This is a genomic window from Hyphomonas sp. (genome assembly GCF_965284475.1).
GTDB lineage: Bacteria > Pseudomonadota > Alphaproteobacteria > Caulobacterales > Hyphomonadaceae > Hyphomonas.
In genome coordinates, this window is the sequence record NZ_OZ260087.1 from 1,015,449 (window position 1) to 1,900,803 (window position 885,355).

At 61.5% G+C, this 885,355-nt stretch carries 896 protein-coding genes, 9 tRNA genes, 2 pseudogenes and 1 riboswitch (1 of these 908 running past the window's edge); of the genes and pseudogenes, 473 read left to right on the forward strand and 434 right to left on the reverse strand.

The features are described from left to right. Positions 1 to 29: 29 nt before the first annotated feature. The 4 genes from ACQ66M_RS04765 to pdeM are packed head-to-tail and all read right to left on the reverse strand — an operon-like array spanning position 30 to position 1,819. Positions 30 to 380 carry a DUF3147 family protein gene (locus ACQ66M_RS04765; RefSeq protein ID WP_430402234.1) on the reverse strand — a complete coding sequence of 117 codons (351 nt, stop codon included), beginning with the start codon at positions 378 to 380 and terminating at the stop codon, positions 30 to 32. 3 nt (positions 381 to 383) lie between these two features. After that, positions 384 to 821, reverse strand: a complete 438-nt coding sequence (locus ACQ66M_RS04770; protein WP_430402236.1) for an NUDIX hydrolase — start codon at positions 819 to 821, stop codon at positions 384 to 386. Between the two features lie 21 nt (positions 822 to 842). Next, positions 843 to 1,100, reverse strand: a complete 258-nt coding sequence (locus ACQ66M_RS04775; protein ID WP_430402238.1) for a S24 family peptidase — start codon at positions 1,098 to 1,100, stop codon at positions 843 to 845. Continuing rightward, positions 1,100 to 1,819 carry a ligase-associated DNA damage response endonuclease PdeM gene (gene pdeM / locus ACQ66M_RS04780; protein ID WP_430402240.1) on the reverse strand — a complete coding sequence of 240 codons (720 nt, stop codon included), beginning with the start codon at positions 1,817 to 1,819 and terminating at the stop codon, positions 1,100 to 1,102. The genes ACQ66M_RS04775 and pdeM overlap by 1 nt, the downstream gene beginning before the upstream one ends. 168 nt (positions 1,820 to 1,987) lie before the next feature. Here pdeM and ACQ66M_RS04785 point away from each other — a divergent pair, with 168 nt between their 5' ends. Continuing rightward, positions 1,988 to 3,013: a sterol desaturase family protein gene (locus tag ACQ66M_RS04785; protein ID WP_430402242.1), complete on the forward strand. Its 1,026-nt coding sequence runs from the start codon at positions 1,988 to 1,990 to the stop codon at positions 3,011 to 3,013. Beyond that, positions 3,010 to 4,140 (forward strand): acyltransferase family protein, encoded by a 1,131-nt coding sequence (locus ACQ66M_RS04790; RefSeq protein ID WP_430402244.1) that lies wholly within the window; start codon positions 3,010 to 3,012, stop codon positions 4,138 to 4,140. The genes ACQ66M_RS04785 and ACQ66M_RS04790 overlap by 4 nt, the downstream gene beginning before the upstream one ends. 17 nt (positions 4,141 to 4,157) lie before the next feature. Here ACQ66M_RS04790 and ACQ66M_RS04795 read toward each other — a convergent pair whose 3' ends face one another. Further along, positions 4,158 to 6,632, reverse strand: a complete 2,475-nt coding sequence (locus ACQ66M_RS04795; protein WP_430402246.1) for a ligase-associated DNA damage response DEXH box helicase — start codon at positions 6,630 to 6,632, stop codon at positions 4,158 to 4,160. Positions 6,633 to 6,757: 125 nt separating this feature from the next. Here ACQ66M_RS04795 and ACQ66M_RS04800 point away from each other — a divergent pair, with 125 nt between their 5' ends. Further along, positions 6,758 to 7,441: a hypothetical protein gene (locus ACQ66M_RS04800; RefSeq protein WP_430402248.1), complete on the forward strand. Its 684-nt coding sequence runs from the start codon at positions 6,758 to 6,760 to the stop codon at positions 7,439 to 7,441. Between the two features lie 12 nt (positions 7,442 to 7,453). Here the strand turns inward: ACQ66M_RS04800 and ACQ66M_RS04805 are convergent, their stop codons facing one another. Further along, positions 7,454 to 8,983 (reverse strand): serine hydrolase domain-containing protein, encoded by a 1,530-nt coding sequence (locus ACQ66M_RS04805; protein ID WP_430402250.1) that lies wholly within the window; start codon positions 8,981 to 8,983, stop codon positions 7,454 to 7,456. A gap of 119 nt (positions 8,984 to 9,102) precedes the next feature. Further along, on the reverse strand, positions 9,103 to 10,338 hold the full coding sequence (locus tag ACQ66M_RS04810) for an Hsp70 family protein (RefSeq protein ID WP_430402252.1): 1,236 nt from the start codon (positions 10,336 to 10,338) through the stop codon (positions 9,103 to 9,105). Positions 10,339 to 10,454: 116 nt separating this feature from the next. On the opposite strand from ACQ66M_RS04810, the gene ACQ66M_RS04815 reads away from it, so the two are divergent. Together ACQ66M_RS04815 and ACQ66M_RS04820 are read left to right on the forward strand one after the other, a co-directional pair. Beyond that, a complete protein-coding gene (locus ACQ66M_RS04815) occupies positions 10,455 to 11,483 on the forward strand; it encodes a ligase-associated DNA damage response exonuclease (RefSeq protein WP_430402254.1) in 1,029 nt (342 codons plus the stop codon). Positions 11,484 to 11,539: 56 nt separating this feature from the next. Continuing rightward, positions 11,540 to 12,787, forward strand: coding sequence for a S1 family peptidase (locus ACQ66M_RS04820; protein ID WP_350174495.1), 1,248 nt, complete (start codon positions 11,540 to 11,542; stop codon positions 12,785 to 12,787). Positions 12,788 to 12,832: 45 nt separating this feature from the next. Here the strand turns inward: ACQ66M_RS04820 and ACQ66M_RS04825 are convergent, their stop codons facing one another. Both ACQ66M_RS04825 and ACQ66M_RS04830 read right to left on the reverse strand, forming a co-directional pair. Continuing rightward, on the reverse strand, positions 12,833 to 13,447 hold the full coding sequence (locus ACQ66M_RS04825) for a glutathione S-transferase family protein (RefSeq protein WP_350174497.1): 615 nt from the start codon (positions 13,445 to 13,447) through the stop codon (positions 12,833 to 12,835). Beyond that, the gene (locus tag ACQ66M_RS04830) at positions 13,444 to 13,896 is read right to left on the reverse strand and encodes a PaaI family thioesterase (RefSeq protein WP_430402256.1); all 453 of its coding nucleotides are present in this window, start codon (positions 13,894 to 13,896) and stop codon (positions 13,444 to 13,446) included. The genes ACQ66M_RS04825 and ACQ66M_RS04830 overlap by 4 nt, the downstream gene beginning before the upstream one ends. 29 nt (positions 13,897 to 13,925) lie before the next feature. Here ACQ66M_RS04830 and ACQ66M_RS04835 point away from each other — a divergent pair, with 29 nt between their 5' ends. Continuing rightward, a complete protein-coding gene (locus tag ACQ66M_RS04835) occupies positions 13,926 to 15,548 on the forward strand; it encodes a cisplatin damage response ATP-dependent DNA ligase (RefSeq protein ID WP_430402258.1) in 1,623 nt (540 codons plus the stop codon). A gap of 74 nt (positions 15,549 to 15,622) precedes the next feature. On the opposite strand, the gene ACQ66M_RS04840 is transcribed toward ACQ66M_RS04835, so the two are convergent. Further along, a complete protein-coding gene (locus ACQ66M_RS04840; protein WP_430402260.1) occupies positions 15,623 to 16,087 on the reverse strand; it encodes an HU family DNA-binding protein in 465 nt (154 codons plus the stop codon). 131 nt (positions 16,088 to 16,218) lie between these two features. On the opposite strand from ACQ66M_RS04840, the gene ACQ66M_RS04845 reads away from it, so the two are divergent. Then, positions 16,219 to 16,971 (forward strand): hypothetical protein, encoded by a 753-nt coding sequence (locus ACQ66M_RS04845; RefSeq protein ID WP_350174503.1) that lies wholly within the window; start codon positions 16,219 to 16,221, stop codon positions 16,969 to 16,971. A 17-nt stretch (positions 16,972 to 16,988) separates the two neighbouring features. Beyond that, the gene (locus ACQ66M_RS04850) at positions 16,989 to 17,819 is read left to right on the forward strand and encodes a mechanosensitive ion channel family protein (RefSeq protein ID WP_350174505.1); all 831 of its coding nucleotides are present in this window, start codon (positions 16,989 to 16,991) and stop codon (positions 17,817 to 17,819) included. 3 nt (positions 17,820 to 17,822) lie between these two features. Here the strand turns inward: ACQ66M_RS04850 and ACQ66M_RS04855 are convergent, their stop codons facing one another. Beyond that, positions 17,823 to 18,878, reverse strand: coding sequence for a methyltransferase domain-containing protein (locus ACQ66M_RS04855; RefSeq protein ID WP_430402262.1), 1,056 nt, complete (start codon positions 18,876 to 18,878; stop codon positions 17,823 to 17,825). A gap of 132 nt (positions 18,879 to 19,010) precedes the next feature. On the opposite strand from ACQ66M_RS04855, the gene ACQ66M_RS04860 reads away from it, so the two are divergent. Both ACQ66M_RS04860 and ACQ66M_RS04865 read left to right on the forward strand, forming a co-directional pair. After that, entirely contained in the window at positions 19,011 to 20,090 is a 1,080-nt protein-coding gene (locus ACQ66M_RS04860) for a mechanosensitive ion channel family protein (RefSeq protein ID WP_430402264.1), read from the forward strand. Then, positions 20,083 to 20,454 (forward strand): hypothetical protein, encoded by a 372-nt coding sequence (locus ACQ66M_RS04865; protein ID WP_350174511.1) that lies wholly within the window; start codon positions 20,083 to 20,085, stop codon positions 20,452 to 20,454. The genes ACQ66M_RS04860 and ACQ66M_RS04865 overlap by 8 nt, the downstream gene beginning before the upstream one ends. Before the next feature lie 6 nt (positions 20,455 to 20,460). Here the strand turns inward: ACQ66M_RS04865 and ACQ66M_RS04870 are convergent, their stop codons facing one another. Then, positions 20,461 to 20,877: a DUF2147 domain-containing protein gene (locus ACQ66M_RS04870; RefSeq protein WP_350174513.1), complete on the reverse strand. Its 417-nt coding sequence runs from the start codon at positions 20,875 to 20,877 to the stop codon at positions 20,461 to 20,463. 62 nt (positions 20,878 to 20,939) lie between these two features. Here ACQ66M_RS04870 and ACQ66M_RS04875 point away from each other — a divergent pair, with 62 nt between their 5' ends. The 5 genes from ACQ66M_RS04875 to ACQ66M_RS04895 all read left to right on the forward strand — a co-directional run bounded on the left by ACQ66M_RS04875 (position 20,940) and on the right by ACQ66M_RS04895 (position 25,905). After that, complete coding sequence (locus ACQ66M_RS04875; RefSeq protein WP_430402266.1) at positions 20,940 to 21,842, forward strand: SDR family oxidoreductase; 903 nt, start codon at positions 20,940 to 20,942, stop codon at positions 21,840 to 21,842. Between the two features lie 94 nt (positions 21,843 to 21,936). Further along, positions 21,937 to 23,565, forward strand: a complete 1,629-nt coding sequence (locus ACQ66M_RS04880; RefSeq protein ID WP_430402268.1) for a TIGR00341 family protein — start codon at positions 21,937 to 21,939, stop codon at positions 23,563 to 23,565. Between the two features lie 90 nt (positions 23,566 to 23,655). After that, on the forward strand, positions 23,656 to 24,492 hold the full coding sequence (locus ACQ66M_RS04885) for a YbaY family lipoprotein (protein ID WP_430402270.1): 837 nt from the start codon (positions 23,656 to 23,658) through the stop codon (positions 24,490 to 24,492). A gap of 79 nt (positions 24,493 to 24,571) precedes the next feature. Further along, on the forward strand, positions 24,572 to 24,952 hold the full coding sequence (locus ACQ66M_RS04890; protein ID WP_430402272.1) for an MliC family protein: 381 nt from the start codon (positions 24,572 to 24,574) through the stop codon (positions 24,950 to 24,952). Between the two features lie 56 nt (positions 24,953 to 25,008). After that, the gene (locus ACQ66M_RS04895) at positions 25,009 to 25,905 is read left to right on the forward strand and encodes a DMT family transporter (RefSeq protein WP_350174523.1); all 897 of its coding nucleotides are present in this window, start codon (positions 25,009 to 25,011) and stop codon (positions 25,903 to 25,905) included. 22 nt (positions 25,906 to 25,927) lie between these two features. Here ACQ66M_RS04895 and ACQ66M_RS04900 read toward each other — a convergent pair whose 3' ends face one another. The 6 genes from ACQ66M_RS04900 to ACQ66M_RS04925 form a co-directional block, all read right to left on the reverse strand. Then, positions 25,928 to 26,905 carry an NADPH:quinone oxidoreductase family protein gene (locus ACQ66M_RS04900; protein WP_430402274.1) on the reverse strand — a complete coding sequence of 326 codons (978 nt, stop codon included), beginning with the start codon at positions 26,903 to 26,905 and terminating at the stop codon, positions 25,928 to 25,930. Further along, positions 26,902 to 27,936 carry an alpha/beta hydrolase gene (locus ACQ66M_RS04905; RefSeq protein WP_430402276.1) on the reverse strand — a complete coding sequence of 345 codons (1,035 nt, stop codon included), beginning with the start codon at positions 27,934 to 27,936 and terminating at the stop codon, positions 26,902 to 26,904. Before ACQ66M_RS04905 ends, ACQ66M_RS04900 begins: the two co-directional genes overlap by 4 nt. Before the next feature lie 69 nt (positions 27,937 to 28,005). After that, positions 28,006 to 28,635, reverse strand: a complete 630-nt coding sequence (locus ACQ66M_RS04910) for a TetR/AcrR family transcriptional regulator (protein WP_350174529.1) — start codon at positions 28,633 to 28,635, stop codon at positions 28,006 to 28,008. Between the two features lie 72 nt (positions 28,636 to 28,707). Beyond that, entirely contained in the window at positions 28,708 to 29,394 is a 687-nt protein-coding gene (locus tag ACQ66M_RS04915; protein ID WP_430402278.1) for a DUF6498-containing protein, read from the reverse strand. A gap of 40 nt (positions 29,395 to 29,434) precedes the next feature. Continuing rightward, complete coding sequence (locus ACQ66M_RS04920) at positions 29,435 to 30,121, reverse strand: M23 family metallopeptidase (RefSeq protein WP_430402280.1); 687 nt, start codon at positions 30,119 to 30,121, stop codon at positions 29,435 to 29,437. Positions 30,122 to 30,151: 30 nt separating this feature from the next. Then, complete coding sequence (locus ACQ66M_RS04925; RefSeq protein WP_350174535.1) at positions 30,152 to 31,483, reverse strand: flavin-containing monooxygenase; 1,332 nt, start codon at positions 31,481 to 31,483, stop codon at positions 30,152 to 30,154. A 90-nt stretch (positions 31,484 to 31,573) separates the two neighbouring features. On the opposite strand from ACQ66M_RS04925, the gene ACQ66M_RS04930 reads away from it, so the two are divergent. The 4 genes from ACQ66M_RS04930 to ACQ66M_RS04945 all read left to right on the forward strand — a co-directional run bounded on the left by ACQ66M_RS04930 (position 31,574) and on the right by ACQ66M_RS04945 (position 33,787). Further along, positions 31,574 to 32,062 carry a PaaI family thioesterase gene (locus ACQ66M_RS04930; RefSeq protein ID WP_430402282.1) on the forward strand — a complete coding sequence of 163 codons (489 nt, stop codon included), beginning with the start codon at positions 31,574 to 31,576 and terminating at the stop codon, positions 32,060 to 32,062. Continuing rightward, positions 32,052 to 32,483 carry a PaaI family thioesterase gene (locus tag ACQ66M_RS04935; RefSeq protein ID WP_430402284.1) on the forward strand — a complete coding sequence of 144 codons (432 nt, stop codon included), beginning with the start codon at positions 32,052 to 32,054 and terminating at the stop codon, positions 32,481 to 32,483. Before ACQ66M_RS04930 ends, ACQ66M_RS04935 begins: the two co-directional genes overlap by 11 nt. Before the next feature lie 39 nt (positions 32,484 to 32,522). Next, positions 32,523 to 33,260: a spermidine synthase gene (locus ACQ66M_RS04940; protein WP_350174541.1), complete on the forward strand. Its 738-nt coding sequence runs from the start codon at positions 32,523 to 32,525 to the stop codon at positions 33,258 to 33,260. 83 nt (positions 33,261 to 33,343) lie between these two features. Then, positions 33,344 to 33,787, forward strand: a complete 444-nt coding sequence (locus ACQ66M_RS04945) for a DUF6265 family protein (RefSeq protein WP_430402286.1) — start codon at positions 33,344 to 33,346, stop codon at positions 33,785 to 33,787. A gap of 12 nt (positions 33,788 to 33,799) precedes the next feature. On the opposite strand, the gene ACQ66M_RS04950 is transcribed toward ACQ66M_RS04945, so the two are convergent. Together ACQ66M_RS04950 and putA are read right to left on the reverse strand one after the other, a co-directional pair. Beyond that, a complete protein-coding gene (locus tag ACQ66M_RS04950; protein WP_430402288.1) occupies positions 33,800 to 34,648 on the reverse strand; it encodes a hypothetical protein in 849 nt (282 codons plus the stop codon). Between the two features lie 15 nt (positions 34,649 to 34,663). Next, entirely contained in the window at positions 34,664 to 37,798 is a 3,135-nt protein-coding gene (gene putA / locus ACQ66M_RS04955) for a bifunctional proline dehydrogenase/L-glutamate gamma-semialdehyde dehydrogenase PutA (protein WP_430402290.1), read from the reverse strand. A 199-nt stretch (positions 37,799 to 37,997) separates the two neighbouring features. Between putA and ACQ66M_RS04960 the strand changes: the two genes are divergently transcribed. Then, entirely contained in the window at positions 37,998 to 39,104 is a 1,107-nt protein-coding gene (locus tag ACQ66M_RS04960) for a glycosyltransferase family 4 protein (RefSeq protein WP_350174549.1), read from the forward strand. A gap of 8 nt (positions 39,105 to 39,112) precedes the next feature. Here ACQ66M_RS04960 and ACQ66M_RS04965 read toward each other — a convergent pair whose 3' ends face one another. Beyond that, positions 39,113 to 40,210, reverse strand: coding sequence for a substrate-binding domain-containing protein (locus tag ACQ66M_RS04965; RefSeq protein WP_430402292.1), 1,098 nt, complete (start codon positions 40,208 to 40,210; stop codon positions 39,113 to 39,115). 264 nt (positions 40,211 to 40,474) lie between these two features. On the opposite strand from ACQ66M_RS04965, the gene ACQ66M_RS04970 reads away from it, so the two are divergent. Beyond that, positions 40,475 to 41,668 carry a type III PLP-dependent enzyme gene (locus ACQ66M_RS04970; RefSeq protein ID WP_430402294.1) on the forward strand — a complete coding sequence of 398 codons (1,194 nt, stop codon included), beginning with the start codon at positions 40,475 to 40,477 and terminating at the stop codon, positions 41,666 to 41,668. Here ACQ66M_RS04970 and murI read toward each other — a convergent pair. After that, positions 41,614 to 42,483, reverse strand: a complete 870-nt coding sequence (gene murI / locus ACQ66M_RS04975) for a glutamate racemase (RefSeq protein WP_350174555.1) — start codon at positions 42,481 to 42,483, stop codon at positions 41,614 to 41,616. The two genes, ACQ66M_RS04970 and murI, sit on opposite strands and share 55 nt — an antisense overlap. A gap of 124 nt (positions 42,484 to 42,607) precedes the next feature. On the opposite strand from murI, the gene ACQ66M_RS04980 reads away from it, so the two are divergent. After that, the gene (locus tag ACQ66M_RS04980) at positions 42,608 to 42,910 is read left to right on the forward strand and encodes a hypothetical protein (RefSeq protein ID WP_430402296.1); all 303 of its coding nucleotides are present in this window, start codon (positions 42,608 to 42,610) and stop codon (positions 42,908 to 42,910) included. Here ACQ66M_RS04980 and aguB read toward each other — a convergent pair. The 3 genes from aguB to ACQ66M_RS04995 form a co-directional block, all read right to left on the reverse strand. Then, on the reverse strand, positions 42,907 to 43,749 hold the full coding sequence (aguB, locus tag ACQ66M_RS04985; protein ID WP_430402298.1) for an N-carbamoylputrescine amidase: 843 nt from the start codon (positions 43,747 to 43,749) through the stop codon (positions 42,907 to 42,909). The two genes, ACQ66M_RS04980 and aguB, sit on opposite strands and share 4 nt — an antisense overlap. A gap of 31 nt (positions 43,750 to 43,780) precedes the next feature. Further along, a complete protein-coding gene (locus tag ACQ66M_RS04990) occupies positions 43,781 to 44,773 on the reverse strand; it encodes an agmatine deiminase family protein (RefSeq protein WP_430402300.1) in 993 nt (330 codons plus the stop codon). 94 nt (positions 44,774 to 44,867) lie between these two features. Beyond that, a complete protein-coding gene (locus ACQ66M_RS04995) occupies positions 44,868 to 48,068 on the reverse strand; it encodes a TonB-dependent receptor (RefSeq protein ID WP_430402302.1) in 3,201 nt (1,066 codons plus the stop codon). 260 nt (positions 48,069 to 48,328) lie between these two features. On the opposite strand from ACQ66M_RS04995, the gene ACQ66M_RS05000 reads away from it, so the two are divergent. Further along, positions 48,329 to 50,050: an ArnT family glycosyltransferase gene (locus ACQ66M_RS05000; protein WP_430402304.1), complete on the forward strand. Its 1,722-nt coding sequence runs from the start codon at positions 48,329 to 48,331 to the stop codon at positions 50,048 to 50,050. On the opposite strand, the gene msrA (ACQ66M_RS05005) is transcribed toward ACQ66M_RS05000, so the two are convergent. From msrA (ACQ66M_RS05005) to ACQ66M_RS05015, 3 genes are all read right to left on the reverse strand, one after another. Further along, on the reverse strand, positions 50,044 to 50,694 hold the full coding sequence (gene msrA / locus ACQ66M_RS05005; RefSeq protein WP_430402307.1) for a peptide-methionine (S)-S-oxide reductase MsrA: 651 nt from the start codon (positions 50,692 to 50,694) through the stop codon (positions 50,044 to 50,046). The two genes, ACQ66M_RS05000 and msrA (ACQ66M_RS05005), sit on opposite strands and share 7 nt — an antisense overlap. Positions 50,695 to 50,852: 158 nt before the next feature. Next, on the reverse strand, positions 50,853 to 52,910 hold the full coding sequence (gene pbpC, locus ACQ66M_RS05010; protein ID WP_430402309.1) for a penicillin-binding protein 1C: 2,058 nt from the start codon (positions 52,908 to 52,910) through the stop codon (positions 50,853 to 50,855). A 4-nt stretch (positions 52,911 to 52,914) separates the two neighbouring features. After that, positions 52,915 to 57,891 carry an alpha-2-macroglobulin family protein gene (locus ACQ66M_RS05015; protein ID WP_430402311.1) on the reverse strand — a complete coding sequence of 1,659 codons (4,977 nt, stop codon included), beginning with the start codon at positions 57,889 to 57,891 and terminating at the stop codon, positions 52,915 to 52,917. 194 nt (positions 57,892 to 58,085) lie between these two features. Here ACQ66M_RS05015 and ACQ66M_RS05020 point away from each other — a divergent pair, with 194 nt between their 5' ends. The 3 genes from ACQ66M_RS05020 to ACQ66M_RS05030 all read left to right on the forward strand — a co-directional run bounded on the left by ACQ66M_RS05020 (position 58,086) and on the right by ACQ66M_RS05030 (position 59,962). Continuing rightward, the gene (locus ACQ66M_RS05020) at positions 58,086 to 58,469 is read left to right on the forward strand and encodes a YbaN family protein (RefSeq protein WP_430402313.1); all 384 of its coding nucleotides are present in this window, start codon (positions 58,086 to 58,088) and stop codon (positions 58,467 to 58,469) included. Positions 58,470 to 58,474: 5 nt separating this feature from the next. Next, positions 58,475 to 59,248, forward strand: coding sequence for an SDR family NAD(P)-dependent oxidoreductase (locus ACQ66M_RS05025; RefSeq protein WP_430402315.1), 774 nt, complete (start codon positions 58,475 to 58,477; stop codon positions 59,246 to 59,248). A 138-nt stretch (positions 59,249 to 59,386) separates the two neighbouring features. Next, entirely contained in the window at positions 59,387 to 59,962 is a 576-nt protein-coding gene (locus ACQ66M_RS05030) for a type 1 glutamine amidotransferase domain-containing protein (protein WP_430402317.1), read from the forward strand. Between the two features lie 83 nt (positions 59,963 to 60,045). Here the strand turns inward: ACQ66M_RS05030 and bioB are convergent, their stop codons facing one another. Then, complete coding sequence (gene bioB / locus ACQ66M_RS05035; protein ID WP_350174580.1) at positions 60,046 to 61,050, reverse strand: biotin synthase BioB; 1,005 nt, start codon at positions 61,048 to 61,050, stop codon at positions 60,046 to 60,048. 108 nt (positions 61,051 to 61,158) lie between these two features. On the opposite strand from bioB, the gene ACQ66M_RS05040 reads away from it, so the two are divergent. The 6 genes from ACQ66M_RS05040 (at position 61,159) to ACQ66M_RS05065 (ending at position 68,328) form a co-directional block, all read left to right on the forward strand. Continuing rightward, positions 61,159 to 62,370: an NAD(P)/FAD-dependent oxidoreductase gene (locus ACQ66M_RS05040; protein ID WP_430402319.1), complete on the forward strand. Its 1,212-nt coding sequence runs from the start codon at positions 61,159 to 61,161 to the stop codon at positions 62,368 to 62,370. Positions 62,371 to 62,425: 55 nt separating this feature from the next. After that, entirely contained in the window at positions 62,426 to 63,169 is a 744-nt protein-coding gene (locus ACQ66M_RS05045; RefSeq protein WP_350174584.1) for a TVP38/TMEM64 family protein, read from the forward strand. 135 nt (positions 63,170 to 63,304) lie between these two features. Next, complete coding sequence (locus tag ACQ66M_RS05050) at positions 63,305 to 64,837, forward strand: 2-isopropylmalate synthase (protein WP_350174586.1); 1,533 nt, start codon at positions 63,305 to 63,307, stop codon at positions 64,835 to 64,837. 65 nt (positions 64,838 to 64,902) lie between these two features. Then, a complete protein-coding gene (locus ACQ66M_RS05055; protein ID WP_350174588.1) occupies positions 64,903 to 65,496 on the forward strand; it encodes an exopolysaccharide biosynthesis protein in 594 nt (197 codons plus the stop codon). 95 nt (positions 65,497 to 65,591) lie between these two features. Further along, complete coding sequence (locus ACQ66M_RS05060; protein WP_430402321.1) at positions 65,592 to 66,731, forward strand: OmpA family protein; 1,140 nt, start codon at positions 65,592 to 65,594, stop codon at positions 66,729 to 66,731. Between the two features lie 46 nt (positions 66,732 to 66,777). Continuing rightward, complete coding sequence (locus ACQ66M_RS05065; RefSeq protein WP_430402323.1) at positions 66,778 to 68,328, forward strand: hypothetical protein; 1,551 nt, start codon at positions 66,778 to 66,780, stop codon at positions 68,326 to 68,328. Here the strand turns inward: ACQ66M_RS05065 and ACQ66M_RS05070 are convergent, their stop codons facing one another. Beyond that, the gene (locus ACQ66M_RS05070) at positions 68,329 to 69,180 is read right to left on the reverse strand and encodes a mechanosensitive ion channel family protein (protein ID WP_430402325.1); all 852 of its coding nucleotides are present in this window, start codon (positions 69,178 to 69,180) and stop codon (positions 68,329 to 68,331) included. 330 nt (positions 69,181 to 69,510) lie between these two features. On the opposite strand from ACQ66M_RS05070, the gene murB reads away from it, so the two are divergent. Continuing rightward, complete coding sequence (murB, locus tag ACQ66M_RS05075) at positions 69,511 to 70,464, forward strand: UDP-N-acetylmuramate dehydrogenase (protein WP_350174596.1); 954 nt, start codon at positions 69,511 to 69,513, stop codon at positions 70,462 to 70,464. Between the two features lie 6 nt (positions 70,465 to 70,470). Here the strand turns inward: murB and ACQ66M_RS05080 are convergent, their stop codons facing one another. Further along, on the reverse strand, positions 70,471 to 72,528 hold the full coding sequence (locus ACQ66M_RS05080) for a TonB-dependent receptor plug domain-containing protein (RefSeq protein ID WP_430402327.1): 2,058 nt from the start codon (positions 72,526 to 72,528) through the stop codon (positions 70,471 to 70,473). 242 nt (positions 72,529 to 72,770) lie between these two features. Here ACQ66M_RS05080 and ACQ66M_RS05085 point away from each other — a divergent pair, with 242 nt between their 5' ends. The 6 genes from ACQ66M_RS05085 (at position 72,771) to ACQ66M_RS05110 (ending at position 79,393) form a co-directional block, all read left to right on the forward strand. After that, entirely contained in the window at positions 72,771 to 73,679 is a 909-nt protein-coding gene (locus ACQ66M_RS05085) for a D-alanine--D-alanine ligase (RefSeq protein ID WP_350174600.1), read from the forward strand. Continuing rightward, complete coding sequence (locus ACQ66M_RS05090; RefSeq protein WP_350174602.1) at positions 73,667 to 74,536, forward strand: cell division protein FtsQ/DivIB; 870 nt, start codon at positions 73,667 to 73,669, stop codon at positions 74,534 to 74,536. Before ACQ66M_RS05085 ends, ACQ66M_RS05090 begins: the two co-directional genes overlap by 13 nt. Further along, entirely contained in the window at positions 74,536 to 75,831 is a 1,296-nt protein-coding gene (gene ftsA / locus ACQ66M_RS05095; protein WP_350174604.1) for a cell division protein FtsA, read from the forward strand. The genes ACQ66M_RS05090 and ftsA overlap by 1 nt, the downstream gene beginning before the upstream one ends. A 90-nt stretch (positions 75,832 to 75,921) precedes the next feature. Then, positions 75,922 to 77,346, forward strand: a complete 1,425-nt coding sequence (gene ftsZ, locus ACQ66M_RS05100; RefSeq protein ID WP_350174606.1) for a cell division protein FtsZ — start codon at positions 75,922 to 75,924, stop codon at positions 77,344 to 77,346. A gap of 188 nt (positions 77,347 to 77,534) precedes the next feature. Next, the gene (lpxC, locus tag ACQ66M_RS05105) at positions 77,535 to 78,440 is read left to right on the forward strand and encodes a UDP-3-O-acyl-N-acetylglucosamine deacetylase (protein ID WP_430402329.1); all 906 of its coding nucleotides are present in this window, start codon (positions 77,535 to 77,537) and stop codon (positions 78,438 to 78,440) included. Between the two features lie 116 nt (positions 78,441 to 78,556). Beyond that, on the forward strand, positions 78,557 to 79,393 hold the full coding sequence (locus ACQ66M_RS05110) for an outer membrane protein assembly factor BamD (RefSeq protein ID WP_430402331.1): 837 nt from the start codon (positions 78,557 to 78,559) through the stop codon (positions 79,391 to 79,393). 3 nt (positions 79,394 to 79,396) lie between these two features. Here ACQ66M_RS05110 and ligA read toward each other — a convergent pair whose 3' ends face one another. The 4 genes from ligA to ACQ66M_RS05130 are packed head-to-tail and all read right to left on the reverse strand — an operon-like array spanning position 79,397 to position 85,962. Beyond that, positions 79,397 to 81,502, reverse strand: coding sequence for an NAD-dependent DNA ligase LigA (gene ligA / locus ACQ66M_RS05115; RefSeq protein ID WP_430402333.1), 2,106 nt, complete (start codon positions 81,500 to 81,502; stop codon positions 79,397 to 79,399). Then, positions 81,499 to 83,193, reverse strand: a complete 1,695-nt coding sequence (recN, locus tag ACQ66M_RS05120) for a DNA repair protein RecN (RefSeq protein WP_350174612.1) — start codon at positions 83,191 to 83,193, stop codon at positions 81,499 to 81,501. Before recN ends, ligA begins: the two co-directional genes overlap by 4 nt. Before the next feature lie 57 nt (positions 83,194 to 83,250). Beyond that, a complete protein-coding gene (locus tag ACQ66M_RS05125; protein WP_430402335.1) occupies positions 83,251 to 85,062 on the reverse strand; it encodes an aminopeptidase P family protein in 1,812 nt (603 codons plus the stop codon). A gap of 45 nt (positions 85,063 to 85,107) precedes the next feature. Beyond that, on the reverse strand, positions 85,108 to 85,962 hold the full coding sequence (locus ACQ66M_RS05130) for a 50S ribosomal protein L11 methyltransferase (RefSeq protein ID WP_350174616.1): 855 nt from the start codon (positions 85,960 to 85,962) through the stop codon (positions 85,108 to 85,110). A 65-nt stretch (positions 85,963 to 86,027) separates the two neighbouring features. Here ACQ66M_RS05130 and ACQ66M_RS05135 point away from each other — a divergent pair, with 65 nt between their 5' ends. The 3 genes from ACQ66M_RS05135 (at position 86,028) to ACQ66M_RS05145 (ending at position 88,866) form a co-directional block, all read left to right on the forward strand. After that, on the forward strand, positions 86,028 to 86,951 hold the full coding sequence (locus ACQ66M_RS05135; protein WP_430402336.1) for a peptidylprolyl isomerase: 924 nt from the start codon (positions 86,028 to 86,030) through the stop codon (positions 86,949 to 86,951). 69 nt (positions 86,952 to 87,020) lie between these two features. Beyond that, on the forward strand, positions 87,021 to 87,785 hold the full coding sequence (gene pgeF / locus ACQ66M_RS05140; protein ID WP_430402338.1) for a peptidoglycan editing factor PgeF: 765 nt from the start codon (positions 87,021 to 87,023) through the stop codon (positions 87,783 to 87,785). Positions 87,786 to 87,930: 145 nt separating this feature from the next. Then, positions 87,931 to 88,866, forward strand: a complete 936-nt coding sequence (locus tag ACQ66M_RS05145; protein ID WP_350174622.1) for a ribose-phosphate pyrophosphokinase — start codon at positions 87,931 to 87,933, stop codon at positions 88,864 to 88,866. A gap of 30 nt (positions 88,867 to 88,896) precedes the next feature. Here the strand turns inward: ACQ66M_RS05145 and ACQ66M_RS05150 are convergent, their stop codons facing one another. The 10 genes from ACQ66M_RS05150 to petA form a co-directional block, all read right to left on the reverse strand. Continuing rightward, positions 88,897 to 89,175, reverse strand: coding sequence for a hypothetical protein (locus tag ACQ66M_RS05150; protein ID WP_350174624.1), 279 nt, complete (start codon positions 89,173 to 89,175; stop codon positions 88,897 to 88,899). A gap of 92 nt (positions 89,176 to 89,267) precedes the next feature. Next, a complete protein-coding gene (locus ACQ66M_RS05155) occupies positions 89,268 to 89,972 on the reverse strand; it encodes a molecular chaperone DjiA (RefSeq protein WP_350174626.1) in 705 nt (234 codons plus the stop codon). Positions 89,973 to 90,060: 88 nt separating this feature from the next. Beyond that, positions 90,061 to 90,975 carry an ion transporter gene (locus ACQ66M_RS05160; RefSeq protein ID WP_430402340.1) on the reverse strand — a complete coding sequence of 305 codons (915 nt, stop codon included), beginning with the start codon at positions 90,973 to 90,975 and terminating at the stop codon, positions 90,061 to 90,063. Positions 90,976 to 91,024: 49 nt separating this feature from the next. Next, positions 91,025 to 91,498, reverse strand: coding sequence for a YybH family protein (locus ACQ66M_RS05165; RefSeq protein WP_350174630.1), 474 nt, complete (start codon positions 91,496 to 91,498; stop codon positions 91,025 to 91,027). A gap of 140 nt (positions 91,499 to 91,638) precedes the next feature. After that, positions 91,639 to 92,010 (reverse strand): hypothetical protein, encoded by a 372-nt coding sequence (locus ACQ66M_RS05170; protein WP_430402342.1) that lies wholly within the window; start codon positions 92,008 to 92,010, stop codon positions 91,639 to 91,641. A gap of 103 nt (positions 92,011 to 92,113) precedes the next feature. Then, positions 92,114 to 92,905, reverse strand: coding sequence for a hypothetical protein (locus ACQ66M_RS05175; protein WP_350174634.1), 792 nt, complete (start codon positions 92,903 to 92,905; stop codon positions 92,114 to 92,116). Positions 92,906 to 92,973: 68 nt separating this feature from the next. Then, on the reverse strand, positions 92,974 to 93,852 hold the full coding sequence (locus tag ACQ66M_RS05180) for an S-methyl-5'-thioadenosine phosphorylase (RefSeq protein ID WP_350174636.1): 879 nt from the start codon (positions 93,850 to 93,852) through the stop codon (positions 92,974 to 92,976). Between the two features lie 83 nt (positions 93,853 to 93,935). Continuing rightward, positions 93,936 to 94,976 carry a cytochrome c1 gene (locus ACQ66M_RS05185; RefSeq protein ID WP_350174638.1) on the reverse strand — a complete coding sequence of 347 codons (1,041 nt, stop codon included), beginning with the start codon at positions 94,974 to 94,976 and terminating at the stop codon, positions 93,936 to 93,938. Positions 94,977 to 94,995: 19 nt separating this feature from the next. Continuing rightward, positions 94,996 to 96,456: a cytochrome b gene (locus ACQ66M_RS05190; RefSeq protein ID WP_350174640.1), complete on the reverse strand. Its 1,461-nt coding sequence runs from the start codon at positions 96,454 to 96,456 to the stop codon at positions 94,996 to 94,998. Positions 96,457 to 96,471: 15 nt separating this feature from the next. Continuing rightward, complete coding sequence (petA, locus tag ACQ66M_RS05195) at positions 96,472 to 97,044, reverse strand: ubiquinol-cytochrome c reductase iron-sulfur subunit (RefSeq protein WP_350174642.1); 573 nt, start codon at positions 97,042 to 97,044, stop codon at positions 96,472 to 96,474. Positions 97,045 to 97,228: 184 nt separating this feature from the next. On the opposite strand from petA, the gene hemF reads away from it, so the two are divergent. Then, on the forward strand, positions 97,229 to 98,113 hold the full coding sequence (gene hemF, locus ACQ66M_RS05200; RefSeq protein WP_430402344.1) for an oxygen-dependent coproporphyrinogen oxidase: 885 nt from the start codon (positions 97,229 to 97,231) through the stop codon (positions 98,111 to 98,113). A 4-nt stretch (positions 98,114 to 98,117) separates the two neighbouring features. Here the strand turns inward: hemF and ACQ66M_RS05205 are convergent, their stop codons facing one another. Continuing rightward, positions 98,118 to 98,672 carry a hypothetical protein gene (locus ACQ66M_RS05205; RefSeq protein ID WP_430402346.1) on the reverse strand — a complete coding sequence of 185 codons (555 nt, stop codon included), beginning with the start codon at positions 98,670 to 98,672 and terminating at the stop codon, positions 98,118 to 98,120. 96 nt (positions 98,673 to 98,768) lie between these two features. Between ACQ66M_RS05205 and ACQ66M_RS05210 the strand changes: the two genes are divergently transcribed. The 3 genes from ACQ66M_RS05210 (at position 98,769) to ACQ66M_RS05220 (ending at position 100,111) form a co-directional block, all read left to right on the forward strand. Then, on the forward strand, positions 98,769 to 99,317 hold the full coding sequence (locus ACQ66M_RS05210; RefSeq protein WP_430402347.1) for a DUF2975 domain-containing protein: 549 nt from the start codon (positions 98,769 to 98,771) through the stop codon (positions 99,315 to 99,317). Next, entirely contained in the window at positions 99,317 to 99,517 is a 201-nt protein-coding gene (locus tag ACQ66M_RS05215) for a helix-turn-helix domain-containing protein (protein WP_350174650.1), read from the forward strand. Before ACQ66M_RS05210 ends, ACQ66M_RS05215 begins: the two co-directional genes overlap by 1 nt. Positions 99,518 to 99,613: 96 nt before the next feature. Further along, positions 99,614 to 100,111 (forward strand): TspO/MBR family protein, encoded by a 498-nt coding sequence (locus ACQ66M_RS05220; protein ID WP_430402349.1) that lies wholly within the window; start codon positions 99,614 to 99,616, stop codon positions 100,109 to 100,111. Here ACQ66M_RS05220 and ACQ66M_RS05225 read toward each other — a convergent pair. Genes ACQ66M_RS05225 through ACQ66M_RS05240 form a run of 4 tightly spaced genes read right to left on the reverse strand, consistent with a single transcriptional unit; the run spans position 100,095 to position 103,015 of the window. Then, entirely contained in the window at positions 100,095 to 101,318 is a 1,224-nt protein-coding gene (locus ACQ66M_RS05225; protein ID WP_430402351.1) for a CCA tRNA nucleotidyltransferase, read from the reverse strand. The genes ACQ66M_RS05220 and ACQ66M_RS05225 overlap by 17 nt on opposite strands. Further along, on the reverse strand, positions 101,305 to 101,721 hold the full coding sequence (locus ACQ66M_RS05230; protein ID WP_350174656.1) for a DUF6111 family protein: 417 nt from the start codon (positions 101,719 to 101,721) through the stop codon (positions 101,305 to 101,307). The genes ACQ66M_RS05225 and ACQ66M_RS05230 overlap by 14 nt, the downstream gene beginning before the upstream one ends. A gap of 59 nt (positions 101,722 to 101,780) precedes the next feature. Continuing rightward, positions 101,781 to 102,407, reverse strand: a complete 627-nt coding sequence (locus ACQ66M_RS05235; protein WP_350174658.1) for a CoA pyrophosphatase — start codon at positions 102,405 to 102,407, stop codon at positions 101,781 to 101,783. 5 nt (positions 102,408 to 102,412) lie between these two features. Beyond that, entirely contained in the window at positions 102,413 to 103,015 is a 603-nt protein-coding gene (locus ACQ66M_RS05240) for a DUF1285 domain-containing protein (RefSeq protein ID WP_350174660.1), read from the reverse strand. A gap of 60 nt (positions 103,016 to 103,075) precedes the next feature. Between ACQ66M_RS05240 and ACQ66M_RS05245 the strand changes: the two genes are divergently transcribed. Genes ACQ66M_RS05245 through ACQ66M_RS05260 form a run of 4 tightly spaced genes read left to right on the forward strand, consistent with a single transcriptional unit; the run spans position 103,076 to position 109,836 of the window. Beyond that, positions 103,076 to 104,074 (forward strand): AAA family ATPase, encoded by a 999-nt coding sequence (locus ACQ66M_RS05245; RefSeq protein ID WP_350174662.1) that lies wholly within the window; start codon positions 103,076 to 103,078, stop codon positions 104,072 to 104,074. A gap of 10 nt (positions 104,075 to 104,084) precedes the next feature. Beyond that, on the forward strand, positions 104,085 to 104,951 hold the full coding sequence (locus ACQ66M_RS05250; RefSeq protein WP_350174664.1) for a DUF58 domain-containing protein: 867 nt from the start codon (positions 104,085 to 104,087) through the stop codon (positions 104,949 to 104,951). Further along, positions 104,948 to 107,800, forward strand: a complete 2,853-nt coding sequence (locus ACQ66M_RS05255) for a DUF4159 domain-containing protein (protein ID WP_430402353.1) — start codon at positions 104,948 to 104,950, stop codon at positions 107,798 to 107,800. Before ACQ66M_RS05250 ends, ACQ66M_RS05255 begins: the two co-directional genes overlap by 4 nt. Next, positions 107,797 to 109,836: a hypothetical protein gene (locus ACQ66M_RS05260; protein ID WP_430402355.1), complete on the forward strand. Its 2,040-nt coding sequence runs from the start codon at positions 107,797 to 107,799 to the stop codon at positions 109,834 to 109,836. Before ACQ66M_RS05255 ends, ACQ66M_RS05260 begins: the two co-directional genes overlap by 4 nt. Positions 109,837 to 110,041: 205 nt before the next feature. On the opposite strand, the gene ACQ66M_RS05265 is transcribed toward ACQ66M_RS05260, so the two are convergent. The 7 genes from ACQ66M_RS05265 to ACQ66M_RS05295 form a co-directional block, all read right to left on the reverse strand. Further along, entirely contained in the window at positions 110,042 to 110,452 is a 411-nt protein-coding gene (locus tag ACQ66M_RS05265) for a hypothetical protein (RefSeq protein WP_350174670.1), read from the reverse strand. Between the two features lie 12 nt (positions 110,453 to 110,464). Next, entirely contained in the window at positions 110,465 to 110,992 is a 528-nt protein-coding gene (locus ACQ66M_RS05270; RefSeq protein WP_430402357.1) for a VOC family protein, read from the reverse strand. A 280-nt stretch (positions 110,993 to 111,272) separates the two neighbouring features. Next, a complete protein-coding gene (locus tag ACQ66M_RS05275) occupies positions 111,273 to 112,202 on the reverse strand; it encodes a LysR family transcriptional regulator (RefSeq protein WP_430402359.1) in 930 nt (309 codons plus the stop codon). 169 nt (positions 112,203 to 112,371) lie between these two features. Continuing rightward, positions 112,372 to 114,465, reverse strand: a complete 2,094-nt coding sequence (locus tag ACQ66M_RS05280; RefSeq protein ID WP_430402361.1) for a TonB-dependent receptor — start codon at positions 114,463 to 114,465, stop codon at positions 112,372 to 112,374. A 67-nt stretch (positions 114,466 to 114,532) separates the two neighbouring features. Continuing rightward, positions 114,533 to 115,012 carry a DUF2946 family protein gene (locus tag ACQ66M_RS05285; RefSeq protein ID WP_430402363.1) on the reverse strand — a complete coding sequence of 160 codons (480 nt, stop codon included), beginning with the start codon at positions 115,010 to 115,012 and terminating at the stop codon, positions 114,533 to 114,535. A 19-nt stretch (positions 115,013 to 115,031) separates the two neighbouring features. Continuing rightward, a complete protein-coding gene (locus ACQ66M_RS05290; RefSeq protein ID WP_430402365.1) occupies positions 115,032 to 115,523 on the reverse strand; it encodes a GNAT family N-acetyltransferase in 492 nt (163 codons plus the stop codon). 115 nt (positions 115,524 to 115,638) lie between these two features. After that, complete coding sequence (locus ACQ66M_RS05295) at positions 115,639 to 116,496, reverse strand: sterol desaturase family protein (RefSeq protein WP_430402367.1); 858 nt, start codon at positions 116,494 to 116,496, stop codon at positions 115,639 to 115,641. A 285-nt stretch (positions 116,497 to 116,781) separates the two neighbouring features. On the opposite strand from ACQ66M_RS05295, the gene ACQ66M_RS05300 reads away from it, so the two are divergent. Beyond that, positions 116,782 to 117,393: a TetR/AcrR family transcriptional regulator gene (locus tag ACQ66M_RS05300; RefSeq protein WP_350174790.1), complete on the forward strand. Its 612-nt coding sequence runs from the start codon at positions 116,782 to 116,784 to the stop codon at positions 117,391 to 117,393. 39 nt (positions 117,394 to 117,432) lie between these two features. Here the strand turns inward: ACQ66M_RS05300 and ACQ66M_RS05305 are convergent, their stop codons facing one another. Together ACQ66M_RS05305 and ACQ66M_RS05310 are read right to left on the reverse strand one after the other, a co-directional pair. Beyond that, positions 117,433 to 118,692 carry an APC family permease gene (locus tag ACQ66M_RS05305; RefSeq protein WP_430402369.1) on the reverse strand — a complete coding sequence of 420 codons (1,260 nt, stop codon included), beginning with the start codon at positions 118,690 to 118,692 and terminating at the stop codon, positions 117,433 to 117,435. Positions 118,693 to 118,728: 36 nt separating this feature from the next. After that, a complete protein-coding gene (locus tag ACQ66M_RS05310) occupies positions 118,729 to 119,640 on the reverse strand; it encodes a GNAT family N-acetyltransferase (RefSeq protein WP_430402371.1) in 912 nt (303 codons plus the stop codon). Between the two features lie 253 nt (positions 119,641 to 119,893). Here ACQ66M_RS05310 and ACQ66M_RS05315 point away from each other — a divergent pair, with 253 nt between their 5' ends. The 6 genes from ACQ66M_RS05315 (at position 119,894) to ACQ66M_RS05340 (ending at position 124,558) form a co-directional block, all read left to right on the forward strand. Then, a complete protein-coding gene (locus ACQ66M_RS05315; protein WP_350174686.1) occupies positions 119,894 to 120,325 on the forward strand; it encodes a response regulator in 432 nt (143 codons plus the stop codon). Positions 120,326 to 120,433: 108 nt separating this feature from the next. Further along, entirely contained in the window at positions 120,434 to 121,048 is a 615-nt protein-coding gene (locus tag ACQ66M_RS05320) for a rhomboid family intramembrane serine protease (RefSeq protein WP_350174688.1), read from the forward strand. Between the two features lie 7 nt (positions 121,049 to 121,055). Continuing rightward, on the forward strand, positions 121,056 to 122,183 hold the full coding sequence (gene zapE, locus ACQ66M_RS05325; protein WP_430402373.1) for a cell division protein ZapE: 1,128 nt from the start codon (positions 121,056 to 121,058) through the stop codon (positions 122,181 to 122,183). A gap of 214 nt (positions 122,184 to 122,397) precedes the next feature. Next, positions 122,398 to 123,312 carry an RNA polymerase sigma factor RpoH gene (gene rpoH, locus ACQ66M_RS05330; protein ID WP_350174692.1) on the forward strand — a complete coding sequence of 305 codons (915 nt, stop codon included), beginning with the start codon at positions 122,398 to 122,400 and terminating at the stop codon, positions 123,310 to 123,312. 54 nt (positions 123,313 to 123,366) lie between these two features. Continuing rightward, positions 123,367 to 123,699: an RcnB family protein gene (locus ACQ66M_RS05335; RefSeq protein WP_430402375.1), complete on the forward strand. Its 333-nt coding sequence runs from the start codon at positions 123,367 to 123,369 to the stop codon at positions 123,697 to 123,699. 31 nt (positions 123,700 to 123,730) lie between these two features. Beyond that, positions 123,731 to 124,558 (forward strand): TrmH family RNA methyltransferase, encoded by an 828-nt coding sequence (locus ACQ66M_RS05340; RefSeq protein ID WP_430402377.1) that lies wholly within the window; start codon positions 123,731 to 123,733, stop codon positions 124,556 to 124,558. Positions 124,559 to 124,630: 72 nt separating this feature from the next. On the opposite strand, the gene ACQ66M_RS05345 is transcribed toward ACQ66M_RS05340, so the two are convergent. The 6 genes from ACQ66M_RS05345 to cysG are packed head-to-tail and all read right to left on the reverse strand — an operon-like array spanning position 124,631 to position 129,808. Continuing rightward, positions 124,631 to 125,374 (reverse strand): phosphoadenylyl-sulfate reductase, encoded by a 744-nt coding sequence (locus ACQ66M_RS05345; protein WP_350174698.1) that lies wholly within the window; start codon positions 125,372 to 125,374, stop codon positions 124,631 to 124,633. Between the two features lie 6 nt (positions 125,375 to 125,380). Further along, positions 125,381 to 125,869, reverse strand: coding sequence for a DUF934 domain-containing protein (locus tag ACQ66M_RS05350; protein ID WP_350174700.1), 489 nt, complete (start codon positions 125,867 to 125,869; stop codon positions 125,381 to 125,383). Next, entirely contained in the window at positions 125,856 to 127,514 is a 1,659-nt protein-coding gene (locus ACQ66M_RS05355; protein ID WP_430402379.1) for a nitrite/sulfite reductase, read from the reverse strand. Before ACQ66M_RS05355 ends, ACQ66M_RS05350 begins: the two co-directional genes overlap by 14 nt. Next, on the reverse strand, positions 127,507 to 128,118 hold the full coding sequence (locus tag ACQ66M_RS05360; RefSeq protein ID WP_350174704.1) for a glutathione S-transferase family protein: 612 nt from the start codon (positions 128,116 to 128,118) through the stop codon (positions 127,507 to 127,509). Before ACQ66M_RS05360 ends, ACQ66M_RS05355 begins: the two co-directional genes overlap by 8 nt. Next, a complete protein-coding gene (locus tag ACQ66M_RS05365; protein WP_350174706.1) occupies positions 128,115 to 128,420 on the reverse strand; it encodes a DUF2849 domain-containing protein in 306 nt (101 codons plus the stop codon). The genes ACQ66M_RS05360 and ACQ66M_RS05365 overlap by 4 nt, the downstream gene beginning before the upstream one ends. After that, complete coding sequence (cysG, locus tag ACQ66M_RS05370; RefSeq protein WP_430402381.1) at positions 128,417 to 129,808, reverse strand: siroheme synthase CysG; 1,392 nt, start codon at positions 129,806 to 129,808, stop codon at positions 128,417 to 128,419. The genes ACQ66M_RS05365 and cysG overlap by 4 nt, the downstream gene beginning before the upstream one ends. Before the next feature lie 109 nt (positions 129,809 to 129,917). Between cysG and gcvA the strand changes: the two genes are divergently transcribed. After that, positions 129,918 to 130,850 (forward strand): transcriptional regulator GcvA, encoded by a 933-nt coding sequence (gene gcvA / locus ACQ66M_RS05375; RefSeq protein WP_350174710.1) that lies wholly within the window; start codon positions 129,918 to 129,920, stop codon positions 130,848 to 130,850. On the opposite strand, the gene ACQ66M_RS05380 is transcribed toward gcvA, so the two are convergent. Further along, positions 130,847 to 132,916 (reverse strand): hypothetical protein, encoded by a 2,070-nt coding sequence (locus ACQ66M_RS05380; protein ID WP_430402383.1) that lies wholly within the window; start codon positions 132,914 to 132,916, stop codon positions 130,847 to 130,849. The genes gcvA and ACQ66M_RS05380 overlap by 4 nt on opposite strands. A 77-nt stretch (positions 132,917 to 132,993) precedes the next feature. After that, on the reverse strand, positions 132,994 to 133,137 hold the full coding sequence (locus ACQ66M_RS05385) for a hypothetical protein (protein ID WP_350174714.1): 144 nt from the start codon (positions 133,135 to 133,137) through the stop codon (positions 132,994 to 132,996). A 181-nt stretch (positions 133,138 to 133,318) separates the two neighbouring features. Here ACQ66M_RS05385 and ACQ66M_RS05390 point away from each other — a divergent pair, with 181 nt between their 5' ends. Next, positions 133,319 to 133,711: an Hpt domain-containing protein gene (locus ACQ66M_RS05390; RefSeq protein ID WP_350174716.1), complete on the forward strand. Its 393-nt coding sequence runs from the start codon at positions 133,319 to 133,321 to the stop codon at positions 133,709 to 133,711. Here ACQ66M_RS05390 and ACQ66M_RS05395 read toward each other — a convergent pair. From ACQ66M_RS05395 to ACQ66M_RS05435, 9 genes are all read right to left on the reverse strand, one after another. Next, positions 133,672 to 134,016, reverse strand: coding sequence for a chorismate mutase (locus tag ACQ66M_RS05395; protein ID WP_430402385.1), 345 nt, complete (start codon positions 134,014 to 134,016; stop codon positions 133,672 to 133,674). The genes ACQ66M_RS05390 and ACQ66M_RS05395 overlap by 40 nt on opposite strands. A gap of 91 nt (positions 134,017 to 134,107) precedes the next feature. Then, positions 134,108 to 134,368 carry a CBU_0592 family membrane protein gene (locus tag ACQ66M_RS05400; RefSeq protein WP_350174720.1) on the reverse strand — a complete coding sequence of 87 codons (261 nt, stop codon included), beginning with the start codon at positions 134,366 to 134,368 and terminating at the stop codon, positions 134,108 to 134,110. Positions 134,369 to 134,374: 6 nt separating this feature from the next. Further along, the gene (odhB, locus tag ACQ66M_RS05405) at positions 134,375 to 135,880 is read right to left on the reverse strand and encodes a 2-oxoglutarate dehydrogenase complex dihydrolipoyllysine-residue succinyltransferase (RefSeq protein ID WP_430402387.1); all 1,506 of its coding nucleotides are present in this window, start codon (positions 135,878 to 135,880) and stop codon (positions 134,375 to 134,377) included. Positions 135,881 to 135,917: 37 nt separating this feature from the next. After that, positions 135,918 to 138,926 carry a 2-oxoglutarate dehydrogenase E1 component gene (locus tag ACQ66M_RS05410; RefSeq protein WP_350174724.1) on the reverse strand — a complete coding sequence of 1,003 codons (3,009 nt, stop codon included), beginning with the start codon at positions 138,924 to 138,926 and terminating at the stop codon, positions 135,918 to 135,920. Positions 138,927 to 139,088: 162 nt separating this feature from the next. Further along, positions 139,089 to 139,991, reverse strand: a complete 903-nt coding sequence (sucD, locus tag ACQ66M_RS05415; protein WP_350174726.1) for a succinate--CoA ligase subunit alpha — start codon at positions 139,989 to 139,991, stop codon at positions 139,089 to 139,091. Positions 139,992 to 140,000: 9 nt separating this feature from the next. Then, entirely contained in the window at positions 140,001 to 141,188 is a 1,188-nt protein-coding gene (sucC, locus tag ACQ66M_RS05420; RefSeq protein ID WP_350174728.1) for an ADP-forming succinate--CoA ligase subunit beta, read from the reverse strand. Positions 141,189 to 141,312: 124 nt separating this feature from the next. Next, positions 141,313 to 142,557 (reverse strand): MFS transporter, encoded by a 1,245-nt coding sequence (locus tag ACQ66M_RS05425; protein WP_350174730.1) that lies wholly within the window; start codon positions 142,555 to 142,557, stop codon positions 141,313 to 141,315. A 46-nt stretch (positions 142,558 to 142,603) separates the two neighbouring features. Beyond that, positions 142,604 to 143,773 carry an alkaline phosphatase D family protein gene (locus tag ACQ66M_RS05430; protein ID WP_430402389.1) on the reverse strand — a complete coding sequence of 390 codons (1,170 nt, stop codon included), beginning with the start codon at positions 143,771 to 143,773 and terminating at the stop codon, positions 142,604 to 142,606. A 71-nt stretch (positions 143,774 to 143,844) separates the two neighbouring features. After that, a complete protein-coding gene (locus tag ACQ66M_RS05435) occupies positions 143,845 to 144,399 on the reverse strand; it encodes a DUF2306 domain-containing protein (protein WP_350174734.1) in 555 nt (184 codons plus the stop codon). Positions 144,400 to 144,546: 147 nt separating this feature from the next. Here ACQ66M_RS05435 and ACQ66M_RS05440 point away from each other — a divergent pair, with 147 nt between their 5' ends. Continuing rightward, positions 144,547 to 145,290 (forward strand): LytTR family DNA-binding domain-containing protein, encoded by a 744-nt coding sequence (locus ACQ66M_RS05440; RefSeq protein ID WP_430402390.1) that lies wholly within the window; start codon positions 144,547 to 144,549, stop codon positions 145,288 to 145,290. On the opposite strand, the gene ACQ66M_RS05445 is transcribed toward ACQ66M_RS05440, so the two are convergent. The 3 genes from ACQ66M_RS05445 to rsfS all read right to left on the reverse strand — a co-directional run bounded on the left by ACQ66M_RS05445 (position 145,287) and on the right by rsfS (position 147,992). Further along, the gene (locus tag ACQ66M_RS05445; protein ID WP_350174738.1) at positions 145,287 to 146,588 is read right to left on the reverse strand and encodes a TAXI family TRAP transporter solute-binding subunit; all 1,302 of its coding nucleotides are present in this window, start codon (positions 146,586 to 146,588) and stop codon (positions 145,287 to 145,289) included. The genes ACQ66M_RS05440 and ACQ66M_RS05445 overlap by 4 nt on opposite strands. Positions 146,589 to 147,077: 489 nt before the next feature. Then, positions 147,078 to 147,542 carry a 23S rRNA (pseudouridine(1915)-N(3))-methyltransferase RlmH gene (locus ACQ66M_RS05450; protein ID WP_350174740.1) on the reverse strand — a complete coding sequence of 155 codons (465 nt, stop codon included), beginning with the start codon at positions 147,540 to 147,542 and terminating at the stop codon, positions 147,078 to 147,080. Positions 147,543 to 147,548: 6 nt separating this feature from the next. After that, a complete protein-coding gene (rsfS, locus tag ACQ66M_RS05455; RefSeq protein ID WP_350174742.1) occupies positions 147,549 to 147,992 on the reverse strand; it encodes a ribosome silencing factor in 444 nt (147 codons plus the stop codon). 158 nt (positions 147,993 to 148,150) lie between these two features. Between rsfS and ACQ66M_RS05460 the strand changes: the two genes are divergently transcribed. From ACQ66M_RS05460 to ACQ66M_RS05495, 8 genes are all read left to right on the forward strand, one after another. Next, positions 148,151 to 148,834, forward strand: a complete 684-nt coding sequence (locus ACQ66M_RS05460; RefSeq protein WP_430402392.1) for a BON domain-containing protein — start codon at positions 148,151 to 148,153, stop codon at positions 148,832 to 148,834. A 56-nt stretch (positions 148,835 to 148,890) separates the two neighbouring features. Further along, complete coding sequence (gshB, locus tag ACQ66M_RS05465; RefSeq protein WP_430402394.1) at positions 148,891 to 149,841, forward strand: glutathione synthase; 951 nt, start codon at positions 148,891 to 148,893, stop codon at positions 149,839 to 149,841. Between the two features lie 28 nt (positions 149,842 to 149,869). Continuing rightward, positions 149,870 to 150,256: a hypothetical protein gene (locus ACQ66M_RS05470; protein ID WP_350174748.1), complete on the forward strand. Its 387-nt coding sequence runs from the start codon at positions 149,870 to 149,872 to the stop codon at positions 150,254 to 150,256. A gap of 200 nt (positions 150,257 to 150,456) precedes the next feature. After that, positions 150,457 to 151,956: an efflux RND transporter periplasmic adaptor subunit gene (locus ACQ66M_RS05475; RefSeq protein ID WP_430402396.1), complete on the forward strand. Its 1,500-nt coding sequence runs from the start codon at positions 150,457 to 150,459 to the stop codon at positions 151,954 to 151,956. 2 nt (positions 151,957 to 151,958) lie between these two features. Beyond that, a complete protein-coding gene (locus ACQ66M_RS05480) occupies positions 151,959 to 152,651 on the forward strand; it encodes an ABC transporter ATP-binding protein (RefSeq protein ID WP_350174752.1) in 693 nt (230 codons plus the stop codon). Next, a complete protein-coding gene (locus tag ACQ66M_RS05485) occupies positions 152,648 to 153,880 on the forward strand; it encodes an ABC transporter permease (protein ID WP_430402398.1) in 1,233 nt (410 codons plus the stop codon). The genes ACQ66M_RS05480 and ACQ66M_RS05485 overlap by 4 nt, the downstream gene beginning before the upstream one ends. Then, positions 153,873 to 155,264, forward strand: coding sequence for a TolC family protein (locus ACQ66M_RS05490; RefSeq protein WP_430402400.1), 1,392 nt, complete (start codon positions 153,873 to 153,875; stop codon positions 155,262 to 155,264). The genes ACQ66M_RS05485 and ACQ66M_RS05490 overlap by 8 nt, the downstream gene beginning before the upstream one ends. A gap of 144 nt (positions 155,265 to 155,408) precedes the next feature. After that, positions 155,409 to 155,813, forward strand: a complete 405-nt coding sequence (locus ACQ66M_RS05495) for a helix-turn-helix domain-containing protein (protein WP_430402402.1) — start codon at positions 155,409 to 155,411, stop codon at positions 155,811 to 155,813. A gap of 9 nt (positions 155,814 to 155,822) precedes the next feature. Here ACQ66M_RS05495 and ACQ66M_RS05500 read toward each other — a convergent pair whose 3' ends face one another. Together ACQ66M_RS05500 and mutS are read right to left on the reverse strand one after the other, a co-directional pair. Then, positions 155,823 to 156,047: a hypothetical protein gene (locus ACQ66M_RS05500; protein WP_430402404.1), complete on the reverse strand. Its 225-nt coding sequence runs from the start codon at positions 156,045 to 156,047 to the stop codon at positions 155,823 to 155,825. Between the two features lie 101 nt (positions 156,048 to 156,148). After that, on the reverse strand, positions 156,149 to 158,860 hold the full coding sequence (gene mutS / locus ACQ66M_RS05505) for a DNA mismatch repair protein MutS (RefSeq protein WP_430402406.1): 2,712 nt from the start codon (positions 158,858 to 158,860) through the stop codon (positions 156,149 to 156,151). Positions 158,861 to 159,039: 179 nt separating this feature from the next. Between mutS and ACQ66M_RS05510 the strand changes: the two genes are divergently transcribed. Continuing rightward, positions 159,040 to 161,316 carry an NADP-dependent malic enzyme gene (locus tag ACQ66M_RS05510; RefSeq protein ID WP_350174764.1) on the forward strand — a complete coding sequence of 759 codons (2,277 nt, stop codon included), beginning with the start codon at positions 159,040 to 159,042 and terminating at the stop codon, positions 161,314 to 161,316. Positions 161,317 to 161,322: 6 nt separating this feature from the next. Here ACQ66M_RS05510 and ACQ66M_RS05515 read toward each other — a convergent pair whose 3' ends face one another. The 6 genes from ACQ66M_RS05515 to ACQ66M_RS05540 all read right to left on the reverse strand — a co-directional run bounded on the left by ACQ66M_RS05515 (position 161,323) and on the right by ACQ66M_RS05540 (position 168,823). Next, positions 161,323 to 163,074 carry an AmpG family muropeptide MFS transporter gene (locus tag ACQ66M_RS05515; RefSeq protein WP_430402408.1) on the reverse strand — a complete coding sequence of 584 codons (1,752 nt, stop codon included), beginning with the start codon at positions 163,072 to 163,074 and terminating at the stop codon, positions 161,323 to 161,325. Continuing rightward, positions 163,071 to 164,561 carry an ATP-binding protein gene (locus ACQ66M_RS05520; RefSeq protein WP_430402410.1) on the reverse strand — a complete coding sequence of 497 codons (1,491 nt, stop codon included), beginning with the start codon at positions 164,559 to 164,561 and terminating at the stop codon, positions 163,071 to 163,073. Before ACQ66M_RS05520 ends, ACQ66M_RS05515 begins: the two co-directional genes overlap by 4 nt. 58 nt (positions 164,562 to 164,619) lie before the next feature. Next, a complete protein-coding gene (locus ACQ66M_RS05525) occupies positions 164,620 to 164,760 on the reverse strand; it encodes a hypothetical protein (RefSeq protein WP_430402412.1) in 141 nt (46 codons plus the stop codon). 15 nt (positions 164,761 to 164,775) lie between these two features. Next, the gene (dusA, locus tag ACQ66M_RS05530) at positions 164,776 to 165,735 is read right to left on the reverse strand and encodes a tRNA dihydrouridine(20/20a) synthase DusA (protein ID WP_430402414.1); all 960 of its coding nucleotides are present in this window, start codon (positions 165,733 to 165,735) and stop codon (positions 164,776 to 164,778) included. A gap of 537 nt (positions 165,736 to 166,272) precedes the next feature. Continuing rightward, complete coding sequence (locus ACQ66M_RS05535; protein WP_430402416.1) at positions 166,273 to 167,163, reverse strand: SDR family oxidoreductase; 891 nt, start codon at positions 167,161 to 167,163, stop codon at positions 166,273 to 166,275. After that, complete coding sequence (locus ACQ66M_RS05540; RefSeq protein ID WP_430402418.1) at positions 167,150 to 168,823, reverse strand: FAD-dependent monooxygenase; 1,674 nt, start codon at positions 168,821 to 168,823, stop codon at positions 167,150 to 167,152. The genes ACQ66M_RS05535 and ACQ66M_RS05540 overlap by 14 nt, the downstream gene beginning before the upstream one ends. 131 nt (positions 168,824 to 168,954) lie before the next feature. Here ACQ66M_RS05540 and ACQ66M_RS05545 point away from each other — a divergent pair, with 131 nt between their 5' ends. Continuing rightward, positions 168,955 to 169,515: a TetR-like C-terminal domain-containing protein gene (locus tag ACQ66M_RS05545; RefSeq protein WP_430402420.1), complete on the forward strand. Its 561-nt coding sequence runs from the start codon at positions 168,955 to 168,957 to the stop codon at positions 169,513 to 169,515. A 384-nt stretch (positions 169,516 to 169,899) separates the two neighbouring features. Beyond that, positions 169,900 to 170,916: an AraC family transcriptional regulator ligand-binding domain-containing protein gene (locus ACQ66M_RS05550; protein ID WP_430402422.1), complete on the forward strand. Its 1,017-nt coding sequence runs from the start codon at positions 169,900 to 169,902 to the stop codon at positions 170,914 to 170,916. A gap of 3 nt (positions 170,917 to 170,919) precedes the next feature. On the opposite strand, the gene ACQ66M_RS05555 is transcribed toward ACQ66M_RS05550, so the two are convergent. Beyond that, a complete protein-coding gene (locus ACQ66M_RS05555) occupies positions 170,920 to 171,684 on the reverse strand; it encodes an enoyl-CoA hydratase/isomerase family protein (protein ID WP_430402423.1) in 765 nt (254 codons plus the stop codon). Positions 171,685 to 171,987: 303 nt separating this feature from the next. On the opposite strand from ACQ66M_RS05555, the gene ACQ66M_RS05560 reads away from it, so the two are divergent. The 4 genes from ACQ66M_RS05560 to ACQ66M_RS05575 are packed head-to-tail and all read left to right on the forward strand — an operon-like array spanning position 171,988 to position 176,199. Next, entirely contained in the window at positions 171,988 to 173,661 is a 1,674-nt protein-coding gene (locus tag ACQ66M_RS05560) for an AMP-binding protein (RefSeq protein ID WP_430402424.1), read from the forward strand. Positions 173,662 to 173,715: 54 nt separating this feature from the next. After that, the gene (locus ACQ66M_RS05565) at positions 173,716 to 174,894 is read left to right on the forward strand and encodes an acyl-CoA dehydrogenase family protein (protein ID WP_430402425.1); all 1,179 of its coding nucleotides are present in this window, start codon (positions 173,716 to 173,718) and stop codon (positions 174,892 to 174,894) included. Between the two features lie 48 nt (positions 174,895 to 174,942). After that, positions 174,943 to 175,353 carry a nuclear transport factor 2 family protein gene (locus ACQ66M_RS05570; protein ID WP_430402426.1) on the forward strand — a complete coding sequence of 137 codons (411 nt, stop codon included), beginning with the start codon at positions 174,943 to 174,945 and terminating at the stop codon, positions 175,351 to 175,353. A 51-nt stretch (positions 175,354 to 175,404) separates the two neighbouring features. After that, positions 175,405 to 176,199: a CoA-transferase gene (locus ACQ66M_RS05575; RefSeq protein ID WP_430402427.1), complete on the forward strand. Its 795-nt coding sequence runs from the start codon at positions 175,405 to 175,407 to the stop codon at positions 176,197 to 176,199. A 141-nt stretch (positions 176,200 to 176,340) separates the two neighbouring features. On the opposite strand, the gene ACQ66M_RS05580 is transcribed toward ACQ66M_RS05575, so the two are convergent. The 6 genes from ACQ66M_RS05580 to ACQ66M_RS05605 form a co-directional block, all read right to left on the reverse strand. After that, positions 176,341 to 177,228: a CoA transferase subunit A gene (locus ACQ66M_RS05580; protein WP_430402428.1), complete on the reverse strand. Its 888-nt coding sequence runs from the start codon at positions 177,226 to 177,228 to the stop codon at positions 176,341 to 176,343. Further along, positions 177,225 to 177,671, reverse strand: coding sequence for a Zn-ribbon domain-containing OB-fold protein (locus ACQ66M_RS05585; protein WP_430402429.1), 447 nt, complete (start codon positions 177,669 to 177,671; stop codon positions 177,225 to 177,227). The genes ACQ66M_RS05580 and ACQ66M_RS05585 overlap by 4 nt, the downstream gene beginning before the upstream one ends. Before the next feature lie 3 nt (positions 177,672 to 177,674). Then, a complete protein-coding gene (locus ACQ66M_RS05590) occupies positions 177,675 to 178,844 on the reverse strand; it encodes a thiolase C-terminal domain-containing protein (protein WP_430402431.1) in 1,170 nt (389 codons plus the stop codon). A gap of 12 nt (positions 178,845 to 178,856) precedes the next feature. Next, the gene (locus ACQ66M_RS05595; RefSeq protein ID WP_430402433.1) at positions 178,857 to 179,765 is read right to left on the reverse strand and encodes an SDR family NAD(P)-dependent oxidoreductase; all 909 of its coding nucleotides are present in this window, start codon (positions 179,763 to 179,765) and stop codon (positions 178,857 to 178,859) included. Between the two features lie 70 nt (positions 179,766 to 179,835). Continuing rightward, positions 179,836 to 180,606, reverse strand: a complete 771-nt coding sequence (locus ACQ66M_RS05600; protein ID WP_430402435.1) for an enoyl-CoA hydratase/isomerase family protein — start codon at positions 180,604 to 180,606, stop codon at positions 179,836 to 179,838. Between the two features lie 221 nt (positions 180,607 to 180,827). Then, positions 180,828 to 183,014, reverse strand: coding sequence for a TonB-dependent receptor (locus ACQ66M_RS05605; RefSeq protein ID WP_430402437.1), 2,187 nt, complete (start codon positions 183,012 to 183,014; stop codon positions 180,828 to 180,830). A 901-nt stretch (positions 183,015 to 183,915) separates the two neighbouring features. Between ACQ66M_RS05605 and ACQ66M_RS05610 the strand changes: the two genes are divergently transcribed. After that, complete coding sequence (locus ACQ66M_RS05610) at positions 183,916 to 185,157, forward strand: ATP-binding protein (protein WP_430402439.1); 1,242 nt, start codon at positions 183,916 to 183,918, stop codon at positions 185,155 to 185,157. Here the strand turns inward: ACQ66M_RS05610 and ACQ66M_RS05615 are convergent. Beyond that, the gene (locus ACQ66M_RS05615; protein ID WP_430405205.1) at positions 185,103 to 185,405 is read right to left on the reverse strand and encodes a hypothetical protein; all 303 of its coding nucleotides are present in this window, start codon (positions 185,403 to 185,405) and stop codon (positions 185,103 to 185,105) included. The two genes, ACQ66M_RS05610 and ACQ66M_RS05615, sit on opposite strands and share 55 nt — an antisense overlap. Between ACQ66M_RS05615 and ACQ66M_RS05620 the strand changes: the two genes are divergently transcribed. The 3 genes from ACQ66M_RS05620 (at position 185,400) to ACQ66M_RS05630 (ending at position 188,033) form a co-directional block, all read left to right on the forward strand. Beyond that, the gene (locus ACQ66M_RS05620; RefSeq protein ID WP_430405122.1) at positions 185,400 to 185,498 is read left to right on the forward strand and encodes a hypothetical protein; all 99 of its coding nucleotides are present in this window, start codon (positions 185,400 to 185,402) and stop codon (positions 185,496 to 185,498) included. The genes ACQ66M_RS05615 and ACQ66M_RS05620 overlap by 6 nt on opposite strands. Before the next feature lie 227 nt (positions 185,499 to 185,725). Continuing rightward, on the forward strand, positions 185,726 to 187,834 hold the full coding sequence (locus ACQ66M_RS05625) for a vWA domain-containing protein (RefSeq protein WP_430402441.1): 2,109 nt from the start codon (positions 185,726 to 185,728) through the stop codon (positions 187,832 to 187,834). A 16-nt stretch (positions 187,835 to 187,850) separates the two neighbouring features. Then, positions 187,851 to 188,033 carry a hypothetical protein gene (locus ACQ66M_RS05630; RefSeq protein WP_430402443.1) on the forward strand — a complete coding sequence of 61 codons (183 nt, stop codon included), beginning with the start codon at positions 187,851 to 187,853 and terminating at the stop codon, positions 188,031 to 188,033. A gap of 386 nt (positions 188,034 to 188,419) precedes the next feature. On the opposite strand, the gene ACQ66M_RS05635 is transcribed toward ACQ66M_RS05630, so the two are convergent. From ACQ66M_RS05635 to ACQ66M_RS05650, 4 genes are read right to left on the reverse strand one after another with little or no spacing between them, the layout of a single operon-like run. After that, positions 188,420 to 189,586 (reverse strand): MFS transporter, encoded by a 1,167-nt coding sequence (locus tag ACQ66M_RS05635; protein WP_430402445.1) that lies wholly within the window; start codon positions 189,584 to 189,586, stop codon positions 188,420 to 188,422. Then, on the reverse strand, positions 189,583 to 190,521 hold the full coding sequence (locus tag ACQ66M_RS05640) for an alpha/beta fold hydrolase (RefSeq protein ID WP_430402446.1): 939 nt from the start codon (positions 190,519 to 190,521) through the stop codon (positions 189,583 to 189,585). The genes ACQ66M_RS05635 and ACQ66M_RS05640 overlap by 4 nt, the downstream gene beginning before the upstream one ends. Next, positions 190,518 to 190,913 (reverse strand): hypothetical protein, encoded by a 396-nt coding sequence (locus tag ACQ66M_RS05645; protein ID WP_430402448.1) that lies wholly within the window; start codon positions 190,911 to 190,913, stop codon positions 190,518 to 190,520. Before ACQ66M_RS05645 ends, ACQ66M_RS05640 begins: the two co-directional genes overlap by 4 nt. Positions 190,914 to 190,917: 4 nt before the next feature. Then, the gene (locus ACQ66M_RS05650) at positions 190,918 to 191,646 is read right to left on the reverse strand and encodes an SDR family NAD(P)-dependent oxidoreductase (protein ID WP_430402450.1); all 729 of its coding nucleotides are present in this window, start codon (positions 191,644 to 191,646) and stop codon (positions 190,918 to 190,920) included. Between the two features lie 216 nt (positions 191,647 to 191,862). Here ACQ66M_RS05650 and ACQ66M_RS05655 point away from each other — a divergent pair, with 216 nt between their 5' ends. After that, the gene (locus ACQ66M_RS05655) at positions 191,863 to 192,483 is read left to right on the forward strand and encodes a TetR/AcrR family transcriptional regulator (RefSeq protein WP_430402452.1); all 621 of its coding nucleotides are present in this window, start codon (positions 191,863 to 191,865) and stop codon (positions 192,481 to 192,483) included. A 639-nt stretch (positions 192,484 to 193,122) separates the two neighbouring features. On the opposite strand, the gene ACQ66M_RS05660 is transcribed toward ACQ66M_RS05655, so the two are convergent. The 3 genes from ACQ66M_RS05660 to ACQ66M_RS05670 all read right to left on the reverse strand — a co-directional run bounded on the left by ACQ66M_RS05660 (position 193,123) and on the right by ACQ66M_RS05670 (position 197,260). Further along, entirely contained in the window at positions 193,123 to 194,628 is a 1,506-nt protein-coding gene (locus ACQ66M_RS05660) for a BCCT family transporter (protein WP_430402454.1), read from the reverse strand. Further along, positions 194,625 to 196,184, reverse strand: coding sequence for a carboxylesterase/lipase family protein (locus tag ACQ66M_RS05665; RefSeq protein WP_430402456.1), 1,560 nt, complete (start codon positions 196,182 to 196,184; stop codon positions 194,625 to 194,627). The genes ACQ66M_RS05660 and ACQ66M_RS05665 overlap by 4 nt, the downstream gene beginning before the upstream one ends. A gap of 113 nt (positions 196,185 to 196,297) precedes the next feature. Continuing rightward, positions 196,298 to 197,260: a LysR substrate-binding domain-containing protein gene (locus ACQ66M_RS05670; RefSeq protein ID WP_430402457.1), complete on the reverse strand. Its 963-nt coding sequence runs from the start codon at positions 197,258 to 197,260 to the stop codon at positions 196,298 to 196,300. A gap of 86 nt (positions 197,261 to 197,346) precedes the next feature. Here ACQ66M_RS05670 and ACQ66M_RS05675 point away from each other — a divergent pair, with 86 nt between their 5' ends. From ACQ66M_RS05675 to ACQ66M_RS05695, 5 genes are all read left to right on the forward strand, one after another. Further along, complete coding sequence (locus ACQ66M_RS05675) at positions 197,347 to 198,978, forward strand: tetratricopeptide repeat-containing sulfotransferase family protein (protein ID WP_430402459.1); 1,632 nt, start codon at positions 197,347 to 197,349, stop codon at positions 198,976 to 198,978. Between the two features lie 275 nt (positions 198,979 to 199,253). Continuing rightward, positions 199,254 to 201,560, forward strand: coding sequence for a TonB-dependent receptor (locus ACQ66M_RS05680; RefSeq protein ID WP_430402461.1), 2,307 nt, complete (start codon positions 199,254 to 199,256; stop codon positions 201,558 to 201,560). 148 nt (positions 201,561 to 201,708) lie between these two features. Beyond that, entirely contained in the window at positions 201,709 to 202,425 is a 717-nt protein-coding gene (locus tag ACQ66M_RS05685; protein WP_430402463.1) for an SDR family oxidoreductase, read from the forward strand. Between the two features lie 16 nt (positions 202,426 to 202,441). Then, the gene (locus ACQ66M_RS05690) at positions 202,442 to 203,422 is read left to right on the forward strand and encodes an NADPH:quinone reductase (RefSeq protein WP_430405124.1); all 981 of its coding nucleotides are present in this window, start codon (positions 202,442 to 202,444) and stop codon (positions 203,420 to 203,422) included. A 7-nt stretch (positions 203,423 to 203,429) separates the two neighbouring features. Further along, on the forward strand, positions 203,430 to 203,879 hold the full coding sequence (locus ACQ66M_RS05695; RefSeq protein WP_430402465.1) for a DUF3237 domain-containing protein: 450 nt from the start codon (positions 203,430 to 203,432) through the stop codon (positions 203,877 to 203,879). A gap of 47 nt (positions 203,880 to 203,926) precedes the next feature. Here ACQ66M_RS05695 and ACQ66M_RS05700 read toward each other — a convergent pair whose 3' ends face one another. Further along, positions 203,927 to 204,346, reverse strand: coding sequence for an acyl-CoA thioesterase (locus tag ACQ66M_RS05700; RefSeq protein ID WP_430402467.1), 420 nt, complete (start codon positions 204,344 to 204,346; stop codon positions 203,927 to 203,929). Further along, positions 204,343 to 205,260, reverse strand: a complete 918-nt coding sequence (locus ACQ66M_RS05705) for a 3-keto-5-aminohexanoate cleavage protein (protein WP_430402469.1) — start codon at positions 205,258 to 205,260, stop codon at positions 204,343 to 204,345. Before ACQ66M_RS05705 ends, ACQ66M_RS05700 begins: the two co-directional genes overlap by 4 nt. A 1,093-nt stretch (positions 205,261 to 206,353) precedes the next feature. Between ACQ66M_RS05705 and ACQ66M_RS05710 the strand changes: the two genes are divergently transcribed. Beyond that, positions 206,354 to 209,125 carry a TonB-dependent receptor gene (locus ACQ66M_RS05710; protein WP_430402471.1) on the forward strand — a complete coding sequence of 924 codons (2,772 nt, stop codon included), beginning with the start codon at positions 206,354 to 206,356 and terminating at the stop codon, positions 209,123 to 209,125. Between the two features lie 125 nt (positions 209,126 to 209,250). Here ACQ66M_RS05710 and ACQ66M_RS05715 read toward each other — a convergent pair whose 3' ends face one another. Then, positions 209,251 to 209,991: a hypothetical protein gene (locus tag ACQ66M_RS05715; RefSeq protein ID WP_430402473.1), complete on the reverse strand. Its 741-nt coding sequence runs from the start codon at positions 209,989 to 209,991 to the stop codon at positions 209,251 to 209,253. A gap of 145 nt (positions 209,992 to 210,136) precedes the next feature. On the opposite strand from ACQ66M_RS05715, the gene ACQ66M_RS05720 reads away from it, so the two are divergent. The 5 genes from ACQ66M_RS05720 to ACQ66M_RS05740 are packed head-to-tail and all read left to right on the forward strand — an operon-like array spanning position 210,137 to position 214,996. Further along, positions 210,137 to 211,057, forward strand: coding sequence for an oxygenase MpaB family protein (locus tag ACQ66M_RS05720; protein WP_430402475.1), 921 nt, complete (start codon positions 210,137 to 210,139; stop codon positions 211,055 to 211,057). 19 nt (positions 211,058 to 211,076) lie between these two features. Next, a complete protein-coding gene (locus tag ACQ66M_RS05725) occupies positions 211,077 to 212,282 on the forward strand; it encodes an acyl-CoA dehydrogenase family protein (RefSeq protein WP_430402477.1) in 1,206 nt (401 codons plus the stop codon). A gap of 24 nt (positions 212,283 to 212,306) precedes the next feature. Further along, on the forward strand, positions 212,307 to 213,095 hold the full coding sequence (locus tag ACQ66M_RS05730) for a glutathione S-transferase family protein (RefSeq protein ID WP_430402479.1): 789 nt from the start codon (positions 212,307 to 212,309) through the stop codon (positions 213,093 to 213,095). A gap of 45 nt (positions 213,096 to 213,140) precedes the next feature. Beyond that, a complete protein-coding gene (locus ACQ66M_RS05735) occupies positions 213,141 to 214,118 on the forward strand; it encodes an NAD(P)H-dependent flavin oxidoreductase (RefSeq protein WP_350172639.1) in 978 nt (325 codons plus the stop codon). 17 nt (positions 214,119 to 214,135) lie between these two features. Continuing rightward, positions 214,136 to 214,996 (forward strand): enoyl-CoA hydratase-related protein, encoded by an 861-nt coding sequence (locus ACQ66M_RS05740; RefSeq protein ID WP_430402481.1) that lies wholly within the window; start codon positions 214,136 to 214,138, stop codon positions 214,994 to 214,996. 88 nt (positions 214,997 to 215,084) lie between these two features. Here ACQ66M_RS05740 and ACQ66M_RS05745 read toward each other — a convergent pair whose 3' ends face one another. Then, positions 215,085 to 217,652, reverse strand: a complete 2,568-nt coding sequence (locus tag ACQ66M_RS05745; protein WP_430402483.1) for a TonB-dependent receptor — start codon at positions 217,650 to 217,652, stop codon at positions 215,085 to 215,087. A 107-nt stretch (positions 217,653 to 217,759) separates the two neighbouring features. Continuing rightward, a complete protein-coding gene (locus tag ACQ66M_RS05750; RefSeq protein WP_430402485.1) occupies positions 217,760 to 218,947 on the reverse strand; it encodes an acyl-CoA dehydrogenase family protein in 1,188 nt (395 codons plus the stop codon). Between the two features lie 162 nt (positions 218,948 to 219,109). Between ACQ66M_RS05750 and ACQ66M_RS05755 the strand changes: the two genes are divergently transcribed. Together ACQ66M_RS05755 and ACQ66M_RS05760 are read left to right on the forward strand one after the other, a co-directional pair. Further along, positions 219,110 to 219,823: a helix-turn-helix transcriptional regulator gene (locus ACQ66M_RS05755; RefSeq protein ID WP_430405126.1), complete on the forward strand. Its 714-nt coding sequence runs from the start codon at positions 219,110 to 219,112 to the stop codon at positions 219,821 to 219,823. A gap of 64 nt (positions 219,824 to 219,887) precedes the next feature. Then, entirely contained in the window at positions 219,888 to 220,778 is an 891-nt protein-coding gene (locus ACQ66M_RS05760) for a dienelactone hydrolase family protein (protein WP_430402487.1), read from the forward strand. Positions 220,779 to 220,885: 107 nt separating this feature from the next. On the opposite strand, the gene ACQ66M_RS05765 is transcribed toward ACQ66M_RS05760, so the two are convergent. Further along, positions 220,886 to 220,960: transfer RNA gene (locus ACQ66M_RS05765), tRNA-Val, on the reverse strand. A gap of 444 nt (positions 220,961 to 221,404) precedes the next feature. Here ACQ66M_RS05765 and ACQ66M_RS05770 point away from each other — a divergent pair. The 6 genes from ACQ66M_RS05770 to ACQ66M_RS05795 all read left to right on the forward strand — a co-directional run bounded on the left by ACQ66M_RS05770 (position 221,405) and on the right by ACQ66M_RS05795 (position 227,133). Beyond that, on the forward strand, positions 221,405 to 222,259 hold the full coding sequence (locus ACQ66M_RS05770; RefSeq protein WP_430402489.1) for a hypothetical protein: 855 nt from the start codon (positions 221,405 to 221,407) through the stop codon (positions 222,257 to 222,259). A gap of 594 nt (positions 222,260 to 222,853) precedes the next feature. Then, a complete protein-coding gene (locus tag ACQ66M_RS05775; protein WP_430402491.1) occupies positions 222,854 to 223,528 on the forward strand; it encodes a hypothetical protein in 675 nt (224 codons plus the stop codon). Between the two features lie 271 nt (positions 223,529 to 223,799). Continuing rightward, the gene (locus tag ACQ66M_RS05780) at positions 223,800 to 224,162 is read left to right on the forward strand and encodes a hypothetical protein (RefSeq protein ID WP_430402493.1); all 363 of its coding nucleotides are present in this window, start codon (positions 223,800 to 223,802) and stop codon (positions 224,160 to 224,162) included. 118 nt (positions 224,163 to 224,280) lie between these two features. Further along, complete coding sequence (locus ACQ66M_RS05785) at positions 224,281 to 224,961, forward strand: endonuclease/exonuclease/phosphatase family protein (RefSeq protein ID WP_430402495.1); 681 nt, start codon at positions 224,281 to 224,283, stop codon at positions 224,959 to 224,961. Between the two features lie 402 nt (positions 224,962 to 225,363). Continuing rightward, positions 225,364 to 226,053 (forward strand): DUF6946 family protein, encoded by a 690-nt coding sequence (locus ACQ66M_RS05790; RefSeq protein ID WP_430402497.1) that lies wholly within the window; start codon positions 225,364 to 225,366, stop codon positions 226,051 to 226,053. 183 nt (positions 226,054 to 226,236) lie between these two features. Then, entirely contained in the window at positions 226,237 to 227,133 is an 897-nt protein-coding gene (locus ACQ66M_RS05795; RefSeq protein WP_430402499.1) for a hypothetical protein, read from the forward strand. A 420-nt stretch (positions 227,134 to 227,553) separates the two neighbouring features. Here ACQ66M_RS05795 and ACQ66M_RS05800 read toward each other — a convergent pair whose 3' ends face one another. From ACQ66M_RS05800 to ACQ66M_RS05815, 4 genes are all read right to left on the reverse strand, one after another. Then, positions 227,554 to 228,894 (reverse strand): hypothetical protein, encoded by a 1,341-nt coding sequence (locus ACQ66M_RS05800; protein WP_430402501.1) that lies wholly within the window; start codon positions 228,892 to 228,894, stop codon positions 227,554 to 227,556. Positions 228,895 to 229,137: 243 nt separating this feature from the next. Next, a complete protein-coding gene (locus ACQ66M_RS05805) occupies positions 229,138 to 229,683 on the reverse strand; it encodes a hypothetical protein (protein WP_430402503.1) in 546 nt (181 codons plus the stop codon). A gap of 296 nt (positions 229,684 to 229,979) precedes the next feature. Then, a complete protein-coding gene (locus tag ACQ66M_RS05810; protein ID WP_430402505.1) occupies positions 229,980 to 230,528 on the reverse strand; it encodes a recombinase family protein in 549 nt (182 codons plus the stop codon). A gap of 379 nt (positions 230,529 to 230,907) precedes the next feature. Continuing rightward, positions 230,908 to 231,348, reverse strand: coding sequence for a very short patch repair endonuclease (locus tag ACQ66M_RS05815; RefSeq protein ID WP_430402507.1), 441 nt, complete (start codon positions 231,346 to 231,348; stop codon positions 230,908 to 230,910). An 81-nt stretch (positions 231,349 to 231,429) separates the two neighbouring features. Here ACQ66M_RS05815 and ACQ66M_RS05820 point away from each other — a divergent pair, with 81 nt between their 5' ends. Further along, complete coding sequence (locus ACQ66M_RS05820; protein ID WP_430402509.1) at positions 231,430 to 233,016, forward strand: DNA cytosine methyltransferase; 1,587 nt, start codon at positions 231,430 to 231,432, stop codon at positions 233,014 to 233,016. On the opposite strand, the gene ACQ66M_RS05825 is transcribed toward ACQ66M_RS05820, so the two are convergent. The 10 genes from ACQ66M_RS05825 to cpdR all read right to left on the reverse strand — a co-directional run bounded on the left by ACQ66M_RS05825 (position 232,991) and on the right by cpdR (position 243,644). Next, a complete protein-coding gene (locus tag ACQ66M_RS05825; protein WP_430402511.1) occupies positions 232,991 to 233,776 on the reverse strand; it encodes a hypothetical protein in 786 nt (261 codons plus the stop codon). The genes ACQ66M_RS05820 and ACQ66M_RS05825 overlap by 26 nt on opposite strands. Continuing rightward, positions 233,773 to 234,684, reverse strand: a complete 912-nt coding sequence (locus tag ACQ66M_RS05830) for a hypothetical protein (RefSeq protein ID WP_430402513.1) — start codon at positions 234,682 to 234,684, stop codon at positions 233,773 to 233,775. The genes ACQ66M_RS05825 and ACQ66M_RS05830 overlap by 4 nt, the downstream gene beginning before the upstream one ends. Before the next feature lies 1 nt (position 234,685). Beyond that, complete coding sequence (locus ACQ66M_RS05835; RefSeq protein WP_430402515.1) at positions 234,686 to 236,518, reverse strand: hypothetical protein; 1,833 nt, start codon at positions 236,516 to 236,518, stop codon at positions 234,686 to 234,688. A gap of 2 nt (positions 236,519 to 236,520) precedes the next feature. Next, positions 236,521 to 237,606: a PD-(D/E)XK motif protein gene (locus ACQ66M_RS05840; protein ID WP_430402517.1), complete on the reverse strand. Its 1,086-nt coding sequence runs from the start codon at positions 237,604 to 237,606 to the stop codon at positions 236,521 to 236,523. Then, positions 237,518 to 240,136 (reverse strand): Z1 domain-containing protein, encoded by a 2,619-nt coding sequence (locus ACQ66M_RS05845; RefSeq protein WP_430402519.1) that lies wholly within the window; start codon positions 240,134 to 240,136, stop codon positions 237,518 to 237,520. Before ACQ66M_RS05845 ends, ACQ66M_RS05840 begins: the two co-directional genes overlap by 89 nt. 589 nt (positions 240,137 to 240,725) lie before the next feature. Next, entirely contained in the window at positions 240,726 to 241,619 is an 894-nt protein-coding gene (locus tag ACQ66M_RS05850) for a PIN domain-containing protein (RefSeq protein ID WP_430402521.1), read from the reverse strand. Positions 241,620 to 241,834: 215 nt separating this feature from the next. Beyond that, on the reverse strand, positions 241,835 to 242,059 hold the full coding sequence (locus tag ACQ66M_RS05855; RefSeq protein ID WP_430402523.1) for a tyrosine-type recombinase/integrase: 225 nt from the start codon (positions 242,057 to 242,059) through the stop codon (positions 241,835 to 241,837). Positions 242,060 to 242,073: 14 nt separating this feature from the next. Then, entirely contained in the window at positions 242,074 to 243,051 is a 978-nt protein-coding gene (locus ACQ66M_RS05860) for an integrase (RefSeq protein WP_430402525.1), read from the reverse strand. A gap of 104 nt (positions 243,052 to 243,155) precedes the next feature. Continuing rightward, a tRNA-Val gene (locus ACQ66M_RS05865) sits at positions 243,156 to 243,230 on the reverse strand. A 54-nt stretch (positions 243,231 to 243,284) separates the two neighbouring features. Beyond that, positions 243,285 to 243,644, reverse strand: a complete 360-nt coding sequence (gene cpdR / locus ACQ66M_RS05870) for a cell cycle two-component system response regulator CpdR (protein ID WP_035617936.1) — start codon at positions 243,642 to 243,644, stop codon at positions 243,285 to 243,287. Positions 243,645 to 243,794: 150 nt separating this feature from the next. Here cpdR and ACQ66M_RS05875 point away from each other — a divergent pair, with 150 nt between their 5' ends. From ACQ66M_RS05875 to ACQ66M_RS05885, 3 genes are all read left to right on the forward strand, one after another. Further along, on the forward strand, positions 243,795 to 244,697 hold the full coding sequence (locus tag ACQ66M_RS05875) for an N-formylglutamate amidohydrolase (RefSeq protein ID WP_430402527.1): 903 nt from the start codon (positions 243,795 to 243,797) through the stop codon (positions 244,695 to 244,697). A gap of 266 nt (positions 244,698 to 244,963) precedes the next feature. Next, on the forward strand, positions 244,964 to 245,359 hold the full coding sequence (locus ACQ66M_RS05880) for a helix-turn-helix domain-containing protein (RefSeq protein ID WP_350172651.1): 396 nt from the start codon (positions 244,964 to 244,966) through the stop codon (positions 245,357 to 245,359). Between the two features lie 32 nt (positions 245,360 to 245,391). Next, positions 245,392 to 246,267, forward strand: a complete 876-nt coding sequence (locus ACQ66M_RS05885; protein WP_430402529.1) for an inositol monophosphatase family protein — start codon at positions 245,392 to 245,394, stop codon at positions 246,265 to 246,267. Positions 246,268 to 246,345: 78 nt separating this feature from the next. On the opposite strand, the gene ACQ66M_RS05890 is transcribed toward ACQ66M_RS05885, so the two are convergent. Beyond that, entirely contained in the window at positions 246,346 to 246,678 is a 333-nt protein-coding gene (locus tag ACQ66M_RS05890; RefSeq protein WP_299949399.1) for a PRC-barrel domain-containing protein, read from the reverse strand. A gap of 78 nt (positions 246,679 to 246,756) precedes the next feature. Then, positions 246,757 to 247,575, reverse strand: a complete 819-nt coding sequence (locus ACQ66M_RS05895) for a LytTR family DNA-binding domain-containing protein (RefSeq protein ID WP_430402531.1) — start codon at positions 247,573 to 247,575, stop codon at positions 246,757 to 246,759. A gap of 104 nt (positions 247,576 to 247,679) precedes the next feature. Between ACQ66M_RS05895 and ACQ66M_RS05900 the strand changes: the two genes are divergently transcribed. Continuing rightward, complete coding sequence (locus ACQ66M_RS05900; RefSeq protein WP_430402533.1) at positions 247,680 to 248,888, forward strand: acyltransferase family protein; 1,209 nt, start codon at positions 247,680 to 247,682, stop codon at positions 248,886 to 248,888. Here the strand turns inward: ACQ66M_RS05900 and ACQ66M_RS05905 are convergent. After that, complete coding sequence (locus ACQ66M_RS05905) at positions 248,842 to 249,816, reverse strand: TraB/GumN family protein (protein WP_430402535.1); 975 nt, start codon at positions 249,814 to 249,816, stop codon at positions 248,842 to 248,844. The genes ACQ66M_RS05900 and ACQ66M_RS05905 overlap by 47 nt on opposite strands. Before the next feature lie 132 nt (positions 249,817 to 249,948). Between ACQ66M_RS05905 and ACQ66M_RS05910 the strand changes: the two genes are divergently transcribed. The 3 genes from ACQ66M_RS05910 (at position 249,949) to ACQ66M_RS05920 (ending at position 251,701) form a co-directional block, all read left to right on the forward strand. After that, positions 249,949 to 250,025 (forward strand) — tRNA-Arg (locus tag ACQ66M_RS05910). Positions 250,026 to 250,097: 72 nt separating this feature from the next. After that, positions 250,098 to 250,946, forward strand: coding sequence for a CPBP family intramembrane glutamic endopeptidase (locus ACQ66M_RS05915; RefSeq protein WP_034736811.1), 849 nt, complete (start codon positions 250,098 to 250,100; stop codon positions 250,944 to 250,946). 263 nt (positions 250,947 to 251,209) lie between these two features. Further along, positions 251,210 to 251,701: a GNAT family N-acetyltransferase gene (locus ACQ66M_RS05920; RefSeq protein ID WP_430402537.1), complete on the forward strand. Its 492-nt coding sequence runs from the start codon at positions 251,210 to 251,212 to the stop codon at positions 251,699 to 251,701. Between the two features lie 157 nt (positions 251,702 to 251,858). On the opposite strand, the gene ACQ66M_RS05925 is transcribed toward ACQ66M_RS05920, so the two are convergent. After that, complete coding sequence (locus ACQ66M_RS05925; protein ID WP_350172664.1) at positions 251,859 to 253,448, reverse strand: alpha/beta fold hydrolase; 1,590 nt, start codon at positions 253,446 to 253,448, stop codon at positions 251,859 to 251,861. Positions 253,449 to 253,628: 180 nt separating this feature from the next. Then, positions 253,629 to 253,985: a hypothetical protein gene (locus tag ACQ66M_RS05930; protein WP_430402539.1), complete on the reverse strand. Its 357-nt coding sequence runs from the start codon at positions 253,983 to 253,985 to the stop codon at positions 253,629 to 253,631. 291 nt (positions 253,986 to 254,276) lie between these two features. Between ACQ66M_RS05930 and ACQ66M_RS05935 the strand changes: the two genes are divergently transcribed. The 5 genes from ACQ66M_RS05935 (at position 254,277) to ACQ66M_RS05955 (ending at position 257,001) form a co-directional block, all read left to right on the forward strand. Beyond that, positions 254,277 to 254,630, forward strand: a complete 354-nt coding sequence (locus tag ACQ66M_RS05935; RefSeq protein WP_430402541.1) for a hypothetical protein — start codon at positions 254,277 to 254,279, stop codon at positions 254,628 to 254,630. Between the two features lie 14 nt (positions 254,631 to 254,644). Next, the gene (locus tag ACQ66M_RS05940) at positions 254,645 to 255,532 is read left to right on the forward strand and encodes an OmpA family protein (protein ID WP_430402543.1); all 888 of its coding nucleotides are present in this window, start codon (positions 254,645 to 254,647) and stop codon (positions 255,530 to 255,532) included. A 184-nt stretch (positions 255,533 to 255,716) separates the two neighbouring features. After that, a complete protein-coding gene (locus ACQ66M_RS05945) occupies positions 255,717 to 256,049 on the forward strand; it encodes a hypothetical protein (protein WP_430402545.1) in 333 nt (110 codons plus the stop codon). A 75-nt stretch (positions 256,050 to 256,124) separates the two neighbouring features. Continuing rightward, the gene (locus ACQ66M_RS05950) at positions 256,125 to 256,319 is read left to right on the forward strand and encodes a hypothetical protein (protein ID WP_350172674.1); all 195 of its coding nucleotides are present in this window, start codon (positions 256,125 to 256,127) and stop codon (positions 256,317 to 256,319) included. A gap of 157 nt (positions 256,320 to 256,476) precedes the next feature. After that, positions 256,477 to 257,001, forward strand: coding sequence for a thioesterase family protein (locus tag ACQ66M_RS05955; RefSeq protein WP_350172676.1), 525 nt, complete (start codon positions 256,477 to 256,479; stop codon positions 256,999 to 257,001). Here the strand turns inward: ACQ66M_RS05955 and cdd are convergent. Then, the gene (gene cdd / locus ACQ66M_RS05960; RefSeq protein ID WP_430402547.1) at positions 256,998 to 257,402 is read right to left on the reverse strand and encodes a cytidine deaminase; all 405 of its coding nucleotides are present in this window, start codon (positions 257,400 to 257,402) and stop codon (positions 256,998 to 257,000) included. The genes ACQ66M_RS05955 and cdd overlap by 4 nt on opposite strands. A 132-nt stretch (positions 257,403 to 257,534) precedes the next feature. Here cdd and ACQ66M_RS05965 point away from each other — a divergent pair, with 132 nt between their 5' ends. The 3 genes from ACQ66M_RS05965 (at position 257,535) to ACQ66M_RS05975 (ending at position 260,180) form a co-directional block, all read left to right on the forward strand. Next, a complete protein-coding gene (locus ACQ66M_RS05965) occupies positions 257,535 to 258,458 on the forward strand; it encodes a nucleoside hydrolase (RefSeq protein WP_430402549.1) in 924 nt (307 codons plus the stop codon). Beyond that, positions 258,455 to 259,306, forward strand: coding sequence for a ribokinase (locus ACQ66M_RS05970; RefSeq protein WP_430402551.1), 852 nt, complete (start codon positions 258,455 to 258,457; stop codon positions 259,304 to 259,306). Before ACQ66M_RS05965 ends, ACQ66M_RS05970 begins: the two co-directional genes overlap by 4 nt. Positions 259,307 to 259,385: 79 nt before the next feature. Continuing rightward, positions 259,386 to 260,180 carry a S1/P1 nuclease gene (locus ACQ66M_RS05975; protein ID WP_350172684.1) on the forward strand — a complete coding sequence of 265 codons (795 nt, stop codon included), beginning with the start codon at positions 259,386 to 259,388 and terminating at the stop codon, positions 260,178 to 260,180. 6 nt (positions 260,181 to 260,186) lie between these two features. Here the strand turns inward: ACQ66M_RS05975 and rpoN are convergent, their stop codons facing one another. From rpoN to ACQ66M_RS06000, 5 genes are all read right to left on the reverse strand, one after another. Then, positions 260,187 to 261,686 carry an RNA polymerase factor sigma-54 gene (rpoN, locus tag ACQ66M_RS05980; protein ID WP_430402553.1) on the reverse strand — a complete coding sequence of 500 codons (1,500 nt, stop codon included), beginning with the start codon at positions 261,684 to 261,686 and terminating at the stop codon, positions 260,187 to 260,189. A 23-nt stretch (positions 261,687 to 261,709) separates the two neighbouring features. Next, positions 261,710 to 262,444: an LPS export ABC transporter ATP-binding protein gene (gene lptB, locus ACQ66M_RS05985; RefSeq protein WP_350172688.1), complete on the reverse strand. Its 735-nt coding sequence runs from the start codon at positions 262,442 to 262,444 to the stop codon at positions 261,710 to 261,712. A 95-nt stretch (positions 262,445 to 262,539) separates the two neighbouring features. Continuing rightward, positions 262,540 to 263,058, reverse strand: coding sequence for an LptA/OstA family protein (locus ACQ66M_RS05990; RefSeq protein ID WP_350172690.1), 519 nt, complete (start codon positions 263,056 to 263,058; stop codon positions 262,540 to 262,542). Continuing rightward, entirely contained in the window at positions 263,045 to 263,719 is a 675-nt protein-coding gene (gene lptC / locus ACQ66M_RS05995) for an LPS export ABC transporter periplasmic protein LptC (protein ID WP_350172692.1), read from the reverse strand. The genes ACQ66M_RS05990 and lptC overlap by 14 nt, the downstream gene beginning before the upstream one ends. A gap of 90 nt (positions 263,720 to 263,809) precedes the next feature. Beyond that, positions 263,810 to 264,424, reverse strand: a complete 615-nt coding sequence (locus ACQ66M_RS06000; RefSeq protein ID WP_430402555.1) for a ribonuclease D — start codon at positions 264,422 to 264,424, stop codon at positions 263,810 to 263,812. Between the two features lie 127 nt (positions 264,425 to 264,551). Here ACQ66M_RS06000 and ACQ66M_RS06005 point away from each other — a divergent pair, with 127 nt between their 5' ends. Beyond that, on the forward strand, positions 264,552 to 265,040 hold the full coding sequence (locus tag ACQ66M_RS06005; protein WP_350172696.1) for a hypothetical protein: 489 nt from the start codon (positions 264,552 to 264,554) through the stop codon (positions 265,038 to 265,040). Positions 265,041 to 265,044: 4 nt separating this feature from the next. On the opposite strand, the gene ACQ66M_RS06010 is transcribed toward ACQ66M_RS06005, so the two are convergent. The 8 genes from ACQ66M_RS06010 to ACQ66M_RS06045 all read right to left on the reverse strand — a co-directional run bounded on the left by ACQ66M_RS06010 (position 265,045) and on the right by ACQ66M_RS06045 (position 271,228). Next, on the reverse strand, positions 265,045 to 266,310 hold the full coding sequence (locus tag ACQ66M_RS06010) for an acetyl-CoA hydrolase/transferase family protein (RefSeq protein ID WP_350172698.1): 1,266 nt from the start codon (positions 266,308 to 266,310) through the stop codon (positions 265,045 to 265,047). Beyond that, a complete protein-coding gene (locus tag ACQ66M_RS06015) occupies positions 266,307 to 267,092 on the reverse strand; it encodes an enoyl-CoA hydratase-related protein (protein ID WP_350172700.1) in 786 nt (261 codons plus the stop codon). Before ACQ66M_RS06015 ends, ACQ66M_RS06010 begins: the two co-directional genes overlap by 4 nt. 83 nt (positions 267,093 to 267,175) lie before the next feature. Beyond that, the gene (locus ACQ66M_RS06020; protein ID WP_350174114.1) at positions 267,176 to 267,640 is read right to left on the reverse strand and encodes a YaiI/YqxD family protein; all 465 of its coding nucleotides are present in this window, start codon (positions 267,638 to 267,640) and stop codon (positions 267,176 to 267,178) included. Positions 267,641 to 267,648: 8 nt separating this feature from the next. After that, the gene (locus ACQ66M_RS06025) at positions 267,649 to 268,725 is read right to left on the reverse strand and encodes an SO2930 family diheme c-type cytochrome (RefSeq protein WP_350172702.1); all 1,077 of its coding nucleotides are present in this window, start codon (positions 268,723 to 268,725) and stop codon (positions 267,649 to 267,651) included. Positions 268,726 to 268,736: 11 nt separating this feature from the next. Further along, complete coding sequence (locus ACQ66M_RS06030) at positions 268,737 to 269,981, reverse strand: parallel beta-helix domain-containing protein (protein WP_350172704.1); 1,245 nt, start codon at positions 269,979 to 269,981, stop codon at positions 268,737 to 268,739. A 77-nt stretch (positions 269,982 to 270,058) separates the two neighbouring features. Then, the gene (locus ACQ66M_RS06035; protein WP_350172706.1) at positions 270,059 to 270,298 is read right to left on the reverse strand and encodes a DUF1150 family protein; all 240 of its coding nucleotides are present in this window, start codon (positions 270,296 to 270,298) and stop codon (positions 270,059 to 270,061) included. 275 nt (positions 270,299 to 270,573) lie between these two features. Next, positions 270,574 to 270,649 (reverse strand) — tRNA-Ala (locus tag ACQ66M_RS06040). A 48-nt stretch (positions 270,650 to 270,697) separates the two neighbouring features. Beyond that, complete coding sequence (locus ACQ66M_RS06045) at positions 270,698 to 271,228, reverse strand: TIGR02300 family protein (RefSeq protein ID WP_350172708.1); 531 nt, start codon at positions 271,226 to 271,228, stop codon at positions 270,698 to 270,700. A 91-nt stretch (positions 271,229 to 271,319) separates the two neighbouring features. Between ACQ66M_RS06045 and aroA the strand changes: the two genes are divergently transcribed. The 6 genes and pseudogenes from aroA to mscL all read left to right on the forward strand — a co-directional run bounded on the left by aroA (position 271,320) and on the right by mscL (position 277,564). Then, positions 271,320 to 272,663 (forward strand): 3-phosphoshikimate 1-carboxyvinyltransferase, encoded by a 1,344-nt coding sequence (gene aroA, locus ACQ66M_RS06050; RefSeq protein ID WP_430405128.1) that lies wholly within the window; start codon positions 271,320 to 271,322, stop codon positions 272,661 to 272,663. A 76-nt stretch (positions 272,664 to 272,739) separates the two neighbouring features. Beyond that, on the forward strand, positions 272,740 to 273,831 hold the full coding sequence (locus tag ACQ66M_RS06055) for an NADH:flavin oxidoreductase (RefSeq protein ID WP_350172710.1): 1,092 nt from the start codon (positions 272,740 to 272,742) through the stop codon (positions 273,829 to 273,831). Positions 273,832 to 273,878: 47 nt separating this feature from the next. Beyond that, positions 273,879 to 274,517: a (d)CMP kinase gene (gene cmk / locus ACQ66M_RS06060; protein ID WP_350172712.1), complete on the forward strand. Its 639-nt coding sequence runs from the start codon at positions 273,879 to 273,881 to the stop codon at positions 274,515 to 274,517. A gap of 136 nt (positions 274,518 to 274,653) precedes the next feature. Then, positions 274,654 to 276,333: pseudogene (rpsA, locus tag ACQ66M_RS06065) on the forward strand (30S ribosomal protein S1); the annotation flags it as partial. Between the two features lie 427 nt (positions 276,334 to 276,760). Further along, positions 276,761 to 277,060, forward strand: a complete 300-nt coding sequence (locus ACQ66M_RS06070; protein WP_350172714.1) for an integration host factor subunit beta — start codon at positions 276,761 to 276,763, stop codon at positions 277,058 to 277,060. Between the two features lie 93 nt (positions 277,061 to 277,153). Then, positions 277,154 to 277,564 carry a large conductance mechanosensitive channel protein MscL gene (gene mscL / locus ACQ66M_RS06075; protein WP_350172716.1) on the forward strand — a complete coding sequence of 137 codons (411 nt, stop codon included), beginning with the start codon at positions 277,154 to 277,156 and terminating at the stop codon, positions 277,562 to 277,564. Positions 277,565 to 277,671: 107 nt separating this feature from the next. Here the strand turns inward: mscL and ACQ66M_RS06080 are convergent, their stop codons facing one another. The 5 genes from ACQ66M_RS06080 to ACQ66M_RS06100 are packed head-to-tail and all read right to left on the reverse strand — an operon-like array spanning position 277,672 to position 281,634. Next, positions 277,672 to 278,292 carry an HAD-IA family hydrolase gene (locus ACQ66M_RS06080; protein ID WP_350172718.1) on the reverse strand — a complete coding sequence of 207 codons (621 nt, stop codon included), beginning with the start codon at positions 278,290 to 278,292 and terminating at the stop codon, positions 277,672 to 277,674. Between the two features lie 4 nt (positions 278,293 to 278,296). Beyond that, positions 278,297 to 278,995, reverse strand: a complete 699-nt coding sequence (locus ACQ66M_RS06085) for a DUF3299 domain-containing protein (protein ID WP_430402557.1) — start codon at positions 278,993 to 278,995, stop codon at positions 278,297 to 278,299. A 59-nt stretch (positions 278,996 to 279,054) separates the two neighbouring features. Further along, positions 279,055 to 280,323, reverse strand: coding sequence for an ABC transporter permease (locus ACQ66M_RS06090; protein WP_430402559.1), 1,269 nt, complete (start codon positions 280,321 to 280,323; stop codon positions 279,055 to 279,057). Then, the gene (locus tag ACQ66M_RS06095) at positions 280,320 to 281,015 is read right to left on the reverse strand and encodes an ABC transporter ATP-binding protein (RefSeq protein ID WP_430402561.1); all 696 of its coding nucleotides are present in this window, start codon (positions 281,013 to 281,015) and stop codon (positions 280,320 to 280,322) included. The genes ACQ66M_RS06090 and ACQ66M_RS06095 overlap by 4 nt, the downstream gene beginning before the upstream one ends. 13 nt (positions 281,016 to 281,028) lie before the next feature. Further along, positions 281,029 to 281,634, reverse strand: a complete 606-nt coding sequence (locus ACQ66M_RS06100; RefSeq protein ID WP_430402563.1) for a ZrgA family zinc uptake protein — start codon at positions 281,632 to 281,634, stop codon at positions 281,029 to 281,031. A gap of 199 nt (positions 281,635 to 281,833) precedes the next feature. Here ACQ66M_RS06100 and ACQ66M_RS06105 point away from each other — a divergent pair, with 199 nt between their 5' ends. The 3 genes from ACQ66M_RS06105 to ACQ66M_RS06115 are packed head-to-tail and all read left to right on the forward strand — an operon-like array spanning position 281,834 to position 284,345. Then, a complete protein-coding gene (locus ACQ66M_RS06105; protein WP_430402565.1) occupies positions 281,834 to 282,616 on the forward strand; it encodes a ZIP family metal transporter in 783 nt (260 codons plus the stop codon). Then, the gene (locus tag ACQ66M_RS06110; protein WP_430402567.1) at positions 282,613 to 283,428 is read left to right on the forward strand and encodes a HupE/UreJ family protein; all 816 of its coding nucleotides are present in this window, start codon (positions 282,613 to 282,615) and stop codon (positions 283,426 to 283,428) included. The genes ACQ66M_RS06105 and ACQ66M_RS06110 overlap by 4 nt, the downstream gene beginning before the upstream one ends. A gap of 35 nt (positions 283,429 to 283,463) precedes the next feature. Continuing rightward, positions 283,464 to 284,345: a hypothetical protein gene (locus ACQ66M_RS06115; protein WP_430402569.1), complete on the forward strand. Its 882-nt coding sequence runs from the start codon at positions 283,464 to 283,466 to the stop codon at positions 284,343 to 284,345. Here the strand turns inward: ACQ66M_RS06115 and ACQ66M_RS06120 are convergent. Further along, a complete protein-coding gene (locus ACQ66M_RS06120; protein WP_350172733.1) occupies positions 284,342 to 284,803 on the reverse strand; it encodes an Lrp/AsnC family transcriptional regulator in 462 nt (153 codons plus the stop codon). The two genes, ACQ66M_RS06115 and ACQ66M_RS06120, sit on opposite strands and share 4 nt — an antisense overlap. A 115-nt stretch (positions 284,804 to 284,918) precedes the next feature. Between ACQ66M_RS06120 and ACQ66M_RS06125 the strand changes: the two genes are divergently transcribed. Further along, positions 284,919 to 285,992 carry a PLP-dependent cysteine synthase family protein gene (locus tag ACQ66M_RS06125; RefSeq protein WP_350172735.1) on the forward strand — a complete coding sequence of 358 codons (1,074 nt, stop codon included), beginning with the start codon at positions 284,919 to 284,921 and terminating at the stop codon, positions 285,990 to 285,992. Here ACQ66M_RS06125 and ACQ66M_RS06130 read toward each other — a convergent pair. Continuing rightward, positions 285,989 to 287,281 (reverse strand): polyhydroxyalkanoate depolymerase, encoded by a 1,293-nt coding sequence (locus ACQ66M_RS06130; protein WP_350172737.1) that lies wholly within the window; start codon positions 287,279 to 287,281, stop codon positions 285,989 to 285,991. The two genes, ACQ66M_RS06125 and ACQ66M_RS06130, sit on opposite strands and share 4 nt — an antisense overlap. 231 nt (positions 287,282 to 287,512) lie before the next feature. On the opposite strand from ACQ66M_RS06130, the gene ACQ66M_RS06135 reads away from it, so the two are divergent. After that, positions 287,513 to 287,854 (forward strand): hypothetical protein, encoded by a 342-nt coding sequence (locus ACQ66M_RS06135; RefSeq protein WP_430402571.1) that lies wholly within the window; start codon positions 287,513 to 287,515, stop codon positions 287,852 to 287,854. Here the strand turns inward: ACQ66M_RS06135 and ACQ66M_RS06140 are convergent. After that, positions 287,851 to 288,273 (reverse strand): hypothetical protein, encoded by a 423-nt coding sequence (locus ACQ66M_RS06140; RefSeq protein WP_350172741.1) that lies wholly within the window; start codon positions 288,271 to 288,273, stop codon positions 287,851 to 287,853. The genes ACQ66M_RS06135 and ACQ66M_RS06140 overlap by 4 nt on opposite strands. A gap of 76 nt (positions 288,274 to 288,349) precedes the next feature. Between ACQ66M_RS06140 and nrtS the strand changes: the two genes are divergently transcribed. Next, positions 288,350 to 288,532 (forward strand): nitrate/nitrite transporter NrtS, encoded by a 183-nt coding sequence (nrtS, locus tag ACQ66M_RS06145; RefSeq protein WP_350172743.1) that lies wholly within the window; start codon positions 288,350 to 288,352, stop codon positions 288,530 to 288,532. 3 nt (positions 288,533 to 288,535) lie between these two features. Here the strand turns inward: nrtS and ACQ66M_RS06150 are convergent, their stop codons facing one another. Together ACQ66M_RS06150 and ACQ66M_RS06155 are read right to left on the reverse strand one after the other, a co-directional pair. Next, on the reverse strand, positions 288,536 to 289,207 hold the full coding sequence (locus ACQ66M_RS06150) for a DNA-3-methyladenine glycosylase I (RefSeq protein ID WP_350172745.1): 672 nt from the start codon (positions 289,205 to 289,207) through the stop codon (positions 288,536 to 288,538). An 11-nt stretch (positions 289,208 to 289,218) separates the two neighbouring features. Further along, on the reverse strand, positions 289,219 to 290,352 hold the full coding sequence (locus tag ACQ66M_RS06155) for an iron-containing alcohol dehydrogenase (protein WP_350172747.1): 1,134 nt from the start codon (positions 290,350 to 290,352) through the stop codon (positions 289,219 to 289,221). Between the two features lie 309 nt (positions 290,353 to 290,661). Between ACQ66M_RS06155 and ACQ66M_RS06160 the strand changes: the two genes are divergently transcribed. The 12 genes from ACQ66M_RS06160 to ACQ66M_RS06215 all read left to right on the forward strand — a co-directional run bounded on the left by ACQ66M_RS06160 (position 290,662) and on the right by ACQ66M_RS06215 (position 305,928). After that, the gene (locus ACQ66M_RS06160) at positions 290,662 to 291,342 is read left to right on the forward strand and encodes an OmpW/AlkL family protein (RefSeq protein WP_350172749.1); all 681 of its coding nucleotides are present in this window, start codon (positions 290,662 to 290,664) and stop codon (positions 291,340 to 291,342) included. A gap of 126 nt (positions 291,343 to 291,468) precedes the next feature. Beyond that, the gene (locus ACQ66M_RS06165; protein WP_350172751.1) at positions 291,469 to 293,304 is read left to right on the forward strand and encodes an ABC transporter ATP-binding protein; all 1,836 of its coding nucleotides are present in this window, start codon (positions 291,469 to 291,471) and stop codon (positions 293,302 to 293,304) included. A 122-nt stretch (positions 293,305 to 293,426) separates the two neighbouring features. Beyond that, positions 293,427 to 294,470 (forward strand): sensor histidine kinase, encoded by a 1,044-nt coding sequence (locus ACQ66M_RS06170; RefSeq protein WP_430402573.1) that lies wholly within the window; start codon positions 293,427 to 293,429, stop codon positions 294,468 to 294,470. 2 nt (positions 294,471 to 294,472) lie between these two features. Further along, a complete protein-coding gene (locus ACQ66M_RS06175; protein ID WP_430402575.1) occupies positions 294,473 to 294,835 on the forward strand; it encodes a response regulator in 363 nt (120 codons plus the stop codon). Positions 294,836 to 294,990: 155 nt separating this feature from the next. Continuing rightward, positions 294,991 to 296,193 carry a threonine ammonia-lyase gene (locus ACQ66M_RS06180; RefSeq protein ID WP_350174118.1) on the forward strand — a complete coding sequence of 401 codons (1,203 nt, stop codon included), beginning with the start codon at positions 294,991 to 294,993 and terminating at the stop codon, positions 296,191 to 296,193. Between the two features lie 72 nt (positions 296,194 to 296,265). Further along, the gene (locus ACQ66M_RS06185) at positions 296,266 to 297,153 is read left to right on the forward strand and encodes an FKBP-type peptidyl-prolyl cis-trans isomerase (RefSeq protein WP_430402577.1); all 888 of its coding nucleotides are present in this window, start codon (positions 296,266 to 296,268) and stop codon (positions 297,151 to 297,153) included. 26 nt (positions 297,154 to 297,179) lie between these two features. Continuing rightward, positions 297,180 to 297,968, forward strand: coding sequence for a 3'(2'),5'-bisphosphate nucleotidase CysQ (gene cysQ / locus ACQ66M_RS06190; RefSeq protein WP_430402579.1), 789 nt, complete (start codon positions 297,180 to 297,182; stop codon positions 297,966 to 297,968). Positions 297,969 to 298,012: 44 nt separating this feature from the next. After that, complete coding sequence (glmM, locus tag ACQ66M_RS06195) at positions 298,013 to 299,374, forward strand: phosphoglucosamine mutase (protein ID WP_430402581.1); 1,362 nt, start codon at positions 298,013 to 298,015, stop codon at positions 299,372 to 299,374. A gap of 158 nt (positions 299,375 to 299,532) precedes the next feature. After that, entirely contained in the window at positions 299,533 to 301,392 is a 1,860-nt protein-coding gene (locus tag ACQ66M_RS06200) for an AMP-binding protein (RefSeq protein WP_430402583.1), read from the forward strand. 68 nt (positions 301,393 to 301,460) lie between these two features. Beyond that, positions 301,461 to 302,360: a hypothetical protein gene (locus tag ACQ66M_RS06205; protein WP_430402585.1), complete on the forward strand. Its 900-nt coding sequence runs from the start codon at positions 301,461 to 301,463 to the stop codon at positions 302,358 to 302,360. Between the two features lie 79 nt (positions 302,361 to 302,439). After that, positions 302,440 to 303,396 (forward strand): alpha/beta hydrolase, encoded by a 957-nt coding sequence (locus tag ACQ66M_RS06210; RefSeq protein ID WP_350172767.1) that lies wholly within the window; start codon positions 302,440 to 302,442, stop codon positions 303,394 to 303,396. 189 nt (positions 303,397 to 303,585) lie between these two features. Beyond that, positions 303,586 to 305,928, forward strand: a complete 2,343-nt coding sequence (locus tag ACQ66M_RS06215) for a TonB-dependent receptor (RefSeq protein WP_350172769.1) — start codon at positions 303,586 to 303,588, stop codon at positions 305,926 to 305,928. An 81-nt stretch (positions 305,929 to 306,009) separates the two neighbouring features. Here the strand turns inward: ACQ66M_RS06215 and ACQ66M_RS06220 are convergent, their stop codons facing one another. Next, positions 306,010 to 308,886, reverse strand: a complete 2,877-nt coding sequence (locus ACQ66M_RS06220) for a TonB-dependent receptor plug domain-containing protein (protein WP_430402587.1) — start codon at positions 308,884 to 308,886, stop codon at positions 306,010 to 306,012. Between the two features lie 191 nt (positions 308,887 to 309,077). Between ACQ66M_RS06220 and ACQ66M_RS06225 the strand changes: the two genes are divergently transcribed. Beyond that, on the forward strand, positions 309,078 to 310,490 hold the full coding sequence (locus tag ACQ66M_RS06225; protein ID WP_430402589.1) for a protein adenylyltransferase SelO family protein: 1,413 nt from the start codon (positions 309,078 to 309,080) through the stop codon (positions 310,488 to 310,490). A gap of 74 nt (positions 310,491 to 310,564) precedes the next feature. Here ACQ66M_RS06225 and ACQ66M_RS06230 read toward each other — a convergent pair whose 3' ends face one another. Beyond that, positions 310,565 to 311,488: a DMT family transporter gene (locus tag ACQ66M_RS06230; RefSeq protein WP_350172775.1), complete on the reverse strand. Its 924-nt coding sequence runs from the start codon at positions 311,486 to 311,488 to the stop codon at positions 310,565 to 310,567. Positions 311,489 to 311,788: 300 nt separating this feature from the next. Between ACQ66M_RS06230 and gap the strand changes: the two genes are divergently transcribed. From gap to ACQ66M_RS06280, 10 genes are all read left to right on the forward strand, one after another. Beyond that, a complete protein-coding gene (gene gap, locus ACQ66M_RS06235; protein ID WP_350172777.1) occupies positions 311,789 to 312,799 on the forward strand; it encodes a type I glyceraldehyde-3-phosphate dehydrogenase in 1,011 nt (336 codons plus the stop codon). 13 nt (positions 312,800 to 312,812) lie between these two features. Further along, positions 312,813 to 314,015 (forward strand): phosphoglycerate kinase, encoded by a 1,203-nt coding sequence (locus tag ACQ66M_RS06240; RefSeq protein WP_430402591.1) that lies wholly within the window; start codon positions 312,813 to 312,815, stop codon positions 314,013 to 314,015. A gap of 45 nt (positions 314,016 to 314,060) precedes the next feature. Then, positions 314,061 to 314,978 carry a fructose bisphosphate aldolase gene (locus tag ACQ66M_RS06245; protein ID WP_430402593.1) on the forward strand — a complete coding sequence of 306 codons (918 nt, stop codon included), beginning with the start codon at positions 314,061 to 314,063 and terminating at the stop codon, positions 314,976 to 314,978. A 165-nt stretch (positions 314,979 to 315,143) separates the two neighbouring features. Beyond that, a complete protein-coding gene (locus tag ACQ66M_RS06250; protein ID WP_430402595.1) occupies positions 315,144 to 317,234 on the forward strand; it encodes a M3 family metallopeptidase in 2,091 nt (696 codons plus the stop codon). A 17-nt stretch (positions 317,235 to 317,251) separates the two neighbouring features. Beyond that, the gene (locus ACQ66M_RS06255) at positions 317,252 to 317,479 is read left to right on the forward strand and encodes a DUF1272 domain-containing protein (RefSeq protein ID WP_350172783.1); all 228 of its coding nucleotides are present in this window, start codon (positions 317,252 to 317,254) and stop codon (positions 317,477 to 317,479) included. Positions 317,480 to 317,530: 51 nt separating this feature from the next. Continuing rightward, positions 317,531 to 318,202, forward strand: coding sequence for a thiamine phosphate synthase (gene thiE / locus ACQ66M_RS06260; RefSeq protein ID WP_430402597.1), 672 nt, complete (start codon positions 317,531 to 317,533; stop codon positions 318,200 to 318,202). A gap of 68 nt (positions 318,203 to 318,270) precedes the next feature. Next, complete coding sequence (efp, locus tag ACQ66M_RS06265) at positions 318,271 to 318,837, forward strand: elongation factor P (RefSeq protein ID WP_350172787.1); 567 nt, start codon at positions 318,271 to 318,273, stop codon at positions 318,835 to 318,837. A gap of 12 nt (positions 318,838 to 318,849) precedes the next feature. After that, entirely contained in the window at positions 318,850 to 319,671 is an 822-nt protein-coding gene (locus ACQ66M_RS06270) for an inositol monophosphatase family protein (RefSeq protein WP_350172789.1), read from the forward strand. A gap of 68 nt (positions 319,672 to 319,739) precedes the next feature. Then, the gene (locus ACQ66M_RS06275; protein WP_350172791.1) at positions 319,740 to 321,233 is read left to right on the forward strand and encodes a flavin-containing monooxygenase; all 1,494 of its coding nucleotides are present in this window, start codon (positions 319,740 to 319,742) and stop codon (positions 321,231 to 321,233) included. A gap of 76 nt (positions 321,234 to 321,309) precedes the next feature. Further along, positions 321,310 to 321,468: a hypothetical protein gene (locus ACQ66M_RS06280; RefSeq protein WP_350172793.1), complete on the forward strand. Its 159-nt coding sequence runs from the start codon at positions 321,310 to 321,312 to the stop codon at positions 321,466 to 321,468. Here ACQ66M_RS06280 and ACQ66M_RS06285 read toward each other — a convergent pair. After that, entirely contained in the window at positions 321,465 to 323,303 is a 1,839-nt protein-coding gene (locus tag ACQ66M_RS06285) for an ABC transporter transmembrane domain-containing protein (RefSeq protein ID WP_350172795.1), read from the reverse strand. The genes ACQ66M_RS06280 and ACQ66M_RS06285 overlap by 4 nt on opposite strands. A 162-nt stretch (positions 323,304 to 323,465) precedes the next feature. Here ACQ66M_RS06285 and rpmE point away from each other — a divergent pair, with 162 nt between their 5' ends. Continuing rightward, positions 323,466 to 323,684: a 50S ribosomal protein L31 gene (gene rpmE, locus ACQ66M_RS06290; RefSeq protein ID WP_034736379.1), complete on the forward strand. Its 219-nt coding sequence runs from the start codon at positions 323,466 to 323,468 to the stop codon at positions 323,682 to 323,684. A gap of 195 nt (positions 323,685 to 323,879) precedes the next feature. Here rpmE and ACQ66M_RS06295 read toward each other — a convergent pair whose 3' ends face one another. Both ACQ66M_RS06295 and ACQ66M_RS06300 read right to left on the reverse strand, forming a co-directional pair. Continuing rightward, the gene (locus ACQ66M_RS06295) at positions 323,880 to 325,481 is read right to left on the reverse strand and encodes a caspase family protein (protein ID WP_430402599.1); all 1,602 of its coding nucleotides are present in this window, start codon (positions 325,479 to 325,481) and stop codon (positions 323,880 to 323,882) included. Positions 325,482 to 325,630: 149 nt separating this feature from the next. Beyond that, a complete protein-coding gene (locus tag ACQ66M_RS06300; RefSeq protein WP_350172799.1) occupies positions 325,631 to 327,376 on the reverse strand; it encodes an alanine/glycine:cation symporter family protein in 1,746 nt (581 codons plus the stop codon). Between the two features lie 157 nt (positions 327,377 to 327,533). Between ACQ66M_RS06300 and miaB the strand changes: the two genes are divergently transcribed. From miaB to ACQ66M_RS06405, 21 genes are all read left to right on the forward strand, one after another. Next, the gene (gene miaB / locus ACQ66M_RS06305; protein ID WP_430402601.1) at positions 327,534 to 328,910 is read left to right on the forward strand and encodes a tRNA (N6-isopentenyl adenosine(37)-C2)-methylthiotransferase MiaB; all 1,377 of its coding nucleotides are present in this window, start codon (positions 327,534 to 327,536) and stop codon (positions 328,908 to 328,910) included. A 14-nt stretch (positions 328,911 to 328,924) separates the two neighbouring features. Further along, a complete protein-coding gene (locus ACQ66M_RS06310; protein WP_430405130.1) occupies positions 328,925 to 329,890 on the forward strand; it encodes a PhoH family protein in 966 nt (321 codons plus the stop codon). A gap of 8 nt (positions 329,891 to 329,898) precedes the next feature. Continuing rightward, positions 329,899 to 330,348: an rRNA maturation RNase YbeY gene (gene ybeY / locus ACQ66M_RS06315; RefSeq protein WP_350172805.1), complete on the forward strand. Its 450-nt coding sequence runs from the start codon at positions 329,899 to 329,901 to the stop codon at positions 330,346 to 330,348. Positions 330,349 to 330,360: 12 nt separating this feature from the next. Continuing rightward, complete coding sequence (locus ACQ66M_RS06320) at positions 330,361 to 331,224, forward strand: transporter associated domain-containing protein (RefSeq protein ID WP_350172807.1); 864 nt, start codon at positions 330,361 to 330,363, stop codon at positions 331,222 to 331,224. A 3-nt stretch (positions 331,225 to 331,227) separates the two neighbouring features. Next, complete coding sequence (gene lnt, locus ACQ66M_RS06325) at positions 331,228 to 332,871, forward strand: apolipoprotein N-acyltransferase (protein WP_350172809.1); 1,644 nt, start codon at positions 331,228 to 331,230, stop codon at positions 332,869 to 332,871. Between the two features lie 40 nt (positions 332,872 to 332,911). Further along, positions 332,912 to 333,328 carry a helix-turn-helix domain-containing protein gene (locus ACQ66M_RS06330; protein WP_350172811.1) on the forward strand — a complete coding sequence of 139 codons (417 nt, stop codon included), beginning with the start codon at positions 332,912 to 332,914 and terminating at the stop codon, positions 333,326 to 333,328. Positions 333,329 to 333,361: 33 nt separating this feature from the next. After that, positions 333,362 to 334,060 carry a tRNA (guanosine(46)-N7)-methyltransferase TrmB gene (trmB, locus tag ACQ66M_RS06335; RefSeq protein ID WP_350172813.1) on the forward strand — a complete coding sequence of 233 codons (699 nt, stop codon included), beginning with the start codon at positions 333,362 to 333,364 and terminating at the stop codon, positions 334,058 to 334,060. Between the two features lie 187 nt (positions 334,061 to 334,247). Continuing rightward, positions 334,248 to 334,457: a cold-shock protein gene (locus ACQ66M_RS06340; protein ID WP_034736399.1), complete on the forward strand. Its 210-nt coding sequence runs from the start codon at positions 334,248 to 334,250 to the stop codon at positions 334,455 to 334,457. Between the two features lie 198 nt (positions 334,458 to 334,655). Further along, the gene (rimP, locus tag ACQ66M_RS06345) at positions 334,656 to 335,255 is read left to right on the forward strand and encodes a ribosome maturation factor RimP (protein WP_350172815.1); all 600 of its coding nucleotides are present in this window, start codon (positions 334,656 to 334,658) and stop codon (positions 335,253 to 335,255) included. Further along, positions 335,252 to 337,015 (forward strand): transcription termination factor NusA, encoded by a 1,764-nt coding sequence (gene nusA / locus ACQ66M_RS06350; protein ID WP_430402603.1) that lies wholly within the window; start codon positions 335,252 to 335,254, stop codon positions 337,013 to 337,015. Before rimP ends, nusA begins: the two co-directional genes overlap by 4 nt. Next, positions 336,990 to 337,667: an RNA-binding protein gene (locus ACQ66M_RS06355; protein ID WP_350172819.1), complete on the forward strand. Its 678-nt coding sequence runs from the start codon at positions 336,990 to 336,992 to the stop codon at positions 337,665 to 337,667. The genes nusA and ACQ66M_RS06355 overlap by 26 nt, the downstream gene beginning before the upstream one ends. 53 nt (positions 337,668 to 337,720) lie before the next feature. After that, positions 337,721 to 340,300: a translation initiation factor IF-2 gene (infB, locus tag ACQ66M_RS06360; RefSeq protein WP_350172821.1), complete on the forward strand. Its 2,580-nt coding sequence runs from the start codon at positions 337,721 to 337,723 to the stop codon at positions 340,298 to 340,300. 11 nt (positions 340,301 to 340,311) lie between these two features. After that, positions 340,312 to 340,839: a YcxB family protein gene (locus ACQ66M_RS06365; RefSeq protein ID WP_350172823.1), complete on the forward strand. Its 528-nt coding sequence runs from the start codon at positions 340,312 to 340,314 to the stop codon at positions 340,837 to 340,839. Further along, positions 340,839 to 341,240 (forward strand): 30S ribosome-binding factor RbfA, encoded by a 402-nt coding sequence (gene rbfA / locus ACQ66M_RS06370; protein ID WP_350172825.1) that lies wholly within the window; start codon positions 340,839 to 340,841, stop codon positions 341,238 to 341,240. Before ACQ66M_RS06365 ends, rbfA begins: the two co-directional genes overlap by 1 nt. A 92-nt stretch (positions 341,241 to 341,332) precedes the next feature. Beyond that, on the forward strand, positions 341,333 to 341,989 hold the full coding sequence (locus tag ACQ66M_RS06375) for a DUF6232 family protein (RefSeq protein ID WP_430402605.1): 657 nt from the start codon (positions 341,333 to 341,335) through the stop codon (positions 341,987 to 341,989). Between the two features lie 72 nt (positions 341,990 to 342,061). Continuing rightward, on the forward strand, positions 342,062 to 343,072 hold the full coding sequence (gene truB, locus ACQ66M_RS06380; RefSeq protein ID WP_430402607.1) for a tRNA pseudouridine(55) synthase TruB: 1,011 nt from the start codon (positions 342,062 to 342,064) through the stop codon (positions 343,070 to 343,072). Positions 343,073 to 343,368: 296 nt separating this feature from the next. Further along, positions 343,369 to 343,638 carry a 30S ribosomal protein S15 gene (rpsO, locus tag ACQ66M_RS06385; protein WP_045696572.1) on the forward strand — a complete coding sequence of 90 codons (270 nt, stop codon included), beginning with the start codon at positions 343,369 to 343,371 and terminating at the stop codon, positions 343,636 to 343,638. A gap of 72 nt (positions 343,639 to 343,710) precedes the next feature. Then, a complete protein-coding gene (gene pnp, locus ACQ66M_RS06390; protein ID WP_350172831.1) occupies positions 343,711 to 345,840 on the forward strand; it encodes a polyribonucleotide nucleotidyltransferase in 2,130 nt (709 codons plus the stop codon). Between the two features lie 184 nt (positions 345,841 to 346,024). Then, positions 346,025 to 346,822: a CAP domain-containing protein gene (locus ACQ66M_RS06395; RefSeq protein ID WP_430402609.1), complete on the forward strand. Its 798-nt coding sequence runs from the start codon at positions 346,025 to 346,027 to the stop codon at positions 346,820 to 346,822. Between the two features lie 123 nt (positions 346,823 to 346,945). Then, positions 346,946 to 347,635, forward strand: a complete 690-nt coding sequence (udk, locus tag ACQ66M_RS06400) for a uridine kinase (protein WP_350172835.1) — start codon at positions 346,946 to 346,948, stop codon at positions 347,633 to 347,635. A 418-nt stretch (positions 347,636 to 348,053) separates the two neighbouring features. Continuing rightward, positions 348,054 to 348,821 (forward strand): CAP domain-containing protein, encoded by a 768-nt coding sequence (locus tag ACQ66M_RS06405; protein WP_350172837.1) that lies wholly within the window; start codon positions 348,054 to 348,056, stop codon positions 348,819 to 348,821. A gap of 22 nt (positions 348,822 to 348,843) precedes the next feature. On the opposite strand, the gene ACQ66M_RS06410 is transcribed toward ACQ66M_RS06405, so the two are convergent. After that, positions 348,844 to 350,475, reverse strand: coding sequence for a glycosyltransferase family 39 protein (locus tag ACQ66M_RS06410; RefSeq protein ID WP_430402611.1), 1,632 nt, complete (start codon positions 350,473 to 350,475; stop codon positions 348,844 to 348,846). 90 nt (positions 350,476 to 350,565) lie between these two features. Next, complete coding sequence (locus ACQ66M_RS06415) at positions 350,566 to 351,381, reverse strand: enoyl-ACP reductase FabI (RefSeq protein ID WP_430402613.1); 816 nt, start codon at positions 351,379 to 351,381, stop codon at positions 350,566 to 350,568. Between the two features lie 197 nt (positions 351,382 to 351,578). On the opposite strand from ACQ66M_RS06415, the gene ACQ66M_RS06420 reads away from it, so the two are divergent. Continuing rightward, positions 351,579 to 352,550 (forward strand): alpha/beta hydrolase family esterase, encoded by a 972-nt coding sequence (locus ACQ66M_RS06420; RefSeq protein ID WP_430402615.1) that lies wholly within the window; start codon positions 351,579 to 351,581, stop codon positions 352,548 to 352,550. Here the strand turns inward: ACQ66M_RS06420 and fabA are convergent. Both fabA and ACQ66M_RS06430 read right to left on the reverse strand, forming a co-directional pair. Then, on the reverse strand, positions 352,540 to 353,070 hold the full coding sequence (gene fabA / locus ACQ66M_RS06425) for a bifunctional 3-hydroxydecanoyl-ACP dehydratase/trans-2-decenoyl-ACP isomerase (RefSeq protein ID WP_430402617.1): 531 nt from the start codon (positions 353,068 to 353,070) through the stop codon (positions 352,540 to 352,542). The two genes, ACQ66M_RS06420 and fabA, sit on opposite strands and share 11 nt — an antisense overlap. Positions 353,071 to 353,151: 81 nt before the next feature. Beyond that, entirely contained in the window at positions 353,152 to 353,655 is a 504-nt protein-coding gene (locus ACQ66M_RS06430; protein ID WP_350172847.1) for an SH3 domain-containing protein, read from the reverse strand. Between the two features lie 129 nt (positions 353,656 to 353,784). On the opposite strand from ACQ66M_RS06430, the gene ACQ66M_RS06435 reads away from it, so the two are divergent. Next, a complete protein-coding gene (locus tag ACQ66M_RS06435) occupies positions 353,785 to 354,771 on the forward strand; it encodes a 2-hydroxyacid dehydrogenase (protein WP_350172849.1) in 987 nt (328 codons plus the stop codon). On the opposite strand, the gene ACQ66M_RS06440 is transcribed toward ACQ66M_RS06435, so the two are convergent. The 6 genes from ACQ66M_RS06440 to cysS form a co-directional block, all read right to left on the reverse strand. After that, positions 354,768 to 355,580, reverse strand: coding sequence for a glycosyltransferase family 2 protein (locus tag ACQ66M_RS06440; protein ID WP_350172851.1), 813 nt, complete (start codon positions 355,578 to 355,580; stop codon positions 354,768 to 354,770). The genes ACQ66M_RS06435 and ACQ66M_RS06440 overlap by 4 nt on opposite strands. Then, the gene (locus ACQ66M_RS06445; RefSeq protein ID WP_350172853.1) at positions 355,577 to 356,821 is read right to left on the reverse strand and encodes an O-antigen ligase family protein; all 1,245 of its coding nucleotides are present in this window, start codon (positions 356,819 to 356,821) and stop codon (positions 355,577 to 355,579) included. Before ACQ66M_RS06445 ends, ACQ66M_RS06440 begins: the two co-directional genes overlap by 4 nt. Positions 356,822 to 356,867: 46 nt before the next feature. Beyond that, complete coding sequence (gene thrS / locus ACQ66M_RS06450; protein WP_350172855.1) at positions 356,868 to 358,838, reverse strand: threonine--tRNA ligase; 1,971 nt, start codon at positions 358,836 to 358,838, stop codon at positions 356,868 to 356,870. 287 nt (positions 358,839 to 359,125) lie between these two features. Beyond that, the gene (gene yidD, locus ACQ66M_RS06455) at positions 359,126 to 359,461 is read right to left on the reverse strand and encodes a membrane protein insertion efficiency factor YidD (protein ID WP_430402619.1); all 336 of its coding nucleotides are present in this window, start codon (positions 359,459 to 359,461) and stop codon (positions 359,126 to 359,128) included. Between the two features lie 2 nt (positions 359,462 to 359,463). Beyond that, positions 359,464 to 359,922: an iron-sulfur cluster assembly scaffold protein gene (locus ACQ66M_RS06460; RefSeq protein WP_350172859.1), complete on the reverse strand. Its 459-nt coding sequence runs from the start codon at positions 359,920 to 359,922 to the stop codon at positions 359,464 to 359,466. A 377-nt stretch (positions 359,923 to 360,299) separates the two neighbouring features. Continuing rightward, positions 360,300 to 361,685 (reverse strand): cysteine--tRNA ligase, encoded by a 1,386-nt coding sequence (gene cysS / locus ACQ66M_RS06465; protein ID WP_430402621.1) that lies wholly within the window; start codon positions 361,683 to 361,685, stop codon positions 360,300 to 360,302. A 369-nt stretch (positions 361,686 to 362,054) separates the two neighbouring features. On the opposite strand from cysS, the gene folE reads away from it, so the two are divergent. Next, complete coding sequence (gene folE / locus ACQ66M_RS06470) at positions 362,055 to 362,669, forward strand: GTP cyclohydrolase I FolE (RefSeq protein WP_350174122.1); 615 nt, start codon at positions 362,055 to 362,057, stop codon at positions 362,667 to 362,669. A 22-nt stretch (positions 362,670 to 362,691) separates the two neighbouring features. Here folE and ACQ66M_RS06475 read toward each other — a convergent pair whose 3' ends face one another. From ACQ66M_RS06475 to ACQ66M_RS06535, 13 genes are all read right to left on the reverse strand, one after another. Next, complete coding sequence (locus tag ACQ66M_RS06475; protein ID WP_430402623.1) at positions 362,692 to 363,420, reverse strand: HAD family hydrolase; 729 nt, start codon at positions 363,418 to 363,420, stop codon at positions 362,692 to 362,694. Further along, positions 363,417 to 364,346 carry an aminotransferase class IV gene (locus ACQ66M_RS06480; protein WP_430402625.1) on the reverse strand — a complete coding sequence of 310 codons (930 nt, stop codon included), beginning with the start codon at positions 364,344 to 364,346 and terminating at the stop codon, positions 363,417 to 363,419. Before ACQ66M_RS06480 ends, ACQ66M_RS06475 begins: the two co-directional genes overlap by 4 nt. Then, entirely contained in the window at positions 364,343 to 365,116 is a 774-nt protein-coding gene (locus ACQ66M_RS06485; protein WP_430402627.1) for an alpha/beta hydrolase, read from the reverse strand. The genes ACQ66M_RS06480 and ACQ66M_RS06485 overlap by 4 nt, the downstream gene beginning before the upstream one ends. Before the next feature lie 11 nt (positions 365,117 to 365,127). Next, positions 365,128 to 365,643: an RNA pyrophosphohydrolase gene (locus ACQ66M_RS06490; RefSeq protein ID WP_350172867.1), complete on the reverse strand. Its 516-nt coding sequence runs from the start codon at positions 365,641 to 365,643 to the stop codon at positions 365,128 to 365,130. After that, the gene (locus tag ACQ66M_RS06495) at positions 365,640 to 366,950 is read right to left on the reverse strand and encodes a divergent polysaccharide deacetylase family protein (protein WP_350172869.1); all 1,311 of its coding nucleotides are present in this window, start codon (positions 366,948 to 366,950) and stop codon (positions 365,640 to 365,642) included. The genes ACQ66M_RS06490 and ACQ66M_RS06495 overlap by 4 nt, the downstream gene beginning before the upstream one ends. A gap of 81 nt (positions 366,951 to 367,031) precedes the next feature. Next, a complete protein-coding gene (locus ACQ66M_RS06500) occupies positions 367,032 to 368,354 on the reverse strand; it encodes a S41 family peptidase (RefSeq protein WP_350172871.1) in 1,323 nt (440 codons plus the stop codon). Positions 368,355 to 368,379: 25 nt separating this feature from the next. Further along, the gene (locus ACQ66M_RS06505; RefSeq protein ID WP_430402629.1) at positions 368,380 to 369,603 is read right to left on the reverse strand and encodes a murein hydrolase activator EnvC family protein; all 1,224 of its coding nucleotides are present in this window, start codon (positions 369,601 to 369,603) and stop codon (positions 368,380 to 368,382) included. Positions 369,604 to 369,639: 36 nt separating this feature from the next. Continuing rightward, positions 369,640 to 370,173 (reverse strand): hypothetical protein, encoded by a 534-nt coding sequence (locus tag ACQ66M_RS06510; RefSeq protein ID WP_430402631.1) that lies wholly within the window; start codon positions 370,171 to 370,173, stop codon positions 369,640 to 369,642. A 2-nt stretch (positions 370,174 to 370,175) separates the two neighbouring features. After that, positions 370,176 to 371,594: a M28 family peptidase gene (locus ACQ66M_RS06515; RefSeq protein ID WP_430402632.1), complete on the reverse strand. Its 1,419-nt coding sequence runs from the start codon at positions 371,592 to 371,594 to the stop codon at positions 370,176 to 370,178. A 77-nt stretch (positions 371,595 to 371,671) separates the two neighbouring features. Then, complete coding sequence (locus ACQ66M_RS06520) at positions 371,672 to 372,292, reverse strand: peroxiredoxin-like family protein (protein WP_430402634.1); 621 nt, start codon at positions 372,290 to 372,292, stop codon at positions 371,672 to 371,674. Positions 372,293 to 372,367: 75 nt separating this feature from the next. Next, on the reverse strand, positions 372,368 to 372,916 hold the full coding sequence (locus tag ACQ66M_RS06525) for a GNAT family N-acetyltransferase (protein ID WP_350172882.1): 549 nt from the start codon (positions 372,914 to 372,916) through the stop codon (positions 372,368 to 372,370). Positions 372,917 to 372,925: 9 nt separating this feature from the next. After that, entirely contained in the window at positions 372,926 to 373,888 is a 963-nt protein-coding gene (mdh, locus tag ACQ66M_RS06530; protein ID WP_350172884.1) for a malate dehydrogenase, read from the reverse strand. Between the two features lie 132 nt (positions 373,889 to 374,020). Next, positions 374,021 to 374,767 carry a Bax inhibitor-1/YccA family protein gene (locus ACQ66M_RS06535; protein ID WP_430402636.1) on the reverse strand — a complete coding sequence of 249 codons (747 nt, stop codon included), beginning with the start codon at positions 374,765 to 374,767 and terminating at the stop codon, positions 374,021 to 374,023. A 361-nt stretch (positions 374,768 to 375,128) separates the two neighbouring features. On the opposite strand from ACQ66M_RS06535, the gene ACQ66M_RS06540 reads away from it, so the two are divergent. Together ACQ66M_RS06540 and thpR are read left to right on the forward strand one after the other, a co-directional pair. Continuing rightward, a complete protein-coding gene (locus tag ACQ66M_RS06540) occupies positions 375,129 to 375,461 on the forward strand; it encodes a DUF2853 family protein (RefSeq protein ID WP_350172888.1) in 333 nt (110 codons plus the stop codon). Between the two features lie 88 nt (positions 375,462 to 375,549). Next, on the forward strand, positions 375,550 to 376,086 hold the full coding sequence (gene thpR, locus ACQ66M_RS06545) for an RNA 2',3'-cyclic phosphodiesterase (RefSeq protein WP_430402638.1): 537 nt from the start codon (positions 375,550 to 375,552) through the stop codon (positions 376,084 to 376,086). 1 nt (position 376,087) lies between these two features. Here the strand turns inward: thpR and ACQ66M_RS06550 are convergent, their stop codons facing one another. After that, positions 376,088 to 377,854, reverse strand: coding sequence for a hypothetical protein (locus tag ACQ66M_RS06550; RefSeq protein ID WP_430402640.1), 1,767 nt, complete (start codon positions 377,852 to 377,854; stop codon positions 376,088 to 376,090). Between the two features lie 87 nt (positions 377,855 to 377,941). Between ACQ66M_RS06550 and ACQ66M_RS06555 the strand changes: the two genes are divergently transcribed. Genes ACQ66M_RS06555 through ACQ66M_RS06565 form a run of 3 tightly spaced genes read left to right on the forward strand, consistent with a single transcriptional unit; the run spans position 377,942 to position 380,057 of the window. Continuing rightward, on the forward strand, positions 377,942 to 378,976 hold the full coding sequence (locus ACQ66M_RS06555; protein WP_430402642.1) for a glycosyltransferase: 1,035 nt from the start codon (positions 377,942 to 377,944) through the stop codon (positions 378,974 to 378,976). Then, positions 378,973 to 379,701, forward strand: coding sequence for a class I SAM-dependent methyltransferase (locus ACQ66M_RS06560; RefSeq protein ID WP_350172896.1), 729 nt, complete (start codon positions 378,973 to 378,975; stop codon positions 379,699 to 379,701). The genes ACQ66M_RS06555 and ACQ66M_RS06560 overlap by 4 nt, the downstream gene beginning before the upstream one ends. After that, on the forward strand, positions 379,698 to 380,057 hold the full coding sequence (locus ACQ66M_RS06565; protein WP_350172898.1) for a transporter: 360 nt from the start codon (positions 379,698 to 379,700) through the stop codon (positions 380,055 to 380,057). Before ACQ66M_RS06560 ends, ACQ66M_RS06565 begins: the two co-directional genes overlap by 4 nt. A gap of 35 nt (positions 380,058 to 380,092) precedes the next feature. On the opposite strand, the gene ACQ66M_RS06570 is transcribed toward ACQ66M_RS06565, so the two are convergent. From ACQ66M_RS06570 to hemC, 5 genes are all read right to left on the reverse strand, one after another. After that, a tRNA-Thr gene (locus tag ACQ66M_RS06570) sits at positions 380,093 to 380,168 on the reverse strand. Positions 380,169 to 380,247: 79 nt separating this feature from the next. After that, positions 380,248 to 381,684: a heme biosynthesis protein HemY gene (locus tag ACQ66M_RS06575; protein ID WP_350172905.1), complete on the reverse strand. Its 1,437-nt coding sequence runs from the start codon at positions 381,682 to 381,684 to the stop codon at positions 380,248 to 380,250. Continuing rightward, entirely contained in the window at positions 381,684 to 382,889 is a 1,206-nt protein-coding gene (locus ACQ66M_RS06580) for a mitofilin family membrane protein (protein WP_430402644.1), read from the reverse strand. The genes ACQ66M_RS06575 and ACQ66M_RS06580 overlap by 1 nt, the downstream gene beginning before the upstream one ends. Positions 382,890 to 382,963: 74 nt before the next feature. After that, positions 382,964 to 383,677, reverse strand: coding sequence for a uroporphyrinogen-III synthase (locus tag ACQ66M_RS06585; protein WP_430402646.1), 714 nt, complete (start codon positions 383,675 to 383,677; stop codon positions 382,964 to 382,966). Continuing rightward, the gene (gene hemC / locus ACQ66M_RS06590) at positions 383,674 to 384,657 is read right to left on the reverse strand and encodes a hydroxymethylbilane synthase (protein ID WP_430402648.1); all 984 of its coding nucleotides are present in this window, start codon (positions 384,655 to 384,657) and stop codon (positions 383,674 to 383,676) included. Before hemC ends, ACQ66M_RS06585 begins: the two co-directional genes overlap by 4 nt. Before the next feature lie 108 nt (positions 384,658 to 384,765). Here hemC and ACQ66M_RS06595 point away from each other — a divergent pair, with 108 nt between their 5' ends. Both ACQ66M_RS06595 and ACQ66M_RS06600 read left to right on the forward strand, forming a co-directional pair. After that, complete coding sequence (locus ACQ66M_RS06595; protein ID WP_430402650.1) at positions 384,766 to 386,646, forward strand: DUF885 domain-containing protein; 1,881 nt, start codon at positions 384,766 to 384,768, stop codon at positions 386,644 to 386,646. Between the two features lie 79 nt (positions 386,647 to 386,725). Beyond that, on the forward strand, positions 386,726 to 387,910 hold the full coding sequence (locus ACQ66M_RS06600; RefSeq protein ID WP_350172915.1) for an acyl-CoA dehydrogenase family protein: 1,185 nt from the start codon (positions 386,726 to 386,728) through the stop codon (positions 387,908 to 387,910). On the opposite strand, the gene ACQ66M_RS06605 is transcribed toward ACQ66M_RS06600, so the two are convergent. Together ACQ66M_RS06605 and ACQ66M_RS06610 are read right to left on the reverse strand one after the other, a co-directional pair. Further along, positions 387,907 to 388,413, reverse strand: a complete 507-nt coding sequence (locus ACQ66M_RS06605; protein ID WP_430402652.1) for a disulfide bond formation protein B — start codon at positions 388,411 to 388,413, stop codon at positions 387,907 to 387,909. The two genes, ACQ66M_RS06600 and ACQ66M_RS06605, sit on opposite strands and share 4 nt — an antisense overlap. 47 nt (positions 388,414 to 388,460) lie before the next feature. Beyond that, a complete protein-coding gene (locus tag ACQ66M_RS06610; RefSeq protein ID WP_430402654.1) occupies positions 388,461 to 389,087 on the reverse strand; it encodes an exopolysaccharide biosynthesis protein in 627 nt (208 codons plus the stop codon). A 104-nt stretch (positions 389,088 to 389,191) separates the two neighbouring features. Between ACQ66M_RS06610 and ACQ66M_RS06615 the strand changes: the two genes are divergently transcribed. Further along, positions 389,192 to 389,278 (forward strand) — tRNA-Leu (locus ACQ66M_RS06615). Between the two features lie 28 nt (positions 389,279 to 389,306). On the opposite strand, the gene ACQ66M_RS06620 is transcribed toward ACQ66M_RS06615, so the two are convergent. The 6 genes from ACQ66M_RS06620 to ACQ66M_RS06645 all read right to left on the reverse strand — a co-directional run bounded on the left by ACQ66M_RS06620 (position 389,307) and on the right by ACQ66M_RS06645 (position 395,109). Then, positions 389,307 to 390,125, reverse strand: coding sequence for a PhzF family phenazine biosynthesis protein (locus ACQ66M_RS06620; protein ID WP_430402656.1), 819 nt, complete (start codon positions 390,123 to 390,125; stop codon positions 389,307 to 389,309). Positions 390,126 to 390,256: 131 nt separating this feature from the next. Beyond that, entirely contained in the window at positions 390,257 to 391,075 is an 819-nt protein-coding gene (gene thiD, locus ACQ66M_RS06625; RefSeq protein ID WP_430402658.1) for a bifunctional hydroxymethylpyrimidine kinase/phosphomethylpyrimidine kinase, read from the reverse strand. Between the two features lie 3 nt (positions 391,076 to 391,078). Beyond that, entirely contained in the window at positions 391,079 to 391,729 is a 651-nt protein-coding gene (gene fsa / locus ACQ66M_RS06630; protein WP_430402660.1) for a fructose-6-phosphate aldolase, read from the reverse strand. Positions 391,730 to 391,762: 33 nt separating this feature from the next. Beyond that, positions 391,763 to 393,067: a UDP-glucose dehydrogenase family protein gene (locus ACQ66M_RS06635; RefSeq protein WP_350172927.1), complete on the reverse strand. Its 1,305-nt coding sequence runs from the start codon at positions 393,065 to 393,067 to the stop codon at positions 391,763 to 391,765. Between the two features lie 93 nt (positions 393,068 to 393,160). Beyond that, positions 393,161 to 393,589 carry a hypothetical protein gene (locus ACQ66M_RS06640; protein WP_430402662.1) on the reverse strand — a complete coding sequence of 143 codons (429 nt, stop codon included), beginning with the start codon at positions 393,587 to 393,589 and terminating at the stop codon, positions 393,161 to 393,163. Between the two features lie 5 nt (positions 393,590 to 393,594). After that, entirely contained in the window at positions 393,595 to 395,109 is a 1,515-nt protein-coding gene (locus ACQ66M_RS06645) for a phosphomannomutase/phosphoglucomutase (RefSeq protein WP_430405132.1), read from the reverse strand. Between the two features lie 177 nt (positions 395,110 to 395,286). Between ACQ66M_RS06645 and ACQ66M_RS06650 the strand changes: the two genes are divergently transcribed. Then, on the forward strand, positions 395,287 to 396,060 hold the full coding sequence (locus ACQ66M_RS06650) for an outer membrane beta-barrel protein (protein ID WP_430402664.1): 774 nt from the start codon (positions 395,287 to 395,289) through the stop codon (positions 396,058 to 396,060). Here the strand turns inward: ACQ66M_RS06650 and ACQ66M_RS06655 are convergent. Next, positions 396,045 to 396,770 (reverse strand): type 1 glutamine amidotransferase, encoded by a 726-nt coding sequence (locus ACQ66M_RS06655; protein WP_430402666.1) that lies wholly within the window; start codon positions 396,768 to 396,770, stop codon positions 396,045 to 396,047. The two genes, ACQ66M_RS06650 and ACQ66M_RS06655, sit on opposite strands and share 16 nt — an antisense overlap. Further along, complete coding sequence (locus ACQ66M_RS06660) at positions 396,767 to 398,515, reverse strand: DUF885 domain-containing protein (protein ID WP_430402668.1); 1,749 nt, start codon at positions 398,513 to 398,515, stop codon at positions 396,767 to 396,769. The genes ACQ66M_RS06655 and ACQ66M_RS06660 overlap by 4 nt, the downstream gene beginning before the upstream one ends. 92 nt (positions 398,516 to 398,607) lie before the next feature. Here ACQ66M_RS06660 and sdhC point away from each other — a divergent pair, with 92 nt between their 5' ends. From sdhC to ACQ66M_RS06680, 4 genes are read left to right on the forward strand one after another with little or no spacing between them, the layout of a single operon-like run. Continuing rightward, positions 398,608 to 399,006: a succinate dehydrogenase, cytochrome b556 subunit gene (gene sdhC / locus ACQ66M_RS06665; RefSeq protein WP_430402670.1), complete on the forward strand. Its 399-nt coding sequence runs from the start codon at positions 398,608 to 398,610 to the stop codon at positions 399,004 to 399,006. Between the two features lie 12 nt (positions 399,007 to 399,018). Further along, entirely contained in the window at positions 399,019 to 399,414 is a 396-nt protein-coding gene (sdhD, locus tag ACQ66M_RS06670; RefSeq protein WP_350172939.1) for a succinate dehydrogenase, hydrophobic membrane anchor protein, read from the forward strand. Between the two features lie 23 nt (positions 399,415 to 399,437). Then, a complete protein-coding gene (gene sdhA / locus ACQ66M_RS06675) occupies positions 399,438 to 401,225 on the forward strand; it encodes a succinate dehydrogenase flavoprotein subunit (RefSeq protein WP_350172941.1) in 1,788 nt (595 codons plus the stop codon). A 10-nt stretch (positions 401,226 to 401,235) separates the two neighbouring features. Further along, on the forward strand, positions 401,236 to 402,018 hold the full coding sequence (locus ACQ66M_RS06680) for a succinate dehydrogenase iron-sulfur subunit (RefSeq protein WP_350172943.1): 783 nt from the start codon (positions 401,236 to 401,238) through the stop codon (positions 402,016 to 402,018). 14 nt (positions 402,019 to 402,032) lie between these two features. On the opposite strand, the gene ACQ66M_RS06685 is transcribed toward ACQ66M_RS06680, so the two are convergent. From ACQ66M_RS06685 to ACQ66M_RS06700, 4 genes are all read right to left on the reverse strand, one after another. Further along, on the reverse strand, positions 402,033 to 403,037 hold the full coding sequence (locus ACQ66M_RS06685; RefSeq protein ID WP_430402672.1) for an alpha/beta fold hydrolase: 1,005 nt from the start codon (positions 403,035 to 403,037) through the stop codon (positions 402,033 to 402,035). Between the two features lie 71 nt (positions 403,038 to 403,108). Next, the gene (locus ACQ66M_RS06690; protein ID WP_430402674.1) at positions 403,109 to 403,849 is read right to left on the reverse strand and encodes a HesA/MoeB/ThiF family protein; all 741 of its coding nucleotides are present in this window, start codon (positions 403,847 to 403,849) and stop codon (positions 403,109 to 403,111) included. Then, the gene (locus ACQ66M_RS06695) at positions 403,846 to 404,439 is read right to left on the reverse strand and encodes a nicotinate-nucleotide adenylyltransferase (RefSeq protein WP_430402676.1); all 594 of its coding nucleotides are present in this window, start codon (positions 404,437 to 404,439) and stop codon (positions 403,846 to 403,848) included. The genes ACQ66M_RS06690 and ACQ66M_RS06695 overlap by 4 nt, the downstream gene beginning before the upstream one ends. After that, the gene (locus ACQ66M_RS06700) at positions 404,436 to 405,722 is read right to left on the reverse strand and encodes a glutamate-5-semialdehyde dehydrogenase (protein WP_430402678.1); all 1,287 of its coding nucleotides are present in this window, start codon (positions 405,720 to 405,722) and stop codon (positions 404,436 to 404,438) included. The genes ACQ66M_RS06695 and ACQ66M_RS06700 overlap by 4 nt, the downstream gene beginning before the upstream one ends. Positions 405,723 to 405,887: 165 nt before the next feature. Here ACQ66M_RS06700 and ACQ66M_RS06705 point away from each other — a divergent pair, with 165 nt between their 5' ends. Beyond that, entirely contained in the window at positions 405,888 to 407,456 is a 1,569-nt protein-coding gene (locus ACQ66M_RS06705) for a long-chain-fatty-acid--CoA ligase (RefSeq protein WP_430402680.1), read from the forward strand. Between the two features lie 61 nt (positions 407,457 to 407,517). On the opposite strand, the gene ACQ66M_RS06710 is transcribed toward ACQ66M_RS06705, so the two are convergent. The 3 genes from ACQ66M_RS06710 to ACQ66M_RS06720 form a co-directional block, all read right to left on the reverse strand. After that, on the reverse strand, positions 407,518 to 408,051 hold the full coding sequence (locus tag ACQ66M_RS06710; protein WP_350172955.1) for a CarD family transcriptional regulator: 534 nt from the start codon (positions 408,049 to 408,051) through the stop codon (positions 407,518 to 407,520). 246 nt (positions 408,052 to 408,297) lie between these two features. Continuing rightward, positions 408,298 to 408,639, reverse strand: a complete 342-nt coding sequence (gene fdxA, locus ACQ66M_RS06715; RefSeq protein WP_350172957.1) for a ferredoxin FdxA — start codon at positions 408,637 to 408,639, stop codon at positions 408,298 to 408,300. Between the two features lie 87 nt (positions 408,640 to 408,726). Beyond that, complete coding sequence (locus ACQ66M_RS06720; RefSeq protein ID WP_350172959.1) at positions 408,727 to 409,182, reverse strand: TerB family tellurite resistance protein; 456 nt, start codon at positions 409,180 to 409,182, stop codon at positions 408,727 to 408,729. A 92-nt stretch (positions 409,183 to 409,274) separates the two neighbouring features. Here ACQ66M_RS06720 and ACQ66M_RS06725 point away from each other — a divergent pair, with 92 nt between their 5' ends. Further along, positions 409,275 to 409,484: a hypothetical protein gene (locus ACQ66M_RS06725; protein WP_430402682.1), complete on the forward strand. Its 210-nt coding sequence runs from the start codon at positions 409,275 to 409,277 to the stop codon at positions 409,482 to 409,484. Here ACQ66M_RS06725 and ACQ66M_RS06730 read toward each other — a convergent pair. From ACQ66M_RS06730 to ACQ66M_RS06780, 11 genes are all read right to left on the reverse strand, one after another. After that, positions 409,466 to 412,180, reverse strand: a complete 2,715-nt coding sequence (locus tag ACQ66M_RS06730) for a helicase-related protein (RefSeq protein ID WP_430402684.1) — start codon at positions 412,178 to 412,180, stop codon at positions 409,466 to 409,468. The two genes, ACQ66M_RS06725 and ACQ66M_RS06730, sit on opposite strands and share 19 nt — an antisense overlap. 140 nt (positions 412,181 to 412,320) lie before the next feature. Further along, entirely contained in the window at positions 412,321 to 412,830 is a 510-nt protein-coding gene (locus tag ACQ66M_RS06735; protein WP_430402686.1) for a methyltransferase family protein, read from the reverse strand. Between the two features lie 120 nt (positions 412,831 to 412,950). Beyond that, positions 412,951 to 413,511 (reverse strand): DUF1993 domain-containing protein, encoded by a 561-nt coding sequence (locus tag ACQ66M_RS06740; RefSeq protein ID WP_350172967.1) that lies wholly within the window; start codon positions 413,509 to 413,511, stop codon positions 412,951 to 412,953. A gap of 101 nt (positions 413,512 to 413,612) precedes the next feature. After that, entirely contained in the window at positions 413,613 to 414,428 is an 816-nt protein-coding gene (locus tag ACQ66M_RS06745) for a UDP-2,3-diacylglucosamine diphosphatase (RefSeq protein WP_350172969.1), read from the reverse strand. A gap of 76 nt (positions 414,429 to 414,504) precedes the next feature. Next, on the reverse strand, positions 414,505 to 415,068 hold the full coding sequence (locus tag ACQ66M_RS06750) for an HNH endonuclease (RefSeq protein WP_350172971.1): 564 nt from the start codon (positions 415,066 to 415,068) through the stop codon (positions 414,505 to 414,507). Between the two features lie 140 nt (positions 415,069 to 415,208). After that, positions 415,209 to 415,850 carry a DNA-3-methyladenine glycosylase family protein gene (locus ACQ66M_RS06755; RefSeq protein ID WP_430402688.1) on the reverse strand — a complete coding sequence of 214 codons (642 nt, stop codon included), beginning with the start codon at positions 415,848 to 415,850 and terminating at the stop codon, positions 415,209 to 415,211. After that, positions 415,847 to 416,893: a DUF2125 domain-containing protein gene (locus ACQ66M_RS06760; protein WP_430402690.1), complete on the reverse strand. Its 1,047-nt coding sequence runs from the start codon at positions 416,891 to 416,893 to the stop codon at positions 415,847 to 415,849. Before ACQ66M_RS06760 ends, ACQ66M_RS06755 begins: the two co-directional genes overlap by 4 nt. Beyond that, complete coding sequence (locus ACQ66M_RS06765; RefSeq protein WP_430402692.1) at positions 416,890 to 417,651, reverse strand: lysophospholipid acyltransferase family protein; 762 nt, start codon at positions 417,649 to 417,651, stop codon at positions 416,890 to 416,892. Before ACQ66M_RS06765 ends, ACQ66M_RS06760 begins: the two co-directional genes overlap by 4 nt. A gap of 21 nt (positions 417,652 to 417,672) precedes the next feature. Further along, positions 417,673 to 418,263 carry a YdcF family protein gene (locus ACQ66M_RS06770; RefSeq protein ID WP_430402694.1) on the reverse strand — a complete coding sequence of 197 codons (591 nt, stop codon included), beginning with the start codon at positions 418,261 to 418,263 and terminating at the stop codon, positions 417,673 to 417,675. Next, positions 418,260 to 419,129 (reverse strand): cell division protein FtsX, encoded by an 870-nt coding sequence (locus tag ACQ66M_RS06775; protein WP_430402696.1) that lies wholly within the window; start codon positions 419,127 to 419,129, stop codon positions 418,260 to 418,262. The genes ACQ66M_RS06770 and ACQ66M_RS06775 overlap by 4 nt, the downstream gene beginning before the upstream one ends. 3 nt (positions 419,130 to 419,132) lie before the next feature. Beyond that, a complete protein-coding gene (locus ACQ66M_RS06780; protein WP_350172983.1) occupies positions 419,133 to 419,882 on the reverse strand; it encodes a cell division ATP-binding protein FtsE in 750 nt (249 codons plus the stop codon). Between the two features lie 63 nt (positions 419,883 to 419,945). Between ACQ66M_RS06780 and ACQ66M_RS06785 the strand changes: the two genes are divergently transcribed. Both ACQ66M_RS06785 and ACQ66M_RS06790 read left to right on the forward strand, forming a co-directional pair. After that, the gene (locus ACQ66M_RS06785) at positions 419,946 to 420,677 is read left to right on the forward strand and encodes an MJ0042-type zinc finger domain-containing protein (RefSeq protein ID WP_430402698.1); all 732 of its coding nucleotides are present in this window, start codon (positions 419,946 to 419,948) and stop codon (positions 420,675 to 420,677) included. A 5-nt stretch (positions 420,678 to 420,682) separates the two neighbouring features. Then, positions 420,683 to 421,204, forward strand: coding sequence for a phosphoribosyltransferase (locus ACQ66M_RS06790; protein ID WP_350174128.1), 522 nt, complete (start codon positions 420,683 to 420,685; stop codon positions 421,202 to 421,204). Here the strand turns inward: ACQ66M_RS06790 and ACQ66M_RS06795 are convergent. From ACQ66M_RS06795 to ACQ66M_RS06810, 4 genes are read right to left on the reverse strand one after another with little or no spacing between them, the layout of a single operon-like run. After that, positions 421,201 to 421,593 (reverse strand): MAPEG family protein, encoded by a 393-nt coding sequence (locus ACQ66M_RS06795; RefSeq protein WP_350172987.1) that lies wholly within the window; start codon positions 421,591 to 421,593, stop codon positions 421,201 to 421,203. The genes ACQ66M_RS06790 and ACQ66M_RS06795 overlap by 4 nt on opposite strands. A gap of 59 nt (positions 421,594 to 421,652) precedes the next feature. Beyond that, complete coding sequence (locus ACQ66M_RS06800; protein ID WP_350174130.1) at positions 421,653 to 422,120, reverse strand: VOC family protein; 468 nt, start codon at positions 422,118 to 422,120, stop codon at positions 421,653 to 421,655. A 2-nt stretch (positions 422,121 to 422,122) separates the two neighbouring features. Continuing rightward, entirely contained in the window at positions 422,123 to 422,581 is a 459-nt protein-coding gene (locus ACQ66M_RS06805; protein WP_430402700.1) for a hypothetical protein, read from the reverse strand. 56 nt (positions 422,582 to 422,637) lie between these two features. Continuing rightward, complete coding sequence (locus ACQ66M_RS06810) at positions 422,638 to 423,522, reverse strand: methylated-DNA--[protein]-cysteine S-methyltransferase (RefSeq protein ID WP_430402701.1); 885 nt, start codon at positions 423,520 to 423,522, stop codon at positions 422,638 to 422,640. A 146-nt stretch (positions 423,523 to 423,668) separates the two neighbouring features. Here ACQ66M_RS06810 and ACQ66M_RS06815 point away from each other — a divergent pair, with 146 nt between their 5' ends. The 3 genes from ACQ66M_RS06815 to ACQ66M_RS06825 all read left to right on the forward strand — a co-directional run bounded on the left by ACQ66M_RS06815 (position 423,669) and on the right by ACQ66M_RS06825 (position 427,026). Beyond that, the gene (locus tag ACQ66M_RS06815) at positions 423,669 to 424,979 is read left to right on the forward strand and encodes an O-acetylhomoserine aminocarboxypropyltransferase (RefSeq protein ID WP_430402703.1); all 1,311 of its coding nucleotides are present in this window, start codon (positions 423,669 to 423,671) and stop codon (positions 424,977 to 424,979) included. A gap of 78 nt (positions 424,980 to 425,057) precedes the next feature. Further along, positions 425,058 to 426,005 (forward strand): glutathione S-transferase, encoded by a 948-nt coding sequence (locus ACQ66M_RS06820; protein WP_430402705.1) that lies wholly within the window; start codon positions 425,058 to 425,060, stop codon positions 426,003 to 426,005. A 64-nt stretch (positions 426,006 to 426,069) separates the two neighbouring features. Further along, positions 426,070 to 427,026 (forward strand): cyclase family protein, encoded by a 957-nt coding sequence (locus tag ACQ66M_RS06825; protein ID WP_430402707.1) that lies wholly within the window; start codon positions 426,070 to 426,072, stop codon positions 427,024 to 427,026. An 85-nt stretch (positions 427,027 to 427,111) separates the two neighbouring features. Here the strand turns inward: ACQ66M_RS06825 and ACQ66M_RS06830 are convergent, their stop codons facing one another. After that, positions 427,112 to 429,610 (reverse strand): TonB-dependent receptor plug domain-containing protein, encoded by a 2,499-nt coding sequence (locus ACQ66M_RS06830; RefSeq protein ID WP_430402709.1) that lies wholly within the window; start codon positions 429,608 to 429,610, stop codon positions 427,112 to 427,114. Between the two features lie 191 nt (positions 429,611 to 429,801). Between ACQ66M_RS06830 and ACQ66M_RS06835 the strand changes: the two genes are divergently transcribed. Further along, entirely contained in the window at positions 429,802 to 430,614 is an 813-nt protein-coding gene (locus ACQ66M_RS06835; protein WP_430402711.1) for an SDR family NAD(P)-dependent oxidoreductase, read from the forward strand. 94 nt (positions 430,615 to 430,708) lie between these two features. Beyond that, complete coding sequence (locus tag ACQ66M_RS06840) at positions 430,709 to 432,409, forward strand: acyl-CoA dehydrogenase family protein (RefSeq protein ID WP_430402713.1); 1,701 nt, start codon at positions 430,709 to 430,711, stop codon at positions 432,407 to 432,409. Between the two features lie 4 nt (positions 432,410 to 432,413). Here ACQ66M_RS06840 and ACQ66M_RS06845 read toward each other — a convergent pair whose 3' ends face one another. The 3 genes from ACQ66M_RS06845 to hisI are packed head-to-tail and all read right to left on the reverse strand — an operon-like array spanning position 432,414 to position 434,533. Continuing rightward, positions 432,414 to 433,181 (reverse strand): endonuclease/exonuclease/phosphatase family protein, encoded by a 768-nt coding sequence (locus ACQ66M_RS06845; protein ID WP_430402715.1) that lies wholly within the window; start codon positions 433,179 to 433,181, stop codon positions 432,414 to 432,416. A 21-nt stretch (positions 433,182 to 433,202) separates the two neighbouring features. Beyond that, positions 433,203 to 434,096, reverse strand: coding sequence for an N-acyl homoserine lactonase family protein (locus tag ACQ66M_RS06850; RefSeq protein WP_350173005.1), 894 nt, complete (start codon positions 434,094 to 434,096; stop codon positions 433,203 to 433,205). A 35-nt stretch (positions 434,097 to 434,131) separates the two neighbouring features. Next, the gene (hisI, locus tag ACQ66M_RS06855) at positions 434,132 to 434,533 is read right to left on the reverse strand and encodes a phosphoribosyl-AMP cyclohydrolase (RefSeq protein ID WP_350173007.1); all 402 of its coding nucleotides are present in this window, start codon (positions 434,531 to 434,533) and stop codon (positions 434,132 to 434,134) included. Positions 434,534 to 434,662: 129 nt separating this feature from the next. Between hisI and ACQ66M_RS06860 the strand changes: the two genes are divergently transcribed. Both ACQ66M_RS06860 and ACQ66M_RS06865 read left to right on the forward strand, forming a co-directional pair. Continuing rightward, entirely contained in the window at positions 434,663 to 435,493 is an 831-nt protein-coding gene (locus tag ACQ66M_RS06860) for an enoyl-CoA hydratase (protein ID WP_430402717.1), read from the forward strand. Between the two features lie 18 nt (positions 435,494 to 435,511). Beyond that, on the forward strand, positions 435,512 to 436,423 hold the full coding sequence (locus ACQ66M_RS06865; protein ID WP_350173011.1) for a hydroxymethylglutaryl-CoA lyase: 912 nt from the start codon (positions 435,512 to 435,514) through the stop codon (positions 436,421 to 436,423). Here the strand turns inward: ACQ66M_RS06865 and ACQ66M_RS06870 are convergent. Continuing rightward, entirely contained in the window at positions 436,420 to 437,178 is a 759-nt protein-coding gene (locus ACQ66M_RS06870) for a YebC/PmpR family DNA-binding transcriptional regulator (RefSeq protein WP_350173013.1), read from the reverse strand. The two genes, ACQ66M_RS06865 and ACQ66M_RS06870, sit on opposite strands and share 4 nt — an antisense overlap. A gap of 269 nt (positions 437,179 to 437,447) precedes the next feature. Between ACQ66M_RS06870 and ACQ66M_RS06875 the strand changes: the two genes are divergently transcribed. Both ACQ66M_RS06875 and ACQ66M_RS06880 read left to right on the forward strand, forming a co-directional pair. Further along, positions 437,448 to 439,331: an alkyl/aryl-sulfatase gene (locus ACQ66M_RS06875; protein ID WP_430402719.1), complete on the forward strand. Its 1,884-nt coding sequence runs from the start codon at positions 437,448 to 437,450 to the stop codon at positions 439,329 to 439,331. A 69-nt stretch (positions 439,332 to 439,400) separates the two neighbouring features. Continuing rightward, entirely contained in the window at positions 439,401 to 439,826 is a 426-nt protein-coding gene (locus ACQ66M_RS06880) for a DoxX family protein (RefSeq protein WP_350173017.1), read from the forward strand. On the opposite strand, the gene ACQ66M_RS06885 is transcribed toward ACQ66M_RS06880, so the two are convergent. Next, positions 439,823 to 440,644 (reverse strand): TIGR00282 family metallophosphoesterase, encoded by an 822-nt coding sequence (locus ACQ66M_RS06885; protein ID WP_350173019.1) that lies wholly within the window; start codon positions 440,642 to 440,644, stop codon positions 439,823 to 439,825. The genes ACQ66M_RS06880 and ACQ66M_RS06885 overlap by 4 nt on opposite strands. Before the next feature lie 89 nt (positions 440,645 to 440,733). Next, positions 440,734 to 442,386: a hypothetical protein gene (locus tag ACQ66M_RS06890; RefSeq protein ID WP_350173021.1), complete on the reverse strand. Its 1,653-nt coding sequence runs from the start codon at positions 442,384 to 442,386 to the stop codon at positions 440,734 to 440,736. 65 nt (positions 442,387 to 442,451) lie between these two features. Here ACQ66M_RS06890 and ACQ66M_RS06895 point away from each other — a divergent pair, with 65 nt between their 5' ends. Continuing rightward, positions 442,452 to 443,171: a M48 family metallopeptidase gene (locus tag ACQ66M_RS06895; RefSeq protein ID WP_350173023.1), complete on the forward strand. Its 720-nt coding sequence runs from the start codon at positions 442,452 to 442,454 to the stop codon at positions 443,169 to 443,171. A 182-nt stretch (positions 443,172 to 443,353) separates the two neighbouring features. Here the strand turns inward: ACQ66M_RS06895 and ACQ66M_RS06900 are convergent, their stop codons facing one another. The 5 genes from ACQ66M_RS06900 to motA (ACQ66M_RS06920) form a co-directional block, all read right to left on the reverse strand. Continuing rightward, positions 443,354 to 445,270: a cation:proton antiporter gene (locus ACQ66M_RS06900; RefSeq protein ID WP_430402721.1), complete on the reverse strand. Its 1,917-nt coding sequence runs from the start codon at positions 445,268 to 445,270 to the stop codon at positions 443,354 to 443,356. 43 nt (positions 445,271 to 445,313) lie between these two features. Then, a complete protein-coding gene (locus ACQ66M_RS06905; protein WP_350173027.1) occupies positions 445,314 to 445,838 on the reverse strand; it encodes a hypothetical protein in 525 nt (174 codons plus the stop codon). A 45-nt stretch (positions 445,839 to 445,883) separates the two neighbouring features. Continuing rightward, positions 445,884 to 446,894 (reverse strand): endonuclease/exonuclease/phosphatase family protein, encoded by a 1,011-nt coding sequence (locus ACQ66M_RS06910; RefSeq protein ID WP_350173029.1) that lies wholly within the window; start codon positions 446,892 to 446,894, stop codon positions 445,884 to 445,886. Between the two features lie 59 nt (positions 446,895 to 446,953). Next, the gene (locus ACQ66M_RS06915; RefSeq protein WP_430402723.1) at positions 446,954 to 447,373 is read right to left on the reverse strand and encodes a hypothetical protein; all 420 of its coding nucleotides are present in this window, start codon (positions 447,371 to 447,373) and stop codon (positions 446,954 to 446,956) included. 77 nt (positions 447,374 to 447,450) lie between these two features. Continuing rightward, on the reverse strand, positions 447,451 to 448,353 hold the full coding sequence (gene motA / locus ACQ66M_RS06920) for a flagellar motor stator protein MotA (RefSeq protein WP_350173033.1): 903 nt from the start codon (positions 448,351 to 448,353) through the stop codon (positions 447,451 to 447,453). Between the two features lie 157 nt (positions 448,354 to 448,510). On the opposite strand from motA (ACQ66M_RS06920), the gene ACQ66M_RS06925 reads away from it, so the two are divergent. Both ACQ66M_RS06925 and ACQ66M_RS06930 read left to right on the forward strand, forming a co-directional pair. Next, on the forward strand, positions 448,511 to 448,993 hold the full coding sequence (locus ACQ66M_RS06925; RefSeq protein ID WP_350173035.1) for a hypothetical protein: 483 nt from the start codon (positions 448,511 to 448,513) through the stop codon (positions 448,991 to 448,993). Positions 448,994 to 449,038: 45 nt separating this feature from the next. Then, positions 449,039 to 450,304: an MFS transporter gene (locus ACQ66M_RS06930; RefSeq protein ID WP_350173037.1), complete on the forward strand. Its 1,266-nt coding sequence runs from the start codon at positions 449,039 to 449,041 to the stop codon at positions 450,302 to 450,304. Here ACQ66M_RS06930 and ACQ66M_RS06935 read toward each other — a convergent pair whose 3' ends face one another. After that, entirely contained in the window at positions 450,305 to 451,660 is a 1,356-nt protein-coding gene (locus ACQ66M_RS06935; RefSeq protein WP_350173039.1) for a lytic murein transglycosylase, read from the reverse strand. A 111-nt stretch (positions 451,661 to 451,771) separates the two neighbouring features. On the opposite strand from ACQ66M_RS06935, the gene ykgO reads away from it, so the two are divergent. The 8 genes from ykgO (at position 451,772) to ACQ66M_RS06975 (ending at position 456,805) form a co-directional block, all read left to right on the forward strand. Then, a complete protein-coding gene (ykgO, locus tag ACQ66M_RS06940) occupies positions 451,772 to 451,897 on the forward strand; it encodes a type B 50S ribosomal protein L36 (protein WP_034736570.1) in 126 nt (41 codons plus the stop codon). A 31-nt stretch (positions 451,898 to 451,928) separates the two neighbouring features. Then, complete coding sequence (locus ACQ66M_RS06945; RefSeq protein WP_430402725.1) at positions 451,929 to 452,537, forward strand: HAD-IA family hydrolase; 609 nt, start codon at positions 451,929 to 451,931, stop codon at positions 452,535 to 452,537. Between the two features lie 48 nt (positions 452,538 to 452,585). Next, the gene (locus ACQ66M_RS06950; RefSeq protein WP_430402727.1) at positions 452,586 to 453,116 is read left to right on the forward strand and encodes a tetratricopeptide repeat protein; all 531 of its coding nucleotides are present in this window, start codon (positions 452,586 to 452,588) and stop codon (positions 453,114 to 453,116) included. 5 nt (positions 453,117 to 453,121) lie between these two features. After that, a complete protein-coding gene (locus ACQ66M_RS06955) occupies positions 453,122 to 454,066 on the forward strand; it encodes an alpha/beta fold hydrolase (RefSeq protein WP_430402729.1) in 945 nt (314 codons plus the stop codon). 45 nt (positions 454,067 to 454,111) lie between these two features. Continuing rightward, positions 454,112 to 454,372 (forward strand): DUF2312 domain-containing protein, encoded by a 261-nt coding sequence (locus ACQ66M_RS06960; protein WP_035616944.1) that lies wholly within the window; start codon positions 454,112 to 454,114, stop codon positions 454,370 to 454,372. Between the two features lie 41 nt (positions 454,373 to 454,413). Further along, entirely contained in the window at positions 454,414 to 454,917 is a 504-nt protein-coding gene (locus ACQ66M_RS06965; RefSeq protein ID WP_430402731.1) for a hypothetical protein, read from the forward strand. A gap of 28 nt (positions 454,918 to 454,945) precedes the next feature. Next, complete coding sequence (locus ACQ66M_RS06970; protein WP_430402733.1) at positions 454,946 to 455,830, forward strand: SDR family oxidoreductase; 885 nt, start codon at positions 454,946 to 454,948, stop codon at positions 455,828 to 455,830. An 87-nt stretch (positions 455,831 to 455,917) separates the two neighbouring features. Further along, positions 455,918 to 456,805, forward strand: coding sequence for an SDR family NAD(P)-dependent oxidoreductase (locus ACQ66M_RS06975; RefSeq protein WP_350173051.1), 888 nt, complete (start codon positions 455,918 to 455,920; stop codon positions 456,803 to 456,805). Here ACQ66M_RS06975 and ACQ66M_RS06980 read toward each other — a convergent pair. After that, positions 456,796 to 457,080, reverse strand: coding sequence for a hypothetical protein (locus ACQ66M_RS06980; protein ID WP_430402735.1), 285 nt, complete (start codon positions 457,078 to 457,080; stop codon positions 456,796 to 456,798). The genes ACQ66M_RS06975 and ACQ66M_RS06980 overlap by 10 nt on opposite strands. Between ACQ66M_RS06980 and ACQ66M_RS06985 the strand changes: the two genes are divergently transcribed. Both ACQ66M_RS06985 and ACQ66M_RS06990 read left to right on the forward strand, forming a co-directional pair. After that, the gene (locus tag ACQ66M_RS06985) at positions 457,079 to 458,017 is read left to right on the forward strand and encodes a DMT family transporter (protein ID WP_430402737.1); all 939 of its coding nucleotides are present in this window, start codon (positions 457,079 to 457,081) and stop codon (positions 458,015 to 458,017) included. The genes ACQ66M_RS06980 and ACQ66M_RS06985 overlap by 2 nt on opposite strands. Before the next feature lie 46 nt (positions 458,018 to 458,063). Next, on the forward strand, positions 458,064 to 459,110 hold the full coding sequence (locus ACQ66M_RS06990; protein ID WP_350173057.1) for an SDR family oxidoreductase: 1,047 nt from the start codon (positions 458,064 to 458,066) through the stop codon (positions 459,108 to 459,110). Here ACQ66M_RS06990 and ACQ66M_RS06995 read toward each other — a convergent pair. After that, complete coding sequence (locus ACQ66M_RS06995) at positions 459,098 to 459,322, reverse strand: DUF1674 domain-containing protein (RefSeq protein WP_350173059.1); 225 nt, start codon at positions 459,320 to 459,322, stop codon at positions 459,098 to 459,100. The genes ACQ66M_RS06990 and ACQ66M_RS06995 overlap by 13 nt on opposite strands. Positions 459,323 to 459,419: 97 nt before the next feature. Between ACQ66M_RS06995 and htpX the strand changes: the two genes are divergently transcribed. The 7 genes from htpX to purH all read left to right on the forward strand — a co-directional run bounded on the left by htpX (position 459,420) and on the right by purH (position 468,355). Beyond that, positions 459,420 to 460,319: a zinc metalloprotease HtpX gene (gene htpX, locus ACQ66M_RS07000; protein WP_430402739.1), complete on the forward strand. Its 900-nt coding sequence runs from the start codon at positions 459,420 to 459,422 to the stop codon at positions 460,317 to 460,319. Between the two features lie 4 nt (positions 460,320 to 460,323). After that, positions 460,324 to 461,592 carry an RsmB/NOP family class I SAM-dependent RNA methyltransferase gene (locus ACQ66M_RS07005; RefSeq protein WP_430402741.1) on the forward strand — a complete coding sequence of 423 codons (1,269 nt, stop codon included), beginning with the start codon at positions 460,324 to 460,326 and terminating at the stop codon, positions 461,590 to 461,592. A gap of 205 nt (positions 461,593 to 461,797) precedes the next feature. Continuing rightward, positions 461,798 to 462,295 (forward strand): glycine zipper 2TM domain-containing protein, encoded by a 498-nt coding sequence (locus tag ACQ66M_RS07010; protein ID WP_430402743.1) that lies wholly within the window; start codon positions 461,798 to 461,800, stop codon positions 462,293 to 462,295. Positions 462,296 to 462,390: 95 nt separating this feature from the next. Next, positions 462,391 to 463,059 carry a ribulose-phosphate 3-epimerase gene (rpe, locus tag ACQ66M_RS07015; protein WP_350173067.1) on the forward strand — a complete coding sequence of 223 codons (669 nt, stop codon included), beginning with the start codon at positions 462,391 to 462,393 and terminating at the stop codon, positions 463,057 to 463,059. A gap of 11 nt (positions 463,060 to 463,070) precedes the next feature. Further along, positions 463,071 to 464,801 (forward strand): heparinase II/III family protein, encoded by a 1,731-nt coding sequence (locus ACQ66M_RS07020; RefSeq protein ID WP_430402745.1) that lies wholly within the window; start codon positions 463,071 to 463,073, stop codon positions 464,799 to 464,801. Continuing rightward, on the forward strand, positions 464,798 to 466,690 hold the full coding sequence (locus ACQ66M_RS07025; protein WP_430402747.1) for a polysaccharide biosynthesis protein: 1,893 nt from the start codon (positions 464,798 to 464,800) through the stop codon (positions 466,688 to 466,690). Before ACQ66M_RS07020 ends, ACQ66M_RS07025 begins: the two co-directional genes overlap by 4 nt. A 60-nt stretch (positions 466,691 to 466,750) precedes the next feature. Continuing rightward, positions 466,751 to 468,355, forward strand: coding sequence for a bifunctional phosphoribosylaminoimidazolecarboxamide formyltransferase/IMP cyclohydrolase (gene purH, locus ACQ66M_RS07030; protein WP_430402749.1), 1,605 nt, complete (start codon positions 466,751 to 466,753; stop codon positions 468,353 to 468,355). A gap of 6 nt (positions 468,356 to 468,361) precedes the next feature. Here purH and ACQ66M_RS07035 read toward each other — a convergent pair whose 3' ends face one another. The 10 genes from ACQ66M_RS07035 to ACQ66M_RS07080 form a co-directional block, all read right to left on the reverse strand. After that, positions 468,362 to 469,366 (reverse strand): zinc-dependent alcohol dehydrogenase family protein, encoded by a 1,005-nt coding sequence (locus ACQ66M_RS07035; protein WP_430402751.1) that lies wholly within the window; start codon positions 469,364 to 469,366, stop codon positions 468,362 to 468,364. 60 nt (positions 469,367 to 469,426) lie between these two features. Further along, positions 469,427 to 469,921, reverse strand: a complete 495-nt coding sequence (locus ACQ66M_RS07040; protein ID WP_430402753.1) for a hypothetical protein — start codon at positions 469,919 to 469,921, stop codon at positions 469,427 to 469,429. Further along, positions 469,905 to 470,585 (reverse strand): DUF5671 domain-containing protein, encoded by a 681-nt coding sequence (locus ACQ66M_RS07045; protein ID WP_430402755.1) that lies wholly within the window; start codon positions 470,583 to 470,585, stop codon positions 469,905 to 469,907. Before ACQ66M_RS07045 ends, ACQ66M_RS07040 begins: the two co-directional genes overlap by 17 nt. A gap of 35 nt (positions 470,586 to 470,620) precedes the next feature. Continuing rightward, positions 470,621 to 471,586: an alpha/beta fold hydrolase gene (locus tag ACQ66M_RS07050; protein ID WP_430402757.1), complete on the reverse strand. Its 966-nt coding sequence runs from the start codon at positions 471,584 to 471,586 to the stop codon at positions 470,621 to 470,623. A 65-nt stretch (positions 471,587 to 471,651) separates the two neighbouring features. Then, positions 471,652 to 471,954, reverse strand: coding sequence for an SCP2 sterol-binding domain-containing protein (locus ACQ66M_RS07055; protein WP_350173083.1), 303 nt, complete (start codon positions 471,952 to 471,954; stop codon positions 471,652 to 471,654). A 123-nt stretch (positions 471,955 to 472,077) separates the two neighbouring features. After that, positions 472,078 to 472,422 (reverse strand): DUF1428 domain-containing protein, encoded by a 345-nt coding sequence (locus ACQ66M_RS07060; RefSeq protein WP_430402759.1) that lies wholly within the window; start codon positions 472,420 to 472,422, stop codon positions 472,078 to 472,080. A 17-nt stretch (positions 472,423 to 472,439) separates the two neighbouring features. Continuing rightward, entirely contained in the window at positions 472,440 to 472,898 is a 459-nt protein-coding gene (locus ACQ66M_RS07065) for a VOC family protein (RefSeq protein WP_430402761.1), read from the reverse strand. Continuing rightward, positions 472,895 to 473,605, reverse strand: coding sequence for a glutathione S-transferase family protein (locus ACQ66M_RS07070; protein ID WP_430402763.1), 711 nt, complete (start codon positions 473,603 to 473,605; stop codon positions 472,895 to 472,897). Before ACQ66M_RS07070 ends, ACQ66M_RS07065 begins: the two co-directional genes overlap by 4 nt. A gap of 36 nt (positions 473,606 to 473,641) precedes the next feature. After that, positions 473,642 to 474,139: an SRPBCC family protein gene (locus ACQ66M_RS07075; RefSeq protein ID WP_430402765.1), complete on the reverse strand. Its 498-nt coding sequence runs from the start codon at positions 474,137 to 474,139 to the stop codon at positions 473,642 to 473,644. A 3-nt stretch (positions 474,140 to 474,142) separates the two neighbouring features. Then, positions 474,143 to 474,760, reverse strand: coding sequence for a TetR/AcrR family transcriptional regulator (locus ACQ66M_RS07080; RefSeq protein ID WP_430402767.1), 618 nt, complete (start codon positions 474,758 to 474,760; stop codon positions 474,143 to 474,145). A 140-nt stretch (positions 474,761 to 474,900) separates the two neighbouring features. Between ACQ66M_RS07080 and ACQ66M_RS07085 the strand changes: the two genes are divergently transcribed. Further along, positions 474,901 to 476,448 carry an acyl-CoA carboxylase subunit beta gene (locus ACQ66M_RS07085; protein WP_430402769.1) on the forward strand — a complete coding sequence of 516 codons (1,548 nt, stop codon included), beginning with the start codon at positions 474,901 to 474,903 and terminating at the stop codon, positions 476,446 to 476,448. Between the two features lie 10 nt (positions 476,449 to 476,458). On the opposite strand, the gene ACQ66M_RS07090 is transcribed toward ACQ66M_RS07085, so the two are convergent. Beyond that, a complete protein-coding gene (locus tag ACQ66M_RS07090) occupies positions 476,459 to 477,721 on the reverse strand; it encodes a SulP family inorganic anion transporter (RefSeq protein WP_430402771.1) in 1,263 nt (420 codons plus the stop codon). Between the two features lie 159 nt (positions 477,722 to 477,880). On the opposite strand from ACQ66M_RS07090, the gene ACQ66M_RS07095 reads away from it, so the two are divergent. Further along, positions 477,881 to 478,789: a DUF4349 domain-containing protein gene (locus ACQ66M_RS07095; RefSeq protein WP_430402773.1), complete on the forward strand. Its 909-nt coding sequence runs from the start codon at positions 477,881 to 477,883 to the stop codon at positions 478,787 to 478,789. 58 nt (positions 478,790 to 478,847) lie between these two features. Here the strand turns inward: ACQ66M_RS07095 and gltB are convergent, their stop codons facing one another. Both gltB and ACQ66M_RS07105 read right to left on the reverse strand, forming a co-directional pair. Next, positions 478,848 to 483,389 carry a glutamate synthase large subunit gene (gltB, locus tag ACQ66M_RS07100; protein ID WP_430402775.1) on the reverse strand — a complete coding sequence of 1,514 codons (4,542 nt, stop codon included), beginning with the start codon at positions 483,387 to 483,389 and terminating at the stop codon, positions 478,848 to 478,850. Between the two features lie 4 nt (positions 483,390 to 483,393). After that, entirely contained in the window at positions 483,394 to 484,839 is a 1,446-nt protein-coding gene (locus ACQ66M_RS07105) for an NAD(P)-dependent oxidoreductase (protein ID WP_430402777.1), read from the reverse strand. A gap of 251 nt (positions 484,840 to 485,090) precedes the next feature. Here ACQ66M_RS07105 and ACQ66M_RS07110 point away from each other — a divergent pair, with 251 nt between their 5' ends. Then, entirely contained in the window at positions 485,091 to 485,939 is an 849-nt protein-coding gene (locus ACQ66M_RS07110) for an undecaprenyl-diphosphate phosphatase (RefSeq protein WP_430402779.1), read from the forward strand. A gap of 224 nt (positions 485,940 to 486,163) precedes the next feature. Here ACQ66M_RS07110 and ACQ66M_RS07115 read toward each other — a convergent pair whose 3' ends face one another. Then, positions 486,164 to 487,153 (reverse strand): complex I NDUFA9 subunit family protein, encoded by a 990-nt coding sequence (locus ACQ66M_RS07115; protein ID WP_350173105.1) that lies wholly within the window; start codon positions 487,151 to 487,153, stop codon positions 486,164 to 486,166. A gap of 190 nt (positions 487,154 to 487,343) precedes the next feature. On the opposite strand from ACQ66M_RS07115, the gene ACQ66M_RS07120 reads away from it, so the two are divergent. From ACQ66M_RS07120 to ACQ66M_RS07135, 4 genes are read left to right on the forward strand one after another with little or no spacing between them, the layout of a single operon-like run. Then, positions 487,344 to 488,615 carry a DsbA family protein gene (locus ACQ66M_RS07120; RefSeq protein WP_430402781.1) on the forward strand — a complete coding sequence of 424 codons (1,272 nt, stop codon included), beginning with the start codon at positions 487,344 to 487,346 and terminating at the stop codon, positions 488,613 to 488,615. A 23-nt stretch (positions 488,616 to 488,638) separates the two neighbouring features. Beyond that, entirely contained in the window at positions 488,639 to 489,109 is a 471-nt protein-coding gene (locus tag ACQ66M_RS07125) for a DUF1330 domain-containing protein (protein ID WP_430402784.1), read from the forward strand. Continuing rightward, entirely contained in the window at positions 489,106 to 490,194 is a 1,089-nt protein-coding gene (locus ACQ66M_RS07130; RefSeq protein WP_430402786.1) for an MBL fold metallo-hydrolase, read from the forward strand. The genes ACQ66M_RS07125 and ACQ66M_RS07130 overlap by 4 nt, the downstream gene beginning before the upstream one ends. After that, a complete protein-coding gene (locus tag ACQ66M_RS07135; protein ID WP_430402788.1) occupies positions 490,191 to 490,823 on the forward strand; it encodes a TetR/AcrR family transcriptional regulator in 633 nt (210 codons plus the stop codon). The genes ACQ66M_RS07130 and ACQ66M_RS07135 overlap by 4 nt, the downstream gene beginning before the upstream one ends. A gap of 6 nt (positions 490,824 to 490,829) precedes the next feature. Here ACQ66M_RS07135 and ACQ66M_RS07140 read toward each other — a convergent pair whose 3' ends face one another. The 3 genes from ACQ66M_RS07140 to ACQ66M_RS07150 are packed head-to-tail and all read right to left on the reverse strand — an operon-like array spanning position 490,830 to position 494,539. Then, the gene (locus tag ACQ66M_RS07140; RefSeq protein ID WP_430402790.1) at positions 490,830 to 492,494 is read right to left on the reverse strand and encodes a sulfatase; all 1,665 of its coding nucleotides are present in this window, start codon (positions 492,492 to 492,494) and stop codon (positions 490,830 to 490,832) included. Positions 492,495 to 492,513: 19 nt separating this feature from the next. After that, entirely contained in the window at positions 492,514 to 493,539 is a 1,026-nt protein-coding gene (locus ACQ66M_RS07145) for a glutathione S-transferase family protein (protein WP_430402792.1), read from the reverse strand. A gap of 13 nt (positions 493,540 to 493,552) precedes the next feature. After that, complete coding sequence (locus ACQ66M_RS07150) at positions 493,553 to 494,539, reverse strand: haloalkane dehalogenase (RefSeq protein WP_430402794.1); 987 nt, start codon at positions 494,537 to 494,539, stop codon at positions 493,553 to 493,555. 160 nt (positions 494,540 to 494,699) lie between these two features. Between ACQ66M_RS07150 and ACQ66M_RS07155 the strand changes: the two genes are divergently transcribed. Continuing rightward, positions 494,700 to 495,089 (forward strand): DUF4345 family protein, encoded by a 390-nt coding sequence (locus tag ACQ66M_RS07155; protein WP_430402796.1) that lies wholly within the window; start codon positions 494,700 to 494,702, stop codon positions 495,087 to 495,089. On the opposite strand, the gene ACQ66M_RS07160 is transcribed toward ACQ66M_RS07155, so the two are convergent. Next, positions 495,081 to 496,568 (reverse strand): glycerol-3-phosphate dehydrogenase, encoded by a 1,488-nt coding sequence (locus ACQ66M_RS07160; RefSeq protein ID WP_430402798.1) that lies wholly within the window; start codon positions 496,566 to 496,568, stop codon positions 495,081 to 495,083. The genes ACQ66M_RS07155 and ACQ66M_RS07160 overlap by 9 nt on opposite strands. A 9-nt stretch (positions 496,569 to 496,577) precedes the next feature. Then, on the reverse strand, positions 496,578 to 497,201 hold the full coding sequence (locus ACQ66M_RS07165) for a DnaJ domain-containing protein (RefSeq protein WP_430402800.1): 624 nt from the start codon (positions 497,199 to 497,201) through the stop codon (positions 496,578 to 496,580). A 31-nt stretch (positions 497,202 to 497,232) separates the two neighbouring features. Between ACQ66M_RS07165 and ACQ66M_RS07170 the strand changes: the two genes are divergently transcribed. Together ACQ66M_RS07170 and ACQ66M_RS07175 are read left to right on the forward strand one after the other, a co-directional pair. Continuing rightward, a complete protein-coding gene (locus ACQ66M_RS07170; protein ID WP_350173126.1) occupies positions 497,233 to 497,508 on the forward strand; it encodes a BolA family protein in 276 nt (91 codons plus the stop codon). A 74-nt stretch (positions 497,509 to 497,582) separates the two neighbouring features. Continuing rightward, the gene (locus ACQ66M_RS07175) at positions 497,583 to 497,927 is read left to right on the forward strand and encodes a hypothetical protein (protein ID WP_430402802.1); all 345 of its coding nucleotides are present in this window, start codon (positions 497,583 to 497,585) and stop codon (positions 497,925 to 497,927) included. Here ACQ66M_RS07175 and ACQ66M_RS07180 read toward each other — a convergent pair. The 3 genes from ACQ66M_RS07180 to ACQ66M_RS07190 are packed head-to-tail and all read right to left on the reverse strand — an operon-like array spanning position 497,907 to position 500,894. Beyond that, positions 497,907 to 499,169 (reverse strand): HlyC/CorC family transporter, encoded by a 1,263-nt coding sequence (locus ACQ66M_RS07180; RefSeq protein ID WP_430402804.1) that lies wholly within the window; start codon positions 499,167 to 499,169, stop codon positions 497,907 to 497,909. The two genes, ACQ66M_RS07175 and ACQ66M_RS07180, sit on opposite strands and share 21 nt — an antisense overlap. Positions 499,170 to 499,194: 25 nt before the next feature. Further along, entirely contained in the window at positions 499,195 to 500,325 is a 1,131-nt protein-coding gene (aroB, locus tag ACQ66M_RS07185; protein WP_350173132.1) for a 3-dehydroquinate synthase, read from the reverse strand. Beyond that, positions 500,322 to 500,894 (reverse strand): shikimate kinase, encoded by a 573-nt coding sequence (locus tag ACQ66M_RS07190; protein WP_350173134.1) that lies wholly within the window; start codon positions 500,892 to 500,894, stop codon positions 500,322 to 500,324. Before ACQ66M_RS07190 ends, aroB begins: the two co-directional genes overlap by 4 nt. A gap of 108 nt (positions 500,895 to 501,002) precedes the next feature. On the opposite strand from ACQ66M_RS07190, the gene ACQ66M_RS07195 reads away from it, so the two are divergent. Together ACQ66M_RS07195 and ACQ66M_RS07200 are read left to right on the forward strand one after the other, a co-directional pair. Next, positions 501,003 to 501,137, forward strand: coding sequence for a hypothetical protein (locus ACQ66M_RS07195; protein WP_430402806.1), 135 nt, complete (start codon positions 501,003 to 501,005; stop codon positions 501,135 to 501,137). Next, positions 501,127 to 502,719, forward strand: a complete 1,593-nt coding sequence (locus tag ACQ66M_RS07200; RefSeq protein ID WP_430402808.1) for a hypothetical protein — start codon at positions 501,127 to 501,129, stop codon at positions 502,717 to 502,719. The genes ACQ66M_RS07195 and ACQ66M_RS07200 overlap by 11 nt, the downstream gene beginning before the upstream one ends. Before the next feature lie 3 nt (positions 502,720 to 502,722). Here ACQ66M_RS07200 and cysK read toward each other — a convergent pair whose 3' ends face one another. Further along, the gene (cysK, locus tag ACQ66M_RS07205) at positions 502,723 to 503,709 is read right to left on the reverse strand and encodes a cysteine synthase A (protein WP_430402810.1); all 987 of its coding nucleotides are present in this window, start codon (positions 503,707 to 503,709) and stop codon (positions 502,723 to 502,725) included. A gap of 90 nt (positions 503,710 to 503,799) precedes the next feature. Between cysK and ACQ66M_RS07210 the strand changes: the two genes are divergently transcribed. Continuing rightward, complete coding sequence (locus ACQ66M_RS07210; RefSeq protein WP_430402812.1) at positions 503,800 to 504,717, forward strand: tyrosine recombinase; 918 nt, start codon at positions 503,800 to 503,802, stop codon at positions 504,715 to 504,717. A 72-nt stretch (positions 504,718 to 504,789) separates the two neighbouring features. Further along, the gene (locus ACQ66M_RS07215; RefSeq protein WP_350173144.1) at positions 504,790 to 505,023 is read left to right on the forward strand and encodes a hypothetical protein; all 234 of its coding nucleotides are present in this window, start codon (positions 504,790 to 504,792) and stop codon (positions 505,021 to 505,023) included. A gap of 52 nt (positions 505,024 to 505,075) precedes the next feature. Here the strand turns inward: ACQ66M_RS07215 and ACQ66M_RS07220 are convergent, their stop codons facing one another. Next, entirely contained in the window at positions 505,076 to 505,249 is a 174-nt protein-coding gene (locus ACQ66M_RS07220; RefSeq protein ID WP_350173146.1) for a YqaE/Pmp3 family membrane protein, read from the reverse strand. Between the two features lie 111 nt (positions 505,250 to 505,360). Between ACQ66M_RS07220 and ACQ66M_RS07225 the strand changes: the two genes are divergently transcribed. The 4 genes from ACQ66M_RS07225 to ACQ66M_RS07240 all read left to right on the forward strand — a co-directional run bounded on the left by ACQ66M_RS07225 (position 505,361) and on the right by ACQ66M_RS07240 (position 507,889). Continuing rightward, positions 505,361 to 506,416: an HpcH/HpaI aldolase/citrate lyase family protein gene (locus ACQ66M_RS07225; RefSeq protein ID WP_430402814.1), complete on the forward strand. Its 1,056-nt coding sequence runs from the start codon at positions 505,361 to 505,363 to the stop codon at positions 506,414 to 506,416. Between the two features lie 107 nt (positions 506,417 to 506,523). Next, positions 506,524 to 506,943, forward strand: coding sequence for a hypothetical protein (locus ACQ66M_RS07230; RefSeq protein WP_430402816.1), 420 nt, complete (start codon positions 506,524 to 506,526; stop codon positions 506,941 to 506,943). Next, positions 506,940 to 507,356, forward strand: coding sequence for a nuclear transport factor 2 family protein (locus ACQ66M_RS07235; protein WP_350173152.1), 417 nt, complete (start codon positions 506,940 to 506,942; stop codon positions 507,354 to 507,356). The genes ACQ66M_RS07230 and ACQ66M_RS07235 overlap by 4 nt, the downstream gene beginning before the upstream one ends. Next, complete coding sequence (locus ACQ66M_RS07240) at positions 507,353 to 507,889, forward strand: GNAT family N-acetyltransferase (RefSeq protein ID WP_430402818.1); 537 nt, start codon at positions 507,353 to 507,355, stop codon at positions 507,887 to 507,889. The genes ACQ66M_RS07235 and ACQ66M_RS07240 overlap by 4 nt, the downstream gene beginning before the upstream one ends. Here ACQ66M_RS07240 and ACQ66M_RS07245 read toward each other — a convergent pair. Next, entirely contained in the window at positions 507,886 to 509,640 is a 1,755-nt protein-coding gene (locus tag ACQ66M_RS07245) for a putative bifunctional diguanylate cyclase/phosphodiesterase (protein ID WP_430402820.1), read from the reverse strand. The two genes, ACQ66M_RS07240 and ACQ66M_RS07245, sit on opposite strands and share 4 nt — an antisense overlap. A gap of 124 nt (positions 509,641 to 509,764) precedes the next feature. Here ACQ66M_RS07245 and hisB point away from each other — a divergent pair, with 124 nt between their 5' ends. The 3 genes from hisB (at position 509,765) to hisA (ending at position 511,845) form a co-directional block, all read left to right on the forward strand. After that, the gene (gene hisB / locus ACQ66M_RS07250) at positions 509,765 to 510,361 is read left to right on the forward strand and encodes an imidazoleglycerol-phosphate dehydratase HisB (protein ID WP_430402822.1); all 597 of its coding nucleotides are present in this window, start codon (positions 509,765 to 509,767) and stop codon (positions 510,359 to 510,361) included. Between the two features lie 15 nt (positions 510,362 to 510,376). Next, positions 510,377 to 511,018, forward strand: a complete 642-nt coding sequence (hisH, locus tag ACQ66M_RS07255; RefSeq protein WP_430402824.1) for an imidazole glycerol phosphate synthase subunit HisH — start codon at positions 510,377 to 510,379, stop codon at positions 511,016 to 511,018. A gap of 89 nt (positions 511,019 to 511,107) precedes the next feature. Further along, entirely contained in the window at positions 511,108 to 511,845 is a 738-nt protein-coding gene (hisA, locus tag ACQ66M_RS07260) for a 1-(5-phosphoribosyl)-5-[(5-phosphoribosylamino)methylideneamino]imidazole-4-carboxamide isomerase (RefSeq protein WP_430402826.1), read from the forward strand. A gap of 52 nt (positions 511,846 to 511,897) precedes the next feature. Here hisA and ACQ66M_RS07265 read toward each other — a convergent pair whose 3' ends face one another. Both ACQ66M_RS07265 and ACQ66M_RS07270 read right to left on the reverse strand, forming a co-directional pair. Then, a complete protein-coding gene (locus ACQ66M_RS07265) occupies positions 511,898 to 512,092 on the reverse strand; it encodes a hypothetical protein (RefSeq protein WP_350173164.1) in 195 nt (64 codons plus the stop codon). 259 nt (positions 512,093 to 512,351) lie between these two features. After that, entirely contained in the window at positions 512,352 to 513,092 is a 741-nt protein-coding gene (locus ACQ66M_RS07270) for a M24 family metallopeptidase (protein WP_350173166.1), read from the reverse strand. A gap of 86 nt (positions 513,093 to 513,178) precedes the next feature. Here ACQ66M_RS07270 and hisF point away from each other — a divergent pair, with 86 nt between their 5' ends. Beyond that, on the forward strand, positions 513,179 to 513,937 hold the full coding sequence (gene hisF, locus ACQ66M_RS07275; RefSeq protein ID WP_430402828.1) for an imidazole glycerol phosphate synthase subunit HisF: 759 nt from the start codon (positions 513,179 to 513,181) through the stop codon (positions 513,935 to 513,937). A gap of 10 nt (positions 513,938 to 513,947) precedes the next feature. Continuing rightward, a complete protein-coding gene (hisE, locus tag ACQ66M_RS07280; RefSeq protein ID WP_430402830.1) occupies positions 513,948 to 514,304 on the forward strand; it encodes a phosphoribosyl-ATP diphosphatase in 357 nt (118 codons plus the stop codon). Positions 514,305 to 514,453: 149 nt separating this feature from the next. Here hisE and ACQ66M_RS07285 read toward each other — a convergent pair whose 3' ends face one another. Next, the gene (locus ACQ66M_RS07285) at positions 514,454 to 515,188 is read right to left on the reverse strand and encodes a DUF6065 family protein (protein WP_430402832.1); all 735 of its coding nucleotides are present in this window, start codon (positions 515,186 to 515,188) and stop codon (positions 514,454 to 514,456) included. 59 nt (positions 515,189 to 515,247) lie between these two features. Between ACQ66M_RS07285 and ACQ66M_RS07290 the strand changes: the two genes are divergently transcribed. Further along, on the forward strand, positions 515,248 to 515,757 hold the full coding sequence (locus ACQ66M_RS07290; RefSeq protein ID WP_430402834.1) for a prolyl-tRNA synthetase associated domain-containing protein: 510 nt from the start codon (positions 515,248 to 515,250) through the stop codon (positions 515,755 to 515,757). A 48-nt stretch (positions 515,758 to 515,805) separates the two neighbouring features. On the opposite strand, the gene ACQ66M_RS07295 is transcribed toward ACQ66M_RS07290, so the two are convergent. Further along, a complete protein-coding gene (locus ACQ66M_RS07295; RefSeq protein ID WP_430402836.1) occupies positions 515,806 to 518,307 on the reverse strand; it encodes a TonB-dependent receptor in 2,502 nt (833 codons plus the stop codon). Between the two features lie 93 nt (positions 518,308 to 518,400). Here ACQ66M_RS07295 and ACQ66M_RS07300 point away from each other — a divergent pair, with 93 nt between their 5' ends. Both ACQ66M_RS07300 and ACQ66M_RS07305 read left to right on the forward strand, forming a co-directional pair. Then, positions 518,401 to 520,071, forward strand: coding sequence for a tetratricopeptide repeat-containing sulfotransferase family protein (locus ACQ66M_RS07300; RefSeq protein ID WP_430402838.1), 1,671 nt, complete (start codon positions 518,401 to 518,403; stop codon positions 520,069 to 520,071). Positions 520,072 to 520,145: 74 nt separating this feature from the next. Next, the gene (locus ACQ66M_RS07305; protein ID WP_430402840.1) at positions 520,146 to 521,162 is read left to right on the forward strand and encodes an aldo/keto reductase; all 1,017 of its coding nucleotides are present in this window, start codon (positions 520,146 to 520,148) and stop codon (positions 521,160 to 521,162) included. A 73-nt stretch (positions 521,163 to 521,235) separates the two neighbouring features. On the opposite strand, the gene ACQ66M_RS07310 is transcribed toward ACQ66M_RS07305, so the two are convergent. Continuing rightward, a complete protein-coding gene (locus ACQ66M_RS07310; RefSeq protein WP_430402842.1) occupies positions 521,236 to 523,698 on the reverse strand; it encodes a DNA translocase FtsK in 2,463 nt (820 codons plus the stop codon). A 272-nt stretch (positions 523,699 to 523,970) separates the two neighbouring features. On the opposite strand from ACQ66M_RS07310, the gene ACQ66M_RS07315 reads away from it, so the two are divergent. Next, a complete protein-coding gene (locus ACQ66M_RS07315; protein ID WP_430402844.1) occupies positions 523,971 to 524,804 on the forward strand; it encodes a fasciclin domain-containing protein in 834 nt (277 codons plus the stop codon). A 75-nt stretch (positions 524,805 to 524,879) separates the two neighbouring features. Here ACQ66M_RS07315 and ACQ66M_RS07320 read toward each other — a convergent pair whose 3' ends face one another. Further along, positions 524,880 to 526,238, reverse strand: a complete 1,359-nt coding sequence (locus ACQ66M_RS07320) for an ammonium transporter (protein ID WP_350173183.1) — start codon at positions 526,236 to 526,238, stop codon at positions 524,880 to 524,882. 215 nt (positions 526,239 to 526,453) lie between these two features. Between ACQ66M_RS07320 and ACQ66M_RS07325 the strand changes: the two genes are divergently transcribed. After that, a complete protein-coding gene (locus ACQ66M_RS07325; RefSeq protein ID WP_430402846.1) occupies positions 526,454 to 527,692 on the forward strand; it encodes an FAD-dependent monooxygenase in 1,239 nt (412 codons plus the stop codon). On the opposite strand, the gene ACQ66M_RS07330 is transcribed toward ACQ66M_RS07325, so the two are convergent. From ACQ66M_RS07330 to trxA, 4 genes are read right to left on the reverse strand one after another with little or no spacing between them, the layout of a single operon-like run. Beyond that, complete coding sequence (locus ACQ66M_RS07330) at positions 527,689 to 527,994, reverse strand: gamma-butyrobetaine hydroxylase-like domain-containing protein (protein WP_430402848.1); 306 nt, start codon at positions 527,992 to 527,994, stop codon at positions 527,689 to 527,691. The genes ACQ66M_RS07325 and ACQ66M_RS07330 overlap by 4 nt on opposite strands. Continuing rightward, on the reverse strand, positions 527,991 to 528,224 hold the full coding sequence (locus ACQ66M_RS07335; protein WP_350173189.1) for a Trm112 family protein: 234 nt from the start codon (positions 528,222 to 528,224) through the stop codon (positions 527,991 to 527,993). The genes ACQ66M_RS07330 and ACQ66M_RS07335 overlap by 4 nt, the downstream gene beginning before the upstream one ends. Positions 528,225 to 528,236: 12 nt before the next feature. Then, on the reverse strand, positions 528,237 to 528,911 hold the full coding sequence (locus ACQ66M_RS07340; RefSeq protein WP_430402850.1) for an LON peptidase substrate-binding domain-containing protein: 675 nt from the start codon (positions 528,909 to 528,911) through the stop codon (positions 528,237 to 528,239). A 27-nt stretch (positions 528,912 to 528,938) separates the two neighbouring features. Then, entirely contained in the window at positions 528,939 to 529,826 is an 888-nt protein-coding gene (trxA, locus tag ACQ66M_RS07345) for a thioredoxin (protein WP_430402852.1), read from the reverse strand. A gap of 245 nt (positions 529,827 to 530,071) precedes the next feature. On the opposite strand from trxA, the gene ACQ66M_RS07350 reads away from it, so the two are divergent. Beyond that, the gene (locus ACQ66M_RS07350) at positions 530,072 to 530,734 is read left to right on the forward strand and encodes a LolA family protein (protein WP_430402854.1); all 663 of its coding nucleotides are present in this window, start codon (positions 530,072 to 530,074) and stop codon (positions 530,732 to 530,734) included. Between the two features lie 288 nt (positions 530,735 to 531,022). Continuing rightward, positions 531,023 to 531,826 (forward strand): exodeoxyribonuclease III, encoded by an 804-nt coding sequence (locus ACQ66M_RS07355; protein ID WP_430402856.1) that lies wholly within the window; start codon positions 531,023 to 531,025, stop codon positions 531,824 to 531,826. Positions 531,827 to 531,859: 33 nt separating this feature from the next. On the opposite strand, the gene ACQ66M_RS07360 is transcribed toward ACQ66M_RS07355, so the two are convergent. Further along, entirely contained in the window at positions 531,860 to 532,546 is a 687-nt protein-coding gene (locus ACQ66M_RS07360) for a response regulator transcription factor (RefSeq protein ID WP_350173201.1), read from the reverse strand. Between the two features lie 97 nt (positions 532,547 to 532,643). On the opposite strand from ACQ66M_RS07360, the gene ACQ66M_RS07365 reads away from it, so the two are divergent. Next, the gene (locus ACQ66M_RS07365; protein WP_430402858.1) at positions 532,644 to 533,159 is read left to right on the forward strand and encodes a L,D-transpeptidase family protein; all 516 of its coding nucleotides are present in this window, start codon (positions 532,644 to 532,646) and stop codon (positions 533,157 to 533,159) included. On the opposite strand, the gene ACQ66M_RS07370 is transcribed toward ACQ66M_RS07365, so the two are convergent. Next, a complete protein-coding gene (locus ACQ66M_RS07370; protein WP_430402860.1) occupies positions 533,156 to 533,815 on the reverse strand; it encodes a YggS family pyridoxal phosphate-dependent enzyme in 660 nt (219 codons plus the stop codon). The genes ACQ66M_RS07365 and ACQ66M_RS07370 overlap by 4 nt on opposite strands. Before the next feature lie 4 nt (positions 533,816 to 533,819). Here ACQ66M_RS07370 and ACQ66M_RS07375 point away from each other — a divergent pair, with 4 nt between their 5' ends. Next, complete coding sequence (locus ACQ66M_RS07375) at positions 533,820 to 534,437, forward strand: thiamine phosphate synthase (RefSeq protein ID WP_430402862.1); 618 nt, start codon at positions 533,820 to 533,822, stop codon at positions 534,435 to 534,437. 80 nt (positions 534,438 to 534,517) lie between these two features. Here the strand turns inward: ACQ66M_RS07375 and ACQ66M_RS07380 are convergent, their stop codons facing one another. Both ACQ66M_RS07380 and ACQ66M_RS07385 read right to left on the reverse strand, forming a co-directional pair. Continuing rightward, positions 534,518 to 534,970, reverse strand: coding sequence for an NtrZ family periplasmic regulatory protein (locus tag ACQ66M_RS07380; RefSeq protein ID WP_430402864.1), 453 nt, complete (start codon positions 534,968 to 534,970; stop codon positions 534,518 to 534,520). 75 nt (positions 534,971 to 535,045) lie between these two features. Beyond that, positions 535,046 to 536,221: a porin gene (locus ACQ66M_RS07385; RefSeq protein WP_430402866.1), complete on the reverse strand. Its 1,176-nt coding sequence runs from the start codon at positions 536,219 to 536,221 to the stop codon at positions 535,046 to 535,048. A gap of 116 nt (positions 536,222 to 536,337) precedes the next feature. On the opposite strand from ACQ66M_RS07385, the gene ACQ66M_RS07390 reads away from it, so the two are divergent. Genes ACQ66M_RS07390 through holA form a run of 4 tightly spaced genes read left to right on the forward strand, consistent with a single transcriptional unit; the run spans position 536,338 to position 540,872 of the window. Beyond that, positions 536,338 to 536,763 (forward strand): DUF3576 domain-containing protein, encoded by a 426-nt coding sequence (locus tag ACQ66M_RS07390; protein WP_350173209.1) that lies wholly within the window; start codon positions 536,338 to 536,340, stop codon positions 536,761 to 536,763. A gap of 37 nt (positions 536,764 to 536,800) precedes the next feature. Then, positions 536,801 to 539,368 (forward strand): leucine--tRNA ligase, encoded by a 2,568-nt coding sequence (leuS, locus tag ACQ66M_RS07395; RefSeq protein ID WP_430402868.1) that lies wholly within the window; start codon positions 536,801 to 536,803, stop codon positions 539,366 to 539,368. Next, positions 539,365 to 539,838, forward strand: coding sequence for an LPS assembly lipoprotein LptE (gene lptE, locus ACQ66M_RS07400; protein WP_350173213.1), 474 nt, complete (start codon positions 539,365 to 539,367; stop codon positions 539,836 to 539,838). Before leuS ends, lptE begins: the two co-directional genes overlap by 4 nt. Further along, positions 539,838 to 540,872: a DNA polymerase III subunit delta gene (gene holA, locus ACQ66M_RS07405; RefSeq protein ID WP_430402870.1), complete on the forward strand. Its 1,035-nt coding sequence runs from the start codon at positions 539,838 to 539,840 to the stop codon at positions 540,870 to 540,872. Before lptE ends, holA begins: the two co-directional genes overlap by 1 nt. 1 nt (position 540,873) lies before the next feature. Here holA and ACQ66M_RS07410 read toward each other — a convergent pair whose 3' ends face one another. The 9 genes from ACQ66M_RS07410 to hemE all read right to left on the reverse strand — a co-directional run bounded on the left by ACQ66M_RS07410 (position 540,874) and on the right by hemE (position 550,499). Continuing rightward, on the reverse strand, positions 540,874 to 541,785 hold the full coding sequence (locus ACQ66M_RS07410; protein ID WP_430402872.1) for a ParB/RepB/Spo0J family partition protein: 912 nt from the start codon (positions 541,783 to 541,785) through the stop codon (positions 540,874 to 540,876). Between the two features lie 5 nt (positions 541,786 to 541,790). After that, the gene (locus tag ACQ66M_RS07415; RefSeq protein ID WP_350173219.1) at positions 541,791 to 542,600 is read right to left on the reverse strand and encodes a ParA family protein; all 810 of its coding nucleotides are present in this window, start codon (positions 542,598 to 542,600) and stop codon (positions 541,791 to 541,793) included. Further along, positions 542,590 to 543,210: a 16S rRNA (guanine(527)-N(7))-methyltransferase RsmG gene (gene rsmG / locus ACQ66M_RS07420; RefSeq protein ID WP_350173221.1), complete on the reverse strand. Its 621-nt coding sequence runs from the start codon at positions 543,208 to 543,210 to the stop codon at positions 542,590 to 542,592. The genes ACQ66M_RS07415 and rsmG overlap by 11 nt, the downstream gene beginning before the upstream one ends. A 3-nt stretch (positions 543,211 to 543,213) precedes the next feature. Beyond that, positions 543,214 to 545,073 (reverse strand): tRNA uridine-5-carboxymethylaminomethyl(34) synthesis enzyme MnmG, encoded by a 1,860-nt coding sequence (mnmG, locus tag ACQ66M_RS07425; protein WP_430402874.1) that lies wholly within the window; start codon positions 545,071 to 545,073, stop codon positions 543,214 to 543,216. Between the two features lie 76 nt (positions 545,074 to 545,149). Further along, on the reverse strand, positions 545,150 to 546,484 hold the full coding sequence (mnmE, locus tag ACQ66M_RS07430; RefSeq protein WP_430402876.1) for a tRNA uridine-5-carboxymethylaminomethyl(34) synthesis GTPase MnmE: 1,335 nt from the start codon (positions 546,482 to 546,484) through the stop codon (positions 545,150 to 545,152). Between the two features lie 16 nt (positions 546,485 to 546,500). Next, a complete protein-coding gene (gene rho / locus ACQ66M_RS07435; protein WP_430402878.1) occupies positions 546,501 to 547,778 on the reverse strand; it encodes a transcription termination factor Rho in 1,278 nt (425 codons plus the stop codon). 162 nt (positions 547,779 to 547,940) lie between these two features. After that, positions 547,941 to 548,369 carry a CopD family protein gene (locus tag ACQ66M_RS07440; protein WP_430402880.1) on the reverse strand — a complete coding sequence of 143 codons (429 nt, stop codon included), beginning with the start codon at positions 548,367 to 548,369 and terminating at the stop codon, positions 547,941 to 547,943. Between the two features lie 15 nt (positions 548,370 to 548,384). Next, a complete protein-coding gene (gene hemH / locus ACQ66M_RS07445) occupies positions 548,385 to 549,455 on the reverse strand; it encodes a ferrochelatase (protein WP_430402882.1) in 1,071 nt (356 codons plus the stop codon). A 6-nt stretch (positions 549,456 to 549,461) separates the two neighbouring features. After that, positions 549,462 to 550,499 (reverse strand): uroporphyrinogen decarboxylase, encoded by a 1,038-nt coding sequence (hemE, locus tag ACQ66M_RS07450; RefSeq protein WP_430402884.1) that lies wholly within the window; start codon positions 550,497 to 550,499, stop codon positions 549,462 to 549,464. A 346-nt stretch (positions 550,500 to 550,845) separates the two neighbouring features. On the opposite strand from hemE, the gene ACQ66M_RS07455 reads away from it, so the two are divergent. From ACQ66M_RS07455 to dnaQ, 5 genes are read left to right on the forward strand one after another with little or no spacing between them, the layout of a single operon-like run. Continuing rightward, complete coding sequence (locus tag ACQ66M_RS07455) at positions 550,846 to 551,688, forward strand: pyruvate, water dikinase regulatory protein (RefSeq protein WP_350173235.1); 843 nt, start codon at positions 550,846 to 550,848, stop codon at positions 551,686 to 551,688. Further along, on the forward strand, positions 551,685 to 552,281 hold the full coding sequence (locus ACQ66M_RS07460; RefSeq protein ID WP_430402886.1) for a Maf family protein: 597 nt from the start codon (positions 551,685 to 551,687) through the stop codon (positions 552,279 to 552,281). The genes ACQ66M_RS07455 and ACQ66M_RS07460 overlap by 4 nt, the downstream gene beginning before the upstream one ends. Further along, positions 552,278 to 553,093 (forward strand): shikimate dehydrogenase, encoded by an 816-nt coding sequence (gene aroE / locus ACQ66M_RS07465; protein WP_430402888.1) that lies wholly within the window; start codon positions 552,278 to 552,280, stop codon positions 553,091 to 553,093. Before ACQ66M_RS07460 ends, aroE begins: the two co-directional genes overlap by 4 nt. After that, complete coding sequence (coaE, locus tag ACQ66M_RS07470; protein ID WP_350173241.1) at positions 553,090 to 553,698, forward strand: dephospho-CoA kinase; 609 nt, start codon at positions 553,090 to 553,092, stop codon at positions 553,696 to 553,698. The genes aroE and coaE overlap by 4 nt, the downstream gene beginning before the upstream one ends. Beyond that, positions 553,695 to 554,393 (forward strand): DNA polymerase III subunit epsilon, encoded by a 699-nt coding sequence (dnaQ, locus tag ACQ66M_RS07475; RefSeq protein WP_430402890.1) that lies wholly within the window; start codon positions 553,695 to 553,697, stop codon positions 554,391 to 554,393. The genes coaE and dnaQ overlap by 4 nt, the downstream gene beginning before the upstream one ends. A 6-nt stretch (positions 554,394 to 554,399) precedes the next feature. On the opposite strand, the gene secB is transcribed toward dnaQ, so the two are convergent. Continuing rightward, positions 554,400 to 554,903, reverse strand: a complete 504-nt coding sequence (gene secB / locus ACQ66M_RS07480) for a protein-export chaperone SecB (RefSeq protein ID WP_430402892.1) — start codon at positions 554,901 to 554,903, stop codon at positions 554,400 to 554,402. A 134-nt stretch (positions 554,904 to 555,037) separates the two neighbouring features. On the opposite strand from secB, the gene ACQ66M_RS07485 reads away from it, so the two are divergent. From ACQ66M_RS07485 to ACQ66M_RS07495, 3 genes are all read left to right on the forward strand, one after another. Further along, a complete protein-coding gene (locus tag ACQ66M_RS07485) occupies positions 555,038 to 555,655 on the forward strand; it encodes a Tim44/TimA family putative adaptor protein (protein WP_430402894.1) in 618 nt (205 codons plus the stop codon). Between the two features lie 68 nt (positions 555,656 to 555,723). Then, entirely contained in the window at positions 555,724 to 556,941 is a 1,218-nt protein-coding gene (gene mltA / locus ACQ66M_RS07490; protein ID WP_430402896.1) for a murein transglycosylase A, read from the forward strand. Positions 556,942 to 556,950: 9 nt separating this feature from the next. Next, entirely contained in the window at positions 556,951 to 557,499 is a 549-nt protein-coding gene (locus ACQ66M_RS07495) for a Smr/MutS family protein (protein WP_350173251.1), read from the forward strand. A gap of 12 nt (positions 557,500 to 557,511) precedes the next feature. Here ACQ66M_RS07495 and ACQ66M_RS07500 read toward each other — a convergent pair whose 3' ends face one another. Together ACQ66M_RS07500 and ACQ66M_RS07505 are read right to left on the reverse strand one after the other, a co-directional pair. After that, positions 557,512 to 558,186 carry a DUF1013 domain-containing protein gene (locus tag ACQ66M_RS07500; protein ID WP_350173253.1) on the reverse strand — a complete coding sequence of 225 codons (675 nt, stop codon included), beginning with the start codon at positions 558,184 to 558,186 and terminating at the stop codon, positions 557,512 to 557,514. Between the two features lie 135 nt (positions 558,187 to 558,321). Further along, positions 558,322 to 559,296 (reverse strand): NAD(P)H-quinone oxidoreductase, encoded by a 975-nt coding sequence (locus tag ACQ66M_RS07505; protein ID WP_430402898.1) that lies wholly within the window; start codon positions 559,294 to 559,296, stop codon positions 558,322 to 558,324. A 99-nt stretch (positions 559,297 to 559,395) separates the two neighbouring features. Here ACQ66M_RS07505 and ACQ66M_RS07510 point away from each other — a divergent pair, with 99 nt between their 5' ends. Both ACQ66M_RS07510 and ACQ66M_RS07515 read left to right on the forward strand, forming a co-directional pair. Further along, positions 559,396 to 559,575 carry a DUF1192 family protein gene (locus tag ACQ66M_RS07510; RefSeq protein ID WP_430402900.1) on the forward strand — a complete coding sequence of 60 codons (180 nt, stop codon included), beginning with the start codon at positions 559,396 to 559,398 and terminating at the stop codon, positions 559,573 to 559,575. 63 nt (positions 559,576 to 559,638) lie between these two features. Then, the gene (locus ACQ66M_RS07515) at positions 559,639 to 560,187 is read left to right on the forward strand and encodes a DUF1465 family protein (protein ID WP_430402902.1); all 549 of its coding nucleotides are present in this window, start codon (positions 559,639 to 559,641) and stop codon (positions 560,185 to 560,187) included. Between the two features lie 9 nt (positions 560,188 to 560,196). Here the strand turns inward: ACQ66M_RS07515 and ACQ66M_RS07520 are convergent, their stop codons facing one another. Continuing rightward, entirely contained in the window at positions 560,197 to 561,255 is a 1,059-nt protein-coding gene (locus ACQ66M_RS07520) for an acyltransferase family protein (RefSeq protein WP_430402904.1), read from the reverse strand. Between the two features lie 69 nt (positions 561,256 to 561,324). Then, positions 561,325 to 561,924 (reverse strand): TetR/AcrR family transcriptional regulator, encoded by a 600-nt coding sequence (locus ACQ66M_RS07525; protein WP_350173262.1) that lies wholly within the window; start codon positions 561,922 to 561,924, stop codon positions 561,325 to 561,327. Positions 561,925 to 562,073: 149 nt separating this feature from the next. On the opposite strand from ACQ66M_RS07525, the gene ACQ66M_RS07530 reads away from it, so the two are divergent. Continuing rightward, positions 562,074 to 562,700 carry a carbonic anhydrase gene (locus tag ACQ66M_RS07530; RefSeq protein ID WP_430402906.1) on the forward strand — a complete coding sequence of 209 codons (627 nt, stop codon included), beginning with the start codon at positions 562,074 to 562,076 and terminating at the stop codon, positions 562,698 to 562,700. Here ACQ66M_RS07530 and ACQ66M_RS07535 read toward each other — a convergent pair. From ACQ66M_RS07535 to ACQ66M_RS07550, 4 genes are all read right to left on the reverse strand, one after another. Then, positions 562,693 to 563,316 (reverse strand): LysE family translocator, encoded by a 624-nt coding sequence (locus tag ACQ66M_RS07535; RefSeq protein WP_430402908.1) that lies wholly within the window; start codon positions 563,314 to 563,316, stop codon positions 562,693 to 562,695. The two genes, ACQ66M_RS07530 and ACQ66M_RS07535, sit on opposite strands and share 8 nt — an antisense overlap. A 65-nt stretch (positions 563,317 to 563,381) precedes the next feature. Further along, on the reverse strand, positions 563,382 to 563,912 hold the full coding sequence (gene ppa / locus ACQ66M_RS07540; RefSeq protein WP_350173268.1) for an inorganic diphosphatase: 531 nt from the start codon (positions 563,910 to 563,912) through the stop codon (positions 563,382 to 563,384). Between the two features lie 136 nt (positions 563,913 to 564,048). Then, a complete protein-coding gene (locus tag ACQ66M_RS07545) occupies positions 564,049 to 564,663 on the reverse strand; it encodes a TIGR02466 family protein (RefSeq protein WP_350173270.1) in 615 nt (204 codons plus the stop codon). Between the two features lie 96 nt (positions 564,664 to 564,759). Then, positions 564,760 to 565,653 (reverse strand): class I SAM-dependent methyltransferase, encoded by an 894-nt coding sequence (locus ACQ66M_RS07550; protein WP_350173272.1) that lies wholly within the window; start codon positions 565,651 to 565,653, stop codon positions 564,760 to 564,762. 197 nt (positions 565,654 to 565,850) lie between these two features. On the opposite strand from ACQ66M_RS07550, the gene ACQ66M_RS07555 reads away from it, so the two are divergent. Beyond that, entirely contained in the window at positions 565,851 to 566,333 is a 483-nt protein-coding gene (locus ACQ66M_RS07555; RefSeq protein WP_430402910.1) for an Hsp20 family protein, read from the forward strand. A 68-nt stretch (positions 566,334 to 566,401) separates the two neighbouring features. Here the strand turns inward: ACQ66M_RS07555 and ACQ66M_RS07560 are convergent, their stop codons facing one another. The 3 genes from ACQ66M_RS07560 to ACQ66M_RS07570 are packed head-to-tail and all read right to left on the reverse strand — an operon-like array spanning position 566,402 to position 569,190. Then, positions 566,402 to 566,875 (reverse strand): DUF2269 family protein, encoded by a 474-nt coding sequence (locus ACQ66M_RS07560; RefSeq protein ID WP_430402912.1) that lies wholly within the window; start codon positions 566,873 to 566,875, stop codon positions 566,402 to 566,404. Next, positions 566,875 to 568,158, reverse strand: coding sequence for an SDR family oxidoreductase (locus tag ACQ66M_RS07565; RefSeq protein ID WP_430402914.1), 1,284 nt, complete (start codon positions 568,156 to 568,158; stop codon positions 566,875 to 566,877). The genes ACQ66M_RS07560 and ACQ66M_RS07565 overlap by 1 nt, the downstream gene beginning before the upstream one ends. 36 nt (positions 568,159 to 568,194) lie before the next feature. Continuing rightward, complete coding sequence (locus ACQ66M_RS07570; RefSeq protein ID WP_430402916.1) at positions 568,195 to 569,190, reverse strand: glutathione S-transferase family protein; 996 nt, start codon at positions 569,188 to 569,190, stop codon at positions 568,195 to 568,197. Between the two features lie 142 nt (positions 569,191 to 569,332). On the opposite strand from ACQ66M_RS07570, the gene ACQ66M_RS07575 reads away from it, so the two are divergent. After that, entirely contained in the window at positions 569,333 to 570,382 is a 1,050-nt protein-coding gene (locus tag ACQ66M_RS07575) for a glycosyltransferase (RefSeq protein ID WP_430402918.1), read from the forward strand. Between the two features lie 9 nt (positions 570,383 to 570,391). Here the strand turns inward: ACQ66M_RS07575 and ACQ66M_RS07580 are convergent, their stop codons facing one another. From ACQ66M_RS07580 to ACQ66M_RS07590, 3 genes are all read right to left on the reverse strand, one after another. After that, positions 570,392 to 570,847 (reverse strand): bifunctional diaminohydroxyphosphoribosylaminopyrimidine deaminase/5-amino-6-(5-phosphoribosylamino)uracil reductase RibD, encoded by a 456-nt coding sequence (locus ACQ66M_RS07580; RefSeq protein ID WP_430402920.1) that lies wholly within the window; start codon positions 570,845 to 570,847, stop codon positions 570,392 to 570,394. Further along, entirely contained in the window at positions 570,844 to 571,557 is a 714-nt protein-coding gene (gene gpmA / locus ACQ66M_RS07585) for a 2,3-diphosphoglycerate-dependent phosphoglycerate mutase (RefSeq protein WP_350173286.1), read from the reverse strand. The genes ACQ66M_RS07580 and gpmA overlap by 4 nt, the downstream gene beginning before the upstream one ends. Positions 571,558 to 571,627: 70 nt before the next feature. Then, a complete protein-coding gene (locus ACQ66M_RS07590) occupies positions 571,628 to 572,770 on the reverse strand; it encodes an AGE family epimerase/isomerase (protein ID WP_430402922.1) in 1,143 nt (380 codons plus the stop codon). 130 nt (positions 572,771 to 572,900) lie between these two features. Here ACQ66M_RS07590 and ACQ66M_RS07595 point away from each other — a divergent pair, with 130 nt between their 5' ends. The 9 genes from ACQ66M_RS07595 (at position 572,901) to ACQ66M_RS07635 (ending at position 582,051) form a co-directional block, all read left to right on the forward strand. Then, complete coding sequence (locus tag ACQ66M_RS07595; protein ID WP_430402924.1) at positions 572,901 to 573,506, forward strand: hypothetical protein; 606 nt, start codon at positions 572,901 to 572,903, stop codon at positions 573,504 to 573,506. Between the two features lie 201 nt (positions 573,507 to 573,707). Next, on the forward strand, positions 573,708 to 575,792 hold the full coding sequence (locus ACQ66M_RS07600; protein ID WP_430402926.1) for a prolyl oligopeptidase family serine peptidase: 2,085 nt from the start codon (positions 573,708 to 573,710) through the stop codon (positions 575,790 to 575,792). A 108-nt stretch (positions 575,793 to 575,900) separates the two neighbouring features. Then, complete coding sequence (locus tag ACQ66M_RS07605) at positions 575,901 to 576,491, forward strand: GNAT family N-acetyltransferase (RefSeq protein WP_430402928.1); 591 nt, start codon at positions 575,901 to 575,903, stop codon at positions 576,489 to 576,491. 189 nt (positions 576,492 to 576,680) lie between these two features. Further along, positions 576,681 to 578,144, forward strand: a complete 1,464-nt coding sequence (ffh, locus tag ACQ66M_RS07610; protein WP_430402930.1) for a signal recognition particle protein — start codon at positions 576,681 to 576,683, stop codon at positions 578,142 to 578,144. Then, entirely contained in the window at positions 578,145 to 578,459 is a 315-nt protein-coding gene (locus ACQ66M_RS07615; RefSeq protein WP_045694449.1) for a chorismate mutase, read from the forward strand. A gap of 33 nt (positions 578,460 to 578,492) precedes the next feature. Next, positions 578,493 to 578,936: a 30S ribosomal protein S16 gene (rpsP, locus tag ACQ66M_RS07620; protein WP_430402932.1), complete on the forward strand. Its 444-nt coding sequence runs from the start codon at positions 578,493 to 578,495 to the stop codon at positions 578,934 to 578,936. Between the two features lie 162 nt (positions 578,937 to 579,098). After that, on the forward strand, positions 579,099 to 579,788 hold the full coding sequence (locus ACQ66M_RS07625) for a beta/gamma crystallin-related protein (protein WP_430402934.1): 690 nt from the start codon (positions 579,099 to 579,101) through the stop codon (positions 579,786 to 579,788). Positions 579,789 to 579,841: 53 nt separating this feature from the next. Then, on the forward strand, positions 579,842 to 580,375 hold the full coding sequence (gene rimM / locus ACQ66M_RS07630) for a ribosome maturation factor RimM (RefSeq protein WP_430402936.1): 534 nt from the start codon (positions 579,842 to 579,844) through the stop codon (positions 580,373 to 580,375). A gap of 77 nt (positions 580,376 to 580,452) precedes the next feature. Further along, a complete protein-coding gene (locus tag ACQ66M_RS07635) occupies positions 580,453 to 582,051 on the forward strand; it encodes a beta/gamma crystallin-related protein (RefSeq protein ID WP_430402938.1) in 1,599 nt (532 codons plus the stop codon). 7 nt (positions 582,052 to 582,058) lie between these two features. On the opposite strand, the gene ACQ66M_RS07640 is transcribed toward ACQ66M_RS07635, so the two are convergent. Both ACQ66M_RS07640 and ACQ66M_RS07645 read right to left on the reverse strand, forming a co-directional pair. Continuing rightward, positions 582,059 to 582,820, reverse strand: coding sequence for a glycosyltransferase family 2 protein (locus ACQ66M_RS07640; RefSeq protein ID WP_430402940.1), 762 nt, complete (start codon positions 582,818 to 582,820; stop codon positions 582,059 to 582,061). A 163-nt stretch (positions 582,821 to 582,983) separates the two neighbouring features. Beyond that, entirely contained in the window at positions 582,984 to 583,415 is a 432-nt protein-coding gene (locus ACQ66M_RS07645; RefSeq protein ID WP_430405134.1) for a hypothetical protein, read from the reverse strand. A 271-nt stretch (positions 583,416 to 583,686) separates the two neighbouring features. On the opposite strand from ACQ66M_RS07645, the gene ACQ66M_RS07650 reads away from it, so the two are divergent. Further along, a complete protein-coding gene (locus ACQ66M_RS07650; protein ID WP_430402942.1) occupies positions 583,687 to 584,445 on the forward strand; it encodes a GGDEF domain-containing protein in 759 nt (252 codons plus the stop codon). Here the strand turns inward: ACQ66M_RS07650 and ACQ66M_RS07655 are convergent. Continuing rightward, on the reverse strand, positions 584,442 to 584,936 hold the full coding sequence (locus ACQ66M_RS07655) for a hypothetical protein (RefSeq protein ID WP_350173312.1): 495 nt from the start codon (positions 584,934 to 584,936) through the stop codon (positions 584,442 to 584,444). The two genes, ACQ66M_RS07650 and ACQ66M_RS07655, sit on opposite strands and share 4 nt — an antisense overlap. A 95-nt stretch (positions 584,937 to 585,031) precedes the next feature. Here ACQ66M_RS07655 and trmD point away from each other — a divergent pair, with 95 nt between their 5' ends. The 15 genes from trmD (at position 585,032) to ACQ66M_RS07730 (ending at position 595,209) form a co-directional block, all read left to right on the forward strand. Further along, positions 585,032 to 585,757: a tRNA (guanosine(37)-N1)-methyltransferase TrmD gene (gene trmD / locus ACQ66M_RS07660; RefSeq protein ID WP_430402944.1), complete on the forward strand. Its 726-nt coding sequence runs from the start codon at positions 585,032 to 585,034 to the stop codon at positions 585,755 to 585,757. Beyond that, on the forward strand, positions 585,744 to 586,331 hold the full coding sequence (gene rplS, locus ACQ66M_RS07665) for a 50S ribosomal protein L19 (protein WP_034737748.1): 588 nt from the start codon (positions 585,744 to 585,746) through the stop codon (positions 586,329 to 586,331). Before trmD ends, rplS begins: the two co-directional genes overlap by 14 nt. A 214-nt stretch (positions 586,332 to 586,545) precedes the next feature. Next, positions 586,546 to 587,943, forward strand: coding sequence for a 3-isopropylmalate dehydratase large subunit (leuC, locus tag ACQ66M_RS07670; protein ID WP_430405136.1), 1,398 nt, complete (start codon positions 586,546 to 586,548; stop codon positions 587,941 to 587,943). A gap of 152 nt (positions 587,944 to 588,095) precedes the next feature. Then, positions 588,096 to 588,731, forward strand: coding sequence for a glutathione S-transferase family protein (locus ACQ66M_RS07675; RefSeq protein WP_430402946.1), 636 nt, complete (start codon positions 588,096 to 588,098; stop codon positions 588,729 to 588,731). Beyond that, a complete protein-coding gene (locus ACQ66M_RS07680; protein WP_430402948.1) occupies positions 588,728 to 589,576 on the forward strand; it encodes a VOC family protein in 849 nt (282 codons plus the stop codon). The genes ACQ66M_RS07675 and ACQ66M_RS07680 overlap by 4 nt, the downstream gene beginning before the upstream one ends. Positions 589,577 to 589,585: 9 nt before the next feature. After that, positions 589,586 to 590,215, forward strand: coding sequence for a 3-isopropylmalate dehydratase small subunit (gene leuD, locus ACQ66M_RS07685; RefSeq protein ID WP_430402950.1), 630 nt, complete (start codon positions 589,586 to 589,588; stop codon positions 590,213 to 590,215). A gap of 20 nt (positions 590,216 to 590,235) precedes the next feature. Next, a complete protein-coding gene (locus ACQ66M_RS07690) occupies positions 590,236 to 590,415 on the forward strand; it encodes a hypothetical protein (RefSeq protein WP_430402952.1) in 180 nt (59 codons plus the stop codon). Then, entirely contained in the window at positions 590,412 to 590,708 is a 297-nt protein-coding gene (locus ACQ66M_RS07695; protein WP_430402954.1) for a putative quinol monooxygenase, read from the forward strand. The genes ACQ66M_RS07690 and ACQ66M_RS07695 overlap by 4 nt, the downstream gene beginning before the upstream one ends. A 97-nt stretch (positions 590,709 to 590,805) precedes the next feature. Further along, positions 590,806 to 591,153 (forward strand): hypothetical protein, encoded by a 348-nt coding sequence (locus ACQ66M_RS07700; protein WP_430402956.1) that lies wholly within the window; start codon positions 590,806 to 590,808, stop codon positions 591,151 to 591,153. Positions 591,154 to 591,196: 43 nt separating this feature from the next. After that, positions 591,197 to 591,502, forward strand: coding sequence for a hypothetical protein (locus ACQ66M_RS07705; protein WP_430402958.1), 306 nt, complete (start codon positions 591,197 to 591,199; stop codon positions 591,500 to 591,502). A gap of 328 nt (positions 591,503 to 591,830) precedes the next feature. Beyond that, positions 591,831 to 592,886 carry a 3-isopropylmalate dehydrogenase gene (gene leuB / locus ACQ66M_RS07710; protein ID WP_430402960.1) on the forward strand — a complete coding sequence of 352 codons (1,056 nt, stop codon included), beginning with the start codon at positions 591,831 to 591,833 and terminating at the stop codon, positions 592,884 to 592,886. Positions 592,887 to 592,956: 70 nt separating this feature from the next. Next, complete coding sequence (locus ACQ66M_RS07715) at positions 592,957 to 594,147, forward strand: amidohydrolase family protein (RefSeq protein WP_430402962.1); 1,191 nt, start codon at positions 592,957 to 592,959, stop codon at positions 594,145 to 594,147. Positions 594,148 to 594,242: 95 nt separating this feature from the next. Continuing rightward, positions 594,243 to 594,566 carry an ArsR/SmtB family transcription factor gene (locus ACQ66M_RS07720; protein WP_430402964.1) on the forward strand — a complete coding sequence of 108 codons (324 nt, stop codon included), beginning with the start codon at positions 594,243 to 594,245 and terminating at the stop codon, positions 594,564 to 594,566. Next, complete coding sequence (locus ACQ66M_RS07725; RefSeq protein ID WP_350173334.1) at positions 594,563 to 594,973, forward strand: SRPBCC family protein; 411 nt, start codon at positions 594,563 to 594,565, stop codon at positions 594,971 to 594,973. The genes ACQ66M_RS07720 and ACQ66M_RS07725 overlap by 4 nt, the downstream gene beginning before the upstream one ends. 29 nt (positions 594,974 to 595,002) lie before the next feature. Continuing rightward, complete coding sequence (locus ACQ66M_RS07730) at positions 595,003 to 595,209, forward strand: hypothetical protein (RefSeq protein ID WP_430402966.1); 207 nt, start codon at positions 595,003 to 595,005, stop codon at positions 595,207 to 595,209. 21 nt (positions 595,210 to 595,230) lie between these two features. Here ACQ66M_RS07730 and ACQ66M_RS07735 read toward each other — a convergent pair whose 3' ends face one another. Beyond that, the gene (locus ACQ66M_RS07735; RefSeq protein ID WP_430402968.1) at positions 595,231 to 595,602 is read right to left on the reverse strand and encodes a nuclear transport factor 2 family protein; all 372 of its coding nucleotides are present in this window, start codon (positions 595,600 to 595,602) and stop codon (positions 595,231 to 595,233) included. Between the two features lie 128 nt (positions 595,603 to 595,730). On the opposite strand from ACQ66M_RS07735, the gene ACQ66M_RS07740 reads away from it, so the two are divergent. After that, complete coding sequence (locus tag ACQ66M_RS07740; protein WP_430402970.1) at positions 595,731 to 596,774, forward strand: aspartate-semialdehyde dehydrogenase; 1,044 nt, start codon at positions 595,731 to 595,733, stop codon at positions 596,772 to 596,774. 92 nt (positions 596,775 to 596,866) lie between these two features. Beyond that, a complete protein-coding gene (gene rarD / locus ACQ66M_RS07745; RefSeq protein WP_430402972.1) occupies positions 596,867 to 597,781 on the forward strand; it encodes an EamA family transporter RarD in 915 nt (304 codons plus the stop codon). 103 nt (positions 597,782 to 597,884) lie between these two features. Here rarD and ACQ66M_RS07750 read toward each other — a convergent pair whose 3' ends face one another. Beyond that, positions 597,885 to 598,505, reverse strand: coding sequence for a LysE family translocator (locus ACQ66M_RS07750; protein WP_350173343.1), 621 nt, complete (start codon positions 598,503 to 598,505; stop codon positions 597,885 to 597,887). A gap of 1 nt (position 598,506) precedes the next feature. Further along, positions 598,507 to 599,631 (reverse strand): serine hydrolase domain-containing protein, encoded by a 1,125-nt coding sequence (locus ACQ66M_RS07755; RefSeq protein WP_430402975.1) that lies wholly within the window; start codon positions 599,629 to 599,631, stop codon positions 598,507 to 598,509. Between the two features lie 83 nt (positions 599,632 to 599,714). Between ACQ66M_RS07755 and ACQ66M_RS07760 the strand changes: the two genes are divergently transcribed. From ACQ66M_RS07760 to ftsY, 8 genes are all read left to right on the forward strand, one after another. Next, positions 599,715 to 600,602: an HpcH/HpaI aldolase/citrate lyase family protein gene (locus tag ACQ66M_RS07760; protein WP_350173347.1), complete on the forward strand. Its 888-nt coding sequence runs from the start codon at positions 599,715 to 599,717 to the stop codon at positions 600,600 to 600,602. 2 nt (positions 600,603 to 600,604) lie between these two features. Beyond that, positions 600,605 to 600,952 carry an ArsC/Spx/MgsR family protein gene (locus ACQ66M_RS07765; RefSeq protein WP_350173349.1) on the forward strand — a complete coding sequence of 116 codons (348 nt, stop codon included), beginning with the start codon at positions 600,605 to 600,607 and terminating at the stop codon, positions 600,950 to 600,952. Between the two features lie 102 nt (positions 600,953 to 601,054). Then, complete coding sequence (locus tag ACQ66M_RS07770) at positions 601,055 to 601,318, forward strand: hypothetical protein (RefSeq protein WP_430402977.1); 264 nt, start codon at positions 601,055 to 601,057, stop codon at positions 601,316 to 601,318. A 45-nt stretch (positions 601,319 to 601,363) separates the two neighbouring features. Further along, positions 601,364 to 602,413 (forward strand): MaoC family dehydratase, encoded by a 1,050-nt coding sequence (locus ACQ66M_RS07775; RefSeq protein ID WP_430402979.1) that lies wholly within the window; start codon positions 601,364 to 601,366, stop codon positions 602,411 to 602,413. A gap of 46 nt (positions 602,414 to 602,459) precedes the next feature. Further along, complete coding sequence (locus ACQ66M_RS07780; protein ID WP_350173355.1) at positions 602,460 to 602,876, forward strand: hypothetical protein; 417 nt, start codon at positions 602,460 to 602,462, stop codon at positions 602,874 to 602,876. Between the two features lie 51 nt (positions 602,877 to 602,927). Further along, positions 602,928 to 603,737 (forward strand): diaminopimelate epimerase, encoded by an 810-nt coding sequence (gene dapF / locus ACQ66M_RS07785; protein ID WP_350173357.1) that lies wholly within the window; start codon positions 602,928 to 602,930, stop codon positions 603,735 to 603,737. A gap of 66 nt (positions 603,738 to 603,803) precedes the next feature. Continuing rightward, positions 603,804 to 605,078 carry a tRNA (N(6)-L-threonylcarbamoyladenosine(37)-C(2))-methylthiotransferase MtaB gene (gene mtaB / locus ACQ66M_RS07790; RefSeq protein ID WP_430402981.1) on the forward strand — a complete coding sequence of 425 codons (1,275 nt, stop codon included), beginning with the start codon at positions 603,804 to 603,806 and terminating at the stop codon, positions 605,076 to 605,078. After that, complete coding sequence (gene ftsY / locus ACQ66M_RS07795) at positions 605,075 to 606,463, forward strand: signal recognition particle-docking protein FtsY (protein WP_430402983.1); 1,389 nt, start codon at positions 605,075 to 605,077, stop codon at positions 606,461 to 606,463. Before mtaB ends, ftsY begins: the two co-directional genes overlap by 4 nt. A gap of 5 nt (positions 606,464 to 606,468) precedes the next feature. On the opposite strand, the gene ACQ66M_RS07800 is transcribed toward ftsY, so the two are convergent. After that, the gene (locus tag ACQ66M_RS07800; protein ID WP_430402985.1) at positions 606,469 to 608,208 is read right to left on the reverse strand and encodes an N-acyl-D-amino-acid deacylase family protein; all 1,740 of its coding nucleotides are present in this window, start codon (positions 608,206 to 608,208) and stop codon (positions 606,469 to 606,471) included. Positions 608,209 to 608,321: 113 nt separating this feature from the next. Here ACQ66M_RS07800 and ACQ66M_RS07805 point away from each other — a divergent pair, with 113 nt between their 5' ends. Further along, positions 608,322 to 609,182 (forward strand): EamA family transporter, encoded by an 861-nt coding sequence (locus tag ACQ66M_RS07805; RefSeq protein WP_430402987.1) that lies wholly within the window; start codon positions 608,322 to 608,324, stop codon positions 609,180 to 609,182. Positions 609,183 to 609,262: 80 nt separating this feature from the next. After that, positions 609,263 to 609,904, forward strand: coding sequence for an inner membrane-spanning protein YciB (locus tag ACQ66M_RS07810; RefSeq protein ID WP_430402989.1), 642 nt, complete (start codon positions 609,263 to 609,265; stop codon positions 609,902 to 609,904). Here ACQ66M_RS07810 and ACQ66M_RS07815 read toward each other — a convergent pair. After that, complete coding sequence (locus tag ACQ66M_RS07815) at positions 609,901 to 610,452, reverse strand: NUDIX hydrolase (RefSeq protein ID WP_430402991.1); 552 nt, start codon at positions 610,450 to 610,452, stop codon at positions 609,901 to 609,903. The genes ACQ66M_RS07810 and ACQ66M_RS07815 overlap by 4 nt on opposite strands. A 125-nt stretch (positions 610,453 to 610,577) precedes the next feature. Between ACQ66M_RS07815 and ACQ66M_RS07820 the strand changes: the two genes are divergently transcribed. Then, positions 610,578 to 611,216 (forward strand): MarR family winged helix-turn-helix transcriptional regulator, encoded by a 639-nt coding sequence (locus ACQ66M_RS07820; RefSeq protein WP_430402993.1) that lies wholly within the window; start codon positions 610,578 to 610,580, stop codon positions 611,214 to 611,216. Between the two features lie 12 nt (positions 611,217 to 611,228). On the opposite strand, the gene ACQ66M_RS07825 is transcribed toward ACQ66M_RS07820, so the two are convergent. Genes ACQ66M_RS07825 through ccmA form a run of 5 tightly spaced genes read right to left on the reverse strand, consistent with a single transcriptional unit; the run spans position 611,229 to position 613,891 of the window. Further along, the gene (locus tag ACQ66M_RS07825; protein ID WP_430402995.1) at positions 611,229 to 611,750 is read right to left on the reverse strand and encodes a redoxin family protein; all 522 of its coding nucleotides are present in this window, start codon (positions 611,748 to 611,750) and stop codon (positions 611,229 to 611,231) included. Next, positions 611,747 to 611,914 carry a heme exporter protein CcmD gene (gene ccmD, locus ACQ66M_RS07830; RefSeq protein WP_350173374.1) on the reverse strand — a complete coding sequence of 56 codons (168 nt, stop codon included), beginning with the start codon at positions 611,912 to 611,914 and terminating at the stop codon, positions 611,747 to 611,749. Before ccmD ends, ACQ66M_RS07825 begins: the two co-directional genes overlap by 4 nt. Then, the gene (ccmC, locus tag ACQ66M_RS07835; RefSeq protein WP_350174140.1) at positions 611,911 to 612,642 is read right to left on the reverse strand and encodes a heme ABC transporter permease CcmC; all 732 of its coding nucleotides are present in this window, start codon (positions 612,640 to 612,642) and stop codon (positions 611,911 to 611,913) included. Before ccmC ends, ccmD begins: the two co-directional genes overlap by 4 nt. A gap of 20 nt (positions 612,643 to 612,662) precedes the next feature. Further along, positions 612,663 to 613,328: a heme exporter protein CcmB gene (gene ccmB / locus ACQ66M_RS07840; RefSeq protein WP_430402997.1), complete on the reverse strand. Its 666-nt coding sequence runs from the start codon at positions 613,326 to 613,328 to the stop codon at positions 612,663 to 612,665. After that, on the reverse strand, positions 613,325 to 613,891 hold the full coding sequence (gene ccmA / locus ACQ66M_RS07845; RefSeq protein ID WP_430402999.1) for a heme ABC exporter ATP-binding protein CcmA: 567 nt from the start codon (positions 613,889 to 613,891) through the stop codon (positions 613,325 to 613,327). Before ccmA ends, ccmB begins: the two co-directional genes overlap by 4 nt. Before the next feature lie 123 nt (positions 613,892 to 614,014). Between ccmA and acnA the strand changes: the two genes are divergently transcribed. Further along, positions 614,015 to 616,702 carry an aconitate hydratase AcnA gene (acnA, locus tag ACQ66M_RS07850; protein ID WP_430403001.1) on the forward strand — a complete coding sequence of 896 codons (2,688 nt, stop codon included), beginning with the start codon at positions 614,015 to 614,017 and terminating at the stop codon, positions 616,700 to 616,702. Positions 616,703 to 616,820: 118 nt separating this feature from the next. After that, complete coding sequence (locus ACQ66M_RS07855; RefSeq protein ID WP_430403003.1) at positions 616,821 to 617,498, forward strand: DUF1223 domain-containing protein; 678 nt, start codon at positions 616,821 to 616,823, stop codon at positions 617,496 to 617,498. Between the two features lie 3 nt (positions 617,499 to 617,501). On the opposite strand, the gene ACQ66M_RS07860 is transcribed toward ACQ66M_RS07855, so the two are convergent. The 7 genes from ACQ66M_RS07860 to purE all read right to left on the reverse strand — a co-directional run bounded on the left by ACQ66M_RS07860 (position 617,502) and on the right by purE (position 624,361). Further along, positions 617,502 to 618,560 carry a DUF4340 domain-containing protein gene (locus ACQ66M_RS07860; protein ID WP_430403005.1) on the reverse strand — a complete coding sequence of 353 codons (1,059 nt, stop codon included), beginning with the start codon at positions 618,558 to 618,560 and terminating at the stop codon, positions 617,502 to 617,504. Beyond that, positions 618,557 to 620,455 (reverse strand): Gldg family protein, encoded by a 1,899-nt coding sequence (locus ACQ66M_RS07865; protein WP_430403007.1) that lies wholly within the window; start codon positions 620,453 to 620,455, stop codon positions 618,557 to 618,559. Before ACQ66M_RS07865 ends, ACQ66M_RS07860 begins: the two co-directional genes overlap by 4 nt. 2 nt (positions 620,456 to 620,457) lie before the next feature. Continuing rightward, complete coding sequence (locus ACQ66M_RS07870) at positions 620,458 to 621,213, reverse strand: ABC transporter permease subunit (protein WP_350216724.1); 756 nt, start codon at positions 621,211 to 621,213, stop codon at positions 620,458 to 620,460. After that, the gene (locus ACQ66M_RS07875; protein WP_350173390.1) at positions 621,213 to 621,944 is read right to left on the reverse strand and encodes an ABC transporter ATP-binding protein; all 732 of its coding nucleotides are present in this window, start codon (positions 621,942 to 621,944) and stop codon (positions 621,213 to 621,215) included. Before ACQ66M_RS07875 ends, ACQ66M_RS07870 begins: the two co-directional genes overlap by 1 nt. A 92-nt stretch (positions 621,945 to 622,036) precedes the next feature. Continuing rightward, positions 622,037 to 622,792 (reverse strand): creatininase family protein, encoded by a 756-nt coding sequence (locus ACQ66M_RS07880; protein WP_430403009.1) that lies wholly within the window; start codon positions 622,790 to 622,792, stop codon positions 622,037 to 622,039. A 4-nt stretch (positions 622,793 to 622,796) separates the two neighbouring features. Beyond that, positions 622,797 to 623,876 (reverse strand): 5-(carboxyamino)imidazole ribonucleotide synthase, encoded by a 1,080-nt coding sequence (locus ACQ66M_RS07885; RefSeq protein WP_430403011.1) that lies wholly within the window; start codon positions 623,874 to 623,876, stop codon positions 622,797 to 622,799. Continuing rightward, positions 623,873 to 624,361 (reverse strand): 5-(carboxyamino)imidazole ribonucleotide mutase, encoded by a 489-nt coding sequence (purE, locus tag ACQ66M_RS07890; RefSeq protein ID WP_350173396.1) that lies wholly within the window; start codon positions 624,359 to 624,361, stop codon positions 623,873 to 623,875. Before purE ends, ACQ66M_RS07885 begins: the two co-directional genes overlap by 4 nt. A gap of 131 nt (positions 624,362 to 624,492) precedes the next feature. On the opposite strand from purE, the gene ACQ66M_RS07895 reads away from it, so the two are divergent. The 4 genes from ACQ66M_RS07895 to ACQ66M_RS07910 all read left to right on the forward strand — a co-directional run bounded on the left by ACQ66M_RS07895 (position 624,493) and on the right by ACQ66M_RS07910 (position 626,626). Beyond that, positions 624,493 to 625,179 carry a GGDEF domain-containing protein gene (locus ACQ66M_RS07895; protein ID WP_350173398.1) on the forward strand — a complete coding sequence of 229 codons (687 nt, stop codon included), beginning with the start codon at positions 624,493 to 624,495 and terminating at the stop codon, positions 625,177 to 625,179. Positions 625,180 to 625,293: 114 nt separating this feature from the next. Then, a complete protein-coding gene (locus ACQ66M_RS07900; RefSeq protein WP_350173400.1) occupies positions 625,294 to 625,461 on the forward strand; it encodes a YdcH family protein in 168 nt (55 codons plus the stop codon). Between the two features lie 72 nt (positions 625,462 to 625,533). Next, positions 625,534 to 625,860: a hypothetical protein gene (locus ACQ66M_RS07905; RefSeq protein WP_350173402.1), complete on the forward strand. Its 327-nt coding sequence runs from the start codon at positions 625,534 to 625,536 to the stop codon at positions 625,858 to 625,860. Positions 625,861 to 625,864: 4 nt separating this feature from the next. Further along, positions 625,865 to 626,626: an SDR family NAD(P)-dependent oxidoreductase gene (locus ACQ66M_RS07910; protein WP_350173404.1), complete on the forward strand. Its 762-nt coding sequence runs from the start codon at positions 625,865 to 625,867 to the stop codon at positions 626,624 to 626,626. Here ACQ66M_RS07910 and ACQ66M_RS07915 read toward each other — a convergent pair. Then, entirely contained in the window at positions 626,623 to 628,335 is a 1,713-nt protein-coding gene (locus ACQ66M_RS07915; protein WP_430403013.1) for an alkaline phosphatase D family protein, read from the reverse strand. The genes ACQ66M_RS07910 and ACQ66M_RS07915 overlap by 4 nt on opposite strands. Before the next feature lie 89 nt (positions 628,336 to 628,424). Here ACQ66M_RS07915 and ACQ66M_RS07920 point away from each other — a divergent pair, with 89 nt between their 5' ends. Then, the gene (locus ACQ66M_RS07920; protein ID WP_430403015.1) at positions 628,425 to 629,450 is read left to right on the forward strand and encodes an RluA family pseudouridine synthase; all 1,026 of its coding nucleotides are present in this window, start codon (positions 628,425 to 628,427) and stop codon (positions 629,448 to 629,450) included. A gap of 1 nt (position 629,451) precedes the next feature. Here ACQ66M_RS07920 and ACQ66M_RS07925 read toward each other — a convergent pair whose 3' ends face one another. Beyond that, positions 629,452 to 630,345, reverse strand: a complete 894-nt coding sequence (locus tag ACQ66M_RS07925; protein ID WP_430403017.1) for a DUF3108 domain-containing protein — start codon at positions 630,343 to 630,345, stop codon at positions 629,452 to 629,454. Between the two features lie 250 nt (positions 630,346 to 630,595). Here ACQ66M_RS07925 and rpmB point away from each other — a divergent pair, with 250 nt between their 5' ends. The 4 genes from rpmB (at position 630,596) to ACQ66M_RS07945 (ending at position 633,436) form a co-directional block, all read left to right on the forward strand. Then, complete coding sequence (gene rpmB, locus ACQ66M_RS07930; protein ID WP_350173412.1) at positions 630,596 to 630,889, forward strand: 50S ribosomal protein L28; 294 nt, start codon at positions 630,596 to 630,598, stop codon at positions 630,887 to 630,889. A gap of 163 nt (positions 630,890 to 631,052) precedes the next feature. After that, complete coding sequence (locus tag ACQ66M_RS07935) at positions 631,053 to 631,493, forward strand: hypothetical protein (protein ID WP_430403019.1); 441 nt, start codon at positions 631,053 to 631,055, stop codon at positions 631,491 to 631,493. 3 nt (positions 631,494 to 631,496) lie between these two features. Next, on the forward strand, positions 631,497 to 631,709 hold the full coding sequence (locus ACQ66M_RS07940; protein ID WP_350173416.1) for a helix-turn-helix transcriptional regulator: 213 nt from the start codon (positions 631,497 to 631,499) through the stop codon (positions 631,707 to 631,709). A gap of 65 nt (positions 631,710 to 631,774) precedes the next feature. After that, positions 631,775 to 633,436, forward strand: coding sequence for an amidohydrolase (locus ACQ66M_RS07945; protein ID WP_430403021.1), 1,662 nt, complete (start codon positions 631,775 to 631,777; stop codon positions 633,434 to 633,436). Here ACQ66M_RS07945 and ACQ66M_RS07950 read toward each other — a convergent pair. Continuing rightward, positions 633,433 to 634,068 carry a glutathione S-transferase family protein gene (locus ACQ66M_RS07950; RefSeq protein WP_430403023.1) on the reverse strand — a complete coding sequence of 212 codons (636 nt, stop codon included), beginning with the start codon at positions 634,066 to 634,068 and terminating at the stop codon, positions 633,433 to 633,435. The two genes, ACQ66M_RS07945 and ACQ66M_RS07950, sit on opposite strands and share 4 nt — an antisense overlap. A gap of 155 nt (positions 634,069 to 634,223) precedes the next feature. Here ACQ66M_RS07950 and cobS point away from each other — a divergent pair, with 155 nt between their 5' ends. The 4 genes from cobS to ACQ66M_RS07970 all read left to right on the forward strand — a co-directional run bounded on the left by cobS (position 634,224) and on the right by ACQ66M_RS07970 (position 639,727). Further along, the gene (gene cobS / locus ACQ66M_RS07955) at positions 634,224 to 635,207 is read left to right on the forward strand and encodes a cobaltochelatase subunit CobS (protein WP_350173420.1); all 984 of its coding nucleotides are present in this window, start codon (positions 634,224 to 634,226) and stop codon (positions 635,205 to 635,207) included. A 9-nt stretch (positions 635,208 to 635,216) separates the two neighbouring features. Continuing rightward, positions 635,217 to 635,885 carry a dienelactone hydrolase family protein gene (locus tag ACQ66M_RS07960; protein WP_430403024.1) on the forward strand — a complete coding sequence of 223 codons (669 nt, stop codon included), beginning with the start codon at positions 635,217 to 635,219 and terminating at the stop codon, positions 635,883 to 635,885. Next, positions 635,885 to 637,870, forward strand: coding sequence for a cobaltochelatase subunit CobT (cobT, locus tag ACQ66M_RS07965; protein ID WP_430403026.1), 1,986 nt, complete (start codon positions 635,885 to 635,887; stop codon positions 637,868 to 637,870). Before ACQ66M_RS07960 ends, cobT begins: the two co-directional genes overlap by 1 nt. Before the next feature lie 66 nt (positions 637,871 to 637,936). Continuing rightward, entirely contained in the window at positions 637,937 to 639,727 is a 1,791-nt protein-coding gene (locus ACQ66M_RS07970; protein ID WP_350173426.1) for an alpha/beta hydrolase, read from the forward strand. Between the two features lie 19 nt (positions 639,728 to 639,746). Here ACQ66M_RS07970 and ACQ66M_RS07975 read toward each other — a convergent pair whose 3' ends face one another. Continuing rightward, positions 639,747 to 640,211 (reverse strand): hypothetical protein, encoded by a 465-nt coding sequence (locus tag ACQ66M_RS07975; protein ID WP_430403028.1) that lies wholly within the window; start codon positions 640,209 to 640,211, stop codon positions 639,747 to 639,749. A 482-nt stretch (positions 640,212 to 640,693) separates the two neighbouring features. After that, positions 640,694 to 641,935 (reverse strand): argininosuccinate synthase, encoded by a 1,242-nt coding sequence (locus ACQ66M_RS07980; RefSeq protein WP_350173430.1) that lies wholly within the window; start codon positions 641,933 to 641,935, stop codon positions 640,694 to 640,696. Positions 641,936 to 642,149: 214 nt separating this feature from the next. Between ACQ66M_RS07980 and ACQ66M_RS07985 the strand changes: the two genes are divergently transcribed. Then, positions 642,150 to 643,838, forward strand: coding sequence for a hypothetical protein (locus tag ACQ66M_RS07985; protein WP_430403030.1), 1,689 nt, complete (start codon positions 642,150 to 642,152; stop codon positions 643,836 to 643,838). 2 nt (positions 643,839 to 643,840) lie between these two features. Here ACQ66M_RS07985 and ACQ66M_RS07990 read toward each other — a convergent pair whose 3' ends face one another. Next, positions 643,841 to 644,263, reverse strand: coding sequence for a DUF4112 domain-containing protein (locus ACQ66M_RS07990; RefSeq protein WP_350173434.1), 423 nt, complete (start codon positions 644,261 to 644,263; stop codon positions 643,841 to 643,843). A gap of 99 nt (positions 644,264 to 644,362) precedes the next feature. Here ACQ66M_RS07990 and ACQ66M_RS07995 point away from each other — a divergent pair, with 99 nt between their 5' ends. Together ACQ66M_RS07995 and ACQ66M_RS08000 are read left to right on the forward strand one after the other, a co-directional pair. Continuing rightward, the gene (locus ACQ66M_RS07995; RefSeq protein WP_430403032.1) at positions 644,363 to 644,704 is read left to right on the forward strand and encodes a DUF952 domain-containing protein; all 342 of its coding nucleotides are present in this window, start codon (positions 644,363 to 644,365) and stop codon (positions 644,702 to 644,704) included. Continuing rightward, complete coding sequence (locus ACQ66M_RS08000) at positions 644,704 to 645,756, forward strand: quinone-dependent dihydroorotate dehydrogenase (RefSeq protein WP_430403034.1); 1,053 nt, start codon at positions 644,704 to 644,706, stop codon at positions 645,754 to 645,756. The genes ACQ66M_RS07995 and ACQ66M_RS08000 overlap by 1 nt, the downstream gene beginning before the upstream one ends. On the opposite strand, the gene ACQ66M_RS08005 is transcribed toward ACQ66M_RS08000, so the two are convergent. Genes ACQ66M_RS08005 through ACQ66M_RS08015 form a run of 3 tightly spaced genes read right to left on the reverse strand, consistent with a single transcriptional unit; the run spans position 645,719 to position 649,146 of the window. Next, positions 645,719 to 646,984 carry an MATE family efflux transporter gene (locus tag ACQ66M_RS08005; protein WP_430403036.1) on the reverse strand — a complete coding sequence of 422 codons (1,266 nt, stop codon included), beginning with the start codon at positions 646,982 to 646,984 and terminating at the stop codon, positions 645,719 to 645,721. The two genes, ACQ66M_RS08000 and ACQ66M_RS08005, sit on opposite strands and share 38 nt — an antisense overlap. Positions 646,985 to 647,035: 51 nt before the next feature. Continuing rightward, complete coding sequence (locus ACQ66M_RS08010; RefSeq protein WP_430403038.1) at positions 647,036 to 647,779, reverse strand: phosphatase PAP2 family protein; 744 nt, start codon at positions 647,777 to 647,779, stop codon at positions 647,036 to 647,038. 53 nt (positions 647,780 to 647,832) lie between these two features. Next, the gene (locus tag ACQ66M_RS08015) at positions 647,833 to 649,146 is read right to left on the reverse strand and encodes a dicarboxylate/amino acid:cation symporter (protein WP_350173444.1); all 1,314 of its coding nucleotides are present in this window, start codon (positions 649,144 to 649,146) and stop codon (positions 647,833 to 647,835) included. Positions 649,147 to 649,278: 132 nt separating this feature from the next. On the opposite strand from ACQ66M_RS08015, the gene hrpB reads away from it, so the two are divergent. Together hrpB and ACQ66M_RS08025 are read left to right on the forward strand one after the other, a co-directional pair. Then, positions 649,279 to 651,720, forward strand: coding sequence for an ATP-dependent helicase HrpB (hrpB, locus tag ACQ66M_RS08020; RefSeq protein WP_430403040.1), 2,442 nt, complete (start codon positions 649,279 to 649,281; stop codon positions 651,718 to 651,720). Positions 651,721 to 651,771: 51 nt separating this feature from the next. After that, positions 651,772 to 652,218, forward strand: a complete 447-nt coding sequence (locus tag ACQ66M_RS08025) for an OmpA family protein (protein WP_430403042.1) — start codon at positions 651,772 to 651,774, stop codon at positions 652,216 to 652,218. A gap of 2 nt (positions 652,219 to 652,220) precedes the next feature. Here ACQ66M_RS08025 and ACQ66M_RS08030 read toward each other — a convergent pair whose 3' ends face one another. The 6 genes from ACQ66M_RS08030 to ACQ66M_RS08055 form a co-directional block, all read right to left on the reverse strand. Next, positions 652,221 to 652,646, reverse strand: coding sequence for a hypothetical protein (locus ACQ66M_RS08030; RefSeq protein WP_430403044.1), 426 nt, complete (start codon positions 652,644 to 652,646; stop codon positions 652,221 to 652,223). Between the two features lie 66 nt (positions 652,647 to 652,712). Further along, a complete protein-coding gene (locus tag ACQ66M_RS08035) occupies positions 652,713 to 653,360 on the reverse strand; it encodes a pseudouridine synthase (protein WP_430403046.1) in 648 nt (215 codons plus the stop codon). Then, positions 653,357 to 654,787 (reverse strand): sensor histidine kinase, encoded by a 1,431-nt coding sequence (locus ACQ66M_RS08040; protein WP_430403048.1) that lies wholly within the window; start codon positions 654,785 to 654,787, stop codon positions 653,357 to 653,359. The genes ACQ66M_RS08035 and ACQ66M_RS08040 overlap by 4 nt, the downstream gene beginning before the upstream one ends. A gap of 15 nt (positions 654,788 to 654,802) precedes the next feature. Then, the gene (locus tag ACQ66M_RS08045; protein WP_350173456.1) at positions 654,803 to 656,248 is read right to left on the reverse strand and encodes a dihydrolipoyl dehydrogenase family protein; all 1,446 of its coding nucleotides are present in this window, start codon (positions 656,246 to 656,248) and stop codon (positions 654,803 to 654,805) included. Continuing rightward, complete coding sequence (locus tag ACQ66M_RS08050) at positions 656,248 to 656,997, reverse strand: TVP38/TMEM64 family protein (RefSeq protein ID WP_430403050.1); 750 nt, start codon at positions 656,995 to 656,997, stop codon at positions 656,248 to 656,250. Before ACQ66M_RS08050 ends, ACQ66M_RS08045 begins: the two co-directional genes overlap by 1 nt. Further along, positions 656,984 to 657,784, reverse strand: coding sequence for a DUF547 domain-containing protein (locus ACQ66M_RS08055; RefSeq protein WP_430403052.1), 801 nt, complete (start codon positions 657,782 to 657,784; stop codon positions 656,984 to 656,986). Before ACQ66M_RS08055 ends, ACQ66M_RS08050 begins: the two co-directional genes overlap by 14 nt. Before the next feature lie 181 nt (positions 657,785 to 657,965). On the opposite strand from ACQ66M_RS08055, the gene ACQ66M_RS08060 reads away from it, so the two are divergent. Beyond that, a complete protein-coding gene (locus tag ACQ66M_RS08060; protein ID WP_430403054.1) occupies positions 657,966 to 659,105 on the forward strand; it encodes an aromatic ring-hydroxylating oxygenase subunit alpha in 1,140 nt (379 codons plus the stop codon). 13 nt (positions 659,106 to 659,118) lie between these two features. Here ACQ66M_RS08060 and ACQ66M_RS08065 read toward each other — a convergent pair whose 3' ends face one another. Further along, a complete protein-coding gene (locus ACQ66M_RS08065; protein WP_430403056.1) occupies positions 659,119 to 660,300 on the reverse strand; it encodes a serine hydrolase domain-containing protein in 1,182 nt (393 codons plus the stop codon). Positions 660,301 to 660,517: 217 nt separating this feature from the next. On the opposite strand from ACQ66M_RS08065, the gene rpmH reads away from it, so the two are divergent. The 5 genes from rpmH to ACQ66M_RS08090 all read left to right on the forward strand — a co-directional run bounded on the left by rpmH (position 660,518) and on the right by ACQ66M_RS08090 (position 665,917). Then, a complete protein-coding gene (rpmH, locus tag ACQ66M_RS08070; RefSeq protein ID WP_034738102.1) occupies positions 660,518 to 660,652 on the forward strand; it encodes a 50S ribosomal protein L34 in 135 nt (44 codons plus the stop codon). Between the two features lie 44 nt (positions 660,653 to 660,696). Then, positions 660,697 to 661,065 (forward strand): ribonuclease P protein component, encoded by a 369-nt coding sequence (gene rnpA / locus ACQ66M_RS08075; RefSeq protein WP_350173466.1) that lies wholly within the window; start codon positions 660,697 to 660,699, stop codon positions 661,063 to 661,065. Between the two features lie 54 nt (positions 661,066 to 661,119). Continuing rightward, complete coding sequence (gene yidC, locus ACQ66M_RS08080; protein ID WP_430403058.1) at positions 661,120 to 662,949, forward strand: membrane protein insertase YidC; 1,830 nt, start codon at positions 661,120 to 661,122, stop codon at positions 662,947 to 662,949. Between the two features lie 3 nt (positions 662,950 to 662,952). Continuing rightward, positions 662,953 to 663,594 (forward strand): ribosome biogenesis GTP-binding protein YihA/YsxC, encoded by a 642-nt coding sequence (gene yihA / locus ACQ66M_RS08085; protein ID WP_350173470.1) that lies wholly within the window; start codon positions 662,953 to 662,955, stop codon positions 663,592 to 663,594. 262 nt (positions 663,595 to 663,856) lie between these two features. After that, the gene (locus ACQ66M_RS08090; RefSeq protein ID WP_430403060.1) at positions 663,857 to 665,917 is read left to right on the forward strand and encodes a TonB-dependent receptor; all 2,061 of its coding nucleotides are present in this window, start codon (positions 663,857 to 663,859) and stop codon (positions 665,915 to 665,917) included. A gap of 9 nt (positions 665,918 to 665,926) precedes the next feature. Here ACQ66M_RS08090 and ACQ66M_RS08095 read toward each other — a convergent pair whose 3' ends face one another. Continuing rightward, positions 665,927 to 668,086, reverse strand: a complete 2,160-nt coding sequence (locus ACQ66M_RS08095; RefSeq protein ID WP_430403062.1) for a penicillin acylase family protein — start codon at positions 668,084 to 668,086, stop codon at positions 665,927 to 665,929. A gap of 151 nt (positions 668,087 to 668,237) precedes the next feature. On the opposite strand from ACQ66M_RS08095, the gene argB reads away from it, so the two are divergent. The 4 genes from argB to dapD are packed head-to-tail and all read left to right on the forward strand — an operon-like array spanning position 668,238 to position 671,733. Beyond that, on the forward strand, positions 668,238 to 669,134 hold the full coding sequence (gene argB / locus ACQ66M_RS08100) for an acetylglutamate kinase (protein WP_350173476.1): 897 nt from the start codon (positions 668,238 to 668,240) through the stop codon (positions 669,132 to 669,134). Then, positions 669,109 to 670,146, forward strand: coding sequence for a DUF1036 domain-containing protein (locus ACQ66M_RS08105; RefSeq protein WP_350173478.1), 1,038 nt, complete (start codon positions 669,109 to 669,111; stop codon positions 670,144 to 670,146). Before argB ends, ACQ66M_RS08105 begins: the two co-directional genes overlap by 26 nt. Beyond that, positions 670,136 to 670,879: a pyrimidine 5'-nucleotidase gene (locus tag ACQ66M_RS08110; RefSeq protein WP_430403064.1), complete on the forward strand. Its 744-nt coding sequence runs from the start codon at positions 670,136 to 670,138 to the stop codon at positions 670,877 to 670,879. Before ACQ66M_RS08105 ends, ACQ66M_RS08110 begins: the two co-directional genes overlap by 11 nt. Before the next feature lie 26 nt (positions 670,880 to 670,905). Continuing rightward, positions 670,906 to 671,733, forward strand: coding sequence for a 2,3,4,5-tetrahydropyridine-2,6-dicarboxylate N-succinyltransferase (gene dapD, locus ACQ66M_RS08115; protein WP_350173482.1), 828 nt, complete (start codon positions 670,906 to 670,908; stop codon positions 671,731 to 671,733). Here dapD and ACQ66M_RS08120 read toward each other — a convergent pair. From ACQ66M_RS08120 to ACQ66M_RS08130, 3 genes are all read right to left on the reverse strand, one after another. Next, positions 671,730 to 672,128, reverse strand: a complete 399-nt coding sequence (locus tag ACQ66M_RS08120; RefSeq protein ID WP_430403066.1) for a response regulator — start codon at positions 672,126 to 672,128, stop codon at positions 671,730 to 671,732. The genes dapD and ACQ66M_RS08120 overlap by 4 nt on opposite strands. A 77-nt stretch (positions 672,129 to 672,205) precedes the next feature. After that, a complete protein-coding gene (locus ACQ66M_RS08125; protein ID WP_430403068.1) occupies positions 672,206 to 673,309 on the reverse strand; it encodes a Zn-dependent alcohol dehydrogenase in 1,104 nt (367 codons plus the stop codon). 85 nt (positions 673,310 to 673,394) lie between these two features. Continuing rightward, positions 673,395 to 674,192, reverse strand: a complete 798-nt coding sequence (locus ACQ66M_RS08130) for a helix-turn-helix domain-containing protein (RefSeq protein ID WP_430403070.1) — start codon at positions 674,190 to 674,192, stop codon at positions 673,395 to 673,397. Between the two features lie 105 nt (positions 674,193 to 674,297). Here ACQ66M_RS08130 and ACQ66M_RS08135 point away from each other — a divergent pair, with 105 nt between their 5' ends. After that, positions 674,298 to 674,720 (forward strand): hypothetical protein, encoded by a 423-nt coding sequence (locus ACQ66M_RS08135; protein ID WP_430403072.1) that lies wholly within the window; start codon positions 674,298 to 674,300, stop codon positions 674,718 to 674,720. Between the two features lie 15 nt (positions 674,721 to 674,735). On the opposite strand, the gene ACQ66M_RS08140 is transcribed toward ACQ66M_RS08135, so the two are convergent. From ACQ66M_RS08140 to gluQRS, 3 genes are all read right to left on the reverse strand, one after another. Further along, a complete protein-coding gene (locus ACQ66M_RS08140) occupies positions 674,736 to 676,328 on the reverse strand; it encodes an alkaline phosphatase (RefSeq protein ID WP_430403074.1) in 1,593 nt (530 codons plus the stop codon). A gap of 79 nt (positions 676,329 to 676,407) precedes the next feature. After that, positions 676,408 to 677,334: a DMT family transporter gene (locus ACQ66M_RS08145; protein WP_430403076.1), complete on the reverse strand. Its 927-nt coding sequence runs from the start codon at positions 677,332 to 677,334 to the stop codon at positions 676,408 to 676,410. After that, complete coding sequence (gluQRS, locus tag ACQ66M_RS08150) at positions 677,331 to 678,176, reverse strand: tRNA glutamyl-Q(34) synthetase GluQRS (RefSeq protein WP_430403078.1); 846 nt, start codon at positions 678,174 to 678,176, stop codon at positions 677,331 to 677,333. Before gluQRS ends, ACQ66M_RS08145 begins: the two co-directional genes overlap by 4 nt. Before the next feature lie 122 nt (positions 678,177 to 678,298). On the opposite strand from gluQRS, the gene ACQ66M_RS08155 reads away from it, so the two are divergent. Further along, on the forward strand, positions 678,299 to 679,366 hold the full coding sequence (locus ACQ66M_RS08155; protein WP_430403080.1) for a hypothetical protein: 1,068 nt from the start codon (positions 678,299 to 678,301) through the stop codon (positions 679,364 to 679,366). Here ACQ66M_RS08155 and msrA (ACQ66M_RS08160) read toward each other — a convergent pair. Beyond that, positions 679,363 to 680,013 carry a peptide-methionine (S)-S-oxide reductase MsrA gene (gene msrA, locus ACQ66M_RS08160; protein ID WP_430403082.1) on the reverse strand — a complete coding sequence of 217 codons (651 nt, stop codon included), beginning with the start codon at positions 680,011 to 680,013 and terminating at the stop codon, positions 679,363 to 679,365. The two genes, ACQ66M_RS08155 and msrA (ACQ66M_RS08160), sit on opposite strands and share 4 nt — an antisense overlap. 111 nt (positions 680,014 to 680,124) lie before the next feature. On the opposite strand from msrA (ACQ66M_RS08160), the gene ACQ66M_RS08165 reads away from it, so the two are divergent. Further along, positions 680,125 to 680,214, forward strand: a tRNA-Ser gene (locus ACQ66M_RS08165). A gap of 35 nt (positions 680,215 to 680,249) precedes the next feature. Here the strand turns inward: ACQ66M_RS08165 and ACQ66M_RS08170 are convergent. Together ACQ66M_RS08170 and ACQ66M_RS08175 are read right to left on the reverse strand one after the other, a co-directional pair. Beyond that, positions 680,250 to 680,513 carry a DksA/TraR family C4-type zinc finger protein gene (locus ACQ66M_RS08170; protein WP_430403084.1) on the reverse strand — a complete coding sequence of 88 codons (264 nt, stop codon included), beginning with the start codon at positions 680,511 to 680,513 and terminating at the stop codon, positions 680,250 to 680,252. 152 nt (positions 680,514 to 680,665) lie between these two features. Beyond that, a complete protein-coding gene (locus ACQ66M_RS08175) occupies positions 680,666 to 681,301 on the reverse strand; it encodes a porin family protein (protein WP_430403086.1) in 636 nt (211 codons plus the stop codon). Positions 681,302 to 681,783: 482 nt separating this feature from the next. Between ACQ66M_RS08175 and ACQ66M_RS08180 the strand changes: the two genes are divergently transcribed. The 11 genes from ACQ66M_RS08180 to ACQ66M_RS08230 all read left to right on the forward strand — a co-directional run bounded on the left by ACQ66M_RS08180 (position 681,784) and on the right by ACQ66M_RS08230 (position 691,778). Further along, positions 681,784 to 682,413: a phosphoribosylanthranilate isomerase gene (locus ACQ66M_RS08180; RefSeq protein WP_350173506.1), complete on the forward strand. Its 630-nt coding sequence runs from the start codon at positions 681,784 to 681,786 to the stop codon at positions 682,411 to 682,413. Next, a complete protein-coding gene (gene trpB, locus ACQ66M_RS08185; protein ID WP_430403088.1) occupies positions 682,410 to 683,627 on the forward strand; it encodes a tryptophan synthase subunit beta in 1,218 nt (405 codons plus the stop codon). The genes ACQ66M_RS08180 and trpB overlap by 4 nt, the downstream gene beginning before the upstream one ends. Next, the gene (cutA, locus tag ACQ66M_RS08190) at positions 683,624 to 683,944 is read left to right on the forward strand and encodes a divalent-cation tolerance protein CutA (RefSeq protein WP_430403090.1); all 321 of its coding nucleotides are present in this window, start codon (positions 683,624 to 683,626) and stop codon (positions 683,942 to 683,944) included. The genes trpB and cutA overlap by 4 nt, the downstream gene beginning before the upstream one ends. Next, positions 683,944 to 684,771 carry a tryptophan synthase subunit alpha gene (gene trpA / locus ACQ66M_RS08195; protein ID WP_430403092.1) on the forward strand — a complete coding sequence of 276 codons (828 nt, stop codon included), beginning with the start codon at positions 683,944 to 683,946 and terminating at the stop codon, positions 684,769 to 684,771. The genes cutA and trpA overlap by 1 nt, the downstream gene beginning before the upstream one ends. A gap of 31 nt (positions 684,772 to 684,802) precedes the next feature. Continuing rightward, positions 684,803 to 685,783, forward strand: coding sequence for an acetyl-CoA carboxylase carboxyltransferase subunit beta (locus ACQ66M_RS08200; RefSeq protein WP_350173514.1), 981 nt, complete (start codon positions 684,803 to 684,805; stop codon positions 685,781 to 685,783). Next, the gene (locus ACQ66M_RS08205) at positions 685,780 to 687,033 is read left to right on the forward strand and encodes a bifunctional folylpolyglutamate synthase/dihydrofolate synthase (RefSeq protein WP_430403094.1); all 1,254 of its coding nucleotides are present in this window, start codon (positions 685,780 to 685,782) and stop codon (positions 687,031 to 687,033) included. Before ACQ66M_RS08200 ends, ACQ66M_RS08205 begins: the two co-directional genes overlap by 4 nt. An 84-nt stretch (positions 687,034 to 687,117) precedes the next feature. After that, on the forward strand, positions 687,118 to 687,951 hold the full coding sequence (locus tag ACQ66M_RS08210) for an isocitrate lyase/PEP mutase family protein (protein WP_430403096.1): 834 nt from the start codon (positions 687,118 to 687,120) through the stop codon (positions 687,949 to 687,951). Between the two features lie 495 nt (positions 687,952 to 688,446). Beyond that, positions 688,447 to 689,193 (forward strand): electron transfer flavoprotein subunit beta/FixA family protein, encoded by a 747-nt coding sequence (locus tag ACQ66M_RS08215; protein ID WP_430403098.1) that lies wholly within the window; start codon positions 688,447 to 688,449, stop codon positions 689,191 to 689,193. Next, complete coding sequence (locus ACQ66M_RS08220; protein WP_430403100.1) at positions 689,193 to 690,122, forward strand: electron transfer flavoprotein subunit alpha/FixB family protein; 930 nt, start codon at positions 689,193 to 689,195, stop codon at positions 690,120 to 690,122. The genes ACQ66M_RS08215 and ACQ66M_RS08220 overlap by 1 nt, the downstream gene beginning before the upstream one ends. Before the next feature lie 211 nt (positions 690,123 to 690,333). Then, positions 690,334 to 691,212 carry a 3-hydroxybutyryl-CoA dehydrogenase gene (locus ACQ66M_RS08225; RefSeq protein ID WP_430403102.1) on the forward strand — a complete coding sequence of 293 codons (879 nt, stop codon included), beginning with the start codon at positions 690,334 to 690,336 and terminating at the stop codon, positions 691,210 to 691,212. Positions 691,213 to 691,301: 89 nt separating this feature from the next. Beyond that, positions 691,302 to 691,778 carry a thermonuclease family protein gene (locus ACQ66M_RS08230; protein ID WP_430403104.1) on the forward strand — a complete coding sequence of 159 codons (477 nt, stop codon included), beginning with the start codon at positions 691,302 to 691,304 and terminating at the stop codon, positions 691,776 to 691,778. Positions 691,779 to 691,781: 3 nt separating this feature from the next. Here ACQ66M_RS08230 and ACQ66M_RS08235 read toward each other — a convergent pair whose 3' ends face one another. After that, positions 691,782 to 692,459, reverse strand: coding sequence for a Fe2+-dependent dioxygenase (locus tag ACQ66M_RS08235; protein WP_350173532.1), 678 nt, complete (start codon positions 692,457 to 692,459; stop codon positions 691,782 to 691,784). 99 nt (positions 692,460 to 692,558) lie between these two features. On the opposite strand from ACQ66M_RS08235, the gene ACQ66M_RS08240 reads away from it, so the two are divergent. After that, complete coding sequence (locus ACQ66M_RS08240) at positions 692,559 to 693,359, forward strand: hypothetical protein (protein WP_430403106.1); 801 nt, start codon at positions 692,559 to 692,561, stop codon at positions 693,357 to 693,359. Here ACQ66M_RS08240 and ACQ66M_RS08245 read toward each other — a convergent pair. Next, positions 693,342 to 693,932 (reverse strand): TlpA family protein disulfide reductase, encoded by a 591-nt coding sequence (locus tag ACQ66M_RS08245; protein ID WP_350173536.1) that lies wholly within the window; start codon positions 693,930 to 693,932, stop codon positions 693,342 to 693,344. The two genes, ACQ66M_RS08240 and ACQ66M_RS08245, sit on opposite strands and share 18 nt — an antisense overlap. 38 nt (positions 693,933 to 693,970) lie before the next feature. On the opposite strand from ACQ66M_RS08245, the gene argH reads away from it, so the two are divergent. The 6 genes from argH to ACQ66M_RS08275 are packed head-to-tail and all read left to right on the forward strand — an operon-like array spanning position 693,971 to position 700,868. Beyond that, positions 693,971 to 695,368, forward strand: coding sequence for an argininosuccinate lyase (gene argH, locus ACQ66M_RS08250; RefSeq protein ID WP_430403108.1), 1,398 nt, complete (start codon positions 693,971 to 693,973; stop codon positions 695,366 to 695,368). Between the two features lie 5 nt (positions 695,369 to 695,373). Continuing rightward, positions 695,374 to 695,610, forward strand: coding sequence for an LPS translocon maturation chaperone LptM (gene lptM / locus ACQ66M_RS08255; protein ID WP_350173540.1), 237 nt, complete (start codon positions 695,374 to 695,376; stop codon positions 695,608 to 695,610). A 2-nt stretch (positions 695,611 to 695,612) separates the two neighbouring features. Continuing rightward, positions 695,613 to 695,858, forward strand: a complete 246-nt coding sequence (locus ACQ66M_RS08260) for a hypothetical protein (protein ID WP_350173542.1) — start codon at positions 695,613 to 695,615, stop codon at positions 695,856 to 695,858. A 10-nt stretch (positions 695,859 to 695,868) separates the two neighbouring features. After that, positions 695,869 to 697,143 (forward strand): diaminopimelate decarboxylase, encoded by a 1,275-nt coding sequence (gene lysA, locus ACQ66M_RS08265; RefSeq protein WP_430403110.1) that lies wholly within the window; start codon positions 695,869 to 695,871, stop codon positions 697,141 to 697,143. Beyond that, complete coding sequence (locus tag ACQ66M_RS08270) at positions 697,122 to 699,845, forward strand: DUF4175 domain-containing protein (protein ID WP_430403112.1); 2,724 nt, start codon at positions 697,122 to 697,124, stop codon at positions 699,843 to 699,845. The genes lysA and ACQ66M_RS08270 overlap by 22 nt, the downstream gene beginning before the upstream one ends. Positions 699,846 to 699,902: 57 nt before the next feature. Continuing rightward, on the forward strand, positions 699,903 to 700,868 hold the full coding sequence (locus ACQ66M_RS08275) for an MBL fold metallo-hydrolase (protein ID WP_350173548.1): 966 nt from the start codon (positions 699,903 to 699,905) through the stop codon (positions 700,866 to 700,868). 43 nt (positions 700,869 to 700,911) lie between these two features. Here the strand turns inward: ACQ66M_RS08275 and ACQ66M_RS08280 are convergent, their stop codons facing one another. The 4 genes from ACQ66M_RS08280 to ACQ66M_RS08295 form a co-directional block, all read right to left on the reverse strand. Continuing rightward, a complete protein-coding gene (locus ACQ66M_RS08280) occupies positions 700,912 to 701,484 on the reverse strand; it encodes a cob(I)yrinic acid a,c-diamide adenosyltransferase (protein ID WP_430403114.1) in 573 nt (190 codons plus the stop codon). A 9-nt stretch (positions 701,485 to 701,493) separates the two neighbouring features. Next, a complete protein-coding gene (locus ACQ66M_RS08285) occupies positions 701,494 to 701,706 on the reverse strand; it encodes a twin transmembrane helix small protein (RefSeq protein WP_350173552.1) in 213 nt (70 codons plus the stop codon). An 80-nt stretch (positions 701,707 to 701,786) separates the two neighbouring features. Next, the gene (locus ACQ66M_RS08290; RefSeq protein WP_350173554.1) at positions 701,787 to 702,095 is read right to left on the reverse strand and encodes a cell division protein ZapA; all 309 of its coding nucleotides are present in this window, start codon (positions 702,093 to 702,095) and stop codon (positions 701,787 to 701,789) included. After that, positions 702,096 to 702,389, reverse strand: coding sequence for a DUF4164 family protein (locus ACQ66M_RS08295; RefSeq protein WP_350173556.1), 294 nt, complete (start codon positions 702,387 to 702,389; stop codon positions 702,096 to 702,098). A gap of 100 nt (positions 702,390 to 702,489) precedes the next feature. Here ACQ66M_RS08295 and tkt point away from each other — a divergent pair, with 100 nt between their 5' ends. Further along, complete coding sequence (tkt, locus tag ACQ66M_RS08300) at positions 702,490 to 704,460, forward strand: transketolase (RefSeq protein ID WP_350173558.1); 1,971 nt, start codon at positions 702,490 to 702,492, stop codon at positions 704,458 to 704,460. Here tkt and ACQ66M_RS08305 read toward each other — a convergent pair. After that, the gene (locus ACQ66M_RS08305; protein WP_350173560.1) at positions 704,444 to 705,679 is read right to left on the reverse strand and encodes an MFS transporter; all 1,236 of its coding nucleotides are present in this window, start codon (positions 705,677 to 705,679) and stop codon (positions 704,444 to 704,446) included. The two genes, tkt and ACQ66M_RS08305, sit on opposite strands and share 17 nt — an antisense overlap. Positions 705,680 to 705,803: 124 nt before the next feature. On the opposite strand from ACQ66M_RS08305, the gene ACQ66M_RS08310 reads away from it, so the two are divergent. The 4 genes from ACQ66M_RS08310 (at position 705,804) to ACQ66M_RS08325 (ending at position 707,611) form a co-directional block, all read left to right on the forward strand. Then, positions 705,804 to 706,166, forward strand: coding sequence for an ArsR/SmtB family transcription factor (locus tag ACQ66M_RS08310; RefSeq protein ID WP_350173562.1), 363 nt, complete (start codon positions 705,804 to 705,806; stop codon positions 706,164 to 706,166). 1 nt (position 706,167) lies between these two features. Then, complete coding sequence (locus tag ACQ66M_RS08315; RefSeq protein WP_430403116.1) at positions 706,168 to 706,704, forward strand: SRPBCC family protein; 537 nt, start codon at positions 706,168 to 706,170, stop codon at positions 706,702 to 706,704. Between the two features lie 127 nt (positions 706,705 to 706,831). Next, complete coding sequence (locus ACQ66M_RS08320; RefSeq protein WP_430403118.1) at positions 706,832 to 707,035, forward strand: hypothetical protein; 204 nt, start codon at positions 706,832 to 706,834, stop codon at positions 707,033 to 707,035. A gap of 126 nt (positions 707,036 to 707,161) precedes the next feature. Next, positions 707,162 to 707,611, forward strand: a complete 450-nt coding sequence (locus ACQ66M_RS08325; RefSeq protein WP_350173568.1) for an ABA4-like family protein — start codon at positions 707,162 to 707,164, stop codon at positions 707,609 to 707,611. Here ACQ66M_RS08325 and ACQ66M_RS08330 read toward each other — a convergent pair. Further along, positions 707,608 to 708,051, reverse strand: a complete 444-nt coding sequence (locus ACQ66M_RS08330) for a hypothetical protein (protein ID WP_430403120.1) — start codon at positions 708,049 to 708,051, stop codon at positions 707,608 to 707,610. The two genes, ACQ66M_RS08325 and ACQ66M_RS08330, sit on opposite strands and share 4 nt — an antisense overlap. An 8-nt stretch (positions 708,052 to 708,059) precedes the next feature. Beyond that, positions 708,060 to 708,545 (reverse strand): MmcB family DNA repair protein, encoded by a 486-nt coding sequence (locus ACQ66M_RS08335; RefSeq protein WP_350173572.1) that lies wholly within the window; start codon positions 708,543 to 708,545, stop codon positions 708,060 to 708,062. 179 nt (positions 708,546 to 708,724) lie between these two features. Between ACQ66M_RS08335 and ACQ66M_RS08340 the strand changes: the two genes are divergently transcribed. Then, positions 708,725 to 709,612, forward strand: coding sequence for an RNA polymerase factor sigma-32 (locus tag ACQ66M_RS08340; RefSeq protein ID WP_430403122.1), 888 nt, complete (start codon positions 708,725 to 708,727; stop codon positions 709,610 to 709,612). 3 nt (positions 709,613 to 709,615) lie between these two features. Here the strand turns inward: ACQ66M_RS08340 and ACQ66M_RS08345 are convergent, their stop codons facing one another. Then, positions 709,616 to 711,325: a DUF2207 domain-containing protein gene (locus tag ACQ66M_RS08345; protein ID WP_430403124.1), complete on the reverse strand. Its 1,710-nt coding sequence runs from the start codon at positions 711,323 to 711,325 to the stop codon at positions 709,616 to 709,618. Between the two features lie 2 nt (positions 711,326 to 711,327). Next, positions 711,328 to 711,891 carry a LemA family protein gene (locus ACQ66M_RS08350; protein WP_430403126.1) on the reverse strand — a complete coding sequence of 188 codons (564 nt, stop codon included), beginning with the start codon at positions 711,889 to 711,891 and terminating at the stop codon, positions 711,328 to 711,330. Between the two features lie 213 nt (positions 711,892 to 712,104). Here ACQ66M_RS08350 and ACQ66M_RS08355 point away from each other — a divergent pair. Beyond that, positions 712,105 to 712,181: transfer RNA gene (locus ACQ66M_RS08355), tRNA-Arg, on the forward strand. 402 nt (positions 712,182 to 712,583) lie between these two features. Here ACQ66M_RS08355 and ACQ66M_RS08360 read toward each other — a convergent pair. The 6 genes from ACQ66M_RS08360 to ACQ66M_RS08385 form a co-directional block, all read right to left on the reverse strand. Next, complete coding sequence (locus tag ACQ66M_RS08360; RefSeq protein WP_430403128.1) at positions 712,584 to 713,039, reverse strand: hypothetical protein; 456 nt, start codon at positions 713,037 to 713,039, stop codon at positions 712,584 to 712,586. A gap of 463 nt (positions 713,040 to 713,502) precedes the next feature. Next, positions 713,503 to 714,339, reverse strand: a complete 837-nt coding sequence (locus ACQ66M_RS08365) for a macro domain-containing protein (RefSeq protein ID WP_430405138.1) — start codon at positions 714,337 to 714,339, stop codon at positions 713,503 to 713,505. Between the two features lie 30 nt (positions 714,340 to 714,369). Continuing rightward, positions 714,370 to 714,933, reverse strand: coding sequence for a TIR domain-containing protein (locus ACQ66M_RS08370; RefSeq protein WP_430403130.1), 564 nt, complete (start codon positions 714,931 to 714,933; stop codon positions 714,370 to 714,372). Between the two features lie 252 nt (positions 714,934 to 715,185). Continuing rightward, positions 715,186 to 716,310, reverse strand: a complete 1,125-nt coding sequence (locus ACQ66M_RS08375; protein WP_430403132.1) for a hypothetical protein — start codon at positions 716,308 to 716,310, stop codon at positions 715,186 to 715,188. A 66-nt stretch (positions 716,311 to 716,376) separates the two neighbouring features. Beyond that, positions 716,377 to 716,730, reverse strand: coding sequence for a DUF736 domain-containing protein (locus tag ACQ66M_RS08380; RefSeq protein ID WP_430403134.1), 354 nt, complete (start codon positions 716,728 to 716,730; stop codon positions 716,377 to 716,379). 171 nt (positions 716,731 to 716,901) lie between these two features. Then, positions 716,902 to 717,195 (reverse strand): helix-turn-helix transcriptional regulator, encoded by a 294-nt coding sequence (locus ACQ66M_RS08385; protein WP_430403136.1) that lies wholly within the window; start codon positions 717,193 to 717,195, stop codon positions 716,902 to 716,904. A 243-nt stretch (positions 717,196 to 717,438) separates the two neighbouring features. On the opposite strand from ACQ66M_RS08385, the gene ACQ66M_RS08390 reads away from it, so the two are divergent. Together ACQ66M_RS08390 and ACQ66M_RS08395 are read left to right on the forward strand one after the other, a co-directional pair. Next, the gene (locus ACQ66M_RS08390; RefSeq protein ID WP_430403138.1) at positions 717,439 to 718,899 is read left to right on the forward strand and encodes an AAA family ATPase; all 1,461 of its coding nucleotides are present in this window, start codon (positions 717,439 to 717,441) and stop codon (positions 718,897 to 718,899) included. Next, positions 718,862 to 719,287, forward strand: coding sequence for a hypothetical protein (locus ACQ66M_RS08395; protein ID WP_430403140.1), 426 nt, complete (start codon positions 718,862 to 718,864; stop codon positions 719,285 to 719,287). The genes ACQ66M_RS08390 and ACQ66M_RS08395 overlap by 38 nt, the downstream gene beginning before the upstream one ends. Before the next feature lie 70 nt (positions 719,288 to 719,357). Here the strand turns inward: ACQ66M_RS08395 and ACQ66M_RS08400 are convergent, their stop codons facing one another. Continuing rightward, the gene (locus tag ACQ66M_RS08400; protein ID WP_430403142.1) at positions 719,358 to 720,110 is read right to left on the reverse strand and encodes a hypothetical protein; all 753 of its coding nucleotides are present in this window, start codon (positions 720,108 to 720,110) and stop codon (positions 719,358 to 719,360) included. A 1-nt stretch (position 720,111) separates the two neighbouring features. Continuing rightward, positions 720,112 to 721,293, reverse strand: coding sequence for a tyrosine-type recombinase/integrase (locus ACQ66M_RS08405; RefSeq protein WP_430403144.1), 1,182 nt, complete (start codon positions 721,291 to 721,293; stop codon positions 720,112 to 720,114). 642 nt (positions 721,294 to 721,935) lie between these two features. On the opposite strand from ACQ66M_RS08405, the pseudogene ACQ66M_RS08410 reads away from it, so the two are divergent. Then, positions 721,936 to 722,106, forward strand: a pseudogene (locus ACQ66M_RS08410) (integrase core domain-containing protein); the annotation flags it as partial. 88 nt (positions 722,107 to 722,194) lie between these two features. Here ACQ66M_RS08410 and ACQ66M_RS08415 read toward each other — a convergent pair. From ACQ66M_RS08415 to ACQ66M_RS08470, 12 genes are all read right to left on the reverse strand, one after another. Further along, positions 722,195 to 723,049: a TauD/TfdA dioxygenase family protein gene (locus ACQ66M_RS08415; protein ID WP_430403146.1), complete on the reverse strand. Its 855-nt coding sequence runs from the start codon at positions 723,047 to 723,049 to the stop codon at positions 722,195 to 722,197. 310 nt (positions 723,050 to 723,359) lie between these two features. Next, a complete protein-coding gene (locus tag ACQ66M_RS08420; protein WP_430403148.1) occupies positions 723,360 to 724,280 on the reverse strand; it encodes a HEPN domain-containing protein in 921 nt (306 codons plus the stop codon). A 604-nt stretch (positions 724,281 to 724,884) separates the two neighbouring features. Beyond that, positions 724,885 to 725,508, reverse strand: a complete 624-nt coding sequence (locus ACQ66M_RS08425; protein ID WP_430403150.1) for a hypothetical protein — start codon at positions 725,506 to 725,508, stop codon at positions 724,885 to 724,887. A 57-nt stretch (positions 725,509 to 725,565) separates the two neighbouring features. Then, entirely contained in the window at positions 725,566 to 727,920 is a 2,355-nt protein-coding gene (gene hsdR / locus ACQ66M_RS08430) for an EcoAI/FtnUII family type I restriction enzme subunit R (protein ID WP_430403152.1), read from the reverse strand. Positions 727,921 to 727,934: 14 nt separating this feature from the next. Continuing rightward, a complete protein-coding gene (locus ACQ66M_RS08435; RefSeq protein ID WP_430403154.1) occupies positions 727,935 to 729,104 on the reverse strand; it encodes a restriction endonuclease subunit S in 1,170 nt (389 codons plus the stop codon). A gap of 2 nt (positions 729,105 to 729,106) precedes the next feature. Further along, positions 729,107 to 730,558 (reverse strand): N-6 DNA methylase, encoded by a 1,452-nt coding sequence (locus ACQ66M_RS08440; protein ID WP_430403156.1) that lies wholly within the window; start codon positions 730,556 to 730,558, stop codon positions 729,107 to 729,109. A 64-nt stretch (positions 730,559 to 730,622) separates the two neighbouring features. Beyond that, the gene (locus ACQ66M_RS08445; protein ID WP_430403158.1) at positions 730,623 to 731,729 is read right to left on the reverse strand and encodes a tyrosine-type recombinase/integrase; all 1,107 of its coding nucleotides are present in this window, start codon (positions 731,727 to 731,729) and stop codon (positions 730,623 to 730,625) included. Then, on the reverse strand, positions 731,704 to 732,210 hold the full coding sequence (locus ACQ66M_RS08450) for a helix-turn-helix domain-containing protein (protein ID WP_430403160.1): 507 nt from the start codon (positions 732,208 to 732,210) through the stop codon (positions 731,704 to 731,706). Before ACQ66M_RS08450 ends, ACQ66M_RS08445 begins: the two co-directional genes overlap by 26 nt. After that, on the reverse strand, positions 732,200 to 732,418 hold the full coding sequence (locus tag ACQ66M_RS08455; protein ID WP_430403162.1) for a helix-turn-helix transcriptional regulator: 219 nt from the start codon (positions 732,416 to 732,418) through the stop codon (positions 732,200 to 732,202). The genes ACQ66M_RS08450 and ACQ66M_RS08455 overlap by 11 nt, the downstream gene beginning before the upstream one ends. 99 nt (positions 732,419 to 732,517) lie before the next feature. Beyond that, positions 732,518 to 733,546 carry a hypothetical protein gene (locus tag ACQ66M_RS08460; RefSeq protein WP_430403164.1) on the reverse strand — a complete coding sequence of 343 codons (1,029 nt, stop codon included), beginning with the start codon at positions 733,544 to 733,546 and terminating at the stop codon, positions 732,518 to 732,520. Positions 733,547 to 733,643: 97 nt separating this feature from the next. Next, positions 733,644 to 734,840, reverse strand: coding sequence for a tyrosine-type recombinase/integrase (locus ACQ66M_RS08465; protein WP_430403166.1), 1,197 nt, complete (start codon positions 734,838 to 734,840; stop codon positions 733,644 to 733,646). 185 nt (positions 734,841 to 735,025) lie between these two features. Beyond that, positions 735,026 to 735,112, reverse strand: a tRNA-Leu gene (locus tag ACQ66M_RS08470). Positions 735,113 to 735,568: 456 nt separating this feature from the next. Here ACQ66M_RS08470 and ACQ66M_RS08475 point away from each other — a divergent pair. Further along, positions 735,569 to 736,411 carry a type IV toxin-antitoxin system AbiEi family antitoxin domain-containing protein gene (locus tag ACQ66M_RS08475; RefSeq protein ID WP_430403168.1) on the forward strand — a complete coding sequence of 281 codons (843 nt, stop codon included), beginning with the start codon at positions 735,569 to 735,571 and terminating at the stop codon, positions 736,409 to 736,411. A 239-nt stretch (positions 736,412 to 736,650) separates the two neighbouring features. Here ACQ66M_RS08475 and ACQ66M_RS08480 read toward each other — a convergent pair whose 3' ends face one another. The 4 genes from ACQ66M_RS08480 to ACQ66M_RS08495 all read right to left on the reverse strand — a co-directional run bounded on the left by ACQ66M_RS08480 (position 736,651) and on the right by ACQ66M_RS08495 (position 739,538). Continuing rightward, positions 736,651 to 737,715, reverse strand: coding sequence for a nucleotidyltransferase family protein (locus ACQ66M_RS08480; RefSeq protein WP_430403170.1), 1,065 nt, complete (start codon positions 737,713 to 737,715; stop codon positions 736,651 to 736,653). A 168-nt stretch (positions 737,716 to 737,883) separates the two neighbouring features. Continuing rightward, complete coding sequence (locus ACQ66M_RS08485) at positions 737,884 to 738,501, reverse strand: MotE family protein (RefSeq protein WP_430403172.1); 618 nt, start codon at positions 738,499 to 738,501, stop codon at positions 737,884 to 737,886. Between the two features lie 4 nt (positions 738,502 to 738,505). Next, complete coding sequence (locus ACQ66M_RS08490) at positions 738,506 to 738,997, reverse strand: hypothetical protein (protein WP_430403174.1); 492 nt, start codon at positions 738,995 to 738,997, stop codon at positions 738,506 to 738,508. A 4-nt stretch (positions 738,998 to 739,001) separates the two neighbouring features. Then, positions 739,002 to 739,538 carry a flagellar basal body-associated FliL family protein gene (locus ACQ66M_RS08495; RefSeq protein WP_430403176.1) on the reverse strand — a complete coding sequence of 179 codons (537 nt, stop codon included), beginning with the start codon at positions 739,536 to 739,538 and terminating at the stop codon, positions 739,002 to 739,004. Between the two features lie 128 nt (positions 739,539 to 739,666). On the opposite strand from ACQ66M_RS08495, the gene fliF reads away from it, so the two are divergent. The 5 genes from fliF to ACQ66M_RS08520 are packed head-to-tail and all read left to right on the forward strand — an operon-like array spanning position 739,667 to position 744,000. Beyond that, complete coding sequence (gene fliF / locus ACQ66M_RS08500) at positions 739,667 to 741,184, forward strand: flagellar basal-body MS-ring/collar protein FliF (RefSeq protein WP_430403177.1); 1,518 nt, start codon at positions 739,667 to 739,669, stop codon at positions 741,182 to 741,184. Continuing rightward, positions 741,177 to 741,800 carry a hypothetical protein gene (locus ACQ66M_RS08505; RefSeq protein ID WP_430403179.1) on the forward strand — a complete coding sequence of 208 codons (624 nt, stop codon included), beginning with the start codon at positions 741,177 to 741,179 and terminating at the stop codon, positions 741,798 to 741,800. Before fliF ends, ACQ66M_RS08505 begins: the two co-directional genes overlap by 8 nt. Before the next feature lie 4 nt (positions 741,801 to 741,804). Continuing rightward, the gene (locus tag ACQ66M_RS08510; protein WP_350173614.1) at positions 741,805 to 742,128 is read left to right on the forward strand and encodes a FliM/FliN family flagellar motor switch protein; all 324 of its coding nucleotides are present in this window, start codon (positions 741,805 to 741,807) and stop codon (positions 742,126 to 742,128) included. Beyond that, positions 742,115 to 742,891 (forward strand): flagellar type III secretion system pore protein FliP, encoded by a 777-nt coding sequence (locus tag ACQ66M_RS08515; RefSeq protein ID WP_350173616.1) that lies wholly within the window; start codon positions 742,115 to 742,117, stop codon positions 742,889 to 742,891. The genes ACQ66M_RS08510 and ACQ66M_RS08515 overlap by 14 nt, the downstream gene beginning before the upstream one ends. Next, entirely contained in the window at positions 742,888 to 744,000 is a 1,113-nt protein-coding gene (locus ACQ66M_RS08520) for a FliG C-terminal domain-containing protein (RefSeq protein ID WP_430403181.1), read from the forward strand. Before ACQ66M_RS08515 ends, ACQ66M_RS08520 begins: the two co-directional genes overlap by 4 nt. 134 nt (positions 744,001 to 744,134) lie before the next feature. On the opposite strand, the gene ACQ66M_RS08525 is transcribed toward ACQ66M_RS08520, so the two are convergent. The 5 genes from ACQ66M_RS08525 to ACQ66M_RS08545 all read right to left on the reverse strand — a co-directional run bounded on the left by ACQ66M_RS08525 (position 744,135) and on the right by ACQ66M_RS08545 (position 749,917). Next, entirely contained in the window at positions 744,135 to 745,244 is a 1,110-nt protein-coding gene (locus tag ACQ66M_RS08525; protein WP_350173620.1) for a flagellar basal body P-ring protein FlgI, read from the reverse strand. A 4-nt stretch (positions 745,245 to 745,248) separates the two neighbouring features. Then, positions 745,249 to 746,229 (reverse strand): flagellin, encoded by a 981-nt coding sequence (locus ACQ66M_RS08530; RefSeq protein WP_430403183.1) that lies wholly within the window; start codon positions 746,227 to 746,229, stop codon positions 745,249 to 745,251. Between the two features lies 1 nt (position 746,230). Next, the gene (gene flgK, locus ACQ66M_RS08535; protein ID WP_430403185.1) at positions 746,231 to 747,679 is read right to left on the reverse strand and encodes a flagellar hook-associated protein FlgK; all 1,449 of its coding nucleotides are present in this window, start codon (positions 747,677 to 747,679) and stop codon (positions 746,231 to 746,233) included. A gap of 28 nt (positions 747,680 to 747,707) precedes the next feature. Beyond that, complete coding sequence (locus ACQ66M_RS08540) at positions 747,708 to 749,012, reverse strand: flagellar hook protein FlgE (protein WP_430403187.1); 1,305 nt, start codon at positions 749,010 to 749,012, stop codon at positions 747,708 to 747,710. Between the two features lie 80 nt (positions 749,013 to 749,092). After that, positions 749,093 to 749,917: a flagellar motor protein MotB gene (locus ACQ66M_RS08545; RefSeq protein WP_350173628.1), complete on the reverse strand. Its 825-nt coding sequence runs from the start codon at positions 749,915 to 749,917 to the stop codon at positions 749,093 to 749,095. A gap of 363 nt (positions 749,918 to 750,280) precedes the next feature. Between ACQ66M_RS08545 and ACQ66M_RS08550 the strand changes: the two genes are divergently transcribed. Genes ACQ66M_RS08550 through ACQ66M_RS08585 form a run of 8 tightly spaced genes read left to right on the forward strand, consistent with a single transcriptional unit; the run spans position 750,281 to position 756,861 of the window. Further along, complete coding sequence (locus tag ACQ66M_RS08550; protein ID WP_430403189.1) at positions 750,281 to 750,973, forward strand: FliM/FliN family flagellar motor C-terminal domain-containing protein; 693 nt, start codon at positions 750,281 to 750,283, stop codon at positions 750,971 to 750,973. Positions 750,974 to 751,016: 43 nt separating this feature from the next. Then, positions 751,017 to 751,883 (forward strand): flagellar motor stator protein MotA, encoded by an 867-nt coding sequence (gene motA, locus ACQ66M_RS08555; RefSeq protein ID WP_350173632.1) that lies wholly within the window; start codon positions 751,017 to 751,019, stop codon positions 751,881 to 751,883. After that, positions 751,880 to 753,646 (forward strand): hypothetical protein, encoded by a 1,767-nt coding sequence (locus tag ACQ66M_RS08560; RefSeq protein ID WP_430403191.1) that lies wholly within the window; start codon positions 751,880 to 751,882, stop codon positions 753,644 to 753,646. The genes motA (ACQ66M_RS08555) and ACQ66M_RS08560 overlap by 4 nt, the downstream gene beginning before the upstream one ends. Continuing rightward, entirely contained in the window at positions 753,646 to 754,359 is a 714-nt protein-coding gene (locus tag ACQ66M_RS08565; protein WP_350173636.1) for a flagellar hook-basal body complex protein, read from the forward strand. Before ACQ66M_RS08560 ends, ACQ66M_RS08565 begins: the two co-directional genes overlap by 1 nt. A 28-nt stretch (positions 754,360 to 754,387) precedes the next feature. After that, a complete protein-coding gene (flgG, locus tag ACQ66M_RS08570) occupies positions 754,388 to 755,173 on the forward strand; it encodes a flagellar basal-body rod protein FlgG (RefSeq protein WP_350173638.1) in 786 nt (261 codons plus the stop codon). A gap of 4 nt (positions 755,174 to 755,177) precedes the next feature. Continuing rightward, positions 755,178 to 755,582 carry a flagellar basal body P-ring formation chaperone FlgA gene (gene flgA, locus ACQ66M_RS08575; protein WP_430403193.1) on the forward strand — a complete coding sequence of 135 codons (405 nt, stop codon included), beginning with the start codon at positions 755,178 to 755,180 and terminating at the stop codon, positions 755,580 to 755,582. Positions 755,583 to 755,584: 2 nt separating this feature from the next. Beyond that, positions 755,585 to 756,280, forward strand: a complete 696-nt coding sequence (locus tag ACQ66M_RS08580; RefSeq protein ID WP_430403195.1) for a flagellar basal body L-ring protein FlgH — start codon at positions 755,585 to 755,587, stop codon at positions 756,278 to 756,280. 8 nt (positions 756,281 to 756,288) lie between these two features. Continuing rightward, positions 756,289 to 756,861 carry a flagellar basal body-associated FliL family protein gene (locus tag ACQ66M_RS08585; protein ID WP_430403197.1) on the forward strand — a complete coding sequence of 191 codons (573 nt, stop codon included), beginning with the start codon at positions 756,289 to 756,291 and terminating at the stop codon, positions 756,859 to 756,861. Positions 756,862 to 756,925: 64 nt separating this feature from the next. Here ACQ66M_RS08585 and ACQ66M_RS08590 read toward each other — a convergent pair whose 3' ends face one another. Together ACQ66M_RS08590 and ACQ66M_RS08595 are read right to left on the reverse strand one after the other, a co-directional pair. Continuing rightward, a complete protein-coding gene (locus ACQ66M_RS08590) occupies positions 756,926 to 757,492 on the reverse strand; it encodes a flagellar hook assembly protein FlgD (protein WP_430403199.1) in 567 nt (188 codons plus the stop codon). 11 nt (positions 757,493 to 757,503) lie between these two features. Next, entirely contained in the window at positions 757,504 to 758,922 is a 1,419-nt protein-coding gene (locus tag ACQ66M_RS08595) for a flagellar hook-length control protein FliK (protein ID WP_430403201.1), read from the reverse strand. 117 nt (positions 758,923 to 759,039) lie between these two features. Here ACQ66M_RS08595 and ACQ66M_RS08600 point away from each other — a divergent pair, with 117 nt between their 5' ends. The 6 genes from ACQ66M_RS08600 to ACQ66M_RS08625 all read left to right on the forward strand — a co-directional run bounded on the left by ACQ66M_RS08600 (position 759,040) and on the right by ACQ66M_RS08625 (position 762,853). Continuing rightward, positions 759,040 to 759,360: a hypothetical protein gene (locus ACQ66M_RS08600; RefSeq protein WP_430403203.1), complete on the forward strand. Its 321-nt coding sequence runs from the start codon at positions 759,040 to 759,042 to the stop codon at positions 759,358 to 759,360. Positions 759,361 to 759,461: 101 nt separating this feature from the next. Further along, positions 759,462 to 759,737: a hypothetical protein gene (locus tag ACQ66M_RS08605; protein ID WP_430403205.1), complete on the forward strand. Its 276-nt coding sequence runs from the start codon at positions 759,462 to 759,464 to the stop codon at positions 759,735 to 759,737. Positions 759,738 to 759,881: 144 nt separating this feature from the next. Further along, a complete protein-coding gene (locus tag ACQ66M_RS08610) occupies positions 759,882 to 761,126 on the forward strand; it encodes a flagellin (protein ID WP_350173654.1) in 1,245 nt (414 codons plus the stop codon). Positions 761,127 to 761,192: 66 nt separating this feature from the next. Next, the gene (gene flaF / locus ACQ66M_RS08615; protein ID WP_350173656.1) at positions 761,193 to 761,582 is read left to right on the forward strand and encodes a flagellar biosynthesis regulator FlaF; all 390 of its coding nucleotides are present in this window, start codon (positions 761,193 to 761,195) and stop codon (positions 761,580 to 761,582) included. Continuing rightward, positions 761,582 to 762,016 (forward strand): flagellar biosynthesis repressor FlbT, encoded by a 435-nt coding sequence (locus ACQ66M_RS08620; RefSeq protein ID WP_430403207.1) that lies wholly within the window; start codon positions 761,582 to 761,584, stop codon positions 762,014 to 762,016. Before flaF ends, ACQ66M_RS08620 begins: the two co-directional genes overlap by 1 nt. Positions 762,017 to 762,019: 3 nt before the next feature. Further along, positions 762,020 to 762,853, forward strand: coding sequence for a DUF1217 domain-containing protein (locus tag ACQ66M_RS08625; RefSeq protein WP_430403209.1), 834 nt, complete (start codon positions 762,020 to 762,022; stop codon positions 762,851 to 762,853). Here the strand turns inward: ACQ66M_RS08625 and fliI are convergent, their stop codons facing one another. Then, complete coding sequence (gene fliI, locus ACQ66M_RS08630) at positions 762,854 to 764,176, reverse strand: flagellum-specific ATP synthase FliI (RefSeq protein ID WP_430403211.1); 1,323 nt, start codon at positions 764,174 to 764,176, stop codon at positions 762,854 to 762,856. Positions 764,177 to 764,306: 130 nt separating this feature from the next. On the opposite strand from fliI, the gene ACQ66M_RS08635 reads away from it, so the two are divergent. The 8 genes from ACQ66M_RS08635 to ACQ66M_RS08670 all read left to right on the forward strand — a co-directional run bounded on the left by ACQ66M_RS08635 (position 764,307) and on the right by ACQ66M_RS08670 (position 769,897). Next, a complete protein-coding gene (locus ACQ66M_RS08635) occupies positions 764,307 to 764,648 on the forward strand; it encodes a flagellar biosynthesis protein FlgB (protein WP_430403213.1) in 342 nt (113 codons plus the stop codon). A 12-nt stretch (positions 764,649 to 764,660) separates the two neighbouring features. Then, positions 764,661 to 765,044 carry a flagellar basal body rod C-terminal domain-containing protein gene (locus ACQ66M_RS08640; RefSeq protein WP_350173666.1) on the forward strand — a complete coding sequence of 128 codons (384 nt, stop codon included), beginning with the start codon at positions 764,661 to 764,663 and terminating at the stop codon, positions 765,042 to 765,044. A gap of 17 nt (positions 765,045 to 765,061) precedes the next feature. Then, positions 765,062 to 765,358, forward strand: coding sequence for a flagellar hook-basal body complex protein FliE (locus ACQ66M_RS08645; RefSeq protein ID WP_350173668.1), 297 nt, complete (start codon positions 765,062 to 765,064; stop codon positions 765,356 to 765,358). 15 nt (positions 765,359 to 765,373) lie between these two features. Then, positions 765,374 to 765,637, forward strand: a complete 264-nt coding sequence (locus ACQ66M_RS08650; RefSeq protein WP_045699766.1) for a flagellar biosynthetic protein FliQ — start codon at positions 765,374 to 765,376, stop codon at positions 765,635 to 765,637. Between the two features lie 67 nt (positions 765,638 to 765,704). Further along, entirely contained in the window at positions 765,705 to 767,723 is a 2,019-nt protein-coding gene (locus ACQ66M_RS08655; RefSeq protein ID WP_430405140.1) for a flagellar biosynthesis protein FlhA, read from the forward strand. After that, positions 767,723 to 768,478 (forward strand): flagellar biosynthetic protein FliR, encoded by a 756-nt coding sequence (locus ACQ66M_RS08660; protein ID WP_350173669.1) that lies wholly within the window; start codon positions 767,723 to 767,725, stop codon positions 768,476 to 768,478. Before ACQ66M_RS08655 ends, ACQ66M_RS08660 begins: the two co-directional genes overlap by 1 nt. 8 nt (positions 768,479 to 768,486) lie before the next feature. Further along, on the forward strand, positions 768,487 to 769,560 hold the full coding sequence (locus ACQ66M_RS08665) for an EscU/YscU/HrcU family type III secretion system export apparatus switch protein (RefSeq protein ID WP_430403215.1): 1,074 nt from the start codon (positions 768,487 to 768,489) through the stop codon (positions 769,558 to 769,560). Between the two features lie 7 nt (positions 769,561 to 769,567). Beyond that, on the forward strand, positions 769,568 to 769,897 hold the full coding sequence (locus ACQ66M_RS08670) for a hypothetical protein (RefSeq protein WP_430403217.1): 330 nt from the start codon (positions 769,568 to 769,570) through the stop codon (positions 769,895 to 769,897). A 35-nt stretch (positions 769,898 to 769,932) separates the two neighbouring features. Here ACQ66M_RS08670 and ACQ66M_RS08675 read toward each other — a convergent pair whose 3' ends face one another. Next, a complete protein-coding gene (locus ACQ66M_RS08675) occupies positions 769,933 to 771,036 on the reverse strand; it encodes a GGDEF domain-containing protein (protein WP_430403219.1) in 1,104 nt (367 codons plus the stop codon). 174 nt (positions 771,037 to 771,210) lie between these two features. Continuing rightward, positions 771,211 to 772,047 carry a 2-keto-4-pentenoate hydratase gene (locus tag ACQ66M_RS08680; protein WP_430403221.1) on the reverse strand — a complete coding sequence of 279 codons (837 nt, stop codon included), beginning with the start codon at positions 772,045 to 772,047 and terminating at the stop codon, positions 771,211 to 771,213. Between the two features lie 170 nt (positions 772,048 to 772,217). Between ACQ66M_RS08680 and ACQ66M_RS08685 the strand changes: the two genes are divergently transcribed. The 7 genes from ACQ66M_RS08685 to ACQ66M_RS08715 all read left to right on the forward strand — a co-directional run bounded on the left by ACQ66M_RS08685 (position 772,218) and on the right by ACQ66M_RS08715 (position 779,681). After that, positions 772,218 to 773,639, forward strand: a complete 1,422-nt coding sequence (locus ACQ66M_RS08685; protein WP_430403223.1) for a pectate lyase family protein — start codon at positions 772,218 to 772,220, stop codon at positions 773,637 to 773,639. Between the two features lie 54 nt (positions 773,640 to 773,693). Next, positions 773,694 to 774,740, forward strand: coding sequence for a LacI family DNA-binding transcriptional regulator (locus ACQ66M_RS08690; protein ID WP_430403225.1), 1,047 nt, complete (start codon positions 773,694 to 773,696; stop codon positions 774,738 to 774,740). A 94-nt stretch (positions 774,741 to 774,834) separates the two neighbouring features. Beyond that, positions 774,835 to 775,683: a 5-dehydro-4-deoxy-D-glucuronate isomerase gene (gene kduI, locus ACQ66M_RS08695; protein ID WP_430403227.1), complete on the forward strand. Its 849-nt coding sequence runs from the start codon at positions 774,835 to 774,837 to the stop codon at positions 775,681 to 775,683. Between the two features lie 12 nt (positions 775,684 to 775,695). Next, positions 775,696 to 776,454: a 2-dehydro-3-deoxy-D-gluconate 5-dehydrogenase KduD gene (gene kduD, locus ACQ66M_RS08700; protein WP_430403229.1), complete on the forward strand. Its 759-nt coding sequence runs from the start codon at positions 775,696 to 775,698 to the stop codon at positions 776,452 to 776,454. A gap of 18 nt (positions 776,455 to 776,472) precedes the next feature. After that, complete coding sequence (locus ACQ66M_RS08705; RefSeq protein WP_430403231.1) at positions 776,473 to 777,471, forward strand: sugar kinase; 999 nt, start codon at positions 776,473 to 776,475, stop codon at positions 777,469 to 777,471. A gap of 28 nt (positions 777,472 to 777,499) precedes the next feature. Further along, positions 777,500 to 779,077: a carboxylesterase/lipase family protein gene (locus tag ACQ66M_RS08710; protein WP_430403233.1), complete on the forward strand. Its 1,578-nt coding sequence runs from the start codon at positions 777,500 to 777,502 to the stop codon at positions 779,075 to 779,077. Between the two features lie 28 nt (positions 779,078 to 779,105). Next, a complete protein-coding gene (locus tag ACQ66M_RS08715; protein ID WP_430403235.1) occupies positions 779,106 to 779,681 on the forward strand; it encodes a hypothetical protein in 576 nt (191 codons plus the stop codon). 9 nt (positions 779,682 to 779,690) lie between these two features. On the opposite strand, the gene uxaC is transcribed toward ACQ66M_RS08715, so the two are convergent. Further along, positions 779,691 to 781,103: a glucuronate isomerase gene (gene uxaC / locus ACQ66M_RS08720; RefSeq protein WP_430403237.1), complete on the reverse strand. Its 1,413-nt coding sequence runs from the start codon at positions 781,101 to 781,103 to the stop codon at positions 779,691 to 779,693. 156 nt (positions 781,104 to 781,259) lie between these two features. Here uxaC and ACQ66M_RS08725 point away from each other — a divergent pair, with 156 nt between their 5' ends. From ACQ66M_RS08725 to ACQ66M_RS08770, 10 genes are all read left to right on the forward strand, one after another. Further along, positions 781,260 to 782,759, forward strand: a complete 1,500-nt coding sequence (locus ACQ66M_RS08725) for a UxaA family hydrolase (RefSeq protein ID WP_430403239.1) — start codon at positions 781,260 to 781,262, stop codon at positions 782,757 to 782,759. A 17-nt stretch (positions 782,760 to 782,776) separates the two neighbouring features. After that, on the forward strand, positions 782,777 to 784,219 hold the full coding sequence (locus ACQ66M_RS08730) for a mannitol dehydrogenase family protein (RefSeq protein ID WP_430403241.1): 1,443 nt from the start codon (positions 782,777 to 782,779) through the stop codon (positions 784,217 to 784,219). A gap of 92 nt (positions 784,220 to 784,311) precedes the next feature. After that, positions 784,312 to 785,238: a TRAP transporter substrate-binding protein gene (locus tag ACQ66M_RS08735; RefSeq protein WP_430405142.1), complete on the forward strand. Its 927-nt coding sequence runs from the start codon at positions 784,312 to 784,314 to the stop codon at positions 785,236 to 785,238. Further along, positions 785,235 to 785,744: a TRAP transporter small permease gene (locus tag ACQ66M_RS08740; protein WP_430403243.1), complete on the forward strand. Its 510-nt coding sequence runs from the start codon at positions 785,235 to 785,237 to the stop codon at positions 785,742 to 785,744. Before ACQ66M_RS08735 ends, ACQ66M_RS08740 begins: the two co-directional genes overlap by 4 nt. Next, positions 785,735 to 787,015, forward strand: coding sequence for a TRAP transporter large permease (locus tag ACQ66M_RS08745; protein ID WP_430403245.1), 1,281 nt, complete (start codon positions 785,735 to 785,737; stop codon positions 787,013 to 787,015). Before ACQ66M_RS08740 ends, ACQ66M_RS08745 begins: the two co-directional genes overlap by 10 nt. A gap of 10 nt (positions 787,016 to 787,025) precedes the next feature. Further along, positions 787,026 to 788,387 carry an alpha/beta fold hydrolase gene (locus ACQ66M_RS08750; protein WP_430403247.1) on the forward strand — a complete coding sequence of 454 codons (1,362 nt, stop codon included), beginning with the start codon at positions 787,026 to 787,028 and terminating at the stop codon, positions 788,385 to 788,387. A 220-nt stretch (positions 788,388 to 788,607) separates the two neighbouring features. After that, the gene (gene bcsA / locus ACQ66M_RS08755; protein ID WP_430403250.1) at positions 788,608 to 790,806 is read left to right on the forward strand and encodes a UDP-forming cellulose synthase catalytic subunit; all 2,199 of its coding nucleotides are present in this window, start codon (positions 788,608 to 788,610) and stop codon (positions 790,804 to 790,806) included. Then, positions 790,803 to 792,998, forward strand: a complete 2,196-nt coding sequence (locus tag ACQ66M_RS08760; protein WP_430403252.1) for a cellulose biosynthesis cyclic di-GMP-binding regulatory protein BcsB — start codon at positions 790,803 to 790,805, stop codon at positions 792,996 to 792,998. Before bcsA ends, ACQ66M_RS08760 begins: the two co-directional genes overlap by 4 nt. Beyond that, positions 792,995 to 795,544 carry a cellulose synthase subunit BcsC-related outer membrane protein gene (locus ACQ66M_RS08765; RefSeq protein ID WP_430403254.1) on the forward strand — a complete coding sequence of 850 codons (2,550 nt, stop codon included), beginning with the start codon at positions 792,995 to 792,997 and terminating at the stop codon, positions 795,542 to 795,544. The genes ACQ66M_RS08760 and ACQ66M_RS08765 overlap by 4 nt, the downstream gene beginning before the upstream one ends. Then, complete coding sequence (locus ACQ66M_RS08770; protein WP_430403256.1) at positions 795,541 to 796,971, forward strand: PAS domain-containing protein; 1,431 nt, start codon at positions 795,541 to 795,543, stop codon at positions 796,969 to 796,971. Before ACQ66M_RS08765 ends, ACQ66M_RS08770 begins: the two co-directional genes overlap by 4 nt. On the opposite strand, the gene cobB is transcribed toward ACQ66M_RS08770, so the two are convergent. Further along, the gene (gene cobB / locus ACQ66M_RS08775; protein ID WP_350173715.1) at positions 796,968 to 797,693 is read right to left on the reverse strand and encodes a Sir2 family NAD+-dependent deacetylase; all 726 of its coding nucleotides are present in this window, start codon (positions 797,691 to 797,693) and stop codon (positions 796,968 to 796,970) included. The two genes, ACQ66M_RS08770 and cobB, sit on opposite strands and share 4 nt — an antisense overlap. Positions 797,694 to 797,776: 83 nt before the next feature. Between cobB and ACQ66M_RS08780 the strand changes: the two genes are divergently transcribed. Genes ACQ66M_RS08780 through ACQ66M_RS08795 form a run of 4 tightly spaced genes read left to right on the forward strand, consistent with a single transcriptional unit; the run spans position 797,777 to position 802,573 of the window. Next, entirely contained in the window at positions 797,777 to 800,086 is a 2,310-nt protein-coding gene (locus ACQ66M_RS08780) for a S8 family serine peptidase (protein WP_430403258.1), read from the forward strand. Between the two features lie 2 nt (positions 800,087 to 800,088). Next, complete coding sequence (locus ACQ66M_RS08785; RefSeq protein WP_430403260.1) at positions 800,089 to 800,718, forward strand: hypothetical protein; 630 nt, start codon at positions 800,089 to 800,091, stop codon at positions 800,716 to 800,718. A 2-nt stretch (positions 800,719 to 800,720) separates the two neighbouring features. Beyond that, positions 800,721 to 801,362, forward strand: a complete 642-nt coding sequence (locus ACQ66M_RS08790; RefSeq protein WP_350173721.1) for a hypothetical protein — start codon at positions 800,721 to 800,723, stop codon at positions 801,360 to 801,362. After that, positions 801,362 to 802,573, forward strand: a complete 1,212-nt coding sequence (locus ACQ66M_RS08795) for a M23 family metallopeptidase (protein WP_430403262.1) — start codon at positions 801,362 to 801,364, stop codon at positions 802,571 to 802,573. Before ACQ66M_RS08790 ends, ACQ66M_RS08795 begins: the two co-directional genes overlap by 1 nt. Before the next feature lie 2 nt (positions 802,574 to 802,575). On the opposite strand, the gene msrB is transcribed toward ACQ66M_RS08795, so the two are convergent. From msrB to ACQ66M_RS08810, 3 genes are all read right to left on the reverse strand, one after another. Further along, positions 802,576 to 803,091, reverse strand: coding sequence for a peptide-methionine (R)-S-oxide reductase MsrB (gene msrB, locus ACQ66M_RS08800; protein WP_350173725.1), 516 nt, complete (start codon positions 803,089 to 803,091; stop codon positions 802,576 to 802,578). A gap of 65 nt (positions 803,092 to 803,156) precedes the next feature. Next, the gene (locus ACQ66M_RS08805) at positions 803,157 to 803,396 is read right to left on the reverse strand and encodes a DUF2164 domain-containing protein (RefSeq protein ID WP_430403264.1); all 240 of its coding nucleotides are present in this window, start codon (positions 803,394 to 803,396) and stop codon (positions 803,157 to 803,159) included. Further along, on the reverse strand, positions 803,393 to 804,337 hold the full coding sequence (locus ACQ66M_RS08810; RefSeq protein WP_430403266.1) for a prephenate/arogenate dehydrogenase family protein: 945 nt from the start codon (positions 804,335 to 804,337) through the stop codon (positions 803,393 to 803,395). Before ACQ66M_RS08810 ends, ACQ66M_RS08805 begins: the two co-directional genes overlap by 4 nt. Positions 804,338 to 804,508: 171 nt before the next feature. Between ACQ66M_RS08810 and ACQ66M_RS08815 the strand changes: the two genes are divergently transcribed. Next, a complete protein-coding gene (locus ACQ66M_RS08815; protein ID WP_430403268.1) occupies positions 804,509 to 804,886 on the forward strand; it encodes a DUF983 domain-containing protein in 378 nt (125 codons plus the stop codon). Here the strand turns inward: ACQ66M_RS08815 and ACQ66M_RS08820 are convergent. The 3 genes from ACQ66M_RS08820 to ACQ66M_RS08830 all read right to left on the reverse strand — a co-directional run bounded on the left by ACQ66M_RS08820 (position 804,883) and on the right by ACQ66M_RS08830 (position 807,633). Further along, positions 804,883 to 806,313, reverse strand: a complete 1,431-nt coding sequence (locus ACQ66M_RS08820; RefSeq protein WP_430403271.1) for a putative bifunctional diguanylate cyclase/phosphodiesterase — start codon at positions 806,311 to 806,313, stop codon at positions 804,883 to 804,885. The genes ACQ66M_RS08815 and ACQ66M_RS08820 overlap by 4 nt on opposite strands. A 174-nt stretch (positions 806,314 to 806,487) precedes the next feature. Further along, the gene (locus ACQ66M_RS08825) at positions 806,488 to 806,832 is read right to left on the reverse strand and encodes a P-II family nitrogen regulator (RefSeq protein WP_350173735.1); all 345 of its coding nucleotides are present in this window, start codon (positions 806,830 to 806,832) and stop codon (positions 806,488 to 806,490) included. Between the two features lie 57 nt (positions 806,833 to 806,889). Beyond that, a complete protein-coding gene (locus tag ACQ66M_RS08830; RefSeq protein WP_350173737.1) occupies positions 806,890 to 807,633 on the reverse strand; it encodes a class I SAM-dependent methyltransferase in 744 nt (247 codons plus the stop codon). Positions 807,634 to 807,696: 63 nt separating this feature from the next. On the opposite strand from ACQ66M_RS08830, the gene gloB reads away from it, so the two are divergent. Then, positions 807,697 to 808,458: a hydroxyacylglutathione hydrolase gene (gene gloB, locus ACQ66M_RS08835; RefSeq protein ID WP_350173739.1), complete on the forward strand. Its 762-nt coding sequence runs from the start codon at positions 807,697 to 807,699 to the stop codon at positions 808,456 to 808,458. Next, positions 808,458 to 808,904 carry a cupin domain-containing protein gene (locus ACQ66M_RS08840; protein ID WP_430403273.1) on the forward strand — a complete coding sequence of 149 codons (447 nt, stop codon included), beginning with the start codon at positions 808,458 to 808,460 and terminating at the stop codon, positions 808,902 to 808,904. The genes gloB and ACQ66M_RS08840 overlap by 1 nt, the downstream gene beginning before the upstream one ends. 121 nt (positions 808,905 to 809,025) lie before the next feature. On the opposite strand, the gene phbB is transcribed toward ACQ66M_RS08840, so the two are convergent. Next, on the reverse strand, positions 809,026 to 809,751 hold the full coding sequence (gene phbB, locus ACQ66M_RS08845) for an acetoacetyl-CoA reductase (RefSeq protein WP_350173743.1): 726 nt from the start codon (positions 809,749 to 809,751) through the stop codon (positions 809,026 to 809,028). 151 nt (positions 809,752 to 809,902) lie between these two features. Here phbB and phaR point away from each other — a divergent pair, with 151 nt between their 5' ends. Continuing rightward, positions 809,903 to 810,475, forward strand: coding sequence for a polyhydroxyalkanoate synthesis repressor PhaR (gene phaR, locus ACQ66M_RS08850; protein WP_430403275.1), 573 nt, complete (start codon positions 809,903 to 809,905; stop codon positions 810,473 to 810,475). Between the two features lie 79 nt (positions 810,476 to 810,554). Here the strand turns inward: phaR and ACQ66M_RS08855 are convergent, their stop codons facing one another. Further along, on the reverse strand, positions 810,555 to 811,133 hold the full coding sequence (locus tag ACQ66M_RS08855; RefSeq protein ID WP_350173747.1) for a hypothetical protein: 579 nt from the start codon (positions 811,131 to 811,133) through the stop codon (positions 810,555 to 810,557). Between the two features lie 158 nt (positions 811,134 to 811,291). Continuing rightward, positions 811,292 to 812,023, reverse strand: a complete 732-nt coding sequence (locus ACQ66M_RS08860) for a glycosyltransferase family 2 protein (protein ID WP_350173749.1) — start codon at positions 812,021 to 812,023, stop codon at positions 811,292 to 811,294. Between the two features lie 154 nt (positions 812,024 to 812,177). Between ACQ66M_RS08860 and ACQ66M_RS08865 the strand changes: the two genes are divergently transcribed. Beyond that, positions 812,178 to 814,241: an ArnT family glycosyltransferase gene (locus ACQ66M_RS08865; protein ID WP_430403277.1), complete on the forward strand. Its 2,064-nt coding sequence runs from the start codon at positions 812,178 to 812,180 to the stop codon at positions 814,239 to 814,241. 4 nt (positions 814,242 to 814,245) lie between these two features. Here the strand turns inward: ACQ66M_RS08865 and ACQ66M_RS08870 are convergent, their stop codons facing one another. From ACQ66M_RS08870 to ACQ66M_RS08880, 3 genes are all read right to left on the reverse strand, one after another. Beyond that, the gene (locus ACQ66M_RS08870) at positions 814,246 to 816,486 is read right to left on the reverse strand and encodes a TonB-dependent receptor (RefSeq protein ID WP_430403279.1); all 2,241 of its coding nucleotides are present in this window, start codon (positions 816,484 to 816,486) and stop codon (positions 814,246 to 814,248) included. Between the two features lie 128 nt (positions 816,487 to 816,614). Then, the gene (locus tag ACQ66M_RS08875; protein ID WP_350173755.1) at positions 816,615 to 817,187 is read right to left on the reverse strand and encodes an ActR/PrrA/RegA family redox response regulator transcription factor; all 573 of its coding nucleotides are present in this window, start codon (positions 817,185 to 817,187) and stop codon (positions 816,615 to 816,617) included. Positions 817,188 to 817,237: 50 nt separating this feature from the next. Further along, positions 817,238 to 818,605 carry an ActS/PrrB/RegB family redox-sensitive histidine kinase gene (locus ACQ66M_RS08880; protein ID WP_430403281.1) on the reverse strand — a complete coding sequence of 456 codons (1,368 nt, stop codon included), beginning with the start codon at positions 818,603 to 818,605 and terminating at the stop codon, positions 817,238 to 817,240. A 62-nt stretch (positions 818,606 to 818,667) separates the two neighbouring features. Between ACQ66M_RS08880 and ACQ66M_RS08885 the strand changes: the two genes are divergently transcribed. Then, entirely contained in the window at positions 818,668 to 819,312 is a 645-nt protein-coding gene (locus tag ACQ66M_RS08885) for an SCO family protein (protein ID WP_430403283.1), read from the forward strand. Positions 819,313 to 819,348: 36 nt separating this feature from the next. Here ACQ66M_RS08885 and ACQ66M_RS08890 read toward each other — a convergent pair whose 3' ends face one another. Genes ACQ66M_RS08890 through ACQ66M_RS08910 form a run of 5 tightly spaced genes read right to left on the reverse strand, consistent with a single transcriptional unit; the run spans position 819,349 to position 822,052 of the window. After that, the gene (locus ACQ66M_RS08890) at positions 819,349 to 819,735 is read right to left on the reverse strand and encodes a hypothetical protein (protein ID WP_430403285.1); all 387 of its coding nucleotides are present in this window, start codon (positions 819,733 to 819,735) and stop codon (positions 819,349 to 819,351) included. Then, entirely contained in the window at positions 819,732 to 820,145 is a 414-nt protein-coding gene (locus ACQ66M_RS08895) for a heavy-metal-associated domain-containing protein (protein WP_430403287.1), read from the reverse strand. Before ACQ66M_RS08895 ends, ACQ66M_RS08890 begins: the two co-directional genes overlap by 4 nt. Before the next feature lie 18 nt (positions 820,146 to 820,163). Then, positions 820,164 to 820,811, reverse strand: a complete 648-nt coding sequence (locus tag ACQ66M_RS08900; RefSeq protein ID WP_430403289.1) for a hypothetical protein — start codon at positions 820,809 to 820,811, stop codon at positions 820,164 to 820,166. A gap of 47 nt (positions 820,812 to 820,858) precedes the next feature. After that, positions 820,859 to 821,215: a hypothetical protein gene (locus ACQ66M_RS08905; protein WP_430403291.1), complete on the reverse strand. Its 357-nt coding sequence runs from the start codon at positions 821,213 to 821,215 to the stop codon at positions 820,859 to 820,861. Positions 821,216 to 821,269: 54 nt separating this feature from the next. Then, positions 821,270 to 822,052, reverse strand: coding sequence for a 3-hydroxybutyrate dehydrogenase (locus tag ACQ66M_RS08910; protein WP_430403293.1), 783 nt, complete (start codon positions 822,050 to 822,052; stop codon positions 821,270 to 821,272). A gap of 96 nt (positions 822,053 to 822,148) precedes the next feature. Between ACQ66M_RS08910 and ACQ66M_RS08915 the strand changes: the two genes are divergently transcribed. The 6 genes from ACQ66M_RS08915 to ACQ66M_RS08940 all read left to right on the forward strand — a co-directional run bounded on the left by ACQ66M_RS08915 (position 822,149) and on the right by ACQ66M_RS08940 (position 828,053). Continuing rightward, positions 822,149 to 822,580: a DUF350 domain-containing protein gene (locus tag ACQ66M_RS08915; protein ID WP_350173771.1), complete on the forward strand. Its 432-nt coding sequence runs from the start codon at positions 822,149 to 822,151 to the stop codon at positions 822,578 to 822,580. A gap of 21 nt (positions 822,581 to 822,601) precedes the next feature. Further along, on the forward strand, positions 822,602 to 823,423 hold the full coding sequence (locus ACQ66M_RS08920; RefSeq protein ID WP_350173773.1) for a S1 family peptidase: 822 nt from the start codon (positions 822,602 to 822,604) through the stop codon (positions 823,421 to 823,423). Beyond that, on the forward strand, positions 823,420 to 824,319 hold the full coding sequence (gene pyrF / locus ACQ66M_RS08925) for an orotidine-5'-phosphate decarboxylase (protein ID WP_430403295.1): 900 nt from the start codon (positions 823,420 to 823,422) through the stop codon (positions 824,317 to 824,319). Before ACQ66M_RS08920 ends, pyrF begins: the two co-directional genes overlap by 4 nt. Positions 824,320 to 824,424: 105 nt before the next feature. Then, a complete protein-coding gene (locus ACQ66M_RS08930; RefSeq protein ID WP_430403297.1) occupies positions 824,425 to 826,581 on the forward strand; it encodes a PQQ-dependent dehydrogenase, methanol/ethanol family in 2,157 nt (718 codons plus the stop codon). Between the two features lie 23 nt (positions 826,582 to 826,604). Then, a complete protein-coding gene (locus ACQ66M_RS08935; protein WP_430403299.1) occupies positions 826,605 to 827,180 on the forward strand; it encodes a hypothetical protein in 576 nt (191 codons plus the stop codon). Between the two features lie 48 nt (positions 827,181 to 827,228). Further along, entirely contained in the window at positions 827,229 to 828,053 is an 825-nt protein-coding gene (locus ACQ66M_RS08940; RefSeq protein ID WP_430403301.1) for a sulfotransferase family protein, read from the forward strand. On the opposite strand, the gene ACQ66M_RS08945 is transcribed toward ACQ66M_RS08940, so the two are convergent. Beyond that, positions 828,037 to 828,717: a glutathione S-transferase family protein gene (locus ACQ66M_RS08945; protein WP_430403303.1), complete on the reverse strand. Its 681-nt coding sequence runs from the start codon at positions 828,715 to 828,717 to the stop codon at positions 828,037 to 828,039. The two genes, ACQ66M_RS08940 and ACQ66M_RS08945, sit on opposite strands and share 17 nt — an antisense overlap. Beyond that, positions 828,714 to 829,013 (reverse strand): YciI family protein, encoded by a 300-nt coding sequence (locus ACQ66M_RS08950; RefSeq protein WP_430403305.1) that lies wholly within the window; start codon positions 829,011 to 829,013, stop codon positions 828,714 to 828,716. Before ACQ66M_RS08950 ends, ACQ66M_RS08945 begins: the two co-directional genes overlap by 4 nt. 137 nt (positions 829,014 to 829,150) lie before the next feature. On the opposite strand from ACQ66M_RS08950, the gene ACQ66M_RS08955 reads away from it, so the two are divergent. After that, positions 829,151 to 829,756, forward strand: a complete 606-nt coding sequence (locus ACQ66M_RS08955; RefSeq protein ID WP_350173787.1) for a TetR/AcrR family transcriptional regulator — start codon at positions 829,151 to 829,153, stop codon at positions 829,754 to 829,756. A 239-nt stretch (positions 829,757 to 829,995) separates the two neighbouring features. Here the strand turns inward: ACQ66M_RS08955 and tsaD are convergent, their stop codons facing one another. Then, positions 829,996 to 831,093 (reverse strand): tRNA (adenosine(37)-N6)-threonylcarbamoyltransferase complex transferase subunit TsaD, encoded by a 1,098-nt coding sequence (tsaD, locus tag ACQ66M_RS08960; RefSeq protein ID WP_430403307.1) that lies wholly within the window; start codon positions 831,091 to 831,093, stop codon positions 829,996 to 829,998. A gap of 112 nt (positions 831,094 to 831,205) precedes the next feature. Here tsaD and ACQ66M_RS08965 point away from each other — a divergent pair, with 112 nt between their 5' ends. Together ACQ66M_RS08965 and ACQ66M_RS08970 are read left to right on the forward strand one after the other, a co-directional pair. After that, complete coding sequence (locus ACQ66M_RS08965; protein ID WP_350173791.1) at positions 831,206 to 831,727, forward strand: RNA polymerase sigma factor; 522 nt, start codon at positions 831,206 to 831,208, stop codon at positions 831,725 to 831,727. Beyond that, positions 831,720 to 832,295 carry a hypothetical protein gene (locus ACQ66M_RS08970; protein WP_430403309.1) on the forward strand — a complete coding sequence of 192 codons (576 nt, stop codon included), beginning with the start codon at positions 831,720 to 831,722 and terminating at the stop codon, positions 832,293 to 832,295. The genes ACQ66M_RS08965 and ACQ66M_RS08970 overlap by 8 nt, the downstream gene beginning before the upstream one ends. Before the next feature lie 87 nt (positions 832,296 to 832,382). Here the strand turns inward: ACQ66M_RS08970 and lepA are convergent, their stop codons facing one another. Further along, positions 832,383 to 834,188, reverse strand: a complete 1,806-nt coding sequence (lepA, locus tag ACQ66M_RS08975; RefSeq protein WP_350173795.1) for a translation elongation factor 4 — start codon at positions 834,186 to 834,188, stop codon at positions 832,383 to 832,385. A gap of 182 nt (positions 834,189 to 834,370) precedes the next feature. On the opposite strand from lepA, the gene ACQ66M_RS08980 reads away from it, so the two are divergent. From ACQ66M_RS08980 to ACQ66M_RS08990, 3 genes are read left to right on the forward strand one after another with little or no spacing between them, the layout of a single operon-like run. Continuing rightward, on the forward strand, positions 834,371 to 835,261 hold the full coding sequence (locus tag ACQ66M_RS08980) for a hypothetical protein (protein ID WP_430403311.1): 891 nt from the start codon (positions 834,371 to 834,373) through the stop codon (positions 835,259 to 835,261). Further along, on the forward strand, positions 835,262 to 836,032 hold the full coding sequence (locus ACQ66M_RS08985; RefSeq protein ID WP_430403313.1) for a hypothetical protein: 771 nt from the start codon (positions 835,262 to 835,264) through the stop codon (positions 836,030 to 836,032). 31 nt (positions 836,033 to 836,063) lie between these two features. Beyond that, positions 836,064 to 836,513 carry a protease inhibitor I42 family protein gene (locus ACQ66M_RS08990; protein WP_430403315.1) on the forward strand — a complete coding sequence of 150 codons (450 nt, stop codon included), beginning with the start codon at positions 836,064 to 836,066 and terminating at the stop codon, positions 836,511 to 836,513. A gap of 5 nt (positions 836,514 to 836,518) precedes the next feature. Here the strand turns inward: ACQ66M_RS08990 and ACQ66M_RS08995 are convergent, their stop codons facing one another. Continuing rightward, positions 836,519 to 838,108 (reverse strand): AbgT family transporter, encoded by a 1,590-nt coding sequence (locus tag ACQ66M_RS08995; protein WP_350173803.1) that lies wholly within the window; start codon positions 838,106 to 838,108, stop codon positions 836,519 to 836,521. A gap of 129 nt (positions 838,109 to 838,237) precedes the next feature. On the opposite strand from ACQ66M_RS08995, the gene ACQ66M_RS09000 reads away from it, so the two are divergent. Beyond that, on the forward strand, positions 838,238 to 839,356 hold the full coding sequence (locus tag ACQ66M_RS09000) for a Rieske 2Fe-2S domain-containing protein (protein ID WP_430403317.1): 1,119 nt from the start codon (positions 838,238 to 838,240) through the stop codon (positions 839,354 to 839,356). A gap of 126 nt (positions 839,357 to 839,482) precedes the next feature. Next, a complete protein-coding gene (locus ACQ66M_RS09005; protein ID WP_430403319.1) occupies positions 839,483 to 840,070 on the forward strand; it encodes a fasciclin domain-containing protein in 588 nt (195 codons plus the stop codon). 28 nt (positions 840,071 to 840,098) lie between these two features. Here ACQ66M_RS09005 and ACQ66M_RS09010 read toward each other — a convergent pair whose 3' ends face one another. Next, on the reverse strand, positions 840,099 to 840,737 hold the full coding sequence (locus ACQ66M_RS09010; RefSeq protein WP_430403321.1) for a class I SAM-dependent methyltransferase: 639 nt from the start codon (positions 840,735 to 840,737) through the stop codon (positions 840,099 to 840,101). Between the two features lie 131 nt (positions 840,738 to 840,868). On the opposite strand from ACQ66M_RS09010, the gene ruvC reads away from it, so the two are divergent. Genes ruvC through ruvB form a run of 3 tightly spaced genes read left to right on the forward strand, consistent with a single transcriptional unit; the run spans position 840,869 to position 843,017 of the window. Further along, complete coding sequence (gene ruvC, locus ACQ66M_RS09015; protein WP_430403323.1) at positions 840,869 to 841,372, forward strand: crossover junction endodeoxyribonuclease RuvC; 504 nt, start codon at positions 840,869 to 840,871, stop codon at positions 841,370 to 841,372. Next, the gene (gene ruvA, locus ACQ66M_RS09020) at positions 841,369 to 841,992 is read left to right on the forward strand and encodes a Holliday junction branch migration protein RuvA (RefSeq protein ID WP_350173813.1); all 624 of its coding nucleotides are present in this window, start codon (positions 841,369 to 841,371) and stop codon (positions 841,990 to 841,992) included. Before ruvC ends, ruvA begins: the two co-directional genes overlap by 4 nt. Continuing rightward, on the forward strand, positions 841,989 to 843,017 hold the full coding sequence (gene ruvB / locus ACQ66M_RS09025; RefSeq protein ID WP_350173815.1) for a Holliday junction branch migration DNA helicase RuvB: 1,029 nt from the start codon (positions 841,989 to 841,991) through the stop codon (positions 843,015 to 843,017). The genes ruvA and ruvB overlap by 4 nt, the downstream gene beginning before the upstream one ends. 3 nt (positions 843,018 to 843,020) lie before the next feature. On the opposite strand, the gene ACQ66M_RS09030 is transcribed toward ruvB, so the two are convergent. Continuing rightward, the gene (locus ACQ66M_RS09030; protein WP_430403325.1) at positions 843,021 to 843,359 is read right to left on the reverse strand and encodes a DUF983 domain-containing protein; all 339 of its coding nucleotides are present in this window, start codon (positions 843,357 to 843,359) and stop codon (positions 843,021 to 843,023) included. A 137-nt stretch (positions 843,360 to 843,496) separates the two neighbouring features. Between ACQ66M_RS09030 and ACQ66M_RS09035 the strand changes: the two genes are divergently transcribed. From ACQ66M_RS09035 to ACQ66M_RS09045, 3 genes are all read left to right on the forward strand, one after another. Then, the gene (locus tag ACQ66M_RS09035) at positions 843,497 to 844,048 is read left to right on the forward strand and encodes a lipocalin family protein (protein WP_430405144.1); all 552 of its coding nucleotides are present in this window, start codon (positions 843,497 to 843,499) and stop codon (positions 844,046 to 844,048) included. An 18-nt stretch (positions 844,049 to 844,066) separates the two neighbouring features. Further along, positions 844,067 to 844,519, forward strand: coding sequence for a YbgC/FadM family acyl-CoA thioesterase (locus tag ACQ66M_RS09040; protein ID WP_350173821.1), 453 nt, complete (start codon positions 844,067 to 844,069; stop codon positions 844,517 to 844,519). Between the two features lie 238 nt (positions 844,520 to 844,757). Beyond that, positions 844,758 to 845,312, forward strand: a complete 555-nt coding sequence (locus ACQ66M_RS09045; protein WP_430403326.1) for a PadR family transcriptional regulator — start codon at positions 844,758 to 844,760, stop codon at positions 845,310 to 845,312. A 54-nt stretch (positions 845,313 to 845,366) separates the two neighbouring features. On the opposite strand, the gene ACQ66M_RS09050 is transcribed toward ACQ66M_RS09045, so the two are convergent. After that, positions 845,367 to 846,104, reverse strand: coding sequence for an endonuclease/exonuclease/phosphatase family protein (locus ACQ66M_RS09050; protein WP_430403328.1), 738 nt, complete (start codon positions 846,102 to 846,104; stop codon positions 845,367 to 845,369). Positions 846,105 to 846,174: 70 nt separating this feature from the next. Here ACQ66M_RS09050 and cls point away from each other — a divergent pair, with 70 nt between their 5' ends. From cls to ACQ66M_RS09100, 10 genes are all read left to right on the forward strand, one after another. After that, entirely contained in the window at positions 846,175 to 847,632 is a 1,458-nt protein-coding gene (cls, locus tag ACQ66M_RS09055) for a cardiolipin synthase (RefSeq protein WP_430403330.1), read from the forward strand. A 213-nt stretch (positions 847,633 to 847,845) separates the two neighbouring features. Next, positions 847,846 to 848,559 carry a protein TolQ gene (gene tolQ / locus ACQ66M_RS09060; protein WP_350173830.1) on the forward strand — a complete coding sequence of 238 codons (714 nt, stop codon included), beginning with the start codon at positions 847,846 to 847,848 and terminating at the stop codon, positions 848,557 to 848,559. A 3-nt stretch (positions 848,560 to 848,562) separates the two neighbouring features. After that, complete coding sequence (locus ACQ66M_RS09065) at positions 848,563 to 849,000, forward strand: ExbD/TolR family protein (protein ID WP_430403332.1); 438 nt, start codon at positions 848,563 to 848,565, stop codon at positions 848,998 to 849,000. 18 nt (positions 849,001 to 849,018) lie between these two features. Continuing rightward, on the forward strand, positions 849,019 to 849,978 hold the full coding sequence (locus ACQ66M_RS09070) for a hypothetical protein (protein ID WP_430403334.1): 960 nt from the start codon (positions 849,019 to 849,021) through the stop codon (positions 849,976 to 849,978). 31 nt (positions 849,979 to 850,009) lie between these two features. After that, positions 850,010 to 851,365, forward strand: a complete 1,356-nt coding sequence (gene tolB / locus ACQ66M_RS09075; protein WP_350173836.1) for a Tol-Pal system beta propeller repeat protein TolB — start codon at positions 850,010 to 850,012, stop codon at positions 851,363 to 851,365. A gap of 221 nt (positions 851,366 to 851,586) precedes the next feature. Then, positions 851,587 to 852,132 carry a peptidoglycan-associated lipoprotein Pal gene (gene pal, locus ACQ66M_RS09080; RefSeq protein ID WP_350173838.1) on the forward strand — a complete coding sequence of 182 codons (546 nt, stop codon included), beginning with the start codon at positions 851,587 to 851,589 and terminating at the stop codon, positions 852,130 to 852,132. Positions 852,133 to 852,232: 100 nt separating this feature from the next. After that, entirely contained in the window at positions 852,233 to 853,279 is a 1,047-nt protein-coding gene (ybgF, locus tag ACQ66M_RS09085) for a tol-pal system protein YbgF (protein ID WP_430403336.1), read from the forward strand. Beyond that, positions 853,267 to 854,310: a tRNA lysidine(34) synthetase TilS gene (tilS, locus tag ACQ66M_RS09090; protein WP_430403338.1), complete on the forward strand. Its 1,044-nt coding sequence runs from the start codon at positions 853,267 to 853,269 to the stop codon at positions 854,308 to 854,310. The genes ybgF and tilS overlap by 13 nt, the downstream gene beginning before the upstream one ends. 93 nt (positions 854,311 to 854,403) lie before the next feature. After that, the gene (gene ftsH, locus ACQ66M_RS09095; RefSeq protein ID WP_350173844.1) at positions 854,404 to 856,326 is read left to right on the forward strand and encodes an ATP-dependent zinc metalloprotease FtsH; all 1,923 of its coding nucleotides are present in this window, start codon (positions 854,404 to 854,406) and stop codon (positions 856,324 to 856,326) included. A gap of 53 nt (positions 856,327 to 856,379) precedes the next feature. Further along, positions 856,380 to 856,973 carry a hypothetical protein gene (locus ACQ66M_RS09100; RefSeq protein WP_430403340.1) on the forward strand — a complete coding sequence of 198 codons (594 nt, stop codon included), beginning with the start codon at positions 856,380 to 856,382 and terminating at the stop codon, positions 856,971 to 856,973. Here ACQ66M_RS09100 and ACQ66M_RS09105 read toward each other — a convergent pair. The 3 genes from ACQ66M_RS09105 to ACQ66M_RS09115 all read right to left on the reverse strand — a co-directional run bounded on the left by ACQ66M_RS09105 (position 856,970) and on the right by ACQ66M_RS09115 (position 858,637). Next, positions 856,970 to 857,449, reverse strand: coding sequence for a DUF2721 domain-containing protein (locus ACQ66M_RS09105; RefSeq protein ID WP_430403342.1), 480 nt, complete (start codon positions 857,447 to 857,449; stop codon positions 856,970 to 856,972). The two genes, ACQ66M_RS09100 and ACQ66M_RS09105, sit on opposite strands and share 4 nt — an antisense overlap. Before the next feature lie 61 nt (positions 857,450 to 857,510). Then, positions 857,511 to 858,122 carry a glutathione S-transferase family protein gene (locus tag ACQ66M_RS09110; RefSeq protein ID WP_350173850.1) on the reverse strand — a complete coding sequence of 204 codons (612 nt, stop codon included), beginning with the start codon at positions 858,120 to 858,122 and terminating at the stop codon, positions 857,511 to 857,513. Between the two features lie 35 nt (positions 858,123 to 858,157). After that, positions 858,158 to 858,637, reverse strand: a complete 480-nt coding sequence (locus ACQ66M_RS09115; RefSeq protein ID WP_430403344.1) for a DUF4262 domain-containing protein — start codon at positions 858,635 to 858,637, stop codon at positions 858,158 to 858,160. A 227-nt stretch (positions 858,638 to 858,864) separates the two neighbouring features. On the opposite strand from ACQ66M_RS09115, the gene ACQ66M_RS09120 reads away from it, so the two are divergent. Beyond that, positions 858,865 to 859,236 (forward strand): hypothetical protein, encoded by a 372-nt coding sequence (locus ACQ66M_RS09120; RefSeq protein WP_430403346.1) that lies wholly within the window; start codon positions 858,865 to 858,867, stop codon positions 859,234 to 859,236. 115 nt (positions 859,237 to 859,351) lie between these two features. After that, a complete protein-coding gene (locus tag ACQ66M_RS09125; protein WP_430403348.1) occupies positions 859,352 to 859,681 on the forward strand; it encodes a YkgJ family cysteine cluster protein in 330 nt (109 codons plus the stop codon). A gap of 6 nt (positions 859,682 to 859,687) precedes the next feature. On the opposite strand, the gene ACQ66M_RS09130 is transcribed toward ACQ66M_RS09125, so the two are convergent. From ACQ66M_RS09130 to ACQ66M_RS09160, 7 genes are all read right to left on the reverse strand, one after another. Beyond that, a complete protein-coding gene (locus tag ACQ66M_RS09130; RefSeq protein ID WP_430403350.1) occupies positions 859,688 to 860,104 on the reverse strand; it encodes a VOC family protein in 417 nt (138 codons plus the stop codon). A gap of 2 nt (positions 860,105 to 860,106) precedes the next feature. Then, complete coding sequence (locus ACQ66M_RS09135; protein WP_430403352.1) at positions 860,107 to 860,574, reverse strand: phage tail protein; 468 nt, start codon at positions 860,572 to 860,574, stop codon at positions 860,107 to 860,109. Between the two features lie 121 nt (positions 860,575 to 860,695). Further along, positions 860,696 to 860,950, reverse strand: coding sequence for a GlsB/YeaQ/YmgE family stress response membrane protein (locus tag ACQ66M_RS09140; RefSeq protein WP_350173862.1), 255 nt, complete (start codon positions 860,948 to 860,950; stop codon positions 860,696 to 860,698). A gap of 358 nt (positions 860,951 to 861,308) precedes the next feature. Further along, positions 861,309 to 863,204, reverse strand: a complete 1,896-nt coding sequence (gene thiC / locus ACQ66M_RS09145) for a phosphomethylpyrimidine synthase ThiC (protein WP_350173864.1) — start codon at positions 863,202 to 863,204, stop codon at positions 861,309 to 861,311. Then, positions 863,201 to 863,629, reverse strand: coding sequence for a DUF1801 domain-containing protein (locus ACQ66M_RS09150; RefSeq protein WP_430403354.1), 429 nt, complete (start codon positions 863,627 to 863,629; stop codon positions 863,201 to 863,203). The genes thiC and ACQ66M_RS09150 overlap by 4 nt, the downstream gene beginning before the upstream one ends. Continuing rightward, positions 863,626 to 864,012, reverse strand: a complete 387-nt coding sequence (locus ACQ66M_RS09155; protein WP_350173868.1) for an MmcQ/YjbR family DNA-binding protein — start codon at positions 864,010 to 864,012, stop codon at positions 863,626 to 863,628. The genes ACQ66M_RS09150 and ACQ66M_RS09155 overlap by 4 nt, the downstream gene beginning before the upstream one ends. A 1-nt stretch (position 864,013) precedes the next feature. Next, the gene (locus ACQ66M_RS09160; protein ID WP_430403356.1) at positions 864,014 to 864,394 is read right to left on the reverse strand and encodes a hypothetical protein; all 381 of its coding nucleotides are present in this window, start codon (positions 864,392 to 864,394) and stop codon (positions 864,014 to 864,016) included. Next, positions 864,390 to 864,488, reverse strand: a riboswitch (TPP riboswitch). Its footprint overlaps the gene before it by 5 nt. Before the next feature lie 104 nt (positions 864,489 to 864,592). On the opposite strand from ACQ66M_RS09160, the gene ACQ66M_RS09165 reads away from it, so the two are divergent. The 3 genes from ACQ66M_RS09165 to ACQ66M_RS09175 all read left to right on the forward strand — a co-directional run bounded on the left by ACQ66M_RS09165 (position 864,593) and on the right by ACQ66M_RS09175 (position 866,368). Continuing rightward, positions 864,593 to 864,949: an ArsR/SmtB family transcription factor gene (locus ACQ66M_RS09165; protein ID WP_430403358.1), complete on the forward strand. Its 357-nt coding sequence runs from the start codon at positions 864,593 to 864,595 to the stop codon at positions 864,947 to 864,949. After that, positions 864,946 to 865,407 (forward strand): SRPBCC domain-containing protein, encoded by a 462-nt coding sequence (locus ACQ66M_RS09170; protein ID WP_350173874.1) that lies wholly within the window; start codon positions 864,946 to 864,948, stop codon positions 865,405 to 865,407. The genes ACQ66M_RS09165 and ACQ66M_RS09170 overlap by 4 nt, the downstream gene beginning before the upstream one ends. Before the next feature lie 127 nt (positions 865,408 to 865,534). Beyond that, on the forward strand, positions 865,535 to 866,368 hold the full coding sequence (locus tag ACQ66M_RS09175) for a hypothetical protein (protein ID WP_350173876.1): 834 nt from the start codon (positions 865,535 to 865,537) through the stop codon (positions 866,366 to 866,368). Between the two features lie 96 nt (positions 866,369 to 866,464). Here the strand turns inward: ACQ66M_RS09175 and ACQ66M_RS09180 are convergent, their stop codons facing one another. From ACQ66M_RS09180 to ACQ66M_RS09190, 3 genes are read right to left on the reverse strand one after another with little or no spacing between them, the layout of a single operon-like run. Then, positions 866,465 to 866,821: an ArsC/Spx/MgsR family protein gene (locus ACQ66M_RS09180; RefSeq protein WP_430403361.1), complete on the reverse strand. Its 357-nt coding sequence runs from the start codon at positions 866,819 to 866,821 to the stop codon at positions 866,465 to 866,467. 30 nt (positions 866,822 to 866,851) lie between these two features. Next, the gene (locus ACQ66M_RS09185) at positions 866,852 to 867,232 is read right to left on the reverse strand and encodes a hypothetical protein (protein ID WP_350173880.1); all 381 of its coding nucleotides are present in this window, start codon (positions 867,230 to 867,232) and stop codon (positions 866,852 to 866,854) included. Between the two features lie 57 nt (positions 867,233 to 867,289). Beyond that, positions 867,290 to 868,075 carry a phosphodiester glycosidase family protein gene (locus tag ACQ66M_RS09190; protein WP_430403363.1) on the reverse strand — a complete coding sequence of 262 codons (786 nt, stop codon included), beginning with the start codon at positions 868,073 to 868,075 and terminating at the stop codon, positions 867,290 to 867,292. A gap of 213 nt (positions 868,076 to 868,288) precedes the next feature. Here ACQ66M_RS09190 and ACQ66M_RS09195 point away from each other — a divergent pair, with 213 nt between their 5' ends. From ACQ66M_RS09195 to ACQ66M_RS09210, 4 genes are all read left to right on the forward strand, one after another. Next, positions 868,289 to 870,697, forward strand: coding sequence for a putative bifunctional diguanylate cyclase/phosphodiesterase (locus ACQ66M_RS09195; RefSeq protein WP_430405146.1), 2,409 nt, complete (start codon positions 868,289 to 868,291; stop codon positions 870,695 to 870,697). Between the two features lie 95 nt (positions 870,698 to 870,792). Next, positions 870,793 to 870,972 (forward strand): hypothetical protein, encoded by a 180-nt coding sequence (locus ACQ66M_RS09200; protein ID WP_350173884.1) that lies wholly within the window; start codon positions 870,793 to 870,795, stop codon positions 870,970 to 870,972. An 83-nt stretch (positions 870,973 to 871,055) separates the two neighbouring features. Then, positions 871,056 to 872,546, forward strand: a complete 1,491-nt coding sequence (locus tag ACQ66M_RS09205) for a tryptophan halogenase family protein (RefSeq protein WP_430403365.1) — start codon at positions 871,056 to 871,058, stop codon at positions 872,544 to 872,546. Positions 872,547 to 872,565: 19 nt separating this feature from the next. Further along, positions 872,566 to 872,694, forward strand: coding sequence for a hypothetical protein (locus ACQ66M_RS09210; protein ID WP_430403367.1), 129 nt, complete (start codon positions 872,566 to 872,568; stop codon positions 872,692 to 872,694). 26 nt (positions 872,695 to 872,720) lie between these two features. Here ACQ66M_RS09210 and ACQ66M_RS09215 read toward each other — a convergent pair whose 3' ends face one another. After that, positions 872,721 to 873,128 carry a hypothetical protein gene (locus ACQ66M_RS09215; RefSeq protein ID WP_430403369.1) on the reverse strand — a complete coding sequence of 136 codons (408 nt, stop codon included), beginning with the start codon at positions 873,126 to 873,128 and terminating at the stop codon, positions 872,721 to 872,723. Positions 873,129 to 873,147: 19 nt separating this feature from the next. Continuing rightward, positions 873,148 to 874,317 carry a 23S rRNA (adenine(2503)-C(2))-methyltransferase RlmN gene (gene rlmN / locus ACQ66M_RS09220; RefSeq protein WP_430403371.1) on the reverse strand — a complete coding sequence of 390 codons (1,170 nt, stop codon included), beginning with the start codon at positions 874,315 to 874,317 and terminating at the stop codon, positions 873,148 to 873,150. 184 nt (positions 874,318 to 874,501) lie between these two features. On the opposite strand from rlmN, the gene ACQ66M_RS09225 reads away from it, so the two are divergent. Continuing rightward, the gene (locus ACQ66M_RS09225; protein ID WP_350173892.1) at positions 874,502 to 875,137 is read left to right on the forward strand and encodes an OmpA family protein; all 636 of its coding nucleotides are present in this window, start codon (positions 874,502 to 874,504) and stop codon (positions 875,135 to 875,137) included. Positions 875,138 to 875,206: 69 nt separating this feature from the next. Here the strand turns inward: ACQ66M_RS09225 and ACQ66M_RS09230 are convergent, their stop codons facing one another. Further along, positions 875,207 to 875,863: a DJ-1/PfpI family protein gene (locus ACQ66M_RS09230; RefSeq protein WP_350173894.1), complete on the reverse strand. Its 657-nt coding sequence runs from the start codon at positions 875,861 to 875,863 to the stop codon at positions 875,207 to 875,209. 103 nt (positions 875,864 to 875,966) lie between these two features. Between ACQ66M_RS09230 and ACQ66M_RS09235 the strand changes: the two genes are divergently transcribed. Continuing rightward, a complete protein-coding gene (locus tag ACQ66M_RS09235; RefSeq protein WP_350173896.1) occupies positions 875,967 to 876,602 on the forward strand; it encodes a 1-acyl-sn-glycerol-3-phosphate acyltransferase in 636 nt (211 codons plus the stop codon). On the opposite strand, the gene ACQ66M_RS09240 is transcribed toward ACQ66M_RS09235, so the two are convergent. Next, positions 876,599 to 877,114 (reverse strand): invasion associated locus B family protein, encoded by a 516-nt coding sequence (locus ACQ66M_RS09240; protein WP_430403373.1) that lies wholly within the window; start codon positions 877,112 to 877,114, stop codon positions 876,599 to 876,601. The two genes, ACQ66M_RS09235 and ACQ66M_RS09240, sit on opposite strands and share 4 nt — an antisense overlap. 173 nt (positions 877,115 to 877,287) lie before the next feature. On the opposite strand from ACQ66M_RS09240, the gene ACQ66M_RS09245 reads away from it, so the two are divergent. The 3 genes from ACQ66M_RS09245 (at position 877,288) to ACQ66M_RS09255 (ending at position 879,062) form a co-directional block, all read left to right on the forward strand. Next, the gene (locus tag ACQ66M_RS09245; protein ID WP_430403375.1) at positions 877,288 to 877,869 is read left to right on the forward strand and encodes a sigma-70 family RNA polymerase sigma factor; all 582 of its coding nucleotides are present in this window, start codon (positions 877,288 to 877,290) and stop codon (positions 877,867 to 877,869) included. A gap of 30 nt (positions 877,870 to 877,899) precedes the next feature. Continuing rightward, complete coding sequence (locus tag ACQ66M_RS09250; RefSeq protein ID WP_430403377.1) at positions 877,900 to 878,538, forward strand: ChrR family anti-sigma-E factor; 639 nt, start codon at positions 877,900 to 877,902, stop codon at positions 878,536 to 878,538. Positions 878,539 to 878,609: 71 nt separating this feature from the next. Further along, positions 878,610 to 879,062, forward strand: a complete 453-nt coding sequence (locus ACQ66M_RS09255) for a VOC family protein (protein WP_430403379.1) — start codon at positions 878,610 to 878,612, stop codon at positions 879,060 to 879,062. A 1-nt stretch (position 879,063) separates the two neighbouring features. Here ACQ66M_RS09255 and ACQ66M_RS09260 read toward each other — a convergent pair whose 3' ends face one another. Genes ACQ66M_RS09260 through ACQ66M_RS09270 form a run of 3 tightly spaced genes read right to left on the reverse strand, consistent with a single transcriptional unit; the run spans position 879,064 to position 880,779 of the window. Beyond that, a complete protein-coding gene (locus tag ACQ66M_RS09260) occupies positions 879,064 to 879,588 on the reverse strand; it encodes an RNA methyltransferase (RefSeq protein WP_430403381.1) in 525 nt (174 codons plus the stop codon). 1 nt (position 879,589) lies between these two features. Then, the gene (locus ACQ66M_RS09265) at positions 879,590 to 879,910 is read right to left on the reverse strand and encodes a hypothetical protein (RefSeq protein ID WP_430403383.1); all 321 of its coding nucleotides are present in this window, start codon (positions 879,908 to 879,910) and stop codon (positions 879,590 to 879,592) included. Continuing rightward, complete coding sequence (locus ACQ66M_RS09270; RefSeq protein ID WP_430403385.1) at positions 879,907 to 880,779, reverse strand: isoaspartyl peptidase/L-asparaginase family protein; 873 nt, start codon at positions 880,777 to 880,779, stop codon at positions 879,907 to 879,909. The genes ACQ66M_RS09265 and ACQ66M_RS09270 overlap by 4 nt, the downstream gene beginning before the upstream one ends. A 91-nt stretch (positions 880,780 to 880,870) precedes the next feature. On the opposite strand from ACQ66M_RS09270, the gene ACQ66M_RS09275 reads away from it, so the two are divergent. From ACQ66M_RS09275 to ACQ66M_RS09285, 3 genes are read left to right on the forward strand one after another with little or no spacing between them, the layout of a single operon-like run. Then, positions 880,871 to 881,863, forward strand: coding sequence for an NADPH:quinone oxidoreductase family protein (locus tag ACQ66M_RS09275; RefSeq protein ID WP_430403387.1), 993 nt, complete (start codon positions 880,871 to 880,873; stop codon positions 881,861 to 881,863). Positions 881,864 to 881,865: 2 nt separating this feature from the next. Further along, the gene (locus ACQ66M_RS09280; RefSeq protein ID WP_430403389.1) at positions 881,866 to 882,267 is read left to right on the forward strand and encodes a DUF1801 domain-containing protein; all 402 of its coding nucleotides are present in this window, start codon (positions 881,866 to 881,868) and stop codon (positions 882,265 to 882,267) included. Between the two features lie 47 nt (positions 882,268 to 882,314). Continuing rightward, on the forward strand, positions 882,315 to 882,629 hold the full coding sequence (locus ACQ66M_RS09285; RefSeq protein WP_430403391.1) for a PilZ domain-containing protein: 315 nt from the start codon (positions 882,315 to 882,317) through the stop codon (positions 882,627 to 882,629). A gap of 61 nt (positions 882,630 to 882,690) precedes the next feature. Here ACQ66M_RS09285 and dnaK read toward each other — a convergent pair whose 3' ends face one another. Then, entirely contained in the window at positions 882,691 to 884,598 is a 1,908-nt protein-coding gene (gene dnaK / locus ACQ66M_RS09290; protein ID WP_350173915.1) for a molecular chaperone DnaK, read from the reverse strand. A gap of 342 nt (positions 884,599 to 884,940) precedes the next feature. On the opposite strand from dnaK, the gene ACQ66M_RS09295 reads away from it, so the two are divergent. Further along, positions 884,941 to 885,355 carry the 5' portion of a sterol desaturase family protein gene (locus ACQ66M_RS09295; protein ID WP_430403393.1) on the forward strand. The gene runs 422 nt beyond the window's last position, so 415 of the gene's 837 nt are visible here — the first part of the coding sequence; its start codon is at positions 884,941 to 884,943; its stop codon lies beyond the right edge, outside the window.

The following is an 885,355-nucleotide window of genomic DNA, read 5'->3' on the forward strand; positions in this document are numbered from 1 at the left end:
GCGTCCGTTCTCCCTTGGGAATCCGGCGATCAAAGCTTGATCCCGACCTTCGGACCAATCCACGTCATCAGCAGGTAAAGCACAATCGTAAGCAGGCATCCGGCGATCAGTGACGGCCAGAATCCCCACTCCTGCCGCAACAGGACCGGGATCAGCAGGAACATCGGCAGCGACGGCAGCACATACCAGAACGTGGCGGTCGCGTGATAGGCCATATTGGCTGCATCCGGCCTGTCCCTCCACAGCCAGATCATGCCGAGTACCGACACGAGCGGCAGTGAGGCCACCAGTGCCCCGAACCCCGGACTGCGTTTGGCAATCTCGGAGACCAGCGCAATCAGGATGCCGGAAACAAGCGCCTTGAGGATAAGATATGTCATGCCCTAATCGCCCGCCCATCCGAATTCCAGATATGCCACATCATCGTTGATGCTGGCGAGAGCCGAGCAGACATAGGGCACGGTATTCTGCGGCAGCTCCATAAGCGCGAACCATCGCATGTCATCGCACTTGTGCGGTTCCGTGTTCACCGGCTCACCCGACCACGCATCGACACCAAAGAACAGCGACACCCGCTCCTCATCCCAGTTTCGATGCATCGTAAGCAAAAGCCTCAGCGCATCAGGTGCGATCTCCAGCCCGGCTTCTTCCTGCGCCTCGCGCGCCATGGCGGATCGGAACGTCTCACCACCGTCCACATGCCCAGCGATCAGGCTGTATTTGCCATCCTCATACCCGGTATCGAACCGTCGCAGCATCAGCACTTTCCCGTCCCGCAGCAGAACAAGATGCACCTCCGGTATCAATTTGAATCGCGACATCGTTGCCCCCTACTGGCTCGCTCACAGGATCCGCGCGATCCACGCAATCTCACCGGGCCTGAAACTGCGCACTCGATAATCGGGATTGAGCGAGGCGAGCTCAACTGTGCGCGCATTGCGCCGCGCCAGCACCTTGGCCATGATTTCCCCGCCTACGGTCCTGGCGACGACACCGTCACCGGCGTTCACCTCGGCCCCTGTTTCGTCCTGCCCTCTGCATAATGGGTATATGATCCTATCGTCCAGACGCCCGTCCGCGCAGGATTGCTGCAGGTTCATCACATCCGCCAGCGCGCGGCGGCCACGTCCGGCAGCAGGCTTTTCGCTGACACGGCGAACACCCGCTCGGCGCCAAGGGCAAACGCCATCAGGCCTTCCGGGAACAGCGGCGCGAACGCCGCATCCAGCACATTCAGCCCGCCCGTGAACGCGCCCATGGCCGGCATCACCAGCCGGGCCCCGTCACTCGCAAAACAGCGCCGCCGAACCATGCGTCCACGCCCTTTCACCTTGGCCGCCGGATGCAGGTGGCCGGCAATCTCGCCCACCTCCCCGGTCGGCTCATGCCGGAACACAAGACTGCCGAAGCGCGCCACTTTTGCGGCACGCCCGCCAAGGCTCGCCGGCGGGTCCGGGTCATGGTTGCCCTCCACCCAGACCCAGTCATGCGCCCCGGTCAGCGCCCTGATCCGTTCGGCATAGACATCCGGCAAGCGCAATTCGGCGGCCCGGTCATGGAAACTGTCACCGAGGGAAATCACGGTCCCTGGCTTCAGGGCCGCACACAGGCGCTCCACCAGATCCAGCGTCGCGCCGGTATCATAGGGTGGCAACATCTGCCCCCGCGCCGCGTGGGCACTGCCCTTCTCAAGGTGCAGGTCCGACACGACCAGCACCCGCTCCGCCGGCCACCACAACGCGCCTTCGGGCAGCGGCGTCAGCAACTCGCCGCCAAGGTGCAGCAGGGTTTCGGATGGTCGGGCGGCAAGGGCTGTCATGTCCGATAGGTGACCCGCATTCGCACAGCCGTCAACGCGCCCTGCCACCCGTTGCGAACCCGGATTCAGACACCGGGTATAATCACCTGTCTTTACACGGTTTTAAGCATGATCGCCTATGAAAGCCTCAGGCGAAAAAAGTACAAACCGTGATGGGACGCTTGGGACATGGACGAATCTGCAGTCTCCCCGGGAGATGCGCTGGGTATTGTACAGCGCGCAGGCGACTGGCTGTTCGGCCTCCTGCCCTTCTCGACAAGTGACCGCACACACTGGACCGGCCTCGCCGCCTTTTTCCTGTTCGGAACGCTGATCTACCTGTTCAACCGCAAGACTCTCCGCGCCGAAGGCTTCAGCGGGCTCGTCTCATTCCTCGTCCCGTCACAGCTCTACCTCTCGAGGTCATCCCTGCTCGACGTAAAAGTCTACTTTGCCAACAAGCTGTTCCAGCCCCTGCGTGCGGTCCTCTCGCGCGGCGTCCAGTTTGCCATCGTGGCTTTCGTTGCCAATGAAGTCGGAACCGGGCTGCACGAGACGGGTGACGGGACGCTGTCCTGGCCAATGCTCCTGCTGGCCGCCCTTCTCTCGGCGCTGGCGGCAGACTTTGCATATTATCTTGCCCACCGCCTCCATCATGAAAGCGCGCTGCTATGGCCGTTTCATAAGCTTCACCACAGCGCGGAACACCTCACGCCCCTCACAGCCAAGCGCAATCACCCGGTTTTCGATCTCCTGCTCGACATGATCAGTGCGCTGTGCCTCGCCCCCATCGTGGGTGTCATCTATGGTCTCTTCGGCATGTATGACGTCGCCACGCTCTTTGGCATCAGCCTCGTCTTCGCCGCCTTCAACTTCGCTGGTGGCGCGCTGCGCCACTCGCATATCTGGCTGGATTTCGGCCCCGTCCTGGATCGCATATTCATCAGTCCGGCCCAGCACCAGATCCACCATTCCATGGCGCCGCGTCATCATGACCGGAATTACGGTCTCGTCTTCGCCATCTGGGATTGGGCCTTCGGTACACTGTACATTCCGAACGGGCGCGAGACGCTGGAATTCGGGGTTGCTGACGCCGCCGGCCGACCCGAACCGCAGGTCCACACATCGCTGGTAACCGCCTATGCCACGCCGTTCGTCGAGGCCGCCAGGGTCATGCGCGCCCATAGCCCGGCAAACAAGGCGGTGGCAGAATGACCCGCGGCTTCTCCCTCTATCTTGATGTGCTGCGCTTCCTTGCGGCCCTCGTCGTGTTCGCCTCGCACATCGGCTATGAGCGCTTCACGAACGGCAACATGCAATGGATCCGCGATCTCAATCTCGGCAGCGATGCCGTGGTGGTCTTCTTCGTGCTGTCCGGCTTTGTCATCGCCTATACGACCCTCACGAAAGACCGTGGCCCGGCCGCCTATGCAGAGGCTCGCTTCGCCCGGCTCTACTCGGTCGTCATTCCGGCTCTCGTGTTCACCTTCGCGCTGGATGGCCTCGGCAACTGGCTGATGCCCCACGCCTATGAGGGCTGGTGGTACAATGGAGTGGACCAGCCTGGCCAGTTCCTGCGCGCCCTGACATTCACCACCCAGGTCTGGACAGACACGACCCGTGTCGGGTCCAACGGGCCTTTCTGGTCAGTGGCCTATGAAGCCTGGTACTATGCCGGCTTCGGCGTGGCCGTGTTCTGCCGTGGCCGCACCCGCATCCTGGTTCTGTCGCTCATGGCGCTGCTCGTCGGCCCGCGCGTGTTGCTGCTGGCGCCCTGCTGGTTGCTTGGCGTCGCACTGCAGCAATTGGTCACCCGCGGCCATGCCGCCAGTCTGTCAGGGGCGACAGCCTGGCTTCTCGCCCTTGCGCCGTGGGCGCTCTATGCCGGAGCGCTGGCCCTGAATGTTCCCACGCACCTGACCCAGATGACCTACCAATTGCTCGGTCAGATGGTCACCCCGAACGCCCTGTTCGGCTTTTCCGACGAGTTCATCTGGAATTTCCTGATTGCCCTTCTGATCGCGCTGCACTTCCTGGGGGTCTACAGCCTCGCTCGCAATGCTGACTGGCTGGGCGCCCGCATGGAAACAGCCATTCGCTGGAGCGCAGGCGCGACCTTCTCACTCTACCTGTTCCATTATCCGATCCTGACCTTCCTGCACGGCCTGCCCGTCTATGACAGTGCCAGCCCGCTCCACGCCGCATTGATGGCAGCCGTCGCACTGGCCGCCTGCTTCGCCCTTGCCGAAGTGTCCGAACGCCGCCTCGGGGCCTGGAAACGGCTGGTCCATGGCACGTTTGAGAAACTGTCCCCCAAACCAGCCTCGCTCCCCCAGCGTTGAACCTGAATATGGCGGGCCTAGTCCCGCATCGCGTCGCGCACCAGCACGTCCTCGGCCTCGCCCAGCACCGCATCCTGAACTGACGCGCCGAACACCGGCTCGCGTCCCATTTCCAGCATCACCGGCACGGCGAACGGGCTGATATGGTCCAGCACATTATGGTCGATTCTGCCCCTGATGCGCACAAGCATGTCCGCCAGGCGCCGCACGTCGAGCAGGCCTGTCGCCGCGTCCTGACGGGCCGCCTGCAGCAGGATATGGTCCGGTTCATGGCTGCGCAGCACGTCATAGATCAGGTCGCTGGAAAAGCTCACCTGCCGGGAGTTCTTCTCCTTGCCCGGAAGGTTGCGCGCGATCAGGCCGGAGATCTGCGCGCAATGGGAAAAAGTCCGCTTCATCAGTGCGCTCTCGTCGAGCCATTCCTCCAGGTCGTCGCCCATCATGTCCGGATGGAACAGGTCTCCCATGTCCAGCCCGCTCATGTCCTCCATTGCCCAGACGGACATCGCATATTCGCTCGCCACGAAGCCAAGCGGCTTTGCGCCGATCCGCTCCAGCCGCCGTGTCAGCAGCATGCCCAAAGTCTGGTGGGCGAGACGCCCCTCGAACGGATAGCAGACCATGTAATGCCGATCGCCGCGCGGGAAGGTCTCCACCAGAAGATGATCCGGCGGCGGAATGCTCGACCGGCGCACCTGCACCTCGAACCATTCGCGCACCGGCGCCGGCAGGCCCGCCCATTGCGCCGGGTCATGGATCATCTGGCGCACCCGCTCGGCGAGAAACGTGGTCAGCGGAAACTTGCCGCCATTGTAACTCGGAACGGCCGGCTTCTCCCCCACAGCCCGCACGGCCAGTACGTCCAGTCCCTCGACGCCGATCAGCCGCAACACCTCACCACCGAACAGGAATGTATCACCCGGTACCAGCGTGGAGATGAAATACTCCTCGATCTCACCCAGTTTGCGCCCTGCCCGCACCGTGCGTTTCTCACCCGGCGCGCCAGCCACCTTCCCCACGAAATTCGCAAGCCGGACCGACAGCTGCACCGCTTCGACAATCGCCCCGACATTCATCCGGTGCTGCTGGGCGTCCTGCGCCGTGCGCGCCACCCAGCGCCCGTCCGGCCGGCGCACGATGCGGTGAAACCGGTCATAGGTCTTCAGCGCATAGCCACCGCTTGCCACGAAATCGACAATCCGCTCGAATGTCTCCCAGTCAATCTCCGCGTAGGGTGCAGCCCGCACGATATCATCATACAGCCCCGCAAGTTCGAACCCGTCGCCGCAGGCCCGGCCCATGACATATTGCGCCAGCACATCCAGCGACCCCTGCCTCAGCCCCTCGCCATCTATCTCGCCCGCCTCGACTGCCGCTTCCGCCGCCCGGCACTCCAGCACCTCGAACCGGTTGGTCGGCACCAGAACGGCCCGGCTCGCCTCGTCCATGCGGTGGTTCGCCCGCCCGATCCGCTGCACCAGCCGTGCAGCGCCCTTTGGTGCACCCATCTGGATCACAAGGTCCACCTCGCCCCAGTCAATGCCGAGATCGAGTGTCGAGGTACAGACAACCGCCTTCAACTGTCCCGCCGCCATCGCCGCTTCCACCCGCACGCGCTGTTCCCGTGCCAGCGAGCCATGGTGCAGCGCGATCGGCAGATTGTCCTCGTTGGCCCGCCACAGCTCCTGGAACATCACTTCGGCCTGCGCCCGTGTATTCACGAAGACCAGCGCCATTTCCGCCTTCCTGATCGCCTCATACACTTCCGGCACGGCAAACCGCCCCGAATGACCCGACCAGGGAATGCGTTCACGCGAGACAAGGATGTCCACCTCGGCCGACACGCCCCCCGCTGCCCGAATGATGCGCACATCCGGCGCCAGCCACCGCGCCAGTTCGTCCGGTTCCTTCACCGTCGCCGACAGGCCGATGAACCGGCAGGCGGGCGCCCAACTGGCCAGTGTTGAAAGCCCAAGCGACAGCAGGTCGCCCCGCTTGGACGCGGCCATCGCGTGCACTTCATCAATGATCACGCATTTGAGGTCAGCGAAGAATTCCCTTGCATGATCCGACGCGATGAACAGCGCGAGCTGCTCCGGCGTCGTCAGCAGGATGTCCGGCGGGTTGCGCCTCTGGCGCTGGCGCACATGGGCCGGCGTGTCGCCCGTTCGCGCCTCGATACGGATCGCGAGGTCCATGTCGCCCACCGGCGCCATCAGATTGCGCTGCACATCCACTGCCAGCGCCTTCAGCGGCGAAATGTAGAGCGTGTGCAGGGCGGGGATTCCAGTGTTCGACCGGAGCGCCTTGTCCCTCAACTCGATCAAGCTCCCCAGAAACCCCGCCAGCGTCTTGCCCCCGCCTGTCGGTGCGATCAGCAGGGCGCTCTCGCCTGCCAGGGACGCCTCTGCAAGCGCCAGCTGATGCGGTCGCGCCTGCCAGCCACGCGCTGCGAACCAGCCCGCAAAGGGCTCAGGCAGGGTGAATGTCATGGCAGCGCTGTCGGGCATGTCAGAATTAAACTAACGCAAGACGGGTCCATTGCCTCTTTATTTTCAGCCCGCGTTCAGGTGAACCCTGTTCTCAGATAATCTCACGCCGAACCGAAGGACAGATCATGCGCCATGCTTACCTCCCGCTCGCTCTGCTGGCGCTTCTGCAGCTCCAGGCCCACGCGGGCACCCCGCTTGAGGACGCCCTTGCCGCACCGGCAGATGGTCCGCTCTACATGTTCGACGTTGTGGTCCGCAACAGCGATACGGAGGCCATGATCCGCGTCGACCCGTCCCGGCCGGAAGGCGAGCGCCTGAATGTCATCTCGCCCGCAGAGAAGGACTGGACCGACGATTTCCGCAAACTGGTGAAGAAGATGGACGCTGACACGGACGGCGACATCTGGTGCCGGAGTTTCGGCGAGAACATCCCCGCCGACGCGGCGCTCGTCAGCGAATCGCCAACCACAGCGACCTACACGTTCAAGCCCCGGAAAGGCGCCAAGCCCGACGATCTCGACGACGTGTACAAATACCTGACCGGAAAGGTCGTCGTCGCCAAGGACGATCCCGCCATCCTCTCGGTCGAGATGGTGTCAGACAAGCCGTTCCGTCCATTGCCCGTCGCAAAGATCAAGTCATTCAAGCTGAACTTCGACTGCGCCCGCGCACCCGACGGGCGCACGCACATTGCCCGCGTCGATGTCGCGATCAACGGCTCCGCCATGATGAACGAATTCAGCGAGTCTGAACACCAGACGATCTCGAACCTCCAGCCCCTGCCGGACTCCGGCACGGGCACAAAATAGGTCCCGTCGGCCCTAGTTCGGCTGGGCCTGGATGGCCTGCTGCTCGGCAAGGAACCTCGCGCGTTCCCTAGGCGACATGTTCTCCATCTGCGCCTCCAGCTCGGCGGCGGCGCGCAGGGCATCGCGCTCATCGTCCGCCGCCTGCAGCGCCAGCAGAACATCGCGGGTAAAATCATTGATCTCGAACCGCGCCCCGCCATTCACATCATATCCGCGCCGGACGATCACGGCATTCATGCTCGGCACGATCACGACATACTGGCCGCGATTGCCCGCCATGTAATACGTGCCAGTCGGAACACCGGCCGCATCCGTCATCAGCCAGAACTGGGCGCCATAGCCCGGGCCGTCGGACGGCTGCGCGGGGGCAGGCGTGCGAACGAATTCCGCCCAGCCTTCAGGCAAAAGGCGCTCATTGCCCCACATGCCGTCCTGCAGGTAGAGCTGGCCAACACGGGCAAGGTCACGCGCCGTCGCCCAGACCTGGCTCGAGGCGATGAAATCGCCATTCCAGTCGATTTCCAGCGTTGTATGGGTCGCGCCAATCTTGTGCAGCAGCTTTTCATACGGGAAGCGATGGAACGCATTGTCGTCATTCATGGCTTCGCGCAGGCTGCGCATCGCGATCAGCGTATCATTATTGGAATACTTGAACCGGGTACCGGGCGCCGCTTCCAGCACCTTGCTGGCCGCCTGATCAACCACTCGCCCGCCACCGAAATAGATCCGGTCGGTGCGTGAACCGCTCTCGCCGCTATCCAGGCCGCTCGCCATCTGCAACAGGTTGCGGATGGTGATGGTCCGGCGCGGATCGGCGCCATTGTTCCAGCTGGCAATCACCGCCGGGTAATCGATATCGATCAGGCCATTGCGCCGCGCCGCGCCCAGTATGGTTGCAGCAATAGACTTGCCGGCTGACCAGGTCCGCTGCGGCGTTTCATGATCGATGCCGCGGGCATAGCGCTCGGCCACCACCTGCCCGTCGCGCACGACCACAACAGCGCTCGTACGCGTGCCATTGCCATAGGTCCGCTCGTCAAAGGCAAACGAGACCGGCGCCTCAAGCCGCTCGGCCTCTTCGGTGCGCAGCTGTATCTTCACGTTCGAGCCAATCGCGCTGCCCCGGTCCTGAGCGGAGGCGGCAGGCCAGCTGGCAAAATGCGGCAGGAAGGAAATCAGGCTGGCATCCGCGCCTATGGGCAGCTGCGTACAGCCAAAGCCGGGGCGCCAGGCCGCGATGCGCGGCGGCATGGTCGCAGAATAAGTGACCGATGCGGTTTTCATCGCCGTGTCTACCTGTGCCGGCGCCAGCCTGTCGAATGACCGCTGGTAATCGGGATAGATGCCGCTGAGCTCGTTCTGGTCAATCTCGGCCTGTGTCTGCCGGGCATTGAACAGGCCCGAGCATGTGAAAGCGGCTTTCCAGCCGGCTGCGAGCGCGTCGTCCATCACGTCTGTCGTGCCACCCTCCTGGGCGATGGCCGGAAGGGCGGATACTGCAAGCGCAGCAAGGGATACGATCACGGCTGTGACGGGACGCATGGGCAAATCTCTCCTGTTACGGGTCCGAGTGTATGCACATGGCTTCATGTCGCAAGTATGGCGCGGCAGTTAGGGTTTCATTAGCAGTCCGCTGCTGCGACATGCGCCTCAAACACCGCCTAAACCTTCCCCGTCGCCGCCCCATGCCGTGCAAGACCCTTGGCCACCGCCCCAAAGCGATCATTGGCCGACAGGGTCGCATTCCCGAACCGTCCGGCCAGTCGCGCCTGCACCAGCGGAATGAAGGTCGACCCGCCCACCATGACGATATCGGTGACCTGGTCCGGTGACACTCCGGCCCGAACAAGACATTCCATGGCCACTGCATCCATCCTTGACACGGCGTCATCGATCAGCGCCTCGAACGTCTTGCGGGCAACCAACAGCTCCAGATATGCATCCGGCGTATCATAGGTGAACACCTGCTGGTCAGTGTCACTCAGGCCGATCTTGATCTGCTCGGTCCGCTTGGCATAGGCGTGAGCCTCATGATTGCGCACCAGATGGTCGAATGCCCTGATGGCCTTGCTGTTCGGGCTATTGAGTATCATCCAGCTAATCTGCTTCTGGGTCTCGCGCGTGTAGAGCTTGTTCAGGCTCTTCCAGTCCGACAGCGTCGAATAAGGCCCGGACGGTGCTGGCAGGCCGTTCAGCTCCAGCGTCTCCCAATTGCCAAACAGGCGTGACAGCTCGAAGAAGCTCAGTTTGTGATCGAAATCATTGCCGCCAATATACAGGCCCGCACTGCCCAGCACGTCGAATTCTGAATTGTCATCCGATATGCGCACCACCGAGAAGTCAGACGTGCCCCCACCAATATCGATCACGAAGATCAGCTTTTCCCGGCCGCACGGAAAAACAACAGACCGCGCTGCCGCCACAGGCTCGAACAAGAATTCCACGTCGGCCACGCCCGCCTCATGCAGGCAGGATTCCAGGATCGTCTGGCCGCGCTGGTCGAGGTCGGCATGCTTGTCATTGAACGAAACCGGACGCCCCTGGATGACTGACTGGACGCGTTGGCCCATCAGCCGTTCAGCATCCGCGATGACCCGGCGCAGGAAATGTGCGATCACATCACGGAACGGCAGGCGCCGGCTGCCCACTTCTGTCGCCTCCTCGATGAGGGCAGAGCCCAGCACCGACTTGATCGACCGCATCAGCCGTCCCTCTTCACCGGACTCATACTCGCTGAGAGCCATTGAACCGACAGCATATTCGCCGGAATCCAGTCCATAGAACACAGCCGTCGGTATCGACGTCGAGCCAGGCTCCAGCTCCAGCAAGGATGTGCCCCCCGGCCCACAAACCGCGACGGATGTGTTCGACGTGCCGAAATCGATGCCAACTTGCATGGGAGAAGCCCTTGATGCGGGGAATGCGGTCCCGTCGCCTACCCTACTTGGCCGCAGAGCGAAAGCCGCACGTCCTCCCCCCTTCCCCCCACATCACAAGCCCCTACACTACACCCATGCTCCGTCCCGACCTCCTCCTGCAACCCACGCCCAAGGGGCTCTATTGCCCGCCGGGGGATTTCTATCTCGATCCGGTGCGCGGCGCCGTGGAGCGGGCCGTGATCAGCCATGGTCATTCCGACCATGCGCGCGGCGGGCATGGCAAAGTACTCGCCCATCCGGACACGCTCGCCATCATGGCCTGCCGCTATGGCGCCGGTTTCGCGAAATCCACGCAGGCGCTGGAATATGGCGAGGTCGTCAGCATCAATGGCGTCACAGTCTGGCTAGCCCCGGCCGGTCACATCCTCGGCTCGGCCCAGATCGTGGTCGAGTACAGGGGCCTGCGCATGACTTTCAGCGGCGACTACAAACGCCGCTTCGACCCGACCTGCGCCGGCTTCGAGCCTGTCGACGGCACGCACGTCTTCATTTCCGAGGCCACTTTCGCCCTGCCCGTCTTCCGTCACCCCGACACGGGCCATGAAATCAACCGACTCCTGCAAAGTCTGCAGCAGTTTCCCGAGCGCAGCCACTGCGTCGGCGCCTATTCGCTCGGCAAGGCCCAGCGCGTCATCCGGCATCTGCGCATGTCTGGCCATGACGACCCGATCTTCATCCATTCCAGCCTCGAAAAGATCTGTGCCCACTATCAGTCAGTCGGGATCGACCTTGGCACGCTGGTCACCGTTCCGTCCGGCGACCTGCCCAAGGGCCAGCGCGAAACCTTTCGCGGCCAGGTCATCGTGGCGCCGCCCGGCAGTTTCGATGGCAAATGGGCCCAGAACTTCCCCGATACGATCATCAGCTTCGCGTCCGGCTGGATGAGCATCAAGCAGCGCGCCAGACAGCGCGGCGTGGAGCTGCCATTGGTGATTTCCGACCATGCCGACTGGGACGAGCTGACCGCCACCGTGCGCGAAGTGAACCCGCAGGAGCTGTGGGTCACCTATGGCCGCGAGGATGCCCTCGTGCGCTGGGCCGAGCTCGAAGGCCGCCGCGCACGGCCCCTGCGCATGGTCGCCTATGCTGACGAGGCTGGTTGACCCGGCCCCGGCTTGAGGCCTTTAGTAGGCAATCAGGTGTATTCAAAGGGGACGACATGAAACGCCAAGCCCTTCTTGCGGTCAGCGCCGCGCTGCTCATGCTGTCGGCCTGCGACGCTATCCGCGTGCCCGGCGTCAATCCCTCCGACGCCGAGACGCAGACACGGATCGACGACGAAGCCTCTGCTGCCCTCGACCAGCTGCCTGCCGACGCATTTGACGAAGACAGCGCCAGCTCAGTCGAGGTCGTACCGGAAACGACCGCTATCGTTCCGGCATCCGACCTGCCCGAGGCCGCAACGGCCGAAGCGCTGCCCGCAGCCGATGCAACTGCGCCTGCCGAAGTCGCACCAGCGGACAGTGCCACAACAGAATTGCCGGATGAGGCTCTCCTGCAACCCGAATCCGCAGGCAGTCTCGCCCTCACCCTGCAAGCTCCCCTTCCCACACTGGCCGCGCTCAACGCCTCCACCTGCGCCCTTCCCTCGGGCAGCGCCCCAACACCCACGGTCGCATCGGTTTCCGGCGCCGCGCCACAGGATCAGGTCCTCGCCGGTACGGAGGCCGTGAACGGCCTGGCCGCCAGCCTCGCCAGCTTTCCCGGCATCGTGAAACTGGAACCCCGCAGCGCGCAGGCCGACGGCACAACTGCCAGCGGCCATTGCGGCGCCACGCGTATCGCTCGCAACTGGTTCGTCACTGCGGCCCATTGTGTCGATGATGATTACCAGGAACTCCGCCTCATCGGTGACGCCGCTAATCTGCGCAGCCCGCTGGCCAAAGTCACACGCGGCACGCTCGCGGTCTGTCATGGCGGCTATCTCGGAACGATCAATGGCTATGCCAATGACCTCGCCCTGATCCGCCTTGACGATGACCAGGTTGCGCCCCTCAGCGATGTACCGGTTGCCCGCTATGGCGCAACTGAAAAACCCCTTGCACCCGCCAATTATCCCACGGCCGACATGGCCGGCTGGGGCCTGACGCATTTTGGCGGCCGGCTGTCCAACGACCTGCTGACGACAAGACTGCAGAACACGGCAGATGGCCCGTCGCTGATCAATGTCGCCAGCGCGGGCGGCGCCGGGCCCTGCGTCGGTGACAGCGGCGGCCCGCTCTATGTCACCGAGGCTGACGGCAGCCGGACCGTTGTCGGCGTCCTGTCCGTGGTCGAGCAGAACCGCGTCACCGGCGAATTCTGCGCCGGCGAGTATAATGGCCGCTACACCAACCTGCAGGGCTATACCGACTGGATGGAGTCGGTCATGGCCCTCTGCGACGCCAGCCCGGACGCCTGCAGGTAAGCCTCACTCGCAGCGCGTGCCTTCCCGGGGGCATATGTCCTCGCCTTAAATCCCGACTTCCATCATTTTCTGCCAGGCGGGGCGGGCCTGCATTTTTTCAAACCAGGCCTTGGTCGCAGGCCGGTTTTCCAGTCCGCCCTGTGCGTTTGCCATTAATATCTGGAAGCCCATGAGGCAGTCTGCCGCCGTGAAGCGTTCACCTGCAAAATAGGGATGCTTTGACAGGTGCGCCTCAATTGTGGCTGCCGCCTTTTCGCGCTCCGCCGCCATCATGGCCTGCACCGGGTTGCCCGTCATGTCGACGCGGCTGAAATAGACCTGCAGCAGGCCAGGCAGGAACACGGCACCTTCAGCCGCATGGACCCATTCCAGGTATCGCGGGAATTCCGGCGAGCCGGGGCGCGGGTGCAACTGGAAGGCGGTATCATACTTGCCCATCAGGTATTCGGCGATAGCGCCCGTTTCGGCGATGACCACATCGCCATCTTCCAGCAGCGGCGACTTGCCCATCGGGTGGATCTTCAGCAATTCCGGCGGCGCAAGGTTTGTCACCTCATTGCGCTTGTAGTGGACAATCTCGTGCGGAACGCCGAGTTCGGCAAGTAACCAGACGATCCGCTGCGAACGTGAGGCATTCAGGTGGTGGAGTTTGAGCGTCATGTCAGTGTGTCCCTTTGGGTCTTGTCCAGTTTGATGATCTTGAATGAGGCACTGGCGCGCGCCACGATATCCCCGTCGGCCTGCAGGAGGCAGCCTGCAAAGGCCAGTGATCCGCCAGCCTTGGTGAAACAGGTGTCCGTGGCAAGCCATGCCCCGACGGCGGCCGAGCCGACAGACGCCGTCGCCAGCGAGACCGTCACCAGCCCGCCTGCCTCACGTCCATCCGCCGTCAGGGACTGGCCGCAACTCAGCCCCATCGCATAGTCGGCAATGGACGCGATCACGCCGCCACGGACCAGGCCCCGCGAATTGCAGTGCGGGGCGCCCTGATAGAGGCCGGTGCTCACCTGGCGGTCCGTCACACGTGAATAGAGGGGTTCCCACGGATCGGTAAAACCCGACTTGCGATAGTGCGGCGCGTAGTCTTCGGGTGGAACGGGCGCTGTCATGCCATGTGTTTGGCCCTATGTATGGTCCCATGCAAGCCTTTGCCGACCTGCTAGACCGACTTGTGCTCACGCCTTCGCGTAATGGCAAGCTGCGCCTGATGGTCGACTATTTCGGCGTGGCGCCGGATCCGGATCGTGGCTATGCCCTCGCAGCCATCACAGGCGATCTCGACATTCCGGGCGTCAAGCCCGCCATGATCCGCGCGCTCATGGATGGCCGAATGGACCCGGAACTGTTCGCCATGTCCTATGACTATGTCGGCGACCTCGCCGAGACGGTCAGCCTCGTCTGGCCGGAATCGCGCGGGGCCAATCGCACGCCGCCTTTGTCGGAGATTGTCGAAACGCTCAGCGATGCAGCGCGCGCCGAAGCGATGATGCTTGTCGCCGGCTGGCTCGACAGCCTCGATGCGACCGGGCGATGGGCCTTCCTGAAATTGCTGACCGGGGGCTTGCGCATCGGCGTCTCGGCCCGCCTTGCCAAGCTCGCGCTCTCCCAATTCGGCGACAAGCCCGTCACGGAGATCGAGGAAATCTGGCACGGTCTTGCACCGCCTTATGACACGCTGTTCGCCTGGCTCGAAGACCGCGCCGAAAAGCCTGCGCCCGACATGGCCGCCCCCTTCCGCCCGGTCATGCTCGCCCACCCCCTCGTGCCCAAGGCCTACCGGGACAGTCCGGACGCCGTGGACCCGAACCTGATCACGCCAGACAATTTCGCCGCGGAATGGAAATATGACGGCATCCGGGTCCAGGCTTCCGCCGAGCGCAGCGCGCGGCGAATCTATACCCGCACCGGCGACGACATTTCCCATGCCTTCCCGGATGTCGTCACCGCCATGGATTTTAACGGCACGCTCGATGGCGAACTGCTGGTGCGCAATCCCGGCGGCAGCGTTGCCCCTTTCAACGCCCTGCAACAGCGGCTGAACCGCAAGACCGTCTCGAAGCGCCAGATGGAGACCCATCCGGCCTTCATCCGCGCCTATGACCTCCTGGTTGACGGGACGCGCGACCTGCGCGGACAGGCCTTCCGCGACCGGCGCAAACGGCTTGAGGGCTTTGTGGCCGATATCGGATCCGACCGGTTCGATCTCTCCCCGCTCGTCCCCATCACAACCTTCGCCGCATTGGATGAAGCCCGCCTTGATCCGCCTGCGCCGGAAATCGAGGGCGTGATGCTGAAGCGCTGGGATAGTCCCTACCTGGCCGGGCGCCCGAAAGGTTTGTGGTACAAGTGGAAGCGCGACCCGTTCCTCATCGACGCTGTGCTGATGTACGCTCAGCGCGGCCACGGCAAGCGGTCCAGCTTCTATTCCGATTTCACGTTTGGTGTCTGGCGCGACGAGGACGGCGAAGACAGGCTCGCCCCTGTCGGCAAGGCCTATTTCGGCTTTACAGATGACGAGTTGAAACAGCTCGATGCCTTCGTGCGCGCTAATACAATTGACCGGTTCGGGCCGGTGCGGTCTGTCTCCGCTAACAAGGAGGCCGGCATTGTTCTGGAAGTGGCCTTCGAGGGTCTGCAGCGCTCGCCCCGGCACAAGTCCGGCCTCGCCATGCGTTTCCCACGTATCAACCGCATCCGCTGGGACAAGCCAACAGCCGAAGCCGACAGAATCGAAACCCTCGAAGCCCTGCTGCCTGACTAGGCGCGCGCGGACAAAAAAAGGGCCGGGCTCTCTGCAAGCCCGACCCTTTCCGGTATCTCAGAAGACGTCCGCTATCAGACGGTTTCCTTGAGTTCCTTGGCGACGCGGAAGGCAACTTTTTTCGAAGCCTTGATCTTGATCGCTTCGCCGGTTGCAGGGTTACGACCCATGCGAGCCGGGCGCTTGCGCACTTCCAGCGTACCGAGGCCGTTCATGCGGATACGTTCGCCCTTCTTCAGGCGTTTCGTGATCCGCGCTGCCATGTCGTCAAACAGTTCTTGCGATTGCTTCTTGGTGAGGCCGTGAGCCTCGGCCATTTCAACCGACATCTGACGCAGGGTGACAGTCGTCGCCGTTTTTGTTGCCGGCTTGACAGCAGCAGGTGCTGCCTTGGGCGCTGGCTTTGCAGCTGTTTTCTTCGCCGCAACCGCCTTGGTGGCAGCAGGTTTCGCAGCAGCGCGAGCGGCTGCCGGTTTTGCAGCAGCTTTTTTAGCCGCAGGTTTCGCAGGGGCCTTCTTGGCCACAGGTGTCTTTGCCATGAGCAAAATCCTTTGTTTAAATCCTCGCAGAGGCGTCGGCCTATAACGCAAATCCGTCCCGCGCCATCACACTTTTTTCAGTACAAGCGATTTGCCCTGCACGCGTTCAGCGTCATATGTCACGTATGGAAATGCAACCGCGACTGATTCTGCTCCTGCTCGCCATCCTCCAGCCCCTTTCAGGTGCACTTGCGCCATTGCTGGGTATCGGCACGCCAATTGGAAACGCGACGCGTGATCTCGGCGCGCCCGAACAGCCGCTGCCATTGTTTTTCTCGGTCTGGAGCCTGATTTTCTTCGCCTACCTGGCCTTTTCGCTTTTCGCCATCTTTCGCCGCGAGCGCTGGATGGAACGAATCGCCCTGCCGCTCGTTATTGCCGGAATGCTGAATGTGATCTGGATGTTAAGCGCGCAGCTCATCGTCTCGCCGCCGCTTGATTTTGCGCTTCTGTTCCCGATCGGTGCGGCCGCATGGTATTCCGCCTGGTGTTTCGATCAGATGCGCGGCATGGGCGGCAGCGCAGCGAAACTGACAGCAGATGCCGTCACCGGCCTCTTGTCAGGCTGGATCACGGTCGCGGCAGCCATTTCGATTCCCATTACCATCCGTCATTTCACGACCCTCGGCGCAACCGATTACCCCTGGCTCATGCTGTGGGCGACACTCGTTCCCGCCGCCATGGCCGCGTGGTGCTTCACGCGCTACATCAGCCGCAGCCCATGGTTCTTTGTGGCACTCGGCTGGGGCCTTCTTGGCATCCTTCTCAACAACTGGACCGTCACAGGCATGAACTGGCTCGCCATCATGACAGGCATGGTGGCCGTCCTCGTCCTCTACCTGCGGATAACACGTGGCGCGCATGGCGCTGTGGCTGCCGCCTGAACCATCGGGAGAAATTCATGGATTTTCTGAACAATATCGACTGGCAAGCCCAGTTCACTGAGCATTGGCCTGTGCTGGCCGCCTATGGCCTCAAGGCGCTTGGCGCTTTCATCGTACTGATCGTCGGCCTGCGCATTTCCGGCGCGATGGCAAGCACGGTGCGAAAGCAGGCGATAAAGCGCCCGAACATCGACGAAACCCTCGGCAGTTTCTTCGCCTCGCTCGTCCGCTGGTTCCTGACAGCCGCGACAATCATTGCCGCGCTGCAGCTATTCGGGGTCGAAGCCACCAGCTTCGTCGCGATTCTCGGTGCCATGACGCTCGCCATCGGCCTGTCCCTGCAGGGCGCGCTCGGTAACATCGCCTCTGGCATCATGATCATGCTGTTTCGCCCTTACGGAGTCGGCCAGTTCATCGAGGTCGCTGGCGAAGGCGGCACGGTCAAGGAGATCAACCTTTTCCAGACCATCCTGGCCACGCCTGACAATGTCCAGGTCATCGTCCCCAACAGCCAGGCAATAGATGGCGTCATCAAGAATTATGCCGGCTATCCGACGCGCCGCATCGATCTCGTCTTCGGCATTGATTATGGCGATGGCATGGAACACGCCATCGGCGTGATCGAACAGACGATCAAGGCTGACACGCGCGTCCTCGCCGATCCGGAACCGGTTGTCCGCGTCAGCAATCTCGGCTCCAGCTCGGTCGACATCATTGCCCGTCCATGGGTGAACACGCCCGATTACTGGGAAACGCGCTGGGCGCTCACCCAGAACGTCAAGACCGCCCTCGACGCGGCGGGAATCTCCATCCCGTATCCGCATCAGGTCAATGTGAACAAGGACTAGCGTTCAGCAGCAGCCGCCAACCGGCGCCTGTGCCGGCAGGCCCGCTGCGGCGAACACGTCCGGCGCGGCGCAGCCCGGGAACAGGCCATAGTGCCGTTCGCCCGTGCCGACCACGTCAAAATAGCGCGCAAACCGCGTACCTGTCAGCATGGCCAGCGTGTTGCCGCATACCGGGAACGCGCGGCCCTGTTCGATATGGTGCTCACCATCCAGGGTGAAGACGTCTTCCATGCCTTCCACGCCGCCGCGATAAATCACGGCCTGGCCATAGTCTTCGCAGGCAGGCTCAAGCCCATCGAGTTTGAACAGGCGCGCGGTCACCGAGGCAAAACGGATCGGCCCGACCCTGGCCTTCAGCACAGGATCGAGAATGGCAAGCGGGCGATGATCCACCACGCGCGGATCACCAAACCCCGCCGCGATGGCCACGGCCTGATAGTCGCCCCAATAGAGCGCGCCCGACAGGCATTCGCCATAGAGCACCGGGTCTCTCACCAGATCAGCGGGGATCCGCCTGTCTGCGTACACATCGGAGAAATAAAGCTCGCCGCCCGGTTTCAGCAGCCGGTGCGCGGCACGGAAAACCGCCGGCTTGTCGGTGCACAGATTGATCACGCAGTTGGAAATGATCAGGTCGAAACTGGCAGGCTCGAGGTCCAGCGCATCCAGCTTTTCCAGTTCGCCTTCCACAAAGCGCGTGTTCGGGCTTGCATAGCCTAGCGCCTCGGCATGCCACGTCTCATACGCCCACGCCACGGCCAGCTGTTCTGCTGTCATGTCAACGCCCGTCACATGCCCTCCGGGGCCGACAAGACTTGCCAACGCATACACATCGCGCCCGGCGCCGCAGCCGAGATCTAGCACGCGCAGTCCTTCCAGCTCGGCCGGAATCGCAAGCCCACACCCGTAATAGCGCTCCGAGACGGCGTCATGCACGCGCGCCAGGGCTTCGCGCACATGCCGCGGCGGCGCAGCATCCGTCGTGCACGCATCGGTGCGAAGGTCCGAGGAGGACTTGAGGATATCCCCGTAATATTGCTGGACGACCTGCTTGTTCATGCGCTCACTCCTGATTATGAACCGCACGGCTTGCCTTGTTCCGCGCCCCTGCTCCAGTCACCAATCCGTGAAAGGCCAGTTGAAGCCCCGCGCGGCACGTGACATGACAGCGCCATGATACCGGAAATAGACATGACCGGCTGGCCCGCCTGGGCACAGGCCGCTGAGCCCCAGGTCCTGAAATGGTTGCTGGTGCTTGGCGCAACCATTCTGATCTGGATTGCCGCCATACTGGTCAAGCGGCTGGTCATCCTAGTCGGAAAAATGGTCACGCCCAGGGACCAGGATTTCGAAGGCTCCAGCTGGGACCTTGGCGCCTCTATCGCGCGCCTGTTCGCGCTCATCCTGATGTCACCCCTGCCCCTTGGCCTTGCCGGCTATGACTGGCGGGCCCTGATCCAAAGCCGGGGGCCTGGCGCTGTGGCGGCTGTCGCCATCCTCCTCGTCGCCATCCTGTTTGCGAACTGGGTCGCGCGTTCGATGCGCAATTTCGGCGGCAAGGCCCATCGCCGCACGGGGGCAGACGACACGCTGTTTGCGTTCGCCGGGTCCCTCGTCAAATACCTCATCTTCGCGGTCGCGATTGTCACGGCGCTCACCCAGCTCGGCTTCCCGACCACTTCGCTGGCCGCCGTGCTGGGTGCGCTCGGCCTCGCCATCGGCCTGGGCCTGCAGGACACGATGAAGTCTGTCGCCGCCGGCGTCATGCTCGCCATCCTGCGCCCGTTCCGCATCGGCGATTATGTCAGCCTCGCCGGCCTCGAAGGCGAGGTGACCGACATTTCGCCCTTCACCACGTCGCTCAAACAGGTCGACAACAAGGTCGTGATTGTCACCAATAACATGATCTGGGCCGAACCCCTGATCAACCACACCCACCAGACGCGCCGCCGGTTCGACCTCTATTTCGATATCTCCTATGACGACAATATGGACCATGCCCTGAAAGTCGTTGAAGATACCGTCAATGCCCATCCGCGTGTCCTGTCCAAGTCGGAAACCTGGGTCGGCATCCATGCCCTGGCCGACTGGAGCGTCAAGATTCGCATGCGCGCCTGGGTGTCGACACCGGAATTCATTCAGGTCCGCGCCGACCTGACAAAAGCCGTCAAGGAAGCCTTCGACCGCGAAGGCATCACGATCCCCTACCCCCACCAGGTCAATGTCGCCTACAAGGGCAATGAGGCGATGACCCGGGCGGACCATGAGTGACAGCGAGCCGCCCGTCGTAGAACCGCTTCCCCCGCCGCCCCCGCATCAGCCGGCCCCGAAGGCTACTGTCGAAAAGTCCCCGCCGCGCCCAGTCCTCATACGCCTTTTCGGCATCGGCCCATGGGGCGTCGTCAAGCTGCTCGGACTGTGTATCCTTGTCGGCTTTGTCGTGCTGGCATCCAATTTCAATCCGGCGTCACCGGATGTGAACATTCCCGCAGCCATCGCATCGATTGCGCGCCAGACACTTGCTGCGGCAGGCTGGGCCATCCGCAATTTCTGGAAGCCCGCACTGGCGGGCGCAACGATCGTCCTGCCGGTCTGGGTCCTCTGGCGGCTGGTCAGCCTGCCATTCAGGAAATAATGCCGCCTAAGCGACCGGCTTCCAAAGCTGCGTCTTGCAGAGCGGCCCGATGCAGCCCTTCACTTCCAGCACACCATCGTCCAGCCGCTTGATGCGCGACCCATAGGTCTTGCCTTCCTTCGGATTGTAGATCGTGCCCCCGGCCCAGCCCTTGGCCTTCTTCTCGAAGCCCTGCAGCATGGTCAGGCCGAGAATCTTCTTGCCGTCGGCATCTGTCGCGGTCTCGGGCGTCTTGCCATCCGATACGCTGGCCGGGTCAATCCAGACGATCGTGCCGCACGGTGTGCCATCACCGCAATCTGCAATCTCGATATGCGAGTTCTCTTCTTCGGTGGCGAATGTGCCGAACACATTCAGCGGGTCAGCGGCCGCGCTTCCTGCCGCGAGGGCAAGCGAGACAAGGGCGAAAAGGACGGGTTTCATGGCATACCTCCAGCGACAATCGCGCTATGACAGTTACCAGAAAACGAAAAGGGAGAACACCTATGGATACGTCTCAATTGATGTTCCGCGAAGGCCTGATGAAGGATGAACGCATCCTCGTCACCGGCGGCGGCACCGGCCTCGGCAAGGAAATGGCCGAAGGCTTCCTGAAACTCGGCGCAGAGGTCCATATCTGCGGCCGGCGCGGCGGCGTCTGCGAGGAAACGGCGGCCGAACTGATGGAAAAGCATGGCGGCAAGGTCGTGCCGCACGCCTGCGACATCCGCGTTGCCGAAGCCATTACCGACATGAATGATGAAATCTGGGCCAAGCACGGCCCGCTCACCGGCCTCGTCAACAATGCCGCCGGCAATTTCATCTCGCGCACCGAAGACCTTTCGATCCGCGGCTTTGATGCCATCGCCAATATCGTGTTTCGCGGCACGTTCTACATGACCCACGATATCGGCACGCGCTGGATCAAGGCCGGATCGCGCGGCAATGTCATCTCCATCCTCACGACATGGGTCTGGAATGGCGGCCCCTTCGTCGTGCCCTCGGCCATGTCCAAGTCTGCCGTCAACACGATGACGCAAAGCCTCGCCGTCGAATGGGGCCGCTATGGCCTGCGCTTCAACGCCATCGCGCCAGGTCCATTCCCTACCGAAGGCATGTCCAAGCGCCTCGCGCCGGATGCCGAGGGTACCAAACGCATGGATTCAGGCATGGCCAATCCGATGGGCCGCGTCGGCGAGATGCATGAACTGGTCAACCTCGCCGTCCTGCTGATGGGGCCCGGCGCGGAGTACATCAACGGCCAGACCATCGCCATTGATGGCGCCATGTATAACGCGTCCGGCGGCAACTTCTCCCAGCTCACCGCCTGGGGCGACAAGGAATGGCAGGCCGCGAAAGACGCGATCACGGCCACAAATGACGCCGACAAGGCGAAACGCACGGTCTGACCCGGCTGGCCAGATATTGAACACCTGCTTGGCCCCACAGGTCTTCTGCCCTAATTGCTGACCTGCAACTGACCGCAGACAGCAGGGAACGCCCATGAAGGACCAGACCGCCCGCACCGGAACATCCCGGTACAACTGGCGCCGTTACCTGGCGCTGGGCCTTAAGCAATTGTCGCGGCGGATTGACCACAAGGAAGTGGTCCAGCATGTGCGCGAAGAAGGCGCCCTGTCAGGGCGCTACATCTTCATGATCATCACGTCCTGCGCCATTGCCACCCTTGGTCTGCTGCTATCCTCTCCCGCCGTCATCATCGGAGCCATGTTGATTTCGCCCCTGATGGGGCCAATCATGCAGATGGGTTTCTCGCTGCCCATCCTGGAACTGGCCTCGCTGCGGCGGTCAGTCATCACATTGTTCTGGGGCACGGTCGTGGCGGTTGCGGTCGCCTTCCTGATTGTCCACCTGTCGCCCCTGAAGGCGGCAACACCGGAAATCCTCGCCCGCATCCGGCCGAACTTCCTCGACCTGCTCGTCGCCATCTTCTCCGGTCTTGCCGGCGGCTATGCGGTGATCCACCGGAAGGGCGAAACCATTGTCGGCGTTGCCATCGCCACCGCCCTGATGCCGCCTCTGGCTGTCACAGGCTATGGTCTCGCCGTCGGGTCGCTGACCGCTGCAGGCGGGGCCTTTCTCCTGTTCATGACCAACCTCCTGGCCATTGCCCTCACAGTGACGGTCCTCGCGAGAATCTACGGCTTCGGCAGCGAGCACAGCCCGCGCCATACGCTGTGGCAAAGCGGCCTGATTTTTCTGGTCTTCGCAGCCTTGTCCGTCCCGCTCGGCTTCGCCCTGCGGGACATCGCTTTTGAGACCAATGTCCGCAACACCGTGCGGGCTTCGCTGCTGGACCCGTTCGACGGCACGCAGGCCCGCCTGTCGGATATTGCCTTCACGTTCGGGTCTGGCCGTGATGTCGGCGTTTCCGCCACTGTCCTCACCCGCAAGCTGAACCCGCAGGCAGACGCCGTGCTGACTGCCAGCGTCAGTGAGCGGATTGGGCGCCCGGTCGTCATCAGCCTCGACCAGGTCCTGATCGATGATGATGGCTCATCTCAGGCTGCCGAGATCCTGCAAATCGCCGAGTCGACCCTCGCCGCGCCGCTTCGCGCCGAACTGTCGGCCCTTAAGGCCACCAACCGCCTGCGCCAGACCGAGACAGACCTGCGCCGGTCAGTTCCCCTCACCCTGACTGCAGCCGACATCAATGCCGAGACCCGTCAGGCCCTGTTTCTCGCCGCGCCGGATGACGCCTATGGACTCAGCGCCTACCGGCGCATGGAAGCCAGCCTCGCAGGCACCTTTCCTGACTGGGAGGTCCGCATCATGCCGCCCGTTGCCGGCCTGCCGGCCATTCCATTCGAAACCGGGCTGGATACACTCTCGGACGCCGCTGCCGAGCAGGTCGACACTGCAGCCTGGGCCCTGGAACGCTGGAATGTCGGAAAGGTGGAAGTCATCGGCTACAGCCCGACGGCGGCGGCCACCCTTCGGATTGACCCTGACGCCCTTTACGTACGCCGCAGCGAAACCGTCGCCCGCCGCCTGCGTGACCGCGGGCTGGAGGCCAAATCGGCCACTGAATACCGCGCGAACGCCGCCGGGGATGTCTCGGCAGGCGCACCCGCAGGCACCGACCTGGTCAGCATCCGGCCCGGCAGGTGAAGACGTTGCGGCGAAAGCCGCAAGCATGGAACCAAATCGCCTGCATGACAGTTTCACTTGAATACTCAGGCTTTAAAAGTGAAACCCGCCATGCAACTCAGCCACATCCTCGCCTCCGTCGCCTTCGGCACGATGACCGCCGCCTGCGCCGCCACACCGGTGTCGCAATACCCGGCTGAAGATCGCGTCACCCAGCATATCGTGACCGGCCAGCTCAGCTATCGCGAGCGCATCGCCCTCCCGCCAGGCAGCACCGCCACTGTTACGCTAAGCGAAACATCCCGCATGGGTGCGCCAGCCATCATCCTCGACGAATCTGTCATGAATCTCGGCAATGCACAGGTTCCCGTCCCTTTCAGCATGACGATTGACGACCGCGACGTCGACCCGCGCGGCATCTACACGCTGCGCGCCACGATCCGCAGCCCTGCCGGTGAGCTCTACTGGACCACCGACACCGCCTACCCGGTCGATCTCTATGCGCCCTATAGCGATGTCGGCACCCTGTTCCTCGTTACGGCCGCGCCGGGTGGTGCCTATCCGGCGCCCTACCCGAATACGCAATATCCCGACACGCACGGTCCGGGGGCCTATACAGGCCTGACCGGCCAGGAGTGGGTCGTCGAAGACATCAACCGCCGCGGCGTCGTGGACTTCTCGCGCGCCACGATCAATTTTGACAGTTCTGGCCGGATCAGCGGCAATGCATCGTGCAATTCCTACTCGGCCGGCTATTCAGCGACCGCGCCCCAGGACCTGCGCCTCACCGAGATCGTGCTCACCCGCAAGGGCTGCCCGCCAGCCCTGATGAACCAGGAACGCGCCTTTACCGACATTCTCGGCAGCGCCCGCCAGTATACGATCACGCAGGATGGCGCCCTCGTCATCTATGCCCCGAACGGCGACACAATCACGGCCCGCCGCTAGGCAAAGTCTGCTCAGACGCCGGAACCATTCCGGCGTCTGGCCGCTTTGCCCGGGAAGACAGTCAGACCGGAGATACGCCATGAAACGCGCCAGCTCACTCGCCGCCCTCCTCACGCTCGCCGCCGCTGCAGCCGCCTGCGCCGTTACCCCGCCCGCCACAAGCCAGCAGGGCGACATGCGCATGGAAACTGACCCTGCCTATACCCAGCCCTATGCGTCGAATGTCATTTCACCCTATTACGAATGCGGCGCCCTCCAGCTCGAAGCGAGCGTTGTTGGCACCACTGCAACCGTCATGTTCAATGGCCAGGTTCACCAGCTGGAACAGGTCGAGGCAGACAGGGGAATGCGCTACCAGTCCGGCATCGGCCCGTCGCGGGTCGTGTTCTGGGATCAGGGGCCTTTTGCGGTCCTCCAAAAGGGCGCAACCACCTATCCCCAGTGCACACGCGTGCGCTAGGCCGCACAGGCTGAACAGGCTTTGACAACCGGCACGCGCTGCTGTCCAAGCGCCGCATGGAACTCTGGATCCCCATCACCATCGCTGCAGCCTTCCTGCAGAACCTGCGCTCGGTATTGCAGAAGCGGCTGACGGACACGCTCAGCACATGGGGCGTCACCTCGGCACGCTTCGTCTACGCGGCCCCGCTCGCGGCGCTGCTTCTGGCAGGCCTGCTTGTCGGCACGGGCCAGAGTGCGCCACCGCCCAACCCGACATTTGTCATTAGCGGCCTTCTCGGCGGCCTTGCCCAGATCCTGGCGACGGGCCTGCTGATTCACCTCTTCTCCTACAAGAATTTTACCGTCGCCACGGCCTTCACCAAGACAGAGCCGGTCCAGACCGCTCTGTTCGGCATCGTCCTGCTGGGCGACAGGCTGTCCCTGCCCGTCGCGCTCGCCATCCTGATCAGCCTGTTTGGTGTCATCCTTATCTCGATCCCGGCAGTCCCCGCCGCGCGCCGCAGCTTCCTTGATCGCAAGGCGCTTATCGGCATCCTGTCCGGCGCCCTGTTCGGCCTGTCCGCCGTCGCCTATCGCAGTGCCTCTCTGTCGCTGGCGGAGGGCGACGTCCTCCTGCGCGCGGTGACGACACTCGCCTTTGTTACCGCCTTTCAGGCGCTGGCCGTGCTTGCCTGGCTCAAGTTTCGTGAGCCAGGCGAAGCAGGCCGCCTGCTGCGCAGCTGGCGCAGCGCCGCATGGGTCGGCCTTGTCGGCATGCTGGGCTCGCTTGCCTGGTTCACGGCCTTCACCCTGCAGAACGCCGCCCATGTCCGCGCCCTCGGCCAGGTCGAGGTCGTGTTCATGCTCGGCGCGTCGATCCTGTTCTTCAGAGAACGTGTCACCTTGCGGGAAATCATCGGCGTGCTGCTGGTCAGCGCCGGCATTCTGGGGCTCGTGCTCTACGCCGGCTAGGTCGCTCCGGAAGGCCAGGGCCTCAGGGCGTCACCACAACCTTGCCGACAACCTTGCGCTCCCAAAGCATCGCGAACGCGTCCATCGCCTGCGCCAGCGGGAACTCGGCATGTACGCGCGGGTGCACCTTGCCGTTCCGGGCCCAGTTCCAGATCGTTTCGACATTCTCCCGGCCCTTCTCGGGAAACTGGCGGCCATATTCGCCCGCCCGAACGCCCACCACCGAGAAGCCCTTGATCAGGGGCATGTTGGTCGCCACCGTCGCGATCCGGCCTGACGTGAACCCGATTACCAGAAGCCGTCCGTCAAATGCGATGCACCGAACGCTCTCGTCGAACACGTCGCCGCCCACGGGATCGAAGATCACATCCGCGCCGCGTCCCTTTGTCAGCGTCTTCACCTTGTCGCGAAAGCCCTGCGTCACATTGATGGCATAGTCGGCGCCATGCGCGACCACCTGTTCCAGCTTCTCGTCCGACGCGCCGGTCGCGATTACGGTTGCCCCCAGCAGCTTGCCGACATCCACCGCGGCCAGCCCCACGCCGCCACTCGCGCCATGCACCAGCAATGTGTCACCTGGCTGCAGGTTTCCCCGGCGCACAAGCGCCACATAGGCCGTCAGGTAAGCGGCAGGATAGGACGCCGCTTCGGCAAAGCTCATGGCGGGCGGCTTCTTCTGCAGCGACCCGACCGGCACCACGATATACTCAGCAAACGCCCCGGCCCGCACACCGCCGGCAACATCGGTACCCAGCCGCAGCGGCCCGGTAACGCCTTCGCCCAGCGCATCGATGATGCCGGAAAAATCCATGCCCGGCGTGAAGGGCGGTTCCAGTTTCAGCTGGTACTTGCCCTGCGTCAGCAACAGGTCCGGAAAATTGACACTCGCGGCCTTGACCCGTACGCGCACTTCACCGGGGCCCGGCTCAGGCATAGGCACATCACGGATTTCCGTCCCGGAAAAATCATCCGTGATCGTATGGCAAACAAGCGCCTTCACAGTCGACCATACATGTCACGCACCATGCCTGCAATCTGAAGGCAGGCCCGCCGTGAACCTGGTGAGAAGTCCGTGAACGCCGTAAACGCATGGGCGAGCGTGTCATATCGTTTGTGCTTTACGTAGACGCCTTCACGGCTCAGCCGCAGGGCATAATCGTCGCCCTCGTCGACCAGCGGATCATGCCCGGCCGTGATGACAATGGCAGGCGGCAGGCCAGACAGGTCGCCGGTCTGACCGGGCGACAGAAGCGGATCGCTGCGGTCATGTCCCGCCGGCAGGTACTGGTCCATGAACCAGTTCATCGTGTCCGTCGACAGCGAGAACGTGTTCGCGAAATCCTTGCGCGACGGGAATTCCTCGACCAGGTCCACCGCCGGATAGACCAGCAATTGCAGCGCGGGGACCGGCTTGTCCTGACGCTTCATTTCCTGTGAGACGATGGCTGCGAAATTGCCGCCCATGCTGTCGCCGCCGACAGCCGCGACACCATCGGGCGCGCCATACTTTCCGGCATTGCGCAGCGCCCATTCATACGCCGCGATGGCGTCATTGATGCCCGCCGGAAACTTGTGCGGCGGAGCAAGGCGATAGTCGACCGAAAGGACCGGGCATTTGGCCACGGCCGCGATGATCGAACAGAACGCATTGCAAGTGTCCAGGTCGCCGATGACGCCGCCGCCCATGTGATAATACACCATCATCGGATGGGTGGGGTCCTGTTCATCGGGCAGATAGATCCGCACGGGAATCTCGTTCTTGTCTGGTCCCGGTATCGTGGAGTCTTCGATAATCACGCCGGGCTCCGGTGCAGCTGCCAGCATGGCAAGCTGTTCGCGCGTTGCGGCCTGCACCACGTCTGCCGGGAGCGATGAAAGCGGCGGCGCCTTGCGCCCGTTCCACGCCACCATCTGCAATTGCGGCTCCAGCACGCGGCCATTGATCTCAAGCGGCTTGCCGCCCGCCATGCGCACGAGCAAACCGCCCGGCAGTTTGAATATCAGTTTCGCTATTTTCTGCTGCAAACTCATGGCCCGGCTCCCAAACTGCCCTATTCAGGCCAGCTTAGCGCCCTTCCCCGAGGTCCGCCAAGCGCTTCCTCAGATCGCCTTGCCGGCAATGTCCCGCACGCCTGCCAATAGCAGGGCTGACGCAAATCGCGTCGCCGCACCGGCATCGACCGGGCGGCGGTGCAGCATGTGGTCGCCCATTTCGCGGGCAATGCCGATCGCCGCCGCCGTGAGGTAGTCGATATCGATCACGGGCGCCCCGTCAGCCGAGAGGACATGATCCAGGTCAGAGCGGATCTCGTCGGCAATCGCCAGCATTTCCGGCGTGTCCACGCGCACACCAATCAGCGCCATGTGCGGCGCGCCGCTGCGTATGGCTTCTTCATTCTCGGCGGCAATAAAACTGAAATAGGCATGATAGGCTTGATGGATATAGTCCTCGAACGTGGCGGCCCGGGCGCGCACATCGCTCAGGTGCGCCCGGAAGCGATGGGTCGAGTCTTCCGCAATCGCCGCAAACACCTCTTCCTTGGACCTGAAGTAATTGTAGAACGTGCCGGCGGCGAGGTCCGTTTCGCGAATGATGTCGCGAACGGTCGTGGCATCAAAGCCGATCCGCGCGAACACGCGCCGTCCTGCGTCGAGAATTGCCCGGCGGTTGGCGGCCTTGGATTTCGCGCGCTTTCCGGTTCCGGCAAGCATTTTGATGGCAGGCGACATTCCATATCCTTTGTTGCCGTGTGGGCGGCTCTGCGGCTTAGGTAGCTCACCCCGTCACCAAACGTCAACTTTTTACAATGGCTGCGCGAATTTGTCTGCAAGTTTACCCAGTTGGCCATCGAGGCGCATGCGGCGCAGCACTGACAGTACGATCCCGAACACGACCCGGACAAAGATCAGCACGAGCACGCCCAGCAGCGGCTGCCGGGTCGCAATCGACAGGAAGGCGCCGAGAATGATCGCCACATGCAGTGTCACGATGCGGCCATAGGGGGCAAACATCTCGGCGGCCGGATTGGTCCGGCGCAGTTCGCCCTTGCCGATGAAGTCGACGAGATAGAACACCATGTTCGACGCTGCGATCACAGCCACGAACCAGACCATGCCCTCGCCGGACCCCAAGGCCCAGTTCACGACATCCATATAACCAGCACCGCCGCCGCCGTCTCCCGAGAATGACTTGATGAATATGCCATGCCCGTAGCAGAACATGCCGTAATGCAGCGTGAAGAACGGGATCATGAACAGGGCCATCAGCAGGTTCCCGATGCCGGTCACCGCGCTTCCCGCCAGCCGCAGGATCGTATAGCCGCCAATGACGAGGTTCTCGAGCCAGTACAGCGCCACCAGCGGTGTCGGCCCCCATTGGAACAGGATGATCGCAATGATCGGCACCAGGTCAGTGCCAAGGCTCAGCCAGGCCAGGGGGTCACGATAGGTCCGCGCCACCAGCGACGGATCAAAAAAGCGGCCACTCATGCCGCCCTGCCTGTCAATGCCATTGTCCCCCGCTCCCCGCTCAAGACCCCGCGAAGGTCAGTTCATAGGCGGGAAAACTGAACGGGTCACGCACTTCCAGCCCCTTGGAGCCGCGGGGATTGTGATAATTCCCGGTCAGGATCTCATAATGCAGGTGAACGGCCGTTGCATTGCCGGAATCGCCCATCTGGCCAATCGGCTGGCCAAAGCCGATTTCGCGGCCCACCGCCACATTCGGATCGAAATGCGCCAGGTGGGCATAGCGCGTATACACGCCCTTGCCATGGTCGATCAGGACCTGCCAGCCATAGCCTGTCGACTGGCGTGCCTCAACGATCCGGCCCGGTGCTGCGGCATAGACCGGCCCGGCCGGGCGCCGCGTCAGGTCGATCCCCTCGTGAATTCGCCCGCCGCGAAAACCGAAGCCCGATGACAGGCAGGCGTCATTGGTCGGCACAGTCACCAGTACGATATCATTGACGACGATCACAGGCTTGAAATCCTGCACCCAGCCGCCCGGATAGAAGGACGGTGAATTGCTCACCGACATGCCATTGCACACCTGCAGGTACTGATTTGGCTGGTAAGGCCCCTGCGCGGGATTGTGCGGATCACCCGGCGGTCCGTAATTCACTACCACACGCGGCGCGGCCGCCCGTGGTGGCGGCGCAGAAGCGCACGCGGCGGCCACCAGAAGCAGCAGAAAAGCTGGGAACAGACGCAACATTGCAGCGACTATACCCCACCAGTCTTAATATCAGGCAACCACGCCGGCTCGTTTTGTGCCGCGCTTTAACTCTTTCAGCAGGTCGGCCACATACACGCCGAAATCCACCTGCATCCGGTGGCGCGGGCTGTCATAGAAATGGCCGAGATGTTCCTGCTCGTCCGCCATCGTCACCCGCTCCATCTCGGCTGCGTCCGGAAAGGCATATTCCCCCGTCAGCGCCGCCGCGACCAGTTTCGACTGCTGCTCGGCAAAGTTCACCAGTGTCGGCAGCGGCTGGGCCAGCCCAAGGAAGAACAGGTTTTCAAAGCCGGGCTTCACCATCCGCTTGTACAGGGGGAATGTATTGTCCTGCGGCGTGAGTTCGGGCTGTTTCAGGAACGGGAAGGTCACATTATACCCCGTGGCCCAGACAATCGCGTCGACCAGTTCGCGACTGCCATCGCTGAACACCACCGCGTCGCCGTCCAGCCGCTCGATCCCGCCCTTGGGCAGGATATCGCCGCAGCCGACCCGCGTCAGGAACTCGCCCGACACCGAAGGGTGCCCGTCCAGCGGCTCATGGTCAGGCTTGGGCAAGCCGTAATCCTCCATCATGCCAATGGTCTTCTTGATCTTGGCCCGCGCCAGCTTGCGGCCGAGCTTTGACGGCAGCCAGGCAGGCAGCGTCGCCTTGTCGGCGGGTGTCCCGTCCATGTATTTCGGCAGCACCCACACGCCGCGCCGCATCGAGATGAACAGCTTGTTCGCAATCGGCCGCTGCGACAGTTCCGACGAAATATCCATCGCCGAATTGCCGGCGCCGACAATCATCACGTTCTTGCCCCGGAAATCATACGGCTCGAACGGGTCGCGATAATGGTGGGAATGCACCTGGTAACCATTGAAATGCCCGGGATAGGTCGGCATCCGCGCATCCCAGTGATGCCCGTTGGCCACCGCCACGGCGTCATACTCACGCGCCTCCCCCGTCGACAGGGTCACCTTCCAGCGCCCGTCGGGCAGGCGCGCCACATCGGTGACGGCCGTGTTGAACGTGATCGTCTCTCGCAGGCCGAAATTGTCCACATAATCATGGAAATACTGCAGCAATTGCGCATGGTGGGGGAAATCAGGCCAGTCCTCCGGCACCGGATAATCCTCAAAGGCGAGGCGCCACTTCGATGTGTCGATATGCAGGCTCTGGTAACAGGACGAGGTGCCGTTCGGGTTCTTGTAATACCAGTTGCCGCCAATATTGTCCGACATCTCGAAACAGTCATAGGGCAGGCCCTTATCCTTCAGGCGCTTGGCCATGGTAAAGCCCGAGCACCCGGCCCCGATGATGCAGGTCTTCGGTTTCCCGCTGCCGTCAAATGCCATTTGGCCTGTCCTCCCTTGCGTGAAGTGTTCCCACGATCCTGACCAGATGTTATCCGGGGCGGATCGAACGTCAAACAAAGAGGTCTGCACATGAGCGATGACGCGACGTCAGCCCCGGTTCCACTGGAATTGATGCAGGGGAACCTCGACATGATCTCGGGAGTCATCCCGTGGGGGCGCCGACTCGGCTTCCGCATGACCAAGGTGGAAAAGGGCCATGTCTGGGGCCTCCAGCCGTGGAAAGACCGACTTGTCGGCGACCCGGATACGGGCGTCATCCATGGCGGCGTACTGACCGCCTTTCTCGACAATCTCTGTGGCACGGCGGCCAGCTCGACCATGGAACGCGCCCGCTTTGTAGCCACGCTCGACCTGCGCATCGACTATATGCGCCCGGCAGACCCGCGTCGCGACATTCTCGGCGAGGCCGAATGCTATCATGTCACCCGCTCAATCTGCTTTACCCGCGCCTGGGCCTATCACGAGACGCGCGACAAGGTCATCGCCACCGCCGCCGGGGCTTTTGCCATCACCAAGCCGCGCCTGCCTTCGACCATGGGAGGCCAGGATGACGCGTGAAACCGTGCTCAGCCGTGCCGACCAGGTCACCACCTTCATCGCCCGTACGCCCTTCGCGCAGGAGCTTGGCATGCGTTGCGAAGTCATGGGCGACGAGATGACTGCCGTGCTGCCCTTTCAGGACAAGCTGATCGGCAATGTCGCCATCCGCGCCATCCATGGCGGCGCTATCGGGGCCTTCCTCGAGATCACCGCCATGGCGCAGGTCTTCCTCGTCACCGAACACCTCACCCGCCCGCCGCGGCCCATCAACCTCACTATCGACTATCTGCGCCAGGCCCACGCCAAGAATCTCTATGCCCGCGCCCACATCACCAAGATGGGCCGGCGCATGTGCTCGGTCCATGCCGAAGCCTGGCAGGACGAAAAGTCCAAACCCGTCACCACACTGATGGCCCATTTCATGGTCGGCGAAGACTGACACCGTCGGGGATGCCCCCCGCGACAAGGACGCAGCCCCATGAGCCGCCTGTTTGAAGAACTCGACTATCGCGACACGCCGATTGGACCGATCAGCCTGCGGCGACGGTTTCATCCCCTGCTGAAGGTGGACGTGTTCGAGATCATTCTCGGCGACGAGCACCTGATGTCGAACATTTTCACCGTGTCGGAAATCGCCCTCGCCCGCCTCGGCCTCGACACGCTCGCCGGCCTCAACCCAGATTCAGATGAAAAATGGGATATCGTCGTCGGCGGTCTGGGGCTCGGCTACACCGCTGGCGCCGTGCTGGAATATCCGCGTGTCGCCTCGCTGCGCGTCGTGGAGATGCTCGACGCGGTGGCCGACTGGCATGATGCCGGACTGGTGCCCCTCGATCCGCCGCTTAGCGCCGATGATCGCTGCCAGATTGTGCGCGATGACTTCTTCGCCCTGGCCCGGTCCGGCACTGGCTTTGACGCGGACAGTCCGGGCCGCCAGTTCCATGCCATCCTGATCGACATCGACCATACGCCCGACTGGCTGCTGGATGCGCGCAGCGGGCATTTCTACAGCGAAACGGGCCTGCAACAGCTGATGACTCACCTGAAGCCCGGCGGCCTCATGGGGCTCTGGTCGGATGTCACCCCCGACAGCGATTTTGTGCAGCGCCTGTCGGGTGTGTTCGCAAAAGCCTGGGCCGAACCGGTAACCTTCCACAACCCCCTGCAGGACAAGCACCACACCCAGACCATCTATCTCGCCCTGAAGCAGGCCTGAGATGCTGGCCCCCCATGCCACCCAGTATATGCTTCACCAAAGCGATCCCATAGAGACACCCGGCTCATTCCAAGAGGCCATGCATGAAACGCCTTGCAATCCTTATCCTGCTTGCAGGCTGCGGCGCGGCTGGGGCCGAGCCCTCCCCGACGGCCGAAACGCTTGACTGGCTGTCCGGCTGCTGGGAAAATCCGAACGGTTCATACCGGGAAATCTGGTCACAGTCTGAACACGGTCATTTCTTCGGCTATGCCGTGACGCTGAAAGACAGTTCGGTTTCCTTTTTCGAACAGATGCACATCGCCCCCGGCCAGCCGACTGTATTCAATGCGTATCCTGCAGGTATCGGCCCGACACCCTTTCCTGAAAGCGAGCGAACAGGCACGTCGATCACCTTCGCAAACCCCGAGCATGACTATCCCCAAATCATCGCATACCGCACGACAGAGGCCGGACTCTCGGCCCGCATATCATCAGGCGACGGGTCAAATGCCCGGGATTTCGACTTTATGCGCTGCGCCGACTAGCTCGCTGTAACCTTACTCAGCGATAGCAGGCTCGCCGGCAAACAGCGCCGCATAACGGGGCTTCAGGAAGTCCTGGAACACGGCCTGCGGCACGGTCACCTTGTAGGCGCCCTCGGCATAGGAACCGATCTCATAGGGTGCGAAATGCACCGCAAAACCGCCGAACCTTTCCGCCACGTTTGATGCGGCGAGGCCAATCTCGCCCCCCAGAATGCTCTCGGCTGAGATCGCATCGGCTGCTTCGCCCCTGAATGTATCAGCTGACCCGCCCCCGCCGGCCTTCTCGCTGCGCTGGCGCCCGATCTCGGACAGCACCACCGGCAGGCTCGCCGCCATCGCGCCCTCGGGATCAGCCATCAGGTCGCGCAGCGCGATGTCCGTTTTTGCTGCCAGGTCGTGAATACGCGCATCGGTGCCGTAATTGCCATGGGCCCCGCCGGAATACGCGCCGGTAAAGCCTTCAATGCTGATGAGGTCGCCGGCCTGCGCAACCAGTGTCCATTCGATCGACAGGCTATACGGGTTGAAATACTCCGGGTCCGCTTCCCTGTAGGTCCGCGCGTCCTCATCCATTGCCTCGATCCGCACACGCGCATCGGCCAGCAGCTCTGCCGCCAGATCCGGCGCCACGGAAAAAAGGGCATCATCCACGCGGGCCGAGCCGGTGAAATAGTCTTTCGACACCTCGATCTGGTGCGGCGTGTCGACCGCTGTCACAGTGCCCTGCCCGACCTCCGCCGCCACTTCGCCTGCGGGCTGCTCAACTCCTTGCGTGACATCCGTATCCGGCGCGTCCGGCTTCTTCGAACACGCACTTGTCAACAGCATGCCCATCATGGCGCAGCAGGCTAATCTCAACATCGGCTGGTCTCCTTGTTACAGGCTCAGGAGTTCGGCATCGCCCCCCTGAGCCGTGATATTCACCGTTACCACGCGTTCAGTGGCGAAACGATGGAGATAATGCGGCCCGCCCGCCTTGGGCCCGGTGCCCGAAAGCCCTTCACCCCCGAACGGCTGCACACCCACGACTGCGCCGGTCATCGACCGGTTCACATACGTATTCCCCACCGGACAGGCCGCTTTAACTTCCTCGTGGAAACTCTCCAGCCGCGAGTGAATGCCGAGCGTCAGTCCGTACCCCTTGGCTCTCAGCGCGGCGCCGACCTTTTTGACATCATCGGGATCATAGCGAAGCAGGTGCAAGATAGGCCCGAAATTCTCTTCCTGGATCTGATCCAGTGACGAAAGCTCTATCAGCGCCGGGCCAAAGCCAAAGCCCTCCTCGCCAATCTTTCCGGCATCAACCTGGTGCAGGACTTTCGCCTCCTTGCGCATCTTGTCCAGATGCGCCTCCAGCAGCGATCGTGCATCGGAATCTATGACTGGGCCGACATCGGTATCGGCCTCGGCGGGATTGCCCAGCTTCAGTTCGTCCATCGCGCCGATCAGGCCCTCGATCAGACTTTTCGAGGTCGACTTGGGAATGAAGGCTATGCGCAGCGCCGAACAGCGCTGGCCGGCCGACCCGAAGGCGGACGCGATCATGTCGTCAATCACCTGCTCGCGAAGAGCTGTCGTATCCACGAACAGTCCGTTCAGGCCGCCCGTCTCGGCGATCAGAGGAATGATCGTACCGTCACGCTCAGCCAGCGCCCGGTTGATCATGCGCGCTGTCGACGTACCGCCGGTAAAGCAGACGCCTGAGACACGCAGGTCCGCCGTCAGAGCCGCACCAACCGTATCTCCCCTCCCTGGTAGCAGGTGAAGGGCATCAACCGGCAGGCCGGCCTTCTGGAACATGCGCACTGCTTCGAACGCCACAAGCGGCGTCTGCTCGGCCGGCTTGGCAACTACCGTATTGCCTGCCGCCAGCGCCGCCGCGATCTGCCCGGTAAAGATGGCCAGCGGGAAATTCCACGGACTGATACAACAGAACACACCGCGGCCATGCAGCGACAGGTGATTGGTTTCGCCCGTCGGACCGGGAAGACGCACCGCGCCTTCAAATTCATGCTCGGCCTGCGCCGCATAATACCGGCAGAAATCGACCGCTTCTCGGACCTCGGCGACGCCGTCACCCAGCGTCTTGCCCGCCTCGCGCGCCATCAGCGCGATCAGGCGCGCTGCGTTTTCTTCGAGGATGTCGCCCATCGCCCGCAGGTGTTCCGCCCGTTTGGATCCGCCCAGCGCATCCCAGCCCGGCTGGAATTTGACGGCCGCCTTCAGCGCCTTATCGATCGCCTCGGGGCTCGCTTCCTTGCAGGCGCCAAGGACGTGCTCTGTATGGAACGGGACACGGACCATTTCGCCGCCCCCGGTTTCCGCTTTGCCCGACACGATGGCGCCTGCAGTGATCGCCGGGCTGTCACGGAAGGATTTCAGCGCCGCCGCAGTCGCATCGCGCACGGATTTCTGGCTGATGTCCAGGCCGGTCGAGTTGCGGCGTTCAGGACCATAAAGGCGCGGCGGCGTCGGGATACCGGGATGGCGCCGTGGACCAATTTCAACTCGAGTGATCGGATCGTCGACGACATCTTCCACGGGCACGTCAGGATCAAGGAACGAGTGCACGAAGCTGGCATTCGCGCCATTTTCCAGCAAGCGGCGCACAAGGTAGGGCAGCAAGTCCTTGTGCGCACCGACGGGCGCATAGACGCGCACCCGGCGACCGGCTTCGGCGGCGTCATACAGGGCTTCGCCCATGCCATGCAGGCGCTGGAACTCGTAATCGGTGACCCCCGCCGCTTCGGCGAGGATATCGACCGCCGCGAGCGTGTGGGCGTTATGGGTCGCAAATTGCGGGTAAAGGGTCGGCGACGCTTCCAGCATCAGCTTCGCACAGGCCAGGTAATGGAAATCGGTTCCCGGCTTGGTCGTGAAGACCGGGAAGTTCGGAAACCCTTCGACCTGCGCATGCTTGATCTCGCTGTCCCAATAGGCGCCCTTCACAAGACGGACCATGAAGCGGTGTCCAGTCTCTTCCGCCAGCTTGGTCAGCTTCTCGATCACCGAAAGCGTGCGTTTCTGATAGGCCTGCACAGCAAGGCCGAGACCCGTCCAGTCCTTGAGGGACGGCTCATGCGCCAACCGGTCCATCAGCTTGAGGCTCAGCACGAGCCGGTCTGCCTCTTCCGCATCAAGACAAAGGTGGATGTTCGCCGCTGCTGCTTTTTCACACAGCCCGAGCAGGCGCGGGTACAGCTCGTTCATGATCCGCGCCTCATTGACCGCTTCAAAGCGCGGATGCAGGGCGGAAAGTTTCACAGAAACACCGCTTGCCTTCTCGGGCGCAACCGCCTTGTCCTTCTCGGCGGCCACGGCGTCGATCGCCAGTTCATAGGCTTTCAGGTAGCGGGCCGCATCTTCAGCCGTGCGGGCCCCTTCACCCAGCATGTCGAAACTGAAATGGGCCGCCTCTCCGGCCTTCACCATGCGCTTGCCGCGCTTGAGGGCTTCCTTCACCGTCCGGCCAAGGACGAATTGCTCGCCCATGATCCGCATGGCCTGCATCATGGCGGCGCGGATGACCGGTTCTCCGCTCTCGCGGATCAGTCCCGAGACGAATGCGCTCGGACCCTTTTGCAGGTATTTCGGCACGCCGATCACGCGCCCGGTCAGCATTAGCCCCCAGGTCGACGCGTTGACCAGCCAGCTTTCCGACTGGCCAAGATGCGACGCCCAGTCGCCTGAGCGGATTTTCTCGGCAATCAGGTCATCGCGCGTTTCAGCGTCCGGCACCCGCAGCAGGGCCTCAGCCAGGCACATCAGCGCAAGCCCTTCGGAATTCGACAGGCCGAACTCCTCCAGGAAGCTCTCCATCATGCCTTTCTTTCGGCCCCGGCTGCGGGCGATTTCCACCAGTTCACAGCCACGCCGAACGGCCGCCAGCCGCGCCCCGTCATCAAGCGGCGCCTCCTTCAGCAATCTCTCGAGAAGTGCCTCCTCATCGTCAAACTTGTGATCGTCGAGAACATCCCAGTCGAGGGAGGCGAGAGGCATCGAATCAGGCATATGGAATTCCGAATAGTTGGTGTGAGAGGAGCAGCGCGGTGACGCGGCAAACTTATGTCCGCTTTTTCTTGTTTACGGGCAGAGATATATCGTCCCATAGAACGAAACGCGAGTGACTTTGCAGTAGTTCCGCCTCTTTACGCCCGGGACCAACCCCGCCACATTGCCGCCGACCGGAAAGCGCCCTCAAGGAGCCCCCATGCGCATCATGCTGATCACCGACGCCTGGGACCCTCAGGTCAACGGCGTCGTTCGCACGATGAAGCGGGTAATCGCTGAATCCGAGGCAATGGGGCATATCTGGGAAATTGTTCATCCCGGCGACGGGTTCCGGACCGTTCCCCTGCCGACGTATCCCGAGATCAAGCTCGCCCTGTTTGCGCGCAGCAAGATCGAAGAGCGGTTCCACGAATTCGAACCTGATGCGATTCACATTGCCACTGAAGGCACGCTCGGCATGGCCGGCCGCGCCATGTGCCTGACCGTCAAACACCCCTTCTCGACCGCCTATCACACGCGGTTCCCGGAATATGTCGCGGCCCGCCTGCCGATCCCGATATCGGTCGGCTATTCCTTCGTTCACTGGTTCCACAAGTATTCCGGCAAGGTCATGGTCCCGACCCCGTCCATGGTCGAGGAACTGCGCGTGCGAAAATTCATCAATCTCGTGGCCTGGACGCGCGGGGTCGATACTGAGCTTTTCGATCCGGAAAAGCGCATCGCGGAAGGCGCAGAGAACGACCCTTTCAGGGGTCTGCCGCGACCGATTTTCCTGAATGTCGGCCGCGTGGCGGTCGAAAAGAACATTGAGGCCTTTGCCGAACTCGATCTGCCGGGTTCGAAAGTGATTGTCGGCGACGGGCCGCAACTGGAAGAGTTGAAGCGCAACTATCCAAACGTGGCCTTCCTTGGCGGCAAATTCGCGGATGAACTGGCCACGATCTATGCCAGCGCGGACGTCTTCGTCTTCCCGAGCCTGACCGACACGTTCGGTCTGGTCGTCCTGGAAGCGATGGCATCCGGCCTGCCTGTCGCGGCATACGACGCCACCGGGCCGCGCGATGTCATCCCGGGATCCAATGCCGGCACGATCACGCCCGTCGGCGGAGACCTTGCCCAGGGCGCCCGGGACTGTCTGGCGCTCGGCCGCCAGACCTGCCGCGCCTATGCTGAGACCTATAGCTGGAAGGCCTGCGCCGAGGCCTTCATCGAGAATCTCCAGCCCCTTCCGGCGCCTGCGCGCCGGCGGTTCTGGCAGAAAATTCGCCTGCGCCGCCGCAGGAAGCCGCCAATCGAAGGCCTGTAGGCCCCCGCCTACCTGGCCGCCTGGCTTTCCAGGCCGGCAATGATATCGCGCTGCGCTTGACGGTCCGCATCATCCAGCGGGATCAGCCCCTTTTCGATAAGGTAACCGTCGGGACCGAAGGCGTCGTCATCGGTGTAATAGACAAGAAAGTCGTAAAGGCCCGGCATAAGCGGCAGGTTCTGGACCTTTACGTAAATGAACATCACCCGCGACAGGCCGTACTGGCCGGAATTGATATGCTCGAACGTCGCCGGAACGCCCGCAAGCGCGGCGCCCTTGATCCTGTCACCGTTCTGCTCAAGGAAGGAATGCCCAAGAATGCCAATCGCCGTCGGTGTCTTCACGAGTGACTGGATAATGGCCGTATCATTCTCGCCAAAATCGATCCACGCGCCATCTGTTCGGATCGTGTGGGACCGCTCCTTGAACGCGTCGCTGTCACTTGCCCTGAGCGCGGCCATTTCGGGCAGGGCCTCGGCGCCAAGCTCCATGCCAAGCTCGACGAAGGCGTCCCTTGTGCCGGATGTGGGCGGCGGACCGAACACGGTGATCGGCTGGTCCGGCAAGCCGGGATCGACATCGTTCCAGGAGGTGTAAGGATTCGGTTTGAACCCTCCGGCACCGTCTGGAATTTCCTGCGCCAGCGCGAGGTAGAGTTGCGTCTTGGTAATATCGAAATCAGGGCCCAGCTTGGAATTCGCCACGACAATCCCGTCATAGCCAACTTCGATCGGAATAATGTCGTTCACGCCATTGCTCGCACACAGGGCCGTCTCACTCGGCTTGATCGGCCTTGAGGCATTTGACAGCGACGGCTGGTCCGGACCGATGCCCTGGCAAAACGACTTGAAGCCACCGCCGGTTCCGGTCGTTTCGACAATTGGTGTCGGGTAAGGCGACGTTGCCCCGAAGCGCTCGGCCACGGTGGTCGAGAAGGGCGCAACCGTCGATGAGCCGACAATCTTGATCTTCTGCTTGCTGCCAGCCATCTGCGGCTGTTGAGGCGCTGCATCGGATGCCTCGACATTGGACAAGTCCGTTTTCCCGCAACCGGCAAGAGCCAAAGTGAGGGCGAGGGCTGCCCCGACAAGAACGCCAGATTTCATGCGATGCCTCCTGAAAAAATACATTCCCGGAACGGGACGAATGGCGTTCCATTACCTGCCGGCGATGACAGCCACGTTGAAGTTGTATGACGTTTTTGCGACGATTGGCGAAAATGACTCATTTTTCCACTTGCGCTCCCCCCCATCATCGCATATCTCACAGCCCGAATACGGATGTGGCGGACATCTGGGCCAACCCTTAAACTGGGGGCCCCCTGCACTAACGCCCGAAGCTGGTTAAAAGCCCTTTGGAGGTTAGGTGTCATGCACTCCTATGCTACCCCCTATAATATTGTGCGCTCGCAAGAGCCCGATGTTCCTGTCTACTGTTTCCGCCCTGATCGGGTGACGGCGGCTGCAAAATGGTTCCGGGAAAGCTTCCCGGCCCAGCCGTTCTATGCCGTCAAGGCAAACCCCGGCGTGCACGTGCTCGATGCCCTCTGGGCTGCGGGCATCAACAGCTTCGATGTCGCCTCCGAGAACGAGATCGAGCTGATCTACAACCGCTTCCCCGGCGCCCGCATGGCTTTCCTTCACCCCGTGAAGAACCGCCGGGCGATTGCCCGCGCCTACCATCAGTACGGCGTGCGCATCTTCGTGACCGACACGCAGGCCGAACTGCAGAAGATTCTCGAAGAAACCGGCTACGCGAAAGATCTTACTATCATTGTGCGCATCGGCGTGTCGAATGACGGCGCGACCCTGCCGCTGACCGGCAAGTTCGGGGCAAGCGAAGACGACGCTGCAGCCATTCTGCGCGAAGCACGCCGCTATGCCGATGAACTGGGCGTTTCTTTCCATGTCGGCAGCCAGGCGATGAAGCCGTCGGCCTGGGCAACCGCCATGGCCGACGTCTCGCGCATCATCATCTCGGCCGGTGTGACCGTCGATATCGTGGACGTTGGCGGCGGGTTCCCGTCAATCTATGCCGATACACCGCCGCCATCGCTGGAGGCCTATGCCGCCATGGTCGAAACATCGTTCGAGAACATGTTCGTTCTCGAGAACGCCGACCTCTGGTGCGAGCCTGGCCGCGCACTCGTTGCCGAAGCCGAGAGCCTTCTGGTGCGTATCGAACTGGCAAAGCCCGGCTCGATCTACATCAATGATGGTTCCTATGGATCGCTCTATGATGCCGTTCACGAACGCTGGGCCTTCCCGGTACGCGCGATCACAGGTGACGGACGCAAGCTGCGTGGCATGGCTGAGTACACGGTGTACGGCCCGACATGCGACTCGACCGACAAGTTCCCGGACAAGGTCTGGCTGCCTGCCGGCCTGACCGAGGGTGACTATCTGGAGTTCGGCAATATCGGAGCCTATGGCCGCGCAATGTCCAGCCGCTTCAACGGTTTCGGAGAAACCGAAGTCGCCATCGTGCACGATGCGCCCTGGCCGAGCCTCTACAATGCGATTGGCGCAGAAGTCATCGCGATCGGATCCAAAGCCACCAAGTGAACATCCGGAAAGCCGTAACGCCTGAGGACAAGCGCCAGATCCGGCGACTCCTCGGGCGGACTGGTCAGATAGGCTGACCCGCCAATCCCGCGCGCCTCGGTTTCAGGCGGCAGGACGCGGATCGTCTGGCGCGCAATCGCCGCGCCGGAATCCACGTAACTGACCCCATGCGGCGCGCTGGCGATCAATTGCCCGCGCACGAGGGGAAAATGCGTGCAGGCCAGTACGACCGTATCGATCTGGTCCCCGCCCGGTGCCTCAAACAGCGGTGCCTGCGCGGCTGCGATTGCCTCAATCGGCACATCGTCGCCGCGTGCATGCGCTTCGGCCAGCCGGACAAGCTCGATGCTGCCATGCATGATGACGCGCCGGTCTCCGGCGAACTCGTTGATGAGCCGGGCAGTATAGGCCCGCCGGATCGTGCCCGGTGTCGCCAGAAGGCCGATCGTGCCCGTCTCGCTGAAGGCCGCCGCCGGCTTGATGGCCGGAACAGTGCCAACCACCGGAATATCGAGCACGGCCCTGATATCCTCCAGTGCCAGCGTACTGGCGGTGTTGCAGGCGATCACGAAGACATCAGGGCGGACATGATCGCAAAGCAACTTGGCGACGCGCGGAAGGCGCTCCTGCAATGCCTCATCGGACTTGTCACCATAGGGGAAAAATCCGCTATCGGCTGCATAGTGAACGCCAAGGGCCGGTCCCAGCGCCCGGATTTCCTCAGCGACGGTCAGGCCCCCGACCCCGGAATCGAAGACGAGAACCCGGCCGCGGGCTGGAGACGGCGCAAAATTGGTGAACTGGAAGTCTGTCATGGCAGGAGACTATTTGCATTCGCTCGCGGCGAAAACGGGGCAAGCGGGCATGTTTGGCATGAGATTTGTTGTGCACCGCACAATACCGGCGTATTATCCGGTTCAGAAACAAGGATTTTCCATCATGATGGACCTCTGGCTGGCGCCCTGGCGCGCCTCACTTGCCCTCACTGCCTCGACCCTGGAAATGATGCTCACCGCGCAGAAAAGCCTGGCTGGCGTTCAGGGTGTTCCGGATTTTCAGCCCATGGACGAGGCCCGCATGCGCGAGGCCTTCCACACCGCAGCCGATGCAAACCTGCGACGCTGGGGCGACACAGCCGATGCGCTCAACAGCTTGCCGGACTGGTACCGAGATCTGTCGCGCGTTCCGGGCGGCGTCATGACAGACTGGTTCGACGCGGCGCGACGCGGACCGCAGGACTAGACAAGCGAGCCGTAAAGGTCAGGCCGCCGGTCACGGAAGAAGCCCCATGCCGCGCGGTCACGGTCGACCACATCCAGATCGAACGTCGCCTGAATGACCCCCTCCTCCGTGCGGCCAAGATCGGTCACGACGTCGCCGGCCTGATCGGCAATGAAGCTCGTGCCATAGAATACCTGACCGCCCTCATCGCCCATGCGATTGGCCGCGCAGACAGGAATCACGTTTGAAACCGCATGCCCCAGCATGGCCCGGCGCCAGCGTCCTGCCGTGTCGAGGGCTGAATCCTGCGGTTCGGCGCCAATCGCGGTCGGATATAACAGCACATCGGCCCCCATAAGTGTCATGGCGCGAGCAGCTTCCGGAAACCACTGGTCCCAGCAGACGCCGACGCCGATGCGACCCTTTTTCGTATCCCAGACGCGGAAACCCGTATCGCCCGGGCGGAAGTAAAATTTTTCCTGATAGCCCGGCCCGTCAGGAATATGGCTCTTTCGGTAGATGCCCAGCGCCGTGCCGTCTGCATCCAGCATGACGAGCGAATTGTAATAGGCGGGTCCATTCTTCTCATAGATAGAGACCGGGATCACAACGCCGCATTTCCGTGCGATTTCAGCCAGTTGCACAACCGCCGGATGGGTTTCCCATGGCAGGGCGCGAGCAAAATGCACCTCTTCCTGCGTCTTGCAGAAATAGTGACCGCAGAAGAGCTCCGGCGGCAGTACGACATCGGCGCCCTGCCCTGCCGCCTGCTCGATGAAACCGGCCACCCGGTCGATATTCGCCTGAACGTCGTCGCTGGGAGAGAACTGGATGGCGGCGAGAGTGATGGAGCGGGTCATATTTGGTGTCCGACGGGGCCGTGAGGGGGGGTTAGAAGGAGTTCGAGGGGATTTCGCGGGTCATGCAATGGAAACTGCCGCCCCCGCGCAGAATGTTCAATGCCGGCAGGCCAATCACCTTCCGGCCGGGAAACAGCGGCTTAAGCTGGGCGAGCGCAACCAGGCTGAACCGCTCGTCATAGGTCGGGACGATGACCGCACCGTTCGTGATGGTGAAATTCATGTGACTGGCCGGCACCGGCGCGCCATCGCCGAAGTGAATGTGGCCCGGCGAGGAAATCGTCGAGACCATCAGCCCCGCCGTGCGCAGCCGGTCTTCGATGGCGAGGAGTATCTCGGCATTCGGGTCCTCGCTGCCGGTCGGATGCTGGCACAGCACATGCCCCGGCGCGATGAAACGTGCGATATTGTCGACATGGCCATCGGTATGATCATTAAGCAGACCGTCACCCAGCCAGATGACCTCATCCACCCCGAAGGCTCCAGCAAGCGCGGCTTCGGCGGCTGCCTCGGTCCAGTCGCCGTTCCGGTTCGGGTTCAGCAGGCATTGGCGCGTTGTCAGCAACCGCCCTTCCCCGTCGACATCGATCGCGCCGCCCTCAAGCACCAGGTCATGGCCGCGCACCCTGATGCCCTCGACGCCAGCTACCGCAGCGGCCGTATCGGTGTCGCCTTGCATGAGGTATTTGCCGCCCCAGCCATTGAAGCGGAAGGTTTCGGCCTGCGCGCCGCCCTGGCCCGTCGTGATGATCGGGCCGGTATCGCGCAGCCAGATATCGCCGGTCGGCACCTCGATAATTTCAGCAACATCGCCGACAGCCTCGCGGGCAGACCGGGCGGCCTCGTCTGATCCGGCGGCCAGCTTCACGGGCAGGAAGCCCGCCGCCACGCGGGCAAAGGCGGCGATTTCGGCGCGCGCGCCGTGGAAATCACCCCCCCATTCGTCAGCAAGGCGGGGCCAGCCGCACCAGAGCGCAGACTGCGGGGCCCATTCGGGCGGGAGGAAACGCGGGGTATCGGTCATGGTCGCTGGCCTTGCCACAGGTTGCAAACAAGGAAAAGGGCGGCCTGCATGACAGGCCGCCCTTCCACAATCTTCGCTCTGGATCGCGAACGATCTAGAACTCGTATTTCACACCGATCTGGACCTGCCAAAGCGACTGGTTCAGGATTTCGGAGTTCTTCGACGTGCTGAATGTCGATTCATCGCGGTCGCCTGTACCCCAGATGCCATCGCGGCCCGGGTCGCCGTAGACGTACTGGCCATTTTCGATCGACGCGGCGCTGACCAGGCGTTTGTATTCGTAGCGTGTGCGCTCGATACGGCCTGCATCGCTGTCGATCAGGTTGCCGAGGTTCTCGATGTCAAGGAACAGGAAGGTGCGATGATTTTTCATCGCGCCTGGCAGTTCCTGCTGGAGACGAAGATCAACGATCGTCGACCAGCGGGAATTGTCGCCGTTGCGTGGCGCAATGTTGCCCTTGTACTTGTTCAGCTCAGACGTGGCGATGTAGGTGAAGAAGTCCTGCTGGAGGTTCACATCTCCGCCGAAGGAATTCGCCGAGAACAGCGGATCGTCAAAACCGGTCGGCACGTAGAAAGTCGCACCCGCATCATCGGCGCTGCTTTCATTGATGCCAAACACGTCACGACGTCCATTCGTGTTGAACGTGTAGGAGTAAGGCTGGCCCGAACGACGGGTCGCAAACAGCGATGCCTTTGTTGCGTAGTCAGCAAAGAACTCCTTCTCCCAGTTCAGACGCATCTTGAACTGATGCTCGACTTCGAAGTTCGACGTACCGGTACGCGGGTTCTGGTAGCTGTAGCGTGCCGTGTCGGAATAGTTCGACGTCGCGGTCGAAGACGTACCCATGCCGATATCGTTGACGTCTGCATGCGTATAGCTGGTGAAGAGGTCAAAATCGCCAACCAGTGTTTCCCAGTTATTGCTGGCCGAAACAGCCCAGAGGAGCGAGTTGCCCTTGTCAACACTGCCGACGATGATGGCCTGTGGTGCACCACCGCAGCTATAGACCGGACGGCCGTCAGGTGCCGCAGAAACCGGATCACCGCAGGTTGCGTCATACCAGTAAGGTGCGTTCTCGAGCTTGTTGTAAAGCACGTCTGCCGTCAGCAGCCAGTTGCCCGGTGTGTTGACCGCAACACCGAGATTGGCCTTCCAGGTCGACGGGATCTCGAACGAATTGTCGAGCGCATTGACCGAACCGTCCGGCGTCTGGTTCGCAAGTTCGTCCAGGAGGTAACCCGGGATGTAGTTACCCGTTGCCGCGTCAGGCGTGTTCGGAACAAGGATCGAGCCGGAGTCAGAAACGTCGCCGTTGATCACACCATCGTTGGAATAGCTGTTGGAGACCCACACGCTCGGCGAACCACCGGAGAACCGGCCGACACCACCGCGAACCGTGACGGCATCATTGGCGTCCCACTTGAACGAGAAGCGCGGAAGGATGACATCCAGGCCTTCCAGATCGTTCGTGTTGGAATAGCCGTAGCGATCAATGAAGTTCTGGTTTTCACGGATCTTGCCGCTCGACTGGTAATAGTCGTAGCGCAGGCCGAAGAGCAGGCTGAGATCGTCGCGGATGTCCCAGGTGTCCTGAACGTAGACCGAGTTATAATTGTAACCCCAGATGGCGCGAAGGTCATTCTCGTCATTGGTGATGGCATTGTTGTAGGAAACGTCGGTTGCAATCCGGTTGCGGAGATCGTCGATCGACGCGAAGGCGTAGGTACCTTCGGAGTTCTGCGCGAACAGGTTGTCGACATCGACTTCTTCCCGCTCGATACCAGCCTTCAGGGTGTGATTACCATAAAGGTATTCGGCCTTCAGCTTGTACTGCATGAATTCCTGGTCGAGTTCGTTGCCGTGGCGGAAACGGTCAGGTCCGAATGCGATGACGGTTCCCGTCGATGTTTCGACCGATCCAAGGAAGAATTCAGCGCCATTCAGGCTGTCCTGGCCGGTGGCCTGGGTCGTCTGGGCAATCTTGATCTCAGTCGAGAAGTTTGGCGTCCAGTCGGAATAGAGGTGACCGATGAAGGATTCCACTGTTTCCGAGTTGGTGTACCAGGACGACGGATAGGCGAGATCGGCACCTTGCAGGAAGTTGTTGCCATTCTGCTCGTTGATCGCGGCGCCTTCCGTCTTGATGTAGGTGAACTTCGCGCGGTGATCGTTGGAGATGTTCCAGTCGATGCTGCCGAGGATTTTCTCGTCCTCGACTGGTGGCACGCCGCCACCGAAATCGCCGGTGTCAAAACCATAGACGGTCGACATGATTTCAGAGATTTCAGCGATATCTGCAGGCGTCACATCTTCGATGTTGACTGCGCCAGAACCTGTTGGGCCCCGGTTCAGGGCTGCAGCTTCTTCATACTTGTCGTAGGAGAGGAAGAAGAACAGTTTGTCCTTGATGATCGGACCACCAAATGTTCCGCCGATCGTCTCTTCTTCGAACGTGCGGTCAACTTGTGTATCTCCAAGTTTGTCGCCAGCCATCGAATCGTCGGTCTTGAAGTAGAAGGCCGAGCCGTGGAACTCGTTGGTGCCGGACTTGGTCACGGCGTTGATCGTGCCGCCGGTGAAGCCGTTATACTCGGTGTCGAACGGAGCGGTTTCAACCGAGAGGGACTGGATCGCGTCGAACGAGATTGGCGAGCGCTGGGTCGGGTAACCGTTGGCGTTCAGGCCAAAGCGGTCGTTCAGTGCAACGCCGTCAATGGTCAGCGAGTTGAAACGGTTGTTTGCGCCGGCAATCGTCAGTTCCTTGGCGCCGCCCGACTGGACGTTGACGCTTGCGAACGGGTCAAGCTCGGCTGCGTCGGTGATGTCGCGGTCGATCGTGACGACTTCGTTGAGGGCCTCAAGGCCGAGCGAGGTCGTTAGCCCCTGGCTGGAGAAGCCGGCCTGAAGCTGGCTGCCGGTGACGACAACCGTGTCCAGCGTACGGGCGCCGGAAACAGTGAGGTTCAACGGATAGGTCTGGTCGAGAGCGATAAAGATGTCGGTGACGGTGACTGGCGTGAAGTCAGCGCCGGTCACTTCAACCGTATAGGGTCCGCCGACGCGCAGGCCGCGCGACGAGAATGAGCCGTTTTCGCCGGAAACAGCCGCAGAGACGGTGCCGGATGGCGTGTGTGTAATGACAACGGTGGCTCCGGAGACGGCGGCGCCGTCAGCGTCGGAAACCTGTCCGCGAATGCTGGAAGTTGTGACCTGCGCAGAGGCGATGCCTGCGACGCTGATCGCGATGGCGGAAACCGCCATGCCGCGACCGAAAGTGTTCCAATTCATCATGATTTTCCCCTGATGCGAATGATCCCCCGACCTGAAACGTGTGCGTGGCCGGTTTGCGGTCGCTTACTCCCGCTGCATGACGGATTAGTGACAAGTTTTTAACAGTTCAACGTAGGTTGCAGTAAATCGGTTCATTCAGTTTGCTGCGATGCAAAAAAGCCACGCTTTGAGGCTTCAGGGGGCAGGTCATGCCTGAAAAGGGGGCTGTATTCGACGCGCCGTGCGCTGCATAAGCAAAGAACGTATCAAGGTGAGAAGACATGACAGGCCTGAGTCGCGAATCGGATTCCCAGTATTTGCGCGCGACGCTCGTTGGTCTCGGCCTGCTCCTTGTTCTGCGGATCGGCTTTCTCGCGCTGGCACCGCTGAACCTCTATGCTGACGAAGCGCAATACTGGCGCTGGGGCGAGACGCTGGACTGGGGCTATTATTCCAAACCGCCCATGATCGCCTGGGTGATCCATGCGGTGACATCCGTGTTTGGCAATGATGAATGGGCCGTGCGGCTGGCGGCGCCCTTCCTGCACACGATCGGCGCGCTGTTCCTCTTCCTGCTCGGCCGCGCAATGTATGACGCGCGCACCGGCATGATGGCCGCCTTCGGCTATGCGCTGATGCCAGCCGTGATCCTGTCATCTGCTGTTATATCAACTGATGGCGTGTTGATGCCGTTCTGGTGCGCGGGCCTCTATGCCTTCTGGCGTCTGCGCAGCGGCGACGGTGGCTGGGCCAGCGCGGCGGGCCTCGGTGTTGCGCTCGGTGCGGGCTTCCTGTCGAAGTATGCGATGGTCTATTTCCTGATCGGGATCGGCCTGACGCTGCTGCTGGACCGCGATACGCGCAAGGCACTGCTTTCCGGGCGCGGGCTGATCGCCGTCCTGGTCGCTGGCGCCATCTTCGCGCCGCATATGGCCTGGAATGCCGCCAATGATTTCAAAACGGTCAGCCACACGGTGGACAATGCCAATCTTGGTGGAGACCTGTTCCACCCGGAACATGCGGTCGATTTCCTTGTCGACCAGATGGGCGTGTTCGGGCCGGTCAGCCTGATTTCGCTGATCTTCGGCCTGTTCGTGATGCGCGGTTCGGATGCGGGCCTGATGGGCCGCGACCGCTGGCTACTCTGCTTCGTCGTACCGGTCCTTGTCATTATCCTTGTGCAGGCCGTCCTGTCGCGGGCCAATGCCAATTGGGCGGCGACCGCCTGGCCGGCGGCAAGCGTGCTGGTGGCGGCCTGGCTGATCCGCGCGCAGCCCAATCGCAGCCTCTGGTTCTGGATCGCCGGACTGACCTTCGTGGCCCTTCTGGCAGCGCCTGACCTTGCGCTCTGGCTGCGCCTGCTGATCGGCAGCGCGGTTGCGGGCGGGATGATCGCCTATGGCCATTTTCAGGCCTATCGCCCGGCGGGGCTTCTGTGGACCAGCCTCGTGGCGCATGCTCTGATGGCGGCCTTCTTCATGACTATCGCGCTGATCCCTGCCCACATGTCGACCGAACTCGGCTTCGACAATGCGCAGAAGCGCACGCGCGGATGGGAGACGGCAGCGGCCGAAGTGTTCCGTCAGGCAGATGAGCTTGGAGCCACGTCCGTGCTGGTCGACGAGCGCGAGGTCTGGCACGGACTGGACTATTATGCACGCGACCGCGAGTTGCCCCTCCTCTCCTGGCGACGCTATGGCGTGCCGAAGAGTTTTTCCGAATCCGAGGCGCTTGTTGCGCCGCTGGATGAGACCGTGCTGGTCGTGTCCCTGCATCCGGCGATGCGCCCCATGCTGCGCAGCGACTTCCAGGTTTTTGAATCAGTGGGAGAGATCGAGATTCCACTCGGCACGCGCCGCAATGGCTGCCCGATCACACGGCGGTTTCATCTCTATGAGGCATCAGGCTTCGCACCCGAGCGTCATGACGAAGTATGGGAGGCGCGCCACAAGGGACAGTCGGAATTTCAGGCATCGCCCTGCCCGGCCCTGAAAGATCAGTGAGTAGCGGCGCTTTCGCCCCAGAGTTCCTTGACCCGGCCATCCCGCCCGCAGGACGCCCGATAGTATCGGTACTTGATCGGGTTCTTGATATAGTAATTCTGGTGATAGTCCTCGGCTGGCCAGAACGTGTCGGCGCTGATCACCTGTGTCACCACCGGGGCCGGCAAGACACCTGACGCTTCGACAGCCGCGATATCGGCCTCTGCAATGGTGCGCTCTTCCGGGTTCGCCACGAAAATGGCGGTGCGGTAGCTATCACCCTTGTCGCAGAACTGACCGTCAGCGTCAGTCGGATCGACATGGTGCAGGAAGTAGGACACGAGATAGTCATAAGTCACCACATCGGGGTCGTAGGTAACCTTCACCGCCTCATAATGGCCGGTGTCCTCACCGCTGACCTGCTTGTAGGTCGGCTTGGCGACATGCCCGCCTGTATAGCCGGAAATTGTATCGATGACGCCGTCCACCTTGTCGAAATCGGATTCGACACACCAGAAGCAGCCACCGGCAAAAACAGCAGACGCCAAGCGCTTGGACTCGTCATGTGTCGGCGTATCCTCAGCGCCCGCACTTGAGAAGAAGGCAAGGCCGGTTGCGGCAAGGCCGGCAACAATCGCAACAACGGGGGCAGAACGGGCACGCATGACACACTCACTATTCATCAGGACGGCGACAATACGCGCCGCTTGACCTCACATATGGGAAAATCCCCGCTGACGAAAAGACAGCAATCGCATACCTGACAGAATTGTGTTGAGCCCGTGTTGCCAGCCGGTGTCGAAATTGCGGCAATGCCGTGTTCTCAGGCAGGCCCGGTCAGGACACGCACACGTACACGGCTGGAGCGACCTGCTGAATCGACTGCAGTGACTGTATAGAATCCCTCGCGCGTCGGCGACCAGACCGGCGCACCGGCGTCGTCGGTCTCGCAGGGGGCTCCATCGACATACCAGGACAGCTTGCCGTCACCTCGACCTGCCAGGACAAAGCCACGGGCCGGGTCCCCATCAACACTTCCGGCCCACAATTCGGCGTCACGAGGCGGAAACAGGATTTGCGGCGGCGCGGCGGCGGCAAAGTCACGCATGGCACCCTTGGACCGCATGCGCTTTTCAGATGTCAGTCGGCCGCGCGTCTCGCCCGTATCGCGCAAATGATGGGCCGCCCTGTCAGCAATTTCGAACAGGACCGGCAAGGCCGCATCACCGCCGGTCACCCCCGGCCGCGGCGCCCCATCGGCCCGGCCAACCCAGACGACAATCGCCAGATTTCCCGCGACTCCGGCCGCCCAAGCATCACGATAGCCATAGGATGTGCCGGTCTTGAAAGCGATCTGAGGGGCATTTTCCGTGAGGCGTCCCGGCACGCGGCCTTCCGGCGTCGGACCATTCTGCAGGATGCGAATGATCTCGTCGGCGCTCGCCTTTCCGATCATGCGCCGTCCCGGACGCTCAAGGGACGCGGCCTCTTCATCCTCCCGCCATACCAGCGGCTTGGCGATGCCCTTGTCGCCTAGCGCCGCATAAAGCACCGCCAGTTCGCGTGCCGTCAGGCCCGCCCCGCCGAGCGCAATCGCGAGACCTGCATCATGGCTGGCTGAACCGGCAATGCGGGGGCTTGCCCCGGCAAGCGCCAGCTGGGCGGCGAAACGCTCCGGCCCGACCTTGTCGAGCATCATCACGGCCGGCACGTTCAGCGAGTGCTGCAAGGCATCGGACACGCGCACATCCCCCCGGAACATGCGGTCGAAATTCTCCGGCTGGTAGGCGGCAAACCGCTTCGGCAGGTCCGATATCAGCGTGTCGGAAGCCGCCGTGCCGTCGTCAAACGCCATCGCATATATAAAGGGTTTCAGCGTCGAGCCCGGAGAGCGGGCCTGCGCCGTCAGGTCCAGCCATCCGCCCGGCCGGTCGCGCGAGGCAGAGCCCGCGATCGCCCGCACGGCGCGTGTCGGAATATGCACGACCAGCGCTGAGACCTGCACCTCGGCCCCTGCCAGCTCCGCCTGCGTCAGCGCGATCCGCTCCACTTCGGCCTGCAGGCCTGCGTCCAGCGTGGCCCGCACATCGCCGCGTGGCCCGCTGGCCAGCGCCTTGGCCGTGCCATGCCAGGCCCGGTCCGGGAAATCGCGCCGGCGGCCGGGCACACCGGAGGCGGCCACATCTGCCACGTCCGCCTCGGAAAACACGCCGTAATTCGACAGCTTTTGCGCCACCCAGTTGCGGGCCCTGGCCGCCTGTTCGGGGCGGCGGTCTGGCCGACGCGCCTCGGGCGATTGCGGCAGCGCGATCAGCAGGGCGATCTCGTCATCCGACAGACGGTCCGCTTCGTGCCCGAAATAGCTCCAGCTCGCCGCGCGCACACCTTCGAGATTGCCGCCATAGGGCGTCAGCGTCAGGTAGAGTGCGAGGATGTCATCCTTGCTGAGGCGGCGCTCGATCTGGTGCGCCCGGACGATCTCGATCAGCTTCGACCCGATATTGCGATCGCGCGGTTCCAGCATGCGGGCCGTCTGCATCGTTATCGTGGAGCCGCCGGATACGACACGGCCCGAGAGGGCCGAGTCCACGGCGGCCCGCACCATGCCCAGCCAGTCGGTGCCATTATGCTGGCGGAAGCGTTTGTCCTCGACGCGGATCAGCGCCTCGATGAATTCGGGATCGATCCGGTCGAGATCGCCATGGAAACGCCAGCGGCCATCATCGGTCGGGAAGGCGCGCAGGGGCTTTCCGGCCCGGTCAGTGACCAGGGCCGAAATATCCCCTGCCCGCTCCAGCGGTGGCGGCAGCAAGGCGTCCAGCGCGAAGGCCGCACCCACCAGAAGGGCAAAGGCGGCAAGGAGACGCCCGGCCGGACCCATTGGCCTACTTGCCTCCTGCCGTCGTTCCGGGCGCACCCACCACGGTCACGCGGCCCGCTTTCGAGCGCGCATAGACTCCGGGGCGATACATGTCCTCGGCAACGACTCCCGGCATTGCGAACGATCCTGGTGTGACGGCCCGAACGACATAGGCCAGCGTCACCGGTTCGCCATAGACATCGACGGCAGCAACGAAGCGATCGTCCTGCGCCTGCTGTGTCTGTGCGTAGGCAATCTCGCCCAGGAAGCCGAACGCGCCCGATGAACCTCCCTGAAGGCGGCCATCCGCCGGCCGCAACACGGTCTCGATCTCGAAGCCGGCTGGCAACAGGTCGGCAACAATCACGGGGTTCAGGCGGCGCTCAAGCGGCGTGACGGACACCCGCACGACCAGCTGGTCGCCCTGGTCGACACGGGAAAGATCCACCCGTCCGCCCGTTATCGTGAAGAAGGCCTTGTCGGTCTGCAGCTTCGATGAAGCGGCAGGCGGGGCCTTTTCCGGTGCACCCGTCACCAGCACAGTGCGGAACATCGGCGCCTTGCCCTCCAGCTTGAATTCGACGCCAGAGGCAACCTGCTCTTCCGAGATCAGGTATTGGCGCTCGTTGTCATTGCCGCGGCCAAGACCCTCGACCATCAGACGGAACGCGTTCTCGCCCTTGTTGAAGTCATTCACCGCCAGAAGGATAAAGGCCTTCTCCTGTGTCGTCATTTCGTCCGCTTCCGGCACATCCTTGCCAAGCCGCTCAGCAAGGCGGGCCACGAGCTGTGTCATGTCGACTTCACTGGCCAACCCCATCACGCCGGCGAGGTCGCGCAGCGGCGTCTGGTAATAGTCGCCGCTATTCTGGTAGCCGAGGGCTTTCTCGGCCGATTCAAAGGCCGATGTTGCCCGTGAACGGTCACCCAGATAGGCAAGGCCGGCACCGATATGGGCGCGCGCCAGGGGGCTGTTGATCTTCGACAGATCGCGGTCGTGCAGGTAGCGCAGGCGGGAAATGTCGGCCTCGCCTGACTTGGCCAGCACATAGAGCGAATAGGCCGATGCGCGATACATCATCTGCTCGGTCGTATCACTCGAATACCGGCTCTCATAAACGTCCGTATCGTAACCATAGATGCGCCACTGGTCGCCGGTCGACACGGCGCGCAGGGCGCCATAGGCCCGGTCCAGCGCCTCATCAGGCACGTTGTAGCCGGCGGCCTTGGCGCGGTAGATGAAGTCTGTCGTATAAGCACCGAGCCATGGCGAGGCATTGCCGTCGCCTTCGCGCCAGAGGCCGAACGCGCCTTCAGATCCCTGACGGTTCAGGATCGTGTTGACCGCAGTCTGCACCCGGTCACGTGCATCGTCGCGGGATCCGCGCGCGCCCATGGCAACCAGCTGTTCGGAATAGAGCAGAGGCATGGCCCTGCTGACCGTCTGTTCGGTGCAGCCATAGGGATAGCGGTCGAGCGAGGCATAGAGCGTGGCCGGATCGACCGGAATGCTCGAGAAGCCGACCGTGACATCCACCGATCCCGGCACATAACCGGCAAGCAGTTTCGGATCGACCGAATATTGCTGGCCCGGCTGCATCAGCGCGCTCGTCGAGCGGGTTTCCGGCAAATAGGGCGAGCGGGTCTGGATATCGTAAGTGTGCGCCACCTCATAATTGTCGGGACCTGACACGGCGATGCGCACCTTCGAGATGCCCTCGGACTCTGCTTCGACACGCACCGGCACATCCGAGCGTTTGCCCGTCTGAACCGAGCGGGTCAGGCGGCTTTCGGCCACCGTGATCGGACCCGCCGCGGAAATCTGCGCGGTAAATTCGCCGGACGGCAATTCGACATTGTCGATGCTCGCCGTGAGGAAGGCTTCATCACCCGGCGCCATGAAACGCGGCAGGATCAGATCGGACGGCGCCGGGTCGCGAACCGTCATCTTCGCTTCACCCTTGCCAAGGCCGGTCTTCGACCAGGCCACGGCCATGATGCGCAGCTCGCCATTGAAGTCAGGCAGGTCGAAACGCACCTTTGCCTTGCCAGAGCGGCCGACCTCGACGAGGCCGGAATACAGCGCTACGGACTTGACTGGCACGACTGTCAGGCCTTCGCCGCCAAGCTGGTCACCGCCGGTGCGCACTTCAGCCGGCAGGCCCATATTGGGGTCAAGCAGACGTCCATAATCGTCATAGAGTTCAACCCCGAGCGCCTTCTGGCCGTAATAATAGGCAACCGGGTCGGGACTCTTGAACTTGGTGAGCTGGAGGATGCCTTCATCGACAGCCGCGAGTGTCAGGAAGACAGGTTCACGCGGGCCTCCCCCGAAATCAATCTCGATCACCTGCTCGCCACGCGGACGCGCGACTTTCGGTGCCGAGACTTTCAGATCGATTGTCCTTGCGCCCATATCGACCGGCACATGGGCGACACCAACAGCGCGGCGCGGCTTGGCCTGCAGGATCGGGTCGCGCGCCGTATAGACGTTGACCATGACATAGGCGCCTTCGCCCCAGGCATCGGAAACGGGCAGCGTCACGCGTGTGCCGCTGGACGTGACATTAATATTCTGGACCGACAGGACCTTGTCAGTGGCAACGACGATCTGGGCCTGGCCGTCATAGGGCGGGACAATCGTGATCTCGGCTGTCTGGCCGGGGCTTGGCGCCTTTTCAGGACCCATCACACGCACGCGGTCGGGCGCTTCGACGCCATCATCCGACACGCGGCCACCCCAGCCGACATAGAAGTCATCGCTGGCAGCGGCGCCAACATTGACGCCTTCGGCTTCGACAACCAGTTCATGGCTGCCCCATTCCAGGCCGCCGACCTTGATCTCGGCCGTTGCGCCCGTCGTGGTGGAGACCACACCCTCATTGACCTTGGTGACGGTGCGCGACCGGCGCCAGCGCCATTCGTCGCCATCGCGGTACCAGTCATAGTGATAGTCGATGGCCAGCATCTTCCATGCGAGGCGCTGCGCCACCGCGGCACCATCGGAATTTACGGCCACGACCTGAAAGACCGAGTCGCCGCCCTCTTCGACGGACTCCTCGAAGCCGGGCTTGAGGCCGATATAGAGGTTTTCCGGGCGATACGGGACCCGCACGCTATCGGTCACCGCGCGGCCACCGGGCTCCAGAACGCTAACCACAGTATTGATGCGCAGCGGCCGTCCCGCATTGCTGCCGGCATTGCCCGGCGCGACGCGAACCGTTGCAGCTCCCGCCCCGTCCGTCGTCTGGTCAGGCAGTTCTATGATCCTTTCCTCGAAAGCGGCATCATGGCGGCCGAAGGCAAAGCCCTCAAGGGCCGGGAACGGATTGGGCTGCGGCTCAAGCCGCGCCTCGGCCTTGACTGTCAGGCCGGCACCCGGGGCGCCATAGAGGAAGCGCGAAGCGACCGCGATCTCACGCGTTCCGCCCAGTTTCATCGCCGTCTTGTCATCTGTCTTGAGGTCGACCGCGATACGCTGGGGCACAAAATCCTCGACCGCAAATGTCACAGCACCGGACGTATCGGTCAGACCGTCGACTTCAAGAGCGGCGCGCCACTGGCCGCGCGACGCGCCTTTGGGCAGGCTGAAACTTTTCACGACAGCGCCGGAATCAGGATCGTCGAAACGGATCTTCTCGGCGACGAGGCCGTTCGGGCGATAGATCACGAGATTGCCGGTCCGGTCGTCAACCTGGCGTCCGGCACGATCGCGTAACAGGGCGGAGATGTTCACCGTTTCACCGGGACGGTAGATGCCGCGATCAGTATAGACATAGGCATCCACAAGGCCAGGTGTGCGCCGGCCGCCGGTGACATGTTCGGACAGGTCGACCGGTGCGCGTGTCAGGTCCAGCGCGGCCAGTTCGCCCTTGGCGCTGAACGCGAGCACCATTTTGGGCGCCATATTGCCGGCCCCATTTGTCAGCGGCTTGTCGAATGCGACGCGGCCCTGCTCATTGCTGCGGGTCTCGGCCAGTATCTCGTTGCTCATCGCGACCAGCTGCACGGTCGTATCGGGAACGGGCTTGCCGTCCTGCAGCGAGCGCAGGGTGATGTCGAGCCCGTTCTCGCCTTCATAAGCCGTGATCGCGAGATCGGTCAGCATGATCCAGCGTGAAGAGGATGCGGGCGGGCCTTGCTGCGGGTCCAGCTTGGCGGCATCGGAGATGCGGACATAATAGGCACCCGGCTCCATCGTGGCGATCACGTCCTGAAGCGGGAAGACAGACACGATTGGCGCGTTCTGTTCGGCCGGAATGTCCATCGTGCCGGACCAGATTTCCTCTTCCACATCGCTCGGGCTGTCATTGCCCCAGGAATAGGAATAGCGGCCCTGTCCGGTCGTCTCGCCGCTCGTGATGCTCTTGAAGGCCAGGGCGCGGTCATTCACGCGCGATACGCTGATATTCACCTTCTCGACGTTCACTGTCTCGATTGGCAGGCCGTCAGCATCTTCGCGCGGCAGGATCACACCTGCGCCCTTGAAGCCGACATAAGGCGGACGGTCGGCAAAATCGATCGGCACGGATTCTTCGCGCTTCAGCGTGCGCCCGTCTGCTGCCGGCAGGCCGGACAGGATCGTAGCTGAACGGCTGGTGCCAAAGGTCAGACCGCCAATGCACAACTCGCGTCCCTCAACGCTGAGCGCAGGCCGGAAGGCAGGGCGGAAGTCGACATAGGGCGAGTAATCGGTCTCAGGATCAAGCGCGGCCGAAAAGACCAGGCAGGCCAGTGGCTGCTCACTGCTGGTGTCAATGCGGTACCGGAAATAGGAGAACTCCTGTTCCTGGGCTGCAAGAGCCTTCTGGCGGCGCTGCTCGCGCTGACGCGCAGCAACCTGGTCCTTGGGCGCGCGCTGGACTACTTCACCTGCCGGACTGACCGTCGTATCGGACGCCTTGTCCTTGTCGCCCCCCCCACAGGCAGCAACCAGACTGAACAGGATGGCTGCGGCGGCGATCCGAAACTTGCCCCGGGTGCCCGTGATGAACTGCGACATGAACCTCTCCTGTATTTTCTGTTGATATCCATACACCGCTTGGGTGCGTCGCCAACAGGGCGTGAATGGGTCAATTCAAAGGAATGTTGCGGTTTCGTCATGGCGCGTCCGCGCCGGCATGGCCGACAGCCGTCTTGCCAGCCAGCACATTGCACCCGATGTAGGCAGGCATGTGGGCCTGGCGCATCCTTGGAATGTTTGCATTCGCGCTCGGCGCGATCGGCCTTGCGCTGCCGATCTGGCCAACCACGATTTTCTGGATCGTCGCAGCCCTTGCCTTTGCCCGGTCCAATCCCGAATGGGCTCAATGGATCTATGCCCGGCCCGCCATCGGCCAGCCGATCCGGGATTTTGCCGAATCCGGCCGCATGGGCATGCGCAGCAAACTCGCCGCCCTGTCAGGCATGGCACTCGCTGCGGCCGGCACGATCTTCCTGTTCTGGCATACGCCCTGGACCATGGCGATCAGCCTCGGTCTGCTGGCGGTCGGCGCCGTGTTCGTGATCAGCCGGCATCCGCCCTTTGCCGACCCGACTGAACCGCCTACAGATGTGAGGCTGAAGCAAAAGGGAGACTGACGCAGATGGATCTGGATCTGAAGGACAAGGTCATATTCGTGGCGGGTGCCAGCCGGGGCATCGGCCTTGGCATTGTTGAAGCCTGCCTCGCCGAAGGCGCCCGGGTCGCCATCGCCGCGCGCGGCGGCGAAGCGCTGGAGGAACAGCGTGCACGCCTTGCCGGGCAATATGGGGGCGACAAGGTGTGGGCCCGTGCCGGAGACCTGCGCGACAGCAAGACGATCAATTCCATGATCGATGCCATCGAGACCGAATTCGGCCCGCTTTGGGGTGCGGTCGCCAATGTCGGCCTGCACCCCTGCCCGCCCGGGTTCGAGGTGGACGACGAGACCTGGGATGGCGGCATCAGCCAGAATCTCGATTCCGCATTCAAGCTCGCGCGCGCAGCCTTGCGCAGCATGACACCGCGCGGCGAGGGCTCTGTCCTGATGATCACCTCGATTGCCGGGCTTGGCGCGCTGGGCACTCCCCTTACCTATGGCACGTCCAAGGCGGCCATGAACCATCTGGCCAAGGAGCTCGCCCGCGTCTCCGGCCCGTCAGGCGTCCGCGTCAATGCCATTGCGCCCGGCAATATCATCTTTCCCGGCGGTGACTGGGAAACCCGTTCGCAGGGTGAACGCGGCGGCGCGTGGATGAAATGGATCAAGCGCGAAGTGCCGCTCAACCGATTCGGGCGGCCCGACGAAATCGGCTCGGCGGCAGCCTACCTGCTCAGCCCTCTGGCAAGCTTCGTGACGGGCGCCGTGCTGCCGGTTGATGGCGGGCAGACGCGCTAGGCACCTTGCAGAAGCGTAACTGTGTTCCCCTGCAACGTTTGCAGGACCCACGCATTGTTCAGGTACAGGACTTTTCCTGCAGCGGCGCAGGCCGGTCTGGCCTGCCGACGCGCCAGAACACGAAGCAAGGAGACACCTATGACCCAACGCGCTCAAGGACGAAAACTCGCGATCCTCGCAGCCGACGGATTCGAAGAAGTGGAACTCACCTCGCCCCGGGAAGCCATCGAAAATGCGGGCGGCGAAGCATCCATTGTTTCGATAACTCACGGCACGATTCAGGCCAACAAGCACCGTGAACACGGCGCCACGTTCAAGGTCGACCTGACGCTGGATGATGCCAGGGCGGAAGATTTCGACGCCCTGCTCATCCCCGGCGGCCTGTTCAGCCCGGACACCTTGCGCACCAATCAGAAGGCCCTGGACTTCGCGTCAGACTTTTTCCGCCAGAAGAAGCCGGTCTTCTCGATCTGCCACGGACCGCAGGTCCTCATTTCGGCCAATCTCGTGAATGGCCGCGAAATGACAGGCTTTGAGGCGATCCAGCAGGACCTCAAGAATGCAGGCGCCCGCGTACTCGACCAGTCGGTTGTCGTTGATGCCGGCCTCGTCACGTCACGTTCGCCTGATGACCTTGGAGACTTCAATGCCAAGATTGTCGAGGAGATCTGCGAAGGCAAGCATGCCGACCAGCGCCAGTCTGTAACTGCATAAACGGACAACGTCGCTCCGAAAGGAGTGAAGCGTAGCGTAGGAAAAGCGCTCTCCCTCGGGAGGGCGCTTTTTCTCGCGCTGACCTAGCTGCCAATCAGCGTGGTCGTGCGCCGCGGGCCCTTTTCCATTTCGGCATGCCCGGCCGCCTCAAGGCCCATTGCACTCATCAGTGCGCTGTCCTCGTCGGCATCCGGATTGTCGGTCGTCAGCAGGCGGTCCCCGACAAAGATCGAGTTCGCCCCGGCCAGCAGGCACATGGCCTGGCCTTCTTCGGTCATGCCCTCACGTCCCGCAGACAGGCGCACCCAGCTTTTCGGGAACACGATCCGGCAAACGGCAATCGCGCGCGCCATTTCCAGCACGCTGACTGCCGGGCTGTTACCGAGCGGCGTGCCCGGAATCGGCACCAGCATGTTGATCGGCACGCTTTCAGGGTGCGGCGTCAGTTTTGCGAGTTCATGGATGAGACCGATCCGGTCGGCCCGGCTCTCACCCATACCGAGAATACCGCCGCAGCAGAGCTTCAGCCCTGCGCCACGCGCCCTGCCCAGCGTTTCCAGCCGGTCATCATAGGTGCGCGTTGAGACCACACGCCCATAATATTCAGGCGAGGTGTCGAGATTGTGATTGTAATAATCAAGCCCGGCACCGGCCAGCGCCTCGGCCTGGCCCGCTTCCAGCATGCCGAGCGTGACGCAGGTTTCGAGGCCCTCGGCCTTCACCGCCCCGATCATCGCCACCACTTTCGGCAGGTCGCGATCCTTCAGGCTGCGCCAGGCCGCGCCCATGCAGAACCGGTCAGCGCCATTCTCCTTCGCGCGGCGGGCCGCCTCCACGACTTCGCCCAGCGGCATCAGCTTGGAGGCATCGAGCCCGGTATCGAAATGCGCCGACTGGCTGCAATAGCCGCAATCCTCGGCGCAGCCGCCGGTCTTGATCGAGAGCAACTGGGATCTCTGAACTTTTCCGTCCGGCCAGTTCTGTCGTTTCACGTCCAGCGCCTGTCCGATCAGCGTGTCGAGCGGGCCTTCGTACAGGGCTTCGATCTCGTCGCGGGTCCAGTCATGGCGCGGCTGTGTCTGTATCATGTGGAGCAAATCCTCGAAGGAAGGGAAACCGGGTCGGGGGTTTGCTAGCCGTCATCCTGCAGCGGATCAAGCTTGCGCGCCGTGCCCCGCCTGCGGCATAGGCCAGCCATGCCCGCTGCACCTCCTTCCCCCAGCTTTGATGCCATCGTGCTTGGCGCCGGTGCAGCTGGCCTCTTCTGCGCGAGCCGGATCGGGCAGAACGGCCATCGCGTCCTCGTGCTGGATCATGCGGCAAAGCCTGCCGAAAAGGTGCGCATATCCGGCGGCGGACGATGTAATTTCACCAATATCCACACCGCGCCGGACAGGTTCATTTCGGAAAACCCGCATTTTGCCAAGTCAGCACTTGCCCGCTACACACCGCAGGACTTTCTCGATCTCCTCGCGCGCCACCAGATCACCTGGCACGAGAAGACCCTTGGCCAGCTCTTCTGCGACCAGAAATCCGGCGCGATCATCCAGATGCTGCTGGACGAACTGGAGGCAGGTGGCGGCGAGCTGCGACTCGGCACCGAAATCAAGGCCGTCAGTCATGCCGACGGCCTGTTCTCGGTCGACACATCGGCCGGTCTGGTCACGGCGCCGAGACTTGTCGTTGCCACGGGAGGGCTGTCGATCCCGAAAATGGGTGCCACCGGCCTTGCCTATGACATTGCCCGCCAGTTCGGCCATGACATCATCCCCACCCGTGCGGCGCTGGTGCCTTTCGTGTTCACCGGCGCAGACCACGAGGATTTCGCCTCGATTTCCGGCGTTGCCTGTGATGCGCGGGTGTCGACCGGGCGCACCAGTTTTGACGAGGCGATGCTGTTCACCCATCGCGGCCTGTCCGGTCCGGCCATCCTGCAGGTCTCGTCCTATTGGTCACCCGGCGAGCCTGTGACGCTCCGCCTCCTGCCCGATACCGACATTGCGGAGGCCCTGAAGGCCGCCAAGCGCGACCGGCCCATGCAGATGCTGGGGGCCGCGCTTGAGGGCCTGTTCGCCAAGCGGCTGGCCGAGCTTATCCTCGCCCGTACCCACACAATACCCACCAACCGCCTCGCCGACACCTCACACGCCACACTCGACACCCTCGCGAGCACCCTCACCGAATGGGTCGTGCGCCCTGCCGGCACCGAGGGTTGGCGCACGGCCGAGGTGACCGCCGGCGGTGTGGATACGGCCAGCCTGTCATCGCGCACCATGGAAAGCCGCCATGTTGCCGGACTCTATTTCATCGGCGAATGCGTCGATGTAACGGGCTGGCTCGGCGGCTATAATTTTCAGTGGGCGTGGGCGAGCGCTGCTGCTGCGGCGACCGGTGCTGCGGTGTCATGAAACCGATGCAACACACTGCTTGACGCAACGGCGCGCTGGCGTCATTCGGTGGCCCATGCGCCCGCCTGAAAAGACCGCCAGCCAGCCTGCCCGGAGGACACTTCTCCTCGGCGGCGGCCTGCTGGCCGCCGTGCTCGTCATCTTTATCCTCGGCAAACTTGGCGTCCTTCCCCGCGCAGAAACCCTCAACGCCTGGATGGAAGCCGTCGCAGGCAGCCCCTGGGGCCTGCCCGCCCTGATCCTTGTCTTCTGCGTCGCCGCCTTTCTCGGCGTCCCGCAATTCGCCTTGATCGCTGCAGCCGTTGCCCTGTTCGGGCCCTGGCTCGGCTTTGCCTATGCCTGGATCGCCAACATGTTTTCCGGGTCGCTGACATTCTGGGTCGGGCGGCTTGCAGGCGAACAGGCCTTCCGGCGCTATGCCGGGGCAACGGCCAACCGGCTCGCCGCCTTTGTCGGCCGCAACGCAATGGCGACCAGCGCGCTGGTGCGCAATGTGCCAACGGGTCCCTTCATCATGGTCAACATGGCCTTTGGCGTCAGCACGGCCAAGTACCGGGATTTCGCAATCGGCATGGCCGTCGGCATCCTGCCCAAGCTGGCGCTGATCGCCTTTGCCGGCCAGAGCCTGTTTGCCGCGCTCAAGGGCAATCCCGGTATCGCAATCCTTGCCGCTTTCATCGCCGCCGCGATTTACGCGGCCATAGCCCTTTACGCCCGCACACGTCTCGCACCGAAGGGGCAATCTGTTCCCCTGATCAGCGATCCTCCGGTTGACAAGGGGGCGAAACAGGATGATTAAAGGCGTCATGTGGAAGAATTTGCCCCTCAGCCTCCTGCTTACCGGCCCCTGGCCGGTGCCGTCTGCCTGATCAGAGGCAGTCGCGCGGCCAGGGGAATGCATTCGCCCCCCTATTGACAAGCAGAGCCGCAAATAATGACCACCAATCCTCATATCCGAATTTTCGACACGACCCTGCGTGACGGCGAACAATCGCCGGGCGCGTCCATGACCCATGCTGAAAAGCTCGAACTCGCGAGCCTGATGGAAGATATGGGCGTCGATGTCATCGAAGCCGGTTTTCCCGCCGCATCCGATGGCGACTTCGCCGCCGTCAGCGCCATCGCAGCGCAATCGAAAAGCGCTATCATCTGCGGGCTTGCCCGCTCAACGCCTGGCGATATCGACCGCTGCGCCGAAGCCGTCAAACAGGCCGCCCGCCCGCGCATTCACACCTTCATCTCCACCAGCCCGGTCCACATGAAGCACAAGCTGAAAATGGGGCCGAACGCCGTGCTGGAAGCTGTCGGCCGCTCTGTGGCCCAGGCCCGCAACCATACGGACGATGTCGAATGGAGCGCCGAGGACGCCACCCGCACCGATTTCGACTTCCTGTGCAAATGTATCGATGTCGCCATCGCATCCGGCGCCACCACGATCAATGTGCCCGATACGGTTGGCTATTCCCACCCGCACGAGTATGGCGCGCTGTTCCGCCGCCTGATTGAGAACGTGCCCAATTCCGACAAGGCGATCTGGTCGGCACATTGCCACAATGACCTCGGCCTGGCCGTCGCCAACTCTATCTCGGCCGTCGCCAATGGCGCCCGCCAGATCGAATGCGCAATCAATGGTCTCGGCGAACGCGCCGGCAATGCCGCACTGGAGGAAGTCGTGATGGCGATGAAGGTCCGCGAAGACACGCTGCCCTTCTCGACCTCGGTCAATCCAGCCTACCTGTCGCGCGCATCGGCCATGGTCAGCCGCATCACTGGCTTCCCGGTCCAGTACAACAAGGCCATCGTCGGCAAGAACGCCTTCGCGCACGAAAGCGGTATTCACCAGGACGGCATGCTGAAAAATGCCGAGACCTATGAGATCATGAAGCCTGAAGATGTCGGCGTAGCGAAAACCTCGCTGGTCATGGGCAAGCTTTCCGGCCGTCACGCCTTCCGCGACAAGCTGGAAAGCATGGGCTATTTCCTCGAAGGCGATGCGCTGAACGATGCCTTCAAGCGATTCAAGGCTCTGGCCGACAAGAAGAAACATGTCTTCGACGATGACATCATCGTTCTGGTCGACGATCAGCTGGCCGCAGAAGGCGAGCGCATCGTGTTCAAGCGCCTGCGCGTTGTATGCGGCACGGACGGGCCCCAGACAGCCGAAATCGACCTGACAGTGGATGGCGAGGAAAAGTACGCCATTGCACGCGGCAATGGCCCGGTTGATGCCGTGTTCAATGCCATCCGCGAGATCGTCCAGCACAATGCCACACTGGACCTCTACCAGGTCCACGCGGTGACGGGCGGCACGGATGCGCAGGCGACCGTGTCTGTACGGCTGAACGGCGAAGGCATCATGACCACGGGGCGCTCATCCGATCCGGATACGCTGGTGGCCAGTGCCAAGGCCTATCTCCACGCGGTGAACAAGCTCGAGGCCCGAAAGGCCAAGCGCAAGGCAGCCTAGGGAACCATCCCGCCCCTCATGCGATTCAGGTGTTCAGATATCCTGGATCGCGTTAGGAAGCGGGCATGGCCAAGGTAAACAATCTGGAATCGCTCCTCGCGAGCCTGACGGAACGGACGTCGGGCGAGGACGTCACCGTGCGTGACATGCTGAACGCTGTCGGGCGGCGCTCCTATGGGCCAATTCTGCTTCTGCTCGGCTTCATCGCCATATCGCCGCTGACGATCATACCGGGCACGAGCTGGCTGGTCGCGCTGGTCATCCTGCTGATTGCCGGACAGATCCTGCTGGGGCGCACCTTTCCCTGGGTGCCGAGGCGCATCCTCGATATGTCCTTTCCCCGGGCGGCGCTGGTAAACGGTGTCGAGCAGGCCCGCAAATATGCCCGGCCCGTGGACAAGGTGCTGAAACCGCGACTCCCGTTCCTGTCGCAACCGCCCTTTATCGGTCTGGCAGCCCTCGTCTGTATTGCCGCCGCACTGGTGATGTTTCCGCTCGGGCTGATCCCGTTCGGTCCCGTCCTGCCCAGCCTGGCGGTCCTTCTTTTCGGCCTCGGCCTGACGGCGCGTGACGGCGTCTTGCTGATCGGTGCGGGATGCGGGCTCGCCGGGGCGGTATGGCTGCTGCTGCGTGTCTGGTCCGCCTTGCCCTTCGGCTGATGCGGGTGAAATTCCCGTATCAGGACAGTTGCCTTGCGCCGCTTTAACCGTGCCTGTTACATGAAACCGTGCAGAACGCGCCGGGACCGGGGAATATGACCAATCTCAGCTATTCAGAAGGACGCACCGTCGCGACACGCGTGTATCGGCGGTCAGACCGGCATTTGCCTTTCATGCCCTATGGTCTGATACCGCTTCTGGGCCTGCTCGTCGTCTTCTGGATGGGGATGGGCCCATTCGCCCGCCAGATTATCGAACAGCGGGCCATCCAGTCGGCTGAAAGTACGCTGGCGGCCAATGGTGCCGACTGGGCAAGCGCACATGTATCCGGTCAATGGGTCTGGCTCGAAGGCAAGCCGCCCTCCCGTATGGAAGGCGAGCAACTCATCGCTCTTGTAAGGGCGGCCCAGACACCCACCTGGCTTGGATCTGCGACGCCCGTGACTCGCGTCTATGCCCAGTTCGGGTCAGGCGTGGTTATGCCTTCAGCCATCCGAAAGCCGGAATGGACCTATCGCCTCTCCGATGGCGTGCTGCGGCTGGAAGGCATCGTACCGGACGAGGTCACGCGCAGCTCGCTGGTGGCCGCGGCCGAAAGCAAGATCAACCCACCCCGCCTCGCCAGCATCGCTGATGTCCTGGACGTCACCCACGTGGATGACAATCCTGAATATACCGAGGTGGCCCTGCATGCGATTGATGCCGTCAGCCGCTGTGATCGCGGTGTCGCCGTTTTCCTGAACGAAGAGTTCTCGCTGAAATGCGAACTGCCGGAATCGAGAGCCGCAGCCCTTCAGCAACATATCGCCAGCCCCCTTTCTGTCGGCCGCCTCGGAAATATCGATATCCTGCCCAATGAAGCCGTCGCGACCTGCGAGACATCGCTCGCAGACCTCCTCGGTACCGCTCACATACAATTTGCCCCCTCCAGCGCCCAAATCGATGCGCGCAGCTCATCCCTGCTGCAGTCCGTCGCTGACGCGGCAAAAGCCTGTCCCGGCACGCTGCGCATCGAGGGACATACCGACAGCATGGGCACGGCGAATGCGAATGAATTGCTCGGCGATGCCCGCGCTGAAGCGGTACGAGACGCCTTGATCGTCCGCGGCGTGCCCGCTGACCGTCTGCGGGCCGAAGGCTTTGGCGCGCGCAGGCCCATTGACGATAACAGCACAGCGGAAGGCCGCGCGCATAACCGGCGTATCGAAATTCGCGTCGTCCGTGCATCCGATTGACCCAGGCGGCCCATTCGGGCTCTTTTGGGAGTAGCGAGACAATATCATGTGGTTCCTTCTTACTCAGATCTTCCCCCTGCTGCTGCTGGCCGCCATTCTTGGCGCCGTGCTGGCCTATTGGTGGCTGAGAAACCGTCAGGAAGGCATCACCGAATCCTATGACCGCATTACAGAGCGACTGGACGCCCTCAGCACCCGGCCCGAACCCGCCGCGCGGGAAGATTATGAGGCCGGCATGGCGCTCATCTCATCGGCCGTCAGGTCGCTGCGCATGCCGGACATGGACCCGGTAAACCAGCGTCTTTCAGCCGTGGAGGCGGCCGTCTCAGGCATTGTCATGCCCGAAGCCGATCTTGCTCCGCTCCAGACCATGCTTGATGGGTTGGACACACGCCTCAACGAGATCGAACGCGCCATCACAGACTTTACGCTGCCCGAAACAGATCTCAGCCCCCTTGAGGGCAAACTTGACGGGCTGGAATCGCGCCTGTCTAACCTGGGCGCATCGGTCGCCAACCTGCGCAACACAGACCTCGCCCCGATTGACGGGCGCTTCGGAAGGCTCGAAGAATCGCTGGCAGCGATCAAACTGCCCGAAGTGGACCTCGGCCCGCTGCATAGCGGTCTCGCCCGTCTTGACCTCACCATCGCCGGACTGGACCGACCGCAAACCGATCTAGGGCCGCTCCAGACGCGGCTGTCTGAATTCGAGTCCCGCATCACCCTTCTCGGAGACCGGCTCGAAGCGGCGCAGAAGCGGGATTTCGAGAAACTGTCATCTGACATTACCGGCATTGCATCGGGCGTATCAGGTATTGAAATGCCGGACCTTGGTTCGATCTACCAAAGGCTGGTCAGCGTCGAACACGCCATTGCAAGCTTCACCATTCCCGAGCCGAATATGACACCGCTCTACGAACGGATGGCCGCGCTCGAGGAATCACTGGCGGCGGTACGTACCAACCTGCCCGGAGCGCCGGACCTGACGCTGGTGGAGCGGCGCATCGCCAGCCTGCAGGAAGCCTTTCTGACGCAAAGCCCGCCTGACCTGACACCCGTCCTGAACGCGGTCCAGGCCATCGAAGGCAATCTTGATCTGGAAGCGATGGAAAACCGGCTGAACGCCATCGAATACGGGCTGGCCGCAATCCACCACACGCTGCGGGCCCGGCCGGATTCCGCAGCTGCCCGCGCCGAACGCGAACCACGCGCCCGCGCTGAAGCAACCGCCCGTCCGCCCGCCACTGAACGGCGTGCTCCAGCCCCTGCCACCCTCTCACCCCCACCCCCGCGCGACCTTGACCCCATCAATGCCGCCCGCCGGGAGGATGACGAGGCGAACCTGCTGGTCGAAGCCGCCTTCGGCGACGCGGACGATCTTGAACGGATTAATGGCGTCGGCCCTATGCTGTGCGAATTGCTGCACGAAATCGGCGTGTTCTATTTCTGGCAGGTCGCCGAGTGGAGCGCGCAGGACGTGGACTGGGTCGATGACAAGCTGATGCATTTCAAGGGCCGGATCCAGCGCGACAAATGGGTGAGTCAGGCGCAGCAGCTCGCCGCCCTGCCGGGATCCGCCAGACGTCCGGGATCCTGATCAGCTTTCCGCCTGAGCGCCGGTCTCGACCGACAATTCCTGAAATTGCGCTTCGGCCCGCACGCGCGGCAGCGCCTCAGGATGCTCGGCCTGCAGCCAGGCGATCATGTGTTCGCGAATATGACAACGAAGGTCCCAGGCCTCTGGTGAATTGCGCGCGCTGGCCAGCGCCCGGATCGTCAATGTCGCATTGTCGCGCGTCTCGGTGACCTGCAGATTGACAACATCCCCATCCCAAAGGGGTGTACGCCTGCAAATTTCGGTCAGCTTCTCGCGCATGGCCTCAATCGGCGCGGTATAGTCGACATACCAGAACACGCTGCCAATGATGGAGGCGGTTTGCCGGGTCCAGTTCTGGAATGGCCTGTCAGTAAAATAGGACACCGGCACGATGAGTCGGCGCCAGTCCCATATCTTCACGACGACATAGAACAGGCCGATCTCTTCAATCCAGCCCCATTCCCCTTCGATCACCACGGCATCCTTGATCCGGATCGGCTGTGTGAAGGCGATCTGCAGGCCCGCAATCAGGTTACTGAGCAGCGGCCGTGCCGCAATGCCGAGCGCGAGGCCTGCAATCCCGGCCGATGCAAACAGGCTGACGCCAATCTGCCTGACACCCGGAATGACGGTGAAGGCGGCCGCCAGCGTGACAATCGCGCCGAGCACCACCCAGACACGGCGTGTCACATCCAGGCGTGTGGCAAGCTTGCGGGCCGTCAGATCGTCTGGCTGGTCCATTTTGAGATTGGCCAGGCGGCGCTTGGTGAGGCCATCAACAAAGGTCGTAATCGCCCAGCCGATTGCACAGACGACAAGCACACGCGTCAGCACGGCCAGCGGGTCAAGCAAGTTGTCGGGTAGCGCAAATCTGGCAGGCAGAAAATGAGGTCCGGCACCGCAGGTCAGCGCGCCAAGCGCCAGTAGCACCGGCGGACGAAATCGTCTTATCCAGCGGATTCGAAGGCGAAGTGAGTCATTTGAAGCGATATGTCTGTCCTTTTGCAGGCTGAATGCCGGGGATGATGCTGTTGGCCTCAACTCACCGGGTCAACCCGCGCAGGCTCTGCAGGTTCCCAAAATCGCAGCCTGATAACACTTGCCCGCTTGGCGCACAGATATTGGGCAATCGCTGAGCGCCCCCGGCTTGACACAGGCTTCAAGTCCGGCGACCCCAACAGCGTGAAAACAGACACGTCCCTCCCCCCCGTGCGGGGCAAGATCCTGCAAAACGCCAGCCTCGCGCCCTATACATGGTTTCGGGTGGGCGGCCCGGCCGACTGGTTGTTCCTGCCGGCAGATGCGGAGGATTTATCCCTGTTCCTTCGCGAGCTCGATCCGGCCGTTCCGGTAACCACGCTGGGCGTCGGATCGAACCTGATTGTGCGCGATGGCGGCGTCGAAGGCGTTACCATCCGGCTGATGGGCAAATATTGGGGAGATGTTGCTGCGGTCAACGCAACCACCCTGTCGGTCGGGGCCGGTGCACTCGATCTCGCGGTCGCCAAAGCGGCTGCGGCCAACGGCATGCGCGGCCTCGAATTCCTGTCCGGCATTCCCGGCTCAATTGGCGGGGCCACCCGCACCAATGCCGGGTGCTATGGACGCGAGTTGAAGGACGTCCTGAACAAGCTCGAAGGCATCACACGCGCAGGTGAACCGGTCGTCTACCAGGGTGAGGTGGCTGACTACGGGCTTCCAACCGTGAAGATGGACTATCGTCATTCCGAATTGCCGGAGGACTTCATCGTCACCCGCCTTCTCCTCTCAGGCGACGACATCGACGATCCGGCCGCGATCCTGGCCGACATTGAAACCCTTCAGGCACGCCGGGCCGAGACGCAGCCCATTCGTGACAAGACGTCAGGCTCAACCTTTGCTAATCCCGACCCGCCCGGAACCCCCGATCAACGGTCAGCCTGGAAGGTCATTGACGCCGCCGGATGCCGCGGCCTGCGTGTCGGCGGCGCGCAGGTTTCGGAAAAGCACTGCAACTTCCTGATCAATACAGGCAATGCCACGGCGGCTGACCTCGAAGCTCTCGGCGAACTTGTTCGTGCCCGTGTATTCGATCACAGCGGCATTCACCTGCGGTGGGAAGTGCGCCGGATCGGTCGGCTCCAGCTTCCCGCCTGATGCGGGCTAGAAAGTGCCGTTCAGTTCGAACGTGACGATCGGTCCGAAATGGCGGGTTCGGGATTCAGACAGTATGATCGGGCCGAGGCGGTTGGGCTCGTATAAGTCCCGGCTCAACCAGTCACGCTGGTCAAGGATATTACCCAGCACCAGTTTCCCCGTCAGGCCCATCAGGTCCTTGTGCTCGACATAGGCATACGAGAAGGGTGGCTGGCTGCCCGAATGCAGGCGCTGGTCGAGCGTATATTCAGGATTCCCATTGTACGATTCCAGATAGACCCCAACGGCCCAGTCCGTCGTCGGAATATCGCGCCGTAACTCCGCATTGAAATGGTAGATGTTGCTGCCACTAATCGGCCGGTCGATACCGGTCAGGGGGTCCTCGACACGGGAATTGCGCCACTCACCGCTGAAGGTCAGCTCGGTTCCTGACAGTCCAAGCCTCGCGAGTCTGAATGTTGCGTCCAGGTCGGCACCGACACGCCAGGCTGAGTCGATATTGCCCGGGCCATCACCGGTTCCGATCGGAATCCTGTCCACGATGTCTTCAATGTCAGATCCGAACACGGTCAGCGTCGCAGCACCCCAATCCTTCAGGTCTTTCTCTGCCGTGATGCTCAGCTTCCAGGCCTGCTCGGGCACGATCTCGGAATTGCCTTCACTGCCATTCCCCTGATTAAGGTTCACCGAGGAAATAAAGTCGAAGAAATCGAGCTGGCCGACTTCCCGGTCCAGCCTCGTGACGAGTTGAAGCGTTGGATCAACCTGCCAGGACAGGCTGGCAAATCCCTTCGGGCGGGTGAAAGTGCGCAGGTTCTCTGCATCGCCCGTCTGGGACAGTTCCGACATTTCCGCGCCCAGTGAAACCTGCAGGTTGAGGCTCGGTGAGAGCACACGGCCGTGCGTCACGGACAGCTCTCCGCGTTGCTCCTCCACACGCGAGTTGGCATTCGGCAAGACCTCCTCAGCGAGCGGATCACCCCCTTTCGAGCGGAGTAAGGACGATTGCGCATCGAGAAAATTGAAGGCGCCTTCGAGCGATACTTGCCAGTCGCGTCCCTCCGTCGGCACCCACGCATATTCGCCGCGGAGAATGTATTCGCCTTCCTCAACGGTCTGCTGGAACACCGATTCTGAAATACCCGTGCCATCCAGGTTTCCGCGCAGGACATGGTCGACGGTCGGGCTGTCTTCGCGGCGGACAAGGGCGATTGCCTTAAGGCGTCCCGGTCCGAATCCGCGTTCATAATCGGCGCCGATCTCGGCCTGTGTTTCATCTTCAGAGCCCTGAAACAGGCGGCGCCCGGCTATGCCCCCCACAGGGAACAGTTTTGACACTTCCTTGTCTTCGGGCTGGTAGGCCGCAAACCTGGCGCTGAGATTTGCGACAGAGCCATCGTCCGGACTCCATGCGAGCGATCCGGCCAGCGATGCGGCTTCCGCATCATAGGTGTAATCTTCTTTCCGCGTTTCAATCACTTTGCCTGAACCATCGGCAATCCGTTCCGGCCCGGCACTGGCACCGCGCTCGGGATCGCTCTCGGCTTCAATCGCCCAGCTCAGCGCACCTTTCTGGCCTGAGACCGTCACGCCGAAATCATTGTAGGTCGGGCGCAGATTTTCCCGGCTGCGCACTTTCCAATGCCAGTTGCCCGAAACGCCTGCGGAATCCCTGGTCGTCACATTGACAACCTGTCCGGACAGTCCGGGGATCCCCAGCGCCGTGCCGTCCAGCACTTCAATCGTGTCGACATTGATCGTAAGAATGCGTCCAAGAACTGCCTTGGCGTCATTCGATTTGCCCGAAACCCGCTGCCCGTTGATCAGGACATTGCCCGTTGCCTGGCCGAACCCGCGTGAGTCGCTGTCGCCGCTATCAATGGAAAAGCCGGGAATGCGCTGCACGATTTCGAGCGCCGTACGCGGGGCGAACTGCACAAAATCCGCCGCTGAATAGACCGTTTTGTCGATTGTGCTGTTCGCGACTGCCAGATCGGCAGCATACGCGTTCGGCGCCATGAGGGCCGCAATCACGCTTGTATACAGTGGCGTACGGTGTTTCATCTGGCTGTTTCCTCACGACACATTATTCTTCTGGAAAACAACGGGGCTCACCGTCACCTTCATCGTCTATCGATATGAGTCGACTACACATGTAGTCATTCACTGGCAATGTCTGTTTAGTGACTTTTTCGTAACTTGAAGTGGATCATGATCGGGTTTCGCCTGACTCGTGCCGCTTTCGTGCGGCACAGGCGATGGCAAGCGGCAGAAAATCCGCACACACCAAGCAAGAAGGACTGGCCATGAAACGCGTAGCGGTCATTTACGGAGGCTGGTCTTCCGAGCGGGAAGTCTCCCTGTCATCAGGCCGGCAAATGGCCAATGCTGCGCGCGCGGCCGGCTATGACGTGGTCGATATAGACGCCGGACGCGATCTCGCGATCCAGCTTGCAGAAGCCGCGCCGGACTGTGTCCTGAACGGGCTTCACGGGCCATGGGGAGAAGACGGCTGTGTCCAGGGCCTGCTCGAATTCATGGGCCTGCCCTATTCCCACTCCGGCGTTCTTGCGTCGGCGCTGGCAATGGACAAGCTGAAGTCCAAGGCGGTCTATCGCGACGCCGGTCTGACGGTCGCAGAAGACAAACGGGTCACCCGCGCAGAGGCGGCCGCCAGCCATGCCCTGAAGCCACCCTATGTGGTCAAACCCGTAGCCGAAGGATCGAGCTTTGGCGTGCTGATCGTGCGCGAAGGCGCCAACAGCCCGCCACAGGAATTGCTCGGGGCCGGATGGCATTATGGCGACAATCTCATGGCCGAGGAATTTATCCCCGGACGCGAACTCACGGTCGGTGTTCTGGGCGACCGGGCTCTCGCTGTCACCGAGATCACGACCTTAAGGGACTATTACGATTTTGATGCGAAATATCAGGCCGGAGGATCGCAACATGTGATCCCGGCGAACCTGCCTGCTCACGTGACCGACGCTGCGATGGATGCAGCACTCAGGGCACATCAGGCGCTTGGCTGCCGGGGCGCGACGCGGTCCGACTTTCGCTATGACGACAAGAGAGACCGCCTCGTGATCCTGGAAACAAATACCCAACCTGGCATGACGCCCACCTCGCTTGTCCCCGAACAGGCCGCTTTCGCAGGCATGTCCTTCGGAGCGCTTGTCGCCTGGATGATCGAGGATGCCTCATGCCAAAGGTAAACCGGAACCAGTCAGTCCCTTCCCGCTCGCGCCGCCGCCCTGCCACCATCGTCGATGAAACGACAGGCGAGGAGGTCCGCGTCTCCTCGGTCCTGTTCGGGCTTGTCATGCTGGTGGCGATTGTCGTGGCCACGGCCGCATGGATGGGCGGATCCCTGTCGCAGATCGAAACGCGCTTTGGCGGGTTTCTCGATGACACGGCCCGCATGGCTGGTGTGTCGGTGAACGATGTTTCCGTTCTGGGCCTGGAACAGAACCCGGCCCTCGCCGACGATGTGCGCGCTGCAGCCATGATCGAACCTGGCGAGAACATGTTCCGCGCCGATCCCCAGCTGATCCGTCGCCGCGTCGAATCCACACGCAAAGTGCTGAACGTGCGGGTGCACCGCCTGTGGCCCGGCCAGATCGTGATCATCGCGGATGCCGCCGAACCGGTCGCCCTCTGGCATGATGGCAAGGACTGGACAGTGGTGGACGGCCTCGGCCGCATCCTTCCGGACGCCAACTCAACCGATTTCAAGACACTTGTGCGCCTCGCGGGCCAGGGCGCTCCGAGTGCTGCCCCGGCTTTGGTCAAGGCACTGAAGGATGCGCCGGATGTCTCCACGCGCCTTGCCATCGCAACACGTATCGCTGACAGGCGCTGGGATGTCCGCCTGGTAAATGGTGCGACCGTCCGTTTGCCGGAAGATGACGCCATGGAGGGCGCCCTCGCCCGCCTGACGAAACTGCAGACCCGGACAGCCCTCATGCAGCGCCCTGTCACCATGATCGACCTGCGCAACAAGGGCCGGGTCTACCTGTCCCCCGCCCAAAGTGCCGGAACCCGCAAACTCGCAGAGGCGGCCCGTTCCTGATGGCAAATGTCCAGTCCAGACGCATCGCCCTCAATGGGTCCCGCGGCACCGGAACGGTGGCGGCGCTGGATATTGGCTGTTCCAAGATCACCTGCATGATCGGACGCAATGACGGGTCCGGGCCGCGCCGTTTCCAGATACTTGGCGGCGGGCGTCAGCAATCGCGCGGTTTCAACGGCGGTGCCATTACAGACATGGAGGGCCTTGAGCGCTCGATCCGGCTCGCCGTTGAAGACGCCGAACGCGAAGCGGGCGAACAGATCAGTGAAGTCATTCTCGGCATCACAGGCCCGAAACTTGCCTGTACGCTGGTCACCGCATCCATCGACATTGGCGGGCGCGCGATCACTCATAAGGAGATCAAGCGGCTACAGGCCCTCGCGCTGAGCAGGATACCCACCAAGGGAGCCGACATCCTGGCCGCTTGGCCGGTCGCCTATCGCGTTGACCAGCAGGAAGGCGTCCGCCAGCCCGCAGGCATGTATGCCGAGCAGCTCGGGATTCTGCTCTCGGTCGTTACAGCCCCGCGCCCCATCATCAAGAACCTTGTCGAGTGTGTGGGCAGGGCGCATCTCGGAATTTCGGCCCTTGTTCCCTCTTCCATCGCCAGCGGCGCGGGCACTTTGATCGACGACGAAATCGAAAACGGCGCGATCTGCATCGACATGGGTGCCGGGGTGACCGCTGTGTCGGTCTACCTCAACGGCTCACCAGCCTGGCTCGGCCTGGTCCCGACTGGCGGGACGCATGTGACAAGCGACATCGCCCAGGGGATCGGGACGACATTCGCGGCGGCCGAACGCCTGAAATCAGTCTATGGCACTGCCAATCTCGAAGGCCCCGGACTGGCCGAACGTATAGAGGCCCCGCGCCTGGGCGATGATGGCCGCCTGCACGGAATGCGCATGGAGAAAGGCGCCATCGCCGAAATCATCGCACCACGTATCGAGGAAACCTTCGAACTCGTGCAGAAGATTCTCGATGCCAGCGGGGTACGGTCCGTTCTGCCACGCCGCGTGGTGCTGACCGGCGGCGCCAGCCAGCTTTCGGGCGTGCGCGACGTGGCCACGCGCATCCTGAATGCCCCCGTCAGGCTTGGCCGCCCGACCATCGCTGAATTTCTCGGAGAAACTCTGGGAACACCTGCTTTTTCTACAGCGTCAGGTCTGCTACTGTACTCGGAACTGGGGTTTGTGGACGCTGCGCGGGCTGGCGTTGCGTTGAAAGAATACGGAGCCGAATCCGGAAGCGGCGCAGTGAACAAGGCGTTCCATTGGCTGAAAGAAAATTTCTGACGCCTTTTGCGCTCACTTAACTGTCTTTTAGCCGTGTGGGGCCAAGGTGCCACTCAGACCGGTTCCAGCATTGTATATTGAGGTACGCGAATGACACATGAACTCAAGCCCAGGATACTCGTCTTCGGGGTTGGCGGCGCAGGCGGCAACGCAGTCGACAACATGATCGAGGCGAACCTGCAGGGCGTCGAGTTCATCGTCGCCAATACGGACGCGCAAGCCCTCTTCCGCTCCAAGACGGAACAGCGCATCCAGCTCGGCCCTGAAACCACGTCAGGCCTTGGAGCTGGCGCCCGTCCGGAAGTCGGCGCGAAAGCTGCCGAAGAGTCGATCGATGAGATCAAGGGATACCTTGAGGGCGCGCATATGGTCTTCATCGCGGCTGGCATGGGTGGCGGCACGGGTACTGGCGCTGCACCCGTGATCGCGCGCATCGCACAGGAAATGGGCATACTCACGGTCGCGGTCGTGACCAAGCCATTCGGGTTTGAAGGCGCCCGCCGCATGGCGTTGGCAGATCTGGGCCTGATTGAAATCCGCGACTATGTCGACACGATGATCGTCGTGCCCAACCAGAACCTTTTCCGCATCGCCAATGACCGCACCACCTTCGCCGAAGCGTTCCGCATGGCTGATGACGTTCTCTATTCGGGTGTTCGTGGCATCACCGACCTGATGGTCATGCCCGGCCTGATCAACCTCGACTTTGCCGATGTCGGCTCGATCATGCGCGGCATGGGCTCGGCCATGATGGGCATGGGTGAGGCAGAAGGCGAAGGGCGCGCCCTGGAAGCCGCCCGCGCTGCAATTGACAATCCCCTGCTTGACGAAGTCAGCCTCAAGGGCGCCAAAGGCGTCCTGATCAACATCACCGGCGGCTATGACATGACGCTGTTCGAGCTTGATGAAGCGGCCAATGAAATCCGCCGCGAGATCGATCCAAATGCCAATATCATCCTGGGTTCGGCTTTTGACAGCGAACTGGAAGGCAAGATCCGCGTATCCGTTGTCGCTGCAGGCCTCGACACAGAAGCAATGGCGCATCCAGCGCCTGAACCTATCCGCGATACGGTGCGTCAACCCATTGCCGAGCCAATTGCTGACGAAGTCATCGAAGCCGAAACGCCTGGCGAAGATCGGCCTCTGGTCATTACAGGACACGCGCCGGTGCTCCGTTCGGAAAAGAGCGATCCCCGGGCAGATTTTTCAGGCCAGCCATTGCCTGCCGACCATTATGAAGGCGCAGAAGGCGAAGACGAAGTAACCGCCGATGCTGTCTTCGGAACACGCAAGGAAGCCCCTGCCCCGGACAAGGCCCGCCCGGAACAGGGTTCTTCCGGATTTTCCCATCTTTTCGGCTGGCGCCGTAACCCGCAAGGCGAGAATGACGACGCGCCCGAAACATCCGTTCCGGCTCCGATCATCTCGTCGCCGGACGACCATCCGGAAGCTGCCCCGTTTGATGATGCCGACCTCGAAATTCCGGCTTTCCTCCGCCGTTCGGCAAATCACTGATCTTTCGACAGATAATGCAGTCGGAAGACGCCCGATTGTTGCAGGATATTTTTATATTTTACAGGGCTGTAGCGTAGGCTGCAGCCCTTTTTGTAATACGCCGAAACAAGGCGTGTTTTGTGCTGGCGCTGAACCACATACAGATTGAGCCTGTAGTGGAGGGTCTAGCGGTGTTGAGTGGCGAGCAGATGCAACAGACAATTGAACGTCCGGCAGTTTGTGCCGGCATCGGCGTTCACAGCGGCGAAAAAGCCCGGCTGGTTCTGAAGCCAGCACCTGTTGGCACCGGTGTGGTATTCCGGCGGACAGATATTGATGCTGCCGATACCGAAATCAACGCGCATGCCGATGCAGTGTCCGACACACGCCTTGGCACGACATTGTCGAACGAAGCGGGGGTTTCCGTCGCCGTTGTCGAGCACCTGATGGCTGCCCTTTCCGGCTTGGGCGTGGACAATCTCATCATCGAGATTGATGGACCGGAAGTGCCAATCATGGATGGCTCATCAGCTGTCTATTGCGAACTGTTGCTGCAGGCGGGGCTGAAAACACAGTCGGCCCCGCGCCGCCGCATCCGGATCCTTGAGCGCATCGAGATTGTTGACGGGCCAAAGCGCGCGACGCTGTCGCCCTCGGATGACACCCTGCTCACACTGCGCGCCCGCATTGAATATGACGACTCCGTCATTGGCATCCAGCAAATGGCCCTGCGACTTGCGCCCGGCATGTTCGCACGGGATCTGGCATTTGCGCGCACATATGGATTTGCCCGTGATGTGGACATGCTGCGGTCGATCGGGCTTGCGCGCGGTGGTTCGCTTGACAATGCGGTCGTGCTGGAAGACGGCGCGGTTGTGAACCCTGAAGGCCTGCGCGCCGAAGATGAATTCGTGCGTCACAAGTTGCTGGATGCCGTTGGCGACCTGATGCTGGCCGGTGCACCCATCGCGGGAAGCTATGACGCCGTCCAGCCCGGACATGCCCTGAATAATGCTTTGGTGCGCAAACTCCTCGCCACACCTTCGGCATGGTGTTGGGAAACCGATTCCGATCTTCGCGCCCGCACCGGCGAACGCACACGCGCTGCAGTCTGAAACAAGGGCCTGCATTGCCTATTCATAATGGGTCGCCTGACAATGATCCTTGGAAATCTGGCGCAGTTCAGGCTAATCAGGCTGTAGACATTCACAGCTGAAAGTTCCCGACCGGCATGTCCCTTCTGAAACTCCGCCCTAGCCTCCTGATCCTGGCCTGTATTGTCGCCGTTTCCGGGTGCCAGTCTTCCAATAGCCGCAAGCAGGAACTCGCCTATGTCGAGCGTCCGGTCGAGCAGCTGTATAATCAGGGTGCCCAGGAACTCGACAAGCGCAACTATGACCGCGCGATCCTCCTGTTCAACGAGGTCGAGCGCCAGCACCCTTATTCCGAATGGGCCCGCAAATCGATGGTCATGACGGCCTATGCGTCTTACCAGGCCCGTGATTATGAAGAAGCCATATCGGGCGCTCAGCGCTACCTAGCCCTCCATCCGGGCGGCTCGGAAGCGGATTACGCTTATTATCTCATTGCCGTGAGCCATTTTGACCAGATCGTCGATATCGGCCGCGACCAGCGGACAACCGAACTGGCCCTGTCGGCCCTTCAGGACGTGACAAGGCGTTTCCCCAACAGTTCCTATGCGCGGGACGCGAGCCTGAAGATCGATATGGTCAATGACCAGCTTGCCGGCAAGGAAATGGAGATCGGCCGCTGGTACCTGCGCTCGAACCAGACGCTGGCTGCCGTGAACCGGTTCAAGAAGGTGGTGACCACTTATGACACGACCTCGCATACACCCGAAGCGCTGCACCGCCTGGTCGAATCCTATCTGACGCTTGGCTTGCGCGATCAGGCGCTCGCGGCGGGCGCCACGCTCGGATACAATTATCCGCGCAGCGACTGGTATCAGATGAGCTACCGCCTTCTGACCAAGGAAGGCCTTGATCCCGAAGCCGATTCGGTACCGCGCCGGACGCTGATCCAGAAAATCATTCCGGGCGGCAAATAGGCCTTACGCCTCTGCGATCATGGCGAGCCATTCGGCTTCCGTCAGCGTTTTCACGCCGAGCGCTTCCGCCTTGGTCAGTTTCGATCCCGCTCCTGGTCCTGCAACCAGAATGTCGGTCTTTGCCGAAACCGACCCCGAGACCTTGGCGCCAAGCGCACTTGCCCGTGCCTTGGCCTCGTCCCGCGTCATCTGTTCCAGCGTGCCGGTAAACACGATCGTCTTGCCGGCGACGGGGCTGTCACTCGCTGCGGCGGTTTCGTCCAGCACCGTGACCTCTGACAAGAGCGCCGACAGCATCTCCCGATTGTGGGGCTCCGCTACGAACGCATACAGGGCGCCGACAGCAGCCCCGCCAATGCCATCGATCCCCATCAATTCACCTGCGGCCTCGCTGTCAGGCCCACGTTCAGCCGCATCTTCCACAGCCGTCCAGAATGTTTCCCAGGACAGGAAATGCCGGGCAAACTGGTTAGCCGTCGTCTGACCCACATGACGGATGCCCAGACCATTGAGGAACCGGGCGAACGGCACATTCCGGCGCGCGTCGATAGCGGCGGTCAGCTTGGTCGCAGAGGCAGGTCCGAACCCGTCCCATTCAGCCAGTGGCGGAAGGCCGGCCTCGGCGATCCGCGCCGCGAGCCGGAAGATATCCTGCGGTGCATGTACGACGCCCTTCTCGTAGAAAAGCTGGACCTGCCGGGCGCCGAGGCCATCTATGTCCAGCGATTTCCGGGAGACGAAATGCTTAAGCCGCTCCACCGCCTGCGCCGGGCAGACGAGGCCCCCGGTACACCGCCGCCGCACATCGGCCTCGCCCTTGTCGTCCACATCGCGCACCGCGGCTGACCCGCAGACAGGGCATTCACCGGGCATCTCGTACGGCGCGCCGCCACCGTCCACAACCACCCGCAAGACCTGCGGGATCACGTCTCCCGCGCGCTGAACCTCGACAGTGTCCCCGACCTTCACCCCGAGACGCGCGATTTCGTCTTCATTGTGCAGCGTCGCATTGGACACAACGACACCGCCCACCGTCACAGGCGTCAGACGCGCGACAGGGGTCAGTGATCCTGTCCGGCCAACCTGGATATCGATGCCCTCCAGAACCGTGGTGGCTTTCTCGGCGGGGAATTTGTGCGCAATCGCCCAGCGCGGCGCGCGGCTGACAAAGCCGAGCCGCTGCTGCCAGTCGAGGCGGTCCACCTTGTAAACAACACCATCAATATCGTATCCGAGACTTGCCCGGCTCTGCTCAAGACCCCGGTAGGCCTTGATCAACCCGTCGACCGAGTCTGCTCGCGTCATCAGGGAATTCACCTGAAACCCCCAGTCAGCAAACAGGGCGACCGCCTCGGTCTGCGTAGCCGCGAAGGGCGCACTCGCGGCGGCCCAGGCATAGGCGAAGAACTTGAGCGGGCGGGCCTTCGTGATCTCGACATCCAACTGGCGCAGGCTGCCGGCGGCGGCATTGCGCGGATTGGCAAAGACCTTCCGGCCTGCCTCGGATTCACGCCCATTCAGCGCCGCGAAGTCAGCATGGCTCATATAGACCTCGCCGCGAATCTCGATGCGGTCCGGCCACCCCTTGCCGTCAAGTTTTGCGGGAATGTCTGAGAGCGTCCGGGCATTCGCTGTGACATCCTCCCCGACCTGGCCATCGCCGCGCGTGGCCGCACGCGTGAGCTGACCCTTTTCAAAAGTCAGGCTCAGCGACAGGCCATCAATCTTGGGCTCGGCGGTCAGGGCGACAGGTTCGGCTTCATCCAGTCCGAGAAAGCGGCGGATCCTGGCCACGAATTCGACGACGTCCTCGTCGGAGAAGGCGTTGTCAAGCGACAGCATCGGCGCGCCATGCGCCGCCTTGGCAAAGCCCTCCCCTGCCACGGCCCCGACCCGGTCAGCTGGACTGTCGGCGCGCCGCAATTCCGGAAACCGCGCCTCGATGGCGAGGTTTCTCTGACGCAAGGCATCGTATTCGGCGTCTGTCAGGCCCGGCGCATCATTGCGGTAATAGGCATCGTCCGCCTCGCGGATCGCTTCAGCAAGCCGCGCAAGTTCTTCTTCCGCCGCTTCGGGCGTCAGCGCATCGACGGGTACCGGCTTGATCATGCATCCTCCAGCAACCTCCCCGCGGCGGCCCTGGCCTCTTGCGTGACCTCGGCGCCTGAGAGCATTCGGGCAATCTCTTCCTGCCGCGCACTGTCATCTAGCCCGCGAATGCGCGTCCCGCCAGACTTTTGGTCATGGTCTTTTTCGACAAGCCACTGCGCCGCTGCCGAGGCGGCGACCTGGGGACTGTGCGTGATTGCAAAGACCTGTTTCGCGCCCGCCAGGCGCACGAGCCGCTCGCCAACGGCTGCCGCGACCGAACCGCCGACCCCCTGGTCGACCTCGTCGAAGATCAGGGTCTGCGCCGAACCGGCTTCGGCCAGCGCACATTTCAGCGCGAGCGAAAACCTGGCGAGTTCCCCGCCCGACGCAATCTTGCGAAGCGGACCGAACCCGGCGCCCGGATTGGTTTCCGCCTCGAACTCGACACGGTCTGCGCCCTGTACGCTGCCTTCGCCATCCGGCAGGGCATGAACGCCGATCAGGATCGTCGTCCGGCCGAGTTTCAAAGGGACAAGTTCTTTCGCAATGGTCTTTTCAAGCTGTTTTGCAGCCGCCTTCCGCGCGGCTGTCAGCTTTTCCGCCGCCTGACGCCAACGCGCCCTGGCGGCAGTTTCCGTCTTGCGCGCAGCGATCAGTGCATCTTCGCCTGCCTCGGCAAGATCGAGACGACAGCGCAAGCGCAATAGCAGGTCCGGCAGCAATTCCGTTTCTGTTGTATGCTTGCGCGCCAGGGCCCGCAGGGCGAACAGGCGGGCCTCTGCGGCTTCCAATGCCTCTGTATCGTGATGGATCAACCGCTCCAGACCAAACACCGCCGCGCTGGCTTCACGCGCTTCGATCAGCGCCCGTTCGATGGTTTCAGCTGCGATCCTGGCCGCTTCCGGCAGCGATTCCGATGAGCCGTCAAACCCGGGCAGGCGGCAAATCCGTTCGAGCGCGCGCGAGGCTCGCGAAAGGGCCGCATCGATATCTGCGGCTTCCAGCGCGGCTTCAGCTTCGCTGACAGATTCCGTCACCCGTTCCGACTGCATCAGGCGTACGCGCTGCAGTGTCAGAGCCTCGGCCTCGCCGGCGACCGGGGCCAGGCGTTCAAGCTCCTCAACCGCCTGTGCCAGCCACTCCCGCGTGGCAATCGCGTCGGCTTGCTCAGCCTCAAGTCGGCTGCGTGTCTCGCGCGCCGCTTCGAGCGCGTCAAACGCATCAGCACACGCGCCGAGCAGCTTTTCATTGCCCGCGAACTGGTCCAGCAGGCGCCGGTGCATTGACGGGCGCATCAGGGTCGATGCCGCATGCTGGCCATGAATCTCGACAAGCGTTTCACCGATCTCGGCGAGGAAAGCCGCGCTGACGGCCTGGTCATTCACGAAGGCCCGCGCAGGTCCGCTGGCCCGTATGACACGTTTCAGGGTCAGTGCCTCGTCGACCGACGCCTCGATACCCTGCTCCTGCAGCGCATTCCAGACCGGGTGGCGGGCTGGCGGACCAAACTCGACCGCCACGCTGGCCTGCCCGGCACCCGCCCGGATGAAGGACCGGTCGGCACCGGCACCCATAGCCAGCGACAGGGCATCAAGAATGATCGACTTGCCGGCACCTGTTTCACCGGTGAGCGCGGTGAAACCTGCACCGGGCTCAATGTCCAGGCGGTCAATCAGAACGAAATCACGGATCGAAATGGACAGGATCATGCCTGTCCCAATACCATTGGAACAAAACAGGAACAACAAGAATCTTCAGTCCGGAATTCAGAGCGGTGCGCAAGCGCCTTTCAGCCAGGCCTTTACGCCGTCGTCGAGCTTGTCGGACAACAGGTCCCGGACGCGCGCGTGATAGTCATCGACCCAGGCCCGTTCGTCGTCTGACAGGAGGTTCGTCACGATCAGGTCGCGCGAGAGCGGCGCAAAGGTGAGGCATTCAAATCCCATCATGTCGATTTCGCCGCCCGAAACCGGAGCCGGCTGCGTGACATATTGCAGGTTCTCGATGCGAATGCCGTACTGGCCCTCGCGGTAATAGCCCGGCTCGTTCGACACGATCATGCCGGGCGCCAGCGGAACCGCATTCCACGGCTTGGCAATCCGATGCGGGCCTTCATGGACGCCGAGATAGACGCCGACGCCATGCCCGGTGCCGTGCTGGTAGTCGAGCCCGGCCTGCCAGAGTGCGTGGCGCGCCAGCACATCAAGGTGTGTACCGGTCGTTCCGTGCGGGAAGCGCACGGCGGCGAGCGCGATGTGGCCCTTCAGCACCAACGTGTAATGGCGCCGCATATCGTCGCTCGCTTCGCCGATCGGAACCGTGCGGGTCACATCAGTGGTCCCGTCGAGATACTGGCCGCCGGAATCCACGAGGAAGAGCGAGCCGCGCTCGAGCACTCGGTTGGACGCCGTCGAGACGCGATAGTGCGGCAGCGCGCCGTGCGGGCCTGCGCCTGAAATGGTCGGGAAGGACAGGTCATTCATCGCGTTCAGCTCTTCGCGGAAGGCTTCCAGCTGCATGACGGCGTCAATTTCGGTGACCTTGCCGCTCTGGGCCTCGGTGTCCAGCCAGTGCAGGAAGCGCGTCAGGGCCACGCCATCGCGCGCATGCGCTTGCGTCGTGCCTGCAATCTCCGCCGCGTTCTTGCATGCCTTCGGCAGGGCGACCGGATCGCGCTGGCGCAGAACCGTCGCGCCAGCCGCCTCCAGCGTGTCGAAGAACCAGGCCGACGCGATGTCGGGGTCGACGCTGACCGTCTTGCCCCTGAGATCGCCGAGCGCACTTTCCAGCTGGGGCAGCGGCCGGACCGTCACGCCATTGCCGAGATGGGTGCGCAGGTTATCGCTGACCTTGGCTTCGTCGATGAAAAGATCGGCCGACCCGTCGGCGCGCAGGATCGCGCGTCCGAGCGGCAGCGGCGTACAACTCACATCACCGCCGCGAATGTTGAACGCCCAGGCGATTGACGCAGGCGACGTAATCACAGCCGCATCGGCCCTGTCAGCCTTCAGGGACTGGCCGATGAGCGCGCGTTTCTCCGCATGTTCCATGCCGGCATATTCAACCGCGTGCGCCACGACGGGGGCCGAGGGCTGGTCAGGGCGGTCTGCCCAGGCCCGGTCAATCGGGTTTTCGGCAACCGCCACCAGTTTGGCACCCGCAGAGGCCGCCGCCTGTTTAAGCAGCGCCACTTCATTCGGGCTGACCAGTTTGGGGTCATAGCCGATTGTCTTGCCGGTCATGTCCTGCATTTTCAGCCAGCCGAACGCGCCGGGCTCCGGAATGCCCTGGATTTCAAACAGGTCAGGGTCGGTCTGGTCAGCCGCCTGTATTGTGTAGCGGCCATCCGCGAACAGCACGGCGCGATCGGTGAAGATGAACGCATTGCCGAATGAACCGGTAAAACCGCTGACCCATGCCAGACGCTCATTGGCATCAGGCAGGTATTCATTCTGGTATTCATCATCGTGCGGCACATACAGGCCGTCGAGTTTCATGGCGGTAAGCTCCTTGCGAAGGAGCGGCAAATGGGCCCGGCCGTCTTGCGGCCCGCCCTTGATATCAAATGTCTGTCTCATGCCAGCAGTCTTACCGCTGCAGCGTGATCATGGAAAGGCGGGAGGTCAGGGTTTTCGGAAGACGAGCGTTGACCAGCCATCCTGCTTGATACGCCGCTGAAAGCTGAGGCCCCGCGACGCGAAGGCGTTGCGCACCGGTGCGGCCTGGTGGTGCAGCAGGCCGGACAGGATGATCGTCCCACCCGCGGCGGTAAGGGGGGCAATGGTGGGGGCAAGGCCGATGAGTGGCTTCATCAGGATGTTGGCAAATACAGTGTCATAGGGCCCTCCCTGACGGATGCGCGGCGTGTTCGCCCCTGTGATGTGCAAGGCCGTGAACCCGGTCACATGGTTCTTGAACGCGTTCTCGTTGGCCACCCGCACGCTGTCGAAATCAATGTCCGTGCCAATAGCCGAATGGGCGCCTGCTTTCATGGCAGCGATTGCGAGAACGCCTGATCCCGTTCCAAGATCGAGCACTTTGCCGATGGCGCGCCGGCGGCGCACCTCGTCCAGCGCCAGGAGGCAGCCGAGCGTGGTGCCGTGATGGCCCGTCCCGAAGGCCGGCCCGGCCTCGATGAGGACCGCGATCTTGCCCGGCGCCATCTTGGCGAGAGCATGGCTGCCCGCGACGAAAAATGGCCCCGCAGCAACGGGCGGCAGGCCTTCCAGCGACAGGGTCACCCAGTCACGATCTTCAAGTTCCTCAATCCGCGCGACCAGTTCAGGGGAGACTTCCTGAATGATATCAACGCATGCCTCGGCATCCTCGAGCGTTTCGGTAAACGCATCCAGCCGCCAAGCGACCCGGCCGTCTTCCTTGGCATCGACAGCCCCGGCCGGTGACGGATCGGCCCAGGCGAGCGCATCCCATGCAGTTTCGATTGGCGCCCGTGCGCCTTTGGCGGTTATCTGGTACATGGCGCAGGCGCTTAGCAGGCAAGGCGTCCGGGCGCCAGAGGCGTGATTAGCAGGGGGTATAAGCCATGTGGGGCAAGTGGGTGGTCGCGGCCATGCTGGTGGGGGTGACGGGGTGTGTCGGCGGGCAGCAGGGGCGCGCGGAGGGTGGCGTCGAACCGTGGCGACCCGTCTCGCCGGAGAACCTTGTCCTGCTCGAAACCACAACCGGCACCGTCGCCGTGGAACTCGCCTCTGAGGCTGCGCCAGGTCATGCCGCGCAGTTCCGCGCGGCTGTCCGGTCGGGCGTGTTCGAAGGCGAGTATTTCTACCGGGTGGTCGAAGGACATGTCGCGCAGGCTGGCCTCGAGTTTGACCAGCGGCTCGGCAACTGGCCCGGACTGCCGCTTGAGGCTGAGCGCACTGTGCCCGCGGCCGGGTTTGATCCTGTTGGCAATGCCGACCTGTTTGCCCCAACAGCTGGTCACCGCGGAGGATTTGCCGCTGGCCGTGAGGACGAGCAGGAATGGTTGCTCAATTGTACGGGGGCGCTGGGCATGGCGCGCAATGACGGGCCGGATACCGGGTCGATCGAGTTCTACATCCCGTTCGGGCCCCGGCGCTATCTTGACCGCAACTATACTGTCTTCGGCCGGGTAATTGCCGGCATGGACAATGTGCACCGTTTAAAGCGGGTGGATCCGGAGGCCGAGGAGAACCACCCGGACCTGTTCGAGAAAGGCGAAGCAGCATCAAAGGCGGCCTTCGCGGCGCGCGCCGAGCGGCTGGCAGGCAATGAGATCCTGTCCGTCGTGCTGGCAGCGGACCTGCCGGAGAATACCCGGCCAGCTTACGAAGTCATGGCCACACCGGGCGCAGAATGGAACGCCCTGAAAATGTCCAAGCGCGACTATTCCGGCATTGATGCCTTCGTGCACACACCGCCGCGCGTGCTGGACGTGTGCAGCCTGCCTGTGCCGGCCCGCCGGGTGACGCCGCAAAACGGCAACTGACCGTCCCGGCGCGGGACCAGCATGCGCGCGGACTTGACACCGGCCGCCGCGCATTTCACCGATACGGGGATGGCAATACCGTTCAGCACCTGTCCGGGCCTCGCACGATTGCAGGGCATCACTCACGGCTTTTTCGGCCGACAGGGCGGCGTGTCCACGGGCCTCTATGACAGTCTGAATGTCGGCGAAGGCTCCGGCGACAAGCCGGACGCGATCAGCCGCAACCGCGCGCTGGTTGGCGCCACGCTGGGCGCGCGGCACCTTTTGTCCTGCTACCAGGTTCATTCTGCCAGCGTTGTTCCCGTCGATGCACCATGGACTGACCGGCCGCAGGCAGATGCGATGGTGACCAACCGGCCCGGCATCGGCCTCTGCATTCTGACGGCAGACTGCACGCCGGTCCTGTTTGCGGATGCCGAGGCCGGCGTAATCGGCGCGGCACATGCCGGCTGGAAAGGCGCACTGGGCGGCGTGCTTGAAGCCACGGTTGCGGCGATGACCAGGATGGGTGCCGAGCGCGCGCGCATCCACGCCGCCATCGGGCCGACAATCGGCCAGGCGAGTTACGAGGTCGGCCCCGAATTCCGGGATACGTTCATGACCAGCCAGCCCGGAAGCGAGATGCTGTTTCGCCCCGGAAAGGATGACCGTTTCCAGTTCGACCTGCCGGGCTTTGCGCGCCAGCGCCTGGACGCGATCGGCATTGGCGCCGTCACGGATGTGGGCCATGATACATGCGCGATGGAGGCGGAATACTTCTCCAATCGGCGCCGCAATCATCGCGGCGAAGCCGATTACGGGCGCAACGGGTCGGTGATCCTGCTGCGGGACTGATCGCGCCGCTTGGAGTGTTGCCGATTCAGCGCGCCTGCCACTTCATGGCCTGCGCACCGCACCCAGCCGTGTTTTGCCGGTTGCGACTCGCAGGACTTTGTTACAGAAGCGTCACGGGTGCCGGGTAGCTCGGGGTAATGAGACCATGAAACTTCTATCGTGCAACGCGAACCGCCCCTTGGCCGAAGCCATTGCAGACTATCTCGACACGCGGCTCACACGATCAGAAGTCAAATCCTTTGCCGATCAGGAAATTTTCGTCCGCATTGACGAGAATGTTCGCGGCGAAGACGTGTTCGTGATCCAGTCGACGTCCTATCCTGCCAATGACAATCTGATGCAGCTGCTAATCTGCATGGACGCGCTGAAGCGCGCCTCAGCCCGGCGCATCACGGCAGTGATCCCCTATTTCGGCTACGCACGTCAGGATCGCAAGACTGATGGCCGTACGCCGATCTCGGCAAAACTGGTCGCAAACCTCATCTGCTCGGCGGGCGCTGACCGCGTGTTGACGGTCGATCTCCATGCCGGCCAGATTCAGGGCTTTTTCGATATTCCGACCGACAACCTGTTCGGCGGGCCGGTCATGGTCGACGACATCAAGGAGCGCTTCGCCGGCCAGAAGATCATGGTCGTGTCGCCTGATGTGGGCGGCGTGGTACGCGCCAGGTCGCTGGCCAAGCGGATCGACGCCGATCTTGCGATTGTCGACAAGCGGCGCCCGGAAGCGGGCAAGTCGGAAGTCATGAACATTATCGGCTCGGTCGAGGGCGCACATTGCATCATGCTGGACGACATGTGTGATAGTGGCGGCACACTGGCCAACGCTGCCACCGCGCTGAAAGAACATGGCGCAACGGGCGTATCGGCCTATGTCACACATGGCGTCCTGTCGGGCGAAGCAGTCAAGCGGATCGAGAATTCGGTCCTGGATGAGCTGGTGATGACCGACACGATCCAGCCGTCAGAAGCCGCGCTGAAATCGAAATCGATTCGCATCCTGCCCATCGCCCCCCTTCTCGGCGAAGCCATCCGCCGCATCGCCAACGAGGAAAGCGTCTCGAAACTGTTCGACCGCTAGGGCATTTCCAGATGACAAACTGTCGTGCGACTATTCCACGGTCCAGCCGCGGGGCGTGCGGCGGGCATTGAGCGTCAGCGGCTCTTCTTCTGATGGGGAGCGGGGCGCAGGCATTGGACGCCGACCCGCAAAACGCATGACGAGGGCGGCCCCGGCAAGCATCAGCCCGGCAATGGCGGTCATCACGGCGAACATGCCGGCGGCAGCCACCAGCAACATGCCGATCATAACCTGAAGGAACAGGGCGATCCCGCCGCGCGCGGCGCCAGCGAGATTGAATGGGAACAGGCCTGATGCGTTATGGGTCATGTCAGATCCTTCTATCGCCTGCCAACATGGCGGCATGATGGCAGCGCGTCAATGACGCGCCATGCCAGCGGCGTGCCATTTGTTTCCTCTGCCTAGTCCGGCCTGACCAGGAGGCCGCGTTCGGTGCGAATCTGGGCATAGGCAGCCGTGATCGCTGCGGCCTTGGCATGGGCAGCCGTCTCGAACTCGCGCGGGGCGCCCATCTGTACGACCCGGTCAGGGTGATGGTCCGACATCAGCTGGCGATAGGCCGCGCGGATCGACTTGAATTCCGCGTCATGCGGAACGCCGAGCACCTGGTAGGGATCATCACGTTCCGGCCCGAGATGGCTTGCGCGAATGCGTCGGAAAGTGCCCTCGCTGAACCCGAACGCCTGGCTCACATTCTTCAGGAACTGCATTTCGGCATCAGTGACCACACCGTCAGCCCCCGCGATCTGGAACAGGCCATCCAGCACGCCTTCGAGCAGGCAGGGCCGGTTCCTGTACTTGCGGCCAATCCGGCGGGCATAGCTTTCATAGCCGCGCACGGTCTGGCGGGCGATATTGAACACGCGCCGGACATTGTCGGCATCCTCGGGCGCAGCGCGGAAAACGCGCGAGAACACCATGATTTCCCGATCGGTGACCGCGCCATCGGCCATGGCGAGCTTGGCACCCAATCCGACAACCGCAGCGGTAAATCCAACATCATTGGGATCGGGGGCACACTCGATACCCTCGATCGCGGGTTCGGCCGACGAATCCGGTTCAAACGGGCGGTTGCCGCCCTCAAGCAGTCGTGTCCACAGACTCATCCTGCATTCCTATAGCAGGAATTTCGCCGGATGTGAGTGAGGCATGGTGACAAGTGCGTGAAGGATTTGCCATGCATCGCGCTTCGAATCACTTTTGGCGTGTGTCCACCAGCTGTTTCAGCTCTGCAATCTCGGCGCGCATCGCGTTCAACGCCTTCAAAATTTCATCCCGCTGGGCGTGGGCATCCTCGAATTCTTCCTCGATCTCATCCTCGATATCCTCCAGCCCCTCTTCCAGAAGCGCCTTCTGTTCGGATGCCAACGCGTCCACAACGAGGGCGATGAACAGGTTGAGGATGGCGAAACTGGCGATGAAGATGAAGATGATGAAGAATATCCAGGCATAGGGATTGCCGTCATCGATAACTTTCTGGACCACTTCGAAGCGCCAGCCGTCCATTGTCATGACCTGGAACAGGGAATAGGCCGATTTCGGCAGGTCGCCGAACAGGAGCGCGACGTCAGGATCCGACGTATCGCCAAACATGTTGGTGGCCATGACCGCGCCGACATAGGTGACCAGCGCCAGAACCGCGAAAATGGCTCCCATGCCCGGAAGCGCTTTCATCAGGGCCTCGGTGATGCGCTTCATCACGGGAACGATGTGCAACAGGCGCAGCACGCGCAGGACACGCATGGCGCGCAGCACGCTGAACGCCGCACTGCCCGGTATCATGGACACGCCGATGACGACGAAATCAAACCAGTTCCAGCCGGATTTGAAGAACTGGAGCCGGTAGACAACCAGTTTCAACAGGATTTCAGTCGCAAACACCCAGGTGACGGCGATGTCGAATACTTCCAGTGCCCGCACCAGTCCCGGCGACAGGCTCTCGCGATAGGTCAGGATGCCAAGGACCACGGCATTGATGACAATCAGGATGGTGATGAAATGGCGGAACCAAGGCCGCTCAATTTCGCGTTCAAGCGCGGAATGGCTGGTCTCAATGTCGAGTGTTGCCCGCGTCATGCGTTGATCTCCGTCACCGGTTGCGTCGCCCATGCGCGGTATTGCCCGTTATGGCGCCACCTGCCAATCGTGCAATCTGATTTCAGCCAGCCGATGTCGTCGTATCGGACACAATCAGCCATTCCCCATCGATCTTACGCATGACAAGCGTGTAGAGCCCGGATGGCTGGTCACCGGCCCGGTCGAGCCGCCAGGAACCATGCGCGATCGCAGCATCCGGCGACAGGATCACGATCTCGTAGCCGGACGTCGACAGGCGTCCCATCAGGTCCGGCGTGGCATAGACGCGCTTGTACCGCGCATTGGTTTCATCCCAGCCACGCGTGACGTTGCCGCCAGAGGCAAAGCGCAGTTCGGGTGAGCGCCAGTATCCATCCATGAACGCGTCAATGTCACCGCGATTCCAGGCCGCATCCTGTGCTTCGAGCACGGCAGTAATACTTGCCGCCTCAAGTTCCGCCTGTGCCGGCGTCACGATGGGGGCCGATACGGCCTGAGGAGTGGCACAGGCTATGACAGGCAGGGCCAGAACAAGCGCGGCGACGAAGTGTTTCATGTCCGATGTCTCCAGAAGCTGCAGACACTTTAGCCGGGTTTGCGAAACGAAAAAGCCCGGTCCGCCAAAAAGGGGCGAACCGGGCCGACGCGAGCGTCCGGCGGGGTGGGTCCGGACGCTGCGAATGCGATACGTCCTTACTACTGGTCGGAAATTTTCAGATCGAGCGCCTCATTAAGGTCGAGTTCGGGTTCGGGCTCAAATTCACTTTTCAGATCCGTATCGACGGTCGGCCGGACCGGAAGACTGCTATCGAGGTCGATATCGGTATCCATTTCGGTCTCAGGTGCCGGCAGGTCCGCATCGCCCTGCGCTTCAACCGACAGTGCGTCATCAGGCCTGGGCTCGCCCTCAATCACGATTTCCGCGCCGGTTTCCATGCTGGGTGGCGCAATGTCGATTCCCGCGTCCGTTTCGGCGGTGGTTGTCGTGTCGATGCCCTGGACCTGCGCATAGGCGGGTGCGCCAATGATCGAGAGAATGGCGGCAGAGGCAGTCAGCGTGCGTTTCATGTTGAGGCTCCTGTTGCAAGAGCCAGACTGACGCCTCACTGCCGCAATGGTTCCTCCGGTATCCGCCATGCCCCGGGAATGTCAGATACCGCCCACGCGGCACCTAGTGCAGGTCAGCTTCCGCAGTCCCGGCACCGCCTTTTGCGATGGCTGGTTCGTCATCGTCTTCATCTGCGATGTCGTCATCTTCCACTGCCTTGGGCGGCTTGCGCCTGCCCAGCGGGCCGTGAATGTCGGCCTGCCGGTCATACTGCATATTGTAGTATTCATGGGCCGTATGGGTCAGCGGCTGCGGTGTCAGGTCCAGGCCATAGGCCCGCAGGCGCTCCACCACTTCATCGCGCAGGTACATGCCCGGCAGTGCATTCTGGCTGAATCCGTGGCTTTTCATCCAGTCGCGCACATGCCAGCTGCGCACCGTACCGGCGTCCGCCGGGCGGGCGCCATCATGGACTTCCCACATGTAGAGCGTGGCGATGCCGTTAATGACGGCATCCATGGCATCGTCCAGCGAGGTGGACGGATCGCGGCCCTGGGCCAGTGTTGCACGCAGGCCCATCTTGCGGGCTTCGAGTTCCTGATAAGTGGCGCCGACAACCGCAATTGCGTTGCGGTTTGCCCGGATCATGGTGGAATTCACGCCATCGAGCTGCGGGTGACGGATCGGCAGGAGCGCGTCGGGTCCCGCCTCGTGATTGGCGGCGATCTGGGCGACTTCATTGACCATGCGCTGCAGATTGATGCGCAATTCATGGCTTACGCCTTCGAGGGCCGACAGCGCCCCGTCACGTTCATCATCGCGCAAGCGCCAGAGTTGCCAGGCAATCAGGAGCGCTGCGGCAATCAGCAGGCCAAGCCCACCGGTAAAAAAAGTATAGAAATCCGACTCGCTCATTCTGAGGTCCCCTTCAATTGTCCTGCGCGGCCTGAACAGCCTTGCCCCCGGCCAATTGCAAGGAAAGCTTAACCGTCAAGCGCCCGGCCTGCAATCACTTGCAGTTTTTCAAGCATGGCAGGGTCGCGGGCCGCCGGCGCGGTTATCAGGGCATGATCGAGGCAGGTATCAATGCCGTCGGGCGATGGCGTGCGCGGTATTTCGGCCAGCCTCAGCGCCAGTTCGACCACGGCCCGGCGCGCCAGCGCGCTGTTGCGACCCATGATTTCGAGGACGTTCGTCACGTTGACTGCCTCTTCGGCCTCGCGCCAGCAATCATAATCAGTCACCATGGCGAGGGTCGCATAGGGCAGTTCCGCTTCGCGGGCGAGCTTGGCCTCAGGCATCGCCGTCATGCCGATCACATCACAGCCCCACTGGCGATACAGCTGCGATTCCGCGAGTGACGAGAATTGCGGCCCCTCCATGGCGAGATAGGTGCCGCCCCGGTGCAGTGTGACGCCCGCGCCTTCCGCCGCCTCAGCTGCCAGCGCAGACAGCCGCGAACAGACGGGACGTGCCATCGAGACATGGGCCACCATTCCCGGGCCGAAGAAGGTGGACTCACGCGCCACGGTGCGGTCGATGAACTGGTCCACCGCCACGAAATGACCCGGCACGTATTGTTCCTTCAGGCTGCCACAGGCGGAAATCGAGACGATATCGGTGACACCGGCGGCTTTCAGCGCGGCGATATTGGCGCGGTAGGGCACGGTCGACGGGCTGAGGCGATGGCCCCTGCCATGCCGGGGCAGGAAGACGAGTTCCACCGGCCCGATGTGCCCGCGCACAAGCATGTCGGATGGCGCGCCCCAGACTGTCTGGACATGCGCCTCGCGGCGGTCTTCCAGCCCCTCAATTTCATAAAGGCCGGATCCGCCGATAATGCCAAGCGTCCATTTGGTCATGTGTAATATCCCAAAAATGAAAACCCCGCCTCTGGACACCAGTCCGGGCGGGGTCGTCAATTCAACAGAATGTCAGATCAAGCCTAGTGCTCGACCTTGCGCCAGATGCGCTTGTAGGAGAACCACAAGAGGATGCTCAGGATGCCGAGATAGATCATGACCGGCAGGCCGAGCGACTTGCGGTTGGTCTGCTTCGGCTCGCTGGCCCAGGCCAGGAACTGGGCCACGTCGTACGACATCTGATCAGTCGTGGCCTCGGTGCCGTCATTGTAGGTGACGCGGCCGGGTGGCAGTTGCGGGCCCATGGCCAGGAAGCCCCCGGCAGGGGCGTGACGCGGATCGCCTTCATATTGCGGCGTCGTATCACCAGACATGTAGGGGTTGTAATACTGGCCTGCAGGCTGGATCAGGATGCCGGCCTCGCCGTGGTCCCCGTCAGCCGCTTCGTATCCGGAAACGTGGACTTTTGACATGTCGATGACGGTTTGCATGACAGCCGGTTCCGAAACTTCGGCGACATCATCGGCTGGATCATCGGGCGTGCCATTGTCGGATGCAGGTGTCGTCACCTGGGCCGGTGTCACTTCTCGGGTAGCGATGGCCTCGTCTGACGGATAACCGGCCAGCAGACTGTAGACATAGCTGGCGCCGCCGTGACGGGCCTTGGTTATGACAGACAGGTCAGGGGGCGCCGCACCATTATTGGCAGCGCGCGCAGCATTCTCATTCGCATAGGGCGAGCGGAACGCGTCGGCAGGTGTTGCGGGGCGGAAATCATAGTCGCCGACATCGTTCGGTGTCGGGCTCTGGATTTCAACATCCGCGGCAAGCGCCTTGACGAACGGGTTGTCGTTCGCGTTCGGATAATCGGCGTCATAAAACGGGCCGCCCGGCTCGCCGAGATTGCGATAGCTCATCAGCTTCATCGAGTGGCAGGACGCGCAGACCTCCCGGTAGACCTGATAGCCGCGCTGGACGGATGGCATGTCGAACTGGCCGGTAATGCCGTCAAAGGGCCAGCCGCCCTTGGGTTCATGCGGATGGGCGGCGCCGCCTTCGGCGTGCGCCATGGCTGCGAGGCTGAGGCCGGCAAGACCGGCAGCGAGAATGCGGAACGCTTTCATGGATCTACCTCGAGGCTCCCTATTCGGCCGGAACGGCGGTGGCTGTCTGCGCCTTGTGGCGCTTGAGCACGGATTTGTGGATGGATTCCGGCAGTTCCCTCGTCTTCTCGGTCAGGCCGACGAAGAACAATATGAAGAAGTACCCGAAGTAAAGAATGGTCAGGATCAGCGAGAGCTGGCTGAACTGGAACGTCTTGGGTGCCACGGCCGCCAGCGACGGGGTGGACCCCGCAGGAAGGCTATCCATGAAACGCTTCGCGTCGACATAGGCCTCATGACCGCCTTTGTACTCGCTGGTCGCTTCCTGGCCGTTCTCTGTATAGCTGACGACCAGAATCTCCTCGCCCTGAAGCGCCGGGATGACAGGCGCGTCAGGCAACTTGGCACCACACCAGCCGAGCAGCAGGCAGACCACGACAAAGCCGAAGAAAAACTGGCGGGCCACCGGGCGGTAGCGCATCGATTTCACTTTCGACGTGTCGAGCCAGGGCAGCACGAACAGAATCGCGATGGCTGCGAACATGGCAATCACGCCAAGCAGCTTGGCAGGGATCGGGCCGAGATCGAACGTGATGGCGCGCAGGATCGCGTAGAAGGGCAGCATGTACCATTCAGGCACGATGTGCGCCGGCGTCACCAGCGGGTTGGCTTCGATCGACTGGTCAGCGTGGCCGAGTGCGTTCGGCGCATAGAAGACGAAGGCGGCAAACAGCATCAGAAACAGCACGATCGCGAAGGCATCCTTGACCGTGTAATAGGGGTGGAAAGGCACAGTATCCTTTTCCACGTCCTGGACTTCCACGCCGGTCGGGTTGTTGTTGCCGGGAACGTGCAGGGCCCAGATGTGAAGGATCACCACGGCTGCGATCATGAAGGGCAGCAGGTAGTGCAACGAGAAGAAACGCTGCAGCGTCTGGTTGCCGATCGACGGCCCGCCAAGCAGCCATGTCTGCAGGCTTTCACCGACAAGCGGGATAGCGCCGAACAGCGACGTGATCACATTGGCGCCGTGATAGGACATCTGGCCCCATGGCAGCATGTAGCCGAGGAAAGCGGTGGCGATCATGAGCAGGAAGATGACACAGCCGAGGATCCAGAGGACTTCGCGCGGAGCCTTGTACGACCCGTAATAGAGGCCGCGGAACATGTGGATGTAGACTGCGAAGAAGAACATCGACGCGCCGTTGGCGTGAATGTAGCGCAGCAGCCAGCCATAGGGCACGTCGCGCATGATCCGCTCGACCGATGCAAAGGCACCATCGACGCTGGGCTCATAGTGCATTGCCAGGATGACGCCGGTCAGGATCTGGACCACGAGGCAGACCGCGAGGATCCCGCCAAACGTGTACCAGTAGTTCAGGTTCTTCGGCGTCGGGAAGCTGATCGCTGTGTCATTCGCAAAACGAATGATCGGCAGCCGCGCGTCGAGCCATTTTTCGAAGCCGGAATTTGGCGTGTAGGATGATTCATGTCCGCTCATCAGAGATGTCCTTCCTTAGAGGGAAATGTTGACCACGGTTTCCGACACATAGGTATAGTTCGGAATCGGGAGATTGGTGGGGGCCGGGCCGCTGCGAATCCGGCCGGACGTATCATATTGCGAGCCGTGGCATGGGCAGTACCAGCCGCCATAGGCGCCGACATTGCCTTGCGTCGGACCCACCGGGACGCAGCCAAGGTGGGTACAGGCACCCGAAGTGATGAGGAAGGCGCGGTTGAGCGTGCCGTCCGCCATGGGGCGCAGGCGCGCTTCATCGGTTTCCGGATCAGGCAGGATCGCCACGTTCACCGACTGAGCGGCAGCAATCTCTGCCGGCGTGCGGTGGCGGATGAAGAACGGTTTGCCGCCTATCAACACGCGGATTTCACCGCCAAGCGGCACTTTTGAGATATCGACGTCAAGCGACGAGGCCGCGCGCGTATCGGCCGCCGGGTTCCACTGCTCGACCGCGGCGACGGCAAAGGCAGCAATGCCACCGAATGCCACGGCGCCGGTGGCAATGTGAATGAAGTTGCGGCGATCTTCGTCGACGCCTTCGTCCTGGGAATGTGCAGTTTGATCAGTCACGCTGTACCCGTCCTTCAAGGCAGATTCTTGGCCCCGTATTACACAAGGCCACCTGCCCTGCACATTGCGGCAAGGCGACACGGGAGGCCCCGGTAAAACACTTAATGACGCGCGTTATCCTGACTTGTGGCCTGTGACAACAGCGCGCTTGTCGCAGGAGGCCGGACAGCGCATCAAAAGGCGCATGACAGATGAATACCTGAATGCCCGCAAAGCGCGCGCCAGCGCCTGGTTCAAATCGCTGCAGGAAGACATTTGCCGCCGCTTCGAGGCGCTCGAAGATGCGGCCGGTCCGCCCCTGTACAAGGGCGGGGCCGGGCGGTTCGAGCTGACTGAGTGGCGACGCGGCGACGGATCGGAAGACCTCGGCGGCGGACGCATGGGCCTGATGCGGGGCAAGGTGTTCGAGAAGGTCGGCGTGCACTTTTCCCTCGTACACGGGACGTTTTCAGAGGCGTTCGCAGCGCAGATTCCCGGCGCAGACCAGTCAGGCGGGCACTTCTGGGCCAGCGGCATCAGCCTGATCGCCCATCCACGCAATCCGCACGTGCCCGCAGCGCACATGAATACGCGCATGCTGGTAACCAGCGACAGCTGGTTTGGCGGCGGCGGAGACCTCAATCCCCTGCTCGCCTACCAGCGCGACCCGGCCTTCGAGGATTCGGTGGATTTCCATGCTGCAATGAAGGCCGCGTGCGATTTGCATGCCGGCGCTGATTTCACAGCCATGCGCGATACATGCGATACCTATTTCCACCTGCCCCACCGCAATGAACCGCGTGGCACTGGCGGGATTTTCTATGACCGCTTCAATACTGGCGACTGGGACGGCGATTTCGCATTCACCCAGGAAGTCGGCAGGCGGTTCGCAGGCATCTATCCACAACTGGTTGCCCGTCGCATGAAGCGGCCCTGGAGCGATGCGGAGCGCGAGGAACAGCTGGTCCAGCGCGGACGGTACGTCGAATTCAACCTGCTCTACGACCGGGGCACGACCTTCGGCCTGAAGACAGGCGGCAATGTGACCAGCATCCTGTCGAGCATGCCACCCGTCGTGAAATGGCCTTAGGGAATCAGCTGGCGACGCAGTAACGCGCCTCGCCATTCGGCCAAGTGATCGGGACTTTCCGTTCCTTGATCAGGGTAAAATAATCCTCGTCCTGTGTCGGGCGCAGATAGATCTCGACACGCGGATCCTTGAACGGGTTGGCACCTGCTTTCAGGCAGGGCCGCGTCGTGACGTTCATCGACAGGCCTTTTTGCCCCGGCAACTCCTTCAGGCTGAGCATATACGCCCTGAAGTCTCCCATGCGGGGCGCATCTGCCCGATCGACATGCAGCCGGTGGATCGTGAACCCCTGCTTGTTCCTGTCTTGCAGGAATTCTGATGGCGCGCCGGACACCGGAACCAGTTCGAAACGTTCCTCGCGCCCCTCGTCTCCATCCTCCCGCCAGACAGACAGGACCAGTATGGCCCCGTCCTCGGGCAGGTCATAATCATCAGGTGCCCGCACAGCGACTTCCACGCCCACCGCATCCATCGTCACAGGGTCGAGCCCCGCCAGCCGCGGCATGCTCGTCACCGGCACACTCAAACAGGCCGTCAGGAGGAGGCCCGAAAGTGACAAGACAAATCTCCTTGCACAATTCGCGAACATAAGCATACCTTTCTATCGATAATAAATTCATTTAAAACATGAATTTTTGAATGACAAGGATGAATCATGGAGCCCCAAAACCTGCTGCCGGACAGCACCCGACTGATCTGCCGCATCCTGAAATGGCTGGCCATCGTCATTGCAGGCGTGATCGCGGTCATCTTCGTTGCCACCGATGCCTCAACCCTGATCGTCGAAGCAGCCTGGAACGGCCTGCAGGATAATGTGCGCGAGGCGGTGACGTATTCGCGGGGCAAGACGTGGCTGTTGCACGGGCTGGCATCGATTGGCTATTTCAGCTTGCTGCTGATCGTACTCGGTGCCGTGCGGGTCTTTGCAGTGTTCCAGAAAGGGGCCGCCTTTTCGGTTCCCGCCGTGCGCGCGGTCCGGTTCTTCGGCCTGATGATCTTCCTGTTCGCTGCCATCAGGCTCGTGATGCCCACGCTGATCGTCCTCGCCCTGACGCTGGATAATGATGACGGGTTGCGATCGCTTACCATCTCCATCGACATGTCGGAGATCATCCTGCTCATCATCGGAGCGGCTATTCTGGTGATTGGCCAGATCCTGACGCAGGCGGTAGACATCGCCCGCGAAAACAACCAGTTCATCTGATGGCCATCATTGTCCGCCTCGATGTGATGCTTGCCATGCGCAAGATGAAGTCAAAGGAACTTGCCGCTGAAATCGGCATTTCAGAGCAGAACCTCTCCATGCTGCGCCAAGGGCATGTGAAAGGCGTGCGGTTCGATACCCTGGACAAGATTTGCGCCGTTCTGGACTGCAAACCCGGAGACATTCTGGACCGGGAATAACTGCGCCTGCTGCAGAGGTAGGCAGATGAGGCAGAAAACCCCGTAACTTCAATGAACTGCGATGACGGATCGTCTGTATCGGTTTACACTCGCTTCATGGTGGTTCGCAGATATCCCATGCCGTGGATGAGTGCCGTGCTGATCGTGATCAGTGCGGCCGTGGTCAGCGTGCTGGGGTTTTTGCTGGCCAATGAGGCCGCCCGCGAATGGTATTCGGGTCTCGTCAAGCCGCCTTTGGCGCCGCCGGGCGAGGTGGTCGTATATGCCTGGCCTGTAGCGCTAATTGCAGTCGTGGCGGGGGCATTGCGCGTCGCCAAGGCAACGGGGAGTTTCCGGGACGCGAGCAGCGCCCTTGGTCTATATTTCACACTGCTGGCGGGCGGGATGATCTGGAATCTCGCCTTTTTCGGTCTCGCGGACGCCGGGCTGGCTTTCGGCGTGATGACGGTCGTGTTGATTCTCGCCTTTGCGCTCGTGCGTGAGTTCGACCGCTATTCGCGCACGGCGGCGCTTATACAGCTTCCCTATCTCGGCTGGCTGATGTTTGCAGCCTACCTCACGGCGGCCACGTGGGGCGTCAACGCTGAGGCCTGAGCAGGGCGAGGAGCGCGTCGCGCCCCAGCGTGAAATCGCTGTCGATCCACGCCGCCTCGGCCGCCCGCAGCGCCCTGCCCACATCCGGCCCGGCAAGGCCGGCGGCCAGCGCATCGTCCCCGCCAATCGGAAAGGCGGGGCGCGGCCAGCCTGCTATGGCGTCCAGCCGCGCGGCAAGGTCGCCAAGCTGCTCGGTCTGGGCGGCTTCGAGCACAGCCCGGTCGGTCACGGCCTCATGCCCGTAAGCATGGATCGCCGCATGCAGGTCTCGGGGCGCGAGGCCCTGAACATGGTCCATACCGGCGCTGGCCCAGGCAGACAGGCGGCGGGACTCCTCATTCGACAGTCTGAGACGAAGGGCGACCGCGTCCATTTCGCGCCCGCGGCGCGGCAGCATGGCCATCACCCGCTGCATCGCGTCGGCCGGTAGCCCCGCCTGCCGCTCTGCCTCGCACAGCGCAACCACGCCATCGGCATGGGCGCCGGGCAGGATTTCCTCCAGCACGCCGCTTTCCTCCATGGCCAGTACTGCGGAGGACGGATCCGGCGCCGCGAGCAGCTTTTTCAACTCCTTCCAGATGCGCTCAGCCGCAATTTTCTGGAGCCCTGATTTCTGGCGCGCACACGCCTCAAGGCCCGGCCCGTCAATGGCTTCGCCATACCAGGCGTTGAAACGGAAGAAGCGCAGGATGCGCAGGTAATCCTCGCGCAGACGTTCGTCGGCATCCCCTATGAAGATGACGCGGCCGGACCTGGCATCCGCGAGGCTTCCGGCAATCGGCTCGGCCACATGGCCATCGGCATCGGCGTAGAGCGCATTCAGGCGGAAGTCGCGCCTGGCGGCATCTTCTGCCCAGTTCTGCGTAAACGCCACAACCGCCCGGCGCCCATCTGTCTCGACATCGCGCCTCAGCGTCGTGATTTCGAAGGGGCGATGACCGTGAATGGCGGTGATCGTGCCATGGTCAATACCCGTAGGAAGGGCGCGAATACCGGCAGCCTCAAGCGCTGCGATCACTGCCGGTGGCTCCAACTGGGTCGCAATGTCGATATCGTCGTCACTTTGCATCGTGCCGCGAAACACGTTGCGCACGCAGCCGCCGACAAAACGGGATCCCGCAGGACGTGCTGCTTCAAGCGCAGCCATGACGGCCTGCGTGCCGGGATGGCCCAGCCAGGGCGGTGCAATGCGTTCAATCGGGGTCATCGGGGCTGTCTGGCGCCTCGGTATCAGGAGAACGCGCCCGGATGTCTGACGTGTCGCGCCCCTCGCCCGGGCCATCGGCACCCTGTGGCACCAACCCCGGATCCCGGCTCAATGGCACGCCAACATCACGCACGTTCTGCTCGCAGGGATAGTCGCGCGCAGGGATGATCACGCCATTCTCGAACCGGGCCGGTTCATGGCAGACATCGCGCTCCTTCTTTTCAAACAGGATCAGGGCGAACCAGACGATCGTTGCCAGCGTCAGGCCAATGAGGAACAGGATCTGGATCGGCCATTTGCGCCGCCCTTCCTCCTCCGCATTGGTCGTGACCAACACGTAGAGCCCGAACACGAGAAACGGGATCGAGAAGATAAAGAGCTCAAAAACGAGTCTGCCAGCCAAAAGTCCCCTCCGATTCAGGTATATGTTTAGATAGGCCCCTTATCGCGCCAAACCAAACCCTAATCTCCGCCGTCATAGAGGGTCTGGTACAGCCGCCGGATAATCCCCGCCGTTACGCCCCATATCCGATAGCCATTATGCGGCATCTCGTAAAACTTGCGATTCTGTCCCTTATAGATCGCCTGGTTCATCTGATGGTTGGCTGTGTTCATCAGGAAGTCCAGCGGCGTTTCGAACACGTCCGCGACTTCAGTCGGGTCCGGTACGGCGACGAAGTCAGCCGGCAGCACGCCCAGAACCGGCGTGATGCGAAAGCGCGTGCCGGTCACATAGGGCGCGCCCTTGCCGATCACGTCGACATCTGAGGGCGCGATGCCGACCTCTTCCTCGGCCTCGCGCAGGGCGGCGGCCACTTCATCCACGTCAATCGGGTCCACCTTGCCACCCGGGAAGGCAACCTGACCGGCATGGGTGGACATGGTTGTCGGACGGACGGTGAGCAATGCGGTGGCCCCTTCCCTGCGGGGGATCACCCCGATCAGCACGGCGGCCGGGCGAATGATCGCAACCTCATCCGGGGTGAGGAAGTCCATGTCGCCGGATTCCTGCAGATTCATCGCGCCGACTGGCGGGTCGAGCCGCGCAGCCGCGCGTGTCAGGAAATCGTCGAGATTTGTGTATGCCATGCGGATCAGGCGGCCGGACCGATGGGAAAGAAGATGCCCTGGCTCCAGACGCCCAGCGTATCGGAGCCATCCGGATTGGCAATCGCCATGCCGGCAAGTTCGTAGAAGACAGGCCGGGCGAGTTTCGCCTCGAGACGGCCCCGCACGCGCACATAGGGCGCCGGTTCGCCGGTCTCGCTGTCGGTTTCAACGCGCAGCGGCAGGTCAGGCCCCGCGACCGCAACGTCGCCGACATTGGTGAGGAAGGCGAGCGCCTGTTCCGGCCCCGGCTCCCCGGCCCGGTCGACGCGCACCGCAATGAAAGGCGCATCGTCGATCTCGATTGCGAGCTTTTCATAGGGTGTCACGAGATAGGTCAGCCCGTCCTCATCCTTGCGCAGGATGCGCGAAAACAACTTGACCATGCGCTCGCGGTTCATCCGTCCGCCCTCGTGCCACCAGCTGCCATCGCGGCGTATCACCATATCAATATCGCCACATTTCTGCGGATTCCACGAATCCACAGGCGGCAGTTTCCCCGACAGCTTGCCATCCGGCATAATGGCCTTAAGCGTCTCCTCGAGGGTCAATGTGTTGCCGGGACTGGATTTCACGTCGCGCTCCGCCATGATGAGGCCTTAGACATAGGTTTGTTTACCAGATACGTGAAGCCGGAGGCGCTCATTAATATGGCCGATACTGCAGTAGATACGAATGACATCGTTGCCGAGGCCGAGGCGGCGACCGAGACCCTGCGCCAGGTCAAGGCTGAAATCGGCAAGGCTGTCTTCGGGCAGGAACGCGTCATCGAACTGGCACTGGCAGCTGTACTCGCAGGCGGTCACGCCCTGCTGATCGGCGCGCCAGGCCTCGCCAAGACGCGCCTCGTTGAGGCGATGGGAACCGCGCTTGGCCTGTCCAATCAGCGCATCCAGTTTACGCCAGACCTGATGCCGTCCGACATTCTCGGCTCTGAAGTGATGGACGAGAGCGTGGCCGGGCAGCGCACGTTCCGCTTCCTCAAGGGCCCGATCTTCACCCAGCTCCTGATGGCCGACGAGATCAACCGTGCGAGCCCGCGCACCCAGTCTGCGCTGCTGCAGGCCATGCAGGAGCGCCATGTCACGGTTGCCGGCGTGCGCCACGACCTGCCGGCCCCCTTCCACGTGCTGGCCACCCAGAACCCGATCGAACAGGAAGGCACCTATCCTCTGCCCGAAGCCCAGCTCGACCGTTTCCTGCTGAAAGTCGATGTCGCCTATCCGGACCTCGACACCGAACGCCGTATCCTGATCGAGACCACAGGCGGGGCCGAAGGTACTGTCCGCCCGGCGCTCGATGCCGCCCAGCTCATGGCGATCCAGGCCCTCGTGCGCCGCATGCCGGTGGGCGAGAAGATTGTTGCGGCCATCCTGAGCCTGATCCGCGAGGCGCGCCCCGAACAGACGAGCGACGCCCGCGTGCAGCGCCTCGTCGACTGGGGCCCCTCCCCACGCGCCGGACAGGCGCTGATGCTGGCCGCCCGGTCCCGCGCGCTCTTGCGCGGACGCCTCGCGCCATCGATTGAAGACGTGGAAGCCCTCGCCGAACCCGCCCTCGGCCACCGCATGTCCATGCGCTACGACCCGACCGGCGAAGCGCCAAGCCTCACCGACCTGATCAACGACCTCGCGCGGAAGGTGGCGTGAATTTCCTGGAATGACTCCCTCCTCCGATCTCCGCGCTGAAGCCGAGGCGCTGGCCCGCCAGCTGCCGAACCTGAACTTCAAGGCCGAAGCCTCTGAAGCCGCCCATATCGGCAGCGCCGGGCGCCGCCGCGCGGGCACGGGCGAACAGTTCTGGCAATACCGCCGCCATACACAGGAAGACGCCGCCGACCGGGTCGACTGGCGCCGCTCCGCCAAGGGCAGCGACCTGTTCGTGCGCGAGACCGAACTGGAAACCGCGCGAACGGTGCTGTTCTGGTGCGATCCGCATCCGGGCTTCAACTGGAAGGGCGAGGGCGACATCCGCACCAAGGCCGATGAAGCACGCCTCCTGATGCTGGCGCTCGGCCTGATGATGTCGAAGGATGGCGAGCGCATTGGCGCCCTCGGCGCCGGCCGCACGCCCAGCTTTGGCAAGCGCGCGGTTGACCGCCTTGCCGAGGACATCTCCAATGGGGCAGGCCACCCCTTCCCGCCGCCACCGCGCAGCTCGGCGACGCTGGTCATCGCCTCTGACTTCTATGATCCGATCACTGAGTGGCAGGCGCGCCTCAAACCCCTCGCCGCGAGGTGCCCGGAAGGCGTGCTGCTGGCGGTCGCCGCCCCGATCGAACTTGACTTCCCGTTCCAGGGCCGTGTGAAACTGCACCGGCCCGGCGACTTGGGCGAGCGCATCCTCGGGCGCGCCGAAACCCTGCGCGAGGATTACCAACGCAGGTTTGCTGAACAGCGCGACGCCCTGCTGAAACTCGCCACCCAGATCGGCTGGCGACTCGTGACTCACACGACCGCAACTCCCAGCCTGCACGGCGCGGCCCGCCTGAAAATGGCGCTTGAGAGTTTCGGGGCGCGCGGATGACCGCACTCGGCCCGTTCCTGTTCGGCGCGCCAATGGCGCTGCTGGCGCTCATCTCGCTGCCGATCATCTGGTGGGTGCTACGCGCGACGCCGCCCGCGCCCAGGGATGTGGAGCTGCCCTCGCTGCGCCTGCTTGAGGGTGTCGAACCGAAGGAAGAAACCCCGGCCCGCACGCCCTGGTGGGTCTGGCTGATCCGCACTCTGGCCGCTGCCGCTGCCATCGCAGGCCTGTCGCAACCTGTCTATGCGCCCGGCGCCCGCAATGAGGCGCCCGATGCGGGCGGCGCGCTGCTGGTCGTGGTCGACAATGGCTGGCCGTCTGCGCCGCGCTGGAGCGAGCTGATCGATTCCGCCACCGCAACACTCGACACAGGCGGACGCGACGCGGCAACGCACTTGCTGCTGACGGCGCCGCAGACACTGAATGTCGATCCGGCCACGCGCCTGTCACGCACGGACATGGCCAAGCGGCTGTCCTCGCTGCGCCCGCAAGCCTGGAGCACGGACCGGACCGAGGCGCTGGCGCGCCTGAAGGCATCTGGCCTCAAGCCGGCGCGCATCTTCTGGGCAAGCGACGGGATCGAGGATGCAGGCGGGCGCGCCTTTGCCGCCGCGCTTTCCGCCATCGCGCCCCTGTCGGTCTATGCTGCACCGCCCAATGGGCCGGCCGCGATCACGTCCATCGCATCGCAAACCGATTCCGTCTCGGTGACGCTGCGCCGGGTCCAGCCGCGCGGCGATGAGCGCAGCTTCGTCTCCGCCCTGACCCTGGATGGCTCGGCGCTCGCGACAGCCGAAGCCGTGTTCATTGACGGCGAACGTGAAACGATTGCGAGCTTTTCCATCCCCGCCGCTGCCCTGTCTCGGATCGCACGCTTCACGGCAACGGGCCGCCAGGGCGCAGGCACGGTCTGGCTCTGGGATTCGACCAATCGCTCACGCCGGGTCGGGCTGGTGGATACGGGCTCGGTGGCGCAGCCGCTACTTTCCGACATGCATTATGTCCGCAAGGCACTTGAGCCCTTCGCCTCGATCACCGAAGGGAATATCGAAGCGCTGGTTTCGACCTCGCCCGATGCAGTCATCCTGACCGATATCGGACAGATCCAGCCGGATGACGCGACGCGGCTGGCAGAATGGGTCGAGCAGGGCGGCGCGCTGATCCGCTTTGCCGGGCCGCACCTTGCCGCGCAGGGCGATGACCTCCTGCCTGTGGCGCTGCGCCGGTCATCGCGGGCGCTTGGCGGGGCTCTGGCGTGGGACGAGCCGCAGGCGATGGCGCGGTTTCCTGAGACATCCCCGTTTGACGGTCTTTCCATTCCGCCGGACGTTCGCATCCGGCAACAGGTTCTCGCCAAGCCTGCGCCGGACCTTGCGCGCAAGACCTGGGCGCGGCTTGCCGATGGCAGCCCGCTTGTGACAGCAGACGCGCGCGGCAGCGGAACGCTCATCCTGTTCCACATCACGGCCGGGCCGGACTGGTCGGACCTGCCTTATTCGGGAACATTCGAACAGATGCTGCGCCGGTCGATTGCGGCAGGGCGCGGCGAATCCGTAAATGATGCCGAGGGCGCCTATTCACCTCAACTGGTCCTCGACGGTTATGGCCGCCTCGCCTCTGCGGGGGCCAATGCGGCGCCGCTGAAGGCAGCCGATTTCGACACGGTCAAGCCATCCGAAGCCCACCCGCCGGGCCTTTATCAGGGCCCATCAGGAACCCGCGCGCTGAACACGGGCGCAGGCGCCCGGCCCTCGCTGATCGAAAGCTGGCCACCTGCAGCGCGATTGCTGGGCGATGCCGAGGCCCGTTCGCTGCGCCTTGCCGGGCCGCTCCTGTCGCTGGCCGCCATCCTGCTGGCAATTGACCTGTTCATCGCCCTCTTTGTCGCGGGCTTCCTGCCCCGCCTTGGCCGCCGGACGAAAAGCGCTGCAGCCCTGCTGCTGCTCTGCACGCTCGGCCTTGGCCTGCCATCACCGGCCGAGGCCCAGACCTATCGGTACGAGCAGATGCCCGACGGCACGTTCCGCCGCGTCTCAACCGCGCCGCAGGTCGTGCCCATGGCGCGGACGGGGAACACGACACAGAAAGAGATCGACGCGGCGCTGACCATGCGGCTTGGCTATGTCGAAACCGCTGACCGGGCCCTCAACACGCGGACGCGGGCGGGCCTGTCAGGGCTGTCATCCGTGCTCAACCTGCGGACCTCTGTCGAGCCTGCCGAACCTGACGCGCTCAACCTCGAAACGGACGCGCTGGAGCTTTATCCCCTGATCTATTTCAGCGTGCCCGAAACTGCCCCTGCCCTGTCGGAGACAGCCATCAGCCGCCTCAATGCCTACCTGCGGTCCGGCGGCGCGCTGGTGATTGACACCCGCGCAGGCGGAACGATTGGCACGGATACTGATGTCGCCCCCCTTGAGACCCTGCTTGAAGGCCTCGACGCGCCACCGCTGCAGCCCACGCCTGCCAATCATGTCCTCGCCCGCAGCTTCTACCTGCTTGATGACTATCCCGGCCGGTTTGCCAACCGGCGCATGTGGATTGAACGGACCGGGGGGCCGAACGCCCCGAGGGGCGACGGCGTTTCGCGGCTTTTCATTGGCGACGCAGACTGGATATCGGCCTGGGCCGTGGATGAGCGCGGGCGTGACCTCTACTCCGTCGATGGCGGGCCGCAGCAGCGCGAAATGGCGCGCCGCTTTGGCGTGAACCTCGTGATGTATGTGCTGACCGGCAATTACAAGGACGACCAGGTCCACCTGCCGGCCCTGCTGGAGCGGCTGGGCAATGGCGATGAAGCGGAAGACCCGCGCCTGCCGGACCGGCTGCCCGAGGGAGGGCCGCAATGATTGAAGCCACCCGTATCGGGTTTGATCCCTTCCTTGGCTGGCCAGTCCTGTGGCTGGTCGTGGCCGTCGCCGCGCTGGCCTGGCTGGCCTATGTTTTCCTGCGGGGCCGGGCGGCCCTGACGCGCGGACTCGGCCTGACGCTGCTCGCAGCCGCCTTGTCGAACCCGTCGCTCGTGGAAGAAGAGCGCGAGCCCCTTCCCTCGGTCGCAGCGATCATACTCGATCGGTCGGAGAGCATGCAGTTCGGTGATCGCGCGAACGCGGCCAGCGCGGCGTTCGGCGCCTTGCGCACCCAGCTGGAGGCCGACCCGTCGCTGGAAGTGCGCGTGCTGGAGTCCGATCCGCACGATGACGGAACACATCTTTATGGCGCGCTGGAAGGTCTGATGGCGGATGTGCCGCGCGACCGGATTGCGGGCGCGATCCTCGTGACCGATGGCCAGGTCCATGACCTGCCCGCAGGCGCGGCACGCGAGAATGCGATTGGTCCCGTGCACGGGCTGGTCGTGGGCGACCCTGACCGGGGCGACCGGCGGGTCCAGATCGTTGATGCGCCGAATTTCGGCATTGTTGGCGAGACGGCCAGCCTTGTCGTGCGGGTGGACGATCCGGACGGCGGCGAGATCGAGGTCGGCGTATCGCTGAATGGCGGGCCGGCTGAGCGCGTGCGGATCAAAGCGGGCGAGAATACGCCGCTGCCCATCGAGATCGAGCGGCGCGGTGAGAATGTCATCGTGGTCGAGGTCGGGCCCGGGCGCGAGGAACTGACCCTGGCCAACAACCGGACGGCGGCAACGCTGGCCGGCGTACGCGACCGTCTGAGGGTGCTGCTGGTGACCGGCAAGCCGAACCAGGCCGGCCGGGTGTGGCGCGACCTGTTGAAGTCCGATCCGTCGGTTGACCTTGTCCACTTCACTATCCTGCGCCCGCCCTACAAAACCGATTACACGCCGCCGGAAGAGCTGGCGCTGATCGCCTTTCCGACCGAGGAATTGTTTGAAGAGAAGCTGAAGGATTTCGACCTGATCATCTTCGACCAGTATGAACGCCGGGGCGTCATCACCCAGAGCTACCTGGCCAATATGGCGCGCTATGTGGCCGATGGCGGGGCGCTGTTCATTGCAGCGGGCGAGCCGTTCGCTGGCCCCGGCAGCCTGGCGCGGTCACCGCTGGCCTCTGTCCTGCCAGCCTCGCCAACGGGCACGATCCGCACCGGCGAATTCGTTCCCGCGCTGACCGAATCGGGCCAGCGCCACGCCGTCACCGCGCCGCTGGAAGGCCAGACATGGGGCGGCTGGATGCGCTATATCGAGGCGACCGCCCCGGCGGGCGATGTGCTGATGAGCGGGCCGGACGGCAAGCCGCTGCTGATTGTGGACCGGGTGGATAAGGGCCGGGTCGGCATGCTGATGTCAGACCAGATCTGGCTATGGGCACGCGGCCATGATGGCGGCGGGCCGTTTTCCGAACTGATCCGGCGGGTTGTCCACTGGATGATGAAGGAGCCGGAACTGGAAGAGCGCCGCCTGAGCCTGATGGCCGAAGGCGACACGGCGAAAATGGAACTGCGTACCCTGCTGGACACCGCCCCGCCGCTACAGCTTGAAACGCCGGAGGGCCGCATCATCGAGCCGGTCTGGACGCAGAAGGCGCCAGGCATTTTCAGCGCCGAGGCCCCGATTGACCAGCTGGGTCTCTACCGCGCCGAATCCGGTGGGCTGGAAGCCGTCGCCCTGAATGGACCGGCCAATCCCAAGGAATATGCCGACCTGCAATCCTCCACCGACATTCTCTCTCCGCTGGCGAAGGAAACCGGCGGCGGCGTTTTCCGCCTGAATGAGGCGGGCACGAACCTGCCGGATATTCGCCGCGTCGGCGCGCGCGGCGCGGCGGCCGGCTCAGGCTGGCTGGGCCTGCGCGAACGCGGCGCCTATGCGGTGCGCTCGTCCACCAGCCAGCCCCTCCTGCCGGGCCTGCTGGTAGCGGGCCTTCTGGTGGTACTTTTGATCCTCGCCTGGCGGCGCGAGGGGCGCTGAGGTTTCCTTTGAGACGGTCTGTCCACCAGCGTCACCCCCGGCCGCGTAGCGGTCTGGGGCCGAACTCCGGACCTCACCATGATTGCATCTGGCACGGAGCGATGTTGATTCCCGGACGAAGCGACAGGGGATTAACTCCCCGATGCGCTTTGCGCATCGGGGCAACCTATCTCTCAGGGTTCGCCTTCGCCCGCGTGACACGCGGTCACTCTGGCGCGCTCATTTCGCAGAGGCCGATCAGGCGGAGGTCCGTGTCGGGGTCGCAGCCTTCCTGCATGAACTGGAAGACGCCTGTGCGGCGGTCAATGTCGAGCGTGGTGCGGGCCATCTGGCGCCAGCCGCACCAGGGCGTCTCGATTTCCTGGCGCAGGGTCAGGCTTTCCTCGGTCAGGCTGATTTCGCAGAGGGTGGTGCCTGTCTGGCTGCAGACATTGTCGGCCCCACCTGCATCATTCCGGACAAAGAGGAAACGGTCTTCGAAAAGGAAGTCGACGCGGCGGACAGTGCCGGACGTGGCATCGGTCTTTGCTTCACAGCTGAAGGTCACCGTCTCGTTCCTGCCGCCGCTGCACGCGGCAACGGCGAAGGCGAAGGCGAGAAGTACCAGGGGCTTCATGCTGTGCGCCCCCTATTTGATCACGCGGATGGCGTCTGTGCCGTCCCAACCTTCCGCAACCTTGCGGATATGGGCGAAGGTGCGGCCCTTGGTGCCGGAAATGTCGGAGATCTCGATCACGGTGCCCGGATGGGCCTCGGTATCGAAATAGGCGAAGCGGCCCTGCTCGCCGCCGATGCAGCCCTCATGGCCGACGCGATAGCCGAGGCCTAACGCCTTGTCGTAGAGGGCCTGATAGTCCTCGGTCCAGTAGGACATGTGCTGGAGGCCCTCATGGCCGGCATCGAGGAATTCCCTGTACATCGAAGGGGCGTCATTGCGCGGCTTTATCAGCTCGATCTGGAGGTCTCCGGAATTGGCGAGGGCGATGGACAATTTCACGTCTGATGGCGCGCCGCGGTAGTGGAACCAGTCTGTCTTGACGTCCTCGATATAGAACCAGGGGCCGACGCCCATGACGTTGATCCAGTGGTCCATCGCGGCCTCGATGTCGCGCACGACATAGCCGTTCTGGCAGACCTTTCCGAATATGCGGCTCATGGGCGATGCCCTCCCCTCTTGATGGCCTGACCGGACGGTAAGCGTCATCTCGCCGGGCGGCAATGCGCGCGGGGCGATATGGGCGGAAGGAGTGTGTTGCCAGGCGGCGGGGATAACACCACCTGGCAACGGCTGTCTTGTGGACTGCAACGCGGAACTGGGTGGGGGACGCCCGCATCACAAAGACAGCCAGTTGAGTAAAGTCACACACTCGTGATTACAATTGAGTAATACTGGCATATGTGTGCGCCTGAGTCACAAATAAAGAGGCGGCGTCGGCCTAGAGCAGGCGCTTGAGCCGTTCGGCATTGTGGCTCTCGAGCGTGCGCGCGGCGCGAGTGAGGCTGTCGATGAACTTTGCGATATTGGGCTCGCGTTCGGTCTCGCGGCGGATGCCGACACCAATACGGTATTTCGGGATGCCCGGAATGTAGCGGCATGCCAGACGGCCGGATTCCAGGTTTGCCGCAGCCAGCGTGAGGGGCGTGATGGTGAGCACGTCGGAGATGATCGACAGCTCCATCGAGGCGGTGGGCGTGTAAAGCGTGTATTGCGGCGCTCCGGCAGCCTGCATTTTCTCGGGCCAGCCGTCTGGCAGGCGGCCATCAAGAAAATGAATATAGCCGGGAAAGGTCCAGGGATATTCCAGCAGCCGGTCAAGGCTTAGCGGACCGGTCAGGATGGGATGGCCGGGGCGGCAGACCATGACGAAGTCATCCGACAGGATTTCCCGGAAGCGCAGGCGGCTGGCATGAGGCATGGCCTCCAGCGTGCTCATATTGAAAATGACCATGTGGGTGCGGCGCTGCACCAGTTCCTCGATCGCGATAAAAGGTGGCATGACATCGGCAAAGACATGGATCGCGGGCGCCGCGTCGCGATACGCGACGATGCCGGAGGGCAGCAGCATGTCGAGCGCGATCGGCCCGCCGATCAGCTTGAGTTCCCGGTCGCCCGAAACGGTTTCGCGCTGCACGGTCTCGGAGAAGGCGAGCAGCTCGACCGCCATCGGATAGAGACGGGCGCCTGCCTCGGTGGGCTCGACCGACCGTGTGGTGCGGTAGAAAAGCTGGGTACCCCAGGCGTCTTCCAGCGACTTGATGCTGCGCGTGACGGCCGAATGGGTCAGGCGCAATTCCTCTGCCGCCTTGGAAAAGCTGAGCAGGCGGTAGACGACCTCGAAATGATGGATCAGGCGCAGGTCTGTCATGGCAGGTTTTTCAATCTGTGAGGCGGCTTCGCGACGTGCTTAAGCGCCTGAACGGTCAGGGCAAAGGACGCTCGCGCAGCAGGCGAGCGTTGACCGCGCGGCTCGCGTCATGTCCGGCCAAAGTACAGCGACTTGGGCGGCCCGGCCCCGTGCCGGGCCTCCCAAGCTTCTAGTGCGTCAGCGACAGGCGGACAAAGACGCCGCGCCCCGCTCCCGGCACCCGCGTACCGAGGGCAACATCGCTGTCGGCGTTGCGATTATAGCCCGACAGGTGATCGCGGTAGACCTGATCGAGCAGGTTCTCAACCCCGGCGGCCACACGCACGCCCTCGGCCATCTCCCATGTACCGAAGAGGTTCAGCACGACATGGCCAGGCGTTTCCGCTTCGCTGTTGGTGACGGAGACATCGGCCTGTTCGGCAACCGCGCGCATTTCAAGGGTTGCCGACCAGTCTCTTTCTTCCCAGGTGACCCCCGCCGTCAGGTTGGGCGGGGCGATCCGGTAGAGATGGTCGTCGAAGTCGCGCCGCTCGCCGCGCACAAAGCTGAACACGCCGTCGACCCGAAGCGGACCGGGAAAATCATAACCGGCATCAAGGTCGAACCCGTAAAGACGTGCATCGACATTGGCCCATCTCAGCGGGGTCGGATCACCGCTCATGGCGGCGATCATTTCAACCGGCGAATCCGCCACACCCGGCGTCGCATCGTAAGCGACGCCCTGGATATAATCCTCGATCTGACGCACAAACAGCGTGGGCCGCACATAGGCGCGCGCGGTGGCAAAATCGACGCCCGCCTCCGCCAGCCAGGCCGTCTCCGGATCAAGAGCGAGATTACCGACATAGATGTTGCCATCGGCCAGCCCGCCGCTGGCATTGATCGGAAGCCAGCCATAGCGCTGAATATAGCCGGGCATTGTCTGCTTGCGCGCCAGCGTCACACGCCATGAAAGACCTTTCTCCGCCGGTGTCCAGAACCGGGCCACAGCGTCCGCGGTCGTTTCGTCGCCATCGGTCGCAGCCGCATTGAAGGCATTGGCCAGCATGCGCGGCCCCATAGGCAGGGCCGGGCCAACTGACGCCTCTCCGGCCTCATAGTCATTCCGGTCGATCCGAACGCCGATTTCGGACTGGAAGGGCCCCACCGGACCGGTCCATTCGGCAAAAACGCCCGTGCGGCGCAGGGTGATGTCCGGGAACGGCGTGACAACAAAGCCCGCATTGTTCGGATTGATAATCATGACATCATGATCGGACTCCTCCGTATCGAGGCCGATTTTCAGTTCGCCGCCAGCCTGCGCGAAGGCGAGCGCGATGTCGGCCCCGCGTGTCGTTGCATCGGCATGGGAGGCCCGCTCTGCCATCATGCCCGGCGAGGGCCGCAGGCTGTAATTGTCCATCAGGTGCGCAACGTCGGTATAGTGGACGGATGCCTCAAGCGCGGCCGCCCCGATCTGCGCGGCATAGGTGAGCCGTGCGAAATCGGTATCGAAATACTGGATATCCATCGGGAAAGGCGGGTTACCGGACGGACCGGTATTCTGCCGTCGCAGGTCAAGGCCGAAGTCGCCGAACGGCGTCTTCACACCTGTGGAAAGGCCATAGACACTGCGCTCAAACGCCGTCCCACCAATCGTGCCATCGCCATAACCGGTATCATCGCCCTCTTCATAAGCGCCCAGCAGGCTGAACCGCCATGTGTCATTCGCCGCCCCGATGACGCCGCCTGCCGAGACGCTGTCATTGATGCTGCGTGCGCCGAAGGTGAGGTCATGCCCGAACCGGGCAGCGTCACCCGCGGCATAGTCAATGCGCTTGAAAACGGCATCTGCGCCGCCCGCAAGGCCTGGACCTTCCGAGACGGGACTAACGCCGCGGTCGATCACCAGCGCGGCCACCAGCGGCGCCGGTGCATAATGGAAGACCGGGTCCATAAGGTTTGGTCCGCCGGAGGCGAAGCGCTGGCCATCGACGCGAAGGTTGAGTCGTTCGCCGAACAGGCCGCGATAGGCCATCTGGCCCGACAGTTCGCCATTGGCGATGCGGGCGCCCCCCGGTGTCCGCGCGGCGAGATAGGTGATGTCGCCGCCCTGCAGCGGCCCGCTATCGGGTGTGACCGCCAGCTCGGTGGCCACTTGCTGGCGCGACCCTGTAACGGTGATGACATCCTGCAAGGCAGGTTCGGACGTCCGGGCGTACGCTGCAGGCGAAAGGACGGACAGGGCCATCAGCCCTGCGCCGCAAAACAATTGTGATTTCATGATAAGTATCCGTTCGGCCCGGATCGTTCCGGACCTGTGTCTGATTGCGTTTGGAAGCGGGGTTCAATCAGGTGCGGACGGGCGGGCCCCTTGGCGGGAGCGGCGCATGGGCACGCCAGCTGGAAACGGTGTTGACGACCGGCAGGCCGCCCAGAAGCGGCGGACCGAAAGCAGCCGCAAGGAAGGCCTCTGGCGACAAAGGCAGGGCGAAAACGGAAGTTGCCGCATACGGACATGTATCGCCCGTCGCATTACGGTCATCATCGTGCGGCCCTGCCGGAGCAGCGGGGGCATCGGCATCAATGCGGGACATTTTTCCGGTATGGGGATCAAGCGACATCATGCGCTCGCCAAACCCGCCACAGATGCGGATCAGGATACCGTCGGCCTCAGGTGAGCGATCCAGCATGTAGCCGGTCGGCACAAGGCCGCGCGTGATCATCAGCAGACACATCGCAATGATGATGCACCATCGCATGGCCGCGCCCGGAAGAAGAAGGCCTCTCAACATGCCCGCTCGATAGCGGCCAGCCTGCCTGATGCCCATGCGGCATACTATCCGGCGTCTATGCCGCCGTCACGAGGCCTGACAGTGCGCGTGCATCACCGGCAAGGTCGCGTACCATGACGCGGGCTGGATCCTGTGGGCCGGGAAAGGTGAGCTGGTGTTTCGGCGTGACGGTGAAGCCGATCTCTCCGAAATAGGCCGGCGCACCGATCAGAATCGCGGCGGGCCAGCCGGCGGCCTTGCCAGCCTCGATAGCCTCGCCTGTCACCGTGAGGCCGAGCCGCCCGCCGCGATGGGATGGCGCCACGGCGACGGGACCGTAGAACAGGGCCTTGTGGCGCGCCGGCCCGACACGCAGCGGCCAGACGCGGCAGACGCCGATCACCTCACCATCCAGCACGGCCACGCGGCTGATCTCCGGCAGCGAGCCCGAATACTCGCGCAGGCGCTCTGCGGTCTTGGCAAAGTGGCCGGGGCCGAACGTGGCATCGAAGAGGGCTTCGATGGCGTCGGCATGGATGGCAGGGGTTTCAGGGATGATCTGGAGCATGGCGAGCGCGTCTAGGGCGCATCGCCGACAAGTTCAAGTGAAGGTTTCAGGGCCTAAAAATGCCCCGGCGCAGATGACGGCGCCGGGGCAGTGGGAGAGCATGGAGCCATCCGGCCTACACCACTGGGGCAATGGCCAGGCCGAGGCCGAGGACCGGGATGCTGAGACCCGCCATATAGACGAGCAGGACAACCTGCTCGGCGAGGCTGCGGGCGTCGGCAGCCTTGACCGGCATGGTAGCGGACGCGGGCGTATCGATCTTCCTGAAAGCCAGCGCTTCCCATATCCGGGCGGATGCACCGTCATAGAACCCTGCTTCTGCGTCCCATGTCTTCGGATTGCGGAACGTGCCGAAGATCATGTCCCAGATCGGAATGTCACCATAATTGTAGCGGTGGACGCCGCGCTGGTGATGGACCGCGTGGCTTTCCGGTCGCGTGATGATGTAGCCGAGCCATTGCGGGGTCTTCAGGTTGGCATGCTGGAACATGCCGCAGAAGGAACTGACCAGGACGGCGAACAGGACCGCTTCCGGTGAGACACCCAGCAACAAGGTCAGGGCGAGACTGCCAACGAAAGCAAAACCCACGACATCCAGCGGGTGGAAGTAAAGCGCGCCCCAGATGTCGACACGCTCGGCGCTGTGATGTGTCTGGTGGAAGACACGCCACAGCACTGGCACGGCGTGCATCGTGCGGTGCCAGGCATAGATACCCAACTGGTACGTCAGCAGTGCCAGTGGGCCGGCGACCCAGAACGGCAATGCGGACCCGTCGAACAGCTGGTACTGGCCGAGCCACGCATCCCACAGGAAGGGCGAATAGCTCGCCACAACATAATAGAGGATGGCCGACAGAAAACCCTTCAGCCGCCACTGGCGGATTGAGGGAAATGCGCGGGCCGGTGCGACGAGGTCGAGCACGACCAGCCCGCCGAACACGGAGAAGATGAAATAGTCAACAAAGCCAAACATTCTGGCCTCCTTTCGGGAAGAAAACAAAAGCGGGAGAACCGTCCTCCCGATCGGGCAATGTCCGCTTTTGGGCCTGCATTAACTAGAAAGCGCGCGGTGCGGTTTTCCCAAATTCGGCATTATACTAATGAAAACCAAGACTTGCGGCAGCGCTGGCGTCTGGCGGGGTTTGACATCGCGAGGGTGAAGCGGCGAAAACCAAACCGCCGGTACAGTTGCCGGGCTCAACGGTCATGCCTGAAGGAGGCTAGTCATCTCATGTTGAACGAGACGAAAGGTGCCAGCATGAGCAAGGGCGAGAAGACCCGCGAACGCCTGCTGGAGATTGCCGAGTCGAGCGTGCTGCAAAAGGGCTTCTCCAATACGTCGATCGACGAGATCATTGCTGCGGCCGACATAACCAAAAGCGGCTTCTTCTATCACTTCCGGGACAAGACCGAACTCGCGAAGGCATTGATCCTCCGGTATATCGCAAACGACGATGCGGTTCTGGATTCGATCTTCGTGCGCGCACGTGAACTCAGTGAGGACCCGCTGCACGCGTTTCTAATTGGTCTGAAAATGTTTGCCGAGATGATGGGCGCAATGGAAGAGGCACATCCCGGCTGCATGGTGGCGACGGTGGCCTATCACGACAAGCAGTTCAATGACGAGGTGCGCCGCCTCAATGCAGAGGGGGTGATGAGCTGGCGTGCAAGATTCCACGACATATTGCTGGAGATTGCTGAGGCGTATCCGCCGAAAGTCGATGTCGACCTTGAAGATCTCGCCGACATGCTGTCCGGGATTGTCGAAGGCGGGATCATCCTTTCACGCGTGCTGGATGATCCGAAGCTCCTTTCACGGCAGATCGTGCTGTTTCGCATTCAGGTGAAGATGATGTTTCTGGGTGTCTGAAACGCCTCGCCGGATGAGGCCGTGAAAGAAGTGTCTCGGCTATGGCCGAGGGGGCCGGTTCGCCTTGAGTAAGCGGCGCACCCCCAGGCTCAGACCCAGAATGGCCAGGCCAGGGCCGATCACGACCGGTGGCAGCCAGATGGCGAGCCCGAGGCAGCCGAGGAGGCCCAGCGCCGGAACAATGGGCGGGTAGAGCCGTTCGGCCCGGCTGAGGCGCAGGGCAGCGAGGTTGGTAACTGCATAATAAAGCAGCACGCTGAACGCGCTGAAGCTCCACACCAGCGCCAGTCCGCCAAGAGCGGCGATCAGGGCGACGACCGCCCCCACGCAAAGGGTGGCGGCCAGCGGCTGGCCGGCTCGGTCAAGCTGGCCGAAGCGGGCGGGCAGGTCCCCCTCCCGTCCCATCGACAGCACGACACGTGACAGGCCGAGGATCAGGTTCAGCAGCACACCCGCCATGGCAGTGACCGCCGCGACGACAACAAGCGGACCAAGCCAGGGGGCATCGAGACGTCCGGCAACGGCCTGCAGCGGCGCGGCGGTGCTGGCCGTAGCACCGGCAAACTGCGCCGGGCCGAGCACGTGGAGGCCGCCAAGAAGAATAGCAAGATAGAGACAGGTGGATATGATCAGTGTCAGGATGATGGCGCGGGGAATAGTACGGCGCGGCGCGCGAACTTCCTCACCGAGGGTCGCGATGCGCCCATACCCGGTGAAGGCGACAAAGAGCAGCGCGGCGGCTTCGAGAAAGTCTGCTGGTGCAAACAGTGCGGCAGGCGCCGGATCCTGCGGCCCGGCGGGCGCCGCAAGGGCCATGATGGCGAGCAGGGTGAGGACGCCCAGTGTGACCGAGACCAGCACGGCATTGACCGGGTTCGCCCGGCGCAGACCGAGCACGACCAGCGCGGTCATCGCAAGGACCGTGATGCTGGCGACAAAGCTGGTGAGCGCCGGCCCGATGCCGAGGCCTGCCAGCAAATATCCCGCAAGCCCGATGGCCGCAGCCGCAGCGCTGGCCGATTTGGCGAGCAGGAAAGCGAGCCCGGCACCGAACCCGAACTCCGGGCTGAGATAGCGATAGCCATAAGCATAGGTCCCGCCGCTGACAGGATGGTTGGCGGCCAGCTGCGCGCTCGACAGGGCGTTCAACCCGGCAAGCAGCGCAGCCAGGCAGAGGGCCGGCACTGCCCAGGTACCGCTCACGCCGACCGCGAGACCGAGACTGACAAAGACGCCCGTGCCCAGAATGGAGCCAAGTCCGAGAAGGACAGCGCCGCGCAGACCCACGCTGCGATCCATCTGTGGCCCCGCTCCGGTCTTCACCAACGCATCGCCTTAGGCCTGATCGGGCCTGAAGACAGCGTCGGGGTCAGCCAGCAGGCTGTAGGCGACGTGGCGCTTGAGGCTGTCGGTAAGGGCGGTCGGGTCGCCCTGCAGCGCATCCGGCGGGATCACCTCGCCGAAGGTCATGCGGAACTGCGAGCCGCGCTTGTTGAGCAATTCCTTGAACAGCGTGATGTCGCGCAGTTCGTCATTGAGATTGCAGAAAAGGTAATAGAGCGCCGAATTGCGGGCATCGACATTGAGCGGAAGGATCGGGGCCTTCTGCTTGCGGGCAAGGCCTACGACGGTGGAGAACCATTCCTTCTCTTCGAGCACGCCATCGACCCGCCGCGCGAGGCGGCCGGACGGGAAGATGACGACGCACTTCTCTTGCGCGAAGGCTTCGGCGGCGCGCTTCAGCGTCTCGCGTGTCTTGGCCGGAGTGCGTTTGGCCGCCACCCATTCGACCGGGATGATGACATCTTCGAATCTTGGATTGACGCGGACGGCATCGGCATTGGCGAAGAAGACAATATCCTGGCGCACCTGCTTGAGCAGGTCCCAGACCGCAACACCATCCGCAAGCCCGGTCGGATGGTTGGCCGCAACGATCAGGCGTCCCGATGCAGGCATGCGCTCAATGGCATCGACTGAGAGATCGAAGGCGAGCTGGCCGGACAGGCGGTCGAAGGATTCCCGGCCATTCAGGCGGACGATCTCGTCAGCCATCCGGCGCGCCTTGCGATAGCCGAGCATCTGGTAGAGCACGGGCCGCACCAGTGGCCAGCTCCAGCTTGACCGAAGTTTCGGGCAGCGCTCCTCGATCAGCACGTCGACAATGTGCCGGTCGTCGCCTGCCTCGTCCTCGAGGAAGGCCGAAACCGCGCGGGAGGCAGCTGGAGAAGAGGCGATTTCGTCGGTCATGCAGTTTTTTGTTTTTTTTCTTCGCGGCAGATTCGCCACGCGTCACAATACATGAAGTCCCCTTACGGGAAAGCGGATGCGGCATGACAGGCGCCGCGAAAGACCTTTCCCGGAAGGCGCGATCTGTTGAGATTTCAACACTTCGGAAAGTTCTGCTTTACCAAGCTGTAAGGCCCGCGTGGCAAGTTCATCTGCAGACGGGCGCCGGTGAACACAGACGCCCAGGTTCAGGAAGCATTTCGAGGTAGAGTATATGAAAGTTCTTTGGGTTGAAGACCACGAGCCGGTGCGAGACATGTTGGCGATTGCCGCCGACAAGGCTGCCCGCTCGCGTATCCAGGTCGATCTCGTCATGGCGCCAACACTGATGGCCGCCGAAGCACGCCTTCGCCTTGAGCGCTTCGACCTTGTCGTGCTCGACCTGGGCCTGCCCGACAGTGTTGACCCGGACATGACGATCGCCCGCGTCGCCAATATGGGCAAGTATCGCATCGCGGTTGTCTCGTCGATGGACTCGCGTGACCAGGTTGTCGAATCGGCCTTGCGCTGTGGTGCCAACATCGCCCCGAAAGCCGTGTTCAAGGCCAACCTGCCGTTCAACCGCTTCATCCAGCGCCCTGATACATTCGAGGATTTCCTGCTGGAGCAGATGCCTGCCGCCGCCGCCCCGGCCCGCGCCGCCTGAGGCATTCGCCAGACAGGTGCTTATGCTTGCAGAGTCCGGCCTGAACTTGCTAAGCCGCCCGTGTTAGCCTACCGGGCGGCTTAGCCCATTCAGGGACCCTGGAACGCCATGGATGCACTTCTGGAATATCCCGTGACACTGGTGCTGATCGCCACGAACGTGATCGCAAGCGTGCTGGCATTCAACAATCCCGCTTTCTTCGACCGGTATTGCTTCTGGATTGCACCCATCCGGCAGGGTGAGGAATGGCACCGGTTCGTCACGTCCGCCTTCCTTCATGTCAATGGCCTGCACCTCCTGATCAACATGTATGTGCTCTACATGTTCGGGCAGATCCTTGAGCGCCATGTCGGATCCGGCGGCTTCCTGATCCTGTATGCAGCCTCCATGCTGGGCGGCAATATCTGGGAATATGCCGACAAGCGCAATCAGCCAGGCTACCGGGCTGTTGGCGCATCGGGCGCGACATCCGGCGTCATTAGCGGCTTCTGCCTCTTCTTCCCGTTCGCAATGCTCTACCTGTTCTTTGCCATTCCGATGTGGGCCATCGTGTTTGGTGCCGGATTCATTGTCGCCAGCTTTATCCTGTCACAGCGCGACCAGACCATGGTGGCGCATGGCGCCCACCTTGGCGGTGCCCTGACCGGACTGGTCATCGCCATGCTGCTGCGCCCTGACGCCTGGCGACAGCTGATCGAACAGGTGGCGAACCGGATTGGCTGAGCGCGCGATGCCTTCCGTTCTGGACCGCTACGAAGCCCGGATTGCCGAGGGCATTCTCGATGCTGACCCGGCACAGGCCGAAGCGGCCGCCCGGCTTGATGCCCTGGCCAGGGCGCTGGCTGGAAAGCGCAAGCGGGGCTGGCTTTCAAAGCCTGAGCCCGTTACCGGCCTCTATCTATGGGGCGGCGTCGGGCGCGGAAAATCCATGTTGATGGACCTGTTCTTCGACGCAGCCCCCGTCACGCCGAAACGGCGCGTGCACTTCCATGAATTCATGGGCGGCGTGCATGACATGCTGGGCGAATGGCGCAGCATGGACGAACGGGCACGCAAACGCTCCGAGTGGCATGTCAGGGGAGCCGGCGACGACCCGATCGCGCCAGCCGCGAAACGGATCGCCTCTGGCGCGAAACTGCTCTGCTTCGATGAATTCCAGGTGACGCAGATTGCCGACGCAATGATCCTGTCGCGCCTGTTCGAGGCGCTCTTCGGTGCCGGCGTCACGGTGGTGGCGACATCCAACCGGCACCCGGATGACCTCTATGCTGACGGCATCAACCGGCCGCTCTTCCTGCCTTTTGTCGGCCTCCTCAAATCCAGGTGCGACATCGTCGAGCTGAGATCCGACCGGGACTACCGGCTGGACCGGCTGAGCGAGGCGCCGGTCTGGTATGCGCCGCTCGATGCCGCCTCCGATGCTGCGCTGGACAGGGCCTGGGACCGCCTGACCCTCGGCGCACAGCCGCAGCATTGCACGCTGACAATCAAGGGCCGCAAGCTGGAGGTCAGCCGGGAAGCTGCGGGCGTGGCACGGTTCACTTTCGAGGAGCTGTGCGCACGGCCGCTGGGCGCCCGCGACTATCACGCCATCGGCGCCAATTTCCACACCGTGATCCTGGCCGGCATCCCCCTGCTCTCGCCGCAGAACCGCAATGAAGCGGCCCGCTTCGTGACGTTGATTGATGAATTGTACGAAGCCAAGGTGAAACTGGTGGCGAGCGCGGCGGCAGAGCCGGATGCGCTTTACCCGGCAGGCGATGGCAGCTTCGAATTTAAGCGCACCGCCAGCCGCCTGCACGAAATGCGTTCCACCGAATATTTCGCCGAAGGACACAGGGCCGTGACCGACGGTTGAAGTCGCCCGGATTTCGTGAAGAATCGCTCACAAATCTTGTCTTTCCCCTTCCCTTACCGGGCCATATTTCCTATTTATGCTGCTGCGCGATGACATACATGCGCATTTCCGGGGAATACGCCGCCGCCATGCGGGGCTAAGACCATTCCCGGAACACCTGAAACGGGAACCATCGCCGCTCTGGCGGGATTGGTTTCAAGAAGAGGACATTATCATGGCTAACCCAGTTTCTGCCCGCAGTTCGGTCGCCCTTAGCCCGGAACAGGGTCTCAGCCGGTATCTCAGCGAGATCCGCAAGTTCCCGATGCTCGAGAAAAACGAAGAATTCATGCTCGCCCGCAAATGGCTCGAGAATGATGACACCGAAGCCGCTGAAAAGATGGTCACCTCGCACCTGCGCCTCGTGGCGAAGATCGCCATGGGCTATCGCGGCTACGGCCTGCCCATGGCCGAAGTCATTTCCGAGGGCAATGTCGGCCTGATGCAGGCCGTCAAGAAATTCGACCCTGAAAAGGGCTTCCGCCTCGCCACCTATGCGATGTGGTGGATCCGCGCCGCGATCCAGGAATACATCCTGCGTTCGTGGAGCCTGGTGAAGCTCGGCACGACGGCCGCGCAGAAGAAGCTGTTCTTCAACCTGCGCCGCCTGAAAGGCGAGATGAAAGCGCTGGACGAAGGCGACCTGAAGCCGGAACAGGCGAGGCTGATCGCCGAGAAACTGAACGTTACGGAAGCCGAAGTCTATTCGATGAACGGGCGCATGTCCGGCTCGGACGCCTCGCTGAACGTGCCGATGGGCACGGATGGCGACATGGAATGGCAGGACTGGCTGGCCGATGACGAGCAGGGCCAGGCCGAGGAATTCGCCGACCGCCAGGAGTATGACGCCCGCATGGACCTTCTCTCGAATGCGATGGAAGACCTGAACGAGCGCGAGCGTCACATCCTGACCGAGCGCCGCCTGTCGGAAGAGCCCAAGACGCTGGAAGAATTGTCGGAGACCTACAATGTCAGCCGCGAGCGCATCCGGCAGATTGAAGTGCGGGCCTTCGAAAAGCTGCAAAAGGCGATGAAGCGCATGGCCAAGGAACAGGGCATGCCCGTCACGCCGGGCGCGGCAGTGAACTGAAGCGGAACTCTTTTGTCGCCTGGCGGTTGATCAGGCTCCTGAAAGGAGAACGCCATGCGTAACAAGTTTCTGACCGCCCTGATCGCCGGTAGTTTGGGCATCGGCGGCGCCGCCTTTGCGGAGCCTCCGGGTCATGCCAAGGGCCATGAACTGCCTCCGGGTCTTGCCAAGCAGGGCAAAGTGCCTCCCGGCCACGCCAAAAAGATGTGGCAGCGCGGCGAATACTTGCCTCATGAGTATCGTACGTATCAGTTCGATGACTGGGCGCGCTACGACCTGCGACCTGCGCCAGCCGGTTATCGCTGGGTGCGCGTAGACGACGACGCTTATCTGACTGAAATCACAACCGGGCTCGTGGCCCAGGCCGTCATCGATCTTCTGAATTGATCCCGGCACAGCAAAGGGGCATGCATCACGCATGCCCCTTTTTACTGTCCAGCACGCTGATGATCCGCGCCTCGCCGCCTACACCTCGATCCGCGAGAAAGACCTCACCGCCGGCCATGGCGGGCGGTTCATTGTCGAGGGCAAGGTGACGCTTGCGACGCTGGTCACGCGCTCGCGCTTTGCAGTTGAGAGCCTGTTCCTGTGCGAAACGCGGCTGGAACCGCTCGCTGATCTCCTGGCGCATGTGCCGGAAGCTGTGCCCGTCTATGTCGCCCCGCAGGACGTGATGGACGCGGTGGCGGGATTCCCGATACACCGGGGCGTGCTCGCCTGCGGACTGAAGGGGGCGACTGGAACAAATGCAGCGCGCATCCTGAGTGACATTTCTCAGGAAAAACCCCTCACCTCCACCCTGCTAATGCTCTCTGACCTTTCCAATCACGACAATGTCGGCGCGTGTTTCCGCAATGCGGCCGCTTTTGGCGCGGATGCCGTGCTACTCGATGGCCAGTGCTGCGACCCGCTTTACCGCAAGGCAATCCGTGTCTCGTCGGGGGCAAGCCTGTGGCTGCCCTTTGCGCATGGCGGCAGCGGCGACGGGATGGTGCAGGCGGCGCAGGACGCGGGCTACACCGTGTGGGCCATGACGCCACATGCCGGAGCCGCGCCGATCGGCTCCGTGACAGTGCCCGGCAAGCTCGCCATCCTGCTCGGTGCCGAGGGGCCGGGCCTGCCGGATGACCTGATCTCGGCCGCTCAGCCGGTGGGCATCCCCATGTCGGCGGGCTCTGACAGCGTAAACGTCGCCACGGCCGGAGCGATTGCAATGGCGCATGCTTTTGCTGCCCGGGCCGGATAAGAGAACGCCCCCTCCAGTGCGGAGAGGGCGCTGCGGGAATGCGTGGTGTGACGCCCCTCCCGGAGTGTTGTCTTAGAATACCCGGGGGCGTTCGTTCTTGTCGACATGCAGGCCGCACTCGGTCTTGTCCTGACCGGCCCAGCGTCCGGCGCGCACATCTTCGCCCTCGGCAACAGGCTTGGTGCACGGCCAGCAACCAATCGACGGATAGCCCTGGGACACGAGCGGATGACGCGGCAGGTTACGCTGCTTGATCATCAGGTCGACATCTTCCGGTGTCCAGTTGGCCAGCGGATTGATCTTGTAGCGCCCATTGGCGAATTCGAAGACGGGTAGCGACAGGCGCGCGCCGCCATGAAACCGCTTGCGGCCCGTGATCCAGGCCGAGAAGCCTTCAAGCGCCGGCTCGAGCGGGCGGACCTTGCGCAGCGCGCAGCAGGCATCCGTGTCAGTTTTCCAGAGATCGTTCTTCGGGTCGAGCACCTTGCGCTCTGTCTCGTTCGGCGGGATTGAGCGCACGCCGGTAAGGCCGAGGCGCTCAATGACTTCGTCGCGATGGTCCAGCGTCTGCGGAAAGTGCATGCCGGTATCGAGGAAGACGACGGGGAGCGACGGATCTACATCAGCGATCAGCGCCAGCATGGCGACGCTTTCGGCGCCGAAGCTCGACACATAGGTCATGCGCTCGGGCCATTCGCGGATCATCGAGACACGCAGGATCGTCTGGGCCGACGCGTCGCGCAATTCGCCATTCAGGCGGGCGAGGCGAAGTTCCGGCGCTTCAGCGTTCCGGGCAATTACGTCACCATAAGGCATCAGGTTCTAACTTCCGTGTCTCTTGCGGAACACCGGCACCTGACCACCCGCACCGGGTTGGTAGACTTCGGAAAATTCCTTCAATGCTTCCAGCACTGAAGGTAGGTCCGCACGGGCCGTTTCGTAAGCATCGATGCCTGAACGGTACATATAGAATATCTGATCCCGCAGGACGTGGCCGACTGCGCGCAGCTCGCCTTCATAGCCATGACGCCGACGCAGGAGCTGGGCCTGGGAATAGCCGCGGCCATCGGTGTATCTGGGAAAATCGATCTCGATCAGCTGTATTTGCTGCAGGTATGGCACCAGTTCATCAATCTCGTCGTCGGGCGCGAGACGCACGCCGACGCGCGTATTCCGGTCGGACAAGGTCGGTGCCTCGGCCAGGAAACGGCTCAGCCGGACGGTGAAATACCCGCCTTCGGACAGGTCCGTCTCATCCTCGACATAGTCCCAGGGATCGTCGGATTCAGCGCCGTGCTTAATCAGTGGCATAGAGCGCCTCCTTGAAGGGGTCATGGCCCAGGCGGTTCAGCGTGTCGATGAACAGCTCATCCTTGCTGGTGCGCAGGCTGCGATAGGTGTCGATCACGCGCTTGAGGGCGCCGGGCACTTCCTCGGATTTCAGGCCCGGACCGGTAATGTCGCCAATGGCCGCTTTCTCGTCTGCGCGTCCGCCAAGGCTGATCTGGTAGAATTCCTCACCCTTCTTGTCGACGCCGAGGATGCCGATATGGCCGACATGGTGGTGCCCGCAGGCATTGATGCAGCCGGAAATGTTGAGGTGCAGGCGCCCAATGTCTTCCTGATAGTCCGGATCGGCAAAGACCTGCTGCACGGCCTGTCCGACGGGAATCGACCGCGCATTGGCCAGTGTACAGAAATCAAGGCCGGGGCAGACAACCATGTCGGTAATCAGGCCCTCATTCGGCGTGGCGATGCCGGCCGCAACCAGGGCGGCATGGATTGCCGGCAGGTCATCCAGCGCGACATGCGGCAGAATCAGGTTCTGGGTATGGGTCACGCGAACGTCGCCGAAACCATAGGATTCGGCAAGGTCGGCCACGGTTTCCATCTGGGCAGCCGTTGCATCCCCGGTGGTTCCACCGACCGGTTTCAGGCTGATGGTGACGGACGTGTAGCCGGGCGTGACATGCGGATGGAGATTGTTCTTCACCCAGCGGGCAAAGCCGGCATCCGTGCTTCTGGCCGCTTCGAACGCCTCGGAGATTTCAGGCTTCGCCGGAAAGTCAGGCCGGGCAAAATAGGTGTGGATCCGCTCGATCTCTTCACGCGGCAGGTCGATCTTCTCGTGCGGCTTTTGTGCGGCGAACTCGGCCTCGACCTGGCGGGTGAATTCCGCTTCGCCCAGCTCGGTGACGAGGATCTTGATGCGCGCCTTGTACTTGTTGTCGCGCCGGCCGTGCAAATTGTAGACCCGCATGATGGCCTCAAGGTAATCGAGCAGGCGGTCTTCAGGCACGAATTCATTGACCAGCGAGGCAATTACAGGCGTGCGCCCCTGCCCGCCACCAACATGGACTTCGAAGCCGACAGTCTCGCCGCGCTGGCGCATGTGCAAGCCGATATCGTGCACGCGGATCGCGGCGCGATCGGTTTCGGCGGCCGTCACCGCGATCTTGAACTTGCGCGGCAGGAAAGCGAATTCCGGATGGAACGTGCTCCACTGCCGGATGATCTCGCACCATGGTCGCGGATCCTTGATCTCGTCACGCGCGGCGCCGGCGAAATGATCTGATGTCGTGTTGCGGATACAATTGCCGCTGGTCTGGATGGCATGCATCTCGACATCTGCCAGAAGGCCGAGCACTTCGGGCACGTCCTTCAGCGCGATCCAGTGGAACTGGATGTTCTGGCGCGTCGTGAAGTGGCCGTATCCCTTGTCAAAATCGCGCGCGATGCGGGCGAGCTGGCGCATCTGGCGCGGGCTGAGCTGGCCATAGGGAATAGCAATGCGCAGCATGTAGGAATGCATTTGCAGGTAGACGCCATTCTGCAGGCGCAATGGCTTGAACTCATCTTCCAGCAATTCGCCTGACAGGCGGCGCGCCACCTGTCCGCCAAACTGGGCGACCCGTTCGCGGACGATGCGCTCGTCGAATTCGTCATATCTATACATGAGTGACCTCGTGAAGGTGTGGCAGGCCGAGTTCAAGCTCACAGCGGGCGACCCAGGCATGCACGGCGGGAAAATCGTTTATGTTGAACCCGCCTTCGTGCGCCAGGCGCGTATAGGCCAGCAGCGACAGGTCGGCGAGCGTGATCGCCTCGCCGCCGGCAATCCAGTCGCTGGAGATGAGTGCCATCTCCATCCGGCCGAGGGCGCGGCGGCCCTTGGCAAGCAGGTCCGGGTCGATCTCGTCGTCAGGCATGTTCAGATAGAGCTTCTGGAACCGGCGCACCGCAATCACCGGTTCATGCGAATACTGCTCCCAGAACATCCATTCGAGCATCTTGGCACGCTCGAAGGCATCGCCGGGTATCAGGTCAGAACCTTCGGCAAGGTGCAGAATGATCGCATTCGACTGGGCCAGCGTGCGGCCATCCTCGAACTGGATGACCGGCACCTGCCCGAACGGGTTGATCGCGAGGAATTCATCCGTGCGGGTCTCGCCCTTCAGGATATCGATTTCAATCCATTCGTGGGGAACGGACAGGCGCGTTGCTACCCATTTAACCTTCTGGCAATTGCCCGAAATGGAGTCGCCGAAAATACGGATCATGCGTCCTCTCCATAGGCCACGGTCGGACCGTTCACGCGGATCGATTCGCGCAGGGTTTCACGGCCCGCAACGGCGCCGGTGTCCGTCACTTCCATGAAATACGGGTCGGTGACACGGCCTTCCTGCTTCATGGCGCGGGCGAGATGGGCTTCGGCTTCATCGCCGGTAAAGGCCGCAATGCGTGCGGCATCACTGGTCCAGTTACCGTCTGCGTCCATCCAGACGGTGCGCCCGGAGGCGGTCTCCCAGGCGGTGACGGATTTGGGTGTTTCAGGTTTCAGCTTGGGGCGGACAGAACTCATGCGACATGATCCTTGAAAGCGCGGGCAATGGCTTCTTCGGGCAGGGCGGCGACTTCGCCAATGACGAGGAGGGCCGGCCCCTTGATACCGGCGCGCTGGATGAGGTGGGGCAGTTCCGACAGCGTGCCGAAGACCCGGATTTCATTGTCGCGGGTGCCGTTCTCGATGATGGCGACGGGTGTCGACGGGGCGCGTCCGGCCTGAATGAGGTTTTCCGCAATCGCCCCCGACGTGCCCACGCCCATGAAGACGACAACCGTCTGCGCCGGACGGGCAAGTGCGGACCAGTCGAGATCCGGCACGCCGCCGTTCTTGGCATGGCCAGTGACAAAGGTGAGGCTTTGCGCATGGTCGCGATGGGTCAACGGCAGGCCGGCATTGGCGGCGCAGCCGAGTGCCGAGGATATGCCGGGAACGACCATGGCCACCACACCGGCGCTGCGCACCGCTTCGAGTTCTTCACCGCCGCGTCCGAAGATGAACGGATCCCCGCCCTTCAGGCGGACGACGCGCTTGCCCTCGCGCGCCGATGCGATCAGCCACTCATGGATGGTTTCCTGCGGCACGGAGTGATCGCCCTTTGACTTGCCGACCGGCACGCGGTCTGCATCGCGGCGGATCAGCGTCAGGATTTCCGCACTGACGAGACGGTCATAATAGACAATGTCGGCCTCCTGGATCAGGCGAAGGGCTTTCAGGGTCAGAAGCTCGGGGTCACCGGGGCCGGCGCCGACGATGTGGACGATGCCTTCCGCGTGCGCGCTGTGGACAAGGCGGCCCCGCATGGCGGCTTCAGCGCCGTCGAGGTTGCCCGCATAGGCAAGGTCGGCGGTGGGGCCGGTCAGCGCGCTTTCCCAGAAGCGTCGGCGGGCCTTGCTGTCAGGGATGGCAGCCTTGACATCCGGGCGAAGGCGCGCGGCCAGCGCGGCAAGGTCGCCGATGCGTTTGGGCAGCAGGACTTCAAGTTTTTCACGGATCGATTTGGCCAGTACGGGAGCGGTGCCATTCGTGCCGATGGCAGCCACTACATCGCCGCGATCGATGATGGACGGGACGGTGAAGTCGCATAAGTCCGGATGATCGACCACGTTCAGCGGCACGCCATACTGGCGTGCCATCGTGATGGCCTTTTCAGCATTGCTGTCGAGCCGGTTCGCAACGATCGCAAATCGGGCGACATCCAGCGCAGGACCGGCATGCTCGGGCGGCGCAATCGTTATGCGGCCGGCGAACTCCTCGGCGAAGCCGGGTTCAATCTCGCTAACGATAACGGTAATGCGGGCGGGCGTGGCGGCGAGCAATCGCACCTTGCGGCGGGCCTCTTCGCCCCCGCCAAATACGACAACGGACGCATCATCCATGTTGAAAAAGGCCGGAAATTGCCGCATGCGGGGCCACTCTTGTTTAGTATTGCTGATCGATCACATCCCAAGATGGCTCTTGACGGCTCAGGCGCAACCGTGAACCCCTACAGCGAGCCTTTAGAGATACTATTTCATGTCAGACCCGAACGACCGCCTGCCGCCCTTGAATGCCCTGCGCGCCTTTGAAGCGGCCGCAAGACGCCTGTCTTTCACACAGGCGGCCGATGAACTCAATGTTACGCCGGGCGCAATTTCGCAACAGATCCGGCAACTGGAAGACTATGCCGGCACGCCCCTGTTCAAGCGGACGGGCCGCTCTGTGCTGCTAACGGATGCCGCGCAGGCCAGCCTGCCGCTGGTGCGCGAAGCCTTCGAGCGGATCGCCGAGGCAGGTCGCATTATGCAGGCCCCCGCCCGCAAGGGGCGGGTCATGGTCTCGTGCGCGCCCAGTTTTGCCGCCAAATGGCTGGCGCCCAAGCTGGACGGATTCCATCGCACCCATGAAGGCGTCGAAGCCTGGATATCGGCTGACATGGGCCTCACCGATTTTACCATGGCCGATGCCGACTTTGCCATCCGGTATGGCCGGGGCAGCTATGAGGGCCTGAAATCGGAGAAACTGCTGGACGAAACGGTCCTGCCGGTCTGCTCCCCTGCCCTGCTCGAAGGGCCCGATGCCATCCGCAGGCCGGAAGACCTGCGCCACCATACGCTGCTGCATGACGAGAGCGGCGAGAATGATCCCTCCTGCCCTGACTGGACAAGCTGGCTGCGGGCGCGGGGCGTCGAAGGCGTGGACGGCGCACGCGGGCCGCGGTTCAATCAGGCCATTCTGGTGATCGAATCGGCGGCGGCCGGGCGCGGCGTGGCGCTGGCCAAGCAGGCCATTGCGGCGGCGGACCTCGCATCGGGCCGGCTGGTCGCCCCGTTCGCGGACGGATCGACGCTGATTGATTTCGGCTACTGGCTGGTCTGGCCAAAGGGCCGCCACCTGTCGCCGGATGTGCGGGACTTCATGAAATGGGTGAAGGCCGAAGCGGCCAAGGGCGAGATCGTCGGGGTCTAGTTGCTGACCCCGGCTGCGGCATCCAGCAGGAGATAGGCAGCAAGGCGCGGGCTGGCATTGCGGCTGGTCTTCTGAGTCTGCTCGAGCGCGTTGAGTGCGTCTTCGGCCTCAAGCGAAATGAATTCGCGGGCGAGCTGCTGCAAGTCGCGATCCGTACGCAGGCGCTGGGACACGCGCTCAACCTGACGGCCGGCATTGTCCATGATCGCAGCGCGGCGCTGGCGTTCGCCCTGGCGCGCGGCTTCGGCGATCTTGCGCTTGGCTTTCGGGCGGAACGCCTCTGGCAGCAGGATGCCAGACGTCTGGAGACGCTGGATGAGCTCGTCGGCAATGTCCTCGCGGTCCGGCTTGCCGCCTGATTCATCGCGGCTCATGTCTGAAATGATGTCACGCCAGCCCATCTCGCTGCCGGACGAGGGCGGCCTGCCGGAAGATGGCACGAGCGCGCCGCCGGTCGATGGTGACGCGGAAATATCCGTCGCCCGCCGGGCTGGTGTGGCGGGCGTGTCGGATACATCGTCGAAACGGCGGCGCAGCGTCAGCGGGTTCGGATCCTTGGGGTCAATCTCGCGGCCGAGTTCAAGTGGTGTGTCTTTCCCGGCGTCGTCTTCGGATTCCTTGCCGAGGCTGGCAGAGGCCAGCAGGTCTGCCGCGGCGTCGAAAAGCTCGTCTTCCATGCTGGGACGTGGCGGCACACGGGTAGGCGCGGGGCGCGGGGCGGGTGTGCCCGTGGTGCCTGAGAGGTCAGCCGTGGGCGATCCATGGCCATTGGTGTGCCCGTTCACCGCGCCATTGGCATGGCCATTCACATAAGGGGCCGGGGTCGCAGCCAGTGCGTCAGGCACCTGGGGTGGTGGCGTGGGGGTGGATGTGGATGGCTCCGGGGCGGCCTCGGCTACTGGTGCCGGGGCCGGCTTCGGCGCGGGCGCCGAAATGGCGGGTGCGCCGGATGGCTGGGCCCCGAGGCGGCGGTTCAGGAGGTCTGTCTCGGCACGCGCGGCATTGCCGGCGGCGCGGACCGAGGCTGTGGCATGCTCACCCGCTTCGCGCAGCCGCGCCAGCGCGCTGGCAGCTTCCTCGGCTGCCGACCGGGTCGACTGGTTGATTTCGCGATTGGCCATGCGGGCGCCATCCAGCGCGGCGGAGACGGCATCCTTCAGGGCATCGCCGGTGGTCGAGGCGGCGGCAGCGGCGATCTCGCCTGCCCGCACAGCGGCATCGACGAGCTTGCGCGACTGTTCGAGTTTTTCCTCAACGCGGCTGACGGCGAAGGTGAGAGTTTCGGTGCGCGAGGAGGCATCGCGCGCAAGACCGTCCAGGTCGATCAGCTTGGCAGCAAGCGACTCGCCTGCCACCCGCATGCCATTGAGGCGCGCTTCCAGTGCTTCGTCAGCGATGGCGACTTCCTCTCCGGCCTGGCGTGCCGCATTGACCATAAGCTGGGCCTGACGCGGAATGGCTTCGCTCATTTCATTGATCTGGGCCCGCAGGTCGCGGGCGAGGCTTTCCAGCGCGGCGCGTTCAGACCCGAGGCGCTGTGCAAGGTCGCGTGCATTGTCGGCGCTGGCATAGGCAACCGACTCAAGGCGCATGCGCTCATCGCCGATTTCGCCGGACATGGCCTTCATGGCAGAGATGGCATGCGCCATGGCGTGATCAACCTCGGCGGCCGACTGCTTCATCTGTTCGGCAATCGAGATGCCTTCGGTGCCGGCCTCCCGCGCAGGCGCGAGCAGGCGGATGGCGGCTTCCATGACGAGGGCATTCGAGGCGGCGGCGCGACGGTTCGTGCGGGCCATGAAGCCCGCCATCATAATGATCAGCCCCGGGATGAGCACGCCAATGCCGCCCGCGACCAGAACGGCCGGCGGAAGGGCAAGCACGGCATCAATGCCCAGCAGGCCGAGCAGAGCCGCGCCAACCCCGATAAACCAGAGTGTTGCGATGAGGAATCCGGTAGCAACCATCCAGCCGCCACCATGCCGGGCGTACTCGAAGTTTTCCGACGCCTCTTGCCTGGCCAGTAGATCCCGGCCGGACGGGCGAGCTGAAGGCGTATCCGTCATGATGTGACTATACCGCGACAATACGTCCACGGCGAGGCCGGAATACAGGCTTTTTCAAGGCCCGACAGGGGCTTTGCCTAGCCCAGCATCCTGACGACCATGTTCTCGGCCGGACGATTGTCGGCATTCTCGTCATTGTCTGCGGGCGCAAATTCAATACCGAGCCAGGCGAGAATCGCAGCAAGGACAAGGTTTCGGACAAGCACGATGATCGCGGCCATGATAATCCCCATACAAGTAGCCGGGGAAAGTTATTCCCCGAAGCGCGAGCTTATATCCGAAATCCGGTTTCCCGACAAAGGATAAATATTGGTAAGGGTTGGTGAACGGATCACGTCCCGGTCTTAACCATTGCGGAAAGGTCGCCATGAGACAGTGGCGCATTCATTCGGAGCACCAATCATGACCGACGACGCCCCTGCCCCGCTGGCGCTGCTGGACCGCGACCACCTGAAGGCGATGACCGGGGGCGATACGTCACTGGCTATCGAGGTGATCGACATCTTTCGACAACAGGCGGAAATCTGGTCCCGCCTGCTGGACCCGCGGGCCGATGCCAGTCAGTGGGCCGATGCCGCCCACACGCTGAAAGGTGCCAGTCTCGGCATTGGCGCAGTGCGGCTGGCGGCGGTCTGTGGCCGGGCCGAACGGCTTGGCCGGGCAGAGACACCGCCGAGCGTGACGGCCGCCGCCGTGATGCTGGGCGATATCAAGGATACGCTGGGCGACACGCTGGAAGCAGTCGCCAAGGCGGCTTACGAACTGGCGTCTTCCGGAGTGACCAGGGCATCATAGCTGGCAAATTCATAGGCGATGCAACGGTCAATCAGCGTGCGCCAGACCGGCTCTGCAATGGCCGGTGACAGACCCGCATCGGCACAGGCCGCCTTGACCTTGGTGATCACGTCTTCGATCCGGGCACGATCATGCACGATGGCGCGGTCGCCCTTGATACGGGCGGCAGCGTCCATGAAGGACTGGCGTTCGGCCAGGATTTCCACAAGCAGCCGGTCGATCCGGTCAATCTCATAGCGCACCTGGGCCATCGTTTCGGATGTCTTGGCCGTATGGTGGCGCTGGTCGGAAGTATAGGTGGTCATGGGCTTGGGCCCCGTTTTGTTAAGCGTGCCCGATACATGGGGATGATGCAGGGGGCAAGACAGGGAGGTGCGACGGGGCAGCGCGGGCCATCTAGACCGGCGGTGCCCGCCGCATGGCGCGCACGGCCTTGACCAGCCCGTAAAGGCTGATCAGGGCCCAGCAGCCCTCCATAAGCGCCGCCGACAGGTTGAAGTCGAACGCCAACGACATGAGGATTGCGACAGAGCCGAACAGGTTCAGTGCCGAATAGACGCGTGAGCGCGACTCGAGGCGTTCGGTCTGCAGCAGGAGATAGGCCATCAGCGTTAGTCCGACGCCAAGGATGCCTATGGCGTCGAACGGACTGATCATCACATCCTAGACTTCCAGCAGCATGCGTTCTGGATCTTCGAGTGCTTCCTTGACGCGGACGAGGAAGGTAACCGCTTCCTTACCGTCAACGATGCGGTGGTCATAGCTGAGCGCGAGATACATCATCGGACGGATCACGACCTGGCCATTGACGGCGACAGGGCGCTGTTCGATGCGGTGCATGCCCAGCACGCCGGATTGCGGGGGGTTCAGGATCGGTGTCGACATCAGCGAGCCATAGATGCCGCCATTCGAGATGGTGAACGTGCCGCCCTGCATGTCGCCGATCGTGAGATCGCCGTCACGGGCTCGCTTGCCGAGATCGGCAATGGATTTCTCGATACCGGCAAGGGAGAGGTCATCGCTGTCGCGCACGACAGGCACGACGAGGCCCTTGTCGGTGCCGACCGCGACGCCGATGTCGTAATAGTTCTTGTAGATGATGTCGGTGCCGTCGATCTCGGCGTTGACCGCAGGCACTTCCTTCAGCGCATTCACGCAGGCCTTCACGAAGAAGCTCATGAAGCCGAGCTTGATGCCGTGCTTGGCGACAAAGCTGTCCTGGTGCTTTTTCCGCAGGTCCATGATGGCGCCCATGTCCACGTCATTGAACGTGGTCAGCATCGCGGCGCTGTCCTGTGCCTCTTTCAGGCGGCGGGCAATGGTCTGGCGCAGGCGCGTCATCTTCACACGCTCTTCACGCGGACCGATATCGCGCGGCTCGCGTGCCTGAACAGGGGCTGCAGGGGTCTTTGGCGCGGCATTCACATAGGCGAGCGCGTCTGCCTTGGTAGCCCGGCCATCGCGGCCCGTGCCGGGAATGGACGACGGATCGACACCGGCTTCGGTGGATATACGGCGCACGGAGGGTGCGACGGCGCTGCTGGAGGCTGCTGCCGCAGCTGCAGGCTGCGGTGGGGATGCCGGCTTCGCGGCGGGCGCAGCACCGGTGCCGCCGGCGCTGATGCGGGCAATCACGGCGCCGGGCGTGACGCTGTCACCTTCCGAAACGACCAGTTCGGCAATCACGCCATCGGCGCTGGCAGGCACTTCGAGCGCGACCTTATCGGTTTCAATCTCGGCAATGGTCTCGTCTTTCTTGACCGTGTCGCCGACCTTTTTCAGGAAGGTGGAGAGCGTGCCCTCGGCAACGCTTTCGCCCATGGTCGGGACAGAGACGTCTGTCAGCTTGCCATCCGATGCGGCGGGCGCCGCCTTGGTGTCCTTGGCGGGCGCAGCGGCCTCAGCCTTGGCGGGGGCAGCCTTGGCGGCGCCATCGCCTGCGTTCAGGCGGCCGAGCAGCGCGCCGATTTCAACTGTGTCGCCGACATTGGCCACAATCTCGGAGAGGACGCCGTCTTCGGATGCCGAGACTTCGACAGAAACCTTGTCGGTTTCGAGTTCAACCAGCACGTCATCGCGTTTCACGGTGTCGCCGGCTGCTTTGAGCCATTGGCCGACTGTGGCTTCAGTGACGCTTTCGCCGAGGGTGGGGACTGAGATATCGGTCATGATTTTTGGTCCGTATTGGAAAATCTGGGAAGGGTGATCAGGACGCGACGATCTTGTCGTCGACCGAATCGGGCCCGAGTGCCGCGTTGATGAAGGCGGCCATTTCGGCCTTGTGCTTGGACATGAGGCCGGTGGCCGTTGCAGCCGATGGCGGCCGGCCAGCATAGCGCGGACGGGGCAGCTTGGCATCGATCTGCGTGGCGCACCATTCAATCTCGTCACGGATGAAGGACCAGCCGCCCATATTGCGCGGCTCTTCCTGGCACCAGACAAGCTCGGCGCCCTTGAAGCGCTTGAGTTCGTGCATGATCGACCGGCGCGGCACCGGATAGAACTGTTCGATCCGCATCAGGTAGACATCGTCGACACCCATCTCCTCGCGGGCTTCGAACAGGTCGTAATAGACCTTGCCCGAACACATCACGACGCGGCGGATCTTGTTGTCCTTGGCCAGCTTGACCTTCCCTTCGCGGCCCGGCGTTTCCGCGTCATCCCACAGGATGCGGTGGAAGGAAGACTTGGTAGCCATGTCATCAAGGGTCGAGGTCGCCAGCTTGTGGCGCAGCAGCGATTTCGGCGTCATGATGATCAGCGGCTTGCGGAAGTCGCGGTGGATCTGGCGGCGGATGGCGTGGAAATAGTTCGCCGGGGTCGTCAGATTGCAGACCTGCATATTGTCTTCGGCGCACATCTGCAGGAAGCGTTCAAGGCGCGCAGAAGAATGCTCCGGCCCCTGCCCCTCATAGCCGTGGGGCAGCAGCATCACGAGGCCCGACATGCGCAGCCATTTGCGCTCAGCGCTCGAGATGAACTGGTCGAAGTAAACCTGCGCGCCGTTGGCGAAGTCGCCGAACTGGGCTTCCCACAGGGTCAGCGTGTTCGGGTCGGCAAGCGAATAGCCGTATTCGTAACCAAGCACGGCTTCTTCGGAGAGCAGCGAATCAATCACTTCGTAATGGGCCTGTTTCTCGCTGATATGGTTCAGCGGGGTGTAGCGTTCGCCCGTGGTCTGGTCGACGAAATGGCTGTGGCGCTGCGAGAACGTGCCGCGAGCAACATCCTGGCCGGACAGGCGGACCGGAAAGCCCTCATCCAGCAGTGTACCGAAAGCGAGATGTTCGGCAGTGGCCCAGTCGAGGCCTTCGCCCTTGGAAATGGCGCTGGCGCGGCCCTCGATGACACGGGTGAGCGTCTTGTGGATCTCGATCGAATCCGGCACCGTCGTGATGGTCTGGCCGAGCTGCTGCAGGCGCTTCTTGGCGACGCCGGTCTTGCCGCGGCGCTCATCATCTTCCGGCAGGCCGAAGCCCTTCCATTCGCCATCCAGCCAGTCAGCTTTCTTGGCCTTGAAATTCTTGCCTTTTTCGAACTCCGCATCGAGATAACTCTCGAAGTCCGTGACCTGCTTTTCAAGTTCTTCCGCCGTCAGGATGCCTTCGGCGACAAGCCGCTGGCCATACAGTTCGCGGGTCGACGGATGGTTCCTGATCTCATTGTACATGATCGGCTGGGTAAACATGGGCTCATCGCCCTCATTGTGACCGAACCGGCGGTAGCAGAACATGTCGATGACAACGTCCTTGGCGAATTTCTGGCGAAACTCGGTCGCGATCTTTGCCGCATAGGTGACCGCTTCAGGATCATCGCCATTGACGTGGAAGATCGGAGCCTGAACCATCAGCGCCACATCCGACGGATAGGGCGAGGAGCGCGAATACATCGGGCTGGTCGTAAAGCCGATCTGGTTGTTGACGATGAAGTGGATCGTTCCCCCTGTGCGATAGCCCGACAGGCCTGACAGTGCGAAACATTCGGCCACGACCCCCTGCCCTGCAAAGGCAGCGTCGCCATGCAGCAGGAGCGGCAGCACCTTGGTGCGCACGAGGTCGCCGGTTTCCCGGTGCAGCATTTCCTGTTTCGAGCGCGACTTGCCGAGCACGACAGGATCGACCGCTTCAAGGTGGGACGGGTTAGCGTTCATCGAGAGGTGGACGGTGTTGCCGTCGAATACGCGGTCCGACGAGGCGCCGAGATGGTATTTCACGTCGCCGGAGCCGAACTGGTCGGCCCCTTGCGTGTTGCCGCCCTGGAATTCGAAGAATATCTGCTCATAGGGCTTGCCCATGACCGCCGCCAGCATGTTGAGGCGGCCACGGTGGGGCATGCCGACAACGATCTCTTCCACGCCGAGCGCGCCGCCGCGCTTGATGATCTGTTCCAGTGCCGGGACAGCCGCCTCGCCGCCATCCAGGCCGAAACGCTTGGTGCCGGGATAGCGCTTGTGCAGGAAGCGTTCGAACGTCTCGGCCTCGATCAGCTTGGCGAGAATGGCTTTCTTGCCGCGCTTGCTGAACGCCACGCCCTTGTCGGGGCCTTCGATCCGTTCCTGCAGCCAGGATTTTTCGGCCGGATCGGAAATGTGCATGAACTCGATGCCGAGCGTCGAGCAATAGGTGCGGCGCAGGATGTCGAGCATCTCGCGAACGGTCGCGTATTCGAGGCCAAGGTAGAAGTCGATGAAGATGCGCCGGTCCAGATCGGCCTCGGTGAAGCCATAGGTCTCGGGGTTGAGTTCAGGCTGGTCGCCGAAATTCTCGATTCTGAGCGGGTCGAGATCGGCAGCCAGGTGGCCGCGCATCCGGTAGGCGCGGATCATCATGATCGCGCGAATGGAATCCTTCACCGCCTGGGCGATGTCGGTTTGCGACGCGCCGGGCTTTTCGGCCTTGATCTTCTTTTCCAGCCTGGCCTCGGCAACGGCCCAGTTGCCATCAAAGGCGGCAACCTCGTCGCCCTTCTTCTGCAGGGGCCAGTCGCCCCTCTTCCAGCTGGCACCGGCGGCATTTGCCGCGGCACTCGCCGACTCGTCACCGAGATCAGCAAAGAAGGCGCGCCAGCTTTCCGGCACCGATGACGGATCGCGGGCATAGGCTGCCTGCATCTGTTCGAGCCACTGGGCCGAGCCCCCGTACAGGAATGCCGTGTCCAGCATTGCAGCATTGCCCTTGCTGCGTGTGCCATTCATCGGGCTGCCATCGTCTGCCATGTATCATCCGTCCTCTGGACCAAATCGCTCCCCGACATATAGGAACGATATATTGCATAGTTCCTATCATCAGGAACTTTTAGCAGGACGGCCGACGCGGTCAGAACCTGGCCTCGCCAGACGGGCCTTCCGGCCGCCCTGGCTTTCTCACATCAGGGCGCCTTAGCCCTTCAGCACCTCAACGAGGGTCGTGCCAAGGCGCGCTGGAGAAGGCGACACGCGAATACCGGCAGCCTCCATCGCAGCAATCTTGCTTTCTGCATCACCCTTGCCGCCGGACACGATGGCTCCGGCATGGCCCATTGTGCGGCCTTTCGGCGCCGTCCGGCCGGCGATGAAGCCGACCATCGGTTTCTTGCGGCCCTTCTTGGCCTCGTCGATGAGGAACTGGGCAGCATCTTCTTCGGCGCTGCCACCAATCTCACCAATCATGATGATGGACTTTGTTTCATCATCGGCAAGGAACATTTCCAGCATGTCGATGAATTCGGTGCCCTTGACCGGATCGCCGCCAATACCGACAGCCGTTGTCTGGCCGAGGCCCACCTGCGTGGTCTGGAACACCGCTTCATAGGTCAGTGTGCCGGAGCGCGAGACGATGCCGACATTGCCCTTCTTGAAGATGGACCCCGGCATGATGCCGATCTTGCACTCATTCGCCGTGATCACGCCCGGGCAGTTCGGCCCGATCAGGCGCGACCTGGACTTGTCGAGCTTGGCCTTCACGCGCACCATGTCGAGCACGGGCACGCCTTCTGTGATGCACACAATCAGCGGGATTTCCGCGTCGATGGCCTCTTCGATCGCCGCAGCCGCGCCGGCTGGCGGCACATAGACCACGGACGCGGTCGCGCCAGTCTTTTCCTTGCCTTCGGCAACGGTCGCAAAGATTGGCAGTTCGGCGCCATTATCCGCCTGCCACATCGTGCCACCCTTCTTGGGGTGGATGCCGCCAACCATCTTGGTGCCAAAATAGGCCAACGCCTGGTTGGTGTGGAACGAACCGGTATTGCCGGTCATGCCCTGGGTGAGGATCTTGGTATTGTTATCAATAAGAATGGACATGAATATTCCTTAGCCGCGAACCGCGTTGACAATTTTCTGGGCCGCGTCGTCGAGATCGTCGGCGGAGATGACGTTGAGACCGGATTCGGCGATGATCTTCTTGCCGAGCTCCACATTCGTGCCTTCAAGGCGCACGACCAGCGGCACCGCGAGGTTGGTTTCCTTGACCGCCGCGATCACGCCTTCGGCGATGACATCGCATTTCATGATGCCGCCGAAGATGTTCACGAGGATGCCCTTCACGTTCGGGTCCTTCATGATGATCTTGAAGGCGGCTGCCACCTTCTCCTTGCCGGCGCCGCCGCCGACATCGCAGAAGTTGGCTGGTTCTTCGCCATAGAGTTTGATGATGTCCATGGTCGCCATGGCAAGGCCTGCGCCGTTGACCATGCAGCCGATCGTGCCGTCGAGCGCGATATAGGCGAGGTCCCATTCTGAAGCCTCGATTTCCTTCTCGTCTTCTTCGGTCTTGTCTCGCAGCTCCATGATGTCCGGGTGGCGGAACAGGGCATTGCCGTCAAAGCTGACCTTGGCGTCGAGGACGCGAAGATGGCCGTTTTCCATGACGATCAGCGGGTTGACCTCGAGCATCGCCATGTCCTTCTCGGTGAAGGCCTTGTAGAGGATCGGGAAGAGTTTCATGCCGTCTTCGCGCGCCGTGCCGTCCAGTTTGAGCGCATCGCACAGCTTCGCCGCATCCGCTTCGCTGACACCGCCATCGACCGGCAGGGTCATGATCTTCTCGGGCGTATCGTGGGCGACCGCCTCGATATCCATGCCGCCTTCAGTCGACACGACAAAGGCGACCTTGCCGGATTCACGGTCGACGAGGATGGAAAGATAGAGTTCGCGGTCAATGTCGGCGCCGTCTTCGATATAGAGGCGGTTGACCTGCTTGCCCTCGGCGCTGGTCTGGGCGGTCACAAGGTGGTGACCGAGCATCTGCTTGGCGTTTGCAAGCACGTCTTCCTTGTTGAACGCAAGGCGGACACCACCTTTTTCACCGGCTTCGGCTTCCACGAACTTGCCCTTGCCACGCCCGCCGGCGTGGATCTGGCTTTTCACGACCCAGAGCGGCCCCGGCAGCGTATCGACCGCCTTTTGTACGTCGTCGAGGGAGAGAACCGGTACGCCTTCGGCGACAGGGGCACCGAAGGATTTCAGCACCGCTTTTGCCTGGTATTCGTGAATGTTCATATGGAATGCCTTGATGGTTGCGTCGCATGCAGGAAGGCCGCGCGCCACCCCGCTATCAATGCGGGCTGTATAACAGGCTTATTCGCGCCGACAACTGGCTGGGTACGCGAAACGGGACGCAGGATCAGGACTCAACGTCCGGATTGCGCGGATCGAGCTCCACGCCGGCCAGCGAGGTTGGCGTGACGGGGCTCCATTCCTCCTGCTGGGCTTCGGTCGGCGCAGCCCGCTGGCGCACGCGAACGATCATCAGGAGGGCCAGGACCAGGAGCAAGACGCCCGACAGGCCGAACAGGCCGACACGGTCTGCCACACGCATGGCAAAGCCCGACATGAGCGGCCCGACAATCGACCCGGCAGCCCAGACGAACAGCAATGTGGACATGACCTGCGGCACGCGGCCGGTCGGTGTGCGGTCAATCGCGTGGGCGACACAGAGGCCATAGAATGACAGGGCCCCTGCCCCCCAGACCGTGAGCACGGCGATCACGCCAATCTCCCCCAGAGCCACACCGAAAATGGCGATCAGCAGCGCGGCAATGCCGGACATGATGCACATGCCGGCAATCACCAGGCGGCGCTCGATCCGGTCCGACAGGACGCCCGCAGGCCATTGCAGGACGAGGCCCCCCATCCACGCCGCGGCGCCCGCAATCGCAACCGCCGCCGTGCCGCCGCCTGCAAGCGTGAAGCGTTCGAAATAGACTGGCAACAGCGCCAGCGTGCCGGTATTGATGACGCCGGCCAGGAAGACGCCGAACACGGCGGCCGGCGCGAGGGTGAACAGTTCCGAGACTGGCATGGATTTGCGGTCTGGCGGTGGCGGCTCTTTCTGGCGGGTCAGGCAGACGGGCACCAGCGCGAGCGCCAGGAACAGGCCCGCCCAGGCATAAGCCCGGCTGTCGAGCGGGGACATGCCCGCCACGAAGAAGGGCCCGAGCATGAGGGAAAGCTTGGCGCCGGTATGGTAAATGCCCATGACATTTCCGCGCGACTTGTCGGGCACCGCTTCGCCCATCCAGCTTTCGATACTGGTGAACATGTAGGCAAAGCAGATGCCCTGTATGATCCGCAGCAGGGCCCAGAATGTGGCGTCATGCCAGAGCGACAGGGACAGCACGGTCACGGCATTGACGGCGGAGGCAGCGGCGAACAGGCGGATATTGCCGACCTGACCGAGCGCCCGCGGCGCCGTCCAGGCACCGATCATGTATCCGGCAGCGTTGAAACCCGCGATGACGCCGATCACCTGCGGCCCCGTGCCCATGGACTCCAGCCCCAGCGGCGTCAGCATGCTGAGCAGACCGCCCGCGATCTGGACGATCATCACGGACAGGATCAGGACAAAGACATTACGCGTATCGGACATCAACTACCTGGATACGTGGAAAGCCGGACCGGCCGGCCCACGGTGACTATTTGAACTTGACCGAGGTCTCGCGGACGGTTGCACCATCATTGGCCTTGATAGACAAGGCGGCGGTGCCAGTTTCCCAGTCAATCTCGATCGCGCCGAAATTCTCGGGCGGATACCCGGCGCCGATCTGCGCGCTGTCCATCTCCTCGGTGGTTTCCGAGAAGGATGCATTGATTGACGAGGCTGTCAGCTCGTAGGCGGAATAGGACATGACGCCTTCCTTGCGATACAGGAACGCGGCGTGACGGTCACCGGATACGAAAACGACACCGTTCGCCTCTGTTTCATTGATCAGGTTGTAGAGCCGCTCCTGCTCCAGCGGCAGGCGTGACCAGCTTTCCCAGCCATGGGCATCGGTTGGCAAGACCTGGACCGACGAGATGATCAGGCGAAGGTCTGCCGGCTGCTGCAGCTGGTTTTCAAGCCATGTCCACTGGTCGGTGCCGAGCATGTCCTGCTGGGGATCAGAGGAGGCAATGTAGCGTTCCTTGCCCTTCACGCCCCATGCGTCGGTCGGCGTCAGGGCCGTGCGGAAAAAGCGCGTGTCGAGCATGATGATCTGCGTGCGCTGGCCTTCAGGGCCGAATGTGCGGGCATAGTAAGTGCCGGGCCATGCCCCGACATCTTCCTTCTCGATCCCCCAGAAGCGCTCATGAATACGCTCTGCAAGACGGCGGAACGGAAAATCCTTGCCCGCATCATTGGCGCCAAAGTCATGATCGTCCCAGGCTACCATCATCGGGTGGGCCGCACGCACGGCCTGGAAATCGGCCCGGGCGGCAAGGTCGCTGAAGCTCTCGCGCAGCTCGTCGAGATCGGCCTGGTTGTTCACATAACTCATGCCGTTGCGGTCGCCATATACATTATCACCGATCATCAGGAACAGGTCGGCCTCTTCCCCGGCAATCACGTCCATGACAGGCGAGGCGCTTTTTTCCTCGTCCTGGCATGAGGCGACCAGGACGCGCGTGATCGGCTGGTCAGCCGGTGGCAGCGGCAGGCCGGCCGGGGCGCGCGGATAAAAGTCATCCGGAAGTGTCTTGTAATAGGTTTCCAGCGCCTCTTCGGCGCTAGCCGGACCACGGGTAATGCCGGGAATGGAGATCGGCCCGGGCGACTGGCATGCTGCTAGCCCCATCAGCCCCATCAAGACGATTGCGCGCTTCATGTCTCCGCTCCCTTGTTGCCGCTTTGCGCATGTGTAGCGGGCTTCGGAAGCGGCAGTAAGGGACGAAAGGATCAAACGCCGAAGAAAATCGACCACATCAAGCGGCCGGGCAGGAAGCTGAACAGGCCCGCTATGGCCATGCCGCCGACAAACATGCCGGTCATGTGCTTGCGGTGGGATTTGATGTCGCGGCGGCGGGCCGCTGCCACCCCCATGGGCAACACGATCACCGTCCAGGCCGACAGGGCATGGATGAAGCTGAAACTGTTGCCATTGAGGCCGATCAGGAAGAAGGAGGAAATCGCCGTCACGCTCATCGTAACGACCCAGCCATAACCGAGCACGCGGTGCATGCTGCGACCCTTGACGCCCAGCAGCAGGACAGTCCCGATGGCAAACGTCGCAACCGCCCCCAAGACATGGGCCTGCAGCACCCCGGATGCGCTCAGCAGCGGCGACAGGTCGATCCGGAACTGCAGGGGCGGATTTCCCGATGAAGCCAGGATCATGTAGCTGATGGTGCCATAGACAATGGCGGCAATGACAAAGGTGACAGTGTGCGGGCGAGTGCGCAGAACGGCGCGCAGCGTGTGGCGGGAGGGGGTGGCGAAGGCGGTGTCGGTCATGAATGGCTCCTGTCGGTCGGGTAAGGACCCAGAGATGCCGCCGCCCCGACTCGGCCGCCAGCGCGTTTGCATGGAGTGACTGGAATCCTTCGCGAAATGCAGCCAAAACGGTTCACGAAGCGCGAAATGCGAGGGGGCGTTGCGGACATGACGGAGCAATTTGGGCAATTTCTGCGATCCGCCGGCATCCTGGTCGGGCTCTCGATCCTGTTCACATGGTTCGGCGTTTATGAATCCGGCTCCCCTGTCGCCTTACGGTTCATCATGTGGCTGGTGACGATGAGCGCTGGCGGTGTCGCGGCGGTCTGGGTCATCCCCACCGTGTTCGAGCGGCAGTTCGCGCAGCAGAACGTGATCGTTCAGGTCGCGCTGGCATCCGGGCTGATCGCCCTGCCCGTCACGGCCTCGCTGATTGCCTTCTACCTCGTGCTGGGCGGCCGGGTGCATGTCGGCATGCTGCCGATGCAGTATCTCTATGTCTATGCCGTGTGCGTGGTCATCGTGACCGGCGGCCTTGTCGTGTCGCGCGCGCAGGCGGCGGCGCCCGTGCTGGAAGCAGCCGAGGCACAGGACGTGATTGCGCGCTTCATGCAGCGGCTGCCGGTTAAGTACCGCACGGCAGACCTTTGGGCGGTATCCTCGGAGGATCATTACCTGCGCATCCATACCAGCCTCGGCGAAGAGCTGATCCTGATGCGGCTGGCCGATGCAATGCGCGATCTTGGCGGCACGGACGGCCTGCAAACCCACAGGTCATGGTGGGTGGCAAGGGACGGGGTGGCCGATGTGCGGCGGGAGGGGGGCAAGCTGTTCCTCGTGCTGAAATCGGGCACCGAAGTCCCGGTGTCACGCACCTATGCGCCCGCCGTACGGGAAGCCGGCCTCAGCTAGACGCCAAGGCCCGGCGTCGGGCGCGTATTCATCACGAGATGCTTGACGAATTCGACATGGTTGCGGAGCCGGTAGAGGTCATCGGTATAGGATAGCGGCACATCGAGTTCCCCGATCTCGGCCTGCAGGTCTTCCAGCTCATCCGTGATGGCGGCGCGCTCTTCCTTGGTCGGCATGGCACGCCCGCGGGCCTCCAGGTCGCGCAGGTCCTTGTACCAGATGTAGATCTTGCGCCGCACCCGCCAGCGATAGATGGGCGGCGCGACCCGCACGAGCGGGAAGAGCAGCGTCAGCAGCGGGATGGCGAGAATCCAGGCGCGGTCAAGGAAGTTGGCCACGTCGAACGAAAAATAGCGGCGCAGGAAGGACGGGCCATTCTCGTAATAGCGCTCGGCCTGTCGGCTGACCGGCAGGTCGGTCGCGTCCGGGTCCGGGAAGGTCCCCGCACGGGCGAGGAGACTGCCATCCTGGTGAATGGCCGAGGCCGCATCGACCAGCAGCGCTTCGATGGCCGGATGCAGCGACTTGTTGACGACAAGCTGGGCCACCGGGGCCACGAGCGGAATATCCTCGGCAGGCAGGTCAGAGCCGATATCGACCACGCCGCGCAGCAAGGTGACGTCTGCCAGTGCCGGCTGGCGGCGCGACAGGGCCTCAGCACGGGCAAAGGGCATCAGCGAGATGCCGGGCGCGCGCAGAAGGGTCTGCACATAAGGCGCATCGGGCGACGCAGCGAAGGCGGCCGCATCAAGCTGTCCGGCGATGAGCGCCTCTGCCGCCGCACTTCCCGACAGGCTGTTGCGCGTCATGTCTGGCCAGACGCCATGGAACTCTTCCTGCAATTCGATGGCGAGGAGCCGCGTGCCGGAGCCGACCGGACCGATCGCGAGGCGCTTGTCCCGCAACTGGCCGAATTGCGTGGCGCCGGCCTCGTCACGCACGAAGACCCAGAAGGGTTCGTGGAACAGGCCGCCAAGCGAGCGCAGCGTCTGGGCATCACCTGGCGTGGCAAGGCCGCCCTGAACAAGCGCCACGTCGACCTGGCCCTCGTCAAGAAGCCTGAGATTTTCGACCGACCCGGCCGTCTGGACGAGCTCGACCTCGACATCTTCCTCGGCGAGAAGGCGCTGATAGCGTTCGGCAAAGGCATAATAGGCACCGCCCGGCGAACCGGCGGCGAAGCGGATGGTTTTCGGCGGGGCCGGGTCCATCAGCATGAGCGTCAGCACAATGCCGCCAATCGCCACGAGGACGAGCGGCCAGTAGATTTTGAGGAAATCCTTAGCCGCCGTAAGCATGCAGCGTCCCACTTTCTGTCAGATACGTCCCGCAAGCTGGTCTAGGCCGTGATCGCGGCCGGATCAATCACATCCGCCTGTCTGCCCTGAAAATGCCTCATGCGCGCCGCGCATGGAACCTATTCCGTTTAGAAACTGTTCACCAAGGATCGGACGCCCCATCTGCGGTGCAGGACATCACGAGGAGACAGTCATGGGCTATTCGGGTGCGATTGTGAAAGCGGTTTCGGTGGTCACACTGGGGCTTTTCGCGGCGATCATGCTGGTCATGGCGCTCGCCCCGAACCCGTCCCTCTATGCCGGATAAAATCTTCAGAGACTCACCGGAACCAATCGGCGCTCCCACGCGTAAAGATCTCAGGATGGCTGGATAGGTCCCTCCCGACTGAACCCTCCCAAAAGCCGGCCGTCTGACGAAGAGGTCTCGAAGCTGCGTCCCCCCATTTCAGCTTCGGGGCTTCTTCTACTCTTCCTCCCGAAAATTTCCGGTTACGCCTTGTGATAGGGCATGCCCGCCAGAATGGAGACCGCCCGGTAGACCTGTTCGGCCAGCATCGCGCGGACCAGCCTGTGCGGCCATGTCTGCGCGCCAAAGGCCATCGTGTCAGGCACTGCCCGGCGCACGGCCTCGCCATAGCCCTCTGCCCCGCCAATCAGGAAGACCAGGTCCGGCACGCCCTGGTCTCGCAGACGCGCCAGACGGTCAGCAAAGGCGGCCGAGGGCGCGTTGGGACCAGATTCATCGAGCCGGATGGCAATGGCCCCGGACGGGATTTTCGCGAGGATGCGCTCAGCCTCTGAATCGAGCCCGCCGCCGCTTGCCACTTCGATTACGTCAATGCCCCGAAAGCCCAGGCTGCGGGCAATCGGCAGGGCCCGTTTGACATATTCGTCAAACAGATCGCGTTCGGCGCCCGATTTCAGGCGCCCGACAGACAGGATGGTGAGCCGCATGGGCGCCTAGTGCTGGGTGGCGCGGTGGGCGCTGGTATCCGAAGCCCAGATCTTTTCCAGGTTGTAGAATTCGCGCACTTCCGGGCGGAACAGGTGGACGATCACGTCGCCTGTATCAATGAGAACCCAGTCGGCATTCGGCATGCCTTCGACATTCGCCGGGCGGCCCGTGAGCTTTTTCACCGTATGGGCAATATGGTCTGCAAGCGCAGCGACATGGCGGCCGGAACGGCCTGACGCAATGATCATGAAATCGGCGAGGGAGGATTTTCCGTCCAGGTCTATGAACAGGAGGTCTTCTGCCTTGTCATCCTCGAGGGCCTTGGCGAGAGCTTCGGCCACGGCACGGATGTCTTCAAGTGTGGCACTCTTTGCGGGCAGTGTCCGCGGGGCGCTGGAAGTCAGGGTCTCAATTCCTTCTTTTATGAGCAGCCAAACAATACCACGCATGCCGGGGCACAGCCAGCCCAAACCCGCAGGGACGCAATTCCCGGCCGGAATTGCAGTTCCGGCGGCAATTTTCTTGGCCGCCGCCAGATTTTCGCCGTAAGTCTGGAGAAGTATGATTCTTTCGGGATTCCGGACCGCCTGCCATTGGAGTGATTGACATGACCCTGCGCTATGCTGCCGCTGCGCTCTTGCTCGCCATGCCGCTGGGCGGCTGTGCCGTTGCGGCCGTTGGCGCTGCGGGCGCGGTTGGCCTTGCCGCCGCCAAAGACAAGACCCTGGGCGAATCTGTCGATGACACAACCACATCCGGCGAGATCAAGGCCAAGCTCCTGTCTGAAAGCTTCAATCGGTTTGCCGAAGTGGATGTCGAGGTGAATGACGGACTCGTGCTGCTTTCTGGCCGCGTCGACTCGCCAACAGACCGGGTCGAGGCTGAGGGCATCGCCTGGACCTCCGTCGGGGCGCATGATGTGGCCAATGAAATCAAAATCGAGCCGGCAGGCGGTTTCGTTGCCAATATGTCTGACGAGATCATTTCCGGGCGCGTGCGCGCCCGCCTGATCGGGTCAAGTACGGTGAAAAGCCTGAACTACAATATCGAGACCTATGACCGCGTCGTCTACCTGATGGGTACGGCCCGCTCGGCAGACGAACTCAAGCGCGCCGCCCATGAGGCGAGCGTTGTGGCGGGTGTGAAACAGGTCGTCTCCTATGTCCGCATCCGCGAGCCGTTTGCCACGCCGCCCGCCCCGACGACCCAGGCGGCCCCCTCTTACAATCCGGCGCCCGATCCTACATATGGAACCGAGACCGATGCAGAGCTGCTCGGTGTGAATTACTGACCGGGCCGGCGCTCTCCTGATCCGCCGCGCCAGTCGCGAACGGGAGCGGGCGTTTCATGACATTGCGAGTCGGGATCCAGATGGATCCGCTGGAAGACGTCAGGATTGACGGCGATACGACCTTTGCACTGGCCGAAGTGGCACAGGCGCGCGGGGCCGAGCTCTTCGTCTACGGACCGGATCACATGTCCTTCGAACAGGGACGGGTGACGGCCTGGGCGCGTCCGGCGACGGTGCAGCGGGTCAAGGGCTCGCCGGGGATTTTCGGCGAGACGGTCAAGCTGGACCTCGCCAGGGATCTGGACGTCATCCTGATGCGCCAGGACCCGCCCTTCGACATGAATTACATCACGGCCTGCCACCTCCTGGAGCTGGTATCGGGCGAGACGCTGGTGGTGAACGATCCCGAAGGCGTGCGCTCCAGTCCGGAAAAGATTTTCCCCCTCCTCTACCCGGACCTCATGCCGCCGACGCTGGTAACGCGCGATATCCGTGACATCACCGCCTTCCGGGCAACCCACAAGGACATCATCGTCAAGCCGCTCTATGGCCATGGCGGCGCGGGCGTGTTCCGCCTGAAGCCGGATGATTCCAACCTGGCCTCCCTGCTGGAAGTCTTCTTCACCCGGTCGCGCGAGCCAGTCATGGTGCAGGCCTTCCTCCCGGCGGTCAGCGAAGGCGACAAGCGTATCATGCTGATCGATGGCGAGCCGGTTGGCGCCATCAACCGGCGCCCTGAATCCGGACAGGTGCGCTCCAACCTCGTCGTCGGCGGCACGGCGGAAAAATCGGATCTCAGCGATGCCGACATGAAAATCTGCGAGGTGATCGGCCCGGAACTGAAGCGCCGCGGCCTGATCCTGACCGGGATCGACGTCATTGGCGGGCGCCTGACCGAGGTGAATGTCACCTCGCCGACCGGCGTTCAGGCAATCAAGGCCCTGTCCGGCATTGATAGTGCCGCCATTTTCTGGGACGTTGTGCAACAGAAGCTTGCGGACCGCTGATGGCCGCTGCAAGATCAGGTGCATGAACATGAAATCGATCACTGCTTTCGCCCTCGCTTCCTTCGCCCTTGCCGGTGTCGCCTGTTCGCAGGGCACGGAAACCGAGACCGTCGACGTTCAGACCGTTTCAGCTGAGGAAGGCGCGACAGGCACGTTCAACCTGTCGCTTCCGAGCGCGAGCGCGACGGCAAATGATGCTTCGGGCAGCCTCAACCTGAACCTTGGCGGCGATACCGGCGAAACCCGCCTGATCGGATCCGGTGCCTTTGGCGGTGGCGATTTCGGTAGCGACCCCGCTATCGACCTCAACCTCAATCTTGAAGATGACGAAGATGCTGCGTCGGTGGACACGGTCCCGTCAGCTGAAGCCGCCGCTGAAGACGATGGCATCATACGCCTGACACCCAAGAAATAGGCGAGCGGGCCTTTTCGGGCCGCTTTCCCGCTCTCGAAAACGATAATTTACAGCGCGCGCCGACGGATTCACCTCCGCCGGCCGTTTGATTCGGCAGGTGCGCTGCGACGCTCCCCATGACCCACGCATTCGCCCGGCCCACGCCCGCATGGGGCGGTCGGATGAGGCTTTGACCCAGACGCGAGAGCGAGAGCACGAGATTGACCCGCAAGTTCGACACAAGACTGATTTACGGCCTCGGCGCCCTCGTGGCGCTGGCCGCCCTCTGGGCCGTTTTCCTGCGCGGCGACGGGGCAGCAAAGCCCGGTGACTTCACCCTCGAAACGAGCAGCGTCGAGCGCGGTGACGTGGCGCGCCTTGTTACCGCCTCCGGCGCCGTGCGCGCGCTAACAACTGTTGAAGTCGGCTCGCAGGTTTCAGGGCAGATCATCGAACTGGACGCCGACTTCAATTCCGAAGTGAAGCAAGGCGACATCATCGCCCGGATCGACCCGCAGACATTCGAGAGCCGCGTCGCCTCGGCGCAGGCAGACATAGCCAGCGCCAGGGCGAGCCTCGATGTCCAGAAAGCCAATATCGCATCGGCCGAGGCGAGCTTTGCCCAGACCGAGAAGGACTATCACCGCGTTCAGGCGCTTTATGACCAGGACGCCATTGCGCAAGCATCCCTCGAAGACGCCGAGCGGGCGCTGGCCGTGGCCAGGGCTGCGCTGGACGTATCGCGCGCGCAGCTGCGCTCGTCGCAGGCGACCCTCAGCCAGCGACAGGCGAGCCTGCAATCGGCGCAGCTCGACCTTGACCGCACGATCATTCGTTCCCCCATTGATGGTGTCGTGATCGAACGCTCGGTCGATGTCGGCCAGACAGTTGCCGCCTCATTCTCGGCGCCCATCCTGTTCCAGATTGCGCAGAACCTCGAAGACATCCGGATCGATGCCGCTGTGGTCGAATCCGATATTGGCGGGATCGATGCGGGAGACCCGGCCACGTTCAAGGTCGACGCCTATCCGAACGAGACCTTTACCGGCATGGTCGAACAGGTGCGGCTTGCCTCCGAAACCCTCTCCAATGTCGTGACCTATACGGTCGTGATCGCGGCGGAGAACCGGTCTGGCCGCCTGCTGCCGGGCATGACGGCCAATGTCGAAATCACCGCCGAGAAGCGTGAAGGCGTGCTGCGCCTTGCCGAATCGGCGATCCGGTTCCGGCCGCCCAGTGAGGGCGTTAACGTGATTGCGAGCAATACTGAGAGCGACGGGCAGCCACGCCGCGGCGGGCCCTCTGGCGGTGCGCGCGGCAATCCCGCAGAGGCCATGCTGGTGGGTCTCGAGCTCGAGCCGGAGCGCAGGGCACGGATCGAGACGGCCATGCGCGCCGAAATGGAGAAGGTGCGCGCGAGCATGGGCGAGGCTGGCGCGACCTTCGACCGGAACGGCATGCGCGCCCGCATCCAGTCGCGCATGGACAAGGTGCTGCGCGACAATCTCAGCCGCGATGAACTGGCTGTGGTGCAGAAAACCGTCAATGACCGCGCCTCCCGGCGCCGGTTGGACCTGTACCAGCCGGCCGGCGACGGTACGCTGAAAACCCTGTCCGTCTCGGTCGGACTGTCTGACGGACAGAATGTTGAAATCCTGCGCGGCGCAAAGGAAGGCGACACGTTCGTCACCCGTCTGGCCCTTGCGGCGACGGACAAATAGGCATGCCGGACGCCATCATAACGTGCCGGGACCTGACCAAGGTCTACCGCATGGGCACGCAGGACGTCTTCGCCCTGCGCGGCGTGAACCTCGATTTCACCGAGGGTGAAATGACCGCCATCATGGGGCCGTCGGGATCGGGCAAATCGACCCTGATGAACCTGATCGGCGCGCTGGATGTGCCAACAGGCGGTGAGCTGACGATCAGCGGCAGGCCCCTGTCCGGGCTTGACCGAGATGAACTGGCCGACCTCAGGAATGCGACGATCGGCTTTGTCTTCCAGCAGTTCAACCTGCTCCACCGCGCGAGCGCACTCGCCAATGTGAAACTCCCCCTGCTCTACTCCCGCACGCCGGTTGCAGACGCGGCGGCCCGCGCGCGCGAATGCCTGGAAATGGTCGGCCTCGCCAACCGGATGGACCACCGGCCAATGCAACTCTCCGGCGGCCAGCAGCAGCGCGTGGCGATTGCCCGCGCGCTGGCCGGACGCCCGTCCATCCTTCTGGCCGACGAGCCGACCGGCGCGCTGGATACGAAGACATCCGAAGAGATCATGGAATTGCTGACAGGGCTTACCAGCGAAGGCATCACGGTCGTCCTGGTGACGCACGAGCCGGAAGTTGCCGCCTATGCCAGCCGCCAGATCCATTTTCGTGACGGACAGGTCGAACGGGATGAAAGGACAGGCGTATGAAAACCGGTGTCGCCCTGCGCTCGGCCCTTGAAGCCCTGATTGCCAACCCGCTGCGCAGCTTTCTCACCATGCTCGGCATCATGATCGGTGTTGCGTCCGTGATGGCCATGATGGCGATCAGCGAGGGCGCCGCCAAACAGGTGGACGAGCAGATCGCCAGCCTCGGCGCAAGCAACCTGACCATCTATCCCGGCGCCTCGCGCCGCGGTCCGCGCTCGGGCGGGGCCTCTTCTGACCAGCCGTTCACCGACGCCGATGTCGACCTGATCCGGCAGGAGCCTTTCGTCACCGCCGTCGCCGCCCGCAATTCCGGCTCGGTCACCGTGATTTCCGGCCAGGACAATTGGTCGACCAGCCTTTATGGCACCAATACCGACTATTTCATCACCCAGTCGCTGCAGACCGCCGAAGGGCGCTTCTTCGATGCGCGCGAGGTGAGTTCCGGGGCCGCCGTCGCAATCATCGGCAAGACCGTGGCCGACAATCTGTTTGAAGGCACCAATCCGGTCGGGCAGACCATCAGGGCCAATAACGTACCGCTCGAAATCATCGGTGTGCTGGAATCCCGCGGGGCGTCTGCCGGCCCGGGCGGCGACCGTGACGACATGATCATCGTGCCCATCAATACCGCCCGCAACCGCATCACGGGTGGAAACCCGACCGTCGCGAAATATGTGACCGGTATGGAAGTGGGAGTGACGGATGGGTACGACATGACGCAGGCGCAGGAACAGCTGGAGGCGCGGCTGCGCGAAATCCGACGCATTGCGCCGGGCGGCACGGACGATTTTCGCGTGTTCAACATTGCCGATTTCATTCGCGCCAGGTCCAGCACGCAGGCAACCTTCGGCGTGCTGCTGGCCTTCACCGCCGCCGTATCCCTGATCGTGGGGGGCGTCGGCGTGATGAACATCATGCTGGTCTCGGTGACGGAGCGCACGCGCGAAATCGGCCTGCGCATGGCAATCGGCGCGCGCGGCAGCGACATTCTGGGCCAGTTCCTTGCTGAGGCGCTGGCGCTCTGCCTTGTTGGCGGCCTTATCGGATCGGCCCTGGGCGTGGGCGCGGCCCAGCTTGCCGCGAGACTTGGGGAGTTTCCTGTTGAGATTTCCCCGCGTATTGCAATCATTGCGATTGGCGCCTCGGCGTTGATCGGCCTGTTCTTCGGATTTTTTCCCGCCCGGCAGGCGGCGCGGCTCAACCCCATCGAGGCACTTCGTCATGAATAAGCTAAATCCTGCCCTTGCGCTTGTCCTCGTGGCGGCTTGGGTGACTGCATGCTCGACAATGCAGCCGCCAGCCGGGTCCGGCAGCCAGATTGCGCAGGAAGCCAGCGCGCTGAACGCGCCGGAGGCGTGGGCTTTCGGACCGGAAGTGGATGGCGACGTGGCAGATACATGGGCCGGGATCATCCGCGATGATGCGCTGCTGGCACTGATGGCAGAGGCCCTCGCGGCCAATCCCGGGCTGCGCGCAAGTGCCGAAAACGTGCGGCGGTCGGAATCCTTCCTGCGCCAGTCCCGGTCAGGCCTTCTGCCAGGCCTGGGTGCCGGCGCCGGTGCGTCAGGATCCTCCGACCTTGAGGATTTCGACCTGACGGAGCGGTACACGGCAAGCCTTGATGCCAGCTGGGAAGCCGACCTCTGGGGCGCGATCCGCTCTGATATCCTCGCATCGGAATTTGACCTGCAGAGCGCTGAGGCAGTCTATCGGGCGAGCCGCGAGTCGCTCGCGGCCGGCGTGGCGCGTGCGTATGTCTTCGCCATTGATGCGCGCCACCAGGTGGACCTGACGCGCGCGACCCTGACAGCGCAGGAAGAGACGCTGCGCATCGTCAATGTGCGCTATGAACTGGGCGCTGCAAGCCGCCGCGAACAGGTGCTCGCCGAATCCGATGTGGCGAATGCACGTGACTCGCTGGAACTCGCACTGGCCTCGCAGCGCAGCGCCATCCGCGCCCTCGAAGTCCTGTTAGGGCGCTATCCCGATGGCACGATGAATGTGCCCGATGCCTTGCCTGTTGTCGTTGACGTGGTGCTGGCCGGACAACCTGCAGACCTTTTGCGGCGCCGTCCGGATGTCCTGTCGGCGGAGGCCGGCGTGCGCGCGGCCTTTGCCAGCACGGACGTGACGCGGGCGAGCCGCTGGCCGAGCCTGTCTCTCTCAGGAGGCGTATCCAGCGCGACCAGCGATCTTGCAGATGTGATTGACCCGGCCGCGCTGGCCCTCTCGCTCGGCCTCCGGCTGGCCGGCACATTGTTCGATGGCGGCCTGACCGATGCCCGGATCGCCGCTGCCGAGGCCAGCGGCCAGATCGCGCTCGCCAATTACGGCGCCGCAGTGCTCGATGCCTTTGCCGATGTGGAGGGGCGACTGGACGATGTCGAAACCTTGCGCAGCCGGGCCACCTTCGTCGAAACGGCGGCAGAGAATGCCCGCGAGACTCTGCAGCTGGCAGAAATCCAGTACAAGGAGGGTGCCATTGACCTGCTCGACGTGCTGACGTTCCGGCAACGCAGTTTCCAGGCCGACCGCACCTTGCTGTCGCTGCGCCGGTCGGAAATCGAATCGCGAATCACACTCTATCTCGCGCTGGGTGGTGCCATCGAATAGGCGCGTAAATACCAGGAAAGTCCCCGCCGGATCGAAACTGACGCCTTCTCCCCGTCAGAAACCCCTGTCGAACCGCAGTTTTTGGCAGTGTGACTGTTCAAACTCCTTGTTATTAATAACATATACGGAGTAGTGGAATTTATAATGAGAGAGTCAAAGAATACAGGCGGCCACGAGGCCAGAAAGCCAACCGATGCGGATCGCTTCGTTGGCCAGCAATTGCGTCAGGGACGTCGTGAAATGGGATTGACCCAGGACGGGCTCGCCCAGCTCCTCGGCGTCACATTCCAGCAAATCCAGAAATATGAAGCCGGCCACAGCCGCATGTCCGCAGGGCGCCTGCGTGAAGTGGCCATCGCGCTGAAAAAGCCGATCAGCTATTTCTATGAGCCGTTCGAGCCCATGGGCAAGAAATCGCAGGCCGCCGAAACACGCCTCAAGGTCAAGGACCTCAGGCGCGATGCGAAAAAGCTGATCGAACAGATCGCGGATGCCGACGATCTGCAGGCCGCTGTCCGTCTTTTGCAGGCCCTCGAAACCAGCAAGTAGCTGCGGGTTTCAGCGCGCGGATGCCGCGTCCGTTCCGGGCATGCTGAGCCGCGTTTCGAGCAACCACCGATGCGCTGCGGCCAGGGCCGCGCCAAGATGCTTTTCCAGCTCGATACTTGTTTCCGGATCCGTGACGCCGGCATTGCCGACCATCCGGATCGTGCGCGCCAGTCGGTCCACTGCCACGCGTGCCACTTCCAGCTCCATGCGCAGCTGCGCAGGCGAAATTGCCAATCTGTCAGGGTGTCCTGAGCTGCCTGTCATGCTGATGCCTCCGGTGCCCACGTAACCTTACCGTTTCCAGCGCATGGCGGCATCCCCCATTTTCGGAATGGTTACGTGTTTTTCCCCTCTGCTTTAAGGCGATAGAGAATGTCCAGTGCCTCACGAGGCGTCAGGGTGTCAGGATCGATATCCGCCAGCACCGCGAGGATACGGGCGCCGACCGGATCTGCCGGTTCGGGACTGAACGCCGTGTCCGGCTCCGCGACGGCAGCAAACAGCGGCAGGCTGTCAGCCGCTTTCGGATCCGCCTCAAGGCGTTTCAGGATCTGGGAAGCACGCGCCACTGCGCGTTTCGGCAGGCCTGCGAGGCGCGCAACCTGAACGCCATAGGACCGGTCAGCGGGACCGGGCTGAACCTCATGCAGGAAGACAAGATCATTCTTCCATTCCCGCGCACGCAGGGACGCGTTGGCAGCCGCAGGCAGGTCTTCGGCGAGCTGGGTCAACTCGTGATAGTGCGTCGCAAAGAGGGCGCGGCAGGCATTGACGCCATGCAGATGCTCCACGGCGGCCCAGGCAATGGCGAGGCCATCATAGGTGGATGTGCCGCGGCCTACTTCATCAAGGATGACGAAACTGTGCAGCGTCGCCTGGGTCAGGATCGCTGCTGTTTCCACCATCTCGACCATGAAGGTCGACCGGCCGCGCGCGAGATCATCCGACGCGCCAACCCGCGAGAAGACCCGGTCGGCAAGGCCAAGCGTGAGCGAGCGGGCAGGAACAAAGCAACCCGCCTGTGCCAGGATGACGGAAAGGGCGGCCTGGCGCAGATAGGTCGATTTGCCGGCCATGTTCGGGCCGGTGACCAGCAGCAGCCGCGCGCCACCTTCACCGCCTGCATCAAGACGCAGATCATTGGCGGTGAACCCCTTGCCGTCGCGCTTCAGCGCGGCCTCGACCACGGGGTGGCGCAGCCCCGTTGCCTCAAAGCAGGGCTTGTCCGCCAGCGCCGGACGCACCCCGTCGCACTCGGCCGCCCAGGCGGCGTTGCCCCCAGCCACGTCAAGGTCGGCAATTGCACGCGCCGACCGGGCAAGCGCCTCATTGAGGCCTTCGACCCGTTCGCACAGGGCGTCGAACAGGCCAGTCTCGCGCGCCTTCGCCTCTTCTTCCGCCCGCGATATGCGCCCGGCAAGATCGGACAGCTCGCGTGTCGAGAAGCGGACATTGCCCGCCAGCGTCTGGCGGTGGATGAAAGTATCCGACAGTGGTGGCGCCATCAGGGAATCACCATGCCGGGCGGGCACATCGATGAAATAGCCGAGCACATTGTTGAACTTGATCTTCAGCGCGGAAATACCGGTCTCGCCGGAATAGCGCGCCTGCAATTCGGCAATGATGCGCCGGCTGTCATCGCGCAGGCCGCGGGCCTCGTCGAGGGCCTTATCCCAGCCCGGTGCAATAAAGCCGCCGTCCCGGGCCAGCATTGGCAGGCTGTCATTCAGTGCGCGCATGAGGTCTGACGCGATGGCCTGAAGCGGGGGTGAGTTGGCGAGCAGGAGCGCCCGTGTGGAATCCTGTATGCGCGCCGGCACGCCGCCTTCAATGGATTCAAGACTACGGGCCGCTTCGTCCCCTGCCAGCAGCGCACGGCCGATCGCCTGCAGGTCTCGCGGACCGCCGCGTCCCAGGCGCAGGCGTGTACGGGCCCGCTCAATGTCAGGCGCAGCTTTCAGGCGGCAGCGCAATCCGTCCAGAATGTCAGGTTCGGCCAGCAGCCATGCGACGGCCTCAAGGCGCGACTCGATTTCGGCACGGTTCAGCGAGGGACGCGACAGATGGCTGGCAAGCAGGCGGGCGCCGGGCGCGGTGACGGTGCGGTCAATGGTGGCCAGCAGGGAGCCGTCGCGCGCGCCGTTCATCGCCCGGTCGATCTCAAGGCTGGCGCGAGTGGCAGGGTCGATGGCGAGGTGCCCGCTGGGCGGCGGGCGCTGGGGCGGATCGAGGCGGATGTCGGCGCCGGCCTGGGTCAGCTGGACATAATCGAGCAGAAGGCCGATCGCCGACAGTTCGGCCTTTGAGAAATCACCGAACGCTTCCAGCGCCGCCACACCGAACGTCTGCTTCAACAGGGCCTCACCCGATTTCGGCGTGGCCGCCCGCGCCGGTCGCTCGGTCACCGGTGCTCCGGAGGCAGATGTGACAGCCGCCATGACCGGCCTGTCCATGTCTGCGGCACTGACGAGCAGCTCGCTGAGGGGCCAGCCCAGCAGGGCATCGGCCAGCGCGCCCGGATCAACCGGCGCCACATCGAAGCGGCCGGTGGACACATCGCAGACTGCAATCGCGGCGTCAGCGCCGCCATTCGCCAGTGCCACGGCGGCCAGCGCCTGACCCTGCCGGGATGGCAGCAGGGCATCCTCGGTCAGGGTGCCGGGAGTGACGATGCGGACAATGTCTCGATTGACGATGGATTTCGATCCGCGCTTCCGCGCTTCAGCCGGACTTTCGGTCTGCTCGCACACTGCGACCCGTGCGCCGGACTTGATGAGGCGGGCGAGATAGCCCTCAGCCGCATGATACGGCACACCCGCCATGGGGATGGGTTTGCCCCCATGTTCGCCGCGCGCCGTGAGGGTGATGTCGAGGATGCGGGCCGCTTCGACAGCGTCGTCAAAGAAAAGCTCGTAGAAATCGCCCATCCGGAAGAAAAGCAGGGCCTCGGGATGCCGCGCCTTTATGGCCAGATACTGCGCCATGAAAGGCGTCGGCTCGCTGCCTTTTGCAGCGGATTTCGATGAGGGAGTCGCAGTATCAGCCATTGCGGCGGACGCTAGCGCCTCGTCCGGGGATTCGCAAAGCGTAGACGCTGTGCGCGGCCATCAAATTGCCTGAAAACGCGACGATAGGCTCCACATTTGCGGTTGGCACACCCGGCAGCGGGGCCTAGGGTCAGCCTCTAACCGCCTTTTCACTTGTTAGCACTGGACTACCCCTTTCCATGACAACCAAGCGCCCAAGCTTCACCGACCAGGAAGCACTCGATTTCCATTCAAAGCCAACGCCCGGCAAGATTTCCATGGCGCCGACCAAGCCGATGGGGACGCAGCGCGACCTTTCGTTGGCTTACAGCCCCGGTGTTGCCGTTCCCGTTCTGGCCATCGCCGAAGATCCGGACAGGGCCTATGACTATACGTCGAAGGGCAACATGGTTGCGGTGATCTCCAACGGTACGGCGATCCTGGGGCTCGGCAATCTCGGCCCGATGGCATCGAAACCGGTGATGGAAGGCAAATCCGTCCTTTTCAAGCGTTTCGCCGACATTGACAGTATTGATGTCGAAGTGGACACAACCGACGTCGAGGACTTCATTCGCACGGTGCGCAACATTGGCGACACCTGGGGCGGGATCAATCTGGAAGATATCGGTTCGCCCGACTGCTTCATCATCGAGAGCCGCCTGCGCGAAGAGCTCGATATCCCGGTCTTTCATGATGACCAGCACGGCACCGCGATCATCGCCGCCGCTGGCATCATCAATGCCTGCCACATTACCGGCCGCAAACTGAAAGACCTGAAAGTGGCTGTCTCCGGCGCGGGCGCCGCCGGCCTGTCCGTTGCGGGTCTGATCCGTCACCTGGGCGTCAAGGCCGAGAACATCCTGATGTGTGACTCCACCGGCGTTGTCTATGAAGGCCGCACCGAGCGCATGGACCAGTTCAAGTCCGCCTTCGCCATCAAGACATCCAAGCGGACCCTCAGCGAAGCCATGGAAGGCGCCGACTGTTTCCTCGGCCTCTCGGCCAAGGGCGCCGTCTCCAAGGCCATGGTCAAGTCGATGGCCAGGAACCCGATCATCTTCGCAATGGCGAATCCAGATCCTGAAATCACGCCGGAAGACATCAAATCGGTCCGCGATGATGCGATCATCGCCACCGGCAGGTCTGACTATCCCAACCAGGTCAACAATGTGCTGGGCTTTCCTTACATTTTCAGGGGCGCGCTGGATGTTCGCGCACGCGGCATCAACGAGGAAATGAAGGTCGCCTGCGCGCAGGCCCTTGCCGAGCTTGCCCGTGAAGACGTGCCGGATGAAGTGGCCGCAGCCTATCATGGCTCCCGCCCCAGCTTCGGCCGGGACTATGTCATCCCTTCGCCTTTCGACCCCCGCCTCATCTCGCACATTCCGCCTTTCGTGGCACAGGCTGCCATGGACACGGGCGTTGCCCGCAAGCCGATTGCCGACATGGACGCCTACCGTGCCTCGCTGGTGCGTCGGGCCGATCCGGCCGCGGCCTTCCTGCAGGGCGTGCAGGCCCGCGCCAAGGTGCTGCAGCGGCGTATCGTGTTCGCTGAGGGTGAAGAGCCGGCCGTCGTGCGCGCGGCTTTCAGCTTCAAGAACCAGGGCCTCGGCCATCCGATCCTGATCGGGCGCGAAGCCCAGGTGGAGCGCAGCATGGAACAGATGGGCGTGCCGGCCGGTACGCTGGAAATCATCAATGCGCGCCTGTCAGACAATAATCCGCTCTATACGGACTTTCTCTATTCGCGCCTGCAGCGCGAAGGATATCTCAAGCGCGACGTACAGCGCCTGGTAAACCAGGACCGGAATATTTTTGGCTGCTGCATGCTGAAGAATGGCGATGCAGACGGCATGGTGACGGGGGTGACGCGCAATTATGACGTGGCCCTGAATGATGCGCTGCTGGTGCTGGACGCGCTGCCGGACAAGGCCCTGATCGGCATGTCCATGGTCATCAACCGCGGCCGCACCGTGTTCATCGCCGATACGAGCGTGACCGAACTGCCGGCCGGCGAGGAACTGGCAAACATAGCGTGTGAAGCCGCCGCCGCCGTGCGCGCCATGGGGTTCGTGCCGCGCGTGGCCTTCCTGTCCTATTCCACTTTCGGCAACCCGATGGGTGAGCGCGGCGAGAAAGTACGCGAAGCCGTGTCGATCCTCGACCAGATGACAGATGTCGACTTCGAATACGAAGGTGACATGAATGCCGATATCGCCCTCAATCCGGGCCATTCGCTGCTCTATCCGTTCTCCCGCCTGACCGGCCCTGCCAATGTGCTGGTCATGCCGGCCATTCATGCTGCATCGATCTCGACGAAATTGCTGGAATCCATGAGCCGGGCGACTGTGATCGGCCCCATGCTGCTGGGACTTGAGAAGCCGGTGCAAATCGCGTCACTGGGCGCAACGGTCGGCGATATCGTCAATCTGGCGACGATTGCGGCCTATGATGTTGACCGCGTGCTGGGCGACTAGACCCGCCTAGTCATCCTGTTCCAGAACCAGGCTCGTGACCCCTTGTGTGTCGCGGGCCTGGCGGACCCATTCAAGGATCGACAGGAAGACGGCAACGCCGCCGAGCCAGAACGTGATCATGAAGACGGTGTAGTAGCCCTGACTCTCGATGATCTCGCCAAGCCAGGGTCGGCCCAATGTGCCGATCAGCATGGTGAGCGATGCAAGCAGCGCATATTGCACGGCAGCAAAGCGCGGATTGACCACCGATGTGAGATAGGCGGTGATTGCAACGAGGGCAAAGCCGCCGGCAATGTTCTCGGCAAAGATGGTGACCATGAGCCGGGCCATGCGCTGGCCCTGATCGGCCGCCACGACATCCGGTGACAGTTTCGCCGCCCAGTCGGCAAGGGCGCTGAGGGGCGGCCCGAGGCGCGACAGCTCAAGGAAACTGTCGAGCACAACGGCCCCTGCAGCAAGATCTGCGTAGAGCAGGTTTGTTGCTGCCGCGACGATGCCGCCGACGAAGAAGACCGGCATCCGGCCGAGCACGGCAATCAGCACGGCGCCGAGCAACGAGCCGAAAATCGTCGCGACGACGCCAAAGAATTTCGAGGCTATGGCCACATCATCCAGCGTATGGCCAAGCGCGCCGAATTCCGTGCCGAGATAGAACGGATAGGCAAATGCCCCCCAGACCGCATCGGTGAAGCGATAGGTCAGCGCCAGGAGCAGGACGAGGACAGCGCCCCATTTGAGACGCGAGATCAGTTCCATGAGCGGGTCGAAAATCGCCCGGAACAGATTGCGCAATACCGAATCTGAACGGGTTTCATTGGCGATATGCGCCGGTGTTTCCGCAGCCCGCGCGCCAAACCGGTAGACCAGAATTGCCGAGACGATCGCAGGGACGAGCACGGTGAGGCCAACAATCCACGGGCCTTCGGTTCGCACGAACGTGGCGCCCGATGGCGGCGTCGCGGCAAACAGGGACTGCATCACGAAGATGAGGATCATGGCAAAGCCGATGAGCCATCCAAAGGCCACGATTGTGACGGCTGGCGTCGCGATCCGTTTCGGCAGGCTGGGCAGGAAAGACAGGCGATCCGCGTTCGGCTTTCTGGAACTGGCCGGTTCCGGTGCAATCACGCTGCCGATCATCGAGAGGGCCAGCACGAATGCCACCATAAGGAAGGTGACGGTCCACCCTGCCCGGGCCGCCACAAGCAGGGCCACAAAGCCGGAGATGAAGCCCGCCGACTTGTAGCCGAACTGGTAGAGGGCGGACATCAGGTCCTTGTCTTCATCAGACCGCGCCACTTCGATACGCCAGGCGTCGAGCACGATGTCATGGGTCGGCGAAATCAGCGCGATGGCGAGGGCAATCAGCGCGACAAGGCCGATATTCTCCGACGGGTTCGTGAAAGCGAAGATACAGATCAGCACGACCATGATGGCCTGGAACAGGAGCAGCCATGACCGTCGCCCGCCCAGGAAGCCGGTAATGGGCGCAGGATGGGCGGACTGGAAGACGGGTGCCCAGAGATATTTGAATGAATAGCCGAGCGTGAGCAGCGACAATGTGCCGATCGTTGAGGGCGTGATGCCAAGCTTGGTCAGCCAGGCATTCAGCAGGCCCAGCGTGACACCCATTGGCAGGCCGGCAGCAAAGGCGAACAGGGCCATGGCCGCCATGCGACGGTCCTGCAGGGCCTTGAACGCGCGAACGACCCGGGGCGGAGACTTTGATGCGACGGGAGGCAGCGCCGACTGGCTCATGCAACGCCTGCTGATGGTAGGCCATTGCCAGCCCAGTGCAGCGCGAGGCTGCGAAGCGCTTCAGCGTCCAGCGGCTTGGCGGCGACGCCGTCTGCGCCCGCCGCCCGCGCCCGGCGCTCGATATCCGGGTTGATTTCGGCCGAAACCGCAATGATCGGGGTGCGCGAGCCGCCTTCCCGCAGGCGCCGCATGGCTTCAAAGCCATCCATGACCGGCATGCGCAGGTCCATCAGGATAAGAACGGGGTGCATCGCTTCTGCGGCCTCCACTGCTTCGCTGCCGGTGGTCGCCACAGTGACGGTAAATCCCGCCGATTCCAAGGCGCGGCGTGCAATCAGTGCGTTGACCGGATTGTCATCCGCAATCAGCACACGGCCAACACCGGTCTGGACATCCGGCTCGTCTTCGGCTTCGCCGCCGGTACGGACGAGGAAAATGCGCTCGGCCAGCGATGAGGCCCGCAAGGGGCGCACCAGCCAGCCGACACAGCCGAGCATGCGAAAGCGTGGCAGCGCGCCGCGATCTTCCGGCCGCAGGACGACGATGGCAGGTGCGAGTTTCGAATAGGCCCTGACGGTCGCCTCGGGCAGGTCCGCCCCGATCAGAAGGACATCCACACCCTGCGGAAGGCGGCCGCGTGAGGGGTCCACCAGGATCGGGGTGGCGCCCGCATGTTCGAGGGCGGCGGCAATCGACAGGCAGGTGACCGCAGGCAGCCCGAGCAGGCCGACCTTGCCGCCGAGGTGTGTCTCGTCATGGCAGGCATCCTGCCCGGAGCGCGGCACAGGCAGGAATACCGAGAAGGATGCCCCGCAGCCGGGCGTGCTCAGGACGCTGATCCTGCCCCCCAGCAGATCTGTCAGCCGTTTCACGATGGCCAGGCCAAGGCCGACACCGCCATCCTTGTAGGCGTCGCCTGCCCCGGCCTGGCGGAAGGCGTCAAACAGGCGGTCCTGATCGTTCGCCGCAATGCCCGGGCCGGTATCGGTGATGCGGAATTCGAGGCCGTCATCGCGCGCGGAAATGTCGAGCAGAACGCCGCCCGTCTGCGTGAATTTCAGCGCGTTTCCAACCAGGTTGAAGAGGATCTGGCGGATCCGGCCGGCATCGCCAGAATGGTCCGGCATGGGCAGCTGCGATGTGCGGACGGCAAGGTCGAGCCCGGCCGCATGGGCGCGGGGGCTGAGCAATTCGACCACTTCGCGGCCGAGCCGGACGGGGCAGAAATTCTCGGTTTCGAGTTCCACGGCCGAGGCATCGAGGCGGGCATAGTCGAGCACATTGTTCAGAAGGTCGAGCAGGCGCGCGCCGCTCTGGCGAATCGCCTCGGCATATTCGCGCTGCGGCGGTTGCAGATCGGTTTCGAGCAGGAGCGACACGGTGCCGAGAATGCCGTTCAGCGGCGTGCGGATTTCATGGCTGGCGGTCGCCAGGAAGGCCTCCTCCGGCGACGAGCTGCTTTTCGGCGTGTCTGGCGTGTCTGTCATGTCTGCGAGAGACTAGGCCCAAGGCTTTAGCATTGGTTTAATGGCTTCTGCCGGAATCCTAGCGGACAAGCACGCCCGCATGCAAACCTTCGGTCTGTCCCAGGGCTCGGCGGCGATAGGTCGGCACCTCTGCAACATGCAGGCAGCACACGCCGGTGGCGCCATCAAGGTCTGCTACGGTGCGGGCAACCTTTTGCACGCGGTGACAGACTGGTCAGGCGCTGGCCATATCGCCTATGTGCTGTGTAATCGCCTCCAGGGCGGCGTCGAGCACGTCTAGCCCGGCGCCGGGCTTGGGGGCGCGCTCTGACAGGACGCGGCGCCAGGCGCGAGCGCCGGGCTGGCCATTGAACAGGCCCAGCATGTGGCGCGTCATGGCGTGCAGTCCCGTGCCGCGCGCGAGCTGTTCTGCCATATAGGGCCGGTAGGCGAGGATGGCGTCGTGGGCCGAGACGATCGGCGCCCCATTCCCACCCAGCGCCGCATCGACCTCCCCGAGCAGAGACGGGTTCTGATAGGCGGCCCGGCCGAGCATGACACCGTCGAATGTCAGAAGGTGGTCGCGGCATTCCTCCATCGTGGTGATGCCGCCATTCAGCGTAATGGAAAGGTGCGGCCGTTCGGCCTTGAGTGCGGCGACGAGGGCATAGTCGAGCGGCGGCACTTCGCGGTTTTCCTTGGGGCTGAGGCCTTTCAACCAGGCCTTGCGCGCGTGGACTGTGAAGGCGGTGCAGCCGGCGGCGGAGACTTCGTCGATGAAGGTGAACAGCGTGTCGCGGGCCGGCAGGTCGTCAATCGCGATACGGCACTTGACGGTGACGGGCACGTCTACCGCAGCACGCATGGCGGCGACGCAATCGGCGACGAGGGCGGGCTCAGCCATCAGGCAGGCGCCGAAGGATCCGGACTGGACGCGGGATGACGGGCAGCCGCAATTGAGGTTGATTTCCTGATAGTTCCATTGCGCGCCGATCTTTGCAGCGCCGGCCAGCTTGAAGGGGTCCGACCCGCCCAGCTGGAGCGCAACCGGCGACAGGCCGGGGGCCTGCCAGAGGAGGCGCTCCTGATTGCCGTGGATGATCGCGTCGGCCGTGACCATTTCCGTGTACAGCAACGCGCTTTTCGTCAGGCAGCGATGGAAGGCGCGGCAATGCGCATCTGTCCAGTCCATCATGGGGGCCACAGAAAATCGATGGTTTAGTGTATTGTTTTTATTCAATTTATATTCTTCTGCTTCTTCGATTCACAGACATCGTGTGCAAATCGGAATTTGCCAACACACTGATTCAACTTCATATTTCCTAAGCGATCTTGAGCAGATTTGCACATGTGCAGCTGTAACCCTTTGTTTTATTGGCCGATTGCGTCCGATCAAACATAGGTGCGATAGAAAATCTATGTACTTGATTTTTATTCATTTTTTCAGTAGTTTCAAAGGACTATAATGAGAACGTGTGCAATTCGTGTGCACTGATTTGCGCACATTTGTACCGGTTTTGATCCCTCTGTGCACGTGGAGCGCACACGAAATGTCGTCAATCACGAAGCTTCCTTCCGGCAATTGGCGGGCACAGGTCCGCCGCAAAGGTCGGTATTTGTCCCAGTCATTCCTTCGCCGCAAGGACGCCGAGGAATGGCGGACGTATAGCGACGCTCAACAATCGTCAGAGACTTGAAATACATTGTTGCAGGCGACGTCCGGTTATTCCGACTATCTGCTGCCCTGAAGCAGTGCTTCGAGATGCTGCTCAAGTGTCGTTGTCTTGAACTTCGTGTCCTCAGGAATTTCGCCATCTGAAAGATACCCGTGCCTGTCGAAATAGACGAGCAGCGGAATGACAGACGACATGCGGTCGCGGCGGGCCCTGAATACCGGCAGCAAGGCGCGGTAGACATGGAAGATCGGAAAGCGCGGCGGCGCCTTCACCGGAAATCCTGCCGCTTCGCTGAGCCGCGCTTCGATGTCACGAATGGAATATGTGCCCGGCGCGACGAGATCGAGCGTCTGGTTCCTCAAGGCATCGGACGCGAGCACCTCATGGAGGATAAAGCGCGGTACGTCGCGCTGGCGCGTGAATGTGAACCTGCGATCCCTGTTCAGCGGAAACAGGAATTTTCCTTTCCTAAGCAGCTCGATGCGCGGATCGAACAGGTCTTCCATATAGGTGCCGCAGCGCATGATCGTGTAAGGCACGCCGCTTTGTTCGATCAGCTTTTCGATTGCATGCTTAGCATCGAGAATGCCAACGCCGGATTGTCCGTCAACGCCGAGGCAGGATGTGTAGGCGAGATGCGGCGAGCCTCCGCGTTTCAACCCTTCGATCACCCGCTTTGCCGACTCTATTTCGCTTGCCGGATCATTGTTGAGCCCCATCGGCGTAACGAGGAAGACGAGGTCTGCACCGTCGACGGCACGGGCGACATCGCCCGGCTCGATCATGCTGCCCGAAATGATGCTGGCGGCGGGATACATGGCCTGTACGCGGTCAGGGTTGCGGGCAAGGATGCGGACATTTGCCCCCTCTTCCAGAAAGCCTTCGATGAAATGGGTCGCCACCGGTCCGGAGCAGCCGATGGCCGCGATCGTTCTAGGCGAAGGCATGTTGGTGTTCTCCCTGCAGGATTTTCTTAAGCACCGCAGCGAGACCGGAGCCGGACGTGGCATGGGAGACGGCTCGCCAGGCGATATGGGCATCCGGGCGCACGAGGACCGCGCCATCCGATGCGATCTCATAGGTCCGTTCAAAGGAGCCATCATCCTGCAAGCCCGCACTGCCGATCCGGTAGCACGCGATCGGCAGGTTGAGGGCGCGCCGTGCAGCCTCGACGTCCGCTTCCCAGGCCTTGCCCTCCGGCCCGGTCAGAAGCGTGAACGAAGGGCCGAACAGATCGATCAGGGAGAGGCGCGCCTCAGGTTTTCCAAGCCAGATGTGCGGCGCCCGGCATCCCGGCGTCGCAGACGGAATATAGTTGGAATAGTCGTCCTCTGCCCTTGTCGGAGCAGTGCCATCCGGGATGACGGCATCTGACTGGTACCAGCTGCCAAATTCCACGCCGAGATGATTTCCGTAGCGGCGCGCTTCGGCGACGACCTGCTGAGCGGTCAGCCCACTTTCAGAACCTGTCGCAGCAGCGTGATTGATCCGCTGGACATTGGAGGCATTGATGAAGGACTGCATGACGATCGACTGCGACACGGGCCGGCGTTCGTCATGATAGGTTCTGACGAGGCCCCAGCCGGCTTTGCCCAGTGCATAGAGCGCAAGTTTCCACATCGCATTGTGCATGCCCTGCAGGCCAGTGTTCACGCCGAGCCCGCCGGTTGGCGGAAACTGGTGCGCGGCATCTCCGCAGACAACGACCCTCCCTCTGGTGAACTGGTCGACGCAAGTCGCGTTAAGCTCCCATAGTCCCAAGGACAGCACCTCGACCTCGAGATCCGCAATGCCCGCAGCCGCGCGCACCCACTCGGCCGCGCGGTCTTTGGTGAAGTATTCAAGCGAGAACTGCTCGGGCGTGACATTGATCTGAGACAGCCAGCGGCCCCTTGCATCAAGCGGTTGTAGAACGCCGGTCGCCTTTTCATTGTGCACAAAGAGGAGCACGCCGGTGCGATCCTTGATGTGGCTTTCGATGTCGGCGCGGAAATAGCAATTGACCAGCTGCTTGACCGCGCGTTGGCCGATCAGTTCCAGGCCGAGGGAGTCGCGGGTCGAACTTGCCGCGCCATCAGCCGCAACAAGTGCGCAGCCTGTGATAATCTCGGTCTTGCCTGTGACCCGATTGCGGATTTCCAGCCTGACCTCATTGTCATTCTCTGCGCCGCCACTTAGCAGGCGGACCGCTTCGGTCGAGAAGCGAAGATCGACAAGACCGCTCGCGCGGAGCGCCTGGACCATGATCTCCTCGATCCGGTCCTGTGAGGTCATGGTCGGCTCAGCCGGCGTGACGTCGGGGCCGGGGCCTTCGAAGCCCTTTGAATCGATCTGCCCATATTCCTGTCCGCAGGCGCTTTCCAGAAAGCGGATCGGGGTCTTCCAGCCGGGCGGGCAATCAATGCTGCGCAAACGCTGATAGGTGCCCATCCCCCAGCCGCGCGCAATCTCCATGGTGCGCGTGTTGAAGTTGCGCGTCTTCGGATGCCAGGACGTTCTCTCATGCTTCTCGACAAGAATGCTCGGCACGCCAAAGCGCGCAAGCTCGAGCGCCGCGCCCAGGCCAACCGGGCCACCTCCAACGATAATTACCGTATTTGCGTTCACACGGACCTCCCTTGTGTGCTTTGGGCGACTCTTGATCTGGTGAGAGCCAGATGTTATTATCGAGACAGATGTCTCATTAAGGAAGCCCGATGTCAAGCCGGTCCAGAACACCCTCCTTACAGAAAGCCGCAATGACCCGTCCGGGCGGGCGCACATTGGAAGTCACCGAGCGCGTTCTTTCAGCGACGATGATGCTGCTTGAAGAAGGCGGTATCGCAGCTGTCACCTTCCAGCGCGTGGCAGAGAAAGCCAAAGTCGGGCGCGCGACACTCTATCGGCGCTGGCCTGAGCCTGCCTATCTAGTGGCCGATGCGCTGGCCGCCACGGCGGCGGACCGGATAAGGATTACAGATACCGGAAGCCTGCGCGGGGATCTCAAAAACATGTTGTCCCAGATCGGGCAGTTCATTGAGAGTCCGACAGGGCGGGCCGCGATTATTGCGGGATTAAGCGGGCGCGAGCAGCCGGAAGTCGCAAACCTCGCACGACAATTATGGAGCCGCCGGAGGAAGGATGTTGCTCCAATTTTCGAGCGCGCGGCCCAGCGCGGCGAGATCGGTGCCGACACGGATATCGACATTGTGTTCGGGGTGGTCGCAGGCGCGCTCTACGCCCGCATGATTGTCATGGCAAAACCCATAGACAAAAACTGGATTGATCGGGTGCTGACGTTGGTAATTGCCGACGTCTGATTCGCGGACTTGTATCGCTTAGGCATCGATATCTTGGAGATCTTTCGGCATCGGGCCTGCGCTTATACCTTGACCCTATTCGTCAATGGCAGCTTTCAGTTTTTTTTGAGACCTACTCCCAACGCCCCGCGACACACCTTTCTCAAGTGTCCAGAAAACTCCAGCGCCGACTCTCTTGACTGCAATTCCGCGCCCCAAGTTTTGACCCAGCTCCCATCGCCAGGGTATAAGTACAAACTTTTGTCCATCCCCACCACTGCCCTACGGCCCTGCGCCAGGGCGACGGTCTATTGAACTTTGCAAAAATTCGCCACAAGCTAAGGCTTACAAGCAATCAACATTGGGAGCGCGGGACCTTTTCGAGATAGGTCCTTGGACCGGAAGATGAAATATACGACCTATTCGGGGTTACAGGTCATCCTCAGGACATTGGGCCATTATGGCGTCGACAACGCCACCTTGGCGAAGCATGGCATCCAGCTGCCCGATGTTTCCGACAGCGGACAGCATATTTCGCCGGGTCTGATTGAGCAGATACTGGAATATTCGATTGCCGAGATCGGTGACGAAGCGCTTCCGCTCAAGATTGCTGAACACATCTCACCGTCGACCTTCGGCGAGTTTTCGATCGGTCTTCTGACCAGCCACAATCTGCTTCATTTCCTGGAGCGTGTGGCAAAATATTACCCTTACATCTCGACAACGCAGCGCCTGCGCACAGTGCGGATACGCGACCAGGTCTTCCTGCTCAGCCTGTTTGCAGAAAAGTCCATGAAGCCGCAGATCAAGCAGCTCTGGGTCGAGGTCGCCTTTGCCTTCATCTTCCGCTTCATGCGCCTGATGGGCCGACCGGATTTCAAGCCAGCGAGCCTCGACCTTGAGCGCTCTGTGCCGCCTGAAACCGCGGAAAGCTACGAAAAGTTTTTCGGCATCCAGCCAACCTTCGGCTCGGTGCGCAATTCGATATCATTCTCGCTTGAAGCCTTGGAAGTGCCGCTCGCCAATGGCGGGCTGGACATCGCTGAAGAGTATGAGCGGCGCATCATTTCCCGCATCGCGGAGATCGACCACACCAATCTTCCGCGCCGGGTCCACGCTTACATAGTTGCCGAACTGCCAAAGCGGCCCCTGTCGAAGGAGATTGTCGCGAGCCACTTTGCGATGAGCGTGAAGACGCTGCAGAACAAGCTGGTCCGTTCGGGCACAAATTATCAGAAGTTGCTCGACCATGCCCGCCATGACTTGGCCGACATATACCTCTCCTTTCCGGAAGTGACCCTGGCGCAGATCGCGGACATGCTCGGCTATAGCGATGCCAGCAACTTCTGCCGTGCCTACAAAAGGTGGACGGGCAGCGTGCCGCGCGCGAAGTCTTTGGCGAAGTCGGCCGAGACGGCCTAGCGCCTACCGGCCGAAAGAATTGATCAGCTTCTGCGACTCTTCGGTGAGCACGAGGGCGGCCTGCACCTCAGCCTCGTAATCGAGCGTGGTTTCGAGGTCTGAAATGGCCGCATGGGAGAGCTGCGACTTGATCGAGGCGATGGCGGGCGGGGTGGAATTGGCGAGCAGTTCCTCGCAGATTTCGCCAGCTCTCTCCAGAAGCTTTTCGCCGACGCAGACTTCCGTCACCAGCCCCCAGTCGAGCGCGGTGGCAGCGTCGAGCGGGCGGCCGAGCATGGCAAGCTGCTTGGTGCGGTGAATGCCGATTGCCCTGGGCAGCGTCCAGGAGGCGCCAAGGTCCATGCCGACGCCGATCTTGGCGAAGCCGATCACGAATTTTGCCCGATCAGACGCGATGATGAGGTCGCATCCGATGGCGAGGGCAACCCCTGCTCCGGCAGCCGGGCCGTTGACCGCTGCAATGAAAGGCAGGCGGCTGGACTGGATGCGCGCGACGACGGGGTTGAGATGGTGCACGATCCAGTCGCGGAACTGGCCGGATCGCTTGTCGACAATGCTGGATTTCAGATTTGCGCCTGAACAGAAGCCTCGCCCAGAGCCCGTTAAGATGACGGCCTTGAGGGAGGCATCAACCTCCAACCTGTCCAGCGTCTCTATGAGGCCCGTCAGCATCTCTTCCGAAAGTGCATTGAGGCTCGCCGCGTCATTCAGCGTGATCGTCGCGACAGGTCCGTCTGTCTTGAACAGGAGCGATTGAGTTTGGGGCATGGAGAGTCATCCCTTGAGATTTGCCTCAGCGTAGGATGCGGGCCTGTCGAAAAGAAGCGCGCGCGCGGGTCAATTTGGCGAAGATTTGAAGTCAATTTCGCACCGGCCCAATGTGCGCCGCTCCGGCTCCGTCACACAATTGCCGGGTATGACCGATTTAAATGTCTACAAAGACAACACCCCTTTTCTCTCTTCGCCTTACGGTTCTTCATCGCGGCGGGCGCCGAAGACAAATGCCGGGATAACCGGCAAGGCGCTTCTTTTGGGAGCGTCCCTCTGAGCCGCCACGGAGGAGGAAATCTTATGGCGACCCAGAGCCTGACCCAAAGCGATATTCTGATGGAACGCCTGGCAAGCTTTCGCCATGAACGCCCCGGCGATCCCTTCATCATAGATGACGTCAATGGCCCCTATTCCCGTAGTACGGCACTCGAACGGGTGGAAGCCATTGCGAAATCGCTGAGCACTATTCTCGGGCCGTCGGGAGAGCGCGTGTCCATCCTGTCTGACAATTGCGCAGACTGGATTCTTGCCGATCTTGCCGTGGTCATGAGCGGGCATGTGTCAGCGCCGCTCTTTACGACAATGACAGCGGAGAAATTTTCCCATGCGGTCAAATTCCTCGATGTGAAGCTGCTTTTCCTCGGCCCGGCAGCCAATTGGGACGTGGTCAAGGCCGAAGCACCAAAGGATATGCTGGTCGTCTCCCTGCCTCATATCGAGCCTTATCCGGGCACGCTGTCCTTTGCCGAATTTCTGGCGCGCGGGGCCGGACAGCCCGCGCCAGAGCGGCCAGACGTCGATGCGCTTTGCAGCCTCATTCTGACATCAGGGACAACGGGAAACCCGAAAGCCGTGATGCATTCCCTGCGCACGCTGACCCACGTGACTGAAGCTTTCGCGACGATCACACGCCAGGAAGGGCTCAAGGAGAAGCGGCTTCTGTGTCACCTGCCGCTTGCCCATGTCGGCGAGAAGGTCGTTACCGTCATGCAGTCGCTTCTGCTCGATGCGACCATCACGGTCGGGCGAGGCGCCGCGCATTTCCTCGATGATCTGCGCAGCATCAGGCCGACGCTTGTGCTGGGCGTGCCGCGGATATGGGAACGGCTGATCCAGATCACCGTCGCTGAGTTTGCCGACAGCAGCGACGAACTTCGCGCCCAGCTGGAAGCAGACACTGGACGCACGCTCGCCGCGAAAATCCGGGAGTTTCTGGGCCTGGAAGCCGCCACCTGCTGCATCAGCGCTGGCGCGATATCCCCGCAATTCGTGAAGGACTGGTTCAACCTGTTCGGCATCGAAGTGTCAGACTTCTACGGCCAAACGGAAATCCTGCCGCTGACCTGCCAGAGACCCGGCGAGCAGGTTGCGGGCAGCGTCGGCAAGGCAACACCAGGGTTCGAGCTTCGAATCTCACCCGACGGAGAAATCCTCGGTCGCGGCGCAGGCACCGCGCTCGGCTATTTCCAGGATGCGGACAACACTGCTGCCACCTTCCGAGATGGCTGGGTTCATACGGGCGACAAGGGCTATCTCGATGACACGGGCAACCTGTTCATCATTGGCCGCATGGGCGACATCTTCAAGACGGCCAAGGGCAAATATGTCGCCCCTGCTCCGATCGAGAATCGGTTCTCCGACATCCCGGTCGTCGAGCAGCAATTGCTGTTCGGGCTCGGCCTGACGCAGCCGGTCATGCTGTGCACGCTGAGCGCCGAAGCCACCCGGCTCCCGGAGCCAGAGGTGGAACGCACGCTGCAGCAGGCAACGGCAGAGATCAACCAGAAGCTCGAGCCGCACGAGCGCATCGGTGGGATCATTATCGACCGCCAGCACTGGACGATCGAACGCGGGCTTCTGACCCATACGCACAAGCCGATGCGCGATCGCATCAGCGCGACCTACGCAGACCAGATTTCCGCCTTAGCAGAGGCCCTGAGAGACGGTCAGCGAAAGCTGGTCGCCTGGGCCTGAGGCGAACCTCTGCATGCCGCTCCATACGAAGTTTCAGTCAGGACACGTCACTCTATGACAGATATTACCCGCTACGGTTTTGATCAGGATTATCAGCAATTGTTCGACCTCGTCGACCGCTACTCGAAAGACGTCCTGCACCCGCTGGCCGATCCCATGGACAATGAGGATTTCTTCCCCCGCGATGCATATCGGGCGCTGGCAGAAATCGGCATTCTCGGCCTGACCGTACCCGCCGAGTATGGCGGGGCCGGGCTTGATGAATCGGCGCAGGCGCTAGCGGCCCACGCGATGGCGAAATGGAACCCGTCCATGTCGCTCAGCTATATCGCCAGCGACAATTTGTTTGCCCACAATCTCTCCCGAAATGGCAGCGACTATCTCAAGGAAAGATACCTGCCGAAGATCTGCGACGGGACATACCTCGCCGCACTTGGCATGACCGAGCCCGGCGCTGGGTCGGACGCGCTGGGCAGCATGGCAACCAAGGCCCGCAGGGAGGGCGACAATTACATCCTGAACGGGCGCAAGCTCTACATCACGAACGGGCCTGAAGCCGACGTGATCCTCGTCTATGCGAAGACCAGCCCGGAAAAAGGTGCGCAAGGCATTTCAGCCTTTGTCGTCGAAAAGGATTTCCCGGGCTTTCAGGTCGCCCAGAAGCTCGACAAGATGGGCTATCGTGGCAGCCCGACGGGCGAGCTGGTGTTCGACGATTGTGTCGTCCCGGCGAGCAATATTGTCGGTCTGGAAGACAGGGGCGTGCGCGTCATGATGAGCGGGCTCGATATCGAGCGCGCCGTGCTGGCGGCCCATTGCGTCGGCCTCTGCGAGCGGGCGCTGGAGCTTTCCGTCGAGCACGCCAAGACCCGCCAGCAGTTCAAGCGACCGATCGGCGACCATCAGCTCGTGCAGCGGATGCTCGCGCACATGTACACTGACACCGCCTCGATGCGGGCCTTCTGTTATCTGATCCTGAGGGAATGCTGTGCGGTTGAGGCCGGCGAAGCCGGGCGCGGGGAAATACACATGCGCACCGCCGCGAGCGTCCTCCTCTCAGGCATGGCGATCAATCGCGTCATGGACAATGGCATGCAGATACATGGCGGCATGGGTTTCATGCGCGAGACCGAGATCAACCGCCTCTATCGCTGCGCCAAAGTCCTCGAGATCGGGGCCGGCACCCGCGAAATCAGGGAACTGATCGTCGGCAGCGAACTGCTGAAACTCTAGCCCGCATGCAAGACACCCTGCCACAATCAGACGCGAAGAGCCGCCCCCATGATGACCGATTACGAAAAGATCCAGAACCATCTCGCCAAGTATTGCTTTCATGTCGATCTTGCCAGTGTCGATGAGATTGTCAGCCTGTTCTGGCCGGATGCGCGGCTTGAATTTGGCGGCGCGCATGAAGGCGAGGCAGCGATCCGCGCCTGCTACCAGAACTGGTACGACAAGCTGAAAGCGCCTGTCGAGGGCCTGCGTCACATGCTGCACATGCCGCTGATCGAGATCGACGGCGATACAGCCCGCTCGCAATGCTATGCCGACGCCGATGGGCATTCGGTGCGCAAGGGCAAGCCCATCCAGAACCGCGCCATGTTCCAGGACGTACTCGCCAAACGGCGGGGCGAATGGCGTTTCCTGGAGCGGAAAATTATCTGGATGCGCAGCCTCAACGAGGCTGAGTAGCTTCTCTCCCCATCAGCAAGACCGGACAAAGACCAGAGTTTGGAGCCCCCAATGAGAAACGCAACAATCGACTGCACGCGCAAGGAACTGATCGCAACCTTCATTTCAAAACAGATGAAGGATGATGACGCGGTGTCCTTTCCGGCCGGGATTCCCGAAGTCCGGGTCGGCGTCTTCCTTGCCAACCTGACCCACGCGCCGGATCTCAGGATCCAGACGACCATGTCGCAAATCAATGTCCACCGCGAACAGAAGCTCGAGGATTGCGAGTCGGCAATGGACTGGCGCTTTTACCGCTTCGCAGAAGGCTTCTATCTGCACCATGAATGCTTCGATTTTGCGGCCAAGCATTCAACGGCCTTCTTCGTCGGCGGCATCCAGATCGACCGGTTCGGCAACACGAATCTGATCGGGCTCGGCAAGGACCCGAAGAAGCTCGACTTTCGCGGCCCCGGCTCGCTCGGCTCAACGACGATGGCGACGCAGGCCGGGCGCTATTACATCTATACGAACGCTCATAACAAGCGTGTCTTTGTTGAAGAATGCGACTTCATCTCCGCCTACGGCTGGGGCAAGGGCGGCGCGGATGCGCGCTCGAAGCTCGGCCTTCCGGGTGGCGGGCCGAAATATGTGATCTCGCCGCTCGGCGTCATGGATTTCGAGGAAGAGACCAAGGCGCTGAGACTGAAATACCTGCATCCCGGCGTCACGGCCGAAGAGGTACAGGACAATACCGGTTTTGACCTCATCATCCCCGACCGCATTGAACAGACGCCCGCGCCAAGCCAGGCCGACATCGACATTATCCGGGAGCGCGTCGACATTAACGGCATGCTGCGCGGCTGATCACCAAACGGCGGTGCACCCTCTTTCCTGTACTCACCAGACAAAAAGAAACCGCTGCCACGAATGGCAGCGGCAGTATCTCTCGTCACCTTGAACCCTGGAAAAAGTGCGGCGAGAGGGAGGATTAAAGGCGCCCGAAGCCTAGAACTCGTGCAAGGACAAGAGCTGGCGCACGCCAATCTTCTCAAGATAGTCGACGTGCGATTCTGGCTGGACGAAATACTTGTCGATGAACGCATCAAGGCCTGTAGGGTCACCCGACTTGAAGGCGGCATTGGCGACCGAAACATAGTTTTTTATGAAGGCCTGGTCCTCCAGATAGTATTCCGGGCTGGCCATGGGATGGGCGCCGAACGGTGCGCGTACAATCGCGTCAGCCCCTATGATGGAAGTCTTCGAAGGATCACGGCGAATCTCCTCGTTCGAGACAACTTTCTCGACCTGAACGATCGTCTTCTTCGCGGCCCGGTAATGCGCCCGGTCGCCCCAGCCATGAACGTGCTGAACATTGCCATATTCGTCGGACTTCGCCGCATGCAGAATGGCGACGTCCGGCCTTATCGCCGGCACAGCCAGTAGCGGCTTGCCGGTGATCGGGTCATCGAACTGCTTGAGGAACGAATTGAGCTCCGGGATCGAGGTGCCGACCCCGCCATGCCAGGGAGAAAAGGGAAGCCCCTGGGCCGCCGCCCGAAGACCGGCATAGACGATACCTTCATCGGCTTCCCAGAGCTCGATATCGCCATTTTGCAGGGCAAAGCGAAAGCATGGGTCGATCCCGGCAAGGCCCTCGGCATGGACGCCTGACGTAATCAGCATCTTCACGCAGCCGGCCGCGATCAGGAATCCTGTCTCGGGCCCGCCCTGCGCAGAGGTGACAATCGTCAGCTCCTTGATGCCGCGGCGTATGATACCCCGGATAAGCAGCATCGGGTGAGCCGAGTTCAGATGTCCGCCGATCGAGATCGTCATGCCGTCCTGAATGAGGTCCAGGGCACTTTCTTCATCGAGAACTCTGGATTTTCTCATGATTGGTCTCCTGCGCGGTCTGCCAGCCTGAATTTCGGCAGGGAAATCTCGTCATTGATGTCTTCGAAGTGCGGCTCGACCCGCAGCCCGATCGCAATGTCAGACAGTTCGCAATCAATGACATTGCTCGCGATGCGGACTCCGCCCGTCCCATCAAGCTCGACCAGCACGACGGCGAAGGGGTACTCGAAGCCGCGCGCCGGCAGTTCGCCGGGCGACTGGTTCGTCGGGATGATATAGCTGTAGATCGCACCGGTGCCGCTGACCGTCGTCCATTCGGACTGGTCCGAACTGCAGGCCCGGCACATATGCTGCGGCGGAAAGCGGAACGTGTCGCATTTGCTGCATTTCTGGATGCGCAGCTCGTGCTGGCGGCAGCCTTCCCAGAAGGCGCGGGTCGTCTCATTGATCCTCGGAAGCGGCTTGGTGACAGGTTTGTTCATGGCTTATCTCCCGAGGATGAGGGCGCTGGTCGGGCCGGGTACGGCGCTCGCGATGAGCGTGGTTTCGGCGCCGTCGACCTGGCTGGTCGAGGTGCCGCGCATCTGCTTCACGCCTTCGGTGATGTGGGTGAAGCCGTGGATATAGGCTTCGCCGAGATGGCCCCCATGCGTGTTGACGGGCAGTTCGCCGCCAAGCTCGATACCGCCGTCCTCGACGAAGGCGCCGCCCTCGCCCTTCTTGCAGAAGCCATAGTCCTCGAGCAGTACGAGCTGGGTGTAGGTGAAGCAGTCATAGACCTGCGCGACGTCGATGTCCTGCGGGCCGAGGCCGGCCATCCTGTATAGCTTTGGGGCGACCACCTGGGCTTCTGAATCGGTGATAACCGGCTTGAATGCGGACATCTCCCAGGTTGCCATTGGATTGGCGCCGAGTGACTGGGCCGCCGCCATGATCTTGGCCGGGCGCTGCTTGAGGTCCTTCGCGCGCTCGGCCGAGGTCACTATGAAGGCGCAGGCCCCGTCATTGGCCGAGATCAGGCAATCAAGCTCTCGCAGTGGCCAGGTGATCACTTTGGAATTCTCGTGATCCTCCAGCGTGATTGGCGTCTTGCGGATGGATTTCGGATTGGCGGCCGCATATTTGCGCGCGGCGACAGCAATCGCGCCGAGCTGGCGGGTCGTGGTGCCGTATTCGTGCATGTGGCGCTGGCAGTGCATGGCGAAGCCATCGATCATGGCTGACCAGCCGAAAGGCCTCAGGAAATCGCCTGCCCCGCCCTGGCGTGCCCAGAGCGTTGTCTGGTTGTGCTTGGCGCCTTCCATGAAATCGAAGGGCGTGAAGGCGCGGTAGACGACAACATAATTGGCAAGGCCGCTCGCAACCGCCATCGCTGCTTGGCCGATCGTCGCGCACGCGGCACCTCCGAGGCCGGTCACTTCGGATGTATAGGTCACATTCTTCAGGCCGAGATTGGCCGCGATGATCTGGTCGGAGGCCGACGCGTCGATGGAGGATTTCACAATCCCGTCGATCTGGTCGACGGCAAGCCCCGCATCCTCAATGGCAAGCTGGATCGCCTGGAGCGCGAGGCCGAGCGGGCTGCGGCCGGAATTGACGAGATAGTCTGTCTCACCGATGCCGACGATAGCACATTTGTTGCGGAGTTGGTTCACGGCGCTCTCCCCCTAGGCTTTGACTTTTGCGGGCTGTCCTGGGGCCGGATTGACGACATCTGCCGTCAGGGATTTCGGCGCAGCCTCCATGAGTTCATCGACGCTCCAGCCGCCCTCTTTGAAGATCGTCCGTTCCGGCTGCGGGGCGCTAAACAGGGAAATCGTGCCGCCATAGGCAAGGAAGACGTGGCCATTCACATTCGCCGCCTGCTGGCTGGCGAGGAAGATGACGAGCGGGCTGATAGCGTCAGGCTTGAGAGCGGCGAGTTCACTGTCGAGCGCGGAGCGGTCGACGCTTTCGCCGAAAGAGAGCGCATCCGTCATCCGGGTCGAGGCCCTCGGGCAGATACAGTTACAGGTTACGCCGTACTTGCCGAGATCGCGGGCGACGACCCGTGTCAGGCCGACAATGCCTGCCTTGGCTGCGCCGTAATTTGAGACGGCCGCCTCACCCAGCCAAGCTTCAGACGCTGTGTTTATGATCCGGCCCCCACGCTGCGCGCGAAAAGCTTTGGATGCCGCCGAGATGCAGTTGAAGTGGCCGTAGAGATGCACCTTGACGACGGCGTCGAAATCTTCAGCCGTCATGTTGAAGATCATCCTCGGACGGTAATTCCCAGCATTGTTGACGAGGATGTCAAGACCGCCAAATGCGTCAATGGCGCTCTTGATGATCGCCTCGCCGCCTTCTGCGGTCGCAACAGAATTGGTATTCGCAATCGCCTCGCCGCCGGCCTGCCGAATTTCCTCGACGACGTCGTCAGCCGGACCGGTTGCGGCATCTGCGCCATCAAGGCTCGAGCCGAGATCGTTGACGACGACTTTGGCGCCCTGTTCTGCGAGTTTTATCGCATGCGCTCGTCCGATCCCGCGCCCTGCGCCAGTCACAACCGCGACCTTGCCTTCCAGTACTCTTCCCATCTTCTACCCTGCCTCGCTTCCTGTGTTCGAACCCGGGACACCATCCGCTCCGTTGCTGGAGCAATTGCCCTCAGAGCTCGGATTTCGTCTTCCTGACGGCGTCTTCCATGCTGAAATTCGCCGACAGGATCTCCTGCATGCTGCGCAGGCATTCGGCTTCCTCGAGGCACCAGGCTGAATAGAGGTCGGTTCTCCAGCCCCGGTTCATGATCTGCTTCATCTTTCTGAGAAGGGTCTGATTCTGCTTCTGGATCTGCGCAGCGATCCGGCGCGCTTCGGCCTGTAAGTCAGCTGACGGAAAGACCTCGATGATGAGACCAAGCTCCTTTGCCTGTTCAGCGGTGTAGAACTGGCTCGTGAAGATCATGTACTTGGCCTTCATCAGGCCAATCAGGCGGGGCATGCGCACGGTCGCGCCACCGCCACTGACATTCACCCGGCCATGCGTATCGCCGAACTTTGCCTTGTCAGAGGCAACCAGGATGTCGCAGGATAGCGCCATTTCGAGCCCACCCGTGACGCAGTAGCCATCAGTGATTGCCCCTATGACCGGCTTTGCGAAGTCTTCCAGCTTGTCGAGCACGCGCTTGGTCAGCCCGAGATCAATCTTGCCCTGCTCGAAATCCTTCAGGTCCATTCCGGCGCAGAAGCCCTTCTGGCCGGCTGCTGTGAGGATGAGGACATCAACTGCTTCATCCTGTTCGAGGTCGACCAGGGCCTGTTCAAGGTCGAGCAGCATGGCCAGATTCAAGCTATTGATCGCTTCTGGGCGGTCGAGCGTCACGGTGGCAATCCTGTCGCTGATATCGACCTTCACATTCGATGTCTTTGTCGCCGTCACGTCCTGTCTCCCTCTTTGTCCGACGCGCCTCCAGGGGGCGTCTGTCAGAGCCATGTCTTGTTGTTTTGAGCCGAATTGGCCGAGCCGAAACAGTCGCACGGGCGCCCTGCCTTGGCGCGGTCGGTTCAGGTCAATCTCTTGGTCATCTTGGCGCTGCCGGGTCGAACGCGCAAATGGCACCCCATCTGTCACCCCCGCCCCGGCATGCACTGAGTTCAGACCTAGAATGTCACCGACAGTTGAGCGCCGAAGACACGGCCCTTGGACAGGGGCGCGAATGTTCCGCCGAGCGGTGCGGGCCCGAGCGTTGCCGGTAGCTGACCGTCAGTGCCATGACGGACGGTGTTCAGGAGGTTGCGCGCATAAAGGGACAACTCCCAGATGCCACCATCCGGTCGGAAATCCACGCCGGCATCGAGAACATCCTGCTCAAGGATGTAACCGCGATTGTCATCGGTGAAGGCAGACTCGTCGCGATAGGCATAGCTGACCCGCGAGGACGCCGTGCCCCAGTTGCCGATGTCGAGATCGTGCACCAGGCCGAGCGACCAGGTCACTTCCGGCGCCCGCGGGAGGTCGAGTTCCTTGTCGGCACCGTCAATGACGCCGTCGCCGTTCAGGTCGAACAGGACATCGGTATATTCGGCATCGACAAGGCCGAGCGACGCGTCGATGACCAGCGTATCGGAGAGCTGGAAGACACCTTCGACTTCCATACCGGTCAGCTCTGCATCGGCGGTATTGCGGATAAGCTGGACGATGCCAGAGGTCGGATCTGCCAACTGGACTTCACGCTGCATGTCCTGGACCTTGTTATGGAAGATGGCCGCGTTAAGGCGCCCTGAGCTCCACTGGGTTTTCAGCCCGAGCTCAAAACTGTCGACCTGCTCCTGGTCGAACGGGCCTGGTCCGAAATTGGCCGTATCGGCGGCAGTGTTCCGCAGATTGTAGCCGCCCGAGCGGTAACCGCGCGTCCAGTGCACATAAGCCCGCGCATCGTCATTGATGAGGTAGTTCACGCCAATCTTTGGCGACAGGCTGTTCCAGTCCTCGGAGTCGACGAAGTCGAAGGCACATGTGCCTACCACCACGTTACATGGCGCATTGGTGTTGAGCGGCAGAGATGCGACTTTCACCGACTTTTCCTCGACCGTGTAGCGCAGACCGGTCGTCAGCACCCACTGGTCCGTCAGAGCGTAATCGGCCGACACGAAAGCCGCTGTGGACTCCACCGAATAGTCACCGCCGCCATCCTGGGTCAGCGCACCACCAAAGATGCTGCGGCCCTCAGCATAGACGAGGTCATTGGCATAGTAATAGAGACCTGCGACGATATTGAGATTGTCGCCGAACCGGCCCGCATAACGAAGCTCGTTGCTGACCTGTTCAGACTCGATCTGGAAACGCCCGTCGAACAGCGTAACCGGCTGCGCATCGAGGTCTGTGAGCATGTCCTGCTCAAGATCGCGATACCCGAAGATATTGGTGATCTTACCGTTCGGGCCGACGTCGAGATTGAATTCAGCCGTCAGGAAGTGGCTCTTTGACTTCACATAACCCGGATTGTCGATGCTGAAATCGAAACTGTCCCGGTCGAAATTCTGCGGTGAACCGGGAACGCCCGATCCGTTTGTGTGCGATTGTCCGGGTGGGCCGTCACCATCAATGTCGGCATACTCATAGCGAAGGATGAGTTCTGACGTGCTGCTCGGCGTCCAGACGAGTACCGGGCGGACGAAGAATTGCTCGCGCTTGCCGAAATTCTTGCCGTCGAACCTGTTCTCGAACCAGCCCTGATCGTCATTGTAATAAGCGCTGACCTGCAGGCCGACCGTGTCGGAGACGGGACCGCCAATCGAGCCCTTGAGGTAGGTGCTAAGCCCCCCATCGCCGCCACCTTCGACAGCAATCTGCGCGCGGCGCTCAAGCTCTTTTCCGGGGGTTCTGGTGTTCAGAAGCACCGCTCCGCCCGTCACGTTCCGGCCGAACAGCGTGCCTTGCGGGCCACGAAGGACCTCGATGCTTTCAAGGTCGAAGACGTCGAAGATAACGCCGGCATTCGTGCCGATATAAACGCCATCGACGAAGGTGCCGACCGTCGGATCGATCGAAGGGATGGAGCTGTTGATACCCAGCCCGCGAATGGAGAAATTGGCCGTGCCGGGCGTGGTACCGACATCGTCGAAGGAAACGTTCGGTATACCAACTGTCAGGTCTTCGAGGCTTCGGACTTTCTTCGCCTCGATCTGGGCCTCGCCGAGCGCGGTTACCGAAAGCGGGACATCCTGAAGGCTTTCATCGCGCTTACGCGCCGTCACCGTGACAGTGTCCATCATCGCCAGGGCGTCTCCGCCCTCGGCCTGCGTCTCAGTGTCAGATGCCTGCGCCGATGCGATCGGAACGGTCATTGATAGCGAAAGCACGATTGCAGTCGTGAACGTCAGGCGGCAAGACGTGCGCTTTTTACATGTTGTATTGGTCAAACTCGTTCTCCCTCCGCTCGGCTGGCGGGGCCGTGATCTGCACGGCGCGTCCGAGCATTCTTGTTATCACCCGCCTGTTTCAGGTCGGGGGCACGGTTCTGAAACCGCCGAGTACGGAAATAACAGGGCCGTGTCTTCAATTGGGGCAAATGTTTTGGTCACTTGAGCCGGGCCGCAGATCTCAGAAACGGGTGGCAGCCTAAAGCGCGAACCTCAATTGAAATGGTGTAGAACGGGTTCTCTAGCTAAACCGAGTGGCGCAGTACGAAATCTCTGCGCACACGGAGCGCACACGAGGACCCATAACACATTGTTTATAAATGCTATTTTGTGCGATCCATCATCGGCGCCGTGCTCACGCGGTATCCCAATGAACTGTTTTTCATCATGTTTTTGTCCAGTCACGCATCGAATCCACTCACTTGTGCAAGCCCGCGAGTTTAACTCATTGTGCTTTTGCTCATCCATAGTGAGGTTCTGAGTCACAAATCAAACTAAACTCAGGCTGAGCACCTTCGTTTTGGCAAGCCTCCTGACTTCTCGCTCGTGTGCGAGGCGCTCGCCCAGCTTAGATCTGGATCTCACTATCCTTGCGAGCGCCTGCAAATTCGTAGCTCAGTCCGGCGTGTCGCCTCCGGATTGATCGAGCCAGCATGCTAAACCGTGAGCTGCGCCCGGCGAGTTTGTCACGGTCTGGAAATCACAGTCTGTGATCTCAGCCGGCTCGTTCGCTATCGAAGTTCCGCACAGAGTGACTTGCATTCCGAATCAGACGCACTCTAATTCCGAATCAGACGGAGCTGCGCTCCGAATTGGACGGCAGGCCATGCAAGAAAAGTTACAAGCCAAGGCGCGCCATGCCGAGCCGTGCGTGCTGGGCGCCCTCAGCGATACGCGCATCGTTGCACTCGTGGGCCCGCGCCAGTCGGGCAAGACAACGCTGGCGCGCAAAATCGCCGCCGACAGGAAGATGAGTTTCGTAACGCTTGATGACGAACAATTCCGGCAGTTTGCGAATGACGATCCGGGCGGTTTCATGCGCGGCCTCGACCATGCCGTGATTGATGAAGTGCAGCGCGCGCCGGGGCTTATTCTGGCACTCAAGCGAGCTGTCGATGAAGACCCTCGTCCAGGTCGCTTCCTGATCACGGGCTCGGTCGATCTCTTCAAGGGCACCATCTCGCCGGATTCCCTTGCTGGCCGTGTGGAGACAATCGAACTCCTTCCCTTCAGCCAGTCAGAGATTGCGCTGCAGAATCCCTCGGCCTTTCTCGACAAGGTCTTCGAGGCAGATTTCCCCGCCCTTATGGAAACCGGGCGCACGCCCGACCTCGACCTGCGCATTCTTGCGGGCGGTTATCCGGAAGCTCTGGCGCGGACCGATCCGCAGCGCCGCCAGACCTGGCTGCGCGCCTATGCTCGCGCCCTCACAACACGCGATGTCTCGGAGATTTCATCGGTGTCAAAGACGGACGAACTTTCAAGGCTGCTCGATCATGCCGCTTTGTCTTCGGGAGGACTGCTCAATCTGTCGGCTCTGGCCTCGCCCCTCGGCGTTGACAGCAAGACGATTGATCGCTGGCTGACCTTGCTGGAACAGATGTTCATTCTTCGACGTGTGCGCGCATGGCACCGCAATGACCTCAAGCGCCTTGTCAAAACGCCTAAGCTCCACTTCTTCGACACGGGTCTTCTTGCGGCGCTGCGACGGGTCGGAAAGGGCGACATTCAGTCTGACCGAAACAGGCTCGGAACTCTGCTGGAGGGCTTCGTCTATTCAGAGCTTGAGAAGCAGTCAGCGCTTTCGTCCGACCCGGCTCTGATCAGCCACTATAGGGACAAGGACAAGGTCGAGGTTGATTTCGTGCTCGAGCGCGGACGGCGCCTTGTTGGAATCGAGGTCAAGGCAGCAGCCACCGTGAAGACGGAGGACACGCGCGGCCTGAAACGCCTGCAGGAAGCGGCGGGCAAGGCGTTTGCCTGCGGAATCATCCTGCATGATGGCGACCGAATTCAGCGTATCGGAGATCGGCTGTTCGCCATGCCGGTCAGCCAACTCTGGGCGTGAGGCATGGTTGGCGCCTGCTGCGACTGCAGCATCTGCTGGCGATCACGCGAAAACCCAGGCGCCTCAGCAAGATTGCTTGTTTCACCCGGATCTTTGGCAAGATCGAAAAGAAAAGCCCGCAATACTCCGTCGGCTTCCCGTTCGATCATCGACAGTTTCATGTCGCCATTACGAATTGTAAAATTGGGAAGCATGCGCCATCGCAGACGGTTTTGCAGCCAAGCTGCATCATCGATGAGTGGATGCATTTCTACAATCGGGAGCGACCACACTCGGCCCCTGGCAAAGCCACGCCCGAAGAGGCGTATAGATCGACAAACGAATTCAGGAAAGCGGCCTGATCAACAACCAGCATAAACTTTGGCAAGGCCGAAAAAACTGTGCAGGAAACCAGAACCAGCTCACCTGTCACCGCAGCCGAGACTGCAGATGTGTACGATTCAGCGAGACACCTTTCTTAATATCCCCACTGGGGAAGGAAAATACTGGGTCATCTGTACCAGTTGACCATTGCCTTCGAGGATCGAATGCTCAAACTGGTCAGGGGTCAGACGCGTGGGACACACAGATGATATCTATCAAAACATTTGCACTGGGCACGGCCATTGCGGCGGGCCTTTCGGTATCAGCCATGGCAGAAAACCCAGCACCGCCGGATGATGCCATTCTCGTCCTCGACGCATCGGGCTCCATGTGGGGACAGATTGATGGCGTGAACAAGATTGTCATTGCCAAGGATGTTGTCGAAGGCCTCGTCCGCGGATTGGACGAGGATCAGCGTCTCGGCTTCGTTGCATATGGCCACCGCAAGGAAGGTGATTGCAGCGACATAGAGACCCTGGCGGATGTCGGTGCAAAGCGGGACGTTGTGATCAACGCCCTCCGTGGGCTGACGCCACGCGGGAAGACGCCGCTGTCCAAATCCATTGAACACGCCGCAAATGCTCTGAATTACCGCAAGCAGGCCGCCTCGGTCATCTTGGTGTCAGATGGTCTGGAAACCTGCAATGCAGACCCTTGCGCACTGGCGCAGACCCTCGAAGAGAACGGCCTCGATTTTACAGTTCATGTGGTCGGCTTCGATGTGACGGTTGAAGAACGCGCCGGGCTGCAATGCATCGCCGACGAAACGGGCGGCACCTTTGTCGCCGCTGGCAATGCTGAAGAACTGGCCGTCGCGCTGACACAATTTGCCGATGGGGGCGGCGCGAGTGAGCCAGGCGGTGGCAGTCCTGTACCGTCGACGCTGGCCATGAAGGCGACGATCCTTTCCGGCGGCCCGCTGATCCAGTCCGACCTCGACTGGACCATCACACCCGCCGCCGGTGGCGAGCCGGTGTTTACCACGGAGGATACCGGCAGCGCCGAGACCGACATCCTGCCGGGCGACTATGTTGCCGATGTCAGCTGGAAAGGCTGGCAGGATGGTAGCGAAGTCAAAACCGGCACAATGGAATTCAGCGTCGGCGCGCAACAACCGAAAGTGATTACAGTCCCGATCGATCTCGGTTTCTCGGTCACTCTGGATGCGGACGATGAGACGCAGGAAGGCGTTGCCTTCGATGTGACCTGGAGCGGACCTGATGATCTTGGCACCTACATCCATGTCGCCAGCCCTGAGGACGGACTGCGCGAAGCCATCTACTTCCTCGCCGCAAAGGCAACTCGCGACAAAGGTGGCGTTCCGGATTCGAGCCAGCCATTCACGTCGCCAATCGGGGCGCCGTCCACAGAGGGCGAATACGAGGTTCGCTATATCCTTGACCGGCCCAGGCTGATCCTGGCCCGGACGCCGCTGACCGTCACCGATGGCGGTTTCGGCGTCACCGCGCCGGACGAAGCCCCTGTCAGTTCCGTGGTCACGATCGAATGGCGCGGCGAAGCCACTCCGGGAGACTTCGTAACCGTCACCGAAGCCGGAAATGCAAAAGCCTTCAAGAACGGTTTCACCGGAAAGCTAAATGAAGATGGCACGGCGGAGCTGACCATGCCTGCCCATCCAGGCGACTATGAAATCCGCTACATTCTGGCCAATGGCTACACAACATACCCAGGTACCCAGCATGCTGTTCAGGCGAGTACACAGATTACACTTACACCGGTCCAAGCCAGTATATCCGGCCCCTCCGAAGCTGTTGGCGGATCACACGTGAGCATAACGGTAGACCCTCCGGCAAGCTGGGAAGACGACTATGTTTCCATCGCTGAAGCCGGCGCAACGAAATCGAACCGCGACTCCGTTGTGTTCCTGGGACGCGCAGACATTGTGGGCCAAACATTTGAACTGCAAGCCCCGAATATCGAAGGCGAGTATGAGCTGATCTATTTCCTCAAGCCCGGTGACACGGTTCTGGCTCGCCAGCCGATAACCATTACGCGCGCGCCAGCGACCGTCGATGCACCCACACGAGTAAAGATCGGCGAGAATTTCGACGTCTCCTGGACCGGACCGGCCTATAGAGGTGACCGGATTATCGTGACGCCGTCCGACATACCCGACAACAAGATGTGGGGCTGGGGTACACGTTATGGCGTAGCCGTCCCGCAGGGTCAAACAGACAGCAGCGCCGCGGTCACAAACTACGAATTCACTGAACCTGGAACCTATGAAGCCCGTTACGTCACCGGCCTACAGCACCAGGTTCTGGGGCGGGACACATTTACGGTCGTCGAATAGAACAAGTGGAACACTGATGAGAACCACAACAGGAGTTCTTGCAATCGCACTGGCATCCGGCCTGCTCGCCGCTTGCAGCGGCAGCGACAGCACCCGCGAACAGGCGATGGAAGATGCCGCCGCAGATCATGGTATCGATGCCGATGTGACACTGAGCGACGACGGCGGGAACCACGCCAGCACGGCCGCACAGTCCTGAGAAATACGGCCGCTTAAAAATGGGATGATCACCCCACCAGTCCGCCATCGTGAAAGGGCCGGAAAACTCTACCCGGCAATGGTCCAGACTCGAGTCTCAGAGCATCAGGCAACTGAAGAGCGTAAAGCACCGGACGACGAACGAGGGTCAGTTCATCTCTGAATTTCAAACGAGGTCAAACCATGCCTCGATCTACGATTGCCTTCCGCCTGACCCAAATCATTCAAGTCTGTGGGGACAGGGTCCAAAAAACACTTGTATTTAAAAGAATGATCGTTCCATTCTGGCCTGTAAAAGCAACGCCGGACATGCGAAGGCATGCAACAAGCCATGGAAGCTTGAATGACACAACCGCACGCAGCGGGAGGCGCCTTTAGACCCAACATTTACCGGATGTGTTGAGCGGCGGGCTGCACACGCAGAGCGAATACGAGAGCCAGAGCAAGAACAGCAACACCCGCGCCTGCAACGCCCGTCGCACTCAATCCTATCGCAGCGATCACGCCGCCCCCGAGGGTTGCGCCCATGCCCTGTCCAAAATAAACCATGGAACTGTTAAGGGCGAACGCGATCGTCACTGCCGCGCCAGACGTTGCTGCCAGCCGTGCCTGAACCACGGTGGTCGTTGCAAACAGTGCAGCCGACCCAAGCGCCATCGTCACGATCAGGAACGGCACCGACAAGCCCCCAAAATCAAAATGCATGCCGAGCGCAAAGGCCACCTGCGTCAGGCCGGCCAGCATGAACAGAATGAACAATGCCGTTCGCACAGCCAGACGTGCAAACAACGCCCCGACAGGGACCCCGATCAGGCTGCCGATGCCCGTGGCAATCTGAACACCACCAATGGCCGCGCCCGTAAGTCCGGTCGTCTGGGTTATGACGGGACCGATATAGCCAACCGTCACGAAGGTCGCGACGAATCCCAGCATGGTGAGCGCCATGAGTTTCGGGTTTTCTCCGCTGAGCGCGGTCTTGAAATTCGCGCCGGAAAGCTGTGGGGCCTTCACGTTTCCAGGCGCTACCAGTGCGATCAGGAGTGCAGCGAGGATGGCTACTCCGCCTGCAAACCAGAATGCCGCGCGCCAGCCAAAAGCATCACCCAGGATTGTGCCAAGCGGCATTCCCAGCAGGAAGGCCAATGTGTAGCCAGCCATGACTGCGGCGATCGCATCCGCCCGCCTTCCTTCGGGCACCATATTTACGCCGATTGTCGTCGCCAGCGGGATTGTCAGCGCAGCAAAGAAGCCGCCCATGAAACGCAAGCCTGCCAGTGTTGCGAAATCCGGCGCCAGGGCTGATGCAAAATTCATCGCCACCATGCTGGCCAGCACGCCGACAAGCAGTCTCTTGCGATCGACGCCCGATAACAGTCGCGCCAGGAAAGGACCGCCAAATCCACACGCAATCGCGAACACCATTTGCAACTGACCGATCAACGGAACGCCAACCCCGAGACCTTCTGCCATCGGATCGATCAGGCCAATGAACACGAAAGCGCTGGTGCCAAATGCAAATGGCGCGAAAACCAGGCTGAGAATGCGAGGGTTCATGCTGGTCGGCCGGAACGCATGCTACTCCCGCCAATAAAGTCCATCAGTTCAGGAATGACGATCTCGTGCGCATCTTCCTGAATGAAATGGCCGGAATCTTCGACGCGAGTGACTTTGGCATGCGGAAACGCCTTCAGCCACATGCCATCAAGTGTTTCCACGCTGAACGCGACATCCTTCATCGGCCAGACGATTTTCACAGGCTTGTTGCCAAATGCAGCCTCCAGCTTCGCGCCTTCGGCCGCCACAAAATCACTGACAGGGCCGTTCGGGCCAGACGGGATCTGACGTGGAAAAGCGAGGACCCCCGACCGTGACGACCAGTCAGGATGCGGCGCAAGATAGGCCGCCTTGTCAGTTGCAGTCAGGCGTGCCGGATCGTTCAGCCCCGCCTCAAACAGAAACCCTTTCACAAAGGCGTGGGCCCCCTTGACCAGAAGATCGCCAACGACAGGTGTCCGAAAAGCCCTGAGGATTGTTGGTAGAGGAACTTCGCGAACGGGTCGCTGGAAGAACGTATTCAGCACGAACAGGCCCGACACTCTTTCAGGGTGACGCGCGGCCCATGTCAACCCGATCGGGCCGCCCCAATCCTGAACGACAAGCGTCGCGTTTTCCAGGTTGAGTGATTCAAGCAATGCTTCGCACCGGTCGGCATGTCGGGTAATGGCATAGACGTCTGTGCGGGTGGGTTTGTCCGATCTTCCGAACCCTAAATGGTCCATTGCAATTGCCCGAAAGCCCCAACCGGTCACGGCTTTTATGAATCGTCTATAGAGATACGACCAGGTCGGATTTCCGTGCACGAACACAATAGGTGGCCCGTCACGCGGGCCCTCGTCAATATAGTGCAGCCGCCCTTCAGGCGTATCGAACCATTTCGGCGCATAGGGCCAGGCTCCGCCAAAGGTCCAGTCAGCCTCTGAATTGTTCATAACGGCCGCTCCATGAAATACATACCGACCCCGCCAAGGATCGCGATGAGCGTCCAGGGGTATGGCGCGGGTGTTCGCCACAGGGCCGGATTGCCGAAGGTGGCGAGCCCGATACCGAGCGCGGCAAAGCCTGCGCTCATTGCTGTCGCCACAGCCGCGAACAGAAATCCAGACGGCTGCCATGCAGCCAATAGAAACAAGCTCATCATCGCCAGCACAGCAACCGATCCGACATGCCATGAGAAATGATGGAGCCAGATCACGCTGTCAGGAAGGCCAGACGTCTTGAGCGGCCCAAGAACTTTTGGGGCTCCGGCGACCTCATGGGCAATAACTCCAAGCAGGGAGAGGCTCGCCGCAAAGTAGAAGAGGATGTCGGAAATATCGGTCATGGCGTTACCAGGCCTCCTTGAAGGGACGAAGGTCGAGTTCCTGCGTCCACGCAGAGCGGGGCTGGTTGTGAACCATCCAGAAAACTTCCGCGATCGCAGCCGGATCGAGGGCTCCGTCTTCTCCCAGCTTGTCGAGATAATCGCCAAACCGGGATTTGACCTGGTCGCCATTGACGACGCCATCGATAATGATGTGAGCCGCATGCACGCCTTGTGGACCGTACTCCCGAGCCAGCGCCTGGACGAGGTTTCTGAGAGCGCCCTTTGCAGAAGAAAAGTGCGCAAAGTTCGGCTTACCGCGCAAGGAAGCAGACGCGCCTGTAAACAGCATTGACCCACGACCTTGCCGGGCCAGAAGCGGCATCGCACGTTTTGCGGCCAGAAATCCGCCCAGGCAGCAGACACGCCAGTAGGTTTCAAACTGTTCCGGCGTCAGAGCCTCAAAAGAAATAGGGGCATTGTTGCCGGCATTATAGATGACCGACGCCACCGGCATTTCTTTAGCCGCCAGCGCGCCGAACACGGCGTCGAGATCCTGCTCCGATGTCACATCACAGGACATGGCGTCAGCGGAGCCCTCCTGTGCGGCAATAGCTGCGCGGGTGGCCTCGACCTTTTCGAACGTCCGGCCGGTTACAAGTACGTGGTAGCCAGCCTTCGCAAACCGAAGTGCGACTGCGCCGCCAACGCCGCCTGGGGCACCGGCACCTAGAATCAGCATTGTTTCTGTCATTCAGGTCCCCTCATCCCCCAGACCAAGGGACACAGTTGATTTACGAAGGCAATTATGGAACATTCGTTCCATAACGTTTGATGCAGCGATCCTGACAGCGAGTCAACCGGCATTGCAAAACGGCGAGCACTGCCGCACAAACCACGGCACCTGGAGACAAATGGACCGCGTGTGTAAGGAAAGGCCCGTAGATCCGGGCCTAAAGAGGAATTCTGAATGCCTAGGCCCCGTTCGAAATCGAGGGATGACCTGATCTCCAGCGCAATGGGAGTGTTCTGGGAGCGCGGTTTCAATGCCACGTCTATTGAGGACCTGGTTGTTGCCACCCGCGTAAGCCGGGGTGGCATTTATGCTGATTTTGGCGGGAAGGAAGACTTGTTCATCGCCTGTCTGGAAGCCTACCGCGCACGCTTTGCCAATCCAGGCATCGACATCCTGGCATCAGGGTCCAATGGTCTAGAATCAATTGAAGCCTATTTCGACTATTTCATTGCCCTCCACGAGATACGCGGAATGCCGGGACCGGGATGCTTTATTGCGAGCACCATGACCGAACTTGCGCCTCATAATTCAGAAGCGCTGCGGATCGTGAACGAGCACGGCTCAGAGCTGAAATCGGCGTTTGCGACGTCACTCATGCAGGCGGCCAGTGCAAGCGGAAAGCAGATCGCCGAAACTGAGATTTCAGAGATTGCGGAATTTCTGGTGACATCGAGCCAGGGGCTGTGGTCCTATGGAAAGAGCGTCTCTGACATACGCGTTCTAAAACGTTTCAAGATGACGCTTCTGGGCCTGCTGCGCTTTCGACTTGGGCTACCTGCTATGGCTCGAAAATGAAACCGGCAGGAAGCGACAGAAGCTTTGTGTCGAAGTCATCATGATGGACAAAAAAAGACGCATCGCGTGACAATCGGGAAGAACCTGCTGGATCGGTAGCTTTCGTCCGGCACGGTTAGAGGGCCTACTGCCACGATGGCAAATGCACTTTCCAAGCAAGCACAGCATATATCCTTTAATAAGCCGCGGGCCTTACTAGAGGATGTCGGACCGAACTTTGGTGACCAAGGAGCGTTCGGCCGCGGATCGAAGCATTGGCGGTCGTGAAGGATCGGCCACGGCATCGGCCAACATCCCCGCGCACCTCACGCAACTTGCTAATTTTTATAAGTTTTCTCTGCTTTGGCTTCGGCGAAAGACCTCATTGAGACACCATGCCGGATCGAAACGGCCAGGGTTGAGGAAACACCTGAAGCGATTGCAGATCTCGTTGCAGAAGTCGCCGCCAAGTCAGCTGTTCTGGGCGCAAGACTGCGTCCTCTGACAGCAGCAAACCTCGCTTCTCTCGTTCGCCTGATGAACACGTATTACAAGAGGGTCATGACGCACGGCCGCGTGATATCGAACGCGCGCTGGCCGGTGATGTCGACAAAAGCGAAGGACGAGGAAATCGGAATTGCTTTTCCGCGACGGCCAGCATCAGTCACTGGCTTTGGCGGTATCCTCCTTCAGCCATCCAAGCAGAGCGCGCACCATGAAGACGCCAGCGATCGCAATCGGAAGGCCCGCGAGGAGCACAGCCGACTGAACCACCTTCAGGCCACCGATAAACATCAGGCCGACAGGAAGCAGTCCCAGAACACCCGCCCAGAACAGGCGGTGCCAGCGAGCCGGATCTTCGCCAGCGTGCAACGCCTGCGTAGCAGAAGACGCAAGGGTGTAACTTGCAGAATCATATGTCGTCGCCACAAAGACGGTTGTCACCGCAACGAATATTGCCAGCGCGACTTTGCCGAACGGAAGATGAGCAATCACAGACGCGATAGCGGAAGCTGGGTCATCGTGTACCATGTCCACAACGGGCAACCCCCCGGTGAGCTCAAGATGAAGCGCGTAGTTCCCGAAGATAATATAAAACGCCCAGACACCCAGGCTACCAAACGCCGACATGCCAACAAGGACCTGGCGAATAGTGCGGCCTTTCGAGATACGTGTAACGAAAATCCCGACAAAGGGCGCAAACGCAATCCACCAGGCCCAATAGAAAATTGTCCAATCCTGCACGAACCCGGTTGTCTCGATCGGGTCAGTATAAGTGATCATAGTGAGCATGTTTGAAATCATGTAGCCGAGGCTCTCGGTTCCCATGGTCAGGATAAATCCTGTCGGCCCCACGACCAGAATGAACGCCAGGAAAAGCAGAGCCAGCCACAGATTGGTATCGGAAAGACGCTTGATGCCCTTCTCGAGGCCAAGATAAACCGAAACGCCGAACATGCCGACGCAAACCGCAATCACGATCAGATCCATGACCGTAGACCGCGCGACACCTGCCAGTTCGGCAATACCAGCCGAAATGACGGGCACGGTCAGCGCCAGCGACGTCCCCGCCCCGCCGATCAAGCCAATCATGAAGATGAGATCGATCAGCTTCCCCCATGGCGAGGTCGTACAATTATCACCCAGGATGGCAGCGCTGAAGCGCAGGTAGGGCACGCCCCTATTGTAGAAGGCATAAGCCATCGCTACCGAGGGAAGTCCGTAGATGCACCAGGCACTCACGCCCCAATGGAAGAGGCCATAACTTGTCGCCCATCGGATTGCTTCAGTTGATCTCGGCTCCACACCAAAAGGCGGCGCGTCGTAGTAGTATGTCCATTCGATACCGGCCCAATAGAGAAGACCACCACCAACGCCTGCTGAGAAGAGCATGGCAACCCAGCTGACCGTCGAGAAATCCGGCACATCATCCTTGGCGCCAAGCTTGATCCGCCCAAACGGACCAAAGGCGAGATAGGCGGCGACGACCATGGCGCCGATTGCCGCCCACTGGTAGACGATGCCGAGATTGAGCGCAGTCCAGTCATAGAGGGTAACGATGCTCGGACCGAGCGATTCGCTGAACAGGATCAGAGGTATCGATACGAGCAAGGATGTCGCAACGGCGAGCGCAAAGACCGTCTTGTCGATTGGTTTGCCACTCATTCGCCGCTCCCGTTCAAAGCGTCACAGAGCGGCGCCATGAAATCACCTGTTGCAGCCACGCGATCTCCGAGTTCCTGGACCTGATCTGACCCAGGCTCACGTTGCGGCCAGTCTGGCAAGCCCGCCCCATTGGGGTCACCGGTACGCGCGAAATTGGTCCAGTAACCCATCATTGTCTCGGTCAGCTTGTCGTCATCGGAGCTGGTCGGAAGCCAGTCATCGTGCGTGTTGAAGACATAGGGGATTTCGGCGCCATGATAGACGCCATAGGCGTCGGCGCTTTCCCGCTTGCGCGTGAAGCGATAGAGATAGGCGCCCTCCCCTTGCGCAGCGACCGCGTCTGCAATGCGCGCCGACGGACAATGAAACTGCGAGGCGGTCGACAGGACGTCTGCAATTTCTCGCGGGGTAAGATCCTCAAACATGGGAAAGGACAGCAATGCTGCGCGGCCTTCGTCAGGATAGTCTGCCAAGCCTTCAGCCAGGACATCTGCGTCTGGTCCGTCGATATACATCAGCATTTCGTTGAGATTGCTGCCGGCCATTACATCGATGCCGGCATTAATCTCGTCAGTCTTGCGTACCCAATACCCGTCCAGGACCGGCCCATGATAATGATCAACGCCAGTTGTCTTGTGCAGGTCGACAAGATCCTGCCATGGGAGGGCGCGTGCAGCACCGATATTTTCGATACCGGCTTTTGAAAACATCTCTCTGGTCCGGGCCTGCGCTTCTTCAAACGACGGCATGTCACTTGGCCCGAGGGCGCCGCTCTCCAGGATGGCGCGCTGGAACAGGCCGTCAGCCTCCGGACTTTTCATAAGAGCGAAAATATCAGCCGCGCCAGCAGATTCTCCGAATAAGGTGAGATTCCAAGGATCGCCTCCAAAAACCTCTGCGTTCTCACGCACCCACTTGGTCGCGGCGATAATGTCTGAAATACCATAATTCCCGGATGGAATTTCAGACGTCTCATGAAATGGAATGGGCAGGAATCCGAGCGCGCCCATGCGATAATTTAACGAGATCACAACCACGCCCTGAGCTGCGAGCGCCGCCCCGACATAGTTTGGCTCATAAGCCCAACCATTCACATTGCTCCCGCCATGCACCCAGATCATCACGGGCAGCGGCCCTTCATCCTCGCGCTGCGGCGTCCAGATGTTCAGGTACAGACAATCTTCATCCATGTGCGTGAGGTCTGGAATGACCGACGGATCATGCCCGAAACCTTCCGCCACCATGCGATACCATTCTGGATTGCCTTGGCTCTGCGGGCAGGCTGGTCCGTACTTTGTAGCGTCCAATTCACCTTGCCGCGCCTGATGCGGCGTTGCTGGACGCCAGCGCAGGTCTCCGACCGGCGCTGCTGCATAGGGCACACCGAGGAATGCTTCGATGCCGGAGTCCAGGCGCAATCCAACGAGCGTTTCACCGCCCGCGACCGCACTTGGTGAAGCGTTTGTCGCGTCCTCCATCGGGGCCCCGCGGCAACCGGAAAGACAGGATATCGTGCCGATCGCCAGAATCGTGATGAGCTGCGCATTTTGCCACATAAGCAATCCTCCCCGTCGGCAAGTCACTTGGGCGGACTTGTCCAGAACTTCGGTCTACGCGTGCGCCCAGAGGCGCGGCAAACGAATAAACATCGCTTATGGATGAATTTGGCTCATGTGCCAGCCGCAGCAGGTGCCGCCATGGCCGCCTCAATCAACGGCTCGAGCGTTCCATCTTCGGAAATCTGCCCTTTAAGCCAATCCTGGAACAGGCGAATTTTGAGGACGTTTGAACGCTCTTTTGGATAGGTCAGGAACCAGTGCCCAATGGTGCGTACCCGCCGCTCGGGGAAGATATCAACCAAATAGCCTGCCTCGATGTCTTCGGCCACATAGGGCTGCATGCCAAGGGCAATACCCATACCTCGCGCAGCCATTTTCAGGGCATGATCATAACTGTCAAAACGGAGCCCTGCATCCGGATCGACATTGTCGACCTTGTTGGCTTCCAGCCATATCAGCCAATCGTTCGCAGACGGGTAAACCTGCAGAATGGGATGCCCGCAAAGGTCCGTAGGAGAGTCCAGCGCATTGCCATCCAATTTCGCCGAATACCTGTAGCGCGGACTGCACACGGCGAGCATTGTCGGAGAAAAAAGGTACTCATAGTGGATTTCGTCACGACGGCGCTGGCCAATCATCAAGGCGAGATCGATACCGCGTTCAGAAAAATCGGCATCCACTTGTGACGTGTTCACCCTTACCTGAATGTCGGGATGCGCCTGCTGAAATCCGTGAAGCCGCGGCATCAGCCAGCGGACAGCGAACGTCGAATACATCTGAACCGTAAGGATATTTTCTTCCTGGGGGCTGAGCAGCTGCTTGGTGCCATCGGCGATACGGTCAAAGGCTTCCCGGATAACTGGAAAATACGCTGCGCCTGCGGTGCTCAGCTCGACGGCGCGGGGGGTGCGCACGAACAGTTCGATACCGAGCTGCTCTTCAAGATGCTTGACCTGATGGGAGATTGCCGACTGTGAGACGCTCAATTCTTCGGCCGCTTCCCGGAAGGATCCGAGCCGCGCGGCTGCCTCAAAGGCTCTGAGGGCCGTCAGGGGGGGAAGTCGCCGTTTCATATGGCGCAATCTGACATGAGATATTTTCAAGAGCCAGAGAGGATTTTGCCTTTGTCAGTCAGCGCTATCTCGGTCAGTCTGCCATCATGACAGATGTTTCTCCAGATGTGCGCCTTGCAGAGGCCGACGCCCTGCGGGCCGCCGGTCACCCGGAACTGATCGAGGCAGCCAGTCACATGCTGGCTGGAGCTTTCGGCAAGGCCGAGCCCCTCTGCCGCATCGTTCTCAAACGCGACCCGCTCGACGTCAATGCAATGCGCCTTCTCGCAGAAATCGGAATGGAGGTCGGTCGCCTTGAAGATGCGGAATCCCTGCTGGAGCGGGCGCTCGAACTTGCACCTGATTTTCGCCTGGCGCGCGGCAGCTATGCCAATGTCCTCGGACGGCGCGGAAAATTCGAAGCGGCACTGGCGGAACTCGATGCGCTGCTCGCCGCAGATCCAGCGCATCCGGGGTATCTCATCCTGAAAGCCAATACGCTGGTACGGATTGGCGATCATCTCAGCGCCATCGCCATTTACCGCGATGTCCTGTCGCGGGTTCCGGCGACTGCGGGCGTGCAGATGAGCCTTGGGCACAGTCTAAAGACGGTTGGAGATCAGGACGGAGCCATTGCAGCCTATAACAGCGCACGCGCGATGCGGGATGATCTCGGTGATGCCTATTGGAGCCTTGCCAATCTCAAGACATTCCGGTTTTCGGACGAGGATATCGACGCCATGCGCCGTTCCGCGGCGCGCGAGACCGTTGACCGGGAAGACTATTACCATCTCGCCTTTGCGCTCGGCAAAGCCCTCGAAGACCGCACTGAGTTCGAGGAATCGTTCATCTGGTACCGGCGCGGCAATGCCATCAAACGTCGCCTCATCACCTATAGTGCTGATGACAACCAGTCGGACATGGCCCGGATATCTGACTATTTCACGCCGGATGTGTTCGACGCCCGATCGAATGCCGGCTGCCAGAGCCGCGCGCCGATCTTTATCGTCGGCCTGCCCCGCGCCGGCTCGACGCTCCTCGAACAAATCCTTGCCAGCCATAGTCAGGTCGAAGGCACGCAGGAATTGCCCGATATCATATCCATCGCGCGCCGGATTGCGGACAAGAAGCGTGCAGGTGATCCGTCCAATTACCCGAACGGCCTGAGCGGTCTAACGGATTCAGACCTCACCGCACTCGGCGAGGAATACATCGAGCGCACCCGCATTCATCGCACCGATGCGCCCTTCTTCATCGACAAGATGCCGAACAATTTCGCGCATGTCGGCCTGATCCGCCTGATCCTTCCCAATGCGACGATCGTCGATGCGAGACGACATCCCCTGGCCTGCTGCTTTAGCGGTTACAAGCAACTCTTCGCCAAGGGCCAGCATTTCACTTACAATCTCACAGATATTGGACGCTACTACGCTGACTATGTCGGGCTGATGAGGCATTGGCAAAATGTCCTTCCTGCTCATGTCCTGCATGTCCAGTATGAGGACGTTGTCGCCGATACGGAAATCCAGGTTCGCCGCCTGCTCGATCATTGCGGGCTGCCCTTCGAAGGCGCCTGCCTGCGCTTCTATGAGAACCGGCGCGCTGTTAAGACCGCCAGTTCGGAACAGGTTCGCCAGCCCATCTTCACGTCCGGGCTCGATCAGTGGGAAAATTATGAGCCCTGGCTCGCCCCGCTGAAAACGGCTCTAGGCGAAACGCTGCAAACCTATAAGCAATAGAAATTATTGCCCTCCCGACGCCAGCGTGAGCTCCAATTCCCCATAGATGATGCAGGAAGCAAAATCCGACTACGCCCGAATTCGCCAAGCTCATGAATTCCATTCATGCGTCGGTGACAAATGATCTTTTGTCTTCTGGCGGGTGCAAGACTAGCCATTGATCACGGGGTGAACGTCCGCGCGGCTTTTTGCGGCGGCGTCCAGACGACCCGGGGAAACGTTCAGGCAGCTTCCGCACCGAAACATCGGGCCAGCTGCACTAGGGAGGAAACAAGATGTCATATCAGATGTGGACCAGCCGACAGCGCCTTCTCGCTCAGGCATCGGCATTCGTAATCGCGAGCGTGGTTGTCACCACTCCGGCCGTCGCGCAGGAAGATAGTGGCGAGGCGCCTTCAACAATGAAGCTCCAAACCGTGACCGTCACAGCGCAAAAGCGTACTGAAAACCTGCAGGATGTTCCAGCCAGCCTTCAGGTTCTTGACGGTTCGCAACTCGCGGCTCAAGGCGTCACGAATTTTGAAGACTATGTTGCGCTCCTCCCGAGCGTATCCTTCGCCGGTCAGGGCCCAGGCAACTCCCAGGTCTTCATGCGCGGTATCTCCTCAGGCGGTGATGGCAACAAATCCGGCTCGAGCCCGAGTGTTGCGGTCTATCTCGACGACCAGCCCGTCACCACAATTGGCCGGGTTCTGGATGTTCACATGTATGACATCGCGCGGGTCGAAGCGGTCGCCGGCCCCCAAGGCACCCTGTATGGCGCAGGCTCTCAGGCAGGTACGCTGCGGATTATTACCAACGCACCGAGCAGCGCGGGTTTTGAATCCGGTTATGATTTGTCGGTGGGCACGACCAAGGAAGGAAGCGAAAGTTACTCGGCCGAAGGCTTCGTGAACCTGCCCATCGGTGAAAAAGCCGCGCTTCGCATCGTCGGTTGGCACTCAAAGGACGGCGGCTATATCGACAATGTTCCGGCAACGACAGCTTTCACTTTCGGCAACATCACAGTCGACAATGCGCCCTTCGTTGAAGAGGATTTCAACACAGAGGAAAACACAGGCGCGCGCGCGGCCCTCAAGATCGACCTCAACGAAAACTGGACGGCAACGGCAAAAGTCATGCACCAGAACCAGAAGACCAATGGTGTCTGGGACCATGACCCGGAAGACATCGGCGATCTTGAAGTAGTTCGCTTCTTTGATGACAGCGGTCAGGACAAATTCACTCAGGCCGGTCTCTCGGTCGAGGGCAAGATCGGCGGACTACAGCTCACCTATGCCGGATCCTATCTCGACCGCGAAGTCGACTATAATGTCGACTATTCTGCTTACGCCGAGTACTCCGCCTACATCCCATATTACACATGCTACAGCTCCGGCACCCTGGATGAAGCCACCTGTACCGATCCGCGCATCCAGTATGACAGCGATGACAAGTACAAGACGATGACGCACGAGCTGCGCATTCAGAATGACGAGTCCGAACGCCTCCGCTTTATCGCCGGCCTTTTCTATCAGGACGCCGAACACGACTATCTGAACGTCTGGCACATCCCGACCATCCCGGCCGATCGAAGCGTGAATGCCAATTCACAACTCAGCGGCTATCCCGATGATGCTTATTTCATAACCGACCAGGTCCGCAACGAGAAGGAAACCGCCATCTTTGGGGAGGTGTCCTTCGATTTCACCGAAAAGCTGACCGGCACGTTTGGCGCACGCTTTTTCGAAACGGACAGCGACCTGAAAGGAGCCGTCGGCACCCTCTTCTCCGGCAGCCCACTCATTGACCTGTCATCTGGAGAAAGTGGTGAGGTCTTCAAAGGTAATCTCAGCTACAATTTCACACCGGATGTTCTGGTCTATGTGACCTATTCGGAGGGCTTCCGTCCGGGCGGAAATAACCGCGCCTCCACCTCCAACATACCTCCAGTCTACATGTCTGACCTGATCACAAACTATGAGGCCGGCTGGAAGACGACTTTCTGGGATGGCAGGGCGCGTTGGAATGGCGCCATCTTCAACATGGACTGGGATGATATTCAGATCACCCGCTTCGATCCGGCTGAATCCTTCCTTGGTCTAACGGCGAACGTCGGCACGGCCAGATCACGTGGCATCGAGACGGACTTCTCTGTGCTCGTGTCTGAAGGTTTCCAGATCAACGGGGCCGCATCCTGGATCGAGGCCGAACTGACGGAAGACTATATCCGTAACCTGTCGACCCAGAACGTCGATGCCCCCGCAGGAACGGAGCTCCCCGACATTCCGAAATTCAAACTAGCCTTGACCGGCCGGTACGAATTTGAATTCATGGGCGAAGATGCATTCGCGCAAGGCAGCTATCGCTATGTCGGCGAACGCTACAATGACCTGTTCGTGGCAGCACGCCAGAAGCAGGACGCCTACTCAATCATCAACGTCTCGACGGGAATTGATAGAGACACTTGGGGCGCCAGCCTCTACGTCACCAACCTCGCGGATGAGAGAGCTGAGCTCAATCGCAACGCTGCGACTTTCGATGAGCGCATCACAACCAATCGCCCCAGAACGATTGGCGTGAGCTTCTACCAACGCTTCTAGTGTTCCTCCCCTTATCCCCGCTCGTCCCTAATGGGGCAGGCGGGGATACTCAAACGACAGAGCGCACTGCATGTTTTCCGGCTCATTCTCTCTCCTTCAAAACAAGCGCATTGTCATCACAGCCGGTGCCAATGGCATAGGCCTTTCGATGGCACGCTGCTTTCTCGAACAAGGTGCCACTGTCTGCATTTGTGACCAGGATGGCACCGCAGTTGCGGCGCTCAATGGAAGCCATAACAAGCTTCACGGATTTGAAGTTGACGTCGCCGATCCATCCGCTGTCCAATCTTTTTTCGAGGCTTCAGAGCGGACGATGGGCGGAATGGATATTCTCGTGAACAATGCGGGTATTGCAGGCCCTACTGCACTTTGCGAGGAGGTCTCCATTGAAGACTGGCGCCGCACGATCGATGTTGACCTCAACGCCCAATTCTATTGCACCAAGTACGCAATTCCCATGCTGAAAGCATCCGGTGGTGGCTCGATTGTCATGATGGCCTCCAACGCTGCCCTGTTCGGCTACCCACTGCGTTCTCCTTATACAGCCGCCAAATGGGCACTGATTGGCCTGACAAAGACCCTTGCCATGGAACTTGGACCGCACGGCATCCGGGTTAACGCACTCTGCCCCTGTAGTGTCGAAGGCCCGAGGATTGACGGCGTAATCGAGCGCGAAGCGGCCAATCGCGGCGTGTCTGCCGCCAAGGTGCGAGAAGATTATCAAAGACAAAGTTCTCTCAGGACATTTGTCAGCCCTGGAGACGTTGCCGCGATGGCCTTGTTCCTCGTGTCAGACCTTGGTGCCAAGATTTCCGGCCAGGCGATCGGCGTGGATGGCCACACGGAATCGCTCGCGCAACTTTGAATACGAGGAAATGACGATGAAAGCTGTCTGGTATGAAGCGACGGGCGCCGCTCAGGATGTCTTGGGATTCGGAGACTTGCCACAGCCTGTGGCCGGTCCGGGAGAGGTCCTCGTCAGGGTCAAGACATCGGGCGTGAACCCCTCAGATGTCAAATCCCGCGCCGGATTGCGGGGCCCCATCCCCTTTCCACGCGTCATACCTCACTCGGACGGGGCAGGAACAATCGAGGCCGTGGGCGAAGGTGTTGACACGTCCCGGAACGGCGAGCGTGTCTGGATCTGGAATGCGGCCTGGCGCCGTGCCTTTGGAACGTGCTCTGAGCTAGTGGCTATTCCAAGCGCACAGGCAGTCCCCCTGCCCGATAATACAGGCTTTGATGCGGGCGCCTGCCTCGGCATTCCGGCGAGCACCGCCTATCATGGCGTGTTTTCCGACGGAACTGTCGAAGGTCAGACAATCCTGGTCACTGGTGGCGCAGGCGCTGTCGGCCACTATGCGATCCAGTTCGCCAAATATGGCGGCGCGCAAGTCATAACGACGGTAAGCGGCGACACAAAAGCTGCCCACGCCAAGACCGCTGGCGCAGATCATGTGATCAATTACAAAACGGAGTCTGTCCACGAGAAGGTTTTGGACCTGACGCATGGCGCAGGCGTGGACCGTGTCATCGAAGTCGAATTTGGTGGCAATCTGGCCGAGATCGCCCCGGTCCTGAAAGCCGGCGCCGTTATTGCGACCTATGGCTCCATGGCGGCCCCCAATCCAGCCATTCCATTCTATGATCTGATGTTCAAGAACGTCACCCTCAAGATGTATCTCGTCTACCTTCTCAGCGAAGCTGCCCGAAAGCAAACCGTCGAGGGCGTCAATGCCGCGCTCGCAAGCGGCAAGATATCTCATGCCATTGCGAAACGTGTGCCGCTCAAAGAAACCGCGCGAGCGCATGAACTTGTCGAAGCGACGAGTGAGATGGGCAATATCATCATCGAAATATAGGCTGTCCGTGCAACTCGTGCCCCTTCTCACATTTCGGAATACGCTATCAGCCGTTCAATCCATCGGGGAGACCCCGTTCGGGCATCGGATTACCTACATTATCGGCGAGGGCAGCTTCGAGGGCGAACGCTTGCGCGGTCGCATCCTACCGGGTGGCGGAGACTGGTTGAACCGTGGATCTGGCGGCCTTGCCCGGCTCGACGTACGCAAGACTTTCAAGACCGACGATGAGGCCCTGATTCATGTAAGTTACACGGGCCTCTACAAATTCAGCGACGGCGTCACAGCCCGGCTCGCTTCCGGTCACGATTGCGAGTTTGGCGACACGCTTTTTCTCGCACAAATCCAGTTCGAGACGAGCCACGCACGGTACGCCTGGTTGAATGAAACCCTCGCGATCGGTGAGGGACGTGAGACCCGGGCGGGTGTCGAATACCGTGTTTGCGCAGTCCAGTAATTGGGACCGTCTTATTCTCCCTCGACGCTTACCGCTTTCAAGAAAGACTAACCGGCCTCGCCAGTCGGCAGGAAGGCTTGCGCGCGTGCGCGCAACGCGTCTGGGATATTGATAGCCTGGCGCGTTGTAAGATCAAAATACACCGAGATGCTCTCCAGAGCAGCAGCGATTACCCCCTTCGTGAGATTGTGCAGTTCATAGTCTACCGTGATCGACTTCCCGCCAATTTTCGCCAGTGATCCGCGCACTTCCAAAAGGTCGCCCGCAGCCACCTCGTCTTTGTATGCGATTGTGTGTTTCACATCTGCCCATCCGGGCCCACCCGCCGTTCCGGGCGCCCAGCCGAACACTTCACTCAGGAAATGGTAGGAGGCGTCATCAAACATTGCCACATAGTGGCGCGTCGTCATGTGCCCCATCACATCACAAAGCCAAGGATGCGCAACGCCTTTATAAACTGAGATCATGCCGATTTTCTTACCAGTGCAGGCTGCGACTGCTTCTTCAGGTTCAGCGTCTTGCGCGCTTCAGACGGCGACTGGATCGTTGCGCCCATTTTCTCGACGATTGAGCGTGCTCGCTCGACCAGTTGCGGATTTGAGGCAAGCTGCCCCTTCTGCAGGTAAAGATTGTCTTCTAGGCCGACGCGGACATGGCCGCCCAGCAGCGCCGCCTGCGCCACCATTGGCATTTCGTCCACACCCAGCCCGAAGCCCGCCCAATTTGCACCTTCGGGAAGGTTATCGACCATGGTCATGAAATTGCGCGGTGTCGCTTCAGCCGCCCACCGCACGCCCATACAGACCTGAAAGAGTGGCGGGGAATCCAGTAGTCCTTCTTTTTGCATTTGCTTGGCAAACCAGATGTGGCCAAGGTCGAACACTTCAAGCTCTGGCTTCACGCCAACCTTTTGGAGGCGTTTCGCACCAAGACGCAGCATGTCCGGAGTCGACACATAGACATAATTTCCACCCGGATAATTGAATGAACCGCAATCCAGCGAGCAGATTTCCGGCAAGAGCGCTTCAACATGCTCCATGCGCTCAATCTGCCCGACCAGATCTGTCTCACTTTCAAAAACCAGCGGGTCTTCGTCGGGACCAAGATAAAGGTCGCCACCCATGCCAGTTGTCAGATTGATGACAACATCCGTTTCAGCATCCCTGATGCGATCAACGACTTCACGATAGAGCGAGACATCCCGGCTTGGCGCTCCTGTGCCAGGGTCGCGCACATGAATATGCGCAACGGCAGCACCAGCCTTTGCAGCCTCGATAGACGCATGGGCAATCTCTTTTGGTGTCACAGGGACATGGGGCGAGCGATCTGCCGTATCTCCCGAGCCGGTAACGGCGCAGGTAATTATGATATTGCGATTCATAAATCTGTTTCGATCACCGAAGCGACCGCCTTTTGTTTCGCCGCTAAGAGTCCTGCGCAAACATGCTCATGATGGAAGAGACAAAAACTCCGCCCGCATAAGAAAAACGCTGAAACTTGGCGTGCATTCGTGTTCTCAAAGCCTGTGCCTAAGGTTCAGGTAAACGCACGCTTCCGGCAAGCGGCCTCTATGATACTTTGACCATAGAATGATTTTGCACTTTGATTCAACCGGGCGTCCCGGCGCCGAATAGATATTTGCATTCGAATGCACACATCGATCATTCTGAACTGAAGCGGCAAATACCAGAGAAGTTAAACTGCCAAGATATTGTGGCAATTGGTGACAATCGTCCGCATCCGACGGATCGGACGCGTCTGACATGCTTGATCTTTGGGCATTTGAGCTGGGTCAGGGCCCTTCCTGCCATCTGCCCACTCAATGAGATCATCATCGCGTCGCATTAAAAGGCCAGGAACCGGCTCGATTGCGCGAAGGCCACCTTCCCCGATGGGGACATCTGGCATCAAATCAACTGACGCGGCGCTAGCGGTCACCTACCGGCCCAGTTAAAGACGCTAAGGTCAATGCAAGACAGATCGTCTTCATCCGCGATGAGGCCTTTTCAACATTCGCCCCACTTAGCGACGAGACAGGAAATCACGACTTAGTAGGGCTACCGACATTTCGGCGGCGCACACGGAGCGCATGCGAATACACGTAACACAATGTTTATAAACGTTATATTGCGCAATCAATCATGCGCGAGATGGAAATTGTGTGGGTCCGGTTGCATGGCATGCCGGCAGGGCTCTTCAGCAAACAGTCATCGCGCCGTGTGGCCCCGCTTGAGCAGGATTTCTTGCCCCACATCTGACATTGGATGTTGAGCAATCGTCCATGGGACAGCAGCCGGGCAGTCAGCAGGCGGCAATCACCTGGCCCGCTCCCATTCCATGTAATCAGGTGTGATTTTTATATGACACCCTGAATGTAGTTATTTTAACACGCTTGAAATTTTTCCTGACTTGGGATGTCCCGAGAACTGACACCGGTGTCATAAGAGCGCTGGACATCGATAGGGAGAAAATCAATGAATCGTCAGACAAAATTCGGAATCTGTGCGGGCGTATCGCTCATAGCCCTCGTATCAGGTGGCTTTTCGGCCATCGCGCAGGAATCACAAGACAACCCAGCGGCCAATGCCGATGACGACCGGGTTCTCGATAGTGTCGTGGTAACCGGTTTCCGAAACTCGCTTGCTGAAGCCCTCGACGTAAAGCGCAACGCCTCTGGTGTTGTTGACGCCATCGTCGCGGAAGACATCGCCGCCTTCCCGGACCTGAACCTTGCTGAATCGCTTCAGCGTATCTCCGGCGTGTCGATCGACCGCGTCGGCGGCGAAGGCCGCCAGATCACCGTCCGCGGACTGGGAGCCGACTTCACGCGCATTCGCATCAACGGCATGGAAGCGCTCGCAACCACTGGCGCATCGGATTCGTCCGGTGGCTCGAACCGCGGCCGCGGCTTCGACTTCAACACATTCGCATCGGATCTGTTCAACGAGATCCGCGTGTCGAAAACGACATCCGCTGCACAGGAAGAAGGATCGCTCGGCGCAACCGTCGACCTGCTGACCGCGCAGCCTTTCGACTATGATTCCGGCCTCACGGCAGCCGGTTCGGCTCAAATGGGCTACAACGACCTGTCTGAAGAGACCAGTCCCCGCCTCGCCGGACTGCTTTCCTACCAGAATCCGGAAGGCAACTTTGGCGCGCTCCTGTCAGCGGCCTATTCCGACCGGACGATACTGGAGGAAGGCTTCTCGACCGTGCGCTGGCAGGATGGCAACTTCCGCTCTGTCAATGGCGCTGCCTGCCCGGCCGGACCGGACTGCGCGTCAATCGATACGAACTCGCTCGTCTATCACCCGCGCATTCCGCGCTATGGCCGCCTGACGCACGAACAGGAGCGCCTGGGCCTGACAGGGTCCATCCAGTTCCGTCCGACGGACCGCACAACCGTTTCGCTTGACGGACTTTACTCGCAGTTCGACGGCACGCGTCAGGAAGAGTATCTCGAAGTCTTCTTCCGCAGCCAGGAAGGCAGCATTGATGTCACCAACCCGGTCATCAATACCAGCAATAATACGCTGGAATCGGGCACGTTCACGATCAGCCCGAATGCAAACGGGACGCATCCGATCCGTTCCGAGGCGCGTTTTGACGAACTGACAACGGATTTCACGCAGGTCACGCTGAATGTCGATCATGAGTTCACGGACAGCCTGCGCGGCAATTTTCTCGTTGGAACCGTGGAATCCGAGTTCGACAATCCGGTTCAGACAACCATCTTCTTTGACGCGATTGGCGAAGTAACGGGGTACACCTACGATTTCAGCCAGGGCTCGCAAACACCGGCCATCGATTTCGGTTCGCTTGATGTGACGGATCCGAGCCAGTTTGCGTTCACCGAATTTCGTGATCGCCCGCAATCGGTCTCGAACTCCTTCGATACGGTTGCCGGCACGCTGGAATACGACCTGAATGACACGCTGACACTGTCAGGCGGTGTCAGCTTCAAGCAGTTCGAATTCAGCACGACAGAGGCGCGCCGCGAATCGACCTTTGGTTCGTCCGTATGTGGTCTTCCAGGCGTGACCTGCCCCGTCGGCGCGACCGGCCTGCCGATTACCGCAGACATTCTGTCTCCTGTCATGGGATTCGGAAGCGGACTTGGCGCGAGCGGCATCGACACCAGCTGGATATCCCCGAATGTCGCTGCAGCCGCTGCGCTGATCGGCGTCTACGGTATTCCTGGCGCCGTTCAGGCCGGCAATACCCGCAGCGTCAAGGAAGAAGACCTGGGCGGCTTTGCCCAGCTCGATTTCGAGACACAGCTTGGCACCATTCCGGTTCGCGGCAATGCCGGTGTTCGCTATGTCGAAACGACCGTCACATCCACCGGCAGTGTCAGCGGCACCACGGTAACCGTGGACCGCAGCTACGAGGATACGTTGCCTTCGCTCAACCTGACATTCGAAATGACGGAAGATTTCTACATTCGTCTGGGTGCAGCCAAAGTCATGGCGCGCCCTTCCCTGGGCAACCTCACACCCGGCGGTGCGCTGGACAGCTTTAACGGCCCGCCATTCCGCTACAATTCCGGCAATCCGGGGCTCGATCCCTTCCGCGCGAAAGCCTATGACGCATCGTTCGAATGGTACTTCTCGGAAGAGGGCCTCCTGGCACTCAGCGTTTTCCACAAGGATGTCGACAGTTTCTTCACGCGTTCGACCACCACGGAAGTGCCCTTCAGCCAGACCGGCCTGCCGGCATCGCTGCCGCCCGCATCAAGCCCGCTATTCAACCTGATCCAGGCCGGTGGCGATCCACTGGTCGAAATCGCCCAGGTCTCGAATGGCGGAAGCGCGAGCCTGCAAGGATTTGAACTGGCCTACCAGCAGCCCTTCACATTCCTGCCAGCGCCGTTCGACAATTTCGGTTTCCAGGGCAACTATACCTATGTTGACTCCGACGAAATCCTGGGCTTCTCGCCGAATGCCTACAATGCGACGCTCTATTATGAGGATGATCGTCTTTCGGCCCGCATCTCGGCAGCTTACCGTGACGCCTACCAGACGAACGCTCCGAACGCAGCCGGCCGCGACGAGCGCGGCTATGATGCGACCACGAACTTGGACTTCGCATCATCCTACAAGCTCACCGACAGTATCGACGTGACGTTTGAAGCGATCAATCTGACCGATGAATTCGAACAGCAGATCTTCGACACGGCTGATCTGGTGAACGTTTACCACCACACGGGCCGCGAATTCCTGTTTGGTGTCCGCTACAAGTATTAGGGGACTTCCTCCTTCCCCTGATCATGCGCCCCGGCACGCGTTAAAACGTGTCGGGGCGCTTTCATTTGGCCATTTCGCTTTTCATCGCTGCCTGACCACGCCTTGCAGTCGCGCGGCCGGCCCTTTCAGGCCGTCCTGTCCTCCATCATGGAGATGGCGTGCGCGGAATCCTTGCGGACCACAATATGCGCCTTGTCGCGAAGCGGCTGGATATGGTCGCGCAGGTTGGGCAGGTTGACCCCGTCCCAGACCGTCTTGGCGAAGGCGCGCAGCTCAGGCTCGCTCATGTGAAGCCACTGGGCATAGAATGAGGATGGGTCGGTTCGCGCAGCATTCCAGAATCCGACGAAGCGTTCGACATACCAGTATTCAAGATCGGCTTCTGAGGCATTGAGATAGACCAGCACGTCCGGCTCGCCGGCCGGGCGCTCGGGCCGGGTGGGCGGCTGGAAGCCGAGGCCTTCGAGGATGAGCAGGTCCGGCAGCTGGACGGTGCGCGTCAGGGCGGGGTCAATGTCATATGTCTCGTGGCTGTGGGCCGGGAAAGCGGCCGCACCCTGCCGGACCTGAAGGAGCGCGCTCTCGAAGCCGTCGCGGTCATAGGTTTCCGGGAAGCCCTTGCGCATGAGCAGGCCCTGCGGTTCCAGAACGGCGTTCGGGAAGAGGAAGCCATCGGTCGAGACGGTCTCGACGCTGAGCGGGGGGCTTAGCGCATCAGCCACATTGCGGGCCAGTGTCGTCTTGCCGGCCGCGACAGAGCCAGTGAGGCCGACAATGCGAGCCGCAGCGCCGGACCGTAGATCGGCAAGGCGTTCGGCCAGTGCGGCAATGCCAGTGCCTTGATGAGTGGTCACGTCGCGGCTCATGCAGTTGATTCCCAGGCTTGCCCGCACAGCTTAGCGGCGGAGCACCAGGGAACCAACGGGAAAACGGCCCGCACGCGCCGCTTGGTGGCGTCCCCTTCCCCCTGTTAGATTGAAGAGGTACCGGACAGGTGAGGGACAGGTTAGTATGCTGGGCATGAAAACATATCTCGGATGGAAAGTGGATTTCCTGCAGCCTGCAGGCGAGTCGGCCTATGCGGGGCCGGACTCGGTCTCGTGGCGCGTGTTCAAGAACCCGGTTGCCCTGGGCGTGGGCGGTATTGCCGCTGTCCTGCTGGAATTTGCCGACGCGCGCATCCGCTCCGGCGTCTGGGATCATTCCACGTTCAAGACAGACCCCGTCGGCCGCTCGCGCCGCACCGGCATGGCGGCCATGGTCGGCGTCTACGGTCCACAGAGCGCCGCACGCCGGGTGATCCAGGGCGTCACAAACATGCACCGGCAGGTACACGGTGAAACGCCTTCGGGCGAGGCTTATTCGGCCATGGATGTGGAGCTGCTGGACTGGGTCAGCGCGACGGCGACCTATGGCTTCCTGACAGCCTATGACCAGTTTGTGGCGCCGGTCTCCGATGCCGACAAGACCCGCTTCTATGAGGAGGGCGAAGCGGTAGCCCGTCTCTATGGCGTGCAAAGCCCGTTGTGCAGCGAGGCCGATTTCCACGCAATGCTGGCTAAGCTGATGCCGCGATTCGAACCGCACCCGATCAATCGTGAATTCCTGGACATCATGAAGTCAGGCCGCGCCGCCAGAGGCGTGCCGAAGGGCCTGCAGAGCGCGGTCGTGAATGCGGCGGTATCGATCCTGCCAGTGGCCGTGCGCGAGCGACTTGATCTTGGGGCGGCGTACGACCTGCGTCCCAAGGGCGCTGCTACCGTGAAGGCCATGGGTGCCCTTGCGGAACGTCTGCCTTTACCCTCAAGTCCCGCGGGTCAGGCTTGTGTCAGGCTGGGACTTCCTGCCACATTTCTATGGAAGAGCCCTGAGAAACAGGCAAGTATGCGACACGCAATACAAGAGGGACGGGCCGCTTCACTGGCGCACTGATCCCCGGAGGAGCGGCAAAGTGAACCTGGATTTCCTTCCCGAAGAAGAAGCCTTTCGTGACGAGGTTCGCGCGTTCCTGGGCCGCGAACTGACGGCGGAGCTGCGCGCCTATGCGGCGCGCATGACGAGCGTCTATTCAGACAAGGAGACGGCGCTCGCCTGGCAGGCCATTCTCGTGAAACAGGGCTGGGCGGCGCCCGGCTGGCCGGTGGAATATGGCGGCTGCGACTGGACCGTGGCGCAGAGGTATATCTTTGACGTCGAGATGGCGCGGGCGGGGGCGCCTCCCCTCTCGCCAATGGGCATAGCGATGTGCGGTCCGGCGCTGATCGGCCATGGTACCAAGGCGCAGAAGGATTACTACCTGCCACGCATCCTTTCGGGCGAGGATTTCTGGTGCCAGGGCTATTCCGAGCCGCATGCCGGGTCTGACCTCGCCTCGCTGACCATGTCGGCAAGGGATGATGGCGACGCCTTCATCTGCAATGGCTCGAAGATCTGGACGACGCATGCGCATGAGGCGAACATGTGTTTCTGCCTCGTGCGCACCGATGCCAGCGGCAAGCCGCAACAGGGCATCACCTTCCTGCTGATCGACATGACAACGCCCGGCGTGCGCGTCGACCCGATTATCATGACCTCCGGCGAACATATCCAGAACGCGATCTTCTTCGATGATGTGCGTGTACCGAAGGCCAATGTTATCGGCAAGGTCAATGAGGGATGGACGGTCGCGAAATACCTGCTCGAGTTCGAGCGGGGCGGATCGAGCTATGGTCCTCGCCTGAAGGCACGTGTCGGGTCACTGCGCCGCAATGCGGCCGAGGCGGGCACGGGGCCGGACATGCTGGCCAGGCTGTCTCAGGCGGAAGCGGACGCCTCGGCGCTGGAAGCGGCCGAACTGATGATGATGTCGGAACTGTCAGGTGGCGGCACACCGGGCCTCAAGGCCTCGATGATGAAGATCAAGGGCACGGAACTCAGCCAGCGCCTCACTGAACTCGCGCTCGAGATTGCCGGCAACTGGGCCCGGCCGTTCCAGCCACACCATACGAACCCCGGTGGCGAAGTCGTCAACGCGCCATCAGGTTCCGCCGCGCTCGTCGGCCCGGAGAGCGCCGTGACGGTTTCTGCGAAATACCTGAATGACCGGGCAGGCTCGATCTATGCCGGCTCGAATGAAATCCAGCGCAACATCCTTGCCAAGGCCCAGCTCGGGCTTTGATCACATAACGGAGCAATAAACTGCATGCTCGTCCTCTATGAACATCCGCTGTCACCCTATGCCCAGAAGGTGAAGATCGCACTCAGGGAAAAGGGGCTCGAGTTTGACGTGCGCATGCCGGAAGGCATTGGCGCCGGGCATACGAAAGGCGAATTTGCCGATGCGAACCCGCGCCGTGAAGTGCCTGCCCTGATCGATGACGGTGTCGCGCTTTTCGATTCCACGGTGATCCTCGAATATATCGACGATAAATGGCCAGAACCCTCGCTGATGCCGAGTGCGCCGGAAGAGCGCGCCCGCATGCGCCAGATCGAAGACGTGATGGACACGCATTTCGAAGCGATCACATGGGGTCTCGGCGAGCTGCATTTCTTCAAACGCGGCGACGAGGCCCTGCGCAAGACAATCGAGACACATGCCGGGCGGCAGGTTGCCGGCTTCATGGCCTGGCTGGAAGGCGAGCTGGGCGACAATCACTGGTTCGGCGGGCACGAGTTTGGCCGAGGCGACCTCAGCGTCGTTCCCTATCTGAATGCCGCCGACGCCTTCGGCTTCAGGCCCGCTGAGGGCTCACCGCTGGCCGCCTGGATCGGCCGCGCCAATGCACGCGACAGCGTCAGCAAGACCGACGCGGAATCGCGCGCATCGATTGCCGGCATGCAGATGGTCAGCGCAGCAGTCGAATCCGGCCTGTTCAAACGCCAGTATCGCGACCACCGGCTCGAATGGATGATCAAGTCGGGCGGCATGGAGATCGTGCGGGACGGGCTGGAAAAACAGACCATCCGCTTCACCGATCACTGGGATACCTGAGACACGCAACACAGACCGCCCAATGCGGCAAAGGGAGACAACAAGATGCACATCAAGACACGCTTCACCGAGATGTTCGGTATCGAGCACCCAATCGTCCAGGGCGGCATGCAATGGGTCGGTTATGCCGAAATGGTCGCGCCTGTCGCCGAGGCGGGCGGACTCGGCTTCCTGACAGCGCTGACACAGCCGACGCCGGAAGATCTTGCGAAGGAAATCCAGCGCACGAAGGACATGACCGACAAGCCCTTCGGCGTGAACCTGACCATCCTGCCCGCGATTACACCCCCGCCCTATGCCGAATACCGCCAGGCCATCATCGAGGGCGGCATCAAGATCGTCGAGACCGCCGGCTACAAGCCGCAGGAGCATGTTGACCATTTCAAGCAGCACGGCATCAAGGTGATTCACAAGTGCACCGCTGTGCGCCATGCCCTTTCGGCTGAGCGCATGGGCGTGGACGCCATATCGATCGACGGTTTCGAATGCGCTGGCCACCCTGGCGAGGATGACATTCCCGGCCTCATCCTGATACCGGCAGCGGCCAACAAGGTGAAGATCCCGATGCTGGCATCCGGCGGCTTTGCCGATGGCCGCGGCCTGGTTGCCGCACTCGCGCTGGGTGCTGACGGCATCAACATGGGTACCCGCTTCTGCGTGACCAGGGAAGCACCCATCCATGAGAGCTTCAAGCGGCAGATGATGGAAAACAATGAGCGTGACACGAACCTCATATTCCGGACACTGCACAATACGGCCCGTGTAATGAAGAATGCAGTCAGCGATGAAGTGGTCGAGATCGAGCGCAAGGGCGGCGCCAAGTTCGAGGACGTCGTCCATCTCGTGGCCGGTGCGCGCGGCCGCAAGGCCATGGCCGAGGGCGATGCGGATGGCGGCATCTGGTCAGCGGGCATGGTGCAGGGCCTGATCGACGATATTCCGAGCGTCAAGGAGCTGATCGACCGCATAATGGCGGATGCGAATGACATCATCAATGACCGGCTCGCTGCGATGACCCGATAGGGCAAGGAGGATATGTGATGGCCTACGAGCAGATCCTTCTGGATAAGGATGGCCCGGCGGCCATCATCGCCCTCAACCGTCCGGAAAAATTGAACGCGTTCACCGCGCAGCTCGGCCGGGAACTGGCCGATGCCATCAATGCCTGTGACGCCGACGACGATGTGCGCGGCATCATCCTGACCGGGGCCGGGCGCCACTTCTGCGCAGGGGCGGACATTTCCGACGGGGCGTCCGCATTCGATACCAGGAGCGGCACCGGCGCGAAAAACTTCGGGACGCCAGAACCCGGGCAGAAACGCGATGGCGCAGGCTTCATCGGCGCGCTCTATAATTGCCGCAAGCCCGTGATCGCGGCCTTTAACGGGGCCGCCGTCGGCGTCGGCCTGACGCTGGCGCTGCCGACCGATATAAAGATTGCGTCGGAGAAAGCGAAATTCGGCTTCGTGTTTGCCCAGCGCGGCCTGCCGCCTGAGGCCGGAAGCGCCTGGTTCCTGCCCCAGCTTGTCGGCCTGCCGCAGGCGCTGCGCTGGTGCATGACCGGCCGCGTGTTCGACGCAGAGGAGGCCCTCGCAGGCGGCCTGATCAGCGAAATCCATCCGCCGGAAGACTTGCTGCCCGCTGCCAAGCGCATTGTGGCAGAGATTGCGAGCAACACGGCGCCGGTTTCGGTCGCGCTGGTGCGACAATTACTCTGGCGGTTCGGGCCGGCGGCGCATCCGTTTGACCTGCTCGAGGTCGACGGACAGTTCGCGCTGACTCTCGGATCCTCGCCCGACGTCAAGGAAGGCGTCACATCATTCCTCGAAAAACGCGCACCGCACTTTCCAGGAAAAGTCTCAGCCGACATGCCCGAAGGCTATCCCTGGTGGGACACCTGACCAGGCGCCGCGGTGACTTTAAAAAAAAGCGGCCACGATCCGGAAGGGATCGTGGCCGCGATGCCAGGGGAGGAAACGCTGTCCGGCCCTAGAACCGGTACGTGAGGGAGGCACCATAAGTACGTGGCATCCCGGCGAAGCGCAGGACGACGTTGGCGTTCGATGTTATCTGCTGCCAGTAATATTCATCGGTGAGGTTTTGGCCCCACACTGAAAATTGCCAGTTATTGTTTAGCGAATAGAGGCCGATCGAGCCGTTCAGGATGCCGTAGGAGTCGATGTCATAGAGCGGGTCGTCCGGGTTGCCCGCAGTGGACTCGCTCTGCCAGCGGCCGGATAGCGAGGCACGCAGGCCAAGCTCGGTCGTCATCGGACGATCATAGAGCAGCGCAAGACTGGCTGATGTTTCCGGGCTGTAGAGGAAGGGGTCACCCGCATTGCTGGTTGGCAGGCCGAAAGCATCCGACGTGTCAAATTCCTTGATTTCGGTCTGCAGCAGCGTCAGGCCGCCCATGGCTGTCAGGTTTTCGCTGATCAGCCAGGTCAGTTCCGCTTCGGCGCCATAGGCCTCTGACTTCGGAACATTCTGCAGGCGTGAGAGCGCACGGTAGATCGGGTCCGGGAAGAAGGCCGCGACCTGCTTGTCCTCATAATCATAATAGAACAGCGACGCATTGGTCTGGAGGCGCTGGTTGAAGAACTGCGCCTTGATGCCGGTTTCGTAGGCCAGCAGGCTTTCCTGCGTGGCCGGGGCATTCTGTTCGGATTTCGACGCGGCGTTCACAGGTGTCGAAGCCGACTTGTAGCCCTGGGTTACCGAGGCGAAGAGCAACATGTTGTCACGTGGCGTCCAGTTACCGACGACCCGCCAGCTGACATTGTCCTCGTCCGTGTCGGATTCGACCGGGCCGAAGGAGTTGGTGGCAAGGTCATACGTATTGCAGCCATTCTCGGTAAGCGCAGCCGGCGGGACGGCAAGGCCATACAGCGCCGAGAAGAACACGCGGTTGAAGACGTTGACGTTGGGCTGCATCGATCCGTCCACGTCGCCTGAACAGCCAACATATTCCTGGCTGTCCCTGGTGTAGCGAATGCCGGTCGTGAGCGAAAATTCCGGTGTGATTTCCCAGTCAGCATTGGCGAATATGCTCTGCGTCGTCGACTGGAAGTCGCCCGTATCATAATAGGTCTGGAACGAGTTCAGCAGCTCTGCCGCCGTATAGGGCAGGCCGGTTTCCGGGTCGACGTTCACAGCGGAGACAAGACCGGCGATCTCCGGCGGGAACCCGAGCGCAGCCGGGTTCACGGTCAGAAGATACGCTGCCGTGCTGACAAAGTTCGAGTTGGCATTGTCGCGCAGCAGCGTGCGGTTGCCGTCAGTCGTTTCGTCCTTGCCGTAATAGGCGCCGACCAGCCAGTTTACCCGGCCGGTTTCACCTTCCAGGCGCAGCTCCTGGCTGAAGGATTCGATGTCGCCATCCACGTCCTGCAGCAGGATCTGGTAGGGCACGCCCGACCAGTCGAGAACCGATTCACGCTCCAGCTTGTTGAGGCCGGTGAGCGAGACGAGGCGCATGTCATTGTCAAACGTGTAGTTCACGCCGAGACGGATCGCGCTGAAGCTCGAATCCTCTTCGTGCGGGCCATCAATGCCCTGGCCCGCGCCAATGTCGGCCGAGCGATCCCAATAGGGCGCCCAGTCAGCCTGGGAGGCCTTGGTCGGAACATTGTTCTGGAGGTAGTCGAACAGGCCCGGTGCCAGGAAGCCCGATGCCGCCGCAGGACCGGCCGTGCCGGGCACGGTGAAGGTCGGGTCGGTATTGGGCGTCAGGCCGATGCCCTGCCCGCCGATTGTATCGGATTTGTTGATCCAGCCATTGTAGGAGAGGTTGATGTCCAGATTGTCGGTTGGCTGGAGCGCAAGCGCAGCGCGGTAGCCGAGCTTCTCCTTCGTGCCGCGGTCTTCGCCGCGGGTGATTGATTTCTGCCAGCCCTTGTCGCTGTTCTCGCTGCGGATGGCAAAGCGCGCCTGGGCCCGCTCGGAGAGTGGCAGGTTGATCATGCCTTCAAGGTTCCAGGTGTCGTAATTGCCGACATCGGCCGTCACCTGGGCTTCGAATTCGTCGGATGGCTTGTTGGTGACCATGTTGATCAGGCCGGCCGTCGTATTGCGGCCGAACAGTGTGCCCTGCGGGCCCTTGAGGACCTCAACGCGCGAGATGTCGAAAACCGGGCCGGAATTCATGAATGGATAGGGATAGGCAACTTCGTCAACATAGGTGCCGACAGTCGATGTGGCCGAGAGGTTGATCGTGTTGAAGCCAATGCCACGCAGCGTGTAGGTCGGCACGCCCTGGTAGCTCTGGGACACCGAAAAACCGGGAACGACGGACTGCAGGTCCTCGACGCTGTCGATCCTGAGCTGCTTCAGCGTGTCTTCGCTGAACGCCTGGATCGCCATGGGCACGTCCTGTGCCGATTCTTCGCGGCGCTGGGCGGTCACCACGATTGACCCGAGCTTGAGTGAGCTATCGCCTGGCGCCTGTTCGGCTTCTTCGGTGACGGTATCCTGCGCGACAGATGGCATCTGGGACGTGAGCGCGAACAGGGACGCACCCAGCAGGGCATATCGGCGGATTCGTGGCGTCTTGGTCATTAACATATCTCCTCCCGGCAGCACCCTCTCGATGGGGTCTGTCCAATGGCGGTGACATTCAGAAATCGGTCCTGCCGGGGCAAGCTATCGGAAGTGACAGGGTGGGCTCACAGGCCGAGCACGAGCTTGGCCATGATATTGCGCTGGACCTCGTTCGAGCCGCCATAGATGGAGCCCGCGCGATTGTTGAGGTAGCGCGGCATCAGGGTTAGCCGGTCCGTAGGGCCGACTGGCGCGATATTGCTGCCAGGCTGGCGGGCCTCAATCTGGTCGACCCCCGCATAGGCCCCGCCCGCCTCGATGCCGAGCGTGTCGATGCGCTGCATCATTTCCGTGCGCTGGACCTTCAGCATGGACGCAGCAGGCCCCGGATTGGCGCCGCTGGAAAGGGCCGCTGACACACGCTGTTCGGTGATCTTGATCGCTTCCAGTCCGATCTCGGCGGCCGCGAGCTCGCGCGCAAAGCCTCCTGCGTCGGCCAGCAGGCCATCCCTGGCAGCCATAGCCCGGATACGTGCCACCCCAGCTTCGAGACCGGCCGACGAACCGCCACCGCGTTCGAATTCGAGCAGGTATTTGGCCACCGTCCAGCCGTCATTCTCGGCACCGAGCCGGCCCGCCTGCGGCACGCGAACATCATCGAAGAAGACCTGGTTGACCTCATGCTCCCCGGCCAGCGTGATGATCGGCTCAACCTTGATCCCCAGCAGGTTCATGTCGAGCAGCAGGAACGTGATGCCTTCCTGCGGCTTGCCGTCGAAACGGGTGCGCACGAGGCAGAACATGCGGGTCGCGAAATGCGCATGTGTGGTCCAGATCTTGGTACCGTTCAGCACATAGGCATCGCCATCCGCAACGGCCTTGAGGCCGAGACTGGCAAGGTCTGATCCGGCGTTCGGTTCGGAATAGCCCTGGCACCAGTAATCCTCGCCGGAGAGGATGCGTGGCAGGTAATGCGCCCTCTGTTCCGGCGTGCCATGCCCGATAATGCACGGGCCCACCATGCTGAGCCCCATGGGGGACAGGCCGGGGGCCCCGGCGCGGGCGCATTCGGACGCAAAGATATAGCGCTGCATCTCGCTCCAGCCGGTGCCGCCATATTCCACTGGCCAGGCCGGGGCCGCCCAGCCACGTGCATGCAGGATACGCTGCCAGGGCAGGCTGAACTGCGGTTCGATGAAGACACTGGTGGTCAGCTTTCCGGCATTTGCCAGTTCGGGTGTCAGGTTGTCGTGGAGGAACGCTCGCACCTCGTCGCGAAAATCACTATCTGCCTGTGTAAGGTCGAGATTCATCTGGCTCCTCCGGGCGTATGCGGCAATCTTGTCAGTGCTGCCATTCCGACACACTGGCAGTAGCGTGCACACGGATGCAACCTGCTCGATTCGATAGGGTTGAACAAATTGACGAAACCGTCTGATCCAGTGTGCAGGGAGAATGACATCGCCACGCGTTTGATGGACCTTGCGTGCGCCGTGGCGGCGCGGGGCGAAGCGATGGGCATGCCCTATATTGCAGCCAGCGCCGACATTGGCAGCCCCGAACCCATGCAGGACTCGTCCGGCCAGCCGCTCGCGGAAACCCTGTTCAGGTGGATCGACCCCGAGCTGGCCTACTGGAAGGACCGCGCCTTTGCGCTGAAGTCAGGATTTGTCCGAGGCGCGCGCACGTGTGCCGAACCCTTCTATGCCGAGAATGGCAGGGTTGGCAGCTGGCGGCATATTGCGGCCCTGGACGGCCTTGCAGAGACGATGGACACCGATTCCTATCGTATTGGGGGCGCGATCATCTCGCCCTGTCACCTGCCGTCTGGCGTGATCGGGGCTATCGTCTGGGCAACACCTGACCGATCGCTCGACGTCAGCGCCGTTTTCGCGGCGCATGCGGTGGAACTTCATGTCCTGACGTTGAAACTGATGGCGACCTATCATGACTTCAGGGGCGCGAGCCCGACCGACCTTGCCGTAACGCTCACGCGACGGGAAACCCAGTGCCTGAAATGGGCGGCGGCCGGCAAGACCGACCATGAGATCGCGACCATTATCGGGATCTCGCAGCCGACGGTGCGTTTCCACATTACCAATTCCAGCCGCAAGCTCGGTGTATCGGGGCGCTCGCAAGCCGTGCACCGGGCCACGACGCTTGGCTACATAGGTGGCGGGCAGGCCTGAAAGGGGTTTCCTGAGGGTGAATGCGGCCTATCATCAGGCCCGGTTTGCCGAACAGGAGACTGCCATGACCCGACTGCCGAATGACCAGCCCGTGCCACAGGGCGTGTTCGACCTTTATGATGCCTATTGCCACGGGGCGATGTCGCGCCGGGACTTTTTCGCCGGCCTCGGCAAGTATGCGGTGGGCGGGCTGACCGTCGCCTCGCTCGCCGCCTGCGTCATGCCTGACTATGAGAACGGGCTGCAGACCTCTCCCGATGATACAGGCCTTCAGGTCGAGACCTTCAAATATGACTCCCCGAACGGCGCCGGCGCCATGGCCGGCGATCTCGTGCGGCTGAAGTCAGGCTCCGTCAAGCGGCCCGGCGTGATTGTCGTGCACGAAAACCGCGGCCTCAACCCCTACATCAAGGATGTCGCGCGGCGCACGGCGCTTGCCGGCTACATCGCGCTCGCCCCGGACGCGCTTTACCCGCTCGGCGGCTATCCGGGCAATGATGATGACGGCCGCGAAATGCAGGCCCAGCGCGACCGGGATGAGATGCTCCAGGACTTCATGGCCGCAGCAGAGACACTGCGCGATCATCCTGAATGCAATGGCAAGGTCGCCTGCGTCGGCTTCTGCTTTGGCGGGGCGATCACGAACCTCATGGCAGTGAACCAGCCCTGGCTGTCAGGTGCGGTGCCTTTCTATGGCGGCTGGCCGAGCGAGGAAGACGCCGCGAAGGTGGACGTGCCGCTGATGATCCATCTCGCCAGCCTCGACGAGCGGGTGAACGCGGGCTGGCCTGCCTATGAGGCGGCGCTGACGGCAAATGGTGCTGACTACCAGGCCTTCATCTATGAGGGCGTGAACCACGGCTTCCACAATGACACGACACCGCGCTACGACGCAGACGCAGCCGAACTCGCCTGGTCGCGCACGCTGGATTTCTTCAAGGCGAAAATGGCCTGAATTCGACGTGATCGGTTGCAGCCTGGGACCACGCTGGCGTTTCGGGCATTTCAGGCTTCAATTTGATCCTCGATCAAATTGTGCGCCGCAGGCGCACCAGCTTGAAATGGTGGGCGGTACAAGGTTCGAACTTGTGACCCCTACGATGTCAACGTAGTGCTCTACCACTGAGCTAACCGCCCGATCCATCGGGAAGCGGCGAATTTCCTCATTAAATCAATCTGTTAGAGATTTTCAGCATCTGGCGTGCATCCCGTCAAATCCGTCTAAAATTACTTGATTTTGAACGTCTGTGTGACGTGAGTGTGACAATATTCCGCTGGCGGCGCGCTTGGAATTCAGAACTTTTCCGAACTTTCGAACCGCACTGCGCTTGTAATGAAATCAGCACATGTTAGCTCTCGGCGCGAACCGGAATGCTGATCGAAGTTTGCGTTCTCATTTGTCAAAAACGGAAATTCGCGAAACCTATCTTGAGCTACAGCGAGCAGAATGTGTCCCATTGACCGTTAACGAACAGCAGATCGCGCACATCGATTTTCGCGCACGCGCAGCCATCCAAAACCACGGAAATTGGTAAAAAACTGCGCATGACTAATCCGCGTATCTCACTCTCTTCTGAGACCATGAGCCTTGTTCTTATTGATAGTTTATCATCCTCCGGGGTGATGGATGACGGCGCCGAGTTTGACCGTCGAGTATTATTAGACTGGTACAGAACAGATTTCCCAAATCTCATGCGGGAATACCTTGAGTTAGACGGCAAGATTTCACCCACAAACCTGAAGGCAGAGCTCCTCAAACGCTCTCGGAACAAACCTCGCAGATGGGAAGATCTCTCGGATCGCTTTCGCCATGTATTGCTTCTCCTTTCAGCGCGACAAGACACCGACCGCTTCCGTGCTTTCACTCTCTGGATCGGTGAGGACTTGATTGCTGAGGCTCGCACCAGCGACAGACCTCTAGTGGATCACCTCAGAAAACGGATGGCTGATCGTCTCCGGCGCCATCTAGGTTCAAACGAATTCGGATTTTGGTTTCATCTCGAGCGGACCAAATCCGATCCTTATGGATTACACGTTCATGGCATCATTTACGTCAAGGACCATAAGCATCTTACGATCGATAGAAGGTACCGAGAACTCCGGCGTGAAATCACTCAGGCGAGCGGTTCAAAACACAAAATGGATCCGTCCAGAATACTGCATATGAAATCCAAGGACATCAACCAGCTCTGGATGGACTATTGCCTCAAGCAAAGGCGAGACCGACGCTTTCATACGTCCAACTCGATACCGCCTCCCCTGGATATCGGCGAAAGGCTGCATGCTGGCACACACAGCTTCACCAGGCGTGCTCAAGCGTTCTACAAGAGAATTAGACTCGTTGTTCCGGCGTTGTTGAACGGCAAGATCAAAACTTGGACCAAGAAGGAATGGGACGCTGTAGGTTGGTACATACCTCTCGGCAAAGACTTGTAGTCAGGTTGGCCAATCACAAACGCCGGTGCGTTCCAACGGCAACATCAGTCGGACGATTTAGCTAACGTACAAACGCAGACATCCGGTCGATTTTGCGTTCATTCTGGTGAGCGCTGATAGAGGCGACTCCAGATACGAACGAGAATGACTCTGCATCGACTCAGGAAGCTCTCTGACGAGCGTTTAGGGTACTGCATAGAGAAATGCGCGCAAAGAACAAAGCGCGCGTCTCCGAAGACCTCACAGCGCAGTCTTTCATCGTCCAATTCTCGTTGTTCTACTTCCCGCCATCTGGATGGCCTCAGCACATGAGCGAAACATCATCATAATAAGTGCGGTAGGCAAACCTACCCTATTTCGATCACATCCTGAACGTGGTATAATATAGCCTCACTGGATTAGTGGCACCACATGTTGGTGCGCCGGACTCGCTATCCCAAAACTCAACCTTCAAGAAGCGCCAATGTGCTATTGGCGTGATGGACCAATACTTTGACCACTTTTCACAACAAGACCCTCCATGACGCATGGAAAACATGGGAAACTTTCACTCCGGATCTGGCAGTCTCAATTCAACCCAATCGCGGGTCTTCGATGAGCAATCCCTCTGACGCTGGCCGTCAGACAACCATTGCTTCAATCAAGCGGAGCACCGGTGAAGCTTTTCTGAAGATTGAAAAAGCCTACTTCAACACCGAATACGTCGCTGAGCGCATTTCAAAACGTGATCGCATTTCGGGTGTAGGCGTCATTGAGAAGACTTCAATCAATCCTCATTCGCACATTGGGATCACGTTCAACCACATTCCTGACGCGAATTACGATCCCCTCAAGGAGTACGACCGGGACTCGATTGCTAAAATCCACGCGACTAAGACCGCCAGGCTTTCGGCAGAAATAGAGAAAAACCTGCTTATCTGTTTTCTGCTTGAGCAGTGCAATTCACCCGGCGTAGAGTTCGAAGAGCGTGATCGTGAGTTCCTCAAGAAGTGGGAACCCTACCGGACCGGCTTGATCATCCCGCAAGTGATCGATTGGAAAGCAAAAGGCTATACGATTAAGACAACCTCTATTTACGACGCGGCGGGTTGGCGCGATTACATGTTCAAAGAACAACTCTACCAGATCGATTTTTCCGATCAGGTTTTTACGCTCGCTGACTTTCACTCTGGCAGGCAGCGCACCAAGCCAACGCGCCACTTCACCGTCGACCGTATAACCCATGCGAGGCACTTGAATCTCGACGAGCCGTTTCAGCCTCGTCGCTAAAAATTCCTTTTCTCTCAGCGCACTCTTTTCCTTGACGGCGCTGAAGTTGGATGTCGAATTTTTGAGCTGGTTTTGTCAGCAATGGAGAAGCTTTGCCTAAAGCAGAACCTCTCCATCACTTCCCATAAATGACTGATAGGTGCGGTCGAGCGAGTGAGCGAAGCGAACACCGAGAACCGCACCTATCTTTCTCACCAGTCCATTTCCCACCCGACAGAGTCCAGAGCGCAAGGTAATTTCTTCTCTCATCAACAAAAGAGGAGTTACACACATGGACAAGGAATGGCTGGAAGAGTTCCCCCCTCACGAAAGGCTCAGCATATTCATAGCCGGTGAATTGGCTGACGATGAGGACAACCTCCGTTTTGAAGAGCTTTCAAAATCTCTTGGCTATGCAAATTCTACAATTCCGAACCGGTGGATGCATTTCCAGTCTAAAATTCCGCTCAAGCATATCAGCGGCATAGCAAAATTCTTTGATCGCGACATTGCTGACTTGCTACCTCTGTGGGTTCTTCAGGAACTCCCGGATGACATTGATCTCTACCAGTCTGCATCACGTATTTTGAGTGCAAGGGAGCACTGGGTGATTTCTGTCGCTAGAGAAGTCTACCTCGGATATGTTGAGGAATGACTCTGTATGGACTCAGGAAGCTCGGTGACGCGCGTTTTGACTTTTTGCGATACATCTTGTGTCATACAAAAAGCGCGCGTCCTGAGCGATCTGACAGAGCGTTCCGGAGTATATGAAAATGCGTCTTGTGTCTTGGAATTGCGCTAACGGCTTTGCCAGGAAACAAGACGCGCTTCAGTCTCTTGCTCCAGATCTAGCGGTCATATGTGAGATCACGCAAAAGGACTCTGAACTAATCGATAATGCTGATGTCCAATGGATCGGAAATCCCGGTGCCAAGGGTATGGCGCTTATGGGTTTCAATGGCTGGTCATTGGAGAAACTGCATGTATCTGCGGACCAGCATGTTCTCACTGCTGTGGCTTCGCGCGGCGGACATCGTGTGACCCTGGTCGGGGTTTGGACGCTTCCGGTGAAATCCAATTATGTTCGTCCGATCATCAATGCATTGGAACAAATGAGTGGCTTGTTGATCGGCGACGTGATTGTGGCCGGAGACTTCAATGCAAATCCGGTTTGGAAGACGAAACCAAGCTTCGAAGATGCGAGAACTCGTCTGCTAGATTTTGGCCTAGCAAGTTTATGGCACGAACGATCCGGCGAGTTGCATGGCGCTGAAACCTCCGCGACCCTCTTCTGGAGATGGGATGAAACTCACCCCTTTCACATTGACTACGTTTTTGCATCTGAAGGACTTCGCGAGCGGTGTTCAAGCATGACAATCGGCACCTATCAGGTCTGGGTTGCTTCGAAGATCAGCGATCACGTTCCACTTGTTGCAGACTTTGCGCTGAATTGAATATCTCCGGTTGGTCGGCGCTCGGTGAGTCGTTGATTGAGCCAGTGCAAAAGGCGGCTAAATAACCTCGAACTCATCAGCACTGCCAGGATCGTCTAGGTCCACGCCGTGGAATGACCCTCTGTGGACTCAGGAAGCTCGCTGACGCGCGTTTGGTCGTCGGATGAGGAATGATGCATCCGGTTCAAAACGTGCGTCCTGGGTGTCCTGAGAGCGCAGTCGATTTACTTTGGCCAAGCGACCAGCGTAGCAGAATTCGTCGCCGCTACCAGAAAGACGAAGTCCTAGGGAGCGGCGCAATTCGCGACCCTGATCCGTGTATTTTTTCCGGGTGCTAGCAACGGAGATTACCCATACCTTGCTGACCAGAGTTTCGCTTCAGCGTCGTCTAGGAACCGAACAATGAAAAACTACCCTCGTCTCTACGGTGAACCGCTCAAAGATCCCCTCCAGACTAAGTCTCTCCTAAGAGACCCCGAGCTGCACTGGAAAAAGGGACGCTCAGCATACGAGGCGGCGCATTCCTGGGTGACGGGGAACATAAACCACGAGGGCGGCATGCCGCGTCCCGTTCGGAATATGCTAAACCAAGCGCCGGAATGGACAGAAGCCGAAGTTGCGGTCGGCCTTTTTGAGCACGCGACGCCGCTTGATACGCTCCAGAGACCGTCGAGCAATGATTTGCTTGTTGTCTGCCGTCTTCAAGAAGCGCTCGGCGTCATGGCCGTCGAAGCCAAGGCTGGCGAACCGTTCGGTGAACTAGTCTCTGTCTGGAACTCCACGCCGGGGCGATCCGCGCGGCTGGCGTGGGCGTGCGATTTCTTCGATGTTGAAGCGGAATCTTGCGGTGGGTTGCGATGGCAACTTTTTCATAGAACTACTTCCGCCATCATTGAGGCGAAACGGTTCCACGCTCCTCACGCAATCATGCTGGTTCATGACTTCGGCGAAAAGGTAAGTTGGAGAGATGACTATGTGGCGTTCGCCGAAACTATCGGCGTCACAAACGCCGATTTCGGCCGCCTCAGCGATCCGAAGCTGGTCGGAGGCGTGTCACTCCGGATGGGTTGGGTTCGAGATAGCAGTTCCTAAGTTCAAGACGTTTCCAGCGTGGATCTGGGATTTTGAGTGAGAGTCACCCGTCCGGTCCGACGCGCGGGTATGTGGCGCGAAGAGAGTATTGAGAGATAAGATCGCTGATGGCACTACACTTGTGGCGATCAGGAACGTAGTGTTTGGCATGCAAGATAACCGCAAACTGACATGGGGATATGAATGCCGCCAATTCGGACAATAGCGCTGCATTCATATCTCGATTGGAATCGCGCATCCGGCCGAGAACTGAACCATTTTCGCGAAATGGGCGCAGAAAAACATTTGGACCATCAAGCTTCAGTCAGGAAGTATGCTCGAGAAATGGGACTCCGCGACACCTCACCGGAGTATGAGTTCCTCTTGTCTGATGAATGCTTCCTTGCGCTCTATGATGGATCTACGCACGAACTCAATGGAGAGATCAGAGCATCTGAGATCGACGGTGCACCTGATATTTTTTTAACAACAAAGCAACTCGCAGACAGATATGCAATCTGTCCTAATCGCGCTTATGTCTTTCTAACGGAAATCGACGGCACACTGGAAAGCATCATTTATGCTGAACTCAAAGAAGTTCGAAAGATGTGCGGATTGGCGCTCGATGTCTCTGCACCGGGACTCGGGGTGAGGACGAACGATAAGTTTGAATTGTTTAGGCGCTTCTTCTGGTTTCGAAGATCCAATGCTCAGCGAGCAGACGTGCCGTTCTTGCTGCTTTGCAGTGCAAAAGGGTACGTCCGGATACCAAATACTCAAGACCAGTTTGAGAAGCACTTTTTGCGCACGATATTCAAAATCCTTGCAGATGAATTCGAACCCATTTCAGGTCCCGCCTCTCGAGGTCAACTTAAGAAAATCGCTCGTCGAATCGGTAAACTGAACAACGATCCTGCATCGGAGACGACCCAACGAAAAACGACAATTCGAGTTCATTGGCGCTGGATCGCCGCTGCTGTTTCGCTGCTCGCTGGCTTAACGGCAATTTTAGCCAACTACGATGCGGCAACGGCTAAAGTATGTGGTTTTTTTGAAACGCGGATCGAAATTTGCGCGAGTGAAGTTTTTCGACCGGATTGATGGCGCCTACAACTACGCAAAGTCCTAGAAATTCCCCGCCGAATTGGCCCCCATCGCTCGGCATTTTTCGGAGCTCCGAATCCGGATGTACCCGTACTCGGACGGCGGCCTCTGACCTGCTCGCGACTCGACCCTCTCGCCTTCAGCCTTAACGTCTCTGTGTCGAGCCAGGAAGCTCGCTGACACGCGTTTCGGGTCTTGGGTTACACTGGGCGTCCAAAGAGTGGCGCGTTTTCTGAGTTTTCTGAGGGCGCAGCCGTTCTGGATGCCTAGATCAAGAACCACTAGCAAAGACCGCCAACGCAACGAAACCCGCGATCGTCACCACAATCGCTATCCAAATCCATCTAGGAACCGGCGGAGAGATACAGTCTCCGGTCTTGTCGTCCAACGACCGCTGTGGGCGCGAAGGAGACAAAACTACTTTATGCTTTCGGTTTCACGCGACGCAGGTGCGCTCAATTTCTGCAAGTCGAATGACAAGAGGTTACTCTCAATCGTGACATCTATTGTGGGTAATTTTCCGAGCAAGCGTCGCCAGTCTTCGAGGAGTGATGTAACTTCATCCCCCACCGGCTTGTCGAGTTTGTAAGCGGCAGTAAGTAAGCGACTAATAGATCGAGGATTAGAGAACGTCGCTCCGTCGTTCTTATCTAAAATCGCGTAAGATTGAACTTCGCCTATCATTTCCAATAGACGCGCCCGTATCGATTCCACTTTCGAAAAGAGCATCGAGAAGCGCTCGCGCTCTTCGTTGGACAATTTCTCTTGTACACGTAGTGCCACCGATCCGTCGCGATCTTGTTGATACGAGTAGCGATCGGATATCAACTCTTTGATGCGGGCGACTTCTTTAGCTTCTGCGCGCTCTAAGGCCGAAGTATGATTGATCCGCCATTGCTTGTTTTGTCGAGCGCGGATGTCATTGAGTACTTCAACGAAGTACCAGCCGGACACCACTGTTAGCACCCACGCAAATACTATGGCCAGAAGCGGCCTGTTCGCTTCTTCATAAACTAGTCCAAATGCGCGCCAAGTAGTGGGTCCACGGAACGCATATACGAGGAGGCACAACGCAGCTAATCCGAGAACTATCCACAACGCGGTATAGGCCCGCCATTCACTCTTTGTAACGCTCTTTTTTGGGTCCTCAATTTCATACGACTCTTCTATATGCTTAGTGTGGCGTCGCCGAGACATGGTGTTCAAGGCTAGCAAGAATACGAATACCCAGGGAATCACCGACCACGCGGCGATTGATGGCCATACAGGCACCTCGCTAACGTCCTCGGGTGGGTCAGTAGAAACTTCTTCCGCCAGTCCCAATGAGGTACTTGGTTCGCCGGCACAGCTTAGGACGGGGCGGCCTGCAGTTCGAATCGCTGGCGGATACGCAAAGTTAAAGTCCAATTGCGGTTTGCTGCGCCTTAAATCCGCGAGTGCAGAGCAGATGTCTTCTGGAGTCTCGCACACACTGTCTGCGTAGCTGCCGTCCGTGTACAAGGTCACCAAAGTCTGCTCTTCAGTTTGGATGTCTCTTAGAGCCTTCAACGCGGTGACAATTAAAGTGCTGCCTCCAGCGCTAGGTGGGTCCAAAATAAACGGTTCACCCACAATATCTGGCGTCGCGATTGTAACATCGCTTTCGCAATCGTTATCATTAGCGCCTTGAAAATATGTGACCGAAACATCTGAACCTTCCAATTCTCTTTCGACGGTCTGTCTGATTTCCTCATCAACACTTTCGCGGAAGCTTGTCATTGAACCCGAGTTATCGACGAGGAAGTACGTCGGCTCAGCTACTGCGGACTGTGTAGCCGAGAGAGATATACCAATGAGAAGTAGAATGATGTGTCGCATAGTCGCCCGACCGTGGTACTAACCGAGTCGAACAAAACACGAACTTCAGTGCTCATCAAGTACAAGACTCATGTCCGCTTCCGGGATGATGCTGGCGACCACTGTTTGCGCAGAAGGAGACAAAGGCACGCGTCCACAACTACCTTATTCTCGGAGGCGGCTCTCCAGTACCCCGCTTTTTGCGATAATAAGATCACGGAGGTTGTCGCAAGCGGTATGCGCTGCTGCCAGTGCGCCATTTGCAACCTGTTGCATTTCGTGGGCCCGCGCCGGATCAGGGTAGGTCGAAGGATGTTCCCGCAAATAGTTTTCTTGAAAATGTTTCAGGTGGATACGAATACGGGCCACATTCCCAGCAACTCTTGTGAAATAGTCCCGAATATCGCGCCGTAGCTTGTCATCATCGATAGCTATTAGATGCTCCCGGTTCCTGCCGTAGATTTGAATCTCCACATCAATGAGATCCAAGAACTCGCTATCGATGAATCGGTGCTTCTGTCGGGTATCGTTGAGGCCATCCACCAGTTCGCTGACATTGGAGGCGAGATCGAGACAAAACCTGCGAACGTTCTTCTGTAGGTGCGTTCGATTCAGTCGTAGTCCAATCCAGGCTGACAACGCGCTAAGTAGAATGCCAATCACGATGCCCCAAACAAACTCAGATGCGAGTGTCTTAGCCAACCAGTTCATTCCGACCCCCTCATCAAGCATATTATCTTTAGCCACAAATCGAATCGCGCCAAGCTGAAGTTATCCTATTTGATAAGTTACGTCCGCTTCCGGGACCATCCAGCCACTTCCAGCAACGGCGTTTGATGACGCGCAAATTCAAGTCACCTCGGCGAAAGGCTCACCGCAGGCAAATGCCAACTACAAAGATTTTCCCGATCATAGGCGCGGACCTAAAATTGTGCGACTCACCTCCAGTTTTTCTGCCGCCAGAAAAACATTCTCCTTGTACTTGATGGGGCGAAAGCTAGCACTCCCTACTCACTAAGAGTCCGATACAGGGTCGCTCGCGACACTCCCAGGTGATCTGCTATCTTTCCCGACGAAAGCTCTCCAGCGGCCTTCAAAGACCGCGCAACAGCAATTTGAGCATCGGTCATGGCTTTAGGTCGACCAAGCTGAACCCCACGCGCTTTCGCGGAAGCCAATCCAGCATTCGTACGTTCTTTGATTAGGTCGCGCTCGAACTCAGCCAAAGCGCCGACCACATGAAAGATCATTTTGCCGCCGGGGGTCGTCGTATCGATGGCCTCCGTCACCGAGACGAATCCGATGCCGCGCTGATGAAGCAATTCGACGGTTTCAATTAGCTGCCGGAGTGAGCGCGCCAGTCTGTCCAGCTTCCATACGACCAAGGTGTCACCCTTGCGAAGATAGGTTAGAGCTTCGGCTAACCTGGGTCTGTCTCGTTGAGCACCCGATGCGGTTTCCTCGAATACTTTCTCGCAACCGGTTTCAGTCAACGCTTCAATTTGAAGCCTCGCATCCTGATCCCTAGTAGATACGCGCGCATAACCAACTTTCATTGTTTCTCGTTCCTCGAATTGTCTCAAAAACGTTAGATCAATCTTTTATGAGACACAAGAGTTTTGAGACATATTTTGAGACTCAAAATTGGTCGTAACATGGAGCCAATAAGGTCGGGAAAAATGTGTCGCAGAAACGTTCGTTTCGACGGCTATGGTACAACCACAAAGCCTGTCGCCATCCTCCAGTCCCGAATGCCGTTCAAGCGTCCGGCTCCCGACAAAAACTGACTAGCCAAATAATGATATCGCGTGATGTAGAAACGTTCGTCTTCGCCATTAACTGCATCAGTTGGCAAGACCACCTATTTGTTGGAATCTCTCGTTTCGCCTGGGTTTGGGTGATCTCCTGTGTGACGCTTTGCGCGACCGGTCCGAGCTATGGAATCTCGAGAAATTCCTGCTCGTCACTCCGGAGCCAGTTAGCCACTTTGCTCACTGTCTCGCCGCAACTGTTGCGTAAGGCGCATTCCCATACAACGGCAGTCCGCCAGCCTGCATCCTGTAGACTTGATAAGTTCGCTTCATCTCGCATGACGTTGCCTTTGAACTTGTTCTGCCAAAACTCGGGACGCGTTGCCGGCGTGCTTGCGTACTTGCAGCCTGCGTGTCTGTGCCAGAAACACCCATGAACCAATATCACCGCATTCCACTTGGGAAGCACGATATCTGGCTTTCCAGACAGGCGTTTGTCATTCAACCGGTACCGAAAGCCTCGACGAAAAAGTCCCTTGCGAAGTATAAGTTCCGGTTTGGTGTTGGTGCCGCGAATCGCTGACATCATTCGTGATCTCGTTGATGCATCGACAACATCTGCCATCAGTGAACCGCTCCCTTTTGCCCTGGTAGGTACACCCCAATCACGCTAACAGAGAAGTACGAAGAAGGAGAAATTCGACCATTGTCCGAGTTTGGCATCATCGACCTGTTCGCCGGCCCAGGTGGACTTGGGGAAGGCTTTTCGAGGTTTGAGTCAGCAAATGCTGCTCACCCGTTCAAGATCATGTTGTCAGCTGAAAAGGAAGCGTCAGCTCACGCCACGCTTCGCTTGCGCGCATTCCTGCGGCATTTCGGGAGTAAATTACCGCCGGAGTACATCGATTACCACGCCGGTTTGCGAACTCGGCCGGACTGGTCGCAGCTGTATCCTCTCCAGTGGTCCGAGGCCGAGCATGAAGTTCAGCAACTCGAACTCGGCACACAAGCTGCTGCCAAGATCGTGAATGCAGCGATAAAGGAGGCCCAAGAGACCTATGGGGACCGCACCGTTGTGATCGGCGGTCCGCCCTGCCAAGCCTACTCTCTCGTTGGACGCGCCAGAAACAAAGGTATTGCAGGATACCGACCCGAAGATGATCCCAGACATTTTCTTTTCCGTGAATACATCCGTGTATTGAAAGAGCTCCGTCCCGCAGTGTTCGTGATGGAAAACGTGAAAGGAATTCTATCGTCCAAGGTGAAGGACGAGAGCATTCTGGAATTGCTCATGGACGACTTGGCGTCGCTTGGTGGCGACAAGCGACTATACGAGATCGTTCCACTGCACTGTGATGATTCGCAGAACCTCTTGAGTTTCTTTGAACCCGAAGATTTCATTGTCCGCTCCGAGCTTTTTGGTATACCTCAAGCTCGCCATCGCGTGATCTTTCTTGGTATCCGCCGTGATGTTTATGATCGGCAGAAACTATCTTTTCCACTTCTCGAGCAACACAAGGCGCAGCCGTCGGTGGCTGATGTCATTGCGACGTTGCCAGTTTTGCGAAGCGGTCTCTCCAAGGACTTGGACGATTTCGCAAACTGGAAACGCACAGTTGCTGCCCAAATGCAGAGCGTGGCGAAAGCGTTGGAGCGATCTGATAAGGCACTTTCCCGTTACGCTGCCAAGGTTCGCAAGGAATTTCTGCAAAGAAACAGTGAGATGGTCCGCGCCGACAAGTCGCCAGCTGGTCTTCCAGATAACTGCACCAACGACTTGGCCGCATGGATCGGGAATCCATCACTTCTTGGCACGGCCAATCACGAAAGTCGTGGCCATATGAGTTCCGATCTCGGGCGTTACTTTTTTTCGGCGATCTACGCGGACAAATATGGTCGATCGCCGAAGGCCGAGGACTATCCAGCGGCGCTTGCACCGCACCACGCGAATTGGAAGAGCGGAAAATTTGCCGACCGCTTTCGTGTTCAGGTTTCTGGTACTCCGTCATCGACGATTGTTAGTCACATATCGAAGGACGGACACTACTTCATCCATCCCGACCCCATACAATGTCGGAGTCTCACTGTTAGAGAGGCTGCGCGGCTACAGACGTTCCCTGACGATTATTTTTTCGAGGGAAACAGGACTCAGCAATTTGTCCAGGTCGGCAATGCCGTTCCACCATATCTAGCGGTTCAGATCGCTAAGGTTGTCTATGCATTGCTGTCTGAACATGATGTCGCTGATACTTTCGAGCAGAGCAAGCCTAGGCAGACTGTGCGCGTTGGATAGTCCTAGCCGCTTGCTCGAATTCCAAGCGCACGAATTCGCTCAATTCATGCGTAGGCAGCTGAGATAGAGCAACAACCTGATTACGAAGACGCACACCAATTATTGCCTTTCGCATGATAGCCTCCATGGGAGCTCGCCCGAATTTCCTCGATGCGTTTATCCAAGCTTCCGCGACAGCGCTCGCCAGTACTCTGTCTCCGCCAATGGAGGGACGCTCGGTTATTTGGACCATCGCGTCCTCCGTCAGTTCCTCGATCAGCTCCCAACGATTCTCGGAGTCCGGTCCGCGATCAAGAGCCCGAGCCCTCAACCAGAGTCTCTGAAATGTATTTCTAACGCCTCCATGAAACCGGTCCTTGGCGAACTGAAAACGCCAGATAGTAAGTATCGTGAGGCAAGACGACGCCAGAAACGCCCAGACGTCATCTCGAAGTGCCTCGCTCGAGTTTAGTGCTTCAAAGTCTGCGAGATATTTCGTAATCTCCGTATCGAAGTGAGATCTCGCCAATTGGTTGTTGAATTGAGAATTCATCCCAGCCTTGGCAATGGCGGTGAGATCGTTCCTGAGTTGTCGCAAAGCCTCCTCGGATACCTTTGTTCCTCCTGTCGCTCCATACTTGACTGATTCTGGAAGCTCCGAAGTGATGGCATCGACGGAGTTGAGAGCGTCTCTGATGTTCGAAACATCGGCGCTTTCTGAGATGTGATCATAAATGCGCTCGACGGTAAGTCTGGAGAGCCTCGGAAATAGCAGGGTCATGATGGGACTTTCACCATCTCAGCTGCAGCTTGGATTGCTGCGCTGAATTCACCCGGTTTGCTTTCTTGCAATGCACGAACCTGAGCGTGTGACTGATCAGGAAATGCGGTTTCGAACCACTGCTGCGCTTGCTTGGCAATCGAGCCTCGTTCCGAAGACCTTAAAAGTTCGTCTAGGTCCGGAGAGTATAGAAATCGACCAACCAGTTGTCCCATAATGTCGGCCAGCATTGTCTGCATCGTCAGCGCATCCAGCAACCGAAGCCGTTCCATAAAGTCTTCCTTGTCCGTGTTCACGTATAGCCGGACGGCCCCAGAGAGGTCCCGGTTCATGTCCGCAGACATCCATTGCAGATACCACAAAGCGTTTTCATGGATCCGGCCTCGGAAACTCTGATGAAAGCTGATTGCATCGATCGGAAATCTTGGCGACCCGCCTTCCAGCGCGATATCTTCAGCATCCTCCCACAGGCGCGCCCCCATGAGTATCGGCGACAATATCGAGGCTGTCTTGGGAGGCAATGCCAAGAGACAAGACGTGCGAAGCAACAACCTTTGCGAGAGTGTGCGGGAGTCGATATCGATCGAGATATCTATCTCGTCAGTTCCATCATCGATGGAGAATACTTTCTGGACATTCACGTTGCGAGGAAGCGTTCCGGTGCCCGTGCCAGTAGACACTACCAACGAAAGCTTGAGCTGCTCTGCAGGTATCAAAAGCTGTGCTGATGCTGCTGAAAAATCAATATGAACACGCCGTTCAACCCTCAATAGCGAAGAATAATCCCACCCTTTAAGCATCCGCGGGTTCGCCAATTTTTCGCCTCGGTTCAGAGAAATCAACCATGGCGTCGCTGACACTGCGGCGTCATCCAGCACAAGAAATGGCATAGCGTTGGCAAAGGACATTTTATGCTTCCGACTCTACGGATACGCGAAGCGAGACTGCACAATCGCCAGGTATCGCCACCAGGATTTCGTAGTCACCTCCTTCTTCGGAAACGACGATTACTCTGCCTTCCAAATCCGTCTGGCTAATCTTTTCGCGAATTGAAAGTACCGAAGGCCTGCGAAGGCTGTCGACTTCTGATTCCGAAAGAAATCTGCCATCTACTAGCAGGCCTGGTTCGAATGACACCTGTAGTCCATTCCGGCCAGCCGAGGCGGTCACTCCAAACCGAGCCGCCTTGCGTCCACCTGATTCCTCCAATCCAATGAAAAGCGGACGAGAAAGCCGACCTCCAGATTTGCGGGTACCGCCACCTTTTCTTGACCTTGACCTCGCGCCGCCTTCCGCATTGTCGCCGAGGAATGATCCAAGCGCGTCAGACAAACTCGCCAGCGACGGCTCGTCGTGCCCTGGATCAATGTCTTCACGGCCTCCATCCGCTGCATTCATGGCGGCTTTCTTGATTTCTCGAAGCGCCACGTTTACGTAGGTCCGCTCCGGGGATCTTTCGAGAAGCATTTTTGGTTGCCAGTCATCGTGCGCCGGTGGTTCCGCGCTTGCGAAGGCTCTTTCGACATCATTATCGCTATCTACGATGAATACTCCTGCCCATTCGAGTTCCTCGTGAAGGAGTGGTTGACCCTCAAAATATTTCACGACGAGTTCTACGGGGCGCATGACCGCAATATGCGCAGACTGAGTAGGGAAAACACTGTTGCTACCTACAAGCGGCACGCGCCGGCCTTTCATTCCCTTTTCAATCACGAGGGATCCCAACTGTTTGATTGGTCGCTGGCTTGAAATCCGTTGAACACTTGAGTCGTGCGATCGGATTTTCCTTATCGCTTCGCAGAAGAGATCCAGTGGCGGGAAATATTCCGGTGCAGGAACTTTGACCTCTTCCCCATCGAGTTCGACCGACACATTGATCTTCCTGGTCGGTGATGTATCGGCGGTCATTCGAGGCCAAAAGAAGTAGAGCAAGTTCTCGATAATCCGGCCAACAATCTCGTCATCAGCATCGTCACCAACACAAGGATCGAGGATCATGATCGACGTCCCCGAACGACCTTGTTCTCTATCTGGCAATCCAACAGCTCGCGCGACGTCGACGGCAAACTCATCAAATGCGGGGTCGACGAAGTCGCCGTCCAGAGACGGCTGTCCCCACCAGTGCCGCCCCGTAAATCGTTTTAGATTGCCATCTGGTTGCGCTTCATGATGAGAAGGTCCCAAATGGCACGCCATAAGGCGCCGCGCACCAGGATCCCCTCCTTGCGCCAGACTATCTACCAGGATCGTCGAACACTGACTGGCAAGGTAGAGAGAAACCTTGCCAAAGCCGTAGGTTCCCCCGCCATGCAATGTATCGCGACTCGTTCCGACATTCCTCATGAAATCGATGAAGTCTGTGGTCTGATTGCCAGTGGGGATCCGGTCAGCGCGGGTTGGTCCTCCGAGTCCGGTGGTATTGAAGTCGCAAATTTCCAGCACCCGAGGCCGCTCGCTTTTAAGAAACGCATCAAGATGCCTTCGCGACTCAGGGTTTGCAGGCAAGTCGGAAAACAGGTCGCTCCGTAACGCACCAGCTTGGTCCGACGACAGTTTGCGCAGCCTAATAAGCACCTGCGGCCCCAAGCCGATCTTGGCGGCGTCACAACAGTTCTGAATGGCTTCACGTATAACCGTTTGTAGAACGTCGAGATCCGGGGTTCCGAGCAACTTCCTGAAGCCGCCGTCACCAATGTTGCCCGTCGGCGCGTAAGGTTCTGAATGGAGTTGAAGACGGCGCATGCTCAACCAAGTACCTCGATCATTAGCTTTTCAAATTCATCATCATTCAGTCGACACGCGTTCGCATATGCCAAGTCAACATCATACTCGATCGATGAAATTCCTATGGGGAAACGTGATCCAACGAAGCTGTTTTCTACGATGCGAGGAAAATCACCGGCGATTCGAAAGGTCCAGCGCTCCTCAAGATTGAAAGCGTGCTCGTTCCAAGCGCGTGAATTAGGGTCGCTGCATCCAACTGCGGCCAATAGGTCACGAAACTTAACCACATTTGATAGGCGACGACTAATCTCGGTGGTCAGCGAAGAAACGGAATGTTGGCCGTCTTCGGCCTTCTCAAGCGCATAGCGAATGAGAAAGAGGCGGCCTCCTAGCGGAGGAGAAAGTTGGACTTCGGATGATATTCTAAGCTTTGTGCCGCCGCGGCGTCCTACTGTCTTAACCTCGAAAGCATCGGTTCCTTTTCGGAAATCGTGTCGATCCTTTTCCGGCCCCGTCCACATGTCCAAATGCTCTGCTCCGTGATCCAGTGCATCCGTAAGAAACAGCAACTCGCCAACCAGCCCGCGAATGGTACGAGTATCGATCGCTGGCCCAGAACTGAAAAGTCGATGAAATTCTGCCAATGTACCGATGCAAGCGTCCCAAGTCGTGTCACCACTCGCCACGCGTTCGACAATGTTGTCGACTACGTCACCGAACACTTTCTCTAACCCAGGGTCACTGCACGCGAGGCTGATGTAGCGAACCGATCTTCCATTCTCGATCAGCCTTTCTGTCTTCACGCTCAGAGAGCTCGCGACCGTTTCGTACTGAAAATTCAATCGTGCCGGAATTGGCAGCAACGTTCTTGGAGAGTTGTTCTCCGCCAGCGCAAATCGAATATTTCCATCTCCCGTCGCGACAGCCGATTTTTTCGAAGGCACCTTGTCCATGTCAGGCTCGTGACCCCCTCTGCGAAGGTGGTCCCAAGCTTCGGAAGCTCGGATTGGCCGATCATCAATAGACACCGGCTGCCTCCGCTGAAGACCTTTCTTCCTCTTCCATCGCGGCAAGTTCGTCAGGGTCTGGCGGATCAAGTCGTACACTCACATGATTGCCCGCCATCTCCTCCGAGCCCGGTAGCACAATCCCGAAACCCATCAGGTCGTCGACTGCATTCAGTTTTTCTCGGACTTTACTCTCGGCCTTAGGCGTCGACTGACTGTCGATCGGATAAAGAAGCAGAAGTGCCCTATCGCCAAGATGGTCTTGCCTCGCCTGCTTTAGGGAACGCCAAGTCGCGCCCGCTCTAGACAACTCGGCTTCGACATCGAACAAAACGTCCTGTTTCGACATCAAGGCCTTTATGTCCGCGACTGCTCCTGTGTCTTGCAACTTACTTCGATTGAACAGCCTAACAGGACCGATGGAACCCAAAGACTTTTTTGACATCTGCCCAATGTTGGTCTGTGGAATTCCCACATTCCATGTCTCCAGAGCTTCAAGGTTCTGCTCAAGGAAGCGCACTAGAAACTTGCTCGATAAATCTTTGTGAGTATTGTGCACTTTGTATGCTCTCAGAAATTTCAGAATGTTAGCCTTCGGAACGTCCTTGAAAAGCAACTGTCCCGAAGCCTCTCGTGAGAGAGTTGCCAAAGGTGAAACCAGCTCCCCTGCCGCGGCCCAGTTCAGCGACACGACATCCTTGTCTAGATGATCGAAGCGAATAGTCTGAACGTGCTGTCCCCACCAACTCACATCGCACTTCTCTGCATGACGCATCTTATTTGCCGCGGTAATTGCCATGCCCGGTAACTCACGGATACGGACTGCGAACTCCATCGGTGTTAGCGGCTGCTGATCAACATATTGGCGAATCTCGTCCCTGATCTCGAGTTCGATTCCAGCGAGAGCTCTAAAGCTCAATTGGAGTGGCACAGGCATCCATACCCGGGGAAGGTCTTCGTAGCCATGTCGATAGCCAAACCAACGGCCCATCTGGAGCAACGTATCGTACTGGTTCGAATTTCGGATGAAGTAACTGACCATTAGACCTTCCAAAGTAAGGCCGCGCGCAAGAATGGAGCCACCGACCACGATATATGTCTTCGCGGAACCGGAGTAGTCGATGCGGTCATCGCTCCCGCCATTTTCGATTGGTGTTTCTAACTGCTTCAATACGTCTGGCAGTTGTTCAAAAATCCCATCCAATCCTATTGATTTCGCGGCAGTTATGTCGTCCGGAAGTCGACCCTGTTCGGCGTTCCAAATAGTCTCCAAGCGCGATGAAACACTACCCGATCGAGTTCGAAGATCCTTCTGGTTCTTTGCAACCCAAGCCCGCACTAGGTCAGCTAGCCGATTGTGCATGTTGACGAAGGCGGACGTGTGCACCAGCATCGTCATGTGTTCACCCTCATCTCCTCTCGCTCTTCGAACAGCGCAGCATGCAAGGAAATACAGCATGGCGTCTTCTAAACTTCCAGGCATCTGAGGGTAGAAAGCTTCGCGTTCCTTCATGCTCGGTGGCTGGATCAAAGCTTCGTCCGACTCTGGCACCTCTCGAACCATATCGAGACCGTCATCAGATTCGGCATCACCGTCGACCATTGCAGCCGGTTTCCCAAATAGCTTCTCTGCACCAAAGTAACCCTCAGGTGTAGGAAGCGCCGTGATGAAGTCTTTCGGGTATAGATCGTCGAACCTGCCGGAAGAATCTGTATGCGGATTGATGAGTACGTTGGCAAAGGGTGTTGCCGTATAACCAACGTATGAAGCGCACGGCAGAAGTGAGAGCAATACTCTTATTTTCTCGTTGATAGCCGTCATATCGGTTTCTCCCGATGCAGCATTCACGCTTGCCTGGTCGCATTCGTCGTCAATTATAAGAAACCTGAGTCGCTTAAGATTGACAGGAAGGGTGCCCTCAATAGTTTCGAGCAAGCTGCGCAACGGACTCACGTTCTTTTTGATCACCGCCAGCTGAGCCTTGTCCGAGTGGTACAGGAGCCCTCCCTGAGCAGGAGTCCGAAAGTCGCCGTTTTCATCCGGCCTCGTGAGTTTTTGCCACAAAAGTGGGTTTCGCTTCACGATGTCCTGTTCGAGACGTCGTTGCGTCTGCTCGCGCAGCTTGTTGGTCAGTCCAGCAAGCACAATCACTGTATCGTAACCCGCATCGATCGCCTTGGAGATGACTCCCGCCATATTGGCTGTCTTGCCAGATTGCACGTAGCCTACTACGAGGCCGCGGCATGAAAATTCATCCTTTAACGGATTGTCCAGCAGGGAGACGACTTCGCTGGATGCTGCATCGATGCTTTTAACGTTGTCTTCCGACCAATTCTTTCTATGCAAGAGATAGCTCTTCAGCGCAGGCCAGTGCCGATCAGCTGCGTTCGGACCTGAGTACCACTTCTCTCTGCGCCGTATCATGGAATTTTTTCGGAGGATTTCGACATCTTCAAATTCGCGCTGAAGAATGCCAGCCACTTCTTGGATGATGGCTTCCCGACTCGCGTCTAGCATCCCGAAACTTCGAAAGAATGATCGGACGCTCTCAGCTGCGGCTTCAATGGTACCTTGCTCTGTGAGATGCAATCTCAACTGTCGTAAGGTCTCTTGTAGTTGGGGATCCATTCTAGCGCCTCCCAAGGCATGCCTTTCGTATAACCCACTACGAATCGCGACCGATGGGAAGACCGGGAGGCCAGCTTTTTCGCCCCGAGGTGGATTTCCCTACCCAAGCCTTTCAAATGAGATCGGTGGACACGGCTCATTCGAGAGGGGAGCTAGACGAGCCGAAAAGATTATCGAATTTTTCCGAGCATCTAAGGTCGTGTTCGAGGAGGCAGCGATTACTATCTGCGTCAACCAATCTTCCGAGGAACGGTCAGTCTACGAGGCCGTAAGAGGTGTTTGGAAGCTCAAACTAAAGCGAGCAAGTAAGATCAATGTTATACTCGCTGAACTAGGAGGACTATTTATTGATGTTTTCGAGGCGGAGGAGTGGCTCCCAGCTCACCCCGATCATTTTCTATGGCTCGACGTTGAGATACCCAATCGATTTGGGTTCAAGGGAAAGAAAGCCAACGCAGATCTTGTGGAGCACTATTCTTATAAGCGATCGCCACGGCGCAAGAAGGGTGAATCCAACCCAATTCGCTACTTCGATGTTCCGAATCGCCTTTGATGGCGAAGCGTTCGATTGACAGACCCAACAAAACTTTCAATTCGAAATTCGTTTCAAAAATGATTCGATATCGTGGTCTTCCGCAATCGCGCCCACTTGTGAATTCGAACTAACTATTTCGTCAATTAGAGCAACTTCGTTGGGTGAAAAATACGTGTACTTCTCCAACGCGGCGATCAGATGATGAGTTGTGGCAAAATTTGGAGATGAGGCGAGCTTCGCGATAAGAGCCTCTTTCTCCTTGTCGTACGAGAACTTTACTTCCTTGAAGTGCTCGTCCAAAAATTCGGATAGAGTTCGATATGCGAACAGATCAGAGTTTTTCTTTTTCCGCCATTCCCTAGCGAGAAATGGATGCTCAACCTCCTTGTCACGTTTTGAATAGAAGTCACCATCACCTGAAATAACATGAAGGTCTGCACCTTCGGGTACCTGCGCTATCAGCGCCTCCCAATTCACCGCATCTCCGAGGGAGTCTTTTTTGCCTGGAGGATTCCCTAATTTCATTCTTCGATCTGCTGCGGTGTACACGGCTTCCGAAATCGCTACCGGATCGTGACTTTCGAACAGTCCATCAATTAGTTTGTCCGCAGCTAACGAATGTTCCTCTATTTCATCCTCTGCCTTGTTTTTTGCGACGGACTTCAGTTTGGCCATTTCACTTTGCAGTTTCGCGAGTTGCTCTAATTCCTTGTAATCTCGCATGAAAGAAGGAATTTGAACCAACGTAATCGAGTCGTCGAACCGTTTCATCGCATCTTGAATTTTATTTTCGCGGTTTCGATAGTATTCGTCGATTACCTGCTGCGTGACATGAACGGTGGTCGCGCCGTCTTTATGCGCCGCGAACACACTTTGAACTGCATTTAGGTCGTCTTTCGAGAAGCCAAAAAAGCTGAGCAGTACATTTGTATCGATAAAAACGTGCATTTCTCTTCTCGCTCAAAGACCCGAGATATCTCCTAGGCTGACTAGCCCCAATCTTCGTATGAAGCGTGTTTATCAGCCACATGCCTTAAGTGTGAATCTACGTGTTGGGTAGAACCAGACCGACAATCAATCAACTGGAAACGCAACCAACTCTGTAAGAACCTCTGCGCATCAAGCAACCATCCGCGAATTTCGATGGCTGCTGACTGACGAACCTAGCCGATGTCCCCAATGGCGCTTGCTATTGCGTTCCCAACCTTCTCCGCGACGGCTCCCGATGCGGCATCGCTTAGATGTGCGTATCGCCGGGTCGTTTGTGAGTTTTGGTGACCCAGAACGCGGCCGATTTGATCAAGCGTTGCTCCATGCTCTAGAGCGGTTGATGCCAACGTGTGCCGAAGGTCATGCAGGCGTAATCCCGGCAGCTTGGCGACCAACACATTCGAAATGTTGGTTACGAAATCCGAACTGGAGCACCGACATGAGCGTAACGTGCCAACATTCTAAAATCTCGGTGGCCGCTTATCGACGCGATCTCCGGCATAGAAAGTCCTGTCTCAAACAGCCTCGATATCGCTTCATGCCTCAAGTCGTGAAAATGCAAATCGACAAGTCCCGCTGCATCTACAGTGCGTCTCCACGTGAGCTTGAACGCATTGGAGGAAACATCAAATAGTCGCTCCTCGTCGGAAAGCCTGTCGATGTGAACAAGTTGTGATCGCGCCATTTCGGAGAGCGGAATGGTACGAGGCACACCGGTTTTCGTGTCCGGGATGTAGAGCGTATGCATCCCCTCCCCCAGATCACGCCTCCGCGCTCCCAGGAGCTCGCCACGTCGCATTGCCGTTTCCACCGCGAGTATGATGATCGGCTTCAAATACTCCACTCGACGCCGCTCTGCCGCGCTCAGCAGACGCTCATACTCTTCACCTCGGAGTCGCCGCGAGCGAGGCACGTTATTCTGAGGCTTGCGCATGCCTTTGACCGGATTGTCTTGAAGCGGCAGTCCCCACTCGGACCGAGCGATCTCGAACATGTGCTGGAGCGGCGATAGCTCGCGGTTCAAACCGGACGCGGACACGCGTTTCAAACGCTCGTCGCGATACTTGGCGAATTCGAACGTGGTGACTTGGGAAAGCGGAAGCTTCGCTAGTCGGTGTTGGAGGAACGCGTTGAGGAGTGTAAACTCCACATCCCGGCTCTTCTTGGACACGCATATCTCGTCTCGGTATCGACTGACCAATTCTCCGAGCGTAACGCGATCCAGCTCACGTGGATCGTGCTTGAGACAATGCCTGTCCGCTTCGACCTCCATCTCGCGTCCCCAGACTTCCGCATCCGCGCGCTTGATGAAGCTTCTGGAGAGATTTGGAGCATGTTTGCGACGGATCTGGACCTGCCAGCGGTCGCCTCTCTTACGTATATTTGCCATCTGTCTGACCCACTGAGTGTGACGTGTGTGTGACAGACTGATTTTCTGAGGAGGTATCGTCGAACCGGAGACCGTGAAATCCTAAGGATAACAAAGCGTCCGAATGGTGGGCGGTACAAGGTTCGAACTTGTGACCCCTACGATGTCAACGTAGTGCTCTACCACTGAGCTAACCGCCCGATCCATCGGGAAGCGGCGGTAATGGCCAATCCCGCCCGCCACGTCAAGATGGTTTAGGCGGCCATCACCTTGTCGACTTCGTCGACGATCTCGCGCAGGTGGAACGGCTTGGACAGGACTTTTGCGCCCGCCGGTGTCGGCGCGCCCGATGACAGTGCCACGGCAGCAAAACCTGTAATGAAAACAATCTTCATGGCCGGATCGAGCTCGGCGCCGCGGCGCGCAAGTTCAATCCCGTCCAGCCCCGGCATGACAATGTCGGTCAGCAGGAGGTCGAAGACTTCACGCTCAAGTGCGTGCAGGGCGGTTTCGCCGTCCGCATAATCCTGGATCTCATGCCCCGCCCGGCGCAGCGCGGCGGCCAGGAATGTGCGCATCGAGTCGTCATCTTCTGCGAGAAGGATCTTGGTCACGCTCGCCCCCTTGAATATCAGTGTTTGATTTAAGACATAAACAGTCGATCCGGTAAATCAGGCGTGAATAGCGACGCGATTTCCCGTGTCTTTTTTCCAACTGACCTGAAAAAGCTTGACCTTCGGGCGAACAGACAAACCATGGGGGACATGAGCAGCGCCATTCCCCTCACGGACCTCGACGCATGCGGATCTGCAACATCTGTTGTATATGAGACGCCCTATACGCTGGCCGCGCCGATTGGCCCGGCCCAGCCTGTCCTGTTCACCTCGCCCCATTCGGGAAATGTCTATCCCGCGCCCATGCAGGCGGCCCTGTGCGTGCCGCTGATCGACATTCGCCGGACCGAGGATGCTTTCGTCGAGGAATTGTTTGCCGAGGCCCCCGGCCTGGGCGCAACGCTCATGGCCGCGCGCTATGGCCGGTCGGTGGCCGATCTCAACCGAGACCCACGTGAGCTTGACGCGACCATGTTCAGCGATGGCCTGCCACGGGCCAGCGGCATTCCCACGGCACGGGTCGATGCCGGTCTTGGTGCCCTGCCCCGGGTCGCAGCACGCGGCGAGCCCATCTATGCCCGCCCGCTGACCCGCGCTGAAGGGGAAGCCCGGCTCAGCCTGGTGCACGACGCCTACCATGACCGGCTCGCACTGGAACTGGCCGTCCTGTGCGAAACCCATGGCGCCGCCCTCCTGATTGACTGCCATTCCATGCCCTCGGTTCAGCCCGGACGCCGCCATCTGGCCGACATCGTACTGGGAGACCGGTTCGGATCGAGCTGCGATCCAAGGCTGACCGGGCGGGTGGAGCGGGCCTTTCGGGCCCAGGGCCTCAGCGTCGCCCGGAACGCGCCTTATGCAGGGGGCTATACGACACGGCGCTACGGGCGCCCGAAGCGCCACATCCATGCCCTGCAGATTGAAATCAATCGCGGCCTGTATATGGATGAGCACGCCATCACGCGATTGGACAGATTTTCTGAAATAAGAGCCATCATTACAGATGTGGCGTCTCAGATCGTCGAGATTGCCAGCCTCCTCAGCCGCCGCTGAGCCTTTGATCCAAAAAAAGGGCCGCACCCGTGGGTGCGGCCAAAGTCAAAGGGAGGAAACGCCAGAGGCGTCTGCACCGAAGTGCAAGACCAGAAATATGTTGCGGTGCACAAATAAGCAAGCGCAGGAATGTCGCACGTGTGCAATTAACCTCAACTGCCCGCATTTTGGGCACAGAAACCCCTTCCGGCACAGTGATTGCGTAGGACTTGCTCGAAATTCCTGTTTTGGGACGTGAATCGTCCTGCTGTAGTTTGGAGTAAGAAATGGCTGACGAAACAGATCTGCACGTGGGCAAGCGCCTTCGCCGCCGCCGCCGGCTGCTGGGCATGACCCAGCAGGACCTTGCCGGCCAGGTTGGCGTTCGCTTCCAGCAAATCCAGAAATACGAATGCGGTGCCAATCGCATCACGTCCTCGCGCCTTTACGAATTGTCGCGCGCGCTGAACGTGTCTGTGCAGTATTTCTTTGACGGTATTCCGGCGGCCGATGCCCCGGATGCGGCCAATGATGCCGAGCACATGGAAGGCGATATCCTCTCGCAGAAGGAAACGCTGGAACTGGTGCGCGCCTATTACCGCCTGGGTGAGCGCCCGCGCCGCCGCCTGCTTGAGCTGGCCAAGGCGCTGGAAGGCGACCAGTCGAGCCACGGCGCCGCTTGACGCCCGGTCCCCGGCATGGCTAGCCCTGCCAGATGCCAGACGGAATAATCCTTGAAGATGAGCTTGCCCTTGCCGGGCAGCTCGCAGATGCGGCCTGGACAGCCATCCGGCCGCATTTTCGTGCGCTGAATACGGTCGACAACAAGGCGCAGGAACCAGCACCCGCCCCCTCTGCCGTGCGCCCCCAGCCCAGCGCCCGGCCCGCAATCCCTGCACCACCTGAATTTGATCCCGTCACAGAAGGCGACAGGGCAGCCGAGCGCGCCATCCGCGCCATCCTGGAGGCCGAACGTCCCCATCACGGGGTGACTGGCGAGGAATATCCCGAAACGCCCTCCAGCAGCGGCTATCGCTGGCTGATCGACCCGATTGACGGCACGCGGGCCTTTGTCGCCGGCCTGCCGGTCTGGACCACATTGATTTCGCTGGTGGGCCCGGATGACATCCCGGTCATCGGCATTATCGACCAGCCTGTCCTGGGCGAACGCTATGTCGGCTGGCCCGGCGGCGCTGAACTCCAGACGCCCAATGCCCGAACCCCCATTCGCGTGTCGCCCTGCAATGACCTTCGCCAGGCGATGATTGCCACAACTGACCCCTTTATCCTGAACCCGGCCGAGCAGGGCGCCTGGGCGCACCTGCGCGCGACCGCCCGCATCTGTCGCTATGGCCTTGATGCCTATGCCTATGCGCGCCTCGCGGCCGGCACGATCGACCTTGTCGCGGAAACCGGCCTGAAAGCCTGGGACGTTGCCGCACTCATCCCGGTCGTACGCGGCGCTGGCGGCATGGCGACCGACTGGCGGGGAAATGCGCCCAAGCTCGGCGGCCAGATTGTCTGCGCCTCCAGCGAAGGCGTGCTGGAACAGGCCCTTCTGGCCCTGCGCCGCTCAGCCACGCTCGCCTGACGCATTCTCCTGCCTGACCGGCGCATGCAAAAAGACCGGCCCCGAAAGACCGGTCAATTTGCGCGAGAACCGAACTGATCAGCCGTAGTGCGTTGTCATCGACGTGCGGAACTGCGGGTCGGCAAAATCCGGCCACTTGTCCTTGTCGAAACCTGGCGCATTTTTCAGCCGGTCCTTCTCGACATTGAGGACCATATGCTTGTTCTCACGGTCAACGCTGAGGCGATTGAAGGGAACGGCGAAATACTTGTCGCCCATGCCGAGAAAGCCGCCAAAGCTCAGGACGGCATATTCGATCTGGCCGCTGCCGGTGTCGACCATGAGGTCCTCGATCTTGCCGAGATCCTCGCCTTGCGCGTTGTGAACCGAGTCTCCGTTGATCGAAGAAGCAGACAAGAGGGAATGTGTCATGGCGTTTCCTTTCCTGGTAACCGTTATGAAAAGGAAATGCGCAGCACCGCGGCAATGTTCCACGCGCGTGAACTAAAATTACGGAGAGGTGGTGAGCCCTTCCCGATAGCGCCGGCTGCCCATGATCACACGGCCGTCGTCAAGGGTGATGTCCAGGTCGCCCGAAGCGCGCGGCTTGAAGGCGGCGATGTGTGCCTTGTTGACCAGCCGCGAGCGGTGCACCCGCACGAAACCGTGCTCACTGAGGCGCGCCTCCCAGGTTGCCAGCGTGCCGCGCACGAGGTGAACACGGTCTTTCGTGCGGAACTGGACATAATTTCCGGCAGCTTCGACTTCGAGGATATCACCTGGAGGCAGGAAGAGCGCCTTGTTGCCTTCCCGGATTTCTATGCGTTCGCCGACCGGTTTCGCCCTGCGCGCCAGGATGAGTGGATAAACCCAGTAGGTGCCCGCCAGGACTGCATAACTGACGACATCCTTGCGCCACTCATAAACCAGCGGCAGCAGAATTCCCTGATCGAAAAATCCGTATCGTTCACCGAGCAGGGAAAAGCAGGCCAGCCGGATCAGAACCATTCCACCAATATGTAGCAGTGAAATGGGTAGCGTGATCGCAAGATGGCCAAGAATGAATTGCGGAATGTTGTCCTGCCGGGGCGGCAGTTTGTGAATCGCATACCCGATCAGCGGCGCCAGCAGCAGCCAGAGAATGTAGCTCGACCCTTCCGTTATCAGCGGCACGGTCAGGGAAACGGCGTCACCGTCGCTTGTGGCCTCCAGTACAATCGACGTGATGTTCACCAGACCGTTGACGAACCCGAGCACTGCGATCGCGATCCAGGGACCCGTCAGAAATGACCGGGCACCGCTCGTCACGCCAGCTCCACCACTCGTCACCCTGCCGCCTCCGCTCGCCCCGGCATGCTGCCGCTCGTGGCGTGAGGATAGCGTACGGATCAGGATCGCGAAAGGAAGGGCTGACCCAAAGGAGATGCCTCACAATGACAACCCGCCGACATGATCTCGACTGGCTCCGCATTGGTGCCTTTGCCCTGCTGATTCTCTACCATGTCGGCATGTTCTACGTGACGTGGGACTGGCATGTGAAATCGTCTCACGCTGGCGCGCTGATCGAGCCGCTGATGTGGCTCCTGAATCCGTGGCGCCTCACATTGCTGTTCCTGATATCCGGCGCGGCGACGCGCTTCATGGCGGACAAGATGAGCATCGGCCAGCTTACGAAGGCCCGGATGGGCCGTCTGTGGCCGCCTCTCCTGCTGGCCATGTTCGTGATCGTGCCGCCGCAAAGCTATTATGAAGTTCTCGAAGCCATGACGGCTCTCGGGCAGGATCCCGGCCCGTGGCTGGAAAACTTCTACCTGAAATATGTCACCGGCACCGGCAATTGGTGCGACGCTGACGGCTGCCTCGAGACACCCACTTACAACCACATGTGGTTCGTCGCATTCCTCATCATTTACTCGCTGGCATTGCTGCCGCTCATTCCCCCGATGCGCCGCATGCCGAAGGCCGTGTCCTTGCTGATCAAGGGGCCCGGGCTGTTTATCACGCCCTGGCTGTTCCTGTTTGCCACGCGCGCCTTCCTGTTTCCCATATTCGGTGAAAGCCACGATTTCCGAAAAGACGGTTACCTTCATACGCTGTATTTCGGCACCTTCCTGTTCGGATATGCCATCGCCAAGCACCAGCCCTTCTTTGACGCGTGCGTCCGGTGGCGATGGCTGGCTTTAAGCCTCATGTTCGTCGCATGGGGCGCATTGATGATTTACTATCATGCCTGGTCAGACGGCAGCATGCCGCCAGAATGGCTGCGCATGACCTTCCGCGGTGTGCGCGAATTGCAGGCATGGACCGCCATTGTTGCCCTGATGGGATTTGCACACCTTCACTTGCGGCAAAATGACGGGCCTGCCCGCCGCACGCTGACCGAGGCAATCTTCCCGATCTACCTGATCCACCAGACAATCATCGTTGTTGTCGCCTATTATCTCGCCAAGGTCGGCATGCCGATTGCGATCGAGGCGCCCATCTTGATTGCCATCACGGTCGCAGGGTGCTGGCTGTTCTACGATATCGGACGCCGCATTCCGTTCCTGCGCATCTGGATCGGCCTGCGGTCGCGGTCAAAAGAGACAGCGAGACCTATGGTCCCGTCACCTCAAGTCCCTGTTCGCGAAGGATCGCAATGACGCTGTCATCGCCCGCCAGGTGGCCTGCGCCCACAGCGATGAGGCGGGTTCCGGGCGTGTCCAGCATGGCCGCGATCTTGGGCGCCCAGATCTCGTTGCGATCCTTCAGGAGGGCGTCATAGATCGCGTCTGAGCCCATCATCTCGGGATTGGCCAGCAGCACGCCGAGCCCGTTTACATCGCCATCGGCCCATTCATCGACAAGCGTATCCAGCATGTCTGCACCCTCATCGATGGACTCGGCCGAACTGATCAGGAAATCAACCTGCACATCGTCAGGTAGGCTGGCGAGCCGCCCGAGCTGTTCATCCACGGTCTCAAGATAGGCGAAAGCCTTGCCGTCTTCCCGGCCCTCAGCCATCAGCACCTGCTCAACACCGGAACCGGGGTCGAAACCATCCTTCTGCATCTGCATGACGGACAGGTTGATGGCCGCAAACCAGGGCCGCATGTTCTGCACGGCTCCCAGCGGCAGGCCGACATAATCAAGCGCCGCCTGAAGCTCGAGTTTCTCGGCGTCATCCAGCAGGTTGGTCAGCTGGCCGCCATTGGCAAACAGGCCCTTGTCGCGGACAAATTTCATCATCTCCGCGCCAGCCTCCGGGCTCGACACATCGGCCTCGAACACCAGCGTATCTGCCGCCTCCATCGCGGCATTGATTTCGTCGCTGCGCCATTCAAGGCCCGGCCGCAGCAGGTGAACCGTGCCCATGATGTAAAGTGTCGTGTCCTCGTCCGAAACCTCCCAGACAGCAGGCGTTCCGGGGCCTCGAGAGGCCCTGGCCGCCGCCAGCGCCGCGTCGGCGGCCGCGTCCTGCTCTGCTTTCGCAGCTGCAGCCTCCGCAGCAATCGACGCTGCATCCGGCGCCTTCTCCTTGCAGGCTGCCGGGCCGATCAGCGCGAGGCCGATGATCAGAGACAGGGCCAAGCCGGAGTTGCGCATCTGGACGTTCCTTATTCAAGCCCGACCTAGCTAGCGCATATTCCCGCAGGCGCAAACGATACGCCCGCCTTTCACCGTTGCACCCCTGCCCGGCTTGTCCTAAAGACAGCCCACTTCGCACCCATAGCTCAGCTGGATAGAGCGCTGCCCTCCGAAGGCAGAGGTCACAGGTTCAAATCCTGTTGGGTGCACCATTCGCGAAGTGTCCATTCCGGGCCCTTCGAAAAGCACTGGACAAATTATCGAAATTCGATATGCCGTCGCAGATGACAAATTCTCAAATCGATCGGCGGGATGCCTGGATAACGATTTCCATATTCATGGGAATCCTGTGCGGCCTGAGCGCGATTGCGCATTTTGCAATCCTCGAACTCAATCCCACCAGCCTCTATGTCGGCGCATTGATGCTGTGTCCGGCGATCGCCGCCCTGGTGACGCAAAAGATCAGGGGCCGCACAATTTCCAGCCTGCCGTGGGCATGGGGCAACTGGCGCAGTAATATTCAGGCGTACTTCATACCGGCAGCTTATATCACATTGGCGTACTGTCTGATCTGGGCATTCGGGCTGGGGGCCCCGCTCAATCCTGAAACCATTACCGAATGGTCTGATGAACTCGGCTTTCCACCGAATGTGCCTGCCTTGTCGATGTTTGTAATGATCGGCCTGCTGGCCAGCGTCCAGTTCGTCAAATCCCTCGGATCAATTGCCGGGGAAGAGATCGGCTGGCGCGGCTTTCTTGTCTGGGAATTGCGCAAGGTCATGCCCTTTGGCGCCGTGTCCATTTTGAGCGGCCTTATCTGGGCAGCCTGGCACTACCCCATCGTCATCAAATATGGCGGAGGCAATCCCGTATTTCAGGTCGCGTGTTTCACGCTCATGATAACAAGCATGTCCGTGATCATGACGTATTTCACGTTCAAATCCGGAAGTGTCTGGCCCGCCGTCATATTTCACGGCGCCCATAATATTTTCATCCAGAAGATATTCACGCCCCTCACCGTGGATACCGAGGGCACGCAAATGTGGATCGACGAATACGGACTCATGATCCCGCTTATTGTGACCGGCTTTGCCTTCTTCTACTGGCGGAAGGCGAAGGCCGAAGGATTCTAGGAGAGCTGTCAACCGCGGCCTGAACGGGAGTGGACCTACCAGCGTTTTCAAGACCGCAATTTTCTGGCAAAAGCGAAGCGGAAAAGGTTCTCACTTTCACCCCCTCCGGTGCACCATATTCCCACCACTCGGGAACGAAATACGGCACTGATCGGCCGAGTCCAGTTCGGGGTGAGAAACGGTCGTTCCCGCAGTTGGCTTCTAGCGGCATGTAGGCGGGACAAAGCTGACAGTCGTAGCTCAGTTATGATACTTACACCGCTATGACTGACCTGCAGATCATCCCGTACACACCCGAACGGCGAAGCGCAGTTCTTGACCTTACTGCTTCAGCTTGGTCGCCGGTTTTCGCTAACACTCGCCATGAGGTGCCCGACTTTGTGTATGACGCCTTTTATCCTAACGGCTGGCAAGAACGTCAGATTGAAGACGTTGGTGCCCTACTAGACCAAAACGAAGTCAGCGTTTGGCTTCTTCTGGATGGCCAGCGTCTGCTTGGGTTTTTCGGATTGCAGCTGCATCCAGAAGATCAAATGGGCGCAATTCATATCATAGCTATTGCACCGGATCGGCAGAGGCAGGGTTTGGGCAGGCACTTGATGCAGTTTGCCGAAGCGCAGATCAGGGATGCGGGTATGTCGATGGTCATGGTCGAGACTGTAGGCGACTCAGGACATGCGCCAGCACGTGCTGCGTATGAAGCATCCGGCTATCAACGCTGGCCCGTTGCCAGGTATTTCAAAAAGCTTAAGTGAACGGTCAGGGCCAGCAATTGCCGTTCCCGAAGCCGAGGGTCACTGGCAACAGCAGGGTCGCAAGCGGTCATAGGTCCAGCCGTTGACTAATTACTTACGCGTTCCCAGCTTCATCCTCTCCGGCGCACCATTTGCCTCGCGTGCTGACACGTCTTGCCTAGGTGAGCAGAAAGCGCCGAACTGCTTCAACAAATTCCACCGAAGCCGGCTCGCGGCCGAGGAGGAGGTGGTTGTTGCTGTCGAGGCCAATGAATTGCGCATTGGGTATCTGTGCGGCGAGCGCGCGGCCGGACGCTACGGGTATGCGCAGGTCTCCGCGGCAGTGGAGGACAAGTGTCGGGGCAGTGACATCCTTCAAACGATGCCTGACGTCGATATCTGCGAATGCGTGCAGGAAGCGAACGGCGTTCTCCGGCGAGGTCGTGTTCTTCTGGAATTCATCAAACCAGGCGAGTTCCTCCAGCGTCGCATCGGGCATGAAGGTCTGGGAAAAGAGGTGCCTGTAGGACGGATTGGTCTGGCCCCAGCCGGTTTCAGTCAGCACCATTACGGCCTCGCGCTCCCTCACCTGTTCCGGTGTCGCTGTGTGCCGCCAGCCGGCGGCGTAGCTGCCAAACAGGATGAGATGGGACACCCGGTCAGGATGGCGGGCCGCATATTCGATGGATACGGCAGCGCCCTGGCTGATGCCGAGAAGCGGAAATCGATCCAGCCCTGCTGCATCGACGATCCGCTCAAGGTCGGAGACAAAGGAGTCGAGACTGATGTCTGACACATCCCAGTCCGAGAGACCACATCCGCGTTCGTCATAGCGTATGAAGTGGAACGTCTTGCTGAGTTCCCGGAACAGGGGACTCCATATCGGCGCCTCCCAGTCCAGTTCGAGATGTGAGAGCCAGTTGGCCGCCTTTACCAGCGGAGGATTGTCCGGTGAACCGACACTTGCCCATGCCAGCGAGGTCTTGTCCTCGGTCTCGATGAGACGGACAACTTGACGCGAAGAAGGCGGTGCTTGCTCCTCGGTTGCGATGACAGCCTTGGGAATCTCCGCACTGTATGGATCGGATGCCCAATCGGGCACTTGGAGGCTGGCATCCCGAAAAGCCTTTTCCAGTTCGTCCGCCAGCGTGTTGGCTTCGCGTTCGCGCCCCAGCTGGCGACGGCCGGCAACGGCATACCTGGCCGCCAGCGGGTCGAACGGCGCATCGGAGAGCCAGCGATCCGCCCAACGCTCTCTGTCTTCCGGCGCAAGGCCGGGAAAAACGGCAAGCCTGCGCGCCATGCGGATGCGCATACGGCTTGCATCGTTACGCTGTTGTTCCAGCCATGACGTGTAGACGCTCTGGTTCGGCAGTTCGCAGTCTTCCAGCAGGAGGTGACTGGCGGTTTCCCACGCGCGCTCCAGTTCGCCGACTTCCGCCTCATTGCTGTTGGCGCACTTGCGCACAGCGTGAAAGTCAATGGCGACGCTGGCAATGTCCAGATGTATGCGCTCACGGTCCGACAGGAGGCGCGTCTGGCTGCCAGCATCGATCAGGGGCCGCAACTTGCTGAGTGACCAGCGCAAGGCGCCTCTCGGGTCATCGGGAATATCCCAGAAGAGCTCGCAAAGCGAATCCCGGCGTTGCGGCGACCCCGACAATGCCAGATATCCCAGCAGGGCACGCGTCTTCCGCGAAGCAGGAAGCGTTAGCTCCGTGCGTCCCATGAAGACCCGCAGCGGGCCGAAAGTCTGAATTGCTAGCATGGCAAACACTTGTAAGGCCGTCACGGGCTCTGCAGGAACCGAAAACCCGGGATTTCCCGAACCGCATGAGGCTAGCTCGAATATCAGCACTTTTTGAGGGCACCAAAGCGCAAAAAGGTGGCGCCCAAGAAAAAAGCCTCGCGCATGCGCGAGGCTTTTCCACGGTTCAGGCGGTGGCAACTAGTCCTGAGACGCCACACGTGTACGGTCGACCTGACCGGTCTGTAGATGGTGATACGCGGCAAGCGCAGGAAAGCGCGTTTCAGTGACGGCATTTTCCATAAGCTCGGCTTCACACTTCCTCACGAAGGCGTGCGGTGCACGCAACATCGACACCCACGCCCTGGGCTGGCAGGCATCTGCGGCAACGTCCTTGAAGTCGAGGTATGTCTCTTGAACGGGTTTGTCTCGCGAAAACTCGAAAGCCACCTGGAATGTCTCTTCCATGGCGTTGGCGTTTGCAGACATTGCGATACCCAGGCCCAGGGTCGCTGTGACGAGAAGTTTGCAGGCGCGGTCGAATATAGAAATGGTCATGAGTTGAGTCCTTTGTTTTGTGGTTGATGGCGGCCTGATGGACCCAAAATGTGGTAGCGAGCGTGGTAGCCTCTGTAGCCTTCACGCCGGAACCGCGTTGGAATTGCGTTTGAACGCTACCCCCGCATACGACTCCCCCTCATCAGTCCGGCCGGGCGTCCTGACGGATGAGCGCGCCTCCCGGGCTACCTGACCCCGAAATCTAAATGCAGCGCGGATGGAACCCTTCCCCTCCGAGCGCATCTCCTTGACAGGCCGCACATCGGTGCACGAGCCCTCAGGGAGTTAACAATGAACAAGATACTTGTTGCGGTATTGCTCGGAGGCACGCTTTTGGCCGCGCCGGCAGCCTTTGCAGACGAGGCGCGTGACACGCTGCTGAAGACAGAGGCGCAGATCGAGGCGCTCGATTCGGCGGATGCAGCTATGGCCGCCTCCGTTGATTATCAGGAGACCCAGCTGCGCCTTCAGGAAGCGCGCGATGCAGAAGCAAAGGGCCACGATGAAGAATCGATCTGGCGCTCACAGGAAGCCGCCCTGCACGGCGAAATCGTCAAGGAAAAAGTCAAGCTCCACGCCCTCGAACGCACCGTGACGGAAATCAAGACCGGCATCGAAACGCTTCGCCGCGAACTCGTCTCATAAGGTAGACCCACATCATGTCACATTATCTCAAGACCACGGCCGCTGTTGCGGTGCTTTCAATGGCCCTTGCCGGCTGCGCCTCGGCGCCGGAGCCCAGCACACGCCTGATCACCGCCGAACAGTCGCTGATGGCTGCCCGCGCCGATCCTGCCGTCGTGCAGATGGGGCGGACATCGCTGGAAAAAGCCGGCGTATCCCTCGATGACGCGCGGGAACATTATATGGACCGCGACGAGGACGACTATATCCACGCGATCCGCATGGGCGAAGGCTATGTCGCGCTGGCGAAGGCCCGCGGCGACCAGATGAAAGCGGAAGCCGAGATTACGGCCCTCAACGCTGAACGGGCTGAAATCGTTGCGGAAACCCGCAGGCTGGAGGTCGCCCGCGCCGAGGCCGCAGCACTGGATGCACAGTTGCAAACCGCGTCCGCGGAGGCGCGCGCCGATCAGTCTGATGCCAGTGCCGCGACATCACGGGCCCTGGCAGCGCAATCGGAAGCCCGTGCACAGGCCCTCCGCGAAGAACTGGCTGACTATGAGCTGAAGCAATCCGCGCTTGGCATGACCATGATCCTTCAGGATCTGCAGTTCGCGACGAATTCAGCTGTCCTGACCTCTGGCGCACAAGGCCGGCTGGCTCCGCTTGCAAGCTTTCTTGGCAAGCAGCCAGAGGCGCGCATACAGGTCGTTGGCCATACTGATGCGCAGGGCGATAATGCGTTTAACCAGGACCTGTCACAACGCCGGGCTGCTTCTGTAGGCGCCTATCTTGCGTCCACAGGTATTGATGCAATCCGTATCGAGACGCTTGGTAAAGGCGAGTCGAGCCCGGTTGCGGACAATGACACCGTGGCCGGCCGAACAGCCAACCGCCGCGTTGAAGTCACAATCCTCGACTGATCCGGCAGGCTGACTATCAAACAGTGATCAAGGCGGCCGCTTGTGCCGCCTTTTTTTTTCATCCCGTCTCCCCCCGGGCTGTGCGCAATCGCCTAGGTAATTCTGCGTATTCTTCGCGTATGCCCCGCCCGGTAGAATTCCACATGCTCAGTATGTGCGTAGTCGAACGTGTGGGGGACAGCAGATGCTATTGAACAGTAAAATCCCAGGTGTGCCGGATCCCGTCACGTTTGAGGCTTTCGCCGATGGGCTGGAGCAGTCGATCGTCCATCTCAGGGCGATCACCTGGACCGCCACGGGCGATGAGGAGGTTGCAGAGCGCATTGTCGCCGGCTTCCTGCTGCAGATTCTCGAGCAGGAAATTCCGCCCCCGGCAGAAATACTGTCCGACACGATTGAAACGCTCTATCTCGCCTATCTCGCCGACGCCCTCGAGACGGACATCGTCAGGATCCCGGCCGTTGACGGAGAGTCTGTCTACCTCTCCCTCGAACAGCTCAGCGAGCTCTTGCGCTAGTCCCCGCGCGCAGAATGCCCCAGTCGATCACCCCTGAACGCGCCATGCTGCGGCGGGCCAAGAAAGCATCCTCCCTTGACGCATGATGATGAAGATGGCCCCTCGCCCGCCCTTCCCAAGCCGCACCTCAATGGCGGCAGTTCAGGCGAGATACCGCCCACGGTTCGTGATGCCATCCGGTCAGCCGCGCAGGACAGGACAGACACCCCGCTGTCGGACCGCCTGAAGGGGCTTCTCCAGCGCATCCGGAAGCTGACGTCCCGGGATTGACGCGGCCGCATATGGGGGCCGCGCCCTGCTCTCTCATGTTTTATTAGCGTGTCACTGCGAGACTCGCCTGCGGTCTGGCGTTTGCAGGATGCAGGCCGGGAGCGGGCCGTCAGGCGATAGCCCGTGAAAGGCGGATCGTCGGGAGCGAGAGGCAGTCATGAACCTTTTTTTTCGGTTCCTCAGAATATTCCTTCCCGCATATTTTTCGGGAAAGCGCACAGCCCCGCTGGACGTGCACGTCATCAAGTCAGCGGTCTGGATCGGTGATCATGACCCGATGGGGCACATGACCAATTCGCGTTACGCCTCGTTCACCGATCTCGGCATGCTCAATTACATCGCGCGTACCGGGTTCCTGAGGGTCTTCCGCAAGCATGGCTGGACGCCGATCATCCAGAGCGAGGCAATCAGCTTTCACCGCATGATGCGCTTCCCGCAGAAGTTCGAGCTGCACACCCGGCCCGTCGGCTGGGAAGGCAGCTATATCCTGTTCGAACACGCGTTTCAGTCAAAGGGCAGGATTGTCGCCGAAAGCCGGATGGTCGCCCGCCTTGTCGGCCGCAAGAAGGAACGCGTCACCATCGACATGGTCTTTGACGCCTACGGTCTCCATATGGACAGCCCGGAGATTTCCCCGGCTTTCCGCGCGATGCTCGATGACCTCAAAGCAGCCCGTCCCTAGAACGCGAAGCCGTTCGGCAGAAGCGCTTCCGGCGTGGTCATTTCTATCGCGTCACCCTCTTCGGCGGCGCAACAGACCCGCGTTCCGGCCACTGCAAGTTCGGCGATCCGCTGGCGACACCCGCCACATGGGGTAATCAGCCTGTCCCCGCCTGCCACGATCACGATGGCCCGGCACGTCTTGCCGCCGGACGCCACCATCGTGCCCAGGGCGACGGCTTCCGCACATGTGCCAAGCGGGTAAGCGGCATTCTCCATGTTGCAGCCCACCGAGACCACACCGCGTTCGTCGAGCACCGCAGCGCCGACCTTGAACCGCGAATACGGCGCATGGGCATTCAGGCGCGCCTTGCGCGCGGCTGCAATCAGGGATGAAACATCTGTTTCAGACAGATTTGTCATAAAATATCCCAAGCTTTCCGTGGGTTGAAAACAGTTCACCGCCTGATCTCGCTTGCCCGGACGGGCCTGTTGGTTAGCATGCCCGCCAACCGGCCCACAAGGCCAGAGAAAAGGGAAGCCGAGGAACGCATGGTGCAACGTCCGATCATCATAGACTGCGATCCGGGGGTCGATGACGCCGTCATGCTGATGATGGCGCTGGCCAGCCCGGCATTGGACGTGCGCGCTATAACGACAGTGGCCGGCAATGTGCCGCTGAACCTGACCAGCCGGAATGCGCGCATGATGTGTCAGATCATGGACCGGGCCGACCTGCCGGTTTTCGCCGGATGCCCCCGCCCGATCTTGCGCGAGCCTGTCACGGCAGAACATTTTCACGGCGATAGCGGGATTGCGGGCCTCGACCCGTTCGAACCCGATGTGCCGCTCGCGGCGGGCCATGCAGTCCAGCACCTGATCGACACGCTACGCGCGGCAAAGCCTGGCGAATACACGATCGTCGTGACCGGTCCGCTGACCAATATCGCGACCGCCATCATCATGGCGCCGGACATTGCACGCGGCATTGACCGGCTGGTCATCATGGGCGGTGCCGATACCGAGGGGGGCAACATCACACCGTTCGCCGAGTTCAACATCTTTGCTGACCCGCACGCCGCCGCGATCGTCCTCGACAGCGCCATCCCGGCCACATTGCTCAGTCTCGATGTCACCCACCAGGTGCGCGCCGAGCCCGAGCGCCTCGCCGCCCTGCGTACATTGCCGGGGCCGCGCGTCGCGATCATGGTGCAGCTGCTGGAGGCGGCCAATGTGCTGGAAGCGCGCTGGAAGGAAGGCCGCATGACGCCCATGCACGACCCGTCCACCATCGCCTGGCTGCTGGCGCCTGACCTGTTCGGAAGTCGTCAGGCAACCGTCACCGCCGACACCGTACCGGGAGACCGTTTCGGGCAAACCCGCGTCGCCCCGTCTCACGACGGCCCGCACGAATGGGTGACCGTGGCTGATGCCGATGGATTCTTCGCCCTGATCGAACGACTGGTAAGCAACACATGATCACCGTGACCGGCTCCATCAATCTCGACATCGTCGCCACCGGTCCCAGCCTGCCCAGGCCCGGCGAAACAGTCACAAATGCCCGCCTCGCACGCCACCCCGGCGGCAAGGGCGCCAACCAGGCCCTGGCCGCGCGGCGGCTCGGTGCAGACGTGCGCCTCATCGGCGCGGTCGGTGCAGACGAGATGGCCGAGGAAGCTTTGAAGCTGCTGCAGGCCGGCGGCGTTGACCTTTCCGGTGTGCAGCACATCAATGGTGAAACCACCGGTGTTGCGCTGATCGCCGTCGCGGCCGATGGCGAGAACCTGATCGTGGTCTGCCCTGGTGCCAACAAGGCCCTCAGGCCGGCAGACGTTGCAGGACACGCAATCACGCACATGATGGGCGTCCTGGAAATCAGCGCCGATACATTGCTGGCAGCCTCCGAGGCGGCAACCGGCTTTGTCAGCCTGAACCTTGCCCCCGCCATGGCCGTGCCGGGCGCGCTCCTCGCCCGCGCCAGCCTGCTCTGCGTCAACGAAACCGAAGCGGCCTTCTATGGGGACGCGCTGCATGCGCATGGCGCACTGGTGGCCGTCTCGCGCGGCGGCGACGGCGCCGCGCTCTACCGAGACGGCAGGGAAATCGCCCGTGAGGCCCCGCCGCAGGTCCAGGTTGTCGACACGGTCGGCGCAGGTGACACATTCACTGCCGCCCTGACCGTCGCCCTGATCGAAGCCATGCCGGAGCCCGACGCCCTGCGCTTTGCGGTGACGGCCGGCGCACTTGCCTGCACCCGCCCAGGCGCCCAGCCGAGCCTGCCGCAGCGTGCCGAAGTTGACCGTCTCATGCGCCAAACGTGGCAATAATACCCGCGAGGCGGCATTGACCCAGCGCCACAAATCCTCTTGAGGTCCGGGCACACGTCCAGACCCGGAGACCGCCCCCATGACCCGCCTCCTGCTTCCCCTTCTGCTCACCCTAGCCGCCGCTCTTCCCGCCCATGCCTGGGGCAAGACCGGCCACCGCGTCGTCGGCGCCGTTGCGCAGACCTATCTCAGCCAGACTGCGGACGCGGCCGTGAAGGATATACTGGGGCCGGAAGGCATTGCCGAAGCATCCGACTGGCCTGATTTCATGCGCTCCAACCCTGACGCTTTCTGGCGGTCGGAAGCAAACCCCTATCATTATGTGACGGTCCCCAAGGGTACGACCTATGCCGAAGGCACGGCCCCGCCGGAGGGCGATGCCATCACCGCGCTCGCAAAATTCCGCACCATCGCGCTCAACCCGGATGCCTCGACAGAAGACCGCCAGCTTGCCCTGCGTTTCATCGTCCATCTCGTCGGCGACCTGCACCAGCCATTGCATGCGGGCAATGGCACCGACCGCGGCGGCAATCTTTTCACCTGCACCTTCTTCGAGGAAATGACCAACCTGCATGAAGTCTGGGACGCACGCCTGATCGAGCATGAGGAATTGTCCTATACCGAATGGACGCAATGGCTCGTCCAGAAGATAACACCGGACCAGCTTGGCGACTGGGCCAAGGCAGGCCCGTCCGACTGGGCCGACGAAAGCGCCGCCATCCGCGACACGATCTATCCCGATACGCAGATCCTGTCCTGGGATTATGTCTACCGGAGCCGCCCCGTCCTGCGCCAACGCCTGTCCATGGGCGGCGTGCGCCTTGCCGCCTATCTCAACGAAATGTTTGAGACGGCGGAACCTGTAACCGAATAACCGGCCTCAGGCGCTCGCGCGGTTGATGCGGCGGCGCTGGACGCTGGACGGGATGTTCAGGCTCTCGCGATACTTGGCCACGGTGCGCCGGGCGATGTCGATGCCGTAGCCGGTCAGGATTTCGACGATCTGGTCATCCGACAGGACGCCATCGTCCGTCTCGCCGTCGATCAGCACCTTGATCCGGTGACGCACGGCTTCAGCAGAATGCGCCTCGCCGCCGCCAGTGGCCGGGATCGAGGCGGAGAAGAAATATTTCAGCTCGAACAGGCCGCGCGGCGTTGCCATATACTTGTTTGACGTTACCCGGCTGACCGTGGATTCGTGCATCTCGATCACATCAGCCACCTGTTTCAGGTTCAGCGGCCGCAGGTGCGCCACGCCGTGCGCGAAGAAGGCATCCTGCTGACGCACGATCTCGCTCGCGACTTTCAGGATCGTCCGGGCACGCTGATCGAGCGATTTTATGAGCCAGGACGCGCTTGATGCACACTCGGAGATGAATTCCTTTTCCTTGTCGCGCATCGGCAGGGCCGTGACCTCGGCATAATACGCCTTGTCCATCAGCACGCGCGGCAATGTCTCGGAATTCAGTTCAACGGCAAACGTGCCATTGGGAAGCTCGCGCACGAAAACATCCGGTGCCACGGCAATCGTCGTATCGCTGGAAAAGCCGCTGCCCGGTTTCGGTGACAGCTGGCGCAGCTCGGTCAGCATGTCTGCAAGGTCGGCCTTGTCCACACCGCATTTGTCCGCCAGCGCCTTCAGGTCATGCCTGGCCACCATATCCAGATTGTCGAGCATGATTTCCATTGCCGGATCAAACCGGCCGCGTTCCTTCAGCTGCAGCGTCAGGCATTCGGGAATCGAGCGCGCCATCACGCCGGTCGGCTCGAAGCCCTGGCAAACCTCCAGCACGGCGGCAACATTGGCAATGTCCGCGCCCAGCGCCTTGGCGACATCTTCCAGCGGCGCGCGCAGGTAACCGGCCTCGTCCGTCTCGTCGATCAGGCGCGCGCCGATCAGGCGGTCCGCCGCCGACAGGCCGGCAATGTTCAACTGGTTGTGCAGGTGCTCCTGCAAGGTGGCGTCAGAGCTCAGGTTCGCAGCAAAATCATATTCCTCGCTATTGAAGCTGCCGCCCGATGTGGCGCTCGACCAGTCGGTCTGGGCCGAAGGGCCGGAGCCTTCCGCCGGCAGGGCAGCATCCGATCCCGTGCCCGGTTCAAACACATCTTCGCCCGGTGCATCGAGCTGGTCGCGGGCTGCGCCCATGCCGGAATTGTCATCCAGGGACAGCTGTTCACGGCGCGCTGGCGCTTCGCCCGGCTCGGCCGGTTCGCCGGCATTATCGTCTGCTTTGTTGAGCAACGGGTTGCGCTCGATCTCGGCCTCGACAAATTCGGCGAGTTCCTGATTGGAAAGCTGCAACAGCTTGATCGCCTGCTGGAGCTGCGGCGTCATTACCAGGGACTGGCCCTGGCGCATGTCGAGTGACTGTTTCATTCCTTAAGCCCGCGCCCTTTGAATCAAGCGGCGAACTGTTCACCCAGATAGACCCTGCGAACGTCATCATTCTTCAGCACGTCTTCAGGCGTGCCGTTGAACAGGACGTCACCATCATACATGACATAGGCCCGGTCCACGATCTGCAGCGTTTCGCGCACCTGGTGGTCCGTAATCAGGACGCCCAGGCCACGCTGCTTCAGGTAGCGGACAAGTTCGGAAATGTCGGAGATGGCGAGCGGGTCGATGCCGGTGAACGGTTCATCCAGTAGCATGAAGCTCGGACGCGATGCCAGTGCACGTGCAATCTCGACACGGCGACGTTCACCTCCCGAAAGGGATGTGGCCGCCTGGCCGCGAAGATGTTCCACATGCAGCTCGCTCAGGAGGCTGTCGACCTGTGCCATGCGGGCAGACCGGTCTTTTTCAACCAGTTCTGCCACCGCCATGACGTTTTCTTCCACTGACATTCCCCGGAAAATGGAGGCTTCCTGAGGAAGGTAGCCCACACCGAGGCGTGCGCGCTGGTACATTGGCAGGCGCGTCACATCTTCCCCATCGATCGAAATCGATCCGGAATCTGCGCCGATCAGGCCCATGATCATGTAAAAGCAGGTCGTCTTGCCGGCCCCGTTGGGTCCAAGCAGGCCGACAACTTCCCCGCGTTGCAAGGACAGAGAAACGTCGCGCACCACCTGTCGTTTGCCAAAGGATTTGGCAATATTCCTAACGACAAGGCCTTCGGCCGCTTCAGTCATCTCGTGATGTGTCCCTGTTCACGGGCAGTCTCGTCGCCCCGTTATGGCATAGCCTGACATACTTAAGATCGGCTTCACGCCATTGCTCGAATTTTTCAGTTGCCTGCCGTATCCTGATCGGATTCGATCACCATTCGGGTGCGCCCGGTCCCGCCATCCAGCGTCGTGCGGCGCTTGCCGACTTCCAGTTTCAGGGTCTGGCCCTCGGCCACATCCCGTTCGCGCATCAGGGCCACATTGCCTGTCATCGTGATCGTATCGACCGCTGCATCATACACGCCGCGATCCCCCTTGGCCTTCATTTCCGGTGTCACGTAGAACACATTGCCTTCAGCAACCATGGTCTCGATCTGGCCGAAGCCGGAGCCGACACCGCCAGTCTCGCCGCCAGTCCTGCCGGTGAAAATGATCGTTACCGTATCAGCGCGAAGCCTGGCCGTGCCCTGCTGGATGTCAACATTGCCGATCAACAGCACCTTGCGCTCGCGCTCGAGGCTCTCGGTGCGCTCGGAATCGATATAGATCGGGCCGCCTTCGGACGAGATCTGCGCCATGGCAGGCGCTGCAAGCGCCGAAACAGCCAGGGCCGCGCCCAGAAACTTATGGATTGCCATCTGCACCACCTTCGTCGGCTACCGGCGTGTCAGGTTCCGCCGGATAAATCACTGTTTTTACATTACCCTGAAAGACGACCCGGTTGCCACCGTCAAGAATTTCATACGAATCCGAACGAATATCACCTAGCGGGCCCTTGCCCTCCAGCGGCGAAAGGCCTTCCACCCAGTCCTGCCCGACATGGACGCGGGCCGCCGCCGTCTTGAAGGAATAGCCCGACGCATCGGTTATCACGACGTCATCATACAATTCCAGAATGCCGGCATCCCGGTCATACATGCCCGAGGGCGCGCGCACTTCACTGCCCGCCGCATCGCGCAGGATTGGACCGACAAGGTTGACGGCATTGGCCGTCAATTCCTTGCGCCGCGCCGCCTCGGCCGTGATTGTGAAGCTCTGACCGGTCGAATCGCGCCCGGTGAACCGCGGATTCAGCATCGTGACGACTTCCTCGCCCGAGATACTCACGGGAACCGCATCCCGCGTCAGCGCACTCTTGATGATATATCCGAGGAAGAGGCCGATGGAGACGGCTGCGCATGCCATGAACAATACGCGCAGGCCTCGCACCAGATCGGACCGCTTACGCGCCTCGGCCAGCGTCATCTGCCGGCGGGGCACCCAAAGCGATGCCGGATCGTGATGCTTGACTGCGTCCATGAATGCGCCTGCGGCCTGTTACAAAGTCCTGTCGGCCGTGTTTACAGTCGATGCGGGCGAAACGAAAGCGCCCTGCACATGACGGTTGCGTCACGAATGCGCGAAAATGTCCTGTTCACCCCATCCTGCCAGGTCGAGCGCGGCCCGCGTCGGAAGGAAATTGAAGCAGGCCTGCGCCAGTTCCAGCCGCCCCTCGCGGATCAGCATGGCTTCCAGCCCCTCCTTGATGACGTGGAGGTGGAACACATCCGATGCAGCATACTGCAACTGCGCATCCGACAGGTCTTTCGCGCCCCAGTCAGAACTCTGCTGCGCCTTGGACAGGTCGACGCCTGCAATTTCGCGCGCCACATCCTTCAGGCCATGCCTGTCGGTATAGGTGCGCGCCAGTTTGGAGGCAATTTTCGTGCACCAGATCGGCGCGCAGTCGACACCCAGCCAATGCCGGATCATGGCCACGTCGAACCGGGCGAAGTGGAACAGCTTGATGACTTTCGGGTCGCTCAACAGGGCCTTCAGGTTCGGGCAGTTGAAATCGCGCCCCAGTTGCACGAGATGCGCCGTGCCGTCGCCCGATGACAGCTGCACCAGTGTCAGGTGATCGCGCAGCGGATTGAGGCCCATGGCTTCGGTATCGATGGCAACCACCGGGCCGAAGTCGAGATTCCTGGGCAGATCGCCCTTGTGCAGTGTGATTGCGTTCATGAACAGCGCTTTAGCATGGCAGGCGTTAAGGGCAAATGATCGGTGTCTGCGCGATTCACCCTGGCAAATCCGGTTTGACCTCGCACGGAACCTGAAGATAGCCTGAGGCCTCAAAGGAGGGGAAACCATGAAGACGAACCTGATAGGTGCCTGCGCCCTGGCCGCAGCCATGAGCGGCTGCACTTCGGCTGACCTGGCCGCCTTCTCGGAGGGAATGGCCGAAGCCTCTTATCAATCCGCCTACCAGTCTGCGTATTACCCGCCTTCCGGCACACTCTACTCACCCTATGCGCCTCATGCCTTCTCCACCTATTCCGGCTGGCCGTCTGCCTACTCCTACGGACAGTACCTTGGTCCCCGGGGGTGTTCGAATACCGGCACGTTCTATGTCTGCGACAGTGATGGCGACGGCTATGCCGATATGTATGGCAACACGGATGACGGCTCGTATTCCAGCTCACACCTGCGCGTTAACGGACGCGGAGAGGCCTATGCATGGAAAAGCGACTGCGCCTGCTGGGAACGCGAACGATCGCTTGATGGGCCCCGGCGCGATTATCACGACCACTACGATGACTATGACGATCAAGCGTATCGCGGCCGTTACCGCGACTGAGCCCCTAGAGTGCCATGCGCATTTCTGACCAAGCCGCCGCAAGGTCATCGCGGTGGCTCGGATCGGCAATCGAGATCAGGCGTTCGGCCCGCGTGTCGATATCCGCGCCGCGCAGGTTTACCGCACCATGCTCGGTCACAACCCAGGCGATGTCGGATCGCGGCACGCTGACGGCCTCCGGGCCGAGACGCGCAACAATGCGGCTGACCGTTCCCCTTGCGGCTGTCGATGGCAGGGCAACAATCGGCATCCCGCCATTCGACGCGGCTGCCCCGCGCAGGAAATTGGCAAGTCCACCTATGCCGGACACCTGACGCCCGTTCATGAATTCCGCATTGGCCTGCCCGAACAGGTCCACCTCCAGCACGGAATTGATCGCCACGAAACGGTCGATGGCCGCCAGAACGTCAATGCCATGGGTCACATCCACTGCGCGGAAACGGAAGCGCCGATCCCTGCCCGCCTGCTCATACAGCCCGCCCGTCCCCATCGCGACCCCCGTCAGGATCGCCCCGGGCACATCCATGACCCGTCCCGCATCGATCAGGCCCACAACCGGATCCGTCACCAGTCCGGAATGAATGCGCAGGTTCGCCCGGCCGCCCGCATCCGACAGCGCCTTCAGCACCGCCTGCTGCACATTCCCGATCCCGAATTGCAGGCAGGCCGGCTGCGTGCCGACAAGGTCTGCAATCGTCTCCCCGATTGCCGCAAACACCGGCGGCAAGGTGGATTGTGTCAGTTCAACCAGCGGCGTGTCATCCCTCGCCACAACGGCAAACCGGCTCAGCGGAACGCGCATCGTATCGGCCGGCGCCGGCATGTTCCGGTTCACAATGGCCATGACGGGAATATCCGTCCGCGCCAGAATGGCCCCCGAAAAATCCGCCGACACGCCAAGGCTCACCCTTCCATCGGCTTCCGGCGGCGACACCATCACCACACCGAGATCAATCGGACCGCTGACCATGTCACGATAGCTGTCGCTATAATGCATCGGCAGCAGCCTGATCCGGCCCGCGTCAAACCCGGCGCGCATGTCGCCATACATGAAGGGCATCTGCGCACGCGCCGTCGCATGCAGCGCGGTCCAGTCCGTCCGGTTCAGCCCTGGCACAGGCACGCCAATGAATGTCAGGTCCCGCGCCAGTTCGGGCGCGCCCCTCAGAGCAGCTGCCAGCGCAACAGGCTCGCCGCTGCACCCGGCAATATAGATCCGGGCCGGGCCGGGCCTGACAGCGCGCAGCCGGGCAAAGGCATCAGCGATCATTTGAACGTGAACCGGGGTGGACGCTTTTCCAGGAAAGAGGAATAGCCTTCAACGAAATCCTCGCTGGAAAAGCCGTCAATGAACAGCGCAGACGCCTCGGGCCCATTATCGGCCCATCCGGCCTCCACACCGGCCACCATGTGCTTGATCGCCCGCACCGACCATTGCGAGTTCGCCGCGACAGCCTCCGCCAGCGCGCGGGCGCCTGCCAGCGCCTGGCCCTTTGCCACCACGCGATTGAGCAGGCCGAGCGCCTCTGCCTCGGTGACATCAAAGATGCGCGCCGTGAACAGGATATCCTTGGCCCGCGCGGCGCCGATGGCGGTCACCAGACGGCGCGTATCGCCCGCAGGGTAGACGATCCCGAGCTTGGCGGGCGTGATGCCGAACCGCGCCCCTTCGGCTGCCACGCGCAGGTCGGCAGCCATGGCGAGGCTCATGCCGCCGCCGACGCAGGCCCCATCAATTGCGGCGATAACAGGTTTCGGAGAATGCTCTACTGCGTTCAGCGCCGCAGCAATCGTATCGCCGGACTGCGCAGCCGCCTCCGGGGTGGAATAGATCGTCGCAAATTCGGAAATGTCGGCGCCTGCAGCAAACGCGCCTGCCTCTCCGCCATGCAGGATAATAACCTTGACGGCTTCCGCCGCTGTAACACGGGCCATCAGCTCAGGAATCGCCGCCCACATGTCGACCGACAAGGCGTTGCGCTTTTCCGGCTTGTTGAGAATGATCTCGCCAAACGGCGCGTTGATCTCGAGGCGTATGGAAGACTGGCTCAAACGGCATCCCCGGCATGGGCGCCAAGGCGGCGCGGACTGGTCCTGTCATGGCAAGAACACAGGAGGCGCGCAAGGGATGGCGCTTAACCGCCCTTTTTCAGCGCGACCAGCGCCTCGTCCAGCGCCGACAGGAATCGCGACCGGTCGGCTTTAGTGAATGGCGCGGGCCCGCCAGCCCGCGGCGCACCCGCTTCGCTGATGCCAACCCGCAAATCGGCAAGAATGGCGCGCGTCGCAACAGCCGCCCCGATTGAATCATCCGTAAACGGCTTTCCCGTCGGTCCGATCACGCGCGCACCCGCCTTGAGGCACCTGTCGGCCAGCAAGATGTCGGCGGTCACGACAACGCTCCGAGCGTTCGCTCGTTCGGCAATCCAGTCATCGGCCGCATCAAAGCCATGACTGACAATCTGGCGCGAGATCAGTCTGTGCTCCGGAATACGCAGATAGGTATTGGCGACGACGATAACGGGCACGTCATGGCGCACCGCCACGCGATAGACCTCGTCCTTCACCGGGCAGGCATCGCCATCGACCCATATCTGCATAGTGTCCGTCATGGCGCCCCTTTATCAGAGCCTGCCTCTGTTTCCATGCTGGCAATCCACGCGCGCACCAGCGCGGCGCCCTCGGCGTCGATCACGCTGCGCCCCAGTTCCGGCATGGCCACGCCCGCCTCGGACGATTCCATCCGGTAGGTCAGGATCGACTGGTCAGGATCGCCCGGTGCTATGACGAACGTAATGCCACCAGATCCCCGCCCCGCTGCCGTCGGGTGCTTGCCGATGCCGAGCTTGACATCGGACATCTCCCCAGCCTCGAGCCACAGGCCGGAATTTGACGCCGAGCCGCTGGCCTTGTGGCAATGGGCACAGTTGATATCGAGATAAGCACGCGCCCGGCCAGCCACCGGCAGGCTGGCATCAAGCACCGAAGGCGCGGCCGGCACGTGGCCGGTCACCCCCGCCAGCATGCCACGCGCCCGCCAGTCAGCTATCTGGTTCACGCCCGCCGGACCGTCATGGTTCAGGTTGCGGGCCTTCGGCCCGATGGGCAGCACGTCGTCGCCATCCTGATGGCAGGTCTTGCACTGGTTCTTGTTGGGAATGGCATAATCAATCAACAGCGCATCGCCGGATGCGTCCACGACCGATATGGCCTGCCGCCCGCCTGCAGGCGCATAAGTCGCCTCTGTCCCCTCCGCATTCCAGACATAGGGAAACGCCTCCCAGCCATCGGCCTTGCGGACCAGCAAGCGGGTCTCGACCTTGTACTCGCGCACCCCCGGCGCCCGCATGTCCGGTACAAAGGCAAACGTCTTGATCAGCGCGCTGCCGATGGGAAAGTCGAACACATCATCGGCCGAATAGGCCGCCGCCCTGCCTTTCGGCACATAGGCAAACCTGTGCTTGATGGCATGGTCGGAGAAAAGCGGATTGATCAGGTCATAGGGCACGACACCGTCAACCGGCCTGTCCGCCCCCGCATCTTCGAAAAAGCCATAATCGGCCAGTTTCGGCGCGGGCGTGTCGGCCATTAGCACGTCCGTGTCCGGACCGCCGGACACGCTGCCCTGCGCGCTGCACGCAGCCAGCAGGACCAGTGCGGGGACAAGGCAGACCAGTTGCTTCATCGCGCAGGGCCCTATTCGGCATCCTGCGGCAGCGTCACAGCCGCCGGTTCCGGCACAGGTGTTCCCTGTGGCCGCTCCATACTGGGCGACATGGCCGCCGGATCAATCGGATAGGCGCCAATCCCCAGATTCACGAAACCGATCTCCGGTGCCTCGTCGATGACCAGGTTGGCCGCCTGCGCTTCGGCGCCGGGCCACCGCGTGACACCATCAGACACGATCGCAGGCAGGGCGCCGCCAAGCGCCTCGGCAAGCGGCGCAAGCATGCCCTGCGGATCAGCGCCGCCGCCCGACCAGCGATTATTGCGCACCACCACGTCGCGCGGCAGCGGATTGTAGCGCTCATCGGTGAACGGTTCGGTATAGGCTGTCAGCAGGACATGCGCAGAACGGTTGTCGGCAAAGTCATTGTCGAACACATGCACATTGCGATTGGCCAGAATGATGACACCCGTACCGGACGGCACGCCCGCCACGATATTTCCGGGCGGCGCAAAATTGCGCGTATTGTTGTGCACGATCTGATTGTTGAAAATACGCGTCGAATGCCCGCCAATCACCGGCAGGTCAGGCAGGTCGAACACCAGGATGCCGCCGGTATTGTCACGGGTGACATTGCCATAGACATCCGCATTGCTGGAATTCTCGATCTCGATTCCCGCCACGTTGAATTCGGCCAGCGAGTTGCGCACGATGATATTGTGCGACTGGCCGACATAGATCCCGGCATCGGACGCGCCCCGCACGGTCACATTCTCGACCAGCACGTCGCGTGATTCCACCGGATAGACGCCATAGGCGCCATTGTCCTCATCCGGCTCGCCCGACCAGTCGACCGTCAAGTCGCGATAGACGATGCGGTCAGCGCCCTTGGACTTGATCCCGTCACCCTTGGTGTCGCGTATGCCGAAACCTGTCAGCGTGACATCATCGGACGTCACCAGCAGGCCTTCGCCCGCGCCGGTCTGGTCTGAAAAGTCGAGTATGGTCTTCTCCTGCCCGGCGCCCAGAACGGTCACCCCGTCGACATCCAGTGACAGGCCGGTCGCCAGTTTGAACGTGCCTTCGGGCAGGCGCACGGTATCGCCGGGCCGGGCCTCGATCAGGGCTGTCTGGAGATTGGTCGCGAAGTCGCCTTCAGTGGAAACCACGGCTGGCAATGCGTCCACATCAGCTGCGGGCGTATCGGCGGGCTTCGGGCCACAGGCCGTCAGCACCAGTGCCGCCGCCGCGACGGTCCATTTCGTATAAGTCATCCCGTGTCCTCCCCGGTTTATTGTGACACGAGTGTCATCTTCAAACCGGGGAAAAGCAAGGGGTGGTTAAGGCCGTATCAGTGGACGCTGAGCGGCTTCAGGTCGTTTGCAAGCGCAGCCGCAATGGCCGCATCGCGCCCTTCGACAACAGCGAGGCGTACGCCGTCTGCTGACAGGACGACAAACAATTCGTCCGGATCCTTGATCTGGCTGATTGCATTGGCGGGCATCAGCGTCTGCAATTCGTCTTCATCCAGGTGGCGGATGTAGACAAAGGCATCGCTTTCAAACGGGTTCGTTTTCAGTTCAGTCGTCATCGTTCCAATCCTTTCCGTCACGAGACAGATACCGAACGCCAGAGCCGGTGGCTGTGCCTCGGGGGCAGACCCTTCGTTCCCTATGAAGGTGGGGGATCAATGTGGCCGCTTCAAGCGCCTGGATGTGGCATATGTGAGACAATGTTCACAGTATAGTGAAGCCAAACCAGCCGCTTCGGCGGTAAACGCAGCGGTCTTTCGCGGTGTAATGACAACCCTGAACTGGTTCAGGCAAGGCGCAGTGCGCCGAAACGGAATCCGCTAAATCTGAAGAATGGTGGAGCCAGACGGAATCGAACCGACGACCTCTTGCATGCCATGCAAGCGCTCTCCCAACTGAGCTATGGCCCCATTCTGGGAAGGGCGAGAAGTAGACGCGCCGGGCGCGCCTTTCAAGCCCTAATCTTCATCCTCATCGTCAAGCACGAGCGGATCATCATCATCGTCATCATCATCCGCGTCGATGTCGAACGTGTCATCGTCATCATCATCGAGGATGACATCGTCATCATCATCGTCATCAACGCCTTCTTCGGAGAAGCCAGCCGGCACCTTGGCGCCGGTTGCCTCTTCCTCGTCATCTTCCGAGGCGCCTTCAAGGATCACTTCAGCTTCTTCGCCGCCGAGTTCCTTGGCATCGTCCTCGTCCTCGATATCGTCTTCCTCGTCATCAGTCTCGTCATCATCACCCTTGCCCTTGGCGACGACGTGATCTTCATCCTCGTCATCATCCTCGTCGTCATCGTCAGACTTGACGGCGGCGCGCGCGGCCTTTGCCTTCACCTTGGTGATCGTGGTCTTGATGACCTCGTCCTCGGGGTCGAATTCGTTTCCGCATTTGGGGCAAACAGCGGGGCGTTTGTGGAGGTCGTAAAAGCGGGCTTCGCAGTCAGGGCAGACTTGCTTGGTTCCGAGTTTGTCTTTCGACACGGGGCGGCTCCCTCCGGTGTTTCAATGATTTTGGTCTGGCGGGCGCTTGCCATGAACGCTGCGCGCTGTCAAAGCCCGAATCTCCTGAGAACTGCGCAAACGGAATATCCCCATGGTCTGGACCAGCCGCCCTGTCAGCCGCCTGAAAGGCATAATCCGCGCGCCGGGAGACAAATCGTGCAGTCACCGCGCCCTTATCATGGGCGGCATCGCTGACGGTACCAGCCAATTCACTGGCCTGCTGGAAGGCGATGACGTCCTGCGCACCGGCGCGGCGATGGCTGCTCTCGGCGCAGTCGTCAAGCGCACTGGCCCGGGCGAGTGGACGGTGGCCGGCACAGGCGGGCGCGGCCTCTTATCACCCGCCGCCCCGCTCGATTTCGGCAATTCCGGCACTGGCTCGCGCCTGATGATGGGCCTGATGGCGGGCTATGACCTGACCGCAGAGCTTTGCGGCGATGCCAGCCTCAGCGCCCGCCCGATGAACCGCATCCTCAACCCCCTGCGCAGCATGGGCCTCACCGATACGGCCGAGCCCCATGGCCGCCTGCCCTTCCGCCTCACTGGCTCGGCCGCTCTCAAGGCCATCACCTATGCCCCGCCCCAGGCCTCCGCCCAGGTCAAGTCCGCCGTCCTGCTCGCGGGCCTCAATGCCCAGGGCACGACCCGCGTCGAAGAGGCCAGGCCCACCCGCGACCATACCGAGCGCATGCTTCGTGGCTTCGGCGTCGATATCGGCGTCACACGCGGCGACGGCCAGGCCCGCACGATCTCGCTTGTCGGCGGCCAGAAACTCTCGGCCATCGAGGCGGCCATCCCCGGTGACCCGTCCTCGGCGGCTTTCCTGATCGCCGCAGGCCTGATCTCGCCTGACGGGGATGTCATGGTCGAAGGCGTCATGTCCAACCCGACCCGCTCCGGCTTCTTTGATCTCGCCGCGATCATGGGCGCGCGTCTCGGCGCCGAGGATACAGGCGATGCAGCGGGCGAACGCCTGATCGACATTCAGTCCGGCACCGTAGCGCTGATCGGCCGCGCTGTTCCCGAACGCCTCGTGCCCGCGATGATTGACGAATTCCCGATCCTCGGCGTGCTCGCCGCCTTCGCCACTGGCGAGACCGTAGTCACCGGCGCAGAAGAGCTCCGCGTCAAGGAAACCGACCGGGTGAAAGCCGTTGTCGACATGCTGCGCGCCAATGGCGTCGAGGCCGAAGAGCGCGAGGATGGCTTCGTGGTTCAGGGCTGCGGCGGCCCGCCCCCCGGCGGCGGCCTGGTCGAAACCCGCCACGACCACCGCATCGCCATGAGCGCCCTCGTCATGGGCACCGCCGCACAGACCCCCGTCAGCGTCGATGACATTGCCATGATCGCCACCAGCTATCCGGACTTCCTCGCCCACATGGCCACGCTGGGCGCCGATATTTCAGAGGGGTAAGTGACCTGACACCCGCGCGGCGCCCTGCCCCAGCGGAAGAAATTGACGCGCGGGACCTGGGAGGCTTCATGGACAGATGACCTCCCTTCACTCCCCCCTGACCCTTCCCCGCGGGCCGGCCCTGAAGAATCGCTTCATGCTGGCGCCCCTCACCAACCTCCAGAGCCATGCTGACGGCGTGCTCAGCGATGACGAGTTCCGCTGGCTGACCCTGCGGGCCAAGGGTGGCTTTGGCCTGACCATGACCTGCGCGGCACATGTGCAGGCGAAGGGACAGGGCTTTCCCGGCCAGCTCGGCATTTTTGATGACAAGCACCTGCCCGGCCTCTCGCGGCTGGCGGCAGCCCTGAACGCGGAAGGTACCCATTCGGTTGTGCAGCTGCACCATGCCGGGATGCGCTCGCCCAGGGAGCTGATCGGAGAGGCACCGCACTGCCCGTCGATCAACGACGAATTCAGCGCCCGGGCCCTGAGCCTCGATGAAGTCAAAGACTCCCGCGACGCCTTCATCGCTGCGGCGCAGCGGGCGGAGGCAGCGGGCTTCCACGGCGTGGAACTGCACGGTGCGCATGGTTACCTGATCTGCCAGTTTCTCTCGGCCGAGGTGAATTTGCGGACAGATGAATATGGTGGCAGTTTCGAGAACCGCCGACGCTTTCTCGACGAGATACTCAACGGGGTCCGCGCGGCCTGCGGGAAGGACTTTTCCGTAGGCGTGCGCCTGTCACCGGAGCGGTTCGGCATGGACATAGGCGAGATCCTGCGCCTTGCGGGCGACCTGATGCAGGGCGGCAAGGTCGACTATCTCGACATGTCTCTCTGGGATGTTTTCAAGGAGCCGGAAGACACTGCGTTCAAGGGCAAGTCGCTGCTGCAATGGTTCAGCGCACTGCCACGCGGCACCTGCCGCCTCGGCGCGGCGGGCAAGATCACGACCGGGGCGCACTGCCAGCGCGCGATGGACGAGGGCCTCGACTTCGTGGTGATCGGCCGGGCAGCGATCCTGCACCATGATCTCCCGAAGAAGGTGGAGGCCGACCCGGCGTTCGTGCCCATCGCCCTGCCCGTGCCGGAAGACCACCTCAAGGCCGAAGGACTCGGGACCGCATTCCTTACCTACATGAAGACCTGGAAAGGCTTCGTCGCGGAGCCGGCGCAAACGACCTGAACGCATATGCTTGACTTGGCGCCTGCGCTCCCCCAATCCCCGCGATCATGATCATCGCCATTGACGGAACGACCGCCTCGGGAAAGGGCACCATCGCCAAGCGCCTCGCGGCGAAGTATGGCCTGCCCCACATGGACACCGGCTGCCTCTACCGGGCGACGGGTATTGCCGCGATCAGGCAGGGCGTCGCCCTCGACGATGCCGAAGGCCTTGAGCGCATCGCCGCCACGCTGGATCCGGCCGCCTTTTCGGATGCTGAACTGCGCACTGGCGAAGCCGGCAAGGCCGCCAGCCAGGTCGCCGTCGTGCCGGAAGTCCGCCGCGCCCTGTTCGGCCTGCAGCGCGCCTTTGCGACCCAGCCCGGCGGCGCCCTCCTGGACGGGCGGGATATCGGCACCGTGATCGCGCCGGACGCCGACGTGAAACTCTGGGTCGATGCCAATGTCGAGCAGCGCGGCTACCGGCGCTGGCGCGAATATCTCGGCTATGGGCAAGTCATCAGTCTCGAGGAAGTCATTCGGCAGATGCGGATTCGCGATGAACGCGACCAGTCTCGCAAGGATGCCCCTGCGACGATCGCAACAGATGCCATCTTGATAGATACGACTGATCTGACTATAGACGCGGCAGTGGAGAAGGCGATTGCGGCCGTTGAGGCCGTTCTTGCTCGTGGAAAGACCGTTTGAAGGGCCTCAAAAGGGCTCAAATCCAAACAGGCGGTACCGCTCTGAAGATGACAGACCACTCTAACGGGTCGTTCCGACGCGGGCTGCAATGGTGCAGGCCCGCCTTGAACCGTTCGCCCCGTACCCCGGAGACACAATGACTGACAAGATGAACCCATCAACCGACGATTTCGCGGCAATGTTCGAATCGTCCGCTGCCGCGGGCGCGATGCAGGAAGGCCAGGTTATTCCGGCTACCGTCATTCGCATCGAGAACGAAAACGTTCTCGTCGATATCGGCCTCAAGACAGAAGGCCGTATCCCGACCAAGGAATTCGCACTCGAAGATGACCAGCCCAAGCCCGGCGACATCATCGACGTGTATCTCGACCGGATCGAGAACGCCCTCGGCGACGCCGTCCTCTCGCGCGACAAGGCCCGCCGCGAAGAGCGCTGGATCAAGCTCGAGCGCAGCTTCGCCAAGGAAGAGCCCGTCAAGGGCGCCATTTCCGGACGCGTCAAGGGCGGCTTCACCGTCGACCTCGGCGGCGTCAACGCCTTCCTTCCCGGCAGCCAGGTGGATATCCGTCCGGTGCGCGACGTTGGCCCGCTGATGGGTGAGATCCAGCCGTTCGCCATCCTCAAACTTGACCGCACACGCGGCAACATCGTTGTCTCGCGCCGCGCCATCCTTGAAGAGAGCCGTGCCGAACAGCGTGCCGAAATCGTGTCCGACATGAAAGAAGGCGATGTCCGCAAAGGTATCGTCAAGAACATCACCGATTACGGTGCGTTCGTGGACCTCGGCGGCATTGACGGCCTTCTGCATGTCACCGACATGAGCTGGAAGCGCATCAACCATCCTTCGCAGGTTGTTGAAGTCGGCCAGGAAGTCGAAGTGCAGATCGTCAAGATCAACCCGGACACCCAGCGTATCTCGCTCGGCATGAAGCAACTCGGTTCCGACCCGTGGGACGGCATCGATTCGCGTTACCCGGTCGGCGCACGGCTCAAGGGCCAGGTCACGAACATCACCGATTACGGCGCGTTTGTGGAACTGGAAGATGGCGTCGAAGGCCTGATCCACGTCTCCGAAATGAGCTGGACCAAGAAGAACGTGCATCCCGGCAAGATCCTTTCCACGACACAGGAAGTTGACGTGGAAGTGCTGGACGTCGACAGCGACAAGCGCCGCATCTCGCTCGGCCTCAAGCAGACCATGGACAATCCATGGACCGCATTCGTGGCTGAACACCCGGTCGGCACCGAAATCGAAGGCGAAGTCCGCGGCATCACCGAGTTCGGCCTGTTCGTCGGCCTCGGCCCCGATCTCGACGGCATGGTACACATCAATGACATCGCCTGGGACAAATCCGGCGAGCAGGCCATTGAAGGCTTCAACAAGGGCGACATGGTCAAGGCGCGCGTTCTCGATGTCGACATCGAGAAAGAGCGTATCTCGCTTGGCATCAAGCAGCTTAGCGGCGACCCGATCGAAGCGCCTGCAGACGGCGGCTCGGGCATCAAGCGCGGCGCCATCGTCACCTGCACCGTCACCGAGATCACCTCGGGCGGCATCGAAGTCGAGTTCGGCTCACCGGCAATGAAATCCTTCATCCGCCGCTCCGATCTCAGCCGCGACCGTGCAGACCAGCGTCCTGAGCGTTTCGCTGTCGGCGACAAGGTCGACGCCAAGGTCCTTACCGTGGATCGCGGCTCGCGCCGTGTTTCGCTGTCGATCAAGGCCCTCGAGATCGCAGAAGAAGCAGATGCCGTGGCACAGTACGGTTCGGCAGATGCCGGCGCCTCGCTGGGTGACATCCTCGGTGCAGCCCTTGCCTCCTCTTCGGTTGGCAAGCCTGCCAAGGCGACATCCGAAAAAGTCGAAGCCACACCAGCCTCGTCCGATGGCATCCAGGCAGGTGACGCTTCGTCGCTTGACGCGCGCGGCCGTCTCGAAGGCCCGCAGGGTGATGCCGACGACCTGAAGCAGATCAAGGGCGTCGGTCCGGCGTTCGAGAAAAAGCTTCATGAAGCGGGCATTTTCCACTTCTGGCAGATTGCTGCACTCGATGACGCCCAGATTGCCGAGCTCGAGGAAGAGCTCAGCTTCCAGGGCCGCATGGAACGCGACGACTGGAAGGGCCAGGCCGAAGGCTTCATGGGCTGAGGCAGCCAGGGGCGGGAAACCGCTTCCTAAATTCGATGAAATGTTTGCGGCGGGGGCCTAGGCTCCCGCCGCAAATGCGTTTAATAACAACAACATGCTCAAGTCTGAACTCATTGCGAAACTCGCGTCCGAATATAGTCACCTGCGCCAGGAAGACCTGGAGCGCGTCGTGAATGTGATTCTGGACGAGATCGGCGAAGCGCTTGCCCGGGGTGACCGGGTCGAGCTGCGGGGATTTGGCGCCTTCTCTGTGCGCAGGCGCGATGCCCGCAAGGGTCGCAATCCGCGCACGGGCGAACCCGTCAGGGTTCCCGCAAAGGCGGTCCCCTTCTTCAAGGCCGGCAAGGAATTGCGCGCCCGCGTCAATGGTGGCGAGGATCCGGAAGCACGCTAGCCGCCCGCTGCCGAACAGGCTTGACCCTGCGTTCGAACGGACTGAATCATTTCGACTGGCACATCAGACATCAAATCCTGGGAGGGGCAGATCATGTTCAAGGAGTTCAAGGAATTTGCGATGAAGGGCAACCTCATCGACATGGCCGTCGGCTTTGTCATGGGCAGCGCATTCGCAACCGTTGTCACGGCCTTCATCCAGGGCGTTTTCCTGCCGCTTCTGGCTCCGCTCATGGGCGGTCTCGATCTGTCGGAAATGACCTACACGATTTCGCCTGAAGTCCTCGATGCGGCCGGCGAAGTTGTCCAGCCTGCCGCGATCGTCGATATCGGCACATTCCTCAGCGCGCTGATCTCGTTCACCATCGTCGCCTTCGTGATGTTCCTCATCATCAAGGGCATGAATGCGATGAAGAAAAAGGAAGAGGCCGCACCATCCCTGCCGCCCCGCCAGGAAGTCCTCCTTGAGGAAATCCGTAATCTTCTGGCAAAAGGGGCGAAATAGTCCCCGACCACCGAGTTCGTAAAGCGTTAGGACTTTTTCCTTAAGCTTTCGATCAGTAGAGTACCAGGTAGAGTATGAGAGGGGCAGCCAATTGGCTGCCCTTCTTTTTACAGGTTCAATGCGGCCGTCAGCGCCTTGTGTGCGCCTTCGGTGAAGTGGAAGGCTTGCCAGCCAAGCTGGCGCGCCGACTTCACATTCTCTTCCATGTCATCGACGAGCAGGACTTCTTCTCCTGCGACTCCCAGTGCCTGCTCGATATGGCGGAAATAATCCGGATCGGGCTTTGCCACCCTCATTCGCCCTGCGGCGAATATCCGGTCCATGTGATCGGCAAAGCCCATAGTCGACTCAATAAAGGCGGTGCGGTGGATCTCGTTATTCGTCGCCATGACATTGGACACACCGCGCTGGCGCAACGTCTCCACCATCAGCAACACGTCCGGATCATGCATGGCGTCGCGCGTGAACCAATAGTCGAGAATTTCGCTTTCGCGGCCCGCTGCGCCATTCGACCCGGCCCATTCCCCGACCAGTTCAACAAGGCAGGCTTCGCCAACCATGGCCTTCTGGAATCGCCCCTGAAACAGGAAACCGCTGAACGACTCCAGGGAGAGGCCAAGGTCCGTCTCGAAATTGCGCGACCACGCAAAGACACCGTCTTCGATATTCCGGTTGAGCACGCCATCAAAATCCCAGGCGACAACTTTGATGGCCTCGGGCCGGATCATCCGGTCAGTACTCGTATTTCGCGATGCTGGTCATCTCGATTGTATAGGCCGCATCGGCCAAATCGGATCTCTGCGTACTGGTCAGCATCGTGCCTTCGATCCAGACGGCCTGCGCCAGGTCCTTCAGTTTGATCGGCGTGTCTGCCTTCACGAAAATGGTCTGGTTGGGCGGCGGCGGCGGCGAGTGGATGCAGGCGCCGAAATACGGCACCAGCAGGAACTCGGTAATCTCCGCCTTGGAGCCGTATTCGAACGGCACCGTATAACCTGGAATACGCACGCTCACGCCATTCAGCTCCGAAACCGTGTTGAACGTGCCGATCTGCACCGATGTGTCCGCGGCCGAACCTTCAGCAATCCCCGCGCCGCCATACAACATTGACATTTGCGCCTGGTACATCTGGGCGAGGCGCTCTTCCTCGCCTTCCGGCATCAGGTCCTCCCATGCGACGTCTCGCACGCCGCGCGCTTCCAGATCGGCCTTGATCCGGGCGGCTTCGGCTGCCTTGGCCAGTGCAGCAGCGTCCTTCTCTGCTTTGCGGGCGGCCTTTTCGGCGTCGCTTTCGCCAATCTTGTCGCCAACCTTCGGTCCTGTCTCGGCTGCCGCCACAGGTGCGGCAGGCGTTTCCGGCTCTGCGGGCTGGCCACAGGCAACAACAAGCGCGATCAGCGCGGCGAAGGGCGGGAAAAGGATTGATCTCATGCGCATCTACATAGGCTCCGCTTGCTGGTCACACCAGTCGGTTTCATCGGTTGCAACAGTTACACTTTCACTGACAGCCCGTCGGCCAGCGACCGCCGGAAGGCGGCCCAGGCCGGTACCATGCCTATCAGCAATGCTGCCGCTGTCACCGCCAGCAGCGTATAGAAATCCGTCAGTCCCGGCCCCGTCCCGGCCAGCGACACGCCATATCGCGCCGCCACGACCGGGCCCGCAAACAGCAGGATGACATGGATGAGCGCAATCCCCGCAACAGCGCCGAGAAAGCCGACAAGACCGGCCTCAAGCACCAGGAGGCTGAAGATGTGCCCGGGGCGCGCGCCCACTGCGCGCAGGATCGACATTTCGCGCCTCCGCTCGTTCAGGCTTGTCAGGATGGATGTCAGGATCGACACCAGGCCCACGGCAATAACGAACACGGAAACCGCCATCAGCGCGCGTTCGGCCAGGGCCGTCACGGTCCACAATTCTGCCAGCGCCTCGCCGGGAATGATCGCCATCAGCGGTTCGCCCTTATTGGTATTGATCGCCCGGCGCGTCGTCAGGATCGTTCCCTTGCGCTCCAGCCCCAGGAAAATCGCCGTGACACTTTTCGGCGTCAGGTCGAAACTGCGGATCATCTTTTCGTCAATCGTATCGGCCAGCGGATTCTTCGCTCCGGTTTCCCAGCCGACATGGATCGCCGTGATGGCCTCCAGCGAAACATGCACCGTCCGGTCGACCGGAGTTCCTGTCGGCGCCAGAATGCCGGTGACCCGGAACGGCCGGTTGCCATGCCCGCCATCAAGGTTTGCCGCGCCCAGACCGTGGCTCAGGACAAGCGGGGTGCCGATATCATAGTCAAGCTCGCGCGCGACATCGGCGCCGATGACCGCATCGAACAAATCGTTGAAGCGTTCGCCTTTCGCCAGTTCCAGCGCCTGCCCGCGTCCATGCTTGTAGTGATCAAAATAGGCTGCCTGCGTGCCCATCACCCGGAACCCGCGATGACTGTCGCCCAGAGAAATCGGAACAGCCCAGTCGACATCCGGGCGCGCGGCAATCTGCTGATAGGTCGGCCATGATATTTCCGCCGTCGCATTCCCCATCCGGAATACCGAATAGAGCAGCAGGTTTACGCTGCCCGTCGGCGCGCCAACAATCAGGTCCGTGCCCGAGATCGTGCTGCCGAAGCCTTCGCGCGCGCCTGTCCGCGCCTTTTCCACACCCAGGAACAGCCCCACTGACAGCGCCACGGCTACCAGCGTCAGGATCACCGATCCCTTCCGGTTCATCAGGCTTTTCCACGCAAGGGACAGGATCGCCGTCATGTGCTCGCCTCCTGCCGGTTGATATCAGTCATATCCACGGCGCGATCAAACAGGCTCGCCAGCGACGCATCATGGCTGACAAAGAGAAGCGCCGCTCCGCTCCGGGCCGTCTCTTCGGAGAGGAGCGTGATGAACCGGTCGCGCGCGTCGAAATCGAGGGCCGATGTCGGCTCGTCCGCGATGACAATCTCCGGCCCGCCAATCACGGCGCGTGCGGCAGCAACACGCTGTTGCTGGCCGACAGACAGGTCAGACACTCGCCGCTCCAGCAAGCGCGCATCGGTCAGCCCGAGGCGGCCCAGCAGGCGCCGCGCCTCATCCTCGGGCGCGCCCGCCACAGCCTGCCGGCGCCGGGCCGAGAATTTCAAGGGCAGCGTCACATTACCGATGACCGACAGGTAAGGCACCAGGTTGAACATCTGGAAGATCACGCCGAGATGATCGGCCCGCATCCGGTCGCGCGCCGCACCGGACAGGGCCGACAGGTCCTCGCCCAGTACGCTGACGCGGCCTGCATCGGCCTCTAGCACACCGGCAATCACCCCCAGCAGGGTGGACTTGCCGGAACCGGAGGCACCGCGCAGGAACAGGCGCTCGCCCCGCGCGAGTGAGAATGACGGGACATCAAGTACCATGTCGCCGCCTTTCCAGGCAAAGCGAAGCCCTTCGATCTGGATGGCCGGATCAGTCATTCAACCGTTCAGTCTATCGCGTGGACAGTTCGGGATTGCCCGGTGTCAGCATATCGGCCACCTGCGCATCGGGTCCGATGAATACCGCATCAACCGTCTCGAAATGCGGGAAAGTGGTGAAGGCATTCAGCCGCACGCCTTCCAGCTTTGAAACGTCGGCGCATGTAAATCCAAGCTCCAGTGTCAGACTGCTATGGTCTCCCACAGTTCGCGTGGTGACATGCCTGTCACCCGGCCGGCAATCCGCATTACCTGCGAAGCTCACCAGTCCGTCACTGATATCCGTGCTGACATCCATGGCATCCGCATCGCCTTCGCCAAGGCCGAAATTGGCCAGCGGGGCATCAAGCGTTACCGTCAACTGGTTGCCGTCCACCGCTACGGCGAACTCGCCGACACCATGAACATGCGCCTCGCCCCCACCGGAAGCATCGTCATGAGCGTCAGCCGGGACGTCCGGCACATCCGGAACCGCCTTGTCAGCGACCTGTGTATCCTCAGCAGCAGGCTCAGCCGGCGCTTCAGGCGCGGCGGGCGCCGGATCGCGGTCACAGCCAGCAAGCGCGAGGACAGCAGCGCCAATCATCATGCATAAACGGGCACGGGGTGATGTAAGCATCGACGAAAAGCCTCCCTGGAGCACAGTGCCGGAAATTGCGCGAACCGCACATTTGCTATCGCGATTTGAATAATGCGACTATATAACATTTTGAAGACGGCTGGCGTCAATGTATTTCGCCACACCGCCCCCCCCCTTGAGCCCCTTCCCGGCCCCTGCGGCCCCACGCGAGACCGCATCCACCCCCATGCTACAGTCCATGCAGGCGCCACTCTTTTTCGGCTTGATCGCTGCCTTTGTGACAACCGTCGCCCTGATTGCGGTTGCCGCACGGGGCGACTGGAGCGAGCGCCATTCCGGCCTGTTCGCGCTGGCGGCTGGCGGCATGCTCGTCACGCTCAGCCTGCTTCATATCACACCGGAAGCCTTCGCCCTCAGCCGCCATGCCCCTGCCCTCATCCTGACGGGCTTCCTTGGCGGCCTCATGATCAGCTTTCTCATCCGCGTGATATTCCCCGAAAGCGGTGAAGCTGGCCAGGCTGCGGCCGTCACCCCGGTCATGGCGGTTGCACTGCACTCCTTCATCGACGGCATCATCTATTCCGTCACTTTCGCCGCCAGCTTCAGTTCCGGCGTCTATGCCGCCCTCTCCCTGCTTCTGCATAAGTTCCCGGAAGGCATCATCGCCTTTGCCATCCTGCGCCGTCACGGCATCAGCAATCGCCGGGCCTTCCTGCTGGCCTTTCTTGCTGCCGCCGCAACCACGCCGCTTGGCGTGATTGCCTCATCACCCTTCATGTACGGTCTCGGTCCGGAAATGGTTGGCAACCTGTTTGCCATCTCGGCCGGGCTTCTGCTCTACGTCGCGACCGGTCCGCTGATGGAACCACTGAAAGAAGAACCACCCCTGCGCAGCTTTCTGGCACTTGGCGCAGGTGTCACGATCGCCGTGTTGATCGCCAGCCTGCCGGTGCACGGCCCGGATCACTCCCCGCACGATGGACCATGGCGCGTCGGGGACCATATCGATGAGCGCGCATGAGGGTGGTCCTGCGCCTCGTCGCCGCGATGGCCTGCTTCATGGTTATCAGCGCGGTGGCCCCGCTTCAGGCCAATGCCCATCCTGAAGACGAACTCTGCACCCCTGATGGCGGCATGGATCCGGCGCTTTGCCGCGAACTGGCGCGGATAGACCAAAAAAATGCGCCGCCGGAAAAGCGGAGGCCCGACGCGCAATCCGGGCCGGACAGGGTTAATCCCGACCGAACCGGATTTGCGACACTTGCCTTCTATGTCCGCATCGGGTTCGCGCACATCCTGCCCATGGGAGCCGACCATATCCTGTTCGTTCTGGTACTCTTCCTGTCCAGCCTTCGCGTCCGGCCGCTTCTGTTCCAGATATCTGCGTTCACCATTGCCCATACCGCCACCCTTGGGCTTGCCGCGTCCGGCGTGATCACGCCGCTGCCGTCAATCATCGAGCCCCTGATCGCGCTGACCATCGCCTGGGCGGCGCTGGAAAACATCGTGTTTGAAGAAACACAAGCCTGGCGTCCGCTGCTCGTTTTCGGCTTCGGCCTCATCCACGGCATGGGGTTCGCGGGCGCATTCGGGGACCTTGGCCTGCCGGACAATGTGTTCCTGCCCGCCCTGCTCGGCTTCAATGTGGGCGTTGAGTTTGGTCAGCTCGCCGTGATCGGCATGGCCCTTGCAGCTTCGCTTTACTTCAAGCGTGTCCTCAGCCGGGCCGGTCAGATGCAACTCTACCGTCCGGTCCTGGTGTGGCCCGTCTCTGCCATGATCGGGGCCGTGGGGCTCTGGTGGGCATTCGAACGGGTCTTCCTCCTGGGGTGAGGTCATCGCCTGGCGACAATGCAAGGATGACCGACATGACCCAAGCCCGCTTTGCCCTGAAAATCGGTTCGGCAATTATCGCCTCCGGCGTCTGTGCCCTGATCGGCTTTGCCCAATATGCCCATGGTGAGGCGCCCTGCGGATTGTCCGATGCCGGACGGTTTCACGAGGCCGTCACGCGCCCGGTTGAAGAGGCCAGCCCTGCCTATCTGCTGCGCACATCGGAAACCTTCATCGATCACTGCCCGGACAGGCTGGAAATACGCGAGGCCCATCTCATCGCCGCCCGGGCTGCGCTGGATCTTGGGAAGGCAGACCGCGCCGCCGCTCACTATGACGCTGCGCTCAGGGCCGGTGCCCGGCTCAGGCCGTCACAACGCATGGACCAGTCGGTCACCCTGATGGTCACAGGCGAGGCTGCCCGCGCCCGGGAAGCCCGCAATATTGCGGTTTCAGACTGGCTGTCGGGCCTTGATGCCGCCGGCGCGGCAAGACTCTCAGCCCGCAAATTCGCGTCGGGAACAATCTATTCCGTGCGCTACACAACACCGCTCAGGCGCCCCGGCGTCACGGCCCTCTGGCTGGCCGTTCCCGCAGGTGACGGCCTGCCTGGCGCCATCCTGATCCGAAATGCGCCGCAGCAGGCCGCCTGGCGCGCCATCCGCAGAGGCAGCCGCACCAAGCCACTCACCGTTGCCGAACAGCTGTCTTGCCGCCAGTCCACCCGGCTCGGTGACGTCACTGATACCCTGACGCTCGACGAATTGGAGCGCGGCGCGGTGGGTGACCTGCTGACCTATCTCAAACAGCCGGATCACGTGGAAGAGACCCCGAAAGGCGAACCATTGGCTGCCTGCCTCGGACTCAGCCGGATGCTTCACGTCCCGGCCGCAACGGAAACAGCCGTGCTGCGCTAGACCGGCAGCTCAGTCGTGTTTTTCAGGCACTCCATCGCAAAGGTCGCGCTGACGTCGGCAATGTCGACCCGCGCAATCAGCGCCTTGTAGACCCGGTCATAGTCCTGCACGCTGCGCGCCTGCACTTTGAGCAAATAGTCGACATCCCCGGCCATGCGGTAGAATTCCACCACTTCCGGAACGGTGCGTACTGCGTCGGCAAACCGTTTCAGCCATTCGGACGAGTGGTCACGCGTCCGGATCGCCACGAAGATTGTCTGGCCAAGACCAAGCCTGTCCGGATCGATCAGCGCCACCCTGCGCGTGATCAGGCCGCTCTCTTCCAGCCGTTTCACCCGCCGCCAGCACGTATTGGTCGAAATGTCGGCACGCGCGGCCAGCGATTCGAGCGACTGGGTGGCATCGGCCTGCAAGGCGCGCAGCAGGATTCGATCTACATCATCAATTTTTTCTTCCATTTGTCTATAATCCCGAAAATTCTTATCGCACTCAAGCAGAATAATTGGATAATTGCGATGAATTTGGGCCGAGCATCTGAAATAACATGTCATTCACTCAGATGGAGACCAAGCCATGCCGTCGCCCGCAATCGCCTCCGTCAGTCGCGCCTCCCGCCTCCGCCCGGTGCCCGCCATCGCCCACCCCCGCCTGCGCGCGCTCGCCAATCTGATCGGCCGCACGCCCCTTCTCTCGATCCATCTGCGCTATCGCGGTGTCGAGCGTGTAATCCATGCCAAGGCTGAGCACTACAACCTCACCGGCTCGATCAAGGACCGGATGGCCCTGTCCATCCTCGGCCGTGCAATACACTCCGGCGCGCTACAACCAGGTGACCGGATCGCTGAAGCCACAAGCGGCAATGCCGGAATCGCCATTACATCGCTCGGCCGCGCCCTTGGCCACAAGGTTGATATCTACATGCCCGACTGGATGAGCGATGAGCGCAAGGCGCTCATGCGCAGCCTTGGCGCAGACCTTCATCTCATTTCGCGCGAGGATGGCGGCTTTATCGGCGCCATTGAGGCCACTCAGCGCCTTGCCGCCGCCAATGGTCATGTCTTCCTGCCCTGCCAGTTTTCCAATTGCGACAATGCCAGTGCCCATTGCGACACGACCGGTCCGGAACTGTTGAAGCAACTCGCGCTGCTGGGGCTCACGCCAGATGCCTTTACCGCCGGGGTCGGCACCGGCGGCACGGTCATGGGCGTCGGCCGGGCTTTGCGCACAGCGGTGCCCGGCGTGAAGATCCATCCGCTCGAACCGCTGGAATCGCCCACACTGTCCACCGGCCATAAAGTGGGCAGCCATCGCATTCAGGGCATTTCAGACGATTTCATCCCGGCCATCGTGGATTTCGCCGAACTTGATGACGTCATCGCCGTGTCGGATGGTGATGCCATCCTGATGGCGCAGGCCCTCGCTCGCGAGCTTGGCCTCGGCGTCGGGATATCATCCGGGGCCAACCTGATCGGCGCCCTGAAGGCGTCTGAACGGCTCGGCCCGGGCGCGGTCGTCGCGACCGTTTTCTGCGATGACAACAAGAAATACCTGTCCACCGCGCTGTCGCGCCCTGAGCCAGTCAGGGCAGGCTATCTCAGCCCTGAAATAGAATTGCTTGGTTTTGAAGCGACGAGCTGCCCTGCCTAGACGGCCAGAGCGTCCTGCGCATCCAGTTCGGCCTGCAGGTCTATGAACCGGCGTGTAAACTGCGTCACCCTCGGCACGATTTCCGTCCGGAACCGAGCCCCGTTGAACACGCCATAATGGCCTACACCCGGCTGGACATAGTCCGCCTTCATGCCGTCCGGAATGCCTGTGCACAGATCGTGGGCGGCTTGAGTCTGCCCGATACCCGAAATATCGTCCTTCTCGCCTTCCACGGTCATTAGCGCAACGTCGCGAACCGCCTGTGGCTTCACCAGACGTGTTCCGCGATACATGTAGATGCCGCGCGCAAGGTGATGTTCCTGGAAAACCCGCTGGATAGTCTGCAGGTAGAACTCTTCCGTCAGGTCCAGAACGGAGAGGTATTCGTCATAGAATTCGCGGTGCCTGTCGGCATTGTCGCCGTCGCCCTCGATGAGATGGTTGAAGAATTTCCACTGCGCGTCGACATGGCGCCCCCAGTTCATGTTCATGAACGAGGCGAGCTGCACGAAACCCGGATAAACGCGTCGCATCACGCCCGGATAGGGCGCTGGCACCGTGTGGATCATGTTCTCTTCGAACCAGCCGAATGACCGCTCCTCGGCCAGTTCGTTCGGCACGGTCGGGCTGCGACGCGCATCAATGGGAGACCCCATGAATGTCATCGACGCAGGCCGCGCAGGATCATTGTCTTCCGCCATCATCGAAATGGCCGCCAGGACAGGTGGCCCGGGCTGGCAGACGCCCAGCACGTGTGCGCCACCACCAATATGCGTCAGCATCTTGCGGATATGATCGATATAATCATCAAGATCGAACCGGCCGAGCCAGACAGGCGCCATGCGCGCATCCGACCAGTCGGTGATATAGACATCATGGGTCGGCAGGAAAGCCTCGACCGTGCCGCGCAGCAGCGATGCGTAATGGCCAGACAGCGGTGCGACAATCAGCATGCGTGGCAACGGGGGCGATCCCGGCTTGCGCACGGCGGCCAGCTGTTCGGCATCTTTCCTGAAATGCAGCAGGTTGCACCAGGGCGAACGCCAGGCGACGGTCGGCGTCACATCAACGGGCGCACTGTTCACGCGCACCGTGTCGATGCGCCATTCCGGTTTGCCATAGTAACGCGTTGAACTTTCGAATACGTCAGCGAAGGCGGCCAGCGATTTGCCGTATTCGGTCTGGCGCATCGGGTTCAGCGGGGACAGAAGGGCGGCCCGGCCAGCTTTTGCAGCCAGCCGCATGGGCGCCATCGCCACGCGGTTCATTTCGACAAGTGAGTAAAGCATTGCGTTACAAACCTTTCATGCTGCATTGCAACATAAGTACAAGAATCCCCACTGGCAAACGGAATCACCAGACGGGCGTACGGCAGATTGCGCGCCCGAAGGATTGAATTTGTATGAAATTTTCGAATCCGAATGCCCGGACAGTTAAGAACCGGGTGCTTTATGTCAGGCTTCAGGGAGAACGAAGCCATGTTCCTGCAGTGCGCACCCAACCCTCACCGTGCCGGTCGCATGACCCGCGCCCTGTTCATTGAAAACGTTCCAGGCCAGCGATTCGCAATCGATGCTGAGGAACTGCACAAGCGGCCGGAATTACTGAACGCTTTCGGCACATACATGTACGTGCGCTTCCGCGTCCTCGACGCTCTCGCCTATCTGATTTGCCTGCTCGGAGCGCTGGCCTCGGTTGCCTTCATCTGGTGGGCCTTCATCCCAGGACTTGCCATTTGCGTGCTCATGCTGGCCACAAACCGGAAATCGGCTGGCGAGGTCGCCCGCAAGGCCGCGACACGGTCGGTCGACGATTTCCGGGCCCTTCACGAAATGGGCTGTCTCTGGCTGGTCTACGCCTAGATACCGATCAGGCCGAGAATGCCGGAAATCACGGCAATCAGCATGAACATCAGTGACAGGCTGACCGAGACCGCCCGCTGATCCTTGCGGCTTGTCCGCACGCCTTTCGGGTTCTTGCCCTCTTTTGGGGCCAGCATCAGGCGCGTCGAGAAGAATCCGAAAGCGGCCAGCCCCGCTGTCACCGCCGCTGCCCAGCTCGTTGCCAGCACGAAGAGCGCCGTTGCCGCGAGCATGATGGCCGCAATCGGGGTTGCCGTCTGATGCAGCAATTCCCGAACATGCCCGTCGGCCCGGCTGCCATCCAGCCTGTCGAAGCTGCAATTGGGCGAGGCAATTGTCACCACCCAACCAGCACCGATAGCCATCGCGCTGGCCGCAACGCCCAGTCCACCCGCATATTGCTGAATTTCTGTAATCATGGTCTCAGAATGAAGGATTCGGGCTGGAACGGGAAGCGAATTCAGCCTGCGCCGCCATCCCGTTGCAGGAGTCACCATGCGCGCCATTGTCATCCGCGGAATCATTGTCGCGCTGCTCGTCGGTACAATCCTGACCTTCATAAACCAGTTCGAACGCGTTGTTGCGCTGGAGACACTGAACTGGTGGAAGACGGGCCTTAGCTACCTTGTCCCGTTCTGCGTGTCGGTGTTCAGTGCGCTCGCGGTGACGCCAGAATAGCCGTCAGCCGACACTCAGGGCGAGTATCCGGCTGATCGCCGCGCGCGGCAGGCCGCTCTGGCCATGCCATGTATTGAACGCGTCCTGCACTTTGACGAGATCGCGCTTGCTCGTCGCAGTCGGCTTGTCCAGAACGCCTTCCCGCACCAGCGCGGCGCACACGTCTCGCGAGGTGATCCAGCCATCCCAGCCGCAAAAGCGCAGGAAATACTGCCCGGTCGCCCCGCCCAGCCGCGATCCGCGCCTGTGGAGCTCTGCCATCAGGCCGACCTGATCGTCAGCTGGCCAGGTTGCCAGGAACCTGCCGAAGCCGCCTTCCTCCTGCTCGATCCGCGCCACCATGTTCGCATTGTCGAGCGTTGCCTTGATCTTCTGCCCATTCCGCACGATGCGCGCGTCGGACACGAGATCGGCCATCATCTCGTCGCCAAGAAAGGCCAGCCGGGCGGGGTCAAAACCGAGGAAAGCGGCTTCGAATCCGTCCCATTTCGCATCGATGACTTTCCAGTTGAACCCGGCATTGAACACGCACCGGGCCATCACTGACAGCAACCGGTCAGCGGGAACCCCGGACAGGTCGTTCCGGCCATGCCCGTTCTGCGCCCGTTTGAGTACCGCAGCCTGACCGCCGTGATGGCCCGCGGCGAGATGCAGGATGGGAACGAACGGACGCAATGCGTGATCTCCTAGCCGAGCGCGGTCTCGTAGACCCTGGCGTAATCATCCGCCGTCATCTCCCGCGGATTGCCGGAATGGGCGAGGTCTTTCAGTGCGAAAGCAACAATGCCCGGCCCGTCTGCGGACGTCAGGCCAATGTCAGACAGCGTCTTCGGAATGCCGATTGCGTCATTCAGGTCCTGGATCGCATCGCCAAGGTCGGCCGTCGGCTTGAGACCCATGGCCTGGCGCAGGCGGACATATTTGCCATCGGCCGCCCCTTCGTGGAACCGCAGGATATGCGGCAGGAAAATCGCGTTCAGCGTGCCATGATGCAGTTTCTTCTCGTGCAGGCGGCCCGCCGCATGGCTGAGCGCATGAACGCCGCCAAGGCCCTTCACAAAGGCCAGTGCGCCTTCATAGCTCGCCATCATCATGTGCCAGCGCGCCTCCGGATCAGACCCGTCCTTCACCGCCCGCTCCAGCCAGCCATCGCCCAGCGCGCGCGCAACGCCATCATAGCCGATGCCTTCCGCCGGCGGGTTCACGCTTGGCGTCAGCACCGCCTCGATGCAGTGCGTCACCGCATCCATGCCCGTCGCCGCCGTCAGAAATGACGGCAGCCCGATGGTCAGGTCCGGATCACAGATGGCGGTGAGCGGGATCAGGTTGGGCGACGCAAAAGTCTCCTTGCGGCCATTTTCCATGGTCGTGATCATGCCGATCGACACTTCGGACCCGGTCCCGGCGGTCGTCGGAATTGCAATCAGCGGCGGGATCTTGCCGATCTTCTTCGCGCCGCCAATGATTGCGGCATAGTTTTCCAGCGGCTCGTCATGCGATGCCATCAGGCCGATCGCCTTGGCATGGTCCATTGACGATCCGCCCCCTACGGCGATGATGCCATCCGCGCCGCAATCCTTGTAGGCCTGCGTCGCGATCTTGGCCTGCTTTTCCGTGGGATTTGCAACGGTCTCGGCAAATATTCCGGCCGGTGCGCTGCCCAGCGCCTCCACCACCTTGTCGAGTATGCCGGCCGCCTTGATGCCGGGATCCGTCACGATGAAAGCGCGCTGGATACCGAGCTTCTTCGCAGTCACTTCCAGCCGCTCCAGCGCGCCGGAATCAAAGATACAAGTCGTGAGGAAATTGATGACGGGCATGAATGCAATCCTGTGATGGCCGTTTCCGGCATGGGTCCGGCAATCATGTTCCGCGCTCGCGCCAACAAGTTCAAGCCTGCCCCGGGGAGAAAGACCCGGTCATCACGCCGCACCGGGATTCGGGACGGGTCTGATTTTGGTTGAATTGATCATGCTCCGACAGGACGGTTTCGTCCGCAATCGGGATTATTACCTATCCGGGCGCACATGCCGCGCGGTGCGCAGCCGCGCGTCAAAACGGGCAATTACGCTCGTAAAATCAATCGCCTACATCCCATGCACCAACCAAGCATTGCGGGGTACAAACCAATGAAAAACCTATTCCTTAGCGCCCTTCTGGCCAGCGCAGCCTGGGCCGCCACCGGCGCGGCGGCGCATGCCGAAGACAATCCATGGATGCTGCGTGCACGTGTGCTCGGTGTCATGCCGGACGAGAGCGGCACACTCAAGGCCGGTGGCGCCACTCTGCCGGGCGACGTCGACATTGCCGACCAGTATGTGCCGGAATTCGACATCACCTATTTCTTCACCAAGAATATTGCCGCCGAACTGATCCTTGCGGTCACACCGCATGATGTGAAGGCCGTGAATGTCACCGTTCCCGGCGCGTTGACGGACGCCACTGTTGATCTCGGTGATGTCTGGCTGCTGCCGCCCACACTCACGGTGCAATACCACTTTACCGAGATGGGCCAGTTCAAGCCCTATGTCGGAGCAGGCGTGAACGCGACCTTCTTCTTCAACGAGGATGAGGGCTCTGTCGCCGACGGGATCAGCTATGATTCCAGCTTCGGCCCTGCTCTTCAGGTCGGGTTCGACTATGACCTTGATGGGGAACCCGGCGGCTGGGCGTTCAATGCAGACGTCAAGAAGATCTGGATCAACACCGACGTGACCGTCAACTTCACGACAGCGCTGGGTGCGACAGTGAACGCTGACGTCGATATCGACCCGATCGTTGTCGGTCTCGGCTTCGGATACAAATTCTGAGTTTCTACAGGCGGTCTGCCTCCCGATGGACCGCATCTCCAAACTTGAACCGCGCCTTTCATGGCGCGGTTTTTTTGTGCATTGAAAACATTGCGCAAGCTCATCGGCGCTGTAGAGATTACAGTCATGAGCATACTTTCCGTGAAAGACCTGACGGTCGACTTCGATACGCCTGACGGCGTCGTACACGCCGTGCGCGGCATCAGCTTCGATGTTGCAGAAGGCGAATGCCTCGGGATTGTCGGCGAAAGCGGCTCCGGCAAGAGCCAGACGGCGCTCGCGGCACTCGGACTGCTGGCCGGTAACGGCACGGCATCCGGCCATATCGGCTTTGCCGGCAACGATATGCTCACCGCACCGATCGAGACGCTTCGCAAGATTCGCGGAGCTCAGATGTCGATGATCTTCCAGGATCCGCTTACCAGCCTGACCCCACACATGACAGTTGGCGCGCAGATGCGCGAAGTGCTGGCCCTGCACAGGAACCTCAAGGGTGAGGAAGCCGACAAACGCTGTGTCGAATGGCTCGAAAATGTCCGCATTCCTGAAGCCGCCCGCCGCATGGACCAGTTCCCGCACGAACTTTCCGGCGGCATGCGCCAGCGCGTAATGATCGCCATTGCCATGCTGTGCGGCCCGCGCCTGCTGCTGGCCGACGAACCCACGACAGCGCTCGATGTGACGGTTCAGGCGCAGGTTCTCGACCTGATGAACGATCTCAAGCGCGACACCGGCACAGGCATTGCCCTGATCACCCACGACATGGGCGTCGTCGCCCGCATGTGCGACCGGGTCATCGTGATGCGGTATGGCGAGATCGTCGAGCGCGGCAGCGTCGATGACATCTTCTACAATCCACAGCATGACTATACGAAGATGCTGCTCGAGGCCGTGCCGCGCATAGACCAGCCAGACCGGCGCGGAAGGCCGTCACTGGGCCCCGCCCCGGATGCGTCGGTCAAGCCGGTGCTTGAAGTCGACGACATGAAGATCCACTTCCCGATCCGCGTGAAAGGCGGTCTGTTCGGCAAGATGAAGCCCCTTAAAGCAGTCAATGGCGTCTCCTTCGACCTGCGGCCCGGCGAGACGCTTGGCGTCGTCGGCGAGTCCGGTTGCGGCAAGTCAACACTGGCACGCGGTGTGCTGCGCCTCATCCCGCCGACTGATGGCACCATTGCGTGGCTCGGCAAGGACATTACCCGCGCCGGAAAATCAGAGATGGACGCCTTGCGCGACGATCTCCAGATCGTGTTCCAGGATCCACTCGCCAGTCTTGATCCGCGCCTTACCATCGGAGCCTCGATTGCTGAGCCGCTGCAGGTGCACGAACCGCGCCTTAACCGCGCCGAGCGGGATGAGCGCGTGCAGGCCATCATGCCCCGGGTCGGCCTCGACCCCGCCCTCATCAACCGTTACCCGCACGAACTGTCGGGTGGCCAGAACCAGCGCGTCGGCATCGCCCGCGCGATGATCCTGAAACCGAAACTCGTGATTTGCGACGAGGCGGTCTCCGCGCTCGACGTGTCGGTCCAGGCCCAGGTTGTCGACCTGTTGATCGAACTCCAGAAGGAATTCGGCCTTGCCATGATATTCATCAGCCATGACCTCTCGGTCGTGCGCGAGATCAGCCACCGCGTCATGGTGCTTTATCTCGGCCGCGTCGTGGAACTGGCCGGCCGCACGGCCATCTATGAAGACGCTCGCCATCCCTACACCCGCGCCCTGATCGCCGCCGTGCCTGCCGCGGACCCGAAACTTGAACGCGACCGCGAACGCATCAAGCTCACCGGCGACCTGCCGAGCCCGCTGGACAGCCGCGCACCGCTCCGTTTCCTGAAGTCGAAACGCGTGGACGACCCCGACGCCGAGCAATACCAGCCGCAACTGGTTGAAATCGCGCCAGGTCATCTTGTCGCCGAACATGACGCCGTGCTGGGCAGCGACGGATTGCACGCTGGGTGACCCTCAGCCTGTTGTCTCGACACAGATATCGTTTCACAACTCCAGATTATAGTCGTTCCAGATTTCATCGGTTTGGCTAGTATGCTTTGCAAATCATTGATCAGTGAAAACGGGCACAATGCATGTATAAGATCAGACCGACGCTCCCCGCCGAGACAGGCCGGATTGATCGCCCGGCATTGGCCGGAATAAATTTCGAGGATGTCTTCGCAATCACGCCCTCACCGCTGTTGATCCTCAACAGAGATCTCGTGATCGTCTATGCAAACGCAGCCTACCTGACGACGACAGGCTGTGCCCTGTCGGAAATACAGGACCGCTACGTCTTTGAGGCATTTCCCGAAACGGAAGATCGCGTAAGTCTCTTCATGTCGGCTTTCCGTCAGGCACTGGATGGCACGACCAATACCCTGACCACCGAGCCTTACGCCATTCCGGTTGATGGCGGCGGCATGCGCGAGGTCGTCTGGACATGCACGCATGCTCCGCTGCGCAATGCGGATGGCGAGGTGGAATTCGTCATGCAGAATGCGCTCGACATCACCGAAAAGCACCGCAGCGAACTGGAAAACCGCGTGCTGATCCGGGAACTTGGCCACCGGGTGAAGAACTCGCTGGCAACCATGCAGGCGATTACCCGCATGTCGCTCATCGACACGAAGTCCATCGCTGAAGCGCGCGAGGACCTGCTCGCCCGCATGCACGCCATGTCGGAAGTGCAGAACCTGCTCGTTGACAGGAGCTGGCGGGGCTCGCGCATTGATGCAATCCTCGTCAATGCCCTCGTCCCGTTCGGATATGTGCAGGACGGGCCCTGCCGTATCCATCTGGATGGTCCGCCAGCGGCTGTGTCCGCCAAGCAGGCGCAGGCCCTGTCCATGGCCCTGCACGAACTGGCGACGAATGCCGCCAAGTATGGTGCCCTGTCGAACGACGACGGAACTGTCCACGTCACCTGGACGTTGAGTGATACGGAAAGCGGGCATCTTGCCCTCACCTGGCGCGAAGCCGGGGGTCCAACCGTTCTCGAGCCCACCCGGAAGGGGTTCGGGACAACCATGTTAACTCGCATCCTCGCACAGGAAATCAACGGCGAGATTGCGATGGACTACAGGACGGACGGCTTGGTCTGCACGATGGAGGGCTGGCTCGAACACAGGACATGATCATGGCAGGCAAGCGCATTTTCATCGTCGAAGACGAAGCGATCCTTTTGTGCGACCTTGAGGATATCGTCGCCGAACTGGGCTTTGAACTTGCTGGCAGCGCCAGCAGCCAGGACGAAGCCATGGACCTGCTGTCTGCGGCACCGCAAATTGACGTCGCCCTGCTCGACCTGAACCTCAACGGCCGTACCAGCTACCCGATTGCCGACCGGCTGATCGCGGCAGGCGTCCCCGTCCTCTTCATCACCGGCTACGGACGCCGCAGCCTCGAAGGCCGCTTCAGCGAGTGCCACGTCCTGCAGAAGCCCTATGACGAGGCCCGCATCGCCGACGCGCTGGGCCGCCTGCTCGGAACGCATGGCTGAGCGGGACCGCCCGCTCCTGGTGCCTCCGCCTCATGCCCATGACACTACCTTGCCGTCCCCTTGCCGCCCCCACCTTGCCCTCGCCGCCCGGCGCGAATAGGGTGCGCCCGACCTCATCCGGGACCTCCAGAATGCCTGATACACTGACCTCCGCCCTGCCCGTCACGCTGGCTGATATCGAAGCTGCTGCCCGCGTGCTTGATGGACAGATCGTGCACACTCCGATGCATCATTCCCGGACGCTCTCTGCAATTACCGGTGCAGATGTGTGGGTGAAGTTCGAGAACCTCCAGTTCACGGCGGCCTTCAAGGAGCGCGGCGCGCTCAATCGTCTCTCCCACCTGAGCGACGCGCAGAAGCAGGCTGGCGTCATTGCCGCCTCGGCCGGCAACCATTCACAGGGCGTCGCCTACCACGCCCGCCGCCTCGGCATCCCGGCAACCATTGTCATGCCGCGCACCACCCCGTTCAGCAAGGTGGAGCAGACCCGCAGCCATGGCGCGACCATCGTGCTCCATGGCCTGAGCTTCGATGAGGCCAAGGCCGAAGCCTACAATATCTGCCAGCGCGAAGGGCTGACCTTCATCCATCCCTTCGATGACCCGCATGTCATCGCCGGACAGGGCACGATCGCCCTTGAAATGCTGGCGGAAAATCCGGACCTCGACACATTGGTCATTCCCATTGGCGGGGGCGGCCTGATCGCCGGCATGGCCATCGCAGCCAAGGGCATCAACCCGGCCATCAGCATTATCGGCGTCGAAGCCTCCATGTATCCGGCCATGCTTTGCGAGCTTGAGGGCCGTGAAGTAAAGGTCGGCGGCGCAACGATTGCTGAAGGCATTGCCGTGCGCGATGTCGGCCGCCTTCCCCTTCGCATCGCGCAGGACCTCGTGGACGAAATCCTGCTTGTCGAGGAAGAACATCTCGAACAGGCGATCACGCTCTATGTAAATGTCGAGAAGACAGTGGCCGAAGGCGCCGGCGCCGCCGGGCTGGCCGCGCTGCTCGCCCATCCGGGCAAGTTCAAGGGCAAGAAGATTGGCCTCGTTCTCTGCGGCGGCAACATCGACACACGCCTGCTTGCATCCGTCCTCACACGCGCCCTGGTGCGCGAGAAACGTCTCGCCTCGATCCGTATTGTCGGGGATGACCGGCCCGGTCTGCTCGCACTCGTCTCGAAGATCATCGGTGACAATGGCGCCAATATCATGGAAGTCGCGCACAACCGGCTGGCGCTGGACGTGCCCGCCAAGGGCGCCGAATTTGACATACTGATCGAGACGCGCGACGCCAATCACACACAGGACGTCATCGATGCCCTGACGGCTGAAGGATACCCGCCGCGTCCCCTGTAGCCGCAGGATGACTTGCAGGTAAAAGCGCCCTAGAACGCGCTCAAACCCGAATCAGACGGAGCCAGACCCAAGATGATCCGCACATTCGCTGCAGCCTGCGCTGCATTCTTCATGATAGCTGCCTGCAGCCAGACCAAGGACTTCTCCGACGTGAACGCGCCATTCGAACAATACCTGCCCTGGGACGCCGAAGGTAAGGATGTAAAATCCGCCGAGGGCGGCCTGCAATATGTCGTGCTGAATGAAGGCGCGAAAAGCGGCAAGTCGCCGATCGCGTCCGACCGGGTCAGCGTCAATTATGATGGCCGCACTGCAGCAGGCGAAAAGTTCGACAGCTCCTTTGACCGTGGCGAGCCTGTCTCGTTCAAGCTGAACCAGGTCATTCCCGGCTGGACGCAGGGACTGCAGCTGATGAGCGAAGGTGACGACTATCTCTTTTATATCCCGACTGCACTCGCCTATGGCGACCATCCACGCCCCGGCAGCGTGATCAAGCCGGGCGACGATCTTGTTTTCCGCGTCCAGCTGCTCGAAGTGATGGAGCCTAAAGTATCCGACGCGGAAGCCTGGGCAAAATATACACCCTGGAACCCGGAATTGCCCGAAGTCACGAAAACCGGCTCCGGGCTCGAATATATCGTGCTGGCCAGCGGCGACCCATCCGGACCATCGCCGGAAAATGGTGAAATGGTCGCTGTTCATTATGAGGGCCGCCTCGCAGAAACCGGTGAACTCTTCGACAGCTCTTTTGAGCGGGGCGAGCCGGCTGTGTTTCCGTCGAACCAGTTGATCCAGGGCTGGGTCGAAGCGCTCGAATTGATGCGTCCCGGTGATCGCTGGATGCTCTATATCCCGTCCGATCTCGGCTATGGCGCAACCGGCACGCCCGGCGGCCCGATCCCGCCAGATGCCCCGCTCGTGTTCGAAGTTGAAATGATGGACGTCATGAAGCGCGGCTAGGCGCCGATCCAACCGGGGGAAACAGAATGACCATCACTGCTGACACGCTTGCCCGGATCGCCCTCCAGGCAGGCGCGGTGATCATGGAGATCTACGAAAGCGATTTCGACGTCGACCAGAAAGGCGACGCGTCTCCGGTGACCGCTGCAGACCAGAAAGCCGAAACGCTTATTCTGGCCGCGCTTGCCGAGGCGGACCCGACGCTGATGGTGATTGCCGAAGAGGAAGCCAGCGAAGGACGTGTCCCCGATCACGGGCATCGCTTTGCCCTTGTCGACCCCCTCGACGGCACCCGTGAATTCGTCAGTCGCAACGGGGAATTCACCGTCAATATCGCAATCATAGAGCATGGCCGCCCGGTCATGGGTGTCGTCTACGCGCCGGCCAGGAGCCGCCTCTTCGTCGCCGAGCGCCACGATTCGGGCTGGCAGGCCAAGGCCGCCCCGGGCGCCGGGGTGCCGACAGAACGCACACCACTCCGCATCCGCCCTTGCCCGGCAGCGGGCGTCACGGCCATCGCCTCGAAATCCCACCGCACACCGGAAACCGATCTCTGGCTGGACAAGCACAAGGTGAACGAAACGCTTGGCGCGGGGTCGTCCCTGAAATTCTGCCTGATTGCTGCAGGTGAAGCCGACCTCTACCCGCGCATGGGCCGCACGATGGAATGGGACACGGCAGCCGGCCAGGCGGTCGTTGAGGCGGCTGGTGGCCGCGTACTGACCGAGGAGGGCGCGCCGCTTCTCTATGGCAAGCGCGAGCGCGGCTACGATAATCCGCACTTCATCGTCTATGGCGACGTCACGCCCTGCTGAGGCTGTCGCTTTTTCTCGATTAAACGCGACAAATCTGCCAGGAAATGAGCAGGGAGACGAGGCGTATGGCACGGCACTATTTTGGAACCGACGGCATTCGTGGCCGGGTGAACCGGCAACCCATGACGGCCGAGAGCACGCTGCGGCTCGCGATTGCGACAGCGCGCACATTCGCGCCAGACGGTGAAGGCACGGTCATTATTGGCCGTGATACGCGCCGCTCCGGCGAAATGATCGAAGCGGCCCTTGTCGCCGGCCTGACCAGTATGGGCCTGACGCCCCAACTCGCCGGAATCGTGCCCACACCAGCCGTCGCCATGACCACCCGCACATCGCAGGCGCGCTTCGGGCTGATGGTCTCCGCCTCGCACAACAAATACGAAGACAATGGCATCAAGCTGTTCAGCCCCGATGGCCTGAAGTTTGACGATCCGACCGAGGAGGCTCTTGAGGCCGCCATGGCCACAGCTTTTGACGGCACCTATGCCGCTCCGGGCAGCATCGCCACGCTGCAACGCGCAGCGGGCGTCGGTGACGACTATATCCGCAGCTGTCTTGCCACAGTCAGTGCAGGCAGCCGGATACGCGGGATGAAGATTGTGCTCGACTGTGCCCATGGTGCAGGATTCCAGGTGGCGCCCGAAGCGTTGCTGGAGTGCGGGGCAGACCTGACCGTCATCGGCGCAGCCCCGGACGGGATCAATATCAATGCCGGATTCGGATCGACCGATACGTCCGCACTGAAAGCGGCTGTTTTAGAACGTGGTGCCGATATCGGGCTCGCGCTTGATGGCGATGCCGACCGGGTCATCGTGGTTGACGAAACCGGCACCGAAATTGACGGTGACCAGGTCATGGCCCTGATCGCGCGGGAACTTCACGCCAAGGGACGCCTGAAGGGCGGCGGCGTGGTGTCCACCGTGATGTCGAACATGGGGCTGGATCAGTACCTTCAAACGCTCGGCCTCTCCCTTGCCCGCACACGGGTCGGTGACCGCTATGTCGGTGAACACATGCGAGCTCACGGGTTCAACTTTGGCGGTGAACCTTCTGGCCACATCATTCTGTCGGACGTATCAACGACCGGGGACGGATTGCTTGCAGGGCTGCACGTTCTGTCCGTACTCGCAGAACGCGGGCAGCCAATGTCTACGCTCGGACACGTGTTCGATCCAGCGCCACAGAAACTCGTCAACATTCGCTACACGGGCGACAATCCGATGGACAGCGACCGCGTCAGGGCGTCCATTGCTGAAGCCGAGGCGCTGATGGGCGCACGCGGCCGCATGGTCGTGCGCAAGTCAGGCACTGAACCGCTGATCCGCGTCATGGCCGAAGCCCTCGAGTTCCGTCTCATGGAGCAGGCGCTCCAGATCGTCATCGACGCCGTGAATGCCGAAATCTGACGCTGCTTTCCGCAGCGGAGATAACGTTTTTCGTCTGAACTGCCCCCACGTCATGGGCCGCTTTGAGGCCTTCATCACGCCTTCACCGCTGGCCAACGGGACCAATTCAAATACACTGGAGGAAACCTCAAAAAAATACTGATCGGGAGAACGCAGCCATGGCCGAAGGGCAAACCTTGCCGCAATTTCGCCTGTTGCCAATGAAGGCACCAGACATCCAGATGACGCGTAAAGACAATGGCGCCATCTATCTCACACCGCGCCAGGCGCCCGGTGATCGTCCCCAGACAGTGCCCCACTGCCTTGACCAGCGCGCCGGCGAACATCCGGACCGCCCCTTTCTGCGGGAACGTCATCCGGTGTCGGGAGAGTGGCAAACCCTGACCTATGGTGAAGCCAAGACAATCACGGACAGTCTCGCCCAGGCTTTCCTTGATCTGGGCGCCGGCCCCGACGCGCCGGTGATGATCCTGTCGGCGAACTCCACCCGCGCTGCGATGGTCATACTCGCAGCCCAGAAGATTGGCGCGCCGGCCGCGCCGATTTCGGTGCCCTACTCCCTGATGTCATCTGAGTTCGAAAAGCTCAGACACTGCTTTGGCGCCGTGAAGCCAGCCATCATTTTTGCCGAACATTACAGGCCGTTCCGCGACGCGATCAAAGCGCTCGGCGAGACGGACTGCAAGGTGTTCTCTGCTGATCCTGGCGGCGACAACACGGTTCTGCATTATGATGCCCTCGCCGCCACCGCGCCCACCGAAGATGTCGCCAGGGCCATGACGACCCTGAATGATGATACGATCGGCAAGTATCTGTTCACATCCGGCTCCACCGGCCTGCCCAAACCCGTGCCCACCACGCAGGGCGCAATGTGCTCGATGATCGGCGGGCAGGAAGGCCTGCGCGACGATTCCCGTGACCCTGAGCACGATCCTGACCAGGTCCACAATGTGCTCGACTGGCTGCCCTGGAACCACATTTCCGGTTCGAACGTGAACTTCAACGGCGCTATCTGGAACGGGGCCACGTTCTGGATCGATGACGGCAAGCCTACCCCTGCCCTCTTCCAGCGGACGATTGACAATATCCGCGACTGCTCCCCGTCCTCGTTCGGCACGGCACCCATCGCGCTCGCCATGCTGGCCGACGCCATGGAAGCAGACGATACGCTGCTCGTGGCCTTCTTCAGGAACATGCGTTCAATCGGATATGGTGGGGCGACACTGTCGGACGATCTCTATGACCGTCTTCAGGCACTCGCCATCAGGGCCACCGGCCGCCGCATTCCAATCATCACCATGTACGGGGCCACTGAAACACAAGGCATCACGGTCGTTCACTGGGAAGCCGAGCGCGTCGGGCTTATCGGGTTGCCCCTGCCAGGCATGACGCTGAAACTCGTTCCCAATGGGGCGAAACTCGAAGTGCGCGTCAAAGGACCTTCCGTGATGCCGGGCTATCTCGACAGCCCCGAAAAGAATGCCGAAGTGTTTGATGACGAGGGCTATTATTGCCTTGGCGACGCAGTGACTTTCGTCGACGAGGACCATCCGGAAAAGGGGCTCATCTTCGACGGCCGCGTCGGCGAGGACTTCAAGCTGTCCTCCGGCACATGGGTCAGCGTCGGCACCCTGCGGCCTGACTTTGTCGCCGCCTGCTCGCCACTCATCTTCGATGCTGTTATCGCGGGCCAGGACAAGAATTTTGCCTCTGCCATGGTCTGGCCGTCACAAGCCGTTATTGAACAATACATCAAGGCGGCAGATGGCGATCAGGCGAAAGGCCTGAAGGCGTTCACGGAGGATGTCGCCGCCAGGGCGAAGGCCTTCAATGCGGGCGAGCCCGGATCATCACGCCGCCTGAAGCGTCTTCTCGTTCTCACTGAGCCGCCCTCGATCGATGCTGGCGAAATCACCGACAAGGGCTATGTCAACCAGCGCCTTGTTATCGACCGGCGCGCCGACCTGGTGGCCAGCATCTATGCAGAACCACCCGCCGAGGGGGTCGTCCAGCTTTAGTCCGCCTGCGTTTTAAAGGCTTGTCAGGAATTGTTCGATAGTCTGCCCCTACTTGGGAGGACACCCTCATGACGTTCGATGCCCGCGGAGGTAAACCTCCAGCGTCCAGGAACAATGCTTTGTTCGCCGTCGCGGTTGTCGCCGTTGTCGGCGGGGCGTTCATGCTGGCCCTGAAATTTCCGGTCGCTCCAAAGTCCAGCCCGGCCGACACCGGTTCGCACACTATCGCTGCGACTGTGCAGGCGCCGACAGCGCAAGCACCATCCGGCTGGACTTCTGAAGCCGCGCAGTCATATTTCGCAACCCTGTCGCGCGTCGATCCTGGGGCATCCACTACGCTCAATAAGCGCCTCGCCAGGATCAGCGGGAAGCCCCGGGTCGAGCAGTCCGAGATCGTCTTTGCACATGCCGCCGACGTACTGAAAGATCACGCCGCCGATCTCGCCAGGGCAGACACGCGCCATCTTGACGACATCCTTGTGATGACCCGTGACCGCCTGAGGTCAGCCTCCCATTCCGGCAGCCCCTGGTGCCAGGGTGCCCGGTTCGCCGATCTCGACCAGACAAGCTTTGCCGACAGGGCTGCGCTGAACCGCGAACTGAAAATGCTGGAAGAACCACTGCGCGACTACGGTCTGGCGCTGGTCTCACACCTCCTCGTCGCCATTGAGGACGCACGCAGCAATCCGGTCAGCCGTGACGCGCTCACGCAGACTGACAAGGCCGCCATGCAGGGCGTCATGATGTCCATGCTCTCAGACCCGCAGGTCATGCCCCTTCTCATGGCGGCGCAGACCGGCGGGGATGCAGACAAGCTCGTCAAATCGCTCAACGTGTGTGATCTGGGAGCCACAGCGGTGACTGCGATCAAGACACTCCCGCAGGACACCAAGGGACGCGCTTTTGCTGATCTTGTGCGCCAGATGGAGCTCGGTGGCGGCGACCTAAGCCGCCTCAGCCAGTTCTAGGCGTACAGGTCTCACGAATTGGTGCGCGTCCTCTGGATTGTGCCTTCACAAGACCTGAATTCACTCCCATCTTGCGGCCATGACGCTCGACGAATCCTTTCGGCAATTCATGGACCGGTTCCACGTGCCAGACCTTTCGCGTCTGGACTGGAAGAACTCGACCGACAAGCTGCGCCAGCAATTCTATGTCGCCAGCCGGGCGATCGAGCGCGATGCCCCTGAAATGGCAGACATTTCCCTCCTCAGGGTGACCGGCGCGGCTGGCCCGCTCAAGGCGCGCCTCTATACGCCGCTGGGCGCGGGTATGCCGCCCGGTCCCGGCATCGTTTTCTTCCACGGTGGCGGGTTCATGCTGGGAGATCTCGACAGTCACGACATGGTCTGCAAGCGGCTGGCCGAAGGTGCGCGCTGCCGGGTCATTGCCATCGATTACAGGCTTGCGCCGGAAAACACCTTCCCAGCCGCGCATGAAGACGCGCTCGCCGCCTGGAACTGGATCGTCGCAAATGCTGACAGACTGGGGCTTGACCCCGAACGGCTCGCAGTCAGCGGCGACAGTGCCGGCGGAAACCTTTCGGCCTATCTGGCGCAGGAGATGAACCGGACCGGCGGCCCGCGGCCCGCTTTCCAGCTGCTGCTCTACCCGCTCGTCCAGTTCGTCGATATCCGCACCAAGAAAATGAGTTTCCAGGAGGGTGGCTTCTTCATTTCAGCCAATCTGTTCGAATATTTCCGGGACAGCTACATCACCGATGAAAGCCAGCGCATGGATGTGCGCGTGTCGCCCCTGTTCGCTGGCCCGGACGCCTTCAAGGGGCTGCCGCCGGCGCATTTCGTATTGTGCGGCTGGGACCCGCTGAAGGATGAAGGCCTTGCCTATGCCGACAAGATGGCGAGCTTCGGAGTGCCGGTGACGGTCCGCGAGCATGCCGGCATGGTCCACGGCTTCATGAACATGACGGCCCTGTCCGATACGGTCCGGCTGGCCATCCGCGACGCCGGACATGTTGTCGGCAAGGCGCTCGGAGCTGTCTGAACAGGCGAATTTAATCCCCGTTTAACTCACCGTTGCATTTATGCGACGGTGCCCGGCAATCTCGCATGGCCTGCCGTGCCCCCCTTCCTCCGCCGGGCCATTGCACCGTATGGATAGGCTCGCAGCCAACCTCCTCCCAGGGCCTACGGGCTGCGCATAGAAACTTGTAAAATCCAGAGGAAACACAGAATGAATTTCAAGAAAATGCTGGCTCTGTCAGCATCCGCGGCCGTATTTGCCGCAGGTTCGGCTATCGCCCAGGAAGCGGATGCAGCACCGGCCCGCGAAAGCGCCGTCGACCGTGTTCTCGGCACAGTCACCGTCACCGCCACCAAGAAAGCCAATGTCGAGAACGTGCAGGACGTGCCTCTGGCAGTCAGCGCCTTCAACAGCGACACGCTCGACGCGCTCAATGTCACAACGCTCGAAAGCCTCAGCTATTCCGCGCCCAACGTCTCGCTTGATGATGTCGGCACGGCAAAGGGCACTGCAAATTTCGCGATCCGCGGGCTTGGCGTCAACTCGTCCATTCCGTCGATTGACCCCGCCGTGGGCGTGTTCATTGATGGCGTATACCTCGGCGTCAACAGCGGCGTTGTCGTCGACCTGTTTGATGTCGACAGCATCGAAGTGCTGCGCGGCCCTCAGGGCCTCCTGTTCGGACGCAACACCACAGGTGGTGCGATTGTCGTCAACACCGGCAACCCGACGGACGAGTTTTCCTACAAGGTCCGCGCCAGCGTTGACGGCCCGGTCGACAGCGGCCGCGGCGGTGCCAATGCCACGGTCCAGGGCGTCATTTCCGGCCCGCTCGTCGAAGGCAAGCTGAACGGCAAGCTGGGCGTGGCCTACAATACGGATGCTGGTTACTTCAAAAACCAGTTCAATGGCGACAATCACGGCGAGAACCAGTCAACAACCTACCGCGGCGCCCTTGAGTGGCTGCCAACCGATACGCTGACCTTCCTCGGCAAGCTGGAGTACAATGATACGCGCTCGGATGGCCCGACCGGCCAGAACCGCGCCTATTTCGATCGTTACGATTTCGACTTTTCGATCAATAATCCCGGCTTCGGTGAAAACACGACCCTTCTTGGTTCACTCCGTACAGATCTGGATGTCGACTTCGGCAATGGCGTGATCACCAATATCTTTGGCTATCGCGAGTATGATTCCACATCGGGCGGCGACATTGATGCGACGCCGTTCACCCTGTTCCACTCGAATGCCGAATTCGTCCAGGAACAATTCTCCAACGAGCTGCGCTATGCCGGTACGTTCGACAAGATCGACCTGACAACGGGTCTCTTCTACTTCGAACAGACGCTCGACTATACCGAGATCCGCAACCTGCCGACGACCCGTCCGGCGGCGCTTCCCGCGTCGATCCCATGGGGCTTCTACGGCGGCGGCAAGATGGACCATTCCACCTGGGGCGTGTTCGCCAATGTCGATTACTCTCTGACCGACAAGCTGGTCCTGACAGGCGGCCTGCGTTACTCCAGCGAGGAAAAGGATGCCGACGTCATCTACATCCGTCCACGCCTGCCCTGCAGCGTTGTTGACGGCACGTGTTCGGCCGAAGGTACCAACGCCCTCATCGGCCTTCTGACCGGCGGCGCGGTTGCTGAACCAAACGGCTTCAGCGATTCCGACACGTGGAATAACTGGACACCGAAAATCGGCCTGCAGTATTTCTGGACTGACAATCTCCAGACCTATGGCCATTACACCAAGGGCTTCCGGTCCGGCGGTTACAACTTCCGCATCACCGACCTGCCGATCTTCCTGGACTTCGTGAGCCAGACCGGCAGCCTCGGCTTTGACGAGGAAGAAGTCGATTCCTACGAGATCGGCTTCAAAGCCCAGAGTGATGACGGCCGCATCCAGGTCAATGGTGCCGCCTTCGCCACGAAAGTGGCCAACATGCAGCGCGAAGTGAACACTGCCGGCGCGTCCGGCGTTGTCCAGAACATCGTCAACACGGCCGATGCCACGATCTACGGTCTTGAGGCAGACGGCCGCGTCGCGTTCACCGACTCTCTGCTCGGTACGTTCAATGTCGGCATGATGGATGCCGGCTATGATGATGTCTTCTTCGACCTCACGGCCGATGGCGTTGTCACCAACACGGACCTCAGCCTGGACCTGCCGCGCGTTCCGGCGCTCACCTGGGGTTTCGGCCTGATCAAGGATTTCGACCTTGGCACGAACGGGGCCCTGATCGTCACGGCGAACATCCAGCACCGCGACCGGATCGCCTATACCGACAGCAACTTTGGCTGGGTCCAGCCCGCGGACATGGTCGACATGGACCTGACCTGGGAAACCCCGGTCGACGGCCTGTCGGCTTCGCTCTACGGCAAGAACCTGCTCGACGAAGTGCAGGTCGGCAACGATACGCAGCTGCCGTTCCCGGGTCCGAACTCGACCGGCGTCAACCTGCCCTACCAGGACTCGCCTGCCGGCGGCACATTCTCGCCGCTCAAGAAGGGCCGTCTGCTCGGCGTCGAGCTGACCTACGTCTACTAGCCGCCATCGCGGCCAGCTCTCCAAAAGGAAAGGGCGGCCCGCGGGCCGCCCTTTTTGTTTGTGTGCTGTTTGAGGCGGGGCCTAGTTGCCCGAACCGCCAAACCGCTTGGTGATGCTGATCTTGAACGTACGACCGAATGGGTTGTGCGTGTAGGGATCATAGTTCACATCAAAGGCGGCGAATGGCGGATCTTCATCCGTCACGTTGACCACCGACAGACCGATATCGAGGTCCAGCGGGGTCGACTGCCAGTTATAGAACAGGTCGAATGTCGTCTGGCTGTCAATCTTTTCGCCAACACCGCCTCGGGCGGCCGCTGCGCGTTCGTCCTTGTAGCTGTCAATATGGCGCATGACGGCCCGGAAGTTGTGATCACCCAGACCGTAATTGGCAAACACATTGGCCTTCCATTGCGGCATGGACCGGGTGAAGTTCGACCGGTTGAACTGGCCGACATAGTCACCGCCGCCAATGGCCAGTCCCTCAACAAAGTAAGGGTCCACATCATACTCGATGACGTAGGTGGCATCGGCGCCAACGGCGAATTCGCCGCCATTGGTCATGTCCCAGCTGTTCTGCATACGCAGGTCGATACCCGACGTCTTGATGTCCGGGCCGTTGGTCACATTGGTACGGACACGTGCGATCGTAGCCGCCGTTGGTGCCGACGGATCATTGAACGTGATCCGCGCCAGGATGGCATCATCATCCGTTGTTGGCGTGGCCAGTGCGGCAACCGCCGCATTCACAATATTCGCCTGCTCTTCCACGATGACCGGATCAGAGAAGTCGAAATTGTAATAGTCGAGCGAGGCAAAGAAATTGCCCATCTCGTAGATGCCGCCAAGGTTGAAGCTGAAGGCTGATTCAGGCTTCAGGTCCGCATTGCCGAACGTGTCGACCGCCTTGAATGCCGACGCTGCAGAGATGAATTGCAGGCTGGTGCCAACACCGCCGAGCTGGTTCAGCGTCGGCCCCTTGAACGAGGTCTGGGCCGAGCCGCGCAGGGCAAAATTGTCGGTCAGGGTCCACTTGGCCGCCACTTTCGGGTCAAAGGTCGAACCGATTTCGCCGCCATAATCCTCGTAACGTACAGCCGCCTGGATATCGACATTGTCGAACAGGGGAATCTGCAATTCACCGAAGATGGCATAGATCGTCTGCTCTTCGTCGGCAGGTGTCGTGCCGGCAAGGAACGAATAGGGGCCTGTGCCACCGGGTCCCGGTGTCACGGTCAGGTCCGTCAGGGCCGAAGGCTCAACCTGATAGCTTTCCCGGCGAACCTGCACACCTGCAGCCCAGCCGACGCTGCCGCCAGCGGCCTGCACATTGCTCTGGCCAGAGAAGACACCATCGAAGACCAGCAGGTCTGTCGTGGCAACCGTGAGGCTGGCATCCGTCATCCAGTCGGCCAGCGTGACCGAGTTTTCGAGCCCCGGCACATAGTTCGGGTTGGCCTCGCCGGTCACGGCATTGGCTGGAATGGCGTTCGAGAAGGGGTTGTAATATTCGCAAGCTCCCGCTCCGGCTACCAACGAGCCAGCATAGCCAGCCGCATAGGGCACCGTTCCCGTGGCCGGATCGACACCCGTGTTCGGATCGGTACAGACACCAAATCCGCGCAGGGCCGATGTCAGGCCGGTAATGTAGGTATCATTGGTCGAGCGCTCAGCTTCGGTGGTCGAATAGGTGAGCGCTGCATCATAGCGAACCCCATTGTCGAATTCACCGACCAGAGAGCCCGAACCCCGCCAGGTTTCGCTGGTGCGATAGCCTTCCTGTGCGCTGCCAGTGCCAGGGAAGCCCCCCCAGCCGAATGTCCGGCCGATATACAGGGCGCCGATGGAAGACGCCGGGAACGCACCCGGATTGTCGGCAATGTATTGCTGGAAGCCCGGCGCGCTGGCCGGAACGAACTGATTCGTCAGCACCTGCGGCGGGTAGGAAGGCGATGTCTTCCAGGTCGGGACATCGGTGTGAGCGTAGAGAAGCTCGAAGTGCAGCTCAGCGCCGTTCGAGAGGTTCCGGTTGTATTCGGAGAAGACCTGGTAGCGTTCTTCTTCTTCGACAAGGTTGTCGAACTGGGTGAACTGGAAGCGACAAGTGCCGACAACGGTGCCGCCAACGGCTTCGCAGCCCGTGTCACCCGTGGCGCCCTGAATTGGCGTTGGGCCCGTGGGGCCAAGGCCCAAGGGAACGTAATAGCCTGGGTTCGATAGCGACGACCAGCCGCCAACAGGGTTTTCAGCAAAAGGCAGGACCGCCCAGTCTTTTTCATTCAGAAGGACTTCGCTGCGCTTGTTATAGCCGATCGAGGTGACCCAGCTGGAGTTCGAGCCCTGCAGGCCGAAGGCCGCAGAGATGTCATAATCGCCGTCCGAGCCATCGAACTGCGAGTAGGATCCGCCGACCTCAAACCCGTCAAGGTCGCGATTGGTGATGAAGTTCACAACGCCGGCAATGGCATCAGACCCGTACAGCGCGGCCGCGCCGTCTTTCAGCACTTCGATCCGGCCAATGGCCGCCGTCGGGATATTGTTCGTGTCGACGAACAGCTGTGCCTGCTCACCGATCGAATAGGGGTGGTATGTCTGGCGGTGGCCGTTGATCAGCACCAGTGTCCGTGCTGGGCCAAGGCCGCGCAGGTTGATGTTGGACGTGCCTTCAAGGCCGTTCGAGGCGAACTGGTTGGTCTGGCCGTCAACACCCGAGGACGGGCCAAGGTTGCGGATCAGTTCCGTAATCGATGGCTGGCCTTCCAGTTTAAGGTCGCCCGCCGTGAGGACGTCGACCGGAAGGGCCGCATCTTCCGGCGTACCCTGGATGAATGAACCGGTGACCGTGACCGTCGACAGTTTCCGCGTGCTCTCGTCTGTCTCTTCTTGCGCAAAGGCGGGCAGGGCCGTTGTGAGCGCAAGGGCAGACGCCCCCAGCACCAATCGTGTGGTAAATCTCATTTGGTTTCCTCCGTTTATACCTGTGATGACCCCCCCGGTGTATCCGGATGTTTTCCTCACTGGGGCCAACCATAGCGACGACCTGACGCAGCGATAGAGGCCAAGTATGCTGCACTGCAATATGACAATGCTGCCATGCATTGGCGCAAACCTGTTGCGAAACACAGTAAAATCAGGTCAAAAATGAATGGATGTTGCGCGAATCCCCCCTCTCCGCCCCCTTTCTTGCGCTGGCGGACCATTTCGCAGATGCGGTAGAGCCAGCTAATTTTCCTGAACAAGTGTTGCGCTTTCGCAACCGTCGCTGGGCAAACGCCATCGGGCTGGACGATCTGGATGATCGTGAGTGGCTACAGCACTTCGGGCGATTCGATCCCCTGCCGGGAAACCTGCCCCAGCCGCTCGCCATGCGCTATCATGGCCACCAGTTCGGAACCTACAACCCCCAGTTGGGCGACGGGCGGGGGTTCCTCTACGCGCAGGTGCGCGGTCCCCACGGCCGCCTGCACGATCTCGGCACCAAGGGCTCCGGCCAGACGCCCTGGTCGCGGCAGGGTGATGGCCGCCTGACGCTCAAAGGAGGCGTCCGCGAAATCCTCGCCGCCACCTATCTCGAAACACTCGGCGTGCACACGTCCAAGGCCTTCAGCCTGATCGAAACGGGGGAGCAATTGCATCGCAATGACGAGCCTTCCCCCGCACGCGGCGCCGTGCTGGTGCGCCTTTCGGAAAGCCATATCCGCTTCGGCACGTTCCAGCGCGCCGCCTATCTCGACGACCGTGACGGCCTTGGCCAGCTTGTCGACTATTGCGTCGCCCACTTCCATCCCGGTGCCAATGACCCCGACATGGCCACGAAGGCCGTGAACCTGCTCGGCCACATCACGCGCGCCACGGCCAGCATGATCGGCCAGTGGATGGCTGCCGGTTTCGTACACGGCGTGATGAATACCGACAATTTCAACATCACCGGCGAAACCTTTGATTTCGGCCCGTGGCGCTTCCTGCCTGTGTCCGACCCGAACTTCACCGCCGCCTATTTCGACGAGAATGGCCTCTACCGCTTCGGCCGCCAGCCGACGCAGGGCGCCTGGGCGCTGCAGCAGCTGGCCTCCGCCCTCCTGCCGCTGGCCGAGGCCGACGATCTTGCCCGCGGCCTCGCGCCCTACGAAGCCGCTTACCAGCAGGCCTTCGCCGCTCATACGCACCTGCTGCTTGGCCTCGAAGGCTCAGGCGAGCTCAGCGCCGACCTCGCCTTCCTGCAAGGCTTCTATGGCTGGATGACCACCAGCGGCGCGTCATGGCCGCAAACCTTCTTCGATCTCTATGGCGGCACGGCCAGCGAGCCCCGCATGAAGACCTCGCCACAGGCCGGGCTCTATCGGGCGGAGGCCTTCGCGCCGATCCGCGAATTCCTCGCCGCCCGCGCACCGAAACATGCCGAGCGGCTGTCCCTGCCCTATTTCCAGGCTGCCGCCCCGGTCACGATGCTGATCGAAGATGTCGAGGCGCTCTGGGACCCGATCGCCGCAGAGGATGACTGGTCGGCCTTCGACGCGAAAATGGAACACATGGAGGCGGCACGCCTGGCCCTGGCCCCCTGACGCCACCACACGCCCCCACGTCACCCCTTTGCAAGCCCCCTCACACCCACACCGCCCCCTCGTCGGCGCCGGGACTAGGCCAACTTGCGCCCACCGCCACCGTGGCGGGCGAGCCAGACGCCACCCAGGATCATGGCGAAGGCCGCCAGCGACAGCCAGCTCTGCATTTCTCCGAAGAACAGGAAGCCCATGACAGCAGCAACCACGGGAATGGCATAGCCCGTCAAGGACAGGAATGTCGCCGACGTACGCGCGATCAGCACCATGTACAGGGCCTGCGCAAAGGCTGTCGGGCCAATGCCCAGTCCGACCACCGCCAGCCAGTTGTCCCACCCGGCATTCACACTCTCGCCGTCCACCATCAGCGCAAGCGGCCATGACACGACCGCCGCGACCGATACGAACGCCGTGGCAAAGGGGATGGCCCGCATCAGCGGCGCGCCGCGCGCGATCAGGCTGGACGCCGCATAGGCCATGGTCGCGCCGAGCAGAAACACCTGGGCCAGCGTGCTGGCCGAGCTGAGCCCTTTCATGGCGTCCGGGCCGAACAGGAGCGCCACGCCGCCAAACCCGACCACAACACCCACAATCGACCCTGCCGACAGTCGCTCGTCACTGAACAGGAAATGCGCGCCAATGGCGACAAAGATCGGCACTGCCGCCGTGTACAGCGCCGCAAGGCTTGAATTCACAGTCTCCTGCGCAATCGTGATCAGGAAAAAGGGAATGACCGATCCGACAATCGCCATGCCCAGAATGGCGGTCCAGCGCCGCCGGTCCGACAAGGGCGGCAGCGGCTGGCGCGTCGCGACCATCACGCAGCACAGCGCCACCGCACCGATCGTCAACCGGCCTGAAATCACCCATTCCGGCGGCAGGCCTGCATCAGCATGGCCCTTATCTACCGCCATGCGCGTCAGCATGTAGGCGCTCGCCCAGACCAGGCTAAGCAGCCAGAACAGCGCCCAGTCCGCCAGGGACCGTCCGGCCGGCTTCATGCCCGTGCGTCCTGTCGGCGACGGGATGGTACGAATGCAGAATGGAAACGACGCCTCACCCGGAGCCCACCCTTGTTAGCAGACCAACAGGCAATACAGGCGCGCCCGGCCAAGTCCACGCTAAAATAGCATGGATATTGCAAGTGGCACGTCCAGTATCCGGGCCCTGCTGCTGTCCGTCCCTGAATCCCAGGTTTTGCGGCCCGATACCGCAGGTTATCCGGGTGGACGGGCAGGCCGCGGCGTCGTAAAGGGCCTGCAAAGTCGCAGTTTTTATCCCGCCTGAGGAGAAATATTAAAATGGCAGTACGTGTTGCAATCAATGGTTTCGGGCGTATCGGACGTCTCGTCCTGCGCTCCATCATCGAGCATGACCGCAAGGACATTGAAGTTGTTGCGATCAACGATCTCGGACCAGTCGCCACGAACGCCCACCTCCTGCGCTTCGACTCCGTGCACGGCCGCTTCCCGGCCGACGTCCAGGTTGACGGCGACAAGATCGTCATCAATGGCAAGCCGATTCTGGTCACCGCGATCCGCGACCCCAAGGACCTGCCGCATCGCGAACTCGACATCGACATCGCGATGGAATGTACCGGAATCTTTGCCGACAAGGAAAAGGCCTCGGCCCACCTTGAAGCCGGCGCCAAGCGCGTGCTGGTCTCTGCACCGGCCACCAATGCCGACAAGACGATCGTTTACGGCGTGAACCATGACACGATCACCAAGGACGACCTGGTCGTCTCGAACGCCTCGTGCACGACGAACTGCCTTTCGCCTGTCGCCAAGGTCCTCAACGACCTGATCGGCATCGAAAAAGGCATGATGACCACGATCCACTCATACACCAATGACCAGCCTTCGCTCGACCAGATGCACAAGGATCTCTACCGCGCCCGCGCCGCATCGCTGTCGATGATCCCGACCTCGACCGGCGCCGCCAAGGCAGTCGGCCTTGTCCTGCCGGAACTGAAAGGCAAGCTGGATGGCATCTCGGTCCGTGTGCCAACACCGAACGTCTCGGTCGTTGACCTGAAATTTGTCTCGAAGAAAAAGACCACGCCGGAAGAAATCAATGCGGCGATCATCGCGGCGGCCGACAGCGGCCCGATGAAAGGTGTGCTGGGCTATACCGACCAGCCGAACGTCTCGTCCGACTTCATCCATGACAACCGTTCGTCCATCTTCCACCTCGACCAGACCAAGGTGATGGACGGCAATTTCGTCTCGATCCTGACCTGGTATGACAATGAGTGGGGTTTTGCGACCCGCATGAGCGACACCGCGCTCGTGATGTCGAAATTCCTTTAAGGGCGACAAGGCGATGAGCTTCAAACGCATCGCCGACGCCGGCGACCTCACTGGCAAGACCGCCCTCGTTCGCGTTGATTTCAACGTGCCGATGGACAAGGGCCTCGTCACCGACGATACCCGGCTGCGCTCCGCCGTCGAGACCGTCCAGACCTTGCGCACCCAGGGTGCCAAGGTCGTCCTTCTTGCGCATTTTGGGCGCCCGAAAGGCCAGCGCGTCGCCGAGATGAGCCTTGCGCCCATCGCTGGCGCTTTCGCCAAAGTGCTCGGTTCGAATGTCAGTTTCGTCGCCGACTGCACAGGCGATCACGTCAAGCAGGCCATCGCCGACCTCGCCCCGGCCGGCGTGATCCTGCTGGAAAACACCCGCTTCCATCCAGGTGAGGAAAAGGGTGACATGGCGCTCGCCCGGGACATCGCCGATCTTGGTGATGTCTATGTCAACGATGCCTTTTCAGCCGCCCACCGGCGTCACGTCTCGACGGCCGTACTCGCGGAATTGCTGCCGGCCTATGCCGGTTGCGCCATGGAACGTGAACTCGACGCGCTCGACAAGGCGCTCGGCACACCGGAAAAGCCCGTGCTCGCCATTGTCGGCGGCGCAAAGGTCTCTTCCAAGATCGACCTCCTGAAGAATCTCGTGACACAGGTCGATGCTCTCGCGATTGGCGGCGGCATGGCCAATACGTTCCTCGCTGCCCGCGGGCATTCGGTTGGTAAATCACTCTGCGAGCATGACCTTGCAGACACGGCCCGCGAGATCGAAACCATTGCCGGTCAGAATGGCTGTGACATCCTCCTGCCCCGCGACCTCGTGGTCGCGAGGGAATTTGCGGCCAATGCAGCCAATCGCACCTGCGGCCTTGATGAGGTGGCAGACGATGAAATGATCCTCGACGCCGGCCCGCAAACCGTTGTGATCCTCGCAACAGCCATGGATGTTGCCCGGACACTTGTCTGGAACGGCCCGCTCGGCGCATTTGAAATGACCCCTTTCGATGCCGCCACCGTTGCCGCCGCAAAGGCCGCGGCTGCGCGCGCCAGGGATGGCAGGCTGGTCGCAGTTGCAGGAGGGGGTGACACGGTCGCCGCGCTCAATCATGCTGGCGTCACTGATGATTTTACCTTCGTGTCGACTGCAGGCGGCGCCTTCCTTGAATGGATGGAAGGCAAGCCGCTACCGGGCGTGGATGCCCTCAGGCGGCACAATACTTGAAAGCGAGCGTTTGGATTAAAGGCAAACGAAGCAGGGCCCCTAGCAATGAGTTTTGACACAGCAATGGACAACACGATTTCGGAAATGGCCAAACAGGCCGCCAACAAGGACGGCTTTATCGCCGCCCTCGACCAGTCGGGTGGATCCACCCCGAAAGCACTGCGCCTGTATGGCGTGGAGGAAAGCGCCTACGCGAACGATGAGGAAATGTTCGGCCTGATCCACCAGATGCGCGCCCGCATCATCAAGTCCCCGGCCTTCATGGGCGACAAGGTGATGGGTGCCATCCTGTTCGAACGCACGATGGAAGGCGATATCGACGGAATCCCGACGGCGGAATACCTCTGGCAGAAGCGCAAGGTCGTGCCCTTCCTCAAGGTCGACAAGGGCCTCATGGACGAAGCTGACGGCGTCCAGATGATGAAGCCCATGCCGGACCTCGACGCCCTGCTTGAGCGGGCTGTGTCCAAAGGCATTTTCGGCACCAAGATGCGGTCGGTCATCCACGCGGCCAACCCGAAAGGCATCGCCGCCGTCGTTGCCCAGCAATTCGATGTCGGCCGCCAGATCCTGGGGCATGGCCTGATGCCGATCATCGAGCCGGAAGTGACGATCACGATCGCTGACAAGGCGGATGCCGAAGACATCCTGCTGGCCGAGATCACCAGGCAGCTGGATGCCCTTCCTGCTGACAGGCAGGTCATGCTGAAACTGTCGCTCCCGGAAAAGGCCAACCAGTACAAGTCGCTGTGCGAGCACCCCCGCGTCATGCGCGTTGTGGCGCTGTCGGGTGGCTACAGCCGTCAGGATGCGAACGCGAAACTGGCCCAGAACACGCGCATGATTGCCAGCTTCTCTCGCGCCCTGACCGAAGGCCTCTCGGCCCAGCAAAGCGATGCGGATTTCGATGCCACCCTGGCGGCAACGATTGAGGGCATCTTCCAGGCATCACGCGCTGGCTGATCGGCCGCGCGGTGAGCTTGAAAGGGCGGCCTGCGGGCCGCCCTTTTTGTGCGCGCAATGTCGCCCCGTGTGGGTAGACACGCGCCATCCAAGCAGATCATAGTGCGGGCATGTTCTGGCGGATCCGTAATCGGCATTCCTGCCACTTGCCGAGGAATGCACCTGATGAAACGACTCCCCGCCGCCCTGCCGCTTGCCGGACTTGTACTGATTATTGCCGCCTGTGCGCCAGCTGGGAAAAAACCCGAAACGCCCACGCCTGCGCCGGTCCATGCCCTCGAGACCGCAGCAAAGGCGATGATGGCGCAGCTCGTCGTGGCTCCGGACAGCGCCGACGCCTTCACGGTCCGCTGCGACACCGCCCTCGACCTCGTGAACAGGATGATCGCCGATATGGAGGCGCGTGACACGGTTGCGGGCGCAGCCGATATAAAATTCCTCGATACGATCACAAACCTCGGCTATTCGATCGGCTTTGGTGAATCGAGTGTCGTGGCCGAGGCAAATCCGGACGCCGCCCTGCGCGGGGTGGGTGACCTCTGCCAGCAACGCACGTCCGATGTGCTCACCCGGCTCAGCCTGTCCAAGCCTGTTTATGACCGCCTTACAGCGATTGATGTAACAAACCTCAACCCGCGCGAAACATTCCTCCTGGACCGGACCCTGCGCGACTATCGCCGGTCGGGAATCGACAAGGACGAGGAGACCCGCGACAAGGTTCGCGCCCTCAACGCAGAGCTGGCCGAGATCAGTTCCGAGTTCAGCAAGAACCTGCGTGAAATACAGGGGTCGGTCCAACTGGACTCTGTCGCCGCACTCGATGGCCTCCCGCAGGACTATATCGACGCGCACCAGCCCGACGAAAACGGCAAGATCACGATCACGACCGATTATCCCGATACCGGTCCGGTGTTCAGCTATGCAACCAATGAAACCCTGCGCCGGGACCTGTCCTTCGCCTCCGGTAATCGCGCCTATCCGGAGAACGTCGCCCCCCTCCGCAGGCTGCTTGAGAAACGTTACGAGCTCGCCACCCTGCTCGGCTACCAAAACTGGGCTGCCTACGTCACCGAAGACAAGATGACAGGCTCGCCCGAAGTGGCAGAAGCCTTCCTCGCGCGCGTCGAAGCGGCCGCAACCGATGCCGCCGGCATCGAGCATGGGCGCCTCCTCGCCAAGCTGAACGAAACCCGGCCGGACGCCACGACCGTACCCGAATGGAGCAGTGCCTTCCTCGCCGAACAGATCCGCCAGTCGGATTATGCGCTCGATTCCCAGGAAGTCCGCCAGTATTTCGCCTATGACAATGTCCGCGCCGGCATCTTCGCGCTGGTTGAGGACCTGTTCGGTGTCCAGATCACCCCATGGGAAAACGCGCCAGTCTGGGAGTCCAGTGTCACAGCGCATGAAATGCACCGCAACGGACAGCTGATCGGCCGTTTCTTCCTCGACATGCATCCCCGCGACGGCAAGTTCAAGCATGCCGCCGCCTTCCCGATCCGCTTCGGCCCGACATCTGACGGCGTGCCCGTGGGGGCCCTGATGTGCAACTTCCCGGCAGGTGATCACGCGACCGGCCTGATGGAGCATCGCCAGGTCGAGACCTTCCTTCACGAATTCGGTCACCTCATCCACCAAATGTTCTCCGGCCAGCCCGACTTCGCAAATCTCAGCATGAGCAATCTCGAATGGGACTTTATCGAAGCGCCCTCGCAGATGCTGGAAAACTGGGTCTGGGACTATGACACACTCGCCACGTTTGCCGTGAACGCAGAGGGCGAAACCATTCCGCGTGAACTGGTCGAAAAGATGATTGCGGCCCGCGACTTCGGAACCGGCCTCGGTACATTGCGCCAGCTCGTCTTTGCAGGCGTCTCGCTGAAATATTATGATCGCCCGCCCGAAGACGTCGACTTCGATGAAATCTGGGATGAACGTCAGTCGGCCCTCAGCCCGTTCGAGGCTCTGCCAGATGTCCACCGCTATGCCAGCTTCGGCCACCTCGATGGCTATTCGGCCATCTACTACACCTATCAATGGTCGCTCGCGATCTCGACTGATCTGTTCACCGAGTTTGAAAAGAGCGGCCTGCGCGACCCGGAAACGTCCGGCCGCTACCGCGATCTCATCCTTGCGCCCGGCTCATCGAAACCGGCCGCCACGCTCGTGCATGACTTCCTCGGCCGCGACTGGACACCTGAAGCCTACGAGCAATACCTGATCAACGCCGCCAGGTCCGGCACCGAGGAAAAATAGACTGAACAGGTCAGCCCATGCTGGAAATGCGCCCCAATTGTGAACGCTGCGACGCAGACCTTGCGCCCGACGAGGTGGGCGCTTTCATCTGCTCATTCGAGTGTACCTTCTGCGCCGATTGCGCGGATGGTCCGCTTGACGGCAGCTGCCCCAATTGCGGCGGTGACCTTGAACCGCGCCCGATGCGGAAGGGCAAGGCGCTCGCAAGCCATCCTGCCAGCACAACGCGGGTTGGCCCGAAGTAACCGTCACCACCGGCTTCCTTCCCTGCCCCGCTTGGGCTAGAGAGCCCGCCCATGGCTGACAACATACCTCCGCGCGAGCGTACGCGCCTCTATCTCATTACTCCGCCGCGCATCCACGATGTGCCGGAATTCGCCGCGATGCTCGAAGGTGCGCTCGAAGCGGGCGACGTCGCATGCCTGCAAATCCGCCTGAAGGGCGAGGACGGACGGATCGACGTTCCTGCCACGCGCGCCGTTGCAGAGGCTGTAACGGCCATGGCCCAGGCCTATGGCGCGGCGGTCATCATCAATGACAGCCCCGAACTTGCGGTCGAACTTGGCGCTGACGGCGTCCATATCGGCCCGGACGACACCCCGGTGAAGGCCGCGCGCGCGATTATCGGCCCTGATGCCATTGTGGGCGCCACGGCGAGGAACAGCCGCCACGCCGCCATGGCCGCCGGTGAACAGGGCGCAGATTATGTGGCTTTCGGGGCCTTCTACCCCACTGATACCAAGTCAGGCACCGTCCCGGCCGAACTCGCGCTGCTTGAATTCTGGCAGGAAACCATGGAGCTGCCCTGCGTCGCCATTGGCGGCATCACGGTTGAGAATGCCGCGCCGCTGGTCAGAGCTGGCGCTGACTTCCTCGCTGTCTCGTCCGGTGTCTGGAATCATCCACAAGGCGCTGCAGGCGCCGTCATCGCCTTCAACAGCCTGCTCGACCAGCTGCAACCGCGTTAACATCCCGCCGCTTGACCCTCGCGCGGCAAAGGCTTACCCCGCGCAAAACCCCAACAAGGACGACTTCAATGCCCAAGATCAATGGTAATGAAATCAAGCCCGGAAACGTCATCGAGCACGAAGGCACTGTCTGGCGCGCGATCAAGACCATGGCCGTCAAACCCGGAAAGGGTGGCGCGTTCAACCAGGTCGAGCTTCGCAACCTGTTCAACGGATCGAAATCGAACACCCGCTTCCGCGCCAATGAGTCGGTCGAGCGCGTGCGTCTTGAACAGAAGGAATTCCAGTTCCTCTTCGCCGACGATAACGCGTTCACCTTCATGGACACCGAGACCTACGAGCAGATCATGATCGAGCGCGATTTCATCGGAGATCAGGGTGCGTTCCTGCAGGACTCCATGATGGTCCAGATCGAGTTCTATGGCGAACGTCCGATCGGTGTTGCCCTGCCCGACCAGGTCACACTCGAAGTGCTCGAAACCGAGCCAGTCGTTAAGGGCCAGACGGCCGCCAACAGCTTCAAGCCTGCCATGTGCACCGGCGATGTCCGCGTTCTCGTGCCGCCATTCGTTGGCGTCGGTGAACGCGTCATCGTCCAGACCGCTGACAGCACCTATCTGCGCCGCGCAGACTAGTCAGGAACACCCATGTCCAAGCCCTCCCCCGTCGGTTCCGTGATGATCGCCGCCGCCCGCGCCGCAGGCCGGGCGCTCGCACGCGATTTCGGGGAGGTGGAAAACCTCCAGGTCTCCAAGAAGGGCCCCGGTGATTTTGTCTCCAATGCCGACCATCGCGCTGAAGAAATCATCCATGCCCACCTGTCCAAGGCGCGACCGGGATATGGCTTCATCATGGAAGAACGCGGCATTATCGAAGGCAGTGACAAGTCCAACCGCTTCATCGTTGATCCGCTCGACGGTACGCTCAACTTCCTGCACGGCCAGCCGCACTATTGCGTTTCCATCGCGCTCGAACGCGAAGGCCAGTTGCTGACCGGTGTCGTGTTCGATGTCGCCAAGAACGAAATCTTCTGGGCCGAAACCGGCCGTGGCGCATGGCTAGAACAGCGCAAGCTGCGCGTCGCCACCCGCCGCAAACTGAACGAAGCTGTCATCGCCACGGGTACGCCCTGGGTCGGCAAGGCGGAAGCGGCGCATGTCGGATTTGCCCGCGAGATCGCGGCCATGACCCCCGTCTGCGCCGGCATCCGACGCTATGGCTCCGCTGCACTTGATCTGGCGTGGGTTGCCGCCGGACGCTTCGACGGCTTCTGGGAGCGCGACCTGAAACCTTGGGACATCGCAGCCGGAATCGTCCTCGTACGCGAAGCCGGCGGAATGGTCGAGGAAATCAATGGCGGCGATGTCCTCCGGACCGGCTCGATCATTGCCGGAAATGAAGACATCCTTCCTCTCGTCCAGAAGCAGCTCCGCCACGCGGACGCATTCGGCAAGGCAGCCTCCGTATAGGCAACAATCAATACATGACGCCCGTGTCATGTATTGTGGCATTCGCCCTGCCATTGTAACGTCCGAGCATGACCCAGACAGACACAGACGTACTCATCATCGGCGCAGGCCTTTCCGGCATCGGCGCGGCGGTTCACCTGACAAAGCGTTGCCCCGGCAAGACGTACAGGATCGTCGAACAACGCGGCGCCATTGGCGGCACGTGGGACCTCTTCCGCTATCCCGGCATCCGCTCGGACAGCGACATGCACACGCTGGGCTACAATTTCAAACCGTGGACAGAGTCCAAGGCCATCGCCGACGGTCCGTCGATTCGTAAATATGTCCGCCAGACCGCTGATGAATTCGGTATCACCGACCGGATCCAGTTCGACACCAAGGTCGTCGCAGCCGACTGGTCGGGTACCGACCAGTCGTGGCATGTCACCCTGCAAACCGCGTCAGGTGAGAGTGAGCAGATCACCTGCGGCTTTCTCTTCCTCTGCGGCGGCTATTACAATTACGACCAGGGCTACAAACCGGAATTCCCGGGCGAAGCCAGCTTCAAGGGCCAGATCGTCCATCCTCAGCACTGGCCGGAAGACCTCGACTATTCCGGCAAGAAAGTTGTCATCATCGGCTCCGGCGCTACCGCCATGACACTGGTCCCCGCGATGACCGACGCGGCCTCCCACGTCACCATGCTGCAGCGCTCGCCGACCTATGTCGTCTCCCGGCCTGCGGTCGATAAGCTGGCCAATTCCCTGCGCAAGTTCCTGCCAGCCAGCTGGGCCTATGGCCTCATCCGCTGGCGCAATGTTCTCTTCCAGCAATTCTTCTTCCGTCAGACCCGCGCCCACCCGGAAAAGGCCCGCGAGCGGCTGCTCGGCATGGTGCGCGAAGAGCTCGGCCCTGACTATGACGTCGAGAAACACTTCACACCCTCCTACAATCCGTGGGAGCAGCGCCTTTGCCTGGTGCCTGACTCCGATCTCTTCACGGCCCTGAAAGCAGGCAAGGCCAGCGTCGCCACCGACCATATCGCGCGTTTCACGGAAAACGGCATCGAACTCAAATCCGGCGAAACGCTGGAGGCCGACATCATCGTCACCGCCACGGGCCTCAACCTGCAATACATGAACGGCATTGACGTAAGCGTCGATGGCGTCAGGGCCGCACCGGGATCGCTCCTCAACTACAAGGGCGTCATGGTCTCAAACGTACCGAATCTTGCGATCACATTCGGCTATACCAATGCCTCATGGACACTGAAGGCCGACCTGACGTCGGAATATGTCTGCCGCCTGATCAATTACATGGATCGGGGCGGCTTTGCCTCGGCCATGCCAAAGCTCGACGCCTTTCCGAACGACACCGATCCGTTCGTGGATTTCTCCTCGGGCTATTTCCAGCGCGTGATGGACAAGTTCCCCCGCCAGCACAAGGAAGCCCCCTGGAAGCTCCACCAGAACTATACGGCCGACATGATGAACCTGCGCTATGGCCGCATTGATGACGGCGTGCTGACCTTCGAAAAGGAACGCCAAGAAGCAAACGCGCCAGTCCTGCAGGCGGCTGAATAAGGACGCGCCCCTGTAAATCCGCCGCATCCTCCGCTATCTCAAACCTGTGAGGTGTTTGAGTTAGCGGAGAAATATCATGTGGTTATGGCTTTTGTGGTGGTGCGTGGACGATCACCTGGCGGCAGCGCTTGAAACACCTGGCCTTGGCGAATTGCCCATCTGGGTACCCCTGATCCTGTCTCTCGCCTTTGCCTTCACGATTGACGGCAAAGTGAAGAAGATGCGCAAGGGCTAGGCCGCTTCGCTGGCAAACTGCAGTTCCGCAAGCCGCGCATAGAGGCCACCTTGCGCGACCAGCGCGTCATGCGTGCCTTCTTCCACGATCCGGCCCTGCTCCATGACGACAATCCGGTCGGCCCGCCGCACGGTCGACAGGCGGTGGGCGATCACCAGCGTCGTGCGTCCCTCGGCGGCATTCGCGATGGCGCGGCGCACAGCTGCCTCGCTCTCGGAATCGAGCGCGCTTGTCGCCTCGTCCAGCAACAGGACGGGCGCATCGCGCACAAGCGCCCGGGCAAGGGCCACCCGCTGGCGCTGGCCGCCCGAGAGGCTGCGCCCCTTCTGGCCAAGATCCGTCGCAAGGCCCTCCTTGGCGTTGAGGAACTCCATCGCTTCGGCCATGCGCGCGGCATGCTCCAGCAGGGCCTCGTCGGAATTGTCTGTGCCGAATGCGATATTCTCTGCCGCCGTCCCGGTGAACAGCGCCGATTCCTGCGGCGCATAGGCAAACTGCCGGCGCCAGTCAGACGGGGCCGCCGTTACTGAGGACACGCCGTCCAGCATCACCTTGCCCGCCTGCGGGTCGAACAGGCGCAGCGCAAGGCGGAACACGGTTGTCTTGCCTGCGCCGCTGGGCCCGACCAGCGCGACAAATTCACCAGGCTTCACGCTCAGCGAGAAATCCTCCAGGGCAGACAGCGTCTCATTGCCATAGCGGAACGTCACATGATCGAATGTCAGCGCGCCGGTCACTCTGGACGGAAGCGCCACAGGATGGTCGGGCGCATCAATCTCAATATCCGTGTTCAGCACTTCGGCGGCACGGTCAGCTGCGCCCGCAGCCCGCATCACTTCACCATAAACCTCTGCCAGCATGCCAAGGCCCGATCCCGCATAGAGCGCATACATGACCATGGCGGCGAGGTTGCCAAATGTCATCTCTCCGGTCGCCACGCCCCGCGCACCGAGCCACAGCACGCCGACAAAGCCGCCAAACAGCAGGACGGAGACCATGACGATCATCACGGCCCGCGCCCCAATGCGCTTCATGGCCGCTTCAAACGTGGCCTCGATGGCTGTCGTGAAGGAGACAAGCCGTCCTGCTTCGCGGCCATAGGCCTGCACCAGTTCGATCGCGTCCAGCGCTTCAGCCGCCTCTGCGCCGGCATCCGACAGGCGCGATTGGGCACGGTTCGACATTTTGCGTATGATCCGGCCAATGCCCATGACCGGCAGGATTGCCACCGGCAGCATGGCCAGCAGCGTCAGGCCCAGTTTCCAGTTCACCACCAGCATCATGGTCAGCGCGCCGGTTGTCGTCAGCAGGGTGCGCGCGGCCAGCGAAGCCGACGAGCCAAGAAACGTCTCAATCAGCGTGATATCCGCCGTCAGGCGCGATACCGCCTCGCCCGAACGCATCCGCGAATGATAGGCTGGCGACAGTTTCAGCAAGTGGGCATAGAGGTCCCTGCGCAGGTCGGCCGCGACCCGTTCGCCAAAGCGAGAGACAAAATAGAAGCGCACCGCGCCGAGCAGGCCGGACGCGATGGCGGCCACCATGACCCACATGAATGACTGGTTGATCAGGTTCAGCAGCAGCTCGGTATTGCCCTCTGCCGAACGCCCGGCATCAGCCGCGCGCCCCAGCAGAATCGGAATCACCAGGCTTGCCGCCGCTGCCAGCACAAGGAAAACCAGTGCGACACTCACCGTCAGCCAATGCCTGGCAACATAAGGCAGGATCAGGGTCAGCGGCTTCAGGCTGCGGCCTTTCGGGCGCGCCATGCCCTCGCCGCCCTCCGGCAGAGTCGTGCGGCGGTCCTCGACGAGGCTTGTTTCAGTGTCGGCCATGGGTCGTCTTTCCGCGCACGCGCTTCAATTCAATGCAAGCGCCCCCTTGCGGGGCTGCGCTGTTTCAGTTACACGCCGGGCTTCGAAAAATGGCTGAGACATGCCAGCGCACCTCGTGCGAATTCAACCCGTTACACCAGGCTACATAGAGAGGCCCAGGCTATGAAAAAAGAAGGGCATCCCGATTATCACTTCGTAACTGTTGTGATGACCGATGGCACCGAATACCAGACCCGCTCCACTTATGGCGCCGAAGGCGACAAACTGGTTCTGGATATTGACTCCAAGTCGCATCCGGCGTGGACTGGTGGCGACGGCAAGATGCTTGACCGCGGTGGCCGCGTGTCGCGCTTCAAGGACAAGTTCAAAGGCTTCATGTAGGACCGACGGGTCTTCCATGATGCGTAGAGTGGGAACGCCCCGGCCTTATGGTCGGGGTTTTTCTCATTCGGGACCCATGATTGACCCTTCCCGGGGCCCTGATCGCCCCGCACCGCTTAAATGGCGGAAGCGCGAACAAGGTACGCACCGTTCCATTTGGGGGCACGGCGCCGCGGATGGCCCTGATTCCGGAAATCAGTACTTCCTGACCGGCTGCTGGGAATAGTCGGGCGCTTCAAGCAGATCGCCCGTATTCGGCGCCACTTGCTGCTGCATCGGCATCTTGCTCTTCATCTGCTCCTGGACATATGGAACGACCGATTTCTGCTCGAGATAGCCGCTGACGGCGCCAAGGCGGATCTGCAACGTACCCCAGCCCTTCGCGGAACACTGGCCTGCCTTCACTGCTGCCTGAAGGACGCCGTCATTCAGGCGCTGATGCTCATGGGTGCGGCACGTCGCAGAGACATCGCTCCAGCGCCGCTCGGTGCAACGATCTGTGCGTGCATAGGCGTCAAGGCAGGTCATGGCCGACCGGAAATCATTCGGCTGGGCCGCATATTTCGCGCGGAACGCCTCTTCGTTCTGCGCTTCCCACGTATAGCGCTTCATTAGCGCCGGCCACGCTTTTGCCGTGCACATGCCGTCGCTCACCTGTGTCAGAAGACTGCCATCGTCCAGAAGCGCATGCTCATAGGTCTTGCAGTTCTCGTAGACCTGGCTCCAGTCATCCGGTTTGCACACATCCATCCTGGCATGATCGGCAATACATGAGAGCGACGCACTGATATCCGATCCGGGCGCCACCACGGTCGGCTCCCATAGCGCAAATTCAGCAAGCGTGCCGGGCGACTCATCCGAAACCGATGACACGTCCCGTCCGTCTCCACCTGCCGCGCCATTGCAGCCTTCGGCCCGTGTCCGGGCCAGTGCCGCAAGCGGGCTGCCCGGATACTGGTCCAGGAAAGCGGCATATTCACAGGGGCTTTCGGCAAGATCGAAAACCGTCTGCTCTGCGCTGGAGATTCCGCCGCCTGCCATGCAGCGGGCAAAGCAGATGTCCTCGCCCGTCAGGCCGCTATTGTAGAAAGGCGTCTGCGCGCCCCCTGTCGCCTCGCTGACGCGGTCGGCCACACGCTTGAACACCTGCTCGGCGATCAGGCCTTCCACTGGCAGCACGGCGGCAAGCGCCTCGGTAAACGGGCTATGCTCGTTCTCGCCGTCAAACGCCGTGAAACCCGGCTCCGTCGCGTAGGATATCAGCAGGCCGCGTGCGCGCCCGACCGGCGCCAGTCCCCCCGACAGGTCGCGGGTTGCGCTGGGTAGCGGATTGTTGCGGCAGGCATCAAGGATCACGAAGTTCACCGAATTGCCGGCACTGTTGATGTATTGAAGCGCATCGCCGAGCCGCGGCGCCTGTCGCCAGAGATCCTGCTCCGTGCGGGCATTTGCATCCACAGGCACGAGATAGTTCAGCCCTTCGGACTGCACGCCATGACCGGCATAATAGAAAACACCAATCGCGTCCGTGCCAGCGGCCCTGAGGCGGGCGCCATGATCCTGGAAGGCAATCTCCATCTCGCTTTCCGTGGCATTCTTAACCAGCGTGACCTCGAACCCGATGCGTTTCAACGTATCGGAGATCAGGTCGGCATCCTTGACCGGATTGGGCAGCTCCCACCCCGACTGGTTATAGTCGGAATTTCCGATCACCAGGGCAATGCGCGTCTGCGCAACCGCGGCGCTGGCCAGGCAGAAGACGCTGACGATCAGACTGAAGGCAAGTTTCAGGTACATGCTCGGTGTCCCCACACATTACCGAGGCATTAAGCCAGAAATTCGCGCCAGACGGAACCCGTCAATCGCGTTTCGCAGGAGCGCAGGCGAGAAAAAGCCCCGCCCCCGGCTTTACGGGAACGGGGCTTTCAGGTCGCACCGGTTGGCGCCTATTCGACCGGTGCGTCGTGCGGTTCCCGCGCATCCGACACCGGATGCGCCTCATCCGGATCGCCATTGCGCTTGTGCATCGCATAAACCACCCCCGACAGCGCCAGAAGCGCAATCAGGTTCGGGAATGCCATGGAGGCATTGGCGATATCGCCCAGCAGCCACAGCGCGTCCGTATTGGTGACCAGCGTGCCGCAGAAGACGACAATCACCCACAAATACCGGAATGGATGGGTCGCCCATTCCCCCAGCAGATAGGTCACCGCCTGCTCGCCATAATAGGTCCAGCCAATGATCGTGGTGAACGCAAAGAAGAATAGCGCAATGGTCACCACCCATTCGCCATAGGGCAGCGCCGCGCCATAGGCCCGGGCCGTGATACCCGACGATTCCGCGTCCGTCTCATACACATAGCGAACGTCATTCAGCACGCTTGGATCCGATGCCGACGACAGGGCCTTGGCAAAATAGGCTGCCTCATCAGCTTCGGTTGCCGAACGCGGCAGGTCGATCGCAAGGCTCAGTCCGCCCTCACGGCAAGCCTGGAGGAACCCGGCCGCCTCGACGCCGCGAGCCGTAACGATCGCATCCCGGCCATCCTGGTAGGCAGACGGGAACAGGTCTTCAACCGATGTGCCTTCCGGCAGGGTCGCCGCGTTGGACGCAACACATTGCTGCGCAGCGATCAGCGCAGGACTGCGCTTGAAGTCGCCCGAGACCGTCAGGATGACGAGCGCGGTCATGGTGCAGATCACGATCGTGTCGATGAACACGCCGATCATCGCGATTTCGCCCTGCTGGGTCGGGTTCTTGGTCTGTGCAGCTGCGTGGGCAATCGGCGCAGAGCCCTGGCCGGCCTCGTTCGAGAACAGGCCACGTGCAACACCTGCACGGACAGCAGCGGCCATTGTGTAACCCGCCGCGCCGCCAACCGCTTCCTGCAGACCGAAGGCCGAAGCGAAGATCGTACCGAAAGCATGCGGAATCTCAGACGCGTTCATGATCAGCACGACCAGCGCGGCAACCACATAGGCCGCCGCCATAAGGGGAACGATCTTGCCGGCAACCGATCCGATTGACTTGATGCCGCCGATAATCACCGCAAATACGAGGCCCGACAGCACCAGGCCAATGGACCAGGGCGGAAGCGAGATGCCAAAGTTCGAGCGGGCCGTTTCAACGGCGGTCTGGGCAATCGAGTTTGCCTGGATCATCGAGCCGGTCGCCATGGCCGAAAACAGCGTGCCGATACAGAAGATGATGGCCAGCCAGCCCCAGTTCTTTCCAAGGCCGTTCTTGATGTAATACATCGGGCCGCCATTGATGCGGCCATACTCGTCGGTCTCTCGGTACTTCACCGCCAGTGAGCTTTCCGAGAATGCCAGCGCCATGCCGAAAATGGCCGTCACCCACATCCAGAAGATCGCGCCCGCGCCGCCCAGCGTGATGGCGGTTGCGACGCCTGCAAGGTTACCGGTACCAACCTGGCCGGACAGGGCGGTCGACAGCGCCTGCCAGGGCGTGATCGCGCCGTCTTCGCCTTGTGACTTGCGGCCATCCCAGACTTCCTTCAGCGCCGGAAAGAAGCGCCGCAGAGGACGACCACCGAGGCGGAACATGAAAAACAGGCCGGTTCCGAGCAATACGAATGCCAGTGGCCCCATCGGAAGGATGGCCGTGCCGTTCCAGGCCCCGCCCCAGATGAATCCGCTGACATTCTGAATAAGGTTTACGAAAGTTTCCATGGGCCTCCCCGGCTCCTTTAATTGGCTTGCGGGCACACTAGCCCGGTTTGACCTCATGTGAAGTGCTTGTCACAGACTGCGTCCGGCCCGCTCTGCATTCACCGGGCACCGCACAAGGTTCTGGCAGGACGGTCGGTTTTCAGGCATAAGCCCGCGGATGAATTCTACCGACACCGCCAAGACGCCCAAAGGCCTGTTCATCAGGACCTATGGCTGCCAGATGAACGTCTATGACTCCGAACGCATGCGCGACGTGCTGCGCCCCCTAGGCTATGCGCCGGTGGACGGCCCCGAGCACGCAGATCTCGTTGTCGTCAACACCTGCCACATCCGCGAGAAGGCGACCGAGAAGGTCTATTCGGAGCTTGGACAGCTGAAGAAATTGAAGGAAGCGTCCGGCGGGAGGATGACAATTGCTGTCGCAGGCTGCGTTGCCCAGGCTGAAGGCGAGGAACTGATCCGCCGCCAGCCAGCCGTTGATCTGGTCCTCGGCCCCCAAGCCTATCACAAGCTGCCGGAAATGATCGCCCGCGCCAGCCGTGCTGTCGGCGACCGGCTGGAGACCGAATTCGACACGCTGGAGAAATTCGACGCCCTGCCGAAGGCCCGAAATGCAGATGGGCCAGCCGCTTTCCTTTCGGTCCAGGAAGGTTGCGACAAGTTCTGTACCTTCTGCGTCGTGCCATACACGCGGGGGGCCGAACTCTCCCGCAGTGTCGATGACATCACTGTCGAGGCGCGCAGCCTGGCCGCACAGGGCGTGCGCGAAATCTCGCTGCTTGGCCAGAACGTGAACGCGTTCCACGGCGCTGCGCCAGCCATCGAGGGCGGCCCGGACTGGACCCTTGGCCAGCTTTGCCGCCATATTGCAAAAATCGGAGGCATCGACCGTATTCGCTACACGACCAGCCATCCGCGCGACATGGATGATGACCTTATCGCCGCCCATGGCGACACGCCCGCAATGATGCCGTTCCTGCACCTGCCGGTCCAGTCAGGCTCAGACCGTATTCTCAAGGCCATGAACCGCGGACATACTGCAGGTGAATTCCACGAGATCGTCGCCAAGGTACGCGACGCCCGGCCGGGCATCGCACTCGCGTCCGATTTCATTGTGGGCTTCCCGGGCGAAACGGATCTGGACTTCGAGGCGACGATGGAACTTGTACGCAGGACCGGGTTCGCCATCGCATATTCCTTCAAGTATTCCCAGCGTCCCGGCACGCCCGCGGCCGAGATGTTCGGCCAGGTTCCCGAAGACGTGAAGGACGCGCGCCTGCAGGCGCTTCAGGCGCTCCTGCGCGACCAGCAAACCGCCTTCAACGCCGACCAGATCGGCCAGACGCTCGATATTCTGGTCACCGGGAAGGGCCGTATGGCAGGACAGGTTCACGGCCGCTCGCCATACATGCAGGCCGTGCATTTCGACGGCCCTCCTGATCTGATCGGCCAGATCGCTTCTGTCCGCATTATCGGCTCCAGCCTAAACTCCCTGACCGGTGAGTTCATCACTGCCCGAGAGGCCGCTGCGTGACCGTCAAACGCCGTATGCCCGCCTCGCCCGCCGCACCAATCAGCCGCATCTACGAAGTCCGCAATGCCGAGCGACTGCAGGACCTGTGCGGCCCGCATCATCGTCACCTGCAATTGCTCGAAACCAGGCTCGCCGCGTTCGGCCTGAAAGCCGAAAGCCAGGGCGGCGGCATCCTCCTGGTCGGAACAGCCGAAGGCGTCTCGATTGCCGAGGCCGCCCTTGCTGAACTGGAGCGCCGCATCCGAAGCGGCACGCAGGCCAATGAGATGGAGCTGGAAGGCGCGCTGGAAGCGGCGCAGACGCCGGCCCAGACTTTCGGGGGCCTGGCGGGCCTCAAGAAGCCGATCAAGCCGCAAACGCGCGGACAGTCAAAATACCTCGACCTCCTCGCCAATACCGACAATGCGCTTGTCTTTGGCGTCGGACCGGCCGGCACCGGCAAGACATTCCTCGCCGTCGCCGCCGGTGTTGCCGAGTTGACGTCCGGCCTGCGCCAGCGCCTCATCGTGACGCGTCCTGCCGTGGAAGCGGGCGAAAAACTGGGCTTCCTGCCCGGCACACTGGAGGAAAAGGTCGATCCCTACATGCTGCCGATCTGGGATTCCCTGCGCGAGCTGATGGGGCAGGAACAGATGGAACGGCGCATGGCACGCGGCGAAATCGAAGTTGCGCCCCTTGCCTTCATGCGGGGCCGCACCCTCAAGAATGCATTCGTCATCGTTGACGAAGCGCAGAACACCACGATCGCCCAGATGAAGATGGTCCTGACGCGTCTTGGCCGGGACAGCCGCATGGTGGTCACCGGCGACCCGGGCCAGGTCGACCTGCCCGGCAGTCAGCCATCCGGAATGAAACATGCCCTCAGGATACTTGACGGGGTCGATGGCGTTCAGGCGCACTATCTGACCGCCGCTGATGTCGTCCGTCACGGCCTGGTCAGCCGCATCATCGACGCCTATGCCGCTGCCGGAGAGGGCTGAGCCCGATCATGATCGACGTCGACCTGATTGTGGAAGAGGACAGCTGGGAAGCCCTCGGAGATCTTGAAGCCCTCAGCCGCCGCGCCTTTGCGGCAGCGCGCAGTGTGGCGCGCGATGACGGCACCGTGTCGCTCCTGTTAACCGACGACACTGTTCTTCGCCAGCTCAACAAGGATTTTCGCGGTATCGACAAGGCAACCGATGTCCTGTCCTTTCCGGCGCTCGGAATGGACAGGCCGCTACTCGGAGATATTGCGGTCGGTTACGGTGTCTGCAAACGCGACGCTGCCGCTCAGGGCAAGACTCTGCCCGACCACCTGACACACCTTCTCGTGCACGGATATCTCCACCTGCTCGGCCATGACCATATGCAGCCAGACCAGGCCGAAGAGATGGAAGGGCTGGAAATCGCCGCGCTCGCCTCACTTGGCATAGCCAATCCCTATGATTCAGATTAAAGCACCAGACCGATGAGCGACCCTGACCCTTCTGAACCGGCCTCTAGCGGGCGATTACGCAGGATGTTCGGCTTTGGCCGCAAGGAGCCTGACACAGACCTCACCGTTGATCCGGCCGAGGGTGAGCCTGTGGTCAGCCCCCACGAAATGCGCCTGCGCATTGAGGAATTCGAGCAATTGCGCGTCGAAGACGTGATGGTGGCCCGGGCCGAAGTCAAAGCCGTCGAAGTCGGCACCGAATTCCCGGACCTGCTGAAATATTTTGCCGAAGTTACGCACTCGCGCCTGCCGGTATTTCGCGAATCCCTCGATGATCCGATCGGCTTTGTCCACATCAAGGACGTCGTCAAGGAACTCGCTACCGGCGGTGAAGTGACCAAACGGCCGCTGGAACGCTTGCACCGCGAGGTGCTCTATGTCCCCCCCTCGATGAAGCTGACAGATCTGCTTGTGAAGATGCAGTCAACACGCATACACCTTGCACTCGTGGTCGATGAATATGGCGGCACTGACGGCCTTGTGTCCCTCGAAGACCTGGTCGAAGAAATCGTCGGTGACATCGAAGACGAACACGACGATGAGGAGCCCATGTTCGTGCGGCGCAGCCAGCGTGTCTGGGAAGCGGATGCCCGCACCGAAATCGACGATTTCGCAGAGGAAACCGGAATTGATCTTGAGCTCGCCGAAATGGAGACCGACATCGACACGCTTGGCGGGGTCGTATTCGCACTGGCAGGCAAAGTGCCCGTGCGCGGCGAAGTCCTGCGTCATCCATCCGGCGTCGAGATCGAGGTCATGGACGCTGATGCCCGCCGCATTCGCCGCCTGCGCCTGCGCACACCGGAGGTCGGCCCCGCGCCGCAACCCCAGGAGTAAGCCATGACAGACGGAGTGCGCAGCCACGGGTTTACCGCCCTTGGCCCCCTGCACGAGGCGTTTGCGCGCCTGACTGGCTGGACCGCAGCCGGCACGGCCTTCCTGCTCGGCGCGTTTTCGGCGGTGGCGTTCGCCCCTTTCCACTTCAGCGCGGTGCTCGTGATCTCGTTTACTGGGCTTGTCTGGATGCTGGACGGTGCGCGTGGCCACCGCCGGTGGGGCAAGGCAATATTCATGCGCACCTGGGCCTTCGGTGTGGGCTTTTTCCTCATCAGCATGCACTGGACGGCCTCGCCTTTCCTCGTCGAGCCGGAAAAATACGCGATCTTCCTGTGGATGCCGCTCATCCTGCTGCCAGCCGGCATGGCTCTTATCTGGGGCGCGGCGGGTGCCATGGCCGGGGCCTTCTGGTCGGCCTCGCCTTCGCGCGTATTCGTATTCGCGCTCTTCTTTGCCCTGGCAGAATATACGCGCGGCCATCTGTTCGGCGGCTTCCCATGGAACCTGCCCGGAACCACCTGGATACCCGGCGGCGCCCTGTCCCAGACAGCTTCCATTGGCGGCGTCTACTGGCTGACGCTGCTCACCGTGTTCGTCATGTCCTCACCCGCGGCGCTCGTCGACACGCGCGACATGCGCGGCCTCGCTGTCCGGATGATCCCCATTTTTGCCTCCGGCATCCTGGTGGCCCTTGGCTGGGCCTGGGGGGCGCAGCGTATCGCCGAGCCCTCTCCGCTGTCAGATACAGTCATTGTGCTCATGGATTCCGGCGTCCCACAGGACGAGAAATGGCAAGTCGGGCCCGACGCAGTCCTGAATGAATACACACGCATGATGTCCACCGAGGAAGGCGCGCCCGGCGACATTATCCTCTGGCCGGAAGGCGCCGTGCCGGTGAATCTGCTGCAGGATCCGAACGCCATCGACATTATAGACGCCTATCTCGGCCCCCGCGTGCTGATTGCCGGTACCACGCGCTACGAGATTACCGGCGACGATGCGCGTGACTATTTCAACAGCCTCACCGTAATCGACCAGAGCGCCGCCAGGTCTGGCCCGATGGCGCTGTATGACAAGCATCGCCTCGTCCCCTTCGGCGAGCTACCGGCGGCCGAGGTCATTCCGTTCGGCCGGTCCATTTCGGGCATTCTGCCCGGCGCGATGCAGCAGATGGCGACTGACGGCTTCAGGCCCGGCCCGGGACCCGCTGTCATCTACGCGGATAATGTCCCGCCTTTTGTGGCGATGATCTGCTATGAAGGCCTCTATTCGTCGATCCCGCGCGATGCAAACCTCAACGGGCGCGCCGACTGGCTTGCGGTCATTTCCAACGATGCCTGGTTCGGCGGTGGCATGGGACCAGCGCAGCACTATGCCCAGAACCGCTATCGTTCCATCGAAACCGGCCTGCCCATGGCGCGCGCTGCCAGCCGGGGTGCCTCTGCGATTGTTGACGGATTTGGTCGCGAAGTTCTGCGCGCTGCGCCTGTTGCAGACAGCCCGGATGGATGGAACGCAGCCTATGCACGTGGCCGCCTTCCGGCCCCTGCAGAGGTCACCATTTACCAGCACCGTATCGGCATCGTTTTGTTCTGGCTCACCCTGTGCGTGTTCGCCGGCCTAGCTTTCGCAAGCTGGCGGCGCTAATATACCCGAAAATACAAGCATAACGTGCACCGGGTGGGAAATGTCAGAGAACAAGCTGCCGAGTGGGATAGACCGCGTTGTCGGACAACGTGTGCGATGGCGTCGGCGTGAACTCAAGCTCACGCAGGAGCGGCTTGGCGAACTTCTGAACCTCACGTTCCAGCAGGTGCAGAAATACGAGAAGGGCGTGAACCGCGTGTCGGCCGGACGCCTGTTCGAAATCGCCTCCGTTCTCGGCGTTCCGATCACGTATTTCTACGAGGGCGCAGCTGACTTTGTCGACCATGAGAATGCCCAGCTCGCCGAAGATGATGACGCCCACGCGCCCGTCATGAATTCGGAAACCCTCGAACTGATCGCCGCCTTCCAGAAGATCGAGGACATCTCTCTGCGCAAGTCGCTGCTCAACACAGTCCGGGCGGCGGCCTCAGCCTTTGATCCGAAACAACACGATTGATTACCGGCGCCGGCTGGGGCAAGACGCGGCCCCATGACCTGCCGCCCCCCAGACACACCCCTTCGCCCCATACGCACATTCGGGCGCACGGGCGGGCGCGCGCTTTCGGCGCGCCAGCAGGCACTGGTGGACCATGCGCTGCCCGGTCTGACCGTGCCCGTGGGCGAGGACGGCGCACTTGACCCGCACACCCTGTTTGACCGGACGGGGCCGGTTTGCCTCGAAATCGGGTTCGGTGGCGGCGAGCACTTGATCGAACAGGCGCGCCGGGCGCCTGATACTGGCTTCATCGGCTGCGAGCCCTTCATCGAAGGCATGGCCAAGGCCCTTACCGGTGTTGAGGAAAACGGCCTCGCTAACGTCCGGCTGTGGATGGACGATGCGCGCCTGCTGATGGCCGCACTGGCAGACAGGTCTGTCGATCAGGCCTATATCCTGTTTCCTGACCCGTGGCCCAAGAAAAAACAACAAAAGCGCCGCCTGATACAGCCTGATTTCCTGGACGCGCTTCACCGCATCCTGTCGGTCGGTGCCCGGGTTCGCTTTGCCACCGATGTCGCCAGCTATGCCGATGAAGCGCTTGCGCGTTTCGCCAAACATGGCGGTTTTGACTGGCAAGCCGAGCGCGCGGAAGACTGGCGTGTCCGCCCGGCTGACCATGTCCCGACACGCTATGAAGCCAAGCGGCTGGGCGATTGCGAACCCGTCTGGTTCGACTTCCGCGTGCAATAGCATCCGGTCCGAATACTTGACGAAATGTCGCACTTGTGCGTCTAATATCGCCATCGAATTCGGTCGGTCTGAATATCAAGACCCCGTCAGACCGACGGCCATGACTTTCTTCCTACCCGTTTCGATAGGCGGATCAGACCCATCTCCGGGCCTGGACGTTTTAGCTAAACGCGAAGGAATATACGTAATGGCAACTGGCAAAGTGAAATGGTTCAACGACCAGAAGGGCTTCGGCTTCATCAAACCTGATGATGGCGGAACCGACGTGTTCGTGCACATTTCCGCCGTTGAGCGCTCCGGCCTGCGAACGCTGGCCGAAGACCAGGCTATCTCCTACGAGCTCTACAAGGACGAACGCCGTGGCAAGACGTCGGCCGTGGACCTCAAGATTCTCTAAATCCGCCATTGCCTGACCGGGCAGGGCGAACGGCGGCTCCCGCAACGGGGCCGCCGTTTTCATTTGGCTGGTCGCGACTGGTCTAGGCACTCGACATCGCGGCCTTGCGGGACTATATAGCGTCCAAGTCGAAAAATATCGGCGGCGGTTCCGGCAACGGGGCCGCCGTTTTTCTTTGCCCGGATTTGCCCGAAAATCATGATTGCCCTGACTGAACAGGAACGCCGTATTCTCGAACTCGCCGCCCCAGTGGCGACGGGTCTCGGGCTTGAAATCGTGCGCCTGCGGGTCATGGGCGGACGACGCCCGGGCCTGCAGATCATGACCGAACGGGCTGGTGGCGCGCCGACAAGCGTCGAGGATTGCGCCCGGCTTTCAAGGGCGCTCAGCCCGGTTTTCGAAGAGTCCGACCCGATCAAGGAAGCCTATACGCTTGAAGTGTCCACGCCGGGTATCGACCGGCCGCTGACCCGACCGGGCGATTTCGGGCGCTGGGTTGGGCATGACGTCAGGATTGAACTGATCCGTCCGCTCGATGGCCGCCGCCGGTTCACCGGCACGATTACCGGCGAAGACGATGCCGGAGCGCACATCGAACTTGATGACGACACCGAGCTGGTGGCCCATGTCAACGAGATGAGCCGCGCGACACTCGTCCTGACAGACGCCCTGATCGATGCAGCGCGCGCCGATGGCAGCCTGCCGCCGCAAATGGACGAAGATGGTCTTGAAGACTTCGAGATCGATGAAACCGACGACGAAACAGACATGAACGAGAAGACGGGAGACGTCACATGAACACAATCGGCGTTTCAGCCAACAGGCTGGAAATTCTTCAGATCGCCAAGGCGGTCGCAGAAGAAAAATCGATCGACCAGCGCATCGTTGTGGAAGCGATGCAGGAAGCCATCGAAAAGGCGGCGAAGGCCAAGTATGGCCAGGAGCACGACATCCGCGCGAAGATCGACCCTGCGACCGGCGAGCAGACGCTGTGGCGCATCCAGACTGTTGTCGCTGACGCAGACCTGGAAGACGATTCCAAGGAACTGCGCCTGTCGGAAGCCAAGCGAATTGACCCCGAGCTTGAGATCGGCAGCGAACTGAAGGAAGAACTCCCGCCCTTCGACTTCGGCCGTGTCGCCGCCCAGACCGCGAAACAGGTTATCATGCAGAAAGTGCGTGATGCCGAGCGCGAGCGTCAGTACGAGGAATACAAGGATCGGGTCGGCGAGATCATCAACGGCATCGTCAAGCGCGTCGAATACGGCCACGTCATCGTCGACCTCGGCCGTGCCGAAGGCATCATTCGCCGCAATGACGGTATCCCGCGCGAGAACTTCCAGCCGAACGACCGCGTCCGCGCCTATCTCTACAAGGTCAGCCGCGAAGTGAAGGGCCCGCAAATCTTCCTGTCACGCGCAGCCCCTGACTTCATGGTCAAGCTGTTCGCCCAGGAGGTGCCGGAAGTGTATGACGGTGTCATCAACATCCGCGCCTGTGCCCGCGACCCGGGCAGCCGCGCGAAGATTGGCGTGATCTCGAATGACAGCTCGATCGATCCGGTCGGCGCCTGTGTCGGCATGCGCGGTGCCCGCGTTCAGGCCGTGGTTGGCGAACTCTCGGGAGAGAAGATCGACATCATTCCATGGAACTATGATGACGCGACCTTCATCGTTAATGCGCTGCAGCCGGCCGAAGTGTCGAAAGTGGTGCTTGATGAAGAAGAGCGCCGCGTGGAAGTTGTCGTTGCAGACGACCAGTTCCCACTCGCCATTGGCCGCCGCGGCCAGAACGTGCGTCTCGCCTCCCAGCTGACCGGCTGGCAGATCGACCTCGTCACGGAATCGGCAGACTCCGAGCGTTACCAGCGTGAATTCCAGGAGCGCACCGACCTCTTTGTCGAAGCACTCGACGCTGACGAAACGCTGGCCCAGCTGCTGGCATCGGAAGGCTTCGAGACCGTCGAGGAAATCGCTTTTGTTGCGCCGGAGGACTTCATCCAGATCGAAGGCTTTGATGCAGAAGTTGCCGCTGAGCTGCAGGAACGCGCGCGCGAATTCCTCGACCGTGTCGCCGCCGAAAACGATGCCAAGCGCAAGGAACTCGGTGTCGAAGACGAAGTCATGGAACTTGATGGCATGACCCCCTCCTTTGCCGTGAAACTTGGCCTTGAGGGCGTGAAGACTGTCGAAGACGTTGCCGGGCTCGTTCCCGATGACATCACCGGCAACCGCGAACCGGGCCCTGACGGCAAGCCTGTCTGGGTGGAGGGCATCCTGAAGAAGGGCGAAATGCGCAAGGATGACGCGCAGATGTTCATCATGAAGGCCCGCGTCCTGGCCGGCTGGATCGAGGCTGACGCCCTGGAGCAGTTGCAGGCCGCCCAGAAGCCGGCCGAAACTGACACGGCAGACCTGACAGAAGAAGAACGCGCCCTGCTCGCCCTTGGCGACCTTGGCGGTGCAGACGCTGCAGACGCAGCCCTTGAAGAGCTCGAGTTTGACCTTGATGCCCTGGCAGCGGAGGGCGGCGATGACGAAGCCGCACCGAAAGAGTGATCCGCGCGTAACCGGCACGGCAGGTGACACGACGGATGGGGAGGGCCCCGTCCGTCAGTGCGCCGTGACGCGAGAGCGTCTGGCGCAGACGGAGATGGTACGCTTCGTGCTCTCTCCCGACATGGTCGTGACGCCGGATATCAATTCAAAGCTTCCGGGCCGCGGTGTCTGGGTGAAGGCGGATCGTGACAGCATCACGCTGGCCGCCTCCAAGGGAGCGTTTGCGCGCGGTTTCAAGGCCCAGGTCAAGGTGCCCGAAGGCCTTGCCGACCAGGTCGAGGCCCTGCTGCTCCAGCGCTGTCTCAGCGTGCTCGGCATGGCCAAGAAGGCGGGCGGCGTGATTCTCGGCTATGATCAGGTCAAGGACGCACTGCGCAAGAAGACGCATGGAATACTGCTCGAAGCATCCGATGGTGCAGAAGATGGGCGTAACAAGGTGTATTTTCTCGCCAAAGCGCTATATAGCAGCGTGAACGTCGCAGGGGCCCTCACCTCTGCGGAATTGGGCATGGCTTTTGGTCGCGACCGTGTGATACACGGTCTCGTCCGCAAGGGAGCCATTGCGAAGACGTGGACTCTGGCCTATCGCCGGCTGACCGGGTTTCGCGAAGCCCCCGAATTGAACTGGTTCAAGGATCAGGATCGGTCTTGAAAACTTGCCGGGACGCATGGGCGTTTCGGCTGAAACTGTGATATGTAGGACGTATGAGCGAAACGAACGATACAGGTAATAATTCGGGTGGCCGCAAGCCGCTCACCGTGGCCCGCAAATCAGCTGGCACGGTGAAGCAGAGCTTTAGCCATGGCCGCTCGAAACAGGTTGTGGTGGAAACCAAGAAGCGCCGGGCGGTTGGCCCTGGCGGCGCAGGCCCCGCAGCCGGACAGACAAGCGAAGCCCCCGCCCGGCAGCAGTCAGACACGCTCGAAGCGCGCCTGATCGCTACCGCGCGCAAGCTTGGCATCACGGTCGACGAGCTCAAGGCCCGCCAGAAGGTGTTGCTCGAGCGCAAGGCCGAAGAGGCCAACCGCGCCATCGGTAACAAGGAAGTCGCTGCTGCGCAGGATCGCCTCCGGTCCGAACAGGAGCGCAAGGCACAGGAAGCCCGCGAGCGCGACGAAGCCGAAGCGCGCCGCCGTGCCGAGGAAGAAGCCGCCCGCAAGGCCGACGCTGACGCTTCAGCCGCTGCTGCCGCGCCAGCCGAAGCTGACCGTGGCTCACGCAGCCGCACCACAAAGCCCGACGTCAATGCGGCCCCGGCCCAGCCTGATCCGGCCGCAGAAGAAGCAACCAGCCGCAGCAAGCGTGGCAAGACGGGCAAGGATGACCGCGAGCGTTCACGCGAAGCTGTCGCCCGCACAACCCGTGACAGCGGCGAACGTCGCCGCGGCAAGCTGACCATCTCGTCCGCTCTTGGCGACGATGCGGACCGCCAGCGCTCGCTCGCATCCGTGCGCCGCGCCCGCGAGCGTGAACGCGAACGCCGTTTCGGCGGCGGGGAACAGCGCGAGAAGGTTTCGATCGAGGTCACGCTGCCTGAAACCATCACCCTGCAGGATCTTGCAGGCCGGATGAATGAACGCGTCGCTGATGTCGTGAAATTCATGATCAATCAGGGCGAAATGCTGCGCGGCAATGATATTGTTGACGCCGATACGGCCGAATTGATCGCCGAGGAATTCGGTCACACCGTACGGCGCGTGGCAGAATCCGACGTTGAAATCGGCCTTGAAGGCGAAGCCGACGATCCGGCGTCCATGCAGTCCCGCCCGCCAATCGTCACGATCATGGGCCATGTCGACCACGGCAAGACATCACTGCTCGACGCCCTGCGCTCAACCGATGTCGTGTCCGGCGAAGCCGGCGGCATCACGCAGCATATCGGCGCATATCAGGTCCAGCTGAAATCCGGCCAGAAGATCACCTTCCTCGATACGCCAGGTCACGCCGCATTCACCGCCATGCGTGCGCGCGGCGCGAACGCCACGGACATTGCGATTCTCGTGGTTGCCGCTGACGATTCCGTCATGCCGCAGACGATCGAATCCATCAATCACGCCAAGGCGGCCGGCGTCCCGATCATTGTGGCGGTCAACAAGATTGACCTTCATGACGCCGAACCGGACAAGGTTCTGACAGACCTGCTCCAGCACGACCTGCAGGTCGAAAGCATGGGCGGCGAAACCCAGGCCGTGAAAGTTTCCGCTAAGTCCCGCATCGGCCTTGACGAACTCACTGATGCAATCTCGCTTCAGGCCGAGATCCTCGAGCTGAAAGCCAACCCCGACCGCGTCGCCGATGGCGTGGTCATCGAAAGCCAGCTCGACAAGGGCCGCGGCCCCGTCGCCACCGTGCTCGTCAAGCGCGGCACGCTCAAGCGCGGCGACATCGTCGTTGCCGGCGCCCAGTGGGGCAAGGTCCGCGCGATCACTGACGAACGTGGCCAGCAGCTTCAGGACGCGGGCCCGTCCCTTCCGGTCGAACTGCTCGGTCTCGATGGCGCGCCTGATCCCGGCGAAGCCTTCGTGGTCGTCGAAACGGAAGCCCGTGCCCGCGAGATTACCGACTATCGCCTGCGCACAAAGCGTCAGGTCTCCGGCAAGGCGGGTGCTGCAGCGCGTGCCTCGCTCGACCAGCTGCTCAGCCGCCTGAAAGATGGCACGGTCGAAACGTCCGAGCTCCCGGTTGTTGTCAAAGGCGACGTGCAGGGCTCGGTCGAGGCGATCTCCATGTCGCTCGACAAGATCTCGACTGAAGAAGTCCGTGCCCGCGTCATCCATGGCGCTGTCGGCGGTATTTCCGAAAGCGATGTCCTGCTCGCCCGCTCGTCGAATGCGCCAATCTTTGCGTTCAACGTCCGCGCCAACAAGCAGGCCCGCGACCTTGCCGAAAAGGAAGGCGTCGAGATCCGCTACTATTCGGTGATTTACGACCTGATTGACGATGTGAAATCGACCCTTTCGGGCATGCTCGCACCAGAGAAGCGCGAAACCTTCCTCGGTTACGCCGACATTCTCGAAGTGTTCAACATCACCAAGGTCGGCAAGGTTGCTGGTTGCCGTGTGTCCGAAGGCAAGGTGCTTCGCGGTTGCGGCGTCCGCCTCCTGCGCGACGATGTCGTGATCCACGAAGGCAAGCTGAAAACGCTGAAGCGCTTCAAGGACGAGGTCAACGAAGTCTCCGGCGGCATGGAATGCGGCATGGCGTTCGAACGCTATGAAGACATCCGCGTCGGCGACAAGATCGAGTGCTTCCAGGTTGAGGAAATCGCAAGGACCCTCGCCTAGGGGCAGGCACAATGAGCCAGACGCTGAACATCTCGGGTCTCCTGCGGGAGAAGGATGTGAAGCGTTTGACCCGCCTCACGCGTGGCGGGTCCGTGGGCCCGACTGCCGTCTATTATGCCGGTGTGACGGCGCCGATCATTTCTGCCAGCATGGCCGTCATGGTACGCGAGGCCATGCGTCTCGTCGGCCTGTCGCCCTATTGGCAATGGTTCATCTCGGCCTTCATTGCCGCCTTTGCCGGCATCGCCTGGTACCTGATCTTCATTCGCTGGTCATACCGGCACAAGCACGGACGCGGCACGGAAATGACCCTCTCGACAGACATTACCCTCGGTGATGACCAGATCATCGTCCGGCGGGGCGGAATCGAGACACGCATCGACTGGTCGTGCATTTCATCTGTAAAAGCCGAGCGGCGGCATGTCGCTGTTCTCGTCAACGGCGCCGATTCACTGATCATCCCCGATGCCTGGTTCGGCAAGGACAAGTCCGCACGCGCCGCATTCATTTCACGCCTACAGGAAAAGGTTCCTCACTGATGGCCCGAAAACCTGCCGCTGCCGGCATGCCCTCCCAGCGCCAGTTGCGCGCCGGGGAAATCATCCGCCACGCACTTGCCGACATTCTCGCCCGCGAGGATTTGCGCGATCCCGATCTTGCATCCGTCATCATCACGGTCGGTGAAGTGCGCTGCTCGCCCGATCTGCGTCATGCCAACGTCTTCGTCACGCCGCTGGGCGACGATACGCAGGAAGGCCGCGACAAGCTGGCCGAAGCCCTGACGCGTGCATCACCCTTTCTGCGCGGGAAACTTGGCCGCGAGATTGACATGAAGTTTACGCCGCAACTGCACTTCATTGCCGACAAGTCCTATGATGAGGCGACGCATATTGACCGCCTTCTGGCCGATCCACGCGTGAAGCGCGACCTGCAGGAATAGGATTCCCGCGTGCGGTGCCCTATCCGCTTTGTCATTTGACTTGGCGGCGATGTGCTGAGACCGTTCGGGTTCGCGATAAGGGGACGGGCCGCATGGACCGCCAGACACTCGACATGGAAGGCGCCCGGCAGGGAGAAATCTCGGCCGCATCGCTCCAGATGGGCGACGATACGATCGCCATCCGCCGCATCGCCACAATGTCCATTGAATCCATCGAATTTGCGCCGTGGGACATGCCCCGCAACCGCAAGTCCCAGAGACTGCACGCGACCCTGTGTGTCGCCAACCTGTTCTTCGGCCTCGTCAGCCTGGCCTGGTGGTTCCTCGTGCCTGGCCGCCAGTCCGGCCTCGTGGCCCTCTTTATGGGTGGTGCTCTCATATTGCTTGGCGTGTTCCTCGGCATCCGTGCCGCAATGATCGCCATGAAAATCAGGAAGCGCGAGCCCTATTACCGCCTGACCATCGGCACATCGGATGGTCGGCAGATCCCGGTGGTCGACAATAATCGGGATGTCCTGGTGAAAATCCGCGATGTCGTTCGCCACAAGATGGATACCGGCGACACCGAAACCATCGGCGAGTTCGATCTCAATCTCGATATTGTTGACCTGAAACTGCCAAAGTCCGCCCGCCCGGCCTCCCCTGCCCCACCGCGCGAAGACATGTCGCCGCCTCAGCATGAACCGGAACTCCTGTTTGATGCCGATGAGGAAGAGGCGGCAGCCGAGCGGCTCAAGTCCGCGTCCTGACCGGCCTGGCAGTTGACGCGGGGCCGCAGCAAGCCTAAGGCCGCGCCTTGCTTTTACCATGCCAGCACGAAGATGGCCCGCCGGCGTTCGAACCGCCCCCGGCCTGCAGGAGACAATGATTTGGCCCGCCAGAGAAAACGCAAGGGTGATCCGGTCAGCGGATGGCTGAACCTGTTCAAGCCGGTCGAGATGACCTCCACTCAGGCCGTCGCCATCCTGAAGCGGCTCTACAATGCCGACAAGGTTGGCCATGGTGGCACGCTCGATCCGCTGGCCGACGGCATCCTGCCCATCGCGTTCGGCGAAGCAACCAAGACGGTGCAATGGGCAATGGATTCGGAAAAAGAATACGTTTTCACGATCCAATGGGGCGTCTCCACGGCCAGCCAGGATGCCGAAGGCGAGGTCACGTCCACATCCGATACCCGCCCGACGCGCGAAGCGGTCGAAGCCGTGCTTGCAAACTATCTCGGCCAGATCGAGCAGGTCCCGCCCAAGTTTTCCGCCATCAAGGTCGACGGCCAGCGCGCTTATGACCTCGCCCGCGAAGGCGAGGATTTCGAATTGAAATCGCGTGAAGTCATGGTGCATGCTGCCAGCGTCATCGGCATGCCTGACGCTGACCATACGGTCATTCACGTCACCTCCGGCAAGGGCTTTTATGTCCGCGCCATGGCCAGGGACGTCGCCTTCGATCTCGGTTGTGACGGCCATATCAGCCAGCTGCGCCGCACCCGCGTCGGCACCTTTGGCGCCGCCGATGCCATCGCCATCTCGGCCTTGCAGGACATGACCGACAAGGCAGACCTGCTAGCGGTCCTGAAACCCGTCCAGTCAGTTCTCGCGGGTATTCCGGACCTTGCCGTCAGCCCGTCCGACGCCGGCGACCTGCGCCAGGGCCGCACCATCATGTTGCTGCCGCATGTGGTCGAAGCCTGGCGCGGCGCCCGCAATCCCGATGACGAAGACGACCGCCTCGCCCTCGCGACCTGTAACGGCATCGCCATCGCCCTGGGCGACGTGCGCGCCGGGCATTTCGAGCCGGTTCGCGTGTTCAATGTGCGCGAGGGGCGGAGCGCCTAGGTTCTGCCCCGCCAATCCCCCTCTTTCCACCCTTCAGCCACCCCTCCAACCCACCGGCGGGCACCCCGCGCCCCACAACGGACCCTCCCGCCGCCCATATCACCCCACCCCCTTCCCAAACGGGCCTAAATCCGCCATAAGCCGCCCCTTGAGGCGAAGGTCGCCCTGAATCCCCTGCTGGACGACATCCCGGCACCGGACACCAGGGTCCAGATCCCGCCCCAACCCCCGCAGCCATGAGGCCGCAAGACTTTGAAACCCTTCGCCTTTTTGGCGATATTCATGAAAGAGACCCGATGTCGATTACGGCTGAAAAGAAACAGGAACTGATCCAGAAGTTTGCCATCAAGGCAGGCGACACCGGTTCCCCCGAAGTGCAGGTTGCGATCCTCACAGAGCGCATCAACAACCTGACCGACCACTTCAAGACCAACAAGAAAGACAACCACTCGCGCCGCGGCTTGCTGACCATGGTCGCCACGCGCCGGAAGCTACTTGACTATGTCAAAGGCAAAGATGAAGCGCGTTACCAGACGCTCATCACGGAACTCGGCATCCGCCGCTAGGTCCGCAAAAACAAGCCCGCCGGGCAATAGGGCCATGGCGGGCTTTTCGTATGTGAAAAGAAAGAAATCGAAATGTTCAACAAACAATCCGTGTCGCTGGAATGGGCGGGACGCACGCTGACAATTGAGACGGGCCAGGTGGCTCGCCAGGCAGACGGTGCCGTCATGGTGACCTATGGGGACACCAAGGTCCTCGCGACTGCATGCTTTGCAAAGTCGGCCAAGCCGGGTCAGGACTTCTTCCCCCTGACCGTCAACTATATGGAAAAATATTACGCATCGGGCCGCATCCCGGGTGGCTTCTTCAAGCGTGAAGGCCGTCCGACCGAGAAAGAGACGCTGACCTCGCGCCTCATCGACCGCCCGATCCGCCCGCTTTTCGTCAAGGGCTTCAAGAACGAAGTCCAGGTCGTCCTGACCTGCATGTCCTATGACCTTGAGAACGATGCTGACGTCCTTGGCATGATCGGCGCCTCCGCTGCGCTCGTCCTGTCCGGCGCACCGTTCATGGGCCCGATTGGCGCGGCACGTGTGGGTTACAAGGATGGTGAGTACATCATCAACCCGACCATCGCCGAACTGGAAGAGTCCGAACTCGACCTCGTCATGGCCGGCACCGCCGACGCCGTGATGATGGTCGAATCGGAAGCCTACGAGCTCTCCGAAGACGTGATGCTTGGCGCTGTCATGGCTGGCCATGACGCTATCCAGCCCATTATCGACGCGATTATTGACCTCGCCGAGAAAGCCGCGAAGGAGCCGTTCGAGTTCGAAGCGGAAGACAATTCCGATGCGCTCGCTGCGATCCAGAAGCTGGTTGGCAAAGACCTGTCGTCTGCCTACTCCATGACGGAAAAGCTCGAGCGTCAGTCTGCCGTGGGCGCCGCCCGCGACAAGGCAAAGGAAGCACTCGTCGGCACCGAAGACGCGCCCGGCCAGATGACCGGCGAAGCCTTCAAGACCGCGTTCAAGGAAGCCGAAGCCGCCGTGGTTCGTGGCGACATCCTGAAAACCGGCAAGCGCATTGACGGCCGCTCGCTCGATCAGGTTCGCCCCATCGAAGCCATTGCCGGCTTCCTGCCGCGTACGCATGGATCGTCACTGTTCACGCGAGGTGAAACCCAGGCGATCTGCGTGACAACACTCGGCACCAGCGATGATGAGCAGTTCATCGACGGTCTCGACGGCACGACCAAGTCCAAATTCATGCTGCATTACAACTTCCCGCCCTATTCGGTCGGTGAGACTGGCCGTATGGGCGGCACGAACCGGCGTGAAACGGGGCACGGCAAGCTCGCCTGGCGCGCGCTCCAGGCTGTCCTGCCTGAACATGCAGACTTCCCTTACACGATCCGCCTTGTCTCCGAAATCACCGAGTCCAATGGCTCGTCCTCAATGGCGACCGTTTGTGGCTGCTCGCTCGCGATGATGGATGCGGGTGTGCCGATCACGCGACCTGTGTCGGGTATTGCGATGGGCCTGATCAAGGAAGCAGACGGCGTGGCCGTCCTTTCGGACATCCTCGGCGATGAAGACCATCTCGGCGACATGGACTTCAAGGTCGCAGGCACTGAAAAGGGCCTGACCTCGCTGCAGATGGACATCAAGATCGCAGGCATCACCAAGGACATCATGAAAACGGCGCTCGAGCAGGCAAAGGGTGGGCGCATGCACATCCTCGCCGAAATGGCGAAAGCCCTCGATACGTCACGCGATGCCCTGTCGGAAAATGCACCCCAGATGGAAATCATGAAGGTGCCGACCGACAAGATCCGCGATGTTATCGGGTCCGGCGGCAAGGTCATCCGCGGCATTGTCGAAGAATCCGGCGCCAAGGTGAATATCGACGACGATGGCACGGTACAGATTTCTGCGCTCGACCGCCCCGCTATCGAGAAAGCCATGAAGATGATCCGCGAGATCACAGCAGAAGCCGAGATCGGCGAAATCTACGAAGGCACAGTCGTGGGCCTGAAGGATTTCGGCATCTTCGTGAACTTCTTCGGCCCGAAGGACGGCCTGGTGCACGTGTCGCAAATGGCGAACGAGCGCATTGGCCACCCGAAGGAACTGGTCAAGGAAGGCGACAAGGTCTGGGTCAAGCTCATGGGCTTCGATGACCGCGGCAAGGTCCGCCTGTCGATGAAGGTTGTCGACCAGACAACCGGCAAGGAAATCGAAGGCGCTGACGCAGGCGAATAGACCTACATTTTCTTGTAGTTTTTAGATCTGGGCCGTCCCTTTGGGGCGGCCCTTTTTCTTTGCTGCAAGGCGCCGAATCTGTAGCTGTAAAAGCTACATCTTTCTGTAGTCGGATGAAATTTCGTTGACATGGAAGTGTCACGAAAGTATTGTGACAGTTATGTTACAGATACGTTACAGATTTATGTCACTGTCGGCGTTGGCCCTTGCGGCGCTCACATTGCCCGCAGCGGCAGTCTCCACTTGCAATCTCGCAGATGGCCTGTCGCTTGATCCTGCAGTCTTCAATCAGGAAGTCAGTGCCTGCTACGACAGCCAGAGCGATTCCAAATCGAATGCCCGGCTCGAAGGCCAGCTGATCGATGCCACAGACCGCATACGCGCCGACGACAGCAAGGCTGCGCTCACGCCCCTGGCATCGCTTGAACAAGCCGCCCGCATCCATGCAATGGATATGGCGGCCCGTGATTATGCCGGTCATGCAGATCCCGAAGGCCGCGGCCACCTTGAGCGCGTTCGCATGCTGGACCGCACTGTCCTGATCGGTGCAGCCGGCGCCAATATCGCAATTGTTGAAGGCACCCAGCATGATGCCGGCGCCGTGTTCGACGCCCTGCGCCGGGACCCCGTCAATTCCAGCAACATGACGCGAAGCGCCTTCACCCATACCGGCGTCGGCATCGCTGAAGCCAATGGGCGCACCTACATTGTCCAGCTTTTTGCCCGCGTCGACGGTCGTCTGGAAACCCCAATGCCCGTGCACGTGACCGGCAACGACAACATTCGCGCCACGTTCGAGGAGGCAGGACTTCAGCCAGTCGCATGGCGCCTGACGTCACCTGCCGGCGATACGATCGCGCGCGGGTATGGCTCCACGATGACCGGCTCTCTTCAACCTGGCCAACAGGCTTATCTCACCTTTGACGTTGCCCGGAACAATTCAGAGTTCTCGATACGCGGCCCGATCGTTACCGGCCGGTAGGCGCCGCAATTATCCCCTTATGTCTTGCCCGGCCCCCTTTTGGGGGCCGGGCGTTTCATTTTTACGACCAGTTCACGTCGCTATTGGTTGGAAGACCGGCGATTTTAGCGCTAAGCAGCGATCATGACGAAACGAAAATCTGCATTTCTCATCGCCATGTCCGGCGGGTCCGGATCCGGCAAGTCCACGCTGGCAGAAGCCCTGCTTGACCATCTAGGCTCCGACAAGGCCGTGATGTTTGGCGAGGACGCCTATTACCATCCGATGCGCCACTATGGCGAATACCAGACCGAAGCAGAGCGCAATGCCCTGGTTGCGGGCATCAATTATGATGATCCGAAATCGAAGGAGGCCGACCGCCTGGTAAAGGACGTTAAGGCGCTGAAGGCGGGCGAGCCGATCGACCAGCCGGTCTATGACTACGAACGCCATGACCGCAGCACAAGAACGCGGCGCATTGAGTCCGCGCCCGTCCTGATCCTGGAGGGCATTCATGCCCTCTCCTTTGCGAAGATCCATTCATTGATTGATCTGTCGGTTTATGTCGACACCCCAGATGATTTACGCCTGGCGCGCCGGATACGCCGCGATGTGACTGAACGCGGCCGGACGATCGAAAGCGTGCTGCAGCAATATCTCGGCACCGTACGGGCTGCGCATTACCAGTGGACCTATCCTGCCAAGTTCGAGGCCGACCTCGTCATCGCTGATGAAGGCTTACCGGCCTACGGAAATGTCCGCCCGACGGGTGAGGCAATTGAGCGAATGATTGCGCCTGTGCTGGCGCGCCTGCAAACGGCCGGCGCAATCTGAACTTCACCCTTGCTGCCAGCAGGTAATGGCAATGACGCTTCAAGCGACCGGCTGTGGAGCAACGTCCGCAGGGGCAGTCATGCCCTGAGGGGCCATGTGCGCGCGAAGGCCGCTGAAAAGGTGCCGCAGGGCTGCGCCCGTGCCGCGTTGCACCGGCTGACCCGGAGCGTGAAGATTTCGGACGTCGCTGATCTTTCGGCCTGCACCGAAGCAGACATGATCCAAAACGCTCGCGACGCCCGGTTCTTCTTGAATGGATGGTCGTATGGATACGGTACGAATGAACGGCGGGCAGACGCATGCGTCTGTAACTGTTGTATTCATCTTTCCGGACGTATGCTCCCATTCCATGAGATTACGCGCGCTGTTTCTTGCCCTTGGACTGCCTCTAGCGTCTCTTCCGGCGTTTGCCTGCAATATGGACTTGCTCCAACGCGGCGCGGCAGTGGCGGACTATGTCGAGACGGTGCTCCCCTGCCTTTCCACCTTGCCGGAAGGCCATGAGTTCGACCAGCGCATGGAACTGGAATTCCTGGACCTTATCAACCAGGCCAGGGCGTTTGAGGGGCTGGCGCCCGTGGCATTGCGGGCCGAGCTGCGCGACGCCGCCCGCTTCCACAGTCTCGACATGGCATACAATGACTTCTTCGGCCATGACGGGCCGGACGGGCGCAATCCCAAGGACCGTATTCTCGCCTTCGACCGGCGGGCCCTGTTCAAGTATTCATCCGAGAATGTCGCCATGATCGAAGCGATACGCGGACGATGGGACTTCGAGCGCAAGGCTGTGCCAAGGCTACATGGTAACCTGATGGACAGCCCCAGCCACCGGGCGAACATATTGAGCCCCAAGGCAACCCATGTTGCGCTGGGTGTCGTGCAGACGAAGACAGGCGTCTGGGTAACACAACTATTCATGGACCTGTCTGCCAACCTGCCGGGCGATATGCCGCTCCGCCTGCAGGCCGGACAGGCCATTCTTGAGCGACCCGAGATTGCGGGCTGGATGTTCCATGGTTACGAACTGCATACCACGGATGGAACCTATATACCGATCGGAAGGGGTGTGCCGCGGACGGTGAAGGGGGAGGCCGAGCTGGCAGCGCATGCCCGCCAGCCGGGCGACTCACCAGGCAAGTTCTATGTCATCCGCTTCATGGGCCCGGCAGTGACAGTCGGCGGATGAGGCGGCGGCCCGGTAACGCCACTTACTCTTCGCGAACATAAAGCGTGACCCAGGTGTGGGGCATTGCCATGATCTGGAAGGGAGGCGCACCCTCATCGATCAGGCGCTCAGACTGTAACGTGAAGCCGAGTTGCGTTAGGCCAGATTCGATCTCTGCCATGTCCCGGTCGGCGCAGAAGGGCCGCATGAATACCAGCTTGTCAGATTGTCCGAATGCGCCGTCAAATCCGCCATCGACAAGCAGCCTGCCACCCACAAAGGCGTCAATTTCCTGGGAGGTTGCAACGGAGTACCGGCGCATCGACATGCGAGCGGCCTGCCAGTATTCAGGGCCTGCGAAATGCACCAGGCCGCCGCGCTGATAGAGATATATCTTGGCCTGAGGTCGTGCATACCAGGCCGCCGCAGTCGACATGTCGATACAGTTCAGAATCGGGGCGTCTCCATAGCCTGACCCGTCGAGATACCTGTAGGCGGCCTTGTAGTTTTCGGGCTTGATCGGATAAGCAAGTTGATGGGCCGTCGAGGCGAGGCTGGCAGACAGGATAATTGCGGCGATTCCCAAGACCAGTCTTTTCCGGCGGATGCCATCAAGCCCAATTCCTGCGGCCATACAGACGCCGAGTGCTGAGGGAATGAGGGTCCGCACGGAAATCAGGGGACGATCGAAGCTCAGAACAAAAAGGGCGAGCGGATAGGCCATCACGAGTCCCGCGAGCGTCAGGCTGAAAGCCTTCCGCCCACTGATCCATGTGCGAAGGATTCCCCAGCAAGCCAGGGCATAGAGAACCAGTACAAGCAGGTTACCGACGAACCCGAGACCGGGAAAACCCGTCATGGTATTATAGTACCACAGCGACGTGATTACCGAGGGAGGCTGGTGAAGGCCTGTAAAGCCAAAGAAGCCAGGGATCAGGAGGGTCCACGGAAGTATCAGGACAAAGAGCACAAGGTTCCTGAACAGCCAGCTGCGGGCAAAGGCCTTGCCCCCGCCTGCCATCAACCCACCCGCAAGCGCGGCGAAACCTATAAGGCCCATGGCCAGAAGGCCAATGACTTGCGTATAGATCGCGATGGCACCACCAACGACATACAGCGCGGCATAGACCCTCGGAGCATGTCGGCCCGGCTCGGCCTGGCCCACACCGCCCCAGGTGGCAAGCGCCAGCCCGAACAGGACAAGCGCGTACATGCGGACCTCCTGGCTGTAATAGGTGTGGCCTGTGGACAGGGCGAGCAGCAGGCCCGCAATGATGGCTGCCCGCAGCGAGACCAGGTCACGCAGCGCGGCCATCACCACATAGACAGTTGCCACCCCGATCAGGGCCGCCGGGATGCGGGCCATCGCGGGATCCGGGAACATGGCCTGCCAGACATGCTGGACCAGGAAGAAGAGGGGCGGATGATTGTCGAGTTGTTCGAACAGAATTGCCTCGATGGGCAGTTCCGCGAGACCGACGGCGATCGCCTCGTCCATCCACAGGGATGGTGTATTGACGTGCCACAGGCGCAGCGTAAGCGCGATCAGGGATATGACGAAGAAGGCCAGCCTCTGCGCCGCGATATTATTCGCCGCGCGGTTGCGCCATCCCAATCGCGTCTTGTCCCAAACCGGCACGACATGTGCATCCCTAAAACTCAGAGATACTTTCATAGCAAGGAATTGGCCAGCGCACGATTTGTTGTTGAATGCGAGTTCCCGGCAAATCAAAGGTGAACGGCAATCGGGCAGTGAGCGGCTGTATCAATCCTCCGGCAGGTCAGGTACGCCAACCACATGGAAGCCCGCATCGACGTGGATCACTTCACCTGCGATCGAGCGGCCGAGCGGGGAGAGCAGGTAGAGTGCGCAACCGGCAACACCTTCCATGCTCGTATCTTCCTTCAGCAGAGACCAGTCGCGACCAGTGCCCATCAGGCTCTTGCCGCCCCGGATTCCGGCCAGCGACAGCGTGCGCATGGCGCCCGCCGAGATCGCATTGACGCGGATGCCCTGCGGCCCGAGATCGCGCGCCGCATAGCGGGTCGACGCCTCAAGCGCCGCCTTGGCCACGCCCATCACGTTATAGGAGGGAACGGTCCGTTCCGCACCGAGATAGGTCATGCACATGATCGACCCGCCATCTGGCATCAGCTCAGCACCGCGACGGGCACAATCGATGAAGGAATAGACCGAGATATCCATAGCCCGCCGGAAACCCTCACGCGTCGTATTGGCGACCATCGAACCCTGCAGCTCATCCTTTCCCGCAAAAGCGATCGAATGGACGAGAAAGTCGATCTTGCCCCATTTGGCTTTGATTTCGGCAAACGCTGCATCCATGCTGGAATCATCGGTCACATCCGCCGGGATCATCAACTCCATGCCGATGCTTTCGACCAGCGGCCGCACCCGGCGTTCCAGTGTCTCGCCCTGGTAGGTAAAGGCAATCTCAGCGCCCTGTGCCGCCAGTTGCTTAGAAATGCCCCAGGCGATTGAGTTCTGGTTGGCAACGCCCATCACGATGCCGCGCTTGCCCTTCATCAGGTCACCTGCCGGCAGGTTCCAGTCTTCAGCCATGGGGCAATTCCTCTCTGTTTTCTCGAACAGAACGGCTAGGCAGGACCACGCGCCACGTCAACCTATTCTGACCGCCGCCAGCACCCCAGACACGCGCGGAACGGAGCAAAGTCCGACGAAATTTCGGCACCAGCGACGGAATTGCACCATGCTCGCGTTGAACGCTCAAACGCCCGCACAAGGCTCCGGAGGATGCGATGACCCTGCCTGTTTCCCGCCTCGCCAGACTGGCCCTTGGCGCTGCTTTGGTCACAAGCCTCATAGCCTGCGCATCAGCCGACGCCGGTCCGTTCCGGGACAGGGACGGGCTCACACAGGGCGAAGTATCCTCCGGCGCCACCCTGCGGTCCTACGAAATGTACAGGCCAGACGGGTTGAAGGGGCCGTCGCCGCTCGTGATCATGCTGCATGGTGGAGGCGGCAACGGGAAGAACGGGGTGAAGATGACCGGCTTCAACGCACTCGCCGTCACCCATGGTTTTACGGTTGTCTATCCTGACGGATCCGGGCGTGGACGGTTTCTCACCTGGAATGCCGGCCATTGCTGCCAGTATGCGATGGAGGAAGGCATTGACGATATCGGCTTCCTGTCGGACCTGATCGACGTTCTCGTCGTCAGGGGCATCGCCGATCCGGATCGTGTCTATGTCACCGGCATGTCAAACGGTGCGATGATGTCTCACAGGGCCGGAAGGGAACTGTCCGGCAAGATTGCCGCCATCGCGCCCGTGGTCGGTGCGGTCTTCGGGGACGAGAAGCCTGCCGCGCTGCCCGTGCCGGCGCTGATCATCACCGGTGCGAAAGATGAGAACGTGCCGGCTGCCGGTGGCAACGGCACGTTCAAACGGCGCATAACCAAACCGCCCAATGACATGCCCTACGCCCCGGCCGGGGCCGCCTTTGACTACTGGATGGCATCCAATGGCTGCCCGGGCGAAACACGGCCGAAGACGGTGACTGATGTTTACACGCTGCGCCGTGGCGCAGGCTGCAAGTCGCCGGTGCAATGGTATGAGATCATCCATGGCGCCCACGCCTGGCCCGGCGGGAGCAAGGGTTCCAGACGGGGTGACGCGCCAGTCGAGGATTTTGACGCGAGCCAGGTGATCTGGGAGTTTTTCGAGTCTCAGTCACGTTCCATAACCGGCAGGGGTCAGCCTAGCCGTTGATATTTTTCAGGCCGACTTTCATGTCGAGCGCAGTGTAGACATGCTCACCGTCGACATAGACCCGGCCATCGGCGATGCCGAGATTGAGCCTGCCGCGGCGCACGCGCTTCATGTCGATAACATATTTCACGAGTTTCTTGTCCGGCGTGATCTCGCCGGTAAATCTCACCTCGCCAACGCCCAGTGCGCGTCCCTTGCCCGGGCTCCCTGACCAGCCGAGCCAGTAACCGACGATCTGCCACATGGCGTCGAGGCCAAGGCAGCCAGGCATCACCGGATCGCCCGGGAAGTGGCACGCGAAGAACCAGAGGTCCGGCGTAATATCGAGTTCGCCAATCACATGGCCCTTGCCGAATTCGCCACCGTCCATGCTGATTTCCGTGATCCGGTCCATCATGAGCATTGGCGGAGCCGGCAATTGCGCATTGCCCGGCCCGAAATAGCCGCCCTTGCCGGACTCGAGCAGGTCTGCCTTGGTATAGCTGGATTTCGGGGTGTGAAAATCATGCGGTCCGGACATGGTCGGGGTCTCCTGGAATTGCGCGTAGCCGCCTAACCACAGTGACCGGCCCGGCTTGTCAACCGCCTGACCCATCCGGATTTACAGACCAGCTTCACCTGTGTCGGCGCCCCAAAGCGTCTCGCGGGGTGCCCAGCCATCGAAACCCTGCACTTCAAGGGCGCACCATGCCACGCGGCACGCGCCAAGCTCGACCAGTACCCCCGCCTCCAGTGAGGCGACGACAGGGCTGGCCGCATCAGGGGCCTCGTGCAGCATCGTGGCCGATTGCAGCATGGCTGCGGCACCCGCCTCCAGCATGCGCGCATGCACCCAGACTTCATCACCTGACGGGTCACGCACGCGCCGCCAGTCCTGGCTTTCCTTGATAATCAGCAATGGCAGGCCCTTGCGCTCGTACCGCCAGACGACCGGATGCTCGCGGCTGGGTCCGGACCGCCCGTTCACGGCGGCAAATTTAAGGGTTTCAAAGCGCGGCACCGCCTTGCCGGAAAACTGGCTGATGCGTGTAACCTGCGGACGCTCGGCTGCCGCAAGGCCGCCAAACGCCAGGATTCCGGAGACAATAAGGGGTGCCCATTTCATGTGCAGATTGCCAGACGCGCTGTTGAGGTCGTACCCTGCCACATCCAGATGAATCGCGCGTAAAACAACAGGCGTTGGCGTTCCGGCAACGCTCTGCTAAGCCCGATGGGAGACATGCAGAGGGGCCACATGCCAACCAAGAAACTCAAGATCGTCGTGACCCGGAAACTGCCCGCTCCTGTCGAGCTACGGATGAAGGAACTGTTCGACACACGCCTCAATCAGGACGATCATGCCTTTAGCCATGAAGAATTGGTCGAAGCCGTCCAGACCGCTGACGTGCTCGTACCGACCGTGACTGACCGCATCGACAGCAGCGTGCTCGCCCGGGCCGGCGACCAGTTGCGTCTCATTGCCCAGTTCGGCGCCGGGGTCGACAATATCGACGTCCAGAGCGCGGTTCAGCGCGGCATAACCGTCACCAATACACCGGGCGTGCTGACGGACGACACGGCAGACGTGACGATGGCGCTCATCCTTGCTGTCCCCCGGCGCCTGCACGAAGGCGCTCAGGTCATGGACCAGGGACGTTTCGACGGCTGGACACCAACCTGGATGATGGGGCGGCGGCTGGCCGGCAAACGCCTCGGCATCATCGGCATGGGCCGGATCGGCCAGGCCGTGGCCCGCCGTGCCAAGGCCTTCGGGCTGCAGGTCCACTACCACAATCGCAAACCCGTCAGCCCGCGCACCGAAGAACTCCTCGAAGCTACCTATTGGGACAGCCTGGACCAGATGCTGGCCCGCATGGATATCGTGTCCATCAACTGCCCCCATACGCCAGCCACGTTCCACCTCATGAATGCCCGCCGCATCGACCTCCTGAAGCCGGAAGCCTTCCTGATCAACACGGCCCGCGGCGAAGTGATCGACGAAGCAGCCCTTGCGCGTGCCCTCAAGTCGGGCAAGCTGGCCGGCGCCGGGCTCGATGTCTTCGAACGCGAACCTGCCGTAAATGAAGAACTGCTCGGCCTGCCGAACGTCCTGCTCCTGCCGCACATGGGCTCGGCCACGATCGAAGGCCGCACGGAAATGGGCGAGAAAGTCATCATCAATATCAAGACCTTCGCTGACGGGCACCGCCCGCCTGACCGCGTGATCCCTGCAATCCTCTAAGCGCGTAGCCTGAGCGCAAGTCCGAAGAGTGGCGCCGCCAGCGCCACCACCGCTTTCTCGGCGGGCCCGCTGGCGAACTTGCGGAAATAGCGCACCAGGCTCCTGGCCTTGTGGGCCTGTACGACGGCAGATGGCGCATCCGATGTCGATCCGTAATGAAGCGCCCCAGCGCGCGGCTGGTAGATGACATTGCCTCCCGCTGCGAGCACGCGCCGGCAAAGGTCTACATCCTCGACATGCAGGAAATAAGCCTCGTCGAATCCGCCGATCCGGTGGAAAGCTGTCCGGTTCATCAGGAAGAAAGCGCCCGATACCGCGCCGACCTCGACCGGTCCAACCGGGGCAGGGTCTGACTCCAGTGTCCACTTGCCAAGGCCCAGCGCCCGCCAGATGGTCAGCGTGTTGCGACGGCACCCGCGTTCTTCATGTCCGCGTACATCGAAAATCCTGCCCCCGACGAGCGCCGGGTCGTCTGCGCCTTCAGCGGCCGCCAGCAACGGGCCAACGGACCCCCGCCGGATCACCGCATCCGGGTTGATAACCAGCAGAAACATGCTCAACGCAGTCGCAGCGCCCTGATTGACCGCCGCGCCAAAGCCCGGATTGTCGCCCGACCGGATCAGCCGCGCCTTGTCCGTGCGGGCAACGAACCCATCCAGCCAGACCTCGGCATCGGGCGGATTGCCATTGTCCACCACAATGATCTCCGACACGTCAGGATCAGATTTAAGGGCGTACAGGCACTCATGCAGGCGCGGGCCGGTATGGTACGACACGACGATCGCCGAAACCGTCGCCTGCCCACTCATAGCGATGCCCTGTTGCGGCGCGACAGGAGGATGATCGCGCACACGGCAAGGACCACGCTGGCCCAGAAGGAATCGTTCCAGACGCTATATGAAAAGCTGAACAGGCTCGCCACCACGCCGACCAGTCCGGCAATCGCATACCTGACATCCGGGCGCAGCGTCTTTGGCATCGGCAGGCGGAATGCAATGACAACCAGTGTCAGCCCTGCCAGCACCGCGCCAACCACGCCGGTCTCGGCCCAGATTTGCAGCGCCATATTGTGCGGATGCCCCGGAACCACCGGATAGGCGGCCCAGAAGTCCGGGAGCTGAGACAGCCACGCGGGATGATCGGAATAGGTATCACGCCAGGTCTTCGACGCGGCCACACCATGACCGGTCAGCGGCTTTTCGACCGCCTTGCCGATGACCAGCTCCCATGACCATGCACGCGACTGGAATGAAGCCGGCAAATGGATGCCCATTGTCCGCATCGTGCTGATAGCCGCGCCGATCAGGACAGGCGCCGCTGCGACATAACCGGCCATCAGGCTGATCAGCCAGCGATAGCCCGTTTTCGGTGCCAGCCAGACGATAAAGCTCGCCAAAAGCATGAACAGGACGCCGATCAGCGCCGAATCCGAACCATTGAGCATCACAATGATGGCCGTCGCCACCACAATACCCCCTGCAACGCCCTTCCAGCGCCAGCCGGGGCGCACCCCGACATAGGCGACAAGAATTGGCAACACGATCAGGAATGCGTTCGCGTTGCGCGCGATATTCTGAAAGCCGTTGGCCTGTTCCATCGGGTCAGCGCCATAGACCATCGCCACCACCTGATGCCCGAATACCGCGCTGATCGCCAGAATCAGCCCCTGCACCGCAAACGCCCCAAGCATGACCCGCGTAGATACCTGCACCGTTCCGCTGGCAATGCGCAGTGCAGCGGCCACAGCAAGCATGCCAAACAGGGCCGTCAGCACAATACGCATGCTGGCCGCACGGATCGCGAAATTCCCTTCCAGGAGGTTCCCGGAAATCAGCCCGCGCGTTGCCGGCGACCAGGTCTCGCTGATCGCCGCCCAGCACACGAAGGCCAGCGCCATCAGGGCATAGATGGCGGGCGGCATTTTCGGTCGCGCCAGCGCCAGTGCCGGCAATGCAGTGACCGCCAGCAACGGCCCATAACCCTGGGCACCCAGCAGCCCGATAACAGGCCAGAGCACGAAGGCAGCGGCAAGAATGGGCGCGTAGGACATGGCCCGCACTCTGTCGCCAACCTCCGGACTTGTCACCAGACCTTGCTCACTCAGCGCGTTTGAGATCTGGCGCGAGCGCTTCCTGCACCAGGGTCACACATGCCTCGTCCAGGCCCATCATCTGCTGGCCCTGGCTGCCAAGGCGGCGCAGCGCCAGTGTGCGCTCCTCGGCCTCCCGGCCGCCCACGACGGCAATGATGGGCACCTTCTGCACGGAATGTTCGCGGACCTTGTAATTGATCTTCTCATTGCGAAGATCCGTCTCGACCCGCAGCCCCGCCTTGCGCAAAGCAGCGGCCGCTTCGAGCGCATAATCATTGGCCGCATCTGTGATCGCCGCCACGACAACCTGCACCGGTGACAGCCACAGCGGAAACGCCCCGGCATAGTTCTCGATCAGGATGCCCATGAAACGCTCGAACGTGCCGAAAACGGCGCGGTGCAGCATGACCGGGCGGTGCTTGGCGCCGTCAGACCCCGTATACTCCGCGTCAAGGCGGTCTGGCAGCACATAGTCGAGCTGGAACGTGCCGCATTGCCATGTCCGGCCAATCGCATCTGTGAGGTGGAATTCCAGTTTCGGACCGTAGAATGCGCCTTCGCCTTCGGCGATCTCGAATGCCATCCCAGCCGCCGTCAGCGCATCGGACAGCGCCTTTTCGGCACGCTCCCATGTCTCGTCCGATCCGGCCCGCATCTCAGGGCGCGTCGCCAGCTTGTAGGAAATCTCCGACAGGCCGAAATCCCCGTAGACGCGCTCGAACAGCTGCAAGAAACGCAGCGTCTCGTCGGCGATCTGGTCTTCGCGGCAGAAAATATGTGCGTCATCCTGCGTCATCTGGCGGACACGCATCAGACCATGCAGGGCGCCGTGGGCCTCGTTGCGGTGGCAACAGCCAAACTCGGCCATGCGGATAGGCAGGTCGCGATAGGACCGCTGCCCGTTCTTGAATATCTGCACATGCGCCGGGCAGTTCATCGGCTTGAGCGCCATCAGGTCGCTATCGCCCGTCAGGATGGGGCCGTCTTCTTCCGTTGAGGGGATCTCGTCAGGCACGACAAACATGTTCTCACGGAATTTCGACCAGTGCCCTGACTGTTCCCAGAATACCGAGTTGAGCAATTGCGGCGTCTTCACCTCGACATAGCCGTCTGCGTCCTGCTGGCGGCGGATATAGGCCTCCAGCTGGCGCCAGATCATGAAGCCCTTCGGATGCCAGAAGACAGACCCCTGCGCTTCCGGCTGGAAGTGGAACAGGTCCAGCGCTGCACCGACCTTGCGATGGTCGCGCTTCTCGGCTTCTTCCAGGCGTTCCAGATGGGCCTTCAGGTCCTTTTCGTTGCCCCAGGCCGTCCCGTACATGCGCTGCAGCATCTCGTTCTTCGAGTCGCCGCGCCAATAGGCACCCGCCAGCTTCATCAGCTTGAAGGCCTTGGGAAGCTTGCCCGTCGATGGCAGGTGCGGCCCACGGCACAGGTCGAACCAGTCACCCTGACGATAAAGCGTAATCGCTTCGCCCGGCGGGATGATATCGTCGATGATCTGCGCCTTGTAGTCTTCGCCGATCTTCCTGAACATCGAGATGGCCTCGTCCTTCTCCCAGACTTCGCGGACGATCGGATAGTCGGCATCGACAATCTCGCGCATTTTCGCTTCGATCCTGTCGAAATCCTCCGTCGAGAAGGGCGTTTCGCGGGCAAAGTCATAGTAGAACCCGTCGTCGATCACCGGGCCGATCGTGACTTGCGTGTCGGGATACAGGGCCTGAACCGCCTGGGCCAGAACGTGCGCCGCGTCGTGGCGGATCAGATCGAGGCTTTCGGCGTCATTCGGCGTAACGATCTCCACGCGCGCATCGCCGTCCAGCGGGCGCATGAGGTCACGCAATTCGCCGTCGACACGGGCGGCGATCGCCTTCTTGGCAAGGGAGTTTGAAATGGAACTGGCGACGTCGAACGGGCTCGCGCCCTCGGCAAATTCTCGCACCGATCCATCGGGCAGGGATACTTTGATCATGTTTCAGTCTTCTTCAGCGGTCTGGCGCACGGGGCGCGGCAAAGTCTTGTCCGGAAAGGCCTGCCTGCGGCGGTCTGCTTAACGCGACTTCGCCGAAAATCCCACCCCAATTGCGGGGCAGATTGCATCAGGCCGGGCGGCCGGGTCGAAGGGATTTTTTTGCGGGTGCATGAATCTCAGGCGCGCGAGTGGCACCGCCTGCGGGGTATCATGCACCCCGGCGGGTTCGCGTGGTCAGGCCGCTGGGCAGCCGCAGACGGATCGAACATGTCATCGGCGGGCTTATCTCACGCTTCCGGAGGGTTTTCAACTTGTTGCTCGGGCAAAGGTCGGCCGCCCGATTTCCAGTCGCCATAGAGCCAGGGCTGCCATACAGGCACGTCTGGCTTTGAGGCTGGCGCAGGATCATGCCCGAAACTGCCGCCGGGCCTGCACCGGATAAATCGGGCAAAGGCCATCCAGCCACCTGCCCACCAGCCATGACGGGCGACGCATTCTGCACCATACTCGCTGCAGGATGGCTTGTGCTGGCACCGGGCACCGGCGGTATAGAATATCCAGGAAAAGCTGAGCTTGTAGACACGCAGCAGGCCATAGACAGCCTTTCGGCGAATCCCGGCCATCGTCAGCCTGCTATCGCAGTTGCAAGACCACGCGCCACACGTGCCCGCTCAATGGCTGCCACGGCTGCTTCAAAGGCCAGAAGCGTACTTGTATGGCGCGGAGGATAATCAGCGACGGGCTGCAGGTGGCGCAGCTCCCAGAACCGGCCTTCGGGTGGCGGGCCGCCCTCTTTCAGCATCTTCTTCATGGCGTTTCGCGCTGCGATGACTTCATCAACCGATGCCCCGACCGCATATTCCGCCAGGATTGCGGTGGCGGCCTGCCCCAGTGCGCATGCCTTCGGGTCCACAGCGATCGCCTTTATGTGATCTCCGGCTGCATCCAGGATGATTTCAACATTTACGGTCGATCCGCACACGCGCGAAACCTTCAGCACCGAAGCCTCGGCGCCGTCGAGGGTGCCGAGATGCGGAATGCTGGCCGCCAGTTCCAGGACACGGTTGTGGTAAAGGTCGCTCATTGCCCGCAAAGATGGACCGGGCCCGGCCCATTCGCAAGCCGGTGCATCAGGCGCGGGCAAAAAAGAGGCCGTCCTCGATCAAGGGAAAGAGAACGGCCCGAGAGAGATGGGTGCATTGAAACGGGGTTCTAATCCCGAGGACTGATTGATCCCATGCGCTGCCATGGAGGGTCAATTTAACGATCAGACAGAAACCCTTCTGCGCGCAAAAAAAATGGTCTCCCGACGGATCGGAAGACCAGAGTTGGATGATTACCGCTCGGCCCGGATTGATGACAACCAGGCCCGGTCGGGAGGTGGAACGCGCTTTTTACACACGACAGGCCGAAGATCACGTTCGCACCCGCATGCGAATTTTGACAAAATTTGGTGTGTTCCTACACCCGGCGCCAGGTGGACCCGGACGGCCCGTCCATTATCTCGATACCTTCAGCCGCCAGCGCATCGCGAATCCGGTCCGCTTCGGCCCAGTCACGTGCCGATCGCGCATCGACCCGGGCCTGCACGAGGCCATCAATGCGGGCATTCTCATCGGCATCCGCGCCCTGTTCCCAATCCTTGGGCGTCTTGGTCAGCAGGCCCAGCAGTGCGCCCGCTGCCAGCAGGTTCGCCCGGGCGTTCGCCATCGCGTCATGATCCTTTTGATCGGCCGCCGTATTGGCTTCGCTCGCAAGACGAGACAATTCGGCCAGCGCTTCGGGCGTATTGAGGTCATCAGACAGTGCCTTGAGCACCCCCCTGTCACGGGCGTCACCGCCCTCTTCACCCCACACGCGCCGCAATGCGCCGTACAACCGGTCGAGCGTGGTCTTGGCTTGCTTGAGCAAGTCCTCATTCCAGTCCAGCGCCGCGCGATAATGCCCGCTCAGCATGGCAAACCGCACCACTTCGCCCGGCCACGCCTTCAGCAGGTCATGCACGAGAACGACATTGCCGAGCGATTTCGACATCTTCTCACCGCCCATGTCGAGAAAGCCATTGTGCATCCAGTAATTGGCCATCACCTGGCCATGGGCGCATTCGGACTGGGCAATCTCGTTCTCATGGTGCGGAAACTGCAGGTCGACCCCCCCGCCATGAATATCGATCGTCTTGCCAAGGTGTTTTGCCGCCATGGCCGAGCACTCGACGTGCCAGCCGGGCCGGCCCCGGCCCCACGGGCTGTCCCATATCGCATCGTCCGGTTCGCCCGGCTTGGCGAATTTCCACAGCGCGAAATCAGCGGGGTCGCGCTTGTCGGAATCAATTTCGACCCGCGCACCTGCTTCATTGTCTTCCTGCTTGCGCCCGGACAGCTTGCCGTAATCCGGCATCGAACCGACCGCGAACCACACGCCCTGTTTGCCGACATAAGCATATTTCTTGCGCACCAGTTTCTCGATCATCCCGATCATTTCCGGCACGTGCGCCGTAGCCCAGGGCTCGATTGTGGGCGGTGCGACGTTTAGCGCAGCGGCGTCATCATTGTAGATCTTCGCAAATTTCTGCGCGATCGCCGCGATCGGCTCGCCAGTCTCCAGAGAAGCGGTAATGAGCTTGTCTTCGATATCGGTGATATTGCGCGCATACACGATGGCACTGGCGCCATACTGGCTGGCCAGGACCCGTCGCAGCACGTCAAACACGATGGGCGGACGGGCATTGCCGATATGGGCGTAATTGTACGGTGTGGGACCGCAGACATAGAGCGTGATGCGGGCCGGATCCTGCGGTTCAAATACGCGTTTCGCGCGCTGTGCTGTATCATAAATACGAAGAGTCATGGAAAATCGGGCTCGAACGGGGACAATGGAACGGAAATGGCCCTTCTGGATGGGCGAGATGCCCTGATGGGCGCTTGTTGCCTTAACAACAACAGCCTTTAGGCAATGTGAAAACGTGCCGGTTCATATCCATACTGGCGCCATTATCACCCGGTCGCATGCCGGGCAATGAAATATCCGACATCCGTTTACTCGGCGTCACCGTAGAAATCTCTGGAAACAGCGCAATCTCGCGCCTATCTTCAACTTTATCGCCCTGAGGGTATCAACTCGGGCGGGCGTTAAGTCCGGGCAGGGGGCCATCCGGTTTCCCAGACCAAGCCTCGGCTCGACCTCCGTCCCTCAGTCGAAGGACACTTCAACATGGCCATGGACGCCATCACTCCCAAGAACGACATGTCTCGCGGAGAACCCCTGGTTCGCCCCACTGTGCAGGAGGCTGAAGAAGCCGTACGCACGCTCATTGCATGGGCGGGAGACGATCCACGCCGCGAAGGCCTGCTCGACACGCCCAAGCGCGTCGTCAATGCCTACAAGGAGTGGTTTGCCGGCTATGACGAAGATCCGGTCAAATACCTCTCACGCACCTTCGAGGATGTTCAGGGCTATGACGACATCGTCATCCTGCGCAATATCGACGTGGAGAGCCATTGCGAGCACCATATGGCGCCTTTCCTCGGCAAGGCGTTCGTCGCCTACAAGCCATCTGACGCCGTCGTTGGCATATCCAAGCTCGCCCGCGTGGTCGAGATTTTTGCCAAGCGCCTTCAGACGCAGGAAACGATGACGGCCCAGATCTGTGATGCAATCACTGAAAGCCTTGCGCCAATGGGTACGGCCGTCCTGATTGAAGCCGTCCATGAGTGCATGTCGACACGCGGCGTGCACCACAAGGACGTCACCACGATCACGACCCAGTTCACCGGCGTGTTCAAATCCGACGCTGACCTGCGCAACCGGTTCCTGCGCGCTGCCAATCAATAGGCGCATCGGGACAGAAGCGGCGTCAGACGTGATACTGAAGGAGGCGCTCGTAAATCGCGAGCGCCTCCTTTTCTGTTTCGGCATCCTCACCGTTTAAGGCTGGCAAGGGCCCCGGCGCGTCGCCGAAACCTTCGGACGTCCAGACGGCATCATACCAGTGCGGCGCCCATGCGCCATCTTCAGGCTTTGGGCCGGGCTTCCAGGACAGCATGTCCTCATCCCATGGAATCTCAAGTGCGCCGCAAAGACGCGTGAGGACCATACGCGGATCGGCAAGAATACGGTCTGAATCGATCACCGGTGGTACCTTGCCGGTGCGCGAGCGCATCTCGTCGAACAGCCGGGCCTGCTGGGGAAACCCGATGGCATTCAGGCTCACATCATCCATTTTCCGGGCGTAGGACGCAATCACCCGAGCCGGGTGCCGGATGAGAAACACATGGCGACATTGCGCAGCCCAGTCGAGCGGGAATTCCGGCAGCATGTGATGCGTCATGTGCTTCTGGAATTGCACGGTGGCGGCATCCGGCAGCGGGGCGAGCAGGCGTTCCGCCACGCCGCGCGGATCGTTCGGCTGGCTCGCCAAAATCTCCGCCTGCATGGGATGGGTCTCGCCCGCTGCAACCAGCCAGGCCGCATAAAACGGCTCGTCCACGGCGGCGCAATCGGCCCGCGCGCCGAAACTGCGCATCATCGTGGTCGACATGTTGCGCGGACCTGACCACATGGCAATCCTGCGGGCCGGCATCATGAGATCGGCGTCAGGCTGCTGGCGGCAAGCTGCCTGTAAAGCGTGCTGATGCGCTGGCTCATTGGGCCACCAACATGGTCGATCGTCCGCCCATCGACTTCACGCACCGGCGTCAGCCCCGCAAACGTGCCCGTGATAAAGGCCTCGTCAGCCGAATAGACATCAAACAGCGAGAAGCGCTTCTCCAGGACCGGGATACCAGCCTCGCGACAGACCCGGATGATGTTCCCGCGCGTGATCCCGCCAAGGCAATAGTCGGGGGGACTGGTCCACACTTCGCCATCCCGCACGATGAAGAAGTGCGTCGAGTTGCAGGTCGCGACAAAGCCGTCCGCATCCAGCATCAAGGCTTCGTCGGCACCGGCCTTGTCGGCCTGGATGCACGCCAGGATGCAGTTGAGTTTCGAGTGGGAATTCAGTTTCTGGTCCTGCTCGGCCGGGCCCGTGCGTCGCTGGTGAACCGTGAAAAGGGTCACACCCCTGGCAAGGATTTCCGGCACCGGCGTCTTGTATTCCGGAATGATCACGATGGTCGGCTTGCCAATGGTGAAGCGCGGCCCCTGATAGGGCGTTTTCTTGATCCCGCGGGTCACCATCAAACGGATATGCACGCCGTCCGTCATGCCATTGGCTTTCAGGCAGCCCATCAGGCGCGCTGTCAATTCGTCCTTTGTCAGACCGATATCCATGTCGATCGTCTTGGCGCCGGCATAGAGACGCTTGAGATGCTCTGGCAGGAAAGCGACGCCGCCATTGGACACGCGCAGGCCCTCCCACACGCCGTCACCTAAAATGTAGCCGCTGTCGAACACCGACACGACTGCAGCGTCCCGGTGTTTCATCTCGCCATTCACCGAGATCAGCACATCTGCATTTCGCGGATCGGCGACATAGTCATGAACGCCGTGGGCTTCTTCCTCGATCACACATGTTCTCCAAAGGGTTGTTCCAGCCATTCGACAATATCGGCCACAACCGCGTCTGTCCCCGGTTCGTCGACAATCCAGTGCGCATTGTCGGGATATTCAAAGAAATCACCGGGCACTGGCGCGCGGGCATATTTTTGGCCGACCTTGCGGACGGCCCGCGCCAGTGTCGCACGGTCCTGCGACGCGGCAATCGTGAGTGTGGGGATCGTGACCAGTCCCTCGTCGACCTCAACGCCGTCATTGAGGTCGCCATAGACCTTGCCGGAATCAAAGCGCGCCCGGGCATAGATATCCTCATGGCGGCGCCTTGGAACACAGTTCAGGACACCAAACCTGAAACCGGACCGCCAGACCTTGTAGGCCCGCTTGCGGTTGCGTGTCAGGATGATGTTCAGGAATGTATAGATGACGGACAGGCCGATTTCCGCACATTCCTTTGGCTGGGCCGGAGTCAGGAACACGGCCTGCGAAACCACGCCCTTCTCGGCCATGGACTGGGCGATCAGCCCGCCCATGGAATGTCCAATGACTGCAGGTTTGGCGCCCGTATCCGTCTCGATTTTGCGGGCAGCCTCCACCATGGCAGCAACATAGTCGTCGAAACCCAGGTCCGGCAGCGTCACTGGCGGGTTGTCGGGCGTCCGCTGGTCCGGGAAAAGCGTTGGCGCCTCGCAATGCCAGCCTGCAGCTTCAAACCCGGGACGCATGCGGTCCCAGACGTCGCCACCGCACCCGACGCCGTGAATCATCAATAGCGATTTCGGCATTCAGTCCTCCGTCAGCCCTGCGCGATCTTGCCGCCATGCACAGGTTCGGTCCAGCGTTCAAACCGCTGCACCACTTCGGAATAGACGAGACGCTTGAACGGGACAACCAGTGCGGGGGTTTCTTCCAGCGGGGCCCAGCGCCAGGCGTCGAACTCCGGGGTATGCCGGTCGAGACGGACATCGCTGTCAGATCCCTTGAAGCGGAACGCAAACCATTTCTGGCGCTGGCCGATATACGGTCCCGGCAGGCGCTTTTTCAGGTCAGGCGGGAAGTCATAATACAGCCAGTCTTCGGTCTCCTCGAGTACATCGACCAGCTTTTCGGGGACACCGATCTCTTCTTCCAGTTCGCGGAGTGCGCCATCACGGGCCGATTCGCCCTTGTCGACACCACCTTGCGGCATCTGCCATTGGAAGGCACCGCGGCCATTGATGCGTCGGCCAATAAAAACATGACCCGCTTTCGAAAAAAGAGCGAGCCCGACATTGGGACGATAGCGTTCAGGATCGACGATAGATGTTTTCACCCCGCAGGGTTTACAGGAGCCTTTGCGGTGCTGCCAGTACTGTTGCGATCATCATTGACGAATTCCGCAGGCGTGGTGCCAACCAGTGCCGAAACCGGCGCGAGGAGAATGCCCTTCCGGCTGAGTTCGCTCGTCCATATCTTCGCCATTTCAATGGTAATCGGAAACGCATAGCCTGCCCCCATTGCCGCGCCGGTTTGCTTGGCCCGCGTCTCAAGCTCCAGAAGTTGAAGATTGATGTCGTCGGCGGTCAGTTTGGTGTCGATGGGCGAGGATGCCTTGACGTAGCGCACACGAGTCGCATCCGCGATCGCGTCGAAACTCGCCTCTTCCAGGCTGCCATCCTCGACCAGGGCTACGCCACGGTCGCTCAGCGCCTGCAGCACGGGGCGCACCGCCTCTGCGTCACTCGAGAATTTTGCGCCCTGATAATTGATCACGCCGAAATAGCCTGACGCGCGACCCAGCAATGTGTTGAGACGCGATACATTGACCGACGCATCCCTGCCGGAAAGCAGCGTCTGAGGGTGCATTTTCATACGCCCATAATCGAAATTCTCCATCGGCAGCTCAATCAGCACCTCATGGCCCGACGCACGCGCGCGGTTGATCCAGTACTGCAGGCGCTGGGCATCCGGCGCGAAGGATAGCGTCACTTCGGGCGGAAGTTCCTCGATGGCCGATTTCGTATGCGTGGCATTGATGCCAAGGCCGCCAACCACGAGCGATACAACCGGCTGCTGACCCGGATTGGCGAAGGGGCGCGCATAGGCGTCTGCCGGCGCGCGGCCATCGGGTGCGACGCGCGGCAGGCGCAGACCATTGACCGTTTCCGACAAGCCCGAGATCGGCGCGGTGTCCAGCGATACGATCGCCGTCACTTCCCCGTAGGATTCACCCGGCTTGACCAGCTTGCCATTGATCCTCACGCCAACGCCTTCGGCGTCAGCCACAGCATCATCCGAAGGACCACCTGTACCGGTTACACCCGTGGCTTCAGAATAATCGACACCAAGGCTGGGTTCTTCGCCGCCATCAACTTCCGGATAGCCATCATCTCCCAGCGCAGCCATAATGGCCTGATCTGTTCCGTCGGTCTTCAGACGGGTCTTCAGTGTCGGCCTGGCTTCGTCCACCACGTCAAACAGTGCGAGCTGCTGGCGTGGACCAGCCGCTGACGGGTCTCCGGAGAACTGGATGCCTGCGCCCAGTGCTCCCGCCAATCCACCGAACACCAGCAGGCTCATGCCTGCATGGACAATTCCGGTGCGAAGGGGAGACGGCTCAGCGTCCCTCCGATATGGCATGCGGCGACCTCATGTAATCAACAAATTGGATCCTGAACGACCGAGAATGCGGCAATCTGGTTAACAGACTACAAACACAGCTTAACCTGCACGGCGGAATGTGCTGGCAGTTACAGTCCCTTCCCGCAGCATGTCGACTGCGCGCTCCAACTGGTAATCCTCACCCTCATATGCCTCGGGTGGCTGTTCATCCGGCATCGTCATCTCATGTCGCATTTCGCCGTCTTCATTGGCAAGGGCATGCGGCAGGTCAGCTTCGGACCAGCGCTTGATCCTTGCCAGTTCTTCCTCTGTCAGGCGCGTCTGGGTGATCTCGATATCAGGATCGATGCCCAAGGCCTGGATCGAGCGTCCGGATGGCGTGTAGTAACGCGCCGTCGTCAGGCGGATGGCCCCGCGATCGGCGCCAAGCGGGATAACGGTCTGGACCGATCCCTTGCCGAAACTGGTTGTTCCGATAATCGTCGCCCGGCCACGGTCTTTCAGGGCACCGGCCACGATTTCCGACGCGGACGCCGAACCGCCATTGATCAGCACGATGATCGGCACGCCCTTGAACACCTCGCCTGTGCGGGCATTGTAACGCTCGATGTCACTCGGACGGCGGCCCTGCGTCGAGACGACCTCCCCGCCCGACAGGAACAGGTCGGAAACGGAAACGGCCTGGTCGAGCAATCCGCCACCATTGTTGCGCAGATCGATAATCAGGCCCTTCGGACGGTTGCCTGTCGCCTTGGAGATGCCTTCGATACCCTCTTCGAGCAGCAGCGTGGTGCGCTCGTTGAAACTGGATATCCTGAGATAGCCGATATCGTTCTTCTGCATTTTCCATGTGACGGATTTCTGTTCGATCACTTCACGCGTCAGCGTCACATCGAACGGGTCTTCTCCGGCGCGCAGGATCGTGATCACGATATCCGTTCCCGTTTCACCGCGCATTTCCTTCACGGCATCATTCAGCGTCTGGCCGATGATCGGCGCGCCATTGATGGCCGTGATCAGGTCGCCACTCTGGATGCCGGCGCGACTGGCAGGTGTATTGTCCATTGGCGAGATGACTTTGACGAAACCGTCTTCCATCGTCACTTCGATGCCCAGGCCGCCATACTCACCGGATGTCTGCACCTGCATCGAGCGGAAATCATCTGGGTTGAGATAGCCGGAATGCGGGTCCAGCGACGTCAGCATGCCATTGATCGCGGATTCCATCGCAGCCTTTTCGTCGACTTCCACGACATAGTCCTGACGGGCACGGGCGAGGATTTCGGCGAACAGCTCCAGCTGCTGATAGGTAACCATCCGCGGATCGGCCGGCTTCTCCTGGGGCCATGCGAAGGCGGAAAATCCAACCGCTGCGCCACCCAGTACAATCCCGAGCGCGGCGCCTGTCAGCAGTGAACGCATATTCCAATCCTCCATCATCGTGACCTCATTTGCCACTCGGCAACCATTGTGCCGGATTCATGACCTTGTCGCCAAGCCTTAATTCCATATTCAGCTGCGGCGCGGGTTCAGCGCGGTCCGGCATGCGCCCGACCGGTTCATTCGCAGAAACTGTCTGGCCTTCAGTGACATAGATCCGGCTCATGCCAGTCAGAATAACATGGTATCCGTCACTTGTGCGCAAAATTAACATTGATCCATAGCTGCGAAATGGCCGCGCATACTCGACCTTTCCGCCAATCGGCGCCACAACCTGGGCCGCCTGCCGGGTTGCAAACGTGATCCATTCTGTCTTGCCGCCGGTCGGCATCTTGTCGCCGAATCCATGGATCACATTGCCCGCAGTCGGCTGGACGAGCGCGCCAAGCGCCGCCACACCCAATGGCCGCGATGTCGGTGTACGCTGAACTGTCGGTGCCGGCAGCTTTGGACGCGATGTCGCTGTTGTCGCTGACGCCAGCTTCGGCCTCAGTACGGGCTTCATGCCCGGAGCCGCTGGTGCAGCCGATTCAAGCGCTGCCAGCAGTTCGCGCAGCGTCTCGGCCTTCTGTCCCAGCGTGTCGGCGCGCTGGCGCAACACGTCGATATCCCCGGCAATGTCCTCGAAGCTGCCGCGCTTGGCTGCCGCCAGGCGTTCAATCTCCACACGCTTGACCGCAAGTGTCGCTTCTGCTGCCTCCAGCCTGGCCCGCTCGCCCCGGATCTGGCGTTCAAGCAGGTTCAGTTCGTCGATTTCTCCGGACAGGTCACTGGCGCGTGATGCCAGTCGCGGAGTGGTCTGGCTCATCAGGATCGCCCGGCGAACCGCCATGTTCGCCTTGCCCGGTGAAACGATCAGTGCGGGCGGCTTGCGGCGGTTGGACGCCGCCAATGCCGCCAACAGGTCTTCCAGCGCCTGCCGGTCGACCAGCAAGTCTTCCTGGGCCACGGCGCGGCGTGTGCCCAGATCGATCAGCGCCTTCTCCGAGGCGACAGCCTCTTCTTCACGGCGCCGGGATTCCATGGCGGCGGAGATCAGCTTGCTGTCGATCTGGCGCAGGTCCATTTCGGTCTCATCACCTGCCGCCTGCAGCGCCTCCAATCGGGTGACAGCGGCCTGACGTTCGGCCTCCAGCGCGTCGAGCTCCTCACGCGTGAACGTCGCCGGGGCTGCCGCGATCAGGGCAAAGGCGGCACAGGACAATAGAATTGGGCGAAGGACGGGGCGCATGACCTCCATACATGCCATGCTTGCATGACCTGGATATTAACCGTGCTCGGCCAGTCGTCGTTCGACCCGTGCCATTTCATCAGAGATCAGCGCACAAACAAGGAGGTGATGCGACGCGTCGAAAGCGGGGTGCGCCAGCAGCACGTGCCGGACGACGTCCAATACCTTCCGGCACCCCTTCGCCACCCCTTCCCCCTCACTCACCCCCAGCCCGTGCACCACAGTATTGCGATAGGCCACAAGATGCTCAATCTGGCGAACCACCGATCCCGGCATCTCCACGCGCTCGGGCCCATTCAGGTACTCGGCCGATCTCGCCCGGCGCAGCAAAAGCGACACAGGGGCAAACCGCTCGGAACCTGATGGGTCTTCTACGTCCGCGTCCAGCGCAGTCTCATAGCCACTCAGGGCCGCCACGAGCGCGCCCTGCAGGGCGATCACCATGCCAACGGCTGCCCAGCGCCATCGCGCACCATCCTCGCCCACGCCCGATAGTTCCCGCTGCACCATGCGCAGCGATTCATGCACGGAATCCAGACTGGCGGCGATGCGACCCGCGCGGCTCGGCATGCCTACTGGTCGTAAGTCTCGGGTGAGGCGGCCTTGCGGAAATCCCAGTCCGTTGCGGCCGCAAGATAGGTCAGCGCTGCATAGGCTGCGACGTTCTGCCGGAACGCGTCGGGCTCAATCTTGTCAAACGTGTCATCCGGCGTGTGGTGCAGGTCAAAATAGTCCGTTCCATCCTGATCCGGCTCCAGGACCGGCACGCCTGACGCATGAAGGGCCATGATGTCGGGGCCACCCCTTGCGCTGTTATCCCCCGGAATGATCCCGAGCGGTGCCACGACACTTTGCATGGCCGCGGCATAATCCAGTGCGCCATCTCCGAAGCCGCTTGTCAGCCGCCAGATACGGCCGGCGCCGAAGTCGCTTTCCGCAGCCAGCACATGCTTGTCCAGTTCGTCAGCATGAGCCGTTGCATAGGCGCGCCCGCCGAACAGCCCCACTTCCTCAGACCCGTAAAGCACGACCCGGATCGTGCGCCTTGGCTTCTGCGGCAATTTCTGGATCAGGTTGGCCGCGGCAACCACGATTCCGCAGCCGGCTGCATCATCAATAGCGCCAGTGCCCAGATCCCAGCTGTCGAGATGGCAGCCAATCAGGACGATCTCACCCTCGCTGCCCGTGCCAGCCACTTCGGCGATCACATTGCCCGACGCCGCCGACTCGGCCGACTTCACCTGAATGTCGAGGTTCACCGTGACCGAACCGCGCTCAAGCAAGCGCGCCAGCTGGTCGGCATCAGGCGGAGACAGCGCAGCGGCCGGCAAGGCACCGAGCGCGCCCTTGCGCATCATGCCGCCTGTATGAGGCATCCGGTGTTGCTGCGTACCGACGGAGCGGATGAGGCACGCAACCGCGCCGACGGCTGCTGCCGCCTCTGCACATCCCCCGCGCTTGGCAACGGCTGCGCCATAGCCTGATCCGTCCTGGCTACGCACCATGCGCTCATCAATGAACGCGATCTTGCCCGTCAGGAAGTCAGCCGGCGCCGCCTTCAGGTCCGCGAGACTTGTAAAGCGCACGATCTCGGCCTCAACGCCGCCTCTGGGCGTCGACTTCGATCCGCCCAGCGCGGTAATGAGCAGATTCTGCGGGTTCGGCCCCACGACTGAGGCGGACTCGCTCACCCGCTCCCAGTAAGGCAGGCTGAAATCTTCGATATAGGCCTGCTGGAAGTTCAGGTCCTTCAGCTTGATCATGGCCCATTGCCGGGCCCGCCATTCCGCATCAGAACCGGCAAGCCTCGGACCGATCTCAGTCGTCAGGCTTTCGGTGAATTCGAGCCCGACATCATCCTTCAGACCTGCTTTCATCAATGCTTCGGCCTGCGAGCGGATGTCGGGGTCCAGTACGTCGGCCTTGTCGGCAGTCGCAGGCATCACGGTGACGAACGCTGCGAGCGCAAACGGGGTCAGGGTTCTCAACATGGCTTCATCTCCGGCTGTTTCCTGCCGGCACGCTAAGCCACCCCGCCGCACCATGGAAGGGCGGCGGTCCTGAATACCTACAGCCCCTCGGCCGTCTCGATCACCAGATCGATGGCAGGGCGATTCTTGTAACCATCCTCGCGAAGCGTCTTCTCGATCCTGCCATCCGCGCCAATGAACATGATCGCCGGATGCGGAATGCCTTCATAGCGCGAACCGGGCTTCATATCCGTGTTCAGCAGGTTGAACGCCTTGATTGCGGTGGATCCGCGATCGGACAGCAGCGCATATGACAGGTCCTTTTCGGCCTTGAACGCCGCCAATGTCTCAACAGGATCATAAGACACCCCCACCAGTGTCCAGCCGGCTTCAGCGAGTGGCCCGGCAGCCGCCTCAAGATCCGTCAGCTGCTTCTTGCAATAGGGACACCAGTCGGCCGACCGCACGAAGGCAACGACCGAGCCCCTGGTTCCCGCCAGGGCTTCGAATGTCTGGGTCGTGCCGGTCGTATCGACGAGTGTGACGGACGGTGCCTGGACACCATCGGCAAGCCCGATCACGAGCGCCTGCGCCATTGTCGCGGTCGCCTTCTCTGCTTCAACCGATTTCGTATGCAGCTCGCTATCCGTCATTTCCTGCGCGACCGTGGCGGCAGGCAGGAGGGCAATGACGGAGGCGAGGGAAAGGGTGCGTATCACGTAAAGTCTCCTTGAGCGGTTGACCTGCCAGGCTATCGGCAAAATACGCCCCCGGCGAGCCGGATCAGGGCCTCATCACGCGCCTTTGATCCGGCGTGAACGCCATTCATCGGCAGTCTGGCCATAGACATCCCACATCTGCCCCTCGAAAGGCGGCGGGGTCGCCACCTGGCGCAGTACCCGGCTGCCAAGGCGTTCTGCAACACGGATCGATCCGCTATTTTCCGGCAGGATCGTGTGGATGATCTCATCCCAACCCAGAGTGTCGACCGCGTAATCCATGCAGGCCGCCGCCCCTTCGGTCGCATAACCTTTTCCCCAGGCCGCACGGGCAAGCCCCCAGCCGATCTCGGTCCCCGGCCAGCCATGCGGACACCACGGACCCAGCCGCCCGACCCATTGGCCGCTCGTCTTCTCAATCACCGAGAACATGGAAAAGCCGGAAATCGTCCAGGCGCCCGCCATCGTGCACATTGACCGCCATGTCAGCTCGGCGCCCTGCACGCCGCCCAGATGGGTCATCACCGCTTCATCAGCGTGAAAGGCCACCCACGAATCAAAATCCTCCGCCCTTGGCGGGCGAAGGATCAGACGGTCTGTTTCGATTGTCGGCCCGATAGCCATATCTGGCTCCTAGGCGAGCGAACCGTCAATCTCCTTGCAGGCCTGGATAAGGCCCTGCACGGATGCGACGGATTTCGCGAACATGTCCTTCTCGCCATCGTTGAGGTCGAACTCGATGACTTTCTCAGCGCCGCCAGCACCGATCAGTGTCGGCACGCCGACATACATGCCGTCGAGGCCATACTCGCCATTGCAATAGGCCGCGACGGGCAGCACGCGTTTCTGGTCTTTCAAGTAGGCCTTTGCCATGGAGATTGCGCTCTCAGCCGGGGCATAATAGGCCGAACCGGTTTTCAGCAGCGCCACGATCTCGCCGCCACCCTTGCGGGTCCGGTCGACAATACCATCAAGCTCGGTCTGGCTCATCCAGCCCTGCTTCACGAGTTCCGGCAGCGGCAGGCCGCCCACGGTCGAGTGGCGCACCATCGGCACCATGTCGTCGCCATGGCCAGCGAGGGTCCATGCGTGGATATCGGCAACCGACACGCCGGTTTTCTCGCTGAGGAAATAGGCAAAGCGCGAACTGTCCAGCACGCCTGCCATGCCGACCACTTTTTTCGTGTCGAACCCGGAGAATTGCTGCAGCGCCCAGACCATCGCGTCGAGCGGATTGGTGATACAGATCACGAATGCGTCCGGGCAGTTGGCCTTCAGGCCCTCGCCGACCGATTTCATGACCTTCAGGTTGATGCCGAGCAGATCATCGCGGCTCATGCCGGGCTTGCGGGCAACACCCGCTGTCACGATGCAGACATCTGCATCCTTGATGTCGGCATAATCGTTCGCGCCCTTCAGGCTGACTGACGCGTTGTAGACCGGCGTCGACTCGGCCAGATCCAGCGACTTGCCCTGCGGCAGGCCTTCGGCGATGTCGAACATGACCACATCGCCCAGTTCCTCGCGTGCTGCAATATGGGCGAGCGTGCCGCCGATCATGCCGGATCCTATAAGGGCGATTTTCTTGCGGGCCATGGGTCATAAACTCCTGAAAGCGTTGGTGTGTGTTTGGCCGGAGGGTTAGCCGAGACGCCGCCATTTCGCAATGCGCCAAAAGGAAAGCCCCGCCGGTGAGGGCGGGGCTTTGGGTTGGGTCAGGATGGCTGCCTAGTCGCGGCCGGACATGATCGCCAGCAGGAACTGGAACATGTTCACGAAATCCAGGTAGAGGCTGAGCGCGCCATAGGTGGTCGCCACTGCCATCGCGCGGGAATCTCCGACGAGCTGGAAATACATGTTCTTCAGGCGTTGCGTGTCGAAGGCCGTCAGGCCGGCAAACAGCAGCAGTCCAACCACCGAGATGACCATGTGCATCATGCTCGACTGGAAGATGAACATGTTCAGGATCGATGCCACGATAATGCCGATGACACCCATGATAAGGAACGTGCCGAAGCCCGACAGGTCACGCTTGGTCGTATAGCCGTAGAGTGACAGGCCGCCAAAGGCGATCGCCGTCGTCAGGAACGCCTTGGACACGATCAGCATGCCGTCAGGCTGGCGTGCGTAGACATAGACAATTGCGCCCATGCCGACACCGATCAGGGAGACAACCGACCAGTAGACCAGGTTTGCCGCCAGTGGCGACGGGTTCTTCATCGCGAAGCTGGAAAGAAGCAGGATGGCCAGCGGCGCAAACATGATGACCAGCCCGATAGGCCCGGTAAGCAATGTCAGCGTCACGCTTTCCGGCACCAGGGCACCGAAGGCATAGGCGAGTCCCGCAGTCAGCAAGAGTCCAAGCGCCATCTTGTTGTAAACGCCCAGCATAAAGGCGCGAAGGCCCTCATTGACGGACGCGTCCATCGAGTCGGCGCCAGTTTTTGGCGTGTAGGCCCGATTGAATTCGTTCATAGGTTTAATACCCTTCTGTTTGACCGCGCACGTAAAGACGCGCGCACACGAGAGAATATGGTGAAACTGTACCGCGTCTGCAAGGAAAACCGAACACGGGGCCTTGCCCGTTCCATCAGCCTCCCCACCACTCCCCCCTGAATACATCCACTCACCATGAGAAAAGCTACAGACTAGATAATCTATACTTACGTTTTGCTTTTCCTCCGCCAAGCTGTCCAAGTGAACAAAGAGTATGCTCGTCCATTCTCAAGACGTTGGCCCTTCGGGTTTTGCATTGACTCGTGTTAACCAAGGGGTAATTTCCCCAATCTGGTGTAGTTCCAACGGTTGGGGCACCAGAAAACTTAGGGGATAAGACATGGCAGACGCATCGGCATACGCCGAAAATATCAAGAAATACGCAAATGGCTACAATCAGGCCGCCGCAGAGAAGATCGTGGGACATCTTGGCATTGCACTTCGCAACCGGGACAGCTCGATGGTTGCATGCTCTGATTCGGGCGAACTGGACCGGGTTCGGGAACGCTGGTGCCGGGGCAAGCTTGGCCTCGCGCAGAACAAGAACGATCTCGACGCTGCCATCAAGGCGGTATGTGACAAGTTGCAGCCGGAAGGCGCAACGAAGTCGCGCGTGACATTCTATTACCTGCTCGCAGAGCATTTCGGAAAGCTCGGTGATCTCGCCGGCTGATCCGCCGATCCATCGGTCGTGAAATTGGGGACCCGGTCGGGTGGAGGCCGGGTTTTCTTTTGCCCGTAATCCTGTTTCAGATACATGCATGTATCGCCTGTTCGCCGCCCTCCCTGTCGAGCCTGACATCATACCGGGCCTGAAGGCCCTGCAGACAGTGCTGCCCGGCGCAAGCTGGCGTCCTGAGCGCAATTTCCATATCACGCTGCGCTTCTTCGGCGATCTCACTCACAGCCAGGCGCGCGATCTCGATGATCTGCTTGGCGAAATAAAGTCACCCGCACTTGAAATCTGGCTGGAAGGAATCGGCTGGTTCGGCCGCCGCGAGCCACGTTCGGTTTGGGCGCGGGTACGCCAGACAGACGAACTGAGCGCCCTGGCCTCCCAGTGTGAACGCGCCGCCAGGCGCCTCGGTCTGCCCGCAGACAGGCGCAACTTCACGCCACATGTGACGCTGGCTTATCTTCACGGCACCACGCCTGAAGACGTCACCGCCTGGGCCGAGCCGCGCCACGGCTATCGCAGTGATGCGTTCTGGGTGAACAGTTTTCACCTGTATTCAAGCCATATGGGTGAAGGACCCAGCCGCTACGTGGCCGAAGCAGATTACGTGCTGGGCGACTAGGTCAGCGTTTGACCGCGTAGAGTGCGTCCCCACCCTTTGATACCACAATGGGCGTCAGGAAAGCCATTGCATCTCCGGCGGCAAGCCCCGCAGCGAGCCCGTCCGGATTGGCGTCTCGCAGGAGCACCATCTCGGCATGCGACGGGCAGGACAGGACATAGTCGACACCTCCTGCCTGCATCATCTTGGCTGCCTCGTCCGGCCGAGCGATAAAGATGCGCAGCGCCAGATCAATGCCTGCAACGTTGCGATGGTAGTTTCCGTGCAGGGCGCTTTGCCCTGTATAACGCAGGATATCCGGCGCGGCGTCTGCGGCTGCAAGCACAAGCCCCTCCGGCTGGGCGTCCAGAGCGGCCAGCACATCCTGACTGGTACACACCCCTTCGACCATTGCCGATGCATCCCCGCCAGCCGGCTTCGCCTTCAGGAACAGCCCGGGCGCGCTCCAGACGAGCGGTACCGAGAGGGCAAGCGCCAGCACATAAGCCACTGCGCGCTGCCCGCCTTCCGGTTTCGCGCTGTAAAGTCCGGCTACCCAGGCTCCCAGCGGCAGGATCGCAAACACATGCCCGAAGGAGTAAAACCGGATTTGCTGAAGTGTCATCAGCAGGTCGGCAGCGATAAGCGCCAGAAACAGGATGTGGGCCCGCCTGTGCACGCCCATCTCGATCTGCCACACCGAAACCATCGCTGCGACAAGGGTAATCCCGACCATGAACGGTCCTTCCTGCAGCATGTTGGGTCGCGGCGCGAGCAGGGGCCGGGCCTCGCTCACATTCTCAAGCCACATGGTGCGGACAAATTCCGGCAGCGCGTCGACAGGATTGACCAGGCATTGCGGCGCTTGCAGTTTCAGCAACAGGCCACACGCGATAGCGAGCGCGCCGAGACCTGCCAGCCGCCACACCAGCGGCCTGCCGGAAAGGCTGAACGCGACGGCCGCCAGTCCAAGGCCACCAAGCATCGCCGCACACACCGTGATCAGTGACAGCGCATCGCAATGGACCGCGCCGTATTGCGACGGCGCGATCGATACAAGGAAGAACACCGCAGTCATCAGCCCGAGGCTGGCGCCAAAGGCCGCCGCGCCATTCTGCGCCGCCCGCCCGGCGAAGGCCCAGTCGAGCGCGTGGAAGGCGCAGATGACCGCCACAAACGGATACACTTCCACCCCCACGGCCAGCGAAGATGCGAGGGCGGCACCAGCCAGTGCCAGGCTCACGGCCGTCCGCTTCGGATCAATTGAAAATGCCAGCGACATTGCCAGGAAGCCCATCTGGAGATTGTGATGGTCGATACTGCCACTCAGGAAATTCGGATGCCGGAACAGGATGGTGGCAGCGATAATGCCGGTAAAGACAAGCACCGCCCGCCCGCCCAGAAAGCGCGCCCCCGAAGCCAGGGCAAACACCAGAAGCAGCACACTCATGGGAGGCCAGATCATGACGGCCCAATAGAGCGCAGTCTCAGGCGACATGAACGCGCTCAGTATGGCCCGGATCAGCAGGATCGGCACATCGACCAGCCGCGACCAGTGCATGTCCGTGCCGCCATCCGGCCCAAGCCGTGTCTGGCTGACATCGAACCAGTGCTGCCCGTTCAGGTAGTCCTGTATCTGGACAAGCCGCATCGCATTGTCTGCCTCGAGTGCAATCAGTTCAAACCGTCCTGACACGGCACTCATAAGCAGAAGGCAGCCAACCAGCAGCAACCCGAAGCCAGTGGCGATCGCGCGATCCGCCCAGACCGCCTTGCCTGATGCGTGCATTTACCTTCTCCCTCAGGCGCCTCGGTGAAAGGCGACCTTAACCCTTGCCCATGTAGATATGCCTAAAGTCGGGCAATGGGTGAATACATGACCAGCAATGCTTTCAGCGACCTAAACATCGCCGTTCTCCTGCCTTGCTACAATGAAGGCAAGTCGATCGCGGCTGTTGTTCTGGGCTTTCGCAAGGCTCTGCCGGGCGCGCGCATCTTCGTCTATGACAACAATTCGGTTGACGACACGGCGCAGCAGGCCGCCTTCGCTGGCGCCACGGTCGTTCCATCGCGCCGCCAGGGCAAGGGGAATGTCGTCCGTCAGATGTTTGCCGACATTGACGCCGATATTTACCTCATGGCCGATGGCGACGGCACCTATGATCCGACCGCCGCACCGCGCATGATCCAGACTCTGCTTGATGACCGTGCCGACATGGTCGTCGGCACACGCCGCAATGTCAGGCAGGACGCAGGTCGCAATGGGCACGCCTTCGGAAACCGCCTGTTCAATTCTGTCTACAAGGCCCTTTTTGGCAACGAGTTCACCGACATCTTCTCCGGCTACCGTGCCTTCACACGCCGTTTTGCCAAGAGTTTCCCCGCCTCCTCTCCGGGGTTCGAGATCGAAACCGAGATGTCCGTTCACGCATCGACCCTGCGCCTGCCGGTTTCCGAAGTCGAGTTCGACTATGGCCGGCGCGTGGAAGGGTCGCAAAGCAAGCTGTCGACCTTCAGGGACGGATTCCGCATCCTGCGCATGATGGGCATGCTGATGAAGGAAACACGCCCTTTCCTCTTCTTCGCCTATGTCGCCACTTTCCTTCTGGCAACCTCGATCATCCTGATGGCACCCGTCATCCGCGACTATCTGGCCACCGGACTTGTTGAGCGGCTCCCGACATGGGTCCTCGCCATGGTGTTGATGCTGGCATCCATGATGACCCTGATTGCCGGCACTATCCTCGATTCGGTTGCCCGCGGCCGGGCCGAACAGAAGCGTATCTTCTATCTCTCGATTGCCCCGTCGCGCGGCGAACAATACCAGACGGGCGCGACGCCATTTGCAGATCGCCGACAGTCTGACACCCTCACTGCACGTCCCGCCGAGCGCGGCACCGGTCCGCGATGAAGCGCGAGCACACCAACCGCATCCGCTTCGTGCTGGAAGACGTCCTGCCCGCCTTCCTTCACGATTCGCCCCTGTTCCGCCATGCCGCCAGCCTGGTCTGGGGCAGGCATATCAATGAACTTGCCGCCTTCCGGGAACGGGCCCCTTTCCTCAGCGAAGCGGAATATGAGGATCTCTACAGGAACCACCCCCGCGTTCACGAAGGTACGGACAATTCCGAGGCCTGCATCGCAGCAATCTGCGCAGACGTCATCGGCAGCAGCGTCTGTGATATCGGGTGCGGCACCGGCTACCTTCTCTCGCGCATCCGTGACGCCCGTCCCGGCCTTGCGCGCCTCACCGGCGTCGATTTTGCCATCGATGACGCTGGCGCGCTGGAAGGCATCGAATATGTTGCCGCCCGGATCGAAAACCTGCCCTTCGCCGACAATGAATTCGACACGGTCGTATGCACCCATGTCATCGAGCACGTACTGGATTACCGCAAGGCCATTTCCGAGCTGCGCCGCATCGCCCGGCGCCGGGTGATCATTGTCGTACCGCGCGAGCGTGAATATCGCTACACGTTCAACCCGCACTTCAACTTCTTCCCCTACACGCACTCCTTCCTGCGTGCGATGCAGCCCGTGCCACAGGCCCATGCCTGCCGGGATATCCAGCGCGACATCTATTATTGTGAAACGCTTGACGGCGTCGGGACACCGCGCATGGTTGCCGCCGAATGAAACCGATCACCCTGCCCGTCCTAGGCCTGCTCGTGCTCATCCCATTCATGATCACGCTCGGCCAGGTCCTGTTCAAGCTGACCAGCGGGCGCCTCACGGCGCAGGCCGGCACACCCTTCTACACGGTCGCCTTCAACCCGGTCTTCCTTCTGGCGCTTGCCATCTATGGCGCTGCCACACTGCTCTGGATCCATGTGCTGAAAACGGTGCCGCTAGCCTACGCCTATTCCTTCATGGCGCTGACCTTTGTGCTGGTCCCATTCGTGGCCGCCATCTTCCTGAAAGAGCCGCTGACTATCAAGTATGCGATGGGGGCCTGCCTGATCATTGCCGGACTTTTCATCGTCCAGTCCTGATCCGGAGACCTGATTCATTCTGCAAAGATAAGGAATGGTGCCGCTAAGGTGACTTGAACACCTGACCCCCGCATTACGAATGCGATGCTCTACCAGCTGAGCTATAGCGGCCTGCTCCACGGAGCGTTCGGCCTGAATAGCCATACCGGGCGCGGGGCGCAAGACGCTTTTGCCTGTTGACGACAGGTGATCAGTCGTCGTCCTCGGCATAGTCGAGCGGCGGTGTCAGGCGGTCGCTCGGCGCCTTGGGCGGCGCGATCCTGTCATCCTCCGGCCCGGCAATCGCCAGCACCCGTCCGGCTTCCAGTTCCCGCCCATAGGTTTCATAACGCGGGTGAACGAGGTCGCCGACATCACCAAAGGCATAAACCAGCCGGCTCCAGTCGCGCTGGGCGAAGTCGAACGCATTGCCTTTCGGGTCGATGTCGGACCAGTCGGCCTCACGCGATGCAGACGCCGCCATCCGCCCCCAGCGCTGGGCCTCGTCCTGGTCGCCATACCCTTTCAGCGCCCGCTCCATCAGCAGGCAAAGCCGCCCGGTCGGGTTCTCTTCCACCAGCAGGGCCAGGCTCTTGACCGCCTCAACCCAGTCTGCCCTGTCCATGGCCAGTTCGGCCGACAGGATACGGCTTTCCCGATGGGTCGGGTATGTCTCCACCAGCGCCTGGAGCCGCGCGGCAATATTTTCGCGGGCATCCTGGGGAACCAGGCGTCGGGACAATTGCGCAAGGGCCGGATGGGGACGCGCCTTCCAGCCAAGCTCCAGCACGCCCTGCGCTGCCTTCTCCTTGCCGTCGATCATCAGGTGGCGCGCGCCATGCCAGGCCGCCGGCGGAAAGCCAGGCGCCGCGCGAATCGCTTCTGCGAGCGCCTTCTGCGCTTCCTGCTTGCGATCATGCGGCAGGCCGACAGCGCCTGCCGTGTGCAATACGGCGCGTCGGCGGCGCAGGCTGTCGCCGGAAATCAGTCCGCGCTTCTCGCCAATCGCCAGTGTCTCCAGCGCCCTGCTCCATTCGCCGCGCGCCACTTGCAGGTCGAACAGGGAATTGAACGGCCAGTCAGCATTCGACTTCAGCCCCAGCGCCTCGCGGGCTCGCGCTTCCGCGGTTGACTGGTCGCCGCGCTCGGCTGCTGCCATGGCAGACCCGCGCAGGCCCGCCAGCTGGCCGCCGGGAAGGCGGGTAAGCTGGCCCCAGGCGCGTTCAGCCCCAGCCCAGTCATCATTGGCTTCAGCGGCGCGCGCTTCCAGCAGCAGTTTCAGCCGCTCGTCCTCGGCATGTTTCACCGCCTTGCGGGCCAGTTTCAGCGCATGGGTCGAGTCGCCCGCCTCGGCCGCCAGCAAACCCTCGGCCAGCGCCATGTTGGCCTTGCGCGCCCGGTTGCTCTGGCGTGAGCGGCCAATCTTGCCCGGCAGCACGAACAGGCCGCTGATGACCCACCAGACGGCCGCAACAAGGCCGCCGAAAACGATCAGCGCAATCGCTGCCACACCGGTATGGAGCGAGACCAGCTCGCCACGGCTGTCATTGATAACCACACTGCCGGGCAGGTTGACCGCCCAGAAGCCGATCAGGGCGCCGCCGGCGATAATCACGAGGATCAGGATAAAGAGGAATATCCGGTTCATTATTCCTGCGCTTCCCCGCCAATCATGCCCAGCCTCAGGGTCTCGAGCCCGGCTTCCAGAGTGATGCGACGGTTTGCCGATTGCGTCCAGTCAGCCATGGCGGCGGCGGGCTCGCCCTCAAGACCCTCCAGCGTGCTGACGGCCTGGTCAAGATTACCGGCGTCAAGCGCCGTTCTGGCGCGCGACAGGATAACTGCCGCGCCGCCCTCCTCGCCATCGTCGCCGCGAACCGTAACCGCATCACCAAACAGGCTATTGAGCCAGCCCAGCCCGCCTTGCTTGTCTGCGGGAATGGCCGCGCGGGCCCTGGTGCTTGCCGGACCAAAGCTCTGCTGCAGCTGGGCCAGGGTCGGCGCGCCGGTCGAGGCCACCCCGCCCAGCGCCCGGACAGCAGCCGACCGCGGCATGATCGCGCGCAGCTTGCGATAGTCGGATTCAAAATCGCTGCCGCGTCGGGACGCCGCTTCGATGGCGGACAGGGCCAGCGCAGCATCCGCGCTTGATTCGGAGGCTTCGGCCTTGGCCCGCACGGCGGCTTCATCACTGCGCATCCGCTCGATCAGGCTGGTCAGCTCCGTCGTGTCGCCGCTGCTGCGCACGATATCTGATTGCAGGTCCGCAAGCCGTGTCTCGAGCGATGTCACCCGCTCGGAGACCGCGCCCAGCGCCCGCGCCAGTTCCGCCGCCGTTGCCTCCCCGCTCGTATCGACAGCCTCCAGCGCATCCAGACGGGCCGTCAACTGAACCAGCGCCTCTCCGCTATTGGCCGCCAGGGCCTCGTCAAGCCGTCTGGACACCGCGTCGAGTTCGGCCAGCAAGGGCCCAAGGTCCTGCTCGGCGCGCGCAGGCGTACTGTTCAGTCCCGCAGCAAGGCGCGATTCCAGTTCGGCCGCGTCACGGATGACCTTGCTGCGTTCAAGGTCAGCCGCCTGCAGCTCCGCCTTCAGCGATTCAAGCTCCGCCGTGACCGCCGAAATATCCTCATCGCCGCCCCTGTCCGGAATTGCCAGCGTCGCAATAATCCCGATGGCGCCGCCAATGCCGGCGGCGACAAGCGCCGCCACACCAAGGCCGAGCCAGCCCGGACCCGAACCGTTCGTGCCGCGCGCCCGCACGTCTTCATCATCCTCGAAAGCCGGTTCGAAGTCCGCATCAATCGGCTCTGCAGAGCTGACGCGCATATCGTCCTCGGGATCATTGGTCATGTGTCTGTCTGCTCCTCGCAGGCGGAATTTGGAATCACACTGACATATACGCCCATGCCGATCAAAGGTCGCAATCAGAGCGCCAGCACGGCGGTATCAAGCGCGTCCATTAATGCCGTCTCGCTCGGGCTCGCCGCCTTAATGATCGCACGCGCTCCGCACCCGTCGAGCGGCTGGCTGGCCGAATCCGAGATCGCCACGAAAACGACGGGCGACAAATTCATCCCCACGGACGCCTCACGGAACGCAGCCGCGCCCTTCGCCGAATGAATCAGGACCACGCTGCGCGGCGCAGTGGCGAGTGCATCCAGGGCCTCAGGCGCCAGCGCCCGCGCCGGCACCGTGCGATAGAGGGCGCTGAAGCGTGCATCGAGTCCCGCACCCTTCAGCGTCGCGACCAGGTCACCCGCTGCGGCGACGTTGGCAACATGCAGCAGGCCGCCTTCGCGGGTTTCAGGCGCAGCAAGGATCATCGCAGCGAGATCGGCGCCATTGCCACTCCCCTCGCGCACATCCCTGCCACCCGCCTGGCGCGCGGCTGCCGCCGTCGCTTCGCCCACACACCATACCACTGCCTCACCCATCCCGCCGCGCTCCTGGAAGAAGCGCACACCGTTCGCACTGGTGAAGATCAGGTGCCGGATACCAGCCATGTCCGGCTCGGCGTCCGGCAGGCCCTCCAGTGTCAGGACTGGCGAAAGAATCGCCTTATAGCCAGCCGCTAAAAGTCGCGAAACTGTATCGGCCGCTGCAGGTTCGGCCCGTGTGACGATGACCGGAAGGCTCACCAGTCCCCCACGAAGGCCGGCAGCGTCCCACCGGCCGCTGCGCGAATTTCAGCAGCAATCGCGCGCCCGAGCGCCGCCAGCTGTGTTTCGCTCGCCGCCTTGCGGCACGTACCCTCACTGCGCCAGCGCTGCTGGCCATCCAGTGACAGAACTTCGCCGATCAATTGCCATTCCTCGCCCCTGTCAAACAAGTGTGCCGCAATCGGCGTGCGGCAACTGCCATCGAGGGCCCCCAGGAATGCCCGCTCCGCCGTTGCAGCTGCACGTGTCGCGTCATGATCAATCAGCCCGAGAGCCTCGCGCACTTGCGCCGGGCCATCCTCGCGCATCACGACACCGATAATTCCCTGCCCGGCGGAGGGCAGCATGTCCTCCATCGGGATCGGCGTCGCGAGATGCGCAAGACCGAGCCGCGTCAGACCCGCCATTGCCAGATAGGTGGCGTCGGCCAGTCCTTCTTCCAGCTTGCGCATCCGCGTCGCCACGTTTCCCCGAAACGTCACGATCTCGACATCGGGTCTCAGCGCCAGCGTCTGGGATTCCCGTCGCAGCGAAGCCGTGCCAACTTTGGCCCCTTCGGACAGGTCCGACAGACGGGTCGCCCTTGGCGATAGAAACCCTTCGCGCGGGTCCTCGCGTTCCGGATAGGCCGCGAAGATCTGACCGTCCGGCAGGACAACCGGCACATCCTTCAGGCTATGCACATTGATGTCCACGTCGCCGCGATCCAGCGCTGCATCCAGCTCGCGCGTGAAAAGCCCCTTGCCGCCTGCATTGATCAGGCGTTCGGTCGTCAACTGGTCGCCGCTCGTCGTGAAGGGCACGATCTCACCTCGCAGGGCCCCGCCGGAACTCACCTCCAGCGAGGCGGCTATCTGGCGCGCCTGCACCAGCGCAAGCGGTGATCCGCGGGTGCCGATACGCACGGTTTGCTGGTCGCCTGGCACGGCATTGTCGGAAGAACGGCGTGGGTCTGTCATACCCCTCCTCTAGCCGCCATCCACACGCTTGCCAATTGACAGCCCGCCGCAGAGGGCGATACGTCTTCTTATCGTTAATCGGAAATAATCCCAGGGAGTTCCCTCATCATGCGCAGCTCAGTCTCCGCCCTCGCCCTCGCCTTTGTCCTGTCCGCCTGTGCCAGCCAGAGCGTGCCTGCCGAAAATCTTGAAACGGTCGCCTCCGTCGAAGCGCCGGCTGAATCCGCTGAAGAACTGAGCGCGCGGCTGAACGCCTGGTTCGACGTGAAATACGAAGAACAGCTGCAATTCAGCCCGATCGGCCTGTCGTTTCTGGGCCGTAAGGACCTTAACGACCAGATCGACTGCCTGACCTTCGCCTGCCAGGATGAACAACTGGCCTGGCAGAAAGCGGCGACAGAGGAAATGGAAGCTTCGTTTGACTACGACGCCCTCTCGCCTGCAGACAAGATGTCCTACGACCTCTGGAAGTACCAGTACGACCAGGCCGCCGAGGGCGCCGCCTATCGCTACAATGGCTTCGTATTTGACCAGATGAACGGTCTGCAGAATTTCCTGCCGACCTTCCTCATCGGCTTTCATGCCGTCGACACACCGGAAGACATGACCGCCTATATCAAGCGGATCAGCGAGAGCGCCCGGGCGCTTCGCGAAGCGGTCGCGGTCGCGAAAGAGTCAGCAGAGCGCGGCGTGCATGCGCCCAGGTTTGCCTATGAAGGCGTGATCGACCAGTCGACGAAAATCATCACCGGCGCACCGTTCACCGAGGGTGAAGACAGCGCCCTCCTTGCCGACATCAAGGCCGACATCAAACTGCTCGTTGACGCTGGCAGCATTGATGAAGCCCAGGCCAGCGTCTTCCTCGCAGAGGCAGAGGAGGCGCTGAAGGGCGACTTCGTGAGCGCCTACAGGGACGTCATCGCCTTTGCGACGGAAGACATGGCGAATTCGCCGGATTCGACCCAGCCGGTCGGCGCCTACCTCCAGCCTGATGGCGCAGATTACTACAATTTCCGCCTCAAGACGCAGACCACGACCAGCATGACTGCTGACGAAATCCACGAACTGGGCCTGAAGGAAGTCGCGCGCATCCGAGGCGACATGGAAGCGATCAAGGAATCGGTCGGTTTCGAGGGCACGCTGAATGCGTTTTTCACCATGCTCCGGGACAGCAAGGACGATGAGCGCTTCTACTATCCAGACACCGATGAGGGCCGTCTGGCTTACATTACCGATGCGACGGCTGACATCGAGCGGCTCAAGGCCGAACTGCCTAACTATTTCGGCATCCTGCCAAAAGCGGACCTCGTGGTGAAACGTGTCGAAGCCTTCCGTGAACAGGACGGCGCCGCGCAGCATTATTTCCCCGGCACGCCCGATGGCACGCGTCCTGGCATCTATTACGCCCACCTGTCAGACATGACTGCGATGCCGAAACGCGAACTGGAAGTCATCGCCTATCATGAAGGCATTCCGGGCCACCACATGCAGATTGCCATCGCGCAGGAACTGACCGGCGTTCCGCAATTCCGCACGCAGGCCAATTTCACCGCCTACGCAGAAGGCTGGGGCCTCTATTCCGAATGGCTCGCCAAGGAAATGCCCGGCACCTATGATGACCCGTATTCCGATTTCGGCCGCCTCGGCTCTGAAATCTGGCGCGCCATCCGCCTGGTCATCGACACCGGTCTTCACTCGAAAGGCTGGACCGAGGAACAGGCCGTTCAGTACTTCCTGGACAATGCCGCCATCACCGAGGCTCAGGCGCGTTCAGAAGTTCAACGCTATATCGTGATGCCGGGCCAGGCGACCGCCTACAAGATCGGCATGATCAAGATCCAGGAACTGCGCGCGAAGGCCGAAGCTGAACTCGGCGACACGTTCGACATTCGCGGCTTCCACGACACTGTGCTCGGGGGCGGCGCCATGCCGCTCGAACTGCTCGAGCGCAAGGTCGACGCATGGATCGAGACGCAGAAGGCCGCCTGAGGCAAAGCCATACGTTGGGGCAGGCCTTGCCACGGGCCGGGCCTGCCCTACGCTCGCTCCTGATAGAGGGAGCGCGAAGATGAACCTGACATTCAGTCCTGAAACCGAGATTTTCCGCGCCAGGGTGCGGCAATTCTTCGAAACCGGGTTTCCTGCAGACATCATTGCGAAAAACCGTGCAGGCGAAGCGCTCACAACGGAAGACATCCGGCGTTCGGAAATGGCCCTCGGGGCCAAGGGCTGGCTCGCAAGCGCCTGGCCCGAAGCGTATGGTGGCCCCGGCTGGTCGGTCGAAGAACAATACGTTTTCGATGAAGAGCTTGAGCGCGCGGGCGTGCCGACTGTCACCCCAATGGGCGTCGTCTATGTCGGCCCGGTCCTCTACACATTTGCCTCAGAGGCACAGAAGGCCGAATGGCTGCCGGGAATCCGCGACGGCTCCGTCGGCTGGGCGCAGGGCTATTCCGAACCGGGCTCCGGGTCCGATCTCGCCTCCCTGCAGTTCAGCGCCGTTCTGGAGAACGGAACATACACCCTGAATGGCCACAAGATCTGGACCTCGGCCGCGCAGCATGCCGACTGGATCTTCCTGCTCGCGCGGACAAGCAATGAAGGCAGGAAGCAGGAAGGCATCACATTCATCTGCTGCCCCATGGACGCGCCGGGCGTCACACTCATACCGATCATCACGATTGACGGGAAACATGTCCTCAACGAGGTCCTGTTCGACAATGTGAAAGTGCCCGAAGACCATCGCATTGGCGAAGAAGGCAAGGGCTGGACCTATTCCCAATACCTCCTCGGGTTCGAGCGCACCTCGTATGCCCGCATCGGCGGCAAGCGCGCCATGCTGCGCCATGTGCGCGAACTGGCCACAGCCATGCCGGATGGCGGAAATCATCGCCTGATCGACGACCCGGCCTTCGCGCGAAAGCTGACAGAGGCCGAAATGGCTGTTGATGGACTGGAAATGACGGTCTTTCGTGTTCTGTCCGGGCTTTCTTCGGGCGGCTCTCCGGGCGACGCCGCTTCGACGATCAAGATCCTCGCGACCCAGACGCACCAGCAGATTACCGAGCTTTCTCTCGATACCGCCGCCGCGTTTGCCCAGCCCGGCTTCGGTGCCAACGCGCCGGAGATCGGCCTGCCTCTCCATGCCGCCAAGGACGTATCGTCTTATTTTGCCGGGCGCGCCCAGTCGATATATGGCGGAACCAACGAGATCCAGCGAACGATCATTGCCCGCAAGGTGCTCGGCCTTTAGCGGCGAATTGTAGCGGCGGCTGCGACAAAGCTGGCGGCTGACAGGACCAGCGAGACCACGCCATTCCATCCCGCCATCGACAGGCCGAGGATGTAAAACGGCGCCGCAGTGCAATCTGCCACGTGGAACGGCTGGTTCAGGTCCCTGATTTCAAGCGGGTTCACCACGGTCCCGGCTGCACAACCGGCTGGAGGCGGAAAAAACTTCCACTCAACCCCTGAATGGTAAGCCGCCACGACTGCACCTACCCCGAATACAAGCCCGATAAGCACATTCAGCGCCACCAGAAACCGCCTCTTCGGCCGCCACTTCCAGATTACCAGTCCGGTAATCGTCATTGCGATCAGGGCCCAGTAGACTTCCCTCTGGCGCAGGCAAAGGGGGCAGGGCGGAAGGTGGCCGAACCGCTCGAACGCATGGGCGATGGCAATCATGCTCGCTGAGATAACCATTGCCGCGACCGGCCAGGCCCAATCCCTCAAGATGTTTTCCAGTTTCACCATGCCGCCACTAAGACCTTCCAGCCCACTGCCCACAATGCGGCGGAGCGTCACGATGCCGTGAAGCCTAACACCCCGTCCTTGATTGCCCCGATAGCGGTCAGCAGCGCGACCGGGCCGAGCACGACCAGACCGAAGATCCAGGCGAACCCGAGAAGCAGGCCGAGAATCACCAGCACGCCGTCCTTGTTGATCAGTCCGAAACTGGCCAGAGCGACGCCAAAGCCGGGCACAGTATTGGTCATGGGCAGGGGCATCAAAATGGATGCACTGAAAAGACAGAGAAAAAATCCGATGATGCGCTCTGAACGCTTGCCTGTTATGCCTGTCAGCCGGGGCTTGGAGAAGGTTTCGATCCAGCCGAGCCATTTGCGCCCACCCTTGGCCATCTGGGTCAGGCCCTTGCGGTCAATTTTCCTCTGGCTGAACTTGTCCGGCATCCATGGCTGTTCCCGGCCAGCGGCCATTTGCCCGGCCAGCGCCATCATGGGAAGCGAAACAACCTGGGGAACGCCGTAAAGGAACGGAATGCAGCAGGGCAGTGCCAAAAAGAACAGGCCGGCGCCGAACGCCGTTTCGTCGAGCTGGTCGAGTATCTGCCGAAGCGTGAACCCTTCCTCAGGCGCCCGCTCGGCCATGGCCTCCAGGGTTTGAAGAAGAGTCAGGGCCGCAGGCATGGAAGCTGTTTTCATGCGCGCCGTGTTACCGATCTTTGCTGGCCGCGTCGAGACGATTGACATCACATACCGCCATGCGGCAGGAGAAGCCTTCCCTGAAGAGGGCCTCTGTGGCGGAACTGGTAGACGCGACGGATTCAAAATCCGTTTCTGGTGACAGAGTGCCGGTTCGAGTCCGGCCAGAGGTACCATCAAGACGCATCGGCCGGGCAGTCGGTCCTAGATGTGGAACCGGCCCTCGATCACTGTCACGGCGCGCCCTGCGAGCTTTACCCGGGTACCCTGCAAGTGGGTATCTATCCGCGCACCCCGCCCCGGACAGGCCTGGAAGCATGTGAGCCTGTCCTTCCCGGAATATTCAGACATGACGCGGGCAAGCATCGTGTGCCAGCTTCCGGTTGCCGGGTCCTCATCGATACCGCTGCCGGGCGCAAAGAAGCGGCTCGTCACGTCGACACCGTCGCCGCCGGGCGCAAAGCAGCCGAAGTTTCCCCGATCCCATCCGTCACCGGGCACGCCGAGCTGCTTCAGGGCCTTCAGGTCGGGCGCAAGGTCACGAATGTCTTCAGGCGTGCCAAAGCGCGCCGCATAGAACATACCACCCCACGCCTGTAATGGCCGGGCACCCAGTGCAGACGCAACCTCATCAGATACGTCTATCTCGGTTATCGGCGCAGACGGAAAATCCATCTCGAGGCGCCCGTCATCGAGCTTGCGCACCGTAAGCCGGCCGGATTTCACTGTGTCGAAGCCTATGGTGCCACCAGCAAAACCTTCATGGGAGAACAGGACGTGTGCGGCGGCGAGTGTCGCATGGCCGCAAAGGGGCACCTCCACAGCGGGCGTGAACCAGCGCAGGTTCCAGGCGTCTTCACCTGTCCGGACAAGAAACGCCGTCTCAGCCACGTTGTTCTCAGCCGCGATGGCGAGCATGACATCATCGGGCATAAACGCCTCAAGTGGCATGATGCAGGCCTGATTGCCTTCGAAAGCTTGAGACGCAAATGCATCGACCTGGTAGAAGGGCAGCACAGGCATAGGTAGGCTCCATCAGAAAGCCTGTCATCTCGCACATGTCTGTCACGACGGAAAACCAGAATTCGTAATCAGGGTATCAGCTTTTCTATCGAGATCCGGCTCCCTCTGCCGTCTCTCACATGGCTGACGCGTTATCTGTCGCGATCGAGAATCCAGCCATGATTGACAGGTCCGTGGCCGTGGCCAAACCCTTTCGCGGTGCGAATGGCTTCTCTCAAATACTCACGCGCCTTTTCCACCGCATCCGGAACACTTGCACCTTGTGCAAGATATGCAGAAATGGCCGAAGCCAGTGTGCAACCGGTGCCGTGTGTCGACATCGTCAGCAGGCGGGGGCTTTCGAATATCCATTCGCCCGTTGTCGTCTGCAAAACATCGGTGATCATGCTTCCACCGATATGACCACCCTTCACCAGGGCGCCATGGGCACCAAGTTCGAGCAGGCGTTCTGCCGCCCTGCGCTGGCCATCCACTGTCTCCACGGCTCTCCCGGTCAGGACTTCGGCTTCCGGCGCATTCGGCGTAACGAGGCGTGCGCGCAGAACAAGCTCGGATCGAATGGCTTCGACAGCCTTCGCATCGACCAGCCGGTCGCCCGATGTGGCGACAATGACCGGGTCAATGATCCGCGGTATCAACTGCGCCGTCTCATCAAGGCACTGGGCGATAGATTCCACCAGTGAGGCAGAGCCAAGCATGCCGGTTTTTATCACGTCCGCACCAATATCCGACAGGGTAACCCTGATCTGGCCCAGCACCGCATCGACCGGCACCGGCCAGGCACCGTGCACGCCCTTCGTGTCCTGAACCGTGATAGCGGTGACCGCTGTCATGGCGTAGCCACCCAGCATTGTCACCGTCTTGATGTCGGCCTGGATTCCGGCACCGCCGCCGGAATCCGAGCCCGCCACAATCAGGACACGGCCTTTCGGTCCTTCGGCCTCGGTCATGATTTAGACTTTGATATCCGCTTTCTTCGCATCCGCCAGGAAGGCCTCGAGGCCCTTGTCCGTCAGAGGATGATTTGCCAGACTTTTTATCACGTTCGGCGGCATCGTTGCCACGTCAGCGCCCGCGAGGGCCGACAGTTTCACATGGTTCGCCGTACGGATTGATGCGGCGAGGATTTCGGTATCAAACAGGTAGTTGTCATAGATCTGGCGAATGTCGCCAATCAGTTCCATGCCGTCCACATTGATGTCATCGAGGCGGCCGATGAATGGCGAGATAAAAGCCGCGCCCGCTTTGGCGGCGAGTAGCGCCTGGTTTGCCGAAAAGCACAGCGTCACGTTTACGGCCGTTCCCTCATCCGACAGTGTGCGGCAGGCTTTCAGGCCGTCCCATGTCAGCGGCAGTTTCACAGCGACATTTTCGGCGATACTGGCAAGCTTTCGGCCTTCGCTGACCATGCCCTCCGCATCGGTGGCAACAACTTCAGCGCTCACAGGGCCTGAGGTCAGTGCGCAAATTTCCTTGATGACTTCTGCGAACGGCCGGCCTGACTTTGCAATCAGGGACGGGTTGGTGGTCACACCATCAATCAGCCCGGTTGCAGCAAGCTCGGCGATGTCCTTGGTATCTGCGGTATCAACGAAGAATTTCATGTCTGGTTTCCGGTCTGGTTTGGTGCGTGAAATTTAGGGACGCCCGATGGACGTGTAGGCAAACCCGCGGGCCGCCATATCTTCGGGGGAATAGATGTTGCGCAGGTCTACCACGATATTGGTATTGAGCGCAGCTTTTACCCGGTCAAAATCCAGCGCGCGGAACTGGTCCCATTCCGTAATGATGACCATGGCGTCAGCGCCCTCGATGGCCGCGTATGGGCTGGACGCAAATTCCACGCCTTCCAGCAGGTGGCCTGCCTCCGTCATCGCTTCCGGATCAAAGGCACGGACTTTGGCCCCCGCTGCCATCAACGCAGGCAGGATATCCAGGCTTGGCGCATCCCGCATGTCATCCGTATTCTGCTTGAAGGCCAGCCCCAGCACACCGATTGTCCTGCCTTTGACGTTCCCGCCCATCGCACCGATGATTTTGGCCGCCATGGCCTTCTTGCGGGCAGCGTTCACTTCGACGACCGTATCAACGATGCGCACCGGTGCACCGGCATCATTTGCTGTCTTGGTCAGCGCCAATGTGTCTTTCGGAAAGCAGCTGCCGCCATATCCCGGCCCGGCATTCAGGAATTTCTTGCCGATCCGGTTATCCAGACCAATACCGCGCGACACTTCCTGAACGTTCGCACCAACCTTTTCACAAAGGTCAGCCATCTCGTTGATGAAAGTGATCTTCACCGCAAGGAATGCATTCGCGGCATATTTGATCAGTTCCGAGGTCCGGCGCTCAGTAAACAGGATCGGAGTCTCATTGAGGAAAAGCGGGCGATACAGCTCGCGCATCAACTGGCGCGCACGCTCATCATCGGTACCAACGACGACCCGGTCGGGGATCTTGAAATCCTTGATGGCGGCGCCCTCACGCAGGAATTCCGGATTGGACACAACAGCGAAATCCCCGTCAGGACGGGCCTTGCGGATAATCTCTTCAACTTCGTCACCCGTACCGACAGGAACCGTCGACTTGGTAACCACAACGGTGAAGCCATCCATCAGGCCGGCAATCTCTTCAGCCGCTGCATAGACATAAGACAGATCAGCATGACCGTCGCCACGCCGTGATGGCGTACCGACCGCTATGAACACAGCGTCGGCATCCTTGATCGCGTCGGCTGCCTCCGTCGTGAAGAAGAGACGCTCTTCCTTGACATTGCTTGCCACAAGATCATCGAGTCCCGGCTCGTAGATTGGCATGATCCCGTTCTTGAGGCGCTCGATTTTCGAAGCATCCTTGTCGACGCAGGTCACGATATGACCGAAGTCTGCGAAGCAGGCTCCCGATACCAGGCCGACATAGCCTGTGCCGATCATTGCTACACGCATGGTTACTTCCTTTTCTAAGGCGCGAAAATCGATGGCGCGACGGGTGCGATTTTTGGGCCATCAGGTCAAGAGGGCGCCACAATGGCCGTGTCGTCAGCCGGTATACGTGATGGAATCGGAAATGCGCCTGGCTGTTTCCAGTTCCGATACATCGTCGAAATAGGCGGCGACCATGACCTGGCCGTCTGCCCCGTGCGCGAAACTGTAAAGTCCCTGCACGATCGCGCCGTCCGGCCGCGTCTCCGTGAGGCGGTAGCTGAGGCGCCCGACACCGCTTTCCAGGCTCTCGACAATGTCCGCTGCTGCAGCTGAAGCCTTCGCCCGGTCCCGTGTCATCCGGTCCTCAATCGAGAGTCCGTCCTGCGTGCCATAGGCGGTCAGCCAGACAGTAAGACCTGGACGCCAGAAGCACAGGCCTGATTCTTCCTCACGGCGATTGAACTCGCCCGGCAGCATGACCGTCCAGCGATCTGTCGCCTGCTGACGACCGGAAACTGCGGCATAATTGGGATTGAGCGCCATGCCTCTCAGATCTCCTGGTTATACGCGCCGACTTCAGCGTGCTTGCCGAGGCGCGGCTTGATTTCCTTGTGGAAGAGCGCGCGCATGTCATCTTCGCTCGCCATGGATTCGACCACCACAACCAGTTCCGGCTTGTTGGACGACGCGCGGATGAGCACCCAGCTGCCATCCTCGAGCGTCACGCGCGCACCGTTCACCGTGTTCACGTCAACGACCTTGCGGCCGAGAATCTCTGTGCCGTTAAGGGCTTCATATTCGGCGACCATCCGGTCCACCACGTCATACTTCACCTCATCCCCGCAATGCGGTGACATGGTGAGCGACGTGTAGGCAACCCCGAGTTCATCGCGCAGGTCACCCATGGTCTTGCCCGGATTGCGGTCGAGCATTTCAAGGATCGCCTTGGCTGCGGTCAGTGCGCAATCATAACCCAGCCCGATAGGCGGGCGGAAAAAGAAGTGGCCCGATTTCTCAAATCCTGCGAGCGCACCGAGCTCGTTCGTGCGGCGCTTGATGTAGGAGTGACCGGTCTTGTAATAGTCGACCGTAGCGCCGTTTTCCTTGAGGATCGGGTCAGTCTTGTAGAGGCCTGTGGACTTCACATCGACGACGAATGTCGCATCCTTGAAATTCCGGGACAGGTCGCGCGCCAGCATCAGGCCGATCTTGTCGGCATAGATTTCATCGCCCGCATTATCGACCACGCCGCAACGATCGCCATCACCATCAAAGCCGAGCGCAACATCGGCGCCGAGTTCCTTCACGGCCCTGGACATTTCGTGCAGCATTTCGGCGTCTTCAGGGTTGGGGTTGTATTTCGGGAACGTATTGTCGAGGTTACAGTCCATCTCGATGACTTCAGCGCCCATGGCGCGCAGGGCGTCCGGAGCAAATGCACCCGCCGTGCCGTTGCCGCAGGCCGCAATCACACGGATGGGACGCGACAGTTTGACACCATCGGCCACCGACGCGATATATTTCTCGCGCATCCCGTCGACCCGGTGATGCCCACCGCCAGCGCGCGGCTGGAAACCGCCCCCCATGACGATCTCCTTCAGGCGGCCCATTTCGACGGGCCCGAAGGTCAGCGGACGGTCAGCGCCCATCTTCACGCCTGTCCAGCCGTTCTCGTTGTGGCTTGCCGTCACCATGGCGCAGCAGGCAGCATCAAGCTCGAACTGGCTCCAGTAGACCATTGGCGACAGGGCAAGGCCAACGTCCAGCACGTCGCAACCACCCTGAACGAGGCCGAGGATCAGCGCATTCTTGATAGGCTGGCTGATCGAACGGAAATCATGGCCCGTCACCACTTTCGGCGGCACGCCCATTTCATGGAACAGCGTCGCCATACCAAGGCCGAGGGCCTGGACGCCGGTGAAGTTGAGTTCGGGCTCTTTCTCGTGCCCGATTCCGTTGAACCACCAGCGCGCATCATACTCGCGAAATCCGGTAGGTTTGACCAAAGGCAGGATTTCGAATTCGAGCGTATTCGGTTTGATAGCGGCGAGCGGTTTGGGCATCATGTGCGTTGCGTCTCCAGTAATTCTGCGTCCCCGGACGAGGAATGTCCCGATACCGGATACAGCATGCATTCCCCGCGCCATATGACAGAAACCATTACCGTTTGTTAATCATCCGGCATCCGGGGGCCGCCGTATTCAAGGCAACATCAACCCCCGTGAAGAAGGACAAACCTGATGAAAATCGGAAAACTACTTGCTTGCCTGTGCGCCACTGCCCTGATCGGCGCACCGGCCTATGCCCAGGAATGGTATGTCAGTGGCTCAGTCAGCTATGCAAACCAGTCCGACAGCGACAATTCCGGCACAACCGGCGCGTTCACAACCGGCAATCTTGGCGACGGAACGACACTCGATGTCGCCGCCGGGACGCCCTATGGCTGGAACACGGAGTTCGACAACGGCTCCGGCTTCAACGTCGAAGCCGGCGCGCGCTATGGTAATGGCCTGCGCAGCGGCGTGGAAATATCCTACACGAAGGCAGACGTCGAAACCCATACGGGCGTGACCCTGGGCGGCGGCAGCATTGATGCCCTCGATGCCGCCTCCATTGCCGGCAGCCCGACCCCGCTAGGCGCATCGGTTGCGGCTATTGTCGCTGACGGACGGGGCGACATCACCAGCACCTCCGTTTTTGCGAACGTCTACTATGACTTCAACAGCGCCAGCGCCTGGCAGCCCTATGTCGGCGCAGGGATCGGCCTGTCCGATGTCAACGTGAAATATAACCCCTCCGGCGTCGACGTTATCGATGGCGGCGAAACCAAGTTCGCCTATCAGGTGAAAGCCGGCCTGACATGGCGAGTGAATGAGACATGGGACGTGTTTGGTGAATACGCCTATCGCGCGACCGACGATGTCGAACTCGACAATGATCTCTTCCCGGGCACACTGAACATCGAGAACCAGCAGAACCTGCTTTCCATCGGTGCCCGCTACCGCTTTGGCTGATCTGATGACCTGATGAACGCGGCGATCCATTTCCCGAGACGCTGATTGTCGAGGGGCAGCGCAAGACTCCGGATCGCCGCGTCAACGGCCTCTTCCGACAGGGCCCCGCCTTTGCGGATCGCGTACAGAGCCGCGCAATATTCCACACTGAACTCCGGGTGACACTGGAAGGACATTGCAGGCGTGCTGCCATAGTCTATCGCCGCCATGGGCGTGAAATCCGACGCCGCCAGAATGGCTGCGCCAGGCGGCAGAACGACAACCTGGTCCTGATGGCTGACGCCGACCGAAATTGTCGCCGGACAGTCGGACATCCAGGTCGGACATGCCTTGATCTCATAGGTGTGGCGGCCAATGCCCCAGCCTTTCGGAGACTTGATGACCTTGCCACCGAGCGCCTCGGCCATGATCTGGTGCCCGAAGCAGATTCCCACCTGCGGCACGCACGCATCCGCTGCGGACCGGATGAAATCCATCAGCGGCGCAATCCACGGGTCCCTGTCATAGACGCCTGCCGGAGACCCGGTGATCAATACCGCGTCCAGTGCGCCGGGATCGGGCAGAACCTCGCCCTTGATCACAGAGACCGTTTCGAATTCCATGTCCGCATCGCATGCACGGACAAGGGCACGAAACATGCTCGGATAATCTGCGAATGATGCACGGATAGGCTCCGGAACGAGGCCCGTTTCAATAATGGTCAGCTTCATGGGGCGGCAGGAGGCTCTGCCTGTTGTCCGGCTATCCAGGCCCTGATGCGCGTATCGAGAACATCAAGCGGAATGGCGCCTTCTTCGAGGACGGCGTCGTGGAAAGCCCTGATGTCGAAATCATCACCCAGCGCCGCCTTGGCAGCCGCCCGCAATTCGCGGATTTTCAGTTCGCCCACCTTGTAGGCCACGGCCTGGCCCGGCCAGCCCATGTAGCGTGTCACCTCGATGTCGATATTGAGCGGCGCCAGTGCGCTATTGTCCTTGAAGCAGGCCTCGGCCTGTTCGCGCGTCCATCCATACCAGTGAAGTCCTGTATCAGCGACGAGACGGCAGGCGCGCCACATTTCCATCGACAGGCCGCCAAAGCGCTCATACGGCGTCTGGTACATGCCAGCCTCGCCGGCCAGGTATTCCGAATACAGCCCCCAGCCTTCACCAAACGCCGTTGCATAATAATCCTGCCGGAATTTCGGCTGGTTGCTCATTTCCTGGCTGAGCGCAATCTGCAGATGATGCCCCGGCACGGCTTCATGGGCCGTCAGGGCCGGCAACTCGTACAAGGGCCGCTGTTCCAGCGCATAGGTGTTGACCCAGTAAATGCCATGACGGCCTTCCTCCGGATCGCCCTCGACGTAACGGCCGGTCGTATAGCCCGGCGCGATGGCGTCCGGCACAGGCTCAACATTATAGGGAAGCTTCGGCAGGCGGCCGAAATAGGCCGGCAGCATGGCGTCCATGCGGGCCGCAATCTCGGCTGCCCTGGCCATCAGTTCCGTATCCGACCGGGCATAGAATTGTGGATCGGAGCGCAGGAAAGCGAGGAAGTCGGCAAAACTGCCGTCAAAGCCGATTTCATCAATAATGGCTTCCATTTCAGCCCGGATGCGCGCGACCTCGCGCTCGCCAAGCTGATGGATTTCGACCGGTGAATAGCCCGCCCCCGCCGTGTGATGCTCCACCGCCGCGGTATAGGCGTCATGGCCGCCCGGCAGGCCCGCAATTCCGGCACCTGAGCGCACATGCGGCGCATATTCGGTGACAATGAAATGGAGCGTATCCCTGTAGGCGGTGATGGCGCGCGAGGCCGCCTCAAGCCCCTCGGCCCGGAGCCGCTCGGCTGTTTCCGCGTCCATGTCAGCAGGCAGGCTGGCGAAGGGTCTGTAGAGGTCGCTTTCGGCCGGATCGCTGACAATCTGCTCGCGAATCTGGTCTGTCATCGTTCCGAGCGGATCGGCGCTGGCCGTCCATCCGGTGGCCACGCCCCGGCGCATGTTCCCGATATTCTCTGCGAAATACCGCGGCACGTCATTAAGGCGCGCGATCCAGGCTTCGGCATCTTCCTGCGAATCGAGCCTTGCCTGCATCGCGGCAAACATGGGCTCGGCCTGGAAGCCCCAGTCACCGGTGAAAGGAATGCGCGCGGCATCATACTGAGCGTCATCAAGGTCTGACCGCAACAGGCGCTTGAGGATGGCCTTGTCGACGCTGCGCGCCGTTTCAGCCGCATCGATCCGCGCGAAAAGGCTCTCGGCGGTTGCCGTCTGGGCCGCTATGGCATCCGGGCTGACATCCCGCCATTGCCGGGCCGTCTTGCCTTCGTCGCGGGCCGCTTTTTCGGGATTCACATCGCTGACATAGGCCTCATATTCAACGATCAGCGTATCCAGGGGATCTGTAGCAGGCTGCGCAGCGCCCAACACGGGCATGAGTAACAGGCCGAGGCCCAGAAAAAGCGGTTTCATATTGTCGCTCCCGACGCCGTTCACGTTGACAGGATCATAGAGGCGCCTAGAACCCGAAGCCAAGCGTTTCATTACAGGTAAGGTAAGCTTTCATGTCAGGCACCAATCGGGCCGATCCCCGCCCCCTGTCACCCCATCTGCAGATCTGGCGATACCACGCGACCATGCTGGCCTCGATCACGCACCGGTTTACTGGCATGGCGATGTATTTCGGAACCTTCCTGATTGCCGCATGGCTGATCGCGCTGGCCAGCGGCCCTGAGACATTTGCGCTGTTCGAACCCGTGATTGCCTCGATTCCCGGCCAGGTGATCCTGTTCCTCTGGACGGTCGCCGTCCTGTTCCACTTCGCGAACGGTATTCGTTACCTGTTCTGGGACGGCCCGCATATCGGCTTCGATCCGAAGACGGCCAGCGCCGTTTCCGTTTTCAATTATGCTTTTGCCGTTCTGGGCTCGGTGGCCATCTGGGCCACTGCGGTCTGGCTTTAAGAGGACTTTACCATGGCAAAAAGCCAGTACGTCACGCCCGCAAAGGTTGCCCGCGGCCTTGGCTCTGCCAAGAGCGGCACGCGCGACCATATCCGCCAGCGCGTCACCGCCATCGCGCTGGCCTTCCTTGTACCCTGGTTCCTGTTTTCGGTGATCCATGCGTCATCGGCTGGCTATGAGAGCGCTTCTGTCTGGGCCGGCAAGCCGTGGAACGCGCTCCTGCTGATCCTTACGGCCGGCGCGGCGTTCTATCACATGCGCATTGGTATGCAGATTGTCATCGAGGACTATATCGCTAGGACGAGCACACGCACGGCGCTCCTGATCCTGAACAGCTTCGCGGTAATCGCGCTGTTTGCAACGGTCGCGCTGTCTGTCCTGAAACTGTGGATTGGCGCCGGCGCCTGATGGCCGCGGCGGGAGAAACCAAGATGACCGATTACAAATTCATAGACCATACTTACGACGTCGTCGTTGTCGGCGCCGGCGGGTCTGGCCTTCGCGCGGCTTTGGGCGCGGCTCAGGCGGGATTGAAGACGGCCTGTATCAGCAAGGTTTTCCCGACCCGGTCTCACACTGTTGCCGCACAGGGCGGTATCGCTGCCTCGCTCGGCAATATGGGCGAGGATAACTGGCGCTGGCACATGTATGACACCGTCAAGGGCTCTGACTGGCTCGGCGACCAGGACGCCATCGAATATCTCTGCCGCGAGGCACCGGCCGCCGTTTACGAGCTTGAGCACTGGGGCATGCCCTTCTCGCGCACCGACGAGGGCAAGATCTACCAGCGCGCCTTTGGCGGCATGACACGCGACTTCGGACAGGGTCCCGTGCAGCGCACCTGCGCGGCGGCTGACCGGACCGGCCACGCCATGCTGCACACACTGTACGGCCAGTGCGTGCGCGAAGAGACCGAGTTCTTCATCGAATATATCGCGCTTGACCTGATCATGGATGAGGAAGGCGTCTGCCGCGGCGTGACCGCCTGGAAACTGGATGATGGTACGCTGCACCGGTTCCGGTCGCAGAAGACGGTGCTGGCGACCGGCGGCTATGGCCGCGCCTTCTTCTCGTGCACATCCGCGCATACCTGCACCGGCGACGGCAATGCCATGGTGCTGCGCGCGGGCCTGCCGCTTCAGGACATGGAATTCGTGCAATTCCACCCGACCGGCATCTATGGCTCAGGCTGCCTGATCACTGAAGGCTCGCGCGGCGAAGGCGGCTATCTGACCAATTCCGAGGGCGAGCGTTTCATGGAACGCTATGCGCCCAGCGCGAAGGACCTTGCCTCGCGCGATGTTGTCTCGCGTGCGATGACCATGGAGATCCGCGAAGGGCGCGGCGTGGGCCCGGAAAAGGATCATATCTACCTTCACCTCGAGCACCTTGGCGCGGCCGTTCTGGCCGAGCGCCTGCCGGGCATTTCGGAAACCGCGAAAATCTTCGCGGGCGTCGATGTCACCAGGGAGCCGATCCCGGTCCTGCCGACCGTGCACTACAATATGGGCGGCATCCCGACGAATTATCATGGCGAAGTACTGACCAAGAAGAATGGCGATGCGGACTCTGTCGTGCCCGGCCTGATGGCTGTGGGCGAGGCGGCCTGCGTGTCAGTGCACGGGGCCAACCGCCTCGGCTCCAATTCGCTGATCGACCTCGTTGTGTTCGGCCGCGCAGCCGGGCTGCGCTGCGGCGCCACGACCGAGGCCGGGGCGACCCAGCCGGAACTGCCGAAGGGCGCAACTGACAGCCACCTCGCCCGTTTCGACCGGATTCGCAACGCCGCCGGCGACCAGCCGGTCGCCACGCTGCGCCTTGAAATGCAGAAGGCGATGCAGGGCAATTGCGCCGTGTTCCGCACCGGTGACGTGCTGCGCGAAGGCATCGAGGCAATCGATGAGGTTTACAGCAAGCTGCCGGGTCTCGACGTGAAGGATCGCGGCATGGTCTGGAACACGGACCTGCTCGAGGCGCTCGAATTTGACAATCTCATCGCGCAGGCGGCCGTGACCGTGAATTCGGCGGCCAACCGGGAAGAAAGCCGCGGCGCCCATGCCCGCGAGGACTTCTCCGAACGCGACGATGCAAAATGGATGAAACATACACTCGCCTGGGTCGACGATGCCGGCAAGGTGACGATCGATTATCGCGGCGTGCACGATTACACGATGTCAAACGAGATCGCGTATATCGAGCCGAAAGCACGGGTTTACTAGGGGTTTTGAGATGGTCGAACTAACACTTCCGAAGAACTCCAAAGTCGGCAAGGGCAAGACCTGGCCGAAGCCGCAGGGCGCCACAACCCTGCGCCAGTTCAGGATTTACCGCTACAGCCCCGAAGAAGGCGGCAATCCACGCTGGGACCTCTATTGGGTGGACATGGACAAGGCCGGGACGATGATCCTGGACGTCCTGTTCTACATCAAGAACAATATCGACCCGACGCTGGCCTTCCGCCGCTCGTGCCGCGAAGGCGTGTGCGGTTCCTGCTCCATGAACATTGCCGGCCACAATACGATTGCCTGCACCAAGGGCTTTGACGAGCTGCCCGGCGGCGTGATCTCGATCTCGCCCCTTCCCCACCTGCCCGTGGTCAGGGACCTGATCCCTGACCTGACCAATTTCTACGCTCAGCACGCCTATGTGCAGCCCTTCCTGAAAACGGTCACGCCGGACCCGGAAAAGGAATGGAAGCAATCCGAGGAAGACCGCAACCAGCTGAACGGTCTCTACGAGTGCATCCTGTGCGCCTGCTGCTCGACCTCCTGCCCGTCCTATTGGTGGAATGGCGACAAGTATCTCGGCCCGGCTGCGCTGCTGCAGGCCTATCGCTGGCTGATCGACAGCCGCGATGAAGCCACGGGCGAACGCCTGGATGATCTGGAAGACCCGTTCAAACTGTACCGGTGCCACACGATCATGAATTGCGCGCAGGTTTGCCCGAAAGGCCTGAACCCGGCCAAGGCCATTGCCAAGATCAAGCACATGATGGTCGAACGCGTTTCCTGATCCGGAACGCGTCTCTAGTCTGCAGGACTTTCGGCTGGCTCGGCGGCCGGGACAGGGACATATACCCTGCCTGAAAGGAAGGCCCTGAGGTCTGCCAGCGACTGGTCCGGGGCTTCCTCCTGTGGCAGGTGGCCGACATTGGCATAGAGCCTGAGCTCTGACCCGGCGATGGCGGCATTGAACTTCTCGCCGTGGACGGCAGGGACCAGATTGTCCGCCTCGCCCTGGAGGATCAGTGTCGGCGTCCTGATTGGCGCAAGCCTCTCGTCGCTGGCGCTTGCGCGGTCTGACCGGCCTGTCATCAGATTGAGGATCGCCTCGCGATGGCAGGGTGCGCGTCCGAGCGCTGCATAGCGCTGGACCATTTCATCGGTGACGAGCGACTGGTCCACGAAACTGTCTTCGAGACCACTTCGGATCAATCCCGTCATGTCGAGATCCTTCATCACGCTGCGCGCGAGGGGATTGGCGAGGAGCTTGAACACGAGGGGCGAGGATGCGGCTTCATCGTCCGATTTCGGCCAGCCTGACGCATCCACGAGCACCAGCCCGTCAAGCGTCTCCGGATGGGCGAGGGCAAAGTTCCATGCCGTGTGGCCGCCCATTGAGCTGCCCGCAAGGGTGAAGCGTTCAATGCCAAGCGTTGTGGTCAGATGATCGATGACCTCGACGAATTGCGGGACGCCTGTTTCGGCCACATCCAGGCAGCGCGACAGGCCGTGCCCCGGAAGGTCGAGAGACACAACGCGATAGTCCTGCCGCAAATCACTGACCCAGGGTTCCCATGTATGCAGTGAGGCCGAGAATCCATGCACAAGCACAAGGACAGGCGCATTGCGGGGCCCGACATCGCGGTAGTGAATTCGCCCGGTTTCGCCCATCGGCATGAACTTGCTTTCGGCAGTTGCATAAAGGGATTCCAGCCGGTCAAAAGCAATATCCGGACGGCGCAGGACAAACCAGCCCGCCGCCAGGATGATGGCGAGCGTCACGATGATGGCGACCAGGCTCTTGAACATGGATTGATCCTCCCCGGAACTTTTTTCAGACTGCACTAGGGGAGACGAAGGCAGCCCTGTCAATCAGCACGTCATCCGCTGCAAACACTGCAGGTTGCATCCTTCCGCAACCCGACGGTACGTGACGTGCCCAAGAGCGCATCAATCAGGTGAAGCCGGCCCGCAAGCGGCGTGCCGGCCCCGGTGATCCATTTCACGGTCTCCAGCGCCATCGCCGAACCCACCATGCCGGTGAGTGCGCCCACAACGCCAATCTCGTCACAGCCCTGCGCATCGGGAGGCGTCTCCGGCACCCAGCAACGATAGCAGGGCGCATCCGGTCTCAGGCCTGAAGCGAACAGGCTGACCTGGCCGGTCCATCCGGCAGCGGCACCATGGATCAGCGGGCGTCCGGTGGCATGGGCGACAGCGTTGAGGGCGTAGCGCGCCGGGAAATTGTCGGTCGCGTCGACAAGCACGCTTCCGGCCAGCTTGTGGCTTTCGCTCCACCTGTGGCGATGCCAGGTGATGCGGGAATCCGGGTGGGCGACTTGCAGGCGTTCAGCCAGGATCTCGGCCTTGGAACCACCGATATCAGCCTCTCCAAACTGCACCTGTCGCTGCAGGTTCGAACGGTCGACGATATCATCGTCCCATAGCTCGATATGGCCGATGCCGGCCGCTGCAAGATAGAGCGCGCACGGGCCGCCAAGCGCCCCTGCCCCGACAATCGACACCGAGGCTGCAAGGAGCTTCTGCACGCCCGGGCCGCCAATTTCCTTGAGCAGGATATGGCGCTTGTGGCGTTCGATATCGACTTGCGTTGGTGTCATGGGTGGTTCGCGCGCAGGGCAGTGGATGATGTGGGGTCGAGGGGGGCGGGAAGGTAGGTCCAGGCGGGCGGCGGGGTGGTAGCGAGGGTGCGGGCGGCGGCCGAGGGGACGCGGCTGCGTGCAAACCGGCGGGTAAAGGGTGAATTGCGGGCCCCCGGCCCGACGCCCGGCCGGGCAACAATCGCGATGGGCAGGGTCTGCGCAATGCCCTGCCAGTTCTCCCAGAGGTGAAAGCCGACCAGATTGTCTGCGCCCATGAGCCAGACGAAATGCGCGGCCGGCGCACGGGCGACGATGGCCGCGAGCGTGTCAGCCGTATAGGTCAGGCTGAGCCGGGCTTCGATATCCGTGACAATCATGCGCGGATTGACGGCCAAGGCCCGCGCCGATGCGATTCGGGCGGCAAAGTCGCCATGCGACGTTTTCAGCGGATTGCCGCGGGCGACGATCCACCAGACCCAGTCGAGCTGGAGCCGCTTCATCGCCGTTTCGGCGACGTGAAGATGGCCTGAATGGGCCGGGTTGAAGCTTCCGCCAAACAGGCCGATCCGCAGGCCTTGTGTCGGTCCCGGAAGCGTCAGGTGTGTCAAGGACGGGTCTGCCCCGTGCCCCTCACGACATATTTGTAGATCGTGAGCTGTTCGGCGCCGACCGGGCCGCGCGCGTGGATGCGGCCGGTCGCGATGCCGATTTCGGCGCCGAAGCCGAACTCGCCGCCATCGGCAAACTGAGTGGAAGCATTGTGCAGCACGATGGCACTATCGACACGGGCCAGGAATTTTTCCGCGACGCCGGCATCTTCAGTCACGATGGAATCGGTATGGCCGGATGACCAGCGCTCAATATGCGCCAACGCGCCATCGAGGCCGTCAACCACGGCGACAGCCAGAACCGGTGCGAGGTATTCAGTGCCCCAGTCCTCTTCGGTCGCAGCCTTCATGCTCGGAACGATCACACGGGCGCGCGCATCGCCGCGAAGTTCGCAGCCCGCATCGGTCAGGGCGGTCCCGATAACCGGCAACAGCGTGTCGGCGACGGCCGCATCGATCAGCAGGGTTTCCAGCGAGCCGCAGACGCCGGTTCGGCGCATCTTCGCATTGACGACGAGATCGACCGCCTTTTGCGGGTCTGCGACGGCATCGACATACATGTGGCAGAGGCCTTCAAGGTGCCCGATAACGGGCACACGGGCATCCTTCTGGACGCGCTCGACCAGGCTGCGGCCACCGCGCGGGACGATGACGTCAACCTGCCCGTCGAGACCGGCGAGCATGTGGCCCACAGCCGCGCGGTCTGTCGTGCCGACGAGCTGGATCGCGTCTGCCGGGAGGTTTTCATTTGTCAGCGCCGAGCGCATGGCATCGACCAGCGCATGTGACGAGCGCGTGCTTTCCGACCCGCAGCGCAGGATCGCCGCATTGCCGGAGCGCAGGCAGAGCGTGCCGGCATCGGCGGTCACATTGGGACGGCTTTCATAGATGATCCCGATGACGCCGAGCGGCACGGCGACGCGGGCAAAGTCCAGCCCGTTGGGCTGGGTCCAGCGCGCCATTTCTCGGCCAATAGGGTCCGGCAATGCGGCAATCGCCTCGACGCCCGCAACGATGCCGTCAACGCGGCCTTCGTCCAGTGCGAGACGGTCAAGCATGGCCGCATCGAGCCCCTTATTGCGGGCCGCGTCCATGTCCTTCAGGTTCGCGTCAAGGATGGCGGGGGCGGCGGCGCGGATGGCGGCGGCAATCGCCTTCAGGCCGCGTGTCCGGTCAGCTGCATCGAGGCGGCCGAGCGCGCGTGAGGCGGCGCGGGCACGGCCCCCCATGGCGCGCATGGTTTCAGTCAGGTCTGCGGCGGTATTCTCAGTTTCAACAGTCATGGGTCTGTGGTGCCGGAAACACCGGCAGGCCGCAAGCCCTGCGGCCTGCCGGAACTGCGCCGCGACCTGCGAAAAGTGCCGGTTGGACGGCCTGATAATCGCTGGCTGACTCCTGCGTCAAAATCCTTAAGCTGCAGGAGGAACACAGACAAACCGGAGGAAACCATGATTGACGCAGAGGCGATGCCTTTCATTGCCGACATACCGCGCGTTCAGGCGGCGCGCATTCCCGACAATGTCGCCCTGTGGTTTGAAGGCACGGAAACGACCTATCGCGATCTCGACACGCGCACGAACCAGATTGCCAACGGGCTGATCGCCCTGGGTGTGCAGCCCGGCGACCGGGTGGGGTATCTCGCCAAGAATACGGACGTCTATTACGAGATGCTGTTCGCCGCCGCCAAGGCGCGGGCAGTGATGACGGGCGTGAACACGCGCCTGGCCCCGCCCGAGATCCAGTTCATCCTGTCGGACGCGGCGGCCAAGGTGCTGTTCGTCGGAAAGGAATTTTACGCCATCATCGACCAGATCCGCGACCAGTTGCCAGACCTTGTCCGTATCATCACGATTGATGGGGACCGGGAGGACTGGGATTATTTCCCGAGCTGGCGGAATGCGAAACCCACTGCAGCACCGGACCGGACGCCGCAAGCCGATGACGATGTGATTCAGCTTTACACGTCCGGCACGACCGGCCGCCCCAAGGGCGTCCAGCTGTCCAATGCAAGTTATGAAGCCTTTTTCAGACAGGCAGCGATGCTGGAATGGTCGAGCTATGGCGCGGGCGAAGCGGTGATGAATGCAATGCCGCTGTTCCATGTCGCCGGCGTAAATGTTGGTGTGCTGGCCATCGCGCAAGGGGCCAGGGCGGTGATCCTGCGGGATATCGATCCCGGCCTCATCCTGAAGCTCGTGGAGGAGCAGCAGATTGCCTATGCCTTCTGGGTGCCTGCGGTGATCCTGATGCTGACCCAGCATCCTGACGTCGAGACGACGGATTTCTCGGCACTGAAGGTCGTCTCCTATGGAGCCTCGCCGATTGCCGAGAGCCTGTTGCTGGACGCCAAGCGGATCATGAATGTCAGCTTTACCCAGCTCTATGGCCTGACGGAAACGATTGGCGCGGGCACCTATCTGCCGCCTCAGGCGCATGATCCGGCCTGGGGCAAGCTGCGCAGCTGCGGTGTGCCATGGCCTGGCGCGATCGTGCGGTGCGTCGACGCAGAGGGCAATCCGGTGCCGACCGGTGAGGTGGGCGAGATCGTGATCAAGGCGCGGTTCCTGATGAAGGGCTACTGGAACCGTCCGGACGCGACTGAGGAAGCCGTGAAAAACGGCTTCTTCCATACCGGCGATGCCGGCTATTTCGACGAGGACGGATTTCTCTACATTCATGACCGTGTGAAAGACATGATCGTCTCAGGCGGCGAGAACATCTACCCGGCCGAGGTGGAGAATGCCGTGTTTGGCCATCCAGGCGTGGCGGATGTGGCCGTAATCGGCGTGCCGGACGACAAATGGGGCGAGTCCGTCAAGGCTATCGTGGTTGTGAAACCGGGCGAGACAGTGACGCCGGAGGATGTCATCGCCTGGGCGAAGGAGCGGATTGCCAGCTATAAATGTCCGAAATCGGTCGACTTTGTCAGCGCGTTGCCGCGTAATCCGTCCGGCAAGATCCTGCGCAAGGATTTGCGCGAACCCTTCTGGGCCGGGCGCGAACGCCGGGTCGGCTAGCACCCAAAAAAAAGCCCCGCACCTTTCGGTGCGGGGCTTTTCATTTTATGCGGGGCGCCGATCAGGCGGCAGCAGCCACTTTTTTCTTGGCAGCAAGGCCCTTGGCCAGCTTTTCCATGGCGGTCGCCTTGTCGATGCTTTCGACAGCGGCCAGTTCGCGGGCCATCCGGTCGAGCGCGCTTTCATACAGCTGGCGCTCCGAATAGGACTGCTCCGGCTGGTCCTCGCCGCGATGCAGGTCGCGCACGACTTCCGCGATGGAGATCAGGTCGCCGGAATTGATCTTGGCTTCGTATTCCTGGGCGCGGCGCGACCACATGGTGCGCTTGACGCGGGCACGACCGCCGAGTGTTTTCATCGCATCATCGACAAGTTTCGAACCGGCCAGCGCGCGCATGCCAGAGGCTTCGGCGCGATTGGTCGGCACGCGCAGGATCATCTTGTCCTGATCGAACGCGACAACATAGACTTCGAGTTCCATGCCGGCGACTGTCTGCTTTTCGACGCTGGTAATCTTTCCTACACCATGCGCAGGATATACGACGCTCTGACCCACTTCGAATGCAAGTGTTGCGGTGTCTGCTTTTTTAGCCATGAAGTAACGCCCTTTTTCTACGCATTCAGAGCCAATTGTTCCTTGCCCAGTCCGTAACGTACGGTCTGAGGGGAGACTTTTCGGCTCTGGTTCAATTATTGCTCAAGTCGTAAGACTATCACAATCGTGCAGGTTTTACAACAGGGTACGGCATGTCTGCCGACCATGTCACGCCAATGAAATCAATAACTTCGTTAACCTTTGGCCGTCCTGCAGTGACTGCAACAGGCGCCATGGATAGCAAAGTCAGTCACCCGTGCCGGGCGCCGGATTGAAATATTTTTCCAATTTTCCCGTTTCCTGCGCAAATTCTTCGCGGTCAGCAGGCGGCTCTTTCATCCGGGTGATATTCGGCCAGGTCTTGGCAAAATCGCTGTTCAGCTTCAGCCACTTGCCGTCCGGATCGTCCTCGGTGTCGGGCTTGATCGCCTCGACGGGGCATTCCGGCTCGCAGACACCGCAGTCGATGCACTCATCCGGGTGGATGACGAGCATGTTCTCGCCCTCATAGAAACAGTCTACCGGGCAGACTTCGACGCAATCCATGTATTTGCAGCGGATGCAGGCATCGACGACGATATAGGTCATGAGTGGGAGGGCCTCGTGAATAGGTGTGCAGCGGGCGAGATGGCCCGCAGGCAGCCATGTGTCAATGAGACAAGCTGCGCCGTGGGTTTAGGCGGGGTCAGACGCGCCTGCTATCCGGGCCTCAGCGCGCTGACGGGCCCCTGCGCGCGATACATCATCAACATAGAGCAGCGAGGCGACCTGACGGATATAGGCTTCCTCAATGGGGCTTTTCTCACCGTCCGACAGGGCCACCCGGTACAGACCCTCAATTATTGAGACACGCTCGACCATCGCGAGCTTCTTGACATGGCGGGTGAACTGGAAGGAATCGACCGCCTCTTCGGCCAGCGCCTCACCTTCGGCCAGGACAGTGTCGGCCTTGTCGGCGTCGAATCCAAATGCCTCAAGCAGGATTTCGGCGATCATGTCGCTTTCGATATTGACGTAGACCCCGTCCACCAGCGCCGCTTCGACCATCAGCGCCGCCGCCGCGACCTGGGGATCCATCGCCTTGAGCGCCGGTGTCCTGGGGGTAAAGAGGCGTTTGAATGCGTTCATCATGATGGGTCATTCTCCAACAGACGATACAGCGCCTGCGCTTCTTCTGCGGGGCCTCGTCTTTCGCCGAGGAACAGGATTTCCACGGTGCGTATATGCTCTCCCCGGCCGAAGGTTACAACATCACCGACGGAAATGACCGTGCCCGGCTTGTCCGTTCGGCGGGTCTGGCCAGCGCGGGAGAGCCGGACACCCCTGCGCTTTACATGATCGGTGGCGACGCCGCGCGTACGGAAAAATCGCGCGCGCCAGAGCCAGATATCCAGTCTGACAGACTCGGCCTCGTTCACTGGAAAGGCGTGTAAGTGAAAGCGGGAGACGCCAGTGCCCCTGCCCCTTTCGGCTTGCGCTTGCGCCGGGATTTTTCCCGGGCGGGCGGGGTGGGCGGCAGGAGGGCCGCAAGGGCGGCAAAGGGGCTGTCAGGGTCAACCGTGCGTGCGGGTGGGGTGTGACGTGGGTGGGACGTGGAGGTGCGGGCGGGACGCGGGCCGCCGGACTGGGGGCCGGAGCGGCGTTCGTCCGGTGAGGTCTGGCGCCCCCTGGAGCGATCCTCGCGCGGGGCACGCGCCGGACGGTCATCCGGACGGGCGCGGGCGGCATAGCGCCAGAGCAGCACCGCCTCGGTCTCCTTGTCCTTTTCAGCAGGGGCGAGGCCGAAGCCTTTCAGCACGGCGGGCCAGTCATCCGACGGACAGGAGACAACGGAGGCAAGGTCAATCGGAATGGCGAAAGCGTTCTTGTCGGCCTCCTTGCGGCGCTTGGCGATTTCCCAGCCGAGGCGTTCGGCGAGGTCTGCGCGCACGGCGCGGCGGCCGAAACGAAGATAGCCATTGGCGGCGAGCGCCTCTTCCGGCCACGTGCCGTCGAGGGGGAAAGACCCGGCGCCTTCGGGCGCGAGCGGGAAGGGCGCGCCGGCCTGAACAGCGCGCAGGATGGCGATCAGGCGCTGGGCCGCCGGCTTTTGCGCGTCCGGCGCATGGGCGGCAACACGGCCAGCCCGCAGCCCAAGCGCCTTGAGCGCCTCGCGCTGTTCCGGTGTCAGGCGCGCGCCAGGATCGTCCTGGCGCAGGTCGACGCTGGCGCCGCTTTCGAGAATGCGGAAAGCAAGGCCCCGGGCGAGGCCTTCCAGCGTGTCGCCGGCCTTTTCATGGCGCAGCTTCCAGTGGGTCGGCAGGATGCGGGTCATCTCTGTCTTCAGCCAGTCCGACACGCGGGCGCGGGCGGCCTCGCGGTCTGACGGTTCGACTTCGGCGGCGCCGACCAGTTCGATTCCGGGGCTCATCCAGTCAGGGCCCTTCGCAAGGCGCGCGATCACATTGCCGCCGAATTCGATATCGCCGTCATCATTGAGCGTGAACGCATCCGACGGCGCGCCGGCAATCTGGCCGAGGCGTTCGACCAGCATCGGGCGGATCGCGGCGAGCGCAGCCCCGCGCACGGCCTTGCCTTCAAGTGTGCGGGCATCCAGCGCGGGCTCGAATGTGAGGCCTTTCAGGCGGCCGACAAGATGGCCTTCCACGGTCACGTCGCCATCCGGCGTCAGGTCGGTCACGAGGGCGTCTTCCTTCTTCAGGCTGGCCAAGAGGGCCGTCGTTCGTCGATCCACAAACCTTGCGGTCAGTGCTGTGTGTAGCGCATCCGACAGGGAGTCTTCAATCTCGCGCGTACGATCCTGCCAGCGGGCCGGGTTTTCCAGCCAGTCAGGCCGGTGCGCCGCATAGGTCCATGTGCGGATATTGGCAAGCTGTTGCTGCAATTTCGCGATGCCGCCCTCGGGCGAACTCAGGTCTGACAGGCGTCGTTCGAGGCCGGCATCGGAGAGGCGCGCGTCAGGGTCGGCCAGCGTTTCGGCGAGGCCGAGCACGAGGCGGCCATGGCCTTCCGGCCCGGCCTTCCTGAAGTCAGGGAGCCGGGCGAGATCCCACAGGCGGCGCACGCGCGCCTGGCCGGTCACGTCCGGACCGATGGCGGCGTCTTCGGCCATGCGGCGCAGCACCCATTCATCAAGCGCATTCGGATTGTGGATCAGCACCGCATTGCCGGACGGCCGCTCCAGCGAGTGAACCAGGGATTTGAGCGAGGCATAGTCGAGCGCAGAATTGCGCCACTGGATATGGTCGACCGGATCGAAGCGGTGCTGCTCGATACGCTTCCATGTCTCTTCCTCGAAGGGCGGGCAGTCGCCCGTCTCGCCAAATTCGCCATCGGTGCGGAATCGCCCGGCCCGGCCAGCGATCTGTCCGCATTCGGCAGCCGTCAGCGCGCGGTGGCGGCGGCCATCGAACTTGGTACGCGAGGCGAAGACGACGCGGTCGACATCAAGGTTCAGGCCCATGCCGATGGCGTCGGTGGCGACAATATAGTCAACCTCGCCCGACTGGTACATGGCGACCTGCGCGTTTCGCGTGCGCGGGCTGAGCGCACCCATCACGACGGCGGCGCCGCCCTTCTGCCGACGGAGCAATTCGGCAATCGCGTAGACCTCTTCGGAACTGAAGGCGACGATTGCGGTGCGCTTGGGCAGCTTGGTGATCTTGGTCTTGCCGGTATAGCGCAGCTCGGAGAAACGCTCTCGCGCCTCTGTGTCGACGCCGAGGTTCAGCGTACGCAGGATGGGCCGCATCGTGTCGGCGCCGAGCAGCAGGGTTTCCGATGCCCCTCGCATGTGGAGGATGCGATCTGTGAAGACATGGCCGCGATCTTCGTCCTCGGCGAGCTGGATTTCGTCTATGGCGACAAAGTCTGCCCGCACATCGACCGGCATGGATTCCACGGTGCAGATGAAATAGCGCGCGCTCGGCGGAACAATGCGTTCTTCCCCGGTAATGAGGGCGGCATGGGCGGCGCCCTTGCGCTCGACAACGCGGTCATAGACCTCGCGCGCGAGCAGGCGCAACGGCAGGCCGATCATGCCGGTGCCGTGGCCCAGCATGCGCTCGATGGCGTAATGCGTCTTGCCGGTATTGGTGGGGCCCAGAATGGCCTTGAGGGAGGAACTCATGGCGCGAGGTGGTGCGGGGGATGGCAGGAGGAGTCAAGCGGGAGGGTGCTTAGGAACCGCGTGGTTGCTCTCCCGCAGTCTGGCCGCTGCGCGGCCAGCCACCTCCCCCGCAGGCGAGAGCATGTGGGGGCACGGTTTGATCATATCCAGCGGCGGACGCGCTGCTTGCAGGCAAGGTATTCGTCGCCGAACTTTCTTTCCAGATACGTTTCTTCAGGCAGGGTCACGAGGACGTGCAGGACCAGCGCGCAAACCGGTGTGAGCATCAATAGCCATAAATTGCCGAGCAGGACTGCAAGGCCAATACAGACAAGAACCATCTGCAAATACATCGGGTTGCGCGTCAGGCGGTAAGGTCCGGTTTCGATAATCGCGGTCGTCTTCTTGTAAGGGTTTTCTGACTGGCCCGAACGCCGGATCATCAATACCGCCCGGAAGCCAGGAAAGCAGGTCGCCGCAAGGACGATTGCGCCGCCAAGCCCATAACGAAGAGGCGCGCCGAGAAAGCAATCCGAAACAAGTGGCCATATGTAAGCCAGCACCAGGCCGGCAGGCACTGTCACGAGCGCAACACCCGGCGGGAATATGCGGACGGCGGAAGCGTCCTTTTCGGTGCCATCTGGTGACGGAGAGGATACCGGATCGGGCATGACGAAGCCGAACCGCTGACCGGCAACCTGTCATGGCCAATATCTGACATGGTGAGGCGGACGGGGCGGCTTTGGCGGACATGGGCGGGCACCGTGTCCGGGCGGCAAAGGTGATGCGCCTCAGCCCGCCGGGGCGGTTCCCGGGCGCAGGAACGCGAACATGTGCTGGACATAGTCGGCCTTGCCGAGTTCGACGCCCTGGTTTCGCAGGATCGCGTAGGCGGTCATCAGGTGGAAGTAGAATTGCGGCAGCGCCCAGTCACGGGCGTAGCCTTCCCCGTCCAGATCGAAGGCGAGCCCCATGGGCAGCTCCAGCGCCAGCGGGCGCCCGGCGGCAGCGTCCAGCGCACCCGGCGTCACGCCGTCAAGGAAGGCGAGCGTCTCGTCGATGCATGCCAGCCCCTCGGCCATCGTGCCGGGATGGTCGCCACCATTGCGGCCTTCCTCCAGCAGCCTTTCGATGGCGGCGGGAAACGGCTCATGCCGAAGGCGGCAGATGCCTTCATGGACCTGGACGCAGGTGAAACGAATCTGGGTCGACAGGGGGAACATGTCTGGCGCGAGGCGCGCGGCCATCAGCGCGTCGGAATCGTCCACCTGCGCTTCGGCCTTGCTGAGCCAGAGCGCCAGCGCCTGAAGCATCTGCCGGTAGGTAGGTTTCAACAGCTCGGTGAGCGTCATGGGGATCCTCTCGAATGTGGCACGGCCCGAGTGGGCTGTATCGGCGCGCGCCGATCACCTGACGATCTGCTAGCAACCGAACTGCGGCCAGCCAAGGGCCGTCAAGCCGGTTCCAGGGCGGCGGCCGGGACGGCTTTCACCACCGGCACCGATGTGCGGACCGAGTCCGGGCGGCAGTCGAGGAGCTCCCAGCGGCCGTCATGGTGTTCCACAAGGGCTGTGCAGCTTTCGACCCAGTCGCCGTCATTCATGTAGGTGATGCCGTCAATGTCGCGCATTTCGGCGACATGGATATGGCCGCAGATGGCGCCGTCATAGCCCTTGCGGCGGCAATAGGCGGCAACGTGGTCCTCGAAATTGTGAATGTAGTTGAGGGCGCGCTTGGTGCGCTTTTTCAGGGCCGCCGAGAGCGACCAGTAAGGCAGGCCGAGCAGGCGGCGCACGCTGTTCAAGTTGGTATTGATCCAGAGCAGGAGGTTATAGGCGTGGTCGCCCAGGTGCATGATCCATTTGCGGTCGGCGCGCATCATGCCGTCGAACATGTCGCCATGCACGACGAGATAGCGCTTGCCGTCCTCGCCCTGGTGGACGGCGCGGTTCTTGACGTGGATGTCGCCGAAATTCAGGCGGAAATGCATGAAGGCGCGCAGGAACTCGTCATGGTTGCCGATGATATAGGTGACGTCCGTGCCGCGCTTGGCGGCCGTCAGGATGCGGCGGATGGCATTGGTGTGCGCCTGCGGCCAGTACCATTTCTTTTTCAGCCGCCAGCCGTCGATGATGTCGCCGACGAGATAGAGATGCTCGCTCGTGTTCATCTTGAGGAAGGCGCAGAGCGCCTCGGCCTGGCTGCCGCGCGAGCCAAGGTGGACATCGGAGATGAAGATCGCGCGGTATTTCGGCTTGGACTGGGTCATCACATTTGGCCCATACGCTGATTTCAAAAGGCTTTTGTGACGAAAAGTCTGCAGATTTGTGACGCGCGCAGCGGCGTCAGCTCTCCAGTTCGACGTCCCAGTAGAGATAATCCATCCATGTGTCGTGGAGGTGGTGGGGCGGGAACTTGCGACCGATTTCCTGCAGCTGGTAATTGTTCGGCCGGAACGGTCTGTGCTGCAGGTGGACATCGGAATGCTTGAGCAGCTTGCCGCCCTTGCGCAGGTTACACGGGCTGCAGGCGGCCACGATGTTCTCCCAGGTCGTGCGCCCGCCCTTGGAGCGGGGAATGACATGGTCGAACGTGAGATTGTCGTGCGCGCCGCAATAGGCGCACTGGAAACCATCGCGCAGGAAGACGTTGAAGCGGGTGAAGGCAGGTGGGCGGTCCTGGTGCACGAAATCGCGCAGAGCGATTACGCTGGGCAGGCGGAATTCGGTGCTGGGGCTGCGCACGACATAATCGTATTCGGCGATGATATCGACACGATCGAGGAAGACGGCCTTGACCACTTCCTGCCAGGGCCACAGCGAAAGTGGATAATAGGAGAGCGGCCTGAAGTCGGCGTTCAGAACAAGGGCAGGCCGTCCATTGGGCGGCGCGGTGATGATCTCAGCCATGGTGACCCCCATCTGGCACGAGAAGACTGGTGACCTGTTTGAACCCGCTGAAGGCAGCACTCCTTTGCACGCTCGCCCGTCTGTTAGGCGATTCTTGTCATGAGATTATGACAGCGCCGGGCGAATGCAACCGTTCAGGGTCAGGACGGGGCGGGCGCCGCATCGCCGCGATCAAGGTGCAGCCAGGCCCACAAGAGGTGGGCCGCGACGCCCCGATACGGCCGCCACACTTCTGCATGGGCGGTGAAGGCCTTGATTTCCATACGGGTTTCAGCCGGAGAGAGGCGCTTATGGGCCTCCATCAGCCCGACATCGCCGACCGGGAAGGCGTCCATCGCGCCGGTCGCATAAAGCAGGAACAATTCGGCAGTCCACGGGCCGATGCCCCTGACCGAGACCAGTTCCCGGCGCGCTTCATCGAGCGGAGCGCTGCACACGCGCGGCAGGTTCAGTGTGCCGGTCACGATGGCTTCGGCTATGGAGATCAGGTGGCCGGCCTTGGGCCGTGACTGGCCGCAGGCCCGCAGGGCGTCAGCATCCGCGGCCAGCACGGCTTCGGGCGTCACAGACCCGAGTAGCGCCTCGGTACGGGTCCAGATGGAGGCGGCCGCACCAAGCGATATCTGCTGGTGGGTGATCATGCGGGCCAGCATGGCATAGGTCGGCTCTCCCGCCCGCCAGACCGGCAGGCCGGTCAGCTCATAGGCGCGGGCAAGGGCGGGGTCTGCGCGGGCAATCGCTTCGCAGGCGGCCTTCAGCCGGGCCTGCGACGGTGCTGTCACAGACCGGGGCCAGGCAGTTCGGCGAGGACGACCGTGCCGATCATCAGCTTGTTGTCGTCGATGGTGAAGGTCAGGAAGCCGCCATTGGCGGAAGCCGTTTCCAGCGTCGCCACGGCCGCCTGTTCCTGCATGCGCCAGTGACCTGCCGCCTTGAGCGCGTCCTTCAGGCCTTGCGGATCGTCGATGCGCACACCGAATGACCCGTTCGCGAGGCCGTTCTCGACCGCCACGCGGCCCTTTGCGCCAAATTTTAGCGGGCCCCAGTTGAGGAGAACCTGGCCGATCTCCACAGCGCCGCCTTCCTGTTGCAGCGCGCTGACAAGCTGTTCCGGCTGGCCGCCGCTGCGCACCCATGCGGGATAGAAATTGTCCACTTCGCCGATCAGGCGGCTTTCCTGGATTTCCGTGCCGAGCCAGGGCGCGCTGACGGGCACGGCCTCAAGGGTCAGCGCATCCCATTGCAGGGCGATGAGGAGATTGTCGCGGGTGTCCGGGCTGGGAGCGAGGTTCAGCGAGAAATCGCGGGCGCTATAGGCCTGGCCTTCGATCAGGGCCGACACATCATTCAGTTCGAGCGCCGCGCGGTGAATGCCGTCCGCGTTCCATGACACGCTGCCCGCCGACTTTTCATCGAGTTCAGCGGTGTGGCGGATGCCCATCCGGTCGGTCAGGACGCTGCGGCCGGGCGCACGTGCAATGACATGGTTCCAGTTCCAGGGCTGCATCACGAGCTGTAGCCTTTCGCCCTCCCAGCTGGCCGCATTGGGCGGCTGGTAGCGCGGCGCTGTCACGTCGAGTTCGAAGCGGAAGGGATAGCCGCCAATGCCTCGCGATTCGTAGTCCACAATGGCGCCGCGCGCACGTTCTGCCGCGACCCATTCATCCACGCCCCGCTCAAGCTCGGCGCGCGCATAAATCCAGTAGGCCGAATAGGCCACAATCACGGCAATCAGCAGGAGGAAGGGCGCAAACAGCCAGAAACGGGACCGCCGGCGCTCGGCCAGCGGCTTCACGAGGCCGGGATCATTCCAGTAATTGGTCATGTGGTCTGCGGGTCCTGTCTCAAATGGGTGCGTCCCTGGACGGCGAGGCCTTCCCGGACAAGCACATCAACGGACGCTTCCATGTCCGTTTCAAGGCGTTGCATCAAGGTTCTCCGGTCGAGGCCCGCCTCGATGGGAGGCAGGAATTCGTAGACGATACGGCCGGACCGTCGCCGCGTTCCGTGTGCGGGCCAGCACAGACCGGCATTGGTTGCTACTGGTACAACCGGCACGTCCAGCGCCTTGTAGAGGCCGACAATGCCAGCGGCGTGATAACGCGGCGCATCGCCGGGCGTGGTGCGGGTCCCTTCCGGGAAGATGACGACCTGACGGCCCTGGGCCACGCGCTCCCTGGCAGCGGCCACCATGGCGCGCAGGGTTTTTGTCGTGCCTGCCCGGTCGATCGGGATCATCTCGCTCTTCAGGGCATACCAGCCGAGATAGGGATACGAGAGCAATTCCCGCTTCATGACGATCACCGGATCGGAGGTCACGAGGAAGGGCACGAAAATGTCGAACATGCACTGGTGCTTGCCGGCATAGATGAACGGGCCGTCGGGCAGGTTTTCCAGCCCCCTCAGCTCAGTCTCGATGCCGCAAATGGCCTTCATGCCCCAGCGAATGCCCCTTGTGTAGGCCTTGATGCCCTGCATGATCACGCGTCGTGGCAAAACCAGGGTAATAATGAAGAATGTGCCCATGACGGCCATCAGGCCGTACAGGTAGGCCACAAAGAGGAGGGAGCGCAGCTGCATCATTGAGGCTGCACGTTTAGCCGCTCAACCGAGAGCCGTCACCCGCCACTTTGCCCATTCTGTCAGTACGCCCTGAAACGACTTGCCGTCACGCAGAATCGCCGACGGGTCGACCACAGTGCGGACAGGGTGGGGCTGCAGCTCGATATCCGGCATGGCCCGCTGCAGCAGGATAAGGCTGCGCGGCATGTGATAGTCGGATGTGACGATGATCAGCCGCGCATAGCCGTGCTCATAGGCCCAGGCGGCGGTCTCCTCCGCGTTACCGATCGTGGTTTCGGCCCGGTACCCGATATCAACGCAACAGGCATAGGTTTCCGGTGCGCCGCCAGCCAGCGTGACCAGATCATCAATGCTGACATCCGGATTGACCCCTGAGATCAGCAGGCGCTCGCCATGCCCCGCTGTCACCAGGCCGACACCGGCCGCAATGCGCAGGCCCGAACCTCCGGTCAACGCCACGATGGCGTCAGCCTGCTGCGCCGCTGCAGGGACAGAATCGGCTGCCCGGCGCGCAAACATGAGGAAATCGAACGCCACGATCCCCAGCAAGAGGAAAAACAGGGCCGGAAAAATGCCAAGACGGCGCCCGTAGACGGATCGATCGACGCTCACATCATGCCTTTCAGGGCGCGGATCACGGTGATCCGGGCCGCCAGACGTGCAGCAATGCCCGCAATCACCGGCGTTGTCACGAGAATCACGAGGTCGAGAAAGTCGAGGCTGAGTTCAGGCAGCAGGCCCGCGCGAGACCCGTGGGCCTGAACGGTAAAAATCATCAGGGCGGCCGCGCCAAGCGCCATCAAGGCTCCGACCGATCCTGCGCGCAGGCCGAGCACCCAGAAGCGCCGCTCGAACAGGCCGGCAATGAAGCGGTCACGCGCGCCGGCAAGGTGCAGCACATCAACAATGTCGCGGCGGGCCAGAAGCGCCGCATGCGTGGCGAAAGCAATGACCGCGACTGCCGTGGACGCGAGCAGCGCGACAGCGATGAGTGCCGTGAGGCGGGCCACGGCGAGGACGCGACGCACATCCCCGGCCCAGTCGGCATGCTCGTCAACGGCGCTGGCAATGCCAGCCTCGGTCAGATGGCGCGCGATTGTCGGGCCCATATCCGGCATTTCAGGGTCGGCCTCGACGGCGATCAGCTGCGGCAAAGGCAGGCTGTCGGGCAGGCCCCGGCTGCCGAAATTCGGTTCAAGCAGCGCGTCAATCTCGACCTTGCTGAGGACACGCGTTTCGCGCACGCCCTCAATCTTCGCAATCAGCGCGCTGGCTTCGTCGGCACCGCGGCGGTCGACATCGGGCAGGCTGACGGTCAGTTCGCCCTGCACTTCGGCCGTCCAGCTCTTGGCGGCGCCGTAGGTGGATTTGGCCGACAGTGCGGCAAGGGCGGCAAGGAAGCAGAGCGCGCCGACGACGAAGAACAGCGCGGCTTCGCGCACGTCCTCGACCGGGAGAAGCGGGGTTTCCTTTGCCATACGCTAGCCCTCCAGACCTGGATCTGTGCGGCGGCGTGCGGCTTCGCCACCAAATTCGACATCCTGGACAAGCAGACGGTTGCTGAGGCGATAGACCGGCGCCTCGACCTGGCGGACCAGCCCGAGATCATGCGTGGCGATGATGACGGTTGTCTGGCGCCGTTTGTTCAGCTCAAGGAAAAGCCGCATCAGGCGGGTGCCCATTTCCGGATCGACATTCCCGGTCGGTTCGTCGGCGATCAGGATATCAGGCTGGGTCACCACGGCGCGGGCAATGGCGACGCGCTGCTGCTCGCCGCCGGAAAGTGTGGGCGGTTTGGCATGCAGGCGCTGGCCAAGACCGACCCAGGCGAGCAATTCTTCGACATCGGCGCGATAGTCGGACTCACGCCGCCCGAGGACACGCAGCGGCAAGGCAACATTCTCGTAGGCAGACAAGTGTTCGAGCAAACGGAATTCCTGAAACACGACACCGACCCGGCGGCGCAGGGCCGACAGCTGGTCGCGGGTCAGATTGCTGGTCGGGCGGCCGAAAAGCGACACCTCGCCGCGACTGGGTTTGAGTGCCAGATAGAGCAGTTTCAGCAGACTTGTCTTGCCAGCGCCCGACGCACCGGTCAGGAAGCTGAATGAGCCGGGTTTCAGCACAAGATCAATCTCGCTAAATATGTCCTCTGAGGTATCATAGCGGAGCGATACCGAATCGAGGCGAACGGCGACATCGTCAAAGAGATCGTGTCGTGGATAGGTCATGGGCTCCTGCCTGGCAGCTCAGGCTATTGATTTAATGGGGCGAATTGCGGGAAAGACCAAGTCATGATCCTCACCTGTCCCTCATGTGAGACCCAGTATTTCGCCGATGACTCAACAATCGGTGAAAGCGGGCGAACTGTGAAGTGCGCGACCTGCGGACATAGCTGGTTTGTACGCCCGGAAGGCATCGCTGGAGACGAGCATGCCGCAGCGCCGGCCGCCCATGAAATCTACAGGGAACGGGTGCGCGAGCAACGCCGGCGCAAGAGCCGGTTTGCCGCCATGGTGTCCTGGATCGTCACTGCAGCGCTTTTCTTCACGCTGGGCCTGGCCGCAATCATTTTCCGCAATGATGTTGTGAAATTCTGGCCGGAATCAGCGACGGCCTACAAGCGTATCGGCTTTTCGGTGAACCGTTTCGGCCTCGAATTCGAGAATATCGAACGCAGCCGCACATTCAATGACACGATTCCCGTTGTTACCGTTACCGGCAAGGCAGTGAACGTAGCCCGCAGCACGGTTGACACGCCAGCCGTCCGCGTGAGCCTGATGGATGAGCGCGGCAAGGAAGTCGCGCTGAAATTCGGGTCAATCACACCTGCGGCGCTGGACGCCGGCGAGACCGGGACGTTCAGGATCGTGCTGGAACAGGCGCCAATGGAAAGCTTCGAGATCGAGCTGTCTTTCGTCGACAAGGCAGATGTACCCCCCGCGCCAGAATCCGAACCCGCCGCTGAAACCGACACGATCGGGCCGGATATGGCCGATCCGGACACCGAGAGCCCTGCTGAATGAACGACATGCCGAAAATTGAAGTCCTCGTCCCTGAAGACGAGCTGATGCGGCGCATCGAGGCACTTGCCGACACGCTGGCCCCGCGCCTGCAGGGCGACTGGTCGGCCGTGTCGATCCTGATCGGGGCGACACCCTTCACCTCGGACCTGATGAAGGCACTGGCCCGGCGAGACGTGCACCCGGTGCTGGATGTAATCTGGCTCGAGAGCTATCGCGATGCCCGCGAGAGTTCCGGCCGCGTTGTCGTGCGCGCAGACCTTGGCCGCTCTGTCGAAGGGCGCGGCGTCCTGTTGCTTGATGATGTGTTCGACACGGGCCGCACACTGGCCTTTGCCAAAACGCACCTCCTGTCAAAAGGCGCACGCGAAGTGGTTACCTGCGCACTGACGCAGAAGCCCTGGGCCCCGCGCGGCGAGGATGGTGTCGACTTCTGCGCCTTCGATTCGCCGGGCCGCTATCTTGTCGGCTATGGCATGGACGATGCGGGCAAGTATCGCGGCCTGCCCTATATCGGCGCTTTGGACTAGGTTAGCGCGAACCAGATACAGGCGCCGGCCGTCACCAGCTGCACGATGAGCGTGACCAGCGTTCCGACCATACGGCCAAAGCTGGACCCGGACGAGCCGCCCAGACCGATCGCGTGGAGGATGCGGCCGGCAAGGAAGCTGCCGCCGAGGGCATGGATCAGCATGACCGGCGCTGACAGGGCCGCCAGACCTGCAATTCCAATGAGCACGATCGGCACATCCTCGACCGCATTTCCCTGAACGCGGATCGCGCGTTGCATGGCCTCGTTGGCGCCGTCGCCAAACATGACCTTTTCCTTCCCGCGCACCCGCCCAACATTGATCTTCAATGCCAGCATGAGAAGGCCGAACAGGCCGAAATAGAGTGTCGCAGCCGCAAATGCCGTCATGGATAGTCCTCCCGATTTTGAAAAGACTTAGCGCAGTTCATGCATTCTGCACGGAATTTCTACCAGGCGCCGATGTTACCGGCGCTGGCCCACGGCTCCTTGGGCGCCTTGCGCTCGCCCTTTTGCAGAAGTTCGACGGAAATGCCGTCCGGTGAGCGGACGAAGGCCATATGGCCGTCGCGTGGGGGCCGGTTAATGGTCACGCCCTGTGCGGCGAGGCGTTCTACCGCCGCGTAGATATCATCGACCATATAGGCCAGGTGACCGAAATTGCGGCCGCCCTGATAGACTTCCGGATCCCAGTTGTGGGTGAGTTCGATCATCGGAATGTTGAGCTGCGTGGGATTGGCGTTGTCCGGCACACCGCCGAGGCGTTTCACGTCAGCAGGAGAGGCGAGAAAAACCAACGTGAACCGGCCCTTGTCATTGTCGACGCGGCGAACCTGTTCCAGCCCCAGCCCGTCACAATAGAATTTCAGCGACGCGTCGACATCGGTGACGCGCACCATCGTGTGAAGAAATTCGATGCTCATGAGAGGCCTCCATTGAGATCGCGCAGGACCTGTTTGAGATTGGGCGGCATCAGGGCGTAATAGCGCCGCATGGCAACTGCCAGCAGCAGGATCATGAAGCCCATGATGGCGAGGAAGACGGAGAATGTGTGGATCAGCGTGCCGATCTCGAAAACCGGCGAGGCGCCGGATGCGCGCCAGAGGGCCGTCCAGACCATGTTGAAGGCGGCCACGAAAGGCGCGACCAGGACTGATACAATTGTGGCGCAGGCGAAGAAATAGGTCGCCGCCCGCGGCCCCTCGCTGCGCAGGTAGAGATCGGTGAATTCGGCATCCGTTACATCGGCAGGAATCTCACCTGTCTCCTGGCGCGCAGCGAGCACTTCAGGGGCGAAATCGCGGGCGGATTTCCAGCGCCATGCGAGATGCAGCCCCCAGGCGAGCAGGGCAATAAAAAGCAGGATCATTGGCAGCATGGAAAAACTGGCAGGCCCGGATATGCGGCGCGTGGCCGACTGCCCTGGCAGCCGGTTCAGGCAGCATGGGCGCGTTCAAAGGTCAGCATGGCACGCTTTCGCGCCACACCCCAGTGATAGTTATGGAGACGACCGTCGGCTGCAAGGGCCCGGTGGCAGGGAATGAACCAGCTGATGGGATTGGCACCGACCGCAGCGCCGACCGCGCGCGCCGCGTTTGGATTGCCGGCCGCCCTCGCCAACTGGCCATAGGTTTGGGTCGTTCCCGCCGGAATTTCAAGCAGGGCGCGCCAGACCTGCCGCCGGAACGGCGTGCCATAGAGCGCCACAGGCATGGGCTCGCCGGATTCGAACACCCTGCGCGCGAAGCGTTCGGCAACCGCATCATCCCGGCAAATGTCGGCATCTGGATAGCGCGCGATCAGATCAGCAAAGGCCTGCGCTTCACCCACGCCCTGATATTCGAACCCCGTGCGCTTGGGCGCGCCTTCATCAATGAATCCGAGCCCCACGAGGCCTCGCTGGCCAATCAGCCATGCGCCCATGCCGAAGGGTGTCGGCGCCTTGCCGAGTATGAGGTCTGCCCCTGCCCCGCCCGCCTTTGCCTCACCCGGTGTCAGGCCCTCATGGGCAATGAACAGGTCATGCAGGCGGCCGGGGCCGGAGAGGCCGGTCTCCAGAGCAGCGTCCAGCACGCTCGCGCCATCGCGCAGCAACTCGCCCGCCTCGCCATGAGCCAGAGCGGCCTGGAACTGTTTCGGACTGATGCCGGCCCAGCGCGTGAATTCACGCTGGAAATGGCTGGGCGACAGGTTCATCGCCGCGGCCACACTGGCAAGGTCGGGCCAATCGCGCCAGGTGTCGCCAAGGTGGTTGAGGGCGTGCGCCATCCGGTCATAGGCCCGGGCGCGTTCATCAAGGGGAGCAATCATCCGTGTCATGAGAGGCAGTTTGCCTTCAGGGGCGGGCCGCTTCCACCCGTTTCTTGCGGCCAGTGCAGCTGAACCGATCTTTTAGGCGAAAGGCCTGTGCAGCCAGACGTCTGGCGCTACAAGGGAGCGGACAAGACTGAAAAAGGGAGACACGAATGACACAGGGATTTTCCACGCGCGCCATCCATGCAGGTAGCGCCCCGGATCCGGTGACCGGATCGCGCGCACAACCCATCCACCAGACAACCAGCTTCGTATTCCGCGATGCCGAACATGCAGCCAACCTGTTCGCGCTCCAGGAGTTCGGCAACATCTATACCCGCCTCGGCAACCCGACCACGGGCGCGCTGGAAGCCCGGATCGCGAACCTGGAGGGCGGCACGATGGGTGTCGCCGCTGCCTCGGGCCATGGCGCGCAATTGCTGGCTTTCCATGTGCTGATGGAACCGGGCGCAAATATTGTTGCTGCGCGCCAGCTCTATGGCGGCTCGATCAACCAGCTCTCGCACGCGTTCAAGAAATTCGGCTGGGAGGTCAAATTCGTCGATATTGACGACGTGGCGGGATTTGACGCCGCCGTCGATGATAACACCCGTGTGATCTTTACCGAGAGCCTCGCCAATCCGGGCGGGTTGGTCACGGACCTCGCCGCGATCGCCGCGATCGCCGCGCGGCATGGCATTCCCTATATGGTCGATAACACGATGGCCTCGCCCTATCTCTGTCGCCCGCTGGAGCATGGCGCGAACATTGTCGTGGAGAGCCTGACCAAGTTCATTGGCGGTCATGGCAACTCGATTGGCGGCATGGTGGTCGATGGCGGCAATTTCGACTGGCTTGCCAGCAAGGCGAAATTCCCGACCATGGCGAGCCCGCAATCCTTCTATAATGACATGGTGTTCGGCGAAGCCTTCGGTGCCCTGCCGCTCGGCCCGGACGGATCGAATGTGAACATCGCCTTCGCCATCGCCGCGCGGGCCTTCTCGCTGCGCGACCTGGGCCCGACAATCTCGCCGATGAACTCCTTCCTGATCATGACCGGGTGCGAGACCCTGCCTTTGCGTATGGAACGCCATTGTGCGAACGCGCTCAAAGTCGCCGAGCACCTGAGCGGACATGACAAGGTTAGCTGGGTTCGGTATGCGGGCCTGAAAGGCGACAAGCATTATGACCGCGCCCAGACCTATATGCCGAAGGGCGCAGGCGCCGTGTTCACTTTCGGCCTGAAAGGCGGACATGAAGCCGGCGTGAAGCTGGTCGAGGGTGTGAAACTGTTCAGCCACCTCGCCAATATCGGCGATACGCGCTCGCTGATCATTCACCCGGCATCGACCACGCACAGCCAGCTGACCGATGCGCAGAAAACGGCGGCGGGCGCAGCGCCCGATACGGTCCGCCTCTCTGTCGGCATCGAGGATGCTGCCGATATCATTGCAGATCTGGACCAGGCGCTGGCTGCGCTCTGATCGCACAAAAATGTCCTTCCCTGTTTGCCGGAACGCCTGCAATGTAGGCGCTTGGCCAACAGGGGAGGGTTCACACCCATGGCAGATGCCCGCAGCATTATCCTGCACGAATATCCGACGTCTCCCTTTGCGGAGAAGGTGCGCCTGGCACTGAAGCTAAAAAATCTCGCCTATTCGCGGGTCGAGATTCCCGTGATCATGCCCCGGCCGGACCTGATGCCGTTGACCGGCGGATATCGCCGCACGCCGGTAATGCAGATCGGGGCGGACATCTACTGCGATACGGCGATCATCCTGCGCGAGCTGGAATCCCGTTTTGCCACGGTATCATTGCGCACGTCGGGCCATGAGGGCCTTTCCCAGATGGTGGCCGGATGGACCGACGCGCGCTGGTTCCAGTCATCGGTGGCCGTAATCTTCGGCGAACGGGCCGACAGCGTGCCCGAGGACTTCAAGAAAGACCGCGAACAATTATCCGGCCGGCCCTTCGATACCGATGCCATGAAGCGTATCGCGCCCATGATGCGCGACCAGTGGCGGGCGCGGCTGATGCTGCTGGAAGAGCGCCTGCAGGCGGGCAAAGGCGCCGGGGCGGGCATCTATCTCGTTGGCGCAAAGCCGGGTCTGGTCGATGTTCACGCCTACATGAACCCCTGGTTCATGATGACCAATGTGCCGGATTTCGCGAAGGAGTGCCTGGAATCGGCGCCGCTGACGCGCGCCTGGTATGATCGCCTCACCGAAGCGGAAGGCCAGGAACCTGAAACCATCACGTCTGCCGAAGCACTGGCCATCGGGAAAACGGCAGCGCCGCGCCTTGTGTCAGCAACGACGCTGAACGAACCCCAGGGCTTTTCGCCGGGGGATGATGTGGCGGTCGCGCCCGACGATTACGGTCAGGTATGGGTCGAAGGCGAACTGGTGCACGCAGACCCCCAGCGGCTGATCCTGCAACGCACCTCGCCGGAGGCCGAGACCATCCATGTTCACTTCCCGCGTGCCGGTTTCCTTGTCCGCCGGGCCTGACAAGGCTTGCGCATGCCCCCCCCGAATATAGGCTGGCAAAAAACCAGTCACGGGAGGACGGAAAATGAGGCGTTTGATAATTGCGAGTCTGTTGGTGCTGAGCGCGTGCCAGTCAGCTCAGGCAGAAGAGACTGTTGCGGATAGCGGTGCGAGCGAAAGCTGGTACCCTTCCAGGTATGGCCCGGACGACCGCCTGGGCGCGCTGAACAATCTCAGTTCGGAAAAGACGGCGGCTGCGGCAAGGCTGGTGACGACGGGCAAGACCTATTCCCTCGGCATGGTGACGGGCCGGGACACGCCTGCGTTCGGTCACCGCAAATATGATGTAAGCATCCTTCAAGTGCCGGAAGGGACGGACACGCCGCTCAGCGAAAACAAGGCCACCGGTAATGATGACAAGGTAGAGGTGTGGCTCGGCGTCGGCAGCCAGATCGACGGGCTCGGCCATATGGGCATCGACTACCAGTACTATAATGGTGTGCCGGTGGCTGATTTTGTCACCCCGTCAGGCCTGACACAGTTCAGTACCCACCTGTTACCCCCTATCGCGACACGCGGCGTGTTGCTGGACATGACCAAGGCATACGGCGACCCGGTTGCGCCGGGAACAGCGTTCAACACAGCCGAGATAGAGGCAGCAGCCGAGCGCGCAGGCGTGACCATTGAGTCCGGTGACGTCGTACTGTTCTACACGGGCACGATGAAAGCGCAGGCCGGTGCGGCCGAACTTACCTTCCCCGAGCCCGGCATTGGCGTCGAAGGCATCCAGCACCTGGCAGACCTTGGTGTTGTCGCCATCGGGTCTGACACATGGGCGGTTGAGGTCATCCCGTTCGAGAACGAGGCGCGGCCATTTGACGGGCATCTCACAATGCTGGCCAAGAACGGCGTCTATATTCTGGAAAACATGGTGACGGACGAGCTCGCCGCCGATGGCGTGACCGAATTCTTCTTCACGCTGGGCGCCCCGCGCCTTGAAGGCACGGTCCAGGCAATCATCAATCCAGTCGCCATCCGCTAGGCGCATTTCATCTTTCGCGGTCAAATGAAAAACGCCGCCCTCTTTCGGGGGCGGCGTTTATCTGTGGGCTGAGAGCCTGAAGCGTCTAGAACTTCACGCTGGCCTTGCCGTATACGAAGCGGCCGGAGCTGCCGTACGGGATGTAGCCGGAGAATGGCGTGTTGCCGGTGCCGTTCTGGGCAAGCGGCGCCGGGTCACCATACTCGTCGAACACATTGTCCGCGCCGACGGAGAGGGTCACACGCTCGTTCCAGGTGTAACGGCCCTCAATATCGAGGAGCGTGTTTGGGTCGATCGTATAGTCATTGGCAGGGTTCGAGCTAGGCACGAGCACTTCGCCATAACGGATCGCGCGAACCGTTGCGCCGAATGGGCCACGTTCCCAGCCGAGTGAGGCCGTCAGCTTGTCTTTCGGTGTTCCCTCTTCAAAGGTCAGCACATTGACGCGGCCGAACAGGACCGGGTTCGATGGCAGGGCCGTGAGTTGCGGGACATCCGGCACGGCTGTCACGTCCGTCTTGTTGAAGTTTGCACCGACCGACGCATCGAACTTGCCAAGATCTGTTTCAGGGAAGGCATAGTTCGCCACGATGTCGACACCTGTCGTCTCAGTATCCACACCATTGAGGAAGAAGCGACCACCGCCCGAGCCAAGGAAGCCCTGGCCTTCAAGGAAGTCACGCACATCCTGTGATGTCAGGTTTTCCGACAACACGATCCGGTCGTTCACGTCGATGCGATAGGCGTCGACCGTCACATTGAGCGGACCATTCCGGAAGACTGCACCAATCGAGTAGTTGACCGAGTTCTCGGCATCAAGGTCCTCAGCACCCAGGGCCTGGGCAACCGGGTCCGTAACCGGGAAGGTCGTGATGTCGAACGGGACGCCATTGATGAAGTTCGTCGACGTTGTCGCAAAGTATTGCTGCTGCAGGGACGGCGCACGGAAGCCGTTCTGGACAGAGCCACGCAGGGCGAACATGTCGTTGAAGTCATAGCGGGCGGCCAGTTTTCCGGTGATCGTTTCGCCGAAGTCGGAATAGGATTCCACACGCACGGCACCCGACACGAGAAACGCGTCTGTCACATTGGCTTCGAGGTCAACATAGGCACCGACAGCGGTACGGTCTTCGTCAACTTCGTTGGCCGGACGGAAGCCCGGGAACACCTGTGCGCCCGAAGCCGTCGGGCCGCCATTCAGCAGAACCCCGCCATTGCGATAGCTGTCAGGTTCGCCTGCATTGATCTCATACATTTCCTGGCGGGCTTCGAGCCCCCAGGCGACGTTGAGATCGGAGGCAAGTCCTTCAACTGCAAAGCCCTTGACGGCCGACAGGTTGGCGACGACCTGGCTGTACTTGAAGCCGCCGGCATCGAACGATGTCTTGGACGATGGGCCGATCGAACGGTTGAGCGTGTTCTCGATCGTGAACTGCATCTCGTTTGAGCCGTAGACCACGGATGTATCCATGTCCCATCCGGCCAGTTCAAACCGGGCACCACCAGCGAGCGACGCATCGGTTGTCTCAGGCGAGATCAGTGGCAGGAAGCCGTTCGGGTAGATTTCGACGACGTTACGGGCATCCAGTGCACGGCGATAGAAGCCGGCCGATGTCGTGTCGCGGTCCTGGTAGCTGGCCCAGCCATAAAGCTCGACGCCGTTTTCAAGATTGTAGCCTGCGTTGCCGAACAGAGTGACCTGTTCAAGTTCCGGTTCGCCGGTCCATGCATTGAAACGGTTGATCACCGCTTCGCGTGGATCGACACCGCCGCCCGGAAGCGCCGGGTAGTTGGGACGCACATCAAAGCCGGAGCGTTCCGAATGCTGCTGGTCCTTGTACTCGCCTGTCACGGTCAGGTAGCCATCCTGGCCGAGCTGGAAACCTTTCCAGCCGGACAGCGTGACAACATGGCCGTCCGAGCGTTCGCGGGAAATCTCACCGCCAGGGGGGACGGTGACACCGGCAGGTGGCGTGCCGACGGGAACAGTGTACTCCGTTTCGCGCCAGCCATAGCTGACTTCTGCGGCGCCGCCTTCGGCAGCTTCGCGCAGGTTGACGTTAATCACGCCGGCGATGGCATCAGACCCGTACTGGGCCGAAGCACCATCACGCAGCACTTCGATGGCGGAGACGGCAAAGGTCGGGATCGTATTGAGGTCGACGGCCGATGTGCCGCGGCCGATTGATCCGTTTACGTTGACCAGCGAGGCCATGTGGCGGCGCTTGCCGTTGACGAGAACCAGCGTCTGGTCAGGGCCAAGGCCACGAAGCGTGGCCGGGCGGACCGAGTCCGTACCGTCATTGAGGGCAGGGCGCGGAAAGTTGAAGGACGGGAGCTGAACAGACAGGGCCTGGTTCAATTCTCCGATACCGATTTTCTCGAGTGTGGCCGATGACACGACGTCAACGGCAACAGCGGTGTCGAGAGCCGACCGGTTGGCAACGCGCGTACCGAGCGTTACGACGGTCTCAAGCGTACGATCACTTTCAGGAGCGGCTTCTTCCTGAGCGAATGCGGGTGTGGCGATGGATGCGATGGCCACAGCGGCTGTAGCGGCCCGCAGGACAGTTTTGAACTGCACGGTAAGTATCCTCCTTTGGATTGCGATGGGCGCCCGACGCTGGGTGTCCAATTTTGAATAATCCGGAATGGGCATTCAAAATCAGAATAAAGAGTGGACATCGGTGGAAAAATCACAAGTAGGCGACACTTTTTGTCCCGCGCATGTGATAATTATGACACTGACTTAAAGGCAACGCGAAAGGCCTCATCATGAACAGACGACTTTGCCTCATCACGGGCGCTTCAGCAGGGATCGGCGCCGAGTTCGCCCGTCAGTATGCGGCGCTTGGCTGGGATCTAGCCCTGACCGCGCGCCGGACCGAACGTCTTGAGGCCCTGGCAACTGAGCTTGAGGCCGCCCATGGCATTGCAGTTATTCCCATTGCGCAGGATCTCGCCCGCGCCAACGCCGTTGACAAGATCCTGGCCACTTTGGCGGACAGGGGCCGGCATGCCGACGCACTGGTCAACAATGCCGGATACGGCTTGCCGGGCACGTTCTTCAACACGGCCTGGAAAGACCAGGCGGCGTTCGTGCGTGTCCTGTATACTGCGCCGATCGAACTGGCTCACAAGGTGCTGCCGGGCATGGCCGAGCGGCGCTATGGCCGCATTATCAATGTGGCCTCGCTGGCAGGCTATGCTGCGGGCAGCGCGGGACACACGCTCTATGCGAGCGTCAAGGCAGGGCTCATCAAGTTTTCTGAAAGCCTGAATGCGGAATGCGCTGCGACCGGGCAGGATGATATCCATTGTACCGCGCTTTGCCCCGGCTTCACGTGGAGCGAATTCCACGACGTCAACGGCACACGGGAGGATACCAACAAGATGCCGCAATGGATGTGGATGCAGGCTGCACCGGTTGTGAAAGCCGGTATCGACGCGGTCAACAAGGGCCAGCCAGTCGTTGTGCCGGGCGGTGCCAACAAGATGATTGCCAGCCTGACGCGCATACTGCCAGAGCCCCTCGGCCGGGCCATGGTTCGGGCCCAGTCGAAACGCTATCGACGGATGGATGCCTGACCCGACCTGCGTTGTTGCACCGCACAATCTTTCCATGACTCTTCGGCACCGCGCACTATACTAAGCCAAACGACCAGAGATCGCGGAGGAAATTATGGACGGCGCTGCAGGCGAAACACTCGACACATCCCCAGTCCTGACAGGGCTTGTATCCACATTGGCCGACGCCGTTTCGGCGTTGGAAACCTATGTTGAGGCCGCCATTCGCGTTGCAGGCACGCGGCTGATGACACTAGACGGACGTCCTGACCGCAAGGCGCTGGAGCGCGAACAGCACGTCGCGCACGGCCTGTCCTGGATCGCAACCTATCTCGAGGCCCTGCGACAGTCAGCCGAATGGGCCGCACGCCTCGAAGCAGAAGGCAAGTTCGGCGAGATCGAAGCCCTGCTCTCTCAGATCCTGTTCAGCGAGTATTTCGCCCAGCTTGTCGGCGGCGTGCCGATGAACCAGGGCGAAACCATCCGTCCGCATGAACTGGGCCTTTTGGCCGAAACCGATGCGCTCTTCGCGCATCCGGCAGTCAACCGCCTGATCACCGAAGGCAAGACGCCTGCCTCGATGGCTGCCGCCGCCCGTATGCTGCCCGACTCATTGTCACGCAACACGGTCGAGGAAACCGGACTCGACGAGACCATGAGCATGGTGCGCGAGCAGTTCGCGAAATTCTCCAGCGACAGGATCAAACCGCACGCCCATGGCTGGCACATGCGAAATGACTACATCCCGATGGATGTTGTCAGCGAAATGGCCGAGCTTGGCGTGTTCGGACTGACCATTCCGGAAGATTTCGGCGGCTTCGGCATGGGCAAGATTGCCATGTGCGTTGTCTCCGAGGAATTGTCGCGCGGCTATATCGGCACGGGCTCGCTCGGCACGCGCAGCGAGATCGCCGCCGAGCTCATCCTGATTGGCGGCACCGACGAACAGAAGCAGAAATGGCTGCCCCTGATTGCCAGTGGTGAAATCCTGCCGACAGCCGTGTTCACAGAGCCGAATACCGGCTCCGACCTCGGCAGCCTGCGCACCCGGGCGGTGAAAACCGAAGACGGCAGCGAATACGCCATTACCGGCAACAAGACATGGATTACCCACCCCGTCCGCGCCGACGTGATGACTGTTCTTGCTCGTACCGATCCGGCCACGAACAATTTCTCCGGCCTCTCGATGTTCCTCGCGGAAAAGCCGCGCGGCGATGATGCCAACCCCTTCCCGGCGCAAGGCATGACAGGCGGCGAGATCGAGGTCATCGGCTATCGCGGCATGAAGGAATACGAGATCGGCTTTGATGATTTCCGCGTGAAATCCGAAAACCTGCTCGGCGGCGTTGAGGGCCAGGGCTTCAAGCAGCTAATGGCCACCTTTGAAAGCGCCCGCATCCAGACCGCCGCCCGTGGCATCGGTGTGGCGCAGAACGCGTTCGAGATCGGCCTGCAATATGCGTTGGACCGCAACCAGTTCGGCCACCCGATCTTCAGCTTCCCGCGCGTGTCAAACAAGCTTGTGATGATGGCCGCCGAACTGATCGCCGTGCGCCAGCTGACCTATTTCTCGGCCCGCCAGAAGGATGCCGACAAACGGTGTGACCTTGAAGCCGGCATGGCCAAGCTGCTCGCCGCACGCGTCGCCTGGGCCGCAGCCGACAATGCCCTGCAGATCCATGGCGGCAACGGCTTCGCCGTCGAATACCCGATCAGCCGCGTGCTGGCCGATGCCCGCATCCTCAATATCTTCGAGGGCGCTGGCGAAGTGCAAGCCATGGTCATCGCCCGCCGCCTGCTAGAAGGCGGGAATTAGGTCGCTACGGCACCCCTTCGGTCTCGACGACTATGCCGCTATGGTCACTGAGGCGGGGTGAGCCCGACCTGCCCTCCCATGCTGCTGCGATGCGCGTCGCTCCCGCCCACGCCAAGGGGAGGGCTATGTGATCGATAGGAGGGTATTCCAAGCTCGTATTGTGCTGGCGATCTGGCCCGGTGGCGCAGAACGCCGACACCTCGGCCAAGCCTTCCAGCAGCATTTTGATCCCCTTGCGCGTACCATAATAGCCTCCTGTCCCCATATCGGTATTGAAGTCGCCCGCAACGCAAAGTGCGGCCTCCGGCAGGCGAGCCCGGATCGCTTTCCATTCCTCGATCTGCTGTGGCACCACGCGGTAGAACTCTGACCAACCCGACGCCCCGGGACTCTCGCCATGCCGCCCCATGTCCCCGTTCCATGGCAGGACCGTTCCGTAAACGATGAGTGGGCCCGGAGGCGCTGCGATCAGCGCGGCGACCGTGCGCTCCCTGTCTCCGCCAGTCACTATAACACGCTCAAGGATAGGGAATCGGCTCCAGATGGATACCCATCGGCTACCTTCCTTGACCCTGTTACCGTAGAAAGGCCTCTGCGCACTATGAACGGGCTCAAACCCTTCACCCGGATGCAAGTCGTCATGCGTCTCAGTCAGCACCCAGATGTCAGCAGGGTGATCACGCATGATTTGCCCGCGGCGCCTGTTTGTAGCCGACCTGTCAGCATATTCGACATTCCAAGTACCAATCCGCACAGCAATACGCCCTGCCATGTGCCGACCGGCGCCTCCTGCCTAGCGGATCATGCCGCCGAGCGGCTCGATATCTGCAGGCTCATGCTGGATAATGACCTTGGCGCCGAGGCGTTCTGCGCGTGCTTCGAACGCCTCCATTGAGGCGAGCGTTTGAGGCTCATCAAAATTGAAGCGCGGCACGCGTTTCAGTTCCCGGCTTTCAGCGCGGTGGTAGAGATCACCCGTCAACAGGACCGGGCCGGTTTCCGGCATCATCAGCTGCAGCGATGAATGGCCCGGCGTGTGGCCCGGCGTCTGGAAGATCACCACCGAGCCATCGCCAAACACGTCATGCTCGTCTTCGATCACCCGCTGTTCCATCGGGCTGAACATCGCGAACGTGGGCGCCAGGTCTGCCGAAACCGGCGCAGAGCCGTCCGGCGGGAACATCGCGTCCTTTTCCTTCTGGTTCACCAGCCAGGTCGCGCCCTGCACCTGGTCGATCTGCCCGATATGGTCGAAATGGCTGTGCGAGATCGCAACATAGTCGATTTCCGACGGCGCGATGCCGAGGTCGGCGATCTGGTCGGTGACGGACTTTTCCAGCGATACGGTGAACACGCCCTGGGTGTTCTCGCCATTGCCGACCAGCATGCCCGGCAGGCCGATATCCCAGAGCAAAAGGCCCCTGGGATGATGAACAAGGAAACAGGTGTCGGTGAGCGTGTCGGCCTGGCCCGCATAATCCCCGGCTGAGGAGAATATATCGAGGTCGGAAACCCTGATCGTTCCGCAGTCGAGCACGGCGACATGCAGCGGTTTTTCGGCCTCTGCGGTTTCCGCTTCGGTCTCGGTCGCAGGTGCAGCGTCCGGCGCGGGCGCATCGGTCGCTGGCGTACAGGCCGCCATAAGCGCAGCCGTCGAAGCCGCAATCATCAGATATGTCAGGCGCATGGTCTTCCCCCTGGATTATGGTCTCTGGGGCAAGCCTAGTCTGAATCTCCGTCCAGCGATAGCGCCTGTCCTTCCGGGCCGATGACGCGATAGAAGCAGCTGCCGCGACCCGTATGGCAGGCTCCGCCTGTCTGGCTCACCCGCAGCAGCACGGCGTCCTGGTCGCAATCCACGCGCACTTCGACGACATCCTGCGTATGGCCGGACGTTTCACCCTTGACCCACAATTCGCCGCGCGAGCGCGACCAGTAGGTCGCCCGGCCCGTCGCCAGCGTCGCGCCGAGCGCCTCGGCATTCATCCAGGCCAGCATCAACACCTCGCCGCTCGCCGCATCCTGCGCGATGGCTGCAACCAGTCCGTCTGCATTGAATTTCGGACGCAGTTCCAGCGTTTCGTCCTGGGCTGCGCCCGTCAGGGGAGGAGAATAGTCTGTCATGGCTCCCTCCATAATGCACGCCCGCCGGGCACGCCAGCGGAACCGCAATGCCATTGGCGCGCCTGATCCGGCTGACATTTCGCGTGAAACGGGTCTAGACTGCCGGAAACAATATGGAGGAGGCGCCGCATGGCTGCATATACGCAAATTCTGGAGACGCAGCAGGACGGGGTTCTGACCCTGACCCTCAACCGGCCCGAGCGCCTGAACGCCTGGACTCCAGTGATGCAGGCGGAACTGGAATCGGCCATCCGCGCAGCAGGCGACAAGGCGGACGTGCGCTGCATCGTCATAACAGGCGCCGGCCGTGGTTTTTGCGCCGGAGCTGACATGAACCATCTCCAGGACATCCAGGGCGACACGGATGCTGGCACGAAATCGGCAACGGCTGGCGTCGAGCGCCCTACCCCCACAGGCCTGGAGAAAATTTACGATGGCCGGTTCGGCTATCTCTATGCGTGCCCAAAACCCATCATCGCCGCAATCAACGGCCCGTGCGCCGGCATTGGCCTGATTTTCGCGCTTTTCACCGACCTGCGTTTCACCACGAATGATGCAAAGTTCACGACCGCCTTTGCCCAGCGCGGTCTGGTTGCCGAACACGGCATTGGCTGGCTGCTGCCCCGGCTTGTCGGCGAGGCGAATGCCCTGGACCTCTTGTTCACGGCCCGTGTGTTCAAGGGCAACGAAGCTTCAGACCTGGGCCTCGTCAACAAGTCACTGCCTGCCGCTGAGCTGATGCCTCACGTGCAGGAACTGGCAACCTTCCTGGCGACACAGGTTTCACCGCGTTCTGTCGCCGTCATGAAACGGCAGGCCCGCGCGGCCTATTTCCAGTCCTATACTGAAAGCCTGGCTGAGGCAGATGCCGAAATGGCAGCCAGCTTCACGACATTCGACTTCAGGGAAGGCGTTGCAAGTTTCGTCGAGCGCCGCGCACCGGCCTTCCAGGGCAAGTAGACAGAACAGGCAGAACCGATGACACGCCGCATTGATATCGTAGAAGTTGGCCCGCGCGACGGATTGCAGAACGACCCGGCCAGCCTGACGGTCGACCAGAAGCTGGAATTCATCTTCCGCCTGGAGGATGCCGGGGTGCGGCGGATGGAATCCGGCAGCTTCGTCAACCCGAAGGCCGTGCCGAAAATGGCTGATTCCGCTGCGGTGTTTGCGGGGCTCGACCGGTCGCGGCCGACGCGGCATATCGCGCTGGCCCTCAACGAAAAGGGCGTGCGCCGGGCGATTGATGCCGACGCGGACGAGATCAATTTCGTGCTCGTTGCAGGCGAGGGTTTCGGCAGGCGCAATCAGGGCATGAGCCCGCAGGACAGCGCCGACATGCTGGCGCATTGTGCGCCGCTCGTTCTGGAAGCGGGCCTCCCGCTTTCGGCGACGATCTCCGTCGCATTCGGCGATCCCTATGACGGTGACGTGGATATTGCCATCATCGGCAACCTTGCCGCGCAGGCCCAGCGGGCGGGCGTCAATGAACTCGCGCTTGGTGACACGATTGGCGTGGCAACGCCCTGGGACGTGCGCGCGCGCATCGAGCGGGTCCGCATGGAAGCGCCCGATGTGTTCCTGCGCATGCATTTCCACGATACGCGGGGCGCAGCCCTTGCCAATGTCGCCGCCGCCATAGAGGCAGGTGTCGATGTCATCGACGCGAGCTGCGGCGGCATTGGCGGCTGTCCGTTTGCGCCAGCAGCCACGGGCAATGTGGCGACGGAAGACGTGGTCTACATGCTGGAGCGGGCCGGTTTCGACACGGGCCTTGATCTCGGCAAGCTCATTGAAACGGCGCACTGGCTGGAGAAAGTCCTCCAGCATCCGGTCTCGTCATCCCTCAGCCGGGCTGGTGGGTTCCCTCCGGCGAAAGTGCCTGCCTAGGCACCACCGAGGCGCGCCGCTTCCTCGTCCGACAGTTCGGAGTTGTCATAGACGTTCTGAACATCATCAAGCTCATCCAGCACATCGAGCAGCTTCATCAGCGTGTCGGCGCAATCGCCATCAACCGGGATGTTATTCTGCGGCTTCCAGATCAGCTTGGTGGATTTGGCTTCCACATCGGCGCCGAAATGCTCGGCCAGCGCATCGGCCACCGATTGCAGGTCTTCGCGCGCGGTATAGATCCAGTGACTTTCCTCATCGGATTCCACGTCCTGGGCGCCTGCGAGAATGGCCGCTTCCATGACCTCGTCTTCCGTGCCGACGCTGAGCGCATATTCGATCTCGCCGACCTGGTCGAAACTGAACGAGACAGAGCCCGTTTCGCCCAAATTGCCGCCATTCTTGGAGAAAGCCGTCCGCACATCGGTCGCCGTGCGGTTCTTGTTGTCGGTCGAGGCCTCGACAATGATGCCAACGCCGCCGGGGCCGAAGCCTTCATAGCGGATATCGACATAGTCTTCGCCGCTGCCACCCTGGCCCTTGTCGATGGCGCGCTGGATATTGTCCTTCGGTACCGACTGGCCCTTGGCGTTCTGGATGGCGAGACGCAGGCGTGGGTTCCCGTCCGGGTCAGGGCCGCCCATCTTGGACGCGATGGTGATCTCTTTTGACAGGCGCGCGAACCGAACGGCGCGCTTCTTGTCCTGCGCACCTTTGCGGTGCTGGATATTTGCCCATTTACTATGGCCGGCCATGAAAACCTCTTTTGGGGGTCAAAAACGTGAAGCGTGCGCTTTAGCGCAGGATGGCCGGACTTCCAAGCACCCCGGCGGCAGGCCTTGCCGAACCATGGTAAATCCTCAAGATCGGGAAAAACACTTGGGAGGAGACGACAATGCGCGCCTGCGCGATTTCACTGACTGCTATTTTCCTGTCCGCCTGCGCCGGCCAGGCGCCTGTTTCAGACTCTGCGGCTTCCGCAGCGACCCCTGCCGCAATGGTTCCGCCTCCGCCCACCGCAGGCGTGGCAACCGACGCAACACGCGCTGCGAACGCTGCACTGGCTGCCCGCCTGCCGCTGGACGAGCAGAGCGATGTGGAAGACGCGGGCCGGGGCCGGATCGGGTTTATCGATGCACCCGCCATTCTCAACGCAGATGGCGACGTCGTCTGGTCGATCCCGCAATTCGATTTCCTGAAGGGGGAGGCGCCCGATACGGTGAACCCTTCGCTCTGGCGCCAGTCACGGCTTGCCGCCGAGCATGGCCTGTTCGAGGTCGCCCCCGGCATCTGGCAGGTGCGCGGTTATGATCTCTCTGTGATGAGCGTCATCGAGGGCAAGACCGGCTGGATCATCGTTGATCCCCTGACCAGTGTCGAGACGGCCAGCGCGTCACTGAAACTGGTCAATGACACGCTGGGCGAGCGCCCCGTCACGGGGCTTCTCTACACCCACAGCCATGCCGACCATTTTGGCGGGGCTCGCGGCGTCATCACCGAGGAGGATGCCGCCGCCCGCAAGGTGCCGATCCTTGCGCCCGTGGGCTTCCTCGAACATGCCGTCAGTGAGAACCTGATCGCCGGCAACCAGATGAGCCGCCGGTCGACGTTCATGTTCGGCAACACGATAGCGCGCGGCCCGGCCGCACATGTCGGATCCGGCCTTGGCCCCGGCCTGCCCCAGGGCACGATCAGCCTGATCGCGCCAACCGAGGAGATTTCAGGGCGCGGCACCCAGCGTGTCGTCGATGGCGTCACCATCGAGTTCATTGATGCCGCCGGAACAGAGGCACCTGCCGAATTCATGTTTTACCTGCCCGAACGCCGGGCGCTCTGCACGGCAGAAGTCGTCACTGCGACCTTTCACAACCTGCTCACCCCACGCGGCGCCAAGGTGCGCGATGCGCTCGGCTGGACAAGGGCCATTGACCATGTGCTGGAAACCTATGGCGACAGGTCCGATGTCGTTTTCGCCTCGCACCACTGGCCGACCTGGGGACAGGAGAATGTCGAGAGCCTGCTGACCCAGCAGCGCGACATCTATCGTTATGTCCACGACCAGACCCTGCGCAATGCCAATGCCGGGGCCACCATGTTCGAAGCGGCAGAAGCGGTTGAGGAACCGGCCTTCGAGAGCGAAGCCGATGCCTTCAATACGCGCGGCTATTACGGCACGCTCAATCACAATGCCAAAGCGGTCTACCAGTATTATTTCGGCTGGTGGGGCGGGGTTCCGGCAGGCTATAACGCCTTGCCGCACGCCGTAACGGCGGTCCGCTATGTCGACGCGATGGGCGGGGCTGACGCCACGCTGGCGCTCGGGGCCGAGGCATTCGAGGCGGGCGATTTCCGCTGGGCGGCGGAGGTGTTCAACCATGTGGTCTTCGCCGACCCGGACAATGAAGCGGCCCGCAACTGGCTCGCCGCCACCTATGAACAGCTCGGCTTCCAGGCCGAGAGCGGCGCCTGGCGCAGCTATTATCTCGTCGGCGCCAGCGAGCTGCGCAACGGCATCCCGAGCCTCGGAAACCCGCAGCTCGGCAATCCGGAATTCCTGCGCGCGGTGAGCTCGATCGACCTCATGGATTCCCTGGCCGCCCGCTTCAATCCGGCCAAGATGACGGGCGAACCCTTTGCGGTGAACCTCGTCTTTCCTGACCGCGACGAGACTGTGACACTGCATGTGGGCAAGTCTGTCCTCGTGCCGCGCAAGGGGAGCAGCGCCGAGGCCGCCGTCACGCTGACGCTGCACCGCTCCGTGTTTGACCTCGTCCTGCTCGGCCGGACCACGCTGCCGGAACAGCTGCAGTCCGGCGCAGCCAGTGTGAGTGGCAACCCGGCAATGCTCGCCGCCTTGTTCGGTACCCTCGACCGGCCCGACTTCTGGTTCCCGGTCGTGACACCCTGACTGGCATAACAGCACCTTTCGCCCTGAACATATGAAAAGCCGCGCATCACGCGAGGGGAGGAGACACGGATGACACACACGAAAAGCCGCTGGGAGATCACCACCGGCCGGTCCCTGCTCGGCCTGTATTTTCTGGCGCCGGGGATCATGAAATTCCTGGCGCCCGACATGCATATCGCCCTGATGGAACATCACGGCGTTGCGTTTGCGTCGCCTCTCATGTGGTTCGCCGCGCTGGTGAATATTGCTGGCGGGCTGGCCCTGATCACCGGGCGGCACGTTCGGCGCGTCGCATTCGGCTTCGTGATCTACATTCTTTTTGTGAATGGGCTGCTGCATGATTTCTGGAATTTCGGCGGCACTGAAGGCGCCCATGAATTGCAGAATTTCATCAAGAATCTCGGCATCCTGGCCGGCCTGCTCGTACTGGCCGGCGCAAGCAGGTCGCGCGCCGTGTTCGCGGCGAACTGGTGGAAATCGGATCGCGCCGTTTAGACCGGCACCTGCTCGCTTAGCCGTCCACCCATGCGGATGGGTTCGATGCGGGTCGCGAGGCCGGTCTTGTCATCCGTTTCGATATAGGTGCCGCAGAGAGTGCCGTCGCCGAGGGCGGGCTGATAGCGTTCGCCGGGCAGCTGGGTGATGAAACGGTTCAATGAGTTCTGCTTCTGCATGCCGATGACGCTGTCATAGTCGCCGCACATGCCGGCATCGGTCTGGTAGGCGGTTCCGTTCTCCAGGATCATCGTGTCCGCGGTTGGCACATGGGTATGGCTGCCGACGACAAGGCTGGCGCGCCCGTCGCAATGATGGCCCATGGCCATCTTCTCGCTGGTGGCCTCGCAATGCATGTCGACAATGAGGGCATCGGCGACCGTGCCGAGCGGCATGGAATCGAGCGCGGCATCCACGGCAGAGAACGGATCCGACAGGCTTTGCCGCATGAAGACATTGCCCTGCACCTGAACGACGCCGACGCGGCGCCCGTCCGGCAGGGCATAGAGGTGTGCGCCCTTGCCCGGCGCATTGGCCGCCGGGGGATAGTTCAGGGGCCGCAGCAGGCGCGGTTCGCGCTGGATGAAGGTCAGTGTCTCGCGCTGGTCCCAGGCATGGTCGCCCAGCGTCAGGCAATCTGCGCCAGCACCGAAGAACTCATTCGCGATGGCTTCGGTCAGGCCAAAGCCGCCCGCCGAATTCTCGGCATTCACGATAACGAAATCGAGCCGCAGGCGGGCTTTCAGGCCCGGCAGGTATTCCAGGACGGCAGCCCTGCCTGGCTTGCCGACGACATCTCCGAAGAATGCGAGTTTCATGACCACCAGCCTATGCCCTGCCCGGCGCACAAAGAAAAGCGCGCGTCTCCAGCAGGAAACGCGCGCCGATCATCGGGCCCGAGGCGGACCTATTCGTTCTTGGCGGTGAAACCGAGCGCGGTCTTGGTCAGGGCCGACGGATCTTCCATCTCGACAAACTCGGCAACCCGCAGCGGCTTTGCAGGCGCCAGCGTGATCGTCAGTGTCTTGGGATCGGTCAGGAAGCTGGACAATGCCGTCGCAGCCTCACCAGCCAGTTCCGGATCGATGCCAGCACCTGCCGCCATCATCGGCGCCATGGCCATCATGCCGGCCGTCTGGCTGCGAAGCTGTTGCGGATCCTGGCCGGACTGGGCCGCGTAGGCGTTGAAGGCGCGATCGACGAAACCGTTATCGTCGAACGACATCCGGAAATTGTGAATCAGCATCTTTTGCAGGGCTTCCTGCATCTGGGCACCCGGATCGGCCGGACCATCATCTGCCACGGGTGTGGCCTGCGCAGCTGCGAAGGCGCTGGCACCTTCATACTTGCCGGAAAAGTCGACGCGGAAACCGTCTTCAAGCTTCCAGAAATTCTTGCCCTCGGCGATCGTGACCATGTCCTTGTCAGGATCATAGCTCTGTTCACCCTGGCCGCTCAGTTCCAGCTTTTCGTAGCCCAGAAGGGCCAGCTGTGACCCCAGCTTCTCGCCAAGTTCGCCTTCGACCGTGCCCAGCGTCATCTTGAACGGATCTGTCACCACTTTCACTGCGCGACCCTTTTTGTCGCGGGAGACCCTGGAATTGAGTTTGGGCATGTCGAACGCCGCGCCGGACACGTCGATATTGAGATCATTGATCTCGATGGAATCATATCCCGGATTGGCAGGGTCATTCTGCAGCATTTCGAACAGGCCCGCCGCAGATCCGTTGCCGGAATCCTCGCTCATTTCAGCAAACATGCCGAAATTGACGCCGCGGATATCGACATTGCCGAGACGTGCCTTGACGTCCGTGTCATCCATTGGGTCCGTCATGTCGAAAGTGAGCCCCTTCAGGGCCATCTGCGCCATCTTCTCGTCCTTCAGGCCAAGGACGCTGATAGAGGAAATCAGAAACGCGCCCTTCTGGCCGTCCTGCTCGTCGATCTGGAAATTCATGTCCTTCATCGACCAGAGATCAAATGCGAGCGCCTTGCCCTCAGGCATGTCCATCGCTTCGCCCTTGCCGAACAGGCTGGCAATCCAGGCAGCGGTTTCCGGTGACGGGTTGACCAGTTCCATGGACTTGATCTCACTCGTCCCCTGGCTCTCTTCGGGATTCTTAGGAACGAAGCTGACATCCGACAGGACAACACGCGAGAAGTTCGGTTTGCCGTCGATCATGCCGAGGCCCTCGAATTCCATCGTGGCGGCCTTGAGATCTGCGCCCTTCAGGTGAAGCTCGCCATCATCATCGTCCAGGCTCATGCCCTCAACGCTGTCGTCTTCCGAGGCGAGCAGGGTGACGTCCTTGAAGACGGCCTTGGCGCCCTTCACATCACTTGATTCAAAACTGACGCGGCCCGAGCCTGACTGGGTCAGGGAAAACGCACTCAGAACGTCGCTGGCGGAGGCTGCATCTCCTTTGCGGAGTTTGACCCCCGGCAATTTGCCTTGTGACTGTTCAGTCACAGCCTGGCCTGCACCATTCTCGTCCTTGTTTTTGTCACCGCATGCCGTAAGCAAAGCGAGGGCGGCAACGCCTGTCAGCAGATATTTCATCTTTGGTCCCTTTATTGAATAACTGCGAGCAGGTCTCCCCGACGCGTCTCTTGAGAGTTTATTACATGGCATACAACAATGGCCAGACCATGACACTGAAGGCGCCGAATGGTTCGCGCGTTGTGGTACGATTTGAGGTAAATTCCAAGGCCAGACGCCTGATTCTGCGTCTTGACGAGCGCCGCCGTGAGGCTGTGGCCGTCGCGCCGAGCAATCGCCAGATCAAGGATGCTGCAGCATTTGCTGCAGAACGCGTGGAATGGATATCGACGCGGCTCCAGCATCTGCCGGAAATCGTCCGCTTTGAAGAAGCAGAAATCATACGCTTCCGGGGCGAGCCATGCCAGCTGACCGCCAATGGCGATACGCGGCTGGCCCGGATGTGGCCCGGCGATCCGCTGCTGCTCAGCGCGCCGGGGGACCCCGAGACACTTCCCCTGCGCGTCACCCGGTACCTGAAAAAGCAGGCAAAGGCCGATCTCACGCGCGCTGTAAATCGCCATGTCGAGACGTTAAGTGTTGAATATAAATCAATTTCTGTAAAAGACACAAGGTCGCGCTGGGGCTCCTGCACGGCAGATGGCCAGCTGTCATTCTCGTGGCGCCTGATCATGGCGCCCCCGAAAGTGCTTGACTATGTTGCTGCACACGAGTGCGCCCACCTGCTGGAGATGAATCATTCGCCAAAATTCTGGACGCATGTCTCCCGCTGTGCCCCAGACTGGAAACGCCAGCGCGCCTGGTTGAGAACGCATGGCGCAGGGCTTCAATCGGCTGGGGAATAATCCGCGCCCTGAGGGTCTTGCCGGGTGAATCCGGCCGATATGTCCTTAAGCTGACAAAAAAATAATTGTTCCCGCTACAGCCTGTTCCGTCCTGCAGATCTGCAATCTCTTTTTCGTACTCAAGTCCGGTCCAGACAGATAAGTCCATTTTATGGACCTTAATCGGCCCGCTCCGGAAGCCCTCAACCTGCCTGCGCGGCGGCAAGTTCCTTCTCTGACTCGGTCGGCCGCGCCGGGCCGAAACTGATCAGGGTGACACCCTCGCCGCCCTTCGGTTCGCGGTTCGGGCCCAGGAAGGTCACCGTCCCGTCAGGCCTGACTTCGGCGATCAGGTCCGATTTTGGCCGGTCCTCGCGGAAATCAGCGAGATCATATTCATCCGTCAGCTTTGTCTTGCCGAAGGTCCAGCCACGATAATGGTCGCGGATCAGGCTGTCATAGCCACGGCCGCGCCGGATCAGCGTACGCCCGCGCGTGCCCATGCCGATGGCGCGCGGGTCTTCGTCTTCGGTGTCCTGCGCCGAGAGCTGGTAGACCTTGTGGCGGCCGAGTTCCGGGGCAAAATGCCCGGACACGAGCGCATTATAGGGCTCGTTCGCCGACAGGCCGATCACCTGGTCAAAGGCTGAATGGTCAAGGCGCACTTCAGCATCTTCTGACAGGACTTCCCCGAAAAACGTATTCAGGCCCGCCTCTCGCGCGGGACGCAGGCGGCGCCAGTTATTGTCTGCCAGAATCGGCTCGACACCGACATCCCTCAGCACTTTTGCCAGATCCGTGCTCCACGGGTTCACGCCCACCAGCAGCACGCCCGGCTTTTCCTTGCGCGCCAGGCCGAGGCGCCGTGCGAGCGGGCCAATCGTGAAGCCATGCAACACGACTGTGGTGAACACCATGGCAAAGGCAAGCGGCGTAATCTGCTCGGCGCCGGAGAAGTAGAACTTGCTGTCTCCGCGCCGGCCAAGGTCTTCCAGAAGCGTGGCAAACAGGCTCGAAACGGCGACCGCCACGATCCCGCGCGGCGCAATCCACCCCAGCAGCAGCGCTTCATTGCGCTTCAGCGTGCCGTAAGTGGAAATCCAGACCGAGAGGGGCCGCACGATGAACAGCATCGCCGCCAGGAACGCCAGTGTGCGCCAGGTCAGCGCTTCCCTGATTACATCGGGTTTGAGGTTCGCAGTCAGGATCACGAACACGCCGGACACGAGCAGGACAGCGATATCTTCCTTGAACTTGCGCAATTCGGCGAGCCCGGCGAGCCGGGAATTTGCCAGCGTCATGCCATACGCGGTCACGGCAACGAGCCCGATTTCCTTCTCGATCTGCTCGGCCAGCGCATAGCACAGGATGATCGAGGCAAAGATGATCGGTGCTTTCAGGTATTCCGGCGTCCAGCCCGCGCGGAAGGCCCGCACCATGACCCAGCCAAACGCAATGCCCAGCGCCACGCCGAGGCCCGCAGCCACCACGATCATCGCACCCTTGCCAAGGATCGACTCGCCTGTCGCAGCCACCCGGATGATTTCGAAGGACGCCACAGCAAACAGCGCACCAACAGGATCGTTGACGATGCCTTCCCATTTCAGGAACTGGCCCGTCCTGCCGCCAAGCTTTGACTGGCGCAGCAGTGGCATGATCACGGTCGGTCCGGTCACCACCATGACGCCCGCGAACACGATGGAACTCGACCAGTCGAGCCCGGCGGCATAGCGCGCCGCCAGTGTACCGAACAACCAGGCGAGCGGCCCGCCAATGAACACCATACGCCGCACAGCCGCGCCAGCATCGCGCAGATTCTCGAACTTCAGGACAAGCCCGCCCTCGAACAGGATCACGGCCACAGCCAGTGACACGATCGGCCTCAGCAAGTCGCTGCCGCCGCCATTGAACACGGCTTCAGGATCGAGCAGCGGTTCACCGAAAATCACCGCCCATAGCGGGCCAGCCGCCAGGCCGGCCAGCGCCATAAGCACGATGGCCGGCGCCTGAAGGCGCCAGGCGAGCCATTGTGCACCGATTCCCAGCGCCCCGATCAACGCACACGCGAAGATAAGTTCACTGGATCCGGCGCCCGCAAGAGCAAAGTCCATATGATTCATGCGTGCCCTGTCAGCTCACCAGCCCCATTGTCCCCGGCCTGCACTACGCGGGCTGAGCGTTGATGTCATCGGCAAAGTCAAACCCGATTTCGCGTGTGCCGTAATCGCCGACCTCATAGCGCTCTATATTCTCCTGAAACCAGTTGAGCACATGTGAAAACACATGCGCATGGAACGGTTCCGGGTCCTGGTCCCTCAAAGGCAGGCGGAATTCGAACTTGGCGCCATCCTCGATTTCGATAATGAAGACCTCGCCCACCTTGCGGCACTCCATGCTCACCCGCATCCAGTCTTCTGCCTTCGACACCCGCACCGCCAGGCCAAACGAAATCGGCACAAGCGGGCGAAACCCACGTGGCGGCAGGGAAAAGGCCTGATCGCCATGCGGCCTGGGTTCGAATGGCCCCTTCGGCGGCACGAGATGAACGCACATGCCATCCGCTGCACCGATATAGTCGCACAGGCCCGCGCGCATTTCCTCGGCGAGCGACCGGATGCGATTGTAATTTTCGGCCGCTAGCGCCTGGTAGGCTTCAACCGTGGTGATGAGTTCATCGAAACGCGACAATGGGCATGGCCTCCGGGCCTGGGCAGGTCAGATATGAACGAAAGACTAGGCCGATAAGGCCCGGCCTTCAAACTTTATGGTTGCTGCCATCGGGCAGTGATCGGACGCCTTTGGCGATATCCAGCCGATTCCGGGGAACCTCGGGCCTGCATGGCGGGCGGCATGATAGGGCGACCCGGCCCGGATAATCGTTGTGTCCGGCGCCGGGTTCTGCGCCGCAAGGCGCGGTGACAGCAGGATATGGTCAAGGGCGCCGTAAGTATCATCTTCCGGATAATGGTGCGTCCAGCGATCAAATGCATCCGGAATCGCGTACGAGGCGAGATCCACCGCAAATCCATCGTCCAGCAACGGCCCGAGGCCGCTATGGCCAACGGGCACACCATCAACCTCCCTGTAGTCGTTGAAGTCTCCCAGGACGACCCAGTCTTCCTCCGCAGGCCGCTCGAAGCGCAGCCGGACCAGCTGGCGTACGGCGGCCGCCTCTGCCAGGCGGACATGGCGCGTTTTCCTGCGTCCGCCGTGCATGGATTTGAAGTGGCAGACGAACAGGGTCAGCGCCCGCCCGTCTTTCACCACGTCCACTTCCAGGCAATCGCGCCGAAAGGCGTAGTCATTGACTGTACGGCCCCTTGGCGGGGTCACGCCCAGCGCGCCAAATGTCCGCCGCGCATGGCTGCGCTGATAAACCACCGGCAATCGCGACAGGAGAGCGACGTCAATCCCGCGGGAATCATTGCCCTCATGAAGGACACGCACACCAAACGGTCGGCCGGCCCAGCGGGCAACATAGCGCGTATCGAATGCCGTCAGAGTGACCAGGTTTTCGACTTCCTGCAACGCGCAGACGTCCGCCCCGGTGGCGGCCAGCGCCTGCGCCGTCAGGGTCCTGTCATCCTCAGATAGCACATCGAAGACGGAATCGACCTGCTCAGCGACCAGCGCATTATCGATATCCGTCAGGCGCTGGCGCGCATTCGCTATGCCCGCCCTGCGAAAATCGCAGCGCATCATCAGGTTTTCACAATTGAAGGTCGCAAGGCGCAGTTCAGGCATGGCGCGAACACTCGCCCGCACCTGCCCGTTGCGTCAATGAAAACGCGCCCGGTGACTGTTCAGGCTGTTGTTTCAGCCTTGGCCGGCGCACCACCACCGACGATACGGTACCAGTAGAGCTGCAGGCCGCAATAGGCGAACACGATGCCGAGATTGGTCGACGCCAGGGTGCCATAGCCCTGCCCGCGTGCCGGCTCGATGATCAGCTCGATACATGTCGCAAACCCCAGCGCCGTTACAGCCGCCGTGCCGGATCGGCGCAGGCCGATCGTCATCGCAACCCACACCGTCAGCGATGCGAACGCCACAAGACGGAAAATGTGGTCTTCAACCCCCACAACGCCGCCGGCATTGTAGGCCGTCGCTTTCAGCGCGACAAAAATCGCAATCAGGCCCGTCAGGCCTGTGGCGACCATTTTCAGATTACCGGAGACCCAGTAATTGCGGACCGGGGGCGTTTCCGTAGCAAGATCAGTCATTACCCTCACCTCATACTTGGAGATGGGACAGTGTCTCAGACACCGATTTCACGAGGCTTAAGCAATCGTGTTGGATTTCAGGCCGCTGTTCGTGACTTGGCAACAAATCGCGACGCGCTGAGCGCCCGTTCCAGGGTCGATGGATCCGGTTGCAGGGCGAGGGGGATCGCGGTCCGGCCCATCTCGATGGCAATTCCGGGCTGCAGGCCTTCAGAATAGGCCCCCAGCACCGACCGGATCACGTCCAGAAAGCGCGCATCTTCTTCCACGATCTGTCCAAACCGGGCCGCAACCGGGCCAACGAGGCCATAGGCGAGGAAAACGCCAAGAAAAGTGCCGAGCAGCGCCGAGCCGATCATGGCGCCGAGAATGGCCGGTGACTGATTGATCGAGCCCATCGTGCGGATAATGCCGAGGACGGCCGCCACGATTCCGAGCGCTGGCAGCGCATCGGCCAGTGTGTGCAACGCGGCAACCGCCTTCATACGCTGGTCAAGGTAAACGGCAATCGACTGGTCCATCTTCGCCTCCGCCCGCGCGGGATCGGACAGGTCCAGCGCCATCAGGCGGAACGCATCACACACCATGGCGCGCGTCGCATCATCGGCCAGGATGCGCGGCGAAGCCTGAAATATGGCCGACCGGGACGGGTCTTCAATATCGGCTTCAATCGCGATGAAGCCGCCCTGGCGGGCCTTGCGCATCAAGGTTCCGAGCAGGACGAGCAAGTCCTGATAATCCGCCCGGCCCCATTTTGCGCCGCGAAACGCGGTTGCAAACCCGCCAAGGGCTTCGCGCGCAACGCTCAGCGAATTGCCGATCAGCACGGTGCCGATGGCCGCGCCGCCAATCAGCGCCAGCTCAAAAGGCAGGGCGTGCATCGCCGCGCGTCCTCCGGTCAGCACGAGGCCGCCGAAAACGAGAACGAAAACGAGAACGAGGCCGACCAGCTGCGCCAAACCGATACCTTTCAAGGTCATACCGGACCACCCTGCACAGAAGGGTCTTAACCCTGCGTTTCTTTTCATGTGCGCCAGCGGATATGGCCCTGTCACGCGCGGTTGATCCGGCGCAGTCCTGAACGTACGCTTTTCCCGACTGGGCATCCGGGGTGGTGCAACGGAGACGATCAATCGCATGCGCAGCCTTCTATCAGCTCTCGTTTTCGCCGCACTCGCCGCTCCGTGCCTGGCGCAGGAATCCGATGCCAGTGACGATTACCTTGTCTGCGCGCCGGAACAGACCGCGCAAGGGCGCGCCATCGTCCGACAGGCCTGCGGCGATCTTGACGTTCCGGAAGCGTCGGCTCCCTACTTCACCTCGCTCGACGAGCTGGAATCCGCCCGCGCCATCCGCGAAGCCTATCGTGCGCGCATTATCGATTATACTGCCTGTGTGTCGGACTTCATTGAGTCCCATCATCAACCCGGCACTGCGCCCGCCAGCCTGGCACCGGACCAGGCGGCCTGCGCCCATTCATGGGCCGAGAATGAGGCCACGCAGGCGATGCGGGAATTTGGCCGCGCCTGTGTCGACTTTTCCAATCGCACCGTTATGGATTCCCGCCTCACTCCCTGGTCGGGCGAATGCTATCCTGCCATGCCCAAAGGCAGTGGCTAAGCCGCCCGCTGGACTTTTCGGCAGCGCCAGCCGAATAGTCGGCGCATGAGCCAGCCAGCTGATTCCCTGCAGGAAACACCGCAACCCGACCGGCGCGGCGCTTTCTTTCTGCTGTTCTTTGCGCTGATGGCCATTGGCGCAGGCAACACGATGCTGATCGCTGCCGTGTTGCCGCCCCTGACGCGCGAACTGAACCTTCCGGACTGGATGGCCGGGTCGATCTTTGCCCTGTCGGCCTTCTGGTGGTCCGTCACCTCGCCCTTCTGGGGCAAGCGGTCCAATCGTTGGGGGCGACGCCCCGTTGCGGCCATGGGACTTGCCGGATACGGCCTGTCGATGACGCTGCTGCTGGTCTTCGGCTGGCTCAGCCTCAATCACGTCATTACCGGCACGGTGCTTGTTTTTCTCTGCCTCGCGGCCTCGCGCTCCATGTTCGGCCTGCTTGGCTCCGGTGCGAACCCGGCGGCGCAGGCCTATGTCGCTGACAGGACAAGCCCTGCAGAACGCCAGTCCCAGATCGCCTTCATCACATCCGGCTTCAGCGTCGGAACCGTGATCGGCCCGGCTGTCGCCGCCGCTCTGGTGGCCACGGCCGGCCTGCTCAGCCCGCTGGCCGTCACCGCTGTGATCGCCTTCACGATGTCGGCTCTGATCTGGTTCCGCCTGCCCGAACAGCGTCAACCGGTCACCGACGCCACCCAGTTTGATGACGAAACCGGGGCGCGGGGTCTCTGGCGGTCCGGTTCGGTCCTGCCATTCCTCGTGTTTGCCGTGTGCCTGTCGCTGACGACCGGCATCCTGACACAGGTATTCGTCTTCACGGTGATGGACCGGATGGGCGTGTCCGGCCGGGAGGCAGCCCAGTTTACCGGCCCCGCCTTCACCGTTGGCGCACTGGCCGTGCTGCTGGCCCAGCTCGTGCTGATCCCGCGCCTCAACATGCGCAACAAGACGCTGATGATGGTTGGCTGCGTACCGCTTTTCCTCGGCGCGATCATCCTCGTCTTCGCACGCGACTATGCCAGCCTGATTCTCGCCCAGTTCTGCATCGGTCTCGGCCAGGGTCTCGCCCGGCCGGGCTTCTCAAGCGGAGCATCGCTCGCCGTATCGCCCCAGCTTCAGGGCAATGTCGCCGGACTGGTCATCTCGGCCAATGGCATGGGTTTCATCATCACGCCCTTCTTCGGCCTGTTCCTGTATGAATATGTTGACCCCCACCTGCCCTTCGTCATCTGCGCCGGCCTGCTGGTCTTCATGATCCTGTTCGCACGCTTCGGCCTGAAGGATGGCGTCGGCGAGTTCGCTGACTGATCAGCTCGGCCCGTCGGTCACCGACGAGACACCCACGCCGCCATTGCCCGCAATGACCAGCGCCAGCATCTCCCTGGTCGGATAGCCATCCGCCACCAGTCCGCGCGACTTCTGGAAGCCCTGTAGCGCAAGCTTGGTCTGGCGGCCGGGAATGCCATCCACCGGCCCGGCACTGAAGCCGCGGGCATTGAGGCCCGCTTGCAACGTCTTGATATCGGCGACCGACAGGGGCCGCAAATGCTGCGGCCATGGCGTCATCGGCCCTGTCTTTCCGGCAATGGCATCGCCCGCCATGCCGACGGCAAAGGCATAGGAATCGGCATTGTTATAGGCCTTGAACACCGTGAAATTATTGAACAGAAGGTATTTCGGCCCTTCTGCGCCCGCCGGAAGCCAGAGCTGCGAAAAGTCGGCCCCACCGGTCTCGAACGCGCCACCTGCTATCGGCGTCAGTCCGGCCGCACGCCATGTATCCATCCGCCGCTCATTGCCATCCGCCAGGCTGAAATCGAAGCCTGCGGGAACCGCCACTTCCAAGCCCCAGGGCTGGCCCATCGCATAGCCGGATTTTTTCAGGTAATTGGCGGCTGAGGCGAGCGCATCGCCTTCATTCTTCCAGACATCCTTGTGCCCGTCGCCATCGAAATCCTCTGCATAGGCCAGATAGGTTGTCGGCATGAACTGCGTCTGGCCCATCGCGCCGGCCCAGCCTGCCAGGAGGTCGGACCGTTCGGCATCGCCGCGTTCGACCATCTTGATCACCGCGAGCAGTTCGCGCTCGGCAAATGTGCGCCGGCGGCCTTCGACCGCCATATTGGCCAGGACATTCCCGGCATCAAAATTGCCGATGACCGCGCCATAGCTGGTCTCCATGCCCCAGATGGCCACCAGCACCTGCCGGTCGACGCCATAGCGGGCCTCAAGATCGGCAAACAGGGCGGGCTGGATCGCAAGGCGGTCGCGTCCATTGGAGATGCGACTCTCGCCCAGTGGCACTTTCAGGTAATCCCAGATCGGCTTGGAGAATTCAGCCTGGTCGCTGATGCCGGTGCTCGCCACCTGCATGTCGGATCCGAGCCAGAGCGGGATCGGCGCGATTCCTGACAGGAGCGACTCGACAATCGCGCGGTCATGGCCCGCCTCAAGCGCCCGGCTGGAAAAGTCGATCCGCCAGGCATCCATCGCGGCATGGCCCGACGAGGTGTACTTGATCGCGCCTGCCGCTGGCGCCGTCACCGGCGGATTGCCCGCGACAGGCGGCGTTCCGGGCTGGGGACCGGCTGCGCAGGAGGCCAGCAGCGCGGACATGGCCGCTGCTGCAACCCATTGCGTTCTGGCAATGCCAGTCTGTATCATCGCGTTTCTCCGCTGAATTGTCGCTGCATGGCAGCGCGCGTCCTTGACTCTGCTAACCGGATTCATTACTCGCACCGCTTTCCAATTCCTTATGATCGTCAGGCCAGGCCCATGAAAGTCCGCTCGTCACTCAAGTCCCTCAAGGCACGTCACCGTGATTGCAAGATCGTGCGCCGCAAGGGCCGCGTCTACGTGATCAACAAGACCAACCCGCGCTTTAAAGCGAAACAGGCCTGAGCCGAAGATGAACAGGCAATGAGGCGGGAAAATGACCGTTTCGATTGCCCTGTTCGATCTCGGCCGCGTCGTGCTCGATTGGGAGCCAGCGCGCCTCTACGACAAGATTTTCGATGATGCGGCCACCCGGGATCACTTCCTGGACACGGTCTGCACAATGGCTTGGCATACACGCCATGATGCCGGTGCCAGCTTTGCCGAGAATGCCGACGCGCTGATTGCCCAACATCCGGAATATGAAGCCGAAATTCGCGTCTGGGGCACGCGCTGGATGGAAATGTTCAACGGCTATATCCCCGGCACGCCAGACCTGATCGAGCGCCTGCATGCGGGCGGCGTCCCACTCTACGCCCTGTCGAACATGCCATCCGACCCCTGGCCCGCCATGCTCGCCCATTTCAGGACGCTCCAGCGCTTCCGGCATGTCGTCGTCTCGGGCGATATCGGGATGGTGAAGCCGGATCCGGCGATCTACCACCACACGCTGGATACGATCGGCAATCCGGACCCGGCAACGGTGCTGTTCATCGATGACAGCGCGGCCAATATCGCGGCTGCCGATGCGCTCGGCTTCCGCACGCATCACTTCACCGGCGCGCCCGGCCTGGAGGCTGCGCTGGTCACACATCATCTCATCTGATGCAAACTTGATGTTGCCGCCGCGCCCATCCCGTACATATTGAACCTCATGTCCAAGGCCCTCCTCCTCGCTGCCCTTCTCTTTGCCGGATTCGCTCATGCGGGTCCGTCAGACGAGATGTTTGAAAAACTGCTCAATGCGCCGAGCGAGAGCGAAGCCAATGATGCGGCGCAGGACATCTGGGCTTCGTGGATGGAGTCCGGTTCGCCAACGGTCGACATGATCATGGAGCGGGCTGTCGATGCCCAGACGATCGGGGATTATGAAACAGCGCGCGCCTTCTACGACCGGGCCATCATGCTCGAGCCGGATTATGCCGAGGCATGGAACCGGCGCGCGACCCTGTTCCTGAATGACGAAAATTTCCCGGAAGCGCTGCGCGACCTCAACGAGGCCCTGCGGCTGGAGCCCCGGCATTTCGGCGCATGGGCCGGGCTGGGCATCATGATGGAAACCATGGGGGCCGAGACCGAAGCGCTGGAGGCCTATCGCGAGGCGCTGGAAATCTATCCCTTCATGACGCAGGCACAACAGGCAGAGAAACGCCTCTCCAGGGTGGCCGAGGGCCAGGGGCTTTGAAACGGATGATCAGTATCGCCTTGCTTGCCCTTTCGGTCGCGGGGGCCGGTGCGTGCGTTTCCAGCGCCGCCTACACATCTCGCGTCCAGCAGGCCAACCCCGTATCGACCGGCCGCATCGTCACCGTGAACGGCCATGACGTGAACGTGCTGACGGCTGGCAGCGCCGGACCCACGGTCCTGATGATCCACGGCGCCAGCGCGAATGCGCGCGAATTCAGCTGGACGCTTGCCCCGCGCCTTGAGAGCGACTTCCGCGTTCTCATGGCCGACAGGCCCGGACACGGCTATTCACAGCGCTTTGATGGCGCCAGCGCGCTCGGCGCGCAGGCCGCCCAGATGGCAGGCGTACTCGACCAGTTGGCACCCGGCGAAAAGGCCGTGATTGTCGGACATTCCTTCGGCGGCGCGGTCGCCCTGCGGCTGGCGCTCGACAGGCCGGACCTCGTCGAAGGCCTGGTGCTCAGCGCGCCGGTCTCACATGACTGGGGCGGCGGCGGACAAGCCTGGTACAATGGCCTTGCGGCAGCGCCGCTTGTCGGCCCGGTCTTCACCCAGCTCGTCCCGACCGTCGGCCCGGCGCAGGTCAAGGCCGGTATCAGCAGCGTGTTCGACCCAGCGCCCGTACCGGAAAACTATTTCGAAAATTCCGCCATAGGCCTGCTGTTCCGCCCGCCCAATTTCCGCGCCAATGCCAAGGATGTACGCACGCTGGAAGACGAACTTGCGGCGCAATCAAAGCGCTATGGCGAACTGGATGTGCCGATTGTCGTGTTTTCGGGCAGCCAGGACACGGTGATCCGTCCAAAACTCCATGTCGGCGAACTGAAAAAGCAGGTGCCGGTTGAGCTGGTGATTCTGCCCGATGAAGGCCACATGCCCCACCATGCGCACGGCGGTGATGTCGCGAACGCCATTCGGCGTCTGGCCACAGGCAGTGAGTCTCGCTAAGAGGCTCGGCCTGCCCACCGACACACAGATTCAAGGATCACCTTCATGGACGACGCTGCCGCCACGCACCTGACCGAAACGACCAAGGAAAAGCTCCGCCAGACAGTTGCCAAGATCGAGCGTCTGGAAGAAGAAAAAAAGGAAGTGGCCGAGCAGATCAAGGAAATCTACGCCGAGGCCAAGGCATTCGGTTTTGACGTCAAGGCGCTGCGCCAGGTCATTCGCCTGCGCAAGGTCGACAAGGCTGACCGCGAAGAGCAGGAAATGATGCTGGAGCTCTACCTTCTCGCAACCGGCGACGCCTGACCCGATTGGCCTTTCGGCCGGATTGCCCTAACATTCCCATCATGTCCCGTGATGTTGACGAGCGTAAGAAACGTGCCGCCCTGCGCAAGCTGCGCAAGGCCGCCGCGCTCGCCGAACAGGGGCTTGGTCCCGAACTCTCCGACTGGGAACGCCAGTTCCTCGAAGAGGTCGAGGCGCGGATAGAAACCTATGGCTCGGCCTTCGCTGATCGCGAAAAGGGCGCCGAGGGCGAGGCCCTTTCCAGCTTGCAGCAGGTCAAGCTGAAAGAGATCGACAAGAAGGCTCGCGGCAAGGGCAAGTCAGGCTTCAAGTCCAAAGTGCGGCCGGCCTATACACCGCGCGTGCGCAACATCGACGCTGAAGATGACGCGCCGCCCGAGGCGGACGTGACGCCTGCTTCCCCTCCTCTTCGTCCCCCTGCCCCACGCCTGGTCGCCACCGCCGCACCGGCGCCCGCCTCTCAACACCCCCCTGCTGCGCCCACCCCGTCACCTCGCCCCCGCTTTCAGGTGATCAAGGGCGGCAAATCCGGGGATGACGCCTGAACGTATGCTCCTGAAAGGAGACACGGCAATGAATACGCAAACCGGGCCCGCACCGGGCAAGACAGTCGTCATCACGGGGGCATCCACCGGCATCGGTGCCGCTACGGCGCAGCATCTGAGCCAGCAGGGCTGGTGCGTGTTCGCGGGCATACGCAAGCAGGCCGATGGTGACAGGCTCAAGGACGGCGCCGCGGGTGACCTCCGCCCGATCATCCTTGATGTCACCGATCCGGAAAGTGTTGAAACTGCAGTGAAAGCGGTCGCCGACGCGCTCGGAACAACGCGGCTGGCCGGTCTGGTCAACAATGCCGGCATCGCCCGGATGGGCCCGCTCGCGCTCCAGCCGCTGGCAGACTTTGAAGCGCATTTCTCGGTCAACGTGTTCGGCCTCCTGCGCGTCACGCAGGCCTTTGTGCCCCTGCTTGGATCGGACCCGTCCCGCACTGGCAATCCTGGCCGGATCGTCAACATTACCAGCGTGGGCGGCAAGATTTCTGCGCCCTTTCTCGGCGCCTACACGGCCACCAAGCATGCCAATGAGAGCATGACCGACACACTGCGCCGCGAGCTCCTGATCTATGGCATCGACGCGATTGCCATTGGTCCCGGCTCCGTGAAAACGCCCATCTGGGACAAGGCTGAGGCGGCAAATGATGACCAGCCCTATGCGAAAAGCGACTGGGCCGAGCCGCTGAGGACATTCGAGCAGGTCATGCTGAACGGCGGCCGCACCGGGCTCGATCCCGTCGAAATCGGCAAGACGGTCCAGACCGCACTGGAAAGCGCCAGCCCCAAGGCCCGCTACGCACCTGTCCCCGACAAGATGACCAATTTCACCATCCCCTCCCGTCTGCCAAAACGCTGGCTCGACAGGATATTCGCGAAGCGTTTCGGACTCAGCAGGCAGGACTGAACACAAAATTCCTGTTTCTATCTGACGTGCCTTGACGTCCCCGGCGGAAGCCGGTCGCAAGTTAAGGCAAATCAGGAGGAAACAGACATGGCAGATCTCAGCGGCAAGGTCGCAATCATAACAGGCGCCGCCAGCGGCATCGGGCTGGCGGGGGTCGAAGTCTTCGTCGCTGCAGGCGCTAAAGTCATCGCGGGCGACATTCAGGATGAAAAGGGCAAGGCGCTGGAAACGCGCTTCGGCGCCGACACGGTCAGGTACATCCATTGTGACGTCACCGACATGGAAGAGCTGGAAGCGCTGATGCAATCGGCCGTCGACGCCTTTGGCGGCCTTGATATCCTCTGGAACAATGCCGGCCATGGCGGCACGCCGACCGGCGTTGAGGACCTCGATCTCGAAGGCTATGACCACACGATGAACCTCCTGTTGAAACAGGTGTTTGCTGGAACAAAGTTCGCCATTCCGCACATGAAGGCGCGGGGCAAGGGCTCGGTCATCAACACGTCGTCGATCAGCGCCGTTTGCGCCGGTTATGCGCCGATCACCTATTCCGTCGCCAAGAAGGGCGTTGCGCATTTTTCCAAGCTGGCGGCTGGCGAACTCGCCAAGCACCAGATCCGCGTCAACGCGATTCTGCCCGGCTTCATCGCCACGTCCATCTTTGGCGCCACGCTCGGCCTGCCACGCGAACAGGCTGACCAGATGGCCGAAATGTTGTCACAGGTCGGCGGCAAGATGCAGCCGATCGGCCGCGTTGGCCGCGGCAATGACATTGCTGAAATGGCGGCCTTCCTCGCCTCCGACGCGGCCGGCTTCATTACCGGCGGTGAATTCCTTGTCGATGGCGGCATGACGGTCGGTCCGCCGCATAGCTGGAACGAGGACGCGAGCAGTCCTGTCCTCGATGCGCTCGGTATCGACGCGGAACAGGCCGAACAGATGCGCCTTGCAATGACGTCCGGCGCTCAGTCCTGAACCATCGTATCCAGGCCGGGCATCGCCTCTACAGCCTGCAACAGGTCTGCCAGTGTCGGTGCCCGGAATACACGCCGTCCGCGCTCATCTGCCAGCGCATATCCCCTGGCCGTCTTGGTCAGGGGAAACCGGCGCCAGTGGGCCCGGGTCCGGAAGATCCAGACCTGCTGAGGCGCCTCCCCGGCTGTTGCCCAACCGGTCCACATGTGGTCGATCGGCAAGCGCCGCCAAAGGCGGTCAATTTCGTCGATCTCCGAAGCGGTGAAACAGTCCATGTCGGCTAGTCCAAATTCATCTGCAGCGCGCGAAGATAACCGCCCGCAGAGCGTGCGCAACCTCGAAGGTGCGCTGTGGATGATCGCATCCGGCACAGTGTTCACGGCCTTCCTGACCCTCTCCAAGCTCCAGTCGGCCGACTATGATCCCGGCTTCCTCGCCTTCTGGCGCGCAGCCATTGCGCTCCTGATCACCGTGCCGGTCATCCTTCAGCAAGGGCTCGGCATCCTGCGCATCCAGCAGCCTGGCATGATTTTCGTGCGAAGCGCTTTCGGCACCCTCGGCTTCATCCTCAGCTTCTATGCCGTTTCCGACGCATTCGGCCTGCCGCTATCGGCCTTCAATGCCATCAGCTTCTCGCGCGCCATGTTCATTACCGTCATCGCAGCCCTCGTCCTGCGCGAAACCGTCGGATGGCACCGATGGGGCGCCACGCTGGTCGGCTTTGTCGGCGTGCTGGTGATGACCCAGCCGCAATCAGGCGTCAGCCTGGGCACGCTGCTCGCGCTGGGCGCCGCTTTCTGCATGGCCGGCGCCATCACGCTGGTGAAGGTGCTGTCACGGCTGCATCGTCCGGTAACGCTCCTGATCTGGGCCAATCTTCTCTCATCCATCCTGCTGCTGCCACTGGCCATCTGGACATGGCCACCGGTCTCGCCTTCGCTGCAGGACTGGGGCCTGATCGGCATCATGGGCCTGTGCGGCGCTGTCGGGCAGTATCTCTACATTCGCGGCATGAGCATTGGCGACGCATCCTTCCTGTCGCCTATCGACTATCTCCGCCTGCCCATGGCAGCGATGGTCGACTGGCTGTTGTTCAACCTTCTGCCCGGCCCGTGGACCTGGGTCGGGACGGCAATCATCATTTCCGCAACGTTCTACATCACGTACCGGGAACATCGCTTGAGAGACAGGGCCGTCACCCCGCCCTTGTGAATCATGGCGTTATCGTTCACAGTTCACAAAAATCAGGGAGACAGCCATGGCCAGGGTACTCGTAACGGGCGCAACCGGTTTCATTGCCGGGCATGTGATCCTTCAATTGCTGGACGCAGGCCATGACGTGCGCGGCACAGCACGCTCAGCCAGCAGCGCCGCCAGGCTCAACGCAACACTCAGCAAATATGCCGGCAGGCCCATCGCCATCGAACTCTTCGCCGCAGATCTCGAGCGCGATGAAGGGTGGGCCGAAGCTGTCGCCGGGATGGACTATGTTCAGCACGTCGCCTCGCCTTTCCCCAGTGGTGTGCCAAAAGACCCGGATGATCTGATCCGCCCTGCGCGCGACGGCGCACTGCGCGTCCTCAAGGCGGCGAAAGCGGCAGGCGTGAAACGGGTCGTGATGACATCCTCCGTGGCGGCCATCGCCTATGGCTGGGGGGACAATCGCCCGGCCTTACTGACCGAGGAACACTGGTCCAACCCGGACAACCTCAAGGACAACACCGCCTATACCCGGTCCAAGACAATCGCCGAGCGCGCGGCGTGGGACTATGTGAACGGCGAGGGCAAGGGCCTTGAGCTTGCCGTCATCAATCCCGCGGCCGTCCTCGGCCCGGTGATGAGCGGTGACCTCTCCGCATCCCTTGAATTGCTGACCATCCCCCTGTCGGGAACAGTGCCCGCGGTTCCGCGCGTCGGCTTCGGCATTGTCGATGTGCGCGATGTCGCAGCCGCCCATGTTGCGGCCATGACCGTTCCGGAAGCGGCTGGCGAACGCTTCCTCGTCTCGCAGCCATTCATGTGGTTCAGCGAGGTGGCCGATGTGCTGCGCGAAGCCTATCCGGCCTATTCGAAGAAAATCCCGAAAGGCACGATGCCGGATGTCATGCTGAAACTGGTCGCCATGTTCAACCCGACGCTCAAGCAGGTCATTCCCGAACTCGGGCGCGAACGACAGCTCTCCAGCGAGAAAGCGAGGCGCATTCTCGGCTGGCAGCCGCACACCGCCCGGGACGCCATCATTGACGGCGCAAAAAGCCTGATCGATGCTGGCGTGGTCCAGCCTCACAAGGGTCAGAAATCGTAGGCGATCCCCTTGCGTTCCCAGTCGCCATAGCGGGTCGGTTCGATGGTGCGTGGGCCGCCGCGTTCGTCCTCCGGCAGGCGCGCGGCATCGGCACCTTCAGCGGCGCGACGGGCATCGGCCTCTTCCAGCGCGCGGCGTGCTTCGGGGCTCAATGCCTTGCGCCGCTCCGCCTCTTCGGCACTGCCATCAGGGGTGGGTGAATCCTTATCCATGTGACATCAGACTCCTCAATTCGTTAACGCTCACCATATACCTAGCAGTTTTGTCCGACCAAAGGCCGCGCTGCCGTGATAGTGGAGTATAGACCCAATGGGGACCGCGAAAACCTTCATACTGCTTGCCATGCTGACCGGCCTCTTCATGGCCATTGGTTACCTGATCGGCGGCATTCCCGGCATGGCCATCGCGTTTACCGTCGCAGCCGCGATGAACGCGTTTTCCTACTGGAATGCCGACAAGATCGTCCTCAAGATGCAGGGCGCGCGCGAGCTTACGCCGGAAACCACAACGCCCATGCTGCGCACGTTCGCCAATGACGTCGCCTCGCTGGCCGAACGCGCAGGTCTTCCTGCTCCCAAAATCTATATTATCGAAACGCCCCAGCCCAATGCCTTTGCCACCGGCCGCAACCCTCAAAATGCTGCTGTGGCAGCCACGACCGGCCTGCTCGGCATGCTGACCCGTGAGGAAGTCGCTGGTGTCATGGCTCACGAACTGGCCCACGTGCAGAATCGCGACACGCTGACCATGACGATAACAGCCACCATTGCCGGTGCCATCGGCATGCTCGCCAATTTCGCCCTCTTCTTTGGTCGTGAACGCGCCGGCCTTATCGGTTCGCTCGCCATCATGATCATCGCGCCCATTGCCGCAGGTCTTGTCCAGATGGCGATCAGCCGCTCGCGCGAGTACGAAGCCGATGCAAGGGGTGCTGAAATCTGCGGCAACCCGCTCTGGCTCGCCTCAGCCCTCGAAAAAATCGAGCGTGGCGCACGCGCATCCGTCAATGTCCAGGCAGAGCGAAATCCGGCCATGGCGCATATGTATATTTCCAACCCCCTGAATGGCCAGGGCGCCGACAACCTGTTCTCGACCCACCCGTCCACCACGAACCGGGTCGCCGCCCTGCGCCGAATGGCAGGCGAGCAGATGAATACATCCCTTGATGAATCGGGCCTGGCCAGACGCGCTGCAGGACCGTGGGGTTGATCGCATGAGCGGATCCGCAGTTCGCCGCGCAGCAGCCGACCTGCTGACCCTGACCATCGACAGCCGCCGCACGCTCGACGATGCGATGGATACAAGCCAGGTGTTCAATACGCTCGAAGGGCCCGATCGCGGATTCGCCCGCGCCATTGCAAGCACGGCGCTGCGCCATCTGGGGCATGTCGATCTCGCCCTCAGCCCCCTCCTGTCACGCCCCCTCCCCGCCGTCACCGCACCCATACGCGCCTTGCTCCGCACCGGCGTCACACAGCTGTGGCTGATGGATACGCCGCCCCACGCTGCCGTCGGCGAAACCGTCGAGGCCGCCAAGGCATGGCCGGAAGCTCGCTCAGGCGGCGCCTTCCTCAATGCCGTGCTGCGCCGGGCCGATCGAGAACGCCCCGACTTTTCTGCCATGCCGATCCAGGCAATCTGGCCCGAATGGCTGCAGGCTGCCTTCACAGACGCACTGGGCACCGAGGCGGCCGATGCGCTGGCCAGGGCCCAGCTCACCGAGCCCGTGCTCTACCTCACGCCGAAATCCGATGCCGCAAGCGTCGCTGCCGAAACCGGCGGAGAGATTGTGCCGGGCGGCGCCGTGCGGGCGCCAGGCGGGTCCATTGAAGACATGGATGGCTTCGCCGCCGGTGACTGGTGGGTCCAGGATGTCGCTGCAATGATCCCGGCGCGCCTGCTCAATCCGCAAGCAGGCGAGACGCTCATTGACCTCTGCGCCGCGCCTGGAGGCAAGACGCTCCAGCTGGCCGGCTCCGGCGCGCACGTCACTGCCGTTGACCGCTCAGCCGCGCGCTTGCGCCTGTTGCAGGAGAATCTTGGCCGCACCGGCCTCTCCGCAACCGTTGTTGTTGCCAATGCGGATGAATGGCGCCCGCAAGCGCCTGTTGCCAAAATCCTTCTGGACGCACCCTGCTCCGCACTCGGCACGCTTCGCCGGCACCCGGAAGGGGCATGGATCAAACGCGACGCCGATGTCGCCCGCTTTCCCGCTGCGCAGGCCCGATTGCTCGAATCGGCGCTCGACATGCTTCAGCCGGGCGGAATGCTCGTCTACTGCGTCTGCACGCCCCTGCCCGCCGAAGGCGTGGACATTATCGATGCGGCAATCGCCCGCAATATTGCCCGGCGCGTGCCCGTTCTTCCGCAGGATGTGCCGGGCTTCGATCATGCCATTACGGACAAAGGCGACCTGCTGACGCTTCCCGGCGAAAAGGATGACAACGACACATTTTTCATTTCGCGGCTCAAAAAGCCCTGAGTCAGGACTGCAGGGAAGCAGGACGGGGAATCCTGCGGTTGATCGTCATTCGTCCTGGCGGGCGTGAAGGCACGGCATGTCCCATGCGACAGGCGTTTTGCCATCGAAAAGCCAACAAGTTTCCCAGAAGTATCGGTACAGGTTCATCTGTCATTCAGCTGAAATCGCGCAGATAAGCCCTTATTCAATGTGCAAGGAGCACGATATGTTTTCAGTTATTTCCTCCCGCTCGGTTCCTGGCAAGGTCATGGCCGGTGCGCTTGCCGCTCTCACGCTTGCCCTGGCGGGCTGCGCGAACAGTCCCGGCGTTGGCACGACAAGCACCCAATCGGTTGGCCAGGCCTCGAGTGTCTATCAAGGCACCGTCACGTCCGTACGCGCTGTAACCATCAAGCCTGACCGGTCGCTGATCGGCACGGCCACCGGCGCTGTTCTGGGCGGCCTCGCAGGTTCGGAACTCGGCGGCGGCGACAAGGCCCAGACTGCAGGCGCCATTGGGGGTGCCGTGATGGGCGGCGTGGCCGGCAATGCTGCAGGCAAGGGCCTCGGCACCAAGCAGGGCTATGCCTACATCGTGCGCTTCAGCAATGGCGAAGTGAAGGAAATCATCCAGGGCGCGGACATCTACATCACGCCCGGCACGCAGGTCGATATCATTGCCGGTGCCGACGGCTGGAAACTGGTGCCACGCGGCGGATACTGATTTCCGGAGACCTGTTTCCGGACAAAGACTTAAATAGTGATCATCAAACAGCCGGCTGCCTTGTGCGGCCGGCTGTTCCCTTTTAGGGAGTGTTCATGACTCAGGTTCTCATTTCTCCCTCGATCCTGTCAGCGGACTTTGCGAGCCTCGGCGACGAAATCCGCGCCATCGACGCTGCCGGCGCCGACATGATCCATATCGACGTGATGGATGGCCATTTCGTGCCAAATCTCACATTTGGCCCGCCAATTATCGAAAAACTGCGGCCCCACACGAAGAAACCCTTCGATGTTCACCTGATGATCGCCCCCGTCGATCCGTTCATTTCGGCCTTTGCAAAGGCAGGGGCGGACATCCTGACGGTCCACCCCGAAGCCGGCCCGCACATCCACCGCACGTTGCAGGCGATTCGGGCAGCCGGCATGCGGCCCGGCGTGGCGCTCAATCCCGGCACGCCTGCATCACGCGTCGAACCCTTGCTCGATAATACCGATCTTGTGCTTGTCATGTCGGTAAACCCCGGCTTTGGGGGTCAGAGTTTCATTGAGAGCCAGTTGCGCAAGGTCGAAACGCTCCGGCGCATGATTGACCAGACCGGCCGCGATATCATCCTCGAGATCGATGGCGGCCTGAATCCCGAAACTGCGCCGCGCGCCATCGCCGCCGGCGTGACTGCGATTGTTGCCGGCTCTGCCGTTTTCAAGGGTGGCCCTTCCGCCTATGGTCACAATATCCGGGCGCTCAGGCCGAGCGTTCACGTATAGTAGGTTGCAGAATGGTCCGTGCCGTGGGTGGTGGAGACAGCGAATTCCGGACTGACCGCACGCGCTCAAGCGCTGATGATGCTGCGCTATGGCGCCGATTTCGGGGCATTGCAGGCGAAGATGCCCGAATCGGTGCGCTGCAGCGCCTGAAACTGACCGGTACCGCGCCCGAAGCCTTCTCCTGCCATCTGCCAGACCTTGTCCCGCCCGACACATGGCGCGGTGAAGCCCTGATGCGTGATGTATGGCGCATCGGCATGGAGCGGCTGACACTTGAGCCTGCGCAGCCCCCCTGGTCAGTCCCGATGCCATCACGCCACTTTGCCGACAGGCTTCACCGGTTCGACTGGCTGCCCGATCTCGTCTCTCAGGGGGCTGCCGGCATCAAACGGGCCAACGTCTATATTGATTCCTGGATTGAGACATTTGGTGCATTCAATGGCTTTGCCTGGCGCGCCGAACCGACAGCCAGTCGCATCTGGAACTGGATGCGCTGCTCCGAGCACATCTTCTCCGGCGACAGCCCCGCTGCGCGGATGGAATGCCTGATCCGCCAATTGCGGTTTTTGTCTGAATCGCTCGACCACACCACCGATCCGAAGACGCGCTGGATCGGCTCATGTGTCATGGTCGCCCGTTCCGTCTGCCTCGACGGGGCCCATCATCTGGATGACGCCCTGGCGCGCCTCGACGGGGAATGTACGGCACAAATCCTTCCCGATGGCGGCCATGTCAGCCGCAGCCCGTCGCGTCTCTTGTCTGCGCTCCTGAACCTGCTCACGCTGCGCGACGTGTTGCAGCAAGCCGGTCACAATGTGCCGGACTATTTCGGAAAATGGATTCCGAGAATGGGGGCCATGCTGGCCTTTTTCCAGACAGAAGACGGCGCGCTCAACCCCTTCAATGATGGGGATGAAGGCCGGCCGGAAGCCGTGAGCGCCGCGCTTGACCGCCTCGATGCACCGCCGCGCCGTTTCACGTTCGCGCCCAAATCGGGCTTCCAGAAACTCCAGAAAGGCCCCGTGCGGCTGGTTCTCGATTGCGGTGAGGCCCCGCCACGGCCTTTCGGTGATTTTGCGCACGCCGGCGCACTCGGCTTTGAATTGTCGGATGGCCCGGCCCGACTGGTGACATCCTGCGGTTACAGCGCCGAGGTCAATGTTGACTGGCAGGCCGCCGTCCGGCGAACCGGCGCGCATTCAACCCTGGTTCTGGCCGGGCGGGATTCGTCGAGCTTCGTGACGAATGACGAATCCAGGCTGCTCGCAGCGATTGGCCCGGAAGGCATTTCAGCCAAACGGCTCGAGGAAGCTGACGAAATCTGGCTTGATGCGCAGCACGGCGGCTACAAGGCGGCATGTGGTTTGCTGCATCGTCGGCGACTGTTCATGGCGGGCGACGGCTCTCGGCTCACGGGGGAGGATTCGCTGGTGCGGCCGATTTCCCAGCCATCCTCAGACGATACCAAGTTCATCAATTTCGAAATTCGCTTCCATCTCCACCCGACCGTCACGGCGATGATGTCTCGCGATGCCATCCGCCTGATCTGCGATAATGGCGCTGTGTGGCGCTTCAAGACCAGCCATGAAGGCACAAGGCTCGAACGCACTGTGTATCTCGCACGCGGCAGCGTGGAGCAGCCTGAACAGATTGTCATGGCGGGCTATGCAGACCCGAATAGTGACGGCAATGAACCTCCAAACTGCATCCGTTGGGCATTCCTGAAGGAGGCGGCCGCATGAATCCGCAACGCTCTGCACGTCGTTCCATGCTCCTGACGCTGAGTTTTGACGCAGCCATGGCGGCGACTGCCATGATTGCATCATCAATTCTCATCTGGTCATCGGACGCCATCACGGGCCCTTACGCGATCGGCTCGGGCGTGCTCAGCACATTTTTCTTTGTGCTGGCCGTCATTCTCGGCTTCACAATCCGCGGCGTCCAGAAGCAGGTCTGGCGCCATATGGGCTGGCCGGATGCGGTGATGATCGTGCAGGCCGTTGGCCTGTCAGGCCTGTTCTACCTGCCTGTCATGTTGCTGCTCAATGGCCGGCTGGTTGCGCCCTGGGCCACATTCCTTGTCGCGACCCTGCTCTGGACAATCCTTCTGTTCGCAGGCCGCATGATTGCCCTGTCTCGTTCTACGCAGATGCCGCTTCAGATATTCAATCCGGTATCCCGTTCCGGACAGCCCGTCCTGCTTGTCGGTGATGTGGAAAATTGCGTGACGGTGTTGCGGCGCCTGCAGATGTCGCCTCAGGGCAGCAAGGTCCGCGTCCTCGGCGTCGTCGAGATGCGTGGCGCGGATCCCGGCCGCGCCATACGCGGCGTTCCCATCATGGGATGCCTTGAGGACCTCGGCAATGTTATTGACGTTCTGCGCGTTCGCTATGGCCAGACGCCATGGCTGGCTGTGACGGGTACCGCGCGTTCACGCGAAGGCATGCTTCAGGTCCTCGACATTGCCTCGACCCACGGCGCGGAAATCATGGCGCTGGGGAGTGATGAGGCGGCGCAAATCCTTGAGCCCGTGCGCCCAGCTGACCTGCTGGCCCGTCCGGAACGCCAGCTGGACATCGAGCCCGTACGGAACATCATCCGGAATGCGAATGTGCTTGTCACGGGCGGAGGCGGCACGATCGGTGCAGAACTCAGCCGGCAAGTTGCAGCACTCTCTCCGTACAGCCTGACCATTCTCGATGCATCGGAACTGAACCTTTACGCCATTGATATGAATTTGGGCGCAATGGCTCCAACCGTTCAGGTCGCATCGCGTCTGGGTGATGTCCGTGACATGGCGCGCCTCACTGACGTCTTCCAGCGCGCACAGCCCGATCTCGTGATCCATGCCGCCGCCCTCAAGCATGTTCCTCTGATGGAGCACAATCTGTGCGAAGCGGTGCTCACCAACGTCGGCGGCGCCGTGAATTCGGCACGCGCAGCCGTTGCCGTCGGGGCGCGCCGGTTTGTATTCATCTCGACCGACAAGGCCGTCGATCCGGACAATGTGATGGGCGCGACCAAGCGTCTTGCAGAGATCGCCGTCAGCCGGATTGCCGCCGATTCCCGGATGTCCGCCTCGATGGTCCGTTTCGGCAATGTCCTCGGATCATCCGGCTCTGTGGTTCCGCTGTTCGAGCGACAGATCGCCGCTGGCGGGCCGGTGACACTGACTCATCCCGGCGTCACGCGTTACTTCATGACAGTGGAAGAGGCCTCTTCCCTTGTGCTTCAGGCATCAGCCCTGCAGGCGATGGAAGGCGCGGCGGACCTGTTCGTCCTCGATATGGGCGAGCCGATCCGCATCCTGCAACTCGCCGAGACCATGATCCGTCTCAAGGGCCTCGTCCCCGGCGAAGACATCCAGATCGTGACAACAGGCTTGCGTGACGGCGAGAAAATGCACGAAGCACTCACCTACGAACACGAGCAAGTCAGCCCGACACGTGTCGAAGGCGTCAACCGCGTCGCGTCTCCGAACGGCCATGGCGAACTGTTCGACAAGCAGCTTGTAGCGCTCCTGGAAGCGGCCAGCCGCCGGGAAAGATCGGAAACCTTGAGATTGCTTGGCGTACTCGTTCCCGAATATGGCGCAAATTGTGCTTTCAGGGGCCGCCGCCACAGCGCTTGACGCTGCGGCCTTTCGTGCTACCCCGCGCGCTTGTTCAGTCAGCCGCCAGAGGACGCCCCCATGACCGACGCCGCCACCCGCGGAGCGCCCGTTCGCATCCGCCGTGCCCTCCTGTCTGTCTCCGACAAGACGGGCCTTGTCGACCAGGCCCGCAAGCTTGCCGCAATGGGTGTGGAACTCGTTTCCACCGGCGGAACGTCGAAATTGCTGAAAGAGGCAGGCCTTGCCGTCCGGGATGTCGCCGAGCTGACGGGTTTCCCGGAAATGATGGACGGCCGCGTCAAGACGCTTCACCCCGCCGTTCATGGCGGCCTGCTCTACCTGCGTGACAATCCCTCCCATGTGAAGGACGCGGAAACCCACGGGATCGGCGCCATCGACCTGATCTACGTGAACCTATACCCGTTCGAAGCGACCGTTGCGGCTGGTGCCGATTTCGGGACCTGTATCGAGAATATCGACATTGGCGGCCCGGCCATGCTGCGCGCCGCAGCCAAGAATGGCAGCTTCGTTGCGGTCTGCACGGATGGCGGGGATGTCGATGCGGTGATCGCTCAAATGGAAGCGTCCCAAGGGTCTGTGCCTGTTGCGCTGTGCCGTAAGCTCGCGGCCAAGACCTATGCCCGCACCGCTGCCTATGACGCCGCCATTTCCAGCTGGTATGCGCGCCAGCTGGGTGACACGGCGCCAGACTGGGCGGCCATGGGCGGCCAGCTTCAGGAAGCGTTGCGCTATGGCGAAAACCCGCACCAGAAGGCAGCCTTCTACGTCACCGGCGAGAAACGCCCCGGCGTCGCCACGGCCCGTCAACTCCAGGGCAAGGCGCTCTCCTACAATAATATCAATGACACGGATGCGGCTTATGAACTGATCGGCGAGCTTGGCGCCGATACGCCGGCCGTCGCCATCATCAAGCATGCCAATCCCTGTGGCGTGGCACAGGGCAAGACGATCATCGACGCTTATCGCGCGGCCCTCGCATGCGACTCAACGTCGGCCTTTGGCGGCATCGTCGCCCTGAACCGCCCCCTCGATGGCGCCACGGCCGACGAAATCAGCCAGGTCTTCACCGAAGTCGTGATTGCCCCCGGCGCGGATGCAGACGCCGAGGCCATCTTCGCCAAGAAGAAAAATCTCCGCCTCCTGATTACCGAGGGCCTGCCCGATCCTGCCGCTGCAGGCCAATTCGTCAAGACGGTTGCCGGTGGCTTCCTGATGCAGGACCGTGACTTCGGCCGCATCACGCGCGCCGACCTGAAAGTGGTCACCCGCAGAACGCCGACAGAGGAACAGTTCGACGATCTCCTGTTCGCCTGGCGCGTCGCCAAACACGTCAAGTCGAACACCATCGTCTACGCCCGGGACGGTGCGACGGTCGGCATCGGCGCTGGCCAGATGAGCCGGATCGACTCCGCACGCATCGCTGCGCGCAAGGCCGAGGATGCCGCCGAGCTGGCCGGCTGGGTTGTGCCGAAGACCAAGGGCTGCGTTGCCGCGTCAGATGCCTTCTTCCCGTTCCCGGACGGCCTGCTGCAGGCTGCGTCGGCCGGGGCGACAGCGGTGATCCAGCCCGGCGGATCAATCCGCGACGACGAGGTGATCGCCGCCGCAGATGATGCCGGCCTTGCCATGGTCTTCACCGGCATGCGCCATTTCCGTCACTGACCGCACTCAGATCGAAACGATGATCTTGCCAAAGTGCTTTTGCGACGCCTGATGCGCGAACGCATCGGCAATCCTGTCGAGCGGGAAGGTCTGGTCGAGGACGGGCCTTATACCGTTCGCTTCAATCGCGGCGATCATGTCTTCCTGATGCGCGGCAGACCCGACCGTGATGCCTGACAAGGTAATGTTCATCGAGAACAGGGCCGCTGTCGGCACTTCACCCGAGACGCCGGTCAGGACGCCGATCAGCGAGATGTGCCCGCCCATCCGGGAGGCTGCAATCGACTGGGCAAGCGTACCCGGACCGCCAATCTCGACAACTTCGTCAACGCCGCGTCCGCCGGTCAGTTGCTTGGCTTTCTTGCCCCATTCCGGCGTATCCTTGTAATTGATCAGGTGATCCGCACCGAGATCCTTCAGGCGCTTGAGCTTTTCATCCGACGACGAGGTCGCAATGACACGGGCGCCGGCGGCTTTCGCGAATTGCAGCGCAAAGATCGAAACGCCGCCTGTGCCCTGGGTCAGCACCCAGTCACCCGGCTTGATCCTGGCTTCCACCATCAGTGCGCGCCACGCCGTCAGGGCAGCGCAGGGCAGCGTTGCTGCTTCTTCAAATGAGTAGCCCTCAGGCATGCGCGTGAAGGCCGTTTCCGGTGCGGCAACGAGCTCTGCCGCAAATCCGTCGGCCCCGTCGCCAGGCACGCTGGCAAAGCCGGACATTTGCGGACCGCCTGAATGCCAGTTCGGGAAGAACAGGCTCAGCACCTTGTCGCCCGGCTTGAACCGGTTTGCTCCCTCGCCCACCGAAACCACCTCGCAGGCCCCGTCCGACATTGGGATACGTCCGTCGGGGGTCGGTATGCCCCCCATTACCACCACGAAGTCATGGTAGTTAAGGCTGCTCGCCTTAACGCGAACGAGGATTTCGCCGCGGCCGGGTTTCGGGTCGGCCCGGTCTTCAATGATCAGGTTTCCGGGTCCGCCGGGCTTCTTGACTGCTGCCACTTTCATAGGGGTATCCTCCTTGTTTTCTCCAGAGGTCGGGTGGCGACGCTAGGGAAGTCAAGCAGATCACCCGGGTGACGCAGCAATATCGACCGTATAGCAGAACCGGCCCGGCTCAGGGCGCGGCGCTGACGAATTGATATGGTCAACGCCCAAACCGTAATAGGGAATGCCCGTGTCGCCGCGCCCCGGCCGTGCGAAGACGGCGCAGATCTCGGCGTGCCGGTCATCGACTGTAATAATCTCGAACGCCTCACCCGAAACCGGATCATCGCGCCAGTTCACATTGCGGCAACCCGGCGCGAGGCGAGCGTCCGATCCCGCATCCTCAATGGCTGCGCGCACAGGCGACATGTCGTCCGGCAGTGTGCCAACACCGCGATTGTAGCAATTGAGCGCCATCGCGGTCTCAGCCAGCGCCTGCAGGCGCATGCTGTCCTGCTGTTCCTGACGCGCCTTTGCCGGTCCGCCAATGATGACGAGCCCTGCCGCGATGCTCGCGACGACGACCGTGACCAGCGCAACGGCAAGCCAGTCTCCGGCTTCACGCGGGGTCCACATCACCCGTGTCTCCCTTCTCAGCATCGCTGATGAAATAGGTGAAGATTGCGCCGGCAATGACGGCTACCACGAGCGACTTCAGCACGAACCGCGTCGTCAGGTCCCCGCCGAGGAAATTGTAGACGAGCGAAATGCCGTCCCCAACCAGCGTGCACCCGGCGATGACAAGGCTGACATAGGTTAGCCATTTGCGGATCCGCGAGCGTTGCAATTGCGGGTTCCGCTGCCGGGCACCGCGCAGGATGTAGCCGAGCCAGAGGAAGACCGGCGTCGCGACCAGGAGGCCGGAGATGCCGCTGCGCACCTGCGACTCCAGACGGATCACGCGATAGTCATTGACAGAGGAGCGGTCAGGAAACCCGTATTCGATCAGCGCGAACAGGAGTGATCCGAGGCTGAAGGAGACGATCCCGAGCAGTATGAAGAAGAGAAGGTAGAAAAAGGCTTCGCGCGCGGAGAGATAGGGCTGCGGCCGCGGCACCGCCACGGGAAAGGTGACGTCGGAATAGGTGTGCAGCGCCGAATCCACCTCGGCGCGGCGCCAGCCCGCCTTGGCCAGCGCCTCGATGATTGCCTCGCGCGATTGTCCCCGCTCGAGGCTTTCCTTCACGAATTCCACAAGCGTCTTGTCTGCCATCGCATTCTCACCTCTGGGTTCGATCACGACCATAGCCTGTTCGCGGCGGCCTCACCAGACGGTCAGATTCCGGCGCGCTTCAACAGTCGCTCAAAGCCGTCCCAGAACGCGGCCCTGCGCTCATCGGTTTCCATCAGGATTTCATGCATCGCACCGTCGACCGTGACATGCTCGCAGTCGGGCAGCCGCGCGCAAACCGCCGCGTGCGATGCATTGTCGACAAGTTTTTCCTCGCCCGCTGATGCGACGAAGACGGGGATGCCAACCTTGTTCAGGGCTTTCGCCTTGCCGAAAGTCGCCACAATGTTCAGCGATGCGCCCAGCCAGCCCCAGGTGACGGGGCCAAGCTCCAGTTCCGGCGCGGCATCGCAAAGGTCGCGCTGAATCTGCCAGCGGCGCTGGTCATGCGTCACAATATTGCTCGCGAACGTTTCCGGCGGCCCCGGCTGTTGCGCATAATCGCCCGACCGGCCCGTTACCCGCATCGCCCAGACAAGATAGTTCATGCCGAAGAATTTCGATTTCAGCCCCCACATTGGCGCACTGAAAGCGGCGGCTTCCACCTTCACCAGTCCCTGCGCAATGGCCGCCAGCGCGATCGCGCCGCCCATGGAGTGGGCCAGTGACACATAGGGACGCGGTAAGCGATCATCGAATTTTTCCAGCCCGTTCGCCAGCGCGCCCATGAATGTTTCGAACCGGTCGATATGACCCTTTTTCGTGTCGTCGAGCAAACGCTCCGAGCGCCCCTGGCCCGGCCAGTCGATGATGACGACGGCAAAGCCCATTGCCTGCAATTCGCGGCCGACCTCGAAATACTTCTCGATGAACTCAGTGCGTCCAGGGCAAACGATCACAGTGCCACGTGGATTCGCATCGGTTAGCGCCGGTGCGATACACGCCCGCAGGGCGCGGCCATGGCTCCCCTTGAACCAGACGATCCCGGCCCCATCCGGCGCAGGATTGCCTGGCACGACCACAAAGTCATCGCGCTGGCTGGCTGGGGAAGGGGCCGTTTTGTCTGTCATCTGAAAAAAGCCGCCCTCAGGTTTCCCCGGGGCGGCCCCTTCTGGATTGGAAAGCCGTCGCGGTCTTACGAGAACTTCTTCATCAGGCTCTGCAGCTGCATGGCAACCGACATGTCGCCTTCAACCTTCAGCTTGCCCTGCATGAAGGCCATGGTCGGATCCATCTGGCCGCCGGAAATCTTCTGGAAGTCATCCCAGTCAACCTTGATCGTGGCGTCAGCGTCACCGTCCGAATTGTCAACTTTGCCTGCGGCGCCATCAATGAAAAGCTTGCCGACGCTACCGAAGTCAAACTTTACTTTTTTGGTGAAATCGCCGCCCGGCTGGACAGCGGATGAAGCCTTGGTTGTGAGTTCTGCGAGATCCATAACGGGTCCTCCTTGGAATGGGTCTTGAAGGGGATAAAGCAGAGTGACCCCGGGGAACGCAAGTAAAGATTGAAGCCGGGCAGAATTGTTCAGCCCGGCCCCCGTCCGATTTGCGATGCCTCGTCAGGCCTCGAGAATGGTCTCGAAACCGCCGAAGATCATGCGCTGACCATCGAAGGGCACGTCGTCCGGCTGTCCCATCTCTTCCATTGCCGCCTGCATGCCCATGTCGCGTGTCACTTTCGAGGGCCAGGTGATCCAGGAGAACACCACCGTCTCATCGGGCTTCAGTTTCACCGCCATCGGGAAGGACGTCACCTTGCCGTCGGGCACGTCATCGCCCCAGGTTTCCACCACGCTCAAGGCGCCATGCTTCCTGAACACCACCGCCGCATCCCGCGCGATCTCCAGGTAGCGATCCTTCCGTGCAGTCGGCACGGCCAGCAGGAACCCATCCACATATGTCATTTCAATCTCCTTCCAGATTAACCCGCAAACGCGGCCTCCAGCGCCGCCACGTCGAATTTCACCATTTTAAGCATCGCCTGCATCACCCGGTGCGACTGTTCCGGCGTGCCGGCGCCCATGAGCTGGAAGAACCGCTTCGGCACGATCTGCCAGCTGAGGCCGAACCGGTCGACAAGCCATCCGCACTGGACTTCCTTGCCGCCATCGGTGAACGCCGCCCAGAGCCGGTCAACCTCTGCCTGGTCCTCGCACGTCACAGCGATCGAGAAGGCCTCCGTATGCGGACGGCCCGGTCCGCCATTCATGGCCGTGAAACTCACGCCAGCGAGTTCGAACGAGACGACAAACGCGGCATCGCCCTGGCGCTGCACATCGACGATCCGCGAGTCCGGAATCAGCGAGACATAGAATTCCGCCGCCTGTTCCGCGTCACCGCCATACCAGAGGAAGGGGGTGATCTTTGGTGGAGTGATCATGCCGGGGCTCCTTGCAGGGGTTTGATCTGATCAGGGTGCTCGGAAAGGCCGCAAAACGGGTCGCGCCATGCATCCAGCTGGTTCAGCTGATCGTGCCAGCGAACGATGTTCGGGTAATCGGCCACCGGAAGCCCGGCTGCCGCTGCAAACGGGAACAGCGTCGCGGCGCGGAAATCGGCATAGGTCAGCGTGTCATCGACCAGCCATTCGCGCCCGGCAAGGTATCCATCCAGAACGGCGGCCCCCTGCCGGAACTGGCTCATTTCGTCCGCCATGAAGTCCGCATCCGGTTCTTCGTTCGAGAATTGCGGCCGGACCAGCCGATGGAAGTAGAAGCTGCTGCCCGGGCGGGTGAGATGAAGGTTGCTCCAGCTCACCCACATCTGGATCTCGGCTTCGCGTCCGTCCCCCGGCCAGAACCATGATCCGGTAAGGCGCGACAGGCGAAGGGCGATGGCGTCCGCTTCCCAAAGCGACCGTCCGTCTTCAACCAGCACCGGCACGAGCCCGTTCGGGTTGATCGCGCGAAAGGCAGCTTCGTGCGCCGGATGCCTGGGACTCGCGGGAACATAGTCCACCGGTGCATCGAGGAACCGGGCCGCCGCGACAGCCACGCGCGGGTTCAGGTTGCGCGAGAAATACAGCGTGAGCCGCGCGCTGCTCATCGTGGCGGCGTTGAAATTGTCAGCTGGATCCGGAATTGCCATTTTGTGTCTCCGTCCTGGCAGACTGGTCGGATTGATTCAGGCGTTTGCGAGGAGGTTCTGCGCGAGCTCTTCCAGCTGGTCGGCCGCCTTGCCCCAGCCTTCATCAAAGCCCATCTCCTCGTGCAGTGTCTTGTCTTCGGCATTCCAGTGCCGGGCGACAGCGCGATAGAGCGTTGTCCCGTCCCCCATGTCCCTGAACGTGATGATCGAGGTCATGAACGGCTTTTCGGAAGGCACCCAGTTGCCGATAAACGCATCCGTGCCGACAATCCGCTTGCCCGGCACAATTTCCACATATTGCCCGCGCACATGGTTTACCTCGCCATCCGGGCCTTCCATACGATGATAACTCGTCCCACCGGGACGCAGGTCCAGGCTCGCCTCTGTCACTTTCCACGGATGAGGACAGAACCACTGGCAGACAAGCTCCGGCTCGGTATAGCAGCGGTAGAGCACGTCTGCCGGGGCAGCAATGGTCCGCTCAAGGACGAGGTCATGCTGATGCGGGGTTTCAGGGACAACTGGATCAGACATTCTTTACTCCATGGCTTGAGGGGGCAAATTGAACAGCATCCGCACATAGCGTATGAGATGGTCTGCGCTGTGGCGGGCGGCGCACGCACCATTGTCGGCCTTGGCGAGGATGAATGCGCCCTGCAGCACGGCCTGCGTGTGCAGGGCGAGACTTTCCGATGTCCAGTTTCCCGTCACGCCATGGCGTGCGCGAGCCGCCTCGATATCGTCAACCAGTGTCAGCGCGTGGCCCCAGATCGAATCGTGGCAGGCCTCTCGCAATTCGGGCAGCGTGCCGTAGGACTCCTGCACCATCGTGCCGACAAGGCAGGTGAATTCGGCTATCGGCCCGTCCAGCATGTCACGCCGGAATGTGAGGTAGCCAAGGAAACGCTCCAGCGGATCCTCATGCGCCATATAGGGCGCGTTGCCGAACAGGGCATTCGCGTGAACCTTCCAGGCCTCGGCTGCAGCAATGCCGAGATCCGTCTTGGTCGGGAAGTGATGGAAGAAGGCGCCCTTGGTGACGCCCGCCTCCCGGCAGAGATCGTCCACCGAGGTCGCATTGAAGCCCTTCTCCCGCACCACTTTCACAGCGGCGTCAATCAGCTTGTCTTTCGCGGGGGCTTGCCGTGTGGCCATGCAGTCTGTCTCCTTGAGTCTTAACATACCGACCAGTTGGTATGTTTGTCAAGCGAGAGCCCGGCTGCCCTTGCGGAACGCCCGGCGCGGGCTCCGGAAAGGCTTGACCAAAGGGGGCGCCAGCGCCGAATGATGGAGGCATGAGTTGGGAAAAATCGATTGAAGAACTCCGCCGGCGTGAGCGCCTGTCGGAAAGGATGGGCGGCGACGAGCCGGTCGAGCGCCAGCGCGGGCGCGGCAAGCTGACAGTGCGCGATCGCGTCGCCTTCCTTGTCGATCCCGGTAGTTTCCACGAGATCGGCAAGATCGCCGGCAAAGCCACCTATGGCCCGGATGACGAACTGGAGGCCTTCACGCCCTCCACCTCCGTCACGGGCCGCGCCACGCTCAATGGCAATCCGGCTGTCATCCTTGCCGATGATTTCACAGTGCGCGGCGGCGCGTCTGACGCCGCAATCTGGCAGAAGATGGTCCAGTCGATCCGCATGGCCACCGAATACCGGATGCCGCTGGTTCAGATGATCGACGGCACGGGCGGAGGCGGTTCGGTCAAATCATTGGAAAAGGACCCGCGCACCTACATTCCCGAAACCCCGGGCTGGAACGAGATCGTCCATGGCATGACGCAGGTGCCCTTCGTCTCGCTCGCTCTCGGCCCCTGTGCCGGTATGGGCGCAGGCCGCGTCGCTGCCAGCCATTTCTCGGTCATGGTGAAGGAACTCTCCCAGGTCTTCGTCGCCGGTCCGCCTGTCGCCATTGCCCTCGGCGAGAATGTCACCAAGGAAGAACTCGGCGGCTGGAAGATCCAGGGCCAGAACGGCACGGTCGACAATGTGGTCGATACAGAAGCCGATGCCTTCGAGGCCGCCCGCCGCTTCCTCTCCTACCTGCCGCCCTCGGTCCACGACCTGCCCGAGCGCACAGCCCCCCGCGACGACCCGAAGCGCAAGGAAGACTTCCTCCTCTCCATCGTGCCGACCGATGGCAAGACACCCTACAAGCCGCGCAAGATCATCGAGGCAACGGTCGACCGGCACAGCTTCTTCGAGATCGGCCATGACTGGGGCCGCGGCATGGTCTGCGGCCTTGCCCGCATCGATGGCCACCCGGTCGGCCTGCTCGCAGGCGACCCCTTCTTCCTCGACGGCGCCTGGACCGCCGATGTCTGCGACAAGGTCACCCGCCACATGGACCTCTGCTCCATGTTCCACCTGCCGGTCATTCACTTCGTGGATTGCCCCGGTTTCGCCGTCGGCGTGAAGGCGGAAACCGCCGGCGTCACCCGCGCCGGCGTGCGCGCCATGACCGCGATCTATCAGGCCAGCGTGCCCGTCTGTTCCGTGGTCATCCGCAAGGCTTATGGCCTTGCCGGTTCGGCCATGATGAACCAGTCAAAGACCAAGTGGCGCTATTGCTGGCCTAGCGGCGACTGGGGCAGCCTGCCCATGGCCGGCGGCATCGAGGCGGCCTTCCGCAAGGAATTGTCGGAAGCGGAAAATCCCGAAGAGCTGAAAGCTGCACTCTACAGGAAGTTCGAAGCCATCCGCTCGCCCTTCCGTACCGCCGAAAGCTTCCTTGCCGAGGAAATCATAGACCCCCGCGACACACGGCCCCTGCTCGCCGACTTCATCCACCATGCCGCCCGCATCATGGAACCCGGCGAATACCGCCACGGTTACCGGCCCTGACCTCAAGCCCCTAACGCTCCGGCGTTTCCCATTCCGCTGGTGGCACGTTCCGGCGGCGCAGGCGCAGCGCCAGTCCGACCGAGACCCCAACCCCGATTGCAACGGTCAGATCCGCCACCACTGTCAGCACAAGCGTCAGCAGGAGGAGCAGCCGGTCAGCCATCGGCGCCGCGAAATAGGCTTTCCATTTGTGCGGCTCGCTCATGTTCCAGGCCGTCAGGATCAGCAGGCCCGCCAACGCCGGCATGACGAGGTAACCGGCCAGCGGCGCCGCCACCAGCATGGCCAGCAGGATGACCAGCGCGTGCACAATGCCTGCAATCGGCGTCTTTCCCCCGGCGCGGACATTGGTGGCCGTGCGCGCGATGGCGCCCGTGGCAGGGAGTCCTCCGAACAGGGACGAGGCGACATTCGCAAAGCCCTGCGCAAGAACTTCGGCATTCGGGCGGTGATGGCCGCCAGTCATCTTGTCAGCCACCATCGCAGACAAGAGCGATTCAACACCCGCCAGGAAGGCAATGACGAGAGCAGACGGCAGCAATTCCAGCACGCGGTCCAGCGAAATCACGGGGATGGAAGGCATCGGCAAATGGCTTGGCAAAGCACCGAAACGCGACCCGATGGACTCCACCGGCAAGGCCATCACCATCGCAGCGGCCGAGGTCAGGCCCACCGCCACGATCAGCCCGGGCGCGCGCGGTGCCAGCCGGCGGAGCAGGACGATCAGGGCAGCCGTGACGAGGCCAATCGCCAGCGCCGGATAGCTCGCCGTCGCGCGCGCCTCCCACAAGGCTGGCAGTTTCTCCAGGAAATCGGCGGGCAGTGCCTCGACCGAAAGGCCAAACAGGTCTTTGAGCTGGCTCGTCGCAATGATCACCGCAATGCCGATCGTGAACCCGTTGACCACGGCTTCGGGAACAAGGCTGATCAGGTTGCCGACCCGCAACAGGGCCGCCACCAGGAGGATGAGCCCCGCCATAAATGTCGCCAGAACCAGGCCATCATAGCCATGCTGTGCAATCACGCCGAACACGACAACGATGAATGCGCCCGTCGGCCCGCCGATCTGAACCCGGCTGCCTCCCAGCAGGGAGACGAATAAACCCCCGACAATCGCTGTCACGATTCCCGTCGCCGGGTCTGCGCCGGACGCAATGGCAATCGCCAGGCTCAGCGGCAAGGCAACCATGGCCACCGTGATCCCTGCCATGACATCAGCCAGGAAAAGCGACCAGGAATATTCCTGCAGCGTGGTGAGGATCTTGGGTTTCATGGTATGTGAACTTGCCTGACTGAGGCTCTCAGCTAGCACAATATGCATGCCTGCGTATCGCACCCTGATGCCGCATCTGCGCCAGGACCAGCACATTTCGAGCGCGATCTTGCCTTTATTCAGGTTTCATGATGGCTCTGTGTCATCTGTGGAGGGACCATGATCATGAAGATACGCACATTCCTGCTGGCGGCATCGGCCGCCCTGGCGCTGGCCGCCTGCGGCGGGCCGAGCGGTTACGACCGCGCCGAGATGGCCGAGTCCATGGCCGCGCCGCCTCCAGCGCCGGTGATGAGCGAACAGGCATATGACGGCGCGCCGATGAAACAAGCCGTCGGCGGTGAGGCCCCGGCCGACACAGCCGTCCAGCAATACATTGCGTATTCCCATTCCCTCGGCCTGCGCCTGCCGGTCGCAGCCATCGAACCGGTCATGCAGGGCCACATTGCCGCCTGCAGTGCGGCTGGCCCGGCCAAATGCATCGTCACCAATTCCTACTTGAACGCCTGGTCGGAGGATGAATCGTCCGGCTCGCTGAACATCCGTGCGACACCGGACTGGATCGAATTCTTCCTGAGCGGTGTTGATGCGGAGGCTGAACAGGTCAAGGGGGAAGTCACGTCACGCCAGACAACGGCTGAAGACCTCACGGTCACGATCATCGATACGGATGCACGCCTGCACGCACAGGAAGCACTGCAGAAACGGATTGAAAATCTTCTGGAAAACCGCCCCGGCGATCTTGGGGAATTGCTGGAAACCGAGCGCGAGCTGGCCCGCGTCAATGGCGAGATCGATTCGCTGAAATCCTCGATGAAGGCGCTGATGCAGCGGGTGAACATGAGCCAGCTTTCGGTCAGCTACGAGACCAAGCGCAACCCAGTCTCATCCGGCGCGCTCAGCCCGCTGGGCGATGCCTTCGGTGGATTCTTCTACAACCTGTCGAGCGCGCTCGCTGCCGTGATCACCGCTTTCGCCGTCGGCCTGCCATGGCTGATCCTGCTCGGCGTGTTCCTGTGGCTCTGGCTGAAGATCATCTGGCCGCGCATCCGCCGCAAGAAAACCTGAGGCGAAACCGGAGGCCTCGTCGAGAACTGATCCGCTGACGAGGCCGTGCCGGCAGGCCTTATGCTTTCTCGCTGACCTTCTTCTTCGCCTTGGGCTTGTCCTTTGGCAGGAGAAGGTGAGCGATTTCCTTCGGTACAACCATCAGAAACTGGCTGACGGCCATTTCCCAGTCCGCGAGCAGCTCATTTGCCCGGATAGACCCGGTACGATCAGCGTGTTCCTGGACCAACGCCCGGCACTGTTCAATATGCTCCGTCGGCATGTCGGCCAGCGGGTACCAGTCGATCGAATCAGGGTTCGCCACACGCTCGAACCGGTTGTTCGTGTCGTGAATGAAGGCAACGCCGCCCGTCATGCCTGCCCCGAAATTGTCGCCCACAGGACCGAGGATCACGGCCCGGCCACCGGTCATGTATTCGCAGCCATTCGCGCCGCAGCCTTCCACAACCGTCTTGGCGCCGGAATTGCGCACGGCAAACCGTACGCCAGCAGTACCCGATGCGAACAGCTTGCCCGCCGTCGCACCATAAAGGCAGGTATTGCCGACAATGGCATCACCCGAGGCCGACCGGCGCTCGCGCGGTTTCGGGGCCACGACAATGGTCGCGCCCGACAGGCCCTTTCCGACATAGTCATTGGCGTCGCCAATCACTTCCAGCAGTAATCCCTGAACGCTGAAGGCACCGAGCGACTGGCCGGCCGAGCCCTCAAGCCGGATGTGCAGGCGGCCTTCCGGCAGCGCGCTCATGCCGAATTTGCGGGTGATCGCCGAACTTGACCGTGCTCCGATTGCCCGCATCGTGTTCTGGACATTGTATTCCAGCTGCATCTTCTCGCCGCGCTCGAAGAATGGCTCGGCATCGCGCAGGATCTGCACATCGAGCGAATCCGGCACTTCCTCGCGCCGGGTCGGCTGGTAGACGACCGGATGATCGGTATCGACCTGAACCAGCAAGGGATTGAGGTCGAGGTCATCCAGATGCGACGCGCCCCGGCTGACCTGCACGAGCAGGTCCGTGCGCCCGATCGCCTCGTCGAGCGACGTGAGGCCCAGGGAGGCGAGTACTTCGCGCACGTCTTCCGCGATGAAGCTCATCAGGTTGACCACTTTTTCCGGTGTGCCGGTGAAATGCGCCCGCAGCGCCTCATCCTGCACACACACACCCACCGGGCATGTGTTCGAATGGCACTGGCGCACCATTATGCAGCCCATGGCAATCAGGCTGGCCGTGCCGATGCCGTATTCCTCGGCCCCCAGCATCGCCGCGATGACAATGTCCCGGCCGGTCCTGAGACCGCCATCTGTCCGCAGGGTTACCTTGTCGCGCAGATTGTTCAGCGACAGGATCTGGTGCGCTTCAGCGAGGCCAAGCTCCCACGGCAGTCCGGCATACTTGATCGAGGTTTGCGGGCTCGCGCCCGTCCCGCCAACGCCGCCAGCGATCAGGATAATGTCCGCCTTGGCCTTGGCCACACCGGCGGCCACCGTGCCGACGCCGGACTGGGCAACCAGTTTCACGCAGACGCGGCAATCCGGATTGATCTGTTTCAGGTCATAGATCAGCTGGGCCAGGTCTTCGATCGAATAGATATCATGGTGCGGCGGGGGCGAGATCAGCATCACGCCCGGCGTCGCATGGCGAAGCTTGGCAATGAATTCCGTCACCTTGAAGCCGGGCAGCTGGCCGCCCTCACCGGGCTTTGCGCCCTGGGCAATCTTGATCTCGATCTCGCGGCACTGGTTCAAGTATTCCGCCGTCACACCGAACCGGCCGGACGCAATCTGTTTCACGGCCGAGTTCATGTTGTCGCCATTCGGCAGGGGCCGATAGCGTGCCCGGTCCTCGCCGCCCTCGCCGGACACCGACTTCGCGCCGATCCGGTTCATGGCGATGTTCAGCGTGCCATGGGCCTCAGGGCTGAGTGCACCCAGCGACATGCCCGGCGTCACGAACCGCTTCCGGATCTCGTTGATCGACTGGACTTGCGACAGCGGCACGGCCTCTCCGGCGGCTTTGAAGTCCAGCAGGTCACGCAGCTGCAGCGGATCACGTGCATGAACGGCTTCGACATATTTGCGATAGATCGAATAGTCCCCGCGATTGCACGCCGCCTGCAGGGTGTGGATCAGGTTGCCATCCAGCGCGTGCGGTTCCTCATTCGCACGCAGGCGATAGAAACCGCCCACGGGCAGCGACACCACATCCTCGTCAAACGCCGCCTCGTGACGGACCAGCGCGTTCTCTTCCAGACCCGCCAGCCCGAGACCAGAGATGCGGCTGTTCATGCCGGGGAAATAGTCCGCCACAAGCGCACGGGAAAGTCCCAGCGCCTCGAAATTGTAACCGCCGCGATAGGACGAGATCACCGAAATCCCCATCTTGGAAATGATCTTCAGGAGACCGGCTTCAATCGCGTCCTTGTAGTTCTTCACGCACTCGTTCAGCGACAGGTTGTCGAACAGACCGCGCGCATGGCGATCGACGATGACGTCCTGTGCGAGATACGCATTCACGCAGGTTGCACCAACGCCGACAAGGACCGCAAAATAATGCGTATCAAGACATTCGGCCGAGCGCACCGTGATCGAACAGAAGGTTCGCAGTCCCTGGGCCACCAGATGCGAATGCACGGCGCCGGTTGCCAGGATCATCGGGATCGCGATCTTGCTAGCTGACTGATACTGGTCGGTCAGCACGATGTGTTCGCGCCCTTCCCGCACCGCCTCTTCGGCCTCACGGCGAATGCGGCCAAGTGCGGCCTTCAGCGCGCCGCCATCGCCAGTCGCATCCGACTCGTCGAACGTGCAGTCGATTTCGGCCATGCCGACACCCAGGCGCGTGATCAGGCGTTCATACATGCCGGTACTAAGCACCGGACTTTCCAGAACGAAGACTTCCTGTTGCGACTTGTCAGTATCGAGGACGTTGCCGAGGTTCTTGAACCGGGTCTTCAGGCTCATCACACGCGCTTCACGAAGGGGATCGACCGGCGGGTTTGTCACCTGGCTGAAGTTCTGCCGGAAGAAATGGCTCATCGGCCTGTAGGAATAGGACAGCACTGCTGGCGCCGTATCATCGCCCATTGACCCGATGGCCTCCTTGGCCGCCTCGGCCATTGGCGACAGAATCAGTTCCAGCGTCTCAAGCGAATAGCCTGCCGCCGTCTGGCGGCGCAGCAGCTCTTCCTTGCCGAACAATTGCGGCTCCGGCCCCGGGCCGATTTCCGGCTCGAGTTCCGTGACACTGGACAGCCATTCCTCATAAGGGTTCTGCTCGGCGAGGAAATCGATCAGTTCGCGATGTTCATAGAATTTTCCCGTTTTCAGGTCGGCCGCAATCATGCCGCCTGCGGGGATCGAGCCCCGCTTGGCAACTTCATGATCGCCGAGCGGGCACATGCCGGCCTCCGACCCCACCGCGAGAATGCCGTCCGTCGTCAGCGCATAGCGCAGCGGGCGCAGGCCATTTCGATCAAGGCCCGCGATTGCCCAGCGGCCGTCATAGGCGGCGATCCCAGCCGGGCCGTCCCACGGCTCCATCACGGAGTTGCAGTAATCATAGAGTGCGCGGTGCGCCGTTGGCATGACGGAATCCCGCTTTGACCAGGCTTCGGGAATCAACATGGCTTTGGCCATCGGTGCCGGACGGCCCGACTTGCAAAGAAGCTCGAACACGGAGTCCAGCGCCCCCGAATCCGACGATCCGTCCGGGATCACCGGCTTCACGTCATCCACATGCTCGCCGAAAGCTTCAGACACCATGCGGATCTCGTGGCTCTTCATCCAGTTCTTGTTGCCGCGCAGCGTATTGATTTCACCATTGTGCGCGATCATGCGGAAGGGCTGGGCAAGAGACCATTGCGGGAACGTGTTGGTTGAATAGCGCTGGTGATAGATCGCAAAGTTCGAAATGAACCTGTCGTCGCGCAGGTCGAGGTAGAAATTGTCGATGTCCTGCGCCAGGAACATGCCCTTGTAGATCAGCGAGGCATGGCTGAGCGAGCAGACATAGAAACCCGGGATCGCCATTTCGCGGGCCCGGCGTTCGATCCGCCGGCGGCAGATATAGAGGGCGCGCTCAAGGTCTTCAGGTGTGCGGCCCTGCGCATCGCGGAACATGATCTGTTCAATGGCCGGGCGTGTGTCCTTGGCTTTCTGGCCGATCACCGACACGTCCACGGGCGGCTGGCGCCAGCCATAGATATAGAAGCCGAAATGCAGGACTTCGGTTTCGACAATCGTGCGGGCCGATTCCTGCGCGCCAAAATCCGTGCGTGGCAGGAAGATTTGCCCCACGCAAATCGGATCGTCAGTCGGTGTATGGCCTGTGCGTGTGACATGCTCGCGGAAGAAGTCCTGCGGCACCGCCACGCGAATACCTGCGCCATCACCTGTCTTGCCATCGGCGTCCACAGCGCCCCGGTGCCAGACATTCTTCAGCGCCATGATGCCCATCTCGACAATCTCGCGGCGCGGCTTGCCATCCAGCGCGGCGACAAGGCCCACACCGCAGGCATCGTGCTCATCGGCCGGATCATAGGCATGCCCGTCGATCAGCTTCTGGCGGTTGGCTTCGTACTGTTTCACATAGTCTGACATGGTCTTACTCCGCCGCCACTTTCGCGGCTTTCTCAGCCGCCTTCATTGCCCTGTGCATCGCCTCGGCTGCGTCGCGGCCATCCTTGATCGCCCACACCACGAGCGAGGCACCGCGCACAATATCACCCGCCGCAAAGACGCCTGGAAGGCTCGTCTCCATGGTCGCATAATCCACGCGCACGGCGCCCCAGCGATTCACGGTGAGCGCTGGCTCGCCGAACAGAACCGGCAGGTCTTCCGGATCAAAGCCCAGTGCCTTGATCACCATGTCCGCTTTCACGTCCATCGTCTCGCCGGTCTTGACCGGGCTCTGGCGGCCGGACGCATCGGGCTCGCCAAGCTTCATTTTCGACGCCCGAACGGCTTTCACCTTGCCAGCCTTGGTGTCGAGGATGGCTTCAGGCGACGCCAGCCATTCGAATACGACGCCCTCTTCCTCGGCATTGGCCACTTCGCGCTGGCTGCCGGGCATGTTCGCCCGGTCCCGGCGATAGAGACATGTCACGGATTTTGCGCCCTGACGGATCGCCGTGCGCACACAGTCCATCGCCGTGTCGCCGCCGCCGATCACGACGACGCGCTTGCCGTCAGCGTTCAGTGTGCCGTCGTCAAATTCTTCGACGGCGTCGCCGAAGCTCTTGCGGTTTGAGGCCGTCAGGTAGTCAAGCGCAGCATAAACGCCGCTGGCGCCAACGCCGGGGCATTTCAGATCCTTGGCCTGATAGACGCCTGTGGCAATCAGCAGCGTGTCATGCGTCTTGCGCAATTCCTGCAGGGTGACGTCCTGACCGACGCGCGTGTTGAACCTGAACGTAATGCCGCTGTCTTCCAGGTGCTTGATCCGGCGGGCGACAACCGGCTTCTCGAGCTTGAAGCCGGGAATTCCGTAAACCAGCAGGCCGCCCCCGCGATCATAGGCGTCATATACAGTGACCTGGTAGCCCTTGCGGCGCAGCTGCTCAGCCGCCGCGAGGCCGCCCGGACCAGCGCCGATGATGCCAGCGGACTGCGCGCGCTCACGTGGCGGGACGATGGGCTTTATCCAGCCTTTTTCCCAGGCCGTGTCCGTAATGAATTTCTCGACTGACCCGATCGTGACCGTGCCATGGCCCGACTGCTCAATCGTGCAGATGCCTTCGCACAGACGATCCTGCGGGCAGATGCGGCCGCAGATTTCCGGCATGTTGTTGGTTGCCGACGAGACCTCCCAGGCCTCCTCAAGGCGCCCTTCAGCCGACAGTTTCAGCCAGTCGGGAATATTGTTCGAGAGGGGACAGCCCTGCTGGCAGAACGGGACGCCACACTGGGAACAGCGTGCCGCCTGTTCGCCTGCTGCCTTGCGGCTGAACTCGGAATAGATTTCCTCAAAGTCGGTCGCCCGCGCGTCAGCCGCGCGCTTCGCCGGCATCTGCCGTTCAACCTTGATAAATTTCAGCATCTTTTCGGCCATACTGACCTCCACTCATTCGTTCCGCCATCTACACCCACCGTGACGCTGCCGACAAGTGTGAAACAGCCAGTAATGTATCAATATGATATTTCAATAACTGCAATCGCATGCACTCACGCATTCTGGCTTGACCATTAACGATGATGTGTATCATGTTGATATTCTTCTGCGGCGTGCCGCTGGGCGGCAAACGGGACTAGCCGATATGCACTGCGCGGCCTAAAACAGCCGTTCCGCGCTATGAGGCCGCCATGTCCCTTCTCCAGCTGATTATCATCGCGACCCTTCAGGGGTTCACCGAATGGCTGCCGATTTCGTCATCGGCCCATGTCCTGCTGGCATCCGGCTATTTCGGGCTCGAAGGCCGCGATGAGCTCTTGATCAACGCCGTGTCAAATCTCGGCACGCTCGCGGCGATGCTGGTCTATTTCCGTAAGGATGTCGCCAGTGCCGTCGTCGGCGGCTTCGAGCTCGCCGCTGCGCCGGTCACTCGCAGGCCGCTGTCATCTGGCGCACGCCTCGCCCTTTGCATCCTGGTGGCGACACCCTTCGCGCTCGTCGTGGCCGCCCTGTATGAGACAGTTCTTCCCGCCGAAGCGCAGGACGCACTTCGCAGCGCCTATACGGTCGCCGGTGCCACCATTTTCTTCGGCGCGCTTCTCTGGTGGGCCGATGCGCGCGGGGCCCGCAATCGCACCGAGGCGGACATGACGGTCTGGCATGCCATCCTCATCGGTGCAACGCAGGCCATTGCCGCCATCATCCCCGGCACAAGTCGTTCCGGCATCACAATGACGGCCGCGCGGGCCCTCGGCTATGAGCGCGCAGAGGCTGCTCGATTCTCAATGCTGATCGGCGCGCCGATCCTCGCCGCCGCGGGCCTTTATGGCGCGTTGGGGCTGATGGACGCCCCCGAAGGCGGCCTGGTCACCCTGCAGGACGGTATGATTGTCGCGGGCGTCGCGTTCATCACCGGCCTCGCTTCCATCGCGGCCCTCATGGCCATCCTTCGACGGATGAGCTTCCTGCCATTTGTGATCTACCGGTTTGCCCTCGGCATCGCGCTGATCCTGACGACACCGGCGCTGGGCCTCTTCTAGGCACGTGGGCTTGACGTATCTTGAAGACCAAACAAAGCAACACGCGTCGCAAGGGGTGTGAGCCTCCTGCCGCGTGCTGCCCGTCCCGCGCCGTGCGTCCCCGAACGCCTGCGAGACCCTTATTTCCGCCACCAATCAGGCGCGCATCGCGGCGCATATCGGGCAATTTGCGGGCATTTCCATTCGGGTCTCATTCAGGTTGTAGCAGTTGGCGTCTCGTCCTCTCAGGCGTCGACCGGCTTGCTGAACTCGCCATACGGACGGAACCGCCAGAGATAGGTCGGCGCAATCGACTCGATCGACTCCAGTCGGGTCAGACCCAGATCGCTGGCCGTCAGGGCGCCTTCGGCCACGACATTGTCAGACTTCAGCATCTCGACCTGATCACCCGTGATGGGCGGCTCGCCGAGCATGCCCCAGGAGAAAGGTGGAATGTAACGCCACACAGCCCCGGTCAGATAGCCCAAGGGGCGCGCGATGAAGAAAGGCAGCGAAATCTTGAACCGGCGACGGCCCACCTGCTTCAGGATGAAATCGTAGATCTCGTTGAACGTGTAAGTCCGCGGTCCGCCCAGCTCAAACGTCTTGCCGGCCGCTGCTTGGAGATCAACGGCCAGTGCAATCGCATCGGCGACATCGCCTGCATAGATGGGCTGGAAGCGGGTCCTGCCGCCGCCAATCGCAGGCAAGGCCGGCGCGAAGCGTGTCATCTGGGCGAATTTGTTGAAGAAACCGTCTTCGGGCCCGAACACGACCGATGGCCGCAGGATCGTCGCGGTCGGGACGGCTTTGCGCACCGCAAGCTCGGCCTCGGCCTTGGTGCGCCCATAACCGGACCTGGACTCGGTGTCCGCGCCAATCGCTGACACCTGAACGAACGTCCTGATGCCCTTTTCTGCCGCAACTTCGGCGAGCAGCGCCGCGCCGTCGCGCTGTGCCGATTCGAAACTCTGCTTGCCGCTCTCGAACAGGATGCCGACAAGGTTCACGACCGCGACAGCGCCATCCAGCGCGCGCTCGATCGATTCCCGGTTGCGGATATTCGCCTGGACAATGTCCACCCAGCCTGGCGCGCCCGCCAGGCGCACGTCTGCTGCTGTATTCACATGCCGGCAGGCCACGCGGACCCGATAGCCCTTTTCCACGAGCGTGCGCGCCGCATAGCGCCCGATAAAGCCCGAGCCCCCGAATATGGTCACCAAACCTCTGGTCATGTCACGCTTCTCATCTGCCGGACGCACCGGATTTAACCTTGCCGCCTTTGATCATACGCGCCTGTTTATGTCCATGCGGCAAGAGCGAACCGGCAGCCATGATCCGATAGGCGTTGCCCGCATGAAAATGTTATGGCATAAAGTATGTCATTAGTTGCTTTGGATCGATCCGGAAAGGCGTTGGAAAAACGTGTCACTCAAGCCTGCGCTTGTTTCCCGTATCGCGGAACACCTGACCGGCGAATCGAGGCTGCTGGCCCGGCGCGCAAAAGCCGAGCGCAATCGTATTGCCGCTGGCGCCCCACATCTGGTCGAATATTTCCATCAGACAGACGATCCCTATTCCCACCTGGCCGCGCAGGTGATTGCCGATGTCGCTGAGCGCTTCGACATTGTCATCAAGGTCCATCTGGTCGGGCCGCCACCAGACTGGGCCGCGCCCGAGCGCGAACGCCTGGAATCCTATTCCCGCCGCGACGCGGAAAGGCTCGCGCGGAAGGCGGGCCTGTCATTCAAGGATCCCGGCGCGCAGCCCGCTGCGGAACAATGCCATCTTGCTGAAGCAGCGCTTGCTGCAGCCATCGCTGATGGAGCATTTGCGGCAAGGGCACCCCGGATTGGCGAGGCATACTGGTCAGGCCGTCCGGCTCCATCCATTGATACTGGCCCAACAAGCCTTACGGCTGCCGGTGACGCGCGCCGCGACACACTGGGTCACTATCTCGGCGCCACATTCTACTATGGCGGCGAATGGTACTGGGGTATCGACCGGCTTCACTATCTGGAAGCCCGCCTGACAGAACTCGGCGTCCGCAAGCCACTAGCCGCTGACGCGCCCATCTTTGCGCCGCCTGCCGTGCCATCCGGCACCGCTCCTCAGACAGGACGGGAACTCCATTACTATCTCTCCTTCCGCAGCCCTTACACCTATATTGCCGCTGCCCGCGCAAAGGCCCTGGCGCAAGCGTATGGCGCCGACCTGAAGCTTCGTTTCGTCCTGCCAATGGTCATGCGCGGCCTGCCCGTGCCCCGCATGAAGAGCAGCTATATAACGCTCGATACCGCGCGCGAGGCGCGCCGTCTTGGTGTGCCGTTCGGACGCATCGCTGATCCCGTCGGACGGCCCGTCGAGCGCGGCTATTCCCTCCTGCCGTGGGCCCGTGAACAGGGGCGCGGGATTGAATATTGTGAGGCCTTCCTCACGCATGTCTGGTCGCGCGGCGTGGATGCAGGCTCTGACAAGGGGATGAACCAGATCGTCGAGGCCGCCGGACTTGACTGGCAGTTTGCCCGAGATCTCGTTGGCAATGATGACTGGCGCCAGGAAGCTGAAGCCAATCGCACAGAGATGATGGATCTCGGAATCTGGGGCGTGCCCAGTTTCCGCGTCGGACACGTCTCGACCTGGGGCCAGGACAGGCTCTGGCTGATCGAGGATGAACTGAAGCAGCCACAGAGCTGACCAAAGGGAAAAGAGGAAACACGATGCAGGTTATCAATGAAGTTTTCCCGGCGGATCCGTCGCGAATGCAGGCCCTGCTGGAGAAAGGCCCTGACGGTCCGATCTTCATGGTCAACCTGCTGAAATTCAAGGACAAGGCAGAATATGAAGACGGACGCGAGACAGACCTCTCGGGGCGGGACGCCTACATGATATATGGCCGCGCCGTGACGGAGCTTTTGCCCCGATTTGGCGGTCAGGGCCTCTTCGCAGGCGACGTGACTTTCCTTGCGCTCGGACAGGTGGAGGAACTCTGGGACGAAGTCGCCATCGCCATGTATCCCGACCGCGCCGCCATGGTGCGAATGTCCCTTTCGAATGAATGGCGCCAGATTGCCGTGCACCGCGCGGCCGGGCTGAAAGGCCAGCTGAATATTGAGACCGTCACGCCTGAAGGCGGAAAGGACTCGCCCTTCATCGCAATGCTCGCGGGCGCAAAAGGAGATGCATCATGAAATGGCTCGTGCGCAGTCTGATTGGTATTGCCAGTCTGATCCTTGTCGCCCTGATCGGTTTTCAGGTCTTCAGGATCCAGATCGCCGAAGCAGCGTTTCGGAACGCCGTCGAGGCCAATGTCGGACGCGACGCAAGCGCAGAGCTGCCTGACGGGCTGCATGTTTTCATGTGCGGCGCCGGTACGCCCCTGCCAGACCCGATGCGCGCAGGCCCATGCCTCGGCCTGATCGCAGGCGATCGCGCATTCGTCTTCGATGCCGGCTCCGGCGGAACGCGCAACCTCTCGCGTATGCGCTTCCCGCTCGGACGTACGGAACGGGTATACCTGACGCATTTGCACTCAGACCATATGGACGGGCTGGGCGAGCTATTGATGCAGGCCTGGGTCAATGGCCAGCGCACCGCGCCACTCCCCGTCTCCGGACCGCGCGGGGTCGATGAAGTTGTCGATGGCTTCAACGCCGCCTACCGGATCGACGGTACATTCCGGACCGCGCATCACGGCGCCACAATTGCCAATCCCGCCGGCCGGGGCGGCGCGGGGGAAACCATCACGCTGCCTGCAGGCCCCGGTTCAAGACAGGTCGTCCTCGATGATGGCGGGCTGAAGATCACCGCGTTCTCCGTTAGCCACTCCCCCGTCGAACCCGCCTTCGGCTACCGCGTCGATTACAAGGACCGCTCAGTCGTGTTCAGCGGCGACACGATCTATGATCCAAACCTCGTGGCCGTCTCCGAAGGTGTCGATCTCCTGTTCCATGAAGCCCTGGACCCGGAAATGGTCGGCGCCATGCATGACGCTGCAGCCGCCAGGGGCGCAGATCACCTCGCGCAGATCCTGGATGACATCCTGACCTATCACGCACCGCCCGTGGATGCGGCCCGATCGGCCAGCGAAGCCGGCGCGCGGCAACTCGTCTTCTATCACACGATTCCGCCCCTGCCCTCGCGCCTGCTCAATGATTATTATGTGCGCGATGCGAAGAAGGCGTTTGACGGCAGGATCACCGTGTCGGAAGACGGCATGGTGTTCAGCCTTCCGGCTGGCAGCGACGCCATCAATCGCCATGACGGGTTCAAATGACGGAATCGAAAATCACCCCATTCCCGGGCCTGCAGGCCAATGACGATCCCTCGGACGGGCGGCGCCTGCGCAGCGAACGCAGCCGGACACAGATCATCGAGGCGCTCTTCACGCTGATCCGCGAAGGCGACATGAACCCCAGCGCCGCACGGGTCGCAGAGCGAGCCGCCGTCGGCCAGCGCACCGTGTTCCGCCTGTTTGAAGACATGGACAGCCTGTTCGGCGAGATGGCTGAACAGATCCAGTCAGAAGTGATGCCCATCGTCCTGGCGCCCTACGTCTCCACGGACTGGACCGAACGCCTCGCAGAACTGGTCCGCAGAAGGGCCGATGTCTTTGAGCGCATATTTCCGCTTCGCGTCTCGGCCAATCTGCGCCGCTTCCAGTCGCGCTTCCTGATGGACGAATACAGGCGCGGCCTGATCCTTGAGCGTGAAAGCCTCAAGGCCATCCTGCCGAAACACGTCGTGTCCGATAAACGCCTGATCGCCGCACTCGAAGCGGCCACCGGTTTCCAGACCTGGCGCCGCCTGCGGCAGGATCAGGGACTGACCTCCGAAGACGCTGAGGCCATCATGCTGTTCATGGTCGAGCGCCTGACTGAAGGCGCGCCAACCGGGCCTCGCTAGGCGGCCTCAGTTGGGCCACCAGACATATTCGTCGCCGGGACCAGCCGACTCAGCTTGCGTCTTGTCGATCACGATGGCTGATTCCAGCGTGTACGGATAAAGGGGGGAAACCGCGCCTTCCTGGTGCGCATCAAGCAGGGCCTGCAGTTCCGACAGCTTGTCCGGCCGCGCTCCGGCAAGATTGGCCTGCTCGGTCGGGTCGTTGGCAAGGTCAAACAGCCAGCTCTTGCCCTGGCGTCCGTCCAACTGCAATTTCCAGTCACCCGCCCGCACAACACGGTAATAACCGCTTTGCCAGAACAGCGCATCATCCGGATGCCTGATGGTGCCGGTACCCATGGCACCCGGCAGCATGTCGCGGCCATCGATCTCCACACCCTCCGGCAGGCGCGCGCCTGCCGCTGCGGCCAGTGTCGGCATCACGTCGATATGCGCGACCGGGGTGTCCACGCTTGTCCCCGGCGCAATCCTGGCCGGCCATTTGACAAACATCGGTACACGGATGCCACCCTCGAACAGCGTAATCTTCCAGCCGCGATAGGGCTGGTTGATCTCGGGCAGTCCGACATAGCCAGCCCCGCCATTGTCGCTGGAAAACACGATAATCGTATTCTCAGCAAGGCCCTCTGCCTCCAGCTTCGCCGTTATCTCGCCAACGCTGCGATCAAGCGCGCGCAGCATGGCAGCATAGACACGCAGGCGGTGCGGCGCGATATCACCCACGGCGTCATAGTCTTCCCGCGTCGCCTGCAGCGGCGTATGAACGCCCCAGTGCGCCAGATAGAGGAAGAAGGGCCGGTTCCGATTGGCCTCAATCACTTTCAGGCTTTCATCCGTCCAGTAGTCCGTCAGGTAACCGCCCGGCTCAAACCATTCGCCCGAGTTGAACGCAGCGGCAAACTGCATCCGCGCCCAGAGGAATGTGTCAATCGGATCAAAGTCGAGTTTCGCGTTGACGACATCCGGATCGTCTTCGGGCAGGTAGAGCCCGCTCGCCATCAGCAGGCTTTCGTCAAAGCCCTGTGCATTCGGGTTCGATTCCGCGCTGCGGCCAAGATGCCACTTGCCGATATGGACAGTGTGATAGCCCTGGTCCTTAAGCACTTCGGCAATCGTCACTTCCGATCCCGGCAGACCCATCTCCGGGAACGGCACGGCATCATCAGCAGCGTCACGATTGTAATCGATCGGCGGCAGCGCCCCGCGATCCATGTCATTGGCAAACATCGAGACGATCCGCCCCATCCCGGGGGGCGTCGGCGTGAACTCGAAACCCGTGCGCGTCGGATAGCGCCCGGTCATCAGCATGGCCCGCGAGGGCGCGCATGTGCCATTGCCCGCATAAGCCTGCGTGAAAAGTGCGCCGTCAGCCGCCAGCCTGTCGATATGCGGCGTCGGCACGCGCCCGCCGGCCACACCGCCGCCAAATGTGCTGAGATCATTGATGCCAAGATCATCGACCAGGATGAACACAATATTTGGCGGCCGGTCTGCTGCGACCATTTCCGCCGTTTCCGGTCCCCTGTCCCACGCAATTTCGACCGGACCGGCCACCTCGACCCGCCCGCTATGGGTCGCGACATAAAGTATGATCGCCTTGCGGTTCAGGAAGCCGCCAAGGCCTGCGGCCAGCAGCACGACAACAAGGCCAATCGCCAGTTTCTTCAACATGAACCTCGCCTCCCCGGCTTCAGGTAAATAATGCGTCACACCCTGTTCCGGCAATCAGCGCGTCAACCGATCCACGCTCATTCCCAGACAGGCCGTCATATCCCTCACGAAGCCATTTCAAGCATTTGGCCTGATAGGGAAAGCTTGGCTGTATCCATGCGCGGCCATCGATCTCCGTCTCGAACTGCGTCTCGCCTGCCATGACCGCTTCGGCATTGGCCCGCAGGAAGGGCGCATAGACACGGCCAATCTCTGCCAGCAGGGGCCCGAGCGCTTCGCGCGCTTCGTCTGCCCCGAACCAGTCGTCTGGCTGCGGATCGAGGCCGGACAGGTCTTCCATCAGGTCCACCCAGGCCCGCACGCGCGGCGAACGCGCCACCGTGATGGCCGCAGATGTCGGCTCCACAATCGCCAGCTGGGTCAACTGGCCATACAGCGCAAAGTCTGCCGATGATGGCCGCGCACCAAGGACAAAACCCCGTATCTGCAAAAGGGCATCAAGTATGCCGACCAGCCGCTCATAGGAGGATTCAATTGTCTGCGCCGTCACCTCATTTGATCCGACCACGTAGAGCCTGTCGAATTGTCGCTTCGATATCTTTTCGGACATTTGCATGGCAGCATCCGCATCGAGCCCGTTCTGCGACCAGTAGATCAGCAGCGGACCGGCATTGTCATGATCGGCCTTGTGGGCCCACCGGAAATGGAACATGGCCTTGGTCAGCCACTCGTCGGCATAATCCTCGATCAGGTCATTCAGGAATGACAGGACAGGATCTGCCGGAATGACCGAACGCCCGGCATGGTCACGCTCCAGACGCCGAATGATCGGGGTTGAATCCGTCACCGCCATCAGGCCGCCGGCGCCGTCCGGAAAGTAGAATGTCGGCAGCAGCGGTACTTTCGGCACCGGATGCCCAGGCCTCGGCGGACGGCCCGCTGTCCAGTTCACCTGGTATGCAATGCGGCGATAGCGCAGCAGCCCGACCATCTTGCGCGTATATGGCGACCCGGGCGCGCCCATCAGTTCCAGCGGTTCGGTCATGGTCGTGGAACCCTCATGTTTCCTTGATGAAAGCAATGATTTCACGCGAAAGCGCTTCGGGCTGGTCTTCCTGCAGGAAATGGCCAGCGCCCCTGATCGTCACATTTTTCACATTGCCAAGCCGCCGGATGAAAGCCTGCTCGCCGCCCTTTGTCACCGGGTCACCATCGCTGAACGCCGTCAGTACGGGATAATTGCGCGCCTCCAGCACGGCCCAGGCAGCGTCGCCTGCAAGCCGGTCGGCCTTGTGTTGCGGCAGTAAAGGAACGCATGACGGGAATTTCCTGGCACCGGCAACATAGTCACTATTCGGGAATGGGGCCTCATAGCCGTCGAGCACGGCCTGGTCGGAGATGCTGGACAACAGCCCGAACACATCCCGCACGGAAAAATCAGGCGCCTCGGCACAATATTTTACCCAATAGAGAAAAGCGCCGGGCGCACCGCCGGCGAATTGCTCCTGAACCATGGCAGCAGTCGGAACGGGCACCATCGGATACATCTTCCCCAGCATGCCCGAGATATCATCAGTCAGCGTGGTCGTATCGGGCAGGCCGGTATTTGCAATCACCAGGCGCTTGAACCGCCCGGGCTGGTCGCCGACGGCGCGAAGACCCAGCAAGCCACCCCAGTCCTGGCACACCAGGGTCAATTCATTCAGGTCCAGCGCGACGAGAAACTGGTTTAGCCAGTCAACATGGCCGGCATAGGTGTAATCGTCGATTGATCCTGGCTTGTCGGACTTGCCGAACCCGATCAGGTCCGGGGCGATGACCCGGTAACCTGCATCGACCAGGATCGGGATCATCTTGCGATAGAGATAGCTCCAGCTCGGCTGTCCGTGCAGGCAAAGGATGAGATCGCCATCCCGCGGCCCCTCATCGACATAATGCATACGCAGCAATGTGCCATCCTGCGCCTGCACGTCCTGATAATGCGCAGCAAACGCATAATCTTTCAGGTCTTCGAAACGGGTCTCCGGCGTCCTCAGCACGTCCATTGCGCGTCCTCCCTTTTTCCTAGACTTATGATATTGGCAGCTATACTGTCAATAGATCAAGCGCGTTGAGCGAATGCACGTGGTCTGTACTTATGACCAGAATGCCGCCTCTATGTGCACAGAAGCGGGCAGATAACAGGGCCCGTACCGGGAGGATGACATGATCTGGATTGCACGGGTGGGCGTGGCGCTCGCCGGACTTTTTTCGCTGGCCATGGGCCTGCTTTTCTGGGCGGATCCGGCACGGGCTGGCTCGGCGCTCGGCCTTGCCGGCATCGACGCCCTTGGCGAGAATTCGCTGCGGGCAGACCTCGCCGCCTTTTTCCTCGTCAACTTCACCGCCTGCGCGCTCGCGCTTTTCCGCGGCCAGGCCCATTGGCTTTACGGATCTGCACTTGTATTCGGTCTGGCCGTGTTCGGGCGCTTCATCGGCATCATTGTCGACGGCCCGCCGCCCGGCATCGCTCAGCCGGTGATAATCGAACTTGTCCTGATAGGCCTCTTGCTGCTCGGCGCCCGCCAGCTTGGCCAGCGCGGCCCGTCAGGCTGACACCCGGCTCTCCAGCCATGTCTCAAGGCCGGCCTGCTGCATCTTGCTCAGATGCAGGCGCAGCTTGCTGCGGCGCCACAGGATGTCCTCTGCGGTTTGCGCGAACTCATGGCGCATCAGATAGGTGACTTCGGCTTCATACAGGCCGCCGCCAAAGTCCCGGCCCAGCTCAGCCATGCTCTTGGCCGTGCCGAGCAGTTCATCCACCCGCGTGCCATAGGCGCGCGCAAGACGGCGCAGCAGACGTTGTTCCATCCATGGCTGGCGCAGCGACAATCCGTGCAGGAAGGCCTCAAAATCTGCGCCCGGAATATCGCCGCCGGGCAGGCTGGCCGTTTTTGTCCAGGGTTTCGTCATGCCCGGAAAGTCCGGCGCGAGTTCCTTGAGCGCATGCTCGGCCAGTTCGCGATAGGTCGTGATCTTGCCGCCAAACACTGACAGGACCGGCGCCCCGCCAGTTCGGTCACAATTCAGCACATAGTCGCGTGTCACCTTGGATGCGTTCGCGGCATGGTCATCATAAAGTGGCCGCACACCCGAATAGGTTTCCACGACATCGGCGGGCGTGATCGCCCGCTTGTAATATTCGCTCGCCCCGGCGCAGAGATACTCGATCTCTTCCTGGCTGATGACCACCGCGTCCCTGCTCGCCTCATAGGGAACATCCGTTGTGCCGATCAGCGTGAATTCGCCGCGCTCATACGGAATGGCGAACATGATCCGGCCGTCGCCATTCTGGAAGAAATAGGCGTAGTCGCCCTCATGCCAGCGCGGCACGATGATGTGGCTGCCTTTTACGAGGCGCAGGTTCTGCTGCGCGGTGCCCGGCTCAGCCAGTCCGAGAATCTCATCCACCCAGCCGCCAGCCGCATTCACCACCGCCCGCGCCATGACAGTCCTGTCGCCATCAGGGCCGCGCAATGTCGCTTCCCAATGCTCGGCATGGCGCGCAAGGCCCACGCAGGCCGTCCGCGTCAGGACGTCAGCGCCATGTGCCTGCGCATCGACGCCGTTCAGTACGACCAGCCGCGAATCCTCGACCCAGCAGTCGGAATATTCGAACGCCAGCCGGAACTCCTCGCGCAGCGGGTCCAGCCGGTTGGTCTTCTTCCGCCGCAGCGTCCGGGTCGGGGGCAGCATCTTGCGCCCACCAAGATGGTCGTAAAGGAACAGTCCCAGGCGGATCAGCCAGGCCGGTCGCAAATCCTTGTCGTAGGGCAGGACAAACCGCATCGGCCAGATGATGTGCGGCGCCGCCCGCAACAGGATTTCCCGCTCGATCAGTGCCTTGCGTACCAGCGCGAAATCATACTGCTCCAGATAGCGCAGGCCGCCATGGATCAGCTTGGTGCTGGCAGAGCTCGTATGCGCGGCCAGGTCATCCTTTTCGCACAGAACGACTTTCAGACCGCGCCCCGCCGCATCGCGTGCGATGCCTGCACCGTTGATGCCGCCGCCAATGACCAGGAGATCGTGCACGACCCTGCCCTAGTCCTTCATCAACCCGCCCGCCTTGAGCAGCTTGCCGGCCCGGATCACCCGTTGCAGCTTGTGCTCAGACGACCGGTCGCCCTTATTGGAATCGGGATGGAACCTGCGGACATATTCCGCATAGCGTGCGCGGATATCCGCCGGCTTGGCATCGGCCTCGAGGTCAAGCTCGTTCAGCGCCCGCACCTGCATGGCTGTCCGGCGCGCCATGGCGCCCTTTTCCGCAGCGCCCGTGTCGTCGACATTGAAAAAGCCGCGTCCGGCCCAGTTTCTGGGATCATGGCTGGTTGCGGCCTTCTTGCCGGCCATCGGGCCTGTCCCGAATTTCCATGTCCGCTTGTGACCATAGCGTTCGGAGCGCGTAAACGAGGCGGCCTCGGCGGCAGACATGCCTTCAAAGAAGTTGAAGCTGCGATTATATTCAGTGATATGGGTCTGGCAGAAATGCACCTTGCCCTTGCCACCTCGCTTGGGCGCAGGGAAGGCGCCTTCCAGTTCACAGTCGGGGTGTTCACAGACACGCGTTTTCCGGGCCCGCGCTTTCGAGGTTTCCTCGGCAGGGGGCTTTATCCGGATGTCGGTGAACTTGACGCGGTAGCTGAAGGGGTCTGAATCTGACATAGCGAGGCATAATATGGAGTTGAAGGTAAACATGCCACAACCAAGTGACAGAACTTCGCGAATTCGTGATCTTTTGACAGAGGCGTTCGAGCCCGAACACCTCCACATTGTCGATGACAGCGCCCGCCATGCCGGTCATGCAGGGGCCGCACCGGGCGGGGAAACCCACTATAATATAGAGATTACGTCACATGCCTTCGCAGGATTGTCCCGCGTGCAGATCCAGCGCGCCGTGATGATGGTGCTGCAAAAAGAATTCGATTCCGGCCTGCACGCACTCTCCATTCAGGCGAAAATGCCACAATAAGTCTCTTTTCCTCCATCAGGGAACCCGATTTCGAATCAATCGTTTGCTCTTCTAACCGTCGAGGAGAACGGGTGATGATGGAATTGAAACGCATAATAGGCGGCACTGCCTGCCTCCTGGCGGCTGGTCTCGCCAGCGCAGAAACCCCGCGCGGGTATCTCGACATGCCTCTGCTGCTGAAAATCCAGCAAACGGTTTGCTCGGGCGATCGTGATGTCGTCTTCGTGCCCGTATCGCACGATATCGCCGCCTACCGCACATCCTTTGCCGTGATCTCCATGGGCGACCCCGACCCGGATTCCGCCAGTATCGTGTCAGAACGCGAAAAGGAGTGGCTGAAGGTCAATGGATGCGACCAGCCACAGGATAGCGCGATCTATGCAACCAAGCAGGATGGATCAGGTGGTTTCAATTTCTGAGATGTTCAGCCCGGTCACCTGATTGCGCTGGCGCCGCAGGATATTGAAGCGATAGCCATGAAAGACAAAGCTCTGGCCCGGCTCGGGAATTGTCTGGGCCTCGTGAATTACCAGGCCAGCCACCGTGACGGCCTCATCATCCGGCAATTCCCAACCCGTCGCCCGGTTGAGATCACGGATAGGCACCCAGCCATCGGCATTCACTGATCCGTCCGGCTGCGGGCGAACGCCCTGTACGGCCACGTCATACTCGTCATGAATCGAGCCGACGATCTCCTCGAGAATGTCTTCCAGCGTGATCAGGCCCTGAAGTTCGCCATATTCATCAACAACCAGCGCGAAATGGCTGCGCTTTGACAGGAACAGGTCCAGCTGGTCCTGCACCGGCGTCGTCTCCGGCACGAACCACGGCTTGCGCAGGATGCCCTCCAGGTCCAGCGACGACAGATCACCGCCCAGGGGCAGCGCCGCGCGCAACAGGTCCTTGGCATGCAGGATGCCAACGATCTCTTCCTTCTCGCCGCGATAGAGCGGCAAGCGCGTATGCGGGCTGGCCAGCGCCTTCATCACGATCTGACGCGGCTCCATGTCCGCGTTCAGCATCTTTATGTTCTTGCGGTGGATCATCACGTCTTCGACCGTGAGTTCCTTCAGGTCCAGCGCGCCGACAAGGCGCAGGCGGTCTGCTGCATTCACACCGCCCTCGAACGCATGCAGGTCGATCGCGCCGCGGATTTCCTCTTCTGCGGTCACGGCGTCGGCGGGCGTCGACAGTCGCAGGATTTTCAGCGTCATCATCACGATGGCCTGGATCAGGCTCACAATCCACGAAACGGCCAGCACCAGTATGCCGATCGGGCGGGCCACTGACATGGCCATCGAATCCGTCCGCGTGATCGCATAGGTCTTTGGCAGCACTTCGGAGAACACGAGCACCAGAATCGTCATCACCCCGGTCGCCATGGCCAGCGCCAGCCCGCCTTGCCCGAACAGGAGCGTGAACAGCGAGGTCGCCAGCACTGACGCCAGAATGTTAACCAGGTTATTGCCCAGCAGGATCGACCCGATCAGCCGCTCGCGATTGGCAATCAGCCGGTTCACTGCGGCGGCGCGCTTGTCGCCTTCCTTTTCAAGCTGGTGCATCCGCGCACGGGAGGCTGCCGTCAGCGCGGTTTCGGATCCCGAGAAGAATCCCGACATGCCCAGCAATACCACGATTGCGATAATGTATCCGATTACCATATTTTGTTCTGTTCGGAGGTGACCCTCACGCCTTTTCCAGTTCGCCCGCCAGGAACGCCGCCACGGTAGCGAGGTCAGCGTCGGGATGAATATAGGACTGGCCAATGTCCCTTGCCAGAATAAGCGGGACGCGGCCACCGCGCGCCTTCTTGTCCTGTTTCATGAGTTCCGCCAGCTGTGCCGCCTCATACGGCCCGCCCGGCAGTTTGGATAGTTCCACCGGCAGGCCGGAGGCTGCAATCACACTGGCAACCTTTTCAGCAATGGCTGGCGCGGTGATGCCTTGCGACGCGCCATAGCGGAAGGCCAGAACCATGCCCAGCGCTACCGCCTCACCATGCAGCACGTCAGCGCGATACGCGTTGGCCGCCTCCACCGCATGGCCGAACGTATGGCCAAGATTCAGCAGGGCACGGACGCCGCCTTCCGTTTCATCCTCTGCCACGACCGCGGCCTTGGCCCGGCAGGATGTCGCCACGGCCTGCTGGATCGCGTCAGGCCTGAGTGCAAGCACATCTGCGCCATGCGCCTCCAGCCAGTCGAAAAAGGCCGGATCATTGATCAGGCCGTACTTGAGCACTTCGGCATATCCGGCGCGCAGGTCGCGGGCCGGAAGGCTGCCCAGCAGGGCCGTGTCGGCAATCACGAAGCGCGGCTGGTAGAAGGCGCCGATCATGTTCTTGCCGCGCGGCGTGTTTACGGCCGTTTTTCCGCCCACGGAACTGTCCACCTGGGACAGCAGCGTCGTCGGCACCTGGACAAAGCTCATGCCGCGCTTCATCAGGCTGGCAGACAGGCCGGCAATATCGCCTATCACGCCGCCGCCAAATGCGATCAGCACGTCACTGCGATCTGCGCCAGCGCCCAGCAACCAGTCGAGGATGCCCTCAAGGTTGGAAAAGGATTTCGATTGCTCGCCCGGTGCCAGTGCCATGACATCCGTCTCGATGCCGCTGGGCCGAAGCGCCGCCTTGAGCGCGTCCATGTGCAGGCGGGCAACGGTCTCGTCGGTCAGCACGAACACACGCTTGCGCTTCAGCAGCGGCAACAGGCGCCCGCCCAGTTCGGACAGGGCGCCATGACCGACAAGAATGTCATAGCTGCGCGCGCCAAGGTTCACGCGGACAGTTTCAGGGGCGGAAAGGGTCTCGCTCATGCGGGCTCCCATGACTTGAGGGCTTTCAGGATCGCATTCACGGTCGTGCCGTGCGGGCCTTCCTTGCTGTAAACAACCAGATCGGCCTGCGCATAGATCGGCTCGCGCTCGATCAAAAGGTTTTCCAGCACCTGCCTGGCATCGGCGCGCCGCAGCAGCGGCCGTGTATTCTTCTTCTGCACGCGGCGCCACAGGGTTTCCAGGTCGGCATTCAGCCAGATCGTGACCGCCTTCTCGCGCAGCAGGTCACGCGTCTGCGCATTCAGGTAAGCGCCGCCGCCCGTGGCCAGAACGTGCGGTTCCTCGCCCAGCAGGCGTTCCAGCACTCTCTGTTCGCCGCGCCGGAAATCATCCTCGCCATGCAGCGTGAAGATATCGGCCACGGACAGGCCCGCCGCCTTCTCGATCTCATGGTCGCTGTCATAAAATTTGCGCCCCAGGCGCTCGGCCAGCCGCCGTCCCACCGTGGACTTGCCCGCCCCCATCAATCCAACAAGCGCGATGGTCCGGGACGCATAGGCGGGCGCCGGATGATCGGTTTTCGCAGGACTGTCGCTGTCAGCGGGCATGAAAGGCTTTCATTCACTATTCAGACCAATTCCTATAGAGACGGAACCATGTGAGCAATCGGTCAAGGGCCGATGCAGAAGTGAATTCGACCCAGGGGTGCTTATCTTATGCGCAAATACCTAATCATTCTCGGCATTCTGGTCATTCTCGGCCTGATCGCCACCTGGTGGCTTGGCCAGCAGGCCGTCAAGAACAAGCCCGCCGATGGCGAAGTGCGGATGGAGGTAGAGGGTGTTCTCTAGGCTCTGGCCGGCCTGTCTCGCCGGCGCAGCAGCGTTCTGCCTGTCTGCCAATGCCCAGATCGAGGATTCGGGCCTGCAAATGGTCGATCCATGGGGCATGGGCTTCCTCGAGGCCGGCGAGCCGGCCCTTCCCGCATCGATGTGGCGCGCTTCCAGCACGCAAACGCTGCTGCCGATGATGCGCGACGTGCCAACACAGGCCCTCACGCCCGCCGAGCGCACGCTGTTGCGCCGCATGGCCCTGTCACCGGCCAATGCCCCGCAGGGCGCCGAATCGGCTGAACTCCTCGCCGAACGCGCCCGGATCCTGTTCGAACTCGGCGAAGCCCGCCCGGCCGCCAGCCTGATGGCCCGGCTCGACACGCCCCCGCCCGGCCTCGACAGCGACGAGATCGCGACCGACCTCAACCTCGCCCTCGGCAATGAAGCCATGGCCTGCGCCGAAAATACCGGCGAGGTGCGCGAAGGGGCCTATTGGGCCATGCTTCGCGCCGTCTGCGCCGCCCTGCGCGACAATACGGCCGGCGCCGAGCTTGCCATCGAAATGGCCGCCAGCCAGGGCGTGGATGACCGCTGGCTGACCTCGGCCGTTTTCGCCGCCTCAGGGGACCTGCCCAATCCGCCAGAGGCGCGCTATGACAGCGGCATTGCCCTTGCCATCTCGGCCAAGGCCGCCCTCGCGCCCCCTGACACCCCCCTCTCACCCGCCCGTCCGGACCTCGCCGCCGCCATGGTCGCCCGCCCCGGCCTGCCCCATGCCAAGCGGGCCGAAGCGGCCGCCATCGCGGCAGAAGCCGGCCTGATCGACGTGGCCACCTGGCGCCAGGTCCTCGATTCCCTGTTCGAAGACCCTGACTTCACACCCGAAACACCCATAGAAATCGCCATTGCGACCGCGCGAAACACCGCCATGCCCCTGGATGGCCGCGCTGACGCCCTTGCCGCCGCGCTCAAGGCCGCTGCGGTCAGTCCTGCCCGCTTTGCCGCCGCATCATCCGTCCTCTCGCCCGAACTCACCAGGCTCAGCCTCACCAGGGATACCGCAGGTCATGCCGGCCTCTTCGCCCGCGCCGCCATCGCTGCGAATGACATGGAGGGGGCAAAACTCTGGACCCTGGTCCCGAGCCTTGACGAACCCCCTGAGACCCGCCCTTTCGACCTCACGATGATTGACGCTCTCGCCGTTCTGGCCGGAACAGGTGACGCCAGCGAGATCGGCGCCCGACTCGTGTCTGACGCGGCCACAAAGGATGACCGCAGGGCCGCTGCCCGCGTCTTCACGCTGTGGACCGTGGCAGGAACCCCGCCGCCACCGACCGCCCGCGCCCTCATGGCAACCGACAGTGAAGCGCCGGGCAAGGCCGTGAAACCGGGCCAGATCCTCGCCATTCTCGCTGCAGCCGATGCCGGCGCGGCGGGCGAAGTCATTCTCGGCAGTGTCGCCCTCACGCGCGGCGACCCGTCAAAACTCGACGCCGGCGACCTCGCGCTGATCGGCAAGGCCCTGCAGGAGATCGGGGCCGGCGACGCCGCAGCCGCCCTGGCACTTGAGGCCAGCGGCTACTGGCGCGCAGGCAGATAGCGTTCAGCCAAGGCCTTCGAACAGGAGGGTCGAGACATAACGTTCGGCAAAGGACGGGATGATCGTCACGATCGTCTTGCCCGCCATGTGGGGCCGTTTCGCTATGTCGAGCCCCGCCGTCAGCGCCGCACCGGACGATATCCCGACCGGAATGCCTTCCGTCCGCGCCAGCCGCCGCGCATTCGCGATGGCCGCATCGTTCGACACCTGGACCACTCCGTCCATCAGGCTCGCATCCATATTGGCCGGAATGAACCCCGCGCCGATACCCTGGATGACGTGCGGGCCCGGTTCGCCGCCCGACAGGACCGGGCTGCCTTCAGGCTCGACCGCAAACATTTGCAGGCCCGGTTTCTTCGCCTTCAGCGTTCGGGCCGTGCCCGTGAACGTCCCGCCCGTGCCTACGCCTGAGACAACCACGTCCACGGCGCCGCCCGTGTCCCGCCAGATCTCTTCGGCCGTCGTCACGTCATGGATCGCCGGATTGGCCGGATTGTCGAACTGGCTGGGCATGACCGAGCCCGGAATCTCGGCCAGCAATTCATTCGCCCGGGCGAGCGCACCATTCATTCCCTTTTCCTTCGGTGTCAGGTGAAGTTCCGCACCGAGAAGCGCCAGCATCTTGCGGCGCTCGATCGACATGGATTCCGGCATTGTCAGGATCAGGCGATAGCCGCGCGCGGCGGCAACAAAGGCAAGGCCGATACCGGTATTGCCCGACGTTGGCTCGATCAGTGTCGCGCCGGGACCGATTCTCCCCTCCTTCTCCAGCTGCGTGACCATGCCGATGGCGATCCGGTCCTTCACGCTGGCAAGGGGATTGAAGAATTCGAGCTTCAGCAGCAGCGTCGCCTTGAGACCATCCTCTTCGGAGATGCGCGGAATGCGCACGATGGGCGTATTGCCGACCGTCTCCAGTATCGATCCGTAAATCCGCCCTCGCCCCGGCGCATCCAGCATCACACCATTAAAATCCAATGTTCCACTCATCCTGCTCTCCTGTCCTGCCGGTCTCAGGGGCCGCACCTGGCGAAGCCCTTCATAGAGGCGTCATTAACACAGGCCAGTTAGGCTTGTCCCATGTCAGACCGGTCCCGTATCGAAGCCTTCCTTGAAATGATGAGCGCCGAACGCGGCGCGGCCGCCAATACGCTGGACGCCTATGCCCGCGATCTGGCCGACGCATCGGAATTCTGTGGCGCCAGCCTGACGTCTGCAACCGGGCGCGACCTCTCAAACTGGCAGGCCGATCTTTCCGCGCGCGGCATGGCCGCCTCCACCTCGGCCCGCAAACTGTCTGCGGTGCGGCGCTTTTTCCGGTTCCTGTTCGAAGAGGGTGACCGCAGGGACGATCCGACCGCCAGGATTGATGGTCCGAAGACATCGCGCGACGTGCCGGATGTCCTTTCGCGCGAAGATCTTGGCCGACTGATAGCGGCCTGCGGGGATGACCTGCGCCTGAAATGCCTGGTCGAACTCCTCTATGGCGCGGGCCTGCGCGCCTCGGAACTCGTCTCGCTCACCCTCGGCAGCCTGCCGCGCCGCAAGGGCGCGCGATGGGTCACGCAGGACATCATCATACGCGGCAAGGGTGGCAAGGAACGGCTTTGTCCACTCGGTGGCCCAGCCCTGTCGGCCTTGTCAGACTGGCTCGCCGTACGCCAGGACAGCCTGCCCGAAGGCACCCTTGCCCGCGGCCGCGCAGAACCCTTTCTCTTTCCGTCGCGCGGCAAGCAGGGCCATCTGACCCGCCGCCGCCTCGGCCAGATGCTCGACGTCCTTGCCGTCAGCGCCGGACTGAACCCGTCACGCGTGCATCCCCACGCGCTGCGCCATGCCTATGCGACCCATCTCCTGCAGGGCGGCGCAGACCTGCGCAGCGTCCAGACCCTGCTCGGCCATGCCGATATCGCGACAACCCAGATCTACACACACGTGCTGACGGACGAGCTTGCCGAGATGCTCGAAACCAGCCACCCGCTCGCCCGGCCGGGCTGACCCTGATAATTGCCCATTGCGCTTGGGCGAAAGCGGGACAATATCACGTTGTATCCAGCCGGAGCTTTCCTGATGAACCGTTTTCTCAAGGCCCTCGTTCCAACCGTGCTTCTCACCGAGCTTGCGCTGATCACGTCAGCGACGGCTGTCTGGGCCATCCTGTCGGAAATGCATGCTGGCACATACGTGATAATGGGCGCCGAAGCGATTGACCTCGCCGCCATAGCCGTTCTGTCTGTCTTCATATTCCGCCGCGCGTTCGATGCCGAAGCGCAGATGATGCAGATCCCCGCCGAAAACGACTAAAAGCCCGGCGGCGCTTGGCAGCCAGGCTCTTTACCAGATATTTTGCGGCGCCTCAGGTGACAGCCGATCCGCCGCGAGAGTTCACCCAGAAGGCGTGAACCACGCCGGGCAACCAGCCGATCAGTGTCAGCACGACATTAATCAGGAATTGTCCGCCTATGCCCTCTTTCATCGCAACGGCGACGGGCGGCAGGAAGATGGTTAGCAGGATTGTCAGCAGGGACATGGGAGTTTCCTTCGCGTTGGCTTCAACAACCAAACGGGCGGGGTGCGGCTTTGTTCCGGTTTGACGCAGTGCACCATCAGCCTTAGGCCTGTGGCGGATGAGGAGATGAACATGAGCGCGAAGACACCCCGGAACTTTTTCAAGCCGCTGGCAATCGGTGCCCCGAGCCCGATGCTGGAACTGCCCACACGACTGGAACGCATGATCCATTTCGTGCCCGGGCATAATGAAAAGGTCCGCTCCAAGACGCCGGCCATGGCCGCCAAGTCCGATGTCATTCTCGCAAACCTCGAAGATGCCATTCCCGCAGACGCCAAAGACGCCGCGCGCGACGGCGCCATCGAAATGGCCTCGATGTATGACTGGCGCGGCACCGGAACCGGCTTCTGGAGCCGCGTGAACCCGCTGAATTCGCCCTGGTTCCAGGATGACGTCTCTGAACTCGTCCTCAAGGCCGGCCACCAGCTCGACGTCATCATGCTGCCCAAGGTCGAAGGCCCCTGGGACATTCACTTCGCCGACCAGTATGTCGCCCAGCTCGAAGCCAGGGCAGGCCTGTCGCGGCCGATCCTCTTCCATGCCATTCTCGAAACCGCGCAGGGCATGGCCCATGTCGAGCAGATCGCCCTCGCCAGCCCCCGCATGCAGGGCATCAGCCTCGGCCCGGCAGACCTCGCCGCAGACCGCAAGATGAAAACCACCCGCGTCGGCGGCGGCCATCCCTTCTACCGCGTACTGGAAGACCCCCATGAAGACGGCAGCGCCCGTGCCAATGCCCAGCAGGATCTCTGGCACTATACGATTGCCCGCATGGTCGACGCCTGCCGCATGGCCGGCATCAACGCCTTCTACGGCCCGTTCGGCGACATCTCGGATCTCGACGCCTGCGAACAACAGTTCCGCAACGCCTTCCTGCTCGGCTGTTCTGGCGCCTGGAGCCTGCACCCGGGCCAGATCGACATCGCCAAGCGGGTCTTCAGCCCGGATCCGGAAGAGGTCAAATTCGCCCGCCGCATCCTCGAAGCCATGCCCGATGGCACGGGCGTCGCCATGCTCGACGGAAAGATGCAGGATGATGCGACCTGGAAACAGGCCAAGGTCATCGCCGACCTGGCCGATCTCGTCGCCTCGAAAGACCCGGACCTCGCCGCCGCCTATAATGGGTGATTGCCTCTTAACTTGCACAAAACGCGTGCTAACCTCGGCACGCGGCGCAGGAATTTCCTTGCTGGCCGCCTGAACAAAGGTGGGACGATATGTTGAGGATACCCCTGATGGCTGCAGCGGCACTCGCCTGCACCAGCGCTGCACTGGCCGACGAAGTCTGGACCTCGCAGATCGGCGACGTGGTCTATGAACGCGAACTGCCCACCGGAGAGGCCGTCCTGTCCTATCCCGCAGCGGATGGTGAGGCACGCGGTCTTGCCTATATCGAAGGTCTCGCGCAGCAATATGAAGGGCGCGGCGCCTTCGAGGGCATATGGATTGAAGACGACCTGCCGCCCGAAATCGCCTGCAGCGTGTCGCTCGCCGATCCCGAGACAGGCGCAGCCCGAAACAATTGGGGACGCATCGAGCTCGTTTTCACCGAACCGGATTTCCCCGGCGGCTGGGTCGCCATTCGCGGTGACTGCTTCAACCAGCCCGACAGTTACCTGATCGGAAAGCCCCTTGTCGCGGAGGGCGCCGAATGATCAGCCTGAAGGGCCATTCCCCAAATCTCCAGAAATGGTTTGACTGGATGGAAGGCAGCCATGATGCAGCGGGTCTCGATGCCCAGCTTGCCGAACATGTCGTCTTCCGCAGCCCGGTCGTACACACGCCGCAGGAAGGCAAGGCCATCACCATGGCCTACCTCACCGCCGCCGGGCAGACCCTTGGCGGTGACACGTTCCACTATACGCGCATCTTCGATTGCGGCGACAAGGCCGTACTCGAATTCGAATGCGTGATGGAAGGCATCAGCGTCAACGGCGTCGACATGATCGAGTGGGATGACCAGGGCAAGATCACGGACTTCAAGGTCATGGTCCGGCCCCTGAAGGCCATCCAGACAGTGCATGCCGCCATGGGCGCCATGCTGGCCAGCATGAAGGGCGGTGCATGATCACCGAGCCGCCAACGCTCATCACCGAGCGCCTCATCCTGCGACCGCAACAGGCCAGCGACTATGAAGACTGCGTTGCCATGTGGAATGATGAAGAAGTTGTGCGCCATATTGGCGGCGCAACACGTCCGCCGCAGGATGTCTGGTTCACACTGGCCCGGTCGCGCGGCATGTGGCCGCTCATAGGCTATGGCTACTGGATCGCGGTGGAAAAATCCTCCAGCCGATTCATCGGCGAAGTCGGATTTGCCGATTTCAAGCGCGGCATGAACCCGGACCTGTCCGAATGGCCCGAGGCCGGCTGGGCCTTCAACAGGCATTCATGGGGCAAGGGCTATGCCAGCGAGTCCGTCGCCGCCATACACGCCTGGCTCGACGAACATCGTCCGGGTCCGTCTCATTGCATCATAGATGGAGACAACCTCGCCTCACGCCGCGTTGCCCAAAAGTCCGGATACGCATTCTGGTGCGAATCGCTCTACCGTGACAAGCCGCTGAATGTGTTCCGCCGCGAAGGCGCCGCCTCAGATTAACTGGCCTGGCGCGTGCTCAATGGCGCGGGATTGGCGCGGAACGCCCGCAGGAAATCCAGAAAGGCGCCATGCGGCAGGCCGGGGCTGTAAAGGAAACCCTGCCCCATTGTACAGCCGCGCCGGCGCAGGAAGTCCGCCTGCCGCTCCGTCTCGACACCTTCTGCAACCGTCTGCAGACCGAGCGTTTCGGCCATGGCGAGGATCATCTCGACAATCGCCGGGGCCTGCTTGTCGCCTTCCAGCGCGGAGACGAATTGCCGGTCGATCTTGAACACATCAAATGGCAATTGCGTCAGCATGGACAGGTTCGAGTGGCCAGTGCCGAAATCGTCAATCGCCAGCTTCATGCCCATCATACGCAGCGGGCCCATGACTTCGGCCACCTTGCTCGGGCTCTCCACCACCATGCTTTCGGTGATTTCCAGTTCGAGCCGGTTGGGGTGCAGGCCTGTGCGCTTCAACACGTCCATGACCGTATCAGTCAGGTTGCCCTTTTCGAACTGGCGCGGCGAAACGTTGACGGCAACGGACACATCAAGGCCCTCGCGCATCCACACCCGGGCCGACTGGCAGGCCGCTTCGAGAATCTGTTCGCCAATCTGGCTGATCAGACCGGTTTCTTCCGCCAGCGGAATGAATGCTGCAGGTGATATGATCTTGCCATTGTGGCGCCGCCAGCGGGCCAGCGCCTCTGCGCCGACAATCTTGCCGGTGCGAAAGTCCACTTTGGGCTGGAACACGGCCTTGAATTCGCGATTGGCCACGGCTTCGCGCAATTCGTCTTCCAGCTTGTACTTGCCGCGCGCCACGCGGGTCAGGCGCGGCGTGAAGAAGCGGAAGCCGGACGTTGCCTCGTCGCGCACAAGGCGCAGCGCCAGTTCGGCATGACGGAACAGCTTCTGCGTGCTGTCGGCATCCTCGGGGGCCATCACGATGCCGCCGGAAATGCCAAGGCTGATGGATTGCCCGTTCAGTTCAAACGGCGCGGCAAATGCCTGGCGAATAGCCCGGGCGATCGTGGCAACATGCTCCCGGCTGATGGCATGCGGCATGTAGACGGCGAATTCGTCAGCCTGCAGCGCCGCAATGGTCGCCTCGCGCAGCGCGGCGCCGGACGGGCCGCTGATCCCGCCCAGCTCCGCTTTCAGGCGCATGCCCGCCTGTGCCAGCAGGGCCTCGCTCGCATAGCTGCCCACCTGTTCGGCTGCCCGCGTGAACCGGTCAAGGTCCAGCATGATCAGGGCGGCCGGCGCCTCGAACGTCGCCCGGGCCAGCGTCGCCGCGATGGCCCGGTCGATCGCAATCATGTTCGCCAGGCCCGTGCGCGGATCGACAAAGGCCGTTTCACGCAGAAGGGCGTTCTCGCGGCGCAGTTTCCCGACCGTGCGGGTCACGCCCGCACGCAGCCGGCGCAGTTCGGCAAACTGCACGTCACCAAGGTCGGTCTCGCCATCCCCGCGCGCATCATTGAGATAGAGGTTAAAGCGATCGAGCGATTTTCGAAACCTGGCAGCCGCGAAATAGGCAACCCCGCCAGCACATGCCAGGGCCACGATGATCTCGACGAACAGTACCACCGGGGGATTTGGCAGTTCGGTAAAATGCAGACCCATGAAGAAGACGCGATAACCGATCTCTATCGCCAGAAGGACGGCAAAAATGACCAGCGTCATGGCAATTCCCGCCATGCCCGCGAAGGCCGGAATGGTCATGGTGCCGAAAATCCGGCTGAGGAATCTCTTCTTGTTCAAGCGCTGATTCGCTTTCCGGGGGGCAATTGCAGCTGTTCCTGAACAGATATTCAGTGAATATGTTTAGAAATCAGTGAACAAAACGCGCTAGCTGTCGTGGATACAGCGCACTATATGGTTCCAGATGATTAAGCACCGCAAAGCCACCGTTGCCCGCAAGACGAAGGAAACCGATATTTCGGTCACCCTCGATCTCGATGGCACAGGCAAATCCGATATCGAAACCGGTATCGGGTTCTTCGACCACATGCTGGAAAGCTTTTCCAAGCATTCCGCGATCGACCTGACCGTCCGCTGCAAGGGCGACCTGCACATCGACATGCACCATTCTGTCGAAGACACTGGCATCGTCATCGGCCAGGCGATCCTCAAGGCGCTCGGCGACTTTGCCGGCATCACCCGCTTTGGCCACGCCTATATCCCGATGGACGAGACGCTGAGCCGTGCCAGCCTTGACCTCTGCAAGCGTCCTTACCTGATCTGGAAGGTCAATTTCGCCCGCGACAAGATCGGCGAGATGGATACCGAACTGTTCAAGGAATTCTTCCACGCCCTGGCCGGCAATGGCGGCATGTGCCTGCACGTGGAAAACCTCTATGGCGAGAACAGCCACCACATTATCGAGAGCTGCTACAAGGCCACCGCCCGCGCCCTGCGCACCGCCATCGCGGTTGACGCAAAACTTGACGGCAAACCGGCCTCGACGAAGGGCAGCCTTTAGCCTAAACGCGCGGCCATGAACTTGGTCGCCCTCATCGATTACGGCTCCGGAAACGTCCATTCAGCGGCAGGCGCGCTGAACGAGGCCGCCCGCCGTACCGATATCGCGGTCGAGGTCGCCATTACCGACGATCTCGCAACCATCGCTCGCGCCGACCGCATCATCCTGCCCGGCGTCGGCCATTACGGCGATTGCGCCGCCAATTTGCACGCCCGGCCGGGCCTCGTCGACGCGCTCGAAACCGCTGTGCTGAATGAAGGCAGGCCCTTCCTCGGCATCTGCGTCGGCATGCAGCTGCTCGCTGATTTCGGGCTTGAGGATGGCGAGACGCGCGGCCTCGGCTGGATCCATGGCGTCGTCGACCGTATCGACCCCGGCCCGGGCCTGCGCGTGCCGCATGTCGGCTGGAACGAGCTCGCCCTGCCTCGCCCCCACGCCCTGCTCACCGGCCTCGGCGACCAGCCGCACGCCTATTTCACCCATTCCTACGCCTTCACGCCGGAACAGCCCTCCGATATCGCCGCCACCACGACCTATGGCACGCCCTTCACCAGCGCGGTCGCCCGCGGCAATATCTTCGGCACCCAGTTCCACCCGGAAATGAGCCAGCGCGTCGGCCTCCAGCTCCTCGCCAACTTCCTGCAATGGCAGCCATAGACAGGCTCATCCTGAGCGAAGTCGACGGACGAGCCGCGCGCCCGCCTCCATCCTTCGACTTCGCTCAGGATGAGCGCTAAGGAAACCTGATGACCCAGCCCCCCTTCATCCTCTACCCTGCCATCGACCTGAAAGACGGCCAGTGCGTGCGCCTCCTGCGCGGCGAGATGAATGCGGCCACCGTCTTCAATGACAGCCCCGCCGACCAGGCCGCCGCCTTCCACGCGGCCGGGTTCAGCCACCTCCATGTGGTGGACCTCAACGGCGCCTTTGCCGGCCAGTCGGCCAATGCCGAGGCCGTCAGGGCCATCCTCGCGGCGACACCCGCCCCCGTCCAGCTTGGCGGCGGCATCCGCACCCGCGCCCAGATCGACGCCTGGCTTGAGGCCGGTATCGCCCGAATCATCCTCGGCACAGCCGCCCTGCGCGATCCGCAGCTGGTGAAAGACGCTGCCCGCGCCCTGCCCGGCCGCATCATTGTCGGCATTGACGCGAAGGATGGCCTTGTAGCCGTCGAGGGCTGGGCCGAGACCAGCGACATGCCCGCCGTCGAGCTTGCGAAAGCCTTCGAGGGCTGCGGCGTCGCCGCCATCATCGCCACCGATATCGGCCGCGACGGCCTGAAGACCGGAGTCAATGTCGCCTTCACCAGCCAGCTCGCCAATGCCGTCACCATCCCCGTCATCGCCTCCGGCGGCGTCGCCAGCACCGCCGACATCACAAGCTTACGCGCCGCGCCCGGCACGCCCGTCTCCGGCACCATCCTGGGTCGCGCGCTGTATGATGGCGATATCGTCGCCGCAGAGGCCATCGCAGCGGCCTCCTAACCCTGCAGAACAGGCTCACCCTGAGCGAAGTCGACAGGCGAGCCGTGCACGCCTACAATTTCGTCGAAAAACTCTTCCTGAGCCGCCGCCGCGTGCGCAGCGCATGGGCCATGTCGCTTTCCGGCGCGTCGGGCGCGGTCTCCAGTTCCTTCAGCCGGGCCAGCTTCGCCGCCCGGCGGCTCGCATCCTCGGCGCTGTCATGGCTGATCGCGTCTGCGGCCCTGATCTCGGTGATCCTGAGGTCCATCACATGTCTCCTCTACTGTTTCATCCCCGCGCAGTCATCCGCTGCGCCTGAACCAAGCATAGCCGAAAACGACCGATTTTTCCATGAAAGGTCCGTTAGGCGTCCGTTGCGCGAATCTCTTCAGCAAGTTCTTGAACGCAGAGGCTGACTGCATCGCGGCTGACTTGCCGCAGAGATTCCAAGAGATTCTGCCATTTGTTCCCGTTCTCCCCGAATCGTTCACATTGTTTTTCAGGGCATTTTATCACCTCGAAGGCGATCAACTTTCCGAACGTTTGAAATCACACTCGGCCGGTGCCCCCGACTCCCTCAACAACCGCTCATAAAACCCGCCCCATTGGCGCCCCGGTTCCAGAAGGTGAATCTCCAGGATCCAGTGGCGCGGGCGGCCGAGATGGTCGGGGTCGGTGAGGCGTGTGGAATTGGCCGGGCTGATGCGGGAATGGTCCTTGTCACCGGGCCACACGGCATGGGGAAACTCGCCCACAATATGCCCCGCAATCGCCCCACCGAAATGATAGCCATGCGCGGCGGCTGTCTCGCAGGCCAGCGCATAAAGATCCGCCCCCGTCATGTCCGGCGCCGCCAGCCACCTGGCCCGCACCGCCTCGAACACCACGGGCAGCGCCGCGACCAGCGCCCGCTTTGCCGCATCCTGGCCCACCGCATAGGTGCGCCCGACATCGGCCTCCCAGGCCTCGAACACCGGGCCAAGGTCAACATAGACCGTGTCCTCAGGCTGAATCACGCGCACGGGCGGGTTGTCATGGAACGTGGTCACCGTATTGGCGCCTGCACGCACATTGCACCTGTGCCAGTGGCGTTCGATGCCGAACTTTTCCAGCGCCAGCGCGGTAATGTCGGCGTCCACCTCCGCCTCGCTGCGCCCCGGCGCAACAATGCCCGCCGCCTCAATGGCATCGAACAGGGTGAGGGCCCTGTCCTCGGCATGGGTCAGCGCCTGCCAGCGCGCGGTGTCTGTCTCTGAAACCTGAGTCATCGGCGAAACATATCAACATTCGTTTATATGTCAAATCGCGTGCCCGGCATCTTCCCCCGCTCTCTCATCCCCGCTACACGCCTCCCATGCTCAAGACCCGCATCATCCCCTGCCTCGACGTGAAAGACGGGCGCACCGTGAAGGGCGTCAATTTCGTTGACCTTCGCGATGCCGGAGACCCCGTCGCACTCGCCCGCGCCTATGATGAACAGGGCGCTGACGAGCTCTGCTTTCTCGACATTACCGCCAGCCATGAAGGCCGCGGCACAATGCTCGATATTGTCACCCGCACGGCAGAGGCCTGTTTCATGCCACTCACCGTCGGCGGCGGCGTGCGCAGCGCGGAAGACCTGGTCGCCCTGCTGAAAGCGGGCGCCGACAAGGTGGCCATCAATTCCGCCGCCGTGGCAGACCCCTCCCTGATCAGCCGCTGCGCCGCCAAGGCCGGGCGCCAGTGCGTCGTCGTCGCCATCGATGCGCGCCGCACCGGCGAGACATGGGAAATCTTCACCCATGGCGGGCGCGAACCGACCGGCATCGACGCGGTCGCCTATGCGATTGAGGCCGAACAGCGCGGCGCAGGCGAAATCCTGCTCACCAGCATGGACCGCGACGGCACCAGATCCGGCTATGACCTGGCCCTTCTGAAGGCCATCTCCTGCGCCGTGAACATTCCCGTCATCGCGTCCGGCGGCGCAGGCCATGTCGATCACCTGGCCCCCGCCATTCTCGAAGGCGGCGCCAGCGCTGTCCTCGCCGCGTCCATCTTCCATTTCGGCGAAGCCACCATCGCCGACGCCCGCGCCGCCCTCGACCAAGCGGGCGCTCCGGTGCGCCCGATTTAGGAGCTCTCCCATGACCCGCCCCCCGCTCGGCCCCCTCACCCGCCTCGCCGCCGCCCTCGAACACCTCTCCGGCACGATCGACGCGCGCGCCCTTGAAGGTGATTCCGGCACCAGCTGGACCGCCCGCCTCCTCGCCAAAGGACCGGACGTCGTCGCCGCCAAGATTGCCGAGGAAGGCGCAGAGCTCGCAGAGGCGGTAATCCGCGAAAGCGACGACCATGTCGCCTCAGAAGCTGCCGACGTGATCTATCATCTCATGGTCGGCCTGCGCGCACGCGGCGTCCCGCTCAATGCCGTCGCAGCAAAGCTGGAAGCCCGCCAGGGCGCCAGCGGCCTCGCCGAGAAAGCATCGCGGAAGCCAGACTAACCCTTCTCCCTCCGGGAGAGGAGGGGCCCATCGCAGGGTGATGGGAGGTGAGGGCCCGCTTCGTCACATGCACGAAACGTCCGTGCACCATCCGTGCTTTTTCCGTGCATCTGTTCGTGCGCCGCGTTTCCCCCGGATGCGGCGCGGCTCTACATGTCTTTCACGGGCTTCAAGCGGCGCTTGGTCTGGTGGGCATCGGCCTTGTCGCCCGTCACCTTCTGGCCCTTCATGTAATGGCGCTGCCAGCGTTCCTTCATCGCCTTCTCCTCGCCAGTGGCCAGGCGGGTGTTGAAGTCAGACCGGCTGGCCACCCAGGCGTCATATTCCTTCACCAGCTCGGGATTCGTCTTCATTGCCTTGCGTTCCGGGGTGATCTCTTCCAGCCTTTTATGCTCCATCAGCGTGATGAAGCAGAATGGCTCGCCCTTGCGGAAGATCACTTCGCCGGGCCGCGTCATCGCCCAGTTCATCGTGAACGGGAAGGGCAGCCAGTCGGTCTCAACCAGGCCCGTCAGGGGCGAAATGCCGTCCTTCGGCCAGTTCGGCGCGCCCGTCGCCCACACGCCCCAGCCAGGCGGCGTGCGGAACAGGTGTCCGGTATGGAAGGTGACGATACCGCGCATGAAATGGCTGTCGGCAAAGCTCGGGATGGCTGCCGGGTCACCGGTTGTGAGGAAATTGACATCCTCTTTCTTCGGCCCGCCATTCCACTGGATCTTGATATCCATCGGGCAGAGGATTTCCCAGCCCGTGGAATTGGCCATGGTCAGCGGCAGGCAGCGATAGGGGTGGCGGTCCGGGAAGGCATCCATCCAATCGCGCTGGCTGCGGCCCGGCACGATCTCCGGGGCAACATCATGTATCTTGTAGCATTCGAGGCGCATGGGGATAAAACTCTCCGGAAGGCTTGACGCTCTGGGCAAGTCTTGGCCCAAAGTGCAGGATGACCGCAAGCCCTGAAGACCTGTTCGCCTATCTTGATGATCACGCCATCGCGCACCGCACGCACTGGCACGAGGCGGTCTTCACCGTCGATGAGGGCCTGGACCTGAAGGCGGCCATGCCGGGCGTCCACACCAAGAACCTGTTCCTGAAGGACAAGGACGGCGCTTTCATCCTCATCTCGGCCGAGGCGCACGCGCAAATCGCCCTCAACCAGCTTCATCGCCATATCGGCACCAAACGCCTCTCCTTCGGCTCTCCGGAGGACATGCTGGCGCTGCTGGGCGTCACGCCCGGGTCCGTCACGGCCTTTGCCCTGATGAATGACACGGCCTGCAAGGTGCGCTTCATTGCCGACGCCGCGCTGTTTGCGGCCGATCCGGTCAATTTCCATCCCCTGACGAACACAGCCACAACTGCCATATCGCGGGATGATTTCAGGCGATTTGTGGAGTCCACCGGGCGGGACTGCGAACTGTTTGACTTCGCATCCCAGCAGCAGGTCCCGTGAAAAGGCCGCCCTGTCAGGCGGCCTTCCGGAGTCGGGTTTCGCTGCGCGCTACTTGAAGCTGTAGTTCAGCCGAACTCCGATCGTGCGCGGCGCACCCACGAATGTGTAGAACGAGCGAACATAGACCGGCCCGCCATCATCATCGGACAGGACCTGGTTGAACAGGGGCGTCCCGACCACACCAGTCTCGTAATACTCGTCGAACACATTGTTCACGAACAGCGTCGCCTGCCACGGCCCGGCATCATATTCGGCCGAGGCATTGGCCACGCCATAGCTGTCCAGCGTAACGCCGTCGCCAAGGCCGCCGGTGCGGGTCAGCACGTCGCCCTGCCAGGCATATCCGCCGTTGAAGGTCAGCTCTTTGCCGTTCGCCAGTGCATGAACATACGTACCGAACACCGCAAACTGATCCTCCGGCGACCCCGGCAACCGGTCACCGTCGCGGCCGTCAAGCAGCACACTGCCGAAACCGGGCGGTGAGATCGTGCCGACCAGACCCGGGGCCGGCGCCGTGAGCGATGCTTCGGTGTGGCTGTAGCTGCCGCGAAGCGAAAGGGCGTCACTCACCAGCCAGCTACCGTTGAATTCGACGCCCTTGGACTCGGCGCCATCCGCATTGACCCTGATCGGAAGTGACGCATTGATCGTTGCCGAGGAGAGTTGCGGATCACTCCACTCGACATAGTAAACGGCGCCATTGAGCGTGATCCGGCCACCGTCCAGGGTCGACTTGAAACCAAATTCGTAGTTCGTCGTCGTGTCCGGAAGGTACTGGGTTTCATCGCGGGTAGAGACATCATTCGGTCCCGCCCCGAATTGCTGGCCCGGCAGCAAGGCACAGGCGCCCTGCTGATTGTCCAGTGGATCGAACTCCGGACAGACTCCAATGCCGTTCGAATCGCCGATCCTGTAACCTTCGGAGAGCGTGAAATAGGTCAGCAGGTCGTCCGTCACCTGATAGGATGTGTTGAACTTGAACAAGGTGCCATTGTCCGACTGTGACGTCCGCTCCGTCCCGTTCGGGCTCCCGGCGGCAAAGTCAGCTTTCAGGCTGTCTTCCATCGCGCTGATGCCCACCGGCATGAGATAATCGGGGCCCGAATCAAACAGGGGAAAATCAACGTCACTGAAGGATTCCAGATCATACTTGTAGTAACGACCCCCGACAGTGATGCTCCATTTGTCAGTGATGTCATAGCCGATCTCGCCGAAAATCGCCGATTCCTTCAGCTTCGAATAGAATTGCGAATAATATTCGAGATCATCGGGACGGTCGAAACCGACATAGGCTGCATAGCCCGGCGTGTATTCCTGCGAATAGGATGTAACGTCAGCATCATTGTAGAACGCGCCGACAATCCAGTTGAACCGGCTGTCGGAGGTCGAAACGAGCCGGATTTCCTGATTGAACGTATTCTCCCTTCCCTTCTCGTGGGTGAATGAGGTGAAGCTCGGGAAAGCCTCATAGCTGTATTCCAGCGTAATCAGCAGGTCACTCTGGTCGCGCTGTCCATCATCATCAAACCGCGAAAGGCCGGTTGCCGATGTAAGCTCGGCAAAACCGAGATCCGCAACAACTTCCAGTGCGAGTAGCTGGTTGGTGATCTCGTTCGGTTCTTCGACCCTTTTGGCAAGTTCGTATTTTCCCGCCGGGACAGTCGAGCGCGCGCTTGAACCGCGCCGGCCCTCAATGTCCGACTTCTGAAGATAATAGGTCAGTGTGCCGTCAAGCCAGGAGGTCGGTTCCCAGCGCGCCGCGATACGTCCCGAAATGACTTCTTCACCGTCGGCGTCATTCACCCGGCGAACATTGGCAGCCACATCCGCAGGGTCGCTGAAATCCGGATCGGCATCTGACACACCGATCTCCCGCACGACGAACGGGTAATCGGTGAAGCCTGAATCATTCTCGAAATCGACCGACCCGCGGATCGCGAAACGCGGCGTCAGCGCCTTGTTGAAAGTCAGGCCGGCTTCGTAACTGATATCGTCTGCTTCGGAATATTGTGAAACCTCTGTGCGGATGTCCAGCGAGTCGCCAGCAAAGTCCGGCTTCTTCGGAATGTAACGAATGGCGCCCCCGAGCGTGCCGGCGCCATAGAGAGTTCCCTGTGGCCCAAGCAGGACCTCGACCCGTTCAAGGTCGTTGAGCTTCAGGTCGACATATAGCGGAATCTCGCCGACATATGTTGCAACCGTACCGCCGCCATTATTGTTGCCATCTCCCGAGCTGAGGCCGTCAGCGTTCAGGCCGCGCACGATGATCGGGTTGCCCTGGCGACCACCGCGGTCAACCACGTTGATGCCCGGAACGTAGGCCAGTATGTCCGCCAGTTCGTCAAAGCCCTGTTCCTCGATCTGCTCGCCGCCAACCGCTGCGATGTTCAGGGGAACATCCTGGACGCTCTCGGCACGGCGGGTTGCCGTTACAGTAATCGTCTGCGCGCGCAGTTCCGTTTCGTCGACCGCTTCCTGTGCCTGTGCACCAAGAGCCGCGCCCGCAGCAAGCACCAGAGCGCTGGTCGTCTTCAGAAGTAACATTTTCATTGTTCGATTCCTCATCAGTGTTCCCGCCTCACGATTAAACTAGTCTCAACCGTCTCATCGGGCGCAAGAAGGCGTCACCGCAGGCTTCTCTTTTTGGAAAAGGCGCGCCAAAATGGGCAAAGTCTGAAATTTCTGCCCAAAAACAGGACAACCGCCCTGATCAACACATCGCGTTCACAGTCAGGAAGCGCCCGTCTGGCAGAGGCAGAGCGTCTTCTCGCCGCAAAGGCGTATAAACCCGCACACGCACTTTGCCTGGAGGAACTGAACAGCAATCCGGAATCGGCGCAGGCCTACTATCTGCTTGGTATCCTCACGGCTGACCACGGCAATCATGCAAAGGCGATCGAACTGTTCACGCGCGCCACCCTGCTGGACTCGCATCATGCGCCAGCATTCGCGCAGCGCGCGCGCAGCGAGATCGCACGCTCAAATCGGGAAGAAGCGCTCCATGCAGCAAATGCCGCTGCAGCGCTCTTCCCGACAGACGCACACACCCTGGACACGCTCGGCGTTGTCTACAGCAGGGCTGGCCTGCATGCGCGTGCCACGCCATTTTATGCACGAGCGGCCCGCAAGGCGCCGGACGTCGCCAATTACCATTATAATCACGGCGCAGCGCTGCAATTCCTTGGCGACATGGCCGCGGCACGCGAGGCCTATCGCCGGTGCCTTGAAGCCGACCCGCTGGAAACGCGCGCACTGTCCTCGATTGTCCAGATCACGCGCCAGACGGAGCAGGAAAACATGGTTTCCGAGCTGGAAGCCGCATTCAAGGCAACCCGAACGGATCCGGACGACGCCCTGCGCATCGGACACGCCCTCGCCAAGGCCCATGAGGATCTCGGCCACTCGGCCGACGCGCTGGAATGGCTCCATCGCGCCAAGGCTGGCAAGCGCGCGACCATCCGGCACGATCCGTCCGCCGATGCCGCACTGTTTGACGCCGCGCGCAGCCTGCCTGCCCGGCTGACGAACACGAAAGGGCACACGGGCGCCCAGCCCATCTTCATCGTCGGCATGCCGCGCACCGGCACCACACTTGTAGACCGCATACTGTCCAGCCACAGTGCGGTGACATCCGCCGGCGAGCTGACGGATTTCGGCCTCATCCTGAAACGGATGGCCGCGACAGGATCGAACCATGTGCTGGATCCGGAAACCCTGCTCGCCACTGCCGGGGTGGATCTTGCCGCGCTCGGCAGGACATATATGGACAGCGTATCGCGCACACAGGGCCTGTCCGGGCGATTCATCGACAAGATGCCTCTCAATGCGTTCTACACCCCGATCATCCTGTCCGCCCTGCCGAACGCACGGGTCATCTGCCTGCGACGGCATCCGGCTGATACCGTCCTGAGCAATTACCGGCAGATGTTCGCGACCAGCTTCTCCTATTACAACTACGCCTACAGCCTGGCAGCAACGGCGCACTATTATGTCGGCTTCGACCGCATGATGGCCGACTTTGCCCGCGCACTGCCCGCCGATCGCTATTGCGACGTTCACTATGAGCACGTCGTGGCAGATATCGAGGGTGAGACCCGTCGCCTTCTGGATTTTTGCGGTCTCCCTTTCGAAGCCGCCTGCCTCGATTTCCACGAAAACACGGCGCCCGTCGCAACGGCCAGCGCGGCCCAGGTACGACAGCCACTCTACAGGGGATCCGTGGCCCGCTGGAAACGCTACGCCCCCGGCATGGCGGAGGCACTCGACATTCTTGAAGCTGCAGGCTGTATTTCCGTTGGGGAACGCGCGCTCTGACGGCCCGCGCCTATGGTGCCAGCGGAAATTGCCGTTACGCTTGTCCGGAAATCTGACATTCCGGGGAGGAAAGCATGAAAACACGTCGTCTTGGCAAGAGCGCCATCTATGTATCCGACATCTGCATGGGCACAATGACCTTCGGGTCGCAAACCGACGAGAAGGAAGCCCTGCGCATTCTCGACGCGTGCTATGATGCCGGCATCAATTTCTATGATGCGGCGGAAAACTATCCCGTGCCGCCGGATCCCAAATGGGCCGGGCGCACCGAAGAGATCGTCGGGAAGTGGATGAAAACCAAGGACCGCGACTCCCTGATCATTGCTACCAAAGTGTCCGGCCCGTCGCACGGATGGATCAAGAGTTCACAGCGCGCCGGCATGACGGCGATGGACCGCCACAACATTACCCGCGCCGTGGAAGCGAGCCTCGAGCGCCTCGATACGGACTATATCGACCTCTACCAGACGCACTGGCCCGACCATGGCACCGGCTTTGACGAGACAATGGAAACCCTGGACGAACTGGTTCGCGCCGGCCTCATACGGATTGTGGGCTGCAGCAATGAAAATGCCTGGGGCCTGATGAAAAGCCTCGCAACGGCCGACCGGCTCGGTACGGCGCGCTACCAGACGATCCAGAACAATTTCAGCATGAACAACCGGCGCTTTGAAGACGAGCTTGCCAATATCTGCAAGCGCGAGCACGTCAGCCTGATCCCGTATTCGCCAATCGCCGGCGGCGTTTTGTCCGGCAAGTACAATGGCGGCGCAACGCCCGAAGGCGCACGATTCTCCAGCTATATCAACAAGGGCGGCCGCCACACGCTGATGGCTCAGCGCTTCGTCAACGAAAAGTCGCTCGCCGCCACAGAGCGCTACATGGTGATCGCCGAAGAGTCGGGCATGTCGCCGGTCACGCTTGCGACAGCCTGGTCAAAGCAGCACGATTTCGTCGCATCCACCATTGTCGGCGTCAGCCGGCAGGACCAGCTCGCGCCGATCCTTGCCGCTGCCGACATGACGCTCGGCCAGGACGTGATGGACGCTGTCGATGCCGTGTCGAAGGATATCCTCTACCCGATGGGCTGAGGCATCAAAAAAAACTCCCGGGCGCTTCTGTCGGCGCCCGGGAGCTGTCTTCTTGCCCACCAGGTCGCTATGCTCAGTCGTTGCCCGGCGCACCATTGGCGAGCACCTCGCGCCGGCCGGCATGGTTCGGTGCAGAGATGATTCCCTCTTCCTCAAGCCGGTCGATCAGCCCGGCCGCCTTGTTGTAGCCGACCTTGAGACGGCGCTGCAGGTAGGAGGTCGATGCCCGCTTGTCGCGCACGACGATGGCGATTGACTGGGCAAACAGGTCATCATCGTCATCGCCAGTCGATGTGCCCAGCATTGCGTCCATCACGGCAGATCCTGTCGAGCCGTCTTCCGGCGCTTCCAGTATGTCCATGACATAGTCTGGTTCGCCTTGTTCCTTCAGCCAGTCCACAACTGCGCCAACTTCCTCATCCGACACGAACGGTCCGTGCAGGCGCTGCGATTTCTTACCGGGCGCCTGGTAAAGAAGGTCGCCCATGCCGAGCAATTGCTCCGCACCCTGTTCGTTCAGGATAGTACGCGAGTCGATCTTCGTCGTCACCATGTAGGAAATCCGGGTCGGGAAGTTCGCCTTGATCGTACCAGTAATCACGTCCACGGATGGACGCTGTGTAGCAGTGATCAGGTGAATACCGGCTGCCCGCGCCATCTGCGCAAGCCGCTGGACGCAGCCTTCGATTTCCTTGCCTGCGACCATCATCAGGTCAGCCATCTCGTCGATCACGACGACAATGTTCGGAATATGATCTATCGGCAGGATTTCCGTTTCATGGATCGGCTTGCCGCGATCGTCATACCCAACCTGAACCTTGCGCGCCATTTCCTCGCCTGAAGCGCGGAACTTGGCCGCCTTGTCATTGAAGCCGGCCAGGTTGCGCACCCCTGCCTTCGACATAAGCTCGTAGCGGCCTTCCATTTCGCGCACTGTCCACTGCAGCGCGTTCACGGCCTTTTTCGGATCCGTCACAACCGGGGCCAGCAGATGCGGGATACCCTCATAGATCGACAGTTCCAGCATTTTCGGGTCGATCATGATGAAGCGGCACTGTTCCGGCGTGTGCCGGTACAGCAGTGACAGGATCATCGCATTGACGCCCACCGACTTACCCGATCCTGTAGTGCCCGCGATCAGCAGGTGAGGCATCTTGGCGAGGTCGACGACTGTTGGCACGCCGCCAATATCCTCGCCCAGCGCCATAGGCAGGCTGGCGCGGGTGGCAACATAGGGTTCAGCCTGCAGCAGCGTACGAAGATAAACCGTATCACGATCATCATTCGGCAGTTCGATACCAATCGCGTTCTTGCCAGGCACAACGGCGACGCGCGCCGAGACCGCGCTCATGGAGCGGGCAATATCGTCGGCCAGCGAAATGACGCGCGACGATTTCACGCCTGGCGCTGGCTCCATCTCGAACAGCGTAATGACCGGACCCGGCCGCACTTCCTTGATCCGTCCACGGACACCGAATTCCTTGAGCACTTCAGACAGGCGCGCGGCCTTGGCGATCAGCGCTTCCTCATCCACTGTGTCGCCGCGCTCCTCGGGCATCTGCAAGAGGTCGATTGACGGCAGGCGCGGCGTCTTGTTGCGGCGCTCGTTCTTGGTTACGCGTGGCACAGGCGGTTTCGCGGCAGGCTTCGGCGTCTTGAATCGCAGGGTACGAACCGGCGTTTCTTCAACCTCGTCGAGATCGTCCTCGTCCTCTTCCTCGTAATCCTCCTCATCGTAAATCTCTTCGAGCGCCTCATCGTCCTCATCATAATCGGCCGGCTTTTTCGGCTTCCTCAGGAAACTGCGCGCTTCACCGGACAGCTCGTCATCACCCTTCACCACGCGCGCCCGGTCATTGATTTCACTCGCGCGCCGCTTCGGCATCAGGACACGGCCCACTGATGCCAGCAGGCCAGCCACGCCGCGCGCCTGGCGGGCCGCGCGCAATCCGGATGTTGCCGCAGCTTCCTGCAGCAATTGGGCATCACCGCGCCGGAATCCGAGTGCGCTCAGCGCTGCCCACAGCGCCGCGCTGCCCAGAACGAATCCGGCCCACGTCCCCGGCGATGGCAGGAGCAGCGCGCGGAACGGCATTTCGGCATAGTAAAACAGGGCATCGCCCACGATACCGCCGAGTCCGGCGCTCAACGGCCAGGACTCGGGCACCGGCCACCCGGCAAAGCAGGCCGCCGACAGCGGTACGAAGGATCCGCCGAGTATCCAGCGACGCACGCTCGGCGCCCCGATCAGCACGGCGCGCATGGCGCCGCCAATCATCAGGGCAAGGCCGGCGGTCCAGCTCGACCAGCCAAATCCCTGGCGTGCGAAATCGGAGAAGATGGCGCCGGGGCCGCCAAAAAGGTTTTGCACGGCCGCATCCGTGGCGGCGTTCCAGCTTGGATCGCTCGGCACATAGGAACCGACACTGCCACATACGAACACGCCTGCACCAAAGGCGGCAGCCCCTGTCAGAATCCTCCAGACCGGATCGCTCGCGCTGGGGGCGTCATCGTCAATATAGGCGTAATCAGTCATGTGCCGGGGCAACTCCGCTTCTCGGAATGGGAAGCCCTCACACTCGCCTATCAGGCTTAACACCGCGCAAACGGGTGTGCGTGGATTTGCGCGGCTTGGTTAATGTCTTGCGCTGCGTCGCATGACCTTTTCCTCATGCATCCGCCGCATCAGGCGGAGATGACTTTTGCCCTGAAACCAGCGTCTGAACTGAATTTAATGCACCTCACACGGGAACATCACGCCGCCACGCCTCGTTGCTTGCCCATAACGTAACAATGAAGGAGACGACCATGAAACGCATTCTGATCATTCCCGCCACGGCAGCCCTGTTAACGGGTCTCTCGGCAACCGCGCAGGATTTTAATGAGAATCCTGATACCGTTAACACTCCCGCTCAGGTACTTTACACTGGTGACGAGGCCAATCTCGACGAGATGACGATCGAGCAACTCAACGCCTTGCAGCTGCAACGCCTGCAAACCGCTGGCGATGAAACCGCGGCCTCCGGTGAAAGTACATTCCAGGTCGCTGAAGCCGACACAACAGATGCAGGCGCCGAAATTGAGTCTGATAGCAATGCCGCAACCGAAATGGGCGGCCCTGATTATGCGTCAAAAACTGACGCGATGGCTGATGCTGACATGCCCGGCACAATCGCTGAGGTCGCGATGGACGATGCCCGCTTCTCGACACTTGTCACCCTGCTGAAGCAGGCTGACCTTGCCGACGCGCTGTCCAATGACGGCCCGTTCACGGTTTTCGCCCCGACCAATGAGGCCTTCGCCCGGCTCGACCCCGAGCTGGTTGCGCGCCTGACATCTGATGATGGCAGTGACGACCTTGCGAACCTCCTGAAGCGCCACGTCGTGGAAGGCAATTACAAGGCTGCTGACATCACGCAAGGCGAAACCGAACTCATGACACTCGCCGGAACAAATCTTGCGATTGAACGCGCCGGTGACATGATCACAGCCGACCACGTTGATGTCGTAAGCGGAGATATCAAGGCCTCGAATGGCGTGATCCATGCCATCGACATGGTCATCGTTCCAATGATCGAAACTGAGGCTGATGTTGAGGCGAATACTGACCTGGAAACCGGGATTGACCCGCTTGGCCAGTAATCGATCCAGACATCAGGCATGAAAAAACCCCGGCAGGCGCGAGCCCGCCGGGGTTTCATTCATTCGGAAGCCCCCTCAGCCCCGAGCGAATTCCGGATAGGCTTCAAGGCCGATCTCTGCCTTGTCGAGACCCATTTCTTCGTCTTCAAGGCTGCAGCGCACACCGATGGTGAACTTGAGCAGGAGCCAGACGACAGTGGAGGCTGCGACAACAAACACGCCGGTCAGCGCGACACCGACAAACTGTCCGAGATATGTGGCGCCGCTATTGGTCGCCGCAACGATCATCGTTCCCCAGATACCGCACACGAGGTGAGCCGGGATGGCGCCGACAACATCGTCGATCTTGAACTTGTCGAGAAGCGGCACGGACAGGACCACGAGCACACCGCCCACGCCACCAATCAGTACGGCCTGGCCCATGCTTGGCATCAGGGGCTCCGCAGTGATCGACACGAGGCCGCCAATGGCACCGTTGAAGACCATGGTTGCATCAACCTTGCCTTTGTACATCACCGCTGTGGTGATCATCGCCGCGAGCACGCCGCCAACAGCAGCCATGTTCGTGTTGGCGAAGATGTGCGCCACCGAGTTGATGTCTGCCGCGGTACCTGCAGCCAGTTGCGAGGCGCCGTTGAAGCCGAACCAGCCGAACCAGAGGATGAATGTACCCAGCGCAGCAAGCGGGATGTTCGAACCCGGCATCGGGTTGATCTGCTTGCCGAAATACTTGCCGGCACGTGGACCAATGACGATGGCGCCGACCAGTGCCGCCCAGCCGCCCACAGAGTGGACAAGGGTCGAACCGGCAAAATCTGAGAAACCCCAGACGCTGTCGAGATAACCGGCGCCCCATTCCCAGGATACGACGATCGGATAGATGAAGGCCGTCAGCACCGCCGTAAAGAGCAGGAATGGCAGCAGCTTGACCCGTTCAGCCACGGTGCCCGAAACGATCGAGGCGGCCGTTGCCACAAACACCATCTGGAAGAACCAGTCGGATGACGGCGCATAGCCTGCATCGCTCTGGACACTGAGGTCACCACCGGACCACGGCCCGGGCGTGATGCCGAGCAGGCCGTTCAGAACGGTTTCGGCAGGATAGGCCATATTATATCCGACAACCCAGAACATCAGGCCCGCGATGGAATAAAGTGCAACATTCTTGGTCGACTGCATCGCGGCATTCTTGGAACGGACAAGGCCGGCTTCCAGCATGCAGAAGCCTGCAGCCATCAGCATCACGATAATGCCGCCAATCAGGAACAGGTAGCTATTGTCGACATACGCGCTGGCGCTGCCATTCACGCTCTCTTCCAGTGCGGCAAGCCGCGCGGAGAGGTCATCTTCCTGGGCATAGGCCAGGACCCCCGCTGTCAGCGCGACAGGCAACAAGGCTGCCCCGCGTATCCATCTTCCAATCGTCTGGCCCATCTCTGGCCCCTCCTTCGTCAATGACCATGGAGCTCGGGACCCCCCGCGCTCTCCCATTGCTGATATGATTGAGGCGCCCGGGGAAAGTCGCTTGCGGCGCCGGGGTCAGGGTGGATTCAAGGCCCTCGTGGTCAAACCCTGTGCAGGGTTGCGGCCAATCGCCCAATTCTGCGTCATCGCTGGACGGTTTGGTTACCGCCCACTACCTAGATGTTATGACTGATACGAGTTCCGCTCCCTCCCTGAAGGCTGAGCTGGCCATCATTGGCGCCGGCCCCGTCGGCACGTCGCTCGCCATCCTTGCGGCGCAGGCCGGATTCCAGACCGTGCTGGTCGATGCCCGCGACCCGGCCGCGACCCCTCCCCCGGACACGCGCAATTTCGCCATCGTGCGCGGCAGCTGGCGCCTCCTGGGCGCGGCGGGTGTTCACCCGGCGCTGGAAGGCCACACACAGCCGCTGATGGGCCTTGAGGCCATTGATGGCGGGCGCCACTGGATGGGCGCGCCCTCTGTCCTGTTTGGTACAGACGACCTTGCCGAAGACGCCAGCGGCGAACCGCTTGGCCAGATGGTCCCGGCCGCCGCACTTCAGGCCGCGCTGGATGATGTCGCCACCACCACGCCAAACCTGACATGCCTGCACAATACGCGGTTCACCGGGCTGGCGCCTCATCCCGCGCATGCCCGTCTCACGCTGGATGACGGGCGCACAATCGATGCCGGCCTCGTGGCTGCGTGCGACGGCATGAAGTCAGGCGTGCGTACAGCGCTCGGCATCGCAACCGAAGGACGCGCCTACGGAAAATCGGTCTTCGCCGCCGACGTTAAGCTTTCACGTCCCCACAATGGCCTCGCGCGCCAGTTGTTCACGCCCGAAGGCCCTTTTGCGACCCTTCCCCTGCCCGGAAATCGTGCAAATCTCGCCTGGTACATGAAGACAGGCGCTCCCGAAGCCATGGCCGCGATGCCCGCCGCAGACATTGAAGCAGAGCTGAATGCCCGCTTTGCCGACTTTGCCGGTGAAATGAAACTCGATGGACAGCCGCTCGCCTACGCACTGCACCTTCAGCTGGCGACAGGAATGATCGGCCCGCGCACGGCCCTGCTGGGCGATGCGGCCCACCGGATCAATCCACTGGCGGGTCAGGGGCTCAATCTCGGTTTCAAGGATGTCGGCGCGCTGGTCGATGTAATGACAGAGGCGCGCGACGTGGGCCTTGATCCGGGCGGCGACACGAGCCTGCTCCGCTACCAGCAATGGCGCCGCTTTGACGCCACCACGACGGCCATGTTCATGGATGGTGTCGACCGGGTGTTTTCAAATGACAATGCCGTCCTGAAACCGCTACGCGGGCTTGCCCTCATCGCGGCCGGCAGGATCGGACCCGTCCGGCGCGCCTTGGCCAGTCAGGCCAGTGCCGATCAGGCAAGCCTCCCGAGCCTGATGCGCTAGGCGCCAACCGTCAGGCGTTTCAGCAGGTCCCAGGTATAAAGACCGCTTGAATGTCCGTCCGAGAAGAAAATCCGCACCGCATAGCGTCCCACCGGCTCGGCCCGCTCGACCGTAATATCCGGCGGAACGGGCGCCTGGACCGGTTTCGGTCCGGCGCCATGCCCCTGCACTTCGGCCGACGGACTGTTTTCCCGCAGCCGGACGAAATCGACCGATCCTGACGAACCATCATCGAACGCGGCCACCAGCTCGCGCCGTCCGCGCGCGAATGTCAGCCGCACTGGCCAGGCGGGCGCGCTCATGACTCATCACCTTCCGGCGCGCCCGTGTCCAGGTCGCGCGCCTCATCGGCCAGCATGATAGGAATGCCGCCCCGGATCGGATAGGCGAGCCTTGCCTTCTTCGATACCAGTTCCCCTGCCGCACGATCATAGGTCAGCGTCTGGCGCGTCACCGGACAGATGAGGATTTCAAGAAGGCGCGGATCGACACCGGATCCACGTTCCGGCTTGTCAGTCGCTTCGCTACTCATACAGGGTCCGTCCTATTGCATGGTTCCGCCATCACTGCCCGGAACATCCATTCTGAGCAGAGTGATGAGCGTTTCAGCCCGGTCTTTCAAGGTCGGTGCCTCGATCAGGGCCTGCTTTTCGATTGTCGAGAACGGACATCCGGAACACAGGGCATTGACCAGCGTCTCCAGCGGCGCATCTTCAACCGCCGACCAGTCGGCTTCCATCTTGTTGATCTCGACATAGGCCCTCAGTGCGCCGACCAGATTGTCCCGGCTCGGCAGGGCCGTGTCATTGGCCGCAAACAGGTCGGACTCATAGGGTATCCAGTCCGGTTTGACCTGGCGATACGGTGTGCTGACGTCCAGCTCCCGATGGATCGCAAAGCGGGCAATGCCGGTCAGCGTGATGAGATAGCGCCCGTCATCGGTCTCCGAATAGGTCGTGATCCGCCCGGCGCACCCGACATCGGCAAGGCCCGGACGCGCCTTCGGCCCACCCATGGCCTGCACCATCCCGATCAGGCGAGAGCCCGACATGGCATCGTCAACCATGTTCAGGTAGCGCGGCTCGAAAATGTTCAGCGGTAATTGCCAGCGCGGCAATAAGAGCGCGCCGGGCAGCGGGAACACGGCCAGCGCATTCGGCAGGTCGCTCGTCTTCCGGTAATGTCCCGCGCTCATCGGTCCTGTTCCTGTCTCCGTCATGGATACGAAGGTGGGCCGAATGCCGGTTTAGGCAAACATCAGGGATGCCAGCCGGCGCCGACCCTCAACAGTCGCCGGATCCGTCGGACCGGCGGCTTCGAACACCTGTAGCAGTTTTTCCTTCGCCTTGCCGCCCTCCCAGTCGAGTTTCGCCGCCAGAATGATCAGCAAATGGTCGATGGCATCCTTGTAACGCTGCGCGCCGACATATTTTTCCGCCAGTTCAAACCGCTTCTCATGGTCGTCCGGCGCCGCGCTCACTGCGCTCAGCAATTCATCGAATTCGCCGGGCGCGGGCGCATCAGCCATCAGTTCGATAGCCGTGCGAACACCTTTGACAGCGGAATCGTGCTTTGCCGATTCCGGCAGCATATCGAGCGTGGCACTGGCGCGTTCCTTGTCGCCATTGGCGAGGTAGCACCGCGCAAGCCCTGCAATCGCCGCAACGTTTTCCGGATCTTCCTGGATGATGCTGGCATAGATCTGCGCAGCGGTGCCGATATCGCCGGCCTGGCTGGCCGCTTCAGCCTGGCCCAGCGCTTCGGCAATCACCTGCGCGCTATCCGTGCCGGTCAACAGTTTGTCGACAAAGGCCTTGACCTGTCCCTCCGGCAGCGCGCCCAGGAACGCATCAACCGGACGGCCCTTGTCGAAGGCATACACGGCCGGGATGGAGCGCACGCCGAGCTGACCGGCATAGGCCGGGTTCTCGTCAATATTGATCTTCACCAGCTTGACCGCACCCTTCCTTGCATCGACCACGCGCTCGATGACCGGTCCCAGCTGCTTGCACGGCCCGCACCATGGCGCCCAGAAGTCGACAATCACCGGCTGTGTATTCGAAGCTTCAACCACATCGGCCAGGAAATTCTGGTCGGTGCTGTCCTTGGTATTGAGCGGGGCCGTGTCGGTCATGGGTCATATTCCTTTATATACGGGCGCAAAGATGGGCTTGCAGGCGACGATACGCAAGGCAGGTCCGTAATCGCGCCGGAAGCGCCAGTCTGCAAGCCGCGTTCATCTCCCGTCCGGTTTCCGCCCGCTTGCGTCCCTACCTGAACGCATGCCAACGAAAAGCGGCCGAAATACCTTGATCCGGCCCTGTTTAGGTGAGGTTCAGGCGCTTAAGTTGAAGCTCATGGTCAAAGGAGGCCACCACAATGATGAATCTGCTGACGACCCTTGGCGCGATCACCGCCATCGCCACTGCACCACTCGCCGTGTCCCTTCAGGATGCCGCCCCGGTAGTGCCCCCCGTTACCGCCCCGACCGCCGCTTCGGCGCTGACTGCATCGGAACGGTCGGCCATCCTCAAGAGTGTTTCGCAAGCCATGACGGATGTCAAAACCGCCCGCGGCAAGTTCGAACAGCTTGCCCCTGACTATAGCGTGTCCACCGGCAGCTTCGCCCTGTCGCGTCCCGGCAGGGTGCGGTTCGACTATGACGACCCGACCCCGATCCTGATCGTCAGCAATGGCGCGACCGTTGCCATGCAGGACAGCGAACTGGAAACAACAGACCGCGTGCCCCTCAGCTCGACGCCGCTCTCCCTCCTGCTCGATGACAGCCTTGATTTCGAAAACGAAGCCCAGGTGCTCGACGTTGTCCGAGCCAATGGCCGCATCGGCGTCACGCTCAAGGACAGGTCCGGCGAAATGGACGGCACGCTGACGCTCGTCCTGTCGGACGTCACGAAGGAGCTGCTCGGCTGGCGCACCGAGGATTCCGGCGGCAACATCACCTCGGTCCAGCTTGTTGATGTCGAATACGGCAAGAAGCTCAATCCACGCCTGTTCATCCTCAAGGATTTTGACGACGAATAGGTTGTCCCGGCGCGCACCCTCCGGTGCGCGTCGCCACGCTGTCGAAATTGCGACACGCAAGCATCTAACGCATAATTTACTTGATTATATCTGAGGGCGTGACATCTTTGCAACTGTCGATGAAACGGACACCCCGCGCAGCACTTGACCCCCCGCTGTGAACTCCCGTGACATCGCCGCCGGACCCTCCCTTTACCGGCGAGACGTTGAAACTTGCGTCAGGCGCGCCCGAGCTCCCCCGCGTTCGGGCGCGTTGACGTTTCGGGGATCGGTGATACGCACCTGATCATGGCCAAACCACTCAAGATCGTCAGCTGGAACATCAACTCCGTGCGCCTGCGCGCGCCGAACGTTGCGAGTTTTGTTGCCGCCGAGGCGCCTGATGTCATCTGCCTGCAGGAAACCAAGTGCCAGGATGGCGAATTCCCGGAAAAGCAGTTCCGCGAAATGGGCCTCAAACACCTGATTCTCAACGGGCAGAAAGGCGGCCATCATGGCGTCGCGATCGCCTCGCGCCTGCCGCTTGAGCGCGCTGACGTGCCGGACCTCTGCCGCCACGGTCATGCCCGCGCCATTGCGGCGCGCGTCAACGGTCTGGAAATCCACAATATCTATTTGCCCGCCGGCGGCGACGAGCCGGACCCGGTCAAGAATGACAAATTCGCCCACAAGCTCGATTTCCTCGAAAAGCTGGGCAGGGGCTACAAGACGCTTCCCCGAGCCCCACGCCTCCTCGTCGGCGACCTCAATGTCGCCCCGCACGAAAACGACGTCTGGTCACACAAGCAGCTCCTGAAAATTGTCTCTCACACGCCGGTCGAAACCGGCCTGCTCGAAGACTCGCGCCAGACAGCCGCCTTTGCCGACATTGCCCGCCTCGCGGTGCCGGACGAACAGAAGCTCTATTCCTGGTGGAGCTATCGGGCCAGGGACTGGGCCGCTTCGAACAAGGGCCGCCGCCTCGACCATATCTGGGCCAATCCCGACGCCCTGCCGGACACAAAGGTCGACACCTACCGCGTTCATCTCGCCTGGCGCGGCGGTTGGAAACCCTCCGATCACGCCCCCATCAGCGTCAAGGTGAGCGTGTAGCCGTTACAGTCTCTCCTGTGGGAGAAGGGGGCCTTAAGGCTGCAGCCGGTACCCGCCCGCATCCGTCAGCAAGAGGCGCGCATGCGACGGATCCGGCTCGACCTTCTGGCGCAGGCGGTAGATATGCGTTTCCAGCGTGTGCGTCGTGACGGCGGCATTATAGCCCCACACTTCCGACAGGAGTTCCTCGCGCGCCACCGGCTTGCCGCCGGCACGGTAGAGATATTTCAGGATATTGGTCTCCTTCTCCGTCAGGCGCACCTTGCGGCCCTCGGATGTCACCAGCAACTTCATCGACGGGCGGAAATCATACGGGCCGACCTGGAAGGTCGCGTCTTCCGACTGTTCAAAGCTGCGCAGATGCGCCCGGACCCGTGCCAGCAGGACAGAAAACTTGAATGGCTTGGTGACATAGTCATTCGCCCCGGAATCCAGCCCCAGGATCGTGTCGGCATCCCCGTCCTGCCCGGTCAGCATGATGATCGGCGCACGCACGCCCTTCTGGCGCATCAGCTTGCAGGCTTCGCGGCCATCAAGGTCGGGCATCTCGACATCCAGCAGGATCAGGTCGATCCGCTCGGCCAGTGCCGTTTCAACGCCATCACGAGCATTGGCCGCCTGCAGGGTCTCAAAGCCATCATGCAATTCGAACTGCTCGGCCAGTGCCTCTCGCAGGTCATTATCATCATCAACGAGCAGGATTGTCTTTTTTGCAGACATGTGGGCGCTCCATCCGGTCCAATTTCGCCTTGCACATATCCAAGACGGCGGCAGAAGTCATAAGAATGTGAATGACAGCCGATCACAACACAGGGAGATGCCCGTGAACAGCCACTTCATTGCCCGCGCCGATGGCAGCTTCTTCGGGATGGATTTCGCCTGCCAGTGCGCCCTCGGCGTCGGCGGCGTCATTGGCGCAGACCTGAAGCGCGAAGGTGATGGCGCGTCCCCCATCGGCATCTGGCAGGCGCGCCGCCTGTTCTACCGCCCGGACCGGACCGCCCCGCCTGAAACCCGGCTGCCAATGGTCCCGCTGCGGGCCCATGACGGCTGGTGCGATGCACCGGATGACCCGCTCTACAACCGGCCCGTCTCCCTGCCCTACCCGGCCTCGGCGGAAAAGCTCTGGCGGGCCGATCATGTCTACAATCTCATTGTCGAGCTCGGCTACAATGACGATCCGGTCGTGCCCGGCAAGGGCAGCGCCATCTTCCTGCATCTTGCCCGCGAAGCCTACCAGCCAACCGAAGGCTGCATCGCGCTCGCCGAGACAGACCTGCGCACCGTTCTGCGCTTCCTGACGCCGGATTCCCGCATTGAGATCGCCATCTAGCGCGCCCCGAACAGCGCCGAACCAATCCGGACATGCGTCGCGCCGAACTGCGCGGCCAGCGCATAATCGCCGCTCATGCCCATCGACAGGCCGGCAAGGCCATGCCGCTTCGCCAGCCTGGCCAGCAACGCAAAGTGCGGGCCGGCCGGCTCATCGACGGGGGGAATGCACATCAGCCCCTGCACATCGAGGCCGCAGTCTCCGGCCGCAAACGCAAGCAGGCCAGCCAGCCCGTCCGGCAGGACGCCTGCCTTCTGAGGCTCCTCACCCGTATTGACCTGAATGAACACCGGCACATGCCGCCGCGTCTTTTCCATCGCCCCGGCCAGCGCCCGCGCCAGCTTTTCCCGGTCCAGCGTCTCGATCACGTCGAACAGCGCAACGGCATCCTCGGCCTTGTTGGTCTGCAGCGGCCCGATCAAATGTAGTTCAAGGTCGGGAATTTGCACGCGCCGCCCGGTCCAGTGCGCCTGTGCCTCCTGTACGCGGTTCTCACCGAACACGCGCTGGCCCGCGGCCAGCATCGCGTCGATCTTCTCATCCGACTGAGTCTTGGAGACGGCCACCAGGACAGGCGGCGGCATGGCGGCATCTGCCAGCTCGGCCAGAATCTCGCTGCGCCGCTTGGCAAGTGTGAGAGAAACCGTATCAGTCATGCTGATGACCTTGAAACGCCAATCCTCGCCAAAGCGCAAGCTTCTGGCAGCTGCGCGCGCGGCGAGGTCGCACTTGCCTGGAGGGCTGCCGCCTGTCCTTTTCCTGACAGATCCGTCCCGCACGCCTGATCCTGTCGCCACAGCAAAGCGCCTGCCCGCCGGATGGGGCGTAATCTACCGCCACTTTGGCGCAGCTGATGCCGCAGCTATGGCGAGCGCACTGGCCCGCATTTGCCGCGAGCGCGGGCTCTGCTTCCTGATTGCAGCCGATCCGCAGCTGGCCATGGCAACAGGCGCAGACGGCGTTCACTGGCCTCATGCGAAAGCCGCTGCCTCGCGCAAATGGCAGAGCAGGTTTGCGCTGATGACGGCAAGCGCTCATTCTCCCGAAGAGCTTCGTATGCTCGCCCGCTATCCCGTGGATGCCGCGCTGGTCTCGACCGTGTTTGCCTCAAACAGCCCGTCGGCCCGTGCGCCGCTTGGGGCGCTTCGCCTGAGAACCATCGCGCGCTCCAGCGCCTGCCCGGTTTTCGCCCTCGGCGGCGTCTCCGCCGGTAACGCCGCACAGGTAGCGGGTTTCTCGGGTATCGCCGCCGTTGACGCCATCACACCAGCTTTCTAGGCGCGACGAGCAGGGCAAAATCCCGGCGCAATGCGGGCGTCAGGCGCGCGCTGGGACGACGTTTGCCGGAAAGCAGAAAATCAGAATTTGAAGGCTGACTTGAGGCGGATACCGGTCTCGACCTGGCTGTCTTCCCACTGCGACGCATCATTGAGACGTTCGGCGCCCAGGCTGACTTCACCGCCCACCGAGAAGCGTGGCGTGACGCGGAAAGTGGCACCTGCCTGCATCTGCTCTCGCGGAAGCGGTGAGGAATTCGGACGGGTCAGCATATCGAGATTCAGCTGCCAGCGGGCATTGCCGCCAAACTGGACCGAAAAATCATCGTTGGGTTCCGGCTGCCATACAGGCTTGGCATCAGCGGGCTTTGCCTGGGCAAACTGGCGATACCAGTCAGCTTCCGCAGCCTTGCTTTCGGAAAGGGAGGGCGTTTCGATCTTGAGCATGTCTCCAGACACAGACGAGTCAGCCACCGCCGGCAGGGCCAGCATGGCTGAAAGCACTGTGAGAGAGAGGATCAAGCCCGGTTTCATTTCCTACACCTTCGCACACAAGAATAGTCATCCGCGCCAGTTAAGAGAAGATTAACATTCGGAGAGACGGCCATTTTAAAGTGATAGTGTGATTTCTAACACAACACCTTCAGCAGAATCCCGGTTCATGGGCAGTGAAAGCAGACCAACTCGCGTTTGACGGGTTGTCTGGCTGCGATATCCGCCCGCTATGCGCACCCCATCCGTCACCTCCCTGGCAACACCGAGGCTCCATGATTCGCTTTCCAGTCCGGTCAGGTCGTCACTGGCCTCGCCAAAGTCGACCCCGAAATCGAGCGAAAATGCCCGCTTTGTCAGGCCGATCGTCCAGGCTGAATAGTCTGCCGGCCCGCTCTCTGCGCCATTATTGCTGCCAAGTGCGCTCGCACCAATCGTGATCGTGTCAAACTCAGCCGATGCGCCGGCCGACCAGGTTTCTATGGTGCCATAGATATCCGGTGTCACTGACGCACTGACATGTGCCCGGCTATAGGCCAGCGCAGCCTGCAGCCTGACACCGCTCTCGCGCAGCCTTCGCGACACGTTCAAGGACACCTCTGCCGCCGATTCGATGCTGAGCTCCGGGCTTCCGACCAGGCGCCGCGCCGGATCCCGGTCCAGGCCGCGCACATCCGCGCTGGGTGTGAATGACATGCCTGCCCGCACGCCCAGGAGACGCGGGCTCTCATAGCTCGCCTTCAGCGCGGGCCCCGTCAGGTCATGGTCGGTGCGAATATAGGCCTGTCCGGTTGGATCGAGCACCGGATTTGCCGCCGAAGCCTTCACAAATACGCTCGGTGCGCCTTCATGAAAACGGGCTGCCACGCCCTTGTCGCGCCCGAGCCTGACTTCGCCATAACCGCCTTCGGCATAGACAAATGCCTGCTCCAGCTGGCCGCGCGTCCCGACATGCTCGCGCCCCGCGCTGGCGGCCAGGCCGCTGAAACCACCCTGCCACCCCCCTGGCACACCCTCGAAACCCTCCGGAATGCCGCTGAAGCCGGCCCGCGCAGGATGGTCATGCTGCACTTCAAAACGCCCCACTGCACCGATCTCCAGCCCATTGTCCAAAACCCGGTTCGTGGATATCCCGAAGGCGCCCAGCAGCGTGACTGGCGACCCGGACCCCGTCGACGCAGCGATGGCGCCTTCGGCTTCGTGTGCCGTTTCCCACACGTCCCAGTCTTCCTGTGCGATTGCGGGGCTGGCCGCGACACCCAGTACAGCCAGCAGCGTCAGTGGTTTCCACATTGTTTTTCTCCTGCAAACACCTTGGGCACTCTACGGCACATCAGCACTGGCGAGCCCGGACTCCCCTTGTTATACAAACCGCTGTCAACAAGGTCTTGCACTCAGGAACAATCTCCATGGTCAAACACATCCTCACCGCCGCCCTGGCAGGCATGCTGATCGTTTCCGGTTGCCAATCCGGCGGCGGCAAGAAGAACGAAGGCCAGATCACCCAGCAGAATATCGGCACGGTCAATCCATACCTCTGGCGTGCCACGCTTGATACGTTCGAAAACATGCCGGTGCAGAGCGCCGATCCCGTCGGCGGCCTTGTTGTCTATGACTGGAAGTCGTTTGCCGATTCCCCGGACGAGCGGATCAAGGCAACGGTCTATATCCTCGACACGCGCCTTCGGGCGGACGGCGTCAAGGTGTCGGTCTTCCGCCAGACCAATGTGGAGGGAACCTGGACCGATGCCAGCGTTGATCCCGAAACCGGAATCCAGCTCGAGAACAAGATTCTTGAACGTGCCCGAACGCTGAAAGCTTCACAAATCGGCTAGAACGCCGGACAATTAACCTTTTCCAGAGGAGCGGGACATGGCCACCCGTTATGATCCGCAGGCCGCGGAAACCAGATGGCGTGCCGCGTGGGACGCGGCAGACCTGTTCAGGGCGAAGTCGCCTGCCGAGGCCGGGGACGCGCCCAAGGCATACATCCTCGAAATGTTCCCCTACCCGTCCGGCCGCATTCACATGGGTCATGTGCGCAACTATGCCATGGGCGACGTGGTGGCGCGGTACAAACGCGCCAATGGCTTCAATGTCCTGCACCCGATGGGATGGGACGCTTTCGGCATGCCGGCTGAAAACGCCGCGCTTCAGCGCAAGGTTCATCCCGGCAAGTGGACATATGAAAACATCGCCGCGATGCGCGCGCAGCTGAAAAAGCTGGGCCTGTCACTCGACTGGAGCCGCGAGTTCGCGACTTGCGATCCGGACTATTACGGCGCGCAGCAGGGCCTGTTCCTGAAGATGCTCGAAAAGGGTCTCGTCTATCGCAAGGCCAGCAAGGTGAACTGGGATCCGGTCGACAATACGGTCCTGGCCAATGAGCAGGTTGTCGACGGCCGCGGCTGGCGCTCCGGCGCCATCGTTGAACAACGCGAGCTGACACAATGGTTCTTCCGTATCACCCATTATGCCGAGAGCCTGCTGGAAGATGTGCAGAAACTCGAACGCTGGCCTGAAAAAGTCCGCACCATGCAGGCCAACTGGATCGGTCGGTCTGAAGGCCTGCAGATGCGCTTTGCCTTTTCGGGAAAGACGCCCGAGGGCTTCGAATCCGGCGTCGAAATTTTCACGACCCGTCCTGACACCCTGTTCGGCGCCAGCTTCATCGCGCTGTCACCCGATCACCCGCTGACGCTGCAGCTCGCGAAAGACAATGACGCGCTTACCGCTTTCCGCGCCGAGTGCGCCGCCGTGGGCACGAGCGAGGAGGCCATCGAGAAGGCGCCAAAACTGGGCTTCGACACCGGCCTCAGCGTCCGGCACCCCTTCGACCCGGACCGCACCCTGCCCGTCTGGATCGCGAACTTTGTGCTGATGGGTTACGGCACCGGCGCCATATTCGGCTGCCCCGCGCACGATCAGCGCGACATCGAGTTTGCCCGCAAGTATGGCCTGTCGGTGACCCCGGTTGTATTGCCGCCGGATGCCGACGCGGCAACATTCAACGTGGAAGACGACGCTTATACCGGTGCCGGCACGATCTTCAATTCCGGCTTCCTTGACGGCTTGTCGATAGATGATGCCAAACGCCAGGCCATTGCAAAGGTTGAATCGCTCGACCTCGGCGAGGGCAAGGTGAACTATCGCCTGCGCGACTGGGGGGTTTCTCGCCAGCGCTACTGGGGCTGCCCGATACCCGTCATCCATTGCGAGACATGTGGCATCGTGCCTGTACCGGCCGCTGACCTGCCTGTCCGCCTGCCTGACGACGTCACCTTTGACACGCCGGGCAATCCGCTGGAACGCCATCCGACCTGGAAAAACACGACCTGCCCGGTCTGCAACGGCAAGGCCCGTCGCGAGACAGATACGCTCGACACGTTTGTCGACAGTTCCTGGTACTATGCCCGCTTCGCCAGCCCGGACGATATGGCAGAGCGCGCTTACTGGCTGCCAGTCGACCAGTATGTCGGCGGTGTCGAACATGCTGTTCTCCACCTGCTGTATGCGCGCTTCTTTACCCGGGCGATGCGCGACATCGGCGAGCTTGATCTGCCGAGTGGAGAACCGTTTGCGGGTCTGTTCACGCAAGGCATGGTCACGCACGAAACCTACAAGTCTGGCAGTGGTGACTGGCTGGAGCCTTCCGAAGTCCACCAGAAAGACGGCAGCTGGATCGAGATCGCAACGGGCAGGCCCGCCAGCGTCGGACCGATCGAGAAGATGTCCAAGTCGAAGAAGAACACTGTCGATCCGGACGCCATCATCGAGGCATTCGGCGCGGATACGGCGCGCTGGTTCGTCCTGTCGGATTCGCCGCCTGAGCGCGATGTCGAGTGGACCCAGTCCGGTGCTGAGGGGGCCGCACGCTTTACCCAGCGCATCTGGAGCCTCTTCGACGCCCTGCCCGAAACCGTGACAGGCAACATCGGATCCGACGCGGCCTCAATTGCCCTGCGCAAGGCATCACACAAGGCCGTTGCCGCCATCGACAGGGCGATCACCGAGTTCCGCTTCAATTCTTCCGTCGCCATCATCCATGAATGGGTGGCGGCCCTCAAGAAGGCGGAAAGCGGAAGCGACGACACGCTTGGCGCGCGCTTCGAGGCTGCCTCCATGCTGGCCCGCTGCCTGACACCATTCATGCCGCATCTGGCGGAAACCTGCTGGGAGCGGATTGGCGGGGCGGGATTTGTCTCAACCGCAAGCTGGCCCAAACCCGATCCGGCCCTGCTGGAAGATGACGATGTCACAATGGCTGTCCAGGTGAATGGCAAACGCCGGGGTGAAATTACGGTGTCAAAGGCGCTGGCAAATGACGCGGTCGAAGCGGCAGCCCGTGCCGAGCCGGATGTCGCAGCCTTCATCGCCGGCAAGGAGATCAAGAAAACCATTGTCGTTCCCGGCCGTATCGTGAATATCGTGGTCGCATGAGACAGCTTATCGCCGCCTTACTTCTTCTTTCGCTGGCCGCCTGTGGTTTCCACCCCGTCTACGCTCCGGGATCCAGCGCCCTGGCTGCCGGTGGCCCGATCACCGTCGAGCCCATTCGCGGCCGGTCCGGTTACATGTTGCGCCGCGCCCTGCAGGAAGAACTCGCCATCGGTTTGCCTGGCGTGACCGAGCCCGCCACGCTGAATGTCATCCTGAAGGAGAACCTCACGCGGCTCGCCTTCAAGCCCGACGGCGCTGCCTCGCGATCGAGCGTGATCGCGAGTGGCCGCTATGTGCTTGCGCGGGAAAGCGGTGCCATTTCGGGCCGGGTTGATGCCCAGACCGACTTCACTGTCCCGGCCAGCTCGTATGGCGACATCGCCGCACAAACCAGCGCATATGACCGGACAATGCGGGAACTGGCGAAGGAAATCGTCGACGACCTGCGTTTGCAGCTTTCCGTCAACTGATGCTGCTGAAGGGCAAGCAGGCAATCACCTTCTCCCGCAGGCCGGATCCGGAAATCTGGGCCGTTCTGGCCTTCGGCGAAGATGACGGCCTCGCCAGTGACGCATCCGCCAGTCTGATCAGGGCCTGGACACCCGCGACCGGCGCGCTGGAAGTCTCCGTTTTTGACGATGATGCGATCAAGAAAGACCCGGCCCTCCTGTTTGACAATCTTGAAGCAGTGTCACTGCTCGGCGAGCCAAGGGTCATCCGCGTCCGCACGAGCGGTGACAAGATCGCCTCCCTGCTCGCAGAGGCCATCACCGAAGGCGATACGGAGCCACACCGCTACGCCGCCAGGCTCGTTATCGAAACGGGAAGCCTGGCATCCAGATCAAAACTGCGTGCAGCCGCCAGCGTGGCGAAGCGCACGGCCTGTTTGCAATTGTTTACCGATGAAGCGGGCGACATCGAAGCCAGGGTGAAGGCGGCCCTCCTCGAAGTGGGCGCCACGATTGACCCTTTTGCCCTGTCGGCCTTTACCGGAGACCTGCCCGGTCACCGGGGTATCGCCAATTCCGAAATCGAAAAGCTCGCGCTGTATGCGCGTGGCCTGGGCCGCGACCTGACGCTCGGGGATATCCGCGCGCTATCTGCCACTGACATCGATCACGACCTTTCGGCAGCCATCAGGGCAACCTTGGCTGGCGATCTGGTTGCAGCGAATACAGCCCTGCAACGTCTCGAGATCGCAGGAACATCAGCCATTTCCATCCTGCGCGCCCTGCAGAGCGAAACACTCAGGATGCTGGATGCGCACAAGCGAATGGCCGCTGGTGAAGGCTCGCCCGGCATGAAGCTCAGGCCACCGGTTTGGCAAAGCGACTGGCCTGCCTTTCGCGCGCGCCTCGCCAAGTGGCCGCAAAAGCGGCTCTTGCGGATTCTCGAGCGGATATATGAGGCCGAAAGCCAGGCGAAATCAGGCTCCGGCAGCGCAGATCCTGTTGTCCGTATACTGATGAATGAGCTCAGTAGCGCAGCCGCACGGGTGGCCTGACTTAGCGTTTGGCAGTCAGGCGGCGGCACACATCATCGAGTTGTTCCAGATCGCGATATCGGATCCTGAGCTCTCCGCCATCCTTGCCGTGCCGGATATCAACGGCCAGGCCCAGTGTCCGGGTCAGGTCAGCTTCCAGCGCTTCTGTATCGACATCCTTTTCGACCGGCGGCGTCCTGGCTGACTGGGTTTCAATCGACCCGCCCTCGCGCGCATCCTTCGCTCTGGCCTCAACGTCGCGAACGCTGAGGCCCTTCTCTGCCGCCATGCGGATGAGTGCTTCAGGATCCGGGGCACCAAGCGCCGCACGCGCATGACCGGCACTGAGCTTGCCGTCACGTACATAGGCCCGGGCGCTTTCCGGCAGCTGCAAGAGCCTCAGCGTATTGGCGATATGCACCCGGCTCTTGCCAACACTGCTTGCCAGGCTGTCCTGCGTCCGCCCGAAGCGCTTCATCAGCGCCTCATAGGCTTCGGCCTCTTCAATCGGATTCAGGTCAGCGCGCTGGACGTTCTCGATGATGCCGATTTCAAGCAGTTCGAGCTCGTCTATATCGCGCACCAGCGCAGGAATGGATTTGAGACCTGCCAGCTTGGCAGCCCGCCAGCGCCGTTCGCCGGCAATGATCTGGTACTTGCCGCGATCCTTTGGGTCCGGCCGAACAAGAATCGCCTGCAGCACGCCCTTGCTCTTCAGCGATTCCGCAAGCTCTTTCAACGCGGCCTCGTCGAACGACCGCCGCGGCTGGGCCGGATTGCGGCGGATCAGTTCGATATCGATTTCGTTCGAGACGGTCGCTCCCGGTTTGCCTCCCTCGGTCGCAGGCACCGCTCCGACAGCATCGATCTCACCCATCAGGGCAGACAGGCCGCGGCCGAGGCGAGACGGTTTGCTCTTTGCTTCGTCGGACATATCGTTCAGGCCGCTCTCGACTTTTCGCGCTGCAGGACTTCAGACGCGAGACGGATATAAGCCTCGCTACCCGGACACCGATAGTCGTACAGCAAGGCCGGTTTGCCAAATGATGGCGCTTCTGACAGGCGCACATTGCGCGGAATAACCGTATTGTAGACCTTGTTGCCGAAATGTGCCCGGACCTGGTCAGCCACTTCATCCGACAGGTTGTTGCGCCGATCATACATGGTTAGCACAACACCCTGGATCTCCAGACCGGGATTCAGGCCGGACCGCACCGCCTCGACCGTCCGCATCAATTGGGAGAGGCCTTCAAGCGCAAGGAATTCGCACTGCAACGGCACGAGCAGCGCATTGGCCGCCGTCATCGCATTCAGAGTCAGGGATGACAGGGATGGCGGGCAATCGATCAGGATATAATCATATTTGACCAGATCGCCCTGTTCGGCCCGCTCGATGTAATCCATCAGCGCATCGCGCAGGCGATAGGACCGGCGCGCATCCGTTGCAAGTTCGGTCTCGACGCCCGACAGGTTCTCGTCTCCCGGAACAATATCCAGGCGCGGAACGATGGTCGACAGAACCGTCTTCTCCATCGCGACACGATCAACCACGAGATCATAGCTCGTCAGCGTCCGGTCTGGCCGGGAAATACCAAGTCCCGTCGAGGCATTACCCTGCGCATCGAAATCCACGATCAGGACCCGGCGGCCAACGGCGGCCAGCGCTGTGCCCAGATTGATCGAAGTTGTCGTCTTCCCGACGCCACCCTTCTGGTTCACAACCGCAAAAATTCTCGGCTTAGTCGCCACCTTGCAGCTCCCTTATGATTAATACGACGCCCGACCCACCGCTGCGACTCGGAATCGCCTCATACGCGAAACTCCACCTTTGTCGGGCCTGCGTCAATTCTTCTTCCCAGCGTTCGCCCTTGAGGAATAGCCCTGTTGCGCCCTTTTTCATCCAGGGTGCAGCATAATCGAGAAGCTTCGGGAGCGGTGCAAAGGCCCGCGCAGTCACCAGATCCGCCGGTACCGTCTCCGCCGATTCCACCCGCCCCTGAACCACGCTGGCCGAAAGATCGCCTGCCGAGATTGCGGCTCGCAGGAAATTGGTTTTCTTCCCCACGCTTTCGATCATCGTCACGTGGCCTGCAGGTCGGGCGGCCGCGATGATCAGGCCCGGAAAGCCGGCGCCCGATCCGAGGTCCACCACGCGAGCGTCTTCCGGGATATGGTCCATCAACTGGAGGCAATCGGCCACATGGCGCTGCCAGATATTCGGCCATTCGCGCGGACCAATCAGATTGCTCCTCACGCGCCACTCATCAAGCGTGTTTATCACCCGGTCGAGGCGATCCTGTGTTTCACGTGAAACATCATGGGCAGCCAGAAATACCGCCCGGTCATTCCCTTCACCCACGGGTCATACCGCCTTTGCCCGGCGTTTCACGTGACTGAGCAGGGCCGTAAGCGCGCCCGGGGTCACCCCTTCGATGCGTCCCGCCTGGCCAAGCGTTGCCGGCCGGATTGCTTCAAGCTTCTGGCGGACTTCATTCGAAAGCCCGCCAATGACGGCATAGTCGAGACTTGCCGGGAGGGTCAGACTTTCGTCCCGGCGAAGCGCCGCGACATCCGCCGCCTGCCGTTCGAGATATCCGGCGTAGAGTGCTTCGATCTCCAATTGCACTCCGATAGCGGGGGCCATGCCTGACAGTTCCGGCCAGACCTTTGCAAGGGCTGCGAGGTCGATGTCTTTGTATGCGAGATAATCCCAGGCCGAGCGGACACGCCCGTCCTGATTGATCTCCCATCCCGCCTGGGCGGCCTTGGCCGGAGACAGGCTCAGGTTCTGGAGCGTTTCACGCGCCCGGGTTAATGCATCTTGTTTCACGTGAAACACTTTGGCCCGAATCGGGCCCACAATGCCGGATTCGACGCCTTTTCGCGTCAAACGCTGGTCTGCATTGTCGGCACGAAGGGCCAGTCGGTATTCGGCGCGGGATGTGAACATGCGATAGGGCTCCGTGACGCCCCGCGTCACAAGATCGTCGATCAGGACCCCGATATAAGCTTCGGCCCGGTCGAATATCACGGCATCCCTGCCATCGGCGCTTCGCGCCGCATTCATGCCGGCGACCAGGCCCTGGGCCCCGGCTTCTTCATATCCTGTCGTCCCGTTGATCTGCCCTGCCAGATACAGGCCCTGCAACGCACGCACCTCCAGTGCAGGTGTCAGGGCGCGCGGGTCAACATAATCATACTCAATCGCATAGGCGTATTGGCGAATGACGACATCCTCGAGCCCCGGAATGGTCCGGATAAACTGATCCTGGACGTCTTCCGGAAGAGAGGTCGAAATGCCGTTCGGATAGACGGTATCGTCTTCCAGCCCCTCCGGCTCAAGGAAAATCTGGTGGCGTTCACGATCCGCAAAGCGGTCGACCTTGTCCTCGATTGAGGGGCAGTATCGCGGGCCACGCCCCGCAATGGCGCCGGAATAGACCGCCGACTGCCCGATATTCCTGGCGATAATCGCGTGCGTCTCCGGTGTCGTCCACGTGATGCCACACGCCACCTGAGGCACGCGGATCTCGTCTGTCAGGTAGGAAAACGGGATCGGCGTCTCGTCGGCTGGCTGCATTTCGAGCCGGTCCCAGGCAATCGTGTTGCCGTCGAGCCGGGCAGGTGTGCCTGTCTTCAACCGGCCCATGGGCAGGCCGAGCGAATAGAGACGGTCGGAAAGACCGATCGCGGGGGCCTCACCGACACGGCCGGCTGGGATACGCTTCTCGCCGATATGGATCATGCCCTTGAGAAATGTGCCCGTCGTGATGACGATCTTCCGCGCGCGGTATGACGTGCCGGTCAGACCGGTCACACCCGCCAATACGCCATCTTCCAGGATCAGATCCTCCGCGCCATCCTCAACAATTGTCAGGTTTGGATAGTCGGCGAGCTCCGCCTGCATGGCTGCGCGGTAGAGTGCCCTGTCGATCTGCGCGCGGGGACCCCAAACGGCCGGCCCCTTGGACCGGTTCAACATGCGAAACTGGATGCCCGCTTTGTCCGCAAGGCGCCCCATCAGGCCGTCCAGCGCATCGATTTCCCGCACGAGATGGCCTTTCCCGAGGCCGCCAATGGCCGGGTTGCAACTCATTTCACCGATGGTGGATCGCTTGTGCGTGACGAGAGCCGTCCGCGCGCCATAACGCGCCGCTGCAGCGGCGGCTTCACAACCGGCATGTCCGCCGCCGATCACAATCACATCAAATTTGTCTGGCATTGCCATCGCGTTCAGGCCTCGGGAAACAGGTTATTCTGGCGGACATATAACTGCGCGAGCGCCTAAACCCTAGGGGTCATTTGCCGATGCAGAACTCAGAAAACACAGCGCCCAGCACGTCTTCAACACCAACGACACCGATAATCGAACCGAGCTGGCGCAGCGCCATGCGAATGTCTTCCGCAGACATTTCTGCCCCGACATCATCTGCCAGGGCATCGCGCGCCGCTTCAAGGCTGCGCAAGCCGTCCTGCAACCGGGCCCTGTGGCGCTGGCGGGTTATGACCGGCGCTTCCACAGAGGCTGCATACTTACCAACGAAGTCAGCGATGGCATGTTCCAGAGCATCCACACCCTTGCCGGCTTTTGCGGAGATCACATGGTCTGCGTTCAGATCCAATGGCGCCGCCTGAAGGTCCGCCTTGTTGACAACAACCATGTCACCGGGACGACGATACTCCGTAGACAGAATACTTGTCTCTGGCGCCCCTGAATCAATCAGGAAAATACGCAGGTCCGCCTCGCGCGCCGCACGTTCCGCCCGCCGCACGCCTTCCGCTTCGATCTCGTCATCGGTGACCCGCAACCCGGCCGTATCCGCGATCCAGACAACGTGCCCACCCAGAACGCGGCGCACTTCGATCACGTCCCGCGTCGTGCCGGCCTTCGCCGTGACGATGGCGGCTTCACGCCGGGCGAGCCGGTTGAGCAGGGTCGACTTGCCGGCATTCGGCGCGCCAATAATGGCAACGCGAAAGCCATCCCGAATGCGCTCGCCGATGCCCCCATCGCCCAATGCGGCGCGGACATCCGCAATCACGCGATCCAGCTTCGCAAGGATCGGGGCCGTCGTATCCTGCGGCGCATCGCCTTCATCCGGGAAATCAATCGCCACCTCGACGAGTGCCAGTACGCCCGTCAGCTCGGCACGCCAGCCCGCATAGGTCTCCGATAATCCGCCCCCGAGCTGTCTCAGCGCCTGCGCCTTTTGCGCGCGGGTCTCTGCTTCAATGATGTCGGCCACACCCTCGGCTTCGGTCAGGTCCAGCTTGCCGGCCTCGAACGCGCGCCGCGTGTACTCACCAGGCTCGGCCATGCGCACGCCCTCATGGGCAGTCATCGCACTCAGTGCGTGTTCAATCACCGACGCCCCGCCATGCAGGTAAAGTTCGAGTGTGTCTTCGCCGGTATAGCTGCCAGGCCCCGGCATGAAAACGGCCAGGCCCCTGTCGATCAGCGCGCCGCCCGCATCGCGCACATCGGTCAGCGTCGCGTGGCGCGCAGCCGGAATAGCGCATTCAAGGTGTTGCGCAGCCAGCCAGGCAACCTTCGGCCCCGACAGGCGAAGGATCGCTATTGCAGCTGGCGGAGCACCCGAAGCGAGGGCGCAAATTGTGTCGCGCTCGCTCATCTGCGTGCCCGTTTCCCTAGTTTTTCATCGCTTCGAAGAACTCATCATTGGTCTTCGTCTGGCGCAATTTGTCGATGAGGAAGTCGATGGCATCATTGGTCCCCATCGGACCGAGGATACGGCGCAGGATGTATATCTTGGACAGCTGGTCAGGAGGCGTGATCAGCTCTTCCTTGCGCGTACCGGACTTCATGATGTCGATGGCCGGGAAGGTGCGTTTGTCGGCAATCTTCCGGTCAAGCACCACTTCGGAGTTACCTGTGCCCTTGAACTCCTCGAAGATCACTTCGTCCATCCGGCTGCCGGTATCGATCAGGGCGGTGGCGACAATGGTCAGCGAACCGCCATTCTCGACATTCCGCGCCGCGCCGAAGAAACGCTTCGGGCGCTGCAGCGCGTTGGCATCCACACCGCCGGTCAGCACCTTGCCCGAACTTGGCACGGTCGTGTTGTAAGCGCGGCCCAGGCGGGTAATCGAGTCGAGCAGGATGACGACATCGCGCTTGTGCTCGACCAGGCGCTTGGCCTTCTCGATCACCATTTCGGCCACCTGGACGTGGCGTGTTGCCGGCTCGTCGAATGTCGAAGCAACAACCTCGCCCTTCACCGTGCGGCGCATGTCGGTCACTTCTTCCGGGCGCTCGTCGATCAGCAGAACGATCAGGTAGCATTCGGGATGATTTTCTTCGATCGCGGCAGCAATGTTCTGCAGCAATACGGTCTTGCCGGTGCGCGGCGGCGCAACGATCAGGGCCCGCTGGCCCTTGCCGATCGGCGCAACAATATCGATCACGCGGCCGGAACGGTCTTTCTTGGTCGGGTCGCGGCTTTCCATCTTCATCCGTTCTTCCGGATAAAGCGGGGTCAGGTTGTCGAAGTGGACCTTCTTGTTGGCCTTCTCCGGTTCTTCGAAATTGATCTTCGACACGTCCGTCAGCGCAAAGTAGCGCTCATTGTCTTGGGGCGCCGTGATCGGGCCCTCCACCGTGTCACCCGTGCGGATGTTCGCCTTTTTCAGCACTTCAGGACTGACATAGATGTCGTCCGGGCCGGGCAGGTAGTTCGATTCCGGTGAGCGCAGGAAGCCGAATCCGTCGGTGAGAACTTCCAGCACACCGAGCCCGGTAATCTCGACTTCACTGTCGGCGAGTTCCTTGAGGATCGCGAACAGCATGTCCTGCGTGCGCAGCGCTGACGCGTTCTCGACCTCCAGCTCCTCGGCATAGAGCAACAGCTCTTCGGGCGTTTTGGCTTTGAGTTCGCGAAGGGTGACGCTGGTGACGTTGTCGAGCATGGATAGGGCCATTTCAGGAGGGAATCAGGATGTAGACCGGGTCGGATCAGATTGTGGGGGACCGGGCGAAAAGGGATACGCGCTGCACAAGGACTGTGCGCCGGTTGACCTGCATATGCGGCAAACTGGCCTGTTTCGTCAAGCGCGAATGGCGTGACCGGCTCAGAACGGTTTGACCGCGACCAGAATCACAATCACGATCATCAGCAGGAATGGCACCTCGTTCAGCATGCGCAAGGTCTTTGCCGGCACGCCATCACCGCCCCGGTCGATCTTTTTACCGAGACGCACGAAATAGCCATGCAGGCCGGACAGGATCAGCACCAGCACCAGTTTAACGTGCAGCCAGCTCTCAGACAGCAGGCCCTGATTCATCCAGAGCATGGCCAGACCGAACACCCAGACGAGGATCAGGCTGGGATTCATGATGATCATGCGCAACTGGTAGGAAGCCTTCTTCATCGCTTCGTATAGCGGCTCTCCCGGCTGGCTCGACAATTGGTGAATCTTGTAGCGCGGATAGACCAGAAGGCTCGCCATCAGCGAGACCACGAAGATGATGTGAAAGGCTTTCACCCAGAGATACAGCATCAGATTGCGCCCTTCTTAGCCTGTCGCGCGCACGGCCTGGCCGGCCTTGCGCACCACATCGGCGTGCGGACAGCCCGATGCCCCGGTCGGGCAAAGGCGACTTCCGGCACAGGAGCGGATCGTCCCGGTCATGTCCAGCGCTGCCAGTGTCTCCCCGGCAAGCGTTCGGATGAAACCAGGGTGCACACCCAGGGCTTCGACGCGCGTATAGCTGGCCGCGCCATTCTGCTCTGCCAGCAGCTTGTATTCCTCACCCAGTTCAACCAGCGTCTCGATATGTTCTGAAACGAATGCAATCGGTGCGATCAGTATATTGCGCTTGTCTCTGGCAGCGCGCTCAACCTCTTCGTCCGTCGATGGACCGATCCATTTGAGCGGGCCGACACGGGACTGGTAACAGCCGACAACGTCCCAGTCCTGCGGCACCCGCGCAGCAATCATCGCCACAAGTGTCTCGCACTGCCATTGGTAAGGATCGCCTGCTGCAACGATTTTTTCCGGCAATCCGTGCGCCGACAGCAAGAGGCTCACATCGCCCGGCCGGCCAGCCTGATCGAACGCCGCCATGATCTGGTCGACATGCGCCGCGATAAATCCTTCCTCGAAGGGATAGCAACAGACTGTCCGCGTCGGGCTGGCATAATGCTTCTTCCACTCCGTCAGCGACGATCCCGTGGTTGTCGTCGAGAATTGGGGATAAAGCGGCAACAGCACCACTTCATCAGCGCCCCAGTCCTTGACCGCCCGGGCGGCATCCTTGGTGAAGGGGTGCCAGTAGCGCATCGCAATGAATGTGCGCACCTCGTCACCCGGCAGCTCAGCTGCCAGCTGGATCTGCAGGGCTTCAGCCTGTTTCTCGGTTTCTGGCAACAGGGGCGATCCACCGCCAGATCCCATCAGGGCGTAATTCTTCCTGGCAGACGGCGCACGCGTCTTTGATATGAACCGCGCCAGTGCCCACCGGATCGGCAATGGTGCCTGGATGATCGCCGGATCATCGAACAGGTTGCGCAGGAATGGCTGCACGGCATCAGGTCCGTCCGGGCCTCCCAGATTGAACAATACGACGGCAATCTTGCGGCCCATCAATAATCAGCCTTCCCGAATGACCTTGAGAACACGTTCGACATTCGCAATCGGCGTTTCCGGCCGGATGCCGTGTCCAAGATTGAATATATGGGGACGGCCCTGATAGGCTGCCACCAGTTCGCGAACGCGCGCATCCAGGCGCTCACCGCCTTCGATCAGCAGTAACGGATCTAGATGTCCCTGCACCGGCATCTGCGCTGGCAGGGAAGCCTTCACGAAGGACGGCACCGCTGCCGTATCGAGCCCCACGGCCGTCACGCCGGTCAATTCTGCGTATTCCGGCAACATGGCAGCCGCGCCACGCGGAAAGCCGATAACGGGAACCGTCACACCCATCTCCCGCAACAGGGTCACCAGTTTCGCCGTTGGCCTGATGATGACTTCCCGGAAGATGTTATCCGGCAAGCCTTCGGCCCAGCTGTCGAACAGCATCAACGCATTCGCGCCTGCCTCGACCTGCCTGACCAGATAATGCGCAGTCGCTTCGATCACATAATCCATCACGGCGGCCAGTTCGTCCGGCTTGCCATGTGCCCATCGCCAGGCGAGCGACTTGTCCGTCTTGCCCCGGCCCTCGATGGCATACAGGCTCACCGTCCAGGGCGAACCTGCAAAACCGACCAGCGCTGTATCCCCGGGCAATTCCGCGCGCACGCGCGAAACGGTTTCATAAACCGGTGCCAGCCGGTCTGCAGCTTTCTGCGCCGGTACCGTGCCGAGATCTGCAGCCGAATCGATCTGCTGCACAATCGGACCCACGCCTTTCTCGAACTCCACGCCAAGACCCATTGCATCCAGAATGAGCAGGATGTCAGCAAACAGGATGGCAGCATCCATGCCATACCGGCGGACCGGCTGCAGGGTCGCCTCGGTTGCCATTGACGGCGTATAGCAGAAATCGAGGAAGTCCCTCGCCCGCGCTCTCAACTCGAGATATTCCGGCAAATGGCGTCCGGCCTGTCGCATCATCCACACCGGAGGCCTCTTGGCTGGTGTGCCACCAAGAACGCTGATCAGTTTTGATGTGCCCGTTTGCCCCATGACCTTCTCAAATCTCTCATTTCTCAAAAGCCCGTCAGGGCGCTTATTATTACTATGCAGTGATATCAGGGGAGAAAGGCCACTCACAGGATTTGTCCAGCAAATTCCACACGCGAGTCACAGGGTGTCGCACCCCATTAAGGTTTCCTTAACCTGCAATCGCCGCGAGGGTTAACGAGCGATTAACGCACCTTATGGAGTCACAGGATGAAACATAGCAGGAATACTGGGGAGTCAGATTCGGTCGCATGTGAATGAATTGTGACTCCCGGTGTGGCGATTCTCTTGTCCACAGCTTGTACACAGGTCTTGTGAAATCGGTCTGCCATCGGCAAGAGAGTGAACCATGGCCAGTCCACAACGCCCCAGCATCTATTTCAATGTCCACCTCGTGTCCGACAGCACGGGGGAAACCCTGAACGCTGTCCAGCGCGCCGCCTGCGCCCAGTTCGAAAATGTACAGCCCCTCGAGCACAACTACTACCTTGTGCGGTCCGAGCGCCAGCTCGAGCGCGTGATGCGTGAGATCGAGGCGGCGCCTGGCGTCGTCTGGTACACGATTTCCGATGAAGCCCTGCGCAAACGGCTCGAAGCATTCTGCCGCGAGCGCGGTGTTGCCACGCTTCCTGTGCTGGATGCCTCGATCGCCATGCTTGGCCGCCATCTCGGCGTGTCTGCCAATCAGAAAGTCGCTGGCCAGCATGCGCTCGACCAGGACTATTTCGACCGGATGGAAGCCATTAATTTCACGCTGGCCCATGATGACGGCCAGAATGTCGATGGCCTCGTCGGCGCTGATGTCATCCTGCTGGGTGTCAGCCGCACATCGAAAACACCGACATGCGTCTACCTCGCCAACCGCAAGGTCCGCGCCGGCAATATTCCACTCGTTCCGGGCGTGCCACTGCCGGGTTTTATCGAGGAGTTCGGCGAGAAAGGGCCGATGGTTGTCGGCCTCAAGATCAGTGCCGAACGTCTCGTGCAGATTCGTCGCCAGCGTCTCATCTCGCTGAATGAGGACGAACACACAATCTACGCCGATGAGGATGCAGTTCGCGATGAGGTGACCCAGGCCAACCGCCTCTTCCAGCGCAACAAGTGGAAAACCATCGACGTGTCGCGTCGCTCCGTCGAGGAGACCGCTGCGGCTATCCTCAATTTCCTCAACGAACGGCGCGGACACGCATGAGCCCCCGCATCACACTCGCCTCCGGCAGCGCCAGCCGCCGCGCGCTCCTGGCAGGGGCCGGAATCGACGCTGACAGCATCAAGCCGAATGTCGATGAGGATGCGGCCAGGGCGGCCATGCGCGCCGAAGGCATGTCTGTGCGCGACCAGGCCATGCAGCTTGCCGAACTCAAGGCCATAAAAGTGTCGGCCCGCACGCCTGGCCTGGTGATTGGCGGTGACCAGATGCTCTCGCTCGAGAATGAAGCGTTCGACAAGCCGGCCGACCTGGATGCAGCCCGCGACCACCTTCGCAAACTGTCCGGCAAGACCCACACGCTCGAGACGGCTATTGTCATCTGCGAAAATGGCACACCTGTCTGGCGGCACCTGGCCCGGCCGAAACTTACCGTCAGGGAGCTGAGCGATGCCTTTGTCGATTCCTATGTCGAGCGGGCAGGCGAAGCGCTTCTCTCCACCGTCGGCGCCTACCAGCTCGAAGGCCTTGGCGCGCAATTGTTCACAAAGGTCGAAGGCGACTATTTCTCCATTCTCGGCCTGCCGCTCCTGCCCCTGCTCGACTATCTGCGGACCCGGGGAGCCCTGGAATCATGACAGGGCTTTACGGTGTTATCGGCGATCCCGTTGCCCACTCGCTCTCGCCCCTCATCCATAACAAATGGATGCGCGACCATGATATCGACGCCACTTACAAAGCCATGCAGGTGCCCGAGGGCGAACTTGAAGCTGCGCTTGAAACGCTCACAAGGCAAGGCGCGCGGGGCCTCAATATCACCCTTCCCCACAAGCAGACCGCGCTCGCGCTGGCAGATGAAGTGGGCGATCTTGCCCGCCGCATCGGCGCGGCCAACACGCTGATCCGCACTGAATCGGGCGGCTGGCTCGCCGAGAATACGGACGCACCCGGCTTCATCCACACAATCAATACCGCCGGAATTGACGTCGCCGACAAGACCGTTTTCCTGCTCGGTGCGGGCGGTTCGGCGCGGGCGCTTGCCATTGTGCTGACAGATCTCGGCGCCAATCTTACCATCTGCAACCGGACGATTTCCCGCGCTGAGGAGATTGCCGGTAATCTCCCGGTCAGGCCGGAAGTCTGCACCCTCGATATTGGCCTCGAACGCCTCGCAGCGGCTGAGCTGGTCGTCAACACGATCAGTCTCGGGCATTCCGGCCAGGCCCTTCAATTGCCCGCGGGAACGGGCCGCACCTTCTACGACATAAGTTACGGCAAGGCCGCCGCGCCAACGCTCGCCCATGCTGCCGAACAGGACTGGAAAACCATGGACGGGCTTGGCATGCTGGTGGCGCAGGCGGCATTCGCTTTCGAACACTGGTTTGGCATCGTTCCCGACATGGCAGAGGCTGAGGCGCGCTGCCGCGGCGTGGTGGAGGCAACGACATGATCATCCTTGGACTGACCGGATCCATCGGCATGGGAAAATCGGCGACTGCCCAGCTTTTCCGCGAGGAAAATGTTCCGGTCTATGACGCTGACGCTGCCGTCCACGCACTATACGAAAAAGGCGGGGCGGCGGTTGCCCCCGTTGAGGCGGCCTTTCCAGGCGTAACGGTAGACGGCGCGATAGACCGCATCCGCCTGCGCGAACGTGTGCTCGACAATGCCGAGGCCATGAAACAGCTCGAGACGATCGTCCATCCGCTGGCCGGTGCCGCCCAGCACGATTTCCGTCAGGCCGCTCGTGAGGCCGGTGCGCCTTTCGTGGTTGTCGACATACCCCTGCTCTACGAAACCGGTGGCTGGCAGTTCTGCGATTATGTGGTCGTTGTCAGCGCCTCGGCCGCTGTCCAGCGCGAACGCGTCCTCTCACGGCACGGCATGACCGAAAAGGCGTTCGAATCCATTCTTGCGCGCCAGGTACCGGATGCTGAAAAACGCGCCCGCGCTGATTTCATTATCCCGACCGAGCATGGTTTTGAGTTTGCGCAGGACCTGGTTCGCGCGATAGTCGCCCTGATGATTCGCAAGGACGCCGACGACCACGCATGACCACACATATCCGGGAAATCGCCTTCGACACTGAAACAACGGGCCTCAACCCGAATGACGGGGATCGCATCATCGAAATCGGCGCGGTCGAGATGATCAATCACATTCCGACCGGAAAGACCTTCCGCTCGCTCATCAATCCGCGCCGCCTCGTGTCCGAGGCTACGGTACGCATCACCGGCATTACTGACCAGCACCTGAAGGACGCGCCGTTCTTTGAGGAAGCGCATGTCGTCGACGCCTTCCTTGAATTCATCGGTGATGACGTGCTTGTTGCCCACAATGCCGGGTTTGACAGGGGCTTCCTCAACATGGAGCTGGCACTATGCGGCCGGGCGCTGATCGAGGATCACCGCTGGATCGACACGGCGGCCATGGCCCGGAAGAAATATCCGGGCGCACCGGCCAGCCTCGATGCGCTTTGCAAGCGTTTCGACATCTCGCTGGAAAGCCGCACGCTTCACGGCGCCCTGCTCGACAGCCAGCTATTGGCGAGCGTCTATCTTGAACTGCTCGGCGGGCGCGCACGAGCCTTTTCGTTCGATACACCAGCCGAAGACATGAAGCGTGGCGAACGCCGGTCTGCCCGCCAGCGCCCGAAACCGCTTGCGCCGCAGATCACCAGGGCCGAACAGGCCGCTCACGCCGCCTTCATCGAGGCGTTGGGGCCCGACTGTCTCTGGAAACAGGCCTGAGGCCTGCTATTGCTGGGTCGGCGGGGTACTTGCGGCGGCGCGGCGGACCTGGGCCTGGTACAGCGCAACAAAATCGACCGGATCGATCAGCAGGGGTGGGAAGCCGCCTTCACGGGTGATCTCGGCGATGATGCGGCGCGCAAACGGGAACAGCAGGCGCGGGCATTCGATCAGCAGCATCGGCTCCAGCTGGTCCTGTGCAATGTTCTGCAACTGGAACAGGCCGGCATAGTCGAGTTCGGATATGAACATCACCTTGTCATCCGCCATCGCCTTGGCCGACAGCTTCAGCGATACTTCAAACAGGCCGTTGCCATCGGCATGCGGCTTGGCGCTAACATCAATGCCGAGATCGATATTCGGCTGCGACTGGACAGGAGAATGGCCGGGGTTTTCGAATGACAGGTCTTTGACGTACTGGCCAAGAACGCGCATCACGGGTGCGCTTGGCGTGTCGCCATTGGTGCCCTCTGGGCTATTGGGGTTTCCCGGTGCGCTCGTGTCTGTCATGATGGTCCCTCTGCCTGCAACGAACCGCGCGCCTAGCATGTGGCCTTAGAACGCGCAACGCATCACTGGCTTATCAGGCGTTTCGTGCCTATCTAGGAAGGGAAACGCGAATGCCTGAAGGATATCTGTTCTAAATGTTCGACCCTGTTATCGAGGTTCTTGTACTTGCCGCCGTCGCGCTGGTCGTGCTGTCGCGCCTCTATATGGCACTTGGCAAGGGCGGCAATGACCGGCCGGTCCAGCGCCCGAACCCCGCGCCGTCGCCGCGCGACACCAAACCGGTTGACCTGTCAGAGCATCGCGAGCGCCGCGGGCCATCAGACCGTCCGATCTTCACGGGTCCAGCGGCGGGCGGGCTCGAAGAAATTTACAATGCCGATAACAGCTTTTCGGAATCCGGTTTCCTGCAGGGCGCCAAGGCAGCCTATACGATGATCGTTGCCGCCTTCGCCCGCGGTGACCGGGACGCCCTGCGGCCGCTGCTGGATGACGATGTCTACGAAGCCTGGGACGCGGCCATATCAGCCCGCACGCCCGGCGATGCGCCGCATTTCGATCTCCTGCGCATCCGGCGCGCGGAAATTGACAGTGCAGAACTCGACGGGCGCATGGCCCGCATCATGATCCGCTACGAGGCCGAACTTGGCGATGGCGAGACGACCCGCACCGCCAAGGAAATCTGGACCTTCATGCGCGATGTCGCATCGCCTGATCCCAACTGGATCCTCGACGACGTCGAAACGGCCAACTGACCGGCAAACGCGCGCCTCGCGCATGTTTAACATGACAGGCGCGCGCGAAGCGGGCCATAAACCGGTGCATGTTTCGCGCTTTCGCCGCCATCTTCCTGTCGCTTGCGCTGGCCTCGTGCCAAAGCGCGCTGCGTCCGCCCATCGTCTATCCCGATCAGGACGTGGCCGTGCTGAAGCCACCGGCTACGGCCGTGACCGGGACTTACGGGGACCTTCCCGGTTGGTCGTCCGCGCGGCTGATGGCCAGCCTCCAGGCCTTCAAGCGCAGTTGCGAGCGTCTCGCCAAACGCCCCAAGGCTGATTATGTCTCCTCGAAGGCCACATGGGCCGGCACGGTCGGCGAATGGACGCCAGCGTGCGCTGCGCTGGCACGGGCGCATGACGAAGCCGGCGCCCGCGCGGCTTTCGAGTCCCTCTTCATTCCGCTCGAGGCCGTGTCTCCTGACGGCAAGAGCCGCTTCACCGGATATTTCGAGCCGACCTATGAGGCCCGACGAACGCCGGTTGCGCCCTATACCGAGCCTGTCCCCGCCCTTCCGGCCGACCTTGTGCCCAACGGAGCCTCCCCGCTTCAGCGCCTGCCCAACGGATCGACGCGGCCCTATCCCTCGCGTGACGAGATCACGCGGGCCGGTGTCGTGCCGATTGCCTACGCCCACCCTTCGGACGTTTTCTTCCTGCAGATTCAGGGATCGGGGCGCCTCACCTTTCCTGACGGGTCTACCACGCGCGCTGTCTATGCGGCGCATAATGGTCATCCGTTCAAGTCAACGGCCAACTGGCTGATACAGACCGGACGAATTACAGCCGGCCAGGCAAGCATGCAGGGCATTCGGGCATGGATGGACCGCGCCGGGCCGGCAGAGGCGCGCCTGGCAATGAACCATAATCCGCGGTTCGTTTTCTTCCGCGCCGAACCGGAAGGCGATCCGGCACTGGGTCCGGTCGGTGCGCAAGGCGTGCCGCTCACGCCGCTCGGATCCCTGGCCGTCGATACCGATATCCAGCCGCTTGGCGTGCCGATGTTCGTGCAGACCACAGCGCCTGGCCTCGGCGGCAACTGGTCCGGCCTGCTGATCTCGCAGGATACGGGCGGGGCAATCAAAGGCGCGGTGCGCGGCGACCTTTATTTCGGCACCGGCACGGACGCGGGTGCGCGGGCTGGCACGATGAATGCGCCCGGGCGTCTCTGGGTGCTCCTGCCCCGCGGCGTCGGCCAGCGCCTGATCCGTGCCATGCAGGTCTCTGACCTGTCGGCGCTTGGCGATCCATCGCTGGCGCCTTAAACGGGGTCCATGTCGAAGCGCCGCCTGACCCCCGATGAAGCGAAAGCCTGGTCGCGGGTTGCCAGATCGATCAAACGGATCGGTCCTCAGCCGACAGACTTCGAGGCCCTGATTTCGGCGCTCGAGGCGGGTGAACCGGCAGGCAACGCTCCCACATCACCCCCTGCCACGCCCCCCACACGCCCTGTTTCACCCCTTTCGCAGCCCTCAACCTCCCACCACCCCCCCGTCTCCACCCCCGCAAACAGGGGGAAGGAGAAGCGGGTCAGGCGCGGAAAGCTCGCGGTTGCAGCGACGTTCGACCTTCATGGACACACGCAGGCCAGCGCCGCGCGGGCCCTGCCCGGCTTCCTGTCGAATGCCCAGCTTGATGGCGCGCGATGTGTATTGGTTATTACAGGTAAGGGCAGGCTCGGCGAAGGCGTTCTGAAGCGCAACTTTCTCGCCTGGCTCGAAACCCCCGAGGCCCGCTCAATGGTGTCAGGCTATGCCGAAGCGCACCAGCGCCATGGCGGCGCGGGGGCATTCTACGTCTTTCTTCGGAAACTGCAGCTGTGACTCCAGGTTACCTTAACTGAAGTCGCGGAAGACGTCGGCCGCAGACACGTCCTTCTGGCGCTGTTCCTGCTCCGTCTCGGCTTCGTATCCGGCCGCATCATCCTGTGTTGGCTGCAGGCCGGGCCCTTCCACGTTGACGCTTCTTTCAGCCTCGATGCGGCGGCGCTTGTCTGCCGACTTGGCGATCACTTCGTCCAGTTCGATCTGGGTGCAAAGGCCCAGTGTAACCGGGTCAACCGGGCGAATATTCTGCGAATTCCAGTGCGACTTGTCGCGCACATTGTTGATCGTCGATTTCGTCGTGCCGATCGTCTTGGAAATCTGCGCATCCGACACTTCAGGGTGGTTGCGAATGAACCAGGCGACCGCGTCAGGCTTGTCCTGGCGGCGAATGACCGGTGTATAGCGGCTGCCCTTACGCGGTGGCTGAGGGATGTGCGCGATCTTCGACGTGGCGATCTTCAGAACATAATCAGGGTTTTCTTCGCCGCGGGCAATTTCCTCGCGTGACAGGATGCCGCCGGCAATCGGGTCAACGCCGCGCATGTTCTCGGCCACGTCACCATCCGCGATGCCCTTGACCTCGAGATGGTGCAGGCCGCAGAAAGCGGAAATCTGGGTGAAGGTCAGCGTCGTGTTGTCCAGAAGCCAGACGGCGGTCGCCTTGGGCATGAGTATCTCGGACATGGAAGTCTCCTTGGAGCGCGTTGGGGCCTGAAATGCAGCCGCCCGACACTTCGTGCCGGGCGGTCAAGGTTTCAGGCAAGCTTGGAACCTGATTTCCTTATAGGTCATGCAGGCCGGAATGAAAAGGCGTTCACTTCACCGGGCAAGAATGATCTTGCCGGAATGCTTGCCCTCCTTCATCCGCGCATGCGCTGATTCCGCGTCGTCAAAGGCAAATGTACTGTCCAGCACAGGCTTGATCCGGCCCGACACGACATGCGGCCAGAAATCTTTTTCCACGGCGTCACGGATGCGTTGTTTCTCCGCCACGGGCCTTGCCCTTAATGTGGTGGCCGCAAGGGTCAGGCGCTTCATCAGGACGGGCGCGAAGTTCACGGTCGCCTGGAAGCCGTTCTGATAGGCGATGTTGACAATGCGCCCGTCGATCCTGGCTGCGGAAATGTTTTTCTGCACATAGTCTGCGCCCACCATGTCGAGGATGACGTCAGCCCCGCCTGCGTCCCGGACAATCGCCTCATAATCCTCTTCGCGGTAGTTGATCGCCCTGTCAGCGCCCAGTTGGGTTGCCAGGGCGCATTTCTCAGCGCTGCCGGCCGTGGCAAAGATCCTGGCCGCGCCTGCGACACGAGCCATCTGGATGGCCATCACGCCGATACCGCTGGTTCCGCCATGACACAGGAAATTCTCCCCGGTGCGCAGGCCGACACGGTCGAACACATTGGCCCATACGGTAAACAGCGCTTCCGGCAGGCAGGCGGCATTCACCATGTCCATACCTGCGGGAATGGGAAGAAGAGAGCCCTGGTCGACGCTTGCCAGCTCGGCATAGCCGCCGCCAGCGAGCAGGCCGCAAACAGCGTCACCGACCTTCCAGCGGGAGACGCCTTCCCCCAGGGCCCTGACGGTTCCGGCAATTTCCAGGCCCAGGATGGTCGAGGCACCGGGCGGCGGCGGATAGGCGCCTGCCCGCTGGACCAGGTCGGCGCGATTGAGCCCTGCAGCCGCAATTTCGACCAGTACCTCGCCAGCCTTCATGACGGGCGCTTCAACGTCCCCCCAGCGGAGCGGCGCGCCCTCATCGACGATTACGGCTTTCATCATGTCTGTCATTCGTTCAATCCTTCAGAAAATTCACGCCCGGGGAGTCGCTTCTATCCCGCCTTTCTGGTTTTATGAAAGGGCAACACCGATAGCAGAGGAGGCATGGCCATGTTCGACGAAGAGCCAATCCTGACACATCGCGCCCAGACACTCGATCAGATGTCGATTGAGGACCTGCGCGAGCGTATTCGGATGCTGAGCGCGGGAATCGCTGATTGCGAGCGGGAAATCAGCAGGAAAGAGGCTCAGAAATCTGCAGCGGATGCGCTGTTTGGCACAAAGAGTTAAGTCCCCGGAAACGGGTTGTGACCTAAACATTTACGTTGGCATTTGTGTTCTGAGGTTTCGATTATGGCGGCAAACGGGTCTCCCGGGAACGGTTCCGACAGCCTCAACAGCTTTACCGGCGGCAAACTCTTCGACACCGTGTTCGCCCGGGGCATGGCACTGGTGGAAGAAACGGCCTCCTATCTGGATGGGCCGGGCCGTGAACATGCACGCACGTTGCCGCGCGAGGCAGGTCTGACCTATTCTGCCTGGAGCATGGAGCTGACGACCCGCCTGATGCAGGCTGCCAGCTGGCTTGTCATGCAGAAAGCCGTCCGCGATGGCGAGATGCGCCGCGAAGACGCGTCGGCGCGCAAATACCGGATCCGCCGGGATGATCCGCCTCTGGATGCCGAAGCGCAACGCGACAAGGGGCTGCCATTGCGGTTCCTGGAACTGGTGGCGCGGTCAGAGGCCCTGTTCGAACAGATTTGCCGGCTTGATCAGGCGCTTTACAGCGCGCCAATCCCCGGCCAGGCGAAGAATGCCGTTTCCGACCAGATAGCCCAATTGCAGAAAGCGGCAGAGACTGGCGCCTTCGACCCGCTGATGGTCTGGCACCGCGCGAAGTGACAGATGGGTCTAAGCGTTGCTTGATGACGCCGGCGGCGGGGGCAGCAGACTGGCTTTGCTGTGGTTTCGTGCGTTGCGCAGCCGCAGCGAGCGGGGCCGCTGATAGACAAAATTCAATGGAGTCGCGCGCACCATTCGATGGAAGATGAGTGGCAAAGCGACACCGCCAAGTGTGATGGCCAGACAGGCAAGGCCGGCATCTCCGATACGTCCGTTTATCGCGAGCGCCTGCTGCAGGACAGTCACGGGAATGGCGAATGTCAGGTAGATGACCAGGCAATGGCGACCAGCATGGCCGAGGACTGCCAGCCATTTGATGCGGCTGAGCTGAAGGCCCAGCGCAACAATTGCTGCGGCGCCAGCAAGGCCGAGTGCCAGGCTGATAAGCGGCAGGTCAGACACGTTCAGGGCGACGAAGGCGGCATTCGCAACGGCCCACCCCAGAAGGACATTCCATAATTCCCGCGTGTGTCCCATCACGCGGTCAGCAAATTCGAACACATGGGGTGCAGCAACGAAACCCGAAAAGAAGAACACAAACCACGCACCGAACTGATTGGCGACAATCCATCCGGTGTCGATCCATCCGGTCGCAAAAGCGACCTGCAGCAGGGCCGCAGATACGAATACCTTTTGCGGTGACAGGAACCTCGAAAGCCGGGTCACGGCATGGAAGACGATCAGCATGTACACAAGCAGGAGACTGTCCGGCGGTGAAACAAGTGCGGTCAGGATGCTGCCCATCAGTGCAAAAGGCGCAGTCGCGCTGCCAGCCGGTGCCAGCATCAGGCTCTGAATCACCAGCCAGACCAGGTAGAAATAGATAAAATGGAGAATCTTCCGATCAAGAAAATGCTTGCCGGGGCCAAAGACGGACAGATTCAGGAACAGGGCGGACAGAAAGAAAAAGGCTGGCAACAGCGCTGGTTCAGCCCAGGTGATTACGCCATTCATCCAGCTGGTTTGCCGGATCATGTCTGCATAGCCCAGAGAGGCATACGCCGCGACAATCAGGATGATGCAGACGCCCTTCGCATGATCGACCCAATTTATACGTTCTAGCGGCATGTCCTGCGACCCCGGGGTTTTGTTTCCCGGTGCGGTGCAAGAATCATGCGCGTTGTTGGGAGCGGTTACCTAAAAAGTGGCGTAAACACGCAGGAAATTACCGGCCTGCTCTGCGCAGAAGCCTTCCCGGACGGGCGCGCGCATGACCATCAGTCGATGCCAGAGTGGCCCCAGTAGAAGTTCGACGACTTCATCCAGGTCGAAATCGCGGCGAATCACCCGTTTTCCGGCAAGCTCGGCCAGAAGCATCCGCAGGGGCTGGCGAATGTCACGGCCGATCCATGCGCGCCAGACTTCTCCGGCGTCCTTGTCGTCGGCTGCCGCAAGCAAGGCAACGCGGAGGACTGCATGACCCTGTCCTGTACGGGCTGTTGCTTCCAGCGGCACGATCAATGCCGTAATGCGCTCCTGGGGATCCCGGCCCCCGTCTGGACTGTCAGGTATCAGGGCGAGTGCGGCGTCAACACACATGGCGCCGATGGATGGCCACCAGCGATAGATTGTCTGTTTCGACGCACTGGCGCGCTTGGCGACGCTATCGACGCTGAACCCCCTCCAACCCATCTCGGCCATCTCGATCCGCGTTGCATCAAGGATCGCCGCCTTCGACGCCTCGCTGCGCGTCGGTCCCTTCCGGGAGGCCTTGGTTCCTTCAGTTGCAGTCGCCATGGAATTCTCCTGGAGGGGCGATGGGAGTTTGGGGACGGCTCGACGCCTTGTTCGGTATTATATGCATATCGCTAACAAATTGTCCCGATCCGCCTTGCTGAATACGCATTATGCAGTACGCAAGCCGAAAACAGTCAGGAGAATGTCATATGGAGTCTATTGATGACTTGATTTCAGGCTACCGTCGGTTTCGCGCGGGTGCCTATTCAGAGCAGGCCGCCCTGTATCGCCAGCTGGGCGCGGGGCAGGATCCCAATATCATGTTGATCGCCTGCGCCGATAGCCGCGCAGACCCGTCGGACATTTTCAACGCGGCGCCGGGCCAGTTGTTCGTGGTACGAAACGTCGCCAACCTGGTGCCGCCTTATCAGCCCGACGGCGGCTTGCACGGTGTCAGCGCGGCGCTCGAATATGCGGTCAATGTCCTGGAAGTCGAACATATCGTCGTAATGGGACATGGCGGTTGCGGCGGCATATCCGCGTCACTGAGTGGTGCAGGCAATCCTGCGATCGGGGAGTTTGTCACGCCCTGGGTGACCCTGCTGGAAGAAGCGCGCGAGCGTGTTGTCGCCAGCGGCTCGATCAATCCCCAGTTTGCGCTTGAGCTGGAGGGTATCGAAGCGTCCCTGAAGAATCTTCTCACCTTCCCGTTTGTATCGCAGTCGGTTGAAGCCGGGCGGCTGTCCCTTCATGGCGCATGGTTTGCCATCATGCATGGCGAACTGCACTGGCGAAATGCCTCGACCGGCCGGTTCGAAGTCGTTTCGACTACCTAGCCGTCGTCAGGAACGCAGCGAATATTGCAGACGCCAGCATGGCCGTTGCAGCCATCCGGTTGAACCAGACGGTGAATGCCGGATTCTGGAAGCGCTGGTTCATGGCGTCCGCGGCCCAGGCGTAAATCGTCAGGCCAAGCATTTCGGTGGCCGTGACAGTGACCATGATGATGCCAGCCTGAAGTGCAAGGGGGCGCGCAGGGTCGAAATAGCCTGGCAGGAGCAAGCCAAAGAAGACCAGCGCGTTGGGATTCAGGAGCTGAAGCCCGACACCCCGGCCGAAGAGGCTTGCCTTGGGGGGCGCCTGTGCAGCGCTCGCGCGCGGTTGGGACGACGAGTCAGTTGCCATCTTCCACGCCAGCCAGGCGATAAAAAGCAATCCCGCAATCTTCAGCCCCAGCAACAGGGAAGGCGCGCTGGCCGCGAAGGTCGCAATGCCGGTAGCTGCCAGTGAGATCCAGACCAGATTGGCGGCCGATACACCGATTGCGGGAACAAGCGCCGTCGTGGCGCCATAGCGGAGCGATGTGCTCATCACCATCATGACGGCCGGGCCGGGTGTCAGGCCGCCAGCAAAGAAGAGCGCCAGGAGCGCTATCCAGACAGATATGTCCATCTACCGGTGCCCTCGGGCCCATGGAAAGAGGCGCGCGACGACAAGCGTAGCCGCCTGCCCGCCGATCAGGTTTTCTTGCCGCGCTCGACAGCGAGGGAAATCAGTTCGCGCGCCTTTTCAATGCCGTACCAGCCTTCGATGCGCGTCCACTTGCCCTTTTCGAGATCCTTGTAGTGCTCAAAGAAGTGGGCCGTCTTGTCGACCAGAGTCTGCGGAAGGTCGTGATAGGTCGCGATCTTGTCATAATAGCTGGTCAGTGCACCGTGCGGCACGGCGAGGATCTTCTCATCCGGGCCTTTGTCGTCAGTCATCATCAACACGCCGACGGGGCGAGCACGCACAACGCTGCCCGGCACAAGCGGGCGGTTGCCAACGACCATGACGTCGATTGGATCCCCATCAAGGCTGAGCGTGTGTGGAACGAACCCGTAATTACATGGATAACGCATTTCCGTGTAAAGATAGCGGTCCACAAACATGGCGCCTGACGCCTTGTCGATCTCGTATTTGATCGGGTCGCCGCCCAGCGGCACTTCAATCAGGACATTGACGTCATCGGGTGGATTTTGGCCGGTGGCGATCTTGGACAGGTCCATGTGACAAAGCTCACTTGTTGCATCTGGGAGGGAAATTCTTGCTGGCGAGGCGGATGGCCTGTCATGGCCCTAACGTCAAGTCTGCCGCGTGATCGAGAGGGTTAATATCGGCCGGGATTCGCGCGCTCGGCCAGCGTCAGATGTGTTTGAGCGCGTAATTGAAACTGATCGACAGGCGCGGCCGTTCGGAGCGGTTTGGCATCACTTCATGGCGCAGCCAGCTTTCCCACATAATCGCATGGCCTTCTTTCGGGGAGACGTAGACAAAGCGGCGGGCCGTTTCGGGCGCGTCGTCCTCCGGCTGGGGCGCCGCCATCATGAAGCCGAGGCGCGGGTCCTCGAATTTCAGGTCGCCGGCCCCCTCCGGAATGGTCACATAATAGGTTCCGGAGATGACGCTGCCGGGATGAATGTGTCCGGAATGGGTGCCACTTTCGCCAAGGATATTGACCCAGAGCCCGTTCAGCTCGAGCATCTGGCCTTGCATGTCCCAATGCAGGTCGCGGGCAAAGGCGTCCGCTGCTTTGTCGAGTTGCGACTTAAGCGCCGCAATTTCGGGGAACCGCTCCGGCAAGTCATCAAGCGAGGCGTAGGACGTATAGCCGTCATACCCTTCCCGGTCGCACCAGTCATTGCCGGCTTCGTCTTCATCCTCGAGCACCCAGCACACTTTTTCGAGTGATGTCCGCAGCGCGTCATCACCGATGGCGGCATGGCGAAGCAGGGTCGGGAAGAGTGTCTGAACGGTCATGGAGTGTGGCCACAGGGATGGTTGGGGGGCGGCAAGGGTGGTGCACACCCCCCGGCAAGACGGTCATTTCAGGCCCGTATGCATACGGGCCTGAAATCATTCAGGTTTGACGAATTTCAGTGTCATCCGGTCACTCTCGCCGATTTCGGCATAGATGGTTGGATCGAACCCGTCCGGCGTATTGCCTTCGCGATCAGACGTCGCGCTGACAGGCTGCAGTGTCCAGACCCCGAACGGATGATCTGCGGTGTCAGCCGGGTTGGCGTTGATTTCGCTCGACCCTGCGAACTCGAAGCCGGCGGCAATCGCGCGGGCTTTCACATAGTCCTCATGAACATATCCGGTCGCACCGGTCGGGTCCTGCGTCGCGGTTGAGGGCAGCCGGTGCTCGACCACACCGAGCACGCCGCCCGGCTTGAGCGCCGCAAAGGCATCGGTAAAGAATTTTTCAGTATAGCCGCCGGACATCCAGTTGTGGACATTGCGGAAAGTCAGCACGGCATCGGCTGTGCCCGGCTCGGTCAGCGGACCGCTTACGCCCGAGAACACGCTGTATTCGATCGTTCCGAACTGCGGATCGGCATAGTTCGCCTTGAATTCGGCAAGGCGGGCTTCGGTGCGTTGCCTGCGCTCTTCATCCGGTGCGGCAGCCGGGTCGAACCCTGCCGCAACCAGCGTGCCCCCACCAGCAGCCAGATAGGGAGCGAGTATATTTGTATACCATCCGCCGCCTGGCCAGATTTCGACAACAGTATCGCCGGGCTCAACGCCGAAGAATTCAAGCGTTTCAGCCGGATGGCGCCAGGCATCGCGCGCTTTTTCCTCGTCGGAGCGCGCCGCATTGCTGACGGCCACTTCAAGCGGGCTCAGCGCCGGTGTCGTTTCAGCCGTCTCAGCGGCCGCTGGCGCTTCGGGCTCTGCCGGGGCCTCAGCGGGCCCGCAGGCGGCGAGCAAGCCAAGCGCAGCGCCAGCCATCAGGAAATTCTTCATTGCGTTCTCCTCCATCAACATCTTGAACACCCCTTTACGCTACCCAAATACCAGTTGTCACGGTGCTGCAATGCGGGCCGGGACCGGGCGATGTGCCAGCGCCAATGATGGGCTGGGTGTTCGCATTTCCCGAGAATGCCGAAAGACCTGGTTGCTCCAGGCCTTTCACAGTTGCTTCAAACGAGAGGACTGTATCCATGAGCAATATTGATTTGACCCCCCTCTACCGCACGATGGTCGGCTTTGACCGCATGGCGAACATGATCGACACTGCGTCACGCCTGGACGGAACGCAGGGCTATCCCCCTTACAATATTGAACGTTCCGGCGAAAACGCCTTTGCGATCGAAATCGCCGTTGCCGGCTTCACCGAAGATGACCTCGATATCGAAACCAAGGAAGGCCAGCTCACCGTTGCTGGCAAGAAAGGTGAGAACGAGGATGGTGACGGACGCGAATACCTGCACCGCGGCATCGCGCAGCGCAGCTTCATTCGCCGTTTCCAGCTGGCAGATCACGTAATTGTGACCGGTGCCCATCTCGACCATGGCGTCCTGCGCATCGATCTCGTGCGCGAGCTGCCGGAAGAGAAAAAGCCACGCAAGATCGAAATCGGATCTGACGCCGCGGCGTCAAAACCCAAACTGATCGGCAAGAAAGCCGCAGGCAACGCCGCCTGAGGCCTGCTGGCTGTCGGACCTCCAACGGCGCGTCCAACGGGCGCGCCGTTTTCTGTTAGCCGGGTTCGTCAGGCCATGATGGGCCGACTGACCATCAACCAGACAATTGCCAGAACAGCGAAAAAGGCCGGGAATCCGCAGGCAAACCAGAGGCGGTAGAGCTTGTAATACCTGTCAGGCATCGCGGTGCCCGACAACACGGCTCGCCGGGCGATGTCACGCATCTGATGCTGTATCCAGACAACGGGCAGCCAGAACAGCCCTGTAAATACATAGAGCGCAACAGAGATGACCAGCCATCCCTCTGTCAGTGGCCATCCCATTGCGTCGGCCAGCAGGACACCTGTGACAGGCTGGGCAATCACGGCTGATGCCGTGAAGACCCAGTCGGCCAGAACAACAATCGATGCGGTATGGGCTATGACCCGCGGGTCGCCTGTCCGGTGAGCCATAACCATGAAAAAGGCAATTCCAGCGCCGGTGCCCAGCAAGACGGTCGCCCCCATGATGTGGGCCCAGCGCAAAAGATAGATCCACTCCATCAGCGCTCCTCTGAAAGTGCAGCGACGATGACCGCCAGAGCGATCGCCGGAAAGACTTTCACCATCGGGCCTAGCGGGTCGGCCCAAAGCTGGGGAGCGACCAGGGCAGACCCTGCCAGATAGGCCAGGCTGAGTAGTACAGCGGCAAGGCAGGCAAAGCGCACGGCTGGTCGGAACAGCAAGGCGAGCCCAATCAGAATATCCATAACGCCTCCAGCAAGCACGATAGGTTTGCCGACGGATGCTGGTAACGTCCCATCAATAACAGCGAGCGCCTCGTCCTGGCGCAGTAGGCCAATGACACCAGACGCAATCCAGAACAGTGACAGGGTCAACAGCAAGCCCGGAAACAGGAACATGGCACGCGCATGAAGCCTTTCCTGCAGGGTGGAGGGCAGGTCACGCAAGGACTGGTCCAGCGTGCGAACCGTTTGGCCCGTCAGAGCTGGCCAGGCTTTCGCATCTCCGAGCACGCCAGCAGCCAGCACCTTCAACGATGTCGTGCGAAGTGCGGAACGCCAGCCGAGATAGCCGGCAAGGTCAGCGGCCCGGGCAAGCCCCCGGCCCAGAAACAGCGGAACGGATACTGTCGCCACAGGGGCTCCAAACCCCAGCCATTCCCTGACGTCCAGGGTGAGCGACTTGAGCGTGTGAGGTGAGTCCTCAACCAGTGCCGCATCTACCCCGGAGAGCTGATGCTCCAGTGCAAAAAGGACTGCGTTGGCGACATCCTGCACATGAACGGTCTGGATCTTAGCATCTCCAAGCATAACCGCCTGGATGACAGGCATCGCGGCAAGGCGGCGGATCAGGCTTGTCCCTCCGTAGGCGTGGGGGGACAGAACCAGACCGGGTCGCAGGATTGTCCAGTCAAGGTGGCTCTTCTGGAGGGCCTTATCTGCTTCAGCCTTTGTTCGGAAGAATTCAGTGTCTGAAGTCAGTTTCGCGTCTGGTGCGGATATCTGGATGAAAGCCTTGATGCCCGATGTCTCGCAGGCGCGGATCAGCGCCGTGATGGCATCGCGTTGAACGCGCGCCACATTATCATGCAGACCATTCTGCAGCAGACCCGCCGCGTTGACGACAGCATCAATGCCGGAGAGCAGCGGCAACCAGCTCTCGGGTGTAATGTGAGCCGAGATATCGGCTGCTATCCACTGCGCTTGTGGGGCGGCGTGTTTTCCCCTGGTTGCAGAACGACCGAGCCCTGTAACCGCGTGCCCGTGTACAAGCAATTTCTGGGTGATCGCAGTTCCGATTAGCCCATATGCGCCAAGAACCATTACTCTCAAAGCTCATCCCCCACCCGTTACTGTGCGTTACGTGAGATACCTGCGCCCGCCCGTTGCTTCGAGGAAATCCTGCAAGGGGGTGTTGTCTGCCGACCTGGCCAGGGCGGCGCGGACAGACTGGAACGAGCGGGCGGCGTATCTCTGCGTCGACTGTTCGAACACGCCGTCGCCAAGCGTGACAGAGAAACGCTTCTTGTTGCGTGACGCGCTGGCCGCGTTGGCGCTGGCCCAGGGCAGGTAGGTCACGCTGAGCTCTTGCGTGAAGAGCGGCGCAAGCGTTTCGCCGAGAGCGGCGAGATCCTCGAACGGGCCACCCACGTGCGGGTCTTCCATATGCTCGCACCAGGCGACGAGGAAGGGGGCACGATCCTGCAGCCACGCAGCCGGTGTCGGGTCCAGCAGCATTTGCTGGAACTGGGCCGCGATGGCAAAGTCGGCAACCGAGGGGCGTCCACCGAAAAGGAACAAGTGGTCCTTCAGGTGATCGTTGAGATGGCTCGCAAACCGGCGCCAGGCGTTTTCCAGCGTTTGCCAGTTTTCCACCTCAGCTCCGACCAAAGGCAGGCGTGCGGCCATGCGCTCGGCGATCTGTTTTAGCGGTGCCTTGCGTGCGCGCGGCAGCTTGCCGTCATAGAGCTGGGTCAGCACGCGCAGCGCGGCGGCCTCGCGATCGGGTGACTGGCCCCAGCGCTGCTGGAACATGCACTTGTTCAACCACTCGTCGCCGTAATCCTCAAGCATCAGCGCCAGTACGGCGCAGGCCGGGTCGTCCGGTACCGCGGAAGGTTCGGGATGATCGGCCTCCAGCGCGGCCAGCATCGCCGTGGAATCCTGGCTGACGGGACGGCTGGGCGAAATCAGAAGCGGCACGGTCGCGACCGTCTGGGCATTCGCCTGAAAGTCGGCCTCGTTCGCGCGCGAGCGGGAAATCCAGTCGAATGCGAGGCCCTTGTAACGCAGGAAGGCACGCACCTTGAGTGAATAGGGTGACGTGTCTGCGCCGAACAGACGGTAATCGGTCATCGGGCTGTCCTCGCTGGTTGAGCCTTTCTCTAGGGACTTCACCCCGAACTGCCAAGCAACGTTTGCCGCGCGGAGCGATAATCGCTATGCGCTGCGCTATCAACGGGCTTGGCTGGGCGGCAGGACACGAAGGACAAATGAAATGCGGGTAATGCATGTCATGGCAGGGGCGGCCGAAGGCGGCGCGGAAAATATCATGCTGGAATCGGTCCTCGCACTGGCCGAGACGGATCTGGAACAGCATGTCGTCACGCGCCCGGACAATGGATTCCGCATCCAGAAATTTCGTGAGGCAGGCATCGGCGTCGATGTCGCCGCCTTCAATAATAGCTGGCCGTTCCCGACACGCCGCGTGATTGGCGATGCCATTGCCCGGTTCAAACCGGACGTGATCGAATACTGGATGGGCCGGGCCGGACAATTCGCCCCCAAGCAATACCGTGCACGGTCGATCGGCTGGTATGGCGGATACTACAAGCTGGCACGTTTCACGAATTGCGAGTGGCATGTCGGGCTGACCATCGACCTGCTGCGGCACATTCGCGAACAGGGTGTCAGCGACGACCGGTCGGCCATCGTGCACACCTATGCGGACTTTACAGGCGCCGACCCGGCAAGCCGCAAAGCCCTCGACACGCCGGACGATGCGCCTGTCGCCCTGGCACTGGCTCGGCTGCATGAGAAAAAAGGCCTCGACACGCTGTTGGATGCGACGGCGAGGATTGACGGGCTCCATGTCTGGATTGCCGGAGATGGTCCGATAGAGGCTGAACTGAAGGCCCGGTGTACGCGGTTGGGTCTTGATGACCGTGTGCGTTTCCTTGGATGGCGCAATGATCGGGGCGCGTTGCTGGCTGCGTGCGATGTCGTTGCCTTCCCGTCGCGCTACGAGCCGTTCGGCACGGTGACTGTGGATGCGTGGGCAGCCTCGCGACCGCTCGTCGCCGCAGATGCGGTCGGGCCGGCGGCCTATGTTAAGGATGGCGTAAACGGATTGCTCATCCCCAGGAATGATGTCGATGCGCTGGCCGACGCCCTGCGCAAGGTGGTAACAGACAAGGCGCTTGCCGCGAAACTGGTGGCAGGCGGTCGGGCGTCATATGAGGCGCAATTCACCAAGGCGGCTTTCCAGCGCGATTCCCTTGCCTTGTACGAAAAGATTGTCGCTCATGCCGGGCCGTTTGCCGACTGAGAGAGCCGGTCAGGCCTTGCTGGCATGGACCGAGCGGAAGAAGCCGTCATAGAGATGCGCGGCTGTCGCCCGGCCGATGCCGATATCGACACGGATGCCGGCCTTGCGCAGCGCGGTGACGCCACCCTCGGCCAGGGGGTGCGGGTCGGTAATAGCACAAATGACACGGGCGATACCCGCCTCTTTCAGTCTGGTTGAGCAGGATGGTCCGCCTGCCGAGCGCTCGCGGCAGGGCTCAAGCGTGACATAGGCCGTGCCACCATGTGCAGCGGGGCCGGCCTCGTCCAGGGCAATCTCTTCGGCATGCGGGCGGCCACCGAGGCCGGTCACACCATCGCCGACGAGATGGCCGTCTGAATCGAGGATCACGCACCCGACGGAGGGGTTCTCGGCGGTCAGCCCATGGTTCAGCCGCGCCAGTGCCAGGGCGCGGCCCATCATGCGTCGGTCTCGGCGCCGGCTCATGGCAGGCTTGGAAGGGCTGCGCTGCGTCCTGAATCCAGATATTGAACGGAAATCGGCTTCAGGTTTTCGTCGAGATCGATCAGGAGCGGATTGCCGGTCGGAATCTCGATCCCGGTAATGGATTCATCCGGCACATGGAAGAGGTGCTTGACGAGGGCGCGCAGGGAATTGCCATGCGCGGCAATGATCGTATCGGTGCCACTGGACAGGACGGGGGCGATCGCCTCATTCCAATAGGGAAGCACGCGGTCCAGCGTGGTCTTCAGGCTTTCGGTTTCCGGCACGTCGATACCGCGATAGCGGGGGTCCCGGGCCGGGTTATAGGGACTTTCCGGATCAATTGGTGGCGGCGGTACGTCATAGGAGCGGCGCCAGACATGGACCTGCTCGTCGCCATGCCTGGCAGCAGTCTCGGCCTTGTCGAGCCCGGTGAGGCCACCATAGTGACGCTCGTTCAGGCGCCAGTGTTTCTCGACCGGCAGCCAGACGCGGCCCATTTCCGTCAGGGCCATCCAGAGCGTGCGAATGGCCCGGGTCTGCATACTGGTAAAGGCCGTGCGGAAATCGGCATCGACATCTTTCAGGAGGACGCCGGAATGGCGTGCTTCTGCCTCGCCTTTCTCGGTGAGATCGGCGTCCCACCAGCCCGTGAAACGGTTTTCGAGGTTCCAGGCGGACTGTCCATGCCGGACAAGGGCGAGTTTGGTCATGGTGAGACTTTCTTCAAACGGGCTTCAATACGGGCGCTCGCCGCCCTTTTCGGGTGAAATGGCCGCGGGTTCAAGTTTTCATGACCCGGATCAGCTCGGCAAAAGCCAGAACGACATGATAGCCGGTCGAGGCGGGCATATCCCTGGCCAGCACATCACCGCCAGCGCCGTAATGGTCAATCCAGCCGCCATCGACGGTCAGGAATTCGTCCAGCAACACGTCAAAACTGGTACAGGCGGCAGCCGCGAAGCGCTCGTCGCCAGAGTACTCGTACATTGCCAGATGTGCTTTCAGGGATTCGGTCTGTGGCCATGTGCGCCGTGAGCCGTCAACAGGGGCACCGGCGCGGGTGACCTCCTGGCAGGCCCGCCCGGCATCATCCAGCGTCGTGCAGGCAAAGGCATAAAGCGTTCCGGCGGCCTCAGGCACGGCCACACCGGCCGCCTCAGCATATTGATGGAGGAGCCAGACCCATTCGAACTGGTGGCCGGGCTCGACAATGTCGCCATCGCGGCCCTCCGGGATGCCCCAGTCAGTCGTAAACCGCTCTCCCAGCAACTTGCCGGGCCCGGCCGTCAGTCGCGCAAGAAACAGGGACACGATTTCACTGGCGCGATCCAGATGACCGCCATCTGGGTCAACATTGTGCAGGGACAGGCAGGCCTCGAGCAGGTGCATGTGCGGGTTCTGCAGCCGTAACTGTGGTGGGGGCAATGCTTCAGCATAGCCCCCATTCGTCCGGTCGCGCATCTGACGGTCGACAGAGTCCAGAAGGGCGCTGGCGCTGGCGCGTGTTTCACCCATGCCGCCCAGTGCGGCGTCAGCCTCACCTATCGCAAAGAGCGTAAAGGCGATGTCATAAAGATCTGCCGTGTCGTCCAGAAGTCCGCCGCCATCGGCCTTCAGCGTGCGTCCCACAAGGCCGTCAGGGCGCCGGGCGAGGTTGGTCAGGATGCCGAGCCCGAGCTCAATCCGATCTGTTGCGATATCCGGACGCCAGCCGAGACGCAGGGCTTCTGCAAAGACATAGGTCTGGCGTGCCTGCACCCTCACACGCACGAAATCGCGTTCGGCGGTGGCATGATCGAGATCCAGCGCTTCACAGAAGAGGCCATCCTGGTTGAGGCCACGCTCGGCCCAAAGCGGAAAGAATGCGTCTGTCAGCCAGAGGCGGGCTTCATTTGCCCTGCGCTTCAAAGCTGATTTTGACATCGAGACTGATCTCCAAAATGCACTTGAAGCTGCGCGACGGCTCGCCAAACCGTTCGTGCTCCTGCTATCAGCAGATGAATGGATTGGCCAGCGCCCTTGCGCGCGCCCAGGTGATGGAGGGAACACGCACATGCGGGACAGATTTTTCTTCCCGGCCGCATTGGTGCTGGTCGCCATCATGGTTTTCCTCGCGATCCGGCCCGGTATTGGCGCCCTGCCCACGGGGCCGGTGACGGGAGACGGCGCCAATTACGGCAGGATCACCATTGAGGGCGACTATCTTCACAAGGTGTTTGCTGGTGGGAATGCCAGGACCGAACTCACGAAAGGCCCCGATGGCGAATCCCTGTTGCTGATCAGCGCGGATGCCGGCGCGCTGCGCGACGAGCCGGAACTTGGGCCGCATTTCCGCCTGGCAGCGGATATCGAGACGCAGTTTTCCGGGATGACCATTCGGGTCACCGTGCGCGCCCGACCGACCGATGACCGCGGCGCGATGCAGCTCGCCGTAAACTATTCTGCCGGCCGCGTCGGCGAATCCGGGTGGAAGGTTTTTGATCTGAAACCGGAATTCTCCGATTTCACCTTCGACTATGACGTGCCGCGCATAGAGGGCGATCAGGCGGTCGACTATATCGGCATCCGGCCCGTCGTGCCCGACAAGGCAAGAGCCGTGCTGGTCGAGAGAATTACCTTCGAACGGATCGGGCCCTGGACCATGGACGATCCTGCCTAGAGCGGGCTGACATCCTGGTCGGTTCGCCGTTTGCCTTGAACGCGTTCACAAACTATGTCGTGCCAGTCATGGCAGGGCCGGGCCAGCTACCCGGCTGCTGAAGTTGCCACACACGATGGAGCACCTGTGCGCGCTTTGAAATTACTTGCCGCAGCCGTCATTCTGACAGGGTGCACACTTGCACGAGAACCGGAGACGATTTTGCCTGACGCGCCATTGCCCACAAATGAAACCGCCCCTGTCGACCCGAACCTGTGGCTGGAGGAAGTTGAGGGCGAGAACGCACTTGCCTGGGTGCGGGCCCAGAACGACCGGACCGTTGCCGAATTGCAGGCCGACCCGCGCTATGCGGGGTTTGAGGCGGCTGCGCTTGATGCGCTGAACTCCAGGGAACGCATTCCCTATGGTGCTGTGCGTGATGGCTGGGTCTACAATTTCTGGCAGGATGACGTGAATGTCCGCGGCCTCTGGCGGCGGACCAGCCTGAAGAGCTACGCGACGTCGGACCCGGAATGGGAAACGATCGTCGATTTTGACAGGCTGTCGGCGGATGAAGGCAGGAACTGGGTTTACAAGGGCGCCGATTGCCTGCGTCAGGTCGGCAAGCCCGCCCGGCACTGCCTCGTGTCGCTGTCGGATGGCGGCAAGGACGCGGTCATCAACCGGGAATTCGACCTCGCGACCCGGGCGTTCGTTCCGGACGGGTTCGTCACGCCGGAAGCCAAGCAGGGCGTCGCATGGGTGGATGCCGACACATTGCTGATCGCCTCCGACTGGGGCGAGGGCACGGTGACTGATTCAGGCTACCCCTTCATCGTAAGGCGCTGGCATCGCGGAACGCCGCTTGATGCAGCCGAGGAAGTGATTCGCGGTGCTCGCACGCAGGTTGGTGTCTGGCCGATGGTCATGGAGATGGATGACGGGCGGGTGCTGCAGGGGGCGGTGAAGGCGGAAACCTTCTTCACGCATTCCTACTGGTGGCTGCCAGACGGAGAGGCCGATCCGGTGCGCTGGCCGATCCCGCTGAAATCCTCTCCCTACGGTATCTACAAGGGCCAGTTCCTTTTGTCGCTCGAAGAGGACTGGGCACCAGAGGGCCAGACGGATTCATTCATGTCTGGCGACCTTGTCGCATTCGACGCGGAGGCTTTCCTGGCAACACGGCAATTGCCTGAAGTTGCTCTTGTATTCCGCCCGGACGCGACACAGGCGGTGAATGGCGTGGCCATCGCAAAGGGCGCCGCGCTCCTGTCGATAAGTGATAATGTTGTCGGCCGCGTGATGCGCCTGGAGACAGGCGCGGACGGATGGATCCGCACACCGGTCGGCCTGCCGGGCAGCGGTCAGGCCGGTGTCGCGTTCGCCGACGAACACGAGGACACCGTCTTCCTCAATTATGAAGACTTCCTGACGCCGGACTCGCTCCTGTCCTATGACATCACGACGGGCGACATTGAATCGCTGAAGAGCCTGCCGGGCAAGTTCGATGCATCAGGGCTCAAGGCCGAGCAGTTCTTTGCGACCTCAAAAGACGGGACGAAGGTTCCCTATTTCATCGTGCACAAGGGTGACATGCCTCTCGATGGCAGCACGCCGACATTGCTTTATGGTTATGGCGGGTTCCAGGTGTCGATGAACCCGGCCTACAGCGCCGTGACGGGCCGGCTATGGCTGGAACAGGGTGGGGCTTATGTGTTGGCGAACATCCGGGGCGGCGGTGAATTTGGCCCCGCCTGGCACCAGGCGGGCCTCAAACGTGACCGTCAGCGCATATTCGATGATTTCATTGCCGTTGGCGAGGATCTGATTACACGCAAGGTCACCCGCCCGGAGCGGCTTGGCATCATGGGCGGGTCAAATGGCGGCCTGTTGATGGGCGTGATGCTGAACCAGCGGCCGGATCTGTGGAATGCTGCCGTCGTGCAGGTGCCACTACTGGACATGCTGCGCTACCATGTCCTGCTGGCGGGAGCGTCATGGGTGGACGAGTATGGGTCCCCGGATGTGCCGGAAGAGCGCGCGTTCCTTGAGACAATCTCGCCCTATCAGAACTTCGATGCGACGAAGCCCTATCCGACACCCTTCTTTGTCACCTCGACAAAGGATGACCGTGTGCACCCCGGTCACGCCCGGAAGATGGCGAAACGGTTTGAGGATGCCGGGCTGCCTTTTCTCTATTACGAGAACATTGACGGCGGGCACTCGGCAGCGGCAAATCAGACAGAGCGCGCAAAGCGGTCCGCTCTGGAATTCACCTACCTGTCCGAGCGGCTATTCGACGAGTAGAGAGTACCAAACTGGAACTCGGTGCGGATATCAGTTCCGGATTGGAACGCCGGATGATTCTCTGGCTTGGGCCTTGCCAGTTTTCCAATCCGTGACACCTTCTCAGACATGCGGCTTGACGAGAAGGGATTCCAAAACGACGTCGTCCGGCTGGATTTGCTGGAGGAGGGTGACCGTGCCCGGCTTGAAGTATCGGGCGCGGTGCAATCCATGTGGGACTGGCTGCCGGTTATGCCCACCGGCACCAATTTTCACGCCTATTTCGACTTCATGCTGGCGATGAAGAAACAGGGCAGCATCATTCCTTTCTCTATAACGCGCCAGTCTGACGATGCCTTTGCAGGCGTGATCGCCTATCTCGATGTTTCGCGGACCCATCGGCGGGTCGGCATTGGCTATGTCTGGCACCCGCCCGAAATGCGCGGCACGGTCGTGCCCGTGGCGACGCAAATGGCCATGATCGGCCGGGCCTTCGGTGCCCGGATGCGCCGTATCGAATTTCCGATTGCTGCGGACAATGAAAGGGCGATCAGGGCGCTTGAGCGGCTTGGTGCGCGCCAGGAAGGTGTGTTGCGCCGTTATATGCGCCTCGCAGACGGATCATGGTCTGATTTGGCCGTCCTGTCGCTTGTGGACGCAGAGATACGGGCGGCAATCGACCTCCTGAAGGACAGGGTCGCCGAGATGCAGCTGGCTTGACCTGAACCGGCCTGCATGCTTAAGGCGCGCTTATATTCGCGCAAACATGAAAAGCGCGCTTTGACTGATCCATGAGGTCAGCGAGGCCCCCCGCCCGGCGAAGGTTCGCTCAGCGGGGCTTCATGCTTTGTGCGCCGGGTTTGAGCGCCTATGTCTGTCCTGCAGACAAACGGCATAAGGAGTAGGCACATGTTCGACGCATTGAGCGATCGTCTTGGCGGCATTTTCGACGGTCTGACCGGCCGCGGCGCGCTGTCCGAAAAGGACGTGAATGCCGCTCTGCGCGAAATACGTGTGGCCCTGCTCGAGGCTGACGTGGCCCTGCCCGTGGTCAAGGATTTCATCGACAGTGTGCGTTCGCGCGCTGTTGGCGAAGAAGTTGTCCGCTCGGTCAAGCCCGGCCAGCAGGTCGTCAAGATCGTCTATGATGGCCTGGTCGAGATGCTCGGCGGCTCGGATGCCGATTCCAGCCTCCGCGTGGATACCCCGCCGGCCGTGATGATGATGGCCGGCCTTCAGGGCTCGGGCAAAACCACCACGACAGCAAAAATTGCCAAGCGCCTGTCGGAAAAGCAGCGCAAGAAAGTCCTGCTCGCCTCGCTCGATGTCCGCCGCCCGGCAGCCATGCAGCAATTGGCGATTCTGGCCGATCAGTGCGGCGACAATGTTTCGTCCCTGCCGATCATCGAAGGCCAGCTGCCAGCCGACATTGCGCGGCGCGCTGTTCAGGCCGCCAGGATTGGCGGTTATGATGTCCTCATCCTCGATACGGCCGGCCGCACGACGATCGACGAGCAGATGATGAATGAGGCGGCAGAAATCGCCGCCATCGCCAAGCCGTCCGAAACGCTGCTGGTTGCCGATGCGCTGACGGGACAGGACGCTGTTGAAACGGCGAAACGCTTTCACAGCCGCCTGCCGCTGACCGGCCTTGTCCTGACACGGATGGACGGCGACGGGCGCGGCGGTGCTGCGCTGTCGATGCGCGCCGTGACAGGTTTGCCGATCAAGTTTCTCGGCGTCGGTGAAAAGCTCGATGGCCTCGACACGTTTGATGCCTCCCGCGTGGCGGGTCGCATCCTCGGCCAGGGCGATATTGTCAGCCTGGTCGAAAAAGCCTCCGAGCAGATGGACGCCGACAAGGCCGAGCGCATGGCCGCGAAGCTCAAGAAGGGCGAATTTGATCTCGAAGACATGGCAGAACAGCTGCGCCAGATGCAGCGCATGGGTGGCCTTGGCGGCATCATGGGCATGATGCCCGGCGCGCGCAAGGCCAAGGAAGCCATGGCCGGTGCCAATCTGGATGATAATGTCCTGAAGCGTCAGGAAGCGATTATCCTGTCTATGACACGCAAGGAACGCCGCAAGCCCGCACTGCTGAACGCCTCGCGGCGCAAGCGCATTGCGGCAGGATCCGGCACCACCGTCCAGGAAGTGAACAAGCTTCTCAAGATGCACCAGCAAATGGCCGGCATGATGAAGAAGATGCGCACCAAGGGCGGCATGAAGGCCATGATGGGCGCCGCCGCGCAGGCCGGCATGTCGCCTGCCGACCTTGCGAAAATGGGCGGTCAGCAATTGCCGGGCATGGGCTCGGGCGGCTTGCCGGGACTGGGCAATGGCCTTCCCGGCCTTGGGGGAACGAAGAAGTAAATGACAAACGCTGACAATACGCTTGCGCTTTTCCAGTTGAACCAGCTTCGTTCCAGCATCGACAATCTCGATGCCATCCTCGTTCACACGCTGGCCGAACGGTTCAAGGCGACCAAGGAAGTGGGCAAGCTCAAGGCACTGCACAATATGCCGCCCGCTGATAAATCCCGCGAAGGCCAGCAGATCGAACGTCTTCGCAACCTGGCCAATGAAGCCGGCCTCGACCCGGCATTCGCCGAGAAATTCCTCACTTTCATCGTGGCGGAAGTCATCCGCCACCATGAGCAGATCCGCAGCGATGAAGCTGAACTTTAATTCCAGAGACGACACTTTACAGGAGTAACCCCAATGTCCCTCAAGATCCGACTCGCCCGTGGCGGGTCCAAGAAACGCCCTTTCTATTCCGTCGTCATCGCTGATGCCCGTGCGCCACGCGACGGCCGCTTCATCGAGAAGATCGGCGTCTATGATCCGCGCCTTGCCAAGGATTCCGGCGAGCGTGTGAAAATCGACGGCGTCAAAGCCGCCGAGTGGATCAAGAAAGGTGCCCAGCCGACCGAGCGTGTCGCACGCTTCCTGTCGCAGATCACGCTCGAAGGCGAATCTGCTCCGATTTACGCATGGAGCGCCGGCAGCAACCCGAACAAGGGCGAGCCTGGCAAGAAAGCGCAGGAACGCGCCAAGGAACGTGCCGAGAAGGCTGAAGCTGCGGCCGAGGCTGCCAAAGCCCCTGCCCCGGTTGAAGAAACGCCTGCTGAAGACGCACCTGCCGAGGAAGCCGTTTCCGAATAGGTTCGGCCAGCAGGCAGACCGTCAAAAGGCCAGTGCCAGGCGCACTGGCCTTTTTTGTTTGTCCGGCTGCGGCGGAGCACTGGTGAATGCACGGCAACAGGGAACCTTGTCCCTGTTCAGTTCGCTACAGCTAGACACCAGGCTGTTCGAAAGGAGTTCGCCATGTCGCAACTGAACCGCATCAGGAATGGCGCAATCGTCGCCGCAAGCCTTGCCGCACTCAGCCTGCCAGCACAGGCAGACCGTGGCCGCGACGTCTATGGCAACGGTTATGGCGGCGCTGTCGTTCACGCCGACGCGGGATATCGGGGCAGCACCCTTCAGGTCGGCGGCGTTGTGCCGGATCTTGCTCGCGTTCGCTTCAATGACCGCATTTCCTCGATCAGCATTCATTCAGGTGTCTGGGAAGTCTGCACGGACGCCAACTTCCGTGGCAAGTGCGCCACGATTGACACAAGCGTCGCGCGGCTGGGCGATCTGCGTCTGAATGATAATATTTCTTCGATCAGGCCTGTCGGGCCCGGCCGGGCACGGGGTGGGCCGCGGGGGAGGTCTGCAGACGTCGTTCTGTTTTCCGGTGAAGACCTGCGGGGAGAGGCGTTCGAACCGGACGGAGACATGGCGAACCTGTCCGACTACCGGTTCAACGACAAGGCCAGCTCGATCCTCGTGACGCGCGGGACCTGGCTTGCCTGTGAGCATGCAAACTATCGCGGCCGCTGCGAAGTGATCTCGCGCGGTTCGGGCGATCTGCGCCCGATCGGGCTCAACAATAATATTTCGTCGATCAGGCGTCATGATCGACGCCATGAGGCCCGTAGGGATCACGGCCGATACGATTGGCGAAACTAAACCCCGCTTCGCCTGTTCTCTCCGGCGCGGACTGCGGCTAGAGAAGCGCGATGATGTCTGATCCCAAAAGCAAACTGATTGTTGTGGGCGCCGTGAAAGGCGCCCATGGCGTGCGCGGCGAAGTGCGCGTCAAAAGCTTTACGGCCGATCCGGCTGACCTGTTTGAATACGGCGCACTGACGGACGAGGCGGGCCGTATCGTGCTGACACCCTTATCGGCGCGCCCGGGCAACGACCACTTCATTGTAAAGCCCCGCGAGCAGAAACAGAAGGAAGAATGGGACGCGCTGAGGGGCACCCTGCTTCATGTGCCGCGCGCGCAGCTTCCCGAAGCCGATGCGGACGAATTCTATATTGAAGACCTTGTCGGCCTGGAGGTCTATTCTGTTGGGGATGTTGCAGAAGGCCGCGTGAAATCCGTCCAGAATTTCGGCGCCGACGACCTTCTGGAAATTCACCTCATTACCGGCGGGGCCAGCGTTTTCGTGCCATTCACCCTGATTGACGTGCCGGACATCGACCTGAATGCCGGACGGATCAGGATACCCGACCTGATGCAATGGGCTGAAGAAGGCGAGCAGTCCTAGACACAGGTTTCACCGGTGTTGTGGCGTGTTCAGGTGTCATGTTCCATATTATCTGCTGAAACCGAAAGGAATTGGCCATGCTTGCCACGCTCCTGCGCCTTGGCGCGATCATCGCAGCGCCGCTGGCCCTCGCGGGCACAGCGTCAGCGCAATATGACGCGCCCCAGGACGAAGCGGCGCTGATCCTGTTCAGCGGATCGGATTATTCCGGCGAAGCCGTCAACATTTTCGATCCCATCTACGCCTTGCCGGAAATAGGGTTCAATGATCGCGCACGGTCAGTCGCGGTGCTCTCCGGGGCCTGGGAGATTTGCGAGCATAGTGACTTTACCGGGCGGTGCGTGCTGCTGCGCGAGGATGTTGCGGACCTGCGATACTTCGACCTTGAAGGCGAGGTTTCCTCTGTCCGCCCGATCTATGAATATACCGATGCGGCGCATGGGTTGATGTTTATTCGCGATCCCAACGGCTATATCCGCTACGCCGATGCGGCGCGGTATGGCCAGGACGATTACGATTACGGTTATGCTCGCAGCACACGGGTGGAGGTCTACCATTACGGTTATTCACCGGCCTATCGTTCCTACGGGTATTATGACCCGCTTGCTGGATACGGCCCCTATGGATTCGGCTATTCACGCGGTGGCTACAACACGTACCGCGCCTATCACCGCGAGCGCCCGCCGCTGCGCGGCCATTATGGAGCGCGCGATGCAGATGCCACACTGTATGTGCATTCCAAAGGCCGGGGCGCATCGCTGGGCATCAATCGCGGCGTCAAGGATCTCAGCCGGTACCGGTTCAATGACAATGTCTCGTCGCTGAACATCAAGTCAGGCAAATGGGAAGTGTGCGAGCACGCCAATTTCAGGGGCCGGTGCGAGATTATCGATGCCTCGACGGGCAAACTCAACGGCCTGCGCCTGAATGACAATATCTCGTCGATTCGTCCGGTGGACGGTGACCGCGACCGTGGTGACCACAGAGGCGACAGGGGCCGCCGGGCAGATAATGGACGTCCTGACGGCCCCCGCGCTGACGGTGTCCGCCGCGATCGCGGGAACCGTGGTGAGGGTGATGCCCGCCGGGGCCGCAATGGCGATGCGCTGGCCGGTGGGCCGGCTGTCGTAACGGCGCTGCCTGACACGCCGCGTGCAACAGGCCAGAGACGGGTTGCGCCCCCTGCAGCGCAGCGTGGACCAGCCGACATGCGTGTGCGCCAGCCACGAATTGAAAATCAGGACCGTGACCTCACCAGAGGGGCTGCATATGACCGCGGCGCCAACAGGGCGGTGCGCAGCGACATACCCCGTGTGCGGCCTGAGACCCGGCAACCGCGCCGCACCGAAACACGCGCAGTTCAGCCGCGCGCTGAAACGCGCCGTGCCGCTCCGCCGCAGCAGCGGGTCCAGACGCCCCGGCGCACCTTGCCACAGACGCCTGCGATGAGGTCGCGCGCGCCCGTGGCCCAGCCGGCGCAGGCCGCCCCGCGGGCCCCTGCTCCGGTGCGATCGGCGCCGCCTGCCCGGGCGCCCGCTGCTTCAGCTCCCGCGCGGGCCCCTGTCAGGGCCGCTCCGCCGCCGCCCCAGCCGCGCGCCAATCCGCGTCCTCAACGTTCGGTGCAGGATGTCAGGCCATCCCCGCAAAAGGGCCGGGTCGGCAATAATCAGAACTAGGGACATGTCAGAGCGCGTCTTGATCGGCGCGCGGGTCGTTCCATTCTGCGGCAATGCCGTATCCGCCCCGACGGGTCAGCCAGAACATGCCGATCAGGTCAAAGATGCCAGCGCCAAGCCGTCCAAGAAAGCCGTATTTTGAGACACCCGCCAGGCGCTCGCGGTCATTCACCAGTTCCTCACGTACATCCCAGCCTGCGCGCTTGACTAGGGCCGGCAGGAACCGGTGCATCGAGGCAAAGAATGGAAGGTCACGGAAAGCCTGTGTCCGGATCAGCTTCCAGCCGCAGCCGGTGTCTGTCGCGTCATCACGCAGGATGAAACGGCGCACGCCATTCGCAACGCGTGACTGCAGCCATTTGAACCCGGAATCATTGCGGCTGGTCCGCTTGCCCGCAATGATGCCAAGGCGTCCCGGTGCGCCGGGCGCGATAATCTCGGTCCACAGGCGCGCGGTGTCGTGCGGGTCGTTCTGGCCGTCGCCGTCAAGCAGCTGCACCCACTCGCCCCGTGCGGATTTGAGCCCGGTAAACAGGGCGGCAGATTTGCCGCGGCGCGCGACATGGTTGAACACGATCACGGTTTCCGGGTGTTTTTCACGCGCCTCTGCAAGTTCCTGGCTGGTCGCATCACCGGAACAGTCATTGACGCAGATGATCTCGAAATCGACGCCCTTCAGCGCGGCATGGACCTCGTCGATCACCGGATGCACGTTTCCCGCTTCATTGAAGAACGGAATCAGGACGGAAAGAGCCGGTGAATTTCCCATGCGTCTTCCCGTATAGAACATGTGGGATGAGCGCAATTTGCCGGTTCAGCCTGCACGGACAAATGCACGGAAAAAGCACGAAAACAGCCCGTCAGGTGCACACGAAGGCACGGAAGGACGAAAAGGGCGGAGCCACGACCTGTGCCGCGGCTCCGGCCGGTTGTCAGATGCGCGCAAAATCGTTGCGGGCAAGGCTGGCGACGGTATCCAGCGTGACGGTCTTGTCGTTCAGGCGGCGGCGCTGGAGTTCGGAAAGTTCGAATGGCGCGGCGTGGCCATAATTTTCCGTCCAGATGCGATCGACTTCCGGCTTGGTCAGGGCGGCGGTCACTTTCACCTCCGAAAGGTCGTCCTGATTCTCGGCGCGCCGGCCGCCGGGCAGGTAGATCGTGCCGTTTGAAAAGTCGACGGCGAAGGCGATGAGGCCCGGAATGAGGAATAAGAGCAGGCCGAGACCATCAAGGATGGCGACACTCGGATCGATCCGGCCGCCCGTCTGGCCCTTGCGCTCTGGGTAAAGAAGTGTGCCGCATCCCGACAGGGCCGTCGCCAGTACTGCAGTGGATCCGCCAATCAGCAGGCGGCGTTTTGTCATGTCCATAAGGTGGTCTCCTGTGAAACGGCCCCGACAGAATGCATGGCCGCTTGACCTCTAAACCCTCAGCACGGCCAGGGTTCCACGGCATAGCAATATTCAGGGCTCGGGATGAGCGCGGAAGCCTTCCGGGAGATCATGGCCGGCCGGGACCGTGCCCATGCTGATTATTTCCGGAAAGTAAACTGCCGCGCGCGAAATCGGCAGCCGGTCTTCGCCTGATCTTCGCCTGTTTACGCTAGAAAGGGCGCAGTTCAACTGGGGTGGCATGATGCCTGTCTCGAGCAAAACAAGCGATGTTCTGGAATCGCTAACCTTCTTCGCTTTCGTTGCGATAACAGCGCTTTGCCTGTCTTTCACCTTCTCCATGGTGGTCTACCGGCTGGGCCTGCCGGCGAATCCGAAGATGTTTGTCCTGACCAACCTGGTCGTTTCCACCTGTATCGCCATTCCTACCGCGGTGATTGCCTCGCAGCATGAATTCCGGCTTCGGCTGTATCAGCGTCGCCTTGAAGCGCTGGCGGCCACTGATCCGCTGACGGGTCTCTATAACCGGCGCTTCTTCAGGCAGGCCATGGACGAAGAGATTCAGCGCATGAAACGCACGCGCCAGACTGCTGGCGTGGTTGTGTTCGATCTTGACCATTTCAAACGGGTCAACGACCGGTTCGGGCACAAGACGGGCGATATTGTACTGACAGAAGTGGCCGCCAGCGCGTTCGCCGAACTGCGCGGACCGTTTGACCGGCTCGGACGATGGGGCGGCGAGGAGTTTGTCATCCTGCTCAGTAATGTGACGCTGGAGCAGGCCGCTTCGGTCTGCGACCGTATCCGGGCGCGCATCGAGAGCCTCGTCATCCTGCAAAAGGGCGAGGCGATATCGGTCACCGCAAGCTTTGGGGCCTGCCTGCTGGAGCCTGGCGATGATCCCGATACCGCGCTGGAAATGGCAGACGCGGCCCTGTTCGATTCCAAGAAGGCCGGGCGCAACTGCGTTACCACACGCGGCCAGATGGAAATCGCTGCCTAGTCCTGACCCATTGTGGCCATGGCCTGGGCAACCTCCAGTTCGGCGGCCAGCCTGTCGACATATTTGACGAAGCTGCGGGCGTAAAGCGGGCGGCATTCCATCCACCATTCGCGGATGCCGGGATTGCTTAGCGATTCCCGCAGGCGCGCCTCGGAGCCTTCCCACAATTCGTCTTCGAAAATGCCGTACCGGCGATGCGTGTGCAGCACTTCGAAGTGGCGAAAGGAGATACTGAGAAAGTTAGAGACGCGCAGGAATTCGGCTGGCGTCCAGGATTCGCGTCCCTTCTCGCGCACGATCAGTTCGGCCAGTTCGGCGCTTTCGGTAATGCGCCCGAGATTGGCCGACAGGAGCTGCGCCGAGGTCTGCGCGGCGGCCATGCGCGTCAGATGGGCATTCTGGCGCAGCTGCAGGCCGATAAAAACCAGTGTCAGCACGACGGCTCCAGATGCCATGATGTTGGCGATTGTTGCCACGGTATCGAGATTCATGCGGGCCCTCCCCCTTTTTTGTCATCAAGCGCCTGACGGGCTTGTGCGTCAACGGACGGGGTGACGAGGCGCCGGCTGTGGGCTAGATGCGCTGCATGTTTGCCACCACGCTCATCACCCTTGTGCCAGAGGCCTTTCCCGGGCCGCTCGGCGTCTCCATCCTGGAGCGGGCGCGCGAAAAGGGTGTGTGGAGCCTTGAGACCGTGGACCTGCGCACATTCGGGATTGGCAGGCACCGCAATGTCGATGATACGCCGGCCGGTGGCGGGGCGGGCATGGTGATCCGGCCGGATGTGGCGGCCAGCGCGATTGACAGCATCCCGCGTGACGGGCGTCCGCTGGTCTACCTGTCGCCACGCGGTAAACCCTTTAACCAGCAGAAAGCCCGCGACTGGGCGGCGGGTCCGGGGCTGATTTTCTTCTGTGGCCGGTTTGAGGGGCTCGACGAGCGCGTCATCGAGGGCCGGCAAATGGAAGAGGTCTCGCTTGGCGATTTTGTGCTGGCCGGGGGCGAAGTGGCGGCGATGGCCCTGATCGAGGCCGTGGTGCGCCTTTTGCCCGGTGTGGCCGGGAATGAGGCCTCGCTGTTGGAGGAATCCTTCGAGCATGGCCTGCTGGAACAGGCACAGTACACGATGCCCCGCGAATGGGAGGGCCGCCCGACGCCTGAGGTTTTGCTGTCGGGCGATCACAAGCGGATAGAAGAATGGCGCAAGAACAGCGCAAAGGCGTTGACAAAGCAGCGCCGCCCCGATTTATACGCCGCTTACTCCAAGACCCCCGAATTCCAACCGCCGGAGACTGGCGATGAACATGATTGAACAGCTTGAGGCGGAAGAACGCGTCCGCGTCCTCGGCGACAAGAAAATCCCGGCTTTCTCGCCTGGCGACACGCTTGCCGTGAACGTCAAGATCAAGGAAGGCGACCGTGAGCGCGTCCAGCGCTTTGAAGGTGTCTGCATTGCCCGTTCGGGCGGCAGCCTGAGCGAGAGCTTCACGGTTCGCAAGATTTCCTTCGGTGAAGGCGTCGAGCGGGTCTTCCCGCTGGTCTCGCCACTGATCGAGTCGATCGAAGTGAAGCGCAAGGGCCGCGTTCGCCGCGCGAAACTCTATTACCTGCGCGACCGTCGCGGTAAGTCGGCCCGTATTGCCGAACGTACCACGGGTCACGGCATCGAGGCGGTCGAGATCGCCGTTTCGAAGACCGAGCGCCGCCGCCAGAAGGACGCTGAGAAAGTGGCCCGCAAGGAAGCTGCTGCGGCTGACCGCGAGGCGGCTGCCAAGGCAAAGCTCGAGGCTGAAAAGGCCGCTGCGGCTGCCGCTGAAGCCGAAGCGAAGGCCGCTGAAGAAGCTGCCGCCGCTGCTGAAGCGCCAGAGGCTGCTCCGGAAGAATAGGCTTTTTAAAAGCCTGCAATGTCAAAAACGCCCTTGCCCCGCGGCAGGGGCGTTTTTCGTTGGGGGATGGCACTCACACAGAGGTCTGGCTTGAAGGGCCGGGCCGCGATCACCAGATGAAAACAAAGGTCAAGGCGACAGCTTGCCAGTGCGGGCTTCCATCGCCCGCATCTGCCGCTATGTTGCGCCGCGACAGGCAGAATGGGTGCAGCGAATGGTCGGCAAGACACTTTATGACAAGATCTGGGACGCGCATGTCGTCCATACGGATGCAGCCTCCGGCGAGAGCCTGCTCTATATCGACCTGCATCTGATCCATGAAGTGACGACGCCGCAGGCCTTTGACGGGCTGAAACTGGCTGGCCGCAAGGTGCGCCGCACGGACCTCACGCTGGCCGTGGCTGACCATAATACGCCGACCGAGAACCAGGCGCTCGGCCTGGCCGGTGTCACGGACCCGGAAGCCCGCAACCAGCTGGAAACACTGACGCGCAATGTTGCCGAATACGGCATCGAATATTTCCCGATGGGCGATATCCGCAATGGCATCGTGCATGTGGTCGGGCCCGAGCAGGGCCGGACCCAGCCGGGCATGACCATCGTTTGCGGCGACAGCCATACGTCCACGCATGGCGCATTTGGCGCACTGGCGCACGGCATCGGGACGTCCGAGGTTGAGCATGTGCTGGCAACGCAGACCCTGCGCGCGCGCAAGATGGGCAATATGGCCGTCGAAGTGACGGGCCAGTTGCGTGATGGTGTGACCGCCAAGGATCTCGCCCTGCACATTATCAGTCGGACCGGCACGGCCGGCGGCACGGGATATGTCATCGAGTATCGCGGCGAAGCGATCGAGGCCCTGTCAATGGAGGCCCGGATGACGCTCTGCAATCTGGCAATCGAGGGCGGCGCCCGCGCCGGACTGATCGCGCCGGACGAGAAGACGCTCGCCTATATGAAAGGACGCCCCGCCAGCCCGAAGGCCGGCGCATGGGAAGTGGCCGAAACCTACTGGAAGACACTGCGCTCCGATGACGATGCGGCATGGGACCATGTCCTGAAGATCGATGGCGCATCGGTCGAGCCGACAGTCACATGGGGCACCAGCCCGGAACAGGCGATTCCCCTGTCGGGCAAGACGCCCGTACCCGGCGAGATTGCTGACCCGGTGAAGCGCGCAGCCGCCGAGCGTGCGCTCGACTATATGGGCCTCGAGCCCGGCGTGCCGATTGCCGGGACGCCGGTGCAGCGCGTGTTCATCGGGTCGTGCACCAATAGCCGGATCGAAGACCTGCGTGCGGCGGCAGACATTGCCAGGGGCCATCATGTGGCCGGCGGCGTGCGGGCCATGGTGGTACCGGGGTCCGGACTTGTGCGGGCGCAGGCAGAGGCTGAGGGGCTGGATGCGGTGTTCCTCGCAGCGGGCTTTGAGTGGCGCGAGCCGGGCTGTTCCATGTGCCTCGGCATGAACCCGGATATCCTGTCGCCGGGCGAGCGGTGTGCGTCGACCTCGAACCGCAATTTTGAAGGCCGCCAGGGCCGCGGCGGGCGAACGCATCTGATGAGCCCCGCGCTCGCTGCGCAGGCCGCCATTACGGGCGTGATCGGGTAATCCCATCCTGGCGGGGCCGATCCGGTCCTGTTTGGCGCCAACGGGCCGGACATCACCTGGGCGGGAAGCGCAAGAAGGAATTCTTGATGCTTCCTGACGTCAACGTGTATTTGATACAGCAGCCATAGGCGTTCCTGAAAGGACCCCGCGACATGACACGCTACACACTTCACGGCCTTTACGCCTCGGGGCCGACCTACAAGGTCGGGCTGATGCTGCATCTCACCGGCACGCCTTTCGACTATGAGCATGTCGACCTGCAGAGCGGTGCCCACAAGGCGGACGCCTTTCTCGCCAAGAACCGTTACGGTCAGGTTCCGGTGCTGGACGACCATGAGAAGGACATGTGCCTGTGCCAGTCCTCCGTCATCCTGGACTATCTGGCCGATGAGACGGGCCAGTTTGGCGGCAAGGACCGCGCCGAGCGGCTGCGCGCCCGCGAATGGCAGTTCTGGGGAGCGGGGCAGTTATCCGCCGGGGTCTACCGCACCCGCGCGCTGAGACTTGGCTTCTTCAGTTTCCCGGAACAGGTTGCCGACGCAAACCACAAGGCGGCCACAGGCGCGCTGAAGGAGCTGAACGGCCTGCTTGAGGATCGTGACTGGCTGGTCGGGCGCGGAGCGACCATTGCCGACATCGATATTTACGGGATTGCCGCCTATGCGCCGCAAGCGCAGATCGACCTTGGCACCTACCCGCACGTGCGTCGCTGGATGGGCCGTGTCGAGGCGATGCCTGGCTTCAGGAACGTGGATACTGCCCTGCCTCAGGCGAGCAAGGCCGCATGATAACCGGGCTGGACCATATCGTTCTGGTCTGCCCGGAGATCGTAACGGGCACGGCGGTGTATTCCGCCCTGCTTGGCCGGGCGCCCGACTGGCAGTCCGTGTCCGGAGATGGCGCGGCGACGGCGCTTTTCAGGGTCAACAATACGGCGCTCGAACTGATGGCGCCGCATGGCGATGGCCCGGTCGGCGAGCGCCTTGGAGAGATCATCACGGATGACGGCCCGGGCCTGAAAAGCCTCGCGTTCGGGACGCAGGATATCGAGCACGCCCATCACCGGCTGACCCGGCGCGGGCTGAAGCCGCACGAGATCATTCCGGGCGAGAGCCGGAGCGAAATCAGCGGTGGGATGCGTAGCTGGCGGCGATTTCGCTGCGCGGATGCGGAAACGGCCGGTATCAAGACCTTCCTCATCGAGCATGTGTCGGGCGCGCCGGAGCCGCTGGATGCGCCTGGCGGGGCGGTTGCCAGCCTTGATCATATTGTCATCAACACGCCGAACCCTGACCGCGCGGCGGCGCTCTATGGCGCGCGCCTCGGGCTCGACCTTGCGCTCGACCGGACGGCGCCGGAGTGGAAAACCCGGTTCCTGTTCTTCCGGACCGGCGGGCTGACACTTGAAGTGATTAACCGGCTGGGCGAAGATCATGATGCCAGCGCCAATGACTCGATCTGGGGCCTGACCTGGGAAGTCGCAGACCTCGAGGCGGCCCATGAGCGTTTGCTGGATGGCGGTTTTGACGTCTCGGAACTGCGCACGGGTCGCAAGCCGGGCAGCCGCGTGTTCACAATTCGCAACGGCACCCTGAACGTGCCGACCCTGTTCATTTCCCATGACCCGAAATAGAATGACCTCATGACACCCTTTCAGACCCTCACCGGCACCGCAGCGCCCCTTCTGGAGAAGGGCAAGCTGATGTCGAATGTCGACACCGACATGATCATTCCGAAGCAATTCCTGAAGACCACGACCCGGACGGGCCTGTCCAAAGGCCTGTTCCATGAGTTGAAAACCAGGGCAGATGGCTCGGAAAATCCCGATTTCGTGCTCAACAAGCCGGCCTATGCCAAAGCAGGGATCCTGATTGCCGGGGAGAATTTCGGCTGCGGATCGTCACGCGAGCACGCGCCCTGGGCGCTACTGGACCAGGGCATCACCTGCGTGATCGCGCCGAGCTTTGCCGATATCTTCCACAATAACTGCTACAAGAATGGCATTCTGCCAGTCCGCCTGCCCATGGACGTGTGCGAGCAGCTGGCGGCGCTGGCCGGCGGGGCGAACCATGTCTTCACGGTCGATCTGGCGACACAGACACTGACCACGCCCGATGGCGTGACGCATGCCTTCGATGTCGATCCCGGCCGCAAGTCGAACCTGATGGCGGGCCTGGACGAAATTGGCGCCTCGCTGAAAGTGGCCGGCGAGATCAGTGAATTTGAACACAAGCGGCGCCTGATGACGCCCTGGCTGGAGCCGGCAATTTGAACATGCAGGAGACGCACACGATGGCGCGATGGAAAATGGCGATCGCTGTTATAGCCTGCCTGCCCTTGCTGGCTGCCTGTCATACAGATCCGTTCAGCATCAAGCCTGAGACAAATGCGACCGTGCCAAAAAAGGCGCCGGCTGCGGACCCGCAGGCTGAGCCGTCTGACGCGTCAGAGTCTGAAAGCCCGGCACAATGATCCTGATTGAAGGCACAGTGCGGGTGCCGCCAGGCAATGTCGTGGCGGCCAGGCCTGCCATGGAGCAGATGATCCGCGCCAGCCGGGCGGAAGCGGGCTGCCTTGATTATGCCTACAGCGTCGACCTGATGGATCCGGGCCTGATCCGGGTTACCGAACGCTGGGAAAGTCGCGCGGCGCTGGACGCCCATTTCAAGACGCCGCACATGGCAACATGGCGGTCTTTCTTTCCGATTCTGGGAATCACTGACCGATCCTTGCGCCTTTACGAGGCCGAACCGGAATCGATCTGAGCAGTCCGGCGGCAAATGGGCGGATCACGCACACACCTGTTGCCCGCAGGGAAAAGGTTTCCTATGAAACTCGCAATCAAATTGAAGGAATTGCAGAATGAAGCGTACTTACCTGATGGGCCTGGCGGCCCTGTCTTTCGTGGTTCTTGCGGCATGCCAGAGTGCGCCTGCGGCGACGGAGACGGCAGCTTCATCCCCAGCCGCGCCTGTTGCGGCTGCGGATGAAGCGGCTACACTGGCAGCGGCCGGGACGACAGACGCTGCCGCGGCAGACACAGACATTGTGTGCCGTTCGATGAAGGTGACGGGTACGCGTTTTGCCAAGCGTGAATGCAAGACGGTCACGGCATGGAATGAATACGATACCTACACGAACCAGAACGCCAAAGAGGCAACGGAAAAGTTCCAGCGCCTGAATACGGGCGGTTCGGTCAGCACGAATTAACGCAATCGAGACGCCGGAAATGAAGCCGCAAAGGAAATCAGACATGAAGTATCTCATAGCATCCGTTTCGGCCCTCATGATCGCAGGGTGCCAGGCTGCGCCGGTTGCGCCGCAGGCGGCCGTTCCGGCCGTTGCACCTGAAGACGGAGAGCACTTCCAGGTCGCCGGCGTCGATGAAGACATTGTCTGCCGTTCGATGAAGGTAACGGGTACCCGCTTTGCCAAGCGAGAGTGCAAGACCGTTTCGGCCTGGGTCGAATATGACAAATACACCAACCAGAATGCCAAGGAATCGACTGACAATTTCCAGCGGCTGAATACTGGCTGCTCCACGACAGGAACCTGCTAGATCTTACAGGCCTTGCAGAACCCAGGCCCGGCACCAGGAAGGAGATCGGTAATGAGGCACCATATAGCTGTTCTTGCGGCAGGAATTGTTCTCACCGCCTGTACATCTTTTCAGCATGAGGAGATGACTCTTGAAGAGGGCGCGAAGCAGGAATGCCGTACGATCACCGAGTCAGGCACAATCTTGCCGAAGAGAATATGCTACAACAGGGCGACTTGGGCGGTGATTGACGAGCGGAACAAAACTGCCGCCGCCAAAACCATGGATGACATGCGTTCGCGCCGGGGCTATATGGACCCTCCGTCGACAATGAGTGACTAGATAATCCATGAATCAGACAGTCCTGTTGCTTCCCGGGGATGGCATTGGTCCGGAAGTCATGGCGCAGGCGCGCCGCGTGGCTGAACTCGTGGCGCCTGACCTGAAGTTCGAGACCGGGCTCGTGGGCGGGGCATCCTATGACATGCACGGAGCGCCGCTGACCGAGGCCACGCTTGGCCAGGCCCGCAAGGCCGATGCCGTTCTGCTCGGCGCCGTGGGCGGCCCCAAATGGACTGACGTGGCGCGCGACAAACGCCCCGAAGCCGGCCTGCTCGCCATCCGGAAGGGGCTTGATGTCTTCGCCAACCTGCGCCCTGCCTATTGTTTCCCGGCCCTTGTCGACGCCTCCAGCCTGAAGCGGGAAATCATCGAGGGTCTGGACCTGATGATCGTGCGAGAACTGACGGGCGACGTCTATTTCGGCCAGCCGCGGGGCATTGATACCGATGAAAACGGCCATCGCCGCGGCTATGACACGGCGCTCTATACGCATCCTGAAATCGAGCGCGTGACACGCGTGGCGTTCGACATTGCACGCGGCCGCTCGGGCAGGGTGTGCTCCGTCGAGAAATCCAATGTCATGGAATCCGGCCTGTTCTGGCGTCAGGAAGTGACGCTGGCTCATGCCGAATTCGGTGGCGGCATTGACCTCACCCACATGTATGCCGACGCCTGCGCGATGGAACTGGTGCGCGCGCCGAAACAGTTTGACGTCATCCTTGCGGGCAACCTGTTCGGTGACATTCTGTCGGATGAGGCCTCCATGCTGACCGGTTCGATCGGCATGCTGCCATCGGCCTCGCTCGGCGGCCCCGGAACGCCCGGCCTGTATGAGCCCGTCCACGGGTCAGCGCCCGATATTGCCGGACAGGGCATTGCCAACCCGTGTGCCATGATCCTGTCGCTGGAAATGGCTCTGCGCTGGTCGCTGGGCCGTGAAAAGGTGGCGGACGCCCTGTTCGCGGCCGTCGGCAAGGCGCTCGACCAGGGCGCGCGGACCAGGGATCTTGGCGGCGATCTCGGCACGAAGGCCATGGCCGACGCGATTATCGCCGCGCTCTGACCTCTCGACAGGTTTGTCAGGCTGCAGGGCTTGTGGCACGTTTCTCCAAAAACAATCGGAGGAAACGTCAATGACCTATGCAGGCAACCGTCTTGTGCATGATGCCGACAGCCACTTGATGGAATCAAGCGACTGTCTCGATCCGTATTTCGACGCGAAGCTGCTGGCGCGCTATCACGATCTTCCAGCCTACAAATGGAAGAAATCCTTCGACAATTTCGTCAATGGCAAACTCGGCGCCCATGATGACCCGGCTTTCCGGTCAGGCCTTGCCGAGAACATCCTGCTACGGAAGAATTACGAAGCGCACGGCGCCTTCCGCGCGGCCGACCGGCCCGAAGCGCTCGACCTTCTGGGCTTTGCCAGCCAGCTCGTGTTCACGACCTTCTGCCTTGGCAATTTCGGCCTCGACCAGGGCGATGACATGGAGTTGTGCTACGCGGCCGCAGAGGCCCATAACCGGATGATGACGGATTTCTGTTCGGTCGACCGCCGCCTGCTGGCGACGGCGTACATTCCGCTGGAAGACATCGACCGGGCGATCATGACCGCTCGCAATGCCATTCAGATGGGGGCGACGGCGCTGATGGTGCCATCGAAATGCCCGCAGAAGCATGCGCCGAGCCATGTCGGACTCGATCCGGTCTGGGCGATGGCTGAGGAGGCGGGTCTGCCGATCCTGTTCCATGTCGGCGGTGAGGACAAGCTGAACCCGGTCTACAAGGAAAACGGCCTGCCGCCGGTGCCGGACTTCCATGGCGGCGACGACAATTTCACCTCGGTCAGCTATATGCCTATCCCTAACGCGGCGATGCAGACGCTGGCGACGATGATTTTCGATGGCGTGTTCGACCGGTTCCCGCGCCTGAAATTCGGCGCGATTGAACTCGGCGCGGCCTGGGTGCCGGGATGGATGCGATCCATGGATTCGGCGGCGCACGCCTTCATGCGCAACGAGACGCGCCTGCAGAGCCTGTCTGCGAAACCGTCGGAGATCGTTCGACGCCAGTTCCGCGCAGCGCCCTATCCACACGAGGATGCGGGATGGATCATCGCCAATGCGGGCGAGGAGATCTGCATGTTCTCGTCGGATTACCCGCACGTCGAAGGCGGGCGCAATCCGCTGAAACGGTTCGATGAGAGCCTTAAGGGAACGTCTTCCCGCGCGGTAGAGGCCTTCTATTCCGGCAATTTCATCGACCTGATGGGCGAGGGGCTGGCAGCTGACCTGCGCAGACCGGAACTCAGGGAGCCTGCCTAGGCGCGGGCGCAATTCTGGCCGGTGACAGGGCAGGTTGACTTAAATATAACTCGCGGGTTATGAGTATGATCCATAGCCAGTGAGTTATCTTTCCCATGCCTCAAGCCCATGATGTCCTGTTCAAGACTCTCGCCGATCCGACGCGGCGGGCATTGTTCGAGCGTCTTTGTCGCGACGGAGACCTGACAGTCGCAGCGTTGACGGCTGAAGCCGGCGTGTCCCAGCCGGCTGTTTCCAAACATCTGGGCATCCTGAAACGGGCAGGCCTGGTCCACGACCGGCCTGAAGGCCGCCAGACCCGTTACAGCGCAAAGCCGGAAGCGCTGGCGCCGATGGCCGACTGGACGCGTGAAATGACCGTGTTCTGGCAGCGCCGCTTTGATGCGCTTGAAGATCTGCTGAAGAGGATGGACCAATGAGTGATCCCTCAAACGAGACCCGTTCCGTCATCATCGAGCGCGAACTGCCCCATCCGCCGGAAAAGATCTGGCGGGCGCTGACCCAGCCGCACCTGCTGGAGGAGTGGCTGATGAAGACCGATTTCCTGCCGGACGTCGGGCGCGTGTTCAGCTTTTCAGCCGAATGGGGCGCGGTGACGGGCGAAGTGACGACGGTCGAAGCGGGAAAATCGCTGTCCTATACATGGGGTGACGGCACTCTGGACACGGTCGTGACCTGGACGCTGAAACCGTCCGGCTCCGGAACATTGCTACGCATGGAGCAGACCGGGTTCAGAACCGATCAGCCCCGGTATCTCATGGGCGCGACCGCAGGATGGCCGCGATTCCTCGACAATCTCGCACAGGTACTGGCCCGCATCGACTAGCGAACCGTCTCATCTCAAAGGAGTTGCATATGAACTGGAACAACCGGATCCGGCAAAGCCATCGCTGGCTCTCGATCATCTTCACGCTGGCCGTGATTGCCAATTTCGTGAGCATGGCCGTGACGAAACCGGCTGCATGGCTCGTCTATGCGCCCCTGCCGCCGCTATTTTTGATGCTGGTGACCGGTCTCTACATGTTCGTGCAGCCCCATACACGACGCAACAAGCGGGCCTGACGTCGGTTCCCGCCGCAGCGTTCAGCTGTAATCGGCGATCCGGCAGAGCAGGTTGCCGCGGAATTCGAAGAAGCTCGCGCCCCGGATCTTCACGGTTTCGCCGGCACGTATGCCATTGGGCAGGTCGACAGCCGCCTTGCCCTCGAATTCGATCTCGGCCGCGGCCTTTCCGGCACCGGTCACGACATTGACAAGCCGCTGACGGCGATAGGAGAAGGCATTCCCGGACAGGTCTGCCACCTGACGCATCATGTCCTTGCCGTCCAGGCGCATGGATTGGCCGGTGTTCGAGATATTTTCGAACACGACGTCATCAGTTACGCACCCGATCATTCCATCAATGTCGCGGGCGTTGTAACTGGCGATGTAGCGGGCAATCACTTCATCAAGCACGAACAGGCCTCCCAGGGTTCAGGACAGGATTGGTCCTGCCTTACACATAACACGATGGCAACAGGCTTTGCACATGGCATAAAGATGCGCCATAAGCCTGCGGATTACAGGATGGAGCTTCAAATATCATGGCCATGCGGATTGCAGTTGTCGGCGCAACAGGGAATGTCGGGCGCGAGCTCCTCAACATTCTGGACGAGCGCCTGTTCCCCGCCGATGAAGTCTTTGCAGTCGCCTCGCGGCGCTCGATTGGCAAGGAAGTCAGCTATGGTGACAGGACGCTGAAGTGCCATGACCTCGGGAATTTCGATTTTACCCGGGTTGACCTGGTCCTCATGTCTGCCGGCGGTACGATCTCGAAGCAGTGGGCGCCGAAGATCGCGGCAGCCGGAGCGATCGTGATCGACAATTCGTCGGCCTGGCGCATGGACAAGGACGTGCCGCTGGTTGTGCCGGAAGTGAATGCCGACGCTGTCATGGGCTATGCGGCCAGGAACATTATCGCCAACCCGAACTGCTCAACGGCGCAGCTGGTCGTCGCCCTGAAGCCGATCCATGACGCGGTCGGCATTACGCGCGTCGTGGTTGCGACCTATCAGTCCGTGTCCGGCGCGGGCAAGGATGGCATGGATGAACTCTGGAATCAGACCAAGGGCATCTTCGTCAATGACGAGCCGACGCCGCAGGTCTTCCAGAAGGAAATCGCCTTCAACGTGATCCCGCAGATCGACGTGTTCATGGAAGATGGGTTCACCAAGGAAGAGTGGAAAATGCGCGAGGAGACGAAGAAGATCCTCGATCCGTCCATCGAGCTGGTGGCGACGTGCGTGCGCGTTCCCGTTTTTGTCGGGCACTCCGAAGCCGTGCACATTGAACTGGCCGGCCCGATGAGCGCCGCAGAGGCCAAGAAGCTCCTGCGCGAAAGCCCAGGCATCATGCTGGTCGATGACCCGAAGGAAGAGCTCTACATCACGCCGAAGGAATGCGTGGGTGACTGGGCGACTTTCATCAGCCGCGTCCGCAAGGACCCGACTGTCGAGAACGGCCTCGCCTTCTGGTGTGTTTCGGACAATCTTCGCAAGGGCGCTGCGCTCAATGCGATCCAGATTGCCGAAGAGCTGTTGAACCGCGGTGTTCTGAAACCGGAAAAGCAGGCCGTAACGACCGGCTGAAATCGCTTGTGTCCAGGCGTGAAGAAAACCTGATCCCTGCATGAGCAAGTTTTGGGTGGCGTGCGGGTTCGGCTGCGCCTACATCGCACGCCATGAGCACATCATCCCCCCTGCGCCTCGGATTTCCTGCTGCCCTCGGCGCCTATTTCATCTGGGGGTCGCTGCCGCTCTATATCCGCGCGATGGATCATATCGGCGCGGTCGAGTTCCTCGCGCACCGGATCATCTGGTCCGTGCCGACGGCGATCCTCCTGATCGCGCTGGCAGCGAACTGGCGCGATATCCGGTCAGCCTTCCAGTGGCGGAACCTCAAATGGCTTGCGCTCTCGGGCCTGCTGATCGGCGTCAACTGGCTGATCTACATCTGGGCAGTGAACCAGGGCCGCACGATGGAAGCCTCGCTCGGCTATTACATCAACCCGCTGGTCAACGTGCTGCTCGGCATGCTGATTTTTTCCGAACGCCTGCGGCCGGCGCAATGGGGCGCCGTTGTGGTGGCCGCGATCGGAGTTGGCGTGATGGCAATCGCCTTCGGCCACATCCCGTGGGTGGCTCTGGGCCTCTGCTTCACATTCGCCTTCTACTCGGTCATCCGCAAGAAGGTCGCGATTGACAGCCGTGCCGGATTCCTGGTCGAGGTTGTCGTGCTGACGCCTTTGGCGCTGGCCTGGTTCAGCTGGTTCCTGCAGCAGCCGGAGGGCCGCGTCATGGGCACGGGCGGCTGGGATGTGCTCCTGCTGATGGCGGCTGGACCGATCACGGCCACGCCCCTGATCCTGTTCGGGCTGGCGGCCAAGCGCCTCAAGCTCTCAACTGTCGGCATGATGCAGTATATCGGCCCCACGCTGCAATTCCTGATCGCGACCCTGATTTTCCGTGAAACCTTTGGCTGGACGCATGCCATTGCTTTCGGCTGTATCTGGGCTGCGCTCGCAATCTACACGACCGACAGCCTGCTCGGCGAAGCCAGGGCGCGGCGCCTGGCGCGCACGGCGCGGCCCGCCTGAAACAAAAAAGCCCCGCCGGCCAGGGGGCGCGACAGGGCAGGAATTGCATAGATGGGGACCAACGGGTCCGCGCCCCATCCTGCAATAGATGTGCCAGAATACGCTAATGCGTCCGGCCCGTTGAAATACCGATCCATATGGCAATTCCCACCAATGCAATGGCAAATCCAAGCCTGGCGGGCAGCGATGTGCGCCAATTTTCAAGGACTGCGCCGAGGCGGGCACCAAGCAGAACAATGCCGACATGTACCAGAATGGCCAGGGCGAGATGGATGAGGCCAAGGAGGAGGATCTGAATCCAGATTGCGCCTTGCGCTGGATCCGCAAACTGGCCGACAACCAGCAGATAGAAGACCAGCGCCTTCGGGTTCAGGAGATTGGCCACCAGTCCCCGATAGAAACCGGCGCGCCCGTCGCCGCGCACTGCCGATGCCGACCCGGCATCGGAATAGGCTTCCCAGGCGAGATAAAGCATGAAGGCAACCCCCGCCCAGCGCAGGGACTCGTACACGATCGGGGAAGCGGCGAGCAGCGTTGACAGACCCGTGGCCGCAGCGACCAGCTGAACGAGCAGGCCCAGCGTCACGCCGGCAACCGCCATCAGGCCGGCGCGCCGCCCGGACCTGGCAGACAGGGCGGCCAGCCAGCCCATGTTGGGACCGGGGGTCAGCTCAACCACAGCCATGGCGATCAGGAATGCAGGCCAGTCGACTTGGCCCAGCATGTCAGAGGCAGCCGTAAACAGCATTGACCAGCCGAACGGCGCGGGGATCGCCAACGAGAACATTCGATTGCCTGTTCATCACATAGGCGCAGGTCAGGCGCCGGTCCCTGTCTGCAATCGCCATCGAGCCGCCCCATCCGCAATGACCGACGGTTTCGGCATTCGGCCCGAACAGGCCATGGGAATTGCGCATGATGCCGGCCCCGAAACTGGTCGACATGTTCAGGACGAGGTCGGGCCCATCCACACGGGCGCGGGTCAGTGCATCAAATGCCTGCTCAGGCATCAGGGGCATGCCTGCCAAAGTGCCGCCATTGGCATAGGCATCATACAGTGCAGCGATGCTGGCAGCGGTGCCATGGCCGTTTGCAGATGGGATTTCAATCTCGCGCCAGATTGCGCCGCCCCGGTTCGGGGACGACCATTTGGTGCCAAAGGCCGCGCGTTTCGGCTCGGTCATGTCACCCAGCTCCGGCAGGGCGGACGGCCGACGAATGTCGGCGCAGCGTGCGTGCTCGCCGGCTGGCAGCCCGATATAAAAGTCGATTCCCTTCGGCTCACAGACCTTATCGCGCAACCACGTGCCCAGCGTCATGCCGCTGATGCGGCGCGCGAGTTCTCCGACCAGATAGCCCCAAGTCAGCGGATGGTAGCCATGGGCGCTTGCGGGCGGCCAGAGGGGGGCGAGCGCGGCGATGGCGGCGGCGCAGGCGGGTGGATCAAGCCAGAGGTCTGGATCAATTTCGTCCATGAAGCCCGGCAGGCCAGCCTGATGGCTGGCCAGTTCGCCAATCGTCACGGCGTCTTTGCCATTGGCGGCAAATTCGGGCCAGATCTCTGCGACCCGCGTTTCGTAACCTGCTTGCAGGTCTGCAACGAGGGCGGCGAGCACGAGCGCGGAAATACCTTTCGTGGTCGAATAGACAGGCACCAGCGTGCGGGCGTCCCATTCCCGCGTCTTCTGCCTGTCGGCCCAGCCGCCCAGCAGATCCACAATAACCTCTCCGTCCAGCATGACGGCGAATCCCGCGCCCAGCTCACCATCATCACGGAAATTGGCGGCGAACGCATCGCGGACGGGCTCGAACCCCGCTGAAGTGTGTCCGGTCACCGGTAAGTCTGGCATGGCGGTCCCTTGGTCATCTTGATTTCTTTGAACAATGAGGCCACCCCTTCCCCAATCACAAGTCAACCGTCAAGGACCGCCCCATGTCAGCCAACGCCCATCGCCCACGCCGCTCCTGCCTCTACATGCCGGGCGCGAATACACGGGCGCTTGAAAAAGCGAAGACGCTGGGTGCGGACACATTGATTTTTGATCTCGAAGATGCGGTGGCGCCAGACGCCAAGACCGAGGCGCGCGCGGCCATTCAGGCGGCGGTCGAGGGCGGCGGTTACGATCCCCGAGAGATCGTCGTGCGAATCAATGGCCTCGACACTGAATGGGGCGCTGATGATCTGAAAATGGCGGCAAAAGCCGGCGCAGACGCCATTCTGGTGCCAAAAGTTGTCTCCGGCGCCGATATTGACCGGATCGACACAGCGTTAACCGCGGCCGGTGCGTCGCCCGACATGGGACTCTGGGTGATGATCGAAATGCCGCTCGCCATCCTGAATATCCAGGAGATCGCCGAAGCGGCCCACCGCACCCGCCTCATCACCTTCGTCATGGGAACGAATGACCTGGCCAAGGAATACCGGGCCCGTCCGACGCCCGACAGGCTGGCCTTCCAGACCGCGCTGGGCCTCAGCATCGCTGCGGCGCGCGCCTATGGCCTGGTGGCCATTGACGGCGTGTTCAACGATATCAAGGACGAACACGGCCTGATGGATGAATGCGAGCAGGGCCGCACGCTCGGTTTTGACGGCAAGACGCTGATCCACCCGTCACAACTTGAAACGGCCAATCGCATCTTCGCGCCCAGTGCGCATGAGGTTGAACAGGCCAAGGCCGTAATCGACGCCTTCGCTGACCCTGACAATGCCGGCAAGGGCGTGTTGAAAGTGAACGGGAAGATGACCGAACTGCTCCATCTCGAAGAGGCGCATCGCACCGTGGCAATGGATGAGGCCATCAAGGCCTTCGAGGCGGCCTGATCATGACTTATATCCTGCTCCACCATTCCGGCTGCAGCACGTCCCGCAAGGGCCTGGCGCTGCTTGAGGCCAATGGAATCAAACCTGTCGTGCGCAAATACATGAATGCGTCAGAGCAGCTGAGCCTCGCGGAACTCAAGGATATCGCCAAAAAGCTGGGCAATGTCAGTCCGCGTGCCTTTCTGCGGGAGAAGAATGCGGCCGAGGCTGGCCTGCCGGCATCTGCAGGCGATGACGCCGTGTTTGCGGCGATGGCCGAAAATCCGAAAATCATCCAGCGCCCGATTGGCATCAAGGGAGAGAATGCTGCGCTTGGGCGTCCGGTCGAACGCCTTCTGGATATTACCTGACCGCGCGAACTGACTGCTGAATTCCTCACTATTGGCCGGATTCGATGAAATTTGATCGATTCCGGCGACGGAAAATCAGCCTTGCTGCGCCAGTATGCGCGCATGACAGCTTTACTGATCACCCTCGCTGGCCTTCTGATCGCCTTTGCGGGCTTCTGCATGTTTGGGCTGCCCTACATGCTGATGGGCCCGCGCATGTTCGACCAGTTCGTCGAGCGCCGCGAACAGCAGGTCATGGCCGCCGGTCTCGTGACTGCGGCGATTTCGCTCGTTCTCGCACCTTTTGTCTCTCCCGGCTTGATTTCGGATGCCAGCCAAGCGCAGGTGTTCGCCGAAACCCTGACCGGCTTCATCGGACGCGGCTGACCCGCCTGGCCTGTCTGCTGAAGCCTCAATAAGACGAGGTGGCAGATGGCAAGCGCACAGAAATCAAATCCCGGAAACTATTTCGAGGACTTCCATGTCGGCATGGACATCGTCCACGCGACGCCGCAAACGCTGACCGAAGGGGATATCGCCCTCTACCGCGCGATGGCCGGCAACCGGTTTGCGCAGTATTCCTCGGCTGAATTTGCGAAGGCGGCCGGCCTGCCGGGCCTCGCGATTGACCCCCTTCACGCGTTCCATGTCGTCTTCGGCAAGTCCGTTCCGGACATCTCGCTGAACGCGGTGGCCAATCTCGGATACGCGGATGGCCGTTTCTTCCTGCCGGTCATGCCGGGCGACACGCTGAACACTGTTTCGAAGGTGATTGGCATCAAGGAGAACTCAAACGGCAAAACCGGCGTTGTCTGGGTCCGGACAACGGGCACAAACCAGCGCGCCGAGCCGGTCATGTCCTTCGTGCGCTGGGTCATGGTGAACAAGTACGAGATGGACAATCCGGCCCCGGAAGCGGTGGTGCCAGACCTGCCGGCCGCCGTGCCTGCATCCGAATTGTCAGGTTTTCCCGACATGAAGACATGGGATATGGCGCTTTCGGGCAGTCCCTACACCTATGACGACTATGCTGTGGGCGAGAAGATCAACCATGTCGACGGGATGACGGTTGAAGAGGCCGAACACCAGATCGCCACCCGCCTCTACCAGAACACGGCCAAGGTACACTTTGATGCGCACGGCCAGAAGGACAGCCGCTTCGGCAAGCGTCTCATCTATGGCGGCGTGGTGATATCGATCGCCCGCTCACTGGCCTTCAATGGCCTTGCCAATGCGGGGCAGATACTCGCAATCAATGCTGGCAGTCATGTCAGCCCGCTGTTTGCGGGTGACACGATCTATGCGTGGAGCGAAGTGCTGGACAAGGCGACGCTATCGGACACGTGCGGCGCGCTGCGCCTGCGCCTTGTTGCGGTAAAGGACCAGGACCCGGGCGCGTTCGCCTACAAGGGCGATGACGGCAAATATGCTGGCGGTGTCCTTCTGGACTTCGACTACTGGGCGGCGATTCCGCGACGCTGATCGATCAGCGCTTCCGTCCGGCATGGTCGTGCCTATATAACGGGGCATGAGCGGATACGGCCCTTTTGACGGATTTACCATTGCGGCTATGGCGCTGGCCGTGATCCTGTCCGCGCTGGTCAGCCTGATCGGGACATCGGCCCGCAAGCGCACGATTTCGCTCGGGGAGGCCCGCGCCGAGGATCTCGCCGAAATGACGGGCATTCTGGACCCGAAACACCTGCTCGCGGAATTCGGCCCGCCCGACATGGGCCGCGTCTGGCGGACCGTGACCCTGTTTGACGTTCGCCGCGCCCGCCAGCCGCAGGGTTGGCTCATGTCAAGTGATCTGGTCGATTATGGCTGCGCCGCGACCGCCATACTCGCCCTTTTCGTTTCCCACCCGCTCATGCATGGCGCACTGCTGTTCGCCCTCTGCGTGCAGGTCGGCGGATGGGTCGTGGCCACGCGCCTGCCGAAATAGCCATCGAAACTCGCGCTTTGACGCCACCAGAAAACGGAATACACACGCCAAATGAAAGTCTGGAAGATGAATGGTGCCGGCAATGCGTTTGCCGTGTTTGATGCCCGCTCGACGCCCTTCGCGCCGACGGTGGAGCAGGTGCGCCAGATCGCAGCCGATCTGCAGGCTGACCAGGTCATCGCGCTCGAACGCGACGCGACAAAAGACGTATTCATGCGCATCTGGAATGCCGATGGCAGCGAAGTGGCCGCTTGCGGGAACGGTGCGCGCGCCGTGGCGCATCTCATCCTTGAGGAAACCGGCAAGCCAATGGTCACGATCCAGACCGAAGCCGACATGCTGAAAGGCTTTAAGGCGCTGGGGGGACTTGTGACGGTCGACATGGGCTCGCCGCTGATGGGCTGGGAAGACATTCCGCTGGCCGAGAAGATGGATGTGCGCGGCGTCGACGTGAAGATCGGCCCGATGGACAAGCCCTACCTGTCCCGTCCGGCCGTTGTGTCCATGGGCAATCCGCACGCCGTGTTCTTCGTCAAGAATGTCGACGATTTCGACATCCCTGCGCTCGGTCCACTGGTCGAGTGGCACCCGCTGTTTCCGGAAGGCACGAATGTTGGGTTTGCGCAGGTCATCGACCGGGAACATATCCGGCTGCGCGTCTGGGAACGCGGGGCTGGCCTGACCAAGGCCTGCGGCACCGGCGCCTGCGCTGCCCTTGTCTGTGCGGCCCGTGCCGGGCTGACGGAACGCACGGCCAAGCTGATTCTGGATGGCGGCGAATTGCTGATCGACTGGCGCGACAGTGATGACCATGTCTACATGACAGGCCCTGTCGAAATGGAATTCGAGACGGTGATCTGAAGCTGACTGGCGCTTGCGGCTTGATTCTCAGCCCGGACGGCGCGATGTGGCCTCTGGAAACCCGCCATGACTGACACGACCAAGCCTTCCAGCCCGACACTGATCACGCTCGGATGCCGCCTGAACACCTATGAATCGGAGGTGATGCGCAATCATGCCACCGAAGCAGGTCTGGGTGACGCGGTCATTATCAATACATGCGCCGTGACATCGGAAGCGGTGCGCTCTGCCCGGCAGGCGATCCGCCGCGCAGCGAAGGACCATCCCGGCGCGCCCATCCTGGTGACCGGATGCGCCGCCCAGGTCGATCCGGCCATGTTCGCGGCGATGCCCGAAGTCACCCGCGTCATCGGCAATCATGAGAAGATGCAGGCCGGGACCTGGAAACCGGACAGTTTGCTGACCGGCCACGAGAAAGTGCGCGTCAATGACATCATGGCCGTGCGCGAAACCGCAGTACACCTGATCGACGGTCTTGACGGCCGGGCGCGCGCCTATGTCCAGGTTCAGAATGGCTGTGACCATCGCTGCACGTTCTGCATCATCCCATATGGGCGCGGCAATTCCCGCTCTGTCCCGGCCGGTGAAGTCGTGGCGCAGGTGCGCCATCTTGTTGAGACCGGGCATCATGAAGTCGTGCTCACGGGCGTTGACCTTACCAGCTGGGGGGCCGACCTGCCTGGCACGCCCCAGCTCGGCAATCTGGTTCAGCGAATCCTGAAACTGGTGCCGGGGCTCGCGCAGCTGCGCATCTCGTCGATTGATGCCATCGAGATCGATGATGCCCTTGTCGAGGCCCTCTCCGACCCCCGCCTTGCCCCTTACATGCACCTTTCATTGCAGCATGGGGATGACCTGATCCTCAAGCGCATGAAGCGCCGACATTCCCGCGCCGATGCCATCGCCCTGACGCATCGCCTGCGCGATGCGCGCCCGGATATCGCCTTTGGCGCAGACCTGATCGCTGGTTTCCCAACCGAAACCGAGGCGCATTTCGATAATTCACTGCGGCTGGTTGAGGAGTGCAGCATCGCCTTCCTGCATGCCTTCCCTTACAGCCCGCGGCCCGGCACGCCGGCGGCGCGTATGCCCCAGCTCGACAAGGCGGTCATCAAGGCCCGCGCTGCGCGCCTTCGCGCCGCCGGCGAAGCAGCCCTTGCTGCGCATCTCGCGCGCCATGTCGGCACGACAGCCGATGCGCTGGTCGAGCGCGGCGCATCCGCGCGCCTGGCTGACTTCACGCCTGTGCAGCTGGAAGGCAATCTCCCGCCTGCTGGACGTGTGGCGCGTACCCATATAACCGGGCACAACAAGACGCATCTGGTTGGGACGCTCGCATGATCCTGTGGTTCGGGAAAAAGAAGAAGCAGGACGAGGCCAGGGCCGCTGGCGCGGCGATGGTCGCGCCGGAACTGTCGGCTGACGAGATTGCGGCCCGCGAGGCTGAAACCGCCACTAAACAGTCAGAAAAGGCCGAAATTGAGCGCGTCGTCGCCGAAGCCAACAAGGAGTGGGAAGAACGTCAGGTCCGCGAAGCGGCTGAAGCCGAGGCGGAAGCCCGACGCCTCGACGATGAAGCCCGCCGGGCTGAAACAGCCCGGGCCGAAGCGCTCTCCCGCGCCGATGAAGCCGAGGCCCGGCGGCTGGAAGCCGAGGCCGAGGCGGCCCGCCTGGCCCGCGAAGAACGCGAAGCGGCGCGCGCCAAGGCGGCTGGCGAACTGAAACTGCTTGAAGACCGGCGCGAGGCCGCCCGGCTGCGTGAAGAACGCGAGGCAGCGGCCCGTGCGGCGCTCGAGGCAGAGGCAAATGATCCCGGCTTTGTGGCCAGGCTCGGGTCGGGCCTTGCGCGCTCATCCTCCCGGCTGGGAACAGGCCTGGCAGCGTTCAACAAGCGCAGGCTGGATGACGAAACGCTCGAAGATCTCGAAGACCTGCTGATCACGTCAGACCTTGGCGCAGCGGTTGCCCAGCGGGTGACCAGGAACCTGTCGAAGGAGCGCTTCGACAGGGAAATCACTGAAAACGAGATCAAACTGGCTCTTGCGGCCGAAATTGAGTCTGTTCTGGCGCCGCGTGAGCAGATCGTCGATTTTTCTGACGGCCCGCGTCCGCGCGTTGTGCTGTTTGTCGGGGTCAATGGGTCCGGAAAGACGACGACGATCGGCAAGATCGCCTCGAAACTGAAGGATCAGGGCGCGAAGGCGCTGCTCGTGGCGGGCGACACGTTCCGCGCGGCCGCCATTGAGCAGCTGACCGTCTGGGGTGACCGGGCGGGCATTCCCGTCATGTCAAAGCCGACGGGCGCAGATGCCGCCGGCCTTGTCTACGAGGCCATTGAACGGGCGAAACGCGAAGATCTCGATCTCGTGCTCGTCGATACGGCCGGTCGCCTCCAGAACCGGGCCGAACTGATGGCAGAACTGGAAAAGGTCGTGCGCGTTGCGCGCAAGCTGGACCCCGACGCGCCGCACGATGTCATCCTCGTGCTGGATGCCACGGTGGGTCAGAATGCGCTCAGCCAGGTCGAGGCGTTCCGGCATACGGCCGGGGTGACGGGCCTCGTGATGACCAAGCTGGACGGCACGGCCAAGGGCGGCGTGCTGGTGGCCATCGCCGAGGCGCATGACCTGCCGATCCACTTCATCGGTGTCGGTGAAGGCGCAGATGACTTGCGCCCTTTCAGCGCCCACGCCTTCTCGCAGGCGCTGGTCGGGGCCATTGACTAGCGGCCCTATTCAGCGGCCATGGCCCGCATGGGTGCCGCTTGGGCCCCGCGCAGCAGGCGGCCCGGTTTCGCGCCCGTCGGCGTGCCATCGCGGAACGTGACCTGCCCCGCCAGGATGGTGGCCGTGTAGCCGCTGGCCCGCTGCATCAGGCGGCGCCCGCCTGCAGGCAGGTCGTACTGCACCTGCGGCAGGTGAAGTTTCAGGTTCGTCAGGTCGATCACGTTGAGATCGGCGCGATAACCCGGCGCAATCAGGCCGCGATCGTTCAGGCCCATCCAGCGCGCTGTCTTCTGCGTCTGGCGGTGGATCAGGTATTCGAGCGGCAGTCTGGGCCCGCGCGTGCGGTCGCGACCCCAATGAGTGAGCATGGTCGTCGTGAAGCTGCCATCGCAGATCATGCCGACATGGGCCCCGCCATCGGAGAGGCCAGGCAGGGAGACGGGGCTTTCCATCATGGCGCGGATCGGTTCGAGGCTGCCCTGCGAATAGTTGAGGAAAGGCAGGTAGAGCATGCCGCGCCCGTCATTTTCCAGCATCAGGTCGAGGGCAGCCGCTTCATTGCTGACACCGCGCCGGGCCGCGATGGCTTCGATTGTGCGCTCAGGGCCGGGCTCATAGTCGACCGGGTCTGACAACTGGAACATCTTGCCGAAACTGCGCAGCATCACTTTCAGGAACGGATTGTCGGTGACCGGTTCATCAGCCAGGAGGCGCGCGCGGAAGGCGGGCTGATTCAGTCGGCTCACCTTTTCGGCGAAGGGCAGGTCGGAAATTTCCCTGAATACAGGATGCGCACTGAATATGTTGAGTGTAAGTTCCAGACCCAGCAATACGCCGACCGGACGCGGTGCAACCTGCGCCGCCATTGGCAGACCATCATCGGCAGCCTGTTCAATCGCGCCGAGCAGCATGCGCCAGCTGTCCGGCGCGACATCGGCCTGGGCCAGCGAGACTGACAGCGGCCGCCCCGAAGCCTCGACGATGCGCCGCAACATTGCAGCTTCCTTTTGCGGGTCATTGAAATCCGACACGAATTGCAGGACGCCGCGGCCAGCCTCTGCCAGGCCCATGGCGATGCCGGTGAGTTCGGCTTCACTTGCGGTCAGCGTCGGCGTCGGCTGTCCGTCAGAGGTGCGATGGTTCAGCGTGCGGGATGTCGAAAAGCCGATCGCGCCCGCCATGACAGCTTCCCTGGCGAGGCGCGCCATTTCGGCAATTTCAGCCGCCGTAGCCTCTTCCCGATTGGCGCCCCGGTCGCCCATGACGAAGACGCGCAGCGCGGCATGTGGAAGCTGGGCGGCCATATCGACATCGAACTCACGCTCCCCGAGGAAATCGAGATAGTCAGGGAAACTCTCCCACGCCCAGGGCAGGCCTTCGGCCAGAACCGGGAACGGGATGTCTTCTACGCCTTCCATCAGGCGGATAAGCCGGTCATGGTCCTGCGTCCGGCACGGCGCGAAGCCGACACCGCAATTGCCCATGACCACGCTCGTGATGCCGTGAAGGGAAGACGGGCTGATCTCGCTGCCCCAGGTGGCCTGGCCGTCATAATGGGTATGGATATCGACAAAGCCGGGCGTGACGATCTGCCCGCGCGCGTCGATTTCTTCCCGGCCCTTGCCACTGACCTTGCCAAGATGTGAAATCGTGCCGCCATCGACGGCGACATCCATTTCGCGCGGCTCGGCGCCGCTGCCGTCAAAGACGAGTCCGCCGCGCAGGACGATATCATGTGTGGCCATGGCGAGAGTCTCCCTGTCTTTTGTGACAGCATGAGGCACAAGGCCCATGAGTCAAACCCTGACGCGGCGTCGGGCTTCCCCGCTGCAACAATCCCGCGCATACACCGCCCGCCATGACCAGCGCGCTGTTTCCCGTCGCGATCTGCCTGATGTCCGCCATCTCGCTGGCGGCAACGAATGTGCTCGTCAAACGCGGCGGCGATATCCTCACCGCGCGCATGGTCCTGTCCATCGTGATGGCGCTGAGCGTGTTGCCGCTCGCGTTTTTCGTGCCGCTGCCGCCGCGTGAGACCCTGCCCCTGCTTGCGCTATCGATGGCGGTCCACTGGTTCTATCAGTTCAGCGCCATACGGGCCCTGCATCGCGGTGACCTGTCACTGGTCTTTCCGGTCATGCGCGGGCTTGGCCCGCTCGCGACGGCGATGATTGCCGGCATCGCGTTGCAGGAGGCGTTGACGGTCTGGCAGATTGCCGGCCTCGTCACCGCCAGCGCCGCAATCATCGTCTTTGCCATGCCCACCGGCGCGACTGTCCACGCGCGGCGTCTCGACCGGTCCGCACTGTTCTGGTCCGTGATGACCGCGCTGGGCGTCGGCCTTTACGCAGTTGCCGACGCGCGGGCCGTGCGGGTAATGCCCAACGTCCTGACCTTTGTCGTCTGGCTGTTCCTGATCGACTGGATTGGCGTGACGCTGGTCGCCCTCTGGCAGCGGCGCGGGGGACTCATCAGGGCGATCCGCCCGCAGATCCGCGGCGGCATCATCGCGGGCCTGCTCGGATCATTGTCATATGGCCTGGCCATTTTCGCCTATACGCTGACCGATGCGGCGATCGTGACGGCCCTGCGAGAGACATCAGTGGTTTTTGCGGCCGGGTTTGGCGCAATCCTTCTGCGGGAAGGTTTTGGCAGGCGCCGTACTTTGGCCGCCGCCGTGCTGGCCTGCGGTCTCATACTGATGCAGGCCGGGGCCTGACGCGGCTCTGGTGGGACGGGGTTCTTTGTGCAAGACAGGGCCCGAACATCCGGAGGCGGCCCGGCCGCGTATGATATTGCATGACCGAACAATCAGACCAGACCACAGACCAGGCCACAGCGCCGAACAAACCGGGTAATATCTGGGCGGAGCTTGGTCCCACACTCATATTCGTCGTTGTCTATAATGTGCTCCTGCGCTTTCCCGAAGGCGACGGACTGTTCACCAAGGATACCGCGCTCTACTGGGCAACCGGCGCGCTGATCGTGATGACGCTGGGCGTGATCATACAGAAGCTGGTCAGGGGCGAGCGAATACCCCCTTTCCTGATCCTGTCCTCCGTACTCATCGGAACCTTCGGCACGATCGGCATCGTGCTCCAGTCAAAGACCTTCCTCTTCATCAAACCGACAATCATCAATCTCCTGTTTGCCGGTGTCATCTTCGGCGGTCTCGCCGTCGGACGGAATATCTGGAAGATGTTCTTCGAAAGTGCATTCCAGCTGCCGGATTTTGCATGGCGGACACTGGCAATCCGCTGGGGGCTCTATTTCGTCGCGATGGCGATCTGGAACCTGGTGCTCTGGCAATTCTTCTCCGAAGGAACCTGGGCCAACTGGCGCCTGGGCAATGTCGGGCTTGGTTTTGTGTTTGCCCTTGCGAATGTACCTTACACGTTGAAACACATGATCGATCCGGACAAAACCGAACCGCAGGCCTAGCGCGTCAGGCTTTCCGTGCCCGGTGGATTGGTAAACGGCGGAAAACCATGAAGGTGACGCGTGCCGGAATAATGTGTCAGCGCCCAGACAACGGTCGGGAAGGCCAGTTCTGACCAGGGAATATCCTTCCACGCAAACAGGCCAACCTCGAGGCTTTCCGGGCCTGCCGCAATATCCGAGGCGAGACTGGCCCGGAACATGACCTGAACCTGGCTGATGCGCGGTACAGAGTAAACAGCCAGCAATTGAGAGATGCGGATGTCAGCGCAGGCCTCCTCCTGTGCCTCCCGCCGGGCGGCGTCCTCAACTGTTTCATTTTCTTCCATGAAGCCTGCCGGCAGCGTCCAGAATCCCTTTCTCGGCTCGATGGCCCGGCGGCAGAGCAGGATTTTATCGTCGCGTGTGACAACAGATCCGGCCACAATCCTGGGATTCACATAGTCAATAAAGTTGCAATTATTGCAGATTCGCCTCGTGCGATCGTCACCTTCTGGTATATCCAGCCTGAAATCAGGTGAAATGGAACCATTTGCTAAGTCATCCGTCATCAAATCTTCAACCTATCTCTCATATGGAGAAAACTGTTGATCCGCACACGGGCCACCTGTTTAAAGCAACCCTCGAACCCAATTCTGGCGGGAAACCGCCCCAAAAACCGAAAGTAGACAATCCCATGGCTTCCACAACCAATTTCAACCTCAACAAATCGCCAAGCCATCTGTTGCACCGTGCGCAGCAGATTGCTGCCAATCATTCGGCTGCTGCCCTCAAGGCCGCCGGTGTCACATTGCGGCAGTTTTCCGTACTTGCTGCCCTGTCGGGCAATGAAGGCGTCAGCCAGTCAGACCTCGTTAACGCAACCGGTATTGATCGCTCGACGCTGGCCGACATGGTCGCGCGCATGGAAAAGGCCGGCCTGATCAAGCGCGCCGCGTCCAAGGCTGACGCTCGCGCCAAGTCTGTGTCACTGATGGCCAAGGGCCGCAAGGCACTTGAAAAGGCTCAGCCGGCTGTTGATGCAGCAGATGCTGCCCTGTTCGACGCGATGCCGAAAACCAAGCAGGACGCGCTGCTCTCCGGCCTCGCAAAGCTCGTCGAAGATACAGAAGCGGCAGATGCCAAGCCCACCAAACCGAAAACGGCACCAGCATCGGCACCGACGCCCGCGCCAACGGTCGTGACGAAGGCCAAGCCAAAAGCCAAGGCAAAGCCGAAGACCAAGCCAAAGGCCAAGGCTGCACCAAAAGCGGCTGCTGCGCCGAAGCCGGCCGCCAAGGCGAAAGCCAAGCCGGTTCGCCGCAAGAAGAAGTAAGACTTTATGGGGTCAGTCGCGGGGCGTGTTCAGCGCCCCGCGCACCTCACGCACGTCACCATCGTCCAGCGGACCGGTGATGTGGACCAGTATCTCGCCCGCGCTTGAGATCACGAACGTTTCCGGCACGCCGGTCAGTCCAAAATCAAGTCCGCCCTGCCCGTCCGCATCGATGGCGACTTCGGCGAACGGGTTTCCCATCCGGTCCAGGAAGGCCGCGCCATTTTCGCGACTGTCCTTGTAGAGGATGCCATAGATCCTGTCCGGGAACGCATCGGACAGTTCCATCAGGCGGGGATGCTCTGCTTCACACGGGGCGCACCAGCTCGCGAACAGATTCACGACCACGTTTTCGCCGCCGGGAGGCGGGGCGAATGTGATGGTGGCGCCGTCCAGTGTCTCGAACTGCCGCTCGGGCGCTGCGCGCGATACCCGCTCGAAGTCGCCCTTTTTCGGGCTCAGCAATTGCGACAGGGCCAGTCCGGCAAATAGCAGCAGCGCAACAACCGGAACAACCGCAAGCCAGCGCTTCATGTCATGTCTCCGTCATCGCCTTTCAGGCGCGTGAGGCGGTGCTTCGCGCTGCGCGCCTTGACCAGGACACCGATCACGGTGCAGCCGATCAGCACCAGTCCGATGCCATAGCACGCCCAGATATAGGCGGCGTTCTTTCCGAAGTCCGGCACCAGGTCCATCATGCCCCCGCCAGCAGTCTGGCGCGATGGCGCGCGGCCTGACGTGTCCAGATTTCCGCACGCATCAGGGTCATTACGAGCGCGCCAAACAACAGAGAATGCCCGAGGCCGCTCATCATTAGCGGCCACAGATAGACCGCGGCCATCTTCGGCCCCTCTGCCGTCAGGACGCTGGAATCCTGGTGGAGCGATGTGAACAGGTCGACCGAGAACTTGATCAGGGGCACGTTCAGCGCCCCGACCATGGCGAGGATTGCGCCGGCACGGGCCGCCTTTTGCCGCGAATCCATGGCTGCGCGCAGCGCCATATAGCCAAGGAACAGGAAGAACAGGAACAGCACGCTCATCATGCGCGCGTCATCCCACTGCCACCACGTGCCCCAGGTCGGTTTGCCCCACACGGCGCCGGTTGCAAGGCAAAGCGCGGTCCATGTCGCCCCTAGCGGGGCGATGGCCTTGGCTGCGATGTCTGCAAGTTCATGGCGCCAGATGAACCAGACGAAGCTGGCGACAGCCATGGCCGTATAGCTCGCCATGGCGAGCCAGGCGGCGGGCACGTGGATGAACATGACGCGCATGATGTCGCCCCCCTGATAATCGTCCCTGGGCACAATCCACAGGCCTTGCCACAGGCCCCATGCAATCAGGATTGCGCTCAGCAGATAGAAGAGCGGCGCCAGCCAGCGCGACAGGGCGAGGAAGCGGTGTGGATTTGCAAAGGCCGACAACATGCCCATCAGATAGCTTCCCCTCAATCCGCCGCCAAGCGCAACGCAGCAGCCATGGCAAATGGCGCCAGTGCCAGCGCAAACAATGTCGAGGCCACCAATAAGAGTGGCGCACTGTCGCCGCCGGCTGCGCCGCTCATCGCCAAAGATCCGAAAATCGCTGTCGGCACATAAAGAGGCAGCGCGATCAGGGCTATAAGTAATCCTCCGCGCCGTACGGTTGCCGACAGCGCGGCGCCAACTCCCCCCCAGAAAAAGAAGGCAAGTCCGCCCAGGCCGTAGATCAGCGCGCTGGTCAGCAGGTTGGCCCCGGCCTCGGCCTGGAACATCAGGGCGAGAACCGGGCTCATCAGCGCCAGCGGCAGGCCGGCGGCCAGCCAGTGGGCGAACGTCTTGGCTGCGGCGATCGCCGAGACGGGCGCGCTGGTCTGCAGCCACAGATCAAGAGCGCCGTCCTCGACATCGGCCTGAAAGATCCGTTCCAGCGTCACGAGGCTGGATAGCGCAAGCGAGACCCAGAGGATGCCGGGGCCAACCGCGCGCAGCATGCCGGGTTCGGTTCCGATACCCAGAGGCACCAGAACAGCGGCCCCTGCAAAGAAGCCGAGCGGCAACAGGGCGCCTGCGCCGCCCGCCCAGGCTTCGCTCAAGGCCTGCCGGAAGGCTGAAAGGATCGGGGCGGGGCTCACAGCGCCACCTCCCGGCTGGCGGCAAAACCCACATCGCCATGCACCGCAGCCACCACAGCGCCGCCGCCCTGCCGGTGCGCTGCCACCATGCCAAGAACGCGCTCGCGCCCCTCCGCATCGAGCGCTGTGAATGGTTCGTCAAGCAGCCAGACCGGACGCCTGTCCAGCAGGACACGCGCCAGCGCCGTGCGCCGCCTTTGCCCCGCAGACAGGTATCGCGCGGCTACGTCAGCAGGGCGCGACAGCCCCATGTCATTGAGGATTACGTCCACATCGGCCTCGGTGCCCCAGGCCCGTGCCCACAGGGCCAGGTGCGCGCGGGGGGTCTCATGCGGCTTCAGCCCTTCGCGATGGCCAACCCAGTGATGCGCGGCAGTACGGCTCACCTCTCCCGTTTCCGCCCGTGTCAGGCCAGCCAGTACGCGCAGCAGTGTGGTCTTTCCGGCCCCATTGGCGCCCCTCAACACCACGGCGTCGCCCGGTGCCACCTCCAGCGACACCGCATCAAACAGCACCCGCTCCCCGCGCAGGATGCCCAGTCCGGAAGCTGTCAAAAGGCGCACATCATCTCCCGAATAGTCCCTTGGTCCCAATTGCCTCAGGGCCTTACCACCTATATGACACGAGGCAACGCGCCGCTTACCCCCTGCGGCACACTTATCACATCAAGACGCGAGGTCTCCCGCATGCCGTCTCTCGACAGCTTCAATTCAAAACGCACCCTTACCGCTGCCGGCAAGACGTACACTTATTATTCACTCGCCGCAGCCTCTGAAAACGGCCTTGGCGATGTGTCGCGCCTGCCGGCATCACTCAAGGTGCTGCTGGAGAACATGCTGCGCTTCGAAGATGGCAAGACTGTTACCAGGGACGACATCCTCGCGTTCAAGGCCTGGCTCGACAACAAGGGCGCCACAAGCCACGAAATCGCCTATCGCCCTGCCCGCGTCCTGATGCAGGACTTTACCGGCGTTCCCGCAGTTGTTGACCTCGCGGCGATGCGCGACGCTGCGAAGAATCTCGGCGCCTCGGCCGATGCGATCAATCCGCAAGTCCCGGTTGATCTCGTGATCGACCATTCTGTCATGGTCGACAGTTTCGCCGGGTTAGGCAGCTTCAAGAAAAACGTCGAAATGGAGTATCAGCGCAACCAGGAACGGTATGAGTTCCTGCGCTGGGGCTCGACCGCGTTCAAGAATTTCCGTGTCGTGCCGCCGGGCACCGGCATCTGCCACCAGGTGAACCTCGAATACCTTGGCCAGACCGTCTGGACGAAAGACGAAGACGGCGAGACCGTTGCCTATCCGGACACCTGCGTCGGCACCGACAGCCACACGACCATGATCAACGCCCTGTCCGTGCTGGGCTGGGGTGTGGGCGGCATCGAAGCGGAAGCCGCCATGCTCGGCCAGCCGGTCTCGATGCTCATTCCTGAAGTCATCGGTTTCAAACTGACCGGAAAACTGGCCGAAGGCGCAACCGCAACAGATCTCGTTCTCACGGTCGTCCAGATGCTGCGCCAAAAGGGCGTCGTCGGAAAGTTTGTCGAATTCTTCGGCCCCGGCCTGGCCAGTATCACGCTCGAAGATGAAGCGACGATCTCGAACATGGCGCCGGAATATGGCGCCACGTGCGGCTTCTTCCCGGTCGATGATGATACGGTCAAATACCTCAGGAGTACGGGCCGCGACGCAGATCGCGTGGCGCTGGTTGAAGCCTATGCGAAGGCGCAGGGCTACTGGCGTCCCGAACAGGCCGAACCCGTGTTCACCGACACGCTTGAACTGGATCTGGGCGCCGTGGTGCCATCCATCTCCGGTCCGAAACGCCCGCAGGACCGCGTCTTGCTGTCCGAGGGCGACACGGCATTTGCCGACGCAATGGCCAAGGAGTTCGGCAAGGAAGCCGACGCCGCCGAGCCGATTGCGGTCGAAGGTGAAGACTATACCGTCACCCATGGCGATGTATTCATTGCGGCCATCACGTCATGCACCAACACGTCCAATCCGAGCGTGATGATCGCCGCCGGCCTCGTAGCCCGCAAGGCGCATGCGCTTGGCCTGACGCGGAAGCCGTGGGTGAAAACGTCACTTGCACCGGGCAGCCAGGTCGTCACCGACTATCTCAACAAGGCCGGGCTCTCTGATGACCTCGATGCGCTCGGTTTCAACCTGGTCGGCTATGGCTGCACCACCTGTATCGGCAATTCCGGCCCGCTCGATGCGCCGCTGGCCAAGGCCATCGCACAAGGCGACCTGGTCTCCTGTTCCGTGCTGTCAGGCAACCGCAACTTCGAAGGTCGCATCGGTCCGGACATCAAGGCAAATTACCTTGCGTCGCCGCCACTGGTCGTCGCCTATGCGATTGCCGGTTCGCTGCGCATCAACCTGACAACGGATCCGCTGGGCCAGGACAGGGACGGCAAGGACGTCTTCCTCAAGGACATCTGGCCAACCTCGCACGAGATTGCCGAGATCATGGCCGTGGCCGTCACGCCGAAAATGTTCGCCGATCGCTACTCGGACGTTTTCAAGGGCGATGAGCACTGGCAGGCAATCGAGGTCTCCGGCGGCCAGACCTACAGCTGGCCACCCGGCTCGACCTATGTGCAGAACCCGCCCTATTTCAAAGGCATGAGCCTGACCCCCGACACACCGGAGGACGTAAAGAATGCGCGCGTTCTGGCTGTCTTCGGCGACTCCATCACGACCGACCACATTTCGCCGGCCGGTTCGATCAAGGCGGCAAGTCCTGCAGGTGAATACCTGCTGGCACACCAGGTCAGCGCACTGGACTTCAACTCGTATGGCTCGCGCCGCGGCAACCATGAAGTGATGATGCGCGGCACGTTCGCCAATATCCGCATCAAGAACAAGATGGTCCCGGGTGTCGAGGGTGGCGTCACCGTGCACTATCCGGCCGGTGAGCAAATGCCGATCTACGATGCGGCGATGAAATACGAGCAGGACAATGTGCCACTGGTAATCTTCGCGGGTGACCTTTACGGCAACGGCTCGTCACGTGACTGGGCGGCAAAGGGCACCGTGCTGCTCGGCGTGCGCGCCGTCATTGCAGGCAGCTTCGAGCGTATTCACCGGTCGAACCTGATCGGCATGGGCGTGCTTCCGCTTGAATTTGCAGAAGGTGCCAGTGCCGAATCCCTTGGCCTGACAGGCAAGGAACAGGTCTCGATTTCCGGTATCGCCGATATCAAGCCGCGCCAGACGCTGGACGTGGAAATCACGCGCGAGGATGGCACGACCTTCACTGCCAAGACCGTGCTGCGAATCGATACCGAGAACGAGCTCGACTATTATCGCAACGGGGGCATCCTCCACTACGTGCTGCGCAATCTCGCGCGCGAAGCCCTGTAGGGGATTTCAGCCAGCCGCTTTATCGACAAGGCCCTCCGCGTTCAGGCGCGGAGGGCTTTTTACAGTCCTCACACCCCTGTGATTGTCATGCGATTTGGCATAGGCCTATAACGGGATCATGATGATGCGCGCTCACCTGTCTGCCCTCGTTCTTCTCGCTGTGTCTGCACTTCCTGCAGTGGCCCAGACATCTGTGGCGAGCGCTGACCCGTCGCCGGTGCTCGTGGAATTGTTCGCTTCCCACAATTGCCGCGCCTGCCCCAAGGCTCACCGGACAATGTCCGAGGTGGATGCCGAGCGCGATGATGTCCTGATCCTGACCTGGTCAGTCGACTACTGGGATTATCTCGGCGAGAAAGATCCGATGGCGATGGCCGAATCCAAGGATCGCCAGCGCAGTTATGTTGACCGGTTCAGGTTGCGTGGCCCCTACACGCCCCAGACAGTCTATAACGGGCTGGAACAATGTCCCGGCAGTAAACCGCCCCAGGTCAGGGCAGCGCTCCAGCGGGTCAGCAAGGCGGACGCGTCGCCCGCACGCCTCGTGCGCAAGGATGCGAAGATTGAGCTGACGGGCACAGTTACGGACCTGACAGACATTTTCGTGATCGAGTATCTCGACGGGGATGCCAACCCGACTGACATGGTTCACCCGGTAACGAAAGTGACCGCAATCGGTCCCTGGATCGGCGGGCTTGTGGAGATTGATCCGTCGGTCTGCCCGACGACGTGCGCGCTGGTTGTCCAGGAAGCGGGTTTCGGCCGCGTTCTCGCCGCCATGGACCTTCACAACTAGACCTCAGGGCTGGCTGGCCGTCTCCGGTTCTTCAGGCGCGTCCGGAACCGGCGGGCGCACAATCGACGAGATTGATGGTGTGAAATCGTTCCAGTCGAATTCCGTGACTTCAAAGGCCCATCCGGCGGCTTTCTGGTTGATCGTGCTGCCCCGGTGGGCGCCTTCGCCAGCTTCGACGGCTCTCAATGTAACGAAAAATCCGTCCGGTTCGCGATAGGCCCTGAGTTCGACTTCAAGTCCGTCATGTGTCGTCGTGATATGCCGCGCCCTGGGGCGGGTTTGAAGGTTTTCTGCTGGCTTCACGCCGATCGGCTGCAGGCGGGTCAAAGCCAGCGCTGGGGTTGAGGCCGCGATACGGCTGACCAGGCGATAATTGTGGAAGGGCGGCGCAGGGCGAAAGCTGCGGTCCCCACTGCCGACAGTGCGCCGCAGATACAGGCTTTGCCCGCGGGTATCGAACAGCCGGACAGCCGATACCGCATCGGACTGGATGTCGATGATATCGAGGTCCAGCCAGGCATCATGATTGTACAATGGTGGCAGGTCGCCATTGACGCGGAAGGCCTGCTCGTCGCCCGGAACGCGGGCATAGACATACTGGCCCTTACGGCCGGTCAGCAGGGACGCGGTGACCTTGCCGGCTTCGTTCACGATTTCGATCAGTGCGCCGGTGCCGCCATCGCGCGGATCCCCGAGGCCGATACGGTTCATCTTGCCCGAATCGCGCGTGCGCCCTTCGCCCCAGGTCATGTCGTGCAGCCCGCCCGCCAGCGCGGCCAGCCGGTCGACGCGAACCGGGTATCCGCTGGTGCCGCCAAGGGTCCAGCCATCCTGGCCATTGACCAGCGCATAGGCCTCGTCGGCCAGCGTTATGCGGATTTCGGCAGCCTCGGCGCGGACAGTCGAGAAATCGGGAAGCACAGGTTTGCCCATGCGTTCCGTGTTCTGGGTCGTGCTCTGGCCGCCGACACTGAGCAGGACAGCGATCACCGTCAGCGCACCTGCGGCTGCGCCCAGAATCTGGAGACGCCGCATGCGGCGCTGGGACGGAACATCGTTCATGCGTCACGTCCTCCCCGATATGTCTGGCGCCGCCACACAACCAATCCGATCAAACCGACCAGTATCGGACCCCCCCAGATATTGATCAGTTTCAACATGCTTTCCAGCCGATCAATATCACGGCGGTAATCCCGTTCGATGCTGCGCAACCGATCGCGGAGTTCTACGATATCGGCGCGCAGCCTGGTCAGTTCGGCGCGTTCCTCTTCCGACAGGTCAGCTTCGATGTCGCCGGAAAAGAAGCCGTCTGTCGCACTGATGTCCTGCAATTCCTCCAGCCGCGACTGCGCCGTCGCCAAACGGTTTTCCAGTTCTGCCTGCTGGCGGAAATATATTGCCTCTGCGCGCTCGCGCATCCGGTCTATGCGCGTCATGGACCTGAGGCTCGGCGAACGCGACCTGAGGCGTGACAGCTCGCCGCCGCCCGACAGCGAGTCAAGTGCGTTCAGTACCAGTGCGCCATTGTCGGCCACCACGACGCCCCGGCCCGGAATAATGTAGAAATCATCGGCCAGCGTATCGATGTCGGCAATAATCACGACCGCTGCGTCGGTCGCGCTCTTCGAAATATGCGGCAGGGCATTGGCGGCTTCGGCGCGCGCGAGTTCCGCAAGTGCAGGCTCCGATGGCTCATTCAGCGCCGGGGCACCATCCGGGAAGGCCGAGACGAGGGGCCCTGACAGGCGGGCTGCCAGTACCAGTGGCTCGGGGGCCGTCTTGTAGGATTTCAGGACGTCGCCGGGTTTCATGTCCCGCACGGCTTCGGCGGCGTCGATGAAAGACGGGCTCGGTCCGGTCGATATGAGCGGGGAAAACGTCGCGCCATCCGGCAGGCGGCCCACAAGAAGGCCCCCGGGCGCGCCGAAATTGACATTGCGTGTCAGGTCGGCGGTGACGAGGTCTTGCCGGTTCATGTCTGAAGCGGGTGAGCCGATGAACAGCGGATGCGCCAGTTCCTCCATGCGGCCATTACCCATATCAACCGGTACGGGCAGCGCATTGGCCGCATCGGCCACAGCATCCTCTGACAGGGTCACGCCCCACGCCTTGCCCAGCACGCCCAGGTCCGAACGCGGATGATCGCTGGCTGTATCCAGGAAGCCGCCGCCGATGGCTGTCTTCGCCGCAGGATCGACCATGATGACAGCACGCCCGTGCCGGAGGATATACTGATCGATCAGCCAGGACTGGCGGGCCGACAATTCGGGCGGGTGGGCCAGGAAAAGGACATCAAGGTCTTCAGGCAGGGACTGGAATTCCTGAGAAACTGGTACGACTTCGAATGATTTAGAGATATCGGCAAGCAGCGTGTACCCGCCTTCACCACCGGGCGCCGTCATGCCGGGCAAGGTCGACAGGATGCCGACACGCGGCGGATCCGGATCATCGAGCCGGGCGACCATCCGCGTCAGGTCGTATTCCAGCGTCACTTCACGTTCGGGTGCCAGGAAAGGGATCACCCGCTGGTCGTCGACAGCATTGCGTCCGATTATGCCGAAATAGAGCGGGTCAGTCCCGCTCGTGCTTATTGCAGTGACGCCGGCGGCGAGGGCTTCGTCCTCAGCCTCGGAGAAGGGGGATGGATCAATCTCGTTGACCATCACCCGGCCACCGGACTGGCTGCGATAGGCTTCAAGCAGTTCGCGCACACGCGCGGCGTAGGCGCGGACAGCGGGGTAGTCCTGCCCGACGCCCCGTGTATAGACGAAGGTGAGTTCGACAGGTTCTGACACGGTCTTAAGTGTCTCTTTCGTGCCTTGGGACAGCGTGTACAGATTGTTCTCGGTGAAATCGACGCGCACTCCGGACAGGACATTCTGCATGACCAGATTGCCCGACACGAAGATCGTGGTGGCCAGCGCTGTTGCCGCGACAAGGTAATGCTTCGCCTTCATCCCTAGCCAAGCCTCTGGCGCGTGGCCCACAGTCCGTTCAATACGGCCCAGAAGGCGGTAAAGCCGAGAAAGAACACCATTGCGCGCAATTCCAGCACGCCGCGCTGGGCGCCTTCGAACTGGGTCAGGAACGAAAAGGAGGCGACCAGTTCTGCCGCGCCCGTTCCGAAGGCGGACTTCACGCCGGACAGGACCAGTGGCCAGCCGGCGGCCGTGAAGACGAAGGCGATGACGACGCTGATCACGAAGGCCGTGACCTGGCTGCCGGTCAGTGCCGATACGGCGGCGCCAATGGACAGGTAAGCGCCGGCCATCAGGAAGCTGACCAGATAGGTCAGTGCGATGGCGGCATTGTCCGGGCTGCCAAGCAGGTTCACCGTCGCCCACATGGGCGCGGTCAGCGCCAGGCCGACACCGGCAACCGTCCAGGCGGCGAACAATTTGCCAATAACCAGCCCCGGCATGCCCAGTGGCAATGACAGCAGCAATTCATCCGTTCCCGCAGTGCGCTCGTCTGCCCAGAGGCGCATGGCGAGGGCTGGCAGGAAGATCATGTAAAGCCACGGGTGCCAGACGAAGAATGGAGCAAGGTCGGCCGAGCCGGTGTCAAAGAAGCGGGACGCCTCCCAGGTGAACATGCCGATTGCCAGAAGGAAGACCGCGAGAAATACATACGCCATCGGCGTGGAAAAATAGGCGCCCAGCTCGCGCCTGTAGGTGGCCGTGAACCCGCCGAACTGCTCTCTCGCCCAGGTCATCATGCCGATTCCGCCTCGGCCTGATCCGTCAGACGCGTGAAGGCGCCCTCAAGGGTTCCGTCCTCGGACTGCCGGGCCAGTGCCGCAGGCGTGTCATCAGCAACGATCATGCCCCGATCGATGACGATGGCCCGCGTGCACATGGCCGGCACTTCAGTGAGCGTATGCGTCGAGATCAGGATCGCCTTCTGCGGCGCCATGCGTGCGATCAGCGCGCGCACGGCTCGCTTCTGGTTCGGATCAAGACCGTCGGTCGGCTCATCGAGCAGCAGGACGGGCGGATCATGCAGGATTGCGCCTGCGAGGCCGACGCGGCGGCGGTATCCCTTGGACAGGGAACCGATCCGCTGGTCGCAAACGGTCGAAATGCGCGCATCGGCAATCGCCCGCTCAACACCGTTCTTGCGGGCCGCGCCTTTGATGCCGCGCGCCGAGGCCATGAAGATCAGGAATTCCGGCGGGGTCATGTCGTCGTAGAGGGGGGCGCCTTCCGGCAGGTAGCCGAGGGCCCGCTGGGCTTCGCGTCGCTCAGACAGGATGGATTTGCCGTCAATCAGGGCATCGCCGCCATCCGGCTCAAGAACGCCGGCAATCATGCGCATTGTGGTTGATTTTCCGGCTCCGTTGGGTCCGAGAAAACCAAGCACCGTGCCCTTCTCAAGCCGGAAGGACACACCGCGCACAGCGTGCTTTGCGCCAAATGATTTTTCCAGCCGCTGAATGTCGAGCATATATCCGGTTCGCACGCCTTTCTGGAAGCCTGTTCTGATACCGCCCTTCCGGGCGTGTGGCCAGACGTTGCGCTGCGCTCGCAGGTTACAGCTTATTCAGAAAACCGTTTGACGTCCTCAAGCATGGCCTGCGCGGCCGCCTCGACAATCTTCGCGCCGTCTGCAGCGTTTGATTGCGTCGGGTCTGACCCGATACGGCCATCAGGGAAGTCCCGGCGATACTGGACGGCGTCACCAATCCTGCCATTGGGGGCGATTTTTGGGCTCATCTCCACCTCGGGTCGGGCCCGGTCGGGATAGGCGAAATAGGTCACAGAGACTTCCGACGCCGTCGCGTGGCTGCCATGGCCGACGGGATAGAGCTTGTTGCAGAGCCCCATCACGTCCCGGAAATCCCACCAGTCACGCCGTTTCAGGCTCAGCCCGGGGCGATTGTCGGCACCGCGCGGATCAAAGCTACGCCGGGCGTGGATTTCGCTGAAAGCGGCCTCGATGGTCGAAATGTTCCCGCCATGTCCATTATACCAGTAGATCCGTTCGAAACCGTGGCGCATCAGGCTCTCGGTCCAGTCCGCCATAGCGGCGATCATGGTCGACGGGCGCAGCGTGATCGTGCCCGGGAAGCCGAGATGGTGCTGCGCGCAGCCGACATTGAATGTGGGGCCAACAAGGATGTCATCCGGCGCGAGGCTTTCGGCGTGGCGGGCGATGATCTCGGGACACAGGGCATCCGTGCCGATGAAGCCATTCGGGCCGTGCTGCTCCATCGAGCCGATTGGAACAACAATCGTGCGCGACTTCGTCAGCCAGCGTTCAATGTCCTGCCAGGTCGAAACGGGAAGCAGCATGGGTTCAGTCCTTTCTCGGGCCGAGACGCGTTGTGATATGGCCCATCTTGCGGCCGGGCCGCGCCTCGCGCTTGCCGTACAGGGTCAGTGTTTCGTTCGGTGACAGCATGGCCGGATCGAGCAGGCCCGCCTCGCCGATCAGGTTTGTCATTTCTGCATCGAAAAGGCGATGTGTGTCTCCCAGTTTCCAGCCGGCGATTGCCCGTATGTGCTGTTCGAACTGGCCGGTCTGGCAGGCTTCGGGCGTCCAGTGACCGGAATTGTGAACCCGGGGCGCGAACTCGTTGGCGATCAGGCGGCCGTCGGCCATGACAAAAAATTCGAGCGCCAGGACGCCGACATGATCAAGGGCGTCGACCAGCGCTACGGCTTGGCGCCGTGCCTCGGTTTCAACGGCATGGTCAACGCCTGCCGGCACGATGGACCGGGCGAGGATGCCGTCTTCGTGCACGTTGCGCGGCGGGGCCCAGCTGGCCGTCTCGCCGGAACTGGACCGCGCAACGATCACCGAGATTTCGCAGTCGAACGCGATGGCCGCTTCAAGAACCGACGGGGCCTGGCCAACTCTGTCCCAGCCAGCTGCGATATCTGCAGGATCTTTCAGCCAGGCCTGACCCTTTCCGTCATACCCGTCGCGCCGTGTCTTCAGCACGCCTTTACCACCCAGCGCCGCCAGCGCTGGGCTAAGGTCCGCCTCGGCATTGATCTCCCGATAGTCCGCGGTGGTGATACCAATGGCGCGCAGGAAGGCCTTTTCGTCGGCGCGATCCTGCGACACTGCGAGCGATTTCGCGCCCGGATGAAGGGGCGTGCCTGTGGCGGCGATGGCTTCCACGGCGCTGACGGGGATGTTCTCGAACTCAAGCGTAATGACGTCACAAGCCTCAGCGAACCCGGTCAGCGCGCGGTCGTCATCATAGTCGGCTTGCCAGTGTTTCATGGCGACGCGCGCGGCAGGCGAATCCGCCTCCGGACAGAAGACATGCACGTCAAAGCCAAGCTGGCTGGCGGCGCCAGCCAGCATCCGGCCCAATTGTCCGCCGCCAAGAATCCCGATCACGGCGCCGGGCGACAGGCGTGTCATCCCTCGGGTTCCTCGGCCACTGCGGCCGTCTGGGCTGCGCGATAGGCATCGAGCTTCGCGGCGACGGCCTTGTCGTCGAGGGCGATGATGGCGGCAGCCATGAGGCCGGCATTCACGGCCCCTGCTTCGCCAATGGCCAGTGTGCCGACCGGAATGCCCCTGGGCATCTGAACGATCGACAACAGGCTGTCGAGACCGGAAAGTGTCTTGGACTGTACCGGCACGCCAAGGACAGGCAGCGGCGTCATGGCTGCCGTCATGCCGGGAAGATGGGCTGCGCCACCCGCGCCCGCGATGATCACTTTCAGGCCCCGGCCTTTCGCCGCCCTGGCATATTCGGTCAGGCGGTCAGGCGTGCGGTGCGCAGATACGATCTTCGCTTCGTGGGCGACGCCCATCTCATCGAGAATCGACGCGGCATGATGCATCACCGGCCAATCAGACTGGCTGCCCATGATGATGCCGACTTTCGGGGAACGGGTCATGGCTTTCGGGATCCTTGTCGCCGGAAAGCGCGCACAATAGGAAAGCCGCGCGACGGGTCAACTGGCGCATCACCAGGCCCGGATGAACCTTGTATCTCCCCTTGGCATGAATTCTTGTATATCGTCAGGCAATGACGGAAGAATTCCATCAGGTTTCGCAGGATCAGCGCCGCACTTTGCTCGATATACTGGGCATTGATCTCGGTGCGTGCAGCTCGCATGAGCGCGCTGCACTCGAAGCGCTCAGCGAAGAGGTGATTTTCCTGCGGGAAGAGGTCACGCGTCTGCGCCATGCCCTCTCCGATGCCGAGCTGCTGGCAGACAATGATGCGCTTTGCCCGGTATTCAACCGGCGCGCATTCGAACGGGAAGTGCGGCGTGAGATAGCGGTCGCGGGCCGCTTCCGCACGCCGCTCTCGCTTATTTTCATCGATCTCGATCATTTCAAGAAGGTCAATGATGTCTTCGGGCATGCCGCCGGAGACAATGTGCTGCTGCGCGTGTCGGACATTCTGATCAGGCACACGCGGGAAACAGACATTGTCGGGCGGCTGGGCGGCGACGAGTTCGGAATCGTGCTGGCGCACGCCAGTCACGCGGCAACACAGGCCAAAGCTTCAGAGCTGACACAGCTGATCGACCAGATAGTAGTGTGCAATGGCGACGCCGAAGACGTACCACCCGTTCATATCGGAGCATCGTGCGGCGTGGCCGAATGGCGCGACGGACAGGGAGCAGACACGCTGATCGCCCGAGGTGACCAGGACATGTTCGCTCAAAAAGCGCGCAGGAAATCATCGCGGTCGCTGAAGGCCTGACCTGCCCGGGTTAAATGCGTGAAATCCTTTGCTACCCCCCTTAACGCCCGCACGCTTATATGGTTTAGTGTGGCAATAAAGACACAAGTTCTTAACCGCAAAAGGAGACTGCCCATGTCGCTCAACGGTCGGATCAGTGAGCTAGCCAACAAGCATCGCCAACTGGACGAGAAAATCTCCGAAACGCAAAAACATCCATCTGCGGATCAGCTTGAGCTGAAGGATTTGAAGCGACAGAAACTCAAGATTAAAGAACAGCTGCAATGGTTGAAGGCAAGCTAGCGCGGTAATGGCGGAATAAGTCCTCCGCTGCCGCGCCTGAACCTGCTACAGGCAACGGGCGGAGGACGACCCATGCGAGACATTTTTGACCAGGACCGGCCAATGACACTTGGCGCGGTGAAACTGGGCACCGCAATTCTTGGCATTGGCCTTGTCGTGTCAGGGCTGATGGTCCTGCTCAGCGCCCTTTTCACACTTTTTAACGGGCACCCGTTGATGGCGCTCACCAAACTGGTGATCGGTGTGTCGGTGCTCGTCTTTTTGTTCATCACGGTGCGCCTGCTTGGCGAAATCCTTGCCGCGCTGCACCGGCTGAATGACCGGCTCGCCATTCTCGGCGACGATATCCGCAACCCGCGCCGCGTTACGGCCACGCCCGCCGACATGGCCGGGGACTGAGCACATGGGCATGCCTGTAACAGCGATACTCGGTCTTGGCCGGGAAATCGGTGATGCTGTCGCCCGCCGGTTCAGCGAAACGGGTCATCATGTCATCGCGGCCGATCCAAGTGCGGAACGCCTTGCGACAGCCAGGAACGGGGTGCCCGATGATGTCATTTTCCACCATGGCGAACTCTATACGCGCCTCGGCCTGCGCAACGCTTTCACAGCGGCCCTCGAAGGCTTCGGCCGTATCGACAATGCCGTCATCATTCCTGAAATCGAGGAAGCCGACACTGTTTTCGACTTCGCGAAGGACAAATTCGACAAGGCAATGGCCAGGTCCACGCGTGGTGCTGCGATGGCGCTGCAGGTGTTTGCCGAACGCATCGCCCTGCAGGACGACCTGCCCTCGGTCGGTGTCGAGCGCCAGCGCCAGAAGGGCACCGTCACTTTCGTCCTGTCCTATTCGGCCATTGCCTCGATGCCGGGGCGGTTCACCGAAAGCGTGTCTCAAGGCGCAGTCCTGAGTGTCATGCGCGCCGGGTCCATCGAGCTGGCCGACAAGTCCATCCGGGTAAACGCCATCGTGGCCATCCGCCCGCGTGAGGACAAGACAGAAAACTGGACGGCCAGGCGCACACCGCTTGGCCGCACAGCGCAGGGCGACGAGATCGCCGATGCCTGCCGCTTCCTCGCCTCGCCCGAGGCGGCCTTCATCACCGGCGAAGCGCTCAAGCTTGATGGCGGGCGCTCGCGCCTTGCCGGCGTGATCGAGGACTAAGACGCCCGGGTCAGCCCGGAGACGCCCCTGTCCTGTGGCATGCCTTCGAAGACCGCGACCGTTTCAACGTCGAACGCATCATCGACAATGTTCGATATTTTCACGAATGCGCCAGTCACCTTCTCCGGCGTCAATGTCACGATTGTATAGCCGTGGCCTGTCGGATCAAACCAGTCGACTTCGGAATTGGCCGCCGCGAACTGTTCGCCGAGGTCCGGAATGCCGGTGACGTAGTCGCCCAGGCCCGGCGACGTAATCGAGGTGCAGCCGAATTCAACGCCCATGCGCTTGCCGTCACTGTCGGCCAGCGTATTGGCCCAGGCCGTATGTGTATCACCCGCCAGAGTCACCAGACGCGCACCGGCCGCCTCAACGCTGTCATAAAGACGCTCGCGCGCGGCCGGATAACCATCCCAGGCGTCCAGGTTCCACGGCAGGCCGAGGGCCGAGAAGCCGATCATCTGCTGAACCTGCGGTACAGGCTGCGCCGCAATCTGCTCAGGCGTCAGTGACTGGGTGAAGTCCGGCATCGCAACGCGCGCCATGATCACCTGATTGGCGAGCACCTGCCACGTCTTGCCGGCCCTTGCTGATTCGGCCAGGGCATCAGCAAGCCAGGCTTCCTGCGCTGCGCCCAGCATCGTGCGGGCCGGATCGCTGATGACCTGCATGTGCGCCATGGCTTGTGCCGCAATCTCGGACGGGTCCCCGGTCGCGCTGATCACCTCTGACCAGCCAATCGTCTGCGAACGCCCGGTCAGGCGCGTCTCGGTTGCATAGACGGTTGCAACATCCCCGAAACTGAAGCTGCGCCAGACAGCGGATGTGATCTCTCCTGAAGCAGGATTGCGCATCGGCATCCATTCGAAATAGGCCTGCATCGCTGCCTGCTTGCGGTCGGACCAGTCGCCTTCGCCTTCTTCGGGATTGTGGTTCTGCGCGCCCGTCCGATAGCTGTCATTGGTGCTCTCATGGTCGTCCCAGGTGCATATCCACGGGGCCGCAGCGTGTGCGGCCTGCAGGTCGGGGTCGGACTTGTACTGGGCGTGGCGCATCCGGTAATCGCCCAGCGTGACGATTTCGGTGACCGGGTCATGCAGCCGGCCCAGCGCCTGCGCCGTTTCAGCGCCATAGCCGTCTATGCCGTATTCGTAGAGATAATCGCCAAGGAACACGATCGCGTCGAGATCAGGCTCCGCGGCGAGCGCCTTGTAGGCATTGAACTTGCCGAACTGCCAGTTGGAGCACGATGCGACGCCCAGTCTGACTGGCGCTGTGCCGCTGGCCGCGGTCGTGCGCGTCCGGCCGTCGGGCGAGGCAATCTCGCCTGCGCTGGTCAGGGCCGTGAAGCGATAGAGATAGGCGGTCGCCGGGCTCAGGCCTGTGACATCGACCTTGACGCAAAAATCATGCGCGGCATCGGCAGTTGTCAGGCCGGACAGAAGCGGAATCGCCCCATCGCTTGCGCCAAAGACGTCGTAGCGAACCGGGATCGGGCCTTTGCCCGTTTTCGGCGTCACGCGTGTCCAGAGGATGACCTTGGTTGGAAGCGGGTCACCAGAGGCAACACCATGGTCGAATGCGACCTCGCCATCATAGGCTGGCGCGCCGGGCGTCAGTGTGGTGGCGGCTGGCTTTGCGCACGCTGCAAGGCTAAGGGCTCCGGTGGCGGCGGCGCCGAGCAGGCCGCGTCTGGTAACAGTGCTCATGATATTCTCCCGAGATTCGCGCCCCTTATAGGTCGCGACTACGACACCACCATGACGCGCAGGCCCGTTCGCGTCTATAAGGCCGACTAATGGACAAGATCACTTTCACCGCTCAGGCCGCCGATGCCGGCCTTCGCCTCGACAGCTTCCTGGCCGAAAAGGCCGGCGCGCTGTCGCGCTCGCGTGCCAAGTCCCTGATCAAGGAAGGCGCGGTGACGATTGACGGGATCGCAACAGATGATCCGCGCCGGGCCGTGATTGCCGGCAGCGTCTATGCGCTCGACCTGCCGGCGCCCGTTCCGGCCGTGCCCGCGCCGGAAGACATCCCGCTCGACATCCTGTTTGAGGATGCTCACCTGATCATCATCAACAAGCCGTCCGGCATGGCTGTGCACCCTGCCCCCGGCAGCTGGGATGGCACCCTGGTCAACGCGCTGCTGCATCATTGCGAAGGCCAGCTGCCCGGCATTGGCGGCGTTGAGCGGCCCGGCATTGTCCACCGGCTCGACAAGCTGACAACCGGCGTCATGGTCGCCGCAAAGACCGAAGCGGCCCATACCGGCCTGTCGGCCCTGTTCGCCGAACATGATATTGAGCGGTCCTATCTGGCCCTCACGCGCGGCGCGCCGCGGCCGCTCGCGGGCACGATTGACGAGCCGATTGCCCGCGCCACGGGCGACCGCAAGAAAATGGCCGTGGTCCGCAATCCGGACGGAACCCACGGGCGCGAGGCGATCACGCATTACAAGGCGCTCGCAACATTCGGCCTTCGCGATAAGGGTACCGGCCTTCCGGCGGCAGCCCTCATCCAGTGCACGCTTGAAACCGGCCGCACGCACCAGATTCGCGTGCACATGAGCCATGTCGGCGCCAGCCTGATCGGCGATCCGGTCTATGGACGCTCCAAGGGCATCACGGCCTGGGGGTCAGGTGAGGGCTATGATTTCGCGAAACAGGCCGCGCGGGCGTTCGAGCGTCAGGCGCTCCATGCAGCTGTTCTCGGCTTCGTGCATCCGATCACAGGTGAAAACCTGCGCTTCGAAGCGCCCTTGCCGGATGACATGGCGGGCCTGCTTGCAGCGCTGCGCCGACTGCCGGGCGATATTCGCGACTAGATCAGCCGCCGCCCGGCGCCATCGCGGCCTCTTCGGTCACGATGGGCTCAAAGCGCAGCTTCTTGGCCTGCAGTGTCACTTTGCCGATCTTGTCGCTATCGGCCTGGATTTTCACCGGCACGGTGGCGCCGTTTTCCAGAGGGGCCAGCCACATGCGCAGGGGGCCATCGATGCCTGACAGATTGTCCTTGTTGGACTCGCCTTTCTTGTAGCCCGCCACTTTTTCCATCGTGACATGGCACTCAATGGCCTGACCCGACCAGGCGTCCGTCTTTACGTGTTTCATGCCGGCATTTTTCAGGTGCAGGTAGGTCAGCTGTCGCCCGTCAAAGATGCGCAGAGGTCCGCCGCACGGGTCAGCGCCCGGTGCGCGCGGCTCCAGCGCGAATGTGATCAGCGCCGTAATGGGATCATTTGTCTTCAGTACCTGCTCTGTGGTTGCCGCCGGTTCGCCCAGGTTGCCGAATTCCGGCACAGCCTTCATCTTGAAGCTGTCCGGCCCGATCGTGAGGTTCACCTTGCGGTTTTTCTTTCCGTCCCGGTTTTGCGAGACATAGGAATACGTCTTCAGTTCATCGCCGCGCGTATAGCCTGACGCCTGCAGCACCATGTCGTAATTCACGAACCAGTCGGCGATACCGGTCACCTTGACCCGGGAATTGATCACGTAATTGTCAGCCTGCATGGCGACATCAAAGCTCGCGCGGCCCGTCGCCGGGATGAACAGGACATAGGCTTTCGCCTCCAGCTCATAGATCATGCGTGTCGGCGTGCCCGCTTTGACATTCGCCAGGATGGCGGGCGTCGCCGCACTGGATCCTGCCGCCGTATCCGCCACAGCGAGGCCTGCCAGGGTGAGGGCCAGTCCGGAAGCAAGCATGAGAACGCGTTTCATCTGATTATATCCTTCGGAACCTGTCCCCATCGCCCCTTGTATAAGGGTGCAACACCAACGGCATCTGAACAAGATTGCCACTATAATGCCCCAATCAAGCATGCCTTTGCAGTCAATAATCGTGACAGGCCATGACACCGGGCTGTAAAACTCTCATCCGGCCTGTGGCTTCGGAGTTGACATGAGGGCCTCCTGCCTTGTAACGACGCGCCTTCGAGACAACCCTGAACATGCAATCGGAGCGAGGCCCATGTCCCGCGAATGTGAACTTACCGGCACCAAGCCGATCGTTGGCCACCTGGTCAGCCACTCCCAGGTGAAGACCAAGCGTCGGTTCCTGCCAAACCTGATCGACGTGACGCTTCATTCTGAAGCCCTCGACCAGAAGTTCAAGCTGCGCATCGCGGCCAAGGCCCTGCGCACCGTGGACAAGCTTGGTGGCCTCGACGGCTTCCTCGCCAAGGCAAAGGACGACGCACTGTCGTCCAAGGCGCTCAAGATAAAGCGCAGCATCGCCAAGAAAGCGGTCGCTGCCGAGGCCTGATCGCCCACGGGCATCGGAAAACTGAAAAACGCGCTCCCACGGGGGCGCGTTTTTGTTTGTGCGGAATCATGGATCATTCCGTCAGATTGTAAAATATGTTGGACATTCCCTTCGCGCACCGCTATGTAAAACATATCTTACATTGTCGTGAAAGGACACACCCATGTCTCGCGCAGAAACCCGCGCCCTTGGTTCGCTTGTCATTGCGGGCATCGCCCTCTGGTTTCTCCAGATGCGGTTTCTGGATGGCTGGCAGGTTGTTGCCTTGCCACCGCGGCACATGATCGCCTCCTATCTGTTTGTCGTCATCGGCATGGCGATTGGTGAGACAGTTCTCAGCGGTGCGACAGCGGCAGGCAGGGAGCTGGAAGATGAGCGCGACCACCATATCACGCGCCGCGCCGAACTGATCTCTCACTGGTTCCTCGTCGCAGTGGTCAATATCCTGGTCGTGCAGCTGATCCTGCAGCACACCTATACCAGTTCCGTCTTCGCACCCCTTGCCATCGTAACGACCAGCGGCGTGGTCTTCACCCTCCTGGCCCTTCTGTTTGCCGCGCATATCGTGAAAATGATCGCCACGCTCGTGCTCTACAGGCTCTAGGACATGGCCAAGGGAAAGGTCCGGAACCGGATCAGGGAATTACGCGCAATCCATGGCGGCCTGACGCAATCGCAGCTGGCCGAAATGGTCGGCGCGACCCGCCAGACCATCATCGCCATCGAGCAGGAAAAGTATGCGCCATCGCTCGAGCTGGCCTTCCGCATCGCGAATGCATTCGGCGTGCCCTTCGAGGAGGTCTTTTCCTTCGAGCCTTGACAGTGCGGCGGGGGCGCTTTCAGGTCGGGAAACATTCACAGACCCGACCGGAAGCCACACCGACCATGCGCACCCCCTGCCTCGCCCTTGCCGCCCTCATGCTCGCCGCTTGCAGCGGCCCTGCTGCCCCTGTGCCGGATGCCGTTGCAGCCGCTCCGGTCACGGTCATTACAGGCGGCACGATCTATACTGGCAATCCGGATCAGCCGACGGTCGAGGCCGTGGTTTTCGGCGCCGATGGCCGCATTCTGGCAACCGTCCCTCCCGGCTCAGCAGACTGGAGCGAGGATGAAGTCAACCTGATTGACCTCGAAGGTGCGGTCATGTTTCCCGGGTTTACCGATTCCCATATCCATCTGCGGGGCGTCGGTGAGCGCGAGATGACGCTGAACCTCGAGGGCACAGGTTCCATCGCCGAACTCGTGACGCGGCTCGAAACGGAAATCAGCGGCAAACCGCCCGGTTCGGTCGTGTTCGGGCGTGGATGGATCGAAACCGGCTGGCCTGAAGGACGCATGCCGGATGCGGCAGATCTCGACGCCCTGGGCGCCGATCACAAGATCATCCTCGTGCGGGCTGACGGACACGCCATGGTGGTCAATTCCGCAACGCTTGCCGCTGCGGGAATTACCGTGGACACGACTGATCCGGAGGGTGGACGGATCGAGCGCGATACGCACGGCGCGCCTGATGGACTGCTCATCGACAATGCGATGGCGCTTGTCGCACCGCTTGTTTCCGCGCCTGACGCTGACGGCCTGAAAACCGCGCTTGAGACAGGGGCGAAAGTCTATGCCGCGCGCGGCTGGACAGGGGTTCACAATATGAGTGTGGCGCCTGAGGAGGTTCCGCTCATGGCAGAGCTTGATGCGCAGGGCCGCCTGCCGATCCGGCTCTACAATGCGCTTGACGCGGACGGGTTCGACATTGCCGCTGGCCGGCAGATGGAAACGGACACGATTACCAACCGCACCGTGAAAATCTACATGGACGGCGCCCTGGGCAGTCGGGGCGCACTCCTGATTGCGCCCTATAGTGACCGACCGGACACGTCGGGCCTTGCCCTCATGGAACCGGACGATCTCACCGCCATCATGGCGCGCGCAGATGCAGCGGGCGTCCAACTCGCCATCCATGCGATTGGCGACCTTGCCAACCGCCGCATCCTGGAGGCTGTGGAGGAAGGCGGCTATGATGCCGCCCATCGCTGGCGCATTGAGCATGCTCAGGTTTTCGCGACTGAAGATCTGATGCGCGCCGCTAATGCCGGCCTGATTGCCTCCATGCAGCCATCTCATGCCATCGGAGATCTCTTCTTTGCGCCCGCCCGTCTCGGCATGGACCGCCTCGCCGGTGCCTATGCCTGGAAGACACTGCTGGACAATGGAACGGTCATCGCAGGCGGGTCCGACGCGCCGGTGGAAGTCGGCTCGCCGCAGATCGAATTCTACGCTGCCGTTGCGCGCAAGAGCCTGAAGGGCGAATCCGGAGAGGGCTGGCACCCTGAACAGGCGCTCAGTCGCCAGCAGGCGCTCACGCTTTTTACTTCAGCGCCTGCCTTTGCCAGCTTTCAGGAAGACGACCTCGGCACGATAGAGCCCGGAAAGCGCGCCGATTTCACCGTCTTTGACCGCGACCTGATGACGGTGCCGGAAGCCGAAATCCTTGCCGCAAAGCCCCTGATGACCTTTGTCGGCGGCGACATTGTCTGGCGGGCAGCCGACTAGGCGTCCGGGAAGTTTCGCGACCAGACGCCCCGCAGGGGTTCCAGCGCTTTCGCCCGCAAGGCAATCGCGTTCAGCTTCGGCGCGTGCATTGCAAACCAGTCCCCGCGCGGCGACCAGTGGTGCATCACGCAGACATAGAGGTCGAGCGCCGAGAAGCGCTCTCCGAGAAACCAGGGCGCACCCGAGGCATCCTCCACGATTGACCAGAGCCGCTCGCGATAGGCCTTTATCGCCGCCTTGAATGGTGCCCGCGCGGCTTCGGTGCTGACGAAGCGCGCCGGGTCGTCCGCATAGGTGAATGTCGGATAGATGTTGGTCACCAGATAGAGCAGCCAGCGAAGGAATGCGGCCTGTTCCGGCGCGCCGGTTGCAGGCACAAGATCGTCACGGCCCGTGTTTCCGGCCAGCCAGAGCGTGATCGCTGCGCTTTCGGTCAATACCTGGCCGTCCGGCAGCACCAGCGTCGGCACTTGTGCCAGCGGGTTTGCGGTTATCAGCCTTTCCCGCGCGGCGGCAACCGTGAAAAGGTTGCCCACGGTCTCGAACCGATAGGGAAGGCAATAGAAATCAAGTTGCGCCTCGACCAGCGCAGACCCCCATCCCGGCGTGCCATAGAGAACAGAATCTGCCATCATGCGAGCTAAAGGCGGCCCGCTGCCCCGGTCAAGGGTCGGCAAGGCCCTGCAAGCGCAAGGTGCGTTTTCCCCTACGTCGCACTAGGCGTTCGCGCGTCGCGTGCTAGAACCTATATTGAAACGCTAAATCCTCCCCGACGAGACAGAACTCCATGACCGTAATGAGCGATACCGATGCCCTTGAGGGCCTGAAGCCGACCGAAAAGATCAATGTCAAGAAGGTCTTCGGCCTCGACACGACCATGACGGTCCATGGCTTCAAGACGCGCACCGAATACGTGCCGGAGATCGACCCGTCCTACCGGTTCGACCCGCAGACCACGATGGCCGTTCTGGCCGGCTTCGAGCACAATCGCCGGGTCATGGTCCAGGGCTATCACGGGACAGGCAAGTCGACCCATATCGAGCAGATCGCCGCACGTCTCAACTGGCCGATGATCCGGGTGAACCTCGACAGCCATGTCAGCCGGATCGACATGGTCGGCAAGGATGCGATTGTCCTGAAGGACGGCAAGCAGATCACCGAATTCCGCGAAGGCATCCTGCCCTGGGCCCTTCAGCGCCCGGTCGCCATCTGTTTTGACGAGTACGATGCCGGCCGCCCGGACGTGATGTTCGTCATCCAGCGCGTGCTTGAGGCCAGCGGAAAGCTGACCCTGCTCGACCAGAACCGCGTCATTGCGCCGAACCCCTACTTCCGCCTGTTTGCCACTACGAACACGGTTGGCCTTGGCGATACGACGGGCCTCTATCACGGCACGCAGCAGCTCAACCAGGGACAGATGGACCGCTGGAGCATCGTCACGACGCTGAACTATCTGGAGCATGATGCCGAGGTCGAAATCGTCAAGACCAAGGCGACTGGCGTCGATGACGACACGCTGTCCAAGATGGTGACGCTTGCCGACCTGACCCGCAACGCATTCATCGCCGGCGATCTGTCAACCGTGATGAGCCCGCGGACCGTGATCACCTGGGCCGAAAACTACGCGATCTTCCAGAACCTTGGTCATGCTTTCCGCATGACGTTCCTGAATAAGTGCGACGAACTCGAGCGCCCGCTGGTCGCTGAAATGTACCAGCGTTGCTTTGCCGAGGAACTGCCTGAAAGCGCCCTCATGGTGAAGGTCGCCTGAGACGACGAAATGACTGTTACCAGCCTGACCCTTACCAGCCGCGACGGTTTTGAGTTCGGCGCTGTTCGCGCCGAGCCGGCCGGTGCGCGCAAGGGCGGACTGATCCTGGTTCAGGAAATCTTCGGCATCAATTCCTTCATGCTTGATGCGGCCCGCCGCTTCGCAGCGGAAGGCTATGAAGTCCTGGTGCCGTCCATGTTCGATCGTCAGAAGCCCGGCTTCGCCCGCGAGGATCACTCGGCAGAAGCGATTGCCGAGGGTGGCGGGCATGCCCGCGCCAACGGGCTCGACGCCGCCATGTCTGACATTGGTGCCTGCATTGATGCGCTCGAGCGCCCGGTCTACATCACCGGTTTCTGCTATGGCGGGTCAATCGCTTATCTCGCCGCCTGCCGGCTTTCAGGCATCATGGCGGCGTCAGCCTATTATGGCAGCCTTCTCCCGACCTTTAAGGCCGAAGTGCCGAAATGCCCGGTCATTGCCCATTTTGGCCGTCTCGACGCGCACATTCCGATGGAGGGCGTCGAAGCCTTCCGCGCCGCACGTCACGATGTGCCTGTCTATGTCTATGAGGCCGGGCACGGTTTCGCGCGCCAGCGCTCCGATGATCATGACGCAACCAGCGACGCGCTGGCTTTCAAGCGCACGCTGGACCTTTTCTCAGACGCAGTGCGCTGATGGCCAAGGACATCTCGCCCCAGGAACTCTTCAAGCAAGCGCTGGCCGCGACGACCAAGGCGATGAGCGCTGACCGCGAGGTTGAGGTCGGATTTGGCAATGATATCGGCGCTGACGGCGAGCGGATCGTGCTGCGGCCGCCCCCGGTGGACCTGCCGCCCGGTATTGCCGCGCGCATCCGCGGCGAGGCGGATGCAATTGCCCTTCGCCGGGCTCACCATGACGAAGCGGCTCACCTCAGGCACCGGCCGCAAGGCGACCTGCCGCGCCGCGTGTACGATGCTGCCGAGCATGCCCGCATCGAGAGCCTCGGCGCCAATGCCATGCGCGGCACGGCGCTCAACCTTGATGCCGTTCTGGAATTGCGCACCCTGTCCGGTGAATTTGCCATGGGCGCAGAAGAGCCGGAGGCCGTGCTGGCACCCGCTCTGGAATTCCTGCTTCGCGAGAAACTCACGGGCCGCCCATTGCCCGAAGCGGCGCGGCGTGTCGCAGATATCTGGCGCGACCGCGTCGAAGCCGATACGGGCGGCGCGCTCGACAAGCTCATCTCCCAGCTTCATGACCAGTCCGGCTTTGCCAGGACCATTCGCGAGATGATCCGTGACCTTACGGCGGGCGATCAGTCGGGCGAGGAGACACAGTCCGACGACGACCAGCAGGAACAGCAATCCGAAGACGAGGAACAATCCCAGCAGGGCGAACAGGACCAGCAGTCGGAAGAGCCGATGGGTGCCTCTTCAGAGGAAATGGAAGCAGGTGACAGCGAAGAGCTCGACGGCGAGGAAACCAATGTCAGCGTCGACCAGGACGTCGAAATGGAGGCGGATGACGACGCCGACGACAATGATGACGGTTCCAAACCGCTGCGACCGAATTTCCGTGACGGCGATGAGCGTGACCGCTTCAACTATAATGTCTTTACCCGCGCGCATGATGAGGTTGCCCAGGCACCTGACCTCTGCGATCCGGAAGAGCTGACCCGCCTGCGGGCTTATCTCGACCACCAGTTGCAGGGCCTGCAGGGCGCGGTCTCCAAGCTGGCGAACAAGTTGCAGCGCCGTCTCATGGCACAGCAGAACCGGTCCTGGAGCTTTGACCTCGAAGAGGGCGTGCTCGATACTGCCCGCCTGACCCGCGTGATCACGGATCCGACGGTTCCGCTCAGCTTCAAGCAGGAAGATGACAGCAATTTCCGTGACACGGTCGTCACCCTTCTGCTCGATAATTCCGGTTCCATGCGCGGTCGTCCGATCATGGTTGCGGCCCTGTGCGCAGATATTCTCGCCCGCACGCTGGAACGGTGCGGTGTGAAAACCGAAATCCTCGGCTTCACGACCAAGGCATGGAAGGGCGGCCTCTCGCGCGAAGACTGGGTGCGCGCCGGCAAGCCGAACGGACCCGGCCGTCTCAACGACATCCGCCACATTGTCTACAAGCAGGCGGATGCGCCGTGGCGCCGGGCGCGCAAGAATCTCGGGCTGATGATGCGCGAAGGGCTGCTGAAGGAGAATATCGACGGCGAGGCCCTGCTCTGGGCGCATGACCGCCTGCTCGCACGGCCCGAGCAGCGCAAGATCCTGATGGTCATCTCCGACGGTGCGCCGGTTGATGATTCCACGCTCAACGTGAACATCGGCAATTACCTGGAGCGCCACCTGCGCCAGGTGATCGAGGAAATCGAGACACGCAGCCCGATCGAGCTGATCGCCATCGGCATCGGCCATGACGTGACGCGCTATTACAAGCGCGCGGTCACCATCGTGGATGCCGAACAGCTTGGCGGCGCAATGACTGAACAGCTCGCCGGCCTGTTCGACGAAAACGGCCCGGTCCCGCAGGCCATGTCCATTCCGCCCCTGACCGACCGCACGGTGCGCGGCGCGGCCAGTGGTGCGCCCAGCTATGGCGGCCGTAAGTCAGTCGGGCTGGGAAGGGACGTGAAGAAGACCACGCTTCAGGCCGTCAAAGGGCCGAAATCCTAGGCAATTTCCTGTCCCATATTTCTGCCTTCATGCTAGGGTTTGATGGCGCAGCGAGGGGACAGGACGATGCCACATCATTTCAAGCTTAAACCCGTATCAAGGCTCGTCATCGCGGGCCTGCTCGTCCTGCTGGCCGCCTGCGCCTCAAAGCCGGAACCGGATCGCCTCGTCCTGCTGGGAGACGCCCAGGCCGAAGGCAATGTGGAACAGCAAGTGGCTCTCGCCCGTGCCCTTCTGGCAGATCCCGAGGTCAAGGGAGACCTGCGCACCGATCTGGGAGACATTCTTGCGGCTGCGGGCCAGACCGAAGCGGCCCTGTCGGCCTATCACCGCGTGCTGACCGCCGCGAGCGCCGAGACGCCGCCCAATTTCGCCTACCAGATAGACCTGCGCGCCCGCATGGCCGAAATTGCGCTTGATGCCGGTGACACAGTGCGTGCCACCGAAGAGATTGGCGCGGCGGCCCGCCTCGCGCGCATCCATCTCGGCTCGGACCATCCGCGCCTTGCGCCGCTGCTCGCCTTTGCCACTGAGAATGGCCTCGACACCGCCCGCGTGGCAGAAATTACCGGCTCGCCGGTCGATGCCACGCTCGCCGGCAGTGTGGAGCGCGCCCGCGAACGCCCCGTCGCTGTCGCCAGCGCCCGGGCTGGCGCCCTCGGCGGCGTCGAGCCCGACTTTGATCTTGTCCGCGTCTTCTTCGGCACCAACCGTGCCCCGCAGGCCGGCAAGCTGAAGCTGGTCGACGGGCGTCCGGTCCTTGATCCCAGGAAATATTTCGGCGGCAAGTCAGCCGCGCTCAAGACCGGCAGCGTCATGGTGTCTGTCCCGCGCAACCGGGCGGTTGGCGAAATCCCCAAGCCTGGCATGTTCACCTTCGACCGACGTCCCAACCCGGCAAAATACGTGATCCTCGGCGACATGAAGCTCGACGCGACCATGGCCGAGTTTCTCGCCAATGTCCGCATAGAGCTTGCCCGCTCCCAGCGCCGCGAGATCTTCATCTTCATTCACGGCTACAACAATGATTTTCCCACCGCCGTTGAGCGCACAGCCCAGCTTGCGGTGGACCTTGAGATTGACGGCGCGCCGGTGCTCTATTCCTGGCCGTCCGCCGGCAGCGTGTTCGGCTACAAGGCCGACCGCAAGCAGATCACGCAGGCCACCATCGACGACCTTGAACACTTCCTCCATGTCCTCACCGAGCAGACCGGTGCAGACCGCGTCAACATTGTCGCCCACTCGATGGGCAATGAATTCCTTGTCCGAGCCCTGCAGGAAATGGCAGACGATGAGCGCGCAGTGCCTTCACCCTTCGACCAGGTCGTCTTCGCCTCGCCCGATGTCGATGCTGACGAGTTCATCACGCTGATGGAGCGCGTCAGCGGCCTTGCCAATGACATGACGCTCTATGCCAGTTCGAAGGACCGGGCGCTGCAGGCTTCGCGCCGCTTCAACAAGTCGGGCCGCCGCGCGGGCGACTCGACCGAGCCGGTCCTGCTCGCCGGGCTCAACACGATCGACACGACGCAGGGCTCCACCGGCGGCCTCGCGCTTGGCCATTCGGACATATTCGGCGCCGCCTTCCCGGATTTCCAGGCCATCACATGGCTCAGCCTCGAGCCGGAACAGCGCTGCATCCTCGGCAGGCAGGAGATCAAGTCCGGCACGGCCTGGATCTTCGGCACGCCACGGTCAGAGTTCTGCGACACGGACGGCTTTGCCACCGCGATCACCAGTGTGCGCCGTCTCGGCCTCGACAAGGCCTCAGCCGAACTGGCCGCCCGTGCCAGCCAGCCCGCCCCTGACGCCGCCCGCTGGCAATCGGCCCTGAAGATCGTTGAAAGCCTGCAATGAACGGATCATCGAAAGCGGTTCATCCTGGGCGCTCCGCCACTTTTGCAAATTCGCCGCGCACTTCACTCAGGTATTTCACCGCCGTCGCGCGGTGCTTTGGCGATTTGGCCTTTTTCGGCAGCCGGCTCAGCCAGTGCGAATTCGGGCCCATGGGGAACCGGCGTGACAGGACCCGCGTCGAGGGCAGGGGCTTGCGCGACATGACGTCCACATAGGTGTCGAGTTCGGCCAGCGACGTGAATACCAGCTTCACCCCGTCCACCTCCACCATCAGCACCGGCCAGCCCTCGCCTCCCACCGGCCCCGGCCGTGGCGGCTCGAACAGGGTCGCCCGGCCCAGGCTCTCCGCGTCCACCGGCCGGTGCACCCAATAGGTCATCACCGAAACCGGCGGCTTTTTCCAATAGGTGATCTGGTAGGATTTCATCGCCTCACCGGTCCGCTCTCCCATGCCGATTGAAATGGAGGGGCCGTAAAAGATCAAGCCTCCCAAACTGCGTCGGGGATGACGTATGGGGGGCAAATCAGCAGCTTACAAACTTCCCGGAAAACCAGATTGTGAGTGCGACGCATGCTGCCAGGACAGCATTTATTGCCAGCGCGATTATGGGCAGGAACGTCAGGGCAATGCTCATGCCCTTGCGTTCGCAGTCGTGATGCCCGGCGGGATAAAGACCCAAGAACCAGACAAAGGGTTGAGCCGAGGAAAGGACCGGACGCCAGTATCCAATCGACAAGCTCCAGCACCGAAAAGCCGGTCACGCGTTTCAATCCACCCCAGAACATCCCGGCAAATGAGTGTTGCGAATTACCTGTGGGAGTATCCCCGTTGCTTTCGGCGACAGCAAAGCACAGGTCATGGTCGCAGCCTGCAAGATGGATGGGCCTGAAAAGCAGGAATGCGAACAGGAAGGTGGCGTAGACCGGACTCCTTCAGCCCCCCCAGTTGAGGGGACCCCAGGCGCGTCAGCCATTCTTCCCAAACTTCCGGTCCCGCCCGGCCAGCAGCCGCAACCTGAGCGCATTCAGCTTTATGAAGCCTTCCGCGTCCTTCTGGTCATAGGCGCCGTGATCGTCCTCGAAGGTCACGATTTTCTCCGAGTACAGAGAATAAGGGCTTGAGCGACCGGTCAGGTAGGCCTGGCCCTTGTACAGCTTGATTTTCACTTCGCCGGTCACCCAGCGTTGCGAATGGTCGATGGCGGCCTGCAGCATCTCGCGCTCCGGGCTCCACCAGAAGCCATTATAGATCAGCTCAGCATATTTCGGCATCAGCTCGTCCTTGAGGTGCGCCGCGCCCCGGTCGAGCGTTGCCTGCTCAATGCCCCTGTGCGCCACCAGAAGGATCGTGCCGCCCGGCGTCTCATAGATGCCGCGAGACTTCATGCCGACAAACCGGTTCTCCAGAAGGTCCAGCCGCCCGATGCCGTGTTTCTTGCCATAGGCGTTCAGCGCGGTCAGCAGCGTCGCCGGGCTCATCGCCTCGCCATTGATGGCGCAGGCATCGCCGCGCTCGAAACTGATCGTGATGGTCTCGGGCTCGTCGGGCGCGTCTTCGGGCGAAATCGTCCGCATATGCACGAATTCCGGCGCCGCCTCTGCCGGGTCCTCCAGGACCTTGCCCTCGGAGGAGGAGTGCAGCAGGTTCGCGTCCACGCTGAACGGCGCCTCGCCCTTCTTGTCCTTGGCAATCTCGATGCCGTGGGACTCGGCAAATTTCATCAGGTCGGTGCGCGATTTGAAATCCCAGTCGCGCCAGGGCGCAATAACCTTGATGTCCGGATTGAGGCCGTAATAGCCGAGCTCGAAGCGCACCTGGTCATTGCCCTTGCCGGTGGCGCCATGGCAGACGGCATCGGCGCCCACCATGTCGGCAATCTCGATCTGGCGCTTGGCGATCAGCGGCCTGGCGATCGAGGTGCCCAGCAGGTAGACGCCCTCATACACGGCATTGGCCCGGAACATCGGGAACACGAAATCGCGCACGAACTCCTCGCGCACATCCTCGATGAAGATGTTTTCCGGCTTCACCCCGGCGGCCAGCGCCTTCTTGCGGGCCGGCTCCAGTTCCTCGCCCTGGCCGAGGTCTGCGGTAAATGTCACCACTTCCGCGCCGAATTCGGTCTGCAGCCATTTCAGGATGATCGACGTGTCGAGACCGCCCGAATAGGCGAGGACAACTTTCTTCGGGGCGGCTTTGGCGGACATGGGCGGGCACCTTCTTTGTGCATAGGGTCAAGCTGTGTTGCATTAAGGACAGAACGGGGCAGTGACAAGCCGCGCGCCGGGCCATTTCCTATGGTTAAGAAAGCCCTAACCGTCTATAAACGGGTCACACCGTTTGATTCAGGAGCGTCCTTCGGGGCGTCAGACCGCCCAGATGTTCACCAAGGACTTCACCCGACCGGAACCGGTTCCCCCGATGATTCCGGACAGTCTGCGCCACACGGTGCAGGCCGCGCAGGATGCCGGCCGGCGCGCGGAGGAACGGGCCAATCTGGACATGCCGTTCCGGGCCCGTCTGCGCGCGCGCGACGGCGTGCGGCCCCAGTCCACGCTGGCCATCATTACCAGTATCGAGAACCAGCCGCGCACCGCCAGTGCGCCGCCGCGCGGGCCGACCCGCCCGCTTCGCGCCGTTTCGGCCAATCCGGGCTTCCTTCCACTTGGCAAGGCGGGCAAGGGCGGCGGCCTGTCAGGTGGCAGCAATGATGACGATGACGGCTCCAGCCGCCTTGCTGACATTTCGCAGCTCGCCTTTGCCGGTCTTGCGGTTCTTGGCCTCGCCGGCCTGTCGGTCATGGCGGCTGAAAGCGCGCTGAATGGGGGCGGCGATGGAGACCCCGGCCCGCTCGCCGAACTGCCGCCCACGCTGAACCCCGGCGGTGGCGCGGCCTCGTCTGCCGCCATGGCAGCGGCCTCGACGCCCGTCGACGCCGCGCCGACAGCCTGGTTCGACTATCGCCGCCTCGCTGACACACTCGCCGCCAACAAGACGGCCTATGAAACCGCCCAGAGCGAAGCCGCCGCTGCAGAGCTTGAGCAGGCCCGCGTTCAGGCGGCCACTGCCATCGCCGAAACGGAGGCGCGCCGGATTGCCGAAGCCGCTGAGCAGGACGCCGCGGCACAAGAGGCCCGCCTCGCGGCCGCCGAACAGGAAAAGACACGTCTGGCTGAAGCTGAAGCCGCCCGCGTGGCCGAGGCTGAACAGGTGCGCCTTGCCAACCTCAAGGCCGAGCAGGACGCCGCCGCCGCTATTGAGGCCAAACGCCTCGCCGATCTCGAAGCGCGACGACTTGCCGAGGCCGAAGCGGAAACACAGCGCCTGGCTGACCTGAAAGCCAAGGCAGACGCGAAGGCCGAGCAGAAACGCCTTGCTGCCCTCGCCGCCGAGAACCAGAAAAAACGCCTCGCAGCGGCCGCGGCCGAAGAATCGCGGCTCGCGGCCATCACGGCCAGCGCAGTTGCCGCCCCGGTCAATCCAGCACCGCGCGCCGCGTCGCCCTCGCCCAAGCCGCGCCGCGTGCGCCAGATGGTGGCCCATTCGGGTCCCGTCCCGGCACCCGCCACGCTCAAGCCCGAACGGGTCGGCGTGACTCTCATGGCCCTTGCGACCCCCACTGTGCCCGCCTACACCCAGTCGGCCCCCTCCATACGCCCCTTCGACACCACATCACGCCCGGTCAGCGCACAGGCCGTGGATGAATTCGTGGCAGAGCGCGTGGAGCTGACGGCGTCGCAGGCCCTTGATTCCAGTATGGTAAATGTGCTGAAGGCGGATTTTCTCAATCTGGTCGAGACCCAGCAGGACGGCACAACCCAAATCCTCCGGACGCCCGATGGCCGCACATTGTCCATCCTGATAGAGCGGTCCCTGTCCCACCAGGCCAGCAAGGCGAGCGTGCGCGAGATAACCCATGATGCGCCGCATTCGGACTCTGTGGTCCGCTTCGTCACTGAAATTGTGCCGATGAAAGTTTCGGTCATCTGCCGCGACGTGGCCTATGCCTTGCCGGGCCAGGAACGCGGCCGTTTCGCCGCTTGCCAATCGCCCACCGGCGGCTGGGTTCTTGCCCGCGCCTCTGATCTTCCCGCCGCCCCGGAGGCCTGATCTCAGACGGGCGCTTTTCCCCTGGCCAGATGGCGCTTGGCCTTGCGGGTGAGATGTTTTTCTATCACCTTGAAATTCTTGGTGTTTGACTTGAAAAAGAAATCAAAGACATCGCCCACAAGCGGTATCGCACCGATCACGGTATCAAACAGCAGGTTCCAGCCGATATGGGCAATGGCTAGCGGGTGCAGCTTCAGTCGGATGGCGGTAAACAGTGAATAGGTTCCGGCAAGCCCCGTTGCCACGTCTCCCGCGACGGGCACCAGTCCCAGGACGGAGTCGATACCAAACCGCATGCCCATGACTGAGAACTGCGAATCCAGCATACGTGCAAGCGTGTCGAGCTTGCGCAACTCCTCCTGCACGGTCCGTCCGTTTTCCAGCCGGACATTCATGAGGGCAGCATCTGCTACGTCATTGGCCACGCACTATCCTTCAATACCACTGCCCGCAGGATCGCACAAAGCGGCTGCGACTCAAGGCGCGAGTTGCCGTGACCGTCAAAGCCTGCTGAAACGCCAGCCATGAGCAACACGCATGTCTACAAACTTCTGACGCTGACAGACTGGGCCAGGGCGCAGGCCGATGGTGTCACGGCAACGGCCCTGGACACGGCTGACGGCTATGTTCACCTCTCCACGCGCGATACCGCCGCCGAGACAGCGCGGCTGCATTATGCAGGCCAGAAAGACGTCCGGTTGCTTGAGTTCGCGGTGGCGGACCTGTCTCCGCTCAAGTGGGAACCCAGCCGGGGCGGCGCCCTGTTCCCCCATCTCTATGGCGCGCTTGACATCAGCCGGGCCACACGCAGCTGGACCCTCATGCTGGACGCCAGTGGCGCACCCGTGCTGCCGGAGGATTTCTGATGAGCCTGACAGATATCGGTGTCGCGGTGGTGAAGTTCCTGCCGCCCGAAGCGGCGCATACCGCCACGATCCGGGCGCTCGAAAAAGGCCTGGGTGCGCCCTTGCGGGCCCCTGAACCCGATCCGGTACTGGCGACCGTTTTGCCGAAATCCGGATTGAAACTGTCCGCACCTGTTGGCCTTGCAGCAGGGTTTGACAAGAATTGCGAGGTTCCCTCGGCGATGGCCCGGTTCGGCTTCGGCTTTCTGGAGTGCGGGACTGTGACACCCCTGCCCCAGCCGGGAAATCCTAAACCCCGCCTGTTCCGCCTGACTGAAGACCAGGCGGTCATAAACCGGATGGGGTTCAACAATTTCGGTCTCGACTATTTCGTGAGGCGCCTTTCGAAATACCGGGCACCTGTGCCACTTGGCGCCAATGTCGGCGCCAACAAGGAGAGCGCAGACCGGATCGCCGACTATGTCCGGGGCATTGAAGCGGTCGCGCCCCATGCAGCCTATGTTACGGTCAACATCTCGTCGCCCAATACGCCGGGCCTGCGCGGACTGCAGGACAAGGCGTCGCTTGAGGCCCTGCTGTCGGCCTGTGGCGAGGCTGAACGATGCGGCAAGCCTGTCTTCCTGAAAGTCGCGCCCGATCTGGATCCCGAGGCGATTGCGGACATTGTCGGTGTCGTGCGCAACCAGGGTTCCTGGCTCGCGGGCCTGATCATCTCGAACACGACGCTTGCCCGGCCGGACAGCCTGACCAGCCGGGACAAGGCGCAGGCCGGCGGCCTGTCAGGTGCGCCGCTGATGGCCCCGTCAACGGCAGTTCTCAAGGCGTTTGCAAGGGCGCTGAATGGCGAATTCGACCTGATCGGCGTTGGCGGCGTCGCCAGCGCGGGAGACGCCTACGCGAAGATCCGCGCAGGCGCGAACGCCGTGCAGCTCTATTCGGCGCTGGTCTATTCGGGGCCGGGCCTCGTTGCCGATATCCATCGCGGCCTTGCAGCCTTGCTGAAAGCCGACGGTTTCACGACGCTGGCGCAGGCGGTCGGGACAGACCTCTGAACAGTCCCGGCACGAACCAGCCCAGCGCTGCGGCGCGATAGACGTACATGGCGAGGAAGGCGGCCCACACACCAGCATTTCCGAAGGCGGGGCGTAGCAGCATGTCCGTCGCCAGGTAAAGCACAGCCGAGATCACGCCGGCCGTTCGCAGGGCCTTGCCCTGTGTCGTGCCGAGGAACAGGCCATCGAGCTGCCAGGCTGCGACGCCAAGGACCGGAACGGCTGCACAATAGGGCAGGAAATCCAGTGCTGCGCGCCGCGCTTCGGGGTCTGCGATGAAGGCCTCGATGACCCAGCCGCCCAGAAGGATATAGGTCAGCGCGAACAGGATTCCGAAGGCGAAAGCGAATTCGGACGTCAGCCGCATCGCGCGCCCAAGCCGCTTGCCATCAGCCGCGCCATAGGCCTCTCCGGCTTCCTTCTCGGCAACGAATGCAAACCCGTCGAGCACGAAAGCGGCCACGGTGATGAATTGCAGCAGGACCTCGTTGCCCGCTGTCGCAGCCGTGCTGATCAAAGTGCCGGACCGGACAAACCAGCCAAAGCAGAAGACCAGCGCAAGCGTCCGGATCATGATGTCGCGATTGGCCGAGAACAGCGCATAGAGTTTGGCAGGATCGAACAGGCGGGCGGGCGACCTGAAGCCCCCGCGCACCATGACGAGACCCACGGCGAGTGCTGTCCATTCCGCAATCGCCGTACCGGCACCAATGCCTGACGGGCCGAGTTGCAGGCCCACAACGAACCATACATCCAGAACGACATTGACGCCGTTCAGAACGATCTGGAAGGCGAGCATCTGTCCCGTCTTTCCGGTGCCCAATAGCCAGCCGGTAATGCCGAGCCCCATGAGATAGGCGGGTGCGCCGAAGATGCGCGCGTTGAAATAACCTGCCGCGAGCGATTCAACTTCAGCCGTGCCGGCGAAGGCGGCGAAGGTCAGCCATCTCAAAAGGGGAGACAGGAGGAAGAGGCCGAGGCCGATTGCGCCGCCGAGCATCAGCGTCCGCAACAGTATGGCGCGCACCTCCGGCCTGTCGCCGCGGCCACTGGCCTGCGCCGACAGGCCCGTCGTGGACATGCGCAGGAAGCCAAAACCCCAATAGATAAAGCTGTAGACGACAGCGGCGATGGCAACGGCGGCGAGGTCTGCCTTGTCGCCGAACCGGCCCATGACGGCCGTGTCAACAAGCCCGGTCGTGGCCGTGGCTGCCTGGGCGAGGACCACTGGGATCGCGAGGGAAACGACTTTCCGGCGGGTGAGCATCGTTGTCCTGGTCTAGGTCAGCGCCGTGTAGAATGTGCGCGCAAAGGGCAGGGCGTACCATGCGTAGAGGGGGGCGGTAAGGGTGAAGCAGGCCAGCAGGAGGGGGGTGGTGCGACCTGGGGAAGGCATGGGGGGCGTGCGGCTCAGCGCCCAGGAGAGCACGGTAAGCACGCCTGCGCCCAGGGCCAGCCCGGCCAGCGCATCACTTGGCCAGTGCGCCCCAATATAGATGCGCGAGAACGCGATCAGGACAATAAGAAGGACCAGCGCGGTGGTTGCAACCCATTTCGCCGCGCCCTTCAGCGAGGTGAATGCCATCAGTATCATCGTTCCATAGATGAGAGCGGCGTTCGCTGCATGGCCGCTCGGGAAGCTGAAGGCATCCGCGCCCGAATAAAGCTCTGCCGTGGGGCGGACACGCGCGAGGGTGGCCTTGATTGTACTGACGACGAGGGGCAGGAGCAGGAAGGCTGTCACCGTCGCCGCCACCGCTCCCCAGGCGCGCCGGGCTGCGTATGTCGCCACGATCAGGAGGCCGATGAAGATCAGGTAGGCGCTGTCACCCAGTGACGTGATGACGAGCATCACGTCTGTCAGTACAGGTTCACGCCAGCGCGAAACCTGACGGGCAGTTGCGGCATCGAACGGGTTAGCATTCCAGACGCCGGCCACGCCGAGCGTCAGGAGCGTGAAGACAAGCAGACAGACTGCGCCTGCGGTCAGATGTCTTGCTCGGGCGTGATTATATGGTTTCATTGGTTCTGTGCATGAGCCCGCCGGCATGTCATCCCAGCGGCGGAGGCCGGTCCCTAGACCGGGTCGCGCGCCCGGAAGACGTCCTCATCGAGTTCGCCTTCCCACTTTGCCACCGCCGTTGCTACGGCGAGGTCGCCGGTCACGTTGGTGACGGTACGCATCATGTCCAGTATGCGGTCGAACGGGAACAGAAGCGCGATGATCAGGACGGTCTGGTCCGGGGATACGCCGACCACACTGAGCGTCGTGGCCGCGAGAAACAGGCTGACGGACGGAATGCCCGCCGTGCCGATGGACACAAGCGTCGCCATGATCGCGATGGTGAAATACATGCTGGCCGTCATCGGCAGGCCAAGTGCCTGTGCTGCAAACAGGGCGATCAGACCCTGGTAAAGAGCCGTGCCATCCATGTTGATCGTGGCGCCGAGTGGCAGGACCGAGGAGGCAATCGGCTTGCCGATACCAAGGTTTTCCCTGGCACAGGACATCGTCATCGGCAGGGTGGCGTTCGAGGATGACGTCGAGAAGGCAACAGCCTGCGCATCGACCGCGCCGCGGAAGAAGGCAAACAGAGGCAAGCGTAAAACGAACTTTATCATCGCGCCGTAAGTGAACAGGATGTGCAGGCCGCAGGCGATATAGAGTGCGGCGGTCATCTTTCCGAGTACGGCGAGGATCGTCAGGCCGCGGTCGCCCATGACCCAGGCCATAAGGGCGAACACGCCGAGCGGTGCTGTTTCCATCACGATCAGCGTCAGCTTCATCATCGCCTCGGCCGCGCTGTTCATCACCGACGCCAGCGGCTTGCCGGCGTCGCCGGACATCAGGATGCCGATGGCGAACATGATGGCGAAGAAGATGATCGGCAGAACATCGCCATTCGCCATGGAAGCAACGGGATTGGTCGGTATGATCGACAGCAATGTGTGCATCAATTGTTCAGCGACACTGCCCGGCTGCGGGTTGGCAGCCAGCTGGGCGCGGGCGCTTTCCATATCGGCCGTGTTGACCGTATTCGTATCGAAACCGGCGCCCGGCTGGATGAGGCTGCCGATCAGCAGGCCGAACGAGACAGCGATCAGGGTTGTGCACATATAAAGGCCCAGAGCCCGGCCACCGAGGCTGCCCAGCTTTTTCGGGTCGCCCATGGCCAGAACGCCAGAGACAAGTGTCGTGAAGATCAGCGGGACAACCAGCATCTTGATCAGGTTGATGAAAGCGTCGCCAATCGGCTTTGCCCAGGCCGTGACATTGGCACCTGCCGCCTCTGCGCCCATGATCTGCCGCAGGATGAGGCCCGTGAGTGCGCCAAGCACAAGGCCGACCATCACGCGCTTCCACAGATCTATCCGAAACCACCAGCCCATACATTACTCCTGCTCAGCCTGAAGAAGTGACGGTAGGGCGGCTTGGTGGGGATGAAAACCCCTTGAGCGCGATGCGCCGCGCGGAGCGCAGGCATTGCGTCTCCTGGCCCTGGCACTCTATGTCTGCCCACGATGCGTGCAGGCAGTGTCCCCCTTCCGATTGATGACGTGCTGGCCGAGGTCTGCGCGGCCCTGCGCGATGGCCGTCGGCTGGTGCTGGCGGCGCCGCCGGGGGCAGGCAAAACCACACGTGTCCCCCTGGCGTTGGCGGGGCTCCTGGATCAGGCCGCAAGCATGCAGGGCCGCATCCTGTTGCTGGAACCGCGGCGGGTGGCGGCCCGCATGGCCGCGATGCGGATGGCAAAAAGTCTCGGCGAACCGCTTGGCCAGACAATTGGTCTGACAACGCGCATTGACCGCAAAGTGTCTGGCGCAACGCGAATTGAAGTGATTACCGACGGCTTGTTCACGCGTCGCATCCTGTCGGACCCGGAGATGACAGGTGTCGGCGCGGTGATCTTTGACGAATTCCACGAGCGGCGCCTGAATGCCGATCTTGGTCTCGCCCTGGCGCTGGAAGCGCAGGGCGTGCTGAACCCGGACCTGCGCCTGCTGATCATGTCGGCGACGCTGGACACGGCGCGCGTGGCCGGGGCGATTGACGCGCCCGTGATTGAAAGCGCCGGGCGACAGTTCAATGTGGAAACCCGCTATCTCGGGCGATCGGCTGATCGGATTGAGGACAGGATGGCCGCCGCAGTCCGGCGGGCACTGCGCGAAGAAGACGGGTCCATTCTCGCTTTCCTGCCGGGTGCGCGCGAAATTTCCCGCGTCGCAGAGCGGCTCGAGGAGCTGCCGGATGGATGCACGGTTGCGCCCCTGTTCGGGGCCTTGTCACCTGCCGAACAGGACGCGGCGGTCTCACCGCCAGCGCCGGGCACACGCAAGATCGTGCTCGCCACCGACATTGCCGAGAGCGCGCTGACAATCGAGGGCGTAACGATCGTGATCGATAGCGGCCTTGCGCGTGTTGCCCAGGATGACGCGGGCGGCCTTGGCCAGCGCCTGACGACGGTCAAGGCATCGCGCGCGTCGGTGGACCAGAGGCGGGGCAGGGCAGGGCGCACGGCGCCGGGCGTCTGCTATCGGCTGTGGGACGAGGCGGCAACACGGGGCCTGGTTGCGGCCCCGCAGCCGGAAATCCTCAGTAGCGACCTGTCGGGGCTGGTTCTTGCGCTGGCCGAATGGGGCGAACGGGATGCCGGCAACCTGACCTGGCTGGATGCCCCACCTGCCGGGAAGCTGAAGGCGGCAACCGCCATCCTGCGCCAGCTCGGCGCACTTGATGAAAGCGGCGGCCTGACGCCGCTCGGCGTCGAAATGGCGCGCCTGCCACTCGCACCGCGCCTCGCAGCCCTGGTCGCGAGCGCCCGGACGCCGGGCGAACGTGCGCTGGCGGCTGAGATTGCGGCGCTGGCTGGGGAGCGCGGCATTGGCGGCAATTCGGCAGACATCCGGGACAGACTGGCGCGGTTCCGCACGGATCGCTCGCCGCGCGCCCGCACATTGCAGCAGCAAGCCAGGACCTGGGGCAGGGGCGCTGCGCCGCAGGGTGATTTGGCGCGCCTGATGGCAAGCGCCTGGCCGGACCAGATCGCGCGGGCCCGCCCGGGCAGCGCCGGTGTCTACCTCCTCGCCTCCGGCCGGGCGGCCATGCTTGCCGAGACGGACGGGCTGGCGAAATCGGACTGGCTGGTCGTCGCTGATCTAGGCGGTGCCAGCGGGCAGGCGCGGATCACGCTGGCCGCACCGCTGAGCGAGGCCGATGCACTCGTGCTGGGCGGTGTCCAGACTGAGGACCGCGCCGAGTTTGATCCCAGGACAGCGCGCTTCACGGCGCGCCGGGTCCGCGCGATGGGCGCGATCGTGCTGTCCGAGGCACCCCTTCCCAGGCCCCCGCCGGGCGTTGCGGCGAAGGCGATGCTGGATGCGGTATTGGCTGAGGGGCTCGACGCGATTGGTGCCGAGCGTGTTGTTGACGAGACGCTGGGGCGGCTGGCCGTGCTTGAACGGGCAAGACTGATCGAGTCCTCCGGCACGACAAAGGTGCAGTTGCGCGAACGTGCAGAGGAATGGCTGATGCCATTGCTGAAGCAGCAGGGCGCGCGCGTGCCGAGCGATGGCCACGTGCGGGACGCGCTGATCTCGTCACTGGACTGGCCCGTTCAGGACGCCTTGCGCCTGCATGCGCCCCTGTCGCTGACGTTGCCATCGGGGCAGGCGACGTCGGTCGATTACATTGATCCGCGCGCGCCGCTCGTTTCAGCGCGGGCGCAGGCCTTTTACGGGCTCAGCAGCCATCCAGCGATTGCCTCGGGCCGTGTGCCGGTGACCGTTGAACTCCTGTCGCCGGGCATGAAGCCGGCGGCGACCACGCAGGACCTGCCGCGCTTCTGGGACAATGGCTATCACGACATGGCAAAGGACATGCGCGGGCGCTATCCGAGGCATGACTGGCCGGAGGCGCCTGCGGCGGCCCGCCCGCATGAGGGCCGAACGAAGAAACGGCTTTGACGGGGAACCATTCCGTCCGTAGGGGATTGGTCAATGCCTCTGGAGGGTCTCATGAAAAACCAATACTTGCTGTTCGCGCCACTTTTGATGGTCGCCTGCGTGTCAAACCCTGCGCCGCCAGTCGCGCCGGCAGGGCCTGAGGCTGTCGCGGCGGCGCCCGACTGCTCCTTGGAAACCTTCGCGATCTATTTCGATGAAGGCGCGAGCGAGCTGTCGGATGAGTCCGACGCTGTTGTTGATGCCGTCTCGGACACGTTTGCGCGCTGTGACCTCTACAAGATGGAAATTGAAGGCCATGCCGATGCGAGCGGCGATGCGGTCACGAACCAGGCGATATCAGCTGCGCGGGCCGAGGCCGTTCTGGCGGCGCTCAGGACACGCGGCGTCGATGCTGAGCGTGTTCATCTCGTGGCGTCTGGTGAAAAAGGCGCCGTGACGGATGAAGGCGCAGTACCGATCAATCGCAGGACTGAAGTGCGCCTCGTTCCCGAAAGCTGAATTCAGTGGGGGCGGCTTGAATCCATGCCCCAGTCCATGCCCATCGTCATTTTCATCCAGTCTGCAAAAGTTGCAGGTTTCTCGAGTGATTTCGGATCGAGTGTACCGAATGAGACGAGCGGTCCGTCCTTGCCTTCAAGACGGACACCCCTGACATGCACATTGCTGTTTTGCCAGTCATTATGGCTGCGCGTGTCGAGGATGAGCATGACCTGCTGGCCGCCCTTGCCCTCCAGGTCGCGTCCGAAGACCAGCCCGTAGACATTTTCGCGGCCCCACAGACCACGGCTGGCGGCCTGGCGTGCACCGTCGAGCAGAACCTCGTCCCAGAGCAGGTTGCGGCGCCATTGCAGGACATGCATGCGATCGGCATTCACGATCTTGATGTCGACATGATGGAGGGACAGGCGAACGATTTCGGCGTGCATTGGCGGGCTCCTCAATATCGAAAAACGATATATCGAGCCTTTCACCAAGTCAATACTGGCCCTGGCTCAGAAGGGGCAGGGGCTCTCGAATGTCATTCGCTCATTGCTGGCCGGCTGGATCAGTTCCAGCCGCGTCGCGTGAAGGTGCAGCCGGGGCGCGGCGGCCAGGGCCTCGGGATGGGCATAGAGATCGTCGCCAAGAATTGGGTGCCCGATGGTCGCAAGATGCAGCCTCAGCTGGTGCGTGCGCCCTGTAAGCGGCGTCAGGTCGAGGCGGACGCCCTGCGCATGCGTGCCAATGGTGACATAGCTGGTCTGGCTGGGCTTGCCATCGGCATGGTCAACCTTCTGGCGCGGCCTGTTGGGCCAGTCCTGGCCAAGCGGCAGGTCTATCTGCCCGGTTGGGGGCGTGGGCTGGCCCCAGACATCTGCCACATAGGTTTTCCCGATCACGCCTTTCTCGAACTGGACCGACAGTCGCTTTTGCGACGTCTTCGAGCGGGCGAACAAGAGGAGACCGCTGGTCGACATGTCGAGCCTGTGCACGGTCAATACCTCGGGATAGTCTGTTCGGATCCGGGAAAGCGCGCAGTCGGCCTTGTCCGGTCCCCGTCCGGGCACGGATAACAGCTCGGCTGGTTTATCGATGACGATCAGGTCTGCGTCGACATGGACGTAACAGACTTTGGCCTTCGGCGGGGCGTAGGCATTCACGCGCCCAGGCCCGGCAATGTCAGACGGAAAACCGTGCCGTCCGGTCCGGTGCGGGCCAGGATAAGATCGCCGCCCATGCCCTGCGCGAGTTCTCGCGCGATAACCAGGCCAAGACCGGTGCCATTGCGGCGTGTGCTGCCGGCAAAGGGCTTGAACAGGTTCTCCTGCGCCGGGCCAGGCAGTCCGGGGCCGGTATCGGCTACATCTAATCCGTGGCCGGAAGCAGATACAATGATTCGGGCGCTTCCGTCGGTCTGTGCACTCATCGCCTCTGCGGCGTTACGCAGAAGATTGCTGACAATGCGGTGCAAATGGTCAGGGTCCGCATCGAGTTTCTGTTCCGACGGCACCTTGTTGTCCCAAACGACCCCTGGATAGATCGCGAGGGCTTCGCCTGCCGCTTCTTCGAGTATGGGATGTAGGGACACGCGCTCGATGCGGGGTGCTTGAGGGGTGGCCTTGCCATAATCGAGCGTATCCGTGGCAAGGCTGATCGCGCGCTCGAGCGCACGTTCAAGGCGCGGGGCCGCTTTCTGTACTCGCGGGTCCTCCGATCGCGCGAGCACGTCAGAGACGAGCTGCGCCGATGCGAGCGAGTTGCGCAGGTCATGGTTGATCTTGGCGACAGCCGAACCAAGCTCAGCAAGGTGGGCCCGGTTGCGGAAACTGGACGCGACGGTTTCTTCCATTTCGGCCAGGGCATTCTGGGCCCGGCCGATCTCGTCGCGCCGGCGCGTGGGTGTCAGGCGCCGGGTCCAGGCGCCGGGATCATTGCGGAACTGTTCGGCGCTGAGTGTTACGCGGCGCATCGGGCGTACGACCAGCAAGTGAAGCATGACATAGATGATGCCGGCGGCGACAAAGGCAATCAGGAGCGACAGTGCTGCAATGCGGCGTGCATAGGCTGATATGTCTGCCTTCAAAGGCGCCTGCGGCACGACAATTTCGATCACCCGGCCAGGCGCAGAGCCATCCGCGAGAATGACGAGAACACGGTCATCCGGCGCGAAGAAGGCGCCCATCGCGGAAAACGACCGGCTGACCATGGTCGATTCCCGCAGGTCGAGCCCGTACATATTGCCCGTGATGGGTTGCTGCGCTGACAGGAGCTGGAAGCGCATGTCGTCCTCAATTTCCGTCACCGCCAGAACTTCTGCGCTCCTCAGCAGATCGTCTGACAGTTCGTCGGACACGTTGCGCGACGGGGCGGCGTCGAGGGCGAGGGCGGCGGTACGGGCGGCCTGGACACGTTCCTGGAGCCAGGCATTGCGGAAGCCCGAGGCGCTGGGCAGGAAAATCAGCGCTTCAACCAGCAGGATCGACGCCAGAGTCAGGACAAACAGGCGAAATGACAGGCTTTCGTACCAGCGCGAGGACGATGGTGCGGGCAAGTCGCGTGAAGGGGCGGTCCGGATGTCGTCGTTCACCCAGCGTGAACTAGCTTACGGGATGCGTTGGAGCAAGCCGACAAGACGCTTCGCAGAGGGGCTGAACAGCGTATCCGTGAAGTGTGCGGATGCCGCCCGCTTCACCACTTCAGAGCGGGTCGGATAGGGTGAGATGAAATTGGTGAGGTCTTTCACCTTCAGACCGTTCGACATGGCCACGCCGATGACCTGCAGGATCTCACCGGCGCCCTCGCCAACAATCGAGGCGCCCACAAGAGAGCCCTTGCGGATGACCAGCTTGGCTTCGCCGAGAGTCTTGTCCTCGGCAATGGCCCGGTCATTCTCGTGGAAGGCGAATGAGGAAGTGGCGATGTCGTCACCATGCTTTTCGCGCGCTTCAGCTTCGGTCATGCCGATCTGGGCGACTTCCGGAGATGTGTAGGTCACCGACGGGATGGGCAGGCTGTCGGCCTTTGTGCCCTGCTTGAAGAAGGCGCGGCGGGCGAAGACGGAGGCGTGCCAGCCGGCAATATGCGTGAACTGTTCGCGCCCGGCCGCATCCCCCAGTGCCCAGACACGTGGATTGCTGCGTGAGCGGAGATTGTCGCCGACAATGACGCCCTTGCGGTCATGATCGACCTTTCCGGCCTCCAGGCTCAACCCGTCCAGCATGGTGCGCCGGCCGACGGCGACCAGAAGGTGACTGCCTTCGACCACGGGCGATGTGCCATCATGCTCAGTGTGGACCTGGATCCGCTTGGCGTCCGTGGACACGCGCACGGCCTTGTGGCCTTCAAGGATGGTGACGCCTTCCTTGCGCAGGGCGCCGATTGCAACGGCCGCATGGGCCGGATCTGACTTGCCAAGCGCCCGGCCCATTTCAATCACGGTCGTTTTCGCGCCAAGCCGGGTAAAGGCCTGCGCCATTTCCATACCGATGGGGCCGCCGCCGAGAATGACCAGATGCTCCGGGAAATCCGGCATCGAGAAAATGGTTTCATTGGTCAGGTAGGGCGCCTCCGCCAGACCCTCGATGGGCGGGATGAAGGCGGTCGAGCCTGTGGCGACGACAATGCGCCGGGCACGGGTGCGACTTGTCGCGGACCTGATCGTGTCCGGGTCGGCGAAGCGCGCCGCCTCGCGGATAACCGTCACACCAAGGCCTTCAAACCGTTCCTGGCTGTCGACCGGGGCAATTGTCTCAATGGCTTTGCGGACATGCGCCTTCACGGCGTTCCAGTCGGTCGTGGGCGCCGAGACGGCGATGCCATACCTGGCTGCGTCTCGCGCAGACTGGGCCGCCTTTGCTGCGCTGAGCAGGGCCTTGGACGGTACGCAGCCATAGTTGAGGCAGTCACCGCCCATTTCATGCTTTTCGTAGAGGACAACCTTCAGGCCGAACATGGCCGCGCCTGCCGCTGCGGAGAGGCCGCCGGATCCTGCGCCGATGACAACCAGGTCTGCCTTGTAATCCGTGACCGGGAGATTCGTGTCGTGCATCAGCTTGCGCTTTCCAGCTTGGCAGCTTTTTTTGAGAAGAGTTTCTTGTAGGCGACCGGGATCAGCGACACCACGCCGAGTGCGGCGAAAGCGGGCACCAGGTTCCTGGCGATGTTCGCAATGTTCGGGTCCTCGCCGGCGGCGAAGGTCGCGCCGAGGCCGGCCCCGATCCATGTATAGGCGATGACGCCGGGAATGATGCCGAGCGCGGTGGTGATGGCATAGTCGCGGTATTTCGCGCCGAGGACGGCGGGCGCGATATTGGCAACCGGGAAGGGCACAATGGGCAGGAAGCGCAGGGCGAACATGTAGGACAGCGCATCTTCCTGAAAGCCGCGCTCCATCTTCTTGACAAAAGGCCCTGCCCGCTCGCGCAAGGCGGCGCCGACTGATGTGCGGGCCGCGAAGAACAGCAGGCTTGCGCCCAGCGTTGCGCCAGCCACGGTGGCAGGTGTGCCACCATACAGTCCGAACAGGAAGCCGCCTGCAATCGTGATCCAGAGCGCGCCGGGGATCATGAACAGTGTCGCGGCGGCATAGATCAGCACATAGGCGCCTACAGCCAGGACCAGGTGTTCACTGACAAAGCCGCGCAGGGCATCCTGCTGTGTGCGCAGGGTTTCAAGAGAGAAATAGTCGAACAGGCCGAACGCCCAGGACGCGAGAAGCCCGGCGCCGATCACGTAGAGCGGCCAGAGTCGGATTGCGAGCGGGGTTGGCTTGGGGGCGGGCGTATTATTGGGTGTCATTGAGTGACCAGTCATAATCGTGGGAGCGGATCTTCGGTTTGGCGCGTATCTGCGAGGCAAGGCCAGTATCGGCATATTTCAGCAAATGGTCGATGACGGATTGTTTCGAACCGCCGAAATCAGCGAGAAACCAGTCATAGATGGAGGAGACGACAAGTCCGCGGTCTGTGACGGTTACGCCGCGGGGATTGTTGACATAGGCACGGGCGGCAGCGTCAATATCCCTGTCCAGCGTCGCTGGTTCCCAGGCCTTGTGCATGAGGTTCGGGCAGCTGAACGCGGCACAATTGATTGCGTAATGCACGCGCGGATCATTGAATGTGGGCCGCAGGATCCTGTGCTCGATATCATCGAGCGACACATCACGCCCGCCTGCGGTCACGATGATCCTTTTCCAGGGCCCGCCGAAGATGTGTCCGTCCCTGATTGAGTCAATGGGGTATTTCTGAGCAATGTATCGGACGGTGACGGCATTGTAGAGGTTTGCCCACGCCGCGAAGGCAGCATTGTCCGATCCGGACAGGTCCATGCCGGCAAATCCGGCAATGTAGGCGTCAAGGGCGGCCATGTCGGCCGGATTGGATTTGAGTGCGCCATAGTCGACCCGGTTCACGCCATCATCGGAGGCGTGGACGTATTTCTCCAGCAGGCGTGTCCATTCGGTGTGCTGGGCCCTGGCCATATCGGTGTCCTCGCTTGTGCTGGCCGTGATATTCCGGGCCTCGGCCGGCAGGGCAAGCGGCAGGGTCATCAGGGCGGCGGCGAGCAGGGCTCGGGAGAGTTGCATGGCGAAAGGTCCTCGGACTGTGGCCGAGACATAATCCATCCGCGGTGACAGCGCCCGTAACGCTTCTGCCGCGCGCGATCAAACACGCGTGATCGGGAGGGCGGCTGTGGCCGTTCCTGTGCCCCTCAGCCTTGTCGACAAAAGTTGACGCATGTGTCACGTTTGAGGCGGGAGGATCATCATGACACATCAGTTGCCCGGCCTGGACGCCGAAGAGATCGCACGGGTGAGACAGCCCCTGGCCACGGCCAGCACCCTGCCGCCCGCAGCCTATACACGCGACGACATCTTTGCCCGGGAGACCGAAGCGATATTCCGCAAGAGCTGGCTGCCGCTCGCCCGCGTCGACCAGGTCGCCAGGCGCGGGGATTATCTGTCGATGGACCTGCTGGGCCAGCCGATCATGATCGTGCACGGCCATGATGGCCAGATCCGGGTCATGTCGCGTACCTGCCTCCACCGTGCTGCGCAGGTCGCAGAGGGTTCTGGCAACCGCAAACTGTTCACCTGTCCCTATCATGCCTGGAGCTATGACACGTCAGGCCAGCTCATCCGGGCCCCGCTGATGGATGGCGCAGAGGCCTTTGCAGAACCGGCGTGCCGGCTGCCGCAGGTTCGCATGGAAATCTGGCAGGGGTTCATCCTGGCGAATTTCGATGCGAATGCCGCGCCCTTCGCGCCGCAAGTCACGACGTTCGCGGCCTATTTCGAGGCGTTCAGGCTCAATGAAATGGCCGTTGTCCGCACGCTTGAATTCGACAGCCAGTGGAACTGGAAGGTCCTGGTCGAGAATTTCATGGAGGCCTACCACCATGTCGCGGTTCATCCGGACACTTTCGAACCGGCCTATCATGCACGCGATTCCCGCATACCGGACAATGACGGCCCCTGGTCCATTCTTCACATGCCCGCGGCCCATTCCGATATGCCGCCCGGCTTGCCGCCGGTCGAGGGACTGGAGGACTGGCAGGCGCGCGACCTGTTCGCCAGCGTTCTTTACCCGCATTTCCTGCTCGGCATCCAGGGCAGCGTGCTGACCTGGTACCAGCTGTTTCCCGAAGCGGCAGACAGGCTGACGCTCAGGATTCACATTTGTGTTCCGGCGGACGACACGGCGTTCGAAGGCTTTGATCTCATCGCTGAAGAAATCAGCCAGATGGTCACAGCCATCCACCTGGAAGATATCGGCGCCAATGACACCGTCTGGAAAGGCCTCAACGCCCCGATGACCGCTCAGGGCCGTTTGTCACCGCTCGAGAAGGCGATCTGGCAATATAATCAATGGTGGCTGGAACAGATGCTGCCTGAAGGCGGCGCGTGACGCGCCGGGGGCGCTATTTCGCGCCGCCAGCCGATTCCGCGTCGATTTCCATCCAGTCTTGGGCCGGCAGATTATAGGCCATGTCCATGACCTCGAACCCGATACCCACCGGCAGGCGCGAACTGGAATTCCACAGCGCCACGACGCCGGTGTCGCGTTCCGGATCGAACAGGATCAGCGATCTGTAGCCTTCGACGGCGCCGCGGTGACCGATCACGCGCGTGCCGGCGTCGCCATATTTGTACACCCGCCAGCCAAGGGCATAGCGCGCGTCGCGCATGTGGCCCCTGTAGCGGCGGCTCAGGCCGGATTGTTCGCGGCGCGTGTAGATCCGCGGCGTTTGCATCATTTCCAGGGCGGTCTCGCTCAGGACGTCCGGAACCAGACCCATTTGTGCGCGGGCATAGAGCGCAAGATCACGAATTGATCCGTTCACGCCGCCGGCTGCGGGCACGCGATAATAGTCGTCATTGACGATTTTGGCTTTGGGCGGACCGGCATCCCTCGCGCGCTTGGCATGGGGCCGTGCCCAGGATTGCGATGCTTCGAGGCCTGCCCTGTCAATGCTGGCCGTGACCATGCCGAGCGGCTTGAACAGCGACGCATCCACGGCGTCGGCATATTTGCTGTTGGTCACCTGTTCGACCACTTCAGCCACCGCGTCGAATGCGACATTCTGATAGGTATGGCACTCCCCGATCGCGCAGATGGATTTCAGGCCGCGCAGGCTGTTGCGGATTTCGGTCGGGTCGCGGCCGTCTTCCAGGCTCGTATCATAGGCATTCGACACGATGCCCAGCCGGTGGGACAGCACATCTTCCAGTGTCGCCTGCGTTTCGCCCCCGCCAGGCAGGCGCAGCGACGTCTTGAACTTCGATACCGTGTCGGAAAGGTTCAGCCGGGCTTCCCCGGCAAGGATGGCCACCTGACTGGCAGCGACGCCTTTCGAGAGCGAGGCCCAGCGGAACACGGTCTCGTCGGTCACGGGCGGCCCGCCGAACTCGGTCACGCCATAGCCTTTGGCAAAGCGGATTTCGCCATTCTCGATGACTGCGACGGACAGGCCGACAATGTCTTCGTGGGCCGAGAGGCGCGTCAGGCGCTGGTCGAGGCGGTCATAATCGATGGTCTGGGCCAGGGCGGCGGGCGTAGCAGCGGCTAGCAGGCATAGCAGGGCCGGGCGGAGGAAACGCATGAACATCCTTCGATTCTTGCTGCCCACCCCTGGACTACAATGAACAAGACTTCCCCATCATGTAAAGGTATCCCATGACAATGGCTTGCCGGCGAGGCGGGACAGGCCAGAAATATGCGTCCCTGATGCCTTCGACTGTGTCACCCCGCCTTGACCTTGGTGCCCGTCGCCTGTATTGGCCCCTCTTTCCGAGACATTTCAGCCTTAGAGCAGACCCATGAAACGTACATTCCAGCCGAGCAACCTGCGCCGCAAGCGTACCCATGGTTTCCGCCTTCGCATGGCGACCAAGAATGGCCGCAAGGTTCTGGCACGTCGCCGGGCAAAAGGCCGCAAGGAACTGTCCGCTTAAGGCGAACAGGTTCTCCGCCCAGCCTGAAAGGCCGGGAGCTGCCCATGGCGCAAGACAATACAGACAAGCCGATTGAGGTCGTTCGCCTTGCGAAGCGGCCTCAATTCCTTTTTGTGCGCGGTGGCAGGGCCGAACGGCGCAAATCGCTTGTGGTTCAGGCAAGGCAGCGCGCCGGCGATACCCCCGGATCGCATATTGGCGAAGGGTTCACGGCGACAAAAAAAGTCGGCAATGCCGTCACGCGCAACCGGGCCAAGCGCCGCCTCCGCGAAGCGGCCCGGCTGCTATTGCCGCGACTTGGACACCCCGGAACCGACTATGTCTTCATCGCCCGCGATGCCACCGCTGACATTGCCTGGCGGCGTTTGCTTGACGATATGGAAAGCGCGCTGATAAGCCTCGCCGCTAATTGACCGTGCCCCCTCGATCTGCGAGTGGGCGCCCAGAAACCTCCGGGACAAAAATTGATGGAAAAGCAAGACCAGCGCAATTTCCTGATCGCGATGGCTTTGATGGTTGCCTTTGTATTTGGCTACCAGAAAGTCTTCATGGAGCCTGCGCAAAAACGCTTCGAAGCCCAGCAGGCCGCGATCAAGGCGGACGAACAGAACGGCATGAGCGCGACCGAGCTCAGTACCGTTCCTGCGATTGCTGCGACCAGGACAGTCGAAGAAGCGATTGCGGGCCCCGGCCGCGTCAGGTTTGAAGGCGATTCCGTCGATGGATCGATCCGCCTTGCGGGCGCCCGCCTGGATGACCTCAGCCTGCGCAAGCACTACCTGACCGTCGAGAAGACCCAGGAAGTGCGGCTGTTCCGTCCGGAAGATGCCGAGTTCGGCTATTTCGCCACGTTCTACTGGGCTGACGGATCCTCGCTGGTCGCGGGTCGCAATTCCCCCTGGGTGCAGGTGGGACTGGGCAAGCTGACAACAGCGACGCCGATCACGCTGCGTCTTGAAACGCCTGGCCTGACGATTGACCGCAGGATCTCCGTCGACGCCAATTACATGTTCTCGTTCGAAGACACGCTGACCAATACCGGCGACACGGCGCGGTCAGTCCGGGCGATTGGCTCGGTCGAGCGACATGGCGATTACAAGGGCTTCCTTGAAGTGACGGACCCCGGCTCGGCCGGGGAAGGGGGCCTGGCGCATATGGGCCTGATGGGCGTGGTCGATGGCGACCTGCGCATGAAGAAATACAAGCCGCTGCTCGCCCTGAAAAATATTGACGGCGAAACCAGCGAAGGCACATTCCCTTCCACCGAGGGCGGCTGGTGGGGCCTGACCGACAAATACTGGATGGGATCGCTCATACCGCAGCAGGACCGCCCGTTCAACGGCATCGTCAACAAGAAGAGTATTGCCGCCGGCGGGCCGCTGGAAGTGCGCACCGAAAGCGAAGCCATCACTCTGGCACCGGGCGCGAGCGAGACAGTCGGCAACCGCATCTTTGCCGGCGCCAAGCGCTTTGAAGTGCTGCAGGCCTACCAGAACGAGGACGGCATCCCGCGCATGGTTGATGCCATCGACTGGGGCTGGGCCTTCTTCCTGACCAAGCCATTTTTCTATGTTCTCGAATATCTCGCCAGCAAGCTGAACTCATTCGGCTGGGCGATCCTGGCCTTTACCGTGCTGATCAAGCTGCCGCTCGTGCCGCTGTTCAACCAGAGCTACAAGTCGATGGCCAAGATGAAGAAGCTGCAGGAGCCGATGAAGGAGCTCAGCGAGCGCTTTGCGGCTGACCCGCAGCGAAAGCAGCAGGAAATCATGAAGCTGTACAAGCAGGAAGGCGCCAACCCGATTGGCGGCTGTGTCCCCATCCTGTTCACGATCCCGATCTTCTACGCGCTCTACAAGACCCTCTATGTGACGCTGGAAATGCGCCACACGCCTTTCCTGTTCCTGAGGGACCTGTCTGCGCCGGATCCGACCGCGATTGGCAACCTGTTCGGCCTGCTGCCCTGGGCGGCGGCCGACGTGAAGGCCGTTCCGGTGATCGGTATCATTATCGGTGTCGGGATCCTGCCGGTGCTCTATGGCCTGACCATGGCATCGCTGCAGAGCCTGAACCCGGCGCCGACCGACAAGACGCAGAAACTGGTGATCCAGGCCATGCCGATTGTCTTCACCTTCGTGTTCGGCGGTTTCGCCGCCGGCCTCGTCCTGTACTGGGTGTGGAGCAATATCCTGTCCTTTGCGCAGCAATATTTCATCATGCGCCGCAACGGGGTCGATACGGAACTTGGCAAGACGATCTCGCGCCTGCTGGGTCGCGAATCCAAGCCGGAGACCTGACCGATGGACACGCGCCCGGCACCGAGTGAAGACCAGATCGAAACCGGGCGCCTCCTGTTTGCCGGGCCGGTCGAATTCATCATGGGCGTGGTCGATCTCAAGGGCCTGCCACCAGCCGACCGCACCGAAGTGTGCTTTGCCGGGCGTTCCAATGTCGGCAAGTCGAGCCTGATCAATGCGCTGACCGGGCGCAACAAGCTGGCGCGCTCATCGGCCGAGCCGGGCCGGACGCGCGAACTCAACTATTTCACGGTCGGTGAAGACCAGCTCTATCTCGTCGACCTGCCGGGCTTTGGCTATGCCAAGGTCAGCCGGACGCAGGCCGAAGCCTGGATGAAGCTGACACGGTCTTATCTGCGCGGCCGCCCGAGCCTGCGCCGCGTCTTCCTCCTGGTCGATGCGCGCCGCGGCCTGATGGATACGGATGAAGAGGTCATGGCCATGCTGGACGGTTCGGCGGTGACCTACCAGGTGCTGCTGACCAAGGTCGACAAGCTCAACAAGGGCGAGGTCGATGCGCTGCAGGCCGATATCGAGGCGCGGCTGAAAAAGCATGGCGCAGCCCATCCGCTCGTCCTCGTCACCTCGTCCGAAAAGGGTTGGGGCATTGCCGAACTGCGCGCCGAGATCGCGGCGCTGCTTTAGCGGCTGCGCCAGCGGCACCTGACGGAGCGCTTGTCGTGTCGTCGTGAATGTCGAAGGGATGGACCGGCTCAGGTATCGGGGATCACGAGGCCGTACTTCCGGCGATGTCCGGAATGACGTGCCGCAAATGCAGACTGAACGGGCTGCGCGACCGGGACCTGCGACATCTCTGCAAATCATTCTCAGCAAAACTTGCAAACAATTCTCAGTCATGACATGAGCGCAACTGTAACTCATTCTCACTTGCAAGGTTGTCTGTCTCATGCGTTTTTTTGCTGCCAGTGCTCTGGTTCTGTCCGCTCTGTCAGCCGCCCCTGCCCTGGCAGACGATGGCGGCATTGAGGCTGATGAAACCCGGGTGATGGATGCGGTTGCCGTGTTGGGCACCTATCTTGCCAATGAGAAATTCAGTGGCACCAAAACACAGACGCTGATCATTGATGTGCCGCAGAGCCTGTCAGTGGTTACGCGCGAACAGATCGCCGAACAGGCCTTTACCGATATCGGCGATGTCCTGCGCTATACGCCCGGCGCGTCTGTCGGGCAGGGTGAAGGCCACCGCGACCAGATCACTCTGCGGGGCCAGAATTCGACGGCAGACTTCTTTATCGATGGCCTGCGCGACGATGTGCAGTATTTCCGCCCCCTGTATAATCTTGACCAGATCGAAATCCTGCGCGGATCGAACGCCATGATCTTCGGCCGCGGCGGTGGCGGCGGCGTTGTGAACCGCGTGACCAAGCGCCCCGATTTTGATGGCGACAGCGCCAGCCTGTCTGTCAGTGCCGATACGTTTGGTGAGATGTCGGGCAGCCTTGATTATAATACGGCCCTGAACGAGACCTCAGCTTTTCGGGTCAATGCGTTCGCTGAATCGCTGAACAATCACCGCGACCAGTTTGGCGGCGACCGGTTTGCCATCAATCCGACATTCGCCGCAAAGCTGGCGCCGGATACCCATCTGCTCCTGTCCTATGAATTCGTGGATGATGACCGGGTTGTCGATCGCGGCGTGCCATCAGACGGATCGGGCGCGCCGCTTGAGGGCTATGACACATTCTTCTTTGGTAGCGCGGACCAGAACAGGACGACCCTGCAGGCCAATATTGCCAGGGCCCGCCTGGATCACCGCTTTTCCGATACGCTGTCGGTCAATACCACGCTGCAATATGCCGACTATGACAAAGTGTACCAGAACATTTATGCCGCCAGTTATGACATGGGAGCGAATGCGCTGACCCTTGACGGCTACCAGGACAAGACAGGGCGTGAAAACGTTATTTTCCAGACCAATCTGGTTTCGGAATTTACGATGGGAGGGCTGGCGCACACATTGCTGGTCGGAGCCGAATATGCCGACCAGGCATCGGCCAATTCACGCAATGACAATGTGTTTGCCGACACCAATGATGACCAGACGATTGTTGCGCTGAGCCGTCCGCTTACTCTGCCGGATTTTGCGTTTTCCCAGCCTGTCCGCCACCGCGAGTCCGATGTCCAGGTCCTGTCCTTTTATGCCCAGGACCAGATTGACCTTGGCCAGTATTTCAAGCTGATCGCCGGTGTTCGGTTCGACCGGTTCGGGATTGACGTGAATGACATCCGCAATGCTGCCCGGTTCAGCCGCACCGATGAAGAGATCTCGCCGCGGCTTGGCATGATCTACAAGCCGGTGGAGAATGTTTCCGCCTATGCCAGCTACAGCAAATCCTTCCTTCCGCGTTCGGGCGATCAGTTCCTGGACCTGACGGATGCGAATTCGCAGCTTGAGCCGGAGGAATTCGACAATCAGGAAATCGGGATCAAATGGGACATTCATCCCTCACTGAGCCTGACAGCGGCGCTGTTCCGGCTTGACCGGGATACGACCGAGCGCACGGCAGACGGGGAAGACAGCTTTGTGACCACATCGCAAACCGAGGGATTTGAACTCCAGCTCGGTGGGCAGGCCAGTGATCGCTGGCGTGTGGATGTCGGCTACAGCTATCTTGATTCCGAGCTGGCGGACGGTTCAGCACGCAGCCAGGTGCCGACCCACATGTTTTCGGTGTGGAACCGCTATGACGTGTCGTCGCAGCTCGGACTTGGCCTTGGCGTGACCTATCAGGACGAGCAGTTTGCTTCGGCCAGCAATGCGGTCACCGTGCCGGATTTCACCCGCGTGGATGCAGGCATTTTCTACACGCTGCGCAATGGCACGGCGCTGCAACTGAATGTCGAGAACCTGCTGGACGAGGATTATTACGCCGCCGCGCACAATGACAATAACATCTCCCCCGGGGCGCCGCTTAATGCGCGACTCACCATCAGGACTGCGTTCTGATCCGGCAGGTCAGTCTTTTCCCGGACGATAGGCGCGCGTCGCGTTTGCCAGCGCATCTTCACGCGTGAGGTGGGCGGAGCGCCATTCTTCGGCGGCAAAGAGGGGGGCCTGGTCGGCATAGTGGGGTGAGGCCTTGTCGAGCGTGGCGCTGCCATAGGGACTGATGACGCGGGCCGCCTGGTGGCCCTGCCGGTCCCATTCGACGAGGGCGATCCATGTGTCGCCGGCTGTCATGTGCAGCTCGCCATCATCGCCCATGCCCGCGGGATAGACCGCGCGCAGCGTGTCGGGCCCGCCGCTGATCGGCAGGCTGACCGGGCCGCGCACGAGCCGGTTGACCTCGCCCCATTCCGGATCAATCCGGCCATGATGGACCATCAGCCATTCAACCGCCTCGCGGAAGGCCGTTTCGGGCCCCGGGGCAGGCATGTGTGTGTATTTCTCGGTGATTTCGCGCAATACGGTCAGTCCGCCGAGCGCGGCATATCGGCTGTCGGCATCCATGGTCATGTCCCACGCGGCGAGGCGTTTGGCAGCCTCGGCCATTTCCGGCTCCTGGCTCCAGTCAATCGCCAGCACGCGGGCTACGAGATTGGCGGCTTCGGATTGTTCAGCATAGGACGTGTCGAACTTCAGTGCGAGAAGGTCCGGCTCGTTGATCGGGGACGTGCCGTCGGTCAGTTCGATCATGCGCAGCGAGCGGTTGGTTTCGTTGGTCTGAAGGCCCATGGACTGGGGAAAGTCTTCCGATCGCAGATTGTCCGGGCCGTCAGTGGCACTGTAAGGCGTATTGTTGGAGTTGTAGACAAGGCCGGAGACAGGATTGACCAGTTTCGGAACATCGGTCCAGGGACGGTAGCCCTGCCAGATCAGGTCCGACCGGTCGCCCGGAAGGTCGCCGGACCAGTCCCAGGAATCATGGCGGGCGGGATATTGCCCATTGTGGATGAAGGCGACATTCGCGTCCCTGTCGGCATAGACGTAATTGATGCTGGGCAGGGCGTTCAGCGACATGGCGGTCATGAAACCGTCCATGTCTTCAGCCTTGTTCAGGCGGTAATACTGTTCCAGCTGGCGGATCTCGCCCATGCCGGCAAACCGTACCGCATAGGTGCCGTGGGCCGCCTTGATCACCGGGCCATGGGCCGAGCGCAGGACCTTGCGCCTGACCTTCAGCGCAAACGGCCCGGCCAGCCTGATGTTCAGCGTGGCCTCGGTCTCGTCGAAATCGACCCACGCGCCGTCCAGCTTGTACTGGCTGGCATTGTCCGGGTTCACCGTCAGGACATAGGTGTCAACAAGGTCCTGCGCGCTGACTGTATTGGCCCAGCCGAGATTCCGGTTGAATCCGTGAAGGATCACCGGCGTGCCGGGGAACAGGCCGCCGGTAATGTCGAGGCCCTCATCGGACGAGATCTGCGCCTCGTACCAGGCGACAGGGCCTGTCAGGGGCTGGTGGGAGTTGATGACGAGGCGGGTGACGTCATCCCCGGCGCGGCGGGCGGAGACGGCAATCGCGTTCGAGCCGCGCTCTGCCATGGTCCTCGGGCCGATCAGGAAGGCCTTGCGTCCGTCGGCCGGATCGAGCGCGATGGTCTGCGTGTAATCCTTGCCGAACAGCTCAAGAAAGGTTGCGTCAAGACCATAGAAGAAGGGCGTCTTGAACACGAATCCGGCCACCACATCCCGGCTCGTAAAGGGTGCAAGGCCGCGCCAGGTCGCCTTTGGGTGCTCAGCGGCGTAAAGGTTCAGTCCGGCGGCATAGGCATCGGCCAGGGCCTTCACATCGTCCGGCACGTCTGTCTCGTAACGCGCGTCCACCGTGTCCCACACGCCGAGCAGGGCGACGATATAGTCGAGCGGCGCGGCATCCCTTCCGCGATAGTCCGCCATGATGCCCCGGCCGGCCGCAACAGTCTCCTGGATGGTCTCGAAATCATCTTCGGCATGCGCATAGGCCAGACCGAAAGCGGCGTCGGCGTCGCGGGCGCCATGCACATGCGGCACGCCGTATTCGTCGCGGATCACTTCAGCGTCATAGTCTGCAGCTGCGGCGGCCAGTTCGCTGGCAGGAGGATTGGCAGGCAGCGGATCCCACAGGATGGTCCCGGCCACGACCAGCAGGACAAGCAAGAGCGCGCCAGCGCCCGTCAGGATGCGTTTTAACATGTCTTCCCCCAGTGTCTGTTTTGCTTTTCCGGCCAGCCTAACGGCTTGCCGCCAATCTGTCGCGTGCCGAATGGAAGGGTTTCGCCGGGCTGAAAAGCACCTTATGAGGCTGGCCCATAGGCACTGAATGCGAAGGATGGCGCCCGTTCCGATGACTGATCCCGTTGCACAAGCCCAATTCACGGCAAAGACCCTGTCGGAGGCCCTGCCCTATATCCAGCGCTATGCCGGGCAGACAATCGTCGTGAAATATGGCGGGCATGCCATGGTGGACCCGGCCCTGTCGGCCGGATTTGCGCGCGATGTGGTCCTGCTGAAGGCGCTGGGCATCCATCCCGTCATCGTGCATGGCGGCGGCCCGCAGATCGGGAAGCTGCTGGAAAAGCTGGGCATCGTGTCAGAGTTCAAGGGCGGCCTGCGCGTGACCGACGAGGAGACGATGGAAGTCGTCGAGATGGTCCTGTCCGGCCCGATCAACAAATCCATCGTGCGGGCGATCAACCAGGCCGGCGGCAAGGCGGTTGGCCTGTCCGGCTCGGACGGCAACCTGATCCGGGCGGAAAAGGCCACGAAGACGACCAAGGATCCCGACAGCCATATCGAACAGGTGCTGGACCTTGGCTTCGTCGGTGAGCCAAGCACGATTGATACGACCGTGCTGAACGCGATTTTGCGCAATGACGCACAGCTGATCCCGGTCGTGGCGCCGGTCGGCGTTGGCCGTGATGGCGCGCGCTACAATATCAATGCCGATACGGCGGCTGGCGCGCTGGCTGCGGCGCTTGGCGCAAGCCGCCTGCTGCTGCTGACAGACGTTGCCGGCGTGCTCGACAAGGACAGGAACCTCATGCGCGAGATTGCCGTTTCGCGCATTCCGGAGCTGATTGCGGACGGCACAGCTGCAGGTGGCATGATTCCCAAGCTTGAAACTGCCGCACATTCCGTAAATCATGGAGTCGGGGCGGCTGTGATACTTGATGGGCGTGCGCCGCACGCTCTCCTCATGGAGCTATTCACAGAACATGGCGCAGGTACGCTCGTTTCTTAAGATCCTCGGCGTCCTTGGCGCCTTCCTGGCATTCGGCCACGCGGCGCAGGCGCAGGAGGGGGCCGATGGCTGGTCGCTGTGCAATCGCACAAGCTATATCATCGAGGCCGCGATTGGCCGCCCGGAAGGGAATGGCATGACGGTCGAGGGCTGGATCAAGCTCCAGCCCGGCAGCTGCAAGCTCGCCTTGCCCGGTCCGCTCGAGCCGAAATTCCACTTTGTCTATGCCCGCACATCGACGGCCCATCGTGGCGGCGTGCGCGAATGGGGCGGCAATACCGATCTGTGTGTGGATCCGACGGGCAGTTTCTCGCTGGAAAGCCCGCCGGAATGCGCAGCCATGGGCCTTGAATCGCGCGGGTTCCGCGCCGTCGAGATTACCCGGCGCACCCGCTGGATGACCCCGTTCACCGAGATCGACAATTACACTGCGGACAAGGCCCGCGCGGCCGGTATCCAGCGCCTGCTGGAAGAGGCGGGTGTCGTGTCGAACGTGATTGACGGCAATATCGGTCACAAGACGCGCACTGCGATCAATGCATTCCTGAAGGATAACGGCCTGCCGGCCACGACGTCCGAACCTGACCTGATCGACTTTCTTGAGCAAGTGGCCAAGGAGCGCGGGCGGGCCGTGGGTTTCACCGTGTGCAATCGCACCAAGAACCGGATCTGGAGCGCGATTGCGCGACGCGGCTCGGAGGGCTGGGAAAGCCGTGGCTGGTGGATGCTGGAGGCGGGCGGTTGTTCCCGGGTGATCGACCGGCCATTGAGCGGGGCCGAACACTTCGTCTATGGCGAGATGGAGGATGGCGACAAGCTGCGCACCCTGGCCAAGGCATCTGACGCCTTCTGCGTCGGGCGGTCAAAATTCGCGATTGTCGGGCGCGATGACTGCGAGGCATCAGCCTATCGCACGGCCCTGTTTGCCGCGACGCCTGCGCCGGTTGACCGCAAGCTCGTGTTCGAATTCTTCGAGCGGGATTTCGCAAAGGCCAGCACGAATGAGCGATAGGCATGCCGGCGTTCACCTGGCGCCATTCGGCAGTTTCGGCCATGTCCGGAACTGGGTATTCGATCTCGACAACACGCTGTATCCGGCCGAATGCGACCTGTTTGCCGAAATCGACACGCGGATGACGGACTTCGTGTCGGGCCTGCTGCAATTGCCGCGCGATGAGGCGCGCAAGATCCAGAAAAAATACTATGCAGAGCATGGCACGACCCTGTCCGGCCTGATGACAATTCATGGCATAGACCCAGCCGATTTCCTTCACTACGTCCACGAAATAGACCTATCTCCCCTGCCGGACCTTCCCATTTTGCGGGCGGCGCTGGAAATCCTGCCGGGTCGCAAGTTCGTCTATACAAACGGATCACGGCGGCATGCAGAGCGCGTGACCGAGAAGATGGGGCTGGGCCATGTCTTCCATGGCAGTTTCGGAATCGAGGACGCGGCCTATGCGCCCAAGCCCAGGCCTGCCTCGTATGAAGCGTTCAGGACACTGCACGATGTCGACCCGTATGAGTCGATCTTTTTCGAGGATCTCGCGCGCAACCTGGCCCCTGCCAAGGATATCGGTTTCACCACGGTTCTGGTGCATTCCGAGAAGGACTGGAGCCATGAGCCGATCGAGGCGCGCCCGGCCAGCCTGGCGGACGTTCTTGGGGATGACGGGCAGGATCACATCGACTATGTGACAGGCGACCTTGCCGCCTTCCTCGAAGCGGCACTCGAAACACTCTAACCTGCTGCCGACCGGAGACCGCCCGAATGACCGATGCCCTTGCCGATGTAATCGACACTGCCTGGGAGCGTCGCGACACGCTGTCCACAGACACGATGGGCGAAGTCCGCGAAATCGTCGATGCGGCGATCGAGCTGCTGGACAAGGGCGAGGCGCGCGTTGCCAGCCGGGAGGCGGACGGCAGCTGGACTGTGCACCAATGGCTGAAAAAGGCCGTGCTCCTGTCTTTCCGCCTGAACGCCAATGGCGTGATCAATGGTGTGCCGGGCGGCGGCAACTGGTGGGACAAGGTGCCGTCGAAGTTCGAGGGCTGGGGCGAGGCGGATTTCCGTGAGGCCGGTTTTCGCGCTGTGCCGCCTGCGGCCGTGCGCCGGGGCGCCTTCATCGCCAGGAATGCCGTACTGATGCCTTCCTATGTCAACATTGGCGCCCATGTCGGCGAAGGCACGATGATCGATACATGGGCCTCTGTCGGCTCCTGCGCGCAGGTTGGCGCCAATTGCCATATCTCGGCAGGCACCGGCATTGGCGGCGTTCTGGAGCCGCTGCAGGCCAATCCGACGATTATCGAGGACAATTGCTTCATTGGCGCGCGGTCCGAAGTGGTCGAGGGTGTGGTTGTGGGTGAAGGCTCAGTCATCGCGATGGGCGTATTCATCACCCAGTCCACCAAGATCGTGAACCGCCAGACCGGCGAGATCAGCTATGGCAGGGTGCCGCCCTATTCGGTGATCGTGCCGGGCACGCTGCCCGACAAGAATGGCGGGCCAAGCCTCGCCTGCGCCGTGATCGTGAAAACCGTGGACGCCCAAACCCGCTCAAAGACCGGCGTGAACGAGCTGTTGCGCGATTAGGCCGGCAGGGCGCCGCCAGCGCCGGACGGATCCCTCTGAGAATGCAGCAATTGCTGCAGCGCCATTTTCAGCTGGCGCGGCAGGGTTGGCTTGCGGCAGATCGGTGCAGACTGGTAGCGGGCGCGCAAAACGTCCTCGGCCGAGTGGCCGGTATTGAACAGGAAGGGAATGCCACGCGCCGCCAATATGTCGGCGACGGGAAACACCAGCTGGCCTGCGACATCGACATCAAGGATCGCGGCGTCGGCCTCGATTGATTCTGCGAGCCTGATCGCAGTCTGGATGTTGTAGGCCGACGCAATCGCCGTACCGCCCATTTCGGCGACCATGTCTTCCAGATCCATGGCAATGAGGATTTCATCTTCGACGATAAGTATCTGGGGCGGCTTGGTCATGTATTGGCAAATGCGCCTGTGTCCGGTTGGTTCCACACGATTTGCAATCGCCTGAGCCTGTTCGGCAGGCCACCCGCCTACGAATCGAACATGACGACCTGACGGGCCACCGAGCCCTTGTTGTCTTTCAGGTTCTGCAGCGCGCCGGTCAGGCCATCAAGGCCGATCCGGTCTGACACAAGGTCGTCCAGATGCAGGCGGCCCTGCTTGTAGAGCGTGACCAGGCGCGGGAAGTCGACCCGGAACCGGTTGGAGCCCATGACGGCGCCCTGCAGGCGCTTTTCCGTGACCAGCAGTTCGATGCCGGGGATCTCGATGTTCACGCCGGGCGGGATCATGCCGATCACCGTCATCACGCCGCGCGGGCGCATCATCATATAGCCCTGTTCGGCGGTCTGCTTCAGGCCGACGCACTCGAAGGCATAGTGGACGCCGCCCCTGGTCAGTTCCTTCACCTGCTCGACCGGATCGCCGTTCCTGGGGTTCACGAAGTCGGTTGCGCCGAATTTCTTCGCCATGGCGAGTTTTTCGTCCGACAGGTCCACCGCGATAATCCGCGATGCCCCGGCTATCGCGGCACCATTGATGGTGGACAGGCCCACACCGCCGCAGCCGAGCACGGCCACGGTCGAGCCCGGCTCGACCTTGGCGGCATGGAAAACCGAGCTGACACCGGTGATCACGCCGCAGCCGATCAGGCAGGCGCGGTCCATCGGCATGTCCTTGTCTATGACGCAGAGTGTATTCTCATGCACGAGAATCTGTTCGGCGAAGGAAGAGAGATTGAGGAACTGGTTGACCTTTTCCTTGCCGATGGACAGGCGCGGCGCCTCGGTGGGCGCGCGCTTGAACTGTTCACCATTCACCGTGTGACAGACGGACATGTGGCCGGTGAGGCAGAACTCGCAGGTGCCGCAGAAGGGCGAAAGGATCGAGACGACATGATCGCCGGGTTTGACGGCGCTGACCATGGAGCCGACCTGTTCGACCACGCCGGCGCTTTCATGGCCAAGGATGACGGGCATCTCTGCCGGAAAGGCGCCGTCCCAGAAATGCACATCGGAGTGACAGACGCCTACCGCACCGAGGCGCACCAGCACTTCACGCGGGCCGGGCTTCGAGATCGTGACCTCTTCAATGGAAAGCGGCGCATTGGGCGCGCGCATGACGGCAGCTTTCATGGGTGTTTCCTCCGGTTGTGTTCTTTTTTTGCAGCATTGCCGCGATGCCGCCCTTTGACCAGACATGCCGCAGCGTGAGGCGTGTTCAGGCCAAGTGCGCAAGGGCCTGACGGGTCGCGTCGTCTGCCGGAAACAGAAGCTCAAGACGCAGGTCCCTGATCGTCACGTCCTCGCTCGTTCCGAAATGGGCAATCGTCGAGAGGAACCGGAGCTGGCCGAGCGGCGAATTCACGATGAGGGGTACGATCGGGCTGCGCGGGCCGGCCGTTTCAACCGGATGGCGCGCGCAGGCGGATTCAAGGGCGGCGAGGTGGTCGAGCAGGACGCCATCGTCGCCAGCCTCCATCGCCTCCAGGCGAATGCGGGCGCTCATTTCGCTCAGGACATCGGGCAGGTTGGCGATCGTTCCGGAGGCGGCGGGATTGTCAGTCAGGATGCGGACGGCGTTATGCGGTCCTGGTCCGTCGCCAAGACCGGAGAGCAGCGCGGCGGCCGCCGGGTTCGCGTCGAGAATGTTCCAGTGCCGGTCGCACAGCATGGCCGGATTGGGCGCATGCCGTGAGATCATCTCAGAGAGCATTTCGCGGAAAGGCTTCAGGGCCTCTGAATCGAGTTGGGAAGCGGGGAAGGCGGCGGAAAAGCCGGCCGCCTGGAGCAATGCGTTACGGGTGCCCAGTGGCAGCATCAGTCCGTCCGCGAGCTGCATGACCATATCCCGGCTCGGCTGCGCCCGTCCGGTTTCCAGGAAGGACAGGTGACGTGCCGAGATGCTGCACTCGAGGGAAAGCTCAAGCTGGCTCAACCGCCGGGAAATGCGGTGACGGCGCAAGGCGCTCGCAAAGGGCGGGCGTGCGACAAGAAGCTGCGCGTCAGGCAAGGGCATGAGTCACCGTCGCAGGCAGATTGTTTCTTGTCCATTACCTGGCACGTAATTGCCGTGCCTACGCCTGCCTGCAAGTCTCTGCCATCAACAGAGAAGGAGAATGGCATGACTGGGATTTGGAAAAACTGGATGACGGTGTGGGCATGGGGCGTTGTCGCCTTTGGCGCCCTGCTGATGACAGGGGCATTTCCGGGCGTGGACGGACTTGTTCGCGACGTGCTGGTCCTCTTTGGCAACTTGCCCGATGGCGGCACCATCCTCGAAGACCGGGCCATGCGCTTTGCTGTCGGGCTGATGGGCGCGGTCACCATGGGCTGGGGTCTGACCATTGTCTTCCTGCTGCCGGCCATTTCCGCCGCAGGGCCTTCAGGATGGCGCGCGCTAACGCTGGCTCTGGCCATCTGGTATGTGGTCGACGGTTTGATATCGGTCACGACCGGGTTTGCGGCGAACGCCGTGTCCAACACGGCGCTCGCTATTGCCTATGTCATCCCCGTCCTCGGCTCCGGTGTGCTGCGCACCTCCTGAGCCCTGCGTGGCCGACTATTCCGCCGCAACAAGTCCGCTGGCGCGGCCCATGACGTGGAAGATCTCGTTTTGCTCCATCACGCCGGAGATGAGTTCAGATCCGGGGCCGGTGGCGAAGATCGCCACATCGTCGCCACCATGGGTTTCCGAATACATCGGCACGAGTGATGGCTGGAGGAAATCCTTCTCGGTCGTGTCGATGTCAGACAGGTCCTCGCGCGTGCAGTCCGGCTCGCCGTCCACCAGGCGGCAAGCGGTCTGTCCGCTGGCATAGGACAGCGTCGTGTAGGGCTTTCCATCGAGACCTTTCAGTTCGCCGCTTTCCGCCATGCCGGTATCCACCTTGCCGAGAATCGGGTTGCCGCGGGCCGGATAGCCGGAAATCGTCATCGTGTGGGAATGGTCTGCGGTGACGATGATCAATGTGTCCTCATTGTCGGTCATTTCCAGGGCGGCAGCAATGGCCTGGTCGAACATGTCAGTCTCGTCGAGCGCGCGGGCGGCGTTTACGCCGTGATGAGCGTGGTCGATACGGCCGCCTTCGACCATGAGGAGAAAGCCGTCAGGGTCTTGCGACAGGCGGGTGATCGCTGCCTGCGTCAGTTCGACCAGAGAAGGTTCGCCGGCTGTGTCGCCTGCGCGGTCGAGTTCGAACTGCATGTGCGAGATTTCGAAGAGGCCGAGCACGCGGGCATCCGAAGCAAAGTCGATCGCGTCGAAACCGGCCTTGTCGGCGATGTAGGCGTGGTTGGGCGATTTCGCGCGCCATTCAGCGGTCAGGTCACGGCCATCCTTGCGATTGCCGGTACCGCCTTCGGCTTCAAGGTCTGCCTCATCCACGGTCAGGAATGGTGCACGTCCACCGGCCATGGCGACTTCAAATCCATCGCCTTCAGGCCATTCGATCAGCTGGCGTGCAATATCCCGGCAGTCGCTGGCATCACCACCCTTGAGGGCTGCATCATCTTCCCAGTTACGATTGGGTGAATGCGCAAAGGTTGATGCCGGCGTGGCGTGGGTCAGGCGGGCCGTCGAGACCAGTCCGGTCGCCAGACCTTCGCGTTCGGCGAGGACGAAGAGCGATTCTGCGCCATTGCCTTCAATGCTCGCGCAATTTCCGTAGCTTGCATCCTTCAGCACGCCCAGCGTGCGCGAGTTGACCTTTGCGCCGGTCACCATGGCGACGGCAGTCGATGCGGAATCGGACACCTGTGCATCATGGCTGTATGTTTTCGACAGGGCCATGTGCGGCAGCGTTTCCATGGTCAGCTGATAGGATTCGCCGTCCACGCCGCGCTTCTGACCTGCATAGATGCGGGCGGCGGTGACGGTTGGAATGCTCATGCCGTCGCCAATGAAAAGGATCACGTTCTTGGCGGGCTTTACACCGCGCTGGTCGATGCGCGCCTGAACGGCTGCAGCCGCGGACACATAGGACGCGTCGCTCGCCTGAACCGGCAACAGGCCCGCACGCAGCGGCGTCACCACTGCTTCAGCGGCATCGGTGTCCAGTGTGTCTGGTGTGTCTGGTGTGACCGGTACCGGCGTTGTACAGGCGGTTGTAACGAGGGCGAGGCCCGTGAGGATGGCGGCGATGGATGTGCGCATGTCTTGAAATTCCCGAGTGATTCAATCTGCTTCACTGATAACCGAGTTTTATGGCAGTTTCGATGCAGTCGGTCCGATTTCAGTCTATCGGCAGCGGTTTTCCGCGCTGGGACAGCCAGATCGCCACCAGGATTGCGGCCGCACCACCTGCCTGAAGCGCCGAAAGGGGCTCATCAAACAGTGTCCAGGAAATCGCCGCTGCAACAACCGGCTGCACGACCACGACAACGCCGGCAATGGCTGCCGACGTGCGGCCAAGGCCGCCGATGATCAGGCCCTGTCCCATGACCTGAACGACCAGTGCAAGGAAGAGTGGTGCCCGGAATCCGTTGAGATCGTCCGGGAAGAAGGCTTCACCCGACAGGCTGACAATCACGCCCGCAATGCAGATTTCCACAATGGTCAGCCAGAAGATGGTCTCCAGGCCGCCCAGCGTCCGCCGGGCCAGTTTCGATGACAGCATGTAGCCGGAAACAAGCAGCGCCGCCGACAGGGCCAGCAGGTCGCCGCGTATGTCGCCTTTGCCGCCCACCTCTCCGCCAAGCGACAGGGCCGCCGCGCCGACGACGGCCAGGAGGATGGCGCCGAACCAGACATTGGTCGGACGCTCCCTGAGGAACAGCCACGCCACAAAGCCGACGGAGACGTTGCCGAGGTTCACGATAAAGGTGGCGTTTGCCACCGTGGTCAGCGTCAGGCTCCAGTGCCACAGCGCCATATCCAGCGCGAAGAATGTCCCCGCCAGCAGGACATAGCGGTTAGGCCGGCGCGGTGCCCGCCGTTCTACCAGAAAGACAAGCGCGAGCAGGACGGGCGAGGCGAGCGCATAGCGCCAGAAGGCGATAGCCTGTGGGCCGAGATCGTCGAGGCCGAGGCGCAGGCCAATCGGCGCAAAGCCGATACACACCCCGCCGCCGAAAACCATGAGCGGGCCTGTCCAGTGGCGCTCGATGGGGGCAGGCGGAGGGGTGAGGGTGGGGACGACGGGGTTCAGGGAGGATGTCATGCGGCGAGCGTCATGGCGCGAATATCGTCCGGTGTCATCCCCTCCTGCCTGTAGACAGACAATCCCTTGTCTCCTGCCCGCTTCGACAGCTTCTTCCCGTCAGGCCCGGGGACCAGCGGATGGAAGCGATAGACCGGCACCGGCCAGTCCATGAGGGCCTGCAAGAGGACATGTACGCTGGTCATCTCGCGAATGTCTTCGCCGCGAATGACATGCGTGATCCCCTGCAGGGCGTCGTCGTGACAGCAGGCCAGATGATAGCTGGCAGGCGTATCCTTGCGGGCCAGCACCACATCGCCGAAAGATGCCGGATTGGCGCGTACAGGGCGCGGGCCGTTTGGGGTCTCTTCGGTGAACTCCAGTGACATGAAGCTTTCGCCCAGCGTCTCCCGGGCGGCGCGCAGTGACAGGCGCCAGGCAAAGGCGTGGCCGAGCGTAAGGCGGCGCGTCTCTTCCTGTGGTGCAAGCGGTTTGCCGGTGAAGGGCGCATCGTCCGGATCCACACCGGCGGGAAGGGCCGCAGCGATTTCCCGCCGCGTCTTGAAACAGCGATAGATCAGGCCCCGTGCCTGCAGCGCGTCGAGGACGCGGGCATAGTCATCAAAGTGTTCCGACTGGCGCCGGACCGGGCCGGACCAGTCAAGACCAAGCCATACCAGGTCAGCAAGGATGGAGGCCTCGTATTCCGGGCGGCACCGCGTCTGGTCGATATCCTCAAGCCGCAAAAGAACGCGTCCGCCGGTGGCGCGCGCGGTATCCCACACGTGAAAGGCCGATGCCGCATGTCCCAGATGCAGGTGCCCGGTCGGTGACGGCGCGAACCGGGTGACGAAGCCTGTCATGTGATCTGCCCCTGTTGCCGGTTTGCCAATGCTAGCGCCAGATCACTCGCCATAACAGCCATTGCCTGTTGCCAGCGCCCGGCAAGGCTCGTATCGCCTTGGCACCAAAGAGGTCAATTACCATGCTGGATGCAGGCTGGTTCACGGCGGCAGAAGACTGGGTGGAGACGCATGTGCTCAGTGCCCATGATTTCGCGACTTTCGGGTTCGCGATGGCGCTGGTGCTGTGTCTGGGTCTCCTTTACCTGCTCCTGTCGGGCCTTCGCAGCCTGATCACGCGCCTGCGCAATGCCGGCGGCGCGCGGGCCTTCCGGCGCAGCAAGGAGCCGGGCTATCGCATATTGCTGGCGCGGCCGACCGGGCCTGGCGCGGGCCGTACCGGAAAATGGCTGCGTGCGGCGCTGAGCGGCCATCTGGCCGAATTCAATTTCGGTGCGCCGTTCCGCCTGGCATCGACCGGCGAGATTTCCGGCGGCAGTGACCAGAAAATCATTGCCCATGCCCGCCGCCGGCTGGCTGCCGCCGATGCCGACATGCTGGTCTGGGCCAGCCGGATCAGCAAGGGCAATAGCGGCCTGGTCCTGCAGGGCCTGTCGCGTGGTGGCGGCCTGCGCCCCGACGAGGCCCGGCCCTTCACCATTTCCCTGCCGGGGCGCCGCGATGCGCGTGACGGACAGGTGCCGAATATTACCGCCTATCTGCTGGCCAAGAAGCTGCAGCCTGCGCTCGCCAATCCGCAGGCCTTCCGCCCGGAAAAGATGAAACTGCTGGCTGAATCCCTTGACCGTATGCTGGATGACAGTGCGTCCGTGTCGCAGGTCATTCGCAGCGAGCTGGAAGCCGATTTCTGCGCATCCGGCGTGCATGTGGCTGAACAGACCGGCGACCTCAGCACGCTTGACCGGGTCATTGCGATGCGCCGCGCGCATCTGGGCGAGGTGACGAATACGTCGGATTCGGCGCTGGTTTCGCAGGCCCGCATGGACCTTGGCCGGGCCCTGCTGGCACGCGCCGAGAAGCAGTATGACCTCAAACTCGTCCAGGAAGCGATCTCGCACCTGTCGCAAGTCGTCGAGGCCCTTCGCGCCGATCCGTCGATCCAGAAGGCGCAAACGGCCTCTGACGCCATGTTCAAGGCGCAGACCATGATCGAGACCCGGAAGCGGTTCTCGATGAATTTCGGGTCCTAGACGTTCAGACCAATCGGGCAGGACACGCCCGTTCCGCCAATCCCGCAATAGCCTGCCGGATTCTTGGCGAGGTATTGCTGATGGTAATCCTCGGCATAGTAGAATGGGCCAAGTGGCGCGATCTCGGTGGTGATGGTGCCGCCATGGCCAGCCCTGGCGAGCGCGCCCTGATAGGCGGCGGCCATGCCGCGGGCAGTCGCGGCCTGCACGTCGGATGTCGTGTAGATGGCAGAGCGGTATTGCGTGCCGACATCATTGCCCTGACGCATGCCCTGTGTCGGGTCGTGGCTTTCCAGGAACAGTTTGACCAGATCGCCATAGCTGACCCTGGCCGGGTCAAACACGACGCGCACGACTTCGGTATGGCCGGTGCGGCCGCTGCACACTTCGTCATAGGTCGGGTTCGGGGTGGGGCCGCCAGCATAGCCTGCCGCGGTCATCCAGACGCCATCCTGCTGCCAGAACTTGCGTTCAGCGCCCCAGAAACAGCCGAGGCCGAAAATGGCAACCTCGAATCCTGCGGGCACATCGCCCTGAAGCGGGCGGTGGAAGACGAAATGTTCGGCGGCAGTCGGGATGGCGGCGCTGCGGCCCGGCAGGGCGCTGGCGGCATCAGGTATCGTGGCGGGTTTGTGCGAGAACAACATGGTGCGGTCTCCTTTGCTGACGGGAATATGGGGCCGGGCGGGGCGAACGGCAATCACGGTCTTGCGAGCGGCCATGCGTTCCGCTATGGCCCTGTGCTTCGCTCAGGCGATGGTGAGGTGGCCGAGTGGTCGAAGGCGCACGCCTGGAAAGTGTGTAGGCTAGCAATAGTCTCCAGGGTTCGAATCCCTGTCTCACCGCCAGCCCGGCCTGTGTCCGTTCCGGCCAGGCATTCTGTCTAGCGCAGCTGGCTGTCCTTGCTGGCGCGCCGGTTTATGCCGGAATGAACGCGGGTCCTGTCGCGCGCTGACTGGCAGGTCACGCAGGTTCGCACGCCGGGAAGCGCCTTGCGCCGGGCCTCGGGGATCGGTTCCCCGCACGCGTCACAATGCGCCGGGCTTTCGCCGGCAGGCATGCTGGCGCGGGCCGTGCGGACCGCGTCATTGATACTGTCGTCGATCTGGTCCTGAACGGCGCCGTCCCGCGCCCAGCCATTGGCCATGTCATGTCACTTTCGGATTGTGCGTGAATCTCACATGGGAATGCGGCATGGGCATTTCCACCGTGCGGGCTGTGTGCGCGCCAGTCCGCACTGACGAAAACGCCGGCCCTCTTGCGAGGACCGGCGTCATCAATTCAGGCTGTCCGGCAGGCTTAGAACGTGTAGCCAACCGCAATGGTTGCCGCGTTGGTGTCGGTGTCTTCGAAGCTGTAATACGTGTAGTCACCGCGCAGCTGCCAGCTGTCGGTCAAATCGTAGGAAAGACCTGCACCAATGGCCGGACCATCCGCTGAATCCTCAATCACGCCGAGCGTCGTGCCGCCTGGCGTAATGACCGATGCGTCAACATCGATATAGGCATAGCCAGCCCGGGCCGAGACATCGAGACGATCGGTCAGCGGAACGCTGGCGCGGCCATAGAGGCCAACGAGATAGTTCAGGCCAAGATCGCCTGATGCAGCGATGACATCGTCGAGGTCGGTGTCGTCATTGTCGTCGAGATTGAATTCATCCTCGTCGACATTGAAGTCAAACTCGCCATCATCAATACCGGTCGACAGATCGGCTTCGAGTGAGAACATGGGTGTGAACTGGTAACCGACACGGCCCGTGATGGCATTCGAGTCGACACCGGAATCGGCGCCGTCAGGCTCGATGTCGAGGTAAGTATAGCCGCCCTGGGCGTAGAAGCCGGTGTCTTCATTACCATAGGTCTGGGCAACGGCTGGCGCCGCCATGCCAAGGGCAATTGCGGCAGCTGACGAGGAGATGATCAGAAGCTTTTTCATGGGAGGAATCCTTTGTTCGTGCATCCCGAACCGCTCGGGACATGGTGCGCTAACGGGCGCCCCGTGGCCCGCGTTCCCTGCCATCTGTGCTGCCCGGCCTGTTGTGGCAAAAGCGGCACAGTTTATTACCGCGCCTTAACCTGGTGGATGAGGCATGCCGAAATTCAATTTCGAACCACAAGCCTCGGATCTGATGCATGCCGGCGCAGCAGAGGGCGCTGAAGCAAGTCTCAGCGCACCGGCTTTCGTGCCCGGGATGTCAGGCTTGGAATGTGCTTTCAGGACTGAAGGCTCGGACAGAACCTTCACGTCAGAACTTTAGGGCGTTTCGGCATTGCGGGCGATTGAACCCGAGACTGGCTTCATCGGCAGGAAGGCTGCCTGAAATTCGCGTTCGGCCTTCCATCGCAATATGGATTGGCCCTGGCGGCATTCCGCACCGCAATTGACCATATGGCAAAAGCTGGCGTAACGGGCATGGCATGACACGTGTGAAAATATGCGGCCTGACCGATCCGGACCTCGTGCGCTTTGCGGCCAGCGAGGGCGCGGACTGGATCGGCTTCAACTTCGCGCCCGGCAGTCCCCGGCGCGTGACGCGGGAGGCCGCCGCAAGCCTGCTCATGCAGGTCGGCAGGGCGCGGCCAGTGGCGCTGCTCGTCGATGCCGACGATGCCGAGGTCGATGCAGTCGTGGCTGTCGGTTTCCCGGTTCTTCAGCTACACGGCGCCGAGACGCCGGAACGCGTCGCCGCGATCAGGAAACGCACGGGGGTGGAAGTCTGGAAAGTGCTCGGCGTTTCGGCCCGGCCCGATCTTGACTCCGCCGGGGAATATACAGCTGCAGACCTGTTGCTCATTGACGCCAAACCCCCTGAGGGCGCCACACGCGCCGGCGGGCATGGCCAGGTTTTTGACTGGACGATCCTTGACGGCTGGCAGCCGCCACGGCCCTGGATGCTCGCCGGGGGGCTGACCCCGGACAATGTTGCCGCCGCGATTGCCGCGACAGGTGCGCCCGCGGTGGATGTCGCCTCTGGCGTCGAGCGGGTACGGGGGCTAAAGGACAGGGAGCTGGTACGGGCCTTTCTCCGCGCCGCCAAAGAGGCATGATGATGGACTTGCGTAATTCCTGGGAACAATGGCCGGATGCGAATGGCCGCTTCGGCGAATTCGGTGGACGCTATGTCGCCGAAACGCTGATGCCGCTGATCCTGGACCTGGAAAAGGAATACCGGGCGGCGAAGCTGGACCCTGCTTTCAAGGCGCAGATGGACGACATGTGGGCCCATTATGTCGGCCGCCCCTCGCCGCTCTATTTCGCCGAGCGCATGACGCAGCATTTCGGCGGCGCGAAAATCTATTTCAAGCGCGATGAGCTGAACCATACCGGCGCGCACAAGATCAATAATTGCCTCGGACAGGTCCTGCTGGCCATGCGCATGGGCAAGACGCGCATCATCGCCGAGACCGGCGCTGGCCAGCATGGCGTCGCCACGGCGACGATCTGCGCCCGGTTCGGCCTGAAATGCGTGGTCTTCATGGGCGAAACCGATGTCGAGCGCCAGAAGCCGAACGTCTTCCGCATGCGCCTGCTCGGCGCCGAGATTGTACCGGTTTCCTCCGGCACGGGCACGCTGAAGGATGCGATGAACGAGGCCCTGCGCGACTGGGTGACGAATGTGGACGACACGTTCTACTGCATCGGCACAGCGGCCGGCCCGCATCCCTATCCGGAAATGGTCCGCGACTTCCAGAGCATTATCGGCATTGAGGCCCGCCAGCAGATCCTTGAGCGCGAAGGCCGCCTGCCGGATGCCGTCATGGCCTGCATCGGCGGCGGCTCGAATGCGATTGGCCTGTTCCATCCCTTCATCAATGATGAAACCGTGCGGCTGATCGGCGTTGAGGCGGCAGGTCACGGCATCGAGACCGGCGAGCATGCGGCGGCCCTGAATGGCGGCCGCCCGGGCATCCTGCATGGCAACCGCACCTACCTCCTGCAGACCGATGACGGGCAGATCCTCGATGCCCACTCGATCAGCGCCGGGCTCGACTATCCGGGCATCGGGCCGGAACATGCCTTCCTGCGCGATACGGGCCGGGCTGAGTATCTTTCCTGTACGGATGATGAGGCGCTGGTTGCGTTCCAGTTGTGTACCCAGCTTGAGGGCATCATCCCTGCGCTCGAACCCGCCCACGCCATTGCCCGTCTCGGCGACGTGATCGACGGCATGGACAAGGACGGCCTTCTCATCATGAATCTGTGCGGGCGCGGCGACAAGGATGTCTTCAGCGTGGCCAAGGCACTGGGAGTGGATATGTGACCGACCTCCTTCTCATCCGCATTACCTGCCCGTCGCGCCGCGTGGCTGAGGAAATTGCCGATGCAGCCGTCGAGCAGCGCCTGGCCGCCTGTGCCAATCTCGAAGGGCCGGTGACCTCGACCTATCGCTGGAAAGGCGTGGTCGAACATGCCTTTGAGTTCGTTCTCTGGATGAAGGCGCCGGAATCGCGCTGGAGCCAGATCGAGGCGCTCGTCAACGAACTGCATCCCTATGAAGTGCCGGCGATCGTCGCCCTGCCCTGCGCTCAGGCTTCCGCGCCCTACGCGGCCTGGGTCAACGCAAACACGGATTCCTGATGCCCACTTCCCGAATTACGGCCCGCTTTGACAAGGCGAAGGCTGAACACCGTGCTGTTCTCGTGGCCTACCTCATGGGCGGCGACCCCGACCTTGAAACCAGTTTCGACGCCATGTGCGCCCTGCGCGACAATGGCGCCGACATTATTGAGCTCGGCGCGCCGTTCACCGATCCGATGGCCGACGGCCCCGCGATCCAGCGTGCCGGGTTGCGCGCCCTCGCCCGGCATACGACGCTGGTCGATGTTCTCGGCCTGGCCGCGCGCTTCCGCGAAACGGACCAGGAAACGCCGCTGATCCTGATGGGTTATGCCAATCCGGTGCATTCCCTTGGTTATGCAGCGTTTGCCGAGGCGGCCCACGCGGCCGGCATTGATGGCACGATCCTTGTCGACCTGCCGCCGGAAGAGGATTCCGAACTGCGCGCCGAATATGCCCGGCATGATATTTCGGTCATCCGCCTCGCGACACCGACGACGCATGAGGCCCGCATGGCCAAAGTGGCTGAAGGGGCTTCAGGATTCATCTATTTTGTCGCCGTCACGGGGGTGACAGGCGCCGGATCGGCTGATCCGCAGGCCATTGCCGGGAACGTCGAAATGGTCCGGCGTGTATCAGGATTGCCCGTATGTGTTGGATTCGGGGTAAAAAATGGTGCACAGGCTGTAGAAATGGCTAAAATTGCCGATGGGGTTGTCGTAGGCTCCGCTTTTGTGGAGCATGCTCAGTCAGCCCACGAATCGGGTGATCATTCTGAAGCGCCGCGGGGAATGGGCGCACTTGCAGGGGAATTGAGCGCAGCCATGGCTGCGGTCGCCAAAGCGTAGGGACTGTTTCGGTCTTAAGGAGTATCAAGGCATGAACTGGATCACGAAGGTCACCCCGCCGGGCCTGAAGACCATGCTCGCCAAGAAGGAAACGCCAGACGACCTGTGGATCAAATGCCCGGCGTCCGGCGAACTGGTGTACAAGACCGATCTTGAAGAGAACTGGTGGGTCACGCCCGCTGGCGCACACATGCGCATCAGCCCGCGCACACGCTGCCGCCTCCTGTTCGATGAAGAGCGCTGGGAGCCGCTGGCCCTGCCACCGGTGCCCGCAGACCCGCTGAAATTCAAGGACGACAAGCCCTATCCGGCCCGCATCAAGGCCGCCAAGGCCAAGATTGCGGCGCGCGAGAAGCGCGAGACCGAGAATGGCGGCGCGCCCCTGCTGCAGGATGACTGCATGGTCGCCGCCTATGGCAAGATTGGCGGCGTGCCGACCGTGCTGCTGGTCCAGGATTTCGATTTCATGGGCGGCTCGCTCGGCATGGCCGCAGGCGAAGCTTTCGTCACCGCTGCGCAGATGGCGCTGGCCCGCAAGGCCGCCTTTGTCGTGTGCACCGCGTCCGGTGGCGCGCGCATGCAGGAGGGCACGCTCAGCCTGATGCAGATGCCGCGCACCACGCTGGCCGTGAACGAACTCGCGGATGCGAAACTGCCTTACATCGTCGTTCTCACTGATCCGACCTCGGGCGGCGTGTCGGCCTCCTATGCCATGCTGGGCGATGTGCACATTGCCGAGCCGGGCGCGATGATTGCCTTTTCCGGTCCGCGCGTGATCGAGCAGACGATCCGTGAGAGCCTGCCCAAGGGCTTCCAGCGGTCTGAATTCCTGCGCGAGAAGGGCCAGGTCGATATCGTGGTCGACCGCCGGAAGATGCAGGCGACGCTTGCCCGTATCCTGATGCACCTGATGCCAAATTCGCGGCGCCGGAACGACATGCCCGTCGCGCCGCTGACCCAGCCTAAAACCCATGCGGCCAAACCGCCTGCGCCCAAGGGCAAGCCTGATTGATTGGAGACAGTGCGGCCCTTGCCGCAGCGCTGGCGCGTTTCGAAGGGCTCTATCCAGAAACCATTGAGCTGTCGCTCGGACGGGTCGAGGCCGCGCTCGAGGCGCTCGGTCGTCCGCAGGACCGGCTGCCGCCTGTCATCCATGTCGCCGGCACGAATGGCAAGGGCTCGACCTCTGCCTTCATGCGCGCCATGGCCGAGGCAGCCGGCCTCACGGTCCATGTCTTCACGTCGCCCCATCTCGTCCGTTTCAACGAACGCATCCGGCTGGCTGGCGAGATCGTTGATGATGCGCGCCTGCTCGGCTGGCTCGACCGCACGTTTAACGCGCTCACCGGGCTGCAGATCACGCATTTCGAGGCCACTACGGCGGCGGCCTTTCTGGCCTTCAGCGAAGTGCCGGCAGACCTGCTCATCCTCGAAGTCGGCCTTGGCGGGCGCTATGACGCGACCAATGTGATCGATCAGCCCGCGCTCTGTGTGATCACACCGGTCGACTTCGACCACAAGGCCTTTCTCGGTTCCGACATTCGCAAGATTGCCGGCGAGAAGGCAGGCATTATCCGCCCCGGGCGTCCGGTGTTGACGGCCATCCAGCGCAAGGTCTGTGACGAGGTTATCGCGAACGAAGCTGCCCGCCTTGGCGCGCCGCTCTACCGGCTGAAAGCGCACTTCATTGATGCGATGCCGGACGATATTTCCCTTATTGGCGAGCACCAGCGCGGCAATGCCGCCCTTGCCGCCATGGCCATGCAGCTGTTCGGCGCCTCGGCCCGGATCGACCAGGCCGCCATTTTCGAAGGCGCCCGCACGGCTACATGGCCTGCCCGCATGCAGCGCCTGCGGCCCGGTCCGGTCACCGCGCTTGCGCCGGATACCGAGGTCTGGCTCGATGGCGGACACAATCCGCATGCCGCGCGGGCGATTGCCCGCCACCTCGAAAGTCTCCCTGGCAAGACCGTCCTTGTCACGGCCATGCTCGCATCGAAGGACGCAACCGGCTTCTTCCTGCCTTTCCGGCACATGAAACCTGACGTGTTCACGCTGCCCAATGCACCGGGCCATCGCGGTGCCGAACCGCACGACCTGGCCGAGGCGGCCCGCACGGCCGGCCTCGATGTGACGGTCTGCAACGGTCTTGATGCTGCCGTGACGGCCGCCGCAGCAACCGGCGCCGAACGCATCCTCATCTGTGGCTCGCTCTATCTGGCGGGCGACGTGCTGGCGCGCAATCTCGAGCCGCCGGAATAGCGACCATCCTGAACAGCACGTTCCGGGTGGCTTGCCGCATCGCTTCCATGTGACCAGACTGCGACGCAAACGGAGGGATGCCGGATGACACCGCAAAAAGACAAAGCTTTCGCCTTCAGGGCCCTGCATGACCTGCCCGGCATGTTCGTTCTGCCCAATCCCTGGGATGCGGGCTCGGCGCGCATTCTGGCCGGGCTCGGCTTCAAGGCGCTCGCCTCTACCAGTGCCGGGTTTGCCGCCAGTACGGGCGTTGCCGATTACAACATCACCCGCGAGATGAAACTCGCCCATGTCCGCCAGCTTTGCGCCGCAACGCCCCTGCCGCTGACGGCTGATCTCGAGAACGGGTTTGGCCATAGCCCCGAGGCGTGCGCCGAGACGATCCGCCTTGGCGCAGAAGCAGGTCTTGTCGGCGGCTCGATCGAGGATTTCACGGGCGATGCGGCCAGGCCCCAATACGCCATCGCGGAGGCGGCCGACCGCGTGCGCGCCGCAGTCGAAGCGACCAATGCCCTGTCCTTCCCGTTTCTGGTCACCGCCCGCGCAGAGAATTTCTTTACCGGCACGCCGGACCTGCCGGACACGATCGCCCGCCTGCAGGCCTATCAGGAGGCCGGGGCCCATGTGCTCTACGCGCCCGGCCTGCAGACGCTGGACGATATCAGGTCCGTGCTCGGGGCAGTGGACCGGCCGCTCAATGTGCTGCTCGGCCCGCGCGCCGGCTTCGTGCCGATGGCAGAGCTTGAGGCGCTTGGTGTCAAGCGCGTCAGCATGGGCTCGGTCCTCGCCAACACGGCCTATGGCGCCCTCGTGCACGCCGCCGAGGAACTCCTCGGCCCCGGCACGCTCGGCTTCCTCAAGGCCGCCGCCTCCGGCAAGGATCTTGCCGACCTGATGGCGCAAGGCGCCGATGGCTGAGATCGGGAGCGCTGATCCTGTGCGACGTCGAAGGACGAGCGCCTCAGAGTGCCGGGTCCCGGCGCAAGCAGGCCGCCGGCGCTCAGCCGTCATCGGCTCCCACATCCTTCAGAAGGCGGGGCGGCAGTCTGGTCTGGAGGCTTGCGTGCGCGCGCCTTTTATCCGATTGGGGGTCGTCAGGGACCTTTGGCTTACGGGCAAAGGGCCAAAACCGGCCGGCGCAGCGCGCCAGCACGTTTGAAACGTTCATGTGAACCTGAAAGCTGGAAGTGGAAACGCGGGCTGGTCATGGCTTGGTCTCCTTTCCGGTCTTTGAGGTTGGCGCGCACGAAGGGGCGCCGGTGAACGAGCGCGGCTCATACACGAAATCGTTCCGTCATGAAATGAAAACCGCGCCAAATTGACCTGAACGTCAACGTAAACCTTGCGTCTTTGGCGGCGGACGGCTAGTCACGGCGCACTATCTCAACCCCTCGAAACCAAAGGGAGCACCGCATGAAGGTCCTCGTGCCCGTCAAACGCGTGATCGACTATAACGTGAAAGTCCGCGTCAAGCCGGACAAGTCCGGCGTCGACCTCGCCAACGTCAAGATGTCCATGAACCCGTTCGACGAGATTTCCGTCGAAGAGGCTGTCCGGATGAAAGAGGCCGGCACGGTCACCGAGATCGTGGTTGTTTCCATCGGCCCCCAGCAGGCCCAGGAAACCCTGCGCACGGCGCTCGCCATGGGCGCCGACCGCGGCATCCTGATCAAGACCGATGCGACCGTCGAGCCGCTGGGCGTGGCCAAGCTGCTGGCCAAGGTCGTCGCTGAGGAGAGCCCGGAACTGGTCATCCTCGGCAAGCAGGCCATTGATGATGACTCCAACCAGACCGGCCAGATGCTGGCCGCGCTGCTCGACTGGCCACAGGGTACATTCGCCTACAAGCTGGAGAAGGATGGCGACAAGCTGACCGTCACCCGCGAAGTCGATGGCGGCCTGCAAACCGTCTCGCTCACCCTGCCAGCCATCGTCACGGTTGACCTTCGCCTCAACGAGCCGCGCTATGCTTCGCTGCCGAACATCATGAAGGCGAAGAAAAAAGAGATCGCTGAGAAATCGCCCGAAGACTATGGCGTCGACATCTCGCCGCGCCTCACCGTCGTCTCCGTCACCGAACCGGCCGTGCGCCAGGCCGGTGAAAAGGTTGAAGACGTTGCGACGCTGGTTTCGAAACTCAAAACTGCAGGAGCTGTGTAATGGCCGTCCTCGTAATTGCCGAACATCATCATGGCGGCCTGTCGGACGCGACCCACAAGGTCGTCACGGCGGCCACGAAATTCGGCGGCGACGTCGACATCCTCGTTGCCGGTGAAAACGCCGGCGCGGTTGCCCCTGAAGCGGCCAAGGTGTCCGGCGTCCGCAAGGTGCTGAAGGCCGAAGGCGAAAGCCTGCGCAAGCAGACTGCTGAAGCCATGGAAGCCCTCGTCGTGCCGCTGATGGCAAACTATGACGCCGTGTTCATCGCTGCCTCGACCACGGGCAAGAACATCGCGCCGCGCATTGCCGCCAAGCTTGACGTCATGCAGCTGTCGGAAATCGTCGATGTGGTCGACCAGAGCACGTTCGTGCGTCCGATCTATGCCGGCAACGCGATCATGACGGTCAAATCTTCGGACGCGAAGAAAGTCATCACCGTACGCGGTACGGCTTTCCCGGCGGCCGGCAATGACGGTTCGGCCTCGATCGAGGACGCTGCGGCGCCTTCGGGCCCGTTCAAGTCGGAATTCGTTTCGGAAGAAATGGTGAAATCGGATCGCCCGGAACTCACCGGCGCCAAGCGGGTCGTCTCCGGCGGCCGTGCCCTTGGCTCTTCCGAGAAGTTCCAGGAAGTGATCATCCCGCTCGCCGACAAGCTCGGCGCCGCTGTCGGTGCCTCGCGCGCTGCGGTGGATGCCGGGTATGCGCCGAACGACTACCAGGTCGGCCAGACCGGCAAGATCGTTGCGCCGGAGCTCTACATCGCCGTCGGCATTTCAGGTGCCATCCAGCACCTTGCCGGCATGAAGGACTCCAAGATCATCGTCGCGATCAACAAGGATGAGGAAGCCCCGATCTTCCAGGTCGCCGATTACGGTCTCGTGGCAGATCTCTTCAATGCGGTGCCGGAACTGACCGCCGCCCTCTAGAATACTGCGTTTCCTCCCAGACGCTTGAAGCCCGGCGCCTGCGCCGGGCTTTTTCTGTCACGGGCAGGCAGGTCTGGCCTCTGTGCCCCGCGCGCCACACTGCCGGCTCATCGGTGGCGGGCCTGCGCACTGAAGCTTGATCTTTGACGCACTGCACAAAAAGGATATGAGCTTGGTGTAACAAAACTTGCACGTTCAGGATGACACGCACATGGCAGAGCTCAAAACCGTAGGAGTGATCGGCGCCGGCCAGATGGGCAACGGCATCGCCCACGTCGCCGCCCTTGCCGGGTATGATGTCATCATGACCGATATTTCCGACGATGCGCTGGCCAGGGGCGTGACCACGATCGAAGGCAACATGCACCGACAGGTCCAGCGCAACATGATCACGGGCGAGGCCATGAAGACCGGCCTCAAGCGCATCCGGACGTCCGCCTCGATCAAGGCGCTCGAAGAGACGGACCTCGTGATCGAGGCGGCGACCGAGAAGCGTGAAGTCAAGGAACAGATTTTCCGCTCGATCTGCGAGATCGTGCCCGCGCACACCTATCTTGCGACCAATACATCCTCGATCTCGGTCACGCGCCTCGCCTCGGTCACCGACCGGCCCGACAAGTTCATCGGCATGCACTTCATGAATCCGGTGCCGCTGATGAAACTGATGGAAGTCATCCGCGGCCTCGCGACCAGCCAGGACACATATGAAACGGCCATCACCTTCGCCGAGCGCCTCGACAAGACCACGACCAATGCCGAGGACTATCCGGCCTTCATCGTGAACCGCATCCTGGTCCCCATGATCAACGAGGCGGTCTACACGCTGTATGAGGGCGTCGGCACGGTGGAATCGATCGACACGGCCATGCGCCTTGGTGCCAACCACCCGATGGGCCCGCTGACACTGGCAGACTTTATCGGCCTCGATACCTGCCTCTCGATCATGCAGGTGCTGCATGACGGCCTCGCCGATACAAAATACCGGCCCTGCCCGCTGCTGGTGAAATATGTCGAGGCCGGCTGGGTCGGCAAGAAGGTCGGCAAGGGCTTCTACGACTATTCCGGCGAATTCCCCGTCCCGACGCGGTAGTGCACCGCGAATGCCGTAGCTGCCTGCACGGCTTAACCCACGCTTAACCCGCCGCGCCCAGGTTCCCCTCCTTATCCGAGGAGGCTGGCATGGCGTTCAGGTTCACCATCAAACCCTGGGTCGCTTCGGCCCTGATCCTGGCCTCCTGCGCCGGGCTCGTGGCGCTCGCCGCGCAGGCCGCAACGGATGGTCCCGCAAGTGTCTACTGGTCGGACGGCGACAGTGGCCGCCTGCCGGACGGCACGAAATTCCGTCTTCATGATGTCGATTCCCCGGAAACCGGCAGCCTGCGCCAGCACGGCGGCGCCAAATGTGAATCCGAGCGCGAGCTCGGCTACATCGCCAAGGAAGCCGCCGTCGAATTGACCCGCGACGGGGACATCGTCATCTCGCACGCCTACGGGCCGGACCGTTACGGGCGCCAGGTCGTTGATCTTGAGGTCGGCGGCATGGATGTCGCGCAGGCCCTTATTTCGGGCGGCACCCACAGGGCATGGGATTATGATGGCGGCCAGGACAAGCCCGACTGGTGTTCGGTCCGGTCGCGCCGGGCTGTTTCGCCCTAGCCGTCAGCCGCCGGACCAGCGCCGCAGCAGGTTGGAGATCACCTTGTCGAGCACGAGATGCCCGGGGTCATCCGCTGCCAGTTTGCCCGCCAGCGATGCGCGCAGATTCTCCAGTTCGAACAGGGCCTCGCGCGCCTGCGGATCGCGCACGGCGCTTTCGATCCAGCCGATACAGGCCAGCCGCTCGCCGCGCGTTACCGGGCGCACCTCATGAATATCACCTGACGGGTAGAGAACGAGATCCCCCGCCGCCGGCCTGGCGGCATGCAGGCCGCCCTGCGTCTCGACCACCAGTTCGCCGCCATCATACGTTTCCGGTTCACTGAGGAAGAGGGTGAAGGACAGGTCCGTGCGCACCTGCTCGTCGCCCGCGCCGACCTGCGCATTGTCGACATGGCGGCCGTAGAAGCCGCCTTCCCCGGTCCGGCTCAGCATCAGGCGGGAGTATCGATGCGGCTGGGCGGCACCTCGCAACACCGGATGGGCCGTGATGGCCTGCATCAGGAAGGCGTGCAGCGCCTCGCCGGGCACGGATCGCAGATTGGCCTGCAGGTTGCGCTTCACAGCCCTGGCCCGTCCTCCGGCCGTGCGCGTGCCATCCACCCAGTTGAGTGTATCGGATTTCTTCCGGACGCGGGCCAGGTCGCGCGCACTCAGCAGATTGGCGATGGTCAGGAACATGAACTGTAAAATCCGGCCTCAGGGTATTGAGAATGACTTGCAGATACCAGCGTATCGGGCGTAGGTTCAGTGCGCAATCGAAACTCCGGAGCTGCGACGATGACATATACCCCGAAACGCTGGATTGGGCTTGGCCTCAGTGCCGCCTTGCTTGGCTCGACCGCGCTGGCCGCCTGTGGAGGCCCGGGGAGCGAACCGGTCAAGGCTGATCCGCCCGCACCCAAGCTGGCAGGCGCACCGGCATCCATGGCGGGTGAGGGTGGCGAAGGGGGCGGCGAAAGCGGTGCCTCGGCCGGCCATGCCGACATGCAGACACTTCCGGTCGACAGGCGCATTGCCTTCATGTCTGGCCATGTCGCGGCTGGTCTCGCCCTGTATCGCGCCGGCGCGCCTGATCAGGCCGCGCCGCACCTGCTGCACCCCGTGTCGGAAACGCATACGGCGGAACGCGCAGGCATTGATGCGCTCGGCTTCGACGCCGCCATATTCGAAAACGTTTCCGCCGCCCTCGATGAGGGAAAGTCGGCGGCAGAGATCGCACCCCAGCTTGATGCGGCCGAAGCCAATATCAGCCTGCTGCAGGAAAACGCCAATGCCGATCCGGTCGGCCAGATCGATTTCCTGATGGATACCTGTCTTGAGGAATACAAGATTGGCGTCGTGAATGGCGCCATCGACAATGCCGGGGAATACCAGGACGCCTATGGTTTCTCGGTCGTCGCGCGCGATATCGCCAGACGCCTCGGCACGCCGGAATCAGAGCCGCTGGTGATGGAACTGGAACTGCTCGTTCGCATGTGGCCGTCTGAGGGCCCGCTCGCCGACAGTATCCCGGCCCCGGTCAGCGAAATCGCGGCGCAGGTCAGCCGGGTCAAGCTCGAACTATCCGGCCTTGGCTAGGATCGCATCGATAAAGCCGATTGCCTCGATCGAGGCCCAGTCGGCATCGCCCGCGAGGCGGGCAATTTCCCGCCCGTCCGGTCCGTACAGTATGGTCGTCGGGAAGCCTTTGACGCCCGCTTCATACACGATTTCGTAGTTTTCAGGCGGGGCGATGTGGAAGGTGATATTGGCTGCGCCCAGTTCGCCAAGCCGCCGCGCGGCATAGGCCTGGTCTTCCATTCCGTCGACACTGATCGCCACGACCTCGAACTCACTGCCCCCGCGGGCCTTCTGCAAGGCGCCAAGCGACGGCATTTCCCGCTCGCACGGCGCACACCAGGTCGCCCAGTAATTCACCAGCACGGTCTTGCCTTTGAAGGCGTCCAGTGTGACGGGAGTGCCGTCCGCTGCAAACATGCTGGCCGTAGGTGCAGCCTCTCCGGCCGAAGCAAACTCCAGCTTGGCCATTTCGCCTCTGGCGTGGCGTTCCAGCGGATTTGCCGGTGCCTTTCCGCCCGCTGCGCTGATCAGCACATAGACAATTGCGGCAAGGGCGACCAAGAAGAGGCCGATAAAGGCTAGGCGGGTCATCGGAAGCGGTCTCCTGGCGTCGAATGAGGGATATGGCAATGAACCAGGGCAAAGGCCAGACAATGTGGGGAGGACGCTTTGCCGCGACTCCCTCCGAGATTATGGAAGACATCAATTGTTCGCTCGATATTGATCGGCGCATGGCTGAGGAAGACATTGCCGGAAGCCGCGCTCATGCAGACATGCTGGCCGAAATGCGCATCATTTCCAACGACGACAATGAAGCCATCCAGTCCGGCCTGGACGCGGTGCTCGGCGAGTTGCGCGATGGCAGTTTCCCGTTCCGGCGCGAACTGGAAGACATCCACATGAATGTCGAGGCGCGCCTGAAAGAGCTGATCGGCGCACCCGCCGGCCGCCTTCATACGGCCCGTTCGCGCAATGACCAGGTCGTCACCGACTTCCGGCTCTGGACGCGGAGTGCGCTTGACGGCGCAGGGGTGCTGGTCGCCGGCCTGCAGGCTGCCCTCGTGCGCCGCGCCGACGAACATGCCGCCACCATCATGCCGGGCTTTACCCATTTGCAGACCGCCCAGCCGGTCACCCTCGGCCACCACCTGCTCGCCTATGTCGAAATGGCCTCGCGTGACCGGTCGCGCCTCGCCGATTGCGCGGTGCGGCTGAACGAATGCCCGCTGGGCGCGGCGGCGCTGGCCGGCACCGGCTTTCCGATTGACCGGGACATGACCGCCGAGGCGCTCGGCTTTGCCAGGCCCATGGCCAATTCGCTGGATGCCGTTGCCTCGCGTGACTTTGCGCTGGAAGCGCTTGCGGGCCTCTCCATCGCGGCGACACACCTGTCGCGCCTTGCCGAAGAGATCGTCCTGTGGACCAGCCCCCAGTTCGGCTTTGCTGCCCTCACCGATGCCTGGTCGACAGGCAGCTCGATCATGCCCCAGAAGCGTAACCCGGACGCGGCGGAGCTGGTGCGTGCCAAGGCGGCGCTTATCACCGCGAATTACAGCGCGCTTCAGGGCGCCATCAAGGCCCTGCCGCTCGCCTATGCCAAGGATTTGCAGGACGACAAGCGCCTCACCTTTGAGGCCTTTGACACGTTCAACCTGTGCGTCCGTGCCATGACCGGCATGGTGGAGACGATCCGGTTCAAGCCGGATGCCATGCGCGCCGCTGCTGCGAGGGGCTTTTCAACAGCGACCGATCTTGCTGACTGGCTCGTGCGCGAACTCGGCCTGCCTTTCCGCGAGGCCCACCATGTCACCGGCACGCTGGTCGCCAAAGCGGAAGAGGCATCCTGCGACCTGGCCGAACTGCCTCTGGCCGACATGCAGGCCGTCCATGCCGGGATCACGCAGGCCGTCTTCGATGTGCTGACAGTCGAGGCATCTGCCTCATCCCGGACATCTTATGGCGCTACAAGCCCTGTTCGCGTCGCTGAACAAGTGGCACAGTGGAAACAGAGATTGCGACTGGAGTAACCTGAATGAAACGCCCTCTTTTGCTCGCTGCTGCGCTGATTGCTGCCGGCAGCCTCTCGGCTTGCGGCCTGACTGGTGACCTGAAGCGGCCGTCGCCCCTGTGGGGCGATCCGAACGAGACGCTTGAACCTGCCAGCCTGCCGGACGAGGCCGAATCCGACCTGCCGCCCCTGCCGGAACGCGAGACCGGTCCCACTGATGAAGCCGACGACGAGCTGCTCGGCGGCACAGACGGGAACTGACCATGTTGTCGCCTGCCCTGCGCCGCGCGCGGATTGGCGCCGTCACATTGACGGGCGCGCTCCTGCTTGCCGCCTGTCAGACGGGTGGTGCCCGCGCGACCCCGCCCGCCTCTCCGGTCCAGCCGCTTGTGGTGCCGGTCGTGCCCGTCGACCAGGACGGTGAACGCATCAACCAATGGGGCGGTATCGTGCCGGATACCGTACCCACCGTGCCCATCGATGATGGTGGTCTCGGCGAAGTGGAATAGACAGGCCTGAATGCATCATTTCAGCTATCAGAATGGCAGCCTCCATTGCGAAGGCGTAGACCTGAATGCGGTGGCCGATGCCGTCGGAACGCCCTGCTATGTCTATTCCTCAGCCACCTTCCGCCACCATGCCCAGGTCATCGCCAGGGCGTTTGAGGGCCAGGACTGCCTGATTGCCTATTCGGTAAAGGCCAATGGCAATCTCGCCATCCTGTCGACGCTTGCCCGCGAAGGGTGCGGCGCCGACGTGGTCAGTGGCGGCGAGATGCAGCGCGCACTGAAGGCCGGGATCCCGGCCAGCCGGATCGTGTTCTCGGGCGTCGGCAAGACGGCCCCGGAAATGGACCTCGCCCTCAGTCACGGTATCCACCAGTTCAATGTTGAAAGCGCCGGCGAGCTTCGCCTCCTGTCCGCAGTGGCCAGCGCCCTTGGCAAGACCGCGCCGATTGCCCTGCGCGTGAACCCGGACGTTGCTGCGGGCGGCCATCCGAACATTTCCACCGGCAAGAAGGGCGACAAGTTCGGCATTCCGTGGAGCCAGGCCGAGGCGCTCTATGCCGAAGCCGCCACCCTGCCGGGCATCGCCGTGGTCGGTGTCGACGTACACATTGGCAGCCAGATCGGCGACCTTGTGCCCATGCGCGCCGCCTTCGAGAAGATTGTCGGCCTGACCGGGCGTCTGCGCGCAGCCGGCCATGCGATCAGCCGCATCGATGTCGGCGGTGGTCTCGGCATTCCCTACAAGGCGGGCGACGCGCCCGCGCCGCCATCGGCCTATGCCGGCATGATCGCTGACGTCATGGCAGGCCTCGGCGTGCAGGTCATCCTCGAGCCCGGCCGCGTCATTGCGGGCAATGCCGGTGTCATGCTGGCAACCGTGCTCTACGAAAAGCCGGCGCCCGACCGCACCTTCCTGATCCTTGATGCCGGTATGAATGATCTCATGCGCCCGGCGCTGTATGACGCCCACCATGACATCGTTCCCCTGAAAGAGGCGGGCGCAGATGCCCCCACGGCCGCCTATGACGTGGTTGGCCCGATCTGCGAGTCGACCGACAAGTTCGCCGTCGCCCGGCAATTGCCGGCTGTCGCCCCGGGCGACCGGCTCGCTTTTATGTCAGCCGGGGCCTATGGCGCCGTGCTGTCTTCGGCTTACAATGCCCGTCCGCTGGTCCCGGAAGTTCTGGTCCACGGTGACAGGTTCGATATCGTGCGGAGGCGACCCACCTTCGACGAGATGGTAGAGTTGGAGCAGGTGCCAGATTGGCTGACCCGGACGGCATAAAGGCGATCAAAGCCAGGGTTTCCGCGACATGGCGGAAACTGACGCTGTTTGCGCTTGGCCGTGCCTTCTGGCCACTGTTCGTCTTTGTCTGCCTGTTCCTCGCCATGGCCATGGCGGGCGTATTCGACCGTGTCCAGCCCGCTATCGGCGCGGTCATGACCCTCGTCTTCTTCCTTGGCGGGGCGCTGCTTTTCCTGCGCGGGTTCCAGCGCTACCAGCCACCAACGCAGGACGAAGCCCGCGATGCGCTTGATCGCCAGTCAGACCTCCGCCCGCTCGCCTCGCTGACAGACCGTCCGGCCGATCCGTCCCGCGGCGCCCAGAGCCTCTGGCGCCACCATCGCGCGCGCCTCCTGGCGGAACTCGGCAACCTGCGCGCGCCCTCGCTCCACGCCGCATGGAAGGCACTGGACCCGTATTTCCTGCGCGCCGTCCTGCCGGCGGCCCTCGCCGCGATTGCCATCATTGCCTGGACTGATGCGCCGGGCCGCATCGGGCGGGCCCTGTCGCCGGATTATGGCGCGCTGGTGGGCGCCGATGACATGGTGGTCGAGGCATGGATCACGCCGCCCGAACATACCGGCCGCGCGCCGATCTTCCTGAAGCCGGGCCTTGAAGGCGTTCGCATCCCGAAAGGGTCCGAAGTCACGCTGCGCACACAGGCGCCATCGGCGCCGCGCCTCGTCATGAAGGGACAGAAAAACCGCAGGCAGGCCTTTCTCGCCACACCTGACGGCGCCTTCGAGGCGCGCGCGAAAATACTGGAAGACACGCGCCTGTCAGTGCGCTGGTGGGGCGAGCGTGCCGCTTGGCGCCTGCTCGCCTCGCCGGATGATCCGCCCGCCGTCAAGTTCGTCTCGATCCCCTCCATCGGCGCCCAGGACCGGATTGCATTCACCTGGAGCGCGGCCGACGATTATGGCGTAACCGGGCTGGAACTCGCCATCTCGCTGCGCGAGCCGAATCCGGCCGCGCCGGACGCGGAAGATCGCGTGCCCGTGCCCTTGCCCGGCGTATCAGCGACGCAGGGGTCTGACACCGTCCAGCTTGACCTGACCCGCCACCGCTGGGCGGGGCTCGCCGTCAACCTGCGCCTCGTCGCAACCGATGGGGCCGGACAGGAAGGCACAAGCGAGACCGTGCCCTTCCTCCTGCCTGAGAAACTGTTCCTGGAACCAATTGCGCGCGTCGCCCAGGAAGTGCGCGTCACGGTGCTGCGCGAACCGAGGCCCTATGCCGAGATGCCGATGAATGATGATGCGCTCCGGCAGGATGCGCTGAACACAACCGCCGCCAACCGCCTCGCCTCGGCCCCGGCGGGCGTCCAGAAGGCGGCGCTGATGCTCGATGCCATCACCTTCAGGGGCGAGCAGTACATGCCCAATATTGCGGCCTTCCTGACATTCCGCACGGCGCACGGCATTCTCTCGGCGGCCAGCACCAAGGACGAGGCCGATGCGGTCGATCCGCTGCTCTGGGCGCTCGCCCTGAAGGCCGAATATGGCAGCGCGGCCGATGCGCTCCGCCGTCTCGAGGCCGCCCGCCGCGCCCTCGAACAGGCCCTGCGCGACGGCGCCTCGGAAGAGGAAATCAAGCGCCGCATGGAAGCCTTCCGCGATGCGGCCAACAATTACCTCGCCGCCAAGATGGCCGAAGCCATGGCGAATGGTGGTGAGGAGCCGGCATCGAACGAGGATGGCGCCGCATCGGCCGGCGGCCCGAACCTTGGCGGGCAGGATTTCGAAGACATGTTGCAGGCCCTGCAGGACCTGACCGAAACCGGTGCCACAGATCAGGCCCGCCAGCTCCTGTCGGACATTACCGACATGTTGCAGAATCTCGAATTCCAGAAAGGCGGCGGCGGCAGCGGCATGCCGGGCATGCCCGGAGAGCAGGCCGAGAACGAAGACGTGCCCCCGGAAGAACAGGAACTCACCGATGCGATGAAGCGCCTGTCCGATATCCTGCGTGAACAGCGCCAGCTGAATGATGACACGCTTGCGCAGGAACGCGGCGAACGCCCGGGCGAGCAGCAGGGCGAAGGCCAGCAATCAGGTCAGTCAGGCCAGCAGCCGGGCGGCGAAGACCCGTCCGGAAACCAGCAGCCGGGTGATGGCTCGCAGGAAGGTGAAACGCCAGGCGCGGGATCCGGTGAAACAGACTCGGCCGAAAATCCCGAAACCGGGTCCGGTCCGGGCCAGCGCCCGTCCGAACAAACGCTTGCTGAACGCCAGGCCCGTCTTGGCGAACTGGTTGAACGGCTCGCCCGGGAGAAAGGGCTCGGGCAGGGCGGAGAGGCCGGCGAGAATGCCCTTGAGGGCAGGATTGATCCTGATGCGCTGGCCGATATCCGCCGCGCACAGAGGAGTGCCGAGGAGGCGCTTGAACAGGGCAATGAGCGCCGCGCCGCGCGCAACCAGGAACTCGCCACCCAGCTCCTGTCGGAACAGTCGGGCAGTCTGGCCGAGGCGCTCGACGAGATGCGCGCTGCGCGCTCAGGCCAGGGCGATCCCGGCAATTCCACCGATCCGCTCGGCCGCAATGCATCTGGCGCCGGCAATAATGGCGAGAATGTCAACATCCCGGACGCCGGTGAGCGCCAGCGCGCCAAGGATATTCTCGATGAGCTGCGGCGGCGCTACAATGAGGCCGAAGATGAGGAAGAGCGTGAATACCTGCGCCGCCTGCTGGAGCGCTTCTGACGGTTCATGTCGACTAGAACCAGGTGGTGATATAAAAGCGAATCAAGGAGATCGCCCATGGGACAGCGCTGGAATTATACCAGGGGCCTCAAGGATATCGGCAACGGGCTCTATGCCTGGCTTCAGCCGGATGGCGGCTGGGGCTGGTCGAATGCCGGGCTCATCGTCGATGGCGACCAGTCGCTGCTGGTCGATACGCTGTTCGACATGAACCTGACCGCTGACATGCTCAGGGCCATGGGTGACGCCACCGGCCTCTCGCCGGACGATATCGGCGTGATCGTCAACACGCACGCCAATGGCGATCATACGCACGGCAATGGCTGCTGCCAGCATGCAGAAATCATCGCATCCGAAGCCAGCGCCCGCGAAATGGAAGACGTCAATCCGGCCCTGCTTGCCCAATTGATGAAGATGGCGCCGGGCATGGGTTCGGCCGGGGCCTATTTCTCGGAGATTTTCGGCATGTTCGATTTTGCCGGGGTGACCGAGCGCGCGCCCACGCGCACATTCTCCGGTCGGCTCGATCTCAAGGTCGGCGACAAGGCGGTTGAGCTGATCGAGGTCGGCCCCGCGCACACGGCAGGTGACGTGCTCGTGCATGTGCCGTCAGACCGTGCGGTCTTCACCGGCGACATACTCTTCATCGATGGCACACCGCTGATGTGGGCGGGGCCGGTCGGCAACTGGATCCGTGCCTGCGACCGGATCTGCGAGATGGATGTCGATGTCATCGTTCCGGGTCATGGTCCGATCACGGACAAGGCGGGTGTCCGCCGTGTGGCGGACTATCTGACCTATATCGATGCCGAGGCGCGCAAGCGGTTTGATGCCGGGATGGAAGTGCGCGAAGCCGCGCTGGACATTGCGCTGGGTGACTATGCCAGCTGGGGTGACGCCGAGCGGATCGCCGTCAATGTCGACAGTCTCTACCGGGAATATCGCGGCGACGGCGTCGTTACGCCCGTCCTCGGCCTCTTCGCCCTGATGGCGGATACGCGCGACGCGTTGCGGAACAGGTGAAGACACGAAAAGCGCTCATCCTGAGCCCCTTTTCAGATATCCGTTACCGGTTCGCCCCTGGCACCCATTTGATGTCATCCTTGCCATCATTGTTGGCAACCCGGCCGGTCACGAACAGCCAGTCCGACAGCCGGTTGGCATAGGCGAGCGCTTCGGGGCTCACCACTTCGCCTTCCATCGCAAACAGCTCCGCAATCTGGCGCTCGGCCCGGCGGCACAAAGTGCGGGCGACATGCATGTGCGCAGCCAGCGCGCTGCCGCCCGGCAGGATGAAACTGTCCAGCGGCGCGATATTCACGTTCATCGCGTCGATCTCGGCCTCAAGGCGTTTGACCTGCGCCTCGACAATGCGCAGCGGCGTCCATTCCAGCTTGGTGCCCCGGTCGGGCGTCGCAAGGTCGGCGCCGAGGTCGAACAGGTCATTCTGCACCCGCCGCAGCGCCGCCAGCATGTCGCCATCCGCATGCAGCGCCGCCACGCCCAGCGCGGCGTTCACCTCATCCACAGTGCCATAGGCCGCCACACGCGGATGCCACTTGTCCAGCGGCTCGCCGGTCGACAGGCGCGTTTTGCCCTTGTCGCCGGCCCTGGTGTAAATCTTGTCGATCTTGACCATGGCGGCCCCCTAGAATCCGATCTTGAACGCCCCGGCCAGCGCGCCCAGCGCCACGAGAATGGCGATCACCACGGCCTGCACGAAAATGCGCATGCGCATCAGCTTGTTCGACCGGCTGGCCTGGTTCTCGTCCGTGCGGGCCAGATTTGCGATGCCGAGGCCCAGAACAATCACGAGTGCGGCGAGGCCGACATAGAAGGCGATGGACAGGAAGAGTTGCATGATGGCGGCCTTTCCGGCTGTGTCACCTGTCTATATGGCCCTTTGCCTGCCTCGCGGCCATGCGCAAAGGGTCGCGGGGTTCAGTGCCCGCCTTCAATCCGCGCCGCGAGGGCCTCGATCCGTTCAGCTGCGCTGGACAGGGCGTCGGCCACTTTCTGTTCGGCCTGCACAGCGCCCGGCTTCGACCGCCGCGCCGCGTCCAGCTCGTCCAGCAGCGCCAGTGAGGCAATCAGCAACAGGCGTTCCTCGCCAATATCGCCGACCGCCCCGGAAATCTGGTCCACACGCGCGTTCAGCTGCTCGGCCAGCAGCTGGATGCGGGTTTCCTGTCCCGGTGCGCATGCAATCGAATAGGCCCGGCCGCGCAAGGTGATATCCGCCTTTGCCATCTATTCCAGCTCGCCGCTCGTGCGCGCGCCATCCTTGCCGAGGGCGGCGCGGACTTCCTCGATCGCTGCGCCCAGCGCCTCGCTCGCCTCGTCGGCCAGGGCCTGCAATTCTTCCTCACGGGCGAGTGACGCATCCAGCTCTTCGGCCATGCGGGCCCTGTCCTCGACCAGCGCGGCCAGCTCTGCACGGGTCACGGCGGGGTCCCCGGTTCGCGACATAAGCGAGTCGAGCGCCCCCTCGAGGCGTTTCAGGGCCGCATCCAGGCGGCGGGCAGATGGATCAAGCTCGGTCATATCATCAATGAACTAACGGCATTACAGCGATCCGCCAAGCGGCTTGACGTGTCGGCTTGAGTCTGGCCTACGACGATTGAAGATTTTTGGAGATAGCAGAATGGCTGTTACGAACCGGGATATGGCGAATGCCATCCGCGCCCTGTCGATGGATGCAGTGGAGGCGGCCAAGTCAGGCCATGTCGGCCTGCCGCTTGGAATGGCTGATGCGGCCACGGTGCTGTTCCGAAAATTCCTCAAATATGATCCCGCCGATCCTGCCTGGGCAGACCGTGACCGCTTCGTCCTTTCGGCCGGACATGGCTCTATGCTGGTCTATTCCCTGCTCCACCTGACAGGTTACAAATCCGTCAGCCGCGACGATATCCGCAATTTCCGCCAGCTTGGCGCGAACACGCCGGGCCACCCGGAGAATTTCGTCACGCCGGGCGTTGAAACCACGACGGGCCCGCTGGGCCAGGGCATCGCCACTGCTGTCGGCATGGCGATTGCCGAACGCCACCTCAATGCCCGCTTCGGCGACGATCTGGTCGACCACAAGACCTATGTCATCACCGGTGATGGCTGCCTCATGGAGGGGGTCAGCCAGGAGGCGATCACGCTGGCGGGGCACTTGAAACTCAACCGCCTCATCGTCCTGTTCGACGATAATGCGGTCACCATTGACGGCAGCACGGACCTGTCGGACTCGACAGACCAGTGCGCCCGTTTCGAAGCGTCGGGCTGGGTCACGCGCAAGGTTGACGGCCATGACGAGAAGGATGTCACGGCGGCGCTGAAATGGGCCCAGACCCAGAAAAAGCCCGTCTTCCTCGCGGTCAAAACCATTATCGGCTATGGCGCTCCCAAGATTGCCGGCACCGGCAAGGCGCATGGCGGCCCCTATGGCCCCGAAGAGATTGCCGGTATCCGCAGGAATATCGACTGGCCGCATGAGCCCTTTGCCGTCCCTGCCCCCATCGAGAACGCCTGGGCCAAGGCTGGCCAGCGCGGCAAACCGGAACGCGATGCCTGGAAGAAGCGCCTCGCCGCTTCGCCGAAAAAGGGCGAGTTCAGCGCCGCCATTGCGGGCCGCCTGCCCAAGAATCTCGGCAAGGCCATCATCAAGCACAAGAAATCTGTTGTCGAAGGCGGCGAGTCCAAGGCGACCCGCCAGTGGAGCGGCGCTGCGCTCGAAGTCATCACCGGTCTCGTGCCGGAGATGATCGGCGGCTCGGCAGACCTGACCGGCTCGAACAATACGCTGACCTCGCACACGCCCGCGCTCACGCCCGCCAACTGGAGCGGCCGCTACATCCATTATGGCGTGCGCGAGCATGCCATGGCCGCGGCGATGAACGGTATGGCGCTGCATGGCGGCGTCATTCCCTATTCCGGCACCTTCCTCGTCTTTGCTGATTACAGCCGCGCCGCGATCCGCCTGGGTGCCCTGATGGGCACGCGCGTCATCCATGTGATGACGCATGATTCAATCGGCCTTGGCGAGGACGGCCCCACCCACCAGCCGGTTGAACATGTCGCCAGCCTGCGCGCCATGCCGAACATGCATGTCTTCCGCCCGGCCGACGGTGTCGAAACCGCTGAATGCTGGGAACTCGCGCTCGAGAATGTCGACGGCCCCGCCACACTGGCGCTCACCCGGCAGGGGCTCAGGCCCGCGCGCAAAGAGCATACGGACGAGAACCTCTGCGCCCGCGGCGGCTATGTCCTGTCAGACTGCAAGGGCAAGGCCCAGGCCGTCATCATCGCCACAGGCTCAGAGGTGGAGATCGCGCTTGCGGCGCAGGACCAGCTCGCAAAAGACGGCGTGAAGACGCGCGTCGTCTCGATGCCGTGCATGGAACTGTTCGAGGCGCAGGACGCCAAATACCAGCAGGCAACTCTCGGCGGCGATGTGCCCCGCGTGGCGGTCGAGGCTGGTGTCCGCTTCGGATGGGACCGCTGGATCGGCCATGATGGCGGCTTTGTCGGCATGGACAGTTTCGGCGCCAGCGCCCCCTACAAGGCCCTCTACACCCATTTCGGCATTACCGCTGACGCCGTTGCGGCGGCCATCAGGGCGCGGGTTTAGTCTTCGCGCCCCGCAGGCTGAGGAAGCACAAGCCCCACAGGCATACCGACATGACGAGCGCCAGCATGGCATTGCCCTGCCACCCGGCCAGGTCATAGGCCGTTGTCCCGGCCCAGCTGGCCGCGCCGCCACCGATGAACATCATCACGATGTACACGGTCATCAGGCGCGTGCGGATTTCGGGTGCCTTGTTCAGGAAGGTCATGCGGTTGCACACATCAATCAGCGGCCCGCCCACATTCATGATCACGATCGGGATCATCAACAGCCACAGGCTGTGACCGAAGAAGAACAGGAGGGCCACGCCGAACACCTGCGTCGTCGCCACGGTCAGCCGCGCACGGCGCGGGCCCACCTTGTCTGCCCATGCGCCAAGGCGCGGCGTGGTGAACACGTTGATGATGGCAAACAGCGCCAGATAACCGACCACGTCGACGCCATAACCCATGTCCGGGCTGGTCAGGTGCAGGCCAAGGCCCATCCAGATTGACAGGAATATGCCAAAGCCCAGCGCCTGTATGGCGCCCGACAGCAGGATTTCCGGGTTCCGGCGCACGATGGGAATGATCGATGCAATCAGCCCGCCATAGGTCTGGCCCCGTGCGGCCACGGTGCGGGAATCGCGCTTCTCCATGATCATCGGCAGGGCAAATGTCACGGCCAGCATCAGGGCGGCGGCCACGAAATACACGCTGCGCCAGCCGAAATGCTCGCCCAGCACGCCCGCGCCCGCGCGGGCCACCAATATGCCGGCAATGATGCCCGTGGTGATGATTGCCGTCGCCCGGCCGAGATCACCCGCCGCCACGCGTTTCGACACATAGGTCGGCAGCAGGTAGGGCGCGATGGTGAAAAAGCCGAGCACGGTCGAGGCGGTCACGAACAGCCAGTATGACTGTGCCACCGCCATCACCGCGACCGACAGGAACTGCGCCGCGACGAATATCGATGTCAGCCGCCGGTTGCTCACCCAGTCGCCCAGCGGCAGCAGCAGCAGGATGCCCAGCGCCAGGGCGATCTGGTTGAACGCCGGCACCATGCCGATCATCGCATGGCTGATGCCGAAATCATCGGCCACGACCGCAATGATCGGATGGATGTAATAGGCGTTCGCCGTCACCACGGCCGTTGCCGCTGACAGTGTGTAAAGCTCGCCTTTCGACAAGTGTTTCGGCGGGTTGGGGGAGGGCGTTTCGGCGCGGTCAGGCGAAGGGGTCATGCCCCAACCCAGCCCGATCACCCGCCCGATGGCAAGCCATCACCGTGAGGCAGGCGCTGCCACCGCCACAAAAAACATTAAACCATGTGGTTGACTATTGCGCCCTCGCATTATATTAAACCATATGGTTGAACAACACGCCCTCCAGCTCGACACCGTCTTTCACGCCCTTGGCGATGCGACCCGCCGGCACATGCTGCGCCAGCTCGCCGATGGCGAACAGACGGTCAGCCAGCTGGCCGAACCGTTCGAGATGTCGCTCGCCGCCGCCTCAAAGCATATCAAGTCGCTTGAAAAGGCCGGGCTGATCCGCCGCGAGGTGCGCGGCCGCACGCATATCTGCCGGCTGGAGCCCGGGCCGCTGGCCAGCGCCAGCGAATGGCTCGGCTTCTACGAACACTTCTGGACCGGCCGCCTCGCCGAACTGGAACGCCTCATGCGCGAAACAACACCCGCCCCGCAATCTCCCAGACCGAAAGGAAAATAGCATGGCCCACCTGACGAAACTCGACCCCTATGGCACGCTGATCGAGCCTGCCACGCTGAAGATCGAGCGCCTGCTGCCCGGCCCGATCGAGCGGTGCTGGGACTGGATCACCGATTCAGACCTGCGCCGCAAATGGCTCGCCGCCGGCGTGATGGACCTCACCGAAGGCGCCCCCTTCGAATTTACCTGGCGCAATGACACGCTCACCAATCCGCCAGGACAGCGCCCGGAAGGTTTCAGCGCCGAACACAGCATGAAATGCCGTATCGTGACGGTTGATGCCCCGCGCCAGCTGGTCATCACATGGGGCGAACAGAGCGAGGTTTCCTTCACCCTCACTCCGCAGGGCAACGAGGTATTGCTCACCCTCATCCACCGCCGCGTGCCGGACCGCAGCACGCTGCTCAATGTCAGCTCCGGCTGGCATACCCATCTCGATGTCCTCGTGGCCCGCGCGCGGGGAACCGAGCCATCGCCCTTCTGGCCAGCCTGGCTTGCCCGTAAGGCTGAATACGACCAGCGCCTGCCACAGGCCTGACCCCTGCAGCCCCTCCGCCGCCATGGCGGAGGGGCTTTACTCCCTCATTTCGTGGCCAGCCTGCCACCAGCACGCGCTTTCCGGCAAACCAGTCCCCCACTTCCGGTCCCGGACCATACCGGGCCCCGTGAATCCGCGTCACGTCTTCCTCTATGCCCATGTCATGGTCCTGCTGGCCGTGGCTGTGGTCGCCGTTGCGGGTGATCGAACGCTGCACCGGCAAGTCGGCCGCGGCGTGGCGCCCGGGGTCGACAGCTCTGGTAATATGCGTATCCTCCGGGTCGGGGATGAACCGGGCACGGACCGCTCCCTGCCTGCGCCAGACACCTGACGCGGCTCCACTTCCTGACAATCCATTCTGCGTCCCAGGCGCGCTCACAGGTGCCGCACGCGCAGGCGCAAAAGGCTTGCACTGCACGCAACCGCGCGTCACGGTGGCGAAAAGCGGGGGGATACCATGACCTATGAGAATCTTTTTTCGCTGATCAATCTCAGCGTCATGCCGGCCTGGCTCCTGCTGGCCATTCTGCCGCGCGCCGGCATCACCCGCACGCTGGTCCATTCCGGTCTTTATCCGCTGGCGCTCGGCCTGTTCTACATCGTCACCCTGTCGATGACCCTGTTTTTCGGCATGGGCGCAGAAGGCGGCAGTTTCACCAGCGCGGCGGGCGTGTCGCAACTTTTCTCCCACCCGCTCGGCATTCTCGTCGGCTGGTCGCACTATCTCGTGTTTGACCTGTTCGTCGGTGCCTGGCAGGCGCGCGACGCCCAGCGCCGCGGTGTGCCGCATCTGGCGCTCGTGCCATGCCTGTTCTTCACGTTCATGCTGGGGCCGGTCGGCCTCGTGCTCTACCTGATCATCCGCAAGCTCTCCGGCAAGGGCGGCTGGAGCCTGAACGAAGCCTAACTGTCCGCTTCGTCGAACAGGTCCATCTGGCGCGGGTCGACAAAGCGCCTGCGGCGCGGCGGCCTGGTCCGGCCGGACCGGAAATAGAGATCATCGGTATGGTCTGCCGCCTCGGGTCTGGCTTCGACCTTGGCGGGTTTCGCGGGCCTGGCTGCCTTTTTCGGCTTTGCCGCCTCCACCAGCCGCCAGAAGGTCACCGCCAGCACCGGCGCGCCCTTGTCATCCTCATAGCGCTGCAGGAAGCCGTGCGCGCCTTCGCCCGCATTCGCCGCCATCTGGGCCGTGGCCTCCGCTTCGGTCAGGTTCAGCCATTCGGTGTGCAGCGATTCCACCTTCAGTTCGCCCGCCAGCGCCTCGGCCTCGGCGCGGGTGCGCGCAGCCGCCGCGCCGGCTTTCAGCGCGTCGGCCACAGTGCGGGCAAGGGGATAGGCGTGGCTCATATCAGGCGTCAGGTATGCGAGACGCGTGCCGCCGTCCAGCCCGCATCCTGTCCCGCCTGCAACCGCGCCGCTGCCAGCCGCGCCAGACGCAGCGTCACGGCCTTGCGTCGCGCGCCTGACAGCTTGTCCGCCACCGCCTCGCGGATCACGGCCCCGCCAAAGGCATCGGCTACGATCAGGCCCGTCTCGACCGGGATCAGGTCCTGCGGAAAATCCGCCATCACGGCAAAATAGAACCGGTCGCAAAAGGGCATGTAATCGCGCCATTTGCTGTCAGACCTGAAATCCGAAACGCTCGACTTGATCTCTACCATGGCAATCTCGCCCGCCGGGCTCACTGCCGCGATGTCTGCCCGGCGATTGTTCGCCAAAGTCATCTCCGTCACGCCGCAATAGCCGAGCCCTGCCAGCAGGCGCAGCGTGCCGCGCGCAATCTCGCCGGCCCGGCTGGGCGGCAGGCTGGCATCAAGCTGCGAGAGGCTGGCATCCTGCATGGCGCATGCTTTCGTTCCGGTATTGTTCTTTTGTCATTCCTACGCCCGCAGGCCGCTGGCGGTCAAGCCACCTGCGGCCTGCGCGAATTATGGCCCGCCGGTTGATCCATTGTGCCGCCCCAGGCGTAAGCATGACAGGAAACAGAATTCGCCAAAGGCAGCTCAGGAGTACGCAAGACATGGCCAGTGCCTATGAATCCAGCAATTCAGCCGACCGCCAGTTCGTCCGGACTGCGATGAAGGCCCCGATGCTGGAACAGGAACACGAGCTTGATCTTGCGCGCCGGTGGCGTGAGCAGGAAGACGAGGCCGCCCTGCATGAACTCACGACCGCCTACATGCGGCTCGTCGTTTCAATGGCAGGACGTTTCCGCAATTACGGACTGCCCATGTCAGACCTTATCTCCGAGGGCAATGTCGGCCTGATGCAGGCCGCCGCCCGGTTTGAACCGTCCCGCGAAGTGCGCTTTTCGACCTATGCCACCTGGTGGATCCGTGCGGGCATTCAGGACTATGTCCTGCGCAACTGGTCGATCGTCCGCACCGGCACAACTTCGGCCCAGAAATCCCTTTTCTTCAACCTGCGCCGCCTGCGGGCCCAGATAGATGACACCGATGATGGTGTCATGACGCAGAAAAACACCGCCTGGGTGTCCGAACATCTCGGCGTGCCGTTGCGCGACGTCGAATCCATGGCTTCGCGCATGTCGGCCTCCGACCGCTCGCTCAACGCGCCGATGGCCGCTGATGGCGATGGTCAGTGGCAGGATCTTATCGCCGACGAGTCCGCCATTCCCGAAGAACAGGTCATGGCCCAGCGCGATGGTGACCGGCGCAAGGAATGGATCGCCGATGCGCTGAAGGCCCTGAACGAACGCGAGACGCACATTATCCTGCAGCGCCGTCTGTGCGAAGATGGCGTGACGCTCGAGGCGCTCGGCCATGAGCTCGGCATTTCCAAGGAACGCGTCCGCCAGATTGAACACCAGGCGCTCGGCAAGCTGCGCAAGGCGCTGGTACGGATTGTCGGCGATCCTGAAAACTCAGGCCTCATCCCGAACGTCTAGCCGCTACCAGCCGCCACCACCACCGCCCCCGCCGCCCCCGCCGGACGATCCGCCACCACCAGACCCTGACGAACTGGAACTTTGCGGCATCGAACTCGACACGCCGGAACTCATCGTGCTGACCATGCCGCTGGTCATCTCGCCGATATTGCGGAATCCGCCGGACGACATATTTGTCCAGCCGGGATGATAGGCGGCTGCCTCTTCCGGCAGAAGGCGTTCGAAATGCTTCGTCCACGGCTTTTCCACGCCCAGTGCCACGGCATAGGGCAGGAAGGTTTCATACCGCTCCGTCGTCATCGGCGGCGGCGCCTCGCTGCCCACTTCCACGGCGTTCAGCTGCAGCTTCTCGGCCGTCTCCATATACAGTTTGAAGCCTTCAATCTCGGTGCGCACGGCCTGCCCCTTCCGCGTTGGCGCCGGCATCAGATACATGAACCACATGTTCAGCCCGGCAAGCGAGACGAGCACGCCTGTATGCCACCATGACCACAGGGTCGCCTGAGAGATTGCAAAGGCGATGGCGCCCCCCGAGAGCACCAGCGCGATGAGGGAATAGCCGATATTCCACCTGAAATACCTGCTCCCATAATGGCTGGAGACAGACCGCTGGAAGGCAGTATAGGCCGATGTAAACCCGGCATCATATGTCTTGCCGAACGTCTTGGCGTTTCCGCGCCTGAACAGGGCGTCGCGCAGTTTCAGGTCTTCCCGTGTGATCTCTGCCGGCTCTTCGGCGCTGGGCGTGCGCACCAGTGTGGTTTCCTTTTTCTTCCCCGCCTCGATGGTCATGTGGCCCTTCACGGCCAGGTTCATCAGCGTCGCGATCAATGCCTTGTGGCCTGACATCGAGCGGTAATAGATGTGATGAACGGCTGCCGGCGAATAGCCCCTGGGCGGTTCATAGCGCGGAAAGACCGGGCCCTTCACGGGGTCGCGCCCCACCCGGTCGAAATTGCGCCACGAGAAAGCGAACACGCCCAGCAGTGATGCGATCAGGATGGCGAGCGATCCGTTTCGCTGCCACCAGCGGCGCGTCTGGTCCGCGCTCGATGGCGGATCGATCAGGCCTTTTTCCAGGCCGAGCGCGACAGTCAGGCCTTCGCCCGATTGAAGCACCCGCGTCGTTTCAAAGACATGGGTGTCGCCGCTTGCGCGATGCGTAAAGTCTTTTCCGGCCTCTCCCCCGCCGCCCGTATAGGCGTCCAGCGCCGTCACCCGCGCACCGGGCGGCAGGGTGATCGTCGCGGTCGCGGCATCAATCGGGAAGTCCCAGTAATTACCCGTGGCGTTCCAGTAGATCTCGTCATGGCCGTCAAAATGGCGCACCTGGTTCCTGACGCGGTACGTGATCTCGTATGTGTGCTGTCCGTTCTCGAGGAAGACATCGGCTGACCCGATCCGGATGATCAGCGCGTTGCCGTCCGTTTCGGTCGCATAGGGCTCGCGCGCACCGTTCCGCGTCACCTGCATGATCTTGTAGTCAAAGGGCAGCCGGGCGCCGTCATCATCATAAAACCTCGGCAGATTGCGCAGGATACCACGCCGTATCTGATAGCCTTCCGACGTCACCGTCAGCGTTTCGCTGACCCGGATGTCCCCGTTCGTATGGACTTCGATGTCTATATCGAACTGGTTGATCCGCTCATCGGCACGGGTGGCCAGTGCGAAAGCCAGCGCCAGGGTCAGCGCAATCAGGATGCGTCCGAACACGATCATTCCCCTTTGAAGTCGACTGAGGGAAGGGCGCGGTCCGCCGTCTGGATTTCGAAGAAGTCTTTCTCCCGGAACCCGAACGCGGCAGCAACAAGGTTCGCCGGGAAGCTCTGAACCCGCGTATTCATTTCCCGCACGGCGCCGTTGAAGAAACGCCGCGCCATCTCGATCTTGTTCTCGGTGTCCGACAGCTCGTTCTGCAGATCCAGGAAGTTCTGGTCCGACTTGAGCTCCGGATAGGCTTCGGCCACCGCCACCAGGCGCGCCACGGGCTGGGACAGGGCAGTTTCGGCAGCCCCGCGCGCCTGCGGGTCGTCGCCAGCGGCCAGCGCTGCGCCGCGCTTGGCCACAACATCCTCGAACAGTGATTTCTCGTGGGTGGCAAAGCCCTTCACGGTCGTCACAAGCTGGGGGATGAGGTCGGCCCGGCGCTTCAGCTGGACATCGATATCGGCCCAGCCATTCTTCACCATCTGGTTCTTGTTGACGAGGCCATTGTAGATCACCACGACAGCGACAAAGACCAGTATGGCCAGTCCGATCAGGATTGAGGTGCCCATCATCGCGTGTCTCCCGGTTGCATGCGTCCGCATCCTGTATCGGGTAATCCGGCGTGCTTGTGAATGCCTGCGCCTTACTCGACCGCCAGCGTCTAAGGGTTCATGGTGTGGCCGATTGCGCGTTTTCCGGGATGGATATCGCTCCGCGCCCGCCCCACGAAAACCACAGGAAAGGCTTCAATCTCGCGCCGGCATGGCCTATACGCTGAACCCAGTGATCCCGTAGCTCAGCAGGATAGAGCAACAGATTCCTAATCTGTAGGTCGCGCGTTCGAATCGCGCCGGGGTCACCAAAATAATCACATAAAAACAGATAGTTAAGCTATATTGGTTTCGGCTTGTTCCGGTGGTCCCCCTAGTCAGGAAGCATATCGGAAGCTATTGGTGGCCCGAGTTCCACGCTGTATTGAGATTTTTGATATTTGCGCACTATCTCGGATAGGCTCCACGAAACGATGCCAGGCGAATATTCGAGCTTATGGCGGCAACGCTCGACACTAGGAAATTTCGGGCGTCTGTTGCGCGCGCAATTGCAGACATAAGGAACCCGGCGCTCAGTGAGCAGAACTGGCCCATTGTCGCCGGTCGTTACTCCTATTGCGAGCGTCTGATTTTCTTCTGCTTCGGGTCATAAGCGGACCTGAGCGATGACGGTGCGTAAAGAAACATCGAACCGGTCCGCCAAACGTCGCGAGCTAATCCAACCAAAATATTTCTTCTGTGCCCTGTAACTCACTATACAATATTGATGAGCAGGGCCCACTGAAAATAATTGCAGTGTCGTGGGCCTTTACTCTCACGCTAAATATACCAGTCTCAAAGTCTATAGTGTGCGTTATTCTTTCCATTTCGTTGGCACTATCGTCCCTTAGTATGGTTTTGTTTCGATCAAGCCGACCATCTAGATCAGAATTCATCCACTCCCCTGAACTCCCAAAATAATAATAGCCGTTTTCACGATCAACTATTATTTGTACTTCGTAATCGGAAATATTTTCGGTCACCTGCCCATCATCCGTGACTTGACCCGATACAAGACAATCGAGAATAATCAGCGAGAATTTATTTTCTGGCTCGGCTAGTGCTTGCCCGCCGGCAATTAGAGGAAGCGAAGAAAATAATATAGCAAAAAAGACGCTGGATTTCGGCAAACTGAGCTCCGCTAAGTGCATGACTCAATATGCGCAAGGTATCTTGGTTAGTCAAATGTGAATGAAATAGGCTGTCATCACTCTGAGTCGTGGGGCGTACGGCCTTCCTGAGCTACTCAAATCAAGCCGCAATATATAAAGTTGCAACCTTAGAGCGCTTCGCACCATTCAGCTAAAGTCCGCTTTGACGCCGGAAGCAGCCGTCCGAATTTGGATGTCGTATGACCATCTTTGGCGATGAATTGTCGGATAGCTTCCCGCCTGCGAGCGGCGGCAAGGGGCGCAGAAGGAGACGAAAGGAATTCGACACCTGGCGGGTCGAATTGTCCCATCCCAGCCAATCGCTGGACTGTTGCGCCTCGTCGAAACTCTCAGTCATGATGGCTAGGTTACAGCATCTTTTGAAGAAACTTACGGAGTACACATAAGGCAATCTTGGGAACAATTGCTGATGGCCTGAAATTCAGACACCGTTTTTCACATACGCGAAGTCCAGGAGATTGATCTGATCAATCTTATCTTTGTGGATTACGATAGTTAGTCGTGCGGGGTATTTGAATCGCATCTCACTGATCCGGAAGGTCCAAAGCAAAATCTTCAGTAGGTCTTCGTCGGAAATGGTTTTGTGGCCCTTTATTCGAGTGATACCGGAACCGAAAATTGGTGTTGAGACGCTTTTCAAAGCATAGACACTATTCACTCGATCCCAGAAGTTGATTAAGAACTCCAGATACTGTGGCATTGTGAGCGATGCACGATTGTTGTCGTCGAACTTTGAGAACGCAGCCAGCAAGAAATCATCATACACGCAAACTGTACCTAGTCGGTATCTCTTCCTCTTACCCTGTGGTCTGTCTGCGTTTTCTTCAAGGTATTCGCCATCAATGAAAGGGTAGCTTTCGATGTGCCTGTCCAAATCGTCTACCGGCTCATCGAGGTGCTCTTTGATGAATATGCCGTTGAGAGTCTTGCTGCTAATTATCACATCATCAACTTGAGTGTCGAAATATTCATTGAAAGCAATAACTTTTAGCCCCTCCTGCTGGAACAAGTCACCAGCCTTTATCAAGACCGTACTGCCTTCTACATCTAGCTTGATGCTGCGCAGATTGTTGGACCATATCCAAATAGCTAAATAGCAAATCGCAAAAACTATCAGAAGTGCAATTGCTGAATAAAATTTGCATGCTGATGGAATATCAAAAAAAATTACGATCAGCGAAACTGCCGTACCGATTCCGCCTGATATCTGAAAAAAGAGCTTTGTAACTCTTCCGTCTAGAATACCCACCTTAGAAATTGGCTTTCTCCCGCACGCGTTGACCCAAAATCATGATGTATAGCGGAAACAGCCAGGCTGACGCTTTGTAGCAAGCATAAAGTCTGAATTAGTGAGTGCCCGCGTGATCGAAGCTTTCGACATTGGGACGTGCAGAGTAGGAACTTTCTGCATTGAGTCTCGAAAGATTGGGAGCCTATCCCAGAGGTTCTTCACCGATTGCTTAAGTGAACCATCCGTGAGAAGGCTCTCAACTGAATTGTATTCTGGGTAAATCACAATGACCGGCAATTCTTGGTTGTTGATACCATAGTCCATCTCTTCTCTTAGAGCTCTTGTGTTTGCTGTGGTCGAACTAAGAAAGAGAACAATGTTTTTGGAAGCGCGTAGACGTTCTCGGAGCCGTGGTTTCAGTGTTGTTTCCCAATCGCTGCTGTCGCGCACGTTGTAAGTGGTGGCATGCGAATCATTGAACGGAAAAGAGGCATCAGCGCCCTTCCACATCCGCAAGGTACTGTAATAACAAAAGTCCTTCGTCGCGTGGGCTCCTAGCGAGCTTGGATTAAACGGTTCGGCGACATAAAATGCTGTGTAGTTACAGATTCTGACTGGCATCGCTAAATCTCCGCATGGAACGTCGTCAACTTGCAATTGGTAGATGATTTTCTAATGAATGCAAACTAAAGAAGAACGGACTGGGAAGTAATTCACTCTTCCGAACGACCGTCTTTGGCGAAAAATTTCCAATCAGTTCATCACTTCGTTATGTCTCCTCCCGGGATCTTGAAGCCTAAGCGTTGACATATCCTGTTGGGATTGAAGGGTTCACGGCGGTCCGTTCCGATCAATGGCAAACACCGACCAATCCTATCCGACCGAATGCCTAGCCAGCCATACTTCTTCGCGCTCGGAAAGTTCATCGGCAAACTTATGTCCAAGTTGCCTTTTCCTTGCGAGACTCTGATTCATCTTTCTCATGAGAAACACATCATATTCTGACGAGCGAACGCCTTCTGCTGCGGCGATGGAAATTTCGATGCCTAGCCTTTGATGCTCAAGGTGTTCCAACCTCTCAGCCTTGAGAGCTTGCAGGATCGATCCCGCATCCAGGTTGGTGGGCGTATTGACCACAATCTCTCGCAAAGCACCACGATACCTATCCCAAACAGGTGCATTGGCCCATCGGGCGCGATTCGTGTCTGCCGATGGAATAACCATTCGGATCTTGGAGGTTGTCGTTTGCAATAGCGACGCGATGGAAGCTGCGACTGTCGGCCAATCCCTTAGTTTAAGAGCGTTGTTTAGGGCTTTCTTCCCAAGGCGGGCCTCTATTCGCCATACAGTCAGACCGCGGTTTAATAGTACCTCCGAATTCTGCTGCCAAATATCCCACCAATAAGTTTTGTTTTTATCGATGGCATCTTTGCGCTTATCATAAATAGCTATTTGATAGCTTGGCATTTTCCCAATTCGAATGCTTATCGTTTTGTTGGAAACATCAATAATATCAATGCTATCTATGTAATTCTTTTTTTGACGGGAATGACAAACAAAGTGATCTTTGTTTATCTCAAATTCCGGATCAGAAAAGTCTAATGCGTAGTCAACGCGGGTCACGCGGCAGTCATTTACTCCAAAGTCGCAACCAATTTGGTGCAAAAAACCTTGACTGGCATCAACAAACTTTGTTGGGCCAAACAAAGCGAGGGGCAAAGACTTCGCCGAGACTCGTGCAGACCACGGATCACTCGCGTTCCCTTCTTTAAAAAACCAAGTGGCGCCAAGTTCGCCCGTGTCAACGGTGAACGAGTACCCGCCAGCCGCTCCGGTTGCCTTCACGATGACGGAGCGACCGCCCAGCACTATGGCAGAATCCCTGCGAGACTGCGCGGCTTGTTGCTTCGCTGAAGTAAGAATTCCCAGAATGTTTTCCGGAAGTGTCGTTCTGTACGATATCTCCAAGCCATCGAAGCCAGAGTGTAGTATTTTCATTTGTTAGGTCTCCAGTGGATTTCTAGGGGTGGGTGTTACAGGGACCCACCCCTAGCCGTTCTGCGGTTACGCGGCGTCTTTGCGGCGGCGCCACGTGGCGGTCCAACTGTCCTCGTCTTCCTGAAAGACTGCAAAGCTTAGAGGCTTCGCGAATGAGGGGTCATCTATACTGGCTGACAAGAACTGTTCGCCATCGCGGAGGCCGCGCTTGATTGTCTGACTCCAGGCGGCTCCTACTTCGATGCGGCCAACCTCGTCCGAGACCAAGTAAATGCGATGCGAGGGTGTGTTGGGATTGCTGCCAGATCCTTCGCGGACGATTGCGAGCTTTCCAAAGAAGCCAACGGTTTTTATGACTCCGATGAGTTCACTGAGTGGGTCAGTAGAATTAGTGCATCTGAATTTTCCGATGTTAGACATTTTTGATTCTCCATAAATTGGTGTTTGAGGACGCGGCGCTTCGCGCAGAAACCGCTTTTGTTTTTGGAGACGGCAAGCCGTCTTTGTTGGGAGCCGAGCAAGCTCGGCTCCCTTGAAGACATCCGCCTCCAAAAATCCCGACCGGTGCGGTTAACCCCGACCGGGCAAAACTCATTTCAAATTTTGAATGATCCCAAGATCTGACGTGCTCTTGCGAACGCGTTGAGAGATCCATTCCGATAGATCGGCGCGTCTGTACCGAATGCATCGGGAGGAGTGCTTTACGAACTTTGGTCCGCCGCCACGGTGCCGCCAGTTCCTAAGGGTGCGAGGAGACAAGTTCAGCAAGTAGGCTGCTTGGCTTTCCGTGAGTAGGTCGCCGCGCTTTATTTCGGGGTCGAAGCTCATAACGGGTCTTTCTGGGAGTTGTTGAGAGCCAACTCTTTTCACAGATTGTCTCTGCATAGCAGGACAGCGAAAACTCTTTTTGCGAGATAGCCTGTCCCCGGTTTTCGGGGTGCGGGAGCGGTTCTCATTCTGATGAGATCAAATCGAATTCCTGAGATGAAAGAGCCTCAGATCATGAAATATCGAGATCGAATTCTACTTTAGCGCTTGCGACGGCTTTCAAGAGTTCCGATAGTGGGGCCATGAATTCGCGGGATGTGCGCTGGCGGTTTCACGGTATTTGTTGGGCTGGGGACGATGATGGCAGCAAACTACGGCGTTTTCATAAGCTACTCGCGACAGGACGAATTGGTCGCAAAGCGTATTTTCGATGCTCTGAACTCGAATGGTGTTCCTGCATACCGAGATCTGGACGGGCTTGAAGCGGGATCTGTTTGGGCGCCAGCGCTGACCCAAGCGTTAGATGGTTCTGAGGCCGTCGCAATTCTTCTTTCAGAGGCTTCTGTCAACTCGCCGGCCGTGCTTAAAGAAGTCGAGTACGCCATAGCGAAAAACAAGGCACTTATTCCTGTCATTATACGAGGAAAGGCCGGGGATCTCGACGGTCCCGTCGTGGAGCTGCTCCACGACCGCCATTGGATGAGCTTGGTCAACAGGCGGGGCGCAATCAGTTCGCTCGATCCTCTCATTCGGGCAGCGAAGCGGCATTGGGGCCGAATTGCGCCAGTGATCGCCTTCTCGAACTTGAAAGGAGGTGTGGGGAAAACAACCCTCGCGGCCCAAATTTCTAGCGCGCTCGCTGCAAAGGGACGCTACTCGATTTTAATGATCGATCTCGATCCCCAGGCAAACCTCACGCAGTTTGTCCTTACACATGAACGGCATGCGGAATTGGTCGGCGAAGACCAGTCGGTACTGTCTCTTTTTGAAAAGAGCCTCGTGTATGGCGCGCCGTCTCCCCGGACGACTCTGACGAACTTCAACGGTGGCGCAATCGAGCATCCCGAGATTTCGAGAGTTGCTTGTGAAGTTGGCAATTCCTCACTTGGTGATTACGCGCAGGTATCTGACGATAGCGGCTCGGTCTTTATCGTTCCTGGCCAGTTTGAACTAGTCAAGTATACGCTGCCGCAAGCGGCAAACTACCTGCCCCAACTCGAGGCAAATTTCGCTAAGAGCTTGCACGAAGCTCGCAAGGTTTTTGATGCAGTCATCATCGACCTCAACCCCTCTTCGTCTTTCATGATCAAGTGTGCACTCACTCATGCAACACACATAGTGTGCCCTATCCGACCGGACATGTATTCCGTGCAAGGTCTAACGGGATTGAAAAAGCTGATAGACAGCGCATTCGCGCTTAGCAATCCTCCAAAGATTATCTCCTTGCTGAACGCAGTGCCGAGCTGGGACGACGATTTCGTGTCTAAGATTCGTTCAGCACTGAAGAACCCTTCGCTCGCGAAACAGCTAGTCGCGGATAAGAAGACCGGGCAGGCTGCAAAGGTCATTGGTCGGTTTCTGCGAAACCCTAGCGATACGCATGTGTTGGAGAACTGGATTCCCGAAACAACGATGTTGAAAGCATACTTTGCGGAGCCGAAATCGGGTGGATTCTTCACGATATCCCGGCATAGCTCGAGTGGCCCCTACGGCCAACGTTTAGCATCACGTCTTTCGGGAATTGCGACGGAAATAGCCGAATTCACCAAACTGGACCCCCTAGATGGCCAAGACTCCGGAAGACATTCTAAAAAAGCTTAAGCCGACCAAAGCGTTTGATCTGACTCCCGAGAGTATGAGGGAGTTTGCCGATTATGTGATTGAACTTGGTCCTGCAGCCTTCGTTGCGCGTTGGCTCGAATACACCTCGGCCAAGCCGACGGCAAAGAGGTCTAAGCCTAAGGTGGCTGATCCTCGGGTTGCTGAATTGGCAGCGCGTCTTACTGGATTCGCGAAGATTACGAGGCTGAAGCCCTCGGAAGCTGCAGTTGGATTTGTAAATTTTTCAAAAGAGTTCGACGCCAACTTACCTGCACCCACCGCGGCGGCACAAAGAGGACCAACGGCTGCAATCAAGTGGCTCGTGGCGAAATCAGGTGTTGAGGCGACTGATGCACGATTAACTGCCTTCGAAGAGCGCTTCGCTTAACAATGTGAGCTTGCTTGATTGCAACCGTGGATGAGATATCAACCGGATTGAATTCAGGACTACACGATAGTCAGTCAGCGGAAGTCGAACCCGATCGACGACTGTTGAAATTCTTCTGAGCAGCTTTCATTCCGGTTCTTACCGCGCTGGTCGGGATGTTTTTGCAGAATAACTCCACGGCTTGAACAGTGAACCGGGAACAATCGTTTAAAGGTTGGGGTAGAGCCTCTTCAGAAAAATCTGCATGGAACTTCTTTGTCTTATGCTCTCGCCAAAACGGCGCAATCATGCATTCGACAACATAGAATAACCCTGGATAATCCGGACGGCGGTAGCGCTTCTCGGGTTCTGTGGACGCCAGTTTGTCTAGCCTTTTTCGAGCGGCACGTTGGAGCCAATCCAGCTGCCGCTGCAATTGCTCTAAGGAGAAAAGATAGATCGGTTCGTCGCCATCACTTGAGGCGATAGCTTCGCGCTCCATGAGGATAGAAACTCCATGGGCAGCGTTCGGAGATAGCCTTTCAATTGCATTGACGATTTGGGTCGCTGCCGTCACCAGGTTGTTGAGTTCGAGCTCGCGCACTGACTTCGGTTGGTCATTCTCAAACCGCTGATCTAGTTCAATTATTGTCTCATGCCAAATAGTCAGGAGATGGTGCATGCGGACTGAATCTGGAAACTTAAAAGTATTCCTAAGTTCGATTGCCTGTTCTTCAGAAAAGCGCAGTGGCTCCTTGGGCCCAAACAAGCCTGACACCAAGGCGAAACCAAAACCTGACGACGTCATCAAGGCCCCTTCTTTGGTTTTGCGGACACCTGACATTTCAGTGCACCATCTGGGCTGTCACTGTGGAGGGTAATTCTACGAAGCTCATGATCAGATCATCTACCGTTTCTGCGGCCTCACGTTGGGTTGAGTCGGCCAAATGCGCATAGCGGTTTGTCGTTTCGGCTTGGGTGTGGCCGAGAAGGCGTCCGGTTAGGAATAGCGAGTGTCCCGCAGCAATTGACCAGGAAGCATACGTGTGGCGGAGGTCGTGGATCCTGACATCGGAAAGTCCCGCAGCCTTGCGAATGCGCCGCCAGGGCTTTTGCAGATCTGTGTTCGGCTTTCCGGCGACATCGCCACAAATGACGTAAGGATTATCCGGGAGCGTCGGGATAGAATCTATGATTTTGCGACAAGCAGGGCTTATTGGAATTCGCCGCGGCCCGGTTTTGCTATCTGGCAATAACATCGTGCCATCCTGCAGATAGGCCCATTTCAGAAGCCGGATTTCAGACAAGCGGCAGCCGGTCAGCAAAAGCAACTTGAAGGCTGACGCAACAAAGATGCTTTCGCTACCGTTCTCGACGCCGCTATCGAGCGTGGCCCAAAGCTTTGCAATCTCCTCAGCCGACAGGAAGCGCTCGCGCTTGACCTCTTTGTATTTTGGAATATGGCGCGTCGGGTTTTTCCCTTCCTCCCGATATCCCCAGAGCTCGGCCAGATTGAACATCTTTGAAAGCGCGGCCAGCACGCGGTTTGCTTGGTAAGGGGTCGTGTGAAGCGACTGGTGCAGATTGGCGATATCAGCGCGCAGCACGTCGGTGACGCGCATGGGACCAAGTCTAGGAATGATATGGTTTTTACAGCATTGCTTGTACTCGCGTTGCGTCGTCAGCTTACACCGAATGGCGGCGTGATCGGTCAGAAACTTTTCGCAGAGCTCTGCGACGGTTGGCGTGCGGCGTTCGTTTGATCGTTCAGCGGAGGGGTCGGCGCCCTTGGCAACGTCGCCCCTGTTCTGGCGTGCCAGGTCGCGCGCCTCTTCTACGGTAAGTGCTCCATAGGGCCCGACCTTTAGGCGCCGTGTGCGGCCACCGGAGCGATACTGGAGCACAAATATCTTCCGGCCCGACGGATAGACGCGAAGCCCGAACCCTTTGAGCTCGCTGTCCCAAACGAAGTATTCTTCATCTTCAGGCCGGGCGGCATCGACAATTCGCTTTGTGAGTTTGGACATGTCAGGTCAAATCCGGAAGCATATAGGAAGCACGCGGGCGGGATTTCGCGTGACAAGGAGGTATCTCCATTCCGCACGGGAGTCGACGAAAGACAAGTTAAAACAGTGTATTGGTGACGCTCAGCGCCAACAAATGACGACGGGGGACAAGGCCCGGGGTGGTTTCCTAATCTGTAGGTCGCGCGTTCGAATCGCGCCGGGGTCACCATTATTGTTATAAAAAAATGTTTTATAAGAGTGAAAACTCGCGGGCATCCATGCCGATGGAGATTTGGAAGCATCTTGGAATTGACCTGAGCCCCAAATGGTCCCGCATTTGAATGGAGAGTCTGTCGCAACGGTGGACCGCTCCCCAACGCGCCCTAGGGTTTCGTTGTTATCGCGAGACTTATCCATGGTTAAAAACCGCACTTTTGTTAAAGGCTGCGTTTAACAAAGTATGGATTCATGACCTTGTGAAAGGCTGAAGATAATATGGATCCGAGGATTTTGATCGTAGTTACGGGATCGAATTTATTGACTTCAACTTGCCGCCATTCCGGCTGTTCAGCGCGTCGGTCTAACGAGATTTTGGGCTAAGGCTGGCGCCATCTGTTGGCCAAAGTTGCGTAAGGGATCCAAGCCATGCCCAAGCCTGCCGTCATCCAGCAAGGCAAGCCGCAGCAGAACACTTATGTCGAACGCTACAACCGTACCGTTCGCCAAGAATGGCTCGGGCAATATATCTGGAACACATTGGAGGAGGTACGCAACCACGCCACCAAATGGCTTTGGTCATACAATAAGCAACGCCCCAATATGGGCATCGGCTGAACTACCCCCGCCACGAAACTGAAACTTGCCGCGTGAAGTCCAGTAATCCGGCCGCTTAAAAATGGGATCATTACCCAGGGTGCCCGCCTCACTCTGCTGGATCGAAATACGGTCTGTCGCCGGCGATCGTGACACGCTCCATGATCCGCACTTCGGGAAAGTAGTCGCTGGCCGCGAAATGCTGGCAGGCTCGATTGTCCCAGAATGCAAGTGAGCCTGGCGCCCAACGGAACCGGCATTGAACTTCCGGGTTCCAGGCCGTGAGGTAGAGGCGACCAAGCAGGGCCGAACTCTCTTCAGGGTCCATGTCTTTGATATGGCTTGTGAACGCCGTGTTCACATAAAGGATACGCTCACCCGTTTCGGGATGCGTGCGCACGATTGGATGCTCCATCGGGGGAAATTTCTCGTGCAGCTGGGTGGCATTCGTATTGAGCCGACCGGCAAACACACGTGCGATATCGTGAACGGCCACCCGCCCGGTGATCCGCTCACGTGTTTCGTCGTCCAGTTTATCGTAGGCGAGTTTCATGTTTGCAAACAGTGTGTCGCCGCCAACTTCTGGCAGCTCGATCGCACGCAGTATGGAACCGAGCGACGGCGTATCGCGCCAGGTCACATCGGAATGCCAGGCATTCTCCGTGCCGCGGCTTTTAGGCCCATGGGCGATCCGCAGCACTTCCCGGTCCGGCTGTTCCATCGGCGTTGCAGGATGGATTTCCAGCTCGCCGAACGCGCGAGCGAAGGCGATATGTTGTTCGCGCGTAATATGCTGGTCGCGGAAGAACACGACCCGATATTTCAGGAGCGCCGCGCGCACGTCATCAATCAGCTGGTCGTCGGGCTGGCTGAGATTTGCACCGATCAGCTCAGCCCCGATGGCCGGCGACATGGGCCGTGCTTCGAATCGCGCGAAAGCTTCCCGTGCATAATGAATGGTCATAGTCCGCTCCGTGTCACTTATGCTCCGCATGCTCCTGCGTGCACTTGATCCAGAAGACTACTGGAACCGCTGAGAAAGATCGATTCTTTCGTTGCCGGGTCGGACGGCGCGATTACCCGCTGCTGGCGATTTCCAGCCTTGCGGCGGTGAGGCAGCCGAATGGCACGATTGGATTGAGCCAGACATCCCCGACGACGGAGATCGGAGTTATACTGGCTCCCTGTGGTCATTCGGTACGGGTTCCAGTACCCGCCGATGATTGGAACTGTGGCCGCTACACGACATGAAACGGCGCTCAGCTTTGGAGAGGTTATGTCCCGGTTGGCGCGCCAGCTCTCAGCTGCTCGATCTTTTCGCGCGACCGGGTTTCAACAAGGCTTCGCAGGATCTCCGCGCGATCGCCCAGCCAGACGAGTTCTTCGGCGGTAATGGCATAATGCTCTGAATAGCGTGCATCCACGTAGGCGCGTTTCAGCAATTCGAAAAGGCGCCGGTCATGCTTTGTCTCGCGTGGCCAGACAGCAATCAGCTCCGGGTCAATCTGCTCGGCCAGAGACCGCAGGAATTTGATGCTGTGGGTCGAAGGCGAATAGTTCGTCTCCACGAGAAGGAAGCAGGTGTAGGCGCGTTCCACCGCCTGGTGCAGAAGGAAGGCAGCATCTCTCAAGACCTGGTCATCGATGCTATCTCTCGAAAGTTTGAGCGAATGCTGAGCGAGAGGCATCCAGAAATCAAAATGCTTCTCCGCCGTGGCTACCGCCTCTTCCGCCGTCTGCGGCTCCGGTGTGATGAAGGGCGTGCTCCCCTTGAGGTCGTAGAGGGCGATGCCCTCTTTGATAATGTCGGAAAAGAAGTACTGACCCTGGGCGAGGGCGTTGTTCACCTCATCCATCGTGTGGACAATGAAATTGACCGGGGTTTTGATGCCCGCGTCACGCATCAGCCGGTCTTCGGCGCGGTACCAATAGGTGGCAAAGTCGACGACGCTTTGCTGGTTCACCACGATCAGCAGGTCATAATCGCTGAGATATCCTTTGGCGGTATGTGGTTCGTCCACCCAGGTGCCGCGCGCATAGGACCCGAAGAGGACAATCTTGAGGATGCGACCTTCCTTCTTCTTCGGAGACGAGGCGCACTTCATTGCATCGGTGAACTCTTCAAAGAGAATTTCCGTCACGCGCTGGAGTTCGCGCTGTTTGCCTTGAGGGAGATGATCAAGTTCGCTTCGCATGGCGCTCATACTAGGCAGGCTCGTACATTGTGCAAAGCGCCAATACAGGCTTCGGTTGAAACATCTGATCGTAGCGCGTTGGGCATCGACGGGATCAGGCGAAGCGGGGGCAAACCATCCCGATGACGCAATTGGTGTCCCGGTGCCGGTCGCCGACGGTGAATTTCCGGAGATGCCCCTCGCTTGAACGGCAGCAACGGTCGCCGGAGGAGACTTAGCGATTAGGACTTGAGCCGATCGGGTTCGGCCCGTCACTGCCGGTTGCCAAGTGAAGACTGCGGGGTCGCAGTCAGTCCAAGACTGTGGACTGGGCCACGATCTTCTATCTGAGTCCGCAGGTCAGAATGGCTAAATGGCAATTGAAACATCAAGAGCAATTCGTGGCATGCGCTTCGCGTTGATATGTCTCTAAAAATGCCCGTTCGGACCGAACAGGCCGGTAGGTCATTGAATTCGTAGATTTTTATCGACGTCTGTGGACGCTGAAAAATGCACACGATGAGATGCCTGGTGCCAGAAGAGGACTCGAATAATAAACTAAGAACACTGTTTATATGTAGTTTTATATTATTTTATTCACGCGGTGCCATCAATAATGCCATCATCACCTCGTTGGATCCAGCGGACTTGGCCAGCCGAAACCAAAACGTCCCTCATAATACTCTTTGCGTAGGTATTCCAAATCGTCACACCATTTCTTGACCGGCGCATCCATATAGTGAACTCGGCGCCGAGAGCCGTTTCGCGCAAATGACGCTAGGCAGTTGGCCATCTTCATTAGGCGTTGAGAAGATTCAGGCTCACCCCATTCGCTAAGCTTGTCCCACGAACCAAATGGCGGAATCGAGACTGCGAAAACGACATCCAAGATATTGCGTCTATCTCCTTCGGATAAATCCGCATCTGCGCTGACCGAATACCCAAAAAGTCGAAGTGCGCCCTCTTCATCGAGATCAATCGTCTTGAAAATTCCGCTCCCGATCCATGCGACCGTGCTCGGCCATTCAAAGAAATCTGGATTTTCTTTGCTGGTCTCGCGCATCTTTTCCCAGTGCGACGACACTGCATCCAAGTAGCCTAGCAGTGGGGGAATGAGTTCTGCCGATCGCGGACTTCCGTCTCGCTGCCTTTGTCGCTCCAATGAAAGCTCTGCGAATACCTTATTATAGACTTTGATTTGAATCGAAACGGGGCGCTCGAAGAGGTTCTGAAGCGGTTGTGGCGACACGCCTCTTAGCGATGCTCCTCTCCTCCTAGAATGTGACCTTCGCCTCATCGGAACTAATCAGTCCTTGTACAAAAACCGCTGCAGATCCTTGAACGCGCTACGAATGCTGCCCATTTCGCCGAGCTTTCGCTTCGCGTCGGCGGTTGATCCATACTTTGCCCTAAGGAAGGGGCTTAGCTTATCGTAACCGAGCTCAACTGAGCCTTCGCGCTCATATGCGTTCAAAACTTCTCGTAGGAACTCGCGCATTTCCGCTTCATAACCGGAAAGGCCTTCACCCCTGGCTATGTCGGCGCGTTCGTGGCGGGTCCTCGGATCCAGTGAGAAGCGGACATAGGCTAGCACGTCGAATACGTCGCTTTCTTTCGCGTCGATCAGAAGCTGCATTTCTTCCAGTCGATCGGAATCGTAACCGCGTTCTTCCAAGGCAGTCAGAAGATGCGCTCTAAGTTCCGGGTCACTCCATTTGGCGCGTAGTTCATCCTCGCCAGCAATCAGGTTTTTGAGATCGCCGAACATGCGATCCAGGAACTCTTTCGCGCCAATCGGTTTGCCTTCGAACCAATAGGACGTGGACGCCATGTACTGGATCCGGCGTTCCTTGCCATCGGCAAGCTTTATGACGATCTTCTCGCGCTTCGGCTTCTCGTTCTCACCATCTTTGTCGGGATCGTCACCGCCGTCTTCCCCGTCCTTAGGTGGCTTGGGCGGAGTAGCGGGCTTGTCTGGTGGGTCTAGTGGTTCGCCATCCCATTCGGAATCGTTGAAGTGTTCATAGGCTTTCACAAAGTCCAGGATCGTGAAGAAGTCCTTTCCTTCGAAAGTTCGCGTACCGCGTCCGATAATCTGTTTGAACTCGATCATGGATTTGACGGGCCGCATCAAGACGATATTGCGGATGTTGCGCGCGTCAACGCCGGTAGAGAGTTTTTGCGAGGTCGTCAGGATCGTTGGGATCGTTTTTTCATTGTCCTGGAAAGTTCGCAGGTGTTCTTCGCCAATCTCGCCGTCGTCAGCTGTGACGCGTTCGCAATAGTGCGGATCGGGAACGGTCTTGATCTGGTTGATATAGTCTCGCACGCGGGCGGCGTGGGCCTGTGTGGCACAAAAAACCAGCGTCTTCTGCTTGGTATTTATTTGAGCCATAAACTCGGCAACGCGGCTGCGCTCGCGCGCTTCAATTACGATTTTGGTGTTGAAGTCCGCTTCGGTATATTTCCGATCGTCCTCTATCTCGCCACTGACGATCGTGTCGCCGGGTGAATAAACGTACTCGTCAATCGTGCTGGCCATTTGGCGGACCTTGAACGGCGTCAGGAAGCCGTCCTCGATCCCTTCTTTCAGGGCGTACGTGTAAACCGGCTCGCCGAAATATTTGTATGTGTCGGTGTTTATCGTGCGCTTCGGTGTTGCTGTCAGGCCTAGCTGAACAGCCGGTCCGAAATGATTGAGAATGTCGCGCCAGGTGCTCTCGTCATTGGCGCCGCCCCGGTGGCATTCGTCGATCACGATGAAGTCAAAGAAGTCCGGCGGATACTGAAGGTAGTTTGCTTCGCCTTCGGTAATCACGCCTTCGTTTTCTTCGTCGGCACCACTCGTCATCATGGTCTGGAAGATCGAGAAAAAGACGCTCGCGTTCTTCGGCATGCCACCGCGCTTGCGGATCTCTCGCGGGTTTACACGGGACAGCGCATCAGCCTGAAAGGCGGAGAAGGAGTTGTAGGCCTGATCAGCAAGAATGTTCCGGTCTGCGAGGAACAGAATGCGCGGGCGCCGCACGGGTTCGCCTGACAGGTTCCAGCTCGAATGAAATAGTTTCCAGGCGACCTGGAAGGCGATGCTTGTCTTGCCCGTGCCAGTGGCGAGGGTCAGCAGGATGCGCTTGTCGCCCTTCGTAATGGCCTCCAGAACGGCATTGATCGCATTGTGCTGGTAATAGCGTGGGTCCCACTTGCCGCCGCCGGTCTCGAAGGGCACGGCGGCGAAGCGGTCTCGCCAGGCGCTGGCTTCAGCGAAACAACGTGCCCAGAGTTCATCGGGTGTCGGAAAGGGTGGGGTAATGTCCCGTTCCTTGCCAGTTTTCATGTCGATTTCGTACCAGCCGATGCCATTGGATGCATAGGCAAAGCGCGCCTTCAGGCGTCTGGAATAGTCCTTGGCCTGTCCAACGCCATCTGTATGTCCAAGGCCAGCGCGCTTTGCTTCCAGGGTCGCCAGCTTCTGCCCGCGATACTCAAATACGTAGTCAGCTGTGACGGGGTTGAGGCGCCGCCCGCCTCCTGCGATCCGTCCGGGGCAAATGTGCTCGCGGCGCACGCGAGAGCCCTCGGCAATGCCCCAGCCTGCTGCCGTAAGGACAGGGTCTATGCGATTGGCGCGTGTATCGGCTTCCGTTTCGTCGTGAGTGCTCATGGGGCGAGATTATGTCATGTCAATTCGCCCGCGAAGGCTTTTTGGAGAAGGGACTGGCCGAGGTCTTCGATGTCCTTAAGTTTTTGCGCACACTTGGATTCCAATGCGTCGCACTCTGCGCTCGCAGCATCTAGCCTCTGGACTACTTTGATCTGCTCCTCAGCGGAAGGGTAGGCAATCGGATAAGGTTCAATCGTCGCTTTGTTCAAGCCGATCTGACCAGCGGCTCGGCTTGAAGATTCGATGATGTATCGAAGGATGCGACCATTACGCAGAAAGTAGTACAGGAAATCTTTCGAGAGGCATTTTGGATCGGGAAGAGCCTTCATTAAAGCAACATTGTATGCGCCTTTAATGCCCCGAAGAATCTGAAACAATGGTGGGCCATATCGGCCAATCATCACGTCGTCTTCTTCGCAAAAACGCCGAGCGAGTGACTTCGGTATAAACACGATATTTCGGTCACTCTTGTAATCTCTAATTTGAATCAACCTCACCAAATCGTCGCCCGATGAATAAACAAACTCAGACTTCGGTGGTTGCGATCCGCCGACGAACTTACAAGTAGAGCCTAGATCAGATTGGGTCCAATGTTCCGGGGGATTAAAGAATACACTATCAAGCACACTCCTGAACAACTCTCGCGCGTTTTGGAGGTTGGCTTCGGCGTGGGCGCGGGCGCGGTCCAGGCCCTCGAAGGCCTCGTCCAGTATCGCAACAATCCGCTGTTGTTCTTCGAGCGGTGGGAGAGGAATGGAGAACGCTTTCAGGGCCGACGACGACAACTCTTTGAAGGTCGTCCCAGTACCTAACTCGTTCAGTTTCTCTGTGTTGGCTGAGAGGAAATAATAAAGGTATATGACGTCAAGTCGGTTTCCAGGAACCATGCCCCGACAGCCCTGATTGAATGACATCGGCTCATCATTGATTGCCAGATGACCGATTGGTGCACGGGTTGACATGATCACCGAAGACGTTGGCACCAGACGGGCAGAGCAGTTGCGCAAACCTTCTTCCGATATTTTTCGGGGGGTTGTCGAGATATGCCGGCCTTGCATCTTCCCCATATCTTTTGGGGTCAACCAATTCACATCGCCGCCCCAATAGGATTCGACACTCGATTTAGGTGTGCCTCCGTTGCAGATGGAGCAGACGTCTTCAAGCGGCTTCAGCTCCCAGCACACCTTCACAGTATCCCTCGGATGTTCTCAAGAATGTCTGCCGTCTCGGCATCCCGTACCAGCATATCGGCGATAATCGCCTCAGGGCTCCGCAGCGGTGGAGCTTCTGGCGCATTGGGGTTCTTGACCGACAAGTCGTGAGTCGCCTCCTCCAGATCGGCGCGCTTGACGATCCAGCTTTTCAACCCGTTGGGGCGAGTGCTCTGCAAGCTCACGAACTCTGCCAGATCGTTATCGTTCAGCGGGTTGGTCTTGCCCATGTTTCGGCCAGGATCGAGCTCATAAAACCAGATGTCACGCGTCGGCGCTCCCTTCTCGAAAAACAGCACCACGGTTTTGACCCCGGCGCCCTGAAACGTACCCGATGGGCAGTCAAGCACTGTGTGAAGATTGCAGGTTTCCAAAAGCTCACGCCGCAAGGCGACGCTCGCATTGTCGGTGTTGCTGAGGAAGGTATTCTTGATGACGATCGCGGAACGCCCGCCCGCCTTCAGCTTGCGAATGAAGTGCTGCAGGAACAGGTAGGCGGTCTCGCCAGTGCGGATCGGGAAGTTCTGCTGCACTTCCGGCCGCTCGCCACCACCGAACGGTGGATTAGCGAGAACGATATCATGCCGGTCCTTCGCCTGGATATCCATCGCGTTTTCGTTAAGCGTATTGGTATGCAGGATGTTCGGAGTCTCGATGCCGTGGAGCACCATGTTCATGATGCCGATCACATAGGCGAGCGACTTCTTCTCCTGACCGTAGAAGGTGCGCTTCTGCAGGGTCTCGTAATCGCTGGCGCTGATGCCGGGCTTGTTCATGTAGGTGAAGGCTTCACAGAGGAAGCCTGCCGAACCGACGGCGCCGTCATAGATGGTCTCGCCCAGCTTGGGATTGATCACCTGGATCATGGCGCGGATCAGCGGGCGGGGCGTGTAATACTCCCCGCCATTGCGGCCCGCATTGCCCATGCGCTTGATGCGGCTCTCGTAGAGGTCTGAGAGTTCATGCTTTTCGGCCTGGCTGTTGAATGCGAGGCCATCGACAAGCTCCAGAACGTCTCGCAACACATAGCCAGACCGGAAACGGTTGATGATCTCGTTGAAGATCTCACCGATCTTGTATTCGATTGTGTCCGGTGACGTCGCCGATTCGCGAAAGCCTGCGAGATAGCGGAACAGCTTGTCGTTCACGAACGTGATCAGGTCATCGCCGGTCAGCGCCGTGTTGTGGTCAAGGGTGCCATCGGCGGCCTTGGGGGCAGCCCATGCCTGCCAGCGATATTCTGCGGCGAGGATGGGTGAATATTTACGCCCTTCCAGTTCCGCCTCGTCAGCGCGCTGGGATTCCATGTCATCCAGGTATTTCAGGAACAGGATCCAGCTCGTCTGTTCGGCATAGTCGAGTTCGGAAGAGACCCCCTGTTCGGTCCTCAGCGCCTTATCGATATTGTTGAAGGCGTTTTCAAACATTTTCGATCCTTGTTTGTCCGTTGGCGTTCACTTGAAATGCAAGCCGCTCACGAATGCAAGGCATTCAACCTTTCCGGCTGGCAGCAATCAGGCGTTGCAACCATGCGGTGACTTCTGGCGGCGTCTCATCTGGAGAATTATCGTCGTTATGGCTAGCAAGGTTGACCATGATTTCGGCTGTTCGGGAATCATCGATCTTGGCGTAGCTATTCCATGTCGTCATCGGCTTTTCATGGCCAAGGTTCTGACTCCATGCCTTGGCGCTTTCGAGATCCAGCTTCAGGCGGTAGGCCAGTTGAGCAAGCGTTTTCCGGAAGCTGTGCGGATGGAAATACGGCAGGCCCGCGGCTTCAAAGCGCTCGCGGAAAATTCGGCGGATTGCGGTCGCGCTAGTCCAGAACTCACGCTTAAGGCCAGAAGCCGTGAACACGCCGTTCTCGTCGAGTGTCACTTCGGTTTGGGGAAATAGCGGGTCAGCGTCTCCGAAGTGCAGTTTCGTCCTGAGGTAGGCGATCCATTCGCGAACCACGGCCTCCACCTCATCGCCAACCGGGAAAAAGAAAGTCGTCATGGTTTTGCTATTCTTGGTCTTCACAACGCGGGCGTCTTGATCCACTTCCCGTCGAGCAAGATCGACCTTTCCAATCGGCAGCGAGGCAATCGCCGCATCGCGCATGCCGGTCAGGAGTGTCCAGGCGATCAGCGCGCGGTCTCGCTTCTCAATGGCCGTGGAATGCGGCGCGCTCGCGATCACATGACGGATCTGCTCCAGTGATGGAACCGGGCGCTCCCGCCTGGCTGTGGCCACACGGGCGTCTTTTGCAGAAGGATTGAAATACTCACAATCGGCGTAGCGGATTGCGCTTCGATAGCCTTGTTGGTCAGCGAGCCATAGGAAGAAGGCTTTCACGTCAAGCAAGCGCGAACGGATCGTCGCCTTTTGAAGCGGCTTACCGGTTTTCTCATGCAATGCGGCGTTCAGGTCACGTTTGAATTTGATCGCCTGTTCAATGCGGAAGGTCGCGAAATCCTTCCAGCCCGTGGACTTCTCAAACAGAGCAATCGCGGCGGCGGCTTGGTCTGCGGTGGCGGGGCTTCGGCGCCGGGCCTCCTCAAGCCAAGAGAGGTATTTTCGCTTCATGCGCTCATTTTTCGGATGGTGCTTTGCCAATGATCTGGCCTCCTGTTTCAAAGTGCACATTCAGGCAGGGATGTGCGGTCTCGATTAGGTGTTGAACGGCCTCCGAAGCTGAAAGGCTCAGATGCTCGCCGAGCGCTGCGATTTGGCGCGCGGAGTACCGCCGATAGATCGGGCGCTCGCAGACCTCGCAGAGCATGCAGACATTGAAGGTGGAGGCGCTGGCCTGGACAAGTTCCGCCATGCGCCCAGCGGCGCTTCTTGGGGCCTTGCACGAAAAGCAAAGACATTGATCGATGCCCAATCGCTGCTTTGGTTTTCGCCGCGCCTTGAGAAAAGTTATCAACTCGGAGCCGAGTATGAGGGCCGGTCTCTGGTTGTCGATTGACGTCAGCTCCCCGCTTTTCAGCCAGCGGCGCACGGTGGGTTTGCACACTCCCAACGCTCGGGAAGCTTCATCTATCGTGTAGCTGCGATGAATCTTGATACGGCGCCAATTTGGCTTACTCGCCATGACCTGTCACACCGGTGGCGATCAGATCGCGGATGTCTTCAGCGCGCCAGACCGTGACACGTGCACCAAGTTTGAGTGGTTTCGGAAACCGGCCATCTTTCACGCCTGCCCACCAAGTGGACTTACTGATCGGGATAGGGCCGCGAGGCGCGAGAATATCTTTAAGGCGCAGAAAGCCGGTTTCGGGCATCTTGAATGGATAGGACATCGAATCACTCCGTTTGTTGAGGTTCGATGAAGATTGCATAAGACCGGTTGGCGCATGGGGAACAGTCGCTATTCCCTACCTACAGCACTGGAAATAAACCTATTTCCGTTGTTCCTGCTTTGCCGTGGATGCGGCGGCCGCAAGGTGAAACCGTATCCGTTTGTTCGAAAGGCTCAGCCCCGTAAGATCCATGTCGGATTCGATCTTGGAAACTGCAGGCCACTGCTCGTTTTCGGGGCTGAATTTGTATTTTGCCTTGGCCATCGAAAAGATGATTTTGTGAAGACTTTTCCGTTCGCGGGGATCAAGTGTTTCGTGGTCAATTGTTGTGAAAACAGGCTGAACAGTCTGCTGATCCGCGAGTTTCAACGCAAGTTCAGCTTGGTTGAGTTGCTCGCTCAAGCGCTGGATTTCAGCGTCAGTATCGATCCGAAAATCGTTGAGTGCTTGAGCCCATCTGCGATCATTTTCCAGAAGTTCCGTATTCCTAGCTTGGAGATCAGCAATAACGGTTTCCAACTCTTCGCTGATCGCTTTCCAGTCTGCGATCTGATGGCCAAGTGCGGCGACTGCTTCGACCAAATCGGGAGCGCAGCTCAAACGAGTGCGAGCAAGCCAAGCCAAATATTCGCCAGGCGTGGCTTCCTCCTCAAGTTGGCCTGCTTCTATCCAATTTTGGGCGATTGAATATCTCGCTCGAAATTCTTTGGCGAGTTCAGAGCTCGTGACGGGCTCGCCCGCTTGGAGCAGCGTTAAGGCGTTGACCACGTCCGGGCTTCGACCCAAAGACAAGGCGATACATTCGTCTATTGTCCAGGTCAGCTGCCGAGCCCATCTGCCGTAGTCGGCGAACGCCGCAGGCGCGTTGAAGAACAATCCAGCATCGACTTCTTCGCGATACTCTATGCGATCTTCCTCCCGAAAGGCGATGCGCTCCAGGAACCGGGAGTGCAGTTGTTCTTCATCGAGAGATTCCAACGCAGCGCGAAAAGCGAGCACATCCGAACTTTCCACCGCCCAGTTAATGGAAAATGTTCCAGTCAGCAGGTCTTCGCTCGAAATTTGGGCAAACATATCGAGGGTAAGCCAACTTATTTTGGCGCGGCGCGAAAAATAGTGATGCTCCATTCTTGAATCCTGTGCAGGCAAATCGGGATTGGAAAGACTCCGGCCCCGAATGATAACATCCGACAAGATGTGAATGAGTCCTGCTTGCGCTCAAGACTTACGTACGATTTTCATCGGCAGCGCGTCCAATCTGTTCCGCCCACCAATCCGCCATTCTCACGCGTTCGTCCCAGTAGCGGGCGCGGTGATAGGTTTTCCGAACCTGATCGGCGCCGATGTGGGCAAGCTCGGCTTCGATCGCATCGGCGGACCATTTGCCGCTCTCGTTGAGTAGGCTTGAGGCGCTGGCGCGAAAGCCATGTGAGGTATGTTGTTCCTTCGTGAAGCCCATGCGTCTCAAGGCGCCGTTTAGCGTATTCTCGCTAATCGGCTTTCCGGGTGACAATTGCGAGGGGAAGGCAAGCTCATAATTGCCCGTATGGCGCTTTAGATCACGAAGGATTTTAACTGCGAGCGGGGCGAGCGGTTTTATGTGTTCGCGGCGCATCTTGGTTCGAGCCGCGGGAACGGTCCAAGTGGCCGCATCCAGATCAAATTCAGCCCAGGTCGCTAGCCGCAATTCTCCGGGGCGTGGATACAGCAGAACCAAAAGCTTCAGAGCTGCCTGGCTTTCAAGGGAGCCCTCATAGGCCCACACAGCGCGCACGAGGCCCGAAAAGGCCTTGGCAGTGGTTATGGCCGCACGATGCGTCACCGTTGGCGTTATCAGGGCGCCGCGTAATCCAAATGTCGCGTCAGTATCGGCGCGCGCTGTAGCGATGGCGTATCGGAACACTTGGCTGATCACCGCGCGAAGGCGGCGTGCCGATTCATAGTTGCCGAGAGCCTCCACCTTTCGGAGCGGCACGAGTACATCGGAGGCTGTGATCGCGGTGATCGGCTTTGTGCCAAGGTCTGCATTGGCCGTCTTGATCAGCCACTGCTTCTTCGAAAGCGTGGTTTCGGCGAGGCCTTCCTTGGCACCTTTGGCCAGCATTTCTGCCGCGATGGCGGCGAACGTGTGTTCTGTGAGGGCGCGCTGCTCTTCCTTTTGAGCTTTCGCTTTAGCCATCGGGTCGATGCCATCTGCCAGCAGCGTTTTGGCCTCCAGCCGTCTCTCGCGCGCGCGAGCGAGCGAAACGTCAGGATATGCGCCAAGGGAGAGCGTCTTCATCTTGCCCTCAACCCGATAGAAAAGCTTCCAGAGTTTGGAGCCGTTCGGCTTCACTTCGATGCAAAGGTTACCGCCATCTGATTGGCGGTAAGTTTTTGGGCGGGGCTTCAGGTTGCGGATCTGGACATCTGAGAGGGGCATTTGATGGCATTGCCTTCGGTGATAGCATCGAGAAACCGCACAATGCCATCAATACTGCCATCTTTCAAACCGGATGCCATCAAATGCCACCACACCAAGCCGGACGTTAAATGCCGCAAAATTGCTATGATCTGCAGTAATTACAGGGTATTTTGGACGTAAAAAAACCTCGCCGGAGCGAGGCTTGGTGCCCAGAAGAGGACTCGAACCTCCACTCCCTTGCGAGAACTACGACCTGAACGTAGCGCGTCTACCAATTCCGCCATCTGGGCACGGGGTAGGAAGGCGCGGAGATACTTGCTGATTGAGTGGGCGTCAATGTCAAATACTGTGCTTCCAACTGCGAAGTATCAGGGGTCCGATTACCCGTCTGCGGATTGGGAAACAGGTTGCTCTGTGATTCTCTTGGCCCTTAGTCGATGCCGAGGCACCTAACTGGACTTCCGACATCAGGATCTGATGTGCAAAAAAGGCTTCTGCGGGATTCGGCCTGATCGGGTAATTCAGGCGGAAATGAATGAACATATTTCCGGCACTTATCTGGACAGTATGACCCGAGCGCAAATCCAGCAGCCTTTACCGATTGGCATTTCTCCTCACATCTGACAGGCAGTGTTTCGACAATAAATATTGAATTATTCGCCATTTATTGGCTTTTAGCCTATGTAATCGTCTAATTGTAATATTCAGGATTGCAGATAATTCAAATTATTCGTATTTTAATGGCCATGAACCAACAAAGACGCGAAAAATTAAAACCCCTTCTCGACGAGCTGCCTCCAGGCTTCCTTGTTGATGCAGCATGGCTTGTGGGCCGGGAAATAGACCGCAAGTCGATCCTGAACTACGAGCGGCGTGGCTGGCTCGAAAAAGTCACGCGCGGTCTCTACAGGCGCCCCTTTGGATCGTCTGAAACCGATAACGCAAGACAGGGGTGGAAGATCGCGGTCCTGTCGATGCAGCGGCTGATGGGCTATGACGTTCACGTCGGTGGCAAGACGGCACTCGCAACGCATGGCCTTGTCCATTATTTGTCGTTTCGAGGGGACGAGCTGGTCTATCTCTATGGCAAGCCTCCAGCCTGGCTGAAACGCCTGCCGGACGCAGATCGCTATATGACCCGGACCCGCAGCCTGTTCGGCGGCAAGATGATCGGCGTGGACAATGTGGCCATATCAAGCGAGACCGCAGACGAGGATCTCGCTGTCAGTCACGGGAGATGGTCGCTGACCGTCTCTTCGCTCGAACGCGCTGTATTGGAGCTTCTGGACGAGCTGCCCGATCATGAGAGTTTTCATATAGCCGATATGGCGTTTGAAAGCCTGAGCGGAGTGCGGCCCGCAAAGATGCAGGCCATGCTTGAGGCCTGTAAAAGCATCAAGGTCAAACGACTCTTCTTTGTGTTCGCCGACAGACACAATCACGCCTGGCGCAAATATTTGGAAATGGACAGGATCGATCTGGGCTCTGGCCCCCGGGCACTGGTCGAGGGTGGCAAGTTCCACCCGGACTACAGGATCTCCGTACCGGCGGAGTATTTGCCGAGACAGGAGCGTGATGATGGCGCGTGAACGATACGCCATAGTCTCGATTACTAATCTGTAGGTTGTCAGATACTTTAGCTAGAAGTGGGTGTCACACTCCATGCACCTTCGATGCTGACAATTCGCGAGCGATCTTGTCTCAAACACCCACAGTCAAGGAAATCTGGACGAAGAAACCCGTACACGGTCGCTGCGCACGACGATTACAGCACCGCACGAACTGAGCTGTGTCCTGCTGTGTTGATCGCGGCTTTCTTTGTACACGCTCAGTGCGCCGCCGTCCGATCGGTTTCGCGCACGATCGAAAGTACAAATTCCCTTAGCTGATCGGACAGGTTCGCGGACGCGGAGATGAGATGCTGACGCCAGCTTGCTCCGCGATCAGCTGCTTCGCTTAGCGCGGCTGCGAGCTCGTCCTCGCGGCGCTGCATGATCAATGCTTCCATCAGGAGACTCGCCTGGACGATGTCCTTGTCTGACTTGATTGCACTCGGGCCTGCCGCGCGGCGCAAGACGCTGACGATCAGTTTGTGTGCCGCATATCGCTCCGGTGAGGGCACGTTGACCAATGCTCCGAACCGCGTGAGCACAGCGGCCTCGACTGTGTCCTTCAGGAGGAAGTCCAGGTAGCGTAATGGGACAGCGTCAGATTTGAGACTCGGCAGTCGGACGGGATCGTCACGGTCAGCTCCGCGATTGGTCGTGAGAACATCGACCCGGTAGCCTCCGGGCCGGGCATAGGTCGCCGCGACATTTGGATTGGTGATGCCCGGGACAGGTCGAAAGCCCGGATCAACCGATTGCAGGATGTCGAGAAGGGAGGTGTCCAATGCGTCATCAAGACTGACCGAGACGCCATAGTCCTGCGCGAGATCGAGATCGCCTGTGCGTATCGCCGCCCCCGGCAGGCGCACGCCGAGCAGACCCGAATAGGTCTGGAATGCTATCGTGCCCACAATCACGCCGCGCAGACGGAAAGTGCCCGCCTCTACCAGAGCTTCAATGATCGATCCGGTGAGTGAATCCGGTTCCGGTAGTCCGGCCCCTGTGAGAGAGCGTCGAATCGCCCTTCTCGCATCGGCGTCCGCCTTCGCCCGCTGGGCTGTTTCAATGAGGCCGCGGCGTTCGGGCGTATCGGCACCGATGTAGCGCTCCGGCGGACGCCCGGATGGAGCCGTTGGCTCTTGAACATACCAGTAATCGCGCCCGGAAATTTTGCGCTTCCGGAATGTTGAACCGGTCGGGAACTCTGAAATGGCTGCGATGCGCAGCTGGTCCAGCAGTTCGGCATAGCTGGTCTGGATCACGAGAGGGAGTTGAGAAACGGACATTTACCGGCAAATTACGATACTGCCGGTAAAAAGCAAATGATTCTCTTGCGGCAGATAGCGTTGGAGCGCAGGCAACGGGATCGCAACGCCACGATTGCATTGGAGGAGCCTTATTTCTGTAGGTCATCGGGCAAGTCTGCTTCTCATTGGACACGCGCCAGGGGCGCGTCAGTTCGCCTCTTCGCGGATATCCTTGTTCAGCTCTGCCAGTCTCAGACTCACTTCATAGGCCTTGCGGGTTTCCATGCTGGCCAGGATGAGCCCCGCCTGTTCACTGCGCATCAGGCGCAGGAAGCTGCCGGCAAAATCCGGATCCATCTGATTGAAAATGGCCGCTGCCTGGTCGGGCTTCATGGTGCCGTACATGCGGGCGAGGTGGGTGACGTCGTTTGCTGATTCCTTCTGCATTTCATCCCAGCGCGCGGCGAGGGCTTGCTGAACGGCATCCAGATCGGCCGCACGTTTGTCCAGCTCCAGCTTACGCGCCCGCAGGTCCAGCTCCTGGCTGGTCAGCTCTTCGTACAAGGCTTCCATCTGCTTCTGGTCGGCCATCAGCGTTGCGGCCGTCTCGTCCGTAAAGCACACCTGATCAATCGGCTGAACCGCGACGGCCTCGTTCGACGGATCCAGAAGCTGATCGCCCCCGGCTGCTTCGCCCGGCTGCGCTTCGGTTGTGTTTTCCGCGATGGCAAAACTGCTTGGAAGGAATCGCACGGCTGCACCAATCGCGAACAGGAAGCCGAGAGAAAGCAGGACATAGGATCCGCGTTTATCCAGGGTTTTCATCTCGCTAACCCACCCGGCGCGTCGCAGCTTTTTGCCTTGCCTGATATGGCGCGGCCGTGTCGGGAATTTCACCCGCCGCATCCGTCAGATCGCGCAATCGCTGCATCAGCTTTGTCATCTCCATGATACGGGTCTTGGACTGATCGAGGATGATGCGCATCATGATGCCGAGTTCGGTTTGCGTTGCGGTAACCTGATCAACGGCGTTTTGCTGGGTGCCCTCCAGCGATGTCTGGAGATTTTCCAGCCGCTCGCAGGTTCGGTTGGCCTCTTCGAGAAGGCTCGACAACCGGATCGCCATTTCACCGACATGGGACCGGGTTTCCTGTGTTGAACTCGACATTGCGGCAATGGTTTTCGACATCGCCATAATGGTTGCGCCAAGACCGTCCTTGGTATTCTGCAGGGCCTTCAGGCGTCTGTTGAGTACGAAACAGTACACACAGGCCGCGAGCGACACGAGCACAATGGCAAAATCTGTCGGTTCAAAATTCATTGTCTTATCTCAACAGAAATTCGGTAATCAGGACGCCGTCGGAAACGCCGCCGCCAAGTACCAGCTGCGATCGACGGTCCAGCTGGTCGCGCATATGCGAGTAGAAGCCGGGGTTCTCGAAATCGCTCAGCTCGACGGAGCGCAGATAGTTGGTGAAGGCGTCTATCAGGACAGGTTCGGCGTCCTGGACGGCCAGCACATCACCACTGTCGCTGATGATTGCGACTTTCATCTTGAGATAACGTGTCGCCGGGGCGCTTCCGATCGTAATGAGGATATCGCGCAGCTCGACATAAGACTGATTCTCCCGGACGGCTGCCTCGGTGCTTATAGCTGATTCGGTCGTTTCGCACACGGGGGCCTCAGGGACCGTCGCTGGCGTCAGGAAGAAAACAGTCGCAAACGAGCTGGCGAGTGCGCCGACGGCCAGAAGGGCAATGCCCAGCATGCCGCCACCCGCCTTTGCATCGGCATTCGCCGTGCCGGCTTCGGAGTCTGCCGACGCATTCTTGCCGGCTTTTTTGCTCTTGCCCGCAGCCATCTGAAACTAACCCGCCCATTAAATCCCTTAATCCACGTTAAACAAATGTGGGGTAAAGGAACCGTTAACAATTACCCGCATAATTTTAACCATTGCAGTAATGCTGCCGTAAACGGAATTGCCGGGTCATGAGTTTTACCGCCACTTTGAGAGCGCTGCCCTTGCAGCGGCAACTGATGCTCGCGTTCGCCGTGCTCGGTGTGGCGCTGGCGATGACCTTTCTCGTGAGGGGGGCAGTCGAGCAACCCATGGCGCTGTTGTATTCAGGACTGGAACCTGCACACACAGGCGAAATCATCGAAGAGCTGGAAAAGCGCGGCGCCAGATATGAAATCCGTGGCGATGCGATTTTTGTTGCCCAGAACGACCGGGATTCTGTCAGGTTCTCGCTCGCAAAAGCGGGTCTGCCACAGCAGTCGGTTCAAGGGTATGAGCTGCTCGATGAAGTCAATGGATTCTCGGTGACATCCGAGATGTACAACGCCGCCTACTGGCGTGCCAAGGAAGGCGAACTGACCCGCACCATTCTGGCCATCCCGGGTGTTCAGTCCGTCCGCGTGCACATCGGCGCCAGCCTGCGTTCGGGATTCGCGCGCTCCGAGCCCAAGCAGACCGCGTCAGTTACCCTTGCTTCAACACACGATCTTTCGGGTGGCCAGGCGCAGGCCATTCAGTATCTCGTGGCGCTCGCAGTCTCCGGTCTTAACCCCGATGAAGTCGCGGTCATCGACTCGCAAAAAGGCATCCTCGCAGGGCCCGGAATAGCATCTGCCAATCAACCGAATGCAAAGGCTGAGACACAGGAGGCCCTGCTCGAAGACAAGATTCTCCGTTTGCTGGAAGCGCGTGTCGGACTGAACAATGCACGCGTCTCTGTCTCGGTTGATGTCAGCCACGAGCGCCAGACGACCTCGGCCGTCATGTTTGATCCCGATTCGCGGGTTGTCCGGAACCGGTCCAGCGGCGATGTCAGTGAATCAAGTGGCGGGACGGCTGCCGGCATCACGGCCGCCAGCAACCTGCCTCAGGCCAATGAGGAGCCGGGTGGGGCTTCGACCAGTACCGCGCGGAATTCGTCGGAAAATGTGACATATGAGATCAATGAAACACGCACCCAGACAGAAAAGCTGCCAGGCGCGGTCGAGCGCATCTCGATTGCGGTGCTTCTGAATGACCAGGTTCTCGGCATTGATCCGGCTGCGACCGATGCGGCTGCGCTGACCGATCAGATGGTTGCCGACTTCAAGCAGCTGATTGCCTCGGCTGCAGGCCTCGACACGAGCCGCGGCGACGACCTGACCGTCGAGATCATGCCATTCCAGGCGCCTGTCGTCACGGAAATGGTTGCAGCTCCAGGCATGATGCAGCAACTGACCGAGCGCTACCTCTGGTCGGGGATCAAAATCCTTGTCATGAGTCTCGTGGTCATCGTGCTGGCCTTTGGCGTCATCCGGCCACTGCTGAGTCAGAAGGGCGCCGCGCAGGATGGATCCGCTGCCGGAGATGATATCTTTGCGATCGAAGGCGGCGGATCACCTGATCCATTCGTGTCGTTGAAGGACTATACGATGGGGCGCCAGGATGATGCAGCTGCAATTCTCCAGGAATGGCTGAATGAAGACCGGAAGGCGGCCGTGAATGAGTGAGGCCTTCCTGTCCAGCCTGCCGAGATTTGACGGCGACGCAGCCCGTCCGAGTTCCAGCCAGCTACGCCTGCTGCTGGGTCAGATGCCGGTTGATGATGACAAGGCCAGCCAGGCCCGTGACATGCCGCGTGCGCCGGTGTCGAGCGACCCGGAACCGGCTGTTGCGGATCCAGCTGATAACACGCCCGGCCGTGCCCCGGAATTTGCCGAGATCGAGATCATGCTGTCGGCAATGTCCGGCGCGATCGACCGGATCGAACGGGAATCGCGCGAGGATGCGGTTCGCGTCACGCAGGCAATCTCCGCGAAACTGTTCCCGGAACTTTCGCGGCTTTTCCTTGCGGATGAAATAGGCCGTCACCTGCCAGTCATGGTGCCGTCATCTGCGCCTGCGGTCGAAATTCGCGCGCAGCCAGCGCTGCTCGAAAAGCTGCGCGCCGCCGTTGAGCATATGCCAGGCCTCGCGGATCGCTGCGCCGTGGTGCCGGCCGGTGAAGATGACGACGCCGAGGTGCGGGTGTCATGGGAGACCGGCGGACTGACGTTCGATTTTGACGGCCTTCTGAAGGCGTGCCTTGCCCAGCTGGATTCACCCCAAACCACGATTGAAGAGTAATATTATGGCCAACCCCGAAGAAGCTGTTCAACCGGTCGCCGAGACGGATCGCCGCGAGCCTTCCAGCTCCAACAAGTACCGGCGCTCGATTTTCAACGTGCCCGTCACCGTCACCGTCTCCATTGGCCAGGCACGGCTCAGTGTTTCGGAGATACTGGAACTGCGCCCGGAATCCATTGTGCCACTGACGTCACGCATAGATGATCCGGTAGACCTTGCCATAGACAACAAGATCATTGCGCGGGGCGAACTCGTCGAAACGGAAGACGGGACCCTCGGTGTGAAGATCACCGAGATTGCAGAGCAGGCCAGTGATGCCCTTGGCTAGGCTTGGCGGCACAGCCCGTGTTCTGACATTTCTGATTCTGGCCGGCCTGTGTACGGCCTCTGCCGCCTATGCCCAGGGTGTGCCTCCTGAAGCGGCCCAGGGCCTTAACAGCGTTCTGGACGGCGCAGGCGGTGGCCTGAGCCGTTCGACGATTCAGCTGTTCCTGCTTGTGTCCGTGCTGAGCCTGGTGCCCGCCATTGCGATGATGGTGACGTGTCTGCCATTCATGGTCATCGTATTCTCTTTCATGCGCCAGGCGATCGGTGTGCCCCAGGCGCCTCCGAACATGATGATCATGGCACTGGCCATGTTTCTGACCTTCTTCATCATGGAACCGGTCTTCATGACCGCCTGGGAGACCGGAATCTCGCCTTACATGGACGGCGTCCTGAGTGAGGAGCAGGCCTGGGTGCAGACCACGGATCCGTTTCGCGAATTCATGATGCGGCGCGTCGAGCCCGAAACGATTGCCGTGCTTGGCGATGCGGTGAACAGGCCAGTGGCGGAAGGGGAGGCGCCGTCCTTCTCGCTTCTTGCAACCGCATTCATGCTCTCGGAAATCAAGCACGCATTCCAGATCGGCTTTGTGATCTTCCTGCCATTCATGGTAATTGACCTGGTCGTTGCATCCGTGCTCATGGCCGTTGGCATGATGATGGTGCCGCCGACAGTCGTTTCCCTGCCCTTTAAGCTTGGGTTCTTCATTTTGGCAGATGGTTGGCTGAAGATTACTGAAGCGGTGCTGAGAGGATATTCCGGATGAGCGCGCAACCCAAACCCGATCTGGCCGCAGCCAGAATTGTCCCTCTGGGATCAGCGCAGACGCGCCCCGCCGCAAAGGGGTCTACGATCACGCCGTCACAGCGCGTGGCGGTCATCATTGCCTTGCTTGGCGAGAGTGCTGCAAAGCCCATTGTCGAGAAGCTGGACGATGCGGCCCTGGCGAAGGTGGCGACAGCCCTGCAGGATATCTCCTTTATCGCGCGTGATGAGATGGTCGGCATTATCGTTGATTTCCTGACTCATCTTCGCAAATCGAATGGTGCCATGCGCGGTGGCCGCGAAAAGGCCCGCGAAGTCCTCTCCAGCCTTCTGGATGCCGAGCGCCTCGCAGCCGTCATGGGAGAGGAAATACCCGGCGGACCTTCAGAGACGGCTCCGGAGGCCTCGACTGAAAACCCATGGGTGCGTCTGGCAAAAAAAGAACCCAGGCAGATTGCACACTATCTCGATGGCCTGACCCCGAACATCATCGCGCTCATCCTGCGAAAGCTTGACGTCTCAATTGCGTCCGAAGTGCTCGGGCACATGAACGGCGATAAACTGGATGCGACCATCGGCTTCATGGTTGAGGGTCAGACACACGATCCGGGGATCGATCGGGTGCTGGCCCGGATGATCGAGATGGAATTCCTGAACGCCGAGCAGGGCGGGCTCGAAGAGGACAGCGAGCATCTGACTGAAATTGGCGAGCTGCTCAGCCTGATTCCTGCCGAAAAGCGCGAGTCGTTGATGAAGTTCCTGGAGTCGCAGCACGAGAGCAAGCTGAAGCTGATCCAGCAATCCATGTTCACGATGGAAGGCCTGCCGACGATACTGCCTGTAACGGCTGTACCGGTTGCCTTCCGCGAAATGGACGAAGAGACAACGATCAAGCTGCTCGTCAGCCTCAGGGGCAGCTATGCCGAGGTGTCCGAATTCCTTCTGGGCAACATTTCGGCACGCCTGGCAGACAAGCTCCGGGACGAGTTGACCGATGCAAAGGACCTCACACCGGCTCAGGCAGAAGCTGTCCAGCGGGACTTCCTGTCATCGCTGATGTCACTGAAGCGCCGGGGGCTTATCGAACTCGTCAAGCCTGAGGAAGAATAGCTGGTTTGCGAACGACGCTCCATGGCGCGTTGACCGGATCAGAGTGCCGATTCAGCAATCAGCACTCTGATCCGGAATTTCCCATTGGTCGCGGCGTATCCCCGAAAACCGGGTCTGATTTTCGGCGCGCCGCCCTAGCGAACAACCAGCTCAGCGTGGATGGCGCCGGCAGCCTTCATCGCGCGAATGATATCGGCCATCTCCTGGGGCGACACGCCCAGCGCGTTCAGCCCTGCAATAAGCTGCGACAGTGATACATTGGGTTCCATCACCGCAATGTTGCCGCTGCCTGTCTGGCCTATCGTGATCTGGGAGCGGGGGAGGGTGACCGTTTCGCCTGATGAGAACGGGTTCGGCTGGGACACGACGGGGGACTCGACAATCTTGATTGAGATGTTGCCCTGCGCAATGGCGACCTTGGAAATCGTGACGTCTTCGCCCAGCACGATTGTTCCGGATTTTTCATCAATCACGATGCGCGCCGGGGTCGCCACTGTGACAAGCAGGTTCTCGATGCTTGCAAGCACGCGTGCCGGAGAATCCGATATCGTATGCAGATCAAGATCGACCGTGCCTGAATCGCGCATGGACGCGATATTTGCACCGACCGCGCTATTGATGGTGTCCTCGATGCGTGCCGCGGTTGTGAAGTCGGGATTTCGCAAGGCCAGTGTAACGGAGTCGCGCTGATTGAAGGCATAGTTGATCTCGCGTTCGATGCGCGCGCCGTTGGGTACACCACCTGTCGTGGGAGACCCGCGTGAAACGCTGGCGCCGGCCGCCTGTACGTTGATTCCGCTCACCACGATGCTGCCCTGCGCGACAGCATAGACTTCATTGTCGGCGCCTTTCATCGGGGTCAGGATCAGTGTCCCGCCCTCCAGGCTTTTGGCATCGCCTATGGACGCCACAGTAACGTCGATTGTCGACCCATTGCGGGCAAACGAGGGGAAGGTCGCTGTCACGAGCACGGCGGCGACGTTCTTCGGCTTGATGTCCTCGCCCTGCACATTAACGCCAAGCCGTTCGAGCATGTAGGACAGGGAATCTTCGGTGAACGGTGAGTTTTTGACAGAGTCGCCCGTGCCGTTGAGGCCAACGACAATGCCGTATCCGACCAGATCGTTCTCTCGCACGCCTTCAACGTCAACGATGTCCCGAATGCGGGGCTGCGCCAGGCTGGGTGCCGGCAGGCTGATCAGAACAGCGGAGAGAACGGCGATAAATCTGACGGACCACTTCATGGCGTTACCTTAAATAATTCATCAGGCTGAGGTTCGCCAGGCGCGATGTCAGCAGATAGGATGCTTCGAGATTACTCTCCAGCTCACGTAGTTCAGATGCGGCTTCATACTGATCGCGCGCCGTCGTTTCGTTGAAGGTTGCGGTCAGGACCGTTTCCTCAATGTCGAGGGCTTCCTTTCGCCGCTCGATCTGGGCTTGCGAAATGCCGACGTCCGCGCGCCGATTGGTCAGGGCCGTCTGCCCCGACTGAAGTGTTTCAGCAGCGGCGAAGACAGCCGGGCTGCTGCCATCAAACAATGCGAGCGTTTCGTCAGGACCAGACAGGGCCATCACGGCGAGGCCCGACACGATCTGAATCAGGCTCGGATCGGTCCCTGGTACCGCATCAGGATCTGACGAGGTTTCGGTTCCGCTATAGATATTCTGTCGCCACCCGCCGCCAGGCGTGTTGAAATAGGTATCCATCGACGCCGCAAAATCGGCGGCGTCGACAGCGGTCGCGGCCATGAGGCGCACGTCTGACAGCAGATCCTCGAGGCTCGCGAGAGGGGGGGCAGATGTTGCGTTACCGGCAAAGAGGTAGCGATCACCATATCGGGTGTTGAGCGCGGAGAAGGTCTCTTCGAGCGCGGCGCGCGAATCCCGCGCTGCAGATGCCTTTGAACCCTGATCATCAGACCCCATCGCTGCCTGCATGCGGGCCGACAATCCGTTCGTCCGGTCCTGAATGACAGCCAGGCTGCTCTGGGTGATATCGAGACGACTGCCGCGAAGTGTCAGCTGCGTGCGTTCGACTGCCAGGTCGTCCAGCGCTTTCTGGCCCAGCATGGCGTGACTGATGCGGCCGGACAATTGCTTCGTAAGGTCGGAGTAGCGCCCCGTCACAGCTTCCCTGGATGTCGTGGTCAGCTTGTCCCGCAGCGCAACAGTCTCATGGCTCAGCCCGGATGTCGGCAGGTTGGTGAAAGACGGGATACGCAGCATATCAGATCTCCATCAGCCGGTTGATCATCTGGCCGGCAATCTCGATGACGCGGGCGTTCGCGGCATAGGCCTGTTCGATCAGGATGAGTTCCTGCATCTGAACGTCAATGTCGACCCCGTTTTCGGCCTGTTCGGCATCCCGAAGCATCGTGTGCTGGGTCGAGATCGAGGAAAGAACGGTTTCGTTCTGTACACGCTTCTGCCCTGCCAGGGTTGCAAACTGCGCGACCATTTCAGTGGAGGAGAAAGCGCCCTGAATACCATTCGCATTGACGGAATTGACCGATTTGACAGACCCGAGCATGGCATTGAGGATCGTGGAGTCACCGGTCGGCCCTTGCGCAATCGCTCCCAGTCCATCCCGCAAACGCCATGTCGCGCCGCCCTGGGCCGGATCAACCGCGGCATTGATCGAGATGCGTGCTGCCAGGCCAGGCGCCCCGGAACCAGCCGGGTCGACAAAAAGTCCGGGGTCACCGGGTGTCTTGGTTGGATCGATCGCGTCGTCCGAGAGCCGTGTTATGAGGTCCCCGGCCAGCGTGTCCAGCTGTGTGCTGAATGTGGGCAGATCCTGGTCTCGCAGGGTGAACAGGGCGCCGAACAATCCACTGGAAACGGCGCCATAGGAGGATGATCCGGGGGTCAGGGGTATCCCGTCGACCGACAGTCCTGAGAGCGCACCGTTTCCGATTGTCTGGTCGGGTCCGAAAGCAGAGGATGCATCAAATTCCAGCTGCCGGGCTGTGCCGGCCAGCAGGAAGACACCTTCGGGTGTGACGACATCGATCATGCCGTAATCGCGTGGCACGGCCTTGACAGGCAAGTATTCCGAAATCGTGTCGAGTACCCGGCCGCGCTCATCGATAAGGGCTGCCGCTTCCCCGGTCGTGCGGTCCATGCCCGATATCCTGCCGTTCAGCTGCTCAATGGTCTTGAGCGCGGAATTGACGATGTCGCGACCCTGGGCAATTTCGCGGTCAGCTTCCGTACGCAGGCTGACGGCAAGTTGCGACAGGCCATGAAATTCCTGCACAATCGCATTCGCTGAATTCAATACAACTGCCGCATCAGCGCCGGATTCAGGCGTGAGCGCGAGATTGGAAAGGGCAGATTCGAAGTTTGCGAAAGTCTTGAACAGGCCATCCCCGTCGGCAGTGTCGCCAACACGCGACGAGATGGTGCGCCAGGTCGAGGACAAGACGTCGGCCTGGGCCAGGTCGCTGGTCAGGTTCCTTCGCTCTGCGGTAATGGCTTCGTTCTGAGAGCGCGCAATACCATCCGTCCGAATGCCCGATGTGCCGCCGGCAACGATATTCTCGGACAGCAGAACCGATCGGCGTACATAGCCGGGCGTGGATGCGTTTGCGACATTGGTCGCAACCACACCGGCCCTCAGGCTGGTCACCTGAAGGCCGGATCGGGCAGAATGGATGGCGCTGGATAGTGACACTTAAGCTGATGCCTTCTGTCGCTGGAGATCAACGCTTGAGATTGGTGGTTTCCTGCAGCATCTCATCGACTGTCTGGACGATCTTCGCGTTCGACGAATAGGCCCGCTGGGTCTCAATCAGATCGGTGAGCTCGGCGGCGATGTCTGTCGTGGACTCCATCAATGAGTAACCTGACAAGCCGCCAACCGGGCCTGAGCCCGCATCCCAGAGATAAAGGCTGCCACTCGATGCCGAGACGGAAAAAGCCTGAGAATCGGCTGCTCGCAAACCGTTCATGTTGGGAACATCGCCGACCGGAATCTGATACAGCGTGCGCCGAAGACCCGTGCCATAGACGGCCTGAAGGAAGCCGTTCTCGTCGATCTCGACAGAGCTCAGGTCACCGATCGGCGCGCCATCCTTCGTCACGGCTGTTGGTGAGAACGGAGCCGCGAGCTGCGTTATACCTGCGCTGTCATTCGGGCGACCGATATAAACGCTGACCGGCCCGTGTGGCAGTGTCAGTGACACGTTGCCGGTGGCCGGGTCATAAGTCGCGCCGCCGCCGGCCGTGGATGAGAGAATGCGACCGCCGGATGCTGCAGCGTCGCTGAATTCCAGGGCCACGGTTCCGATCGAGACGGCAGGATCGCCTGCGCTGTCATAGATATCGACAGTCCACTGGTTGCTTGCACCGCTCCCGGGAACGGTCGGAGTGAAAGCGAATGTCAGTGAGTTGGCGCGGCCGAGATTGTCAAAGTATTCGACGGGCAGATTGTACGCGCCTGTGGTCGAGCCCGCGAGCGTTGCATCGGCCGGCAGGTTGATGCCCAGATCGATTCTCGAGGTCGGTGTGGCTGTAAACTGCGATGTCGCGATATTCACAGGCTCAAGATTCACGCCGCTATTGCGGCTGACATTGCCGATGTCGCCGGACGAGTTGGCGGGCCAGCCGAGAAGGAACAGGCCGCTTTGGGTGCGCAGATTTCCGTTCTGGTCCGGAAAGAACGAACCCGTAGGCAGAAGCTTCAGTTCGCGGTCGGAGGGAGTTGCGTTGAGGCCGCTTTCGGTCGTTACCGGGAACAGGCCGCGGCCCGCGACAGCAATATCCGTAGCGCTGCCAGTATCGATCAGCGAGCCTGTCGCGGCGATGTCCTTGAATGTATTGACCCGGACACCGCCTGCCGCATACGCAGACGAGCGTTGCTGCAAGACCATGCTCGAGAATTCAACCTGGCTGCGCTTGTAGCCGGCGGTTGACGAGTTTGCGATATTGTCTGAGATGGTGGAAAGGCGCGCGGCGTTGACATTCAACCCCATGACACCTGCATTCAGGGACGACGAGATACTCATTACGGTTGCTCCTGCAAGGTAGTGCAACCGAAACTAGGTAAGGATGGTTAATGAGCTGATAACTCATTGCCCCTTGCGTTTTAACGAGTCAGTATTGTTATTGATATCCTGCGATTTTGGGCTGCAGACGGATCATCCACCATCAGGGGGTCTGTATCGGCTTTTCCTGATACTTCGAGAATTCGATTCGGGTCGAGGCTTGAATTGAGCAGCAGTTTGCGCGCCGCATTGGCGCGGTCCGATGACAGGTTCCAGTTGTCATATCCTGCCCCGTTGCGATAGCTCAGGCTGTCAGTGTGGCCGACGATCTTGATATCGTTCTCGAAGGTCGCAAATGAGTCTGCGACAAGTGTCAGCATGTCTGACAGCAGATCAGACGGCACGCTTTGTCCCACTGGGAACAGTGGCGCGTCTTCAGAATCCATGATCTCCAGAACGATGCCTTCGGCAGACATCTTGATCAGCATATGCTCTGAAAGCTTGCTGCCTTCTTCGGTCAGGGATTGCTTCAGCGTTTCGAGTTCTGTTGAGATTGCCTTTTCCCTGGCCGCATCAATCTCGGATTTACCTTCAAATGAGGCAGAGCTCGGGTGCCGGTCTGACGCGCCAGTGCCATCCTTGGCATAGGTTTCTTCCGTCATGATCGATGACCCGTTCAGGCCGTCGGAGCCGCCGCCAGATATGCGGGAAATGGGAATTGTCGGGCTGAAATAGTCAGCAAGGCCCTTGCGTTGTTCCTCGGTTGTGGCGTTGAGCAGCCACATCAGCAGAAAGAAAGCCATCATCGCAGTCACAAAGTCGGCATACGCAACCTTCCAGGCGCCGCCATGGTGCCCGTCAGCCTTCACCACACGTCGCCGTTTGATGATGATCGGCTGGACGATCGCTGCTTGTTGAATTTCCATTGGTCTCACCGGCTTGTCTGATGAGACTGGTCTACCAGAGACCCGTGAAGGATCATTGCTTAGCCAAAGCTTAAATTTGCCCGCTTCGTTAATGCTTTTTCAATGGGTCAGACACCATTTGGAAGGGATTAACAATACTTCAACCAAAGGTGATTCGTGTCCTCGGTTCTGCGAAAGAAGATAGAGTCCGGGGCCGGAGTTCCCCCGTCGATTCTGCAGATGCAGGCGTTCTGGGAGCAATTGCTCTCCAGGACCGATGACTGGGCACGTGGCGCTTTTGGCGCCGAAACGCAGCCAATTGTCTCAAGTCGAAAAGTTATCAGCAGCCGGGCAGCAGGCGCGCTTGCGGAGAATCCGTTTACCTTGTTTTTTGCTGCCGATGTCTCGCCGGGACTAAGCGCAATTGCCCTGGACGAGCGTTGCGCGATCCAGTGCGCAGCAGCGCGCCTGCACCAGGACGCAGCGGGTCTTGAGGGGGCCTCCTCCCTGTTTCTGAAATTGCTGTCGGAGCAGCCGACGATTGCGCTGTGGCACCTGTTTGCTTCAGGCATGGCCGACCATAACGTGACGAAGAGCCAGTCTCCGCAGGTCGAGGCGTCAGGCGTGGCAGGCGGCCTCGAAGCGACGAGCCGCTATCTGGAAGTTGAACTTTCGCTCACTTTTGACGGACAGACCTCGCAAATCAGGTTGCTCTACTTTGTCGATTACATGCAGCGGTTTGCACGCACCCATGCGCGCCAGCTGGAGGAGCGCAAGGCCAGGGCGTGTTCGCAAAGCCCGAAATCGCTCAGTGAAAGCGTTCGGGCATCCGCGATTTCACTCGATGCTGTGCTGGATCGCATGACCTTGACCATCGGAGAATGCTCCCAGCTTGAAATCGGAAGTGTCCTTCCCCTGACCAGCGCAGATGCGGGCCGGTTGTCTCTCTGCGCAGAGACGGTGAATGGCAGCGTGGATATCGGTACCGGGGAGCTGGGGGTCTGGAAGCGGCAGAGGGCAGTCAAACTGCACACGCCGATTTCAGAGAGCTTTGCCCGTGAAATTGTTGAGTTGTGAGATCGCTGTCGGCGGTATGCCGGGCTAAGGGAGTTTTGTTGTAGTGAACGCTATTTTGGGCCTCATCATCACTGTGGCAATGGTCTTCGGTGGCTACCTGCTTGCCGGGGGCAAGATGGGTATTATCACTCACTCGCTGCCATTCGAAATGATGATGATCGGCGGCGCCGCAGTGGGCGCATTCCTCGCAGGCAATGATATGAGCACGGTCAAACATACCGGGGGCGACATTGTGGCCGTCTTCAAGGGTGCCAAGTGGAAGAAGACCGACTATCAGGACATCCTGTGCCTGATGCACGAACTCCTGAACCTGATGAAGCAGAATCCCGTTGCGCTCGAGGCCCATATCGAGACGCCCGAGGAATCCAGCATTTTCACCAAGTACCCCAGGATACTGAAGGACCATTCGGCAATCGAGCTGATTTGCGATTCCATCCGGTCAATGATCATGAACTTTGACAATGTTCATCAGGTTGAGGAGCTTTTGCAGAAACAGCTCGAGCAGCTTCAGGAAGACAAGCTTCACGGCTCCCACGCACTTCAGAACATGGCCGACGCGCTTCCCGCACTCGGGATTGTTGCGGCCGTTCTGGGTGTGATCAAGACGATGGCGTCAATTGACAAGCCGCCGGAAATTCTTGGCGGCATGATCGGCGGCGCCCTGGTTGGTACATTTCTGGGCGTGTTTCTCGCTTACGGGGTCGTCGGGCCATTTGCGACCAAGGTTAAAGGAATACGTACCGAAGAACATGCGTTCTACACAATGATCGGTGAAATTCTCGTCTCGAACCTGTACCTCAATCCAGTGAATATCTGCGTCGAAGTCGCCCGGCGTCACGCCCCTTCGCGCGTGCGGCCATCTTTTGACGAAGTGGAACAGGCCATACGGGAGGCCAAGCGAGCGGCATGACCCGTTACCCCTGGATCCTGTTGCTTGGTTTCTGCCTGGCGCCCCAGATGCTGGCGGTTGAGCCAGGTCCGGCGGTGGGCGACCAATCCGAGCCCAATGCCGAGCTTTCGACCGATCTCAAGCAGTTCGTGCGTGGTGCAATAGATGAAGGTCTGTTGACACCCGTCAAGCCGGCAGATCCGGCGCCTGCCAGGGCAGGTCTCTCTGACGATACCGCCGCGGCAATGCCACCTGAACCTGTTCCGGAAAAGCCGCACGTCATGCGTGCGCGTGAAAGTGCCTGCACCGGGCTCTATGCGCTCGACTTCTCGGACCTTCAACGGATCGGCAGCTATCAGGAACTGTATGCAGTTCGCGACAGTATTGACGCTGCAGCGGATCAGGGCGGGGCGCCGGGTACCAGCACAGGGCTTGCAAAGACGCACATTGCGCTGGGCCTTTACTCTGAGGCCCTGATGGTCCTGACGCGCATACAAGGCCCTGAGGCGACGCCTGTCAGGAAGCTGGCCGAACTGCTCGACAGTCGCCAAAAACCAGATCTTGAATACTTCCGGGAGATGGCTTCCTGCCGCCCAGAAGCGGGCCACTGGTACGCCCTCGCTCAAATGATGTCGGGCGATACGGACGGGTTCCAGAATCTTCAGAATGCGCTGAGCGAGTTTCGCAAGCTGCCGCTGCAAATGCGGATAGACTATGCAGCGCTCGCAATTCCGGAACTCGAGCGCAATGACGACAAGGCGCTCGCTCGCAAACTCATGGCTGACTTCAGTGAAGCCGATATAGGTAACTCGTCACAGCTTCGTTTCGTGGACGCGCTGGTAAAGCTCGACAGCGGGGATTCCTCTGCCGAACGCACGATTGTCGGCTTTCTCTCGCATCCTCAGTTTCAGGAACAGGCACTCGGAGCCATGCTGCGCCGGAAACGCCCTCTGGATCCTGCCTACCAGCAAATACTCCTGAGCGACCTGATGCAGAAGTTCGGTCAGCAGGATGGCGACAGGCAACTGGCCGCAAGTCTCCAGTTCGCGCTTGAGGATCTGAGCGCGCATTCGAAATACCAGCCCATCATGGAGCTCGCCAGGATGCCGGCGCTGCAAAACCCGGCCGCACAGGCGGAAGTGAAACGCCAACTCGTTGCCAGCCTTCAGCGTGACCTGCGCAGTGATGACCCTCTGCGCAACCTCGCAGCAATCAGTGCGCTGGCAAGTGAATCGGACCTGCTGGACGGTCATGAGTCGAAAGACCTGCTTATCAGGGCAGCTACGGAGCAGGCCGTTCACTTCGGATTCGGATCGATAGCGGGCACGCTTGTTGCCAAGTCCGAGACCAGGGGAAGTGCTGCGGCGCAGGTTGCGACCCTTGCGTTCCGCCGTCATGACTATAACTCAGTTTATGCTCTGGCTGATGATAATCCGCGCGATGAAGCCATCACCCTGCTGGCAGCAAAAAGCGCGATCACAGAGCAGAACAAGCCATTGCTTGCCACGCTCGAAAGCCGGTTGTCCTTGAAACCTGACACAATCCTCGCGCTGATTGAGCAGGATGCCGTATCAGGCCACTGGATCGTTTCCGACCAGATATACGCGGCGGCCAGTCAGCTGACTGGCGCAGAACATACCCAGCGTGTTGCGCGCGTAAAAGGCCTGAAACCCTCAGCTTTCGGCGCGCCATTGCCCGGGGCGCCGATGACGATGGCGCACGTCCGGGAAACACTTGGTGCAACGGCCTCTGCGTCTGCGCCCGCCTCCAGAGGGAGCAACTAATGTCCAACGCCATATACGCTTCGCTTGCCCGCCAGCACGGCCTGATGCAGGAAATGCAGGTCGTCTCCAACAACCTCGCGAACTCGAGCACGACCGGCTACAAGACTGACCGGGCGATATTTGCTGAATTCCTCGTGGGGTCTGATTCAGGCAATACATCGCTCTCAATGGGCGGTCTGGCTGGCCATGCCTTCGAAATGGAACAGGGCGGGCTCAAGGCGACAGGCGGCCAGTTCGACGTTGCGGTGCAGGGCGACGGCTTCTTCTCAATCGACACTCCTCAGGGTCCCCGACTGACGCGCGCAGGCCATTTTCAGCTCTCCGCCGATGGCACGTTGGTGGACATGATTGGCAACAGTGTTCTCGGCGTTGGCGGCGGACCCATACAGATTCCACCCGAAGCAACCCAGGTGACAATCTCCGCTGACGGTACAATTTCCGCAGACGGTGAACTGATTGAGCAGATCGGTATCGTCATTCCTGACGGTGAGTTGATGCGCGACTCGAACACCTATTTCTCTGCACCAGGCGGCTTTGGAAATGCGACCGATTTCAGCGTGGTCCAGGGCGCGCTCGAGCAATCGAATGTATCGCCCGTGCTTGAGGTCGCGCGCATGATCGAAGTGCAACGCGCCTACGAAGCCGGTCAGACGATCCTTGAGCGCGAAGACCAGAGAATCGGACAAGTCATTTCGACAATACGCGAACGATAATCGCGATGAGTGAACGAAGGAGAAGAGCATGAAGTCATTACAGATCGCGGCGACCGGCATGGCCGCACAGCAACTGCGTGTTGATGTCATCTCGAACAACATTGCCAACATGAGTACGGCTGCCTACCGGCCCCGGGTCGCCGAATTTTCTGACCTGATGTACCAGCAGTACCTGACGCCCGGCACGATTACCTCTCAGGTCGGCACAACCGTGCCGGCGGGCATACAGATCGGTACGGGCGTACGACCATCAACGGTCTCCATGGAAATCACACAGGGAGCACTTCGGGAAACAGGATCGGAACTCGACCTGGCGGTCGACGGTGCCGGATTTTTCGAAGTGACGCTGCCATCCGGTGACTCTGCTTACACACGGGATGGAAAGTTCAACCGGAGTGTCGATGGTGAAATGGTGACAATGGATGGATACCCACTCGCCGATGGCATCGCGATCCCTGCCGACGCGCGGAGCATATCGGTCAGCCGGGATGGCGAAGTTGTCGCCTATTTCGATGACCAGGCAGCAGGCCAGGCAATCGGAGCGCTCCAACTGGTTCGGTTCGTGAATGAGAAGGGTCTCGAAGCGCTTGGCGATAACCTCTTCCGTGAGACGGCTGCATCCGGAACGCCTGCCCAGGTGGTGGCGGGTACGGAGGGATCAGGTTTCATCCGGCAGGGATTCCTCGAAGAATCCGGTGTTGATGTCGTCAAGGAAATTTCCGATCTCATCGAAGCTCAGCGAGGCTACGAACTGAACTCTAAAGTGATCACGGCATCTGACGAGATGCTCGCTGCCACGACCCGGTTGAGGTAGCGCCATGATTTCGCTCATCGTACTCGGATTAGGCGCAATCACGCTGGCGACAGATGCGTCGTCATTGGTTGCTGCCGAGGTGATCCGCGCAGGCGACCGTGTTTCGGCGTCCAACGCGACTGCCGAAGGAGAGGTGGCGGACAGCAATGACCCCTTGTTGGGCCGCGAAGTGCGCCGCACGATTTATGTCGGGCAAGCGATCACGGCGGACAATACGAGACCGCCCATGCTCGTGAAGCGCAACCAGGTCGTGTCGATCAGGTACGTCAGGGGACCTCTGGAGATCACGACAATCGGGCGTGCCATGGGCGAGGCGGGTGCCAATGAGACAGTGACCGTCCTCAATCAGGATTCGCGGCAATTGGTACAGGGTATTGTCCAGGAAGAAGGATGGGTTTTAGCGCAATGAAAATGCTGCTCTCAACAACAGTTCTCGCAACAGCCTTGACAGCTTGCGCGAGTTCGCATCATTCCGGCCCTCCCGTGGAGCATGCCGGCTATACCCAGTGGACGACGCCGGTGAGCGAACTGGCAACCAATACAGACCCGAACCCATCCCTTTGGGCAACATCTCCCAATGCCTTACTCAGTATGCGCCGCGCCAAGGAAGTGGGCGACCTGCTGACGGTTGTCGTCGAAATGAACGACCAGGCCAGCATCAAGAGCTCATTATCACGCAGCAGGGATTCAAGTGAAGACTTCAGTGTCGACGCCCTGTTCGGACTGCCGAGTGTGGTCAACAACGCCCTGCCAGGTTCAGCAAGTGTTTCTCCAGCCATCGATTTCAATCGAAATTCCAATCTGAATGGCAGTGGCGCCGTGAACCGCGCGGAGAAAATAGCCTTTACGCTCGCTGCGCGCGTTGTCGGTCTCGAGCCCAATGGCAACCTGGTCATCCAGGGATATCAGCAAACACGCGTTGGGCATGAGGTGCGGTACCTGAGTGTCGCCGGGGTCATACGCGCCCAGGACATCACGCGTACCAATACCGTTTCGTATGAGAAGATCGCCGATGCCCGCATGTCATATGTCAATGAGGGCGACACAACAGGATCCGGCGGCCGTAAGCTTGTGCCGCGGCTGCTCGATAAAGTCGTGCCGTTCTAGGGGGCTCCATGAAGAATATCATTTCTGCCATTGTCGTCATTGTCTGCATCATAGTGGGTGGAATAGGCGGGAATTTCCTCAAGAACGGGGCAGGCGCGCCGTCAGGCACTGCAGATCACACGAGCGCACCGAAAGAGAAGTCCCACGCGGCCGAAAAGACAGACGGGCATGGATCACAGCCTGCTGAAACGAAAGACAGCCATGGTGCCAAGGGCAGCCATGCCGGCACGGACAGCCACGGCAACCCGACCGCCGGCGCGGTTGATTATTTCAAGTTCACGCGTGAGTTCGTTGTCCCGGTCATGCGGGAAAGCCGGGTCGAAAGTCTGGTCATCCTGAATATCAATCTCGAAATCGATTCACGGGTATCTTCGAAACTGTTCGCGATGGAGCCCAAGATCCGCGACAATATCATGACGACACTGATCGAACTCAGTAATGATGGCAGTACGCTGGAAGCGATTGCGAATCTCGAGAACTATGAATCCATTCGCGCGACCGTGCTGATGAATCTGCAAAGGATCGTCCCTGAAGGCATACGCAACGTCCTGATTGTGGATATGGCCAAGCAGCAACTCTAGAAGATCGCGGACGATGCGACACAGCTGATTGTTGCAGATAAAGGGGCGCGTTGCGCAATACCCGTCAGTTCAGGTCAAGTTTGGGGGCCATTGTCCCGGCATATTCGTCTCCACGATACAGGTCGATGCCCATCTGGTAGAGCCCTGGTGCGGCCGGCTGGTCGCCTGTCAGTGTGCTGCCATTCCAGCTGAAGCCTGTCGCATCCGCGTCGAGTGTTTCGTTCCACACCACTTTCCCCGTATCGTCCTTGACTGTCAGGACGGCGCGGTCGGTCTCGTCGGGAACATCGACGGTGAAGTTGACTGCCTCATCGGAGAATGGAACCCAGGTCGACTCGACCTTGACGGTTTGTCCAAGCCATTGGCTGGCAACAATCGCATAAAGGTCGCTCATCTTGGCGGCAATGACATCAAGGCTTGAGTTCGATTTCACGTTCTGCTCCAGCGACGAGAATGTCGCGAGCTGTTCGACAAACTGGGTCGAATCAAGCGGCGCCAACGGGTCCTGATTGCGAAGCTGAGCCGTCAGGAGCTTCAGGAAGCTGTTGAACTCCTCCCCGATCTGCGGCTTCTCCGTCTGCCCGGTTGCGGCGCCTGCGGCTGGATTTGTTACGGGTGCGACTGTGGTCATGGGCAGGTCTTTCAGAGTTTGATGTTCAGTCCGCCGCTCGATCCGGAACCGGGCTGAGACGTTTGGGAGGCGATCAGGGCAGCACCCGTCGGGGACTGATTTTCGGCAATGTCAGTGCTGATCTGGCCGCTGCGGGGGCCCTGCTGTCCAGGATCCTGATTGGCCTGATGTTGCTGAAAGGACATGTTCTGGCTGGACAGTCCCTGCTTCTCCAGGGCGTTGACCAGTTCAAAATGCATCAGGCGCAGTTGCCGCATCGCTTCCGGGGATTCGCCCGTGATGGTCACATGCTGAAGGCCCTGGGAATCGAATTTGTAGTCGATGGAAATACGGCCCAGTTCCGGTGGGTCGAGCTGCACGATAACGCGATTTTTCCTGTCCTCTGGCGCTGCAAGGGAATCGGACATCACATCGACGACCTCAGCAGGCGTCGCCGTTATCAGTGCATGCGTCTGTGTAAAGGCCGTGGAAACTGGAGGAGCAGCCGGTTGAGGGGCCTGGGCATGCAGCGCAACAGGCTGCGCGACGGCGCTCATATCCTGAGAGGCGGCCGGCCTGCTGGTCGTCACCATGTCCGAGAATGATGCGGTCCCGGCTTGTTGTGGAGTTGAAGTTCCCGGTTCCCTGTCAGCAACTGACGAATGTGTAATGGACTGGTCACGGCCTGACTGTTCGCGGCCGGACGTATTCCCGCCAGGCGTCTGCGTTGCCGGCTGTGATGCAGGGGCGGCCACGGCGCCTGTGCCAGGCGCTTTCGCGTCTGCGCTTTGCGTCTTGTCTGTCGATCCGGCATGGGCCGCCACTGACGCGGCCAGTGGCGCGTCGGCGTTTGCAGGTGTCGCCTGGACTTCAGGTTCGCTACGTGTGTGACCTGAAGCGCCGGTCGCATCGGCGGCAAGCGTCGATGCCTCACGGTTGAGCGGTGCTGCAGGCTCGGAAACCTTCTGCAAGACCATATCCGGGGATGCGGGAAGCTCAGTGGTGACAGGCGAAGCACTTCCGGGAGCCGGAGTCGCACGCGTTTCGTCTGCCGTGTCTGACGCCGCGAGGTTGATTATGTCGGCTGCACGGAAATCTCTGGCGAGGGGAATGTCATCGACTGTTTCCGGGACCAGTTCGGATCCAGGGTCGCGAGCCATCAGGGTGTGGCCGGCAGGCGCGGATATGTCGGGCACTTCCCCATAGGGAGACCCGTTCACTTCGCGCGCTGTCTGCGGCAGATTTATGAGAATTGCCGAGACGGCCGTCTGCCCGACATCAGTCCGGCTCGGAATTTCGGATTCCCCATCTTGAGGTCCCGCTTCATCGAGCTTTGCCAGGCTTTCCCTGAAGTCGGCGCCATTGCGGTCGGTTTCCCGAGGCCGCTTTCCGGCTTCGGAAGCAGGCCGGGCAGGCCGACTGAGGAAATCCGCTTCCAGGGTGAACGCCATTTTTTTGCCTGCGACAGTTCTTGTTAACCAATTTAAAACCACGCCGCGTAAAAAGTAGGTTAATTCCCGAGGTGATTTCATTCACTTTTCAATTTTATCTGCTTACGGAGTGTCAAAATGACAGGGCCAGTTGCCTTTCCCGCCATGAGCGCACCTGGTGTGGGGCCCCTTGAGCGCGCAAATGTCGCGCTGTCTGATGCTGACGCTTCGAATATCGGCCAGCGCTTTGAGCAAATGCTCTGGGCAGAAATGCTGACTCATGCGGGCCTGGAGAAGGCTTTCTCGCAAGGCGGCGGAGAAGCCGCATCTGCATTTTCCCGATATGTGGTTGAAGCGGTTGCAAAAGACATTGCCGAATCACATCCGCTGGGTCTGGCTGACGCCGTCAAGTTCAATGCCGGGCCTGCGCCCCAGCCACGCGTGGACAAGATATCGTGAGCCATGTCGATCTCAGCGCCCAGACGGCCCGCCTGAAGGATATTCTTCTCAGCGAGAGAAACCTGCTTCTGACAGGTCGGGCGCGTGATGCAGCTGCCCTCATGCCGGACAAGATGGACGCGATGCAGGATATTGAAGCGTTCCTTGCAGACAGGGAGCCGAATTCCCTCCCCGCCGCGCATCGTACCGATATGGAGGAGATTGTCCGTCTTTCCAGGGAGAATTCCGCGCATTTTGAAGCGATCCGAAATGGCCTTCGCCATGCGATAGAGAGACTCGAATCAATGCATGGCAGTGCCTATGTCGGTTCCTATGCGCAGAACGGAACAAAAATTCCTTTTACGGAGGTTACCGGTCAGTTCCGCAGAAAAGCGTAATCGGTTAACCCTATCTACACAATGCGATCTTAGGGATAACTGTAACAGCCAAGATAGGTTGGCGGTTTTGCCGCTGTCAGGATGACGCGAGTTTGATCAATTTCATGACTGAGTTCATGGAAAAATATTCAGAGGTACCAAACTGTGTCCAGTATTCTTACCAATAACAGCGCCATGGTCGCGCTCGACACCCTTCGCAGCATCAACAAAGATCTTGCTACGGTTCAAAACGAAATTTCGACAGGCAAGAAAGTGTCGTCCGCCAAGGACAACGCTTCGATCTGGGCGATCTCGACCGTCATGTCGACGGATGTTGAAAGCTTCAAAACGATTTCCGACTCGCTGAACCTCGGTTCTTCGACTGTTGGTGTCGCGCGGTCGGCTGCTGAAGCCGTCACCGAAAACCTCCAGGATATCAAGAACCTTATCGTTGCCGCCCAGCAGGGCAACGTCGACCGTTCGAAGATCCAGACCGACATCAACGAACTGACAAAAGGCATCCAGACGATCGTTGGCGCTGCCCAGTTCAACGGCCTGAACCTGCTCGACGGCAGCTCGACAGCCGATGTTGACTTCCTGGCGTCACTCGACCGCTCGTCGGGTGGCTCGGTTGCCGCTTCTTTCATCAGCGTCGAGCGTCAGGATCTGTCGCTTAGCACCTCAGCAACAGCCGCCACATTCGGTGCTGGCGCTAACGCCGACATGACGATCATCAACTCGGGTGTGAACTCCGGCACGGCAACTGCCGCAGCCGCAGCCGGTACCCTGGATGTCACGATTGAATCTGTCGCCGATGGCCACAGCTATCGCATCCTTCTCAATGACTCGGCAACCAACAACTCCCTTGGCCAGCGGACATTCGAGTATGTTGCGAATGCTGACGATAGCGCTTCTTCGGTCGCGGCAAACCTCGCCAACCAGATCTCGACCTTCTTCTCGGCAACTGGCGAAACCAACTACTCGGTCTCCCGTGCCGATGGCACGATCACGATCGCTAACGCCTCGGCAGCTGCTCTCGCCGTCACGGCGACGGCAACGACCGGTGGTACGGCTGGAACGACCACAGGTGGTCTTGGCAACCTCGCGACTGTTGATGTTACCACGGACGCTGGTGCGACATCTGCTCTGACGGCCATTGAAGGTCTGCTGCAAACGTCGATCGACGCTGCTGCTGCCCTCGGTTCGTCACAGAAGCGTATCGAAAGCCAGGGCGAATTCGTGAACACGCTGGTCGACGCCATGACGTCGGGCATCGGTGGCCTCGTTGATGCCGACATGGAAGCTGCTTCCGCGAAACTGCAGGCTCTGCAGGTTCAGTCGCAGCTGGGTGTTCAGGCTCTGTCCATTGCGAACCAGGCACCACAGTCTCTGCTGTCCCTGTTCCGCTAATACTGAATGGTGGCCCGGGCGCATGAGGCGCTCGGGCCATTCTCACTACGTCGCCAGGAGGGCGCTTTGCATAATTTGGCATTCAAGGCTTACGGGCAGGTCCAGCAACGTACCGCGAGCGACAAGGGAATTGAGCACGCACTCTTCCTCCAGATCACCGAGGCACTCGAAGAGATTGCCCGGGCAGACGCTCCCAGCCCGACAGCCAAGGCAGACGCCATCCACCGCAACCAGCAACTCTGGACGCTTCTCGCGACCGATCTGCTGAACCCTGCAAACTCACTTCCGACAGACCTGAAATCCAGGCTTCTTCAATTGTCGAAGTTCGTGCAGAAAACCAGCATGGAAATCCTCTCAGGTCGTGGCGACATCGCCGACCTGATCGAAATAAATCGCCCGATCATTGCCGGTCTCGGTGGTTCCGTTCAGTCCGGTATACAGGGTGAGGCAGCCTGATGTCCGGACTCGTCCTGAAAATCGCTCCTGGTGAACGCTTCATCGTCAACGGTGCCGTTCTCGAGAATGGTGACAAACCGGCCCGCATTCGTATCACCGATAGTGATGTCAGGGTCCTGCGCTGTCGTGACGCTCTGCGCCCGGAAGACGTCAACACGCCCTGCAAGCAGATCTATTATGCCGTCCAGTTGCTGATCACGGGCGATCTTGAAGAACTGGGCACGCTTCCGGCGATTGATGACGAGTGCGCCAAGCTTCTCGATGTTTTCAAGGCCATCGATCCGGAACTCATTCCAACGCTTCGCTCGATGATCAGCCGGGGAAATTATTATTCGGCACTGTGTCACCTTCGGCAGATCCTGATTTTCGAGAGCCAGCTTCTCGCGCGGATCAGCAAGTCTCCTGCAGAACTTGAAACTGCGAAAGTCGCCTGACCCATGTTTCAGCCCGTCATTCCCCTGACCGGCAATAGTGGGTGGAAGTTCCTTGAGGCGACCTATGATCGCCAGCTTGAGAGCCATTCCAATTCTGCGCAGGTCCGGCTGGACCGGGACTATCTCGTCGAAAAATTCTCCAGGCCGATTACGGTTGAAAACTTCCTCGATGACAGACGGCTGCTTCGTGTTGCGCTCACGGCATTTGATCTGGGCGGAGAGGAATGGAAGCGCGGATTTGTCGACAAGGTACTCACCGAAGTGGCTGATCCGGAGAGCACATTTCTGGCGCGCCTCAACAATGCGAAATATACCGCGTTCGCGAAAGCCCTGAAACCCATCAGCGGCACGATCTACTTCTCCCCGGAAGAGATTGCGGGCATCGCCGACAATTTTGAAACCGCGTCGTTCAAGGCTGCAGTCGGTGAAGTTGATGACAGTATGCGTCTCAGCCTCAACTACAAGTCCGGGATTGGAAAGATCGCTGGGTCGGGTTCGAGTGAAGAGGCCATTCTTTATCGAATCCTCGGGGACGTTCCCACGCGAACCCTGCTCGAAGGTGCCACGAACCTGCCGTCGGATATCGGCAAACTGCCGATCGAGCGCCAGGCCGTCATCCTGAAAGAGAGTCTGCAGCGCACATTCGGCATTCGCGAAATGTCCGAGCTCACCTCACCTGAAAATATCAACCGGGTGATACAGAGGTTTCATGCGATGGAGTCGATCGCACAGGGCATGGCGAACTACTCGCCCGCATCTGCTGCATTGACCCTTCTGGGGGGCGGGTCCGGGCTTGGCAGCCAGGGCAGCGCAAACCTGTTCCTGAGCCTGCTTTGATCAAAGCTCGATCGGTGTCACAGGCATGGTCTGAATCTCGGGGCCATCTTCTGATTTCAGGATGTCCTCAAGCCGCGTGAAGGCAGCTTCGATCCCGCCTTCGTTCCGGGTTCCCGCGTATTTGTCCAACAGCGAAAACAGCGCGATGGCCTTGTCGGCCTCGGCATCCTTGCCGAACTCGTAGAGATTCGCCCTTAGCATTGGCGCGATCTCTTCATGCAGCGCAAACATGCGGCGGCATTCGCGAATGAGGGTGTTCTCCTCGTCTGTCGCGGCATGAGGCAAGCTGCGCGACACGCTCCGGAGAATGTCGATTGCCGGATAACGGCCGCGTTCGGCAATATCCCGCGCCAGGATGATATGGCCGTCCAGGATCCCTCGGATCATGTCAGCGACGGGTTCTTCCATGTCGGATCCGGCGACAAGCACCGAATAGATGGCCGTGATATCACCTTTGCCGTCCGTTCCGGGCCCCGCCCTTTCTGCCAGCTCCGCAATCACACGGACCGTTGAAGGGGGAAAGGCATTGAGGGCCGGCGTCTCGCCGGCGACCAGCGCTGTCTCCCGATGGGCCTCGGCGAACCGGGTGATGGAATCAAAGAGAAGCAACACGTTCTGCCCCTGGTCGCGGAAGTGTTCAGCCGCCGCCATCGCGCAATAGGCGGCCCGTTTCTTGGCCCCGGGTGGTTCGCTTGCTGTTGCAGCGACAATGACCGTCTTGCACAGGATCGATTGCGGCAGGACGTTTCGCACAAAGTCATTCACTTCGCGGCTACGCTCTCCGATGAGGGCAATCACGACCCGGTCAGCCTGCATGCCTGCTGCGAGAGACCCAAGGAAGGTCGATTTTCCGACACCGGAGCCGGCAAAGAGCCCGAGCCTTTGCCCCTGGCAGATTGGCAGGACCGTATCGGTGACCATCCAGCCGGATGGCAGGCGCGGCCCGATGCCGCGCCGGGCATGCGCGGGCAGGGGCGCCGCATGCAGCCTGCGGGGAATCAAACGCGTCGCCGGCGGCGCAGTGTCTCCCGTTGTGATGTCGCCGCGATAGTTAATTATTTTTCCGAGCCAATGGTCGCCTGGTTCGATCCGGGCCTCCTGTTCAATCTGGACGGGGTCACCGATCCGAATCGCATCGCAGGGGGAAAACAAGAGCGCCGTGACGCTGTCGCCAGAGATGTTCAGAATCTCACCCAGAACGGTAAGTCCCGGTTTTTCGATAACAATTTCATTTCCAACCCCGGCCAGTTCGCTGATTCCCGCGATCTTGATAACGCCGGGCGCCACATCGGTGACAGTGCCCCAAAGTCTGAAAAGCTTCATGGATGAGGCAGCTGCAACCGTCCGCATGGAAACCGGCCTTCATATGTAATTAACCCTTTCTTTAACATATATTACCAAACCTTGTGATGCGGTTAACCAAAGTGAATCGATCATGATTTCAGATCTTCCCATGTTTCAGGTTCTGGGCGCCATGGCGCGCCATGCTGCCGAAAGCCAGAAGGTGAGCGCGACCAATATCGCGCATGCCGACGAGCCCGGTTACAAGGCGGAAAAGCTGGAATCCTTCGAAGCTTTCATGGCGCGTGCGGGGTCGGGTGCGGAGCCCGCCGGTGTCTCAGCGGCGTTCAAGACCCTGCTCGCCGATACGCAGGCCGCGCCGAATGGCAATACCGTCAGCCTCGAACAGGAATTGTTCAGCTCGGCAGAGGCCATGGGTCAGCACAATCTGGCGCTCACCGCCTACACGAAAACGCTCGACCTGTTGCGAACGGCGATGGGTAAGGGACGCTAAGGGAAGCCAATCATGAATCCTCTCAAGGCCATCATGCAGCAAGCAGTCTCAGGGATGCAGCTTGAATCCCGCCGCATCACGGTTGCAGCGGAGAACATCTCCAACGCGGACACGCCGGGATATCAGAAGAAGATGCTTCTCATCGAACCACAATTGTCCGCATCGAGCCAGTTCTCGGCGATGAAGGAGATGCTCGACGAGACGCCTGGCCAGCGCGACTACAACCCGTCACACCCCATGGCTGACCAGGACGGATACGTGACCATGTCGAACGTGTCTCTGGTCATGGAGATGGCCGATCTGCGCGAGGCCAACCGGACCTATGAGGCCAATCTCAACGCGTTCCAGCAGGCGCGGTCCATGTACTCTTCCCTGCTTGATATCCTGCGGCGCTAGAAAGGCGATTTGCAATCATGTCTACAGTCAGCTTCAACGCCTACACGGCCCTCAACACGACACGACCGGCAGACACAGCCAAGGCCGCGACCAAGCCGGACGCCGACAAGAATGTCGTCGCCGAAGGGATCAACGATTTCAAGGCGGCCCTTCAGCAGGCCGAAAAGACGACCATGCAGACAGCCGTTACCGGCGCCGACCCGCATGCAATGGTCGCCGCCCTGGCGAATGCTGAACTGATGCTGGATGCTGCTGTCACCATTCGGGACAAAGTGGTCGAGGCGTATCAGGAACTCCTCCGCATGCCTGTTTAGCGCCAGGGGGCCGACATGTCCGAAGCAGAGATTTTCGAGGTTCTCCGCGCCCATATCTGGGGCGCCGCGATGATGGCCATGCCAATCCTCGCCGTGACGCTGATTGTCGGCTTTGGAATCGGCCTGCTGCAGGCGCTGACCTCAATCCAGGAAGTCACGCTGACCTTCATTCCCAAGATCCTGGCCGTCGTCATCGTCTTCTTCCTGTCGCTCGGATACATGACCAGACTGTGCCTGGACCTGTTCAATAATTCGGTACTTCCACTCATTTCCAGATAGGTCCCCCGTGCCGTCATCGAACACCTTCGGCCTGGCCCGGCCTACATCACTGCTGGCCATCGGCCTGATGCTGGTCATTCTTGTGATGATCCTGCCCATCCCTGCATGGGTCATGGATGTCGGCCTGACCCTGTCCTTTGCGTTCGCCATCCTGATCTTCGCAACGTCGGTATTTATCGAACGGCCGCTGGATTTTTCCTCATTCCCCAGTGTGCTTCTCGCATCGCTCATCCTGCGCCTTGCGCTGAACGTATCATCCACCAAGCTGATCATCGGCGAGGGCCATACCGGAACGCAGGCCGCCGGTGGGGTGATCGAAGGCTTCGCGATGTTCATCATGGGCGGAAACCTGTTCGTGGGTCTCGTCGTGTTCAGCGTTCTGGTAATCGTCAATTTCATGGTCATCACCAAGGGTGCAGGCCGCATGGCCGAAGTGGGTGCACGCTTTGCCCTTGATGCCATGCCGGGCAAGCAGCTGGCGATCGACTCCGACCTCGCTGTCGGGGCCATCACGCATGAAGAGGCCAAGAAGCGCCGTCAGAAGGAACAGGAAGAAGCCGCCTTTCTCGGATCGCTCGATGGTGCCTCGAAATTCGTCAAGGGTGATGCCATTGCAGGCCTGATCATCACCGTGCTGAATCTTGTCGCAGGCATTGCCATCGGCCTGACGGTCCACAATCTCAGCTTTTCAGAAGCCTTGAGCATTTACTCGGTGCTGACAGTGGGTGACGGCCTCGTATCACAGGTTCCTGCCGTCATCGTGTCGGTCGCCTCCGCGCTGCTCCTGTCCAAGGGACGTGAGGAAGGGGCCATCGATCTCGCGCTCGTGGCCCAGCTCGGCAGCAACGTCGCTGCCCTGATGATCGTTGCCGGAATCCTGTTTGTCTTTGCCCTGTTCCCGGGTCTTCCTTTTGTTCCCTTCATGCTGGCATCAGCCGGGTTTGCGACGGCATCCGTCCTTGTGCGACGCAAGACCCGGGCGAAGGACGCTGAAGCAGAGCAGGTGCCAGAGGATACAGCGCCAGAGCCACTGAAATTTGGTGATTCAATCCATGCTGACGAAATTCACCTCGAAGTCGCGCCTGACCTGGTGAACCTCGTCCTGCTGGGTGACAATGGTTTCGAAAGTCGCATCCACAAGATTCGCCGCTACATCGCCGAGGAATACGGGTTCGTGTTGCCGCCGATCCGGATGACCGACAATCCGACGCTCAAGAAGAATGAATACCGGATCCGGATTCAGGGCGTCCGGATCGATTCCGGCCTCCTGCGTCCAGGGTTCATTCTTGCGTTGATGGAGGACGATCAGTCACCTCACCTGCAGGGCGAAAAGGTCAAGGAGCCCGTCTACAAGGCAGCTGCCCGCTGGCTGCCCAATGGCAAGAAGCAGGAGCTTGCGGCGGCGGGTGTTCCGGTTGTGGAGCCAATCGAAGTCCTCGCAACCCATATGCTCGAAGTCATCCAGTCTAACTTCTCGCTGGTCTTCACACGCATGGTCATGCTGGACACGCTCGACGCGCTCACCACCGTGACCGACAGTGACCGGGCCGCGGCCAACCGCAGATTCCTCGATGAGTACATCCCGGCAAAAGTCACGCCTGAAATGCTCCTGTCGGTCGTTCGTCTGCTACTTGAGGAACGCGTCTCCGTTCGCAATCTCTTCCTGATCATCGAGACAATCGCAGAGGTCAAGGCTTCGACACCGGGACTGCCCCGGATTGTCGAACTGGTCCGCCAGCGCCTCGCCTTCCAGATTGTCGACCGTCTGCAGGACGATCAGGGACGTCTGCCGCTCGTCCAGCTCTCGTCGGCCTGGGAGCAGAAATTCCTCCAGTACGAAGTCAATAACGAAAATGGCAGCTGCGATGTTGCGCTCCCGCCGGAAATGTTCGGGGAATTGACGTCCGAGGTCCAGTCCAAGCTGAACGACGCAGCCAAGAAGGGCATCCTGGCCTCTGTCGCGACCTCGTCGCGCCGTCGGCGTTTCCTTCAAACAGTGCTGGCCAGCAAGGGCATCCGCAATTCGGTGCTGGCCTATGAAGAGATCACCGCAAAAACCAAACCATATATCATCGGCGTTGTCTGATGGTTGAACTCGCCGCCATGGCGGACTCGCTGGCGCCATGGCTGGCGGTGTTCTTCCTGGTCGTGGCGCGCCTGACATTCATCATCTTCTTCATGCCCGGCATTGGCGAGCAGGTCGTGCCGGTCCAGATGCGCCTGATGATCCTGCTCGCCGTGGCTATGGCGCTCGCGAGCACCGGCGTGGTCGAGGCGCCCTCGCTGACCCCCTTGTCAGGCTATGGCGGGCTCCTGCTGAGTGAGATCACGATCGGATTCTGCCTTGGGGCCGTGCTGCGCGTCTCGGTCTGGATGCTCAGCATTGCCGGCACGATCATCTCCCAATCCATTGGCCTGTCACAGCTGCTCGGCGTCGCGCTCGAGCACGAGGCACAAAGCCTGACCGCCAACATGCTGTCCATGGCCGGCGCGGCCATCCTGCTATCGGCAGATTTTCACCTGACGGCCATCGCGTCATTGCTGCGACTGTACAATGAAATACCGGTCGGCGCCCTGTCGGCCTTGAACTGGGATCTGCTGATCAATCGCAGTTTTTCGGCCGTCGGGTTTGCGGTGCTGCTGGCGTGGCCCTTCGTGGCCGTAAACCTTCTGTACAACATCTGTCTCGGTTTCATAAACAAGGCGTTGCCACAGCTTATGGTCGCCTTTGTGGGTGCGCCGCTGATGATCGGCGGCGGCACGATCCTGTTTGCCCTGTCTGTCGTCGGCTTGCTCGTCGTCTGGAAAGACCGGGTGCTCCAGGTCGTTGGATGGTTGTAGGATAGCATATGGCCGAGCAGGAATCCGACAGTGGCGAAAAGGAATTCGAAGCCACCGACTCCAAGCGCCAGCAGGCGCGCGAAGAGGGCAATGTTCCTCAGTCGAAGGAGGCGAATGCATTTGCGCTGATTGCCGGTGTGCTGGGTGCGGGTGTGGTACTCCAGGGCGTGATCGGCAACAGCGTGTTCAACGAGTTTTCCGGCTTCATGTATCATGTCGATGCCTATGCAAATGACGTATTCACCGGTGGAGGTGCTCAGACTAAAACCTGGCTGTCCGGGGCGCTCCTCAAATTCCTGTCGCTGTTTCTCATTCTTGCCGCGGTTGTCATGGTTGCGCTGGTCGTCCAGCGATCCATTTCGTTCTCGTTCAAGAAGATCCAGATGGACATGAAGAAGATCTCTCCGGCGGAGAATCTCAAGAAAAAGTATGGCGCGCGCGGTCTGACGGACTTTCTGAAGGATACGGTCAAGCTTGGCTTTGCCGGTGTGATTGCGGTGGTCTTCCTGTTTCAGCTGGCGAAAGACTATTACGCCAGCAGCGCAATCGAGCTTGGCCATTTCGCGACATTCACCTTCAGCCAGGCACTGAAACTGATCCTGTGGTTTCTCCTGTTTCAGCTGGTCCTGGCGGTGCTTGATCTGCCACTCCAGAGGCGGCTGCACGAGAACAAGCTGAAAATGTCTCGTGAGGAGATGAAAAAGGAGATCAAGCAGAGCGAAGGTGATCCGCAGCTCAAGCAGTCACGCCGGCACGCAGCCACCAAGCTCACGAAGGGCCAGATGCTGCAGAACGTGAAAACGGCGACCGTCGTCATGGTCAATCCGACCCATTATGCCGTGGCCCTGAGATGGAATCCGGATGACAACCTTGCGCCTGTCTGCGTTGCAAAGGGGATGGACCATCTCGCAGCGAAGATCAGGGAACTTGCTGTTGAGAACAATATCCCGATATACCGGGATCCGCCGTCAACGCGGTCCATCTACACGCTCGTGGACATTGACGAGGAAATCCAGCCGGAACATTTCGCGGCCGTCGCTGCCGCCATCAATTTTGTGGAAAGTGTGCGCAAGCATATGTGAGAACGCCATGTCCAAACGAAAACCCGACTTGCAGAAAATTGTCTCGCTCAAGCGTCAGAAGGCAGAGCAGGACCATGCCATCGCTCAGAAAGAGTTGGACCGGGTGGGCCTTGAAGCCCGGCGCCTGGTTGAGACATTGAGTGATCTGGACAAGGATCGTGATGATGTGAGGTCGCTTATGATGTCACATCAGAATGGTCACGTGACAAAGCTCATGCGGGATATAGATGCATTGCATGCATCAGTGTCCGAGAGGGAGGCCGAGCTGCAAGGCGCGCGGCATACATTGAAGCGCGCGTTCGACTCCGAAGACCGGCTGAAACGAATGAAAGACTAGGCGGGCGCACCCGAGCGGTGATCGCTGGCAACTGTCTAGGAAGCCTCGCGCAGGATCCAGTCGTCGGACGTTTCGGTGACCGGGTCAGGGCGTCGTGGCGCCGCCGTTTCCACCCGGTCCCTGCCATTTCGCTTTGCCTCGTAAAGCGCCTTGTCGGCTCGCTCCAGGGCCGGAAGGATATCGGGGTCCATAGCCTCAGGCCTGCTGATTCCGACACTGATCGAGATGCCAAAATCGCCGGTCTCGGTCGAGAAGGACAGTCGCTTTACGGCTTCGCGCAGCCGATTGGCAAGAATCCCGGCTCGTTCCAGATCGGTTTCCGGCAGGATGAGTGCGAACTCTTCGCCGCCCAGCCTGCCGAGAAGGTCTTCGTCGCGGGTGCCATCTGAAATCACGCCAACCAGATGCTTCAGGACGTCATCCCCGGTATTATGTCCGTGAACGTCATTTACGGACTTGAAGTGGTCGATATCGATCATCAGGACAGCGACGTCGAGCCCGTGGCGCCTGGATCGCAGGACTTCCCGCTCGGCGAAGCGGAAAAAGGCGCGACGGTTCAGCGCCTTTGTCAGCGGGTCAGTCATTGCCAGGTCAAACAGGAAGCACTTTTCCTCTTCCAGCTCTATCAGATCGCGCACGGCATAGCGCCCCGCACTGCGCAGGCAGATGTCCTGGCTCACAAGCTGTGCAAAACTGTCGAGCACGGCAAGTTTCTCTGCGCCAAATTCCCTTGGCTTGTCATCAATCAGGCAGAGGGTCCCGAACCGCTTGCCGTCGGGATCGCTCAGAGGAGCGCCCGCAAAGAAGACAATACTCGCTGCATCGGTCAGGTCGGCATCGCGTGAAAAGAAGGCTTCCTGGCGGACGTCCGGCACAACGAAAGGCGAATCCGAAAGATTGGACTGCACGCAGAATGCGAGGAGATGATCCAGGGAACCGGGCGCGACACCATGCTGCGAGTGATACCAGTGCCTGTAGCGCTCGTTGAGTGCCACAATCACGGTGGGAAGGTCAAAGACAAGCGCGACAGTTCGGGAAATCTGGTTGGCGTCATAAGCCATCGAGCCATTGAGAATCTGATACCTGTGCAGAACATCTGCCTTGAGATTCTCGAGTCGTGGCGGCAGGTAATTCAGCAAGTTTCTATGTCCCCCCGGAATACAGTGCCATCGATAGAGATAAATTGTTTCGAGGGGGTTATTTTATGGAAACGCCGGAAAAAAATATAATCAACTCAAGGGGTCTTGTCGGGACTATTTCAAATTGCACGCGCGCCGGATGAAGTCTGTCTCATTGCGCTCAAGCCGTGAGCGTCATCCTGTGTGCGAAGCGCCTGCACCTTCAGTCCATGGTTCAGCTTCGATAAGACGAATGTGGATATCCCGAACGCCAGAGGCGCGGACAATGGCCGAATCGGAAATCGCGGCGAGGTGCACGCCCGTGACGGCCCCGGTCGAGATGGCGGAGCCCTTTTTCAGGGGCATGCCGCGGTGCGCAGCATTTTCCAGCATGAAGCGGAAAGATTCCACAGGGCCGCCGGGAATCGCAGAAGGCGTGGCTTTTCCGACACTCGTGTCGCCGATGATTGTTTCAAATGACCATTCATCTGTCGCCAGACCCCACCAGTCCGGGATCATGTCACCGATTACCAGTCCATAATTGTTGCCGAAATCGGAAATGGTCACGAGGGGCCCAAGATCGTTGATGCCGGCAAACGGACTGGACGCAATTTCGATACCCGCATGAATGGCGCCGATCATGTCGATCGCTTCGGCGCGGGTCCAGTCGGTCTTGTCGGCAGGAGCATCCCGCGCAGTGATGATCACGCACTCACCTTCAACCGCCGCAAACCCGCCCTTGAAAACCGGCATGCCTGACGGTGCGTCGCTGGCCGTCGTAACCTGGCTTGAAAAGATCGGGCCCGCCAGCCTGTCGGTGCCAAACCGCACGGCATCATCGCCCAGGATTCGGCCCACTTTCCAGCCGGCGACGGGTTCCGGCCAGGCCGATATGGCCAGGTCCTGAATGGCGTAAGCGCTTGCAAGTGTCTGCGGCACCGGCCCAGGATAAGTCTCGATAGCCTGAGCCGAAAGCCGGGCTTTGACGAACGCCGATGCGAGGTTCGATGCCAAGTTGGAAATGTCTGTCACGCGCGTCTTCTACCTTTTTTATCGATGGCGATTCTAAATTCGCTCTCTGTCTGGACACCGTAGGAAACCGGTGTCATTTATTAGTACCGATAAGCCGAGTTTGCAAATTCTGCAAATGAATCGAGGCTCGGCAGCGACAAAAAAAATTCTGAACCGAGGGAGACGCCAAGATGAACACGAAAAATACATCGCTGCGCAGCGGCCTGACAGCGGCAATGGGCGGCGTGGTTCTCATGCTCGGAGGGTGTGCGGGCCTCACAGCGAGCGCAGATGCCGGATCGCCGCTTCCTGTGCCGGCTGCAACCGCGGATGCGGTCGTGCCCGAGGTTGCGCAACCTGATCCGGCCTGGTGGGGTCCCCTTGGCTGGGCGGCGGACACGAAGGGCGGCGCTGGCGGCGAAGTCCTGCGCGTTACCACACTGGCGGGCGACGGGCCGGGCTCGCTTCGCGCAGCCCTTGAGGCAGATGGACCGCGGATCGTCGTGTTTGAAGTCGGCGGTGTGATTGATCTTGAAGGCAGGGAAATCGCGATCCGCAATCCCTATGTGACGATTGCGGGCCAGACGGCACCATCGCCGGGCATCACGCTGATCCGCGGCGGCCTCATCATCGGAGGTCACGACGTGATTGTTCAGCATGTGCGCATCCGTCCGGGTGATCTCGGCGAGGCTCCGAGGAGTGGCCGCGATATCGACGCGATTTCGACCCTGGCCGCCTATAACGTGATCGTCGATCACTGCACGCTCAGCTGGGCCACAGACGAAAACCTGTCAGCCTCCGGTCCTCGCTTCACAGGCGAAACACCGGATGAATGGCGCAAGGGCACGTCGCACAAGATCACGTTTTCGAACAACCTGATTTCTGAAGGGCTTGCCCACGCGACCCATGCCAAGGGTGAGCATTCCAAGGGGTCGCTGATCCATGACAATGTCAGCGACATCCTGATCTACGGAAATCTCTACGCGCATAATTTTGAGCGCAGTCCGCTCTTCAAGGGCGGCGTGCACGGCGCCATCGTCAACAATTTCATTTACGATCCGGGCCAGCGCGCCATCCAGTATAACCTCCAGGAACTCGAATGGGGCGAAATGGACGTCCAGACGGGACGCATGGCAGTTATCGGCAACGTCATGCGCGCCGGTCCCTCCACGGTCAAAGGCCTGCCAATGATCATGATCGGCGGTGAGGGAGATCTCGATCTCCATGCCAGCGACAATATCTCGGTTGATCGCTGGGGGAATGATGCGCCGTTTCTGGGCCGCTACACGACAGGCCGCACGAAGATCATTGAGTCGGCGACACCCCATGCCTTGCCGAAAGATGTCACGCCCTTCCCGTCGAAGGATGTCGAGAATTATGTGCTGGCCAATGCCGGCGCGCGCCCGTGGGACCGCGACCAGCATGATGTCCGCGTATTTGCCGACGTGGCCGAAGGTCGCGGTGAAATCATCGACAGCCAGGAGGAGGTGGGCGGATACCCTGCCTATGAGCCGACCACGCGGGCATTTGACCCGTCCCTGTGGGATATGGAGACGATGAAACCCGTCAGCGCGGATGCGCTTGATTCCGGGGCCAGGGCACGCGGGACTTGAGTTTCCTGCCGCTGCTGGGGCAAATGGCTCAGGACAGGTGGGAAGACGCAAGACATGACCGATGAATCTCGGCAAGACAGTGACAGCAAGCGCCGCACGCCGGTCACTATCATCGACATTGCCCGCATGGCCAATGTTTCAAAAAAGACGGTCTCCCGCGTCATAAACGAATCGCCGCTCGTGCGCGAAGAAACGCGCGAGATCGTCAAGCAGATCATCAAGGAAACCGGCTTTACGCCCAATCCACAGGCGCGCGCGCTCGCATTCCGTCGCTCCTTCCTGATCGGGCTCGTCTATGACAATCCGAGCCCGCAATATGTGGTCAACATGCAGCGCGGCATCCTTGATGCGCTGGACGAGACCAGCTTCCAGCTCGTCCTCAGGCCGTGTGATCGGGCCGACGCCAATTACCGGGAGCGGGTCGAATCCTTTGTCATCCAGCACAAACCCTTTGGCCTGATCCTGACACCATCGGTTTCCGAGGATGATGAACTGGCCGAGATGCTGCGCGAGCGCAACTGTGCCTATGTCCGCATTGCGTCAGTGGAAATCGACAAGCCGGACTGGATCATTCGTACGCATGATGCCCAGGGCGCCGAGCTTGCTGCACGTCATCTCGCACAGCTTGGCCACAAGCGCATAGGTCACATTCACGGTCCCAATACGTTCCGTTCGACCCATGAACGCATGGCCGGTTTCACGAAAGGCCTCGCCGATTTCGGCCTGACGCTCGATCCGGCCCTGACAATCGAGGGCGCCTATACGTTCGATTCCGGCGTGCAGTGTGCCACCACATTGCTGCACAAGCAGGACCGTCCGACCGCAATATTTGCGGGCAATGACGAAATGGCGGTGGGCGTCTATGTCGCCGCCCGGAAGGCCGGCCTGCAGATTCCGCAGGATCTTTCGATTGTCGGCTTCGATGATACCCCGATTTCGTCGCGCATCTGGCCGCCCATGACGACCGTGCGGTCCCCCATTCGCGATGTCGGACGCGCCGCAGCGCGGCGTCTCATCCAGGTCGATGGCGGCAGTTCAGCCCAGCCTCCGGGCGCGTTTGCACTTGAATTGATCGTCAGGGAGTCGACAGAGGCGCTTTAGGCGGCCTGGTCCGGTTGCCACACGATGAACCGGGTGTTATGACACCGGTTACCAAGGCCGGACGGGCCAAGCAGAGATTTCCAGGAGGATCGCTATGTTCAACAAGGTATATCATGCCACGCATCCGGACATGATGGATGGTGTCGAAAACGGGAAACTGCGTGAACGCTATGTCGTCTCGGACATGTTTGCAGCAGACGCGGTCAACCTGAACTATTCCCACAATGAGCGCTTTGTGATTGGCGGCGCCATGCCTGTCAAAACGGCTGTCGCCCTCCCGGTCCAGACCGAACCGGAATCGGCCAAAGGCCATCCTTTCCTTGAGCGCCGCGAACTTGGCATCATCAATGTCGGCGACGGTGCGGGCACCGTCTCTGTCGATGGTGAAACCCATCCACTGGCGCCGCGCGACGGCCTCTATGTGCCAATGGGCAGCAAGGATATTGTCTTCACGTCCGACGATGCGTCCAGTCCGGCGAAATACTATCTCGTATCGACGCCTGCACATGCGCGCTATGAAGTTGCAAAGATTTCCATCGAAAAGGCTGTACCGCTTGAGCGCGGTTCACTCGCAGAAAGCAATGAACGCACGATCTATCAGTTCATTGTGCCGACCACAGTGAAATCCTGCCAGCTTCTTCTGGGTCTTACGGTCCTCAACACGGGCAGCGTCTGGAACACGATGCCGCCCCACCTGCATGATCGTCGCTCGGAAGTGTATTTCTACTTTGGCATGGGCGAGAATGACCGCGTGTTCCATTTCATGGGTGAAGAAGACAAGATCCGTCATATCGTCATGGAGAATGACGAGGCCGTCATCTCGCCGCCCTGGTCGATCCACATGGGCTCGGGCACGAAATCCTATGCATTCATCTGGGCCATGGGCGGGGAAAACCTCGACTATACCGATATGAATGTGCTCGACATCTGCCAGCTCAAATAGGCGGAACCCGACATGGCCAACCCCTTCGATCTCACCGGCAAGGTGGCGCTGGTCACCGGCGCCAATACAGGTCTCGGCCAGGGCATGGCGGTCGCGCTGGCAGAGGCTGGCGCAGATGTCTGCCTCGTCGGCCGCTCGCAGCCGGATGAAACCGTTGCGAAAGTTGCTGCGCTGGGGCGCAAGGCGCATGTCATTCTTGCCGATCTTGGTTCTGCAGACGGCGTGGGCGCCATTGTTGCCGAAACCGTTACCGCGCTGGGTGGTATCGACATCCTGGTCAACAATGCAGGCATCATCAAACGCAACGATTCCATCGACTTCACATTCGAGGAATGGGACGCTGTGATGAACGTCAACCTCCGTACCCTGTTCTTCCTTTCGCAGGCTGCAGCGCGCGAGATGATGAAATCAGGCAAGGGTGGCAAGATCATCAACATCGCCTCGATGCTGTCCTTTCAGGGCGGCATAAGGGTGCCGTCCTATACGGCATCGAAAAGCGGTGTGGCAGGCCTGACCAGGATCCTGGCCAATGAGTGGGCGGGCCACGGCATAAACGTCAACGCCATCGCGCCGGGCTATTTTGCCACGAACAATACGGCGGCCCTCCAGGCCGACGGAAAGCGCAACACGGAAATCCTCGGCCGTATCCCGGCAGGCCGCTGGGGTGACCCGTCCGATCTCGGCGGCGCTATCGTCTTCCTTGCTTCGCGCGCAGCTGACTATGTGCAAGGTATTACCCTGCCCGTCGACGGCGGCTGGCTCGCCCGCTGAACGAAGGACCGAACACCCATGGGTCACCGCGTCACCTGCTTCGGCGAATTGCTGCTCCGGCTCACCGCGCCGGGGCGCGAGCGCCTGATGCAGACGGGCCATTTCCACGTGCATGTCGGCGGGGCGGAAGCCAATGTGGCAGTGTCGCTCGCACGTTTCGGTCACAGCGTCGCCATGGTGTCCAGTGTGGCCGATAACGAGCTCGGTGAAGCGGCTGTGGGTGAACTCCGGCGCTACGGCGTCGACACGGCGGCCATCAATCGGGCTGCCGGTCGCATGGGCCTCTATTTTCTCAGCACCGGTGCCGTGCGGCGTCCATCGCAGATCGTCTATGACCGCGCCGGATCGGCCTTTGCCGAAGCCGACCCGGCCGCGCGTGACTGGGCGGCCACGCTCTGCGGTTGCGAATGGTTGCATGTGTCAGGCGTCACGCCGGCAATCGGCCCGAATGGCGCAGGCGCAGCCCGGCGCGCTGTGGATGCGGCACTTGCGGCAGGGGCAAAGGTCTCGTTTGACGGCAATTACCGGGCACAGCTCTGGGCGAACTGGGATGGCGATGGTCCTGCCATCCTGCGGGGACTACTCGAAACGGCCACGCTCGCCTTCATCAACGAGCGTGACATCAGCCTCATTCTCGGTCAGGCCTTCGCCGACCGTGACGCGGCCTATGCGGCCGCGTTCGAACAGTTTCCGCGCCTCGAATATATCGCTGCGACGACCCGCACCCAGCACAGCGTCGATCATCATGCAATCGAGGCCGAACTGGCCACACGCGAGGACCACTGGCGTTCCGGGTCCCATGAACTGGTCGGCATCGTCGACCGGATCGGGGGAGGCGATGCCTTTGCGGCGGGCGTGCTGCACGGCTTGCTGTCCGGCATGGCAAACGATCAGCTGATCGAATTTGCGGCCGCCGCCAGCGCGCTCAAACATTCCATGCCGGGCGATTTCAACCTGGCCACCATCGCTGATGTTGAAGACGCCATCGGCACAGAAAACCTGGACGTGCGCCGCTAGGAGCGCCTGCCAGAAAGGGAGTTTCGACATGCACATGAATCGCCGCGCCATGCTTCAATCCGGTGCAACCCTGTCTCTGATGGCGCCGCTCATGGGCTTCGCGCGCAAACCCTCAGACAGTCCGGGCGCCGTCACGTCCAACGGGCCGGTGCGCGGCTATTCCGCCAGTGGCATCGCAATCTTCAAGGGGATCAGATACGGCGCCGATACGGCCACGACCCGGTTTGGCAAGCCGGCGCGACCCGCGCCCTGGACGGACGTTCAGAGTGCCACGTCCTATGGCGCGTCCTGCCCACAGTCGGGTGACCGCGAAGCCATGAGTGAAGACTGCCTCTTCCTCAATGTCTGGACACCCGGCATCGCCGACGGCGGCAAGCGTCCGGTCATGGTCTATTTCCATGGCGGCGCCTATGCCTCCGGTTCGGGCTCGAGCCCGCTCTATGACGGAACGAACCTCGCCACAAAAGGTGATGTCGTTGTCATCACGGTCAATCACCGCCTCAACGCGTTTGGCTATCTCTCGCTCGGCAAGCTCAACCCCGCCTTCGCCGACAGCGGCAATGCAGGCATGTGGGATCTCGTCCTTGCCCTCGAATGGGTGCGCGAAAATGCGCTCGCTTTTGGGGGGGATCCGTCTCGTATCATGGTGTTTGGCCAATCCGGTGGCGGCGCCAAGATCGCAACCCTGATGGCCGCGCCTTCCGCGAAGGGCCTGTTCCATTCGGCCGCGACAATGAGCGGCCAGCAGGTCACGGCGTGCGGCCCTCTCAATGGCAAGGCGCGCGCCGAGGCCTATCTCGATCGGCTGTCAATCGGCGCGGCAGATACAGATGCCCTGAAAACCCTGCCTGCCGACAGACTGGTTGAAGCACTTGCCGCCCGCGATCCGGTCAATCCCGCGCTGGGCCTGTATTTCGGCCCTGTCATGGATGGCCGTTTTCTCGGCCGCCACCCCTTCTGGCCGGATGCGCCGGCGCAGTCGACCGACCTGCCCATGATCCTCGGCAACACGCGCGATGAGACCCGTAACCTGATCGGTGGCCGCGAGCCTGACAGTTTCACGCTGGACTGGGCCGACGTTCCGGCCGGGCTTGAGCGTCATATGCGCTGCGATATCGACCCGCACCACGTCGTCGCCCGCTACCGGGAGATCTATCCAGATTACACGCCCACGGATGTCTTTTTCGCCGCCACGACGGCCGGCCGGTCATGGCGCGGACAGGTCGAGGAAGCCGACGCGCGGGCACGGGAAAACGGCCCGACATGGGTATACCAGATGGACCTCGCTTCTCCCGATGATGGTGGCAAATGGGGTGCCCCGCATGCAATCGACATCGCCCACGCTTTCGACAATCCGGGAGCGGAGGGATCGATCACGGGAACCAGCCCAATGGCCCGCCGCGTGTCGGATGAATTGTCGCGGGCCTTCATCGCACTCGCCCGGACGGGCGATCCCAACCATTCCGGCCTGCCCGGCTGGCATCGGCACACATTGCCTGCCCGCGAAACCATGGTCTTCGGGGAAACCACAAGGCTCGTGAACGATCCGCGAAAGGCCGAGCGCGAGCTGTTTGCCAAAGTGCCATTCACCCAATGGGGCACCTGATCACTTCAAGCCTGAAAGGAGACACAGCGTGTCAGACCGTCGTACCCTTGCCATCCGCTTCTTCCTCGCCACCCCCTTCATTGTTGCCTGTTCGCCGGGCGAAGTTGCGCCAGCGCCCGTGCCCGAAGTCGCCGAGGAGGCCGGAGAGTCCGAACGGACGGAATCTGCGCCGTCTGCCGGGATCACCGCGCTTTCCGCTTCCGAGATACCAGATGGCGTCCGGGCGATCGTCCTGGCAGCCGTCCCGGACATCACGATCGCCGGTGCCCAGCGCAAGGCCCGCGATGGCCGGGTCTACTTCGATGTTGAAGGCGAACTGCCCGATGGCAGCGAGATCGAGCTCGATATTCTCGACACTGAGGATGGTCCGGAGATCGTCGAAGTCCAGCGTGATATCGATTGGGCCGACATTCCCGCTCTTGCGCGCGATGCTGCCATCGCCGCGAACGCAGATGTCGCGCCGGTGCGTGTCATCGAGTCCCGGCAGACCGACGAGAGTATCATCTATGAACTGTTCGCCGACGGCCAGCCAGCCGATCCCGCCATGGAAGTACGCGTCAGGGACGGCGTGGCTGAAGTCCTCAGCGAACGCTGGCCGCACTGAGCGCTGCCTCTACAGTTTGTAGGCCGCCTTGGCGAGATCGTAAGCCAGGGCGCGGGCAAGCTCATGCGCCTCGTCCAGCGCCAGCCGGTGTTCGGCCACCAGCCTCGCCAGGAAGGCGCTGTCCACACGCCGGGCTACATCGTGGCGCGCGGGTATGGACAGGAAGGCGCGCGTGTCGTCATTGAAGCCGACCGTATTGTAGAAGCCAGCCGTCTCGGTCGTCTGCTCCCGGAACCGGCGCATGCCCTCAGGGCTGTCATGGAACCACCAGGCCGGGCCCAGTTTAAGCGCCGGATAATGGCCCGCCATCGGGGCCAGTTCCCGCGAATAAGTCGTTTCATCGAGTGTGAAGACGATGATCGACAGGTCCGGATCATTGCCGAACCTGTTCAGCAGGGGCCGCAGCGCGCGGACATACTCCGTGGCGCCTGGCAGGTCGGCGCCCTTGTCGCGGCCATGGCTGTTGAACAGTGACGTGTTGTGATTGCGGAATGCGCCCGGATGGACCTGCAGCACGAACCCGTCATCAAGGCTCATGCGGGCCATCTCGGTCAGCATCTGCCCCCGGAACATGTCGGCCTCGGCCGGCGTCGCCTTTCCGGCAATGACGGTAGCGAACAGCCTGTCGATGTCCGCCTGGCTCAGGTCCGCTGTCATCGCGGTCGGGTGGCCATGGTCTGAAGAGGTCGTGCCCACCGCTGCGAATTCGGCCCGGCGCTTGCGATGCGCGGCGAGATAGCCGTTCCAGCTGCGCGTATCCTCGCCGGTCATTTCGGCGAACAGATCCAGCGATGACTGGAAGGCCTCATGTTCAGGATCGACAACGGCATCCGGGCGGTATGCGGAGACGACGCGGCCCTTCCAGCCTGAGGCCCTGATCGCGTGGTGGTGCTCCAGTGTATCGGTCGCGCCTTCGGTGGTGGCGATCAGTTCGATATTGAACCGCTCGAACAGGGCGCGCGGGCGGAAAGCGTCTGTCTTCAGCGCCGCGTCAATGGTCTCGTAATAATGATCTGCCGTATCCGCGCTGAGGGTCACATCCAGCCCGAACACGGTGGCAAACGTATGGTCCAGCCACAGGCGCGATGGCGTGCCCCGGAACAGGTGGTAATTCGCGGCGAACACGCGCCAGGCCTTGCGCGGGTCGACATCCGGGGCGCCCGCGCGCGATGGCACGCCCAGGTCCTCAAGGCGGATGCCCTGACTGTAAAGCATGCGATAGATGTAATGGTCCGGCGCGAGCATCAGTTCGGCCGGATTGCCGAATGGCGCATTCCCGGCAAACCAGCGCGGATCAGTATGCCCGTGCGGGCTCAGGATCGGCAGGTCCTTCACGCCGCCATAGATGTCACGGGCAATCGCCCGCTGCGTGGGATCAGATGAAAACAGGCGGTCGTCGTGCAGTTCAAGGGCGTTTGTCATCATCTTGTCCGTCTCACGCTGGCGACAGATTCCGAATCCCGGAGAGCCGCTCTTGCCAAATCTATGACACCGGTTACCATAGGGATAAACCACAGACTAGGGCAGGGCCGAAAAGAATGCCCGAAACCCGGCAGGGACGGAACGCGGATGAACGCCATGACTGGCCTCAAGACACTTGACGCAATGCGCGTCACGCCCGGCGATCATGTCGGCGTGGCCTTGCGTGACCTGACCGCAGGTGAGCGCGTTGACGTGGCTGGTGAGCCAGTCGAACTCGCCGAGGCAACAGGCAAAGGCCACAAGTTCGCGCTGGCGCCCATCGCGCAGGGCGGCATCGTGCTGAAATATGGCTGGCCGATCGGGCGCGCCACCCGGGCGATCGGCGTCGGTGAATGGGTACACTCGCACAATCTCGAAACCACCCTCTCCGGCCTCGCGACTTACACCTACAGCCCCACGCCGGCCGCACCCGCACCGCCCCCGGCCAGTGCCACGTTCATGGGCTATCGCCGCGCGGACGGGCGTGTCGGTACGCGCAATGAAATCTGGGTCATCGCCACGGTCGGCTGTGTCGCCAATGTCTGCGAGAAAATCGCCCGCCTCGCCCGTTCCGAATTTGCCGGAGAGGTCGATGGCATTACCGCAATCACCCATCCGTTCGGCTGTTCCCAGCTGGGCGACGACCTGTCGGCGACCCGCCGCATCCTCGCAACACTGGCCGGCCATCCAAATGTGGGCGGCGTCCTGTTCGTCGGTCTTGGCTGCGAATCCAACCAGTTGGATGCGCTGCTGGACTCAGCGCCCTGGCTCGACCGGTCCCGGGTCCGAAGCGTGCGCGGCCAATCAGTCGAAAATGAAATCGAGGCCGGCCTCGAATCGATTGGCGAACTCGTTACCATTGCTGCAAATGACGCGCGCGAAGCCTGCCCGCTATCAGGTCTGGTCATTGGCCTGAAATGCGGCGGCTCTGACGGGTTCAGCGGCCTGACCGCCAATCCGCTCCTCGGCCGCCTCACAGACCGCGTCACCGCCGCCGGAGGCTCGGCCATTCTCACTGAGATCCCGGAAATCTTCGGCGCCGAACAGCTTCTCATGTCCCGGGCAGCGTCGCGTCAGGTGTTCGATGCGCTCGCCAGCGTGGTCAATGATTTCAAGCAATACTTCATCGACCATGACCAGCCGGTTTACGAAAACCCGTCGCCCGGCAACAAGGATGGCGGCATCACGACGCTGGAAGAAAAGTCCCTCGGCGCGGTGCAGAAGGGGGGCAGCGCGCCGCTGGTCGATGTCATCCGCTATGGCGAACGCCAGACCATGCAGGGCCTGACCCTGCTCGAGGCCCCCGGAAATGATGCCGTGTCATCGACGGCGCTCGCGGCGGCCGGCGCCAATCTCATCCTGTTCACGACAGGCCGTGGCACACCGCTCGGATTTCCTGTCCCGACCCTCAAGATTTCATCGAATTCCGCGCTCGCTGCCCGCAAGCCGGGCTGGATCGACTTCAATGCGGGCGGTCTTGTCCAGGGCCGCAGTCCGCAGCAGACCGACGAGGCTTTCCTCGCCTGCGTCCTCGACATCGCCAGCGGGACACCGGCCTGCAACGAAAACAATGACGAACGCTCCATTGCGATCTGGAAGCGTGGGGTGACGCTTTGACCCTTGCACTCTCCACCATGCAACTGAACAACGCCTCGCTCGCGAATGCAAATTCACAGCACGTTGGCGTGCCCGCCTATGACCGGTCTGGCGTTCGCACCGGCGTGCTTCACATCGGCCCGGGCGCATTCCACCGCGCTCACCAGGCGGACTATCTTGACCGCCTGCTCGCGAGCGATCCGCGCTGGGGCATCCATGGCGTCTCGATGAAAAGCGCGGCCCTGCGTGATGCGGTCCGGCCGCAGGACGATCTCTACACACTCGCCATTCTTGATGAACAGGTCCGCTACCGTGTCATCGGGGCCATGACACAGGTCTCCACGGTGGAAGACGATACATGGCGCGATACGTTCCGGTCGCCGGATCTTCAACTTGTGACTTTGACCGTGACCGAAAAAGGCTATTGCCTCGGCGCGGACGACACGCTCGATTTCGCCCATCCGGACATTGCGGCAGACCTGCCCGATCGCACATGTCCGTCCAGCGTGATTGGACTGCTTGTGGAAGGTCTCCGGCTGCGCCATGCTGCCGGCCTCGCACCGCTTACGGTGCTCTCTTGCGATAATCTGCCGTCAAATGGCCAGAAGCTCCGCGACGCCGTCCTGGCCTTTTGCGCTGCCGTCGATCAGGAACTGTTCGGATGGATTTCGAGCGTCATCATGTTTCCGTGTTCGATGGTGGATTCCATCACGCCTGCGACCGATGATGCGCTCAGGCAGGCAATTGCTGCGGCTACCGGCTTCGAAGACAACTGGCCGATCCAGCGTGAAGCCTTCACGTCCTGGGTGATCGAAGACAGGACCGGTCCGGGTTTCCCTGATCTGTCACGCGTCGGCGCCATCATGACAAATGATGTCGAGGCACACGAAAAGGCCAAGCTGCGCCTGCTCAATGGCGCGCACTCAACGCTCGCCTATCTCGGCCTCGCCCTCGGTCACCAGACAGTGTCCGGCGCGATGCAGGTCCCTGCCCTCGCCGCCATGATCGACGCGATGATGCACGGCGAGATCGCCCCCGGTCTTCGCGCCCCGGAAGGCCTTGACCTCGACACCTATCGTCACGCCCTGCTCAAACGCTTCCGTAATCCGGCCATCGCGCACAGGCTCTCACAGATCGCATGGGATGGGTCGAAAAAACTGCCCATGCGCCTGCTCGATACCATAGCCGAAAATCTGGGCGCAGGCCGGCCGATTGATGGCCTCGCAACGGGGGTCGCCGCATGGATGCGCTTCCTGCGCCGGTCGGCGCTGAACGGATATGCGCTCACGGACCCGCTGGCGGACCGGTTGATCCGCATCGGCGCGGCCTGCACTGATGTGCCGGGGGCTGATGTCGCGCGCTTCATGCAGGTGAGCGAGGTGTTTCCACAGTCGCTGGTTTCCCAACCGGTTTTCGTGGAAAAGACGGAATGGGCCTATGCCCGCATAATCGCGCTGGAATCGGGGGAGGAACAGCTTTGACGAAACAATCGTCGCTTTTTGACGGGGGGCGGCCAGATCGCCGAACCGTTCTCGCGGCCGGTGCCGCTGCCGGGCTTCTCAGTGCATGCGGAATGCAAAAGGGCAGGGCGTTTCTCTGCGCTGACGCGCACCCTGAAGAATATCCGACCGTCCAGGCGGTGAAGGAAATGGGTCGCCTGCTGGACGAGCGCACGGGTGGCCGCCTGGGCATCAAGATCTATGCGGGCGGGCAACTCGGGTCCGAGCGCGACACGCTCGAGATCACGGCATTTGGCGGCCTCGACATGAACCGGGTGAACCTCGCCCCGCTCAACGCCATCGAGCCGATGACGGTCATTCCGTCTCTGCCTTTCCTGTTCCGCTCGACGGCGCACATGCGGGCAGCGCTGGACGGCGCGCCGGGTAACGAACTCCTCGCATCGCTCAACCGGCACGGGCTGGTCGGGCTTTGCTTCTACGATTCCGGCGAACGCTGCTTCTATAACACCAAACGTCCGATCCGCACGCCTGCCGACATGACCGGGATGAAGATCCGTGTCCAGAACTCCGATCTCTACGTCGCCATGATCAAGGCGCTCGGCGCGGATGCGACGCCGATGTCCCTCGGCGAAGTCTACCAGTCGCTGGTTCAGGGCGTCATCGACGGCGCAGAGAACAACTGGCCCTCTTATGAGAGCGGTCGGCACTTCGAAGCGGCGCCCTATTACAGCCTGACCGGGCACGTGATGGCGCCGGAAATCCTCGTCATGTCGCTCAGCCGCTGGAACAGGCTTTCAGAAGAAGACCAGCACACCGTGAGGCAGGCGGCCCGCGATTCTGTCCCGTTCATGCGCGAGCTTTGGGACAGGCGGGTCGACGGATCCCGTACCCGTCTGCTCGCTGCCGGTGTCGAGGCCAACGAGGTGGATGACAAGAACCAGTTCATCGACCTGATGCGACCGGTCTGGGACAGGTTCGTCGTCACGCAGGACCAGAAGCGTCTGGTGGCGGAGATTGAAGCCATGGGGGGAGAGGCATGATTGGCGCATTGGCGAAAGCCACGCATTTTGCGGCAGACTGGCTGGTGCGGATTGCCGCGGCCGGACTGGTCGCGATGACCGCCATCGTCGGCTGGCAGGTGTTCGGGCGATATGTCCTGAATTCCAGTCCGTCCTGGTCGGAACAGGCCTCACTCACATTGATGATCTGGTATGTGTCGCTCGCGGCGGCCGCCGGTGTGCGCGAAGGATTCCATATCCGGATTGTCGCGCTGGAGGCAGCGATGCCGCCAAGGATCCAGAGTGCGATGCGCGTTGCATCCAACACGATTGTCGGCCTGTGCGGTGTCGCCATGCTGGTCTGGGGCGGCGAGCTCGTTGTGAAGACCTGGGGCCATGTCATTCCGTCGCTGGGCCTGCCGCGCGGCCTTGCCTATCTCGGCCTGCCGATTTCCGGTGCCCTCATGGCCCTGTTCGCGCTGGAGCGCGTACTTGAGGAACTTGTTGGCAACCCCCCTGAAGATGAGGAGGATCCGAGGTGGAGCTAGCCATACTCGTTATCACGCTGCTGGTGCTGCTGGCCCTCGGCGTACCCGTCGCCTATTCGCTTCTCGGTGCCGCGATTGCGACTTTCGTGGCCCTCGATATTCCGCTCGTTGTCGTCTTTCAGCGCATGGCAGCTGGCGTCAGCGTGTTTACGCTGATGGCTATTCCCTTCTTCATTTTCGCTGGCGACCTGATGTACCGATCAGGGATCGCCCAGCGCCTTGTGCAGGTTGCTGAAGGCGCCTTTGGCCGGACGCGTGGCGGGCTTGGCCTCGTCAATGTCGGCGCATCCACCCTGTTTGGCGCTGTGTCCGGTTCCGCCATTGCCAGCGCATCGGCCATGGGCTCAACGCTGATGCCACTGATGAAGGAAAAGGGCTATGATGGCGATTATGCCGTCAACGTCACCGTGACAGCGGCCATTGTCGGCCTGCTGATCCCGCCCTCGCACAACATGATCATCTATTCCGCCGCCAGTGGTATCGGCGTGTCGATTGGAGACCTCTTCCTCGCCGGCATCGTGCCGGGCGTGCTGACGGCAATTCTGCTCATGGTCGTCGCCTGGCGTGTTGCCGTGATGCGCGGATATGCCAGGGGGACGTTCCCCGGCTGGCGCATCTTCCTGCGGGCGCTTTTCCTCGCCATACCGGGCCTGATGGCCGCGATCATCATCATGGGCGGCATCCTGTCGGGCATTTTTACGGCGACGGAATCCTCGGCCATCGCTGTCATCTACACGATCATCATCGGGGCGTTCGTCTATCGCACGCTCGGCTGGTCGCGTTTTGCAGAGGCCGCCATGCAGTCTGTGAAGATCACGGCCATGGTGCTTCTCATCATCGGGTCAGCGACCGCTTTCGGCTATGCGCTCGCAATCCTTGAGGCCCCTGCCCAGCTCGCCAGCCTGATCACGTCAACAACAGACAATCCGATCCTCGTATTGCTCATCGTGAATGTCATCCTGCTCGTTCTCGGCACTTTCATGGACATGTCGCCGCTCATCGTCATCACCACGCCGATCCTGTTGCCCGTGGTGATGCAGGTTGGTGTCGATCCCGTCCATTTTGGCATCGTGATGATGCTGAACCTCGGCATCGGCCTGGTCACGCCGCCGGTCGGGTCGGTCCTGTTCGTCGGCGCGGCTGTTGGCAAGGTTCCCGTCGAGCAGGCGGTGAAGACGATCTGGCCGTTCTACAGCGCGCTCCTGCTCGCCCTGATGATCATCACATTCGTGCCGCAGCTGTCGCTCGCCCTTCCGAACATGTTCAAGTGAGGCATTTCTGATGCGCCTGATCATCTGTCTGTTCTTCCTCGCCGCGTGCGCGACGCCTCTGCCGCTCCAGGCAGAACCGGGCGTGCCTCCGGTTGCGAACGCGGCCCGGGCCATGGTGGTTGTGCACGAAGCCGACGTCATCAGCGACGAGGCCCCGCCCCATGGCGCACTCGGCATGAGCACTGCCTACCGCATCTCTGATATCGCCCCCGGGCGCACGATGGAATTCCGCCGGCGCGACCTTCATCCGGGCTCGGCGATTGGCGAGCATGTCATTGCGCATGATGAGGTCTATTATGTCCTCTCCGGGCAAGGCGAAGTCTTCTCGGACGGAACCACGGCACATCTCACCGCGGGCATGGCGGCTTACCTTTTTACCGGCGCCAATGTCGGAATCCGGCAGATCGGCGATGCCCCCCTGTCGCTGATCATCTCCTACCCGAAATCGGTGGCTGAAGATGATGCGCTTCTGGTGGATCTTGATCGACAGCCTGACGAGACGATCCGTCTCTGGCCCGATGGTCCGCCAGGTGGCGTGCCCGATGGCCTGTCCCAATACTATGTCAGCCGGGATAATCCGTATGGCCTTGCTGATCGTGCCCTCAATGACGTGACGGATCCGGCCCTTGCCGTGTTCAGGCCCGACCATCCGGATGGGTCAGCCCTGCTGCTCATCCCCGGCGGCGGCTACAAATGGGTTGTTGTCGAGAAGGAAGGCTATGAAGGTGCGCGGTGGTTCTCGCGGCGCGGCACCACCGTCTATGTTCTCTCCTACCGTCTGCCGCACCAGGGCTGGACGGCCGGGCCGGATACGCCGCTCCAGGATGCCCAGCGTGCCATGCGGGTCATTCGTGCGCGGGCAGGGGAGTCGGGCATTGATCCCGACCGCGTCATGGCCATGGGCTTCTCTGCCGGCGGCCATCTTGCCGGCTCCCTCACCACGCGTTTCGCGGCTGATGTCTACGCGCCCGTCGATGCAGCCGATATGTACTCGGCGCGGCCGGATGCCAGCGTACTCGTCTACCCGGTGATCACGCTGTCGCAGCCCCATACACATGGCTCAACCAGCCAGAACATGATTGGCGCGACACCGGACGCAGACACGCTCAAAAAATATTCCGTCGAAACATCAGTGCCTGCCGACGCGCCGCCTGTCTTCATCCTGCATGCCGGTGATGACGACGCGGTTCCCGTGGAGAACGCGCTGATGGCCTATGACGCCTTCCGGAAGGCAGGCGCAAAAACCTCACTCCACATCTTCGAACAGGGCGGACATGGCTTCGGCCTGCGGGGCATCGATACGGATCCGCTCAGGGTGTGGCCGGAACTCGTTCGCGACTGGGGCGTCTCCGAAGGCATCTTCTCCGACTGATCTCCAGTGGCACTGGTTTCGCTACCTCGGCCCTGTTCCCTCCCCTGCCTGACAGATGGGCGTGGCGATCCTTAATGGCTGGACCGCTTTTATTCACTCCGTTTACAGAAAGACGGTTCAGGTTAACCGATCATGGTTGATGAGGCGTTGCCTCTTAGGAATGACTTCACGTTGCCCGGGTAATTCTATTTTCGGACTGATCCAAAATAGAAAACACCCGATGGCGACTTCAACCAGGAAATCCACAGCGTTCGTGCCCGCATCCCGCTTTGCGCCGATGCGGACATTCAGCGCTGTTTTCATGCTCGGCAGCGTCGCGCTGCTCGCTGCCATCCCGACCCCTGACCCGGTGCAGATCCAGCTCTGTGTCGCAACGATTGCAACGCTTTTTCTCATGGGCTGGCTACGCCCCGCAGGTGGGCCGTTCCGCAGTTTCATCTCGCTGCTGATCGTATTCACCAGTACGCGCTACATGATCTGGCGTGTGACGGAGACAATGCCGACAGATTCCGCGCTCTCGATCATGGGCGGGATTTTTTTGCTCGGCGCCGAAACCTACGGCTACATCCTTCTCCTCCTCTCCACCTTCCTGTCAGTCGATGTGTACAAGCGCGCCCCGCGCCCCGCGCCGCTCGCGCCGGAAGCCTGCCCAACCGTCGACATCCTGATACCGAGCTATAATGAACCGGACGACCTGCTTGAAGTCACGCTGACTGCCGCGCTCAACGTCAACTATCCGGAAGGCCGGGTAAAAGTGTACCTGCTCGATGATGGCGGCACGCTCGCCAAGCGCAACCAGGCGGACCCTGTAAAAGCCGCCGAAGCGCAGGCCCGATTCGAGCATTTGCAGGAAGTCTGCGAACGTCTGGGTGCTCACTACCTCACCCGCGAAAGGAATGAACACGCCAAGGCCGGCAATATCAACGCGGCCCTCAAGCAAACGGATGGCGACCTCATCCTCATCCTTGACGCGGATCACGTCCCATCGACCGACATTCTCTCGCGGACGGCGGGCTACTTCGTCGAGGATCCGAAACTCTTCCTTGTTCAGACGCCGCACTTTTTCCTCAATCCGGACCCGCTCGAGCGTAACCTTGGTACATTCAAGAACATGCCGAGCGAGAACGAGATGTTCTATTCGGTCATCCAGCGCGGGCTCGACGGCCTCAACGCCTCCTTCTTCTGTGGTTCAGCCGCGCTGCTCAGGCGGAAATACATCATGGAGATCGGCGGCATCCAGGGTGACACGATCACCGAAGATGCCGAGACGGCCCTCGAACTCCATTCGAGGGGTTACCGAAGTGCCTATGTTGACCGCCCGATGGTCGCCGGCCTGTCGCCCGAGACCTTCTCGGGCTTCATCATTCAGAGAATGCGCTGGACCCAGGGCATGGTTCAGATATTCCTGTTGAAGAATCCGCTCCTCAAGAAGGGCCTGACATTCGCTCAGCGCGTCGGCTACTTCAATTCCTGTTTCTACTGGTTCTTCCCGCTGGCCCGCATGGCCTTCATCCTCGGCCCGCTGCTTTACCTCCTGTTCGGGATCCAGGTCTATGTCGGCGACCTGTCTGACTTCCTGATGTACGGCCTGCCGCACATTGTCGGCGCCCTGATGCTCTCATCCATCCTGTACGGGCACACGCGCTGGGCCTTTGCATCCGAGCTCTATGAAGTCATCCAGTCCATTCACTGTTCAGGCGCCATTCTGGAAGTGCTGCGCAATCCGCGCGCACCCAGCTTTGCGGTGACGCCAAAAGGCGAAAGCCTCGACGAGAGCTTCGTCTCGCCGCTGGCCCGGCCCTTCTACCTTCTCATCGCCATTGTCTGCCTCGGACAGGTTGCGGGCATCATTCGCTGGTTCGTCGATCCGGTCGGCGCGGGCGTCATATCCGTGCTCCTGTTCTGGAATACGTTCCACCTCCTCCTGCTCGTCTCGGCGCTCGGCGTTCTCTATGAACGGTCGCAGCAGAGGGTCTTCCCGCGCTTCGAGACCGACCGCGATGTTGATCTGACCTATCTGGGCGTCACCGTCCCCGGCAAGATGACCGATATCTCGATCACCGGTCTCGGCGCGCTCGTCCCCTTCGGTGAAGGCAAGCGGTTCGAAGTCGGGGACATGTTCCAGGCCGACGCCCGCGAACTCGGCGCGACCTCACCCTCCATGCTCGATCTCAGGGTGCTTTCCGCCGTTGACCGCCCGAACGGCCAGAAGCTGGGCCTGTCCTTCGTCATCCAGACGCCCGAGCAATGGTCCGCCGTTGTCGCACTGATGTATTCGCGCAGCGAGAACTGGAAGACGTTCCGCGATCGCCGGGCCCAGTCAGACCATATGGGCACCAAGATTGCGGGCCTCGTCCGCTCCAGTCTGTCCCATGCCATGAACCATATCCAGGCCGTTTCACGGGAAGTACGCTCATGATCTCCACACTCCGCTCAACCGCGCTCGCGCTCGTCCTGGCCGCCGCCCCGCTTGCCTTGCCCGCGCATGCCCGGCAGGCGCCATCTGCCGATGCCGTTTATGATGTCTATGCCCGCTTCCGCGACAATCCGCAGGTCACGACCGAGCGTCTCGAGAACGGGCTGTGGCGCGCGCGCCTGCCACTCGCCGCGCTCCGGCCCCAGCAGGGCGCCATCCGTCTCAACGGCGCAAAGGCGACCGAGACCATCTCCTTCGCCGTTGCGCCGCAGGCGGACATTCAGTCGGCCCGTCTTATCCTGCGCCATGCCAGCGGCCGCGCGCAGGAAGGCGGCAAGCCGCAACTGCGCCTTGACCTGAATGGCCGCTTCATCGCCCAGGTCGACGGCGTCACGGAGCGCGCCGCTGCGGTCAACGAGATCGTGCTTGATCCCGCGCTCGTCCAGTCCGGCTTCAACACGCTGCGCATTGATGCGGTCCAGCGCTATACCTATGGCTGCCAGGATCCCGAAGCGGCTGAACTCTGGACCGATGTGGACACCTCCCGCTCCTATGTCGAAATCGTCTATGCGCGCCACAATTTCGCAGGCTCGCTGGCTGACCTGAACGCACTCGTCACCGCAGGCGTCGGCGGTGTGGAAACACTCGGCATTCTCGTCGGCGACGGCGAGATGAATGCTGAAACGCTGCGCTGGGGCACAATCGCCTCGCAGGCCGTCGCCAACCGCCTCGCCTACCGGCTGCCCGCGATCTCGCGCTTTGATCCGGCAACACTTGGCGAGACTGCACAGGGCGCCGACCTTGTCGCCATCGGTACGCCGGAACAATTGTCTGCCATTGCCCCTGCCGGACTGGCAGACCTGAAGGGCGAGGCGTCCTGGCTGTCGGTCAGCCCGTCGCCTGCCGATCCGTCGCGCTTCCTCATCATTGCCTCCGGGCGCACGCCAGCCGCCATTGAAGGGGCCGTCCGAGCCCTTGCGACAGGCGACTTCCCGCTATCGGATACGAACGCCATCATCCTGACGCCCGCCGAAGTGCCAACCGGAGCCATCCTGCCAGGCACGCAGCCCTTGCAGACTGACGCGAAATACACGTTCGGCGATCTCGGACTGGGCAATACCTCGCTCCTTGGCCAGCCGCGCGGCGACGTCTCGCTTGAATTCGAACTGCCTGCCGACACGCGTTTTCCGGGCAAGAGCGAAGTCCTGTTCTCGCTGGATTTCGCCTATGGCGCCGGTCTCGATGAAACCTCCGTCGTCAACATCGTCGTCAATGACCAGTTCCAGCGCGCGGTCCGGCTCACCAATCCCGATGGCGAAGTCACGCCCGGCTACGAGATTCCGCTTTCGACAGCGGCCCTGCGCCCGGGCCGCAACCATGTGAGCTTCCAGGTCGAACTGTCGACCAGAACGGAAGGCGAATGCAGCTCGCGCAGCATGCGCCATCTCGCCTTCATCCTGAAGGACACGTCCACCATGACGTTGCCGCCGGCCGACCGTTTCGTCGCGTTGCCGAACCTCGCCCTGCTTGGCGAAGCGGGCTTTCCCTATACCGGCCTGCAGCCCGAAAAATTCGCGATCCGCGCGGCCGACACAGGCAGCGACACGGCGGCCGCCGTCTGGACGCTGGGCGCAAAGCTTGGCCAGATTCACGCAACCGTCTTCACCGACACCGATTTCGGTTTCGGGCTGGACCTGCCGGATGCCCACACGCTGGTCGTCGGTGCCCGCCCCGGGCTTGGCGGCTTCCTGCCCGCCGAGCTCAGCATGTCGACCCAGCTGCCTGGCGGTGCCGGAGACGGTTTCACGCGCGACTTCACCTCGGTGGATCTTGGCGATAATGGTCTCATCATCGCGGGCCAGTCGCCGCAGCATCCGGGCCGCCTCGTCACGCTCGTCACGGCAGAGTCAGGCCCGCAGCTTGTCGCCTCCGCGCGGTCGCTCGTGCAGCCCAGCCACTGGACCCAGTTGACTGGCGGCGCCGCTGTCTGGCGCAGCAATGCCGCGACGATCGTGACACAGGCGCCTGTCGCGACATTCGAAATCGGCAACATGAAGCCTGCCGAGATGGCACGCATGAAAACCGGCCAGGCCTCATCGCGCTGGATTCTCACCATCGGTGCAATCCTGTTCGCCCTCGCGTCCGTGCTTGCCCTGATTGCCCGCTACATGCGTGACCGGATGAATGAAAAGTGAGGCAGGGCCGCCGCCTCCTGTGCACGGCTGCGGTCATTGCTCTGGTCGCCCTCACCGGCGGCGGCCTGACTGCGGCGCATGCGCAGGTCGCGATGGCGAAGCATTCCGAAGGTGTTTTCACCATTGGCATCCCCTCAGGTGATCAGCAACCGGCAGAGGCCCCCGATCGCACGGAATCACGCGCACCGGCGCCAGTGCAGGTCCAGGCGGTCTGGGATCTCGGCGCCGCAGGCCAGTGGGACTCAGCCCAAAGCCTCCTGAGAGCACTTGAAGACGCCAATACCGGCTGGAAGGCGCCCGCCAAACTCAGATCCTATCTCGCCACCGGTCACCGCGACCAGCGCATCCGCGCGGCCCTGGAGACGCGTGACTGGGCGGCCGCACTGGCGCTGCTTCCGCCCGCGAGTGAGCGCAGCTGTGACGCACCTTCCCATATCTGGTCCCGCGCCGAAGCCCTCGAGGGCATGGGCAATCAGGATGCGCTTGCTGCCTTCTACATTCGCTCCCTGACATATTGCGATGACCCGCAGCTCGTCACCGATCTGGCGGCACGCAGCCTTTCCGTTCTGGATACGGACGGCCTTGTGGCGCTGAGCGAAATCGACTCGCTCAGGACGAGCCGGGATTCCGCAATCATCCTCGCGCATCAGCGCATCCTGCGCACCGCAACATGGGTCCGGTTCGAAGCCGCCGTCGCGGCAGAAGACCTTGCCGCCGTGGGACGCGTTGTGAGCACATCCGATGATCCGCGCCTCCTCACGCAGGCCGGCTGGACATTCCTTGAGTCCGATGCGGTCCAGGCAGCCGGCTATTTCGAACGGGCGCTTGGCAGTGGCGCCGACGAAGATGCCCGTCGCGGCCTTGTCATGGCGGTGCTCGCTTCAGGCAACATCCCCGCCGCCCGCCAGGCCATCGCACAGGCCGATGATCCCGCGAGCCTGGCCACACTCGCAGCGCGAACCGATCTCGCCGACGCTGCGGGGCGCCGCGCATCAGGCGACTGGCAATCGGCCATGATGCTTGCCGAACGTGCCGCCGCGCGAAACCCTGAACTCGCAGGAGCTGCGCAATCCGTTTCCGGCGGCGCGCTGCTGGATGGCGCGGGCGCGGCCTATGACGCGGGCGACTACGATCTGGCGCGCAGCCTCGCGCAGCAGGCAGCCAGCCGGGCGCCCACACAGCGCGCCGGGTCCATGCGCGTTGCATGGTCTGATCTTCAGCTCGGGCATGCCAGTGCAGCGGCCGCTGCCTTCAGCCGCCTCTATCTTGAGCGCCCCGACGCGGAAGCTGCCGAAGGCTACGCGCTGGCCGCAGAGCAGTCAGGCGATCTGGACACCGCAGCGGCCCTCGCGCGCAAACTGGGCGGTCCGCTTGGCGCCAGGGTCACAGCGCGCTACGCGGCGGCCGCATTCAATCAGGGCGACTACCTCACCGCCCGTGCCCACGCACCCGATGCCTATGAGGCGCTCGAAGGTCTGGACCGCACCTGGTATCGTCAGGCGGTAACGGCCCGCAGCCAGGGCGGAACCAGCGGCGAAAACCGACTGCGCGGCTTTGTCTCCACGACATCACTCGGCACCTCGCGCGGCGCCCACCGTGTCGAGGCCGGTATTGCGGTCTACACGCTTGATCCCGGCACCAGTTCATCGCCTGCGCTTGCGCCTTCCCGCGAAACCCTCGCTGCGCCCTACCTCGCCTGGAGCCGGGAGGGCGACACCAGCCTCGCCGCGCGCATTGGCATCATGCCGCTCGGCGCCGATGCGGATCCGGTCCTCACCGGAGAGATCGCGATTGCCCGCGAAGCCGCTGGCCGCGCCGTTGAGGCGCGCGCCTATGTCCGCCCGAAAACCGACAGCGTACTTGCCCTCGCCGGCCAGGAGGACACGCGCGGCAATACGTTCGGACGCGTCACCGAAGCAGGCGCATCAGTGCGTGCGCGCCTGCCGGTTGGCAAGGTGCATGCCGTTCAGGCAGACCTGTCTGCCGGTCAGCTGGAGGGGGAGAATGTCGCCTCCAACACGGTCGTCTCGGCAGGCATTTCCGCGTCCCGCTCGATCCGGCGCGATGGCTTTGCCTATATCGTCACCGGACCGTTCTACCAGTTCCAGTCCTATGACAGGAACACCAATTTCTTCACGCCGGGCCATGGCGGCTATTTCAGCCCGCAGGCCTTCCATCGTGCCGGCTGGTCGGCCAATGCCCAGACCGATCCGCTCAGCCCCTGGATCGCCAAGGCGGATATTGCTCTTGCCCATGAGACGGTTGAAGAAGATCCTGCCCGCACCAACCCGCTCCTGCCGGGCCTTCAGCCGCTCATCGGCGGCAGCGAGACGACCGGCATTGCAGGCGCCCTCGATCTCGCCATCGCCCGGCGCATAAATACCGATGTCATCATCTCGGCGAATCTCTCGGCCATTGCGTCAGAGGCCTATGAAGACGTCCGTATCGGCGTCGCGCTGACCTGGGTGCCTGGCGGCCGCGCGGGCCTTGTGCGGACAGACCTGCCGAATGACCCGTTCAATTCCGCTTCCTGGATACAGCCATGACTACAGACGCTTCCTCCGACCGCCCGAATCGCGGCGTGCAGCTCGCCCGCCGGCTGGAGCGCAGCGATCCCTTCCTCATGCGCGCCGTTCAGGCCGCCGCGCTGATCGGCTGCATACTCGGCATGCTGATTTACTCGCTGCAGGTTGTCCGCGAGGATACGCAGGCCAGCCGGAATGCGCTGACAGAGGCGGCTGCCATTGGCCAGGTCGCGGCGGAGGCCGATCTTGCCCGCCTCGATGCTGCGGCGCTTGAAGCGGCACCGCTCGTCGCGGCTGCGCTGGCCGAAGGGGCCTTGCCCGCCGCGCAGCGCCAACGCAAGGCGGAGGTGAGCAGTATTCTTGCCCGCACGCCTGCCACGGCGATCATTGTTTTCGGCCCGCGCGGCGAAGCGGTTTCGGTCTTCGGGCAATTGCCTGCGGATGTGGCGGGCGCCATTGGCCCCCGGCCGTCCAGCCGCCGGGCAGGCAACGAACGCCTCGGTCTTGAACTCGTCCCTGTGTCGAAAGACCGGGCCGCCTATTATCGCGCCCTTCCAATGCCGGAGGGACAGCCTGTTCAGGCCGTTCTCGTGCTCCGCAAGGATGCCTTCCAGTCCGCGCTGCAGATCGGTGCGGCGGCCGGAAATGGCTGGCGCGCCGCCTTGCTCAACCGGGACGGCCAAACCGTCCTGACGGCGGCGGGACAGCAGCAGGTCTTTGATCAGGTTGATGCGGGCCTTGTCACCTCCGCCCTTGGCTGGCGTCCGCTCCACGCCGATGAATCCTCATCCGCCGGCCGCGTCAGCGGACAGCAAAGCGGAACCTTCCTGGAAACCCGGTCTGTCGCAGGCGGCATGCTTCAGATCGCCTATGTCGGCGAAGCGCCCTCGGTCCTGTCGGTCCTCGCCGCGCGCCGCTACCAGTTCCTCGCCCTGTTTGGTGCCTCCATTCTGGCCGTCCTGCTTGCCATCTCGGTCGTCCAGAACGAATGGCAACGCCATGACCGCCATGTGCGCGACGCAGACCTGATTGCCGCCCGTGCCGACATTACCTGCGACCTCCTCGCCGCCGGGGTGATCGACTGGTCAGTGGCAGACGGCGTCGTCGACTATTCCGAAGGCTGGGCCGACATGTTCTCGCAGGGCGACGAGCCGGCATCCGAGGAAATCTTCGACTGGATCGCCCGCATCCACCCGGATGACCGGGTGGCGGCGCGTCAGGCTTACCAGGCCATGCTCGAAGGTACGCAGTCGGAACTCGTCCACCGCATGCGCATCCGCATGTCATCCGGCCTCTGGGTGCAGGTCGTTGAACGCGGCCGCGCCATTGCGGGTACTGATGGCCGCGTCAAGCGGATCGTGCTGGTCCAGACAACCGAGCCGGTCGATGGCAGCGCGCTGCGCAATGCCTTTGGCGGCCTGATCCAGGCGGACGCCCGCGCCGTCTAGAGCCGCCGCATGATCTCGCTCGCCCAGTCCGGTACCAGTTCGCTCGCCTTGCCATAGCGGGCTTCATCGAAAAAGCTCGCACCGTCCGAGGGTTCGAGGTTCAGCTCCAGTGTCCGCGCTCCCGCCCTGCGTGCCATCTGCACGAAGCCGGCCGCCGGATAGACATTCCCGCTCGTCCCGATCGACACGAACAGATCGGCCCGGGCAAGCTCGGTTTCGATTTCGTCCATATAGAGCGGCATCTCGCCGAACCAGACGACATGCGGGCGCATCAGGCCGGTCGCCTCGCAGGTCGGGCACGGCGTCCTGACGCTGATATCATCAGGCCAGCGCACCACACCGCTACACGCCTCGCACCGCACTTTCAGCAATTCGCCATGCATGTGCAGCACGTTCTGGCTTCCCGCCTGCTCGTGCAGATGGTCGACATTCTGCGTCACCAGCGTGAACCGGCGCCCGGCGGCCTGCAAGGCGGCTTCCAGTTCTGACAGAGCCAGATGGGCGGCATTCGGCACGGATGTCTTCAGCTGCGCCCGGCGCGCATTGTAGAATCCCTGAACGAATTCCGGATTGCGCGCAAACCCCTCCGGCGTGGCCAGGTCTTCGAGCGGGTATTTGGTCCAGATGCCATCCACGTCACGGAATGTGCCAAGCCCGCTTTCTGCGGAAATACCGGCACCGGTGAGCACAACGACACCGCGCTGTGCGTAAGCATTGGACATATGGGAGACCTCGTCATAATCTAAACACACGGTTAATGTAGGGGACCGGGGGCTAAGTTGGCAATTGTAGGGGACATTCTGACATGCTGCCGAACCTGACCGGAAAAACCACCAGATATGCAATCGGTGCTGTTGTTACCAGCCTGCTGGTGCTCGCCGCCTGCGATCAGCAGAATACAAGGCTCGACCGGGCCCGCGAACTCGCCGACGCCACGCTCGACCAGATCAGCGGCCGCGCGGTTGTCGAACCGGGCGCCGAACAGACCCTGCTTGCCGCCTCCGTCATGGACCGCGCCATTGCCGGCACCGTGGTCAACGAGATCGCGTTCCAGGCTGAAAGCGAAAGGGCCATGTTCGCCATCGGCTCGATCATTGCGAAACCCAGGGATATTGAATCCGTCGCCGTCGACGAGGAAGACGCCCTGCTCATGGACGAAGAGTTCTTCGAGGAGGTCGAACCGGACGCGGCAATGATGGAAATGGCTCCCGGCGCGGCTGACGCGCCTGTCATGGCCGCCCCCCCGCCAGCCCCACCAGCCGCCATGGAGGATATCCGCCCGGCGCGGCTCATGCCGACCGTAAAGCTCGATCCGAATGCGCCTGAGGCAACCCGAGAGGATATCGCGAAAGCGACGCGTGAGCTGGAACAGACCGCCGCCGCAGAGCCTGTGCCCGTCCCCCGCACGCGCAGCCTCGCGCCCCGGTCGATGGAGCCTGTCCCGGCGCCCCGTCGCCTCGCAGCCAAGAAGTTGGCGCGCCGTTCGGTGATCACCGGTGATGCGATCCGCAAACAGCAGGACGCCAATTCCGTCATGCTCGATACGCTGTCCAAATACGGCATGGACGGGCAGGTTGCCTTGTCCCGCGAAGGCCAGATGGTCATCCAGATTGGCGCAGATGGCGCCGATCCAACCCAGTTCACGCCTGAAAAAGTCGAGGCCGCGCGTGCCAGCTTCATGGCGGTCGACACCGGCGCTGGATGCCCGGACTCGGCAGACCTTGTGACGGTGCAGTCCAATGCGGCCCTTGCAACCGAATGTATCGTGAGAGACCTGCGCGCATCGGGACAGTTCGAATATGTCGAAAAGGACTATATCTTCCAGAACCAGTTCGTCCGGCGTCCCCGCCAGACCGATCCGGGCACCGGTACCGACCCGACCCCGCCAGGGGACACCATTCCCGGCGAGACGCCTGAAACGCCCGTCACGCTGACCGACATCACACCCAATGACCCGCTCTGGAGCCTGCAATGGAATTTCCAGAACAATGGCACGGGCGAAGGCAAGTCAGCCGGCGGCGCGGGCTTCCAGGATTTCTGGACAAAGCAGGCCAACAAGGGCTCCGAGGATGTCATTGTCGCTGTCGTGGATACCGGACTTCAGATGCAGCATCCCGACATCAAGGATTCGCCAAATGTGGCGCCCGGCTGGGACATGGTCTCTGATCCGCGCATGGGCAATGATGGTGATGGCCGCGATTCCGATCCCAATGACCCGGGCGACATGTGCGATCCCTCACAGCCCTTCGCGGCGGATACGTTTCACGGCACGCACGTGGCCGGCACGATTGGTGCGGCCGCTGCCGATAATGCCACCGGCGTGGTCGGCGGGGCCTGGAACGTGAAGATCGTTCCGGTGCGCGCGCTCGGTAAATGCGGTGGCCGCCTGTCGGACATCAATGATTCCATCCGCTGGGCTGGCGGCCTGATCCCCGGAGAGGATTCGGAAGGCAACGAAGTCTGGAATGACAATCCGGCCGATATCATCAACCTGTCGATCGGCCTGTTCGAATTCTGCCCGGCCTCGCTGCAGGATGCGATCGATTCCGTCACGGAGCGCGGCGTGATCGTCGTCTCCGCAGCGGGCAATGCACGCGTCTCGACACAGTATTACGCGCCGGGCGGCTGCCAGAATGTCATCTCGGTGGCGGCAGGCGATGCGCGCGGCCAGATCGCGCCCTATTCGAATTTCGGGCCGAATGTCACCGTTATAGCACCGGGCGGAGACCTGACCCGCGACGATAATGGTGACGGGCGTCCGGACGGTATCCTGTCGACCAAGGCAGCCAGCAATTGCTACGATCCGGTCACCGGTGAAGGCGTCGACACCTGTTTCTACGCCTATGAGCAGGGCACCAGCATGGCTGCGCCGCACGTTTCCGCTGCGCTCGCTTTGCTCAAGGCCCGCGCGCCTGAGGCAACGCCAGCAGAGCTGAAGGCCACATTGATTGCGGCCCTCGATACGCGGGAACCGCTTCAGTGTTCGGGATCCTGCGCGCTCTATCCCGGCACGACGCCCATTCCCGGCAGCCCTGACATGTGTGCCCGGCCATGCGGCGGATTGCTGAACCTTGCCAATGTGCCACCGCTCAATACCGGCGGAGGCGCCCAATAGGCATGGCGGGGATCCGGTCTTCCTTTCATTTTGGCGGCCCGCTCGGTCTTGCGGGCCTCACAATGCTTGCGGGGGCGACCGGCCTCTTCGTGCTTGCAGGGACGCCGGATGAGGGTGACCAGCCGGCTGTGCCGCTCTCCGGCATGGTGGAGGTGCAGACTGACCCGCAGCCTGATTCCCGTGTGGATAGGGGGTCTGATCCGCTGATCGGCACATTGCCCGACATTCCGGCCCCGCGCGATTCGGCTGAAACGCCGTCAGATGATCCCGTCCTCCGGCCTGAACAGGCCGGCCCGAACGTGATCACGGCCCAGGCAAAGGGCGCAGAAGTCACATTCATCGTGCGCATCAAGGGCGCGCCCGAAATTGATTCCGTGGCACGCCTCTACAAGAAAGACCCCGCAGCGGCGCAGCAGGCCTTCGCCGATTATGTCCGGCGCACCCCCGAGCTCAGGGATTTCTCCCTTGTCGGCGCCAGCTATTCCGGAGAGGTCAAGCTGGCCTACCAGATGCCCATGGGCGTGGAACCAACCCGTTCGGAAATCCGTTTGGTGCAGGAAAAGATCATGGCTGTGGAAGGGGTGGCCTATGCCGATCCTGACTATGTGGCCCATCCCGGGAAGGAAAACTGATAATGAACACGCCCAGCACGATCGCCCTTGCGGCGGTCCTCGCACTCGCCCTGACAGGGTGTGACCGGTTGACGGCGCCGGACTCGCCTTCGCAAGCCCCCGCTGCGCCTGCCACTGAAACAGCCGAAATGACACCGGCTGAAGAGCCAGACCTCGTGGTCCGTCCGCAGGCGGTCGAGAGCACCGCAGGTATCGACTGGGAAGCGGCCCGTCGCGACATGGCCTCGGTGCCCAGCAGTGAGCGCGAGCAGGGCAGTTTCCAGGTTGAGTCCGGATCTGCAGCCGCGCCGGTCCCTGTCCTCCTGCCCACCGGCATTGTCGTGCCCCAGTCGGCTGAAGGCGGCGTCAGGTTCAAGCCCATGAGCGACGGCTATTTCGCGACCTATCCCGGCGTTGACTATGACATCGTCGTCAACGGCACGAACGAAATCATCGGGGCGCGCGATGCAGGCGGCACAGCCGCCGATACCGAGCCGGCCTTCGAATCGACGGCGTCCGGAGCCCAGGTCGTGTTCTCGCGCTATGGCGCCGACTATCTGATCGAGTTTGAATGCAAGAATGCGACGGGCGCGTCGCCGACATGCATCAGTGAAGATGAAGCGCTGGAGATCGCGCGCAAACTGGTTATCGCGGGGACACGTTAATGCTGAAGAAGGCTTCATTCGTCCTGGCAGCCTTTGCCCTGACGGGTCTGGCGGCATGTGATTTCATCCGTTTTCCGGGTGATGGCGGCCCGCCCCCCAATACGCCTGAACCTGCCCCTGCCACCCCGCCCGGCGCGCCCGGCCCGCCTCCGCCCGGCGCCCCGGTCGACAATCCCTATGGCGACACCGACACATCCGCGCCGGATACGCCTGAAGAGACGGAAACACCCGATAGCGACCCGGTTTCGGACGATGATCCGGTCAAGCCGCCAGACACGGATGTGGACGTGCCCGATGACACGCCCACCGATGTTCCACCTGCGACTGACCCGGCCGATACGCCGGATTCGGGCGACACGGTACCGGGCGCCACCGACCCGGCAGATGATCCCGTCACACCCCCAGCCGATCCAACCGACACAGCGGATGCGCCTGACACCCCTGTTGACCCCGTAACCCCCACCGAGCCAGAGCCAGCACCGGAACCGGTCTTCAGCTACCACGCGCCCGGCGCACTGCTGCCCGGCACGGGACAGGGGTCGATTGACCAGATCGTCCATGCGCCCGATATCGTCTTTCCCATCGCCGGAACCCCGGCCTACCTGCAGTCACAGGTCTTCACATTCGGCGGCGGCGTCGGTGGCGGCGACCAGTGCGATGCGCGCAACTATGCCTATCCCTGGCGTGACAATTTCTGCGAAACGCGCAGTGCCAATCGCGGCTCTCCGCTGTGTCCGGCCCAGAAGATCCATCAGGGACAGGATATCCGCGTCGGCACGCCTGCCCAGTGCAACACGCTGCGCCGGGCGTCCCCGGCTGACCGTACGCTGCACGAAGCCGTCGCGGTCGAAGACGGCGTGATCTCGAATGTCGGCTCCTATTCGGTGAGTCTTCGCGCCGGCGGCCGTATCTATAAATACCTCCACCTCAACATGGCCAGGCTCAAGGTGAAGACCGGCGATACCGTCACGGCGGGCCAGTCGCTCGGTTTTATCTCGAATGATTTCGGCGGCTCGGCCACCACGTTCCATCTGCATTTTGAAATCGTGCAGAACACGGGCGATCAGGGCTGGATCCATGTCCCGCCCTATCTGTCACTGGTGGAAGCCTATGAGCGGCGCGAGAACGGTCCGGGGGAAGAGGTTGAACAGAACCTGTCTGTGGCCTCTGTGCCCTTCGTCATCCCTGAAGGCATGGAAATCGTCGAATAGGCTCAGGCTGGCTTGAAGGTCAGCGCGACGCCATTATTGCACCAGCGCTGTCCTGTCGGCGCGGGGCCGTCCTCGAACACATGTCCCTGGTGGCCCAGGCAGCGCGCACAATGGTATTCGGTACGGGTGTAGATCAGCTTGCGGTCCAGGCTGGTCGCGATGACGCCCGGCAGCACATCGTAGAAACTCGGCCAGCCGGTGCCGCTGTCGAACTTTGTCTCGGACGAAAACAGAGGCAGGTCGCATCCGGCGCAATGATAGGTGCCGTCGCGCTTTTCCGCGTTGAGGGGCGACGTAAAGGCGCGCTCTGTATCGGCCTTGCGCAACACATTGAAAGCCGCCGGTTCGAGGCGCTCACGCCACTGGTCTTCGGTCAGGGCCCGCCATTCATTCCCGGCATAGGCATCAGCCGCGTCGTCCGGTCTGGCCTTGTCGGCCCCGGCAGACGAACAGGCTGCCATGGCCAGCGCAGCAGAGCCGGACAGGAGCAGTGTGCGACGGGATAATCTCTGGGTCATGTGTTTCATACGCGCTCACCTAGCAACAGGTTCATACACACGACATACACAAGGGCGTGAGCCCGTCAGACACTGTCGTCAACCCAGACTTCCCCATCCAGGTCATCCAGCTTGCCCTGCAGGTGCGCCCGTACATCCTGAACGGCGAGGTTGTAGACCGCCGGACCCATCGCCTTCAGCATCAGGTCAACGATTTCGCCGGCCCGGAACTCGCTCAACGGCTCGTCAAACTCCGTCTGGAATTTCTGCCGGACAAGGCGGCACAGCGCGTCGCGGCGCTCCGGGGTCAGCGTAACGTCCTTCACGTGTCAGACTCAGGCTCCGGCAGGGGATTGCGCCCGAAATTCACCGCGCCGGAATCCTGCCCGGCATCGATGATCGCCTTGCGGATGGTCCGTGCCCGTGAGAATTCGCGCATCAGCATGTCGCCGTCGCCCCAGCGGATTGCGCGCTGCAGCGCCGCCAGGTCTTCGGAAAACCGCCCCAGGCATTCCAGCACCGCCTCCTTGTTGTTGAGGAACACGTCGCGCCACATGACCGGGTCGGAGGCCGCAATGCGGGTAAAGTCGCGGAAGCCGCCTGCCGAATATTTCACGACTTCGCCCTGTTCCACGGTCTCCATGTCGAAGGCGGTCGAGACGATATTGAACGCAATCAGGTGCGGCAGGTGGCTGGTAATCGCCAGCACGCGGTCATGGCGCGCCGGATCCATGGTCTCCACCCTGGCGCCAAGCGCCTGCCAGAAGCGCGTCAGCGCATCGACAGCCGCCACATAGTCATCGGACGTGTCATTGCCGGGCGTCAGGATATGCCAGGCCTCCCTGAACAGGGTCGCAAATCCCGCCTCCGGGCCTGACTGTTCGGTGCCGGCAATCGGGTGGCCCGGTATGATGTGAACCCGTCCGTCACCGGCGGCCTCCAGCGCTGCGGCCGCCTCGCCCTTGACCGAGCCGACATCGGTCAGGATGGCCCCGGCCTTCATATGGGGCACAGCCGCTGCCGCCACCGCGCTCAGGGCGCCAACAGGCACACACAGGATCACGCAGTCCGCCTCAGCGACAGCCGCGTCCAGCGTTTCCGCCACCTCGCCAAGGCCCAGTTCGCCGGCCCGGCGCCGCACATCATCGCTGGCATCATACAGGCTGACGGCACCGGCGCCGCCATATTCGCCCACGGCGCGCGCGATCGAGGCGCCAATCAGGCCGGCACCGACAATGGCAATCGAGGAGAAGACAGGTTCTGGCATGTGGGGCACTCGTGTTCAGGCAATCTGCGCTGCTCTGGTGTGCAAAGGCAGGGCCGAGGTCAAGTGCGGCGGCGCGTTATTCGGAAACCGACGCGCCCGCAGCGACGGTTTGGCGCGGGTTACATCGGCCCGCGCCTTCCTACATAAGGCAGGCAATACGCGGAGACTGATATGCCCAAGTCCTCACCCATACTTGCAGGCCTGCGCCTGCGCTGCGGCCAGTGCGGTGAAGGCAAGCTCTATGCGGGCTATCTCAAGCTGAACACGGCCTGTCCTGCCTGCGGGCGCGACATGACCGCAGCAGACACGGCTGACGGTCCGGCCTTCTTCGTCGGGTTCGGCGTGCTGGTCCTGCTCGCGCCGTTCCTGTTTCTTCTGCCGATGAGCCCGATGCCGGTTGTCGCCAAGGTCTTCGCTTTCGCCGCCCTGTGCGCAGTGCTGATCGGGCTGTGCCTCGTCCTGCTGCCCATCGCCAAGGCGGTGCTGCTCAATCTCCAGCTTCACCATGATGCCGAGGAAGTGACCGCCTCGGACATCAAGGACCGCTAGTTCACCGCGCTCCAGCCGCCATTGCGATGGAGGGTGCCAAGCAGTTCCTCAGGGCGCTTCACCCCGTGCAGCTTGTCGGCAGCATCCGGACGGCCCAGCGCATAGCCCTGGAGGAAGTCGCAGGCCAGCAATTGCAGGATCGCAGCCTGGTCCTCGGTTTCGACGCCCTCGGCGACGACCTTCATGTTCAGGCTGTGGCCCAGGGCAATGATCGATTTCAGCAATTGGCGGCCCGTTGGCCCGATATCCAGCTGCTGGATGAAGGCCCGGTCGATCTTGAGGCCATCAAATTCGAATTGCTGCAAATAGCTCAGCGAGGAATAGCCCGTGCCGAAATCGTCGAGCAGGACCTGGACGCCCATTTCGCGCAGGCGCTTCATGGTGCGCTGGGCTTCGCCCGTATGCGAAATCAGGACACCTTCGGTAATCTCGATGTGCAGCAGGTTGGGTGCGATGCCATGGCGCTCAAGCGCGGCTTCCACGCTGCTGGCAAAGCCATCGACCCTGAACTGGACCGGCGACACGTTGACCGCAATCGGGATGGTTTTCTGGCGCTTGATTTCCAGCATGGCCTGGTCGAGCGCCCACGCGCCCAGCTTGGAAATGAGGCCGCTCTCTTCCGCAATCGGGATAAACACACCCGGTGAGCCTGCCTGGCCCTGCTTGCTTGGCCAGCGCATGAGGGCCTCGGCACTCATGACCTTGCCACTGCGGGCACAGACAAGCGGCTGGTAGACCAGCTGAAGCTGGTTGTTCATCAGCGCCAGGTCGAGTTCGGAATTGATCGTGCGGCGCAATTGCAGCGCCTCGTCCATTTCAGGGGTGTAGACGCGGATGCTTTCCTGCTTCTCGCTCTTGGCGGCAAACATCGCCACATCCGCGCGCCGCAGGATTTCCGTCGCCGGGGAATCGTCCTGCCTGGCGGCGGCGATACCGATATTGGCCTTGATGTTGATCACATCCTCACGGATGCGGAAGGGGGCAGACATGGCCTTGTCGATTGACTGCGCCGTCTGGGTGGCGCGGTGCACGGAGTCGGGCCGGGTGATCAGGGCCGCGAATTCCCCGCCGCCGACACGGGCCAGCAGGTCTTTCTCGTGCAGGCAGCTTGTCATCCGCATGGCGACGGCCTTGAGAAGCTCGTCGCCTGTTTCATGTCCCAGCGTGTCATTGACCACTTTGAACCCGTCCAGGTCCATCACCATGAGCGAGGGCTCGGGGCCATTCGCGCTCAGCGCGGCATTCAGCCGGTCATGCAGGGTGGCCCGGTTGGGCAGCTCGGTCACCGGGTCTGTCGAGGACAGTTTGGCGAATTGCTCGCGCACGGCGGCCAGCTGGGAGGCATGACGCGTACCCTGCCACAGGATGATCGCGGCCAGCAGCGCCAGCGAAATGTTTGCGAGAAGAATTGCGGACAGGACGCTCATGCGCTCGCTCCGTCCGGAAGACTGGAAATTGAATATGACATTGAAGCAGCCCTGACTCTGTCTTTAGGTCTGCTCTTCTAATGTCTCCCGGTGCACGAAGGTTTGCGCCGGACATGGAAACATCTCCATCCGGGTTAACTTTGGATTCTCCATGATTGCGCTCTGCGCGTCAGGTCAGCCGGTCAGGGCCTGCTCGTCGCGTTCGCCCGTCCGGATGCGCAGCACTGAATCCACGGTGAGGACGAATATCTTCCCGTCGCCGATTGTCCCGGTATTGGCTGCCGCGGTGATGGCGTCGGAAAAGCGGTCCACGTCGGCGTCAGCGCAAGCGACTTCCACCCTGACTTTCGGCAGCAGGCGGACTTCGTATTCCGCGCCGCGATAGACTTCGGTCTTGCCTTGCTGGCGACCATAGCCACGCACTTCCGAAACCGTCAGTCCGGTCGCGCCTGCTTCCGAGAGCGCGTCAATCACGGCGTCGAGGCGGCTGGGCTTGAAGATTGCTGTCACGAGTTTCATGGTCGGCTGGCCTTTATGTTTTGTGCACATGCGAACGTATCTGCAGCACGGCGCGCGTCAATGCCTTTCGCGGCCATTGCTTGTCGCAGGCCTGGCCACACGCACCCGGTCGACAACAGGGGCTACCGCGCCCCCGCCCGGTGAAGCATACAGCCGCTTGACGGCCTCAACCAGAACCACGCCGCCAAAGCCGGGGGCAATCAGGCGGCCAATAGTATCCCATCCCTCGGCCGCCGCCGTCACGATCCCGGCCGATACGGGCGGCATGTAAAGCGCGCTGGAACTGGCCGTCACCTGGAACAGTCCGATGGACATCAGGTTCATCAGTTGTGCCCGGCTCCAGGGACGGCCCTGTCCGAAGGGCGTGCGCGTCGCCCGTGACCAGAGGCCCGCCCGGTTCGACGCGGCCAGCACGATACGCCCTTCCGGCGCCATGACGCGCCAGATCTCGCGCAGATAGGCCCGCGGGTCGCCGGTCTCTTCCAGTCCGTGCAGGACGATCACCCGGTCGAACATGCCGTCGGGAAAGGGCAGGCGCAGGTCACCGACGGATACGGCCGCATTGCCGCGCCCGGTCGGGTCCCACTTCACCGGCCCGTGGTCGAAAGGCACCGCCGCCACGCTGCGGCCCGGATGGTCACCAAACGCATCGAGCACGGGCAGTGCGTATCCAAGCCCGAGCAGGGACAGATTGTTCGCCTCGCCCCACAGGTCGGTCAGCTTTGTCGACAGGATGCGCGCCGCCGCGCTCCCCAGCGGGGAGGCATAGAATCTTTCGAGCGTGACCGCATCCTGACGCATTGTCTTCCTTGTGTTAGATCAAGATCCTGTGATTGCCTATAATGGCAAAGGAGACCCGAAAACATGTTCCAGATACACCAGTTTCCCTGCCTGAGTGATAATTACGGCTTCCTGGCACACGATAGTGCCTCCGGCGAAACCGCCGCCATCGACACGCCCGATGCTGAAAAATATCTCGCCGAGGCCGCATCCCGTGGCTGGACGATCACGCAGATATGGAACACGCACTGGCATCCCGACCATGCCGGCGGCAATCTCGCCATCAAGGACGCGACCGGTTGCACGATTACCGGCCCGGCGGGCGAAGCGGCGAAAATTCCCGGCATCGACCGCGCCGTGAAGACAGGTGACGTGGTCACCCTCGGGGCGCTGGAAGCCCATGTCATCGACGTGCCCGGGCACACGCTTGGCCATATCGCCTATCACCTGCCAGAAGAAGCGACCGCCTTTGTCGGCGATGCGGTCTTTGCGCTTGGCTGCGGACGGGTGTTCGAAGGCAATCCGGGCATGATGTGGGACAGCCTGTCCCGCCTGAAGACCCTGCCGCCTGCAACCGCGCTCTATTGCGCCCATGAATACACCGCCTCGAACGCGAAATTTGCCGTGACGGTGGATCCGGATAATGCGGCGCTTGCTGACTATGTTGACGAGATCCACGCCAGGCGTGCACGTAACGAATGGACCGTGCCGACAGGGCTTGCCCGTGAACTCGCCACCAATCCTTTCCTGCGTGCTGACGATCCGGCCCTGCAGGCGGCCATGGGCCATCCCGGCGACCCGGTCGCCACCTTTGCGGAAATCCGCGGGCGCAAGGACCGGTTCTGATGGACGCCATCTCCGGTGATCTGGGTGCCAATGAGATCATCCGCATGCTCGGCCTCCGGCCGCATCCGGAAGGCGGCCATTATACCGAGACATTCCGCGCACCGGCCTTGCCCGGCTACCGGCCCAGCTCCACCGTTATCTATTACCTGCTGCAGGCAGATGAAGTCTCGGCATGGCACAGGGTCGACGCCGACGAGGCCTGGTTCTGGCATGCCGGTGGCCCGCTTTCGCTCACGCTGTCGCCGCCAGACGGCAACGGCGCAGAAGCCTTCCGGCTCGGCCCGGACCTGCGCACCGGCCAGCGCCCGCAAGTCATCGTGGCGGCCCATCACTGGCAAACCGCCGAAACGCTGGGCGCCTGGACGCTCGTCAGCTGCACCGTGGCGCCGGGGTTTGAGTTCAAGGGGTTCGAGCTTGCGCCGCCAGACTGGCGTCCCCGCCCCTGAACCATCCTGACCAACACGCTGGAACGCGATTCCGGCATCTCGCCTCCCGCGTCTTCATAAAAGAAAAACCGGACGGCGCAGGGCCGGTCCGGTTCGTCCTGTTACGCATGATCCTGCAAATCTAGCCCGCGATGTATTGCGCGCCGTTCACAGTCATGGTTGCACCGGTGATGAAGGCGGCTTCGTCGCTGGAGAGATAGGCGCACATGGACGCAATCTCTTCAGCCTTGCCGAGGCGTCCGACCGGAATGGTCGCAATAATGCCTTCCAGCACCTTTTCCGGAACCGCGCGCACCATTTCCGTATCGATATAGCCGGGGCAGACCGTGTTGACGGTGATGCCCTTCTTGGCGCCTTCCTGGGCGAGCGCCTTGGACATGCCGATCAGGCCGGCCTTGGCGGCCGAATAGTTCGCCTGGCCGAACTGGCCCTTCTGTCCGTTGATCGACGAGATGTTGATCACGCGGCCGAAATTGCGGTCACGCATGCCTTCCCAGACATGGCGCGTCACATTGAACGCCGACGTCAGGTCGATATTGATCACTTCCTGCCACTGCTCCAGTGTCATCTTGTGGAAGGGCGCATCGCGCGTCACGCCGGCATTGTTGATGACCACGTCGACAGGGCCGAGATCGGCCTCGATCGCCGCAATGCCTTTGCCAACGGCCTCATAATCGGCGACGTCGAACCTGTAGGTCCCGATACCCGTTTCCTGTTCGAACGCTTTGGCGGCTTCTTCGTTGCCGCCATAATTGGCTGCAACATTGTAGCCTTTGGCTTTCATCGTCTCACTGATCGCCCGCCCGATGCCGCGCGTGCCCCCTGTGACCAGAACTGTTTTTGTCATGCCTGTTTTCCTCCGGCGTTATGTTGCATCCACTCGTAGCCTTCCTGGGCCCTGGACTTCAACTAGGACATTGGTCACACGCAAAATCTGTGCAAACATTGCTGCATAGCACAATAATTGCTTCTCCGATTTGGAGAATAGAGGGCAGGACATGGCCAAGCCAAACGGATCGTCACAGATGATCATCATCAAGAAATATGCGAATCGTCGTCTCTACGACACATCGACCTCATCTTACGTGACGCTGGACCACCTGTCCGAGCTTGTCCGCGAGGGCCGGGATTTTGAAGTGCGCGATGCCAAATCCGGCGAAGATCTGACCCGTCAGGTCCTCACCCAGATCATTTTCGAGCAGGAAACAAAGGGCGAAGGCGCGCTTCCGCTGAACTTCCTGCGCAAGCTGATCGGGTTCTATGGCGGTGGCGCGCAGACCTTCCTGCCGGCATTTCTCGACATGTCCATGAACAGTTTCGCTGACACGCAGAAGGAATGGCGCAAGGCGGCCAATCCCATGTCGGCCTTCGAAAAGCAGGCCAAGCGCAACATGGCCATGTTCGAACAGGGCATGAAGATGTTCATGCCGACGCTCTACAAGGCGTCCCAAACCGAGAAAACGACCCCGTCAAATCCGATCCTGGAATTCCAGGCCGAGGCGCTCGCGACCATGCAGGCCCAGATGCAGGCCATCCAGGAACAGCTCGCCGATCTTGCCAAGAAGGACTGATCCTGATCGCGCCCTGAACGAAAACGGCCTGCCACGCAAACGCGGCAGGCCGTTTTGCTTTGAGCGGTTCAGGGTCGCGTTACACGTCCCCGGCTACCCCGAAGTCGCGCCGTGCCGACACGATCGTCACCACGACACCGGCCAGCACATCCAGCAAGGCCATCGACATCAGGATGAAGAAGGTCGAGGTCGCGAAATTCGGCAGGAGCAGGAACTGGATCAGGCAGACGATGAACAGGATCATCGAAATGGCGTGATTGACGATGGTCGATGTCCCCGTGCTGGTCGATTTGAGAATCTCCAGGAACAGGAACACGATGGCGAGCAGCAGGATGGCATCGCCCTTGGTCAGCACCCAGTCGACGCCGGAAATCATCGGCAGGCTCATGAACTGGCCGTTCAGCAGGTTGAGGATCGGCGCTGATGTCGCCCGGATCAGTTCGCCCTGGGCGTTGACCGTCTCGACTGCGCCGCCAAAGCCCAGCGCCAGCAGGTTGTAGAGTGCCACCGGAATGACCAGCAGCGGAAAGATTCCGAAAATTGCGCGCATCATGTACCCCTTTTCATGCGAGTCGTTTGAAGCGGGCTTCTCACGCTTCTCGCGTTCCATTTTGGCGACCGCCGCTCCCGCAAGTGCGATCCGTGTATCCTTGCTCATGTCATTACCACCCGTCATCCGGCTGAGTTAAGATCAGGTTTACCGTATCACGGGCGGTGATGCGAGGGTATTTCCCGAAGCTCCGCCTGTGACCGGGCATGATGGACGCGAATAGGCGTAAACATGGGCGTTTTCGGGTCGCGAGGCGAAATCAGCGCCTAGATTTCGTCCGCGCCGCCCGGATGGCGCCGGCGGCGGATCAGCCACATCACGCCGCGCAGGTCTGACAGGGCATCGTTCAGGCGGCCGAAATTGGTATAGTTCGAAGTGCCGCTGGCGCGCGCGCGATGGTTCACGTCCCGGAACTCGATTCCATACCCCTCAGCCCGCATCAGGGCCGGAATATAGCGGTGCATATGGTCGAAATAGGGAAGCGAGATATAGGCGTCGCGATACAGCGCCTTCGTGCCGCATCCGCTATCGTCGCAATCATCCTTCAGCAGGCGCTGGCGGATAGAGTTGGCAAAGCGCGATCCAAACCGCTTCCACGGCGTGTCCTTGCGGCTGGCCCGGCGGCCCATGACCATTTTCAGGTCGGCGGGCGCATCAGCGCGGGTCAGGGCGCGGTAAAGGTCCGGCAGGTCGGCCGGGTCGTTCTGGCCGTCGCCGTCGAGCGTGCCGATCACCGGTGCGCGCGCGGCCAGGATACCCGACCGGATGGCGCGGCTCTGCCCGGCATTCCTGCGGTGTCCCAGAACTCTCAGCATCGGGAAGCGAGCCTTCAGTTCGGACAGCACGGCGCGTGTGTCATCGGTCGAGGCATCGTCAACAAAGATCATTTCAAAGGCGCGCCCGTCCAGCGCCCGCGCAATTTCTTCGATCAGCGTTTCGACATTGCCGGCTTCGTTGTGCACGGGCACGACAACAGAGAATTCTAGGGAATTGGCCAAATCACTGAGCCTTCAGGCTTGCGGGGAAAACGAACAACGCTCCATAACGAGGCAGACCCGCAAAAGCGAGACCTTACCTCATCTCGTTCTGATACAGGAATTCCTGTCCAAAATCACGAGACGGACCGGACGTGACCCGTTAGAAAGCAGAGCCATGACACTTCTCGACCGCCTCTCGACCGGCTGGAAAGCCTGGCTTCTCCTCTTCGTGATCACTTTCGCTGCGGCTGCGCCCGGTGTCTTCACCCTGCCGGCGCTGGACCGCGACGAAAGCCGCTTCGCGCAGGCCTCCAAGCAGATGCTGGAATCGGGCGACTATATCCGCCTGCGTTACCAGGACGAGCTGCGCAACAAGAAGCCGGCCGGCATCCACTGGCTGCAGGCCGGCTCCACCGCGCTGCTGACCGGCGCAGAGGCCAGGCAGATATGGACCTATCGGGTGCCCAACTGGCTCGGGGTTGCTTTTGCGACGCTCGCCTGTTTCTGGTGCGGCATCCCGCTGATCGGGCGACGGGCGAGTTTCCTCGGGGCAGTCCTGTTCGGTTCCACCCTGCTGCTGACCAGCGAGGGACACATCTCTAAGACGGACGGCGTGCTGATCTTCCTGACGACGCTCAGTATCGGCGCGCTCGTCCGGCTCTATATGCGCGGTGACCAGTCGAAACGCATGGCGCTCCTCTTCTGGACCTGCATGGGCCTCGTCTTTCTCGTCAAGGGGCCGGTCGGCCCCATGGTGGCGGCCTATGCGGGCCTTGGCGCCTGGGTGTGGATGAAAGCCACGGTGGGCAAGGGCGGCGACTGGTGGCGCGTGCTGCTCTGGTGGCCCGGCCCGCTCATCTTCGTGGCGCTTGTGCTGCCCTGGTTCCTCTGGATACAGGCTGCGACCGGCGGCGAATATATCAAGGGCGCCGTCGGCAAGGATCTCAAGGACAAGTTTACCGGGGCCTCCGAAGGCCATGGCGGCTGGCCCTTCTACCACCTGACGCATCTGCCCGCCTGGTTCTTCCCGGCCACGCTTCTCCTGGTGCCGGGCTGCGCTGCCGCCTGGCAGCGCCTCAAACCCCGGCGTGACCTCGGCTGGAAATGGCTGCGCGATTCGGCGGCGATTTCGGCCGTTGTATTCGTCTTCCTGCTCGTCCTGCTATATCTCCTGCCCCTGCTGCCGCGCCCGGAAGGCACGGGCCTTGTTGCGTCATCCATAAACTCGCTCGCGACCCTGAAGACGCTTCCGGCCTATCCGGCGCTTCTGCTCGCCGCGTTCTGGTACATTTCGGGCCGCGACGACTGGAAGGCACGCTGGCCGATCGGTATTGACGGGCTGACGCATGAAACCCGCGCCATCCGCTTTCTCGTCGCCTGGGCGGGCCTGACATTCATCTTCTTCGAACTGATGCCCACCAAGCTCAGCCACTATATCCTACCGGCCTACCCGGCCATGGGCCTGCTCTGCGGCTATGCGGCCGTGCAGCTGATGGAAGGCACGCGCATGCCGGTCAGCCGCTGGATCTCGCTCGTCTTCTTTGCCAGTGGGGCGATTGCCCTGCTCGCCGCCTCATTTCCCGGTGTGGCCGTCTATCTGATGGAAGAGACGGCAGGTGATTTCACCACGGCCGCCGCCAGCCAGGTGCTCGAATCCTGGACCGCCTATCGCAGCTTCCCACTCTGGCTCTGGTGGATCGGCTTTGCCCTGTCAGGCCTCGCCATTATCGAGTTTGCCCGCCGCCATGACGGCCTCGCCATCCTGTTCGCGATCGCCGCCAGCCTCGCAATTGGCTGGCACATCCGCATCTACATGCTGCCCAGCCAGGTCTGGGCGCACCCGACGGAAACCGCCCGCGCTGCGCTGGAAGAGGTTTGCGGCGTGCCTGGCGATGATGCCGAATGCAACACGACTGCGCCGAAGCGCATCCTCGCCCTCGGCTATGCCGAGCCGAGCTATGTCATGACCCTCGGCACACAGAACCTGCACCCGCCGGAAACACCGCTGGACCTGCCGGCCGATCCGTCAGCCTACCCGGTCGTCTACCTCATCAATTTCGAGGACCGCAAGGCCGAGCCGCCGATCATTGACGAAGTTGCCAGCCTGCGCGCGCAGGCCGAAAGCATGGGTCTCTGCATCACCGAGTCCGAGCCCTATTATGCGCTCAACTATTCGAACGGCGACCCGGTCAATTTCCGCGCGATCCGCTTTGATTCCGGCGGCTGTCCGGGCGGATGATCCGTCAGAAGCTGTAGTCCAGCCGCAGGCCATACGTGCGCGGGTCTGACCGGAATGTGTTGTAGCCGATGAAGCCGTAGCCGGAGAGGGCATAATCCTCATCGGTCAGGTTGCGCCCCCACACGGTCAGGCTGAGGCCGGTACCGGTGAACGTGAAGGCCGCCTCGGCCTGCAGCGTGGTGAACCCGGCCTGCATCCGCGTCTCGAGGCCTTCCGGGTCGAGATAATAGTCGCCGCGATACTTGGCATGCGCCGCAAGGCTGGCGTCCACGCCCTGTGTCAGTGCGAAAGCATAGCGTCCGCCCAGCGTGGCCGACACATCCGGTGCGAAGGGCAGGGGATTGCCGTCAAACGTTGCGGCATTGCCGCCAATGTCGGTCACCTGATCGATCCCGGTATCGAGCAGGGTCAGCCCGGCATTCAGCGTCAGGCCGCTGGCCGGTTGCCATGTCACCTCTCCCTCGGCGCCCCGGACGGTTGCCGCATCAAGGTTCGACAGCGAGTTCGACGTGATGCTCGACCCGTCCGGCAAGGGGAAGTTCACGAAAATCCGTGCCTGCGGCGCATCATAATCCTGCCAGAACGCGGCGACGCTCCAGCTCAGCGTATCCGTCGCCCGCGCCTTGTAGCCAAGCTCGTACGCCGTCACCGATTCCGCATCGAACAGGCCCTCATCCGTGAAATGGGTCGCATTGTTCTGGACCTCGCCATTGAAGCCGCCCGACTTGTAGCTGTTCGACACGGACGCATAGGCCATGCCCGGACCCAGATCATAGGATAGTGCCGCATTGCCGCTGAGGCGCGTTTCGTCAATCACGTTCGATCCGAAGGCAAGGCCCAGCCCGCCGACATTATTGTAGCCGACAGTGCCGTCATCAAACACATGCCGCCCGCTGCCATCGCCTTCGATCCGCTCGTCTGTCACGCGCAGGCCCAGCGTGGCCGTCACGCGGTCCGCCAGGACGAACTCATTATGCGTGAAGGCGGCCAGCGCCGTGCGCGACTGGTTGATGTCGGTCACCAGAGACATCGCAGTTCCGGGTGATACCGGCGCCGGGCCCGCACGGCTTCCTGCGCCGACATAGGGGCACGTGCCCAGCAATGTGTCCTTGTCCAGCACGCCGCACCAGATCGTATAGGTCTGGCTGAAATCATCGGCCGATGCGCTGAGGCCCACCAGCGTATGGCCTCCGTTCCAGTCCGTCTGCAGGCGGAATTCCTGCGAATACTGGCGGAACGAGCGGTCATAAGCGAGGTTTGCGTTCAGGTTGGGGTTGCCGAACAGGGCGACGGCGCCGTCAAAGTCGAAACCGTATTGCTGATCATAGCCTTCAAAGGCCGTCAGCGAGGCAAACTCCCAGCGCCCCAGCGCGCGGCTGTACTCGGCTGACACGCCATAGAAGGCATTGTCCGTGTCCTGCAGGCCATCGCCGGCAACGGCGATCTCGTGATCGCCAGGGGTAAGGCTGTCATTGCGCGGCGCAGCATTGACGCCATTGTCTTCCTCGTAATGCGTGCGCACCAGCAGTTCGCCGCCGCCCGCATTTTCCCAGAGCAGGCCGAGGCGCAGGCCGAATTCGTCGCGCACGCCGCCCGCGTCAGCCGGGCCGGACACATTGTCCAGCGCCGCATCGCGCGAAAGATACCGCCCGGCGAGGCGATAGCTGAAGCCGTTACCAAGCGCGTTCCCGTAGGCGCCGCCAAGGTCCACCCGATCGAAATTGCCATAGCCGGCCCGCACATAGCGGCGCTGGTTATCGCCCGGCCTGACCGAGATGAAATTGATCGCGCCGCCCGAGGCATTGCGGCCATACAGCGTGCCCTGCGGACCCTTCAGCACCTCGATCCGCTCCAGGTCGTACAGCATCAGGCCAGTCTGGACGTTGGTTGCGAGGTAGACGCCATCGGCATAGACCGCAGCCGCCGTCGGTGTCAGCGCCTGATGGTCCACCGCGCCAATGCCTCGGATCTGGAAGGCCACCTGCGTGCCATTGGCCACCGCCGCGTCGACGCCGGTCAGCAGATCTGTCACATCCTCAGCGCCCAGATAGGCATCCGTCAGCTTCAGGTCATCCGTACCGATCACGCTGACCGACATGGGTATATCGGTCAGCGGCGCGGCGCTGGGCGTTGCGGTCGTAACAACCGGGTCCAGGCGCCTTGGCGTATCGCCGGTTTCGGCGAGTGCAGGAGCAGAAATCGAGACAATCAGGAGCGTGGCGGGGAGGATGCAAATGGTTTTCATTCGCCGCACTTAGGCGAGCTGAGAATCCTTTGCAACTGTTGCATTTGTTACGATTTACATGACGCAGCAGTCACCGTTTCGGTGACGCCTAAGTCATATTTTTACGCGGCATTCGGTGAGTGTACGGTCTAACGTGGGGCGCGTTTTGCCAGGATGCGCTGCAATGTCCGGCGGTGCATGTTGAGGCGCCGGGCCGTCTCGGAGACATTGTGATTGCACAGCTCATAGACGCGCTGGATGTGTTCCCAGCGCACGCGGTCGGCCGACATCGGGTTTTCCGGCGGGGCAGGCTTCTCGTCTTTCGATGCCGTAAGGGCACGAATGATATCGTCCACATCGGCAGGCTTGGACAAATAGTCGACTGCGCCCGCCTTGACGGCGGCGACGGCCGTCGCGATGGCGCCATATCCGGTCAGGATCACGGCGCGGGCCTCCGGGCGGTGCTTTTGCAGCACGTCAACCACGTCCAGCCCGCTGCCATCTTCCAGGCGCAGGTCCAGCACGGCAAAGGCCGGCGGGTTCAGGCGGGCAATATCCTTGCCTTCGCTGACGGTTGAAACGGCTGACACAACAAAGCCGCGCTGGGCCAGCGCGCGTGCCATGCGCTGAACAAAGGGGCCGTCATCGTCCATGACGAGACAGGAGCGGTCTTCCACATCCTTGAGGCTTTCGTGCACGTTTACAGACACCGGGCGGTCCATGTCCGCATTCCTTCTAATGATTCCAGAACAATATAGGTCTTTTGCATGCGCTAGGCCAATTTAGAAGCCTCTAGCGCTGCACGTGGCCACAGGGCCTGCACGACGGCGCCGCGCTTGGGGGGGGTGCGGTTGCGTGTGGCAATGCGTCCGCCGGTGCGTTCGATCAGGGTTTTGGCGATGAAAAAGCCGAGACCCATGTCGCCGCCGCCCAGCTGCGCCTCGCTGCGCTGCGAGACATAGGGCTCGCCCAGCTTGGGCATGACCTCGGCTGCAAAGCCCGGGCCGTCATCGGTGATGGTGATCAGGATCTGGTCGTCGGTCCAGGAGGCAACGGCCGTCACCCGCGTGTCGGCAAAGCTGACGGCGTTTTCGATGAAGGCCCCCAGCGCGTGCAGAATTTCGGGGCTGCGGTTCAATACGGGCGCCCTGGGTTCGCCCCGTTCGCCGGGACCGGCCCGCACGATCAGTTCAACTCCCAGCCCCTTGAACGGGGCAGCTGATTCCTCGACCAGCGCGTCCAGCGGCATCAGGGCGTGCACAATGTCGGTCGCCTCGCGGGCCTCGCGTATCGTCGCGAGGATCGCGCGGCACCGGTCGGCCTGTTCGGCGATCAGGTTCACATCCTCGAAATTGGGGTGGTCAGGGCCGATTTCCGACAGGAGTTCCTTGGACACAAGGTGGATGGTCGCCAGCGGCGTGCCCAGTTCATGCGTCGTCATGGCTGACATGGCGCCCAGCGCCGACAGTTTCTGCTCACGCGCCATCACCACGCTGGCCGCGTCGAGCGCCCGCACGAGACGCGCTTCATCCTGGCTGACCCGTACGGCTGACAGGGAAAAGAACACAACGCCCACCGCCAGCGCCGTGAACTGGCCCCACTGGAACAAAGGCGGCAGGCTGATCACTTCAATGCCGGCCCAGGGCAGGGGCATGGTGAACAGGGGCATGGCGGCAGCCGATGCAAGGGCCAGAATGGCGACCATGGTGGCGCGCGCCTGTGACACCGACAGGGCCGCCACGGTCACAGGTGCCAGCAGCAGCAGCAGGAAGGGGTTGGACAGGCCGCCCGTCACGGTGATCAGCGCGGCCAGCTGCATAGTGTCAAAGGCCAGCTGCAGACTCGCTTCCCATCCCCGCGTCAGGCGCTGGCTCTGGAAGGCAAAGGCCAGGAACACGTTCAGCCAGGCGGATGCGGCAATGATCGCCAGGCACAGTGCCAGCGGCACTTCGAAACGCATGACAAAGGCCACGAACAGGACAGCCGCCGTCTGGCCCGCCACCGCCAGCCAGCGCAGCGTGATGAAGGTACGCAGCCGCGTCCGGCCCAGCGCCGATTGCGCTGACCCCAGTCCTTCGGGTGCCAGCGTGAAAACGGCGTCGTCCAGCCCGTAACGGGAATCGCGGGTGATATCGTCCATGCCCTGCTTATGCGGCAGCGTGACGCTTGCGCCAAGCGGGCTGATGGCGGCATATCGCGGCCATGACCCTCCCTTACCGCACCCTCGCCGCCGCCCTTGGCGCCCTTGCCGCCACCGCCTGCAGCCCCTCAGATGCGCCATCCGACACCACACCTGCACCCGCCAAGGCCCGGTCCGGCGGCGCGCAATCGGGCTGTCTCAGCCGGTCCTATCCAGAGATAGGCGGGCCCATATCGCTCGTCAACGACAAGGGTGAAGCGGTCACCGAGGATAATTTCAAGGGTCGCCCGGCATTGATTTATTTCGGTTTTACCTATTGCCCGGATGTCTGCCCGATGACACTGGTCAGCATCGCGCGCGCCTACAGGACGCTGCCGGAAGGCATGGAACCGCCGCAAACACTGCTGATCTCGGTCGATCCCGAGCGCGATACGCCTGAAACCCTTGCCCAATACGTCACAACCGCTGCGTTTCCCGACAATCTCGTCGGCCTGACCGGCACGACGGAACAGGTCCGCGCAGCAGCCGATTCCTTCATCGCCGACTATTCGCGCATCGATGATGACAGCAGCTCGGCCGGCTACACGATGGACCATACCAGTCTGCTCTACCTGATGGACGCGGACTGGAAGCTGAAGACCTTCTTCACCCATGAGGATACGAGCGAAACCATCGCCGCATGCCTTGCCGAGGTGCTGGAAGACTAGGCAGGGCCCCGTCCGGCGGACAGGGCCCTGCAGGGATCAGGCAAACAGGCTGGCCGCAAAGAAGGCGAAGAAGCCGCCGATCAGGAATGCCGCAAGGCTGATCCACCAGACAATCCAGCTGACGCGCCGCGCACGCGTGCAGGCCCGCGCGGCAGCCGGATCAATCGGGCAGGGCAGCGAGCGGGCATGCCATTGCCATGCCCCGGAGAGCGCAATCATCGCTCCTGCGATCGCAAACACCAGCACCTTGTTCCTGCCGAGCCAGGTGATCTGCGGCACGGCTTCAATCAGCCCGGCCATGACGGCACCCGCTCCCAGGCTCACCAGCAGGGCGGGCAGGGCGCAGCAGACCAGTGTGCCGGTCGAGGTAAACAGGGAGAGAAAGGCCGGCAGCGTGCTCGGCGATCTGATCTCTTCGCTCATACGCCACCTGCGCGCTTGATTTCCACGAGCGCGTAGCCGGACTTGCGGATCAGCTTGCCGACGGTTTCGTCATCAAGTGTCTGGCCCTTCTTCATGCCAAGCACGACTTCGCCATTGTCGAGGTCGACCTTGACGGTCTCCACGGCGGCCTGCTTGCCGAAGACTTTCCGGATCGACTGGGCGCAGAAATCGCAGACCAGGCCGTTGACCCTGGCGGTCACGGTTTCGCCCGAAGCGGCGGGCGTGGCCTCCCTGTTCGCTGACGGTGCCGGGCGAACGGCGTCAGCATGCGCGGAATGGTCCATCTTGGAATGGTCCATAGGCGCCGGCTCAGTCGTCTCCTGCGCAAAGGCGGGCGCAGCGAGCAGGCTGAGGGCGAGGGATGAGAGAGCAATCGTGAATGTTTTCATGGGTTTATTCCTTTGGGTTCAGAACCGGATGATCCAGTTCGCAAGCAATTCTTCTGTTTCAACGGTGTAGCCGAGCTCGACCATCTGGACGCCCTTGAAGAAACGTATCAGGGGGGTCGTGGTGACAGGCTCTGCTGCCTCCGGCTGGTTATCCACCTGCAGCATGAGCCAGGTGTGGAGATCGCCATAGTCACCGATATAAGGCGCGACGCCGATGCGCCCGCTATGGCTGACACTCTGATTGCCCGGAAAGTCGGTGGCGCGCGTCTCGAAAGACGTGAACCATCGGCGGGTTTCCCAGTCCGCAGCGAAACCGGCAATGCCGCCAGGTTGCGCTCTGGCGCTGCCGAACGGATCTGCCTGGCCTGCGGCCAGTTTCAGATAGAGATTGCCCTGGCTGGCAGGGCCGTTCCATCGCTTCAGAAGGCGATTGTACTGAATGCCGGTGAACTGGATATCGTCCGTCCAGTTGCGTTCGACATAGAGGCCAACGGAATCGAAGGCCGTGGGAGAATAGTGGATATGCAATGAGGCGTAATCCCCATTGTTCATCTGCATGGCTGTCCAGCCGCCCGCATATGAAACGGGTCTGGCTTCGGCGACCGGCGCAAGGACGGCCAAGGTCAGACAGGCCGCGGCAGGCGCGGCGTAAGATAGGAAGGTCAATGCCTTCTCCTCTGTTTCGGATTGATCCTGGGCTTACAAGAGCAGGATCAGGCGCGCGGAGGTGGCGGTTCCGGAACAGACGGGCAGGAGGTGGCCGACTCGCCAAACGGCTTGTCGAAGGAAGGCGGGAAAGGCGCGGCGAGGCTGACAGGGCGTGGCGCGCCAGGCAAAGAGGCGAGAATGGCGGGGCAGCAGCAGGCGGTCATCCCGGGCATATCCGTGCTGTCGGAAGGTGCCGGATCGCTGTCATGCATTGCGCCCATGTCGCAATCATCCTGCATGCTCATCGCGCCCTGATGGGGCATTTGCATGTCGGCTGTGCGGCATTTGTCCTGCGCTGCGGCAGCAGCGCCAGCAGCCAGCAGCCATAGGCTCAGGCAAAGGAGGGCTAGTCTGAAGGCCATTCGGCTTCCTCTATCGCCCCGGACCGCTGCCGGGTCAATTCACGAAGGCTTGACCTATTCAGCTGTCCAGCCGCCATCAATGGACAATTCTGCGCCATTGATCTGGTCGGCGTCCGGTGAGCAGAGGAAGGCGGCAAACCCCGCAATCTGTTCAACGGTCACGAATTCCTTGGTCGGCTGGGCTTCAAGGATGACGTCCTCGATCACCTGGTCCCGCGTCATGCCCCGCGCCTTGGCCGTATCGGCAATCTGCCCATCGACAAGGGGCGTATGGACATAGCCGGGGCAGAGCAGGTTGCAGCGAACCCCATGCCTTGCCCCTTCAAGCGCGGTTACCTTGGTGAGGCCCGCAAGGCCGTGCTTGGCGGTTACGTAGGCAGACTTGAACGGCGAGGCGACCTTGGCATGCGCGCTGCCGGTATTGATGATGCGGCCCCAGCCCTTTGCCTTCATGCCCGGCAGGGCCATGCGGGTCGTGTGGAAGGCCGCTGTCAGGTTGAGCGCGATGATGAGGTCCCATTTTGCAACCGGAAATTCCTCAATCGGCGCGACGTATTGCATGCCGGCATTGTTGACCAGAATGTCCACACCGCCGAAATCGCGCGCAGCATAGCCCATCATGCCCTCAATCGCGTCCGGATGGGTGAGATCGGCTCCGGAATAGCCCACCTTGACACCAGATTCCTTCGCCAAACCCGCGCGCTCTGCCTCGATGACCGCTTCGTCACCAAAGCCGTTCAGGATGATATTGCACCCCTGACGCGCAAGGCGGGTTGCAATCGCTTTGCCGATCCCGCTCGTCGAGCCGGTAACGAGTGCAGTTTTTCCGCTTGGCATGGTGATGTCTCCTTGAGGCGCGGGCGCGCTGTGTTTAGGGATAGTAGCGGCCTCGGGAGGGCCATCGCGAATATGTGTTCAGGATAGGGTGGTTCAATGGACGGTGAAATCGGTGCTTTTGTCGAAGCGTTTCCACGCTTCCTGCTCTGGACGACTTCTGCCGGAGTCATGCTGCTGGTCGCAAGCACTATCTATATATTGCTGACGCCCTGGAAGGAACTTGCCCTCGTCAAGGGCGGCAACGCCTCCGCCGGGCTCGCTCTTGCCGGTGCGATTGCCGGACTGGCCATTCCGATTGCCTCGACCCTGGCCTCGAGCGTGTCCCTGCTCGATCTGCTCATCTGGGGCGTCATTGCCCTGTTGCTGCAACTGATCGTGTACCGGCTGGTCGATGTCGTGCTGCGTGACATTCCCCAGCGCATCGAGCAGGATCAGGCGGGTGCTGCCATCGTGCTGATCGCGGCGAAGCTCTCGTCGGCGATCATTCTGGCTGCCGGGTTGTGGGATCCTGCGCTACAACGGTTTTAAGTCTCGGAGGCAGTTACGCAGATGAGGTCATTTGATTGGGCATTGTACCTCCTGGTGTTCTGCGTCGTTGTCGGGACGTTGTTTGCCAATGAAAACAATGCCGACGCGCCTGAGCCGCCGCCGACCTCCCTGGAGTCCGACGGCCCGACCCTGCCGCCGCCATCCATTCTGGACGAGCAGATTCTCGTGCAGGTCGACGCGCCAAAGGATGGCATCGGCACGGCCTTTGCCGTGAACAATCAGGGCGACTGGATCACGGCCCGCCATGTCGTTGACGGCTGCAACAGTGTCGGCCTGCTGGTTGCGCCTGACCAATATGTGCCGGTTGAGCGTGTCACGGTTGATCCCGACAGCGATCTGGCACTGATTTCGACCGGCCGCAGTCCCAGTTCCGTCAGGCTCGCCCTCGGCAAGCCCTTGCGGATCGGCGATGAGGGCTATCATGTCGGCTATCCGCAGGGGCGGCCGGGCGAGGTGGCGACCAAGCTGCTGTCGCGGTCCAAACTGATCACGCGGGGGCGCCGCGATGGCGCCGAACCTATCCTGGCATGGGCGGAAATCGGCCGCACGCAGGGCCTGACGGGCACGCTTGGCGGGATTTCCGGCGGGCCGGTCTTTGACAAGGATGGCGGTGTGCGCGGCGTGATTGTTGCCGAAAGCCCCCGGCGTGGCCGCATCTATACGGCGGCGCCATCCTCGGTTGAGGCCTTCCTGACAAGCCTTGACGTTTCGACCGTCGACGGGCCGCATGAAAGCTTCACCGTGCATACTTACGGGCCGCAATCGGACAATGCCCGCCGCAGGCTGCAGGTGGTCAAGGTCGCCTGCCAGGTCAGGCCATGACCGATTTTGCCAGCCGCCTGACCCTTGCGGCGCGCACGACCGGTCCGCTCTGCGTCGGCATTGATCCCCATCCGGGACGGGTTCCGGCCCTGTTTGGCGGCGACACGCCTGAAGGGCTGGCCAGATGGGGCGAGGCGATCATCTCTGCGGTTGCCGGGCGCGCCTGCGTAATCAAGCCGCAAGTCGGGCTGTTCGAGCGGCTTGGACCCGATGGCATGCGTGCCCTGCAGCGGGTCTGCCAGGCCGGGAAGGCAGCCGGACTGATCGTGATCGCCGATGCCAAGCGCGGCGATATCGGCTCCACCGCCGAAGGTTATGCGCAGGCCTATCTTGGCAAGGACGCGCCCTTTGCCTGCGATGCAGTGACCGTCAATCCGTATATGGGCATGGACACGCTGGACCCCTTCCTGACTGCGGCCGAAGCCAATGGCAAAGGCGTTGTCGTTCTTGCCCGCACATCCAATCCCGGCGCGGCAGACTTCCAGACACGCGACATGGGCGGCGCGCCGCTTTACGCGCGGGTGGTTGAGGCCTTGCAGCCGGCGATTGCGCGGCTGGAGGGGGCAAGCGGCTGGTCGAGCCTCATGCTGGTTGCAGGGGCCACCGGGCCGGATGAGGCGCGCGCCCTGCGGAAACTGGCACCGAGCTGTCTGTTTCTCGTGCCCGGCTATGGCGCACAGGGGAGTGGCGCAGAGGACGCGCTGGCTGGTTTTGTCCGGCGCGGAAATCACCTGGAAGGCGGCGTCGTGAACGCGTCGCGGTCAGTGAATTTCCCATCGGGCGCGGCTGAGGCAAGGGATCTGGCCGAATGGCAAACCACCATCACCAGTGCCATTGAAAGCGCGCAGGCCGATCTGACCGCATTGAGCGGCCTGGCAGAGCCCGCCCGGAGCTAACCTAGCGACATATCTCGACAAATGCGGGTGAAGGTCTAGCATCCGTGATCAAATCACCAGGCGGCGTCAGACCGTTCCAGACAAACCAAGGGGAGACATCAGGCCATGACACATTGGCGATCATTCATCATCGCGGGCGGCGCACTGGCCGTGCTTGCGGGCTGCGCCCCGAAAGAAAAGGCAGAGGTGGCCGAGAAACCGGTCGAAACCGCATTCGCGGCGGTTGATACTGACCGCATCAGGACGGCGAGTGGCGGGGCCGAATGGCTCACCTATGGCGGCACCTATGATGAGCAGCGCTATTCGACGCTGACAGGGATCAATACCGAAAACGTCGGCCGCCTTGGCGTGGCCTGGACACAGGACCTTGCGACGAATCGGGGCGTCGAGGCCACACCCATCGTTGTCGATGGCGTCATGTATGTGACCTCGGCCTGGTCGGTTGTCTACGCGCTGGACGCGAAAACGGGCGAGTCCCTGTGGACCTATGATCCCGACGTGGACCGCGCGGTGGGCGTGAAGGCCTGTTGCGATGTCGTGAACCGGGGCGTCGCCGTGCTGGACGGCAAGGTCTATGTCGGCGTGATTGATGGCCGGCTTGAAGCGCTCGACGCAGAGACCGGCGCGCGCGTGTGGAGCACGGTGACCGTTGACCAGGCCAAGCCCTACACGATCACGGGCGCGCCGCGCGTCGTGAACGGGAAGGTCCTGATCGGCAATGGCGGCGCCGAACTGGGCGTGCGCGGCTACCTGACGGCCTATGACGCGCAGACCGGCAAGAAACTCTGGCGTTTCTACACGGTCCCAAATCCAAGCAAACAGCCCGACCTTGAAGTGTCCGACAGCGCATTTGAGGCGATTGGCAACGTGACCTGGGGTGATGAAGGCGCATGGGTGACCGATGGCGGCGGCGGTACGGTCTGGGATTCGATCGTGTATGACACGGTGAATGACCAGATCATCTTCGGCGTCGGCAACGGTTCGCCGTGGAACCGGACGTTCCGCGACCCGTCCGGCGGCGACAACCTGTTCCTGTCATCCATCGTGGCGGTTGATGCCAGCACGGGTACGTACAAGTGGCACTTCCAGACGACACCCGGCGACAATTGGGACTATACGGCCACGCAATCGATCATCCTGGCGGACCTGCCGCTGGGCGAGAATGGCGCGCCGCGCCGGGTCGCCATGCAGGCGCCCAAGAACGGGTTCTTCTATGTCCTCGATGCGGCCACGGGCGAGTTCCTGTCAGGCGATGCGTTTGTGCCGATGAACTGGGCGACCGGCCTAGACGAGAATGGCCGGCCGATTGAGGTGCCCGAGGCACGTTATGGCAAGGAGCCATACGAACAGCTGCCCGGGCCGCTCGGCGCGCACAATTGGCAACCGATGGCCTACAATCCGGACACACAGCTCGCCTATATCCCGGCGCAGGAAATCCCGCAGGCCTATGTTGAGGATCCGCGCTTTGTGTCCAAGGCCGTGGGCTGGAACACCGGCGCCGACTTCTCGGCAGGTATCCCGCCCATCGCTCCGCCTGACGTGACCAGATTCCTCCGCTCGACCCTCAAGGGCCGGCTGATCGCCTGGGATCCGGTGAAAGCCGAACCACGCTGGACGGTCGAGCATGAGAATGCGTGGAATGGCGGTGTCCTGACCACGGCCGGCAATCTCGTCTTCCAGGGCAAGCTCAACGGCGACTTTGTCGCCTATAATGCTGCAACCGGCGAAAAGCTGTGGAGCCAGAACGTGAAGTCCGGCGCAGCTTCGGGGCCCGGCACCTATTCGATTGATGGCGAACAGTATGTGACGATCACGACCGGCTGGGGCAGCGCGTTCGCCCTGACGGCCGGGTATGCCTATGACGAGACGGTGCCTTCCACCGTCGGCAAGGTGGTGACGTTCAAGATTGGCGGCACCGGCATGATCGCCGATGCGGAGTTCGCACCGATTGACCGGACCGTGAAAGCCGACGCGTTCGGTGACGAGGCCATGATCACCCGGGGCGCCGTCGCCTTTTCGCGAAACTGCATGGTGTGCCATGGCGCACTGGCGGCAAGTTCCGGCGTGCTGCCCGATCTGCGCTGGTCTGCGATCACCGGCAATGCAGAGGCCTGGAAAGGCGTCGTCCTTGACGGCAACCTGGCGGCCAATGGCATGGTGTCCTTTGCCGAATTCGTCAGCCCTGAAGAGTCGGAGGCCATTCGTGCCTATGTCCTCGCGCAGGGCCACGCCATGACAGATGCGGCCGACGGCGAAGAATAGGCCCACCATCATCTGCAAATGATGTGGCGCGTCCTTCCGGGGCGCGCTACACTTTTGTGATGCAGTTCCTGATCGGCATTCTTGGCATTCTGGTGGCTATCGGCATCTGGTCGTGGCGCTTGCGCATGGCGCGTGATGGCGCGCGGGCGGCCGCCGACATGGCCCGGACAGCAGCCAGCCTGCCGCGCCGCATGGCCTTCAAGTACCGGTCCGGGCGCAACGGTCTCGACCTGATCGACGATCCGCGCGAAGCGGCTGCCATCATGATGATGGAACTGGCGCGAGCACGCGGCGGTCCGCTGACCGACCGGCAAAGCGACTCGATGACCGAGGAAATGATGCAGCATTTCAATTTCACGCGGGACGAGGCGCACGAACTGGTGGGGCATGCCGCATGGGTTACGAACAAGGCGCCGCTGCCGCAGGAAACCATGCGCCGCCTCAGCCAGAAGATCGTCAGTGACCGCTATCTCGGCCCGAAGGAAGTGGTGGATCTGGACAGCATGCTGGTTGCCGTCTCCGAGGCGGAAGGCACGCCAACGCGGGACCAGCTGTCCCTGCTGCAGATCTTTCGCGATCGCGCCGGTCTGAAGACATGATCGCACCCCCGGTTGCGATGTTGCAAGGCAGCCATTAGAGGCAGGCGAATGACCGAGACACTTCCTGCGGCCTATCGCGCGCGCATACGCAACGATAACTGGCACAATTATTCCGTGCTGCGCCATGGCGCGTTTGACGGCATGCTGGTGACATCAAAGAATTCCGGCACGCACTGGCTGAAATACATGCTGGCGATCGCGATTGCCGACACGCATGGTATCGCGCGCCCGAAATACTTCTCAGAGAATGCCGTGCGTCCCTATATAGGCTGGCCGAAAGACAAGCCGGTTTTCCCTCAGATACCACGCCTGGCCTTCAGCCATACAATCCCGCACCGCCTCACCGACTGGGGCTGGGCCCGGCGCCTTGCCGGCCTGCCGCCTTATGTACTGGCCGTGCGCCACCCCATGGCGATCCTGGCGAGCCACCACGCCAAATGGGAATATGACATCCAGGTTGACTGGCTGACCTATTTGCAGGGCGACCCGGCGGGCAAGCAGTATCGCTGCGACATCTACTGGCTGGCGCGGTTCTGGAACCGCTGGGGCGATGTGCGCCATGATGCACCTGACCTGATCCTCAATGTCCATTACGAGGAGACGCTGAAGGATGCGCGCGCCGTGCTGGAGGCCGTCGCCGCACACTGGTCGCTTGATCTGGCGCCGGACGCGATTGATGCAGCTCTCGATGCCGGCACCAAGGAAGAGATGGCGAAGCATACTGACCCGGACGCAGAGCCGAACGTGCTGCAGAACCGCAAGACCTCGCTGGATGAGCTGTTTACGGGCGCGGCCATGGACGTTTACCGCAAGCAGGCAAGGGCCCTGTTCCGGCACGATCTCGGCTACGACCTGCTCACGCCTCCGGCTTGACGTATCCGCTGGAGCGGCCTTCCGGGCCATAGGCGATCCACCACGGCTCTGCCCTGGCCTGGTCTTCAAGGACAAGGAATTTCGGATCGTGCAGCACGGCGTCGGCATAGGCCTGCGCCGTGGGACCAAGGGGCAGGTCATAGGTGCGGAAGCGGGTGACAACGGGCGCGTAGAAGGCGTCGGCTGCGCTCCATTCGCCAAACAGGAAGGGCCCGTCCTGGCCAAAGCGGCTGCGCAGGTCGCACCAGAGGGCATCGACCCTTGCGACATCGGCTGCCAGCGCGGGTGTCATGTCCGGCCGCGTGTGGCGTGCGCGAATGTCCATCGGGCAGAGACTGCGCAGCGCCTGAAAGCCGGCGTGCATTTCCGACACGGCCGCGCGGGCAACGGCGCGGGCGGCGGCCTCCCGCGGCCAGACCTGGCCGGGCCTTGCCCATTCGGCGATCCATTCGGTAATGGCAAGGCTTTCCCAGACCGTCAGGCCATCCCAGATCAGGAGCGGCACTTTGGCGGTCGGGCTGATCTCCTTCAGCCGTGCCGATGTGTCAGGAAAGTCGAGCGGCACGATAATCTCTTCCACCGGCAGGCCGACATGGCGTGCGACGAGCAGGGGGCGGATCGACCAGCTCGAATAGTTCAGGTTTCCAAGGACGAGCTGTTTCATGCCGGTTTGCCTTCCCCGATTGACCAGCGCACTTCGTGGATGCTCACCTCGCCGAAGACGCCTGCCTGCGTGTAGGGGTCCTGTGCGGAGAGGGCCCGTGCGGCGGCAAGGCTGTCAGCGGTGACGAGAAAGACTGACCCGATCATGGTCTCGCCATCCTCAGCCAGGAGCGGACCGGCCATGCGGACAGTGTCTCCAAGGCTGACGGCCCATTCAAGATGGGCAGGGCGGGTCCGGGCGCGCAGCTCGGCGCCGCCATCCTTCTTGTCCAGGCAGTGAAAGCAGAACAATGGCATGGATGATCCTCGCGACTTGGTTGAGTGTGGGAATCGCTATGGCATATTGCTTGCGTGCCGCCTAGCTGGCGGCCGGTCCGGCCAATGTTCACTGAATGAATCATTGATCCTTCAGGAATTGGGAGTATGATTTTCATATGAACGATATAACAGACACCCGCGAGCAGATCCTGAACGCCGCCATGGAGCGGATTCACCACTATGGTTACGGCAAGACGACCATGTCCGAAATTGCCCGTGACTGCAGCATGTCAGCAGGCAACATCTACCGGTTCTTCGCCTCGAAGATCGACATTGCCGAAGCCATGGCGCGCAAGTTCAACGCCAAGGTCTTCGAGGACTATGCCGCCATCGCGCGCAAGAAAACATCAGCATCTTCAAGGCTCCGCGAGTTTTTCGAGATGAGTCTGGAGCGGACCTACAGCGCCATTGAAGAGGATGCGAAAATCCTGGAAGTGGCCAATGTGCTCAAGCAGGAACGCCCGCTCTATTTCAATGAACAGATGGCGCAGGAACGCGTTTACATGGTGCAGATCCTGAATGACGGCGTGCAGTCCGGGGAGTTCCGGGCGCTCGACCGGCCGGAGGAAACGGCCGAATTCATGCAGTCAGCCCTGATGAAATTCCGATTCCCGCAACTGTTCTCGGCCCTTTCCCTGCCGAAATTGCAGCGGGAACTGGACGGCGTCCTCAACCTGTTGCTGGCATCGCTTTCCTGTGGTGCGCGAACGCCCGACAAATGAAGAAATATAAACGCTGAATAAAATTGAAATTGTTCATTGATTATTTTTCAGGGTCCGCTATATTGAGGTCATGGAAGACTATGGTGCCTTCCAACAGACCCTGATGAGCGACCCAATGACCCTCTCGAAAACTGAAGCCCGCCAATCCCTGTATGCCCTGATGGCAGCCATCCCGTTCGCCGTTGCCATCTTTGCAGCCACGCTCGCCCTTGCTGAATTTGCAGTCTAGTGCCGGCTGATCAGGCCTTGGCGCCCTTGAGCCCCGTGGCATAGGCTGGATCGCGCGTCGCCGACGCCTCATCCAGCGGCCACCGGGGTCTCGCACCGGCGCCAAGGTCTCCCGCCCCGTCGATCAGCCCTGCGGCCATCCGCTCGGCCCCGACAAGGGCGATCATCGCCGCATTGTCCGTACAGTGCCGCAAAGGCGGCGCGATAAGCTGCCCCCCACACGACACAGCTTCCGTTTCGAGCGCCGTTCGGATGGCCTGGTTTGACGCCACGCCCCCGGCCACCACGAAACGGATGCTTTTCCCCTTACCCGGATCAAAGCCTTCAAGTGCGCGGCGCGCCTTGCCGCCGAGCACGTCGCAGACGGCTGCCTGAAAACTGGCGCAGAGGTCTGCGAGGCGTTGATCCGTCAGCGGCGCTTCGGCGGCGGCGCGGGCGACGGCGGTTTTCAGGCCTGCAAAGCTCATGTCGAGACCGGGCCGGTTCATCAGCGGACGGGGGAAGGCAAAGGCTTGTCCGTCGCCGGATTTCGCCAGCCGTTCCACCGCCGGGCCGCCCGGAAAGCCGAGGCCGAGCAGCTTGGCCGTCTTGTCGAAAGCTTCGCCGACGGCATCGTCAATGGTCGAGCCGAGGCGCGTGTACTGGCCAAGGCCGCGCACTTCCAGGAACTGGCAATGGCCGCCGGACACCAGCAGCAGGAGGTAGGGGAAGGCGCAGTCGCCGCCGAGCCGGGGGCTGAGCGCGTGGCCTTCGAGGTGGTTCACGGCGATGAAGGGTTTGCCGGCCGCCTGCGCTATGGCCTTGCCGGTCATCATGCCGACCAGCACGCCGCCGATCAGGCCGGGGCCGGATGTCGCAGCGACGCCGTCGAGCGCGTCATAGCCAATGCCCGCCTCGCGCATGGCGGCGGCGACCGTCCGGTCGGCAATCTCGGCATGGGCCCGCGCAGCGATCTCCGGCACGACGCCCTGATAGGGCGCGTGTTCTTCCAGCTGCGTGTGGATCACGTCCGACAGCAGCGTCGCGCGCCCGTTTTCAAGGCGCAGCACGGCGGCGGCGGTCTCGTCGCAGCTGGATTCAATGCCGAGGAGGGTGAGCGGTCGCGTCATCGAAGGGCATATAGCCTTGTCCGGCCCGTGGTAGAAGCACCGATGTCGGCGCGCATGGCGGGGCGCGGGAAAAAGTTTGTAAGAAATCTGCAGGTCGTCAGACTAAGCGCCTATGACACAGACACGGGATCAGGATGCGCATTACCGCGAAGCAGCGAAGGTCTTTGGCCCGGCGCTGCAGCGTCTGGCACGTGCCACCGAAGCCAATGCCGAACGCCAGCGCGACCTGTTGCAGGACATGCATGTCGCCCTCTGGCGCAGCCTGTCCCGGTTTGACGGCCGCTGCAGCCTCAGCACCTGGGTCTACCGGGTCGCACACAATACGGCGGCCAGCCATGTGGATCGCGAGCGTCGGCGCAACACGGGCGCCGTCGCACTGGACGATGCAGGCGACCTGCCGGATGCCGAAAGCCTGTCGCAGATCGTTGAGCGCAGCGATGCCCTGGAGCGCCTGAATGGCTGGATCCGGGGGCTGAAAACCGCTGACCGCCAGATCATGACGCTTTACCTCGAAGACCTGCCGGCCAGCGACATTGCGGAGATTGCCGGCCTGTCGCCCGGCGCGGTGGCGACCCGAATTTCCCGCCTCAAACATCAATTATCGAAGGATTTTCAGGAGCAAACTCATGCCTGATCGCGATCCCCTGCAATCCCTCTGGTGCCAGCAGAAAGAGGAGACATTCACCATGTCCATGGCTGAAATACATGCGCGTGCAACCCGGTTCCAGTCCGGCATCCGGACCCGGAACCTGACCGAATATGTCGCCGGCCTGCTCGTTATCGGCGTTTTCGGCTGGGTGGCCTGGCTTGTGCCTGAACCGGTCGTGCGGCTGGGCGCGGGCCTGATCATTGCCGGCGCGGTCTATGTCATGTGGAAACTGCATGTGCTGGCAGGCGCGTCCTCGCGGGCGGAGATTGACCAGGCCGTCAGCCTTGCCGACTTCCACTGCAGGGCCTTGCAGCGCCAGCGCGACGCGCTGGCCACGGTCTGGCGCTGGTATCTTGCGCCCTTCGTGCCGGGCATTCTGGTGTTTGTCGGCGGCACGTCACTGGTGGCAGACACCGGATTGCCGCTGATGGCGCGCCTGACCAGTTTTGCCTTCAGCGCTGCCATGGTGGCAGGCCTGTTCACGGCCATCGCCTGGCTCAATGCCCGCGCCGTGAAGGAGATCGACGCGCAGATTGCGGAACTGGAGCAATAGGCGCTTGCGTGGGTCCCGTGCGATGACGCCCGGAAGCCCCGGCCCGCCCTTCGACGTCGCACAGGGTGAGCGCTTTGGGAGGACAGCCTAGTCGTTATCCATGCGCAGGGCCGCCACGAAGGCTTCCTGCGGGATTTCGACCTTGCCGAACTGGCGCATGCGCTGTTTGCCCTTCTTCTGTTTTTCCAGAAGCTTTTTCTTGCGGGTGGCGTCGCCGCCATAGCATTTGGCGGTCACATCCTTGCGCATGGCGGAGATGGTTTCGCGGGCGACGACCCGGCCGCCAATGGCCGCCTGGACGGGGATCTTGAACATCTGGCGGGGGATCAGGTCTTTGAGGCGTTCGCACATCTGGCGGCCACGGCTCTCGGCCCGGTCGCGGTGGACCAGCATGGCGAGCGCGTCGACGGGCTCCTCGTTCACCAGGATCTGCAGCTTCACGAGGTTCTCGGCCCGGTGGCCGACGATCTCGTAGTCGAAGCTGGCATAGCCGCGGCTGATGGATTTGAGGCGGTCGTAGAAGTCGAACACGACCTCGTTGAGCGGCAGTTCGTATTTCACCATGGCCCGACCCCCGACATAGGAAAGCTCGGTCTGGATGCCGCGGCGGTCCTGGCAGAGTTTCAGGATGGCGCCGAGATATTCGTCGGGCGTGTAGATGGTGGCGTTGATCCAGGGCTCGCGGATCTCGGAGACCTTCACGACATCGGGCATGTCGGCCGGGTTGTGCAGCTCGATCTCGGTGCCGTCGGTCATGGTGATCTCGTAGACCACGCTGGGCGCAGTGGCGATCAGGTCGAGGTCGAACTCGCGGCTGAGGCGTTCCTGGATGATCTCGAGATGGAGGAGGCCAAGGAAGCCGCAGCGGAAGCCCATGCCGAGCGCGGCAGAGGTTTCCATTTCCCAGGTGAAGCTCGCATCGTTGAGGCGCAGCTTGGACATGGCGGCGCGAAGGTCGTCAAAGTCGCCGGCATCCATGGGGAAGAGTCCGCAGAAGACGACCGGCTGGACTTCCTTGTAGCCAGGAAGGGCCTTGTCGCAGGGGCGCTTGTCTTCGGTGATCGTGTCACCGACAGCGGTTTCGCCGACTTCCTTGATCGAGGCGACGAAATAGCCGACTTCGCCGGGGCCGAGCGCATCGGTTTCGGTGAGTTTCGGATTGAATGTGCCGATCTTGTCGATCTCATAGACGCCGCCTGTGCGCATCATGCGGATGGATTGTTTCGGCTTTAGCACGCCGTCATGCACGCGCACGATGACGACGACGCCGAGATAGGGGTCATAATAGGCATCGACGAGGGCGGCCTTGAGCGGTTTGGAGGCGTCGCCGTCGCGGGGCGGCGGCAGGCGCTTGACGATGGCTTCGAGCACGTCGGGAATGCCAAGGCCGGTCTTTGCCGAGGTCTCGACCGCGTCGGAGGCATCGAGGCCGATGACATCCTCGATCTGGTCCTTGACGCGCTGGACGTCAGCGGCAGGCAGGTCGACCTTGTTGAGGACGGGGACGATCTCGTGGTTCTGGTCGATGGCCTGATAGACGTTGGCCAGCGTCTGGGCCTCGACACCCTGTGAGGCGTCGACGATCAGCAGCGAGCCTTCGCAGGCGGCAAGGCAGCGGCTGACTTCATAGGCAAAGTCGACATGGCCGGGCGTGTCCATGAGGTTCAGCTCATAGGTCTCGCCATCCTGCGCCGTATAGGACAGGCGCACGGTCTGCGCCTTGATCGTGATGCCGCGTTCCTTTTCGATATCCATCGTGTCGAGCACCTGGGCGCTCATTTCACGGTCGGTCAGTCCGCCGCAGGCCTGGATCAGGCGGTCGGCAAGGGTCGACTTGCCATGGTCGATATGGGCAATGATCGAAAAATTACGGATTTTGTCGCGTGGGGTCATGGGGCGCATATAGCGGCGCTTGGCGTGCACGGGAAGTGGGCTTGGGCGGCATGCCGGAACCGTCGTCGCGACATGCATCGCAGCCGTCGCTGGCATTTCGCCTTGAAGCTGCCACATGGTTCCCGCAAACATGTTTGTGGCGCAGGTGAAGGCGGGTCGAAAAGCTTGGGAATATTTGTCAGATGAGCAGTGACACCACGGGCCGTCCGCCGTCCTCCCTTCAAGTTGTTCCGGGCCAGTCAAGCCTGACACCCACGCCCATTCCCGATGACGAAACCCTTCCAGACATTCCCGCGTCTGCGAAGAGTGAAGCCGATGTGCTGGAGCGCCAGTTCGCACGCCGGATGGAGGCGGTCGACACCCGCTGGAGCCCGCGGCTCGACAGTTTGCGCGCCCAGCTTGAGAACACGAATGAGGTCTGGGACGACATCCAGGCCTCCGAACAGCGCCAGCCGCGCTATTCATCCGCATGGTTCTACTGGCCCTTCATGTTTGCGCTGGCCGTTGCCGAAGTGCCGATCAACCGGTTCAGCTTCGAATTGTTCTTCCAGGAAAGCCCGGCGGTCGCCCTGCTTGTCTCGTTCCTCGTGGGCGGCCTTCTTGTCACGCTGGCTCACAGGATGGGCATGCTGATGTGCCGGTTCGGCTATAATGCACGGCGCAAGAACTGGTGGGGCGAGGCGGCGCAGATCGCGCTCGTCGTGGCACTGGTCATCGGGCTGGCCTATGGCGTATCCATTCTGCGGCAGGGCTATCTTGCCTTCATCACCCAGCCCGAAATGGGCTTCGGCCAGGCGCTGGAGAGCCAGCAATTCGGCGGCGCTGCGATCATTGCGCTCAAGGCCGGGCTGGGACTGGATGGCTGGATATTCATGCTGATCAACCTGGCGGTCGTCGCCGTCGGCGTCTCTGCCGCCTATTTCTGCCACGACCAGCATCCCGATTTCGAAAAGGTCGATCGCCAGAAACGCAAACTGGAAAAGCAGGCAGCGCAGATGCGCGCCAAGCGCGCCGACGAGGAAGCGGTCGAAAAGCGCCGCTTCGCCAACCAGATGCGCCGGCTTGGTGCCTGAATGAAGCGGGCATTGCTGGCAGTCGCGCTTGTCCTGACGGGCTGTTCCGGTTCGTCGGGCAGCGAACCGGGCGCGCAGGCAGCCGGCTATTGCGCCTTTGGCGAGACCTCATCGCTGTTTCTGATCGACCAGACCACGCCCTATGACGACACGGACCGGGCGGTCATTACCGAGAGCATCGGCACGGTGGTCGACCGTCTCGGGCCCGGCGACCGGATCGTGCTGGCCACGATCAGCGAACACTATACCCGGTCGAGCCGCCTGATAAATGCCTGCAAGCCCGGATGCCCGCAAGGACAGGGCGCGCTCGATTCCATGGTGGGCGGCTGCAGCAGCATGAAAGCGCTCGCCGACGAGCGCCAGTTCATGTCCAGCCTGGCGCAGACGCTGGCGCCAGCCGTGCAGGGCTCGTCCTCGGCCGACCATTCGGCGATCATGTCGACCATCGCACAGTGGACGCAGGCGCCTCCCGGCGGCCAGCCGTTCAATCATGTCTATATCTTCTCAGACATGCTGGAGAACAGCCAGGCTGTGCCGTGGAGTGACTTCCGCTCCGCCGAGCCGGACGCCGCCATGGCACTGGCCGAAAAGTACCGCTACGTGCCCGCCGTGCAGGGCGCTGACGTGCGGATCGTGGGCTTTGGCCGCTCGCACAATCCGGGCCGTCCGCCGCTCGATCCGGAACTCGATGCCCGCCTGCGCGAATTCTGGGCGGCCTATTTCCTCGCTGGCGGCGCTTCGGTGACCTTCGAAGGCGCGATCCGGAACTGACATCAATGACACATATGACGGAGACCACAGCATGCTGCGCCCCCTTGTATCCCTCGCGCTCGCGGCAACACTGATGGCCGCCTGCACACCCGCGCCAGAAGGCACTGTCCCGTCGCTGCCCGAGGGCATGATCGAGGCCGGGGCTGAGCAGAATGGCGGGGAGGCCGTGATACAGGTCGGGCAGGTGATCCGTATCGAGCTGGAAAGCATCCCGACGGCCGGATATGTCTGGCAGATCGACCAGCTGCCGGGTTTCCTGGAGCATGTCGGCGAAGCCACCCGCCCGACGGATCCGGACTTCCAGAACCAGCCGGGCGTGACCGGCGGCCATCATTTCATGGCCTTTGACCTGAAGGCCACACAGCCCGGCACCGGCACGGTACGCCTCATCGAGGGGCGTCCCTGGGAGCTTGAAGCCCCTGACAGTTCCGGGCCGGATGCGGTCTGGACCTTCACCGTCACCGTTGAACCGGCAGGTTAAGCGCCTCAGCCCCCTGCAGCGGGCAGGTCTATGTGCACCGGCGCGCCGGGGCCAAGGTCGATACCGAGGAAGATCCAGGCCATCATCAGGGCGATGCCCGTGAGCAGCATCCATATGGAATAGGGGATCATCATCGCCGTCAGGCTGCCAAGGCCGAAATCCTTCTGCCAGCGCTGAGCGAAGACCAGGATCAGCGGGAAATACACCATTAGCGGCGTGATGATGTTCGTCGCCCCGTCACCCACACGGTAGGCCGCCGTTGCGCCTTCCGGGCTGATCCCCAGCAGCATGAGCATCGGCACCAGAACCGGTGCCAGCAGCGCCCATTTCGCGCTCGCCGAGCCGACAAACAGGTTCAGCGCCGCCGAGAAGAGCACGATCAGGCCCAGCACAACCGGCAGCGGCAGGCCGCTGTTCTGGATCGCATCGGCGCCGTGCACGGCCGAGATCAGGCCGAGGTTCGACCAGCCGAACATCGCCACGAAATGCGCCGCCGCAAAGGCGAGCACGAGGTAATAGCCCATGTCCTTCATCGCCTCGGCCATCATCGCAACCAAGTCGCGGTGGTTGTTGATCGTGTTCGCCGCCGCACCATAGGCCCAGCCTGCAGCCAGGAAGAGGACGAGGAAACCCGCCACCAGCGAGCGGAAGAATGGCCCGGCCTTCTGGTACCAGGGGTCGCCCTCGGTGCCCGGCCCGTCCGCCAGCAGCGGCGTGCCCGGCCCCAGTGTCATGAATGCCCACAGGGCGCACACGCCCAGCAGGGCGATTCCGGCCCAGCGCAGGCCCTTTTTCTGCTCCGGTGTCAGCGGCTTGTCTTCACCACCTGCCGCCACTGCAGCGCCCGGCGCAGGCGTCCATTTGCCAAGCCGTGGTTCGATGATCCGGTCGGTCACATACCAGATCACAGGCAGGTAGATGACCAGCAGCGCGATGATGAAATACGTGTTGCCGGCAATGTTCATGGTCCAGCCGGCATCAATACCGCTGGCGCCATAGGCCGCCTCGGTGATTCCGAACAGCAGCGCATCGAGCTGGCCCGGCGAGATGTTCGCCGAAAACCCGCCGGAAACGCCTGCAAAGGCGGCGGCAATCCCGGCCAGCGGATGGCGACCGGCCGACGCGAACAGAATGGCCGCCAGCGGGATCATCACCACGTAACCTGCATCGGCGGCATGGTTCGACAGCATGGCCACCAGCGCCACCATCGGTGTCAGCAGGAATGTCGGTGCGCCGCGCACTGCGGCCCGGATCGCGCTGGAAAACAGTCCGGAGCGTTCCGCCACACCCGCGCCCAGCATCACGACCAGCACATAGCCGAGCGGATGGAAGTGTGTGAACGTTGCCGGCATGTCCACCCACAGGCGCTGGATATTGTCCGCCGAGAACAGGCTGGCTGATTCGATCACCAGCGCCGTGCCCTGTTCGGTCAGCTGCGTCGGGTGCAGGGCGGCCACGCCTGCCCAGACGCATATCTGCGAAATCACCATCAGGCCGATAATCAGGTAGAAAAACAGGAAAACCGGGTCCGGCAGGCGATTGCCTGTCTTCTCGATCCAGCCCAGAAATCCCTTGTTCGTACCCGCTTCAGCCATGCCAGTCCCCTGATACTGCAATTGAACCGGCCACTTTATTGCGCAAAGCCGTTCTGGCAATGGCAGGGGCTGCGCCCGTCGCGGCTGCAGGCTGGTTGTGCCCGGCAAAATGCAGTACCACATGTCCGATTGCATCCACGGTTCCTGCCAATGCCCGACAGCCAGCACAGCCCCGCCCGCAGCGGCCTCACCGAAGACGGCTTTCTCACCGATTGCTGGTATCTCGCCGCGCCATCGTCCGCGCTCAAGGCTGGCAGGCAGCAGCGCGTGATGTTGCTGGGCGAACCGGTCGTGGTGGGGCGCACGCCGGCGGGCGAGGCTTTCGCACTGCGCGATATCTGCCCGCACAGGCTGGTCCCGCTATCGGCCGGCAAGCAGCTGGAGACCGATGGCGAATGGACGCTGCAATGCCCCTATCATGGCTGGCGCTTTGGCACGGATGGCGGCTGCAGGCTGATGCCGAGCCTGACCGAGGACAGCGCCTATGATCCTTCAAAGGTGAAGGTGCGCCGCTATCCGGTGCACGAGGCCCATGGCGCGGCCTACGTCTATATCGCGCACAATCCGCGCAGTGAGGCGCCCCCCGCCGTGCCGCCGCCGGATTTCGGCCCGCTGCCGGACAGGCCGGGTTTCGTCATCCACGACGTGTTCGATGCCCATATGGATGATGCGGTCGTTGGCCTGATGGACCCGGCGCATGTGCCTTTCGTGCATAATCAATGGTGGTGGCGTCCGCCCTCGGCGGGCCTGAAGCTGAAAGAGAAGCAGTTTGTGCCGGCCGAACGCGGCTGGGCGATCGCACGCCATCAGCCCTCGTCGAACTCATTGCTTTATCGCTGGGTGTTCGGCGGCAAGGTGGAAACCGAGATTGTATTCCAGCTGCCGGGCTTTCGCTGGGAAATCGTTTCGAACGCGACAGCGCGCCTGCTGACGCTGACCTGCCTGACGCCGGAAGGGCCAAAGCGCACGCGCATCACCCAGTTCACCTGGTGGACCGGCGCGCCCTTGCTGAGCCTGGCCGTGCCCATCGCGAAACCGGCGGGCCGCAAGTTCCTGCGCCAGGATGGCGACATGGTGGACCTGCAGAATCAGGGCATGGCGCACCAGAAGGCGATGCTGTGGATCGAGGATATCGACGTGCAGGCCAAATGGTACCAGCGCCTGAAGCGCGAATGGACCGAAGCCCGCACCGAGGGGCGTGAATTCGCGAACCCGATCGAGCCGCGCGTATTGAAGTGGATGAGCTGAGCAGGGCGGCGCGGAACATTTCTGGTCCGGGCGGCGTTACCATAACGCCTGTATCCCTGACGGGAGCGGGTTCCCTTAACCAAGCGATCCTTCGAAGCGTCGCGCCAGTCCCGCCACGAGGAATACATGTTGAAATCCCTGATGATGTTGTCGGTTGCCGCCAGCGTCCTGCTGCTCGCAGCCTGTTCCGACGAGACCGCAACGGCCCCTGAGGCGCCTGTCGCGCCGCCTGCTGATGCAATTGAGCCCGCCCCAGGCGAGACGGCTGCCATGCCGACCGAGCCTGTCGCCTTGCCGACGCTGGTCGACGTGCTGGGCTCAAGCCCGGATTTCTCAACGCTTGTCTCGGCCATCGGCGCTGGGGACCTGACCGAAACGCTGTCGGGCCCCGGCACCTACACGCTGTTTGCGCCCACGAACGAAGCCTTCGCCGCAATGGACCCGGCCCTGCTGGAAGACCTGATGAAGCCTGAGAACAAGGACAAGCTGGTCACGGTGCTGAGCTATCATGTCCTTCCGGGCAAGCTCAGCTCGTCACAGCTGGCCGGCAAGTCCGAGGCCATGGCCTCGCTCAACAACAAGGACATGCTGGTTGACGGCACCGGCACCGCCCTGATGGTCAACACGGCTACCGTGACGATCGGCGATATCGAAGCGGCCAATGGCGTCATCCATGTGATCGACCAGGTTCTAGTGCCGCGCTTCGAGGAATAGGCTTTCGAGCGCATCTGGACTTTCGCGTCTATCGCTTCCGGGCGATGATGAAGGCGCGAATATCCTTGCCGCGCGTGCCATGGCGTTCACAGGCGATGATGTCAAAACCGGCCTGCCCAATCTCACCGGTCAGGGTGGCTTCGGAAAACGTATCGACATGCGGCGCCTTCCCGATTGCCTTCATCAGCGGCAGGGCGAGGTGGATGGCAAAGCTCATCTCCGAAAGGCAAGGCGTCTTGGAAATGAAGAGACCGCCGGGCTTCAGGAGGCCGTGAAGCGCTGCGAGGGCCGCCTGCCGCTGATCGAGCAGGTGGAGGATATTGAAGCCGAGGGCCAGGTCGAAGCTATTGTGACGCCAGCGCTCATCATTGATCAGCCCCACCTCGAAAGCGACATTGGGCGCGCCTTGGGCCACTGCCTTTTCCTGTGCTATGGCGATCATTTCAGGCGAGATATCGGTTGCCAGAAGATGAGCGCAATGTGGCGCGAGTTTCAGCGCCGTTGTGCCCGTGCCGCAGCCGAATTCGAAAACCTGGTCGGCGGCTTGCATGAACTCGGCGGTCCGCGCCAGCGACCGTTCATAGCCAGCCTCGTCGGCTATCGGATCGGCTGAATATTTGCGGGCTGCGCGGTCCCAGAAACGGGCATTTCTTGAAGACTGGCTCATTCCTGAATCCCTCTTTTTGCCTGGCTAGCAGCGGAGAATGACCGTGATATGGCAGTCAGACGTCATTGAATGCGAACAAAAAGTGAAACCGCAAGCTGTCTTTAACCATCCCCGCTGTTAGGGTGGCGGGCATGAGCATCCCGATTCGTATTCTCGGCATCGATCCGGGCCTCCGCCATACCGGCTGGGGCGTGGTGGAGCAGACCGGCGCGCGCCTCGCGCATGTGGCGCATGGCGTGATCTCTGTGGACCCCGATCTGGAGATGGCCGCGCGACTGGCCGGCATCTTCTCGGCGGTGGCCGAGATCGCCCGCGAGCACGCCCCGCATGCGGCGGGGATTGAGGAAACGCTGGTCAACGCCAATCCGCGTTCGGCGCTGAAGCTGGGTCAGGCGCGGGGCGCGGCCATGGCGGCGCTGTCGCTGGGCGGCCTGCCTGTGGCGGAATTTGCCCCGCGCAAGATCAAGCTGGCCGTTGTCGGCACCGGCACCGCAGACAAGACGCAGGTCATGTTCATGGTGCAGCGCCTGTTGCCCCGCGCCGGACAGATGAAGGCGGACGCCGCCGATGCGCTGGCCTGCGCCATCTGCGCGGCGCACCATTTGCCGCTGGAGCTGAAACGGGGCGCGGCATGATTATCGGACGCCTCACCGGCACGATTGCGGCCATGGGCCTCGATCATGTGCTGATCGACGTGAATGGCGTCGGCTATGTCTGCCAGGCGGGTACGCGGCTGCTGGCCCGTGTGCATGCGGGCGAGCAGGCCGTGCTGCATGTCGAGACCAAGGTGAGCGAGGCGGCGATCACGCTCTATGCCTTCGGCACGGACGAGGAACGGGCCTGGTTCGTGCGCCTGCAGGATGTGCATGGCGTGGCGGGCAAGGCGGCGATGGCGATACTGGATGCACTGACGCCGGCCGAGATCATGGATGCGATTGCGCTCGGTGATGCGCGGGTGCTGGAGCGGGCCAAGGGCGTCGGCAAGAAACTGGCGGAGCGGATCGTGCTGGATCTGTCCGGCAAGGCGCCGCCGATGGGCCGGTTCGGACGCTTCGATGCGGCGAGCGCGGCGGGCATGGCGAGTGCGCCTGCCGCCGCCACGACGGGCCCGCGTTCAGAGGCGATCTCGGCCTTGGTAAACCTTGGCTACAGCCAGGGCGATGCGGCAAGGGCGGTGGCCGCTGCGGCGTCCACAGTGCCTGACACGGATGTCGGCCCGCTGGTCAAGGCGGCGCTGAAGGAGCTGAGCCGGTGAGTCGCGAGGGGGAATTGTCCGATCCCAATGCACAGGGCGGCGATGCGCTGGACCGGGCGCTGCGGCCGCAGACGTTTGACGACTATGTCGGCCAGCGCAAGGCGAAGTCGAACCTGAAAGTCTATGTCGAGGCGGCGCGCGGGCGCAGCGAGGCGCTGGACCATGTTCTTCTGTTTGGCCCACCCGGCCTCGGCAAGACAACGCTGGCGCAGATCCTGGCGCGGGAAATGGGCGTCGGCTTCCGGGCCACGTCCGGGCCGGTGATCGCCAAGGCGGGCGACCTCGCAGCGATCCTGACAAACCTTGAGCCCAATGATGTCCTGTTCATTGACGAGATTCACCGCCTGCCGGCCATTGTGGAGGAAATCCTCTATCCGGCCATGGAGGATTATGCCCTCGATATCGTGATCGGGGAGGGGCCGTCGGCGCGCTCTGTGCGGCTGGACCTGTCGCCCTTCACGCTGGTCGGTGCGACGACGCGGGCGGGCCTCCTGGCGACGCCGCTGCGCGACCGGTTCGGCATTCCGCTCAGGCTGGAATTCTATGAGCCGGAGGAGCTGGCGCGCATCGTGATGGCGGCGGCGCGCAAGCTGGGCGCGGCGATTACCGAAGACGGCGCGGTGGAGATTGCCGGGCGGGCGCGGGGCACGCCGCGCATTGCGCTGCGCCTTTTGCGCCGGGTGCGCGACTTTGCCGAGGCGGAGGGCGCAAAGATTGATGCAGCGGCCGCCGGGCGCGCGTTGAAACGGCTGGAGATTGACGGCGACGGGCTGGATGCACTCGACCGGCGCTACCTGCATGCCCTGGTGCACACCTATGCGGGTGGGCCGGTGGGCGTCGAGACGCTGGCGGCCGCCCTGTCAGAGGCGCGCGATGCGGTGGAAGACGTGATCGAGCCCTACCTGATGCAGAAGGGCTATGTTGCCCGCACCCCGCGCGGACGGACGGCGGCGCCGCTCGCCTATGAGCGGCTGGGATTACCGGTGCCGGGCGGGCATCAGAGCGGGTTGTTCGGGGAGAAGTAAGGCTCAGGCGCCCTGTTGCATTCGCCAGAGGAGGCCGATGAAGGCGCCTTTGACACGTGGCAGCAGGAGCAGGACTGCGCCGACAGCGCCCGTTCCGAGAGCGGGCAGCGACAGCCAGAGCGGCCCGGATTCATTCATCGAGACGAGGAAGGTGATCGGTGCCAGGACCGGTCCGAGGATCAGCACCGTGAACCAGGGCGGGCCATCCTCGGCGCGGATCTGGCCAATGGGCTCGCCGCAATGGGAACAGACGGGCGCCTGTTTGAGGAAACCGTCAAATACGCGTCCCTGGCCGCAGGCCGGACAACGTCCGCGCAGGCCGCGCAGGATGGAGGTAAGCATGGGGCGGGAGGAGGGCATTGTGCGCGTCTCAAAGGGCGGGTTGGTCATCCTGCTTCGCACGACCGGCCGCGCGTGACCAGAAAGGGTTGAAACCGGAAGGCGGTTCCGCGCGTATGAGAGCGAAGGAGAATATCTTGATGAAACCTCTTGGCCTGATTGCCTTGCTGGCGGCCGCCGCGTTGTCAGCCTGTTCCAGCCAGCCGGACTATCGCGCGCAGAAGACCGCGCCGCCCACCGTGCCGCAGGTAGACCTGCAGCGCTATGCAGGCCTCTGGTATGAGATTGCCCGCTATCCCAACCGCTTCGAGACCAATTGCGCGGGCGTGACGGCCGAGTATGCGCCGCGCGATGATGGCCGGATCGACGTGATCAATACCTGCCACGAGGGCAGTGTGGATGGTCCGGTGGAGATAGCCAAAGGCGTGGCGCGGGTGATGGAACAGTCCGGCAATGCGCGCCTGAAGGTGAAGTTCGCGCCCTCATGGGTGCCCTTTGCCTGGGGCGATTACTGGATCCTGCACCTGGAGCCGGACTATTCGGCTGTGCTTGTGGGGGATCCGGGCGGCAAGTATCTCTGGATACTGGCGCGGGAAAAGACGCTCAGTGCCGGCACGCTGACGCGAATCAAGACCCGTGCAGAGGAACTCGGCTACCAGACCGCGCCATTGGAGATGACGGATCAGGGGTGATCTGCTAACGCGGATTACATGACCCAGCCGACCCTCGACGACCGGAATTTTGACCCGCAGCGCCAGCACTGGATCACGGTGCGTGTCTATTACGAGGACACTGATTTCACCGGCATGGTGTATCACGCCAATTACCTGCGCTTCTTCGAGCGCGGACGGTCGGACCATTTGCGCGATGCCGGGATTTCGCACCAGTCATTGCTTGACCGGCCAGACCCGGCAGCGTTCACGCTGACCAACGTGAATGTGGCTTACAAGCGCCCGGCCAAGGTGGATGACCTGCTGCATGTGCGCACGCGCTACCTGGGTATGGACGGGCCGCGTATCCGGTTCGAGCAGGCCTGCCTGCGCGATGGCCAGGTCGTGGCAGAGGCGGAGATCACGGCGGTGATGATCCATGCGGACGGGCGGCTGAGGCGGCCTATCCGTGAGGTGGCGGAGCATCTGGAAGCCTTTGTCTGGCGGCCTTAGAGTCTTGTAATCAGTATGTAATTGTTGATTTCGAGCGCGGCGGGACCGTATGCGCGCCGGAATTCTCATGCTTGGGACTTGCATTTAGATATATCGAAAACTATCTTTTATTTCGATATATCTAAAAGAAGTATCAATGAATAGTCAATCAGCCCGGAACCGGGACCCTCTCCCGGGCGGGATACCAGACAGGGACAACACGTTCGGCTGCCGCAGGCGCCAGGGAAAAGGAGACTTCATGCACGGACATAACAGGCACGGCCGGCGCGAGCGCTGGCATATGAAAATGGGCATGGGCGGGGGGCACCGTCATGGACGGGGTGGCCGCCGGGGTGGCAGGCCGCTGGGCCATGGCGACCTTCGCCTCCTGATTCTCAGCCTGATCAGCGAAACGCCGCGTCACGGCTATGACCTGATCCGGGAGATCGAGACGCGCACCGGCGGCACGTACAAGCCGAGCCCCGGCGTGATGTATCCGGCACTGGAAATCATCCAGGACCTGGCCCTCGCCGAAGTCCGCACCGAGGACGGCAAGAAGACCTTTCACATCACTGCCGAGGGAACAGAGGAACTGATGCGCGAGGCGGCGACGGTGGAGGCGATCCATGCGCGCCTTGCCGACCTGATGCGAGCCGAAGAGGACGTTGACCCGGCGGATGTACGCACCGCGATGCATCGCCTCAGGCATGCCGTCGTCACATCCGCGCGCCACAGCGTAGCCGACGAGGCGCGCCACCGCCGGATCGTTGCGATCCTGAGCGCGGCCCGCGACGAGATTTCATCTCTCGACTGACGCGCCATGACAGCGACGCACGGGCGGGACCTCCATCGGGGCCCCGCTTTGCTGTCAGAAGCTGATTTCAGCCGAGACGGGCAGGTGATCGGACAGCTGGTGGGCCAGGCAATGCCTCTGATCTATGCTGATACTGTCGGAGTGGACGATATGGTCGAGATCCTTCTGGGGGCGCCAGGACGGATAGGTCGGCAGGAGGGGATGATTGGCAATTCTGGCCTTGTTGGCCTCGGCGAAAGCCTCGAGATGAGTGGAACTGTTCGTACAGTTGAAGTCTCCGACCACCAGGAAAGGGTGCTGTCTGGGCAGGTGGCCGGCGACGGCCTCCAGCTGCAGGGCCTGGTCATTGCGGCCGAGGCTGAGATGCAGGTTCGCCACCGAGATGCCCTGTCCCACCTGCACATTGGCGATCAGGCAGCCGCGTCCCTTTACCCGTCCGGGAAGCTTGAAATCATGGATATCAGACAGGGCGTACCGGCTGAGGATTGCGTTCCCGTGCAGGGAAATGCCGGGAATGGTCCGGTTGCGCTGGACTGCGACATGCGTGTGACCAGACAGGGTCGCGATCTGCTCGGCCTGGCAGGCGAAACCGGAGCGGCGCCCGCCCAGATCGACCTCCTGCAGGCAGACCACATCATGCGTGCTGACGATTTCCGCGATTTTTTCCAGCGTGGAGCGCTTGGCACTGGTATTGAAGACCTGATGATGGGCCCGCGTCACGTATTGTGAATATCTGGTCGTGCCGATCGCAGCCTGGATATTCCAGGTCATGATCTGAAGAGAGTGGGCCATGCGGCTCATACGGCGGCGGGAACGCGCGGTTCCATCCTGCGTTCGGTCCGTAGCGTTGAAGGGGACGGTTTTGCTTCCAAGTTCACTTGCCTTTGTCCTCCATATCCTGATCGCGATCGCGCTGACCGTTCGCCTGCTTTACCGCAAGCTGGCTGTCAGCACGACGCTGGCATGGATCATCATTCTCTTCTCCCTGCCTTATATAGGCATCTTCTTCTATTTCCTGTTCGGCGATCACAGGATGGGGCGCAAACGCCTCAGCCAGGGCAACCGTATCCGGCAATTCTACCAGCGCCGTTATGGTGTCGAGGAAGACCCGCTGATGGACGTGACGCTGGATGCCTCGCCCACGATACGTGCGCTGAGCCAGAGCGTGGCCACCCATCCCGGCTTTCCCGTGACTCACGATAACAGTCTGGAACTGCTGGAAGATGCGGGCGAGATTCTGGACCGCATCGTTGCCGATATCGATGCGGCGACGAAGACCTGCTTCCTCGAATTTTACATCGTCGAGCCGGAGGGCCGTGTCGTGGCCGTGATGGAAGCGCTGGCGCGCGCGGCCAGGCGCGGTGTCGACTGCAACCTGCTGGCCGACAGTTTCGGCAGCAAGGCCCTGTTCCGGTCAAGCTGGCTGCAGCGCCTGCGGACTGCAGGTGTGGATGTGGAGGAGTCGCTGCCGGTGGGTTTGATCAAGTCGCTGTCCCAGCGGTCTGACCTGCGCAACCATCGCAAGCTGATCGCGATTGACCAGGCGATTGGCTATATTGGCAGCTTCAACCTCGTTGACCCGAAATTCTTCAAGCAAGAACGTTCAGTCGGCGAATGGGTCGACACGATGTTCCGTCTGGAGGGGCGCATCGTCGACTCGCTTGGCTGCGTGTTCAACGCCGACTACATTTTCGATTGCGTCGGGCTGGACGTTGACAGGGAGGCCCTGCGAGACCTGCCGACGGATCGTCCGGATACGCCGCCTGCTGGCAATGTATCCCTGCAATTGCTGCCGTCCGGGCCGGAAACGCATGACAGCCCCATTCATGAATGGGTGGTCTCGGCCATCTTCGCCGCACAGAGGCGCGTCTCGATCATCACGCCCTATTTCATTCCGGACGAAACGCTGACACTGGCCCTGAAGGCAGCATGCAAGCGCGGCGTTGCCGTGGACGTGATCGTGCCGGAAAAGATCGATTCCCGCATGGCCCAGTTTGCCAGCGAATCGGTGTTCGAGGAACTGCTGGAGGCCGGTATCGGTATCGCGCGCTACGCCGATGGCCTGCTGCACACGAAGTGCGTGCTGGTCGACGATACGGTTTCCATGCTCGGCACGGTGAACATGGACACGCGCAGCTTTTACCTGAACCTCGAACTGACACTGATTGCCTATGACCGGGACGTCACGCGCCTTATGGATGAACTGCGGGACCGGTATCTGGTCCGATGCACCCATATTGATGCGGATGAATGGGCGGCGCGGCCAAACTGGCGGCGGATGACGGAAAATATACTCAGACTGGCCGCCCCCATACTTTAGGCGTCATTGCTGCAGTGCAGCGCGATACGGTCTGCCCACAAATCCTTAACCAAACACCCCTATCGGTTAACCAGCTGCGGAATCTCGTGTGCCTGCCGTGTTTCCGCCAGATTTGGCGGTGAAACAGGGGCGGAAGCCGAGGCTGCGCGCCGACGGCACAAACTCATTTGCAGTGCGCTCGGCGTGCGCAGACTTCAAGGAGCAGGGAATTTCATGGAATCCGAAGCGATTGGCACGGCGGCCAGCCATACTGATTTTTCTTTGATGTCACTGATCTTCGACGCCGACCCGATCGTCAAACTGGTGCTTCTGTCCCTGTTGGTCGCGTCAGTCTGGTCGTGGATGGTGATTGCCGAGAAGACATTCTCGCTCGGCAGTGCCCGCAAGAAGGCAAAGAAATTCGAAGAGGCATTCTGGAGCGGGCGCACCGAAGATTTCGACATGCGCCCTGGCCAGGTGGCCGGTGATGCGGCGAGCCGCGTGTTCGCCTCGGCGGCGCGCGAATGGTCGGACGCCAAGCGCGGCGTGCCTGCGCCGGCTGAAGCGGCCGCCATTGTCAGCCGCGCGGAGCGATCCATGCGCGCCGCAGTCGACCGCGAGATCAGCAAGGCCGGCGGCGGGCTGGGCATACTTGCAACAATCGGTTCGGCGTCTCCGTTCATCGGACTGTTCGGGACGGTGTGGGGCATCATGAACGCCTTCCTCAATATTGCCGCCCAGCAGGATACCAGCCTCGGCACAGTGGCCGGCCCGATCGCCGAAGCCCTGTTCGCGACCGGCATGGGCCTGGTCGCGGCCATCCCGGCCGTCATCTTCTACAACAAGTTCACGGGCGACCTGACCAAGTTCGGCGACCAGCTTGATACATTTTCCCAGGATGTCCTGGTGCGCCTGTCGCGCCGCGCCTCCGACGCAACGAGGGACTAGGCCATGGGATTGATCCTGGGATCCGGCGGCAAGGGCGGACGGCGCGGGCGCCAGGCGCTGAACGCCGAAATCAACGTCACGCCGTTTGTCGACGTCATGCTCGTGCTGCTGATCGTGTTCATGATCACGGCGCCGCTGCTGGTGCGCGGCGAGGATGTTGCCCTGCCGAAGACGCGGTCGGGCCCGATCAAGACCGAGCCGAACGATGCGCCGCTGGCGATCACGGTGAAGGCGGACGGGACGATCTTTATTCAGAATACGGAAGTGACTGTCGACGATCTCGGCGCCAAGCTCGCGGCGATCATCGGCGAGGGCTACGAGCAGCAGATGTACCTGCGCGCCGATGAAACCGTTCCCTATGGCCGGATCATGGAAGTGACGTCCGAAGTGCGCGCCGCGGGCTATACCCGCCTCGCCTTCGTGACCGAACAGAAGAAATAGCGGGGCCTTTCCACACCCATGCTTCGCGGTTTCACCATTTCGACTGTCCTCCACGCGAGCGTGCTCGCGCTGGCGGTCATGTCGTGGCCCAGCCCGAAGTCGGAATGTGACAAGGCCATCGAGAAACTTGAGCGTGACGAGCCGGGCCTGGGCCCGGTCGATATCCTGATGCGCCTGCCGGAATGTGCGGCGGTGATTGATGTGCCGATCGAGTTTCTCGATATCGGGCTTGTGACGAATGTGTCCGCGATCCCGAAGGCCGAGATCGATCCTGAAGCCGAGCCGGTTCCTGAAGAAGCGCCTGAAGAAGAGGCTGAACCTGACGACCTCAAGGACCTGACGGCCGATGAGGTCGACGCCAATGACACCCGCGCCGAGGAACCGAGCGAGGATGATATCGTTGTTGAGGACGAGAAGGCCGAGCCTGAGCCCGAACCCGAGCCTGCCCCGGAGCCGGAAAAGAAAAAGCCGGAGCCGAAGAAGGAAGAAAAGCTGGTCGAGAAGACAAAACCCAGGACCGCGTCCGATGAACTCGATTTCCTCAATGATTTCGAAGATGTCCTGAAGACCAAGGCCCAGAACGAGCGCAAGGCCCCGCCGGCGCAGGAGCCGCCGCGCATCGAGAAGCCGGTCCTGGCCGATGCCCAGCAGCCGCGCAAGGGCGCGGGCGACCGGACAGGCAACACGGCGTCGCTGCAGGCGGCAGTTCGCCGTCAGATCGGCTATTGCTGGAACGGCGTCGACGACCTGCCCAAGGAAGACCAGATCAATGTCGTCATAAGGCTGAAGCTGGCCCGCGATGGCAGCCTGACCAATTCGGCTGAACTGATTGCGCCCAAGTCGCGGCCCATTGGCCGGTCGGGTATTCCGGTTGACCTTGCCCTGCGCGCAGTGCGCAAGTGCGCGCCATACAACTTGCCTGCAGACGATTACGACCAGTGGCAGGAAATCGACGTGACAATCGGGCCGGAAAATTGACCGTCCCTCAAAGTTTCAAGGAGATTATCGCATGAAACGTATCCTGATGGCGCTGGTAACAGCGTTCCTGCTGGCCACGAGTATTGCCCTGCCGTCTGCGGCCCAGCTGCAGGTGCGGGTCACCGATGGCAATTTCACCCCGACGCCGCTGGCGATACCGGATTTCCAGATTTCCGGCACCGACGCCGCCATGGCCAGGCAGATCAGCGACGTCGTGCGCGCTGACCTGGCCTCGACCGGCCTGTTTGAAATGCAGAACCCGGCCTCCTTCATCCAGAAAGACCTGTCGCTGGACGTCCAGCCACGCTTTGCCGACTGGAAGATCATCAATACGGACGGACTGGTCGTCGGTGCGTATGAGGAGCTTCCGGACGGAAAGATCGCCGTGTCGTTCCGCCTTTGGGACGTTTATGCCGGCGAGGTCATGCGCATCAATGGCCAGCCGGGCCGCCGCCTGACGACGACCCCGGACAATTGGCGCCGCATTGCGCACAAGATTGCCGACTCGATCTACCAGCGCCTCACCGGCGAAGACCCGTATTTCGATACGCGGATCGTCTACATTGCCGAGACGGGCCCGAAGCTCGCCCGCGTGAAGCGCCTGGCCATCATGGACAGTGACGGGGCCAACCAGCAATACCTGACGCCCGGCCGCAATACGGTGCTGACACCGCGCTTCTCGCCGTCGGCACAGGAAATCACCTATATGTCTTATGAGGGTGGCAAGCCGCGCGTCTATCTCTTCAATATCGAGACCGGCCGCCAGGAATTGCTCGGCAATTTCCCCGGCATGACCTTTGCGCCGCGCTTTTCCCGCGATGGCCAGAGCGTGCTGATGACCCAGGCCCAGCGCGGCAATTCCGACATCTACATCATGAACCTGCGGACACGGGAATCACGCCGCCTGACAGACCATCCGGCGATTGATACGTCCCCGTCCATGTCGCCGGACGGACAGTCGATCGTGTTCACGTCCGACCGGGGCGGCAGCCCGCAGCTCTATATCATGAACGTCGATGGCAGCCCGCGGACCTGCCCGTCGGGCGGGCGCGATTCAGCCTGCCGGATCACGTTCGGCAAGGGTAGCTATTCGACGCCTGTCTGGAGCCCGCGCGGCGATCTTGTTGCCTTCACGAAACAATCCGGCAACCGCTTCTATATCGGTGTGATCGGTACGGATGGCAAAGGCGAGCGCCTGCTGACCGAAGCCTACCTGGACGAGGGCCCGGACTGGTCGCCGAATGGCCGCGTGATCGTTTATTTCCGCGAATCACGCCCGGGTGCCGGACCGCAGCTCTGGTCGGTGGACCTGTCGGGACGCAATGAGCAGCGCCTGCAGACACAGACGGATGCATCTGATCCGGCCTGGTCGCCGCTTCTGCAGTAATAAAAGCAGTAAAATGGCCCCGGAATGCCTCCGGGGCCGATGCTTTCTGAAGACATGAGGAGAAATTTGTGCAAAACGACGCACAGTTAAGTCACCGCCCGATTGTCGCCTGATTTCCGTCAGAAAATGGAAACTCTACCGCGCTAGTCGTCACACCGTTGACAAAACGCCCGCCGCAAGGCGTCAATATCGCTCTAAGGACATCCAGGGGAGTCTTAGCAATGCAAACGTCACTGAAACTTACCGCAGCCACCGCCGTGCTGCTTGCACTCGGCGCCTGCGCTTCAAAGCCTGCGCCTGTCGTCGAAGATACGACACCTGTTGAAGTTGTCGACACAACGCCAGCGCCAACGGCGCCTGTCGTTGAAGAAGTCGTGGAGCCTACCGGCCCGCTGGCCGGGTCGCTCGACGATTTCCGCGTCAACGTGGGTGAGCGCGTCTATTACGACCTCAACAATTACCGCCTCGATGCCGACGATCAGGAAATCCTGAAGCGCCAGGCTGCCTGGCTGTCGTCTTACCCGTCCGTTCGTATCCTCGTTGCAGGCAACTGCGATGAGCGCGGTACACGCGAGTACAACCTTGCCCTCGGCGAGCGTCGCGCATCGGTCGTCAAGGACTATCTGGTGAGCCTCGGCGTTGATCCTTCGCGGATCGACACGATCTCCTACGGCAAGGAACGCCCGATCGCTGCTGGCAGCGACGAGCAGTCCTGGGCCCTCAACCGTAACGGTTTCACGCAAATCGTTTCCGGTACGACCAGCTAAGCTGATCTGCTGATCAGAATACAATTTGCAGCCGGGTGCCTTATTTTGGCCCCGGCTGTTTTTGTATTGTGCTGAAGAAATTGCGTGGAGAAATGCATTGATGTTCAAAGCCCCGGCTCTTGCCCTCGCCTGTCTCATGCTTGCGGCCTCGCCAGCGATTGCCCAACGCAACGCACCGATAACGCAAGGCGTCACGAGTTCGGATCTTGCGTCGCAGGTGGCCAGTACGCGCCAGCAGAATGCCGAACTGAAGGTCCAGGTGAACAATCTCATCGGCGATATCATGACCCTGACGGGTCGCGTCGAGACCATGGAATTCCAGCTGTCGCAGGCCCGTGACGCAAACCAGGCGCTGCAGCGTGACAATGAATCCCTGTCAGACAGTATTGGTGAGTTGCGCGCCCAGATGGATGCGCAGGCCCGTACGCTGGCCGCACTTGAGGCGCGACTTGGCGGCACTGAGCCCGCCTTTGCCGATCCGGCCCTTGACCAGGAATCCTCCTATCCCGGCGCAGCGGGAAGCGGTGATTATGCCGCTGGTTCCGCAACTGCGCCCCGTTCGGGCGGTCTGACCAATTCGGCCAGTTCCGGCCCGACCCGGTTGATCCAGCCGACGCCGCAATCGTCGGCATCCGATATTGCCAACAGCGCATCCGGTGCGCGCACGTCTGGCACGCAAGTGTCGAACAATCCGTCCGAGGATGGACTGGACCTGCCATCCGGCTCGCTCGGCACGATTTCGGCCAGCGACCTTCCCGGTGAAGCTGGCCCCCTGTTTGCCGCTGCCAAATCCAGGCTGATCCAGTTTGACTATGCCGGCGCCGAGCAGGCGTTCCGGCAATTCATCGACAAGTTCGGAAATGATCCCCAGGCAGGCGAAGCGCATTACTGGCTCGGCGAAACGCTTTACCAGCAGAAGGCCTATGCTGACAGCGGCGCTGCCTACACGACGATGATCCGTTCTTTTCCGAATGATGCGCGCGCGCCTGACGCGCTCGTAAAGCTCGCCCGTGCGATGCGCCTGATCGGCGACAAGGAGAAGGCCTGCCTCGCGCTCGACACGCTGCCAAAGCGCTATCCGAATGCATCGGGCGTGACGCGTGACCTGTCGGCCGTTGAACGGACCAAGTCCGGGTGCGACAGCTAGAGACGCACCCGACCCATCTGGCAGCCTTTGACCGGCTCTGCGGAGCCAGCCATGGACCGGTGGGTGTTGCGGTTTCAGGCGGCAGTGATTCCCTCGCCCTTCTCCACCTCGCGCAGGACTGGGCACGCGTACGCCAGCGCGACCTTCTGGCCTTCACATTCGATCATCGCCTGAGAGCGGCATCGCCTGGCGAAGCCGCAGAAGTGGCGCGCATCAGCCGGGCGCTGGGCGTTGAGCATCGCACACTGGTCTGGGATGACCCGGTGAGTCGCCAGTCAGCGGCCCGCCGCGCACGGCATGCGGCCCTGGCGCAGGCGCTGATCGCAGCTGGTGGCGCAACCCTGCTGACCGGCCATACCGCAGACGACCAGGCCGAAACCTTTCTCATGCGCGCGAGGCAGGGCTCGACCTGGTACGGGCTGGCCGGGATGCAGCCTGTGTCGCTGTCGCCCGTCTGGCCGGAAGGCGCAGGTGTCCGCATTGCCCGGCCGCTGCTGGCGCACCGCCGGACGGACTTGCGTGACATGCTGGCGGACCTGGGCGTCATCTGGGTCGACGACCCGACCAATGACAATCGCGCCTATGAGCGCGTCCGGGTGCGGCAAAGGCTGGCGGTGACGCCTGGCCTGTATGACGCGATTGCGCGCAGCCAGTCTGACCTGGCTGCCCTGCGCGCCATTGAAGACATGCGCCTTGGCCGATGGTTGCGCGACCATGTGGAAGTGTCGGGCGGGCGAGGGCTGGCTGTGACGCTGGCGCCTTTGGGGCGCGAAAGTGCCGCGCGCGGAATCGGCCTCCTGATCCAGTTCGTGACAGGCAGGGAGACACCGCCGCGCCGGGACAATCTGCAGTCGCTGACGGATCGTTTGCTGTCACAGCGCGCATTTCCGGGTGCGACATTGGGTGGCGCGATGGTTACGCGGAAGGGCGCGATTGTTCATCTTGCGCGCGAGGAGGGGCTGGATCGCCCGGATTCATTGCTGAACGCGCGCCTCGGCGCGATGCGGAGCCTGTTCCTGGGCCAGCCGTGACAATTGCTGCATGTTAAGCGGAAAGGAGTCGTTTTTGTGCGAACCTGCTCCTATGTTAGAAGCCAATAGAGCTTCCAGATTGAAAGACCTGATATGAACGTGCGCAATCTCGCCATTTGGGGGGCCATCGCCCTGCTAGTGATCGGCATGGCTGTCGCCATGGGTGGAACCTCTGAAGCAGATCAGGCGGACAAGTCCAAATTGTCCGAAATCTACCAGTTGATCGAGTCCGGCGAAGTGGCCGAGGCAACACTTGGCGACCAGCAGATCGTTGTGAAGACGACCGATGGCCGGACGCTGGTCAGCGAGCTGCGCGGCCTCGACATGGAAACCCAGGGAATCCTGGTCCAGGAGAACGTGCCCTTCACGATTGACGCCGATAGCGGCCGGAACAATTTTGCGTCGCTGCTGTTCTCGATCCTGCCGATCCTGCTGATCGTCGGCTTTGTCTTCTTCATGATGCGCCAGATGCAGGGCGGCGGCGGACGCGGGGCGATGAGCTTCGGCAAGTCGCGCGCCCGCCTGCTGACCGAAAAGCATGGCCGCGTCACGTTCGACGATGTCGCCGGCGTCGATGAGGCCAAGGAAGAGTTGCAGGAGATTGTCGAATTCCTGCAGGATCCATCCAAGTTCCAGCGTCTCGGCGGCAAGATCCCCAAAGGCGCGCTGCTCGTTGGCCCTCCGGGCACGGGCAAGACGCTTCTGGCCCGCGCTGTGGCGGGTGAAGCGGGCGTGCCCTTCTTCACGATTTCCGGTTCCGACTTTGTCGAAATGTTCGTTGGCGTCGGCGCCAGCCGCGTGCGCGACATGTTCGAACAGGCCAAGCGCTCGGCGCCCTGCATCATCTTCATTGACGAGATCGACGCGGTCGGCCGCTCGCGCGGCGCAGGCCTCGGTGGCGGCAATGACGAACGCGAACAGACGCTGAACCAGTTGCTGGTCGAGATGGACGGCTTCGAGGCCAACGAGGGCATTATCCTCGTGGCAGCCACGAACCGCCCGGACGTGCTGGACCCGGCTTTGCTGCGTCCCGGCCGTTTTGACCGCCAGATCACCGTCGGCAACCCTGATATTATCGGCCGCGAGAAAATCCTGCGCGTCCACATGCGTAACGTGCCGCTGGCCAAGGACGTCGAGACCAAGACGATTGCGCGCGGTACGCCCGGCTTCTCGGGTGCTGACCTTGCCAACCTCGTCAACGAGGCGGCGCTGCTCGCGGCGCGTCGCGGCAAACGGGTCGTGGCCATGGCAGAATTCGAAGATGCCAAGGACAAGGTCCTCATGGGGCCGGAACGCCGCTCGATGGTGATGTCCGAAAAGGAAAAGGAACTCACTGCCTGGCACGAGGCCGGTCACGCCGTCGTTGCGATGAAAGTGCCCTCGGCTGATCCGGTCCACAAGGCGACGATCATTCCGCGCGGACGTGCCCTTGGCATGGTGATGCAGCTGCCGGAAGACGACAAGCTGTCCATGTCCAAGATCGAAATGACCAGCCGCCTCGCCATCATGATGGGTGGCCGCGTGGCGGAAGAACTGAAATTTGGCGAAGACAATGTCACGGCCGGTGCTGCGTCGGATATTCAGCAGGCAACGCGCCTGGCCCGCGCCATGGTTACGCGCTGGGGCTTTGCCGACAATATCGGCCCGGTCGATTATGGCTCTGACCAGGGTGACGTCTTCCTTGGCCAGCAGCTGATGCAGTCCTCACACGTATCGGAAGACACCTCGCGCAAGATTGAGGAAGAGGTTCGCAAACTGATCCAGACCGGCATGGACGAGGCACGCCGCATCATGACCGACAGCCGCGATCAGTGGGAAGCGATTGCCAATGGCCTGCTGGAATATGAAACGCTGACAGGCGACGAGATTTCCGAGCTGCTGAAAGGCAACAAGCCTTCAAGGCCAGACATCAGTGACGATGATGCCGGGCCGGCTTCTGCTGTTCCGGTAATCGGCAAGCGCCGCAAGCCCAAGGGCGATACCGGCCTTGGCGACCCGGAACCCAGTCCGGCCTGATCCGGGACCAGAATGTGATTGCATCGGGGCGCAGCCAGTCTAGGCTGCGCCTCATGCTTGTTCGCTCCACGCTTTTTTCGTCCTGCCTTGTCCTGTCGGCCTGTGCCGCGCAGCCTGCGCCCGGCACCGGCCCGGTGTCCGGCTTTGAGGCCGCGTTGCAGCCGCTCTGCGGCAAGGCTTATGAGGGGCGCATCACCACCACGGATGCCGCCGATGATGACTGGCGTGCCGAGCGGATCGTGATGCATGTACGCACGTGCGACCCGGGCCTTGTCACGGTACCGCTGCATGTCGGGGACGACCGGTCCCGCACCTGGGTCCTGATGCAGGTCGGTGATCGCTGGGAGCTGCGCCATGACCACCGGCACGAGGATGGCGAACCGGATGTCCTGACCCTGTATGGCGGCTTTGCCAGCACGCCGGCCGATGCCCTGATCCAGGATTTCCCGGCTGATCAGGCGACAAAGGACCTGTTCGACCAGGAGAACATTCCCGTGTCGAAGACCAATGTATGGACAGTCGAGCTTGATCCCGCGGCCGGCCTGTTCACTTACCAGCTGGCCCGCCCGGGGCGCCTGCTGCGGGTGGAGTTCGACACGTCGGATCCGGTTGATGTGCCGCCGCCGCCTTGGGGCGCGGCGGATTAGGGCCTGGCGACAGGCTGCCGCTTGCGGCGCCGGGACGTTTCCGACGTGATCAGGTGTGGGGCGACCCTGAGGGTGCGCGTGGCCACGGAAATTTCCCCGAGGAAGTAGACCAGTCCCGCAATCAGGACACCCATCGAGGCGACGAACAGGACCGACACAACCGTCGAGACATCCATGCCCGCCAGCTCGCCGCCAAACAGGGTCACGATCACGAGGCAGATCAGCAGGGCCGCAAGCGTGGACAGTGTCACCGCGCGGTTAATTCGCACCATGCGCTTGTCGATGGCGGCCAGCTCCATCACGTGGCGCTGGCGATCCTCGGCGCTGTCGCCTGCAAGCAGTTTCTCGACGGCGCGCCAGCGGTCGACGACACGGGCCAGCCGGTTCGTCATGACGTTCAGCATGGCCCCGATGCCGGCCAGCAGGAAAACCGGCGCAATGGCGAGCTGGATGATCTGGGCAATGTCTGTGGGCATGGAAAGGGGCATGCGACAAGGCTTGGCTGTGGTGGCCGCTGGCGTCAACCCGGTTCGCGAATCAGGCTGCAGCGCTCGGGCGGGCTGAGACGGCCGCGTGCCACCGGGCAAGATGGGTAAGGCCGTCGTCCGGCGGCACGCCCACAAGGCCGGCTCCGAAATCATAGGTGGCCAGGGCAACCGCGTCGACGACACTGTAGCTGTCGCCCGCGATGAATGCGTTTTCCGCCAGCTGGTCGTTCAGCAGCCTGTAGCCCATGTCCGTGCGCACGCGGTTCTGCGCGGCGGCCTCCGGTATCTGGCGGATCAGCTTGGCTGTTAGCGGGTGGCCATGGACCCAGACCATGCCGATCGGCACCATCAGGTTCAGTTCCACCCGGCGCAGCCACATTTCGATGATGGCGCGCTGTTTCGCGCCGGTACCGAAGAGGGGCGGGCTGGGATGCAGTTCCTCGAAATAGCGGCATATGGCGACGCTCTCGGCGATACAGGTGCCGTCGTCCAGCTCCAGGATCGGGATGCCGCCGGTAGGGTTCTTCTCGAGGAAATCAGGCTGGCGGTTGCGCCGGGTCATGATGTCCACGGTTTCCATGGGCACGGTGAGGCCCTTCTCGGCGAGATAGATGCGCACGCGGCGCGGGTTTGGCCCGCCGGGATAGTCATAGAGGATCATGGGCCGAGCCTAGCCGCGCTGCGCCTGCGGCGCAATCAGGACCAGAGCTTTGGCTGGGCGGCGATCACGCTGGCGGCGCAGCCCTCGTCCCAGGGGTAGAGGCCATCGAGCCAGCCGGGCCAGACAAGCTGGACCACGGCGGGGTGGCCGCGATGGCCCTGATGCTTCCAGAACCCGTCTGCCACGGGCATGTAGAGGGTAAACAGCGCCTCATGCGCGGCCTTTTTGCCGATACAGTCAAAGTCCGGGTTGAGGCCCTGCCAGGCCTGTCCGCCATCCACTTTCCGGCCGGCCTTGAGCTGGCGGAAGACCTCGGCCAGCATGCCATGCATCTCGTCGCGGTGGAGGCCGAAGACGATGAATTCCGGCGCGTCCAGCGTCTGTGTGAAGCCGACCGTATAGGTGAAATTGGGGGTGGCGAGTTCGGGGTCGAACACGTGGCAGCTGTGCCAGCCATGCGAGGCGATATCGTCAAGCACGCGGCGGTCGGCAGGGGAAAGCTCGCCTTCGGTCATGAATATGATGACGCGGTGCGCCGGGCACGGGGTCAAGCCGCAGGGGTCAACATGTCCGAGATTTAAGGTGGCGCGAGCCAGCACGGGCGGCCGCATGCCCTGTGGGCGTGCGGCGGCAAGCGGTGTGAATGCGGGCAGGACGCGGGCCGGGGCCATGCCTGACAGGCCGCTTGCCGGGGGCGGGGGAGTGTGAGAGCGTTCGCCTGAATTTTGGGGAAACGGCCACGATGGCGGCATTATTTTTCTGGGCTGCAGCGGGCGTGGCAGGCCTGACGGTGTTCATCCATGTTGTCCTGGGCGGGGCGAAATTTGTGCGGCCCTTCCTGGCGGTGGAGATGGAGCCGGGCCTGAAATGGATAGCCTATCTGATGTGGCACCTCGGCACGGTGTCGACCCTGTTCATCGCAGCGGGCTTTGCGGCTGGCGCGCTGGATCCGGCGCACAGCGACTATGCCGCCATTGCGACGGCGGGCGCGGCGGGCTTTGTGACCGTGGCGGTGTTCACGGCGGTGAAATCCGGCCTGTCGCCCCGGCGCTTCCCGGTGATCCCGATGTTCAGCCTGGTGACGGGGCTGGGGCTGGCGGGATTGTTCCTGTAAGGCGCGGTTCTGGCAGCAATACCGCTTGCGGGGCCGGGCAGGCGGGCGTAAATCGCTGTGGCCGCCGACCGATGCGATAGGCACGGGCCGCCGGCGGAGCGTTACCGGACAATTCATGGCCGACCCGTCGTTTGACTGCGTGTCCTGCGGTGCCTGCTGTTTCAGCCGGAACCCGCGCTATCTGGCCCTGTTGCCGTGGGATGCCTCACGCGCCCTGCCAGCTGAAAGCCTGTTCAGCGAAGGCGGGCAGACCTTTGTGAAGTTCGACTGCGGCCATTGCGTGCACCTGCAGCTGGCAGGCGGCAAGGCCGTGTGCGGCGTGTATGACGACCGGCCCGAAGCCTGCCGCGCCTTCCGGGCGGGTAGCTTTGAATGCGTCAAGGCGCGCCGCGCGAACGGCATCATGGGCGAGCGCGTGCGGGACCAGGAAGGGGAGCCTGCCTAGGCGAGCCTATTTCGCAAACAGCTGGCCGATATCGGCGAAGGCTTTCAGCTCGATCGCGTTGCCGCTGGGGTCGTGGAAGAACATGGTTGCCTGCTCGCCGGGCTGGCCCGCAAAGCGGATATAGGGCGCAATCAGGAAATCGACCTGGCCGGTCAGGCGGTCAGCCAGCGCCTGCCACGCATCCATCGGCAGGACGAGGCCGAAATGGCGCACCGGCACGCCATGCCCGTCAACGGCGCTGGTGCCGGTGGGAGTGCACTGGTCTGGCGCCAGATGGGCGACGATCTGGTGGCCGTAAAAATCGAAGTCCACCCAGTCTGGCGAACTGCGCCCCTCGGCGCAGCCGAGCAGGCCGCCATAGAAGACGCGGGCAGCAGCAAGATCGTGCACCGGGAAGGCGAGGTGGAAAGGGGCGAGGGGCATGGTCAGTTCCGCGACGGGAAGATGCCTTGCGTCACGACGCATTGCCTGAGGGCGAGATAGGGCGGCATGTTGGCGCCGTCCGGGGCGCTGCCGGGGACGCCCGTCTGACTATCAACCGCAAGGGCCGGGCCCTTGCTTTCATATTCAGCGCCGCCGCGCTCGCCCTGCCTTCGGTCGGTGAGGCCGGGGCCCTGGCCAGCGCCAACCACAACGCGCCCGCGCAGGTCCGGCAGGGCGAACGTGGTGCGTCCGTCGCCGCCATACATGGTGCCGAGCAGGGAGAAGAGGGCAGTATTCTCGGCAATCGGCAGGAGGCGGCCATCGGCCTCCAGCGTGCCGCGGGGGCAGAAATTGAAGCCCGCCGTAATGATCTCGCCAAGGTATTCGTCCATGCCAGCATGGGCCGCCGGCGCCGTCCCCGCCATCAGCGCCCCGGTCAGGGCCGCCGCCATCGCAAATTTCCGAATCATTCCCGTGTCCTCCCATTGTGGAGGGCGCAGCCTACGGCCTTGGACCGGCGGGGCAAGGGGGCGGGCGGAGCATGGACCGGCGCTTAATGCACCCTACGGCTTGCTGCCGCTGCGCTGCGCGTCAGGCGCGCTTGATCAGGCGAATGACGAAGAGCAGGATCACCGCGCCAATCGTGGCGTGGATGATGGCGCCGACAATGCCCGCCGCGATGCTGAAGCCGAGTTGCGGGAAGAGCAGGCCGGCCAGGGCCGCGCCGACAATGCCGACCACGATATTGCCCACCAGGCCGAAGCCATAGCCCTTGACGATCTGTCCGGCGAGCCAGCCGGCTATGGCGCCGACGATGAGGATGATGAGGAGGGATTCGAGTGTCATATGTCTGTTCCTTGCATGCGTGGGTTCGAACACGCGCATGTGCCGAACGGGCGAAAGCCGTATCTGGTTCCTCGCACAGTGTCGCTTTCTGCGGCGTGTTCACCCTGCACGGGCGGCGGCAAACAGGGACGCGGGCTGAAAAGCTCGCCCCGCCCTGACCTTCAGGCTGCACACGCATGCCCGGAGGGATCACGCTCACTTATCCCACATCGCGGACGGGAGGGATAGGCGGGGCGGATAGTCCTGCTGGAAGGCGGTGATGGTGCACGGGTGGCGGCCCGGATAATTGCCGCGCACGTCAGAATTCAGTCGGGCATTTTTCTTTCCGTTCGTTCGCCTGTGATTGCGCGTGTATCGCTCAATCAATCGGCTCGCGCACCTCACCGCTCTCCGAGAGATAAATCTCTCCACCTTTCTCCATGAATTCCTTGCTCTTTTCCGCCATGCCGCGTCTTGCTTCGGCGGCTTGTTTTTCAAGGTCGGCGCGTTCGTTGTCGCTGAGGCCGGCGGTGTAGTCGCGGACTTCCTGGGTGATCTTCATGCTGCAGAATTTGGGGCCGCACATGGAGCAGAAATGGGCGACCTTGTGGGCGTCCTTGGGGAGGGTCTGGTCGTGGAAGTCGCGGGCGGTTTCGGGGTCCAGTGACAGGTTGAACTGGTCTTCCCAGCGGAACTCGAAGCGCGCGCGGGAGAGGGCGTCGTCGCGCAGATGGGCGGTCGGGTGGCCCTTGGCGAGGTCTGCCGCATGAGCGGCGAGTTTGTAGGTGATCACGCCGACCTTCACATCGTCGCGGTCGGGCAGGCCAAGATGCTCCTTGGGCGTCACATAGCAGAGCATGGCCGTGCCGAACCAGCCGATCATCGCGGCGCCGATGCCGGACGTGATATGGTCATAGCCGGGCGCAATGTCGGTGGTGAGGGGGCCGAGCGTGTAGAAGGGGGCCTCGCCGCATTCGCGCAGCTGCTTGTCCATGTTCACCTTGATCTTGTGCATCGGCACATGGCCGGGCCCTTCAATCATCACCTGGCAGCCTTTGGCCCAGGCGACTTTTGTCAGCTCACCGAGGGTTTCGAGTTCGGCAAACTGGGCGGCGTCGTTGGCATCGGCCGTCGCGCCGGGGCGCAGGCCGTCGCCCAGGGAGAAGGAGACATCATAGGTGCGCATGATGTCGCAGATCTCCTCGAAATGGGTGTAGAGGAAGCTTTCGGTATGGTGGGCGAGCATCCATTTCGCCATGATCGAGCCGCCGCGCGATACAATGCCGGTGACGCGGCTGGCGGTGAGGTGGATATAGGCGAGGCGCACGCCGGCATGGATGGTGAAATAGTCGACGCCCTGTTCAGCCTGTTCGATCAGCGTGTCGCGATAGACTTCCCATGTGAGATCCTCGGCGACTCCATTGACCTTTTCCAGCGCCTGGTAGATCGGCACGGTGCCGATGGGGACGGGCGAATTGCGCAGGATCCACTCGCGCGTGTTGTGGATGTTGCGGCCCGTGGAAAGGTCCATCACATTGTCGGCGCCCCAGCGGATGGCCCAGACCATCTTGTCGACTTCTTCCTCAACCGATGAAGCGACGGCCGAGTTGCCGATGTTTGCATTGATCTTGACGAGGAAGTTGCGGCCGATGATCTGCGGTTCCAGCTCGGCATGGTTGATATTGGCCGGGATGATGGCGCGTCCGGCGGCGATCTCGTCGCGGACGAATTCGGGCGTGATGAATTCCGGGATATGGGCGCCGAAGGACTGGCCATCGGCGATGGTGGCGGCGGCGTCATCATGGGCCGTCTGGCGGCCGAGATTCTCGCGGGTGGCGACGTAGACCATCTCCTTGGTGATGATCCCTGCTCTGGCGTATTCATACTGGGTCACGGGCCCCGTGCCTGTGCCGCGCAGGGGCCGGTGGCGGACGGGGAACTGGCGGGCGAGATATTTCCCCTCGGCGCCGCCATTGTCTTCCGGCTTTACGTCGCGGCCTTCATATTCTTCGACATGGCCGCGGGCGAGCACCCATTCGCGCCTGTCGCGGGCGAGGCCGGCTTCGACGTCGATGGTGACGGAGGGGTCCGTATAGGGGCCGGACGTGTCGTAGACGGGCACGGGCGGCTCATCGGCGCTGGGGTGCAGGTCGATCTCGCGATGAGGGACGGCCAGGTCCGGCAACGGATGGGAATAGACCTTGCGGCTGGCGGGCAGCGGGCCGGTGGTGACTTTCGGGGTTTCGAACTGGGACTGGTCGGCGGGCTTGTTCATCGGGCGTGCTTTCTTGCGTGATAGGTGAGGGCCATGGCGATACAGTGGGAAAGGGCCGCCTCTGGCAGGGGGGCGTTGATGTCGAGGTCTATGGCGCGGGTGCCGGAGAAGGCGAGCGTGCCGGAGTAGAGATCGCGCCACTCGTTCACCAGCGTGGTGGAGCAATGGACGAGGATCTGGGCGGTATCGGGCGCAGCGGGCTTCCAGCCGAGACGGAGCGTGGTGCCGGATTTGGTGGCATTGGTGAGGAAGGCCGGCTCGCCCCATTTCAGGGTTTCGGTGAGCGGGCCGATGCCGGGCGTTCCTGCGGCTGTATCGAGGACCAGGGCGCGCAGACGGGTGAGGCAGGCGCGCGGGGCGGCGGGCATCGCGTCGAGCACGGCCTGCACGGTGCCGGGCGCGGGCGGCGGGGCGAGGCGGCTCATGACGGGAAGCCTCTCGGGGACTCGGGCGACAGGCCGAGTTCCCTCTGCATCTTTTTCGTAAGTCCCGCTCCGACGAGACGGTAGCTGTCACGCAGATAGGTCAGGAGTTCATCGTCAGACATGGTCTCGTCGCTGAAACGCTGGATCCATTTCATGCCGCGCGAGGCCATGTAGGGCGCGCCCCGGCAGCCGGGCTGGTCTTTCAATATGTGGAAGGCGATGGGCGTGACCTTGAAGGAGACGCCGGTTATCTCGCCCTTCTCGTCGCCCGCAATGGCAAACACCTTGCCGCCGATCTTCCAGACATGGCTGTCGCCCCACTGGCGGACATAGGTCGCGTGGGGCAGGGATTCGCAGAAGGCCGTGAACGCATCGAGTTTCATGTCAGCCCGCCTCGGCCGTGTTGTTGCGTGGCGCCAGTATGGTGAGGACCATGCCGATGAGCGCGGAGACGAAGGCGAGGCCGACCAGCACAGTCAGGAGGGCGAGGTCAAAATTGCCAGGATTGGCTTCTTCGGGCGTCAGAAGTTTTCCGAAGAAACTTGGATACAGCATGCCCGCATTCACGCCCCATGCCGCAGCGAAGAAAGCGCGGCGGCGCAGCGTGTCTGTCCGGACGAGGATCGCGGCGGCGATGAGCATCGCGCCCATCATCATGTCGTCCATCCAGAACATGACAGGGCGCCCGGCACCCCATGAGCGATAGGCCTCGCCGATGATCAGGGACAATGCGAGCAAAATTGCCCAGATTCGCAGGAATCTCATCCGTCGTCTCCGTCCCTCGCGCCGGTATGAGCCGGATCAGGTTCAAAGGGTAACTCTCAGCCCGCGACCATCGCGGACACCCCTCGGATAAGAGTCACAATAAGCCGGGCGGGCCGGAATTGAAAGGGGCCCCAAGTCAAACTGAGGTGATTACCTAAGTGACTTGACATGCGGCCGGGCGATCCAATAGATAGGCATATGACTAAGTATCATTCACCGGACCCCATTGCCCTTGACCGCGGCTTCCATGCGCTGGCCGATGCCACGCGCCGCGGCGTGATTGCGCAGCTGAGCCTCGGTGAGGCGAGCGTGGCCGAACTGGCCGCGCCATATGACATGGCGCTGCCGAGCTTCCTGCAGCATGTGCGCGTACTGGAATCGGCGGGCCTTGTTGTGACACGCAAGGAAGGCCGGGTGAGGCGCTGCCGGCTGGAGACTGCGCAGCTGGCCGAGCTGGATGCCTGGATCACCCGTTACCAGCAGGCCTGGGCTGCGCGCCTCGACCGGCTGGGCGACTTTCTCGACGCAACAGACACAAAAGGAACCGCAACATGAGCCATGACACGGTCCGCCACGGCACGGTGACCATAGAGAAAACCTATACGGCGAGCCTGGCACGCGTGTTCGGAGCCTGGGCCGATCCGGAAATGCGCCGCATCTGGGGGTCGCCCTCTGACGAGATCGACCTGCGTATCGATGCGGCCGATTTTTCCGTAGGCGGAGAAGATGTCAGCACCTGCATGATGGGTGATCAGGCCCTGGCTGTTGTGCGGGGGCGTTATCATGACATCGTGACTGATCGCCGGATCATCTATACCGAAATCATTTCCTCCATGGATGCGCTGGAAGGCGCCTGCCTTGTATCAGCCGAATTCCAGCCTGACGGAAAGGGAACGCGCCTCGTGCTGACGCTGCAGACGGCGGCGGTGGATGGCGCGGACCTGCTGGAGGGCGTGCAGGAAGGCTGGGAGAGCGCGCTGCTGCGCCTTGGCGCCATGCTGCAACCAGCCTGAGCCGGGCCGCCCCGGGCGTTGGCCTGCAGACTGGTTAATGCCGGGCGCAGTCCTGTTAACCAAATCCTGACACCTGATCACCATCAAGGGCCTTATCTGATTTGCGTTACAGATGGAGGCGAAGATCATGGCTGATGGATCTGCGCATGCGCCGCTGCATGTACCAATTGCGGCAGACGACCTGAAACCGCGCAAGAAAGCGCCCGTGAAAACCCGCAAGTTCAAGGTGGATTTCTGGGCGACCGACTTCAACACGGCCGAAATCGGCATCATGAAGCGCACCCAGAATGAGGCGGCGTCTGACCATTTTACCAAGGACATGGAAATTTACGGACAGACCGTGGTGAACGGGAAGCGCGAGGCGCTGATCGCCTATCGCCATGAGCTGTGGAAACGGAACAAGGATTTCAGCCGCCGGCTGGTGATCAAGCTCTTCTCCGAAGACCTGCACTGGCGCGGCACGATCGAGATGCTGATCGGGCGGTCGATGCAATTATCGCTGGGCGCGGGCGGCATGCCGGTGCCGGCCTACTCGATCAACCTGGCGCGCCATGACCAGCTGATCCAGCTGGAACGCTCGGCACATCACTGGCCGCTTTTTCCCGAGAAATACACGTTCTTCCTGCAAACGAAAAGCGGACCGCGCTTCTACAAGCTGCGCCGGAACATCGTGTGCGTCGGTTCCGACTACACATTGTATGACCAGAAGGGCCGCAAGATCGGCCAGCTCGACAGCCGCGTCATCAATCTGGGCGGGGCCTGGAAAGTGACGCTGGACAGCGCACATGCCAATGCCCGGCTGGAGGGCGTGCTGCAGCTTTTTTGCGCGATGCTGAAATTCAATGGCGCTGCGCGCCGTCATGTCCGCCAGCTGACGGAAAAGGTACACGGGGGCCGGCTGAAACCGGAACTCGATCACCAGGAAGACGAGCTTTACGGGAATCCGCGCCGCCGGCGATAGGCGGTAAGTCTCCGGCCTGACTGGATCGGAATCTCCTGTTGGTCGCGGCGTTTCCCCGAAAACCGGGTCCACTTTTCGGCACGCCGAAGGCGGTCTCTAGGCCTCCAGCGCCTGCTGCGCGCCATTGTCCCAGCCGACGACAATATCAGCGCCAGTGTCGATGACAGGGCGTTTGATCAGGGTGGGGTGGCCTATGAGGAACGCGGCCGCCTGTTCGCCCAGGGCGGCAACCTGCTGTTCTGTGGTCAGGCCGCGCCAGGTGGTGGAGCGGCGATTGACGAGTTTTTCGGTGCCAACGGCCTTGATCCAGGCGGGAACCAGCGACGGCAGGTCAGCCTCTGCGCGGATGTCGACGAAGGCAACCTCGCGGCCTGTAGCGGTCAGCGCGCCGAGCGCCTTCTTGCACGTATCGCAATTCTTCAGGCCATAGAGCGTGAGCGGGGGATTGGACATGGAGGCTCCTGCGTTCGGACGGTGTTTTACCTATATGGCACCCAGAACCGCGAGGACCAGACCAAAGGCCATGGTCACGATCCCGAAGCCGCGCACATGGTCTTCCTCCGGCATCATCCATCGGCCAAGGGCGAGAACGGGCTTGGGCCAGGCCAGGAAGAGCAGGGATTCGATCACCATGCAGGCTGCAAGCACCGTGGTGATTCCGCTTGTGACGGTGGAAAAACCGCAGACCAGCGAGAGCAGCCCGGCGCTGAGAAAGAACATGAAGGCACCGGTGACATAGGTGAGGCCCGGATTGGTTTCGAAGCCGGCCAGCAGGGTTGAGGCGCGGGCAGGCTCGATCACCATTCCGGCGCCCGCAGCGAGGGCATAGACTCCGAAGATGACGCATGCGGTGTCGGCGATCATGTTCCTGCTCCTGTCTCGTCTCATCCTACCATAAGTCGGCCGCGAGGCCGAAATGTGTCAGGGGGTGGCGGCCTGCGCAGACACGACTGCGACGATGGGGCCGAGATCAGGCCCCGGCTCGTCGCGCTGGATCCCGGGCGCATAGAGGCGTGAGACGACGCCATCGAGGTAGAGCGCGTTCGGTGTGCCGAGCCTGTCGCGGAAGAGGCGGGCGAAGGTGTGGAAATTCACGGGCGCGTCGCTGATCGCGAAATGGACCGTCCTGCCATCGGCGCTGAGGCCGACGCCATTGCGGCGCTTGCGGCTGGGGCCGTCCGCGTTGAAATCCGGGTGCAGGGCGCCGTCCAGCACCAGCATCGGGCCGGACTGGGTGGCAAAACGGGGCGGGCCGGCCGGGAAGAGGGCCTCATAGGCGCGGGATTCGGTGATGCCGGCATCGCGGCCATCGCGCCAGAAGACACCATTGGGCAGCATGCCGAAATTGCCGGGGCCGGCTGATGTGACGAGCGGGGCGGCCTGTTCGCCATCCTCGACATAGAGGCCGACCGCGCGGCGGTCGTCATGGTACATCCCGCCATTCATCGCGAAGAGAAGCGGCGTGCCGTCGGCCTCCATCTGTGCAGCGAGGCGGTCGAACTGGGCATAGGGCGCGCCATCGGGATGGGTCAGGAACAGGCGGATATCGGCGCGGTCCACATCAAAGCTGCACACGGTGAATGGCGCGCCGTCGAAGTGTACAGGGTTGCAGGCGTGGACCGGCGCGGGCTTGCAGGCAGCGAGCAGGATGAGCGCGAAGGCGCCAAGGACGATCCCGAGTGGGTTGCAGCTAGGTTTATGGGCCATAATCCGGAACGCTAGCGAGCGTTCATGGCAAATTCCAGACAGGTTCAGCGGTTCGGGGCGTTGACTTGATACGAAAACCTACCGCGGTCCGACAATTTTATTCTGTCTACTTAAACGAATATTTCCTTGCCTTTGATATCGGTGTCATTGCGAAAGCATGTGGAGAGTGAGAGCTCCGTGTTATTGGGACCGGGAGATTCTGACTTGAAACGGATGCTGAAGACATTGCTGCATGACAGCAAGGCACGGGAGGACATATCCACCGAGCACGCCGCATTTATTCGGGGGATGCAGCTCCACACGCTGCGATCGCTCGTGCCATACGGCCTGATCGCCAGCACGTTCAATGCCTCGATCTGCGTCGCTTTCCTGGCCGCGCATGCGCCATCTTCGGCGCTGATCATGTGGGGCGGGGTAATGGCCCTTATGGGTCTCATGGGCTTGCAGACCAGCATGCGCGCTTCGCGACGGGGCGTGGCGCCGCGTCCGCGCTCTGTCCACGCCGTGTGGCGGCCAATCACGGAATCAGCGCTTCTTGGAATGGCATGGGCTGTTTGTCCGCTCCTGTTCCTGCCTCAGTTGCAGGGTTTCGACCTGGCGCTTGTCATCTGCGTCTGCGGTGGCATGATGGCCGGCGGCGCCTATGTTCTCTCCACCCTGCCGGGCGCAGCTGTTCCGTTTGTGGTCAGTATATCTTTCGGGCTGGCCATGGGCATTCTCCGCTCAGACGGGGGCGCGGGTCGCTTTACTCTCCTGGCCTTGCTGGTCTGCTTTACGGTGGTCATGCTGCGCACGACCTTCTGGAACCACCGCAACTATGTCACGGCGTGGCTGCAGCAGGAGAAACTCAAGGACCAGGCCAATCAGCTTTCGAAAAAGCAGGGCGTTATCAGCCTTCTGCTCAACGAGTTCGAGCAGGCCGCCTCCGACTGCCTCTTTGAACTCGACAAAGCACACCGGGTCGTGCGGCCGTCGGGCGTCCTGGCCGAGCGAACGGATTTCACGATCGAACAGCTGGAGAACGAGCACGTTGCGAGCTTTTTTGACGGCACCAACGTCGAAGGCCGACCCGCCTTCCTGGCGCTTTTGAAGGCGCTAGAGGTCGATGGCGAGATCAATAACCTTCGCTTGCCGGTGCTCACGAAAGGCGAAATGACCGTCTGGTGGCGCATATCTGCCAAGCCATTCTACAGCGATGATGGCGTGTTTGAGGGCTATCGCGGCGTGGCGTCAAACGTTACTGAAAAGTACGAGGCCGAAAAGCAGATCTACAACCTGGCGCATTTTGACTCGCTCACCGGTGTGCCCAAGCGCGAGCGGATGCTCGACGCGCTCGAGGCGGCTGCCAACACGCCGAATGGCAATGGGACACGTTTCGCCGTGCATGCGCTCGACCTCGACCGCTTCAAGACGATCAATGATGTCTACGGCCATTCCGTCGGTGATGCCTATCTCAAGGCGACGGCGCAACGCCTGCAGGATCTCATCGGGCCGGGCAATATCGTCGCTCGCTTTGGCGGTGACGAGTTCGTGATCCTGCAGAACGACATTACCGGGCGCGGCGAAGCCATGGCACTGGCCGTCACGATCCAGCAGGCGCTCGCCGAGCCGGTCAACATTGGTGGATCGAACGCGCAGTCGAGTGTCAGCATCGGGATAGCGGTTTTCCCCGAACATGCGGGCACGCCGGCTGAGTTGCTGAAGTTTGCCGATCTGGCACTATTGGCATCGAAAGGTGCAGGACGTGACACGGCGTGCTTTTTCGAAACCGACCTCAATGATGATGTCAGTGAGCGGATCGCGATGGAAGCTGACCTGCGCCAGGCATTGTCCCAAAACCAGTTCAAGCTCAATTTCCAGCCCATCGTGAGTGCGCGCAGCGGAAACGTGCGCGGCGCAGAGACATTGATCCGCTGGACGCATCCCGAAAGGGGTGTGGTGAGCCCTGACATATTCGTGCCAATCCTTGAACAGGCCGGCATGATCACGACCGTTGGCGACTGGATCATCCGCGAAGCCCTGCGCGAGGCAGCGACCTGGGATGAGTCCATTCGCGTATCGATCAACCTGTCGCCGCTGCAAGTGCGCAATCGGTCGCTGATCATGACTGTGACGCATGCGCTGGCCCAGAGCGGTGTCGATCCGAAACGGGTCGATTTCGAGATCACCGAGACGGCGCTGTTCGATGACACGGAAGAAAGCCTGGGCGCCTTGCATGCCCTGCACAGCCTTGGCGTGACCATTTCCCTCGACGATTTCGGCACGGGCTTCTCGTCCCTCAGTCTGTTGCGCATGTTCCCGTTCGACAAGATCAAGATCGACAAGTCTTTCGTCCAGCAGATGGAAAGCAGCGAGGAGTGCCTTGCGATCGTGCGGTCAATCGTAGGCCTCGCGCGCAGCCTCGGCATGCGTACGACCGCCGAGGGCGTCGAGACGGCCAGGCTGGCAGACATGTTGAAGGCGGAGGGCTGTGCCGAGTTGCAGGGCTATCATTTCAGCCGCCCCATGCCGGCCGATACGCTGGTCGCTGCCGGGCTGCTGCCCCGCTGCCTACCGGTGGAGGATGTGACACCGGAAGTCCTGGTATTGCCTGCGCCGTCCGCGCTCGAACGCGTGGTTTAGCCGCGCGCACGAACGGGGGCATCGCGCATCCGGCGTTGATGGTGTATTGGCAATTCAGGACCGCCACCGGGGTGGACGTAATGGGAGACCCGCGCATGGCCGAAAAATTCGAACGCCACCGTCAGCCATGGACGCCGGACGAGATCCAGAAGCTGCACGTGCTGGCAAAGAAGGGCATGGGCCTGAAGGCCATCGCCAAGGCAATGATGCGCAGCGAGGAATCGATCCAGGCGCGCGCCAGGCTCGACAAGATCAAGCTGGCGAAACTGCGGTAAGTGCGGGCACCTGCAGCACGCATTTGACCCCTGCCACGATCCTGTCAAAACTGTTCGCGAGGCGCTATTTCAAGGGGTGAGGCATGGTTCAATCGATTGTGATTGTGGGCGGCGGCAGCGCGGGCTGGATTACGGCCAACCTGCTGAATGCACACTGCCAGCGAGCAGGCAGAAAAACGCAGATCACACTGGTAGAGTCGCCTGACATTCCAACGATCGGTGTCGGCGAAGCGACGGTGCCGACGATCCGGCGCACGCTGAATGATATAGGCCTGCCGGAACGTGACCTGCTGGTATCGGCAGAGGCGACGTTCAAGACCTTGATCCGCTTCCAGAACTGGAATGCGGGAGAATCATACGATCATCCTTTTGACCGGCGCAGGCGCCCCCTGACAGATGATGCAGTCAGCCGCTGGACGGCACAGAACAATTTGCCATTCGACCGGAGCTTTTCGGCCCTCACCCAGCTGGCCGATGACAATGTGGCGCCAAAGTCTCCACGCCAGGCGCAATACCAGGGGAGCTTTCCCTACGCGTATCACCTCGATGCAGTGAAACTGGCCAACCGGCTCGCAAGTTTTGGTCGGGAACGGGGAATCCAGCACAGGCTCTGCAATGTCACCGACGTGACAGTCTCCCCGGAGGGACTCATCTCGGCAGTGAATACGGACCATGGCGATGCACTGGCAGCTGACTTGTATATCGATTGCACGGGCTTTCGCTCCGCGCTTCTGGGCGGTGCCCTTGGCGTCAAGATGAGATCCTTTGCCAAGTATCTCCTGTGCGACCGGGCAGTCACGATGCGCATACCTTATGACGTGCACAAGCCCGAGCGACTCCTGACCTATACGCTGGCCACTGCGCGCGACGCGGGATGGCAATGGGACATCAACCTGCAGAACCGGCGTGGCATCGGCTATGTCTATTCCAGTGCCTTTTTGAACGAGGACGCGGCCGAGGCAGCGTTGCGCCAGCATGAAGGGCGTCATTGCGACCAGCTCGAGGCCCGGCATATCCGTTTCACGAGCGGCAAGCGGCAAGTCAGCTGGAAGGGTAATTGTGTTGCTGTCGGACTGTCTGACGGATTCCTGGAGCCGCTGGAATCGTCGGGCCTCTATCTGATCGAGTTTGCCGGGCTGGCGATTGCGACCATGCTGGATGATTTTGCGGCAGCGCCGAAAGCCACCGCGCGTTACTACAACCGGATTTCCGATGAGCTTTATGACGAGATACTCGGCTTCCTGAACCTGCACTATGTGATCTCGACACGCCGGGACACGCCATTCTGGCAAGCCGCCACGGCAGATGAAGCCATTCTGGACGATTTGCGGGACCGGCTTGAACTCTGGAAGCGGCGGTCGCCGACTCAGTTCGACTTTCCGGGTGCGGACAGGTTGTTCGCCCAGGACAGTTATGAGTTCATCCTGCATGGGATGAAGTATGTCGATGGGCCGGTATCAGGCGCGCCCGGGGTGCCGGACTTGAGCGCGCTGGTCGGCAAGAGCAGGGCCGAATTGCCAGAGCAGGAGGCGCTTCTTGCACTCGTCCAGCGCGCGGCGGCCGTGCAGGCCTGAGACGCTCCGGCGCTGGCAAATGGATTTGAGTCTGCTGGACCACAAGGGCGTGAGGTTCCAGGCGATGAGCACGGCAATGATGCGCAGCGAGGATTCGATCCAGACGCGCGCCATGCTCGACAAGATCAAGCTGGCGAAACTTCGCTGATCCTTACCGAACCGGCTGGCAAAGACTTAACAGGGCAGGTCGTCCGGCTGAACATCCGCAGAATCAGGCTGAGGGGTTTCCTTGAAACGAATGCCTGAGATTGTCTTCTGGCCGATGGTGAGAGCTTTGGTGATTCTGTGCATGCCATCCATAAGCCGGCCCTGCGCGCACAGGATGATGGGATATTGAAGGTCCGCATCCATCATGAGCTTGAATTGTTCTGCAATGCTTCGGCATGAAGCCGGCTCGCCGCCGGAAAACCAGCAGGCATCGTCCAGTTCGGAAATCTGTTCCAGATCCATGTTCTCCGGCACAAGCGGTGCAGACAATCTGATCTGGCGATCAACATCCCAAGCGTAGAACCCGTTGGGCCTGGCCGAAAGTGATATTGCTTCCTCATGCACCATCTCGACATGTCTGTCAGATAGTCCCAACACATAATCCCGACTTCCGTCAGGAGGGCTGGCCTGCTGCCGCGTCCAGCGCTTCGCGGCGTTTTTCGGCGGCGGATTTCTTGACGCTGTCCGAGCGGAGCTGACCGCAGGCGGCGGCGATGTCGCGGCCGCGGGGCGTACGGATGGGGCTGGCATAGCCGGCGCGGTTCACGATCTCGGCAAAGGCCTCGATGGTTTCCCAGTCCGAGCATTCATAGGGGCTGCCCGGCCAGGGATTGAACGGGATCAGGTTGATCTTGGCAGGCACGCCTTTCAGCAGTCGGACAAGGTCGCGCGCCTCGGCCTGCGTGTCATTGATGCCTTTCAGCATGACATATTCGAATGTTACCCGCCGCGAATTGCCACTGCCCGGATAGGCGCGGATCGCCTCGAACAGGGTTTGCAGGTCGTACTTGCGGTTGATCGGCACCAGTTCATTGCGCAGGGCATCGTTCGTGGCGTGCAGCGAGATGGCCAGCATGGCATTGGTGCGTGCGCCCAGCTCGGGGATCTTTGGCGCGACACCGGCGGTCGAGACGGTGATACGGCGCCGGCCGATGGAAATGCCGTCGCCGTCGGAAATGGTGTCGATGGCGGCGGCGACATTGTCGAGATTGTAGAGCGGTTCGCCCATGCCCATGAAGACGATATTGGTGAGCTTGCGCTCTTCGATTGACGAAGGCCATTCACCGAGGGCATCGCGGGCGACCATGACCTGTGCGGTGATCTCCTGCGCAGTGAGATTGCGCACGAGGGCCTGTGTGCCGGTATGGCAGAAAGTGCAGTTCAGGGTGCAGCCGACCTGCGAGGAGACGCACAGCGCGCCGCCATCCATGCCGACACTGGGGATATAGACGCTTTCGCCTTCGACGCCCGGCGCGAAACGGGAGAGCCATTTCTGCGTGCCGTCCCTGGATACCTGGTGATCGGCAATCTCCGGACGGTCGAGTGTGAAACGCGCGGCGAGTTCGGCGCGCAGCTCCTTGCCGATATCGGTCATGACATCAAAGCTGTCCGCACCGAAATACTGGCTCCAGCGGGACACCTGCTTGGCACGCATGGAGGCCTTTTTCGGATCGAGCCCCATGGCTTCAAGCTCTGCCTTCAGGGCGGGCAGGGGCATGCCCGCGAGGGATTGCGGGCCTTTGGGCTGGCCGGGCCGTTGAGAAAGGTTGAGTGTAACTGTCATGAAAGCGCGCTATAGCATGTGCTGACCGGCGCAGAAACCGTCGGCGGCAGGGCTTTATGAACTGGAATTAATGTGGTGGCCTTTAATTCGCCACACGTGCAACCGAAAGCCCGGCGACGCGTATTATTATAACGCTTTCAACGGGGCTGACTGCGAAACGACGCCCAAAAACTGGAGGAAATCCATGAGATATCTCGCTTTGGGCGCGCTCGCGCTTGCCATGATCCCCGCCGCCTGTGAAACCGGCCCCAGCAACCGCGTCATGATCGGCTCCGCTGCAGGCGCCATCGCTGGCGCAGGCCTTGGCACGCTGGCGGGTGGCGATGATGGCCGCAATGCCGCAATCGGCGCCGCTGTCGGCGCAATCGCCGGTGCTTCCGCCGGGGCTTACATGGACAAGCAGGAGCGTGAGCTTCGCGCCGCAACGGCCGGTACTGGCATCGAAGTCGCACGTAATGGCGACCAGATCGCCCTGACCATGCCTTCGAACGTCACGTTCAACGTGAACAGCGCTGAAATCCTTCCCGGCTTCTATCCGTCGCTGAATGATGTTTCGACAACGCTGGTCAACTATCCGTCGACCGCTGTGGACATTATCGGCCATGCCAGCTCCGATGGTGACGATGCCTACAATCAGGCCCTGTCCGAGCGCCGCGCCAACTCGGTCAGATCCTACCTGACCAACCAGGGTGTGACACCGGTTCGCCTTCAGGCCTATGGCATGGGTGAAACCCAGCCAATCGCCGACAATTCGACGGAAGCTGGCCGGCGCGCCAACCGCCGCGTCGAAATCATCCTGACGCCAATCACCGAAAGCTGATTTGCCGCCTGATAAGGCCAGATGAAATGACGCCCGCTGGCCCTGCGCCAGCGGGCGTTTTTCATGGCGTCAGCCGGAAATGGCGGTGCGCATCGCCGTGACCGATTCCTCATAGCGCGTGTTCATCATGGCCATCAGCTTGTCGCTGGCGCGTGACGGGTGGCCGGTCTGTGTGGGCGGGGCGGGATCGTATTCCACTGCAAGCTGGATCGCCTCGGCGACCTGCTGTCCGCAGATATCGGCCATGATGCCGAACGCGAAGTCGATCCCCGCCGTCACGCCGCCGCCGGAATAGGTATTGCCATCCTTCACCCAGCGCCCGGGAGCTGGGGTCGCGCCGACCAGCGGCAGGAGGGATGTATAGGCCCAGTGCGTGGTGGCCTTCCTGCCGTTGAGCAGCCCCGCTGCCCCCAGAAGGAAAGCGCCGGTGCAGACCGAAGTCACATAGCTTGCCGATGCGCCGCACGCGCGGATGAAATCCACGGTTTCGCTGTCGCCCAGCGCCTCGACCACGCCAAAGCCGCCGGGCACGACGATCATGTCGAGCGCTGGTGCGCCGGCAAATGTGCCGGTCGGTACAAGCGACAGGCCGCAATCGCTGGGCACGGGGTCCGGCGACTTCGCCAGGATATGGGTTGTCGCGCCCGGCATGCGGTGAAGCACCTGGAGCGGGCCTGTAAAATCAAGCTGGGTGACGTTCGGGAACAGGATGAAGCCGATATTCATGGGATGCGGTCTCCGTGCAGTCTCGCATCGGTCTTAGAGGAATCAGCCATCGGAGGCCATATTCGCTCTGGCCAATCGGGGCCGAACCGTGGAACGTGCCGCGATGTCAATATCCGGCCCTGCCTCCAGATCCAGTTCGAAACGGTTCGGACAGCCTGCTGCCTATCGGGGTGCCGGGTCAGAGCTGATACACTGGCTATGCGGGGTCTATCTGTGGCTGGGACGCTGGCGCCTGCTGGATGACTGGCCGCCGGACCGGAAAATGGTCGTCATTGCAGCGCCGCATACATCCAACTGGGACGGGTTCGACATGCTGGCCGTGGCAGGCTGGTATCGTGTGAAGCTGAGCTACATGGGCAAGAAATCGCTGACAGACGGGCCGCTCGGCTGGCTGGTCAGGCGCAGCGGCTGCGTACCGGTCGAACGCTCAAAATCGAGTGACATCGTCTCGCAGATGCATGCGGCGTTTGATGCGGCCGATACGCTGTTCCTGGCTGTCGCGCCGGAGGCGACAAGATCACGCAATCCCGCCTGGAAGAGCGGCTATTATCATATAGCCCATTCAGCGGGTGTGCCGCTGCTGATGTCGGTGCTGGACTATCCGTCCCGTACGGTTCGTCTGGCCGGACCGTTGCGAACCACAGGCGACTACACGGCGGACCTGCCGCAAATCCTGGCGCCCTACAGGGCGGCGGAAGGCAGGCGCGCAGGAAAGTTCGCCTTGCCTGACACGGACTAGCGGCAGATGGCGGCGGCCTTGTCGATGGCGGCGGCCGATCCTTTCAGCGAGAAATGATAGGCGACCTGCGTGTTGCGCGCGGAGACGGCCTCGACGCGCAATTCTGAACCCTTTTTCAGTGCGTCGACGATGCGGCGGTCATCGGAATCATCGGCGAACGCTTCCTGTCCGACCGAGAATAGCGTCCAGGAAGAGCGCCCGATACTGGCCTTGGCGGTGATGTCTTCGCGCAGGTCGAAGCCTACCTTGAGGCTCGGCTGGTTACGGGCGCGGCCCGATTTCCAGTTGGTGACATAGTACCAGACTTCGCCATGATCGGCCGAGCGGGGCGCCTTGTCCGTGGCCGTTGTGGCTGCATAGCAGACCGTTTCGCCACCGGCCGTGTCGGTGAAGACCGACCAGTCGTTGAAACGGCCTATGGCGGTCGGTTCGGCTGCTGCGCACGGGATTGTGATGGCCGCCAGCACCCCAAGCGCAGCATATCGATTGCGACGTGAAAGTTCCTGTTTCATGCTCAATTCGAAATCCCCGTGGAAGGCTGCAATGAGTGTCTTATGGCATGAGAGTTAAGGCCAAACTACGACAGTCTCGAACCTGTTGCAGTCGCGCTGAATAACACAATGCGCGGTTGCGCCTCACCAATTGGCGTCAGATACTGCTGAACACAGGGCCAGAGGAACCAGACTTGAGCACAACAATCGTCCGCACGGCTGACCTGGAGCAGCGCGAGCGCCATGCAGACTGCATGGAGCGCATCGCAGCCGAGGAGTCGCGCGAGGCCTTTGCCGAACTGTTCGAATTCTTTGCGCCGCGCGTGAAGGGCTACATGCTGCGCCTGGGGGCGTCGGAATCCGAAGCGGAAGAACTGGCCCAGGATGTCATGGTCACGGTCTGGCGCAAGGCGGGCATGTATGACCGCAGGCAGGCCTCCGTCTCGACCTGGATATTCCGCGTGGCCCGAAACCGCCGGATCGACGTGCAGCGGCGCACGAACAAGCCTGCGCTGGAACCGGATGAACCCATGCTGCAACCGCCCGCAGCCGAGCAGCCCGACGCAGCCGTGTCGCGCGGCCAGATGGAAGAGCAGGTCCGCGCGCAGCTCGCGACATTGCCGGAAGAACAACTGGTCCTTTTGCAGGCCGCTTTCTATGACGGCCTCTCGCATTCGGAAATTGCGCAGGCCTTTGGCTTGCCGCTTGGTACCGTCAAGAGCCGCATCAGGCTGGCCTTTGCGCGCATGCGGGGAGGCCTTGATGCACCCGAATAAGGTTTTCGGCCCGACACAGGGAGCCAGGACATGACCCGCCGGAATGAATATCCGATCAGTGAGCTCTACAGCGCCTATGCTGCCGGGTCGCTGGACCCCGCGTTCGCCCTGCTGGTTGAAACACAGGCGGCGCTGCGCCCTGACCTGCGCGAGCTGGTGGCGTCAAGCGAAGCGGTGTCAGGCGCGCTGCTCGAGACAACCGGGCCGGCAGCCATGCGGGCTGACGCGCTAGATTGTACGATGGCGCTCATCGACGCGCTCCCACCGGTGGCGGCGCGCCCGATAGAAGACGAAGACCTGTCGGCGCTGCCAGAGCCGATCTGGCGTGCCGCCGGTGCGGCATCAGGCTGGAAAGCATCGGTGCCGGGCATTCGCCGCATGGCGCTTGACATCGACAGTCCGATGCATGTGGAACTCTACCGGATCGAACCGGGCGCGGCGGTGCCGCGGCACAGTCATGCCGGAATCGAATTGACGCTGGTGGTTGCTGGTGGTTTCAGCGACGCGCTCGGCAGCTATCGCCCCGGTGATCTCGTCGTGAACGGGCCGGACGATACGCACCGTCCCGTGGGCGATGAGGGCGAGGTCTGCTTTGCGCTGGCCCTGCGCGATGGCGGCCTGAAATTCACCGGACCGCTGGGCATGATCCAGCGCCTGCTGGGCAAGTAATTCCTTTTTCGTCTGTCCATGGTTTCCAGTGTCGCGCATACTTGCCGGGCTTTGCGCGGGAGGCATGAGGCATGATCGACATCAATGGCATCGCCCATATCCAGCTGACTGTGAAGCGCCTGGATCGCAGCCGGCCCTTTTACCGCGCGCTGCTGCATGACACGTTCGGCATGACGATCCAGTATGACGATGACACCACGTTCTATTGCATAGGCGGCCGCACGGGCGTCCTCATCCGGGAAGCGGCCGCAGAATACCGGGACACGGGCTTTGACCAGTGGCGCGTCGGCCTGCACCACATGTGCTTCCGCCTGCGGTCCCGGGAAGATGTCGATACGCTGCATGCCGCGCTGGTGGACATGGGCGCCAGGATTGTGACCGCCCCGTATGACGGGCCGTGGGCGCCGGGCTATTATTCGGTCCTGTTCGAAGACCCGGACGGCATTCGCCTTGAGGCCAATTTCGTGCCTGGCGCCGGTAATCTCGCCGTCATCAAGGACAGGCCGCTGGTGCCGCCGCGCTGACTCAGCTCCGGTCGCGTCCCGGCACGCGGCTTGAGGCAAGGCCGTCGCCGCCTGTGCCGCCCGGCATGATCGGACGGGGGGCATAGCCGCCCATGGACAGGTGGCGGTCATACATGACCATCGCACCAGCCAGGCTGACATTGATGCAGAATTTGGTCGGGATTTTCACGACATGGGCGCAGCGGGCGAGAATCCCGTCGGACAGGTTGCCTTTTTCCGGCCCGAGGATGTAAGCGGCCTGCGGCGGGTGGCGGAAGGTCGGCAGCATGACCGCGTCATCAGTGAGTTCGATGCCGACAAGCTGGCACCCCTTGGGCATCTGCATGTCATCGATGGAATCCCACTGGTAATAGGGGATCTGGCCTGCCGACTTCGACGTGTCGGCCTGATACGCGTCGCGCAGGCGGTGATCGGCATCAATCGAGAAGACATAGCTGGCGCCGAAGGCGTTGGCGGTGCGCATCAGGGCGCCGAGATTCATCGGCTTGGAAATGCGCTCCGAACCGATCGAGAAGTAACCACGCATGTCAGATGACTCCGAGACTGAACCGCCCGGCTGCGAGTATGGGCAGGATCAGGAGCGGGGCAATGAGGCAGGCGCGCCGGGCGAGGCGCAGGTGCGAGAGGGGGGCTGGATAGGTGGCGGCGAGGTGGCGGGCGGCCTCGCTGGCAGGCGAAGGCGCGGTGGCCTCGACCACGGCCAGGCGGAAGGGCGCATCAGTGGGCAGGCCGCCAAAGTGCGCCGCCAGCGCCCGGCGCAGGGCGACCGAGATGATCATCCGCATCTGGATGGCCAGAAGGAACGCGAATACGGCCAGGCCGAGCAGAATCCAGAACAGGGCGGTCACAGGAAGGTTGCGACCTCGAAGCGCCCGCTGGAATCGGTCATGCCACGTTTCATGCCGCCGGAATTGAACAGGGCGCTCATCTCGCCGCTGGCCGACACCGCGATCATGCCGCCTTCACCGCCGAGGCGTTTGACATCGTCCAGCGCGCCCTGGACGGCGGGCTCCAGCGCGGTGCCGCCATAGCGGATGCGGGCGGACACATCGGCGGCGGCATTGGCGCGAATGAAATATTCGCCAAGCCCGGTACAGGAAATGGCGCAACGCTCGTCAGCCCATGTGCCGGCGCCGATGATGGGCGTGTCACCGAGGCGGCCGGGCGTCTTGTTCATGATTCCGGCGGTCGATGTGGCCGCTGACATGTCGCCATACTGGTCCAGCGCCACGGCGCCGACCGTACCCATTTCGGGCGCCCCGACCTGGCGTGTGCGCTCGTCGATCGGCTTGTAATAGGTCTCCGGGTCATCGACAGTGGCCAGGCCCGCCGCACCGGCCAGGCGGCGGGCACCGTCTGCCACGATCAGCACATTGGGTGTGCGCTCCATCACCATGCGGGCCGCAGCAATCGGGCTGAGGACGCCCTGCAGCGCGCCGACAGCACCTGCATTGCGGGTGCGACCGTCCATGATGGCGGCGTCGAGTTCATAATCACCATTGAGATTCGGGGCTGCGCCCCGGCCGGCGAGGTAGAGGCCGGAATCCTCCATCGCGGCCACCATGGCCTCGACAACGTCGAGGGCGGCGTCGCCCTCGGCAAGGTGTTTGCCACCCTGTTTCAGGAGGCGCGCGATATGTTTTTCCTGCGCCGCGTAATCCTGGCCAAAGATCGGTCCGGCACCGCCATGCAGGACGAGAGCCCATTTGCCCGCCATTCTGCCCGTCTCCCTTACGTCACACTTGGATTATACCTGCCACACCGCTACCGTCTGGCAGCAGAAACAACAAGGTAAGGAACGCCGGAACATGAAAGCTGTACTGTCAAAAGAAGTGGGCGGGCCGGAAACGCTCGTCCTTGAGGATATCCCGGCGCCAGAGGCCGGCAAGAATCAGGTCCTGATCGAGGTGAAGGCGTGCGGGGTGAACTATCCCGACGTGCTGATCATCCAGGACATGTACCAGTTCAAGCCGCCGCGCCCGTTCAGCCCCGGCGGCGAGATTGCCGGTATCGTCAAGGCAGTCGGTGAAGGCGTGACCCATGTGAAGCCGGGCGACCGCGTGCTGGCATCGTGCGGCAATGGCGGCATGGCCGAGCAGGTTGTCGCGGCCGCCCATGGCACGATGGCGATTCCCGACGGCATGCCGTTCGACGAAGCCGCAGCCTTCCTGATGACCTATGGCACCAGCTATTACGCCCTGAAGGACCGCGCCGACCCGAAACCGGGCGAGAGCCTGCTGGTTCTGGGCGCTGCGGGCGGTGTCGGCATTGCCGCCGTCGAGCTCGGCAAGGCCATGGGCCTGAAAGTGATTGCCGCCTGTTCGACACAGGAAAAGGTGGATTTCTGCCTTTCCAAGGGGGCTGATACCGGTCTGGTCTATCCCGCCGGATCGCTCGACCGGGCTCAGCAGAAGCAGCTGTCCGACGACATCAAGGCAGCCGGTGGCGGCGGTGTGGACATCATCTATGACGCGGTTGGCGGCGACTATGCCGAGCCATCCGTGCGGGCAATGAACTGGGAAGGGCGCTATCTCGTGATCGGTTTCCCGGCCGGTATCCCGAAAATCCCACTCAACCTGACCCTGCTGAAAAGCTGCGACATTCGCGGCGTGTTCTGGGGCGCGGCGGTTGCGCGTGATCCGAAGGCCCATGCACAGAACTGCGCCGAAATGTTCAAGCTCTATGCCGATGGCAAGATTCGTCCGCACATCTCCAATTCCTATCCGCTTGAGAAATCAGCCGATGCGATCCGCGAGCTCATGGACCGCAAGGCTATGGGCAAGGTCGTTGTGACGATCTAGAGATGGCTAAATCCCCTGCGCAGACGCCTGACGGGTTCATGGAAACACTCGACCATCCCCGCAAGGCGCAGGCGCAGGCCTTGCGTGACATTATCCGGTCTGCTGCACCGGGCCTTGTTGAATCCCTCAAATGGAATGCGCCGAGCTATGCGCTCGGCGCCGACCACGTCCTCACTTTCAATTTCGCGGATCGCAAGAGCGTGCGCCTGATCTTCCATTGCGGCACGCGCCGCAAGGAGACCAAGGATGCGCCGCCGGTCATGGAGGATGCGACCGGCTTGCTCGACTGGCAGTCCGACATCAGGGCGGTTGCGACCATCCGGAACGCGGATGACCTGGCCCATGCGCGGCCATTGCTGCCGGGCCTGATCGGTGACTGGATCAGCGCGGTTGCGCAGCCGTAAACGCAGCCGCCAGGGAACGTGTTGGCCTGTTCACGCATAGAGCAGGCATGCAGGACAGTGATTCCTCCCCTCCCGGCGGAGCGGATGACCCGCCCGACGAGTTACGCAGCGACGCGCGCCAGCGCACGCTCAGGACGGGCCGTATTGTGATCAACAGGGGTGCCAGCACGTTCGACGTGACCATCAGGGACATGTCGGCGACGGGTGCGCGCCTGCTGCTCAAGGACGCCTGGAACCTGCCGGAAACGTTTGAACTGCTGATCCGCGATCCCGTATCGGGCGACTGGACGCGGCAAGCCTGCGACAAGCGCTGGCAGAGGGGCAACCTGGTTGGCGCACGCTTCACCAATATTTCAGGCTGAGCATAAAAAAACCCGCCGGATCGCTCCGGCGGGTTTTTGTTGTCGGGAATGATCCCTGTAATCAGGCGCTCTTGGCGTCGTCAACTTCTTCAAAGTCTGCATCGACGACATCGTCGCTGTCGGACGCCGCATCAGCGGAGGCGTCGGCATGTGCCTCGCTTTCCTGCTGGTTGGCATAGATCGCTTCGCCGAGCTTCATGGCGGCGGTCATCAGGGCCTGATGCTTGGCCTGGATGTCTCCGACATTGTCGCTTTCACGGGCGGTCTTGAGCTCTTCGACGGCTTTCGCGATCTCGTCCCGGATCTCGGCAGAGACCTTGTCACCATGCTCTTCAACCTGCTTTTCGGTCTGGTGGACCAGGGCCTCGGCATTGTTCTTGGCTTCGACCAGTTCGCGGCGGGCCTTGTCGGCACCGGCATTGGCTTCGGCGTCGGCCATCATCTTCTTGATGTCCTCGTCCGTCAGGCCGCCATCCGCCTGGATGGTGATCTGCTGTTCCTTGCCGGTCGCCTTGTCCTTGGCGGAAACGGATACGATACCGTTGGCGTCAATGTCGAACGTGACCTCGATCTGCGGCAGGCCGCGCGGGGCAGGCGGGATGCCTTCGAGGTTGAACTGGCCGAGCTGCTTGTTGTCAGCGGCCATTTCGCGCTCGCCCTGGGCGACCTTGATCGTCACGGCCGACTGATTGTCGTCAGCGGTCGAGAAGACCTGGCTTTTCTTGGTCGGGATTGTCGTGTTGCGGTCGATGAGGCGTGTGAACACGCCGCCCAGCGTCTCGATGCCGAGCGAAAGCGGGGTGACGTCAAGCAGGACAACGTCTTTCACGTCGCCTTGCAGCACGCCGCCCTGGATCGCCGCGCCGAGGGCCACGACTTCATCCGGGTTCACGCCCTTGTGCGGCTCGCGGTTGAAGAATTTCTTCACCGCTTCCTGGACCGCAGGCATGCGGGTCATGCCGCCGACGAGGACGACTTCGTCAATGTCGGCTGCTGTCTTGCCGGCATCCTTCAGGGCTTTCTTGCACGGCTCGATGGTGCGCTTGACGAGGTCTTCGACAAGGCCTTCGAGCTTGGCGCGCGAGAGCTTGATATTGAGGTGTTTCGGGCCGGTTGCATCCGCGGTGATGAAGGGCAGGTTCACTTCATACTGGCTGGCAGACGAGAGTTCCTTCTTGGCCTTCTCGGCTTCTTCCTTGAGGCGCTGGAGGGCCAGCTTGTCGGCCTTCAGGTCGATGCCCTGCTCTTTCTTGAACTCGTCTGCGAGGAAGTCGACGATGCGAAGGTCGAAGTCTTCACCTCCGAGGAACGTGTCGCCATTGGTGGAGAGCACTTCGAACACGCCATCGCCGATTTCGAGCAGCGAGACGTCGAACGTGCCACCGCCAAGGTCATAGACGGCGATTGTCTTGTTCTCGCCCTTGTCGAGACCGTAGGCGAGCGCAGCTGCTGTCGGCTCGTTGATGATGCGCAGCACTTCAAGGCCGGCAATCTTGCCTGCATCCTTGGTGGCCTGGCGCTGGGCGTCGTTGAAGTAGGCAGGCACCGTGATGACAGCCTGCGTGACCGGGGTACCGAGATAGTCCTCGGCCGTTTCCTTCATTTTGGTGAGAATGAAAGCGGAGATTTCCTGCGGGGAGTAATCCTGGTCGCGGCCCTTGACCCAGGCATCGCCCGCCTTGCCTTCGACGATTCCGAAGGGCGACATGGCCTTGTCTTTCTGGGCGGTCGGGTCGTTATAGGTGCGGCCGATGAGGCGCTTGATGGCGTAATATGTGAAATCCGGGTTGGTCACGGCCTGGCGGCGGGCGGGCATGCCGATCAGGCGTTCACCGCTTTCCGTGAAAGCCACGACGGACGGCGTGGTGCGGGCACCTTCGGCGTTCTCGATGACTTTCGCGGTGCCGCCTTCCATGACGGCGACGCAGGAGTTCGTGGTCCCAAGGTCGATACCGATAATTTTGCTCATGATAACTGTCTCTCTTTAGTTAGCCGCCACGGGCTTTTATTGGGTTCGGTCTGCTCAGCAGCCCCGGAAGCCAGTGGCTCTCAAGGGTTCATATGAGATGGCGAGGACGGAGTTTAAAGCCGCTCGCCTGTTCTGGATGCGATATGGTGAGCCGATCCCTTCGCTCAAGGGGTAATGCGGCGCTTTTACACGGGTTTAACCTGTATCAACTGTCGCCGTTAAAGCCAGTCCCTGATTGCGCTGTCCTCCACTGTTCGGGCACGGCTGGCCGCGATTAAGCATTTATTACGCGCGGGCTGATACACAACCGGGAAAAATACAAGACGACCGGAGTGCGGTGAGATGGACGGGATAGTGGCCAGCCTGGCAATCGAGGCGACGACATATGTCGTGCTGATGGTCGTATTTACCCTGTTCGCCTTCCTGTCGCGCGGGCGTGATGCCTTCACCTGGAGCCCGGAACTGCGCCAGAGCGCCCTGACCAATGTGCTGATGCTGCATGTCGGCGGGCTGAATGGTGTCCTCTACCTGCTGACAATCGCACCCCTGATCGCGCTGTATCACCGGGTCGGCCTGCCTGTCCTGCCTGAGACAGCCTGGACGCAGGTGCCTTTTGTGGTGAAGGCGCTGGTGGCGCTGCTGGTCTATGATTTTACCCTGTACTGGGTCCATCGCTGGCTGCACACCAGCTGGCTGTGGCCCGCGCACGCCGTGCATCATTCCGATACCGAGCTGCACTTCCTGTCCTGGTCACGCG

What these genes read in the sequence shown, in the direction of transcription:
- ACQ66M_RS04765 (WP_430402234.1), bottom strand. Translation starts at nt 380, where the DNA reads ATGACATATCTTATCCTCAAGGCGCTTGTTTCCGGCATCCTGATTGCG.
- ACQ66M_RS04770 (WP_430402236.1), bottom strand. Translation starts at nt 821, where the DNA reads ATGTCGCGATTCAAATTGATACCGGAGGTGCATCTTGTTCTGCTGCGG.
- ACQ66M_RS04775 (WP_430402238.1), bottom strand. Translation starts at nt 1,100, where the DNA reads ATGAACCTGCAGCAATCCTGCGCGGACGGGCGTCTGGACGATAGGATC.
- pdeM (WP_430402240.1), bottom strand. Translation starts at nt 1,819, where the DNA reads ATGACAGCCCTTGCCGCCCGACCATCCGAAACCCTGCTGCACCTTGGC.
- ACQ66M_RS04785 (WP_430402242.1), top strand. Translation starts at nt 1,988, where the DNA reads ATGGACGAATCTGCAGTCTCCCCGGGAGATGCGCTGGGTATTGTACAG.
- ACQ66M_RS04790 (WP_430402244.1), top strand. Translation starts at nt 3,010, where the DNA reads ATGACCCGCGGCTTCTCCCTCTATCTTGATGTGCTGCGCTTCCTTGCG.
- ACQ66M_RS04795 (WP_430402246.1), bottom strand. Translation starts at nt 6,632, where the DNA reads ATGACATTCACCCTGCCTGAGCCCTTTGCGGGCTGGTTCGCAGCGCGT.
- ACQ66M_RS04800 (WP_430402248.1), top strand. Translation starts at nt 6,758, where the DNA reads ATGCGCCATGCTTACCTCCCGCTCGCTCTGCTGGCGCTTCTGCAGCTC.
- ACQ66M_RS04805 (WP_430402250.1), bottom strand. Translation starts at nt 8,983, where the DNA reads ATGCGTCCCGTCACAGCCGTGATCGTATCCCTTGCTGCGCTTGCAGTA.
- ACQ66M_RS04810 (WP_430402252.1), bottom strand. Translation starts at nt 10,338, where the DNA reads ATGCAAGTTGGCATCGATTTCGGCACGTCGAACACATCCGTCGCGGTT.
- ACQ66M_RS04815 (WP_430402254.1), top strand. Translation starts at nt 10,455, where the DNA reads ATGCTCCGTCCCGACCTCCTCCTGCAACCCACGCCCAAGGGGCTCTAT.
- ACQ66M_RS04820 (WP_350174495.1), top strand. Translation starts at nt 11,540, where the DNA reads ATGAAACGCCAAGCCCTTCTTGCGGTCAGCGCCGCGCTGCTCATGCTG.
- ACQ66M_RS04825 (WP_350174497.1), bottom strand. Translation starts at nt 13,447, where the DNA reads ATGACGCTCAAACTCCACCACCTGAATGCCTCACGTTCGCAGCGGATC.
- ACQ66M_RS04830 (WP_430402256.1), bottom strand. Translation starts at nt 13,896, where the DNA reads ATGACAGCGCCCGTTCCACCCGAAGACTACGCGCCGCACTATCGCAAG.
- ACQ66M_RS04835 (WP_430402258.1), top strand. Translation starts at nt 13,926, where the DNA reads ATGCAAGCCTTTGCCGACCTGCTAGACCGACTTGTGCTCACGCCTTCG.
- ACQ66M_RS04840 (WP_430402260.1), bottom strand. Translation starts at nt 16,087, where the DNA reads ATGGCAAAGACACCTGTGGCCAAGAAGGCCCCTGCGAAACCTGCGGCT.
- ACQ66M_RS04845 (WP_350174503.1), top strand. Translation starts at nt 16,219, where the DNA reads ATGCAACCGCGACTGATTCTGCTCCTGCTCGCCATCCTCCAGCCCCTT.
- ACQ66M_RS04850 (WP_350174505.1), top strand. Translation starts at nt 16,989, where the DNA reads ATGGATTTTCTGAACAATATCGACTGGCAAGCCCAGTTCACTGAGCAT.
- ACQ66M_RS04855 (WP_430402262.1), bottom strand. Translation starts at nt 18,878, where the DNA reads ATGAACAAGCAGGTCGTCCAGCAATATTACGGGGATATCCTCAAGTCC.
- ACQ66M_RS04860 (WP_430402264.1), top strand. Translation starts at nt 19,011, where the DNA reads ATGACCGGCTGGCCCGCCTGGGCACAGGCCGCTGAGCCCCAGGTCCTG.
- ACQ66M_RS04865 (WP_350174511.1), top strand. Translation starts at nt 20,083, where the DNA reads ATGAGTGACAGCGAGCCGCCCGTCGTAGAACCGCTTCCCCCGCCGCCC.
- ACQ66M_RS04870 (WP_350174513.1), bottom strand. Translation starts at nt 20,877, where the DNA reads ATGAAACCCGTCCTTTTCGCCCTTGTCTCGCTTGCCCTCGCGGCAGGA.
- ACQ66M_RS04875 (WP_430402266.1), top strand. Translation starts at nt 20,940, where the DNA reads ATGGATACGTCTCAATTGATGTTCCGCGAAGGCCTGATGAAGGATGAA.
- ACQ66M_RS04880 (WP_430402268.1), top strand. Translation starts at nt 21,937, where the DNA reads ATGAAGGACCAGACCGCCCGCACCGGAACATCCCGGTACAACTGGCGC.
- ACQ66M_RS04885 (WP_430402270.1), top strand. Translation starts at nt 23,656, where the DNA reads ATGCAACTCAGCCACATCCTCGCCTCCGTCGCCTTCGGCACGATGACC.
- ACQ66M_RS04890 (WP_430402272.1), top strand. Translation starts at nt 24,572, where the DNA reads ATGAAACGCGCCAGCTCACTCGCCGCCCTCCTCACGCTCGCCGCCGCT.
- ACQ66M_RS04895 (WP_350174523.1), top strand. Translation starts at nt 25,009, where the DNA reads ATGGAACTCTGGATCCCCATCACCATCGCTGCAGCCTTCCTGCAGAAC.
- ACQ66M_RS04905 (WP_430402276.1), bottom strand. Translation starts at nt 27,936, where the DNA reads ATGAGTTTGCAGCAGAAAATAGCGAAACTGATATTCAAACTGCCGGGC.
- ACQ66M_RS04910 (WP_350174529.1), bottom strand. Translation starts at nt 28,635, where the DNA reads ATGTCGCCTGCCATCAAAATGCTTGCCGGAACCGGAAAGCGCGCGAAA.
- ACQ66M_RS04915 (WP_430402278.1), bottom strand. Translation starts at nt 29,394, where the DNA reads ATGAGTGGCCGCTTTTTTGATCCGTCGCTGGTGGCGCGGACCTATCGT.
- ACQ66M_RS04920 (WP_430402280.1), bottom strand. Translation starts at nt 30,121, where the DNA reads ATGTTGCGTCTGTTCCCAGCTTTTCTGCTGCTTCTGGTGGCCGCCGCG.
- ACQ66M_RS04925 (WP_350174535.1), bottom strand. Translation starts at nt 31,483, where the DNA reads ATGGCATTTGACGGCAGCGGGAAACCGAAGACCTGCATCATCGGGGCC.
- ACQ66M_RS04930 (WP_430402282.1), top strand. Translation starts at nt 31,574, where the DNA reads ATGAGCGATGACGCGACGTCAGCCCCGGTTCCACTGGAATTGATGCAG.
- ACQ66M_RS04935 (WP_430402284.1), top strand. Translation starts at nt 32,052, where the DNA reads ATGACGCGTGAAACCGTGCTCAGCCGTGCCGACCAGGTCACCACCTTC.
- ACQ66M_RS04940 (WP_350174541.1), top strand. Translation starts at nt 32,523, where the DNA reads ATGAGCCGCCTGTTTGAAGAACTCGACTATCGCGACACGCCGATTGGA.
- ACQ66M_RS04945 (WP_430402286.1), top strand. Translation starts at nt 33,344, where the DNA reads ATGAAACGCCTTGCAATCCTTATCCTGCTTGCAGGCTGCGGCGCGGCT.
- ACQ66M_RS04950 (WP_430402288.1), bottom strand. Translation starts at nt 34,648, where the DNA reads ATGTTGAGATTAGCCTGCTGCGCCATGATGGGCATGCTGTTGACAAGT.
- putA (WP_430402290.1), bottom strand. Translation starts at nt 37,798, where the DNA reads ATGCCTGATTCGATGCCTCTCGCCTCCCTCGACTGGGATGTTCTCGAC.
- ACQ66M_RS04960 (WP_350174549.1), top strand. Translation starts at nt 37,998, where the DNA reads ATGCGCATCATGCTGATCACCGACGCCTGGGACCCTCAGGTCAACGGC.
- ACQ66M_RS04965 (WP_430402292.1), bottom strand. Translation starts at nt 40,210, where the DNA reads ATGAAATCTGGCGTTCTTGTCGGGGCAGCCCTCGCCCTCACTTTGGCT.
- ACQ66M_RS04970 (WP_430402294.1), top strand. Translation starts at nt 40,475, where the DNA reads ATGCACTCCTATGCTACCCCCTATAATATTGTGCGCTCGCAAGAGCCC.
- murI (WP_350174555.1), bottom strand. Translation starts at nt 42,483, where the DNA reads ATGACAGACTTCCAGTTCACCAATTTTGCGCCGTCTCCAGCCCGCGGC.
- ACQ66M_RS04980 (WP_430402296.1), top strand. Translation starts at nt 42,608, where the DNA reads ATGATGGACCTCTGGCTGGCGCCCTGGCGCGCCTCACTTGCCCTCACT.
- aguB (WP_430402298.1), bottom strand. Translation starts at nt 43,749, where the DNA reads ATGACCCGCTCCATCACTCTCGCCGCCATCCAGTTCTCTCCCAGCGAC.
- ACQ66M_RS04990 (WP_430402300.1), bottom strand. Translation starts at nt 44,773, where the DNA reads ATGACCGATACCCCGCGTTTCCTCCCGCCCGAATGGGCCCCGCAGTCT.
- ACQ66M_RS04995 (WP_430402302.1), bottom strand. Translation starts at nt 48,068, where the DNA reads ATGATGAATTGGAACACTTTCGGTCGCGGCATGGCGGTTTCCGCCATC.
- ACQ66M_RS05000 (WP_430402304.1), top strand. Translation starts at nt 48,329, where the DNA reads ATGACAGGCCTGAGTCGCGAATCGGATTCCCAGTATTTGCGCGCGACG.
- msrA (WP_430402307.1), bottom strand. Translation starts at nt 50,694, where the DNA reads ATGCGTGCCCGTTCTGCCCCCGTTGTTGCGATTGTTGCCGGCCTTGCC.
- pbpC (WP_430402309.1), bottom strand. Translation starts at nt 52,910, where the DNA reads ATGGGTCCGGCCGGGCGTCTCCTTGCCGCCTTTGCCCTTCTGGTGGGT.
- ACQ66M_RS05015 (WP_430402311.1), bottom strand. Translation starts at nt 57,891, where the DNA reads ATGTCGCAGTTCATCACGGGCACCCGGGGCAAGTTTCGGATCGCCGCC.
- ACQ66M_RS05020 (WP_430402313.1), top strand. Translation starts at nt 58,086, where the DNA reads ATGTTTGCATTCGCGCTCGGCGCGATCGGCCTTGCGCTGCCGATCTGG.
- ACQ66M_RS05025 (WP_430402315.1), top strand. Translation starts at nt 58,475, where the DNA reads ATGGATCTGGATCTGAAGGACAAGGTCATATTCGTGGCGGGTGCCAGC.
- ACQ66M_RS05030 (WP_430402317.1), top strand. Translation starts at nt 59,387, where the DNA reads ATGACCCAACGCGCTCAAGGACGAAAACTCGCGATCCTCGCAGCCGAC.
- bioB (WP_350174580.1), bottom strand. Translation starts at nt 61,050, where the DNA reads ATGATACAGACACAGCCGCGCCATGACTGGACCCGCGACGAGATCGAA.
- ACQ66M_RS05040 (WP_430402319.1), top strand. Translation starts at nt 61,159, where the DNA reads ATGCCCGCTGCACCTCCTTCCCCCAGCTTTGATGCCATCGTGCTTGGC.
- ACQ66M_RS05045 (WP_350174584.1), top strand. Translation starts at nt 62,426, where the DNA reads ATGCGCCCGCCTGAAAAGACCGCCAGCCAGCCTGCCCGGAGGACACTT.
- ACQ66M_RS05050 (WP_350174586.1), top strand. Translation starts at nt 63,305, where the DNA reads ATGACCACCAATCCTCATATCCGAATTTTCGACACGACCCTGCGTGAC.
- ACQ66M_RS05055 (WP_350174588.1), top strand. Translation starts at nt 64,903, where the DNA reads ATGGCCAAGGTAAACAATCTGGAATCGCTCCTCGCGAGCCTGACGGAA.
- ACQ66M_RS05060 (WP_430402321.1), top strand. Translation starts at nt 65,592, where the DNA reads ATGACCAATCTCAGCTATTCAGAAGGACGCACCGTCGCGACACGCGTG.
- ACQ66M_RS05065 (WP_430402323.1), top strand. Translation starts at nt 66,778, where the DNA reads ATGTGGTTCCTTCTTACTCAGATCTTCCCCCTGCTGCTGCTGGCCGCC.
- ACQ66M_RS05080 (WP_430402327.1), bottom strand. Translation starts at nt 72,528, where the DNA reads ATGAAACACCGTACGCCACTGTATACAAGCGTGATTGCGGCCCTCATG.
- ACQ66M_RS05085 (WP_350174600.1), top strand. Translation starts at nt 72,771, where the DNA reads ATGAAACGCGTAGCGGTCATTTACGGAGGCTGGTCTTCCGAGCGGGAA.
- ACQ66M_RS05090 (WP_350174602.1), top strand. Translation starts at nt 73,667, where the DNA reads ATGCCAAAGGTAAACCGGAACCAGTCAGTCCCTTCCCGCTCGCGCCGC.
- ftsA (WP_350174604.1), top strand. Translation starts at nt 74,536, where the DNA reads ATGGCAAATGTCCAGTCCAGACGCATCGCCCTCAATGGGTCCCGCGGC.
- ftsZ (WP_350174606.1), top strand. Translation starts at nt 75,922, where the DNA reads ATGACACATGAACTCAAGCCCAGGATACTCGTCTTCGGGGTTGGCGGC.
- lpxC (WP_430402329.1), top strand. Translation starts at nt 77,535, where the DNA reads ATGCAACAGACAATTGAACGTCCGGCAGTTTGTGCCGGCATCGGCGTT.
- ACQ66M_RS05110 (WP_430402331.1), top strand. Translation starts at nt 78,557, where the DNA reads ATGTCCCTTCTGAAACTCCGCCCTAGCCTCCTGATCCTGGCCTGTATT.
- ligA (WP_430402333.1), bottom strand. Translation starts at nt 81,502, where the DNA reads ATGATCAAGCCGGTACCCGTCGATGCGCTGACGCCCGAAGCGGCGGAA.
- recN (WP_350174612.1), bottom strand. Translation starts at nt 83,193, where the DNA reads ATGATCCTGTCCATTTCGATCCGTGATTTCGTTCTGATTGACCGCCTG.
- ACQ66M_RS05125 (WP_430402335.1), bottom strand. Translation starts at nt 85,062, where the DNA reads ATGAGACAGACATTTGATATCAAGGGCGGGCCGCAAGACGGCCGGGCC.
- ACQ66M_RS05130 (WP_350174616.1), bottom strand. Translation starts at nt 85,962, where the DNA reads ATGTACCAGATAACCGCCAAAGGCGCACGGGCGCCAATCGAAACTGCA.
- ACQ66M_RS05135 (WP_430402336.1), top strand. Translation starts at nt 86,028, where the DNA reads ATGTGGGGCAAGTGGGTGGTCGCGGCCATGCTGGTGGGGGTGACGGGG.
- pgeF (WP_430402338.1), top strand. Translation starts at nt 87,021, where the DNA reads ATGGCAATACCGTTCAGCACCTGTCCGGGCCTCGCACGATTGCAGGGC.
- ACQ66M_RS05145 (WP_350174622.1), top strand. Translation starts at nt 87,931, where the DNA reads ATGAAACTTCTATCGTGCAACGCGAACCGCCCCTTGGCCGAAGCCATT.
- ACQ66M_RS05150 (WP_350174624.1), bottom strand. Translation starts at nt 89,175, where the DNA reads ATGACCCATAACGCATCAGGCCTGTTCCCATTCAATCTCGCTGGCGCC.
- ACQ66M_RS05155 (WP_350174626.1), bottom strand. Translation starts at nt 89,972, where the DNA reads ATGAGTCTGTGGACACGACTGCTTGAGGGCGGCAACCGCCCGTTTGAA.
- ACQ66M_RS05160 (WP_430402340.1), bottom strand. Translation starts at nt 90,975, where the DNA reads ATGGGCGACGCAACCGGTGACGGAGATCAACGCATGACGCGGGCAACA.
- ACQ66M_RS05165 (WP_350174630.1), bottom strand. Translation starts at nt 91,498, where the DNA reads ATGAAACACTTCGTCGCCGCGCTTGTTCTGGCCCTGCCTGTCATAGCC.
- ACQ66M_RS05170 (WP_430402342.1), bottom strand. Translation starts at nt 92,010, where the DNA reads ATGAAACGCACGCTGACTGCCTCTGCCGCCATTCTCTCGATCATTGGC.
- ACQ66M_RS05175 (WP_350174634.1), bottom strand. Translation starts at nt 92,905, where the DNA reads ATGAGCGAGTCGGATTTCTATACTTTTTTTACCGGTGGGCTTGGCCTG.
- ACQ66M_RS05180 (WP_350174636.1), bottom strand. Translation starts at nt 93,852, where the DNA reads ATGACCAAATGGACGCTTGGCATTATCGGCGGATCCGGCCTTTATGAA.
- ACQ66M_RS05185 (WP_350174638.1), bottom strand. Translation starts at nt 94,976, where the DNA reads ATGAAAGCGTTCCGCATTCTCGCTGCCGGTCTTGCCGGCCTCAGCCTC.
- ACQ66M_RS05190 (WP_350174640.1), bottom strand. Translation starts at nt 96,456, where the DNA reads ATGAGCGGACATGAATCATCCTACACGCCAAATTCCGGCTTCGAAAAA.
- hemF (WP_430402344.1), top strand. Translation starts at nt 97,229, where the DNA reads ATGACAGATGAATACCTGAATGCCCGCAAAGCGCGCGCCAGCGCCTGG.
- ACQ66M_RS05210 (WP_430402347.1), top strand. Translation starts at nt 98,769, where the DNA reads ATGGAGCCCCAAAACCTGCTGCCGGACAGCACCCGACTGATCTGCCGC.
- ACQ66M_RS05215 (WP_350174650.1), top strand. Translation starts at nt 99,317, where the DNA reads ATGGCCATCATTGTCCGCCTCGATGTGATGCTTGCCATGCGCAAGATG.
- ACQ66M_RS05220 (WP_430402349.1), top strand. Translation starts at nt 99,614, where the DNA reads ATGGTGGTTCGCAGATATCCCATGCCGTGGATGAGTGCCGTGCTGATC.
- ACQ66M_RS05225 (WP_430402351.1), bottom strand. Translation starts at nt 101,318, where the DNA reads ATGACCCCGATTGAACGCATTGCACCGCCCTGGCTGGGCCATCCCGGC.
- ACQ66M_RS05235 (WP_350174658.1), bottom strand. Translation starts at nt 102,407, where the DNA reads ATGGCATACACAAATCTCGACGATTTCCTGACACGCGCGGCTGCGCGG.
- ACQ66M_RS05240 (WP_350174660.1), bottom strand. Translation starts at nt 103,015, where the DNA reads ATGGCGGAGCGCGACGTGAAATCCAGTCCCGGCAACACATTGACCCTC.
- ACQ66M_RS05245 (WP_350174662.1), top strand. Translation starts at nt 103,076, where the DNA reads ATGGCCGATACTGCAGTAGATACGAATGACATCGTTGCCGAGGCCGAG.
- ACQ66M_RS05250 (WP_350174664.1), top strand. Translation starts at nt 104,085, where the DNA reads ATGACTCCCTCCTCCGATCTCCGCGCTGAAGCCGAGGCGCTGGCCCGC.
- ACQ66M_RS05255 (WP_430402353.1), top strand. Translation starts at nt 104,948, where the DNA reads ATGACCGCACTCGGCCCGTTCCTGTTCGGCGCGCCAATGGCGCTGCTG.
- ACQ66M_RS05260 (WP_430402355.1), top strand. Translation starts at nt 107,797, where the DNA reads ATGATTGAAGCCACCCGTATCGGGTTTGATCCCTTCCTTGGCTGGCCA.
- ACQ66M_RS05265 (WP_350174670.1), bottom strand. Translation starts at nt 110,452, where the DNA reads ATGAAGCCCCTGGTACTTCTCGCCTTCGCCTTCGCCGTTGCCGCGTGC.
- ACQ66M_RS05270 (WP_430402357.1), bottom strand. Translation starts at nt 110,992, where the DNA reads ATGAGCCGCATATTCGGAAAGGTCTGCCAGAACGGCTATGTCGTGCGC.
- ACQ66M_RS05275 (WP_430402359.1), bottom strand. Translation starts at nt 112,202, where the DNA reads ATGACAGACCTGCGCCTGATCCATCATTTCGAGGTCGTCTACCGCCTG.
- ACQ66M_RS05280 (WP_430402361.1), bottom strand. Translation starts at nt 114,465, where the DNA reads ATGAAATCACAATTGTTTTGCGGCGCAGGGCTGATGGCCCTGTCCGTC.
- ACQ66M_RS05285 (WP_430402363.1), bottom strand. Translation starts at nt 115,012, where the DNA reads ATGGGCATCAGGCAGGCTGGCCGCTATCGAGCGGGCATGTTGAGAGGC.
- ACQ66M_RS05290 (WP_430402365.1), bottom strand. Translation starts at nt 115,523, where the DNA reads ATGCTCCAGATCATCCCTGAAACCCCTGCCATCCATGCCGACGCCATC.
- ACQ66M_RS05295 (WP_430402367.1), bottom strand. Translation starts at nt 116,496, where the DNA reads ATGTTTGGCTTTGTTGACTATTTCATCTTCTCCGTGTTCGGCGGGCTG.
- ACQ66M_RS05300 (WP_350174790.1), top strand. Translation starts at nt 116,782, where the DNA reads ATGAGCAAGGGCGAGAAGACCCGCGAACGCCTGCTGGAGATTGCCGAG.
- ACQ66M_RS05305 (WP_430402369.1), bottom strand. Translation starts at nt 118,692, where the DNA reads ATGGATCGCAGCGTGGGTCTGCGCGGCGCTGTCCTTCTCGGACTTGGC.
- ACQ66M_RS05310 (WP_430402371.1), bottom strand. Translation starts at nt 119,640, where the DNA reads ATGACCGACGAAATCGCCTCTTCTCCAGCTGCCTCCCGCGCGGTTTCG.
- ACQ66M_RS05315 (WP_350174686.1), top strand. Translation starts at nt 119,894, where the DNA reads ATGAAAGTTCTTTGGGTTGAAGACCACGAGCCGGTGCGAGACATGTTG.
- ACQ66M_RS05320 (WP_350174688.1), top strand. Translation starts at nt 120,434, where the DNA reads ATGGATGCACTTCTGGAATATCCCGTGACACTGGTGCTGATCGCCACG.
- zapE (WP_430402373.1), top strand. Translation starts at nt 121,056, where the DNA reads ATGCCTTCCGTTCTGGACCGCTACGAAGCCCGGATTGCCGAGGGCATT.
- rpoH (WP_350174692.1), top strand. Translation starts at nt 122,398, where the DNA reads ATGGCTAACCCAGTTTCTGCCCGCAGTTCGGTCGCCCTTAGCCCGGAA.
- ACQ66M_RS05335 (WP_430402375.1), top strand. Translation starts at nt 123,367, where the DNA reads ATGCGTAACAAGTTTCTGACCGCCCTGATCGCCGGTAGTTTGGGCATC.
- ACQ66M_RS05340 (WP_430402377.1), top strand. Translation starts at nt 123,731, where the DNA reads ATGCCCCTTTTTACTGTCCAGCACGCTGATGATCCGCGCCTCGCCGCC.
- ACQ66M_RS05345 (WP_350174698.1), bottom strand. Translation starts at nt 125,374, where the DNA reads ATGCCTTATGGTGACGTAATTGCCCGGAACGCTGAAGCGCCGGAACTT.
- ACQ66M_RS05350 (WP_350174700.1), bottom strand. Translation starts at nt 125,869, where the DNA reads ATGCCACTGATTAAGCACGGCGCTGAATCCGACGATCCCTGGGACTAT.
- ACQ66M_RS05355 (WP_430402379.1), bottom strand. Translation starts at nt 127,514, where the DNA reads ATGTATAGATATGACGAATTCGACGAGCGCATCGTCCGCGAACGGGTC.
- ACQ66M_RS05360 (WP_350174704.1), bottom strand. Translation starts at nt 128,118, where the DNA reads ATGATCCGTATTTTCGGCGACTCCATTTCGGGCAATTGCCAGAAGGTT.
- ACQ66M_RS05365 (WP_350174706.1), bottom strand. Translation starts at nt 128,420, where the DNA reads ATGAGTTCTGTCCGCCCCAAGCTGAAACCTGAAACACCCAAATCCGTC.
- cysG (WP_430402381.1), bottom strand. Translation starts at nt 129,808, where the DNA reads ATGCGGCAATTTCCGGCCTTTTTCAACATGGATGATGCGTCCGTTGTC.
- gcvA (WP_350174710.1), top strand. Translation starts at nt 129,918, where the DNA reads ATGTCAGACCCGAACGACCGCCTGCCGCCCTTGAATGCCCTGCGCGCC.
- ACQ66M_RS05380 (WP_430402383.1), bottom strand. Translation starts at nt 132,916, where the DNA reads ATGACGGATACGCCTTCAGCTCGCCCGTCCGGCCGGGATCTACTGGCC.
- ACQ66M_RS05385 (WP_350174714.1), bottom strand. Translation starts at nt 133,137, where the DNA reads ATGGCCGCGATCATCGTGCTTGTCCGAAACCTTGTCCTTGCTGCGATT.
- ACQ66M_RS05390 (WP_350174716.1), top strand. Translation starts at nt 133,319, where the DNA reads ATGACCGACGACGCCCCTGCCCCGCTGGCGCTGCTGGACCGCGACCAC.
- ACQ66M_RS05395 (WP_430402385.1), bottom strand. Translation starts at nt 134,016, where the DNA reads ATGACCACCTATACTTCCGACCAGCGCCACCATACGGCCAAGACATCC.
- ACQ66M_RS05400 (WP_350174720.1), bottom strand. Translation starts at nt 134,368, where the DNA reads ATGATCAGTCCGTTCGACGCCATAGGCATCCTTGGCGTCGGACTAACG.
- odhB (WP_430402387.1), bottom strand. Translation starts at nt 135,880, where the DNA reads ATGACCGATATCTCAGTCCCCACCCTCGGCGAAAGCGTCACTGAAGCC.
- ACQ66M_RS05410 (WP_350174724.1), bottom strand. Translation starts at nt 138,926, where the DNA reads ATGGCAGACGATGGCAGCCCGATGAATGGCACACGCAGCAAGGGCAAT.
- sucD (WP_350174726.1), bottom strand. Translation starts at nt 139,991, where the DNA reads ATGTCCATTCTTATTGATAACAATACCAAGATCCTCACCCAGGGCATG.
- sucC (WP_350174728.1), bottom strand. Translation starts at nt 141,188, where the DNA reads ATGAACATTCACGAATACCAGGCAAAAGCGGTGCTGAAATCCTTCGGT.
- ACQ66M_RS05425 (WP_350174730.1), bottom strand. Translation starts at nt 142,557, where the DNA reads ATGTCCGATACGCGTAATGTCTTTGTCCTGATCCTGTCCGTGATGATC.
- ACQ66M_RS05430 (WP_430402389.1), bottom strand. Translation starts at nt 143,773, where the DNA reads ATGAAGCGCGCAATCGTCTTGATGGGGCTGATGGGGCTAGCAGCATGC.
- ACQ66M_RS05435 (WP_350174734.1), bottom strand. Translation starts at nt 144,399, where the DNA reads ATGACCGACACCGCCTTCGCCACCCCCTCCCGCCACACGCTGCGCGCC.
- ACQ66M_RS05440 (WP_430402390.1), top strand. Translation starts at nt 144,547, where the DNA reads ATGACGGAGCAATTTGGGCAATTTCTGCGATCCGCCGGCATCCTGGTC.
- ACQ66M_RS05445 (WP_350174738.1), bottom strand. Translation starts at nt 146,588, where the DNA reads ATGCTTACGGCGGCTAAGGATTTCCTCAAAATCTACTGGCCGCTCGTC.
- ACQ66M_RS05450 (WP_350174740.1), bottom strand. Translation starts at nt 147,542, where the DNA reads ATGCGGCTCACCATCCTGTCTGTCGGGCGCCTGAAATCGGGCGCCGAA.
- rsfS (WP_350174742.1), bottom strand. Translation starts at nt 147,992, where the DNA reads ATGCGTGGTATTGTTTGGCTGCTCATAAAAGAAGGAATTGAGACCCTG.
- ACQ66M_RS05460 (WP_430402392.1), top strand. Translation starts at nt 148,151, where the DNA reads ATGACCCTGCGCTATGCTGCCGCTGCGCTCTTGCTCGCCATGCCGCTG.
- gshB (WP_430402394.1), top strand. Translation starts at nt 148,891, where the DNA reads ATGACATTGCGAGTCGGGATCCAGATGGATCCGCTGGAAGACGTCAGG.
- ACQ66M_RS05470 (WP_350174748.1), top strand. Translation starts at nt 149,870, where the DNA reads ATGAAATCGATCACTGCTTTCGCCCTCGCTTCCTTCGCCCTTGCCGGT.
- ACQ66M_RS05480 (WP_350174752.1), top strand. Translation starts at nt 151,959, where the DNA reads ATGCCGGACGCCATCATAACGTGCCGGGACCTGACCAAGGTCTACCGC.
- ACQ66M_RS05485 (WP_430402398.1), top strand. Translation starts at nt 152,648, where the DNA reads ATGAAAACCGGTGTCGCCCTGCGCTCGGCCCTTGAAGCCCTGATTGCC.
- ACQ66M_RS05490 (WP_430402400.1), top strand. Translation starts at nt 153,873, where the DNA reads ATGAATAAGCTAAATCCTGCCCTTGCGCTTGTCCTCGTGGCGGCTTGG.
- ACQ66M_RS05495 (WP_430402402.1), top strand. Translation starts at nt 155,409, where the DNA reads ATGAGAGAGTCAAAGAATACAGGCGGCCACGAGGCCAGAAAGCCAACC.
- mutS (WP_430402406.1), bottom strand. Translation starts at nt 158,860, where the DNA reads ATGGCTGATACTGCGACTCCCTCATCGAAATCCGCTGCAAAAGGCAGC.
- ACQ66M_RS05510 (WP_350174764.1), top strand. Translation starts at nt 159,040, where the DNA reads ATGACAACCAAGCGCCCAAGCTTCACCGACCAGGAAGCACTCGATTTC.
- ACQ66M_RS05515 (WP_430402408.1), bottom strand. Translation starts at nt 163,074, where the DNA reads ATGAGCCAGTCGGCGCTGCCTCCCGTCGCATCAAAGTCTCCGCCCCGG.
- ACQ66M_RS05520 (WP_430402410.1), bottom strand. Translation starts at nt 164,561, where the DNA reads ATGACAGACACGCCAGACACGCCGAAAAGCAGCTCGTCGCCGGAGGAG.
- dusA (WP_430402414.1), bottom strand. Translation starts at nt 165,735, where the DNA reads ATGATGGACTGGACAGATGCGCATTGCCGCGCCTTCCATCGCTGCCTG.
- ACQ66M_RS05535 (WP_430402416.1), bottom strand. Translation starts at nt 167,163, where the DNA reads ATGCCTTCGCCTAGAACGATCGCGGCCATCGGCTGCTCCGGACCGGTG.
- ACQ66M_RS05545 (WP_430402420.1), top strand. Translation starts at nt 168,955, where the DNA reads ATGACCCGTCCGGGCGGGCGCACATTGGAAGTCACCGAGCGCGTTCTT.
- ACQ66M_RS05550 (WP_430402422.1), top strand. Translation starts at nt 169,900, where the DNA reads ATGAAATATACGACCTATTCGGGGTTACAGGTCATCCTCAGGACATTG.
- ACQ66M_RS05555 (WP_430402423.1), bottom strand. Translation starts at nt 171,684, where the DNA reads ATGCCCCAAACTCAATCGCTCCTGTTCAAGACAGACGGACCTGTCGCG.
- ACQ66M_RS05560 (WP_430402424.1), top strand. Translation starts at nt 171,988, where the DNA reads ATGGCGACCCAGAGCCTGACCCAAAGCGATATTCTGATGGAACGCCTG.
- ACQ66M_RS05565 (WP_430402425.1), top strand. Translation starts at nt 173,716, where the DNA reads ATGACAGATATTACCCGCTACGGTTTTGATCAGGATTATCAGCAATTG.
- ACQ66M_RS05570 (WP_430402426.1), top strand. Translation starts at nt 174,943, where the DNA reads ATGATGACCGATTACGAAAAGATCCAGAACCATCTCGCCAAGTATTGC.
- ACQ66M_RS05575 (WP_430402427.1), top strand. Translation starts at nt 175,405, where the DNA reads ATGAGAAACGCAACAATCGACTGCACGCGCAAGGAACTGATCGCAACC.
- ACQ66M_RS05580 (WP_430402428.1), bottom strand. Translation starts at nt 177,228, where the DNA reads ATGAGAAAATCCAGAGTTCTCGATGAAGAAAGTGCCCTGGACCTCATT.
- ACQ66M_RS05585 (WP_430402429.1), bottom strand. Translation starts at nt 177,671, where the DNA reads ATGAACAAACCTGTCACCAAGCCGCTTCCGAGGATCAATGAGACGACC.
- ACQ66M_RS05595 (WP_430402433.1), bottom strand. Translation starts at nt 179,765, where the DNA reads ATGGGAAGAGTACTGGAAGGCAAGGTCGCGGTTGTGACTGGCGCAGGG.
- ACQ66M_RS05605 (WP_430402437.1), bottom strand. Translation starts at nt 183,014, where the DNA reads ATGACCGTTCCGATCGCATCGGCGCAGGCATCTGACACTGAGACGCAG.
- ACQ66M_RS05610 (WP_430402439.1), top strand. Translation starts at nt 183,916, where the DNA reads ATGCAAGAAAAGTTACAAGCCAAGGCGCGCCATGCCGAGCCGTGCGTG.
- ACQ66M_RS05620 (WP_430405122.1), top strand. Translation starts at nt 185,400, where the DNA reads ATGCATTTCTACAATCGGGAGCGACCACACTCGGCCCCTGGCAAAGCC.
- ACQ66M_RS05615 (WP_430405205.1), bottom strand. Translation starts at nt 185,405, where the DNA reads ATGCATCCACTCATCGATGATGCAGCTTGGCTGCAAAACCGTCTGCGA.
- ACQ66M_RS05625 (WP_430402441.1), top strand. Translation starts at nt 185,726, where the DNA reads ATGATATCTATCAAAACATTTGCACTGGGCACGGCCATTGCGGCGGGC.
- ACQ66M_RS05630 (WP_430402443.1), top strand. Translation starts at nt 187,851, where the DNA reads ATGAGAACCACAACAGGAGTTCTTGCAATCGCACTGGCATCCGGCCTG.
- ACQ66M_RS05635 (WP_430402445.1), bottom strand. Translation starts at nt 189,586, where the DNA reads ATGAACCCTCGCATTCTCAGCCTGGTTTTCGCGCCATTTGCATTTGGC.
- ACQ66M_RS05640 (WP_430402446.1), bottom strand. Translation starts at nt 190,521, where the DNA reads ATGAACAATTCAGAGGCTGACTGGACCTTTGGCGGAGCCTGGCCCTAT.
- ACQ66M_RS05645 (WP_430402448.1), bottom strand. Translation starts at nt 190,913, where the DNA reads ATGACCGATATTTCCGACATCCTCTTCTACTTTGCGGCGAGCCTCTCC.
- ACQ66M_RS05650 (WP_430402450.1), bottom strand. Translation starts at nt 191,646, where the DNA reads ATGACAGAAACAATGCTGATTCTAGGTGCCGGTGCCCCAGGCGGCGTT.
- ACQ66M_RS05655 (WP_430402452.1), top strand. Translation starts at nt 191,863, where the DNA reads ATGCCTAGGCCCCGTTCGAAATCGAGGGATGACCTGATCTCCAGCGCA.
- ACQ66M_RS05660 (WP_430402454.1), bottom strand. Translation starts at nt 194,628, where the DNA reads ATGAGTGGCAAACCAATCGACAAGACGGTCTTTGCGCTCGCCGTTGCG.
- ACQ66M_RS05665 (WP_430402456.1), bottom strand. Translation starts at nt 196,184, where the DNA reads ATGTGGCAAAATGCGCAGCTCATCACGATTCTGGCGATCGGCACGATA.
- ACQ66M_RS05670 (WP_430402457.1), bottom strand. Translation starts at nt 197,260, where the DNA reads ATGAAACGGCGACTTCCCCCCCTGACGGCCCTCAGAGCCTTTGAGGCA.
- ACQ66M_RS05675 (WP_430402459.1), top strand. Translation starts at nt 197,347, where the DNA reads ATGACAGATGTTTCTCCAGATGTGCGCCTTGCAGAGGCCGACGCCCTG.
- ACQ66M_RS05680 (WP_430402461.1), top strand. Translation starts at nt 199,254, where the DNA reads ATGTCATATCAGATGTGGACCAGCCGACAGCGCCTTCTCGCTCAGGCA.
- ACQ66M_RS05685 (WP_430402463.1), top strand. Translation starts at nt 201,709, where the DNA reads ATGGCACGCTGCTTTCTCGAACAAGGTGCCACTGTCTGCATTTGTGAC.
- ACQ66M_RS05690 (WP_430405124.1), top strand. Translation starts at nt 202,442, where the DNA reads ATGAAAGCTGTCTGGTATGAAGCGACGGGCGCCGCTCAGGATGTCTTG.
- ACQ66M_RS05700 (WP_430402467.1), bottom strand. Translation starts at nt 204,346, where the DNA reads ATGATCTCAGTTTATAAAGGCGTTGCGCATCCTTGGCTTTGTGATGTG.
- ACQ66M_RS05705 (WP_430402469.1), bottom strand. Translation starts at nt 205,260, where the DNA reads ATGAATCGCAATATCATAATTACCTGCGCCGTTACCGGCTCGGGAGAT.
- ACQ66M_RS05710 (WP_430402471.1), top strand. Translation starts at nt 206,354, where the DNA reads ATGAATCGTCAGACAAAATTCGGAATCTGTGCGGGCGTATCGCTCATA.
- ACQ66M_RS05715 (WP_430402473.1), bottom strand. Translation starts at nt 209,991, where the DNA reads ATGAGCCGCGACGTGACCACTCATCAAGGCACTGGCATTGCCGCACTG.
- ACQ66M_RS05720 (WP_430402475.1), top strand. Translation starts at nt 210,137, where the DNA reads ATGCTGGGCATGAAAACATATCTCGGATGGAAAGTGGATTTCCTGCAG.
- ACQ66M_RS05730 (WP_430402479.1), top strand. Translation starts at nt 212,307, where the DNA reads ATGCTCGTCCTCTATGAACATCCGCTGTCACCCTATGCCCAGAAGGTG.
- ACQ66M_RS05735 (WP_350172639.1), top strand. Translation starts at nt 213,141, where the DNA reads ATGCACATCAAGACACGCTTCACCGAGATGTTCGGTATCGAGCACCCA.
- ACQ66M_RS05740 (WP_430402481.1), top strand. Translation starts at nt 214,136, where the DNA reads ATGGCCTACGAGCAGATCCTTCTGGATAAGGATGGCCCGGCGGCCATC.
- ACQ66M_RS05745 (WP_430402483.1), bottom strand. Translation starts at nt 217,652, where the DNA reads ATGACCAAGACGCCACGAATCCGCCGATATGCCCTGCTGGGTGCGTCC.
- ACQ66M_RS05750 (WP_430402485.1), bottom strand. Translation starts at nt 218,947, where the DNA reads ATGAATCTCGACCTTACACAGGCAGATAGTGATTTTCGCGACGAGGTG.
- ACQ66M_RS05755 (WP_430405126.1), top strand. Translation starts at nt 219,110, where the DNA reads ATGGACCTTGCGTGCGCCGTGGCGGCGCGGGGCGAAGCGATGGGCATG.
- ACQ66M_RS05760 (WP_430402487.1), top strand. Translation starts at nt 219,888, where the DNA reads ATGACCCGACTGCCGAATGACCAGCCCGTGCCACAGGGCGTGTTCGAC.
- ACQ66M_RS05770 (WP_430402489.1), top strand. Translation starts at nt 221,405, where the DNA reads ATGAGCCTTGTTCTTATTGATAGTTTATCATCCTCCGGGGTGATGGAT.
- ACQ66M_RS05775 (WP_430402491.1), top strand. Translation starts at nt 222,854, where the DNA reads ATGAGCAATCCCTCTGACGCTGGCCGTCAGACAACCATTGCTTCAATC.
- ACQ66M_RS05780 (WP_430402493.1), top strand. Translation starts at nt 223,800, where the DNA reads ATGGACAAGGAATGGCTGGAAGAGTTCCCCCCTCACGAAAGGCTCAGC.
- ACQ66M_RS05785 (WP_430402495.1), top strand. Translation starts at nt 224,281, where the DNA reads ATGCGTCTTGTGTCTTGGAATTGCGCTAACGGCTTTGCCAGGAAACAA.
- ACQ66M_RS05790 (WP_430402497.1), top strand. Translation starts at nt 225,364, where the DNA reads ATGAAAAACTACCCTCGTCTCTACGGTGAACCGCTCAAAGATCCCCTC.
- ACQ66M_RS05795 (WP_430402499.1), top strand. Translation starts at nt 226,237, where the DNA reads ATGCCGCCAATTCGGACAATAGCGCTGCATTCATATCTCGATTGGAAT.
- ACQ66M_RS05800 (WP_430402501.1), bottom strand. Translation starts at nt 228,894, where the DNA reads ATGACAAGCTTCCGCGAAAGTGTTGATGAGGAAATCAGACAGACCGTC.
- ACQ66M_RS05805 (WP_430402503.1), bottom strand. Translation starts at nt 229,683, where the DNA reads ATGAACTGGTTGGCTAAGACACTCGCATCTGAGTTTGTTTGGGGCATC.
- ACQ66M_RS05810 (WP_430402505.1), bottom strand. Translation starts at nt 230,528, where the DNA reads ATGAAAGTTGGTTATGCGCGCGTATCTACTAGGGATCAGGATGCGAGG.
- ACQ66M_RS05815 (WP_430402507.1), bottom strand. Translation starts at nt 231,348, where the DNA reads ATGGCAGATGTTGTCGATGCATCAACGAGATCACGAATGATGTCAGCG.
- ACQ66M_RS05825 (WP_430402511.1), bottom strand. Translation starts at nt 233,776, where the DNA reads ATGACCCTGCTATTTCCGAGGCTCTCCAGACTTACCGTCGAGCGCATT.
- ACQ66M_RS05830 (WP_430402513.1), bottom strand. Translation starts at nt 234,684, where the DNA reads ATGTCCTTTGCCAACGCTATGCCATTTCTTGTGCTGGATGACGCCGCA.
- ACQ66M_RS05835 (WP_430402515.1), bottom strand. Translation starts at nt 236,518, where the DNA reads ATGCGCCGTCTTCAACTCCATTCAGAACCTTACGCGCCGACGGGCAAC.
- ACQ66M_RS05845 (WP_430402519.1), bottom strand. Translation starts at nt 240,136, where the DNA reads ATGGATCCCCAACTACAAGAGACCTTACGACAGTTGAGATTGCATCTC.
- ACQ66M_RS05850 (WP_430402521.1), bottom strand. Translation starts at nt 241,619, where the DNA reads ATGCACGTTTTTATCGATACAAATGTACTGCTCAGCTTTTTTGGCTTC.
- ACQ66M_RS05860 (WP_430402525.1), bottom strand. Translation starts at nt 243,051, where the DNA reads ATGGCAAATATACGTAAGAGAGGCGACCGCTGGCAGGTCCAGATCCGT.
- ACQ66M_RS05875 (WP_430402527.1), top strand. Translation starts at nt 243,795, where the DNA reads ATGAGCAGCGCCATTCCCCTCACGGACCTCGACGCATGCGGATCTGCA.
- ACQ66M_RS05880 (WP_350172651.1), top strand. Translation starts at nt 244,964, where the DNA reads ATGGCTGACGAAACAGATCTGCACGTGGGCAAGCGCCTTCGCCGCCGC.
- ACQ66M_RS05885 (WP_430402529.1), top strand. Translation starts at nt 245,392, where the DNA reads ATGCCAGACGGAATAATCCTTGAAGATGAGCTTGCCCTTGCCGGGCAG.
- ACQ66M_RS05890 (WP_299949399.1), bottom strand. Translation starts at nt 246,678, where the DNA reads ATGACACATTCCCTCTTGTCTGCTTCTTCGATCAACGGAGACTCGGTT.
- ACQ66M_RS05900 (WP_430402533.1), top strand. Translation starts at nt 247,680, where the DNA reads ATGACAACCCGCCGACATGATCTCGACTGGCTCCGCATTGGTGCCTTT.
- ACQ66M_RS05915 (WP_034736811.1), top strand. Translation starts at nt 250,098, where the DNA reads ATGACAAATTCTCAAATCGATCGGCGGGATGCCTGGATAACGATTTCC.
- ACQ66M_RS05920 (WP_430402537.1), top strand. Translation starts at nt 251,210, where the DNA reads ATGACTGACCTGCAGATCATCCCGTACACACCCGAACGGCGAAGCGCA.
- ACQ66M_RS05925 (WP_350172664.1), bottom strand. Translation starts at nt 253,448, where the DNA reads ATGCTAGCAATTCAGACTTTCGGCCCGCTGCGGGTCTTCATGGGACGC.
- ACQ66M_RS05930 (WP_430402539.1), bottom strand. Translation starts at nt 253,985, where the DNA reads ATGACCATTTCTATATTCGACCGCGCCTGCAAACTTCTCGTCACAGCG.
- ACQ66M_RS05935 (WP_430402541.1), top strand. Translation starts at nt 254,277, where the DNA reads ATGAACAAGATACTTGTTGCGGTATTGCTCGGAGGCACGCTTTTGGCC.
- ACQ66M_RS05940 (WP_430402543.1), top strand. Translation starts at nt 254,645, where the DNA reads ATGTCACATTATCTCAAGACCACGGCCGCTGTTGCGGTGCTTTCAATG.
- ACQ66M_RS05945 (WP_430402545.1), top strand. Translation starts at nt 255,717, where the DNA reads ATGCTATTGAACAGTAAAATCCCAGGTGTGCCGGATCCCGTCACGTTT.
- ACQ66M_RS05955 (WP_350172676.1), top strand. Translation starts at nt 256,477, where the DNA reads ATGAACCTTTTTTTTCGGTTCCTCAGAATATTCCTTCCCGCATATTTT.
- cdd (WP_430402547.1), bottom strand. Translation starts at nt 257,402, where the DNA reads ATGACAAATCTGTCTGAAACAGATGTTTCATCCCTGATTGCAGCCGCG.
- ACQ66M_RS05970 (WP_430402551.1), top strand. Translation starts at nt 258,455, where the DNA reads ATGATCACCGTGACCGGCTCCATCAATCTCGACATCGTCGCCACCGGT.
- ACQ66M_RS05975 (WP_350172684.1), top strand. Translation starts at nt 259,386, where the DNA reads ATGACCCGCCTCCTGCTTCCCCTTCTGCTCACCCTAGCCGCCGCTCTT.
- rpoN (WP_430402553.1), bottom strand. Translation starts at nt 261,686, where the DNA reads ATGAAACAGTCACTCGACATGCGCCAGGGCCAGTCCCTGGTAATGACG.
- lptB (WP_350172688.1), bottom strand. Translation starts at nt 262,444, where the DNA reads ATGACTGAAGCGGCCGAAGGCCTTGTCGTTAGGAATATTGCCAAATCC.
- ACQ66M_RS05990 (WP_350172690.1), bottom strand. Translation starts at nt 263,058, where the DNA reads ATGGCAATCCATAAGTTTCTGGGCGCGGCCCTGGCTGTTTCGGCGCTT.
- lptC (WP_350172692.1), bottom strand. Translation starts at nt 263,719, where the DNA reads ATGGACGCAGTCAAGCATCACGATCCGGCATCGCTTTGGGTGCCCCGC.
- ACQ66M_RS06000 (WP_430402555.1), bottom strand. Translation starts at nt 264,424, where the DNA reads ATGAACGCAATCACACTGCACAAGGGCGATCTGCCCAGGAATCTCGAC.
- ACQ66M_RS06005 (WP_350172696.1), top strand. Translation starts at nt 264,552, where the DNA reads ATGAAGACGAACCTGATAGGTGCCTGCGCCCTGGCCGCAGCCATGAGC.
- ACQ66M_RS06010 (WP_350172698.1), bottom strand. Translation starts at nt 266,310, where the DNA reads ATGATCGCTGATGCCTTTGCCCGGCTGCGCGCTGTCAGGCCCGGCCCG.
- ACQ66M_RS06020 (WP_350174114.1), bottom strand. Translation starts at nt 267,640, where the DNA reads ATGCAGATATGGGTCGATGGCGATGCCTGCCCGGTGAAGGACGAGGTC.
- ACQ66M_RS06025 (WP_350172702.1), bottom strand. Translation starts at nt 268,725, where the DNA reads ATGAAGCAACTGGTCTGCCTTGTCCCCGCACTGGTCCTGCTGGCTGCG.
- ACQ66M_RS06030 (WP_350172704.1), bottom strand. Translation starts at nt 269,981, where the DNA reads ATGACTTATACGAAATGGACCGTCGCGGCGGCGGCACTGGTGCTGACG.
- ACQ66M_RS06035 (WP_350172706.1), bottom strand. Translation starts at nt 270,298, where the DNA reads ATGACGACTGAACTGAAAACGAACCCGTTTGAAAGCGATGCCTTTGTC.
- ACQ66M_RS06055 (WP_350172710.1), top strand. Translation starts at nt 272,740, where the DNA reads ATGACCTCCCTTCACTCCCCCCTGACCCTTCCCCGCGGGCCGGCCCTG.
- cmk (WP_350172712.1), top strand. Translation starts at nt 273,879, where the DNA reads ATGATCATCGCCATTGACGGAACGACCGCCTCGGGAAAGGGCACCATC.
- ACQ66M_RS06070 (WP_350172714.1), top strand. Translation starts at nt 276,761, where the DNA reads ATGCTCAAGTCTGAACTCATTGCGAAACTCGCGTCCGAATATAGTCAC.
- mscL (WP_350172716.1), top strand. Translation starts at nt 277,154, where the DNA reads ATGTTCAAGGAGTTCAAGGAATTTGCGATGAAGGGCAACCTCATCGAC.
- ACQ66M_RS06080 (WP_350172718.1), bottom strand. Translation starts at nt 278,292, where the DNA reads ATGATCCGGCCCGAGGCCATCAAAGTTGTCGCCTGGGATTTTGATGGC.
- ACQ66M_RS06085 (WP_430402557.1), bottom strand. Translation starts at nt 278,995, where the DNA reads ATGAGATCAATCCTTTTCCCGCCCTTCGCCGCGCTGATCGCGCTTGTT.
- ACQ66M_RS06090 (WP_430402559.1), bottom strand. Translation starts at nt 280,323, where the DNA reads ATGACGGCGATCCTGTCCCTTGCGTGGAAAAGCCTGATGAACCGGAAG.
- ACQ66M_RS06095 (WP_430402561.1), bottom strand. Translation starts at nt 281,015, where the DNA reads ATGACTGATCCGGCCATCCAGATCGAAGGGCTTCGCTTTGCCTGGAAA.
- ACQ66M_RS06100 (WP_430402563.1), bottom strand. Translation starts at nt 281,634, where the DNA reads ATGCTTACATCACCCCGTGCCCGTTTATGCATGATGATTGGCGCTGCT.
- ACQ66M_RS06105 (WP_430402565.1), top strand. Translation starts at nt 281,834, where the DNA reads ATGCAGGCGCCACTCTTTTTCGGCTTGATCGCTGCCTTTGTGACAACC.
- ACQ66M_RS06110 (WP_430402567.1), top strand. Translation starts at nt 282,613, where the DNA reads ATGAGGGTGGTCCTGCGCCTCGTCGCCGCGATGGCCTGCTTCATGGTT.
- ACQ66M_RS06115 (WP_430402569.1), top strand. Translation starts at nt 283,464, where the DNA reads ATGACCCAAGCCCGCTTTGCCCTGAAAATCGGTTCGGCAATTATCGCC.
- ACQ66M_RS06120 (WP_350172733.1), bottom strand. Translation starts at nt 284,803, where the DNA reads ATGGAAGAAAAAATTGATGATGTAGATCGAATCCTGCTGCGCGCCTTG.
- ACQ66M_RS06125 (WP_350172735.1), top strand. Translation starts at nt 284,919, where the DNA reads ATGCCGTCGCCCGCAATCGCCTCCGTCAGTCGCGCCTCCCGCCTCCGC.
- ACQ66M_RS06130 (WP_350172737.1), bottom strand. Translation starts at nt 287,281, where the DNA reads ATGCTTTACTCACTTGTCGAAATGAACCGCGTGGCGATGGCGCCCATG.
- ACQ66M_RS06135 (WP_430402571.1), top strand. Translation starts at nt 287,513, where the DNA reads ATGACCCGCGCCCTGTTCATTGAAAACGTTCCAGGCCAGCGATTCGCA.
- ACQ66M_RS06140 (WP_350172741.1), bottom strand. Translation starts at nt 288,273, where the DNA reads ATGATTACAGAAATTCAGCAATATGCGGGTGGACTGGGCGTTGCGGCC.
- nrtS (WP_350172743.1), top strand. Translation starts at nt 288,350, where the DNA reads ATGCGCGCCATTGTCATCCGCGGAATCATTGTCGCGCTGCTCGTCGGT.
- ACQ66M_RS06155 (WP_350172747.1), bottom strand. Translation starts at nt 290,352, where the DNA reads ATGCCCGTCATCAATTTCCTCACGACTTGTATCTTTGATTCCGGCGCG.
- ACQ66M_RS06160 (WP_350172749.1), top strand. Translation starts at nt 290,662, where the DNA reads ATGAAAAACCTATTCCTTAGCGCCCTTCTGGCCAGCGCAGCCTGGGCC.
- ACQ66M_RS06165 (WP_350172751.1), top strand. Translation starts at nt 291,469, where the DNA reads ATGAGCATACTTTCCGTGAAAGACCTGACGGTCGACTTCGATACGCCT.
- ACQ66M_RS06170 (WP_430402573.1), top strand. Translation starts at nt 293,427, where the DNA reads ATGTATAAGATCAGACCGACGCTCCCCGCCGAGACAGGCCGGATTGAT.
- ACQ66M_RS06175 (WP_430402575.1), top strand. Translation starts at nt 294,473, where the DNA reads ATGGCAGGCAAGCGCATTTTCATCGTCGAAGACGAAGCGATCCTTTTG.
- ACQ66M_RS06185 (WP_430402577.1), top strand. Translation starts at nt 296,266, where the DNA reads ATGATCCGCACATTCGCTGCAGCCTGCGCTGCATTCTTCATGATAGCT.
- cysQ (WP_430402579.1), top strand. Translation starts at nt 297,180, where the DNA reads ATGACCATCACTGCTGACACGCTTGCCCGGATCGCCCTCCAGGCAGGC.
- glmM (WP_430402581.1), top strand. Translation starts at nt 298,013, where the DNA reads ATGAGCAGGGAGACGAGGCGTATGGCACGGCACTATTTTGGAACCGAC.
- ACQ66M_RS06200 (WP_430402583.1), top strand. Translation starts at nt 299,533, where the DNA reads ATGGCCGAAGGGCAAACCTTGCCGCAATTTCGCCTGTTGCCAATGAAG.
- ACQ66M_RS06205 (WP_430402585.1), top strand. Translation starts at nt 301,461, where the DNA reads ATGACGTTCGATGCCCGCGGAGGTAAACCTCCAGCGTCCAGGAACAAT.
- ACQ66M_RS06210 (WP_350172767.1), top strand. Translation starts at nt 302,440, where the DNA reads ATGACGCTCGACGAATCCTTTCGGCAATTCATGGACCGGTTCCACGTG.
- ACQ66M_RS06215 (WP_350172769.1), top strand. Translation starts at nt 303,586, where the DNA reads ATGAATTTCAAGAAAATGCTGGCTCTGTCAGCATCCGCGGCCGTATTT.
- ACQ66M_RS06220 (WP_430402587.1), bottom strand. Translation starts at nt 308,886, where the DNA reads ATGAGATTTACCACACGATTGGTGCTGGGGGCGTCTGCCCTTGCGCTC.
- ACQ66M_RS06225 (WP_430402589.1), top strand. Translation starts at nt 309,078, where the DNA reads ATGTTGCGCGAATCCCCCCTCTCCGCCCCCTTTCTTGCGCTGGCGGAC.
- ACQ66M_RS06230 (WP_350172775.1), bottom strand. Translation starts at nt 311,488, where the DNA reads ATGAAGCCGGCCGGACGGTCCCTGGCGGACTGGGCGCTGTTCTGGCTG.
- gap (WP_350172777.1), top strand. Translation starts at nt 311,789, where the DNA reads ATGGCAGTACGTGTTGCAATCAATGGTTTCGGGCGTATCGGACGTCTC.
- ACQ66M_RS06240 (WP_430402591.1), top strand. Translation starts at nt 312,813, where the DNA reads ATGAGCTTCAAACGCATCGCCGACGCCGGCGACCTCACTGGCAAGACC.
- ACQ66M_RS06245 (WP_430402593.1), top strand. Translation starts at nt 314,061, where the DNA reads ATGAGTTTTGACACAGCAATGGACAACACGATTTCGGAAATGGCCAAA.
- ACQ66M_RS06250 (WP_430402595.1), top strand. Translation starts at nt 315,144, where the DNA reads ATGAAACGACTCCCCGCCGCCCTGCCGCTTGCCGGACTTGTACTGATT.
- ACQ66M_RS06255 (WP_350172783.1), top strand. Translation starts at nt 317,252, where the DNA reads ATGCTGGAAATGCGCCCCAATTGTGAACGCTGCGACGCAGACCTTGCG.
- thiE (WP_430402597.1), top strand. Translation starts at nt 317,531, where the DNA reads ATGGCTGACAACATACCTCCGCGCGAGCGTACGCGCCTCTATCTCATT.
- efp (WP_350172787.1), top strand. Translation starts at nt 318,271, where the DNA reads ATGCCCAAGATCAATGGTAATGAAATCAAGCCCGGAAACGTCATCGAG.
- ACQ66M_RS06270 (WP_350172789.1), top strand. Translation starts at nt 318,850, where the DNA reads ATGTCCAAGCCCTCCCCCGTCGGTTCCGTGATGATCGCCGCCGCCCGC.
- ACQ66M_RS06275 (WP_350172791.1), top strand. Translation starts at nt 319,740, where the DNA reads ATGACCCAGACAGACACAGACGTACTCATCATCGGCGCAGGCCTTTCC.
- ACQ66M_RS06280 (WP_350172793.1), top strand. Translation starts at nt 321,310, where the DNA reads ATGTGGTTATGGCTTTTGTGGTGGTGCGTGGACGATCACCTGGCGGCA.
- ACQ66M_RS06285 (WP_350172795.1), bottom strand. Translation starts at nt 323,303, where the DNA reads ATGGCCGACACTGAAACAAGCCTCGTCGAGGACCGCCGCACGACTCTG.
- rpmE (WP_034736379.1), top strand. Translation starts at nt 323,466, where the DNA reads ATGAAAAAAGAAGGGCATCCCGATTATCACTTCGTAACTGTTGTGATG.
- ACQ66M_RS06295 (WP_430402599.1), bottom strand. Translation starts at nt 325,481, where the DNA reads ATGTACCTGAAACTTGCCTTCAGTCTGATCGTCAGCGTCTTCTGCCTG.
- ACQ66M_RS06300 (WP_350172799.1), bottom strand. Translation starts at nt 327,376, where the DNA reads ATGGAAACTTTCGTAAACCTTATTCAGAATGTCAGCGGATTCATCTGG.
- miaB (WP_430402601.1), top strand. Translation starts at nt 327,534, where the DNA reads ATGAATTCTACCGACACCGCCAAGACGCCCAAAGGCCTGTTCATCAGG.
- ACQ66M_RS06310 (WP_430405130.1), top strand. Translation starts at nt 328,925, where the DNA reads ATGCCCGCCTCGCCCGCCGCACCAATCAGCCGCATCTACGAAGTCCGC.
- ybeY (WP_350172805.1), top strand. Translation starts at nt 329,899, where the DNA reads ATGATCGACGTCGACCTGATTGTGGAAGAGGACAGCTGGGAAGCCCTC.
- ACQ66M_RS06320 (WP_350172807.1), top strand. Translation starts at nt 330,361, where the DNA reads ATGAGCGACCCTGACCCTTCTGAACCGGCCTCTAGCGGGCGATTACGC.
- lnt (WP_350172809.1), top strand. Translation starts at nt 331,228, where the DNA reads ATGACAGACGGAGTGCGCAGCCACGGGTTTACCGCCCTTGGCCCCCTG.
- ACQ66M_RS06330 (WP_350172811.1), top strand. Translation starts at nt 332,912, where the DNA reads ATGTCAGAGAACAAGCTGCCGAGTGGGATAGACCGCGTTGTCGGACAA.
- trmB (WP_350172813.1), top strand. Translation starts at nt 333,362, where the DNA reads ATGACCTGCCGCCCCCCAGACACACCCCTTCGCCCCATACGCACATTC.
- ACQ66M_RS06340 (WP_034736399.1), top strand. Translation starts at nt 334,248, where the DNA reads ATGGCAACTGGCAAAGTGAAATGGTTCAACGACCAGAAGGGCTTCGGC.
- rimP (WP_350172815.1), top strand. Translation starts at nt 334,656, where the DNA reads ATGATTGCCCTGACTGAACAGGAACGCCGTATTCTCGAACTCGCCGCC.
- nusA (WP_430402603.1), top strand. Translation starts at nt 335,252, where the DNA reads ATGAACACAATCGGCGTTTCAGCCAACAGGCTGGAAATTCTTCAGATC.
- ACQ66M_RS06355 (WP_350172819.1), top strand. Translation starts at nt 336,990, where the DNA reads ATGACGAAGCCGCACCGAAAGAGTGATCCGCGCGTAACCGGCACGGCA.
- infB (WP_350172821.1), top strand. Translation starts at nt 337,721, where the DNA reads ATGAGCGAAACGAACGATACAGGTAATAATTCGGGTGGCCGCAAGCCG.
- ACQ66M_RS06365 (WP_350172823.1), top strand. Translation starts at nt 340,312, where the DNA reads ATGAGCCAGACGCTGAACATCTCGGGTCTCCTGCGGGAGAAGGATGTG.
- rbfA (WP_350172825.1), top strand. Translation starts at nt 340,839, where the DNA reads ATGGCCCGAAAACCTGCCGCTGCCGGCATGCCCTCCCAGCGCCAGTTG.
- ACQ66M_RS06375 (WP_430402605.1), top strand. Translation starts at nt 341,333, where the DNA reads ATGGACCGCCAGACACTCGACATGGAAGGCGCCCGGCAGGGAGAAATC.
- truB (WP_430402607.1), top strand. Translation starts at nt 342,062, where the DNA reads ATGGCCCGCCGGCGTTCGAACCGCCCCCGGCCTGCAGGAGACAATGAT.
- rpsO (WP_045696572.1), top strand. Translation starts at nt 343,369, where the DNA reads ATGTCGATTACGGCTGAAAAGAAACAGGAACTGATCCAGAAGTTTGCC.
- pnp (WP_350172831.1), top strand. Translation starts at nt 343,711, where the DNA reads ATGTTCAACAAACAATCCGTGTCGCTGGAATGGGCGGGACGCACGCTG.
- ACQ66M_RS06395 (WP_430402609.1), top strand. Translation starts at nt 346,025, where the DNA reads ATGTCACTGTCGGCGTTGGCCCTTGCGGCGCTCACATTGCCCGCAGCG.
- udk (WP_350172835.1), top strand. Translation starts at nt 346,946, where the DNA reads ATGACGAAACGAAAATCTGCATTTCTCATCGCCATGTCCGGCGGGTCC.
- ACQ66M_RS06405 (WP_350172837.1), top strand. Translation starts at nt 348,054, where the DNA reads ATGGACTTGCTCCAACGCGGCGCGGCAGTGGCGGACTATGTCGAGACG.
- ACQ66M_RS06410 (WP_430402611.1), bottom strand. Translation starts at nt 350,475, where the DNA reads ATGAAAGTATCTCTGAGTTTTAGGGATGCACATGTCGTGCCGGTTTGG.
- ACQ66M_RS06415 (WP_430402613.1), bottom strand. Translation starts at nt 351,381, where the DNA reads ATGGCTGAAGACTGGAACCTGCCGGCAGGTGACCTGATGAAGGGCAAG.
- ACQ66M_RS06420 (WP_430402615.1), top strand. Translation starts at nt 351,579, where the DNA reads ATGACCCTGCCTGTTTCCCGCCTCGCCAGACTGGCCCTTGGCGCTGCT.
- fabA (WP_430402617.1), bottom strand. Translation starts at nt 353,070, where the DNA reads ATGTCCGGACCGCATGATTTTCACACCCCGAAATCCAGCTATACCAAG.
- ACQ66M_RS06430 (WP_350172847.1), bottom strand. Translation starts at nt 353,655, where the DNA reads ATGAAATGGGCACCCCTTATTGTCTCCGGAATCCTGGCGTTTGGCGGC.
- ACQ66M_RS06435 (WP_350172849.1), top strand. Translation starts at nt 353,785, where the DNA reads ATGCCAACCAAGAAACTCAAGATCGTCGTGACCCGGAAACTGCCCGCT.
- ACQ66M_RS06440 (WP_350172851.1), bottom strand. Translation starts at nt 355,580, where the DNA reads ATGAGTGGGCAGGCGACGGTTTCGGCGATCGTCGTGTCGTACCATACC.
- ACQ66M_RS06445 (WP_350172853.1), bottom strand. Translation starts at nt 356,821, where the DNA reads ATGTCCTACGCGCCCATTCTTGCCGCTGCCTTCGTGCTCTGGCCTGTT.
- thrS (WP_350172855.1), bottom strand. Translation starts at nt 358,838, where the DNA reads ATGATCAAAGTATCCCTGCCCGATGGATCGGTGCGAGAATTTGCCGAG.
- yidD (WP_430402619.1), bottom strand. Translation starts at nt 359,461, where the DNA reads ATGGCCGGGATTCGCCGAAAGGCTGTCTATGGCCTGCTGCGTGTCTAC.
- ACQ66M_RS06460 (WP_350172859.1), bottom strand. Translation starts at nt 359,922, where the DNA reads ATGAGCGACCTTTACCACAACCGTGTCCTGGAACTGGCGGCCAGCATT.
- cysS (WP_430402621.1), bottom strand. Translation starts at nt 361,685, where the DNA reads ATGACTCTTCGTATTTATGATACAGCACAGCGCGCGAAACGCGTATTT.
- folE (WP_350174122.1), top strand. Translation starts at nt 362,055, where the DNA reads ATGGACGCCATCACTCCCAAGAACGACATGTCTCGCGGAGAACCCCTG.
- ACQ66M_RS06475 (WP_430402623.1), bottom strand. Translation starts at nt 363,420, where the DNA reads ATGATGCCGGCCCGCAGGATTGCCATGTGGTCAGGTCCGCGCAACATG.
- ACQ66M_RS06485 (WP_430402627.1), bottom strand. Translation starts at nt 365,116, where the DNA reads ATGCCGAAATCGCTATTGATGATTCACGGCGTCGGGTGCGGTGGCGAC.
- ACQ66M_RS06495 (WP_350172869.1), bottom strand. Translation starts at nt 366,950, where the DNA reads ATGCCATATCGGAGGGACGCTGAGCCGTCTCCCCTTCGCACCGGAATT.
- ACQ66M_RS06500 (WP_350172871.1), bottom strand. Translation starts at nt 368,354, where the DNA reads ATGCGTTCACTGCTGACAGGCGCCGCGCTCGGGATTGTACTGGGTGGC.
- ACQ66M_RS06505 (WP_430402629.1), bottom strand. Translation starts at nt 369,603, where the DNA reads ATGCGCCCCGTCCTTCGCCCAATTCTATTGTCCTGTGCCGCCTTTGCC.
- ACQ66M_RS06510 (WP_430402631.1), bottom strand. Translation starts at nt 370,173, where the DNA reads ATGCCGAGCCGCGCGGGTCGCATCGCCGCCAGTCTGGATTCCGTGCAT.
- ACQ66M_RS06515 (WP_430402632.1), bottom strand. Translation starts at nt 371,594, where the DNA reads ATGTTGAGAACCCTGACCCCGTTTGCGCTCGCAGCGTTCGTCACCGTG.
- ACQ66M_RS06525 (WP_350172882.1), bottom strand. Translation starts at nt 372,916, where the DNA reads ATGGCTATCGGGCCGACAATCGAAACAGACCGTCTGATCCTTCGCCCG.
- mdh (WP_350172884.1), bottom strand. Translation starts at nt 373,888, where the DNA reads ATGGCCCGCAAGAAAATCGCCCTTATAGGATCCGGCATGATCGGCGGC.
- ACQ66M_RS06535 (WP_430402636.1), bottom strand. Translation starts at nt 374,767, where the DNA reads ATGAACGAATTCAATCGGGCCTACACGCCAAAAACTGGCGCCGACTCG.
- ACQ66M_RS06540 (WP_350172888.1), top strand. Translation starts at nt 375,129, where the DNA reads ATGGCAGACGCATCGGCATACGCCGAAAATATCAAGAAATACGCAAAT.
- thpR (WP_430402638.1), top strand. Translation starts at nt 375,550, where the DNA reads ATGTATCGCCTGTTCGCCGCCCTCCCTGTCGAGCCTGACATCATACCG.
- ACQ66M_RS06550 (WP_430402640.1), bottom strand. Translation starts at nt 377,854, where the DNA reads ATGCACGCATCAGGCAAGGCGGTCTGGGCGGATCGCGCGATCGCCACT.
- ACQ66M_RS06555 (WP_430402642.1), top strand. Translation starts at nt 377,942, where the DNA reads ATGACCAGCAATGCTTTCAGCGACCTAAACATCGCCGTTCTCCTGCCT.
- ACQ66M_RS06560 (WP_350172896.1), top strand. Translation starts at nt 378,973, where the DNA reads ATGAAGCGCGAGCACACCAACCGCATCCGCTTCGTGCTGGAAGACGTC.
- ACQ66M_RS06565 (WP_350172898.1), top strand. Translation starts at nt 379,698, where the DNA reads ATGAAACCGATCACCCTGCCCGTCCTAGGCCTGCTCGTGCTCATCCCA.
- ACQ66M_RS06575 (WP_350172905.1), bottom strand. Translation starts at nt 381,684, where the DNA reads ATGAACCGGATATTCCTCTTTATCCTGATCCTCGTGATTATCGCCGGC.
- ACQ66M_RS06580 (WP_430402644.1), bottom strand. Translation starts at nt 382,889, where the DNA reads ATGACCAATGATCCCGAGGACGATATGCGCGTCAGCTCTGCAGAGCCG.
- hemC (WP_430402648.1), bottom strand. Translation starts at nt 384,657, where the DNA reads ATGACAGACCCACGCCGTTCTTCCGACAATGCCGTGCCAGGCGACCAG.
- ACQ66M_RS06595 (WP_430402650.1), top strand. Translation starts at nt 384,766, where the DNA reads ATGCGCAGCTCAGTCTCCGCCCTCGCCCTCGCCTTTGTCCTGTCCGCC.
- ACQ66M_RS06600 (WP_350172915.1), top strand. Translation starts at nt 386,726, where the DNA reads ATGAACCTGACATTCAGTCCTGAAACCGAGATTTTCCGCGCCAGGGTG.
- ACQ66M_RS06605 (WP_430402652.1), bottom strand. Translation starts at nt 388,413, where the DNA reads ATGGTGAAACTGGAAAACATCTTGAGGGATTGGGCCTGGCCGGTCGCG.
- ACQ66M_RS06610 (WP_430402654.1), bottom strand. Translation starts at nt 389,087, where the DNA reads ATGCCTGCGGCCCTGACTCTTCTTCAAACCCTGGAGGCCATGGCCGAG.
- ACQ66M_RS06620 (WP_430402656.1), bottom strand. Translation starts at nt 390,125, where the DNA reads ATGCCTGTGCTGCCCTTCTACCAGGTCGATGCATTTGCGTCTCAAGCT.
- thiD (WP_430402658.1), bottom strand. Translation starts at nt 391,075, where the DNA reads ATGACCGAGGCCGAAGGACCGAAAGGCCGTGTCCTGATTGTGGCGGGC.
- fsa (WP_430402660.1), bottom strand. Translation starts at nt 391,729, where the DNA reads ATGAAATTCTTCGTTGATACCGCAGATACCAAGGACATCGCCGAGCTT.
- ACQ66M_RS06635 (WP_350172927.1), bottom strand. Translation starts at nt 393,067, where the DNA reads ATGCGTGTAGCAATGATCGGCACAGGCTATGTCGGCCTGGTATCGGGA.
- ACQ66M_RS06640 (WP_430402662.1), bottom strand. Translation starts at nt 393,589, where the DNA reads ATGGCGCTCAATCCCAATTATGCCGCAGTTTCCGGTCGTCAGCAGGCG.
- ACQ66M_RS06645 (WP_430405132.1), bottom strand. Translation starts at nt 395,109, where the DNA reads ATGCCCAAACCGCTCGCCGCTATCAAACCGAATACGCTCGAATTCGAA.
- ACQ66M_RS06650 (WP_430402664.1), top strand. Translation starts at nt 395,287, where the DNA reads ATGAAAATCGGAAAACTACTTGCTTGCCTGTGCGCCACTGCCCTGATC.
- ACQ66M_RS06655 (WP_430402666.1), bottom strand. Translation starts at nt 396,770, where the DNA reads ATGAAGCTGACCATTATTGAAACGGGCCTCGTTCCGGAGCCTATCCGT.
- ACQ66M_RS06660 (WP_430402668.1), bottom strand. Translation starts at nt 398,515, where the DNA reads ATGAAACCGCTTTTTCTGGGCCTCGGCCTGTTACTCATGCCCGTGTTG.
- sdhC (WP_430402670.1), top strand. Translation starts at nt 398,608, where the DNA reads ATGTCAGGCACCAATCGGGCCGATCCCCGCCCCCTGTCACCCCATCTG.
- sdhD (WP_350172939.1), top strand. Translation starts at nt 399,019, where the DNA reads ATGGCAAAAAGCCAGTACGTCACGCCCGCAAAGGTTGCCCGCGGCCTT.
- sdhA (WP_350172941.1), top strand. Translation starts at nt 399,438, where the DNA reads ATGACCGATTACAAATTCATAGACCATACTTACGACGTCGTCGTTGTC.
- ACQ66M_RS06680 (WP_350172943.1), top strand. Translation starts at nt 401,236, where the DNA reads ATGGTCGAACTAACACTTCCGAAGAACTCCAAAGTCGGCAAGGGCAAG.
- ACQ66M_RS06685 (WP_430402672.1), bottom strand. Translation starts at nt 403,037, where the DNA reads ATGTTCAAGAGCCTGGTCGCCATCATCGTGACGCTCGCCATCATCCTG.
- ACQ66M_RS06690 (WP_430402674.1), bottom strand. Translation starts at nt 403,849, where the DNA reads ATGACACCAACGCAAGTCGATATCGAACGCCACAAGCGCCATATCCTG.
- ACQ66M_RS06700 (WP_430402678.1), bottom strand. Translation starts at nt 405,722, where the DNA reads ATGACTGTTGAAACTGAGAATACCGCCGCAGACCTGACTGAAACCATG.
- ACQ66M_RS06705 (WP_430402680.1), top strand. Translation starts at nt 405,888, where the DNA reads ATGATTGACGCAGAGGCGATGCCTTTCATTGCCGACATACCGCGCGTT.
- ACQ66M_RS06710 (WP_350172955.1), bottom strand. Translation starts at nt 408,051, where the DNA reads ATGGCTAAAAAAGCAGACACCGCAACACTTGCATTCGAAGTGGGTCAG.
- fdxA (WP_350172957.1), bottom strand. Translation starts at nt 408,639, where the DNA reads ATGACCTATATCGTCGTCGATGCCTGCATCCGCTGCAAATACATGGAT.
- ACQ66M_RS06720 (WP_350172959.1), bottom strand. Translation starts at nt 409,182, where the DNA reads ATGATGAACGCATTCAAACGCCTCTTTACCCCCAGGACACCGGCGCTC.
- ACQ66M_RS06725 (WP_430402682.1), top strand. Translation starts at nt 409,275, where the DNA reads ATGCTCTCCCCGGCCGAAGGTTACAACATCACCGACGGAAATGACCGT.
- ACQ66M_RS06730 (WP_430402684.1), bottom strand. Translation starts at nt 412,180, where the DNA reads ATGAGTTCCTCCCTCAAGGCCATTCTGGGCCCCACCAATACCGGCAAG.
- ACQ66M_RS06735 (WP_430402686.1), bottom strand. Translation starts at nt 412,830, where the DNA reads ATGCCCGATCCGGTATCCTCTCCGTCACCAGATGGCACCGAAAAGGAC.
- ACQ66M_RS06740 (WP_350172967.1), bottom strand. Translation starts at nt 413,511, where the DNA reads ATGACGCTCACCGAGCTGTTGAAACCTACCTACCGGCAGATGCTTCAG.
- ACQ66M_RS06745 (WP_350172969.1), bottom strand. Translation starts at nt 414,428, where the DNA reads ATGACCCAGTCCAAGCCGAAATACCGCGCGATCTTCATCTCCGATGTC.
- ACQ66M_RS06750 (WP_350172971.1), bottom strand. Translation starts at nt 415,068, where the DNA reads ATGGCTGAGATCATCACCGCGCCGCCCAATGGACGGCCTGCCCTTGTT.
- ACQ66M_RS06760 (WP_430402690.1), bottom strand. Translation starts at nt 416,893, where the DNA reads ATGACCAATTACTGGAATGATCCCGGCCTCGTGAAGCCGCTGGCCGAG.
- ACQ66M_RS06765 (WP_430402692.1), bottom strand. Translation starts at nt 417,651, where the DNA reads ATGATGCAGCTGCGCTCCCTCCTCTTTGTGGCCTACCTGTACGGCCTG.
- ACQ66M_RS06775 (WP_430402696.1), bottom strand. Translation starts at nt 419,129, where the DNA reads ATGGCAAAGGAAACCCCGCTTCTCCCGGTCGAGGACGTGCGCGAAGCC.
- ACQ66M_RS06780 (WP_350172983.1), bottom strand. Translation starts at nt 419,882, where the DNA reads ATGACCTATCCACGACACGATCTCTTTGACGATGTCGCCGTTCGCCTC.
- ACQ66M_RS06785 (WP_430402698.1), top strand. Translation starts at nt 419,946, where the DNA reads ATGATCCTCACCTGTCCCTCATGTGAGACCCAGTATTTCGCCGATGAC.
- ACQ66M_RS06790 (WP_350174128.1), top strand. Translation starts at nt 420,683, where the DNA reads ATGCCGAAAATTGAAGTCCTCGTCCCTGAAGACGAGCTGATGCGGCGC.
- ACQ66M_RS06795 (WP_350172987.1), bottom strand. Translation starts at nt 421,593, where the DNA reads ATGACGGCATTTGCGGCTGCGACACTCTATTTCGGCCTGTTCGGCCTT.
- ACQ66M_RS06805 (WP_430402700.1), bottom strand. Translation starts at nt 422,581, where the DNA reads ATGCTGCCAATGATCCTGCTTTTTATTGCCCTGCTCGCCTGGGGGCTG.
- ACQ66M_RS06810 (WP_430402701.1), bottom strand. Translation starts at nt 423,522, where the DNA reads ATGACACGGATGATTGCTCCCCTTGATGAACGCGCCCGGGCCTATGAC.
- ACQ66M_RS06815 (WP_430402703.1), top strand. Translation starts at nt 423,669, where the DNA reads ATGACACAGGGATTTTCCACGCGCGCCATCCATGCAGGTAGCGCCCCG.
- ACQ66M_RS06820 (WP_430402705.1), top strand. Translation starts at nt 425,058, where the DNA reads ATGGCAGATGCCCGCAGCATTATCCTGCACGAATATCCGACGTCTCCC.
- ACQ66M_RS06825 (WP_430402707.1), top strand. Translation starts at nt 426,070, where the DNA reads ATGAGGCGTTTGATAATTGCGAGTCTGTTGGTGCTGAGCGCGTGCCAG.
- ACQ66M_RS06835 (WP_430402711.1), top strand. Translation starts at nt 429,802, where the DNA reads ATGAACAGACGACTTTGCCTCATCACGGGCGCTTCAGCAGGGATCGGC.
- ACQ66M_RS06840 (WP_430402713.1), top strand. Translation starts at nt 430,709, where the DNA reads ATGGACGGCGCTGCAGGCGAAACACTCGACACATCCCCAGTCCTGACA.
- ACQ66M_RS06845 (WP_430402715.1), bottom strand. Translation starts at nt 433,181, where the DNA reads ATGGCAGGGCGTATTGCTGTGCGGATTGGTACTTGGAATGTCGAATAT.
- ACQ66M_RS06850 (WP_350173005.1), bottom strand. Translation starts at nt 434,096, where the DNA reads ATGCGCCTGACATATCTGATGATTGCGGCTTCGACGGCTGCGCTTATG.
- hisI (WP_350173007.1), bottom strand. Translation starts at nt 434,533, where the DNA reads ATGACAGACTATTCTCCTCCCCTGACGGGCGCAGCCCAGGACGAAACG.
- ACQ66M_RS06860 (WP_430402717.1), top strand. Translation starts at nt 434,663, where the DNA reads ATGGCTGCATATACGCAAATTCTGGAGACGCAGCAGGACGGGGTTCTG.
- ACQ66M_RS06865 (WP_350173011.1), top strand. Translation starts at nt 435,512, where the DNA reads ATGACACGCCGCATTGATATCGTAGAAGTTGGCCCGCGCGACGGATTG.
- ACQ66M_RS06870 (WP_350173013.1), bottom strand. Translation starts at nt 437,178, where the DNA reads ATGGCCGGCCATAGTAAATGGGCAAATATCCAGCACCGCAAAGGTGCG.
- ACQ66M_RS06880 (WP_350173017.1), top strand. Translation starts at nt 439,401, where the DNA reads ATGACACACACGAAAAGCCGCTGGGAGATCACCACCGGCCGGTCCCTG.
- ACQ66M_RS06885 (WP_350173019.1), bottom strand. Translation starts at nt 440,644, where the DNA reads ATGAAACTCGCATTCTTCGGAGATGTCGTCGGCAAGCCAGGCAGGGCT.
- ACQ66M_RS06890 (WP_350173021.1), bottom strand. Translation starts at nt 442,386, where the DNA reads ATGAAATATCTGCTGACAGGCGTTGCCGCCCTCGCTTTGCTTACGGCA.
- ACQ66M_RS06895 (WP_350173023.1), top strand. Translation starts at nt 442,452, where the DNA reads ATGGCATACAACAATGGCCAGACCATGACACTGAAGGCGCCGAATGGT.
- ACQ66M_RS06900 (WP_430402721.1), bottom strand. Translation starts at nt 445,270, where the DNA reads ATGAATCATATGGACTTTGCTCTTGCGGGCGCCGGATCCAGTGAACTT.
- ACQ66M_RS06910 (WP_350173029.1), bottom strand. Translation starts at nt 446,894, where the DNA reads ATGCCTGAACTGCGCCTTGCGACCTTCAATTGTGAAAACCTGATGATG.
- ACQ66M_RS06915 (WP_430402723.1), bottom strand. Translation starts at nt 447,373, where the DNA reads ATGACTGATCTTGCTACGGAAACGCCCCCGGTCCGCAATTACTGGGTC.
- motA (WP_350173033.1), bottom strand. Translation starts at nt 448,353, where the DNA reads ATGACCTTGAAAGGTATCGGTTTGGCGCAGCTGGTCGGCCTCGTTCTC.
- ACQ66M_RS06925 (WP_350173035.1), top strand. Translation starts at nt 448,511, where the DNA reads ATGCGCAGCCTTCTATCAGCTCTCGTTTTCGCCGCACTCGCCGCTCCG.
- ACQ66M_RS06930 (WP_350173037.1), top strand. Translation starts at nt 449,039, where the DNA reads ATGAGCCAGCCAGCTGATTCCCTGCAGGAAACACCGCAACCCGACCGG.
- ACQ66M_RS06935 (WP_350173039.1), bottom strand. Translation starts at nt 451,660, where the DNA reads ATGATACAGACTGGCATTGCCAGAACGCAATGGGTTGCAGCAGCGGCC.
- ykgO (WP_034736570.1), top strand. Translation starts at nt 451,772, where the DNA reads ATGAAAGTCCGCTCGTCACTCAAGTCCCTCAAGGCACGTCACCGTGAT.
- ACQ66M_RS06945 (WP_430402725.1), top strand. Translation starts at nt 451,929, where the DNA reads ATGACCGTTTCGATTGCCCTGTTCGATCTCGGCCGCGTCGTGCTCGAT.
- ACQ66M_RS06950 (WP_430402727.1), top strand. Translation starts at nt 452,586, where the DNA reads ATGTCCAAGGCCCTCCTCCTCGCTGCCCTTCTCTTTGCCGGATTCGCT.
- ACQ66M_RS06955 (WP_430402729.1), top strand. Translation starts at nt 453,122, where the DNA reads ATGATCAGTATCGCCTTGCTTGCCCTTTCGGTCGCGGGGGCCGGTGCG.
- ACQ66M_RS06960 (WP_035616944.1), top strand. Translation starts at nt 454,112, where the DNA reads ATGGACGACGCTGCCGCCACGCACCTGACCGAAACGACCAAGGAAAAG.
- ACQ66M_RS06965 (WP_430402731.1), top strand. Translation starts at nt 454,414, where the DNA reads ATGTCCCGTGATGTTGACGAGCGTAAGAAACGTGCCGCCCTGCGCAAG.
- ACQ66M_RS06970 (WP_430402733.1), top strand. Translation starts at nt 454,946, where the DNA reads ATGAATACGCAAACCGGGCCCGCACCGGGCAAGACAGTCGTCATCACG.
- ACQ66M_RS06975 (WP_350173051.1), top strand. Translation starts at nt 455,918, where the DNA reads ATGGCAGATCTCAGCGGCAAGGTCGCAATCATAACAGGCGCCGCCAGC.
- ACQ66M_RS06985 (WP_430402737.1), top strand. Translation starts at nt 457,079, where the DNA reads ATGTCGGCTAGTCCAAATTCATCTGCAGCGCGCGAAGATAACCGCCCG.
- ACQ66M_RS06980 (WP_430402735.1), bottom strand. Translation starts at nt 457,080, where the DNA reads ATGGACTGTTTCACCGCTTCGGAGATCGACGAAATTGACCGCCTTTGG.
- ACQ66M_RS06990 (WP_350173057.1), top strand. Translation starts at nt 458,064, where the DNA reads ATGGCCAGGGTACTCGTAACGGGCGCAACCGGTTTCATTGCCGGGCAT.
- ACQ66M_RS06995 (WP_350173059.1), bottom strand. Translation starts at nt 459,322, where the DNA reads ATGGATAAGGATTCACCCACCCCTGATGGCAGTGCCGAAGAGGCGGAG.
- htpX (WP_430402739.1), top strand. Translation starts at nt 459,420, where the DNA reads ATGGGGACCGCGAAAACCTTCATACTGCTTGCCATGCTGACCGGCCTC.
- ACQ66M_RS07005 (WP_430402741.1), top strand. Translation starts at nt 460,324, where the DNA reads ATGAGCGGATCCGCAGTTCGCCGCGCAGCAGCCGACCTGCTGACCCTG.
- ACQ66M_RS07010 (WP_430402743.1), top strand. Translation starts at nt 461,798, where the DNA reads ATGTTTTCAGTTATTTCCTCCCGCTCGGTTCCTGGCAAGGTCATGGCC.
- rpe (WP_350173067.1), top strand. Translation starts at nt 462,391, where the DNA reads ATGACTCAGGTTCTCATTTCTCCCTCGATCCTGTCAGCGGACTTTGCG.
- ACQ66M_RS07020 (WP_430402745.1), top strand. Translation starts at nt 463,071, where the DNA reads ATGGTCCGTGCCGTGGGTGGTGGAGACAGCGAATTCCGGACTGACCGC.
- ACQ66M_RS07025 (WP_430402747.1), top strand. Translation starts at nt 464,798, where the DNA reads ATGAATCCGCAACGCTCTGCACGTCGTTCCATGCTCCTGACGCTGAGT.
- purH (WP_430402749.1), top strand. Translation starts at nt 466,751, where the DNA reads ATGACCGACGCCGCCACCCGCGGAGCGCCCGTTCGCATCCGCCGTGCC.
- ACQ66M_RS07035 (WP_430402751.1), bottom strand. Translation starts at nt 469,366, where the DNA reads ATGAAAGTGGCAGCAGTCAAGAAGCCCGGCGGACCCGGAAACCTGATC.
- ACQ66M_RS07040 (WP_430402753.1), bottom strand. Translation starts at nt 469,921, where the DNA reads ATGTGGACCCCGCGTGAAGCCGGAGACTGGCTTGCCGTTGCGCTGGTC.
- ACQ66M_RS07050 (WP_430402757.1), bottom strand. Translation starts at nt 471,586, where the DNA reads ATGACAGACAAAACGGCCCCTTCCCCAGCCAGCCAGCGCGATGACTTT.
- ACQ66M_RS07055 (WP_350173083.1), bottom strand. Translation starts at nt 471,954, where the DNA reads ATGGATCTCGCAGAACTCACAACCAAGGCTTCATCCGCTGTCCAGCCG.
- ACQ66M_RS07060 (WP_430402759.1), bottom strand. Translation starts at nt 472,422, where the DNA reads ATGACATATGTGGATGGGTTCCTGCTGGCCGTGCCGACTGCACGGAAG.
- ACQ66M_RS07065 (WP_430402761.1), bottom strand. Translation starts at nt 472,898, where the DNA reads ATGATCACTCCACCAAAGATCACCCCCTTCCTCTGGTATGGCGGTGAC.
- ACQ66M_RS07070 (WP_430402763.1), bottom strand. Translation starts at nt 473,605, where the DNA reads ATGGCAATTCCGGATCCAGCTGACAATTTCAACGCCGCCACGATGAGC.
- ACQ66M_RS07075 (WP_430402765.1), bottom strand. Translation starts at nt 474,139, where the DNA reads ATGTCTGATCCAGTTGTCCCTGAAACCCCGCATCAGCATGACCTCGTC.
- ACQ66M_RS07080 (WP_430402767.1), bottom strand. Translation starts at nt 474,760, where the DNA reads ATGGCCACACGGCAAGCCCCCGCGAAAGACAAGCTGATTGACGCCGCT.
- ACQ66M_RS07085 (WP_430402769.1), top strand. Translation starts at nt 474,901, where the DNA reads ATGAGTTGGGAAAAATCGATTGAAGAACTCCGCCGGCGTGAGCGCCTG.
- ACQ66M_RS07090 (WP_430402771.1), bottom strand. Translation starts at nt 477,721, where the DNA reads ATGAAACCCAAGATCCTCACCACGCTGCAGGAATATTCCTGGTCGCTT.
- ACQ66M_RS07095 (WP_430402773.1), top strand. Translation starts at nt 477,881, where the DNA reads ATGATCATGAAGATACGCACATTCCTGCTGGCGGCATCGGCCGCCCTG.
- gltB (WP_430402775.1), bottom strand. Translation starts at nt 483,389, where the DNA reads ATGTCAGACTATGTGAAACAGTACGAAGCCAACCGCCAGAAGCTGATC.
- ACQ66M_RS07105 (WP_430402777.1), bottom strand. Translation starts at nt 484,839, where the DNA reads ATGGCCGAAAAGATGCTGAAATTTATCAAGGTTGAACGGCAGATGCCG.
- ACQ66M_RS07110 (WP_430402779.1), top strand. Translation starts at nt 485,091, where the DNA reads ATGTCCCTTCTCCAGCTGATTATCATCGCGACCCTTCAGGGGTTCACC.
- ACQ66M_RS07115 (WP_350173105.1), bottom strand. Translation starts at nt 487,153, where the DNA reads ATGACCAGAGGTTTGGTGACCATATTCGGGGGCTCGGGCTTTATCGGG.
- ACQ66M_RS07125 (WP_430402784.1), top strand. Translation starts at nt 488,639, where the DNA reads ATGCAGGTTATCAATGAAGTTTTCCCGGCGGATCCGTCGCGAATGCAG.
- ACQ66M_RS07130 (WP_430402786.1), top strand. Translation starts at nt 489,106, where the DNA reads ATGAAATGGCTCGTGCGCAGTCTGATTGGTATTGCCAGTCTGATCCTT.
- ACQ66M_RS07135 (WP_430402788.1), top strand. Translation starts at nt 490,191, where the DNA reads ATGACGGAATCGAAAATCACCCCATTCCCGGGCCTGCAGGCCAATGAC.
- ACQ66M_RS07140 (WP_430402790.1), bottom strand. Translation starts at nt 492,494, where the DNA reads ATGTTGAAGAAACTGGCGATTGGCCTTGTTGTCGTGCTGCTGGCCGCA.
- ACQ66M_RS07145 (WP_430402792.1), bottom strand. Translation starts at nt 493,539, where the DNA reads ATGACCGAACCGCTGGAACTGATGGGCGCGCCCGGGTCGCCATATACG.
- ACQ66M_RS07150 (WP_430402794.1), bottom strand. Translation starts at nt 494,539, where the DNA reads ATGGACGTGCTGAGGACGCCGGAGACCCGTTTCGAAGACCTGAAAGAT.
- ACQ66M_RS07155 (WP_430402796.1), top strand. Translation starts at nt 494,700, where the DNA reads ATGATCTGGATTGCACGGGTGGGCGTGGCGCTCGCCGGACTTTTTTCG.
- ACQ66M_RS07165 (WP_430402800.1), bottom strand. Translation starts at nt 497,201, where the DNA reads ATGTCAGATTCAGACCCCTTCAGCTACCGCGTCAAGTTCACCGACATC.
- ACQ66M_RS07170 (WP_350173126.1), top strand. Translation starts at nt 497,233, where the DNA reads ATGCCACAACCAAGTGACAGAACTTCGCGAATTCGTGATCTTTTGACA.
- ACQ66M_RS07175 (WP_430402802.1), top strand. Translation starts at nt 497,583, where the DNA reads ATGATGGAATTGAAACGCATAATAGGCGGCACTGCCTGCCTCCTGGCG.
- ACQ66M_RS07180 (WP_430402804.1), bottom strand. Translation starts at nt 499,169, where the DNA reads ATGGTAATCGGATACATTATCGCAATCGTGGTATTGCTGGGCATGTCG.
- aroB (WP_350173132.1), bottom strand. Translation starts at nt 500,325, where the DNA reads ATGAGCGAGACCCTTTCCGCCCCTGAAACTGTCCGCGTGAACCTTGGC.
- ACQ66M_RS07190 (WP_350173134.1), bottom strand. Translation starts at nt 500,894, where the DNA reads ATGCCCGCTGACAGCGACAGTCCTGCGAAAACCGATCATCCGGCGCCC.
- ACQ66M_RS07195 (WP_430402806.1), top strand. Translation starts at nt 501,003, where the DNA reads ATGCGCAAATACCTAATCATTCTCGGCATTCTGGTCATTCTCGGCCTG.
- cysK (WP_430402810.1), bottom strand. Translation starts at nt 503,709, where the DNA reads ATGAGTGGAACATTGGATTTTAATGGTGTGATGCTGGATGCGCCGGGG.
- ACQ66M_RS07210 (WP_430402812.1), top strand. Translation starts at nt 503,800, where the DNA reads ATGTCAGACCGGTCCCGTATCGAAGCCTTCCTTGAAATGATGAGCGCC.
- ACQ66M_RS07215 (WP_350173144.1), top strand. Translation starts at nt 504,790, where the DNA reads ATGAACCGTTTTCTCAAGGCCCTCGTTCCAACCGTGCTTCTCACCGAG.
- ACQ66M_RS07220 (WP_350173146.1), bottom strand. Translation starts at nt 505,249, where the DNA reads ATGTCCCTGCTGACAATCCTGCTAACCATCTTCCTGCCGCCCGTCGCC.
- ACQ66M_RS07225 (WP_430402814.1), top strand. Translation starts at nt 505,361, where the DNA reads ATGAGCGCGAAGACACCCCGGAACTTTTTCAAGCCGCTGGCAATCGGT.
- ACQ66M_RS07230 (WP_430402816.1), top strand. Translation starts at nt 506,524, where the DNA reads ATGGCTGCAGCGGCACTCGCCTGCACCAGCGCTGCACTGGCCGACGAA.
- ACQ66M_RS07235 (WP_350173152.1), top strand. Translation starts at nt 506,940, where the DNA reads ATGATCAGCCTGAAGGGCCATTCCCCAAATCTCCAGAAATGGTTTGAC.
- ACQ66M_RS07240 (WP_430402818.1), top strand. Translation starts at nt 507,353, where the DNA reads ATGATCACCGAGCCGCCAACGCTCATCACCGAGCGCCTCATCCTGCGA.
- hisB (WP_430402822.1), top strand. Translation starts at nt 509,765, where the DNA reads ATGATTAAGCACCGCAAAGCCACCGTTGCCCGCAAGACGAAGGAAACC.
- hisH (WP_430402824.1), top strand. Translation starts at nt 510,377, where the DNA reads ATGAACTTGGTCGCCCTCATCGATTACGGCTCCGGAAACGTCCATTCA.
- hisA (WP_430402826.1), top strand. Translation starts at nt 511,108, where the DNA reads ATGACCCAGCCCCCCTTCATCCTCTACCCTGCCATCGACCTGAAAGAC.
- ACQ66M_RS07265 (WP_350173164.1), bottom strand. Translation starts at nt 512,092, where the DNA reads ATGGACCTCAGGATCACCGAGATCAGGGCCGCAGACGCGATCAGCCAT.
- ACQ66M_RS07270 (WP_350173166.1), bottom strand. Translation starts at nt 513,092, where the DNA reads ATGACTCAGGTTTCAGAGACAGACACCGCGCGCTGGCAGGCGCTGACC.
- hisF (WP_430402828.1), top strand. Translation starts at nt 513,179, where the DNA reads ATGCTCAAGACCCGCATCATCCCCTGCCTCGACGTGAAAGACGGGCGC.
- hisE (WP_430402830.1), top strand. Translation starts at nt 513,948, where the DNA reads ATGACCCGCCCCCCGCTCGGCCCCCTCACCCGCCTCGCCGCCGCCCTC.
- ACQ66M_RS07285 (WP_430402832.1), bottom strand. Translation starts at nt 515,188, where the DNA reads ATGCGCCTCGAATGCTACAAGATACATGATGTTGCCCCGGAGATCGTG.
- ACQ66M_RS07290 (WP_430402834.1), top strand. Translation starts at nt 515,248, where the DNA reads ATGACCGCAAGCCCTGAAGACCTGTTCGCCTATCTTGATGATCACGCC.
- ACQ66M_RS07295 (WP_430402836.1), bottom strand. Translation starts at nt 518,307, where the DNA reads ATGAAAATGTTACTTCTGAAGACGACCAGCGCTCTGGTGCTTGCTGCG.
- ACQ66M_RS07305 (WP_430402840.1), top strand. Translation starts at nt 520,146, where the DNA reads ATGAAAACACGTCGTCTTGGCAAGAGCGCCATCTATGTATCCGACATC.
- ACQ66M_RS07310 (WP_430402842.1), bottom strand. Translation starts at nt 523,698, where the DNA reads ATGACTGATTACGCCTATATTGACGATGACGCCCCCAGCGCGAGCGAT.
- ACQ66M_RS07315 (WP_430402844.1), top strand. Translation starts at nt 523,971, where the DNA reads ATGAAACGCATTCTGATCATTCCCGCCACGGCAGCCCTGTTAACGGGT.
- ACQ66M_RS07320 (WP_350173183.1), bottom strand. Translation starts at nt 526,238, where the DNA reads ATGGGCCAGACGATTGGAAGATGGATACGCGGGGCAGCCTTGTTGCCT.
- ACQ66M_RS07325 (WP_430402846.1), top strand. Translation starts at nt 526,454, where the DNA reads ATGACTGATACGAGTTCCGCTCCCTCCCTGAAGGCTGAGCTGGCCATC.
- ACQ66M_RS07330 (WP_430402848.1), bottom strand. Translation starts at nt 527,994, where the DNA reads ATGAGCGCGCCCGCCTGGCCAGTGCGGCTGACATTCGCGCGCGGACGG.
- ACQ66M_RS07335 (WP_350173189.1), bottom strand. Translation starts at nt 528,224, where the DNA reads ATGAGTAGCGAAGCGACTGACAAGCCGGAACGTGGATCCGGTGTCGAT.
- ACQ66M_RS07340 (WP_430402850.1), bottom strand. Translation starts at nt 528,911, where the DNA reads ATGACGGAGACAGGAACAGGACCGATGAGCGCGGGACATTACCGGAAG.
- trxA (WP_430402852.1), bottom strand. Translation starts at nt 529,826, where the DNA reads ATGACCGACACGGCCCCGCTCAATACCAAGGACAGCACCGACCAGAAT.
- ACQ66M_RS07350 (WP_430402854.1), top strand. Translation starts at nt 530,072, where the DNA reads ATGATGAATCTGCTGACGACCCTTGGCGCGATCACCGCCATCGCCACT.
- ACQ66M_RS07355 (WP_430402856.1), top strand. Translation starts at nt 531,023, where the DNA reads ATGGCCAAACCACTCAAGATCGTCAGCTGGAACATCAACTCCGTGCGC.
- ACQ66M_RS07360 (WP_350173201.1), bottom strand. Translation starts at nt 532,546, where the DNA reads ATGTCTGCAAAAAAGACAATCCTGCTCGTTGATGATGATAATGACCTG.
- ACQ66M_RS07365 (WP_430402858.1), top strand. Translation starts at nt 532,644, where the DNA reads ATGCCCGTGAACAGCCACTTCATTGCCCGCGCCGATGGCAGCTTCTTC.
- ACQ66M_RS07370 (WP_430402860.1), bottom strand. Translation starts at nt 533,815, where the DNA reads ATGACTGATACGGTTTCTCTCACACTTGCCAAGCGGCGCAGCGAGATT.
- ACQ66M_RS07375 (WP_430402862.1), top strand. Translation starts at nt 533,820, where the DNA reads ATGACCTTGAAACGCCAATCCTCGCCAAAGCGCAAGCTTCTGGCAGCT.
- ACQ66M_RS07380 (WP_430402864.1), bottom strand. Translation starts at nt 534,970, where the DNA reads ATGAAACCGGGCTTGATCCTCTCTCTCACAGTGCTTTCAGCCATGCTG.
- ACQ66M_RS07385 (WP_430402866.1), bottom strand. Translation starts at nt 536,221, where the DNA reads ATGTGGAAACCACTGACGCTGCTGGCTGTACTGGGTGTCGCGGCCAGC.
- ACQ66M_RS07390 (WP_350173209.1), top strand. Translation starts at nt 536,338, where the DNA reads ATGGTCAAACACATCCTCACCGCCGCCCTGGCAGGCATGCTGATCGTT.
- leuS (WP_430402868.1), top strand. Translation starts at nt 536,801, where the DNA reads ATGGCCACCCGTTATGATCCGCAGGCCGCGGAAACCAGATGGCGTGCC.
- lptE (WP_350173213.1), top strand. Translation starts at nt 539,365, where the DNA reads ATGAGACAGCTTATCGCCGCCTTACTTCTTCTTTCGCTGGCCGCCTGT.
- holA (WP_430402870.1), top strand. Translation starts at nt 539,838, where the DNA reads ATGCTGCTGAAGGGCAAGCAGGCAATCACCTTCTCCCGCAGGCCGGAT.
- ACQ66M_RS07410 (WP_430402872.1), bottom strand. Translation starts at nt 541,785, where the DNA reads ATGTCCGACGAAGCAAAGAGCAAACCGTCTCGCCTCGGCCGCGGCCTG.
- mnmG (WP_430402874.1), bottom strand. Translation starts at nt 545,073, where the DNA reads ATGCCAGACAAATTTGATGTGATTGTGATCGGCGGCGGACATGCCGGT.
- mnmE (WP_430402876.1), bottom strand. Translation starts at nt 546,484, where the DNA reads ATGAGCGAGCGCGACACAATTTGCGCCCTCGCTTCGGGTGCTCCGCCA.
- rho (WP_430402878.1), bottom strand. Translation starts at nt 547,778, where the DNA reads ATGCTCGACAACGTCACCAGCGTCACCCTTCGCGAACTCAAAGCCAAA.
- ACQ66M_RS07440 (WP_430402880.1), bottom strand. Translation starts at nt 548,369, where the DNA reads ATGCTGTATCTCTGGGTGAAAGCCTTTCACATCATCTTCGTGGTCTCG.
- hemH (WP_430402882.1), bottom strand. Translation starts at nt 549,455, where the DNA reads ATGGGCCGCAAGATTGCCGTCGTATTGTTCAATCTGGGAGGCCCGGAC.
- hemE (WP_430402884.1), bottom strand. Translation starts at nt 550,499, where the DNA reads ATGGGGCAAACGGGCACATCAAAACTGATCAGCGTTCTTGGTGGCACA.
- ACQ66M_RS07455 (WP_350173235.1), top strand. Translation starts at nt 550,846, where the DNA reads ATGGCCAGTCCACAACGCCCCAGCATCTATTTCAATGTCCACCTCGTG.
- ACQ66M_RS07460 (WP_430402886.1), top strand. Translation starts at nt 551,685, where the DNA reads ATGAGCCCCCGCATCACACTCGCCTCCGGCAGCGCCAGCCGCCGCGCG.
- aroE (WP_430402888.1), top strand. Translation starts at nt 552,278, where the DNA reads ATGACAGGGCTTTACGGTGTTATCGGCGATCCCGTTGCCCACTCGCTC.
- coaE (WP_350173241.1), top strand. Translation starts at nt 553,090, where the DNA reads ATGATCATCCTTGGACTGACCGGATCCATCGGCATGGGAAAATCGGCG.
- dnaQ (WP_430402890.1), top strand. Translation starts at nt 553,695, where the DNA reads ATGACCACACATATCCGGGAAATCGCCTTCGACACTGAAACAACGGGC.
- secB (WP_430402892.1), bottom strand. Translation starts at nt 554,903, where the DNA reads ATGACAGACACGAGCGCACCGGGAAACCCCAATAGCCCAGAGGGCACC.
- ACQ66M_RS07485 (WP_430402894.1), top strand. Translation starts at nt 555,038, where the DNA reads ATGTTCGACCCTGTTATCGAGGTTCTTGTACTTGCCGCCGTCGCGCTG.
- mltA (WP_430402896.1), top strand. Translation starts at nt 555,724, where the DNA reads ATGTTTCGCGCTTTCGCCGCCATCTTCCTGTCGCTTGCGCTGGCCTCG.
- ACQ66M_RS07495 (WP_350173251.1), top strand. Translation starts at nt 556,951, where the DNA reads ATGTCGAAGCGCCGCCTGACCCCCGATGAAGCGAAAGCCTGGTCGCGG.
- ACQ66M_RS07500 (WP_350173253.1), bottom strand. Translation starts at nt 558,186, where the DNA reads ATGTCCGAGATACTCATGCCCAAGGCGACCGCCGTCTGGCTTCTGGAC.
- ACQ66M_RS07505 (WP_430402898.1), bottom strand. Translation starts at nt 559,296, where the DNA reads ATGACAGACATGATGAAAGCCGTAATCGTCGATGAGGGCGCGCCGCTC.
- ACQ66M_RS07510 (WP_430402900.1), top strand. Translation starts at nt 559,396, where the DNA reads ATGTTCGACGAAGAGCCAATCCTGACACATCGCGCCCAGACACTCGAT.
- ACQ66M_RS07515 (WP_430402902.1), top strand. Translation starts at nt 559,639, where the DNA reads ATGGCGGCAAACGGGTCTCCCGGGAACGGTTCCGACAGCCTCAACAGC.
- ACQ66M_RS07520 (WP_430402904.1), bottom strand. Translation starts at nt 561,255, where the DNA reads ATGCCGCTAGAACGTATAAATTGGGTCGATCATGCGAAGGGCGTCTGC.
- ACQ66M_RS07525 (WP_350173262.1), bottom strand. Translation starts at nt 561,924, where the DNA reads ATGGCGACTGCAACTGAAGGAACCAAGGCCTCCCGGAAGGGACCGACG.
- ACQ66M_RS07530 (WP_430402906.1), top strand. Translation starts at nt 562,074, where the DNA reads ATGGAGTCTATTGATGACTTGATTTCAGGCTACCGTCGGTTTCGCGCG.
- ACQ66M_RS07535 (WP_430402908.1), bottom strand. Translation starts at nt 563,316, where the DNA reads ATGGACATATCTGTCTGGATAGCGCTCCTGGCGCTCTTCTTTGCTGGC.
- ppa (WP_350173268.1), bottom strand. Translation starts at nt 563,912, where the DNA reads ATGGACCTGTCCAAGATCGCCACCGGCCAAAATCCACCCGATGACGTC.
- ACQ66M_RS07545 (WP_350173270.1), bottom strand. Translation starts at nt 564,663, where the DNA reads ATGACCGTTCAGACACTCTTCCCGACCCTGCTTCGCCATGCCGCCATC.
- ACQ66M_RS07550 (WP_350173272.1), bottom strand. Translation starts at nt 565,653, where the DNA reads ATGAAGAATTTCCTGATGGCTGGCGCTGCGCTTGGCTTGCTCGCCGCC.
- ACQ66M_RS07555 (WP_430402910.1), top strand. Translation starts at nt 565,851, where the DNA reads ATGAGCAATATTGATTTGACCCCCCTCTACCGCACGATGGTCGGCTTT.
- ACQ66M_RS07560 (WP_430402912.1), bottom strand. Translation starts at nt 566,875, where the DNA reads ATGGAGTGGATCTATCTTTTGCGCTGGGCCCACATCATGGGGGCGACC.
- ACQ66M_RS07565 (WP_430402914.1), bottom strand. Translation starts at nt 568,158, where the DNA reads ATGGTTCTTGGCGCATATGGGCTAATCGGAACTGCGATCACCCAGAAA.
- ACQ66M_RS07570 (WP_430402916.1), bottom strand. Translation starts at nt 569,190, where the DNA reads ATGACCGATTACCGTCTGTTCGGCGCAGACACGTCACCCTATTCACTC.
- ACQ66M_RS07575 (WP_430402918.1), top strand. Translation starts at nt 569,333, where the DNA reads ATGCGGGTAATGCATGTCATGGCAGGGGCGGCCGAAGGCGGCGCGGAA.
- ACQ66M_RS07580 (WP_430402920.1), bottom strand. Translation starts at nt 570,847, where the DNA reads ATGAGCCGGCGCCGAGACCGACGCATGATGGGCCGCGCCCTGGCACTG.
- gpmA (WP_350173286.1), bottom strand. Translation starts at nt 571,557, where the DNA reads ATGACCAAACTCGCCCTTGTCCGGCATGGACAGTCCGCCTGGAACCTC.
- ACQ66M_RS07590 (WP_430402922.1), bottom strand. Translation starts at nt 572,770, where the DNA reads ATGTCAAAATCAGCTTTGAAGCGCAGGGCAAATGAAGCCCGCCTCTGG.
- ACQ66M_RS07595 (WP_430402924.1), top strand. Translation starts at nt 572,901, where the DNA reads ATGCGGGACAGATTTTTCTTCCCGGCCGCATTGGTGCTGGTCGCCATC.
- ACQ66M_RS07605 (WP_430402928.1), top strand. Translation starts at nt 575,901, where the DNA reads ATGCGGCTTGACGAGAAGGGATTCCAAAACGACGTCGTCCGGCTGGAT.
- ffh (WP_430402930.1), top strand. Translation starts at nt 576,681, where the DNA reads ATGTTCGACGCATTGAGCGATCGTCTTGGCGGCATTTTCGACGGTCTG.
- ACQ66M_RS07615 (WP_045694449.1), top strand. Translation starts at nt 578,145, where the DNA reads ATGACAAACGCTGACAATACGCTTGCGCTTTTCCAGTTGAACCAGCTT.
- rpsP (WP_430402932.1), top strand. Translation starts at nt 578,493, where the DNA reads ATGTCCCTCAAGATCCGACTCGCCCGTGGCGGGTCCAAGAAACGCCCT.
- ACQ66M_RS07625 (WP_430402934.1), top strand. Translation starts at nt 579,099, where the DNA reads ATGTCGCAACTGAACCGCATCAGGAATGGCGCAATCGTCGCCGCAAGC.
- rimM (WP_430402936.1), top strand. Translation starts at nt 579,842, where the DNA reads ATGTCTGATCCCAAAAGCAAACTGATTGTTGTGGGCGCCGTGAAAGGC.
- ACQ66M_RS07635 (WP_430402938.1), top strand. Translation starts at nt 580,453, where the DNA reads ATGCTTGCCACGCTCCTGCGCCTTGGCGCGATCATCGCAGCGCCGCTG.
- ACQ66M_RS07640 (WP_430402940.1), bottom strand. Translation starts at nt 582,820, where the DNA reads ATGGGAAATTCACCGGCTCTTTCCGTCCTGATTCCGTTCTTCAATGAA.
- ACQ66M_RS07645 (WP_430405134.1), bottom strand. Translation starts at nt 583,415, where the DNA reads ATGACAAAACGCCGCCTGCTGATTGGCGGATCCACTGCAGTACTGGCG.
- ACQ66M_RS07650 (WP_430402942.1), top strand. Translation starts at nt 583,687, where the DNA reads ATGCCTGTCTCGAGCAAAACAAGCGATGTTCTGGAATCGCTAACCTTC.
- ACQ66M_RS07655 (WP_350173312.1), bottom strand. Translation starts at nt 584,936, where the DNA reads ATGAATCTCGATACCGTGGCAACAATCGCCAACATCATGGCATCTGGA.
- trmD (WP_430402944.1), top strand. Translation starts at nt 585,032, where the DNA reads ATGTTTGCCACCACGCTCATCACCCTTGTGCCAGAGGCCTTTCCCGGG.
- rplS (WP_034737748.1), top strand. Translation starts at nt 585,744, where the DNA reads ATGAACATGATTGAACAGCTTGAGGCGGAAGAACGCGTCCGCGTCCTC.
- leuC (WP_430405136.1), top strand. Translation starts at nt 586,546, where the DNA reads ATGGTCGGCAAGACACTTTATGACAAGATCTGGGACGCGCATGTCGTC.
- ACQ66M_RS07675 (WP_430402946.1), top strand. Translation starts at nt 588,096, where the DNA reads ATGACACGCTACACACTTCACGGCCTTTACGCCTCGGGGCCGACCTAC.
- ACQ66M_RS07680 (WP_430402948.1), top strand. Translation starts at nt 588,728, where the DNA reads ATGATAACCGGGCTGGACCATATCGTTCTGGTCTGCCCGGAGATCGTA.
- leuD (WP_430402950.1), top strand. Translation starts at nt 589,586, where the DNA reads ATGACACCCTTTCAGACCCTCACCGGCACCGCAGCGCCCCTTCTGGAG.
- ACQ66M_RS07690 (WP_430402952.1), top strand. Translation starts at nt 590,236, where the DNA reads ATGGCGCGATGGAAAATGGCGATCGCTGTTATAGCCTGCCTGCCCTTG.
- ACQ66M_RS07695 (WP_430402954.1), top strand. Translation starts at nt 590,412, where the DNA reads ATGATCCTGATTGAAGGCACAGTGCGGGTGCCGCCAGGCAATGTCGTG.
- ACQ66M_RS07700 (WP_430402956.1), top strand. Translation starts at nt 590,806, where the DNA reads ATGAAGCGTACTTACCTGATGGGCCTGGCGGCCCTGTCTTTCGTGGTT.
- ACQ66M_RS07705 (WP_430402958.1), top strand. Translation starts at nt 591,197, where the DNA reads ATGAAGTATCTCATAGCATCCGTTTCGGCCCTCATGATCGCAGGGTGC.
- leuB (WP_430402960.1), top strand. Translation starts at nt 591,831, where the DNA reads ATGAATCAGACAGTCCTGTTGCTTCCCGGGGATGGCATTGGTCCGGAA.
- ACQ66M_RS07715 (WP_430402962.1), top strand. Translation starts at nt 592,957, where the DNA reads ATGACCTATGCAGGCAACCGTCTTGTGCATGATGCCGACAGCCACTTG.
- ACQ66M_RS07720 (WP_430402964.1), top strand. Translation starts at nt 594,243, where the DNA reads ATGCCTCAAGCCCATGATGTCCTGTTCAAGACTCTCGCCGATCCGACG.
- ACQ66M_RS07725 (WP_350173334.1), top strand. Translation starts at nt 594,563, where the DNA reads ATGAGTGATCCCTCAAACGAGACCCGTTCCGTCATCATCGAGCGCGAA.
- ACQ66M_RS07730 (WP_430402966.1), top strand. Translation starts at nt 595,003, where the DNA reads ATGAACTGGAACAACCGGATCCGGCAAAGCCATCGCTGGCTCTCGATC.
- ACQ66M_RS07740 (WP_430402970.1), top strand. Translation starts at nt 595,731, where the DNA reads ATGGCCATGCGGATTGCAGTTGTCGGCGCAACAGGGAATGTCGGGCGC.
- rarD (WP_430402972.1), top strand. Translation starts at nt 596,867, where the DNA reads ATGAGCACATCATCCCCCCTGCGCCTCGGATTTCCTGCTGCCCTCGGC.
- ACQ66M_RS07750 (WP_350173343.1), bottom strand. Translation starts at nt 598,505, where the DNA reads ATGCTGGGCCAAGTCGACTGGCCTGCATTCCTGATCGCCATGGCTGTG.
- ACQ66M_RS07755 (WP_430402975.1), bottom strand. Translation starts at nt 599,631, where the DNA reads ATGCCAGACTTACCGGTGACCGGACACACTTCAGCGGGGTTCGAGCCC.
- ACQ66M_RS07760 (WP_350173347.1), top strand. Translation starts at nt 599,715, where the DNA reads ATGTCAGCCAACGCCCATCGCCCACGCCGCTCCTGCCTCTACATGCCG.
- ACQ66M_RS07765 (WP_350173349.1), top strand. Translation starts at nt 600,605, where the DNA reads ATGACTTATATCCTGCTCCACCATTCCGGCTGCAGCACGTCCCGCAAG.
- ACQ66M_RS07770 (WP_430402977.1), top strand. Translation starts at nt 601,055, where the DNA reads ATGACAGCTTTACTGATCACCCTCGCTGGCCTTCTGATCGCCTTTGCG.
- ACQ66M_RS07775 (WP_430402979.1), top strand. Translation starts at nt 601,364, where the DNA reads ATGGCAAGCGCACAGAAATCAAATCCCGGAAACTATTTCGAGGACTTC.
- ACQ66M_RS07780 (WP_350173355.1), top strand. Translation starts at nt 602,460, where the DNA reads ATGAGCGGATACGGCCCTTTTGACGGATTTACCATTGCGGCTATGGCG.
- dapF (WP_350173357.1), top strand. Translation starts at nt 602,928, where the DNA reads ATGAAAGTCTGGAAGATGAATGGTGCCGGCAATGCGTTTGCCGTGTTT.
- mtaB (WP_430402981.1), top strand. Translation starts at nt 603,804, where the DNA reads ATGACTGACACGACCAAGCCTTCCAGCCCGACACTGATCACGCTCGGA.
- ftsY (WP_430402983.1), top strand. Translation starts at nt 605,075, where the DNA reads ATGATCCTGTGGTTCGGGAAAAAGAAGAAGCAGGACGAGGCCAGGGCC.
- ACQ66M_RS07800 (WP_430402985.1), bottom strand. Translation starts at nt 608,208, where the DNA reads ATGGCCACACATGATATCGTCCTGCGCGGCGGACTCGTCTTTGACGGC.
- ACQ66M_RS07805 (WP_430402987.1), top strand. Translation starts at nt 608,322, where the DNA reads ATGACCAGCGCGCTGTTTCCCGTCGCGATCTGCCTGATGTCCGCCATC.
- ACQ66M_RS07810 (WP_430402989.1), top strand. Translation starts at nt 609,263, where the DNA reads ATGACCGAACAATCAGACCAGACCACAGACCAGGCCACAGCGCCGAAC.
- ACQ66M_RS07815 (WP_430402991.1), bottom strand. Translation starts at nt 610,452, where the DNA reads ATGACGGATGACTTAGCAAATGGTTCCATTTCACCTGATTTCAGGCTG.
- ACQ66M_RS07820 (WP_430402993.1), top strand. Translation starts at nt 610,578, where the DNA reads ATGGCTTCCACAACCAATTTCAACCTCAACAAATCGCCAAGCCATCTG.
- ACQ66M_RS07825 (WP_430402995.1), bottom strand. Translation starts at nt 611,750, where the DNA reads ATGAAGCGCTGGCTTGCGGTTGTTCCGGTTGTTGCGCTGCTGCTATTT.
- ccmD (WP_350173374.1), bottom strand. Translation starts at nt 611,914, where the DNA reads ATGATGGACCTGGTGCCGGACTTCGGAAAGAACGCCGCCTATATCTGG.
- ccmC (WP_350174140.1), bottom strand. Translation starts at nt 612,642, where the DNA reads ATGTTGTCGGCCTTTGCAAATCCACACCGCTTCCTCGCCCTGTCGCGC.
- acnA (WP_430403001.1), top strand. Translation starts at nt 614,015, where the DNA reads ATGCCGTCTCTCGACAGCTTCAATTCAAAACGCACCCTTACCGCTGCC.
- ACQ66M_RS07855 (WP_430403003.1), top strand. Translation starts at nt 616,821, where the DNA reads ATGATGATGCGCGCTCACCTGTCTGCCCTCGTTCTTCTCGCTGTGTCT.
- ACQ66M_RS07860 (WP_430403005.1), bottom strand. Translation starts at nt 618,560, where the DNA reads ATGAACGATGTTCCGTCCCAGCGCCGCATGCGGCGTCTCCAGATTCTG.
- ACQ66M_RS07865 (WP_430403007.1), bottom strand. Translation starts at nt 620,455, where the DNA reads ATGAAGGCGAAGCATTACCTTGTCGCGGCAACAGCGCTGGCCACCACG.
- ACQ66M_RS07870 (WP_350216724.1), bottom strand. Translation starts at nt 621,213, where the DNA reads ATGACCTGGGCGAGAGAGCAGTTCGGCGGGTTCACGGCCACCTACAGG.
- ACQ66M_RS07875 (WP_350173390.1), bottom strand. Translation starts at nt 621,944, where the DNA reads ATGCTCGACATTCAGCGGCTGGAAAAATCATTTGGCGCAAAGCACGCT.
- ACQ66M_RS07880 (WP_430403009.1), bottom strand. Translation starts at nt 622,792, where the DNA reads ATGCTGCTTCCCGTTTCGACCTGGCAGGACATTGAACGCTGGCTGACG.
- ACQ66M_RS07885 (WP_430403011.1), bottom strand. Translation starts at nt 623,876, where the DNA reads ATGACACGCCTGTCGCCCGGCGCCGTGATCGGGATTCTTGGCGGCGGA.
- purE (WP_350173396.1), bottom strand. Translation starts at nt 624,361, where the DNA reads ATGACCCGTTCCCCGAAAGTCGGCATCATCATGGGCAGCCAGTCTGAT.
- ACQ66M_RS07895 (WP_350173398.1), top strand. Translation starts at nt 624,493, where the DNA reads ATGACGGAAGAATTCCATCAGGTTTCGCAGGATCAGCGCCGCACTTTG.
- ACQ66M_RS07900 (WP_350173400.1), top strand. Translation starts at nt 625,294, where the DNA reads ATGTCGCTCAACGGTCGGATCAGTGAGCTAGCCAACAAGCATCGCCAA.
- ACQ66M_RS07905 (WP_350173402.1), top strand. Translation starts at nt 625,534, where the DNA reads ATGCGAGACATTTTTGACCAGGACCGGCCAATGACACTTGGCGCGGTG.
- ACQ66M_RS07910 (WP_350173404.1), top strand. Translation starts at nt 625,865, where the DNA reads ATGGGCATGCCTGTAACAGCGATACTCGGTCTTGGCCGGGAAATCGGT.
- ACQ66M_RS07915 (WP_430403013.1), bottom strand. Translation starts at nt 628,335, where the DNA reads ATGAGCACTGTTACCAGACGCGGCCTGCTCGGCGCCGCCGCCACCGGA.
- ACQ66M_RS07920 (WP_430403015.1), top strand. Translation starts at nt 628,425, where the DNA reads ATGGACAAGATCACTTTCACCGCTCAGGCCGCCGATGCCGGCCTTCGC.
- ACQ66M_RS07925 (WP_430403017.1), bottom strand. Translation starts at nt 630,345, where the DNA reads ATGAAACGCGTTCTCATGCTTGCTTCCGGACTGGCCCTCACCCTGGCA.
- rpmB (WP_350173412.1), top strand. Translation starts at nt 630,596, where the DNA reads ATGTCCCGCGAATGTGAACTTACCGGCACCAAGCCGATCGTTGGCCAC.
- ACQ66M_RS07935 (WP_430403019.1), top strand. Translation starts at nt 631,053, where the DNA reads ATGTCTCGCGCAGAAACCCGCGCCCTTGGTTCGCTTGTCATTGCGGGC.
- ACQ66M_RS07940 (WP_350173416.1), top strand. Translation starts at nt 631,497, where the DNA reads ATGGCCAAGGGAAAGGTCCGGAACCGGATCAGGGAATTACGCGCAATC.
- ACQ66M_RS07945 (WP_430403021.1), top strand. Translation starts at nt 631,775, where the DNA reads ATGCGCACCCCCTGCCTCGCCCTTGCCGCCCTCATGCTCGCCGCTTGC.
- ACQ66M_RS07950 (WP_430403023.1), bottom strand. Translation starts at nt 634,068, where the DNA reads ATGGCAGATTCTGTTCTCTATGGCACGCCGGGATGGGGGTCTGCGCTG.
- cobS (WP_350173420.1), top strand. Translation starts at nt 634,224, where the DNA reads ATGACCGTAATGAGCGATACCGATGCCCTTGAGGGCCTGAAGCCGACC.
- ACQ66M_RS07960 (WP_430403024.1), top strand. Translation starts at nt 635,217, where the DNA reads ATGACTGTTACCAGCCTGACCCTTACCAGCCGCGACGGTTTTGAGTTC.
- cobT (WP_430403026.1), top strand. Translation starts at nt 635,885, where the DNA reads ATGGCCAAGGACATCTCGCCCCAGGAACTCTTCAAGCAAGCGCTGGCC.
- ACQ66M_RS07970 (WP_350173426.1), top strand. Translation starts at nt 637,937, where the DNA reads ATGCCACATCATTTCAAGCTTAAACCCGTATCAAGGCTCGTCATCGCG.
- ACQ66M_RS07980 (WP_350173430.1), bottom strand. Translation starts at nt 641,935, where the DNA reads ATGTCCGCCAAAGCCGCCCCGAAGAAAGTTGTCCTCGCCTATTCGGGC.
- ACQ66M_RS07985 (WP_430403030.1), top strand. Translation starts at nt 642,150, where the DNA reads ATGATTCCGGACAGTCTGCGCCACACGGTGCAGGCCGCGCAGGATGCC.
- ACQ66M_RS07995 (WP_430403032.1), top strand. Translation starts at nt 644,363, where the DNA reads ATGAGCAACACGCATGTCTACAAACTTCTGACGCTGACAGACTGGGCC.
- ACQ66M_RS08000 (WP_430403034.1), top strand. Translation starts at nt 644,704, where the DNA reads ATGAGCCTGACAGATATCGGTGTCGCGGTGGTGAAGTTCCTGCCGCCC.
- ACQ66M_RS08010 (WP_430403038.1), bottom strand. Translation starts at nt 647,779, where the DNA reads ATGAAACCATATAATCACGCCCGAGCAAGACATCTGACCGCAGGCGCA.
- ACQ66M_RS08015 (WP_350173444.1), bottom strand. Translation starts at nt 649,146, where the DNA reads ATGGGCTGGTGGTTTCGGATAGATCTGTGGAAGCGCGTGATGGTCGGC.
- hrpB (WP_430403040.1), top strand. Translation starts at nt 649,279, where the DNA reads ATGCGTGCAGGCAGTGTCCCCCTTCCGATTGATGACGTGCTGGCCGAG.
- ACQ66M_RS08025 (WP_430403042.1), top strand. Translation starts at nt 651,772, where the DNA reads ATGAAAAACCAATACTTGCTGTTCGCGCCACTTTTGATGGTCGCCTGC.
- ACQ66M_RS08030 (WP_430403044.1), bottom strand. Translation starts at nt 652,646, where the DNA reads ATGCACGCCGAAATCGTTCGCCTGTCCCTCCATCATGTCGACATCAAG.
- ACQ66M_RS08045 (WP_350173456.1), bottom strand. Translation starts at nt 656,248, where the DNA reads ATGCACGACACGAATCTCCCGGTCACGGATTACAAGGCAGACCTGGTT.
- ACQ66M_RS08050 (WP_430403050.1), bottom strand. Translation starts at nt 656,997, where the DNA reads ATGACACCCAATAATACGCCCGCCCCCAAGCCAACCCCGCTCGCAATC.
- ACQ66M_RS08055 (WP_430403052.1), bottom strand. Translation starts at nt 657,784, where the DNA reads ATGCAACTCTCCCGAGCCCTGCTCGCCGCCGCCCTGATGACCCTGCCG.
- ACQ66M_RS08060 (WP_430403054.1), top strand. Translation starts at nt 657,966, where the DNA reads ATGACACATCAGTTGCCCGGCCTGGACGCCGAAGAGATCGCACGGGTG.
- ACQ66M_RS08065 (WP_430403056.1), bottom strand. Translation starts at nt 660,300, where the DNA reads ATGCGTTTCCTCCGCCCGGCCCTGCTATGCCTGCTAGCCGCTGCTACG.
- rpmH (WP_034738102.1), top strand. Translation starts at nt 660,518, where the DNA reads ATGAAACGTACATTCCAGCCGAGCAACCTGCGCCGCAAGCGTACCCAT.
- rnpA (WP_350173466.1), top strand. Translation starts at nt 660,697, where the DNA reads ATGGCGCAAGACAATACAGACAAGCCGATTGAGGTCGTTCGCCTTGCG.
- yidC (WP_430403058.1), top strand. Translation starts at nt 661,120, where the DNA reads ATGGAAAAGCAAGACCAGCGCAATTTCCTGATCGCGATGGCTTTGATG.
- yihA (WP_350173470.1), top strand. Translation starts at nt 662,953, where the DNA reads ATGGACACGCGCCCGGCACCGAGTGAAGACCAGATCGAAACCGGGCGC.
- ACQ66M_RS08090 (WP_430403060.1), top strand. Translation starts at nt 663,857, where the DNA reads ATGCGTTTTTTTGCTGCCAGTGCTCTGGTTCTGTCCGCTCTGTCAGCC.
- ACQ66M_RS08095 (WP_430403062.1), bottom strand. Translation starts at nt 668,086, where the DNA reads ATGTTAAAACGCATCCTGACGGGCGCTGGCGCGCTCTTGCTTGTCCTG.
- argB (WP_350173476.1), top strand. Translation starts at nt 668,238, where the DNA reads ATGACTGATCCCGTTGCACAAGCCCAATTCACGGCAAAGACCCTGTCG.
- ACQ66M_RS08105 (WP_350173478.1), top strand. Translation starts at nt 669,109, where the DNA reads ATGGCGCAGGTACGCTCGTTTCTTAAGATCCTCGGCGTCCTTGGCGCC.
- ACQ66M_RS08110 (WP_430403064.1), top strand. Translation starts at nt 670,136, where the DNA reads ATGAGCGATAGGCATGCCGGCGTTCACCTGGCGCCATTCGGCAGTTTC.
- dapD (WP_350173482.1), top strand. Translation starts at nt 670,906, where the DNA reads ATGACCGATGCCCTTGCCGATGTAATCGACACTGCCTGGGAGCGTCGC.
- ACQ66M_RS08120 (WP_430403066.1), bottom strand. Translation starts at nt 672,128, where the DNA reads ATGACCAAGCCGCCCCAGATACTTATCGTCGAAGATGAAATCCTCATT.
- ACQ66M_RS08125 (WP_430403068.1), bottom strand. Translation starts at nt 673,309, where the DNA reads ATGAAAGCTGCCGTCATGCGCGCGCCCAATGCGCCGCTTTCCATTGAA.
- ACQ66M_RS08130 (WP_430403070.1), bottom strand. Translation starts at nt 674,192, where the DNA reads ATGCCCTTGCCTGACGCGCAGCTTCTTGTCGCACGCCCGCCCTTTGCG.
- ACQ66M_RS08135 (WP_430403072.1), top strand. Translation starts at nt 674,298, where the DNA reads ATGACTGGGATTTGGAAAAACTGGATGACGGTGTGGGCATGGGGCGTT.
- ACQ66M_RS08140 (WP_430403074.1), bottom strand. Translation starts at nt 676,328, where the DNA reads ATGCGCACATCCATCGCCGCCATCCTCACGGGCCTCGCCCTCGTTACA.
- ACQ66M_RS08145 (WP_430403076.1), bottom strand. Translation starts at nt 677,334, where the DNA reads ATGACATCCTCCCTGAACCCCGTCGTCCCCACCCTCACCCCTCCGCCT.
- gluQRS (WP_430403078.1), bottom strand. Translation starts at nt 678,176, where the DNA reads ATGACAGGCTTCGTCACCCGGTTCGCGCCGTCACCGACCGGGCACCTG.
- ACQ66M_RS08155 (WP_430403080.1), top strand. Translation starts at nt 678,299, where the DNA reads ATGCTGGATGCAGGCTGGTTCACGGCGGCAGAAGACTGGGTGGAGACG.
- msrA (WP_430403082.1), bottom strand. Translation starts at nt 680,013, where the DNA reads ATGTTGTTCTCGCACAAACCCGCCACGATACCTGATGCCGCCAGCGCC.
- ACQ66M_RS08170 (WP_430403084.1), bottom strand. Translation starts at nt 680,513, where the DNA reads ATGGCCAATGGCTGGGCGCGGGACGGCGCCGTTCAGGACCAGATCGAC.
- ACQ66M_RS08175 (WP_430403086.1), bottom strand. Translation starts at nt 681,301, where the DNA reads ATGAAAAAGCTTCTGATCATCTCCTCGTCAGCTGCCGCAATTGCCCTT.
- ACQ66M_RS08180 (WP_350173506.1), top strand. Translation starts at nt 681,784, where the DNA reads ATGACACGTGTGAAAATATGCGGCCTGACCGATCCGGACCTCGTGCGC.
- trpB (WP_430403088.1), top strand. Translation starts at nt 682,410, where the DNA reads ATGATGATGGACTTGCGTAATTCCTGGGAACAATGGCCGGATGCGAAT.
- trpA (WP_430403092.1), top strand. Translation starts at nt 683,944, where the DNA reads ATGCCCACTTCCCGAATTACGGCCCGCTTTGACAAGGCGAAGGCTGAA.
- ACQ66M_RS08200 (WP_350173514.1), top strand. Translation starts at nt 684,803, where the DNA reads ATGAACTGGATCACGAAGGTCACCCCGCCGGGCCTGAAGACCATGCTC.
- ACQ66M_RS08210 (WP_430403096.1), top strand. Translation starts at nt 687,118, where the DNA reads ATGACACCGCAAAAAGACAAAGCTTTCGCCTTCAGGGCCCTGCATGAC.
- ACQ66M_RS08215 (WP_430403098.1), top strand. Translation starts at nt 688,447, where the DNA reads ATGAAGGTCCTCGTGCCCGTCAAACGCGTGATCGACTATAACGTGAAA.
- ACQ66M_RS08220 (WP_430403100.1), top strand. Translation starts at nt 689,193, where the DNA reads ATGGCCGTCCTCGTAATTGCCGAACATCATCATGGCGGCCTGTCGGAC.
- ACQ66M_RS08225 (WP_430403102.1), top strand. Translation starts at nt 690,334, where the DNA reads ATGGCAGAGCTCAAAACCGTAGGAGTGATCGGCGCCGGCCAGATGGGC.
- ACQ66M_RS08230 (WP_430403104.1), top strand. Translation starts at nt 691,302, where the DNA reads ATGGCGTTCAGGTTCACCATCAAACCCTGGGTCGCTTCGGCCCTGATC.
- ACQ66M_RS08235 (WP_350173532.1), bottom strand. Translation starts at nt 692,459, where the DNA reads ATGTTCCTGACCATCGCCAATCTGCTGAGTGCGCGCGACCTGGCCCGC.
- ACQ66M_RS08240 (WP_430403106.1), top strand. Translation starts at nt 692,559, where the DNA reads ATGACATATACCCCGAAACGCTGGATTGGGCTTGGCCTCAGTGCCGCC.
- ACQ66M_RS08245 (WP_350173536.1), bottom strand. Translation starts at nt 693,932, where the DNA reads ATGACCCGCCTAGCCTTTATCGGCCTCTTCTTGGTCGCCCTTGCCGCA.
- argH (WP_430403108.1), top strand. Translation starts at nt 693,971, where the DNA reads ATGAACCAGGGCAAAGGCCAGACAATGTGGGGAGGACGCTTTGCCGCG.
- lptM (WP_350173540.1), top strand. Translation starts at nt 695,374, where the DNA reads ATGAAACGCCCTCTTTTGCTCGCTGCTGCGCTGATTGCTGCCGGCAGC.
- ACQ66M_RS08260 (WP_350173542.1), top strand. Translation starts at nt 695,613, where the DNA reads ATGTTGTCGCCTGCCCTGCGCCGCGCGCGGATTGGCGCCGTCACATTG.
- lysA (WP_430403110.1), top strand. Translation starts at nt 695,869, where the DNA reads ATGCATCATTTCAGCTATCAGAATGGCAGCCTCCATTGCGAAGGCGTA.
- ACQ66M_RS08275 (WP_350173548.1), top strand. Translation starts at nt 699,903, where the DNA reads ATGGGACAGCGCTGGAATTATACCAGGGGCCTCAAGGATATCGGCAAC.
- ACQ66M_RS08280 (WP_430403114.1), bottom strand. Translation starts at nt 701,484, where the DNA reads ATGGTCAAGATCGACAAGATTTACACCAGGGCCGGCGACAAGGGCAAA.
- ACQ66M_RS08285 (WP_350173552.1), bottom strand. Translation starts at nt 701,706, where the DNA reads ATGCAACTCTTCCTGTCCATCGCCTTCTATGTCGGCCTCGCCGCACTC.
- ACQ66M_RS08290 (WP_350173554.1), bottom strand. Translation starts at nt 702,095, where the DNA reads ATGGCAAAGGCGGATATCACCTTGCGCGGCCGGGCCTATTCGATTGCA.
- ACQ66M_RS08295 (WP_350173556.1), bottom strand. Translation starts at nt 702,389, where the DNA reads ATGACCGAGCTTGATCCATCTGCCCGCCGCCTGGATGCGGCCCTGAAA.
- tkt (WP_350173558.1), top strand. Translation starts at nt 702,490, where the DNA reads ATGGCTGTTACGAACCGGGATATGGCGAATGCCATCCGCGCCCTGTCG.
- ACQ66M_RS08305 (WP_350173560.1), bottom strand. Translation starts at nt 705,679, where the DNA reads ATGACCCCTTCGCCTGACCGCGCCGAAACGCCCTCCCCCAACCCGCCG.
- ACQ66M_RS08310 (WP_350173562.1), top strand. Translation starts at nt 705,804, where the DNA reads ATGGTTGAACAACACGCCCTCCAGCTCGACACCGTCTTTCACGCCCTT.
- ACQ66M_RS08315 (WP_430403116.1), top strand. Translation starts at nt 706,168, where the DNA reads ATGGCCCACCTGACGAAACTCGACCCCTATGGCACGCTGATCGAGCCT.
- ACQ66M_RS08325 (WP_350173568.1), top strand. Translation starts at nt 707,162, where the DNA reads ATGACCTATGAGAATCTTTTTTCGCTGATCAATCTCAGCGTCATGCCG.
- ACQ66M_RS08330 (WP_430403120.1), bottom strand. Translation starts at nt 708,051, where the DNA reads ATGAGCCACGCCTATCCCCTTGCCCGCACTGTGGCCGACGCGCTGAAA.
- ACQ66M_RS08335 (WP_350173572.1), bottom strand. Translation starts at nt 708,545, where the DNA reads ATGCAGGATGCCAGCCTCTCGCAGCTTGATGCCAGCCTGCCGCCCAGC.
- ACQ66M_RS08340 (WP_430403122.1), top strand. Translation starts at nt 708,725, where the DNA reads ATGGCCAGTGCCTATGAATCCAGCAATTCAGCCGACCGCCAGTTCGTC.
- ACQ66M_RS08350 (WP_430403126.1), bottom strand. Translation starts at nt 711,891, where the DNA reads ATGATGGGCACCTCAATCCTGATCGGACTGGCCATACTGGTCTTTGTC.
- ACQ66M_RS08370 (WP_430403130.1), bottom strand. Translation starts at nt 714,933, where the DNA reads ATGCCAGTCAGAATCTGTAACTACACAGCATTTTATGTCGCCGAACCG.
- ACQ66M_RS08375 (WP_430403132.1), bottom strand. Translation starts at nt 716,310, where the DNA reads ATGAAAATACTACACTCTGGCTTCGATGGCTTGGAGATATCGTACAGA.
- ACQ66M_RS08380 (WP_430403134.1), bottom strand. Translation starts at nt 716,730, where the DNA reads ATGTCTAACATCGGAAAATTCAGATGCACTAATTCTACTGACCCACTC.
- ACQ66M_RS08385 (WP_430403136.1), bottom strand. Translation starts at nt 717,195, where the DNA reads ATGCAGAGACAATCTGTGAAAAGAGTTGGCTCTCAACAACTCCCAGAA.
- ACQ66M_RS08390 (WP_430403138.1), top strand. Translation starts at nt 717,439, where the DNA reads ATGGCAGCAAACTACGGCGTTTTCATAAGCTACTCGCGACAGGACGAA.
- ACQ66M_RS08395 (WP_430403140.1), top strand. Translation starts at nt 718,862, where the DNA reads ATGGCCAAGACTCCGGAAGACATTCTAAAAAAGCTTAAGCCGACCAAA.
- ACQ66M_RS08400 (WP_430403142.1), bottom strand. Translation starts at nt 720,110, where the DNA reads ATGTCAGGTGTCCGCAAAACCAAAGAAGGGGCCTTGATGACGTCGTCA.
- ACQ66M_RS08405 (WP_430403144.1), bottom strand. Translation starts at nt 721,293, where the DNA reads ATGTCCAAACTCACAAAGCGAATTGTCGATGCCGCCCGGCCTGAAGAT.
- ACQ66M_RS08415 (WP_430403146.1), bottom strand. Translation starts at nt 723,049, where the DNA reads ATGACCATTCATTATGCACGGGAAGCTTTCGCGCGATTCGAAGCACGG.
- ACQ66M_RS08420 (WP_430403148.1), bottom strand. Translation starts at nt 724,280, where the DNA reads ATGCGAAGCGAACTTGATCATCTCCCTCAAGGCAAACAGCGCGAACTC.
- hsdR (WP_430403152.1), bottom strand. Translation starts at nt 727,920, where the DNA reads ATGAGCACTCACGACGAAACGGAAGCCGATACACGCGCCAATCGCATA.
- ACQ66M_RS08440 (WP_430403156.1), bottom strand. Translation starts at nt 730,558, where the DNA reads ATGTTTGAAAACGCCTTCAACAATATCGATAAGGCGCTGAGGACCGAA.
- ACQ66M_RS08450 (WP_430403160.1), bottom strand. Translation starts at nt 732,210, where the DNA reads ATGGCGAGTAAGCCAAATTGGCGCCGTATCAAGATTCATCGCAGCTAC.
- ACQ66M_RS08455 (WP_430403162.1), bottom strand. Translation starts at nt 732,418, where the DNA reads ATGTCCTATCCATTCAAGATGCCCGAAACCGGCTTTCTGCGCCTTAAA.
- ACQ66M_RS08460 (WP_430403164.1), bottom strand. Translation starts at nt 733,546, where the DNA reads ATGGAGCATCACTATTTTTCGCGCCGCGCCAAAATAAGTTGGCTTACC.
- ACQ66M_RS08465 (WP_430403166.1), bottom strand. Translation starts at nt 734,840, where the DNA reads ATGCCCCTCTCAGATGTCCAGATCCGCAACCTGAAGCCCCGCCCAAAA.
- ACQ66M_RS08475 (WP_430403168.1), top strand. Translation starts at nt 735,569, where the DNA reads ATGAACCAACAAAGACGCGAAAAATTAAAACCCCTTCTCGACGAGCTG.
- ACQ66M_RS08480 (WP_430403170.1), bottom strand. Translation starts at nt 737,715, where the DNA reads ATGTCCGTTTCTCAACTCCCTCTCGTGATCCAGACCAGCTATGCCGAA.
- ACQ66M_RS08485 (WP_430403172.1), bottom strand. Translation starts at nt 738,501, where the DNA reads ATGAAAACCCTGGATAAACGCGGATCCTATGTCCTGCTTTCTCTCGGC.
- ACQ66M_RS08490 (WP_430403174.1), bottom strand. Translation starts at nt 738,997, where the DNA reads ATGAATTTTGAACCGACAGATTTTGCCATTGTGCTCGTGTCGCTCGCG.
- ACQ66M_RS08495 (WP_430403176.1), bottom strand. Translation starts at nt 739,538, where the DNA reads ATGGCTGCGGGCAAGAGCAAAAAAGCCGGCAAGAATGCGTCGGCAGAC.
- fliF (WP_430403177.1), top strand. Translation starts at nt 739,667, where the DNA reads ATGAGTTTTACCGCCACTTTGAGAGCGCTGCCCTTGCAGCGGCAACTG.
- ACQ66M_RS08505 (WP_430403179.1), top strand. Translation starts at nt 741,177, where the DNA reads ATGAGTGAGGCCTTCCTGTCCAGCCTGCCGAGATTTGACGGCGACGCA.
- ACQ66M_RS08510 (WP_350173614.1), top strand. Translation starts at nt 741,805, where the DNA reads ATGGCCAACCCCGAAGAAGCTGTTCAACCGGTCGCCGAGACGGATCGC.
- ACQ66M_RS08515 (WP_350173616.1), top strand. Translation starts at nt 742,115, where the DNA reads ATGCCCTTGGCTAGGCTTGGCGGCACAGCCCGTGTTCTGACATTTCTG.
- ACQ66M_RS08520 (WP_430403181.1), top strand. Translation starts at nt 742,888, where the DNA reads ATGAGCGCGCAACCCAAACCCGATCTGGCCGCAGCCAGAATTGTCCCT.
- ACQ66M_RS08525 (WP_350173620.1), bottom strand. Translation starts at nt 745,244, where the DNA reads ATGAAGTGGTCCGTCAGATTTATCGCCGTTCTCTCCGCTGTTCTGATC.
- ACQ66M_RS08530 (WP_430403183.1), bottom strand. Translation starts at nt 746,229, where the DNA reads ATGCTGCGTATCCCGTCTTTCACCAACCTGCCGACATCCGGGCTGAGC.
- ACQ66M_RS08540 (WP_430403187.1), bottom strand. Translation starts at nt 749,012, where the DNA reads ATGAGTATCTCGTCGTCCCTGAATGCAGGTGTCATGGGGTTGAATGTC.
- ACQ66M_RS08545 (WP_350173628.1), bottom strand. Translation starts at nt 749,917, where the DNA reads ATGGAAATTCAACAAGCAGCGATCGTCCAGCCGATCATCATCAAACGG.
- ACQ66M_RS08560 (WP_430403191.1), top strand. Translation starts at nt 751,880, where the DNA reads ATGACCCGTTACCCCTGGATCCTGTTGCTTGGTTTCTGCCTGGCGCCC.
- ACQ66M_RS08565 (WP_350173636.1), top strand. Translation starts at nt 753,646, where the DNA reads ATGTCCAACGCCATATACGCTTCGCTTGCCCGCCAGCACGGCCTGATG.
- flgG (WP_350173638.1), top strand. Translation starts at nt 754,388, where the DNA reads ATGAAGTCATTACAGATCGCGGCGACCGGCATGGCCGCACAGCAACTG.
- flgA (WP_430403193.1), top strand. Translation starts at nt 755,178, where the DNA reads ATGATTTCGCTCATCGTACTCGGATTAGGCGCAATCACGCTGGCGACA.
- ACQ66M_RS08580 (WP_430403195.1), top strand. Translation starts at nt 755,585, where the DNA reads ATGCTGCTCTCAACAACAGTTCTCGCAACAGCCTTGACAGCTTGCGCG.
- ACQ66M_RS08585 (WP_430403197.1), top strand. Translation starts at nt 756,289, where the DNA reads ATGAAGAATATCATTTCTGCCATTGTCGTCATTGTCTGCATCATAGTG.
- ACQ66M_RS08590 (WP_430403199.1), bottom strand. Translation starts at nt 757,492, where the DNA reads ATGACCACAGTCGCACCCGTAACAAATCCAGCCGCAGGCGCCGCAACC.
- ACQ66M_RS08595 (WP_430403201.1), bottom strand. Translation starts at nt 758,922, where the DNA reads ATGGCGTTCACCCTGGAAGCGGATTTCCTCAGTCGGCCTGCCCGGCCT.
- ACQ66M_RS08600 (WP_430403203.1), top strand. Translation starts at nt 759,040, where the DNA reads ATGACAGGGCCAGTTGCCTTTCCCGCCATGAGCGCACCTGGTGTGGGG.
- ACQ66M_RS08605 (WP_430403205.1), top strand. Translation starts at nt 759,462, where the DNA reads ATGCCGGACAAGATGGACGCGATGCAGGATATTGAAGCGTTCCTTGCA.
- ACQ66M_RS08620 (WP_430403207.1), top strand. Translation starts at nt 761,582, where the DNA reads ATGTCCGGACTCGTCCTGAAAATCGCTCCTGGTGAACGCTTCATCGTC.
- ACQ66M_RS08625 (WP_430403209.1), top strand. Translation starts at nt 762,020, where the DNA reads ATGTTTCAGCCCGTCATTCCCCTGACCGGCAATAGTGGGTGGAAGTTC.
- fliI (WP_430403211.1), bottom strand. Translation starts at nt 764,176, where the DNA reads ATGAAGCTTTTCAGACTTTGGGGCACTGTCACCGATGTGGCGCCCGGC.
- ACQ66M_RS08635 (WP_430403213.1), top strand. Translation starts at nt 764,307, where the DNA reads ATGTTTCAGGTTCTGGGCGCCATGGCGCGCCATGCTGCCGAAAGCCAG.
- ACQ66M_RS08640 (WP_350173666.1), top strand. Translation starts at nt 764,661, where the DNA reads ATGAATCCTCTCAAGGCCATCATGCAGCAAGCAGTCTCAGGGATGCAG.
- ACQ66M_RS08645 (WP_350173668.1), top strand. Translation starts at nt 765,062, where the DNA reads ATGTCTACAGTCAGCTTCAACGCCTACACGGCCCTCAACACGACACGA.
- ACQ66M_RS08650 (WP_045699766.1), top strand. Translation starts at nt 765,374, where the DNA reads ATGTCCGAAGCAGAGATTTTCGAGGTTCTCCGCGCCCATATCTGGGGC.
- ACQ66M_RS08655 (WP_430405140.1), top strand. Translation starts at nt 765,705, where the DNA reads ATGCTGGTCATTCTTGTGATGATCCTGCCCATCCCTGCATGGGTCATG.
- ACQ66M_RS08660 (WP_350173669.1), top strand. Translation starts at nt 767,723, where the DNA reads ATGGTTGAACTCGCCGCCATGGCGGACTCGCTGGCGCCATGGCTGGCG.
- ACQ66M_RS08665 (WP_430403215.1), top strand. Translation starts at nt 768,487, where the DNA reads ATGGCCGAGCAGGAATCCGACAGTGGCGAAAAGGAATTCGAAGCCACC.
- ACQ66M_RS08670 (WP_430403217.1), top strand. Translation starts at nt 769,568, where the DNA reads ATGTCCAAACGAAAACCCGACTTGCAGAAAATTGTCTCGCTCAAGCGT.
- ACQ66M_RS08685 (WP_430403223.1), top strand. Translation starts at nt 772,218, where the DNA reads ATGAACACGAAAAATACATCGCTGCGCAGCGGCCTGACAGCGGCAATG.
- ACQ66M_RS08690 (WP_430403225.1), top strand. Translation starts at nt 773,694, where the DNA reads ATGACCGATGAATCTCGGCAAGACAGTGACAGCAAGCGCCGCACGCCG.
- kduI (WP_430403227.1), top strand. Translation starts at nt 774,835, where the DNA reads ATGTTCAACAAGGTATATCATGCCACGCATCCGGACATGATGGATGGT.
- kduD (WP_430403229.1), top strand. Translation starts at nt 775,696, where the DNA reads ATGGCCAACCCCTTCGATCTCACCGGCAAGGTGGCGCTGGTCACCGGC.
- ACQ66M_RS08705 (WP_430403231.1), top strand. Translation starts at nt 776,473, where the DNA reads ATGGGTCACCGCGTCACCTGCTTCGGCGAATTGCTGCTCCGGCTCACC.
- ACQ66M_RS08710 (WP_430403233.1), top strand. Translation starts at nt 777,500, where the DNA reads ATGCACATGAATCGCCGCGCCATGCTTCAATCCGGTGCAACCCTGTCT.
- uxaC (WP_430403237.1), bottom strand. Translation starts at nt 781,103, where the DNA reads ATGACAAACGCCCTTGAACTGCACGACGACCGCCTGTTTTCATCTGAT.
- ACQ66M_RS08725 (WP_430403239.1), top strand. Translation starts at nt 781,260, where the DNA reads ATGACTGGCCTCAAGACACTTGACGCAATGCGCGTCACGCCCGGCGAT.
- ACQ66M_RS08730 (WP_430403241.1), top strand. Translation starts at nt 782,777, where the DNA reads ATGCAACTGAACAACGCCTCGCTCGCGAATGCAAATTCACAGCACGTT.
- ACQ66M_RS08735 (WP_430405142.1), top strand. Translation starts at nt 784,312, where the DNA reads ATGCAAAAGGGCAGGGCGTTTCTCTGCGCTGACGCGCACCCTGAAGAA.
- ACQ66M_RS08740 (WP_430403243.1), top strand. Translation starts at nt 785,235, where the DNA reads ATGATTGGCGCATTGGCGAAAGCCACGCATTTTGCGGCAGACTGGCTG.
- ACQ66M_RS08750 (WP_430403247.1), top strand. Translation starts at nt 787,026, where the DNA reads ATGCGCCTGATCATCTGTCTGTTCTTCCTCGCCGCGTGCGCGACGCCT.
- bcsA (WP_430403250.1), top strand. Translation starts at nt 788,608, where the DNA reads ATGGCGACTTCAACCAGGAAATCCACAGCGTTCGTGCCCGCATCCCGC.
- ACQ66M_RS08760 (WP_430403252.1), top strand. Translation starts at nt 790,803, where the DNA reads ATGATCTCCACACTCCGCTCAACCGCGCTCGCGCTCGTCCTGGCCGCC.
- ACQ66M_RS08770 (WP_430403256.1), top strand. Translation starts at nt 795,541, where the DNA reads ATGACTACAGACGCTTCCTCCGACCGCCCGAATCGCGGCGTGCAGCTC.
- cobB (WP_350173715.1), bottom strand. Translation starts at nt 797,693, where the DNA reads ATGTCCAATGCTTACGCACAGCGCGGTGTCGTTGTGCTCACCGGTGCC.
- ACQ66M_RS08780 (WP_430403258.1), top strand. Translation starts at nt 797,777, where the DNA reads ATGCTGCCGAACCTGACCGGAAAAACCACCAGATATGCAATCGGTGCT.
- ACQ66M_RS08785 (WP_430403260.1), top strand. Translation starts at nt 800,089, where the DNA reads ATGGCGGGGATCCGGTCTTCCTTTCATTTTGGCGGCCCGCTCGGTCTT.
- ACQ66M_RS08790 (WP_350173721.1), top strand. Translation starts at nt 800,721, where the DNA reads ATGAACACGCCCAGCACGATCGCCCTTGCGGCGGTCCTCGCACTCGCC.
- ACQ66M_RS08795 (WP_430403262.1), top strand. Translation starts at nt 801,362, where the DNA reads ATGCTGAAGAAGGCTTCATTCGTCCTGGCAGCCTTTGCCCTGACGGGT.
- msrB (WP_350173725.1), bottom strand. Translation starts at nt 803,091, where the DNA reads ATGACCCAGAGATTATCCCGTCGCACACTGCTCCTGTCCGGCTCTGCT.
- ACQ66M_RS08810 (WP_430403266.1), bottom strand. Translation starts at nt 804,337, where the DNA reads ATGCCAGAACCTGTCTTCTCCTCGATTGCCATTGTCGGTGCCGGCCTG.
- ACQ66M_RS08815 (WP_430403268.1), top strand. Translation starts at nt 804,509, where the DNA reads ATGCCCAAGTCCTCACCCATACTTGCAGGCCTGCGCCTGCGCTGCGGC.
- ACQ66M_RS08820 (WP_430403271.1), bottom strand. Translation starts at nt 806,313, where the DNA reads ATGAGCGTCCTGTCCGCAATTCTTCTCGCAAACATTTCGCTGGCGCTG.
- ACQ66M_RS08825 (WP_350173735.1), bottom strand. Translation starts at nt 806,832, where the DNA reads ATGAAACTCGTGACAGCAATCTTCAAGCCCAGCCGCCTCGACGCCGTG.
- ACQ66M_RS08830 (WP_350173737.1), bottom strand. Translation starts at nt 807,633, where the DNA reads ATGCGTCAGGATGCGGTCACGCTCGAAAGATTCTATGCCTCCCCGCTG.
- gloB (WP_350173739.1), top strand. Translation starts at nt 807,697, where the DNA reads ATGTTCCAGATACACCAGTTTCCCTGCCTGAGTGATAATTACGGCTTC.
- ACQ66M_RS08840 (WP_430403273.1), top strand. Translation starts at nt 808,458, where the DNA reads ATGGACGCCATCTCCGGTGATCTGGGTGCCAATGAGATCATCCGCATG.
- phbB (WP_350173743.1), bottom strand. Translation starts at nt 809,751, where the DNA reads ATGACAAAAACAGTTCTGGTCACAGGGGGCACGCGCGGCATCGGGCGG.
- phaR (WP_430403275.1), top strand. Translation starts at nt 809,903, where the DNA reads ATGGCCAAGCCAAACGGATCGTCACAGATGATCATCATCAAGAAATAT.
- ACQ66M_RS08855 (WP_350173747.1), bottom strand. Translation starts at nt 811,133, where the DNA reads ATGAGCAAGGATACACGGATCGCACTTGCGGGAGCGGCGGTCGCCAAA.
- ACQ66M_RS08865 (WP_430403277.1), top strand. Translation starts at nt 812,178, where the DNA reads ATGACACTTCTCGACCGCCTCTCGACCGGCTGGAAAGCCTGGCTTCTC.
- ACQ66M_RS08870 (WP_430403279.1), bottom strand. Translation starts at nt 816,486, where the DNA reads ATGAAAACCATTTGCATCCTCCCCGCCACGCTCCTGATTGTCTCGATT.
- ACQ66M_RS08875 (WP_350173755.1), bottom strand. Translation starts at nt 817,187, where the DNA reads ATGGACCGCCCGGTGTCTGTAAACGTGCACGAAAGCCTCAAGGATGTG.
- ACQ66M_RS08880 (WP_430403281.1), bottom strand. Translation starts at nt 818,605, where the DNA reads ATGGACGATATCACCCGCGATTCCCGTTACGGGCTGGACGACGCCGTT.
- ACQ66M_RS08885 (WP_430403283.1), top strand. Translation starts at nt 818,668, where the DNA reads ATGACCCTCCCTTACCGCACCCTCGCCGCCGCCCTTGGCGCCCTTGCC.
- ACQ66M_RS08890 (WP_430403285.1), bottom strand. Translation starts at nt 819,735, where the DNA reads ATGAGCGAAGAGATCAGATCGCCGAGCACGCTGCCGGCCTTTCTCTCC.
- ACQ66M_RS08895 (WP_430403287.1), bottom strand. Translation starts at nt 820,145, where the DNA reads ATGAAAACATTCACGATTGCTCTCTCATCCCTCGCCCTCAGCCTGCTC.
- ACQ66M_RS08905 (WP_430403291.1), bottom strand. Translation starts at nt 821,215, where the DNA reads ATGGCCTTCAGACTAGCCCTCCTTTGCCTGAGCCTATGGCTGCTGGCT.
- ACQ66M_RS08910 (WP_430403293.1), bottom strand. Translation starts at nt 822,052, where the DNA reads ATGCCAAGCGGAAAAACTGCACTCGTTACCGGCTCGACGAGCGGGATC.
- ACQ66M_RS08915 (WP_350173771.1), top strand. Translation starts at nt 822,149, where the DNA reads ATGGACGGTGAAATCGGTGCTTTTGTCGAAGCGTTTCCACGCTTCCTG.
- ACQ66M_RS08920 (WP_350173773.1), top strand. Translation starts at nt 822,602, where the DNA reads ATGAGGTCATTTGATTGGGCATTGTACCTCCTGGTGTTCTGCGTCGTT.
- pyrF (WP_430403295.1), top strand. Translation starts at nt 823,420, where the DNA reads ATGACCGATTTTGCCAGCCGCCTGACCCTTGCGGCGCGCACGACCGGT.
- ACQ66M_RS08930 (WP_430403297.1), top strand. Translation starts at nt 824,425, where the DNA reads ATGACACATTGGCGATCATTCATCATCGCGGGCGGCGCACTGGCCGTG.
- ACQ66M_RS08940 (WP_430403301.1), top strand. Translation starts at nt 827,229, where the DNA reads ATGACCGAGACACTTCCTGCGGCCTATCGCGCGCGCATACGCAACGAT.
- ACQ66M_RS08945 (WP_430403303.1), bottom strand. Translation starts at nt 828,717, where the DNA reads ATGAAACAGCTCGTCCTTGGAAACCTGAACTATTCGAGCTGGTCGATC.
- ACQ66M_RS08950 (WP_430403305.1), bottom strand. Translation starts at nt 829,013, where the DNA reads ATGCCATTGTTCTGCTTTCACTGCCTGGACAAGAAGGATGGCGGCGCC.
- ACQ66M_RS08955 (WP_350173787.1), top strand. Translation starts at nt 829,151, where the DNA reads ATGAACGATATAACAGACACCCGCGAGCAGATCCTGAACGCCGCCATG.
- tsaD (WP_430403307.1), bottom strand. Translation starts at nt 831,093, where the DNA reads ATGACGCGACCGCTCACCCTCCTCGGCATTGAATCCAGCTGCGACGAG.
- ACQ66M_RS08965 (WP_350173791.1), top strand. Translation starts at nt 831,206, where the DNA reads ATGACACAGACACGGGATCAGGATGCGCATTACCGCGAAGCAGCGAAG.
- ACQ66M_RS08970 (WP_430403309.1), top strand. Translation starts at nt 831,720, where the DNA reads ATGCCTGATCGCGATCCCCTGCAATCCCTCTGGTGCCAGCAGAAAGAG.
- lepA (WP_350173795.1), bottom strand. Translation starts at nt 834,188, where the DNA reads ATGACCCCACGCGACAAAATCCGTAATTTTTCGATCATTGCCCATATC.
- ACQ66M_RS08980 (WP_430403311.1), top strand. Translation starts at nt 834,371, where the DNA reads ATGAGCAGTGACACCACGGGCCGTCCGCCGTCCTCCCTTCAAGTTGTT.
- ACQ66M_RS08985 (WP_430403313.1), top strand. Translation starts at nt 835,262, where the DNA reads ATGAAGCGGGCATTGCTGGCAGTCGCGCTTGTCCTGACGGGCTGTTCC.
- ACQ66M_RS08990 (WP_430403315.1), top strand. Translation starts at nt 836,064, where the DNA reads ATGCTGCGCCCCCTTGTATCCCTCGCGCTCGCGGCAACACTGATGGCC.
- ACQ66M_RS08995 (WP_350173803.1), bottom strand. Translation starts at nt 838,108, where the DNA reads ATGGCTGAAGCGGGTACGAACAAGGGATTTCTGGGCTGGATCGAGAAG.
- ACQ66M_RS09005 (WP_430403319.1), top strand. Translation starts at nt 839,483, where the DNA reads ATGTTGAAATCCCTGATGATGTTGTCGGTTGCCGCCAGCGTCCTGCTG.
- ACQ66M_RS09010 (WP_430403321.1), bottom strand. Translation starts at nt 840,737, where the DNA reads ATGAGCCAGTCTTCAAGAAATGCCCGTTTCTGGGACCGCGCAGCCCGC.
- ruvC (WP_430403323.1), top strand. Translation starts at nt 840,869, where the DNA reads ATGAGCATCCCGATTCGTATTCTCGGCATCGATCCGGGCCTCCGCCAT.
- ruvA (WP_350173813.1), top strand. Translation starts at nt 841,369, where the DNA reads ATGATTATCGGACGCCTCACCGGCACGATTGCGGCCATGGGCCTCGAT.
- ACQ66M_RS09030 (WP_430403325.1), bottom strand. Translation starts at nt 843,359, where the DNA reads ATGCTTACCTCCATCCTGCGCGGCCTGCGCGGACGTTGTCCGGCCTGC.
- ACQ66M_RS09035 (WP_430405144.1), top strand. Translation starts at nt 843,497, where the DNA reads ATGAAACCTCTTGGCCTGATTGCCTTGCTGGCGGCCGCCGCGTTGTCA.
- ACQ66M_RS09040 (WP_350173821.1), top strand. Translation starts at nt 844,067, where the DNA reads ATGACCCAGCCGACCCTCGACGACCGGAATTTTGACCCGCAGCGCCAG.
- ACQ66M_RS09045 (WP_430403326.1), top strand. Translation starts at nt 844,758, where the DNA reads ATGCACGGACATAACAGGCACGGCCGGCGCGAGCGCTGGCATATGAAA.
- ACQ66M_RS09050 (WP_430403328.1), bottom strand. Translation starts at nt 846,104, where the DNA reads ATGGCCCACTCTCTTCAGATCATGACCTGGAATATCCAGGCTGCGATC.
- tolQ (WP_350173830.1), top strand. Translation starts at nt 847,846, where the DNA reads ATGGAATCCGAAGCGATTGGCACGGCGGCCAGCCATACTGATTTTTCT.
- ACQ66M_RS09065 (WP_430403332.1), top strand. Translation starts at nt 848,563, where the DNA reads ATGGGATTGATCCTGGGATCCGGCGGCAAGGGCGGACGGCGCGGGCGC.
- ACQ66M_RS09070 (WP_430403334.1), top strand. Translation starts at nt 849,019, where the DNA reads ATGCTTCGCGGTTTCACCATTTCGACTGTCCTCCACGCGAGCGTGCTC.
- tolB (WP_350173836.1), top strand. Translation starts at nt 850,010, where the DNA reads ATGAAACGTATCCTGATGGCGCTGGTAACAGCGTTCCTGCTGGCCACG.
- pal (WP_350173838.1), top strand. Translation starts at nt 851,587, where the DNA reads ATGCAAACGTCACTGAAACTTACCGCAGCCACCGCCGTGCTGCTTGCA.
- ybgF (WP_430403336.1), top strand. Translation starts at nt 852,233, where the DNA reads ATGTTCAAAGCCCCGGCTCTTGCCCTCGCCTGTCTCATGCTTGCGGCC.
- ftsH (WP_350173844.1), top strand. Translation starts at nt 854,404, where the DNA reads ATGAACGTGCGCAATCTCGCCATTTGGGGGGCCATCGCCCTGCTAGTG.
- ACQ66M_RS09100 (WP_430403340.1), top strand. Translation starts at nt 856,380, where the DNA reads ATGCTTGTTCGCTCCACGCTTTTTTCGTCCTGCCTTGTCCTGTCGGCC.
- ACQ66M_RS09105 (WP_430403342.1), bottom strand. Translation starts at nt 857,449, where the DNA reads ATGCCCACAGACATTGCCCAGATCATCCAGCTCGCCATTGCGCCGGTT.
- ACQ66M_RS09110 (WP_350173850.1), bottom strand. Translation starts at nt 858,122, where the DNA reads ATGATCCTCTATGACTATCCCGGCGGGCCAAACCCGCGCCGCGTGCGC.
- ACQ66M_RS09115 (WP_430403344.1), bottom strand. Translation starts at nt 858,637, where the DNA reads ATGACCGAAGGCGAGCTTTCCCCTGCCGACCGCCGCGTGCTTGACGAT.
- ACQ66M_RS09120 (WP_430403346.1), top strand. Translation starts at nt 858,865, where the DNA reads ATGGCGGCATTATTTTTCTGGGCTGCAGCGGGCGTGGCAGGCCTGACG.
- ACQ66M_RS09125 (WP_430403348.1), top strand. Translation starts at nt 859,352, where the DNA reads ATGGCCGACCCGTCGTTTGACTGCGTGTCCTGCGGTGCCTGCTGTTTC.
- ACQ66M_RS09130 (WP_430403350.1), bottom strand. Translation starts at nt 860,104, where the DNA reads ATGCCCCTCGCCCCTTTCCACCTCGCCTTCCCGGTGCACGATCTTGCT.
- ACQ66M_RS09135 (WP_430403352.1), bottom strand. Translation starts at nt 860,574, where the DNA reads ATGATTCGGAAATTTGCGATGGCGGCGGCCCTGACCGGGGCGCTGATG.
- ACQ66M_RS09140 (WP_350173862.1), bottom strand. Translation starts at nt 860,950, where the DNA reads ATGACACTCGAATCCCTCCTCATCATCCTCATCGTCGGCGCCATAGCC.
- thiC (WP_350173864.1), bottom strand. Translation starts at nt 863,204, where the DNA reads ATGAACAAGCCCGCCGACCAGTCCCAGTTCGAAACCCCGAAAGTCACC.
- ACQ66M_RS09150 (WP_430403354.1), bottom strand. Translation starts at nt 863,629, where the DNA reads ATGAGCCGCCTCGCCCCGCCGCCCGCGCCCGGCACCGTGCAGGCCGTG.
- ACQ66M_RS09155 (WP_350173868.1), bottom strand. Translation starts at nt 864,012, where the DNA reads ATGAAACTCGATGCGTTCACGGCCTTCTGCGAATCCCTGCCCCACGCG.
- ACQ66M_RS09160 (WP_430403356.1), bottom strand. Translation starts at nt 864,394, where the DNA reads ATGAGATTCCTGCGAATCTGGGCAATTTTGCTCGCATTGTCCCTGATC.
- ACQ66M_RS09165 (WP_430403358.1), top strand. Translation starts at nt 864,593, where the DNA reads ATGACTAAGTATCATTCACCGGACCCCATTGCCCTTGACCGCGGCTTC.
- ACQ66M_RS09170 (WP_350173874.1), top strand. Translation starts at nt 864,946, where the DNA reads ATGAGCCATGACACGGTCCGCCACGGCACGGTGACCATAGAGAAAACC.
- ACQ66M_RS09175 (WP_350173876.1), top strand. Translation starts at nt 865,535, where the DNA reads ATGGCTGATGGATCTGCGCATGCGCCGCTGCATGTACCAATTGCGGCA.
- ACQ66M_RS09180 (WP_430403361.1), bottom strand. Translation starts at nt 866,821, where the DNA reads ATGTCCAATCCCCCGCTCACGCTCTATGGCCTGAAGAATTGCGATACG.
- ACQ66M_RS09185 (WP_350173880.1), bottom strand. Translation starts at nt 867,232, where the DNA reads ATGATCGCCGACACCGCATGCGTCATCTTCGGAGTCTATGCCCTCGCT.
- ACQ66M_RS09190 (WP_430403363.1), bottom strand. Translation starts at nt 868,075, where the DNA reads ATGGCCCATAAACCTAGCTGCAACCCACTCGGGATCGTCCTTGGCGCC.
- ACQ66M_RS09195 (WP_430405146.1), top strand. Translation starts at nt 868,289, where the DNA reads ATGCTGAAGACATTGCTGCATGACAGCAAGGCACGGGAGGACATATCC.
- ACQ66M_RS09200 (WP_350173884.1), top strand. Translation starts at nt 870,793, where the DNA reads ATGGCCGAAAAATTCGAACGCCACCGTCAGCCATGGACGCCGGACGAG.
- ACQ66M_RS09205 (WP_430403365.1), top strand. Translation starts at nt 871,056, where the DNA reads ATGGTTCAATCGATTGTGATTGTGGGCGGCGGCAGCGCGGGCTGGATT.
- ACQ66M_RS09210 (WP_430403367.1), top strand. Translation starts at nt 872,566, where the DNA reads ATGGATTTGAGTCTGCTGGACCACAAGGGCGTGAGGTTCCAGGCGATG.
- rlmN (WP_430403371.1), bottom strand. Translation starts at nt 874,317, where the DNA reads ATGACAGTTACACTCAACCTTTCTCAACGGCCCGGCCAGCCCAAAGGC.
- ACQ66M_RS09225 (WP_350173892.1), top strand. Translation starts at nt 874,502, where the DNA reads ATGAGATATCTCGCTTTGGGCGCGCTCGCGCTTGCCATGATCCCCGCC.
- ACQ66M_RS09230 (WP_350173894.1), bottom strand. Translation starts at nt 875,863, where the DNA reads ATGAATATCGGCTTCATCCTGTTCCCGAACGTCACCCAGCTTGATTTT.
- ACQ66M_RS09235 (WP_350173896.1), top strand. Translation starts at nt 875,967, where the DNA reads ATGTCAATATCCGGCCCTGCCTCCAGATCCAGTTCGAAACGGTTCGGA.
- ACQ66M_RS09240 (WP_430403373.1), bottom strand. Translation starts at nt 877,114, where the DNA reads ATGAAACAGGAACTTTCACGTCGCAATCGATATGCTGCGCTTGGGGTG.
- ACQ66M_RS09250 (WP_430403377.1), top strand. Translation starts at nt 877,900, where the DNA reads ATGACCCGCCGGAATGAATATCCGATCAGTGAGCTCTACAGCGCCTAT.
- ACQ66M_RS09255 (WP_430403379.1), top strand. Translation starts at nt 878,610, where the DNA reads ATGATCGACATCAATGGCATCGCCCATATCCAGCTGACTGTGAAGCGC.
- ACQ66M_RS09260 (WP_430403381.1), bottom strand. Translation starts at nt 879,588, where the DNA reads ATGCGTGGTTACTTCTCGATCGGTTCGGAGCGCATTTCCAAGCCGATG.
- ACQ66M_RS09270 (WP_430403385.1), bottom strand. Translation starts at nt 880,779, where the DNA reads ATGGCGGGCAAATGGGCTCTCGTCCTGCATGGCGGTGCCGGACCGATC.
- ACQ66M_RS09275 (WP_430403387.1), top strand. Translation starts at nt 880,871, where the DNA reads ATGAAAGCTGTACTGTCAAAAGAAGTGGGCGGGCCGGAAACGCTCGTC.
- ACQ66M_RS09280 (WP_430403389.1), top strand. Translation starts at nt 881,866, where the DNA reads ATGGCTAAATCCCCTGCGCAGACGCCTGACGGGTTCATGGAAACACTC.
- ACQ66M_RS09285 (WP_430403391.1), top strand. Translation starts at nt 882,315, where the DNA reads ATGCAGGACAGTGATTCCTCCCCTCCCGGCGGAGCGGATGACCCGCCC.
- dnaK (WP_350173915.1), bottom strand. Translation starts at nt 884,598, where the DNA reads ATGAGCAAAATTATCGGTATCGACCTTGGGACCACGAACTCCTGCGTC.